The organism is Shewanella sedimentimangrovi (assembly GCF_017354965.1).
Taxonomy (GTDB): Bacteria; Pseudomonadota; Gammaproteobacteria; order Enterobacterales; family Shewanellaceae; genus Shewanella; species Shewanella cyperi.
Genome location: NZ_CP071502.1, coordinates 851,714 through 1,774,459, shown reverse-complemented (window position 1 = coordinate 1,774,459; position 922,746 = coordinate 851,714). Strand labels below are relative to the sequence as shown.

At 55.7% G+C, this 922,746-nt stretch carries 797 protein-coding genes, 9 tRNA genes, 2 other RNA genes, 8 pseudogenes, 1 riboswitch and 1 other annotated feature (2 of these 818 only partly in view); of the genes and pseudogenes, 358 read left to right on the top strand and 458 right to left on the bottom strand.

Annotation, left to right across the window (positions count from 1 at the left end; all coding sequences use genetic code 11):
• From ushA to JYB85_RS07555, 3 genes are all read right to left on the bottom strand, one after another.
• Nucleotides 1–266, bottom strand: the 5' end (the start) of a protein-coding gene (gene ushA / locus JYB85_RS07565) for a bifunctional UDP-sugar hydrolase/5'-nucleotidase UshA (RefSeq protein ID WP_207381699.1). 1,447 nt of this gene lie to the left of the window's left edge; only the first 266 of its 1,713 coding nucleotides appear in the window; it begins with the start codon at nucleotides 264–266; the stop codon falls past the left edge of the window.
• Between the two features lie 358 nt (nucleotides 267–624).
• Complete coding sequence (locus JYB85_RS07560) at nucleotides 625–1,317, bottom strand: alpha/beta hydrolase (protein ID WP_207381698.1); 693 nt, start codon at nucleotides 1,315–1,317, stop codon at nucleotides 625–627.
• A 178-nt stretch (nucleotides 1,318–1,495) separates the two neighbouring features.
• Nucleotides 1,496–1,723, bottom strand: coding sequence for a DUF3389 family protein (locus JYB85_RS07555; protein WP_207381697.1), 228 nt, complete (start codon nucleotides 1,721–1,723; stop codon nucleotides 1,496–1,498).
• Nucleotides 1,724–1,757: 34 nt separating this feature from the next.
• Here JYB85_RS07555 and JYB85_RS07550 point away from each other — a divergent pair, with 34 nt between their 5' ends.
• Together JYB85_RS07550 and JYB85_RS07545 are read left to right on the top strand one after the other, a co-directional pair.
• A complete protein-coding gene (locus JYB85_RS07550; protein ID WP_207381696.1) occupies nucleotides 1,758–2,714 on the top strand; it encodes a phosphotransferase family protein in 957 nt (318 codons plus the stop codon).
• Between the two features lie 172 nt (nucleotides 2,715–2,886).
• Nucleotides 2,887–4,803 carry a M1 family metallopeptidase gene (locus JYB85_RS07545; protein WP_207381695.1) on the top strand — a complete coding sequence of 639 codons (1,917 nt, stop codon included), beginning with the start codon at nucleotides 2,887–2,889 and terminating at the stop codon, nucleotides 4,801–4,803.
• A gap of 72 nt (nucleotides 4,804–4,875) precedes the next feature.
• Here the strand turns inward: JYB85_RS07545 and JYB85_RS07540 are convergent, their stop codons facing one another.
• From JYB85_RS07540 to JYB85_RS07530, 3 genes are all read right to left on the bottom strand, one after another.
• The gene (locus JYB85_RS07540; RefSeq protein ID WP_207319988.1) at nucleotides 4,876–5,358 is read right to left on the bottom strand and encodes an FKBP-type peptidyl-prolyl cis-trans isomerase; all 483 of its coding nucleotides are present in this window, start codon (nucleotides 5,356–5,358) and stop codon (nucleotides 4,876–4,878) included.
• A 75-nt stretch (nucleotides 5,359–5,433) separates the two neighbouring features.
• A complete protein-coding gene (locus tag JYB85_RS07535) occupies nucleotides 5,434–6,309 on the bottom strand; it encodes a helix-turn-helix transcriptional regulator (RefSeq protein WP_207381694.1) in 876 nt (291 codons plus the stop codon).
• A 166-nt stretch (nucleotides 6,310–6,475) separates the two neighbouring features.
• Nucleotides 6,476–7,642, bottom strand: coding sequence for a lytic murein transglycosylase (locus tag JYB85_RS07530; protein ID WP_407695888.1), 1,167 nt, complete (start codon nucleotides 7,640–7,642; stop codon nucleotides 6,476–6,478).
• Nucleotides 7,643–7,911: 269 nt separating this feature from the next.
• Between JYB85_RS07530 and JYB85_RS07525 the strand changes: the two genes are divergently transcribed.
• Together JYB85_RS07525 and JYB85_RS07520 are read left to right on the top strand one after the other, a co-directional pair.
• Nucleotides 7,912–8,271, top strand: a complete 360-nt coding sequence (locus JYB85_RS07525) for a DUF2750 domain-containing protein (RefSeq protein WP_207319990.1) — start codon at nucleotides 7,912–7,914, stop codon at nucleotides 8,269–8,271.
• 4 nt (nucleotides 8,272–8,275) lie between these two features.
• On the top strand, nucleotides 8,276–8,917 hold the full coding sequence (locus JYB85_RS07520) for a hypothetical protein (RefSeq protein ID WP_207381693.1): 642 nt from the start codon (nucleotides 8,276–8,278) through the stop codon (nucleotides 8,915–8,917).
• Nucleotides 8,918–8,944: 27 nt separating this feature from the next.
• Here the strand turns inward: JYB85_RS07520 and JYB85_RS07515 are convergent, their stop codons facing one another.
• The 3 genes from JYB85_RS07515 to JYB85_RS07505 all read right to left on the bottom strand — a co-directional run bounded on the left by JYB85_RS07515 (nucleotide 8,945) and on the right by JYB85_RS07505 (nucleotide 12,392).
• Nucleotides 8,945–9,886, bottom strand: coding sequence for a chemotaxis protein CheV (locus tag JYB85_RS07515; protein WP_207324058.1), 942 nt, complete (start codon nucleotides 9,884–9,886; stop codon nucleotides 8,945–8,947).
• A 200-nt stretch (nucleotides 9,887–10,086) separates the two neighbouring features.
• Nucleotides 10,087–10,701: a class I SAM-dependent methyltransferase gene (locus JYB85_RS07510; RefSeq protein ID WP_207381692.1), complete on the bottom strand. Its 615-nt coding sequence runs from the start codon at nucleotides 10,699–10,701 to the stop codon at nucleotides 10,087–10,089.
• Nucleotides 10,698–12,392, bottom strand: a complete 1,695-nt coding sequence (locus JYB85_RS07505; protein ID WP_228730227.1) for a mechanosensitive ion channel family protein — start codon at nucleotides 12,390–12,392, stop codon at nucleotides 10,698–10,700. The genes JYB85_RS07510 and JYB85_RS07505 overlap by 4 nt, the downstream gene beginning before the upstream one ends.
• 242 nt (nucleotides 12,393–12,634) lie before the next feature.
• Between JYB85_RS07505 and JYB85_RS07500 the strand changes: the two genes are divergently transcribed.
• The gene (locus tag JYB85_RS07500; protein WP_207319995.1) at nucleotides 12,635–12,808 is read left to right on the top strand and encodes a hypothetical protein; all 174 of its coding nucleotides are present in this window, start codon (nucleotides 12,635–12,637) and stop codon (nucleotides 12,806–12,808) included.
• A 12-nt stretch (nucleotides 12,809–12,820) separates the two neighbouring features.
• Here the strand turns inward: JYB85_RS07500 and JYB85_RS07495 are convergent, their stop codons facing one another.
• Entirely contained in the window at nucleotides 12,821–13,786 is a 966-nt protein-coding gene (locus JYB85_RS07495) for a 1-aminocyclopropane-1-carboxylate deaminase/D-cysteine desulfhydrase (RefSeq protein WP_228730226.1), read from the bottom strand.
• Nucleotides 13,787–14,013: 227 nt separating this feature from the next.
• Here JYB85_RS07495 and JYB85_RS07490 point away from each other — a divergent pair, with 227 nt between their 5' ends.
• Together JYB85_RS07490 and JYB85_RS07485 are read left to right on the top strand one after the other, a co-directional pair.
• On the top strand, nucleotides 14,014–14,424 hold the full coding sequence (locus JYB85_RS07490; protein WP_207381691.1) for a YccF domain-containing protein: 411 nt from the start codon (nucleotides 14,014–14,016) through the stop codon (nucleotides 14,422–14,424).
• Nucleotides 14,425–14,532: 108 nt separating this feature from the next.
• Nucleotides 14,533–15,303: a hypothetical protein gene (locus JYB85_RS07485; protein ID WP_207381690.1), complete on the top strand. Its 771-nt coding sequence runs from the start codon at nucleotides 14,533–14,535 to the stop codon at nucleotides 15,301–15,303.
• Here the strand turns inward: JYB85_RS07485 and JYB85_RS07480 are convergent, their stop codons facing one another.
• Nucleotides 15,304–16,065: an alpha/beta fold hydrolase gene (locus tag JYB85_RS07480; RefSeq protein ID WP_207381689.1), complete on the bottom strand. Its 762-nt coding sequence runs from the start codon at nucleotides 16,063–16,065 to the stop codon at nucleotides 15,304–15,306. It lies immediately after the preceding gene.
• Nucleotides 16,062–17,069, bottom strand: a complete 1,008-nt coding sequence (locus JYB85_RS07475) for a DUF2817 domain-containing protein (protein WP_207381688.1) — start codon at nucleotides 17,067–17,069, stop codon at nucleotides 16,062–16,064. The genes JYB85_RS07480 and JYB85_RS07475 overlap by 4 nt, the downstream gene beginning before the upstream one ends.
• A gap of 239 nt (nucleotides 17,070–17,308) precedes the next feature.
• On the opposite strand from JYB85_RS07475, the gene JYB85_RS07470 reads away from it, so the two are divergent.
• Nucleotides 17,309–17,551 (top strand): PGPGW domain-containing protein, encoded by a 243-nt coding sequence (locus tag JYB85_RS07470; RefSeq protein ID WP_228730225.1) that lies wholly within the window; start codon nucleotides 17,309–17,311, stop codon nucleotides 17,549–17,551.
• 35 nt (nucleotides 17,552–17,586) lie between these two features.
• Here JYB85_RS07470 and JYB85_RS07465 read toward each other — a convergent pair whose 3' ends face one another.
• Both JYB85_RS07465 and JYB85_RS07460 read right to left on the bottom strand, forming a co-directional pair.
• Nucleotides 17,587–19,299, bottom strand: coding sequence for an AMP-binding protein (locus JYB85_RS07465; RefSeq protein WP_207381687.1), 1,713 nt, complete (start codon nucleotides 19,297–19,299; stop codon nucleotides 17,587–17,589).
• Between the two features lie 153 nt (nucleotides 19,300–19,452).
• The gene (locus tag JYB85_RS07460; protein WP_207381686.1) at nucleotides 19,453–19,830 is read right to left on the bottom strand and encodes a DUF6508 domain-containing protein; all 378 of its coding nucleotides are present in this window, start codon (nucleotides 19,828–19,830) and stop codon (nucleotides 19,453–19,455) included.
• 229 nt (nucleotides 19,831–20,059) lie between these two features.
• Here JYB85_RS07460 and JYB85_RS07455 point away from each other — a divergent pair, with 229 nt between their 5' ends.
• Both JYB85_RS07455 and JYB85_RS07450 read left to right on the top strand, forming a co-directional pair.
• Nucleotides 20,060–20,530, top strand: coding sequence for an EVE domain-containing protein (locus JYB85_RS07455; protein WP_207381685.1), 471 nt, complete (start codon nucleotides 20,060–20,062; stop codon nucleotides 20,528–20,530).
• Nucleotides 20,527–20,958 (top strand): hypothetical protein, encoded by a 432-nt coding sequence (locus JYB85_RS07450; protein WP_207381684.1) that lies wholly within the window; start codon nucleotides 20,527–20,529, stop codon nucleotides 20,956–20,958. The genes JYB85_RS07455 and JYB85_RS07450 overlap by 4 nt, the downstream gene beginning before the upstream one ends.
• Before the next feature lie 60 nt (nucleotides 20,959–21,018).
• Here JYB85_RS07450 and JYB85_RS07445 read toward each other — a convergent pair whose 3' ends face one another.
• Both JYB85_RS07445 and JYB85_RS07440 read right to left on the bottom strand, forming a co-directional pair.
• Nucleotides 21,019–21,816, bottom strand: coding sequence for a TIGR00266 family protein (locus JYB85_RS07445; RefSeq protein ID WP_207320004.1), 798 nt, complete (start codon nucleotides 21,814–21,816; stop codon nucleotides 21,019–21,021).
• Nucleotides 21,817–21,966: 150 nt separating this feature from the next.
• Nucleotides 21,967–22,878 carry a LysR family transcriptional regulator gene (locus JYB85_RS07440; RefSeq protein WP_207381683.1) on the bottom strand — a complete coding sequence of 304 codons (912 nt, stop codon included), beginning with the start codon at nucleotides 22,876–22,878 and terminating at the stop codon, nucleotides 21,967–21,969.
• Nucleotides 22,879–23,059: 181 nt separating this feature from the next.
• On the opposite strand from JYB85_RS07440, the gene JYB85_RS07435 reads away from it, so the two are divergent.
• From JYB85_RS07435 to JYB85_RS07425, 3 genes are all read left to right on the top strand, one after another.
• The gene (locus tag JYB85_RS07435; RefSeq protein WP_207381682.1) at nucleotides 23,060–24,220 is read left to right on the top strand and encodes a homogentisate 1,2-dioxygenase; all 1,161 of its coding nucleotides are present in this window, start codon (nucleotides 23,060–23,062) and stop codon (nucleotides 24,218–24,220) included.
• Between the two features lie 46 nt (nucleotides 24,221–24,266).
• The gene (hppD, locus tag JYB85_RS07430) at nucleotides 24,267–25,304 is read left to right on the top strand and encodes a 4-hydroxyphenylpyruvate dioxygenase (protein WP_207381681.1); all 1,038 of its coding nucleotides are present in this window, start codon (nucleotides 24,267–24,269) and stop codon (nucleotides 25,302–25,304) included.
• A gap of 656 nt (nucleotides 25,305–25,960) precedes the next feature.
• The gene (locus JYB85_RS07425) at nucleotides 25,961–26,830 is read left to right on the top strand and encodes a DUF4010 domain-containing protein (RefSeq protein WP_207381680.1); all 870 of its coding nucleotides are present in this window, start codon (nucleotides 25,961–25,963) and stop codon (nucleotides 26,828–26,830) included.
• 173 nt (nucleotides 26,831–27,003) lie between these two features.
• Here JYB85_RS07425 and JYB85_RS07420 read toward each other — a convergent pair whose 3' ends face one another.
• Genes JYB85_RS07420 through JYB85_RS07410 form a run of 3 tightly spaced genes read right to left on the bottom strand, consistent with a single transcriptional unit; the run spans nucleotide 27,004 to nucleotide 29,317 of the window.
• A complete protein-coding gene (locus JYB85_RS07420; RefSeq protein WP_207381679.1) occupies nucleotides 27,004–27,492 on the bottom strand; it encodes a PKD domain-containing protein in 489 nt (162 codons plus the stop codon).
• 16 nt (nucleotides 27,493–27,508) lie between these two features.
• On the bottom strand, nucleotides 27,509–27,745 hold the full coding sequence (locus JYB85_RS07415; protein ID WP_207381678.1) for a hypothetical protein: 237 nt from the start codon (nucleotides 27,743–27,745) through the stop codon (nucleotides 27,509–27,511).
• A 12-nt stretch (nucleotides 27,746–27,757) separates the two neighbouring features.
• Nucleotides 27,758–29,317 carry a metallophosphoesterase gene (locus JYB85_RS07410; protein WP_207381677.1) on the bottom strand — a complete coding sequence of 520 codons (1,560 nt, stop codon included), beginning with the start codon at nucleotides 29,315–29,317 and terminating at the stop codon, nucleotides 27,758–27,760.
• Between the two features lie 416 nt (nucleotides 29,318–29,733).
• Between JYB85_RS07410 and JYB85_RS07405 the strand changes: the two genes are divergently transcribed.
• The 3 genes from JYB85_RS07405 to JYB85_RS07395 all read left to right on the top strand — a co-directional run bounded on the left by JYB85_RS07405 (nucleotide 29,734) and on the right by JYB85_RS07395 (nucleotide 32,542).
• Entirely contained in the window at nucleotides 29,734–31,200 is a 1,467-nt protein-coding gene (locus JYB85_RS07405; protein ID WP_207381676.1) for a multiheme c-type cytochrome, read from the top strand.
• Nucleotides 31,201–31,245: 45 nt separating this feature from the next.
• On the top strand, nucleotides 31,246–31,812 hold the full coding sequence (locus tag JYB85_RS07400) for a NapC/NirT family cytochrome c (protein WP_207381675.1): 567 nt from the start codon (nucleotides 31,246–31,248) through the stop codon (nucleotides 31,810–31,812).
• 112 nt (nucleotides 31,813–31,924) lie between these two features.
• Nucleotides 31,925–32,542: a LysE family translocator gene (locus JYB85_RS07395; protein WP_207381674.1), complete on the top strand. Its 618-nt coding sequence runs from the start codon at nucleotides 31,925–31,927 to the stop codon at nucleotides 32,540–32,542.
• A 39-nt stretch (nucleotides 32,543–32,581) separates the two neighbouring features.
• Here the strand turns inward: JYB85_RS07395 and JYB85_RS07390 are convergent, their stop codons facing one another.
• A complete protein-coding gene (locus JYB85_RS07390) occupies nucleotides 32,582–33,736 on the bottom strand; it encodes a GNAT family N-acetyltransferase (RefSeq protein ID WP_207381673.1) in 1,155 nt (384 codons plus the stop codon).
• A gap of 127 nt (nucleotides 33,737–33,863) precedes the next feature.
• On the opposite strand from JYB85_RS07390, the gene ggt reads away from it, so the two are divergent.
• The 4 genes from ggt (at nucleotide 33,864) to JYB85_RS07370 (ending at nucleotide 39,890) form a co-directional block, all read left to right on the top strand.
• Nucleotides 33,864–35,591, top strand: coding sequence for a gamma-glutamyltransferase (gene ggt / locus JYB85_RS07385; RefSeq protein WP_207381994.1), 1,728 nt, complete (start codon nucleotides 33,864–33,866; stop codon nucleotides 35,589–35,591).
• A gap of 1,389 nt (nucleotides 35,592–36,980) precedes the next feature.
• Nucleotides 36,981–37,499 carry a hypothetical protein gene (locus tag JYB85_RS07380; protein WP_207381672.1) on the top strand — a complete coding sequence of 173 codons (519 nt, stop codon included), beginning with the start codon at nucleotides 36,981–36,983 and terminating at the stop codon, nucleotides 37,497–37,499.
• Between the two features lie 140 nt (nucleotides 37,500–37,639).
• Nucleotides 37,640–39,400 carry an ATP-dependent nuclease gene (locus JYB85_RS07375; protein ID WP_207381671.1) on the top strand — a complete coding sequence of 587 codons (1,761 nt, stop codon included), beginning with the start codon at nucleotides 37,640–37,642 and terminating at the stop codon, nucleotides 39,398–39,400.
• An 85-nt stretch (nucleotides 39,401–39,485) separates the two neighbouring features.
• Complete coding sequence (locus JYB85_RS07370) at nucleotides 39,486–39,890, top strand: DUF4259 domain-containing protein (RefSeq protein ID WP_207381670.1); 405 nt, start codon at nucleotides 39,486–39,488, stop codon at nucleotides 39,888–39,890.
• 30 nt (nucleotides 39,891–39,920) lie between these two features.
• Here the strand turns inward: JYB85_RS07370 and JYB85_RS07365 are convergent, their stop codons facing one another.
• Complete coding sequence (locus JYB85_RS07365; RefSeq protein ID WP_207381669.1) at nucleotides 39,921–40,883, bottom strand: IS110 family RNA-guided transposase; 963 nt, start codon at nucleotides 40,881–40,883, stop codon at nucleotides 39,921–39,923.
• A gap of 276 nt (nucleotides 40,884–41,159) precedes the next feature.
• Between JYB85_RS07365 and JYB85_RS07360 the strand changes: the two genes are divergently transcribed.
• The 5 genes from JYB85_RS07360 to JYB85_RS07340 all read left to right on the top strand — a co-directional run bounded on the left by JYB85_RS07360 (nucleotide 41,160) and on the right by JYB85_RS07340 (nucleotide 43,535).
• Complete coding sequence (locus tag JYB85_RS07360; protein WP_207381668.1) at nucleotides 41,160–41,570, top strand: NUDIX domain-containing protein; 411 nt, start codon at nucleotides 41,160–41,162, stop codon at nucleotides 41,568–41,570.
• Between the two features lie 106 nt (nucleotides 41,571–41,676).
• Complete coding sequence (locus JYB85_RS07355; RefSeq protein ID WP_207381667.1) at nucleotides 41,677–42,018, top strand: antibiotic biosynthesis monooxygenase family protein; 342 nt, start codon at nucleotides 41,677–41,679, stop codon at nucleotides 42,016–42,018.
• 88 nt (nucleotides 42,019–42,106) lie between these two features.
• Nucleotides 42,107–42,490 carry a hypothetical protein gene (locus tag JYB85_RS07350; protein WP_207381666.1) on the top strand — a complete coding sequence of 128 codons (384 nt, stop codon included), beginning with the start codon at nucleotides 42,107–42,109 and terminating at the stop codon, nucleotides 42,488–42,490.
• A gap of 216 nt (nucleotides 42,491–42,706) precedes the next feature.
• Entirely contained in the window at nucleotides 42,707–43,057 is a 351-nt protein-coding gene (locus tag JYB85_RS07345; protein ID WP_207381665.1) for a hypothetical protein, read from the top strand.
• Between the two features lie 28 nt (nucleotides 43,058–43,085).
• The gene (locus JYB85_RS07340) at nucleotides 43,086–43,535 is read left to right on the top strand and encodes a DUF7832 domain-containing protein (RefSeq protein ID WP_207381664.1); all 450 of its coding nucleotides are present in this window, start codon (nucleotides 43,086–43,088) and stop codon (nucleotides 43,533–43,535) included.
• Nucleotides 43,536–44,087: 552 nt separating this feature from the next.
• Here JYB85_RS07340 and JYB85_RS07335 read toward each other — a convergent pair.
• Nucleotides 44,088–45,638 (bottom strand): dipeptidase, encoded by a 1,551-nt coding sequence (locus JYB85_RS07335; protein ID WP_207381663.1) that lies wholly within the window; start codon nucleotides 45,636–45,638, stop codon nucleotides 44,088–44,090.
• 197 nt (nucleotides 45,639–45,835) lie between these two features.
• Between JYB85_RS07335 and JYB85_RS07330 the strand changes: the two genes are divergently transcribed.
• Complete coding sequence (locus JYB85_RS07330) at nucleotides 45,836–48,001, top strand: M3 family metallopeptidase (RefSeq protein ID WP_207381662.1); 2,166 nt, start codon at nucleotides 45,836–45,838, stop codon at nucleotides 47,999–48,001.
• Between the two features lie 223 nt (nucleotides 48,002–48,224).
• Nucleotides 48,225–50,369, top strand: a complete 2,145-nt coding sequence (locus JYB85_RS07325; RefSeq protein WP_207381661.1) for a M3 family metallopeptidase — start codon at nucleotides 48,225–48,227, stop codon at nucleotides 50,367–50,369.
• A gap of 112 nt (nucleotides 50,370–50,481) precedes the next feature.
• Here JYB85_RS07325 and JYB85_RS07320 read toward each other — a convergent pair whose 3' ends face one another.
• Entirely contained in the window at nucleotides 50,482–51,405 is a 924-nt protein-coding gene (locus JYB85_RS07320) for a M23 family metallopeptidase (RefSeq protein WP_207381660.1), read from the bottom strand.
• Nucleotides 51,406–51,426: 21 nt separating this feature from the next.
• On the bottom strand, nucleotides 51,427–52,311 hold the full coding sequence (locus JYB85_RS07315) for a 6-carboxytetrahydropterin synthase (RefSeq protein WP_207381659.1): 885 nt from the start codon (nucleotides 52,309–52,311) through the stop codon (nucleotides 51,427–51,429).
• 339 nt (nucleotides 52,312–52,650) lie between these two features.
• Here JYB85_RS07315 and JYB85_RS07310 point away from each other — a divergent pair, with 339 nt between their 5' ends.
• Nucleotides 52,651–53,355 carry a DUF4336 domain-containing protein gene (locus tag JYB85_RS07310; RefSeq protein WP_207381658.1) on the top strand — a complete coding sequence of 235 codons (705 nt, stop codon included), beginning with the start codon at nucleotides 52,651–52,653 and terminating at the stop codon, nucleotides 53,353–53,355.
• Between the two features lie 65 nt (nucleotides 53,356–53,420).
• On the opposite strand, the gene yejK is transcribed toward JYB85_RS07310, so the two are convergent.
• The gene (gene yejK / locus JYB85_RS07305; RefSeq protein WP_207324088.1) at nucleotides 53,421–54,449 is read right to left on the bottom strand and encodes a nucleoid-associated protein YejK; all 1,029 of its coding nucleotides are present in this window, start codon (nucleotides 54,447–54,449) and stop codon (nucleotides 53,421–53,423) included.
• Nucleotides 54,450–54,526: 77 nt separating this feature from the next.
• On the opposite strand from yejK, the gene JYB85_RS07300 reads away from it, so the two are divergent.
• The 3 genes from JYB85_RS07300 to JYB85_RS07290 all read left to right on the top strand — a co-directional run bounded on the left by JYB85_RS07300 (nucleotide 54,527) and on the right by JYB85_RS07290 (nucleotide 56,854).
• The gene (locus JYB85_RS07300; RefSeq protein WP_207381657.1) at nucleotides 54,527–54,739 is read left to right on the top strand and encodes a YejL family protein; all 213 of its coding nucleotides are present in this window, start codon (nucleotides 54,527–54,529) and stop codon (nucleotides 54,737–54,739) included.
• Nucleotides 54,740–54,807: 68 nt separating this feature from the next.
• Nucleotides 54,808–56,592, top strand: a complete 1,785-nt coding sequence (locus JYB85_RS07295; protein WP_207381656.1) for a DUF3413 domain-containing protein — start codon at nucleotides 54,808–54,810, stop codon at nucleotides 56,590–56,592.
• A 185-nt stretch (nucleotides 56,593–56,777) separates the two neighbouring features.
• Nucleotides 56,778–56,854 (top strand) — tRNA-Pro (locus tag JYB85_RS07290).
• Nucleotides 56,855–56,948: 94 nt separating this feature from the next.
• Here the strand turns inward: JYB85_RS07290 and JYB85_RS07285 are convergent.
• On the bottom strand, nucleotides 56,949–57,518 hold the full coding sequence (locus JYB85_RS07285; protein WP_207381655.1) for a DUF7010 family protein: 570 nt from the start codon (nucleotides 57,516–57,518) through the stop codon (nucleotides 56,949–56,951).
• Nucleotides 57,519–57,844: 326 nt separating this feature from the next.
• On the opposite strand from JYB85_RS07285, the gene JYB85_RS07280 reads away from it, so the two are divergent.
• Complete coding sequence (locus JYB85_RS07280) at nucleotides 57,845–57,985, top strand: hypothetical protein (RefSeq protein WP_207381654.1); 141 nt, start codon at nucleotides 57,845–57,847, stop codon at nucleotides 57,983–57,985.
• A gap of 94 nt (nucleotides 57,986–58,079) precedes the next feature.
• Here JYB85_RS07280 and JYB85_RS07275 read toward each other — a convergent pair whose 3' ends face one another.
• Complete coding sequence (locus JYB85_RS07275) at nucleotides 58,080–58,496, bottom strand: DUF4124 domain-containing protein (protein ID WP_207381653.1); 417 nt, start codon at nucleotides 58,494–58,496, stop codon at nucleotides 58,080–58,082.
• 1,684 nt (nucleotides 58,497–60,180) lie between these two features.
• Between JYB85_RS07275 and JYB85_RS07270 the strand changes: the two genes are divergently transcribed.
• From JYB85_RS07270 to JYB85_RS07260, 3 genes are all read left to right on the top strand, one after another.
• The gene (locus tag JYB85_RS07270) at nucleotides 60,181–60,897 is read left to right on the top strand and encodes a polysaccharide deacetylase family protein (RefSeq protein ID WP_207381652.1); all 717 of its coding nucleotides are present in this window, start codon (nucleotides 60,181–60,183) and stop codon (nucleotides 60,895–60,897) included.
• A gap of 110 nt (nucleotides 60,898–61,007) precedes the next feature.
• Nucleotides 61,008–61,862 (top strand): DUF1444 family protein, encoded by an 855-nt coding sequence (locus JYB85_RS07265; RefSeq protein ID WP_207381651.1) that lies wholly within the window; start codon nucleotides 61,008–61,010, stop codon nucleotides 61,860–61,862.
• Between the two features lie 66 nt (nucleotides 61,863–61,928).
• Complete coding sequence (locus tag JYB85_RS07260; RefSeq protein ID WP_207381650.1) at nucleotides 61,929–62,396, top strand: OsmC family protein; 468 nt, start codon at nucleotides 61,929–61,931, stop codon at nucleotides 62,394–62,396.
• Nucleotides 62,397–62,566: 170 nt separating this feature from the next.
• On the opposite strand, the gene htpX is transcribed toward JYB85_RS07260, so the two are convergent.
• Entirely contained in the window at nucleotides 62,567–63,427 is an 861-nt protein-coding gene (htpX, locus tag JYB85_RS07255; protein ID WP_207381649.1) for a protease HtpX, read from the bottom strand.
• Nucleotides 63,428–63,731: 304 nt separating this feature from the next.
• Between htpX and pepE the strand changes: the two genes are divergently transcribed.
• Nucleotides 63,732–64,442, top strand: coding sequence for a dipeptidase PepE (gene pepE / locus JYB85_RS07250; protein WP_207381648.1), 711 nt, complete (start codon nucleotides 63,732–63,734; stop codon nucleotides 64,440–64,442).
• A 150-nt stretch (nucleotides 64,443–64,592) separates the two neighbouring features.
• Here pepE and bioD read toward each other — a convergent pair whose 3' ends face one another.
• The 4 genes from bioD to bioB are packed head-to-tail and all read right to left on the bottom strand — an operon-like array spanning nucleotide 64,593 to nucleotide 68,345.
• Nucleotides 64,593–65,285: a dethiobiotin synthase gene (gene bioD / locus JYB85_RS07245; protein ID WP_207381993.1), complete on the bottom strand. Its 693-nt coding sequence runs from the start codon at nucleotides 65,283–65,285 to the stop codon at nucleotides 64,593–64,595.
• Nucleotides 65,285–66,097, bottom strand: a complete 813-nt coding sequence (locus JYB85_RS07240) for a methyltransferase domain-containing protein (protein WP_228730224.1) — start codon at nucleotides 66,095–66,097, stop codon at nucleotides 65,285–65,287. Before JYB85_RS07240 ends, bioD begins: the two co-directional genes overlap by 1 nt.
• A complete protein-coding gene (locus tag JYB85_RS07235) occupies nucleotides 66,094–67,251 on the bottom strand; it encodes an aminotransferase class I/II-fold pyridoxal phosphate-dependent enzyme (RefSeq protein WP_207381647.1) in 1,158 nt (385 codons plus the stop codon). The genes JYB85_RS07240 and JYB85_RS07235 overlap by 4 nt, the downstream gene beginning before the upstream one ends.
• A gap of 26 nt (nucleotides 67,252–67,277) precedes the next feature.
• Entirely contained in the window at nucleotides 67,278–68,345 is a 1,068-nt protein-coding gene (gene bioB / locus JYB85_RS07230; protein ID WP_207381646.1) for a biotin synthase BioB, read from the bottom strand.
• Between the two features lie 99 nt (nucleotides 68,346–68,444).
• Between bioB and bioA the strand changes: the two genes are divergently transcribed.
• The gene (bioA, locus tag JYB85_RS07225) at nucleotides 68,445–69,755 is read left to right on the top strand and encodes an adenosylmethionine--8-amino-7-oxononanoate transaminase (protein WP_207381645.1); all 1,311 of its coding nucleotides are present in this window, start codon (nucleotides 68,445–68,447) and stop codon (nucleotides 69,753–69,755) included.
• A gap of 11 nt (nucleotides 69,756–69,766) precedes the next feature.
• Here the strand turns inward: bioA and JYB85_RS07220 are convergent, their stop codons facing one another.
• Nucleotides 69,767–70,222 carry an AAA family ATPase gene (locus JYB85_RS07220; RefSeq protein WP_207381644.1) on the bottom strand — a complete coding sequence of 152 codons (456 nt, stop codon included), beginning with the start codon at nucleotides 70,220–70,222 and terminating at the stop codon, nucleotides 69,767–69,769.
• A complete protein-coding gene (cobB, locus tag JYB85_RS07215; RefSeq protein ID WP_207381643.1) occupies nucleotides 70,222–70,968 on the bottom strand; it encodes a Sir2 family NAD+-dependent deacetylase in 747 nt (248 codons plus the stop codon). The genes JYB85_RS07220 and cobB overlap by 1 nt, the downstream gene beginning before the upstream one ends.
• 251 nt (nucleotides 70,969–71,219) lie before the next feature.
• On the opposite strand from cobB, the gene fur reads away from it, so the two are divergent.
• The gene (gene fur / locus JYB85_RS07210) at nucleotides 71,220–71,648 is read left to right on the top strand and encodes a ferric iron uptake transcriptional regulator (protein ID WP_207322693.1); all 429 of its coding nucleotides are present in this window, start codon (nucleotides 71,220–71,222) and stop codon (nucleotides 71,646–71,648) included.
• 79 nt (nucleotides 71,649–71,727) lie between these two features.
• Here the strand turns inward: fur and JYB85_RS07205 are convergent, their stop codons facing one another.
• From JYB85_RS07205 to sdhC, 10 genes are all read right to left on the bottom strand, one after another.
• Nucleotides 71,728–72,228 (bottom strand): GNAT family N-acetyltransferase, encoded by a 501-nt coding sequence (locus JYB85_RS07205; protein WP_207323130.1) that lies wholly within the window; start codon nucleotides 72,226–72,228, stop codon nucleotides 71,728–71,730.
• A 42-nt stretch (nucleotides 72,229–72,270) separates the two neighbouring features.
• Entirely contained in the window at nucleotides 72,271–73,182 is a 912-nt protein-coding gene (locus tag JYB85_RS07200; RefSeq protein WP_207381642.1) for an AEC family transporter, read from the bottom strand.
• Nucleotides 73,183–73,262: 80 nt separating this feature from the next.
• Nucleotides 73,263–74,135, bottom strand: coding sequence for a succinate--CoA ligase subunit alpha (sucD, locus tag JYB85_RS07195; RefSeq protein ID WP_207381641.1), 873 nt, complete (start codon nucleotides 74,133–74,135; stop codon nucleotides 73,263–73,265).
• Nucleotides 74,135–75,301 (bottom strand): ADP-forming succinate--CoA ligase subunit beta, encoded by a 1,167-nt coding sequence (sucC, locus tag JYB85_RS07190; RefSeq protein WP_207322690.1) that lies wholly within the window; start codon nucleotides 75,299–75,301, stop codon nucleotides 74,135–74,137. Before sucC ends, sucD begins: the two co-directional genes overlap by 1 nt.
• Nucleotides 75,302–75,378: 77 nt before the next feature.
• A complete protein-coding gene (gene odhB, locus JYB85_RS07185) occupies nucleotides 75,379–76,575 on the bottom strand; it encodes a 2-oxoglutarate dehydrogenase complex dihydrolipoyllysine-residue succinyltransferase (RefSeq protein WP_207381640.1) in 1,197 nt (398 codons plus the stop codon).
• Nucleotides 76,576–76,604: 29 nt separating this feature from the next.
• Nucleotides 76,605–79,427, bottom strand: a complete 2,823-nt coding sequence (gene sucA / locus JYB85_RS07180; protein ID WP_207381639.1) for a 2-oxoglutarate dehydrogenase E1 component — start codon at nucleotides 79,425–79,427, stop codon at nucleotides 76,605–76,607.
• 196 nt (nucleotides 79,428–79,623) lie between these two features.
• The gene (locus JYB85_RS07175) at nucleotides 79,624–80,331 is read right to left on the bottom strand and encodes a succinate dehydrogenase iron-sulfur subunit (protein ID WP_207325922.1); all 708 of its coding nucleotides are present in this window, start codon (nucleotides 80,329–80,331) and stop codon (nucleotides 79,624–79,626) included.
• 13 nt (nucleotides 80,332–80,344) lie between these two features.
• Complete coding sequence (gene sdhA / locus JYB85_RS07170) at nucleotides 80,345–82,111, bottom strand: succinate dehydrogenase flavoprotein subunit (protein ID WP_207322686.1); 1,767 nt, start codon at nucleotides 82,109–82,111, stop codon at nucleotides 80,345–80,347.
• Nucleotides 82,112–82,459: a succinate dehydrogenase, hydrophobic membrane anchor protein gene (gene sdhD, locus JYB85_RS07165; RefSeq protein WP_207381638.1), complete on the bottom strand. Its 348-nt coding sequence runs from the start codon at nucleotides 82,457–82,459 to the stop codon at nucleotides 82,112–82,114.
• Nucleotides 82,453–82,848 (bottom strand): succinate dehydrogenase cytochrome b556 subunit, encoded by a 396-nt coding sequence (gene sdhC / locus JYB85_RS07160; protein WP_207381637.1) that lies wholly within the window; start codon nucleotides 82,846–82,848, stop codon nucleotides 82,453–82,455. The genes sdhD and sdhC overlap by 7 nt, the downstream gene beginning before the upstream one ends.
• A 411-nt stretch (nucleotides 82,849–83,259) precedes the next feature.
• Between sdhC and JYB85_RS07155 the strand changes: the two genes are divergently transcribed.
• The 7 genes from JYB85_RS07155 (at nucleotide 83,260) to JYB85_RS07125 (ending at nucleotide 96,536) form a co-directional block, all read left to right on the top strand.
• Nucleotides 83,260–84,549, top strand: coding sequence for a citrate synthase (locus JYB85_RS07155; RefSeq protein WP_207381636.1), 1,290 nt, complete (start codon nucleotides 83,260–83,262; stop codon nucleotides 84,547–84,549).
• Between the two features lie 278 nt (nucleotides 84,550–84,827).
• A complete protein-coding gene (locus tag JYB85_RS07150) occupies nucleotides 84,828–85,892 on the top strand; it encodes an efflux RND transporter periplasmic adaptor subunit (protein ID WP_207381635.1) in 1,065 nt (354 codons plus the stop codon).
• Between the two features lie 12 nt (nucleotides 85,893–85,904).
• Nucleotides 85,905–89,141 carry an efflux RND transporter permease subunit gene (locus tag JYB85_RS07145; RefSeq protein WP_207381634.1) on the top strand — a complete coding sequence of 1,079 codons (3,237 nt, stop codon included), beginning with the start codon at nucleotides 85,905–85,907 and terminating at the stop codon, nucleotides 89,139–89,141.
• Nucleotides 89,138–92,185, top strand: a complete 3,048-nt coding sequence (locus JYB85_RS07140; RefSeq protein ID WP_207381633.1) for an efflux RND transporter permease subunit — start codon at nucleotides 89,138–89,140, stop codon at nucleotides 92,183–92,185. Before JYB85_RS07145 ends, JYB85_RS07140 begins: the two co-directional genes overlap by 4 nt.
• A gap of 96 nt (nucleotides 92,186–92,281) precedes the next feature.
• Entirely contained in the window at nucleotides 92,282–93,172 is an 891-nt protein-coding gene (locus JYB85_RS07135) for an MBL fold metallo-hydrolase (protein WP_207381632.1), read from the top strand.
• Between the two features lie 85 nt (nucleotides 93,173–93,257).
• Nucleotides 93,258–94,625: a sigma-54 interaction domain-containing protein gene (locus tag JYB85_RS07130; RefSeq protein WP_207381631.1), complete on the top strand. Its 1,368-nt coding sequence runs from the start codon at nucleotides 93,258–93,260 to the stop codon at nucleotides 94,623–94,625.
• Between the two features lie 195 nt (nucleotides 94,626–94,820).
• The gene (locus JYB85_RS07125) at nucleotides 94,821–96,536 is read left to right on the top strand and encodes a hypothetical protein (RefSeq protein WP_207381630.1); all 1,716 of its coding nucleotides are present in this window, start codon (nucleotides 94,821–94,823) and stop codon (nucleotides 96,534–96,536) included.
• Between the two features lie 63 nt (nucleotides 96,537–96,599).
• Here the strand turns inward: JYB85_RS07125 and JYB85_RS07120 are convergent, their stop codons facing one another.
• From JYB85_RS07120 to JYB85_RS07095, 6 genes are all read right to left on the bottom strand, one after another.
• Nucleotides 96,600–98,570, bottom strand: coding sequence for an Ig-like domain-containing protein (locus JYB85_RS07120; protein ID WP_207381629.1), 1,971 nt, complete (start codon nucleotides 98,568–98,570; stop codon nucleotides 96,600–96,602).
• Nucleotides 98,571–99,021: 451 nt separating this feature from the next.
• Entirely contained in the window at nucleotides 99,022–99,747 is a 726-nt protein-coding gene (locus JYB85_RS07115; protein ID WP_207381628.1) for a phosphotransferase, read from the bottom strand.
• Between the two features lie 227 nt (nucleotides 99,748–99,974).
• Complete coding sequence (locus JYB85_RS07110) at nucleotides 99,975–100,154, bottom strand: Trm112 family protein (RefSeq protein ID WP_207381627.1); 180 nt, start codon at nucleotides 100,152–100,154, stop codon at nucleotides 99,975–99,977.
• The gene (gene lpxK / locus JYB85_RS07105; RefSeq protein WP_207381626.1) at nucleotides 100,144–101,148 is read right to left on the bottom strand and encodes a tetraacyldisaccharide 4'-kinase; all 1,005 of its coding nucleotides are present in this window, start codon (nucleotides 101,146–101,148) and stop codon (nucleotides 100,144–100,146) included. Before lpxK ends, JYB85_RS07110 begins: the two co-directional genes overlap by 11 nt.
• 1 nt (nucleotide 101,149) lies before the next feature.
• Entirely contained in the window at nucleotides 101,150–102,952 is a 1,803-nt protein-coding gene (msbA, locus tag JYB85_RS07100; RefSeq protein ID WP_207381625.1) for a lipid A export permease/ATP-binding protein MsbA, read from the bottom strand.
• A gap of 33 nt (nucleotides 102,953–102,985) precedes the next feature.
• A complete protein-coding gene (locus JYB85_RS07095; protein WP_207381624.1) occupies nucleotides 102,986–105,271 on the bottom strand; it encodes a DNA internalization-related competence protein ComEC/Rec2 in 2,286 nt (761 codons plus the stop codon).
• Nucleotides 105,272–105,300: 29 nt separating this feature from the next.
• Between JYB85_RS07095 and JYB85_RS07090 the strand changes: the two genes are divergently transcribed.
• Nucleotides 105,301–105,807 carry a DUF2062 domain-containing protein gene (locus JYB85_RS07090; RefSeq protein ID WP_207381623.1) on the top strand — a complete coding sequence of 169 codons (507 nt, stop codon included), beginning with the start codon at nucleotides 105,301–105,303 and terminating at the stop codon, nucleotides 105,805–105,807.
• A 112-nt stretch (nucleotides 105,808–105,919) separates the two neighbouring features.
• Here the strand turns inward: JYB85_RS07090 and lolE are convergent, their stop codons facing one another.
• The 3 genes from lolE to JYB85_RS07075 form a co-directional block, all read right to left on the bottom strand.
• A complete protein-coding gene (gene lolE / locus JYB85_RS07085) occupies nucleotides 105,920–107,188 on the bottom strand; it encodes a lipoprotein-releasing ABC transporter permease subunit LolE (protein WP_407695879.1) in 1,269 nt (422 codons plus the stop codon).
• Nucleotides 107,185–107,874 (bottom strand): lipoprotein-releasing ABC transporter ATP-binding protein LolD, encoded by a 690-nt coding sequence (gene lolD / locus JYB85_RS07080; protein WP_207381622.1) that lies wholly within the window; start codon nucleotides 107,872–107,874, stop codon nucleotides 107,185–107,187. Before lolD ends, lolE begins: the two co-directional genes overlap by 4 nt.
• A gap of 138 nt (nucleotides 107,875–108,012) precedes the next feature.
• Nucleotides 108,013–109,245 (bottom strand): lipoprotein-releasing ABC transporter permease subunit, encoded by a 1,233-nt coding sequence (locus JYB85_RS07075; protein WP_207381621.1) that lies wholly within the window; start codon nucleotides 109,243–109,245, stop codon nucleotides 108,013–108,015.
• A 94-nt stretch (nucleotides 109,246–109,339) separates the two neighbouring features.
• On the opposite strand from JYB85_RS07075, the gene JYB85_RS07070 reads away from it, so the two are divergent.
• From JYB85_RS07070 to JYB85_RS07060, 3 genes are all read left to right on the top strand, one after another.
• Complete coding sequence (locus tag JYB85_RS07070) at nucleotides 109,340–109,906, top strand: hypothetical protein (protein ID WP_207381620.1); 567 nt, start codon at nucleotides 109,340–109,342, stop codon at nucleotides 109,904–109,906.
• 83 nt (nucleotides 109,907–109,989) lie between these two features.
• Nucleotides 109,990–113,457 (top strand): transcription-repair coupling factor, encoded by a 3,468-nt coding sequence (gene mfd, locus JYB85_RS07065; protein WP_207381619.1) that lies wholly within the window; start codon nucleotides 109,990–109,992, stop codon nucleotides 113,455–113,457.
• Entirely contained in the window at nucleotides 113,454–114,572 is a 1,119-nt protein-coding gene (locus JYB85_RS07060; protein WP_207381618.1) for a peptidoglycan binding protein CsiV, read from the top strand. Before mfd ends, JYB85_RS07060 begins: the two co-directional genes overlap by 4 nt.
• A gap of 52 nt (nucleotides 114,573–114,624) precedes the next feature.
• Here JYB85_RS07060 and JYB85_RS07055 read toward each other — a convergent pair whose 3' ends face one another.
• The 3 genes from JYB85_RS07055 to nagZ form a co-directional block, all read right to left on the bottom strand.
• Nucleotides 114,625–114,900, bottom strand: coding sequence for an acylphosphatase (locus JYB85_RS07055; protein ID WP_207381617.1), 276 nt, complete (start codon nucleotides 114,898–114,900; stop codon nucleotides 114,625–114,627).
• Nucleotides 114,901–115,344: 444 nt separating this feature from the next.
• Nucleotides 115,345–115,884 (bottom strand): alpha/beta hydrolase YcfP, encoded by a 540-nt coding sequence (gene ycfP / locus JYB85_RS07050; RefSeq protein WP_207381616.1) that lies wholly within the window; start codon nucleotides 115,882–115,884, stop codon nucleotides 115,345–115,347.
• Nucleotides 115,885–116,021: 137 nt separating this feature from the next.
• Entirely contained in the window at nucleotides 116,022–117,032 is a 1,011-nt protein-coding gene (gene nagZ / locus JYB85_RS07045; RefSeq protein WP_207381615.1) for a beta-N-acetylhexosaminidase, read from the bottom strand.
• 346 nt (nucleotides 117,033–117,378) lie between these two features.
• Here nagZ and JYB85_RS07040 point away from each other — a divergent pair, with 346 nt between their 5' ends.
• Nucleotides 117,379–118,755, top strand: a complete 1,377-nt coding sequence (locus JYB85_RS07040) for an L-serine ammonia-lyase (protein WP_207381614.1) — start codon at nucleotides 117,379–117,381, stop codon at nucleotides 118,753–118,755.
• Between the two features lie 75 nt (nucleotides 118,756–118,830).
• On the opposite strand, the gene cysB is transcribed toward JYB85_RS07040, so the two are convergent.
• Nucleotides 118,831–119,805 carry an HTH-type transcriptional regulator CysB gene (gene cysB, locus JYB85_RS07035; RefSeq protein WP_207322660.1) on the bottom strand — a complete coding sequence of 325 codons (975 nt, stop codon included), beginning with the start codon at nucleotides 119,803–119,805 and terminating at the stop codon, nucleotides 118,831–118,833.
• 218 nt (nucleotides 119,806–120,023) lie between these two features.
• Here cysB and JYB85_RS07030 point away from each other — a divergent pair, with 218 nt between their 5' ends.
• Nucleotides 120,024–120,800 (top strand): hypothetical protein, encoded by a 777-nt coding sequence (locus tag JYB85_RS07030; protein ID WP_207381613.1) that lies wholly within the window; start codon nucleotides 120,024–120,026, stop codon nucleotides 120,798–120,800.
• A 99-nt stretch (nucleotides 120,801–120,899) separates the two neighbouring features.
• On the opposite strand, the gene topA is transcribed toward JYB85_RS07030, so the two are convergent.
• Nucleotides 120,900–123,533 (bottom strand): type I DNA topoisomerase, encoded by a 2,634-nt coding sequence (gene topA, locus JYB85_RS07025; RefSeq protein ID WP_207381612.1) that lies wholly within the window; start codon nucleotides 123,531–123,533, stop codon nucleotides 120,900–120,902.
• Between the two features lie 338 nt (nucleotides 123,534–123,871).
• Here topA and astB point away from each other — a divergent pair, with 338 nt between their 5' ends.
• Nucleotides 123,872–125,206 carry an N-succinylarginine dihydrolase gene (gene astB, locus JYB85_RS07020; protein WP_207381611.1) on the top strand — a complete coding sequence of 445 codons (1,335 nt, stop codon included), beginning with the start codon at nucleotides 123,872–123,874 and terminating at the stop codon, nucleotides 125,204–125,206.
• 128 nt (nucleotides 125,207–125,334) lie between these two features.
• Here the strand turns inward: astB and JYB85_RS07015 are convergent, their stop codons facing one another.
• Nucleotides 125,335–127,788 carry an Ig-like domain-containing protein gene (locus JYB85_RS07015; RefSeq protein ID WP_207381610.1) on the bottom strand — a complete coding sequence of 818 codons (2,454 nt, stop codon included), beginning with the start codon at nucleotides 127,786–127,788 and terminating at the stop codon, nucleotides 125,335–125,337.
• Nucleotides 127,789–128,008: 220 nt separating this feature from the next.
• On the opposite strand from JYB85_RS07015, the gene JYB85_RS07010 reads away from it, so the two are divergent.
• A complete protein-coding gene (locus JYB85_RS07010; RefSeq protein WP_207381609.1) occupies nucleotides 128,009–129,322 on the top strand; it encodes a dicarboxylate/amino acid:cation symporter in 1,314 nt (437 codons plus the stop codon).
• 55 nt (nucleotides 129,323–129,377) lie between these two features.
• Here the strand turns inward: JYB85_RS07010 and JYB85_RS07005 are convergent, their stop codons facing one another.
• From JYB85_RS07005 to JYB85_RS06950, 12 genes are all read right to left on the bottom strand, one after another.
• Nucleotides 129,378–130,682: an inosine/guanosine kinase gene (locus JYB85_RS07005; protein ID WP_207381608.1), complete on the bottom strand. Its 1,305-nt coding sequence runs from the start codon at nucleotides 130,680–130,682 to the stop codon at nucleotides 129,378–129,380.
• A gap of 289 nt (nucleotides 130,683–130,971) precedes the next feature.
• Nucleotides 130,972–131,616, bottom strand: coding sequence for an adenylate kinase (gene adk, locus JYB85_RS07000; protein WP_207381607.1), 645 nt, complete (start codon nucleotides 131,614–131,616; stop codon nucleotides 130,972–130,974).
• A gap of 129 nt (nucleotides 131,617–131,745) precedes the next feature.
• Nucleotides 131,746–132,606: a tetratricopeptide repeat protein gene (locus tag JYB85_RS06995; RefSeq protein ID WP_207381606.1), complete on the bottom strand. Its 861-nt coding sequence runs from the start codon at nucleotides 132,604–132,606 to the stop codon at nucleotides 131,746–131,748.
• A 51-nt stretch (nucleotides 132,607–132,657) separates the two neighbouring features.
• A complete protein-coding gene (htpG, locus tag JYB85_RS06990; protein WP_207381605.1) occupies nucleotides 132,658–134,571 on the bottom strand; it encodes a molecular chaperone HtpG in 1,914 nt (637 codons plus the stop codon).
• Nucleotides 134,572–134,753: 182 nt separating this feature from the next.
• On the bottom strand, nucleotides 134,754–135,353 hold the full coding sequence (gene recR, locus JYB85_RS06985) for a recombination mediator RecR (protein WP_207322650.1): 600 nt from the start codon (nucleotides 135,351–135,353) through the stop codon (nucleotides 134,754–134,756).
• Between the two features lie 13 nt (nucleotides 135,354–135,366).
• Entirely contained in the window at nucleotides 135,367–135,696 is a 330-nt protein-coding gene (locus JYB85_RS06980) for a YbaB/EbfC family nucleoid-associated protein (RefSeq protein WP_207322649.1), read from the bottom strand.
• A 96-nt stretch (nucleotides 135,697–135,792) separates the two neighbouring features.
• Entirely contained in the window at nucleotides 135,793–138,363 is a 2,571-nt protein-coding gene (gene dnaX / locus JYB85_RS06975; protein ID WP_207381604.1) for a DNA polymerase III subunit gamma/tau, read from the bottom strand.
• 126 nt (nucleotides 138,364–138,489) lie between these two features.
• Nucleotides 138,490–139,035 carry an adenine phosphoribosyltransferase gene (gene apt / locus JYB85_RS06970; RefSeq protein WP_207322647.1) on the bottom strand — a complete coding sequence of 182 codons (546 nt, stop codon included), beginning with the start codon at nucleotides 139,033–139,035 and terminating at the stop codon, nucleotides 138,490–138,492.
• Nucleotides 139,036–139,212: 177 nt separating this feature from the next.
• Nucleotides 139,213–139,599, bottom strand: coding sequence for a YbaN family protein (locus tag JYB85_RS06965; protein ID WP_207381603.1), 387 nt, complete (start codon nucleotides 139,597–139,599; stop codon nucleotides 139,213–139,215).
• A 265-nt stretch (nucleotides 139,600–139,864) separates the two neighbouring features.
• Complete coding sequence (locus JYB85_RS06960; protein WP_207381602.1) at nucleotides 139,865–140,608, bottom strand: HvfC family RiPP maturation protein; 744 nt, start codon at nucleotides 140,606–140,608, stop codon at nucleotides 139,865–139,867.
• Nucleotides 140,605–141,438 carry an HvfB family MNIO-type RiPP peptide maturase gene (locus JYB85_RS06955; RefSeq protein ID WP_207381601.1) on the bottom strand — a complete coding sequence of 278 codons (834 nt, stop codon included), beginning with the start codon at nucleotides 141,436–141,438 and terminating at the stop codon, nucleotides 140,605–140,607. Before JYB85_RS06955 ends, JYB85_RS06960 begins: the two co-directional genes overlap by 4 nt.
• An 86-nt stretch (nucleotides 141,439–141,524) precedes the next feature.
• On the bottom strand, nucleotides 141,525–142,058 hold the full coding sequence (locus JYB85_RS06950; protein WP_207381600.1) for an HvfA family oxazolone/thioamide-modified RiPP metallophore: 534 nt from the start codon (nucleotides 142,056–142,058) through the stop codon (nucleotides 141,525–141,527).
• 276 nt (nucleotides 142,059–142,334) lie between these two features.
• Here JYB85_RS06950 and JYB85_RS06945 point away from each other — a divergent pair, with 276 nt between their 5' ends.
• On the top strand, nucleotides 142,335–143,288 hold the full coding sequence (locus JYB85_RS06945; protein ID WP_207381599.1) for a tRNA-dihydrouridine synthase: 954 nt from the start codon (nucleotides 142,335–142,337) through the stop codon (nucleotides 143,286–143,288).
• A 98-nt stretch (nucleotides 143,289–143,386) separates the two neighbouring features.
• A complete protein-coding gene (locus JYB85_RS06940; protein WP_207381598.1) occupies nucleotides 143,387–143,740 on the top strand; it encodes a TraR/DksA C4-type zinc finger protein in 354 nt (117 codons plus the stop codon).
• Between the two features lie 87 nt (nucleotides 143,741–143,827).
• Here the strand turns inward: JYB85_RS06940 and ndk are convergent, their stop codons facing one another.
• From ndk to trmJ, 12 genes are all read right to left on the bottom strand, one after another.
• A complete protein-coding gene (gene ndk, locus JYB85_RS06935) occupies nucleotides 143,828–144,259 on the bottom strand; it encodes a nucleoside-diphosphate kinase (RefSeq protein WP_207322640.1) in 432 nt (143 codons plus the stop codon).
• A gap of 128 nt (nucleotides 144,260–144,387) precedes the next feature.
• On the bottom strand, nucleotides 144,388–144,546 hold the full coding sequence (locus JYB85_RS06930) for a hypothetical protein (RefSeq protein ID WP_207322639.1): 159 nt from the start codon (nucleotides 144,544–144,546) through the stop codon (nucleotides 144,388–144,390).
• A gap of 108 nt (nucleotides 144,547–144,654) precedes the next feature.
• A complete protein-coding gene (rimK, locus tag JYB85_RS06925) occupies nucleotides 144,655–145,551 on the bottom strand; it encodes a 30S ribosomal protein S6--L-glutamate ligase (RefSeq protein WP_207381597.1) in 897 nt (298 codons plus the stop codon).
• A gap of 255 nt (nucleotides 145,552–145,806) precedes the next feature.
• Entirely contained in the window at nucleotides 145,807–146,142 is a 336-nt protein-coding gene (gene fdx / locus JYB85_RS06920) for an ISC system 2Fe-2S type ferredoxin (protein ID WP_207322637.1), read from the bottom strand.
• A 9-nt stretch (nucleotides 146,143–146,151) separates the two neighbouring features.
• Complete coding sequence (hscA, locus tag JYB85_RS06915; RefSeq protein WP_207381596.1) at nucleotides 146,152–148,011, bottom strand: Fe-S protein assembly chaperone HscA; 1,860 nt, start codon at nucleotides 148,009–148,011, stop codon at nucleotides 146,152–146,154.
• A gap of 39 nt (nucleotides 148,012–148,050) precedes the next feature.
• Nucleotides 148,051–148,575 (bottom strand): co-chaperone HscB, encoded by a 525-nt coding sequence (hscB, locus tag JYB85_RS06910; protein WP_207322635.1) that lies wholly within the window; start codon nucleotides 148,573–148,575, stop codon nucleotides 148,051–148,053.
• A 14-nt stretch (nucleotides 148,576–148,589) separates the two neighbouring features.
• The gene (iscA, locus tag JYB85_RS06905) at nucleotides 148,590–148,913 is read right to left on the bottom strand and encodes an iron-sulfur cluster assembly protein IscA (protein WP_207322634.1); all 324 of its coding nucleotides are present in this window, start codon (nucleotides 148,911–148,913) and stop codon (nucleotides 148,590–148,592) included.
• 12 nt (nucleotides 148,914–148,925) lie between these two features.
• Nucleotides 148,926–149,309, bottom strand: coding sequence for a Fe-S cluster assembly scaffold IscU (iscU, locus tag JYB85_RS06900; protein ID WP_207322633.1), 384 nt, complete (start codon nucleotides 149,307–149,309; stop codon nucleotides 148,926–148,928).
• A 33-nt stretch (nucleotides 149,310–149,342) separates the two neighbouring features.
• A complete protein-coding gene (locus tag JYB85_RS06895; RefSeq protein WP_207322632.1) occupies nucleotides 149,343–150,557 on the bottom strand; it encodes an IscS subfamily cysteine desulfurase in 1,215 nt (404 codons plus the stop codon).
• A gap of 84 nt (nucleotides 150,558–150,641) precedes the next feature.
• Nucleotides 150,642–151,103, bottom strand: coding sequence for a Fe-S cluster assembly transcriptional regulator IscR (gene iscR, locus JYB85_RS06890; protein ID WP_207322631.1), 462 nt, complete (start codon nucleotides 151,101–151,103; stop codon nucleotides 150,642–150,644).
• A 193-nt stretch (nucleotides 151,104–151,296) separates the two neighbouring features.
• Complete coding sequence (cysE, locus tag JYB85_RS06885; protein WP_207322630.1) at nucleotides 151,297–152,118, bottom strand: serine O-acetyltransferase; 822 nt, start codon at nucleotides 152,116–152,118, stop codon at nucleotides 151,297–151,299.
• A gap of 8 nt (nucleotides 152,119–152,126) precedes the next feature.
• Nucleotides 152,127–152,849, bottom strand: a complete 723-nt coding sequence (gene trmJ / locus JYB85_RS06880; protein WP_207322629.1) for a tRNA (cytosine(32)/uridine(32)-2'-O)-methyltransferase TrmJ — start codon at nucleotides 152,847–152,849, stop codon at nucleotides 152,127–152,129.
• A gap of 152 nt (nucleotides 152,850–153,001) precedes the next feature.
• Between trmJ and suhB the strand changes: the two genes are divergently transcribed.
• The 10 genes from suhB (at nucleotide 153,002) to JYB85_RS06830 (ending at nucleotide 161,870) form a co-directional block, all read left to right on the top strand.
• The gene (suhB, locus tag JYB85_RS06875) at nucleotides 153,002–153,805 is read left to right on the top strand and encodes an inositol-1-monophosphatase (protein WP_207322628.1); all 804 of its coding nucleotides are present in this window, start codon (nucleotides 153,002–153,004) and stop codon (nucleotides 153,803–153,805) included.
• A gap of 129 nt (nucleotides 153,806–153,934) precedes the next feature.
• Entirely contained in the window at nucleotides 153,935–155,107 is a 1,173-nt protein-coding gene (locus JYB85_RS06870; protein ID WP_207381595.1) for an NnrS family protein, read from the top strand.
• A gap of 203 nt (nucleotides 155,108–155,310) precedes the next feature.
• The gene (locus tag JYB85_RS06865; RefSeq protein ID WP_207381594.1) at nucleotides 155,311–155,613 is read left to right on the top strand and encodes a PilZ domain-containing protein; all 303 of its coding nucleotides are present in this window, start codon (nucleotides 155,311–155,313) and stop codon (nucleotides 155,611–155,613) included.
• A gap of 72 nt (nucleotides 155,614–155,685) precedes the next feature.
• Nucleotides 155,686–156,354, top strand: a complete 669-nt coding sequence (locus tag JYB85_RS06860) for an AAA family ATPase (RefSeq protein WP_207322625.1) — start codon at nucleotides 155,686–155,688, stop codon at nucleotides 156,352–156,354.
• Nucleotides 156,341–156,688 (top strand): ribbon-helix-helix domain-containing protein, encoded by a 348-nt coding sequence (locus JYB85_RS06855; RefSeq protein ID WP_207381593.1) that lies wholly within the window; start codon nucleotides 156,341–156,343, stop codon nucleotides 156,686–156,688. The genes JYB85_RS06860 and JYB85_RS06855 overlap by 14 nt, the downstream gene beginning before the upstream one ends.
• A gap of 298 nt (nucleotides 156,689–156,986) precedes the next feature.
• Nucleotides 156,987–158,663: a sensor histidine kinase gene (locus JYB85_RS06850; protein WP_207381592.1), complete on the top strand. Its 1,677-nt coding sequence runs from the start codon at nucleotides 156,987–156,989 to the stop codon at nucleotides 158,661–158,663.
• On the top strand, nucleotides 158,660–159,370 hold the full coding sequence (btsR, locus tag JYB85_RS06845) for a two-component system response regulator BtsR (RefSeq protein WP_207381591.1): 711 nt from the start codon (nucleotides 158,660–158,662) through the stop codon (nucleotides 159,368–159,370). The genes JYB85_RS06850 and btsR overlap by 4 nt, the downstream gene beginning before the upstream one ends.
• A 119-nt stretch (nucleotides 159,371–159,489) precedes the next feature.
• Nucleotides 159,490–160,923: a carbon starvation CstA family protein gene (locus tag JYB85_RS06840; RefSeq protein WP_207381590.1), complete on the top strand. Its 1,434-nt coding sequence runs from the start codon at nucleotides 159,490–159,492 to the stop codon at nucleotides 160,921–160,923.
• Nucleotides 160,924–161,027: 104 nt separating this feature from the next.
• A complete protein-coding gene (locus JYB85_RS06835; RefSeq protein WP_207381589.1) occupies nucleotides 161,028–161,438 on the top strand; it encodes a VF530 family protein in 411 nt (136 codons plus the stop codon).
• Nucleotides 161,439–161,495: 57 nt separating this feature from the next.
• Entirely contained in the window at nucleotides 161,496–161,870 is a 375-nt protein-coding gene (locus tag JYB85_RS06830) for a hypothetical protein (RefSeq protein ID WP_207381588.1), read from the top strand.
• A 69-nt stretch (nucleotides 161,871–161,939) separates the two neighbouring features.
• Here the strand turns inward: JYB85_RS06830 and ribA are convergent, their stop codons facing one another.
• The 5 genes from ribA to rssA form a co-directional block, all read right to left on the bottom strand.
• Nucleotides 161,940–162,557: a GTP cyclohydrolase II gene (gene ribA, locus JYB85_RS06825; protein WP_207325883.1), complete on the bottom strand. Its 618-nt coding sequence runs from the start codon at nucleotides 162,555–162,557 to the stop codon at nucleotides 161,940–161,942.
• 145 nt (nucleotides 162,558–162,702) lie between these two features.
• Nucleotides 162,703–163,059 (bottom strand): YibL family ribosome-associated protein, encoded by a 357-nt coding sequence (locus tag JYB85_RS06820; RefSeq protein ID WP_207381587.1) that lies wholly within the window; start codon nucleotides 163,057–163,059, stop codon nucleotides 162,703–162,705.
• Nucleotides 163,060–163,110: 51 nt separating this feature from the next.
• Nucleotides 163,111–163,611, bottom strand: coding sequence for an anaerobic ribonucleoside-triphosphate reductase-activating protein (gene nrdG, locus JYB85_RS06815; RefSeq protein ID WP_207381586.1), 501 nt, complete (start codon nucleotides 163,609–163,611; stop codon nucleotides 163,111–163,113).
• A 44-nt stretch (nucleotides 163,612–163,655) separates the two neighbouring features.
• Nucleotides 163,656–165,773 carry an anaerobic ribonucleoside-triphosphate reductase gene (nrdD, locus tag JYB85_RS06810; RefSeq protein ID WP_207381585.1) on the bottom strand — a complete coding sequence of 706 codons (2,118 nt, stop codon included), beginning with the start codon at nucleotides 165,771–165,773 and terminating at the stop codon, nucleotides 163,656–163,658.
• A gap of 274 nt (nucleotides 165,774–166,047) precedes the next feature.
• Nucleotides 166,048–167,031 carry a patatin-like phospholipase RssA gene (gene rssA, locus JYB85_RS06805; protein ID WP_207381584.1) on the bottom strand — a complete coding sequence of 328 codons (984 nt, stop codon included), beginning with the start codon at nucleotides 167,029–167,031 and terminating at the stop codon, nucleotides 166,048–166,050.
• Nucleotides 167,032–167,289: 258 nt separating this feature from the next.
• On the opposite strand from rssA, the gene JYB85_RS06800 reads away from it, so the two are divergent.
• The 4 genes from JYB85_RS06800 (at nucleotide 167,290) to JYB85_RS06785 (ending at nucleotide 170,077) form a co-directional block, all read left to right on the top strand.
• Nucleotides 167,290–168,612, top strand: a complete 1,323-nt coding sequence (locus tag JYB85_RS06800) for a DEAD/DEAH box helicase (protein WP_207322613.1) — start codon at nucleotides 167,290–167,292, stop codon at nucleotides 168,610–168,612.
• Between the two features lie 46 nt (nucleotides 168,613–168,658).
• Nucleotides 168,659–169,096 carry a DUF3010 family protein gene (locus JYB85_RS06795; protein ID WP_207381583.1) on the top strand — a complete coding sequence of 146 codons (438 nt, stop codon included), beginning with the start codon at nucleotides 168,659–168,661 and terminating at the stop codon, nucleotides 169,094–169,096.
• A 4-nt stretch (nucleotides 169,097–169,100) separates the two neighbouring features.
• Nucleotides 169,101–169,604: a M48 metallopeptidase family protein gene (locus tag JYB85_RS06790; RefSeq protein ID WP_207322611.1), complete on the top strand. Its 504-nt coding sequence runs from the start codon at nucleotides 169,101–169,103 to the stop codon at nucleotides 169,602–169,604.
• 95 nt (nucleotides 169,605–169,699) lie between these two features.
• The gene (locus JYB85_RS06785) at nucleotides 169,700–170,077 is read left to right on the top strand and encodes a hypothetical protein (RefSeq protein WP_207381582.1); all 378 of its coding nucleotides are present in this window, start codon (nucleotides 169,700–169,702) and stop codon (nucleotides 170,075–170,077) included.
• A gap of 70 nt (nucleotides 170,078–170,147) precedes the next feature.
• Here the strand turns inward: JYB85_RS06785 and JYB85_RS06780 are convergent, their stop codons facing one another.
• From JYB85_RS06780 to JYB85_RS06740, 9 genes are all read right to left on the bottom strand, one after another.
• Nucleotides 170,148–171,437 carry a peptidoglycan DD-metalloendopeptidase family protein gene (locus JYB85_RS06780; protein ID WP_407695878.1) on the bottom strand — a complete coding sequence of 430 codons (1,290 nt, stop codon included), beginning with the start codon at nucleotides 171,435–171,437 and terminating at the stop codon, nucleotides 170,148–170,150.
• Between the two features lie 130 nt (nucleotides 171,438–171,567).
• The gene (locus tag JYB85_RS06775) at nucleotides 171,568–174,633 is read right to left on the bottom strand and encodes an AAA family ATPase (protein ID WP_207381581.1); all 3,066 of its coding nucleotides are present in this window, start codon (nucleotides 174,631–174,633) and stop codon (nucleotides 171,568–171,570) included.
• On the bottom strand, nucleotides 174,630–175,772 hold the full coding sequence (locus JYB85_RS06770) for an exonuclease SbcCD subunit D (RefSeq protein ID WP_207381580.1): 1,143 nt from the start codon (nucleotides 175,770–175,772) through the stop codon (nucleotides 174,630–174,632). The genes JYB85_RS06775 and JYB85_RS06770 overlap by 4 nt, the downstream gene beginning before the upstream one ends.
• Before the next feature lie 68 nt (nucleotides 175,773–175,840).
• Nucleotides 175,841–176,614 carry a TSUP family transporter gene (locus tag JYB85_RS06765; RefSeq protein WP_207381579.1) on the bottom strand — a complete coding sequence of 258 codons (774 nt, stop codon included), beginning with the start codon at nucleotides 176,612–176,614 and terminating at the stop codon, nucleotides 175,841–175,843.
• Between the two features lie 131 nt (nucleotides 176,615–176,745).
• Nucleotides 176,746–177,141, bottom strand: coding sequence for a ribonuclease E inhibitor RraB (locus tag JYB85_RS06760; protein WP_207381578.1), 396 nt, complete (start codon nucleotides 177,139–177,141; stop codon nucleotides 176,746–176,748).
• A 13-nt stretch (nucleotides 177,142–177,154) separates the two neighbouring features.
• The gene (locus JYB85_RS06755; protein WP_228289709.1) at nucleotides 177,155–177,385 is read right to left on the bottom strand and encodes an RNA-binding S4 domain-containing protein; all 231 of its coding nucleotides are present in this window, start codon (nucleotides 177,383–177,385) and stop codon (nucleotides 177,155–177,157) included.
• A 73-nt stretch (nucleotides 177,386–177,458) separates the two neighbouring features.
• Nucleotides 177,459–177,995, bottom strand: a complete 537-nt coding sequence (locus JYB85_RS06750) for a GNAT family N-acetyltransferase (protein ID WP_207381577.1) — start codon at nucleotides 177,993–177,995, stop codon at nucleotides 177,459–177,461.
• Nucleotides 177,996–178,026: 31 nt separating this feature from the next.
• Nucleotides 178,027–178,305 (bottom strand): peptidylprolyl isomerase, encoded by a 279-nt coding sequence (locus tag JYB85_RS06745; RefSeq protein ID WP_207322603.1) that lies wholly within the window; start codon nucleotides 178,303–178,305, stop codon nucleotides 178,027–178,029.
• Between the two features lie 112 nt (nucleotides 178,306–178,417).
• A complete protein-coding gene (locus tag JYB85_RS06740) occupies nucleotides 178,418–180,232 on the bottom strand; it encodes a DUF885 domain-containing protein (protein ID WP_207381576.1) in 1,815 nt (604 codons plus the stop codon).
• A gap of 76 nt (nucleotides 180,233–180,308) precedes the next feature.
• Here JYB85_RS06740 and JYB85_RS06735 point away from each other — a divergent pair, with 76 nt between their 5' ends.
• The gene (locus JYB85_RS06735; RefSeq protein ID WP_207381575.1) at nucleotides 180,309–180,818 is read left to right on the top strand and encodes a diguanylate cyclase domain-containing protein; all 510 of its coding nucleotides are present in this window, start codon (nucleotides 180,309–180,311) and stop codon (nucleotides 180,816–180,818) included.
• A 54-nt stretch (nucleotides 180,819–180,872) separates the two neighbouring features.
• Here the strand turns inward: JYB85_RS06735 and JYB85_RS06730 are convergent, their stop codons facing one another.
• The 9 genes from JYB85_RS06730 to JYB85_RS06690 all read right to left on the bottom strand — a co-directional run bounded on the left by JYB85_RS06730 (nucleotide 180,873) and on the right by JYB85_RS06690 (nucleotide 193,834).
• On the bottom strand, nucleotides 180,873–182,123 hold the full coding sequence (locus tag JYB85_RS06730) for a tetratricopeptide repeat protein (protein WP_207381574.1): 1,251 nt from the start codon (nucleotides 182,121–182,123) through the stop codon (nucleotides 180,873–180,875).
• Nucleotides 182,123–182,743, bottom strand: a complete 621-nt coding sequence (locus JYB85_RS06725) for an energy transducer TonB (protein WP_207381573.1) — start codon at nucleotides 182,741–182,743, stop codon at nucleotides 182,123–182,125. The genes JYB85_RS06730 and JYB85_RS06725 overlap by 1 nt, the downstream gene beginning before the upstream one ends.
• 1 nt (nucleotide 182,744) lies before the next feature.
• Nucleotides 182,745–183,149 (bottom strand): ExbD/TolR family protein, encoded by a 405-nt coding sequence (locus JYB85_RS06720; protein WP_207381572.1) that lies wholly within the window; start codon nucleotides 183,147–183,149, stop codon nucleotides 182,745–182,747.
• A 13-nt stretch (nucleotides 183,150–183,162) separates the two neighbouring features.
• Nucleotides 183,163–183,690, bottom strand: a complete 528-nt coding sequence (locus JYB85_RS06715) for a MotA/TolQ/ExbB proton channel family protein (RefSeq protein WP_207381571.1) — start codon at nucleotides 183,688–183,690, stop codon at nucleotides 183,163–183,165.
• The gene (locus JYB85_RS06710; RefSeq protein ID WP_207381570.1) at nucleotides 183,690–185,045 is read right to left on the bottom strand and encodes a MotA/TolQ/ExbB proton channel family protein; all 1,356 of its coding nucleotides are present in this window, start codon (nucleotides 185,043–185,045) and stop codon (nucleotides 183,690–183,692) included. Before JYB85_RS06710 ends, JYB85_RS06715 begins: the two co-directional genes overlap by 1 nt.
• The gene (locus tag JYB85_RS06705; RefSeq protein WP_207381569.1) at nucleotides 185,045–185,827 is read right to left on the bottom strand and encodes a DUF3450 domain-containing protein; all 783 of its coding nucleotides are present in this window, start codon (nucleotides 185,825–185,827) and stop codon (nucleotides 185,045–185,047) included. The genes JYB85_RS06710 and JYB85_RS06705 overlap by 1 nt, the downstream gene beginning before the upstream one ends.
• 694 nt (nucleotides 185,828–186,521) lie before the next feature.
• Complete coding sequence (locus JYB85_RS06700; protein ID WP_207381568.1) at nucleotides 186,522–189,419, bottom strand: TonB-dependent receptor domain-containing protein; 2,898 nt, start codon at nucleotides 189,417–189,419, stop codon at nucleotides 186,522–186,524.
• Between the two features lie 609 nt (nucleotides 189,420–190,028).
• Nucleotides 190,029–191,234, bottom strand: a complete 1,206-nt coding sequence (locus JYB85_RS06695; RefSeq protein ID WP_207381567.1) for a porin — start codon at nucleotides 191,232–191,234, stop codon at nucleotides 190,029–190,031.
• A 209-nt stretch (nucleotides 191,235–191,443) separates the two neighbouring features.
• A complete protein-coding gene (locus tag JYB85_RS06690) occupies nucleotides 191,444–193,834 on the bottom strand; it encodes a DNA polymerase II (protein ID WP_207381566.1) in 2,391 nt (796 codons plus the stop codon).
• Between the two features lie 112 nt (nucleotides 193,835–193,946).
• On the opposite strand from JYB85_RS06690, the gene dinG reads away from it, so the two are divergent.
• From dinG to JYB85_RS06665, 5 genes are read left to right on the top strand one after another with little or no spacing between them, the layout of a single operon-like run.
• Complete coding sequence (gene dinG / locus JYB85_RS06685) at nucleotides 193,947–196,019, top strand: ATP-dependent DNA helicase DinG (RefSeq protein ID WP_207381565.1); 2,073 nt, start codon at nucleotides 193,947–193,949, stop codon at nucleotides 196,017–196,019.
• A 25-nt stretch (nucleotides 196,020–196,044) separates the two neighbouring features.
• The gene (locus tag JYB85_RS06680) at nucleotides 196,045–196,707 is read left to right on the top strand and encodes a primosomal replication protein (RefSeq protein ID WP_207381564.1); all 663 of its coding nucleotides are present in this window, start codon (nucleotides 196,045–196,047) and stop codon (nucleotides 196,705–196,707) included.
• A gap of 9 nt (nucleotides 196,708–196,716) precedes the next feature.
• Nucleotides 196,717–197,376, top strand: coding sequence for a DUF2057 domain-containing protein (locus tag JYB85_RS06675; RefSeq protein WP_207381563.1), 660 nt, complete (start codon nucleotides 196,717–196,719; stop codon nucleotides 197,374–197,376).
• Nucleotides 197,376–198,281, top strand: a complete 906-nt coding sequence (locus JYB85_RS06670) for a histone deacetylase family protein (RefSeq protein WP_207381562.1) — start codon at nucleotides 197,376–197,378, stop codon at nucleotides 198,279–198,281. The genes JYB85_RS06675 and JYB85_RS06670 overlap by 1 nt, the downstream gene beginning before the upstream one ends.
• 18 nt (nucleotides 198,282–198,299) lie before the next feature.
• Entirely contained in the window at nucleotides 198,300–198,584 is a 285-nt protein-coding gene (locus tag JYB85_RS06665) for a late competence development ComFB family protein (RefSeq protein ID WP_207322588.1), read from the top strand.
• A 12-nt stretch (nucleotides 198,585–198,596) separates the two neighbouring features.
• Here JYB85_RS06665 and ffs read toward each other — a convergent pair.
• The 8 genes from ffs to pspA form a co-directional block, all read right to left on the bottom strand.
• An RNA gene (ffs, locus tag JYB85_RS06660) (signal recognition particle sRNA small type) lies at nucleotides 198,597–198,693 on the bottom strand.
• Nucleotides 198,694–198,918: 225 nt separating this feature from the next.
• Nucleotides 198,919–199,230: a ComEA family DNA-binding protein gene (locus JYB85_RS18975; RefSeq protein ID WP_324032884.1), complete on the bottom strand. Its 312-nt coding sequence runs from the start codon at nucleotides 199,228–199,230 to the stop codon at nucleotides 198,919–198,921.
• Between the two features lie 105 nt (nucleotides 199,231–199,335).
• The gene (megL, locus tag JYB85_RS06650; RefSeq protein ID WP_207322586.1) at nucleotides 199,336–200,514 is read right to left on the bottom strand and encodes a methionine gamma-lyase; all 1,179 of its coding nucleotides are present in this window, start codon (nucleotides 200,512–200,514) and stop codon (nucleotides 199,336–199,338) included.
• A 108-nt stretch (nucleotides 200,515–200,622) separates the two neighbouring features.
• On the bottom strand, nucleotides 200,623–201,711 hold the full coding sequence (locus JYB85_RS06645) for a TIGR01620 family protein (protein ID WP_207381560.1): 1,089 nt from the start codon (nucleotides 201,709–201,711) through the stop codon (nucleotides 200,623–200,625).
• Nucleotides 201,712–201,727: 16 nt separating this feature from the next.
• A complete protein-coding gene (locus tag JYB85_RS06640) occupies nucleotides 201,728–203,122 on the bottom strand; it encodes a YcjX family GTP-binding protein (RefSeq protein WP_207381559.1) in 1,395 nt (464 codons plus the stop codon).
• 56 nt (nucleotides 203,123–203,178) lie between these two features.
• Entirely contained in the window at nucleotides 203,179–203,577 is a 399-nt protein-coding gene (pspC, locus tag JYB85_RS06635) for an envelope stress response membrane protein PspC (RefSeq protein ID WP_207322583.1), read from the bottom strand.
• Complete coding sequence (gene pspB, locus JYB85_RS06630; protein WP_207322582.1) at nucleotides 203,564–203,803, bottom strand: envelope stress response membrane protein PspB; 240 nt, start codon at nucleotides 203,801–203,803, stop codon at nucleotides 203,564–203,566. Before pspB ends, pspC begins: the two co-directional genes overlap by 14 nt.
• Before the next feature lie 23 nt (nucleotides 203,804–203,826).
• Nucleotides 203,827–204,507, bottom strand: coding sequence for a phage shock protein PspA (gene pspA / locus JYB85_RS06625; protein WP_207322581.1), 681 nt, complete (start codon nucleotides 204,505–204,507; stop codon nucleotides 203,827–203,829).
• 176 nt (nucleotides 204,508–204,683) lie between these two features.
• Between pspA and pspF the strand changes: the two genes are divergently transcribed.
• The 8 genes from pspF (at nucleotide 204,684) to ung (ending at nucleotide 213,233) form a co-directional block, all read left to right on the top strand.
• Nucleotides 204,684–205,769: a phage shock protein operon transcriptional activator gene (gene pspF / locus JYB85_RS06620; protein WP_207381558.1), complete on the top strand. Its 1,086-nt coding sequence runs from the start codon at nucleotides 204,684–204,686 to the stop codon at nucleotides 205,767–205,769.
• A 68-nt stretch (nucleotides 205,770–205,837) separates the two neighbouring features.
• The gene (locus JYB85_RS06615) at nucleotides 205,838–207,472 is read left to right on the top strand and encodes an ABC transporter substrate-binding protein (RefSeq protein ID WP_207381557.1); all 1,635 of its coding nucleotides are present in this window, start codon (nucleotides 205,838–205,840) and stop codon (nucleotides 207,470–207,472) included.
• Nucleotides 207,472–208,503 (top strand): ABC transporter permease subunit, encoded by a 1,032-nt coding sequence (locus tag JYB85_RS06610; RefSeq protein ID WP_207381556.1) that lies wholly within the window; start codon nucleotides 207,472–207,474, stop codon nucleotides 208,501–208,503. Before JYB85_RS06615 ends, JYB85_RS06610 begins: the two co-directional genes overlap by 1 nt.
• Nucleotides 208,490–209,380: an ABC transporter permease subunit gene (locus tag JYB85_RS06605; protein WP_207381555.1), complete on the top strand. Its 891-nt coding sequence runs from the start codon at nucleotides 208,490–208,492 to the stop codon at nucleotides 209,378–209,380. The genes JYB85_RS06610 and JYB85_RS06605 overlap by 14 nt, the downstream gene beginning before the upstream one ends.
• Nucleotides 209,381–209,384: 4 nt before the next feature.
• Nucleotides 209,385–210,392 (top strand): peptide ABC transporter ATP-binding protein, encoded by a 1,008-nt coding sequence (locus JYB85_RS06600; RefSeq protein ID WP_207381554.1) that lies wholly within the window; start codon nucleotides 209,385–209,387, stop codon nucleotides 210,390–210,392.
• A complete protein-coding gene (locus JYB85_RS06595; protein ID WP_207381553.1) occupies nucleotides 210,373–211,158 on the top strand; it encodes an ATP-binding cassette domain-containing protein in 786 nt (261 codons plus the stop codon). The genes JYB85_RS06600 and JYB85_RS06595 overlap by 20 nt, the downstream gene beginning before the upstream one ends.
• A gap of 105 nt (nucleotides 211,159–211,263) precedes the next feature.
• The gene (fabV, locus tag JYB85_RS06590; RefSeq protein WP_207381552.1) at nucleotides 211,264–212,466 is read left to right on the top strand and encodes an enoyl-ACP reductase FabV; all 1,203 of its coding nucleotides are present in this window, start codon (nucleotides 211,264–211,266) and stop codon (nucleotides 212,464–212,466) included.
• Between the two features lie 110 nt (nucleotides 212,467–212,576).
• The gene (gene ung / locus JYB85_RS06585; protein WP_207381551.1) at nucleotides 212,577–213,233 is read left to right on the top strand and encodes a uracil-DNA glycosylase; all 657 of its coding nucleotides are present in this window, start codon (nucleotides 212,577–212,579) and stop codon (nucleotides 213,231–213,233) included.
• Between the two features lie 94 nt (nucleotides 213,234–213,327).
• Here the strand turns inward: ung and JYB85_RS06580 are convergent.
• Nucleotides 213,328–213,534, bottom strand: a pseudogene (locus JYB85_RS06580) (transposase); the annotation flags it as partial.
• 67 nt (nucleotides 213,535–213,601) lie between these two features.
• Here JYB85_RS06580 and JYB85_RS06575 point away from each other — a divergent pair.
• Nucleotides 213,602–214,764 (top strand): IS3 family transposase gene (locus JYB85_RS06575; protein WP_207381550.1). Its coding sequence is split into 2 segments (ribosomal slippage): nucleotides 213,602–213,857 and nucleotides 213,857–214,764, totalling 1,164 coding nucleotides; the frame shifts between segments, so codons are not numbered across the junction.
• Between the two features lie 8 nt (nucleotides 214,765–214,772).
• Here JYB85_RS06575 and tnpA (JYB85_RS06570) read toward each other — a convergent pair.
• From tnpA (JYB85_RS06570) to JYB85_RS06525, 10 genes and pseudogenes are all read right to left on the bottom strand, one after another.
• Nucleotides 214,773–215,015: pseudogene (tnpA, locus tag JYB85_RS06570) on the bottom strand (IS200/IS605-like element ISSham1 family transposase); the annotation flags it as partial.
• Nucleotides 215,016–215,187: 172 nt separating this feature from the next.
• Nucleotides 215,188–217,035 (bottom strand): SurA N-terminal domain-containing protein, encoded by a 1,848-nt coding sequence (locus JYB85_RS06565; RefSeq protein WP_207381549.1) that lies wholly within the window; start codon nucleotides 217,033–217,035, stop codon nucleotides 215,188–215,190.
• 213 nt (nucleotides 217,036–217,248) lie between these two features.
• The gene (locus JYB85_RS06560; RefSeq protein WP_207322572.1) at nucleotides 217,249–217,521 is read right to left on the bottom strand and encodes an HU family DNA-binding protein; all 273 of its coding nucleotides are present in this window, start codon (nucleotides 217,519–217,521) and stop codon (nucleotides 217,249–217,251) included.
• A 256-nt stretch (nucleotides 217,522–217,777) separates the two neighbouring features.
• Nucleotides 217,778–220,135: an endopeptidase La gene (lon, locus tag JYB85_RS06555; protein ID WP_207381548.1), complete on the bottom strand. Its 2,358-nt coding sequence runs from the start codon at nucleotides 220,133–220,135 to the stop codon at nucleotides 217,778–217,780.
• 132 nt (nucleotides 220,136–220,267) lie between these two features.
• The gene (gene clpX, locus JYB85_RS06550) at nucleotides 220,268–221,545 is read right to left on the bottom strand and encodes an ATP-dependent protease ATP-binding subunit ClpX (protein WP_207381547.1); all 1,278 of its coding nucleotides are present in this window, start codon (nucleotides 221,543–221,545) and stop codon (nucleotides 220,268–220,270) included.
• An 84-nt stretch (nucleotides 221,546–221,629) separates the two neighbouring features.
• Nucleotides 221,630–222,238, bottom strand: coding sequence for an ATP-dependent Clp endopeptidase proteolytic subunit ClpP (gene clpP / locus JYB85_RS06545; protein ID WP_207322569.1), 609 nt, complete (start codon nucleotides 222,236–222,238; stop codon nucleotides 221,630–221,632).
• A gap of 89 nt (nucleotides 222,239–222,327) precedes the next feature.
• Nucleotides 222,328–223,632: a trigger factor gene (gene tig / locus JYB85_RS06540; RefSeq protein WP_207381546.1), complete on the bottom strand. Its 1,305-nt coding sequence runs from the start codon at nucleotides 223,630–223,632 to the stop codon at nucleotides 222,328–222,330.
• Nucleotides 223,633–223,885: 253 nt separating this feature from the next.
• Nucleotides 223,886–223,961, bottom strand: a tRNA-His gene (locus tag JYB85_RS06535).
• 11 nt (nucleotides 223,962–223,972) lie between these two features.
• Nucleotides 223,973–224,049 (bottom strand) — tRNA-Arg (locus JYB85_RS06530).
• Nucleotides 224,050–224,113: 64 nt separating this feature from the next.
• A tRNA-Pro gene (locus JYB85_RS06525) sits at nucleotides 224,114–224,190 on the bottom strand.
• Between the two features lie 300 nt (nucleotides 224,191–224,490).
• On the opposite strand from JYB85_RS06525, the gene folD reads away from it, so the two are divergent.
• Nucleotides 224,491–225,345: a bifunctional methylenetetrahydrofolate dehydrogenase/methenyltetrahydrofolate cyclohydrolase FolD gene (gene folD, locus JYB85_RS06520; RefSeq protein WP_207381545.1), complete on the top strand. Its 855-nt coding sequence runs from the start codon at nucleotides 224,491–224,493 to the stop codon at nucleotides 225,343–225,345.
• A gap of 94 nt (nucleotides 225,346–225,439) precedes the next feature.
• On the opposite strand, the gene cysS is transcribed toward folD, so the two are convergent.
• Nucleotides 225,440–226,819, bottom strand: a complete 1,380-nt coding sequence (cysS, locus tag JYB85_RS06515; protein ID WP_207322566.1) for a cysteine--tRNA ligase — start codon at nucleotides 226,817–226,819, stop codon at nucleotides 225,440–225,442.
• Nucleotides 226,820–226,960: 141 nt separating this feature from the next.
• On the opposite strand from cysS, the gene JYB85_RS06510 reads away from it, so the two are divergent.
• Complete coding sequence (locus JYB85_RS06510) at nucleotides 226,961–227,455, top strand: peptidylprolyl isomerase (protein ID WP_207381544.1); 495 nt, start codon at nucleotides 226,961–226,963, stop codon at nucleotides 227,453–227,455.
• Nucleotides 227,456–227,465: 10 nt separating this feature from the next.
• Nucleotides 227,466–228,176 carry a UDP-2,3-diacylglucosamine diphosphatase gene (locus JYB85_RS06505; protein WP_207381543.1) on the top strand — a complete coding sequence of 237 codons (711 nt, stop codon included), beginning with the start codon at nucleotides 227,466–227,468 and terminating at the stop codon, nucleotides 228,174–228,176.
• A gap of 75 nt (nucleotides 228,177–228,251) precedes the next feature.
• On the opposite strand, the gene miaE is transcribed toward JYB85_RS06505, so the two are convergent.
• On the bottom strand, nucleotides 228,252–229,037 hold the full coding sequence (gene miaE, locus JYB85_RS06500; RefSeq protein WP_207381542.1) for a tRNA isopentenyl-2-thiomethyl-A-37 hydroxylase MiaE: 786 nt from the start codon (nucleotides 229,035–229,037) through the stop codon (nucleotides 228,252–228,254).
• A 181-nt stretch (nucleotides 229,038–229,218) separates the two neighbouring features.
• On the opposite strand from miaE, the gene JYB85_RS06495 reads away from it, so the two are divergent.
• Nucleotides 229,219–229,815, top strand: a complete 597-nt coding sequence (locus tag JYB85_RS06495) for a Yip1 family protein (RefSeq protein ID WP_207381541.1) — start codon at nucleotides 229,219–229,221, stop codon at nucleotides 229,813–229,815.
• Nucleotides 229,816–229,962: 147 nt separating this feature from the next.
• Here JYB85_RS06495 and glnS read toward each other — a convergent pair whose 3' ends face one another.
• From glnS to JYB85_RS06480, 3 genes are all read right to left on the bottom strand, one after another.
• A complete protein-coding gene (glnS, locus tag JYB85_RS06490) occupies nucleotides 229,963–231,633 on the bottom strand; it encodes a glutamine--tRNA ligase (protein WP_207381540.1) in 1,671 nt (556 codons plus the stop codon).
• 167 nt (nucleotides 231,634–231,800) lie between these two features.
• Nucleotides 231,801–234,095, bottom strand: a complete 2,295-nt coding sequence (gene feoB / locus JYB85_RS06485; protein WP_207381539.1) for a Fe(2+) transporter permease subunit FeoB — start codon at nucleotides 234,093–234,095, stop codon at nucleotides 231,801–231,803.
• Nucleotides 234,088–234,342, bottom strand: a complete 255-nt coding sequence (locus JYB85_RS06480; RefSeq protein WP_207322559.1) for a FeoA family protein — start codon at nucleotides 234,340–234,342, stop codon at nucleotides 234,088–234,090. The genes feoB and JYB85_RS06480 overlap by 8 nt, the downstream gene beginning before the upstream one ends.
• Nucleotides 234,343–234,720: 378 nt before the next feature.
• Here JYB85_RS06480 and JYB85_RS06475 point away from each other — a divergent pair, with 378 nt between their 5' ends.
• The 7 genes from JYB85_RS06475 (at nucleotide 234,721) to JYB85_RS06445 (ending at nucleotide 245,241) form a co-directional block, all read left to right on the top strand.
• Entirely contained in the window at nucleotides 234,721–235,677 is a 957-nt protein-coding gene (locus JYB85_RS06475; protein ID WP_207381538.1) for a DmsE family decaheme c-type cytochrome, read from the top strand.
• Nucleotides 235,678–235,689: 12 nt separating this feature from the next.
• Nucleotides 235,690–237,765, top strand: a complete 2,076-nt coding sequence (locus tag JYB85_RS06470) for an MtrB/PioB family decaheme-associated outer membrane protein (RefSeq protein WP_207381537.1) — start codon at nucleotides 235,690–235,692, stop codon at nucleotides 237,763–237,765.
• A gap of 30 nt (nucleotides 237,766–237,795) precedes the next feature.
• Nucleotides 237,796–239,712, top strand: a complete 1,917-nt coding sequence (locus JYB85_RS06465) for an OmcA/MtrC family decaheme c-type cytochrome (protein WP_207381536.1) — start codon at nucleotides 237,796–237,798, stop codon at nucleotides 239,710–239,712.
• A gap of 61 nt (nucleotides 239,713–239,773) precedes the next feature.
• Nucleotides 239,774–241,936 (top strand): OmcA/MtrC family decaheme c-type cytochrome, encoded by a 2,163-nt coding sequence (locus tag JYB85_RS06460; protein ID WP_207381535.1) that lies wholly within the window; start codon nucleotides 239,774–239,776, stop codon nucleotides 241,934–241,936.
• Between the two features lie 381 nt (nucleotides 241,937–242,317).
• Nucleotides 242,318–243,403: a M35 family metallo-endopeptidase gene (locus JYB85_RS06455; RefSeq protein ID WP_207381534.1), complete on the top strand. Its 1,086-nt coding sequence runs from the start codon at nucleotides 242,318–242,320 to the stop codon at nucleotides 243,401–243,403.
• 205 nt (nucleotides 243,404–243,608) lie between these two features.
• Nucleotides 243,609–244,211 (top strand): uracil-DNA glycosylase family protein, encoded by a 603-nt coding sequence (locus JYB85_RS06450; RefSeq protein WP_207381533.1) that lies wholly within the window; start codon nucleotides 243,609–243,611, stop codon nucleotides 244,209–244,211.
• A 4-nt stretch (nucleotides 244,212–244,215) separates the two neighbouring features.
• Nucleotides 244,216–245,241, top strand: a complete 1,026-nt coding sequence (locus JYB85_RS06445; RefSeq protein ID WP_228730222.1) for a sensor domain-containing diguanylate cyclase — start codon at nucleotides 244,216–244,218, stop codon at nucleotides 245,239–245,241.
• 61 nt (nucleotides 245,242–245,302) lie between these two features.
• On the opposite strand, the gene tnpA (JYB85_RS06440) is transcribed toward JYB85_RS06445, so the two are convergent.
• The gene (gene tnpA, locus JYB85_RS06440) at nucleotides 245,303–245,749 is read right to left on the bottom strand and encodes an IS200/IS605 family transposase (RefSeq protein ID WP_207381940.1); all 447 of its coding nucleotides are present in this window, start codon (nucleotides 245,747–245,749) and stop codon (nucleotides 245,303–245,305) included.
• Nucleotides 245,750–245,915: 166 nt separating this feature from the next.
• Nucleotides 245,916–247,403 carry a M4 family metallopeptidase gene (locus tag JYB85_RS06435; protein ID WP_207381532.1) on the bottom strand — a complete coding sequence of 496 codons (1,488 nt, stop codon included), beginning with the start codon at nucleotides 247,401–247,403 and terminating at the stop codon, nucleotides 245,916–245,918.
• Nucleotides 247,404–247,710: 307 nt separating this feature from the next.
• Here JYB85_RS06435 and JYB85_RS06430 point away from each other — a divergent pair, with 307 nt between their 5' ends.
• The 4 genes from JYB85_RS06430 to JYB85_RS06415 all read left to right on the top strand — a co-directional run bounded on the left by JYB85_RS06430 (nucleotide 247,711) and on the right by JYB85_RS06415 (nucleotide 251,798).
• Nucleotides 247,711–248,850 carry a glycerate kinase gene (locus JYB85_RS06430; protein ID WP_207381531.1) on the top strand — a complete coding sequence of 380 codons (1,140 nt, stop codon included), beginning with the start codon at nucleotides 247,711–247,713 and terminating at the stop codon, nucleotides 248,848–248,850.
• A gap of 85 nt (nucleotides 248,851–248,935) precedes the next feature.
• The gene (gene panP, locus JYB85_RS06425; protein ID WP_207381530.1) at nucleotides 248,936–250,582 is read left to right on the top strand and encodes a pyridoxal-dependent aspartate 1-decarboxylase PanP; all 1,647 of its coding nucleotides are present in this window, start codon (nucleotides 248,936–248,938) and stop codon (nucleotides 250,580–250,582) included.
• A 167-nt stretch (nucleotides 250,583–250,749) separates the two neighbouring features.
• Entirely contained in the window at nucleotides 250,750–251,454 is a 705-nt protein-coding gene (locus JYB85_RS06420) for an AzlC family ABC transporter permease (protein ID WP_207381529.1), read from the top strand.
• A 41-nt stretch (nucleotides 251,455–251,495) separates the two neighbouring features.
• On the top strand, nucleotides 251,496–251,798 hold the full coding sequence (locus JYB85_RS06415) for an AzlD domain-containing protein (protein WP_207322547.1): 303 nt from the start codon (nucleotides 251,496–251,498) through the stop codon (nucleotides 251,796–251,798).
• 6 nt (nucleotides 251,799–251,804) lie between these two features.
• Here the strand turns inward: JYB85_RS06415 and JYB85_RS06410 are convergent, their stop codons facing one another.
• From JYB85_RS06410 to agaR, 7 genes are read right to left on the bottom strand one after another with little or no spacing between them, the layout of a single operon-like run.
• Nucleotides 251,805–253,172, bottom strand: a complete 1,368-nt coding sequence (locus tag JYB85_RS06410; protein ID WP_228730221.1) for an MFS transporter — start codon at nucleotides 253,170–253,172, stop codon at nucleotides 251,805–251,807.
• A 19-nt stretch (nucleotides 253,173–253,191) separates the two neighbouring features.
• Entirely contained in the window at nucleotides 253,192–254,409 is a 1,218-nt protein-coding gene (gene nagA, locus JYB85_RS06405) for an N-acetylglucosamine-6-phosphate deacetylase (protein ID WP_228730220.1), read from the bottom strand.
• The gene (locus JYB85_RS06400; RefSeq protein WP_207381527.1) at nucleotides 254,402–255,463 is read right to left on the bottom strand and encodes an ROK family protein; all 1,062 of its coding nucleotides are present in this window, start codon (nucleotides 255,461–255,463) and stop codon (nucleotides 254,402–254,404) included. Before JYB85_RS06400 ends, nagA (JYB85_RS06405) begins: the two co-directional genes overlap by 8 nt.
• A gap of 11 nt (nucleotides 255,464–255,474) precedes the next feature.
• A complete protein-coding gene (locus JYB85_RS06395) occupies nucleotides 255,475–256,659 on the bottom strand; it encodes an SIS domain-containing protein (protein WP_207381526.1) in 1,185 nt (394 codons plus the stop codon).
• Between the two features lie 5 nt (nucleotides 256,660–256,664).
• Nucleotides 256,665–257,933 carry a class II D-tagatose-bisphosphate aldolase, non-catalytic subunit gene (locus JYB85_RS06390; RefSeq protein ID WP_207381525.1) on the bottom strand — a complete coding sequence of 423 codons (1,269 nt, stop codon included), beginning with the start codon at nucleotides 257,931–257,933 and terminating at the stop codon, nucleotides 256,665–256,667.
• Nucleotides 257,934–257,938: 5 nt separating this feature from the next.
• Complete coding sequence (locus JYB85_RS06385) at nucleotides 257,939–259,315, bottom strand: Gfo/Idh/MocA family protein (RefSeq protein ID WP_207381524.1); 1,377 nt, start codon at nucleotides 259,313–259,315, stop codon at nucleotides 257,939–257,941.
• Nucleotides 259,316–259,333: 18 nt separating this feature from the next.
• Nucleotides 259,334–260,116, bottom strand: a complete 783-nt coding sequence (gene agaR, locus JYB85_RS06380; protein ID WP_207322540.1) for a transcriptional repressor AgaR — start codon at nucleotides 260,114–260,116, stop codon at nucleotides 259,334–259,336.
• A 336-nt stretch (nucleotides 260,117–260,452) separates the two neighbouring features.
• On the opposite strand from agaR, the gene JYB85_RS06375 reads away from it, so the two are divergent.
• Entirely contained in the window at nucleotides 260,453–263,317 is a 2,865-nt protein-coding gene (locus JYB85_RS06375) for a TonB-dependent receptor (RefSeq protein ID WP_207381523.1), read from the top strand.
• Nucleotides 263,318–263,427: 110 nt separating this feature from the next.
• On the opposite strand, the gene JYB85_RS06370 is transcribed toward JYB85_RS06375, so the two are convergent.
• From JYB85_RS06370 to JYB85_RS06360, 3 genes are all read right to left on the bottom strand, one after another.
• Nucleotides 263,428–264,120 (bottom strand): helix-turn-helix transcriptional regulator, encoded by a 693-nt coding sequence (locus JYB85_RS06370; protein ID WP_207381522.1) that lies wholly within the window; start codon nucleotides 264,118–264,120, stop codon nucleotides 263,428–263,430.
• Between the two features lie 98 nt (nucleotides 264,121–264,218).
• Nucleotides 264,219–264,602 carry a VOC family protein gene (locus JYB85_RS06365; RefSeq protein WP_207381521.1) on the bottom strand — a complete coding sequence of 128 codons (384 nt, stop codon included), beginning with the start codon at nucleotides 264,600–264,602 and terminating at the stop codon, nucleotides 264,219–264,221.
• A gap of 165 nt (nucleotides 264,603–264,767) precedes the next feature.
• A complete protein-coding gene (locus tag JYB85_RS06360; RefSeq protein ID WP_207381520.1) occupies nucleotides 264,768–266,507 on the bottom strand; it encodes a phospho-sugar mutase in 1,740 nt (579 codons plus the stop codon).
• A 216-nt stretch (nucleotides 266,508–266,723) separates the two neighbouring features.
• On the opposite strand from JYB85_RS06360, the gene JYB85_RS06355 reads away from it, so the two are divergent.
• On the top strand, nucleotides 266,724–267,881 hold the full coding sequence (locus JYB85_RS06355; RefSeq protein ID WP_207381519.1) for a transglycosylase SLT domain-containing protein: 1,158 nt from the start codon (nucleotides 266,724–266,726) through the stop codon (nucleotides 267,879–267,881).
• A gap of 263 nt (nucleotides 267,882–268,144) precedes the next feature.
• Here JYB85_RS06355 and JYB85_RS06350 read toward each other — a convergent pair whose 3' ends face one another.
• The 7 genes from JYB85_RS06350 to JYB85_RS06320 form a co-directional block, all read right to left on the bottom strand.
• On the bottom strand, nucleotides 268,145–271,705 hold the full coding sequence (locus JYB85_RS06350) for an ABC transporter permease/M1 family aminopeptidase (protein ID WP_207381518.1): 3,561 nt from the start codon (nucleotides 271,703–271,705) through the stop codon (nucleotides 268,145–268,147).
• Between the two features lie 12 nt (nucleotides 271,706–271,717).
• On the bottom strand, nucleotides 271,718–272,599 hold the full coding sequence (locus tag JYB85_RS06345) for an ABC transporter ATP-binding protein (protein WP_207381517.1): 882 nt from the start codon (nucleotides 272,597–272,599) through the stop codon (nucleotides 271,718–271,720).
• 358 nt (nucleotides 272,600–272,957) lie between these two features.
• Nucleotides 272,958–274,037 (bottom strand): NAD-dependent epimerase/dehydratase family protein, encoded by a 1,080-nt coding sequence (locus JYB85_RS06340; RefSeq protein ID WP_207381516.1) that lies wholly within the window; start codon nucleotides 274,035–274,037, stop codon nucleotides 272,958–272,960.
• A gap of 38 nt (nucleotides 274,038–274,075) precedes the next feature.
• On the bottom strand, nucleotides 274,076–275,749 hold the full coding sequence (gene oleC / locus JYB85_RS06335) for an olefin beta-lactone synthetase (RefSeq protein WP_207381515.1): 1,674 nt from the start codon (nucleotides 275,747–275,749) through the stop codon (nucleotides 274,076–274,078).
• On the bottom strand, nucleotides 275,746–276,750 hold the full coding sequence (locus JYB85_RS06330) for an alpha/beta fold hydrolase (protein WP_207381514.1): 1,005 nt from the start codon (nucleotides 276,748–276,750) through the stop codon (nucleotides 275,746–275,748). Before JYB85_RS06330 ends, oleC begins: the two co-directional genes overlap by 4 nt.
• 11 nt (nucleotides 276,751–276,761) lie before the next feature.
• Nucleotides 276,762–277,811 carry a 3-oxoacyl-ACP synthase III gene (locus JYB85_RS06325; protein ID WP_207381513.1) on the bottom strand — a complete coding sequence of 350 codons (1,050 nt, stop codon included), beginning with the start codon at nucleotides 277,809–277,811 and terminating at the stop codon, nucleotides 276,762–276,764.
• Nucleotides 277,812–277,957: 146 nt separating this feature from the next.
• Nucleotides 277,958–279,292, bottom strand: a complete 1,335-nt coding sequence (locus JYB85_RS06320) for a methyltransferase (RefSeq protein WP_207381512.1) — start codon at nucleotides 279,290–279,292, stop codon at nucleotides 277,958–277,960.
• A gap of 281 nt (nucleotides 279,293–279,573) precedes the next feature.
• Between JYB85_RS06320 and fos the strand changes: the two genes are divergently transcribed.
• Nucleotides 279,574–279,972, top strand: coding sequence for a fosfomycin resistance glutathione transferase (gene fos / locus JYB85_RS06315; protein WP_207381511.1), 399 nt, complete (start codon nucleotides 279,574–279,576; stop codon nucleotides 279,970–279,972).
• Between the two features lie 35 nt (nucleotides 279,973–280,007).
• Here the strand turns inward: fos and JYB85_RS06310 are convergent, their stop codons facing one another.
• A complete protein-coding gene (locus tag JYB85_RS06310) occupies nucleotides 280,008–280,430 on the bottom strand; it encodes a helix-turn-helix domain-containing protein (RefSeq protein ID WP_207381987.1) in 423 nt (140 codons plus the stop codon).
• 260 nt (nucleotides 280,431–280,690) lie between these two features.
• Here JYB85_RS06310 and JYB85_RS06305 point away from each other — a divergent pair, with 260 nt between their 5' ends.
• Nucleotides 280,691–281,494, top strand: a complete 804-nt coding sequence (locus JYB85_RS06305; protein ID WP_207381510.1) for a sulfite exporter TauE/SafE family protein — start codon at nucleotides 280,691–280,693, stop codon at nucleotides 281,492–281,494.
• A gap of 206 nt (nucleotides 281,495–281,700) precedes the next feature.
• Nucleotides 281,701–282,831 (top strand): acyltransferase family protein, encoded by a 1,131-nt coding sequence (locus tag JYB85_RS06300; RefSeq protein WP_207381509.1) that lies wholly within the window; start codon nucleotides 281,701–281,703, stop codon nucleotides 282,829–282,831.
• A 1,057-nt stretch (nucleotides 282,832–283,888) separates the two neighbouring features.
• Here JYB85_RS06300 and JYB85_RS06290 read toward each other — a convergent pair.
• Nucleotides 283,889–284,918 (bottom strand): annotated as a pseudogene (locus JYB85_RS06290) (integron integrase).
• A 280-nt stretch (nucleotides 284,919–285,198) separates the two neighbouring features.
• On the opposite strand from JYB85_RS06290, the gene JYB85_RS06285 reads away from it, so the two are divergent.
• The 16 genes from JYB85_RS06285 to JYB85_RS06210 all read left to right on the top strand — a co-directional run bounded on the left by JYB85_RS06285 (nucleotide 285,199) and on the right by JYB85_RS06210 (nucleotide 296,664).
• A complete protein-coding gene (locus JYB85_RS06285; protein ID WP_207381508.1) occupies nucleotides 285,199–285,531 on the top strand; it encodes a hypothetical protein in 333 nt (110 codons plus the stop codon).
• 92 nt (nucleotides 285,532–285,623) lie between these two features.
• Nucleotides 285,624–286,013 carry a DUF7674 family protein gene (locus JYB85_RS06280; RefSeq protein WP_207381507.1) on the top strand — a complete coding sequence of 130 codons (390 nt, stop codon included), beginning with the start codon at nucleotides 285,624–285,626 and terminating at the stop codon, nucleotides 286,011–286,013.
• Between the two features lie 97 nt (nucleotides 286,014–286,110).
• Nucleotides 286,111–286,401, top strand: a complete 291-nt coding sequence (locus JYB85_RS06275) for a hypothetical protein (protein ID WP_207381506.1) — start codon at nucleotides 286,111–286,113, stop codon at nucleotides 286,399–286,401.
• An 88-nt stretch (nucleotides 286,402–286,489) separates the two neighbouring features.
• The gene (locus JYB85_RS06270; protein WP_207381505.1) at nucleotides 286,490–287,263 is read left to right on the top strand and encodes an alpha/beta hydrolase; all 774 of its coding nucleotides are present in this window, start codon (nucleotides 286,490–286,492) and stop codon (nucleotides 287,261–287,263) included.
• A 97-nt stretch (nucleotides 287,264–287,360) separates the two neighbouring features.
• The gene (locus tag JYB85_RS06265; protein WP_207381504.1) at nucleotides 287,361–287,732 is read left to right on the top strand and encodes a hypothetical protein; all 372 of its coding nucleotides are present in this window, start codon (nucleotides 287,361–287,363) and stop codon (nucleotides 287,730–287,732) included.
• Between the two features lie 84 nt (nucleotides 287,733–287,816).
• The gene (locus JYB85_RS06260; RefSeq protein WP_207381503.1) at nucleotides 287,817–288,143 is read left to right on the top strand and encodes a low molecular weight protein tyrosine phosphatase family protein; all 327 of its coding nucleotides are present in this window, start codon (nucleotides 287,817–287,819) and stop codon (nucleotides 288,141–288,143) included.
• A gap of 114 nt (nucleotides 288,144–288,257) precedes the next feature.
• Nucleotides 288,258–288,707, top strand: a complete 450-nt coding sequence (locus tag JYB85_RS06255) for a hypothetical protein (RefSeq protein ID WP_207381502.1) — start codon at nucleotides 288,258–288,260, stop codon at nucleotides 288,705–288,707.
• Nucleotides 288,667–289,149 (top strand): hypothetical protein, encoded by a 483-nt coding sequence (locus JYB85_RS06250; protein WP_207381501.1) that lies wholly within the window; start codon nucleotides 288,667–288,669, stop codon nucleotides 289,147–289,149. The genes JYB85_RS06255 and JYB85_RS06250 overlap by 41 nt, the downstream gene beginning before the upstream one ends.
• 1,068 nt (nucleotides 289,150–290,217) lie before the next feature.
• Nucleotides 290,218–290,625, top strand: coding sequence for a GFA family protein (locus JYB85_RS06245; protein WP_207381500.1), 408 nt, complete (start codon nucleotides 290,218–290,220; stop codon nucleotides 290,623–290,625).
• A 138-nt stretch (nucleotides 290,626–290,763) separates the two neighbouring features.
• Nucleotides 290,764–291,219: a hypothetical protein gene (locus JYB85_RS06240; protein WP_207381499.1), complete on the top strand. Its 456-nt coding sequence runs from the start codon at nucleotides 290,764–290,766 to the stop codon at nucleotides 291,217–291,219.
• 249 nt (nucleotides 291,220–291,468) lie between these two features.
• Nucleotides 291,469–291,900: a GNAT family N-acetyltransferase gene (locus JYB85_RS06235; RefSeq protein ID WP_228730219.1), complete on the top strand. Its 432-nt coding sequence runs from the start codon at nucleotides 291,469–291,471 to the stop codon at nucleotides 291,898–291,900.
• A gap of 86 nt (nucleotides 291,901–291,986) precedes the next feature.
• Nucleotides 291,987–292,661: an alpha/beta hydrolase-fold protein gene (locus tag JYB85_RS06230; RefSeq protein ID WP_207381498.1), complete on the top strand. Its 675-nt coding sequence runs from the start codon at nucleotides 291,987–291,989 to the stop codon at nucleotides 292,659–292,661.
• The gene (locus JYB85_RS06225; RefSeq protein WP_207381497.1) at nucleotides 292,591–293,289 is read left to right on the top strand and encodes a tetratricopeptide repeat protein; all 699 of its coding nucleotides are present in this window, start codon (nucleotides 292,591–292,593) and stop codon (nucleotides 293,287–293,289) included. The genes JYB85_RS06230 and JYB85_RS06225 overlap by 71 nt, the downstream gene beginning before the upstream one ends.
• A gap of 92 nt (nucleotides 293,290–293,381) precedes the next feature.
• The gene (locus JYB85_RS06220; protein WP_207381496.1) at nucleotides 293,382–293,831 is read left to right on the top strand and encodes a nuclear transport factor 2 family protein; all 450 of its coding nucleotides are present in this window, start codon (nucleotides 293,382–293,384) and stop codon (nucleotides 293,829–293,831) included.
• Nucleotides 293,832–294,012: 181 nt separating this feature from the next.
• Nucleotides 294,013–294,786, top strand: coding sequence for a thiol:disulfide interchange protein DsbA/DsbL (locus JYB85_RS06215; protein ID WP_207381495.1), 774 nt, complete (start codon nucleotides 294,013–294,015; stop codon nucleotides 294,784–294,786).
• Between the two features lie 144 nt (nucleotides 294,787–294,930).
• A complete protein-coding gene (locus tag JYB85_RS06210) occupies nucleotides 294,931–296,664 on the top strand; it encodes a hypothetical protein (RefSeq protein ID WP_207325818.1) in 1,734 nt (577 codons plus the stop codon).
• A 77-nt stretch (nucleotides 296,665–296,741) separates the two neighbouring features.
• On the opposite strand, the gene JYB85_RS06205 is transcribed toward JYB85_RS06210, so the two are convergent.
• Nucleotides 296,742–297,806, bottom strand: a complete 1,065-nt coding sequence (locus JYB85_RS06205; RefSeq protein ID WP_207381494.1) for a glycosyltransferase family 2 protein — start codon at nucleotides 297,804–297,806, stop codon at nucleotides 296,742–296,744.
• A gap of 131 nt (nucleotides 297,807–297,937) precedes the next feature.
• Here JYB85_RS06205 and JYB85_RS06200 point away from each other — a divergent pair, with 131 nt between their 5' ends.
• From JYB85_RS06200 to JYB85_RS06145, 12 genes are all read left to right on the top strand, one after another.
• Nucleotides 297,938–298,678: a class I SAM-dependent methyltransferase gene (locus JYB85_RS06200; protein WP_207381493.1), complete on the top strand. Its 741-nt coding sequence runs from the start codon at nucleotides 297,938–297,940 to the stop codon at nucleotides 298,676–298,678.
• Entirely contained in the window at nucleotides 298,675–299,058 is a 384-nt protein-coding gene (locus JYB85_RS06195; protein ID WP_207381492.1) for a GtrA family protein, read from the top strand. The genes JYB85_RS06200 and JYB85_RS06195 overlap by 4 nt, the downstream gene beginning before the upstream one ends.
• A 239-nt stretch (nucleotides 299,059–299,297) precedes the next feature.
• Entirely contained in the window at nucleotides 299,298–299,933 is a 636-nt protein-coding gene (locus tag JYB85_RS06190; RefSeq protein ID WP_207381491.1) for a LysE family translocator, read from the top strand.
• Between the two features lie 51 nt (nucleotides 299,934–299,984).
• Nucleotides 299,985–300,185, top strand: coding sequence for a tautomerase family protein (locus JYB85_RS06185; protein WP_207322515.1), 201 nt, complete (start codon nucleotides 299,985–299,987; stop codon nucleotides 300,183–300,185).
• Nucleotides 300,186–300,229: 44 nt separating this feature from the next.
• The gene (locus JYB85_RS06180) at nucleotides 300,230–300,772 is read left to right on the top strand and encodes a hypothetical protein (protein ID WP_207381490.1); all 543 of its coding nucleotides are present in this window, start codon (nucleotides 300,230–300,232) and stop codon (nucleotides 300,770–300,772) included.
• Between the two features lie 140 nt (nucleotides 300,773–300,912).
• Complete coding sequence (locus JYB85_RS06175) at nucleotides 300,913–301,365, top strand: hypothetical protein (RefSeq protein WP_207381489.1); 453 nt, start codon at nucleotides 300,913–300,915, stop codon at nucleotides 301,363–301,365.
• 42 nt (nucleotides 301,366–301,407) lie between these two features.
• A complete protein-coding gene (locus JYB85_RS06170) occupies nucleotides 301,408–301,947 on the top strand; it encodes a GNAT family N-acetyltransferase (RefSeq protein WP_207381488.1) in 540 nt (179 codons plus the stop codon).
• A 154-nt stretch (nucleotides 301,948–302,101) separates the two neighbouring features.
• Complete coding sequence (locus JYB85_RS06165; RefSeq protein ID WP_207381487.1) at nucleotides 302,102–303,013, top strand: EamA family transporter; 912 nt, start codon at nucleotides 302,102–302,104, stop codon at nucleotides 303,011–303,013.
• 2 nt (nucleotides 303,014–303,015) lie between these two features.
• On the top strand, nucleotides 303,016–303,534 hold the full coding sequence (locus tag JYB85_RS06160; RefSeq protein WP_207381486.1) for a GFA family protein: 519 nt from the start codon (nucleotides 303,016–303,018) through the stop codon (nucleotides 303,532–303,534).
• Between the two features lie 8 nt (nucleotides 303,535–303,542).
• Complete coding sequence (locus JYB85_RS06155; protein ID WP_207381485.1) at nucleotides 303,543–304,049, top strand: GNAT family N-acetyltransferase; 507 nt, start codon at nucleotides 303,543–303,545, stop codon at nucleotides 304,047–304,049.
• A 193-nt stretch (nucleotides 304,050–304,242) separates the two neighbouring features.
• Nucleotides 304,243–304,449 (top strand): hypothetical protein, encoded by a 207-nt coding sequence (locus JYB85_RS06150; protein WP_207381484.1) that lies wholly within the window; start codon nucleotides 304,243–304,245, stop codon nucleotides 304,447–304,449.
• A gap of 60 nt (nucleotides 304,450–304,509) precedes the next feature.
• Nucleotides 304,510–304,725: a DUF7661 family protein gene (locus JYB85_RS06145; RefSeq protein ID WP_207381483.1), complete on the top strand. Its 216-nt coding sequence runs from the start codon at nucleotides 304,510–304,512 to the stop codon at nucleotides 304,723–304,725.
• Nucleotides 304,726–304,731: 6 nt separating this feature from the next.
• Here the strand turns inward: JYB85_RS06145 and JYB85_RS06140 are convergent, their stop codons facing one another.
• On the bottom strand, nucleotides 304,732–306,108 hold the full coding sequence (locus tag JYB85_RS06140; RefSeq protein ID WP_207381482.1) for a GGDEF domain-containing protein: 1,377 nt from the start codon (nucleotides 306,106–306,108) through the stop codon (nucleotides 304,732–304,734).
• Between the two features lie 440 nt (nucleotides 306,109–306,548).
• Between JYB85_RS06140 and JYB85_RS06135 the strand changes: the two genes are divergently transcribed.
• A complete protein-coding gene (locus JYB85_RS06135; protein ID WP_207381481.1) occupies nucleotides 306,549–308,453 on the top strand; it encodes an alpha-amylase in 1,905 nt (634 codons plus the stop codon).
• A 169-nt stretch (nucleotides 308,454–308,622) separates the two neighbouring features.
• On the top strand, nucleotides 308,623–308,847 hold the full coding sequence (locus JYB85_RS06130) for a DUF1289 domain-containing protein (protein WP_207381985.1): 225 nt from the start codon (nucleotides 308,623–308,625) through the stop codon (nucleotides 308,845–308,847).
• Nucleotides 308,848–308,936: 89 nt separating this feature from the next.
• Here the strand turns inward: JYB85_RS06130 and bla are convergent, their stop codons facing one another.
• The 9 genes from bla to JYB85_RS06085 form a co-directional block, all read right to left on the bottom strand.
• Nucleotides 308,937–309,716 carry a subclass B1 metallo-beta-lactamase gene (gene bla / locus JYB85_RS06125; RefSeq protein ID WP_207381480.1) on the bottom strand — a complete coding sequence of 260 codons (780 nt, stop codon included), beginning with the start codon at nucleotides 309,714–309,716 and terminating at the stop codon, nucleotides 308,937–308,939.
• Nucleotides 309,717–309,782: 66 nt separating this feature from the next.
• The gene (locus JYB85_RS06120) at nucleotides 309,783–311,315 is read right to left on the bottom strand and encodes a peptide MFS transporter (protein ID WP_207381479.1); all 1,533 of its coding nucleotides are present in this window, start codon (nucleotides 311,313–311,315) and stop codon (nucleotides 309,783–309,785) included.
• Between the two features lie 170 nt (nucleotides 311,316–311,485).
• Nucleotides 311,486–311,845 carry a YajD family HNH nuclease gene (locus JYB85_RS06115; RefSeq protein ID WP_228730216.1) on the bottom strand — a complete coding sequence of 120 codons (360 nt, stop codon included), beginning with the start codon at nucleotides 311,843–311,845 and terminating at the stop codon, nucleotides 311,486–311,488.
• 24 nt (nucleotides 311,846–311,869) lie between these two features.
• Nucleotides 311,870–313,852, bottom strand: coding sequence for a BCCT family transporter (locus JYB85_RS06110; RefSeq protein WP_207381983.1), 1,983 nt, complete (start codon nucleotides 313,850–313,852; stop codon nucleotides 311,870–311,872).
• Between the two features lie 338 nt (nucleotides 313,853–314,190).
• Nucleotides 314,191–314,763: a DUF502 domain-containing protein gene (locus JYB85_RS06105; RefSeq protein WP_207381478.1), complete on the bottom strand. Its 573-nt coding sequence runs from the start codon at nucleotides 314,761–314,763 to the stop codon at nucleotides 314,191–314,193.
• A 171-nt stretch (nucleotides 314,764–314,934) separates the two neighbouring features.
• On the bottom strand, nucleotides 314,935–315,645 hold the full coding sequence (phoU, locus tag JYB85_RS06100; RefSeq protein WP_207381477.1) for a phosphate signaling complex protein PhoU: 711 nt from the start codon (nucleotides 315,643–315,645) through the stop codon (nucleotides 314,935–314,937).
• 41 nt (nucleotides 315,646–315,686) lie between these two features.
• Nucleotides 315,687–316,505, bottom strand: coding sequence for a phosphate ABC transporter ATP-binding protein PstB (pstB, locus tag JYB85_RS06095; protein WP_207381476.1), 819 nt, complete (start codon nucleotides 316,503–316,505; stop codon nucleotides 315,687–315,689).
• 35 nt (nucleotides 316,506–316,540) lie between these two features.
• On the bottom strand, nucleotides 316,541–318,193 hold the full coding sequence (gene pstA, locus JYB85_RS06090; RefSeq protein WP_207381475.1) for a phosphate ABC transporter permease PstA: 1,653 nt from the start codon (nucleotides 318,191–318,193) through the stop codon (nucleotides 316,541–316,543).
• Nucleotides 318,194–318,244: 51 nt separating this feature from the next.
• Nucleotides 318,245–320,503: an ABC transporter permease subunit gene (locus tag JYB85_RS06085; RefSeq protein WP_207381474.1), complete on the bottom strand. Its 2,259-nt coding sequence runs from the start codon at nucleotides 320,501–320,503 to the stop codon at nucleotides 318,245–318,247.
• Between the two features lie 189 nt (nucleotides 320,504–320,692).
• Here JYB85_RS06085 and JYB85_RS06080 point away from each other — a divergent pair, with 189 nt between their 5' ends.
• Nucleotides 320,693–321,193 (top strand): glycine cleavage system protein R, encoded by a 501-nt coding sequence (locus tag JYB85_RS06080; protein ID WP_207322497.1) that lies wholly within the window; start codon nucleotides 320,693–320,695, stop codon nucleotides 321,191–321,193.
• A 43-nt stretch (nucleotides 321,194–321,236) separates the two neighbouring features.
• Here JYB85_RS06080 and JYB85_RS06075 read toward each other — a convergent pair whose 3' ends face one another.
• From JYB85_RS06075 to JYB85_RS06060, 4 genes are all read right to left on the bottom strand, one after another.
• Complete coding sequence (locus tag JYB85_RS06075) at nucleotides 321,237–322,112, bottom strand: DMT family transporter (protein ID WP_207381982.1); 876 nt, start codon at nucleotides 322,110–322,112, stop codon at nucleotides 321,237–321,239.
• Between the two features lie 259 nt (nucleotides 322,113–322,371).
• Complete coding sequence (gene mak, locus JYB85_RS06070) at nucleotides 322,372–323,304, bottom strand: fructokinase (protein ID WP_207381473.1); 933 nt, start codon at nucleotides 323,302–323,304, stop codon at nucleotides 322,372–322,374.
• A 39-nt stretch (nucleotides 323,305–323,343) separates the two neighbouring features.
• A complete protein-coding gene (locus tag JYB85_RS06065; RefSeq protein WP_207381472.1) occupies nucleotides 323,344–325,887 on the bottom strand; it encodes a glycoside hydrolase family 3 protein in 2,544 nt (847 codons plus the stop codon).
• The gene (locus tag JYB85_RS06060) at nucleotides 325,884–327,137 is read right to left on the bottom strand and encodes a sugar MFS transporter (RefSeq protein ID WP_207381471.1); all 1,254 of its coding nucleotides are present in this window, start codon (nucleotides 327,135–327,137) and stop codon (nucleotides 325,884–325,886) included. The genes JYB85_RS06065 and JYB85_RS06060 overlap by 4 nt, the downstream gene beginning before the upstream one ends.
• 196 nt (nucleotides 327,138–327,333) lie before the next feature.
• Between JYB85_RS06060 and JYB85_RS06055 the strand changes: the two genes are divergently transcribed.
• The 5 genes from JYB85_RS06055 (at nucleotide 327,334) to JYB85_RS06035 (ending at nucleotide 335,233) form a co-directional block, all read left to right on the top strand.
• Nucleotides 327,334–328,692: a GH1 family beta-glucosidase gene (locus JYB85_RS06055; protein ID WP_207381470.1), complete on the top strand. Its 1,359-nt coding sequence runs from the start codon at nucleotides 327,334–327,336 to the stop codon at nucleotides 328,690–328,692.
• 13 nt (nucleotides 328,693–328,705) lie between these two features.
• Nucleotides 328,706–330,037 carry a glycoside-pentoside-hexuronide (GPH):cation symporter gene (locus tag JYB85_RS06050; RefSeq protein WP_207381469.1) on the top strand — a complete coding sequence of 444 codons (1,332 nt, stop codon included), beginning with the start codon at nucleotides 328,706–328,708 and terminating at the stop codon, nucleotides 330,035–330,037.
• 22 nt (nucleotides 330,038–330,059) lie between these two features.
• The gene (locus JYB85_RS06045) at nucleotides 330,060–331,061 is read left to right on the top strand and encodes a LacI family DNA-binding transcriptional regulator (protein WP_207381468.1); all 1,002 of its coding nucleotides are present in this window, start codon (nucleotides 330,060–330,062) and stop codon (nucleotides 331,059–331,061) included.
• 281 nt (nucleotides 331,062–331,342) lie between these two features.
• Nucleotides 331,343–334,243: a TonB-dependent receptor gene (locus JYB85_RS06040; protein ID WP_207381467.1), complete on the top strand. Its 2,901-nt coding sequence runs from the start codon at nucleotides 331,343–331,345 to the stop codon at nucleotides 334,241–334,243.
• Between the two features lie 171 nt (nucleotides 334,244–334,414).
• Nucleotides 334,415–335,233, top strand: a complete 819-nt coding sequence (locus JYB85_RS06035) for a DUF2797 domain-containing protein (protein ID WP_207381466.1) — start codon at nucleotides 334,415–334,417, stop codon at nucleotides 335,231–335,233.
• 79 nt (nucleotides 335,234–335,312) lie between these two features.
• Here JYB85_RS06035 and JYB85_RS06030 read toward each other — a convergent pair whose 3' ends face one another.
• Nucleotides 335,313–338,342: a TonB-dependent receptor gene (locus JYB85_RS06030; protein WP_207381465.1), complete on the bottom strand. Its 3,030-nt coding sequence runs from the start codon at nucleotides 338,340–338,342 to the stop codon at nucleotides 335,313–335,315.
• 88 nt (nucleotides 338,343–338,430) lie between these two features.
• The gene (locus tag JYB85_RS06025; protein ID WP_207381464.1) at nucleotides 338,431–341,079 is read right to left on the bottom strand and encodes a glycoside hydrolase family 16 protein; all 2,649 of its coding nucleotides are present in this window, start codon (nucleotides 341,077–341,079) and stop codon (nucleotides 338,431–338,433) included.
• Between the two features lie 158 nt (nucleotides 341,080–341,237).
• Between JYB85_RS06025 and JYB85_RS06020 the strand changes: the two genes are divergently transcribed.
• A complete protein-coding gene (locus JYB85_RS06020) occupies nucleotides 341,238–341,417 on the top strand; it encodes a hypothetical protein (RefSeq protein WP_207381463.1) in 180 nt (59 codons plus the stop codon).
• 74 nt (nucleotides 341,418–341,491) lie between these two features.
• On the opposite strand, the gene JYB85_RS06015 is transcribed toward JYB85_RS06020, so the two are convergent.
• A complete protein-coding gene (locus JYB85_RS06015; protein ID WP_207381462.1) occupies nucleotides 341,492–342,700 on the bottom strand; it encodes a PepSY-associated TM helix domain-containing protein in 1,209 nt (402 codons plus the stop codon).
• Between the two features lie 87 nt (nucleotides 342,701–342,787).
• On the bottom strand, nucleotides 342,788–344,908 hold the full coding sequence (locus JYB85_RS06010) for a TonB-dependent receptor (RefSeq protein WP_407695877.1): 2,121 nt from the start codon (nucleotides 344,906–344,908) through the stop codon (nucleotides 342,788–342,790).
• Nucleotides 344,909–345,107: 199 nt separating this feature from the next.
• On the opposite strand from JYB85_RS06010, the gene JYB85_RS06005 reads away from it, so the two are divergent.
• The gene (locus tag JYB85_RS06005) at nucleotides 345,108–345,665 is read left to right on the top strand and encodes a DUF1415 domain-containing protein (RefSeq protein ID WP_207381461.1); all 558 of its coding nucleotides are present in this window, start codon (nucleotides 345,108–345,110) and stop codon (nucleotides 345,663–345,665) included.
• 33 nt (nucleotides 345,666–345,698) lie between these two features.
• On the opposite strand, the gene JYB85_RS06000 is transcribed toward JYB85_RS06005, so the two are convergent.
• The 18 genes from JYB85_RS06000 to JYB85_RS05915 form a co-directional block, all read right to left on the bottom strand.
• Nucleotides 345,699–346,079, bottom strand: a complete 381-nt coding sequence (locus JYB85_RS06000; RefSeq protein ID WP_207381460.1) for a VOC family protein — start codon at nucleotides 346,077–346,079, stop codon at nucleotides 345,699–345,701.
• Nucleotides 346,080–346,297: 218 nt separating this feature from the next.
• Nucleotides 346,298–347,890, bottom strand: coding sequence for an ABC-F family ATPase (locus JYB85_RS05995; RefSeq protein ID WP_207322481.1), 1,593 nt, complete (start codon nucleotides 347,888–347,890; stop codon nucleotides 346,298–346,300).
• Between the two features lie 197 nt (nucleotides 347,891–348,087).
• Complete coding sequence (locus JYB85_RS05990) at nucleotides 348,088–348,831, bottom strand: substrate-binding periplasmic protein (RefSeq protein WP_207381459.1); 744 nt, start codon at nucleotides 348,829–348,831, stop codon at nucleotides 348,088–348,090.
• 351 nt (nucleotides 348,832–349,182) lie between these two features.
• On the bottom strand, nucleotides 349,183–351,225 hold the full coding sequence (locus JYB85_RS05985; protein WP_207381458.1) for a S9 family peptidase: 2,043 nt from the start codon (nucleotides 351,223–351,225) through the stop codon (nucleotides 349,183–349,185).
• A 38-nt stretch (nucleotides 351,226–351,263) separates the two neighbouring features.
• Complete coding sequence (locus JYB85_RS05980) at nucleotides 351,264–351,488, bottom strand: hypothetical protein (RefSeq protein WP_207325788.1); 225 nt, start codon at nucleotides 351,486–351,488, stop codon at nucleotides 351,264–351,266.
• 172 nt (nucleotides 351,489–351,660) lie between these two features.
• Nucleotides 351,661–352,419 carry an SDR family oxidoreductase gene (locus JYB85_RS05975; RefSeq protein ID WP_207322478.1) on the bottom strand — a complete coding sequence of 253 codons (759 nt, stop codon included), beginning with the start codon at nucleotides 352,417–352,419 and terminating at the stop codon, nucleotides 351,661–351,663.
• Between the two features lie 3 nt (nucleotides 352,420–352,422).
• Nucleotides 352,423–353,334, bottom strand: a complete 912-nt coding sequence (mmsB, locus tag JYB85_RS05970) for a 3-hydroxyisobutyrate dehydrogenase (protein ID WP_207322477.1) — start codon at nucleotides 353,332–353,334, stop codon at nucleotides 352,423–352,425.
• Nucleotides 353,335–353,394: 60 nt separating this feature from the next.
• A complete protein-coding gene (locus JYB85_RS05965) occupies nucleotides 353,395–354,495 on the bottom strand; it encodes an enoyl-CoA hydratase/isomerase family protein (protein WP_207381457.1) in 1,101 nt (366 codons plus the stop codon).
• 9 nt (nucleotides 354,496–354,504) lie between these two features.
• Complete coding sequence (locus tag JYB85_RS05960) at nucleotides 354,505–355,278, bottom strand: enoyl-CoA hydratase (protein WP_207322475.1); 774 nt, start codon at nucleotides 355,276–355,278, stop codon at nucleotides 354,505–354,507.
• 54 nt (nucleotides 355,279–355,332) lie between these two features.
• Nucleotides 355,333–356,490, bottom strand: coding sequence for an acyl-CoA dehydrogenase family protein (locus JYB85_RS05955; RefSeq protein ID WP_207322474.1), 1,158 nt, complete (start codon nucleotides 356,488–356,490; stop codon nucleotides 355,333–355,335).
• Between the two features lie 83 nt (nucleotides 356,491–356,573).
• The gene (locus JYB85_RS05950) at nucleotides 356,574–358,067 is read right to left on the bottom strand and encodes a CoA-acylating methylmalonate-semialdehyde dehydrogenase (RefSeq protein WP_207381456.1); all 1,494 of its coding nucleotides are present in this window, start codon (nucleotides 358,065–358,067) and stop codon (nucleotides 356,574–356,576) included.
• A gap of 115 nt (nucleotides 358,068–358,182) precedes the next feature.
• Nucleotides 358,183–359,367, bottom strand: coding sequence for a thiolase family protein (locus JYB85_RS05945; RefSeq protein ID WP_207325785.1), 1,185 nt, complete (start codon nucleotides 359,365–359,367; stop codon nucleotides 358,183–358,185).
• A 260-nt stretch (nucleotides 359,368–359,627) separates the two neighbouring features.
• Nucleotides 359,628–360,572 (bottom strand): homoserine O-acetyltransferase MetA, encoded by a 945-nt coding sequence (gene metA, locus JYB85_RS05940; protein WP_207381455.1) that lies wholly within the window; start codon nucleotides 360,570–360,572, stop codon nucleotides 359,628–359,630.
• A 186-nt stretch (nucleotides 360,573–360,758) separates the two neighbouring features.
• Entirely contained in the window at nucleotides 360,759–361,397 is a 639-nt protein-coding gene (gene ompW, locus JYB85_RS05935) for an outer membrane protein OmpW (RefSeq protein WP_207322470.1), read from the bottom strand.
• 292 nt (nucleotides 361,398–361,689) lie between these two features.
• Nucleotides 361,690–362,262 (bottom strand): nucleotidyltransferase family protein, encoded by a 573-nt coding sequence (locus JYB85_RS05930; RefSeq protein WP_207381454.1) that lies wholly within the window; start codon nucleotides 362,260–362,262, stop codon nucleotides 361,690–361,692.
• A gap of 18 nt (nucleotides 362,263–362,280) precedes the next feature.
• Nucleotides 362,281–362,676 carry a YbaY family lipoprotein gene (locus JYB85_RS05925; protein ID WP_207325783.1) on the bottom strand — a complete coding sequence of 132 codons (396 nt, stop codon included), beginning with the start codon at nucleotides 362,674–362,676 and terminating at the stop codon, nucleotides 362,281–362,283.
• A complete protein-coding gene (gene tesB, locus JYB85_RS05920) occupies nucleotides 362,677–363,543 on the bottom strand; it encodes an acyl-CoA thioesterase II (protein WP_207325782.1) in 867 nt (288 codons plus the stop codon).
• An 89-nt stretch (nucleotides 363,544–363,632) separates the two neighbouring features.
• Nucleotides 363,633–364,523: an SDR family NAD(P)-dependent oxidoreductase gene (locus tag JYB85_RS05915; protein WP_207381453.1), complete on the bottom strand. Its 891-nt coding sequence runs from the start codon at nucleotides 364,521–364,523 to the stop codon at nucleotides 363,633–363,635.
• Nucleotides 364,524–364,710: 187 nt separating this feature from the next.
• Here JYB85_RS05915 and JYB85_RS05910 point away from each other — a divergent pair, with 187 nt between their 5' ends.
• Nucleotides 364,711–365,595, top strand: coding sequence for a 1,4-dihydroxy-2-naphthoate polyprenyltransferase (locus JYB85_RS05910; RefSeq protein ID WP_207381452.1), 885 nt, complete (start codon nucleotides 364,711–364,713; stop codon nucleotides 365,593–365,595).
• Nucleotides 365,596–365,662: 67 nt separating this feature from the next.
• On the opposite strand, the gene gndA is transcribed toward JYB85_RS05910, so the two are convergent.
• Complete coding sequence (gene gndA / locus JYB85_RS05905; protein ID WP_207381451.1) at nucleotides 365,663–367,183, bottom strand: NADP-dependent phosphogluconate dehydrogenase; 1,521 nt, start codon at nucleotides 367,181–367,183, stop codon at nucleotides 365,663–365,665.
• Nucleotides 367,184–367,499: 316 nt separating this feature from the next.
• Complete coding sequence (locus JYB85_RS05900) at nucleotides 367,500–369,395, bottom strand: propionyl-CoA synthetase (RefSeq protein WP_407695887.1); 1,896 nt, start codon at nucleotides 369,393–369,395, stop codon at nucleotides 367,500–367,502.
• A 365-nt stretch (nucleotides 369,396–369,760) separates the two neighbouring features.
• Here JYB85_RS05900 and JYB85_RS05895 point away from each other — a divergent pair, with 365 nt between their 5' ends.
• From JYB85_RS05895 to JYB85_RS05855, 9 genes are all read left to right on the top strand, one after another.
• On the top strand, nucleotides 369,761–370,168 hold the full coding sequence (locus JYB85_RS05895; RefSeq protein ID WP_207322462.1) for a MerR family transcriptional regulator: 408 nt from the start codon (nucleotides 369,761–369,763) through the stop codon (nucleotides 370,166–370,168).
• A 57-nt stretch (nucleotides 370,169–370,225) separates the two neighbouring features.
• Nucleotides 370,226–371,395 carry an isovaleryl-CoA dehydrogenase gene (locus JYB85_RS05890; protein ID WP_207322461.1) on the top strand — a complete coding sequence of 390 codons (1,170 nt, stop codon included), beginning with the start codon at nucleotides 370,226–370,228 and terminating at the stop codon, nucleotides 371,393–371,395.
• A gap of 146 nt (nucleotides 371,396–371,541) precedes the next feature.
• On the top strand, nucleotides 371,542–373,149 hold the full coding sequence (locus tag JYB85_RS05885) for a carboxyl transferase domain-containing protein (RefSeq protein ID WP_207325777.1): 1,608 nt from the start codon (nucleotides 371,542–371,544) through the stop codon (nucleotides 373,147–373,149).
• A gap of 10 nt (nucleotides 373,150–373,159) precedes the next feature.
• On the top strand, nucleotides 373,160–373,993 hold the full coding sequence (locus JYB85_RS05880) for an enoyl-CoA hydratase-related protein (protein ID WP_207381449.1): 834 nt from the start codon (nucleotides 373,160–373,162) through the stop codon (nucleotides 373,991–373,993).
• 23 nt (nucleotides 373,994–374,016) lie between these two features.
• Nucleotides 374,017–376,011, top strand: a complete 1,995-nt coding sequence (locus tag JYB85_RS05875; protein ID WP_207381448.1) for an acetyl/propionyl/methylcrotonyl-CoA carboxylase subunit alpha — start codon at nucleotides 374,017–374,019, stop codon at nucleotides 376,009–376,011.
• Between the two features lies 1 nt (nucleotide 376,012).
• Nucleotides 376,013–376,903, top strand: coding sequence for a hydroxymethylglutaryl-CoA lyase (locus JYB85_RS05870; RefSeq protein WP_207381447.1), 891 nt, complete (start codon nucleotides 376,013–376,015; stop codon nucleotides 376,901–376,903).
• A 93-nt stretch (nucleotides 376,904–376,996) separates the two neighbouring features.
• Nucleotides 376,997–377,698, top strand: coding sequence for a CoA transferase subunit A (locus JYB85_RS05865; protein ID WP_207322456.1), 702 nt, complete (start codon nucleotides 376,997–376,999; stop codon nucleotides 377,696–377,698).
• 11 nt (nucleotides 377,699–377,709) lie between these two features.
• Nucleotides 377,710–378,366: a CoA transferase subunit B gene (locus tag JYB85_RS05860; protein WP_207322455.1), complete on the top strand. Its 657-nt coding sequence runs from the start codon at nucleotides 377,710–377,712 to the stop codon at nucleotides 378,364–378,366.
• A 664-nt stretch (nucleotides 378,367–379,030) separates the two neighbouring features.
• Nucleotides 379,031–380,110, top strand: coding sequence for a DUF5694 domain-containing protein (locus JYB85_RS05855; protein ID WP_207381446.1), 1,080 nt, complete (start codon nucleotides 379,031–379,033; stop codon nucleotides 380,108–380,110).
• 76 nt (nucleotides 380,111–380,186) lie between these two features.
• On the opposite strand, the pseudogene JYB85_RS05850 reads toward JYB85_RS05855, so the two are convergent.
• Nucleotides 380,187–380,561, bottom strand: a pseudogene (locus JYB85_RS05850) (IS4 family transposase); the annotation flags it as partial.
• Nucleotides 380,562–380,665: 104 nt separating this feature from the next.
• Here JYB85_RS05850 and JYB85_RS05845 point away from each other — a divergent pair.
• The 5 genes from JYB85_RS05845 (at nucleotide 380,666) to JYB85_RS05825 (ending at nucleotide 384,761) form a co-directional block, all read left to right on the top strand.
• Nucleotides 380,666–381,892, top strand: a complete 1,227-nt coding sequence (locus JYB85_RS05845) for a serine hydrolase domain-containing protein (RefSeq protein ID WP_207381445.1) — start codon at nucleotides 380,666–380,668, stop codon at nucleotides 381,890–381,892.
• 95 nt (nucleotides 381,893–381,987) lie between these two features.
• Complete coding sequence (locus JYB85_RS05840) at nucleotides 381,988–382,596, top strand: hypothetical protein (RefSeq protein ID WP_207381444.1); 609 nt, start codon at nucleotides 381,988–381,990, stop codon at nucleotides 382,594–382,596.
• A gap of 286 nt (nucleotides 382,597–382,882) precedes the next feature.
• A complete protein-coding gene (locus tag JYB85_RS05835; protein ID WP_207381443.1) occupies nucleotides 382,883–383,374 on the top strand; it encodes a glutaredoxin family protein in 492 nt (163 codons plus the stop codon).
• A 286-nt stretch (nucleotides 383,375–383,660) separates the two neighbouring features.
• A complete protein-coding gene (locus JYB85_RS05830) occupies nucleotides 383,661–384,071 on the top strand; it encodes a GNAT family N-acetyltransferase (RefSeq protein ID WP_324032869.1) in 411 nt (136 codons plus the stop codon).
• A 51-nt stretch (nucleotides 384,072–384,122) separates the two neighbouring features.
• Complete coding sequence (locus JYB85_RS05825; RefSeq protein WP_207381442.1) at nucleotides 384,123–384,761, top strand: DUF6058 family natural product biosynthesis protein; 639 nt, start codon at nucleotides 384,123–384,125, stop codon at nucleotides 384,759–384,761.
• An 88-nt stretch (nucleotides 384,762–384,849) separates the two neighbouring features.
• Here JYB85_RS05825 and JYB85_RS05820 read toward each other — a convergent pair whose 3' ends face one another.
• Nucleotides 384,850–387,618 carry a M9 family metallopeptidase gene (locus JYB85_RS05820; RefSeq protein WP_207381441.1) on the bottom strand — a complete coding sequence of 923 codons (2,769 nt, stop codon included), beginning with the start codon at nucleotides 387,616–387,618 and terminating at the stop codon, nucleotides 384,850–384,852.
• A 393-nt stretch (nucleotides 387,619–388,011) separates the two neighbouring features.
• On the opposite strand from JYB85_RS05820, the gene nirK reads away from it, so the two are divergent.
• From nirK to JYB85_RS05795, 5 genes are all read left to right on the top strand, one after another.
• Entirely contained in the window at nucleotides 388,012–389,187 is a 1,176-nt protein-coding gene (nirK, locus tag JYB85_RS05815; protein WP_207322451.1) for a copper-containing nitrite reductase, read from the top strand.
• Nucleotides 389,188–389,233: 46 nt separating this feature from the next.
• Nucleotides 389,234–390,088: a hypothetical protein gene (locus JYB85_RS05810; RefSeq protein WP_207381440.1), complete on the top strand. Its 855-nt coding sequence runs from the start codon at nucleotides 389,234–389,236 to the stop codon at nucleotides 390,086–390,088.
• Between the two features lie 17 nt (nucleotides 390,089–390,105).
• Entirely contained in the window at nucleotides 390,106–390,765 is a 660-nt protein-coding gene (locus JYB85_RS05805) for an SCO family protein (RefSeq protein ID WP_207381439.1), read from the top strand.
• A 10-nt stretch (nucleotides 390,766–390,775) separates the two neighbouring features.
• A complete protein-coding gene (locus tag JYB85_RS05800; RefSeq protein WP_228730215.1) occupies nucleotides 390,776–391,267 on the top strand; it encodes a copper chaperone PCu(A)C in 492 nt (163 codons plus the stop codon).
• Between the two features lie 123 nt (nucleotides 391,268–391,390).
• Nucleotides 391,391–392,152: a Crp/Fnr family transcriptional regulator gene (locus JYB85_RS05795; protein WP_207381438.1), complete on the top strand. Its 762-nt coding sequence runs from the start codon at nucleotides 391,391–391,393 to the stop codon at nucleotides 392,150–392,152.
• A 54-nt stretch (nucleotides 392,153–392,206) separates the two neighbouring features.
• On the opposite strand, the gene JYB85_RS05790 is transcribed toward JYB85_RS05795, so the two are convergent.
• From JYB85_RS05790 to JYB85_RS05770, 5 genes are all read right to left on the bottom strand, one after another.
• Complete coding sequence (locus JYB85_RS05790) at nucleotides 392,207–392,632, bottom strand: GNAT family N-acetyltransferase (protein ID WP_207381437.1); 426 nt, start codon at nucleotides 392,630–392,632, stop codon at nucleotides 392,207–392,209.
• Entirely contained in the window at nucleotides 392,623–393,201 is a 579-nt protein-coding gene (locus JYB85_RS05785) for a thymidine kinase (RefSeq protein ID WP_207381436.1), read from the bottom strand. Before JYB85_RS05785 ends, JYB85_RS05790 begins: the two co-directional genes overlap by 10 nt.
• Nucleotides 393,202–393,306: 105 nt before the next feature.
• A complete protein-coding gene (locus JYB85_RS05780; protein WP_207381435.1) occupies nucleotides 393,307–394,872 on the bottom strand; it encodes a Na+/H+ antiporter NhaC family protein in 1,566 nt (521 codons plus the stop codon).
• Between the two features lie 81 nt (nucleotides 394,873–394,953).
• Nucleotides 394,954–395,157: riboswitch (Lysine riboswitch) on the bottom strand.
• Between the two features lie 124 nt (nucleotides 395,158–395,281).
• Nucleotides 395,282–396,205 carry an electron transfer flavoprotein subunit alpha/FixB family protein gene (locus JYB85_RS05775; protein WP_207322444.1) on the bottom strand — a complete coding sequence of 308 codons (924 nt, stop codon included), beginning with the start codon at nucleotides 396,203–396,205 and terminating at the stop codon, nucleotides 395,282–395,284.
• Complete coding sequence (locus tag JYB85_RS05770) at nucleotides 396,206–396,955, bottom strand: electron transfer flavoprotein subunit beta/FixA family protein (RefSeq protein WP_207322443.1); 750 nt, start codon at nucleotides 396,953–396,955, stop codon at nucleotides 396,206–396,208. It abuts the gene before it with no gap.
• A gap of 306 nt (nucleotides 396,956–397,261) precedes the next feature.
• Here JYB85_RS05770 and JYB85_RS05765 point away from each other — a divergent pair, with 306 nt between their 5' ends.
• The 9 genes from JYB85_RS05765 to JYB85_RS05725 all read left to right on the top strand — a co-directional run bounded on the left by JYB85_RS05765 (nucleotide 397,262) and on the right by JYB85_RS05725 (nucleotide 408,701).
• Nucleotides 397,262–397,657 carry an H-NS histone family protein gene (locus JYB85_RS05765; protein WP_207381434.1) on the top strand — a complete coding sequence of 132 codons (396 nt, stop codon included), beginning with the start codon at nucleotides 397,262–397,264 and terminating at the stop codon, nucleotides 397,655–397,657.
• Nucleotides 397,658–397,814: 157 nt separating this feature from the next.
• Nucleotides 397,815–400,922: an amidohydrolase family protein gene (locus JYB85_RS05760; RefSeq protein ID WP_207381433.1), complete on the top strand. Its 3,108-nt coding sequence runs from the start codon at nucleotides 397,815–397,817 to the stop codon at nucleotides 400,920–400,922.
• Nucleotides 400,922–402,190 (top strand): amidohydrolase family protein, encoded by a 1,269-nt coding sequence (locus JYB85_RS05755; RefSeq protein ID WP_207381432.1) that lies wholly within the window; start codon nucleotides 400,922–400,924, stop codon nucleotides 402,188–402,190. The genes JYB85_RS05760 and JYB85_RS05755 overlap by 1 nt, the downstream gene beginning before the upstream one ends.
• Before the next feature lie 61 nt (nucleotides 402,191–402,251).
• Nucleotides 402,252–402,626 carry an Rcs stress response system protein RcsF gene (gene rcsF / locus JYB85_RS05750; RefSeq protein ID WP_207381431.1) on the top strand — a complete coding sequence of 125 codons (375 nt, stop codon included), beginning with the start codon at nucleotides 402,252–402,254 and terminating at the stop codon, nucleotides 402,624–402,626.
• 9 nt (nucleotides 402,627–402,635) lie between these two features.
• The gene (tsaA, locus tag JYB85_RS05745; protein ID WP_207381430.1) at nucleotides 402,636–403,370 is read left to right on the top strand and encodes a tRNA (N6-threonylcarbamoyladenosine(37)-N6)-methyltransferase TrmO; all 735 of its coding nucleotides are present in this window, start codon (nucleotides 402,636–402,638) and stop codon (nucleotides 403,368–403,370) included.
• 41 nt (nucleotides 403,371–403,411) lie between these two features.
• Nucleotides 403,412–403,975, top strand: a complete 564-nt coding sequence (locus tag JYB85_RS05740; protein ID WP_207381979.1) for an acyltransferase — start codon at nucleotides 403,412–403,414, stop codon at nucleotides 403,973–403,975.
• A gap of 20 nt (nucleotides 403,976–403,995) precedes the next feature.
• Nucleotides 403,996–405,288, top strand: a complete 1,293-nt coding sequence (locus tag JYB85_RS05735) for a GGDEF domain-containing protein (RefSeq protein ID WP_207381429.1) — start codon at nucleotides 403,996–403,998, stop codon at nucleotides 405,286–405,288.
• A gap of 421 nt (nucleotides 405,289–405,709) precedes the next feature.
• On the top strand, nucleotides 405,710–407,425 hold the full coding sequence (locus JYB85_RS05730) for a proline--tRNA ligase (protein WP_207381428.1): 1,716 nt from the start codon (nucleotides 405,710–405,712) through the stop codon (nucleotides 407,423–407,425).
• 154 nt (nucleotides 407,426–407,579) lie between these two features.
• Nucleotides 407,580–408,701, top strand: a complete 1,122-nt coding sequence (locus JYB85_RS05725; protein WP_207381427.1) for a patatin-like phospholipase family protein — start codon at nucleotides 407,580–407,582, stop codon at nucleotides 408,699–408,701.
• 46 nt (nucleotides 408,702–408,747) lie between these two features.
• Here the strand turns inward: JYB85_RS05725 and JYB85_RS05720 are convergent, their stop codons facing one another.
• Complete coding sequence (locus JYB85_RS05720; RefSeq protein ID WP_207381426.1) at nucleotides 408,748–410,694, bottom strand: monovalent cation:proton antiporter-2 (CPA2) family protein; 1,947 nt, start codon at nucleotides 410,692–410,694, stop codon at nucleotides 408,748–408,750.
• Between the two features lie 174 nt (nucleotides 410,695–410,868).
• Between JYB85_RS05720 and JYB85_RS05715 the strand changes: the two genes are divergently transcribed.
• Complete coding sequence (locus tag JYB85_RS05715) at nucleotides 410,869–411,768, top strand: GGDEF domain-containing protein (protein ID WP_207381425.1); 900 nt, start codon at nucleotides 410,869–410,871, stop codon at nucleotides 411,766–411,768.
• A 22-nt stretch (nucleotides 411,769–411,790) separates the two neighbouring features.
• On the opposite strand, the gene JYB85_RS05710 is transcribed toward JYB85_RS05715, so the two are convergent.
• Complete coding sequence (locus JYB85_RS05710; protein WP_207381424.1) at nucleotides 411,791–413,242, bottom strand: RimK family protein; 1,452 nt, start codon at nucleotides 413,240–413,242, stop codon at nucleotides 411,791–411,793.
• A gap of 75 nt (nucleotides 413,243–413,317) precedes the next feature.
• Here JYB85_RS05710 and JYB85_RS05705 point away from each other — a divergent pair, with 75 nt between their 5' ends.
• A complete protein-coding gene (locus tag JYB85_RS05705) occupies nucleotides 413,318–414,415 on the top strand; it encodes a GNAT family N-acetyltransferase/peptidase C39 family protein (RefSeq protein WP_207381423.1) in 1,098 nt (365 codons plus the stop codon).
• 41 nt (nucleotides 414,416–414,456) lie between these two features.
• Here JYB85_RS05705 and tilS read toward each other — a convergent pair whose 3' ends face one another.
• The 21 genes from tilS to rpsB all read right to left on the bottom strand — a co-directional run bounded on the left by tilS (nucleotide 414,457) and on the right by rpsB (nucleotide 438,112).
• Nucleotides 414,457–415,947: a tRNA lysidine(34) synthetase TilS gene (tilS, locus tag JYB85_RS05700; protein ID WP_207381422.1), complete on the bottom strand. Its 1,491-nt coding sequence runs from the start codon at nucleotides 415,945–415,947 to the stop codon at nucleotides 414,457–414,459.
• Nucleotides 415,947–419,420, bottom strand: a complete 3,474-nt coding sequence (gene dnaE / locus JYB85_RS05695) for a DNA polymerase III subunit alpha (RefSeq protein WP_207381421.1) — start codon at nucleotides 419,418–419,420, stop codon at nucleotides 415,947–415,949. Before dnaE ends, tilS begins: the two co-directional genes overlap by 1 nt.
• Nucleotides 419,421–419,694: 274 nt before the next feature.
• Nucleotides 419,695–420,408 carry a hypothetical protein gene (locus JYB85_RS05690; RefSeq protein ID WP_207381420.1) on the bottom strand — a complete coding sequence of 238 codons (714 nt, stop codon included), beginning with the start codon at nucleotides 420,406–420,408 and terminating at the stop codon, nucleotides 419,695–419,697.
• A gap of 119 nt (nucleotides 420,409–420,527) precedes the next feature.
• Nucleotides 420,528–420,866 carry a DUF6547 family protein gene (locus tag JYB85_RS05685; protein ID WP_207381419.1) on the bottom strand — a complete coding sequence of 113 codons (339 nt, stop codon included), beginning with the start codon at nucleotides 420,864–420,866 and terminating at the stop codon, nucleotides 420,528–420,530.
• A gap of 601 nt (nucleotides 420,867–421,467) precedes the next feature.
• Nucleotides 421,468–421,764, bottom strand: coding sequence for a hypothetical protein (locus JYB85_RS05680; protein WP_207381418.1), 297 nt, complete (start codon nucleotides 421,762–421,764; stop codon nucleotides 421,468–421,470).
• A gap of 95 nt (nucleotides 421,765–421,859) precedes the next feature.
• Nucleotides 421,860–422,156, bottom strand: a complete 297-nt coding sequence (locus tag JYB85_RS05675) for a hypothetical protein (RefSeq protein WP_207381417.1) — start codon at nucleotides 422,154–422,156, stop codon at nucleotides 421,860–421,862.
• Nucleotides 422,157–423,472: 1,316 nt separating this feature from the next.
• Nucleotides 423,473–424,093, bottom strand: a complete 621-nt coding sequence (gene rnhB / locus JYB85_RS05670; protein WP_207381416.1) for a ribonuclease HII — start codon at nucleotides 424,091–424,093, stop codon at nucleotides 423,473–423,475.
• A complete protein-coding gene (gene lpxB / locus JYB85_RS05665) occupies nucleotides 424,093–425,250 on the bottom strand; it encodes a lipid-A-disaccharide synthase (protein ID WP_207381415.1) in 1,158 nt (385 codons plus the stop codon). The genes rnhB and lpxB overlap by 1 nt, the downstream gene beginning before the upstream one ends.
• 36 nt (nucleotides 425,251–425,286) lie before the next feature.
• A complete protein-coding gene (gene lpxA / locus JYB85_RS05660) occupies nucleotides 425,287–426,057 on the bottom strand; it encodes an acyl-ACP--UDP-N-acetylglucosamine O-acyltransferase (RefSeq protein ID WP_207381414.1) in 771 nt (256 codons plus the stop codon).
• Nucleotides 426,054–426,515 (bottom strand): 3-hydroxyacyl-ACP dehydratase FabZ, encoded by a 462-nt coding sequence (gene fabZ / locus JYB85_RS05655; RefSeq protein WP_207322418.1) that lies wholly within the window; start codon nucleotides 426,513–426,515, stop codon nucleotides 426,054–426,056. Before fabZ ends, lpxA begins: the two co-directional genes overlap by 4 nt.
• A 27-nt stretch (nucleotides 426,516–426,542) precedes the next feature.
• Nucleotides 426,543–427,568 carry a UDP-3-O-(3-hydroxymyristoyl)glucosamine N-acyltransferase gene (gene lpxD, locus JYB85_RS05650; protein ID WP_207381413.1) on the bottom strand — a complete coding sequence of 342 codons (1,026 nt, stop codon included), beginning with the start codon at nucleotides 427,566–427,568 and terminating at the stop codon, nucleotides 426,543–426,545.
• Between the two features lie 3 nt (nucleotides 427,569–427,571).
• Entirely contained in the window at nucleotides 427,572–428,069 is a 498-nt protein-coding gene (locus JYB85_RS05645; protein WP_207381978.1) for an OmpH family outer membrane protein, read from the bottom strand.
• 59 nt (nucleotides 428,070–428,128) lie between these two features.
• On the bottom strand, nucleotides 428,129–430,606 hold the full coding sequence (gene bamA, locus JYB85_RS05640; protein WP_207381412.1) for an outer membrane protein assembly factor BamA: 2,478 nt from the start codon (nucleotides 430,604–430,606) through the stop codon (nucleotides 428,129–428,131).
• Between the two features lie 32 nt (nucleotides 430,607–430,638).
• Nucleotides 430,639–432,009 (bottom strand): sigma E protease regulator RseP, encoded by a 1,371-nt coding sequence (gene rseP / locus JYB85_RS05635; RefSeq protein WP_207381411.1) that lies wholly within the window; start codon nucleotides 432,007–432,009, stop codon nucleotides 430,639–430,641.
• Nucleotides 432,010–432,029: 20 nt separating this feature from the next.
• Nucleotides 432,030–433,226 carry a 1-deoxy-D-xylulose-5-phosphate reductoisomerase gene (gene ispC, locus JYB85_RS05630; protein ID WP_207381410.1) on the bottom strand — a complete coding sequence of 399 codons (1,197 nt, stop codon included), beginning with the start codon at nucleotides 433,224–433,226 and terminating at the stop codon, nucleotides 432,030–432,032.
• A 4-nt stretch (nucleotides 433,227–433,230) separates the two neighbouring features.
• Nucleotides 433,231–434,088 carry a phosphatidate cytidylyltransferase gene (locus JYB85_RS05625; protein ID WP_207381409.1) on the bottom strand — a complete coding sequence of 286 codons (858 nt, stop codon included), beginning with the start codon at nucleotides 434,086–434,088 and terminating at the stop codon, nucleotides 433,231–433,233.
• Between the two features lie 25 nt (nucleotides 434,089–434,113).
• The gene (gene uppS, locus JYB85_RS05620; RefSeq protein WP_207381408.1) at nucleotides 434,114–434,923 is read right to left on the bottom strand and encodes a polyprenyl diphosphate synthase; all 810 of its coding nucleotides are present in this window, start codon (nucleotides 434,921–434,923) and stop codon (nucleotides 434,114–434,116) included.
• A gap of 82 nt (nucleotides 434,924–435,005) precedes the next feature.
• Nucleotides 435,006–435,563 (bottom strand): ribosome recycling factor, encoded by a 558-nt coding sequence (frr, locus tag JYB85_RS05615; protein WP_207322411.1) that lies wholly within the window; start codon nucleotides 435,561–435,563, stop codon nucleotides 435,006–435,008.
• A gap of 44 nt (nucleotides 435,564–435,607) precedes the next feature.
• Nucleotides 435,608–436,333, bottom strand: coding sequence for a UMP kinase (gene pyrH, locus JYB85_RS05610; RefSeq protein WP_207322410.1), 726 nt, complete (start codon nucleotides 436,331–436,333; stop codon nucleotides 435,608–435,610).
• Between the two features lie 69 nt (nucleotides 436,334–436,402).
• Nucleotides 436,403–437,254, bottom strand: coding sequence for a translation elongation factor Ts (gene tsf / locus JYB85_RS05605; RefSeq protein WP_207322409.1), 852 nt, complete (start codon nucleotides 437,252–437,254; stop codon nucleotides 436,403–436,405).
• 129 nt (nucleotides 437,255–437,383) lie between these two features.
• The gene (gene rpsB, locus JYB85_RS05600) at nucleotides 437,384–438,112 is read right to left on the bottom strand and encodes a 30S ribosomal protein S2 (RefSeq protein ID WP_207322408.1); all 729 of its coding nucleotides are present in this window, start codon (nucleotides 438,110–438,112) and stop codon (nucleotides 437,384–437,386) included.
• A gap of 310 nt (nucleotides 438,113–438,422) precedes the next feature.
• On the opposite strand from rpsB, the gene map reads away from it, so the two are divergent.
• The 3 genes from map to dapD are packed head-to-tail and all read left to right on the top strand — an operon-like array spanning nucleotide 438,423 to nucleotide 442,641.
• Entirely contained in the window at nucleotides 438,423–439,220 is a 798-nt protein-coding gene (gene map / locus JYB85_RS05595) for a type I methionyl aminopeptidase (RefSeq protein WP_207325741.1), read from the top strand.
• A 10-nt stretch (nucleotides 439,221–439,230) separates the two neighbouring features.
• Nucleotides 439,231–441,798 (top strand): bifunctional uridylyltransferase/uridylyl-removing protein GlnD, encoded by a 2,568-nt coding sequence (glnD, locus tag JYB85_RS05590; protein ID WP_207381407.1) that lies wholly within the window; start codon nucleotides 439,231–439,233, stop codon nucleotides 441,796–441,798.
• An 18-nt stretch (nucleotides 441,799–441,816) separates the two neighbouring features.
• Entirely contained in the window at nucleotides 441,817–442,641 is an 825-nt protein-coding gene (dapD, locus tag JYB85_RS05585) for a 2,3,4,5-tetrahydropyridine-2,6-dicarboxylate N-succinyltransferase (RefSeq protein WP_207381406.1), read from the top strand.
• 53 nt (nucleotides 442,642–442,694) lie between these two features.
• Here the strand turns inward: dapD and JYB85_RS05580 are convergent, their stop codons facing one another.
• Nucleotides 442,695–444,599: an HD domain-containing phosphohydrolase gene (locus JYB85_RS05580; RefSeq protein ID WP_207381405.1), complete on the bottom strand. Its 1,905-nt coding sequence runs from the start codon at nucleotides 444,597–444,599 to the stop codon at nucleotides 442,695–442,697.
• Between the two features lie 197 nt (nucleotides 444,600–444,796).
• Between JYB85_RS05580 and JYB85_RS05575 the strand changes: the two genes are divergently transcribed.
• Nucleotides 444,797–445,138 carry a DUF3718 domain-containing protein gene (locus JYB85_RS05575; RefSeq protein WP_207381404.1) on the top strand — a complete coding sequence of 114 codons (342 nt, stop codon included), beginning with the start codon at nucleotides 444,797–444,799 and terminating at the stop codon, nucleotides 445,136–445,138.
• 55 nt (nucleotides 445,139–445,193) lie between these two features.
• Here JYB85_RS05575 and purU read toward each other — a convergent pair whose 3' ends face one another.
• The 4 genes from purU to JYB85_RS05555 all read right to left on the bottom strand — a co-directional run bounded on the left by purU (nucleotide 445,194) and on the right by JYB85_RS05555 (nucleotide 448,219).
• On the bottom strand, nucleotides 445,194–446,042 hold the full coding sequence (gene purU, locus JYB85_RS05570) for a formyltetrahydrofolate deformylase (protein ID WP_228730211.1): 849 nt from the start codon (nucleotides 446,040–446,042) through the stop codon (nucleotides 445,194–445,196).
• A gap of 295 nt (nucleotides 446,043–446,337) precedes the next feature.
• Nucleotides 446,338–446,802: a flavodoxin gene (locus JYB85_RS05565; protein WP_207381402.1), complete on the bottom strand. Its 465-nt coding sequence runs from the start codon at nucleotides 446,800–446,802 to the stop codon at nucleotides 446,338–446,340.
• A gap of 335 nt (nucleotides 446,803–447,137) precedes the next feature.
• The gene (truC, locus tag JYB85_RS05560; RefSeq protein WP_228730209.1) at nucleotides 447,138–447,899 is read right to left on the bottom strand and encodes a tRNA pseudouridine(65) synthase TruC; all 762 of its coding nucleotides are present in this window, start codon (nucleotides 447,897–447,899) and stop codon (nucleotides 447,138–447,140) included.
• Nucleotides 447,899–448,219, bottom strand: a complete 321-nt coding sequence (locus tag JYB85_RS05555) for a YqcC family protein (RefSeq protein ID WP_228289700.1) — start codon at nucleotides 448,217–448,219, stop codon at nucleotides 447,899–447,901. The genes truC and JYB85_RS05555 overlap by 1 nt, the downstream gene beginning before the upstream one ends.
• A 96-nt stretch (nucleotides 448,220–448,315) precedes the next feature.
• On the opposite strand from JYB85_RS05555, the gene JYB85_RS05550 reads away from it, so the two are divergent.
• Both JYB85_RS05550 and JYB85_RS05545 read left to right on the top strand, forming a co-directional pair.
• Nucleotides 448,316–449,329, top strand: a complete 1,014-nt coding sequence (locus JYB85_RS05550; protein WP_207381400.1) for a DUF3549 family protein — start codon at nucleotides 448,316–448,318, stop codon at nucleotides 449,327–449,329.
• Complete coding sequence (locus JYB85_RS05545; protein ID WP_207322399.1) at nucleotides 449,326–449,709, top strand: DUF3301 domain-containing protein; 384 nt, start codon at nucleotides 449,326–449,328, stop codon at nucleotides 449,707–449,709. Before JYB85_RS05550 ends, JYB85_RS05545 begins: the two co-directional genes overlap by 4 nt.
• 2,020 nt (nucleotides 449,710–451,729) lie before the next feature.
• Here JYB85_RS05545 and JYB85_RS05540 read toward each other — a convergent pair.
• Together JYB85_RS05540 and JYB85_RS05535 are read right to left on the bottom strand one after the other, a co-directional pair.
• A complete protein-coding gene (locus JYB85_RS05540) occupies nucleotides 451,730–452,032 on the bottom strand; it encodes a DUF962 domain-containing protein (protein WP_207381399.1) in 303 nt (100 codons plus the stop codon).
• Complete coding sequence (locus JYB85_RS05535) at nucleotides 452,025–452,663, bottom strand: GNAT family N-acetyltransferase (RefSeq protein WP_207381398.1); 639 nt, start codon at nucleotides 452,661–452,663, stop codon at nucleotides 452,025–452,027. Before JYB85_RS05535 ends, JYB85_RS05540 begins: the two co-directional genes overlap by 8 nt.
• A gap of 142 nt (nucleotides 452,664–452,805) precedes the next feature.
• Between JYB85_RS05535 and JYB85_RS05530 the strand changes: the two genes are divergently transcribed.
• On the top strand, nucleotides 452,806–453,036 hold the full coding sequence (locus JYB85_RS05530; protein WP_207381397.1) for a DUF2789 domain-containing protein: 231 nt from the start codon (nucleotides 452,806–452,808) through the stop codon (nucleotides 453,034–453,036).
• Nucleotides 453,037–453,038: 2 nt separating this feature from the next.
• Here the strand turns inward: JYB85_RS05530 and JYB85_RS05525 are convergent, their stop codons facing one another.
• Complete coding sequence (locus JYB85_RS05525; RefSeq protein ID WP_207381396.1) at nucleotides 453,039–453,401, bottom strand: DUF3192 domain-containing protein; 363 nt, start codon at nucleotides 453,399–453,401, stop codon at nucleotides 453,039–453,041.
• A 155-nt stretch (nucleotides 453,402–453,556) separates the two neighbouring features.
• Between JYB85_RS05525 and JYB85_RS05520 the strand changes: the two genes are divergently transcribed.
• Together JYB85_RS05520 and JYB85_RS05515 are read left to right on the top strand one after the other, a co-directional pair.
• Complete coding sequence (locus JYB85_RS05520) at nucleotides 453,557–453,871, top strand: hypothetical protein (protein ID WP_207381395.1); 315 nt, start codon at nucleotides 453,557–453,559, stop codon at nucleotides 453,869–453,871.
• Entirely contained in the window at nucleotides 453,871–454,644 is a 774-nt protein-coding gene (locus JYB85_RS05515; RefSeq protein ID WP_207381394.1) for a Zn-ribbon-containing protein, read from the top strand. Before JYB85_RS05520 ends, JYB85_RS05515 begins: the two co-directional genes overlap by 1 nt.
• Before the next feature lie 33 nt (nucleotides 454,645–454,677).
• Here JYB85_RS05515 and syd read toward each other — a convergent pair whose 3' ends face one another.
• Complete coding sequence (syd, locus tag JYB85_RS05510; RefSeq protein ID WP_207381393.1) at nucleotides 454,678–455,319, bottom strand: SecY-interacting protein; 642 nt, start codon at nucleotides 455,317–455,319, stop codon at nucleotides 454,678–454,680.
• A gap of 59 nt (nucleotides 455,320–455,378) precedes the next feature.
• Between syd and queF the strand changes: the two genes are divergently transcribed.
• On the top strand, nucleotides 455,379–456,236 hold the full coding sequence (queF, locus tag JYB85_RS05505; protein ID WP_207381392.1) for an NADPH-dependent 7-cyano-7-deazaguanine reductase QueF: 858 nt from the start codon (nucleotides 455,379–455,381) through the stop codon (nucleotides 456,234–456,236).
• A gap of 57 nt (nucleotides 456,237–456,293) precedes the next feature.
• On the opposite strand, the gene JYB85_RS05500 is transcribed toward queF, so the two are convergent.
• Together JYB85_RS05500 and fusA are read right to left on the bottom strand one after the other, a co-directional pair.
• On the bottom strand, nucleotides 456,294–457,082 hold the full coding sequence (locus JYB85_RS05500) for a 4'-phosphopantetheinyl transferase family protein (protein ID WP_228730207.1): 789 nt from the start codon (nucleotides 457,080–457,082) through the stop codon (nucleotides 456,294–456,296).
• A gap of 74 nt (nucleotides 457,083–457,156) precedes the next feature.
• Entirely contained in the window at nucleotides 457,157–459,199 is a 2,043-nt protein-coding gene (gene fusA / locus JYB85_RS05495; protein WP_207381391.1) for an elongation factor G, read from the bottom strand.
• Between the two features lie 264 nt (nucleotides 459,200–459,463).
• On the opposite strand from fusA, the gene JYB85_RS05490 reads away from it, so the two are divergent.
• The 5 genes and pseudogenes from JYB85_RS05490 to JYB85_RS05470 form a co-directional block, all read left to right on the top strand.
• Nucleotides 459,464–460,288 carry a transcriptional regulator gene (locus JYB85_RS05490; RefSeq protein WP_207381390.1) on the top strand — a complete coding sequence of 275 codons (825 nt, stop codon included), beginning with the start codon at nucleotides 459,464–459,466 and terminating at the stop codon, nucleotides 460,286–460,288.
• The gene (locus tag JYB85_RS05485) at nucleotides 460,288–468,105 is read left to right on the top strand and encodes a type I polyketide synthase (protein ID WP_207381389.1); all 7,818 of its coding nucleotides are present in this window, start codon (nucleotides 460,288–460,290) and stop codon (nucleotides 468,103–468,105) included. Before JYB85_RS05490 ends, JYB85_RS05485 begins: the two co-directional genes overlap by 1 nt.
• Nucleotides 468,105–470,027 carry a PfaB family protein gene (locus JYB85_RS05480; RefSeq protein WP_207381388.1) on the top strand — a complete coding sequence of 641 codons (1,923 nt, stop codon included), beginning with the start codon at nucleotides 468,105–468,107 and terminating at the stop codon, nucleotides 470,025–470,027. The genes JYB85_RS05485 and JYB85_RS05480 overlap by 1 nt, the downstream gene beginning before the upstream one ends.
• Nucleotides 470,028–470,077: 50 nt before the next feature.
• Nucleotides 470,078–475,864, top strand: a complete 5,787-nt coding sequence (locus tag JYB85_RS05475; RefSeq protein ID WP_207381975.1) for a hotdog fold thioesterase — start codon at nucleotides 470,078–470,080, stop codon at nucleotides 475,862–475,864.
• Between the two features lie 171 nt (nucleotides 475,865–476,035).
• Nucleotides 476,036–477,526 (top strand): annotated as a pseudogene (locus tag JYB85_RS05470) (PfaD family polyunsaturated fatty acid/polyketide biosynthesis protein); the annotation flags it as partial.
• Nucleotides 477,527–478,213: 687 nt separating this feature from the next.
• Here the strand turns inward: JYB85_RS05470 and JYB85_RS05465 are convergent.
• From JYB85_RS05465 to JYB85_RS05445, 5 genes are all read right to left on the bottom strand, one after another.
• On the bottom strand, nucleotides 478,214–478,468 hold the full coding sequence (locus tag JYB85_RS05465; protein ID WP_207381386.1) for a hypothetical protein: 255 nt from the start codon (nucleotides 478,466–478,468) through the stop codon (nucleotides 478,214–478,216).
• A 549-nt stretch (nucleotides 478,469–479,017) separates the two neighbouring features.
• The gene (locus JYB85_RS05460; RefSeq protein WP_207381385.1) at nucleotides 479,018–479,800 is read right to left on the bottom strand and encodes a hypothetical protein; all 783 of its coding nucleotides are present in this window, start codon (nucleotides 479,798–479,800) and stop codon (nucleotides 479,018–479,020) included.
• A gap of 2 nt (nucleotides 479,801–479,802) precedes the next feature.
• On the bottom strand, nucleotides 479,803–480,369 hold the full coding sequence (locus tag JYB85_RS05455; RefSeq protein WP_207381384.1) for a hypothetical protein: 567 nt from the start codon (nucleotides 480,367–480,369) through the stop codon (nucleotides 479,803–479,805).
• 1,751 nt (nucleotides 480,370–482,120) lie between these two features.
• Nucleotides 482,121–482,432, bottom strand: a complete 312-nt coding sequence (locus JYB85_RS05450; RefSeq protein WP_207381383.1) for a thioredoxin family protein — start codon at nucleotides 482,430–482,432, stop codon at nucleotides 482,121–482,123.
• 339 nt (nucleotides 482,433–482,771) lie between these two features.
• On the bottom strand, nucleotides 482,772–482,984 hold the full coding sequence (locus tag JYB85_RS05445) for a hypothetical protein (RefSeq protein WP_207381382.1): 213 nt from the start codon (nucleotides 482,982–482,984) through the stop codon (nucleotides 482,772–482,774).
• A 267-nt stretch (nucleotides 482,985–483,251) separates the two neighbouring features.
• Here JYB85_RS05445 and JYB85_RS05440 point away from each other — a divergent pair, with 267 nt between their 5' ends.
• Both JYB85_RS05440 and JYB85_RS05435 read left to right on the top strand, forming a co-directional pair.
• On the top strand, nucleotides 483,252–484,637 hold the full coding sequence (locus tag JYB85_RS05440; RefSeq protein ID WP_207381381.1) for an FAD-binding oxidoreductase: 1,386 nt from the start codon (nucleotides 483,252–483,254) through the stop codon (nucleotides 484,635–484,637).
• A gap of 684 nt (nucleotides 484,638–485,321) precedes the next feature.
• A complete protein-coding gene (locus JYB85_RS05435; RefSeq protein ID WP_207381380.1) occupies nucleotides 485,322–487,379 on the top strand; it encodes a glycoside hydrolase family 97 protein in 2,058 nt (685 codons plus the stop codon).
• Between the two features lie 134 nt (nucleotides 487,380–487,513).
• Here the strand turns inward: JYB85_RS05435 and JYB85_RS05430 are convergent, their stop codons facing one another.
• From JYB85_RS05430 to JYB85_RS05420, 3 genes are all read right to left on the bottom strand, one after another.
• A complete protein-coding gene (locus JYB85_RS05430) occupies nucleotides 487,514–488,230 on the bottom strand; it encodes a LytR/AlgR family response regulator transcription factor (RefSeq protein ID WP_207381379.1) in 717 nt (238 codons plus the stop codon).
• A complete protein-coding gene (locus JYB85_RS05425; protein WP_207381378.1) occupies nucleotides 488,224–489,276 on the bottom strand; it encodes a sensor histidine kinase in 1,053 nt (350 codons plus the stop codon). The genes JYB85_RS05430 and JYB85_RS05425 overlap by 7 nt, the downstream gene beginning before the upstream one ends.
• A gap of 88 nt (nucleotides 489,277–489,364) precedes the next feature.
• Nucleotides 489,365–491,254, bottom strand: a complete 1,890-nt coding sequence (locus JYB85_RS05420) for a serine hydrolase (RefSeq protein WP_207381377.1) — start codon at nucleotides 491,252–491,254, stop codon at nucleotides 489,365–489,367.
• A 247-nt stretch (nucleotides 491,255–491,501) separates the two neighbouring features.
• On the opposite strand from JYB85_RS05420, the gene JYB85_RS05415 reads away from it, so the two are divergent.
• The 4 genes from JYB85_RS05415 (at nucleotide 491,502) to JYB85_RS05400 (ending at nucleotide 496,719) form a co-directional block, all read left to right on the top strand.
• Nucleotides 491,502–491,879, top strand: coding sequence for a VOC family protein (locus JYB85_RS05415; RefSeq protein WP_207381376.1), 378 nt, complete (start codon nucleotides 491,502–491,504; stop codon nucleotides 491,877–491,879).
• Between the two features lie 251 nt (nucleotides 491,880–492,130).
• Entirely contained in the window at nucleotides 492,131–494,653 is a 2,523-nt protein-coding gene (ygjK, locus tag JYB85_RS05410; RefSeq protein ID WP_324032859.1) for an alpha-glucosidase, read from the top strand.
• Nucleotides 494,654–495,095: 442 nt separating this feature from the next.
• Entirely contained in the window at nucleotides 495,096–495,875 is a 780-nt protein-coding gene (locus JYB85_RS05405; protein ID WP_207381374.1) for an endonuclease/exonuclease/phosphatase family protein, read from the top strand.
• A 304-nt stretch (nucleotides 495,876–496,179) separates the two neighbouring features.
• Complete coding sequence (locus JYB85_RS05400) at nucleotides 496,180–496,719, top strand: GNAT family N-acetyltransferase (protein WP_207381373.1); 540 nt, start codon at nucleotides 496,180–496,182, stop codon at nucleotides 496,717–496,719.
• Between the two features lie 123 nt (nucleotides 496,720–496,842).
• Here the strand turns inward: JYB85_RS05400 and JYB85_RS05395 are convergent, their stop codons facing one another.
• The 5 genes from JYB85_RS05395 to JYB85_RS05375 form a co-directional block, all read right to left on the bottom strand.
• Nucleotides 496,843–497,142, bottom strand: coding sequence for a hypothetical protein (locus JYB85_RS05395; RefSeq protein ID WP_207381372.1), 300 nt, complete (start codon nucleotides 497,140–497,142; stop codon nucleotides 496,843–496,845).
• Between the two features lie 197 nt (nucleotides 497,143–497,339).
• Nucleotides 497,340–497,972 (bottom strand): GNAT family N-acetyltransferase, encoded by a 633-nt coding sequence (locus JYB85_RS05390; RefSeq protein WP_207381371.1) that lies wholly within the window; start codon nucleotides 497,970–497,972, stop codon nucleotides 497,340–497,342.
• Between the two features lie 157 nt (nucleotides 497,973–498,129).
• Nucleotides 498,130–498,735, bottom strand: coding sequence for a class I SAM-dependent methyltransferase (locus JYB85_RS05385; RefSeq protein WP_207325705.1), 606 nt, complete (start codon nucleotides 498,733–498,735; stop codon nucleotides 498,130–498,132).
• Nucleotides 498,736–498,927: 192 nt separating this feature from the next.
• Entirely contained in the window at nucleotides 498,928–499,443 is a 516-nt protein-coding gene (locus JYB85_RS05380) for a cytochrome P460 family protein (RefSeq protein ID WP_207381370.1), read from the bottom strand.
• A gap of 352 nt (nucleotides 499,444–499,795) precedes the next feature.
• Complete coding sequence (locus tag JYB85_RS05375) at nucleotides 499,796–500,560, bottom strand: EAL domain-containing protein (protein WP_207381369.1); 765 nt, start codon at nucleotides 500,558–500,560, stop codon at nucleotides 499,796–499,798.
• A gap of 339 nt (nucleotides 500,561–500,899) precedes the next feature.
• Between JYB85_RS05375 and JYB85_RS05370 the strand changes: the two genes are divergently transcribed.
• The 5 genes from JYB85_RS05370 (at nucleotide 500,900) to JYB85_RS05350 (ending at nucleotide 515,010) form a co-directional block, all read left to right on the top strand.
• Nucleotides 500,900–503,563 (top strand): YHYH protein, encoded by a 2,664-nt coding sequence (locus tag JYB85_RS05370; RefSeq protein ID WP_207381368.1) that lies wholly within the window; start codon nucleotides 500,900–500,902, stop codon nucleotides 503,561–503,563.
• Between the two features lie 142 nt (nucleotides 503,564–503,705).
• Complete coding sequence (locus tag JYB85_RS05365; RefSeq protein ID WP_207381367.1) at nucleotides 503,706–504,311, top strand: hypothetical protein; 606 nt, start codon at nucleotides 503,706–503,708, stop codon at nucleotides 504,309–504,311.
• A 204-nt stretch (nucleotides 504,312–504,515) separates the two neighbouring features.
• The gene (locus JYB85_RS05360) at nucleotides 504,516–505,184 is read left to right on the top strand and encodes a response regulator (protein WP_207381366.1); all 669 of its coding nucleotides are present in this window, start codon (nucleotides 504,516–504,518) and stop codon (nucleotides 505,182–505,184) included.
• Nucleotides 505,185–505,375: 191 nt separating this feature from the next.
• Nucleotides 505,376–506,713 (top strand): sensor histidine kinase, encoded by a 1,338-nt coding sequence (locus JYB85_RS05355; protein ID WP_207381365.1) that lies wholly within the window; start codon nucleotides 505,376–505,378, stop codon nucleotides 506,711–506,713.
• A gap of 113 nt (nucleotides 506,714–506,826) precedes the next feature.
• A complete protein-coding gene (locus tag JYB85_RS05350) occupies nucleotides 506,827–515,010 on the top strand; it encodes an Ig-like domain-containing protein (RefSeq protein ID WP_207381364.1) in 8,184 nt (2,727 codons plus the stop codon).
• A 116-nt stretch (nucleotides 515,011–515,126) separates the two neighbouring features.
• Here JYB85_RS05350 and JYB85_RS05345 read toward each other — a convergent pair whose 3' ends face one another.
• Nucleotides 515,127–516,722, bottom strand: coding sequence for a M28 family metallopeptidase (locus JYB85_RS05345; RefSeq protein ID WP_207381363.1), 1,596 nt, complete (start codon nucleotides 516,720–516,722; stop codon nucleotides 515,127–515,129).
• Nucleotides 516,723–516,970: 248 nt separating this feature from the next.
• Between JYB85_RS05345 and JYB85_RS05340 the strand changes: the two genes are divergently transcribed.
• The gene (locus JYB85_RS05340) at nucleotides 516,971–517,183 is read left to right on the top strand and encodes a hypothetical protein (RefSeq protein WP_207381362.1); all 213 of its coding nucleotides are present in this window, start codon (nucleotides 516,971–516,973) and stop codon (nucleotides 517,181–517,183) included.
• 55 nt (nucleotides 517,184–517,238) lie between these two features.
• Here JYB85_RS05340 and JYB85_RS05335 read toward each other — a convergent pair whose 3' ends face one another.
• Together JYB85_RS05335 and JYB85_RS05330 are read right to left on the bottom strand one after the other, a co-directional pair.
• Nucleotides 517,239–518,819: a methyl-accepting chemotaxis protein gene (locus JYB85_RS05335; RefSeq protein ID WP_207381361.1), complete on the bottom strand. Its 1,581-nt coding sequence runs from the start codon at nucleotides 518,817–518,819 to the stop codon at nucleotides 517,239–517,241.
• Nucleotides 518,820–519,070: 251 nt separating this feature from the next.
• On the bottom strand, nucleotides 519,071–520,636 hold the full coding sequence (locus JYB85_RS05330) for a S8 family serine peptidase (protein ID WP_207381360.1): 1,566 nt from the start codon (nucleotides 520,634–520,636) through the stop codon (nucleotides 519,071–519,073).
• A 279-nt stretch (nucleotides 520,637–520,915) separates the two neighbouring features.
• Between JYB85_RS05330 and JYB85_RS05325 the strand changes: the two genes are divergently transcribed.
• Nucleotides 520,916–521,365 carry an OsmC family protein gene (locus tag JYB85_RS05325; RefSeq protein WP_207381359.1) on the top strand — a complete coding sequence of 150 codons (450 nt, stop codon included), beginning with the start codon at nucleotides 520,916–520,918 and terminating at the stop codon, nucleotides 521,363–521,365.
• 134 nt (nucleotides 521,366–521,499) lie between these two features.
• Here the strand turns inward: JYB85_RS05325 and JYB85_RS05320 are convergent, their stop codons facing one another.
• Together JYB85_RS05320 and JYB85_RS05315 are read right to left on the bottom strand one after the other, a co-directional pair.
• On the bottom strand, nucleotides 521,500–524,763 hold the full coding sequence (locus JYB85_RS05320) for a S41 family peptidase (protein WP_207381358.1): 3,264 nt from the start codon (nucleotides 524,761–524,763) through the stop codon (nucleotides 521,500–521,502).
• A 172-nt stretch (nucleotides 524,764–524,935) separates the two neighbouring features.
• Nucleotides 524,936–526,741, bottom strand: coding sequence for a M61 family metallopeptidase (locus JYB85_RS05315; RefSeq protein WP_207381357.1), 1,806 nt, complete (start codon nucleotides 526,739–526,741; stop codon nucleotides 524,936–524,938).
• A 392-nt stretch (nucleotides 526,742–527,133) separates the two neighbouring features.
• On the opposite strand from JYB85_RS05315, the gene JYB85_RS05310 reads away from it, so the two are divergent.
• The 5 genes from JYB85_RS05310 to JYB85_RS05290 all read left to right on the top strand — a co-directional run bounded on the left by JYB85_RS05310 (nucleotide 527,134) and on the right by JYB85_RS05290 (nucleotide 533,688).
• Complete coding sequence (locus tag JYB85_RS05310) at nucleotides 527,134–529,257, top strand: tetratricopeptide repeat protein (protein ID WP_207381356.1); 2,124 nt, start codon at nucleotides 527,134–527,136, stop codon at nucleotides 529,255–529,257.
• A gap of 159 nt (nucleotides 529,258–529,416) precedes the next feature.
• Nucleotides 529,417–530,973: a GGDEF domain-containing protein gene (locus JYB85_RS05305; protein ID WP_207381355.1), complete on the top strand. Its 1,557-nt coding sequence runs from the start codon at nucleotides 529,417–529,419 to the stop codon at nucleotides 530,971–530,973.
• Between the two features lie 56 nt (nucleotides 530,974–531,029).
• Nucleotides 531,030–532,385: a nucleotide 5'-monophosphate nucleosidase PpnN gene (ppnN, locus tag JYB85_RS05300; RefSeq protein WP_207381354.1), complete on the top strand. Its 1,356-nt coding sequence runs from the start codon at nucleotides 531,030–531,032 to the stop codon at nucleotides 532,383–532,385.
• A complete protein-coding gene (xni, locus tag JYB85_RS05295) occupies nucleotides 532,382–533,137 on the top strand; it encodes a flap endonuclease Xni (RefSeq protein ID WP_207381353.1) in 756 nt (251 codons plus the stop codon). The genes ppnN and xni overlap by 4 nt, the downstream gene beginning before the upstream one ends.
• A 158-nt stretch (nucleotides 533,138–533,295) precedes the next feature.
• Nucleotides 533,296–533,688: a DUF3192 domain-containing protein gene (locus tag JYB85_RS05290; protein WP_207381352.1), complete on the top strand. Its 393-nt coding sequence runs from the start codon at nucleotides 533,296–533,298 to the stop codon at nucleotides 533,686–533,688.
• 78 nt (nucleotides 533,689–533,766) lie between these two features.
• On the opposite strand, the gene JYB85_RS05285 is transcribed toward JYB85_RS05290, so the two are convergent.
• Nucleotides 533,767–536,622, bottom strand: a complete 2,856-nt coding sequence (locus JYB85_RS05285; RefSeq protein ID WP_407695876.1) for a S9 family peptidase — start codon at nucleotides 536,620–536,622, stop codon at nucleotides 533,767–533,769.
• Nucleotides 536,623–536,870: 248 nt separating this feature from the next.
• Between JYB85_RS05285 and JYB85_RS05280 the strand changes: the two genes are divergently transcribed.
• Nucleotides 536,871–537,878, top strand: coding sequence for an isocitrate dehydrogenase (locus JYB85_RS05280; RefSeq protein ID WP_207381350.1), 1,008 nt, complete (start codon nucleotides 536,871–536,873; stop codon nucleotides 537,876–537,878).
• Nucleotides 537,879–537,954: 76 nt separating this feature from the next.
• Here JYB85_RS05280 and JYB85_RS05275 read toward each other — a convergent pair whose 3' ends face one another.
• From JYB85_RS05275 to JYB85_RS05265, 3 genes are all read right to left on the bottom strand, one after another.
• Nucleotides 537,955–538,485 carry an acyloxyacyl hydrolase gene (locus tag JYB85_RS05275; RefSeq protein WP_207381349.1) on the bottom strand — a complete coding sequence of 177 codons (531 nt, stop codon included), beginning with the start codon at nucleotides 538,483–538,485 and terminating at the stop codon, nucleotides 537,955–537,957.
• 221 nt (nucleotides 538,486–538,706) lie between these two features.
• Complete coding sequence (locus JYB85_RS05270; protein WP_207381348.1) at nucleotides 538,707–541,868, bottom strand: efflux RND transporter permease subunit; 3,162 nt, start codon at nucleotides 541,866–541,868, stop codon at nucleotides 538,707–538,709.
• Between the two features lie 23 nt (nucleotides 541,869–541,891).
• Complete coding sequence (locus JYB85_RS05265; protein WP_207381347.1) at nucleotides 541,892–543,232, bottom strand: efflux RND transporter periplasmic adaptor subunit; 1,341 nt, start codon at nucleotides 543,230–543,232, stop codon at nucleotides 541,892–541,894.
• Between the two features lie 519 nt (nucleotides 543,233–543,751).
• Here JYB85_RS05265 and JYB85_RS05260 point away from each other — a divergent pair.
• The gene (locus JYB85_RS05260) at nucleotides 543,752–544,312 is read left to right on the top strand and encodes a TetR/AcrR family transcriptional regulator (RefSeq protein ID WP_228730255.1); all 561 of its coding nucleotides are present in this window, start codon (nucleotides 543,752–543,754) and stop codon (nucleotides 544,310–544,312) included.
• Nucleotides 544,313–544,537: 225 nt separating this feature from the next.
• A complete protein-coding gene (locus JYB85_RS05255) occupies nucleotides 544,538–545,149 on the top strand; it encodes a peptidylprolyl isomerase (RefSeq protein ID WP_207381345.1) in 612 nt (203 codons plus the stop codon).
• 355 nt (nucleotides 545,150–545,504) lie between these two features.
• Here JYB85_RS05255 and JYB85_RS05250 read toward each other — a convergent pair whose 3' ends face one another.
• Nucleotides 545,505–545,903, bottom strand: a complete 399-nt coding sequence (locus tag JYB85_RS05250) for a winged helix-turn-helix transcriptional regulator (protein WP_207381344.1) — start codon at nucleotides 545,901–545,903, stop codon at nucleotides 545,505–545,507.
• 136 nt (nucleotides 545,904–546,039) lie between these two features.
• Here JYB85_RS05250 and JYB85_RS05245 point away from each other — a divergent pair, with 136 nt between their 5' ends.
• The 5 genes from JYB85_RS05245 (at nucleotide 546,040) to JYB85_RS05225 (ending at nucleotide 550,764) form a co-directional block, all read left to right on the top strand.
• A complete protein-coding gene (locus tag JYB85_RS05245) occupies nucleotides 546,040–546,519 on the top strand; it encodes a nuclear transport factor 2 family protein (protein ID WP_207381343.1) in 480 nt (159 codons plus the stop codon).
• Between the two features lie 418 nt (nucleotides 546,520–546,937).
• Nucleotides 546,938–547,378 carry a hypothetical protein gene (locus JYB85_RS05240; RefSeq protein ID WP_207381342.1) on the top strand — a complete coding sequence of 147 codons (441 nt, stop codon included), beginning with the start codon at nucleotides 546,938–546,940 and terminating at the stop codon, nucleotides 547,376–547,378.
• A gap of 69 nt (nucleotides 547,379–547,447) precedes the next feature.
• Complete coding sequence (locus JYB85_RS05235) at nucleotides 547,448–548,041, top strand: glutathione S-transferase family protein (protein ID WP_207381341.1); 594 nt, start codon at nucleotides 547,448–547,450, stop codon at nucleotides 548,039–548,041.
• A 64-nt stretch (nucleotides 548,042–548,105) separates the two neighbouring features.
• Nucleotides 548,106–548,525, top strand: a complete 420-nt coding sequence (locus JYB85_RS05230) for a hypothetical protein (protein ID WP_207381340.1) — start codon at nucleotides 548,106–548,108, stop codon at nucleotides 548,523–548,525.
• 1,163 nt (nucleotides 548,526–549,688) lie between these two features.
• Nucleotides 549,689–550,764 (top strand): IS3 family transposase gene (locus JYB85_RS05225; RefSeq protein WP_207379321.1). Its coding sequence is split into 2 segments (ribosomal slippage): nucleotides 549,689–549,938 and nucleotides 549,938–550,764, totalling 1,077 coding nucleotides; the frame shifts between segments, so codons are not numbered across the junction.
• 116 nt (nucleotides 550,765–550,880) lie between these two features.
• On the opposite strand, the gene rlmM is transcribed toward JYB85_RS05225, so the two are convergent.
• From rlmM to JYB85_RS05205, 4 genes are all read right to left on the bottom strand, one after another.
• On the bottom strand, nucleotides 550,881–551,966 hold the full coding sequence (gene rlmM, locus JYB85_RS05220; RefSeq protein ID WP_207325686.1) for a 23S rRNA (cytidine(2498)-2'-O)-methyltransferase RlmM: 1,086 nt from the start codon (nucleotides 551,964–551,966) through the stop codon (nucleotides 550,881–550,883).
• 83 nt (nucleotides 551,967–552,049) lie between these two features.
• Nucleotides 552,050–552,430 carry a DUF423 domain-containing protein gene (locus tag JYB85_RS05215; RefSeq protein ID WP_207326230.1) on the bottom strand — a complete coding sequence of 127 codons (381 nt, stop codon included), beginning with the start codon at nucleotides 552,428–552,430 and terminating at the stop codon, nucleotides 552,050–552,052.
• 52 nt (nucleotides 552,431–552,482) lie between these two features.
• A complete protein-coding gene (locus tag JYB85_RS05210) occupies nucleotides 552,483–553,166 on the bottom strand; it encodes an alpha/beta fold hydrolase (protein WP_207381974.1) in 684 nt (227 codons plus the stop codon).
• Nucleotides 553,167–553,188: 22 nt separating this feature from the next.
• Nucleotides 553,189–554,100 carry a transcriptional regulator GcvA gene (locus JYB85_RS05205; protein ID WP_207325685.1) on the bottom strand — a complete coding sequence of 304 codons (912 nt, stop codon included), beginning with the start codon at nucleotides 554,098–554,100 and terminating at the stop codon, nucleotides 553,189–553,191.
• 176 nt (nucleotides 554,101–554,276) lie between these two features.
• Between JYB85_RS05205 and JYB85_RS05200 the strand changes: the two genes are divergently transcribed.
• Nucleotides 554,277–554,519, top strand: coding sequence for a hypothetical protein (locus JYB85_RS05200; protein ID WP_207381339.1), 243 nt, complete (start codon nucleotides 554,277–554,279; stop codon nucleotides 554,517–554,519).
• Nucleotides 554,520–554,623: 104 nt separating this feature from the next.
• On the opposite strand, the gene thiI is transcribed toward JYB85_RS05200, so the two are convergent.
• The 3 genes from thiI to pomA all read right to left on the bottom strand — a co-directional run bounded on the left by thiI (nucleotide 554,624) and on the right by pomA (nucleotide 557,944).
• The gene (gene thiI / locus JYB85_RS05195; RefSeq protein ID WP_207381338.1) at nucleotides 554,624–556,078 is read right to left on the bottom strand and encodes a tRNA uracil 4-sulfurtransferase ThiI; all 1,455 of its coding nucleotides are present in this window, start codon (nucleotides 556,076–556,078) and stop codon (nucleotides 554,624–554,626) included.
• Nucleotides 556,079–556,245: 167 nt separating this feature from the next.
• Entirely contained in the window at nucleotides 556,246–557,172 is a 927-nt protein-coding gene (locus JYB85_RS05190) for a flagellar motor protein MotB (RefSeq protein ID WP_207381337.1), read from the bottom strand.
• A 4-nt stretch (nucleotides 557,173–557,176) separates the two neighbouring features.
• Nucleotides 557,177–557,944, bottom strand: a complete 768-nt coding sequence (gene pomA, locus JYB85_RS05185; RefSeq protein WP_207381336.1) for a flagellar motor protein PomA — start codon at nucleotides 557,942–557,944, stop codon at nucleotides 557,177–557,179.
• A 269-nt stretch (nucleotides 557,945–558,213) separates the two neighbouring features.
• On the opposite strand from pomA, the gene xseB reads away from it, so the two are divergent.
• From xseB to dxs, 3 genes are read left to right on the top strand one after another with little or no spacing between them, the layout of a single operon-like run.
• Complete coding sequence (gene xseB / locus JYB85_RS05180; RefSeq protein ID WP_207381335.1) at nucleotides 558,214–558,453, top strand: exodeoxyribonuclease VII small subunit; 240 nt, start codon at nucleotides 558,214–558,216, stop codon at nucleotides 558,451–558,453.
• Nucleotides 558,454–559,335, top strand: a complete 882-nt coding sequence (gene ispA, locus JYB85_RS05175) for a (2E,6E)-farnesyl diphosphate synthase (protein ID WP_207381334.1) — start codon at nucleotides 558,454–558,456, stop codon at nucleotides 559,333–559,335. It abuts the gene before it with no gap.
• 23 nt (nucleotides 559,336–559,358) lie between these two features.
• Nucleotides 559,359–561,224, top strand: coding sequence for a 1-deoxy-D-xylulose-5-phosphate synthase (gene dxs / locus JYB85_RS05170; protein WP_207381333.1), 1,866 nt, complete (start codon nucleotides 559,359–559,361; stop codon nucleotides 561,222–561,224).
• Between the two features lie 111 nt (nucleotides 561,225–561,335).
• Here the strand turns inward: dxs and grpE are convergent, their stop codons facing one another.
• Complete coding sequence (gene grpE, locus JYB85_RS05165) at nucleotides 561,336–561,935, bottom strand: nucleotide exchange factor GrpE (protein ID WP_207381332.1); 600 nt, start codon at nucleotides 561,933–561,935, stop codon at nucleotides 561,336–561,338.
• Nucleotides 561,936–562,033: 98 nt separating this feature from the next.
• On the opposite strand from grpE, the gene nadK reads away from it, so the two are divergent.
• Nucleotides 562,034–562,912, top strand: coding sequence for an NAD(+) kinase (nadK, locus tag JYB85_RS05160; protein ID WP_207381331.1), 879 nt, complete (start codon nucleotides 562,034–562,036; stop codon nucleotides 562,910–562,912).
• A 25-nt stretch (nucleotides 562,913–562,937) separates the two neighbouring features.
• On the opposite strand, the gene JYB85_RS05155 is transcribed toward nadK, so the two are convergent.
• The 10 genes from JYB85_RS05155 to malQ all read right to left on the bottom strand — a co-directional run bounded on the left by JYB85_RS05155 (nucleotide 562,938) and on the right by malQ (nucleotide 582,505).
• Complete coding sequence (locus JYB85_RS05155) at nucleotides 562,938–564,275, bottom strand: MATE family efflux transporter (RefSeq protein WP_207381330.1); 1,338 nt, start codon at nucleotides 564,273–564,275, stop codon at nucleotides 562,938–562,940.
• Nucleotides 564,276–564,365: 90 nt separating this feature from the next.
• Nucleotides 564,366–565,388 carry a CobW family GTP-binding protein gene (locus tag JYB85_RS05150; RefSeq protein ID WP_207381329.1) on the bottom strand — a complete coding sequence of 341 codons (1,023 nt, stop codon included), beginning with the start codon at nucleotides 565,386–565,388 and terminating at the stop codon, nucleotides 564,366–564,368.
• Nucleotides 565,389–565,465: 77 nt separating this feature from the next.
• Nucleotides 565,466–566,896 carry a DEAD/DEAH box helicase gene (locus JYB85_RS05145; protein ID WP_207381328.1) on the bottom strand — a complete coding sequence of 477 codons (1,431 nt, stop codon included), beginning with the start codon at nucleotides 566,894–566,896 and terminating at the stop codon, nucleotides 565,466–565,468.
• Nucleotides 566,897–566,973: 77 nt separating this feature from the next.
• On the bottom strand, nucleotides 566,974–570,012 hold the full coding sequence (locus JYB85_RS05140) for an EAL domain-containing protein (protein WP_207381327.1): 3,039 nt from the start codon (nucleotides 570,010–570,012) through the stop codon (nucleotides 566,974–566,976).
• 83 nt (nucleotides 570,013–570,095) lie between these two features.
• The gene (locus tag JYB85_RS05135) at nucleotides 570,096–571,679 is read right to left on the bottom strand and encodes a glycogen synthase (RefSeq protein ID WP_228730205.1); all 1,584 of its coding nucleotides are present in this window, start codon (nucleotides 571,677–571,679) and stop codon (nucleotides 570,096–570,098) included.
• Nucleotides 571,680–571,724: 45 nt separating this feature from the next.
• Entirely contained in the window at nucleotides 571,725–572,993 is a 1,269-nt protein-coding gene (gene glgC, locus JYB85_RS05130; RefSeq protein ID WP_207381326.1) for a glucose-1-phosphate adenylyltransferase, read from the bottom strand.
• Between the two features lie 343 nt (nucleotides 572,994–573,336).
• On the bottom strand, nucleotides 573,337–575,841 hold the full coding sequence (locus tag JYB85_RS05125; protein WP_207381325.1) for a glycogen/starch/alpha-glucan phosphorylase: 2,505 nt from the start codon (nucleotides 575,839–575,841) through the stop codon (nucleotides 573,337–573,339).
• Nucleotides 575,842–575,854: 13 nt separating this feature from the next.
• The gene (gene glgX / locus JYB85_RS05120) at nucleotides 575,855–577,942 is read right to left on the bottom strand and encodes a glycogen debranching protein GlgX (protein ID WP_207381324.1); all 2,088 of its coding nucleotides are present in this window, start codon (nucleotides 577,940–577,942) and stop codon (nucleotides 575,855–575,857) included.
• Nucleotides 577,939–580,347 carry a 1,4-alpha-glucan branching protein GlgB gene (gene glgB / locus JYB85_RS05115; protein ID WP_407695886.1) on the bottom strand — a complete coding sequence of 803 codons (2,409 nt, stop codon included), beginning with the start codon at nucleotides 580,345–580,347 and terminating at the stop codon, nucleotides 577,939–577,941. Before glgB ends, glgX begins: the two co-directional genes overlap by 4 nt.
• A 25-nt stretch (nucleotides 580,348–580,372) precedes the next feature.
• Nucleotides 580,373–582,505, bottom strand: a complete 2,133-nt coding sequence (malQ, locus tag JYB85_RS05110; protein WP_207381322.1) for a 4-alpha-glucanotransferase — start codon at nucleotides 582,503–582,505, stop codon at nucleotides 580,373–580,375.
• Between the two features lie 440 nt (nucleotides 582,506–582,945).
• On the opposite strand from malQ, the gene yiaY reads away from it, so the two are divergent.
• The 3 genes from yiaY to nhaC all read left to right on the top strand — a co-directional run bounded on the left by yiaY (nucleotide 582,946) and on the right by nhaC (nucleotide 586,569).
• Nucleotides 582,946–584,094 carry an L-threonine dehydrogenase gene (yiaY, locus tag JYB85_RS05105; RefSeq protein WP_207381321.1) on the top strand — a complete coding sequence of 383 codons (1,149 nt, stop codon included), beginning with the start codon at nucleotides 582,946–582,948 and terminating at the stop codon, nucleotides 584,092–584,094.
• A gap of 240 nt (nucleotides 584,095–584,334) precedes the next feature.
• A complete protein-coding gene (locus JYB85_RS05100) occupies nucleotides 584,335–584,697 on the top strand; it encodes a cytoplasmic protein (protein ID WP_207325670.1) in 363 nt (120 codons plus the stop codon).
• Between the two features lie 408 nt (nucleotides 584,698–585,105).
• The gene (gene nhaC, locus JYB85_RS05095) at nucleotides 585,106–586,569 is read left to right on the top strand and encodes a Na+/H+ antiporter NhaC (protein WP_207322319.1); all 1,464 of its coding nucleotides are present in this window, start codon (nucleotides 585,106–585,108) and stop codon (nucleotides 586,567–586,569) included.
• A gap of 66 nt (nucleotides 586,570–586,635) precedes the next feature.
• Here nhaC and JYB85_RS05090 read toward each other — a convergent pair whose 3' ends face one another.
• Together JYB85_RS05090 and JYB85_RS05085 are read right to left on the bottom strand one after the other, a co-directional pair.
• On the bottom strand, nucleotides 586,636–587,985 hold the full coding sequence (locus JYB85_RS05090) for an NAD(P)/FAD-dependent oxidoreductase (RefSeq protein WP_207381320.1): 1,350 nt from the start codon (nucleotides 587,983–587,985) through the stop codon (nucleotides 586,636–586,638).
• A gap of 21 nt (nucleotides 587,986–588,006) precedes the next feature.
• Entirely contained in the window at nucleotides 588,007–588,555 is a 549-nt protein-coding gene (locus JYB85_RS05085) for a GNAT family N-acetyltransferase (protein ID WP_228730203.1), read from the bottom strand.
• 207 nt (nucleotides 588,556–588,762) lie between these two features.
• On the opposite strand from JYB85_RS05085, the gene JYB85_RS05080 reads away from it, so the two are divergent.
• Nucleotides 588,763–588,987 carry a hypothetical protein gene (locus JYB85_RS05080; protein WP_207381318.1) on the top strand — a complete coding sequence of 75 codons (225 nt, stop codon included), beginning with the start codon at nucleotides 588,763–588,765 and terminating at the stop codon, nucleotides 588,985–588,987.
• Nucleotides 588,988–589,029: 42 nt separating this feature from the next.
• Here JYB85_RS05080 and JYB85_RS05075 read toward each other — a convergent pair whose 3' ends face one another.
• From JYB85_RS05075 to JYB85_RS05015, 14 genes and pseudogenes are all read right to left on the bottom strand, one after another.
• Nucleotides 589,030–589,392, bottom strand: coding sequence for an acyl-CoA thioesterase (locus tag JYB85_RS05075; RefSeq protein WP_207381317.1), 363 nt, complete (start codon nucleotides 589,390–589,392; stop codon nucleotides 589,030–589,032).
• A gap of 185 nt (nucleotides 589,393–589,577) precedes the next feature.
• Nucleotides 589,578–590,585 carry a low-specificity L-threonine aldolase gene (ltaE, locus tag JYB85_RS05070; RefSeq protein ID WP_207381316.1) on the bottom strand — a complete coding sequence of 336 codons (1,008 nt, stop codon included), beginning with the start codon at nucleotides 590,583–590,585 and terminating at the stop codon, nucleotides 589,578–589,580.
• 164 nt (nucleotides 590,586–590,749) lie between these two features.
• On the bottom strand, nucleotides 590,750–591,343 hold the full coding sequence (gene tpx / locus JYB85_RS05065; RefSeq protein ID WP_207381315.1) for a thiol peroxidase: 594 nt from the start codon (nucleotides 591,341–591,343) through the stop codon (nucleotides 590,750–590,752).
• Nucleotides 591,344–591,449: 106 nt separating this feature from the next.
• Nucleotides 591,450–592,274: a mechanosensitive ion channel family protein gene (locus JYB85_RS05060; protein WP_207381314.1), complete on the bottom strand. Its 825-nt coding sequence runs from the start codon at nucleotides 592,272–592,274 to the stop codon at nucleotides 591,450–591,452.
• Between the two features lie 106 nt (nucleotides 592,275–592,380).
• Nucleotides 592,381–592,959 carry an OmpA family protein gene (locus JYB85_RS05055; RefSeq protein ID WP_207381313.1) on the bottom strand — a complete coding sequence of 193 codons (579 nt, stop codon included), beginning with the start codon at nucleotides 592,957–592,959 and terminating at the stop codon, nucleotides 592,381–592,383.
• A 187-nt stretch (nucleotides 592,960–593,146) separates the two neighbouring features.
• Nucleotides 593,147–593,557 (bottom strand): LIC_13387 family protein, encoded by a 411-nt coding sequence (locus JYB85_RS05050; protein WP_207322310.1) that lies wholly within the window; start codon nucleotides 593,555–593,557, stop codon nucleotides 593,147–593,149.
• 32 nt (nucleotides 593,558–593,589) lie between these two features.
• Nucleotides 593,590–594,408 (bottom strand): alpha/beta fold hydrolase, encoded by an 819-nt coding sequence (locus tag JYB85_RS05045; RefSeq protein ID WP_207381312.1) that lies wholly within the window; start codon nucleotides 594,406–594,408, stop codon nucleotides 593,590–593,592.
• 623 nt (nucleotides 594,409–595,031) lie between these two features.
• The gene (locus JYB85_RS05040) at nucleotides 595,032–595,355 is read right to left on the bottom strand and encodes a DMP19 family protein (protein ID WP_207381311.1); all 324 of its coding nucleotides are present in this window, start codon (nucleotides 595,353–595,355) and stop codon (nucleotides 595,032–595,034) included.
• Nucleotides 595,356–595,425: 70 nt separating this feature from the next.
• Nucleotides 595,426–595,686 carry a hypothetical protein gene (locus JYB85_RS05035; protein ID WP_207381310.1) on the bottom strand — a complete coding sequence of 87 codons (261 nt, stop codon included), beginning with the start codon at nucleotides 595,684–595,686 and terminating at the stop codon, nucleotides 595,426–595,428.
• A 42-nt stretch (nucleotides 595,687–595,728) separates the two neighbouring features.
• Nucleotides 595,729–595,946 (bottom strand): annotated as a pseudogene (locus tag JYB85_RS18970) (DUF6500 family protein).
• Between the two features lie 100 nt (nucleotides 595,947–596,046).
• Complete coding sequence (locus JYB85_RS05030) at nucleotides 596,047–596,421, bottom strand: hypothetical protein (protein WP_207381309.1); 375 nt, start codon at nucleotides 596,419–596,421, stop codon at nucleotides 596,047–596,049.
• A 179-nt stretch (nucleotides 596,422–596,600) separates the two neighbouring features.
• Nucleotides 596,601–597,047 (bottom strand): hypothetical protein, encoded by a 447-nt coding sequence (locus JYB85_RS05025; protein WP_207381308.1) that lies wholly within the window; start codon nucleotides 597,045–597,047, stop codon nucleotides 596,601–596,603.
• An 860-nt stretch (nucleotides 597,048–597,907) separates the two neighbouring features.
• Nucleotides 597,908–598,330, bottom strand: a complete 423-nt coding sequence (locus JYB85_RS05020; RefSeq protein WP_207381307.1) for an SRPBCC family protein — start codon at nucleotides 598,328–598,330, stop codon at nucleotides 597,908–597,910.
• A gap of 234 nt (nucleotides 598,331–598,564) precedes the next feature.
• Entirely contained in the window at nucleotides 598,565–599,122 is a 558-nt protein-coding gene (locus tag JYB85_RS05015; RefSeq protein ID WP_207323104.1) for a DUF4136 domain-containing protein, read from the bottom strand.
• A 218-nt stretch (nucleotides 599,123–599,340) separates the two neighbouring features.
• Here JYB85_RS05015 and JYB85_RS05010 point away from each other — a divergent pair, with 218 nt between their 5' ends.
• The 4 genes from JYB85_RS05010 (at nucleotide 599,341) to ruvX (ending at nucleotide 601,183) form a co-directional block, all read left to right on the top strand.
• Nucleotides 599,341–599,682, top strand: a complete 342-nt coding sequence (locus tag JYB85_RS05010) for a hypothetical protein (RefSeq protein ID WP_207381306.1) — start codon at nucleotides 599,341–599,343, stop codon at nucleotides 599,680–599,682.
• 161 nt (nucleotides 599,683–599,843) lie between these two features.
• A complete protein-coding gene (gene yciH, locus JYB85_RS05005; RefSeq protein WP_207322304.1) occupies nucleotides 599,844–600,173 on the top strand; it encodes a stress response translation initiation inhibitor YciH in 330 nt (109 codons plus the stop codon).
• Nucleotides 600,174–600,189: 16 nt separating this feature from the next.
• A complete protein-coding gene (locus tag JYB85_RS05000; protein ID WP_207325661.1) occupies nucleotides 600,190–600,753 on the top strand; it encodes a YqgE/AlgH family protein in 564 nt (187 codons plus the stop codon).
• A 7-nt stretch (nucleotides 600,754–600,760) separates the two neighbouring features.
• Nucleotides 600,761–601,183 carry a Holliday junction resolvase RuvX gene (ruvX, locus tag JYB85_RS04995; protein ID WP_207381305.1) on the top strand — a complete coding sequence of 141 codons (423 nt, stop codon included), beginning with the start codon at nucleotides 600,761–600,763 and terminating at the stop codon, nucleotides 601,181–601,183.
• A gap of 92 nt (nucleotides 601,184–601,275) precedes the next feature.
• On the opposite strand, the gene hemH is transcribed toward ruvX, so the two are convergent.
• The 4 genes from hemH to JYB85_RS04975 all read right to left on the bottom strand — a co-directional run bounded on the left by hemH (nucleotide 601,276) and on the right by JYB85_RS04975 (nucleotide 605,108).
• The gene (gene hemH / locus JYB85_RS04990) at nucleotides 601,276–602,280 is read right to left on the bottom strand and encodes a ferrochelatase (RefSeq protein WP_228289692.1); all 1,005 of its coding nucleotides are present in this window, start codon (nucleotides 602,278–602,280) and stop codon (nucleotides 601,276–601,278) included.
• A 5-nt stretch (nucleotides 602,281–602,285) separates the two neighbouring features.
• Nucleotides 602,286–602,855 (bottom strand): glutathione peroxidase, encoded by a 570-nt coding sequence (locus tag JYB85_RS04985; RefSeq protein ID WP_207381304.1) that lies wholly within the window; start codon nucleotides 602,853–602,855, stop codon nucleotides 602,286–602,288.
• Between the two features lie 80 nt (nucleotides 602,856–602,935).
• Nucleotides 602,936–604,048: a PilT/PilU family type 4a pilus ATPase gene (locus JYB85_RS04980; protein ID WP_207381303.1), complete on the bottom strand. Its 1,113-nt coding sequence runs from the start codon at nucleotides 604,046–604,048 to the stop codon at nucleotides 602,936–602,938.
• Between the two features lie 22 nt (nucleotides 604,049–604,070).
• The gene (locus tag JYB85_RS04975; protein WP_207322299.1) at nucleotides 604,071–605,108 is read right to left on the bottom strand and encodes a type IV pilus twitching motility protein PilT; all 1,038 of its coding nucleotides are present in this window, start codon (nucleotides 605,106–605,108) and stop codon (nucleotides 604,071–604,073) included.
• Nucleotides 605,109–605,143: 35 nt separating this feature from the next.
• On the opposite strand from JYB85_RS04975, the gene JYB85_RS04970 reads away from it, so the two are divergent.
• The 8 genes from JYB85_RS04970 to JYB85_RS04935 all read left to right on the top strand — a co-directional run bounded on the left by JYB85_RS04970 (nucleotide 605,144) and on the right by JYB85_RS04935 (nucleotide 612,028).
• Complete coding sequence (locus JYB85_RS04970; protein WP_207381302.1) at nucleotides 605,144–605,851, top strand: YggS family pyridoxal phosphate-dependent enzyme; 708 nt, start codon at nucleotides 605,144–605,146, stop codon at nucleotides 605,849–605,851.
• A 142-nt stretch (nucleotides 605,852–605,993) separates the two neighbouring features.
• The gene (proC, locus tag JYB85_RS04965; protein ID WP_207381301.1) at nucleotides 605,994–606,809 is read left to right on the top strand and encodes a pyrroline-5-carboxylate reductase; all 816 of its coding nucleotides are present in this window, start codon (nucleotides 605,994–605,996) and stop codon (nucleotides 606,807–606,809) included.
• A 40-nt stretch (nucleotides 606,810–606,849) separates the two neighbouring features.
• On the top strand, nucleotides 606,850–607,398 hold the full coding sequence (locus JYB85_RS04960; RefSeq protein WP_207381300.1) for a YggT family protein: 549 nt from the start codon (nucleotides 606,850–606,852) through the stop codon (nucleotides 607,396–607,398).
• On the top strand, nucleotides 607,398–607,685 hold the full coding sequence (gene yggU / locus JYB85_RS04955) for a DUF167 family protein YggU (RefSeq protein ID WP_207381299.1): 288 nt from the start codon (nucleotides 607,398–607,400) through the stop codon (nucleotides 607,683–607,685). Before JYB85_RS04960 ends, yggU begins: the two co-directional genes overlap by 1 nt.
• Before the next feature lie 77 nt (nucleotides 607,686–607,762).
• Nucleotides 607,763–608,197 (top strand): DUF4426 domain-containing protein, encoded by a 435-nt coding sequence (locus tag JYB85_RS04950; RefSeq protein WP_207381298.1) that lies wholly within the window; start codon nucleotides 607,763–607,765, stop codon nucleotides 608,195–608,197.
• Nucleotides 608,198–608,295: 98 nt separating this feature from the next.
• On the top strand, nucleotides 608,296–608,895 hold the full coding sequence (gene rdgB / locus JYB85_RS04945; protein ID WP_207381297.1) for an RdgB/HAM1 family non-canonical purine NTP pyrophosphatase: 600 nt from the start codon (nucleotides 608,296–608,298) through the stop codon (nucleotides 608,893–608,895).
• Between the two features lie 3 nt (nucleotides 608,896–608,898).
• Nucleotides 608,899–610,035, top strand: a complete 1,137-nt coding sequence (gene hemW, locus JYB85_RS04940) for a radical SAM family heme chaperone HemW (protein WP_207381296.1) — start codon at nucleotides 608,899–608,901, stop codon at nucleotides 610,033–610,035.
• Nucleotides 610,036–610,174: 139 nt separating this feature from the next.
• Entirely contained in the window at nucleotides 610,175–612,028 is a 1,854-nt protein-coding gene (locus JYB85_RS04935; RefSeq protein ID WP_207322291.1) for a DUF885 domain-containing protein, read from the top strand.
• 488 nt (nucleotides 612,029–612,516) lie between these two features.
• Here the strand turns inward: JYB85_RS04935 and JYB85_RS04930 are convergent, their stop codons facing one another.
• The 5 genes from JYB85_RS04930 to trmB all read right to left on the bottom strand — a co-directional run bounded on the left by JYB85_RS04930 (nucleotide 612,517) and on the right by trmB (nucleotide 616,903).
• Entirely contained in the window at nucleotides 612,517–613,458 is a 942-nt protein-coding gene (locus tag JYB85_RS04930; protein ID WP_207322290.1) for a LysR family transcriptional regulator, read from the bottom strand.
• A 421-nt stretch (nucleotides 613,459–613,879) separates the two neighbouring features.
• Entirely contained in the window at nucleotides 613,880–614,683 is an 804-nt protein-coding gene (locus JYB85_RS04925; RefSeq protein WP_207381295.1) for a YggN family protein, read from the bottom strand.
• 176 nt (nucleotides 614,684–614,859) lie between these two features.
• Entirely contained in the window at nucleotides 614,860–615,789 is a 930-nt protein-coding gene (gene glsB / locus JYB85_RS04920; protein WP_207381294.1) for a glutaminase B, read from the bottom strand.
• Nucleotides 615,790–615,792: 3 nt separating this feature from the next.
• Nucleotides 615,793–616,119: a 50S ribosome-binding protein YggL gene (locus JYB85_RS04915; protein ID WP_207381293.1), complete on the bottom strand. Its 327-nt coding sequence runs from the start codon at nucleotides 616,117–616,119 to the stop codon at nucleotides 615,793–615,795.
• A 67-nt stretch (nucleotides 616,120–616,186) separates the two neighbouring features.
• Nucleotides 616,187–616,903 carry a tRNA (guanosine(46)-N7)-methyltransferase TrmB gene (gene trmB / locus JYB85_RS04910; RefSeq protein ID WP_207381292.1) on the bottom strand — a complete coding sequence of 239 codons (717 nt, stop codon included), beginning with the start codon at nucleotides 616,901–616,903 and terminating at the stop codon, nucleotides 616,187–616,189.
• Nucleotides 616,904–617,099: 196 nt separating this feature from the next.
• On the opposite strand from trmB, the gene mutY reads away from it, so the two are divergent.
• From mutY to JYB85_RS04895, 3 genes are all read left to right on the top strand, one after another.
• Nucleotides 617,100–618,152 (top strand): A/G-specific adenine glycosylase, encoded by a 1,053-nt coding sequence (gene mutY, locus JYB85_RS04905; protein ID WP_207381291.1) that lies wholly within the window; start codon nucleotides 617,100–617,102, stop codon nucleotides 618,150–618,152.
• Nucleotides 618,153–618,266: 114 nt separating this feature from the next.
• Nucleotides 618,267–618,539, top strand: coding sequence for an oxidative damage protection protein (locus tag JYB85_RS04900; RefSeq protein ID WP_207322284.1), 273 nt, complete (start codon nucleotides 618,267–618,269; stop codon nucleotides 618,537–618,539).
• Between the two features lie 178 nt (nucleotides 618,540–618,717).
• Nucleotides 618,718–620,700, top strand: a complete 1,983-nt coding sequence (locus tag JYB85_RS04895) for a lipase maturation factor family protein (protein WP_207381290.1) — start codon at nucleotides 618,718–618,720, stop codon at nucleotides 620,698–620,700.
• 177 nt (nucleotides 620,701–620,877) lie between these two features.
• Here the strand turns inward: JYB85_RS04895 and JYB85_RS04890 are convergent, their stop codons facing one another.
• The 12 genes from JYB85_RS04890 to glyA all read right to left on the bottom strand — a co-directional run bounded on the left by JYB85_RS04890 (nucleotide 620,878) and on the right by glyA (nucleotide 631,145).
• A complete protein-coding gene (locus tag JYB85_RS04890; RefSeq protein ID WP_207381289.1) occupies nucleotides 620,878–621,285 on the bottom strand; it encodes a VOC family protein in 408 nt (135 codons plus the stop codon).
• A 71-nt stretch (nucleotides 621,286–621,356) separates the two neighbouring features.
• Nucleotides 621,357–622,139, bottom strand: coding sequence for a slipin family protein (locus tag JYB85_RS04885; protein ID WP_207381288.1), 783 nt, complete (start codon nucleotides 622,137–622,139; stop codon nucleotides 621,357–621,359).
• Nucleotides 622,132–623,559 (bottom strand): NfeD family protein, encoded by a 1,428-nt coding sequence (locus JYB85_RS04880; RefSeq protein ID WP_207381287.1) that lies wholly within the window; start codon nucleotides 623,557–623,559, stop codon nucleotides 622,132–622,134. Before JYB85_RS04880 ends, JYB85_RS04885 begins: the two co-directional genes overlap by 8 nt.
• Before the next feature lie 103 nt (nucleotides 623,560–623,662).
• Entirely contained in the window at nucleotides 623,663–624,157 is a 495-nt protein-coding gene (locus tag JYB85_RS04875) for a phosphatidylglycerophosphatase A family protein (RefSeq protein WP_207381286.1), read from the bottom strand.
• Complete coding sequence (gene thiL / locus JYB85_RS04870) at nucleotides 624,157–625,116, bottom strand: thiamine-phosphate kinase (protein ID WP_207381285.1); 960 nt, start codon at nucleotides 625,114–625,116, stop codon at nucleotides 624,157–624,159. Before thiL ends, JYB85_RS04875 begins: the two co-directional genes overlap by 1 nt.
• A 98-nt stretch (nucleotides 625,117–625,214) precedes the next feature.
• A complete protein-coding gene (gene nusB, locus JYB85_RS04865) occupies nucleotides 625,215–625,619 on the bottom strand; it encodes a transcription antitermination factor NusB (protein ID WP_207322276.1) in 405 nt (134 codons plus the stop codon).
• 15 nt (nucleotides 625,620–625,634) lie between these two features.
• Nucleotides 625,635–626,111 (bottom strand): 6,7-dimethyl-8-ribityllumazine synthase, encoded by a 477-nt coding sequence (gene ribH, locus JYB85_RS04860; protein WP_207322275.1) that lies wholly within the window; start codon nucleotides 626,109–626,111, stop codon nucleotides 625,635–625,637.
• 148 nt (nucleotides 626,112–626,259) lie between these two features.
• Complete coding sequence (gene ribBA / locus JYB85_RS04855; protein WP_207381284.1) at nucleotides 626,260–627,363, bottom strand: bifunctional 3,4-dihydroxy-2-butanone-4-phosphate synthase/GTP cyclohydrolase II; 1,104 nt, start codon at nucleotides 627,361–627,363, stop codon at nucleotides 626,260–626,262.
• 123 nt (nucleotides 627,364–627,486) lie between these two features.
• Entirely contained in the window at nucleotides 627,487–628,140 is a 654-nt protein-coding gene (locus tag JYB85_RS04850) for a riboflavin synthase (protein ID WP_207381283.1), read from the bottom strand.
• A gap of 36 nt (nucleotides 628,141–628,176) precedes the next feature.
• Nucleotides 628,177–629,304 carry a bifunctional diaminohydroxyphosphoribosylaminopyrimidine deaminase/5-amino-6-(5-phosphoribosylamino)uracil reductase RibD gene (gene ribD, locus JYB85_RS04845; RefSeq protein WP_207381282.1) on the bottom strand — a complete coding sequence of 376 codons (1,128 nt, stop codon included), beginning with the start codon at nucleotides 629,302–629,304 and terminating at the stop codon, nucleotides 628,177–628,179.
• A 31-nt stretch (nucleotides 629,305–629,335) separates the two neighbouring features.
• Entirely contained in the window at nucleotides 629,336–629,788 is a 453-nt protein-coding gene (nrdR, locus tag JYB85_RS04840) for a transcriptional regulator NrdR (protein ID WP_207322271.1), read from the bottom strand.
• A 103-nt stretch (nucleotides 629,789–629,891) separates the two neighbouring features.
• A complete protein-coding gene (gene glyA / locus JYB85_RS04835; RefSeq protein WP_207322270.1) occupies nucleotides 629,892–631,145 on the bottom strand; it encodes a serine hydroxymethyltransferase in 1,254 nt (417 codons plus the stop codon).
• A 224-nt stretch (nucleotides 631,146–631,369) separates the two neighbouring features.
• Between glyA and ettA the strand changes: the two genes are divergently transcribed.
• Nucleotides 631,370–633,037 (top strand): energy-dependent translational throttle protein EttA, encoded by a 1,668-nt coding sequence (ettA, locus tag JYB85_RS04830; protein WP_207381281.1) that lies wholly within the window; start codon nucleotides 631,370–631,372, stop codon nucleotides 633,035–633,037.
• Nucleotides 633,038–633,128: 91 nt separating this feature from the next.
• Here ettA and JYB85_RS04825 read toward each other — a convergent pair whose 3' ends face one another.
• Entirely contained in the window at nucleotides 633,129–634,394 is a 1,266-nt protein-coding gene (locus tag JYB85_RS04825; protein ID WP_207381280.1) for an HD-GYP domain-containing protein, read from the bottom strand.
• A 308-nt stretch (nucleotides 634,395–634,702) separates the two neighbouring features.
• Between JYB85_RS04825 and JYB85_RS04820 the strand changes: the two genes are divergently transcribed.
• Both JYB85_RS04820 and JYB85_RS04815 read left to right on the top strand, forming a co-directional pair.
• Complete coding sequence (locus JYB85_RS04820; RefSeq protein WP_228730200.1) at nucleotides 634,703–635,428, top strand: substrate-binding periplasmic protein; 726 nt, start codon at nucleotides 634,703–634,705, stop codon at nucleotides 635,426–635,428.
• 63 nt (nucleotides 635,429–635,491) lie between these two features.
• Entirely contained in the window at nucleotides 635,492–635,929 is a 438-nt protein-coding gene (locus JYB85_RS04815; protein WP_207322267.1) for a thioesterase family protein, read from the top strand.
• 16 nt (nucleotides 635,930–635,945) lie between these two features.
• Here JYB85_RS04815 and JYB85_RS04810 read toward each other — a convergent pair whose 3' ends face one another.
• Both JYB85_RS04810 and JYB85_RS04805 read right to left on the bottom strand, forming a co-directional pair.
• Nucleotides 635,946–637,430, bottom strand: a complete 1,485-nt coding sequence (locus JYB85_RS04810; protein ID WP_207381279.1) for a putative bifunctional diguanylate cyclase/phosphodiesterase — start codon at nucleotides 637,428–637,430, stop codon at nucleotides 635,946–635,948.
• Nucleotides 637,431–637,483: 53 nt separating this feature from the next.
• Nucleotides 637,484–638,326 (bottom strand): HDOD domain-containing protein, encoded by an 843-nt coding sequence (locus JYB85_RS04805; protein ID WP_207322265.1) that lies wholly within the window; start codon nucleotides 638,324–638,326, stop codon nucleotides 637,484–637,486.
• Nucleotides 638,327–638,603: 277 nt separating this feature from the next.
• Here JYB85_RS04805 and trhP point away from each other — a divergent pair, with 277 nt between their 5' ends.
• Nucleotides 638,604–639,995, top strand: a complete 1,392-nt coding sequence (gene trhP, locus JYB85_RS04800; protein WP_207381278.1) for a prephenate-dependent tRNA uridine(34) hydroxylase TrhP — start codon at nucleotides 638,604–638,606, stop codon at nucleotides 639,993–639,995.
• Between the two features lie 92 nt (nucleotides 639,996–640,087).
• Here trhP and tnpA (JYB85_RS04795) read toward each other — a convergent pair.
• Nucleotides 640,088–640,533, bottom strand: a pseudogene (gene tnpA / locus JYB85_RS04795) (IS200/IS605 family transposase).
• Nucleotides 640,534–641,030: 497 nt separating this feature from the next.
• Here tnpA (JYB85_RS04795) and JYB85_RS04790 point away from each other — a divergent pair.
• Nucleotides 641,031–641,282: a YfhL family 4Fe-4S dicluster ferredoxin gene (locus JYB85_RS04790; protein WP_207381277.1), complete on the top strand. Its 252-nt coding sequence runs from the start codon at nucleotides 641,031–641,033 to the stop codon at nucleotides 641,280–641,282.
• 57 nt (nucleotides 641,283–641,339) lie between these two features.
• On the opposite strand, the gene ubiT is transcribed toward JYB85_RS04790, so the two are convergent.
• The gene (gene ubiT, locus JYB85_RS04785) at nucleotides 641,340–641,852 is read right to left on the bottom strand and encodes a ubiquinone anaerobic biosynthesis accessory factor UbiT (RefSeq protein ID WP_207381276.1); all 513 of its coding nucleotides are present in this window, start codon (nucleotides 641,850–641,852) and stop codon (nucleotides 641,340–641,342) included.
• 158 nt (nucleotides 641,853–642,010) lie between these two features.
• Here ubiT and ubiU point away from each other — a divergent pair, with 158 nt between their 5' ends.
• The 16 genes and pseudogenes from ubiU (at nucleotide 642,011) to JYB85_RS04705 (ending at nucleotide 661,876) form a co-directional block, all read left to right on the top strand.
• Nucleotides 642,011–643,012 carry a ubiquinone anaerobic biosynthesis protein UbiU gene (ubiU, locus tag JYB85_RS04780; protein WP_207322261.1) on the top strand — a complete coding sequence of 334 codons (1,002 nt, stop codon included), beginning with the start codon at nucleotides 642,011–642,013 and terminating at the stop codon, nucleotides 643,010–643,012.
• 13 nt (nucleotides 643,013–643,025) lie between these two features.
• Nucleotides 643,026–643,859, top strand: a complete 834-nt coding sequence (locus tag JYB85_RS04775) for a U32 family peptidase (RefSeq protein WP_207381275.1) — start codon at nucleotides 643,026–643,028, stop codon at nucleotides 643,857–643,859.
• A gap of 452 nt (nucleotides 643,860–644,311) precedes the next feature.
• Entirely contained in the window at nucleotides 644,312–645,670 is a 1,359-nt protein-coding gene (locus tag JYB85_RS04770) for a YjiH family protein (RefSeq protein WP_207381274.1), read from the top strand.
• A gap of 169 nt (nucleotides 645,671–645,839) precedes the next feature.
• Nucleotides 645,840–649,574 carry a two-component regulator propeller domain-containing protein gene (locus JYB85_RS04765; protein WP_207381273.1) on the top strand — a complete coding sequence of 1,245 codons (3,735 nt, stop codon included), beginning with the start codon at nucleotides 645,840–645,842 and terminating at the stop codon, nucleotides 649,572–649,574.
• Between the two features lie 146 nt (nucleotides 649,575–649,720).
• Nucleotides 649,721–650,608 carry a UDP-2,3-diacylglucosamine diphosphatase gene (locus tag JYB85_RS04760; RefSeq protein WP_207381272.1) on the top strand — a complete coding sequence of 296 codons (888 nt, stop codon included), beginning with the start codon at nucleotides 649,721–649,723 and terminating at the stop codon, nucleotides 650,606–650,608.
• Nucleotides 650,602–652,365: pseudogene (locus JYB85_RS04755) on the top strand (GNAT family N-acyltransferase); the annotation flags it as partial. The gene JYB85_RS04760 and the pseudogene JYB85_RS04755, both read left to right, overlap by 7 nt.
• A gap of 143 nt (nucleotides 652,366–652,508) precedes the next feature.
• Entirely contained in the window at nucleotides 652,509–652,895 is a 387-nt protein-coding gene (locus JYB85_RS04750) for a CBS domain-containing protein (protein ID WP_207381971.1), read from the top strand.
• Between the two features lie 157 nt (nucleotides 652,896–653,052).
• A complete protein-coding gene (locus tag JYB85_RS04745) occupies nucleotides 653,053–653,553 on the top strand; it encodes a hypothetical protein (RefSeq protein ID WP_207381270.1) in 501 nt (166 codons plus the stop codon).
• A complete protein-coding gene (locus JYB85_RS04740; protein WP_207381269.1) occupies nucleotides 653,550–657,746 on the top strand; it encodes a tetratricopeptide repeat protein in 4,197 nt (1,398 codons plus the stop codon). Before JYB85_RS04745 ends, JYB85_RS04740 begins: the two co-directional genes overlap by 4 nt.
• Complete coding sequence (locus JYB85_RS04735) at nucleotides 657,730–658,293, top strand: tetratricopeptide repeat protein (protein ID WP_207381268.1); 564 nt, start codon at nucleotides 657,730–657,732, stop codon at nucleotides 658,291–658,293. The genes JYB85_RS04740 and JYB85_RS04735 overlap by 17 nt, the downstream gene beginning before the upstream one ends.
• Entirely contained in the window at nucleotides 658,286–658,582 is a 297-nt protein-coding gene (locus JYB85_RS04730) for a hypothetical protein (protein WP_207381267.1), read from the top strand. The genes JYB85_RS04735 and JYB85_RS04730 overlap by 8 nt, the downstream gene beginning before the upstream one ends.
• A 76-nt stretch (nucleotides 658,583–658,658) precedes the next feature.
• A complete protein-coding gene (locus JYB85_RS04725) occupies nucleotides 658,659–659,354 on the top strand; it encodes a MotA/TolQ/ExbB proton channel family protein (RefSeq protein ID WP_207381266.1) in 696 nt (231 codons plus the stop codon).
• Nucleotides 659,351–659,863 carry an ExbD/TolR family protein gene (locus tag JYB85_RS04720; RefSeq protein ID WP_207381265.1) on the top strand — a complete coding sequence of 171 codons (513 nt, stop codon included), beginning with the start codon at nucleotides 659,351–659,353 and terminating at the stop codon, nucleotides 659,861–659,863. Before JYB85_RS04725 ends, JYB85_RS04720 begins: the two co-directional genes overlap by 4 nt.
• Complete coding sequence (locus JYB85_RS04715) at nucleotides 659,860–660,351, top strand: ExbD/TolR family protein (protein ID WP_228730199.1); 492 nt, start codon at nucleotides 659,860–659,862, stop codon at nucleotides 660,349–660,351. Before JYB85_RS04720 ends, JYB85_RS04715 begins: the two co-directional genes overlap by 4 nt.
• On the top strand, nucleotides 660,348–661,325 hold the full coding sequence (locus JYB85_RS04710; protein ID WP_207381264.1) for an AgmX/PglI C-terminal domain-containing protein: 978 nt from the start codon (nucleotides 660,348–660,350) through the stop codon (nucleotides 661,323–661,325). Before JYB85_RS04715 ends, JYB85_RS04710 begins: the two co-directional genes overlap by 4 nt.
• Nucleotides 661,326–661,501: 176 nt before the next feature.
• Complete coding sequence (locus tag JYB85_RS04705; RefSeq protein WP_207381263.1) at nucleotides 661,502–661,876, top strand: PilZ domain-containing protein; 375 nt, start codon at nucleotides 661,502–661,504, stop codon at nucleotides 661,874–661,876.
• A gap of 8 nt (nucleotides 661,877–661,884) precedes the next feature.
• Here JYB85_RS04705 and radA read toward each other — a convergent pair whose 3' ends face one another.
• Nucleotides 661,885–663,249, bottom strand: a complete 1,365-nt coding sequence (gene radA, locus JYB85_RS04700; protein ID WP_207381262.1) for a DNA repair protein RadA — start codon at nucleotides 663,247–663,249, stop codon at nucleotides 661,885–661,887.
• A gap of 100 nt (nucleotides 663,250–663,349) precedes the next feature.
• Here radA and JYB85_RS04695 point away from each other — a divergent pair, with 100 nt between their 5' ends.
• Nucleotides 663,350–665,740 carry a PilZ domain-containing protein gene (locus tag JYB85_RS04695; RefSeq protein WP_207381261.1) on the top strand — a complete coding sequence of 797 codons (2,391 nt, stop codon included), beginning with the start codon at nucleotides 663,350–663,352 and terminating at the stop codon, nucleotides 665,738–665,740.
• A gap of 136 nt (nucleotides 665,741–665,876) precedes the next feature.
• Here the strand turns inward: JYB85_RS04695 and JYB85_RS04690 are convergent, their stop codons facing one another.
• Nucleotides 665,877–666,809 carry an alpha/beta fold hydrolase gene (locus JYB85_RS04690; RefSeq protein ID WP_207381260.1) on the bottom strand — a complete coding sequence of 311 codons (933 nt, stop codon included), beginning with the start codon at nucleotides 666,807–666,809 and terminating at the stop codon, nucleotides 665,877–665,879.
• 132 nt (nucleotides 666,810–666,941) lie between these two features.
• Nucleotides 666,942–667,895 (bottom strand): phosphoserine phosphatase SerB, encoded by a 954-nt coding sequence (serB, locus tag JYB85_RS04685; protein ID WP_207381259.1) that lies wholly within the window; start codon nucleotides 667,893–667,895, stop codon nucleotides 666,942–666,944.
• Between the two features lie 79 nt (nucleotides 667,896–667,974).
• Here serB and JYB85_RS04680 point away from each other — a divergent pair, with 79 nt between their 5' ends.
• Nucleotides 667,975–668,670 (top strand): AhpA/YtjB family protein, encoded by a 696-nt coding sequence (locus tag JYB85_RS04680; RefSeq protein ID WP_207381258.1) that lies wholly within the window; start codon nucleotides 667,975–667,977, stop codon nucleotides 668,668–668,670.
• A gap of 56 nt (nucleotides 668,671–668,726) precedes the next feature.
• Here JYB85_RS04680 and deoD read toward each other — a convergent pair whose 3' ends face one another.
• The 11 genes from deoD to pnp all read right to left on the bottom strand — a co-directional run bounded on the left by deoD (nucleotide 668,727) and on the right by pnp (nucleotide 682,333).
• Nucleotides 668,727–669,437 (bottom strand): purine-nucleoside phosphorylase, encoded by a 711-nt coding sequence (gene deoD, locus JYB85_RS04675; protein ID WP_207381257.1) that lies wholly within the window; start codon nucleotides 669,435–669,437, stop codon nucleotides 668,727–668,729.
• An 86-nt stretch (nucleotides 669,438–669,523) separates the two neighbouring features.
• The gene (locus tag JYB85_RS04670) at nucleotides 669,524–670,741 is read right to left on the bottom strand and encodes a phosphopentomutase (protein WP_207381256.1); all 1,218 of its coding nucleotides are present in this window, start codon (nucleotides 670,739–670,741) and stop codon (nucleotides 669,524–669,526) included.
• Nucleotides 670,742–670,752: 11 nt separating this feature from the next.
• Nucleotides 670,753–672,084, bottom strand: a complete 1,332-nt coding sequence (gene deoA / locus JYB85_RS04665) for a thymidine phosphorylase (protein ID WP_207381255.1) — start codon at nucleotides 672,082–672,084, stop codon at nucleotides 670,753–670,755.
• A gap of 142 nt (nucleotides 672,085–672,226) precedes the next feature.
• Nucleotides 672,227–673,000, bottom strand: coding sequence for a deoxyribose-phosphate aldolase (deoC, locus tag JYB85_RS04660; RefSeq protein WP_207381254.1), 774 nt, complete (start codon nucleotides 672,998–673,000; stop codon nucleotides 672,227–672,229).
• A 363-nt stretch (nucleotides 673,001–673,363) separates the two neighbouring features.
• Entirely contained in the window at nucleotides 673,364–674,197 is an 834-nt protein-coding gene (locus JYB85_RS04655; protein ID WP_207381253.1) for a nucleoside-specific channel-forming Tsx family protein, read from the bottom strand.
• 305 nt (nucleotides 674,198–674,502) lie between these two features.
• Nucleotides 674,503–675,762, bottom strand: coding sequence for a NupC/NupG family nucleoside CNT transporter (locus JYB85_RS04650; protein ID WP_207381252.1), 1,260 nt, complete (start codon nucleotides 675,760–675,762; stop codon nucleotides 674,503–674,505).
• 177 nt (nucleotides 675,763–675,939) lie between these two features.
• Nucleotides 675,940–676,704, bottom strand: a complete 765-nt coding sequence (locus tag JYB85_RS04645) for a TatD family hydrolase (RefSeq protein WP_207381969.1) — start codon at nucleotides 676,702–676,704, stop codon at nucleotides 675,940–675,942.
• A 169-nt stretch (nucleotides 676,705–676,873) separates the two neighbouring features.
• The gene (tnpA, locus tag JYB85_RS04640; protein ID WP_207381940.1) at nucleotides 676,874–677,320 is read right to left on the bottom strand and encodes an IS200/IS605 family transposase; all 447 of its coding nucleotides are present in this window, start codon (nucleotides 677,318–677,320) and stop codon (nucleotides 676,874–676,876) included.
• Between the two features lie 152 nt (nucleotides 677,321–677,472).
• Nucleotides 677,473–679,059 carry a peptide chain release factor 3 gene (prfC, locus tag JYB85_RS04635; RefSeq protein WP_207381251.1) on the bottom strand — a complete coding sequence of 529 codons (1,587 nt, stop codon included), beginning with the start codon at nucleotides 679,057–679,059 and terminating at the stop codon, nucleotides 677,473–677,475.
• Between the two features lie 121 nt (nucleotides 679,060–679,180).
• Nucleotides 679,181–680,065, bottom strand: a complete 885-nt coding sequence (nlpI, locus tag JYB85_RS04630; protein WP_207381250.1) for a lipoprotein NlpI — start codon at nucleotides 680,063–680,065, stop codon at nucleotides 679,181–679,183.
• A 165-nt stretch (nucleotides 680,066–680,230) separates the two neighbouring features.
• Nucleotides 680,231–682,333, bottom strand: coding sequence for a polyribonucleotide nucleotidyltransferase (pnp, locus tag JYB85_RS04625; RefSeq protein ID WP_207381249.1), 2,103 nt, complete (start codon nucleotides 682,331–682,333; stop codon nucleotides 680,231–680,233).
• 194 nt (nucleotides 682,334–682,527) lie between these two features.
• Here pnp and JYB85_RS04620 point away from each other — a divergent pair, with 194 nt between their 5' ends.
• Nucleotides 682,528–684,570 carry a putative bifunctional diguanylate cyclase/phosphodiesterase gene (locus JYB85_RS04620; RefSeq protein ID WP_207381248.1) on the top strand — a complete coding sequence of 681 codons (2,043 nt, stop codon included), beginning with the start codon at nucleotides 682,528–682,530 and terminating at the stop codon, nucleotides 684,568–684,570.
• Nucleotides 684,571–684,641: 71 nt separating this feature from the next.
• Here JYB85_RS04620 and rpsO read toward each other — a convergent pair whose 3' ends face one another.
• The 14 genes from rpsO to rlmE all read right to left on the bottom strand — a co-directional run bounded on the left by rpsO (nucleotide 684,642) and on the right by rlmE (nucleotide 697,706).
• Nucleotides 684,642–684,911 (bottom strand): 30S ribosomal protein S15, encoded by a 270-nt coding sequence (gene rpsO / locus JYB85_RS04615; protein WP_207381247.1) that lies wholly within the window; start codon nucleotides 684,909–684,911, stop codon nucleotides 684,642–684,644.
• Nucleotides 684,912–685,009: 98 nt separating this feature from the next.
• Nucleotides 685,010–685,957 (bottom strand): tRNA pseudouridine(55) synthase TruB, encoded by a 948-nt coding sequence (gene truB, locus JYB85_RS04610; protein WP_207381246.1) that lies wholly within the window; start codon nucleotides 685,955–685,957, stop codon nucleotides 685,010–685,012.
• On the bottom strand, nucleotides 685,957–686,373 hold the full coding sequence (gene rbfA / locus JYB85_RS04605; protein WP_207381245.1) for a 30S ribosome-binding factor RbfA: 417 nt from the start codon (nucleotides 686,371–686,373) through the stop codon (nucleotides 685,957–685,959). The genes truB and rbfA overlap by 1 nt, the downstream gene beginning before the upstream one ends.
• A gap of 52 nt (nucleotides 686,374–686,425) precedes the next feature.
• Nucleotides 686,426–689,062, bottom strand: coding sequence for a translation initiation factor IF-2 (infB, locus tag JYB85_RS04600; protein WP_207381244.1), 2,637 nt, complete (start codon nucleotides 689,060–689,062; stop codon nucleotides 686,426–686,428).
• A 25-nt stretch (nucleotides 689,063–689,087) separates the two neighbouring features.
• Nucleotides 689,088–690,587, bottom strand: coding sequence for a transcription termination factor NusA (nusA, locus tag JYB85_RS04595; RefSeq protein ID WP_207381243.1), 1,500 nt, complete (start codon nucleotides 690,585–690,587; stop codon nucleotides 689,088–689,090).
• Nucleotides 690,588–690,614: 27 nt separating this feature from the next.
• The gene (gene rimP / locus JYB85_RS04590; RefSeq protein ID WP_207323094.1) at nucleotides 690,615–691,070 is read right to left on the bottom strand and encodes a ribosome maturation factor RimP; all 456 of its coding nucleotides are present in this window, start codon (nucleotides 691,068–691,070) and stop codon (nucleotides 690,615–690,617) included.
• A gap of 179 nt (nucleotides 691,071–691,249) precedes the next feature.
• Nucleotides 691,250–691,326 (bottom strand) — tRNA-Met (locus tag JYB85_RS04585).
• 78 nt (nucleotides 691,327–691,404) lie between these two features.
• Nucleotides 691,405–691,491: transfer RNA gene (locus JYB85_RS04580), tRNA-Leu, on the bottom strand.
• 12 nt (nucleotides 691,492–691,503) lie between these two features.
• Nucleotides 691,504–691,836 (bottom strand): preprotein translocase subunit SecG, encoded by a 333-nt coding sequence (secG, locus tag JYB85_RS04575; protein WP_207381242.1) that lies wholly within the window; start codon nucleotides 691,834–691,836, stop codon nucleotides 691,504–691,506.
• Nucleotide 691,837: 1 nt separating this feature from the next.
• Nucleotides 691,838–692,620, bottom strand: coding sequence for a triose-phosphate isomerase (gene tpiA / locus JYB85_RS04570; protein ID WP_207381241.1), 783 nt, complete (start codon nucleotides 692,618–692,620; stop codon nucleotides 691,838–691,840).
• Between the two features lie 168 nt (nucleotides 692,621–692,788).
• Nucleotides 692,789–694,126, bottom strand: a complete 1,338-nt coding sequence (gene glmM / locus JYB85_RS04565; protein WP_207381240.1) for a phosphoglucosamine mutase — start codon at nucleotides 694,124–694,126, stop codon at nucleotides 692,789–692,791.
• A 67-nt stretch (nucleotides 694,127–694,193) separates the two neighbouring features.
• A complete protein-coding gene (folP, locus tag JYB85_RS04560) occupies nucleotides 694,194–695,033 on the bottom strand; it encodes a dihydropteroate synthase (RefSeq protein ID WP_207381239.1) in 840 nt (279 codons plus the stop codon).
• A 57-nt stretch (nucleotides 695,034–695,090) separates the two neighbouring features.
• A complete protein-coding gene (gene ftsH, locus JYB85_RS04555) occupies nucleotides 695,091–697,031 on the bottom strand; it encodes an ATP-dependent zinc metalloprotease FtsH (RefSeq protein ID WP_207381238.1) in 1,941 nt (646 codons plus the stop codon).
• A gap of 45 nt (nucleotides 697,032–697,076) precedes the next feature.
• Nucleotides 697,077–697,706 carry a 23S rRNA (uridine(2552)-2'-O)-methyltransferase RlmE gene (gene rlmE, locus JYB85_RS04550; protein ID WP_207322224.1) on the bottom strand — a complete coding sequence of 210 codons (630 nt, stop codon included), beginning with the start codon at nucleotides 697,704–697,706 and terminating at the stop codon, nucleotides 697,077–697,079.
• Between the two features lie 90 nt (nucleotides 697,707–697,796).
• Between rlmE and yhbY the strand changes: the two genes are divergently transcribed.
• A complete protein-coding gene (gene yhbY, locus JYB85_RS04545) occupies nucleotides 697,797–698,099 on the top strand; it encodes a ribosome assembly RNA-binding protein YhbY (protein WP_207322223.1) in 303 nt (100 codons plus the stop codon).
• 78 nt (nucleotides 698,100–698,177) lie between these two features.
• On the opposite strand, the gene greA is transcribed toward yhbY, so the two are convergent.
• The 3 genes from greA to JYB85_RS04530 form a co-directional block, all read right to left on the bottom strand.
• On the bottom strand, nucleotides 698,178–698,654 hold the full coding sequence (gene greA, locus JYB85_RS04540) for a transcription elongation factor GreA (RefSeq protein ID WP_207322222.1): 477 nt from the start codon (nucleotides 698,652–698,654) through the stop codon (nucleotides 698,178–698,180).
• 202 nt (nucleotides 698,655–698,856) lie between these two features.
• Complete coding sequence (locus JYB85_RS04535) at nucleotides 698,857–699,432, bottom strand: YceI family protein (protein WP_207381237.1); 576 nt, start codon at nucleotides 699,430–699,432, stop codon at nucleotides 698,857–698,859.
• On the bottom strand, nucleotides 699,429–699,989 hold the full coding sequence (locus JYB85_RS04530) for a cytochrome b (RefSeq protein WP_207381236.1): 561 nt from the start codon (nucleotides 699,987–699,989) through the stop codon (nucleotides 699,429–699,431). The genes JYB85_RS04535 and JYB85_RS04530 overlap by 4 nt, the downstream gene beginning before the upstream one ends.
• A gap of 321 nt (nucleotides 699,990–700,310) precedes the next feature.
• On the opposite strand from JYB85_RS04530, the gene JYB85_RS04525 reads away from it, so the two are divergent.
• Nucleotides 700,311–700,386: transfer RNA gene (locus tag JYB85_RS04525), tRNA-Phe, on the top strand.
• 6 nt (nucleotides 700,387–700,392) lie between these two features.
• Nucleotides 700,393–700,468: transfer RNA gene (locus JYB85_RS04520), tRNA-Thr, on the top strand.
• 153 nt (nucleotides 700,469–700,621) lie between these two features.
• Here the strand turns inward: JYB85_RS04520 and tnpA (JYB85_RS04515) are convergent.
• From tnpA (JYB85_RS04515) to JYB85_RS04485, 7 genes are all read right to left on the bottom strand, one after another.
• Complete coding sequence (tnpA, locus tag JYB85_RS04515) at nucleotides 700,622–701,068, bottom strand: IS200/IS605 family transposase (RefSeq protein ID WP_207381968.1); 447 nt, start codon at nucleotides 701,066–701,068, stop codon at nucleotides 700,622–700,624.
• Nucleotides 701,069–701,233: 165 nt separating this feature from the next.
• Entirely contained in the window at nucleotides 701,234–702,556 is a 1,323-nt protein-coding gene (locus tag JYB85_RS04510; RefSeq protein ID WP_407695875.1) for a sugar MFS transporter, read from the bottom strand.
• A 237-nt stretch (nucleotides 702,557–702,793) separates the two neighbouring features.
• Entirely contained in the window at nucleotides 702,794–703,930 is a 1,137-nt protein-coding gene (nagX, locus tag JYB85_RS04505) for a transmembrane glucosamine N-acetyltransferase NagX (protein ID WP_207381235.1), read from the bottom strand.
• A 114-nt stretch (nucleotides 703,931–704,044) separates the two neighbouring features.
• Entirely contained in the window at nucleotides 704,045–705,178 is a 1,134-nt protein-coding gene (gene nagA / locus JYB85_RS04500) for an N-acetylglucosamine-6-phosphate deacetylase (RefSeq protein ID WP_207381234.1), read from the bottom strand.
• A 59-nt stretch (nucleotides 705,179–705,237) separates the two neighbouring features.
• On the bottom strand, nucleotides 705,238–706,236 hold the full coding sequence (nagB-II, locus tag JYB85_RS04495) for a glucosamine-6-phosphate deaminase NagB-II (protein ID WP_207381233.1): 999 nt from the start codon (nucleotides 706,234–706,236) through the stop codon (nucleotides 705,238–705,240).
• Nucleotides 706,237–706,676: 440 nt separating this feature from the next.
• Entirely contained in the window at nucleotides 706,677–707,570 is an 894-nt protein-coding gene (nagK, locus tag JYB85_RS04490; protein ID WP_207381232.1) for an N-acetylglucosamine kinase, read from the bottom strand.
• 279 nt (nucleotides 707,571–707,849) lie between these two features.
• Nucleotides 707,850–710,507: a family 20 glycosylhydrolase gene (locus JYB85_RS04485; protein ID WP_228730196.1), complete on the bottom strand. Its 2,658-nt coding sequence runs from the start codon at nucleotides 710,505–710,507 to the stop codon at nucleotides 707,850–707,852.
• Nucleotides 710,508–711,065: 558 nt separating this feature from the next.
• Between JYB85_RS04485 and JYB85_RS04480 the strand changes: the two genes are divergently transcribed.
• A complete protein-coding gene (locus tag JYB85_RS04480) occupies nucleotides 711,066–711,758 on the top strand; it encodes a SapC family protein (RefSeq protein WP_207381231.1) in 693 nt (230 codons plus the stop codon).
• Between the two features lie 76 nt (nucleotides 711,759–711,834).
• Here JYB85_RS04480 and JYB85_RS04475 read toward each other — a convergent pair whose 3' ends face one another.
• On the bottom strand, nucleotides 711,835–713,358 hold the full coding sequence (locus JYB85_RS04475) for a tryptophan halogenase family protein (RefSeq protein ID WP_207381230.1): 1,524 nt from the start codon (nucleotides 713,356–713,358) through the stop codon (nucleotides 711,835–711,837).
• A 63-nt stretch (nucleotides 713,359–713,421) separates the two neighbouring features.
• Nucleotides 713,422–716,067, bottom strand: coding sequence for a TonB-dependent receptor (locus JYB85_RS04470; protein WP_207381229.1), 2,646 nt, complete (start codon nucleotides 716,065–716,067; stop codon nucleotides 713,422–713,424).
• A gap of 410 nt (nucleotides 716,068–716,477) precedes the next feature.
• Here JYB85_RS04470 and JYB85_RS04465 point away from each other — a divergent pair, with 410 nt between their 5' ends.
• Complete coding sequence (locus JYB85_RS04465) at nucleotides 716,478–717,491, top strand: LacI family DNA-binding transcriptional regulator (protein ID WP_207381965.1); 1,014 nt, start codon at nucleotides 716,478–716,480, stop codon at nucleotides 717,489–717,491.
• Nucleotides 717,492–717,499: 8 nt separating this feature from the next.
• Here the strand turns inward: JYB85_RS04465 and JYB85_RS04460 are convergent, their stop codons facing one another.
• Together JYB85_RS04460 and glnB are read right to left on the bottom strand one after the other, a co-directional pair.
• Entirely contained in the window at nucleotides 717,500–718,789 is a 1,290-nt protein-coding gene (locus tag JYB85_RS04460; protein ID WP_207381228.1) for an NAD(P)/FAD-dependent oxidoreductase, read from the bottom strand.
• 220 nt (nucleotides 718,790–719,009) lie between these two features.
• Nucleotides 719,010–719,348, bottom strand: a complete 339-nt coding sequence (gene glnB / locus JYB85_RS04455; protein WP_207322210.1) for a nitrogen regulatory protein P-II — start codon at nucleotides 719,346–719,348, stop codon at nucleotides 719,010–719,012.
• A 236-nt stretch (nucleotides 719,349–719,584) separates the two neighbouring features.
• On the opposite strand from glnB, the gene JYB85_RS04450 reads away from it, so the two are divergent.
• Together JYB85_RS04450 and JYB85_RS04445 are read left to right on the top strand one after the other, a co-directional pair.
• Nucleotides 719,585–720,094: a GspH/FimT family pseudopilin gene (locus tag JYB85_RS04450; RefSeq protein WP_207381227.1), complete on the top strand. Its 510-nt coding sequence runs from the start codon at nucleotides 719,585–719,587 to the stop codon at nucleotides 720,092–720,094.
• A 137-nt stretch (nucleotides 720,095–720,231) separates the two neighbouring features.
• On the top strand, nucleotides 720,232–720,717 hold the full coding sequence (locus tag JYB85_RS04445) for a GspH/FimT family pseudopilin (RefSeq protein WP_207381226.1): 486 nt from the start codon (nucleotides 720,232–720,234) through the stop codon (nucleotides 720,715–720,717).
• Nucleotides 720,718–720,719: 2 nt separating this feature from the next.
• Here JYB85_RS04445 and JYB85_RS04440 read toward each other — a convergent pair whose 3' ends face one another.
• From JYB85_RS04440 to murJ, 12 genes are all read right to left on the bottom strand, one after another.
• Nucleotides 720,720–721,025, bottom strand: a complete 306-nt coding sequence (locus tag JYB85_RS04440; RefSeq protein ID WP_207381225.1) for a TapY2 family type IVa secretion system protein — start codon at nucleotides 721,023–721,025, stop codon at nucleotides 720,720–720,722.
• Nucleotides 721,022–721,414 (bottom strand): type IV pilin protein, encoded by a 393-nt coding sequence (locus JYB85_RS04435; protein ID WP_207381224.1) that lies wholly within the window; start codon nucleotides 721,412–721,414, stop codon nucleotides 721,022–721,024. The genes JYB85_RS04440 and JYB85_RS04435 overlap by 4 nt, the downstream gene beginning before the upstream one ends.
• Before the next feature lie 6 nt (nucleotides 721,415–721,420).
• On the bottom strand, nucleotides 721,421–724,948 hold the full coding sequence (locus tag JYB85_RS04430; protein WP_207381223.1) for a pilus assembly protein: 3,528 nt from the start codon (nucleotides 724,946–724,948) through the stop codon (nucleotides 721,421–721,423).
• Between the two features lie 2 nt (nucleotides 724,949–724,950).
• Nucleotides 724,951–725,382, bottom strand: coding sequence for a pilus assembly PilX family protein (locus tag JYB85_RS04425; protein ID WP_207325598.1), 432 nt, complete (start codon nucleotides 725,380–725,382; stop codon nucleotides 724,951–724,953).
• Between the two features lie 10 nt (nucleotides 725,383–725,392).
• Nucleotides 725,393–726,370, bottom strand: a complete 978-nt coding sequence (locus JYB85_RS04420) for a PilW family protein (protein ID WP_407695874.1) — start codon at nucleotides 726,368–726,370, stop codon at nucleotides 725,393–725,395.
• A gap of 9 nt (nucleotides 726,371–726,379) precedes the next feature.
• Nucleotides 726,380–726,943 carry a type IV pilus modification protein PilV gene (gene pilV / locus JYB85_RS04415; RefSeq protein ID WP_207381222.1) on the bottom strand — a complete coding sequence of 188 codons (564 nt, stop codon included), beginning with the start codon at nucleotides 726,941–726,943 and terminating at the stop codon, nucleotides 726,380–726,382.
• Nucleotides 726,944–727,166: 223 nt separating this feature from the next.
• Complete coding sequence (gene ispH, locus JYB85_RS04410; protein ID WP_207381221.1) at nucleotides 727,167–728,096, bottom strand: 4-hydroxy-3-methylbut-2-enyl diphosphate reductase; 930 nt, start codon at nucleotides 728,094–728,096, stop codon at nucleotides 727,167–727,169.
• 18 nt (nucleotides 728,097–728,114) lie between these two features.
• Nucleotides 728,115–728,534: an FKBP-type peptidyl-prolyl cis-trans isomerase gene (gene fkpB, locus JYB85_RS04405; protein ID WP_207381220.1), complete on the bottom strand. Its 420-nt coding sequence runs from the start codon at nucleotides 728,532–728,534 to the stop codon at nucleotides 728,115–728,117.
• Between the two features lie 3 nt (nucleotides 728,535–728,537).
• On the bottom strand, nucleotides 728,538–729,053 hold the full coding sequence (lspA, locus tag JYB85_RS04400) for a signal peptidase II (protein ID WP_207381219.1): 516 nt from the start codon (nucleotides 729,051–729,053) through the stop codon (nucleotides 728,538–728,540).
• 9 nt (nucleotides 729,054–729,062) lie between these two features.
• Complete coding sequence (gene ileS / locus JYB85_RS04395; RefSeq protein WP_207381218.1) at nucleotides 729,063–731,885, bottom strand: isoleucine--tRNA ligase; 2,823 nt, start codon at nucleotides 731,883–731,885, stop codon at nucleotides 729,063–729,065.
• Nucleotides 731,886–731,914: 29 nt separating this feature from the next.
• Complete coding sequence (gene ribF, locus JYB85_RS04390) at nucleotides 731,915–732,850, bottom strand: bifunctional riboflavin kinase/FAD synthetase (protein WP_207381217.1); 936 nt, start codon at nucleotides 732,848–732,850, stop codon at nucleotides 731,915–731,917.
• Between the two features lie 57 nt (nucleotides 732,851–732,907).
• The gene (gene murJ, locus JYB85_RS04385) at nucleotides 732,908–734,473 is read right to left on the bottom strand and encodes a murein biosynthesis integral membrane protein MurJ (protein ID WP_207381216.1); all 1,566 of its coding nucleotides are present in this window, start codon (nucleotides 734,471–734,473) and stop codon (nucleotides 732,908–732,910) included.
• A 253-nt stretch (nucleotides 734,474–734,726) separates the two neighbouring features.
• On the opposite strand from murJ, the gene rpsT reads away from it, so the two are divergent.
• Nucleotides 734,727–734,993 (top strand): 30S ribosomal protein S20, encoded by a 267-nt coding sequence (gene rpsT / locus JYB85_RS04380; RefSeq protein WP_207381215.1) that lies wholly within the window; start codon nucleotides 734,727–734,729, stop codon nucleotides 734,991–734,993.
• Nucleotides 734,994–735,043: 50 nt separating this feature from the next.
• On the opposite strand, the gene JYB85_RS04375 is transcribed toward rpsT, so the two are convergent.
• A complete protein-coding gene (locus JYB85_RS04375; RefSeq protein ID WP_207322195.1) occupies nucleotides 735,044–735,340 on the bottom strand; it encodes an ArsR/SmtB family transcription factor in 297 nt (98 codons plus the stop codon).
• Nucleotides 735,341–735,474: 134 nt separating this feature from the next.
• Between JYB85_RS04375 and JYB85_RS04370 the strand changes: the two genes are divergently transcribed.
• On the top strand, nucleotides 735,475–736,896 hold the full coding sequence (locus tag JYB85_RS04370; RefSeq protein WP_207381214.1) for a M28 family metallopeptidase: 1,422 nt from the start codon (nucleotides 735,475–735,477) through the stop codon (nucleotides 736,894–736,896).
• Between the two features lie 66 nt (nucleotides 736,897–736,962).
• Here JYB85_RS04370 and yaaA read toward each other — a convergent pair whose 3' ends face one another.
• Nucleotides 736,963–737,736, bottom strand: coding sequence for a peroxide stress protein YaaA (gene yaaA / locus JYB85_RS04365; protein WP_207381213.1), 774 nt, complete (start codon nucleotides 737,734–737,736; stop codon nucleotides 736,963–736,965).
• Nucleotides 737,737–737,836: 100 nt separating this feature from the next.
• On the bottom strand, nucleotides 737,837–739,282 hold the full coding sequence (locus JYB85_RS04360; protein ID WP_207381212.1) for an alanine/glycine:cation symporter family protein: 1,446 nt from the start codon (nucleotides 739,280–739,282) through the stop codon (nucleotides 737,837–737,839).
• A 396-nt stretch (nucleotides 739,283–739,678) separates the two neighbouring features.
• Here JYB85_RS04360 and JYB85_RS04355 point away from each other — a divergent pair, with 396 nt between their 5' ends.
• The 5 genes from JYB85_RS04355 (at nucleotide 739,679) to JYB85_RS04335 (ending at nucleotide 746,552) form a co-directional block, all read left to right on the top strand.
• Nucleotides 739,679–742,045, top strand: a complete 2,367-nt coding sequence (locus tag JYB85_RS04355; RefSeq protein WP_207381211.1) for a phosphoketolase family protein — start codon at nucleotides 739,679–739,681, stop codon at nucleotides 742,043–742,045.
• Between the two features lie 218 nt (nucleotides 742,046–742,263).
• Complete coding sequence (locus JYB85_RS04350; protein ID WP_207381210.1) at nucleotides 742,264–743,385, top strand: OmpA family protein; 1,122 nt, start codon at nucleotides 742,264–742,266, stop codon at nucleotides 743,383–743,385.
• A 186-nt stretch (nucleotides 743,386–743,571) separates the two neighbouring features.
• A complete protein-coding gene (gene tal, locus JYB85_RS04345) occupies nucleotides 743,572–744,528 on the top strand; it encodes a transaldolase (RefSeq protein ID WP_207322189.1) in 957 nt (318 codons plus the stop codon).
• 17 nt (nucleotides 744,529–744,545) lie between these two features.
• Complete coding sequence (pgi, locus tag JYB85_RS04340) at nucleotides 744,546–746,183, top strand: glucose-6-phosphate isomerase (RefSeq protein WP_207381209.1); 1,638 nt, start codon at nucleotides 744,546–744,548, stop codon at nucleotides 746,181–746,183.
• Between the two features lie 183 nt (nucleotides 746,184–746,366).
• The gene (locus JYB85_RS04335; RefSeq protein WP_207381208.1) at nucleotides 746,367–746,552 is read left to right on the top strand and encodes a DUF3545 family protein; all 186 of its coding nucleotides are present in this window, start codon (nucleotides 746,367–746,369) and stop codon (nucleotides 746,550–746,552) included.
• Between the two features lie 50 nt (nucleotides 746,553–746,602).
• Here JYB85_RS04335 and JYB85_RS04330 read toward each other — a convergent pair whose 3' ends face one another.
• The 7 genes from JYB85_RS04330 to JYB85_RS04300 form a co-directional block, all read right to left on the bottom strand.
• Complete coding sequence (locus JYB85_RS04330) at nucleotides 746,603–747,142, bottom strand: hemerythrin domain-containing protein (RefSeq protein WP_207322186.1); 540 nt, start codon at nucleotides 747,140–747,142, stop codon at nucleotides 746,603–746,605.
• 124 nt (nucleotides 747,143–747,266) lie between these two features.
• A complete protein-coding gene (locus tag JYB85_RS04325; protein ID WP_207381207.1) occupies nucleotides 747,267–748,358 on the bottom strand; it encodes a response regulator transcription factor in 1,092 nt (363 codons plus the stop codon).
• A complete protein-coding gene (locus JYB85_RS04320; RefSeq protein WP_207381206.1) occupies nucleotides 748,346–750,391 on the bottom strand; it encodes a hybrid sensor histidine kinase/response regulator in 2,046 nt (681 codons plus the stop codon). Before JYB85_RS04320 ends, JYB85_RS04325 begins: the two co-directional genes overlap by 13 nt.
• Nucleotides 750,392–750,527: 136 nt before the next feature.
• Nucleotides 750,528–751,811, bottom strand: coding sequence for a threonine synthase (gene thrC, locus JYB85_RS04315; protein WP_207381205.1), 1,284 nt, complete (start codon nucleotides 751,809–751,811; stop codon nucleotides 750,528–750,530).
• Nucleotides 751,812–751,840: 29 nt separating this feature from the next.
• A complete protein-coding gene (gene thrB / locus JYB85_RS04310; RefSeq protein ID WP_207381204.1) occupies nucleotides 751,841–752,779 on the bottom strand; it encodes a homoserine kinase in 939 nt (312 codons plus the stop codon).
• Nucleotides 752,776–755,241 carry a bifunctional aspartate kinase/homoserine dehydrogenase I gene (thrA, locus tag JYB85_RS04305; protein ID WP_207381203.1) on the bottom strand — a complete coding sequence of 822 codons (2,466 nt, stop codon included), beginning with the start codon at nucleotides 755,239–755,241 and terminating at the stop codon, nucleotides 752,776–752,778. The genes thrB and thrA overlap by 4 nt, the downstream gene beginning before the upstream one ends.
• A gap of 89 nt (nucleotides 755,242–755,330) precedes the next feature.
• Nucleotides 755,331–755,669 (bottom strand): hypothetical protein, encoded by a 339-nt coding sequence (locus JYB85_RS04300; protein WP_207381202.1) that lies wholly within the window; start codon nucleotides 755,667–755,669, stop codon nucleotides 755,331–755,333.
• Between the two features lie 123 nt (nucleotides 755,670–755,792).
• On the opposite strand from JYB85_RS04300, the gene slyD reads away from it, so the two are divergent.
• Complete coding sequence (slyD, locus tag JYB85_RS04295; protein WP_207381201.1) at nucleotides 755,793–756,377, top strand: peptidylprolyl isomerase; 585 nt, start codon at nucleotides 755,793–755,795, stop codon at nucleotides 756,375–756,377.
• A gap of 142 nt (nucleotides 756,378–756,519) precedes the next feature.
• On the top strand, nucleotides 756,520–756,879 hold the full coding sequence (locus JYB85_RS04290; protein ID WP_207381200.1) for a hypothetical protein: 360 nt from the start codon (nucleotides 756,520–756,522) through the stop codon (nucleotides 756,877–756,879).
• 4 nt (nucleotides 756,880–756,883) lie between these two features.
• Here JYB85_RS04290 and JYB85_RS04285 read toward each other — a convergent pair whose 3' ends face one another.
• Nucleotides 756,884–757,180 carry a Trp family transcriptional regulator gene (locus JYB85_RS04285; RefSeq protein ID WP_207322178.1) on the bottom strand — a complete coding sequence of 99 codons (297 nt, stop codon included), beginning with the start codon at nucleotides 757,178–757,180 and terminating at the stop codon, nucleotides 756,884–756,886.
• A gap of 185 nt (nucleotides 757,181–757,365) precedes the next feature.
• On the opposite strand from JYB85_RS04285, the gene JYB85_RS04280 reads away from it, so the two are divergent.
• Nucleotides 757,366–757,815, top strand: a complete 450-nt coding sequence (locus JYB85_RS04280; RefSeq protein ID WP_207322177.1) for a c-type cytochrome — start codon at nucleotides 757,366–757,368, stop codon at nucleotides 757,813–757,815.
• Between the two features lie 43 nt (nucleotides 757,816–757,858).
• Here the strand turns inward: JYB85_RS04280 and JYB85_RS04275 are convergent, their stop codons facing one another.
• On the bottom strand, nucleotides 757,859–758,530 hold the full coding sequence (locus tag JYB85_RS04275; RefSeq protein ID WP_207381199.1) for a cytochrome b/b6 domain-containing protein: 672 nt from the start codon (nucleotides 758,528–758,530) through the stop codon (nucleotides 757,859–757,861).
• A 276-nt stretch (nucleotides 758,531–758,806) separates the two neighbouring features.
• Between JYB85_RS04275 and hpf the strand changes: the two genes are divergently transcribed.
• Nucleotides 758,807–759,148 carry a ribosome hibernation-promoting factor, HPF/YfiA family gene (hpf, locus tag JYB85_RS04270; RefSeq protein ID WP_207322175.1) on the top strand — a complete coding sequence of 114 codons (342 nt, stop codon included), beginning with the start codon at nucleotides 758,807–758,809 and terminating at the stop codon, nucleotides 759,146–759,148.
• A gap of 101 nt (nucleotides 759,149–759,249) precedes the next feature.
• Nucleotides 759,250–759,373: a sequence feature (Phe leader region), on the top strand.
• A gap of 39 nt (nucleotides 759,374–759,412) precedes the next feature.
• Nucleotides 759,413–761,365 carry a chorismate mutase gene (locus JYB85_RS04265; RefSeq protein ID WP_207381198.1) on the top strand — a complete coding sequence of 651 codons (1,953 nt, stop codon included), beginning with the start codon at nucleotides 759,413–759,415 and terminating at the stop codon, nucleotides 761,363–761,365.
• Between the two features lie 92 nt (nucleotides 761,366–761,457).
• Here JYB85_RS04265 and JYB85_RS04260 read toward each other — a convergent pair whose 3' ends face one another.
• From JYB85_RS04260 to ffh, 8 genes are all read right to left on the bottom strand, one after another.
• Nucleotides 761,458–761,790 carry a hypothetical protein gene (locus JYB85_RS04260; RefSeq protein ID WP_207325577.1) on the bottom strand — a complete coding sequence of 111 codons (333 nt, stop codon included), beginning with the start codon at nucleotides 761,788–761,790 and terminating at the stop codon, nucleotides 761,458–761,460.
• Between the two features lie 91 nt (nucleotides 761,791–761,881).
• Complete coding sequence (gene tyrA / locus JYB85_RS04255; RefSeq protein ID WP_207381964.1) at nucleotides 761,882–763,021, bottom strand: bifunctional chorismate mutase/prephenate dehydrogenase; 1,140 nt, start codon at nucleotides 763,019–763,021, stop codon at nucleotides 761,882–761,884.
• 13 nt (nucleotides 763,022–763,034) lie between these two features.
• The gene (locus tag JYB85_RS04250) at nucleotides 763,035–764,126 is read right to left on the bottom strand and encodes a 3-deoxy-7-phosphoheptulonate synthase (protein WP_207381197.1); all 1,092 of its coding nucleotides are present in this window, start codon (nucleotides 764,124–764,126) and stop codon (nucleotides 763,035–763,037) included.
• Between the two features lie 229 nt (nucleotides 764,127–764,355).
• The gene (gene rplS, locus JYB85_RS04245; protein ID WP_207381196.1) at nucleotides 764,356–764,709 is read right to left on the bottom strand and encodes a 50S ribosomal protein L19; all 354 of its coding nucleotides are present in this window, start codon (nucleotides 764,707–764,709) and stop codon (nucleotides 764,356–764,358) included.
• Between the two features lie 27 nt (nucleotides 764,710–764,736).
• Nucleotides 764,737–765,489, bottom strand: a complete 753-nt coding sequence (gene trmD, locus JYB85_RS04240; protein ID WP_207381195.1) for a tRNA (guanosine(37)-N1)-methyltransferase TrmD — start codon at nucleotides 765,487–765,489, stop codon at nucleotides 764,737–764,739.
• A gap of 15 nt (nucleotides 765,490–765,504) precedes the next feature.
• A complete protein-coding gene (rimM, locus tag JYB85_RS04235) occupies nucleotides 765,505–766,035 on the bottom strand; it encodes a ribosome maturation factor RimM (RefSeq protein ID WP_207322169.1) in 531 nt (176 codons plus the stop codon).
• Between the two features lie 20 nt (nucleotides 766,036–766,055).
• Nucleotides 766,056–766,307 (bottom strand): 30S ribosomal protein S16, encoded by a 252-nt coding sequence (gene rpsP / locus JYB85_RS04230; RefSeq protein ID WP_207322168.1) that lies wholly within the window; start codon nucleotides 766,305–766,307, stop codon nucleotides 766,056–766,058.
• Between the two features lie 165 nt (nucleotides 766,308–766,472).
• Nucleotides 766,473–767,846 carry a signal recognition particle protein gene (gene ffh / locus JYB85_RS04225; RefSeq protein ID WP_207322167.1) on the bottom strand — a complete coding sequence of 458 codons (1,374 nt, stop codon included), beginning with the start codon at nucleotides 767,844–767,846 and terminating at the stop codon, nucleotides 766,473–766,475.
• 253 nt (nucleotides 767,847–768,099) lie between these two features.
• Between ffh and JYB85_RS04220 the strand changes: the two genes are divergently transcribed.
• Together JYB85_RS04220 and JYB85_RS04215 are read left to right on the top strand one after the other, a co-directional pair.
• Nucleotides 768,100–768,888, top strand: a complete 789-nt coding sequence (locus JYB85_RS04220) for a cytochrome C assembly family protein (protein WP_207381194.1) — start codon at nucleotides 768,100–768,102, stop codon at nucleotides 768,886–768,888.
• Nucleotides 768,889–768,956: 68 nt separating this feature from the next.
• On the top strand, nucleotides 768,957–770,225 hold the full coding sequence (locus JYB85_RS04215) for an HlyC/CorC family transporter (protein ID WP_207381193.1): 1,269 nt from the start codon (nucleotides 768,957–768,959) through the stop codon (nucleotides 770,223–770,225).
• A 51-nt stretch (nucleotides 770,226–770,276) separates the two neighbouring features.
• Here the strand turns inward: JYB85_RS04215 and JYB85_RS04210 are convergent, their stop codons facing one another.
• From JYB85_RS04210 to rpoE, 13 genes are all read right to left on the bottom strand, one after another.
• Nucleotides 770,277–770,831 carry an Mpo1 family 2-hydroxy fatty acid dioxygenase gene (locus JYB85_RS04210; protein WP_207381192.1) on the bottom strand — a complete coding sequence of 185 codons (555 nt, stop codon included), beginning with the start codon at nucleotides 770,829–770,831 and terminating at the stop codon, nucleotides 770,277–770,279.
• A 146-nt stretch (nucleotides 770,832–770,977) separates the two neighbouring features.
• Nucleotides 770,978–771,424, bottom strand: coding sequence for an IS200/IS605 family transposase (gene tnpA / locus JYB85_RS04205; RefSeq protein ID WP_207381940.1), 447 nt, complete (start codon nucleotides 771,422–771,424; stop codon nucleotides 770,978–770,980).
• 165 nt (nucleotides 771,425–771,589) lie between these two features.
• Entirely contained in the window at nucleotides 771,590–771,973 is a 384-nt protein-coding gene (acpS, locus tag JYB85_RS04200) for a holo-ACP synthase (RefSeq protein WP_207322163.1), read from the bottom strand.
• Entirely contained in the window at nucleotides 771,973–772,710 is a 738-nt protein-coding gene (gene pdxJ, locus JYB85_RS04195; protein WP_207381191.1) for a pyridoxine 5'-phosphate synthase, read from the bottom strand. The genes acpS and pdxJ overlap by 1 nt, the downstream gene beginning before the upstream one ends.
• A 76-nt stretch (nucleotides 772,711–772,786) precedes the next feature.
• Nucleotides 772,787–773,470: a DNA repair protein RecO gene (gene recO / locus JYB85_RS04190; RefSeq protein ID WP_207381190.1), complete on the bottom strand. Its 684-nt coding sequence runs from the start codon at nucleotides 773,468–773,470 to the stop codon at nucleotides 772,787–772,789.
• Between the two features lie 6 nt (nucleotides 773,471–773,476).
• Complete coding sequence (era, locus tag JYB85_RS04185; RefSeq protein ID WP_207381189.1) at nucleotides 773,477–774,487, bottom strand: GTPase Era; 1,011 nt, start codon at nucleotides 774,485–774,487, stop codon at nucleotides 773,477–773,479.
• Nucleotides 774,484–775,164 (bottom strand): ribonuclease III, encoded by a 681-nt coding sequence (rnc, locus tag JYB85_RS04180; protein ID WP_207381188.1) that lies wholly within the window; start codon nucleotides 775,162–775,164, stop codon nucleotides 774,484–774,486. Before rnc ends, era begins: the two co-directional genes overlap by 4 nt.
• A 3-nt stretch (nucleotides 775,165–775,167) precedes the next feature.
• A complete protein-coding gene (lepB, locus tag JYB85_RS04175) occupies nucleotides 775,168–776,085 on the bottom strand; it encodes a signal peptidase I (RefSeq protein ID WP_207381187.1) in 918 nt (305 codons plus the stop codon).
• Nucleotides 776,086–776,246: 161 nt separating this feature from the next.
• Complete coding sequence (gene lepA / locus JYB85_RS04170; RefSeq protein WP_207381186.1) at nucleotides 776,247–778,037, bottom strand: translation elongation factor 4; 1,791 nt, start codon at nucleotides 778,035–778,037, stop codon at nucleotides 776,247–776,249.
• A 102-nt stretch (nucleotides 778,038–778,139) separates the two neighbouring features.
• Nucleotides 778,140–778,610 carry a SoxR reducing system RseC family protein gene (locus JYB85_RS04165; RefSeq protein ID WP_207381185.1) on the bottom strand — a complete coding sequence of 157 codons (471 nt, stop codon included), beginning with the start codon at nucleotides 778,608–778,610 and terminating at the stop codon, nucleotides 778,140–778,142.
• Nucleotides 778,607–779,545, bottom strand: coding sequence for a MucB/RseB C-terminal domain-containing protein (locus tag JYB85_RS04160; RefSeq protein ID WP_207381184.1), 939 nt, complete (start codon nucleotides 779,543–779,545; stop codon nucleotides 778,607–778,609). The genes JYB85_RS04165 and JYB85_RS04160 overlap by 4 nt, the downstream gene beginning before the upstream one ends.
• Before the next feature lie 10 nt (nucleotides 779,546–779,555).
• The gene (locus JYB85_RS04155) at nucleotides 779,556–780,128 is read right to left on the bottom strand and encodes a sigma-E factor negative regulatory protein (RefSeq protein ID WP_207381183.1); all 573 of its coding nucleotides are present in this window, start codon (nucleotides 780,126–780,128) and stop codon (nucleotides 779,556–779,558) included.
• 55 nt (nucleotides 780,129–780,183) lie between these two features.
• A complete protein-coding gene (gene rpoE, locus JYB85_RS04150; protein ID WP_207322153.1) occupies nucleotides 780,184–780,762 on the bottom strand; it encodes an RNA polymerase sigma factor RpoE in 579 nt (192 codons plus the stop codon).
• A 186-nt stretch (nucleotides 780,763–780,948) separates the two neighbouring features.
• Here rpoE and nadB point away from each other — a divergent pair, with 186 nt between their 5' ends.
• Nucleotides 780,949–782,550: an L-aspartate oxidase gene (gene nadB / locus JYB85_RS04145; RefSeq protein ID WP_207381182.1), complete on the top strand. Its 1,602-nt coding sequence runs from the start codon at nucleotides 780,949–780,951 to the stop codon at nucleotides 782,548–782,550.
• A 39-nt stretch (nucleotides 782,551–782,589) separates the two neighbouring features.
• Here the strand turns inward: nadB and JYB85_RS04140 are convergent, their stop codons facing one another.
• The 9 genes from JYB85_RS04140 to rppH form a co-directional block, all read right to left on the bottom strand.
• Nucleotides 782,590–783,042 (bottom strand): protein YgfX, encoded by a 453-nt coding sequence (locus tag JYB85_RS04140; RefSeq protein WP_207381181.1) that lies wholly within the window; start codon nucleotides 783,040–783,042, stop codon nucleotides 782,590–782,592.
• Complete coding sequence (locus JYB85_RS04135; RefSeq protein WP_207381963.1) at nucleotides 783,023–783,262, bottom strand: FAD assembly factor SdhE; 240 nt, start codon at nucleotides 783,260–783,262, stop codon at nucleotides 783,023–783,025. The genes JYB85_RS04140 and JYB85_RS04135 overlap by 20 nt, the downstream gene beginning before the upstream one ends.
• A gap of 84 nt (nucleotides 783,263–783,346) precedes the next feature.
• Complete coding sequence (nhaR, locus tag JYB85_RS04130; protein ID WP_207381180.1) at nucleotides 783,347–784,249, bottom strand: transcriptional activator NhaR; 903 nt, start codon at nucleotides 784,247–784,249, stop codon at nucleotides 783,347–783,349.
• A gap of 2 nt (nucleotides 784,250–784,251) precedes the next feature.
• Entirely contained in the window at nucleotides 784,252–785,427 is a 1,176-nt protein-coding gene (gene nhaA, locus JYB85_RS04125) for a Na+/H+ antiporter NhaA (RefSeq protein ID WP_207381179.1), read from the bottom strand.
• 108 nt (nucleotides 785,428–785,535) lie between these two features.
• Nucleotides 785,536–786,330, bottom strand: coding sequence for a thymidylate synthase (gene thyA, locus JYB85_RS04120; RefSeq protein ID WP_207381178.1), 795 nt, complete (start codon nucleotides 786,328–786,330; stop codon nucleotides 785,536–785,538).
• Nucleotides 786,327–787,136, bottom strand: a complete 810-nt coding sequence (gene lgt, locus JYB85_RS04115) for a prolipoprotein diacylglyceryl transferase (RefSeq protein ID WP_207381177.1) — start codon at nucleotides 787,134–787,136, stop codon at nucleotides 786,327–786,329. The genes thyA and lgt overlap by 4 nt, the downstream gene beginning before the upstream one ends.
• Before the next feature lie 26 nt (nucleotides 787,137–787,162).
• Nucleotides 787,163–787,963, bottom strand: a complete 801-nt coding sequence (locus JYB85_RS04110; protein WP_207381962.1) for a sulfite exporter TauE/SafE family protein — start codon at nucleotides 787,961–787,963, stop codon at nucleotides 787,163–787,165.
• Nucleotides 787,964–788,014: 51 nt separating this feature from the next.
• A complete protein-coding gene (gene ptsP, locus JYB85_RS04105) occupies nucleotides 788,015–790,249 on the bottom strand; it encodes a phosphoenolpyruvate--protein phosphotransferase (RefSeq protein ID WP_207381176.1) in 2,235 nt (744 codons plus the stop codon).
• Nucleotides 790,250–790,283: 34 nt separating this feature from the next.
• A complete protein-coding gene (gene rppH, locus JYB85_RS04100; RefSeq protein ID WP_207381175.1) occupies nucleotides 790,284–790,802 on the bottom strand; it encodes an RNA pyrophosphohydrolase in 519 nt (172 codons plus the stop codon).
• A gap of 693 nt (nucleotides 790,803–791,495) precedes the next feature.
• Between rppH and mutH the strand changes: the two genes are divergently transcribed.
• Nucleotides 791,496–792,170 (top strand): DNA mismatch repair endonuclease MutH, encoded by a 675-nt coding sequence (mutH, locus tag JYB85_RS04095; RefSeq protein WP_207381174.1) that lies wholly within the window; start codon nucleotides 791,496–791,498, stop codon nucleotides 792,168–792,170.
• A 110-nt stretch (nucleotides 792,171–792,280) separates the two neighbouring features.
• Nucleotides 792,281–793,363 carry an adenylate/guanylate cyclase domain-containing protein gene (locus JYB85_RS04090; protein ID WP_228289688.1) on the top strand — a complete coding sequence of 361 codons (1,083 nt, stop codon included), beginning with the start codon at nucleotides 792,281–792,283 and terminating at the stop codon, nucleotides 793,361–793,363.
• On the opposite strand, the gene oxyR is transcribed toward JYB85_RS04090, so the two are convergent.
• The 3 genes from oxyR to JYB85_RS04075 form a co-directional block, all read right to left on the bottom strand.
• Nucleotides 793,364–794,266, bottom strand: coding sequence for a hydrogen peroxide-inducible genes transcriptional activator OxyR (gene oxyR, locus JYB85_RS04085; protein ID WP_207325564.1), 903 nt, complete (start codon nucleotides 794,264–794,266; stop codon nucleotides 793,364–793,366).
• 182 nt (nucleotides 794,267–794,448) lie between these two features.
• Entirely contained in the window at nucleotides 794,449–794,814 is a 366-nt protein-coding gene (locus JYB85_RS04080) for an Hpt domain-containing protein (protein WP_207322141.1), read from the bottom strand.
• A 140-nt stretch (nucleotides 794,815–794,954) separates the two neighbouring features.
• Entirely contained in the window at nucleotides 794,955–795,899 is a 945-nt protein-coding gene (locus JYB85_RS04075; protein ID WP_207381961.1) for a TIGR01212 family radical SAM protein, read from the bottom strand.
• A 521-nt stretch (nucleotides 795,900–796,420) separates the two neighbouring features.
• Between JYB85_RS04075 and gltB the strand changes: the two genes are divergently transcribed.
• From gltB to JYB85_RS04040, 7 genes are all read left to right on the top strand, one after another.
• Entirely contained in the window at nucleotides 796,421–800,869 is a 4,449-nt protein-coding gene (gene gltB / locus JYB85_RS04070) for a glutamate synthase large subunit (RefSeq protein ID WP_207381173.1), read from the top strand.
• A 141-nt stretch (nucleotides 800,870–801,010) separates the two neighbouring features.
• Nucleotides 801,011–802,429, top strand: coding sequence for an FAD-dependent oxidoreductase (locus JYB85_RS04065; protein WP_207381172.1), 1,419 nt, complete (start codon nucleotides 801,011–801,013; stop codon nucleotides 802,427–802,429).
• Between the two features lie 161 nt (nucleotides 802,430–802,590).
• Entirely contained in the window at nucleotides 802,591–803,283 is a 693-nt protein-coding gene (locus JYB85_RS04060) for a 5'-methylthioadenosine/S-adenosylhomocysteine nucleosidase (protein ID WP_207381171.1), read from the top strand.
• 3 nt (nucleotides 803,284–803,286) lie between these two features.
• Nucleotides 803,287–804,276 (top strand): cobalamin biosynthesis protein CobD/CbiB, encoded by a 990-nt coding sequence (locus JYB85_RS04055; protein ID WP_207381170.1) that lies wholly within the window; start codon nucleotides 803,287–803,289, stop codon nucleotides 804,274–804,276.
• A gap of 132 nt (nucleotides 804,277–804,408) precedes the next feature.
• Nucleotides 804,409–804,786 carry a DUF2721 domain-containing protein gene (locus tag JYB85_RS04050; RefSeq protein ID WP_207323086.1) on the top strand — a complete coding sequence of 126 codons (378 nt, stop codon included), beginning with the start codon at nucleotides 804,409–804,411 and terminating at the stop codon, nucleotides 804,784–804,786.
• The gene (locus tag JYB85_RS04045; RefSeq protein WP_207381169.1) at nucleotides 804,783–805,406 is read left to right on the top strand and encodes a trimeric intracellular cation channel family protein; all 624 of its coding nucleotides are present in this window, start codon (nucleotides 804,783–804,785) and stop codon (nucleotides 805,404–805,406) included. Before JYB85_RS04050 ends, JYB85_RS04045 begins: the two co-directional genes overlap by 4 nt.
• Nucleotides 805,407–805,408: 2 nt before the next feature.
• Nucleotides 805,409–805,882 carry a nuclear transport factor 2 family protein gene (locus JYB85_RS04040; protein WP_407695873.1) on the top strand — a complete coding sequence of 158 codons (474 nt, stop codon included), beginning with the start codon at nucleotides 805,409–805,411 and terminating at the stop codon, nucleotides 805,880–805,882.
• Between the two features lie 95 nt (nucleotides 805,883–805,977).
• Here the strand turns inward: JYB85_RS04040 and tyrS are convergent, their stop codons facing one another.
• A complete protein-coding gene (gene tyrS, locus JYB85_RS04035) occupies nucleotides 805,978–807,177 on the bottom strand; it encodes a tyrosine--tRNA ligase (protein WP_207381168.1) in 1,200 nt (399 codons plus the stop codon).
• Nucleotides 807,178–807,301: 124 nt separating this feature from the next.
• Here tyrS and JYB85_RS04030 point away from each other — a divergent pair, with 124 nt between their 5' ends.
• The 4 genes from JYB85_RS04030 (at nucleotide 807,302) to JYB85_RS04015 (ending at nucleotide 810,746) form a co-directional block, all read left to right on the top strand.
• Nucleotides 807,302–808,705 carry a peptidoglycan DD-metalloendopeptidase family protein gene (locus JYB85_RS04030; protein WP_207381167.1) on the top strand — a complete coding sequence of 468 codons (1,404 nt, stop codon included), beginning with the start codon at nucleotides 807,302–807,304 and terminating at the stop codon, nucleotides 808,703–808,705.
• An 8-nt stretch (nucleotides 808,706–808,713) separates the two neighbouring features.
• Nucleotides 808,714–809,823 (top strand): anhydro-N-acetylmuramic acid kinase, encoded by a 1,110-nt coding sequence (locus JYB85_RS04025; RefSeq protein WP_207381166.1) that lies wholly within the window; start codon nucleotides 808,714–808,716, stop codon nucleotides 809,821–809,823.
• Nucleotides 809,824–809,942: 119 nt separating this feature from the next.
• The gene (locus JYB85_RS04020; RefSeq protein ID WP_207381165.1) at nucleotides 809,943–810,323 is read left to right on the top strand and encodes a DUF2750 domain-containing protein; all 381 of its coding nucleotides are present in this window, start codon (nucleotides 809,943–809,945) and stop codon (nucleotides 810,321–810,323) included.
• A gap of 9 nt (nucleotides 810,324–810,332) precedes the next feature.
• On the top strand, nucleotides 810,333–810,746 hold the full coding sequence (locus JYB85_RS04015; protein ID WP_207381164.1) for a hypothetical protein: 414 nt from the start codon (nucleotides 810,333–810,335) through the stop codon (nucleotides 810,744–810,746).
• Nucleotides 810,747–810,832: 86 nt separating this feature from the next.
• Here the strand turns inward: JYB85_RS04015 and erpA are convergent, their stop codons facing one another.
• Both erpA and JYB85_RS04005 read right to left on the bottom strand, forming a co-directional pair.
• Nucleotides 810,833–811,183, bottom strand: coding sequence for an iron-sulfur cluster insertion protein ErpA (gene erpA / locus JYB85_RS04010; RefSeq protein WP_207322130.1), 351 nt, complete (start codon nucleotides 811,181–811,183; stop codon nucleotides 810,833–810,835).
• Nucleotides 811,176–811,979, bottom strand: coding sequence for a DUF6776 family protein (locus tag JYB85_RS04005; RefSeq protein WP_207381163.1), 804 nt, complete (start codon nucleotides 811,977–811,979; stop codon nucleotides 811,176–811,178). The genes erpA and JYB85_RS04005 overlap by 8 nt, the downstream gene beginning before the upstream one ends.
• 127 nt (nucleotides 811,980–812,106) lie before the next feature.
• Here JYB85_RS04005 and JYB85_RS04000 point away from each other — a divergent pair, with 127 nt between their 5' ends.
• From JYB85_RS04000 to nhaD, 4 genes are all read left to right on the top strand, one after another.
• Nucleotides 812,107–813,822, top strand: coding sequence for a chloride channel protein (locus tag JYB85_RS04000; protein WP_207381162.1), 1,716 nt, complete (start codon nucleotides 812,107–812,109; stop codon nucleotides 813,820–813,822).
• Between the two features lie 139 nt (nucleotides 813,823–813,961).
• A complete protein-coding gene (locus JYB85_RS03995) occupies nucleotides 813,962–814,981 on the top strand; it encodes an aspartate carbamoyltransferase (protein ID WP_207381161.1) in 1,020 nt (339 codons plus the stop codon).
• A 29-nt stretch (nucleotides 814,982–815,010) separates the two neighbouring features.
• The gene (hemL, locus tag JYB85_RS03990; RefSeq protein ID WP_207381160.1) at nucleotides 815,011–816,294 is read left to right on the top strand and encodes a glutamate-1-semialdehyde 2,1-aminomutase; all 1,284 of its coding nucleotides are present in this window, start codon (nucleotides 815,011–815,013) and stop codon (nucleotides 816,292–816,294) included.
• A 480-nt stretch (nucleotides 816,295–816,774) separates the two neighbouring features.
• The gene (gene nhaD, locus JYB85_RS03985; protein WP_207381159.1) at nucleotides 816,775–818,022 is read left to right on the top strand and encodes a sodium:proton antiporter NhaD; all 1,248 of its coding nucleotides are present in this window, start codon (nucleotides 816,775–816,777) and stop codon (nucleotides 818,020–818,022) included.
• Between the two features lie 94 nt (nucleotides 818,023–818,116).
• Here nhaD and JYB85_RS03980 read toward each other — a convergent pair whose 3' ends face one another.
• Together JYB85_RS03980 and JYB85_RS03975 are read right to left on the bottom strand one after the other, a co-directional pair.
• Nucleotides 818,117–819,124 (bottom strand): general secretion pathway protein GspB, encoded by a 1,008-nt coding sequence (locus JYB85_RS03980; protein ID WP_207381158.1) that lies wholly within the window; start codon nucleotides 819,122–819,124, stop codon nucleotides 818,117–818,119.
• Complete coding sequence (locus JYB85_RS03975; protein ID WP_207381157.1) at nucleotides 819,124–820,812, bottom strand: ExeA family protein; 1,689 nt, start codon at nucleotides 820,810–820,812, stop codon at nucleotides 819,124–819,126. Before JYB85_RS03975 ends, JYB85_RS03980 begins: the two co-directional genes overlap by 1 nt.
• Nucleotides 820,813–820,976: 164 nt before the next feature.
• Here JYB85_RS03975 and JYB85_RS03970 point away from each other — a divergent pair, with 164 nt between their 5' ends.
• Nucleotides 820,977–822,236, top strand: coding sequence for a multifunctional CCA addition/repair protein (locus JYB85_RS03970; protein ID WP_207381156.1), 1,260 nt, complete (start codon nucleotides 820,977–820,979; stop codon nucleotides 822,234–822,236).
• 196 nt (nucleotides 822,237–822,432) lie between these two features.
• Nucleotides 822,433–822,696 (top strand): Lpp/OprI family alanine-zipper lipoprotein, encoded by a 264-nt coding sequence (locus tag JYB85_RS03965; RefSeq protein ID WP_207322121.1) that lies wholly within the window; start codon nucleotides 822,433–822,435, stop codon nucleotides 822,694–822,696.
• Between the two features lie 82 nt (nucleotides 822,697–822,778).
• On the opposite strand, the gene JYB85_RS03960 is transcribed toward JYB85_RS03965, so the two are convergent.
• From JYB85_RS03960 to folB, 4 genes are read right to left on the bottom strand one after another with little or no spacing between them, the layout of a single operon-like run.
• On the bottom strand, nucleotides 822,779–823,603 hold the full coding sequence (locus tag JYB85_RS03960; protein ID WP_207381155.1) for a putative RNA methyltransferase: 825 nt from the start codon (nucleotides 823,601–823,603) through the stop codon (nucleotides 822,779–822,781).
• A gap of 8 nt (nucleotides 823,604–823,611) precedes the next feature.
• Nucleotides 823,612–824,412 carry an undecaprenyl-diphosphate phosphatase gene (locus JYB85_RS03955; RefSeq protein WP_207381154.1) on the bottom strand — a complete coding sequence of 267 codons (801 nt, stop codon included), beginning with the start codon at nucleotides 824,410–824,412 and terminating at the stop codon, nucleotides 823,612–823,614.
• 15 nt (nucleotides 824,413–824,427) lie between these two features.
• Complete coding sequence (gene folK / locus JYB85_RS03950) at nucleotides 824,428–824,916, bottom strand: 2-amino-4-hydroxy-6-hydroxymethyldihydropteridine diphosphokinase (RefSeq protein ID WP_207381153.1); 489 nt, start codon at nucleotides 824,914–824,916, stop codon at nucleotides 824,428–824,430.
• 40 nt (nucleotides 824,917–824,956) lie between these two features.
• Complete coding sequence (gene folB, locus JYB85_RS03945) at nucleotides 824,957–825,310, bottom strand: dihydroneopterin aldolase (protein ID WP_207381152.1); 354 nt, start codon at nucleotides 825,308–825,310, stop codon at nucleotides 824,957–824,959.
• A gap of 301 nt (nucleotides 825,311–825,611) precedes the next feature.
• Here folB and plsY point away from each other — a divergent pair, with 301 nt between their 5' ends.
• The gene (plsY, locus tag JYB85_RS03940; RefSeq protein WP_207323084.1) at nucleotides 825,612–826,187 is read left to right on the top strand and encodes a glycerol-3-phosphate 1-O-acyltransferase PlsY; all 576 of its coding nucleotides are present in this window, start codon (nucleotides 825,612–825,614) and stop codon (nucleotides 826,185–826,187) included.
• 81 nt (nucleotides 826,188–826,268) lie between these two features.
• Here the strand turns inward: plsY and tsaD are convergent, their stop codons facing one another.
• Entirely contained in the window at nucleotides 826,269–827,282 is a 1,014-nt protein-coding gene (gene tsaD, locus JYB85_RS03935; protein ID WP_207322116.1) for a tRNA (adenosine(37)-N6)-threonylcarbamoyltransferase complex transferase subunit TsaD, read from the bottom strand.
• 211 nt (nucleotides 827,283–827,493) lie between these two features.
• Here tsaD and rpsU point away from each other — a divergent pair, with 211 nt between their 5' ends.
• The 7 genes from rpsU to JYB85_RS03900 all read left to right on the top strand — a co-directional run bounded on the left by rpsU (nucleotide 827,494) and on the right by JYB85_RS03900 (nucleotide 833,479).
• The gene (gene rpsU / locus JYB85_RS03930) at nucleotides 827,494–827,709 is read left to right on the top strand and encodes a 30S ribosomal protein S21 (RefSeq protein WP_006080725.1); all 216 of its coding nucleotides are present in this window, start codon (nucleotides 827,494–827,496) and stop codon (nucleotides 827,707–827,709) included.
• A 6-nt stretch (nucleotides 827,710–827,715) separates the two neighbouring features.
• Complete coding sequence (locus JYB85_RS03925) at nucleotides 827,716–828,159, top strand: GatB/YqeY domain-containing protein (RefSeq protein WP_207322115.1); 444 nt, start codon at nucleotides 827,716–827,718, stop codon at nucleotides 828,157–828,159.
• 81 nt (nucleotides 828,160–828,240) lie between these two features.
• The gene (dnaG, locus tag JYB85_RS03920; protein ID WP_207381151.1) at nucleotides 828,241–829,968 is read left to right on the top strand and encodes a DNA primase; all 1,728 of its coding nucleotides are present in this window, start codon (nucleotides 828,241–828,243) and stop codon (nucleotides 829,966–829,968) included.
• Nucleotides 829,969–830,092: 124 nt separating this feature from the next.
• A complete protein-coding gene (gene rpoD / locus JYB85_RS03915; RefSeq protein ID WP_207381150.1) occupies nucleotides 830,093–831,943 on the top strand; it encodes an RNA polymerase sigma factor RpoD in 1,851 nt (616 codons plus the stop codon).
• A 212-nt stretch (nucleotides 831,944–832,155) separates the two neighbouring features.
• Nucleotides 832,156–832,232, top strand: a tRNA-Ile gene (locus tag JYB85_RS03910).
• Nucleotides 832,233–832,432: 200 nt separating this feature from the next.
• Entirely contained in the window at nucleotides 832,433–832,804 is a 372-nt protein-coding gene (locus tag JYB85_RS03905) for a hypothetical protein (protein WP_207381149.1), read from the top strand.
• A gap of 12 nt (nucleotides 832,805–832,816) precedes the next feature.
• On the top strand, nucleotides 832,817–833,479 hold the full coding sequence (locus JYB85_RS03900; protein WP_207381148.1) for a hypothetical protein: 663 nt from the start codon (nucleotides 832,817–832,819) through the stop codon (nucleotides 833,477–833,479).
• A 70-nt stretch (nucleotides 833,480–833,549) separates the two neighbouring features.
• On the opposite strand, the gene JYB85_RS03895 is transcribed toward JYB85_RS03900, so the two are convergent.
• Nucleotides 833,550–834,923, bottom strand: a complete 1,374-nt coding sequence (locus tag JYB85_RS03895; protein ID WP_207381147.1) for a class II fumarate hydratase — start codon at nucleotides 834,921–834,923, stop codon at nucleotides 833,550–833,552.
• A gap of 202 nt (nucleotides 834,924–835,125) precedes the next feature.
• On the opposite strand from JYB85_RS03895, the gene JYB85_RS03890 reads away from it, so the two are divergent.
• Genes JYB85_RS03890 through JYB85_RS03875 form a run of 4 tightly spaced genes read left to right on the top strand, consistent with a single transcriptional unit; the run spans nucleotide 835,126 to nucleotide 837,954 of the window.
• Nucleotides 835,126–836,025: a DUF6662 family protein gene (locus JYB85_RS03890; RefSeq protein ID WP_207381146.1), complete on the top strand. Its 900-nt coding sequence runs from the start codon at nucleotides 835,126–835,128 to the stop codon at nucleotides 836,023–836,025.
• A 48-nt stretch (nucleotides 836,026–836,073) separates the two neighbouring features.
• On the top strand, nucleotides 836,074–836,625 hold the full coding sequence (locus tag JYB85_RS03885; protein ID WP_207381145.1) for an FMN-binding protein: 552 nt from the start codon (nucleotides 836,074–836,076) through the stop codon (nucleotides 836,623–836,625).
• The gene (locus tag JYB85_RS03880; RefSeq protein WP_228730192.1) at nucleotides 836,622–837,416 is read left to right on the top strand and encodes an FAD:protein FMN transferase; all 795 of its coding nucleotides are present in this window, start codon (nucleotides 836,622–836,624) and stop codon (nucleotides 837,414–837,416) included. Before JYB85_RS03885 ends, JYB85_RS03880 begins: the two co-directional genes overlap by 4 nt.
• Nucleotides 837,417–837,423: 7 nt before the next feature.
• A complete protein-coding gene (locus JYB85_RS03875; protein ID WP_228730191.1) occupies nucleotides 837,424–837,954 on the top strand; it encodes a hypothetical protein in 531 nt (176 codons plus the stop codon).
• Here JYB85_RS03875 and JYB85_RS03870 read toward each other — a convergent pair.
• A complete protein-coding gene (locus JYB85_RS03870) occupies nucleotides 837,896–838,462 on the bottom strand; it encodes a DUF6942 family protein (protein WP_207381144.1) in 567 nt (188 codons plus the stop codon). The two genes, JYB85_RS03875 and JYB85_RS03870, sit on opposite strands and share 59 nt — an antisense overlap.
• A 132-nt stretch (nucleotides 838,463–838,594) precedes the next feature.
• Between JYB85_RS03870 and zapE the strand changes: the two genes are divergently transcribed.
• Nucleotides 838,595–839,758 carry a cell division protein ZapE gene (zapE, locus tag JYB85_RS03865; protein WP_207381143.1) on the top strand — a complete coding sequence of 388 codons (1,164 nt, stop codon included), beginning with the start codon at nucleotides 838,595–838,597 and terminating at the stop codon, nucleotides 839,756–839,758.
• On the opposite strand, the gene JYB85_RS03860 is transcribed toward zapE, so the two are convergent.
• Nucleotides 839,755–841,143, bottom strand: coding sequence for an amidohydrolase family protein (locus JYB85_RS03860; RefSeq protein ID WP_207381142.1), 1,389 nt, complete (start codon nucleotides 841,141–841,143; stop codon nucleotides 839,755–839,757). The genes zapE and JYB85_RS03860 overlap by 4 nt on opposite strands.
• A gap of 213 nt (nucleotides 841,144–841,356) precedes the next feature.
• Between JYB85_RS03860 and JYB85_RS03855 the strand changes: the two genes are divergently transcribed.
• Nucleotides 841,357–842,238, top strand: a complete 882-nt coding sequence (locus tag JYB85_RS03855) for a LysR substrate-binding domain-containing protein (RefSeq protein WP_207381141.1) — start codon at nucleotides 841,357–841,359, stop codon at nucleotides 842,236–842,238.
• Here the strand turns inward: JYB85_RS03855 and glnE are convergent.
• The gene (gene glnE, locus JYB85_RS03850) at nucleotides 842,235–845,033 is read right to left on the bottom strand and encodes a bifunctional [glutamate--ammonia ligase]-adenylyl-L-tyrosine phosphorylase/[glutamate--ammonia-ligase] adenylyltransferase (RefSeq protein WP_228730254.1); all 2,799 of its coding nucleotides are present in this window, start codon (nucleotides 845,031–845,033) and stop codon (nucleotides 842,235–842,237) included. The genes JYB85_RS03855 and glnE overlap by 4 nt on opposite strands.
• A 262-nt stretch (nucleotides 845,034–845,295) precedes the next feature.
• Here glnE and JYB85_RS03845 point away from each other — a divergent pair, with 262 nt between their 5' ends.
• The 8 genes from JYB85_RS03845 (at nucleotide 845,296) to JYB85_RS03810 (ending at nucleotide 851,999) form a co-directional block, all read left to right on the top strand.
• The gene (locus tag JYB85_RS03845) at nucleotides 845,296–846,255 is read left to right on the top strand and encodes a hypothetical protein (protein ID WP_207381139.1); all 960 of its coding nucleotides are present in this window, start codon (nucleotides 845,296–845,298) and stop codon (nucleotides 846,253–846,255) included.
• A gap of 17 nt (nucleotides 846,256–846,272) precedes the next feature.
• Nucleotides 846,273–847,172: a DUF350 domain-containing protein gene (locus tag JYB85_RS03840; RefSeq protein WP_207381138.1), complete on the top strand. Its 900-nt coding sequence runs from the start codon at nucleotides 846,273–846,275 to the stop codon at nucleotides 847,170–847,172.
• An 11-nt stretch (nucleotides 847,173–847,183) separates the two neighbouring features.
• Nucleotides 847,184–848,908, top strand: coding sequence for a polyamine aminopropyltransferase (locus tag JYB85_RS03835; RefSeq protein WP_207381137.1), 1,725 nt, complete (start codon nucleotides 847,184–847,186; stop codon nucleotides 848,906–848,908).
• A 100-nt stretch (nucleotides 848,909–849,008) separates the two neighbouring features.
• A complete protein-coding gene (locus JYB85_RS03830; protein ID WP_207322102.1) occupies nucleotides 849,009–849,422 on the top strand; it encodes a YjfI family protein in 414 nt (137 codons plus the stop codon).
• A gap of 11 nt (nucleotides 849,423–849,433) precedes the next feature.
• On the top strand, nucleotides 849,434–850,123 hold the full coding sequence (locus tag JYB85_RS03825; RefSeq protein WP_207325537.1) for a PspA/IM30 family protein: 690 nt from the start codon (nucleotides 849,434–849,436) through the stop codon (nucleotides 850,121–850,123).
• 65 nt (nucleotides 850,124–850,188) lie between these two features.
• The gene (locus JYB85_RS03820; protein WP_207381136.1) at nucleotides 850,189–850,833 is read left to right on the top strand and encodes a hypothetical protein; all 645 of its coding nucleotides are present in this window, start codon (nucleotides 850,189–850,191) and stop codon (nucleotides 850,831–850,833) included.
• A 4-nt stretch (nucleotides 850,834–850,837) separates the two neighbouring features.
• Nucleotides 850,838–851,179 carry a hypothetical protein gene (locus JYB85_RS03815; protein ID WP_207381135.1) on the top strand — a complete coding sequence of 114 codons (342 nt, stop codon included), beginning with the start codon at nucleotides 850,838–850,840 and terminating at the stop codon, nucleotides 851,177–851,179.
• A gap of 13 nt (nucleotides 851,180–851,192) precedes the next feature.
• Complete coding sequence (locus JYB85_RS03810) at nucleotides 851,193–851,999, top strand: potassium channel family protein (RefSeq protein WP_207381134.1); 807 nt, start codon at nucleotides 851,193–851,195, stop codon at nucleotides 851,997–851,999.
• 46 nt (nucleotides 852,000–852,045) lie between these two features.
• Here JYB85_RS03810 and JYB85_RS03805 read toward each other — a convergent pair whose 3' ends face one another.
• Nucleotides 852,046–853,515: a CYTH domain-containing protein gene (locus tag JYB85_RS03805; RefSeq protein WP_207381133.1), complete on the bottom strand. Its 1,470-nt coding sequence runs from the start codon at nucleotides 853,513–853,515 to the stop codon at nucleotides 852,046–852,048.
• 234 nt (nucleotides 853,516–853,749) lie between these two features.
• Between JYB85_RS03805 and JYB85_RS03800 the strand changes: the two genes are divergently transcribed.
• The 8 genes from JYB85_RS03800 to JYB85_RS03765 all read left to right on the top strand — a co-directional run bounded on the left by JYB85_RS03800 (nucleotide 853,750) and on the right by JYB85_RS03765 (nucleotide 865,313).
• Nucleotides 853,750–854,430, top strand: coding sequence for a TIGR00153 family protein (locus JYB85_RS03800; protein ID WP_207381132.1), 681 nt, complete (start codon nucleotides 853,750–853,752; stop codon nucleotides 854,428–854,430).
• A gap of 26 nt (nucleotides 854,431–854,456) precedes the next feature.
• Nucleotides 854,457–855,725, top strand: a complete 1,269-nt coding sequence (locus tag JYB85_RS03795; protein WP_207381131.1) for an inorganic phosphate transporter — start codon at nucleotides 854,457–854,459, stop codon at nucleotides 855,723–855,725.
• Nucleotides 855,726–855,839: 114 nt separating this feature from the next.
• A complete protein-coding gene (locus JYB85_RS03790) occupies nucleotides 855,840–856,415 on the top strand; it encodes a TIGR04211 family SH3 domain-containing protein (RefSeq protein ID WP_207381130.1) in 576 nt (191 codons plus the stop codon).
• Between the two features lie 254 nt (nucleotides 856,416–856,669).
• Nucleotides 856,670–859,849, top strand: coding sequence for a bifunctional proline dehydrogenase/L-glutamate gamma-semialdehyde dehydrogenase PutA (putA, locus tag JYB85_RS03785; RefSeq protein WP_228730189.1), 3,180 nt, complete (start codon nucleotides 856,670–856,672; stop codon nucleotides 859,847–859,849).
• 1,870 nt (nucleotides 859,850–861,719) lie between these two features.
• A complete protein-coding gene (locus JYB85_RS03780) occupies nucleotides 861,720–862,601 on the top strand; it encodes a sulfurtransferase (protein WP_207381128.1) in 882 nt (293 codons plus the stop codon).
• 328 nt (nucleotides 862,602–862,929) lie between these two features.
• On the top strand, nucleotides 862,930–863,385 hold the full coding sequence (locus JYB85_RS03775) for an SRPBCC family protein (protein ID WP_207381127.1): 456 nt from the start codon (nucleotides 862,930–862,932) through the stop codon (nucleotides 863,383–863,385).
• A 739-nt stretch (nucleotides 863,386–864,124) separates the two neighbouring features.
• Entirely contained in the window at nucleotides 864,125–864,529 is a 405-nt protein-coding gene (locus tag JYB85_RS03770; protein WP_207381126.1) for a hypothetical protein, read from the top strand.
• A gap of 607 nt (nucleotides 864,530–865,136) precedes the next feature.
• Nucleotides 865,137–865,313 (top strand): helix-turn-helix domain-containing protein, encoded by a 177-nt coding sequence (locus JYB85_RS03765; RefSeq protein ID WP_207322089.1) that lies wholly within the window; start codon nucleotides 865,137–865,139, stop codon nucleotides 865,311–865,313.
• 137 nt (nucleotides 865,314–865,450) lie between these two features.
• On the opposite strand, the gene cydC is transcribed toward JYB85_RS03765, so the two are convergent.
• From cydC to JYB85_RS03750, 3 genes are all read right to left on the bottom strand, one after another.
• A complete protein-coding gene (gene cydC, locus JYB85_RS03760) occupies nucleotides 865,451–867,262 on the bottom strand; it encodes a heme ABC transporter ATP-binding protein/permease CydC (protein ID WP_207381959.1) in 1,812 nt (603 codons plus the stop codon).
• A gap of 20 nt (nucleotides 867,263–867,282) precedes the next feature.
• The gene (gene cydD, locus JYB85_RS03755; RefSeq protein ID WP_207381125.1) at nucleotides 867,283–869,037 is read right to left on the bottom strand and encodes a heme ABC transporter permease/ATP-binding protein CydD; all 1,755 of its coding nucleotides are present in this window, start codon (nucleotides 869,035–869,037) and stop codon (nucleotides 867,283–867,285) included.
• A 120-nt stretch (nucleotides 869,038–869,157) separates the two neighbouring features.
• Nucleotides 869,158–870,300, bottom strand: coding sequence for a DUF3626 domain-containing protein (locus tag JYB85_RS03750; RefSeq protein ID WP_207381124.1), 1,143 nt, complete (start codon nucleotides 870,298–870,300; stop codon nucleotides 869,158–869,160).
• A 367-nt stretch (nucleotides 870,301–870,667) separates the two neighbouring features.
• Between JYB85_RS03750 and JYB85_RS03745 the strand changes: the two genes are divergently transcribed.
• From JYB85_RS03745 to JYB85_RS03725, 5 genes are all read left to right on the top strand, one after another.
• Nucleotides 870,668–872,227, top strand: a complete 1,560-nt coding sequence (locus JYB85_RS03745; protein ID WP_207381123.1) for a DEAD/DEAH box helicase — start codon at nucleotides 870,668–870,670, stop codon at nucleotides 872,225–872,227.
• Between the two features lie 266 nt (nucleotides 872,228–872,493).
• Nucleotides 872,494–873,363: a universal stress protein gene (locus tag JYB85_RS03740; RefSeq protein ID WP_207381122.1), complete on the top strand. Its 870-nt coding sequence runs from the start codon at nucleotides 872,494–872,496 to the stop codon at nucleotides 873,361–873,363.
• A 331-nt stretch (nucleotides 873,364–873,694) separates the two neighbouring features.
• Nucleotides 873,695–874,183 carry a DUF3465 domain-containing protein gene (locus JYB85_RS03735; protein ID WP_324032837.1) on the top strand — a complete coding sequence of 163 codons (489 nt, stop codon included), beginning with the start codon at nucleotides 873,695–873,697 and terminating at the stop codon, nucleotides 874,181–874,183.
• 258 nt (nucleotides 874,184–874,441) lie between these two features.
• Nucleotides 874,442–876,985 carry a diguanylate cyclase domain-containing protein gene (locus tag JYB85_RS03730; protein ID WP_207381120.1) on the top strand — a complete coding sequence of 848 codons (2,544 nt, stop codon included), beginning with the start codon at nucleotides 874,442–874,444 and terminating at the stop codon, nucleotides 876,983–876,985.
• Nucleotides 876,975–877,124, top strand: coding sequence for a hypothetical protein (locus JYB85_RS03725; protein ID WP_207322082.1), 150 nt, complete (start codon nucleotides 876,975–876,977; stop codon nucleotides 877,122–877,124). Before JYB85_RS03730 ends, JYB85_RS03725 begins: the two co-directional genes overlap by 11 nt.
• Nucleotides 877,125–877,177: 53 nt before the next feature.
• On the opposite strand, the gene JYB85_RS03720 is transcribed toward JYB85_RS03725, so the two are convergent.
• From JYB85_RS03720 to JYB85_RS03710, 3 genes are all read right to left on the bottom strand, one after another.
• Complete coding sequence (locus JYB85_RS03720) at nucleotides 877,178–877,573, bottom strand: c-type cytochrome domain-containing protein (protein ID WP_207381119.1); 396 nt, start codon at nucleotides 877,571–877,573, stop codon at nucleotides 877,178–877,180.
• A 214-nt stretch (nucleotides 877,574–877,787) separates the two neighbouring features.
• Nucleotides 877,788–878,069 (bottom strand): hypothetical protein, encoded by a 282-nt coding sequence (locus tag JYB85_RS03715; RefSeq protein WP_207381118.1) that lies wholly within the window; start codon nucleotides 878,067–878,069, stop codon nucleotides 877,788–877,790.
• A gap of 97 nt (nucleotides 878,070–878,166) precedes the next feature.
• On the bottom strand, nucleotides 878,167–879,300 hold the full coding sequence (locus tag JYB85_RS03710; protein ID WP_207381117.1) for a hypothetical protein: 1,134 nt from the start codon (nucleotides 879,298–879,300) through the stop codon (nucleotides 878,167–878,169).
• A gap of 409 nt (nucleotides 879,301–879,709) precedes the next feature.
• Here JYB85_RS03710 and JYB85_RS03705 point away from each other — a divergent pair, with 409 nt between their 5' ends.
• Both JYB85_RS03705 and JYB85_RS03700 read left to right on the top strand, forming a co-directional pair.
• A complete protein-coding gene (locus JYB85_RS03705; protein ID WP_228730186.1) occupies nucleotides 879,710–880,612 on the top strand; it encodes a zinc metalloprotease in 903 nt (300 codons plus the stop codon).
• Between the two features lie 94 nt (nucleotides 880,613–880,706).
• A complete protein-coding gene (locus tag JYB85_RS03700; protein ID WP_207381116.1) occupies nucleotides 880,707–881,123 on the top strand; it encodes a hypothetical protein in 417 nt (138 codons plus the stop codon).
• A gap of 97 nt (nucleotides 881,124–881,220) precedes the next feature.
• Here JYB85_RS03700 and JYB85_RS03695 read toward each other — a convergent pair whose 3' ends face one another.
• Nucleotides 881,221–882,333, bottom strand: coding sequence for a redoxin domain-containing protein (locus tag JYB85_RS03695; RefSeq protein ID WP_228730184.1), 1,113 nt, complete (start codon nucleotides 882,331–882,333; stop codon nucleotides 881,221–881,223).
• Between the two features lie 228 nt (nucleotides 882,334–882,561).
• Here JYB85_RS03695 and JYB85_RS03690 point away from each other — a divergent pair, with 228 nt between their 5' ends.
• A complete protein-coding gene (locus JYB85_RS03690) occupies nucleotides 882,562–883,377 on the top strand; it encodes an AraC family transcriptional regulator (protein WP_207381114.1) in 816 nt (271 codons plus the stop codon).
• 1,299 nt (nucleotides 883,378–884,676) lie between these two features.
• On the top strand, nucleotides 884,677–885,762 hold the full coding sequence (locus tag JYB85_RS03685; protein ID WP_207381113.1) for a DUF3644 domain-containing protein: 1,086 nt from the start codon (nucleotides 884,677–884,679) through the stop codon (nucleotides 885,760–885,762).
• Nucleotides 885,763–885,939: 177 nt separating this feature from the next.
• Here JYB85_RS03685 and JYB85_RS03680 read toward each other — a convergent pair whose 3' ends face one another.
• From JYB85_RS03680 to JYB85_RS03650, 7 genes are all read right to left on the bottom strand, one after another.
• Entirely contained in the window at nucleotides 885,940–887,058 is a 1,119-nt protein-coding gene (locus JYB85_RS03680; protein ID WP_207381112.1) for a hypothetical protein, read from the bottom strand.
• Nucleotides 887,059–887,508: 450 nt separating this feature from the next.
• Nucleotides 887,509–890,397 carry an aminomethyl-transferring glycine dehydrogenase gene (gcvP, locus tag JYB85_RS03675; RefSeq protein ID WP_207381111.1) on the bottom strand — a complete coding sequence of 963 codons (2,889 nt, stop codon included), beginning with the start codon at nucleotides 890,395–890,397 and terminating at the stop codon, nucleotides 887,509–887,511.
• Between the two features lie 108 nt (nucleotides 890,398–890,505).
• Nucleotides 890,506–890,895, bottom strand: a complete 390-nt coding sequence (gcvH, locus tag JYB85_RS03670; protein ID WP_207381110.1) for a glycine cleavage system protein GcvH — start codon at nucleotides 890,893–890,895, stop codon at nucleotides 890,506–890,508.
• Nucleotides 890,896–890,921: 26 nt separating this feature from the next.
• Nucleotides 890,922–892,016, bottom strand: coding sequence for a glycine cleavage system aminomethyltransferase GcvT (gcvT, locus tag JYB85_RS03665; protein WP_207381109.1), 1,095 nt, complete (start codon nucleotides 892,014–892,016; stop codon nucleotides 890,922–890,924).
• A gap of 256 nt (nucleotides 892,017–892,272) precedes the next feature.
• The gene (locus tag JYB85_RS03660; RefSeq protein ID WP_207381108.1) at nucleotides 892,273–893,481 is read right to left on the bottom strand and encodes an FAD-dependent oxidoreductase; all 1,209 of its coding nucleotides are present in this window, start codon (nucleotides 893,479–893,481) and stop codon (nucleotides 892,273–892,275) included.
• On the bottom strand, nucleotides 893,481–894,731 hold the full coding sequence (gene ubiH / locus JYB85_RS03655) for a 2-octaprenyl-6-methoxyphenyl hydroxylase (protein ID WP_207381107.1): 1,251 nt from the start codon (nucleotides 894,729–894,731) through the stop codon (nucleotides 893,481–893,483). The genes JYB85_RS03660 and ubiH overlap by 1 nt, the downstream gene beginning before the upstream one ends.
• 103 nt (nucleotides 894,732–894,834) lie before the next feature.
• Nucleotides 894,835–895,410, bottom strand: a complete 576-nt coding sequence (locus JYB85_RS03650) for a UPF0149 family protein (RefSeq protein WP_207381106.1) — start codon at nucleotides 895,408–895,410, stop codon at nucleotides 894,835–894,837.
• A gap of 230 nt (nucleotides 895,411–895,640) precedes the next feature.
• On the opposite strand from JYB85_RS03650, the gene JYB85_RS03645 reads away from it, so the two are divergent.
• From JYB85_RS03645 to JYB85_RS03620, 6 genes are all read left to right on the top strand, one after another.
• Nucleotides 895,641–895,949 carry a cell division protein ZapA gene (locus JYB85_RS03645; RefSeq protein WP_207381105.1) on the top strand — a complete coding sequence of 103 codons (309 nt, stop codon included), beginning with the start codon at nucleotides 895,641–895,643 and terminating at the stop codon, nucleotides 895,947–895,949.
• Nucleotides 895,950–896,000: 51 nt separating this feature from the next.
• A non-coding RNA gene (ssrS, locus tag JYB85_RS03640) (6S RNA) lies at nucleotides 896,001–896,181 on the top strand.
• Between the two features lie 8 nt (nucleotides 896,182–896,189).
• Nucleotides 896,190–896,792: a 5-formyltetrahydrofolate cyclo-ligase gene (locus JYB85_RS03635; protein ID WP_207381104.1), complete on the top strand. Its 603-nt coding sequence runs from the start codon at nucleotides 896,190–896,192 to the stop codon at nucleotides 896,790–896,792.
• 70 nt (nucleotides 896,793–896,862) lie between these two features.
• Nucleotides 896,863–897,324 (top strand): hypothetical protein, encoded by a 462-nt coding sequence (locus JYB85_RS03630; RefSeq protein WP_207381103.1) that lies wholly within the window; start codon nucleotides 896,863–896,865, stop codon nucleotides 897,322–897,324.
• A 249-nt stretch (nucleotides 897,325–897,573) separates the two neighbouring features.
• Entirely contained in the window at nucleotides 897,574–897,783 is a 210-nt protein-coding gene (locus JYB85_RS03625; protein ID WP_207322063.1) for a hypothetical protein, read from the top strand.
• A gap of 298 nt (nucleotides 897,784–898,081) precedes the next feature.
• On the top strand, nucleotides 898,082–898,927 hold the full coding sequence (locus tag JYB85_RS03620) for an MBL fold metallo-hydrolase (protein ID WP_207381102.1): 846 nt from the start codon (nucleotides 898,082–898,084) through the stop codon (nucleotides 898,925–898,927).
• 76 nt (nucleotides 898,928–899,003) lie between these two features.
• Here the strand turns inward: JYB85_RS03620 and JYB85_RS03615 are convergent, their stop codons facing one another.
• Nucleotides 899,004–899,912 (bottom strand): DUF808 domain-containing protein, encoded by a 909-nt coding sequence (locus tag JYB85_RS03615; RefSeq protein ID WP_207381101.1) that lies wholly within the window; start codon nucleotides 899,910–899,912, stop codon nucleotides 899,004–899,006.
• Between the two features lie 182 nt (nucleotides 899,913–900,094).
• On the opposite strand from JYB85_RS03615, the gene rpiA reads away from it, so the two are divergent.
• Both rpiA and JYB85_RS03605 read left to right on the top strand, forming a co-directional pair.
• Nucleotides 900,095–900,751, top strand: coding sequence for a ribose-5-phosphate isomerase RpiA (gene rpiA / locus JYB85_RS03610; RefSeq protein WP_207322061.1), 657 nt, complete (start codon nucleotides 900,095–900,097; stop codon nucleotides 900,749–900,751).
• A 339-nt stretch (nucleotides 900,752–901,090) separates the two neighbouring features.
• Nucleotides 901,091–901,837 carry a DUF4097 family beta strand repeat-containing protein gene (locus tag JYB85_RS03605; RefSeq protein ID WP_207381100.1) on the top strand — a complete coding sequence of 249 codons (747 nt, stop codon included), beginning with the start codon at nucleotides 901,091–901,093 and terminating at the stop codon, nucleotides 901,835–901,837.
• Between the two features lie 167 nt (nucleotides 901,838–902,004).
• On the opposite strand, the gene gabT is transcribed toward JYB85_RS03605, so the two are convergent.
• From gabT to JYB85_RS03570, 7 genes are all read right to left on the bottom strand, one after another.
• Nucleotides 902,005–903,285 (bottom strand): 4-aminobutyrate--2-oxoglutarate transaminase, encoded by a 1,281-nt coding sequence (gene gabT, locus JYB85_RS03600; protein WP_207381099.1) that lies wholly within the window; start codon nucleotides 903,283–903,285, stop codon nucleotides 902,005–902,007.
• 19 nt (nucleotides 903,286–903,304) lie between these two features.
• Complete coding sequence (gabD, locus tag JYB85_RS03595; RefSeq protein WP_207381957.1) at nucleotides 903,305–904,747, bottom strand: NADP-dependent succinate-semialdehyde dehydrogenase; 1,443 nt, start codon at nucleotides 904,745–904,747, stop codon at nucleotides 903,305–903,307.
• A gap of 89 nt (nucleotides 904,748–904,836) precedes the next feature.
• Nucleotides 904,837–906,120: an NAD(P)/FAD-dependent oxidoreductase gene (locus JYB85_RS03590; protein WP_207381098.1), complete on the bottom strand. Its 1,284-nt coding sequence runs from the start codon at nucleotides 906,118–906,120 to the stop codon at nucleotides 904,837–904,839.
• 13 nt (nucleotides 906,121–906,133) lie between these two features.
• A complete protein-coding gene (locus JYB85_RS03585) occupies nucleotides 906,134–907,489 on the bottom strand; it encodes a glutamine synthetase family protein (RefSeq protein ID WP_207322057.1) in 1,356 nt (451 codons plus the stop codon).
• Nucleotides 907,490–907,510: 21 nt separating this feature from the next.
• The gene (locus JYB85_RS03580; protein WP_207381097.1) at nucleotides 907,511–908,281 is read right to left on the bottom strand and encodes a gamma-glutamyl-gamma-aminobutyrate hydrolase family protein; all 771 of its coding nucleotides are present in this window, start codon (nucleotides 908,279–908,281) and stop codon (nucleotides 907,511–907,513) included.
• 216 nt (nucleotides 908,282–908,497) lie between these two features.
• A complete protein-coding gene (locus JYB85_RS03575) occupies nucleotides 908,498–909,994 on the bottom strand; it encodes an aldehyde dehydrogenase (protein WP_207381096.1) in 1,497 nt (498 codons plus the stop codon).
• Nucleotides 909,995–910,139: 145 nt separating this feature from the next.
• Nucleotides 910,140–910,316, bottom strand: a complete 177-nt coding sequence (locus JYB85_RS03570) for a hypothetical protein (RefSeq protein WP_207322054.1) — start codon at nucleotides 910,314–910,316, stop codon at nucleotides 910,140–910,142.
• A 146-nt stretch (nucleotides 910,317–910,462) separates the two neighbouring features.
• Here JYB85_RS03570 and JYB85_RS03565 point away from each other — a divergent pair, with 146 nt between their 5' ends.
• Complete coding sequence (locus tag JYB85_RS03565) at nucleotides 910,463–910,810, top strand: DUF3634 family protein (RefSeq protein ID WP_207381095.1); 348 nt, start codon at nucleotides 910,463–910,465, stop codon at nucleotides 910,808–910,810.
• 17 nt (nucleotides 910,811–910,827) lie between these two features.
• On the opposite strand, the gene JYB85_RS03560 is transcribed toward JYB85_RS03565, so the two are convergent.
• From JYB85_RS03560 to JYB85_RS03550, 3 genes are read right to left on the bottom strand one after another with little or no spacing between them, the layout of a single operon-like run.
• A complete protein-coding gene (locus JYB85_RS03560; protein WP_207325502.1) occupies nucleotides 910,828–911,169 on the bottom strand; it encodes an FKBP-type peptidyl-prolyl cis-trans isomerase in 342 nt (113 codons plus the stop codon).
• A gap of 10 nt (nucleotides 911,170–911,179) precedes the next feature.
• Nucleotides 911,180–911,899: a pseudouridine synthase gene (locus tag JYB85_RS03555; RefSeq protein ID WP_207381094.1), complete on the bottom strand. Its 720-nt coding sequence runs from the start codon at nucleotides 911,897–911,899 to the stop codon at nucleotides 911,180–911,182.
• 1 nt (nucleotide 911,900) lies between these two features.
• A complete protein-coding gene (locus JYB85_RS03550; RefSeq protein ID WP_207381093.1) occupies nucleotides 911,901–912,518 on the bottom strand; it encodes a helix-turn-helix transcriptional regulator in 618 nt (205 codons plus the stop codon).
• Between the two features lie 139 nt (nucleotides 912,519–912,657).
• Here JYB85_RS03550 and JYB85_RS03545 point away from each other — a divergent pair, with 139 nt between their 5' ends.
• The 3 genes from JYB85_RS03545 to JYB85_RS03535 are packed head-to-tail and all read left to right on the top strand — an operon-like array spanning nucleotide 912,658 to nucleotide 914,124.
• Nucleotides 912,658–913,251: an NADPH-dependent FMN reductase gene (locus JYB85_RS03545; RefSeq protein ID WP_207381092.1), complete on the top strand. Its 594-nt coding sequence runs from the start codon at nucleotides 912,658–912,660 to the stop codon at nucleotides 913,249–913,251.
• 11 nt (nucleotides 913,252–913,262) lie between these two features.
• The gene (locus JYB85_RS03540; RefSeq protein ID WP_207381091.1) at nucleotides 913,263–913,661 is read left to right on the top strand and encodes a VOC family protein; all 399 of its coding nucleotides are present in this window, start codon (nucleotides 913,263–913,265) and stop codon (nucleotides 913,659–913,661) included.
• 43 nt (nucleotides 913,662–913,704) lie between these two features.
• On the top strand, nucleotides 913,705–914,124 hold the full coding sequence (locus JYB85_RS03535) for a VOC family protein (protein ID WP_207381090.1): 420 nt from the start codon (nucleotides 913,705–913,707) through the stop codon (nucleotides 914,122–914,124).
• Nucleotides 914,125–914,130: 6 nt separating this feature from the next.
• Here the strand turns inward: JYB85_RS03535 and JYB85_RS03530 are convergent, their stop codons facing one another.
• Nucleotides 914,131–914,475: a DUF1971 domain-containing protein gene (locus JYB85_RS03530; RefSeq protein WP_207322046.1), complete on the bottom strand. Its 345-nt coding sequence runs from the start codon at nucleotides 914,473–914,475 to the stop codon at nucleotides 914,131–914,133.
• A gap of 72 nt (nucleotides 914,476–914,547) precedes the next feature.
• Nucleotides 914,548–915,075, bottom strand: a complete 528-nt coding sequence (locus tag JYB85_RS03525) for a GNAT family N-acetyltransferase (RefSeq protein WP_207381089.1) — start codon at nucleotides 915,073–915,075, stop codon at nucleotides 914,548–914,550.
• A 222-nt stretch (nucleotides 915,076–915,297) separates the two neighbouring features.
• On the opposite strand from JYB85_RS03525, the gene JYB85_RS03520 reads away from it, so the two are divergent.
• Nucleotides 915,298–915,558: a hypothetical protein gene (locus JYB85_RS03520; RefSeq protein WP_228289680.1), complete on the top strand. Its 261-nt coding sequence runs from the start codon at nucleotides 915,298–915,300 to the stop codon at nucleotides 915,556–915,558.
• Between the two features lie 103 nt (nucleotides 915,559–915,661).
• On the opposite strand, the gene JYB85_RS03515 is transcribed toward JYB85_RS03520, so the two are convergent.
• The 3 genes from JYB85_RS03515 to JYB85_RS03505 all read right to left on the bottom strand — a co-directional run bounded on the left by JYB85_RS03515 (nucleotide 915,662) and on the right by JYB85_RS03505 (nucleotide 920,315).
• Nucleotides 915,662–916,729 (bottom strand): ACP S-malonyltransferase, encoded by a 1,068-nt coding sequence (locus JYB85_RS03515; protein WP_207381088.1) that lies wholly within the window; start codon nucleotides 916,727–916,729, stop codon nucleotides 915,662–915,664.
• A complete protein-coding gene (locus JYB85_RS03510; RefSeq protein WP_207381087.1) occupies nucleotides 916,726–918,984 on the bottom strand; it encodes a thiamine pyrophosphate-dependent enzyme in 2,259 nt (752 codons plus the stop codon). The genes JYB85_RS03515 and JYB85_RS03510 overlap by 4 nt, the downstream gene beginning before the upstream one ends.
• Before the next feature lie 155 nt (nucleotides 918,985–919,139).
• A complete protein-coding gene (locus tag JYB85_RS03505) occupies nucleotides 919,140–920,315 on the bottom strand; it encodes an acyl-CoA dehydrogenase (protein ID WP_207381086.1) in 1,176 nt (391 codons plus the stop codon).
• Between the two features lie 196 nt (nucleotides 920,316–920,511).
• On the opposite strand from JYB85_RS03505, the gene JYB85_RS03500 reads away from it, so the two are divergent.
• The 3 genes from JYB85_RS03500 to JYB85_RS03490 all read left to right on the top strand — a co-directional run.
• A complete protein-coding gene (locus JYB85_RS03500) occupies nucleotides 920,512–921,348 on the top strand; it encodes a LysR family transcriptional regulator (RefSeq protein ID WP_207322041.1) in 837 nt (278 codons plus the stop codon).
• A 145-nt stretch (nucleotides 921,349–921,493) separates the two neighbouring features.
• The gene (locus JYB85_RS03495) at nucleotides 921,494–922,363 is read left to right on the top strand and encodes a MipA/OmpV family protein (protein WP_207381085.1); all 870 of its coding nucleotides are present in this window, start codon (nucleotides 921,494–921,496) and stop codon (nucleotides 922,361–922,363) included.
• Nucleotides 922,363–922,746 carry the 5' portion of a DUF3019 domain-containing protein gene (locus tag JYB85_RS03490; protein ID WP_207381084.1) on the top strand. Its footprint extends 18 nt past the window's final position, so 384 of the gene's 402 nt are visible here — the first part of the coding sequence; it begins with the start codon at nucleotides 922,363–922,365; its stop codon lies off the right edge, out of view. The genes JYB85_RS03495 and JYB85_RS03490 overlap by 1 nt, the downstream gene beginning before the upstream one ends.

Sequence of the window (922,746 nt, the reverse complement as noted above, 5' to 3'; positions counted from 1 at the left end):
AGCAGTACTTCACCGCCATTGCTCTCTACTTCGGCACGAATAGCATCAACCAGAGCCTTGCGGGCCGCCATACCATATTCACCGTCTTTGTTTTCCCAGAAACGGCCATGGTTGTCGTTGGTGTGCAATACAGTGAATACCTTGCAGGCATCGCCGGCTTCGGCACAACTGGCAGGCACCTTAACCTCATTGTCACTGCCGTTACAACCGGCCAGGGCGGCCAATACGGCCGTGGCCAGCAGGCCTTTTACCAATTTCGCAGACATATAATCAACCCCTTGAATATTATGTTTTTACCATCATCTTATGTTTTGGCTGGAACATTATTCTTGTTCCGGGCGCAATAATAGCAACATTGACATGCGAATGTGGCAGAAATATGAACAAACGTGAGCTATGTGCATATTTTAAAAGCATTTAATTTCACGCTTTATGCATTTAAGAGAACAAGAGGCTGCGGGTAATGAGGTTAATATCATGTTGCAAGTTGGTTGTTTTCCGAGTCAGCAACAGAACACTCGGTAAAACCTGCATTTTTTAAAGGCATGCCGTTCTGGCGTATTGTTTCATAAAAAGAACGCACCCAGAGGGTGCGTTCTTTTTGATACCGTATTGAAGCCGGTTTTATTCGGCCTTGGCAAAGGTTTCCAGCAACCAGTTTGCTATATCTGTCAACTGGTTTGGCAGTACGCTGTGCGGCATGGGATAGGTCTGCCACTGCAGTGGATAACCGGCTTTTTTCAAGGCCGATGCCGCCATTTCACTGGCAAACAGTGGCACTACATCGTCCTCGGTACCATGTTGTTGCAATATCCTGGTGCCCGCATTGGCCGCACTCAATTGCTCCGGCAAAGCATCACCCTGAGGCAAATAGCAGGACAGCGCCATAATGCCCGCCAGACGCTCTGGAAAGCGCAATCCGGTAAACAGGCTCATGACCCCACCCTGGCTGAACCCCGCAAGAACAATGCGCCCGGCCGGAATGCCCTTGGCGATTTCGGCCTCAAGCAGCGCCTTTACCAGGGATTCGGAGGCCAACACCCCTTCCATGTCCGCCCTGTCGTGCAAATCCATGCTCTTGATGTCATACCAGGAGCGCATGACATAGCCACCGTTGATGGTGACCGGCTGCTCCGGCGCGTGGGGAAAGATGAAACGAATGGCATGATCTGCAGGTAACCCCAGTGCAGGAACCACGGGGGCAAAACCGGCACCTGAGTCGCCCAGGCCATGGAGCCAGATCACCGAGTAACGGGCTTCGACCTTGGGTTCGATAACGATGGCATTAATCAGCAGGGAATAGCTGTTGGCTGACATAGAAAACTTCCATTATTGAGATTCTGTGCGGCGGCCATGATAGCAGCCATGGTGACAAGTTGCAGGCCAATTCACCGAGCCGTTAACGGCCCTGCCCTTAAGCGACTGCCTCTAAGCGACAGCCCTCAGCGACAGCCCCTAAGCGACTGCCCTTTCAGGACGGCAAGGTGCCTGACGCTCATTCGGTCTCGGGCAAGCCGAGAAGTTCGCGGATCTCCTGAAGCTGCTCCGCACTCAACTTCAGTTGCCAGCGCACGGCGCCGGCGTCGGCGATGAGCAAACCGGCCTTGTGCAGCAAGCGCACATCTTCCACCAGGGCCGACAGGGCAACGGCACCCTCTGCCAGGCGGGCCTGCACTTCGTGGGGCGTTATGATTAGCTTTCCACCCGGGACTGGGATTACCATAGCTCACTACTTCACTCTAATTTCGAAAACGCTATTGTATCAGCTATCTGCAACGCTTGGCGCCTGGGTTGAAGCCCAAATCGGTGCCCCTATAACCGAAACCCATATCAATGACAGCGGTTGGAGCAATCTGGTCATCGAGATTAACCGCACCTGGGTGCTGCGCCTGCCCAAGGCCCTCTCGGACAGGCACTCGGAAACACCCCGGCTGGCGGATACCGCTCTTGAACTCGGAATACTCCAGATACTGGGACCAAGGTTGGCGGGTGTCGCGCTGCCACAGCCGCTGGCCAATTCTCTGACCATGCCCGTGGCCCCGGAAAAAGCATCTGCGCCGCCACCCCAGCCCGGACTCCTGTACCCGCGCCTGCCCGGCATGGGAATGAGCCCGGCTCGGCTGACCGATGACAACCTTGAGCTCGCCCGGGATCTGGGCCGGGTACTAGCCGCCATTCACGGCACCCGGCCCCAATTTCCGGGACTTGAGGCCTATCCCTACGGCGATGGGGATTTTTGGACCAGCCTCTGGCCCATGGCAATCCGGCAGCTGTCACAGGAGGCGCTCAAGCTTGCCGAGCACTATTTCCGCGATGCCCATGAGCGTGGGCTCGACGGCCGTCAGCTCAAGCCGGTGCTCTGTCATGGCGACTTCGGTCCGGCCAACTTGCTGCTGAAAGAGGCCTGTTCGCAAAGCCCCCCACGGCTTGGGGCTGTGCTGGATTTCAGTGATTGCTGTCTGCAGGATCCGGCGCTGGATTTTGCTCCCCTGCTGCGCCGCGCCGGCAAGGTCTTTGGTCAGCAGCTGCTGGCCAGTTACCGGCAACATCTCGGAGAGACAGCTTGGCAAGCTCTGGCGCCCGCCAGCCTGGCAGAGCGCTGCGAGTTCCAGGCACGGCGCAAGGCGCTGTTCGTGCTCTGGTATGGCGACAAATATGGCTTTCACAGTCAGGGGAGCCAGGACTTTCTCAGGAGCAGCTTTAGCAGTGGCTGAACAAAATTCAGCATCACCCTGTGCCTGAGTTCTGCCCCGCACCGGCCCCAGAGGGTATAATGCCGCGCCATAGACGATTGCAGGTTTGCCGCCCCGGGACCGCGTGCAAGCCGGGGCTAAGTTCAGCAAATAGCGTCCATTTAAAAAGTGATTTCACAACCAAAAGAATAATATGAATAATTTCAAAACCATCACCGGCTGCCTGGCAGCACTGCTGGCCCTGTCCCTGCCCTTATCGGTCAGTGCCACTCCCGCCCTGCCCTCGGCTACGCCGACAGCCTCTGAATCCCAGGCCTCAGCGCTTGCCTCAACCTCAATATCAGCCAATGACAGGCTCACCTTTGCCAACTACCGCGAGGTGAGTGTCAGCCATATAGCCATGGATCTCAGCCTCGATTTTGAACAGCAGCGCATCGAAGGCCAGGTGGAACTGAGCCTTGATTGGCACAGCGACAGTCGGCATCTGCTGCTCGACAGCCGTGGCCTAGACATCCACTCGGTGCAGGCACTGAACAGCGATGGCCAATGGCATCAGGCTCAATTCAGTCTCGGCGCCCACCATGGGGTCATGGGCGAGCCAGTGGAAATCCGGCTCAACGCCCGGGCGCCCAAGGTACGGATCAACTACCGCTCCGCGGAGGTGGCCTCGGGGCTGCAGTGGCTGAGCGCAGCCCAGACCCAGGGTAAACGCCAACCCTTTATGTTCAGCCAGAATCAGGCCATACATGCCCGTAGCTGGCTGCCACTGCAGGACACGCCGGCGGTGCGCAGCACCTTCAGCGCCCGCATTCATGCCCCCAAGAACATTACCGTGGTCATGGGCGCCGAGCGCACCGAGGCTGTGGATGGCGTGACTGTGTTTAATATGCCCCAGGCTATTCCCTCTTACCTTATTGCCCTGGCCGCCGGCGAGCTGAGCTTTGACGCCTTCGACGACCGCAGCGGTGTCTGGGCCGAGCCCGCCATGCTGGCCAAAGCCAAGGCGGAATTTGAGCAGACCCCGGAGATGATTGCTATCGCTTCCAAGCGCTATGGTGACTACCGCTGGGGTCGATACGACTTGTTAATCCTGCCCCCCAGCTTCCCCTTTGGCGGCATGGAAAACCCCAGGCTGTCTTTTATCACCCCGACGGTTATCGCCGGCGATAAAAGTCTGGTGAGCCTGATTGCCCATGAGCTGGCCCACTCCTGGTCCGGCAACCTGGTGACCAACGCCAGTTGGGATGACCTCTGGCTCAACGAGGGCTTCACCAGTTATGTGGAAAACCGCATCATGGAAGATCTCTACGGCAGGGAGCGGGCCCTGATGGAGCAAAGCATCGCCGTGGGTGAGTTGCGCGACGAGGTCAGCAGCCTCGATGGCGCCGATACCCGGCTGGAGGTGGATCTGGGGCAGCGGGATCCGGATGATGCCTTCAGCAGCGTGCCCTACACCAAGGGCCAACAGTTCCTGGTATTTCTGGAGCAGACCTTTGGCCGCGAGCCATTCGATACTTTTCTCAAGGGCTATTTCGAGCACCATGCCTTTACCAGCATCGACAGGCGGGAATTCCGTCGCTATCTGAACGCAGAGCTGTTGTCACGCTTTCCGGGCCGGGTAACAGAAACCGAAATCGAAACCTGGCTCCAGGGCGAAGGCCCGGGACCCGTCTTGCCCAACCCCGGCAGCCATGCCTTCGATAGGGTTGATAGGGATTCCAAGCTATGGCAAAACGGCAAGCTCAAGGCCAGTGACATAGATACCGCGGGCTGGACAGTGCACCACTGGCTGCACCTGCTGAACAACCTGCCGCGGGATCTCAGCCATCCGCAGTTGGCGGAGTTGGACACTCACTTCGGGCTCAGCCAACAGGGCAACAGTGAAATCGCCTTTTCCTGGTTCAAGCTGGCACTTGCCTGCGGCTATTATGAGGTCAAACCCGAGCTGGGCGCATATCTTGAGCACATAGGACGGCGCCGCCTGGTGGTGCCACTGTACGAAGCGCTGGCGGCGTCCAGCGAAAAGGCCTGGGCCCGGGACATCTTCGCCAAAGCCAAGCCAGGTTATCACCCGGTGACAGTGGCGAGCATAGAGAAGCTGCTACGTTAATCACAACAGCTCGAATACAAAACACAAAAAGCCCGGCAATGCCGGGCTTTTTTACAGAGATGACACCAGAGATCAGTGGTGATGACCACCCACGCCATGGGCGTGACCATGGGCGATTTCCTCGGCAGTGGCGTCGCGGGCATCGCTGATGTGCAGATCAAAGGTCAGCTCGCGACCGGCCAGAGGGTGGTTGATGTCCACTGTGGCCATGAACTTGCCGACCTTGAGCACTGTTACCTGACGCTGGCCCTGATCCGTGTGCACCACGGCGCGCATGCCCGGTTTCCAGTTGTTGGCACCCAGCAGGTGTTTCACGGAAACACGCTGCTCGGCGCCTTCAATGCGCTCACCGTAGGTTTCGCTGGCAGGCAGGGTCACGCTGAACTTGTCACCCACGGCCTTGCCTTCAATGGCCTTTTCCACGCCGGGCATCATGTTGTGATGGCCGTGCAGGTAAGCCACAGGCTCATGGCCCTCGTTGCTTTCCAGTACCTCACCTTTTTCGTCGCGCAGGGTATAGAAAAACTGCACTACCATATCGTCTTTAATGCTCATGGGATTCTTCCTGTTGGAGCCTGAAAGGGCGGCAGCTTAGCAAATCTGCGGCCGCGCCTCCAGCGCTATCGGGGCTCAGGCTTTTACCTGGGCGCCCGGTACTATGGTCAGATGTTCAATATCGGTCAGGACTTCCGGGTTGGCCAGCGCCAGTTGGCAGACACCGGAGCGGATCTGCTGTTTCGGACTGCAATCCACACTCCACTGGCGCAGCAAGTAACCCGCCAGAGCCGCCCGGCAGGGGATCTCAAGTTTGCCCTTCACCATGTTGAAATCCAGGGCTATGGCCTCCGGGTGTGCCAGCGATGGATGCGGCACCAGCACCAGGGTCACCAGTCGCTGCCAATAATCATCGGCCGCGGCGAGCTCATGCTGCTCGGGTTCCGGCCCCTGGCCGCTGATCCCCTTGATGCGGGTCACCACGAAATCACTGAACTTGCCACCCAAGCGGTCATAACCGCGCACATGCCAGCGCTGGCCATTGTTGACCAGGGCATGGGGCACGATTTCCCGCTGGCGCTCGCCGCACGAGGTGGACACGTAGTGGAGTTTCAGCGAAGCGCCCGCCTGGATGGCACGCATCAGGGCGGCAATAATTTCCGGTGAGGGATGAATAAGGGACACGGCATCAAGGCACACGGCGCTCGGACGCACAGGGTGTGACAAGCCGTCACCGAAGCCCCTTGCCAGGCCGTGCAGTATACTTTCGGGATCGTGTGGAAACAGGGCCTTGAAGCCGGGTAAACGATGGTAACTTTTGGTCTGGTGTACCAGCTGCATATTGGCCGGTGCCAGCTCGCGATAGCAGGCCAGATCCCGTGTGGCCGCCGCCAGGCCGGTGGCAAACTTGGCGATAAGATCCTGGCGACTTACTTCGCCGAAGTATTGCAAACTGAAATCGATAAAGGCCAGACGTTGTTTCTGGCCGTGATTGAGTTCATCCAGTGACATGGGGCACATCCGTTCACGCTTGGGTTAATAACGCATGGCCCGAAGTTACAAGCTCTTTTGGCATCAGGCAATCAATTTGAGTGCATCCGTTAAAAATCGAGCAAGTTACGGAAAAGCTTCACTATTCGGAAAGCACTTATTCGGTATGCACCTATTCTGTATGCACCTATTCTGTATGCAAAAGCCCCAAGGCTTCAAAGGTCGCGTCATCGGCAAAGCCGTCGGCGATAAGCCCCTTGCTTTGCTGAAAGGCACGGATCGCGGCCAAGGACTTGGCCCCCAAGACCCCGTCTGCCTTTCCGGCATCAAAACCCAGGGTATTGAGCTTATCCTGCAGGGCTTTGAGGCTGGCGCGGCTGCGTACCGGCTGCACCGGCGGTGCCACCGTCAGTGCCACTGCGCCATTGATCCTGTCGGCCAAATGCCCCACGGCAATGGCATAAAATTCTGAACGGTTCCAGCGCATGATCACATCAAAATTGCTGTAACCGATAAAGGCCGGCCCCTTGTGTCCTGCCGGTAGATACAACGCCGCCTTCATGTCCGCCACGGGTAATGGCTTACCCGAGGGCAGGGTCACCCCCTTGGCCGCCCAGTCGGCGAGAGGCAGTTTATGGTCCCGCCCCAGCTGGCTGAAATCGAAGTTTTTCGGCAGGGCCACTTCCCTGCCCCAGCGTTCGTTGCGCTGCCAACCCAGGTGCATCAGAAAGTTGGCAGCCGAGGTCAGGGCGTCGGGCACGCTGCCAATAAGATCGGCCCGGCCGTCACCGTCTCCGTCCTTGGCATACTTGCTGTAAGCCGAGGGCATAAACTGGGTGTGTCCCATGGCACCGGCCCAGGAGCCAATCAAGGCATCGGGTTGCAACTTGTTGCGCTCCGCCAGCGCCAGGGCCGTCAGCAATTCACCGGTAAAGTACTCACTGCGACGGGCATCACAGGCCAGGGTCGCCAGTGAATCCAGCACCGGCATCTTGCCCTTGTAGGCACCGAAGTTGGTTTCCAGGCCCCAGAACGCCAACAGATACTGGGGCGGAATGCCGTATTCCCGCTGCAATTTTTTCAGCAGCGGGCCCTGTTCCTTGAACATTTTACGGCCCTGTTGCACCCGCCAGTCGTTGATGCGCTTGCTGAAATAGCCTTCGAAGGTTTGGGTGAATTCCGGCTGGTTGCGGTCCAGCTCAATCACCCTGGGGACGTAGCTGAGTTTGTCGATGGCGGCCAGACTCTGGTCACCAAGTCCCTGCTGCTGCGCCTTGGTGTGCAAGGCCTGCAAACAGGCGGCAAAAGCCTGTGGATCATGGGGTGGGATATCACCGGCCTGGGTGTTGGCCAGTGTCTGGGCGCTCGTCGCCACTAAAAAGAGCGCGGAAAAAATACGGCTGAATTTCACTCGGGACTCCTTGCTTGCTCCTGCCAGGCTGCGAACGGGAAAATGAAGGTTCGCTACGCCAAAAGGCGGTGAGGCTTGTGTTTGAGCCCCATCCTGCAATAGCGGGGCAGCAAAGGCAATGCTTGGCAGGCAAATTAAGGCGGTAAAATTCCTTGGTGTTGCTTGTTTTTGCCGTATAATCAACAGCAATTTTCGGAATGAGAGAGTCCAAGATGAGCGAAATGAACACCGAGCTGGGCCAGTTTGTCAGCAATGTACAAGAAAGCCAGTTGCTTTGGGGACTGCAGGATGCGGGCGGTGAAGGCTGGGTTGTGTGTGATTCAAGCGAATACGAAGACACGGATGTAATGCCACTGTGGTCCAGCGAAGCGCTGGCCAAGAGCCACTGCACCGAGGAGTGGGCCAATTACCTGGTGGCCTCCATCAGCCTGGTAGAATTCCTCGAATACTGGGTGGAAGATCTGAACAATGACGGCGTGCTGATCGGTGTTGACTGGAAAGCCAACGAAGATTGTCTGGAGCTGGATCCGGTTGATGTCGCCAAGGCGCTGGCCGAGGTTGAAGCCGAATAAGCCCATGGCGAGTCCCGCGGTCGATATCCCTTTTGACAAGCGGTACAAGTGCTGGTTTTGTGAAGAGCCCTGCCGTGGGCTCTTCGACTATCCGGCCCCGCCCTTTTGCCCCCATCCCTCCCTTGCCGTGCCCGCCTGTGACGAGTGCCTGAAGTTGGCCCGTCAACAAGCTTTAACCTCGATTTACGAGTGCCGCCTGGCGGTCAAGGATGCACTGATGGCCCGCTATGCCAAGCATCTGGCCATCGGCAGCAACTGGACCAGGGAAGAGCTGGAGCAGTCGGAATTTGAGTGCAAGATCTTTGGCGGCTTTAAAAAAAGCGCCTGGTTCATGTTTGAGGTGGCCAGGGACAGGGTCAACGCCCGCGGATGGCCGCTGGCGCTCAATGGCATCCCCCTGGATGAGTCGGGATCCGATACCCGCTTCACTTTTGATGGGCTGGAATTTGCTTCGGTACTGGCAGCGGTACGCCATTACGTGGGGATTTGGAGCCTGGATAAGCAGTTACTGGAAACCTTGCTCGGCCTGGTGGGGCATGAACGCTTTGGCTATGCCCTGCGACTGTGCCGCTTGCATCTGGGGTCGACTCCCGCCATGAAGCAAATGCTTATCCGCGATGTGCGGGCCGAGTTGGGGCAGGCATAATTCCCACCCCATAAGCCCTGAGAGATCTCAGCCGAGTAAGTCCCGCAACCTGTCCTGCACCACTTCCACCAGCCTGTCGGGCTGGAACTTGGAAATAAACTTATCGCAGCCCACCTTTTCCACCATGGCATTGTTGAAGCTGCCACTGAGTGAGGTGTTAAGGGTAATGTAGAGATCGCGCATTCTGGGATCGCTGCGCACCTCGTGGGTCAATTTATAGCCGTCCATTTCCGGCATTTCGGCATCTGTGATCATCATCAGCAGCGCATCGGCCACATTGATGCCTTCATCACACCAGGATTGGAGCAACTGCAAGGCCTGCAAACCATCGTTGACTTCGATAATCTCCAACCCCAGTTGCGCCAGGGTATCACGCACCTGACGCCTGGCCGTGGCCGAATCGTCCACTATCAGCACCTGCCTGCCGGGCATGGCCTGCAGCAGGGATTGATCCAATACCCCGTCACTTATGCGCACGTTGTAATGAATGATCTCCGCCAGCACCTTCTCCACATCAATGATGGACACCAGCTGCGACATGCCCTGGTAATCAAGACGGGTAATGGCCGTCAGGTAGTTGTTGCGCCCCGCTGACTTGGGTGGCGGCAATATGTCACCCCAGGTCATGTTGACAATATGCTCCACCTTGCCCACCAGAAAGCCCTGCACGCTGCGGTTGTATTCGGTGATGATCAGGTTGGCATCGCCCCCTGCCGGTGCCGGGCTGAAACCTATGGCCCGCCGCAAATCGATGACAGGAATCGAGGTACCGCGAATATTGGCAACGCCTTTCACATGGGGGTGACTGCCGGGCATGGCGCTGAGCGCCGGCAGCTTGACCACTTCCTTGACCTTGAACACGTTGATGGCAAACAGTTGGGTACTGCTGAGCCGAAACAGCAGCAATTCAAGTCGGTTTTCACCTACCAGCTGAGTGCGTGAGTCCACTGAATCAAGAATTTTCGCCATAACCCTGTCTCTTTTCCCGGTACATAAGCCCGGGCTAAAAAATTGAACTGCAATGGATTATAGCGGCAAAGCCCGGGGCATAATATGGCCGTTACCCGGGTTTGGGCGCTGTCAGTGTGGTGCAGATCCCATTTTCAAATACTGTCTGCCACTGCCAGCGGCAAGCCTGGATATCCCCCATTCCAGCGCCTCGCTGGAGCTTATGGGCGAACCTGAGTCACAACCTTTTGCAGCAGCATTTGTCCCGCCAGGTTACAGAAATTATGCTGCCCCACCGGCGCAAAGCCACAGCGTCTGGCCTCGGCCAAAAATTGCTTGTGGTCGAAGCGGTTTTGCTGCGGATGGTCAAACAGCCGCCTGGCGATGGGATTGCAGATGGCACTGCGATAGAGATCCGTGAGCAGAAAATAGCCGCCGGGTGTCAGCACCCTATATACCTCGGCCACGGCCCCCTGCCAATTGGGAATGTGATGAAACACGGCAAAGTTGCATACCAGATCAAATGAGCCATCGGCAAAGGGCAAGGCCGTGGCATCTGCAGTCATGGCATTAAACCAGGGCTCATGGGCATACCGGTCGCTGGTGCTTTGCACCATGGTCGGGTCCAAATCCACCGCTGTGACCCGCTCGGCCCCGAGCCGGCGGCGGATAAAGTCGACCCCGTTGCCAAAACCGCAGCCTATTTCCAGCGCCGCGGCGCAGGGCCCCGGGCCCTTGTCATACAGTGACAACAACAAGGGGGCCTCGACCCTGTCCTGCAAAATACGCCTGGCGCGGGAACGCACCACGGAGCGTTCAAAGTCATTTAATTTCATTCCGCTTGTACCACCTTGGGATTGGGCCATTCACGACCGGAACCCTTTTCATCTGCACCCATCACCATGGCCGCCGGCACCAGGGAGGAGCCATGGTGCTCTATGATGGTCATGATGCCCAAATGCAGCTCGTGGGCCAGTTGATGATAGGTGGCAACACTGGTGGTGGCGAGATAAGCAAGCACCTTAAGCTCCAGACCAAATTGGCCAAAGCCTCCCAGGGTGACCTCAAGCGGTTGCTTTTCCACCATGGGGTGTCTCGCCAACAGGGCTTTGATGTCTGTGACTATGGCCTGGATCTGTTCACCGCCGGTGGCGTAATCGAGCCTGATGGCCGGATTGAAGCGGATCTTCTCCCGCTCCGACAGGTTTTCAATTTCCATTTCCGCCAGCTTGGCATTGGGTATATGCAGCACACTTCGGTCGAGGGTGCGAATACGGGTCAAACGCAGACCGATTTCCTCCACCCGCCCTTCCAACTCGCCCATTTTGCAGCGCTGCCCCACCTTGACCGGTGCCGAGGCATACAGGGTGACGGCACCAATGAAATTTTCGATGGACTGTTTGGAAGCCAGGGCCACCGCAATACCGCCAATACCCATACCGGCCAATATCGCTCCGGCATTGAAGCCCATGTGCTGCAACCACATCAGGGTCGCCAGGGCCAGCACAGTGGTACGGACAAGGTTACTCAGTGGCCGCAACAGGGCTGCAGCCTGTTTATTGCCGCGGGCCATCAAACGCTCGCGCCAGTGACTTTGAACCAGGCCGGTCAGGCTCCACAGCATCCACACCGAGGTCAGGGCGAGCAATAATCCGTTATCGGCAATGTCCCGGGTTGGCGCCGGCAAGGTGGTATTGCCAAGCGCCAGCTTGTACAGCAGCACAGCCAGCAAAAAACGCAGCGCACCACTGCTGAGACGGGCCAGCTCATAACGCAATGGCCAGCGGCTTCGCAGCAGCCATGCCCGCAGCAGCCAGGTCAGGGGAAGCACCACTATAAAAGCGCCGCCAAGCAGGCTGAGGATCAGCGCCCACTCCCACAGGTCGAGCATCAGCAGGCGCCCGGCGGGCACATGCCTGATATACCACTCCACCAGCGGACTGTAGCCCAGGGTGCGATACAGTTCGGGCAATTGGGCGACAGTGGCACTGGAAACCTTCCACACCCATGATGACTTACTGCCGGGCACACGTTGCAGCAGCAGCTCAACCTCCCGGCCTGCCACAGTCAGGGACGCAAAACTGTCACGTTCCGCCGTCTGACCATCATTGACCGCCCCTTCGGGACTGTCGCTGATCCGGGCCAGATCGACCCACAAATTCCTGTCGATAATCGCCAGCAGCATCATGGCGTATTCCGGCGCCTGCTGGATATTCATGCCGCGGGGCAGATAACGTAAGTCCAGGTATTTGGCCGCCAGGTTAAAATCCTCAGCGTCGGCCGCATGGAAAAAGCCCTGCAAGGCGCCCCTGGGTGTATCCCGATGCAAGGGATCGCGGTAATCGAAGTGGGCGTCAGCCCCCATGTCCCCGGCAATTTCCCGGTCGATTTGCTCTTCCTTTGCCACGGCCGTTATCAGGTCCGATTGGGCGGCATTGGCAGTGGCATTCGATGGCGATTCGGCCGTCGTTGCCATCCCCATGGCCAGCAGCCACAGCAGCATCACTGCCCCAAGCGACTTTTGCATCTTGTGTCCTTATGTGTTTGCGCTTTTGGCCCAGTCTAGCACCGAAATGGCACCAATACAGCCAACACTGGTCCGGCAACTGACTGGAAATTAAAGAGGAATCCCCTTTCATTAATCTGTCATCTGTCTGTGGGACTCTGGTGCACAACCCCGACAAGGATGCCGGGCCAATGGCCTGAGCCCTGCGGAAAAGTGCGATGCCAACCATCGCCAAGGCAACCCAATGTAAAAGGAGAGTGGCCATGTCATACAAGGCTGACGGTCATGATATTAAGGTGGCATTTCCGGTTGATGCGATTTCGGTAAACAAAAACTCCATCGCTTACACGGACGGCAAGGGCAAAAATCGTCAGACCTTTGCCCGGCGCAGCGAGGCGCAAAATTTTGTGAAGTGGCTGCTCAGCAGTAATCGTTGAATGGCCTGAGGCTTAGCGTTCAAGCGAAAGACCGGCGGCGTGCGCCAGTTCGGGGAATTTGCGCACATACCTGGGCAACATGGATTCGTTGCCAAGCAATCCCCCCTGATGCAGGTATAGCACCCGGGCATCGGGGTGGGCATCCATGTAATCAAGCAGCAGGAGCCAGGCCAGCGGGTCGTACAGCAGCTCAAACTGCGTGCCGGTCTTTTCCAGCGCCAACCAGATCTCAAAAAACTCCCGATAACATTTGCCGAAATGGTATTTGCGTCCGGGAGAGAGAATGGTCGGAAAGTGCCTTTCCTGGGCTCCGAGCCCGGCGAACTGGGCCTTTAGGTAGTTGTCATCCCCCACCAGGGCACAGGTCAGCACCTGGATATCCAGGCCCTGCTCCGCAAAATACTTGTTCAGGAACAGCGCCGTGGTGCCGGTCCCGGAAGGCAGCATCAATTTAAGTTCGGCAATTCCATTAGTCGCGGCATACTCGGCAATTTCCCGTGCCAGGGCGGCAACCCCATATTCTGCGTAGCCACAGCGCCCCCCCTCGGGGACAAACAAGCAGTCTTGCCCCAGGGTTGGGACCAGGTGCTGCTGCAAATAGCTCTCAAGATTCATCCCTTCCCTGCGGGCCTGAGCCCCCAATTCAATCAGTTCGGCGCCCAGTGCCAGGGCCGCCTTGAAGTTGCCGCAGGGATTGAGGCGCAAATGCTCGCTGATATGGTCAACATAAAACTGCAAGTGCCAGCCCTTGAGCCTGGCCAGTGCCGCCATTGAGTAAAGGGAGTTGGCCTGGGCCGAACCGTGGCCAATAAGCCGTTTGACCCCGGGAAAATCATGCTCCAGGAACCAGGCAAATTTGCGCGCCTTGTTGCCACTGAATTGTGGATGCAACAAGTCATCCCGTTTGACCAGCAGCCTGTGTCCGGCAAAGTTGAACTCCTCGACCGGTGACGGTGACAGTGGAAAAAGGCTCGACACATAGGGCTCCTGTACTTAATTGCCGGGCCATTGTACGTCAGTGGAGCCTTGGTGAAAATCACCGGCTTATGGTGAAACAGACCAACAGGCTTTCCCCCTTCGGCAGCAAAAGCACGGATAATACATTGTTATTAAATGATATTCATAATTTGGCACAGTATTGGCTAGGACATTGGCAAATCACGCGGGACAGAAGTCCCGCCGTCAGCGAAATCAAGGAGAGCTATATGCCACTGCTGCGACTGCTGTTTAACATTGCCTGGTTTGTGCTCGGGGGATTTGTCATGGGGCTGGCATGGTGGCTGGCAGGATTACTGTGTTTTATCAGCATCATAGGCATCCCCTTTGGCCGAGCCTGTTTTGTCATAGGCGAGCTGGCCTTTTGGCCCTTCGGCCAGGAACATGTCAACCGCCGGGTGCTCCACGGCCATGAAGATCTGGGCACAGGTCCACTGGGATTTGTCGGCAATCTGGTATGGTTCTTTCTGTTCGGGATCTGGCTCGCCATAGGCCATCTGGCCCATGCCCTGGGCTGCTTTATCACCATCATAGGTATCCCCTTCGGCATCCAGCACCTGAAGCTGGCACTGCTGAGTCTGACCCCCATAGGCCGTACCGTGGTGCCTGTGCGGGATTAACCACAGCACCAGAGCTAAGCGTCGGAGCCTAAGCGCCGGGAAGGCCGGCGCTTTAGCGGCTATGCTTAGCATGTTCCGGCCAACAGGCCGGCCATGCAGGAGTCCCCGATGATACGCTGGCTGATGGGCCTGTTGTGTTTACAGCCCTTCCTCTTCACTGCGGCCCAGGATGCCGCTACGCTGCGCATTGGCACCAATGAGGAGGTGATGTCCAAACTACCCGGGGTGCAACAAAAAGTGCTGGAGGCATACGCCAATCTGGGTCTGGCAACGCAATTGGTGGATATGCCCGCAGCCCGCCTGCCCCTGGTGCTGCAACAGGGTCACCTCGACGGCATCATGGTGATGGAGCCGGAAGTGGTTTCCCAATGGCAACATATGCATCTGGTCAAACCGGCCATATTCAAAACCGAGTTGCGGTTATACGGCCACCGTTCGCTCAAGGTGGACTCCTTTGAAGATCTGCAACCTCTGACGCTTATCAGCGTACACGCCATCCGGGTGCTCGAATATCAGGCCAAGGCCCTGAAAATCAGCAATATCACCTACGCCAAATCCCTTCCCGGTGCAGTCGACATGCTGCGCAAGGGCCGCGGCGATATCATGTTGATGCTGCCCTCAGTAGTGGAAGAATTCGCTCGTCAGCAGGGCGTTGATGGCAAGGCTGTGGATGACAAGGCTATGGATGACAAGGCTATGGATGACAAGGCTATGGATGACATAGTGCCGCTGCCGTTGCCGCCTCTGGTCAATTACTACTTTCATATGCTGGCTGACAGCCACACCGAACTGACTACTCAGCTGAGTCGGGAGCTTGAGCGTTTGAGGAGAGAATGCCCCGAGCCCAGTGACACTGTGGTGTGCCAAACCATACGTTAATTAGTCGGCTACCACGTCAGTCAGCAGCGCCAGCAACTGTGGCTGCACATCCAGGGCCAGATCATGGCCGCCATTGGGTAAGTAATGCACCGGTGCGCCGTAACGGCCCGCCAGCGACTCACTGCAACAGGGATGCACCAGGCGGTCGTTCTTGCCATGGATAAAGTAACTTGGGCAGTTTATCGGCGGCGCCTCAAAGCGCCAGGCTGCCCAAAGCTGGCGCAGCATATTGCCAAGGCTGGTGCAGGCCACTTGATGCAGGCGGCTCCAGCGGGCTATCAGTTCCCAATCCTCACCTCTTTGATGGCTGACAAGTTTCACGATCGCAGTTTCAACCAGGCCAATTTCCGGTCGTGGGTCAGGAAGCACCCGCTGCCTGAGCACGGATGCGGCGGCAGTAACACCCGCAAACACCACCGCCGGCAGCGAAAAGCGCCGGAACCAGGGCGAGTGCCGGTCGCTTGAGCCCAAAACCCACACGGCGCGCACCCGCTTGTCGCGGGCTGCCAGACTCAGCGCCACCATACCGCCAAAGGAGATCCCGAGCACAACACAGGCGCCAATACCGAGAGTGTCGAGTCTGTGACTCAGCTCGTCGGCGTATTCTTCCACCCGCAGGGGGCTTTTACGCTCCGCCAGGGTACCGTTACCGGGCAAGTCCAGGCACAGCACCTTAACGCCCTGTGCCCTCAGCTTATCGTCAAAGCCCTCCCAATGGCGCCTGTCGCGGCCAAGGCCCCGCAGCATGACCAGAGTTGTCATGGCAGCAGCTCCGGGTACCAGAGTTTGACACCCTGCTCCCTGAAGCCCGTCAACTGGGCCGGGGAGAGTTGCTCCAGCAGCCTGGAATGGGCCAGCTCCAGCATAAACTGCATCAAGATGGTATGGCGGCGCAAAATCCTGTGGTGCCTGTGCTGTTTTTGCGGGTTGAACAGGCCGGCAAAGTTGAACAGTTGGCGGGGATTTTTTCTGACCCAGGCCCAGGAGCCCATTTCCAGGGTAAAGGGCAACAGGGGCACCGGACTGTCATCCTGACTGAGCCAATCCCAGATATCCCCATGGGTGCGGTACACGGCGCTCTGGGGGCCGCAGTGGTAATGGCAATGATGGGAATAGCTGTCCTCAAACAGCTGCCAGAAGCGAAAGATGCGTGCTATCTCCCTGCCGGGTCGGTGATGGCAGGCATAGGGAAACCAGAGATGATCTTCAAGGCCAAAGCCGGAATGGGCATCGAGCACCAACAGCAAACTCGATTTATTTCGCAGCTCACGGCAATAGTCGGTCAGCGCGCGGGTCTCGGTTTCCAGCCCGCCATGGCCACGAAACCAGGGCAGTCTGGCAGACAGGCGCTGGCCACCCACCCAGGGCGTCACCCTGTCACCTTCCAGCGGCGCATTGCGCATCAGATCTACCCCGTTGGCATTGGCGCGCCGTCCCATGGCCATCCCCTGCGGATTGACCAGGGGCACGAAGGCCAGTCTGAGTCCGGATAGCATGGCCTGCAGGTGCGGATCCCAGCCAAGGCGCTGCATCAGGGAGCCCAAAAAGGTCAGTAATATCTGGGTGCCGATGCGCTCAAGGCCGTGCACCCCGCCGACAAACAGCACAGTGGGCAGGCCCGGTTTATCTGTGCCAAGCTCTATGGCGTGCAGCGGCAAAGGGCTTGCCGGGCCAGGCAACTGCACCAGGATCTGCGCGCGCAGGCGTTGGCCCTGGGTCTGGATTAAGCGCTCCAGCTGCGCCAATTCATAACCGGCAGCAAACACCTTTCCTCTCCCCAACACAACCGTCACCCATGACCCAACAAAATAGCGCCAAGATGCGACAGGCTCATGACAGCCAATTCTTCCCGGGTAACGATAAGGCTCAGTATAGCAAGGAGATTTGACGGTCCTGTTTAACCTGTCTTTTTGGCCTGCTTGACGTGTTTGGTTACAAAGGGACACACCTGTGTCACCCGGTCGGCACTAGACTGGGGACACAGCTTATTGGCGTGGAGAAACCGATGAACAAAGGCATGCACAAGCCGGTGCGCAAAACATTGCTGACCCTGATTGGCGGTCTGCTGACCCTGACGGGCCTTATCCTGCTGCTGATGCCGGGCCCGGCCTGGCTGTTACTGCCACTGGGACTGACGCTGTTGGCCATGGAGTATCCCTGGGCCAGGCCTTACCTGGCACGCAGCCAAAAGGCCATGAGCGCAGGCCTTAACTGGCTCGATAAACTCTGGCGCCGCATCAGTTTCTAATCCCGGCACTGGTTTTATCCGCCTAGACATTAGTTTTATGCGCCCACGGCATTGATGTCCCGCTGCAGCTCCTCATACATCAGCTCGCGCATGCGAAACTTCTGGATCTTGCCCGTGACAGTCATGGGATAGTGCTCAACAAACTTGATGTATCTGGGCACCTTGAAATAGGCCACCTTCTCGGTCAGAAAGTGCCGCACCTCATCCTCGGTCAGGCCGCTGCCGGGACGCACCTTGATCCAGGCGCAGACCTCCTCGCCGTACTTTTCGCTCTGCACCCCGAACACCGCCGCATCCTGAATTTCCGAGTGGGTATAGAGCTTCTCTTCTATCTCGCGGGGATAGATGTTCTCGCCGCCGCGGATGATCATGTCCTTGATCCGTCCCACTATCTGCACATAGCCGTCACTGTCCATCACCCCGAGATCGCCGGAATGCAGCCAGCCTTCGCTGTCTATGGTTGCCGCCGTTTTGGCCGGATCGTTCCAGTAACCCTGCATTACACAATAGCCGCGGCTGCACACCTCGCCCGGTTGACCTATGGCCTGTATTTCCCCGAATTCATTGATGATTTTCACTTCGGTGTGGGCCAGAGCCCGGCCAACCGTGGTGACCCGCTTTTCCAGGCTGGAGCCGATTTCCGTCATATTGTTGATGGGACTGCACTCTGTCTGGCCGTAGCCAATCAGCACCTCTTCCATGTGCATCAGCTGTTGTACCCGCTTCATCACAGGTTCGGGACAGGTGGCGCCGGCCATCACCCCGGTGCGCAGACTGGAGAGGTCATAGTCGGCAAAATTGGCCAGCTCCAGCTCGGCGATAAACATGGTCGGCACCCCGTGCAGTGCGGTGCAGCGCTCATCCTGCACCAGTTGCAACGTGGTGGCGGGATCGAAGGCATCCCCCGGAAACACCGCCGTGGCGCCCTTGGCCAAACACACCAGATTGCCGAGCACCATGCCAAAACAGTGATACAGGGGCACGGGGATGCACAGCTTATCCCTGTGACTGAAACCCATGGCCTCGGCCACCAGCAAGCCATTGTTGAGAATATTGTGGTGAGTCAGGGTCGCGCCCTTGGGTTGGCCCGTGGTGCCGGAAGTGAACTGGATATTGATGGGGTCGTGGCATGACAACCCGGTCCCGATTGTCTTGAGCTCGCGATAGTGTTCATCGGCGCCAAGCGCACACACCTCGGGGAAATTGAACATCCCGGGGGTGGTTGCCGTGCCGGTACGGATCACCCATCGCAGCGCCGGCAAACGCGCGGCCTTGAGTTGCCCCGGCGGGCAGTGCGCCAGTTCGGGAGCCAGTTCGGCGAGCATGTCCAGGTATTGACTGTGTTTAAAGCTGTCGGCCGTGATAAGGGCCTTACAGCCGACGTTATTGAGGGCGTATTCCAGCTCCTCGGGACGATAGGCCGGGTTGATGCACACCATGATGGCACCGATACGGGCGGTGGCAAACTGGGTCAGGCACCATTCGATGTTGTTGGGTGACCAGATCCCCACCCGGTCGCCGGGCCTGACACCCAGCGCCAGCAAACCTGTGGCCAAACGGTCAATTTCAGCAAGGTAGCGGCGATAGTCCCAGCGGATCTGCTGGTGATGCACGACCACCGCCGGATTGTCGCCAAAACGGTCACAGATATGCTCCAGGTATTGGCCTATGGTGAGTTCGGTGAGTTCAGTGTCGGTGCGGCCCTGATACAGGCTCTGGCTCAAGGGAAAATATTGAATGGCAGACATGGCGCCTCCTTGCGAAAAATGCGATGGGGAATTCACCTGGGGCGAAGTATGCAGGAAAATGTGGCAGCCCCGGGTGAGTCAGAACTCGACTCTAGCCAAAGCGGCATTGGGGCCACAAGGGCAAAATCGCAAATCTAGACTAAAGGCTAATGACTAGAGGCTGACGGGATCGGACACTTCCACCGCCAGCGCCAGCTGGGGCATGGCCTCCAGTTGCCACAGGCGTTCCAACAGCGCCAGCAGCACACCGCGGCGACGCATGTGCGCCAACACACCGTGACTGAAACGCTCCAGCCTTGCCAGGGCACTGAGCAACTGGCGGCACTGCTGGGCATTGGCATCGGCAATGCGCTCCGGGCAATCCAACAGGTGCTGGTTGCGATACCAATCCTGCCAATCAAACTCCTCAATCAAGATCCCGGTGTGCTCAAGGAGTTCAACGACTTGCCGCAACAAACCCGGTTCGCAGCCGTGCTCGCCTGCGGCCAGCGCGTCCCGAATATGATTCTGACAGGATACTGATGCTTGCATACATACCTCCCGGGTGGTCACAGACCGTCCCCTGATGCATAATCGCCGCCACAGACCGACAATCTATTGACCGGTGCGGGCGCCACAATCTCACGAGGCATTTTTTATGCCAGCGTCTGGCTTTATATCTGCGTCTGAAACAGAGTCTGACGCCCGCAGGATGAACACAGGCTTAACGCGTTTCCGATAATGAAAGCCGCGCGGCAATAGGTCCCTTAAGGAGAACCGGATGAATTATTGGCTGATGAAGTCTGAACCCGATGAGTTCAGCATCGACGATTTGGCGGCCAGACCCAACCAGACCGAGGGTTGGAACGGCATTCGCAATTACCAGGCCCGCAACTTCATGCGCGATGCCATGCAAATAGGTGATCGGGTGTTTTTTTATCACTCCAGCTGCAAGGTGCCCGCGGTGGTCGGGGTTGCCGAAGTGGTCAGTGGCACCTACCCCGACGACTGTGCCTGGGATCCTGAATCCCCCTATTTCGATCCCAAGTCGACACCCGAAGCACCACGCTGGCTCAAGCTGGACATTCATTTTCTGAAAAAGTTTGCCAGTGCCGTACCCCTTTGCGATATTAAGTCCCATCCCGGACTCGCTGACATGATGCTGGTGCAAAAAGGCTCGCGCCTGAGCATACAGCCGGTCACAGAAATCCAATGGCAACTGATCCATCAAATGGCGGGAGAAACCCCATGAAACACACAGGAATAATCCTTGTTCTCGGCGCTTGTCTGGCTCTGCCTGTCATGGCCAAACATGACAAGGACAACAAGGAACACCAGTCCCATAAGGCCAAGGCAGAGAAAAGCCACAGCGAAAAAGAACACAATGACAAGGCAGAGAAAAGCCACGGCGAAAAAGAACACCATGACAAGGCGCAGCCTGCGGTAGTCGATGGCGGTTTGCCACCCGGACTGCAGAAAAAAGTCGCCCGCGGCGAGCCCCTGCCTCCCGGCTGGCAAAAGAAATACCACAGGGGCGATATCCTGGAGCAGGAAATCTACCAGCGGGGTGAAGTGGTGGTGCCCATTGGCCGCGACGGTGAAGTCACCATACGCATCGACGACACCCTGTTCCGGGTCCACGAAAAAACCCGCAAAATTCTCGACATCCTGACCCATTGACTGTGGGTGCCGAATAAAAAAAGGAGCCATTGGGCTCCTTTTTCACATTTACGATCAGGCCTATCTGTCGCCGTCCAGCATACGGCCCAGACCACCGAGCACCGAGCCTTCGCCGCGATCGCTGCCACCGGCCGAGGGGGCGTGCGCCAGGATCCTGTCCGCCATCCGCGAAAACGGCAGGCTTTGCAGCCAAACGGTACCGTGACCGGACAGGGTCGCCAGGAACAGGCCTTCACCACCGAACACCATGGACTTGAGCGAACCGGCACGCTGAATGTCGTAATCAATACCCGAGGTAAAGCCCACCAGACAACCTGTGTCGACCCTCAGGGTCTCGCCGCGCAGTTCTTTCTTAATCAGGGTGCCGCCTGCGTGAATAAAGGCCATGCCATCACCCTTGAGGCATTGCAGGATAAAGCCTTCGCCGCCGAAAAAACCGGCGCCGAGACGACGGTTGAACTTCATGCTGACCTGGGTGCCGAGCGCCGCAGCGAGGAAACTGTCCTTTTGCAGGATAAGTTCGCCGCCCACCTCGTCCAAATCTATGGCCAGCAGGGTGCCGGGGTAAGGCGCCGAAAAGGCCACCCGGCGCTTGCCGTGGCCCTGGTTGCTGAAATGGGTCATAAACAGACTTTCACCGGTCAACATGCGCTTGCCGGCCCCCATCAGCTTGCCGAAAAAGCCCGACTCGGGTTCGGATCCATCCCCCATGCGGGCCTCAAAGCTGATGCCCTCTTCCATATAGGTCATGGCACCGGCCTCGGCGATGACGGTTTCGCCCGGATCCAGCTCCACCTCCACCAGCTGCATGCTGCTGCCTTTAATCTCGTAGTCCACCTCGTGGCAACGTCTGGTCATGGTCTCCCTCCGTTATCTGACCTTGAATTGAATCGCTTCTTGATACTGCGTGTAATGTTTGCGTAACAGCTGTGGCTCAGCTTATGACATAAAATGTCATTGCGTCATGAACCCAAATGTAACTGTTTGTGTTGGCACATGATACCTGTGTCAGCCCAAACCGCCGGTGACCCCTTCGTTTCTGGCAAATTCTTCCAGGATGAGTTCGGTAAACAGCCTGCCCGCCCTCCCCAGGGGGCGCTCCAGGGTCGACACCAGTTGCGGTGTAAAGGTATAGCGGCTGCCGCCGACAAAGTCGATTTCCTTGAGGCTGCCGTCGACGAGTTCCTGATGAATAAGGAAGTCCGGCATCCAGCCAAAACCCAGCCCCTTGAGCAGGGCGTTCTTCTTCATGATAAAGCCCGACAGGTAAAACACCTTGTCGCCGCCAAATTGCAATTCATCGCGGTAGGTTTTCACCGGGGATGAATCCTCAATGGTCAGCTCCACGTGCTGCTGCAGTTCGGTCAGGCTCAGTTTTTTGCCACTCGCCAGCGGATGATGGGCGGCGGTTACCAGCACGCTGGTGATGGCGGGCAGCGCCTGGGCCGAGTAATAGGGGCCGGTGCGGTAGTCCTTCACCAGCATCAGATCGGCATTGTCGCGCTCGAATCTGTGCTGCACCCCGCCAAGGAACTCCATATTGAGCTGGATTTTGGTGGGGATCTGGTGCTCGGCCATGCGTTTCAGCGCTGTCATGATGGGCTCCATCGGCAGGGCGCCGTCGATCACCAGCTCCAGCTTGGGCTCCCAGCCCTCACTGAAACGGCTGGCCAGATGTTCAATGTTGGCCAGGTGCGCCAGCAGTCGCTGGCCTTCGGCCAGGATCACCCGTCCCTCGGGGGTCAATTCGGCGCGGTATTGATCGCGGCTGAACAGGCTCACCCCCAGATGTTGCTCCAGTTTTTTGACCTGGTAGCTCACCGCCGACTGGGCCTTGTGCAGCCGCTCTGCCGCCTTGGCAAAGCTGCCCTCCTCCACCAACACCTGCAACACCTTGAAGGCATCCACATCGATGCGCATCGCGCCACTCCTGCCACCTTGGGCGGTCAATATTGTAAAGGGAAGATTACCATCTAATTTTTAGATGATGATGACGGATTTATTATTCTTTTTTTTGTTCATCCGCACAACTAAATTGATAGCCAGATCACATAGTTCACATACAGTTCACAGGCATTTAGCCCCGAGAGGATAGAAACCCATGCCCTTCTACGTGAAACAAGGCCAGGTACCCAACAAGCGCCATATCGCTTTTGCCAAGGAAAACGGCGAACTCTACCGTGAAGAGCTGTTCTCCACCCATGGCTTTTCCAACATTTATTCCAACAAGTACCATCACAATATGCCCACCAAGACCCTGGAAGTGTCGCCCATGACACTGAGCCACGGCGGCAACTGGGAAGATTCGCTGGTACAGAACTACAAGTTGGATACGCGCCTGGCGGACAACGAAGGCAACTTCTTCTCGGCCCGCAACAAAATGTTTTACAACAATGACCTGGCCCTGTACACCGCCAAGGTGACCCGTGACACCGACGAATTCTACCGCAACGCTTATGCCGACGAAGTGATCTTCGTACACGAAGGTGACGGCGTGTTGCTGTCCGAGTACGGCGAGCTTGAAGTGCGCAAGTGGGATTACCTGGTGATCCCCCGCGGCACCACCTACCAGCTCAAGTTCAACAGCTTTGACAACGTGCGCCTGTTCGTTATCGAATCCTTCTCCATGGTGGAAGTGCCCAAGCATTTCCGTAACGAATACGGCCAGTTGCTGGAATCCGCCCCTTATTGCGAACGCGATATCCGCGTGCCCGTGCTGAAAGACGCCGTGGTTGAGCGTGGTAACTTCGCCATGGTGACCAAGTTCGGTGACAAGTATCAGTTGAATCAGCTGGAATGGCACCCCTTCGACCTGGTGGGCTGGGACGGTTGCGTCTATCCCTGGGCCTTCAATATCACAGAATACGCGCCCAAGGTCGGCAAAATTCACCTGCCCCCCTCGGATCACCTGCTGTTTGTGGCCCACAACTTCGTGATCTGTAACTTCGTGCCGCGCCCCTACGATTTCCATCCGCAGGCAATCCCGGCGCCGTACTACCACAACAACATCGACAGCGACGAAGTGCTGTACTACGTCGATGGCGACTTTATGAGCCGCACCGGCATTGAAGCAGGTTACATCACACTGCACCAGAAAGGCGTGGCCCACGGCCCGCAACCCGGCCGCACCGAGGCCTCCATAGGCAAGAAAGACACCTATGAATATGCCGTGATGGTCGACACCTTTGCCCCGCTCAAGCTCACCGAACACGTGAAGCACTGCATGGCAGCCGATTACAACCGTTCCTGGCTGGAAGACTGACAACAATAAGCGCCAGACGGACAATACTTTGAAAGAGGAAACTACAATGGCAAGCGAAACCAATCCACTGGGCCTGCTCGGCATCGAATTCACCGAGTTTGCCACGCCCGACAATGACTTTATGCACCAGGTGTTCCTGGACTTCGGCTTCTCCATGCTGAAAAAGCACAAGGTCAAGGATATCTATTACTACAAGCAAAATGACATCAACTTCCTGATGAACCGCGAGCGCGCAGGCTTCAGTGCCGGCTTCGCCAAGTCACATGGCCCGGCCATCACCTCCATGGGCTGGCGCGTGGAAGATGCCGACTTTGCCTTCAAAACCGCCGTTGAGCGTGGTGCCAAGGCCGCTCCGGAAGAAGTGAAAGATCTGCCCTATCCCGCCATCTATGGCATTGGTGACAGCCTGATCTACTTCATCGACCGTTTCGGCGAAGACAATATCTACGCCAGCGATTTCGACGATCTGACCGAGCCCGTGCTGGTACAGGAAAAAGGCTTCATCGAAGTGGACCACCTGACCAACAACGTCTACAAGGGCACCATGGAGCAATGGTCCAACTTCTACAAGAACGTGTTCGGCTTCACCGAAGTGCGTTACTTCGATATCAAGGGCTCACAGACAGCGCTGATTTCCTACGCCCTGCGTTCACCCGATGGCAGCTTCTGCATCCCAATCAACGAAGGCAAAGGCGACGACAAGAACCAGATCGACGAATACCTGCGCGAATACAACGGCCCGGGTGTACAACACCTGGCGTTCCGCAGCCGTGACATAGTGGCGTCCCTGGATGCCATGGAAGGAACCTCCATCCAGACCCTGGACATCATCCCAGAGTACTATGACACCATCTTCGACAAGCTGCCCCAGGTCACCGAAGATCGCGAGCGCATCAAGCACCACCAAATCCTGGTGGACGGCGATGAGTCAGGATACCTGCTGCAGATCTTCACCAAGAACCTGTTCGGCCCCATTTTCATCGAAATCATCCAGCGCAAGAACAATCTGGGCTTCGGCGAAGGTAACTTCAAGGCCCTGTTCGAGTCCATCGAGCGCGATCAAATGCGCCGCGGCGTGCTGTAAGCCGTTTAATTGCGAATTTGATATAGGAAAAACGCCGCAGTAAGCGGCGTTTTTTTATGGTGTAATGGCACAGTAGTCATAGCATCTGGTGTTCCTCATACATTCGATAATATTTGACCGCTTCAGCAGGCGGAAGGATAAATGCGGCAGGCTTTAAAAATAGAAAACAATGAGTAACGTTATTAAGTTAAGCTATAACGCTAAAAGCAGATTTTTACTTGAGCGAACCTCTGGTACTGCATATGAACTTGCAGGTGCAATAATTGATGCATTTGAAAAGGATGATAATTGTGGACCCACGAAGTAAAACTAAAAATTTGTTAAAGGCTACGGTGATGTATTTTGTAAAAGTGCCGTGCACATTCGCATTATGGCATTTTTCATGGAAACTTATGCATCAATTGAGTGTGTATAAGGAGTATGGTGATGAGCTTGACACCTTACTTGGATTAGTTTTTATACCCATCTTGCTATATTTCTTTTATGGGCTGATACAGGAAATCTCAAAAAATTAGCCTCTAACAATCTCTCTGCCGTAATAGGAAAGCCAACCTATTGAGTTCATTCAGAACGGGTGATTCCGGTTACATTTCTACTCGAAATTTCAGACTATGATGTGAGAAACCCGGCTTTTCTCTTTGGGGATAGCAGCCAAGATGAGGCATACCACACCGCTTGCGACCCACTTCCGTGACAAGCATATCTGGCTGGATATGGGCTTGTTGGCGCTCTTGTGTGTGGTGGCAGCCTTCGTTCCCATTCTGAAAATAGTGCCCTTGGTGGCGGGGCTGGAGCTGTTCAGTTTCTTTTGTTTTCATCTGGCTCCGGAGCGCAGCCGCTTTCAGCTGCAGGGCTTTTTGGGGGGCTTTATTTCCAGCACGGCTGTGTATTTACAGGTGCTGAATGACAAGAAATTTGCTGCCAGCCGGGAGCGGGATTTACGCCTGACCCTGCTGTTTGCGCTCTGTGCCATGCTGCTTGAGTGCCTGATGATTGTCTGGTTTCTTTCGGGCTCATTGGCCTGGACCTACTACCTGCCTTTTCTGACTCAGCTGCTGCTGATTGTCTGCGTGATTGTTTTCCTCAATGCGCGGAAGGGGCACTATCCCGAGGCGCTGGAGCATGACAACGCCGGCATGGCGGAGATTGAACTGCTGAACGACCATCCGATACTGTGGAAAAACGTCATCAAGCTGTCGGCGCTGATCTTTATCCTGGTCTATGGCATGCATTTTATTGGCAGTGAGCTGGAGCTGTCCCGCAATATCAGCACCCTGTTGATTTCCCTGTTTGAGGCCCATGCCGTTCTGGCCTCGGTCATGACGGAGCAATCCTTGTATGCGCAGCCAAGCGGACTGCTGACACAGTTTTTTCTCATTCTCTGTGGCAATGCCCTGAGCAAATCCTTTTTGGTGTACAAGGGCAGCAACCTCAAGCAGAAAGCCTGGCTGATTGGCCTGTTGCTGAGCAGTTTCCTGCTGAGTCTTGGCGTCAGTGTCACTATCGACGCCGCCTTGGGCAACTGATAGCGCCCGCCCGATAACGCTACAGGCACAGGCGCTTCAATCCGACCGGATCCCGGCATAGGTATACAGATCTGTATACCTGACAGGCACGGGATAACAGGGCAAAAAAAAGAACCTTCCGAAGAAGGTTCTTTTGCCAACTATCTAGTGCTGCAGCAATTTATCCTGATGGATTATGCCACTTTACGGCGACGCAACCAGGCCAGAGGCGCAGTCAACAGGAGCAGCATGCCGGCGGCACCACCACTGCTGTCTTTTGCAGGTTCAACAGCTACCGGAGCAGCGCTGACCTTAACAGTCGTAGTCACTGAGTTGCTCATAGTGCCGTCGCTGACTGTCAGGGTAAATTGATGTTCACCCACAGCCAGACCCGAGACTGTTGCTACCGCGGCATTGGCGTTGCTGATGCTGCCGTCACTGCCTGACCAGCTATAGGTCATTGAATCGCCATCGGGATCCATAGAGGCAGAGCCATCCAGAGTCGCAGTTTGGCCTTCGGTGATGTCAACCATGTTGGCTGCCTTGGCAATAGGAGCATCGGCTACCGGTGTGACCGTCAGTTCGAAGCTGGTGCTGGCGGCATCACTTGGATTCTTACTGTCAGCAACAGTAATAGTCACAGTGGTTTTACCGGTGAAGTTAGCTTCAGGAACCACGGTCACGGTCGCGCCCGGCTCATTACCGCTGGCGAAACCAGTCACATGCACCCGACACACTGATGGTATTGGCAACAGTGTTGTCATCGGAGTAAGCCACCACAATACCTTCAAGCTTGGTATCTTCGGCGATTGTCTGGCTACCGATGGCACCGACCTTGATGTTGCTTGGTACGTTCAGGTAATGCGCCACCATTTCGGAAGGCAGACCACTGCGCTCAATGCTGAAAGGTACAGTTTGGCAGCCGCATATTGTCACTCAAGACAAGCGCTAAGGTTTGGCATCTGCCCCCCGGCACAATTCATTGCCATGGGCAGGGTTGCCTGAATCACATGCAAGATACGCCTCGCCCTGCTCGCTTATCATCTGCGCCGCCCAGGCGTCACCCTCCCCGGTTTGGATGACCAGGAAACCAAACTTGCCCTCGGCGTTGCCTCTGGCCTGCTGGCCATCCACCTTGGCACTGAAGTCCTGCAGCGTCGCCTTGTTGCTCAGGCTGACGCCGCTGTTGCCAATCACCAGCTGCGGTGGCCGGGTACTGCCGTCACCAAAGCTCAGGGACTGGTAACTGTGCATGTGGCCCGACAGCAGCAAGCTCACCGCAGGCGGCAGTTGACCGGCTGTGGTTTGCGCCAGCGCCGTCTGCATCATCTTATTGAGGGTCTGGGTCTGGGTCCCGCCGTCATCCAAGACACCCCACAGCGGTCTGTGGCCCAGCAGCCATATGGGCCTACTGTTGTCTATGTCGACGCTCTCAGTGCCGGCACTCTCTATCGAAGCAAGATGCTGCAATTGCTCAAACTGGGCCTGATATTGTGCCGTCAGGGCATTGGCGTCCCTGTCGTCACAGGCATTGGCCGAATCCATTACCCACAATCTCAGCCTGTGAAGATCCAACATATAGGGTGGCAGCAGCTTGATGTGAGCGCTGGCGGTGGCCGGCGGCGCATTGAAATCCCCCTGGGCCGGGCAGGACTCCTGGGCTATACCACCGGCAAGCCCGGAACCCGGGCCAAAGAAATAAAACCAACCAACACCGGCGCGGCTGCACAGCTCGTGGTTGCCGCGGGCAAACACCCAGGGGGCCGAAGACAAGAGTTCGCCCGCCGGCAGAAAGAAGTCCTCATACCAGGTTTGCCAATTATCGGGCTTGGGACTGTGCTCGGCATTCTGACTGTAATAGGTGTCCTCCAGGCCGCAGGAGGGACCGCCGTAGTCACCATCACCGGCATCATAGGCATAAATGCCCTTGGCCAGGCTGCCGCCGGTACCCCGGTAGTTGTAATCCCCCATGTGCAGAATTAACTGGCCTTTTTGGGTCAGCCCCTGACGAGCCAGGGTGGCAAAGGGCTCTGCCGCCGAGCCTGCCGCGCAATCCTGGGTCTTGCAGCCGGTATCGCCATAGACCAGCACAGTCTTGGGGTCTAGGGTAACGGGCGCCAGTTTCAGCTTGGTCATGGCCACCCTATACCCTGTGTCGGGGCGAATTTTGGCCTCACAGACGGTGACGGGAAAATTCGCCGCAGCCGGCGCCCTGTCGCGCACCCGGGTCAACACCAGGGCGCCATCATCGGCTTCCAGTACCGGGCATTGGCTCTGCTCCTGATGGGCGCCGGCCAGGATCACCCGCCCATACACCAGGGTACCGCCATCGGCCGCCGGAGCCAGCATGCTATAAGCGGCATAGACCTTGGGCTGCTGCGGTTGTTGTGATTGCTCTGATTGCTGTGATTGCTGTGGCTGTTGTGATTGCTGTGGCTGTTGCTGCACACAGGCCCCAAGAGACGCAAGCAGAGGTAAGGAACAAATGCCGGTTAGCAGAGGACGCATGGTGAATTCCTTTTCGATTGAACGCACGGAAGTGATGGCTAGTATTGCTGATAATATCATTATGCTCAAAAGGTTATTGTCTTAAGTCGCCAAAGTATCGCGGCATCAAATCCTGCACATCAATCAAAAGCGCTTTGGCGATATGTTCAAAAAACCAGCTGAAAATTCGGCATAACTGGTACCCATGACAAGGCTGAGCAATTTGACTTCGCACACCTTGAGTACAACTTTTGACCTATATCCTGATAAAAATTGTGTGATCTGACTCGACTCCGGTTCAGGTGCTGCTTGCCTTGTAACTTTAGGGGCCTATGCTGCCGATAACAGTGGCAACATTGTTGATACATTTTTTTAGCACCTTCTAATAAATAAATCGAAATCAGTGAGTTAACAGGAATGCAATTGAGGAACACACTATGGAATCATCCCGAACATTGCGGCGCTTTATGGCGCTGTTGCTACCGCTTGCCGCAGCACTGAGCCTGACTGTCGCAACTCCCAGCCAGGCCGAACCCAAAGCCCTGATGCTCAAGCCGTTCAAGAGCCTGAGCGAAGAAAGCGCCAAGTGCGCCGGCTGTCACAAGGACAAAAACCCCTCTCTCTATGCCCAGTGGGGCCGCTCCAAGCACTATGGCGCCAACGTCGGCTGCTACGAGTGCCACAAAGCCGAACCCGGCGATAAAGATGCCATCAAGCATGAAGGCGTCAGCATTTCTGTCATAGTCTCACCCAAAGATTGTGCCCAATGCCATAACCAGGAAGTGGAAGAATTCGGTAAGAGCCACCATGCCAATGCCGGCAAGATCCTGGGCTCACTGGATAACTTCCTCGCCGAAGTGGTGGAAGGTGCCGGGACCTTTAACGGCAAATCCCCAGCGGCCATCAACGGTTGCTGGCAGTGCCACGGTTCCGAGGTCAAGGTGCTGGAAAACGGCGACCTCGACCCTACCACCTGGCCCAATACCGGTATTGGTCGGATTAACCCCGATGGCTCCATCGGCGCCTGTACCGCCTGTCACCAACGCCATGAGTTTTCCATGGTTCAGGCCCGTCGCCCCGAAGCCTGTGGCAAGTGCCACTTAGGCCCCGACCATCCTCAGAAAGAGGTTTACGAGGAATCCAAGCACGGCATTAACTTCTATGCCAACGTCGACAGGATGAATCTGGACTCTGCCAAGTGGATTGTCGGCGAAGACTATGACGCGGCCCCCACCTGTGCCACCTGTCACATGTCCGCCACCCGCGAACAACCCGTCACCCACGATGTGGGCAGCCGCATCAGCTGGACCCTGCGCCCCGCCGTGTCCGAGAAGATAGATGCCGCTGCCAAGGCCCAGGGTAAAGTGGTCAAGTCATGGGAAGACAGGCGTAAAGACATGCAGGATGTGTGTCAGGCCTGCCACACCAAGTCCATGACCGACAGCTTCTATCAGCAGTTCGACTCCCTGGTGAACCTGTACAACGACAAGTTCGCCACTCCGGGCAAGACCTTGATGACCACCCTGAAGAAGGAAGGCATGCTGACCGACGTGGGCTTCGATGAGGAAATCGAGTGGACCTGGTTCTACCTCTGGCACCATGAAGGTCGCCGCGCCCGTCACGGTGCCGCCATGATGGCGCCGGATTACACCCAGTGGCACGGTATGTTCGAGGTTGCCGAGCGCTTCTACATGGAGATGGTGCCCCAGTATCTGGAAAAGGTAGACGAAGCCGATCACAAGGGTAACAAGGAAGGTGCCGACCGCGCCCGCAAGGTGCTGGACGGGATACTGGCCAAACCCGAGCACGCCTGGTTTACCGGCAATGAGCCAGAGGAAATCAAGAAAGCCCGACTCGAAGCCCAAAAGGCGTTCAAGGCCCGCTATCTCGGCGAAAGTCATTAACGCAGGATGCAGGCGGCTTGCCGCCTGCTTAGGGAGGACTTTCCAGTGAGTAACAGTGATAAACCCGGCCGCGGGCAGCGGTTGTGGCGCTGGCTCAAACGGCCCCTGGCACTGGGGATCCCCATAGGGGTCTTCGTGCTGGTGGCCATGGGGGCATCGTTTCAGGGGGTGATGGTGTTGTCAAACCAGAATGCCTTCTGCTTCAGTTGTCACCTGAGCATAGACACCATAGTCCAGGAGTATCAGGCGTCGTCCCACTACGGCGACGGTACCAAGATAGCGGCCACCTGTGCCGACTGTCATGTGCCGCACACCTTTGTGGACAAGATGAAGGTCAAGATCATAGCCACCAAGGACATCTACCATATGCTGGCCGGCACCATTACCAAGGAAAACTTTGAGGAGCACAGGCCCGCCATGGCCCAGAGCGTCTGGGATACCTTCAAGGCCAATGACTCCCAAAGTTGTCGCCACTGCCATCAGGGGGCCAACTTTGACTTGGCAGCCCAGCCCCAAAGGGCCAGGTTGAACCACGAGCGCATTGCCGAACGTGGCGAAACCTGTGTTGACTGCCATCAGGGCCTGACTCACAAGCGTATTGTGATCCAGTAACCCCTATTGGATAGCCTGCAAAGACCGCCGTAAGGCGGTCTTTTTTATCCCCTTTCCGCGCTCGCTGATTTTGGCTACACTGCCGTCTCCTTAATTCAGAACGCCATTCCCTATGCCAGATTTCGCCCTGCTTGCCGTGTTTATTCCGACCTTCTTTTTTGTCTCCATCACACCCGGCATGTGCATGACCCTGGCGATGACCTTGGGCATGAGTGTCGGGGTGCGCCGCACCCTGTGGATGATGTGGGGCGAAATGGCCGGGGTCGCCCTGGTGGCCGTTGCTGCCGTGGTTGGCGTGGCAGGCTTGATGCTCAACTACCCCACCCTGTTCAGCGGTTTGAAGTACCTGGGCGGCGCCTACCTGGCCTATCTTGGGATCAACATGTGGCGCGCCCGCGGTGCCATGGCTTTTGACCCTCTGGGTCAGGTCAAAAGTGAGCGTCTGCACCTTATCACCCAGGGCTTTGTCACCGCCATCGCCAACCCCAAGGGCTGGGCCTTTATGGTGTCGCTGCTGCCACCCTTTATCAATGTCGAGCGGCCGCTGACGCCCCAGCTTGCCACCCTGGTGGGCATCATAATGGTGAGTGAATTTTTGTCCATGTTGGCCTACGCCAGCGGCGGCAAGAGCCTGAGACTGTTTCTGAGCCGCGGCAACAATGTCCGCTGGCTCAACCGCATCGCCGGCAGTCTGATGCTGGCGGTGGGCCTGTGGCTGGCCCTGGACTGATCCCCCGATTGAAGGGGAATAAGTCCTGCCGACGAAAAGTTACCAGTCCCGGCGGCTGAAAGGCAGTTTTTCCTTAAGCTCCGCAAGCCAATCCTCAATAAAGGGCTTTTCCGCGGCGCAGGCCCGGGCTATGGCCACTTGAAAACCATCGTGGGCCAGACGGTGACAGGAGAAGGTCTGCACGGGTTCAAAGCCACGCGGCACCTTGTGCTCACCCTGGGCGCCGGCATGAAAACGTTTGAGTCCGTGGGTAATGGCATAGTCGATACCGCGGTAATAACAGACCTCGAAATGCAGCCCATCGATGGGCCGCAGGGCGCCCCAATAACGACCGTAAAGACTACTGCTGTCTTGCAGAAACAGCGCCGAAGCCACCAAGTTTCCCTCCTTGTCACGCACCCTGAGCAGCTGCACCGCATCCCCAAGAGCGTTGCCGAGCAAGACGAAAAACGCCTGGTTCAAATAGCCGCCATGGCCCGAGCGTTTGGCATAGGTGCGCCGATAACAGAGATAGAACTCGGTCCAATCCGCCTCTTGCAGGCCACTGCCCCCCTGCCAGTCAAACTCAAGCTCAGCGAACCGCGCCCGCTCCTTGCGGATACTCTTACGCTTTTGACTGCGCAATTGCGCGAGAAAATCCTCGAAACTGCCGTAATCGCGGTTGAACCAGTGAAACTGACCATCGACCCGGCCTATGGCACCGCGACTTTGCCAGGCCAAGGCGCTGCCCTGGTCGATAAACAGCCGGTGCCAGGAATGGAACAGACCCTGCTCCAGACAACTATCCAGAAAGGCCTGAATGGCCTCTTCCAGGCCGGTTTGTTGCTCGGTGGACAAACCCGGCGTAAATGCCAGCCGGGGGCCGGTAACAGGGGTGAAGGGAATGGCATTGATCCACTTGGGATAATAGTCGAGCCCCTGGCGCCCATAGGCTTCGGCCCAACGCCAGTCGAACACGTATTCACCGAAGGAATGCAGCTTGAGATAGCCCGGCATCAGTGCCAGCAATTGGCCCTGAGCCATGACCTTGAGGTGTAATGGCTGCCAGCCGCTGCCAGCGCCGACGGCACCACTGTCCTCCAACGCCGCCAGAAAGTCCCAGCCACTGAACGGATGATCGACACCGAATAATCCGTCCCAGTCAGCCTTGGCTATCTCTCTGACAGAACTGACAAATACAAACTCAAGTTCCACCGACGCTTCCCCTTTTGGGCCTTGCAATGGAGCTTAAATCGCGGCACATTGCAAGGCAATGCCAATTTATCTTCGGGAGTCACCTGTGCCTTTTTCCCCATCCCATACCCCGCTGCGCCGGGCCTTTATGCTGGCCCTTGGTCTGGCCATGGGCGCCGCCCTGCCCCTGTCACAGCTGTACAGTCCCGAGGTGCGCGCCGACGAGAGCTCCATTTTCAGCCAGATGGCCACGGCCCAACCCATCTACGCTACCAAGGGTATGGTGGCCAGCCAGGAATCCCTGGCAACCCGGGCCGGGGTGGAAATGCTCAAACAGGGCGGCAATGCGGTCGATGCGGCTGTGGCCGTGGGCTTTGCCCTGGCGGTGACCCTGCCCCGGGCAGGTAATCTCGGCGGTGGCGGCTTTATGCTGGTGCACCTGAACGAAGGCAAGCAGACCATAGCCATTGACTACCGCGAGACAGCGCCCGCCAAGGCCCATAAGGACATGTTCCTTGATGAACAGGGCAACGCAGTGGATAAACTCAGCCGCGAACACGGTCTGGCTGTGGGCGTTCCCGGCACAGTCATGGGGTTGGAACTGGCCCTTACCAAGTATGGCACCCTGCCGCTGGACAAGGTGATGGCCCCGGCCATCCGCCTGGCCGAAGAGGGGTTTGCAATCAGCGCCGACCTCTCCGGCTCCCTTGCAGGACTCAAGCAGCGTATTGCCCAGTGGCCCAGTTCCGCCGCGATTTTTTATCACCAGGACGGCAGCAACTTTCTGCCCGGGGAAATACTCAAGCAACCTGAGCTGGCCCACAGCCTGAAACTGATTGCCGCCAAGGGCAGCAAGGGCTTCTACGAAGGTGAAACGGCCGAGAAACTGGTGGCCGCCATCCGCGAGGCCGGTGGCGTGATGAGCCTTGACGATCTCAAGGGCTACAAGGTGGTGGAGCGGCAGCCGGTGCGCGGTCATTACCGCGGCTATGAGGTGATCTCCATGCCGCCACCAAGCTCAGGTGGGGTGCACATTATCGAAATGCTTAACGTGCTGGAGCGTTATCCCATAGCCAAGCTCGGTCATAACAGCGCCCAAACCCTGCACCTGATGACCGAAACCATGAAGCGCGCCTATGCCGATCGCAGCGAATACCTGGGGGATCCGGACTTCGTCAAGGTGCCGGTCAAGGCGTTGACCAGCAAGGCCTATGCCGACGAACTGGCCAAATCCATTGCCGCCAACAAGGCCACCCCCTCGGCCGAGATCAAACCCGGCAAGCTGGCGCCCTACGAGAGCGAGCAAACCACCCACTATTCCGTGGTCGACAAGTGGGGCAACGCCGTCTCCAACACCTATACCCTCAACTTCAGCTATGGCTCGGGTCTGGTGGCCGCCGGCACAGGTATTTTGCTCAACAATGAGATGGATGATTTCTCCGCCAAGCCCGGCAGCCCCAACGGCTATGGTCTGGTGGGCGGTGACGCCAACGCGGTTGAGGCCCACAAGCGGCCATTGAGCTCCATGAGCCCGACCCTGGTGATGAAGGACAACAAACCCTTCCTGGTCACCGGCAGCCCCGGCGGCTCACGGATCATCAACACCACGCTGCAGATCATCATGAACGTGATAGATCACGATCTGAACATTGCCGAGGCCAGCGCCGCGGCCCGTATCCATCACCAGTGGCAGCCGGACGTATTGCGGGTGGAGCGCAGCCTCAACATAGACACCCGCCAGCTGCTGGAAGCCATGGGCCATAAGGTCAGCGTCCAGAGTGCCATGGGCTCGACCCAGTCAATCATGATCACCGACGAAGGCATGTTCGGCGCCTCGGACCCCAGGCAGACGGGCTCAGAAACCCTGGGGTTCTGAGCTGGGGTTCAGCATAACTCCACCAGTAGTTCAGGTGGAGTTCCTAAAGTCCAGCGGTTCTCTTTCATATTCGAAGTAACTTCCAGCATCGGGTGCAATTAATCACTTGCAGTGGGCTTTCGCACTGTCACCCCAGTGACACGGCGTGCTCTTGATTTAAAAATCGGTCCCTATAGCCTCCCCTCGCCATCTGCTGACCATGGATGGTCGAATGTCACGATCACAGCGCCTGTTTTGCTCCCGACAAAATCAAGCATTTCCTCCGTCCATGGAAGCCAGATGTGATTGAGCGACCATGGCTCGGACGGTCACTGGTGCGGCAGTGCTAATAGAGGGTGTTCCACTCTGACTCTGGCATCGTCACTGAGCGTGTTTGGCAGCAAATCGGATGCCGGACTGTTGCACCCGAATGTTCCCCCTTCGGAGCCGCCGATGCCGATGAGCTTGGGCGCGTAGCCGAGATAGGGATATCGAGGCTGCTTCGGTCGAGCAGGACGCGAGTCCGAAGCTGTAGCATGACCAAGCTCAAGAGGCCGAGGGGCTTTCGGCTCCGCTCGGGGGCGGCAGGGTGATCCAAGAGGGGCTTGCTGATGAGCCCCTCTTGGCCGGGTGTGGGTTGGAGACCCACGACGTTGTGCCGCTGGTACAGCGGCTATCTTGTGCTTTGTCCTGACATCAAGCATCGGGTGCAATTAATCACTTGCAGTGGGCTTTTGCACTGCCACTCCCGTGACACGGCGTGAATATGTCCCTATAGCCTCCCCTCGCCATCCATGGCTCGGATGGTCACTGGTGCGGCAGTGCCAATCTATTGGTGTTCCCCTCTCGCAATCGAGTTGCCTTTAGCAAAAGGCTCAATGCACATCAAATTATCGCTTGCAGAACAACAGCACCCTCTGCCAAGATGCTGATTCAAGGAGATAAAGCAAGGTTCAGGGACGAAGCAAAGCACTTCAGCCCGTGCGGTAGCCATGCCGTTTCAAGGGACATAGCAGGACCTAGGGCCTGTAACTATGTCATGCAATAGAGAGTGCAACCGTCGGATTTTCCAAACTCTGAATGACTGAGTGTGTACAGTGCTTTTGTACAGTCGTATTTAATTTTTGGGAAAAAGGCACCGAAAAAGCGCATAAACCTTGCGCGTTAAATTTGAAACACTTCAGAAAAACCCATGCAAATTAATTACTTAATATTTCAGAGATAGAATTAGTAGGTTTAGAAACCGCGCATGCGCGTTTTGCTGCCAGGTATATTTGAACAAATTTCTATTTCAGTCTTTAATACAAGAACTTAGCGTTGCGCGTTTACACTCCTCCGAGGACTAAAACGCGCATGCGCACTATACAGCTGTCAGCAGTTTACTTTGAATTTTAGTATGGAGTTTAAAAAATGGCATTTAGTGACTTATTTAACTACTCATTTAATTATGGTGAAGCATCGGAGTATGTAACCCAATATTGGAATGAGCTAGAATCAGTTTATTGCTCTGAAGAAGCACCAAGTGGTACGAAAGGAAAAGTATGGAGGCAGTTTCATGGTAAGCCCCAAGATATAAGTCCATTAACAGTATATCTATCTCAAAAAGTTTTTGACCTAGAAGAAAGTTTATCTGTATCAACTAAAGAGTGTAAAAAATTTAATAAAGAAGCAAAGAAGTTAAAAAGCCGTGTCAATGACAATGAGTCTGAGCTAAATGTTGCTCAAGAAAAAAATAAAAAACTGGCTACCGAAAATCATAAGCTTAAAGCTCGCTTAGATGATGATACAGCTAAAGCTTTAATGGAAAGTATTATGTTTCTTTCGGAAAAATGTAAAAAGAGTAATTTGCATATAGATATTTTAGAGTTACCTCATAATACTAAGATATCAAAAGCTCAAATCAAATATTTAAAATCTTTGGTGGATTAAACTGCTAACAATTTGCTTAAACGGACAAAAAATAGTTGGCTCTTGCTCGTTCCTCGCTAAATTAAGCTGACAATTTTTTGCGCGCTTAGCAAGGCGTTAAATATCAAAGGATAATCAATCCGGCACATCAAGGAGGATTTATGACACATAAAATTTCAATCGTAGAAATAAAAAATTACAAATCTATAGCGAATGCAACACTAAAACTATCTAGTTTTACTCCCCTCGTTGGCTATAACAATGCTGGTAAATCTAATTGCTTGTCCGCTATTCAATGGCTATTAAAAAAATCTAGTTTGACTGATAAAGATTTCTTTGATTCTTCACAGCCAGTTGAAGTAATAGCCACAATAAATGGTGTTTCCCAAGCGCTTTTAGATTTAATGCCCGCTGGGCAAAAAAGATCCATCGAAAGATATGTTCAGAACGAAACGCTAAGAATTAGACGAGTTCAAGAAATCCCTAATGTAAAGGTTGCCGATATCAGAATTTCAGTTTGGGATGACTCTGCGAGTGACTGGGCTGTAAATCCAACAGGCCTTGATAATGCTTTAGGTGTATTACTTCCTGAACCTATAAGAATCGGTGCAATGGAAAATGCAGCTGAAGATGCATCCAAAGCAAAAACTTCTACAACAATTGGAAAATTACTCGGTGAGTTTTTAACTCCAGTCAAAGCAGCTCATGAAGCAGATCTAAACCAACACTTAAACGAAGTAGGTAGAAGAATATCATCCGATGGTGATATGAGATTTTCTGAGTTATCAATTATTGATCAAAACGTAAACTCAAAAGTTAATGATTTATTTCCTGGGATGAGTGTTAAGTTACACTTTGATACACCAACGATTGATGACTTGATTAAAGCTGGCACATTGAAAGTATTTGAAGGTGCTGGCAATGGCCGAGATTTTTCTTCATATGGTCATGGGGCGCAACGCTCAATCCAGATGGCTTTAGTTCAGTATCTTTCTGAAATAAAGAGAAGCAATAATAGTTCGGCTTCAACTACATTACTTCTTATTGACGAGCCTGAATTATACCTACACCCATTTGCTATCGAACAAGTTAGAGAGGCATTAATAGCTTTATCTTTAAATGGATATCAAGTTTTAATATCTACACACTCTGCTCAAATGATAACACCTGAGTTAGCTGAACATACTTTGCTAATAAGGAAAAGTGATGTGCTTGGTACGCATTCAAGGCTCAGGCTAGCTGATGCGATCCAATCTGTCGTGCCTAATTCTAACCATCAAATGGAACAATTGTTTAATCTAGCGCATTCAAGTCAGTTATTGTTTGCTGAAAATGTAGTTTTAACCGAAGGGAAAACGGAGTTACGTTTATTGCCCTTCATATTTAAATGCATAACAAATTTAACAATGGGACAAGAGAAGCATGCTCTCGTAGCCCAAAGCGGGGTCAATGATACTAAAAAATCGTTGGAAATCTTAACAGCGATGGATTTGCCATCAAAAGCAATTTGTGATTTAGATTATTGTTTTACTGGCGCAGTTAGAGACGGTTTTTTGTTGTCTACAGACCAAGATTTGTTGAGTTTAAAAGCACTACTTCCAAATTTAATTCAATCGCATGGAGTTACCCTTAATGGTAATGGTTTACCCAAAAGTAATAATACCATTACTGCTGCGCAAGCTTTTGAAGTCTTAGCTAATGACCAAGCCGCAATTCCATTGATTGAGTCTGTACATGAAAAAATGAAAGTTCAAAATATATGGGTATGGAAAAAAGGTGCGATTGAAGCTCATATCGGTACTCCGAATAAAACTGAAAGTGCGTGGGCACAATTTAAGAGCGATGTGATGACAAACGGTTTGTCTCAAACATGCAGTGACCATCAAAGCTTATTAGATCTTGTTGAATGGTTACGCAATTGACACTTAACAAGGCGAGGCAGTCGAATGCTGCGCACCGCTGCTCGCGGCGTTATGCGTCAACGTAAATCAAGGAAAGGAGTAAGTTATGGGAGCATGGGGATACGGTAATTTTGATAATGACACAGCTGCAGATTGGGCGTTTTCGTTAGAAGAAAGCACTGATTTATCATTAATTACGGAAGCTATAAATGCTGCATTAGAGGAAGATTATATTGATTCCGATATCGGATGCGAGGCGCTAGTAGCTATAGAGGCAGTTGCAAGGCTTAAAGGAAAATGGGGAGAAAAAAGTGCTTATAGTGAGCCCGTAGATAACTGGATCGAAAGGAATAATTTCGAACCGAGCAAGGACCTTATCGATTCTTCGAATAAAGCACTAAAGCTAATCGCCGGTCAAAACTCCGAGCTCTATGAACTTTGGGCTGAAACTGAAGATCTAACTAGCTGGTTAGAAGAAATAAAGAATCTTGAACAAAGAATAAACGCATAACAAGTGACTGTGGCATTCCGTCAATATTTATTACGCCAATTCAGGTGATTCTTCGCCCCACCGAGTCCCGTTTTTCATCATGGTGTTGAGAGTGACCAAGAACTTTCGCATGCAGGCTATCAATGCCACCTTGGGCAGTTTTCCCTGGGCCTTTAAATGTTCATAGTAGCGTTTGAAAACCGGATTGCACTGGATGGCTGACATCATGGCCATAAACATGACGGTTCGCACCCTGGCTCGACCTCCGCGAATACGGCGTTTACCTGTGTAACTGCCGCTCTCGCGGCTCATGGGGGCAACGCCTACCAGCGCGGCGATTTCTTTGCGATTGAGTTTGCCAAGCTCGGGTAAGTCGCTAAGTAAGGTGTATGCCAATACCTTGCCTACCCCGGGAACGCTGGTCAGTATGTCGGCTTTTTCACGCCAGCCTTTGAATTGCATGACCAGGGTATCCAACTGTTTGGTGAGTGTGTCTATCTGCTTTTCAAGGCTTTTAAGCATGGCTTTGATAGAAGCGTGTAGTGGCTTTGGCAGGATTTGCAGGCGATTTTTCTCCATGGTGGACATCTCCAGTAATTGGGTGCGCCTGACGAGTAAGTCTTTGACTAACCTGGATTGTTCATCTGGAATGGGCTTGATTTCTGGCTTGAGCGTGGCGCCAAACTGCGCAAGGACGCCGGCATCCAGTTTATCGGTTTTGGCCAGTACGCCTATCGCCTGAGCAAAGCGTCTGACCTGAATGGGATTGACCACCACGACCGGCAATCCGGCTTTATCACAGGCAAACACAAAGGCGTGTTCATAGCGGCCTGTGGCTTCAGTGACAATGCGACTGATGCGATGGGATTGCAGTAAGACAATCACCTTTTGGATTTCTGCTGCTTCATTGGCAACGGTGAAATACAGATTCAACGGGTAAAGCATGATGTCGAGTTTGGACTTGCTGACGTCTACTCCGACTGTGATTTCAGATTGGATTTCCGTGGTATTCATAATAAGCTGACTCTGCCTTGCTATACGGGCTCGAGGCCCCGATGACTGTTCGAGTTGTCGCTAAAGAGTCATGCAGCGCTGCACACTTGTTACCGGTCTCTCGCAAGAGGAGCCTGCGCTAAATCGAGCTGCTGCATGAAGGCCCTCAATGGCCGTTGAGGGTGGGCCTCAATTTACCCAAAAACACACGGAATGAACCATACAAGCGCAGGCAGGTGACGCTAAAAGCGCGCGCCTGCTACGGGCGTTAGCTGTACCTTGAATGGAGATAATCTGATGAGCGAGGATTTTACTGGGTGCAAACTTGCCTACATATTCGAAGGTCAGCTATTGGTTTATAAGCATGATAATTTTTCGAATATCCCTTTCCCTGGCTTGCTGGACTTCCCTGGTGGAGGGCGAGAAGGCTTGGAGTCACCCGAAGAGTGTGTGTTGAGGGAGCTACTGGAAGAATTCTCAATTAACCTCCCTATCTCAAGATTGATATATAAGAAAATGGTTCCCAGCCACAACAACGATGGAAATTCTTTCTTTTTTGTGACTAAAGGTAATCAGTCCGAAATAAATTCAATTTCGTTTGGTGATGAAGGTCAGTATTGGGAGCTAATGCCAATAGAGGTTTATTTGTCTCATCCGGAAGCAATACCTGATTTGATAAGTAGGCTTAAAGGTTATCTTAATCAGTGAAATCAGCTGGCAAGGCCAATCAGCATCGCTCACTTAGTGAACAGGAACTACGCTCTGCGAGACCCCGCCTGTGCTGTCGGCCTTATGCATTTGAGGGAATCAACGCATGAATAAAATCAGTGTAATAAATACTATTACTGTCCCAGCGGGCATGGAACGTGACGCGGAAGAAATTCGAGAAATATATGTTGAGTATTTCTCAAAACAAGAAGGCTTTGTCGAGTCTGTATTCTATAAGTCTATTGAAAGAGAAGATAACGGCAGCATTAAATACGTAAATATTGTTGTTTGGGAGTCCATTGAGGCATTTAATCGTGTAGTAAATGCTGGATTTTACAACGAAGATGGTCAAAATTCAGATGGATATAAAGTCCTCGGCAGCGGGTTTCCTGAACCAATTACAGTTTCACCCGGAAGATATGTAAGCATTAAGGAAAACCATGCATAACTAGCCACTGGTTAGGATCACCCAAGCTAAGGTCCTGGGACTGTTGTGTGGCGCCTCCTTTGCAATACGTTAAGTGACAAGGTAATTCATGGAAAATCTATTAATTATTGTTTTATTATTTTTCTCGCTTTCCGCTACGGCTTTGGACATTTCTTGCTCTAAAGATGAATTCGAATTATCAAAAAAAGATCACCAAATAATCGAGGTAAGGTTGAATGAGCATATTAAAGATCAAATAGGCTATAGCGTTACGTTTCCTAGAAAATTTAAAGATAAAGAGGTAAGCAGTGTTTTTCTATTGATAGGTGATACAAATGGCTATAAATTACTGGCACCGTTAGAGATTACATCTGATTTAGCAAATGATGAGAATGACTTTATATTCGTATCTACTTCTTCACTATTTAATGAACGCAAGTTTATACAAATAACATACGGTTCATGTTTGTCTCAAACAATTGAGCTAAAGTAACATGATTAAGCCAGCCTCGCTCCCGTTGGTCGCAGGACATTGATTCACTCGGCCGCTGCTGGCGGAGTTAATATTTACTCAAGGAGATAGCCTATCAAATACGCAGAAGAATATTCAAATCCTGAAAAAATCAGAGTAACGGCATTACTAGTTTTAACCAGCGCTTTGGTTGTGATTGTTGGCATCAAATGGCTTTTTCCATTTATAGAACGGTATGTGGACACAGTTCATTGTCACACTCCTTTTGGTTATTCTGGAATTTCCGTTCTGTGGTACTCGATGTTTGTAGGTATGCCTTTATTCGGTGCTGTTTTCATCGGCTTATTTACTTTACCAATAGGTATTAAAGGCCTTGTACATGGACAGTTCCCCCCCAGGGGAGTAAAAGTACTTCGTCCTACAAAGATCCTCACAGGATGGCGTGCCAATCTTAAGTCAGGCGCGTATGTATCGATTCCTATATTCTTGATATTATTTTCCATTTGGGGCTATTTCCAAGTAGATAAAATGCCTCAAGAAATAAAAAATCCCGATTATAGTGTATGCGAAAGCAAACAAGCCCATTAAAGGGACGTAATTTATCAATAGAGGGAACATGAAATTTGATGACGCAAGTTGGCATTATGGCGGTGATTACCCAGAGGGGCAGCCAGAAGAGCACGGGGGCACACATATAGCACTTTTTCTTAAGTGGTGCTTCATCAAAGGTTGGGCTGGCGAACTCCATATGCAAAAAGAGCCAGAGGCAGTACAAGCTGTAATTGATGGCACTATGTTAGCAACTGATTTTTTGTTTCAGTACTGCGATGGCAAACTCATAGATGAGATGTTGAGCGAAACAGGTAATGCATTCGCCAAGCTTTACTACGGTGACGACGGCCTATATTTAGCTGATTATGCAAATAACTTTGATGAATTCATGTACGTAAAGCCAGAGGAAACACATGACTTTGTGAAGTTCTCGGCCATTTTGGATGCCAGGCTGAAAAGTGGCGTTCTAACAAAGGAACAACTCAAGTCTAAGCCATGGTGGAAAGTCTGGTAATACCTAACACCGCGCTTAAGTTCGCTCCTTCCAGTCGCTGTAACGCACCTTCAGCGCCTTCTTTATTCGCTGCTCGCGGCATTATATTGGAATAAGAAATTGCTCTCTCGCATTAAGATAATCAGTTTCGGAACACAAGTAACAGCATTGCTCATTATGTTTGCATTGCTACTGATGGATGTTGAATTTTACGGACTTCTAAGCGTCTATGCATTCATAGTTTTGTGGAGCATAGACAAGGTATTTTTGTGGTACATTGGCGATGACTTTGGCATAGCAAATCAGGTCAGGATTAAGAAAGGCGCGCCAAAATCAATACGTTTGCTTGGGCTATTTTTTTGTTTGTTTTTCTTGTATGTCGGAGTTACAGGGCTTATCGAACATGTATCAACATAACAATTTGCTGTGGAAATTACCTGCCACGACGTCGGTTCCAAGCTGACAAAAAAACACCCCGCAATGCGGGGTGTTTTTTATTGAGCTGGATTTATTCTCAAAGCCGGGCCGCTACCTTACTGCTGGGCCGCACGCTTCTTGCCGCTGGGGCGCCAGTTACTTCTGACCGGCGCCTTTGATGGCCAGCTCCACCATGGCGGCTGTGTACATCTCCAGGTTCAGCTTAAGTTGGGCCTCTGTGATGAACTCATGCTCGCTGTGGCCCGTGTATTCCACGCCCGGCATAGCGGGGCCAAAACTCAGGGCATTGGGGAACAACTTGGCGTTGGTGGAGCCGCCTATGGCCACCGGCTTGGGATTGGTGATGCCGGTGAAGTGGCTGAACACCCCAAGCAAGGTCTCCAGGTGCGGCGCATCCTTGACCACATGGGGAGCGCCCCAATAGGTATCCAGCCCTTCCAGCTGCACCACGTGGCGTTCTGACCAGGCGGACAGCGCCTCCCGGGTTGCCTCTTCCATTTGCTCTGGCGTGCGCCCCTCTGGACGGCGCAGGTTGATGGTCACTTCCACCCCGTTTTCCGTTGGCTTTACCAGGGTCACGGCCAATGACATGGGCCCCATAAACGCATCGCTGTAAGCCAGCTTGCCAAATTTGTCACCATAGAGACCAAGGCCCACCATCTCGGCCACGAACTGCGCCGTCAGGGCGCCGTGGGTTTGCGGCCAATCCTCGGCCTTGAGCACTTCGGCCAGATGGGCCACGGCATTGACACCCGCCTCCGGGGTGGAGGAATGTGCCGCCCGCCCAAGGGCCCGGATGTCCAGGGTGCCCTGTTGCAGTTCAAACTGGTAACGCATGTTTTTTTGCGCTTCCGCCCGCGCCTTGAGCCGCTGCAGCAGGGCCTCATCGGCATTCTGTATGCTGGCGTGAGCCAGTTGCGGCACCTGGCTGGCAAAGGAGCCACCCTCAAACACCTTCAGTACCGGGGTATTGGGTCCCACCTTGGCCATGGCGCGGGGGATGGTGAACTGGATTTGACTCCAGCCCTTTTCGGCCGTCACCACAGGGTATTCCGCATCCAGGGTGATATTGATGTCCGCCGGGGTATAGGTTTTGAGAAACTCCCGCAGCGGATCCCAGTCCGATTCCTCGGCCAGATACACCAAGAGCTCGATGCGGCGCTCAAGGGGCAAGTTCAGATCCTTGATGCTCTTCATGGCATAGAGGGCCGTGACTATGGGGCCCTTGTCATCCTCGGTGCCGCGGCCTATCAGGTGCCCCGGCTCCGACTGAGAGTCCAGCTCCCAGGGACTTTTCAGCCACTGACTGGGATCGGCGGGCTGCACATCGCCGTGGGTGATTACCCCAAGCTTGGCGTCGGCCTCGCCCAGCCCCAGCAGCAACACATAGCCCCTGTCTTCGAAGCTCAGGCCCAACTCCGCGGCCAGGGCCTTCATCTCGGCCTTGAAGCCAATAAAGGCGGGATCGGTCAGGGGTGTTTGTCCCTCGCGGGCGCGGGTATCAAAGCGCACCAACTTGGCCAGGGTCGGCGCCATGGCCGCTTGGTAATGACTGACCGCATGGGCGGCCGCCTTTTCTGCCAGGGGGGACACAGGGATTGGCTCCTTTGCTGCCAGCGGCAGACAAATGGCGGAGGCAAGCAGGGCACTTACCCCCTGACGGAAGATATTCAGGTTATTTTTCATCTTGTTCCACAAGGATATCCGCAAAGCGCCAGTGTGCCACAGCCAGATGAAAAATACGCCGCCCCACAATAATTGTTACAAAGCAGCTGACAAAGCGGTGGCACACAGACCACGGCCATGATAAACAAGGGGTTTTGACTGCCGGAACCACCATTCGGGTCCGGTTTTCCCCCAAGCACATTAATCGGGAGCACATTATGAAGGGAATGACCCTCACCCCCCTGTTTGCCGCCATGGCACTGACTCTGGGCCTTGGCGCCTGCAGCGCACCGGATACCGCGCAATCCCAGGCTACCAGCCAGGTTCAGGTCACCAACGACGCCCTTGCGGGCAATCCCTTTATGGCTCCCTATAACACCTTTATGGAAATCCCGGCATTCGACCGTATCAAGGCCGAACATTTCCTGCCGGCCTTCAAGGAAGGCATAAAGCGCCAGAAGGCCGAAATACAGGCCATCATAGACAATCCACAAGCACCGTCCTTCGCCAACACCATCGAAGCCATGGAGTTTTCCGGCGATCTGCTGACCCGGGTGTCCAATGTGTTCTTTAACCTGACCGGTGCCGACACCACGCCCGAGCTGCAGGCCCTATCCAAGGAAGTGTCGCCGCTGCTGTCATCGGCATCCGATGACATCTTGCTGAACGACAAGCTGTTCCAGAAGGTCAAGGCCGTCTATGAACAAAAGGACAAGCTGGGGCTGAACCTGGCCCAGGCCAAGTTGCTGGAAGACACCTACAAGAGCTTCAGTCGTGGCGGCGCCAACCTGAGCGAAAACGACAAGGCCAAACTGCGGGAACTCAACGGTCAGATTGCCAAACTGGGACTGGAATTCGGTGATCATCTGCTGGCGGAAACCAACGCCTTTGAGCTGGTGGTAGATAATGAGGCGGATCTGAGCGGTTTGCCCAAGGATGTTATCGAGGGTGCCGCACAAACCGCCGCCAAACGCGGCCATCCCGGCAAATGGGTCTTTACCACCCAGCGTCCCTCCATCACCCCCTTCCTCACCTATGCCGACAATCGCGAGCTGAGGGAAAAGCTGTACAAGGGCTACATTGAGCGTGGCAACAATAACGATGCCAACGACAACAAACAGATCCTGGCCAAGATGGCCTCCCTGCGCGCCGAGCGCGCCCAACTGCTGGGCTACGCCAGCCATGCCCACTATGTGTTGGAAGAGCGCACCGCCAAGACCCCGGAAAACGTCTATGGTCTGCTGAACAAGGTGTGGCCCGCCGCCATCAAACAGGCCAAGGCCGAAGTGGCCGAGATGCAGCAGCTTATTGATGCCGAAGGCGGCAATTTCAAGCTGCAGGCCTGGGACTGGTGGTACTATGCCGACAAGATCCGTACCGCCAAGTACAGCTTTAACGAGCAGGACACCCGCCCCTATTTTTCGCTGGAAAGCACCCTCAAGGGCGTGTTCTACACCGCCAATCGTCTCTACGGCATCACGGTCAAGGAACGCACCGATCTGCCGAAGTATCATCCCGATGTACGCACCTTTGAGGTCTATGACAAAGATGGCCAGCTGATGGCTATCTTCATGGGCGATTACTGGGTACGCGACTCCAAGCGCGGCGGTGCCTGGATGAACTCCTACCGCAAGCAGTATCAGATGAATGGCGAAGACTCCAAGCCCATCATAGTCAACGTGCTCAACTACCCGCGCCCCACCGGCAACGAGCCAACCCTGCTGACCTTCGATGAAGCCGGTACCCTGTTCCACGAGTTTGGCCATGCCCTGCACGGCATGCTGTCCAAGGTGGAATACCGCTCTCAGGCAGGCACGGCGGTGCCCCGCGACTATGTGGAATTCCCTTCCCAGGTTAACGAGAACTGGATGACCCAACCCGAGGTTCTGGCGCAGTTTGCCCGTCACTACAAGACAGGTGAAGTGATCCCCCAGGCGCTGGTGGAAAAAATCCAGGCCGCCAGCAAGTTCAACCAGGGCTTTGCCACGGTGGAATACATGGCCGCCACCCTGCTGGATCTGGACTGGCACAGCCTGACCGACACCCAGGAGCGCGATGCCGCCAAGTTTGAAGCGGACTCGCTGGCACGTATGGGCCTTATTCCCGAGATAGCGCCCCGTTACCGCTCCACCTATTTCAGCCACATCTTCTCCGGTGGCTATTCTGCCGGCTACTACAGCTACATCTGGTCCGATATTCTCGGTGCCGATGCCTTCGAGGCCTTCCGCGAGAACGGCATTTTCGATCCCGCCACCGCCAAGGCATTCCGGGACAATGTGCTGTCCAAGGGTGGCAGTGACGATCCCATGAAGCTGTATCAGCAGTTCCGCGGTAAAGAGGCCGGCATTGAGCCCTTGCTGCGCAGCCGCGGTCTGATGGACTGACATCAGCGTTAAACGCCAAAAATGCCCCGGTTTACGGGGCATTTTTATTGAATGGCACCAATACAGTAAATTTTTACAATAAATTCCCCTCCCCGGCGGCATAAGCCTTGTTAGCCGGTGCCGCGCCTTGCTAAGGTAAGCGCCGGGAATCAACAGCGGCTGCCAACGTCCCTGTGGATGTAAACCTATAACTTTGACGGCAGCCGGGACAAATGGAGTCAAGATGCGTAAAACACTTTTAGCCACCGCCATTGGTGCTACCCTGGTTCTGGGTGCCTGCCAGAAACAAGAAAACCCAGCCCCTGCCACGCAGGAAGCCCCCCAAGCCGCGACCGTTGCCGAGCAAACCGCCGCCAACGTGCTGCTGAGCCCAAGCCCACTGGACTATCAAGCGCCCCAGTTCGACAAGATCAGCAACAAGGACTTCCTGCCCGCCTTCGAGGCCGGCCTTGAAGAGCACAAGCAGCAGATAGACAGCATCATCAACAATGCCGATGCCCCAAGCTTTGACAACACCATGGTGGCCATGGAAAAGACCGGTGCCACTCTGACCCGCTCCCTGAAGGCCTTCTTCAGCATGTCAGCCCTGATGTCCACCGATGAAATCCAGGACCTTGAAGGCAAGATTGTCCCCAAGCTGACCGAGCACACAGACAACATCTACCTCAATGACAAGCTGTTCGCCCGTGTTGCCGCCGTGCATGCGCAGAAAGAAGCCTTGAACGCCGAAGACGGGCGTCTGGTTGACTATTACTACAACCAATTTGTCCGCGCCGGTGCCAAGCTGAACGACACCGACAAGAACAAGATGCGTGAACTGAATGGCGAGCTGGCCAAACTGTCCACCGAATTCGGTCAGAACATACTCAAGTCCTTCAAGGATGACGTGCTGCTGGTGACCGACCGCGCCCAACTGGCGGGCCTGAGCGATGGCCAAATCGATGGTCTGGCCGCTGCCGCCAAGGCCGCCGGCAAGGAAGGCTATTTGATAAGCCTGGTGAACACCACCCGCCAGCCACTGCTGACCAGCCTGGAAAACCGCGAACTGCGCCAGAAGCTATGGGAAACCTCCGCCAACCGCGCCATGGACACCAATGGCCCCCTGGCAATCAAGCTGGCCAAGCTGCGGGCCGAAAAGGCCCAACTGCTGGGCTTTGCTACCTGGGCCGAGTACACCCTTGGCGATCAAATGGCTGCCAAGCCTGAAGCCGTGTATGGCATTCTCGACGATCTGGCACCCAAGGCCGTGGCCCGCGCCCGCGCCGAAGCCGCCGACATCCAGGCGCAAATCAAGGCCACAGGTGGCGACTTTGAGCTGCAACCCTGGGATTGGGCCTTCTATGCCGAGCAGGTGCGCAAGGCCAAGTACGATCTGGATGAAAGCGAGATCAAGCCTTACTTCGAATTCAATACAGTGCTGAAAGACGGCCTGTTCTTCGCGATGCAAAAGCTGTACGGCATCACCATGAAAGAGCGCAAGGATCTGCCGGTTTGGCATGAAGACGTGCTGGCGTTCGAAGTGTTCAACGAAGACGGCAGCCCGGTGGGCCTGTTCTATCTCGACCCCTATGCCCGCGTAGGCAAGAGCGGCGGCGCCTGGATGGATGAGCTGGTGACCCAGAGCTTCCTGGAAGGCAACAAGCCCGTGGTCTACAACGCGCTGAACATTCCCAAGCCTGCCGAAGGCCAACCTACCCTGATGACCTTCGATGAAGTGACCACCATGTTCCATGAGTTCGGTCATGGCATCCACGGTCTGTTCTCCCAGGTGAAATACCCAAGCCTCGCCGGTACTTCTACCGCACGTGACTTTGTGGAATTCCCGTCACAGGCCAACGAAGACTGGGCCACCCTGCCGGAAGTGCTGAGCCACTACGCCAAGCATTACCAGACAGGTGAAACCATCCCGGCCGAGCTGCTGGAGAAGATCCAGGCCGCCAGTACCTTCAACCAGGGCTATGACACCACAGAATACCTGGCCGCTGCCCTGCTGGACATGGAATGGCACTCACTGCCCGCCGATGCCAAGGTAGATGATGTCAAGGCCTTCGAGGCCCAGGTACGCGCCAAGCACGGTCTGGACTTCGCCCCTGTGCTGCCACGCTACCAGTCCACCTACTTCAGCCATGCCTTCGCCGGTGGCTACTCAGCAGGTTACTACGCCTACCTGTGGACCGAAGTCTTCGCCGCCGATGCCTTCGCCCACTCCATGGCTCAGGGTGGTCTGAAGCGTGAAAACGGTGACATCTACCGCAAGACGGTACTGTCCATGGGTAACAGCCAGGATCTGATGCAGGATTACATCAACTTCCGTGGCCAGAAGCCCACGGTCGATGCCCTGCTGAAACGCCGCGGTCTGGTGAACTAAGAGTTCATACCACACTGAAAAAAATAAAGGAGCCTCAGGGCTCCTTTATTTTTACCGCGCTTATTTGCAGAGTGTTTTTGCTGCGCTTTTTTACTCAGTTGAAAAGGCGGGATTATTTGCCCTGCTGCCTTGGCTGACCTTGAACCGCGGGCTTTTTCGGCGCATCCAGCACCTGCTCCATGGGCGGCACCAGGGAGGACGCATCGAGGCGCATCTGGTACCAGTTGAGGCGCCAGTCCAGGTGCGGGCCGGTGGCGCGGCCGGTGGCGCCGACTTCGGCCACCTTGTCACCCTGCTTGACCTTGTCTCCGGTCTTAACGTACAGCTTCGACAGGTGCAGGAAGCTGGAGCTGACCCCATAGCCGTGATCTATGATAAGGGTGCCGCCGGAATAGAACATGTCGGGCACCGACAGGCTTATCACGCCATCGGCCGGCGCCACCACCACAGTCCCCGTCTTGGCGGCCACATCTACACCGTAATGGGGATTGCCGGGCACGCCATTATAGACCCGCTGACTGCCGTAGACACCGGATATGCGCCCGGTGAGGGGCCAGATAAACTCACTGCCAAAGGCGGTCAGATTGGAATCGGTGCCGCGGGCGGCCTTGACCATGGCGGCGTCCTTGGCGGCGCGGGCACGGTCGGCTTCGCTGGGCTCCATGATTTTTTTGCTGATGCCGGTCACCTTTTGGATCTGGTAGTCACGCTTGGCGATTTTAAGCGGCTTAATCTCGGTCAGACCATCTGGGTACACCAGCTCCAGGCGCTGCTCAAGCTCGGCTTCCCGGTCCAGACCAAAGGCAAAACGCCCCTCGGGACTGACCCTGAGCGCCTTGCCATTGAGACTGACCTTGCTGCCGGCGGGCACAGTGCCGCGCACCAAAGCGCCCTGCTCCAGCTTGCCTTGCAACTGCAGGTCCGCAGCCGAAGCATTCGTCGGCGCAATGCTCAAAGCACCAAGGCACAGCAGTGCGCCCAGCACGGCCGTGTACAGGGAACGGGATGAGCTTGAGTGTGCAGCTGGGTATAGCATCTTGGATCCCTTATTCAGTCCTTATTCGTGGAGAGGACCGGCGGAGGCAATGGCGCCCTTGCCTATACCTTCATAGGCGATAACGCGAAAATGGCTGCCGGGCACCTTTTCCGCCAGGCTCTTGGCCATGAATTCCGCCAGCAGTTCTACCGTTGTGTCGTGGGGGATGATGTCGCAACTGCCCTTGGGCATGGCCAGTTGGAACTCGCCCTGGGGCGCCTGATAACAAAAACCCCAGTGACTCTCGTCATTGATGCGGGTCTGGGCCGACAAACTCAGGCTGGACACCGGCACCAGATCCTCCTCCGTGCCCAGATAAATATCGTGCCAACGGCGGGCCCAGTATTCGTCCCACTGTGGGGCGGCCATGCCGTTCTCGAATACCTGCACCGGACTGCGATGACCGTGGGCAATGCGCTGGCAGTTGCCGTCGTGCTTCTTCAGGCCATGGCTGTAGTGGTAGTAGGGAGTGTCGAGCTGCTCGTTGCGCAGCGTCAGTTGGATACCCTCAACGTTCTCCGGCAACGCCTCACGCAGGGCCTTTTGCAGGAAACGGGTCACGGCTTCAATGTCTATGACTTCGCTTGGCACCAGGGCAAAGGCCTGGCTGGGACAGGCCAGGTGCATGTCTCCCACCTGACTGTCGAAATCCATCCACACCCTGTCACCCTGCTGCTGCCAGCGGATCTGGTTACAGGCGGTGGGTACCAGCAAGCGGTGATCGGCCACCGCATCTATGGTCTGCTTGATGGTGCGTTTGACCTTGGCAAAGTCCAGCACCATGTTCTGCTCATCAAGGCCGCCGTCCAGCAGCACATCCACTATCCAGCTTTCCCCCACCATGCCGCGCTCGGGGCACAAATAGGAAAAATCCAGTACAGTCAAATCTTTAACAAAAAGTTGCATTCAAACTCCCGGGCAGATAAACAGTCTGCCTAAATCCCTGGCGACCCTGGGTCGCCACCTTTCACCCACCCGGCAATGGCCGGAGATGAAGCGCCGCGGCAAGGGGCCACGGCATTCCGGACAATTCTAATCAATTCACCGGCCGCGGGCGAGCAGAGATCCGGCCCAGGGCGCAATTAATGGCCCTTTGGCGAAATAACTTCCATCCAGAGCATAGCCAACGCGGTCCCAGAAGGTTAATAAAGCAGGCATTCAACACAAAAATCAATCAATTGATGGTTTAAATCTGCCGAAAAAACAGGCTAGGCTGGACCACCATTCTCTGGACAGGAGTCCTTGATGAAACCCTTCGGCGAAAATATCTGGCTGTTTGATGGCCCGAGCGTGCCCTTTTTTGGCCTACCCTACAGCACCCGCATGACTGTGGTCCGCCTCAATGATGACGAGCTGTGGGTCCACTCCCCCATAGCACTGACACCTGAGTTGCAACAGCAGGTGTCCGGGCTTGGCACTGTGACTTATCTCATCGCCCCCAATAAGCTGCACTATTTGTTCCTTGCCCAGTGGCAAGCGGCATTTCCCGAGTCACGGCTCTATGTGGCCCCCGGAGTGGAACACAAGCTGACCAGGCTGCAACCGCCGCCGGTGATATGCCAGCAGCTCGCCGAGATGGAAAGTGCCACCAGTCCCTGGACCGGCGACATTGAGCAGCTAATTTTCAGTGGCTCCTCCGTGATGCAGGAAGCGGTGTTTTTCCACCACCCTTCGAAGACGCTGATTTTGACCGACCTTATCGAAAACTTCCCGCCCGAGCATTTCAAGTCCTGGCAGAGACCGCTGGCAAGGATCACCGGCATTCTGGCCCCCAACGGCCGCACTCCGCTGGACTGGCGCCTGAGTTTCAGCACCCGCAAGGCCGAAGCCCGGGATTGCCTGGGGCAAATGCTCGCCTGGGCGCCTGAAAAAATCGTGCTGGCACACGGCCTGTGCATTGAGAAGGACGGCAGTCACTTTCTGCGCAGATCCTTCGACTGGCTGTTATAAAAAACCCATAAAAAAAGCGGCCCTGCCATGAAGCAAGGGGCCGCCTTATTAGTATGTTTCGGGATTTATTCGCCCTTGAGACGCCTGTCCAGCTGATCCTTGAGGTTCGCCGGCACGCCTTTGATCAGCAGGGTGTCGGAGATGGGATCGTAGATCACCCGCTCGCCCAAATGACCGCCATCGAAACTAACGGTGACGCCGCCACCTGTGCCGGAGAATTTCTTAAGCTGCCTCAAGGTCGACTTGTCCACCGGGAATTCTTCATCGAGGTCGTAGTCGCCGCCCTTGGCAAAGTCGTAGAAGGAGTCCATGCCGCTGTCGGCCAGCTCATCTGCCAGGTCCTTGATGTCAATGTCGCGGCCGGCGTCGAAGCGCTCGGTGCAGAACTCAAACACCTTGTCACGGCAGCTTTGGCGCTCGTCCTTGGTCAGCTCGGAACCGGCAACAAAGTCCTCCACCGCGTTCATCAGGCTCTTGTTCTGCGCCTTGGGGTTGACCCCTTCGACACAGCCCATAAAGTCGAGGAAGAAATCCGCCACCTTGCGCCCGGCGCGGCCACGGATAAAGGAAATGTACTTGCGGGAGTCCTTGTCGGCCTGCCACTCGGTCAAATCGATACGGGCCGCCAGCTGGATGTTGCCTAGATCCAAATGGTTGATCTGGGTCAGCTCCATGTCGTCCAGTACCGTCATGGAGGACTTGGCGCTCAGCAGGGCCACAAACAGATAGTCGCTGGCCATGTGGGTATAGCTGGCCATCAGCAAAAAGCCGCCCTGGCTGAAGTCGTATTTGCCCAGCTCGTCCTGCAGCAACTTGCTTGCCAGCGCCGAGAATTCCACAAAGCCGAGATTGCCGCTGCGGTATTCTTCCAGTGCGTTGGCAAAGGCGGGATTGGCCTCGCCGTCATCGCCATGGGTGCCAAAAAAGCCGAAGCCCTTGCCGGATTTGCTGGTGTAGGACTGGTGCAGCTCTTCCAGCATCAGGGACACGGCCTGACCATTGAGCAAGGGTTGCGGACGCAGGCGACAGCGCAGCTGGCCCTCGTTATCCTGGGCTATCTCGTGGATGATGGCCTGTTCGATGTTAATAGTCATATGCCCTGATAGTGATAGCGGTGGAAATCCGGTATTATATGCCGCTAATCCATTCCTTTGTGAACCAATTTTTACTTATGGCTATCCAATCCAAATACACCAATACCCAAGTTGAATCCCTGATCGCCGAACTGCTGGCTGTGCTGGACAAGCACAAGGCCCCGACAGATCTGAGCCTGATGGTACTGGGTAACTGCACCAGTCACCTGCTGAACACCCAGGTGGCGGCTTCCCGTGGCGCCGTGGCGGAACAATTTGCCAAGGCCCTGGCCCAATCGGTCAAGGCTTAATAAAGGCTGGCGGCGACTGGGGAAAAAAACTTAATATAGTTCAGTACTTGAGATAACAGCGGATCAATATGGCCGAACGCAAACAGCAATTGGTGCGTGACAAGGTATCGCGCCTGGTGAATTGGGGGCACTGGTTTGCCGCCTTCAACGGCCTGTTGGCCATCATAGTCGGCAGCCGCTACCTCGACACAGTGGGTTACCCGGAAACCCTTATCGGTTGGGGCTACCTGAGCCTGAGTTCCATCGGCCAATTCAGCTTCCTGGCCTTTATGGTCTACCTGCTGCTGCTGTTTCCAGTCACCCTGCTGCTGCCCTATTCCAAGATTTTGCGCGGCCTGGCGGCCACAGTCGCCACCCTGGCCCTGTGCCTGATGCTGTACGACACCATAGTCTACGACGACTATGGCATGCACCTTTCGCCCTTTGCCTTTGATCTGGCCTGGGCCGATCTCAATGCCCTGCTGCATGGCACCTCCTACATCATCACACCGCTGGCCATCATTGGTCTGGAGCTGACCGCCGCCAACTTCCTGTGGAAGCGCATCGACAAGCTGCAAAAGCGTAAAATAGGTCCCAAGGTGGCCGGCTTTATTGCCGTGTGCTTTATCAGCAGCCACCTTGTCCATATCTGGGCCGATGCCGCCGATGTGGAAGACATCACCCGCTTCGACGACGTGTATCCGCTGTTTTACCCGGCCACGGCCAAAAGCTTTATGGAAAACCACGGTCTGGACGCGCTGGCGGAAGATCTGCCCCATGAACAACAGCAGCAGCTGCAGTATCCGGTCAATCCGCTGCAATGCCAAAGAGAGCAAGGTGCCAAGGTACTGCTGCTCGCCATCGACAGCCTGCGGGCCGACATGGTGACAGAGGAAACCATGCCCTTCCTGAGCCGTTATGCTGAGGATAATCAACAATTCAGCCAGCATTACAGTGGCGGCAACCAGGCATACAGCGGCCTGTATTCCCTGCTCTACGGCCTGCAGGGCAGCTACCTTGGCAACAATGCCTTTGCCAACCAAAGCCCGCTGCTGACCCGTGAGCTGGCCCGCCAGGGTTACAGCTTGGCGCGCTTTATGGGCGAGACCAACGATCAGTTACCGCAAAAGCTCGGCATCTATGACGACTTCAGCGCCTATATCAGTGATGACAGTCGCTCCAGCGCCACCGCCGATCTGGCCAGCATCCAGTCATTTCGTACCTGGCAGGCCGATCAAACCGGTCCCTGGTTCGCGTTGCTGAACCTGTCGGCGCCGGAAAATTACGATACCCCGGTCGGTTTTGCCGGCACGGCCACCATCAGCGCCCCCGAGGAGCTGAAACCGGCCCAGCGGGTGCTGTTCAATCAGTACCGCCAATCCCTGAACTTTATCGACGCCAGCCTGCAGTCGCTGCTGTCGTCCCTGGACGATGACACTGTGGTGATCATCACAGGCCTGAACGGCAAGCTGTTCACCAGTAACCAGACCGAAGCCAGGCGCGATCTGTCGCCCCAGTCGGTGCGGGTGCCCCTGGTGATCCATTGGCCCGGCGAACCGGCCGTCAGGATAAGTCACAGAACCAGCCACCACGGCCTGGTGCCACTGCTGATGACCCGCCTGCTGGGGTGCAGCAATGCCATCACAGACTACAGTGCCGGTCGCCAACTGGAGACGCCGAGCGAACAGCAGTGGGTCTATGTGGGCGATAACCGCTATTTCGCCATCTACCAGAATGACGAAGTGACTGTCATTGACCGCCACGGCAAGTACCGCATCTACGATGCCGAATTCAATCAGCGCCTGAAGAAGAAAATGAGCGCCCCCGAGCTTATCCAGGTAATGCGCGAAGGTCGCCGGCTGTATAAACATTGATTGTATAAAACATTGATAAGCCGGAACCTGAATCTGGCTAAATTGATGGAAAATTCGCATCTTAGGCGAGAAACTAGGCAGTCAGGCAATTTTGCTTAAAGCAAGGCTTGCACTGCCCCGGCGCTCTTGGTAAAGTTCGCCTCGTTGAGACGGCACTGAGAACTGCGCAAGCCGCTCAAAACATTCGGTATGTAGCGCAGCCCGGTAGCGCACTGTCATGGGGTGTCAGGGGTCGGAGGTTCGAATCCTCTCATACCGACCACATTCAAACAAAAAGCCCAATCGAAAGATTGGGCTTTTTGTTTATCTGGATTTTGTCACTCCCGGCAGCGGCTTATGACAACTTGTGCTTTAAGCTATGCATCTGACGGCAACGCCGGACTGACCTCTATGGGAGGTTCCTTAGCGGTAATGAATGTCAGCAATATAGCGAAAGCCACCTCTATTGCCGCGCCGACAATCGCTCCCAGGGTAAAACCCGCAGCAAACTGGTACAGCGCATAGGCTGACAGCGCAAGCACACATCCGAGCAATCGGTACAGTTGTGAGCCATACATGGTGCCAAAGGTCATGTATCGACCACCAATCAACAACATCATGGCCGGAAAAAACCATTCAAGGTGTACCAAGGCCGCTGCATACACCAGTGGAAAACCAAAGATCAGCAAGGCCGTGTTCTCAAATGCCAATAGTCGCAAAGGATTATCGGCAGACACGCTTCCGCTACGTCCAATTAATTTTGTCAACAGCACGGCTACTGGATAAATAAACATACCCCCAACAAAGAAAACCAGTATCACCTGCATGGGGGGCAACCAAATTGAACATACCGCGGCCAGTCCCCATACCAGTGAGGAGACAAATACCCCGGGTGCCCCACCATAATAGGCATATCGCATGTCACTTTGAGCTTGCTTTAGCTGCATCCTTCTCTCCTTGTGTCGGTTATTCCTGGGATCTAAGATTGGCTGATTCCGTCCGATTTAGATTTAATTGAGTCCCGTAGCCGAGTTGGCATCTGTTCGCGCAATTGTTTTACATACTACAGTCGGCATTTTGCCAAGCGCAACTGCCATCTCGCGGTCAAATAACAGCCATCAACAAAACCTGAATCCATGGCTGTTATAACGGCTCCCAAGGTAATCTCAGGGCTCCCCCGTCGACCTTGGCCGCATACATCAGTCCCCCCAGGAGCAGATCAGCGGCCTGTGCATCAGTCGCCACATATCTGATCGCCACAAAGGCCCAACTCATGCTGATGCGCGACGACAACGTCCGCATCAGATTAATCAGCGGCCACCGCAGCGCCCTGCGCGAACTGGCCCAAAAGATAGCCGGCTTTATCGACAAACCCTATGTCGAAGACTCACAACCCAATTCGCTGTTTAAGTAAGACAACTCAAACAATGCCCTTAAAAATGGGCACTCAATCTAAGTGCCCATTAGGTGAACCCCGCAGCTGTCAGCGGATTGGAATGTAGTCGGGGTTAGTAGACCAGTTTCTGGGTTTCACTCAGGGCAGTGCCGCTATGGTTGACAAAGCAGATCTTCACATCGCTCCCAGCATAAGCGCCGTAACTGTTTTTAGCATTAATCCACATAGAAATGACACGACGAGGTCCGGACTTATCGGCCACCCAATCAAAACTGTATTTCTCCAAACGAATGGATTCAGGATCTTTGTAACTATAATGCGTCTTGATATATGCCAAACAGGCACCCAGCACGCCTTTCTGATCACCTCCGCCCGATCCTGGCGTTTGTTCCCTGACGGCGATGGGCTCTGCATCGTCGGCACAGGGTAGCTGACTGTATGTTTCAACTCCATCGATGGTGCATTTATAAATGGCCGCATGGGCCAAAGGTGCACTCAGCAGTGCGACTAGAATAATCCCTTTCTTCATAGCAAGTCCTTGATATTTTGGTGCTGTCTTTTTAAAGCGAAACAGGCATGTGTAAAGCAGCAAGATAAAAACAATAGTCACAACCTACTGACAACGAGCGTATTTCGCTGCCCTGCTTTGATATGGTTGGCTTGCTGCCAGGTCAGGCCGGACTAAAGGCAGGGGTATTCCAGTTGTTCCACTTAAATTGCCGAGAATGGCACAGCGGCTATCTTGTGCTGTATGCAATAGCATCAGCGATTTGATGCAATTAATCCCCGCGTGGCGGCCAGAGGCCTTCGGGGAACGCTTGCGAGATGAAACTGTTCATCTCGCAGTCTGACGACGCGCTTATCCCCCTGCGGTGGGTGCCGTGCATGGATGCACCAATGTCGCGGTCGCATGGCCTGTTTTGTTCCTGACAAAACAGGCATTTCCTCCATCCATGGAGGTCAGATGCGAAAGAGCGACCTTTCGCACTACCCCACCCGTGACACGGCGTACTCTTGGTTTAAAAATCAGTCCTTGTAGCCTCCCCTCACCATCCATGGCTCGGATGGTCACTGGTTCGGCAGTGCTAATAGAGGGCTTTCCACTCTGACTCTGGCAGCGTCACTGAGCATGTTTGGCAGCAACTCCGATGCTGGACTGTTGCACCCGAATGTTCCCCCTTCGGAGCCGCCGAGGACGATGAGCTTGGGCGCGTAGCCGAGATAAGGATATCGAGGCTGCTTCGGTCGAGCAGGGTGAGTGTCGCGTAGCGACGTGCCCACGAGCGCGAGGCAGGGAGCCAAGCTGAATTGGATTTACATGAATGTAAATCCTAAAGTCCGAAGCTGTAGCATGACCAAGCTCAAGAGGCTGAGGGGCTTTCGGCACCGGTCGGGGGCGGCACGGAGATCCAAGAGGGCGAAGGTCACGCAGTGACAAGCTCCTGAGCGCGAGCCAGGGATTGGCGAGCTGGCCGCTAAACAGGGATGTTGTTATTGCTGTTGAGCCCCTTTTGGCCGGGTGTGGGTTGGAGACCCACGACTTTCTGCTGCTTGAAAAGCAGCTATCTTTATCGCCATATGCAACTTCCAACATCAGTTGCAATAAATCACCTGCGGTGCGCTTTCGCACTGCCATCCCAGTAACACGGCGTGCTCTTGATTTAAAAATCGGTCCCTATAGCCTCCCCTCGCCATCTGCTGACCATGGATGGTCGAATGTCGCGATCACATGGCCTGTTTTGCTCCCGACAAATTCAGGCATTTCCTCCGTCCATGGAGGTCAGATGTGATTGAGCGACCATGGCTCGGACGGTCACTGGTGCGGCAGTGCTTGTTCAAAGGTGTTCCACTCCGGCAAATGTGTGACCTTTGGCTAAAGACAAAAACGATTCCACTTTTTGCTTGCCCAGTTGTAGCAACCTCTGCCAAGATGCTGATTCAAGGAGATAAAACAAGGTTTAGGGATGAAGCACACTACTTCAGCCCGTGCGGTAGCCATGTCCTTTGTTTGCTGATATATCGTTCAGCTTCCTGCAGTACAAAAGCTCAGCAACATTTGAAAATTCCATGGGAGCGGCAAATATGTCCGCTAAAGGTGTCGACAAGACACCGGTGAATTGTTCCATGCCCTTCGTTAAAGCCAAAAGGTCTCCGGCCTGCCAAGGAGAACTAAATGAGCATTCCCATAATTAAAATGATTTGCGAGATAAAGAATGATTAAAAAAGTATTACTTGGCGTTTTATTAGTCGTCGTTTCCGCTTTTTCTCTATACAAAATCAGTAAAAGCACTTCGTTTCAATTTACCGGCGATCTGGTTGATAGAGTTGATGCCAAGGAAAAGATAGTTGCACTTACATTTGACGACGGCCCGACTAAAGGTAAGACAGAGGAGATCATTCGGATTCTAAATGACCATAAGGTTAGTGGCACCTTTTATTTAGTTGGAGAGTCAATCGAGCAAAACATTGACTTGGCAGGCGTGCTGGTAAAAGCCGGCCATGAAGTTGGTAATCATTCATTTACTCACGGCAGATTGATTTTCAAATCATATGCCTCTATCGCAGATGAAATTGAGAAAACAAGTTCCCTTATTAGAAAATCTGGCTTTGAAGGTGATATCACTTTTAGACCGCCATACGGGAAAAAGCTGTTTGTACTGCCTTATTATTTGGCGCAGAGAGACATAACCAGCGTTACGTGGGATGTTGCACCTGACAGTGATTTACCGGTTAGCGCATCTTCCGATGAAATAGCAAACTATGCAGTGGAACATACGCGCCCAGGATCAATAATATTGCTTCATGTGATGTTTGAGTCACGGAAGAACTCCCTGGCGGCTGTTCCTAAAATTATTGAGAGGCTGAGAAAAGATGGATACAGGTTCGTAACTGTATCTGAACTAATACGCATCGAAAAAAAAGGCGCATAACTGTCGTCTGCATAATCTTACAAGACGTTTATTGAACTCAAATTCAGTTGTTCGCATTTCAAACAGGTGTCTAATAATTTTGGTTCAAAGAAATATATGGATATATCTAAATGAAAAAGATAGCAATGATTTCACTTTTTATTCTTGGCTGGATTTCACCAACATTTGCAGAGACATTTTTAGATAGAAAAGAATTCACAAACAGGTATGTAGCTGCAGTAGCAAAAATAGCTCCGAATGCAAAAATAGAGGTTGTTAAAGAGCTAGAAGTTAATATTACATTAGAAAATGATAACAAATTAAACGCTATTCTGGATAACGCTTACGCTGATTACAAAAGCAATCCTGGCAATATTGACAATTTATTAGCTACATACGCTGAATCAATTTTACATACAAAAGACCTTGTTAACGTAAGACATGGTAAAGAACAGATTTTTCCTGTTGTAAAAGACAAGCAATATATACAACAAGTCGATGAAATGTTAGAGAAATCAGGAAAAGGCGGCATTGTCTATGAAAAAATAAATGATGTACTATATGTTTTATACGCCTTTGATACACCAAAAGCATTACGTTTCATGACAGAATCTGACTTATCTGAAATTAATGTGAATAAAAATGAGTTGAGGGAGTTGTCAAAAACAAATCTAAAAAATTCCATACCCAATTTAAAACTTGAAGGAGATCCTTCGTCGTTGGCTATGTTGATTGCTGATGGAACATATGAAGCTTCCTTTATACTATTTGATGATATCTGGACAAAAGAGCAGTTCCCGGTAAAGGGCGATATTGTAGTATATATTCCGACGAGAGATCTTGTACTAATAACTGGCTCCGAGGATGAAGTAAGTTTGGCAAAGATTCATAACATAATATATGCCCAAGGAAACCAATGGTCTCACACGATTTCTGAAGTTGGGTTTGTAAGAGTCAATAATAGTTGGCATATATTTCAACCTTGACAAGTCAACGCCAATACATACCACGGTTTAGCTTAAGATTTAAGCATCATTTAAAAGAGGATTAAGATGTCTGAGTACTGTGCATCGGTAAAGTGGAATCGCGGTGAAGATGAAGCCTTTGTCGATAATAAATACAGCCGTGGTCATGTATGGGAATTTGATGGCGGTGTGCGCGTACCTGCCTCCTCGTCACCCCATGTGGTACCGCTTCCCTACTCCGTTGAGACTCACGTAGACCCTGAGGAGGCCTTTGTGGCTTCCTTATCCAGTTGTCACATGCTTTTCTTCCTTTCAATCGCAGCCAAAAAGAAATACGTAGTTGAAAGCTATGCAGACGATGCGCTGGGTATCATGGAAAAAGATGACTCGGGTAACATCGCCATGACCAAGGTGACGCTGCGTCCCAAAGTCGCGTTTTCGGGCGCTCAAATCCCTTCAAGGGATGAGCTCGAAAAAATGCATCACCAGGCACATGAACTCTGTTTTATAGCCAACTCAGTCAAAACAAAGGTCGTCACAGAGATCATCGATTGACGCGTTGTGACTCTGCAGCCGTTGTCTTGTCCGGAGCAAAAAAGCAAAGCATGAAAATCAATGCCATTGCTGCGCCATAAGAGATAGCCAATGTCGCTGAGTTCGATGCTGAAAATTAAAAAAGGAGGCCGCTGGCCTCCTTTTTATTTGACGTATTTTAACGTTAACTATCAGTGGCTTTTCAGTGCAGCAATGCGCTTTTCCAGCGGTGGATGGCTCATCATCAGCTCGGCCATGGAACGCTTGCCATTGATACCGAAGGCAGCCATTTGGGCAGGCATGGCACCTGTCTCTGGGCCGGTGCGCAGACGTTCCAACGCAGCCACCATCTTGTTGCGTCCCGCCAGCTTGGCACCGCCCTCATCGGCGCGGTATTCACGGATCCGGGAGAAGTAAGCCACCACCATGGAGGCCAGGATCCCGAACAGCATTTCCAGTACAAACACCACGGCGATATAGGCAAAGGTCCCCAGGCCCTCACCTTCTTCGTCGCCGGAGAGGAAGTTGTCGATAATACCGGCAACCACGCGGGCGGCGAAGATCACGAAGGTATTCACCACGCCCTGGATCAGGGTCAGGGTGACCATGTCACCGTTGGCGACGTGGCTGACCTCGTGTGCCAGTACGCCCTCTACTTCATCCTGGCTCATGCCATACAAAAGGCCGGTGCTCACGGCCACCAGCGAGTTGTTTTTGCTGGGACCTGTGGCAAAGGCGTTCATCTCCGGGGAATTGTAGATGGCCACTTCAGGCATCTTGATGCCTGCGTCCCGCGCCTGGTGGGCAACTGTGTCAAGCAACCACTGCTCGGTGCCATCGCGTGGACGGGTAATCACCTCACAGCCCATGGACTTTTTCGCCATCCACTTGGAGATGGCGAGGGAGAAAAAGGCACCACCGAATCCAAACAGGGCGGCAAAGACCAGCAAACCACTCATGGTGCGGGTATTCACACCCAGCAGGGACATCACGATCGACATTACCAAGAGTACAGCCAGGTTGGTAATGAGGAATAAAACTACGCGCTTCATTTCAGCTCCTTAGTGGGCAATCAACGCCACAATGCGTCTATGCAGACATAATATGTCCGAATAGTGCGAATTCAAGTGTCCGGTAAAAATATTCCTGCGTTTCCTGTCCGCAGGTGCCACTCAGGCCAGATCAGCCGGATCCCGGCCAGTCTATGCAGGCAGCATTAAGCGAAACTTAATCCCCCGCGCCCCCAAGCCTTTGGGAGGTATCTTTATTTCACTGTCTTTCCAGAGAAACTTTGTTAACATCGGCCATCTTAGTCGGCTGTCCCCGGACAGTGTACCCCGAACCAAGGATATTAAAATGACAATACAGGCCCTGCTGCTGAGCAGCTCACGGGAAGGCGACAGCCCCTATCTGCAACATACCCTGCCCTATATAGCGCCGCTGACGACCGGCCGCCGCAACTGGGTTTTTGTGCCCTATGCCGGCATCAGCCTGGGCTACGACAATTACCTGACCCGGGTCCGTGATGGGCTGGCGTCGCTCAATATCAACATCAGCGGCATTCATGAGCACAGCGATCCGCGCCAGGCCATCCGCGATGCCGATGGCGTTCTGGTGGGCGGCGGCAATACCTTCCATCTGCTGCACGAGCTGTACCGTTACGATCTGCTGCACCTTATCCGCGAAGAAGTGGCGGCTGGTAAACCCTACATAGGCTGGAGCGCCGGCTCCAATGTGGCTGGACTGAGCATTCGCACCACCAACGACATGCCCATCATAGAGCCGCCGTCCTTTACCGCCCTGGGACTGTTACCCTTCCAGCTCAACCCCCATTACACCGACTACCAGGCGCCGGGTCACAACGGGGAAACCCGCGCCCAGCGTTTGCTGGAATTCACCTGCGTCGATCCCCTGACCCCGGTTGTCGGCATACAGGAAGGCAGCGCCCTACTGCGCGAGGGCGACAGCCTGAAGCTGCTGGGTGACAAGGAAGGCTACCTGTTCAAGGGTGAGATCCAAAAGCAGGTCATTGCCGCCGGCAGTGATTTGTCGGCCATGCTGGCTTAAGCCACAAGCCGCCCAACGATTACCCAAACAAGAAAAGGCGGCCTGTGGCCGCCTTTTCTTTTACTGCGCATCTTTGGCACAGAAGCTTAATTCAAGGGCTTATTTCAAAGGATATTTCAAGGGCCTATTTCAAGGGGCTATTTCAAGGGGCTATTTCAAGGGCTGTTTCAAAAGAGACAGGTCCAGACAGGCGGCTGCGGCTTTTGGGTCGGCATCCGCCAGATGCGGGATCACCCCAAGGCATGGTGAGTCCATCACCTCGCGCAGGGTTTGCAGGTTTTCCTCGAAACAGGCCATATGGGCATCCACCCGGTTGGCCACCCAGCCGGCAATCCTCAGCCCATCGGCCTTGATGGCTTCCTGGGTCAGCATGGCATGGTTGAGGCAACCGAGCTTCATGCCCACCACCAGGATCACCGGCACTTCCAGGGCCTGCACCAGCTCGGGCATAAAACGGCCCTGTCCCAGGGGCAGGCGCCAACCGCCGGCGCCCTCCAGCAAACAAAAATCGGCAGCGTCCATGGCGTCCCTGTCAAGCAAGGCCAAAATGGTTTCGGGACTGATATCCACGCCGCTTCTTGCGGCGGCGATATGGGGCGCAATGGCAGGTTCAAAGGCCAGGGGGTTGACCCTGTGATACGGCAAGTCACTGCTGGCATGGGCCATCAGCAGTTCGGCATCGGGGTTTCTGAGCCCAGAATCTGTCGGGCGGCAGCCCGAAGCCACCGGCTTTATTCCGAGGGTTTTAGTGCAACCCGGCAGTTGCTCTGCAGCCGCTGTCAGGAGCGCCGCCGACACCAAAGTCTTGCCGCAATCCGTATCCGTGCCGGTGACAAAATAGATCATGCCTGCTCCTCGCGCCGCCGGGCGATGAGATAAAGAATTCGGTAACTCAGTGGCAGGCCCGCGTTGGTGCGCAGGGCCTCGGCCTCGGCTTGTTTGGCCTGCCAGTCGCCCCGGCCCCTGAGCCTGGCGCCACCATCGGCCCGATACTGGGCATTGGCGCCGACGCCCTTGATGGAATACAGCAAGGATTGCAGATTGGCAAAGTGCAGGCTGTGGGTCACGGCCTCGCAGTGCTGAATCTGCCATTGTGTGGGATCAAAGGCCGCGGCCATGGCTGAAGCCGTGGCGAAGTGGTTGACCGCAAAGCCCAGGCGCTCAAGTTGCGGCAGGCTGCCATCGCAAACCATGGCGAGCAGCGCATGGCCGCCGGGACGCAGCACCCTGGCCATCTCGCTCACCGCTTGCGGCAAGGGCTCACACCATTGCAGCGCCAGGTTGGAATAGAGGCTATCGATGCTGGCAGTTCTCAGCGGCAAGGCGCAGGCATCGGCGCACAGGGCGTGATAGTCGGGAAATTCCTGCTTGAGGCGGGCACACATGCCAAAGGCAATATCCAGGGTCAGCACCTCGGACACTGGGTCACTATTAAAGGCGGTGCCAGGCCCGGCACCCAGGTCCAGCAAGCGTCCGGCGGGTGCGACCTTAACCTCGGCGGCCCTTTGTATCAGCTCGGCCGCCGTGAGTCGCTGCAACACGTTGTGCTGCCGATAGTGGCTGGCGCGGGAAAAGTGCTCGGCCACCTGAGTCAATTCGCTCAAGGCTGTCAGCCCGTTCAAAGACGGATCGTTCAAAGACGCGGCTTTGCTCAAGGCTGCACCTCAGGACCGCCAGGTGTTGCCGCGGGCAGTTGCGCCAGAGCGGCCAGCAAGGCGTCGAGCTGGGCCCGGTTGTGGGCGGCGCTTAAGGTGATCCTGAGTCTGGGGCTCGGCACAGTGGGTGGGCGTATGGCGCCCACCAGCAACCCCTGCTGCCGCAACTGCTCTGCCGCCGCCATGCAGCTCGGAACATCGGCCATGGGCAGCAGCTGAATGGCCGAGGCAGAGTCCAGCAGCCCCAAACCCAGCGCTTGGGCGCCGCGGCGGAAATAATTGATATTGTCGAACAGCCGGGCACGGGCATCGCTTCCGGCGGCAAGACGTATGGCTTCGCTCACGCAAAAGGCCTGGGCCGGTGACAGGGCCGTGGAATAGATATAATGACGGGCACAGGCCACCAGGCTGTCGATAAGCGCCTTTGAGCCCAAAATGGCGGCGCCCTGGGCTCCCAGGGCCTTTCCGAAGGTGACCAGTTGAATATCTATACCAGGCTCGCCCCCAGAGCGAGTGAATTCCGGCAAACGGCTGGCGCCCATGCCCTCCTCGCCAATGACACCAAAACCGTGGGCATCATCGACGATAAGCAGACTGTTGTGCTCACGGCACAGCCTCGCCAGCTGCGCCAGCGGCGCCCCATCCCCATCCATGCTGAAGATGCTCTCGGTCCACAGCGCCGTGCCAGAGTATTTGCCGAGCAACCTTGCCGCGCCATCAAGATCATTGTGTGGGAAGCGCCGCAGCGCAGCGCCACTGGCCTGAACCCCGTCAATAACCGAGGCGTGAATGTATTTGTCGGCGATAAGGGTATCGCCCGCCTGCAGCAAGGTCGCGGCCAATGCCAGATTGGCGGCAAATCCCGAGCAGAACAGCAGCGCCGCTTCATGGTCCGTTACCCGGCACAGTTCCTGCTCCAGCGCCTCATGGGCCGGGCTGTAGCCACTGACCAGGGCGGAGGCGCGGCTGCCGACACCAAAGCGGTTGGCCCCTTCGGCAAGGGCCGCCGCCAGTTGCGGCTCCCGCGCAAGTCCCAGATAGTCATTGGCGGAGAAATCGATGAGCGCAGGTGCCCACAACCGGCGCCGGCGCCACAGGCCGGCCTCGGTCAACGCCTGGCGATTGGCCTGTAAGCGCGCAAGCAAGGGATTCATCTTGATGCTCAATCGGGACTGCGTCTTCAGCGGGTGGCGTCGTAAAACAGCGCTTGGCCGGTGTCTTTTTCCTGCTTGTCGGCGGCACCACGGCTGGCCTTGGCGAGCACGGCGGCATCCTCTTCCACCATGGCAGCCTTGCCCTGCTCGGGCTTAAGCCCCAAACGGCGGAACAGGCTCATGTCATCGCTTTCCTCGGGGTTGGCCGTGGTCAGCAACTTGCAGCCGTAGAAAATGGAGTTGGCACCGGCAAAGAAACACATGGCCTGCAGCTCGTCGCTCATCTTCTCGCGACCGGCGGACAGACGCACCCGGGATAGCGGCATCAGAATACGGGCCACGGCTATGGTGCGGATGAACTCCAACGGATCGAGGTCCTCCAGATTGTCCAGCGGCGTACCCGCCACTTTCACCAGCATGTTGATGGGCACAGAATCCGGGTGTTGTTCCAGATTGGCCAGTTGCTGCAGCAGACCGGCCCTGTCGGTGGCCTGTTCACCCATGCCGACGATACCGCCGGAGCACACCTTCATGCCCGCAGCGCGCACATTTGACAGGGTATCGAGCCGGTCCTGATAGGTACGGGTGGTGATGATATCGCCGTAATATTCCGGCGAGGTGTCCAGGTTGTGGTTGTAATAGTCGAGTCCGGCCTCGGCCAATTGGCTGGCCTGGTGCGCCGACAGCATGCCCAAAGTCATACAGGTTTCCAGCCCCAGGGCCTTCACTTCCTTGACCATGTCGGTGAGGTAAGGCATGTCACGCTCGTGGGGATTACGCCAGGCGGCGCCCATGCAAAAGCGGGTGGCACCGGCATCACGGGCGGCTTTGGCCTCGGTCAGCACCTTTTCGATCTCCAGCAGGCGCTCTTTTTCCAGTCCGGTATCGTAACGGGCGCTCTGGGGACAGTATTTGCAGTCCTCGGGGCAGGCGCCGGTTTTGATAGACAGCAAACGGCTGACCTGTACCTCGTTGGGATCGAATACCTCACGATGTATGCTGTGGGCACGGAACAGCAGGTCGTTCATCGGCAGCGCAAACAGGGCTTCGATTTCGCTGCGGCTCCAATCGTGACGGACGGTAAAAGATGACATGGGACTACCCTAAGTGTGGCTTTTAATCTTGGCTAGGATACCCTTGGCCGGTAAACTGTCAACGCCAACCAGTTTCCCAGGTTTACTAATGGTTATTTTATGAGCATTGATTTCGAGTTTGATCGCGAGCACCTGTGGCATCCCTATACCTCCATGCACTCTCCCCTGCCGGTTTATGGTGTCCGGGCCGCCGAAGGCTGCGAACTGGTCCTCGATGACGGCCGCCGCCTCATTGACGGCACCAGCTCCTGGTGGGCCTGCGTCCACGGTTACGGCCATCCGGCACTGCTGGAGGCCATCAGCAGGCAAAGCCAACAACTGAGCCACGTGATGTTCGGCGGCATTACCCACGAAAGCGCGGTGGAGCTGGCACGCACCCTGATAGCCATGACCTCGCCATCCCTGACCAAGGTGTTCCTGGCGGACTCGGGCTCCATTGCCGTGGAAGTCGCCATCAAGATGGCCATTCAGTACTGGCAGGGCCGCGGTCAACCGCAGAAACAAAAGATACTGACAGTGCTCGGTGGTTATCACGGCGATACCTTCGCCGCCATGAGCGTGTGCGATCCCGAGCAGGGCATGCACGGCATGTTTGGCGAGACAGTCACCAAGCAGTTTTTTGCCAGCGCGCCACCACCGGGCTTTGAGCGGCTACTGGCAGAGGACGATCTGCAGTCCCTGGAGCAGCAACTGCTTGATCACGGCGCGCACATTGCCGCTGTCATTATCGAACCCATAATGCAGGGTGCCGGCGGTATGCGATTTTACAGCCCGGCCTTCCTCAAGGGGCTCAGGGAGCTGTGTGACAGATACCGGGTGCTGTTAATTCTTGATGAAATCGCCACCGGTTTCGGTCGTACCGGCAAACTCTTTGCCTATGAACACGCGGGCATAGAGGCAGATCTCCTCTGCCTTGGAAAGGCACTCTCCGGCGGCTATATCAGTTTGGCGGCGACCCTGTGCAGCGATGAGGTGGCGTCCGGAATAAGTGACTCCCCCGCCGGGGTCTTTATGCACGGCCCCACCTTTATGGCCAATCCGCTGGCCTGCGCCGCTGCCCGCGCCAGCATGGCCCTCATCAACGAAAACCATTGGCCGCAGCAGGTGGCCGCCATCGAGGCGCAACTGAATCGCGAACTGGCGCCGGCGCGTGCTCTGCCACAAGTGGCGGATGTCAGGGTACTGGGGGCCGTGGGGGTCATTGAAATGAAGGGCGCCGTGGATGTGGCGTTGGCGCAACAGGCCTTTGTGGAACTGGGGGTATGGATAAGACCCTTTGGGCGTCTCTTGTACCTGATGCCGCCTTATGTGATAAGCACGGCGCAGCTAACGCGGCTGACCTCAGCCATGCTGGAGGTGGCCGCAATGGCGGGCATTTGCAGAGGGCAACACAGTCCCAGCCACGGCTAAGCATTTATTGGCTAATCGGCTTCAAATTGTGCCGCCATGCGCCGTATGGCCTCCAAGCTGACGCCATGGCGGTTGCGGGCGGCGCAGATTTGTTGGTGCTGGCTATTCCAGGGCTCGCCAATCAATTTGCGCTCTACCCTGTATCCCAGTGCCCTGGCGGCGGTTTCGTAACAGAGGAATTCCCAGCGGGCCATATTGGTGTTGTCACAAATCACCACAGGCGTGTGTGACGCCAGCGCCTCAATAAAGGCCGCCAGGTTGCGTTGATGGTATTCGCTGAGTCGGGCGGCATCGAAGCGATACTCCCCCTGCTCCATAAACAAATTGTCGGTGGAGCACACCACCACCTTTTCGGCATCCTCTGCCGCCAGAGCGACCAAAAGCTCGGTCACCCAATGGGACTTACCGCTGCCCGGCAGGCCCCGCAGTATAATGGCCAATGGGACTGCCGTTTCTTCGCTCACCATCAGCCCTCTAATGCCACATCAGCTGCCAATACACTGAGGCTGCGACCATCCAATATCGCATCCACCAAGCGGGGCACCAGCTCACCGGCCGCCCCCGTCAGGTGCAGCTGAAACTGGCTGTGCCGGTCCGGCGCCATCATGTTCACTTCCAGGGTTTGGGCGCCCATGTGGTTGGCGGCATCGACAAAACCTGCGGCGGGATAGACGGTTCCCGAGGTGCCGATGGCGATGAACAGATCGCAACTGTCCAATGCCTGGTGGATCCTGTCCATCCCCAAGGGCATTTCCCCGAACCAGACTATGTGGGGCCTGAGGCGCTGGGCCGGAATACAGCAGGTGCACAGGTTTTCCGGACCAAAGGGTTCAGTGAGCACAAAGGTCTGGCGCGAACGGGGACAACGGCCCTTGTTGAGCTCACCGTGCATGTGCAACAAACGCCGACTGCCTGCCCGCTCATGGAGGTCATCCACGTTCTGGGTGATAAGCAGAAATTCCCCCTTAAACTCCTGCTCCAACCGGGCCAACGCCAGGTGAGCCTGATTGGGGTGCACCGCATCCGAGTGCAGCTGCTGCCAGCGCAGATTATAAAAACGCTCCACCAACAGAGGGTCGCGTTCATAGCCTTCCGGCGTCGCCACATCCTCGATGGCATGATCTTCCCAGAGCCCATGTTGGTCCCTGAAGGTTCTGAGGCCAGACTCTGCCGAGGCTCCGGCGCCTGTGAGTACAACTATATGGCGATACATCTGCTGTCCTTGGTTCCGGTGATATTCATATCCTGCCCCCAGCCCTGAAGGCAGGCAATTGGGCCTTGGTATAACCATGACCCTTGTAAGGGTGTTACCAAAGTTAAACCCAATTGTCGCTCATTTTAAACAAATATTGGGCACCAGGGGATCGATTGCCGGATCAAAGGTTTCCGTTTTGGCATTTGCCACATATAATGGCCTGACTATTTACGGATGAACCTATTGGTTCTGCAATCAAGAGATTAGCCATGACAGATGGAAATCAGGCCCTTAAAAAAGCGGGATTGAAAGTCACCCTGCCACGAGTAAAAATCCTGGAACTGTTGCAAGAACCGGAAAATCAGCACATCAGTGCCGAAGATTTATACAAGAAATTATTGGATATTGGCGAAGAAATTGGCCTGGCCACCGTTTATCGGGTGCTGAACCAGTTTGATGATGCCGGCATAGTCACCCGCCATCACTTTGAGAGCGGCAAGGCCGTGTTTGAACTGGCGAGCCAACATCATCACGATCACCTGGTGTGCCTGAGCTGTGGCAAGGTGATTGAGTTTTCCGACGAGACCATTGAGCGTCGTCAGCATGAAATCGCCATGAAGCACAATATCAAGCTGACCAACCACAGCCTCTATCTCTACGGTGTCTGCACCAATGATGAGTGCGATCACGGCGAGTAAGCCCTGATTGGGAATAAACAGTATCACAATGAGAAAAGCCCTGGCATGTCAGGGCTTTTTTATTTAGCTCAAGTCGGCGTTAGAGCCAGCGGTGGAATACCGTCACCCCATGGCCCATGAATTCACTGCGACCATTGGGTTCCATGCCCACCTTACGGGCCACACCCATGGAACCCAGGTTGCCATCGAGGATCAGCGCTATGGCCTCGTCCACCTTACAAATGGATTTGAATTCGGCAATGGCAGCCTTGGCTGCTTCGGCACCTATGCCCTGGCCCCAGTATTCGGGGAAATAGCGGTAGCCCAGCTCCACCTTGTCGAACTCGGGAATATATTTGGGACCGCAAAAACCTATAACCTTGCCGCTTTCCCTGTGCTCCACCGCCCAGCGTCCGAATCCCCGGGAACTGTAGTCGGCATAGATCACCTCGTGAAGCAGCTTCTCGGCCTGGGCCCTGTCGGTAAAAGGCTCGGTGGGGATATAGGTCAATATTTCCGGGATACTGTTCATCTGGAACAGGGCCTCAATATCACCCTCGTTGAAATGCCTCAGCACCAGTCGGTCGGTTTCGGTAATGATCACGCCAGTCTCCTTGTTAAATCCCAACTCCAATATGGCGCATCACGTTAACACAGATAACCAAAACATCACAGTCACCACAGACAGCGCGCTGGAAATCACCACCGCCGAAGCTATCACATCCTCATCCTGCTTGAGTTGCAGCGCTATCAGATAGGCATTGACCCCAAGAGGTGATGCCGCCAATAACACAGCCACGGCTCTCTCCACGCCAGTAACGCCAAGCAGGCTCGCCAGCAGCCACACCAGAGTTGGCAACAGCAGCAATTTCAGCAGACTCAAGAGCAGCGCCTGACGCCAGCCCTCGCCTATGTGGTAATGGTTCAGATTCGCTCCCAGCACAAACAAGGCACAGGCAATGGCGGGCTTGGCCAGCATCTCCAGCGCCCCAGTCATTGGCGCCGGTAAACTGAGGCCACCGAGATTGCCAAGCAACCCCAGAGAAATACTCAGCACCACGGGATTGAGCAGCACGGTTTTCAACACACCCGCGCCGTTATTGCTGGCCTGGCCTTTACCGGCCACCAGAAAGGTCAGGCCAAAGAGCAAGGCACTGTGAAAGGGAATAAGCAGAAAGACGCTTTTCATCTGTGCCGGTCCAAAGGCGGCAATCACCACCGGCAGGCCCACCAACAGGGTGTTGGAATAGCTGCCGCCGAGCCCCATCAGCGCCAAGTCCGCCAATGGCTTGCGGCTCAATAATCGGAACAGCAGCAAGGACAGGCCAAAACAGAGCAGTACCGGGCCATAAAAGCTGACAAAGATGGCGGGATTGAGTGTCTCAGCCAGTGACACCTTGAGCATGGCGTTAAACAGCAGGGCCGGAATACTGACAAAGAAAGCAAATTGGCTGATGCCACTCACCTGCTCCCGGCTAAACCACTTGAAACGGCTGGCAAAAAATCCCAGGGAGGCGATAAACAGCAAAGGAAAAACAATGGCAAAAACGGACATGGCGATTTCCGCAATCAGAATTGTGTCGAAATTTGGCCTGTAAAAAAGGCGCCCTCAGGCGCCTTTTTCAATGGCAGGAATTACCAGCCAGTTTTTTCGCGCAGTGCCTTGCCGATATCGGCCAGGGAGCGAACGGTAGTTACACCGGCAGCTTCCAGGGCAGCGAATTTATCGTCGGCAGTACCTTTACCACCGGCGATGATGGCACCGGCGTGGCCCATGCGCTTACCAGCAGGTGCAGTCACACCGGCAATGTAAGATACCACAGGCTTGGTCACGTTGGCCTTGATGTAAGCAGCAGCTTCTTCCTCGGCGGTACCACCGATTTCACCGATCATCACGATGGCCTCGGTTTGAGGATCGTTCTGGAACATTTCCAGTACGTCGATGAAGTTGGTACCTGGGATTGGATCACCACCAATACCCACACAGGTAGACTGACCGAAGCCTTCGTCAGTGGTCTGCTTAACGGCTTCATAAGTCAGGGTGCCGGAACGGGAAACGATACCGACTTTACCTGGCTTGTGGATATGACCTGGCATGATGCCGATCTTGCACTCGCCTGGGGTGATAACACCTGGGCAGTTAGGACCGATCATACGAACGCCGGTTTGTTCCAGCTTCACTTTCACCTGCAGCATATCCAGAGTTGGGATACCTTCGGTGATACAAACGATCAGCTGGATACCACCGTCGATGGCTTCCAGGATGGCGTCTTTACAGAAAGGTGCTGGTACATAGATCACAGAGGCAGTGGCGCCGGTGGCAGCAACGGCATCTTTCACAGTGTTGAACACTGGCAGACCCAGATGAGTGGTGCCGCCCTTACCGGGAGATACACCACCAACCATTTGAGTACCGTAAGCAATGGCCTGTTCAGAGTGGAAAGTACCTTGACCGCCGGTGAAACCCTGGCAGATAACCTTGGTATCTTTGTTGATCAATACAGACATTATTTGCCCTCCGCAGCTTTAACTACTTGCTGGGCAGCGTCGGTCAGACTTTTCGCAGCAATGATATCCAGACCAGAATCAGCCAGCACTTTGGCACCCAGTTCGGCGTTGGTACCTTCCAAACGCACAACCACTGGCACCTTCACGCCCACTTCTTTAACGGCACCAATGATACCTTCGGCGATCATGTCGCAACGTACGATACCACCGAAGATGTTCACCAGCACGGCCTTCACATTGCTGTCAGACAGAATGATCTTGAAGGCTTCGGAAACGCGCTCTTTGGTCGCGCCGCCGCCCACGTCGAGGAAGTTGGCTGGCTTGCCGCCGTGCAGGTTAACTATGTCCATGGTACCCATGGCCAGACCGGCACCGTTCACCATACAACCAACGTTACCGTCCAGGGCTACGTAGTTCAGTTCGAACTTGGCAGCGTGGGCTTCACGTGGGTCATCCTGTGAAGGATCGTGCATGTCTTTGATCTTTGGCTGACGGAACAGCGCGTTGCCGTCTACACCAATCTTGCCGTCCAGACAGTGCAGGTTGCCTTCGGTGGTGATCACCAGAGGGTTGATTTCCAGCAGAGCGAAATCGTGGTCCAGGAACATCTGGGCCAGGCCCATGAAGATCTTGGTGAATTGCTTCATTTGAGTTGGGTTCAGACCCAGCTTGAAGCCCAGGTCGCGGGCCTGGAAAGGCTGAGGACCGGCGATAGGATCGATAATGGCTTTGTGGATCAGCTCAGGGGTCTCTTCGGCCACCTTTTCGATCTCAACACCACCTTCGGTAGAAGCCATGAACACCACGCGGCGGCTGCCACGGTCAACAACGGCACCCAGGTAGAGTTCGTTGGCGATGTCGGTGCAGCTCTCAACCAGGATCTTGGCAACAGGCTGGCCTTTTTCGTCAGTCTGATAAGTCACCAGGTTCTTGCCCAGCCAGTTCTCGGCAAAGGCGCGGATTTCTTCTTTATCGCCAGTGACTTTAACGCCACCTGCCTTACCACGGCCGCCGGCGTGCACCTGGCACTTGACAACCCACATGTTTCCGCCAATACGGCCGGCTGCTTCTACCGCTTCTTGAGGGGTATCGCAGGCATAGCCTTCTGACACTGGTAAACCATATTCGGCAAAGAGGGCTTTTGCCTGATACTCATGCAAATTCATGATGATCTATCCGTATACTACGATTCAAATCCAACTGGCCCCGAAGGGCCAGTCACGAGGTTTTTGTCTGACTGCGATTAGATATCCAGCAGCAGACGGGTTGGGTCTTCCAGGAATTCCTTGATGGTCACCAGGAAGCCAACAGACTCACGACCATCGATAATGCGGTGGTCATATGAGAGTGCCAGGTACATCATGGGCAGGATTTCAACCTGACCATTAACTGCCATAGGACGGTCCTTGATGGCATGCATGCCAAGGATAGCACTTTGTGGCAGGTTCAGAATTGGGGTAGACATCAGAGAACCGAATACACCACCGTTGGTCACGGTAAAGTTACCGCCGGTCATGTCTTCTACGGTCAGCTTGCCGTCACGGCCCTTGATAGCCAGATCGCGCACGGCCTTTTCGATATCGGCCAGGCTCATGTTGTCTGTGTCACGCAGTACCGGGGTAACCAGGCCACGTGGAGTAGACACAGCGATGCTGACGTCGAAATAGTTGTGGTAAACGATATCGTCGCCATCGATGGACGCGTTCACTTCAGGGAAACGCTTCAGGGCTTCGGTCACGGCCTTCACGTAGAAGGACATGAAGCCCAGGCGGATACCGTGCTTCTTCTCGAAGATATCCTGATATTGCTTGCGGATATCCATGATGGGCTTCATGTTGACCTCGTTGAAGGTGGTCAGCATGGCGGTGGAGTTCTTGGCTTCCAGCAGGCGGGTGGCAATGGTCTTGCGCAGACGGGTCATTGGTACACGCTTCTCGCTGCGATCGCCAGACAGGGCCACAGGCGCTGCGGCCACTGCGGCAGCGGGCTTGGCGGCAGGAGCAGACTTGATGAAGGCTTCCACATCTTCCTTGGTGATACGGCCACCCACACCTGTGCCCTTGATCTTGGCAGCGTCCAGGTTGTGCTCGGCGATCAGGCGGCGCACTGATGGGCTCAGGGCGTCATTGCTTTCGTCGCTTGCAGCGGCAGCTGGAGCCGCAGCTTCGGCTTCGGCCTTGGTCACTTCCTGACCGGCAACGGCACCGGCAACAAACTTGGCAATCACCTGCTCGGCCAGCACAGTGTCACCTTCGTTGAACAGGAACTCACTGATGTGACCATCTTCCGGTGCTACCACTTCCAGAACCACTTTGTCGGTCTCGATATCCACCAGGTTTTGGTCGCGGGATACCGCTTCACCGGGCTTAACGTGCCAGGTCGCGATGGTTGCATCGGCAACAGATTCTGGCAGTACGGGTACCTTAATTTCGATACTCATGAAAAGCTATCCTTTTTTATAAATGTCTATTACTTCAGATTTAAAGCGGCGTTTATCAGTGATTCCTGCTGGTGCGTGTGCAGCTCTGGATAACCACAGGCCGGTGCCGCAGAGGCTTCACGACCGGCATAGGTCAACATTGCACCCTTAGGAATAGCGGCCCAGAAGTGATGCTGGCTGCAATACCAGGCACCTTGGTTCTGAGGTTCTTCCTGACACCAAACAAAATCGGTCACGTGCTGATAGGCTTCGAGCACCTTGGCCATTTCCTCGGCGGGGAACGGATACAACTGCTCTACCCTGACAATGGCCACGTTGGTCAGATTTTCCTTGCGACGGCGTTCCAGCAGCTCGAAGTATACCTTACCTGAACAGAACACCACGCGCTCAACACCCTTGGGATCCAGGGCATCGATTTCACCAATCACGTTTTGGAAGCTGCCGTTAGCCAGTTCTTCCAGGGAAGAAACCGCCAGCGGATGACGCAGCAGCGACTTGGGTGACATCACCACCAGCGGACGACGCATTGGGCGTACGACCTGACGACGCAACATGTGGTAAACCTGGGCCGGAGTCGACGGCACACAGACCTGCATGTTGTGGTTGGCACACAGTTGCAGGAAGCGCTCCAGACGGGCTGAAGAGTGCTCTGGGCCCTGCCCTTCATAGCCATGTGGCAGCAGCATGGTCAGGCCACACAGACGGCCCCATTTTTGCTCACCGGATGACAGGAACTGGTCAATCACCACCTGGGCACAGTTGGCGAAGTCACCAAACTGAGCTTCCCAAATGGTCAGGCCGCCTGGCTCGGCAGTGGCATAACCGTATTCAAACGCCAGTACCGAGGCTTCGGACAGCACAGAGTCTGTGATGTCGATTGGGCCTTGCTCGGCCGCGAGGTTGCGCAGCGGCATATAGGTGGTGGCATCGTTCTGGTTGTGCAGCACGGCGTGGCGATGGAAGAAGGTACCACGGCCAGAGTCCTGACCTGTGATGCGCACGCGCTTGTTGTCTTCCAGTATGGTGGCGTAAGCCAGGGTCTCGGCAAAGCCCCAGTCAAGCAGCTTCTCGCCCTTGGCCATGGCATGACGGTCGCTGTAAATCTTGGCCACGCGGGACTGCAGCGGATGGGTTTCCGGTACGTAGGCAATCTTTTCGGCCAAGGCCTGCAGACGTTCAAACGACATGGAAGACTCGAACGCTTCATCCCATTCGCGATTGAGGAATGGTGTCCAGTCCACAGTGTGCAGTGTCATTGGGCGCCATTCTTTGACCACACAGTCACCGTGGTCGAGGGCATCACGGTAGCCGTTGACCATGGCGGTCACTTCCTCGGCACTGATGCTGTTCTCGGCAATCAGTTTGTCGGCGTAGATCTTACGCGGCGTCGGATGTTTCTTGATCTTGGCGTACATCAGCGGCTGAGTCGCACTTGGCTCATCGGCCTCGTTGTGACCATGGCGGCGGTAGCACACCAGGTCGATCACCACATCGCGCTTGAAGGTATTGCGATAATCCACGGCCAGCTGGGCCACAAAAGCCACGGCCTCAGGATCGTCTGAATTCACGTGTAAAATCGGCGCCTGCACCATCTTGGCGATATCGGTACAGTATTCGGTTGAACGCACGTCATGGTGATTTGAGGTGGTAAAGCCCACCTGGTTGTTCACCACGATGCGGATTGAACCGCCGACCTTGAAGCCACGGGTCTGAGACATGTTGAATGTCTCCTGGACTATGCCCTGACCGGCGATGGCCGAGTCACCATGGATGGTGATCGGCATAACCGACAGACCATCTTCACAACCACGACGATCCTGACGGGCACGGACAGAACCCATAACCACGGGGTTGACGATTTCCAGATGCGATGGGTTGAACGCCAGCGCCAGGTGCACATTGCCACCGGGCGTTTCGAAATCGGAAGAGAAGCCCTGGTGATACTTAACGTCACCCGAGCCTGAGCTTTCGCCGTGCTTGCCGGCAAACTCGTCAAACAGTTCCGCAGGACGTTTGCCGAGGATGTTAACCAGCACGTTCAGACGACCGCGGTGGGCCATACCCACAACGATTTCCTTGGTACCCGCCTCACCGGCGCGATAGATTATCTCGCGCATCATGGGCACCAGGGCATCCCCCCCTTCAAGGGAGAAACGCTTGGCACCGGGGAACTTGGCACCCAGGTATTTTTCCATGCCTTCGGCGGCGTTCAGACCTTCGAGGATACGGGTTTTAACACCCTTGTCATAGCTGGCGCGACCCAGGGTCGGCTCCAGGCGTTGCTGGATCCAGCGCTTTTCCTCGGTGTCGGTGATGTGCATGTATTCGGCACCAATGGCACCGCAATAGGTCGCCTTCAGGGCCTTGACCAGATCACCCAGCTTCATGGTGTCACCACCATGGGCAAAGGAACCGGTATTGAACTCACGCTGCAGATCTTCAGCCGTCAGGCCGTGGAATGCGGGATCCAGTTCGGCAACGGCGTCACGCTTCCACAGTTCCAGCGGATCCAGATTGGCATTCTGGTGGCCACGGAAACGGTAGGCGTTGATCAGTTGCAGCACCTTAACCTGCTTGGCATCCACTTCGGGATCGGTCATCCGTGCGGCGCCCTTACGGCGACCTTCCTGAGCGAGGGAGCGGAAGTAATCACGGATTTTGGAGTGAGCAGCTTCAGGTACATCGACAGAGGCACCGTTCACAGGAGGGAGATTATCAAACACCGCACGCCAGTCGTCGGAGACTGAGCTTGGGTCTTCTTGATAGGCTTCATACATCTCCTCGACATAGGTCGCGTTCGACCCATACAGATGAGAAGACTCTAGCCAGGCTTTCATAATGCCTTGGTGCATTTCTTATCCTTTCAAACTTTATACACGTGCTTAGCCATGGTTTTACATACCGAGCAGTATGTGGTCAGCCGCCCCGAAGGTTCCAGAATTTCGGCCTGATGTAGTTCCTTTACACACAAAAGAGCCACTCCCCACAACAGGAGAGTGACTCTCGATAGAGCTATATGATTATTCTAATTAGCTCATTGTCTTGCATTTACACAGCCCGCTTGAGCAGCATGGACTTGATGTGTCCAATGGCCTTGGTCGGGTTCAATCCTTTTGGACACACGTCAACGCAGTTCATGATGCCGTGGCAACGGAACACACTGTAGGCGTCATCCAGCTCTGACAGACGCTCTTCTGTGGCGGTGTCGCGGCTGTCGATCAGGAAGCGGTAGGCGTGCAGCAAACCACTTGGACCCACGAACTTGTCAGGGTTCCACCAGAACGACGGACAGGCAGTTGAGCAGCAGGCACACATGATACATTCGTACAGGCCGTCGAGATGGGCACGATCCTCGGGGCTCTGCAGATGTTCACGGGCAGGCGTCTTATCATCGTTGATCAGATAAGGCTTGATCTTCTCATACTGCTTGTAGAACTGGCTCAGGTCGACCACCAGGTCGCGTACCACGGGCATACCGGGCAACGGACGGATCTCAATCTTCTTACCCTTAAAGGTAGAGACCGGGGTGATACAGGCCAGGCCGTTCTTGCCGTTCATGTTCATACCGTCACTGCCACAAACACCTTCGCGGCAAGAGCGACGGAACGACAGGGTCGGATCCATTTCCTTCAGTTTCAGCAGCGCATCCAGCACCATCATGTCAGAACCGTCGGGCACTTCCAGACTGTAATCCTGCATGCGTGGCTTGGTATCTACGTCAGGATTGTAACGATAAACTGCAAACTCCAATTTCATCTTCAACAACTCCTTAGTAGGTACGCTTCTTCGGTGGGAAGGCTTCACGTGACTTGGGCGACATGTTCACTTCACGGGTGGACATGGTTTCGGTCACGGGATCGAACAGGCTGTGGCACAACCAGTTGTCATCGTCACGCTCAGGGAAGTCTTCACGGCTGTGAGCACCACGGCTCTCGGTACGGAAGTTCGCTGCATAAGCGGAGGCGATGGCGGTGGCCATCAGGTTGTCCAGTTCCAGACACTCGATGCGCTGGGTGTTGAACTCTTTGGAGTTATCGGACAGCTTGGCATTGGCCAAACGCTCACGGATTTGCTTCAGCTGTTCCAGGCCTTCGGCCATGGCGTCACCGCTGCGGAATACCGAGAAGTTCAGCTGCATACACATCTGCAGATCTTTACGGATTTGCGCTGGGTCTTCACCGTCTTTGTTGCTTTCCCAACGATTCAGACGCTCCAGAGACTTCTGGATGTCGGCGTTGGAAGCCGCCTTAGGATCGGCAGTCTCATCCAGGGCCTTGCCCAGATGTTGACCGGCCGCACGACCGAATACCACCAGGTCAAGCAACGAGTTACCGCCCAGACGGTTGGCACCGTGTACGGATACGCAGGCGATTTCGCCCACGGCAAACAGACCTACTACGTCCTGCTCGCTGCCGTCTTCATTCTTGCGGATAACCTGACCGGAAACCTTGGTCGGCAGACCACCCATCATATAGTGACAGGTTGGGATCACAGGGATTGGACCATCGGCCGGATCGATGTGAGCAAAGGTACGTGACAGTTCACACACGCCTGGCAGACGGGCTTCCAGGGTTTCTTTACCCAGGTGGTCCAGCTTCAGCTTGATGTGCGGACCCATTGGGCCGTCACAACCACGACCTTCACGGATTTCGGTCATCATGGAACGGGCAACCACGTCACGGGACGCCAGGTCTTTGGCGTTGGGCGCATAACGCTCCATGAAACGCTCGCCGTCCTTGTTCAGCAGGTATCCGCCCTCACCGCGGCAACCTTCGGTCACCAGTACGCCGGCACCGGCAATACCTGTGGGGTGGAACTGCCACATTTCCATGTCCTGCAGCTGTACGCCTGCACGGACTGCCATACCCACGCCGTCACCGGTGTTGATATGGGCGTTGGTGGTAGAGGCGAAGATACGACCGGCACCGCCGGTGGCGAGCACAGTGGCCTTGGCCTTGAAGTACACGATTTCACCGCTTTCGATGTCGATGGCGGTACAGCCTACGATGGCGCCGTCTTCGTTCTTCACCAGATCCAGGGCATACCACTCAGAGAACACCTGGGTCTTGTTCTTAACGTTTTGTTGGTACAGGCAGTGCAGCAGCGCGTGGCCGGTACGGTCGGCCGCGGCCGCAGTACGGGCGGCCTGTTCGCCACCAAAATCTCTTGATTGGCCACCGAATGGACGCTGGTAGATCTTGCCGTTCTCGAAGCGGGAGAAAGGCAGACCCATGTGTTCCAGCTCGATAATGGCTTCTGGACCGGTCTGACACATGTATTCGATGGCGTCCTGGTCACCGATGAAATCGGAACCCTTGACAGTGTCGTACATGTGAAATTCCCAGTTGTCCTCGTGGGCGTTGCCCAGGGCTACTGTGATACCGCCCTGGGCAGACACAGTGTGAGAACGGGTTGGGAATACTTTGGACAGGAGCGCACAGCTCTTGCCTTCTTTGGAAATCTGCAGCGCAGCGCGCATACCGGCACCACCGGCACCAATCACCACTGCGTCAAATTCGCGAACTGGAATACTCACTTAAACACCCCACACAATCACAGTGCCTGCGGCCAGGTAACTAAAGGCGGCAACCACAAAAGCAAATTGTAATACGCCACGCAGAGCCACGTTTTTCACGTAGTCGGTCAGCACTTGCCAAATACCGATCCAGGCATGGATCAGCACGGCAATCAGTGCCAGCAGCGTAAACACTTTCATCGGCAGAGCGCTGAACAGGCCGTGCCAGATGTCAAAAGTGAGAGGAGAACTCAGTGCGATGAAGCTCACCAAAAAGATGGTGTAGCAAGCCAGGATCACTGCACTGGCGCGTAGAAGAATAAAGTCATGGACACCGCTGCGTCCAAAACTTGCTGCATTGGTTACCATACCCAGATCCCCACGATGATTGAAAAGGCCACCGCCAGGACGAATACCGCCTTGGCCGATGCATTGCCTGAAGTCAATTCTTCCCAACGACCGGTATCCATTACCAGGTGGCGGATGCCGCCCAGCAAGTGGTAACCCAGCGCAGTCATAATGCCCCAAATGACAAACTTGACGATGAAGTTGTCAAACATCGCCTGTACGCCCTGGAAACTCTCGGCAGATGCCAGCGAGGCATTGAGCAGCCATATGAGAATTCCCACGGCAAACAGCATAATGACACCGGAAACACGGTGAAGAATTGACGCAATCGCTGTCGCAGGGAAGCGAATGGTCTGCAGATCTAAATGGACAGGTCTTTGCTTTTTCACGTTCTGCTCACTCAGCTCCATTGAGCATTTTTTTTATAATGTGAACCGCTTTTGCTCAAACAAAAGCCGTGACCCAGGTCACAGTTCAGGTCATCGCAAAAGAAAAGTGTAAACAAACAGTTAAAGCTTTTGGGGTCAGCCTTTTCAGCCTTTCAAAAAGACGCCTGAAACCGCGCTGTTTGCAGCCCTTTCGAGCCGCAGCAAGTATACTCGTCGCAAATGTCAAATACAAACATCACATTATGCAATTTCCCGAATTTTGGCTTTTTTGGCTGTTAAGTATTAGTCTTGTCAGGGAAATTGGTCTGACCTATACCTTGGTCTAACGAATTTAAACGCTTATTTAAATTGAAATGTGATCTGCATTGGCGGTAAAGTATGGGCCGTTTGACATGCCGCACTCACACAAGAATGAAGTAAGGAGAACGGGGTATGGCTGATTTAAAAGCCAAGTTGGAACTACCAGGGAACGAATCAATTGAATTGCCAGTAAAACAGGGAACTGCTGGCTTTGATGTTATCGACATCAGCAAGCTCGGCAGCAAGGGTTACTTTACATTTGATCCGGGATTTCTCGCCACTGCTTCCTGTGAATCAGCCATCACTTATATTGACGGCGACCAGGGCGTGCTGTTGCACCGCGGTTATCCAATAGAACAACTGGCGGTCGAGTCCAATTATCTGGAACTGTGTTATGCCTTGCTCTATGGTGAACTGCCCACCAAGGCACAATTCGAAGAATTCACCTACACAGTCAAAACGCACACTATGGTGCATGAGCAATTGGCATTCTTCTTCCGTGGCTTCCGCCGCGATGCACACCCCATGGCCATGCTGTGCGGTGTGACAGGAGCCTTGTCTTCCTTCTATCAGGATTCACTGGACGTCAATGACGCCCGTCACCGTGAAATTGCCGCTTACCGTCTGGTGTCCAAGATGCCAACCATAGCCGCCATGTGCTACAAGTACTCAGTGGGTCAGCCCTTCGAGTATCCGCGCAATGACCTGAGCTACGCCGGTAACTTCCTGTCGATGATGTTTGCCGTACCTTGCGAAGAGTACAAGGTAAACCCTATCGTTGAACGGGCCATGGACAGGATCTTCATCCTGCACGCCGATCACGAACAAAACGCCTCTACCTCTACCGTGCGTCTGGCCGGCTCTTCGGGTGCCAACCCATTTGCCTGTATCGCCGCCGGTATTGCCTCACTCTGGGGTCCTGCCCATGGTGGTGCCAACGAGGCTTGCCTGCACATGCTGGAAGAAATCGGTACTGTGGATCGCATCCCTGAGTTCATCGAGCGCGCCAAGGACAAGAACGATCCTTTCCGCCTGATGGGCTTTGGTCACAGGGTTTACAAGAACTTTGACCCTCGTGCCAAGGTAATGCGCGAAACCTGCCACGAAGTATTGGGTGAGCTCAAGGTGAAAGACCCGCTGCTGGATGTGGCCATGGAGCTGGAACGTATCGCCTTGAACGACGAGTACTTCATTTCCAAGAAGCTGTATCCAAACGTGGACTTCTACTCTGGCATCATCATGAAGGCCATAGGTATCCCAACGTCCATGTTCACTGTGATTTTCGCCCTGGCACGTACCGTGGGCTGGATTGCACACTGGAAGGAAATGCTGGACCAGCCTGGTCACAAGATCAGCCGTCCTCGCCAGCTTTACACCGGCGAAACCAGCCGCGATTTTGTTTCTCTCGACAAACGTGGTTAATTTCTCTGACTTTTGAAAAAAGCGCCCTCTTATGGGCGCTTTTTTTATCCCAGCCCCCGTCCGATCATCTTTTGTTGCAAAGCAATTCTTGCGAAACCGCGGTGAAAACCGTTTAGTTAAACTCACCAAAGATTAAACAAACTGGCTACAGTATTGGTATTTACCACTAACACCAATAGCAATTAAAAGCCTATGTAATTGTTTAAATGGACTTATTTTTTGTGGCACGCTTTATGCTTTATAGCTGCCATCTTGGTTAACTACACAGGTAATATCACATGGAAGCCCGCAACCCATTCAAACTCGCCCTGCCCGTTTTGCTTATTTCCGTACTCGCAGCCTGCGGAGGTGAAGAAAAAAAGCCTGAAGAAGAAAAGTATGCCGTGCCGGTTGAAGCTCAGCTGGTGATGCTGGGGAATGTATCTTCCTTCTACAGCACCACTGCTACCCTGGAAGCGCCTGCCGAAGCCCACGTGGTCACCCGCATCGCCGGCCTGATTGAAAGCATCAAGGTGGAAGAAGGTGAAAAGGTGCACAAGGGACAGGTGCTGGCCACTATCGATGCCAAACGGCAGCAATACGATCTGGAGCGCTCAGAGGCCGAGGTCAAGATCATTGAGCAAGAACTGAACCGCCTCAAAAAGATGAACAACAAGGAATTCGTCAGCGCCGATCAAATGGCCAAGCTGGAATTTAATCTGCAGGCTGCTGTTGCCCGTCGCGATTTGGCCGCGCTGCAGGTCAAGGAAAGCCACATTGTTTCACCTCTGGATGGCGTGGTAGCCAAACGTCATGTGAAAGCCGGCAATATGGCCCGTGAATTTGAAGAGCTGTTCTATGTGGTGAATCAGGACGAATTGCACGGCATTGTGTACCTGCCCGAGCGCCAACTGGCCCAACTGAAGCTTGGTCAAAGCGCCGATGTATTCACCAGCAACAATCAACTGCATGCCGTCAATGCCAAGGTACTGAGGATAAGTCCCGTGGTCGATGCCGCCTCCGGTACCTTCAAGGTGACCCTGGCAGTGCCTAACAACACAGGTGAACTCAAGGCCGGTATGTTTACCCGGGTTGAGCTCAAGTACGACACCCATGAAAATGTGATCACTGTGCCCTTCAACGCCATCATCAATCAGGATAACAAACAAACCCTGTACGTGATTACCGATAACCAGGCCCAGCGCCGCGAGGTAACCCTGGGTTACCGCGATGGTGACACTGTGGAAGTGGTGGCCGGATTGCAATCGGGCGAGCAAATAGTGGTGCGCGGTCAGCAAAACCTCAAGGATCAGTCACAGGTCGAAGTGATAGGCTCCCTCGACGTGGCCTCTGCCAAGCAATAAGGAGCGGCCACTATGTCTATTATCTCTACGTCCGTAAAACGGCCGGTTACCGTATGGATGTTTATGCTGGCAGTCATACTGTTCGGTATGGTGGGCTTCTCCCGTCTGGCGGTGAAGCTGCTGCCGGATCTCAGCTACCCAACGGTCACCATTCGTACCCTGTATGACGGCGCAGCACCGGTTGAAGTTGAGCAACTGGTGTCCAAGCCCATCGAAGAAGCGGTTGGTATAGTTAAAGGGCTGCGCAAAATAAGCTCTGTCTCCCGCTCCGGTCTGTCCGATGTGATCCTCGAATTCGAATGGGGCACAGAAATGGACATGGCCAGCCTGGAGGTGCGCGAGAAGCTGGATACCATCAATCTGCCTTTGGATATCCAAAAACCCTTGCTGCTGCGCTTTAACCCCAATCTCGACCCTATTATGCGCCTCGCCCTGTCGGTGCCCGATGCCGATGAGGCCAAACTGAAGCAATTGCGAACCTACGCCGATGAAGAACTCAAGCGCCAGCTTGAGGCCCTTTCCGGTGTGGCCGCCGTACGGCTGTCCGGTGGTCTTGAGCAGGAAGTGCAAATTCTGCTGAATCAGGAAAAGCTGACCCAGCTGAACCTCAACGCCTCTGATATTCGCGATCGCATCGCCGCCGAAAACCTTAACGTCTCCGCGGGGAAAGTGGTTCAGGGCGAGAAAGAGTACCTGGTACGTACCCTGAATCAATTCAACAATCTGGATGAGCTGGGTCAGGTTGTGGTGTACAAGGATGGCCAAAGGCTTATCCGCCTGTTTGAAGTGGCCGATATCCAGGATGCCCATAAGGAACGCTCCGATATCACCCGCATCGGCAATCAGGAATCCATTGAGCTGGCCGTTTACAAAGAAGGCGATGCCAACACGGTTGCCGTGGCCAAACGGTTGAAGCAGGAAATTGCTGCCATCAACAAGAACAGCCCGCTGGCCAATCTTGAGATTATCTACGATCAGTCCGAGTTTATTGAAAGCGCCGTCAGCGAGGTGACTTCATCGGCCCTTATCGGCTCTGTGCTGGCTATGCTGGTGATTTACCTGTTTCTCAAGGACATCATCCCAACGCTAATCATCTCCATCTCCATCCCCTTCTCGGTGATTGCCACCTTCAACATGATGTATTTTGCTGATATCAGCCTCAACATCATGTCCCTGGGCGGTATCGCGCTGGCGGTGGGCCTCTTGGTGGATAACGCCATAGTGGTGCTGGAAAACATTGACAGATATCGCAAACAGGGATTGGAGCGACTGGAAGCGGCGGTAAAGGGAACCCGCGAGGTGGCCGGCGCCATCTTTGCCTCTACCCTGACCACGCTTGCGGTATTCGTGCCACTGGTATTTGTTGATGGTATTGCCGGTGCCCTGTTCGCCGATCAGGCCTTGACCGTCACCTTTGCCTTGCTGGCATCCCTTCTGGTGGCCCTGACCTCGATCCCCATGCTGGCCTCAAGGGAAGGGTTCAAGGCGTTGCCACCACTGGTTGCCAAGGCTGACCGTGAAAAGCCCACCACTCGCATGGGAAAACTCAAGCACTACAGTGCCACAGTGTTCAGCTTCCCCTTTGTGCTGCTGTTCCGTCACCTGCCTGCGCTGCTGCTGACGCTGTCATTGACCCTGACCCGTTTGTTTGGATGGCTGCTGGGCCTGGTGATGCGTCCCCTGAGCCAATTGTTCAATCTGATTTACCATGGCATGGAGCGTTTATATCACCCCGTACTTAATGCCGCCCTCAAGGCCAGGGTCATGACCCTGGTGCTGGCTCTCGGTATCACAGCCTTTGCCGCCGGCTTGTTACCACGTTTGGGGATGGAACTCATCCCTCCCATGAACCAAGGGGAATTTTATGTCGAAATCCTGATGCCCCCAGGTACGGAAGTGTCTGAAACTGATAAGGTATTGCAATACCTGGCGCTGGCCATCAAAGATATGCCGGAAGTCAAACATGCCTACAGCCAGGCCGGCAGCGGCGGCCTGATGACCTCAGACACCGCCCGTGGCGGCGAAAACTGGGGCCGCCTGCAAGTGGTGCTGGCCGATCACGGGGCGTTTAATTTGGTGGCAGGCAAGCTGCGCGAACGGGCACGAAAATTGCCTGAGCTTGAAGCCAAAATCCAGTACCCCGAACTGTTCAGTTTCAAAACGCCGCTGGAAATAGAACTCAGCGGTTACGAATTGGGTCAACTGAAGCAAACCGCAGATACCCTGGTTAAAGCTTTGGGTGAATCCCAACGTTTTACCGACATCAACACCAGTTTGCGTGACGGCCAGCCGGAATTGTCCATCCGTTTCGACTCCGCCAGACTGGCAGCCCTGGGTATGGATGCCCCGACAGTGGCCAACCGCATCGCCCAGCGCGTGGGCGGTACCATAGCCAGTAAGTACACCCTGAGGGACCGCAAGATTGATATTTTGGTACGCAGTGCCCAGTCCGAACGTGATGAGGTACGCGACATTGCCAACATGGTCATCAACCCCAACGATGCCCAGCCATTGCCACTGAGCGCCGTGGCCGATGTCAGTCTGCAGCTGGGCCCCTCCGCCATCAACCGCATCAGTCAGCAGAGGGTAGCCCTGGTGTCAGCCAACCTGGCCTTTGGCGACCTGAGCGAAGCCGTGGCCGAAGCCAGAAGCGTGTTGCAGCGTCAGGCGATTCCGGCCTCGGTACAGGTCCGTTTCGGTGGTCAGAACGAAGAGATGGAGCATTCCTTCCAGTCGCTGAAAATTGCCCTGACCCTGGCGGTGTTCCTGGTCTACCTGGTGATGGCAAGTCAGTTCGAGTCCTTACTGCATCCCCTGCTGATCCTGTTTGCCGTGCCCATGGCCGTCGGCGGTGCCGTACTGGGGCTGTTTATGACAGGCACTCACCTGTCGGTGGTGGTCTTCATCGGCCTCATCATGCTGGCGGGTATAGTAGTGAACAACGCCATTGTGCTGGTTGACAGGATTAACCAGTTGCGGGCCGAGGGCATGGAGAAGCTGGCTGCAGTCAGCGAAGCCGCCAGTTCCCGTCTGCGCCCCATCATGATGACTACACTGACCACCACCCTGGGCCTGCTGCCCATGGCGCTGGGTCTGGGTGATGGTGCCGAGGTACGGGCCCCCATGGCCATTACCGTAATATTTGGCCTGAGTTTCTCCACCCTGCTGACTCTTGTGGTGATCCCCGTGCTCTATGCCCTGTTTGACCGCAAGCAATTTGCCGAGCCCGAGATGGAGGCCAACATATGAACATCACCCAATTGGCGATCCGTCGCCCGGTGACCACCTGTATGTTCTTCCTGTCGATAGTGCTGTTCGGCATGGTGTCCAGTCGCCTGCTGCCGCTGGAGCTTTTTCCCGGCATCGACATACCGCAGATCTTCATCAACGTGCCCTACAAGGGGTCCAGCCCGGCGGAAGTCGAGCGGGACATCACCCGGGTGCTGGAAGAATCGCTCGCCACCATGGGCGGTATCGAGGAGTTGAGATCCAATTCCAGCCAGGACGGCGCCGAAATCCAGGTCAACATGAAGTGGGGTGAGAACGTCGCCACCAAGAGCCTGGAAGCCAGGGAAAAAGTGGATGCCGTGCGTCACCTTTTGCCCAAGGACGTGGAGCGGGTCTATATCCAGCAGTTTTCCACCGCCGACATGCCCATGCTGACCATTCGCATTTCCAGTGAACGGGAACTGTCCGGAGCCTTCGATCTGCTCGATAAGCAGTTGCGGCAACCGCTGGAGCGTCTTGACGGTGTCTCCAGGGTTACCCTCTATGGGGTAGAGCAAAAGCAGATCAGCATTCGCATCGATGCCGATCGCCTTGCCGCCAGTGGCATCAGTGCCTCGGCGCTGACCGAGCGCCTGAGCCGGGAAAATTTTACCCTTTCTGCCGGCACTCTGAGGGCTAACAATGCCGTCTACCAGGTGTCTCCCAAGGGTGAATTCAAAAACCTGCAGGACATAGAACAGCTGGTTCTCGCCAGGGGCATACGCCTGGGCGATATAGCCACGGTCAACTTCCAGCTGCCGGAGCGGGTTGAAGGCCGTCACCTGGACAAACGTTATGCCGTGGGGTTGGATGTGTTCAAGGAGTCCGGCGCCAACCTGGTGGAAGTGTCCGAAAGGGTGCTGAAGGTGGTGGATGCGGTCAAGGCCGACAAACAGTTCAGCGGTATTCGCCTGTTCATTATGGAAGATCAGGCGTTTGGGGTGAAATCGTCACTCTGGGACCTGTTGACTGCGGGTTTGCTGGGCGCACTTCTGTCCTTCGCCATTTTGTACCTGTTCCTGCGCAATCTGGGCATGACACTTATCGTGGTCTCTTCGGTGCCGATTTCCATTTGCATGACGCTCGCCGGCATGTATTTTCTCGGCTACAGCCTGAACATACTGTCCATGATGGGCCTGCTGCTGGCTGTGGGTATGCTTATCGACAACGCGGTGGTGGTGACCGAAAGCGTTCTGCAGGAAAAGCAGCACGAACTCCATGAGAGCAAGGAAACCGCAATCTTAAGCGGCGTCAACAAGGTTGCCCTGGCGGTACTGGCGGGCACCCTGACCACGGCCATCGTTTTCTTGCCCAATATTTTTGGCGTCAAGGTACAGCTGACCATTTTCCTTGAACATGTGGCCATTGCTATCTGTATCTCACTGGCGGCCTCACTGTTGGTGGCCAAAACCCTGATCCCCCTGATGCTGACCCGGATCCATATCCACCACGAGGAAGTGGAGCACAAGAACAGGTTGCAACTGGGCTATGAGCGCAGTCTCAGTTGGATCCTGCATCATCCCAAAATAAGCACTGTTATCGCCATCGGCCTGCTGGCCTCCACAGCCCTGCCCCTGAGCTTGGTCAAGCAGGATCAGGAAGATGGTGCCAGCAAGGAAAGACTGTTTATCAATTACCAGATTGAAGGCCGCCACAGCCTGGCAGTTACCGAAGCTCTGGTCACCCAGATGGAAACTTACCTGTATGACAACAAGGAAGCCTTCCATATTGACTCGGTGTACAGCTATTTCAGCCCAGACCGCGCCAGCTCGGTGCTGCTGATGCAAAAGGATGTGGAGTTTGATCTTGATGAACTCAAGAAACAAATCCGCGAAGGCTTCCCCAAGTTTTCCATCGCCAAACCACAATTTGGTTGGGGCGATGACAAACAAGGGATCAGGGTAACGCTCACCGGCCGCTCAACCTCGGAACTGATCCGCCTGAGCGAGGAGGCAATTCCTTTGCTCAGCGCCATCAAGGGGATGGAAGACGTGCGCTCTGAAGTCAGCGGCGCCCAGCAGGAAGTATTGATCCACATTGACCCGCAAATGGCAGCCCGTCTGCAGACACCTTTGTCCGAGTTGGCCAAGGGCGTGTCCATGGCGCTGCGTGGGCAGATGCTGCGCAGTTTCCGCCATGACCCAAGCGGCGAGCTGCGTATCGAACTGGCCTATGACAAGAGCTGGCAGGCATCGCTGGATGCGCTCAATCAACTGCCTGTGCTGCGCCACGGCGACCGGGTCTATACCTTGAGCAGCCTTGCCAGTATTGAAATTGTGCCCAGGTTTGACACCATCCGGCATTACAACCGTCAAACCTCTCTGACCATAGGCGCCAACCTTGAGGATCTGACCACGGAAGAGGCGCAAAAGAAAATCAAGCAGGCGATGGATCACATGAGCTTCCCCTCGGGCTATGGCTATTCTCTGCGGGGTGGCTTCGAGCGCCAGGATGAGGATCAGTCCATCATGGCGATCAATATGCTGTTGGCCGTGGCCATGATTTACATAGTGATGGCGGCCCTGTTTGAGTCGCTGCTGCTGCCAAGCGCCATCATCACCAGCATACTCTTCTCCATCACAGGGGTGTTCTGGGCCCTGTGGCTCACAGGCACCCCCATGTCGGTGATGGCCATGATTGGCATACTTATCCTCATGGGGATAGTGGTCAACAACGGCATAGTACTGGTGGATCAGATAAATCAGATGACACCGGCGCTGGAGGACTTGTCGGCCACCATTCACTCCGTCTGCATCACCCGCCTGCGGCCGGTATTGATGACGGTTGGCACCACGGTTCTGGGTCTGGTTCCCCTGGCCATGGGGGATACCCAAATTGGTGGCGGCGGCCCACCCTATTCGCCCATGGCCATTGCCATTATCGGCGGACTGAGTTTCTCCACAGTAACCAGTCTGTATCTGGTGCCGCTGTGTTACCAAGCCCTGTATCGTCTGCGTCACAGAGCTGCCATGGGCCTGTGGCAAGCGGATAAGCGTGCCAATCGCTTCTTGCCCTGGATTTCCTGACCACGGTATAAAACCCAAGCGCAATTTGCCAATTTCCTTGTCTGTGAGTAACTTGTATTAGTTATTCCACAGACACTCACAGACAAGGAGTCTTCCATGACCCGCCTTTTCCCCCTGGCCGGGCTGCTTACCTCGGCCCTGCTGAGCACCTTCGCCTTTGCGGCAGACGATGATAAATTCGCCAATGTCACCATGAAAACCACGCCCCTCACCAGCAGCAGTTACCTGCTGGAAGGTGCCGGCGGCAATATAGGTGTGGTGGCCGGCAAGGATGGCCTGCTGATCATTGACGATCAGTTTGCCCCCCTGGCCGATAAAATAGTCGTCGCTCTCAAGGCCATAGGCTCCGCCGATACACTGGGCCAGCCCAGGTTTGTGATCAACACCCATTTCCACGGCGACCACACAGGTGGCAATGGTCATTTTGGCCGGCACGGCACCATAATGGCACACCACAATGTGCTCAAACGACTGGAGCAACAAGCCGATATAGCGCCCGCAGCCTTACCGGTACTGACCTACGACAATGGCCTGACGGTGCATTTCAATGGTGAACAGCTGCAGTTGCTTCATCTTGGCCCCGGGCACACGGATGGCGACACTGTAGTGCTGTGGCAGAACAAGTCTGTGGTGCACATGGGCGATCTGTTTTTCAAAGACCGCTTCCCCTTTATCGATCTTGAGGGCGGCGGTTCGGTTACCGGCTACAGGGATAACGTTGGCCGGATGCTCGAGATGATCAATGACGATACCAAGGTCATTCCGGGCCATGGTGGTTTGGCAACCAAGGCGGATCTGGTGCAATTCAAACAAATGCTGGACGACTGCATTACTTGGATGCAACAGGGATTGGCCAGCGGCAACAGTCTTGAACAGATGAAAGCCACTCCCTTACCCCAAAAATGGCAAGCCTGGGGCTGGCAGTTTATCCCGGCGGAACGCTGGGTGGACACCCTGTATCAAGGCTTGTCCGGCCACTCGGAATAAGCGGGGAAATCGCGGCATTCGGCTTGAGAGGTGGGCCCGGGACGACTAAACTCAAAGTCTAATGAGCCCACGGAGCTGAGCGCTGATGAACCTTAGTGTTCCGAGCGATTCAAAAGGAACCAGGGCCAACCAAAGGGAGCTGTTGGTACTGGATCCCAATAATGATTTGCCAGACATCAGCCAAGTATTGGCCGGTTATCACTGGCATTGTTTGAAAGTATCCAATGCCGCCGATGCCCTTAAACTGATAGACAGGCACGGGATTAAAATTGCCGTTGCCATGATCCATCAAAACGATACCGGCAGCCTCGCCAAAGATCTGGTCAACATCCAACAATACTTTCCGCAACTTCACTGGCTGGCCGTCAGCGATGAGGTGTTGGGCCAGAGTTGCAGCTGGTTGCTGACCGTCAACGTCATAGATTATTTTCACCTGCCGCTGGACTGGCAAAGATTCAACGATGCACTGGGCCACGGACTGGGAATGTCCGAACTGGCTTCAGCGAGCAACGCTAAAACCCGGGTTCCCCATGCTCTGCCCCCCATTCGCGGGGAACATCCACTGATTAAAAATCTGCGTCATGCATTGGAAAAACTGGGACCATCGGACGAAACCGTACTGCTCAGTGGTGAAACCGGTTCAGGCAAAGGCTTGTGCGCCAAGTGGCTGCACAGGTATTCCCTCAGGCAACACGGCCCTTTTGTGGTGGTCAATTGTGGCGCCCTTCCCGCCAGTCTTATTCAATCAACCCTGTTCGGTCACGAAAAAGGCGCCTTCACCGGTGCCGAACGCCGTTATATTGGCCATTTGGAGCAAGCCAATGGCGGCACCCTGTTTCTGGATGAAATTGCCGATCTGCCGTTGGATTTGCAGGTCAACCTGTTGCAATTCCTAGATGATAAACACATTTTCCGCGTCGGCGGTTGCAAGCCTGTGGAGCTGGATTGCCGACTGCTGTTTGCCTCACACCAGGATCTCGAAACCGCCGTCGATGAAGGTCGATTCAGGGAAGATTTATACCACAGGATCAATGTTCTCAGACTGCATGTGCCAAGCCTGAGAGAATATCTTGAAGACATCATGTTATTGGCCGAGCAATTCCTTGATGAATTCAATCATAGCAATGACCAGTTGGCCTTCAGTGACGATGCGGTGCAAGCCATCAGCCATTACAACTGGCCGGGCAATGTCCGTGAACTGCAAAATCGTATCCGCCGGGCCGCAGTAATGGTCGAAGGACCCTTGATTTGCGCCAGGGATCTGGGTTTGGAACCGGCCATGTTACACCGTTGGCAAAACGATCTTGCCAGTCAGAGGGAAGAGCTTGATACCGAGGTCATACTCAAAGCCATCAGCGATAACCGCCATAACATTTCCGCAGCTGCCCGGGCCCTCAACATCTCCCGCTCTACCCTTTATCGCTTGCTGAAAAAAAGTCATCTCAACAATTGATCCAGTGTGTCACCCTAAAAGACAACCTGCTTCAACATCGCAACACTTTTAGCTTAAAAATCAAAATATACCGTTATTTATCAATGTTATAAATCACGGCCTAAGTCTTGCTTCATTAACGCGTCGGTTTAGCCCGTTGCGCCTGTGTCCCATGCATTCTCAGACACACCGGGATTATCAACAAAGGAGCAAGATATGAAACTCAAAAGCTGGCTGAATGCAGCCATGTTGTGTGGTTGCACCCTCTGTAGTTACGGGGCTTTGGCATTCCCCCCCGATGCAGTAGAACTCGATGGTAATGCCATACAGAACACGGCACTGGATGACTGGCAAAACATCAATTTGAACGGCAGCAGTGCGAGTGTCACAACAGGTGTGAAGGACGATTTACCGCCTTTGACCATCTTCTGGAAAGGGGGCTCCAAGGATACCCTGGATGTTACCGAATGGTGGTACAGGGATGGTTCAGTGCCCGATAAAGACGATTTGCGTAACGGTTATGCCGCAGCCTACTTCCTCAATGACGGTGATCACGACGACTTAGTGATCTACTTCGGTGCCGAGCGTTATGCCAATAACGGGGATGCCATCATGGGCTTCTGGTTCTTCCAGGACCAGGTAGGCACAGGTGCCGGCAACAGGTTTACCGGCCAACACATGGAAAATGACGTGTTCATCATCATGGAGTATCCCCAGGGCTCCAACTCTGTACCCTTCGTACAGGTTATGCGTTGGGTAAACTCAGGTGGTGATATATCTGAAAATCTGGAGCTCTTGTATGCCTCCGGTGCCGCCGGAGCCAAGTGCGGTACAGCCGGTGACGAAGGGATAGCCTGTGCTATTACCAACGAACAGGATGAACTGGCGGGTGTTGCCAACGGTTTGTGGCCCTATGAAAACAAATCCGGAATAGCCGATACCTATCCAATCGAATCCTTGTTTGAAGGACGCTTCAACGTTACCGAGGCCTTTTTGGCCGCAGGTATTGACGAAGTTCCCTGCTTTACCAACTTCATGATAGAAACCCGTTCATCAAGGTCCGAAACAGCCCAGCTGAAAGACTTCCTCGGTGGCGAGTTCCCATTGTGCAGCATCTCAGCATCCAAAGTTTGCGGTGCAACTGAGTTGGTAGCGGGCAACATGTTCCGCATCGATTACACCATCACCCTGAAGAATACCGGTGTAGGTTCAATCGCAGCCGATGAAACAGTCAGTATTCATGACCAACCAAGCAATGGTTCAGCATTTGATGTCGACCAAGACGTCAGCCTGTTTGCCAATGGCGGCGACGGTTGGGGACCTGACGAAGAACTGACCTATTCTGGTTTCTACCTGTCGACAGTCAATGGTGGCACCAACACTGTTGATGCCAGTGTCAGCTTTGGCTCTACCAGCATCAGTGCGGACCAATATATTGCAGAGTGCGACTCTCTGGCATTGAGCCCAATGCTGAGCATAGTCAAGAACTGTGCCCTGTCACTGGAAGACCAAGGCAGTCTGATCGCGGTGCGTAAGGACTACGACATCACTGTTTGTAATACTGGTGACGCCCCATTGGATGTTAACCTGACCGACAGTGTCGACCTGGCACTGGATGAAGATTTCGCGCTCGATTTCGCGAAACAATGTCTGGTTGATACCGATTGTAGTGCGGGTTATACCTGTAACGGCGATCTGATGTGTGCCAACGGCGATGGCGACCTGGAAGGTAACTTCGGTGGTGACGTTTGTCATGTCACTACAGGTAATTACCTGCCAACTGCTATGCCATCCGGCACAGACGGTACCCTGAGCAATACCGCGACAGCCACAGCCACTTCCCCTGTAGTTGATACAGGGCCTCTGGCCACTGTGGGTGAATCCGACACCGCCATGTGCGATCTGTGTCCTCTGGTGGTACCCGAAGAGTAATCCTTAACGACTGATCTTAAATGCAAAAAGGGCCGGATTACCGGCCCTTTTCTTATTTCATTGTTACTTGTTGCGACCTTTGCCGCCTGTGGTACCACCGGTAGTGCCACCATCGGTAGTGCCACTGGTATCGGGTGACAGGGTTACTGTCGCTGTAGCAGTCAGTTCGCCATCTGTGATGGTATAGCTGAAGCTATCGCTGCCCTTGAAGCGCTTGCCAGGGGTATAGGTCAGGCTGTTGTCTGCATTAACCTTGACGCTGCCGTAACGACCTTGAGTAGTGCTGTAAACCTGCAGTGCATCACCTTCGGCATCACTGTCATTGGCAAGGACAACAATCTTGATGCTGGCGGTACCCGAGGTCCGGGCGGCGTCATCCAAGGCTACAGGTGCTGTGTTGCTGCTTTGGGCAATAACACTCAGGCTACCGGTTTTGCTCACAGCTGCAGACTCTTCGGCACGTTGTGCTGTCACTTTCCAGCTGTGGGTACCGCTTGCCTGGGCATCAGCAGTCAGGGTCAGCGCCAGGTTCACACTTTGACCAGCTTGTACTGTCACATAGCTTTGATTCAGGCTGGTGTACAGAACAGCATCCCCCAGAGAAGCCAGGTCATACACAGAGGATGGGCACAGGCTGTTGTCCTGGTTGGTCAGCTTCAGGGTAGCCTGGGCTTGATCACCGGCCAGCAGGCTGGAGACTGAGGTGACTGTGCTTATCAGGGTGCTGCCACGCTGACATTGGGCGGTATTGCCACCGAAGCTGATATCCAGTACCACAGAGTCGGCATTGGAGGAAACCACTTCCAAACGCACGCCTTGTTGCTCAAACACTTGTCCGGGTGCCAGGCTGATGTCGTCCCAATCGTAGCTGGTGCTGTTGGGGGTTGGGTCCAGCAGGTAGCCACTGGCAGGGTTGTTGTCGGCACCTTCACGCAACCTGACTCCGTTGAGGAAGCTGGAAGCTTCGGTAGCCAGTGAACTGTCAAAACCTACCGCCTGACGATATTCAACATAGTAGTAAAGTGGCTGACCGTTCTCGTCTGTGCCGTTAGCAATACGCAGGGCCTGAGGGAAGCTGCCGGCATCGGTTTCAACGGCAGACAGGGTAACACGGCTGTCACTGCTGACGGTCACCATACGACCCTGCATCCAACCCAGCAACTGCTTGTTGAAAGAGGTAAAGTGCTTGGGCGTATTGGTGCCACTCATGGCTGCCAGGTAATCACCATATTCATAGACAGTGCACTGTGAGCTGGGCTTGGTGGTCAAGTCGGCACAGTCTTTCTTATTGGCGTGATACAGACCCAGGTTGTGGCCCAGTTCATGGTTTATGGTCGACAGTTGGACACGCTTGATCCAGCTGCGCTTGCCATTGACGTTGGCCTTGCCGGACCAGGTGCATTTGGGGTGTGTAGGGATCAGGTACATCAGGTGGTCGAAACCATCGAGATTGTAACCACGGCGAGCCAGCTCGGCATCGGCAGCAGCTGCCAAGGTGTCGGTATTACATACGGAAAGATCTACATCCACGGTGACAGTGTCTGCCACTGAACCACCAAGTGACATGGCACCATAGGAGTTTTCGCTGAAGAAAGCCGAAGAATCCTGCATCACCATGGCATCGATGTCGGCCACTGTGAAACGTACTATGGGATTGACCGCGAAATTAACCTCGGCCACCAGCACGCTGTGGATGCCGCTGACGGCGGCAGTGCTCTGATTCAGACTGGTAGACTGGGTCTGAGTCTCGGTAGACTGCAGTAAGGAGATCCCCTCCTCTTCGACCTGGAATTGTTTGCCCTTGGCTTGGCCAAACACCCTTACCTTTTGACCGGGCTTGACCCAGTCAGGCTTTTGGCTGAATGCCAGTTGGTGTATTTCGCCATTGGCGCCTTTGAGCTTGTATTGCTGCACGGCGTGCTCATTGAAGTCTTCAAAATCCAGCAACAGCTGTCCTTCAAGTTTCAAAGGAGCAGCGTATGCAAACTGGCTCAGGGACAGGGTGGCAAGCAACATCAGGGCGGAATTTTTCATCTTACATCTCTTTTGGGCAAAACAAGTCCCTCGTGCTCAAACAGCAAGTGTTTGGGCTGTCTCGGATTTGTTTGTGATTACTACGGGAAGTCAGCTGCGCTTCTGGAAATCCTATCCGCCGATTGAAACGCTTTTCTTCACTTTACCCAAATCTCTGTGGATCTGTTCGGCAGGAACATTCTATAAAGAATCGATTTAATTTGTATATAGGGTCAAACCCAGTATTTTCGCGGGTTTCAGCCCTTTTCCTTGTAAAACAACCAATAAGAATGATTAAAAATTATACTGGTATGACCAGACGATTTTTTGACCATTTTCCGTTAGTTAGCAGCGTCAAAAAAAGGAAAAGTGCTTTTTTTTCGAGAAACAGGACTTTATTGCAGTGTGTCAATAAAAAGTCGCTTGACTGGAAATTGACACCCCATTTTCAGGGGTGTCAAAAGAAGTGTGCTCAGGCACAATCAGGCGTGTGCGTAAAGTGATCCAATACCCAAAAAACGGGACGCAGATCACGGCCACCGCGATGACGGAGTGGCTTGAGGAAAGGGCGCAACCATTGCCATTTTTTCAGCCGCTTTTGCGCCGCAAGCCAAACATGGTGGCAACCATTACGGCAGTACTGACCTATGGCTTCGATAATCATCTCGCGTCTGGGCCCCAGATAGCGATACAGACTGTGCACAAAGATCAGCAGATCCCGGGTTTGCTGCCTGAGTAAATCTTTACCCAGCTGACTGGCTTCGAAATCGATAAAGGTGACCTTCCCCTGTTGCCAGCCTATGTCCCGCAGTGCCGGCCGCCCATGGGCCAATTGCAGCTTATGCAATCCAGCCAACGCGCCGGCGGCATCATTCAAAATAGACTGTAGCGATGGCTGCTCTTCCACTGTCAGCCAACGGTTTAGCGTGATCCCTGCATCTTCCACCACCAGATAGTCATTGCCGGCATCAACCAAACGGGGCACCGGCGCCTGCTTATCCCCAAGTAACCTGAGGGCAGCGATTTCCCGCTGCAACGCCTGTTTGGGATCTGACTTCAGAATACGCATGGCTCCTTCAAGCTTTTCCGCCTGCTTAAGCCAATATTTTTTCCCGTGGTATTCAAATGGCGTGATGCGATTGCCACGATGATGTTGCAGTACATTGGATACGAGTTGAGAAAATTCTGCGTCTTCCACCTCTGGACTCCTTTCCCCAGCTGAAAGTGCAAATTATTGTGACGCTTGAGTGGAAACTCAATAAGAATTAAGTGTTATTCACTGACTTTTACCAAGATGACAATCTGTATTAACCACAAATTTACAGATATCCAGCTTTATTAAATCCTCCAGAAAGAATTTTAAAGACAACTGCCAACGGAAAAACAACAACGCCCTCAATGGAGGGCGTATGAAGGCGTTGAGCATCAGTTCTCTGGCTGCCAGGGGACAGCGCGATTTGCCAGCAGCACAGGGATCCCTTCCGTGATGGGATAGGCCAGACGATCGGCCTTGCAAATCAATTGCTGCGCCTGCTTATCATACTCCAGTTTGCCCTTGCACACGGGGCAGGCCACTATGTCCAACAGTTTTTTATCAAAAGCCATTTCTCTGTCCTTTCTTGTTGGCGGCGGCCTTGGCCACCGCAGCCACTAATTGCCTGTCGAATTCAATCGGGAAATTTGCCGTGACCGGCAAATACCACCAGTTGTCTTTGGCAAAGCCAAGGCACTTGATGGCATCTTTCTCCGTCATCAACAGCGGCAGCCCGTCACCGAATGCAACCAAATCTGCAATCGTCAGGGCCTGATGATCGTTAAAGGCCTGAGCCTTGTCCAAAATGAAGCCAAGGCCACCTAAAGTATCAAAAAATCGCTGTGGATTGCCTATGCCGGCAAAGGCATTGACCTGTTGCCCAGGTTCCGGGGCAGCTTGCCCGGCCGTCAGGCTTTGCAATGGTCCCGGCTCCAGGGTCATGGCCCACTCACCGGCCGAGGGTTTGCCGCCGTTATTGAGCACAAAGTCCACCTGTTTCAGACGCCACGGCAATTCTCTCAAGGGGCCTGCCGGCAGCAACCAGCCATTTCCCAGACGACGCTGACCATCAATGAGTGCCAGCTCTATATCCCGTCCAAGACGGTAGTGTTGCAAACCGTCATCACAAATGATGACATCCACACCACTGCCGTTAAGCAGGGCTTTGGCCGCAGCTACCCTGTCGCTGCCAACCACCATGGGCACACCGGTGCGCGCCGCTATCATGGCCGGCTCGTCGCCCACCTCGCTTGCCGACGCTCCCGACAGCACAGCACGAACACCCTTGATATCAGCGCCATAACCTCGGCTGATCACCCCGGGGGTAAAGCCCTCACGGCGCAACAACTCAATAAGATGGATAACCGTTGGGGTTTTGCCGCTGCCACCGGCGGTAATGTTGCCAACCACAATGACGGGCACAGGTAAGATGATGGTTTGTTTGACACCCAACCGGAACAGCAGGCGCCTAATGGCGCTCACCAGCCAAAACAACAGCGACAAGGGCGCCAGCAACCACTTACCGGGCTTGTTCTCATACCAGATAGCGTGGATCCACTGCTGCATATCAGCCACTGAACTGCATTTGGTACAACTTGGCGTACATGCCATCTTTGGCCAGCAGCTCGGCATGACTGCCGCGCTCGACCACCCTGCCCTGATCCACCACCAATATTTCATCGGCGCTTTCTATGGTCGACAGTCTGTGGGCTATTACCACCGAGGTGCGATTGTGGCGCAGGTTGTCCAGGCCCTGTTGAATGGCCTTCTCGGATTCGGTATCCAGCGCCGAGGTCGCCTCGTCGAGGATCAGCACCGGCGCGTTACGCAAAATGGCACGGGCAATGGCAATACGCTGACGTTGGCCACCGGAGAGCAGCACACCGTTTTCGCCCACCTGGGTATCCAGGCCTTCAGGCAAGTCTTTGATGAACTCCATGGCGTGCGCCAGGGTCGCCGCCTGCTCAATTTGCTCGCGGGTGACCTCACCCGGATAGGCATAGGCGATGTTATTGGCGATGCTGTCGTTGAACAGGGTCACCTGCTGGGATACCAAGGCCACCTGACTGCGCAGGTTCGCCAGTTGATAATCGTAGATACTGACATCATCAAGCAGGATATCGCCCTGTTCCAGGCCGGCATAAAAACGGCTCACCAGGCTGGCAATAGTCGACTTACCCGAGCCCGAGCGCCCCACCAGCGCCAGAGTTCGGCCGGGCTTCACTTCAAAGCTGATGTCGTCCAGCGCCAGGCGTTCCTGACCTTCATAACGGAATTTAACCTTGTCAAAGGTCAGCTTGCCGTTAACCCGCTCACAATGATAATGGCCCTTATCGCTTTCCGAAGGAGTGTCGAGCAGCTCGAAAACTGTGGTACAGGCGGCGATGCCGCGCTGGAATTCGGCATTGACCCGGGTCAGGTTTTTAATCGGTTGCAGCATGGCCATCATGGCAGCCAAAACTGTCGCGAAGGTACCGGCGGTCAACTCATGCTTGAGACTGTCAAGACTGGCGGCATAAATCACAAACGCCAGCGCAAAGGAGCCAATGATCATGATGACTGGTTGGCTGATGGCCTGGGCCACCGCCAGCTTCATGTTCTGATGGCGGTTCTGATCGTTAACCCTGGCAAACCTTTGTCGCTCGGTCTCCTGGCCACCAAAGGCGAGCACGTTTTTATGCCCCTTGACCATCTGCTCGGTCGTCGCCGTCACACCGCCCATGGCGGCCTGAATTTGTTTGGACACCTTGCGGAAACGGCGGCTGACGGTGGCAATCACCCAACCGATTAATGGCCCCACCACCAGGATACAAAGCGACAATTTCCAGGAGGAATAAAACATCAGTACCAGCATACCTATGACGGTAATGCTGTCGCGAACTATGGAGATCAGCGCACTGCCGGAGGCCCTGGCGATCTGCTCGGTATCAAAGGTGACCCGGGAAATCAGGTTGCCGGCATTTTCCTTGTCCATGTAGCTCACTGGCAGCGTCAGGTAGTGATTAAACACCTGCTGGCGCATGTCCATGATAAGACGGGCGCTCATATAGGAAATGCCATAGGTGGAGACAAAGTTGGCCAAGCCGCGCAGGGTAAACATACCCACCACCACGAATGGCGCCATCAACAGGACATCTGAGCCTGATCCGAAGCCTTTGTTGCCGTCCAATGCAAGCCCCTGCACCTGGGGCTTGGGAGCACTGAAACCATTATCGATAAAGGGTTGGATGAAGGCGATAAACAGGGCGTCCACTGCGCCGTAGGTAATGAGGCCAATCACCGACATCACAAAGATGGATTTCATCGGTTTGAGATAGCCCAGCAGGCGCCGGAAAACTACCCATACTTCATTCTTGGCAGATGTTGTCATTGAAAAGTCTGAAATAATAACAAAGGCTGCATTCTACTCCGGATTGGACGAGTCACCAACTCCAAAGCGGCGGTTATACCAAAATGGCGCCAGCTCAGTGCGATAGCTCCGCACCCGAACCTGTCTGCCATCAAACTCAAAGCTGAGTTGGCCACTGTCACCTGTGACATAAATGGCACTGCCAGCGGCCCGGTAACGCTCAACTATATCGGCTTTGGGAAAGCCATATCTGTTTCCCGCACCGGCAGCAAATACCGTCTGCTCGGGCTGCACCCGGGCAATAAACTCCTTTCCGGATGAAGTGCGGCTGCCATGGTGAGGTGCCACCAGCAAATTGACTGCAGGCAAATCAGCCGTCATGGCGAGTTCGGCTTCCCTTTCAATATCACCGGGTAACAACAGGCTCTGACCGCCCCCACCTATATGCAGCACACAGGAGCCGTTGTTTCCCACCCGCCCCGCTGGCTGCGAAGCGGGCCACAGAAATGACAACGACAGAGCATGCCATTTAAACGTCCCAGGCCTGCAAGGCTCGGCACCTTGCCAGGGGCCGTCGGAGATTAACCGGTCAACCGCCACATTGCGCTTAATCACCTCAAGCCCACCGGCATGGTCATTATCTTCATGACTGACAATCAGATAATCCAGTCTGGAGATGCCACGACTGTGCAGAAAGGGCACTATGACCCGTTCGGCATAGCTGAAGTCAGCACCAAAAGCTGCCCCAGTATCGTAAAGCAAAGCGCCATGCTGTTGTTCCACCACGACGGCGAGCCCCTGTCCCACATCCAGCACATGTGCGCGCCAGCTGTCACCGGACCTCGCAGCAACCAGGACCGCCAGCAACAAGGGCAACACAAAGACCCCGGCCAGCCACCGACTCCAGTGGCTATTCAGTCGCCACAGCGCCCAGGCCAGGGGCACAAACAGCAGCGCAGCCCCCTGCGCATCGGCCAGGGGCCACCAGGCCAGCGGCAATGTCTGGACTGTATCGAGCAACCAGACAAAGGGCCACAGCGCGGCATTGGCGGGCTGAAACAGCAGATCAATGGACAAATCCAGAGGCATCAGGATCAAGGCGCCCAACAGCCCCGCCATGGTCAGGGGGATCACCACCAGCGAGAACCAGGGCACCATCAACAGGTTCATCCACACGCCGTGAACGCCAAGCCCACCAAACAACAGGCCCTGCACCAGCGCCAGCCCCAGGGACAAGGCCAGCTGCAAACGTAAAAATTGCTTCAGCCGCATCCTTATGCCGCTATGCTCTGAGGCCACGGCATTCTCCACCGCCAACAAGATGATGGCGATGGCACCAAATGACAGCCAGAGCCCGGCCCCCAGAATGGCCAGCGGATCCCACAGCAGCACAAAGAACAGGGCCCACAACAGCCGCTCCCAAGGTGAGGCAAAACGTTTCATCAGGCTCAGCAGCATCAACAACAGCAACATTAACAGTGCCCGCTGTGTGGCCAGCCCCATGCCGGCAAGCCAGCCATAGCCAATGACAGCAAGGGCTGCAAAGACCATTGCCAGCAACAGATTCCGCCTTGTTGGCGTGGGGAAAAACCGCTGCAACATAAAAAATACCAAGCCATAAATCCAGGCTGCCACCACCGACAGGTGCAGGCCGGAAATGGTCACCAAATGGCCTGTGGCACTGGCCCGCAGCGCTTGCCACAGCTCCGGTGCAAACGCATTTCTGTCTCCGCTCAACAAGGCTTGCAGCAAATCCCTGTGACTGAGGGGCGCCAACCCTGTGTCGAGGCGGTTGACCAGGACCGTTCGAAATGCAGTGGATGGTGCCAGACGTTCGCCACTGAGCACTGTCGCCCGCGCCCCTATGTGTTTGGCAAGTAGCTGACGCTGGCCATTGAAGCCCCCCTGATTGAGCACGGAATCAATGGCTTTGAACCTGAGCAACAAGCGCCAACGCTCACCGGTTTGCACCAAAGGCGCTTCTTTCCAGGAAAGGCGCACCTTTTGGCTAACTCCCACTCCCGGAGGTAAAATTAATTGTGGTTTAACTATTCGAATATCTATATGCTGCCAGTCGCTCCTGCCACTGGCCGGTGATATGATTTCGGCCTCGACACTGACGGGCTCCTTGCCCCAATGATGATCCGGTTGGATAACGTATTGCACATAAAGACTTATCCAGGCTGCCCCGAGCAGGGCGCCGGCGAGAAGAGGTTTTTGTCTGAGCAGCCATGCCCCACCCAAAACTGTCACAGGGATGAGGTACCATGGCAATAACTGCGGCCACAGCAGCGCAGACAACACCAGGGCACAAAAGCCCAGCATAAATGGATTGGTCACAGAAGAAAGTTAAGACAGCATTTCAGCCTATGCCAAAAAAGTTTATTCAAAGGTTCATGCCCAAACCCGAGTCGCTGCGCGACCACAAGCATTTGCAGATTTTCGGCACCCTGCTGCACAAGCCCAATCTGTGGCATTTGAACCGTAAATCAGCACCCGGCGCCTTTGCCGTCGGCTTGCTTTGTGCCTGGGTCCCCATCCCATTTCAGATGGTACTGGCCGCGGCAATGGCCATCGTCTTCAACGTCAACCTGCCTGTGTCCGTGGCTCTGGTGTGGCTCACCAACCCGCTGACCATGCCGGTGATGTTCTACGGTGCTTACTTGCTGGGTGCCAAACTGCTTGGCCATACACCACAACAGTTTACCTTTGAGCTCAGCTGGCACTGGCTTGAATCATCGCTGGCCACCATAGGCCCGCCTTTCCTGCTCGGTTGTGCCGTGATTGGAATTATCAGCTCCCTGTTGGGTTATTTTGTGATCCACAACCTGTGGAAGTATTCGGTGCTGTTTAAATGGCGCAAACGCTATAAGTGACAGCCAATAAAAACGCGCCTTAAGGCGCGTTTTTATTGGCTGACAGTTGTCTCAGTCCAAGTCAATCCAGGTCGAGACCTGTATGGTTAAATCCTGCTTGGTCAATGCCGACTCAGCGACCCGCCAGGGCCGCTGCCGGTGCCGTTTTGCTGGCCTTGATGGCGGGATACAGGGTTGCCAACAGGCTCATAACCAGTGCCATCACACTGGCCCAGACCACATCCTGCCACATCAACTCCGATGGCAAAAAGTCGATGAAGTACACATCGGCAGACAGCAGTTTTACCCCAAACAGCGACTCAAGACCGGCGGCTAGCTGCGGCAGGTTCCAGGCAATGGTCGTCCCCAACACCACACCCAAAGCTGTGCCAAGCAAGCCACTGACGGCGCCGTGCACCATGAACAGCAACACTATGGCCTGACGGCGGATCCCCATGGTCATTAAAATGGCAATTTCGGAGGTCTTGTCACGCACCGCCATTACCAGGGTCGACACTATGTTGAAACAGGCCACGGCGATCACCAGCGCCAACACCAGATACATCAGGGTCCGCACCAATTGGATATCCTGATACAGGTGCCCCTGGGTGCGGGTCCAGTCACTCATGTAGACATATTGCTGCTGGCTGAAGCCCAGCTCGCGAATGAGCCTTGGGGCGGCAAATACATCATCGACGGCGATGCGCACCCCGCTGACACTGTCTCCGAATTCCAGCAGTTTGGCGAGATGGTCCATTGACACATAGGCATTACCCAGCTCTAGTTCACCGCCAAGCTTGAAGGTGCCGGCCAGTACAAACCTGTGACTGCGGGCGGCGCCCAGGCGTCCGGTTTTACCGGCTGCCAGATCCGGCACATACAGCATCAGGGCATCACCCGTTGCCAATCCCAATTTATCGGCCAGCGCCTTGCCCAGCACTATGCTGTCATCTTTATCACCAAGACGTTGCCAAACATCCGCCTCCATATAATTGGCAATGCCGGAGACCCTGGATTCAAACTCTGGACTGATACCAACCAGATTAAGACCCTGAAAGCCGCCCGGCCTTTGCACCAATCCCTGCAGGCGGATAAAGGGCGCCGCGCCGCGGATCCCGGTAATTTTCATGGCGTCGCTCGCCATGGCGTGCCAGTCCTGAATGGGTTCATTGACCCCGGTCAGCTCAGCATGGGGCACCACATCGAGAAAACGCCGCTCCAGCTCCCCCTCAAAACCGTTCATGGCCGACTGCACTATGATGAGCACGGCCACCCCGAGGGCAATACCTGCTGTGGAAGCAAAGGCGATAAAACTGATGAAACTGTTGGACTGGCGGGCACGGTAAAAGCGCCAACCGAGCCAGAAGGCCATGCTCAAGGGCATGTTATTGGTTTGGCTCATGCCGATACCGCCTGCCACAGACAACCGTCCTGCATCTTGAGCTGCCGGTCCATCCTGGCCGCCAGACCATTGTCATGGGTCACGACCACAAATGCCGTACCTAATTGAGCCGCCAACTCACGGATCAGGTGATAAACGGCGTCGCCGCTGTGAGCGTCCAGGTTGCCCGTTGGCTCATCGGCCAGCACCAGCTTGGGGTCATTGACCAGGGCGCGGGCGATGGCCACCCGTTGCCGCTCGCCGCCGGACAGCTCTGAAGGTGCGTGTTGCAGCCTGTGACCGAGCCCAACCCGCTCCAGCAAGGCCACGGCCTTGTGCTCCGCTTCCTGCTTGCCCTTGCCCGCTATCCGCGCCGGCATGGCCACGTTTTCGATGGCGCTGAATTCAGGCAGCAAATGATGGAATTGATAAATAAAGCCCAGATCCCGATTGCGGATCTGCGCCTGTCTCGCGGCACCAACGGCATAGATATCCTCGCCCCCTAGTAACACCTTGCCACTGCTGGGCGCATCCAGGGTGCCCATGATGTGCAGCAAGGTACTCTTGCCCGAGCCCGAACTGCCGACAATGGCCAGTTGCTCGCCGCGATAGACCTCAAGATCCACCTCACTGAGCACCCGGGTGTCTATGTTGCCTTCGCGGTAATGTTTGCTGACTTTATCGACCTTGAGCAATATGTCCTGCATCTGTCTCTCTCTTGCATGCCGACGCCCATGTCGGCAATTGGTGGGTGCCTCGGCACCCGATTAAATTCAATACGTTATTTATCGCGTGGCTTATTCGTAGCGCCCTTTATTCACAGCGCCCTTTACTCACAGCGCCTTTTATTCATAGCGCAGGGCTGTAGCAGGTTGCACCTTGGCGGCGCGCAGCGCCGGATACAGGGTAGCGCCGAGGCTCAAAAGCACTGTGCCCGCAACGATAAGCCACAGCTGCGACCATTGCAGCACCACCGGCAACGGCTGCCCGGGGCCCAATACGGAAATGCCCAGGGTGTCCAGAATGGGATTGATATTGAAGGTCATCACAGTGCCCACCACCAGGCCCAACAGCAAACCAAGCAAGGCGTTGAGTGAGCCCTGCACCATAAAAATGCCCATCACCGCCAAAGTGCCCAGTCCCTGGGTGCGCAGCACGGCCACATCCGTGGTCTTGTCCACCACCATCATCACCAGCGCCGACACTATGTTGAAAGCCGCCACCGCGACTATCAGGCTCAGCATCAGCGACATCATGTTCTTTTCCATCTTGACCGCGGAGAACAGGTGGCCGTAACTGTCACGCCAATCGCTGATGCTGACCTCCTGCCCCACGGAGTGTAATTTGTCCTGCAATTTTGGTGTCAACGCGGCCACGGCGAAGGGGTCGTCCAGATACAGACGCAGACTGTCTATCACCTGCGCCGGCCGGCGCATCAGGCGCCGGGCATCCGCCAAATGCACGAAGGCGCTGTTGGCATCCACGGGCGAGCCCATCTGGAACACCCCCGCCACCACAAATTTGCGCTGACTTGGCACAGGGCCCAAAGGCGAGTAAACCACACCATCGCCGCTCAGCACCCGCACAGTATCCCCCGGTGCTACATCCAGCTGATTGGCCAGCACAGAGCCGAGAATGATCTGGAACTCGCCAGGCTCCAGGGCATCGAAGGCATCCGCATAGCTGTGTGACATCACTGCCGACAACTGTCGCTCCGCGTCCGGCACTACGCCCTGCAGCTGCACCGCACTGATATTGCTCGGTGACTGCAACATGGCCTGGGTTGCGGCAAAAGGCACCACGCCACGCACCCCGGGAACTGCCAATATGGGTTCTCGCAGAGACTGCCAATCCTCGAATCCCTGCTCCTGCTGCAATATGAGTTGCGGTACGGCCCCCAGAATGCGCTGCTTGAGCTGATCCTCAAGGCCATTCATGACCGAGCTGACCAGGATAAGGGCGGTCACCCCGAGAAAAATGCCACTGACGGCAAACAGGGTAATAAAAGAGGCAAATGCATTGGCCTTGCGCGAACGCCAATAGCGGTAGCCGATAAACAGGGCTGGCGCTGGAGTCATGGGACCTTGGGGGCTTCCTGGGCAGTGATCTTGCTAAATCATTAAGATGGGCACGATAATAGGGACAATACTCCGATAAATAAAGAGGCAAGCCTTGCAAACCGATCCCGATGCCTTCTTCAGTGTGCCTCATACCTTCCGTATTTATGCCCGCCCCTGGACCGAGCCTGCGCTGCCGGACGATGCCGCCCTGGCGGAACTGAGATCCATGGGCATGCAATTGCTCAATGAGGCCAAGGCCCTGGAGGCCACCAGTCTGATGCAGTTACGGCAACTGGGATCCGATACCAAGGCCCTGGTGGACTACCTCAAGCTGCAGTCGCGCAAGGTGGATATGGTGCTGCATTATGTGCTGGCCAACGATCCCCACGAAGGTGAGCCCCTGGCCGGGCTGCGTTTCGGCGGCAGTGGTGTCACCCTGCGCTCACCCACTGCCATGGCAGATGGCAGCCTTCAGCTGCTGACCCTGTATATCCGCGAAGAACTGATTGCCCTGCTCTGTGTCGCCGAAGTGCGCCACTGCGTGCATGAGGATGATGGCTTCCGGGTGACCCTGGAATTTGTCGCCATCAGTGATGCCGATACCGAACAACTGGTGCGCGCCAGCCTCAGCGTGCAACAGAAACAGCTCAAGCTGCGCAAACAGCAGCAGGAAGGCTGATCCAGCACAGGTTTAACTGGCACAGCCGGGGGCAAGTCACTACAATGCCCCCAGGTTTTTGACAGAAACATGCTGCTTACTCAATGACTTCATTTCCGGTAAACCAGCCGCCCAAGGCCCCCGCCAACGGCAAGCTGCTTTCTCTGGCCGCGCCTGTGGGCGTTGGCCGCGCCCTGACACTGGCAAACCTCGCCAAGGCCCACACAGGCACCAGTTTGCTGGTCACCGCAGATACCCCTTCGGCCCTGGCGCTGGAAGCGGAACTCACCTACCTGCTGCGCCACGACGATCTGCAGGTGTGCCTGTTTCCGGACCGGGAAACCCTGCCCTACGACAGCTTTTCGCCGCACCAGGACTTGATCTCCCAGCGTCTGGAAACCCTGGCCAGCTTGACGACCGGTAAACGCCACCTGGTGATAGTGCCTGTAACCACCCTGATGGTGCGCCTGCCGCCGGTGTCATTCCTCGCCGGCAATGTGCTGATCCTCAAAAAAGGCGACAGATACAGTCTGCAGCAGATGCGCCAGCAACTGACCGACACTGGCTATCATCTGGTGGAGCAGGTCTATGAGCACGGCGAATTCGCCATCCGCGGCGCCATTTTGGATCTTTTCCCCAGCGGCGCCCGAGAGCCGCTGCGTATCGAGCTGTTCGATGACGAGGTGGAATCCATCCGTTATTTCGATCCCGAGACCCAGCGCTCAAGCACCGAGGTCGACAGCATCCGCATGTTGCCGGCGCGGGAATTCCCCACCGACAGCAGCGCAATTGAAGGCTTTCGCCAGCGCTACCGCCGCGCCTTTGAGTCCGTGGTCAATGCCCCCGAGTCCGTGTATCAGCTGGTGAGTCGCAACCTGATGCCGGCGGGTATCGAAAACTACCTGCCGCTGTTTTTCGACAGCTGCGCCACCTTGTTCGACTATCTGCCCAAGGACTGCCAGCTGCTGACCGTGGGCGAGCTGGAACAGGCCGCCAATCATCATCTGGATGAGGTGAAGAGTCGCTTTGAGGACAGACGGGTCGATCCGCTGCGGCCACTGCTGCCGCCCCAGGATTTGTACCTGCTCACCGAGCAACTGTTTTCCGCCTTCAAGGCCCTGCCCAGGATCCAGCTGACTGCTGATGCGCCGCACACCCTAGCAGCCGGTGCCTTACCGGATATCCGCGCCAATCACAAACTGCGTCAGCCGCTGGAGGCGCTGCAGTCCTTCGCCCAAACCGGTCCAAGGCTGCTATTTATCGCCGAATCCGAGGGCCGGCGCGAGGCCCTGACCGAGCTGCTGGCCAAGATAGAACTGAAGCCAAAACGTCTGAGTCACATAGATGAGTTCTGGGGTTCGGATCTCGACTGTGCCATAGCTGTAGCTCCACTGTCCCAGGGTTGCCTGTTGCAAGGGCATGAGTCAAAAGATCTCGCCATCATCTGTGAAACCGAGCTTTTTGGTGAACGGGTGTCGCAACAACGGCGCCGCGATAAGCAAAAGCAACTGAGCCAGGATCTGCTGATTAAAAACCTGGCCGAACTCAAGGTCGGTCAGCCTGTGGTGCACCTGGAACACGGGGTCGGTCTTTATCAGGGGCTGGAAACCCTCGACACTGGTGGTCTGGTGGCCGAATACCTGACCCTGGAATATTCCGGCGGTGACAAACTCTATGTGCCGGTCGCCTCCCTGCACCTTATAAGCCGTTATGCCGTGGGCGGAGAGCAGGAAGCCAGCCTCAACCGGCTCGGCAATGAAACCTGGGCCAAGGCCAAACGCAAGGCGATTGAAAAAATCCGCGACGTGGCCGCCGAGCTGCTGGATGTCTACGCCAGACGGGAAGCCCGTCCCGGCGAGCCCTGTAGTTTGGATGAAACCGAATACGCCCAGTTTGCCGACGGTTTTATGTTCGAAGAGACAGTGGATCAGGAAAGCGCCATCAAGGCGGTGCTCGATGATATGTGCCAGCCACGCGCCATGGACCGCCTGGTGTGCGGCGATGTGGGCTTTGGCAAGACCGAAGTGGCCATGCGTGCAGCCTTCCTCGCTGTCAGCAACAACAAACAGGTGGTGGTGCTGGTGCCCACCACCCTGCTGGCCCAGCAACATTATGAAAACTTCAAGGACAGGTTTGCCGACTGGCCTGTGACCATAGAGGTGATGTCACGTTTTCGCACCGCCAAGGAGCAAAATCAGGTGCTGGCATCCCTGGAAGCCGGCAAGGTGGACATAGTCATAGGCACCCATAAGCTGCTCAACAGCGAGGTGCGCTTCGACGCCCTGGGGCTGCTGATCATTGACGAGGAACACAGGTTCGGTGTGCGCCAGAAAGAAAAAATCAAGGCGCTGAGAGCCAACGTTGACATACTCACCCTGACCGCAACGCCCATTCCCCGCACCCTGAACATGGCCATGTCCGGCATGCGTGACCTGTCCATCATAGCCACGCCGCCGGCCAAACGTCTGGCGGTCAAAACCTTTGTCCGTGAATACGATAAGGCAACCGTGCGTGAGGCGATTCTCAGGGAAATTCTCCGCGGCGGCCAGGTCTATTACCTGCACAACAATGTGGAAACCATAGAGAAAACTGCCCAGGAGATCCGGGAGCTGTTGCCGGAAGCCCGGGTGGTCACGGCCCACGGCCAGATGCGCGAGCGGGATCTGGAACGGGTAATGTCGGACTTCTATCACCAGAGATTCAACGTGTTGGTGTGTACCACCATTATCGAAACCGGTATCGACGTGCCGAGCGCCAACACCATCATTATCGACCGGGCCGATCACTTCGGTCTGGCTCAGCTACATCAACTCAGGGGCCGGGTCGGCCGTTCCCATCACCAGGCCTATGCCTATCTGATGACGCCCCACCCCAAACTGATGACCCAGGATGCCCGCAAGCGTCTGGAGGCCATAGACGCGCTGGAGGATCTCGGTGCCGGCTTTATGCTGGCGACCCAGGATCTGGAGATCCGAGGTGCCGGTGAGCTGCTGGGTGATGAGCAAAGCGGCCATATTTCCAAGATTGGTTTCAGCCTGTACATGGAAATGCTCGAAGGTGCGGTCAAGGCACTCAAGCAAGGCAAGGAGCCGTCCCTGGCCCAGATGCTGGGGCAGCAATGTGAACTGGACTTGAGGATCCCGGCGCTGTTGCCGGAAGACTATGTGGGTGACGTCAATATGCGCCTGTCGCTGTACAAGCGCATCGCCGGTTGCGACAGCGAGCAGGCCCTGGATGAGATGAAGGTGGAACTGATTGACCGTTTTGGTCTGCTGCCCGATCCGGCCCGTAACCTGCTGGAGCAGACCCTGTACAAGCATCAGGCCTCGCGTCTTGGGGTGACCAAGCTGGAGATGCACAGCCGTGGCGGCAGTCTGGAATTTGGCGACCAGCACGACATAGATCCCGGCTTCATCATAGGTCTGCTGTCCGGTCAGCCACAAATCTATCGAATGGAAGGACCAAATAAGTTAAAGTTCAGCCTGCCGTCAGAGACCCCAAAGGAAAGGCTCGACCTGGCCAAATTGCTGCTGGAGCAGCTGTCTGCAAACCGTCTTGGAGATAAACAGTGATCCGTCACCTAGCGTTGTCCTCCGTCCTGGCCCTGGTGCCGGTGGCGCAATCCCATGCCGAAGCCTGGTTCGAGGTGGAGGTGCTGCTGTTTGAACGCAATCAGGCCAGCAGTGAGGTGTGGCCCGAGGAGGTAACACTGCCGTCGCTGACCAAGGCCAGGGATCTGATATCCCCCCTGGTGGTTCAGGAACAAGCTCACCTGGCAGAAGGCATGGAACCCTGCAGCGAGGCCGAGGCGGCCCTTGACCCACTGCTGTGTGAAGCCAGGTATACCCACAAGACCCTGCATTACCCTGCCCAGGCCCCGCTGAACATTGCCGCCGAGGCCGCCCCCGAAGTCAAGGACAGCGACGGCGCGGTATTGATGGATGCTGGCCACAGCCAGTTTGCCGAGGTGATGAAGACCCTCTCCCGTGAACCCGGACTGAAGCCGCTGCTGCACCTGACCTGGCAGCAATCCATGGGTTCCCGCTACCAGGCGCTGCCTGTGCGTCTCTATGGCGGTGAAAACTTCAGTGACAGGTATGCGCTTAATGGCCTGCCACTGAGCGCCATCGCTGAAGAACAAGCACCGCTGGAAAACCTATCCGGCACCACGATTGATAACACGGCTGCAGAAACCACAACCGACAACATGGTCGACAACTCTCTGGCGGCCCAATTGGGCGCAGTAACCGACATGACAGCTGACACCGAAGGCACCACAACCGAGCCGCAGTCACAGGCATTGGCCAAGTCGGATCCCGAGCCGGTATGGCAGCTCGATGGTACCCTGAACATTTATCTCAGCCACTATCTCTACATAGAGACAGATCTCAGGTTAAGAACGCCAGGCACCCGCCAAGTGCCGCAGCTCTCCATGACAGTGGATGATGTCCCTACAACAACAGACATGTCACCTCAGATGGAGCAGCAGGCCTTCCTGTATGCCATTTCCATGGTACAAAATCGCCGGGTACGCAGCGGTGAAATACACTATTTCGATCATCCCAAGCTAGGCATGGTGGTGCAGATCCGTAAGATGGCCCAGCCCGGCAGTCAGGAAGAAGTCAAAGAAGAGCTGGAAGAAAACGACGAAGAGAGCATCGTCGAAGAGGATTTACCTCAGCAATAGCAGAACACTCGGGGAGCCTGGCTCCCCTTTTTATTGGCTCGGTCGCAATGGTTCAGGACTGGGTAATGGAAAAATCCAGGTAAATCTCATTTTCCACGTCCTCCTCCACCAATACCTGACTGACACTGGCACCGGGAGAGCCAAGCCAACACCATTCGATTAACTGATCTACCGCAGGAAAACTGCCCTGGGCCAGGATTTCCACCGAACCGTCGTCCAGGTTGGTGACATACCCGGTTACCCCAAGCTCCCTCGCCTTTTCCAGCGCACAGCGCCGAAAGCACACGCCCTGAACCTTGCCCTTAACCCTGATTAACACCCGCTTCATCTGTTGCTCCCTTCTCGACCGGATGCATTGAGAATAAGCCAAAAAACAGACATATACCTAATTGAAGGCGGAAAGGAATATCGAGGGGTATTGAGTCACGGATGCCACCAAAAAAAACAGCTAACAAAACTGCTGTTAGCTGTATCGGGCGACATACGCAAAGGGTTGGTCCAGGGGGACCGAATTCGACGGCAGATTGCTACAAATTGTTACATTCTGCTTGGGAGGGCGCTAATGTACACGCTGATGAGGAATTTTCAATTGCGACTAAAGTCCTAATGATCACCCAGGGCCTTTGTGTGATCAAGATCACACTTTAACCCCGCTTTTGCCGCATGAGTCACTGTATAGAAAGCCACTAACTGGTACAAATGTACAAACTTGTACCAAAGCCATGGGCAGGGTTACGGGACGCCCGCGACTAATGCAGACAAGAAATCACATTCAGACCAGCTTGAAAGCCTGAATTGCGGCCAAATGCGGGCCCAGTTGGGGGAATTTATGGCTTTGGTGAGCATCCCAGATAATGGGGTAGAAGGCCGACAGAAGCCCGGCAGTGGCGTAACTGTCCAAAACCTCGTCATGCTCAGACAGTATGCAAAGGGATTTCTGCCGGTTTTTGCTGCGAAATTCACTTACGCATTTACTGGCAATGTCGGCATATTCCTCGGGCCTGTCTATCCGCCCCTGCATGTTGTTTTCGGGGTGCAGATTGGGATTTATCAATACCGATTTCAGGCCATGAAGAAACCCGATACGTTCGGCCCAATAGCCCCCCAGGCCAACACCGACCATCAGGGGGGCGGGATCATCACAATGCTTCAGCTCCCGTTCCACATCCTTAAGCAATTGCTGCATATCGTGACGGGGAAACTGGGTGGAATAGCTTAACAATCTGACATCGGGGTCAATGAACTGCAATTGACGCATTTTTTCATGATTGCCTGGACTGGTGGCATCATAGCCGTGCAGATAAAGGATCATGGCCGGCTCCATCGCCCGAATGAACACAGCTCTCACACTAGCATATCTGTGCCAACCCGGGTTGCGCGGGTTCACAAAGCAGTCATAAAGGGCATAAAAAATGGCGCACATGGCGCCATATTAATCAGTAGCAACAATCAGGGCTGGTAACCAATGCGCTCAGCCAACTCTCGCCCCTCTTCCCAGCGAGCCTGGTTTTCCAATGCGGCAGCCATCTTACGGCCATCGGGCCTGAGTGACAGCGCCCGGTTTTCCCATTGAGAATCTTGCATGTCGGCCAGGATATCCAGTGCCCCCTGGCGCTGGTTGCACACCAATATCATGTCACAGCCCGCCGCCAGGGCTGCCCGGGCACGGGCGGGATAGTCACCGGCAAAGGCTGCCCCTTCCATGCCGAGATCGTCCGAAAAAATCACCCCCTTGAAGCCCAACTCGGTGCGCAGCACCTGTTTGAGCCAATGGCTGGAGAAACCGGCCGGATTGGGGTCAATCTGGCTGTACACCACATGGGCCGGCATAATGCCATCCAGTTTCCCCTCTGTTATCAGGGACCTGAAGGGAGCCATATCCTGCTCCAGGATAAGCGCAGGCTCACGCTCATCCACCGGCATGGCCACATGGGAGTCGGCCTGCACACTGCCATGTCCGGGAAAATGTTTACCAACAGCCGCCATGCCGGCGCTGTGCATACCGTCGATAAAGGCGCCGGCCAACCCCGCAACCTGGGCTGGACTCGCTGAAAAGCTGCGTCTGCCTATGACCTCACTGATACCATTGAGATCCAGCACAGGGGCAAAGCTTAAATCAATATCACAGGACAGCAGCTCCACCGCCATCAGGAATCCCAGTTCGCTGGCCCAGCGCTTTGCAAGCGCCATGGCCTCGGCGGCGGCAGGAAGAATGTCGCCCATGGCTGGAATTTGGGTGAAGCCCTCACGAAAGCGCTGTACCCTACCCCCCTCATGGTCAACGGCAATTAGCAGTTCCGGGCGTATGGCTCGTACCGCTTGCACCAGCTCACAAAGCTGACTGCGCTCCCTGTAGTTGCGACTGAAGAGAATAAGTCCGCCAACCAAGGGATTGCGCAACATTTCACGCTCTTGCGATGTCAGCTCCAGCCCTTCCAGATCCACCATGAGCACGCCCATGCTTCCCCCTAAAAAATTAATTCATCAATAATGAAACCACCGCCCCCCAGCTTTAGGGGGCGAAATGGATTAAGCCCTTATTTTGCCGCAATAGCCCTGAAACCAAGCACTAAAGCCAGTTCAATTATGCTTTAGCTAGATTTATCCGAAATATCATGAATAAGAATATCTAATGAAGCCACAAGGCCAAACTATGGGATACTGTTCCTATGGTGATCAGCGGCCAGGTTGGCGCACGTCCATTTCCCGAATGCGCAGTCGCAGAGATTACCTCAGATTAGATTGATGGGCGAGCAAGCCCCATGACAAAGACTAAAATAACAACGAGACGACACAGGGCCAGATTATGATTAGCGTATTTGACATGTTCAAGATAGGCATAGGGCCATCGAGTTCCCATACAGTGGGCCCCATGAAGGCCGGCAAACTCTTTATTCAACTGCTGGAGGCCAAGGGGCTTCTGGCACAAACCGATGAGCTGCGGGCTGAACTGTTCGGCTCCCTGGGACAAACCGGCAAAGGTCACGGCACAGGCAAAGCCGTTATCCTGGGATTGATGGGTGAAGATCCTGAAACCGTCGATACCGATGCCATCGACGGAATCCTGGCAGACGTTGCTGCCAGTGAGCAGCTGCAACTGGCCAACGGCACCAAGGTAAAGTTCACCCGCGAGGATGGCATCCTTTATCATCGTCGCAAGACGCTGCCCGCCCATGCCAATGCCATGACCCTTTATGCCCTTACCAAGGGTGAGTTGCTGTTCCAACGCACCTACTATTCCGTGGGTGGCGGCTTTATCCTGGACGAGGATGAAATAGCCCAGCGTGACGCCTCACCGGCAACCCCCATTCAGTCTGCTCCCTATGACTTCAACAGTGCAGCCCATCTGCTGGAACTGTGTACTGACCACGGCCTGAGCATTTCCTCACTGATGTTGGCCAATGAGCTCAGCATAGCCTCCGAGGCCGACGTCAAGGCCCGCCTGTGGCAGATTTGGCAGACCATGAAAAACTGCGTTGAAAAGGGCTATCAGAAGGAAGGCATATTGCCTGGCGGCCTTAAACTCAGACGCCGGGCGCCGGCGCTGTACCGCCGTCTCAAGGCCGAAGGTCGCAACAACGTTGACCCGCTCAACGCCATGGATTGGGTAGATCTGTTTGCCCTGTCGGTCAATGAACAGAACGCCGCCGGCGACCGTGTTGTCACGGCCCCCACCAATGGGGCTGCCGGCATTATTCCAGCAGTACTTTGTTACTACGATACCTTCGTACAGGAAGTGGATGTGGATGTCTGCGCCCGCTACCTGCTGACCGCCGCCGCCATTGGCATTCTTTACAAGAAGAACGCCTCTATTTCCGGCGCCGAAGTGGGCTGCCAGGGTGAAGTGGGCGTTGCCTGCTCCATGGCAGCCGCAGCGCTGACCGAAATCATGGGCGGTACCGTGGAGCATGTAGAGAACGCTGCCGAAATCGGCATGGAACATAATCTGGGCCTGACCTGCGATCCCGTCGGTGGCCTTGTTCAGGTTCCCTGTATTGAGCGCAACGCCATGGGCGCGGTCAAGGCCATCAATGCTTCTCGCCTGGCGCTGCGCGGCGACGGCAACCACAAGGTGTCGCTGGATAAGGTCATCAAAACCATGATGGACACGGGCAAGGACATGCGCAGCAAATACAAGGAAACCGCCAAGGGCGGTCTTGCGGTCAACATTGTCGAGTGCTGACAGCCGCAATTAAAAAATCCCGCTTCGGCGGGATTTTTATTTGACTCTATATTTGGAAATCCGAGGCTATCCGGGCTAGCGCATCGGCAGCTCACGATCGGCAAACATTTCTTCAATCAATATAGGGTCACGCAGCGCCACCGCCTTTTCCACCACATCCCGGGTAAGATGCGGTGCGAACAATTCGATAAAGTCATACATGTAGCTTCGAAGGAAACTGCCCTTACGGAAGCCTATCTTGGTGGTGCTGTGGGCAAACAGGTGTCCGGCATCTATGGCCACCAGATCCTTGTCTATGTTGGGATCTATGGCCATGGAGGCAATCACCCCCACCCCCAATCCCAAACGGACATAGGTTTTCAGCACATCGGCACTGGTGGCAGAGAACACCACCCTGGGCTCCAACCCGGCACGGTTAAAGGCCCGCTCAATCTGGGATTCACGGTCGAAACCGAACACATAGGTCACCAGTGGGAAGCGTGCCAATTCTTCGATGCTCATATGGCTGCGACTGGCCAGCGGATGATCCCGGGTGACCACTATGGAGCGGTTCCAGTGGTAGCAAGGCAACATAATGAGATCCGAGTACAGGTGCATGGCCTCGGTCGCAATGGCAAAATCCGCATCTCCGCGGGCCGCCAGTTCACTTATCTGGGTCGGAGTCCCCTGGTGCATGTGCAGGTTAACCCTGGGATAACGTTTGATAAAACTGCGAATAATGCCGGGCAGAGCATAACGGGCCTGGGTGTCTGTGGTGGCTATGTTCAATTCACCCTGATCCGGCTTGGTGTATTCTTCGGCCACCTTTTTGATGCTTTCCACTTTACCCAGGATATCGCTGGCGATGTTGATCACTTGCTCACCGGCAGGGGTCACGTGGGTCAGGTGTTTGCCGCTGCGGCCAAAGATTTGGATCCCCAACTCATCTTCCAGCATTCGGACCTGCTTGCTGATCCCCGGCTGAGATGTATACAGGTTTTCCGCCGTCGCCGAGACATTGAGATTGTGGTTCAGCACTTCCACAATATACCTGAGTTGTTGCAGCTTCATGTTGCGTCCTACCAAAAGAACCGTTCCGAGCAATCGGCCGGTTGCGAGTCTTAACTATAATCTTGGGTTATAGTATATTGGTAAAATTAAATCAAACTGGAATAACGGTCCACCCCGCCAGCAATACGGGACAGACACGATAAGCTGGGCTAAGATAACTATGCTAGTTTGTTGATTTATTGTAGCATTGGTTGACTTGACTCAAGAATGGGACACCTATGATATTCACCCTGGTTCTGCTCTCCATTGGAGCATTGTTACTGCTGGTCATAGTGATCAATGTAATCCAACAACAAAAAGAAAAGGCCGAAGCAGAACGTCGCATGGAGTTGGCCAGACAGCGTGCCATTTTGGATGAAACCGAAGGCGTGCTTTCCAATACAGGCATGATGCCCTGCTCAAGCTACATAGTTATGATTTTGTACCGGCGCATCCAGGAAGCCTTGAGCAACGCGGTTAACCTGACCGTTCCACCACAAAAAAATGATTATCAGCGCCGCCTGTTGGATCTTCAGGCTCAGATTGAGGCCCTTCAGGGCACTTCCAATGTGCCACCAATAGAAAGCTTCCGTTTGCCTGACAACGACAAGCAAGTGCTTGTGGTTGTGCAAACCCTGAAGAAACTCAAGGCCATACTCAGGGCCGAACACAACAAGGGCAAGGTCGACCCCACGGTTTTTGCCGAAGAAGAAAACCGTATCGACAGTCTGCAATTGCGGATCAACGTGGACTCCATGATTTCCCGTGCCCGCGCCGCCTGCTTTATGAAACAGTATGGCTCTGCCAAGCAAATGGTCTCCAAGGCGCTGGCGACCTTGCACGCCATCAAGGCACAGACCCCCAATGACCCCTTTATTGGCCGCAAAGTTGATGAGGCCAAGCAACTGCTGGATGAAATCATGGGTGCCCAGAAGATGTCCGAGCCTGCGGGTCGTCAAAAGCGCAGCGAAGAAGACGATCTGGATATGCTGTTCCAGCCGAAGAAGAAATGGTAACCGCTGCCTGAAGCGGTATGGCTTCCAATCCCCCATAAAAAAACTCCCGCAGGGCAACCTCGGGAGTTTTTATTTGCTCACTGTTAGTTGAGCTGCATGTTACTTCTTGGTTTTCTTGGCTTCGCTGACCCAGCGCTTGCCATCATAGTGGGCTATCCAACCCGTGGCTTTGCCGTCCACCTCGGAAGCAACATATTGCTCCTTGGTTTTGCGGCTGAACTTGACCATGGTCTTGTTGCCTTCATCATCCTCGGTCGGAGCATCGGCCAGATATAGATATTTAGGCCACAGCAGCTCACGGTATTTGCGCAGTTCTTCCACCAACGGCGCCCGGGTTTCGCGGGATTTGGGGAAGGTGCTGGCGGCGAGGAAGATACCGGCGGCGCCATCACGCAACACAAAATAAGCATCCGACTTACTGCACTTGAGTTCGGGCAGATGAATAGGATCTTCCTTCGGTGGCGCTGCCTCACCGTTCTTCAGCAGTTTGCGAGTATTCTTACAGGCTTCATTGGTACAGCCGAAATACTTGCCGAAACGGCCGTTTTTAAGCTCCATATTGGCGCCACAACGGTCACATTCCAATAGCGGTCCTTCGTACCCCTTGAGTTTGAACTGGCCCGCTTCCACCTCATAGCCGTCACAGGTAGGGTTGTTGCCGCACACATGCAGTTTACGCTTTTCATCAAGCAGGTAACTGTCCATTGCGGTACCGCATTTGTTACAGCGATGCTTGGCCCTGAGCGCATTGGTTTCCGCGTTTTCATCACCTTCGCTTATAGCCTCTTCGCCCGGCGTCAGGTTCATTGTGGTCTTGCATCTTTCCTTCGGCGGCAACGCATAGCCTGAACAGCCGAGGAACACTCCGGTTGTTCCGGTGCGGATCCCCATTTGCCTGCCGCACGTGGGACAAGGAATCTCGGTAAGTACCATCTCATTGGGAAGCATACCACCGGCATCGGGCTCCTGCTCCGCCTTGTCGAGCTGGGCGGTAAAGTCTTTATAAAAACCATCCAGCACGTTTTTCCACTCACGCTCACCGCGGGCCACATCATCCAGTGTCTGTTCCATACCGGCGGTAAAGTCATAGCTCATCAGTTCACTGAAGCTGTGTACCAGACGGTCACTGACAATTTCACCCATTTTCTCGGCATAAAAACGACGGTTTTCCACTTTAACGTAACCGCGATCCTGAATGGTAGAGATAATGGTGGCATAGGTGGAAGGACGCCCTATACCGCGCTTTTCCAATTCTTTCACCAACGAGGCTTCACTGTAGCGGGCCGGTGGCTTGGTGAAGTTCTGTTTGGGATCCAACTTATCCAGCGTGAGTGATTCACCCACCTCGACTGCCGGCAGGGTGTTGTCTTCCTCGTTCTTTTTCTTCAGCGCCGGTTGCACTCGGGTCCAACCATCAAACCTCAGGGTGCGGCCATTGGCCTTGAGCTCATAATCACCGGCCTTAACCGTAAGCCTGGTGGCATCATACTGGGCAGGTGTCATCTGACAGGCCACAAATTGTCGCCAAATAAGCTCGTAGAGGCGCTGTGCATCGCGTTCCATATCACTCAGTTGCACCGCACTGACCTTGACATCAGAAGGCCGTATGGCTTCGTGAGCCTCCTGGGCGCCTTCCTTACTGCCATAACGTATGGGGGCATCGGGCAGGTATTTGGCACCGAACTCGTCACCAATGAGTGCACGGACGCTGTCCAGGGCTTCCTGGCTGAGGTTGGTAGAGTCGGTACGCATATAGGTGATATGACCGGCTTCGTACAAACGCTGGGCCAACATCATGGTCTTTTTCACCCCAAAGCCAAGTCGGGTACTCGCCGCTTGCTGCAGGGTTGAGGTAATAAAGGGCGCAGAAGGCTTGCTTTGGGTCGCCTTATCTTCCCGCTCCAAGACCTTGAAGCTGGCATGTTGCAGTTCGGCCACCGCAGCCATGGCCTCGGCCTGATTGCGTGGTTCAAAGGCTGCACCAAGATGGCGATGAACTTCCATCAGCAATGCCTGGCCTTTTGGCGTATTCAGGGCAGCGTGAATATCCCAAAACTCTTCCGGCACAAAGGCCTTGATTTCACTTTCACGCTCAACCACCAAACGCACTGCGACGGACTGCACCCGTCCGGCAGACAGGCCCCGGGCAACCTTCTTCCACAGCAAGGGAGACACCATAAAACCCACCACCCGGTCCAGGAAGCGACGGGCCTGTTGGGCATTGACCATATTGGTGTTCAGGCTGGCAGGATGGCTGAAGGCGTCCTGGATGGCACTTTTGGTGATCTCATTGAAAACTACCCTTTGATACCGTGAAGGATCGCCGCCTATGACTTCCTGCAAATGCCAGGCAATGGCCTCTCCCTCACGGTCCAAATCCGTTGCCAGAAAGATTTGATCGGCATCGTTGGCAAGGGTCTGTAATTCTTTTACCACCTTTTCTTTACCAGGCAATATCTGGTAGTTGGCACGCCAGCCCGCCTCGGGGTTCACCCCCATGCGGGCCACCAGGGCCTGTTGGTCCTTGTCCTTCTTGTAACGGGCCTTTTCATCGGCGGTCATTTTCTTGAGATCGGCACTGGATTTAGCACCCGTTTTGCCTTCCGAGGAGGAGGATGTAGGCAAATCACGTATGTGACCCACACTGGATTTAACAATGAAATCTTTGCCAAGGTATTTGTTTATTGTCTTGGCTTTGGCCGGCGATTCGACAATGACGAGCGATTTACCCATAGTTTTATTTGCGCCAAACAGTCTCGAGAAGGTGGAAATTGGCACCATATATAGAGGGTTGAACCTTGAGTTTCAAGCTAATCCCTCTTTTATGCATACCAGCGAGTCACTTTTTAAGCAAAGTTGGAATTTTTGTAAAAAATAATATTGCGTAATTAAAAACTAATATTTCATTATTCGCCAGCAAGCAAGCAATAGTTATGCAATTCCTGCATAAATGGGCCATTTGTCGCGATTTCGCCGGGTTGTTATGCGAGATTGCTCACGTATACTGAGCGAAACTCGAGACCAATTTCTGGTCATAATCACAAGACCTCAGCCCCGGTAAAGGACAATAAATGAAGCACTTCGAAGCTAACTTTGATGGCTTGGTTGGACCAACCCACAATTACGCAGGCCTCTCCTTTGGTAACGTGGCATCCCAGAGTAATGCCGCTCTGACATCCAATCCCAAAGATGCTGCCAAGCAAGGACTCAAGAAGGCCAAAGCACTGGCGGATATGGGCATGGTTCAAGGCATGCTGGCGCCCCAGGAGCGCCCGGATCTGCACACCCTGCGCCGTATTGGTTTCGGTGGTACAGATGCCGAAGTCTTGCAAAAGGCCGCACAACAGGCGCCGGCCCTACTGCAGGCCTGTTGCAGCGCCTCCAGCATGTGGACCGCCAATGCGGCAACGGTTTCACCCAGTGCCGACACCCGCGATGGCAAGCTGCATTTCACCCCAGCCAACCTGGTGGACAAGCTGCATCGCTCCATTGAGCCGAGCACCACGGGTAATATTCTGAAGGCCATCTTCGCAGACAGCCGCCATTTCCATCACCACGAGCACCTGCCCGAACATCCCAGCTTCGGTGATGAAGGTGCCGCCAACCATACCCGTTTGTGCAGTGATTATGGCCGCGCCGGCGTGGAAGTGTTTGTCTATGGCCGGGCCGTGACCCGCCCGGACATGCCGGCGCCAAAGAAGTACCCGGCCAGACAAACGCTGGAGGCCTCACAAGCCGTCGCCAGGTTACACCAGCTGGAAGACGACAATACCGTCTTTATGCAGCAAAACCCCGATGTCATTGACCAGGGCGTGTTTCACAATGACGTGATTGCCGTGGGCAACCAAAATGTGCTGTTTTACCATCAGCAAGCTTTCCTGCACACCCAGGAAAAACTGGCGGAAATTCAGCGCAAGATGGACACCGACATGCATTTTATCGAAGTCCCAACCGCCAAAGTCGGCGTGCAGGATGCGGTCAAGAGCTATCTGTTCAACACCCAGATCATCACATTGCCCAATGGTGAGATGGCCATCATAGCGCCAACCGATTGCGAGGAGAATGCGGCCGTTCATGCTTACCTCACTGAATTGGTCACATTCAATACGCCAATCAAAAAAGTACACTATTTTGATGTGAAGCAAAGCATGCAAAACGGCGGTGGCCCGGCTTGCCTGAGGCTCAGGGTCGCCATGAACGAAGCCGAACTGGCAGCGGTGAATCCCAACGTGATGATGAATGACGCACTGTTCAACCGCCTCAACCAATGGGTGGATAAGCACTACCGCGATCGCTTAACCATAGCCGACCTCGCCGACCCCCAACTCCTGGTTGAATCCCGCACCGCGCTGGATGAACTGACCCAAATCATGAAGCTCGGCAGCGCGTATAGGTTCCAACGTTAATTGTCTTACCAAGACAAACATAAAGAGCCACTCAATTGAGTGGCTTTTCTTTAGAGCTTGTTTAAGACTGAAAGCGCAGCACGTAAAAAAGGCCACTCATCTGAGTGGCCTTTTTAAAATCCAAGTTTTTAGTAGATATTAACAGGTATAGCCAAAACTTCCGTTACAACGCCACTTGGTGTAGTGACGACAACACTGAAAACACCGCTCTCGGGCTCATCGGCCCCCTTGACTGTTACAGCATATCTCGCAGCACTGTTTCGGTTAGTACTCGTCCAAGTATATGAAGGGGTACTGGCTATTGAACCGGCAGAAGTGGTAAAAGTCACGGTAGACCCAGCGGGCATTTGCTGGTTATGCAGATCAGATATAGAGAAAACAACCGAAGCAGCACTTTTACCAATTATATCTATGCTGCCACCCAAACTTGGGCCATCTTTATCTGAAATGAGCACATCATTTGCGTTTGTCGCATAAGCAGTGCTGCCGGACATCACCATCACCAGACTTTTTCTGACAAACAGCGACTGGGCATCTCCGGTTGCACAACCAGCGTGGGCAGGCTCCGAGCAAAGCACACCATTGTATTTGCCATCGGCAGCATCAAACTGACCATCGACATCGAAATCAATCAGCTCTTCATTGTCGCCGCCCGCTTGGCCACCGGACTGCTGGGGATTGAATATCCCATCTTCGTTATAATCGACGAAGGCATCGGTCAAATCATAGCCGTGACCACTGACATCCTTGCCGGTCAAAAACGCGGTCATTTCCTCGGCATCGAAACGGCCATTACCATTGGTATCGGGGAAGGACTCTTCTCCAACGGCGGTCGCGGTAATAGTGGCTCTGCCACCAAAATTCTGACCATAAAAACCGTAATAACGCCCACTATCTTCAACCAGATCATATACAGGGTTGCTAATTTGGTTACCGGCACCATCAATAATTTCTATGCCTTCGGGCCTGGCATTCTGACTGCGCCACACCACGGTACAAGCGCCGCCACTGGTCGTGCAGGAAGGGTCAATGGCGCCACCTTCGGTGGTGAAATACACCGCCGTGCCGTCGGGTACGGGGTTGTTGAAGGCATCGGCCAAACGCGCTGTCACCTTCACCTCGGTACCATCAAGATCCCAGCCTTCTGCGTTAAGCACTTCGGCAGACAAAGAGAAGCTGTCCTGGTCTGGTTTACCGGTAGAAATAACCAACACACTGGACTGACTGGAAATCAATGGATCTGTGCCATCAATGGATGCTGTCACCCGTACTGTCGTTGCCACAGTACCCGAAGTCACTACCGTCTGTGCTATACCCAAATTGTTGGTCGTGGCCGTGGCAGGACTGAGAGTTAAACCGCCCACAGAAGTATTCAGTGAAAAGCTTACCGCCTTATTGGCAACCGGGTTTCCATTGGTGTCCAGTACCTTAAACTTAACGGTGGAAGATTCATCACCACCGGTTCCCTTGATGCTGATATTTTCAGGAGTCGCGCTGACAAAAACGATACTGCCGGCATCGGCCGCCATGATGTTAATAGTACCGGTTGCGGAAAGGTTTTTACCGCCCACGTTAGCCGTTACGCTGATGGCATCATCGCCGACACAACCTTTGGCGAGGTAGGTGCTGGTTACAATGCCACCAACAGCTGTCACCGGGGTGCTTAACTCTGCTTCAGGAGTACTTTTACTGCTACAGGTAGAAGTGAAGTGCACATCAACCGGCTCAGTGTAGACGTTACCTTGATCATCCTGTAGTTTTACCGAAATCGACGCCGTACCGCCCGCTGAAAGGCTGGTCGCGCTGACGCTGGCCTTGCCCGACTCAAAGGTACCTTCTGCAGTCCCCATCAATACGTTGGTGGCACCTACCACAAACACTTTTTGCCCCAGCTCTCCTGTAGAGAGCGAAGCTGACGCCAATGCAGCACCTGGTTGACTGCCTGCATAAACATCCACAGTGGCACGACCATTGGCATCGGTAATGGCGGTCTTTATGGGTAAATCACCCAGAGTTGAATCAAAGGTCACAATCACGGTTTTAGACACGCCGGATACGGTCGCAACCAATTTACCTGGCTTGGTCGTGGAGATGGTATCTATGGCGTTACCGTTGACGTCTGTCAGAGTCAGACTCACTTGAGCACTGCTTCCGGTGGAACGACCACCGTCCCCCTTCATGTTGAAGCCAACTTTGCCACTTTCACCGGTGTCAACCGTAGCTGTGACAGTACCGGCCCCCTCTATGTCTGCGGTACTTAATGCAATGACAGCATTGCCATTGGCATCGGTCAATGCCGTGCCCGTGCCAGGAGTAAAAGTCCCCATACTGTCGTTATTCAGGCTGAAGGTAACCAACTTGCCTGCCTGCGCACCGGAAACCGAGCCGGTAACATTGGCGGTCACTGTGGCCGGAGTGGCAGCATCAATATCTGTATTGGAAATAGAAACCGATACTGTGATGGTATCCGTTGGCGTACCACCACCGCCATCTTCATCGGAAGAGAGACCGCCCCCCCCACCACAAGCTATCAGTAAAAAAGACAAAAAAGAGGCAAACCATAACTTATAAGCTGACTTCATTGTCAGACTCCCTGTTACTCTAATGATAATACGCAAGCTTTCCGCTTGTTACTTATAGGCTAACATTACACAATTTTCATGTAACTTTTCCATCGCTGATTTCTTTTATTTAGCGAAAATCCCGGAAAAGTTTCCTTAAGCAGCCATTTCATCGCACTCTGTTTCTTGTTAGGCTTTATTGCGCCAAAAATCAAAGCATAAAAATTACACAGGAAAGACGATGGCAGCCAATAAAACAAGCAAAATAGGCCTGACAGGCAAGATTTTAATCGGCATGGGTGCCGGTATTACACTGGGGCTGGTGCTGCGAATTCTGTTCCCGGATAGTACCTTTGTCAGTGACTATATCACCAATGGTTTTTTACATGTCATCGGCACCATATTTATTTCCAGCCTGAAAATGTTGGTTGTCCCGCTGGTATTTATTTCCCTGGTGTGTGGTACCTGCTCACTGAGTGAGCCATCCAAATTAGGTCGTCTCGGTGGCAAAACCCTCGCCTTCTATTTATTCACTACCGCAGTTGCTCTGACCCTGGCTATTTTAGCTGCGGTAATTGTGCACCCCGGCAGCGCCTCCATGGCCACAGAGAATATGGAGTACAGCGTCAAAGCCGCTCCGAGTCTGTCTGAGGTGTTAATCAGCATAGTGCCGACCAACCCCATGCAAGCCATGAGTGAAGGCAATATGCTGCAAATCATCATCTTTGCCGTGATTTTTGGTTTTGCCGTGTCCCATATAGGCGAACGGGGCAAACGGGTTGCCGCCCTGTTTGACGATCTCAATGAGGTCATAATGCGGGTCGTTACTCTGATCATGCAGCTCGCGCCATACGGCGTGTTTGCCTTGATGGGCAAACTGACCCTCACCCTGGGACTGGATACCCTTGGCAGTGTTATCAAGTACTTTGTACTGGTGTTGTCTGTGCTGCTTATCCATGCTTTCGTGGTCTACCCCACCATACTTAAAGCATTTTCCGGATTGAATCCTCTCATCTTTATCCGCAAGATGCGCGATGTGCAGTTATTCGCCTTCAGCACCGCCAGTTCCAATGCCACTCTACCCGTTACCATGGAAGCGGCTGAACACAGGCTGGGCGCTGACAATAAGGTTGCTTCTTTTACCCTGCCACTCGGCGCCACCATCAATATGGATGGCACCGCCATAATGCAGGGCGTAGCCACCGTATTTATCGCCCAGGTATTCGGTATTGAGCTGACTATCACCGACTACGCAGCTGTGGTGGTGACCGCCACGCTGGCATCCATAGGGACAGCAGGTGTGCCGGGTGTAGGACTGATTATGCTCGCCATGGTGCTGAATCAGGTGGGCTTGCCGGTTGAAGGTATTTCACTGATTATTGGTGTCGATCGTATGCTCGACATGGTACGCACTGCGGTGAATGTCACCGGCGACAGCGTCGCCACAGTCATTATTGCCAAATCCGAGGGCTCATTGAACGAGGCCGTGTACCTTGATCCCAAGGCCGGCAAGACCAGTGGCAGTTTTGATGCGGAAGTGCATCGCACGATTTGATTTTCACCCAAGCATAAAAAAGGCGTCCATCGGACGCCTTTTTATTATCAATATCTTACCTTTCCCAATACGACTCTTCGAGGCTGTCTTCCCGCTCAGGCAAACCACGGGACAAACGTGGGCTGTGCTGGGCCAATACTTCATAGGCGACCCGATTGGCATATTTGCAAATCTGTGAAAATGAAGAGTAGCAGAGCCCTTCATTCCTGTGCTTGCTGGAGCCCGGTACGTTGGCCTTGTGGAAACCGTTGGCTGCCAGGTCGTGCAGCAGTGCAGCCAAAGCCCCATCTCCGGCACCATTGGTATTGCGGATTTGCTCCGGTCCCCCCATGTATGGTGAGATATGGGCATAGACCTTAATCGCTTCCTGGCAGTCGCGCTTGCGCATCGGCCTGGAGAACTCATATCGATTGAATTCAGGTATCGCCCCAGGCAACAGGGTATGACTGGTTTCTCGCTTATCGCTCTCTTCGGTATAACCCGCCATGTACAGGCCTATGGGGCCCGCTGTGGTCAGTACCAGATCACACCATTCCAGTGCAGCTTCACTGGCAAGCAAGGGATCGGCATGTCCGGTCAGCGCTTCCCCTTCATCCTCGTTCATAGCAAGTATGGTGACATGCTCGCGGATAAAGTTTTGCCACCACAGGGGGTCTTCCTGGATAAGGAAACGGGTGCCCAGGGTCAGCACCACGGGCACATCGGCAGCCTTGGCGTAATTGATCGCCCGTATTGCCGCGTCGGTAATGCCATCGCCATCGCTGGCGCGCATCAGGTAGGCGGTCAATACCAGGGCTGCACTACCCTCCACCACCTCGCGGTTAATGTATTCCGGCGTCAACTTGTCCATGGCGCCCTTGCTGATGGCAAAAGTGCGCTCACCGCAGTCGGAGATCAGGGTAAAACAGCGGCCTATGGGGCCGTCGACGGGCTGCAGATAATTCAGGTCCACCTTGGATGAGGTATGGCACAGATAACGATAGGCATAGCTGCCCACCTCTATGTGCTTGCTCATGACCCCGAACAGCACTGAGCGGTCGTCGGCCAGAATCGAGTAGTTGTGCACCGTGTTGCCTATGGTGCCACCGGCAAACTCGTCGCTTATCAGGTTATTGCCCTTGAGTTCCTGATACAGGGCATGGGCTGCCACATCATCAATCAGGGTCGAATTTCCCTTGGGCAAACCATAGCGCGCAAGCAGTTCATCATGCACCTTGGCCTCAATGTCCACCAGGGTCTGATCTATGCCGCTGATATAGGTCACGCGCGGTTGCGTCTGCTGTGTCAGCTGCTCCAGCAGGGGATCACGGCTCTTGACGGGAAAGTAGTGTTTGGATTTACGCTGACCGGGAAACTTCATATTAGGCTCTCTTCGACGGACATCCCTGATCCTGCACAGGGCCAATTGGCCTGGCTCCGTAACGCTTGAGTGTAGGCCGGGGTGAGTCTGGCCGCCATTACAGCAGCAATCGCCACCTCACCGGCGATGCGGCGGCAGATTCTATCATAATTTTCCCGGCAGACCAGAGGCGGGTGTCAGGAGATCGAAAAGGAAGAGAAAGTGAAAGAAGTTGTGATGCCAAGGCTTGGTGATAGGCATAAAAAAAGCCTGTATTCACAGGCTTTCTTCAAAGATTGATCCAGCACTATTAGCTGAGAGCAGTAACGATCAGCTTGCTCACATCAGCCACACTCTGGGTGCCATCAAACTTGCTGTACTTGGTGTTGCCGGCGGCAGCCACCTTGCCGTAGTAATCCACCAGCGGCTTGGTTTGCTCATGATAAATGGCCAGACGCTTACGCACGGTTGACTCTTCATCATCGGGACGGATCACCAGCTCTTCGCCGGTCAAATCATCCTTGCCTTCCGCTTTGGGCGGATTGAATACCACATGATAGACACGACCTGAACCCGGATGTACACGACGGCCGCTCATGCGCTTGACGATTTCCTCATCGGGCACATCGATTTCAATCACATGATCTATGCTGATGCCATTGGCCGCCATTGCGTCGGCCTGGGGAATAGTGCGCGGAAAACCGTCCAGCAGGAAACCTTTGGCACAGTCATCCTGAGCGATACGCTCTTTTACCAGACCTATGATCAGTTCATCGGACACCAGTTGACCTGCATCCATCACTTTCTTGGCTTCCAGCCCCAGGGGAGTTCCAGCCTTCACAGCGGCACGCAGCATATCGCCGGTGGAGATCTGTGGAATGCCGTATTGCTCCATGATGAATTGAGCCTGGGTACCTTTACCGGCACCTGGGGCGCCCAATAGGATAATGCGCATTTCAAGAGTCCTCTTATTTCGCATTGACGTTCTTCTTAGGGCGGCGATCTTCGCACATCTGGCATCGCAATAGAAGGGTTTTGGCTACGACTTTAGCCACATAAAACGGTCGTGACCGCTGTGCATTTTTCAGTACAGTAAGCTATACAGCTTGCGACGGTATTGATTTGCAAGGCTATTCCCCTGCCCCATTGCTGTCAGCATGTCCATAAACACTTGTTTGATTTGTCCGCCGTGGGCACCAAGATCCTTGCCAAGCACCTCAAACAGCAACGCCAAACCTTCCTCCTCCCTGTGAGCGGCCACCAAGGCGCGAGCCAGTTCAATCCTGACGCCATAATCATCGCTGTTCTGCTCAAATGCCTGCTGCAACTGACGGATTTCCGGGGTATCGGCCGCTTCAAGCGCCAAAGTCAGCTTTGCCTTGAGACTCTGGAAATAACCGTCCTGATCGGCAAGGCCAATGGTATCCAGCAATTGCTGAGCAGTGGCTATATCCCCCAGCAGCAGGCAGGCATCGGCAAAGGGCAAGGCCACAGTGGCATCTTTGACTTCCTGATACACAGATTTCAGCAAATCATGGGCTTGCTGGGCTGCGTCACCTTTGGCCAACAAGGCCTTGGCCTCGGCCAGTTTCAATTGCCACAGGGGCGGCAAATGTTTCTCCAACATGGACTCTATGTCGGCATCGGCACGCTCACCGGCAAAACCGTCTATGGGTTGCCCCTGACTGAGCAGCAACACGGTCGGCAGCGCCTGAATACGGAAATAGGAGGCAATCTCCATCTCGGCCTCACAATCCACAGTGGCCAGCAAAAAGCGTCCCTGGGCACCCTTGGCCATATTGCCAAGGCGGCTGCACATTGCCTGACTTTCAGGCTGGCTGCGGGCGTGGAAGCACAGCACCACCAGTTGGTTGAGCGAGGTGTCCACCACTTGTTGGATATTGTCTCTGGTCAGGGCCAGCTCGATTACCTGTTGGGTATCCATATCATTCCTTTTCACGTAAACAGGGGGGCCAGAGCCCCCCTTGTGTGACTGTTACTTTTGGCTGTCCAGCAGCATCTTGTTCATCAGCTTGATAAAGGCCGATGGATCTGCAAGGCTGCCTTTCTCGGACAGGGTGGCCTGGCCCAGCAGCAGCTCGGCCCATTCACCAAAGACCTGCTCATCCTGCAACTCGCCCAATCGGGCCACCAGCGGATGCGACGGGTTCAGTTCGAAGGTGGGTTTAACTTCTGGCACAGGTTGACCCGCGGCCTGCATCAGCTTAATCATCTGGCTGGACATTTCACCTTCACCGGCAACCACACAGGCTGGGGTATCGGTCAGGCGACTGGTCACCTTGACGTCCTTGACCTTGTCCCCAAGGGCACTCTTGAAACGTTGCAGCAGGGATTCGGCTTCCTTGGCCGCCTGTTCATGCTCGGCCTTCTCGGCTTCATCTTCCAGGGCGCCCAGATCCAGATCGCCGCGGGTCACAGAGTGCAGTTGCTTTTCCTTGTACTCGTTTAAGTGGTTGATCAACCACTCATCGATACGCTCGGACAGCAGCAGCACCTCAATGCCTTTCTTGCGCAGCAGTTCCAGATGGGGGCTGTTGGCAGCCGCCTCGTAGCTGTCGGCCACGATATAGTAAATCCGCTCCTGACCTTCCTTCATGCGAGCAATGTAATCATCCAGGGACACGGTTGGCGCGGCATTGCCCGTATGGGTTGAGGCAAAGCGCAGCAGACCGGCAATACGTTCGCGGTTGGCGAAATCCTCTGCCGGACCTTCCTTGAGCACCTGACCGAACTCGGCCCAGAACTGCTGGTACTTGTCGGCATCATCCTTGGCCAGTTTTTCCAGCATGGACAATACGCGCTTGGTCAGGGCCTGACGCAGGGTACGGGTCACCTTGTTGTCCTGCAAAATCTCACGGGACACGTTCAGTGGCAGATCGTTGGAGTCGATAAGACCCTGCACAAAGCGCAAGTAGGACGGCATAAACTGCTCGGCGTCATCCATGATGAACACCCGCTGCACAAACAGCTTGAGGCCGTGTTTGCGATCCCTGTGCCACAAATCCCAGGGGGCCTTGGATGGAATGTAGAGCAGGCTGGTGTATTCCTGATTACCTTCCACCTTGTTGTGGCTCCAGTCCAGGGCGTCCGCAAAATCATGGGAAATGTGCTTGTAGAATTCCTGATACTCTTCGTCACTGATCTCGGACTTGGAGCGCATCCACAGGGCGGTGGCCTTGTTCATGGCCTTCCATTGCCCCTCGGTGGCAGGTACCGTTTCGCCGTCTTCGCCTTCGCGCTCCGGGCTGCCTTCCTGCCACATTTCCACCGGGATGGAAATATGATCCGAATACTTGGTGATGATGGAGCGCAGACGCCAATCATCGGCAAATTCTTTTTCTTCTTCACGCAGATGCAGCACTATCTTGGTGCCGCGATCGGCCTTGGTGATGGTTTCCACGGTAAAGCTGCCTTCACCCTCGGAGACCCACTTCACCCCTTCATCGGCGTCATGGCCGGCGGCGCGGGTAAAGACTTCCACCTTGCTGGCCACTATAAAGGCCGAGTAGAAACCGACGCCGAACTGACCTATGAGCTGCGAGTCACGGGCTGAATCACCGGACAGATTCTTGAAAAACTCGGCGGTGCCCGACTTGGCAATGGTGCCCAAATGCTCAATCACACCGTCGCGGGTCATACCGACGCCGTTATCTTCAATGGTGACTGTGCCCTTGTCCTTGTCGGCGCTGACGCGGACCCTGAGCTCGCCATCTCCCTCATAAAGAGCGTCATTGGTCAGTGCCAGATAGCGCAACTTGTCCGCAGCATCGGCGGCGTTGGAGACCAATTCACGCAAGAAGATTTCTTTGTTGGAGTACAAAGAATGGATCATCAACTGCAACAGCTGTTTGACTTCAGTTTGAAAACCATGGGTTTCTTGATGCGACATACTGGGTTCCCTTATCAATTCCTGATGTTACATAAAGTGTGTCGGCTCACGCCGTCGTTGGAATTAACATGGGGGCGCCCGGGGGCATTTCAAGGGTGAGTCGGGATTGAGCATGCAATCGGGCAAAAAACAAACAAAAAACCCTGCCATGATGCAGGGTTTCGAGTATTGGCGCGGAAATACTAGAGTGGCTGACGTCCGGTGAAGGACAAGGCCAAGGTGGTGCTGTCGACGTATTCCAGCTCCCCGCCCACCGGCACACCATGGGCGATACGGCTGACATTGACGCCATGACGTCTGGCGATGTCGGCAATATAGTGGGCCGTGGCATCGCCTTCCACAGTAGGGTTGGTGGCCAGGATCAGTTCGCTTATTTCATCTCTGCCCAGGTGTTGCTCCAACAAGGCCAGACCCAATTCTTCCGGTCCTATGCCATCGAGCGGTGACAGATGTCCCTGCAACACAAAATAACGGCCCTGGAAGTGGCCCCCGGCCTCAATGGCCAGCACGTCTGCTGGGGTTTCCACCACACAAATGGTATCGGCCTTGCCGCGCTTGGCACTGGCGCAGATGGGACACAGGGCTTCCTCGGTAAAGGTGCGGCACGACTGACAATGGCCCACATCGGCCATGGCCCGCGCCAGCGCGTCCGCCAGCTTGATCCCGGCCTTGCGATCACTCTCCAGCAGAGAAAACGCCATGCGCTGGGCCGACTTGGGCCCCACCCCGGGCAGGCAACGCAAATTCTGGATCAGTTCATCCACCAGCGGGCTGAAGCGCATTAACCAAAGCTCCTTAGAAAGGCATCTTCATGCCGGGAGGCAACTGCATACCACCGGTAACTTCTGCCATTTTAGCTTTCTGTGCTTCTTCGATACGGCGTGCCGCATCGTTACAGGCCGCAGCGATAAGATCTTCCAACATTTCCTTGTCGTCTTCCATCAGGCTGGGGTCGATTTCGACCTTGCGTACACTGTGACTGCCGGTCATGGTGACTTTGACCAGACCTGCACCTGATTCACCGGTTAGCTCCATGCGGGCAATTTCTTCCTGCATCTTGGCCATTCTGTCCTGCATCATCTGGGCCTGTTTCATCAGGTTGCCCATACCGCCTTTTCCAAACATATGCCTAATCTCTATCTGTTGATGTTCCGGCCAAGCCGGAGGAATGAAATTGGCTAATCTTACTGAAATAAATCAGATTAGCAATGCGAAAGCCGCTCAGGCCTCCTGTGGTTGTTGCAGCGGCGGCAAGGCAGGCAAAGCCCTGCCCCGGGCCCCCAGCAACTCACCGGGATAATTGAGACTGTCCGGTTGCAATTCTGCCCCGGCCCAAGTCATCAGCCAGTTGACGTTGGGATCGGCCAGCAAAGAAGCCTGTGCCTGTCCCAGCAATTCCTGGTGGAAACGCTGACGGATCTCCAGCGGCGTTTCCCGTCCCACTACCTGCCCCACGTCCACCTGCACCTCAGTGACATGCCCCAGCGCCCGTCCAAGGGATTCCACCAGCTGAGTGATGGCAATGGGCGCAGCCAGATGTTTCTGGTCCGGCTTCAGCACCAATTGCAGTGGTTCAGACCAGTCAAGGCACACAGAGTTAACGGCCAATTGCCGCACCCGGCCGCCGATATCCAGGGCCGACATCAGCTTGTACCAACGCAAGTCGTCCTGATGTCCGGTAATGTCCCCCAAGTCAGCGGGCACACTGAGGTTAACGGTGCCGCTGGCGGTTTCGGGATTCGCAGGAAGCCCAGCGCCATCCTGTGACTTTTCCGCAGTCTGTTTGGCCTCAGTCTGTTTGGCCTCAATCTGCTTGGTCTCAGCCTGCGTGGCCTCTGGCTGTTGCTCTGCTGGCAATGGCACTTCTGGCTGTGGCACTTCTGGCTGTGGCACTGGCAGGTGCGGCTCGATTGCGGCCCCGGCTTTCGCTTCAGCTCTAGCTTCGGCTGGCAATGAGGTCTCGGCAGCGGCGTCCACCACAGGCTTCGCAGCCTCTTCCCATGGAGGTCTGTCTTCATCTGCAGGGGCTGTTACTGCCGGTGTCGGTGCCGGTGCCGCAAGCTGCGGCTCATCTTGCGTAATAACAGACTCGGCGCTGTCACTCTTTGCCTCAACGACCTCGCGCTGACGGCTTAGTGGCTGCCAGGACTTTTTTGGGTCACCTTCCTCGGCAACATCGCTGCCCAACTGTGACAGCAGATCGTCTCTGGCCGCCAGTACCGCATCGAGAATGTCATCACCCAATGCCAGTGGCGCTGTCGCCTGAGGCGCGTCCAATTCAGGAACTTGCTGCTGGGCCTGAGTCACCTGCATCGGCAGCAGCTGTTCCTGAGGCGCTTCGTCAGGCACAAAACCAAACATGTCTTCACCGGCAAAGCCCTGACTTTCGGCCTGTGACAACAGCAGGTTTTGCTCCGCAACCAGCGCTGCATTCGCTTCATCCATGTCTTCCCATAGCCCTGAGTCAAGCTCAGGCATATCCGCCTGACTGGACTGCACGGGAGCATGGGCTGAATCATGGCTATCGGTAACATCGGCTTGGGACGCTGGTGTTATTGCACCTTGGTCCATTTGGGCCTCGACGCTTGCCGGCTTGGCAACCGGGGGAGTTGGGGCGTTGTCGGCCATAACCGGCGCTGCCGATACTGTCTTGGTAGCCGCCGGTATATCCAGCGCCACGCCTTCTCCCTTTTGCCAACGCTTGGCCGGCATCTGTGGGATAAAGGCGACGGCACGCAGCAAGGTCATTTCCAGTCCGGTTCTGGGATCCGGAGCGAAGGGCAGCTCTTTGCGCCCCTCAAGCAAAATCTGGTAATAGAGCTGCACCTGCTCGGGGGCCAGTGCCTTGGCAAAGGCCAGCACCTGTTCACTGTGTTCAGACAGTTCAGCGGCGGCCGGAGCAAACTGGCTCAGGCTTATCTGGTGCAGCAGCTCAAGCAAGGAACGCAGCAGTTCATCGGCATCGGCACCAAAGGCCAATGCCGACGACGCCGCCTGCATCAGAGGTGCTATCTCGGCCTGGGCCAATGCCTGCAGCAAATTGATGACCTGACCTGTATCTACACTGCCGAGCATGGTCTGCACCTGCTCGCGCAGCACCTGTCCTGCACCGAAGGCTATGGCCTGATCGGTCAGGCTAAGGGCATCACGCATGCTGCCCTGGGCCGCCTTGGCCAGCAGCTCCAGCGCGGGCGCCTCGAACGGCAGACCTTCGGCCTTGAGGATAAGCGCCAACTGCTGACTTATCTGCTCTTTGGACAAGCTCTTGAGATTGAATTGCAGGCAGCGGGACAACACTGTCACCGGCAACTTTTGCGGATCCGTGGTTGCCAGCAGGAACTTAACGTGTTCAGGGGGTTCTTCCAGGGTTTTGAGCAGGGCATTGAAACTGCTCTTGGACAGCATGTGCACTTCGTCTATCAAGTAGATCTTGAAACGGCCGCGGCTGGGCCGGTACTGGACGTTATCCAATATTTCCCGGGTGTCGTCCACCTTGGTGCGGGACGCCGCATCCACCTCAATCAGATCGACAAAACGACCCTGGGCAACCTCCACACAACTGGCACACACGCCACAAGGTGACGCAGTGATCCCTTGCTCGCAGTTCAATCCCTTGGCAAACAGGCGGGCGAGACTGGTCTTGCCGACACCGCGGGTGCCGGTAAACAGGTAAGCATGGTGCAAACGGTTTTGACCCAGGGCATTGGTCAAGGCATGCAGAACGTGGGACTGACCCACAACCTGCTCGAATTTGGCAGGGCGCCATTTTCTGGCTAACACCTGGTAAGACATGAAACTCCCCACAGATAAACGCGTTCGGGAGCAAGCTCCTCATCATGGGGCAAACATACCACGCCCTTGGCACACATGCCACACGGCCATGATGGGGAGCCTGATTTCAGCGACGGGAACGGGGAATTAATCGCCTTCAAATTCACACAGTTTGAAGATTTCCAGTCCCTGATTGGCGAGGCGTTGCTCTCCGCCCAGATCCGGCAGGGAAATCACAAAGGCGGCATGGGCCACTTCGCCGCCCAGACGACGGATCAACTTGACCGTGGCTTCGATGGTACCGCCGGTCGCCAGCAGATCGTCAATCACCAGCACCTTGTCACCGGGCTTGATGGCATCGACGTGCATTTCCAGGGTGTCATGACCATATTCCAGCTCATAGCTTTCGGCTATGGTTTCACGGGGCAGTTTGCCGGGCTTGCGCACAGGCACAAATCCCACACCCAGCTCCAGCGCCAGCGGCGCGCCAAACAGGAAGCCACGGGCCTCGGTACCAACAACCTTGGTAAAGCCCTGGTCACGATAACGCTCAAGGAAGAGTCCCATGGCCATTTTATAGGCCTGATGATCTTCGAGCAGACTGGTCACGTCACGGAACATGATCCCGGCCTTGGGGTAATCAGGAATGGTTTTAATGCTCTGCTTGATAAGCGCTAGGCTCTGTGTGTTCATAACGGGTTTCACATTTGATTTGCCAGCAAGCTGGCCTTAAACAACAAAAAAGTCCACGCACAGGTGGACCCAACAAAAATCCGGCTAAAGCTTAAGCCCCTTTGAAGCCGGATGCAACCGACGACGAAGGTGCCGGTATCTGACTCTGGGCTGCGGCTCACAGTTCCGGCTTTTTCTTCAATCGTGCCACTCTTTTCCCTCATCGTTCCACTCTGGGATCCGGTGCACGCACCAGAGCAACACCAACATGCCCACAAGAAGCACGGCCTTCACCCACAACAGTGGCACCAGATAAATGCTGAGGACAAAGCTGGCGGTCGATAGCCACATAATCCGCCGTTTGATAACCGGTCTCACTGCTCGACGCTCTTGCCAGTGGCGCAATGGCTCACCCAGATGGGGATGCTGTTGCAACCATAAATGCAGACGTGTGCTTGAGCGGGCAAAGCAAAAGGCCGCCAGCAACAGGAAAGGCACTGTCGGCAGCAGCGGCAGGAAGATCCCCAGGATCCCCAAAACCAGGCTGAGCAAACCGACAAACAACAGCAGACTACGGATCAACATAGGCAAACAAAACAGCCACTGAATTCAGTGGCTGTTTGCGGCTTAGATAAGGCCGGAGTGCTTGAGCCAGGACAGGCTGGCGGGCAGTGTAGGCAGCATCATGACCAGCAGGAAACCAAGGAAATACAGAACGTTAAATGGATCTTTAAATGGCTGGCTCATGACAGCTCCTCTTGTTTGAATGACGAGTGAGCGTGACAGGGCTCACAAAATGGCCGCCATTCTAGCGGTTGATCCCGAAAATAAAAACAGACTAAAAGTAGGGTTATTTCAATTTTTGTTGAATGATGCCCTTGTCAGCCAGCTGCTGCAGCAATTGCCACAAGCCTGCGGCCAGGGTTTCTTCATCCATGGTGGGATACAGCTCGGACAGCGCCTGGTTCAGAGCGCCCAAATCCAATCCGGGCCGCTCCGCCAACAGCGCCAACGTCTGTGCTGTCAGAGGGTTGAGGCGCAGGAAACAGACCCTGTCGTCGGCATCGCGATATACGCAAAAGAACAGGGGTTCTGCTGCGGGTGCCGCGGGACGAAAATCGGCTCTGATCCGCTGCACCTCATAGTGGTATTGTACCACTTTTGCATGACTTGCGAGCAATAAAGGGGCGCAGCCAATGTCCCCGACCAGCGGGCCCTCATGGTCCGGTGTTTGGGCTATGCTGACCACCAGCTCCAGCCATTCATAGTGGGCCAGCTCCAGCATAAAAGGCGGATCCAGCTCGGTCGGCTGATATTCCTGCTGCAGGAATGCCAAAAATTCGCCGGCGATGTCCACAAACAAAGGGGATTGGCAATCATGCTTACGGAAAAACAACCTCACCAGCTGCAGCCAATCGCCGGCAGTATACAAACTCTTGAGTACCGGGAAAGCACTGCTGACAAAACCCTCAACGTTGTTGAAGAACAGCTCCCGGTAGACCGCCATCCTGGCCTCAGGCACGTCAGCTGGTACGGCCATGTCCGGCGCTTTGATGGCCTCAATAAATTGCTGTTGTATTGATATGAAACTCATGACGCATCCTTAAGCTGCAAAGCTTTTCGCTGGGCGCTGTGGATCTGCTGCAACTCAGCCAGCAGCACTGAGGTGGCGGGAATATTGAAGTCTCGCTCCAGCAGGGTCGGATGCACCCCATGAATGCGATAGCAATCATCAAGGAGCTGCCAGACAGGGTCGACTATTGCAGCGCCATGGGTATCGACTATCAAATCCTCGGCCTCCACATGGTGGCCGGCTATGTGAAGATAACGAATACGATCGGTCGGCATCGCGGCCAGGAAAGCCCTTGGATCATAGCCATGGTTAACCGAGTTGACATATATGTTGTTTACATCCAGTAACAGGCCACAATCGGCCTCGTCCAATACCGATGTGACAAATTCCAGTTCACTCATTTCGGCGCCGGGAGCAGCATAGAAGGAAACGTTTTCCAGAATTAGTGGCCGCTCGAGTATGTCCTGTACCTGGCGCACCCGCTTGGCAACGTGCGTCACCGCATCTGAGGTGAAGGGAATGGGCATCAGATCATACATATGCCCCTTTCCGGAGCAGTAGCTCAGGTGCTCCGAGTAAATCTCGATACCGTGTAAATCCAGAAAGGATTTGACCCGTTTGACAAAATCTATATCCAGATCATTGGGGCCGCCAATGGAAAGCGATAAGCCATGGCAGAAGAAGCGGTGTTTTTCGGTCAGCTGACGAAACTGGCGCCCTAACTTGCCCCCCAATGGCATCCAGTTTTCCGGCGCCACTTCAAAAAAGTCTATCTCCTGCGGCACCGCAAGGCAGAATTCGTTAAGCATTTCCCGCCGCAGGCCCAGGCCCGCCAGGGCACGTTCGGACATTTGTTGCTCCTTTTTTACCGATAACAAGACGGCTAATAAAAAGGCCAGCCAGGCGGCTGGCCTCTGCCAAGCTTAACGTCCGGAGATCAGTGCTTGCCGCCGCAGTGACCTTCCTTGCTCTTGGCGCTGCCGCAATGACCTTCTTTGGCCTTGACTTTATTGGCTTCGGCACCGGCCTTACCTTCCATGCTGTGCTCCATGCCTTCGGCACTGCGTTTCATATCTTCACCGCATTTGCCTTCTTTGGCTTTCATGTCGCCGCCGCACTTGCCTTCTTTGGCTTTCATGTCATCGCCACACTTGCCTTCTTTGGCCTTCATGTCGCCACCGCACTTGCCTTCTTTGGCTTTCATGTCATCGCCGCACTTGCCTTCTTTGACCTTCTTGCCTTCGCCACACTTGCCTTCTTTGGCCTTCATGTCGCCGCCGCACTTGGCTTCACCGCACTTGCCTTCTTTGGCCTTACCTTCGCCACCCTTGCCTTCATCACCAACCAGTTGGTAACCCGCCTGCATTTCCTCAAAGCCAAAGGGATTGGCGTTGGCTTGGGCAGCAAATGCCGCACCCACAACGACGGTACCCAGGGCTACTGCTACGGCGGTTTTCTTTACTGAACTCATAATTGTCTTCCTTCTTTTGTACATGCTGTTATGGGTCACCAACAAAACGGCTACCTTGTTGGTCTGCAAACAAAGACCCCGGCAGCAATGATTTTATTGCGCAACTTGGGATAATAATCACACTTTTCCCAATCACCCTCTGTTAGGCAAGATCACCTTAGTTGGCAAGTGCAGATTAATCAAGAGCTTAATTCGAAGTAGAAATCGTGCTTCAGTGGTATGGAAACTCGCGGTAAAATGCCCGCCCTTTTAGCAGCGAGTTCCAAGGACACTGCAGTGCGAATAATTCTGGCCCCGATGGAAGGGGTGGTTGACCATCTGATGCGGGAAATACTGTCCGCCATCAATCCCTATGATTTGCTGGTGACCGAATTCGTGCGGGTGGTGGATCAATTACTGCCGGAGAAAGTCTATTACCGCCTTTGTCCCGAACTGCTGCAGGGCGGTACTACCCGGGCAGGAACGCCGGTCAGGGTGCAGATCCTGGGCCAGGAACCGGGTTGGATGGCTGAAAATGCTGCCCGGGCCGTGGCCTTGGGTTCCAAAGGGGTAGATGCCAACTTCGGCTGCCCCGCCAAAATGGTCAACCGCAGTAAGGGCGGTGCCGTATTGCTGCAATATCCGGAGCTTATTCACGACATAGTCAAGGCCATGCGCGATGCCGTACCCGACACGCAGCCGGTGACGGCCAAGATCCGCCTGGGCTATGAAGACAAATCGCTGTTTATGGAAAACGCCCTCGCCGTCTATGAGGCCGGCGCCACCGAGCTGGCGATCCACGCCCGCAGCAAGGTCGATGGTTATAAGCCACCGGCTTATTGGGAATACATCACCGAAGTGCGTGAACGCCTGCCGATCCCTGTCATAGCCAACGGAGAAATCTGGAGCCGCGAAGATGCCGAGCGCTGCATGCAGGTCACGGGCTGCGACAGCATCATGATTGGCCGGGGCGCAATATCCCTGCCCAACCTGGCAGCCACCATTAAGGACTGTGTTTCACCCTACAGTTGGGAGCAAACCCTGGGGCTGATGCTCGACTACACGGCCCAGGAACTCAGTGGTCACAAGAGCGACTATTATCCGGCCCGTATCAAACAGTGGTTCAGTTATCTCAACCGCCAATATCCCGAGGCCGATGCCCTGTTCCGCGAGCTGCGGATCCATAAAACCACCGATGCCATAGTGGCAGAGTTACAATCGGCACAGGCAAAACTGCATCAGGCCGGATAAAACCGTAAAATCACCTAGGTATTTGATCGGCATCATGGTCTGCCTGTGCAGCAAGACTAGACTGAAGATCCATCAATCAAGGTATAACAGGTGCCGCCGTGAGCATGCCAAACATCAGACACGCACTGTCACAGCTAGAAGCGTCACTCAGGGAAGAGCTTGGTAACCAGTCACTGCCGCAGGTGGCCGCCATAGCGACCACGGCTCCACTGAGCGATATCATCAACACCCTGACAGATCTCCATCTGAGCGAAACGCCATTGTTCGAGCGCCTGCTGCGCCTGGACGCCGCCTGGTGTCAGTTGGATCTGGGGCTCTATGGCCTGTGTGCCGACTGTGAAGAGCCCATAGAAGCGGATCTTTTACTGGCTGATCCTTCGGAGCAGCGCTGTGCAACCTGCGCCGAACACTTCCACATGGGTCACAGACACGAGCTCAGGCTCAATCACTGATCCGGGCACGCAAGGCAGGGTTCCAATCCCCCGCTACAAGCATAAAAAAAGGAGCCTTGAGGCTCCTTTTTCATTCGCAGACCCGAATTAGCGAGTGCGTGGGCACAGCTCGTCGGCAGCGAAGAAGTAAGCGATTTCGCGCTCGGCAGAAGCCAGAGCGTCAGAACCGTGTACTGCGTTCTCATCGATGCTGTCAGCGTAGTCAGCGCGCAGAGTACCGCGGGCAGCTTGAGCTGGGTTGGTGGCACCCATGATTTCACGGTTGGCCAGAACGGCGTTTTCACCTTCCAGAACCTGAACCATGATAGGACCGGAAGTCATGAAAGAAACCAGAGCACCGAAGAAAGGACGCTCGCTGTGCTCAGCGTAGAAACCTTCAGCCTGCTCTTTGGTCAGATGAACCATTTTGGCTGCAACGATCTTCAGACCGGCAGATTCAAAACGATTGTAGATTGCACCGATGTGGTTTTTGGCAACAGCATCAGGCTTGATGATAGAAAAAGTGCGTTCGATCGCCATAACTAGCTTCCTTTGTGAGCAAGTTGGAAAAATTCGCGCGGATTATACGAGATTTAAAAGGTAAAGCCTATCTTTTATGAGCACAAAGACAGCGAACTCCCCAAGAGTTCACTGTCCTGTCATAAAGCTCAGCGATCGCGGCGTTTCAGCCACCAAGCGGTCATCAGAGCCGGCAAAAGCACCACAGGCCAAAGTTCGAGCAGATGGTGAAACAGACCTACCCCACCGTGGCCTTCATGGGCCAGCGCCAGGGAAGGCAACAAGCAAAGTATCAAGAGGTATTTCATGGCAACATCCTTTTTGTTCGAAGCCGGGCTGCACGCCCAAGTGTGCAGTCTAAGCCTAGCCCCAATACCGACACTTTGATTTGACAGCGATCAAAGGACTGGTGATTGTCAGCCCTGAGCCGGCTTGCCTTTGCTGGCCTGCTTTTCAATAAAGGCGATAATGGCCCCGGCCACATCCTTACCTGTTGCACCTTCAATGCCTTCCAGGCCCGGTGACGAATTGACTTCCATCACCACAGGGCCATGATTGGAACGCAGCAAATCCACCCCGGCCACATTCAGCCCCATGGTCTTGGCGGCACGCACCGCAATGGAGCGTTCTTCCGGTGTCAGCTTTATCAGGCTGGCGGTGCCGCCGCGGTGCAGGTTGGAGCGAAATTCCCCCGGCGCCGCCTGGCGCTTCATGGCCGCCACCACCTTGTCACCCAGCACAAAGCAGCGGATATCGGCACCATTGGCTTCGCCAATGTACTCCTGCACCATGATGTTGGCTTTCAGACCCATAAAGGCCTCGATGACGCTTTCGGCCGCCTTGCGGGTTTCCGCCAGTACCACGCCTATGCCCTGGGTCCCCTCCAGCAGTTTGATAACCAAAGGCGCGCCCCCCACCATATCGATAAGATCGGGAATATCGCTGGGTTTGTTGGCAAAACCTGTGATCGGCAAGCCTATGCCGCGGCGGGACATCAGCTGCATGGAGCGCAGCTTGTCACGGGAGCGGGAAATGGCCACCGACTCGTTGACCGCATACACCCCCATCATTTCAAACTGGCGCAATACGGCGGAGCCATAGAAGGTAATGGCCGCACCGATACGCGGGATCACCGCATCAAACTGGGGTAATTCCTCACCGCCGATATGGATGCTGGACTGACGCATATTGATGTTCATATAACATTCGAGCGGGTTAATCACCCTGACCTCGTGGCCCCGCTGCTCTGCGGCTTCCACCAAACGGCGGGTGGAATACAGTGTGGGGCCCTGCGACAGAATCGCAATCTTCATTCAAAACTCCGGCAATCAGGAAAACGAGCGCATCATACGCCGCCTGAAGCCAAAAGCAATCATGCTCACTGGCCCCTGACGGCGAAATGCACACAAGAGAGATTTCTGTGTCTGCAATTATGGCGATTCCCCGAAGAAACCGCGGAATTTAACTTGAAGGAAATGGGCAGACGGGGGGCTGACTGCCGACGCCCTGGCAAATGGCTTGAGCAAAAAAAATCCCCGGCTAACCGGGGACTTTTTATCGCGACAGGCTTAGCCTTCGCTGACCATATTGATGGTGTATTTGGGAATGTCGACCACCAGGTCCGCATCTACCACCCTGGCCTGACAGGAAAGACGGCTCTCGGGCTCCAGGCCCCAGGCCTTGTCCAACATGTCATCTTCCAGCTCGTCGGAAGGTTCCAGCTCGTTAAAGCCTTCACGCACTATGACGTGACAGGTGGTACAGGCACAGGACTTTTCACAGGCGTGCTCAATCTGGATCCCGCTGCGCAGTGCCACGTCCAGAATGCTCTCACCCACTTCGGCCTGAACCACGGCGCCATCGGGGCACAGTTCTTCATGGGGCAGAAATACGATTTGCGGCATGATTGTTACCTATATAGTGTCGACCGACTGCCCCTTGAGGGCGGTGCGGATTGAGTTGTCCATACGCTTGGCGGCAAACTCCTGGGTTTGCTCGTCCACTTGGGCGATAGCGGCGCTGATGGCGTCGGCATCGTCCCCTTTTGCAGTTTCGGCAAGCACACCCATGGCAGTGAGGATGGCGTCCAATTCACTTTGTTCCAGCAGGTCTTTATCCTTGGCCAGCGCCGAGTTCAACGATTCCAGCACCCGCGCGGCTTCCACCTGCTGCTCCGCCAGCATACGGCGGCTGATATCGTCCTTGGCATGCTTCATTGAATCCTTGAGCATGGTGGCAATTTCGGTATCCGACAGACCAAATGACGGCTTCACCTGGATTGAGGCCTTCACGCCGGAAGACTTTTCCATGGCGGTAACACTGAGCAGGCCATCGGCATCCACCTGGAAGGTGACGCGGATGTGAGCCGCACCGGCCGCCAATGGCGGTATGCCCTTGAGAGTAAAGCGCGCCAGGGAGCGGCAATCGGCCACCAGCTCACGTTCGCCCTGCACCACGTGGAAGGCCATGGCGGTTTGACCATCCTTGAAGGTGGTAAATTCCTGGGCCCGTGCCACCGGGATGGTGGTATTGCGGGACACGATTTTCTCCACCAGGCCGCCCATGGTTTCGATCCCCAGAGACAGGGGGATCACATCCAGCAGCAACAGGTCGGTATCAGGCTTGTTACCCACCAGAATATCGGCCTGGATAGCGGCACCTATGGCCACCACCCGGTCGGGATCTATGCCGGTCAAAGGCGCTTGGCCAAAGAAGTGCTCCACCTCGGAGCGCACCAAAGGTACCCGGGTAGAACCACCCACCAGCACGGTTTGCAGCACGTCGGCGGCCTCGATACCGGCATCACGCAGGGTGCGGCGACAGGCCATGATGGTTTTTTTCACCAGTGCGCGGATAAGCTCGTTGAAGGTCTCTACCTGCACGGACGTGCTGTAGCTCAGGCCCTGGTGTTCAAGCTTGGCAACTACCTCTGAGTCTGTGGTCAGGGCCTCCTTGACACGGCGCGCCTCGATGAGCAGTTTACGGCCCAGTACGGCACCGTCATCCGTCAGCTGCCACTGGTTCGCCAGGTGGTCTGCCAGCAGATGATCGAAATCGTCACCGCCAAGGGCCGAATCGCCGCCGGTGGCGAGCACTTCAAACACCCCTTTATTCAGGCGCAATATGGAAATATCGAAGGTACCACCACCGAGATCGTATACGGCAATCACCCCTTCCTGACCCGAGTCCAGACCATAGGCGATGGCCGCAGCCGTGGGCTCATTGAGCAGGCGCAAAACCTTCATGCCCAACAACTGGGCGGCATCCTTGGTGCCCTGACGCTGGGCGTCATCAAAATAAGCGGGTACGGTAATGACCACGCCTTCCAGATTGCCACCCAGGGTCAGCTCGGCCCTTTGGATCAGCGGACGCAAAATCTCTGCCGACACCTGTACCGGGTTGACCGCGCCCTGGGGGGTATTGAACAGGGGCAATCCCTGTTCGCTGGTGCCGAAGTCATAGGGAAACTTATGCTCACCGGCCAGCACATCCTTGAGACTGCGCCCCATAAATCGCTTGACCGACACTATGGTATTGGCCGGATCCTGGGCCGAGGCGGCCTCGGCCTGGTAACCTACTTCAACGCCTTCGCCGGTGTAGCGCACTATGGAGGGCAATGAATGTCTGCCTTCGGCATCGGGCAGTGTTGCGGGCTCGCCACTGCGCACGGCGGCAACCAGGGAGTTGGTGGTACCCAGATCGATACCGACCGCGAGTCTGTGTTGATGTGGCGCGGCGCTTTGTCCGGGCTCAGCAATCTGCAAAAGGGCCATAGATTTCCAACTTGTTCTTGGACGTCAGGTTGAAGCGGGTCATTCGAACAGGGCGTCTTCGGCCCGTTCTAGCTCCGCTTGCAACTTGTTCATAAATTTGAGTTTACGCAGCTGATCCGCCGCCAGGTGCCAATCATCGGCCACACTGCTTGCCAGCAGGCGCTTGAGAGTCTCGGTCACCCCGGCCGAATAATCGCGGAAGGAGTCGCGCAGCGCATCTATCTCACGACCGGGATCGTCACTGTGGCTGATGTCTTCCAGCGCTTCGCGCCATTCCATCTGCTGCATCAAAAAGGCGGTATCCCGCACCGTTTGGATTTCATGACGAATGTCGACGCCCTTGAGCACCAGCAGGTGTTCTGCACGGCGCACCGGGTCTTTGAGGGTCTGGAAGGCATCGTTGATCATCGCGGTGCGACTGACGGCGAGCAGTTTTTCCTGCTCGCTGCCACCGGCAAACTTGTCCGGATGGACGGCGCTGGCCAGCTCACGATAACGGCCGGCCAAGGCCTGGGTATCCAGTTCAAAGGCAGCGGGAAAATTAAACAGCTCGAAATAATTCATACGCCTTCTTCGGATCAGACGGTAAAGCTTTCACCGCAGCCGCATTCCCCTTTCGCATTGGGGTTGTTGAACTTGAAGCCCTCGTTGAGGCCTTCCTTGACGAAGTCCAGCTCAATGCCCTGCAAATAGATGAAACTCTTCGCATCTATGATGATGTTAACGCCATCGATCTCGTACAGCTCATCGTCAGGGTTCAGATCATCAACAAATTCCAACACATAGGCCATGCCGGAACAACCAGAGGTCTTGAGACCGAGGCGCAGCCCCAGTCCCTTGCCCCTGTTGGCCAGAAAGGCTTTTACCCTTTCATTGGCGGCCGGCGTCATAGTAATCGCCATGGGGACTCCGGATTAATTGCCGTGTTTGGACTTGTAGTCTTCCAGTGCCGCCTTGATGGCGTCCTCTGCCAGGATAGAGCAGTGGATCTTCACCGGAGGCAGAGCCAACTCTTCGGCAATATCGGTATTCTTGATGGCCGCAGCCTCTTCTATGGTCTTGCCCTTGACCCACTCGGTCACCAGCGAACTGGAGGCAATGGCACTGCCACAGCCATAGGTCTTGAACTTGGCGTCTTCGATAATGCCGTTGGCATCAATCTTCAGCTGCAGCTTCATTACGTCGCCGCAGGCGGGCGCACCCACCATGCCGGTCACCACGTTCGGGTCGTTTTTGTCGAAAGAACCCACGTTACGGGGATTCTCATAATGATCTATTACTTTTTCACTGTAAGACATGATACTGCTCCAAATCTCTCTTGAACCACTTAATCAGTGGTGTGCCCATTGCACTTGACTGAGGTCGATACCGTCTTTGAACATTTCCCAAAGCGGTGACATTTCTCTCAGCTTACCGATAGAGTTGTGAATGATTTCAATTGCATAATCTATATCCTCCTCGGTGGTGAAGCGGCCGATAGAGAAACGGATCGAGCTGTGGGCCATCTCGTCATTCAGTCCCAGTGCGCGCAGCACATAGCTGGGTTCGAGACTGGCAGAGGTACAGGCGGAACCGGATGATACGGCCAGGTCTTTCAGGGCCATCATCAGGGATTCACCCTCAACAAAGTTGAAGCTGACGTTGAGGTTACCGCAGAAGCGCTGCTCCATATCACCGTTGATATAGGTCTCGTCTATGTCCTTGATGCCATTCCAGAGGCGATCGCGCAGACGGGCGATACGGGCATTTTCTTCAGCCATTTCGGCCTTGGCGATGGCCGCAGCCTCACCCAGACCAACGATTTGGTGGGTCGCCAGGGTACCGCTGCGCATACCGCGCTCATGACCGCCGCCGTGCATCTGGGATTCCAGACGGATACGTGGCTTACGGCGCACATACAGGGCACCAATACCCTTGGGGCCGTACATCTTGTGACCGGAAATGGACATTAGGTCCACCTTGGTCTTCTGCACATCGATTGGCAGTTTGCCGGCACTTTGGGCGGCATCCACGTGGAAAATGATGCCCTTGCTGCGGCACAGCTCGCCGATGGCATCAATATCATGGATCACGCCGATTTCGTTGTTGACGTGCATCAGCGACAGCAAAATGGTGTCGGGACGCATGGCTGCTTCCAGACGCTCCATGGGGATGATGCCGTTAGCGGCCGGCTCAAGGTAGGTCACCTCAAAGCCTTCACGCTCCAGCTGACGGCAGGTATCCAGTACCGCTTTGTGTTCCGTCTTGCTGGTGATGATGTGCTTGCCTTTCTTGTTGTAGAAATGCGCCACACCCTTGATGGCCAGGTTGTCTGACTCGGTGGCACCGGAGGTGAACACGATTTCGCGGTGATCGGCATTGATCAGTTCAGCCACCTGGGCACGGGCGATATCCACCGCCTCTTCGGCCTGCCAGCCATAGCGGTGTGAACGGGAGGCTGGGTTACCAAACACGCCGTCCATAGTCATAAACTGCATCATCTTTTCTGCGACCCGAGGATCAACAGGTGTTGTTGCGGCATAATCTAAATAGATAGGAAGCTTCATCACACACTCCGTACTTCGCAGTCTCAGCTGAGGCTACTTACAACGTACACGCTTTATTTTTAATACATTCAACACGGGTCAGGCTCAGGCCGATACCCTGTGCTCCATTTGGATCTTATCTTGTTTGACCGAAATAAACTGTACATCGCGCTTCTGCATCAATCCGGCCAGAGTGATGCCATTGAGGAATTCAGAAATCTGTTTGCTCAAATCATCCCACAGCGAATGGGTCAGGCAGCGACTGCCGCCCTGGCAGTTGCCCTTGCCATGGCAGCGAGTGGCATCAACCGACTCGTCAACCGCAGCGACCACCATGCCAACGGAAATTTCCCAGGCCTCCAGGCCCAAACGGTAACCACCACCCGGACCACGGACACTGGCCACCAATCCCTGCTTGCGCAGTTTGGCAAAAAGTTGTTCGAGATAAGAGAGCGAAATCCCCTGACGCTCGGAGATATCGGCCAAGGGAACAGGACCGGATGCGGAATGGATTGCCACATCCAGCATGGCTGTTACTGCATAGCGGCCTTTAGACGTAAGTTTCATAACTACCACAGCTCCCAATAAAATATGGGAGTATTGCAACATACCCGAGTAATTCAGTCAAGTAAAAATCCGACTAATTCAGTCAGGTATTAAGCGAACCCACATCGACAATACCCCTGCGCCGGGCTGGGGTATTTAACCTTTTTTCGGCACATTATTCAACGTTAATGGCCAAATTAATCCGCATGGCGCCTCAGATTATGGGATCGAATTCGTCGATGGCATGCTGACGCTTTTCTGCCGCAGCCATCTCGGCGTCACTGAACTCGCCCACATCCAGCTCAGGCAGCTTTTCGGTACAGACACTGCCTCCCAATGACTGCACGGCCTGACACAGCTCCTGAACCTTGGAATCCATCAGATGCATATGGTCCAGCATCTGGCCTATGGCATTGGCCACAGGATCCGGATTGTCCGGTGCCACGGCATAGGCATCAAAGCCATATTTCTTGGCCATGGCATTGCGCCTTTCGCTGGTTTCCTTTGACTGGGGACTGGGAGTGGTCACTATGCGCCCCGGGATCCCCACCACTGTGGTATCGGCAGGAACGTCTTTTACCACCACTGAATTGGAACCGACTCTGGCGCCCTGATGCATGGTAATGGGACCGAGGATCTTGGCGCCGGCCCCAACCACCACGTTATTTTCCAGGGTCGGATGGCGTTTGCCGGCATTCCAGCTGGTGCCACCGAGGGTCACACCGTGATACAAAGTGCAATCGTCGCCTATCTCGGCGGTCTCCCCTATCACTATGCCCATACCGTGATCGATAAAGAAGCGCCGCCCTATGGTGGCACCCGGATGGATCTCGACACCGGTTAGCCAGCGGGAAAAGGTCGACAGGGTGCGCGCCACGAAACGCCAATCCCGCTTCCACAGCTTATGGCTGATACGATGCAACCAAATGGCATGCATACCGGGATAGTTCACCAGGATCTCAAACGCATTACGCGCCGCGGGATCCCTGTGATAAATAGAGGCAATATCTTCTTTCAGTCTGGAAATGACGCCCATATACCTTCCTACTTTTTGGGTTCAACCCAACGATCAATCGAAGTCAGAATACCCCGGAGAATATTCATTTCCTGACTTTCTATCCGCGCCCGGCTGAACAGACGTCTGAGTTTAACCATGACCTGGCCGGGGTGATTCTTGATAATGAACCCGGTGGACAACAGGGTTTTTTCAAGGTGCTCAAAAAAGCGCTCCTGATCTTCCACCAGCGGATATTCCACTATCTCCTGCGGCTCGGCTTCCTGAGCCAAATGCGCCACCCGGGTTTCGTAACAGATAATCTGTACCGCTTGGGCCAGGTTAAGGGAGCTGTACTCGGGATTGGCGGGAATAAACACATGATAGTTGCACTGCTGCAGCTCTTCGTTGCTGAGGCCATGATTTTCACGGCCAAAGACTATGGCCACGGGCCCTGATTTCGCTTCGGCAACCAATTTTTCGCCGGCCTGGCGTGGATCGAGCATGGGCCAGTCCAGGGTGCGGCTGCGGGCGCTGGTGGCTATCACCAGGGAGCAATCCTTGATGGCTTCGGCCAGCGAGTCCACCTTGACCAGGTTCTTAAGTATGTCGCAGGCACCGGCAGCCAGCGCCACGGATTGACCATCAGGCTCCACCCTGGGCTCGGCCAGATACAGATTGCTCAGCCCCATGGTTTTCATGGCCCTGGCAGTGGAACCGATGTTGCCCGGATGGGAGGTGCCCACAAGAATGACGCGAATATTGCTCAGCATGAAACGACTTAATTTAATTCATAAAACACAGAGCGCGAGTTTAACATAGGGGGTGGCAAAACCTTATATGAAAATCTGTAATTGATATACCCCGTGGATCGGCTATAATACGCGCCGCTTATTTTTCGTTCTTTAACATCCAGGGGATTGCAATGCATCCGATGCTGACCATCGCCGTGCGCGCCGCTCGCGCCGCCGGCCAAACTATTATGCGTGCCTACACCGAACTCGACCGCGTTGAGGTGAGTGTAAAAGGGGTGAACGATTTCGTTACCAGTGTAGACAAGGAAGCAGAAGCAGCGATTATCTATCAGATCCGCAAATCTTACCCAGACCACACCATAGTTGGTGAGGAGAAAGGTGAAGACCGCGGTGAAAACAAAGACTATGTCTGGATTGTCGATCCTCTGGATGGCACCACCAACTTCGTGCGTGGTATCCCCCATTTCGCCGTCTCCATCGCTTTGCAGTACAAGGGTAAAACCGAAGTCGCCGTGGTTTATGATCCGGTTCGCGAAGAGCTGTTCAGCGCAGTCCGTGGCCGCGGTGCCAAGGTCAACGACTTCCGTATCCGCGTCGGCAATGGCAACGATCTGAACAATGCCATTATTGCCACCGGCTTCCCGTTCAAATCCCGTCAACACACTGAATCCTACATGGCCATACTGAACGAAGTATTCAGCCAGTGTGCCGATCTGCGCCGCGCAGGCTCTGCCGCCCTGGATCTGGCCTATGTGGCTGCCGGTCGTATGGATGGCTACTTTGAGCTGGGCCTCAAGCCCTGGGATATTGCTGCGGGCGATCTTATCTGCCGCGAGGCCGGTGGCACTGTCACCGACTTTACCGGTGGCCATAACTACCTGCTGTCAGGCAACATAGTGGCCGGCTCTCCCAAGGCCACCACCCAGTTGGTTAAGATCATGCGACCCCTGCTGAACGAAGCGCTGAAGCGCTGAAGCGCGAGCTGAGTCACAGAAACCGCCCACCAGGGCGGTTTTTTTTATCATTCGCCGCCACCACTGTTACATGCCATTTAAATACACCTTATAATGGCTGCCAACTCAGTTCCTCTTCCAAGGTGCGCCATGATCAATATTGATGAACCCGTCGCCAAGCAATTCAAACCGGCCCTGTTCCGCCTCGGCTTCAGACCCTTCTTTCTGTTCGGCAGCCTGTTCAGCATGCTGGCCCTGCTCTTGTGGTTGCTGCAATTCAGCGGTTGGATGACCCTGTCTCCCCACGGCAATCTGCTGTGGTGGCATGGCCACGAAATGTTGTTCGGTTTTGTCTGCGCCATCATAGTCGGTTTTCTGCTGACGGCGGTGCAAAACTGGACCGGGGTTCCCGGCCTCAAGGGATGGCCCCTTATCTCGCTGTTTGTCCTCTGGCTTGCCCCGAGATTGTTGCTGCTTGATGACAGTCTGCTACCGCCCCTTGCCGCCATGATACTGGACATGGGATTCCTGCTGACGGCCGCCGCCTTTATGGCAATGGCCGTGCTCAAGGTGAAACAGTGGCGCAATCTGGTATTTGTGCCCATATTGCTGCTGCTGACCTTCTTCAACGGCGTGAGTCACGTGGCCTTGATGGAGCAAGACCCGCAGCTCGCGCAATTGGCGCTCAAGGGAGCTGCCATGGTGGTGATTATGGTGGTGTCACTGCTGGGCGGACGGGTTATCCCCTTCTTTACCGAGCGGGCAACCCAATGGCAAAGAACCCAGGCGGTACCGGCATTGGATGTTGCTGCCGTGGTGCTGATGTTGACCCTCATTGTCAGCCTGTTTGTCGGAGTGACTTTGTTGACTCAGGTAGTCGCAGTCCTTGCCGGCCTGGTTTTGCTGGTACGTTGGTCCCGTTGGGGCTGGCGACACAGCTTCAGCGTGCCTCTGCTCTGGTCCCTGCACCTGAGTTTTGTTGCCATTCCACTGGGGTTGCTGCTGATGGCCGCCAAGCCTGAGGTGTCTGCCGGCTTGCATCTGGTCACAGTTGGCGGCATGGGCAGCATGATCCTGGCCATGATGGCAAGGGTGTCTCTGGGTCATACCGGCCGCACCCTGACGCCTCCGGTTCCCATGAGCGCCGCCTTTGGCTTTATGATCGCCGCCAGTGTGATCCGTCCTTTGGCCAATCTGATTCCGGAAGCCTACCTGCCGCTGTTATTCTTGTCTGGCATGTTGTGGCTGGTGGCCTTTGGCCTGTTTATCTTCTATTACGGCCCCATGTTGATGGCCCCCAGGGTTGATGGCCGTCCGGGCTGACATTTTTGTTTTTCTTAAAGGGGCTTAGGCCCCTTTTCTTTTATCCACCACAGAACCTATTCCCTTCTGCCATCAATTTGCCAACTCTGTCCCGTTTTACGGATGTTTTTCCGTATGCCACTCAATTGGTCATTGGTATTCTTAGCAAAAGCAATTATGCTAATTTTTAAGTGTTTTTTATCTAATCGCTGGAGACTTGTGCAATGGATGACAATCCAAAGGATTTCGAAGAACGTCGTGGCTCGCTCAGGGTAGACTTGGAAGCCGAACGCATTCTGCTGCGCTGGACCGACAGGACCGGGGTTGTGCACACAGACGATGGCATTTGTATTGATCTGGCCCGTCGTGGCGTGCTGTTTGAGTATCGCCGTCCTTTCGCCATGGGAGATCTGGTGGAAGTGGTCTTCAATCCTGGCAGCGACAAAGAAAACACAGTTCAGGGACAGGTATGTCGCTGCTCCGAGCGTAATTCGCAAAGTTTCCATGTTGCGCTGCAGCTAATCTGAGGGAACCCAGAGGGATTTTCCCAATATTGTTCTATACTTACACAAAAATGACAGGCATTTGGAGATCCAGAAATGATTCTGCTTGTGGGCGGTGAAAAAGGTGGCAGCGGCAAGAGCTGTCTGGCACAAAATATCGCAGTGCATATCACACAAAAATTCAATGCTAATGTGCTCATGGTCGATTGCGACCCCCAGCGCACGACTTCCGACTGGATCCAGGCCCGTAACAACGCTGCCGATTTGCCACAAATCAACTGTATTCAGCTGTATGGCAAAATCCGTAATGATTTGCTCAGTCTTAATGAGCGTTTCGATTATGTGATAGTCGACTGCGGTGGTCAGGACAACCTGGCCATGCGTGCCGCCATGTCGGTGGCCACCTATGTGGTGGTGCCATTGCGCCCCAAACGCCGGGATCTCAAGACCCTGCCCCACATGGAAGACATGCTGGCCACCTGTAAGATGGTCAACCCCAAGATGGTGGCAACCGTGGTTTTAACCCAGTGCCCAGCCCTGCCAACACAGGGAAAACGCATTCTGGAAGCCAAGGAAGTGGTACAGTCCTTCGGGCTGCGGGTACTGGACTCAGTCACCTTCAGCCGTAATATTTACGACGACAGCGAAGAGAGCGGCTCTTCCGTGCTCGAAATCGAACCCGATGGCAAGGCAGCGGAAGAAATTCGCGCCATCGCAGATGAACTGCTCGCCATACCACCAGAAAATCGCTATGAGCTTAACTGACCTTAAACGCAAGAAACCCAAAGTCGACCGCAGCAAGATTTCGGTGGAAGACTTTATCGCTGATGCCAACAATTATGCATCCGGCAAACCGACCCTGTTGGCGGGTCAAAAGTCCAAGCCGCCAAAGCGCGGCCTGGATAAGATGACGACCAAAACCTATCGTCATGCCACCTTTACCCTAACCGAAGCAAGCATCGCCCAGCTGGATGAGATAGCCAAGGAGTCGGGCATAGCCAAATCCAAATTGCTCAGGATCCTTATCAAAGAGTTTTACGACAAGAGTTCGGGCGAGCAAGGCCATATTTTGCAGCGCCGTAAAGACGATCATTTGTGATGGGCAAGACCAGGCTGTCTGCCGACAGCCTGCCTTTTCACCCGGTTCACAGCTGACACCCGCCAGTCTTTTAGCACGTTAAAGTGCATGAAACCGCGAAGGTAAGCCGCTTGAGCCTTGTCGGGGCCTGGGCTAACATCCTTGCCAACAGACACAGTTGGATTAACCCAAGGGGACGTTGCCGGCGAAGCCTGGCTGTTGCAGCCAGCGTCAGCAGCAATCATCCCGCCTCCAGCCTTAAGTCTGCGTCTTATCCCTGTGACGTCGCTTTGGGCCGGAGCTTTTGGAGAGCAGTTGCATGCCGCTTATCCTGCTTTTAACGCAGCAGATGTGCCTTTATCTGGTATTCGTCTATCTGGCCAGCAAGACCCCTTTGTTCAAGGTATTGACCGAAAGCTCCCCACGGCTCCCCCATAAGATCATCATCTATCTAATTTTTTCGACCTTCTGCATCATGGCCACCTATTTTGGCGAACAAACCCATGGGGCGATTGCCAACACCCGGGCCATGGGGGCAGTCCTTGGTGGCTTGCTCGGTGGTCCGGTGACCGGGCTGGCGGTGGGGCTTACCGGTGGTCTGCACCGCTACAGCATGGGTGGATTTACCGACGTGGCCTGTGCCCTGTCAACGACACTGGAGGGCCTTTCGGCGGGACTGCTGAGTCTCACCCTGAGGCGACTGGGTAAACCGGAACTCAGCTATCATCCTCTGGTGGCGGGCCTGGCAACTTTTTACGCTGAAATCATGCAAATGCTGATCATACTGATAGTGGCCAAGCCCTTTGAGGACGCCTGGGCACTGGTCCAGCAGATTGCACCGCCCATGTTGCTGGTCAACTCCATGGGGGCGGCCCTCTTTATGAGCATGCTCAAAGATCAGAAGGCCATGTTCGACAAACTGTCGTCGAGCTTTTCCACCAAGGCACTCAAAATTGCCGAGCGCAGTGTTGGATTGCTTTCACAGGGATTTAACGAGCGCACCAGCGCCGAGGTGGCGCAAATCGTCATTGAGGAAACCAATGTCGGCGCTGTGGCCATCACAGACAGGGAAAAACTGCTGGCTTTTATCGGCATTGGAGCCGATCACCATATTCCCGGGACGCCAATCGCCTCGAAAATCACCCTGGAGGCCATACAGGACAACAAGGTGATGTTCGCCGATGGCGTTGAATTGCCCTACGCCTGTTCCATCTCGCCCCAATGCCGTCTGGGGTCCAGCCTGGTGATCCCCTTGCGCAGTGATACCGAGGTTATAGGCACCATCAAGTTGTACGAACCTAAAAACAAACTGTTTCTCAACATCAACCGGACATTGGGTGAAGGGATAGCCAGGCTGCTGTCCAACCAGATACTTTATGGCCGGGTGGAACAGCAGAAAATCCTGCTGACCCAGACCGAACTCAAATTACTGCAAGCCCAGGTCAATCCGCATTTCCTGTTCAATGCACTCAATACCATAGGCGCCATCATTCGCCGCAATCCCGACAAGGCCAGAGGCCTGCTGCAGCAGTTATCGCAGTTTTTACGCATCAATCTCAAACGCAGCCCGGATCTGGTGTCGCTGGCCGATGAGCTTGAGCACATAGAAGCCTATCTGGGCATTGAAAGAGCGCGCTTTATCGACAAACTCAGTGTCGATATCCGCATCCCGGTGGAACTGATGCAGCAAAAATTGCCGGCTTTTACCCTGCAGCCCATCATAGAAAATGCGGTCAAACATGGCACCTCGCAGCTGCTGGAACAAGGCAGGATCCAGGTTACCGGTAAGGCTGAAGCAGGTATATTGGTGCTGGAAGTGACCGACAATGCCGGCCTCTATCAAGCCAAGGAAAGCAGCGAGGGTCTGGGTATGAACCTGGTGCACAAACGGATCCAGAATCAATTCGGTAACCAATATGGGGTAAAGGTAGACTGCCGGGCCGACGAATATACCCGGGTAACCATCACCCTGCCACTGACGGAGAAAGAGTCGTGATTTCCTGCATCCTGGTTGATGACGAACCCTACGCCCGGGAGGCACTGGCCGAACTGCTGGCCAAGTCGCCGGATATCCTTATTCTTGCTCAGGCGGGTAATGCCATTGAGGCCATGCAGGCCATCAACGAACTCAAACCGCAATTGGTGTTTCTGGATATCCAAATGCCAAGGATAAGTGGCATGGAACTGCTGGCAATGTTGGATAAAAGCACCATGCCAAGGATAGTGTTTGTCACCGCCTTTGATGAATTCGCCATCAAGGCCTTCGAATACCATGCCTTCGATTACCTGCTCAAACCCATAGATCCCGACAGACTGGAACAAACCCTGGCACGGCTAAGGCAGGACTTGGCCCCCAAAGATCTCGGGCCCGTTACCCCGGCCGAACTCACCCACCTGCCCTGCTTCAGTGGCAACCGCCTCAAGGTGGTGCCCATCTCTGATGTGGAATTTATTTTCAGCGACGTTGGCGGCGTTCACGTGGCGACGACCAATGGCCTGGTGCATACCCAGATGACCCTCAAACTGCTGGAGGAAAAAACCCGGCTCATCTTCTGTCATCGCCAGTATCTGGTGGCGCCTGCTGCCATCGCCGAGATAGAGTTGCAGGATGGCGGCGCCGAAGTCATTACCCGCAGCGGTGCCAGGGTGCCGGTATCCAGGCGCTATCTTAAAGAACTCAAGCAGTATTTCGGATTTCACTGAACCACTGACGCCGGCAGATAACCGCTCAACCTTTCCATTCGACCGCTCGGTCAAAATCACCACCAGGGTGGCTTTCCTTCCCATAAACTGCCAGTACTGAAAAAAGAAGGAGAGAAGCAATGACCTGGTTCCTACTCTGCGTTGGCCTGCTCATCGGCGGCTACGTGATTTACGGCACCTTCGTGGAGAAGGTGTTCGGGATCAATGCCAAACGGCAAACACCGGCCTTTACCCAAACCGACGGGGTTGATTACGTGCCCATGTCCAAGGGCAAGGTGTACCTTATTCAACTGCTTAACATTGCCGGCGTAGGTCCGATCTTTGGCCCTATCCTGGGTGCGCTCTATGGCCCTGCCGCCATGTTGTGGATAGTCATAGGCTGTATTTTTGCCGGTGCGGTGCACGATTATTTTTCCGGCATGCTGTCGGTACGCAATGGGGGCCAATCGGTACCCAATCTGGCGGGCAAATACCTGGGCAAGAAAGCCAAGCACTTCATGAATGTCTTTGCCACCATACTCTTACTGTTGGTGGGCGTAGTATTTATTTCTGCACCTGCGGGCCTGCTGTCCAAGTTGACCGGCGCCGATATCAGCATCTTCGTTGGTATAATTTTCGTTTACTACCTGGTAGCCACCATAGTCCCGGTGGACAAGATCATAGGTCGCCTCTATCCCTTCTTCGGCGCCCTGCTGCTGTTCATGTCCGTGGGACTGACCATAGCCCTGCTGGTCTCCACCGAACACAGTTTGCTGCCAGGTGTTCAGGCGTCTGACTTCCTGACCAACCTCAATCCCAAGGATATGCCACTGTGGCCGGCCCTCTTTATCACCATTGCCTGTGGCGCCATTTCCGGCTTCCATGCTACCCAATCGCCTTTGATGGCCCGCTGCATGGAAAATGAATCCAACGGCCGCTTCGTGTTCTTCGGTGCCATGATAGGTGAAGGCATAATCGCCCTGATCTGGTGTGCCATTGCCCTGTCATTCTTCGGCGGTGTTGAAGGCCTCGCCAGCGGCATGGCCGGCAATCCTGCCAACGTGGTCTATGAAGCGTCCACCGGTCTGCTGGGTACCATAGGTGGCTTTATGGCGGTACTGGGTGTGATAGTGCTGCCAATCACCTCGGGTGATACCGCATTCCGCTCAGCCCGTCTGATCCTGTCAGAGTTCTTCAACCTGCCACAAAATGAGATGGGTAAACGTCTGCTGCTGGCTATCCCACTGTTCGTGGTCGGAGCCATACTGACACAGGTGGACTTCGGGGTGATTTGGCGCTATTTCGGTGTGGCCAACCAAGCTACCGCCGTACTTATGCTCTGGACCGCTTCCGCTTACCTGATGCGTCATAATAAGCTGCACTGGATCTGTACTGTGCCTGCTACCTTTATGACCTCTGTGGTGGTGACCTTCCTGATCAACTCCGCCACCCTGGGTGCCGGTCTGCCCATGCCCCTCTCCACCGTGGCAGGCATCATTATCGCTGTTACTGTAGCGGGCGGTCTGTTATTGACCACCAAGGGTAAGGCGGTTGAAGTGGCCGAAAAAGCCTGAGGCTGGCAGCACGCACAAAGGTCGGCAATGCCGGCCTTTGTTTTTTGTTGCCCCGACGGGTTACAATCGGGTTTTGCCCACCGCGCCCGTCAAACAGAGCCCACATGTCCGAACAACCCAATAATCCACTTCACGGCCTGACACTCAAACACATTCTGGAGTATCTGGTAGCTGAGCTCGGTTGGCCTGCTTTGGCACAGCGCATTGCCATACGCTGCTTCAGCCAGGATCCCAGCATCAAATCCAGTCTGACTTTTTTACGTCGCACCCTCTGGGCCAGGGAAAAAGTCGAGCATTTGTACCTTGAGTGTCACGGCCTGCCGGTCCCCATGGCCAGGGTTGAAGCACACTCAGCGCAAACGAAACACCCAGCCCAAACGAAACACACTGCTCAAACAACACACACAGCCAAGGCAAAGCCTGCCGACAAAGAGGCGGCTGCCGGTAAAAGCACCACCAAGCCGGAGCATGGCAGCGGCGCTGTCAACGCCGACATCTGGGGCAAACGCAGCTAAAGCCAGGCACCCGATTGGCCGATAACCTGATATTGGAGTCCAAGAAAGGGTTGTGTCATGGCCATGTTGATTTCCCCTGCGTCCGCCCTGCCTGGAGTGGGACCAACAACCAGGCTCAATCAGGCAAGTGAGCCAAGCAAAGACCTGGTCCGGGCCCTGGATATTGCCGAAGCCTTTGGTGCCAGCCGTGAGGCCACCTCTGAACTAAACCGTCAACAGGAACACCAGGATCCCCTCGAGCAACAAATTGCCAAGCTCAGGGCTCGTCTGCAGGAATTAAACAAAGAATTACAGCAGCTCAGAGGCAACCACTCGGACAGTGCCGAACACAGACGCGAACAGCTTGGGCGTGAATTGACCGAGCTTAATGCCAGGCTGCTTGCACTGACGGGGGAGCAGCTGAAAGCGGCCCGACGGGCCAAGGGAGCCTAGCCCGAACCCTATAAAAAATCAGCGCCATAAGGCGCTGATTTTTATTCATATATGAGCACTGAAACACATTCAGTCCTGATGGTCATCGTTAAAATGGACCTCGGACATCATATGCCCCAGGGCATCGGACTTGGTCTTGAGATAGGCCTCGTTATAACGGTTCTTACCCACCTGCAACGGCACCCGCTCCACCACGTCCATGCCCACATCCTGCATAGCCTTGACCTTGCGCGGATTATTGGTCATCAAACGCACCTGGGTGACACCTATATGGGCCAGCATGGGGGCTATCATGTCATATTTCCGCATATCGGCCGCAAAGCCCAGACGCTCATTGGCTTCGACGGTATTGGCCCCCTGATCCTGCAACTCATAGGCGCGGATCTTGTTGAGCAAACCAATGCCACGCCCTTCCTGACGCAGATAAAGGATAAAACCGCTACCGGCTTCGGCAATGTTTTGCATGGCGGTCTGCAGTTGGAAACCACAGTCACAGCGCAGGCTGAACAGGGCATCCCCGGTAAGACATTCGGAGTGGATCCGCCCCAGCACCGGGGTCTTGGCATCCAGCTCACCGTAAGTCAGCGCCACATGTTCCTTGCCTGTCTCGGTATCTTCAAAACCGTGCATGGCAAAGATGCCCCAAGGGGTGGGCAATTTGGAAGTGGCGACGTATTTTATCGACATGTTTCAACCTTCACGACAGCTCTCATTCCATGAGACAGCTGAAATCCCTGACAAAACAGACGGCGCCGACAACTGCGGCGCCTCGGGAGCCCTATTCTAAGCACTTTTGGCTGGTACAGGAATACCCAAGTGATTAACTGGGATATCAGAAAGGTTTGGGCGCAAAACCCGTCACCTCGGTCAGGCCCATCTGCCTTCCCAGGGCCGTCATGGGATGAACCACCACCAGTCCCTTGACCGATTTTTTCAGCTTACCCATGTCGGCCTGTTCGGCCTTGGTGATGGCGCGCCTGAACGGTAAATCCTTGACTTCACCGGCCTGTTTGCCCAGTTCCCGGCTTTGTTGCTGTTTGACACTGGCGATACGTTTGGTTAGGGCCGCCATTTCCTGCTTGAACTGCGCTACCACATGCTGATCGCCCCGCTGCTCGGCAGCGGCGAGCTTGCGGCGGAATTTATCGAGCTTATCGTTAAGCTCATGCAGTTCTTGTTTCAAATTCATGCTGTTACCTATTCAATACCTTAATGCACCTGCGTGGTGCCAAGGGAGGCATTATAACAGCGAAGCGCCTGCCTGGCGTGAATTATTTGGCTTGAGGGTCAACACCCGCTGGTTGCTGCTGCCGCGCCAGGGCAATCCCGGTGACAGCAACTCCTGCACAAAGGGGCCATCCACCAGCACGTCCACCAGCTCGACCACAGCGCGCTGTGCGTCGCTCAGGTTTTCATGCACATAGCCGGTCCAGAGCCAGACATCCTTGCCCGGGCATTCCCGCCGCACCCGCTGCAACAAGGCGCCAACGGCGGCCAGATTCGCCGGATGCAGGGGATCGCCACCGGACAGGCTGAGGCCCCGGCGCGGGACTCGCGTGTCGTTGAGATCGTGGATCAGGGTATCGGCCATGGCCTTATCGAACACCTGCCCGCTGCGCAGATCCCAGGTGGACTGGTTATAGCAACCGCGGCACTGGTGTTCGCAGCCGGCCACAAACAGTGTCACCCGGGTACCCGGACCATTGACCACATCGAGCGGATAGTATTTGTGGAAGTTCATCTGTGCGCCCTCGGGGGCGCCAAAGCGCCCCTTGTGGTTCAGGATTAAAGGTGTTTGACCCGGCGTTTAACCTCTTCCTGCTTGCCATGGTTAAACGGCCTGGCGTCCGGGCTGCCAAGGTAACCGCAGACCCGACGGGTCACAGATACCCGGCTAGGTTCATGGTTGCCACAGGAGGGGCAGACGAAACCCTTGCTGGTACAGGAAAACTCGCCGGTAAAGCCGCAGTCGTAACATTCATCGATGGGCGTGTTGGTGCCATAGTAAGGTACCCGGCTATAGCTGTAGTCCCACACGTTCTCCAACGCTTCCAGGTTGTGCTGCATGTTGGGGTATTCGCCGTAACAAATGAAGCCACCGGTGGCCAGCAGCGGATATGGCGCCTCGAAATCAATCTTGTCGTAGGGCGTAACCTTCTTTTCCACATCGAGGTGGAAACTGTTGGTGTAATACCCCTTGTCGGTGACACCGGGGATCACCCCAAACTCACTGGCATCTATCTTGGCAAAACGGCTGCACAGACTCTCGCTGGGAGTGCTGTAGAGACTGAAGCCATAACCGGTTTCGGCCTTCCAGCGCTTGGTGGCCGCCTGCATATGGGCCACTATGTCGAGCGCCTTTTGCCGCAGCCGGGCCGAATCGTAAAGGTGCTCTTCGGTGCCGTAGAGGGCATTGACGGTTTCGTGCAAACCAATGTAACCAAGGGATATTGAGGCGCGGCCGTTTTTGAAAATGGGCGCGATATCATCATCGGCCTTGAGCCTGACACCACAGGCGCCTTCCATATAGAGGATCGGCGCAACCCTGGCCTTAACCCCCTGCAAACGCTCGATACGGGTGTCGAGTGCCGTCCTCGCCGTGGCCAGACGTTCATCCAGCAGGCGGAAAAACTCGCTCTCATCGCCCTTGGCCAGCAAGGCAATTCGGGGCAGATTGAGGCTGACTACCCCCAGGTTATTACGGCCTTCGTGTTTGAGCTCACCATTTTCCTCATAAACCCCGAGGAAACTGCGACAGCCCATGGGCGTTTTAAAGGAGCCGGTCACCTTCTCCACCTGCTCGTAATTGAGGATGTCGGGATACATGCGCTGGGATGCACACTTCAACGCCAGTTGCTTGATGTCATAGTTGCAATCGCCGGCCTTGTGGTTAATCCCATCGCGAATGGCAAATACCAGTTTGGGGAATACCGCCGTCTTGCGATTACGTCCCAGGCCTTCGAGCCGCACCTGCAGGATTGACTGTTGGATTAACCTCGATTCCCAGCGGGTTCCCAGGCCAAAGCCAAAGGTGACAAAAGGGGTTTGGCCATTGGCGGTGTGCAGGGTATTGACCTCGTACTCCAGAGACTGGAATGCGTCGTGGCACTCTTTCTCTGTCAGGGCGATGGCGTAATCCTTGGCATCCTTGACACCCCAGGTCAGCGCGGTTTGGTAATGCTTCTCGTAGCTCTTGGCCACAAAGGGCGCCAGCACTTCATCGATGCGGTTGATTGTGGTGCCACCATAAATATGGCTTGCCACCTGGGCTATGATTTGCGCCGTTACCGCCGTGGCGGTGGAAATGGATTTTGGAGTCTCAATCTCGGCATTGCCCATTTTGAAGCCCCGGGTCAGCATGCCTTCCAGATCGATAAGCATACAGTTGAACATGGGGAAAAATGGTGCGTAATCAAGATCATGATAATGAATATCACCGGCCTCGTGGGCGGCCACCACATCCTTGGGCAGAATATGGCGCTTGGCATAGTGCTTGGCTATGATGCCGGCCAGCAGGTCCCTTTGGGTAGGGATGACCTTGGAGTCCTTGTTGGCATTTTCATGCAACAGGGCGGCGTTGGTCTGCTCCACCAGTGAGCGGATCTCCTGATTGAGCCTGCTGCTGGCCTCGCGGCACACGTCCCTGTCGTGACGGTACTCAATATAATGGCGGGCGACCTCCTTATAGGGGCCTTCCATCAGACAGTTTTCCACCGCCAACTGCAGCTCGTGGATGTGCACCTGCTGCAGGTGACTGACACCGGCATGCACCACTGCCGCCACTGTGGCGGCGTAGTCCACGTCCTCAATTCCCTCATGGGCAGAGGCCGCGATCACGGCATCACGGATACGGGTTTCATCAAACGGGGCTTGGCAACCATCCCTCTTTATCACGACCGGCATCTTCATTCCCTCTTGGCTCTGTTGAAATAAGCACCACATCATCTAGTGCTTTATATAGGCACAAACACAATATGTTGCGTATTAAGCGGCAAAGTGAATGACAATACCTTGATCTGGATCATGTAAGAAAACGCCTGTTGCCACAGGCAAAAATAAGCGATATTTTCGCTTCCAAGCCCTTGACCGAGCCGAATCCCACGGGTAGGAAAGCCGCCCTTTCAGACTGCTTCCGACAGAGAAATCAGCCGCAAGCATTTGAATTTAAAATGCTTGTTTATCGTCCCAGGGCTGCTTCAATCAAATGTGCCGACGCCATTACCGCGGCCTCGCCGGCGGCAATGGCTTCCCGGGCTCGATGGAACTCCATAGTGCCGATATCATTGACCTTGGGCAGCAGGCAGACATCGGGCGGATCCCCCATCAAGCGGGCCCGCTTGTGTCTTTGTTCGAGGATTTCCATGGACTGCGACATCACCGCCCACATGCCGGGATCGGAGTTGTTTCCAAGGGCAAATTTGTCGCTGAGATTGGAGACGTATTCCTTGCCGCGGGCGAGCAAATCCATAAAGCCATTGCCCTGGGATTCCAGGGCCCGGGACTGCTCCAGCGCCGACGACGTCTCGCTGCGGATCTCAATCGGAAATTCCGCATTGCGTTGGCGCCTGTGACCACTGAGATCGACGGCGATAACCACATCCACATCCATGGCGCGGCACACAGACACGGGCACGGGATTGACTACGGCACCGTCCACCAGCCAACGCTCCCCCAGGCGCACCGGCGGCAAAATGCCGGGCATGGAGCAGGAAGCCCGCACCGCCTGGCGCAGATCGCCTTCACGGATCCAGATTTCCTGGCCGCTGTAGAGATCCGTGGCCACGGCCGCAAAAGGAATGGCAAGGGCCTCAATCTGCAAGTCGCCAATGTGTGATTGCAACACATCAAACACCCGCTCGCCGCCGATAATGCCACCGCGGCGCCAGCTTAAATCCATCAGCCCCAGTACATCCCAGCTGGAAAATCCACTGACCCAGTTATCCAATTCCTGCAAGCGACCATTGGCATAGGCCGCCCCCACCAGGGCACCGACCGAACAACCGGCCACCTTATCGGGTTTCACCCCCAGTGCCAGCAAGGCCTTCAGAACCCCAATGTGGGCCCAACCCTTGGCGGCACCGCTGCCCAATGCCAGCCCTATGGTGGGAGACTTGGAGCTTGTATGGTTGCTGGTGCTGTTGGGGGCTGGCTTTGGGGTCATATGCTACGTCCTTTTGTGATACCGCTCAGATGGCAACTCCGGCGCGAATTGCCTGAATGCCATCAAGGTTAACAGCTTGGCGGGCGCATGAAAACGGCCACGACAGCAAGCAATTAGCGCAGGCAAAGCCGGTGTTCGCCGGCAGACTTTTGTCCGCCGGGGCTCATAAAGTTCGTGGCCGGGGCGCCAACTTGAGGGTATAATGTCCGGCTGAAATTTTTACCCGTGCCAAAAGCGCACGCCAACGGAGCCCTTCCTTTGCAATTTAGTGATTTTTCCCTCGACAAGCGTCTGCTGCAGAGCCTGAAACACATGGGGATAGAAACCCCCACAGCCGTCCAGGCCGGGGCCTTGCCCATCGCCCTCGCCGGCAAAGACTTGATGGCCTCATCCAAGACGGGTTCGGGGAAAACCCTGGCATTTTTGCTGCCGGCGTTGCAAAGGGTGATAGCGACCCGGGCACTGAGCAAGAAAGATCCGCGGGTGTTGATCTTGCTGCCGACCCGGGAGCTGGCCAATCAGGTTTATGCCCAACTCAGGCTCTTGGTGGCCAATACCCAGTACCGGGCTGCCAGCATTCTGGGAGGGGAAAACTTCAACGATCAGGCCAAGGCACTGGCAAAGGAACCGCATTTTATAGTCGCCACCCCCGGACGCATTGCCGATCATCTGGCCCAGCGCCATCTGTTTCTCAATGGTCTGGAGCTGCTGATCCTGGACGAAGCCGACCGTATGCTGGATCTTGGCTTTGCGCCCCAGCTCAGGGCCATCCATGCCGCCGCTGACCACAGACGGCGTCAAACCCTGATGTTTTCCGCCACCCTGGATCACAACGAGATCCATGCGCTGGCGGCCGAATTGCTCAACAATCCCGAGCATCTGGCCATAGATGCGGTCCACAGCGGTCACAAGGATATCAGTGAGCAGATTTTCCTTGCCGATCACCTGGACCACAAGGAAGCCCTGCTGCTTAAGCTGCTCGAAAGCCATCCCCATAAGCAGGCCATCATCTTTACCGCCACCCGCAGTGATACCGAGCGTCTGTCACAGCTGCTGCAGTCCAAGGACATCAAGGCTGCGGCCCTGTCCGGTGAGTTGCGCCAAAACCAGCGCAACCAGATCATGGATCAGTTCAGCCGGGGTCAGCAGCAGGTGCTGGTGACCACAGATCTGGCTTCCCGCGGTCTGGATCTGCTCAATGTGTCCCTGGTGATTAACTTCGACATGCCCAAGTTTGCCGAAGAATATGTGCATCGCATCGGCCGCACCGGTCGTGCCGGTAACCAGGGCGATGCGATTTCCCTGGTGGGTCCCAAGGACTGGGACAATTTCCTGGCGGTACAAAAACTGCTGCGCCGTGAATTTGATTTCAGCACCCTTGAGGGACTGGAGCCCAAGTTCAAGGGATTGGCGCCGAAAAAGCCTTCCCGCAGCAAGCCGGCAGCAACGGCCAAACCCAAAAGCAAACGTCCGGCCAAGACCAACGCGCCAAAAACCGCGCCCAAGCGGGACAAACGCTTTATTTCCGGCGTGGATGTGGGTGATGCGCCCATGGTCAAACGCAAAACACCGGCAGCCTGATGCCAACAGAATTCCAGTTTAAAATCAATTTATTAATAGGTGTAACATGAAAGTATGTGGCGTTGAACTCAAGGGCAGCGAAGCCATTATCAGTCTGCTGAGTAATGAAGGTGATACCTTCAATGTACCGGAGTGCCGCAAACAGTCCTTCACTGTCTCGGCATCCGAAACCCAGGAGGCCATCAGTGAGTTCCATTTTGCCTTCAAAAAGCTGATGGAAGATTACAAGGTGGAACACCTGGTCATCATCAGTCGCGAGCAAAAAGGCAAGTTGGCAGGCAGTGCCACCAGCTTTAAGCTTGAGGCCGCCATTCAGCTGGCTGGATTACCCGTGACCCTGTTGTCACCCGTCAGCATCAAGGAACAACTCAAGCGCAACCCGCCCCAGGTGGATTACGATGCGCTGGAGCTGAAACGCTTCCAACTGCCGGCGTTCGAGGCCGCCTACGCCTACATTAACGGTCGCATCTACGGCAAGCTCTGAGCCGATGCAATCCCTGCCCTATCTGGCCCATTACAGCGACAGTATTCGCCGGCAAGTATCAGACTTGCTGGCGGATAATAAACTGGGTCAGGTATTGGGCCGTCGCTACAGTGCCGAACACGAGATCCGCAGCGATAAGGCACTGTACGATTACACCCAGGCGCTGAAAAGCCGCTTTATGAAAAAGTCACCCCCCATAGCCCGGATCTGCTTCGACGATAAGCTCACCCTCAAACATCAGGCCCTGGGCCTGCACAGTTTCGTGTCCCGGGTTCAAGGGCAAAAGCTCAAGGCCAAACATGAGATCCGTATTGCCGGGCGCCTCAAGCAGGCACCGGAGCCCTTGTTGCGTATGGTGGTGGTACACGAACTGGCGCACCTCAGGGAAAAGGAACACAATAAGGCCTTTTACCAGCTCTGCTGCCACATGGAGCCGGACTATCATCAATTGGAATTCGATCTCAGGCTGCTGCTGACCGCCATCGACGCCAACCAATCACCTTTTTAATCCTGTGACCAGTTCCGCGTATTCAGCAACAAAACTTGACTGATAATGGTTTTCATTTAGAATTCAACCCAATCCAAGCAGCCGGGTTGTTCTCCATGGCCAAACTCAGCAAAAGCATCAGAAAGCTTTGTAAAAAGCATGCCAGAAAGGCCGTGCGCAACAAGGCGACTACCCTGATTGGCAAAGCCCGCAAGCATAAGGTGAAGGAGCTGAAGCAGACCTGGATGGCAGAGCTGCTGACCCAGGGCTGCGACAGCAAAAAGGCCGCCCGCAAGTATCTGAAGCAAGCCAGTCGCATTTCAATTGCGGCCAATGATCCGGCGCCGACAATCCTGTGTCTTACCCCCGCAACCAGTGCCCGCAGCTTTGCCCTTAAGCCTTTCAAAGCCTCACCCTGCTCAGGCTGCGCGGCCCGCCGTGGAGGTCTGTGCCAGTGTGCTCTCAAGTACGCCAGGCGCAACAAGGCCAGCTGAACCCGGATCTTTGCATAAAAAAAGCAGCCAACAGGCTGCTTTTTTTATGGCGAAAAAATGGCCGAAACTCTTATCCCAAACGCATCAGGGCCTGCCGTTCCCGCACCAAAGAGCTGAACTGGGCCAACTCTTTGGCGCTCAGTTGGCTGGCCATGGGAATATTGGCTTTCATGGGGTCAACCGGTTTACCGTTGACGTGGAATTCATAATGCAGGTGTGGCCCGGTTGAACGACCGGTATTGCCGGACAGTGCTATTACCTGGCCGCGGCTGACGCGCTGCCCCTTGTGCACCAGCGCCTTTGACAGATGCAGGTAACGGGTGCGGTACTTGTTACCATGCTCTATGACTATGTATTTTCCGGCAAACTGGTGATCTGTCACCATCACGACCACACCATCACCCGGTGCCACCACCTTGGTGCCTATGGGCGTCGCAAAATCGGTACCGTTATGGGGTGACACATGCCCTGTGACCGGATGCTTGCGTCTTGGGTTATAACGCGAACTTAATTTGTACTGTTTCGCCAGCGGAATGCGCTGGAAGGCCCTGGCCAGGCTCTGGCCCTGCTGGTCGTAGAAGTTGCCATCGGAATGCTGGAAGGCTGTGATATGACTGCGACCGCTGTCGATGCTGATCCCCAGGATTTGGCTGTTACCTGTGGACTCGCCTTCCACAAACTGATCGCTGAGCAGCACAGAAAAGCTATCACCGGCACGCAGGTCCCGGGCAAAATTGAGCTTCTCCTTCAGCAGGGTTTCCACTTTCTGGATTTGCGCTGCATCCAGTCCCATACGCTGGGCCGATACATAAAAAGAGCCGTGGATTTCACCGCTGATAATGCGCTGTTGCCAGTCGCCTTCAATCTCTACTTCATCGACACTGAAGCTGCCGTCTTCGTAACGATTGAATACCACCTGACGGGCGGCGTTAAACCAGAGTTGCAGCTTTTGCAGTTTGCCCTGTTCGTCGGTCCAAAAACTGATGCGGTTGCCCGGCATCAGGGTATCGAGCGCCAGAATGTTAAGATCGGCCTCCAACACCTTGTACATGGTTTGCTGATCGATTCCAGCCTTGGAAAACAGACCGCTGAGGGTGTCACCCGAGACTATGGTACGGACAAAGGCCGGCGTGTGCTCCACGGTCTGGGCCGGCAGGGGCGCACTGGAGATGTCCGGAACCAGGGATTCTATATCCAAATGCACGGGAATACGGCCACTGACCTGGGTCGGGCCGACCGGGGACAGCATGGCGACGCCCATGACCAGGCCCAGAGCCAACATCAAACGCTTGTGCAGCGGCGGCAAGGCAACAAGACGTTCAAGCAGCAAATTGTTCTTTATAGCAAATTCTGTCTGCAACCCTGAATATCCCCGTTTGGTTCGGCTTGGCGGCGAATAAATTCCAGTGAATAAAGCTGCGCGTAGCACAGTTCCAAAAAACTGTTATACCAAATTTTTACAGCAACACAACTGTAATTTATAACCTGACCTAGGGCAGATGCAGGCGAATTTCACTGCCGGCGGCGGCCTTGAGCACATCAATACGGGTCTGCAACTGCTCCTTCATTTCCGAGACGTGGGAAATGACGCCAATCATGCGGCCGCTGGCCTGCAGATCCATCAGGGTCCGAATAGCCATCTCCAGCGACTCCTGATCCAGACTGCCGAAACCTTCGTCGATAAACAGGGTGTCGAGTTTTATCCCCCCGGCGTAGGCCTGGACCACATCGGACAAGCCCAGCGCCAGTGACAACGCCGCCATAAAACTTTCGCCGCCACTGAGGGTTGCCACAGCCCTCACCTTGCCGCTGTAGGCGTCTTCCACCTCCAGCTCCAGTCCCGACGCCTTGTTACCCTTGGCCCTATCTTCCTTGCGCAGCAAACGGTACCGGCCCTTACTCATCAGTTGCAGGCGCTGGCTGGCCTCTCGCAACACATCATCAAGCAGCACGCTCAGGACAAAGCGTTGCAGACTGAGTTTGCTCTGGCTGTTGCCGTTGGCCACATCGGCCAGAGTTCCCACCAGAGCATATTGCGCGTCCAGCGCCCTGGCGCTATCCGCTTCCTGCTGCAATTGTCTGGCGGCATTGCCGAGCTCCTGCATGCGCCCATTGAGCCGCATCCATTGCTCATCGGATTGCTGAAAGCGAGCGTCGGCAGCCGACTTTTGGGCCGTCAGGGCATCCAGTTCCGGTGCTTGCCGCTCCTGCAATTTACGTTGCTGGGCCGCCAACTGTTCCCTGAGACTGTGCCTTTGCCTGTGCCAGTCCTGAATTTCCTGCTCAAGAGACTGTTGCTGTGTCTCACTGCGCCATGCGTCCTCAAGGGCAGCTGTATCGGCAAAACCGGAGGATTGCAGCGCCCGGGAAAACTCAGCATCGGCCTCTGCCAGCCGGCTTGTGACACGTTGATATTGCTGAGCCGTATCCTGAACCGCACCTTTTGCCCGCGCCAATTCATTGGAAGCCTCTTGATGCGCCGATACCAAGCTTTCCTGTTCAGTGGCTATGGAGGTCAGCAAAGTATTGATTGCCTCCAACCGGGCACTGAGGGCTCGGGGATGCTCCAGTTCGGCAAGTGCCTTGGGCATGGCCGCCAGGGTTGCCTTCCTGTTTTCAGTAAGTTGGATGAGTCGCTGATTGGCCTCTTCCACCTGCCGGGCGAGCTGCTCGGTTGTCTGCCGCTGGGTATGCCAGGCTTGCTCGGCCTTTGCTATATCGCCCCTGAGTTTATGCAGTGATTCACTGGCTGAGCTGGCATCGGCAAGGGCTAGTCTGAGCGACTGCAAATGCTGTTCATGGGCAGCCGGGGCTTGGGTCGCGGCTTCCCCCAGCTGTTCACTCAACTGCCTGAATTGCTGTTCCAGCTCCTTTAAGCGGGACTTGGTGTGGCTATAGTTGCTGCGGGTTTCCTGGTACTGCTGCAGAGCCTGTTGCTCCAACAGCCTGGCCGACTCCAACTCTTGCTGCGATGGCAGTTGCACCTCGGTTTGCGCGGGGCTTGGGTGGCTACAGCTGCCACAAACCGGGCATGGACTGCCTTGCTTGAGTTCATTTGCCAACATGGCGGCCTGACCTGTATGCCAGGCAAGCTCAAGGGTTTTGCGCTGGTTTTCGGTCTGTTCTTTGGCGGCCTTGGCTTCCAAGCCCTGTTTTTCGAGATCACCGAGTTGCCGATGGAGCGTCTGTTGCTGGCCCGCCAGAGCGTCCAATTGCCGAACCCGCTCCAGTATCACTTCCTGGCGCGCCAACTGTTCGGTCAATTCCACCCGTAAACTCGCCTTGGCCTCCAATGGGCTCACGGACTCGAGCATGGCTTGTCGGGATGCTTCCAAGCGGGCCAGCTCTTGCAGCCCCTGTTGTTGCTGCCCGCGGGCCGACTCCAGTTGGCTACCGGCCTGCGCCAACTGCCCCTCTATATCCTCAAGGGCGGCCATTCTCGGCTGCCAATCCTGCAACTGCTGCTGTTCCGCCAGCAGTGTTTGTTTTTGTGCATCCAACTCGGGCATCCTGGAGGCCGCATCGTTCGCGCGCACCAGTGCTTGCTCGGCAAGCCCCCTTGCTTCAAGCGCACTTTGCTGTTGCTGCGCGGCTTCCTGATTTTCCTGCTGCCGCTGCAGCAACTGACGCTTGAGCGGCATCAATTTTTCGGCCTGGCGTGCCAGGGTCAGTTGCGTTTCTTTGGCCGTTAGCTGCTCGCGGCCAGCTTCTATGATGGTCAGTTGCTGCCCCAAAAGGCTAAGCTGGGCAAATTCCTGAGCCAAGGCCTGAGCCTGGTCGAATGACCTGGTCGCCTCGGCCATGGCCGCCGCCGTGTTGTCCCGCACCAGCTTTGCCTGTGCCAGCTCGGGCGTCAGGGCGGCAATGGCCGCATCCAGTTCGTTCTGACTTTCAAGGCCCACGGTTTGCAGTATGCCGGTGCGGCGCGAATCCAGATCCCGCTTTTGCCCCTTGATGTCCAACGCCTGCTGCTTCAGACGCTCTTCAATACGGCGATACACATGGGTCTGAAACAGTTGGCTGAAAATCTTTTCCCGCTCCTTGGAGTCGGCCAGCAACAACTCACGAAACTTACCCTGGGGCAAGACCATAACCTGGCGGAACTGGTCCACATCCAGCCCGGTCAGTTCCTCAATCAAACTGGTGGCATCGCTGACCTTGCTGGCCACCAGCACCTCTCGGCGTCCGTCAGTATGGATACGGCATAGTTCTGCCTCGGCCTTTTGCACCGTGCTGCCATCGCCGCGACTTTTAGCCCGCAACTGCTCCGGGATCCGGCGCACCAAATAACGTCTGTCGCCCAGTTCAAACTCAAAGCTGACCTCGGTCAGAAGACCATCATCGGCGGTATCGCAACGCATCTGGCTGGCTTCACGTTCGTTTCCCGTGGTCTTGCCGTAGAGTGCATAACAGATAGCATCCAGGATGCTGGTTTTCCCAGCCCCGGTGAGCCCGTTGATCAGAAACAGCGGGTTACTGCCGAGGACGCTGAAGTCGATGGTTTGCCGGTCAGCAAAGGGGCCAAAGGCGCACAGTTCCAGTGTCAGTGGTCTCATCGACTTTCCTCCCGGTGCAGCGCTTCAATAAGTTCGGTCATCAGCTGCCGCTGCGCATCACTCATGGGCTCGCCCTGGACCTGGCTGAAAAAGTCGCTGAACATGTCCAATTCGCCCTTTTGCACCCTATCCCGCTCCACGTCACCACTGGCCTGCCTGGCCATCAGTCCGGTGCGTTCAAGGTGCAGCACATTGGGATAATGGCTTCTGAGTTTGCCCATGGGATCAAGCAGCGCCTGGGTATCAAGCAGGCGCACCATGAGATAGTCTTCACGGCCGGGATCGGTTGGTGCCTGTTCCAGCAACTGTTGCAAATAACCTTCAATAATGCGCACATCGCGCCTGGGAGTCAGCGGCAGCAGCTCGATGACGGCAGGTTGCCCCGCTTGCAATTCCACCAGGGTTACAGACTTGTTCTGGTGCTGCTCGCTGAAGGAGTATTTGAGCGGTGAGCCCGAATAGCGCACATGGGGGGAGCCCTTAAATTGGGGCCCGTGCAAATGTCCCAGAGCGGCGTAATCAAAAGCACTGAACAGCATTGGGTCGATACGATCGGCACCGCCTATGCTGAGCGGTCGCTCTGAGTCTGAGCCGCTGCCGCCATCGAGAAAACAGTGTGCCACCACAACCTTGGGCAGTCCGTCGCCGTTTTGGCCCAGCACCTCATCGAGCAGCAGGGCCATGACGTCCTGATGGCTGCTGACCTCAACCTCAAACAACTGGCGCACCATGGCGGGTTCTGCATAAGGAATGGGATAAAACAGGGCGGCGCCGGAATCACTTTCTATTCTGACGGGCTTGATATGACGCTCCAGCGGTCCACAAATGTGCAGTCCGCTACCACTCATCTGCCTGGCGCCAAAGCCAAGACGCTCGTGGCTGTCATGGTTTCCGGCGATCATGATGACGGGGATCTTGAGCTCCAGCAGCAGGGTGTCGAGGAAGCGATTGAGCAGGGCCACGGCATTGGCAGGCGGAATAGCCCTGTCGTAGATGTCACCTGCCACCACCAGGGCATCCACCCCGTGCTCAGCGGCCAGTGAGGCAATCTGCTGCAGCATCAATGCTTGCTCATCAAGCAGCGATTCATTATGCAGTTGCCGGCCAATATGCCAATCTGAGGTATGGATAAATTTCATCTGGATGTCCCTATCGGGTGAAACTGCGGCTATCGATCTTAAGGGCAAAAAAAACAGGTTGCACCGGCTCAGAAACTCCACTGGTATTGGCTGGCCAACAACTTGATACTCATGGCAACGGACATACACACCACCAATGGCTTGATAATGAGGGTACCCTTGGTGACAACCAGTCGGGAACCCAGAGAGGCGCCCAGGGCCTGACCACCGAGCATCATCAATCCCAGCATCCACACCACCTTGCCGCCGAGAGCAAAGAACAACAGCGAGGCAATGTTGGTGGCAAAGTTGAGCACCTTGGCGTGAGCGGTGGCCTTGGCCAGGCCAAACCCCGCCAGGGACACAAATGCCAATGCAAAGAAGCTGCCGGTGCCGGGGCCAAAGAAGCCATCGTAGAACCCTACCCCAAGTGCCGCGGTCAAGGCAAACAGCCCCGGGGTCAGCAATTGATGGCGGTCCTCTTCTGAGATCTTTTTGGAAAACAGAAAGTAAGCACCTATGGCCAGCATAAGAAACGGCAACACCCGCGCCAGAATGCCGGCATCTATTAGTTGCACTGCTATGGTGCCACATGCAGAACCGACAAAGGCTGCCAAAATGGACATTTTAAGTGCAGCGAGATCCACCATACCCTTACGGACAAAATACAGACTGGCGAAAAAGCTGCCACCACAGGCCTGCAGTTTATTGGTCGCCAGCGCCGCTGTTGGCGGCAATCCGGCCCACATCAACGCCGGTATGGTCAGCAGACCGCCACCGCCGGCGATGGCATCGATAAAACCGGCCAGGGTTGCCGCCGCCACCAGTAAAGCGGCCATTTCCAGGGTCAGTTGAACATCCATGGGTACGTATCAAACTCCGGGGATGGTCGGCACACCGACCTGTAAGCCGATGATGCAGAAGTCAGTGGTCACTGTCACTGCTGTCATGGCAAGAAAAAGCCACCCCGAAAGGTGGCCAGGTTCAAGACAACTCAGTGATGGCAATGGTCGCCACATTCGTGGTCGTCATCCTCATCATCCATGAATTCGTCATCACCTTCCTGATGCTGCATCACACCCCAACCGTCGGTCATACCATCATATTCAGCGGCAAATGTGTTGAGTTCGGTTTCCTTGGCGACCAGGGCATCGTATTCAGGCACCATATTGATGGTGACTATCAGTTCCCACTTTTCCAGCTCATCGCTGAAATTCAGCTCCAGCTCACCCTGTGCCTCAGACTGGCTCAAATCTTCCAATGCCGATTCGGCATCACGCTGATCGTCAAATACCAGAAAAAAATCCACATCAAGGGGCTGGCTTAAATCTATGCCGGCCTCTTGCATGGCTGCCAACATTTGACCGTTATCATCATCCGGAAATTGCATTATGACTTTCCTCTTACGCTGCAACGATTTGCACTGTTTGTCCCTGGAAGCTGACCACATCACCGGGCAGCAGTTTTTTACGTTTGCGGGTTTCCACCTCACCATTGACGCTGACCAAGCCCTCGGCTATCACGTGCTTTGCCAGGCCACCATCACTGCACATACCCTGTGCTTTCAATACCTTATACAGTTCAATATAGTCATCCCCGGCATGCAGGGACAAGGTTTGGATTGATTCGCTCACGCGAGGACTCCATAGGTTGCAGAAATTGGGTGGCATTATACCAGCAGTTCATAACCGGCGGCAGGAATTAGTGTCAGGCCAACAGGCCGTAAATGCAGTCATCATGCCATTGACCACCGATAAGCGTATGTTGCTTCAGTAGCCCTTCCTGCTGAAAACCACACTTTTCCAACACTCTTCTGGAACCCAGGTTATCTGCAGCACACCAGGCGATAAATTTGTGTATCCCATACACATGGCGGCCCCAGTCAATCACGGCCTGGGTTGCCTCGGTGGCAAAACCCTGGCCCTGGGCTTCCGGCGCCAATAAATAGCCCACTTCGGCGCGCTTTGATACGCCGTCTTCGCAATGGAACCCCGTGTAACCGACAAACCGACCATCCAGGGTCTCTATCACCAAGGTCAGCCAAAGTCCCGACTCGTAATACCAGGGTAAGTGCCTTTGATTGAATTTTTCCTCAATCACGGCCAGGGGTTCGATGTCGCGCACCAAGCGGTTCACCGACTCATCGAGATGCAATCGGATAAAGTCGGGCTTATCTGTTTCCCTGAGATTACGCAACCTCAGCCTGTCGGTATAGAGTTCAACTTCCACTTTGTCTTCTCCCATGAAAAACGGCAGCTTAGCTGCCGTTTTCACTTTACCCTCTGCTGGTCACTTCCAGCAAGTGGTAACCAAATTGGGTTTTGACCGGCCCCTGAACCTGATTCAGTGGGGCACTGAACACCACTTCATCGAACTCACGCACCATCATGCCCGGTCCGAAGGAACCCAAATCGCCCCCTTGAGCCCCGGATGGACAGGAGGAATGGCGTTTGGCCAATTCGGCAAAATCAGCCCCCTCGAGGATTTGTTGTTTCAGTGCCTGGCACTGCTCCTCGGTATCGACCAACAAGTGTCTGGCAGTGGCTTGAACCATGGTAAAGCTCCTTAAAGTTACTAGATATCTGTGGGCGCCCAACGACTGTCCCTAAACTGCACCAAGCCAGTATAGGGACAGTGATGGCCCGTGAACAAGCTTTCAAGGACAATCAGCTCAGAGAAGCAATCCAACGTTCTATCTTTTGTTCCATGACCGCCATGGGCAAGGAACCTGAGGTCAGGATTTGATCGTGGAACGCCTTGAGGTCAAACTTCGCGCCCAATTCCTTTTCTGCATGGGCCCTGAGTTCCAATATCTTCAATTGCCCCACCTTGTAGGACAGTGCCTGGCCTGGAATGGCCATATAACGCTCCACTTCGGCCACAATATCAGACTCGGCCATAGGCGAATTATCCTTCATGTACTGGATGGCCTGTTCGCGGCTCCAGCCTTTGGCGTGCAAGCCGGTATCCACCACCAGGCGCATGGCCCTGAGCATTTCGTCTGACAGTTTGCCAAAGTACTGGTAAGGGTCGGTAAACAGCCCCATCTCAATCCCCAGATACTCGGCGTACAGGGCCCAGCCCTCTTCAAAGGCGGTATAACCACTGAAACGCTGGAACTCAGGCACTCCAGTCAGTTCCTGCTTGATGGCAATCTGGAAATGATGTCCGGGAGCGGCCTCATGCAACGACAGCGTGGTCAAGCCCCATTTGGGTTGAGCCTTGAGATTGAAGGTATTGATATAAAATACCCCGGGACGACTGCCATCGACGGCAGGAGCTTCATAGGATGCGCCCGCGGCTGATTGTTCACGGAAACTTTCCACCGGCTTGACGACGTAATCGGCCTTGGGTTTGACATTAAAGTAACTGGGCAACACAGCATTAATCTTGTCTTTGAGTTGCATATAGCCGTCGATAAGCCCCTGACGCTCTTCGAAAAAGTATTGAGGCTCAGAGGAAAGGCTGGCAAAGAAAGCCTTGAGGTCGCCCTCAAATCCGACTTGCTGGCGCACCTTGTCCATTTCCGACAAAATACGTGCAACTTCATTAAGACCGGTTTGATGTATTTCATCAACCGACTTGTCAGTCGTGGTATGCATATTGGCCAAATGTTGGTACCACTGCTTGCCATTTGGCAGCCCCCACCAACCATCTGTTGACCGGGCTGCCGGCAGGTAGCTCTGGCTGAGGAACAGCTCCATTTTCGCCAGCGCCGGCAGCAGCTTATCCTTAATCATGCTTTGATATTGTGCGGTCAGCTTCGCCTTATCCTCTTCACTGAAGTCTTCAGGAAGCTTAACTATGGGAGCGTAGAAGACACTGTCTTCGACCTTTTCAACCTGTTGCGCCTTGAATTGGGGGAGCATTCGCTCGACCAACACTCTTGGCAATACGACCTTGCTGGCCATGCCTTCCTGCATTCTCTGCTCGGCCAAAGCCAACCATTCGATAAAGCCATCAACCCTTGATCCCCAGTTGAGATAGTCCTGAACCGTGGCAAACGGCTGCGCGCTCTCACCGCTGCCCAATTGCACCATGGTGATCACTGTACTGTAGAACTGGTTCATGGGCAGGAAGCGGCTGGGGAAGGTTTCTGCTGTCAGCGCGGTGTTACGATCGTAGATAAAGAGATCGTAGCTAAGTTGCAGATCTGCAGGTAATTGGCTTCTGTCTATCTTCCTGGCCTGCTGCAAATAGCCGCTGTTAAAGTCGTGGCGGGCTTTCAAGTATTCTTCGGTCAGATTATTGCCAAAAACACTGTTGTAATCGTTAACCCCGATGAAAGTGGCATCCAGTGGCTCGAGTTTTAAATAGTCTTTAAAAAAACTGTCAACCAAAGCCTGATATTGGGAAGCCGCAGAGACCTCAACCTGCACCTGTGTCTGTGTGCTATCAGAGTTAGCCTTTGAGGTGACTGAATTATCACCACACCCTGTAAGTACGATGCCGATGCTGAAAGCCAGCAATGCCTTTTTCATATTATATGTCTCCGTTTATCTCTGCTGTCGCTGGAGTTTTCTATACTGGAATTAGATACGTTTTTGGAGTCGCACCATGATCTATTCATTTCGCAACTCCGGATTCAGGGATCCAGAAACCGGCGTCTATAACCAAACCTATTTCATGGAAGTCTTTCACAGGGAATGGCATAGACACTTAAGGGAAAACCAGAGTTTAGCCCTGCTCTATCTGTGCCCCAATATACATGAAACCAGCGACCAACCCCATCTGTTGGAACTCTTTACCAATGAAATTCAAAATACCCTGAAACGGGCAACAGATTTAATCGCCAGATTGGATAAGGAACACTTTGCCTTGGGGCTGTTCAATATAGATGCAGAGGGCACAGCCATAGTAGCTAAGCGCATTGAAGAGCAAATTACTGAGTTCAAGTCCAAATATGGCAAAGATAAAAGCCTGATGCACAACTACAAACTGATTGCTTGTATTTGCCACCCGAGTAAAGACAACAAAATTGAAACCTTATTCAACAGCACCGAGGCACTGTGTAAGAAAATCGAGTCTGATCCTCATCAACACATTGTATTGGAAAGGCTACAGTAAAAAAGAAGCCACCCTAGGGTGGCTTCTTTTTATAAGCTTCGCTTATCTGATGAATTACAACGTGATCTTGTGGATCCTTGCCTTTTCTTCAATATAAGCAATGTAGCTCTTGGCGCTGCGCTCGGTCTTCTTGTCATTGGCAGCCAACTTGGCTTCCTTGTAGGCTGACTTGTACTGTTTCAGACTCAGATGAGCCAGAGCCAGTTCAAAGTGCGCCTCACCGGGATTATCCAAACCGGCTTCGACAGACTTCTGCAGAACAGGAATAGCTTCGCTGTATTTCTGGTCCAGAGCCAACAAACGCCCCTGTTTCAGATAAAGCTTACCATCATTGTTTACAGCGGCGGCTTTACCATAGTACCCGGCAGCTTCCTTCAGTTCCTTGGCGTTATGGTAAAAACCCGCCAGAATACTCAAGTTTTTCTCGTTGGACTCAACGAGTCCTTCTTTGAGGTGCTTTTCAAACACCTTGGCTGCGCGATAGGGTGAGCCGTTTTGAGCCAACAACTGGGTATAGCGGGTTACGTTGCCTGCTGTTTCCAGGAAGCCATTGCGGTAAGACAAATCATAGGTCGCGAGCGACTTGGGATAGTCTTCGGTCAACAGATAAAACTGTGCCAATTGAACCCACAGCGTTTTGTCCTCCTGGAACAAAGGCACCATGATTTCCAATACCTTAACGGCATCCTTGTACTGCTTCTTGTTGAAGTAAGCAGTCAGCTTCATCTGATAAAGACCTTTATCAGGTGAAGTGGCATGGGCAAGACCTTGGTCAGCGACAGACAGAACCTTATCCCACTCTTTCAGTTCGGTATAAGCAACGCCAATACGACGGTACACTGTTGAGTCATCTTTCTTACAGGAGAAATCCATCCATTTGTAATAATAACCAATGGCTTCTTTGAATTTCTTTTCCTGCAACAGCAAGTCTGCGTAAAGCTTCATGGTGCCCGCATGGTCAGTACCACCAAGAATATCCGCATCAACGGCGCTCTTGAGGTATTTGATCGCGGTTCCCATCTGGCCTTTCTCGGCATAGAAGTTACCCAGCATGCGATCGACGTAAGCTTTGTCGAAATCATTCTTGGGGTTGGCTTCCAGCAAGATGGCTATCGCTTCATCCAACTTACCGTCGGTGTAGGACTGAAAGGACTTCTGTACTTTCTTGGCAGCGCTTTCGCCCACAGCTTTGGACTGGCGCAGTTCCATTGGACACTTGTCAGCTGCGTTGGCAACTGGCGAAAATGCCAAACCGGCTGAAAAGGACAGCAATAAAGCGCTGGCAAGCTTATTCACTTGACGCATTACTTACCTCCTTTATCCAGTTTAAAGTCCAACTGAACCGTCATACCGGGTTGCTTCATGGGCTTACCATCAACAATCTTCGGCTTGTATTTCCACTTTTTGAGGGCGCGAATAGCTTCTTTATCAAACAGACGCTTGGGTTCTGCCTGGATAACTTCCACATCATCTACGCCACCAAGTTCGTTGATCGTAAAGCGCAACTGCACCCAGCCTTCCTTACCGTCACGAGCCGCAGCAATAGGGTACTGAGGTTCGATACGCACGATAGGAGTCGCATCACCGTCACGGGTCATCATGTTACCCAGCTTAAATCCTGTGCTGGGACCACCTGCTGCAATGCCGCCCATATTGAAGGACATTGAGGTGTCTATGTTAGACGACGTGTCCGGCGGTGTTGTATCCGGCTTAGGTGGTTGCTCCGGTGGTGGCGGCGGCTTAGGTACTACCCTCGGCTTGTTCTGAGCTTTGGAGTCCTGACGGTCCATGGTGATTTCAATCACCGGTGACTCGGTTGAGGTGTCGGCGCGCTGTGCGCCGCCACCTACCAGGAATGCCATAAACCAAAATAAGCCGAAAGTTACAGTAGCACCAATAATGATAGATACTAGTGCTCTCAACATATCAGTCGTTCCCCGCAGATACAGCTATCTTATCGATACCAGCAGCTTTGACTTGATCCAGCACTTTGACAACCAGACCGTGTTGGGCCTCTTTGTCCGCCTGGATAAGCACTGATGCTTCTGGGGCTTCGGCCAACATACGCTCTACGTTTGCTGTCACGCGCTCAACGTCCACCTGACGGTTTTCCATCATGATGACGCCGGTCTTGCTGACGCCAATAAAGATGTTTGCCGAAGGCTTCTTGGTCGCTTGGGCCGCTGGTGGTTTGTTGTAATCCAGACCAGATGGCTTCACGAAGGATGTAGTTACGATGAAGAAGATCAGCATGATGAACACGATGTCCAGCATCGGGGTCATATCGATCTGTGCTTCCTCATCTACATTGGAATGCTTTTTACGAGCCATGTTCAATCTCTCTCTAGTGGTGCGGCATGCTGTCTTTTAGCTTTTCTAAACTGATTCTCATCTTGGCATCCAAGCGGGTACTGAAAAATACCCCTGAGAGTGCCGCAACCATACCAGCCATAGTTGGCATGGTTGCCATTGAGATACCAGCCGCCATCAAACGAGCATTACTCGTCCCCTGAACTGCCATCACATCGAACACTGAAATCATACCGGTCACTGTACCGAGCAGACCTATCATGGGGCATATAGCCACCAGAGTCTTGATGATCAGCATACGTGCATTCATATCTTGCTTCGCTTGGGATACCCAAGCTTCACGGATGCGGTGTGCATACCAGGAAGTGGTTTCCTCCCTGGCATCCCATGCGGCAATGATGTCCTGGTGCTGCTTAGGTGATATCCAATTCAGATACCAGTAGCGCTCCAACATCAGAACCCACATCAGGAAAAGTACACCCGCAACAAGCCAGAGTACATCGCCTCCGGTGGCCATGAAGCCCCTGACGGAATCCCATACGTCCATCAGGAATAGCATCATTAGTCAGCCCTCTTCTCAGCGTGTTCAGCAATGATACCGGCGCTTTGTTCTTCCAGAGTTTGTACGATTGACTTGCTACGAGCCACAACGATGGCGTGAACCAGCATCAGCGGCAGAGCGGCAACCAGACCTTGTACAGTCGTTACCAGAGCCATGGAAATACCACCGGCCATCAGTTTCGGATCACCGGTACCGAACAGCTGGATGCTTTGGAAGGTAGCAATCATACCGGTTACTGTACCGAGCAGACCCATCATAGGCGCAATAGCGGCCAGAACTTTAATGATGGAGATGCGGGTTTCCAGAGCTGGAGTTTCCTTCAGAATCGCTTCGTCCAGTTTGAGTTCCAGAGTTTCGACGTCAACGTCTTTGTTCTCTTGGTAAACCTTCAGGATGCGACCCAAAGCGTTATTACCTGGGTTGGCAATGTTCTTACGCTGTGCATTCACTTTAGAACCGATCAGAGTCAGAGTCAGCAGACGCTCAAGACCAATCAGAAGACCCAGACCCAGCAAAGCGATAATGATGTAACCAATCGGACCACCAGCTTCCAGACGGTCTTCAAAGCTTGCTTTCTGAGTGAAGATGTTCAGCAGAGTACCGCGAGCAGGGTCAATATAGACCTTCTCGGCACCACTGGAAGCAGCTTCCCAATTGGCAATAGGTGCAACCTGGTAACCTTCTGGCTGCTGTGACAACTCCTGGATCAGACCCAGTTCAGCGTTATACACAACATACTTGCCATCGGCAGTGAGGTTAAAGTTACCAATACGGTGAATGGTAGTGTTACGCACGTTACCGTCGATGTCGGTCACAGCGCCGTCGAACTTAACCACCTTACCGGACTCAACCATTTCAAACAGCTGCTCTTGCCAGAATTTTTCCAGCTCTTCAATTTTTGGCAACTGCTTGCGAGAGCCCAGATCTGCGATAAAGGCGTCACGCTTTGGATACTGAGCACTGATGTTTGAGCCAACCAGCTTACCAGCGAAATCACCGGCTTCACCTTTAACTACACCAAACATTTCACCCAGGTCACCCTGTGCGGTTTTCAGATCTTCTTCCAACTGAGCGATTTTACGCTCGTTGTCCAGGAATGCCTGGTTCAGATCCTTACCACGCTGCTTTTCGGCAGCCAGAGCATTTTTTTCACGTTGCAGCAGAGCCGCTTTATCGCCACGTTCGGCTTGGAATTCAGCCTCACGCTTGGAATTAACCTTACCTTCTGCGGCACGGTCAGTTTTGACCTGTTGCAGCAGCTGATCAATCGTTTTAGGCGCATCGGCCGCGTTCACCATACCGGCAGTCAGAGACAGGCTGGCTGCAACCACGGCAGTAGTAATTAACTTCTTCATTATTTTGCAGTCTCCGCAGCTGGAATTGGTAATGCAAAGAGGTCAAGAGCACCCTGCTTACGGGCGATACGAATACCTTTGGTCAGTTCACGCAGATGAGATTCATCCATGGTGTCCCAGCCTTTGGTTTCAGGGTTGTACATCCAGCCGGTCTTTTGATCCAAGCTTTGGGCATACAGGGCTACACGACCCAGGTTGAAGAAATCAACCAGTACTTCTTTACCGTTCAGATCCAACTTACCGGTATTCACAGCAACAAAGTTACCGTATTCACGCTCGATGCTGTAGGCATCCAGGATCAAACGGTATTTTTCTGCCAAGGTAACTTCAGCAGTGCTCAGCAGGTTTTTCAGGTTTTCAACGCGCTCTTTACGCACTTGAGTGTTGAATGGCAGATCCAGGGCAACAAATTGCTCCAGGGCTTCAACCATTTTAAACATCAAAGGCACTACGCCCTGACGCAGTTTATCAACACCATTGATGTCGTCCTGGATAGCCTTCATAGAGGCTTCCTGATCGGCAACCAGAGTTGCAACATAGTCGTTATAGGCTTTCAGCGACTCGCGCTCATCAGCCACAGTGCCATATTCAAACAGCATGTCCTGTGCCTGATCAAAAAACTTGTCGACTTTCTTCTGAGATGCAGCTGCATCAGCATGGATCTGACCGTCAGCCTTTTGCACGTCAGCAAGAGGATCTGCCGCCACCAAGTTGCTGCCGGCCAGAGCCAACACGCCAACCAGTGCAGCAGCGATTTTTGTTCTATTGCTTACCTTGGACATAGTTCCCAACCAATTTGAAGTGAATTAAAAAGGTTTAACTTATAAGCAACAGTTTCCGCAACAGATTGTGTTACCAATCGCAGCTTTGTTACCAATAAGCATTTCTTTCTCTTGTGATTGTTAGTTTTTTCTTCCCTTTCCTATGCCCCGCAGGGCATAGACCCGCTCGCATCATTTCACAAAATGTTGACCTGTGTCAACATTCCCCATACCCAAAAAAACGCATAAATAAGCAAGAAAGCCGGTAAGATTAAAGGAGCAGCCAAAGCGGATAAGCTATCCCACTCACAGTTGTTAAACATTTGTAAGTTAATAAAATTATTCCGATGAATGTTCTTCTTGTTCTAGTGGTAAAAAAACACTGATAGCACAGATGGATTTGGCATGGCCTTTTAAGAGAGCTTAAACACTGACCACAAATCCCGGACAGCTATATGCTGTCACTCTCCTTCCCCTGTCTTCTTTTCGAGTATCATACATCTCTTCTGATGTTCCTTTTTCTCTTATTAATTTTATTTGTCAGAAGCAGCTTTCCTGAATTTATACTGGATTTGATCGGAAGCAATGCTTATGAACCAGGACTGTAAATGGACAAGCCACAAAGTAACGGCACAGCCCCCGGAAGGGGCAATTTCATATGGCAAAAAAAAACCAGCACCCTAAGGTGCTGGTTTATTCGCTAAGTATTTACTGATTAGAACTTCTGGTTGACGTTCAAGAACCAGCTACGACCGAACAGACGGTAAGTACTTTCATCAGTGTTACCGTTGAAGGCTGTTTCGATGTAAGGAGGCTTCTCATCGAACAGGTTGGTCACACCAGCTGTAACAGTTGTGTTGGTTGGGAACACATAGCTGGCCGTCAGGTCATGGTACATTACACTTGGTACTTTGTAAGTTGGCAGGTAGCCGACTTCATCCAGAATGTCTGACTTGCCGAAGTAAGTCAGATCCTGGTAAGTCATACCGGAAATGTAGTTGGTACGATAGGTAACAGTCAGGTCGTCCATCTTATACACAGCAGTGAAGTTCCACTTGTCTTCAGCATAAGAAGTATCGTTCAGGAATGTACCTTCAACGTCACCAAACTCATAAGAGTATTCAACAGAACCATCTGGCATGTCAGTGGTTTCGAATGAGTTCTCGCCACGCTCCAGGAAGTGAGTCCATACGAAGTTGAAGTTGAAGTCACCAATACCAGTTTCTACAGCATAGGAAGCTTCAAAGTCCACACCCTTGGCAGTCATACGAGCCAGGTTGGTGTTACGGGCTTCGATGAAATCAATTACACCATCACCCTTACGATTCACATTAGCACACAGTTCGGTCAGGCCACCCACATAGCAAGCTTCCAGAGAATCGATTGGATCGATAGTGGTGATCACGTTATCGATATCCACAGCCCAGTAATCCAGAGTGATACCCAGGCCTTCGATAAAGTCTGGAGAATAAGCAATACCCACTGTCATGGTATCACCTTCTTCAGGTTGCAGATCAGGGTTACCACCGACCTTGGCAATCTGCTGCTGGTCATTGTTATTCAGACCACCGGCTGGCACACCGTCCGCCATACAGCGGGACTGTGCATCGGCTGACAAGTTAGCCCAGTTACCGATACGGCAAGGATCAGTACCTTGTGGGAACGAATCACCACCTGGTGAGTACAGGTTACCAATAGTAGGTGCACGGAACACAGTACCATAAGTACCACGAACCAACAGACCATCAAATACAGACCATTCCAAACCGGTTTGATAGGTTGTAGCACTACCAAAGGTGTTGAAGTTGTCGTAACGAATGCCCACTGGCATTTCCAAACGCTCTACGCCTGGCAGACCTTCCAGCAGAGGTATGCGGAATTCAGCAAACAGAGAGTTCACATAGAAGGAACCATTGGTACCCTTGGACTTGTTACCAGAAACCTGCTCCATGAACTTACCAGAGTCAACCTGAGACTCCAGTTTCTCAGCGCGGTATTCATAACCGAAACCACCGCTGACGGAACCTGCTGGCATTTCAAACAGCTCACCACCCAAGAAGGCTGTGAAAGTTTCAAGTTTGTAGTTGTAAGAATCAACCAGAGGAGCAGTGATATAATCCAGCATCTCCTGAGTGATAGTACCTGCACCACCGAACAGGTTCAGCGATACACAGTCTCCAATCGGGGACTCAGCAGTACCACACACTACATTGCCATTTTCATCCATGAAGGATGGACCAAGAGCCTTGGCCAGGTTTGGACCATACAGCTGACCAAAGTCAGTGCTCTGAGTCAGATCCACACCGTAGTTGTAGTCAAGATCCAGAGTCCAGGTATCGTTCAGCGCAATCTCAGCTGCAATTACTTGCTGTGCGCGCAGGATATCCTGTTCGAAAGAACGACCGCCTTCCAGCATACGGCGACGAGAACGCTTCACGTCTTCACCGAATGGGTTATAGAAGTTGTCCTTGGAGATACCCTGATATTCTCTACCGGATACAGGATCGTATACTGTGTAAGCTGGATCATACTGAGTGTCGTATGGCACAGCAGCCAGTTCCTGACGAGAGGTACGCTTATTGATGCGGGTCTCGGAAGAAATGGTCACAGAATCGTTCAGCTCAAAGCTGCCGTCTACGTAGAAGTTCAACTTCTCGTAAGGGGTCTGCAGGTAGTTTACAGGGTTGTAGTTGTAAGTATCAGTGGCGCCACTGAACTTTCTCATGTCGTCGAGAGTAGCCAGACCGCTACCTACATCGCCTGCGTCACGGCAAGAACCGTTGGTCCAAGAACCTGAAGTGCTGAACAGGTAGAAGTTACCACAAGGAATACTACCACTACCGGCTTCAAAAGAGTTTTCGCCTTCCATACCTGGAGGAATCAAACCATTTTGAGCGAAGCTTTCTGGATCGTATACGTTCCAAGGATACTGCAGGAAGTCAACGTCTTTTACGTCGCCTTGATAAGCTTCATCTTGCTTAACATAGTCAACGTTGACTACGAAGTGACCGTTATCAAACTTCTTACCAGCCAAAATGCTGAAGCTGGTTTGAGTACCGGCATCAACATCAAAGTTTTGCTTGGTTTGGGCGTTGAATTCAACACCGTCGTAATCACGCTTGGTGATGATGTTTACCACACCAGCAACTGCGTCAGCACCGTATGTTGCTGAAGCACCGTCTTTCAGAATTTCAACGCGCTCAATCATAGAGGCAGGAATACCCTGCATATCGCTTGATACTGGACGACGACCGTTAACCAGAACCAGAGTGCGAGAAGAACCCAGACCACGCAGCTCAACATATGCATCACCGTTACCGCCGTTGTTGGTGGTAGTGGCAATTGGTGAGCCAGACATTACAGAAGTGGACTGAAGAAACTCACCCATATCCTGCACACCCAGGCTGGCAATTTGCTCAGCACTAACAGTGGTGATTGGGGTCGCTGTTTCTAAATCGGTACGCTTAAGACGAGAACCAGTAACTTCAATACGCTCAACTTTATCTGCGCCTTCCTCAGCAGCAAATACCGCTGGGATGCTGAAAGCTGTTGCAGCCGTACCCGCAATCAGAGCTAAGCGCACAGACTTAGCCAGCAAGCTGTTGTTTTGCATTGCATTTCTCCCTTGAAATTCATTTTTTTTATTCGGGCGGTTCAATTTCAAAAAGAGTCCTATGGCCACAAATTGCTCACCATTCAACCACTTTTTGTTACAAGCAGAACACACCAACGCGAGTATGTAACCACATGTGAAACACTTAATCAACATTTTACACACCAATAAATCACGGCTACGGACAACTTGATACAAAAGGATGCAGTATAAACAACTGTGCTTTTTGTTAAGGCTAATATAAAAACAGTTTCTCTTATTTGAATGAATCTTTGGTTTAGCGAGGCGCGCATTTAGGACACTCGATGACATAAGCTATTCGCCGCAACTGCAAAGATAAAAGAAGCGTTATAAGTGTTTATTTTGTAAGAGCATGAAACCATGCAAGTGACTACTTATCAGTCTTTATGGCTATATTGAAGTAGCAGCAGTCAATGGCGGTATTCTACGACTGAATGGCCTTTCAAGGCCCATAATAGGAACCAATGAGCAATATTCTACTTAGCCCAGCTACAGGCGGTTGGGGATTGGCCTTCCAAAAAATTTTTAATAAAAATAGCCAGGCAAAACCTGGCTATTTAATGTCCTATGGGTTTGTGGGGATACGGCTCAAAGAGTATACCGAATGCCTATCGCAATACCGTCGTCTTCAGAAACGGACATTCTCGCTTCCTGAGCCGCATCGGCACTGCTGAAGTCGCTGAAATCCTTGCGCCCTTCTATATAAAGCACTGTGTCTTTATCCCAGATGTAATGCAGTCCCATTACAACAAATTGACGCTTGAATACATCCTGAGGGTCCGTGTTGTTTGGCTGAATGACGTAGTCATCGCCGGCATTCAACAGGTTATATGACAACAACACTCTGAAATCATTATCAAATCGATAAGACATGAGGGATTCAAGGCCATAGGCATCCCGGATAAGACGTCCTATATTGTCGGTGTCATGGTTTTCATTTTTGTTTGCGTTAACCGCCACATACAGCCCTTCGGCATCAAAGTTGCCATAGGTCAGGCCCACACCATAAATAAGGTCTACCGCGGTAATTTGCTCACCTGTGCCGTACAAGACGTCGAATTCCCCCCGATTGATACCGGCTGCCAACGTCAGCTGTTCAGCCAACTGGTAGGTAACAGAACCGCCATAGGTATAGTTAAAATCGACCTGCTGGGCATCGGCGGCACCGCCCTGCCAAAGCAACTCACAATCCTGCTGGCTGATATCCTCGGCATCACAGGTATAAAAGCTACTGTTCTTCAGCTGTACCTGCACGGCAAAACTGATATCGCCAAAGGCATTGCGATATTGTACAACTTTGTCACCACGACCTGTGCCGTTAATTGCGCCATCGTCTTTGTTAAAGGTGTAGACACCGGCCGCATTCCCGTCCCATACAAAACCCAGGTTGGTGCTGTAAACCACGTCATACCAGGCGCCCCATTGCTTACCTATGGTCAGCGAACCATATTGGTCGTGAGCAATACCTGCATATCCCAAACGGTTATAAAAAAACTCTTCCTGCACCGACTCGAACTTGTTGTTATAAACAATTTCCGAGCTGCCAAAGGGATTCACTCCCCATTCCAGCATGGCGAAAGCACGCCAGCCATCCTTGAGTTGCCGGTTGAAATCGAAATTGATCCGGGAAGCGCCATTGACCACTTCGGTTGTATCCTGGGTATGGATCACCCTGGCATCCACAAAACCACCTATAGCGACGGCGTTTTTGCTGTCCTTATACACTTCGATTGCGCTGGCTCCCGGTGCAATGGCGATTGCCGCTATGGCGGCTGCGATGAGAGTCTTTTTCATAATGCTTACCTTTGGAATGACTGAATCACTAATTCCGTAATTAAATTACAATCCGTTAAAGCTGAGATTAACAAAGTCGGTCAAGCTGCACAAAGGAAAAGCCGGTCCAAACAGCGGTTCGTTCACGATTTTTATTAATTGGAACTTAATTAGCCAGCCATTAAAACAGCCAGGTAACCACATTACACCTTAAATAACCAATTCATACATTAAATTAACAACAACTGTTTACCCAGCATTTCGCTGTAATTAATATCCAAAACAGAAAATACAGGATCGACAATCGGCCGGATCTGTTTCTCAAGATAATATTCATAATCTATTGGCTGCCGGCTAAGCTGCAGCGGCTCTGCCCCTTGAGTCGTCATCACGTACTCTATTCTGGCGCCTCTTTGGCCCCAAACCGGATCGCCGGTACTCTCGAGTAACGCTCTGGCCGCCTTCACATGGGGTGCCGAAGCACTGTAGTCAACAAGCTTTCGCCTCAGACGCTTGCGGAACACCAACTCATCATCCAGGTCACCTTTAAACAGGGCATCAATATTGTCCTTGATGTAAGCAACCATATCTTCACCGGCAAAGAGTCTGCGATAAAGCTCATGCTGTAATCGCTTAGCCAGTGGACTCCAGTCACTGCGAACCTGCTCCATTCCCTTGAACACTATGCGGGACTGACCATGATCGTCATATTCCCCCACATAGCGCTTTTTGCTGCCTTCGGCAGAGTGCCTCAAGGTCGGCATAAAAAAATGCCGGTAGTGACGCTCATATTCCAGTTCCAGAAAACTTTCCAACTGCCATTCCTGCCACAACCTGTCACGCCAAAGCCCATTGACCCGGTTCACAAGCATTTTCCCGGTAGCATCGGCATCTGCCGCCTCATCCCCAAGCCAGACAAAGGTAGAGTCCGTGTCACCGTAGATCACCTGGTAACCCAGTTCTTCAATCCAGGCGCGGGTCTGGCGCATGATTTCATGGCCCCGCAGGGTGATGGAACTGGCAAGTCTGGTGTCGTGGAATACACAACCGCTGGAGCCAAGCACCCCGTAGAGGGAATTCATGATGATCTTGATAGCCTGGGACAAGGGCGCGTTACCGTCCCGTTTGGCTTCTTCCCTGCGAGCGGCCAAAGTGGCGATAATGCCTGGCAAAATAGGTTGCTTGCGGCTGAACCTGGCGCCTCTGAAACCGGGAACCGAGTCTTGCTCGCTTTCCTGAAGTCCTTCTATCAAGCCCTTGGGATCGATTAAAAAACTGCGGATAATCGAGGGATACAAACTCTTGAAGTCCAGCACCAAAATATTGCGATACAGCCCTGGAAGCGAATCCATCACATATCCCCCGGGGCTGTCCTGCCCGGGAACGGCTCCCATGGCCGGTGCCACATAACCTTGCCGGTGTAGATGAGGCAGATAGAGGTGGGTAAATGCCGCCACCGATGCGCCGACCCGCCCCAGTTCAAGACCCGTCAATCTGGCCCGCTCCAGGGCAAACTCAAACAGGTGAGTGTGGGCAAAGATTTCCCACACCAGTTGGCAGTCCATCAGGTTGTAACGGGCCAGCGCCGGTTTGTCCTCCAGGAATAAGCGGGTGATTTCCTCCCCCCTGTCGTCCACCTTATCGATTGCCTTCCCCTTGCCCAGCAAGGCAGAAGCCACGGACTGCAGAGAAAAACTGTCGAACTGGAAGAAGGCGGCCTTGAGCCAATCAATGCCATCGAGCACCACCCGGCCCGGTAAATCCAGGGTTTCGGGTCTGTGCTTATCGGCGACTTTCCAGCCAAGCTCGCTGCCTCCCCGGCCAATGGTGAGTGAAAGGCCATGGTGTTGCGCGCGGCGGCTTAGCAGGGACAAATCAAACCCCACTATTGACCAACCTATGATGATGTCGGGATCGGCTGCTGCAAACCAAGCTATGATGGCTTCCAGCAGCGCTTTTTCATCGCTGGCCCATTGGATATCACAGTCGCTTGGCGCCGCCCTGGCCTCCCCCGCCTGCCCGACCATAATGACCAAGGGCGCAACATCGCCGAAGAAACCTATGGAATAGAGCTCGCCCTGCATGCTGCACTCGAGATCAACAGATACGGCCTTAAGGCTTACCCCCGGATCCTGCGAAGCGCACCTGACCCTTTGGGCCTCAAACCGGCGCACACCGGCAAGGCACTCCACTTCATAGCCAGAAAACTCGGCATCCAAGGCCACGAAACGCTCAATTAAAAATCGTTGCTCCGGCCTGATATCATCCTCAAACAGGCGAATACCCATATCGGTTGCCATCCGCCGCACTTGCCTGTGGGCCCGGGCTGAAGCTGAATAGAGCGCGCTGACCGCCTGCCCCTCGAAGCTTTTAAGGCTCAGCGGCTTAATCTGGCCACCAGCCTGTGCCACGGCTCGCTTTAATTGCAGCGCGTCCTGCTGATGGCAAAAGGCAAGCCAGGGCTGATCCCTGACAATCACCTGGACCGGGCCCTGCGCTGTGGCCACATAATATTCCAGCACAGACTGTCCCTGCTCAAGCCTGTTTGCCCGGGTCAGGATGCGCCCGCTAATCACCGAGGTGACTGGGCTGGATAAATGATGATTGCCGGGAACAGACATGGGCACGACCACAGATAAAGGCTTGCAAGTGACAGGCGTGACGAATTAATGGTTCTTAGCCTAAGCAATCACTGTTATTATGTACAGCATTATCGAGAGCACAGAGCCTGACATGCTGCCAGAAAAAGTGAAAACCCAAATTCGGGCCATCTATAAAGACATAGCCCAATCGCTGCCCCATTTCCGTTCCCGGCGCGAACAAAACTATATGGTGGCAGAGATCTCCAAGACCCTGGCAGGTGACTACGACAAACACAGGCGCATCATAGTGGTTGAGGCCGGCACGGGTATTGGTAAATCCCTGTCCTATATTCTCGGTACTATCCCGCTGGCGCTGGAAAGCAAAAAAAAGGTCTGCATTGCCACCGCCACCGTGGCTCTGCAGGAGCAATTGCTGAATAAAGATCTGCCCTTTTTTAAAGAACAGTCGGGACTCAACTTCCGTTTCGGTTTGGTCAAGGGGCGCCAGCGCTATGTTTGTCTGGCCAAGCTCGAAATGCTCATCGGCGACAACAATGGCACCCAGATGGCCATGTGGCAGACCAAACCCGACACAGCACAGGTGGAATTGCTGCAAAAATTGCATCAGGACTTCCATAAGGGCCGCTGGAATGGTGAGCTGGACACCCTTGAAGTGCCCCTGCCCGACCATTTATGGCAGCAAATCGCCTGCGACAAGCACAGCTGTCACAGACAGCAAGCCAGTCACAGGCAGTGTCCCTTCCACAAGGCCCGTGAAGATGTGGATACCTGGGATGTGCTGATCGCCAACCACAGCCTGCTGTTTGCCGATCTGGAATTGGGCGGAGGTGTGATACTGCCGGATCCGGAAGATGTCTTTTACGTCATAGACGAAGCCCATCATCTGCCCATAGTGGCGCGGGATTTTTCCAGCGCCCAGGCCACCTTGCGGGGTGCCTGTGACTGGCTGGAGAAAATTGGCAAAACCGCGGCCAAATTGCAGCACCAGATAAAGAGCAACAACATTATCGCCCCGGCCCAGGCAATGCAGGACCATGTGACGGATCTGTGCGCCCAGCTCAATCAGGTGGCCCATTTTTGCGACGGCCAATTGGCAAAGTTTGACAATCCGGAAAACCGCCTGCGCTTTACCAATGGTGAATTGCCCGAGGTACTCAAGTGCCATGCGGAAAACCTGGCCACGGCCTCTTCATCGGCACTGAAACAATTCAATAAAATGCAATTGCTGCTGGCCGAGGCCATCAAGGACGGCGACATTCCCAGACATCAGGCCGACAGCCTGCAAAGCGAAACCGGCTTTATGCTGCAGCGACTGGAGAACTTACATAAGCTGTGGAAGATGATGGCCAAAGAGGACAGCAAGAAAGGCGCCCCCACGGCACGCTGGATTGAGTTGATGCCGGGTAAGCAGCAGGACTTCCTTTTTTGCTCCTCCCCCATAGAGGTGGGTTTCATGCTGGAGTCCATGCTGTGGGAAAAAGCGGCCGGTGTGGTGCTCTGCAGCGCGACCCTGAGGGCGGTAAACCAATTCGACTATTTTGCCCATCAGGTGGGGTTGTCGCTTAACGATGGCAGCCGCTTCCTGGCATTGCAATCGCCCTTTGATTTTGAAAACAATGCCACCTTATTCCTGCCCAAAATGCGCACCGAGCCCACGGACGATGCCTACACGGCAGAATTGGCGGAATTGGTCCATCAGTACACAGCCGATGAGATGGCGAGCCTGGTGCTGTTTGCCTCCTACTGGCAAATGGAAAAAGTGGCTGAATTGATTGAAGGCAAGCTCAAGGTGCCCTTGCTGCTCCAGGGCAGCGCCCCCCGGCAGCAATTACTTGATACCCATAAAGAACGCTGCGATAAGGGCTTACCCAGTGTGCTGTTCGGTACCGGTAGTTTTTCCGAAGGTCTGGACCTGCCCGGTGACTACCTCACCAACCTTATCATCACCAAACTGCCCTTCGCCGTACCCACCTCACCGGTGGAGCAGGCCCATGCCGAGTACGTCAAGGCCAGGGGCGGCAATCCTTTTTTGCAACTGACCATACCCGATGCCTCCCGTAAACTGGTACAAAGTTGTGGCCGCCTGCTGCGTAAAGAGCAGGACTATGGCAGGATCACCATATTGGACAGGCGTCTGGTCAGTAAGCGCTATGGCAAGTCCTTGCTGGATGCCCTACCCCCCTACCGACGGGTAATCGAATAACGGCGTTGGCGAGGAGAGCCCGGTTTTGAACAGAGCGCAACTGATAGAAAAGCTCAAAGAGCAATTGGCGCAGCTGGAGCAGGAAGTGCTCAGGCACGATGCCGCACTGGCGCCGCAGCAACGCAAGCTGATTCAGGATGTGGAAAGGTTCAACGATGGTCTGTTCATCCAAAGTGGCGCTCAACTAGCGCCCTGTATTGGTCAGATAGCAAAAGATATCAAACAGTTGGAGCAGAGGCTGACCCTGGGCCTGTCAGCGGCAACCATTGTGGCCAGTTGCGAGCGGATCCAGGACAGATTCACCGCCGTCAAACGGGCCCTGACCACCACGGGCATCAATCTCAAGTCTGCCACCCAGGCACGTCAAAGCGCCCGCAACCGCAGTCATCAAAGACAAAAACAGGCCCACAACAGCAGCGGTTTTGACTGGATTGCCGCCGGCGTGATGCAAAACAGCCATCAATTGTATGAAGAGTTGAACAAACATTTGAACTGGGCACGAAAAATAGAGTCAAAAATCGCGCAACTGGAAACCGGGCTTGATAATTGTCACAGTGCTGACAAAATCAAGCTGCAAAATGAGATCCTTTTGATGCACCGTCGCTTAGGCAAATGCCGCCAGGCCATCAGCTATATCGAAGACAGGATCCAGGCATTCGAACGGCCGTATCAGAGTCAAAATCGTTAAGGAGCAACAATGAAATCCTTTGTGTCCATCGCCGCCCTCGTGGGTCTTGTTACCTCATCCTCTGTTTTCGCCGCCACACTGAAAATTCCCATGGCGTTCGAATATCTGGCCCTCAATGGCAAGGAAATTGCGACCAACAGCTTTAGCCATCAATCCGAACTGAACCTCACACCCGGCACCCATAAGGTGGCCATACGTTATCACGACATGGTTGAGGACGATTTCAGCGACAGCCAAAGCTTCGTCAAATCGGCCCCCTTCATCCTGACCCTGACGGTCAAAGGTGAGCAGCAATACCAATTGCGTCCCGCCGGCGGCAAAGCCATAGTCAAGCCCAAAGAGTATGCCAAGGCACCGAAAATTGAGGTCATCAGCAGCACAGACAAGTCGGTGGCATTCAGTCTGGAGCAAACGGACATAGAAGAGGAAAGTTTTGTATCCCGGCTGTTTACCGGCAACAGGGGAGTGGATGTCGAAGCCGCAGTGGCTGCCGCTACCGGGGGCGCCCAGGTCAAGCCGACAACAACGGCAGAGCCTCAGCCGGCACCGGCAGTCGCCCCCCAGGGGGACAGCCCTATCCATGCCCAACAGATGCTGCAATATTGGTGGCTTCAAGCCGATGATGCGACCCGCAAAGAATTCATGAGCTGGGCCATCAAGCAACTCTGATGATCCCGCTCGTCTATCACGCCAGCTATTCCAGGCTGGCGTTACCTCCCAAACACCGATTTCCCATCAGCAAGTATGCCCACCTGTACCACTATCTGTTGAATTCAGGATTGGCATCCGAGCAGCAATTTATCAGTCCTCAACCAACCCACGCTGCCGAACTGGAGCGGGTACATGATGCCGGCTATGTACAGGCATTTATTCAGGGAACCCTGGATGCCAAAGCCATACGCCGTTTGGGATTTCCCTGGAGCCAGCATCTGGTGACCCGCACCCTGCACTCGGTAGCCGGAACCGCCCTGTGTGCCCGCCGGGCACTGGATCAGGGTATTGCCCTGCATTTGGCCGGTGGTTACCACCATGCACATCACGATTTCGGCAGCGGTTACTGTGTATTCAACGATCTGGTGTTCGCCGCCAGGCAGCTGCTCGACAGCGGTGAGGTGGACAAGGTCATGATCATCGACTGCGATGTGCATCAGGGCGATGGTACCGCCACCCTGACCGCAGGCGATCGGGATATCGTCAGTTGCTCATTCCACTGCGATGCCAACTTCCCCGCCCGCAAACCCCAATCCGACTATGATATAGCCCTGGCGCCGGGGACCGGGGACAACGAATACCTGGACAGCGTGAATACCACGGTTAACTATCTGCTGGAACTGGAAAAACCGGACATCATTCTCTATGATGCGGGAGTGGATATCCATGCCGATGACGCGCTTGGGCTCTTGTCCGTGTCTCTGCAGGGGCTATATCTTCGTGATTTGAGCCTGTTAACCCAGGCCAAACAGAGGGGCATCCCATTGGCGGCCGTCATTGGCGGCGGCTATAGTCCGGATCCACTACAATTAACGCAAAGGCACAGCCAATTATTCCTTGCAGCCAATCACTTATGGCCATAAGAACTCCGGGAGTCACCTATGCAACTTGAGATCCGTAATTATTATGAAGTGCTGTTGATGGAGATCCTCTCCGATGAAGGCCTGATGGATGAATTACCTGAGGACTATCTGGCGGATTTAAGCTGCATCACCCTGAATCAACTGCCGGTCAGATACATACGCCATCTGGTGGACGCCTATTTCTTCGAGGATTACCACGAGCTGCAACAGATGAAGAATGAAATACAGGCGGCGCTGGAACGATCCCGGGCATTTTTGAAGAAACGGAATCAACAGAGATTGCGGGAAGCTCAGGAAGAGTAAGGTTTGGAGGTTCCCCCAGAGCCACACCCCGGCACACGAGTCGCCTGCTGCGGTTGCTTCCTTCCGGACCTGGCCGAGTTCACAGGTTATCATTGCGGGGGGACCCTGGGGTCACCATAGATTTCCAGAAAGGTTCTGGAACGGGACGGATTATCCCCAAGGCAAACTGATAAATCAAGTAAAACCCCGGCCGGGCCTCTCTCCGATGACCTGACTGAACATAAGTTAGGCGTTTACTGACGTTATTTGCTTCGGCGACCACGGACGCCAGCACATGGCAGCCAAAAAAAATCCGCATCACAAGGGACGCGGATTTTCTGCATTAGGGTATCAGCTACAGGCTGATAATATCGCGATTGCTTTCAACCAGTTTCAAGCCTATGCCGGAAACATTGGCCAAATCATCAACCGTGCTGAAGCGACCATATTGGTTGCGATATTCGATAATCGCCTTGGCCTTGGCCGGCCCAACACCCTTGAGCAACTGCAACTCGGCTTCAGTGGCGGTGTTGATATTGACCTTGCTGGTATTGACCTTGGCCATCACTGCGGCCTCTGGCACCTTATTGGTTTCGCCCTCGCCGGCAATGGCCATGGGGCCACCTAAGGTCAGAGCTAAGATTGAACAGAGTAACATTGGCTTCATTGGTTTCTCCTTGACGTTCCTGTTGATTACCCATGGCCTGGTATCCTTCTCCTTGGCCATGGATAAAATGTAGCCAGCAAACGTCAAACTGCCAAATTGCGCCTGTTACAACCTGTTCAGGGCCTCAGACAAATCGAAAATCAAGTCATCCACATCTTCCAGGCCAGCCGATATTCGAAGCAGATTGTCGCTGATCCCGGCTTCCGCGCGTGCCTCAGGCGTATAGGGTGAGTGGGTCATGGATGCAGGATGCTGAATAAGGGATTCGGCATCCCCGAGACTGACAGCTATGGTGAACAGTTGCAGACTGTCAACAAAGGCCATGGCCCCCTGGAAGTCGGTCTTGAGTTCGAATGCCAGCACACCACCGGCCCGTTTCATTTGCTTGCCAAGGAACCTGTGGCCCTGATGATGCTCAAGGCCTGGATAAAACACCCGCTCCACCGCCGGGTGGGCATCAAGGAAACGGGCCAGCTTTTCGGCGTTGTCACAATGGCGCTCCAGACGCACATCCAGGGTCTTCATACCACGCAGAATAAGCCAGGCATCATTGGGGGACATCACGGCCCCCACGTCCTTGATCAGCTCATATTTGACCTTGTTAATCTGCTCCGTGCTGCCACACACCATACCGGCAATCACGTCTCCATGACCATTGAGATACTTGGTGGCGCTGTGGATCACCATATCAATGCCGTGCTCAAGTGGCCGTTGCAGCAAGGGAGTCATAAAGGTGTTGTCCACTATGGTCATCACACCATGGCGCTTGCCTATGGCTGCGATGGCATCTATATCAAACACTTCCAGATGAGGATTGACCGGAGTTTCACAGAAAATCACCCGGGTGTTGGGACGGATTGCGGCTTCAATGGCCTCGGGCTTGGTAAAGTCCACCAAGGTGACTTCGATACCAAAGCGGCTCATCAGTTTGGTCATTAAAGAAAAAGTGCAACCATAGACGGCACGGGAGGCCACCAGATGCTCACCCTGGGATAAGTTGGCCAACAGGGCCGCTGACACCGCCGCCATCCCGGATGCACAGGCCGCAGCGGCTTCTGCGCCTTCAAGCACGGCCAGTTTGCGCTCCAGCTCGGCCGTGGTGGGATTGCCCAGGCGGGTATAGATATAGCCTTCTTCATCACCGGCAAACCGGGCACCGCCCTGGGCGGCATTGTCAAAGACAAAGGTGGCGCTTTGATAGAGGGGGCTTACCAGGGCTCCCTGCTGGTTGCGCTCATGGCCCGCGTGAATCACTTCGGTGGCCAGCTTTCTTTTCTCAAGCATCTTAAACTCCCCAAAAGCGCCATCTTAATAAGAATTCAGGTTGTGATGGCGTGGGGATTAACATAACGACTGGGCGGGCCCTGCCAAGGGTGGCAGGGCAAATAAATGTCACTGATTTGTAAAATCTTTGTTACGTTGCGGACGGCTATCCATCGAGCCATTCAGAGCGCCGGAGAACCGGGTCCTGAGATCAGCAAGCAATTGCTGGTGCAAACGTGACAGGCGGGGTTTATTGGTCTCATTGAAGCGCAGTGGCCGGCACAGGGCCATGGCCTGATAACCAAGCCGGGCGGTCAGCAAGCCGCCGCCAAGGCCCTGCCCCAGGCGTGCCGACAGCTTGCCCGTCATCTCCACGGACAAAAGCTGGGTCCCCAGATCGGTTACCAGTTCCGATGTGCCGGCATAAAAGATATTGAGCAGTATGCCGCGGATAAGGCGAATTCGGCTCCAGTACCCCAATTCCACCCCATAGCAAAGCGCCACCTCGCGGATCATTCTTTGATTGCGCCACAGCATGATCCCCATATCCAGCAACGCCAGTGGACTCGCCGCCAACAGGGCCGCAGCTTCCATGGCATAGCGGTTCACCAGTCGTCTGGCGCGCTCATCCTGGCGCGTGATGACGCAGGCCTCAAACAGTTTCAATTTCTCGGCGTCGTTGTGCTCATCACTGCACAGGCTGAGGTAATGGCGCCAGCCCTCGGGCTCATTTTCAATTCCAAGCTTGGCAATAAAGCCATCGGCCTCCCCCATCTGCATACTTGCGCTGAGTCTGTGGCCCTGCTCGCGCAAATCTTCGGCCCCCTTAAGGCGTTGCAGCAATCGATATTCACGCAGTGCCGCACTGCCTCCCCAGGCCAGCACCAGGGCGGTTACCAGGCTATAAAGCCCAAATAACCAGGGGCTTTGATGCCAGGCGTCCCACAAGCCAAGCCCGGTTTGTGTCAGCACCAGAGCCCCCAGTGACCACAGCATGGCGCGGGTAAGTGGGCGCCAACGACGCCCCTGAAGCAAGGGCAAGGACGGCAGGCTATCAACCGCCTGTTCCAGCTCGGTTTCACTCAGGGGCACATCGGCATCGAAATCCAGTTTTCCCTTGAGTTCGGCCTTGGATTCTCCCTCAGCCAGATTGCCCACCGGGCTGTCACTGAAATCCCGGCGCCGGGCCAGGGACGGCATATCAGGTTTGGACTGCATTAAATAACCTCTTGCTTCATTTCAGTTTATCCGCCAGCAGGTAATCCAGCAGATGATCCAGACGGATATGCTCAAAGCGTCCCTTGGGGCCCGTCAACGGCGGAGCAAACATGGCAAACTCAAAACCCTGTTGCTGCCAAAAATCTGCAGCCGGTAAGTGAGCAGGTACTTCGCCGGGGAACAGTGTTTGTGCTTTGCCGCTGTCCAGCGCCCGTCCCTGGACCACTTCCACTTCCCCTTCAGGGGTGTTGACCATGCCATGACGTGTCGCCTTGATGGCGCTGATGGCCATGGCTTCCACCTGGGAGCCTTCAAACCTGGCAAAATGTTCGCCGGAGGACAGTAACTCCCGCAGCAGGGACAACACATGGCCCTGCTGATCGCGACTGACGTGATCTATCTTACTGGCGGCAAACAATAACTTGTCGATTCGCGGTGCAAACAATCGCCTGAACCAACTGCTTTTACCGAACTGAAAACTCTCGAGAATGCCGTTCAAGGCCGCACTCATATCGTTGAATTGACTGTGGCCGCGGTTGAGGGCCGTAAAACAATCCACCAGCACCAACTGGCGGTCGAATCCGGCAAAGTGATTCTGGAAAAAGGGTTTAACCACCTTGCTGACATAGGATTGATAACGGCGGGTCAACACCTCACGGATACTGCCTGCCGCCATACCCGTCCCCGGGGGCAGCGGAAAAAATGCCAGCAAGGGGGTGCCTTCAAGCTCGCCGGGCAACAGCATACGACCGGGCTGAGCCAGATAATAACCTTGCTGATGCACAGCCGCCTGAAGATAGTTGCGATACAACACCGCAATGGCATCCAGCCTGGCTTCATCGGCCGGGTCTTCCGGATCCAGGGCGCCTACGGCCGCCAGAAAAGCTTCCAATTCCGTGCAGCTATTGCGACGTTTCAGTGCTTCAAATACCGAGGCGCTCCAGTGCTCAAAATCCTGGCGCAGCATGGGTAAATCTAGCAGCCATTCGCCGGGATAGTCCACTATGTCCAGATACAAGGTGGCAGATTCGCTGAATTTGGCCCTCAGGCCCTGACGTGGCTCAAAGCGGATGGCCAAGCGAATTTCTGACAGGTTGCGGGTCGACTCGGGCCATGTGGGCGTTTCCGCCAGCAGGCTGTCCATGGCTCCCTGATAGTCAAAACTGGCAATGTCCAAGTCCGGTTGCATGGCGCGCTGAACGCCACGCAAGCGCCCCTCCCGGCATACCTGCCAAAGGGGCAACGACTTGCCGGCCTCAGCACTGAGCAGTTGGTTAACCAACCCGGTGATAAAGGCGGTTTTTCCGGCGCCGGCCAAACCGGTCACCGCCAGTCGCAACTGCCTGTCGGCACTGCGGGCCAAAATGGACTGGGTCTTGCGGGAAAGGCTTTCCAATTTTTCTGACAGCATGGCGAAATTCTTGGGTGACGGAAAAAGACAAGGGGCGGATTAACCGCCCCGGTGACTCACAGGTTATTTATCTGCCGCTTCAGCTCGAAGTTGTCTGAAGTGACGTGGCGTTCCAGTTCCTGCAATCGCATTTCCAGGGATTGAAACTGGCGATTGACATCCATCAGTGCCTGCTTGGCGGGCTCTCCTGCCTGCCATACCTTTTTCTTGACCTCTATGTCTCGGTACTCATCCTTGGGTCTCTTCTGGCCACCGGGCTTGATATCCAGAATCATCCACAATGCGACGTAAATAACCAGGACAATGCCAGAGCCGCCGAGGAGGAAAATAGACACTGCGATTACGCGCACCAACCAGGTTTCAAAGTTGAAGTAGTCGGCTATCCCTGCACAGACCCCGGCGATCTTGCCTTCGGCGGGGATGCGATACAGGGTTCGGCCATTACCGTCTCTCATGTTTCGCCCTCCATTCGGGTGCTTCGCTGTCCAGTATCGATTCCAGGGTCTCGATACGTTGGTTCATCTTTTCCGCCTTGGCGATAAGCTCATTGAGCAGACTGAATTCCTCTTCAGTGAGTCCCTGGCTCACTTGTCGCTTGCTGCGATAATGCAGAACCAGCCAAATGGGTGCCACAATGACCATAAAGACAATGATAGGCGCCATCAGCAAATCCATATCCATAACTCACCTCTGAAATTCTAATGTTATTCTGCTTTGGCTTTGGTTTTGCCTTTTACTTTGGCCTTGAGGGCTTCCAGCTCGGCGGTCACCGAATCTTCGGCCTTGAGCGCGGCAAACTCGTCTTCCAGGCTGGACTTGCGCCCCAGATCATAGGACTCCACCTGTGCCTCCAGGCTTTCCACCCTGGCCTCGTACTGTTCAAACTTCATCATGGCGGTGTCAATCTTGCTGGAGTCCAGCTGCTTTTTCACTTCCAGGCGGCTGGAGGCCGTTTGCTTGCGCATGATGATGGTCTTCTGACGGGCCTTGGCATCGGCCAGTTTTTCCTGCAACTGGGCAATTTCTTCCTTCAGGCGCAGTATATGTTCTTCAACTACGGCCAGTTCCTGCTCCAATGTATCAGCCAGGTTGGCAGCCTTTTGTTTCTCAACCAGTGCCGCCTTGGCCAGGTCTTCCCTGTCTTTGGACAGTGCCAGTTCGGCCTTATCCTGCCAATCCTGCACCTGCTCCTGAACCCTGGCGATACGGCGCAGCAGTTCTTTCTTTTCCGCCAGTACTTTAGCAGAGGTTGAACGCACTTCAACCAGTGTGTCTTCCATTTCCTGGATAATCAGGCGCACCATTTTCTCCGGATCTTCCGCCTTGTCGAGCAGGGCACTGATGTTCGAGTTAATGATGTCTGCAAAACGAGAGAAAATACCCATAATTCTATCCTCACAAGATTGTTGGTTTCGCCATGATAAATACACTTTGCGTGCCAACTTTGATTTTTTCTTATTTTTCTTAAACTTAAACTAATTTTAAGATTTTCTTTATTTATTAGGATACTGGTCTTATTATGAATTTCACCAAATAATAGCGAATAATACCAACACCTACCGTGCCCAATACCTTTCAACAGGACAACCTTATAGGTCAGTCCAACGCCCTGCTTGAAGTGCTGGAGCATGTCTCCCGCATCGCCCCCCTGTCCAAACCTGTGCTTATCATTGGCGAACGCGGCACGGGTAAAGAGCTTATAGCGGAGCGACTGCATTATCTATCCCAACGTTGGGATCAGACCTTTATCAAGCTGAACTGTTCCTCACTGAGCGAAAATCTGCTTGAAAGTGAACTCTTTGGCCATGAGTCGGGTTCTTTTACCGGAGCCAAGGGCAAGCATGAGGGACGTTTTGAGAGGGCCAACGGTGGCACCCTGTTTTTGGATGAACTGGCCAACACCTCGGGGCTCATCCAGGAAAAACTGCTCAGGGTCATAGAGTACGGTGAATTTGAACGGGTTGGTGGCAGCAAAACCATACAGACGGATGTGCGCCTTATCTGTGCCGCCAACGAAGACTTGCCTTCCCTGGCGGAGGCCGGCGAATTTCGTGCCGATCTGCTCGATAGATTGGCATTTGATGTGATCACCCTGCCCCCCCTGCGCTGCCGCCCGGAAGACATAATGCCGCTGGCAGAATACTTTGCCGTCGGGATGGCACGACAGCTAAAACTGTCACTCTTCGCGGGTTTCAGCAACGAAGCAAAAGAGCAACTCATGGATTATGACTGGCCCGGCAATATCCGCGAGCTGAAAAACGTGGTGGAGCGCAGTGTCTACCGCAGCAGCGCCGAGGGCGAACCCATAGAAGACATCATCCTCGATCCCTTCGAGTCCCCCTACAGGCCCCAGGGACGGATCCGCACCGTGGAGCGACGCTCAGGCAATGGTAATGGCCACAGCCAGCCCATAAAAGTCACCGACACCGAGGTTTCAGCACCTGAGCCACAGCAGGTTTCCACGGCCAGCCGGGTCAATTTCCCCATAGATCTCAAGCAACATTGCGAAGATCTGGAGAAAGATATCATCCAGCAGGCGTTGGCAGCGGGTCAGTTCAACCAAAAGAAGACCGCGGATCTGCTGGGGTTGAGTTATCACCAATTGCGGGGCATTTTGAAGAAATACAATCTGCTGGAGAAGGCGTAAAGATTGCCCATCTCTTGCCGGCGCTGTTAAAATCAACCATTAACGCCATTATCGATAACCACTTATTAATGAATGCGCTGACAATCAGGCTCTGCAGAACCGCCGGAATCTTGCTGATGGGATGCTGGCTCTCTGCCTGTGGCCCGCAGCAACTGCCTCCCGGGTTGGTATATTGCTCGGAGGGCAACCCCGAGTCCTTCAACCCCCAGTTGGTGACTTCGGGTACCACCATAGATGCCACCTCACACCAGCTCTACAACCGCCTGGTGGATTACGACGATGACAGCGGTAAAATTGTTCCCGGTTTGGCCAAAGCCTGGCACGTCAGTGCTGATGGCCTGAACTACCGTTTTGAGTTGCGTAAAGGCGTCAGTTTTCACAGTTCAAAAATCTTCACCCCAAGCCGGACACTCAACGCCGACGACGTGCTGTTTTCCTTCCATCGTATTCTGGATGAAGATCACCCCTATCATTACGTGTCCCGCAGTGGCTATCCCTTCTTCCAGAGCATAGACTTTGCCGACCTGGTGACTTCGGTGACCAAGTTGGATGATTACCGCATTGAGTTTCACCTGTCGCGGCCCGATGCTTCCTTCCTGGCCAATCTTGCTACCGATTTTGCGGTAATTCTGTCCCAGGAATACGCGATGCAATTGCTGCGGGCCGGAACCCCGGAAAAACTCGATCAGTTGGCCATAGGCACAGGACCCTTCCGCCTGGTGGAATATGTCAAAAACGAGTACATCCGCTACCGCCGTCATGAAGGTTACTGGGGCAAAGTACCAGAGATAGAAATGCTGGTGTTTGATATCACCTCAAAGAGCACAGTGCGTTTATCGAAACTGATTACCGGGGATTGCAGCGTATCGGCCCTGCCCAAGGCTGGAGAACTGGCACGGGTAAGTGAACACCCCCAATTAGTGCTGGACGAGACCGCAGGATTAAACGTGGCCTTTTGGGCCTTCAATACCCAAAAGCCGCCGTTGAATGACGTGCGGGTGCGCCGGGCCCTGTCACATGCCGTGGACAAACAAAATATTTTGCGGGCCGTATACCAGAACAGCGCCATCGAGGCCAAGGGTATCTTGCCCCCCACTTCCTGGGCCTACAACAGCGACGCCGAGGCAGGTTTTGAGTTTTCTCAGGATAAAGCCCGGCAACTGCTGACCGAGGCTGGCATAGATAAACTGACCATTGATATCTGGGCCATGCCGGTGGCAAGGGCGTACAATCCCAACGCCCTGAAAACCGCCGAGCTTATCCAGGCGGATCTTGCCAAGATTGGGGTTAAGGTGAATATCATCAGTTACGACTGGAGTGTATTCACCCAAAAGCTGTCGCACAGCGACTACGACTCGGTTCTCATTGGCTGGAACGCAGACAACAGCGATCCGGACAATTTCTTCACCCCTTTGCTCAGTTGCGCCTCGGTGGAGTCCGGCAGCAACAGATCACGTTGGTGCAATACCGAGTTTGATGCCATGGTGCGCGCAGCCAAAGCCATCAACGACATTCGCGCCCGCACGGCCCTTTATCACGAGGCCGAGGCCATGCTGGCCGAGCAGGCTCCAATGATGAGCTTTGCCCACGCCAAACGCATGTTGTTAAAGAGAGAGCAAATTGCCGGTATGCACCTGAGTGCTTTCGGTGGCATTTCCTTTGGTAAGATCAGTATTGAGTCCGACAAGGAGCAAGCACACTGATGGCTATTTACTTGCTGCGACGCTTTAACTTGTTCTTGGCTACCTCGCTGCTGATGCTGCTGATCCTGTTTTATGTCACCGCCATGTTTCCGGTGGACCGGGCTTTTGCCCTGACGGGCATAGAGAATCCATCGGCGGCCGAGGCCATGCAAATCATTGCCGATTATCGACTGGATAAGTCGGAATTCAGTCAATTCCTGGCGTTTGTGGATCAACGGCTTTCCGGTAATTTGGGGATTTCGGTCACCTCCCAGCAGCCAGTGGCCCATGAGTTGGCCTCGGTCATGCCGGCGTCCTTTGAGTTGGCCGCCTTTGCCGCCATGCTGGCGCTGCTGCTGGGGGTTCCACTGGGCGTGCTGGCGTCGCTTAACCAGCACAAGCTGACCCAGCACGCCATCATGGCCATCACCCTGACCGGCTACTCCATTCCGGTATTCTGGCTCGGTTTGTCTCTGGCGCTGTGGTTCGGTGTCGAATTGGGCTGGTTGCCGATTTCAGGACAAATCAATCTGCTGTATGAGATAAAGCCGGTCACGGGCTTTATGCTCATAGACACCCTGCTGTCCGACTCCGAATACCGCATTCCCGCATTCAAGGATGCCCTGAGTCACATAGTGCTACCGGGGATCACCCTGGCTATCCTGCCCTTTACCGTGGTGGTGCGAATTACCCGCGCAGCCATGATGAATGTGATGAACCAGACCTTCATTCGCGCAGCTGAAGCTCGAGGTTTGGCCACGGCGACCATCATAGTGCGCCATGCTCTGCCCAATGCCCTGATCCCACTGCTCAAGCATCTGGGCCTGATGCTGGGCGCCTTTGCCAGCTACGCCATAGTGGTCGAAGTGATCTTCTCCTGGCCCGGTGTTGGCTCCTGGTTGGTGTCAGGGATTTATCAGCGTGATTACACGGTGATCCTCGGAGGCGTACTGGCCGTGTCGGTGTTAATCATCTTCCTCAGCATTCTTATCGAGGTACTGCACACGGCAGCCAACCCGCTCAGCAGGAAGGAACTCTATGCCTCGAATTAAGATTTATCAGGACGACGCCATTCCGTCCCCCATGCTGCGGCTGTGGCACAGCTTTGCGGCCAACCCCTTTGCCCTGGCCGGATTGTGGGTCATTGTCATTCTGCTATTGTTGACTCTGGTGGGGCCACTGCTGGCGCCTTATATGCCAGAGGTTCAAGATCCCAACGCCCTGCTGCTGCCCCCCTCCTGGGATCCCCAAGGCCATGTGGAACACTTCCTCGGGACAGATGATTTGGGCAGGGACATATTCAGTCGTCTGCTCCATGGTGTCCAACTGACCTTTGGTATGTCTTTGGCCGTGGTGGCGCTGGCCCTGATGGTGGGCTTTGTTATCGGCTCCCTGTCCGGCATGATGAAAGGGCTTAAATCCAGTATCCTCGGGCATCTGCTGGACGCCCTGCTGTCAATCCCATCTTTGTTGATGGCGATCCTGGTGGTCGCCGTGCTCGGTCCCGGCCTGGGTAATGTCTTTTGGGCCGTGGGCTTTGCGCTGACGCCCCAGTTTGTCCGCGCCATTCACCAGGCGGTGCATGAAGAGCTGCAAAAGGAATACGTGACCGCCGCCAAGCTTGATGGGGCCAACCCACTGCAGATTTTCTGGTTTGTGATTATGCCCAATGTCTGGGAAACTGTGATCATCCAGACCACACTGGCCATCTCGGCAGCAATTCTCGACATTGCCGCCCTGGGCTTTTTGAGTCTGGGTGCCCAGGCCCCAAGTCCCGAATGGGGTGCCATGGTGGCCCAAGGCTTGGATAACCTGCTGACGGCCCCCTGGACCATTACCATTCCCGGACTGGCCATTCTCTTTAGCGTGCTCGCCGTCAACCTGGTCGGTGATGGCCTGAGATCGGCATTGGCGCCGATTAAGAACTGAATCTATGCCTTTACTCGATATCCGCAACCTCACCATAGAGCTGGACACGCCCCACGGCCGGGTCAAGGCGCTTGAGCGGGTCAGTCTGACCCTGAGCGCAGGTGAAGTCCATGGTCTGGTGGGCGAATCCGGCTCGGGTCGCAGTCTGCTGGCCCGCGCCATTCTCGGGATCCCCGGCCCCAATTGGATTATTACCGCCGACCGTATGATGTGGGATGGCCGTAACCTGATGGAGATGTCGGAGTCGGAGCGCCGGGCCCTGATGGGTTCCGACATGGCGATGATTTTCCAGGATCCATCGGGCAGTATGGATCCGGTCCAGACCATTGGCAGTCAGCTGATTGAGGCCATGCCCAGAGAGCCACAGGTTCCCTTCTGGCGGCGCAAAAAAGAACGCACCCTGCTGGCCCAGCGCTGGTTGCACAAGGTCGGGATTAAGGATCCCAAGAGGGTAATGGCCAGCTATCCCTGGGAAACTTCCGAAGGAGAATGCCAAAAGGTGATGATTGCCATGGCCCTGGCCAATCAGCCCAGACTGCTTATCGCCGATGAACCCACCAACTCCATGGAGCCCAGCACCCAGGCACAGATCTTCCGCTTGCTGGCCCAGCTGAACCAGCTGCAGGGGGTCACCATTTTGCTGATCAGCCACGAGCTGGAGACCCTGGCCCATTGGTGTAACCAGCTGACCGTGCTGTATTCGGGTCAGGTGATGGAGTCAGGCCCGGCGGCGGAATTACTGCAGGAGCCCTATCATCCCTATACCAAGGCCTTGCTGCAGCATATGCCGGACTATGCCGGAACCCAGCCCCACAAGAGCTTGATGCCAACCTTGCCGGGCTCGGCGCCGGCGTTGCAACATCTGCCCATTGGTTGCCGTCTGGGGCCCCGTTGTCCCGAGGCCCAGCGTCAGTGCGTGCGTCAACCCATGCTGACCCACCAGAAAGACAGGTATTACGCTTGCCATTTCCCCTACAAAAATGAGACCGGTCATGACGACACCTCTGCTTAAGGTCAATGATCTCACCAAGCGCTATTTCAGCGGTTACCGCAGTTTTCAGCGTCAATACCATGAAGCACTGGCGCCCATATCCTTTGAACTTGGTCGGGGGGAAACCCTGGCAATAGTCGGAGAGGCCGGCTCGGGCAAGAGCACCCTGGCCCGTATCCTGGTGGGTGCAGAAGAGCGCAGCGGCGGGGAAATCTTCTTTGAGGGCACGGCGTTGGAGAGCCGCAACGTCAAGCAGCGCTGCAAGCTCATCCGCATGATCTTCCAAGACCCCAATACCTCGCTCAATCCCAGATTGAGCATCGGCGAGCTGCTGGAAGAACCCTTAAGATTCAATACCGAAATGAGCGCCCAGGAACGCCAGATACAGGTAGCCGAAACCTTGCGCAAGGTTGGCCTGCTGCCGGAGCATGCGGAGTTCTATCCTCACATGATTTCCGAGGGTCAAAAGCAAAGGGTAGCCGTGGCCCGGGCTTTAATGCTCAATCCCAAGATCATTATTGCCGACGAGGCCTTGACGGCACTTGACCTTTCGGTGCGGTCCCAAATCCTCAATCTGTTGCTGCAACTGCAAAAGGAGCTGGGACTGTCCTATATTTTCGTATCCCACAACCTCAATATCATCCGCCATGTCAGTGACAAGATAATGGTATTGCACAAGGGGAAATTGATAGAAAAAGGCCCGGTCGAACAAGTTTTTTGTGAGCCTAAACAAGAGTATACCCAGAGACTTATCGCAGAACAGAGCCTGTTCAGCCACAAACGCTGAACTGCTCCAACCACTCGTGAAAAGGCGGTAGATTGTTAAAAATGGCTGCCAATTCCACGACTAACTCATTATCCTAATGCCAGTGTTGACTGAAGAAGCTAAAACATGATTATCAAACCAAAAATCCGTGGTTTTATTTGCACCACTACTCATCCCCAGGGCTGTGAAGCCAACGTTCTGGAACAGATCAATATCACCAAGGCCCGTGGCCCAATAGCCAACGGCCCCAAGCGCGTACTGGTTGTCGGAGCTTCCAGTGGTTACGGTCTGTCTTCACGTATTGCCGCCGCCTTTGGTTGTGGCGCCGCCACCATAGGGGTCTTTTTTGAGAAGCCCGGCACCGAAAGCAAACCAGGCACCGCCGGCTGGTATAACTCTGCCGCCTTTGACAAATTCGCCAAGGCCGAAGGTCTGTATTCCAAGAGCCTGAACGGTGATGCCTTCAGCCATGAAGCCAAGCAAAAGGTGATTGACCTTATCAAGGCCGATCTCGGCCAGATTGATATGGTGGTTTATTCACTGGCTTCGCCGGTACGTAAATTGCCGGACAGTGGTGAACTGATCCGTTCATCTCTCAAGCCCATTGGCGAACCTTATACATCCACTGCCGTGGATACCAACAAGGACACCATTATTGAAGCCAGTGTGGAGCCGGCCACCGAGCAGGAAATCCAGGATACGGTAACTGTGATGGGCGGTCAGGATTGGGAACTGTGGATCGATGCCCTGAGCCAGGCCGGCGTACTGGCCGATGGCTGCAAGACTGTGGCCTACAGCTACATAGGCACCGAATTGACCTGGCCCATCTACTGGCACGGCGCCTTGGGCAAGGCCAAGATGGATCTCGACCGCGCCGCCCATGCCCTGAATGACAAACTGTCAGCCAAGGGTGGCAGCGCCAATGTGGCCGTGCTCAAGAGCGTGGTGACCCAGGCCTCTTCCGCCATCCCTGTGATGCCTCTGTATATCGCCATGGTGTTCAAAAAAATGCGCGAACAGGGACTGCATGAAGGTTGTATGGAGCAGATCCTGCGTATGTTCAGCGAGCGTCTCTACAAGGCCGATGGCTCAGCTGCTGAAACCGACAGTGAAAACCGTCTGCGCCTGGATGACTGGGAACTGCGCGATGAGATCCAGCAGCACTGCCGCGATCTCTGGCCACAAATCACCACAGAAAACCTGGCACAGCTGACCGACTACGTCGAATACAAGGCCGAGTTTATCAAGCTGTTCGGCTTTGGTATCGATGGCATTGATTACGATGCCGACGTCAATCCTGAAGTCAATTTCGACGTGGAAGATATCTAATCTTCCGGGATACTTGATACTCAAAAAACGCCGCAATCAGCGGCGTTTTTTATTTGCACTGACCAGGGTGATTTTCAATAATGATGCCGAAACTTGACCTGGAAAATGAAATGAACTGGACGCAGTTGCTTGCACAGGAAAAGCAGAAAACTTATTTTCGTGACACCCTGGCCTATGTGCAGCAGCGCCGCAACCAGGGCATTGAGGTCTATCCACCCAAGGAGCAGGTATTTGAAGCCTTTCGTTTAACGCCCCTTGACCAAATCAAGGTGGTGATACTGGGCCAGGATCCCTACCACGGTCCCAATCAGGCCCATGGTCTGTGCTTTTCGGTAAAATACCCTTGCCCACCGCCGCCTTCGCTGCTCAATATCTTTGCCGAGTTGCAGCAGACTATTCCCGGCTTCAGCATACCCGGCCACGGCGATCTCAGTAGCTGGGCACGCCAGGGGGTATTATTGCTCAACACGGTATTGACTGTGGAACGGGGCCAGGCTCATTCCCACGCCCATTTGGGGTGGGAACAGTTCACCGACAAGGTTATTCAAGGGATCAGCACATACAGGGAAAGAGTTATCTTTTTACTCTGGGGCAGTCATGCACGCAAAAAAGCGGCACTGATAGACGCTAAAAAACACACAGTATTACAGGCCCCTCATCCATCACCTTTGTCAGCCCACAGGGGCTTTCTCGGCTGTGGCCATTTTGCAACGACCAACGCACTGTTACAGCAACAGGGGCTAGCCCCCATTCACTGGCAGTTGTAACCCTCTGTAATGGTCAGTTAGCCACAAAATCCCGTAAAAATCCACCTGCATAGCAGGTGGCTTTGACACAGCCCCCTAAAAGGGGGCTTAAAAACTAACCTTCCAACCCTAACGCTATTTGCCGTTTCTCTTCTTCTTTGGCTGTCTTTTCCTGGTGCCGTACATATCTACGGATTATGTCTTCGTTTGCTCCTACTGAGTCCACAAAATAACCCCGTTGCCAGAAGTGATTCCCCCAGAGCTTGTGCTTTCTTAAATAAGGAAATTTGGCAAACATCCTGATCGCGGTTCTCCCTTTAACTGTAGTGCTCTAATAATTCCGGACACCCATTAAGGTGGTAAAATTGCCACACTAAAAGAGGTGTTCAATGACCAGAAATCGTCGTACTTATTCGCCAGAGTTCAAGCATGAGGCTGCTTGCCTGGTACTCGACCAGAATTATTCAGTTCCGGAAGCCTGCCGTGCAGTGGATGTGGGTGAAACCGCCATGCGCCGCTGGGTTGAGCAGTTGAGAGCGGAGCGTGGCGGGCTGACGCCAAGTTCCAAAGCGCTGACACCGGAGCAGCAGAAAATTCAGGAATTGGAGGCCCGGATTAACCGCCTTGAGCGAGAAAAGGCAATTTTAAAAAAGGCCACAGCTCTCTTAATGTCGGACGAACTCGAACGTACGCGCTGATAGACCAGTTGAGGGAGCATGGTGCAATCGAATTGGTCTGTTCAGTGTTCGATATCGCTCTATCCAGTTACTACGAATACAGGCAACGGCAACAAGGCCCTGACCCTGAGCGCATGGCGCTGCGCAGCGATATCAAGCGGCTGTTCCGGCTCAGCCGCGGTGCTGCCGGCAGCCGTACCCTGGTCCGGATGATGCGGAAGCTGGGGTATCGTATCGGTCGCTTCAAGATCAGAAGATTGATGCAGGAAGCCCAGTTGATAAGCAAGCAGCCCGGAGCTCACGCCTACAGACAGGCCACGGTTGAACGACTCGATATCCCAAATCGCCTGAGCCGTCAGTTCAAGGTGAGTGGCCCAAATCACGTCTGGTGTGGGGATATCACCTACATCTGGGCGGGCAGTTGCTGGTGCTATCTGGCGGTCGTGCTCGATCTGTACCGGCGTCGCGTGGTCGGCTGGGCGCTGTCGGATAAACCCGATGCGACATTGGCAACCAAAGCGCTGACCATGGCGTATGAACAACGGGGACGACCACAGGGTGTAATGTTCCACTCCGATCAGGGCAGCCAATACACCAGCCGCCAGTTTCGGCAACATCTGTGGCGTTATCGTATGACCCAAAGCATGAGTCGCCGCGGCAACTGCTGGGACAATGCACCGATGGAGCGCTTGTTCCGCAGTTTGAAAACCGAGTGGGTACCCGTGACCGGATATAGCTCCAGGGGAGAAGCAATGAAAGATATCAGTTTTTACCTGATGGACTACTACAACCGGCGACGGCCCCACAGCTACAACGCTTGGTTGCCCCCTGCGCGAGCAGAAAATCAACCTAACTTACAGTCCGGAAATTGTTGACCACTACAAACAAAACCCATTAAATCCGACACGCTTAGACTGGGTGGGGTTCTGACTACTAGATGGACATGATCTTCCTGAACATTTAGTTCCACGACTCTGCATTTCTTCATGTTGCAGTAAACATAGATACTTCGATAAAGCTCTCTGCCGAGATTACCTTTCAGGATTTTGTACCTGTACTTGGGTGTCCAAACGAGGTGATACTGACAACGATAGAATACGTGAGACGCGGATTCATATCTGCTCATGCTACTTACTCCTTGATTTGCTGGTAACAAACCGAGGGAGTATTTAGCATGGGCATTCTCCGGGCAAAGCCCCACCAGAACGATCACCACCTCCATAGGAGGTGGTTTTAGGGTGACAATAAAAAAGGCCGCTGCATAAATAAGCAGCGGCCTTTTCTGTTGTTATAACCTGTTACAGCGCGCTGTAGCTGATTTCGGCATTGGCCTTCAGGCTGTCTATCAAAGCACGATAAGCGGCCTCAGTGTTCTGGGAGGCCATGCGGCTGGCCAGGGCTTTTTGCGTAGCCTCATCCACGGAGCTTGCCTCGTTGATCTTGTCAAGCACCACCAGGGCATAGCCGGAAGCCAGACTGACGGTATCGGCAGCACCGACGGCCATCTGGAAAGCCTTATTGACTATAGAAGGGTCCAGTTCACGGCTATAGCGGGCGACAGCGGCCTTGGTCTCAAGCTCCAGTGCTTCACCGGCATTGAACTTGCTCAGCAATTCCTGGGCTTTGGCCATAGCGGCTTCGTTGGCTTTTTCCTGAGTCAGGCGGGCAATGATGTCGGCCTTGGCCTCATCAAATGGCTGGGTACCGGCGGCTTTGTGTTCCTTGACCCGAACCACCATCACAGAGTTTGGAGCCAGCTCAACCACTTCGCTGTTCATACCGCTGTGCAGCACAGCATCGGAGAACGCCGCTTTAAGCACTTCGGGATGATTGAGTTCGGCAGGAGCCATGTCACGGGCAAACAGCTCGGTACTCTTCACCTCGGCGCCAATGGCTTTGGCGGCCTCGGCCAGGGTATCCGGTACTTCGTAGCTGATGTCAGCGAGTTTCTGTTGCAGACCATAGTACTTGTCAACGGCCTGTTTTTCCTTCAACTGCGCGAGGATTTTGTCTTTTACCGATTCAAAGCTGGCCTGATCACCACCCTGGACGTCCAGCAACTTGACTATGTGGAAACCAAAGTCGGATTTCACCACCTCTGAATATTGGCCCTTTTCCAGCGCAAACAGTGCACCATCGAAGGCGGGATCCATTACACCCTGCTCAAACCAATCCAGTTGACCACCCTGAGCGCCGCTGAAGGTATCTTCGGATTCTTTCTTGGCCAATTCGGCAAAGTCGGTTCCAGAGACCAGCTGCTGATGCAGCGCTTCGGCTTTAGCCTTGGCAGCCGCTTCATCATCACCGAATCCCACCAGAATATGGGCGGCAAGACGCTTTTCGGCGGTGCGGTATTGACCTTGATGCTCGTCGTAATAGCCCTTGGCCTCATCATCGCTGACGCTGATATCGGCCGCAAAATCGGCCGCATTCAGAGCCACATACTCAAGGCTGACGAGCTCAGGAGTCATAAATTGATCCTGATTGGCATCGTAAAAACCTTTGGCATCCTCGTCACTGACACTGATCCCGGCAACGAAAGGCTCGGCATCAACCATTTGGAAACGCACGTCACGGGTTTGGGCCTGCAGCTTGGCAATTTCAGTCGATTCACCTGGCAGCACAAACTCGGAACCCACCAAACCGTTAATCAACTGGCGACGGGTCATATCAACACGCATCATGTCGCGGAAACTGTTGGTCTTGTAACCCATTTGGCTCAGGATGGCGAGGTAGCGATCATTGTCGAACTTGCCATCGGTCTGGAAAGCCGGCTCGTTCATGATGGCCTGTTTGATCTGCTCATCGGAGATCCTAAGCCCCATGCGCTTGGCAGTCTGGTCCATCAGCTTTTCAGCCACCAGGCGGTCGAGCACACCCTGCTTCAGCGAACGCAGGTAATTGTCATCGGCAGACAGTGCGGCAAACATCTCGCCCATCTGCTGCTCCATACGGGCTTTCTCATTCTGGAACGCTTGCTCCAGCTCGTTCTTGGAAATGTCTTCACCGTTAACGCTGGCCGCAGGCGCTTCCTGGGTCGAGCCCAGATAGCTGCTCACGCCGGCAAAGGCGAAGGATAGTATCACCAGCACGAGAATGCCCTTGGCAATCGCGCTCTGGGAACCGTCACGAATCTTCTCTAACATCGGATGTCCCGCTTGTGCATTATTATTAAAATAAAAAGGCGCATCTCTTTCTGGATGCGCCTTTATGAAACTGTTCAGGAGTAACCAGGGATAACCTGTTTCAAGTTGTCACTCCGGTTGTCTATCCGGGATAGACCAACCTTCATCTCGTAAAAAGCACTGCCTGGCAGTGCTTTTGTACAAACGCCTTATTCAGGCTGCGTCGTCAATGAATCAGTTGACAGCGTCTTTCAGCGCTTTACCAGCTTTGAAAGCTGGGATGTTGGCCGCAGCAATCTTGATCTCTTTACCCGTTTGTGGGTTGCGACCGGTACGCTCAGCGCGCTGACGTACTTCAAAAGTACCAAAACCAACAAGAGAAATTTTACCGCCATCTTTCAGACTTTCAGTCACAGCGTCGATGAAAGAATCCAGTGCACGGCCGGCAGCGGCCTTGGAAATGTCAGCACCAGAAGCGATTTTCTCGATTAGTTCAGATTTATTCATGTCATCCCCTTGAATGTTGTTTTTCGCGCCGCAACCAAATCCTTCTCCAGAGCGGTCTGCGGAGGCTTTTATAACAAGCTTGAAACCAAAGTTCAAGCCTCAATCGAAAACGAAAAATAAAATTGGATACAGCTCAAAGCCAGTCGCCCCAAGGGATTGGAGCGAATGGCTCTCCACGGACCTAGGCTACCACAGGTAAGGGTTTTGTTAAGCCCCTTTTTTCACTTTTTTTAGGGTGATAGCACAGATTTTTGCCTTATCCGGCGTTTTTTACGACCTCGAAACCTTCAACCGGTCTTTCCAACGCCAATTTCAGAACCTCATCGACCCATCTGACCGGGTGGATTTGCAGATCTGCTATTACATTGGCGGGAATTTCTTCCAGGTCGCGCTCGTTCTCTTTCGGAATAAGCACATGCTTGATACCACCTCGATGGGCCGCCAGCAGCTTTTCCTTCAGACCACCGATGGGCAATACTTCACCGCGCAGGGTAATTTCGCCCGTCATGGCTACGTCGGCACGAACCGGATTACCGGTCAAGCTAGACACCAGCGCAGTACACATGGCCGCACCGGCCGATGGACCGTCCTTGGGAGTTGCCCCCTCGGGTACATGCACATGGATATCACGCTTCTCGTAAAAGTCCGCATTGATCCCAAGCTGCTCGGCACGGGCACGCACCACTGTCAGAGCTGCCTGAATAGACTCCTGCATTACATCGCCAAGAGATCCTGTGTAGGTCAGCTTACCCTTGCCAGCAACTGAGGTCGCCTCAATGGTGAGCAGATCGCCACCCACCTGGGTCCAGGCCAGGCCAGTCACCTGCCCCACCTGATTCTTGGACTCTGCCTTGCCATAGTCGTGACGCTGCACCCCGAGGAAAGACTTGAGGTTATCCGCGGTCACCGCAACATGCTTAACATTCTTGTCGAGCAATATCTGCTTCACCACCTTGCGGCAGATCTTGGACAGTTCGCGCTCCAGCGCCCGCACGCCGGCTTCCCGGGTGTAGTAACGGATAATCCCGAGAATGGCACCGTCATCGACCGAGATTTCTTTTGGCTTGAGGCCATTGCGCTCAATCTGCTTGGGCATCAGATGCTGTTTGGCGATATTGAGCTTTTCATCTTCGGTATAACCGGACAGACGGATCACTTCCATACGGTCCAGCAAAGGACCCGGAATATCCATGGAGTTACTGGTGGCAACAAACATCACATCCGACAGGTCGTAATCCACTTCCAGGTAGTGATCGCTGAAAGTCGCATTCTGCTCAGGATCCAGCACCTCAAGCAGAGCCGAGGCCGGATCGCCGCGCATATCGGAACTCATCTTGTCGATTTCATCCAGCAGGAACAGCGGGTTCTTGACTCCCACCTTGGCCATTTTCTGAATGATCTTACCCGGCATAGAGCCGATGTAAGTACGCCTGTGACCGCGGATCTCGGCCTCATCACGGACACCGCCAAGGGCAACCCGCACGTACTTACGGCCGGTGGCCTTGGCAATGGATTGTCCCAGTGAGGTTTTACCCACACCCGGTGGTCCCACCAGACACAGTATCGGTCCCTTCAATTGCTTCACCCGGCTTTGTACCGCCAGGTATTCCAGGATCCGCTCTTTCACTTTCTCAAGACCATAGTGGTCCGTATCCAGCACCTCTTGAGCCTTACCCAGATCGCGCTTAATCTTGGAACGCTCAAACCAAGGCACGGATGTCATCCAGTCCACATAGCTGCGAACCACTGTGGCCTCGGCAGACATGGGGGACATCATTCTGAGCTTGTTGAGTTCGGCCAGCGCCTTCTCTTTGGCATCGGCGGGCATCTTGGCTTCTTCAATCTTACGATTCAGGCCCTCAAACTCATCGTGGCCCTCTTCAAGATCGCCAAGCTCTTTCTGAATGGCCTTCATCTGCTCATTGAGATAATACTCGCGCTGGCTCTTCTCCATCTGCTTTTTGACCCGCGAACGGATGCGCTTTTCAACCTGCAACAGGTCGACCTCGGCTTCCATCATGGCCATCAGATATTCGAGCCGCTCACCCACATTGATCATTTCAAGCACGGACTGTTTATCTTCCAGCTTGAGCGGCATGTGGGCCGCCATGGTGTCGGCCAGCCTGGCGGCTTCATCAATGCCGGACAGGGACGTCAGCACCTCGGGCGGGATCTTTTTGTTGAGCTTAATATAGCCCTCAAATTGACCCAGGGCACTGCGCACCAGAACTTCTTCTTCCTTTTCGTTCAAAGGCTCAGACTCAAGGTACTCAACCTTGCCGACAAAGAAAGGCTCTTCCTGGGTGTACTTGTTGATTCGGGCACGGCGACCGCCTTCAACAAGCACCTTGACCGTGCCATCGGGCAACTTCAACAGTTGCAATATGGAGGCCACGGTACCGATTTCAAAAATGTCATCCCGACTGGGTTCATCGAGATCCGCGTCCCGCTGAGCCACCAGCATGATCTGCTTGTCCTGGGCCATGGCCGTTTCCAGACAGCGGATAGACTTCTCACGGCCAACAAACAATGGAATGACCATATGGGGGTATACCACCACGTCTCGCAGTGGCAATACGGGCAGTTCGAAATGCGCTTCACGCTCTTGAGTCATAACTCGATTCCGTCCGGTAAATAGGTGGGTATTAACGAGTATATTGGGGCGGTTTTAATTGTTTCAATGTCAAAAATAAAAAAAGGAGCCCAGTTGGGCTCCTTCTCTACAGAGTGGCAATCGAGTGCCGAATTATTGCTCACCCGAGGCAGCCTGGGACTCGTTGTGCTGATAGATGAGGATTGGTGCGGATTCACCGTTCACCACAGATTCATCCACCACGGCCTTGGCCACACCCTCAACCGAAGGCAGGTCATACATGGTGTCGAGCAATATGCCTTCCACAATCGAGCGCAAACCACGGGCCCCCGTCTTGCGGGACATGGCTTTCCGGGCGATGGCCTTGAGCGCATCTTCGCGGAATTCCAGCTCCACACCTTCCATTTCAAACAGCGCGGCGTACTGCTTGGTCAAGGCATTCTTGGGCTCGGCCAGGATTTGTACCAGAGCGGCTTCATCCAACTCGGCCAGGGTAGCCACAACCGGCAGACGACCGATAAATTCGGGGATCAGACCGTATTTAACCAAATCTTCCGGCTCAACCTGAGACAGGATGTCGGAAATGCTGGCCTTGTCTTCCTTACCTTTCACCTGGGCCCCGAAGCCGATACCAGTGCCCGTGTGAGCGCGCTGCTCAATCACTTTTTCCAGACCGGCAAAGGCGCCGCCACAGATAAACAGGATGCGGGAGGTATCAACCTGCAGAAATTCCTGTTGTGGATGCTTGCGCCCACCTTGAGGAGGGACGGCCGCCACTGTACCTTCGATCAGTTTCAGCAGCGCCTGCTGTACACCTTCACCGGAGACGTCGCGGGTAATGGAAGGGTTGTCAGATTTACGGCTGATCTTGTCGATTTCATCGATATAGACAATACCCCGCTGGGCTTTTTCCACATCGTAATCGCACTTTTGCAGCAACTTCTGAATGATGTTTTCCACGTCCTCACCCACATAACCGGCTTCGGTCAGGGTGGTGGCGTCAGCCATGGTGAATGGCACATTGAGGAAGCGTGCCAGGGTTTCGGCCAGCAGGGTCTTACCGCTGCCTGTAGGACCAATCAGCAGTATGTTACTCTTACCGAGCTCAACCCCATCTTTAGGCACACCGTTACGCAACCGCTTGTAGTGGTTATAAACCGCAACCGACAGCACCTTCTTGGCCTTCTCCTGGCCAATTACGTAATCGTCCAGGTGCGCGCGCAATTCGTGCGGCGTCGGTAATTTTTCATGATCCCGCTTTGGCGAAATCTCTTTGATCTCTTCACGAATGATGTCGTTGCACAGTTCGACACACTCATCACATACATAAACGGATGGTCCTGCGATGAGCTTGCGGACTTCATGTTGACTCTTACCGCAAAAAGAGCAGTACAGCAGCTTGCCGCTGTCACCGTTTTTACTATCACCCATTACTTTACCCCGTTTGCAGCACTTCTGGCCGCCTGTCTCTTCTCAATCCCGTCAGTTTGAGCATAGCCCAGCAGACGGTAAAAATCAGCGCTTGGTCAGTACCGAATCGATGAGGCCATACTCCATTGCCTGGGTAGCGCTCATAAAATTATCCCGGTCGGTGTCACGCTCAATGACCTCCAAAGGCTGACCTGTGTGCTCTGAGAGGATTTGATTCAGTTTGTTCTTGATGCCCAATATTTCCTGGGCATGGATGGCGATGTCGGACGCCTGTCCCTGGAAACCACCCAGGGGTTGATGGATCATCACCCTGGCGTTTGGCAAACAGTGGCGCATTCCCTTGGCACCACCGGCCAGCAGGAAGGCCCCCATGCTGCAGGCCTGACCGATACAGACAGTGCTGACATTGGGCTTGATGAACTGCATGGTGTCATAAATAGCCATACCCGCAGTCACTGAACCGCCCGGTGAGTTGATATAGAGGTAGATCTCTTTATCCGGGTTTTCAGATTCCAAAAACAGCAGTTGCGCTACGATAAGATTGGCCATGTGCTCTTCGACCTGCCCCACCATAAAGATCACCCTTTCTTTGAGCAATCTGGAGTAGATATCGTAGGAACGCTCTCCCTTGGCAGTCTGTTCAACCACCATTGGGATCAGAGCATTGAGTACTGATTCTGGCGCTTTGTACATTATGAATTCCCTGAATAAAAAATGGCTCGCATGAGGAGCCTCATACGAGCCATTATAAAAGGCGTTTAGCCAAGCAAGTCAAGCTAAGCTTAAGCGCGGCCGGTAGCCTTGTTCATAAAATCTTCAAAGGCGACTTCTTTCTCGGTAACCTTGGCAGATTTCAACAGAGCTTCAACCGCTTGCTCTTCCAGAGCCACGTTGCGCATGTTTTGCATCAGCTCTTTGTTGCCATTGTAATAGGCAACCACTTCACTTGGATCTTCGTAGGCAGAAGCCATGGAAGCGATCAGGTTTTGAACGCGCTCTTCCTCGGCAGTCAGCTCGTTGCTCTTGATCACTTCGCCCAGCAGCAGACCCACTTTTACGCGGCGTACGGCTTGCTCGGTGAACAGCTCGGCTGGCAGTTCAGGCATGTTGGCGGCTTGACCACCAAAACGCTGCATGGCCTGACGACGCAGTACATTGATTTCGCCATCGATCAGCGCTTTTGGCAGCTCAACGTCGTTGGCAGCCAGCAGACCATTGATCACTTGCTCTTTCACATTGGCTTTCAGGGCCTGATCCAGCTCGCGGCTCATGTTCTTGCGGATTTCCTGTTTCAGGGCATCCAGACCACCTTCGCTGATACCGAACAGGGCAGCGAACTCATCGTTAACTTCCGGCAAATTGGCGGCCAGAACTTCGGTCAGGGTGATAGCGAACTTGGCCGCTTTACCCTTCAGGTTTTCAGCGTGGTATTCTTCTGGGAAAGTCACGTCGATATCGAAAGCTTCACCGGCCTTGTGACCCTTGATGCCTTCTTCGAAGCCAGGGATCATGCGACCGCTGCCCAATTGCAGTTCAAAGCCTTCAGCCTTGCCGCCTTCAAATTCTTCACCGTCAACACTGCCAACAAAGTTGATCTTAACCTTGTCGCCGTCTTCAGCGGCACGCTCAACAGCAGCAAAAGTAGCGTGCTGCTTGCGCAGGGTTTCGATCATGTTGTCAACGTCGGCATCGGTCACTTCAGCCTTTGGCTGTTCAACTTCGATGGCATCCAGGCCTTGCAGGCTCACTTCTGGATAAATTTCAAAGGTGGCCACGAATTCAAACTTTTCGCCTTCGGTCTTGCCAGGCATGAAAGTTGGGGCACCGGCAGGATTCAGCTTCTCGGCGATGATGGCTTCGATAAAGTTACGCTGCATCACTTCACCAGTGATGTCTTGACGGATGGCATCACCGTAACGCTTGTTGATTACGCTGACGGGTACTTTGCCAGGACGGAAACCAGGAATACGGGCACGCTTGGCTTCGCGTTGCAGACTGTCTTTTACCAATGTTTCGATTTGTTCGGCTGGTACAGAAATAGTCAGGCGACGCTCTAAGCCTTGAGTTGTTTCAACAGAAACTTGCATTGTTTTACCTCGAAATATGTCTAACGTCCTTTGTAATAGCCGAGTCATTCAACTATTCAGGTGTTCGTTTCTTGATCATTGAATATGACTAAAATGCCCGTCAGAACTGACTTTCGGCACTGGTCGCTCATGGTTGATAGATATCAAGACGCGACATTATAGCAACGTATTTTACAGAGTCGAGCCTCAATCGGCCCTTTGCGGACAGAAAAAAAGCGACCTGGGGTCGCTTTTTTCTACTTCAGAGAAGAAGTGGGGTGACTGATGGGGCTCGAACCCACGACAACCGGAATCACAATCCGGGGCTCTACCAACTGAGCTACAATCACCACTGATTTAGTGGCACGCCCGGCAGGATTCGAACCTGCGACCATCCGCTTAGAAGGCGGATGCTCTATCCAACTGAGCTACGGGCGCAAGGTTGCAGTAACACTGCATGCCTAACCGAACGAAACAACGCTTCATGCGCTGTTTTTAAAATTGGTCGGTGATAGAGGATTCGAACCTCTGACCCTCTGGTCCCAAACCAGATGCGCTACCGGACTGCGCTAATCACCGAAGTGCTTTTGTTTCAATGACTTTAGCCAAGGTAACAATTGCTTCTGTTCCTGCTTATACCGTCATCGACGTTTGCATGTCGGAGCCGTGCTTTGGAACGGAGCGCATCTTATCCCCTGCCCCGTTCACCGTCAACGATTTTTTTGTCCTCCAAGCGCGGCTGATGATTTTCCATCCGAATTGAGAATTCGCTTACAGAGTCGGGGACTCAGCCATGACACTCAGGGCAAGCGCTGTTAGAATATGCGCGCTAAAACATCCGGTTCCTCTCAGGTGCCATATAAAGGAAACCCTACACCCATGACAGCCCAAATTATCGATGGTAAAGCGATTGCCCAATCCATCCGCCGCACGCTGAGCGAAAAAGTCCAGGCCCGCAAAGAGGCCGGCCAGCGTGTTCCCGGGCTTGCGGTTATTCTGGTCGGCTCGGATCCTGCGTCCCAGGTCTATGTCGGCAGCAAACGCAAGGCCTGTGAAGAAGTGGGATTTATCTCCCGCTCCTACGATTTGCCCACCAGCACCACTGAAGTGGAGCTGCTGGCGCTGATCGACGAGTGCAACAATGACCCCAGCATAGATGGCATCCTGGTGCAGTTGCCCCTGCCGGCGCACATTGATGATTCCAAAGTGATTGAGCGCATCCGTCCCGACAAGGATGTAGATGGCTTCCATCCCTACAACGTGGGCCGACTGGCGCAGCGTATTCCCGTGCTGCGCTCCTGCACCCCCATGGGGATCATGACCCTTATCCGCTCCACCGGCGTCGATACTTATGGTCTGGACGCAGTGGTGGTTGGCGCATCGAATATTGTCGGCCGCCCCATGACGCTGGAGCTGCTGCTGGCCGGCTGTACCACCACCACCTGTCACCGCTTTACCAAGGATCTCGAGTCCAAGGTACGTCAGGCCGATCTGCTGGTGGTTGCAGTGGGCAAGGCCGAGTTTATCCCCGGTGACTGGATCAAACCCGGTGCCATAGTCATAGATGTGGGCATCAACCGCCTGGCCGATGGCCGTCTGGTGGGGGATGTGCAATATGATGTGGCCGCCGAACATGCTTCCTTTATTACCCCGGTTCCCGGTGGTGTGGGTCCCATGACCATCGCCAGCCTGCTGGAAAATACCCTGTACGCAGCGGAAAACTACCACGACTGATGGCTTCTACTGCCAATAAAAAACGCCGGCAATTGCCGGCGTTTTTTATTGGGTCACTCTATTGACTCCCCAGGGGATTGCTTCACCCCGGGGCTTATTTCTTGCGCCAGGTGGTGCCTTCAGGACCATCTTCCAGCACGACGCCAATTTCATTGAGGCGGTTACGGGCAACGTCTGCGGCGGCCCAATCCTTCTCGGCACGGGCACGGTTACGCTCAACGATCAGGGCCTCAATCTCGGCCACTTCATCATCACTGCCTTCACCCTGCAGGAAGGCTTCCGGGCTGGAGGACAAAATGCCCAACACAGATGCCAGCTGCTGCATGGCAACACCCAGGGCCGAGGCTGCGGCCAGGTCTGTTGCCTTGAGACGGTTGATTTCGCGCACCATATCAAACAGCACGGAATAAGCTTCGGGGGTGTTGAAGTCATCGTCCATGGCAGCGGTGAAGCGCTCGACAAACTCGCTGGCTTGTGCGGCTTCCACACTCAAATCCAACCCCTTGAGCGCAGTGTACATACGCTCCAACGAGGCTCTGGCCTGCTTGAGGTTGTCCTCACTGTAGTTCAGCTGGCTGCGATAGTGGCCGGACAGCAGGAAGTATCGCACCGTCTGGGCATCATAGTGCTCCAGTACATCACGAATGGTGAAAAAGTTACCCAGTGACTTGGACATCTTTTCCTTGTCGACCATCACCATGCCGGTGTGCATCCAGTAATTCACATAGGGCGTGTCATGGGCGCAGCAGGACTGGGCGATTTCGTTTTCATGGTGGGGGAACTGCAAATCGCTGCCACCGCCATGAATATCGAAATGCAGACCAAGGTGTTTGCTGTTCATGGCCGAACATTCAATGTGCCAGCCTGGACGACCCGGGCCCCAGGGCGAATCCCAGGTTGGCTCGCCGGGTTTGGACATCTTCCACAGCACAAAATCCATGGGGTTGCGCTTGTTGGGATCCACTTCCACCCGGGCACCGGCCTGCAATTGCTCCAGATCCTGACCGGACAAACGGCCATAGGCAGGATAAGAGGAAACATCGAACAGCACATCGCCATCGGCGGCCACATAGGCGTGGCCCCGCTCCAGCAACAGGGTCACCATCTCGATGATTTCGGCAATATGCAACGTCGCCCTGGGCTCAAAATCGGGGCGCGCCATATTCAGGGCGTCGAAATCCTTGTACATCTCACCGGTCAGGCGCTCGGTCAGGGCATCACAACTCTCGTTGTTTTCAGCAGCGCGCTTGATGATCTTGTCATCCACGTCGGTGATGTTGCGCTGATAATTCACTTCATAGCCGCGATACCTCAGGTATCGCACTATCATGTCGAAGGAAACAAAAGTACGGCCATGGCCGATATGACACAGATCGTAAATGGTCACACCACACACATACATGCCAACCTTACCTGGCTGTATGGGTTTAAATTCCTCTTTTTGGCGGCTGATACTGTTGTATATCTTCAACATCGATGTTCTCTTCTACTGAGCATTTGGGTGTAAAATCAAGCGCCTCAGTCTACCATGGTCGATGCCGCTTGAATACTGCACTTTCAGGCCGGTCGCGGATAAGTTAGAATCCGTCGACGTTTTTAATTGAGTAGCTAAAACATGATCACATTGCACACCAATTTCGGCGATATCCAACTCGAACTGAACCACGAGCAGGCCCCCCTGACTGCGGCCAATTTCGAGCGTTACGCCAGCGAAGGTTTCTACGATGGCACCATTTTCCACCGGGTTATCGATGGGTTCATGATCCAGGGTGGCGGCTTCACCGAAGACATGAATCAGAAGCGCACCAACGAGCCGGTGAAAAACGAGGCCAACAATGGCCTGTCGAACCTGAGCGGTACCATAGCCATGGCCCGCACCTCAGATCCACACTCAGCCACGGCGCAATTCTTCATCAACGTAAATGACAACACCTTCCTGGACTTCAAATCCGAGTCCATGCAGGGCTGGGGTTATTGCGTGTTCGGCAAGGTTGTTGGCGGTATGGACGTAGTGACCAAGATCAAATCCGTCAACACGGGCAACCGTGGTATGCATCAGGACGTGCCGCTGGACGCCGTGATCATCGAAAAAGTCAGCATCCAGGGTTAATCCGCACTCAATGCGCACCCTGTTTATCGGCGATCTGCACTTAAGTGCAGCTCGCCCCGATATCACCCGGGCTTTTCTCGGCTTCCTCGAGCAGGATTTCAGCGATGTTGAGGCCCTGTACATCTTGGGCGATCTGTTTGAGGTCTGGGTTGGAGACGATCTGGCCGAACCCTTCGCGCTGAACATCGCTGCCAGACTCAAACGTCTGAGCGACACTACCCCGCTTTATTTCATCCATGGCAATCGGGACTTTTTGCTCGGCAAGGCCTTTGCCAACGCGTCCGGCATGCAACTGCTTGATGAAGTCCATGTGACCGAGCTTTATGGCGTGAGAACCGTGCTGCTCCATGGTGACAGCCTCTGCACCCTGGACAAGGCCTATCAAAGATTCCGCCGTTTCCGCAACCTGAGCGTCGCCAAATGGCTCTACGGCCTGCTGCCCCAATCACGCCGACTTAAGATTGCCGCGGCCATTCGCGCCAAGAGCCAACGCAGCAACAGCGAGAAACAGGACTACATCATGGATGTGGAGCCTGGTGCTGTAGAGGTGCTATTGGATGCCACGGGTGCCAAACAAATGATCCACGGTCATACCCACAGACCCGCAATTCATGCACTCGGTGAGCGCAAGCGCATTGTGGTGGGCGACTGGTACAGCCAAAGCAGCGTACTGACCCTGACGGCAGAGAGTGCCAGCCTGAGCAGCCTACCGTTGGAATAACGCAGAATTTGGAATAACGCAGCATAAGCAATAAAAAGCCGGGCATAGCCCGGCTTTTTATTGCCACTGTTATTGCTAGTGACAACTGACGCCTGTCTCTGCCGGGCTGCCACTGTGGAATCTAAGCTCGGTATCCTCGGACAGGATCAGTTCGGCCTCAAGGGCGGCAAAAAACGCCACCCGCTCACTGATGTCTTCCCCCGCTATAGCTTCCGCCAGAGACAGGTAATCCTGATAATGGCGCGCTTCCGAGCGCAGCAAAGAGACGTAGAAGCGATTGAGCTCCTCATCCATGTAGGGCGCCAACTTGGCAAAGCGCTCGCAGGAGCGGGCTTCGATAAAGGCCCCCACAATCAGCTTATCAACCAGGGTCGCCGGCTCATGGGTGCGTACCTTGGCCATCAGTCCCCGGGCATAGCGACCGGCACTGAGATTTTGGTAATTGATGCCGCGGGCAGCCATGATTTCCAGCACCTGCTCAAAATGATGAAACTCTTCCTTGATTAAGCGCACCATCTTGGCAATGAGATCCTCGCCATGGGCAAATCCGGTTTTGGGTTTCAGTTCCGCGGCCAATTCATTCTTCTTGCCACCGCGGGCCAAAAAGGCCTGTAAATCCCTGTCCCTGTGATAAACAAACTCCTCATAGGGCTTGGCCCAGGCGAGCAGGGTTTCACCACTTGACTTGTCAACGGCATATTTGCGGATAAGGAACATGGCTGTCTGGGCAGCCTTGAGCTCGCAGTTGCAGTGATCCACCAACAGGGCAGACAAATTCGCCGGCTCGCTGGCAAGCGCTATCCAGGCATCGGGGGTCTCACAGCCAAGAAAGGATTTAATGGGGGCAAGTAGATTATCCATGCAATCACTCGGTAAAACAGACTGGCGTTATTCTAACGGCTAATTGACAAGCCCCATAGTCTTTCAGCCGTATCCTCTTGACGACTACCTATTTATGTTCAATAAATAAACACAGAGCTGTAAAAAGTTCGTCTGAAGTTTGGCGAGCATGGAAAATCACTGCTAAACAAGGATAATTATAATGATATTGAATCACTTAATGGGGCTTTACACTCATCCTAAACAAGAGTGGCACACTATAGAGAAAAACCATGAGGCACTGAAAAGCAGCATGAGCCATCTGCTGCTTATTGCGCTCATCCCTGCTGTTTGCAGTTATATCGCAACTGCGCATATTGGTTGGAACCCAGGCGCAGGAGAGCCGCTGTTTCTGACCAGCCAGAGTGCCTTGTACATGTCAGTGGGTATGTACTTTGGCCTGATTGCGGGCGTTTTTGGCCTCGCCTACCTGGCCTACTGGATGGGCAAAACCTTTGATGCCAAACCCGATTTTACCCAGGCACTTGAACTGGCGACTTATACCGCCACTCCCCTGTTTATGGTGGGCTTTGCCGCCCTCTATCCGGTACTCTGGTTTATCATGGTCGTGGGCCTTATCGGCCTGACTTACTCCGTGTACCTGCTCTATACCGGGGTTCCCATCATAATGAACATTCCGGAAGAAAAAGGCTTTATCTATGCCAGTTCAGTGGTAACCAGTGGCCTGGTACTTCTGGTGGCCCTGATGGCAAGCAGTGTCATCCTGTGGAGCATGGGTTTTGGCCCCATGCTGCAATAACCCCGGTTAAACTCAAGCAAAAAGCCATCCCTGCGGATGGCTTTTGTTTTTGTCAGAACGCTGAGTGGCTTCAATACCTGAAGCTGTACTTAATAAAAAAGGCGCCGCGGCGCCTTTTTTATCTTGAAGCACTGTTATTCGAAACTTTTATTCAAAAGAGTCGCGCAGTGCCACGGTCAGGTTGAACACCAGGTGACCGGGTGCCGAGTCCTTGCTATCGGCACAGAAGTAACCCTCACGCTCAAACTGATACGCCTGCTCGGCCGGGGCATTGGCCAGAGAGGCCTCTACCATGCCATGAGCCACAGTCAGAGACTCGGGATTCAGCACTTCATCAACTGTGTCAAATGCCGCGGGGTTGGCATCGGTGAACAAACGCTGATACAGACGGAATTCTGCGGGCAGAGCTGTGCTTGCCTCCACCCAATGGATCACGCCTTTCACCTTACGGCCATCGCTGGGGTTCTTGCCAAGGGTTTCTGGATCGTAGCTGCAATAAACGGTAGTGACATTGCCGTCAGCATCCTTGTCGCAACGTTCGGCCTTGATGACATAGGCATTACGCAGACGAACTTCCTTACCCATCACCAGACGCTTGTACTGCTTGTTGGCTTCTTCACGGAAATCCGCCGCGTCAATATACAGTTCGCGACCAAAAGCCAGCTCGCGGTTTCCCATATGCTCATGGTTTGGATGCACAGGTGCATTGAGCTGTTCCAGCTGACCCTCGGGATAGTTTTCAATGACCACCTTAATCGGGTGGATCACCGCCATGGCCCGAGGGGCATTTTCGTTCAGGTCCTCACGGATACAGGCTTCCAGCATGCCCACTTCCACCAGGTTATCCTGCTTGGTGACACCGATACGCTGACAGAATTCGCGGATCGAGGCCGGGGTATAACCACGACGACGCAGGCCGGCTATGGTTGGCATCCGAGGATCATCCCAGCCCTGCACTATGCCACGCACCACCAGGTCATTGAGCTTGCGCTTGGACATCAGGGTATATTCCAGATTCAGGCGCGAAAACTCATATTGACGGGTGCGGTTGGGGGCCTGGAAGTCATTCAGATTATCCAATACCCAGTCGTACAGACGACGGTTATCTTGGAACTCCAGGGTACACAGGGAATGGGTGATATTTTCGATGGCATCCGAGATACAGTGGGTAAAGTCATACATGGGATAGATGCACCACTTGTCACCGGTCTGGTGGTGGTGGGCAAATTTCACCCTGTAGATAACGGGATCGCGCATACACATAAAGGGCGACGCCATATCAATCTTGGCCCGCAATACGCACTCACCTTCCTTGAAACCACCGGTACGCATTTTCTCGAACAGCGCCAGGTTTTCCGCCACAGGGGTATCTCGGTACGGACTGTTGCGCCCCGGCTCTTTCAGCGTGCCACGGTACTCGCGGGTCTCTTCTGCGTTGAGGAAACACACATAGGCCAGGCCCTTGTTTATCAGCTCAACCGCATATTGGTGCAGCTTATCAAAGTAATCAGAGGAATAACGGACATTGCCATCCCACTTGAATCCGAGCCATTGCACGTCAGCCTGAATCGAGTTGACATAATCTATGTCTTCTTTCTCAGGGTTGGTATCGTCAAAACGTAAATTGCACTTGCCCTTGTAGTCCTGGGCTATACCGAAATTCAGGCAGATGGACTTGGCGTGGCCGATATGAAGATAGCCATTGGGCTCAGGCGGAAAACGGGTGTGCACTTCGGTGTGCTTACCGCTGGCCAGATCTTCATCAATGATATTACGTATGAAGTTACTTGGACGAACTTCGTTGTCCACATGACTCATGGATTTCCTCTTTGCGAACAATGGCAATTTTATCAAAACCCGCATGATCCTACAGTTTCAGGGCAGTTACAATGCCTGAAACCGAAAATCTGCGCCATGAAAGCCCCAGGCAAATAAAAAGCGGCCCCGAGGCCGCTCTACTCTTGTCTTGAGTAACTTGTTTTTGGTTACTCGGTGATAATTCTGATCCCCGGAATGATCTGCTGCGTCTTGCGGCCTTTTTGCTTCAGCCAGATAAAGAATCCCAGCAACGCACCGACTATCACAACCAGCCAGGCACCGGATTGCAGCGGATGAGCAGAAAAATTGCCCAGCTGATACACCAGGGTGGCACTGCCGTATGCCAGGGCAAAGGTCCAGGTTCCGGCAAATCCCGCCCAGCCCTTGCCGAACTCATTGACCAGCGCACCCATGGCTGCCACACAGGGGGTATAAAGCAGGATAAACACCAGGTAAGCAAAAGCCGCCAACTGACCGCTAAAACCCGATTGCAGCGCGGCAAAAGTAGAACGTTCAATCCCCTGCTCCTCTGCTGCCACGTTGATATCCGATACCTGCCCCACGGACATGGATAAAGGATCATCCGGTGCAATGCCAAACAAGTTCACCGGAATGGTGGCCAGCGCCTCGTCAAAGGACTCGGACAGAGGTTTCAAATCCGCACCTGAAGCGGCACCGTCACTGTACAGACTGTTGAGTGTTCCCACCACGGCTTCCTTGGCGAACAGCCCGGTAATGATCCCCACTGTCGCCGGCCAGTTATCCTGTTCTATGCCCATGGGAGTAAACAGCGGTGTGACTTTTTTGCTCGCCAGACTCAGCAATGACTGGTCGGTATTTTCATGACCAAAACTGCCATCGACACCTATGGCGTTAATAAAGTTAAGCAGGGTAACCACCATGACTATGGTCTTGCCGGCGCCCAAAATAAAGCTCTTGGTTCGTTTGGTGGTACGGGCCATAACCGCCTTGAACTTGGGCATTTCATAGCTCGGCAACTCCATCACCACGGCACTGCTGGTGCCGGGAAGCAAGGTACTGCGCAGTAATAAGCCGGTGCCTATGGCAGCCAGAATGCCGACCAAATACAACAGGAACACCAAGTCCTGACCGGTTTCCGGGAAAAAGGCCGCGGCAAACAGCGCATAAACCGGCAAGCGGGCGCCGCAGGACATAAAGGGAGCCATCATGCCGGTGACTATCCGTTCCCTTTCACTGCCCAGGGTACGGGTTGCCATAATGGCCGGCACCGAGCAGCCAAACCCCACTATCATGGGTACAAAGGCCTTGCCGGGCAGGCCAATACGACGCATCAGCCCATCGACCACAAAGGCGGCCCTGGCCATATAGCCCGAACCTTCAAGTACAGACAGGGCCAGGAACAGAGCACAAATCACGGGGATGAAAGTCGCCACCGTTTGGATACCCTGCCCCACACCACCGGCCAGCAGGGTAACCACCCAGGATGGGGCACCGATATTCGTCAGCCAGGCACCGAAGTGATCCACAAACAGGGCGCCGGCACTGATGTCAAAAAAGTCGATAAAGGCACTGCCGATGTTGATGGCAAACATGAACATCAAATACATCACCAGCAAAAACACCGGCACACCCGACCAGGGGTGCAATACCCAGTTATCAAGGCGATCGCTCAGGGTCGGCGCTTCGTCATTGGCGACGGCACTGCGATATACGCGCTCAACAAAGTTGAAGCGGGTGGTCGCCACCATGAGCTCAATGTCCATCCCCCGAGCATTCAGGGAATCGCTGCAACGACTGACTTCGGCCTCGAAGTGGCTGTTCTTGCATGCGCCACATCCCAAGCCATTACCCAGCATGGCCAGGGCTCGGCCACGGCTCAGAGCGGCATCTGAATGCAACAAATTGCCAACTGCGGTTTCGATGTCAGTGTCATAATCCAGCACCAGGGGAGCTTCGGACACCTTGCCTTCCAGCAAATCCACCACCTGGGCCTGCACCTTGGCTACATCCGCGGCTTCACGGGCACAGACGGACACCACAGGGCAACCCAGCTCTTTGGCCATTTGCGCCGTATCTATCCTGACACCCCGTTTGATAGCCACGTCAATTTTATTGACCACAACCACCATGGGAATGCCCAGTTCACGTAATTGCACCGTCAGGTACAAATGACGCTCAATATTGGTCGCATCGATGAGATTGATAATGCCATCCATGTGCTGCTCTGCCAGATACTGCTGGGCGATTTGCTCGTCCAGGGAGCAATCGCAGTTTTTGCCGGCAGGCAAGATATCGTAAATACCGGGGAGGTCGGTCAGGTACACATCGGCGCCGTGCAGGCTGAAATGGCCGGTCTTTTTCTCGACCGTGACACCGGCCCAGTTGCCCACCTGCTGATTGGCACCGGTCAATGCATTGAATAAAGTGGACTTACCGGCATTCGGATTGCCTACCGTGACACAATGAAACTGCTTAGTCATTGATATCTCCCGTCTCACAGCGATTAACTTCGATAATGTCTGCCAATTCCTTGCGCATACACAGCTTGCTGCCACGAATATCAAATTCGAGCCCGGACCCCATGGGTGCCCTGCGGATCAGTGTCAACCTGGTATCAGGAGTGATCCCCATGGACAATAATTTGCGTTTCACTGTCTGCGGCAAATCCAGATGACCCACCTGGGATATCACCGCCCGCTCACCTGGACTGAGCTCACTCAATTTCATCGATAATTTACTCTAGTTACAGCACCGACTCAGATTCCGGCATTTTACCCAAAATCCAGAGCAAGTAATCCAACCTGGATCAAATTTCCAACTGGTAACGATAATAGTTTTCACTAACGTTGCCTATTATGGGCCAAAACGGCAGCAGAATAAATGCCGCCAATGCAAGTTTCTCTCATTTGGCCATGGCTCCTGCCCGCCGTCCCTGTGATAGAGATCACAGCCTAAAGTAAATACCTAATTATCAGTAGTTTCGGTCTGGTTTTTAGTTCCCGATTAACAGAAAGTAATAATCATGTTCTACACTGATTTACTAGCCTCAGGCTAAAAACCAATTAAAAAACAAACTCAACCAGAACGCGCCCAGGAAGTATGAGAATGAACATGGAATCCTCTATGACCCGTTGGCTGATTGCCATCGGGCTACTGTTGTTGCCGAGCCTGCACCTGCAGGCTACGCCCTGGCAAGATGTCCCCGCCGCCGAAGTGGAAGCTCAACTCGACAAGAAATTTGCCGACGGAAAGTATTCCCCCAAAGGCGCGGATACTTGCCTGACCTGCCACCGCAAGAGTGCCACCGTGATGGCCATGTTTGATGGTGCCCACGGCAACCTCGACAATCCGAAAAGCCCCATGGCGGATCTCCAATGCGAAGCCTGTCACGGCCCCCTTGGGACCCATAACAAGAAGAACAGCAAGGATCCCATGATCACCTTCGGGCTGAACTCCCCTGTTCCGGCGGAAAAACAAAACAGCATCTGTTTAAGCTGCCATAACGATGAACAGCGCATGGCCTGGCAAGGCAATCACCACGACAATGCCGATGTCCCCTGCGCCAGCTGTCACCAGATCCACGTTGCCAACGATCCCATCCGGGATAAATCCCAGGAAGTGGCCATCTGTACCCAATGTCATACGGAACAAAGGGCGCAGCTGCACCAGCGCTCGGCCCATCCGTTGAAGAATAACCAGATGGTGTGCAGCGATTGCCACAATGCCCATGGCAGCCTGGCGGATTCCAGCCTGAAACAAATGAGCGTCAACGACAACTGTTACAGCTGTCACGCCGAGAAGCGCGGTCCCATGTTGTGGGAACACGCGCCGGTCACGGACAACTGCGTCAACTGCCACAATCCCCACGGCAGCGTTAACGAAGCCATGCTGACCATCAAGGCTCCGCAACTGTGTCAACAGTGCCACGCCTCGGTCGGACATACAGGTAATGCCTACTTCAACGGCCAGCCCAATGCCTTTACCGCAGGCCAAAGTTGCATGAACTGCCATGGACAGATCCATGGTTCCAACCACCCTTCCGGCAACCTGCTGCAGCGCTAAGGAGAGCAGACCATGAGAACAGTATCACTCCCCGTCCTCAGCCTGGTTGCCACCGCAGTTGCCTTCGCCTGCGGTACGGCCCAGGCCGAGGGTTATGGCCTGGCCAATGCCAACCGGGACAAAATCAACAAGAAAGCCTGGGAATGTAAACGTTGTCTTGTCAGTGAAGCCCCCAAGAGCAGCGTGACCCTGGGCGCCAGCTACCAACAGGACGAACCGCATCTGCTCAACAGCACGGGCAATGACGCCGATGGCGCAGCCGCCTATGTCAGCGCGAAAGTGGTCCACAAAACAGGTTCCGGCTATCGCCTGAGCGTCGACGCCGACAAGCTGGGCTACGATGCCGGTCGAGCCGAGATTAATGTCGGCAAACCCGGCAGCTATGGTGTGCGTCTCGCTTATCAGGGACTGGCAAGCTTTGATTCCACGGGAATGAGCCCGTTTGCCGTCCAGGGTGATGAACTGCTGTTGCCAAGCAATTGGCAAACCGGCGCCACCAGCGCCGACATGCCCGGCCTGGCCGATGCCAATGCTGTGTTGTTGGAAAAGAAACGTCAGCGCTTCAGCGTCAATGCCAACGTCGAAGGCGACAAACTCCAGGGCAAGCTCGACTATCGGCATGAGACCCGGGATGGCCATCAGCGTGGCAATGTTAACCTGCTGACCAACAGCGCCATGGTGGCCCGCCCAATCGACGACAGCACCGACAGTGTTGATGCCAGACTCTACATGCAGGGTGAAGGCTGGCTTGCGGGCATGAATGCGCAAATGAGCCAATACCGCAACGATCACACCCGCCTCTATTGGAATAACCCGTTCCAACCGACCTTTGGTGGCGCCATAGCCGGACAGAATGCTGTAGCTCCCGACAACAAGATGGTTCGACTGGCACTGGACTCCCAACTGCATGAAGCCGGACATCAGGTGCTGATGCACGCCGGTTACAGTCGTTTGACTCAGGACGAGGATTTGCTGCCCGCCACCATCAATGGCGCAAGTCCGGTTTTGCCGGTAGCCAGTGCCGATGCCAAGGTGAACATCACCGACATGTCGCTGCGCTATAACGGCCGTATCACCAATGAGTTATCGGTAAGGGCCCGTTACAGCTATCTGGACAGAGATAATCAGACCCAGATAGCGCAGTTCCCCATCATAGTCACCGACAGTCTCGACCGCGGTCTGGCCAATAATGTCGGCTACGACAGAACCCGCCAAAAACTGGATCTCGGCGCCAAGTACAGGTTCAACCGTGATTGGTCTTTGGATACCGGCTATCGCTACGATCACAACAATTACAGCGGACTGAGTCGCGACAGCCTGTTTGAATCCAGCCTCTATGCCACCCTGGCGGTGCGCATCAATGAGGACTGGAAACTCAGACTCAAGGGCGAAGCCGCCGATCGCAACGGCAGTGACTATAACAGCCAAGGCAACGCTTATTTACGTCAAAGCTATTTGGCAGACCGTGAACGCCAGAGAATATCGCTGGAAGCCGATCACCGCTTTGGCGCGCTCGGTGTGCAATTTGCGGTGCGCAGCGGCCGCGAAGACTATGACAACAGCCTGGTCGGTCTGACCGATGTGCACTACACGGGCCTGGCCTTGTCGGCCCAATATCCCCTGTCGGAAAACCTGTCCCTGCACGGTTTTGCCAATCAGGATTGGCGGGACAGCGACCAGGCTGGCAGCACCCTGGGAAGCACGCCCAACTGGAAAGCCGAAATACGGGATCGCAGCACGGCAGCGGGAATGGGGCTCGATTGGGCAGGCCTGATGGACAATCGCCTGGCCCTTGGCCTTGATTACCAATACGCCGACGGCCAAAGCGATACCAATATCGAAATGGGTCTGGAAAGTCCCTACGGCGATTACGACAGCGTGCGCCACACCCTGAAGGGCCATGCCGATTACAGCTTCAGTGAGCGCATGTCGCTGCGGCTGGATTGGCTGTTCGAGTCCTATGAAGACAGAGACTGGAGCAACGATGGCCTGAGCCCAAGCAGCATCCCCAATGTGATATTGCTCGGTGATCTGGGACAGGACTACAGCGCACATTACCTGGGCCTCAGCCTGAGTTATCGCTGGTAACGGCATTCAAAGGGATTAAAGGAACGCATTATGAGCTCTAATTCTTTCATTTCGCGCCACAGGGCAAGCTTACTGCCACTGTTGGCGCTGTGCCTGTCGGCCTGCGGCGGCAGCGACGGTAAAGACGGTGAACCGGGTGCCCCCGCGGGCGATCCGGCCATCAGCATCGACAGCCTGACCATTGACATTCACTCGGTGAAACTGACCGATGGCATTCCCGAGGTCAATTTTTCGGTACACAATCAGGATGATGAGGCCGTAATCGGCATCCCCTCAGCCCGATTTATTGCCGCGCAGCTCTTGCCCCAGGGCTATAGCAACGCCGGTGATGCCAGCCAGTGGCAACATTTTGGGGCCGAGACCTGCGATGCCAATTGCCCGGGCACTTTTACCGATTTCAAAAACGGCAGTTACAGCTATAAATTCAGCACTGTGCTCGACGGCATGAATGGCCAAAGTCTGGTTGCCGGTGCCACCGAGCGCATGATAGTCAAGGTCGGTGGCGACACCCTTGCCGACGGTACTGCTCTGCCGGTGACCAACCAGCATCTGGACTGGACTGTGGCCGGTAATGACCCAGCCTACGGCCGGGAAATTGTCAGTATCGAGGCCTGTAACGGCTGCCATACGGATCTGGCCTTCCACCGGGGCAATTACAACCAGACCCAGACCTGCGTCAGCTGCCATAACCTGACCCGGGTCAGCGAGCCTGCCAACGTATTTGCCCCCATGATCCACACCAAACACCTGGAAGGATTCCCCCGCAGCCTGTCCGACTGCCAGGTATGTCACAAAGACAACGACATGCTGACAGAGCGCGACAATTGGCACACAGTCCCCACCATGGAAGCCTGTGGCAGTTGTCACACGGACATTGACTTCGTAGCCGGTACAGGCCATCCGGCCCAGGCCAACAACAGTAATTGCGTCGCCTGCCACAATGCCGAATGGACGGCGGAAGTCCACAGTGACGCCGACCGGCAAATGGCATTGGCGCAGTTCCAGGCTGAAATCACCTCGGCCAGCATGGACGACAGCGGCACAGTAACAGTAGCGGTCAAGCTCAGCAATCCTCAGACGGGCGAAGTGTTTGGCGCGACCAATACCCTCTCCTTCGTCGGTGACTTGCGTATCTATGCCAACTGGGGCCTGAGTGTTGACTACACCAACCGCAGTGCCCGCAACATCCGTCTGCACGAGGTGGAGCCCATCTCCGGCAGTAATGGCAGTTTCACTTACCAGATAACCGGTCTCACCATACTGCCAGGCACCGAAGTGGATCTGGGTACCCTGGCCATTCAGGGGCGCATCTGTGCCGACGGCGCCTCACTTACCGCCTGCGGCGATAACGTGGATGCACTGCCAATCAAGGCCAGCCATGTGAGCTTCAGCAACACAGCACTGAGTGCCAAGGGACGCCGCACCATAGTCGCCAACGACAGCTGCGGCAATTGCCACGGCGATCAGCAATTGACCATTCACGGTGCCCGTAACGATCTGGAAGGCCAGTGCCAGTTGTGTCACAACCACAATCGCACCGCCGATGCCACTGCCGCCAACCCAAGCCATACCAGCGTGGATTTCAAGCAGCTTATCCATGCGCTGCACGGCGGCAAGTTTGAAGGCTTCGAAGAACTGCATTTCCCAAGTGAACTGGGCAATTGCGCCACCTGCCACGTCAATAACGACAGCGGCGTCCTGAGCATTGCACTGCCGCTGGCAAAAGAAGTGCAGCCACTGGCCCTGAGCGATGGCAGCTTTACCAGTGCCACTGCCGCAATTTGCAGTAATTGCCACGAGGATGAACAGACCCGTAACCACATGATCCAACAAGGCGCCGCCTTTGCCGCCAGCCTGGCTGATGCCACCGCCGGCACCGAAAGTTGCGCCACCTGCCATGGGCAGGGCGGACCGGTAGATGTACTCAAGGTACACCCGATCCGCTGACAGCGGGGCCCGCCTGGCGGGCCCTAAACCCCCGGCTCATGATATGGAATGGTAAACAGCTATGATAGAACTCAAATATAAAGCCCTCGTGCTTCCCCTGCTGACCTGCAGCCTGCTGTGGGGCTGCGGCAATGACGGCAAAGACGGAGAACCCGGAACCCCGGCTACGGTCGGCATGTCACTCAATCAGGCCAGCAGCATCAAGGCCAAGATCACCCAGGTCAGCATAGATGCCGGCACTGTGATGGTGGACTTCGACTTCACCAATGCCAATGGCGTTGCCATCACAGATCTCGACACTTACCCCGGTGTTGACACCTTGGGTATGGGCATAGCCAAACTGGTGCCCCAGGAAGGTGAAGGTTACAAGACGCCCCAATGGGTCAACTATATGAATAACCTGGTGGCCCCCAACAGTGCCGCCATTCCTTCCGGTTACGAAGACAAGGCCGGCCCCAAGGTCCAGCCGACAATCGAAACCAGCTGCCGCCAGGAATGCCTGACCCAACCCGAGCCCGGCCATTACCGTTACACCTTCCGCCAGAACCTGGCCAGTGTAACGGCCATTGAGGGACTGGATCTCAGCTATGCGCCAAGCCTGGTCCACAGGGTCAGCATGGAACTGCGACTCGACAGCGACCGTGCGCGGCTGATCAACACCCATTATGACTTCGTTCCAGCCACCGGACTTGAAGCCAGCGACGAGATGACCCGTATTGTCGAAAATACCCAGGACTCCTGTCTACGTTGTCACGGTGACAACTATTCCCTGACCGGTGCTCCCAGTCTGATCCTGCACGGTGGCCGGCGCATTGACACGGCCAATTGTCAAATGTGCCATACCAGCTACGCCGCCGATCCCGAAACCGGCGCGCCGCTGGATCTCGGATATATGGTGCACAAGATCCACAAGGCCGACTACCTGATGGTAGGTTACGGTGGCCGGCTCCATGACTTCAGCGAAGTCACCTTCCCCGCCGATCTCTATGACTGCCGCGTATGCCACCAGGAAGGCGAAGGCCGTCCGGTGGATGCCGCTAACTTCCGCCACCACAGAGCCCTGGCCTGCGGTTCCTGTCACTCGGATTCCACCGACCCTGTGACCATCAAGGAAGAAATGCATGCCAGCTATCAAGCCGAGCATGAATGCGTGGTCTGTCACTCGGAAAAAGACGATGAAGGTGCAGGACACCACGTTACCGATGCCATCGCCAAGGAAAATGTGCGCCTGGACTATCGTGCCGCTCTGGTGGCCAATTCAGCACGTCTCGAAGGCGGCAGGTTGAGCTTCAGTGTCAGCTTTATGGACAGTAAGGGCGTGGCCCAGCCCAGCCCCAACACCGATACCAGGTTGAAATACAGCACCTTGTACCTTGGTTTTGGCAATGATGTGGACTTTACCAAGGGCCGCGCCTCCATCAATTTGCTGACCCTGACACCGGTTGCAGGTGCCGATGGCGTCTACAGTTATGATGTCGCTTCCAGCCTTGACTCCACCAAGGTGACAGCCGCAAGCGCCAGCGCATTTATCACCACCCAGATGTGTGTCGACAGGGACACCCTCACCGGCGTTGCCTGTGGTACAGGGACCGATGAAGCGTTCAATCCATCGGTGATCCCCGGCAAAGCCGTGGTGTTCAACCTCAGTGGCGACACCGGCGTCAGCCCACGCCGATCTGTGGTCAGCAATGAAAGCTGTGCCCAGTGCCATGACAATCAGTATCTGGCCAAGTTTTCCAGCAAGATGCATCACAGCGGTCGTCGCAGCAACTTCGAAGGCGAATGCCAGACCTGTCATAACCCGGCCTGGGCCAGCAGTGCCAATGGCTTGATCCAGGACCATATCGACTTCAAGGTACTGATCCATGCCCGCCATGGGCAGACTGCGGTGGTAAGGGCTGAAGAAATCACCTTCCCCGAATACATAGGCAACTGTGGCAACTGCCACAAAGCGGGTCAGTTGACACTGGCGGGACTGGACAAGGTGCCGGCAACACCGGCCGTGGACGAACTGGATAACCCGGTTGAGTACTCACCCACAGCCGCGGCCTGCGTCAGTTGCCACGGTCCCAAGGAATCGTTGCTGTCACACATACGCACCAATGGCGGGGCAGCCAATGATCCTCGTGGTACCTACCAGGCTGGCGCCGAAACCTGCGCCGTCTGTCACGGCGAGGGCCAGGCGTTCGGTGTCGACAAGGTGCACCCGGTTCGATTTGACTGAAAACCAATACCCATCGATTTGCAGGCAGCCTTCGGGCTGCCTGTTTATTTTTACAGCCCCAAATTTAATATTCTGCCGGTAACAACCCCATTCGCCGACTACCCCCTGAAAACAGCAGTGCTCCCTGAGGTTACAAGCGTTTTTACCTTATATCGCTCCGTATATTTCCTGAAGCTTTTCCCAACTTAACCAACACTTTATGGTATGCATTCCGGTTTAATTAGGAATATCAGGTTTAATTGACTGCAAAACCGTTAAAAAACCCAAATTTATGTTGCCATCTATCGGAAATTCGTCTTACACTCCAAATCGCAACAAATGCAACATAAAAATAACATTCAGACAATAACAAACCTGAGAACACACAATAAGGACAAGCAAATGAAGCACAGCAAACTGTTTTCCGCCCTCGCCCTGGGTTCGGTGATTTTCAGCACCTCTGCTCTGGCAGACGGTATTCGTGCCAGCCTGGAGATGAGTCAACAGGACTTCAAGGCCAGCGAAGATGTCATGGTCAAGGTCACCCTGACCAACGATGAGAAAGTACCAGTCAAGATCCTCAAGTGGTACACAGCTGCCGAAGGTGTTGAAGAATCCCTGTTCAAGGTATCGGTCAACGGCAATGAAAAACACTATCTGGGCGCCCACTACAAGCGTCCGGCTCCTGGAAAACAAGACTACATCAAGCTCAAGTCCGGCGAGAGCGTGTCCTATGAAGTTGAGCTGTCTTCCCTGTATGACATGAGCGAATCTGGCACCTATGAAATCAGCTACGATGTCAGCTCAATGCAACTGTTTGCTCCCAATCCTGGCCAGGAAAAGAAACTGGCACGTCTGGGTATAGATGGCATTCATTCCGATTCCGTCAGCTTCTATGTTGAAGCCAAAGCCAACGGCAATACCGTCAAGCCAGGCACAGGCGGTGGCGACACAGGTGGTACTGTTGACGGCGTGACCTTCACCGGTCGTTGCAGCAACTCCCAGCAAAGCCAAATCCTCGAGGGTCTGAGCTCTGCCCGCGTCATGGCTGCCGATGCCAAGAACTACCTGCACACCAACAGCAGCCCCGCCAGCTCAGTGCGCTACAACACTTGGTTCGGCGCCTATAACAGCAGCCGTTGGAACACAGCCACCACGCACTTCGACAAGATTGACTCTGCACTGAACAACGAGCCGCTGACTTTCGATTGCAGCTGTAAGAAGAGCTACTACGCATACGTGTATCCAAGCCAGCCTTACAAGATTTACGTATGTAATGCCTTCTGGACTGCACCTGTATCAGGCACAGATTCCAAGGGTGGCACCATAGTTCACGAAACCAGCCACTTTGACATAGTCGCAGGTACCGATGATGTGGTTTACGGTCAAAGCGGTGCCAAGTCGCTGGCCATCAGCAACCCTGATCAGGCACTGAACAACGCCGACAGCCACGAATACTTTGCTGAAAACACCCCGTTCCAAAACTGATAGAAGCCTTCACGACTTCCTTTTCGGCCGACACCGGCCACACCTGACCTTGTGAATATTGGCGGAGCCTTGGCTCCGCCCTTTTTTTTACCTATTTCCCGCTCCCACCAGGAATTTGTTGCTGTTTTCCCAAGGCTCATCCCAAAGGCTTGTTTTTCCCCTTCTCCTGAGCCAAGGTAGTGCAAACCTCCATTAACCGCATCCCATGAGCAAACCTGCCATCCAAGCCTGCCAACTTGATAACCTGCTTGGCGAGATACGTCGCTGCACCCTCTGTGAGCCACATCTTCCCCTGGGGCCCAGGCCAATATTGCAGGCCGGGGAGAATGCCAGGATTTTGATTGCAGGACAGGCCCCCGGCCGCCTGACCCACGCCAAAGGGCGCCCATTTGATGACGCCAGTGGCGAGCGTTTAAGAAACTGGCTTGGGGTCGACAGGGATTGCTTTTACGATCCGGCCCGGTTTGCCATAGTGCCCATGGGGTTTTGCTTTCCGGGTACCCACGCCCATGGCCGCGGTGATCTGCCCCCCAGGCCCGAATGCGCCGCCACCTGGCATCAAAGGCTTCTGGGCCAGCTGCCCCATATCGAGCTCACCCTGCTCCTGGGCAAGTATGCCCTGGACTATCATCTGCCGGGACATCAGGGGCTGGCGGTAGAGGCTGGTCGCTGGCAGCAGCACTGGCCTTCACTGATGGTGCTGCCCCACCCCAGTCCCCGCAATAACCTTTGGCTTAAGCGTCACCCCTGGTTTGAAACCGAGTGCCTGCCCGCATTGCGCCAACGCATTGCCTCACTCATAGACTGACTTATTGACTACACTTAAATTCTGGTGTTTTGGCGCTTTTGGGGTACCTATGGGCGGCCACTCCCTTCCGGGCTATGGTTACACCTCCTTCAATGACATGCAGGTGGATGAGATAGATTGGGCCCGCTGGCAAAATCTGGTCGATACTGTGGCGGAAATGTTTGCCGCGCCTGCTGCCTATATCACCCAAGCCAACACCAAGGGCGTTGAAGTGCTTATCAGCTCGTTAAAGGGCGGCGATGCATTTGGCCCTGGCATCACATCTCCCCCAATGGAGCAGGGATTGAGTCAGCAGGTCATTGCCAAACAACAGCCGCTTTATGTTCGCAATGCCAAGGACGATCCCCGCTGGCAACAGACCCAGGAGTACACCACCTATAATTGGGTTTCTTACCTGGGGTTACCCATCAGTTGGCCCGACGGCCACAGCTTCGGCAGCCTGTGCGTGGTATCAACCAGCCCAACGGACTATCCCGAGGTTTATATGCGGGTGCTGGCCCTGATCCGCGATGTCATCAACAGCGATCTCGCCCACTTCTATCGCGAGGCCCAGCTGCTGACCCAAAGCTATACCGATCCCCTGACCCAGATTTACAACCGGCGTGGCTTCGAAGAACTGTTCGTGCAGAACCGTCAATTGGCCAGGCGTCTGGGGCGAAGAATGGCGTTGCTTAACTTTGATTTGGATGGATTCAAAAGCATCAATGACAACTTTGGCCACGCCATGGGTGATGAGGTTCTCTGCGCCTTCGCCCGCAATTTGAAACAGAGCTGCCGCAGCTGCGATCTGGTGGCCCGCTGGGGCGGGGATGAGTTCCTGGTGTTGGTACACTCGGAAACCGATGCCATGGAAAGCTCCATGTTGGCACGCCTTGATGAACGCCTGGCGGCCCTTGGCAATCTGCCGGCCATAGGCTATTCGGTCGGTATGCTGCGCATCGGATGTGATGACAGCAGGGAATTGGAGGAGCTGGTGATGATGGCCGACCTCAACCTGTACAGCCACAAACAACGCAAGAAAAAATCATAAGTAAAAATCCACCTGCATAGCAGGTGGCTTTGACACAGCCCCCTAAAAGGGGGCTTAAAAACTAACCTTCCAACCCTAACGCTATTTGCCGTTTCTCTTCTTCTTTGGCTGTCTTTTCCTGGTGCCGTACATATCTACGGATTATGTCTTCGTTTGCTCCTACTGAGTCCACAAAATAACCCCGTTGCCAGAAGTGATTCCCCCAGAGCTTGTGCTTTCTTAAATAAGGAAATTTGGCAAACATCCTGATCGCGGTTCTCCCTTTAACAAAACCCATTAAATCCGACACGCTTAGACTGGGTGGGGTTCTGACTACTAGATGGACATGATCTTCCTGAACATTTAGTTCCACGACTCTGCATTTCTTCATGTTGCAGTAAACATAGATACTTCGATAAAGCTCTCTGCCGAGATTACCTTTCAGGATTTTGTACCTGTACTTGGGTGTCCAAACGAGGTGATACTGACAACGATAGAATACGTGAGACGCGGATTCATATCTGCTCATGCTACTTACTCCTTGATTTGCTGGTAACAAACCGAGGGAGTATTTAGCATGGGCATTCTCCGGGCAAAGCCCCACCAGAACGATCACCACCTCCATAGGAGGTGGTTTTAGGGTGACAAAAAAAATGCCCGGTAACACCGGGCATTTTTATCGCAGTACGCTCAGCTTAGTTACAGCTTACGCCTACGCTTGAGAAGGCAGCAGTTACGTCAGCAACTGAGTAACCATAGTCAGCTGCAGCGTTTTGTACGCCACAGGCACCCTGGTTGTAGTTGGTGGTAGGAGCCCAGTAAACCTGGTTGGCGCGAACAAACACGTCAAAGGCTTTTTGAGTGTTCCAACCTGCTTTCTTGGCCAGCAGGTAGAAGGCTTTGTTGTACACGCCTGAAGAGTAGTGTACATCCATACCTGAGGTGTAGTTGGAAGCGTGATCGATAGACTTGCCATCTTTGGTTGGGGTGTCCATGTAACGCAGGGCACCGGCACCTTTGAAGATGTCATAACCAACCATCCAGTCGTTGCTGCCACGCATGTAGAACTCGGCAGCCTCACCGGCCATATCAGAGAAGGCTTCGTTCATACCGCCTGATTGAGCGCTGTATTCCAGACCGGCATTTTGCTCGGTGAAACCGTGGCTGACTTCGTGAGCTGATACGTCAAGGCTCACCAGTGGGTAGAAGTAGCTGGCGCCATCACCGAAAGACATGGCTTGGCCGTCCCAGAAGGCGTTTTCATAGCTGCGGCCGTAATGCACCTTCATCTTCAACTGGAAGCTCAAAGGAGCAGTGTTGTACCAGTCTTTGTACATGTTGAAGATCACACCACCGAAGTAGTGGGCATCGTTCAGCGGTGAGTAAGCACCGTTCACAGCCTTGTAGGTGTTCTCTGGGCAAGAGAAGGAGTACACAGAACCACCACGGGTACTGTTGGCCATATCGATGGTTTGCACGTTGGCGTTGTTCATGGTGCACACGCCGTTGGACTCTTGTACATCCAGGAAGCCGTAATCGGCACCATAGTAGTACTGACCGGTCTTGGCGTTACCACCTGGGCCAGTGGCCTGGAAAGCAGTACCAGTACCACCTGTGCCACCTGAACCTGGCTTGCCTTTACCGGCTTTACCAGTCATCAATTCGTCCCAATGACGGATCACTTCACCGCTGGTAGCGTCAACCAGACCGGCTGGACGGCTGATACCTTGTTTACCTTCGCTCAGGAAAGACACGCGGTAAGCCAGACGAGGAGCATCGCCTTCGTTCAGGATAACCAGTTCAACTTCTTTGCGACCAGAAGCATCTGCACCGGGGAAAGCCTTGTTCAGGGCGGCAATTGCCTGACCTTTGGTCAGAGCCGGAGTAACAGAAAAGTCTTCAGCGATATCGGCAGCTTCACCTGTGATGAATTGGTTTACGCCATCGGTAGCCACTACCAGATGATGACCGTATACCTTCACGCCGTTGAAGAACTGCTGTTGCTTGGCCTTTTGCAGACCTTTGGCAGTGGTGAAAGACTTGCCTGCGGCAAATGCATGACCTTTGCCCAGACCCATGGCGTGAGTCAGAGATTGATCAGCGGCTGCAGAGAATTCACCGGCATGCAGTGCACCTGCAACGCTCAACGCCAGAGTAGCTGGAATAAGGGTGTATGCTTTCATGTTCCGTTCCTTATTGTCGTTATTTGTAGTTATTTTGACTGAGGTAATGCTTTCAGTCGGGATAAACTGGCATAAAGTGATTCACATCACAAGGCGCCAGATTAAACTCAGGTTAAATTTCCGTAACAATATAATTACAAATTGATACAAATAGAAGATGTTTAAAGAAAAATCTTTATTTTCACTATTTTAGGTACAGCGTTCCGTAATAAATCAGCATACTATTCGGTATTCTGTTGGCGCAGCCGGTCTGTCTCCGGCCTTATAACACCAATATATTTAACATTTTCGCAACCCTGGAGTTGCCATGCGAATACTCATAGCACCCGACAGTTTCAAGCACAGCCTCGCTGCCGCAGACGTCGCTGCACTTATCAAACAAGGCTTCAATGACGGATGGCCCCAGGCCCAATGTGTGTGTCTGCCCCTGGCCGATGGTGGTGAGGGAACGGTCAGCGCAATAGTTCAGGCATGTCACGGCGAACTGTTTCAGCAGGATGTGCAGGATCCATTGGGCCGTCCCCATCGGGCGGTTTATGCCCGGCTGCCGGGTAAGGAGGTGGTGATAGAGCTGGCACAGGCGAGCGGCATCCAGTGGCTTCAGCCAGGCGAACTGAACCCGCTGTGTGCAAGCAGTTATGGTACAGGCCAGCTTATCAGCGCCGCATTGGCACACAAACCCAAACGCCTGATTTTGGCCCTGGGTGGCAGCGCCTGTAATGATGCCGGCGCGGGGATGCTGACGGCCCTCGGCGTACGCTTTCTGGATGCCGAGGGCCAAAGCCTGCCCCCGGGGGGCGCGGCCTTGGCCCGGCTGCACCGGATAGACAGCGCAGGCCTTGACCCTCGCATTGTGGACTGCGAACTGCTGTTGGCCTGCGATGTGGACAATCCCCTGCTGGGACCCCATGGCGCCAGTGCCGTGTACGGCCCCCAGAAAGGTGCCGATGCCGGCATGGTCGCCGAGCTCGACGCCGCCCTGACCCACTTTGCCGATGTGCTTGTGGCTCAGGGATACCGGGATATGCGCCAGGTTGCCGGCGCCGGAGCAGCAGGCGGCACCGCTTTTGGTGCCCTGAGTCTGCTTGGCGCCAAACTGGTGTCCGGTGCCGATTGGATGCTCACCCGGCTCAAGGTCGAGGAACAGCTCTGGAAGATGGACTTGCTTATCACGGGCGAAGGCAGCTTCGATGCCCAGACCCTGCACGGCAAGGCCCCCATGGCACTGCTTAGGCTGGCCCAGACGGCCGGGGTGCCCATCATAGGCATAAGCGGTTGTTTGGGATCCGGGCATCAGGCCCTGCTGGATGCCGGTTTCAGCGCCCTTTACGGCACTCAGAAAGCCGGATTGCCCCTGGCAGAAATCCAGGCCCACGCCGCTGAAGCCCTGTATTTGTGTGCCCTCAAGCTTGCGCGGGAACTGGCCGCCAAGGCCGCCACCTCTTGATTGACGAGCCCCTGTTGCAGTAAAGTTAGCTCCCTTTTGGTCTTTCCGGTTTCCCGGAAAACAGAGACACCGGATCCCAGTCGCTATGACCCAGCACCACTCCCGCAAGGCTACCGCTTCCGAAGCCACCCTGATGAGAATCTTTACCGTCCCCGAGGCGGCAGATTCGACCCTGGGGCGGATAGAGCAACAGCTGTCGCGGGATTTGGCAGGCTTTCTCAACAACAGCATAGCAGCGCTGGAAAAGCCCCTTTCGGATATAGAAGAACACTTCGCCAGCGTGCAAATACCCAAGGCACCGCGGTTCGTGTCCGACTATGTGGACGATATCATGACCCACCTGGTGGCCCAGTCGGTGCATACGGCCTCCCCCAGTTTTATCGGTCACATGACCTCGGCCCTGCCCTACTTCGTGTTGCCCCTGTCCAAGCTGATGGTGGGACTGAACCAGAACCTGGTCAAAATCGAAACCTCCAAGGCCTTCACCCCGCTGGAGCGCCAGGTTCTGGGCATGATCCATCACCTGATCTTCGGCCGTGAAGCCGACTTTTATGCGCAGTGGCTCCACAGCGCCAACCATTCCCTGGGGGCCTTCTGCTCCGGTGGCACAATCGCCAACATCACGGCCCTGTGGATTGCACGCAACAACCTGCTCAAGGCCGACGGCAACTTCCGTGGCGTCAGCCGCGAAGGTCTGCCGCGGGCGCTGAAACACTATGGCTGGCAGGACCTGGCCATTCTGGTGTCGGAGCGGGGCCATTACTCCCTAGGCAAGGCGGTGGATTTGTTGGGCCTGGGCCGCGACAACATCATCACCATAGCCACGGATGCCGACAACAAGGTGGATGTGGCCAGGATGCGCGCCGAGGCCGCCAGACTCAAGGCCGCAGGCATCCGGGTCATGGCCATAGTGGGCGTTGCCGGCACCACAGAAACAGGCAATGTGGATCCGCTGGAGCAACTGGCAGATCTGGCCCTCGAGCTTGACTGCCATTTCCATGTGGATGCGGCCTGGGGCGGCGCCACCTTGCTTTCTGCAAAATATCGCAGCCTGCTCAAGGGCATAGAGCGAGCCGACTCGGTCACCATAGATGCCCACAAGCAGATGTACGTGCCCATGGGCGCCGGCATGGTGCTGTTCCGCAATCCAGCCCTGGCCAGTGCCATTGAGCATCACGCCGAATACATTTTGCGTCGCGGCTCCAAGGATCTTGGCAGTCAGACCCTGGAAGGCTCCCGCCCCGGCATGGCCATGCTGGTGCACGCCTGCCTGCAGATCATCGGCCGCGAAGGCTATGAGATCCTGATAAACAACTCGCTGGAAAAGGCCCGCTATTTTGCCGGTCTCATTGAGGCACACCCGGAATTCGAGCTGGTGAGTGCACCCGAGCTGTGCCTGCTGACCTACCGCTACGTGCCATCCTTCGCCAAAGCCGCCCTGGACCAGGCCCTCGCAGAGGGTGACAGCGAACGGGTCAATGCCATCAACGACGGCCTCAATGCCCTCACCCGGGCGATTCAGAAAACCCAGCGTGAGCAAGGTAAATCCTTCGTCTCCCGTACCCGGATCCAGCCGGCCCGCTACCTGCGGGAAACAGTGACAGTATTCAGAGTAGTGTTGGCCAACCCCCTGACCACAGAGCAAATATTGCAGGACGTGCTGGCGGAGCAGTGTGAACTGGCTGCCGGGGAAATCAGCCTGCTCGCTGATCTGCGCGCCGCTTGTGAGTAAGGCCTGTGAGTAAAGTGAGCTTTTGAAAAAAGAGGGCTTGTGAGAAGCAGGCCTGTGCCTGAGCAGTTTGAGATAAACCACCAGTCCCACAAGCCTGAGTCTGAATAGCAGAAGTCCCAATAGCTTAAGTCCCAGTAGCTTAAGTCTCCAGAGCCCAGGGAGGAGCCATGACCGACAGCCCAAACGGCAGCGCCGCAGGTTCCTTTTGGCGCGGCACCCTGGCGGTGATGCCGCTGACCATAGCCGTTATCCCCTGGGGCATACTCGCCGGCTCCCTGGCGCTGGAAAGCGGTCTCAGTCCCATTCAAAGCCAGGCCATGTCGGCCATCATCTTTGCCGGTTCGGCGCAACTGGTTGCCCTGGGGATGCTAAAGGCCGCCAGCGGCCTGATGGCCATTCTGGTCACCACGGCCCTTATCACCTCCAGACACCTGCTATACGCCATGGCCATGCGCGAAGCCATCAGCCCCCTGCCGCTGCGCTGGCGCCTTATTCTGGGTTTTCTGCTTACCGATGAATTGTTTGCCATCGCCAACCAGGGCAAGTTGGCAAAATTTGATCCCTGGTATGCCCTGGGCGGTGGTTTGAGTTTCTACCTGGGCTGGAACCTGGCGACCCTTGCGGGGATCCTCGCCGGCAATGCGGTGGATAATCTGGGCTCATTGGGGCTGGATTTTGCCATCGCCGCCACCTTTATCGCCCTGGTGGTGCCAAGGGTCAAAGACGGCGCCAGCTTGCTGTGTGTGCTGACGGCCCTGTGCCTGTCTGTGCTCTGCGAAGCACTGGCGGTGCCCGGCGGCTTGCTGATAGCGTCACTCTCTGCCATGGCCGTGGGCTATGGCTACAGCCAATGGGGAGGACGCAAGTCATGAGCGATGGCGCGCTGCATCAAGGCTGGATAACAGATAACGCCATGATTTGGATAACCATACTGGCGATGGCGGCTCTGGTGTTCATCAGCCGCTATCTGCTGCTGGATCCCAAGTTGCCGATCCGCCTGGGGCGCCGCACCCAGGCATTCTTAAGCTTCTCGGCGCCGGCGGTGCTGACCGCCATCTTCGCCCCCATAGTGTTTCTGCGGGACGGCAGCCTTAACCTCAGTCCCTTCAATCCCTATCTCAGCTGCGCCCTGCTGGCGACCGTGCTGGTGCTGCTGACCCGCAACACCCTGGTGACCGTCATCATCAGCATGGCGGTGTTCTTCTTTATCCACTGACCCTGTTTATCCACTGACGCCTTCATCCGCCTGCAATTGCCGATGCGCAGTGCGGATATTGTGACCCTTGAGGGCATAAAACAGGATGACGGCATAGCAGGGCAGCAAAATGATGTAGCCCCCCTGATGACTCAGGCCCTGATGTACCAGGGCACCATAAAGCAGAGGCAAAATGGCGCCACCGGCAATGCCCATGATAAGCAAGGCCGAGGCGGTGGCGGTAAAACGTCCCAGCCCCTGCAATGCCAGTGGCCACACCGCCGGCCACACCAGGGCATTGGCCAGCCCAAGCAAGGCCAGACAGAGCACTGTGTCGGGCACGGGTGTTATCCCCAGTGGCTGCAGCAATATTTGCGCCAGGCCATAGCTTTGTTCATCGCCCCAGATAAGCCCGGCAGCAAACACCAATCCGGCCATGGCGGAAATCGCCAGCGCTGACCTTTGGCTCAGCCAACGGGGTATGGCCACAATTCCCAGCACATATCCCACGACCATAAAGCTCATGGTGTAAGAGGTCAGCACACCGAAATTGGCCAGTCCCAGATGTTGGCCATAAAGACCTATGCTGTCTCCGGCGATCACTTCGGCTCCCACGTAAAGGAACAGGGTCAGGGCCCCCAGCAACACCTGGGGATGTTGTCCCAGGGCCCGCCAGTCCCTGGCTGCTCCCGAGCCGCTGCCCTCCAGTTCAGGTTCGGGCAAGGGTGACAGACGCACGTAAAACAGCAGGGCCACCAGCACCAAGGCCATGGCAAGATAAGGTCCCACCAGGCGCGCCGACAGGCTCTGCAATGCCTCGGCCCTCGCCGTCACCTCCATGGCAGCCAGGGCGGTCTCGCTGTAGGCCTCCATACCGGTCAACACCCAGGCGCTGAATACCAGGGGTACCAGGATCCCGGCGCCCTTGTTTACCACCCCCATACAACTGATGCGCCTGGCGGCACTTTCCCTGGGACCAATCACCACTATGTAGGGATTGGCAGCGGTCTGCAGTAAGGTCAACCCGGTACCGAGCACAAATAACGCCAGCAGGAACAAGGCAAAACTGTGGCTGTAGGCGGCGGGAATAAAAAGCGCGGCCCCCATGGCCATGACTCCGAGCCCCAGCTGCAAGCCGGCCCGATAGCCGAAACGCGCCAACAGGGTCGACAGGGGCAAGGCCATCACAAAGTACGCTATGTAGAAGACAAAGGTCACAAGGTATGCCTGCAGCTCATTGAGTTCACAGGCAATTTTTAGAAAAGGGATCAAGGCGCCATTCAGCCAGGTCACAAATCCAAACACAAAAAACAAGATACCGATAAGGATCATCGGCAGCAGTGTGCCTGTGGTGGCCTTTGACGAACCTGAAGACAGGGATGAATTAGGGGTCATGAAAGCGTTCCTTTAATGGTTAAGTTCGGGATAGACCTGTGATCAGCGCCAGCGGCAGCGTGAGCCCGGCACCGGGCTCGGCGCCGGCCACCACCACGCCACTCTGCCAGCGGGCACATTGGAACAATTTGTCATCCAGCAGCAGCAAATCGGCTCTGGCGCCGGGCACCAGGGCCCCCCGGTCCTCAAAACCCATAAACTGCGCCGGCGTATGGGTTGCCATGGCAACGGCATCCGCCACCGCTATTCCCATGGTCTGGCAGGCATATCTGAGGGCCCCTGTCATGGTGAGCAGCGAACCGGCCAGGGAGCCGTTGCTGTCCCTGAGCGCATTGCCGCGCCGCACCACCTTGCCACCAAAGAAGGCAAACTCCGTGGTATCCGTGCCCACGGTTGACATGGCATCGGTCACCAACATCAAACCGCGACGGCCCTTGAGGCGCCAGGCCAACATGGCCGAGGCCGGATGCACATGCTCACCGTCGAGTATTATGCCGCTGCAGCTTTGGGCGCTGTAGAGTGCGGCCCCCAGCATGCCCGGCTCCCGGGAGGTCAGTCCCGACATGCCGTTAAACAGATGGGTGAAACCTCGGGCCCCAGCGTTAATGGCCTGCATGGCGGTGGCAAAATCGCAGTCCGAATGCCCGAGACTGACCTTAACCCCGAGCGCAACCAAGTCACGTATATCGGACGGCTCCACGCGCTCCGGCGCCAGGGTCACCAGGCAGGCGCCAAGTTCCCTAACCGCTCTGCCATAGAGGGCCAGCTCGGACTCCCCCAGGGGTCTGAGTTTGCCCACACTGTGGCAACCCCGTTTGGTCACTGACAAATGGGGGCCTTCAAAATGTATCCCGGCCACGCCATCAAATCCCAGTCGGCGTGCCTCAATGGCGGCATCCAGTGCCGCGCTCATCACGGCCACATCGTCACTGATGACCGTGGGCAACAAGGTAGCCGTGCCGTAGCGGCCATGGGCATCGAGCATGGTGCCCAGCGTCTCAGCCGTGGGGCTGTGATTGAACAGTATTCCACCGCCGCCGTTGACCTGGGTATCTATCAATGCCGGTACCAAAAGACCGTCACATTCAAAAACCGGCTCGGCGCTGTCAGGGGCCGAAGTGGCTATCTGGGTGATTTTGCCGTTTGCCAGGCGCAACCATGGCCTGGAAACCTCGTCCATGTTCTCACCCAGCAAGGCCCTGGCCGGGCAAAGCCAGTATGCTCCAGGCTTAACCATTGGCAATACTCCTTTTGCTTGGAGGATTGACGGCATCGCTTGCTTGGGAATTAGGGCCGGTTGATTTGGAGATGCGGCTTTCATTCAAGAGCAGGCTTTCATTCAAGAGCTGGTTTTTGCCAAGCAGCGCAGCGCCGCGAACACCGCTGGCGGCGCCGAATTCGGCCACCCGAAACTCCGGCAGGCTCACGCCGGCAAACAGGTGTTTTTGGGTCGCCACCGGCAAAGCTTCCATAATTTCAGGTACCTGGGACAAGCCGCCACCAAAGACAAAAATATCAGGATCCAGAGCCAGTATCTGCCCCGCCAGCACGCTGCCCAGGGCATCCATATAGGCATCAAAGGCACGCCTGGCCGATGCCTCCCCCTCACGGTAGGCCGCCAACCATTGATAGGTGTCGGCTTCACCGCCAAAATGCCGGTACAGGCGCCCAAGGCCGGTGCCGGACACATAGTTTTCGGCGCAGCCCCTGAGGCCACAGCCGCAGTCGTACAGTGGCAGTCCATGGTCCAGCAGCACCGAGGCTGCCAGGCCCTGGTGGCCAAATTCCCCCGCCAGGCAGTTGGCGCCATTGAACAGCCGCCCATCGATACACAGGCCGCCACCGAGCCCGGTGCCGAGGATCACCCCCACCACATGGCGCTTATCCCTTCCGGCCCCCAGCAGGGCTTCGGACAGGGTAAAACAGCGACAGTCGTTGCCCGTGGCGACCTTGCGTCCGAGCCTGGCACCGAGATCCTCGGCGACCCGGCGCCGGTTAAGACAGGGCACATTGCTCGACAGCACAGTGCCATCGGTCTGGATAACCCCAGGCAGGGCGATGCCGACCGAGGCCATGGCCTGTTGCTGTTCATGTTCTTCGGCCTGGGCTTGCTCTGATGCCAGGGCGCGGCAACGCTCGTCGGCCAAGGCTATCTGGCCACAGACGGTCGTCAGAAACGCCTCGTAATCATCCACCGGGGTGGCAAGCTGCCAGCGGTCCCGGCACTGAAGTTCATCATCAAATATGGCCAGGGCAATTTTGGTGCCGCCGATATCCAATCCGTAATGCATGCTCAATCACCTCAGAGCGGCGCGCGATACAAGTCCAGTGAGTGCACATTCACTCCCTGCACCACCCTGTTAACCTGGCCACCGGGACAGGGATTGTCCGGTGACACCGCCAGGTTCAACGCCGTGTAATAAGCCAAAAGTTGACAATACAGCACATAGGGTAATCCGAGCCAGACCTCATCCAGCAAACGCTGTCCGTCCGCCGCCAGGCTTTCTTCGCACAGCATGGTCACGCCGCGGGCCTGGTCATCCCCCTCAAGCTCCCGAACCATGTCCAGATCATAGGCCCTGGCATAGGGCTCAGAGGAGGCCAGCAGCACTATCCGGGTCTGGCCATCCACCAGGGATTTGGGACCATGACGGAAACCCAGCGGAGTCTCATAGAGGCCAATCACCCGCCCGGAGCTGAGTTCGAGCAATTTCAGCGCCGCTTCCCTGGCTACGCCCTTCAGGGCACCACCGCCCAAATACACCAGACGGGTGTTGTCTTCCAGCGCCTGGGCGGCAATTTCGGGCAGCCGCTCATCCAGCAGGGTGCTGGCCATGACGCTAACCCGCGCCAGGGCTTTATCGTCACGGCAAAACAGCAGCAGCACCGCCAGGTACATGCAGCTGAAGCTGCTGGTCATGGCAAAGCTGCGATCGTGACTGGCCTCCGGCATCAACCACAAACAGCATCTGGCCTGCTGCTGGCGGGCATAGGCCGCCATTTTGCCCTCCGGATTGCAGGTCACCAGCAGGTGATAGCACTCGGGCAGCAGGGCATCGCAAATGTCGATGGCGGCCATGGATTCTGGGCTGCTGCCCGAGCGGCCAAAGGACAACACCAGGGTCGGCCGCGCCGGGTCCAGATGTAAATGGGGATGGGACACCAGATCCGTGGTGGCAATGGCTTCGGCGCTCTGGCCTGCCAGCGGCAGTTGCTTCGCCACATGGGCCGCCAGGGCCTCGCCTATGTAGGCCGAGGTGCCGGCGCCGCACAATAAGACCCTCAGGTTTTCCCGTGCCAACAGCGGCGCCAGGAAGGCAGCAATAGTGGCGGACACCTGTTCATAGGCCGCCGCCAGCTCCCCCCACAAGGCGGGCTGCTGCAATATCTCTGCGGCGGTGAATTCGGCCCCCTCTCGGGGTGCATGCAACGCCTCACGGGCAAATTCAGGATAGACCTTGGTCTTTGATAACAAACTGACTTGCATGAAATTTATCCTTGTTTTGCGCTCAATTGGCAGGCACCGGCATAGCGACCGAGCACCAGGCTGATATGGTCGAGCACCAGCTCAAGTCCGGTGGCGGGCAGTAGTCCCCGCAGCACCCTGGGATACTGCAGTGGCAGATACTGACTGATAAGTGGCAAGGGAATGGGCTCTTTGAGGTTGGCCAGTAACTTGTCTATGGTCAGGGCCAGCTCGGGCCAGTAATAGCGGATACGGTCGCTGTAACTGAAGCCCAGTTGCCAATCCCGCAGTTGCGGATCGGTGTAAAAACTTTGCCAGTATTTGGGCTGGGCCAACATCTTGTCCATGCACATGGCCTTGAGACCGGCACGCTTGACCGCCGGGACCAGCAGTTCTTCGATATGATCCAAAGCAAACAGGGCTTCGCGCAGGGCAAAGGTCAGCTCGGGTCCCACCTTGAGGATGGCGAAATGATCCGCCACCAGCTCACCATAATGCTCCGGCAGCTGATAATCGGTGGAATGGGCCTCGAATACCAGGCCGCTTTGATGACGAATAAATCCCTGCTGCTCCCGGGTCAGCCGGGGTTGGTATTGGTGCACCTGACTGTGGCCAAACTCCACCCCGGGCTGAACCACCAGGGCAATGACCTTGTTCCACACTTCTTCAGCAAGACCTTCGGCCGCAAAGGCGCGTTTGTGGGCCGCCACTGTCTCTTCCATGGCCGGCACCGGCGTGACCTCCAGGGCGGCGAGGCTGGCCACGCCTCCGGGAGGCGGCACTTCGGTGCCAATCACATAGCAAAGCTCGCGACCATTGGCGGCTTCTTCGGCGGCGCGGCACAGCCGGGCGGCGCGCCCTGCTATCAGCGCATCCCCCAGGGGTTCCTGCTCGCCCTCACAGGCCATGCTGGCGTCCAGATGTATCTTATCGAACCCGGCCTGCACACAGGCCCTCACCAGGGCCTCGGCCTCGGCCATGGCGGCTTCCGGCCCCAGATGTTTCCAGGCCACCGGGCCCAGGTGATCGCCGCCGAAAATCAGCTGCGATGCCGGCAGCCCTTCGGCCTCGGCCAGTTCCCGCACAAAGACGATAAAGTCGGCCGGGGTCATGCCTGTGTAACCGCCGTGCTGATTGACCTGATTGGCCGTGGCCTCAATCAACAGCGGCGCCCGGTTGGCTGCCGCGTGGCGCAGGGCGGCACGCAGCACCAGGGGTTGGGCCGAGCAGACGGCGAAAATCCCCTTGCGTTCGCCACGCTTGTTGGCGGCCATAATGGCCTTGAGCAATGACATGGCCCTTACCCCACAATGCCAAGCGGCTTGGCACTTTGCCACAGACCACGGGTGAAATCGGGGAAGTCCTTTGAATTGCCGCGATCGGCAACCGACATGGCCGACAGGGGTTGCACCGCGGACCAGGCGGCACCGTCATACACATCCTGATCCAGTGGCTCGGCGTTGCGCAGGCAGTAGATCAGGCGCCAGCACATCAAAAAGTCCATGCCGCCGTGACCGCCGTTCTTTTCGGCTTCGGCGCCCATGCGCAGCCACAGGGGATGATCGTACTTGCCGTACCAATGCTCCATGTCCAGATCCCAGTCGTGGTAACTGCCGCGGCCGCCATTTTCCAGCGCAATGCGGTTGGGGAAACCGGCGAAGACCCCGTTGCTGCCCTGGATAAGATTGTGGCGGCTGTAGGGCCTTGGGGTGGTGGTATCGTGCTGCACCATTATGGTCCGGCCCCTGACAGTCTTAATAAGGCTGGTGTTCATGTCGCCGCAAATGTAGTTCATGGCATTGCGGGGGTGATCGGCGGCAAACTCACGCTTGGCATAGGCCGCGCGGCCCACGGCAGGAGAGCTCATGGAGCTCAGGTAATCAAAGCGGTCACCGCGGTTGATATTCATGTATTGGGATACGGGGCCCAGACCATGGGTCGGATACAGGTTGCCGTTGATCTGGCTGTGATACTTGGTCCGCCAGGAGCCGGTCTTGCGTTCCATCTCTTTCATCTGCCAGCGCAGTTCGTGGATGTAGGCAGCCTCGCCGTGCAGCAGCTCGCCAAATACGCCCTGGCGCACCATGTTGAGCACCATCAGCTCATCACGGCCATAGCAGACGTTCTCCAGCATCATACAGTTGCGCTGGGTGAGTTCCGCCGTGTCCACCAGATCCCAGAGTTCGGTCAGGCTGAGGCCCATGGGCACTTCCACACAGGCGTGCTTACCGGCAAGCATGGTGTCCTTGGCCATAGGGTGGTGCCATTCCCAGGGCGTGGATATAACCACTATGTCCACGTCTTCCCGCGCCAGCAGGTCGCGGTAAGCCAGCTCGCCCTGACCAAAATAGGCCACTTGGTTGTTGCCGTGTTCGGCCATGATCTTGCGGGCCCGGTCCAACACCTGGGAGTCGGTATCGCAGATGGCGGTAATGCGGGCGCCTTCGATGTTGTTAAAGTGATGGATGTAGCCCACGCCGCGCTCACCAACGCCGATAAGTCCGACCCGCACCTCGGCCATGGCCGGTACCACCAGTCCCATGACGGATTTTCCGACTGACTTTCGCGTCCCGGCGGATGGCGCTGTGGCGCCCCCCTGAGCACAGGCGGCCAATGCGGCCGACGCCACCGAGGCCATTGAGGCCTTCAAAAACCCACGACGATCCCAACCCGACATAAGCACTCCCCTATATAACTACTGACTTCGTTCAACAAGGTGCAACTGCACCCCCAGTTTTTCCAGGGCCTCCACGTAATGCGGCGGGATCCCGGTATCTGTCACCAGGCGGTGAATGTGGCGACAGCCACAAATCACATGAAAGGCCTGCTGATCAAATTTGGATGAATCGGTCACCACTATGACCTCGGTGGCCAGCTCCACCATCATGCGGTTCAAACTGGCTTCCTTTTCAAAATGGGTGGTCAGGCCGGCCTTGAGGTCGAAGCCATCCACCCCGAGGATCAACTTGTTGAAGTTGTAATCCCCCAAACTCTTCTCGGCGCTGCTGCCATAGAAGGACATGGACTTTTTCCGCAGCAGGCCGCCGGTCAACATCACTTCCACCGACTCGGACTTGGCCAGCACAGTGGCGATATTCAGCCCGTTGGTCATGACGATCAGATCCTCATGCTGCATCAGGTGATGGGCCACCTGCTCCGTGGTGGTCCCCGAATCGAGCAGCAGACGATCGCCGTTTTGCACCAGGGCTGCCGCCGCGGCCCCCAACTCACGCTTGAGCGCCGAGTAACAACTGCCCTTCTCCTTCAGCGACAACTCTCGGCTCAGCTCACTGTTGACCATGGCCCCGCCCCGCGAGCGCACCAACAACTGCTTCTGATCCAGGGTCGCCAAATCGCTGCGGATAGTGACTTCGGAAACCCCGAAGCGGCTCGCCAGCTCGGTCACCGAGACCTTGCCCTGCTGCTGGGTCAGGCGCACTATCTCCTGCTGCCTTTCAATGGTGTTGAGCATATTCATCGTCTTTACCTGTGTGGTTTCGAAAAGCTCACTCTACCATGGCCCCTTGGCTTTCAGTAGCTTTAGCTTTCATTTACTTTCGAACCACCACCCAAGTCATAATCTCGCAAATTAATTCTTTATTTTTATCAACTTAACAGAAAGCCAACACCCACCTTCCGCTTTTGCATGAAACTACTATGCCCAACTTCGAAAGAAAACAAAAGCATTTTTACATTTATTTGTTGATTTTTTCACGGCATTAACAGTATACGTAATATATCGAAAGCTCTGTGCGGTTTCTTTGACTTTCGTAAAACAACAACCACAGGAAACACCTTCACCGGAGGGGAGCAGATGACATTGTTACGTACCCAAGTGGCCAGCCTGGCGCTGGCAATCAGTACCGCCCTGTGGGCCCTGCCGTCCCAGGCAGCCGACGTCGGGTCGGCCACCAAGGACAAGAGCCAGGCCCAAACAAACCAAAAGCAACAAACAGAGGAAGCACAGAGCGAGGAGAACGGCGGCGAGATGGAGCGGATCCAGGTCTCAGGTATCCGCTCAAGTATTAAGGAATCCTTGTTTTTAAAACAAAATGCCACCAGCGTGGTGGATCTGGTGGTGGCCGATGATATAGGCAAGTTCCCCGACGAGAACCTGGCCGAAGCCCTGCAGCGGATCCCCGGGATCACCATCACCCGCAACGGCGGTGAAGGTCAGAATATCCTGGTGCGTGGTCTGGGGGACGGTTACAACATCACCACACTCAACGGCCGCAAACTGGCCTCTGAATTTGCCGGCCGCGATTTCAACTTCGACACCATAGCCTCGGAGCTGGTGAACGTGCTGGCGGTATACAAGTCACCCGAGGCGCGCCTCACCGAGGGTGGCATTGGCGCCATAGTGGATATCCAGACCCGTAAGCCTTTGGATATGAATGGCTTTACCCTGCAAGCTTCGGCCAAGGGTATACATGAATCCCGCACCGGTGATATCCACCCCCACGCGTCTTTCATCATTGGCGATCAGAATGACGAGGGTACCCTGGGAGCCCTGTTTTCGGCCGTGTATTCGAAAAAGACCCTGAGGGCCGACACCTATTCCGCCGACGGTTTCTTTGATGAAGACGAGGGCTGGGGTGTGGACAGCGCCGGGGTGCCGGTGGACACCAACAACAACGGTGCCATAGACGAAGGGGAAATTTACGCCTCCAAGATCCCCAGCTACATGTATTTTGCCAATGCCCAGGACGTGCGGGAGCGCATAGGCTCCACCCTGGCGCTGCAATGGCGTCCCAGTGATGACCTGTTGCTGAGTCTCGACGGTCTATACTCCCGTTACAATACCGATGGTCACAGGTACCAGATTGGCTTCGTCAACTACGACGAATCCTGGACCCCGGGCACACCGCTGTTTACCGACGCCAGCTTCGATGAACTCGGCCGGGTCGTGAAGATGAAGCAGACCGGTGACAATACCATGGTAGAACTGCTCAACATCTCCGAACCCCGCCAGACCGACACCTGGCAGCTGGGACTCAACGCCGCCTGGCAACCCACCGACAATTGGTCTGTGATGGCGGATCTGGCCTATTCCCAAGCCGACAACAAGAACAAGGGTGACAACCGTTTTATCGTGGCCCGGGGCTTTGTTGACAGCATAGGCATTGACTACAGCACCGGCAATACCCTGCCGGATGTCAGCATCAGCCCGGCGCTCACCGCCGACCAAACCTACGGCGCCCACTACAGCTACAACAGCGGCACCGGGGTGAAAGACAAGATCACCGATCTCAAACTCGAAGCCAGCTACGAGCCCGATGACGGCATCATCAGCAAGCTGCACTTTGGCCTCAACTATGTGAAGCAGAGCAAGGGCCAAGATGCCTTCAGATCGCGCAACCCCAGCCAGTTCAGCCGCGGCGGTTACTACCTGACCCGCGATGGCTATGACTTTGCCCCCGGCCAGGTCTTTACCCAGGGCGAATTCGAGCTGTTCCGCATTCCGGAAAACGTCTTTGTTCCCGCCAACTTCGACAACTTCCTCGAGGGCGAAAACAGTGTGTCGCCGGATCCCTGGCCAAGCTTTGACTATGATGCGCTGCTGGCATTCTACCGCTCCATCAACAGCGAAGCCGCCGATGCCAGCATAGTCGCCAGCCAGAGCAAGTCCGGCAGCTACGAGGTGTCCGAAGCCGTGACCTCGGCCTTCGTGCAACTGACAATGGAAGATGAGCTGTGGGAACTGCCCTACATGCTGAACCTGGGTCTGCGTGGCAGCCATACCCAGGTGGACTCCAGCGGCTTTGGTTACGATCTTGCCAAGGTGGTACTGGACGGCGAAGGTCAGCCCAGCAACAACGATTGGCGTCAAGTGGTGGCCACCGAATACGAAGGCAGCTACAACAGTCTGTTGCCGAGCATCAACCTGAGGGTAAACCTGCAGGATGACCTGCTGCTGCGTGTTTCCGCCGCCCAAACCCTGAGCCGTCCCTCCCTGTACGCCCTGCGCACCTGGGCCTCGCCCGATTTCACCAACCGCAAGGAAGGCCTGCCAACCCTGAGCCGCGGCAATCCCGGGGTGAAAGCCGAGGAAGCCTATCAGGGTGACGTCACCCTGGAATGGTACTACGGCGACAGCAGCTCCCTTGCCGCCGGTGTGTTCATCAAGGACATCAAGTCCTTTATCGAAAACGATGAAAACGCGATGGACGTGGATGGCAACCGCTATCTGGTCAGCCAACCCGAGTCGGGCCAATACGGCGCCAAGATCACCGGTTACGAGCTGGCCTGGCAGCAATCCTTCGAGGAATGGCTGCCCGAGCCCATGGATGGTTTCGGGATCCAGCTGAACTACACCTTTGTGGACAGCAAATATGATGATCCCGAGCGCTTGGATCTGCCCTTTGTGGGCATGTCGGAGAACTCCTACAACGCCGTACTCTACTACGAGAAATACGGCCTGCAGGGTCGTCTGGCCTACAACTGGCGCAGCAAGTTCCTGGTGGATCCCGAGGCCTGGGGCGGCCCGGCCTGGATTAATGCCTACGGCCAGCTGGATGCCAGCCTTAGCTATGAGCTGATGGAAAACCTGACCGTGTTTATGGAAGCCTCCAACCTGGATAACAACCGCTACTCGGGTTATATCAAACGCCCGGATCAGGTGAACTATCTGGAACGCTTCGGCACCCAGATAGCGCTGGGGATCCGCGGCAGCTTCTAAATCCCTATTTGGCGGCTGTTTTGGCCGCCATGTCTCCGAGCTCTCTAAGCTTGTGGTATAAGCATTGGGCGGCCATTTGGCCGCCCTTTTTTATGTCTGACAGTAGAGACTCATTCCGCCTGTTGCCCGCTCTGGGCACGCATGCGGGCGACAAAGTCTGCCAGCTCCTGCCCCGGCTTCACCGGAAAAGTATCCTCCAGGCTTTCCAGGGCCTGAATGCGATCGACCCGGAAGCTGCGGAAGTCATGTCGCAGTTCACACCAGGCCAGCAGGGTCCAGGTACCGCGCCAGAAATAAATCGCCAGCGGCCGCAGCCGCCGCTCGCTGACATCCTCCTTGGCATCCCGATAGTGAATATGGCAATAGCGTCTTGCCCTGGCGGCGATGCGCAGCGGGTCGAGAAACTGAAACTCGGCCTCGTCGAGATAAAAGTCCGGTGAAAACATCAAAGATTGCAGCGACTGCAAGCGGCTCGGCAACACGGCCTCCACCTTGATCAGCGCCTGGGCCGCCGCCTGCCCCAGGGCCTTGCCGCCCCAGGTCTGTACCATGCGAATGCCCACCTGCAGCGCCTCCAGCTCGGCCTCGTTGAACATCAGCGGCGGCACATTCACCTCCTGACGCAGCAAATAGCCGACACCGGCCTCCCCTTCTATGGGAATGCCGGACAGGCACAGGTCCTGGATATCGCGGTAAATGGTGCGCACCGACACCTCCAGCCGCTCGGCCAGCATGGCGGCCGTGGTCAGTCGGCGGTGACGCAATATCTGCACTATTTGAAACAGCCGGTCGGCGCGGCGCATAGGCTTTCCCTGAACTTAAATAATCCCCAAAACAAACAGGGCTCCCGACGCCCGGGCGCCGGAAGCCTTTCACTCACACATGAAGCAGGAACACGGGACTAGAGCGCCGGACACCATAGGCCAACACGGTTGCCCTCGCTGTCGGCAAACAGGGCGATATAGCCGCATTCACCTTCCTTGATCCCCATGGGCGGCATCAATATTTCCACTTTCGCCTGTTCCAGGCGCGCCACCAGGGGCCCCAGCTTATCGGCAAAGTGCAGATAAATCACCGAGCCGTCCATGGATGGCTTGGCCATGGGATGTTTTATCAGGCCGATGCTGGCGGCCTGCTTGTCCTCACACTCGAGCACGGCATACTGACATTCGGCGTTGTCTTCGCGGCGGAATTGGCAGCCGAAATGCTCGTTGTAAAAAGCCGTGGCCCTGTCCATGTCGGTGACGGCGAGTTCGCCCCACACCAGTGGTGCATTTTGCATCATAACCTTGATCTCCTTATGAATTAAACCTGGTTAATGTCCGACAGCTCCCCGCTGCCACTGTGGCTGCGAAGGAAAGCGAACTGAGGACAGCATAAGGGGCCCCTGCTGACAGCCTTGTGTCAGCAGGGTGCGTTGCGGGTTATAAATATTTTGGGTAAAGACCTGTCAGTGGGGCAAGGAGGCCTGGTGGGCTGTGACCAATTGATCCATGGTGGTTTCGGCCAGGCGCTGCACCTCGGCCAGGCTGGTACCCTCAGCCATGGGTAACACCAGCTCGTAGTAGCACTTGATCTTGGGCTCGGTGCCCGAAGGCCTGACTATCACCCTGGCACTGCTGTGTGGCAGCGCCTCGTCGCCATCGAGGTGATAAATCAGCACGTCGCTGGCGGGCAAGTGAATGGTTTCTTCGCGGCCATCGGCGTAGCGCTTGGTCAGCCATTTCAGATCCTCGCAGCAATTGACCTTGCGCCCGCCAATTTCGCCGGGGGGCGATGCCCGCAGCGCCTCACCTATATTGGGAGTATCGGCCCCCAGAGCAATGCTCACCTGGCAATTATGATGGAAACCGTGACGGCGATAAATTTGCTCCAGCCTGTCCCAAAGGGTCATGCCTGCGCTCGCCAGGGCCGCAGTGAGCTGGGCAAAGGCCAGCTGGGCCGACAGCCCGTCCTTGTCCCACACCAGGTGGCCGACCGTGTAGCCCAGGGCCTCTTCATAGGCAAACAGGAAGGGACAGCTCGGGGTTTGCAGCTTTTGGGCGGTATTCATCAGCCACTTGAAGCCGGTGAGCGTGGTGTAACAGCGGCCGTCGTAATGTCCGGCAATGGCCTCCAGCAGCCCCGAGGACACCAGGGTCTTGCCCACCAGTTGTGGCTTGGGGCTCAGGGACAAGAGGTAATCCCCCAGCAGGCAGCCCACCTGATCGCCGCTCAGCATGCGATAGCTGCCATCGTCGCGACGCACCGCCACTGCAAAGCGGTCGGCATCGGGATCGTTGGCACAGGCCAACATGGCCCCCCTGGCCGATGCCTCGGCTATCACCAGATCCATGGCGCCCGCTTCCTCGGGATTGGGGAACTTCACCGTTGGAAAGTCACCATCCGGCTGTTGCTGGGCCGCCACCGGATAGACGGCACTGAATCCGGCGTCCTTCAGCAGGGTCAAGGCCATCTCGGCCCCCACCCCATGCATGGCGCTGTAGGCCATGGCCACTGAATCGGGCCGGATGTGATGGCTGAGCAGCGCGCTGTGCTTGATGGCGCGGCGGTAACCCTCGAAAAAATCCTGCTGCAACCAGTCCAGCAGGCCGCGTTTGGTGGCCTCGCTCTGATCCATAAAGGGGATGGCTTCATTGGCGGCCCTGTCGATGCAGGCGGCAATACCGGCATCGTGGGGCGGGATGATCTGGGCACCGTTTTCCCAGTACACCTTGTAGCCATTGTACTGGGGCGGGTTGTGACTGGCGGTCACCACCACACCGGCGGCGGCGTGGAAATGACACACACCGTAGGCCACCAAAGGCGTGGGCGCCACTGTGGCGGTCAGATGAACCTTAAAGCCCATGGCGCAGAGCACGCTGGCGGCATCGTGGGCAAAGGTGCGCGAATCGTGACGGCCATCGAAACCTATGATCACCCCACGGCTATGGGCATCTTTAACATGGCTGGCAAGGTAGGCCCCGAGACCCGCGCTGGTCTCACGCACCACCAGGCGATTCATGGCCAGCGGTCCCGGGCCCACCACGCCGCGCAGCCCGGCGGTGCCAAACTCCAGCCGCCCCGCAAAGGCCGCGCCGAGGGCCGCCTCGTCTCCCGCCGCTACCATGGCCTCCAGCGCCGCCCGGGACGCGGGATCCGGATCCCGCCCCAGCCAATGATTGACCTGAAGTTGCAAATGGGTGTTCATACTGCCTCCTTGTTCGCACCGCCTGGGTGTGTGCCTGTCAGGACAGGGCTTTTCCCTAAGCTTAGGGGCTCCTTGCCCGGTCTGACGCCGAATTTTCCTTTTTTCATTCAGGCAACGAATTGCTGATGCCAAAGTCTGCCAAAGAGATTAGCATAGCGCGATCGTTCAAGGAGCCCCCAGATGTCAACGCCTGTATCAAAGAAAGCATCAAAGAAAGTGTCAGCTAAAGTGTTCACCCCAATATTCACCCAAGGCGCTTTGCGTTGCCTGCGCCCGCTGGCATGTTTCACTTTGCTGCTGTGGCTGGCGGCCTGTAGTCAAACCTCACCGGAGCAGATGCCCGAGCAGACCAATGCCGCGCCTACTGTGGCTGAGGTTGAACCGCCGCAGGTCACCACAAAAGCGCCGCAAACGCCGCAAGCTCCCCAGTATCAGGATCTGTGGCGCAAGATAGCGGCGTCCAACGCCATTAGCCTGCAAGCCACACCGCAGCTGCAAACCTGGATAGCGTTTTACCGTCAGCGGCCAAGCTTTGCCCGTCAGCTCAGCGACAATGCGGCCCCTTTTCTGTTCGAGATAGTGATTGCCCTGGAGCAAAAAGGCCTGCCGCTGGAACTGGCACTGCTGCCTGCGGTGGAAAGCGGCTTCAATGGCAATGCAAGTGCCGGTGCCAGCGCCGGTGCTCCGACTGGCCTATGGCAGATGATCCCCGCCACCGGCAGACGTTTTGGTTTGCGGGTCGGTACCGACTTTGATGGCCGCCGTGATGCCATGGCCTCAACAGAAGCTGTGCTCAACTATCTCGTCCATCTGCACGCTATGCTGGGGCAGGACTGGCTCAATGCGGTGGCCGGCTACAATGCCGGAGAACTCAGAATTCAGGCCGCCATCAAGGCCAACCAGGCCAAGGGCCTGGGCAGTGATTTCTGGTCTTTGAAACTCAGCGGCAAGCAGGCACCAACAGTGTACAAATGGCTGGCGCTGATAGCCCTGCTGCGGGAAGAGGCCCTGCCCCTGGCTCCCATAGCCAATGCCCCTGCCGTCAAGCGGGAGGCGGCGGTCAACGGCCAGCCCCTGGCTGTGCTGGCCAAGGGATATGGCCTGAGCCTCAAACAGCTCAAGGCCCTTAATCCTGGATTTCGAACTGCAACCGTACCCACATTGGGTCAATATTCCCTGCTGCTGCCCCTGGATGCCCAATGGCAGGGTGGACAACTGAGCGCCCTCAAGGCGCCAAGCTACCAGGTTAAATCCGGCGACACCCTGGGCGCCATAGCCAAGCGCCATGGGATCAGCCTCAAGACCCTGCTCGGCCTAAACGGCCTGACCGAAAAGAGCATTATCAAACCGGGCCAACTGCTGAGGTTGGAATAAGTGCTGAGGTTGGAATAAGTGCTGAAGTTGGAATAAGTGCTGAAGCTGTGGGCATCTTTAACGTGTGTGGTTAGCTCGGCTACCTGACCGGCGCGGCTGCCCTCATCCGGCTCCCGTTCCAGTCCTTGTTAAGCAAGTTGGGGATTATCTTCGTCATTCTCCACTGGCTTCACCTTGGGCGCAAAGTCACGGTGGCTAAAGTGATTTTGGTTTGCAACCGCCGCTGACCAATAAAAAACGCGGCCCGGGGGCCGCGTTTTGCATCAGAGTTTGTAGATGTTGTCCTTGCTGTCCCTGTCCACCAACTTGACGAAGGGGTCGACCCCAACGTAGGTGGGCGCCTTGTCCACCTCGAACGACAGCTGGTTTTCACCGCTCTTGAGCGGCAGCTTCTCAAGCAGCAGCACATCCTTCTCGTCGCTGAGGGTGTCGGGATCGGCACTGAACAGGCCTATGTCCACCCGCTCGGTGACAGCCACCTCGGTCTCTTTGCCATCCTCGCCAGCCTTCATGCGGGCGGCGTGGATCTTCAGTTCGACCCGGAACTTACCACTCTCAAGCGGTACCACCTCGGCCTTCTCCAGGCGCAGATCATAGAGGCTGATTTCCTTGAAGGAGGCATCAACAAAGGCCATCTGCTCCGGGCTGAGATCCCGCTCCAGATAGGCCACCAGATCCAGAGTGGTCGGGAAAGGATCGCCGCGGTAACGATAGCGCTCCAGGAAGTCATGCAGGTTGGCGTTGAGACGCTGCTCCCCGATGAGATCCTTGATGGCCATCATCACCACAGATCCCTTCTGGTAGTGGATGTATTGCTGGTTTTCACTGGTCAGCAATGGCATCTCCCCAATGCGCTCGGCGCTGCGGCCACGCAGGTAGCGGTCCAGCTCAAAGCCCAGGAAGCGGCGCAGCATGTGGGCGCCATACTTGCGCTCCATTACCATGAGCGCCGAATACTGCGACAGGCTCTCTGACAACACGGCACTGCCCTGCACATTGGCCGCCCCCAGCTGATGACCCCACCACTGGTGAGCCACCTCGTGGGCGGTGACATAGTACACAGGGTCTATCTTGTCCGGGTCGCGCAGGTCGGTGATAAAGCCGATGCGCTCCGAGTAAGGCACGGTATTGGCGAAGCTCTGAGCGAAGGTGCGGTAGCCCGGATACTCCATGATGCGCATTTGCCGGTGCTGGTAAGCACCAAAGGCCTCGGAGAAATAGTCGATTGAGTCGCGTACGGATTCCATCATACGGTCGATGTTCCAGGCATGATCCGGATGATAATAGACCTCGATGGCGATGCCCTTGTAGTCGGCCTGCTTCTTGGCAAAACGGCCGGACACTATGGAGTAGAAGTTCACCATAGGGCTGTCCATCTTGTAGTGGAAGAAGTTGCGGCCGTTCTCCTGCCATTGGCGCGTCAGGTAACCCGGTACTATCGCAGTCTGATCGCCACTGGTGGACACTGTGGCCTCAAAGTCGATAAAGGTGCCCTCTGGGCCGAAGAAGTTGGTGTTATAAAAACGCTTGTCCTCCAGCTTATGGGCCCTTTCCTTGGGGGCCAGACCACGCTTCTCCCGCTCGTGCCGGTCAAGCAGCTCAGCTTCACTCTGGTAGCCGAACATGGGCATCAGCGCGGTGTTGTCGATGAAGGTGCCGTTTTGCACCACCGCCAAATCGAAGTTGTTCTCGGCGATGCCCTGATTGGCACGTTCCAGACTGATGCTGCCGGCAAGCTCGGCGCCGGGGGCCAGCGGCTTATCGAACACCAGCCAGGCCACAGGCAGAACTGGGTCCTGCTCGGTCAGGGTGGCACCGGGAATATCGAAGTGGATGCTCTCGGGGCGGGTATGCTCGGGCAAGTTCACCAGCAGCCGCGCTATGGGCTTGTCGCTACGGTTTTGCCAGCGCATTTGCACCTTGGCGTCTATGCGGCGCTCCTCGGGAAAGAGTGCAAAGTCGCCATTGACCGACAACGGCGACAGCGCCGGCAAATCTTCATACTGCTTGTAGCGCTTCTCGTAGTCGGCGAGCATGTCCTGGCGCTGCTCCGGCGTCTGGTAGTGGTTGACCACCTTGGTCTGGTAGAACAGATAACCGCCCATGGCCACAAACAGCAGCAGCGAGGCCAAGGCCGTGCCCTTGCCGGCAACGCCAAGCTGATAGCCGAGCAGTCCCAGGCGCTGCTTCAGGCCCACCTCGGGCCCGCGGCGGTACAGACCATAGGCCAGCAGGAACAGCAGCAGGCTGAAGGCGCCCCAGTAGATCATGTAGGCGCTGTGGCTCACCAGCGACCAGCCGTAGCCATTCATGTCCGAGTAAGCCTGGGTGGGAGACTGGGCAAAGTTGTACAGGCTGTGGCCAAAGCCCCAGTTTGCCATCACCAGGGTCACCAGGTAATAACCGACATAGAGCCCCATACCGGCGTACTTGTTGGGCGCCAACACCTGGAAGAAAAATGCCAACACCCCGGACATCAGCAGCGGCAGCAGCAACATAAAGCCCAACCGCATCAGATACTGCGACAACTCCAGGTTCATCTGTCCCTTGAGCAACTGGAACACCAAGGTAGTGCCCATGGCAAAGGTGTACAGCAGCACCATCACCAGGGTCAGGGCCACCAGCTTGGAAGCCAGGAACACCAGATTGGACACCGGCAGGCTGTCAACTATGTCACCCATGCCGCTGTTGCGCTCACGCCAGACGATTTCACCACAGTAGTAAATAAGCACTATCACCATCAGCAGCCCGGTGGACTGCACTATCAGATCCACCATGTCCTGGGTCAGCGGCCAGTTACTGGTGCCGTACCACTTGAGGTCCCCCACTATCATGGGACCGAGCAGATTGATTATGCTGAGCACCCCGAGGATATAGAAGGGAGCGCTGAACAGTACCTGACGCACCTCAAAGCCGACCCGGCGCCAGAACTGGGCACTGCCGCTCACCCGGGACTGACGCACCAAGGTCGACAACTGCGGGATCACGGGTACCATGTGTGCCTTGCTGCGACGGGCTTCCTTGCGATGCGCCAGGGTTGGTTGGCGATGCATGCCACTGAGGGCCATCACCACACCGGCCAAAGCCAGCCACAGCAGGCGGTTTTGCAGCATCAGGCCCTCGAAACCCACCATAAGGCTGTTTTTCTCGGCGATGGTCCAGTAACGGGTGACCTGGCCGAAAGTACGCAAACCAAAAGGATCCAGCAGGGCGGCTATTTCCCGGTACTGGGGCTGGCTGGCCAGCTGACCGGCAAAACCGTAGAGGATAAACAGCCCCACCGCCGTGAGGTAAAGCGCCATCATGGAGCGAAACTTCTGCGCCATGGCGTAAAACAGCGCCGACAGAAACAGCAGGCTGGGCAGCACCAGCAGCACCAGTGGCTTGAGATAGGCCAGCAGCGAGATCTCACCAAAGCGGCTGGCATCCACCCAGGGCATCACAGAGCCCAGCAGGTGTCCCAGGGGCGCCAGGCAGAACAGGGTGACCACCACCAGGAAACTGCCGAGGAAACGCCCCAGCTGATAGCCCAGGGGATTGAGCGGCTTGGCGTACAACAGCTCTTCCATCTGGCACTGCTGGTTGCGCACCGCGGTGCTGCCGACAAAGTTCACCACCGCAAACATGGCTATGATACCGGTGATCAGCAGGGTCTGGGTAATGGCGTAGGGGCTGTTCTTCAGCACCTCTCCGCCGCTGCCTATCTGCACATTGTTGGAGGCTACCGAGAAGAAGCACACCATAAACAGCAGCAGGCCCACCACGTAAAACGAGGGTTGGCGCAGGTAATAGCGCCACTCAAATTTCAGCGTCGTAAACAACATCTGGAGGCCTCCTCAGGCTGCCTGAGCGGTGCGGTGGCTGTGCAGGGTGGAGAAGTAGAGGTCCTCAAGACCGGCCTTGGTCGGCGCAAAGCCTTCGGGGCAGGTATCCGACAACACGTTGAGCACTGTGCGCCCGGCCAGCAGCCGCTTGGAAATCACCGGCAGACGCGACTCCAGCTCGGCCGCCTCGGCCTGGCTCACGGTACGCTGCCAGATCCTATCGCCCAGGTCGTCCACCAGCGCCTGGGGGTTGCCCTCCAGCAGTATGCTGCCCGAGGCCAGCACCGCCATCTTGGGGCACAGCTCGGAAACGTCATCCACTATATGGGTCGAGAGGATCACCACCCGCTCTTCCCCCAGGCTCACCAGCAGGTTGTGGAAGCGGTTACGCTCCTCGGGGTCCAGGCCCGCGGTGGGCTCATCGACGATCAGCAGCTTGGGGTCCCCCAGCAGCGCCTGGGCGATACCGAAGCGCTGACGCATACCGCCTGAATAACCGCTGACGGCCTTGGTCCTGTGCTGATACAGGTTGGTGTGGGCCAGCAGGCCGTCGACTATCTCTTTGCGCTCCTTGGCGTTGTTGAGCCCCTTAAGCACCGCAAGGTGATCCAGCAGATCCACTGCGCTGACGCGGGGGTAAACATTGAAGTCCTGGGGCAGATAACCGAGCTGACGTCTGAGCGCCATGGGATCGGCCAGCACATCGATGCCGTCGAAATGAATGCTGCCGCTGTCGGCACTCTGCAGGGTGGCGATGGTGCGCATCAGGCTCGACTTGCCGGCGCCGTTGGGGCCGAGCAGGCCAAACATGCCCTTGGGAATGTCCAGGGTGACGCCGTTGAGTGCCTTGACGCCGTTATCGTAGGTTTTGGTGAGATTATTAATACTCAGCATGGGTCCTTTCCGCTTGGTAACTAAATGTCCGCCCCGAATCTACCACAGCGAAAATTTCACACACGTTAACAATTGTAACTGGAAATCAACAGATTACAGAATGCCATACCCATAATAATGTAACGCTCACGCCTTGAGCCGTTTCGCTACGCAAGTTCGATACGAAAGTGGTCGTGAGAGCAGGCTTGAAAGTTAGCCGTAAAAGTTAGCCGTAAAAGTTAGCCGCTTGAAGCCGGACTGGAAATGAATTCGAACAATGTGCCAGGGAGACAACTGCAACCATGGCGCGGCCCCCGCGGCGACTGGCCCAGGTTTGGTTTGACTTGGTTTAACTTTACTTGTTCCAGCTCAGCTTGGCTTAGCTTGGCCTGAGGCTCTCCGCCAGGCGCGTCATGCCCTCGTCGAGACTGATATGGGCCTCATAGCCCAGGTCACGGCGGGCGGCGGAGATATCGAAGTAGTGGCTGCAGGATAGTTGCTTGGCCACAAAGCGGGTCATCAGCGGCTCCTCGCGCTTGCCAAGCAGGCCATAGAGGCCTTCCAGCAGCGCACCGACGCCATAGGCCACAGCGGCCGGCACCCTTTTGCTGACCGGCGGCAGATTAGCGCAGGCCAGGATACGGTTGAGCATTTCCGCCATGGTCACGGGTTCATTGTTACTGAGGAAATAGGCCTTGCCGGCGCAGGGGCTGTTGTCTTTCAGCAACGCCTGTGCCGCCAGCACATGGCCATGGGCGGCGTTGTCCACATAGATGGTGTCCACCAGCTTATCTTCGGCCCCCACCAACTTGAGTTTACCGGTGCGGCCCCGCTCCAGCACTCTGGGCACCAGATGGGCGTCATCCGGGCCCCAGATAAGGTGCGGCCTTAATGCCGTCACCGGCAGCTCGGGTGAGCTGGCAGCCAACAACATGGCCTCGGCCTCGGCCTTGGTGGCGGCGTAATGGTTGAGAAAACGCCTGGCATAGGGTGCCGATTCGTCAATGCCGTCTTCATCCACGCCATCAAAGGTCACGCTGGGGGTGCTGGTGTAGACCAGTGCCCTGACGCCGTGACTTGCAGCGCAGGCCAGCACAGCGGCGACGCCGTCGACATTGGCACTGCGGTAACTGTCGAGACTTCCCCAAACTCCGGCCTTGGAGGCCACATGGAATACCAGCTCACAGCCGGCCATGGCCTTTGCGACAGCGGCGGGATCGGCGACATCACCCTTATGCATTTCCACGCCCATGGCGACAAGCTCTGGATAGTCTGAGCGGGCGAGCCCCACCACCTGAATACCGCCCTGCAGCAACTGGCGACAGAGGGCCTTACCGAGAAAGCCACCGGCGCCGGTCACCAGCACCCGCTTGACCTGATTGCCAAGCTCGGTGGCGGCTTGCAGATGCTTGGGATGGAGTGCAAACCGGCTTGCTGCGGCCACGGCTGTTGTCGTCATAAAGGGATCTCTGGCGTTATCAGGCTTTTGTTAGGGCTTCAAAGGTGCAATTGCTTTTCCGCCCACAGGGCCAGCTTTTCGCGGAAAATCTTGGCATTGTGGCGCACATCCATGGGGAAGCCCTCATGGATAAGGAAATAATCTATGCCGCGGGTCAGCTCGTGCTGCTCGGCCAGTTCCCTGAGCTCGCGGTACAGCTGCTTGGCATTGCCGCAGGCCTGGGACTTGTCGAGTTCGATACACACCAGCGGGATCTTGTCGCCGTGCCTGTGCACGCCCACCAGCGCCGAGCGTTTGACCTGGGGATGGGTATTGAAAATCCGCTCGCAGGGAATGGAGAAATAGCGCTTGGCAAAGGCGCCCTGGGCGGTGGCATCCACCCTGTGGGCGTTGCGGCCACACATCCACAGGCGGCCCTGATCGTCGAGATAACCGAGATCGCCCATCCGGTGCCACAGGCAGCCTATCTCATCGGCATCGGCCACCTTGGAAAGCATGTTGGCCTCGGCCCTCTGATAGTAAGCACGGCTGACCATGGGGCCCTTGACCACTATCTCGCCTATCTCCCAGGGTGCCAGGTTTGTCCAGTCATGGGAGCTGGCTATGACAGCTTCATCGATGGCTATGATGGCAAGCTGTACCCCGGCAATGGGCCTGCCCACCAAGATGCCACCGCCCTGCTCGGTACGCTCGGCACTTTCAAGCAACTGCTTGGTGTCACAGCGGGCGATGGGCAAGGCCTCGGTGGCACCGTAGGAATTGATGATGGGCGCATCTTCCGCCAGCATGGCGGCAAAGCGCGCTATGGCACCCAGGTTGGCCGGAGCACCGGCGGAAATCACCCGCCTGACGCTGGCAAGTTTAAGTCCGGCTGACTCCCCTGCCCGGCCGAGCTTGTCGAGCAACGCCGGGTTGAGAAACAGATTGCTGCAGCCATAGTCGCGGATCGCCGCGAACAAGAGTTCGGGCCTTGCCTTGATGGGGCGACTGGCATCCATGTGCGGCACTATGGACGCCATGCCCAGCGCCGGGCCAAACAGGGCAAACAGCGGAAAGGTGGACAGGTCGCGCTCACCGGCGCTGATGCCATAGTCCTGTCTGAGGGCGGAGATCTGCGCCTCAAACATGGCGTGGCTGTACTCCACGCCCTTGGGAATGCCGGTGCTGCCGCTGGTGAACAGTATGGCGCACAGGGCATCCTCATCCAGGGTCACCATGGGATAGGCCCCCATGGATGCGCCGCGGGCCTCTAAGGCCGCCAGCGACTCGCCCGCACCTGAGATTAAACGGCCGCCGCCAACGCGGATACACTGCTTTATGCTGTGCTTGCCCCAACCAAACAGACGCCGGGCCAGGTGGGCCTTGGGAATACCGATAAAGGCATCGGGGGCGGCTTCTTCAAAGCATTGGCTGAGATTGCGCACGCCCATGCCGGGATCCACCATCACAGGGATAATGCCGGCCTTGAACAGGGCAAAGGTCAGGGCAAAGAAGTCCAGCCCCGGGGTCACCATCAGCACAGCCTTCATGCCGGCCTTGAGCCCGATGGCATTGAGGCCGTGGGCTATGGCGTCACTGCGACGCTCAAGTTCGGCCTGGGTCAGTTCAAGGTAGGATACCTTGCCCAGGCGACACTGCTGCACCGCCACCGCCAGCTCATTGGGGCGCTGCTGGGCGGCCTCACGCAAATGGCGGCAGAGATTGGCCATCATTGGGCCCCGGCGCTGTGTGCACTGGCCTCGGCGTTCTTGGCGCTGTCGGCATCGGCTTTATCTGTATCCGCTTCAACAGCATCGGCGACACTGACGCCTGCACCTGTTACATCGAGGCCGAGGAAACGGCACACGGAAGCTATGACCTCGTCACTGGCATCTTCCAGTATATAGTGACCGCAGTCCTCGTAGGCATGCACTTCGGCCTGGGGCAGTTTCCGGCGCCACACTTCAAGGAAATGGCGGTCGAACACAAAATCCTTCAGGCCCCAGTGGATCAAAGTTGGGGTATCGGTAAATTGGCCCAGGCTCTGCTCTATGCTGCTCACCAGCTCAAAGGCCCTGTCCCTGGGGTACAGCGGAATATCCTGCACAAACCTTAAGGTAGAAATGCGGTTGGCCCAGCTGTTGAACGGCGCCACGTAGGCCCGGCGCAGCTCAGGGTCCATGGGCTTGCGCTTGACGCCCACATAGGAGGCAATACCGGCGAAGGCGTTGAAGCCACGCACCAGCACAGTGCCGAGCAAAGTATTGCGGCAGATCCACAGCGGCCAGGGGAAGGCCTTGGTCTCTGGTATGTGGAAAGCGGCGGTGTTGAGGATCACCAGGCGCTCGATGCGCTCCGGGTGTTTGGCGGCGTAGCCCATGCCTATCATGCCGCCCCAGTCGTGCACCACCAGGGTGACCTTACCATCGACACCCAGCTTATCCAGCAGGGCGTCGAGATCGTCGATGCGCCGTGCCAGGGTGTAGTCGTAGCCCTTGTCGCTGGGCTTGTCCGACAGGCCGCAGCCGACGTTGTCCATGGCGATGCAGCGGTAATCCTGTTTCAGGGCGCCAATCAGCTTGCGGTAGTACAGGCTCCAGCTGGGGTTGCCGTGCACCATGACCACAGTGCCCTTGGGCGTCGCCGGGCCCTCATCCACATAGTGAATGCGGTTACCCTTGTTGTGAAACCAGTTTCTGGCGAACGGCAGCAGGCGCTCGAGCGTGTGTTCCATCTTCATGTCCATTACCAGCGGATCCCCAGCATCATGCAGTTCAGTCCCGAGCCTATACCGAGGAAGCTCACCTGATCGCCCCGGCGCAGGAAACCCTGGTCATGGGCCATGGCCGCCGATACGGGCAAGGACACAGTGCCCATGTTGCCCAGCAGCTGGAAGGTGGGAAATTCTTTCTCTTCCGGAATGCACAGGGCGCTCAGCACCTGTTTACGGTTGGCGGCGCCTACCTGATGGCAGATGACCTTGTCCACCTGCTCCACCAGCCAGTCGCGCTGGGCGAGGAAATGTTGCCAGGTGTGCTTGGCCAGCTCCACCCCTTCCTTGAGCAGGGCCACGGCGTCGGTGCGCATAAATTCGCGGTACAGCTTATGTCCTGCTTCCTGCAGGCCCCATTGGCACAGCTGGTGATGTTCCGGGGCGCTCAAATGGCTGGCGCCGAGTAACTGATGGTTGCGGTCGGTGGCCAGTTCAAAGCTGCCGTCGGTAAGGATCACCGCCACGGCCCCTGAGCCACCCGTGAGGGTCGCCAGGGACTGGGCAAAATTCTGCATGGTGGGCTCGGCCAACATGCTGTCTATGGTCACGTCCACTATGTCGCGGGCCGATTCACAGGACACCACCATGCCGGCGCGAATTTGGCCCAGCTCGATGCGATTGGCAATGTCGAGAATGCCGGACAGCACCCCGAGGCAGGCGTTGCTGATGTCGTAAATGGCGGTCTCGCGGCCAACCCCAAGGGCGGCAGCAATGCGGCAGGCGGTGGCGGGTTCGTGCTGATCGCGGCACACCCCGGTATAGACCAAAGCCCCCAGGTTATCACCGCTCAGCCCGGTCTCGGCCAGGGCCTTGCGGGCGGCATCAATGGCACCGTCGGACAGCTTGTGTCCCTTGGGCCACCAGCGACGCTCGTTGATGCCGGTCAGGGCCGCCAATTGGCCCATGGGAATGCGAAACTTCTGGTACAGGGGTGCCAGGCGCTGCTCCAGCTCTGAGCTGGACACCACTTCCGGCGCCAGTTCATAGGCCAGGCTGTTGATAAACACGCGGGAATATTTCATTAAAAGCCAATCGCTCTCTCGGGCCTTGGTGGCCGTGTTTTTCTTATCTATAAGGTGGCGCGGCGCCACAAACTGGCGACATTTGACCAAGAATCGCCGGGGTATTCAATAAAAAATCGCACTTAACAGCACTGCGTCCGTGGCCATCAGCCGCGGCGCACCGCCTGAATGAGCGCATTCCGAGGGGTCACCTGCTGTTCGCAGAAGGCACCGAGGCGCACCCGGTAGTCGGATTCCAGCAAAAAGGCGACCCTGTCCAGCAGCAGAAAACGCTCTATCACGGGGCGAAACAGGTGGGCGGCGACATCGATGCGGGCGGTGAGGCGGCGGCGCTGCTGCCCTTCCAGGCGGAAGGGCTCCAGCGGCAGTTCGTCGGGCAACTCCAGGCCCTTCACCTCGGCGCCCCAGCGGCAAAACGCCTCGAAGCTGCCGGACAACTGGCTCTGGCGCACAGATGGCAGCGGCAGGTATTCATCTGTGCCGCGCAATTGGCGCTGCAGGCTGTCAAAGCCCAGGCGCCAGCTCACTTCCTGCATCCTGTCGGCCCGAGCCTTGGCATTGGCAATCACGCTGTGATTGAGCGGCAGTTGCAGGCCGTGGCGGTCGAGGCGGAAATTAAGCGCTTTGGCACTCTGGCTGATGGGCTCAAGATCGCCGGAAGGAATAAGATGATAGCAACAGGGCGAAATCGACAGCCTCTGGGTGCCTGCCCGCGCCGCCCGGCGCATCAGGTTCAGGTGCAACTCACCGCAGGCGTGCAGCGCCACCCCGTGCTGGTGTGACTGAAGCACATCTTCACTGGCGGCAAAGGCATCGGCGCAGACAAAGTGCTGCTTGAGACCGCGGCGTTTGGCCTCCTCTTCACCTGCAACGCAGAGTTGCGCCTGCCACTCCAGACTCAGCACCTCTCGGCCGGTAGCGGCTGTGAGCAGGCGCCCCAGATGGCCCTTGCCGGCACACCATTCCAGCAGCGGCAGCTCGCAGGGCTCCATCGCCACCAGAGAAGCAAAACGGCTTATTTGCTGCCACTTGCGGCCCTTTATTCCGGCGGCCAGGTGCACCTCCTGCTGCCTTGGCAACAGCTCGCCCTTCATTTCGGGATAGGGCGTCAGGCGCCAGTTGAACAGCGCCTTGTCCCACACAGGGATGTTCGATAAAAGCCTGCTCGCATCAGTGACCACAGGAATACCCTGTGACTCAAGTGCTTTGGTCTCAAGATCTTGCGCCAGGCTGGGCCACAGGCTTTCCAGCAATTGCTGCTGATCCGCATCCAGTGCTTCCAATTCTTCATCATCAAGCCGCCACAACATCTCTGCAAGGTGCGGGAACTGCGCCCGCCAGGGCAACTCGCGCCACTCGAAACTGCGCGGCGTCCAAAGGGGCGCCGCCTCGGTCAGCAATGCCGCCAGCCGCGAAAGGGTCCCACGTACCTCCACCAGCTCACATTCCAGATGCGAGCCTTCCTGGGGCTGGTAATTCATGGGCGCTCTTTTCAGGGACTCAGGGCTGGCGGTCGAAGATTCGGCTGGCAAGGAAAACGCTCTTGGGGACAGTGAAATCAGGCCGGTCAGTATAACATGGCACTTAGTGCCACTGTACTTTCTGTCAGTACCGTTGCAGTCAGTGCCGTTTCCGTCAATGCCGTTTCGGCCACTCATTGCCGAGTGCAGCATCTGTTACAGGTTTTCCCGGCCTGTTTGCTTATCTTGGATGAACTATGACAGCATATTGATCTGAAAATGGAATTCATTGGAGAACAAGCATGCTGACGGGCCTTAATCACCTTACCCTGGCGGTGACGGTTCTGGATACCTCGCTGGCCTTCTATGTGGATTTGCTTGGCATGCGGGCCCAGGTGCGCTGGGACAATGGCGCTTACCTGAGTCTGGGAGCACTGTGGCTGTGCCTTTCATGCGACGCCGCCCTGCCCGCCCGGGATTACAGCCATATTGCCTTTGACATAGCCGAAGCCGATTTCCCGGGTTTTGCCGCCAGACTGCGCAGTGCCGGGGTCAATGAATGGAAACACAATCGCAGCGAAGGCCAATCCCTGTATTTGCTGGATCCCGACGGCCACCAGCTGGAGATCCATGTGGGCAGCCTGCAATCCCGGCTGGCGGCCCTTAAAGCCCGCCCCAATCCCGGTTTGCAGTGGCTTTAATGCTTAAAACTTACTTATTACTTATCTACTTAACGTCAGGCTTTCCGGGCGGCCTTGAGTTTATTGGGTGACCTTGAACGGCCACGGCCAGCCACCTTCAGTATGCGCAAAAATTTGGGGCATTCGAAATGACTGGCGGCGCGGCACTCGGCCGCATGGCGCAGGCCGTCACGCATGGCCACCAGCTCGTTAATCCTGCGATCCAGTTCATCGGCCTTGGCCACCAGCAGGCCCCTGTCTATGCTGCCGGCATCCGTGCTGAACATGCGCACCATCTCATCCAGGCTGAAACCCACGGCGCCACCGAGGGAGATAAGCGCCAGGCGCTCCAATACTGAATCGCTGAATTGTCGCCGCAGACCACTGCGGCCACAGGCCTGGATCAGGCCCTTTTCCTCGTAATACCTCAGGGTCGATGCCGGCAGTCCGGAGGCCTTGGCCACCTCAGCTATATCCATCATGTCTTTGCTCCCGAAACTATCTTCACCCGGTGTTTCACACCATGCAGCTCAGAAATAGCCCTATAGCAAGCCATCTGCCACGCCGGTGAAAAACACCATTGACTTAAAGTCGACTTTAACTTGTAGGCTATGCCACAGAGGTCCCGAAGACAAGAGCCAAGTCCTGTCGGGGACCCGGAAATGAATAACCTGAACTATCCAAATTGACGGCCATGTTGAGCCGGGGCGTATTGCTCCGGGGCAAAGGTGAGGTGTGTATGTTAACTATCGAATTTATATTGCTGTACCTGGCCCTGGGCGGCTTTGTCGGCTTTATGGCAGGACTATTAGGTGTGGGAGGGGGAGGCATACTGGTGCCGCTGCTCGCCATGCTGTTCGGCTATCAGGGGATGGCAGAAAGCCAGGTTATCCACCTGGCCCTTGGCACGGCACTGACCTGCATGATAATTACCTCGGCCGCCAGCATTCGAGCCCACGCCGCCCGAGGCGCGGTGCAATGGCCCTTGGTCGGCTTTATGGCCGGCGGGATCCTGACCGGCGCCTTTTTGATGGCGCGCTGGTCATCGCAAATCAACCCGGCCTTTATCGCCCTGTTCTTCTCGCTCTTTATGGCCGTGATTGCACTGCAGATGTTTATGAACTGGCGCCCCAGGCCCAGCCAATCGCCCGCCAGCCCACCGGGGCTCTTGCTCGCCGGATTGACCATAGGCTCGGTATCGGCCCTGGCCGCCGTCGGCGGTGGCTTTCTCAGCCTGCTTTACCTGGGCCATAAAAACGTACCGCTGAAACAGGCCATAGGCACCTCTGCTGCCATAGGTTTTCCCATCGCCATCGCCGGCGCCCTGGGGTTCATGGTGAGTGGTTGGTCACATACCTCGGCCATCCCCTATACCCTGGGCTACGTCTATCTGCCGGCTTTCCTCATCATCACAGTGTCGAGCATAGCCGCAGCTCCCCTGGGGGCCCGCTGCGCCCACAATCTGCCCGATGTGCAATTGAAACGCATCTTCGGCCTGGTGTCCCTGGCCCTGAGCATCAAGATGCTGGCTACCGTGATTTAGCTAACGACATTGCCGCGCACCGGCCTTGAATCCGGCAGTGCCAAAGCGGCGGCAACAGAGGTCAAGACCTTAATGTCCGTGGTCTATTTCTGGATCCCATACTGAACGCTTGAGAAAGGCTGAAGAGCGCGGCATTATGGCCCGTCAAAAAAGCATGACCAATCCTCTACAGCGGGGTCGGCAGGGATAAATACACAGGGAATGAAATGACCAGGCTTCCAGGACTTGATTTATTACGGGCAATTGCCATTGTGTGGGTAGTGCTGTTTCATACGGCCGGTGCCGGACTCAGCATGCCCTTCAGAGACTTTTCCATTCTCGGCTGGATGGGGGTGGATCTCTTCTTCGTGCTCAGCGGCTTTTTAATTGGCGAGCAATTATTAAAGCCAATCGCACAACGGCGGGAATTAAACATAGGCAAGTTTTACATCAGCCGGGCCTTCAGGATCCTGCCGGCGTACGCCGTGGTCGTATTACTGTATTTTTTACTGCCCTTTACCCGGGAAGGACACGGATTACCGCCGCTGTGGCAATTTCTCAGCTTCTCCGTCAACCTGCAGGTGGACGTGGGCACCAACACCTTCTCCCATGTCTGGTCACTTTGTGTAGAAGAGCATTTCTACCTGTTTTTCCCGCTCATCGTATGGTTGCTGCTGAACAGAAGCAGTACCACCAAGGTGCTTGCACTTGCCATTGCCATTATCGGTTTGGGCATGGCACTTAGGGGTCACCTTTGGCTGACCAAGCTCGATACCTTTCCCGTCTATCGCTCTTACGTTGAGAACATCTATTACCCCACTTATAACCGACTCGATGGCCTCTTGGCCGGGGCATTGCTGGCCGGTCTCAAGGTGTTTAAACCCCATCATTGGCAGCTTGTCGTCAAGCATGGCAATAAGGTGCTGCTCGTGGGTCTGACCGGACTTGGTTTGACGATTTGGATTTTCAAGGAGCGCTTCGGCTTCACGGCAACTGTGATTGGCTTTCCCTTACTGTCATTCAGCCTGGCTTTCATAGTGGCAGCCGCATCCAGCACCAGCTCGCTCATAGGCAAATTCAAGGTGCCGGGCGCAGCCTTGCTGGCCACATTGGCCTACAGCATGTACCTGACCCATAAGTCGGTATTTCAGATGGTTAAAACCCTGATTGGCCCTCAGCTGGTTGACAACGACTATCTTGCTTTTGTCGTCTACGGCGGCGCAGTCCTGGCCGGCGCCGCAATCCTGTATCTCACTGTCGAGCGCCCCTTCCTCAAGCTGAGGAGCAAATACCTGGCGAGGAACCAAGATGAATCGCCACGTATTGACGGGGTTAACGCTCAGGTAGCCAATGGCTAGGCCAATGCCTCTGCAAATAGTCGCAGAAGCGGCAATGCCGCAATGTTGCATCCGAATCCCCCTTTGGAGCCGCCGACGACTGCATGGATGCAGGAGTTAGGACGAAGCAGGAGCCAGAGTCGAGGACGTTGCTGAAAATGGCGTGGCGAGGGCGAATGCTTGCCCACGGCAAGCGTGCTCATGAGCGCGAACCATGGATGGTGAACTGGCTTTTGTCCATGGAGGATTTGCCGAGGTAGCGACAGTCGAGCAGGGTGAGTGTCGCGCAGCGACAAGCTCACGAACGCGAGGCACGGAGGCCGAACTGGGGTGGATTTATATGGACGTAAATCCGAGAGTCTGTCGCGTTGACCCTTTCGCCCATAAACCCGAGGGGCCTTCGGCTCCGTTCGGGGGCATCCTTTGGGATGCAAGGGGCTTTGGATGAGCACAGCCCCTTGCCCGGAGGCAGGCTGGGAGGCCGCGACTTTCTGCCGCTGGCAAAGCGGCTATCTTTTGCTTTGTCCTGACATCCAGCATTGGATGCAACTCATCTCCGCGTGGCGGCCAGAGGCCTTCGGGGACCGCTAGCGAGATGAAACTGTTCATCTCGCTGTCTGTCGACACGCTTATCCCCCTGCCGTGGGTGCCGTGCATGGATGCACCAATGTCGCGATCGCATGGATGCGAACGAGCGACCTTTCGCACTTCCACCCCAGTGACACGCCGACTCTTGGTTTAAACATCAGCATCCCTGTAGGCTCAACGGCGACATCTGCTGACCATGGATGGTCGAATGTCGCGATCACATGGATGTGATTGAGCGACCATGTCGCCGATGGTCACTGGTGCGGCAGTGCTTGTTCAATGGCGTTCCGCTCCGGCCAATGTGCTACCTAAGACCAAAGACAAAGCTGTACATCAAATTTATAGCTTGCCGAACAGCCACCACCTCTGCCAAGATGCTGATTCAAGGAGATAAAACAAGGTTCAGGGATGAGGAAAACCACTTCAACCCGTGCGGTAGCCATGCCACTTGCCGGACGATTGCCGGACGATTGCCAGGACAACAACAGACTCAAGCCAAACGGTCCAACGGACTGACTGTTCCGGCATAGTGTTGCCCCAGCACGTGGGTGTATATTTGAGTTGTCTTGACGTCGTTGTGGCCAAGCAACTCCTGCACTGTTCGAATATCGTAACCAGCCTGCAAAAGATGAGTGGCACAAATTCAGCGGGACTGAATTTGAACAGCTCAGCTGGCCCGAAGGGGAAAATATAGGGAAGTATTTTATAAAACTGTGGCGAAAGGTGTGGCAGCTGATTTTTTTACAGAGTCCAATTTTTTGTCCAGCGATGCACAGCGCCTTTCGCACCAAGCTTTCATGTAAATGGTGACGACAAAGTTCACCGGTTACGGGATGTGCACATAGCGTCGTGCTCGGGAATATAAACATCCAAGCAGGGCTGCGAAAAGCGGAAGGATATTTGCGCCCAAGTGCATGGGGCAAAGAGGGACCTACCCCAAGCGCATTATCTTTTTGTTGAATGGCAATACTGTTGGATATCCGCCATTGCAGCCATGGAATACAGGATGCCGCGAGCAACGTTTGCCGATCTTTATTACCTTTACCATCGCGCACAGTGACACATAGTCTGTCTAGATCCACATCTTGGATCCGCAGACGCAGACACTCGGAAACGCGCAAACCGCTGCCGTAGAGCATTTGAACAATGTGAGATGCTGCCCCATCAAGTTCAGCAATAATTTGCGCGACTTGAACAACCGAGAGTACTACAGGCAAACGCCTTTGCTTGGTCGCCAGAGAAAAGCCAAGGTCACCCAGCTCGATACGCAAAAACTTTTGGTATAAGAACGCCAAAGCATTCAACGCAACTTTTTGCGTGTTAATTGCGACATGGCGTTCAACAGCAAGATAAGTTAAAAATGCGGCGATCTCTTCTGCGCCAGGGGTTTCTGGATGGCGCTTATGGTTAAAGAGAATATACCGCTTGATCCAATGCAGATAAGCATGTTCGGTGCGTATGCTATATCCGCGCAGACGCATATCATCTCTGACAGCGCGAAGAAAGGGACTCTGGCTCATGGTAATCTCCAATTGCTGTATATAAATACAGTATTATCGAGATTTTCGCGATTTCAAGTCAGAATTGACCCGATAAACCGTTCGGTTATCCAGTCAGTAAAAATATTATTATGTTTTAAATCAGTATGTTGATGAGTTGTTGTCGCGAGATAACGTGCAGCACATAGGGGAGATAACGAGAATGCTCAATTTCGTCGTAAATTTATATGGACAAAATAACGTAACGTAATAATTATTAAACTAATTCACATGCTCGCTTTACACTGGTCATAGGTGATAAATGAGCATTCTCATTATTAAAATGTTAGGTTGCAATATGATGAAAATAACTAAAAAGGTTGCGCTGTTTTATAGCGCTTGGTCTTTACTCTGGGTTCTGCTAGCGGCCTATGGAATGTTTTTAAGTAATAATGGGGAGTTAGGTATTAGTTCACATTTGTTGCTCATTATCACTGGTTTTCCACTTTCCTTGTTATCTATATTAATTATTCCAAATGGCACATTACTTGGTGCATTTTGCGCAGCAATTCTAGGTTTAGTGCAGTGGTGTACACTTGCAGAAGTTAATGATAGAAGAGCATTCTTTGGAAAACGTAAGAACAATGCAACCTAACAACCACATCAACTACACTCGCTACGCTCGTCGGATGCGCCAAACTGCGGCGCGCCGGTTATGTGGGCGTTATGTGAAATGAATTACGAAACATGATTAATATAGATGAATCATTAAAAATGCTATCCAAAACCTATCCTGGGTTTAGAGATGCGTTCGCTAAAAATGCCGAATCTTGGATAAGTAATGATGGTGAGTTTCTCTATTATATTTTGATGTCAGACCTGTCAAATTTACTTATTAAGAATATATCTGAAGGCAATTACGAAAATACTGAGGAGCTATTTCTTTTAGTGGAAACGCTCTTAAGTGAAGGGGATGAATACGTATCAAATCTTATTTCTGTAGGTTTTCTGGAATCATTACAGAATCAAACAACCGTGGAGCCAAAATATTGGGCGCCACTTATAGGTCGACAAGCTGTATCTTTTTGCAAAGCTCGTGATGAGTTCCAAGGCATCAAAATTGAGCACTATAGGTAAATCACATAACAAAGCCAGCCACAATCGCCAGCAAGCTGGCTGGACTCGTTTCACTCGCCTGTGCTGGCGGCGTTATATGCTCGTATGGGAGTAGATATTGAGCTCAAATTTCAACTACCGAATTGATGCTCCATTTAGCGAAAAGAAACGCTTTTTTAGGGTATGCGTTTATCTTGTCTTATTGCCATTGTTTACCGGATTAAGCACAGGAATGACCTATGTATTAGGTGACTTGATGAATTTTGATATCAATGAGCCTATTCGCAGCAGTGAGTTATCAGATATAGAAATAACACTGTTTTTTGGTAGTTTTGGCCTTGTCATGTTCGCGCTTTTTGGCTTGATGCTATTCATCGCCAAAAAAACGTTTCAAAGGTTCAAAATTTAATGCAATCGCATATAACAAGCAAAGGCAAAGCGACGCGTACCGCGCGCTTGCTTTGAGCGTTAGGCATTTAGGGAGTAGCCTGCGAGAGATGTATACAAACAAATTGGATAAGAAAACCTTTCGTAGTCGTATATACGAAGGAACAGTAAGAAACTATTGGGTTTACGTATCAGATCTGTACAGTACTGAAGTCCCAGCAAATTTGATGGTCTTTCAAGATGGTTATTATTACATTGACGAAGATAAGCCAATGCGTGTTCCTGACATTATTGACAGACTTGTGGCTTCAAAAATAATTCCACCTACAGTTTGTGTTTTTGTCGAACCAGGTTTCTTTGAATCGCCATCTAAGCCTGAACACCATCCAGATACGCAACGTAGTTTTGAATATGATACTGTTAGTGATCAATATACACGTTTTTTGGTTGATGAACTTTTACCTGAGGCATTAGCTGGCCTTAATATTTCTTCTAATCCAAATAAAAGAGCAACAGTTGGTTTCAGCTCTGGTGGTATCTGCGCATGGTCAATTGCTTGGTTTCGCTCTGATTTGTTTGGAAATGTTTTAAGTCACTGTGGCAGTTTTGTTGATATTAGAGGCGGTGGAAAATATCCATACCTGATTAGAAATGAATCACCCAAGCCAATAAGGATCTTTTTTCAAAGTGGTGAAAATGACTTGGATACACGTTATGGAAATTGGGCTTTGGGTAATAAGCAAATGGAATCAGCATTAAGGTTCAAGGGATATGACTATAAATTTGAGTTTGGTTCAGAAGGCCATAATCTAGTGCATGGTTCTGAACTGCTTGAAGAATCAATAATTTGGTTGTTCGGAGATAATGCCATACAAGGCGCTTAAAAATGGACGGACACGTAACACTTGGCTCGTGATCGTACCTCGCAGATTATAGCCAAGTGTTACTTGCCGCTTAGCGCGGCGTTAGGAGTATTGGGGCATGAAGCTTATTCCCAAATATCTAACTATACCGATAATTTTTGGTTTGTTAGTTGCTGGCTATGCCTTAATTACAGGCAATGAAAACCAAGCTAGTTTTATTGGATTGTTTATTTATGGTGTTCTTTTCTACGGTGCACCCTATTTTTTACATTCAATGTTCATGGTTTTGTTTAAAGCTTCTAATCAAGCAATACACGCTGGTTTTATTGGTATAACCTTGGCTCTGGTTTTGATTTCAAGCATGTGGCTCTTACCACAAGATCCATCTGGTCTGCCAATTCAATGGATGGGCTATTGGCCATTATCAGTAATTTTAGGTTTGGTTTTCATAGGTGGTTCGATTGCAGTTAGAAAGTACAAAAACTCCTAACAAGGCCCGCCAACACGCAGCCTTCGGCTGCAGGACTCGCTACGCTCGCCGCTGCGGGCAGCGTTATGTGTTAAAGAGAATCTGATGAACCTTCTGTTCGTATGTAGCGAAAATAGATTGAGAAGCCCAACGGGAGAGGAGGTTTTTTCCACCTACGAAGGGATTAATGCCATTGGGGCAGGAACTAATGCTGATGCAGAAACCCCTGTTAGTGGCGACCTAATTGAATGGGCAGATATTATTTTTGTAATGGAGAAAACTCACAAAAATAAGGTTTCAAAGAAATTTAAAGAGCTTCTAACTGGTAAAAAGCTTGTCTGCCTAGATATTCCTGATAATTACGACAGAATGGACCCCATATTGGTCCGTTTATTAGAGAGCAAGGTGGCCCGGCATGTTCGCCTCAGGTAAAACACATAACAAACCGGTCAAGTTCACTCCGGCCGCAAAAGACGCGGCCTGCGCGGGACAACCTACACTACGTTTCGGTTGCCCCTTACCGGGGCGTTAGGCATCACTAGTCATATGGATCGTAGATACGAAAAAAGAATTAATCGATATTGGGAAAAAATGGAAGCGAGATGTCGTGAAGCTTTCGATAGACTCGATACGAATGAGTGGTTTGATTTATGGCATACCCATCCAGATTGGGATGGAAAAGGTAATTCGAGGCCAGAAAACCGTCGACGCTGTGATGAATTAACCTATGAAATGCTGAAAGTAGCTGAGTCAATTACAGAGCACCGTGGCTGCGAAGTTCAATGTTTCGCCCTAGTAAAAGAAGATACGATGGATAGTTCAATCTATATTCACAGTGAAAACCCAAACGGTTCTGAGTTCCCATTTCAATATGAGGGAGTTGTGTGGGGGCATTCGGGTTCTCGGTTAGACCAAATTGTTGATTTAGCCGTCCACGAAATTGGCCTTTTCAAAAGTGAAAGCGAAAACACACTATTCATTAGAAAAAATGCCTAACAAACGCCTCAAACATCGCGCATTTCATGCGCTGGACTCGCAACAAGTTGCTCGCCGTTTAGGCGAGCGTTATGTTTCAGGGATAAAAATGAAGATTAGGTTCGTTTATTTAACATTTTTTCTTTTAATACTGTATTCCGTTTCTGCGTACTTTTTCCCAAATTACTTGTTACAAAACATATTTCTTACGGATAGGTCATTTGAAACCTCTCAAAAATTTGTATCTGTGTTATCGAACGCGATAGATGAATCGAAAGCCCCTTTATCAAAGGAAATGGCTCTTAGCTTGGTTTCAGAAATAAGCAAAAAAGAGTCACAAAAACACAGAGATTTGCAAAACTTCGCAGAGTTAGCGCAGTATCATTCAATAATTCTTATGGGGTTAATGCTTCTGCATTTAGGTGCACTGTTACGCTTTCTCCGAGCAAACAATGAAACATAACAAGTAACTGTGGCATTCCGTCAATCCCTATTCTGCCGATTCAGGTGTCCCCCCCTCACCGAGTACAGTTTTTCCTCGTTACTTTTCATGGCAAGTCTGTGGGCGACCAATGCTGCTTTTTAATTAATGATTAGCTTTCACAAGGTCTTACAAACGCTATTGGGGCTTTCAGTGGAGGTATCTGTCCTCGTGTCATTTTTCAAGAAGAAAAAATGAAAAAAATTTGGCTAAAACATAAAACTGATATCATAATCCTGCTAGTGCTTACAGTAGTTACTACAATTTGGCTATCGAATATCTGGTCCAATACAAATGTTGCCGAAGTAGACTTAAAACACAGTCAAATAACATGTACAAAAGACTTCATAACCAGGCCTCAATATACTGTTCATTTTTTGCTGATGGTGTTGGCTATCATATGACTAAAAATTACAACTTCTGTGAGTTGTATAAAGATGAAATCCAAGACGGTCCTATTATCGGGAAACATCTTAAAGATAACAATTTATTGATAGAACTAAAAGCTAATGGAAAGCAATATCACAAGGACACCCTATTCACTAAATGGTTTTCAGCACTGTTTTTTACATTGCTTATCTGGATATCTGTTCGCACCCCAATAAAATGGTTTGTCCTTCGGTTCCATACCAAACTGAAAAATTAAGTACAAACCAATACTACAATTCGCTTGTTTCAGCTATTTCAAGGATTGGGAAATATCTGTAAAAGATGCGCTACAAAATGATAGCTGCACTCGCGCTGGGCATGCCAATCGCTGTGCGTTTGCCGATGAGCTCCAAACATCGAACGTTGCCACACATCATTTCGGCCGGCTTTTTAGAAACCCAGGCCACGCCTGTGGTTGACCCGTGTACGTCCAATCAGATAGAAAGTGTGTTAGTTTGAGACTTGTCGGCCTCCTGTAATTGTTTGCCCGTCTTTACGGTGAAAGCTCAACAAACCTTGCGCCGCGGGTTTATAACTAACCCACGAGAAAACACGGGAGCCGACGAGCACACAGGGGAGCATTATGTCTGTGTTTGAATCACGAAAAAATGGAGGTTTGCGATGAATAAAGAAATTACTGGTGGTTGCTGCTGTGAAAGTGTTGCCTTTAAACTTAAAGATGACTTCGGAAAATTTTTTTTCTGTCACTGTGAACAATGTAGGAAATTGACAGGTTCGGCTCATGCATCGAATTTGTTTACCTCTCCGTCTAACATCGAGTGGACACAAGGTGAAGACAAAATAAAACGTTATGACCATCCTACACGTTCATTTTCTAAGGCTTTTTGTACGGAATGTGGTTCTGGATTGCCATTTCTGACTCAAAGTGGGAAATCCCTCATCGTACCAGCGGGATCTTTAAACGAAGAACCATCCAAAACACTTGATGCCCAAATATTCTGCGCAGAACAAACAGAGTGGCACAAGACAGGTTTGAAAGCTGTGAAAGTAGATGGTTTTCCTAAATAACCATACAAGGCGTATAAGAGGGACTCGTGCCGCATGACATATTGCTATGCAGTAATTTTTGTGGTGCATATCGTATGCGGCAAGTTGATTTAACCGACTCTTAGTCCCTAAACGCCGCGTTAACAAACAAGGATAGTTATGCGATTGATTTTAATACTGTTAGTTCTACTTCCATTTGATAGCCATAGCACTTCAAAAGAAGAGTTGGTAGTTGGAAACTGGAAATGTGATTCTTTTACTATTGGAGAAGAAGACGCTGACATATTTGATGTCACTCATACTGTTGAGTACAGGGCAGATGGAACTTCTACCGATATTCATCTATACAAATTACGCGGTATGGAAGCACAAGTATGGATCAAAGTTGCACACACTGGCCCCTGGAAAATTCAAGGGGATCTTTTAATTGAAAAAGCAGAGTTAACTGAAATACTGGATGCCGCCATTCCAGAGTTAACGAAGTCTGAAGAAATGCTTCAAGCGCTATCCTTTGAGGGAGAAACATTTATTTCAGACATAATTGAACTCACAAAATCTAAGTTCGTTACCAAAGATCATGAACTTGATGAACTCGGCACTTGTGTAAAGATATAACTGACAAGTAACTGTGGCTTCCACTCAGTACGTTCCCAACGCCATTATCCATACCCGCGATTCACCACCTATCCCTGCATCATTTGTTACATTGTTTCGCTGGTGATTTAATCACCAGTCAATATTATGACTTGCTAATTAAAGACCTTAATCAAACACATAGTTGGCCCCTCATTAAACGCAACGCAAAGATCGTTGCTTCTGAGCCGGCGGCATCAGGGATGACAAACACAAAAAAGGATTTAAAACGTGACCGCACACGCCATGGCTTACACCTCAGTTCACACTATTCCTTCGGTTGAGACCTACCGCCAGCTCCGCAGTACCGCTGGGCTCAGCCCCAAGACCATAGAGGCTGCCGAGCGCGGTCTGCCCAACAGTCTGTTTGCGGTGCAGATTTTTTGCGATGGCACCCCGGTCGGCATGGGCCGGGTTATCGGTGATGGCGGCGCCTTTTATCAGGTCGTGGATATTGCCGTGTTGCCGGAACATCAAGGGCGCGGCCTCGGTAAGATGATCATGGCCGAGATTGCAGACTATATAGAGCGCGAAGTCCCCGAGTCAGGCTATGTCAGCTTGCTGGCGGATGGTGAGGCTTACCGCCTCTACCAGCAATACGGTTTCGCGCTCACGGCGCCGGCAAGCGTGGGCATGGGACTGAAAAAGGCGCCCAAGAGCTAAGGCCATGTTCTGCCAAAGCAGCTAATAGAAGGCGGGATCTGTTCCGGCCAAATAACCCGGGAAAGCCATTCATCAAGGGAGGAGAAATGAGTTTAAAAAACAGACTGTTCAATATGCTATCCACGCTGGTGCCTGTCATGGTCATTGGCGTTGTCATCACAGGCACCAGTGCCATCGCCGCTGAGTCCCAAACAGCGGAAGTGACCTACCAGAGCGATATTCAGCATGTGACCCTGGATAAGCTGATTTCCCTCGACATTTACGCGCCAAAGACATCCGATACAGGCCGAACTTACCCCACCCTGTATGTGATGGATGGCCAGCACTATTTTTACAACGCTGTGGGCTTTCAAAAGTCCCTGACCCACGGGGTCAATGTCAGCCCCGACTATATAGTGGTGGGGATTAATACCGAAAAGTTGATTGAGGCAAAGCTACGGGACGATTGGCTGGAACAAACGCCGGAGAAGATGATCGAACTGTTGGAGCGGCAGGTGATCCCTTATGTGGATCAACACTTCCAAACCAATGACCGCAGGCTGTATTTCGGCTGGCAGTACGGCGCCATTTTCGGCCTCAAGCTGTTCAATGCCCGTCCCACGCTGATGCAAGGCTACCTGCTGGCCAGCGGTCAGCGATACAGCGATACAGCGATACAGCGACGCCACGCTGGCGCAAACCCAGAGCGTATTGGAACAGCATCCCGGCCTCGGCAGCTATTTTTACTTGAGCCTTGGCAGGACGGAGGAACATACCCTTGAAGACCACCAGAAGCTGACGGCCCTGTTTGAGCAGAATAAGGCAGCCGATATTCACTGGCATTACGCTTTGCTTGACCGCTTCGCCTCTCCTATCCAGCATCAAACCACGCCGCTGGAAAGCCTAACCGACGGCCTTGCCTGGCACTTTAACGATTACCCGGATCTGTCCTTCTATTCTGTGGCCGACATAAGCCATTTCGGCGGCATAGCTGCGGTGAAAAACTATTACCGGCAGCGTGGCCAGCGCTATCAAGTGAGTGAAGAGGTGGGTGAGCAGGCCAAATTCAGCATGTTCCGCTGGGCCGCCCAGGAAAATAACTGGGCATTTTTTCAAAAGCTTGAAAACGAACTTGGCACTTTCAAGGTCTATGCCTGGTACGGCTTGTTCGGCAGCTTTTTTGCCGAAAACAACCAGTTGGAGCGAGCGGAGCAGGTGTTCAAGCGAGCCCTGGACGCGGGATTGACCGACCATAGATATTGGGCCGGTTTGGCCGGAATTTACGGCAAACAGGGCAAGTACGCGGAGGCGGCCAGGCAGTATCAAAAGGCCATGGCACAACTGCAACCCGCCGAACCTGCCTACGCTCAATATCAAGCCGCTATTGAGCGGCTGCAGGCACTGAACTGAACCGGCTGCGTCACTCGGGCCGAGGCTGAGTCGAACCGGGAGCGGTATAAACCACTCCCATTTTTAAAAATTTGAATTGAAAAGGAATTTTCATGCTGCGTTATCTTTTTCTGCCGTTGCTCTTGTGTGCGTCGTTCCATAGTTTTGCCAACGACAACAAGCAAATTGAACGGGCGGTGCTGGATTACATAGAGTCACAGCACAAGGCCCAGCCTGAGCTGATGGCGCGGGGGCTGGATCCCAAGCTGGCGAAACGCACCTTCTGGAAAGCCAAAGACGGCAGCGAGTTTATTATGGAGACGGATCACGCCACCATGCTGAAGGTGGCCGAGAGCTATAACAAGGACGGCAACCGCTTCCCGGCCAAGCCCAGGGTCGAGATTGCCATTCTGGATGTCGATCAGCGCGTTGCCTCGGTCAAGCTGACGGTGGATGAGTGGATTGACTATATACACCTGTACAAGAATGACAAGGATGAATGGAAAATCCTCAACGTGCTGTGGCAATACCACGATGTCAGCCGCCAGGTCAGCAGCCAATAAGCCCCTCTCCGGCCCCCTGAGCCGGGATTAAATGCGGGAACCCGGGAGTGGATCACACTCCCGGACGTTTTTTCCGCCCGCCATTCAGAGATAATTAAGCCTTCTCTTTCACACTGTTTTCATTCTCGACTCAGTTTGAAACTCGCCTGACTTCGGAGCGACTATGCAAAAGCGCCTATCTATGCCAAAACACCTTACTTTGCAAAAACGTCTTACCCTGGCCGCGGCCCTCATTGCCCTGCCCTTTTTTGGTTTTGCCGGCGATTTTGTCGAAGGCAAACACTACATCCAAATCTCGGACCAGGCCCCCAGCAAGACGCCCAAGGTGACCGAGTTTTTCTCTTTCTTCTGCCACAACTGCTTCAATATGGAAGTGCAGTATCTGCCCGCCATCAAGGCCGGACTCAAGAGCGACATAAGCTTTGACACCAAGCATGTGGACTTTATGAACAGCGACATAGGCACAGAGGTGATGCGCGCCCTGGCTGTGATCCACGCCAGCGAGCGGCAAACCGAGATGGCCCGCGCCATGTTCAATGCCATTCAGGGTGCCGATGGCGCCCAGGGCCACCACGACCACAGTGCCGAGGGCCACAGTGCTAAAAGCCACGAACCCCAAATCCAGAGTCGTGACGACATCAAAGCGGTATTTGCCGGGTTTGGCATAGATGGCGCCCAATACGACAAGCTGGCCGACAGCAAGGAAGCCGATGCCAAACTGGCACTGTGGCGCCAACAGCAACAGGAATTTGCGGTGCAGTCGGTCCCGAGCTTTGTCGTTAACGACAAGTACATGGTCAATCTGCAGGAAATCCGTACCCTGGAAGAGTTGAGCGGTCTGATGAACTATCTCGCCACCGAGAAGGATAAGGTCGAAGAAAAAGGCGGCAGCCTGGGCTGGGCAGCCCTTGGGTTGCTGGCACTGGCGGCCATGGGTCGCAGACGCCTGGCCTGACACCGCCACAAGCCCCGCCTTTGACGGGGCTTTTTTTTAACAAGTGTCTTTGAGATCAACTCCTTTCCCCGGCCGCTTTGTTACACTGGCGTTTTTCAATGCCCGGCATTTGTCACCGGGGCAACAGCATAGGAAGCCATGCCTGTGATCACCAGTGAACAGGAGATAGCCAAAGACCACTTGCGACTGCCGCTCTGGCTGGTGGTCGCCGCAGTGTTTATCTCAGTGTTTGCGGTTTATTTTCCCGCCCTCGATGCCGGCTTGGTATTTGATGATCTTGCCATGATCCCCGGCAACGGCGACCACCTTGGCCACTGGTCAAAACTGCCGGATTTTTTTGTCACCGGCGTCTGGAATCACAGCAATATCGCCTATGCCGATGGCAGCCTGTATCGTCCCCTGTGGCTGGTATGGGAGCTGCTGATGTATCAGGTAGCCGGGGAAGCGCCCTTTGGCTGGCACCTGTCCAACCTCTTGCTTCATGGTCTCAACGGCTGCCTGCTGTACCTGCTGCTGGGACGCGTGGGGAACCACCATGATCTGTGGCGTCTGGGGCTGGTGCTGCTGTTCCTGCTGCATCCTGTCGCCAGTCAGAACGTGGCCTGGATTTCCGCCTCAACGGATCTGCTGCTGGTGCTCTGGCTGGCACTGGCGATGCTGAGCTACCATGACTTCTATCGCCACGGCAGCCTCCCCGGGCTGCTGCTGTCGCTGTTGTGCTATCTGCTGGCCATGTTCACCAAGGAAGCAGCCATCGCCTTTCCGGTGTTTTTACTTATGCTTGAGTGGCAAAGGCCCGTGCAGCGGCGCTTTCCCTGGGCGGCCGCAGGGGCTTTTGCCCTGCTGACGCTGGGCTATCTGCTGCTGCGGCAAATCATATTGCAGGGCATGCTGAGCGGCGGGCAAAGCCTGTGGCTTTGGCAATGGTCCAGCCTGTGGCGCATGCTGGATTATGCTGCCACCTATGCCAGGGTGCTGCTGTGGCCCTGGGATTTGCCCCTGACCCGCGACCATCCGCCCCAGGGTGTCGGCACAGCACTGGACTATGGGCTTGGACTGCTGCTGTGGCTGGCGGCGCTGCTGAGTCTGATCCGGGTACCCAGGACCCGGCCGTATCTGGCCTTAATCATAGCCGCCCTCGGCATTCCCCTGCTGCTGGCCTTCCACGGCAAGGGCGCCTTTGCGGTGCGCTATCTTTATCTGCCGCTGTTCGCCCTGTGCCTGCTGCTGGGGCAGCTGAGGCCCAAAACGCCCGGGGGCAAACCCGCTGCGCTGCTGTTTTCCAGCGTGCTGCTGTTACTGGCCTGCGTGACCCATTTTCGCGAGTTGCCGGGGTGGCGCACCCAGGCCGACTTTGCCCGGGTACTGCTCAAATACCATCCCTCCGCTGACAATTGGAATACCCTTGTCCAGGCGCGGATTGATGCCGGGGATATGGCCGGGGCCATCGAGGATTATGACAAGGCAAGGGATGCGGTACAGACAAGGTCACAGGAGCCGGCAGCCCTGGCCGGCAGCCTTGAGGCCATAGCTTTTGCCCTGGCCCAGCAACAGAACTATGGCCAAAGTCTGAAATATTACCGCGAGCTGGCCGGGCTACCGGGCTTCGCCTATCTGGGCTGGACAGGTGCCGCAAACTGCCTGTGGGCCCTGCAGCGCCTGCCGGAAGCGAGCGATGCCTATCTGAGCGCATTGCAGGACAAGCCCGAACACCTGGATGCCCTCTACAACCTGTTTATGCTCAGTCAAAGCCTGAACCGGCCGCAGCAAGCCCAATGGGCAGCACAAGCCATATTGCGCCAGAACCCGGCGCAGGTGCCGGAGGAAATTTCGGCCGCGGCACGGCGTTACCTGCAGCGGGCCAACGCCGGCCGCTAGGCACGTTACGATGGCGATGGCGATGGCGATGGCGATGGCCTTATTTTAAGAGCTGCGGTCGCCCGTCAACCCGGGCGTTACCTGTCGCTCTGGGATTCCAGCTTATCGCTTTGCTTTTGGACCTTGTCGCTCTGCTGTTCCAGCTTGTCGCTTCGCTCTTCGACTATGTAGATGGGCCTGTCCTGTACCTGGGTGTAGATTTTACCTATGTATTCACCCAGCACGCCGAGAAACAGCAGCTGGATCCCCCCCAGCAGAAACATCCCCGAGGTGGCAAAGGCGTAACCCGGCACATCCAGATTAAAGAAGAGTTTCTGGATGATAATGACAGCGGCGGCCAGAAAACTCAGGGCGGTGACAAGGGCGCCAAAGGCCATGCACAGCCGCAGCGGTGCCACGCTGAAGGACGTGAGCGCATCAAAGGCCAGCAACAACAGGCGGGTCCAGTTGTATTTGCTGTTGCCCGCTTGCCTGGGTTGGCGCTCAAACTCCAGCGCCGTCTGACGAAAACCTATCCAGGCGAACATGCCGCGCACGAAGCGGTTCTTTTCCGGCAGGGCATTGAAATGATCCATGGCGGTGCGGCTGACCAGACGGAAATCCCCCACGTCGGTGGGAATGGGAACATCGGAAAACAGGTTCAGCAGCCGGTAAAACAGGAAGGAAGAGACTTTTTTACGCCGCCCCTCACCGATGCGGGTTTTGCGTCTGCCATAGACCACATCAAAACCTTGCTGCCAAAGTGCGATCATCTCCAGAATAAGCTCCGGCGGGTCCTGCAGATCGGCATCCAAAATCACCCCGGCCTGCCCCAGGGCCAGGCGAAAACCGCAACTGCTGGCGGCCTCGTGACCGAAATTGCGACTGAAGCTGGCAAAGCGAACCCGTTCATCCTGCTGGCTCAGGCGACGGATCTGCGCCAGGGTGTCATCGCTGGAGCCGTCATTGATAAAAATCAGCTCAAAGCTAATACCGGCCTGCTCAAACATTCCGGCCACCCGCTGGTACAGGGGCTGAATATTTTGCTCTTCGTTAAAGCAGGGCACAATCACAGACAGCAGCGGCTCAGCTTGCGACTGGGAGAGCGGCGCTTCTGTGAGCGAGACGGCGGATTTGGGTGGCACTTGCTTTGATTCTGTCATGGCGCAACTTTATTGGTATATGCTGTGATTCAATCTGCCGGAAACGCACCCTGGCGCCTATGGCCCAGTGAAAGTTTGCCGGAGTTCAAGGATACTAGCACAGATACTAAGTCTATTTTTTACAAATAATTATGGATGCAGACGTATATTTGAGAATGGCCGCACAGGAAGAGCACCACTGGTGGTTTGTGGGGCGGCGGCAGATCATTGCCCAGCAGCTGCAACACCTGCAACTCGCCCCGGATGCAACTATTCTCGAGGTCGGAGCCGGCACAGGTGGTAATCTGGCGCTGCTGTCCCGCTTCGGCAAGGTGCAGGCCCTGGAACCGGACGCGGGCGCCAGGGAGCTGGTGGCGCGCAACCGGGGTGTGACACTCACCCCCGGCAGTCTGCCCCATGACGTGCCCTTTGCCGAAGGCAGCCAGGATCTGGTGGTCGCCCTGGATGTCCTTGAGCATATTCCGGACGATGACGAATCTCTGCGGCAACTGCATCGATTGCTGAGGCCCGGCGGTCAACTGCTGCTGACGGTTCCCGCCTGCACCCAACTGTGGAGCGAGCATGACGAACAGCACCATCACCAGCGCCGCTATAGCGCGGGGGAGTTAAAGCAACTGCTGCAGGCGACGGGCTTTGAGGTGACAAGATGCAGTCACTTCAATACCTTGCTCTTTCCACTGATTTTTTGCGTCAGAATGCTCAAACGCTTGCTTGGTAGCCGCGCCCCGGATGACCGCATGCCCGCCCCCTGGCTCAACCGCCTGCTGCTGGGGGTATTGCTGCTGGAAAAACGCCTGTTGGGACTGGGGCTCAATTTGCCTTTTGGGGTGTCCATACTGCTGGTGGCCCGAAAAAAGGCCAACGCCAAATGAGCCGGCCGCCGCTCCTGAAAAGCCTGGGACGCTTTGCCCTGGTGGGCAGCGGCGCCACCTTTATCCATCTACTGTGCGCCCTGCTCTTCAACGAAGTGCTGCTGCTTTCACCCTTTATTGCCAACCTGTTGGCCTTCTGCTGCGCCGTGCTGTTTTCCTACACGGGGCATTACCACTGGACCTTCCTGTCCAATGGTCGTCACGCCGTCCAGCTGCCCAAATTTTTACTGCTGGCAGTTATGGGGCTGCTACTGAACCAGCTGCTGGTATTTGGCCTGAACGGCTATCTGGGCTTGCCATATCGTCTGGTACTGCTGGTGATAGTGCTGGTGATGCCACTGCTGTCGTTTGTACTGTCGCGCCACCTGGTGTTTGTCTGATGTGCCTTTGACACCCGCAGCCAATGTCACCACACCATATGTCGATAAACTCAGTGATGAAATCAGCCGCCAGTGGGAACACACACTCCGCTTACAAATTTGGCATTGCGCCGGACCAAGCTTCTCTGCCAAGATGCTGATTCAGAATCCAAAATAGCCAGCCTGGAATGAAGCAAAACCTGCGGGAACCATGCTTTTCACCGGGATCTGCGCAGTCTTGAATCAGAGGAGTTGCTGCATTGTTTGGTACAGAAAATTTATGGCTGTTTGTCATATCGGGCATACTGCTCAATATCATACCCGGCCCCGACTCCCTGCTGATTGCCGGAAGGGCCGCAACTCAGGGTTTTAAAGCGGGATCGGCAGCAGCGCTGGGGATTGGCACTGGAACCTTAATCCACATAGTGGCAGCCGCATTTGGGCTGTCTGCGATTCTCGCCACCTCGGCCACCGCCTTTACCCTGGTGAAAATTCTCGGTGGCGCCTATTTGATTTACATGGCGATAAGCATGTTCAGAGGAAGTAAACAGACGATTGAACTTCAGGGGCCAAAAACCGAAAAGTCGTCACTGAAGAGCATCTATATTCAAGGGGTTGTGACCAACCTGTTCAATCCCAAGGTCGCGCTGTTCTTTCTGTCGTTTATGCCGCAATTTATCTCAGCATCCAGCGACAACAAACCACTGGCGTTTCTGTTCCTCGGCCTGGTGTTTAACTTCAATGGCATGCTTTGGTGTCACTTTATCGCCTGGGCCTCCAGCTCCATGAGCCGCAAAATTTCAGCCAATCAGGCGGTTAAAAAGTGGCTTACCCGACTCGCAGCAAGCTTGTTTGGCGTATTTGGAATTAAGCTGCTGACCTCAACCCAAAATTGAGCCGGCTCAGGCTGAAAACCAAGCGGACACAAACGAAACAAGGAGCAATGAATGCCCTACGTTAACGTACAAATCACCAAGGGCGCGACCCGGGAACAAAAGGCCGAATTGGTGAAAGATATCACAGAGTCCTTAACCCGGGTGCTGGGTAAAAAGCCTGAATACACCCATGTGGTCATCCAGGAAATCGCCGAAGAGGACTGGGGCTTTGCCGGCCAACTCACAGATGACTGGAAAAAGCAGCAGGCCTGAATGGACCAGCTGACAGCAGCTCGGCCAGATTCGGAATTAAGTCCATGAATGATTTGCCCGTTTATCACTTTAAGCGCTCCAGAAAACAACGAGCCAAGCTCTTCACCAGAATGGGGCTGTTTTGCTGGCTGTATATTCTGGGGCTGTTTGCCTATGAATCGCTCAGTGGGCAGAGGGTGCCGGAGGATATCAGGCTGCCCCTGCTGATAGCCTTGTCGCTTGCCAGTGTGTTGCTGTTTTTCATTGCCTGGTGGCACCTGCGTCATCCTGCGGAATATGAGGCCATTATCACCAGGGAAAGGTTCAGCGTCAGGTATCCGGACCACGCCCCCTGGTCCTTCGATGTGGCCGTTGCCGAGATTGCCGGATTTGAAAACCGCCAGGCGTCAAACCATGCGGGCAAGGGCATGATGCAACACGGGATCCTGATGCGGGATGGGCGCTTTTTCCATATTTCGATGAACTATGGCAATAGGATCAGCGACATGTACCAGGCCATTAAAACCATCAACCCCGAGGTGAGCTATCCCAAGACGGTGAATAAAAAGGCCAGCGGTCTCGGCATCCAGCGCGATTACAAAGACTGATGGCGAGCGGCTTTTAAATGATGCTGGTTAGCTGCCAATATTTTTAGACTCATCATCTGTGATGTTGAACATTCAGTTTATGTCTATCAACAAGTCATCATTGCATTAGTAATGGCTTATTAAATCTATCAAGGACGAATATGTATAAATTTATACTGCTATTACTGGTATTAAGCTTGGATGCCACTGCCTGTGGCGATAAAACCAAGGAGTTCCATCCTTTTGCCATCGAGGAGACATTCGACGAGGAAGTACAGGACAATTTGAAATCCTTTAGGATTTTGTCGCCCATACACAAGGGTGAGAGCTTCTTAAGCGGCATCATGGCAGAAGTGAGAAATGAGTTTTTAGTCTATTTGGATATACATGAGGACTATGAGTACGAGGGCGAATATTACTATTCCTATTTAACTGTCGCCGACAAGTATTTAAACAATGTAAGAATAACCTTGTACTATGATACAACCACCAAAGACAGGTCAGTCATGTCATTTTGTGGCAATTCTAAAATGTATATGCTCACTGAGCTGGCCGAGATTGCACCTGCCCCCCCAGCACCTCCTTCGGCACAGAGGAATTCACACCAAGAGTAATAATTGAATCACTCGCAAGAAATACAGGCTAAGAGATACCAGATGAAAATAATCGAAGCTGAACGAACCGACCTAAGCGCCTTCTTTACCTACCTTGAGCGCCAGTTGGCGGAAAACGGTGTTGGTGAAGGCCCACTGTTCCAGCCGCTCTCCAGGACCCAAAACACCGTCGGCGAGCAAACCCGAGACAAGTTCAGCAAGGGGTTTGACGCAGAACCCGGACAGCCAACCTGGCGCAAGCTGTGGTTGGTCATGGATGAACAGGGTCGGGTCAAAGGACACATAGATTTACGCCATCACGGCGGCGAGCATTCGTTTCACCGGGTACTGATGGGGATGGGGGTGGACAGCAGCTGTCGCAAACTGGGGCTGGGGCAAAGGTTGGTCAACACAGTGCTGGCCTATTGCCAGGCAAAACCCGGCATTGAGTGGCTGGATTTGAATGTGCTGGCCTCCAACTTGCCGGCCCAGAGTCTGTATCTGAAGTGCGGTTTCAACATCATAGGGCGCACGGAAGACTATTACCGCATAGATGGTGAATCCGTTGCCGAAATCAGCATGACCATCAGCACCGGATCATGACATAACACGATCGAAGCTACTTTATATTGGCTGTGATGCCGAGCCGAATAATTCAAGCACAATCGCCCATAGATAGTGATGAGCGTTAAGGCGCTGGAGCCGGCGCAGCTCTCGCGCAATACAAGGATTAAACCAACAAGGAAACTGACCTGATATGGATGTTAAAAGCCTGGGCTGTGCCCTTCTGGTGGTGTTTATCTGGGGGGTGAACTTCTCGGTCATTAAATTTGGCCTGGAAGAACTGCCGCCCATAATGTTCTCCGGACTGCGATTCCTGATAGTCGCCCTGCCGGCGGTGTTCTTTGTGCCCTTTCCCAAGACCTCGGCCTGGAATATTGTCGGTGTTGGACTCTTCCTTGGGGTGCTGAAATTCGGATTGTTGTTTGTGGCCATGAAGGCCGATGTGTCGGCGGGGATCGCTTCCTTGCTGTTGCAGGCCCAGGTCATTTTCACCATATTGCTCAGCGTCTTACTCTGGAAAGAGGCCATCAGCCGTTTTCAGGCCCTGGGTATGCTGCTGGCCGCGGCGGGATTTTGCCTGTTTTTCCTCAATAGCCAGGGCAACGCCACCATAGTAGGCGTATCGATGATACTCTGTGCCGCCTTGTTCTGGGCCGTATCCAATCTCATCATGAAGCGCATGGGCCAGGTTAACCTGCTGCATTTCATGGTTTGGGTCAGCCTGATCCCGCCCCTGCCCTTGTTTGTGCTGTCCTACCTGTTTGAAACCCAGCATCCCCTCACGCTGCTGGCGGCCACCACGGCAAAAACCTGGATATCTCTGGCCTATGTGGGCTATGTGTCGACGCTTATTGCCTTTGCCCTTTGGGGTTGGCTGCTGCGCAATCACTCCGCGGCAACTGTAACCCCCTTTGCACTGTTAATCCCGGTGGTCGGCATGCTGGGCTCAGGTCTGCTGCTGGATGAACGTTTGACCGGCTTGGAAATGACCGGCAGCAGCCTGATCCTTTTTGGGCTGAGCATCTCTATACTGGGTCAGCGTCTCTTTAATGGGATCAACCAGCGAAGGCAACACCTGAACAGGCTTGAACGGGAGGATTGTTAACCATGAATACATCAGCACATTTTCCGGCCGAGGGAGGCTGCGACTGCGGCCAGGTTCGCTATCGCCTTGAGACTCACCCCTTGTTTGTACACTGCTGCCATTGCCGCTGGTGTCAGCGGGAAACCGGCGCCTCTTTCGCCCTCAATGCCATGATAGAGGCCGACCGAGTAAGCCTGCTGTCCGGCGAAGCTGTCATCATCAATACCCCCTCTGCCAGCGGCAAGGGACAGCTGATCGCCCGCTGCCCCAAGTGCCTGGTGGCGCTGTGGAGCAGTTACGCCGGCTCGGGCCCCATTATGCGCTTTGTGCGGGTAGGCACTTTAGACAATCCGGATTTACTGCCACCGGACATACATATTTTCACCGCCTCCAAACAGCCCTGGCTGCAGCTTGCGGACGACGCGCCCACGGTCAGCGAATACTATGACCGCAAACAGTACTGGCCGCCCGAGAGCCAGGCGCGGTATCAGGCGATACTGCCAGATATCCGGGCCTATAAGGCAGGCCTGAAAGATCAATGAGCTCAGGCATGACCTTTGAATTGTTAAGCCCCAAACACGCCTGTGCCCTGCTGCGGTTCGAGCTGGAAAACCGCGATTATTTTGAAACCCTGATAGCCCCAAGGCCGGTGGGCTTTCTCAGTGAGCAGGGCATTGCCCGGCATATCGACGCGCAGTTATCGGCCCATGAACTCAAGCGCGCCCGTTCGCTGGTGTTGCTCGACGGGCAGTCCATTATCGCCCGCGCCAATCTCAAGGAGCTGGACGACAAGCGCCACAGCGGGGAACTGGGTTACCGGGTTGCGGCGGCCCACACAGGCAAGGGCGTGGCATCACTGTGCGTGGCAGAGTTGGCCAGGCTTGCGGCCGGTCCCCTGGGGCTCAAGCAACTGTACGCCTACGTGCTTGAAAATAATCCTGCTTCGTCACGGGTGCTGCTGAAAAACCACTTTACCCAAATTGAATTCATCCCCGACTTTACCTGGCACAGTGGCAGGCAGCTTGATTGTGTTAAATATGGGCTGAGATTGGCATAATGCGGATACAGAAAGGCAGCTGATATTGGCGGCGGTAATGTGCATAGATATGGTGAAATAGCCCTGCAATCCACCAAGCCAACGTGCCGGTCTTGGCTTAGCTGGGCTGGGCTGGGCTGGGCATCATTGCCCCATGTCCCTACTTGCATTTTTCCGGTATTCTGCTGAATTGGTTTACAATATGGAGTACATGATGGCGGCAAATACCATGGCCGATTTAATCCTTCACTTTATGGTGTTGTGCATTTCCGTAGGTTTCATTTTCCATGGCTATAGGCTAAGACAAGTGCGTGCCGTAACAGTGAACTTTGCCTCTCCTACTGTCTTTATCATTATCGGTATACTGCTCGCTATTAGCCAAATATTTGAACTTGCTGATATCTTCTATCCCAAAGCCTGAGGTTATCTTCAATGTTTTCTAGCCAGCATTAGAACAAGCTAACAACGCAGGGCCAGCACTATGAAATTTGACATCTTTGGCAAAAAAATCCTCGAAGTGACCCGAATCGGCGATGAGTGGCGGGCCTGCTACTGCGGCACGGGCGGTGTAAAGCGCAAGGCCGAGGATATCCGTATTCCCGCCGGCATCAATGAGGCCGAACTTGAGGACTACATAGCCGATATATTCCATGAATGGGCGACCCCGGGAAGGGATCGCATAGTTAAGCTTAGTTAAGCCTGGTTACAGCACAGTCACCCGGTTGCGACCGTCCTGTTTCGAGCGGTACAGGGCCTGGTCGGCACGCTTGATAAAGCTTTCCCTGTCGTCTTGCGGCAAGAATCTTGTCAGCCCCAGACTGGCGGTAAAGTAAGGTAACCCCGGCACCTTGTCCGTTTCGAACAGCAGGCGGATCTTCTCGGCTATGGCCAGGACGTCTTGGCTGTCGTGCTGACGGAATAACAGGGCAAACTCCTCACCTCCCAGACGGAACAGGCTGTCGCTCTGGCGGACGTGCTCCTTGAGCAATTTCACCGCCTGTTGCAATACCTGGTCGCCGACATCGTGACCATGGTTGTCATTGATGGCCTTGAAGTGGTCCAAATCCAGCATCAAGAGATGCACTGGCACGCCACGGCGACCGTATTCCAACTCCATGGCAAGACAATCCTCCCATTTATGCCGGTTAAAGGCGCCGGTCAGCTTGTCCGTGGTAGCCAATTGGATAAGCTGCTTTTCCATCTCATGCCGGTTCACCATCTCGCTGGAGAAGCGCTCCACCACCTGCTGCACGTCCCTGGCCAGCTCACTCAGTTCGTCCTGGCCGCGCTGCGGTTCATCCTCACCGGGCTCCTTGGGCGCGGGCGCCAGGCTTTGGTTCAGCCTGGCAATCTGGGTCTGGATATAGCCCAGGCGGCGCCGAAAACTGCGGATGATGTACCAGGTAACATAAATACCAATCAGGAAGGCGCTGACGCCGAGGGAGGTATTGACGATAAAAAACTCCTGCTCATGGCGCTCGGCGTTTTTGGCAATGTCTTCGGTCAGGGCTTCGATATCCAGCAATAAGCGCTCCGCCAGACTATCTAGCTGCTCGTCAAGAGTCTCTAACCTGAGCCAATTGGCCGCGGCAGTTTCCGCCTCGGGTTTATTGAAAAGTTCACCGGCCTTTTGCAGGTATTCCTGACGCAGGATCTGGAAATGTTCGATGGCACTCAGCACCCGCTTGTGCTCGGCCACCTCTTCGGCGATCTGGGCCGTGCTCAGGCCGCGATGGATAAGCTGCTCGGCCTTTTCCACCTGCCGGGACAACTGGACACCGTGATCCATAAAAGCCGCCAGTTGAGGTTTAATAACGGCCGCCGCCAACTGCGCGTCCCGTCCAAGACGTAATTTTTCAAACAGTATGTGCTTCTGTAGCTGCAGTACTTCAATCTCCGCAATCACTTCGGTAAGCGGAATGTCTATTTCGGCCACCTCACGCATTTCGGCACCAATCTGCGTCAGCTTGACTATGGAATAGACAATCACCACGAAAATAAAGCTGAGCAACAAGGTGGATAACCCGCCGATCTTGCGGGTAATGGATTCGCTTATCCAGTGAAGTATGGACTGGGTCATGACGGCTCTGCTGTGTTTGGCTTGGGTCAGATCCTAGAAAGTCGGGGCAAATTAGCAAGCCTTTTCAGGCCTTACCAGCATCTGACCAGGCATAGCACGGCCAATAACGCCAGCCCGCAGGTTCCCAATGACTTGACCAGTTTCCCGCCCCCAATTTCTGCCTTCCCGCCCGTAGCAGGCAAAAAGGCCGGTGCACCAGATCGTTTTTGGTCTTTTACCTTGCTTTTATTGCCTTTTTCAGCGTGAACCCACTGGTTACCGCACAAAACACCATTAACATGCATACGTATTCATAACAATTTGGCAACACAGTATGTGGCCCGTTGTTCAATAACCGGCCTATATTGAGACACCGGTTTTCGGGACGGGACCCGAGACGGAATGCGGTTAAAACAATAATAAAGACCAAGGGATGGGTCGCTCATTTATGGGGATTATCCATGAGTCACACAAGCACTAAACACCCGGCACAACAGCTCAAACACCCAGTATTTACACCTCAACCCCTTGCCAAAACCCGCTCATCCAGATTGGCAGGCTGCACCCTGGCAGGCCTGCTGACCCTGATGTCTTCGGCGGCACAGGCCGACAATGGCGTGATGATGCAGTATTTCCAGTGGTATACGCCAAATGACGGCAGCCTGTGGACCCAGGTGGCCCAGGAGGCGCCCAATCTCGCCGCAGCCGGCATTACCGCTCTGTGGTTGCCACCGGCCTACAAGGGCGCATCCGGGGCCGCCGATGTGGGTTACGGGGTCTATGACATGTATGACCTGGGTGAATTCAATCAGAAGGGCAGCATACGCACCAAATACGGCACCAAGGATGAATACCTGGCGGCCATCAACAGCGCCCATGCCAATGGCCTGCAGATCTACGGCGATGTGGTGTTCAACCACAGGGGCGGCGCCGATGCCACCGAGTCGGTGCAGGCGGTACGGGTCGACTGGAACGATCGCAATCGCGAATATGGCAGCGATGTGCAGATAGATGCCTGGACCGATTTTAACTTTGCCGGTCGCAACAACGCTTACTCCAGCTTCAAATGGCACTGGTATCACTTCGATGGCGTCGACTGGGCCCAGAACCTCAATGAAAGCGCCGTCTTCAAATTCCGCGGCATAGGTAAGGCCTGGGATTGGGAAGTGGACGGCAACAACGGCAACTATGACTACCTGATGTTTGCCGATCTCGACATGGATCACCCGGAAGTCGTGGATGAGCTTAAGCGCTGGGGCGATTGGTACGTGAATTTCACCGGTGTCGATGGCTTCCGCCTTGATGCGGTAAAACACATCAAATTCAGCTTCTTCAGCGAATGGCTCGACAGCGTTCGCAGCAGCACCGGCAAACCCTTGTTTACCGTGGGCGAGTATTGGAGTTACAACAAGGAAGAACTGCACAACTACATCAGCGCCACCGGTGGTCGCATGTCCTTGTTTGACGCGCCGCTGCACATGAATTTCCATCAGGCCTCCATCAGCGGTGGCAATTACAATATGGCGACCCTGATGGACAACACCCTGATGAAGGAGCAGCCAAGTCTGGCGGTCACCCTGGTGGAAAACCACGATACCCAGCCCTGTCAGGCGCTGGAATCCCGGGTGCAGGATTGGTTCAAACCCCTGGCCTATGCCTTTATCCTGCTGCGGGAGGAAGGTTACCCCAATATCTTTCACGCCGATTATTACGGTGCCAACTACACCAGCTCAGACAACAACTGCAATAACAGTAACATAGTGATCGCCTCCCAGAAGACCAAACTCGATGTGCTGTTGCAGGCTCGCCAAAAGTATGCCCATGGCCCACAGCTGAGTTATCTGGATCACCATGACATCATTGGCTGGACCCGTTTGGGTGACGCCAGTCATCCCCAGGCCATGGCGGTCATCATGAGTGATGGTCCAGGAGGCAGCAAATGGATGAATGTGAGTCGGGCAAACAAAAGCTTTATCGATATCAGCGGTAACCACGGCGCAACCGTGGTCAGCAACGGCGATGGTTGGGCGGAATTCCCGGTCAACGGCGGCTCCTACTCAGTCTGGGTCGAACAGCCCGCTGTACAGGTCAACTTCAGTTGCGGCAACGGCATCACCCAATGGGGCGAGAATGTCGCCGCCGTTGGCAATACCGATGTGCTGGGCAACTGGGATCCCGCCAAGGCAGTGGTGCTGTCGGCAACGGATTACCCCACCTGGAAAGGCAACATTGGCGTACCGGCCAATAGCCGGATTGAGTGGAAATGCATCAAGGTCAACAATGGCCAGGTGGTGTGGCAAAGCGGTGCCAACAACATCTTCACCTCTCCCGCCAGTGGCACAGGCAGCACCTCGGGGACATTCTGACCTGGACTCCCGTCAGCCGGGAATTGATGAGGCCTGGGGTGACGGAGCTTTATGCCCTTAGGCCCGCTTTAATCCCCTATCCAGCCCAGGCCCCAGCCCAATCGACTTTGGGATGGGGCCTCTTCATGCTAGACTCCCTCGCCTCAGAATCACCAAGAAAAGCATAATGATCCAATCCCCTTGCGTGGCCCGTTGCGGTCTGAACGATGATGATTACTGTATGGGCTGCATGCGCCACATAGACGAAATCGTCGCCTGGAGTCAGGCCAGCGATGAACAGAAACAGGCGATTATTGCTGCCCTGTCCGCCCGGCGCGAACACCTCAGCGGTGAAAACAGCCAGAGTCTGAGCCGGGCGAAATGGCTGGAAGCTGAGGCCAGGCTGGCCAAATAGGCCAACAGGCTAAAGTGGCAAGCCGGCCGCCATTCATACAAAGAAAAAGGCCGCTGAGACAGCGACCTTGATTCGATTCAGCCTCAATACTATTGCGACTTTTGTGCGGCGGCCCGGCTCAAGGCCAGGGTATGCCTGAGCAGCGCAATATCGCCGTTGTCACCGTGACCGGGCACCACCCTTGCAGCCCCGGGATAGCGGCTCAGCAGGGCTTCGATACTGTCCGGCCAGGCAGGGACATCACCATCAGCGGTATTGCCCATGGATTGGGTCTCCAGGCTGCGTACCAGGCAGCCACCGAACAGGGTTTTCTGCCCCGGCAGCCAGGCCACCAGGTTATCCAGACTGTGGCCGGCACCGGGAAAATAGGCCTCCACCCGGCCATGGAACAGCAACTGGGGGCCGGCTTCCAGACTGTGACTTGCCTGCACCTTGCCATTTTCGACCAGTAAACGATTGGTATCGGCCGATGCAAAGGTGGCCACACCGGCGGCATTGAGGGCCGCCAGGCCGCCGGCCCTGTCCTCGTGCCAGTGGGTCGACAGACTGCCTTCCAGGGTTAAATCGCGCGCTTTCAGCCAGGCCAGCAGCTGCTCCGTGTCTTCATTGCCCCAGGGGGTGTCAATCAGGAAGGCGTTTTTGCCCTCCACCAGCAAGAGCCCGTTGGCACTGACCCGGCCAAACCCTTTCACCGTCTGGAATGACTGGTGCTGGTACAGACCTGGCTCCAGTTCGGTCAGGGTCAGGTTTTCCGCCTGGGCATTGGCCGCGGGCAGGCACAGGGCCAACAGGGTCAAACCTAAGCGTTTGAAACCAGGATGTTTGAAACCTGGTTGTTTGAAACCTGGGCGGGATATCAGTGAACGCATGCAAACTCCTTTTCAGTGAAAAAAATGCCGACCTCTGGGATCGGCATCCTATCAGACCTCAGGGCCTCAGTTGGCTTCGGCCATCAGGCCGTTGCTGTCACCGTTATGGCTGTGGTGGGTGTCGGTCAGACGACGCATCAGCGGCAATACCGCCAACGCGATAAAGGTACAGACCAGGGCTGCCATGCCCAGCTTGTTGAACAAACTGGTGTAGATGGGCAGGGTTTGCAGCGGATCGGTCAGCCCCTGGGGCACGCTGGCATAGTTGGCCACCACACCACCCAGGTACTGGGAAATACCCGAGGCCACAAAGTAAGCGCCCATCATAAAGCCGCCCATACGTTCGGGCACGTAACGGGCGATCATTGCCAGACCCAGTCCGCTTACCAGCAGCTCGCCCAATGAATAGGCGCCATAACCCGCAATCATCACCCAGGATGAGGTCTTGCCGTTGACGGCAAACTCACCGGCGATACCGTAGATAAAGAAGCCGGCAGCGACCACGGCAAACCCCAGGGCGAACTTGGCGGCGATGGACAGGTCCTTGTTGTTGCGACCGGCGGTGGCATAGACCCAGGCCAGTACTGGGCTCAGCAGCATGATCCAGATGGGGTTCAACGCCTGGAACTGGGCCGGAGACCAGGTCCACAGGTGGGCACCGAACATCTGGAAATCCCAGTCAACGTTCCGCAGGGCAAACAGTGCCAGGGAGGTGGACATTTGCTGGTAGAAAATAAAGAAGAATACCGTCTGCACCGTCAGGACCAGGGCGGCGATAAGACCGGCGCGCTCACTGACTTCACTGGTGCGGATAAGGTGAGCAAAAATCGCCAATACGCAGACACCGGCACCGTAGACGAATACCCGTGCCACATCCTCGTATTCCAGGATAAAGGCCGAGGCCACCACCGACAGGGCCGCCAGACCCAGCACAGCCGCCAGTTTTTTCATTTTCACCGGACGGGAGTCGGGCTCCGAGCCGTAGGCATCCAGGGTGTGACGCATCACCATGTAGTTGGCCAGGCCCACCAGCAAGCCAACGCAGCACACGGCAAAGGCGGCATGCCAGCCGAACTCGTTGCCATAGGTGGCGTTGACATAGTCCTTGATCCAGGGCGTCAGCAGCATGGAGAAGGTGGAGCCCACGTTCACTGCCATGTAATAGATGGTGAAGGCTGAATCGATTTTGGAATCGTCGCCGTCGTAAATCTTGCGTACCAGGTTACCGGCATTGGGCTTGAACAGGCCGTTACCCACCACGATAACGCCGAGGGCGGAGAACAGGAACCAGGTGTTTTCGGTGGGCACAGTCATCAAGGCGTAGCCCAGTGACAGGATAGCGGCACCAATCAGCATGGTGCGTTTGGTGCCGAGGATCTTGTCACCGACCCAACCGCCGATGGCGGGTGACACATAAATCAAGGCCGCACAGGCGCTCCATACCAGATTGGCGCGGCTGTCTTCAAAGCCCAGACGCTGCACCATGAAGTACACGATAAGCGCCTGCATGCCGTAAAAGCCAAAACGTTCCCACAATTCGATGAGCGATACGGTCATAAATGACCGGGTCTGACTCACCTGAGGTTTCCCTAAAGTCATAAGCTTGCTTCCATCTTGATTAAAATTATTGTTCGCCGAGTATATGTGGGCGGCTTTGACAAACCAATCCCCCCACGCAAGGTTACAGATTTGGTTACAAATTCAGTGCAGTGGTTCCACAAGTGAGCACAAAAAAAGCGCCCAAGGGCGCTTTTTACAATAACCGGGCATCAGCCCTTTTTGGCCATCATGGCCTTGAGATCCGCAAAGGGATTGAAGGTGGCGGCCTCCTGTTTGGCCTCCTGGGTGCCACCGTAACGGATCAACTCTTCAAAACGGGAGTGCTCATTGTCGTGGCAATAGAGACACAGCAGTTCCCAGTTGGAGCCATCGGGCGGGTTGTTGTCGTGGTTGTGGTCCTTGTGATGCACCGTCAGCTCCGACAGGTTCTTGTGGGTAAACTCACGGGCACAGCGGCCGCAGATCCAGGGATACAGCTTTAGGGCCTTTTCACGATAGTCCCCCTCACGCTTTTCGCGGTACTCACGCTCGGCGGCCAGTACCTTGTCCAACTTGCTTTGTTCTGCCATGTTTCTTTTCCGGTATTCAGGGCCTCAGGGGCTCTCTACATATTCGGCACAGGAGAGGTGCAGATAGTGCAAATGCTTCTCGTATTGGGTCACTATGTCTGCCTGGATCTGCTCCTCTGTGTAACCCATAACATCATAATACTGACCGCCATGTTCGAGGAAGACCTCGACCCGGTAATAACTGTGTTGTGATGTGTCCTGGCCCTCAGTCTGCGGGGCACCCGGCAGAATAAACGCCCTGATACGAAGATCGTAGATAAAAGTCTGGCTGTCCTCACCACCTATCATCAGTCTTACCCTGTCTTCAATGTGCTGCATCTCGGCATGAAAGCCCCGGGAAAGGAATCCCTGGCATACCTTTGACAAAGCAGGTCTGGCGACTTCATCAACAAAATCCTGCGCCTGCTGATAACTGGGGTGAGACACCAGAACCTCAATCCTGTCCTCCCAGGACATATTGACACTGGCGTATTGCACACTGGTGGTGTGTAACTGCACGCTGCTCAGTTTAAGCCAGTCATCCTGCAATGCCTTGAAAAGACCAAAACAAATCAACAACATCACCAGCAGAAACGGCATGGCACTGGCGATAGCCGCGGTCTGCAACGCCTGCAGCCCCCCGGCCAATAACAGTACCGAGGCCACCAGTCCCTGCAGCAGCGCCCAGAATATCCGCTGCCACACAGGCGCATTCAAATCGCCGCCCGAGGTGAGATTATCTATCACCAGGGAGCCCGAATCCGATGAGGTCACGAAAAACGTCACCACCAGGCACACCGCAATAACGGACAACAGACTCGACAAAGGTAGATGTTCAAAGAAGATAAACAGGGCAACGGAAACATCGGTCGACACAGCTTCGGCCAGGTAATCTGCCCCCTGATGCATGATGGCATCAATGGCGGAATTACCGAATACCGTCATCCACAAAAAGGTGAATCCTGTGGGCACAAACAATACCCCTACCAGAAATTCGCGAATGGTACGGCCACGGGACACCCGCGCAATAAAAGTACCAACAAAGGGTGACCAGGAAATCCACCAGCCCCAATACAACAAGGTCCAGCCCCCCAGCCAATCATTCTTTTGCTCGTAGGCATACAGGTTGAAAGTTTTGCCCACCAACTCGCTCAAATAGCCCCCGGTGTTCTGCACAAAAGATTGCAGCAATGACACGGTCGGGCCGAACAGCAACACGATTAACAGCAGCAGTATCGCCAGCGCCAGATTCAATTCGCTCAGACGCTTGACCCCTTTGTCCAGTCCGGAAAATACCGAGCCGGTGGCGATCAGGGTAATGCCGGCAATCAAGGCCACCTGCATCCCGGATGAAATGGGAAACGAGTCCCCAAAAAGAAAGTTCAGTCCCGAATTCACCTGCAAGACTCCGAAACCGAGCGAAGTCGCCACCCCAAACATGGTGCCGAGGACGGCGAAGGTGTCGACGCAATGTCCCAATGGGCCATAGATGCGCTCCCCTATCAGAGGATAGAGCGCGCTGCGGGGTAAAAGCGGTAACTTATGACGGTAGCTGAAATAGGCCAGACTCAATGCCACCACGGCATAAATGGTCCATGCATGGATCCCCCAGTGAAAAAAGGTGATCTTCATGGCCTCCTTGGCGGCCTCAAGGCTGCGGGGATCGGCGTCCGGAGGGGCAAGATAGTGCATCACGGGTTCGCCAACGCCGAAAAACATCAGACCTATGCCCATGCCCGCGGAGAACAACATGGCAATCCAACTTTTGTAGTTGTAATCGGGTTCTGAGTGGTCGGGTCCCAGCTTGATATCCCCGAAACGGCTGACCATAACGAAGATGATAAAAATCAGAAAAATGGCTACGCCCAGAATGTATAGCCAGCCGGCCTTGAGCTCCAGCCAGGACTGTACCGATTTGAACAGCACCTGAGCCTCATTGGGCCAGAGTGCGCCCACCAATACCAAGGCAAAAATACACAGCACCGAGGAGAAAAACACCGGCGGGTTGATACTTGATTTGATCACTATTTGGTTCCCCTGTTACGAACCACATCCGCCGCAAGCCCACCAACGCTCAGGTACGGGAGCCTTGCCGGGACGGGTTCAAGACACACCAAAAGCTGATAGGGTGTTCATGCGCGGTTTGTGGTGTGCCTCCGCGGGCAGGCTGAGCCTGGAAAAATGGAGGCAGATCCGCTCACCGGCATCCAATTGGGGGGAGCGAAAACGGATAACCGGGGTATAAGGGGCAATCCACGGGGGTACAAACTACTACTTTTGGCAACAATCAGCGTAGATTATACATAAAAATGAACAAAAAGGGGAGCCAAGCCGGCCCCCTCGGCATTGTGGCCTTGCGATACTTGTCAGTGGGTGGAAATCCCGGCGGTAAGATTAAAGCGCATGGCCTCTTCAAAGCTCCAATTGACCGGCAACAGATCTTCGCGGCGCACCAGACTGGTGACCCCGGCCATCTGGTAGGACAGTTGGAACAGCACGGGCACCCAGTCCCCTTCCGGCAAGGCATCCAGCAGCGGTTTTGGCGGCGCATCGGTCATGATAAAGCCCACCACGTAGCCACCGTTGGCCTGTTTGACCAGCACCACCTGCTGGGACTTGGGCTTGCCGTCACGGTTCATCAGTGAGGCAATATCGCGGATGCTGCCATAGACGGACTTGAACAACGGGAAACGCATCAGAGCGCGTTCAATCTTGCCCCACAGCCAGGTGAAGGGGCTGACGGAAAACAGCAGTCCGGCGGCAAAAATCAGTGCCACCACCAGCAAAAATCCCTCGCCGATAAAGGCGATGCGGATCCCCACCAGCTCCAGCAGCACATTGCCCAGGCCATCGAGGGATTCAAACAGGGACCAGAACAGCCACAGGCTCAACGCCATGGGCAACAAATTCATCAAACCGCGGGTCAGGGTACGCTTCATGGAATGCTCTTGAGTAACAGTCTTGAGTAACAGTCTTGTATTTCGGACCGGGGGCACCGTCGGAAGCTCACCCTTACCGGGCTGCGATAATAGCATGAATGCCAGAAGGCCCATCCGGCAATTTGAAACAACAACGCCGGGCAAGCCCGGCGTTGTTTTGTGCTGCATCAATCAGAGGTGCAGATCCCGCTCCATGTCCTCGTAGGAGGTATGGCGCACGTCCTTGCCCTTCACGTAGTAGATGATGTATTCGCAGACGTTTTTACAGCGATCGCCGACCCGCTCCACCGCTCGGGCGGCCCAAAGCACGTCCAGCACACCGGGGATGGAACGGGGATCTTCCATCATATAGGTCATCAGCTGACGGATAATGCCCTCGTATTCCTTGTCCAGACGGGCATCTTCCTTGTGCAGTTCAAAGGCGGCATCGGCATCCATACGGGCCAGGGCGTCGAGGGTGGCATGCAGCATACGGGTGGCATGACGGCCCATGCTTTCGATGCTCACCAGCAAGGGTTGCTGGTTGTTGTTGCGCTTCTCCAGTGCGGCCTTGGCGATACGCACGCAGGCATCACCGATGCGCTCAAGATCGGCAATGGTCTTGGAAATGGCGATGATAAGACGCAGGTCACTGGCAGCCGGTTGGCGCTTGGCGATAATGCGGGTGCATTCCTCGTCGATGGACACTTCCATGCCGTTGACCTTGTGATCGCCATCGATCACCTTTTTCGCCAGCTCGGCATCCAGGCTGCCGAGGGCATCCAGCGCCTGCTCCAGCTGGCGCTCCACCAGCCCGCCCATGGCGAGTACCCGGTTGCGTATGTCCTCAAGCTCAGCGTTGAACTGACCGGAGATATGCTTGTTGGTGCTTAACTTGTCCATTGATATTCAAACCCTTGCTGATTCTCGGGTGACCGGCGGCATTAGCCGTAACGGCCGGTGATATAGTCTTCGGTCTTGCGCTTGGCCGGTGTGGTGAAGATGGTGTTGGTATCGGCATACTCCACCAGCTCGCCCATGTACATAAAAGCGGTCTGATCCGACACCCTGGCTGCCTGTTGCATGTTGTGGGTCACTATCACCACAGTGTACTGGGCCTTGAGTTCGGTGATCAGTTCCTCGATGGTCAGGGTCGAGATGGGGTCCAGTGCCGAGGTGGGTTCGTCGAGCAGCAAAACCTCAGGCTCGATGGCGATGGCACGGGCTATCACCAGACGCTGCTGCTGACCACCGGACAGGCCGAAGGCATTGTCATGCAGACGGTCTTTCACCTCGTCCCAAATGGCAGCGCCACGCAGTGAACGCTCACAGGCCTCGTCCAGTTCACGGCGGTTGTTGACGCCCTGAAGGCGCAGACCGTAGACCACGTTTTCATAGATGGACTTGGGGAACGGATTGGGGCGCTGGAACACCATGCCCACGTTGCGACGCAGGGCCGCCACATCTACCTTCTTGTCGTAAATGTTCTGGCCGTGCAGCAGGATCTCACCGCTGATGTTGCAGTTGTCCACCAGGTCGTTCATGCGGTTGATACAGCGCAACAGGGTGGATTTACCACAACCGCTGGGACCGATAAAGGCGGTGACCTTCTTCTTGGGGATCTTCATCGACACATCGAACAGCGCCTGCTTGTCGCCATAACGCAGATCCAGGTTGCGGATCTCCAGCGCGGTTTCAGCCTCGGGCAGGTTTACCAGATCCAGAGTGTCATTTTTCATAACTGAACTGTCTATCGAAATCATATTCTGTACCAATTGTCAGGATAAGCGCGGCAATCTTAATGCTCAAGGGAGCGATACTTTTCACGCAGGTGGTTGCGAACACTGATGGCGGTAAGGTTCAGCGCCACGATCACAGACACCAGCAGGAAGGAAGTGGCGTACACCAGGGGCCGCGCCGCCTCCACGTTGGGGCTTTGGAAGCCCACATCATAAATATGGAAACCCAGGTGCATGAACTTGCGTTCCAGATGCACAAAGGGGAAGTTCATGTCGATGGGCAGGGTTGGCGCCAGTTTCACCACACCCACCAGCATCAGCGGTGCCACCTCACCGGCGGCACGGGCCACCGCCAGGATAAGCCCCGTCATGATGGCCGGGCTCGCCATGGGGATCACGATGCGCCACAGGGTTTCGGCCTTGGTGGCCCCCAGGGCCAGACTGCCCTGGCGCACGGCGCTCGGAATACGGGACAGGCCTTCCTCGGTGGACACTATCACCACAGGCAGGGTCAAAATCGCCAGGGTCAGGGCCGACCAAATCACCCCGGGAGAACCAAAGGTGGGCGACGGCAGCGCCTCGGGGAAGAACAGCTGATCCAGTGAGCCCCCCAGCATGTAAACGAAGAAGCCCAGACCAAACACACCGTACACAATGGAAGGCACACCGGCCAGGTTGATCACTGCAATGCGGATCATCTTGGTGACGGGGCCCTTTTTGGCATATTCGTGCAGGTAAATGGCGGCCACCACACCAAAGGGGGTCACTATTACCGCCATCAGCAGCACCATGAACACTGTGCCGAAAATCGCCGGGAATACCCCCCCCTCGGTGTTGGCTTCACGGGGATCGTCGCTGACGAAATTACCCACGCCGGCGAACCAGGCCAGCAGACGGCCGCCAAGGCCCAGACGGTTGGCATAGGTCACGTGCAGCACTGTATCTAGCTTGAGGCTGACCTCTTCACCACGCATGTCGCGCACTATCACGGCATCACGACCGGCATCGTCACGCAGGGAGAAGAGTTCCTTTTCCAGCACCAGGTACTTGTCCTCCAGCGCTTTGCGCTCGGCGGCCAGTTCCAGCTTACGGCTGTCGGTCAACTCGTTATTGAGCTCAAAACCCCGCTCTTTCAGGCGCAGGCGCTCCAACTGATAGTTGATTGCCCCTATGTCTTTTTTCTGCAACTGCTCGGCACGTTTGGCCAGGGCCACGGCGCGGTCTATGTGCTGCTGCAGCGAAGCTTCCACATCGGTCAGTTCCAGGCGCTGGCCGTTTTCAATCACGGCCACAGGATAACCGTAGAAGTTGCCGTTTTTGGAGCGCTCCAATACCGCCACGTCCGCCGGCGTGCTGCGGCTGACAATGTCGGTTTCCAATATCCAGCGGAAATCCAGCCCCACGAATTCGCGGTTACCGGTCTTGACCAGATAGCGGGTCACGAATTCACCGGGCGGGGTGACAAACTCGGCCCCGGCGGCCAGCAGGCGCTCGGAAGGCACCACTTCGCTATCATAAATCTCACCTATGAGCACGGACTCGACGCCCTTGGCATCCCTGAGTTTCCACTCATAAATATCGGCCGGCCAGAAGTAGGACAGACCACGCCAGGCAATCAGCAGCAACAGGCCCAGCACGGCGATCAGGCTCAGGCTGACGGCACCACCCGTCATCCAGATCCAGGGCGAACCCGATTTGAACCACTTACCCATGACGGCCATCCCTCAATGCAGACAAAAATTCAAACATGTGCAATCCCCAGGTTACAGCGAGCTGTAACGTTCACGCAGCCGCTGCCTTACCACTTCGGCTACCGTGTTGAAAACAAAGGTAAAGATAAAGAGTACGAAGGCCGCCAGGAACAGCACCCGGTAGTGGGAGCTGCCGATGGCCGATTCGGGCATTTCCACCGCAATGTTGGCCGCCAGGGTACGCATACCCTCGAATACGCTCCACTCCATGATGGCGGTGTTACCCGTAGCCATCAGTACTATCATGGTCTCGCCCACCGCGCGGCCAAGGCCCATCATTACCGCCGAGAAAATCCCCGGACTGGCGGTCAGCAATACCACCCGGGTCAGGGTTTGCCAGGGGGTGGCCCCCAGAGCCAGACTGCCGTTTGACAGATGGCGCGGCACTGAGAAGATGGCATCTTCGGCGATGGAGAAAATGGTCGGGATCACCGCAAAGCCCATGGCAATACCCACCACCAAGGCGTTGCGCTGGTCGAAGGTAATACCCAGCTCATGGGTGATAAACAGTCGGGTGTCTCCACCGAACAGGGCCACTTCCAGCATGGGGCTGAATTCAAAGGCCAGCCAGCCCACCAGGATGATCACCGGCAGCAGCATCAACTCCTGATACACCTCGGGCAAACGTTGTTTCCAGCGGCCGGGCAACTTGCTCCAGCCAAAGGCGCTCAGCAAAATGCTCACAGGCAAGAGGATAAGCAGCAGCACTATACCCGGCAGATGGTCTTCCACCAGGGGGGCCAGCCACAGGCCGGCGAGGAAACCCAGGATCACGGTCGGCAGGGCTTCCATGATTTCAATGGTGGGTTTCACCAGAGCGCGCACCTTGGGCGACATGAAATAGGCGGTATAGATGGCACCGGCTATGGCCAAAGGTACGGCGAACAGCATGGCATACAGGGCCGCCTTGATGGTCCCGAACGCCAGCGGCATCAGGCTCAACTTGGCTTCAAAGTCATCGGAACCCGAAGTTGACTGCCACACATAGGCAGGTTCGGGATAGCCCTCGTACCACACCTTGGTCCACAGGGCACTCCAGGACACTTCCGGGTGGGCGTTGGATACGGCAAACAGGTGCAGCTTGTTGCCGGCGTCGACCACCAGTGCATTGGAACGGGGGCTGAAACCCATGGCCTTGGGCTGGGCGATATCAAAGGTTTCACTCAGCAGCTCACGCTCACTGGTGGTGTACAGCAGGGTCAGCTTGCCGCTGTCACTGACGGTGGCAAAGCTCTTGCGATAAAACTCACTGGCCAGGGTATCAACCTTGCCCAGGCCCTTGAATTCACGGATTTCACGGTACAGACGGCCCTTTTCGCCGTTGACCTGGAAATATTGCGCCACATCGCCATTGTCATAACCGAGCAATATGGAGCTGGCACCGGCCAACAGGCTCATGCGGGTCAGGGTCAGCTTGCTACGCTCTGCATTGATGACCTGCAGCAGGCTGGGGCTGTCGGCATCACGGGTATCGTAAACGTAGACCTTGGAGCCGGATTGCAACATCAACTGGCGTTGGTCCGGGGTCATCAGGGCGCTGTTGACCTTGGCCGGGGCATCGTCGAGCACCGCATTGCTGGCGCTCCACTCCACTTCCTCGGTCAGCAGGTTCTCTTCCCCTTCGAGGCGGGTCAGACGCCATTTGCCGGCGCCACTGCGATAGGCAAAGGTCATCTGGTTGTTGGTCAAACCAAAGGCCAGTTGATCGAGGCTGCCACCGGCTTCATCCACTTGAATGGCGCCATCGGCATTGAGGGCCCTGAGTTTGGGGGTGATGAGCCTTTTGCCCTCGGAGGGATAGGTCACACCAAACTCCACCCGGTACAGCAATACCTGACCGTTGGACAGACCCAGGGCAAACTTTTGCTCTGCGGCTGTGGCCACGGCACTGCTGACCACGGTCACACCTTCGGGCAATTGGGGAATGTGGGACTCAATCAGGCTGCCATCGGCCACGCGCAGGAAGTCCACTTCACCGGCGATGGACACCCGGTAGGCAATTTCATTCTGTTCGTCGCTGCCCACCATCAGGGCTGCGGCGCGATTGTCAGGGTAGCTCATGTTGGCTTTGGGGCTGACTTCGGCACCATCAAAGATGGGTTTCACCACATAAAGCAGGTAAAAGAAGATCAGCAGCAGGGCCACGAACACCATGATGCCGCCGATACTCACCCCTATCTGGGTCGCCTTGTCTTTGAAGGCCCGGCGGCTGTTACCCTTTGCCACCAGGAAATTGGCCATAGCCTTGGGCTCAGTGACCTGACTGTCCATTGATAACCTCTGTTGAAAAGCTTGCGCTTTTTTTCACTGTGATTGGCTACGATGCCGTGTTAACTATAAGCTTAAAGCAGCCATCCCATTGATGGATGCGCAGATTATATGACGCAAAAATGACAGTTGTGTTACATCCCCTGAATTTCCGGCAGCCGAGTTAACGCCCAAACCGAGGAGAATTTTGCCATGCTGCGATACCTGATCACCCTGCAGGCCCCCGACAGAACCGGCCTGGTGGAACAGATAGCCCACGCCGTCAGCCGCCACGGCGGTAATTGGCTGGATTCGGAGCTCAGGCACATTGACGGCATCTTTGCCGCCATACTCCTGCTGGAGCTGCCATCCCAGCAATGGGAGGAGCTGATTGAAAATCTCGAGTGCATAGACGGCCTCACCCTCACCTATGCCCGCACCTCTGTGGCCAAAAAGCCTGCCCTGAGGCGCAGTTACAGCCTGGTGGCCTACGACAGGCCCGGGTTGGTATTGGATATCTCCAACAAGATCACCGCCCTTGGGATCAATATTGAGCAGTTCTCCAGCCAGTATGAGAGCGCCAGTCACACCGGGGTTGCCCTGTTCCGCGCCACCTTCTCACTGGGGCTGGACAATCAGGATCAGGAAGCCCGGCTGACCGAATCCCTGTACCGTATCGGGGACGATGTAGTGCTCGACAAACTCGGCCGTTAATGACTCTTTCCGGCTTGGCTGCCGCTCTCAATCCGATAGCGGCTCAGTCCTGCAGCGGCTGCTGATGCCTGGATTTCACCAGGTAACGCAGCGGCACCTGGGACACCAGCATACCCAGCAGCATCAGGCCGCAGCCCACCAGGGCCCGGCCATCGAGCTGCTCATCCAACAGCCACACACCGCCTATGGCAGCGAACACGGTTTCCAGGCTGAGGATGATGGCCGCATGGGCCGGATGGGCATGCTTTTGCGCCAGCACCTGCAGGGTATAGGCCACCCCCACCGAAATCAGCCCCGAATAGGCCAGCGCCTGCCAGCCACCGATAACGCCACTCCAGCTGGTGGTTTCCAAGACCACAGACACCAGGGCGCTGAGCAGGGCACAGACGAAAAATTGCAGGCAGGCCAGCAGCACAGGCGCATGGCGGCGGGCAAAATGATCTATGGCCAGAATATGCACGGCCCAGAACAGGGCGCCGATCAGCTGCAATCCATCCCCCAGGCCAATGCTGAGGCCATCACGGATACTGAGCAGATACAGGCCCACCAAGGCCAGGACACAACCGGCCCAGGTGTTGCTGCCGGTCTTGTGTTTGAGCGCCAGGCCAAGCACGGGCACCAGCACTATATAGAGACCTGTGATAAAACCGGCGTTGGCGGCCGTGGTGTACAGCAGGCCCACCTGCTGCAGCGAAGCGCCGATAAACAGCAGACCACCGCAGAGCAGCGCCCCCCGCCACAGGCCGTCGGTGCTGAGGGTCAAACTGCCCCTTTGTTTCAGCCACCAAATCAGCGGCAACAGGCTCAGGGCGCCGATGAAAAACCTGATGCCATTAAAGGCAAAGGGTGCCATATGGTCCATCCCCAGCCGCTGGGCCACAAACCCCAGCCCCCAGATCACCGCCGCCACCAACAACATCAGATTTGCCACAGACTTCCCCTTGAAATTCAAAACCCTCACATTACCCCAAGGCTCACACCTCAGGCAATGGCTGCGCCAGAGCGCCAGGAGATTTCGCTGCGAAGACCTATGGGCTCAGGCTAAAAAAGCAGGATAAAAAAAGGGCGCCACAAGGGCGCCAAAAGCACATAACGACAGAAAGGAACTTTTACTATTGGGCCCCGGCTAACTGCCGGGCCCGGATATTTTTCGCGGCTCAGGGCTCAGGGCTCAGGGCTCAGGCACAGGCCTCGGGCGACATAGCAGCAAGCTCGCCGGGCGCCCACAACCAGGCGGCCCCCCGGACACCGGAGGAGGCACCGTGGTGGTTTTTCAATACCGGCGTGGCACACTCGCCCCCCAACACATACTTTGGCAACAGCGCCGGCAGCCGCTGGTAAATCAGGTCAATATTGGACACCCCACCGCCCAGCACTATGGCATCCGGGTCGAGGGTATTGATGACCTGGGCCAGGGCCCGGGCCAGACGGTCGATAAAGCGCTCAAATGCCGCCTCGGCCAGTGCATCGCCCTCGGCAATTCTGGCCACAATTTCGATACCGCTTGTCGCTTCGCCGCCATGGGCGCGGAAATCCCGCACAAAGCCGGTGCCCGAAACAAAGGTTTCTATGCAATCGGCATTGCCGCAGAAACAACGGGTGGAATTGAACTCCTCCGCCGTCATCCAGGGCAAGGGATTGTGTCCCCATTCACCACCAATGCCATTGCCACCGGCATGAACCTTGTGGGAAATGGCGATACCGCCGCCGCAGCCGGTGCCGAGGATAACGCCAAATACCAGCGCCTTGCCCGCACCTGCGCCATCCACGGCTTCCGACACGGCGAAACAATTGGCGTCGTTGGCAATGCGCACCTCGCGGCCCAGCATGGCACCGAGATCTTTGTCCATGGGCTGACCATTGATCCAGGTGGCGTTGCAGTTTTTCACCTTGCCGGACAGGGACGACACCACGCCCGGAATACCTATGCCAATGCTGGCGCGCTGCCCAGTCTCGGCTTCGGCTTCCTTAACCAGTTCAACCACTGCCGCCAGGGTCCCGGGGTAATCCCGGGGGGTGGGGCGACGTTTGCGGAATACCTCGACTCCGGCACCATCGAGCATCACAAGTTCAATCTTGGTGCCGCCCAAGTCAATTCCAATCCGGTACATAACACTCTCCAACTCAGTCTGTTATCGGGTAGCCGCAGGTCACTGGCCCTGGGCTGCAGCAATGGCATCGCAATCCAGGCGCACGGCCTCACTGTTACTGCCGGCTTCTATGGCGATCCTGGCCAGGGTCAAGGTGCCGCCCTGGCTCAGGGTCAGGGTCATGGGGCTCAGCACCTGAGCCAGTTCATTGGCGCCCAATGCCAGGCAACGAAGCGGCATTTCAAAGTGGCGCCACTGGCCATCGGCCCGGGTGTGTCCGGCAATATCAACCGCCCGGCCACAGCTCTTTTCGCAGGCCATCGACAGTGTCAGCGCTCCGCCCTCGGGCAGGGATTGCAGCGCCATGGAGAAGCTCAGCACTGCCGTTTGCGGATCAAAACGTCGCAGGTCCATGGGAAAATCGTCGCGGAAACTCAAGGTCGCCGGCGCACCGAAGCTGAAGCGCCGGGCATCTTCCTGTACCTGCCAGTTCACGCTGCGCACCGACAGAGCGTCCTGCTGCCAAATCCCGCCGCTTACGCTGTGCAGCTTTTGCCCGTCATTCACCGTCAGGCGCCAGGGAGCCTTGATGGCGAGGTCAAAAATCGGCAGTCTTGCCGGTGCGGCATTGAGCTTATTTTGCAGCTCATCAAGCTTGGCAAGCTGACGCGGGTTGGCGTATGCCAGTCCCTCTCCCTGTGCAAACAAGGGTTCGGAATCCCGCTTGGCGTAACCGTCATCAAAGGGGGTCGCCGGCCAGGGAAACGGCAAGCGGCCGCTGAAATCAAAGCCGGGCTTGCCATCGGGAGTGGCGAGCAAAACATCGGCCACCCCTGCCCCCTCGGTGCCCGGCAGCCAGGCAGCAACAAAAGCGTCGGAAAGGTTGATTTCCGGGTTCATCCACAATGGCCTGCCGGACAGGAACACGGACACCAGAGGCAGTCCTGTTCCCTTAGTGGTCTTGATGGCCCTGAGCATGGCGAGATCCCGCTTGTCGCCGCGCTGGTATTCGAGGTTGTCCCGATCGCCATTGCCCTCGGCATAGGGGTCTTCACCGTACACAGCCAAAACCAGATCCGGCTCAAAACCCTCGGGGATTGTGCCATCGACACTGAGTCTGGCCTCACCACCACCGACCTTGAGACCGGCCACCAAGCCCGCGAAGATGGAGGTCGCGCCGGGGAAATCCTGGTTCTGCACTTCGGTGCCCTGCCAGGTCATGCTCCAGCCGCCTGACTGTTTGGGGATATTGTCGGCCCCATCACCTATCACCAACACCTTGGCGTTGGCGGCTATCGGCAGCGTTTGGTCATTGTTCTTCAGCAATACCAGAGACTGGCGTACGGCTTGTCGGGCCAATGCTCTGTGGGCCTCACTGCCAATCTGCTGCTGTTCACCGGCCAACAAGCGCTTTGCCGGTGAAGGCGCATCAAACAAACCACCACGGATTTTCACCCTGAGAATGCGCCTTACCGCATCGTCGAGCCGCGCCATCGGAATGTCGCCCGACTGTGCCTGAGCCAAGGTATTGTCATACAGGGGTTTCCAGGCATCACCGGGGGCCATCAGTATGTCGACACCGGCATTGATGGCTGCCGGGCAGGATGTGCCATCACAGCCGGGTACAAAGGCGTGACCGAGCCAGTCCCCGACCACCAGGCCATCGAAGCCAAGACGGTTCTTCAGCACCTCGGTCAGCAGATAGCGGCTGCCGTGGAGTTTTTCGCCGTTCCAACTGTTGAACGAGGCCATGACAGTCTGCACCCCGGCCGCCACCGCGCCCACGTAGCCCTGGGCATGGCGCTCAATCAGGGTTTGCTCGTCGATGCGGGTATCGCCGCGGTCATTGCCATCCTGGGTGCCACCATCGCCGATGAAGTGTTTCACCGTGGCTATGGTGTGCTTTCCCTGCAACCAGGAGGAGTCACCCACCTTGCCCTGCATGCCTTCAACAAAGGCGTGGCCATAGTCGCGGATAAGCTGGGGATCCCTGGCATAGCCCTCATAGCTGCGACCCCAGCGCAGGTCCTCCACCATGGCGACCGTGGGCGCAAACACCCAATCTATGCCGGTGGCGCGTACCTCTTTGGCGGTTGCCCGGGCGATGTCGGCAATCAAGCCGGGATCCCGGGCGGCCCCCAAGCCAATATTGTGTGGAAACAGGGTGGCACCGAACACATTGCCATGGCCGTGAACCGCATCCGTGCCCCAGATAGGCGGAATGGCAATGCCATCCTCGCTGCTGTCCATGGCAGCCTGATGCAGCTTGTCAGCCAGCGCCACCCAATCGGCGGCCGTGGCCCTGGCATTGTTGCCGGGGAAAGCGCCACCACCGTTAAGATAAGAGCCGAAGCCATAGCGGCGCATGTCTTCCACGGTGAAATCGCGGATCTCGGGTTGGATCACCTGGGCCACTTTCTGCGCCACTGTCATGGTCGACAGCAAGGCATCAATGCGCGCTTCAAGGGCGGCATCGGGCTTAAATGGGGATACCTTGGCGGGCCAACGCTCCAGCTGCAACGAGTCTTGCATTGTGTCCGCCAACAGCGGTGCCGATGCCCCCAATGACAGGGCGAGCAACAGGGAAATTCGATTCAGTTTCATTTTGCAGCCTCTTCGCGGGGCACCGAGCCCTTGAGACCGTAAAAGACGATGTAGAGATAACATATGACCGGCAAAACATAGGACGCAGACAATCCCACGGCATCGGCCAACAGTCCCTGCATCAGCGGCACCACGGCACCGCCGACAATGGCAAGGCAAAGGATGCCGGAGCCCTGGGCCGTGGCACGTCCCAGGCCCTTAAGGGCTAGGCTGAAAATGGTGGGGAACATGATGGAGTTAAACAGCCCCACCGCCAGAATCGCCCACATGGCAATGGCGCCACTGCTGTTCATGGCAACCAGCACCAGCAGCGCGGCCATGGTTGCATTGAATCCCAGTACCTTGCCGGCATCCACTTTTTGCATCACGGCCGCACCGATAAAGCGCCCCACCATGGCGCCGCCCCAGTAAAAGGCAATGTAATGGGCCGCATCGGCCTCGGCCATGGCTGCCACATGGGATTCACCCAAAAAATTCACCAGAAAGCTGCCAATGGCGACTTCACCGCCCACGTAGACGAATATCCCCACCGCACCCAGCACCAGATGGCGATGGCTCAGGGCACTCTGTCCTGTCGCCGCGACCTCATCTTCCTGGTCATGGATGTGGGGTAATTTCAGCAAAGCAAACACCGCCGCCAGCACTATCAGCATGCCGCAAAGCAACAGATAGGGCAGTTTGACTGCATCGGCTTCCGCCTCGGCGGAGGCGCCGACGGCGACCGACAGGATCAGCACCGAGCCAAAGGCCGGCGCTATGGTGGTGCCAAGGGAGTTAAAGGCCTGGGTCAGCGTCAGACGGCTCGAAGCTGTGTCCACCGGCCCCAGCGCAGTAACATAGGGATTGGCCGCCACTTGCAGCACAGTAATGCCGCTGGCCAGCACAAACAGCGCTCCCAGAAACACGCTGTAAGTCGCCGACACCGCCGCAGGATAAAACAGGCCACAGCCCAGTGCCGCGGTTAACAGCCCCACCACTATGCCCTTCTGGTATCCCAGGCGTTTGACCAGAACCCCGGCCGGCACAGACACCAGAAAGTAGGCGCCGAAGAAGCAAAACTGGATCAGCATGGCCTGGGTGTAATTGAGCGAAAATACCGCCTTGAGGTGCGGGATCAGAATGTCGTTGAGACAAGTGATAAAACCCCACATAAAAAACAGTGTGGTCAGAGATCCGAGTGCAAAACGGAAGGTTTCTCCCGCTGCCGGGACGGCAACGCCGCCTGTGCTGGAAATGGGTGTCGCGGCCATCTTTTCTCCCCTTGAATGACACTGTGGCTTGTCGGTCCACCAGGTGGCTTGGGCACCTTGGCATTGACCTTTGTTTCATCTGCCACTAGATTAATGTAAGCGCTTTCATTTTTAACATCGGCTTTACTAATGTCAACAAATTTTACCCCCGGAAATGTGCCTCGATGCCGGGATTGACCACCAGGAAACAACAACCATGACACAGATCCCCCCTTTCAAACTGCCGGCTGACTCGCCCATGATGAGCGATAACTTCTTGTTTGGCGTGGCAACAGCGTCCTTCCAGATAGAAGGGGCGGCCGACAGTCGCCTGCCTTGTATCTGGGATACCTTTTGTGCCACTGCGGGCAAAATTGCCGATGGCTCAGATGGCAGCGTCGCCTGCGATCATGTGCGTCTGTGGCGTGATGATGTGGATCTGATTGATAACCTGGGTGTCGATGCCTACCGGCTGTCGGTGTCCTGGGGCCGGGTGATGCACGCCGATGGCAGCGTCAACCGGGACGGCATGTCCTTCTACATTGACCTGCTCGATGAACTTAACCACCGTGGCATCAAGCCCTTTGTGACCCTGTACCACTGGGATCTGCCCCAATACCTGGAAGACAAAGGCGGCTGGCTGAACCGGGATACGGCCCATGCCTTTGCCCATTACGTCCGGGCCGTGGCACAGGCCTTCGGTGACAGGGTTTATGCCTACTCGACCCTCAATGAACCCTTCTGCAGTGCGTTTCTCGGTTACGAAACCGGCATACATGCCCCCGGCCACCAAAGCCGGGCCATGGGACGCTCTGCCGCCCATCATTTATTGCTCGGTCATGGTTTGGCGATGGCTGAACTCAGGCAACTGGCCCCCAAGGCGCTGGCAGGCATAGTGCTGAACTTCGGCCCGGCCTATCCCCAAAGCGATTGCGAGGCCGATACCCGCGCCGCCCAACTGGCCCATGAGTATTTCAATCTCTGGTACCTGCAACCCTTGATGGAGGGACGTTACCCGGACATCATGGAGGCGTTGGCAAGCGATGAACGTCCGCCCATAGAGGACGGCGATATGGCTATCATCAGTGCTCCACTGGACTATCTGGGGATAAACTATTACACCCGTAATGTGTACCGTGCCGGTGGCGATCTGGGCTTTGAAGAGGTCCGCATTGAGGGGGTACCCCGCACCGCCATGGGCTGGGAAATAGTGCCGGCGGCACTGACCGACCTCTTGGTGTCACTCAATAGGGCCTTTACCCTGCCACCGATTTTCATCACGGAGAACGGTGCGGCCGAAGATGACAAGTTGGTGGACGGCGCAGTCCACGACCCCATGCGCCTGGAGTACCTGCAAACGCACCTGCTGGCGGTGGACACCGCCATCCGCGACGGAGTCGATATCCGCGGTTATTTTGCCTGGAGCTTGATGGACAATTTTGAATGGGCCGAGGGCTATAACAAACGCTTTGGGCTGGTGTATGTGGATTATCAGAGCCAGGCACGGGTGCTCAAATCCAGTGCCCAGGCATACCGTGGCCTGATGACACAAAAACGTGCATCATTAACCAAATAGCCCGGGAGGCAGCATGTTAAGCGTCAGAGAGAAAGTCGCCTACGGGCTCGGCGATACCGCCAGCAACATCATATTCCAGACGGTTATGCTGTTCCTGACATTTTTTTACACCGATATCTTTGGCATATCGGCGGCCTTTGTCGGCACCATGTTCCTGGCGGTGCGGGTGATGGATGCGGTCACCGATCCCCTGATGGGCTACCTGGCCGATCGCACCCAAAGCCGCTGGGGGCGTTACCGCCCCTACCTGCTGTGGTTCGCCTTCCCCTTTGGCGCCATCAGCGTGCTGGCTTTTACCACCCCGGACTTCAGTCAAAGCGGCAAGGAACTCTATGCCCTGCTGACCTACGCCCTGCTGATGCTGGCCTATACCGCCATTAATATTCCCTACTGTGCCCTGGGGGCCACCCTGACCACGGATCCGGCCGAGCGGGTATCGGTACAGACCTATCGCTTTGTGTTTGCCATGCTCGGCGGTTTGATGGTCAGCGCCCTTACCCTGCCCCTGGTGGACTGGTTTGGCAACGGTGATAAGGCCAAGGGCTACCAATTGACCATGCTCGCCATGAGCATAGTGGGCACCCTGATGTTTCTTGCCTGCTTTGCCGGTACCCGTGAGCGGGACCGAAAGGTGGAAGATTCAGGCAGCAATCTCAAGCTCGCCATGAAGGCCCTGTGGGCCAATGACCAATGGCGGGTATTGTCGGCGGCGGCCATCTTTTTACTGACCGGCATAGTGCTCAAAACCACCCTTGCCATCTACTACGTTAAATATTTCCTCAATCAGGGGGAGATGATCAGCATCTTCGTGACCACTGGGGTTATCGGCAATTTGTTTGGCATGGCACTGGCCAAGTGGTTGTCCGATCGCATGTGCAAGGTCAAGGCCTATATCCGCTTGCAGTTGGCGGCGGCAGTGCTGTGCGGCCTGGCCTGGTTCGTGCCTGCCGCGGATTATATTCCGGCATTGCTGCTGTACGGGGCCTGGAACTTCACCATCAACATGGGCACACCGCTGCTGTGGGCCAAAATGGCCGATACCGTGGACTATGGACAGTATAAAACGGGCATCAGAACCACGGGCCTGGTGTACTCTTCGGTGATTTTCTTCATCAAGATGGGCCTGGCCATTGGCGGAGCCCTGGCCGGTTGGCTGCTGGCGGCCTATGGCTACCAGGCCGATCAGGCCCAATCTGAGCAAACCTTGTCCGGGATCCTGCTCTGTTTCACCTTCTACCCGGCAATAGGCTCGGTGCTGGTTGCCTTTGTCATGAGACGATATACACTGAACGGCCAAAGGGTTGCTGAAATACACCAGGCTCTGGAGCAGCAATCAAGCGCATAAAGATCCAAGGAAAGTCAGCCTTATGGCCACAATTTACGACGTCTCCTTTCTGGCGGGGGTTTCTCTGGCCACAGTGTCCCGGGTGGTAAACAACACCGGCAAGGTCAGCGACAAGACCCGTCAAAAGGTCATGGATGCCATGGAGCAGCTGGACTACAGGCCCAATACCATAGCTCAGTCCCTGGCCTCCAACCGTTCCAACAGCGTGGGGGTGTTGGTATCGCAACTGGACGGTCCCTTTTACGGCCCCATGATGCGGGAAGTGGAGTCCGTGCTGCGGGCGGCAAACAAGCATGTGATCATCGCCGCTGGCCACAGCGATGAGGCCCAGGAAAAAGATGCCGTCGAGTTTCTGCTCTCAAGGGGATGTGACGCACTGATCGTGGATGCGGAAATCGTCAGCAATGACTATCTGGTGCAGCTGTGCCGGGGAAAGACCCCTGTGGTGCTGATCAATCGCATGGTGGATGGTATCGCCGAATACTGTGTCCATCTGGACAACCTCAAGGGTGGCTATCTGGCCAGTCGCTTTGTGTTGGATGCCGGGCACCGCCAGGTGGCTTACATTTCCGGCCCCCTGTTCAAACTCGATGCCCGTGAGCGTTTGCAGGGACACAAGCAGGCGCTGGCGGAAAAAGGCATTCCCTTCGATGAGGCCCTGTTCCATGAGGGCAACTTTATCGAGGAAGGCGGCTATGAAGGCATGGCCAAACTGTTGGACAGCGGCAAGTCGTTCACGGCCGTGGTCTGCGCCAACGATCAGATGGCCTCGGGTGCCATTGCCCTGTGCCTGGAGCGCGGCCTGCAGGTGCCTGAAGACATTTCCTTTGTGGGCTTCGACAACATCCCCTTCCCCCGTTATATCTCCCCCAAACTGACCACGGTTACCAACCCCATCCAGTCCATGGGTAAAATGGCCGCCAACTGGGTATTGCAGCAGGTGTACGATTGCCGCGATGCCGTGTTCAACCACAAATTTGAACCCGAACTTGTGGTGCGTGATTCGGTGGCCAAGCTGAGCTGAACGGCGTTGCAACTCATTAAAGCGAGGATTTTCTTCCTCGCTTTTTTTATTTTCATTTTCACATTAAATCAAAACATTAAGTCCGAATAAGCAAGGGCTAATGCAACATATATTAAACATTTACCAACAAGATGATTGACATCAAATTGACCTTACCCTACTTTATGTAAGCGCTTACATTTGTGCTGGCAGCGGTTGTGGTATGCCGGCGTAAAAGCAGGCTAATCATTAAAATTGGCCCAGACTGTGTACTGCGGCCAAGGTCTGAGGGAGAGGAACCGATGCGACATAAACAATTCAAAAAAACCAAGTTGGCCACCAGCCTGTCATTGGGACTGGGTCTGTTGACCGCTGTTCCCGTGTACGCGGCCGATGCACCAGAAGACAGCAACATCGAAGTTATCCAGGTAACCGGTATACGTGGTTCCCAGGCCAAATCCATGGAGCTCAAGCGCCAGTCTGCCGGTGTGGTTGATGCCATTTCGGCCGAAGACATAGGTAAGTTTCCGGATACCAACCTGGCAGAATCACTGCAACGTATCACCGGCGTGTCCATTGACCGGGTCAACGGCGAGGGCAGCAAGGTCACGGTACGTGGTTTCGGCCCCGACTTTAACCTGGTGCTGCTCAACAACCGCACCATGCCCACGGCCCAGGTGGCCGGTGAATCTACCCGCTCCTTTGAATTTGGCAACCTGGCATCCGATGCCGTCAGTGGTGTGGAAATTTACAAAACCGGTAAGGCCGATATCAGCTCTGGCGGCATAGGTTCAACCATCAATATCCGTACCGCCCGCCCCTTTGACACCCGTGATCTGGTGGCCACGGTAAGCGTGAAGGGACACCATGAAGTCGGCCTGGATGAAGGCAGCAAGATAACACCCGAAATATCCGGTATTTTAAGCAATACCTTTATGGATGACACCCTGGGCCTGGGTCTGACTGCGTCATACCAGAAGCGTGACAGCAACCTCAAGAAGGCAACCATAGATGGCTGGCGCCAGAACATCGACGGTGAACTGAACCCCAATGCCGTGGTGGTCAATGAAAGCAAAAACCCCTACGGCAACACCTTTTATGCCCGCAACATGGGTTTTGCCAGCCAGGCTACCGAACGTGACCGCAGCAACGCCCAGCTGGTATTCCAATATGCCCCATCCGACCGACTGGAGCTGACCGCTGATTACACTTACTCCAAACTGTCCGATGTCTCCAACACCGACACCTGGGGTCTGTGGTTCTCGGGCCCTGGCAACGCCACCTACGCCCATATCAATGAAAACGGCACCTTTGATTATGTGACCGAAGTGGGCGGTGACTATTCAGGCACCATGCAACAGAATGCCTCTGACAACATCAACAAGTCTTTGGGTCTGAACATCAAGTGGCAGGCCACAGATAACCTTGAGCTGGCATTCGATGCCCATGATTCCAAGGCCACCGCCGAAGGCACCCTGGGCAACAGCGCCGACAACGTGTTCTTCATCCTCGGCGCCCTGAACGTTGCAGACAAAACCTACGATGCCACCGGCACAGAGATCCCCTTGCTGGGAGCCAACTACGCCAGCCTCAATCCCGCCGGTGAACCCCACCTGTTGCCTGAACATTACGCGTCACTGTTTGCCGGTGTGCGTGCCGGTCGCAACGAGACAGATGTCAACCAGTACCAGTTCGACGGTCACTGGGTGAATGAGAAGAGCGACGCCCTGTCATCCATCGACTTTGGCCTGTCCTTCACCTCCATGGAAACCCGTGCCCAGGGTTCCTATACCGGTCCCATCAGCGCCGGTTGGTATGGCAATATGGGCCTGTGGAAGGATGACGTCAGCTACGTGGGTCTGGGTTCGGATTTCCTGTCTGACTTCTCAGGTGGTGGCAGCGACATGCTGATCCCCTACTACTACACCTACGATCAGCAGGCCGCCATGGACAAGGCCCAGGCCCTGTACGACGTGGAATATGTGGCAGCCCCCTGGCAGGACGATCACCTGATTAAGGAAGACACCACAGCGGCTTATATCCAGGCGAATATCGACAGCGACTTCAACGGCATGCCGCTGAACATTGTTGCAGGTCTGCGTTATGAGCAAACCGATGTGACCGCCAGCTCCATGCAGCAAGAAGCCCAGCAACTGGTGTGGCTCAACCCCACCGAGTGGCAGACCATCTATGCCGAAGATTTCTCCTTCAGCCATGAAAGCCATGACTACAAGGAATTCCTGCCCAATCTGGATATCAATCTGGAGCTGATGGAAGACGTTATTGCCCGATTCTCCTACAGCCGCACCATTACCCGTCCAACCCTGGGTTCAATGCGCGCCACCACATCGCTGACGCCCATCCCTAAGGTAGGCTCGCGCACCGGCTTCGCAGGTAACCCGGCCCTTAAGCCATTCAGCTCCAACAACATAGATCTGTCGCTGGAATACTACTATGACGACGCCAGTTACGTGTCGGTTGGTTACTTCAACAAGGAGGTGGAAAACTTCCTGGTGAACACCATTTCCAAGGTGGAATTCGATTGGTTGCGCGATCCTTACATAGGCGCTGCCGCCGAGCAGGCCCGTGCCGAGCTTATCGCCAACAACGAAACCCCCAGCGATGAAGCCGTGTTCCAATGGCTGATCGACAATGGTTATGGCAATGCCGAAGGCCGCGTGCCCCAGGCTGGTGGCGACCCGATCGCCAGCTGGGACATCAGCAAGCCAAACAACGTGGAAGATCTCAATATCCACGGCCTGGAACTGGCCTGGCAACACTGGCTCTGGGATACCGGCTTCGGTTTCGGCATCAACTATACCCTGGTCTCCGGTGACACCAAGTACGATGTGGAGCGCGTGGATGAGCAGTTTGCCCTGCCCGGCATGTCAGACTCCGCCAACTTCTCCGTGTTCTATGAGAAAGATGGTTTGCAGGCGCGTCTGGCCTACAACTGGCGCGATACCTTCCTCTCTGGCATGGGTCAGGCAGAAGCCGGTGGCCCCGCGCCACAGTTCACCGAAGCCTTTGGTCAGTTGGACCTCAGCGTGAGCTACCAGCTTACCGACAATCTGTCCATCTTCGCTGAAGGTATCAACATTCTGGAGCAGGAAAAGCGCGTTTACGGTCGCTACGAGGAGCAAATGCTGCTGGCTCAGCAAAACGCTGCCCGTTACGCCATAGGTGCTCGCTACAGCTTCTGATAGCGAGCTTGTAAAAGTGGGAAATCCCGGGGTTTCCATCCCCCGGGAGAGGTCTTTGCCGCGGCTGATGCCGCGGCTTTTTTTTATCTTGACCAAGGCTGCTGGTACACTGGGGTAATAATCACGGGGGAAAACCACTTTCCCATCACAGCAACAGCCGCAAGGACCCCCATGCAAGGCACATTGACAAAAATGCGTACCGGGCTAGACGCCCAGGGCATAGCCAACTACTTCCTGATGCTAGGTGACACAGAGGTTGCCCTCAATCCGCTGATAGGCAAGCCATTGCAGCTTATCTACTCAGGGAATATCTATTGCTGCAATTGCGGCCGTAAAACCAAGAAAAGCTACTCCGAAGGCCATTGTTTCGTCTGCATGCAAAAGCTCGCCAGCTGCGATATGTGCATACTCAAACCCGAAACCTGCCATTTTGATAAAGGCACCTGCCGTGAGCCCGAATGGGGACTGAGTCATTGTTTCGTGCCCCACTTCGTCTATCTGTCGAACACGTCCGGGCTCAAGGTCGGTATTACCCGTCACACCCAAATCCCCACCCGCTGGATAGATCAGGGCGCCACCCAGGGGCTGCCGGTCCTCAAGGTCGCTTCGCGCAAAATCTCCGGTCTGATTGAAGTGGAAATTGCCAAACACGTGGCCGACAAAACCCACTGGCAGGCCATGTTAAAGGGTAACAATGCCAATATGGATTTGGCCGCCGAAGCTGCGCGTTTACTCAGTGAAGTGGCGCCTGTGATTGCCAAAGTTCGCGCCGAGTTTGGCGAGGATGCGGTGCAAGAACTTGTCAGCCAACCCCAGCCCATCGATTTCCCGGTGACCAAGTTCCCGACCAAGGTGACCTCTTTCAATCTGGACAAGGCTCCCATCATTGAGGGCGTGCTGACCGGCATCAAGGGCCAATACCTGATTTTTGATACCGGGGTGATCAATATCCGCAAATACACGGGTTATGAAGTCAGTATCGAGTACTGAAAAAAGATAATCTGCCGCCAATAAAAACGCCGGGCATTGCCCGGCGTTTTTCGTTTATGCCTCTTTTAAAGGCAGCACCTTAGAAGCGCACTCTTGCACCCAGAGCGTAACGGCTGCCGTACTGGCGGGCAAACAGGAACTGCTCTTCGAAACGGCCATAGCCCTGTTCGGTTTCGTTATTGAGGTTGATACCTTCAAAGAACACCGTCAGATAGTCATTTACATCATAGTTAATGCTGGCGTCCAGCTGACCAAAGGCCTTGGCATACTGGGGCGGCGCATCGGCGGAGCCCTGAGACTGCCCCACACCAATCAGATAGCTGTCACGCCAGGCGTAAGTCAGTTTCACCGACAGACCGTCTTTCTCATAAAAGGCCTGGAAGTTGGCCGAGTCACCCAGACCTTCCAATGGCTGCTGCTGCGCCAGGCTGTAGGGGTCAAATTCAACGTCTCCCTCCACAAAAGTGCCGTTAATCCCGAAACCAAAGCCTGACTCGCCAAACACGTGCTGCAGCGCCAGCTCAATCCCCTGCACCGATTTGCTGTCGCTGTTGATGGGGCTGGTGATGTCCCACACAATCAGCGGATCGCTGGCGAGCGGCACTATCTGGCCGTCGGCATTGCCATGACCATTGGCAATCATCTGCTCAAAAATCGTGTTTTCACTTACCGGCGTGCCTGCAGCTTCCAACTGACTGATGGCTTCCCGGTATCTGGGGCTGTCGTAAACGTCGTGCAGTCCCTCAATGGTAAGCTGAGTGGTCGAGCGGGAGACAAAGTTATCCACGTCTTTATGGAATAACCCAATGGCCGCATAACTGGCATCACCGTAGTAATACTCCAGCGACAGGTCCAAATTCACCGACTCCAGCGGCAGCAGGCCCGGATTACCCAGACCACCGCGGCGGGCACCGATTTTCGGGCTGCCGCTCAGGCTTCGTCCTGCCACCATATCGCCAAGGAGCGGCCTGGCTATGGTTTTACCGGCCGAGAAGCGTACCACCACATCCTCCAGTGGCTCGGCGCTGATATCCAGCATAGGCAACCAGACATCGTAATCCCCCCCCTGGGTGAAGTAGTTGTCATCGCCACCGGGAGCATATTGCATGATCCACTCGGTGGGGCTGGCCCACACCACCTGACTCTCAACCCGTTGCTTGACCGTACTTGAAGCATCGGTTTGCTCGTATCTGAGGCCGAAATTCACATTCACCGGCACATCGCCAATATCAAAACCCCATTGGGTGGTGAGATAAAGCGCCAAAGTCTTTTCTTCCACCAGGCTGGCACTGTCAACGCCATCAAAGTAAGGATCGATGGAGTAATAGTTGTCACCCGCTATCTCGGGGGTGATAAAGGCCAGCTGACGGACCACGGCCTCATCAAAGCTGAAGGTGTAGTAGTAATCGGGCATCAGTTCACTGCCGCCACCGCCAAGGGCATCAAGCAAGCCAGAGGCATCCTGCAGCACAAACATGGCATCGGGGAAGATTTCCGCATAGGACGGATTAAAGCCCGGGCCACCACGCAGGCCGCTCCAGGCGGTGGTGCCGGACATGGTCTGCTTGGTGTAGGCGGCACCAAAGTCCACCTTCACCAGATGCTCACTGAACTCGGGGTACCAGTTGCTGTTGAATTGAACCTGCTCGATGTCACTCTCGCCCGGAGAGTGAATGAACTGGCTGAAGTTGGAGTCTATGTCACCGGCATCCAGAACATGGGTGCCGTTGTTCCAATTAATCAGGAAATGGGGCACCTCGCCTGTGCGGTAGTCATAGACCTTGGAAACCAGCTTATCAGAGCCCAGAATCACCTGGCCGGCACTGCCAAGGCCCTTATCAGCACCATTGTCGATTTCGTTGGAAGAGTTGTGATAGTCCAGGGTAAAGCGCCAGGCTTCGTTGGGGCTCCAATCGATGTTCAGGCCAACAGACTCGGCATTCACTTCTGTGGTGCTGCGATTGGCGGTAAAAGAGCCATCGCCACCGCGGATATCTGAGTAAAGCGCAGTGCCGTTGGCATCCAGCTCATAGCCAATCACAGGTGCACCATCGGTGGAGGAGTTCCAGATCCCCCAACCAAAGCCATCAGATGCGGTCAACGCCCGGGTTGCCACGTAGTCGGCGGTCAGTATCAAATTATCCGCCGCCACAAACTGCAGCGTCACCATGCCGTTGCTGCGTTCACGCTCTACATCATTGATGCTGAAGTTCATGTCCCGCGCGAAGAAAAAGGGCGCTACTGCGTTGCCTTCGGCATCACGGAAACGGGCGACAGGGTTGCCATCGGCATCGGTCTCACGCCCATCTATGCCTTTGTCACCCGCCAGTGTTGGCAAACGGCTATTGTCTGTCTGGGCAATCCAACCCTGGCTGTTGGCCGTTTGCTGGCGAAAATCCCGCTCCTGATGGGAAACCGATACCATGACCCCAAACCTATTATCAAACAGGGTATTGCTATAAATGGCCGCCAGCTCAGGCGTGACATCATCACCCAGCTCATTTGACTCATCATAAATACCTTTGCCTGAAAAACTGAAAGACTGCCCGGGATTATCCAGCGGCTTGTGGGTAATGATATTGACGGTGGCGCCAAGGCCGCCGGTTGGGGTATCGGCACGGGCAGTTTTCACCACTTCCAGGGTTTTCACCCCCTCTGATGACAGGTTCTCCAGATTGTAAGAGCGGGTATAGCCAGTACCCGGCATCTGGCGGCCATTAAGGGTAATGAGGTTGTATTCAGGCCCGAAGCCCCGAACCGTGATCTGGCTGCCTTCACCGTTGGCACGGCTGACCGTGACCCCGGTTATTCTTTGCAGTGATTCGGCCAGGTTGGTGTCGGGGAACTTACCGAGCTCCTCCGCCGAAATCGCATCGACCACGCCGTTGGCGCCACGCTTTAAGTCCATGGAGCGGTACAAACTGCCCCTAATCCCACGTACTTCAATGACTTCTATGGTCTCTTCGTCTGCGCCGTTCTGGGCCGCCACGACGCCATCGGCCGCGGTTGCCGCCTCGTCAGCCGCCAATGCCAGCGGGATGGCGCCAACGCCGAGGATGGCTGCCAGCGCGGCAGACAACCGGTTACGCTTAAATGCCTTATCTAACATAATTGCCTCTTATTCTTTCGCTGCGGCCACACCGGACAAATTCCAAGGTCCGGCGGGCCATTCCCATTCATGCCAAAGGTTAGGTGGTTCAGGGCGTGCCTATCAGTGCGTTATCGAGTCGGAACACCGCTCCCTCACCGGTACCCCACGCAGGGAACACCATCACCACATCGATGGCACTGGCATCGAGCCCCATATCTGCCAGGGTCTTGAGCGGGAAAGTGTAGGTCTGCCACTGACCTACAACAGGTGCGGCGCCTTCGGTACTGTCGGTCAGATTAAGCTCAACGGCGGTACTGGCATCACCGGATTCAATCTTGAATTTCCAGACCGAGCTTGAATCGTTTGGTGCAGAAACCAGCTTCATCTCAAAACGCACCACGCCGGTATCCACAGCAGCGGATGCATCGTGATAGACACCGTCCTCGGCGAAAAAGCCCACTACAGTTGGCTGGGCGCCAATCACGTACTCCGCCACGGCGCCATGGGCAGCATCATCGGCCTCAACCGTGGGGGTTGAACCGGCGCAGCAATCCCAAATTGACCAGGCATCTGCCACGGTATCAGCAAACAGACTGAAGGCGGATGGCGCGCCGCTGCCGGGCTGATAAATTTTAACATTATCAACTCGGTAAACCGCACCTTCACCCTGCCCCCAGGCTGGGAACATCATCAACACGTCGATGGCACTCAAGTCCAAACCACCATCGGCCAAATCTTTCAGACGGAAGCTGAAGGTTTGCCATTCAGAAGATGGCACCACGCCCTCAATGCTGCTGGTTAACGGCAGTTCCACGGCAGATGCCGCATTGTCAGACTCCACTTTAAAGAGCCAGGGCGCATCTGCGGTGGACGGCGCATTGACCACTTTCAAGTCAAATTGCACCACTCCGTTTTCGTACAGGGTTGAGGCATCAAAGGGATTACCACCACCACCGAGTGCAGTGCGGTTGATATAGCCCATCACAGTGGGGCTGGCACCAATGCTGAACTCAGACACTATGCCGTGCTCTGCATCATCAGAGACCACTTGCGGAGTCGAGCCACCGCAGCAGTCCCACATAGGCCAATCGGGGTTCTCGTTGTCGGTAAAGATGGTCAGTGACGGCAGGCTCGCATTGGGTCGGGCAATCTTCACTTCATCGAGCAGATACTCGGCGCCGCTGCCGGTGCCCCAGGCGGGGAACACCATCACCACATCGATAGCAGACAGATCCAGGCCTTTGGCCGCCAGCTCAGACAGCGGGAAGCTGAAGGTTTGCCACTGACCAACGGCAGGTGCCGCACCTTCACTGCTTGCTGTCAGCGGCAGTTCAACGGCAGTCGCGCCTTCGTTGCTCTCAACCTTCATCATCCAGGTTGAGCCGGGATTTGCCGGCGCACTCACCACTTTCATGGCAAAGCTCAATACGCCACTTGCCTCAATGGGCGCTGCATCAAAGGGACTGGGGACACCGGCAGGATCGGTGATAAAGGCTGCGCGGCTGATAAAGCCGTTGACTGTGGGGCTGTCGCCTACCACAAAGCGATACACAGCACCCTTGTCGGCGTCGTCCACCAGACCAGGGGTGGAACCACCGCAGCAATCCCAGGCAGCCCAGTTAGGGTTGGGGCTACTGTCGAAAATCAGCAGATCTTTTGGCGTGCCATCAGAAGGGGGGACAGGTACTGGCGCCTTACCTTCCACCAGCGCGTCCTCTGACTTGTCGTAGCCCGGACGTACCGTTTCACAACCCTTGCCCGTATCAGGGTTGGTTGCGCACTGATAGACCCTTACAAAATCAATTTGATACTTATTGGTTTCGTTAAAGGCTGTGTCGTCGATACCGGTTTCATTCACCGAGACAGGCCAGTAGCCACCCACGGCAAAGTTAACTATCAGATGGAATTTTTCATCAAATGGCGCATCACTCCAGCTGAGCTGCAAATCACCGCTGGACTGATCGTAGTATTCGGTAAACCAGCCTTTGTGGGCCAGGCCAACGGCCTCGCCCTTGGAGTTGTATCTCAGTTCAGAACGTCTCTGGGTGGCATAGAGGTAGTCGTCCACATACCAGCGGATTTCACCCTGCTGCCACTCAATGGCATAGGTGTGAAAATCATCGGCCGGATTGGCACCATTGGGTAGCAAATAGGCCTTGCCGGAATGCTCATTCTTGGGCCATTCACGGCCGTAGTGAAGAGTGCCGTGAACATAGGCTTCAGGATTGCCGTCAGTGGTAGCGGCTTTAAGATTCACCCCCTCGACAATATCGATTTCACCGCTTCTGGGCCAGATACCGTAAACATTGTCAGTGGGCAGCATCCAGAAGGCTGGCAAGCTGCCCTGTCCGGACGGTAATTTGGCGCGCATTTCAAAGCGGCCATAGGTAAAATCCGCTTTGCCTTTGGTTGTCAGTCTGGCCGACGTATAGGGCTTTTCAGCGCCCTCGGGCGCCTTCAATGCCACTATGTTCAGCATGCCATCGGCAACGAAGGAGTTTGCCGCATCCGCGGTATAGCACTGAGACTCCTGATTGCCGCCCCCGGCGCAATCCACCTCGTGTGCCCATTTGGCCGCATCTATGCTGCTGCCTTCAAACTCGTCACTCCAGACCAGCTGCCAACCTGCCGTTGGCCCATCAAGTTTGACTGAGCTCAAATCTGTGTTGGTATTGGTATCGCCCCCACATCCCTGCAACGCCGCCATCAGGAATCCAAGAGAAATACATTTGGTCGTTCCAGAATTCTTAATCATTTTTGGAGCCCAACCCATAGTGTTAATTGGAAGATATGCTGTGCAAACGCCTGTATCGCGGATATCTTGCCGCCTCAATGTAAGCGCTTACATTTGTATAAACTATGTGAATGGATTGTGAGTTTCAAGATCTTTTTTTAAGCAGTGCGGCGCAGATCATGAAAGCAGCACCGGATGTCTATGCCCCGGCCCTGCTTAATTCAAGACTTTTGATGGCGCGCTGTTTTGCCTGGCAGGAATGTTTTGGCCTGGCAGGAGTGCTGGAACGCAGTGATGAAAGTGATTGTCGCCCGAGTACTGATCTCGGGGAAGGCCAGGCATCAAGGGCCTATGCCTGATTTTTGATACCGGGGTGATCACTATCTGCAAATACACGGGTTATGAATTGAGCCTGATAATGCTCTGAGCCCCCTCAGGAGGTCGCTGTGTCATGCAGCCTCCCGCACCCAAGCCCTTGAGCCCGCCCCCTTGCCTGCCGCGGTCGCCAAGCAGGTTGCCGCCGCCAATAGAGGTACAGACCGCTGAGACAAAAGAACGCCGGCAACAGCGACAGCAGCAGCCACAGCCAGCGCAGTGACCCGTGCCAAAAATCCCCGGTGTGAAACTTGTATCTGAAATGCCAAATCCGGGTCGCCAAATTGGTCCGACTGGCATCATAGCTGCCAAGCACCTCGGCCGAATAAGGGTCCAGCCACACCCAGCTGTTGGCGTGTGTTTCGCCGGGCAGTTGCATCCTGAGCGCCACGGGCTTATCCGCCGTTGCCGGATAGATGCGGTACGGCTTGGCACCTGGCAGGGCAAGCTGCGCCCGGGTAAGCGCCAGCTCTAAACTTGTCATTGAAGCTGTCAATGAACCTGGCAAAGAGGCTGCCAAGGCACCTGTCCCCGGTATCTCACTCCTAACCTCAATTGCTTGAGCTTGAGGCCTTGCTACCGGTGCTTGTGGCAACTCAATGCTCTCCCCCGTCAGCGCCTCGACCACAAATTGGGTCGGTCCCTGCCAATGAAAAGCGATGCCAGTGAAGGCGATAAGCAGCAAGCAGATCCCTGTCAGGATCCCCAAAGTGCCGTGCAGCTGGCGCAGCACTATTCTGGGATTGGCGGAAAACTTCACCTTCAACCGTTTGAGGCGGGCCTTGGGTTTAAGCCATAGCGCCATGCCAAGCAGCAGGTTCAGCATCAGCAGCAACGAGACAAGGCTTACCAGATCCTGCAAGGGACGCTTGCCGTCGGCAGTGGTCCAGGCGAGCCAGCGATGCAGCTGCATCATAAAGCCATAGAAGCTGTCGCCGATTTTATAGTGTTTGAGCCAAGTTCCCGAATCCGGGTCGAGGTTGATATAGCGGCCATCGCTCATGCTGAGCAGCAAAGCCTCGTCCCCGTGCTCGGGCAGCTGGATGAAACGCACCGGGGTGTCGGTCTGCGCCGTCACAGTGGCCAGCAGCTCATCGAGATTGAAGTCGGCGCCGGGCGCCGAGCGGCTCCATTGCCCGGGGTTCAGACCGCGTTCAATGTCCGCGCCAAATACCAACAGGCTGCCGGTCAGCGACAGGATCAGCACAAACACAGCGCTGACCAAGGCCAGCCACAGATGCAGCTTGCGCAATACGTGGGTTATCACGAATTTTCCTCTTCAGCACAGAGTCAGCAATAAGGTGCAAAGAGAAAGGCGCACCGGAAGTGCGCTTTCCCCTTTTAAGACAGAGCGTTAAAACTGGTACTGCAGCCCAAGATTGAGACTGGTCCCCAGGGCCTTGGTGTTGTAGCTGCTGTAGGTGTAGACCTGCGAGCGCGCGCTGTAGTAGTCACGGTTAAGCAGGTTTTCGATACCGGCAAACAGCTTCAACTGTCCCAGACGATAGCTGGCGCTCAAATTCAACAGGTCATAACTGTGCACCGGCGCCTGGGCGCCGACCCATTTGCCATTGACCTTGTCAAAGCGGTCTCTGTCACCCACCAGCAGATAGGTCAGGTTTAAACTGGCATTGTCCAGGGGCTGCCAGTTGACCGCGGCGGTGAATTTGGGGGCACTGATCTGTTTGCCATCCAGATAGGTGTCGGTTTCTGTGTCCTTGCCCTCGACCCAGCTGTAGGCGGCCTTGAGGTTCAGGGTGTCGTTAACCTCATAATCGACGGTGGCCTCATAGCCCCAAATCTTCTGCGGAGCCCTGACCGGCATATAAACCCCGGTTTTCTCGTCGAACACATTGCTGGTGCCCAGCTCCGAAGTGCTTCTGAAGGCGGCAAAGGTGAAGAACAGCGCATCCAGCTTGCTGCTGAAGCCCACTTCATAGTTGTCTATGATGGAGGCCTCGGTACGGATGTCGTGAATATCCGCGACCGTTGCCGTTCGCAACAAGCGGCCAATGTCCGAGATGTCGGCACCCTGGGAGTAGTTGATAAAAGGCGAGAACAGGCTGTTGCCTGTGTAGCGCAATCCCAGGTTATAGGTGGTGGCGCTGAAGTCCAGGGTATCGCCCTTTACCGCCATGGGCACGGAGCACTGATCCGCCTTACGGCAGAGCTTGAGGGTGTGGTAGTCATCCACTTCCAGCGCTATCGACTCATCACGGATCCCGACCTTGATAACAAAGTCATCCTTGATCACCCACTTGGTCTGCAGGAAAAAGGCGCGGTTGCTCATGTCCATTTCCGGCACCCACATACGCCCGTCCAGCAGCGGCTGCGAGGTGATGTCATTGAGTATGTCGGTACCATAGATAAAGGTCGCTTCCACATCCTGCCACTGGTACTGGGTGTTGAGCAGACCCCGCAGGCCCAGCTTCTCCGACTTGATCATCGACTGGCCGCCGTCGTAACCCTCATCGGGATTCGCCAATACCGGGGAGAAAAAGAACACGTTTTCAATTCGTTGCCCATAGGCATCCAGGGTCAGCTGGGTGTTGCTGAAGATCTCCTCATCCGTGTACTTGAGCATCAGATTGTGATTGCCACGGGGCCCCTGGGGTTCGCCCTTCAGCGGGTTGTCGGCACTGCTTTTTACCGCATAGGTCTTGATGCCGGTATTCACATCCCCCACCACATCCACCAGATCGGAATCGGTTTGCGACTCGTAGTAGCTGTAACTGGCCTGCAATGACTTGTCGCCGTCGAACTGATAGGCCAGCTTGGTAAACAGGTTTTGCGCCTTGTTGTCGGACAGACCGTATTGCAGGCCAATGACGTCCCCCTCGGCATCGCGCTGCAGTCCGGTTTCTTCCCGGGCCAGGGTCACTACATAGCTGAATTTGCCCAGGCTGCCATCGGCCGCCGCCTCCAGACGGTGCCCCAGGGTGTCCTCGGCCTTGACCAGGCTCATGTTGGCCGATGCGCCCACCCGGGCCTGCAGTTCGCCCTTTCCGGGGCGCTTGGTGATGTAGTTGATGACCCCGCCCGCGGCGCCGTTGCCGTAAATGGAGGTCGCGCCCTTAATCACCTCGATGCGCTCGATGGCGGCGGGATCCAGGGTACGGCTTCCCAGGGCACCATCACGCAGCGGAGTCGACTGAGGTACGCCGTCAATCATGATCAGCGCCTGCCGGCCACGGAGCGTCTGCCCCGAATCACTGCTGGTGCCGGTCGCCGCCGACAGTCCCGGCACTGTGAGGCCGAGTATGCTCTGTAGCTGGGTATTGACCAGCATTTGCTCTTCAATGGTTTTCCGGTCGACAAGGGTTACAGATGCCGGGATTTCATCAATGCTTTCAATCACCCGACTGCCGGACACTATGATGCGTTCAATCTTGTCGTCAGCCGACATTTGTTGGGCCGCCAGCGGGAAGCTGGCCATTATGGCCAGGGTCAGTAAAGAATATTGGGATGGTTTCACTCGCAGGAGTCCTTTGGTTCTGATTAAAATCAGATGCGAATGATAATGATTTTTATTTAATGATCAAGTGAGAATTTGAGTGACAAGGGTTTTGACACACAAGACCGCGCTCCCAAGAGGCCACTTGCGGTTGCTCCACACTGTGACAAGACTTATGATGGCGCCCTTTTCTGCCGGGCAAAAATTTCAGGAGTCACTGATGGATGAGAATACCGCCCAGGTTGCCGCCCATACCGAGGCCTGGGTCAAGTCGGTCATCATGAAGTACAACATATGCCCCTTCGCCCGCCGCGAAGTGGAGCGAAAAAGTATTCGCTATCGGGTCTGCGAAGAGACCCGTATGGACTATGTGCTGCAGGCGTTGCTGGACGAGTGCAAGCTGCTGGATGAACAGCCCGGCATAGAAACCACCCTCTTCATCCTGCCACGGGGATTTGAAGGCTTTTACCTCTATCTGGATTTGCTCGGTATCGCCGAAGATTTGCTGGTGGAAGAAGGCTACGAGGGCACTTACCAATTGGCGAGCTTTCACCCGGATTACTGTTTCGACGGCGAGCCCCAGGATGACCCGGCCAACTACACCAATCGCGCGCCCTACCCCACGCTGCATATCATTCGCGAAGAAGGCATGGCGGCCGCACTGGCAAGCTACAACGAGCCCGAATCCATCCCGGAGCGCAACATCGCCTTTGCCCGGCGCAAGGGCAGTGCCTTCTTCGAGGCCCTGCTGGCCCAGTGCATCAAGACGCCCAAATAGGCTATCCAACCGGGCTCACCGATAATAGTGAAGTTAATTCATCGAGTGCAGCCCCAGCATATTGCCTTCGGTATCTATGGCCAGCGTGATAAAACCATATTGGCCGATGGACATCTTGGGACGCTGCACCTGGCCACCGGCCGCCACCACCCGGGATTCCTCCAGCGCGCAATCCTCACAGGCAAAATACACCAGGGTGCTGTTGTTTCCGGCATCGAAACCGGGCATACGCACCAGGGCGCCACTGGCACCATAGCTTTCCATATCGGCCGGGAATGACCACATCTGGAATCCCTGCTCGGCGGGCACGTCCAAGCGGTCCAGTTTTACATCCAGCACGGTTTCATAAAAGGCCCTGGCTCTGTCCATATCGTTGACATAGATTTCAAACCAGGAAATCGGATTCTTTGCCATTGTCTGTCTCCCTTGGCGGGCAGCAACCTTGCTGTCCGTTCCGTTGCGTTAATGAATTTATCAACAAGCTTGCATGGCAGCCCGGCGCTTGGGGGCCGACGTCAGCCCCCCAGTAAAGTGCATAGCCGTTGCAAAAACAAGTAATTGGCAAGGATTCCGCCGCGAGCGGGCACAAAAAAGCCAACCCTGGGGTTGGCTTTTCAGTCAGACAGGCAGGATTATTCTTCCACGCCCTTGCTGCGCAGGAACTCGTCGTAAGTCCCTTTGAAGTCGTTCACACCCTTGGAGGTGATCTCTATGATGCGGTTTGCCAGCGAGCTTACAAATGCACGGTCATGGGACACGAAGAACAGGGTGCCTTCGTAGCTTTCCAGAGCGTTGTTGAGGGACTCAATGGATTCCATATCCAGGTGGTTGGTGGGTTCGTCCATCACCAGGATGTTGGGCTTTTGCAGCATCAGCTTGCCAAACAACATGCGCCCCTGCTCACCACCGGACAACACCTTGACCGATTTCTTGATGTCATCGGCACCAAACAGCATGCGACCCAGTACGGCGCGGACCGCCTGATCGTCATCACCTTCGCGGCGCCATTGGCTCATCCAGTCGAACAGGTTCATATCGTTTTCAAAATCGCTGGCATGATCCTGGGCGTAGTAGCCAATGCTGGCGTTTTCGGACCAGTGAATGGTACCTGAATCCTGGGCCAGTTCATGGATAAGGGTACGCACCATGGTGGTTTTACCGGCACCGTTCTCACCCAGGATGGCGATGCGCTCGCCCACTTCGGCTATCAGGTTGAAGTTGCTGAACAGCGGCTTGTCGAAGCCCTTGCTCAGGGATTCCACGATCAAGGCATTACGGAACAGCTTCTTGTCCTGCTCGAAACGGATATAGGGGTTAACCCGGCTGGAGGCCTTAACCTCGTCCAGCTTGATCTTGTCAATCTGGCGCGCACGGGAAGTGGCCTGTTTGGCCTTGGAGGCGTTGGCAGAGAAGCGCGCCACGAAGGTTTGCAGCTCGGCAATCTGGGCCTTCTTCTTGGCATTGTCCGCCAACAGACGCTCACGAACCTGGCTCGCGGCGGTCATGTATTCGTCGTAGTTACCCGGGTAAACGCGCAGTTCACCGTAATCCAAATCCGCCATGTGGGTACAGACAGAGTTGAGGAAGTATCTGTCGTGGGAAATGATGATCATGGTGCTGTTGCGCTGGTTCAGCATGCCCTGCAACCAACGAATGGTGTCAATGTCGAGGTTGTTGGTGGGTTCGTCGAGCAGCAGCACGTCCGGATCGGAAAACAGCGCCTGGGCCAACAATACCCGGAGCTTCCAGCCGGGGGCCACTTCACTCATGGGGCCAAAATGCTGTTCAAGGGGAATACCCACACCCAGCAGCAGTTCACCGGCACGGCTCTCGGCGGTGTAACCGTCCATCTCGGCGAACTCCATCTCCAGCTCGGCCACCTTGATGCCGTCTTCCTCGCTCATTTCGGGCAGAGAGTATATGCGATCGCGCTCCTGCTTAACCTTCCACAGCTCTTTATGGCCCATGATCACTGTATCTACTACGCTGAACTCTTCGTAGGCGAACTGATCCTGGTTCAATTTACCCAAACGCTCGTTGGGATCCAGAGATACGTTGCCACTGGTAGGTTCCAGCTCACCGGAGAGGATCTTCATAAAGGTAGACTTACCGCAGCCGTTGGCGCCGATAAGGCCGTAACGGTTGCCGCCGCCAAACTTGACGGAGATGTTTTCAAACAGTGGCTTGGAGCCAAACTGCATGGTGATGTTAGCTGTAGTGATCAAGGGCGTTTTCCAATTTGAGTGAGCGGACAATAAACCCGCCTGAGTCAATGCCGGCCGGTCTTCGCTGCCCCTGGGGCAAACGTGCCGCAAAATACCAAGGGGCGCCAACAGGGAACGCCACCGGATAAAGCGCGGTACTATAACATCACAGGATGAATTATCAACCGTTCGGCGTGCCATACAGGGCACGAACAGGGCTAATTATACTCGGGCAACAACGTCAGGATCGCCTGATTCAGGCGCGATAAAGTCTCATCATCCACACTGGCTGAACACATAAGATAACGCTTCAATCCCCGGGGCATATCGGGGAATTCCACCGGTCGCATGCCCAGGGCCGAGAGTTCACCGTTTTGGTTGATATGGGCAAAGTCTTCCTGATCGATAAACATGTAGTCGGCGCCATGGTTAAGGGACACCATGCGTGCCAACTTATCCGGACTTGGGGCCGTCTGAATCGAGGCCTGAGACACACCGGCAATGGCCCTGTCCAGCTCGGCGCCATAGGACACATAGGCCACTATCCCCAGCTTAAGGGAATCGTCACTGAGCAGGGATGCCAGGGTCTTATGGCTTTTCACCGCCGCCAGCACCCGCTCCGGAGCCAGTATGATATGGGGCTTGTCCTGGTGTATCGGCAGTGAAAACTTAGCGAACAGCTCCCGCTCGGCCAACTTGTACCAGCTGGGGGAGCAAATGGGCTGCCGATTGCGGCGGATATCCGACAAAATGCGCCGAACCGGAATTTCCTGATAGTGCACAGATACCCGCGCCAGCTCAAAGATGGCCCGGGTTCTGTCCATCAAAAATCCCTTGGGGACGCCGGCCTCGGTATAGCTGTAAGGGGGTTTGTCGCGGTACTCCACCACAATGGACGCCGGACTCGCATCACAGCAGATGCAAGTCAGAAGCAGCAGCGCGGGCAACAGGCGTTTGGGCATTCATTCTCCGGCAATAGGGTCCATGGGTGCGGGTCAGCCGCTTGCAAATATACCGCTTGGTGCAACCCAGAGGCTTGGGTTGCGCCCGACCTGAGGTTAAGAGTAGATCAATTTAAACCTCGCGTATAATCAAAACATTAACCAAGTTAAGCGCGCTTGCTAATCGGTGACTGAGGGCTCAAGCTGGCGGCGAAAAAGCATCTGCTGGCACTGGCGCAAAAGATGGCCCGATTGGCGGAGCTGCACCTCCCCCAGGGAAACCTCATATACCAATGTCAGGGCGGCCAACCACCCCAACGATCCATACTGGAGGGCCTGGGCGCCCCAAAAAGGCCATGACAAAAGTTAAGGCTACTTGCTGGCGGCCAAGGTTGGGGTCAAAGGTGGTGCGGGCACGGGATCGGCTGGGGTGAAGCCAAATATCTCGCCATAAAAGCCGAGCTCATTTTCCAATACCCGGGTGAGGTTATCCGGTTTCCATTGGCCATGGGCTTCTTCGGGGAATTCCAGCAGGGCCACGGGGACGTGACGGGAGATGAGCGCATCACGGATTGCCCGGGCCTGGGTTGGTGGCACCACATTATCCCGCAGCCCCTGGGCAAGCAACAGCGGCTCGGCCAGCTTGTCCAGACGATTCAGGGGCGAGCGGTTGTGATATATCTCCCGCGCCTGGGGCCAGGGGCCAATTAACTTGTCCAGGTAATGACTCTCGAATTTGTGGGTCTCCTGGGCCAAAGATTCCAGATCGCTGATGGCGCCGCGGGCGGCACCGGCCTTGAAGGTATCGTCATAGGCCAGGGCGCCGAGCACAGTGGTGCCTCCGGCGCTGGCGCCGCTGATGGCCAAACGCCCGGCATCCACCCAGCCCTTGTCCACCAGGTGCTTGGCGGCATAAACGGCATCCTCCACATCCGCCTTGCCCCAATTGCCATACAGGCTTTGGCGATAGGCACGGCCAAACCCGCTGCTCCCACGATAGTTGAGGTCGAGCACGGCAAAGCCGCGACTGGTCCAGAACTGGACATCACTGCGAAATGCCAGACTGGCCTTGGCGGTGGGGCCACCGTGCAGGGTCACCAACAGCGGCGGTCGGCTATCCGGCAATCCCTGGAAATGGGGATTACGGGGCCAATAGAAGTAACCCCAGGCCCATTGATCGCCGGAGGTGCGGAAATTGATATTCTGTGCCCGTGACACATAACGGGGATCAAGGCTGGCCAGTTGTGGGGTATAGACCAGTTCCACGCCGCGGCCTGCCACCCTGTATATGCCCTTTTCCGGTGTTTCCTTGGCCCCGATAAAATAGACGCCATCATGGCCCTTCACCACCTGACTGATTTCACCGAAGTCCACCGCCAGCTTTTCCACCGAGCCACTGTCGAGGGTGATGCGCACCAGGGATGCCTCACCGTTGTGCAGGTAGGCCGCTATCAGTTGATTTTCCGATTCGAAGGCAAAATTGTGTGAACCCATACGCCAGGCCGGTACGGCAAAATCTGCCGGGCGGCGCAACACCTGCTGCACCTGACCATTGGGGTTAAGCCGGTACAGGTTCCACCAATTGTCGAAGTCGGCGATAAAGTACAAGGTGCCGGCCGGGGAAAAAAGTGGCTGGGTCACAGCCCCCTTGACCAGATTGCCGGCCACCACCCGGGCATTTTGCAATTGCCCTTTGCGGTCCAGATCGGCAAGCCAAAGTTGGGTGTTATCCCAGGGCATATTGGGATGCTCCCAGGTCAGCCAGGCCAGTTGGCTGTTGTCGCTATTGATGGTGGGCGAGCTGATAAAGTCATGACCATCCACCAGGGTGTCGCCTTCGCCGGGGAAATTGAGGTTAATGGTCACCAAACTCGCCCTGGCCTCTCCCTGCTGCCGATGATCTTCACGGACACAGATAATGCGCGATCCCTTGGGATAGGCAATGCAGTCACCATGGCGGGTACCGTTGGGGGTCAGTGCCAGGGGCGGCTGATTGGGCGCAAAGCGGTAAAACAGCTGATCGCTGCGGCGGGTAGCGAACAGGGTCTGGCCTATGGCAAGAAATGGTGCACCGCCGTATTCATGGATCCGGCTGACCGCATCAAAGCCAGCACCTACTACCTGTACTACGGCGCCATCGGGCTCCAGACGACCAACGCCCACGCCACCGCCCTGTTCACCATAGCTTTGGGAGAAATACAGCCGGTTGCCGACACTTTGCAGCGTCAGCAACTGATCGGTTTGACGATACACATCGGCCGCAGACAGGGGCGAGGCCCAACTGCCATAGGCAGCGGCCCTTACCGGCTCCTGTTCGCTGATAAGGCCCCTGGACGAACTGGGTTCACAGCCCCAAAGCCACAGCGACCAGGCCAACACTGCCAAAAGGCAAAGCAGGCCATTACGATATTTCATCATCTCCCCCAGGGAAATCGGCCGCCCGATTTCAGGGTTTAACGCCTGAAACGACTCAGCAACCAACGTATGGCCGAGCGCTGCTCTTGCTCGCTCAGGCCGAAATAAATACAAATCCAGGGTGACAGTAAAAAGAACCAGGGGATCCCTCTGGTGTCTCTGCCACTGAGCAGCAGAAACAGAAATCCGCCATAGATGATCACTACCCCCAGATAACCCACCCAGAGCATTATTTTTTTAATGGTGTTTTCGAGCCAGGACATAACTTACTCTGACTGCAGACTCCGCTTGGTGGCATCCGATGGAACACGGGCAAAACCCCGTGTTCCCCTTACCGGAATTGTTCAATTCCAGCAAAGATTTGTCAACGCTCGGCCCGCAATTGCCGGACAAACAAAAAGAGCCGGCGTTGCCGGCTCTCTAAAGAACTGAGACTTACAGGCGAATACCGCCATCCACCTCAAAGATACGACCGTTAACATAGTCGTTTTCAATGATGAAACGCACTGTGGAGGCTATCTCTTCGGCCTGACCCAGACGACCGACCGGCACCATCTTCTCCAGACGCTCCAGCGCCTCGGGCTTCATGGCCGCGGTCATTTCGGTGGCAATCACACCGGGCGCCACGGCGGCTGCGCGAATATTGTAGCGCGCCAGCTCCTTGGCCCAACCCACAGCCATGGCAGCCACACCGGCCTTGGAGGCGGAATAGTTGCTCTGGCCCATGTTGCCGCAACGGGCCAGGCTGGAGATGTTGATGATGACACCACTCTGATCCGAGGCAATCATGGCGGCGGCAGCTTCGCGGCCACAGAGGAAGGTGCCGGTCAGGTTAACGTTGATCACCGACTGGAACTGATCCAGTGACATTCTGTCTGTTACCTGGCCGTCTTTGGCCTTGATCAGCATGCCGTCGCGCAAAATACCGGCGTTGTTCACCAGCACGTTGACCGCGCCGAAGTCTTCGAGGATGTAGCGGAAACCGGCCACCACGTCTTCTTCGTCTGTGATGTCCAGGGCATAGCCCTGGACTTCGGTGGCGTCACCCAGCTCGGCACAGGCGCGCTCCAGCTTGTCCTGATCCACGTCGATCAGTGCCAGCTTGGCGCCGGCCTTGGCCAGGCTGTGTGCCATGGCCAGTCCCAGACCACCGGCACCACCGGTGATAACAACAACCTTACCCTGAATATCCATTGCTTATCCCTTTTTTTCTTCGCTTTTGGCAAATTGTTCAAAAATACTGGAGAAGTCACGCTTGCCATTGCCGGCTCTGGCATGGGACACGTACAGGCTGCGGGCCAAGGCGCCCATGGGGGTGCTCGATTGGCTCGCCAGCGCCGCTTCCTGGGACAGGCCAAGATCCTTGACCATCAAATCCACCATAAAGCCGCCCTGATAACCCTTGGATGAAGGCACATTCTCCATCACGCCCGGGCAGGGATTGTACTTCTCCAGGGTCCAGTTGCCACCACTGGACACCTTGATGATGTCCGACAGCACCTTGGGATCCAGACCATTGTCCATGCCCAGAGACAGGGCCTCACTGGTACCCACCATAAGTACGGACAACAGCATGTTGTTACAGATCTTGGCTACCTGACCGGCACCTGGACCACCGGCGTGGAATATGTTCACGCCCATGTTGGCCAGTACCAGTTTGGCACGCTCGAAGGCCGAATCCGTGCCACCACAGATAAAGGTCAGGGTGCCGGCCGCGGCACCTGCGGTGCCACCGGATACGGGGGCGTCGATAAATTCCAGGCCTTTTGCGGCGGCAGCTTCTGCCACTGTGCGGGCACTGCCGGCATCAATGGTGGAGCAGTCTATCAGCAAGGTGCCGGGATTCACCACCTCTATCAGGCCCTGGGTAGCGCCATTGCCCAAATACAGACCACGCACATGCTTGCCGGCCGGCAACATGGTGATCACCACATCGACACCGGTGGCGGCTTCGATGGCGCTGTCACAGGCCTTGGCACCGGCTTGTGCCAGGGTGGCCATGGCGCTTTGCATCAGATCGAACACCTGCAGGCTGTGGCCCGCCTTGATGAGATTGGCAGCCATAGGGCCGCCCATGTTTCCCAGACCAATAAACGCAATCTTTGTCATCACTGACTCCTTATAGGGATAACCACCGCTTTGGCGGTGGTTTCATCGTCGGGTTGGGCCTCAGAGATCGGCCAATGGGTGTGCCTCGGCTGACCAGGGCGCGGTCAGCAGTTTGGCGATGGCCTCGTCGCTGACTTCTGTGGCATGGGCAAACTGCCAGCTGGGGTTCCTGTCCTTGTCTATCAGCAGGGCGCGCACCCCCTCAACAAAGTCACCCAGGGCACAGCAATTAACGCTGACCCCCAGCTCCCAGCGGAAGCAGTCTTCCAGGCTCATGGCCTTGTCCAGCTGTGCCTGACGCCAGATGAGCTGCACACTGAGGGGACTGCCGGCCAGCAGCGCGCCGCGGGCACGGGCAAAGTCCGGGTTATCCAGGGCCTCAAAGCGCGCCATAATATCGGCCACGCTGCCCTCACACAGGGCGTTGATCTCGTCTTCGTATTTACGCAGCACGCTTGCCTGCTCAGGCTGTGGCCTGCTTTCCAGCACGGCGCTCAGCGCCGCACTGTTGGCCGCCTCATCGTCGCTCCAGGGCACTTCGGCCAGGGCGTCCATCAAGGGCTCCTTGTCGTTGCTGCCCAGGAAGAAATTGGCGGTGCCGACAAAGAAGGCATCGGCGCCGTTCATTTGCCAGGCGGTCAGACCCAGGAACATACCCAGTTTGCCGGGCATACGTGACAGAAAATAGCTGCCACCCACATCCGGATACAGGCCTATGGTGACCTCGGGCATGGCAATGCGCGAGCGCTCGGTGGCCACTCTATGACTGGCACCGGCCATCAGGCCCAGGCCGCCACCCATGACTATGCCATCGCCCCACACCAGGATAGGTTTGCCGAAATTGTGGATAAGGCAATCGAGGCGGTATTCCTCTTCGAAGAAGGTCTTGGCCAGGGTCTCTGTGCTGCCGGGGTTTTCCTTGCTGGCGTTATACAGGGCACGCACATCACCACCGGCACACAGGGCCTTGTCACCGGCACCGTCCAGCAACACCATGGCGATATTGCTGTCGTTATGCCAGGCCTGGAGCTGGCCCGTCAGGGCCCGCACCATATCCAGATCCAGGGCATTGAGGGCGGCTTCCACATTCAGGGTCGCCACCCCGATTAACTTGCCCGAGGCAGTGCCCAGGGTCTGGAAAATCACTTTCTGTTGTGACACGGCGCCTCCTTAGCAGTTTTTCCACGCCGGAGCGCGTTTGGCCAGGAAGGCGTTGACGCCCTCGGCCTGATCTTCGGTATCAAACAAACTGACGAACAGCTCGCGCTCCAGTGGCAATGCCTGGTTACGGGGCATGTTGCGGCCACTTTGGATCAGCTGCTTACACACCTTGACCGCAGAGGGGCTCTGCTTGGCGACCTTGGCAGCCAGGGCAATGGCGGCATTCAGGGATTCACCGGTCGGTACTACTTCTTCCACCAAACCCAGACTCAGGGCCTTGGCGGCGTCGAGGCGTTCACCGCAGAGGATCATGCGCTTGGCCCAGCCCTCGCCCACCAGGGCGGTCAGGTTCTGGGTGCCACCGGCGCAGGGCAAGAGTCCCACTGTGGCTTCGGGCAGTGCCATTACGGCCTGCTCTTCGGCAATGCGCAGATCGCAGGCCAGGGCCACTTCCAGGCCACCGCCCATGGCGTAGCCATTGATGGCAGCGATGGACACACCGCGGAAGCCGCTCAGGGTTTCAAAGGCCTGACCGAAGTGATCGGCCATGGCCTGGGCGTTGTCTTTGTCGCCGTCGGCAAACAGCTTGAGATCGGCACCGGCGGAGAAAAACTTCTCGCCTTCACCGGTCAGCACCAGAGCATAAATATCTTTGTTGTGGTTGAGCGCTATGACCTTGGTCTTGAGCTCACCCAGACTGTCCGCGGTCCAGGTATTGGCCGGCGGATTGCTGATGGTCCATATGGCGGTATGACCTTCAATGCGTTCCTTGATGTATGACATGTGCTTCTCCTTATCTCTTGGGGTGGACTGAAAAGTCCGTCAATTATGGCCTTCTTACAGTATAGAGCCGGCACTCTCGTCCAACAGGCGACGGGAGATGATCAGGCGCATAATTTCATTGGTGCCTTCAAGAATTTGGTGTACCCGCACATCGCGGAAATGACGCTCCAGTGGGTACTCACGGATGTAGCCGTAACCACCGTGAATTTGCAGCGCGGCGTCACAGACGGCGAAGCCCACATCGGTGGCAAAACGCTTGGCCATGGCGCAATAGGCCGTGGCTTCGGGATCTTTGTTGTCCAGCTTGAATGCGGCCAGGCGCACCATCTGGCGGGCAGCCACCAGCTCGGTGGCCATATCGGCCAGCTTGAACTGCAGCGCCTGGAAGGCGGCCAGCGGCTTGCCGAATTGCTTGCGCTCATTCATGTAAGCGATGGAGCGCTCCAGGGCCGCCTGGGCGGTACCCACAGAACAGGTGGCGATATTGATACGGCCGCCGTCCAATCCCTTCATGGCGAAGGTAAAGCCCTGGCCTTCTTCACCCAGCAGATTGGCCACCGGGACGCGCACGTTTTCAAAGGTGATAAGGCGGGTTGGCTGGGCATTCCAGCCCATCTTGTCCTCGGCCTTGCCGTAGATCACGCCTTCGGCATCGGCGGGAATGGCGATGGCGGAGATCCCCTTGGGACCGGCCTCACCGGTGCGGCACATCACCACCAAAAGTTCGGTGGCACCGGCGCCTGAGATAAACATCTTGCTGCCGTTGATCACATACTCGTCGCCCTCGCGCACGGCCTTGGTAGCCAGGGACGCAGCGTCACTGCCGGCACCGGGCTCGGTCAGGCAGTAGGAGGCCAGCTTCTGACCCGTGGTCAGGGCTTCGGACCACTCGGCCCGCAGGGACTCGCTACCCCAGGTGGTGACCATCCAGGTGGCCATGTTGTGTATGGTCAGCATGGCGGTGGTGGCGGTACAGCCCATGGCCAGCTCTTCGAAAATGATCGAGGCGTCGAGACGGGACAGGCCCATGCCGCCCTCTGACTCGGGGGAATAGAGCGAGCAGAAGCCCAGCTCACCGGCTTTTTGGATCACGTCTTTCGGAAAGTGGTGTTCTTCATCCCACTTGGCGGCAAAGGGGGCCAGCTCTTCGGCGGCAAACTGGCGGGCCAGATCGGCAAACTGGCGTTGGTCTTCGTTTAAATTGAAATCCATCTGGAACTCCCGTGACTCTGGGGTCACTTAATGTGTCAGGCCGGCAATGCTGCCGGCCTATGCTAGTGGATGAAAGTCCGCGATTAACGCAGGGTGATGGTCATGTTGGGTCCGCTTGGAATATCGGACTCAAACCAGCGGGCGGTGATGGTCTTGGTTTCGGTGTAGAAACGGACCGCCTGCTTGCCATAGGCGTGTTGATCGCCGTAGAAGCTGCCCTTCCAACCGGTGAAGGAGAAGAATGGCAGCGGCACAGGGATAGGCACGTTGATACCCACCTGACCCACTTCGATATTGTGTTGGTACTTGCGGGCCGCGGCGCCACAGGCGGTGAAGATGGAGGTGCCGTTGCCGTAGGGGCTGGCGTTCACCAACTCGATGGCGTCATCCAGGGACTCGGCTTCCATACAGCACAGCACGGGGCCAAAGATCTCTTCCTTGTAGATGCTCATGTCTGTGGTCACCTTGTCGAACATGGTGGGGCCAACCCAGTTGCCTGACTCGTAGCCGGGTACGGTAAAGTCGGAGCCATCCAGCAGACAGTCGGCGCCTTCGGCCTTGCCCTGCTCAATCAGCTTGAGCACGCGGGCCTTGGCGGCGGGGCTGATCAGCGGGCCGTAGCCGGCTTCCTTGTCATCCCACAGGCCGGGACGAACCTTGGCGATGGCATCACGCAGCTCGGGGATCCACTCTTTGGCTTCACCGACGAACACGGCAACCGACAGGGCCATACAGCGCTGACCGGCGGCGCCCACAGAGGCACCCACCAGGTTGTTGATCACTTGCTGCTTGTTGGCATCGGGCATGATCACGCAGTGGTTCTTGGCACCGGCAAAGGCCTGTACGCGCTTCAGGTGATCGGTACCTGTCTTGTAGATGTATTGACCCACGCCCACAGAGCCGACGAAGGAAATGGCCTTGATGTCTTCATGGCGCAGCAGTATATCCACGGCGCTCTTGTCGCCGTGTACCAGTTGCAGCACGCCTTTTGGCGCACCGGCCTGTTCAAACAGTTCCACCAGACGTTGTGGGGTCATGGGATCCTGCTCGGAAGGCTTGAGCACGAAGGTGTTACCGCAGGCAATGGCCAGGGGGAACATCCACAGAGGGATCATCGCCGGGAAGTTGAATGGCGTGATACCGGCGCACACACCCAGGGGCTGGATGTAGGAATAGGTGTCTATGGAGCGGGCCACGTTCTCAACGGTTTCGCCCATCAGCAGGGAAGCTATGTTACAGGCGTGCTCAACCACTTCGATACCGCGCCATACGTCGCCCTTGGCATCGTCGAAGGTCTTGCCGGTTTCCTTGGCCAGAATGGTGGCCAGCTCGTCGTGGTGCTCTTTCAGCAGGTGCTGGTAACGCAGCATTACCCGGGCGCGCTCGGATACCGGTACTTCTTTCCAGGTCTTGAAGGCTTCCTTGGCGCTGGCAATGGCACCGTGCACTTCGGCATCGGTGGCGCAGTTGATCTGGGCAATGGCCTCGTTGTTGGCCGGGTTGGTCACTGTGATAACGCGATCGCCGGTACCTGGAGTAAATTCGCCGCCGATGTAATGTTTAACTTGAGTGGTCATATCGCTTCCCTTTGAGAGTCGAGGTTAAGCTGATGGCCGCGGCTGAACCCTGGAATCATTATTGGTTCTCGCCGAGGCCGGTCTTGTTGAGTCTAGTCGCTGTCAGCGCCGGTTATCAGATCTCTATGGCCAGTGCGGTGGCTTCGCCGCCGCCAATGCACAGAGACGCCATACCGCGCTTGAGGCCACGGGCCTTGAGGGCGTGGATCAGGGTCACCAGCAGACGGGCACCGGAACAACCAATGGGGTGGCCCAGGGCACAGGCGCCGCCGTTGACGTTCACCTTGGCCGCATCCAGGCCCAGCTCGCTGATGGCCAGCATGGTCACCATGGCGAAGGCTTCGTTGATTTCATACAGATCCACTTCATCCTTGTTCCAGCCCAGCTTGGCCAGCAGGTTGGCCATGGCGCTGACGGGCGCAGTGGTGAACATGGATGGCTCCTGAGCGTGGGTGCTGTGACCCTTGATGGTGGCCATAACCTCCAGACCCAGTTCACTGGCCTTGGCACGGCTCATCAGCATCAGCGCCGCGGCGCCATCGGAGATGGAGGAAGAGTTGGCGGCTGTGATGGTGCCGTCTTTGGCGAAGGCAGGACGCAGGGCCGGGATCTTCTCCGGCTTGGCATTGCCTGGCTGCTCGTCGATTTTGACTTCAACGTCGCCACCGCGCCCGGATACGGTCACGGGCACGATTTCGGCTTCAAAGGCACCTGAACTGATGGCCGCATTGGCTTTTTCCAGCGAACTCAGGGCAAAGGCGTCCATGGCTTCACGGGTCAGGCCGAAATCATCGGCGGTCTTCTGGGCGAAGGTGCCCATGGCACCGCCTGTGTAGGCATCTTCCAGACCGTCGAGGAACATGTGATCCATCACCTTGCCATGGCCCATGCGCATACCGCCGCGGGCCTTGTCCAGCAGGTAAGGCGCCTGGCTCATGCTCTCCATACCACCGGCAATCACCACTTCGGCACTGCCGGCCTTGATGAGGTCATGGGCCAGCATCACGGTTTTCATGCCAGAGCCGCACACCTTGTTGACCGTGGTGGCACCTACTGACAGGGGCAGACCGGCACCCAGAGCGGCCTGACGGGCAGGCGCCTGACCAAGACCGGCCGGCAACACACAGCCCATCAGGAGTTCATCAACCTGCTCACCGGCAACGCCCGTGGCATCCAGCAGGCCCTTGACCGCAGTGGCTGCCAGTTTGGGCGATGGCACAGAGGCCAGACTGCCCTGAAAGCCACCCATGGCGGTACGTTTCGCCGCAACAATGACGATATCCTGATCAGTTACACTCATTTCACACTCCAGATTGACTAACCGGCGCCGGAGCTGGGTCCGGGCGTCGCAAACACACTGCCGCCAAGGGATGGCGGCCCAATATCTGCACTCTGACGTTTACGCGAACGTAAAGCAAGTAGTAATTGGTCTAATGAGCCGCATTTCTCAGGCTTATATTGTCACTCTGTATTTACAGTTTGCTTACAGCGAAGGCACCCCGGAGCGGGGCTTAAGGATGCGGGCGGCCCGGCAATCGGGCCGCCGCCGAAGGGGTAATATCAGACCTTGGATTCCCAGGGGGTCTTGGCACTCATATCGGACAAATCGTAGGGCGTTAGCTGATACACATAGTAATTGAGCCAGTTGCTCACCAGCAGGCTGCCATGGCTGTGCCAGCGGGCTACGGGCTCCTGCTCGGGATCGTCATTTCTGAAGTAATTCAGCGGCACGGACGGGTTGAGCCCAGCCAAAGTATCTCTTTGATATTCATCACCCAAAGTAGATTTTTGATATTCGGGATGACCAATCACGAACAGATTGCGATTGTCCTTGCTGAGCACCAGATAGGCCCCTGCCTCATCGGATTCGGCCAGCACGTTGAGCGCGGGATGGCGCTGCAGCTCGGCCAGGGGGATCTCGGCATAGCGGGAATGGGGTGCAAAGAACTCATCGTCAAAGCCCCGCAGCAGCGGAAAGTGTTGCAGGCTGCGACGATGGTTGAACACGCCGGAACGTTTGCTTGCCAATATCCGCCTTTCCACCCCGTAAAGGTGATACAGGCCGGCGTGGGCCGCCCAGCACAGGAACAGCACTGAGGTCACGTGTTGCTGGGACCAGTCGATGATTTCACGGATATGATCCCAATACTCCACCTCGGCAAAATCCAACTGCCCCAGGGGCGCCCCCGTGATGATAAGGCCATCGTAATTTTTGTGCCGCACCTGCTCGAAATCGCGGTAGAAGGTGTTCATATGATCCAGCGGCGTGTGCCTGGACTCGCGGTCGTGAATGCGCAGCAGCTCCACATCCACCTGCAGCGGCGTGTTGCCGAGCAGTCGCAGCAGCTGGGTCTCTGTCTCTATCTTGTTGGGCATCAGATTCAGGACCAAGACCTTCATCGGCCTGATGTCCTGGTGCGCCGCCCGGGTCTCGGACATGACGAAAATATTTTCCGACTCCAGTATCCCTGCCGCCGGCAGGTTATCGGGAATTTTTACCGGCATATTGCTGTGTGCCTCTTTCACCTAAAACCGGGGCCTTGGCCCCTCAATGCCACAATCATACACCAAGACATCTGGATGTCTATACCGCCAACCTGAATAGTATTCCGCTTTTTTGTCCCCAGTCGCCCTCCCGCCCCGGGCAATAAAAAAGGCGCCCGCAGGCGCCCTTTTCAGTCAGTGATTTGCTTAGAAGCTATAGCCAACGCTGACCATGTAGACCCAAGGATCGATGTCGGTGTTAACCTTGACCGCTTCACCGGCCAGCTTGAACTTCACGTCGGTATCAATCTTGGCGTACCACACGGAGGCGTTCAGCATCCACTTGTCGTTCAACTGGTAATCCAGACCGGCATGGGCGGCCCAGCCTAAAGAGGTGCTCAGGCTCAGATCTGTCAGGGCGCCATCCAGATCGTTGGTGAAATTGGTGTCATAGAAGTTGGTGTAGTTGATACCAAAACCCACGTAAGGACGGACATTGGACTTGGCGTTGCCAAAGTAGTACTGGGCCATCAGTGTGGGTGGCAGGTGTTTGGTTTCGGCTATCTTACCCAGGGCACCCAGGCTGACATCGTGGGAGAAAGGTGTGGCTGCCAGCAGCTCCACCGCCCAGTTGTCGGTCAGCATGTAACCAAAGTTCAAACCCAGCTGGGTGTTGTTGCTGACGCCAAATTCGGCCACACCGGCCACCACTGGGCTGGACTCATTGGGGGCCACGGTAGCAACACCGGCACGGACCAGGATATCTCCGGCCTGGTGGGCCATGGCAGGGGCAGCACTCAGCAGGGTGGCGGCGATAACAGCAGACAGGGTGCTCTTTTTCATCATCAATCTCCATTTGGCCACTTGGGCTTATTTATTGGGCGCCCGGGTTATTTTTGGGCTGATCCCGTTCGAATGACGGCTACCCTGCCAGACTGTTCGCATTTTTTTCTTGATCCAAATCAATTCAGGAACCGATACCCAGTTTGGGGTAATAAGCCCATGAATCAGATCACAAATTCAGCGGCTGAACTCGGCCGAAAACCGGCTGGCATACGGCATTTTCACGAAATCCTTGTCACAGTGAAAAGGCGTCCCTTGCCGCGGAACAATAGCCACAGAGGAATGTTGGAAGAACTTAATCAGCGGCCACAGAAAGGGCGCGCAGCAGGGGGTATTGCACAAGCCAGCGCTTGGCTTGCAGACGGGAGTGAAACAGCGCCAGGGGGCGCGCCGGATTGGGGCTGAGCCTGAGGTCAAACAGGGACTCAAGTCCAAAGGGAGCCGCCAGTTGCAGTCCTCCGGCCTCAAGCCGCACCCCTATGGCGGTTTCCTGCTCTGGCCAGCGGCCCATGGCCTCAAAAGTGGAGTGATAAGGCTCATCACCGCTTTTCAGGTGCATCCGGCCCTGATCTTTGACCGACCAGGGTAAGTCCGGCGAGAGTTGTAGGAGGCGTTGCTGCAATTGCAGCTCCAACTCAATGTCGCCGTCCGGGGTGTTGAAGTAGATAAGGTCAAGATCCGCCGGCACTGGGCTGACAAAACCGTGCAACTGGTCCCACACCAGATTGCGAATCGTGCCGGCCGCAAGATACCAGTCCCCGATGCCGGCATCAGCCATGACGGCCGCGGCATGCCTGAGGGCCCGCATCCGCAGCGGACAGTCGGCCACCAGGGTGAGCAGCCTTGCTTCAAGGCAAGTCGTGGACATGGAGACTAAAGCCCGGGTTCAGGGATTGGGCACGGCCCGCATGATGACTTCGGTGGTGTACTTGTCGTTGCTGATCACCGGGAAGCGATCATAGGTCTGGAACAGCACCCTGCCCTGATTTTTTATCATGGCCACCACGCCATAGTTGATGCTTTTATCGACGGTTTCCGCCGGCAATATGAATTTAAAGGGCACGGGCGCACGCACTATGTTGAAGCTCTTCTGGGCCACAATCACGCCGGGTGTGTCCAAATCTATGATGGCAATGGTGATATTGCTGTCCGGCGGCAACAACAGCTTCTCCAGATAGCCGGCGGCACCATTAACTATCACAGGCTTTGGCGGCTCAACGGTGACACAGCCCCCCAAGAACAACAATGCCAGGCCAAGCCACAGGGTTTGCAACAATTTCATTTACTTATCCTTTACCATTCGCATCAGTCCCTCCTGGGTTGCCGATGCCACCAATTCACCTTGGCGATTGAAAAAATGCCCTTTAACGAAGCCCCGGCCGCCGCTGGCATTGGGGCTGTCGATACTGTACAGCAACCACTGGCCAATATCGACCGGACGGTGGAACCACATGGCATGATCTATGGTGGCCATCCGCATCCCCGGGGTCAAAAAAGACACCCCGTGGGGTTGGGCGGCGGTCACCAGAAAATTGAAATCGGAGGCATAGGCCAGCAGGTAATCGTGCATGCAGCTGTCCTGGGGCAGGTCGCCGTTGGCCCTGAGCCACACGTAGCGGTTCGGTTCCCGTGATGCCGGTGCCACCGCGCTGTGGGGCGCCACCAGGCGCATCTCAATCGGTGCATCGGCCATGAATTTTTCCAGCATTTTGGCCGGCACCTTGTCCCTCAGGGTCATGGCCAGCTCCTGCTGATTCAGCAGCCCTTCGGGGCCGGGCACCTGGGGCATGGTCAGCTGGTGGGAAAACCCCTCTTCCGGGGTCTGGAACGAGCAGGTCATGTAGAAGATGGGCCTGCCCTTTTGCACCGCCTTGACCCGGCGGGCGCTGAAACTGCCGCCGTCGCGCATGATCTCCACGTCATAGACTATGGGCAGTTTCTCATCGCCGGCACGCAGGAAGTAGGAATGGAGCGAATGCACCTTGCGCTCGGGATCCACTGTCTGGCGGGCGGCGCTCAGGGCCTGGCCCATCACCTGACCGCCGAACACATGGCCAAAACCCAGATCCTGGCTCTGGCCCCGGTACAGGCCGATTTCCAGCTGTTCCAGGGACAACAAAGACACTAGGTCGTTCAATACCTGACTCATGGCAACTCACAGCTAAACCTTGGATTAACCAAGATTATCAGACATGAGCCCCCACTGACCAGAGGAGCGGAGCCGCGCTCCCACAGCCGTCAGTCAATGCTGACGCCCATTTCCCGGGCGGCACGGCGGGCCAGCGCCAGAGTCTGCTCCTCACCACTGCCGTGTTCCAGTACCGGATAGGCTCGGGTGATGTCGCCCCAACGTTGGGCGAGGATTTCCGGCGTGCGCTGCTCGGGCAGCAGATACAGATGGCGATATTCCGCCAGGCACAGTTCGCTGATACTGCCGCCTGCGGCCTGCAAGTGATGGCCGCTCGGCGCCTTGCAACCGAGCAGGAACAGCATGGCGGCGGTGCACAGCTCCTTGGGAAACAGCTCCTGCACCTGAGGCGCCAAATGACCGGCCGTCATTGAGGTAGCGGCGAGGGCGCAAAGGCTGTTGACATGGACATTGTGCTCGGCGCCCTCTTTGGCCAGACTGGCGGTCAGGCCCAGCAGCGCGGCCTTGGCGCTGCCATAGGCACACATATCGGGATCGCCGAAAAGCGCGGTGGCAGCGCTCATCATCAGTACCCGGCCATATTTGCGCGCCAACATGCCGGGCCAGAATGCCTGGGTCAGCAAAAAAGCGGCATCGAGATCCACCGCCATCTGAGCGCGCCAATCGGCCAGGGTCAGCTGACCAAAGGGTTTGGCAACACGAATGCCCGCGCTGTTGAGCAGGAGATCCACCGGGCCTTCTGCCAGCACCTCTTCGGCCATGGCAGCAACGGCCTGGCTGTCGGCCAGATCCAGGCTGATGCATCTGGGCTCACAGCCCAGGGTCGCCAATGACTGGCGCAAATAGGCCATGTTTTCGGCGGCGTCGGGTCTGTCAACCAACACCAGGGTCGCCCCCCGCTCCGCCAGCGCCAGCGTACAGGCCCGTCCCAGGTCACCCGCGGCACCGCTGATAAGTGCCCGCTGATTGTCAAAACGCATGAGTCTGCTCCTTCACTGGAATCCTCAAGCCAAATAAAGCACAGGCCCCCGGGTAAAACCTTGACACTGGTTACAAAATAACCATGAAGATACAGTGGCTTTATCAATAACAGATCCAGCTCACAAGGACGCCAAAACTTGTTATGCTAAGCGCCTTTAGCCATTAGATAAGGACATTCGCCCCGCGATGAATCCCTGGTTCCTGGCCATACGGCCCCGTACCCTGCCCGCCGCCATAGGTCCACTGTTGGTAGGCAACGCCCTGGCATTGGGGCTGGAGAGCTTTCATGTTGGCATAGCCATAGCGTCCCTTGTCTGCGCCCTGCTGCTGCAGGTGGCGGTGAATTTGGCCAACGATTATTTCGATTTCAAACACGGCATAGACACCGAAGACAGACTCGGACCGGTGCGGGTCAGCCAAAGTGGCCTGATAGCGCCCCACAAGGTGCGCCTGGCCATGATAGCCAGCCTGCTGGCTGCACTGGCGGTCGGCGGAATCCTGATTTGGCACGGTGGCCTGCCCATAGCCTTGCTGGCGGCGGCTTCCATACTGGCAGCCCTGGGCTACAGCGGCGGCCCCTACCCGTTGGCATCACACGGTCTGGGGGAAGTGGCAGCGCTGGTGTTTTTCGGATGGGTGGCCGTGGTGGGCAGTTATTTTCTGCAGGCCGGACACACCAGCCTGGATGCCTGGTTACTGGGCACTGCCATAGGGGCACTCAATGCCGCCATCATGCTGGTCAACAACACCCGTGACATGGTCACAGACGAGCGGGCCGGCAAGCGCACCCTGGCGGTGCGTCTGGGTGAGGCCCAGGCAAAAGTCCTGTATCAGGCCCTGCTGTACCTGCCCTTTGGCATCATAATCGGTGGTTTCCTGATGGGGCTGTTACCGGGCTGGCCGGTGTTTCTCGCCGGCTTGTCGCTCATCATAGCCCGCCGTCTGGCGCGGGAATTTGCCGAGCTGAGCGGCGCTGCCCTCAATCCGCTGCTGGGGCGCACCGCCCGCCTGACGCTGATTTTCAGTCTGCTGTTTTGCGCAGGTTTACTGATAGTGCTCGCCAAGGGCTGATTAAGCAGGGCAACACAAAAAAGGCTTCCCCGGGGGAAGCCTTTTTTCTTGTTCAACCTTTTTGCCGTCAGAGTTTTACCAACTCACGCTTGGGGCTGCTCCAGTTGAGGTGATATTTCTCCCCCGCCGGGGTATCGGTGCGCTCAAAGCTGTGGGCACCGAAGTAATCCCGCTGGCCCTGCAACAGGTTCGCCGGCAAGGTTTCACAGCGGTAGCCATCGTAATAGGCCAGTGCCGAGGTGATGCAGGGTGCCGGTACTCCGGCGAGCACGGCACCGGACACCAGGCGACGCCAGGCCTGTTGCGACTGGTTCAGTGCCGAGGCAAAACGCTCATCCAGCAGCAGATTGCTCAGCTGCGGCTCGGCCTCAAAGGCCGACATGATGGATTGCAGGAAGGTGGCGCGTATGATGCAGCCGGCGCGCCAGATGCTGGCGATGGCGCGGAAATCCAGGGTCCAGCCCTGCTCTTTGGCGTGCATGGCCATCAACTGGAAGCCCTGGGCGTAACAGCAAATCTTGGCGCAATACAGGGCCTGTTCCAGATCCGCGATAAAGGCTTCGGCCTCCACCTGTCCCATGGGCTCTGCTCCCTTGAGGCGGGTCGCCAGAGTCTGGCGCAGCGGCTTCTGGTTCGACAGGGCGCGGGCATAAACCGCCTCGGCTATGGTCGGCGCCGGGCATCCCACCTGCAAACTGGAAACAGCTGTCCACAGGCCAGTGCCCTTCTGACCCGCCTTGTCGAGGATCATTTCCACCAGGGGTTTGCCGCTCAGGGGATCCTGCTGGCGCAGCACTTCGGCGCTGATCTCCATCAGGTAACTGTTGAGCTTGCCCTGGTTCCAGCGCTGGAAGATATCGGCCACTTCGGTGGCACTGAGGCCCAGCACCTGGCTCAGCAACTGGTAGGCCTCGCAAATGAGCTGCATGTCGGCATACTCGATACCGTTATGCACCATCTTCACGTAGTGGCCGGCACCGGCGGGGCCAATGTAGGCGGCGCAGGGCTCACCTTCACGCACCGGGTTACCGGGCTCAAGGCGCACCAGGGGCAGACCGGTTTGCGGGTCCACCTTGGCGGCAATGGCGCGCCAGATGGGAGCCAGGCGTTGCCAGGCGGCCTCGCTGCCGCTCGGCATCAGGGAAGGACCGAAACGGGCGCCCACTTCACCGCCGGAGACCGCCGAGCTGAAAAATACCAGCTTGCCTTGATAATGGCGTTCACGGGCAACTGTATCTGTCCACAGGCTGTTGCCCGTGTCTATGACTATGTCATCGGCCTCTATGCCGGCCTGCAGCAGGGCGTCACAGACACCGTCCACCGGACTGCCGGCGGGCACCGACAAGAGCAGCAGCCTGGGCTTGCTGAGACTTGCCAACAATTCGGTAATATTATTACAACCAACAAGGACTTGGGCGCGACCCGGCACTTCGGTGGCGGCCTGGGAAACAGCGGCCTCAACCTTGGCCTGGTCCAGGTCAAAGGCGGCCACACGGTAACCATTGTCGACTATGTTGAGGGCAAGGTTCTTGCCCATGACACCGAGGCCGATAACCCCAATGTCTGCGAGAGCTGCGTGCTGTTGCATTGTTCTATTCCACGGGTCACAGAGACGGCGCCCGCTCAAACGGGCACCTTTATAGTTGGCGGCGATTATACGTGCCAATGTAAGTTAATTACCAGCAAACCGTTATCTTGCATACGTTTGAATTGGCTGCCATGCACACCGACATTTAAGCCTAAGCAGCGAAGCCGGATCTCACAACCCGGCAGAGACGTCGGCAAAACAGCTGTTGTTGGCGGCAAGTTTGCAGCCGCGCAGAGGATAAAAAAGTGCCGCCGACCCGGGACTGAATTCGGGCGGCGGCACCAGGAGGAAGGCTGAGAAAATCAGCTGTGCTCTTTTACCTGTGCTCTTTCACCTGGGAATCGGCATAGCCCAGTTTGCCGAGCACATGGCGTACCAGCTCCAGGGTGGCGGGATCTTCAATGGTGGCGGGTACCGTATAGGCCTGGTTGTCGGCAATCTTGCGCATGGTGGCGCGCAAAATCTTACCGGAGCGGGTCTTGGGCAGCTTGGGGATGGCGCTCACCAGCCGAAATGCCGCCACCGGGCCAATTTCACTGCGCACCAGGGCCACCAACTGTTGCCTGAGTTCATCATCGCCCAGGGTAACGCCATTTTTCAGCACCACCAGCCCCAGGGGCACCTGGCCCTTGAGTTTGTCCTCGACACCTATCACAGCGGCCTCGGCCACCGCCGGATGCTGGCACAACACCTCTTCGAAGCGACCGGTGGACAGCCTGTGGCCGGCGACATTAATCACATCGTCGATGCGGCTCATGATGTACAGATAACCGTCCTCATCCATGTAACCTGCGTCCCCGGTCAGGTAGTAGCCGGGATACATGGACAGGTAGCTGTCGATATAACGCTGGTCATTTTGCCACAGGGTCGGCAGGGCACCGGGCGGCAGCGGCAACTTGATCACCACATTGCCGTAATCACCGGCGGCCACCTGCTTGCCGGACTCGTCGAGCACCTGCACCTGATAGCCGGGCACGGGGCGTGCGGGGGAACCGGGCTTGATTGGCAACTGGGCCACCCCCATCAGGTTGCAGGCCACGGGCCAACCGGTTTCGGTCTGCCACCAGTGATCTATCACGGGTTTGCCAAGCTGCTGCTGGGCCCAGATCAGGGTGTCGGGATCGCAACGCTCACCGGCAAGAAACATTTGCTTGAGACAGCCCAAATCCACGCCACGCAGCAGCAGGCCATCGGGATCTTCGCGTTTGATGGCACGTATGGCCGTCGGCGCGGTGAAGAAGCTCTTCACCTTATATTTGGCAATGGTGCGCCAGAAAGCGGCGGCATCCGGGGTACCCACGGGCTTGCCCTCATACATCAGGGTGGTGGCACCCACCAGCAGCGGGCCATAGACAATATAGGAATGGCCCACCACCCAGCCCACGTCGGAGGCGGCCCAGAAGATGTCGCCGGCCTCGATGTCGTAAATGTGTTTCATCGACCAGGCGAGCGCCACCGCGTGGCCACCGTTGTCACGCACCACGCCCTTGGGCTGGCCCGTGGTCCCTGATGTGTAAAGAATGTAGAGCGGATCTGTGGCCTTGACGCTGACGCAATCCGCATCGGGCGCAGTTTGCATTGCCTGTTGCCAGTCGGCATCGCGGCCGGGCTGCAACTCGGCCTGATACTGGGGACGCTGCAGGATAAGGCACTTGGCCACCTTATGACTGGCCTGGGCCAAGGCCGAGTCCAGCAAGGGCTTATAGGCCACAACGCCGGAGGGCTCGATGCCGCAGGAGGCCGACAGCACCATAACGGGTTTAGCGTCATTGATGCGGCTGGCCAGCTCATTGGCGGCAAAACCACCGAACACCACTGAATGTATGGCGCCAATGCGGGCGCAGGCCAGCATGGCATAGGCAGTTTCCGGCACCATGGGCATGTAGATAACCACCCGGTCACCGCGCCGGACGCCCTGGCTGACCAGATAGCCCGCCAGGCGTTTTACCTGAGCGAGCAGCTCGTTGTAGCTGATGCTGTAGGCGGTCTCGGTGACCGGGCTGACGTAATGGATGGCGGTTTGCTCACCGCGTCCCGCCTCAACATGGCGATCGATGGCGTTATAACAGCTGTTCAAGGCGCCATCTGTGTACCAGGAATACAGCGGCGAGCGGCTGTCATCGAGGATCTGGGTTGGGAAGCTGTCCCAATGGAGCAATTCGGCGGCAGCGCGCCAATACGTCTGCGGCTGTTCGCTGGCCTCGGTCCGCATTGCCTCGGCCGGATCCAGGATTGGACTTGTTGTGTGTGCCTGTGCTTGTGTATCTGTCATTGTCTGAACTCCTGTAACGCGGTGCCTGAACCTGTAACGACAGCCAAACTGCCGCCGCGGGCCACTCATGCCGCTTTCTACCACTGTCAGTTTTTAAGCCATTATTGTCCCGGGATGCGAAAAACCCCATTAGACCAAAGCCTATTTTTCAGCCGTTTCAGAGATGAAATACCGAGGGCGCGCCGGTAAACAGACAATAACTGGCAAGCTCTATTGACAGCGTGCCATAGGGGATTTGACCACTTGCTTTACCTTTACGTAAACTTCATATATCTTGCAAGAAAACCAGAGAAACCGGTGTCCAGATGAGCGCAAACCAGAGTCAACAAACCAGTTATTCCATCAGTGATCTGTCAAAAGAGTTTGATATCACTACCCGCAGCATCCGCTTTTATGAGGATCAGGGTCTGCTGAAACCCAAACGTCGCGGCCAGACCCGCATTTACAGCCTGAAGGACAGGGTCAGACTCAAGCTTATTCTGCGCGGCAAGCGCCTGGGCTTCTCGCTGGCCGAGACCCGTCGCCTGTTTGAACTCTACGACGCCGACAAGAGCAGCACCTCTCAGTTGCACACCATGCTGGATCTCATCGATGAGAAAAAGGCCGCACTGCAACAGCAGATGGATGACATCAAGGTGGTGCTGATGGAATTGACCTCGGCCGAAACCCAATGCCGTGCCGCCCTGGAAGACGGTGGCAAGGCCAAGGCCTGAACCCATAAATACCAATAATAATCAGAATCAACCGACTACACAGACAGGACACAAGCCATGAGCCAACTGTACTCTAGCCTTAATTTTGGTCTCGGTGAAGACGTGGATATGCTGCGCGACGCAGTATACCAGTTCGCCCAAGCCGAAATTGCGCCCATTGCCGCCAAGGTAGACCACGACAACGCCTTCCCCAACGAGCTGTGGCCCGTACTGGGGGACATGGGCCTGCTGGGCATCACGGTCAGCGAAGAGTTCGGTGGCGTCAACATGGGCTACCTGGCCCACGTGGTGGCCATGGAAGAAATCTCCCGCGCCTCGGCCTCCATCGGCCTGTCCTACGGCGCGCACTCCAACCTGTGCGTCAACCAGATCAACCGCAACGGCAACGAGGCCCAGAAGGCCAAGTACCTGCCCAAGCTGATCAGCGGTGAGCACATTGGTGCCCTGGCCATGAGCGAGCCCAATGCCGGCTCCGACGTGGTCTCCATGAAGCTGCACGCCCGCAAGGAAGGCGACCGCTACATACTCAACGGAAACAAGATGTGGATCACCAACGGCCCAGATGCCCACACCTATGTGATCTACGCCAAGACCGAGCTGGACAAGGGTCCACACGGCATCACCGCCTTTATCGTTGAGCGCGGCTTCAAGGGTTTCTCCCAGGCCCAGAAGCTGGACAAGCTCGGCATGCGCGGCTCCAACACCTGTGAACTGGTGTTTGAAGACTGTGAAGTACCGGAAGAAAACATCCTCGGCGGCCTGAACCAGGGCGTCAAGGTGCTGATGAGCGGCCTGGACTATGAGCGCGTGGTGCTGTCCGGTGGCCCACTGGGCATTATGAACGCCTGTATGGACATAGTACTGCCCTACGTGCACGAGCGGGTGCAGTTCGGCAAGTCCATAGGTGAGTTCCAACTGATCCAGGGCAAGCTGGCCGACATGTACACAGGCATGAACGCTGCCAAGGCCTATGTCTACAACGTGGCCCGCGCCTGCGATCGCGGCGAAACCACCCGTAAAGACGCCGCCGGTGCCATACTCTACAGCGCCGAGCTGGCAACCAAGATGGCACTGGACGCCATCCAGCTGCTGGGCGGCAACGGTTATGTCAACGAATACGCCACCGGCCGCCTGCTGCGCGACGCCAAGCTATACGAAATTGGCGCCGGCACCTCGGAGATCCGCCGTATGCTGATCGGCCGCGAGCTGTTCAACGAGACCAAATAAGCGAGGGAACGGGCCCTGCGGGGCCCGATTGCTATGGCCCGCCGCCCGGCGGGCATAAGCGACCATGGCCTGCACACTCCGACAGCCGCTCTTTCAAAGAGAAGCGTCACAGGCCAACAGTCAGTTGCCAGAAAAGGATACCCACAGTGAGCCAACTCGGTACCCGCGTGAATCCACGCAGCGATGAATTCAAACTTAAACAACAGGCGATGGCCGATCTGGTAGCAGATCTGCAGCAAAAGCTGCACAAGATCGCCGAAGGCGGCGGTGCCGTCGCTATGGAACGTCACCTGTCCCGCGGCAAGCTGGCGCCCCGCGCCCGCGTCGACAAGCTGCTCGACCCGGGCTCGCCCTTCCTGGAGCTGAGCCAGTTCGCCGCCTTCGACGTTTATGACGAAGACGTGCCCGCCGCCGGTATCATTGCCGGCATTGGCCGGGTCAGCGGCGTCGAGTGCATGATCATCTGTAACGATGCCACGGTGAAAGGCGGTACCTACTACCCCATCACGGTCAAGAAACACCTGCGGGCCCAGGCCATTGCCGAGCGCTGTCACCTGCCCTGCATCTACCTGGTGGACTCGGGCGGTGCCAACCTACCACGTCAGGATGAAGTGTTTCCCGACCGTGACCATTTCGGCCGTATCTTCTTCAACCAGGCACGCATGTCGGCCAAGGGTATCCCCCAAATCGCCGTGGTGATGGGCCTGTGTACCGCGGGGGGCGCCTATGTGCCCGCCATGGCCGATGAGTCCATCATAGTGCGCGAACAGGGCACCATCTTCCTTGCCGGACCACCGCTGGTTAAAGCTGCCACGGGTGAAGAGGTCAGCGCCGAGGAGCTTGGCGGTGGTGATGTGCACACCAAGATAAGCGGTGTGGCCGATCACCTGGCCCAGAACGACGAGCACGCCCTGGAGCTGGCCCGCCGCGCCGTGGAGCGCCTCAATCACAAGAAGCAGATTGAGCTGATGCTATCGCCGGTCAAGCCACCCAAGTACGACATTAACGAGCTGTACGGCATAGTCGGCACGGATCTGAAAAAGCCCTTCGACGTCAAGGAAGTCATAGCCCGCATAGTGGACGACTCGGACTTCGACGAATTCAAGGCCAACTACGGTGCCACTTTGGTGTGCGGTTTTGCCCGCATCCACGGCTATCCGGTCGGCATTGTGGCCAACAACGGCATCCTGTTCTCCGAATCGGCCCAGAAAGGCGCCCACTTCATTGAACTGTGTTGCCAGCGCAAGATCCCGCTGCTGTTCCTGCAAAACATCACAGGCTTTATGGTGGGCAAGAAGTACGAGCATGAGGGCATAGCCAAGCACGGTGCCAAGATGGTGACCGCGGTGTCCTGTGCCACTGTGCCCAAGTTCACCGTCATCATCGGCGGCAGCTACGGTGCCGGTAACTACGGCATGTGCGGCCGCGCCTTTGACCCCACCATGATGTGGATGTGGCCCAATGCCCGCATTTCCGTGATGGGTGGTGAGCAGGCCGCCGGCGTGCTGGCAACAGTGCGCAAGGACGGTCTGGCCCGCAAGGGGGAAACCATGACCGCCGAGCAGGAAGCCGCCTTCAAGGCGCCTATCATTGCCCAGTACGACAAGGAAGGTCACCCCTACCATGCCAGCGCCCGTTTGTGGGACGACGGCATTATCGACCCGGCCCAGACCCGCGATGTGGTGGGCCTGGCCCTGTCGGCCGCCCTCAACGCCCCCATAGAGGACACACGCTTTGGCGTGTTCCGCATGTAAGGAGACGGCCATGACTGAACTGATTTCCATCGAGGCCCTGTCGGCCTCCTTCAGCACGGTACGCTGCGAACTCAAAGACGGCGTCGGCTACCTGATCCTCAATCGTCCCGAGGTGCACAACGCCTTCGACGAGCTGATGATCAGCGAGATGACCCAGGCCATCAACGCCTTCGCCCACGAGCGCGACTGCGCCCTGATGGTACTGAAAAGCGCCGGCAAGCACTTCTCCGCCGGTGCCGATCTCAACTGGATGCGCAAGCAGGCCGCCATGGACTTTGAGGACAACCTCAAGGATGCCCGCGAACTGGCGAACCTGATGGACACCCTCGACCGCTTCCCCAAGCCGTCCATCGCCCTGGTGGGCGGTGCCGCCTACGGTGGCGCCCTCGGCCTTATCTGCTGCTGCGATATCGCCCTCGCCACCCCGGCAGCCAGTTTCTGCCTGTCAGAGGTGAAGCTGGGTCTTATTCCCGCCGTCATCAGCCCCTATGTGGTGCGCGCCATGGGCAACCGTGCCAGCCGCCGCTACATGCTGACCGCAGAGCGTTTCGATGCCGTCAAGGCATTGGAGCTGCAGGTGGTGAGTGAACTGGCCGAGGATCTCGAGGCTGCCGCCGCGCCCATCATAGCGGCGCTCAAGGCCAACAGCCCCCAGGGTATGGCCTGGTGCAAGACCCTGTTGACCCGCCTGCAAAGCGGCGTTATCGACGAGCACACCCGCGACTACACCAGCGAGCGCATCGCCCGTATCCGGGTCAGTGACGAAGGCCAAGAAGGTCTGAACGCCTTCTTCGACAAGCGTGCCCCGGCGTGGGTGGCGGACAAAGACAAGACGCGCGGATAATCGCGGTGAATGGAGCCAACTGAATGTTTACCAAGCTGTTAATTGCCAACCGCGGTGAAATTGCCTGCCGGATCATCCGTACCGCCAGGGACATGGGCATCAAGACCGTGGCCGTTTATTCCGATGCCGACCGTGACGCCCGCCATGTGGCCATGGCCGACGAATCCTTCTACCTGGGCGAAAGCGCCCCGGCCCAGTCCTACCTGCGCGGCGAGCTGATAGTGGATATCGCCCTCAAGGCCGGTGCCCAAGCCATCCACCCCGGCTACGGCTTCCTGTCGGAAAACGCCGACTTTGCCCGCCTGTGTGAAGCCAAGGGCATTGCCTTTGTGGGCCCGGGCTCCGACGCCATCGACGCCATGGGCAGCAAGAGTGCCGCCAAGCTCATCATGGAAAAGGCCGGTGTGCCTTTGGTGCCCGGTTACCACGGTGACGATCAAAGCAATGCCACCCTGGTGGCCCAAGCCAAGGCCATAGGTTTTCCGCTGCTGATCAAGGCCGCCTACGGTGGCGGCGGTAAGGGCATGCGCATAGTCGAGTCCGAGGCCGAAATTCAGGCCAATATCGACTCGGCCCGCCGTGAGGCCGCCTCCAGCTTCGGCAACGACAAGCTGCTGATGGAGCGCTATCTGCGCCAGCCACGCCACGTGGAAGTGCAGGTGTTTGCCGATACTCAGGGCAATGCCATTTACCTGTCCGACCGTGACTGCTCCATTCAGCGCCGCCACCAGAAGGTGGTGGAGGAAGCCCCGGCCCCCGGCCTGTCGGATACCCTACGCAAGCAAATGGGTGAGGCCGCCGTGGCCGCAGCCAAGGCCATCGATTATGTCGGCGCCGGCACAGTTGAGTTCCTTTTGGATAAGGACGGCAGCTTCTACTTTATGGAGATGAACACCCGTCTGCAGGTGGAACACCCTGTGACCGAGATGGTGACCGGCCAGGACCTGGTTAAGTGGCAGCTTATCGTCGCCAGCGGCGGCGCCCTGCCCCTCCATCAATCCGAAGTGCAGATTGTCGGTCACTCCTTCGAGGTACGCATCTACGCCGAAGATCCCAACAACGAGTTCCTGCCCGCCAGCGGCAAGCTCACCTTCCTGCGCGAACCCGAGCATAGCCGCCATGTGCGCATCGACTCGGGCGTGCGCGAGAACGATGTGATCTCCAACTTTTATGATCCAATGATTGCCAAGCTTATCGTTTGGGATGAAAACCGCTCGCGGGCACTGTCACGCCTGCTGGGAGCGCTGGAGAGCTACCGCATCAGCGGCCTCAAGCACAACATCGAATTCCTGAGCAATATCGCCGAGCATCCGGCATTCGCTTCCGCCGACTTCAGCACCGACTTTATCGGCCGCTACGGTGAGGCGCTGATCGGCGGCAGCCGCGACGACAGCGACACCGCCTTCAGCCTGGCCGTGCTGCTGCAACTCTTGCTGCGCGCCAGCCGTCAGGTGGTGCAACAAGGCAATCAGGATCCCTACAGCCCCTGGGCCAGCCTCGGCGGTTTCCGCCTCAACAGCCTGCGCAGCCATTCTGTGAGCCTGATTGACGACGAGCATCAAACCCGCCACGCCCTGGTAACCCAGGACGGCGACAGCTTCCGCCTGCCTTTGGGTGAAAGCGAACTGGTGCTATCCGGCAGCCTCTCAGGCGATCAGCTGCTGGCCGAGGTCAACGGTCATCGCAGCAAGGTCGGCTTCAATGCCGACGCCGACGGCCTGACCCTGTTCCTGCCCAGCGGCAGCTACCACTTCCGCGAAGTGCAGGGCCAGGTGCTGGAAGAGTCCGCCAGTTCAGAGGACAAGCTCAAGGCGCCGATGAACGGCACAGTGGTGGCCCATCTGGTGGCCGTCGGTGACAAGGTCAGCGCCGGTCAGGGCCTGCTGGTGATGGAAGCCATGAAGATGGAATACACCATAGAAGCGCCCTTCGACGGTGTGGTAAGCGAGTTCTTCTTCGCCCCCGGCGAACTGGTGAGCGACGGCAGCCTACTGCTGTCACTCACCGAGGAGGCTTGATATGGCCCTGCCAAAGAGCGTCAGCCTGTTTGAAGTGGGCCCCCGCGACGGCCTGCAAAATGAAAAGAGCGTCAGCACCGAGGCCAAGATAGCCCTGGTGCAGGATCTCGCCCATGCCGGCATCAAGCGCATCGAGGCCGCCAGCTTCGTGTCCCCCAAGTGGGTGCCACAGATGGCGGATTCCGCCGAGGTACTGAAAGGCATTCAAAGGCTGGACGGGGTGCGCTACAGCGCCCTGACCCCCAATCTCAAGGGTCTGGAACTGGCCCTTGACGCCGGCGCCTCCGAAGTGGCTATTTTTGCTGCCGCCTCAGAGGGCTTCAGCCAGAAGAACATCAACTGCTCCATAGAGGAGTCCATCGAACGCTTTATCCCGCTGATGGAAAAGGCAAAAGCGCACAATCTGCCGGTGCGTGGCTACGTGTCCTGCGTGCTCGGTTGCCCCTATGATGGTGAGATTGCCGTAAGCGAAGTGGTGCGGGTGTCTGAAATTCTGTACAAACTGGGCTGTTACGAAATCTCCCTCGGTGACACCATAGGCGTTGGCACGCCGCTTAAGGCCCGTAAAATGGTCGAAGCCGTGGCCGCCAGGGTGCCGGAGGACAAGCTGGCGCTGCATTTCCACGACACCTATGGTCAGGCGCTGGCGAATATTCTCGCCTGCCTGGAAACCGGTATCAGCGTGATTGATACCTCGGTGGCCGGTCTCGGCGGCTGTCCCTATGCCAAGGGCGCCTCGGGTAATCTGGCCAGCGAAGATCTGGTCTACATGCTGCACGGCATGGGCATAGACACCGGCGTGGATCTCAAGCGTTTGGCGGCGGCCGGCAATGCCATCAGCCAGGCGCTGGGCCGGACCAGCGGCTCCAAGGTTGCCCGCGCCTTGGGCTAACCCGGCACTACCAGTTATTAGAAAAAAAAAATCAATAAGCGGCGGTGGTGGCACAGCGCCACCGCCAGATAAGCCAAACAGAAGGAAACAACAATGGCAGGACTCTACAAGGTCGTCGACAGCTACGACCAGGCCCTGGCGGGCCTCACAGATGACATGACCATCATGGTCGGTGGCTTTGGCCTCTGCGGCATTCCCGAGGGCCTGATCAACAAGATGGTGCAGATGGGCGTCAAGGGCCTGACCGCCATCTCCAACAACGCCGGTGTCGATGACTTCGGCCTGGGTCTGCTGCTGCAAAACAAGCAGATAAGCACAATGATCGCTTCCTACGTGGGTGAGAATGCCACCTTTGAAAAGCAGATGCTGAGCGGCGAACTGAACGTGATCCTGACCCCCCAGGGCACCCTGGCCGAGAAGATCCGTGCCGGCGGCGCCGGGATCCCCGCCTTTTTCACCGCTACCGGCTACGGTACCCCTGTGGCCGAAGGCAAGGAAACCCGCGAGATCAAGGGCCGTCACTATGTACTGGAAGAATCCCTGACCGCCGATTTTGCGCTGATCCGTGCCTGGAAGGCCGACACCATGGGCAACCTGGTGTTCCGCAAGACCGCCGCCAACTTCAACCCCATGATGGCCACCGCCGGTAAGATCACAGTGGTGGAAGTGGAAGAAATTGTGGAGCCCGGCGAGCTGGATCCCGACCACATCCACACCCCGGGCATTTATGTGCACCGCATCATCAAGGGTACCTTCGAGAAGCGCATCGAACAGCGCACAGTGAAGCAGGCATAAGGGAGAACGCCATGGCACTTTCAAGAGAACAACTGGCCCAGCGCGTCGCCAAAGAGCTTAAAGACGGCTATTACGTCAACCTCGGCATTGGTATCCCGACCCTGGTGGCCAACTATATTCCCGAGGGCATGCAGGTGATGCTGCAATCGGAAAACGGCCTGCTGGGCATGGGTGAATTCCCCACCGAGGCCACCATAGATCCGGACCTTATCAACGCCGGCAAACAAACCGTCACCGCCGTCAAGGGCGCGTCCTTCTTCTCCAGCGCCGAGAGCTTCGCCATGATCCGTGGCGGTCATGTGGATCTGACCGTGCTGGGCGCCTTCGAGGTGGACGTGGAAGGCTCCATCGCCTCCTGGATGATCCCCGGCAAGCTGGTCAAGGGTATGGGCGGCGCCATGGATCTGGTGGCCGGTGCCGACAACATTATTGTCACCATGATGCACGCCGATAAGTACGGCAACTCCAAGCTGCTGCCCAAATGCGAACTGCCGCTGACCGGCTTTGGCTGCATCAAGCGGGTACTGACCGACCTCGCCTTTATCGAAATCAAAGACGGCGCCTTCCACTTGCTGGAGCGCGCTCCCGGCGTCAGCGTTGAGGAAATCGTCGCCAAGACCGCCGGCAAGCTGATAGTGCCCGAGCACGTGCCAGAAATGACCTTCTAAGACGTGTTCACACAAGGCGCTTTCACATAAGGCGCTTGCAAGCACTTTGACAACACCCGCAATCGCGGGTGTTTTTTTATCCACTCAGGACCAGTTGTTTCAGCCAGTTAAAACTTGTTAAGCGACTGTTATTTAGGTAATCTTTCACACGTTGTTTCGGTTGTCATACTGACGGAAACGAAAAGGCCCAGGCCAAGGATAACAACTCAGGGAAGGCACTTTTTGCCCCGCTTTATCCACGCCACCTTAACGGTAATGAAATCCGCCAAAGAAAAGCCTTAACGAATTGTTTTAAATAGCTTAGATGCCATTTGCAACCAAAGGCGTCCTGCGGTAGCCGTGGCCTTTGTGCTATGACTGCGCCGGTTGGCGACACAATTGGCAGTGAGTAGATGAATTTGTGTCGGAGCAAATACTGCAACCTTAGGTAATGGGCGCTCTATTTTTTATCACTGGCTAATAAATCAAAGACAATTAAGACAGAGTTCAGCGCTTGCCGTTCTATTAAACCCTAGGGTTCAATGTTCCACTTTGGTTCCAATAAACAAGAAGCCTTTTGATGTCACTTGTTTATTGCGCTTAAAGCATCGCAATAAGACTCAAACAACACCAAGAGAAAAGACATATAACGCTGTGACGCATTATTTTTCAGGAGGAAATAACCATGCTTAAAACCTTAACCCTTAGTGCACTTGTTCTCATATCAGGCTCTGCATTTGCGACCGGCGAAATAGCCGGCTTGGATGCCAGAGTCAAAAATAAAACCGATGTCATGGTGTTTGGAACCGCACATCTTGCCGGCATTAAGGAAGATTTGAGTTCGGGGCCATTGGCACCTGTCTTACAACGGTTGGAGCAGTATCAACCGACCGCCATTGCGGTTGAGTCGTTAAGGCCGCAGGACATTGCCACCATGATAGCGGGGCAAGAGAACTACCAGGACGTTCTAAAGACCTTCGTTGGAGAAAAGCTCATCTCCCTGGCTCAAAAAGAGCAAGATAAGCTGAAGGTCACCACCACAGAGGCCATTGGCAAATTGAATAAGCTGCTGGCAGAACCCGAGCCGACAGATAGCCAAAGGGTAGATATCATCAGATTCGCCATTGCCGGATTTAGCAGAGATACTGCGGCTCTTCAATGGAAATACCTGGGTGAGAGCACAGCAACTGACGCAATAGATCCTGAGCTAAGGGACTACCTTAATAAAACAACCTCAAACAACAATGAAGTCAACGTGATTGCCAGCGCCTTGGCGTTGAAGCTTAAGCTAAACCGCCTTTATCCCATTGATGATCATCTGGACAAAGACATGTATCAGGGCGTCGTTGAAAAACTGATGCCGTCCTACGAAACATCCAAATACGCCGCCGAGCTGGGCAATAGCGACTACATTAAAAAACCCGAGACCTTGAAAAAGCAGGCATCACAGACAGGTGATTGGCTGCCGCTTTTTACCTGGTATAACAGTAATGCATATAAGGCCGAAGTCATTGACAAAGAATGGAGCCTGTTTGTTGACAAGGATCTGGATCCCGCCGCAGGAGCTGCCAGAATCGCTTTGTGGGAAGTCAGAAACCTGAATATGGCCTCAAATATCATGCGGGTAGTGGCAGATCACGTAGGGGAAAGAGTGGTTATCGTTGTTGGTTCAAATCATAAAGTATTTTTGGAGCAGTACTTATCCAACATGATAGGCGTTAACCTCGTTCAGTTTAACGATCTTGCCCTGGCAAAAGCGAAGTAATCAAGGCAGTTCTGGGAGTCACATGGCGATGACTTGCTCCAGCATTCGTGCACCGGCCGCATTGACGCGCTAAGGGCTCATACAAGGTCACGGCACGGCCCCGCACACTGACCGAGGCCCGCAGTGTCATCATCCTGAGTTGTTCACGGACATCAGACCAATCAACCAGAATGATGGGCATGGGATTGGCTGAACAAATCAACTTGGCATGCCATTGATAAATTGCGAATTTATCAATGGCAAGATGCGAATTGCCCAATAGCCTGTCTATCCGTTTGATGTTGTGTTTTGGCGCCACAGAACCTGACATATTGCGCCCCAGCTGAGTCAGTGACAATTGGTTGCCGTCAAGCAGCGCTTCTGTGGCAACCATCAGAGAATTAAGCCGTTTTTGATGAATTTGTGGGCATTGCTTTCTGAGTAAATCGTGTAAGATGTGGACATCACGCATGGTGTTGGATCTGGTAGGTTTTTGGCGAAATTGATTAGTTCAAACAGCACCATGCGTGTCTACCAAATTGAATATACAGGAAATTATCTGGGGATTCCCTAGATTTGGGCGTCACGGATCTTGCATTCGCAAGCTCCGCGCCACCCAAAACGCAGGTTAAAACAGCGTTAGGTGCTGTTGGCTTTACGCTGAAAGATTGCAATTTTTTTAGAAAAAAGGAAATGCACTTGAAAGTGAAGTTTAAAAATTATTTTCCGGCACTATGTGCTTTAGCGATTGTTTCAGCGTCAACGCAAGCCGATGAAACTGACGATATTGTTTATCGAATAATGTCTCAGAGAAACATTCCAGGGCTGCAACTCGTGGTAATTAAGGATAACTGTATCGTTAAGAGCGCTGAGTACGGACAGGCGGATGTTGAGGCGAATACCAAAGTTTCGAAAACAACGGCGTTTTCAATTTATTCCATGACGAAGGCATTTACAGGCGTGGCAATTATGCAATTAGTCGAACAAGGCAAATTGCAGCTGGATGATCAGCTAGGCATCCATTTCCCTGATCTTCCACAAGAATGGAAGCAGCTGACAGTTCAGCAAATTCTCAGTCACACATCTGGACTACCAGAGATAATAAAAGGTCCCCTCACTGAACTTGTGGGCGCAGGTGATGATGGTTCTGCATGGCAGACAGTTCAAACTCTCCCAATGCAGTCTGTGCCTAATGAGAGATTTCAATACAATCAAACTGGCTATGTGATACTTAAAAAATTAGTCGAGAAATACAATGGTGACTCGTTTGAAAAGTTTCTGGCGCAAGGTCTCACCTCGACAATGCCTATCACGAAAGCGAATAGCTTTACAGAATCTGGTAGCACTCCTACGGCAGTTGCCAAGCAATACATATCCAATGGTTCTGGATATCAGTCATTAGAGATAAATTATTCTCCATTGTTGTGGGCGGCTGCGGGAATGAAATCAACCGCCAACGAGCTGGCGCATTTTTTAATCGCGTTACAGTCAGGCCAAATTTTGACGCCATCAGCGAAGATGCAAATGTGGCAGCCTGCCGTACTAGCTAACGGCAAGACCGCCGGATTCAGTTCATTGGAAAATGGCTATGCTGCAGGATGGCAAGTTTTGGCACGCGAAAAAGACCCGGCAGTAAGTTCTAGCGGGGGGAATGCATCCACTATGGTCATTTATCCCGAAAAAAACGTTTCAATTATCGTACTGACCAATCTACTTGGATCGCAGCCGATTGAATTTACTGATGAAATCGCGAATCAATTCTTCGACACTAGAAAAACAACAAATGAATTAAGTTGCACCTAACAAGTTTAAGCATGCTCGCCTTTCAGGCTGGACCTCCGCTGCTTCGCAGCTTCGGTCCATACTAAAGGCGTTATATGCCTCATTCGGAAGATAATGTGAACGCGCATCAACTACAAAAACTGTTGGAGCAGGCACTGTCGTTTTCTATACATTGGAAACCAGAGGGCGGTGCAAGCAATGCACTCAGGTCGAGCCGCTTTTGTAGCGAGGTCGGCAAGCGGCTTCCAGCGCTTCTGCCGGCCGAGGCAAAGCTTTTTCATATCGGATTTCAAAATGAGTCCGTCCATCGCGTCCCCGGCGAATGGCTTCTTGATGCAGTGGTCGCTGATATAGACGACATTGGTTGTGTACGTCGAGTTCACATAGCAATGGAGTGCGAAAGCTCTACGGCAATGCAATCGTTTTCTTGGGACTTTGGAAAACTGCTACACGTAAAGGCTACGACGAAAATCTACTTGCAGGGGCTCAATCAAGCATTGGCGGCAGCGGCAGATGGTTTCGTCACAGAAAGGCTTGATCTAGCTGCGCGGCTCGTGCGTGAGGAGGATCCTGGTTCCGAATGGTTCTTTGGGTTCTGGCCGTCCCCTGAAAAGGTTCGCGGAGCTGAGAGTCTGTGGGATACGTTCAACTCCGGCCGCTACCTGCACTTAGGCAGCATTCGTCTTTTCCAGTTTGACGGAGCATCGTTTGTTCCAGCCACCTAACAATTCTGTCGAGAGTGACCGCCCACAAGCTGCGCTTGTGGGCGGTCACTCTCGACAAACGTTATGAGTCTTGTAAATACTAATAAGTACTGCAATTGCATGGAACCATATGTTTGCTACAAAATTAGGCAGCATATTCAATCAATAAAATTCTAGCAATAAGAATGCAACTGACTACATATATTAAAGCCAGCACTCACGTTTGAAAATATTGACACCCTCTTTTCATTTTTTGAATTGATTCATTCAAAGAGCATCACTTCATATTTAATAGGAAGAACAATAAATGAAGTTAGGAAGGTTAATCTACTCAGCTAAATTTTTGCTCTACGTGTTCACGGTCGTTTTGCTTTCCGCACCTTTGGTTTGTCTCAAGGCCGAGGTTTATAAATGGACTGATGATAAGGGTGTGGTGCACTATGGTGACCAACCGCCGAATGTAGAAGAGCCCAAGGTCGCTGACATTAATCAAAGCAGTGTTGTCACAGCCCAAAAGCCCGCTCAACGCCCTTCCCAAGCGAGCGAAGACGTCAAACCACCTGAAGTAAAGCGGGTTATTATGTATGCCACTTCCTGGTGTCCTTATTGTGAAAAGGCCAGAAAATATTTTGCTGCCAGTGGTATCAAATATACTGAATATGATGTAGAAGCGTCTCCTCGTAGAATGCGCGAATTCAAACAACTCGGCGGCGCCGGATACCCATTAATTCTCATCGGAGACAATGAGAAAATGCAGGGATTTAGCATTAAGGGATTTGAGCGACGCTATAACCGCTAACCAATCCAATATCTGGTTAAATTAATCAGCCTCATTTTCAGCACTGCAGGGCTACGACGTGATGTAATCTTATTCCCCAGATTTGGAAGAAGATGATCGATCATAGGTAGAAAATAAGGAAATATATGTGGATCACCAATGAAGCCCTTGAGGGGCAATATGTCACCCTCGAGCCCTTGCATCAGGGACATATTGAACCGCTGCAGCGGGCGGTGGCGAAGCCTGGAAGTTGTGGTTTGCCAACTTGCCAAAGCCTGAGCAAATGCCGGAGTACGTGAACCAGGCAATGAAAGACGCCGAGGCCGGCAATGTGGCCTACGCGGTCAGGGTAAAATCCACTGACACAATTGCGGGTACTACTCGCTATTACAATGTCGATGCTGCCAATCGCCGGGCCATGATTGGCTATACCTGGTATGCCGATGCAGCGAAGCGGACCCCGGTGAACACCGAATGTAAACTCTTGCTGCTCGGTAAGTTGTTTGAGCAGTCCAACGCCATTGCCGCCGAGTTCAGAACCCATTATTTCAATGGCGCGTCCCGGGCGGCCATTGAAATAATGGGTGCCAAACAGGACGGTATATTACGCAACCACACCATAATGCCGGACGGCTCCTTGCGTGATACCGTGGTCTATTCCATCACAGCTGGCGAATGGCCAGCTGTGAAAAACAATTTATTGAGTAAGTATCGCTGAGCCTATTGTCGCTCTGCCCCATGATTCACCAGCTCATTTACAGGAGTAAAAATGGAACTGCTCGATTATCTCAATAACCAGTTTCTGACCTTGCAGCAACTGCTGGAAACTACCCAGGTATCGGAAGCTGAGTTACGCCGGTTTCAGGACGGGCTCTTGATGCCCAAGGCATCATACCGCCTGGAACTGAACCTCAATTGCGACTCTTTTTTCGGCCAGCATCAGCAAAGTGAAAGCCTGGAATATTACGCCAAGGGATACGCCTCTTGGCTGGGCATGCTTAAGGCCAATGACGACAGCCCGGCCGTTTATCAGGCCTTCTCCAGCCGTTACACGGCCAAACTGGCGCAGTTAAAGACAGAGGGTTTTGCCAGTGACGATCCGCGAGTGAATGAAGAGCTTCCTGCCCACATAGACAAGGAATGGCAAAGCTTTCTTACCGGCACCTATGGATTATGCACCCGCTCGGGACTACCGGAAGATATCGCCACCAAGGAGTTGGCCGTTATCCGGATCAATGAGTTGTTTAGTCGAGACGCGCTTACAGATACCGAGCTGGCGCAATTGGCGCGGGCCGTGGATCTGCTGGACAGGGCAAGTTCAGCCTTTGCGCCCCATGAACGTCAGCGGAGTTCGCGTGAGCAACTGATCAACGAGGTCCGCCGCAAATACCAACTCAAGGCGGGTTAAAGACTCGTTACAAGCTGTTCAAGTCATAAAAAAGGCAGGCCATTGGCCTGCCTTTTTTATTGGCTTTTCAACGGGCTAACGAGCTGACTCAGTCATGGGTCGCCAGCAGGGTGACATCGCTGAAGGGCTGGAACGCCTTGAGCATGATGTAGTAGTAGCCGCCGGTTTGCGGTGCTGCCAGAGTGGCTGTCTCGTTATTACCGCCCACGTAGGGCCTGGCGTCCCAGACGGACTCCGTTGGCCAGTCACCAAAGCGCACGTACAGATCGGCATCCCCTGTACCGCCGGAGATGGCAATATTCAGGTTGGTTGCTCCCGAAGGCACCCAGATGGAGTAATAGCGGGCGCTGTCAGAAGCTATACCGGCCTTGGCGATGCCGTTGTACAGGGTCTGCTGGGCGGGATCGGCCGCATCAGCGGGTATGCTGCCGCCACTTTGGCTTACATCAAACTCTGCCAGCAGCGTCATGTCGGCAAAGCCGCTGTCGGTGAACAGGGACACATAATAGTAGCCACCTGTCGCAGGGGCGTTGATGAACACAATCTCGTTATTGCCACTTTGAGTTGAACGGGCATCAAAGTCGCTGCGGCTGGGGTAACGGCCGGCGGCAACATAAAGATCGGCATTGCCCGAGCCACCAGCGCCGGTGAAGCGCAGGGTACTGGTGCCGGCCGGAACCCAGATGGAGAAGTAGGCCGCGTAGGTCGAGGAGATGCCCTGCTTGGCTATGCCCGCGGTCATGGTCGCCACATTGGGGTCACAGGCGGCAGTGCTACAACTTCCGGCGCCACCGACATTGGGGTCCAGCGGGTCGAGATCGTCACTGTCAAGCACGCCATCGTTGTCATCGTCGGTGTCGGCATTGTTGCCTATGCCGTCATGGTCGCTATCCAGCCACTCGGTCGCGTCATCGGGGAAGGCATCGTCGCCGTCGGCTACACCGTCGCCGTCCCTGTCGCTGATGCTTGTGGTGACATCGGCCAGCCACTGGGCAAAGTCGGCGTCGTAGCTGCTGCCTATGGCTGTCATCAGGTTGGCATAGGCGTCATAGTTGCCGGCCCGGAAAAAGCCCAGCATGGCATCCACGTCGTTGCGATGGCGCTCGAACATGTAACGCACCGCAAGGTAGCCACCGCGGTAAACCCTGTCGGTACCACTGCTGTAGTTGTTGCCGAAGAGGGTGCTCAGGGCGTAGTTGTTGGCGCGGCCTATGTCTATGGCCTTCTGGTTGTCATCGCCCTGGGAGATATACTCGGCCAGACCTTCCACCCACCAGACGGTGCTTTCTTCGTGGGCCGAGCCGTACATCATGGTCTCGGAGAAGTCGCCGTGCATGTTGAAGCGGCCGTCGAGGTAGTGGACATACTCGTGGCGCAGGTTCCACACCTCAAATTCCGGTAGCCAGCTGGCCTCGTGGGCAATAAAACGCGCCTGATTATCGGGATCCGCCGGATTGCCTTCCAGATACATACCACCGTTGTTGGTGCCTATGCCAAAGAACACCCCGGCATACTTGCTGTAGTTGCTGTAATCATCAAACACCACCACTTCCAGATCCGTGTTGAGATCGTCCGCCACCGGCACGTCGGCGGTGGCCAGCTTCTGATGGAAGTCCGTTTCCTGGGCCGACAGCTGGCCACAGGAATCTGCCAGCTCAACCGTACTCATGGCCTGGGCACGGATCTTCAGGGTTGGAGAGCAGGTGTAGTGAATGCTGAGGATCTGGGCCTGCAGTTGATCCTGATAACCGCAGACACCATAGTCGGCGCAATTATCGTAGTAATCGGCCATTTCCGCGGCCGCAAGCCAGATACCACTGCCCTGCCCAGACATGCTGTAGCGCTGCAGAATCGACTGGACCATGGGTTTGGCCTTGTCCTTGATGGCGCCGGGATACATCAGCATACGCCCCAGCTCATAGGCGGCGTTGTTGATTAGGTAATCATTGCCGCTGTCGATAAGGAAGCCGTTGTCCTTGATGAAGTTATCCAGGGTATCGAGCAGCGACAGCCTGGCCTCCAGGGTGGTGACATAGTTGCTGTCCCACTGGCCCTTGTACAGCAGGCCATAGGCGGCGTTGGTGGCGCTGCGCATGGAGCCGTAGTTGAGGTAACTGCTGTCAAACTGTTGCAGCAAGCGCTCGGCCACATCGAGGAAGTGGGAAATTTGATGGGCGCTGTCTATCAAAATCACCGCCTCGGACAAGACATCGCCGTTGGCGGAGCTGATATCGAAGGCGTGGGGGTTAGCAAAAAACTGCTGCAAGGCCGCCAGGCTGGCGCTGTCGAGTGCCGCGCCATAGGCGCCCACCTCATCCACCAGCCCCCACTGCACAAAGTATCCCGCGCGCAGGTAGGTAATGAGATTCAGCAGGTGGCCATCATCGACACCGGTATAGGCAGGTGCCATCTGGGCCAGGCGGTTGCTGACGCTGACCATGTCCGCCTCGTTGAACAGCGCCTGGGCATAATCTGTGCCCGCGTTGAAAAAGGCGTTCACGCAGGACAAGTCCGCCGCCAACAGGGCGTCGGTCAGGGCCGTGCCCGTAAGCGGCGCTATCTCAGCAGCACTGCACGCGCCGGCGGCCGTGGTCAGTTGCTGCTGAGCAGGCTGCCTGGCCGCGCCGGAGTCGGGCTGCCTGTTTGCCAGCTTATCGGTCGGTTTGTGTGAATGGAGTTGTTGTTTCAGGGTAGTGGTTGTTGCGTTGGGTGCGGCCTCAACCGGCAGCACCTGTGCCTTGGACGCAAGCTGATCCCGGGTCGGATGACCGGGGTTCAGTCCGTCTGCCATGGCCATGCCAGGCAACAAGGTACAGAGCAGCGTCAGGGGCGCGCGTTTGGTTCGCAATCTGTTCATGGATCAGTCCTGTTTTAGGTTTGTTATTGAAGACTGGAGCGATACTGCGGCATCCGCTGGCGAAATTAGCATATTTTATACAATATAAAACACCCCTCTTTAGTGTACTTTTTCTACACCACTGTCACTTTGACCATGGAATTTTGTGGCCTGGATCCCATCGTCAGCGAGAGTAAAACCGGGATCACGGCCGACATCGATTTTCTGACTTAAAAGATGATCTCTCTCGCAATTTTCTTCTTTAAACACGCATTTCAAATGCAACTTGATTAATGTCAATTCCAACGCCGCCAAGGAGCATAGTCTTAAGCACAAGCAAGACATTCACCCTCAGCTCCTGGAGCGGCGAAACATCCCAATCCAGGAAGAAAAAGTAAAAATACGGAGCATTCAATGGATAAGCACAATCAACAATCCGGTGTTATCAACGAACAACGTCGTCAGTTTCTCGGTGGCTCAGTAGGTATTGGCCTGGTGGGTGCCGGTCTGGCAGCCGGTCTGATGTCAGCCCCTGCCGCTGCAACCGGTGCAGCCCGTAAAGATGACCGCATGGCCAACTACAGCGCTGATCAGCTGGAGCGTGTAAAACTGGATTTGGTGCCACCACCAATGGTGCCCAAGCACGACCAAATCGCCACGGGCAAGCCCAAGGTAGTGGAAGTGAAACTGGTGATCGAAGAGAAACAGGTCGAGCTGGAAAACGGCACCAAGGCCTGGGTTTGTGCCTTCAACGGCAGCGTGCCCGGTCCGCTGATTGTGTGTCACCAGCATGACTTTGTGGAGCTGACCCTGGTTAACCCTGCCAGCAACAATCTGGCCCACAACATCGACCTGCACTCAGCCACCGGCGCTCTGGGTGGCGGTGAGCTGACCCTGGTATCTCCAGGTCAGGAAGTCACCTTCCGCTTCAAGGCCACCAAGGCCGGTACCTTCGTGTACCACTGTGCCCCGGGTGGCGCCATGATCCCATGGCACGTGGCCATGGGTATGCATGGTGCCATCATGGTACTGCCACGGGATGGTCTGAAAGATGCCCAGGGCAACCCTCTGCACTACGACAAGGCCTACTATGTGGGTGAAGCCGACTTCTATATTCCCAAAGATGCCAACGGCAAATACAAGGAATTCAAGACAGTCATGGACAGCATGCAGGACGTCATGGACGTAATGAAAACCCTGACCCCATCCCATGTCGTGTTCAACGGTGCCGTGGGCGCTCTGACCGGCAAGAACGCCATGACCGCCAAGGTGGGTGAATCAGTACTCTTTGTACACTCCCAGGCCAACCGCGACACCCGTCCGCACATCATCGGTGGTCACGGTGACTATGTCTGGGCCGCCGGTTCCTTCACCGACGCACCACAGACCAACCTGGAAACCTGGATGGTCGCCGGTGGCAGCGCGGCAGCCGCACTGTACAACTTCCGTCAGCCAGGCCTCTATGCCTACGTTAACCACAACCTGATTGAAGCCATCATGAAAGGTGCCGCAGCCCACATCAAGGTGGAAGGCGAGTGGGACGACAACCTGATGGTACAGGTGAAAAAACCAGGCGCCATCACAGCCTGAGTCCGGATGCGGGGGTGACTTCACCCCCGCTTTTTTTGGAGGTCCCATGAAAGGTCCCTTTGCCACGCCTCTGTCAGCCCTAATCTCTGCCCTGCTGTTTGGTCCCCTGTTCATCCAACCTGCCCTGGCGGCCACGCCCTCGGATTATCTGATTCAAAGCGCTGTGTATCAGTGGTACGGCGAACTGGATCTGGGCATACAGCCCAAGGCGACTGTGAATACCGATCTGGCCGAATATCCCACTGGCAAGCCTGTTGCCGGGGCGCACCAGATACTGGCCATTGACCAAATCGCTGAAGAAAATGGTCGTCTGAGGTTGGAGGTAGAACTGGAATACCAGGCACGGGATGCCGGCCCCGGCGAAGGCCGCTACCTGATCCAAACCCTGACGCTGGAGAACAGTGATTCGGCACCCCGGGCCGGTCCGACCCTGATTGCCAGCGAAACCCAAGTGAATGAAATCGATGAACTCAGTGGCCAATTCCGTCCCGCCGCTGAGCAAAACCTGATCCGCGCCCTGCTGTTTCGCTGGACCCAGGCCCTGGACTATCCCGGCTCCCAAGCCTTGACCGCTATGCTGCTGCCAGATGCCGCCTTCACCAGCCCCGAACCCGGCCAGTTGAGCCCGGTCAGCTATCAAGGGGCGCTGCAGGCCCTGAACAACCAAAACAGCCGCCGGGCCATCAAAAACCTCAGCATAGGCACAGCCCTGGCCGATGGCAGCTATCCGGTAAGTTTGGAATACCAGTGGAGCGCCACCAATCAATGGGGCGAAACCGAACTGGCCCGCGTCGGCGTCAACATGACAGTGCTGGTGCGCGATGGCCGGGCCCTGATTGCAAATTACCAAAGCCAATATTTACCCCCGGTCACCGATCCCGGTGCCGAGATCCGTTGCTGAGCCTAAAGGAGAATCCCATGCTGTCACACCTGTCCTTTCGCCCACTGCGCGCCCACTTTCCCCGCCGTCTGTTGTCGGCCCTGTCCCTGTCGCTGGGACTGAGCCTGGCCCTGCCCGCCTTTGCCGATATGCCAATTCTCAAAGGCATAGGCGGCGATTTCAGCCTGCAGAGCAGCCGCGGCGGTGAGGTACGGCTGTCGGATTTCAAAGATAAGGTGGTGCTGATGTTTTTCGGCTACACCAATTGCGCCGACATTTGTCCCACCACCATGGCCCACATCAGCCAACTGATGAAACAGCTGGAACCCGGGCAGCGGGAGCGGGTGCAGGTGCTGTTTGTCAGCATCGACAGCGATTACGACACCCCCACCCACCTGAACAAGTACCTGAGCTATTTTGACCCCAGCTTTATCGGCCTGGTGGACAGCCGCGAAAAAATCGATGCGGTGGCCGGGCTGTACCATGCCGACTACATCAAGTTGGCCGATGAAAAGGTCACCACCGAATACAAAAAGCTCAGTCTGGAAGACAAGAGTCAGCCGGCCCAAAAGGGCTTCCTCTATTCCCACAGCGCCAAAATCTTTGTCATTGATGGCCGTGGCCGGGTACGGGGTTTCTTTTATACCGGCACAGCGCTCGATGAAATGCGCAGTCAAATTGCCAGCCTGCTGGGCTGAAGGAGAACTTATGCGACAGCTTAAATTGAAATCCACCTTGGCCACCCTGCTGCTGATGTCTTTTAGCAGCCTTGCCGGCGACCTGATGGTCCATGACGCCTGGATCCGCGCCATGCCGCCAACATCAAGGGTGGTTCCCCTGTACCTGACACTGCACAACGGCGGTGACAAGGAACTGGTTCTGAGCAGCATTGCCAGCCCCAGGGGGGAGATAGAGCTGCACCAAACGGTGCAGGAAGGCGAGATGATGAAGATGCTGCCGGTGGACAGCATACGCATACCGGCCCATGGCATGGTCAAGCTGGAACCCCAGGGACTGCACGCCATGATGTCTGACTTCAATGCCGGTGTGCCCGAGCAAGGTGAAGAGGTGTCTTTGGTGCTCACCCTGGCGGACGGTGAAACGCTTCAGGCCAAGGCCAGGGTCACCCAGTTCGGTGGCAAGGCTCAGGACAGCGCCAAAGCGGATCAGGGTATGCACGATCACAGCATGCATCACTGAGGATCCGATACAAGACAGGGAAAGCCGTTATCGGCGGTCATGGTCAGCTTCCTGCGCTGGATCACAAATTGTTAACCGAATTTGGGGTAATTTGTGCGCCACAGGAAGTTGCAAGGAATATGCATGATTACCGATTCCGCCATCAAAGCTGCTGTACACAGCCATCACCTGTTTGCCGCCCTGAGTCAGGGTGAGCTGGAGCAGTTGCTCGGCAGCGCTGCCCGCATTCAGCTTGCCCCGCAGGAAACCCTGTTTCGCCAGGGGGATGTTGCCAAGCGTTTTTATCTGGTGATCCAGGGACACCTGCAATTGTACCGCACCAGCTTGCAGGGCCAGGACAAGGTCATTGAAGTGGTCCGCGAGGGCCGCACCTTTGCCGAGGCTCTGATGTTTTCCCAGCAGGCCAGCTATCCCGTGTCGGCCCAGGCTGTGTCCGAATGTATTCTGGTCAGCTTTGACAGTGAAATCTATCTGGGGCTGCTCAAGCGCAACGCCGACGCCTGCATTGCCATCATGGCCGCCATGAGCGTCCGGCTGCGTAAAGATCTCAACGAAGTGGAACTCTTGTCGGTGCAAAACGCCCAGTCACGGCTGCTGCTGTTTCTGATGCGTAACCTGAAACGCACCGGCGATAACCAGGGCGTGGTGGAGCTGGATATTCCCAAGCGGGTGCTGGCGTCGAGGCTATCGATTCAGCCGGAAACCTTTTCCCGGTTAATGAAGAAAATGCTCACCGAGGGACTTATTCGCGAGTGCCGCGGTGCCATACATATCGATGACATAGGCCAGCTGTATGCCAGCGCCAATATCCCCTTGGAAGACGCGCAGCTGCAGGCCACAGCCATGCCCTGCGAACGGATAAATATCCTCACCCTCAGCAACTGAGGCCAGGATTGATGGCCGACGGTGCTCAGTCCAGCTTGATGAAATAACGCCAGGTTATAGCGAAATGCAGTAGCGATAAGAAGTGCGGCTCATACCCTGGGCCTCATACCAGGCCTGGGCCTGGGTGCGTGACAGCGAGGTGGTCAGTTCCAGCGCCTTACAGCCGCGGCCTTTGGCCAGTTCCTGCGCCTTTTGCAACAATGCCTTGCCAACACCCTGCCCGCGGCAATGCTCGTCGGTCACCAGGGCCGTTATCCTGCACTGCAGGGCTGCGGCCGGAAAATAAAAGAAAAACAGCAGGCTCATCAGCCCCACTGGCCTGTCGCCGTCAAAGGCCAGCAGGCACAGGCTGTTGTCATCCTTTTCGCTGCGTTTGAGCAGCTCAACCACTGCATCCAGCGGGTGTTGATAACCCAGCTGCGCCAGCAGCGCCTGTACCGCCGTGGCGTCTTGCTCCGTGGCAGTACGGATCAATCCCATACCAATTCCTGGAAGTGTTTACGGCACACGGACTCGTAGCTTTCATTGCCGCCAATGGCCACCTGAGCCCCTTCGCGCACCGGATTGCCCAGGCTATCGCGGCGCACCACCATATTGGCCTTGCGACCGCAGTAACAAATGGTCTTGAGTTCCACCAGCTTGTCGGCCCAGGCTAGCAGATACTGGCTGCCGCTGAACAGCTCGCCCTGGAAATCGGTACGCAGGCCATAACAGAGCACGGGAATATCCAGTTTATCCACCACGGCCGTCAACTGACGCACCTGATCCTTGGCGAGGAACTGGCTCTCATCGATAAGCACACAGTGCAACGGGGTCGCGGCGTGGGCCGTGGCTATCATGTCGAGCAGGTTGTCATTGGCACCAAATACCTGGGCGTCCGATTGGATACCGATACGGGAGGCCACCTTGCCCAGGCCGTACCTGTCGTCAATGGACGCGGTCATCACCAAGGTGTTCATCCCCCGCTCGCGGTAGTTGTAGGAAGATTGCAGCAAAGAGGTGGATTTACCGGCGTTCATGGCCGAGTAATAAAAATAGAGCTGTGCCAATGGGGGAGTTCCTGTCCTTATCTCAAACGGCGGCTATCTTAGCATCAAATTGCGCCGAAAGTCCCGCGGCGCCTCCCTGCGCCGCGGCCATGGACTGTCACTGCGTCAGTCGCGGGCGCCGGACTTGTGTTTCAGCCACAGCACCGCCACCACGAAGGTCAGGGAGGCCGCACCGAAACCGGCCCATACGGACTCTATCATACCCATCACCGTATAACCCACCAGGCTGATGATGGCGACAATCAGGGCATATGGCAGCTGGGTCAGCACATGGTCTATGTGATGGCAGCTGGCGCCGGTGGAGGACAAAATCGTGGTGTCGGAAATAGGTGAGCAGTGATCGCCAAACACGGCGCCGGCTAGCACAGATGCCAGCATGGGCAGCATCATGGCACTGTGACTGCCCATGGCCATATCGGCGGCTATGGGCAACATGATGCCAAAGGTGCCCCAGCTGGTGCCGGTGGCGAACGCCGTCAGGCCTGCCAGCACAAACATCAGCGCCGGCAGCAGGGCAAATGGCAGGTTGCCACCGGCCAGACTGGCCATGTATTTACCCGTGCCAAGTTCTCCTATGATGCCTGCTATGGTCCAGGCAAACAGCAAGATATACAGCGCCGGGACCATGGAACGGGCCCCTTGTACCGCGGCGTGTTTGACCAACCGAGGAGCCATGCCCTGCCACAGCACCAGTGCCAGGGTGGCACTGAGTCCCAACAGCGCACCAAAAAACAGCGATGCGCCCACATCCGTTTTCTCAAAGGCACCAATCAGTGAGAAAGGCAGGCCGGCATCGGCCAGTGCCATGGCGCCGCTGCCGATCATAAAGCTGACCGTCGCCAGCACCAGCACACCTATGGGCACAAACAAGCCGGCGACCTTACCGCTGCCCTCTTCGGGCAACTCGACATTGCTGCCCGGAGGCACGCCCTTGGTTTCATCATAAAGGTTGCCGCGCAGGGCATCTTGCTCATGCCGGCGCATGGCCCCCACATCCAGACCGAACAGCACCACGCACAGCAATAATGCCAGGGCAAAAATGGCATAGAAGTTCATCGGGATCAGTTGGATAAATACCGCCAGGTGGCCGGTGTCGCTGATGCCATGGGACGCGAGAATGCCACCTATCAGGGCGATGATATAAGCCCCCCAACTGGATACAGGGGAAATCACACACACGGGCGCGGCGGTGGAGTCCAGCAGATAAGCCAGCTTGGCCCGGGACACATAATACCTGTCGGTCAGGGGCCGGGCGATGGAGCCCACCACCAGGCTGTTGAAATAGTCGTCGATAAAGACCACACAGCCCAGAAACAGGGTCAGCAACTGGGCATCACGTTTAGTGCGGATCCGAACCCTGGCCCAGTCGGCAAAGGCCCGGGCCGCGCCACTGGCGCTGATAAGGGCGGTGATCATCCCAAGCAGCACCAGAAATCCCAGAATGTATAAATTCCAGCTGTTGGGGGCACCATCGCTCCACACCAGGGCGACAACCCGTTCACCCAGCAGCAGGCAGGCATCAAGGGGAGAAAAGTCGCTCAGCAGCAGGATCCCGGCCACAATGCCCAGCCCAAGGGACACCAGCACCCTGCGGGTCAAAATAGCCAGCACAATTGCCACCACGGGTGGCAGCAGAGACAGCGCCGATTCGGCGTAACTCATTACAGTCATTGAATTTAATCTTCGTTTGGTTAACGAATGGAGGGCAACTGAAGCGGTGTAAAAGCACAATGAATTGCAGCGGGCACCAGTCCTTTCAGTAGCGCTCCACAGTAAATACGACAGCCCGTCATCCCGACAGGCATTTACTATGGCAGTGCGGTTCCTTATCGGAAACAGCACCAGCAGGCGGGTGTGATTCCCCTATCCCACTTCGGCGTCATAGCCCTTTCACGGTCGATCACCGGCATCACCCTAGCGACCGTTACTTTTGCCTGACGCACCTCTACTTTTTATAGCTGAACTTTCTATAACCGACCTGTGCCAAAAATACGCGGTTAACTGAATTTAACGGGGCGTAAAAAACACAGGCGCCCCCGGGGGTATCCCCGGGGGCGCCTATCCTGACGCAGATTAAGGCTTAAAGCAACTCAATCAGCTTGGGGACTGCCTCGAACAGATCCGCCGCCAGACCATAGTCTGCCACCTGGAAGATGGGCGCTTCGGGATCTTTGTTAATGGCAACAATCACCTTGGAGTCTTTCATACCGGCCAGATGCTGGATGGCACCTGAGATACCGACAGCGATATACAATTGTGGCGCCACTATCTTACCGGTTTGACCCACCTGCAGATCGTTGGGCACGAAGCCTGCGTCCACTGCGGCGCGGGATGCGCCCACCGCAGCACCCAGTTTGTCGGCCAATTGCTCAAGCAGGGCGAAGTTTTCACCGCTGCCCATGCCACGGCCACCGGACACTATCACACCGGCGTTGCCAAGCTCGGGACGCTCGGATACAGACAGCTCTTGGGATACGAAGCTGGTCTTGGACTCAAATACCTGATCCAGCTTGGCGACCGGTGCCGGTGCGCCGCTGGCAGCCGCGTCAAAGGCACTGGCACGGACTGTCATGACTTTCTTGTCATCCAGACTGGTGACAGTGGCCATGGCGTTACCGGCATAGATGGGGCGCACGAAGGTGTTGGCGTCTTTGATTTGAACCACTTCGGACAATTGAGCCACATCCAGCAGTGCCGCGACCCGTGGCAACATGTCTTTGCCCATGCTGCTGGCAGGAGCAAGAATATGGCTGTAATCGCCGGCCAGCGACAACACCAGGGCCGCCATATTGTCGGCCAGATGGGCTGCATAAACGGCATTATCGGCCAGCAGGACCTTGGACACGCCGTCAATGGCGGCGGCAGCATCGGCGACGGCGGCGCAGTTGGCACCGGCCACCAGCAGGTGTACGTCTCCACCAATGGCCTTGGCCGCAGTCACTACCTTGGCGGTATCCAGTTTCAGACTGGCATTATCATGTTCTGCAACTACTAAAATGGCCATTTAGATCACCTTCGCTTCGTTTTTCAGTTTTTCCACCAGTTCCTCAACCGAGGCAACCATGATGCCGGCCTGACGGGCCGCAGGTGCATTGACGCTTACCAGATTCTGGTGTGACTTCAGAGTCACGCCCAAATCGGCCGCGGTCACAGTGTCCAGGGGCTTGCGCTTGGCCTTCATGATGTCGGGCAGCTTGGCATAACGGGGCTCGTTCAGACGCAAGTCTGTGGTAATTACAGCTGGCATCGGCAGCTTCAGGGTTTGCAAACCGCCGTCCACTTCACGGGTCACCAGCAGGGTATTGCCTTCCACCTGCAGCTTGGAAGCGAAGGTCGCCTGGGGAGCATCCATCAGCGCGGCCAGCATCTGACCGGTCTGGTTGTTGTCACCGTCGATGGACTGCTTGCCCATGAGGATCAATTGAGCCTGTTCCTTGTCCTGTACGGCCTTCAGCAACTTGGCAATGGAGATAGGTGCCAATTCATCTTCTGCTTCAACCTGAATGCCGCGATCGGCACCCAGTGCCATGGCGGTGCGCATCTGTTCCTGCACAGCCTTGCTGCCGACACTGACCACCACGATTTCACTGACCACACCGGCTTCTTTCAGGCGCACAGCCTCTTCAACGGCGATTTCACAAAAGGGGTTGATAGCCATCTTGAGGTTGGCCGTATCAACATTTGTGTTGTCGGCTTTGACCCTGACCTTGACATTGGCATCGACCACGCGCTTTACAGGCACCAATACTTTCATAGGGTTTCCTTCCTGCACCTTATCTTTCAGTGGAATGTGCCGGCGCAACCGGCACGGAATAGGCCAACTTTACGTCCTGTTAACGTAAACGTCAACCTGAGACAGCAGCGCTTAAGTATCTTTGCGACACCCATCACTGGCCAGATTTTTGAACACTTTAGACAGAAAATGGGCATTTTTGACTTATAAGCGTGCATTTTTTTAATTAAAGGGAATTTTAATTTGCCAGTTTAAATATTTATTTCTATTATTTCACTGTTATCCGTTAACCCGTCTTCGGACAATTTGAACTGGAAAAAAAATAGTATGAGCGAATTTCTGGAAATATTGACTCATGGTCGCCGTTTTAAAGCCGCTGTAAAAGATTTGTCAGTTGCCGATCTCCGTGATGTTGCAGCCAAGTTGGAAAAAGTGATTGCTGATCGCGAAGCCGAAGCCGAAGAAGAATTGAAGGCCAATGCCGAGCGCATCGCCAAGATTGAAGAAATTCGCAAGCAAATGGCTGAAATCGGTTTGTCTGTTGATGATCTGGGCGTAACCGGTGCAGCCAAGCCTGCCGGTAAAAAGCGTGCTCCACGTCCTGCCAAATACAAAATTGAGGTCAATGGCGAGACAGTGACCTGGACTGGTCAAGGCCGTATGCCAACCGTATTCAAGAATGAAATGGACAAGGGTCGTTCAATGGATGACTTCCTCATTTAATTGCCCCTGATACCATTAAAAAGCCCGGCCTTGCCGGGCTTTTTGTTTATGGCCGCCAAAACAGCAAAGTCATTTACAATTCCGTTTTTGCCAATGGGTATCCAATTCGGTTAACCTCGATTCACCTTTGTCCCGCAGACGCAACTGAACTAATAAAATGAACAAGTTGAATGCCAAAACCCTTTTGTGGCTGTTGCCGGCAGTGATCTCTCTGCCCTTATCGGCCAAGACCTTACTCCAGGCTCCCCTCACCCGCCTGACCGCCATCACCGGAGCCACACTGCATTTATCGGCCACCGAAACCCTGACCAATGCCACCCTGGTCATTGAAGGCAATCATATTAAAGAGATCATTAAAGACGGTCAGATACCGGAAAATGCCCTGGTGATAGACTTAAGTGGCTATGAGGTATATCCGGGCTTTATTGATCCCTTTGCCGAATATGGTATTGGCTACGAGTATCCCAAAGATGAGCGGGAAAGACCTGTCTATGAAATAAAACGCGTTGGTGGCAATGCTGACAACGGTGCTATTCATGCCCAGATGCAATGGGTGGATTATATCGAGCCCAATAAAGCTGCCGCGGAGAAATGGACCAATAACGGTTTTACCAGTGTGCAGACGGCAAAACTTGATGGCATTTTCCGTGGTCGCGCCGCCGTGGTATCCCTGGCCGATAAAAATCCTTCCGAGCTTATCTATCGCTCACAGGGACAGCAATTTATCGCCTTCGATAAAGGCAGCTCAAAACAGGATTATCCCCGTTCTTTAATGGGTGCCATGGCACTGATAAGACAAACCTTCAGCGATGTCCGTTGGTATCAGCAAAATAAATCCAAGTTGGCCGGGCAGGCGGTAATTTCCGGTTTGGAATTCAACAGTGCCCTGGATGCCCTGGGCAATCTGGAACAACAGGCATTTCTGTTTGATACCCGTGATTTGAACAGCCAATTGCGTGCGGCCCGACTCTTGTCTGAGCAGAAGCTCAAGGGCACCTTGCTGGGCAACGGTCGCGAGTACGCCAGATTGGATGAACTCAAGGCCCAGTCATTTGGGCTGATATTGCCACTCAACTTCCCCAAGGCTCCCGAGGTTGCCGATCCCCTGACCGAACGTGACGTGTCTCTTGCCGAACTGCGTCACTGGGAGCGGGCACCGGCCAACCCGGCACTGGTGGCCAACAGCAAATTACCCTTTGCCTTTACCCAATATGGCATCAGTAAAGCGGAAGATTTCTGGCCCAGATTGCGCCAGGCCATTGACCATGGCCTGAGCGAGGCCGACGCCCTGGCGGCCCTCACCAGCAGTGCCGCCGAATTGGCCGGCATTGACGACATTGCCGGTCGCCTGGCCCCCGGCTACATGGCCGACTTGGTGGTCAGCCGCGGCGATCTGTTCAAAGACGGTAAAATAGTGAGCGTTTGGCTGCAGGGCGATGAGCAGGAATTGAGCCCCAGGCACACACTGTCCGGCCAGTATCGACTGCAGCTGGGAGAACTGGAATTGGCTCTTGAGCTGGAGACCGAACCCAAGCTCAAGGGCAGTCTCAGCAGTGGCGAAGCCAGTATCGAACTGATGGAACCCAAGCTGGTCGATGGCCGCCTGATATTCAGCGCCGATCTCTCCGCCGCAGGAATCGCGGGCCTGAGTCGCTTCAGTCTGGTGTTCGACAAGGATGGTGTTTCGGGGCGGATGACAGATGCCAAAGGTCAGGTCAGTCCCCTGGCCGGTAATCTGGCTGACATTAGTACAGAGGCGGCCGCCGACAGTGCCCTTAACAAGGATGCAGACAGTGGCGTGAGCAAGAGTGCAGACAAGACCGACGCGCAGCAAGCCACAGTTCTGCTCGGCAAGCTGACCCAACCCAATGTTGCCTTTGGTCTGGAGCAACTGCCCAAGGTCGAACGACTGCATATCCGTCACGCCACCATCTGGACCTCGGAAGCCGATGGCATACTGGAGGACGCCGATCTGCTGCTGGCCGATGGCAAGATAGAGCGCATCGGCAAGCAACTGTCGACTCCCAGCGGTTATCGCGTGATAGATGCCAGTGGCAAACATCTCACCGCGGGTATAGTCGATGAGCACAGCCATATCGCCATCAACGGCGGCACCAACGAGGACTCGGAGGCCATCACGGCCGAAGTGCGCATTGGCGACATACTCAATCCGGATGAAATTGCCCTTTACCGCGGTCTGTCCGGCGGGGTGACCACGGCACAACTGCTGCACGGCAGCGCCAACCCCATAGGCGGTCAATCCCAGCTGATTAAACTCAGGTGGGGTGAAAATGCCGAAGCACTCAAATTCAAGGGCGCTCCCGCCAGCATCAAATTTGCCCTGGGTGAAAACGTCAAACAGAGCAACTGGGGCGACAAATTCACCAGCCGCTTTCCCCAGAGTCGCATGGGGGTGGAATCCGCCATAGCCGATGCCTTTGATGCCGCCAGACATTACGAGAGTGAATTGACCCAGTATGATAGGCTGCGCAGCGCCGACAAAAAACGTACCCTGAGCCCCCGTCCCAGCACCCGTCTGGACGCCGTGCTTGAGGTACTCAAGCAACAGCGGGATGTGCACATTCACTCCTATGTGCAATCTGAAATCCTGATGTTCCTGCGCCTGGCCGAAACCTACAAATTCAAGATCAAGGCCTTCACCCACGTGCTCGAAGGTTACAAACTGGCGGATGAACTGGCGGCCCACGGTGCCGGCGCCTCCACCTTCTCCGACTGGTGGGCCTATAAGTTTGAGGTCTATGACGCCATTCCCCAAAATGCCTGCCTGATGACGCAAAAGGGGGTAGTCACCAGCATCAACTCCGACAGCTTTGAAACCCAGCGCCGCCTGAATCAGGAGGCCGCCAAGTCCATGATGTATTGCGGCATGAGCGCCGAGGAAGCCTGGAAGATGGTTACCATCAACCCGGCGAAGCAACTGGGGGTTGAGGACAAGGTGGGCTCCATTAAGGTGGGTAAATCCGCGGATCTGGTGCTGTGGGACAATAACCCGCTGTCCGTCTATGCCCGCACCGAAGCCGTCTGGGTCGATGGCAAGCGCTACTTTGATCGCGAAACCGACGCCAAAATCGCCCGCGCCCAGGACCAAGAGCGCGCGGCCTTGGTGCAGAAAATTCTCAGTGCCGATGCCAAACGCACCACCGGTGAAACGCCCAAGGACAATAACGAGCCCCAGTGGCATTGTGATACCCATTACCAGGCCTTTGGCACCCATGCCGGCCAGACTTTCGAGGGAGCCCTGTAATGAGAACCCTGCTTTCCTGCCTTTTACTGCCCCTGCTGGCCCTGCCTGCCGTGGCACATGATCTTATCCCGGCCACGGCCCAGAGCCGCGACCTGCTGCTGCGCCACGCCACCCTCTACACCGTCAGTCAGGGGATCCTGGAAGATACCGATCTGCTGCTGCATGACGGACGCATTGCCGCCATAGGCAAACAACTTGCCGCCGAGGGCGCCGAGGAAATTGATGCCAGCGGCAAACGTATCTATCCGGGACTTATCGCCCTGGACTCCCACGCCGGCATGGTCGAAATCGAGATGGCCAGACCCACCCGCGACATCGCCGATGTGGGGTTGAACAATGCCGAACTCAGGGCCGCCAGCGCCTTCAATCCGGATTCGGAGATCATCCCCACCCTGCGCCGCAACGGTATCAGCCATGTGCAGCTGGTGCCCGAAGGCGAAGCCATGGCGGGTCAAAGCGCCCTGGTGGGACTGGACAGCTGGACTGTGGAACAGGCCCTGGTGCCAAGCCGCATGGGCCAGCACCTGTATTGGCCGGAACTCGGTCCCCTGGCCAGCGATGATGAAGAGCGCAGCAAGCAACTCAAGGAGCACGATGAGGCCACCAGACAAATCCGCACCCTGTTTGCCGACGCCAAGCGCTATGCCCTGGGCATCAAGGCCGGCGACAAGATAGCGCAGCAGCGCAACCTGGCCGCCATGGCGCCCCTGTTTGATGACGCCGCCACCCTGTTCATCCACGTGGACAGGGAACAACACATTGAGGAAGCCCTGAAACTGTGCCGTGAATACCAGCTCAAACCCGTAATCGTCGGTGGCTACGATGCCTGGCGCCAGGCCGCGTCGCTTAACGAGCTGGGAGCCAGGGTCATCTATGCCAGCGTCTTCAGCCTGCCCAAGCGCAGCGATGAGCCCGTTGACATGGCCTTCCGTATTCCTGCGCTGTTGAGCGATGCCGGTGTACCCTTCGCCATTGGCTACAGCGGTGATTGGGACAGCCGTAACCTGGCCTTTGCCGCCGGCTATGCCGCGGCCCACGGTTTGGGTCAGGACAAGGCACTGCGGGCCATCACCCTGGATGCGGCCCGCATGCTGGGGGTGGATGACATGGGGGCGCTCGAGGTGGGCTACCGCGGCAATATCATAGTGGCCGAGGGCGATATACTGGACCCCATGAGCGGTCGCATTGAGGCCCTGTTTATCGACGGCCGCCGGGTGGATTTGAATAATCGCCAGCAGCAGCTTTATCAAAAGTACTTGAAGAAGTAGAATTTCCTGACGCAGGCAAGGCGTTTACGCCTTGCCTTTAATTCAAGCTCAGGGGATGAACATGAAAGCAGCACTGCCCTTGTTGTTGGTGCCGGTACTCGGTGGTTGCGCCGGTTACCAGTTCAACAGCAATCTCGATGGCAAGGCCATCAAAGACTATTTCAAGGCCGGGGACGTGCAGCTGTTCGAAGGCGATGCCCGTCCAACGGTACGCTATGAGGTTATAGGCCTGGTCGAGGGTCATGCCTGCCAAGCCCAGCCACAGGATGTGCCAGTGACCCTCGCCGATGCCCGCACCCATGCCAGGCGCCAGGCTGCCGATCAGGGCGCCAATGGCCTCATCATACGTCAATGCACCCTGATCACCGAGCCCAGCCCCGGCTGCGTTACCAGCGCCATGTGTGTTGGTCAGGCCATTCGTCAACAGCAGGAATAAGCGGTTTTCATGTCAGCCAGTTTCAGTAACCAAATCACCGCCGTCGCCTATTGCCGCACGCCCTATAAACAGAAGTTCGGTATTCCGCGCCAACCTGGCCTGGTGGATGTTCACGGTTACGTGGAGCTCACCGGCCCCTTTAATGATCCCGATTCGGTACGCGGCCTGGAGCAATACTCCCACCTGTGGTTGCTGTTCTGCTTCCATGAAAATCTGGCCCAGGGCTGGAAAACCACGGTGCGGCCCCCGAGGCTCGGCGGTAATGAAAAGCTGGGGGTATTCGCCACCCGCTCCACCTTCAGGCCCAACGGCATAGGCCAGTCTGTGGTCAAGCTCCATGGCATAGTCCGCCGTGGCGGCAAAATTTGCCTTGAGATCAGCGGTATGGATCTGCTCGATGGCACCCCGATTATCGATATCAAACCCTATATTCCCTTTTCGGACGCCATCCCCGATGCCATCGGCGGCATGGCCCAGGAAGCGCCGGTTCAATACCCGGTGCACTTTTGCAGCGAAGCCGAGGCCCAGGTGGCCAGATACGGCGCCCGACCCCAAAGTCCCAATCTCAGGGCACTCATTGAAGGGGTGCTGGCCCAGGATCCCCGTCCCGCCTATAAAAAGGCCAAGGACGACGCCAAGTTATATCAGGTGGCCCTGTACGACCTCGATATCTTCTGGCAGATTGGTCCAAAGGGAATAGAAGTGCTCGAACTCAAGCCCGGCATGCTGGAGAGCGGCACTTGAGTCCGGATTACCAAGCCCAGCACAAAAAGCGCCTGTCGTGGATGCCCTGGCTTTATTATTCGCTCAAGGATAAGCATCTGGCCTGGGCCAGGCCCTGGCAGCACGCCGTGCAGGCAGAATTAACGGCGCTTGAAACCGTACACCTGGGCCAGGATTGTTTTATTGCCCCCGAAGCAAGGCTGTTTGCCGAACCGGGCCGGGACATCCGCATGGGCAATCGCTGCATGATAGCGGCAGAAAGCTTTATTCATGGTCCCCTCACCTTGGGTGACGAAGTGGCCATCAACCATGGTTGCTCCATCGACGGTGGCCGGGTGGGCATCAAGATAGGCAACAGAACCCGTATCGCCAATAATGTCACCCTCTATGCCTTTAACCATGGCATGGCCCTCGACCGGCCGCTGTATCAGCAAACCGTCAGTTCCCGGGGCATCACCATAGGGGAAGATGTGTGGATTGGTGCCCAGGCCGGGGTAGTGGACGGCGTCACCATAGGCAATCACGCAGTGGTGGGCATGGGCGCCATTGTGACCCGGAACGTGCCCGACTATGCCATAGTGGCAGGTAACCCGGCGCGGGTCATAGGCGACAGACGCGACAAATAAGCCAGACAAGGAAGCAACCCATGGCCAATGCGACTACCGAAACAGATGAGTCCCGCCTGCCTTCAATGAAACAGAGGCTCAGGCTCGGCTTTCTGTTGTTGTCGATACTGCCTCTTATCAGCTGCGTGATTGCCATGTTGACCATAGACAGGATGGCGGACTTCCAGGACAGTTGGATAGACAGCTATCGCATCCAGCAGCAAGCCCAGCAGCAAGCTCAGATGCAGCAATTGGGGATGGAAAAATTGGCCCGCCACTGGCCGAGTCTTTCGCCGCGGGAACGTCAGGTGTGGCTCACAGAGCTTGGCGAACGCCAACAACGTCTGACCGATAGCCTGGAGGATCCCAAGGCCAAAGGGCTGGCAGAGGAGTTGCTGCGAAGCTTGAAGTCTTTGGATCCACAGGCCACTGAGGCCTTTTCCTTACCGGGAATGGCTGAGTCCAGTCGCGATCTGGGAATGCGCATCAGCAAACTCAGCCAATCCCAACTGGACAAACAGCAACACGACGCGGCGCTGGATCGCTGGAAACTCAAGCTGATCCTGGCCGGTTTTACCCTGCTGCTGTTACTCATCAGCCAAACCCTGGCCTGGTTTATCCTCGGGCGCCACTTTGTCAGACCCCTACTGCAGCTCAGACGCAGGCTGAATCTTCTCAGCCAGCAAAGGCCTATACTTGCGGGACTCACGCCGGTCAATCGTGAAGTACAGCAAATGGACGAGCAACTCAGCCGCTTGCAGCAACGTCTGGGACAGGAAACCGGCCTGGCACAAAAAGACGCCATCACAGGTCTCCACAACCGCAGTGCCCTCAATCAACATTTGCAGCAGCAATGGCTCAGGGCCCTGCGCCACGGCGATAATCTGTCGCTGTTGTTGCTGAGTCCCGACAAACTGCAACAATATGACGGCACGCCTCTGGGCCCCCTGCCCCACCCAAGCTTTATCCGCGTGATCCAACTGCTGGAATTGCATTGCAACCGGGCCGATGATTTTCTCGCCCATGTGCGCGATGACACCCTGGCCCTGGTGCTGTCGGGAACCGATCTGGAGCAGGCCGTCAAACAGGCCCAGAAATTATGCCAGTTGACCTTGAGTGCCGATATCCCCGCACCACTTAAGGCCAGCAATCCCCGCATCACTCTGTCGGTGGGTATCGCCAGTCAGGTGCCACGCTCGGCCCACGCCTGGGACAGCCTGCTACAGGATGCCGAAGCGGCGTTATTGCAAGCTCGGGCCCAGGGGGGCAATCAGGCCCTGGTGGCTCCCTGTGCCCTGCCAGACAGGCAAGCTCCCATAGCCCAGGTCTGCTGAAGGCACTCCCGGCTAGCGAAATCTCCCGGCCCCAATACAGTGCCATCGGCTGATAAACAGCTGCCTCATCAGGCACAAATCGGGTGTTTTATCGATGGCTGCTCAAAAGACAGCTCCGCTTGAGATGCTAAGCAGCCTGAGGCCCATTCACAGGATTTCCGGACCGAGAGCTATTAGCTGAAAAATATTTGCCTCATCAGGCACAAATCGGGCCTTTTATCGACCAATCCAAGGTGACAGTAACGCTTGAGATGCTAAGCAGCCTGAGGCCCATTCACAGGATTTCCGGACCGAGAGCTATTAGCTGAAAAATATTTGCCTCATCAGGCATAAATCCTCCCATTTATCCTCGGTTCCAAGGTGACAGCTCCGCTTGAGATGCTAAAATGCTGCCCATTCAACTCAATAATGGACATCGGGAATGCGAGTCAGCAAATACCTGTTATCGACACAGAAAGAGACCCCTGCCAACGCAGAAGTCATCAGCCATCAACTTATGCTGCGTGCCGGCATGATCCGCCGCAACGCCTCCGGCCTGTACAGCTACCTGCCCACGGGCCTGCGTGTGCTGCGCAAGGTGGAAGCCATAGTGCGCGAAGAGATGAACAAGGCCGGTGCCATAGAGATACTGATGCCCATGGTACAACCCGGGGATCTGTGGGTCGAAACGGGTCGTTGGGACAAGTTCGGGCCCGAGCTGCTGCGCTTTACCGACCGTCACAACCGTGACTTCGTCCTGGGCCCAACCCACGAAGAAGTGATCACCGACCTCATCCGCAAGGAAGTCAGCTCCTACAAGCAGCTGCCGTTGAACCTGTATCAGATCCAGACCAAGTTCCGCGACGAGGTGCGTCCACGTTTCGGTGTCATGCGTTCCCGTGAGTTCCTGATGAAGGATGCCTATTCCTTCCATCTGGAGCAGGACACACTGAACGAGACCTATCAGGCCATGTACCAGGCCTACAGCAACATCATGAACCGCATGGGTCTGGCGTTCCGCCCCGTGCTGGCCGACACAGGCTCCATCGGTGGCAGCATGTCACACGAGTTCCACGTGCTGGCCAACAGCGGTGAAGACCTGATTGCCTACTCCACCGGCAGCGATTACGCCGCCAACATTGAGAAGGCCGAGGCACCGTTGCCAACCGAAAGCCGTGCCGCCGCTACCCAGGCCCTGACCCTGACCGATACTCCCAATGCCAAAACCATCCACGAATTGGTGGAACAGTTTGGTCTGGACATCACCAAGACGGTCAAGACCCTGATAGTCAAGGGTGCCACCGAAGAGGCGCCGCTGGTGGCCCTGCTGGTGCGTGGCGATCACGAACTGAACGAAATCAAGGCCGACAAGCTGGAACTGGTGGCCTCACCGCTGGAATTTGCCAGCGATGAAGATATTCGCAGCGCCATAGGTGCGGGCCCCGGCTCCATAGGCCCTGTGGGCCTGAAGCTGCCCGTGATTGCCGATCACAGCGTGCTGGTGATGAGCGATTTCGCCGCCGGTGCCAACATCGAAGGCAAACACTATTTCGGTATCAACTGGGAGCGGGATCTGCCGCTGGTTGCCGGTGCCGACATCCGCAACGTGGTGGAAGGCGAAGCCACCCCCGATGGCAAGGGCACCTATGCCTTCGCCCGCGGCATCGAAGTGGGTCACATCTTCCAGCTGGGTACCAACTACTCCAAGGCTATGAACGCCACTGTGCTGGATGAAAACGGCAAGTCCCAGGTGATGCTGATGGGTTGTTACGGTGTGGGCGTGAGCCGTATCGTGGCCGCCGCCATTGAGCAGAACCACGACGATCGCGGCATTATTTGGCCCCAGGCCATCGCCCCCTTCACAGTGGGTATTCTGCCGATGAACATGCACAAGTCACACCGCGTGACCGACATCGCCGAGCAGCTGTATAAAGATCTCAGCGCCGCCGGAATCGAAGTGCTGTTTGACGACCGTAAAGAGCGTCCCGGCGTGATGTTTGCCGATATGGAACTCATCGGCATCCCCCACACCATAGTGATTGGCGATCGCAATATCGACGCCGGCGTATTCGAGTACAAAAACCGCCGCACCGGTGAGAAGCAGGATATTCCTTTTGCCGAGATAGTGGACTTTATCAAGGGCCAAATGGGCGCTTGATGACTTAAACGTCACTCAGTCAGCTATTATCAGACACCCGGCCCCGCCGGGTGTTTTTTTATCCGCAACCAAGATTCAGCCTTGCTTTTAGGGCCCGACAACGGCTTTAATTGAAACATTATCAATTTAGCTTTCAATACATTGGAGTGAAGTCTTGCCAGCGTCCACAGCTTTGGTTCTCGGTGGTGGCGGTGCCCGTGCGGCCTACCAGGTCGGGGTGCTCAAGGCCATAGTCCAGTTCTATCCGCGCAACCATGGCATTCCCTTCAAGATTGTCTGTGGCACCTCGGCGGGGGCCATCAATGGCACCTCCATCGCCACCCATGCCTCCTGTTTTCATCTGGGGGTACGCAAATTGGAGTGGGTCTGGCGTCACTTTGAAACCAGCAAGGTGTATCGCTCTTCCATCCCCGGGGTGCTGGCCCATTTGGGCCGCATGGCATTGCGGGGCATGCAACACGACAATGTCAACAGTGATGCCGGCAGCCTGCTGGACAATGAACCGCTGCGCAAACTGCTGAACGAGCTTATCGACTTTGGCCGCATCGACCGCAATATCCGCAGCGGTGCCTTGACCGCCCTGTCGGTGGACACCTCCTGCTACAACAACTCCCGCTCTGTGACCTTTTTCCAGGCCAATCGCGAGCTGGATAACTGGTACCGGGCCAGGCGCAGCGGTGAGCGCAGCAGGCTCAATACCGAACACCTGCTGGCCAGCTCCGCCATTCCGCTGGTGTTCCCGTCCATCAAACTCAAGCAGCATTATTATGGCGATGGTTCTGTGCACCAGTTGGCACCGCTGGCAAGCCCCATACATCTGGGAGCCGAGCGGATCATGGTCATCAACCTCGACAGTCCCCACAAGCTGGAGACCCGGGAGCTGGAATACCATCCCAAGACGGCCACCATTGCCGGTCACCTGCTGGACACCATATTTTCCGATACCCTCAACAGCGATTTGGAACGACTGGAGCGGATTAACAACACACTGCAGCTTATCCCCCAGGAAAGTCGCGAGCGTCTGTCGCTGCGGCCCATCAATACCCTGGTGATCAAACCCAGCGAGGATCTGAGCCAGATGGCGGCCCGTTATTATCAGGACATGCCGTTTGCGATCCGCACCCTGCTGAGTTTTATCGGTATCGACAGGGAATCGGACTCAAGTATCGTGTCCTACCTCTTGTTCGAAAAGGCCTACACCAGCGCCCTGATTGAGCTTGGTTATCAGGATGCCATGTGCCAGATTGATGAAATCAAAGCCTTTTTCAGGCTTTGATTCAAAGATTGCCTGGTACGCTTGGGGCTGAAATCACGAAGTACACTCAGGAGCTGAGCAGATAGGCCTCGGCCTTTTCTATGCGTCTGGGCTTGCCGAGCAAAATAAGCACATCGCCCGCCCGCAGCTTCCAGCTGAGATCCGGATTATCGATTTCCTGACCGCCACGGCGTATGGCCCTGAGCTCCACCCTGAGTTTGTCCCAGGGAATATCCGCCAGGGTATAACCCACCATGGAGGCGCCTCTGGGCAGCGCCACCGCATGCAGCAGTTCGAGAGTAAAATCCGTCTCTGTGCCGGAGAAAAAGCCGTGCAGGTATTGATAGTGATTGCGCCGCTCCGATTCCAGGCGTTTGAGAATACGGGTCAGGGGCACGCCGCACTGGTACAACACCTGGCTGACCAGCATCAAACTGCCCTCAAGGGACTCGGGGATCACCTGACTGGCACCGGCCTTTTCCAGCATACGCAGGGAAGTATCATCCCGGGTGCGCACCAAAATCTTGGCCTCCGGCGCCAGCTCGCGGCACAGGTGCAATACCTCTTCCATTATCCTGTGCTCACAAAAGGTCACCACCACCATCTTGGCCTGGCGGATCCCCACCTGTTTAAGCAGGCTGCGTTTGCAGGCGTCACCGAAAAACACGGGTTCACCGCCGCGCCGGGCCTCGGAAACCCGGGTCGGGTCGAGATCCAGCCCCCGGTAGGGCACGCCTTCGGCCCTGAGAAACCTGGCTATGGTCTGCCCCACCCTGCCATAGCCTAAAATCAGTACCAGCTCGGGATGTTCATCGGTCAGCACAGGCAAAGCCTCCTTGCTGCCGCGACTGCGGATCCCCATCAATAACCTGGGGATCTCCTGGGCGTGGCGCACCAGGGCCGGCGCCAGACCCATGGACAACACCGCCACCATCACCAATATGGTGCTGGTGTCCCGGTCGAGCAGCTGATAATTCACCGCCAGCGCCAGCACCACAAAGCTGAATTCCCCCACCTGGGCCAGGGTCAGCGCCGCTGCCAGGGCGATTTTAAAGGGTTCCTTGATGAGCTTAAGCATGCCATAAACGATGAGCGCCTTGCCAAGCACCACGGCCAGCAACAACAGGATAATCTGCCACCAGTAGTTCAGCACCAGGGCAAAGTCGAGCAACATGCCGATTGAGATAAAGAACAAGCCCATCAGCAGATCGCGGAACGGCCGGATATCGGCCTCCAGCTGGCGCCGGTACTGGCTCTCCCCCAGCAGCATACCCGCCATAAAGGCGCCCAGGGCCATGGACAAGCCCAGCCACTGGGTAAAGGCGCCGGTAAGCAGGGCCACCACCAGGGTCGAGAGCACGAAGAGTTCGTTTGATCGGGAGCGGGCTACTTCATCAAAGGCCTTGGGCAGGGCCCATTTGCCGAAGGCCATCAGCGCCATAAAGGCCACCAGCCCCTTGCCGAGGGACCAGAATATACTTTGCAATGACAGAGGTTCGCTATTGCCATCGAGCAAGGGCAGCAGGATCAGCAGCGGCACCACGGCCAGATCCTGGAATAAGAGCACGCTCACCGACAACTCACCGTGGCGGCGCCTGAGCCAGCCCTGCTCGTTAAGCAACTTGAGCACTATGGCGGTGGACGACAGGGCAATGGCCGAACCAATCACCAGGGCCTGAACAACGCCCTGCCCCAAGGCCAGGGCCAGCACCATGGCCAAACCCGTGGTCACCAGCACCTGGGCACTGCCAAGGCCAAATACGGTGCGGCGCATGGCCCAGAGTTTGGGGACGGAAAACTCCAGCCCCAGGGTAAACATCAGCAGCACCACCCCAAGCTCGGCAACCGACTGCATCTGGTGCTGGCTGAACCAATTGAAGCCACCCGGACCACTGACCACCCCGGTCAGCAGATAGGCCAGAATCGCCGGCAATCCCAAACGCCTGAGCAAGGCAATGGCCGCAATGGCGATCACCAGCATAAACAGGACTTGCATCAGAGTGCCATTTTCCATCGGGCGTCCTTAGTCAATTTTCCGTCGCGGTCCGGTGGCCCCCACAATGGCTACCGAGCATAGATATCAGCTTAACTGAATGACAAATAAAGACAAATTAAAAAACTTCAAGATTGGGCATGGATATTGCTTGAATGTGACCATTACCGCTTCCTGTTCTGCTGGAGTATTAGTATGGACTTAGGTTTCGTTCAAGAATTGGGCCCCGAGAGCTTTGGCTTCAGCACAGATATGCTGACGCGGGACTCCTGCCCGACGCCGGATCTCAGCCAGCTGCTGCAAATCACCCGCCAGCTGCATTCAAGTTTAGATCCCCGGACAGTCTTTGCCTGCTACGGCAAAGTGCTGGGGCAATACTTGCCGCTGCTGGGGGTCCAGGGTCTGTTCCCGGAACTGCAGCTGAGCTGGGGCAAACGCCTGGGCACCGCCTTTGAACGTCACCTGGGTCTGGAAGACATGGAAGACGCCAGGTTGCAATACCACTGGCAAAGACCCCTGTCCCCCCGGGAACTGAGCCTGCTGATTGAACTGGAAGGCCTGCTGAGCCAGCCGCTTATCAACGCCATTCGCTATTTCAAAATGTCGGAACAGGCCATGTTTGACTCACTCACCGGCCTTGGTAACCGCCACTACTATGGCCAGTGCTTTAAACAGGCCCTGGCCCGCACCAGCCGTCACCATGACGATCTGAGCCTGGTGATCCTGGATCTGGACAACTTCAAACAGCTCAACGATGCCTATGGTCATCAGTTCGGTGATGCCGTGCTGCGCCAATTCGGCGCCATGCTCAAGCAGGCGATACGCAACACGGACCAGGCGTTCCGTATCGGCGGCGATGAATTCGTGCTGCTGGTGCGCGGTGACGTGGCCTCGGTAGCCATACTCTGCGAACGTATTCTCGACCGCATGACCTCGGAAGGCTTCTTTGCCCGCAACCAAATTCGCACCAGCATAGGCGCCGCGCAACTGCGCGCCGGTGAAAATCAGGATCAAGTGTACGAGCGTGCCGACAGAGCCCTGTATCAGGCCAAGGCCGCCGGTCGCAACTGCTACCGCCTGGAGCTGGCCGCCTGATCCGTTGATCCGGGCAGGGGCCTCACAGGCCCCTTAATTGTATCCTGCGCAAAAACTCGGTCATCACCCTGTCGTAAAGCAGATCGCCGAGAAACAAGTCCTCCACCCCATGATCCACACTGGGATTGTCGTTGACCTCAATCACGCAGGCGCGGCCATTCACCGCTTTGGCATCGACTCCGTAAAAACCGCTGCCTATCAGGTTGGCGGCCTTGAGTGCCACATCCAGCACCCCCGAGGGGACCTGTTTGAGATCCACTGCATCAAAACCACCGCTGGAAATCCTGCCGCTCTGATGATGCTGGTAAATCTGCCAATGGCCCCGACTCATGTAGTAACGACAGGCGTAGATGGGCTGGCGATTGAGTACCCCAATGCGCCAGTCAAACTCGGTGGGCAGGTATTCCTGGGCCAAAATCAGTGAGCTGTGTTCAAAGATGCGCTGGGCCTGAGTGCGCAGTTCCTCCACGGTTTTGACCTTGACCACCCCCAGGGAAAAAGCGCCATCGGGTACCTTGAGCACCGCCGGTAATCCAATTTCCGCAATCAGTTTTTGTTCCCAGTCCTGCATGCTTTCCATGATCACCAGGCTCTTGGGGGTCGACACCTTGTGATTGGCCAGCAGCTCGCTCAAAAATACCTTGTTGGTGCACTTCATGATGGACTCGGGATCGTCCATCACCACCAGTCCCAGCTGGGCTGCAGTCTTGGCAAAGCGATAGGTGAAGTTGGCGATATTGGTGGTGGCGCGGATAAACAGGCCGTCGTATTCCCCAAGACGCGACAGATCTTCCGGCCCTATGATGTTGAGATCCATGCCAATGCGATTGGCGGCCTTGATAAAGCGCTTCAAGGCGCCCTTGTCCGAGGGCGGCATCTTTTCCTGTTCATCCACCAACATGGCGATTTCGTAACGAAAGCGCCGCGACGGCTTGGGAGCCCGCCACACCTTGCGGGCAAAAATTTCCAGGTACTTGGCGAATTCATCCTGCTCGTTGTCGCTGAGTTCCTGAAACGGAAAAGGCGCAATCTTCAGCACCTGCCACTTGCCCGCCACCAGCGCCAGCTCCACCGCCAACACGGGCACGGTAAAGCGCTCGAAAATCTTGCGGCCGATGCGCTCCAGCCCAGGCTTGTCGCAGCGGCCAAAGTACAGTTTGAAACTCAGGACCTCGTCCTGGGGCGGCAGTTTGTCGAGCCCGGCCTGGGGCAGACTGAAGAAGCGGTCCTGACTGAGGTCGTTAATGGTCATCACGCTGGGGATCACCCTGTGACCACGGGCCTCGGCCAGCAGGGAGCAGTAATAACCACTGCTGAGATAATCGTAACTGCGGCACAGATTGAGTACCTGGGTAGCCCCCTGATTGGCATAGGCTCCGGCCTGCAGATAGTCATTGACCGGCACCATGGAATCACTCGGCAGGTAGGGGCGCCAGTCGCTCGCGTCATCCGTTACTATCAGAAATTGCGCCATAAATAGCCGTTGCCTCCTTTGCCTTTCCAAGAGTAGAGTGTGGTATCCCATGGCCAATTCGCCAAGAGGCCCGAGATGCAAATTCGCCAGGCCACCCTCAATGATGCCTCCGCCCTCAACCTGCTGGAATGGAACGTATTTCCCGGTGACAGGATAAGTCCCCGGCAGATGCGGCGTTTTATCCAGTCCAGCCATGCCTGCATGTTGGTCGCCGAGGAAGACGGCCAATTGGCTGGTTACAGCCTGGTGCTGTTCCATCGTGGCACCCACCTGGCACGGCTCTACTCCATTGCCACCTCCCAGGCGTTTCGCGGCAAAGCCGTGGGTTTGGCTTTGCTGCAGGCCAGCGAACGGGAAACCGTCGAGCGCGGCTATATCACCTTACGCCTGGAAGTGCGCAGTGACAATGAGGCCGCCATCAATCTGTATCAAAAAAATGGTTATAAGGTACTGAAAACCCTTATCCATTATTATGATGATCTGGCCGATGGCATCCGCATGTACAAGCGCCTGACGCCTCCCGGGCCGCAGATCATGCTCAACCTGCCCCTCTATGCCCAGACCACGGCTTTCAGCTGCGGTCCCTCTTGCCTGTTGATGAGTTTTGCCTGCCTGACACCTGAGTTTGTCCCCAGCCGCCAGATTGAACTGCAACTGTGGCGTGAGGCCACCACCATCTACATGACCAGCGGTCACGGAGGCTGCAGCGCCCACGGCCTGGCATTGGCGGCACTGAACCGAGGTTACGGGGTGGCCCTCTATTGCCAGTCGGACTCTGTGCCCTTTGTGGATTCGGTACGGGATGACAACAAGAAGGCGGTGATCCGCCTGGTGCATGAGGATTTTGTCGAGCAGCTCAAAGCACACGGGATTGAGAGTCAGGCTTGCGCCCCCGGCACAGATGAATTGAAGGCCTGGCTGGCCGAAGGTTGGTGCGTACTGATGTTGGTAAGCACTTACAGATTCAACGGCGAAAAAGGCCCCCACTGGATAGTGCTGAGCGGCTGCAACGAGCAGTATTTTTTCTTTCACGACCCCAATGTGGAGCAGCGGGCCGACGCCATTGCCGCGGCCCACGTGCCCATCAGCCAGAGTGAACTGGCGAGCCTGGTGCGCTACGGCCGTCAGCGGCAGGTATCTTATCTGGTGATTAAACCCAAGAACGGTGGTTGATTAAGCCCCAAAAAGCGGCGGCGGACTGGAGTGGCTATGGATCAGGCCAGGCACAGGCGCCAGGCGGTATCCCCTGGCTTGGCAAGGGCCGATTTCTCCAGCCACAGACCGGCGGCGGCCAGCAGTTGCCCGCTGGCAGATATGTCAGTGTTCACTGACTGGCCAAGTATCAGCATGGGCACTGTGGCCCGTTCCCAGGGCGGCACTCCCAGCTCCTGCCAGACTTTTTTAAGCTCCCGTCCCTTGTCCCTGTGATGGGGCCGGGTACGGGTGCTGCCGGGCAGACCAAAGACGATTTGCAGCTCAGTATCTCCGGCCATGTCACTTAGCCCGGGCTCACCGGGGGCGGCAGGCTCCAGCCACAGACGGCGGCCATCGGCAAGCGCTATGCCCTGCTTAAGGGCGGAAAAGGTCACGGACACTGGACTTGGGCATTTAACGGTCGCATCGGCAAGCACAGGAGGCAGAGCCGGGGCCAGTGCATAGGCGCAGCCCTGGAAACGGCGCAGCTCCAGCCCCTGAAACCTCAGGTGCACCGCCGCATCCTCCCGGGCGCCGAGCAATTGCTTGAGCGCATCCTGCAGCTGCAGTTGGGACGGCAGTGGCAAGCCCCTAAGCTCAATAAAGCCGCGCAGCAGTTGCTCCTGCCACAATGGCTCCTGCTCTGCCAGCGCCGTGAGGCAAAGACGTAAGCTTCCATCCCTTTGCAACATGGGTTCGAGGCGTTTACGCATTTCCGCATCCAACAACTGCTGCTGGGACGCGCACAGGGCGGCGCTGCGGGCGCTGGTCTGGGCAAAGGCCGGCCAACGTTGCTTCAGCAGCGGGATGATTTCATGGCGCAGGAAATTGCGGTCAAAGCGGGTGTCGCTGTTGCTCTCATCTTCGATATGCACCAGTCCCAGCGCCTCGACCGTCTGCTCCATATCACTGCGGGACAGCCCCAGGAAAGGCCGCAGCTGCCAGCGCTTGGCCGCATCCTCGCTGTTAGCAAGGGTAAGGGGTTGCACCAGTCCCATGGCCGCCAATCCCTTGGGGCCCTGACCGCGCTTGAGGGCCAGCAGCAGGGTTTCCAGCTGATCGTCCTCATGGTGGGCGGTCAGCAGCACATCGCCGGGGCCCAGCAGGGACAGCAGCGCCTGATAACGCTTGTCCCGCGCCTCGGCCTCCAGGCTCAATCCCTTGTCCCTGGCGAGAGTGACCCGCAATTCCTGAAACTGCAGGCCATAGTGCGCCGCGCGATTCTGGCAGTGGCAGGCCCAGGCATCGGCGTTGGGGCTCAGGCCATGGTGCACGTGGGCGGCGATACACTGGATAGCTGGGTGGCGTTTGGCAAATTCACCGAGGGCACAGGCCAGCAGTTCTGAGTCGAGACCGCCGCTGTAACCCAGCACTATCCGCACAGGCCGTTTGGATTGATTGGGCTGTTTGGGGCGGTGGGGCTCTCTTTCATCTCGCGGAATGGCGCCCAGGGCGCTGTCGATAAGAGCCGCAAGCGCGCTCAGTTCCAGGGCGGGCATCAGAGCGGGCATCAGAACAGTATCCTGACCTTGTCCGGCCCCAGCAGGGTTTGCAGCGCCAGCACCAGCTCGTCACTGGGGTTGACGCGCCAATCGTCACCGAGGCGGAACTGGCCCGAGGCCTGGGCCTGACGGTAATTGATCAGCATGGGCACGGCACCCTGACGCCAGGGCCTCACCAGCTCGGCGAACTTGTCCAGCTGCCCAGGGGCTATGGCCTCGGCATCAAGGTCCACTTCCAGCGCGGTGGCGAAATGGCTGCGGGCCTCACTGATGTCGATGATATTGCGTGCCGTCATGCGGTTGCCGCCGGAGAAGTCATCAAAGCTGACCTCGCCCTCACAGATAAGGATCCTGTCCTTCTCCAGCAGGTGATTAAACTTCTCGAACGCCTCGGTAAACAGCATCACCTCCAGGCGGGCGCTCTTGTCATCCAAAGTCACCAGCCCCATCTTGGAGCCGCGCTTGGTCAGCATCACCCTGGTGGCCACCACCAGGCCCGCAGCCTTGACAGTTTTGCCGCGCTCGGTGGGGTGTATGTCCTTGAGCCTGCCGGAGGTGTAATGCTTGAGTTCCTTGATGTACTGGTTGATGGGGTGGCCCGTGAGGTACAGGCCCAGGGTTTCCCGCTCCCCTTCGAGCCAGATCTTGTCCGGCCAGGGGGTACATTCAACAAATTGCTGCTTGCCATCCTGGGGCTCGCTGTTGAGCAGGCCGAACATGTCGTGCTGGCCTATGGCCTCGGCCTTGGCGTGCTGATCGGCGGCGCGGATGGCTTCGGGCAAGGTCGCCATCATGGCGGCGCGATGTGGCCCCAGGGCGTCGAGGGCGCCCGAGCTTATCAGTTTCTCTATCACCCGCTTGTTGAGTTTTTTCAGGTCCACCCGGGCGCAGAAGTCGAACAGGTCCTTGAAGGGACCGGCCTCGCGGGCCTCAAGAATGGCCTCCACCGGGCCTTCGCCCACGCCCTTGATGGCGCCGATGCCGTAGACGATATTGAGATCTTCATCCACGGTGAACTTGAACTGGCCCTTGTTAACGTCCGGCGGGATCAGCGGCAAGCCCATGCGCTCACACTCGTCCACCAGGGTCACTATCTTGTCGGTGTTGTCCATATCGGCGGACATTACCGCGGCCATAAATTCCGCCGGATAGTGGGTCTTAAGCCACAGGGTCTGGTAGGACACCAAAGCATAGGCGGCCGAGTGGGATTTGTTGAAGCCGTAACCGGCGAATTTCTCCACCAGGTCGAAGATCTTCATCGCCAGTTCGCCGTCGACGCCGTTGTTTTCGGCCCCGCTTTTGAACACGCTGCGCTGCTTGGCCATCTCCTCGGGCTTTTTCTTACCCATGGCGCGGCGCAGCATGTCGGCGCCGCCCAGGGTATAGCCGGACAGAGTCTGGGCAATCTGCATCACCTGTTCCTGATAGAGGATGATGCCGTAGGTGGGTTCGAGGATGGGCTTGAGGCACTCGTGCTGCCACTGGCTGTCCGGGTAGGAGATCTCCTCGCGGCCGTGCTTACGCTCGATAAAGTTATCCACCATGCCCGATTGCAGCGGCCCCGGACGGAACAGGGCCACCAGGGCGATCATATCTTCGAAGCAGTCCGGCTGCAGCCGTTTAATCAGATCCTTCATGCCGCGGGATTCCAGCTGGAACACCGCCGTGGTTTCGTAGCGCTGCAAGAGGGCGAAGGATTTTTTGTCATCGAGCGGAATGGCTTCAATCCGCACAGGATCCTTGCCCATGCGCTTGAGCCTGGGGTTAATCATCCCCAGGGCCCAATCGATAATGGTCAGGGTCCGCAGACCCAAAAAGTCGAACTTCACCAGCCCGGCGTATTCCACGTCGTTCTTGTCGAACTGGGTGACCGGGTTATTGCCCTCGGCGTCGCAGTACAGGGGCGAGAAGTCGGTGATCTTGGTGGGCGCAATCACCACGCCCCCGGCGTGCTTGCCGGCGTTACGGGTCACGCCCTCGAGCTTGCGGGCCATGTCGATAAGATCTTTCACTTCCTCATCGGCGTCATAGGCCTCCTGCAGCCCGGGCTCCACCTCGAATGCCTTGGCCAGGGTCATGCCGGGCTCCGGCGGGATCATCTTGGAGATCCGGTCCACAAAGCCGTAGGCGTGGCCTAGCACCCGGCCAACGTCGCGCACCACGGCCTTGGCGGCCATGGTACCGAAGGTGATGATCTGGGATACCGCCTCGCGGCCGTAGAGTTCGGCCACGTGGTCAATCACTTCGTCGCGCCTGTCCATGCAGAAGTCGACGTCGAAGTCGGGCATGGATACCCGCTCGGGGTTAAGGAAACGTTCGAACAGCAGGTCAAATTCCAGCGGGTCGAGGTCGGTAATTTTCAGGGCATAGGCCACCAGGGAACCTGCGCCCGAACCGCGCCCCGGCCCCACGGGAATGCCGTTGTCCTTACCCCACTGGATAAACTCCATCACGATAAGGAAGTAACCGGGGAAGCCCATCTGGTTGATAACCTTGAGCTCTATGTCCAGGCGCTCGTCGTACTCGCCGCGCCTCTCGGCCCTAACTTGCGGGTCCGGAAACAGGAATTCGAGCCGCTCTTCCAACCCCTGTTTGGAGCGGGCCACCAGAAAATCTTCGATGGACAGATCGCCGGTTGGGAAATTGGGCAGGAAGTATTCCCCCAGGCGCACAGTCACGTTACAGCGCTTGGCAATTTCCACTGTATTTTCGAGGGCTTCGGGGATATCGGCGAACAGCTCGCACATCTCGTCGATGGAGCGCAGGTATTGCTGATCGCTGTATTTCTTCGGCCGGCGGTTATCGGCCAGGGTGAAACCATCAGAAATGGCGACCCGAATTTCGTGGGCCTCGAAGTCGTCCGGGGTCAGGAACACCACCTGATTGGTGGCCACCACGGGCAGGCCCCACTCGGCGGCGTGGGCCACCGCCATGTGCAGGTAGCGCTCCTCATCGGCACGGCCGGTTCGGATAAGCTCGATAAAATAGCGATCCGGGAAATGGCGTTGGTAAAACTCACTCAAGGACGCCGCCTGGGAGGCGTTGCCCTTCAGCAGTGCCTTGCCCAGATCCCCTTCGCGGCCACCGGAGAGCAGCAAAATGCCCTCATTGAATTCCAGCAACCATTCCTGATCCAGCGCCACCCTACCCTGCACCTGGCCACGCAGGTAAGCCCGGCTGATCAGCTGGGTCAGGTTCTGGTAGCCCTGGTTATCCATGGCAATGACGGTCAGGGCGCAAAACTCGCCCTCAACCCCCGGCACCAGCACCCAAAAGTCGGCACCGATAATGGGCTTGATGCCCTTGTCATGGCAGGTACTGTAAAACTTCACCAAACCACAGAGGTTGTTCTGATCCGTCAGCGCAATCGCCGCCATGCCTTCGGCCTCGGCCTTGCCGAGTATGGGCTTGACCTTGGCCAGACCATCGGTCATGGAGAAGTCGGAGTGCACGCGCAGGTGGACGAACTTGGGCTGAGACATGGGCAATAAAGGCTTTTATGGCACGAAAAATCAAAGGAGAAAGATAACATGGCAGCCAAGGACAACAAAAGGCTTAACTGCCGCTTTGTCCACCAGTCCGGGGATTATGTTGGCGGAATCGCCAACGGGGTATAAATAAGGTCACTTGCCGAGGGCAAAGTGGCCTTGAGGGTGCCGGTCGAGTTTGAACCGTTTACCTGGCTGGTGCATATCACCAGCACCGGCGATATTGACGGAATGCCACAGTCACTTGTTAGGCTACCAGTTGGGAAAGTCACTTTTGTTCTGGTAATTGACCAATTCTATCTAAAAATTTGGCTAGTCCCGGCCATTCCACACTATTGATTCGGTTTTCTCTGTTCTTAAAGAATTCGTCAAAACTTTTTCGTTCTTTATTGGTCATTTCGGGAGTAAGTTCAGCTAATTTAGGTGGAAGTGAAAATCCACTTATATTCAATCCTTTCCCTCTGACAGCATCATTGAAATCCAAAAATAGTTCATACGTAACTTCTAACTTGCCTGGTAGCAAATCCCACTCAAGTACCTCAAAAGCAATCCCATTATCTGGAACAATTGATTTATGGTGCAATATACAATGCCTTATTTTTCTAAGGTCTCCCATTAATGGACATTCGATATACCTTGCTTCATACCCCGTAACTTTGGCTACACGGTGGCGATATACCTCGTCCCATAATGAATACATTGTGCATAACAATGACTTTCTAATTTCATTGGAAAAGTGGCTATTTTTCCCACTTTTCGTAATAAACTCTTTTGTGTTTACCCTAGCGTGCATCTTTGGATTATCTTCGCAATCAGAAGCAATCCAAGTTTGATGCCCTTCCGTGAGACTCTGCTTTGCTAGCTCTAAACCTGCCACCTCAATACCTTTGGTCGCAAAATGCATACAAGCAACAAATTCATCGAATGTATTTACGAACTCACTCATTACATTGTTAACGTCTTCGCTCTGTCGCTTTGTCACTAAAACTATCCTTATTTTGCTATAAACTTCACAAGTAGCCTAACGCCCAAAGCAGCGGACCAAAACCAGAGCGAAGCGGCGGTTTTGAGGTCCGCTGCCTTTGTTTGTTATGGCTTGATTCACTGCGGCCATTTATCACCCTCTGAACGGGCAACAAAATCGTAATTTAACTCAGTACCAAAGGGCTCGTATGGCAATTCCGTACCTTGATAGGTAACTGAACACTCTTGGTTTAAAAATGCCAAAAGGTCATGCATACCGGACTCTTTGGCTTCTTGTACTATTTTGGCAATCTCTTCTCGTTGAGCCGCAGACAAAGAAGACAAAACCTCATTCCGATACTCGTTTTCTTTAGTCTCTGGGTACAAACCTCGTGCTACCCATTTCGAAGTAGCTGCTCCTTTGAGAGATACCACTTCGTCAATGAATTCTTTGTATTTTTCTAATTTTTTATTCATGACTCATAGTGGCCATAACGCCCTTGTTAATGGGCAAAATTTAGTTGGCTATAATCTTGAGCGGAGCGAAATCAGCCAACTGAATTTTGTCCGCTTTAAACTGTTTGTTATAGCGCGATTAACGTATTACTTATCTCTAAATACACGGTAATAAGCCCCGTAGCACGGTATCCGTACGCTACAACGCTGTTGCTTACAATATCATCTTTCCGGTAGCAAAAATTGTAATTTACCAGGTTACTGTTTTTATTTGGTTGGCCTGCGAGTAATCCGGAAAAAGTTACCTGATGCTGCTTGTTTTTTATCTCTAGAAATAAGCCAATCTGCTTCGCTTGTTCGAAACTCTTATTTATTGTTAGCGTAGTGCATATCGTGGATGGATTTTTATGTTCATGTCTTACGGAAAGGCCAAACTTTTGGGCATTCCTATGGGTCAAAACCAACTGTTTGGCCTTAATACTGGTTGCTGATGAATCAAAACTTAGCAACATGAAAAATAACAAGACGATATGCATATACTTACTTGGCGCTATAACGCCGCAAGCAGCGGCCGAGTGAAACGAGGTCCAGCGACCGCAGGGAGCGGTGCTGGCTGGCTTGGTTATAGCTTGCCATTTATATTGCGAGCCTTTATTTCTTTAAGACAGGCTACGCACACAATTTTAGGTGCTGCGAAGGCCGCAGCGACTTCATTCCAGTCACCTTGACTCAAGAGCATATCATCACAGGATTTACACCAAACATTTCCAACTTCAGAACGACCAGGTTCATTCTCATCATCTGCATCAAAATACTCTATGGGATGATGGTCTGTAGATTGGTTCACGAGATGTTGGCATACAAGCGCATAATCCATCAATCCATGCTTACAACAGTCAACTTTTTCGGAGTTATCCATATACCCTCATGAGCTATAACGCCCGCATTTGGGGCCGTAGTGAAGCGCAGCGGAACGAAGGTCCCAGCCCCGCAGGGGCGAACAACATGCGCTTGTTAAATGTGGGACCATATAGCACCTATTACTAAAGCGATTATTATGGATACCTGAATCAGGTTTGCCTTACGCTGCTCCGCTTTTGCTTGCTTAGTGTCGGTAACCCCAGCCTCATAATCAAAACCATCCGGCTCTAAATCTTCGTTGAATATAACCAAGCCATTGATCAAGACGGCAATCATTGCGATAAGCATTGCAGTTAACCAATAAAACCCGGCGAAATAGTCTATAGCCACTCCGATCAGTGCGCATACCGATATCATTATTGCTGCGGGTTTTATATCTGCGATCTTCATGCCTGGGTACATTTAACATTTGTATAGTGTGCCGGCTCATTTACCACCTCAGACCAGTGAAAAACGTGCCGGAGAATTCATCGATTATTCCTCAGGTTAGCCGATTCTGTCCACATCAATTTACAAGCAAAGCGTGCTGGCACGCTTTGCACTTTTTAACCGCCTGTTATCTGAATTTGATGTTCATTGAAGACTTTGATTTCTTTCAATAATAGCCTGATTAACCCTATGAAACCGTGCCATGAAATGCAGAAAACCGTGCTTGCGCTATTACCATTGGCAATAATACTGTGAATCTTTCCTGAACAGTGGAAAACCGGTTGGCACTCAGACATCAAAGGAGTCGGAAAGCGGCATGGCTACCGCACGGGCTAAAGTGGTGTGCTGCATCCCTGAACATTGTTTTATCTCCTTGAATCAGAATCTTGGCAGAGGTCGTTGCCATTCGGCAAGCGAAAATTTGAAGTGCTTCCTGGTCTTTAGTCTGAGATAGCACCTTTGTTTGAGTGGAACACCTTTGAACAAGCACTGCCGCACCAGTGACCGTCCGAGCCATGGATGGCGAGGGGAGGCTATAGGGACATATTCACGCCGTGTCACGGGTGTGGCAGTGCGAAAGCGCACCGCAGGTGATTAAGCACATCCTATGCTGGAAGTTGTGCAAAAGTACAAGATAGCCGCTGTGCCAGCGGCACAAAGTCGTGGGTCTCCAACCCACACCCGGGCAAGGGGCTTTGCTCATCCAAAGCCCCTTGCAACCCAAAGGATGCCCCCGACCGGAGCCGACAGCCCCTCGGCCTTATGCTGAAAATTGGCTAACGCGTCAGACGCTCATCCATGATTCGACTGACGCTGCTTCGGTATCTGCCGGACAGGAGTCCCAATGCCGTGAAGGGCTGGACGTCCGTGAACGGCCATGCCTCGCCACGCCATTTTCAGCAACGTCCTCGGCGGCTCCGAAGGGGGAAACGGTGCAACAGTCACGCTTTGGCTTCTAATTCTGAACTTCAATACAAACACCAGATGCCGGAAAGGAACACCTTTGAACAAGCACTGCCGCACCATTGACCGTCCGAGCCATGGATGGCGAGGGGAGGCTATAGGGACATATTCACGCCGTGTCACGGGTGTGGCAGTGCGAAAGCGCACCGCAGGTGATTTAGTGCTCCCCAAGGTTGAAGCACCTGATTTCCTCAAAAGAAGCTGCTTTTCAAGTAGCACAACATTATGGGTGATCAAATGTAATTAGAGCGTGCTGCGGAGATAGAAACCCCAAGGGCAGCTCTATGCTGCCCTTGGGGTTTTGAAGCCAATGGTTAGCTGTTGGCTTCCAGCCACTCCCTAACGGGTCGAAAACTACGCCTGTGCTCTGGCAGCACGCCGTGGAGGTTAAGCGCCTCAAAGTGGGCAGCGGTGGGATAACCCTTGTGGGCGGCAAAGCCGTATTGGGGATGGCGAGCGTGAAGCTCGGCCATTTCGCGGTCGCGGGTGACCTTGGCGATCACCGATGCGGCGCTAATGGCGGCCACCAGGCCGTCGCCCTTAACCACGGCGTGTGCCGGCAGGCCAAAGTCCGGGGTGCGGTTGCCGTCCACCACCACCTGCTCAGGCGGAATGTGCAGGCCAGCGACCGCGCGCTGCATGGCAAGCATGGTGGCGTGCAGTATGTTGAGTTCATCGATTTCCGCCGGGCTGGCACGACCGACGGATACCGCCAGTGCCTTGTCGAGGATTTCCTGGTACAGGGCCTCGCGCTTTTTCTCGGACAGCTTTTTGGAATCATTGAGGCCGACTATGGGCCGGGCCGGGTCGAGAATAACCGCCGCCGTCACCACATCGCCCACAAGTGGGCCGCGGCCCACCTCGTCAACACCGGCGATGCGGCCCTGGAACAATTCTGCGGCCTGTTCTTTGGTCAACTGTTTATAGATGGCCATCAGTGCTTTGCTCCCATATCCAACAAGGCCACCACGGCATCGGCGGCGCGCTCGCTGGCGTTGCACTTAAGGTTTTCATGCATGGCGCTGAATCTGGCCAGCAAGGGCCTGTTATCACGCCCCAGCATGGCGAGCACTTCTGTCGCTATCTTGTCAGGGGTGCAATCGGCCTGGATAAGTTCCGGCACCAGATCCTCACCGGACAGCAGGTTCGGCAGTGAGTAGCGGGAAATCTGCATCATGCGGCGGGCTATGCTGTAGGTCAGCGAAGCCACTCTGTAAGCTACCACCATGGGCCGCTTGACCAACATGGCCTCCAGGGTGGCGGTGCCGGACGCCAGCAGTATGGCGTCACTGGCGGCCATCACCTCGCGGGAGTGACCATCCACCAGGGTGATTTCCAGATCCGGGGCATGTTGCTTGAGCGCCTCGATAAACTGCGCCTTGCGCTTGTCATTCACCAGAGGGGTGACAAAACGTATATCCGGCAGCGCCTGTTTGATTAACACGGCGGCCTTGATAAAGGGCTCCGACAGCATTTTCAGCTCGCCGCCACGGGATCCCGGCAAAATCGCCAGGTATTCGGCATCGGCATCCAATCCCAGGGTTTGTCGGGCCTCGGCCTTGTCCAGCACCATGGGGATCTCATCGGCCAGGGTGTGACCGACGAAGGTGCATGGCACCTGATGCTTATCGTAAAAGGCCTTTTCGAACGGCAGCAGCGACAACACCATGTTGGTCGCCCTGGCAATCTTGAAAATGCGTTTGGGGCGCCAGGCCCAGACCGACGGGCTGACGTAGTGCACGGTTTTTATCCCGCGGGCCTTGAGCTTAAGCTCAACGCCGATATTGAAATCCGGCGCGTCGATACCGATAAAGCAGTCCGGTTGGAGTTCAGTCAGTTGCTTGACCAGAGAGGAGCGTACCTGCAACAGCCTTGGCAGGCGCGACAGCACTTCCACCAGGCCCATAACGGCCAGCTCTTCCATGGCAAACAGGGATTGGAAGCCAAGAGCCTCCATGCGCGGACCACCGATACCGACAAAGCGGGCATCGGGATAGCGGGCCTTGAGGGCGCGCATCAGACCTGCACCTAAAATATCGCCGGAGATTTCTCCGGCGACCATGGCAAACACGAATGGCTTGGATTGACCCATGCGATTACAGCCCCATGCGATTATTGACCCATGCTGTTAGCGAATAATGCCCCTGGCGGAAGCGTTGACGAAGTCCATCAGCAGTTTGACCTCGGGTACGGTGGCAATCTCTTCGGCGAGGGCGGCGGTGGCCTCTTCTACCGTCAGGTTGCTGCGGTACAGGGTCTTGTAGGCACGGCGCACCGCCAGCTGGGCTTCCTTGGAGAAGCCACGACGTTTCATGCCTTCGCTGTTGAGGCCGCGGGGAATAGCGGGCTGACCGGACGCCATCACAAAGGGCGGCACATCCTGCAATATCAAAGACGCGCCGGCCGTGAAGGCATGGGCTCCGATATGCACAAACTGATGCACCCCAGTCATGCCACCCAGGATAACCCAGTCACCCACATGCACATGACCGGCGATGGAGGCGTTGTTGGCCATGATGACGTTATTGCCGACCACGCAGTCGTGGGCTATGTGGACATAGGCCATAAACAGGTTATTGGAGCCGATGCGGGTCTCACTGTTGTCCTGAATCGTGCCCCTGTGAATGGTGACGTTTTCACGGATAACGTTGTTGTCACCTATGATGAGGCGGGTCGGCTCACCGGCATACTTCTTGTCCTGACAATCTTCGCCCACGGACGCAAACTGGAATATGCGGTTGCCCTTACCTATGACTGTCGGTCCCTTGATCACCACGTGAGAGTGAATGATGCAGTCATCACCGATTTCGACCCCGGGGCCTATGTAGCTCCAGGGGCCAATGCTGACGTTATTCCCGATTTTGGCTTCGGGGTGAACAAAGGCTAAATTATCTATCACTTCTCAATCTCTCTGCGGGCACACATGATTTCTGCCGAACATACCAGCTCGCCGTCCACCTTGGCCTCACCGATGAAGACGCCTATTCCGCGGCGCTCCTTGATCATTTTCACTTCGAAGTGGATTTGATCGCCCGGCTCAACCACCCGCTTGAAGCGCGCGTTGTCTATGCCGGCAAAATAATACAGCACGTCCGGTGATGGCTCGCTGCTCATGGTTTTGAACGCCAGCAGACCCGTGGCCTGGGCCATGGCTTCCAGGATCAGCACGCCGGGCATCACAGGGGCGACCGGAAAGTGACCGACGAAGAAAGGCTCGTTAATGGTCACGTTCTTAATGGCATGCAGCGACTCACCTGGAGTGTAGTCCAGCACCCGGTCGATCAACAAAAATGGATATCTGTGGGGCAGATACTTGAGAATTTCCTTGATATCCATAGTGTTCATTTGATTAGACACGTAAAGCTTCCTCAGGGTTAAGCTAAATCAATCTTCTGTTTTCTTTGTACTTTCGAGGGCCTTCACCCTCTGGAACAACTCGTCCAGTTGCCTGAAGCGCACGGTATTGCGACGCCAGACCTTGTTTTCCATCGCCACTGTGGCCGAGGAGTAAACTCCGGGCTTGGTGATGGCGCTGGTGACATTGGTGCCACCGCTGATCATGGTGCCTTCGGCTATGGTCAGGTGGCCGGCGATGGCGCTGTTGCCACCGACGATACAATGCTTGCCCAGATTCACGCTGCCGGCGATGACGGTACAACCGGCGATGGCGGAATGGGCACCTATGATGTCGTTATGGGCAATCTGTACCTGGTTGTCCAGGATAACGCCATCGTGAATTTCTGTGTGTGCCAAAGCGCCTCTGTCAACCGTGGTGCCGGCACCGATTTCGACCTTGTTGCCGATGCGCACGCCGCCGGTCTGGGGGATCTTAACCCAGTGGCCGCGTTCATTGGCGTAGCCGAAGCCGTCGGAACCCAGTACTGCGCCCGAATGGATCAGGCAATCCGTGCCTAAATGCACGTCATGGTACAGGGTGACATTGGCCCACAGCTTGGTGCCACTGCCAAGGATACAATCCTGACCTATGACACAACCGGGTCCTATCTGCACCTTTTCCCCCAGAATAACCCTGGGACCAATCACCGCATTGGCACCGATAGCGACGCCTTCGCCCAGTATGGCTGAAGGGTCTATATGGGCTGAGGGATGTATCCCTTCTGCGGCCTTTGGGGTGGTATCCAGCAATTGGGCAACACGGGCAAAGCCCACGTAAGGGTCACGCAGCACCAGTGCCATACCTTGGTATTGCTCGGCATCGGCTGCGGTCAAAAGCACGGCGCTGGCGCGGGTGCTGTCCAATTGAGAGCGATATTTGCTGTTCGCCAAAAAGGAAATCTGCCCCGATTGGGCAGACTCCAGTGTGGCGACCGAGTTGATGGCGATGTCAGCATCGCCACGCAGCTCGGCATTGAGCAGGGTGGCTAGTTCACCCAGGGTCACACTCGCCATCGATTATTTGCCTTTGCTCAAGGCTTCAACCACTTTACCGCTGATATCGGCATCGGGCTTCACAAATACTACGGCGCCGCGCTGCAGTACCAGATCGTACTTTTCCGCTTCGGCTATGGTATTGATGGCCTTTTGTACCTTCACCAGCAGCTTGTTCTGTTCTTCGCCCTGGCGACGACGCAGATCTTCATCCAGCGCCTTACCCTTGAGTTGCAGATCGGCCTTCAGTGATTCCATCTTGCGAACCAGTTCGGTTTTCTGGGTATCGTTCATCAAGGCAGCATCACGTTGCTGTTTTTCCAGCAGACCACGCAGCTCGTCCTGCAGCTTTTGGGCTTCGGCCATACGATCGCCGAATTCGGTTTTCAAGCTTTGAGAGATCTGCTCACGCTGTGGCAGTTGCTCAAAAATAGAGCCCATGTCTACCACGGCAATCTTCTCTGCCTGAGCTGCCAGCGGCGCTCCCACCAACATCAGGGCCATCAGCGCACGATTAACCATCTTATTCAAAATGAACTCCTTATTATTGTCTCAAGCAAAGCTTGCCGAGTTTATGTGTTTTAGAATGTTTTGCCAATATTGAAGGAGAAGATCTCAGTCTCATCGTCTTCATATTCTTTGATTGGCCACGCCAGGCTGAACACCATGGGACCCATGGGTGAAAGCCATTGCACGCTCATACCCCAGGATGCGCGAATACGGCTTGGATCGCTGTAGTCCTGCAGCTTGGCAAATTCCTCTGCCGGCAAGGTGCTGTAGCTTTCCAGGTCAAACTCGGTATCCCAGACGTTACCAGCATCCACAAAGAAGCTGGTACGCAGCGAGTTTGTATAGGCTTCATCCAGGAATGGCGTCGGCACTATCAGCTCCATGCTGGCGGTCGCCGTGGCGTTACCACCGATGGAACGTCCCTTGTTGACCAAAATGGAATTGGGATCTCCAGGCAAGCTGCAGCCATCTCCGGAAGCATCCGGAGCGCAGGGCTCACTGCCCCGGAACAGGTAGAAAGACCTTGGTCCTACAGAGTTGGACTTAAAGCCCCTGAGCGAACTGGTGCCACCTGAGTAATAGTTTTCCCAGAAGGGCAGTATCTGGTCGTTGTCATTGTATTGACCATAACCATTGCCATAGCCCAGCTTGGCCCGAGTCAAAAGCACGAAGTTGTGACTGCGGGTCATAGGGAAATAGAAATTGGTTTCAAAGTCGGTCTTGAAATATTGAAGATCAGAACCCGGGGTAGTGATCTTGCCATTCAGACGCTGGGAAGAGCCATCCGTTGGGAAAGTACCACGGTTAAGTGTACTGCGATACCAGCCCAGACTGAGATCGAAGTTGTTAAAGCTTAACTCACTGTCTTCACCATCGCGGTAGATATTGTAAAAGCGCAGCGCCTGCTCGTAACCTGACACATCGGAAATGCTGTTGTGACGGAAGCCGACACCGCCATTTATACGGTTATACTCATTGATGGGGAAACCACTGCTGACTGCCACCCCATAGGAGTCGTTTTTATAACGCTCCAGGTTGGCCCTGTTGGCGTCAAATTCACTCCAATACACGCTGCCCCCCAGGCTAATCCCGTCCTTGGTGAAATAGGGATCGGTATAGGACAGATTCACGTTTTTGGAGTATTTGGTGGTATTGAGGTTAATACCCGCCTGATTACCGGTGCCGAGGAAGTTGCTCTGCTGCACGCCAAGCTGCAAACTGAGACCGGACTCGGTGCCATAACCCACACCGGCGTTGAATGAACCCGAGGGTTGTTCTTTCACCTTGAAGGCCACATCCACCAAATCGTCTGTGCCAGGAACCTGGATGGTCTCTGTATCCACGGTTTCGAAAAAGCCCAGACGGTTAAGGCGGGTTTTGGATTGCTCAACGTTGGCCGAATTGAGCCAGGCGCCTTCCATCTGGCGCAATTCCCGGCGCAGCACTTCATCCTTGGTCACTTCATTACCACTGAAGTTGATGGAACGGACATAAACCCGTTTGCCTGGCTTGATATTGACGTTAAGGGTCACTTCCTTGGTTTCATCGTCGATTTCCGGGAAGGTCTTAACCTCGGGATAGGCATAGCCAAAACGCCCCAGATACTTGCTGTACATCTCCTCGGCAAAGGTCACATCGGCGCCGTTGTACTGCTCGCCCGCCTTGATTGGCAGAATGGATCGCATTAACTCTTCACGGCCCATCAGGTCGCCGGTCAGATTCACTTCCTTAACCTTGTACTGTTCACCCTCATCAACGTTGATGGTGATATACAGGCCCTTGCGGTCTGGGGTCATGGCAACCTGGGTGGAGGTAACCTCGAAACGGATATAACCATTGTTGTGATAATGGGTCTTGATGGTTTCAAGATCGGCCTGCAGTTTCTGCTTCTGGTAACGGCGCTCACCAAAGAGATCCCACCAGGCAACGTAATCTTTAAGCTCCAGCATGCCTATCAAATCGGCATCGCTGTACTTCTCGTTACCCACTATGTTGATCTGACGAATTTCCGCCGCCAGACCTTCGGTGAACTTGAAATTCAATTCGACCCGGTTACGGGGCAAGTTGATTATCTCAGCTTCTACCTTGGCGCCATACTTACCAACGCCATAGTAAAAGTCCTGCAGACCTTTTTCGATACCGGACAGCATGGTGCGATCGAGGGCTTCGCCTTCCTTGACACCACTGCCATCCAGGCTTTCTTTAAGCTGTTCGTCCTTGATGTCCTTGTTGCCTTCAAAGCTGATGGCACTGATGGTGGGCCTTTCCTTGACCTTGACTATCAATATGCCGTCTTCGCGGCTGACGGACACCGACTCAAAGTTGGTAGAGGCATACAGGCTTTTAATCGCCTGCTGCAATTTCAATTGATCCACAGTGTCACCGACCTTGATCGGCAAACTCAGCAAGGCCGCACCCAGTGCTACACGCTGCAAACCTTCGACTTGAATGTCGGTCACTTCAAACGGCTGAAAGCTATCCGCCCAACTCGTCCCTGAAAACGACGCCCCAAGCATTAACATGGAGGCAAAAAGTTTATTCAATCTCATAGAGCACTTCTGATTATTTAGTATGTCCTTGCTCAGAGTCGGGCAAAATCATTGAAAAGGGCGATGCTCATCAACATTAGCAGCAACGCTGCCCCAAATCTGAATCCTATTTCCTGTACCCTTTCAGGTACGGGTTTTCTGGTGAACACTTCCACCAGAAAATACAGCAAATGTCCCCCGTCAAGCACCGGCAAAGGCAGCAAATTAATGATGCCCAGGTTGACGCTGATTAACGCGAGAAATCCCAAAAAATACACCAATCCATAGGTGGCACTGCTACCGGCTCCCTGCGCGATGGAGATGGGACCACTGAGGTTCTTAACCGACACATCGCCGGAAAATAACTTTCCCACCATCTTGAAGCTGACCACGATCAGCTGCCAGGTTTTATCCACCGCTGCGCCAAGGGCGTCCACTATGCCATATTCAAGCTGAATTCGCATCGTCTCTGGCCAAGGGGCACTTTCAGGGATTACCCCAATCAGGCCTATGGTTTTGCCGTCGGCATCTTTTTCAGCCCGGGGCGTCACCATGAGCCTTTTTTGCTCGCCCTGACGTTTTACTATCAGCTCGACCGTCTTTCCCGGTGATGATTGAACCTGCAGGACAAAATCCTGCCAGCTGGTGTAGCTCTCACCGTTAATGGCAATCAGCTCATCCCCTGCCCTTAAACCGGCGGCCTCGGCGGCACTGTCCTTGCCGACCTGGGCCACAATGGGCAGTATCCCGGGTCGCATCACCCCCAGTCCCAACGCCGTAACCGGTGACTCCTTATCGGGGTCAAACTTCCAGGTTCGGGTATCGAGATGGTAATCCCTGTGACCTGTCTCATCTCCCTCAAGCCGGGCCAGTGGAGCCAGGGTCAATTGCAAATTGTCATCACCTATATGGCTGACCAGGGCAAGATTAACCTCTTCCCAATTGCGCACCGTCTGACCTGAGACAGCGATTATTTCCATGGGTTCCCGTATCTTGATGCTTTCGGCTGCTTTTCCAGCAATGGTGCTGTCAATTACGGGGCGTACCGACGGTACACCGATAAGGAACATAAAATACAGCGCGACAATGGCAAACAGAAAATTGGCGACCGGGCCTGCGGCCACTATGGCAATACGCGCCCACACGCTTTTTTGATTGAATGCCAGATGACGCTGGGAAGCCGGCACCTCATCCACCCGCTCATCGAGCATCTTGACGTAACCGCCCAAAGGCACCGCAGCCAATACATACTCGGTACCGTCTTTCCCCATGCGCCGCCACATGGCAGGGCCAAAACCAATTGAAAAACGTTCTACTTTTACACCGCAGCGCCTGGCCACGTAGAAATGGCCATACTCATGGGCCGTTATCAGCACCCCAAGGGCCACCACGAAGGAGGCAAGATTCCATAAAAAATCGTACATGTCTGTCTCCTGTGCTGTGATCAGGCCTGCGCCTGGCGGTCAATCTCACTTTCGGCCATGCGGCGCGCACTCGCATCCAGCGCCAGAATCGCTTCCAAAGAGTCCTGGCGTTGTAACGACAATTGCCCCAGACAAGCTTCGTTAATTGCCGCGATGCGACTGAAACCAATTCTGCCCTGCAGAAAGGCCGCCACCGCGATCTCATTGGCGGCATTGAGCACGGTCGTGGCCTCTTGCCCCAAACGACAGGCCTCCATGGCCAGGGCCAGACAAGGAAAACGCCTGAAGTCCGGTTCAAAGAAACTCAATTGTCCGACCTTGAAAAAGTCCAGCGGTTCCACACCTGCGGCAATTCGCTCGGGATAAGCCATGCAATGGGCGATGGGCGTACGCATATCGGGGTTGCCCATCTGCGCCAGCACTGAGCCGTCCCGGTATTGCACCATGGAATGAATGACACTCTGGGGATGAATCACCACCTTGAGCTCATCCAGTCCGGTATTGAACAACCAGCGGGCTTCAATAAACTCCAGCCCCTTGTTCATCATGGTGGCAGAGTCTACCGAAATCTTTGGCCCCATTGACCAATTTGGATGCTTACAGGCCTGGGCTGGCGTCATGTGCTGCAGGCTCTCAAGGGGCGACGTCAGAAAGGGACCACCTGAGCCCGTCAGCAAAATATGGGAAATACCTGCAGCGTCCAGATCACAGCGACCAATGGACTGCTGCACGCTCAGCGGCAAACATTGAAATATGGCATTGTGCTCGCTGTCCACCGGCAACAAGGTGGCACCGCTTCGTTGCATTTCATTGATGAACAGCTCGCCCGACATCACCAGGGCTTCCTTGTTGGCGAGCAGCACGCGTTTACCGGCCTTGACGGCGGCCAGTGTCGGCACCAGACCTGCGGCGCCCACTATGGCAGCCATCACTGTATCCACTTCAGAGGCAGATACCAGTTCACACAGGGCTTGCTCCCCTGTGGTCACTTCCACTCCAAGCTCAGGGGATAACTTCTGCTGCAGTTCCATGGCGGCTACACTGTCGACCATGTGGGCAAATCTGGGTCTGAATTGCAGGCACAACTCCAGCATTTTATCCACGCTGGCATGGGCCACCAGGGCCCAGGCACGATAGGCATCAGGATTCTGGGCTATTACACTCAGGGTACTGCGGCCAATGGAACCTGTGGCACCGAGGATCACCATATTTTGCATTGGGTTACATCCAAAATGCTAAGTAGAGTAACAGGAAAACCGGCAGGGCTGCCGTGAGGCTGTCGATGCGATCCAGTACACCACCGTGCCCGGGCAACAGGGTGCCAGAATCCTTGATGTTGGCCGCCCGTTTAAACATGCTTTCAGACAGGTCGCCAAGGGCCGACGCCAGTGCGGTGATCAGCGCCACCGCCACCAGAAGACCAGGCTCCTGCTCGGGGGAGAGATACATGACGCCAGCCACCACCAGCATACTGGTCAGCAACCCACCCACCAATCCTTCCAGTGTCTTTGCCGGACTGACATTGGGCATCATCTTGATACGGCCAAAGGCTTTACCGGCAAAGTAGGCGCCGGAATCCGTGGCCCAGACCACCAACATGACCAGGAATACCAAGGTACCACCAAACAGAGGTTGATTGGGGGAGCTGAGCGCTTTCAGGGCCAGCAGCGCGGTAAAGCAAGGCACCAGGGTCAACTGGCCAAACATGGATTTCAGCATGGGGCTTTTGTGCCACAACTTTCCGCTTTTAGGGTAAGAAACCACCAACATCAGGGAAACTACCCACCACAGAATACCAATATAAGTGATGGCCAGGAACACGGGGTGCAAACGCGTCCCCATCCACACCGATTCTATGGGTACAAAGAGGTTCAGGGCCAACAGCAAAACGCCCATGGTGAGGGTAAAGCTCCATTGCGTCACCTGGCAACGGCTGTCGATAATTCCCCCCCACTCCTTGGCGGCAATTAAAAAGACCGCCAACAAGGCCCAGGAAAATACGTCAGACGGCACATAAAATATGCCACCGAGCACCAGGGGTATTAACCAAATTGCTGTTATTATTCGTTGTTTTAGCAAAAAAAATCCCTCGTCAAAAAGACTGTCAGGCACGCAAATCTTCGATTTGACTTCCGGTCAATCCGAAACGGCGCTGCCGGCCGGCAAAAATCGCGATGGCCTCATGGAATGCCTGTTCATCAAAATCAGGCCACAGGGTGTCAGTAAACACCAACTCTGCATAGGCGGCCTGCCAAAGCACAAAATTACTGATGCGGAAATCACCGCCAGTACGGATCATTAAATCAACTTCGCCTTGATTTTGCATGCACAAATGCTGACTTAGTGACTCTTCTGTTATCTGATTGCTGGTGATTTCACCAGTTTCAATCTTTTGTGCCAAGGTTTGCGCCGCCTGCACTATATCCCAGCGCCCGCCGTAATTGGCGGCCACATTGAGGATCAAGTCCTCATTTCCGGCCGTTCTGGCCTCGGCCTCGGCGATTTGCTTTTGTAATCTGGGCGAAAAACGGCTGATGTCGCCAATGATATTAAGCCTGACGCCATTTTGGTCGAGCAACTTAAGCTCGCGCTTAAGTACCGTCATAAAGAGTTCCATCAGCAAACTGACCTCTTTATCTGGCCTGCGCCAATTTTCACTGGAAAAAGCAAACAAGGTCAGCGACTTGATCCCAAGGGCCCGGGCGGTGCTGACTGCACGTCGCACGGCCTTAACGCCGGCCTTGTGCCCCATTACCCTGGGTTTTCCCTGTGCCTGCGCCCAACGACCGTTGCCATCCATAATGATGGCCACATGGCGCGGCAAGCTCTGGTTGACCAAGGACGCCAGCCCGGATGCGGATGCTGTGCCGTCCATCCCGGACTCTGGGGAAGTGAGGTTCCCGGTAGAAGACATTCAATACAGCCCTAATAAATAAACAAACGCCGTGTAGTATACCCCTACACGGCGTCGCAACTCTAGCTTGATGGGAAGTGGATTAAACTTCCATCAATTCAGCTTCTTTGGCGGTCAGCAGCTCATCGACTTTCTTCACATGGGCATCGGTGATTTTCTGCATCTCTTCTTCGGCGCGACGTACATCGTCCTCGGTACACTCTTTATCTTTTTCGAGGGCTTTGAAGCTGGAGTTGGCATCGCGGCGCACGTTACGGATGGCAACACGGCCCTGCTCGGCTTCCGCACGCACCACTTTCACCAGATCACGACGACGCTCTTCGGTCAGCGCTGGCAGCGGAATACGTATGGTAGCACCGGCTGACATGGGGTTCAGACCCAGGTCTGAACTCATGATAGCTTTCTCTACGGCCTGGATAGCGCTGCGGTCGAACACGCTTACCGCCAGGGTACGGGAATCTTCAACGGTCACGTTACCCACTTGCTTGAGTGGCGTCATGGTGCCGTAGTAATTCACCTGAATAGTGTCAAGCAGGCTTGGATGGGCACGACCGGTACGTACCTTGGCCATCTGTGCCTTGGTGGCATCTACACACTTGCCCATGCGCTCTTGAGCGTCTTTTTTGATATCTTCAATCACGTTAAATGTCCTTTTCGGTCATTAATAATCGATAAATTCGTGGCTTATTTTTTAATAAGCGTGCCTTCTTCTTCACCCATGATTACGCGGCGCAGTGCACCCGGCTTATTCATGTTGAAGACCAGGATTGGCATGTCATGATCCCGGGCCAGCGTAAATGCGGCCAGGTCCATCACCTTCAATTCTTTTTCCAATACTTCATTGTAGGTCAGCTCGTCATACTTGACGGCATCGGCGTTTTTCATTGGATCATCGGAATACACGCCGTCAACCTTGGTGCCTTTTAGCACGACTTCGGCTTCAATTTCAATGCCTCGCAGACAGGCAGCCGAGTCGGTGGTGCAGAAAGGATTACCGGTACCGGCAGCAAAAATCACCACCCGGCCGGATTTGAGCAAGCTGATAGCTTCGGCCCAGTTATAACGGTCACACACACCATTGAGCGGGATGGCCGACATCAGACGGGCATTCACATAGGCACGGTGCAAGGCATCGCGCATCGCCAGGCCGTTCATCACGGTCGCCAGCATACCCATGTGATCGCCCACCACGCGGTTCATGCCGGCCTTGGCCAGGCCTTCACCACGGAACAGGTTACCACCACCAATCACAACACCAACCTGGAGCCCCAATTCCACCAGTTCCTTGATTTCCTGGGCCATACGATCCAGCACGCTGGGGTCGATACCGAAGCCCTCATCACCCATCAGGGCCTCACCACTTAACTTGAGAAGAATGCGTCGAAATGCAGGTTTTGGATTGGTACTCATGATCTTTTTCCTGGTTATAACAAGACCGCAGCGGCTGCTGCGGTCTTGGGGTACTTTACCTAGTGGCGATTAAGCCTTTTGAGAAGCAGCGATTTGCTTGGCCACTTCAGCGGCGAAGTCTTCTTCTTTCTTCTCGATACCTTCACCCACTTCCAAACGGATGAAGTTGGCAACAGAAGCGCCTTTCTCTTTCAGGAATTCGCCAACAGTCTTCTTTGGCTCCATGATGTAAGGCTGACCGGTCAGAGATACTTCACCGGTGAACTTCTTCATACGGCCTTCAACCATCTTCTCGGCGATTTCTTTTGGCTTGCCTTCGTTCATGGCGATTTCCACCTGAACTTCACGCTCTTTGGCAACCACTTCGGCAGGAACGTCTGAAGGGTTTACGTACTCAGGCTTGGAAGCAGCAACGTGCATGGCCAGATGCTTCAGAGTCTCTTCATCAGCATCACCGGTTACCACAACACCGATACGGTCGCCGTGACGGTAAGAGGCCAGTTTGGCACCGTCGATGTACTCAACGCGACGAACGTTGATGTTTTCACCGATCTTGGCAACCAGAGCAACACGGGCCTCTTCGAACTGAGCTTTCAGATCGTCGATGGTCGTTTTGGCAGCGGCAGCAACATTCAGAACTTCGTTGGCGAAAGCCAGGAAGTTGGAATCTTTGGCCACGAAGTCGGTCTGGCAGTTAACTTCCAGCAGAGTTGCATAACCAGCGCCTTCCTTGATCAGGATGGTACCTTCAGCAGCAATGTTACCGGCTTTTTTGGCCGCTTTGGCAGCACCGGACTTACGCATGTTATCGATCGCCAGTTCGATATCACCGTTGGTCTCTTCCAGAGCCTTTTTACAATCCATCATGCCGGCGCCAGTGCGCTCACGCAGTTCTTTAACCAGGGCAGCAGAAATTGCCATTGTTAAATTCCTCTATAGATAGTCGGCAATCACTTGCCGAGTCAACAGGTATAAAACAGGGGCCCACGGGCCCCTGTTAACCAATCAGATATCTTGGTTAATAAGGGAGATGAAACTCATCACACCTTATTATTCGGCTTCAACGAAACCGTCTTGCTCAGCTTGTACAGCCAGATCTTGAGCGCGGCCAGACTTGGCAGCAGCAGCAACGGCTTCGGTGTACAGGCGGATAGCACGCATAGCGTCGTCGTTACCTGGCACGATGTAGTTCACACCGTCTGGAGCAGAGTTGGTATCAACAACGGCCACAACTGGGATACCCAGGTTGTTGGCTTCTTTGATAGCGATATGCTCGTGGTCAGCACCGATTACGAACAGAGCATCAGGCAGACCGCCCATGTTCTTGATACCGCCCAGAGACTTCTCGAGCTTTTCCAGCTCACGAGTACGCATCAGAGCTTCTTTCTTGGTCAGCTTGTCGAAAGTACCGTCAACAGACTGGGTTTCCAGCTCTTTCAGACGCTTGATAGACTGACGAACGGTTTTCCAGTTGGTCAGCATACCGCCGAGCCAGCGGTGATCAACATAGTACTGGTCGCAAGAGATAGCAGCTTCTTTGATAGCTTCGCTGGCAGCGCGCTTGGTACCTACGAACAGAACTTTACCTTTCTTGGAAGCAACGTTGCTGATGAACGCCAGTGCTTCGTTGAACATTGGCACTGTGTGTTCCAGGTTGATGATGTGTACACCGTTGCGGGCGCCGAAGATGAAAGGCTTCATCTTGGGGTTCCAGTAACGGGTTTGGTGACCGAAGTGTACACCGGCCTGGAGCATGTCGCGCATTGAAACTGTAGTCATTTCTTTTACCTTAAATAAAAAGGGGTTAGACCTCCACGCATCCCATGTCTTCGACCCCTGCACCTCAAACCCTGAAGCTTGTGGACAAAAGCACCCCGAAGAATGTGCCGATACGTGTGTGATTTAGTATTTGGATGATAGCCATGTATAATGGCCGCCATATTTCACTCGGACTCAATTCTTCCCGGGGAAAAATCAGGTTCAGAGTCAAACATAACGGCGCGCTTTATACCATAAAACCGGCCCAAGCACAAATTTTTGCGCCGCTTCGCGTGCCCGCCAACCCAATGACAGGTGAAGAGACAACTGCATGAGTATAGTCATCAAGACAGCTGCTGAAATCGAAAAAATGCGTGCCGCCGGCAAATTGGCCGCCGAGGTACTGGAAATGATTGCCCCCTTTGTCAAGGCCGGCGTCACCACCGAAGAATTGGACCGCATTTGTGCCGAGTACACCGCAAAGCAAGGCGCGATTTCCGCACCGCTCAATTACCACGGCTTTCCCAAATCCATCTGCACTTCGGTGAATGAGGTTATCTGCCACGGCATTCCTTCGGCCTATGTGCTTAAGGATGGCGATATCATCAATATAGACATCACAGTCATCAAAGACGGCTACCATGGCGATACCTCAAAGATGTTCCTCATTGGTGACGTCTCTCCCAAGGACAAACGTTTGTGCCGGGTAGCCCAGGACAGCCTGTACGCCGCCATCCGCAAGGTACGCCCGGGCTTAAAGCTCGGTGAAATCGGCACCACCATAGAAAAAGTCATCAAGGGCGCCAAAACCGGCCTTGAAAAGTACAGCATAGTGCAGGACTACTGTGGACATGGCATAGGCGCCACCTTCCATGAAGAACCCCAGGTGGTGCATTACAAGAACAATGACAATACCGTACTGCGCCCCGGCATGTGCTTCACCATAGAGCCGATGATCAATGCCGGTCGACACGGCACTGTGCTGGACCGCGAAGACAACTGGACCGTCACTACGGTCGATGGCAAAAACTCGGCCCAGTGGGAGCACACCCTGTTGGTGACAGAAAACGGGGTTGAAGTCCTGACCCTGCGCAGCGAAGAAGATTTCCCGCGTATCATCTCTCACTGATGGCAGGCCTATGACTCCAGCACAATCGGCCAAAGCGGCGCTGCTTGAACAAAACCTGCAACTGGCGGCGGCCTTTCACGACCGTTTGCCCATTGCCGAATTGGTGCAGCGGCGCTGCGATTTTGTCGATAACCTGCTACGCTCCGCTTGGCAGCAGCAGGGACTGGCGCAATTTGCCATATCTCTGGTGGCAGTTGGCGGTTACGGCCGAGGGGAGCTGCATCCCCACTCTGACGTCGACCTGCTGTTTTTGCTGGATGAAGGCCTGGGCTGCGAGGCCGAAAAAGCCTTAAGTGAATTTATTGCCTTCCTCTGGGATGCCGGATTGGAAGTGGGTCACAGCGTACGCACGGTTGCTGAAACCCTCAAGCAGGGCAAGGCCGACATCACCATAGCGACCAACCTGCTGGAAGCCCGGTTGCTGGCCGGCCCCGAATTGCTGTTTGATGAACTCTACGACGCCATTCGCAGCAATGAATTCTGGCCCTCAAGCGAATTTTTCCTCGCCAAACGCGACGAGCAACACAGCCGCCATGCCAAGGCCAGCGCCTTCGATCTTGAGCCCAATGTCAAAAGCTGCCCCGGCGGCTTGCGCGACATCCAGACCATAGCCTGGGTGGCGATACGCCATTTCAACGCCTCAAGGCTTGAGGAATTGGTGCAATATGACTTCCTCGAGCCCTACGAGCTCGAAGAATTGCTCGAATGTCAGCACTTCCTGTGGGAAATCCGCTTTGCCCTGCATATGGCCTCGGGCAGGGATGAAAATCGGCTGCTGTTTGATTTGCAGCGTCAGGTAGCCCAACTGATGGGCTATGAGGACGCGACCCAGTTGGCGGTAGAGCAACTGATGAAGCACTATTACCGCACCGTACGGCGGGTGATGGAGCTGAACGAGATGCTGTTGCAGTTGTTCAAACGTGCCACCCTGGGCCATGCCCTGGAAATTGTCCCCATCAACGAAGACTTCCAGCGCCGTTCAGCCTTTGTCGAAGCCTTGCGCCCCGAGCCCTTCGCCCGCCCCGATGATATTATGCGGTTGTTCTTACTGGTGGCGCGCAATTCCAACATCAAGGCCATTTACGCGCCCACCTTAAGATCCCTGCGCCAGGCCCGCCAACATTTGCAGGCGCCTCTGATGGACGTGCCCGAATGCCGCCAGGTGTTCATGGAAATTCTGCGCCATCCCCGTGGCATAGCCGCCCTTTCGCTGATGCATAAGCACAGCATACTGTCGGCATACTTGCCTGCCTGGAGCCTTATCGAAGGCCAGATGCAGTTTGATCTCTTCCATGCTTATACCGTGGATGAGCATACCCACAGACTGCTGCTCAATATCGAGCGCTTTTCCCAGCCGGAGCAGAAAGACGAGTTCCCCTTAGGCTCCATACTGATAAACCAATTACCCAAAAAAGGCCTGCTGGTACTGGCCGCGATATTCCACGATATAGGAAAGGGCCGCGGTGGCGATCACAGCAAGCTGGGAGCCGTCGATGCACTGGCCTTCTGTAAATTACACGGCCTCAATGATCATGACGGCCGCCTGGTCAGTTGGTTGGTGGAGAATCACCTGGTGATGTCGGTCACCGCCCAGCGAAGGGACATTTCCGATCCTGAGGTCGTGGCCGATTTCGCCTCCAAGGTGCGGGATGCCGTGCACCTGAGTTACCTCTATTGCCTGACGGTGGCGGACATCTGCGCCACCAATGAGAAGACCTGGAATAACTGGAAGGGATCGCTGCTCAGGGATCTGTATTTTTCCACCCAAAGGGTACTGGCCCGGGGTAAAGAAAAACCGGTGGATATTCGCGCCCGGGTGCGTGAACACCAGGCCAAGGCGAAAAAGGAGTTGCTGCGTCGGGGTATAAAGGAGAAAGAACTCGATACCCTGTGGACCCGCTTCAAGGCGGATTATTTCCTGCGCCATCAGCCCAATCAGATAGCCTGGCACGCCGAGGCGATACTCAAACACAGGCAGGACGAGCCGCTGGTGTTGATTTCCAAGCACACCACCCGGGGCGGCACCGAACTCTTTGTTTATTGTCAGGACAGACCCAAATTATTTGCCACCGTCATGGCGGTACTGGACAACAAGAACATCAACGTCCACGATGCCAATATCATGACCTCCAAGGACAACTATGCCCTTGACACCTTTGTCATCCTGGAGCAGGATGGCGAGCCGCTGACCCAGCTGTCGCGGATCCAGAGCATACGCAAAGGTCTGGAAAAGGCGCTGTCCAGCGACAACCCCAAGCCCCCCAGGTTCCGAAAACTGTCACGCAAGATGAAACCTTTTAATGTGCCGACACAGGTCAGTTTTCTGCCCAGCAGTCGTCATGGTACAAGTATGATGGAACTTATCGCGCTGGACATGCCGGGACTGCTGGCCAGGGTCGGTGATACTTTTCACCGCTGCAACACCACACTCTTGGGTGCCAAGATCACCACTATCGGTGAGCGAGCGGAAGACTTCTTTATACTGCAGACAGACGATGGTCTGGCGTTGAATGCAGAGCAACAACAAAGGTTGGCCGAAGCCCTGACTCAGGCGCTGTCGCAACCACCACTGAATTAACTTTTTCGGGAGACTCACATGGAGGCATTACGCCAACGAATCGAAGCGGCTTTTGAGGCACGCGCAAACATCACCCCCGCCAGCGTCGATCCTGCCATCCGCGCAGACGTGGAAACCGTCATCAATATGCTGGATCGTGGCGAAGCCCGGGTGGCCGAGAAAATTGATGGCCAGTGGCATGTGCACCAGTGGCTGAAAAAGGCCGTGTTGTTGTCGTTCCGGATCTTTGACAACGGCGTCATCGAGGGGGCCGAAACCCGCTATTTCGACAAGGTGCCAATGAAGTTTGCCGATTACGATGAGGCGAGATTCCGTGCCGAAGCCGTACGGGTTGTGCCGCCAGCAGCCGTGCGCAAGGGCTCTTTTATCGGCAAAAACACCGTGCTCATGCCCTCCTATGTCAACCTGGGTGCCTATGTTGATGAAGGTACCATGGTGGACACCTGGGCCACGGTTGGCTCCTGTGCCCAAATCGGCAAGAACGTACACCTGTCCGGCGGTGTGGGCATAGGTGGTGTGTTGGAGCCACTGCAAGCCGGTCCAACCATCATCGAAGACAACTGCTTTATCGGGGCCCGCTCTGAAATCGTTGAAGGCGTCGTGGTGGAAGAAGGCTCGGTAATTTCCATGGGCGTTTATATAGGCCAAAGTACCCGTATTTATGACCGCGAAACCGGTGAAATTCATTATGGCCGAGTACCAGCCGGCTCCGTGGTCGTGTCCGGCACCCTGCCCTCCGCCTGTGGCAAGTACAACCTGTACGCCGCCATCATAGTGAAAAAAGTTGATGAGAAGACCCGCGGCAAGGTGGGGATCAACGAACTGCTGCGTCTGGTTGATTAACCGACAAGTATTTGATATTAAAGGGGCCCTTGGGCCCCTTTGGTTTTAATGGACTACAGTTCCCTGGCAGCATCAAAGGCCTGAGCCAAAATTTTCCAGTTCAGTACCCCCAAGGGCAGACCATCTTCAGAGGTCACAATAAGATAATCCTCCTCGCAGGCCGCCAACAAATGTTTGGCATCTTCTATGGTGCTGGAGCGGGCAATGTGTGGAATTTTATGGCTCATCACCTGGTGCACCCTTTTATTGAGTATGTGCCTGTCGGCGCCGCGCTCTGCGGCGGTATTCAAAAAGGGACTGCGCCAATAGGTCAAGATGCTTTGATCAACCTTGCCCACCATGGCACAACGCTCATCATTGAGCACCACACCAACCGAGACCTTGTCTCGGCCAAACAGGTTAATGGCCTCCTCAAGACTTTGATCCTGACTTAAACACACCAAAGGTGCCAATGGCAGATTGCCCAGATAGTGGACGTTATTCAAAGGTTCGGTATCCAGAATCGCCAGGCAGGCATCCACCACCTCGGCAGCAAACAGGATACCGCGCCCCTCAAGCAGCACCTTTGACAGTTGTGCCATTCCCCTGGATGGCCGATAGGGTCTGTGGGACAGCATGGAGTCAGCGACATCCGCCACGGCAATGATCTGTGCCTCATAAATAATTTGCTCCCCCTTGAGGCCAAAGGGATAGCCACTGCCGTCGAGTCGTTCATGGTGCTGCAATATCATTTGTTTCAGCGGCCAGGGGAAATCGACATCTTCAATGATCTCAGCGCCTTGTGCCGGGTGCATTTTTACCAATGAATACTCTTCGTTGGACAGGCGTGAAGGTTTATTCAGGATCTGCGAAGGCACTGCCAACTTGCCTATATCGTGGATCATGGCCCCCAATCTCAACCCTTCCAGCCTATGGGTTGACAAACCGAGTCGCTCTCCTATGAGTGAGCACAGTTTGGCCACGGACTTCTGATGGCCTGCTGTATAGGCATCCTTGAGTTCCACGGCATCTGAGATAGCCCCAACCAATTGCACCAATGACTGATTCAACTGCAATTGTTGCTTTTTAATTATCTTCGACTGCTTGAACAGCGCCTTCATGGTTCTTGGCAATTCGATGGCGTGCCACAAAATAGTGGCAAATATCTGCAGGCTGCGAGCATCGTTGTCCGTATAAGCCTTTTGCCGGTTGCCAACACCGACCAATCCCACGGTCCGACCACGATAACGTATTGGCACACACATATGATTATTGAGCTGAGGCTCCCCTGGCAGTGGCAGTGCGGTATAACTCAAGGGGCCCAAATGGTTGTCTATGGCGACCTTGCCATGCTCGATGCAGTCCTGCCACAATTGGCTGACGGGTGCATTGCCTTGATAATGCACGCACTCCCCCCCCAGCCCCCGCGACCACTGACTTAACTGAAATTCATGCCGTCTGTCATCAACAAGGTGTAAATAGCCAAGCTGGCTTTCCGTCAGTTCCACCGCCTGCTCTATCGCGGTCCGCAGCACTATCTCGGGTGCAGAACTCATGACAGCTTCAATGTGATTGAGCCAATCATCACTTGCATAAAGTGCGCCTTGATAGTCGGGGTGCCAATGTTTCAGGTTATCCAACGAGGCCTGGATATCGGTTTGATACAAGGCCCAGTGTCCTAGATGCTCGGTCAAGGGATACAGATCAAACTGCCAGGGATGCCCGTTGGCATCAACGAACATAAAACGCACATGGGCGTCACAGGTTTCGAGATACTGACGAAGTTGTGCACTGAATCCTGGATAGACCAGTTCAATTGACTGTCTCAATAAGGCCGAAATAGGTTTTGCCGTCAGGCGATAGAACGCCTCGCTGATAGAGAGGATATTGAGGCTTTCATCGAGGATGGCCCACGCCAAGTCCATGGTTTTAGGCAATTCTGAAGGTTTAAGGAATTGCTGAAATCGTTCTCTTAACATAACAACACTCCCTGTCACCTTATTGTAGTTATAAGTATAGACCAAGTTATTACAACTAAAGAGTGCACCGCTTCCGTGCTTCAAAAGTTAAATAAGTGGATATTTATATCCTGATACAGAACGACATACTAATACTACAGATTTTTGGGGACCAAAGGTCTTTACTTTAAAGTGCCAAGTATGTCAGGAGAAACACAATGAAAGCATTAATTACAGCCACAGTGTTAGCCTTGTCCAGCATCAGCTTCGCCAGTCTGGCGGCAATGAGTCCTGAAATGGAAAATAAGCTTATTTCTGTTTGTAAAGCTGGGCTAAGTAACAGCCAAATTCAGTTTACTAATACTATGAGAGACAACCGGATCAATGAATATCGGATATTCCCAAGATTGGTTTGCAATGGCGAGTCCTTCCATCAATTCGCCATCAGCAATGGCGCAGATCGTACCGCCAACAGAATTGCCCGTTATCTGCCAGGGCAAGTCACCATCCATGATTTGACCATGATCCCCAAAGATGAACTTCTGTATGTGAACTTCTAGGGTAATAAATCAGCTATAAAAAAGGCGCCAACAGCGCCTTTTTTATATTGAAAGGTTAAAACACAATAGTCTTGTTCCCGTGTACCACCACCTGATCATTGATAACCAAGGCGAGAGCCCGGCTCAACACGGACTTCTCCACATCCCTTCCGGCCTTGGCCATTTCCAGTGCGCTATAGCTGTGATCCACATGGATCACGTCCTGCTTGATAATAGGTCCTTCATCCAGGCAATTATTCACAAAATGTGCTGTGGCACCGATGATCTTCACCCCCCGCTCCCATGCCTGACGATAGGGATTGGCCCCGATGAAAGCCGGTAAAAATGAATGGTGAATATTAATGATGCGATTGGGGTAGCGCTCAACGAACTCCGGCGTCAAAATCCGCATGAATTTTGCCAGCACCAGATAATCTGCCTGATAGCTGTCAATCACCTCAAGCAGGGCTTGTTCGTGTTGATGTCTGTCGAGTCCTTCATGACTGACATGATGGAACGGAATATCAAACTTCTCGGTCAATTCCTGTAAGTTGTCGTAGTTGCCTACCACAGCGGCAATATCGACGTTCAAGGCACCATAGAAGTTCTTCATCAACAGGTCACCCAAACAGTGTGCTTCTTTGGTCACCAAGATCACTATGCGCTTGCGCCTGGCGCTTATCAGGCTCATATGATTATTGACCGGTAAAACCTGTTGTAAGTCCTCCATGAGAATGTCGTCGTTGAATAGCCCTTCCAACTCGGTGCGCATAAAAAAGCGCCCCTGAAAATTATCAACAAATTCAGAGTTCTTAATGATATTTAGCTTATGCTTGAAGCAAACGCCCGTAATTCCGGCTATCAGTCCCTGCGCATCTGCACAATCAGTCAACAGGACTTTACGTTCCGTCAGCGCTTTTACCATACCCCACATCCCCACTATTTATTGATGAGAGGTGAGTTTGTCACAGATACAAGTATGGTGGCAGAGACTTCATTCAATAATATCGACACTTACAATAATTATCCGCAAGCGAATGAGAAACAAACAACAAAAACAGCAATTATTTAAACAAAAACCAAATCATACAGTCATTAACCTTGCAACCGGGGCCTTGTTTACGGTTTGAAAGCTTGTATGTTCAGTTTGACATACAAATAAACCTAAAACCGCCTGGCATGTGCTCACGGAGGTTTAATGGCATGACTGATTTTGACATTCAGTTGCCAGCGTCGGCAGAGGCTGCTTGGTGCCACTGCGTCAGCCAAGGCAGGACCTCAAGTTCCGGCTCCATGGTTTCCATGGCATCAATTTTCAGCAGGGGCAAAACTCTGATGGCACCCAGCTCCGCAAACAACTCATCCAATTGAATGCCGGCACCACAAAAATTGTCGTAACTGGAATCCCCGAGCCCTACCACAGCATATCTTAAGTGTGGAAGGTAAAGACCCGCTGCCTGCACTTTATAAAACCAGGGCAAAATATTCTCCGGCAAGTCACCCTGACCGGTGGTGGAACACACCAGCAGCAAATAGTCGTTATCTGTAGGTAAAAAACCATCCAGCTCTTCCGGTAGCCAAAGTCGCACCCCGTAGCCCAATCGGTTTAATTCGTTGCCCAGGGTTTCAGCCACGTATTGGGCACTACCGTAAACCGTACCGAACACCAGATTGACTCTTTTCATGTTATACTGCCTCCTGCTTCAGGGCTAAGGTAAGGCCCGGAACAATTGGAACCCAACATACTGTAATTACTGCCATTAAGACAAGCCAGTACTTGCGCAATCAGTTTAGTGCGGGATAACACTTAACCTGCCATAGCGAGACCAGGCTCTCAGGGAGCATAAAATGACCCCAAACTGTCGTAAGAAACAACACAAGGCCAGTCAACATCGCCGTAACCGCTTCTTCCAATGTCAACGCGGCCCGGATGTACTTCCAAGTTCAACGACAGGATTTGTCAGTCTTCGGGAATTGGCACAAAAGTCATCGAAACAATGAGCTGAATGCCAATTACCCGTTAGCTCTCAAAATATTCCCACCCCAAGCGCTCACCTAAAGTCTGCCATTCAGGCTCGGGAGCGGTTTCCAACGTTATGCGCTCCATGGTTACCGGATGGGTGAAAGCCAATTTGTGCGCCAACAGCCACAAACGGTTCACACCAAGGTACTCACGCATGAATTTATTTTGTTTACCATCACCGTGGGTTGTGTCCCCAACTATGGGATGCCGTAAATGTGCCATATGACGTCTTAATTGGTGCTTACGCCCTGTCTTGGGCTGAAGCGCCATCAAGGCAAAGCGACTTGTGGGGTAGCGCCCTGAACTGAATGGAATTTCAGTATTCAAAAGCGGCTGATAGCAAGTAATAGCCTGTTGCGCCTCTTTATCAGGATCGACATCCTTGTCGGCATATTCGTCAAGCTCTTCCTTCAGCGGGTAATCCAATGTGCCAGCTTCATGCATATTGCCGCGCACCAGCGCCAGATATTCTTTTTCCACTTCATGGGCAGCAAATTGACGACACAGCTCATTGGCAATTTGACTGCTTTTGGCGAACAGTAAGATGCCCGAAGTTGGCCTGTCCAAACGATGTACTGGAAACACATGGCATCCCACCAAGTCCCGAGTGAGCTGCATGGCAAACCATTTTTCATGGCGCGCCAGATAGGTTCGATGAACCAGCAGCCCTGCCGGTTTGTGTATGGCAACCAAATATTCATCCTGGTATAAGATATTGATTGTCGGGGCAAGATCATCCTGGCGCTGTGCAATAGTCATCATTGCTCCCTTCCACTGAGTTGCTTATCCAGCTGCCGCAGCAGTGACACCAAAGGGTTATATTGGTCCATTTCCTGCCAAACAAGCTCAGCCATTGGTGCAACGGCAGATGTTTCTGGCAATGCCAGCCCTTTATCCAGGAGATACTGCAAACGGGGCAACAATATAAACTGCAGCCACAACTCCAATGGCATGGTGTCGCAGGCAAAAGGAGCTGTACTGGACAGGGCCTCTTCACTTGGGGGCACGGGGCTCCACAGCTGCTGTTTTTTCATTTCCAGCTCGATGGCCACCAAGGTATCACTCAGCGCAAGGTGCAAATTTAACTCCAACAATTCAATCAAAGCGCCAAATCATACCATCGGCCGTCGCTTATCCCTATAATGGCGACATTTCTTATCTGATGTTGAGTAGTGATGGCGGAAATCAATACCTTAAGTCAGTTCCTGACTGCAGCTAAAACCAGTTATCAGGTTTACGATTTGGGACGTAGAGTTCAACACATTGATATGATTGCCTTTGAGCAGATAGAGGCACTCAAGAGTCCCTATCCCTATCCGGTGCAAGGTCATGCCCATATGGCCCTGGTATTCTGGGATGCGTCACAGCAGCACTTTGTCTGGTTCATAAAATTACCTCTGGATGAGCAGGGAATGCTGAGCCCGGCTCCCCGAAGCCAGTTTATTCAAATGATCATTGATGCCCTTGGTCGTGATCCCACCAAGCCCTTGACCGAGGAAGAGCAACAGACCCTGGCAAATCATCCGTTTAATTTCAAACCAAGCCAGGAAAAGCTCGCGCTGTTTAATGCGCTGGTCAGAAAACTGCTTGGGTTACGAGCCAGCGCTCAATATGAATTCGCAGCTCAGTATCTGGCAGGGGAGTGCCCACAAGCGCACTGGCAGCAATTGGGATTTCAGGGACTGGCAGATATTTGTGTCAGAGCCGCCGAGCTGGATCACAGCGACCGATTAGTACGCGCCTTAACTCAGGCTCCGCCGGAAGTTCAACGGGCTATTTGTCAGTGCCTGGAACATCTGACACCGCCCGAAGGGGTCTCCAAGGCTATATATGACAGGTTCACCGCCACTGAAGGCGATGAGCAACTCTATTTTCTCAGGGCGCTGGCAGGCAACACCCAGCTAGCCATTCAGGCAGTTAACTCTCTGATAGATAAAGCTCCATTGAATGCCGATACACTGGTGACAATCGCAGCCAGAGTTTGGCTAGTACTGAGGCAGGATGCCTTAAGGTTGGAATATCTGGAATCTTTGGCGCTCCAGCCGCAAACCTTTTTTAATCAGGTCTTTGCTGATATTGTTGCCATTCCTTCATTAAGAAGCCTGCTGTTGTCGGATCTCCGGCGACCTGAAAGAAGTCAAGCCTTAACCGAGGCGGTCGGTGGATTGTTCAGAGCAACCAGAAAATGATGACAGATCTCTTATTAATTCTCGGCTTACTTTTGCTAGCCGCATTTTTCTGGCAATTAAGACAAATGGCCGAAATCTCGCGCCTTTTTGCTGAAAAAGAATGCCGCCGTCAAAGAGTGCAACTGCTTGATATTGCGATGCTGAACGCCAGGCCTACCCTGGGAGGGGATACCGGGATCTGCTGGAAATCACGCTTCATATTTGATTTCAGCACCGATGGGCTGAATCAATTCCAAGGGCAGATTCACATGATTGGTAAACGCATAACCAAAATTGAATGGCCTATATTCCCGGAACCTGAATGGAGCGAGGCCCCCAATGCCACCGGCCGTTTTGGTGGCTGCGGCGGTCAATCCTGCCAGTCAGGAAAATGTAAGTAAGCAGCAACAAATAAAAAGAGAGGGGGCGATTATTGCTAAGCGCCCCCATCCGTTCCCAGTTAAGCCATCCAGCTATTGTTGTGCTCCCTGCACCATCCCTGCGTTCGATTGCTTCCTGCTGCGTCCCTGTCGTTCCCTGATTTTCCCTGTTCCCAATGGGAACCGTCCTTGCCTCCGGCATCCCTTGCCCGGGCTTGCTCATCCTGAGCGTGTCCTGCATCGTTCCTTGCGACATCCGTGACAAACCTTCCATGTTCGGTACCATCCCGGGCACCTCAGGCTGTCATCCCTGCGAATATGGGCGTTCCCTGCCGCCTTTACCTGTCTTCCTGACCGGCACCACCTCCTGTGTTTCAGCAATACGTCCTGTATCGCCTCGGTTCATCCTGAACCTGTTACTGTCGACCTTCCTGGTCCGGCATCCATTGCCGTTTTCATTCCCTCGACAATTTAATCTTAGGGATTTCGGCCGCAAAAATCCGCTGACAAAGCACCGTATAGCTGAGGGGAAAAATAGCCCATGGACACGAATTCAATCTATTACATTGTTTTTAAATGAATATAAATTGTGCTCATGATTTTACGGTATCGGCGACTGCGGCTTGTCTTACACATTTGTGAGACATATCTCACACTGGTTATGGGAATTCAGGATGCCCACGTTCCAAGCCTATTTTTACGCCGCATCTAGGGAACCCCTTTTCCATCAGCAACCAAAAGAATAGGGGCGCTTATTGCTAAGCGCCCCTATCTGTTCCCAGTTAAGCCATCCTGCTATTGTTGTGCTCCCTGCACCATCCCTGCGTTCGATTGCTTCCTGCTGCGTCCCTGTCGTTCCTTGATTTTCCCTGTTCCCAATGGGAACCGTCCTTGCCTCCGGCATCCCTTGCCCGGGCTTGCTCATCCTGAGCGTGTCCTGCATCGTCCCTGGTTACGTCCGTGACAAACCTTCCATGTTCGGCACCATCCCAGGTACCTCGGCTGTCATCCTTGCGAATATGGGCGTTCCCTGCCGCCTTTACCTGTCATCCTGACCGGCACCACTTCCTGTATTTCAGCAATACGTCCTGTATCACCTCGGTTCTTCCTGAACCATCTATTGTCGACCTTCCTGGTCCGGCATCCATTGCCGTTTTCATTCCCTCGACAATCTAATCTTAGGGATTTCGGCCGCAAAAATCCGCTGACAAAGCACGGGTTAGCAGGAGTAAAAAATCATCTCTGAACATAAATTAAATCTATTGTATTGTTTTTAAATGAATAAAAGTTACGCTTGTGATTTTACGGTATCAGTGACGGCGGCTTGTCTTACACATTTGTGAGACATATCTCACAATACCAATGGAAAGAATCATCGCTTGAGCGATCTGGTCTGAAAATTAAGATGGCTACACAAAGCCACACAAAAGGAACGGGCGTACCCTGATGGGTACGCCCGATTTTAATTTGCTAGCCTTCCAGCTAAGTTGTGCTCCCTGCACCATCCCTGCGTTCGCCGGCTTCCCGCCTTCATCCTTCCTGTTCCGTCAGGTCCCTGTACTTGCGTACCCAGTCCCTTGACTGACAACTTTCATGTTGCCAACCAGTTGCATCCATGAACTCGTCCATTTGGCATCCATTTCATGCCTGGCTGTCATCCCTGATGCCATTCTTCCTGAATGGCATGCATTCATCCTGAACGCCCTGCAACGGCTATCCTGCCGACACCTAAACCTTACCCTGGTTATATGGCAGTTTTCCCGCTGCCTTTCCTCAACAGTCCGTGTATTCCTTGTGGGTGTTTGTCTGTTCCCTGACTGCTATTGCAGTTTATCAAAGTGCAGCAGCCCTGCCTGACCTCCCGACCCACGAGAATTCTCCAGGTAAATAAATAGAAGCAGGGGTAAACAGGTTAACCTTATGTTCTAAAAGGAGAATACAAAAAATACTACTTTAGGGTTACTTTTGGATAACATTATTTCCTACAAGCTCTGTAAGATATGTCTCACAATTTGAATGGCAAAACATGAAGTATGGATATTCATTTGCCCTGCCGACGGAGAAAATCAAACAACATCACCCAGTCCGCCAGGAAGGAATACCAAGGGTAGTCGAAGGTGGCGGGTTTATTTTTCTCAAATATCGCGTGACCAACCCAGGCAAAGCCATACCCCACTATAGGAAGCGTCCACAGCAAGCGCCAATTTTGACTCACCAGACAATACACCAGGATCAAAATGACCAAACAGCTGCCGATATAATGTGCTGCGCGGCACCAGGGGTGGAGGTGTTGGGATAAATAGGAAGGATAAAATTCTGCAAATGAAGTGTACGATTTACTCATGCGGCTCCTTGCGATAGAACAATAATTCACCATCCACATTCCCTATCTGTAAGTGAGCAAGCGCTTCAAATCCTGCAGAAAAAAACAGATGTTGATGCATAGGCACACTCACAAAAACGGCCAGTCCCTCCAGGTCGGGCTGGTCATCGCACCAACCAAGTACGGCACGCAACAACTGACTGCCATTCCCCTTACCCTGCTCTGTTGGAGCCAAGGCAATAAATTGTAATATGCCGCAGCGGTTTCCGGGCAGATGCTCAACAATCGAGTTTTCTTTCTTCATCAACTTTTGTGTCGACTGCCAGCCGGTTCCCAACAGCATTTTCAGTCGCCAATGCCAATAACGCCCATCCCCCAGGGGAACCTGCTGGGTGATCACACAGGCAACGCCGATCAAACGCTCTTCCTCAAACCATCCTATCAAGACCTGTTCCTGCTGCCACAATTCGTGCAACTCTTCACGAATGGCGGCACGCAGCTTTTGCTCGTACAGAAATTTGTCACCCGTATAAAGGGCATCCTTGAAAAACGGATCATCGTGGTAGGCATTGAAAAGAATGGAGGCCGCAACTCTAAGATCTTCTGCGGTAAGATAAACTGCGCGAAAGTGCTCTAAGGTAGAGTGGTCCATTGTGTATATTTCCTTGATCCAGATCACACCTTGTTCACTCTATCAAGTCGGCATAAAAGTGCAAATTTTCATCACACATTGCCTTTTCCGGGCTTTGACACAATGCTTATAAATGACCATCCCCAAGCCAGGGTAACGCATCATGGATACCACACCTACAGACATGAGCCACCTGTTCGAACAGTTAGGATTGCCCCATCAAACAAGCGCCATCAACAACTTTATTGACAGCCATTCGGTTGATGACGGCGTAGCCATTTGGCAGGCAAAATTTTGGAGCCCGGCACAGGCCTCTTTCCTGCGCGAAGCCTTGGATGCGGATGCCCAGTGGTCTGAATTGATAGACCAACTGGACACCATGCTGAGAAAGTAAGATTAAATCAGGGCGTAAGCGGTCGAGCCCCAACCCACCAATTTGTTGTCGCTGATCACCACTGGGGTGCATTCATCCTTGGTGGTATTGCCATCCTTATCTGTGCGCTGGGTACGGTAAAAGAGTACCTGGATTTGTTTGCCTTCTTTGACATAGGCTTCATTGAAATCCGCTTTCCCCATTAAGGTCAGTACCTGATCCTTGGACATGCCCAGGTCCAAACGCGCCAGATTTTCACGGTTCTGTTGTTCTACCTTTTGCCAATGACTGCTTGACCAATCCCGGTCGCCATCGCTCAGATTCACCACACAACCGCTCAGTCCGATGGATGCAACCAGCAATACAGCGCAATATGCAGCTTTCATTTTTACTCCTTGTTATTACTAATGTGATAAAATTCACTTCAAAATCGAGCCCAAACACAGCAAGTTTCAGGCCAATTATTAACACCTTGTTTTGTAAGGATTTAAATCCAAACAAGATGCCAACTCCTCGCAAGAAATGAGAAATATCACTAACTATGAGTGCAAATGAACATATTCTGGTGATCGCCAGAACACTCGAACTGCAGGGGCAGGAACCCAGTGTTGCCCTTATCAAGGCGCGACTGAGCAAGCCCATGCCCTTGCCGGCGATTATCAAAGGGCTGCAGCAATATAAGGCCATGCCTGAAGATGCCAAGGCCAGAATATCTGTTACTGCGACTCAGGTTGTGGCACCTGTGCCGCAGGAAGCCGAAGACGAGCTGACGGTGTTGCGTCGTGAGCTTGCTGAACTCAGACTGCAAGTGCAGGAATTGCAGGCCAGGGTCACGGACTTGGAAGGGCAGGACTGATGTACGTCGCCGAGCTTCGTTTTGAATGTTTTGCCGACACCACCATCAACCGCGCCCAAACGGCCATCAATGGTTTTTTGGAGGCGCTAAGGGCCAACGGTCAAATACTGGGCCGGGAATTTGCCATTTCGTTTCATGATGCCGAATTCAGGGTCAGGTTAATGCTGCCGGAGCCCCAAAGCCTGGCACATCGCTATCACAGCCCCTGGGTCAAACAGGCATTACAGGCATTGACCGATGCCAAGTTGCTGGCACCAAGGGAAAAACTGCTGGGTCAGGACATCAATGCCAATGAAAGCTGTCTGGAAACACCCTCATGGCAATTGCTCTATACCAGCTATGTGCACATGTGCTCACCGCTGAGAAGTGGTGACAATCTGCTTCCCATTCCCCTGTATCATATCCCGGCCACCTTTAATGGTGATCATAAACAATTGATACGCTGGCAGACAGAATGGCAAGCATGTGATGAGCTGCAAATGGCATCTGCCACCAAGGCAGAATTTGCCGCACTCGAAGAGCTTGGCAGCTGCGACAGTGACTTATTTCGCCGGGGGTGGGATTTGCGGGGCCGCATCGAATACCTGACCAAGATCCCCACCTATTATTACCTCTACAGAGTGGGGGGCAACAGTCTCAAAGAGGAACTGCAACGACCTTGTCCCCGCTGCGGCAATAAGGAGTGGCGTCTATCTGAGCCCTTGCTGGACATGTTCCACTTCCGTTGCGATCACTGCCGTATTGTGTCCAATCTATCCTGGGACTATCAGTAGCTATAACTTTAGCCAAGACAGGCGCTTATCGAATTAGCGCCGCCCAGTCAGGTTATGCCACATGCGTTTAATGCTGGCAAAGATGCCCGGATGTTCCAAGCTGTCGTCCTGGTAATCATGGTGCTCTTGGGGCGGCGCAACCCTGGGTTTTATGACGCTGAGAAACTCGGAGAGACTCAAAGCCAATTGCTCGCAGGGTTCATTCCCCGGGATCTCGCGCCACACGCTGCCATCGTCATTGTTGACCGTCAGCATCGAGTCCCCTTCATCGAATACACCGATAAACCAGGTTGGCGCTTGCTTCAACTGCTTTTTCATCAGCAGATGGCCAATGAGATTTTGTTGAAGCAACTCAAGATCCTGCTGGTTCCAAACCTGCAACAACTCCCCCGAACCCCAGGGTGAATCAAACGTCAGCGCACCGGCAAAAAAATGGCCATAAAAAGCCGCGATATCCGGGTGTAAGTGCAACTCCAGCGCCGCCGCAATGTTATCGAAATGCATAGGCGGCTCACAGGCTACCGGTTGCCAATAAACCGGCTTATGGGAGACCTGTTCACCGACGATGCAAACAGAGTCGCCATTCGGAAAAGTCTGGGGCAAGGAATCCAGGCAATTGCTGAAGGCCTGCAGGTAGAGCTGATGAAATTTTATCAAAGCGGCCAGACAAGACACTTAAGCACCGTCCTTTTTCGGTTATAATGACTGCCTATTTTGACACGGAAATACGCTTGATGACACGAAATCACGATCCCTATAGCGATGCCGCCGAGCTGGCTGGCCTGACCCTGGGTCAAGCTACAGAATACCAGGCCGAGTATGCACCATCGCTGCTGCAAGGGGTTCCCCGCAAACTCAACCGCGATGCTATCCAGCTGACGGAGCCCCTGCCCTTTCACGGCGCCGACATCTGGACCGGTTATGAATTATCCTGGCTCAATGCCAAGGGCAAGCCCATGGTGGCCATTGCCGATTTTCAGCTGGACGCAACCAGTAGCCAGTTGATCGAGTCCAAGTCATTCAAGTTGTATCTCAACAGTTTTAACCAGACCCGGGTGGCCAGTGTTGATGCCCTCGGCAAAATGCTCGAGCAGGACCTGAGCCAGTGTGCCGGCGGCAAGGTCAAGGTGCGTATCATAGAGCCCAGGCATTTCGGCAGTCTGAGATTGGTGGAATTGCCGGGCACCTGCATCGACGATTTGGATATCGAGGTCAACGATTACCAGTTCAATCCGGATCACCTGCAAGGCAGCACGGACGACAAGCAAATAGTGGCCGAGACCCTGACCTCCAACCTGCTGAAGTCCAACTGTCTAATCACTTCGCAGCCGGATTGGGGCAGTGTGATGATCCGTTATCAGGGTCCCAAAATCGACAGGGAAAAGCTGCTCCGTTACCTGATATCCTTCCGCCAGCACAATGAATTCCATGAGCAATGTGTCGAGCGGATCTTTATGGACCTTAAGCGCTATTGCCATTGTGCCAAGTTGACCGTCTATGCCCGTTACACCCGCAGGGGTGGACTCGACATCAACCCCTTCCGCAGTGATTTCGAACATCTCCCGGAAAACAATCGCCTGGCACGGCAATAAGCCTGTAAGACAAAAAAGCAGTGCCAGGCACTGCTTTTTTCTTCAATCAATACGGCATCATCCGGGCAGCCAATCTGCCAGCTCGCTGAAGTGGCGTTGCCAGCAACATTCGCCTGCCCCTTCTTTATGCAGCGTCAGCGCGAAACGGTATTCATCGTCCAAACGTCCCAGCCATGACTGCCACTCAGTGCCGCCCAATTCACCATAGGGCGTCAAGCAACTTTCAAGTTCGGGAAAATCTGCCCTGGCCATGGGCGTGCGTTTGTCGAGCTCAAAACCGAAACTGCGCAGATCCTGGGCCAAACCCAAGCCCGTTGCCTTGATAAACGACTCCTTCAAGGCCCAGAGATCGAAAAACGCCTGTCGTCTGTCATCGCTTCCCAGAGCCTGCAATTGCGCCAGCTCGGCACCGGCAAAATAGTGGCGCATTATGCTGTCGATATCCGTTTTGGGCCTCAACCTTTCTATGTCGGTTCCCAGCTGCATATGGTCACTGTCGCAGCTTGCCAGCACTAACCAGTGACCGCTGTGGCTCAAATTGAATTGCAGACCGGGATGGTTCAACAATGCCGGCTTGCCCTTGTCACCGTAGGAAAACTGCAACGCCTGTGGGCTGAGGCCGGTCCGGCTCGCCAATATGGCCCGCAGCAGAACCCGGCTTGCCAATTGCTGCTGGGCCACCCAGGGCATGGGACCGGCTGACAAACGCTCCAGTTCGCTGACGCTCAGCCAGTGACGAGCCTGCTCCAGCCTTTGCAGCACAGCATCATGACCGCCCTGTCGCCATAGGGGAAGTCGGACAAAATCCAGTTGGATGAGAAGTGATTGGGGCTTGATGTTGTTCACCGGCAATCAATAAAAAAGACCGGCACAATTGTGCCAGTCTTTAACGGCTATGCCAAAAAATCACGGCTTAACTGTCAATCTTCCTTTATCTCCCGCAGCAACCCCTGTTGTACCGCCGGCGGCACCACCTCGTATCTGAGGAAACTCAAGGTAAACTGACCATCACCGGCGGTCATGGATTTGAGCCGGGTGGCATAGTCATCCACCGTGGCCAATGGAGCCTCGGCCCGCACCTGCACTTTTCCATCGCGCCGAGCCTCGGTGCCGCACACCATGGCCCTGCTGGAGCTGAGATCGCCAGTGATATCACCCACCCTGTCGGCAGCAACCATGATGTCCATGGCCACCATGGGTTCAAGCACCACAGGACCTGCCTCAGCCACAGCCTCGCGAAAGGCTTTTTTGCCGGCCATCACGAAGGCAATTTCCTTGGAATCCACGCTGTGATGTTTGCCATCAAGCACAGTGACCTTGAGATCCACCATGGGATAGCCCCCCAAAGTGCCCGCCTGCATGGCCTCCCGTACTCCCTTCTCCACCGCAGGTATGTATTGCCCGGGAATGGCGCCACCGACCACCTTGGACTCAAACTCGAAGCCACTGCCCCGGGGCAAAGGTTCCACCCTGAGTTCCACCTCACCGAACTGACCGGCACCGCCGGATTGCTTCTTGTGGCGGTAGCGGGCAACGGCGCTACGACCGACGGTTTCCCGGTAGGCCACCGCCGGCTTGCAGGTGTCCATATCGACCCTGAATACGCTCTGGGCCTTTTCCAGCGCAATCTGCAAATGCAAATCGCCCAGTCCCTGCAGCACAGTTTGACCTTCGGCGGCATTCTGGCTGACACACAAGCTGGGATCCTCGGCCACCAGCTTGGCCAGCACCTCGGCGATTTTCTGCTCGTCGCCGCGCCGTTTGGGCGATACCGCCAAACCGAAAATCGGTTGTGGCAGCTTGAGTTCTGGCAGGTGGAATTCATCCTCATCGTGGCTGTCGTGTAGCACAGAGCCGACGTCCAGCTCATCTATCTTGCACAGGGCACAGATGTCCCCAGGAATAGCCGAGGGGATTTCCACATGCTGATCGCCCTGGATCTTAAGCAGATGGGCCAGCTTCACCGGCTTGCGATCGGCACCAATAAACAGCTTCATACCGTTGCTGAGGGTTCCCTGATACAGCCTCAGCACAGCGACCCGACCAAAATAGGGATCGATACCGACCCGGAACACGTGGGCCAGCACATGATCGCTCGCACTCTGGGTGACATCCACGGGCAAGGCCTGGTTGCCAAATCCCTTGATGAACTGCGGCGGATTGGCTTCCAGGGGGTTTGGCAACAGCTGGGTGATAATCTCCAGCAAGGATGCAATGCCCACATCCTGCTCGGCACTGGTAAAGCACACGGGTACCAGATGGCCCATGCGCAGGGCGGTTTCCAGTGGCTCGTGCAGCTGCTCGGCGCTGAGCATTTCGCCCTGCTCCAAATACAGGGTCATCAGGTCTTCGTCTTCCTCAAGCACAGTGTCCACCAGTTGATCACGGGCGGCCTGGGAAGATGAAAACAAGGTGGCGACCTGCTCTTCACAGTGCAGATAACAATCAACCACGGCATCACCGGCCAGGGATGGCAGGTTAACCGGCAGACAACGGGGCCCAAAGGTTTGCTGTATGTCGGTCAGTAACTCTTCCAGTTTATCCAGGTTACCGTCGATGTGGTTGATACAGAGGCAAACCACCTTGCCCTGGGCTCTGGCGGCCTCGAAGGCCCGGGCCGTGACCGTTTCAATCCCTGTGGTGGCATTGATCACCAGCAGTACCGATTCCACCGCGGGCAGCGGCAACAGGGCGCGGCCAAAGAAATCGGGTAATCCGGGGGTGTCGATAAGATTGATATGGTGTTGATCGAGATCGAGATTGAGAAAGGATGGTTCTAGACTGTGTTGGTGGGCTTTTTCCTGGGCAGTGAAATCGGCATGATTTGTGCCCTTATCCACCCTGCCCCTTTGGGTAATCGCCCTTGCCTCGAACAAGAGCGCCTCTAGCAACGAGGACTTGCCCGCACCTGTATGCCCGAGCAGGGCAAGGTTGCGGATCCTCGCGGTCTGATACTCAGCCATAATGGCCTCCTTGTGTCATTTTTCAACCGGCTACCAGTTCAGTATAGTCCCCTCCAGATGGGTAAAATATGACCCGGCGCATGTTTTCCGGGGTCGTTGGTTGGGGGCCACAAGTTTCCTTCCAGTCTCAGGTGATTGTATCTCTGTCCCATGTCGGGTAATCTTGGCAGCCATTAAGCGAAATTCCTGTCAGACCGCGACCATAGCGCTAACTGGTCCCCCAAAAGTTCCGGCAGATTATAACGATAAACACAGGGAGCTAAGGTGAGGCCAAGTGACTCCTCTTCCGTGCTGAACGACCGTCCAGACAAAAAGATCGCCGGTGCCAGACACAGAAACGCCACCACCACGGTGGAGATGCGCCGCTTTATCCAGACCTCGAACCTAGGCGTGCAGGAGCTGGCCAAGCTGCTCAATATCACCCCGGCGACTGTGCGTAAGTGGAAGCAGCGGGATTCGGTCAGCGACAGTCCCAATACCCCGCACCACCTCAACACCACGCTGACGCAGGTGGAAGAATATGTGGTGGTGGGCCTGCGCTACCAGCTGAAGCTGACCCTGGACAAGCTGCTGGAAGTCACCCAGAGCTTTATCAATCCCCATGTGTCCCGCTCCGGCCTCGCCCGCTGTCTCAAGCGCCACGGGGTCTCGCGCCTCGGCGACATAGAACCCAATGGCGAGCTGCCGGATAAACACTTCAATAAACTGCCTGTGTATCGCGGCAGCAACACCGAAAGCTACACACTCAATACCCACACGCTCGCCCAAGCGCTGGCTTTGCCCAGCGAAGATGAGCAGACAGTGGTGCAGGTGGAAGCCATGCGCATCCCCGTGGCCGCCGAACAGCCCCACTCGGTGCTGATTGGCATGGACCCAAGCCACGACTGGGTTTACGTGGATATCTATACCGACACAGACACAGAGGCCGCCAATCGCTACATGGCCCATGTGCTCGCCAATGGCCCCTTTTCGCTTCGAAAAGTGCTGGCACGCAACTATCAAACCTTCCTTGAGCGCTTCCCCGATGCGGACGGCACCAAGGCCCATACCAAGACGCCGGCTCCGTCGGCGCCCAATGGAGAAGCTTAATGAGTCAGGCTGAACAGACGCAGGATCTGCGCCTCAACAAGCGCTTGAAAGACACCCCCATAGCCATAGTTGGCATGGCGAGCCTGTTTGCAAAGAGCCGTTACCTGAACCAGTTCTGGGATCTTATCTGCGACAAGATAGATGCCATCACCCAGGTGCCCGCCGACCGCTGGCGCGTGGAGGACTATTTCGATGCCAATCCCAAGGCGGCCGACAAGAGCTACTGCCAGCGGGGCGGCTTTATTCCCGAGCTGGACTTCAATCCCATGGAGTTCGGCCTGCCGCCCAACATACTGGAACTGACCGACAGCTCCCAGCTGTTGTCCCTGATAGTGGCCAAGGAAGTGCTGGAAGATGCCGGCATCAACGAAAATTCCGGCCATGACAGGGACCGCATCGGCATCACCTTAGGGATTGGCGGCGGCCAGAAGATCAGCCAGAGCCTCAACGCGCGCCTGCAATACCCAGTGCTGAAAAAGGTGTTCCGCGAAAGCGGCATCAGCGACGAAGACAGCGAGATGCTGATCGCCAAATTCCAGAGCCAGTACATACATTGGGAGGAGAACTCCTTCCCCGGCTCCCTGGGCAACGTCATTGCCGGGCGCATCGCCAACCGCTTCGACCTCGGCGGCATGAACTGCGTGGTGGACGCCGCCTGTGCCGGCTCCCTCGCCGCCATTCGCATGGCGCTGACCGAGCTGACCGAAGGCCGCAGCGACATGATGCTGACCGGTGGCGTCTGCACCGACAACTCCGCCTACATGTACATGAGCTTCTCCAAAACCCCGGCCTTTACCCCCGATGAGCAGATCAAGCCCTTCGATGCCGACTCCCGCGGCATGATGATAGGCGAAGGCATAGGCATGGTGGCCCTCAAGCGTTTGGAAGATGCCGAGCGCGATGGCGACAAGATTTACGCCGTCATCAAGGGCGTCGGCGCCTCCAGCGACGGCAAGTTCAAGAGTATCTACGCGCCCCGTCCCGAGGGCCAGGCCAAGGCCCTGAAACGCGCCTACGATGATGCCGGCTTCCCGCCACACACCCTGGGGCTGATGGAGGCCCACGGCACAGGCACCGCCGCCGGTGACGTGGCCGAATTTGCCGGTCTCAATAGCGTCATGTCCGAAAACAACGACGCCAAACAGCATATTGCTCTCGGTTCCATCAAGTCCCAGGTGGGCCACACCAAGTCCACCGCCGGCACCGCCGGTTTAATCAAGGCCGCGCTGGCGCTGCACCACAAGGTGCTGCCGCCCACCATCAATGTGCGCCGCCCCAACCCCAAGATGGACATAGAAAACTCGCCCTTCTACCTCAATACCGAGGCCAGGCCCTGGCTGCCAAGGCCCGACGGGGTAGAGCGCCGCGCCGCGGTCAGCTCCTTTGGCTTCGGCGGCACCAACTTCCATCTGGTGCTGGAAGAATATCGCCGCGATCACGACCGGACTCCGTACCGCCTGCGCCACACCAGCCAACCGCTGCTGATTTGTGCCGCCTCAGTAGCAGAGCTGCAAGCCGAACTCCAATCGCTGGTTTCAGTCCTGAAGGCCGACAAGCACGGGGGTCTGGATGCGCTTATCGCCCCTTATCTGCTCAGCGGCCGTGAGCTGGATCCCCAGTGGCCGCGCCTGGGCCTCTTGTGCCAGGACGAGACCGAGCTGCAAACCAATCTGGAGCAGGCCCTGGCGCTGCTGGGCAGCAACAGCGACGCCCCCTGGCAACAGGCCGGGTTAAGCTTCCGCCCCAGGGCGCTGCTTGACGACCAGGGCCGAAGCGTGGCCCTGTTTGCCGGTCAGGGCAGCCAGTACCTCAACATGGGACGGGAGCTTGCCATGCTCTATCCCGAGGTGCGGGCCGAATTTGCCGCTGCCGATGCGGCCTTCGCGGCTCAGGGAGAGCCGGCCGTCAATGGCATGGGCGCCCTCTCGGGCTGTGTCTTCCCAGCACCAAAATTTGAGGCCGAGGCCAAGGCCAGCGACGAGCAGCGCCTCACCAATACCCGCATCGCCCAGAGCGCAATCGGCGCCCTGGCCATGGGTCAGTTTGAATTGCTCAAGGCCGCCGGTTTCAAGCCCGACATGGTGGCAGGCCACAGCTTCGGTGAACTGGCAGCCCTGCATGCGGCAGGTGCCATCGACAAGGCTGGCTTCTACGCTCTGGCCTTTGCCCGCGGCGATGCCATGGCAAAGGTGCCCGAGGGCAAGGACCCCGGCGCCATGGCGGCGGTGATCCTGCCAAACGCCGAAACCATAGCAAAACTGGAGACACTGCTGGCCGGCGAGACCGAGGTCAGCATAGCCAACCACAACAGTCCCACCCAGCTGGTGATTGCCGGCGCCACTGAGGCCCTGAAGCGGGTCAGCGCAGCGCTGACCAGTGAGGGAATGCGGGTGATTGCCCTGCCGGTATCGGGCGCCTTCCATACGCCCTTGGTGGAGCACGCCAGGCAGCCCTTCGCTGCGGCCATAGACAAGCTGAGCTTCAGTGATGCCCATACGCCGCTCTATGCCAACGGCAGCGGTGACAAGGTTGACGGTAAGGGCAGCAAGCTGAAAGAGGGCCTCAAGCAACAGATGCTGCAGCAGGTGCAGTTTGTGTCCCAGATTGAAAGCCTCTATCGCGACGGCGCCCGGGTATTTGTCGAATTCGGCCCCAAGAACACACTGACACGCCTGACCGAAGCGACCCTGGGTGAACGGGCGGCCGGGTGTCTGATCCTCGCTGTCGACACTGGCGTTCCAGCCCTGAAGGCTAAAGATGGCGATCTGGCCTATAAACAGGCCGCACTGGCGCTGGCAATGGCGGGCCTGCCGCTTGGCAATCCCGACCCGTACCAGGCGCCACTCGCCAAGCCCAAACAAGCCCCTTCGCCAATGAATGTGCGCCTGGGCGCCAGTAACTACATCAGCCCGGCCACCCAGGCAAAAATGGCAGCAGCCCTGAGCCAGGGGCAAGTCAGCAAGCAGACAGAAATAGTTGAGAAAATCGTGGAAAAAACAGTGACAGTTCCAGCGACAGCGCCTGCAATGAAAGCCCAGGCGCAAACCGAGACTTCAGCCGGCCAAATCACCCAGGTGGCTGCCCAGAGCCCGAACCAGGACAGTCTGGGACAGTTCTTTGCCGCTCAGCAGCAACTGGCCGCATTGCATCAGCAGTTCCTCGCCATCCCCACCCAGTACGGCAACAGCATCCAGACCCTGCTGGCGCAGCAGCTGCGCTTGAGCGCGGAAGGCAAGGCCATTCCGGCAGGCATGGAGCAGGCCCTGGCCCAGTTCCACCAGCATCAGGCCGACACCCTGAAGATCCACGCCGACTTTATGCAGGCCCAGAGCCAAAGCGCCCTGCAACTGCTGGCGGGACTCAGCGGTCAGCCACTACCGGCCGCGGTTGTTCATGCAGCCCCAGCAGTGACTGCACCAGTTCAAACACTCCCAGCGGTTGTGGCTCCTACAACAATCGCTCCTGCGGTCGCCGCGACCAAGCCGCAAGCGGCACCCATGACACCAGCAGCCCAACCCATAATGGCTGCGTCCTTAACGGTTCAACCCCAGGCCAGCAGCGACAATGCTGCCGCTGGCGCTCATGATGTCAGCCAAATCATGCTGCAGGTGGTGGCCGACAAGACGGGTTACCCCACGGAAATGCTCGATTTGGCCATGGACATGGAAGCCGATCTCGGTATCGACTCCATCAAGCGGGTGGAAATCCTCGGCACTGTGCAGGATGCCCTGCCAGACCTGCCCGAGCTGAACCCGAGCGATCTCGCCGAATGCCGCACCCTGGCGGAAATTGTTGCCTACCTTGCAGCCAAGACGCCGACTCAGGCGTCCGCCAAGGCAGCAACTCAGGCAGTTGGTCAGCCTGTAGCCCAGGTGCAAACTCAAGCCCAGGCGCAAGTTCAAGCACAGACACAGGTACAGACGCAGGCACCAGCCATGCAAAGCAACATCAGTCTGGATCTGGTGAAAGACACCATGCTGGCCGTGGTCGCCGACAAGACAGGCTACCCGGCGGAAATGCTCGACCTTTCCATGGACATGGAGGCGGATCTCGGAATCGACTCCATCAAGCGGGTGGAAATCCTCGGCACTGTGCAGGACGCCCTGCCGGGCCTGCCCGAGCTGAATCCAAGCGATCTCGCCGAGTGCCGCACCCTGGCGGAAATCGTTGACTATATGGCGATCAAGGCCAGCGGTACCCTGTCGGTTGAGCCAGCAGCGGCTCAGCCTGTGGCAGTCCAAACCACTCAGGTAACACAGCAGGCCCAAACCGACATCAGCCTGGAGCGGGTTAAAGACACCATGCTGTCCGTGGTCGCCGACAAGACAGGCTACCCGGCGGACATGCTGGACCTGGCCATGGATATGGAGGCGGATCTGGGTATCGACTCCATCAAGCGGGTGGAAATCCTCGGCACTGTACAGGATGCTCTGCCGGGCCTGCCCGAGCTCAATCCAAGCGATCTCGCCGAATGCCGCACCCTGGCGGAAATCGTCGATCACATGGGCGCCAAGGCCAGCCTCTCAGCACAGCCAGCGGCGGTTCAACCATCAGCGGCCCCAATATCTCAAGCGACTCAGGCCGCCCACACCGGCATCAGCCTGGAGCTGGTTAAAACCACCATGCTGTCCGTGGTCGCCGACAAGACAGGCTACCCGGCGGAAATGCTGGATTTGGCCATGGACATGGAGGCGGATCTGGGTATCGACTCCATCAAGCGGGTGGAAATCTTAGGCACAGTGCAGGACGCTCTGCCGGAGATGGCCGAACTCAATCCGGCCGATCTGGCGGAATGCCGCACCCTGGCGGAAATTATCGACTGCATGGCGGCAGAAAAGGCCCCAATACAAGCCGAACCAGCTCCAATAGAAGCTGCTGCGACCCCGGCTGTCGCCACTGCTGCTGTTAACAGCGACGCTTTTGAGCTGGAGGCATTCGAACAGCTGAGCTCGGCACCGGCCATCAGCCAGGCCGACATCATGGAAGCTCTGGCCGCCACAAGCATGCCGGCTGCAGCGCAGGTCGCGGCCCCGGTGCAAGGAAAGAGTGCTGCCCAAGCAACACCAACTCAGGCCGACATATTGACCACACTGCTGACCGTGGTGGCCGACAAGACAGGCTATCCGGCGGATATGTTGGATTTGGCCATGGACATGGAGGCGGATCTCGGTATCGACTCCATCAAGCGGGTGGAGATCCTCGGCACTGTGCAGGATGCCCTGCCCGGATTGCCCGAAGTAAACCCGGCGGATCTGGCCGAGTGCCGCGCCCTGGGACAGATTGCCGACGTCTACGCCAAGCTGCTTCCAGCGGCCTCGCCAACAGCCACACCAGCCCAGGCCCAAGCTGAAACTGAAGCTGAAGCCAAGGGGCAAGATCAGGACGCGGAAGCACCAGCACTGCCACCACACGGGGGCGTTACCCTAAAAAAGCTGCCGGCGGCAGATAGACTGGAAGCCGAGGCGGCCTCCACTCTGTTTGCCGCCAATGCCCGGGTACTGATCCTCGACGACGGCCACAATGCCGGCGTGTTGGCGGGCAAGCTGGCCCGGCGTCAGTTGCAGGTCACCCTGGTGCGCCCGGCTGCGGCCACGGCCCAATCGGTACAGGACAGCGAAATCGCCGCGGTGCAACTTGCCAGCGACGATGATGCCGGAATAAAAACCCTGCTGACCGGACTGGACTCAGCCCCGGCTGTGTTCATTCATCTGCAACCTGTTGCTGAGCAGAAGACTGAAGGCCTGTGGCTCGACGAGTCGGCCCGCGCCCGGGTACAGCTGGCCTTCCTGTTTGCCAAGCACCTGAGCAAGCCATTGACCTCGGCCAATGACGGCCACAGACGCGCCTTTATCAGCGTCGCCCGCATGGATGGCAAACTGGGTACCGACTCTGGTGCCGAAACCACTGCCGAGCTGGAGCAGGCGGCCCTGTTTGGCCTGACCAAGACCCTGGCCCACGAGTGGCCGGGCGTCCATTGCCGGGCGCTGGATCTGCATCCGGCCCTGGATGCGGCGCATCTGGCCGATGCAGTGCTCGATGCCCTCTACGGCCTTGACGACGAGCCGCTGGAATGGGGCTTGTGCCAGGAGGGACGTTTTACCCTGCAAGAAGGTGAAACCATTCCCGCCAGTGCGCCAGAGATCATGTCCCTCGACGGTACAGATAAAATACTGGTGACCGGGGGTGCCAAAGGCGTGACCCTGGACTGCGCCCTGGCGCTCGCCAAAGACACGGGTGCCCATTTCATCCTCGCCGGTCGCAGCAAGGCCCTGGCCTTAAGCGAATTTCCGGCCTGGGCCAAAGGCCTCGCCGCCGACGAGCTTAAGGCCGCCGCCATCAAGGACATGCTGGCTGCGGGCAAGCGTGCCCTGCCGAAGGAAATCGATGCCCAAATCCAACCGCTCGCCAGCGCCCTGGAGATCCAGGCCGCATTGCAGGCCTTCGAGGCCGTCGGCGCCAGCGCCGAATACCTGAGCCTGGATGTCACCAGCGCCGCCGACATAGCCGCCAAGCTGGGGCCTATTCAGGCTCTCGCCCCCATCACGGGCCTGGTGCACGGTGCCGGCGTGCTGGCGGACAAGCTGATCGGCGACAAGACCCTGGATGAACTGAATCGGGTACAGGGCACCAAGGTGGATGGCCTCAAAGCCCTGCTGCAGGTGCTCAGTGCCGACAGCCTCAAGCTGGTGGCGCTGTTCTCCTCCGCCGCCGGTTTCTACGGCAACAGTGGCCAGAGCGACTACGCCATGGCCAACGAGATCCTCAACAAGGCCGCCTACAGCCTGGGCCGGCAACTTCCCAAAGCCCGGGTGGTCAGCTTTGACTGGGGTCCCTGGGACGGTGGCATGGTGACTGCCGCACTGAAGAAAATGTTTGTCGACCGCGGTGTGTACGTGATCCCGCGGCAGGCCGGCGCCGCCCTGTTTGCCAGGGCCATAGTGGCCGGCCAAAGCCCACAGCTGCTGATCGGTTCCAGCATGCAGGGCGCCGGCGGAGAGCAAGCGCTAAAAAAGCCTGAAGGGCCGGACTCAGCAATAACGCTGAATCGCAAGCTCAGCACCCAAAGCCTTGATCTGATTAACGATCATCGCATAGGTGGCAACTGCGTCTGGCCCACAGTCTGCGCCCTGGAATGGATTGCATCTGCCGCTGCCCGCATTTATGGCGGCCAATGGCAAATCACGGATTACAAGTTGCTCAAGGGACTGGTGTTCGACACGGATGAAAAACTGCTGCAATTGAGTCTGTCACCCGAGGGCGACACACTTAACGCCAGAATCGAAGCCGATGGCAAACCCCAGTACCGGGCGAACCTGCGCCCCGCCGGGGAAATGCATGCCCCGGTGCTCAACGCCGACCTGGCCAAAGCGGCCGCAGAGGCCAAGGTGTTGATGTCAGGTGAGCAGCTCTATGCCGACGGCAGCCTGTTCCACGGCCCGGCACTACAATTGATTGAGCAGGTGCTGAGCTTTGATGATGGATCCTTGCTGTGCCGCTATAAATTGCCTCAAGGGCAGGCCCCGAGCGCCCTGGCCCAGCAGGATGCGCTGCTGCAGGCCATGCTGGTGTGGGCCAGACTGAAATACGGCGCCGCCAGCCTGCCATCTGAGTTCAAGACCCTGTTCCAGGGTGACCTGACGACAGAGGGCCTTATCCGGCTCGAGGTGGTCAGCCACAGCAGTCGCCAGCTGTGCGCCAATATTGCCCTCTATGATGCCGATGGCTTGGCGGTCAGCGCCATGACCGAGGCCAGGGTCACCATCAGCAAGGGGTTGAACGCCGCCTTTGTGGCGGCGCAGCAGGGAGAACACCAGTGATGCAAGACACGCCCGCGCCACTTAGGCTGGCACTGTGTGCCATAGAACAGCTGCCGCCCCAGGCTATCCTGGTGCCCGACGCCAACGGGGACAAGGAAATCGATTGGCCGCAGCTGTGCCAAAGAGCCTTGGCCGGTGAATGGCTGGCCCTGGGTAAAAACCCTGAGCTGCTGCTGTTGCCAGCCCTTGCCGCCGCCCAGGCGAGGATGCGCCCGTTGGCCCTGCTGCAGGGGCTGGTGGATGGCGACAATGCCATTCACAGGGCCCTGGCCCAGGCCAAGCGCACCACGGCCGAGGCCGAAATCCTGTTCGAGCCGCTGACCCTGGCGGCGGTGCTGGAGCAGGCCCACAGCCTCAGCAGCCGCACCCATCCGGTTCACGGCGGTTTTTGGAGCATGCCACCACACCAGGCGCGGGTTCTGGTGCTGGTTCAGGGCCACAGGGCCCTGGTATTGACCCAGGGTACGGCCAGACCGGCAACGCCCCTGTGTGGCCGGAATAGTGGCATTAATAGCGGTAGCAATGGCGCCCAGCCCTATGTGCTGCCGGTGCCTTTGCCGGAACCCGACTGGCCCAGTATCCAGCGACGTTTGTCCGCCACCCAGCAGAAGCTCGCCGCCATCGACAGCACAGATGAGCTGCACGCTCTGATTAACCAGGCCCTCGATGCCCTGGCACAGGTGCCGGATCATCGCTGCCTGGTACTGATGGGCCAGGATAAGGCGGAGCTGATTGCCGAGGCCGATGCCCTGTCCTGGGGCATAGCCCAGAGTTTTCGTGACGACAAGGAGCTGACCAGCCCCTGCGGCAGCGCCTTCAGCCCCAGTCCCGTGGGTGACAAGGGACTGGCGCTGGTATTCCCCGGGGTCGGCACCGCCAGTCACGGCATGCTGGCCGGACTGCATCTGCCCTTTGGCGAGTTTTTCGAGCAGCTGGAACAGCAGCTCCATGGTCAGGGACTCAATGGCCTCGACGATATCTTGCGCCCCAGCGCCCTGTCTTACAGACCCAGCCTGGCGGAGCAGGCGGTGGCCGGCGTCGGCGCCAGCTATGTGTTGTACAAGTTATTGGAAAAACTTGGGATCCGCCCGGCCTTTGCCCTGGGTTACTCCATGGGCGAAGCCGCCATGGCCGCCGCCCTGGGACTGTGGCAAAACCCCTTTGCCCTGGTGAACGAGACGCTGCAAAGCTCGCTGTTTACCGAGGAAGTCTCCGGCTCACTGCGGGCGGTACGCCGCCTGTGGCGCGAGCAGGAAGAGGCGCAAAGCGATGATCTTGACGGCGAAATCCATTGGCAGAACCTGGTGGTGCGCCTGCCGGCGGCCGCCATACGTCCCCATTTAGCCGAGTTTCCCCGGGCCTATATCGCCATCGCCCAGGGCCCCAGCACAGTGCTGGCCGGCGACGAGGCCCAGTGCAAGGCCCTGGTCAAACGCCTGGGCAAACGCGCGCTTACCGGTGAACTGGTGACCGCCATGCACACCCCGGTAGCCCAGGCGCTGCACGACCATATCCGCGCCTTCTACACCAGACCCACCACAGAAATGGACAGCGCAGCCCTGCCGCAACTGCTGTGGGCCAATGCCGAGCCCCAGGGCAAGCTGGATGCCGAGGCCATTGGCGGCGCCATTGCCGCCTGTTTCAGCGAAGAGCTGGATTTCGGCGCCCTGGTGACCCGGGCCCGTAAGCAAGGGGCGCGGATTTTTGTGGAAGTCGGTGCCGGTCGCCAAACCTCGGGCCTGATTGAAGCCATAGGGGATGCCGAGAACAAGAACCTGCTGGCCCTGCCCACCGAGGGCCAGGGTGGCAAAACCCTGCTGAAAACCCTGGCGCGCCTGCTGGCCCACGGAGTCAGCATGGATTTAGATATTTTCCGGCCTGCGCCCCTTGCGCCTGAAGCCGAACAACAGATAAAAGCATAAGAGAACTGAACTTGAGCCGAACACCAGATCAGCCCATCGCCATCGTTGGCATGGCCGCCCGCTTTCCCGGCTGCAAAGATATAGACGCCTTCTGGCGCCTGATTGACCAGGGCAAAGGCGCCCACAGCCCCATAGACGCCGCCAAGTTCGGCGCCCCGGTGGCGGACTACCTTGGCCGCCAGGGCGAAGGCGACCGCTTCTACTGCCAGAGCGGCGGCTATATCCGCGACTTCAGCTTCGACCCCGAAGGCTATGTGCCGGGCAAAGAGGCCATGAGCAAACTGGCCAGCGAGGTGGATGAACATATCCTCTGGGCCCTGGACACCGCCAAGGCAGCCCTCCAAGATGCCGGCTTGAAAGTCGATGCCGCAGGCACGCTGGACCGCTGCGGTCTGGTGATGGGAACCCTGTCCTTCCCGAGCCAGCGCTCCAACCATGCCATGCTGCCCTTGTACCACAATGAGGTGCAACGGGCACTCACCGAGCGCTTGCCGGGCTTTCCCGCTCTGGCGGCCAGCGCGCCTCAGCGCGCAAATGATGCGGCCAGTGCGCCCCGGGAAGCAACTGATGCCAACGCCGCTGCCCTGCCCGATGCCTGGACCACGGACATAGCCGCCGAGGCCTCAAAGCTGCTGGCCCAATGCCTGGGGCTGGGCGCGGCCCACCTCAGTCTGGATGCGGCCTGCGCCAGCTCTGTCTATGCCCTCAAACTTGCCTGCGATTATCTGGCCACGGGCAAGGCGGATACCATGCTCGCCGCCGCCGTCAGCGGTGCCGATCCCTTCTTTATCAGCATGGGCTTTTCCATCTTCCACGCCTATCCAGAGCAGGGTTTCAGCGCCCCCTTGGACAAACAAAGTGGCGGCCTGTTTGCCGGTGAAGGCGCCGGCGTGCTGGTGCTCAAACGCCTCAGCGATGCCCTGCGCGATGGCGATAACATACACGGGGTTATCCACGGCGCCGGCCTGTCCAACGACGGTCGCGGCCAGTTTGTGCTGAGCCCCTCAAGTACCGGCCAGGTACGGGCCTTCGAGCGCGCCTATGACGCCGCCGGCAAGGATCCCGCCGCGGTAGAGGTCATCGAATGTCACGCCACCGGCACGCCGCTGGGTGACAAGGTGGAACTGAGCTCAATGGAGCAGTTCTTCGGCCCGCGCCTCAAGGGCAGCAAGCCGCCGCTGATAGGCTCGGTAAAATCCAACCTGACCCATTTGCTGACCGCCGCCGGTATGCCGGGGATCATCAAGCTGCTGCTGGCAATGAAGCAGCGCCGCCTGCCACCCTCGGTGCGCCTGTCCCAGCCCATAGCCTCGCCGGAAAACCTCTTCGGTGAACACAATATTGTGCGCCAGCCTTTGCCCTGGCCGAGCAAGGAAGGCAATACTGCGCCGCTCGCCGGGTTGTCGGTGTTTGGCTTCGGCGGCTGCAATGCCCATCTGGTGCTGGGGGCCTGGGATGAAGAGGTTGCCAGTGAAAAAAGCCAGGCCGCTCTTGCAAACAGCCAAACAGAAAAGCCCCTTAACCAATTCAAGGGTTTCCATATTCAGGGCGCCGCCATCCATGTGGGCAAGGTGGACTCGCTCGCGTCCCAATACCGGCTGCTGCAAACCGGCGCCACCGCCCTTTCGCCGCTGCCGGAACAGCGCTGGAAGGGGCTTGAGCACAACCGCGCCCTGCTTGAGCATTTCGGCCTGTCCGGGGCGCCCGAGGGCGGCTATATCGACAGCTTTGCGCTGGACTTCTTGCGTTTCCGCCTGCCGCCGCACCCCGGCGATCGCCTGGTGGCCCAGCAGCTGCTGCTGATGAAGGTGGCCGACGAGGCCATCCGCGACGCTGGACTCAAGCCCGGCGCCAGGGTGGCGGTATTGGTGGCCATGGAAACCGAACTGGAGCTGCATCAGTTCCGCGGCCGGGTGAACCTGCACAGCCAGGTCAAGGACAGCCTGCAGCGGGCCGGCATCAGCCTCAGCGCCGAGGAATACCAGGCCCTTGAGCGCCTGGCCATGGACAGCGTACTGCCCGCCGCCAGCCTGAACCAATACACCAGCTACATAGGCAATATCATGGCCTCCCGGGTCGCCTCCCTGTGGGACTTCAATGGCCCCGCCTTTACCATCTCCGCCGGTGAACTGAGCGTGGCAAGGGCCCTGGAAGTGGCGGAAAACCTCTGCGCCACCCAGGAACTGGATGCCGTGGTGCTGGCGGCGGTGGACTTGGCCGGCAGCGCCGAAAAGGTGCTGCACCATGCCGCATTGCTTGAACAAGCAAACCTCGCTCCCGCCGATGGCGCCGGTGCCCTGGTGCTGCTTCCTACCCCGACAAGCGCATCAGCGAAGGCCACGCAAGAAACCAAAGAACAGGGCCGCTATGGCGAGCTGCAGCCCATAGCTTTCGATAACGCGCCGGTCAATGGCAATGACGCACTGGCCGACAATGAGCTGGTGGAATTCAGTCCGCTGCTGAAAGCTGTTACAAAAGGCAAAGAAAGCGCAGACCACAGCCTGCAACAGGACAGCGCTTCGGCCCAGCTGGGTCACAGCTTTGTGGCCGCCGCCATGGCCAGCCTGACCCAGGCGCTGCTGCGGCTCACGGACTCGGAGCAGGATACTGCCAGGGTGCAATTTGGCGACAAGGCCTCGGTGTTACTGACCCAAACCCAGGCCCAGAAAGACTGCCTCAAGGCCGCACTGGTAAATGCAGACAAACAGCAGGTCACCGAAGGCAAGCAACTCATTCAGCAGATAACCCTTGGTGGCAAGGCCATTGCCGGGCACATACGTGGGGCCGAGCTCCCCTTCGAGGCTGAGATCAAGGCCAAGCTGCTGGCCGCCACCGCCTTTCAAAAAAACATGCAAACAGCCGTTCCGGACGCACAAATCACCCAGGCCAGCCATGCAGCTCATCAGAATACTGCTGCCAACCAACCTATGAACAGCGGAGTGCCCGCCAGCGTGAAGTACCAACCCCATTCTTTTGAAGCAAAGAGCATTCAAACTGCGGGCTTAGCCACGCCTGCCGTTATGCCTGTTCCCCTAACGCCGGGCTCACACGCCGAGGCGATTGCCGCCAATCAGGCACTGGCACTGCAGGCGCACCAGGCCTTCCTGCAAAGCCGTGAAGCCGGTCTTAAGCTCGCCGATGCCCTTATGCGTCAAGGCATAGGGCAAAAAGAAATCGGGCGTCAGGGCTTAATGGGCAATGCGCCGCTTGCTCCTGAGATAAAAGTGTCTGAGGTAAAAGAGCCTGGGCCAACACCAGCTGCGCCTGCTCCAACAACGCCGGCTGTGGTGCCACAAGCGGCAACCAAGCCCTGCATCTGGAACTACCAGGATTTGGTGCAATACGCCGAGGGCGACATAGCACCTGTGTTCGGCCCCGACTATGCCATCATAGACAGCTATCGCCGCCGGGTGCGGCTGCCGACCACGGACTATTTGCTGGTATCGCGGGTGACCAAGCTCAATGCCAAGCTGGGGGAATTCAAGCCCAGCACCATGACCACTGAATACGACATTCCGGTGGACGCGCCCTATCTGGTGGATGGTCAAATCCCCTGGGCGGTGGCGGTGGAGTCGGGCCAGTGCGATCTGATGCTTATCTCCTTCCTCGGCATAGATCTGGAGAACAAGGGCGAGCGGGTCTACCGCCTGCTGGACTGCACCCTGACCTTCTTGGGTGATCTGCCACGGGGCGGCGACACCCTGAGATACGATATCTCCATCAACCACTTCGCCCGCAACGGCGACACCCTGCTGTTCTTCTTCTCCTACGAGTGCTTCGTCGGCGACAGGCTGATCCTCAAGATGGACGGTGGCTGCGCCGGCTTCTTCACCGACGCCGAGCTGGCCGATGGCAAGGGGGTGATCCGCACCGAGGACGAACTCAAGGCCAGACGCTTCGCCGAGGCCAATAAGCGCAGCTTCGCACCACTGCTGCATTGTCCCGAGAGCCGCTTCGATTACCAGCGCCTGTCACACCTGCTCAGCGGCGATGTGGCCGCCTGTTTCGGCCCCAGCCACGATCTCGGCTACCAGCAGCCATCCCTGTGCTTTGCCTCGGAAAAGTTCCTGATGATCGAAGAGGTCAGCAAGGTCGACACCCGGGGCGGCGCCTGGGGGCTGGGCCTTATCGAGGGCCACAAACGCCTGGAACCGGACCACTGGTACTTCCCCTGCCACTTCAAGGACGACCCGGTAATGGCCGGCTCCCTGATGGCCGAGGGTTGCGGCCAGTTGCTGCAGTTTTACATGCTGTACCTGGGGCTGCACAAGCACACCCAAAACGGCCGCTTCCAGCCCCTGGCACAGGCGCCGCAAAAGGTGCGCTGCCGCGGTCAGGTGCTGCCCCAGTCGAACCGCCTCACTTACCGCATGGAAGTGACCGACATAGGCCTCACGCCCTCCCCCTGGGCCAAGGCCAATATCGAGATCATCCTCGACGGCAAGGTGGTGGTGGACTTTCAGAACCTAGGCGTAATGTTGAAGGAAAACGAGGATTGCACCCGCTATCTGAGCCAGGACGGCCATCAGACTCAGGCATCGTCTGACGCAAGCCCGGCCCTGCTGGAAGGTCGTCAGGCCTCGGTCAATGCGCCGCTGATGACCCATGAGGCGGATCTTAACGCCAGCCCCATCAAGGGCGTGGTGCCGGTGAAACATGTAGAAGCGTCGGTAACACAGGACTACCCGAATCAAACTCCTGATACCCTGCCCTTCACCCCTTGGCATATGTTCGAATTTGCCACCGGCAATATCGAAAATTGCTTCGGCCCCGAGTTTGCGGTTTACCGTGGTCTTATCCCGCCGCGCACCCCCTGCGGCGATCTGCAGCTCACCACCCGGGTAGTGGATGTCAAAGGCAAGCGCGGTGACTTCAAGGCCCCGGCCTCCTGTATCGGCGAATACGAAGTACCGCCAAGAGCCTGGTATTTCAGCGAAAACAGCCACCCGGCGCGCATGCCCTACTCGATACTGATGGAAATTGCCCTGCAGCCCAACGGCTTTATCTCGGGTTACATGGGCACTACCTTGGGCTTCCCGGGTCTGGAGCTGTTTTTCCGCAACCTCGACGGTGAAGGCAAGCTTATCAAGGATATAGACCTGCGCGGCAAGACCATCAGCAACGACTCCAGGTTGCTGAGCACCGTTATGTCCGGCACCAATATCATCCAGACCTTCAGCTTTGCCCTGGCGGCCGACGGCGAGCCCTTCTATGAGGGCAAGGCGGTATTCGGTTACTTCAAGGCCGAGGCCCTGACCCATCAGCTGGGGCTGGACAATGGCCGCACCACCACGCCCTGGTATCAGGCGGAAAATGTCGCCCCGGATGTCAGTTATGATCTCAGGGACACGGCCTGCGCCCTGTACCGGGCGGCCCCCGGCAAAGCACACCTGCGCCTGCCGGGCGGCAGGCTCAACTTTGTCGATACGGTCAAGCTGGTGCGCCGCGGCGGCAAGGCAGGCCTCGGCTACGCCTATGGCGAGCGTGCCATAGATCCCAGCGACTGGTTCTTCCGCTTCCACTTCCACCAGGATCCGGTAATGCCAGGCTCCCTCGGGGTGGAGGCCATAATCGAACTCTTGAGCAGCTTTGCACTGGATGCGGGCCTGAGTAAGGACTTTGCCAACCCCAGGTTCAATCACTGCCTGAGTACGGTGAAGTGGAAATACCGCGGCCAGATAAGCCCGCTCAACAAACAGATGTCGCTGGAGCTGCACGTCACCGCCATAGAACGCGAGCCCGGCCGGGTAACGCTCAAGGCCGACGCCTGGCTGGCCAAAGACGGCCTGCGAATTTACGAAATAACGGATCTGGCCCTGGCCATTGAAGAAGCCTGACAAACCCGGTTTTAAAATTGGAAAGAGAACAAGATGACACAATTCCACTGGCCCTGGGCCCTTAACCCCAACACAGGTCACACAGGTACGGACGCGGTGCGCACCGCCATGCGGGCCCTGGACAAGCCTTTGTATCTGGCTCAGCTGCCCGGCGGCGAGCTGAGCTTTGCTCATACAGCGCAAATAGCTCAAGAGGCTCAAGCCACGCCGGCGAGTGAGGCAACGAAAAGTGAGCTGCTGCCGGTCATTGCCATGGCGGCCCCCTACGGCGCCTCGCAGCTCGGCGACGCGGCCTTCCGCCGCTGCCACGGGGTCAAGTACGCCTACTATGCCGGCGCCATGGCCAACGGTATCGCCTCCGAGGAGCTGGTGATAGCCCTCGGCAAGGCCGGTATCCTCTGCTCCTTCGGCGCCGCCGGTCTGGTACCCACCCGGGTCGAGGCCGCCATCAAGCGCATTCAAGCGGCGCTGCCAACGGGTCCCTACGCCTTTAACCTCATTCACAGTCCCAGCGAACCTGCGCTGGAGCAAGGGGCGGTGGAGCTGTACCTCAAGCACGGGGTGCATACTGTGGAGGCTTCGGCCTTTTTGGCGCTCACGCCCCACATAGTGCGCTACCGCGCCGCGGGCCTCAGCCGTGGCGACAATGGTGAAATCATCATCAAAAACAAGGTGATCGCCAAAATCAGCCGCACCGAGGTGGCCGCCCACTTTATGCAGAGCGCACCGAAGAAGATGCTCGATGCCCTGGTCATGGATGGCCACATCAGCGCCGAGCAGGCAGAGCTGGCCCAACTGGTGCCCATGGCCGATGACATCACGGCCGAAGCCGACTCCGGCGGCCACACGGACAACCGCCCCCTGGTCACCCTGCTGCCCACCATATTGGCGCTGCGGGACGAGCTGCAGGCCAAACACAACTTTGCCGAGCCCATCCGCGTCGGCGCCGGCGGCGGCATAGGCACCCCGGATGCGGCCCTGGCAGCCTTTAACATGGGCGCCGCCTTTATCGTCACAGGCTCAATCAACCAGGCCTGTATCGAGGCCGGTGCCAGCGAGCACACCCGCAAACTGCTGGCCACCACGGAAATGGCCGATGTCACCATGGCCCCGGCGGCGGACATGTTCGAAATGGGCGTCAAGTTGCAGGTGGTCAAGCGCGGCACCCTGTTCCCGATGCGCGCCAACAAGCTGTACGAGATCTACAGCCGTTACGACAGCATTGAAGCCATTCCTTTGGATGAGCGCCAAAAGCTGGAAACCCAGGTGTTCCGCGCCAATCTCGATGAGATCTGGCAAGGCACTGTGGCCCACTTTATGGCCCGGGATCCGAGCCAGATCAGCCGCGCCGAGGGTAATCCCAAGCGCAAGATGGCGCTGATCTTCCGCTGGTATCTGGGGCTGTCGAGCCGCTGGTCCAACACGGGTGAAGTTGGCCGGGAAATGGATTACCAGATCTGGGCCGGCCCGGCACTGGGCGCCTTCAACGGCTGGAGTAAGGGGAGCTATCTGGATGATTACCGGCAGCGTCGCGCAGTGGATCTGGCGCTGCACTTGCTCAGCGGAGCGGCGTATTTGTATCGTGCCAACAATTTGTTGGCACAAGGGGTTAGTTTGCCCGCTGCTGTGGCAAGGTACAGACCTTTGAAGCCATTGGCCTAAGTGTATGAGGCACCTGTGAGGTGTCAGGTGCATCGGACACTTGAAAACGAAAACCAGCCGCAAGGCTGGTTTTTTGTTTCTCGCTCACGCGGAGAGAAAGCCTAAAACCCTGCGGGTTTTGTCGCTTTGCAAGCGACGAAAGTCGTGGGTCGCCGCCCCACACCCGGGGAAAGGGGGCAGTTTCGACTTGCCCCCTTATCCAATCCCCCAGCGACCCCAGACGAAGCCGAGCACTTTGGCCTTTTGGGCTGGAAACGGCCACCGAGACCGACTCGCTCCTGCTCGACGGTCTCTTCCTCGGCGTCCATGCCTCGGCTCACCCGTTTCTTTCAGCCCAACGACCAAAGCGGCTTCGATGGGGCTATAGGCGCGGTGCAATCTGCAAGTGAAGTGTTAGGCCTGCGCTATCTCTTTTATTCTTTGTTTTCGCGTTGGTGTAGGGCTTTTTCCAACTGTTCCACTCGCTTTCTGAGATGCTCTATCAGTGCCAGCAGAAATAAAACCATAGGGATGAACACACCAGCCACATGTATGTTCTCTGGGTGTAGGTCATAAATAATGAATCCGGACCAAATGAGGGCGATGATAAAAACCAAATAGATATGTAACGGATAACGCGGCACCTAATCACTCCTTGTAAAAAAGAAAACTGCCAACTCCCAGAGATGTGCTTTCAACCTGCGAGCCTTAATACCAACGCTTCAGCTCAAAAAATGCTTCCCATATTTTACCGAGCAAGTCGGGGAATGCTTTGGGGAAGAAGACTGACACGAACGCGAAACAACCGAGGATCAGCCAGAAGCCAACCCAGCCAACGGACTCGGCAACGAAAAACCACAGCAGCAGTGCCGTCGGCACCGCAAAAACGGCCGCGGCAAATTGCCCCAGGAGAAAGTCGACCCAAGAGCTCGGTTGTTTGGGTTTTCTTTGATCTCGCCGCATCTGTGTTTCACCTTTGTCTTGCCGTCCTTGCTATATCCGGGGAACTTAGCAGAGTTAGCCATTTTTTTAAAATGGTCTCGGTATTCTGACTTTACTGTTTGGGCTGCTTGGGAGATAGGCAGGCCACGCTGCGGGGTGATTTGTCATGATTGTCGCTTTTCAAGCGACTTGAAATCGAAGCCTTCCAGGCTTCACCCGGGCAGAAGGCTTTGCGCGCCCAAAGCCCTCTGCACTCCAAAGGGCGCCCGCAACGAAGCGGAAAGCCCCTTGGTCATTTGGCGTCCTTTTGCTAACGCGTCAGACGCTCATCCATGATTCGACTGACGCTGCCTCGGCATCTGCCGGACAGGAGTCCCAATGTCGTGGAGGGCCGGACGCCCGAGAACGGCCATGCCGAGGCCACGCAACGATCGCCAATGCCCTGCGGCCGCTTCAAGCGGGTTGAAAGCAGGTGCCATCAGCACGCTCAGTGTTATGCCTGTCCCTACATTATATAAATATACGCATAGTAAAGATGCTACGTGTAGCTAATCTCTCTTATTCAGCTTGTTATAATTTGGATTCAATAAGGAAACCGTCAACACCGTTCAACTCTTTCCTCTTGAATCTAAGTCCTCCTCCAGTAGACGAGGTTGGCCACATAGCTTCAAGCTTTGTATCTACGTAGATTACGTTGGTTCCACCAGAGAGCTTTGTAGCTCGAAATACACACTCTCCAAATGCTTTTGCCTGTTTAGCACCATCTAAACCAACTAAAGTAATTAACGCTTTACTACTTGCCAATCCAACACCAATATCTAGCTCTGGCAATTCGTACCTTTCATGCAGTATTTCGCTTACGATAAGACGACAGGTATTAATACAGTTCTTAGCAGCTCTATGAGCAGCGTAAATAGATTGTGAAGCATCAGTTTCATCAACCTTAAAAAATGCTAACACGCCGTCACCTAAATATTCAGTAACAGCGCCGCCTTCAAATGATATTGTTTTAGCTAAAGCAGGCAGTAGTGCTGATGTTTCATAATAGACTCTCTGTAACATGCTAACTTTTGCTTTTTTGGTACTTATATCACATAGCAAGTGCCGACTTGAATTCCGCATATCAGCAACCAACGCGATGAAAGAAGCAACCTCATTGGTATCTGTTCTTACGATTGGGTAACCGGGAATAAATGAAGTAACGCTTGCAGACTTTTGGATATCATACGATTCAGAACGAAAACTCTCATTTGCTACAACTAGTTTAGAACCTTCCTTTTCCCATATATTTTCAGCATCATCAAGACTATCGCAAATCAACTTGCGTAAAATAGATTTCTTTTCATTATTCATAACTATAACCAAACCTTAAAAACGGACAAACTCCAGATCAACGTACCTAGAGATATGAACAAGAAAGTGCAGCGCATACACCAAGTAGAGCGCTTTATTTTTAAATCTCTAATATAAGTTATTTTCATACTTTCTCTCACAAGACTAAAAATAATATCATCATAGCTACTAGGCAATAATAAACGCTTCTGCTCAATACTTTTGTTAGCAATAATGGGAAAATTCATAAACAAATCAATGATTGAGAATGAAAATAAATCGCCATTATAGAATGCACAATTATCACAACCACTAATATTTTCAATAATAGATGTGGGGTTTCTTATAGATACAAGTGCCTTATAAAGAAAAAACAAAGACAGTACCCAAACTATTAATAGTGCGTAAGACAATGCGCAGTAAATCCAAACAGTCTTTATCTGCTGGTAAACCTCATACACTTTTGGAATAGCAACAACAGGAAGAAATACTGCAATGAACAGAAAGCCTAACTTAACATCTATAGCTCTTATGGTATTCTGAGTGTCAGATATGGACTGGTACAAAAACTCAATTTTCTTATCGTTCATAAGTACGCTCCGAAATATAGTAATTTATTCTTACGGCCTTACAAGCTTTACCTTCCCTTTAAAGAAAGCCAAGCGCCTCGACAGTCTTAGCTCTTCGGCTGCTAGTTACACCAGTTCCTCCCCTTCTAAGCCGTTTTGAGGGTTAGGCTGAATAAAAAGTGTAAGCCGAGTAAAAGATCATCGAACAGGAGCATGTCGTCGAATTATGGGACAGCTGCGCAGCGGCTGTCCCGCAGAGTAACAAATCCACAGAGTGGACTTGTTCACCAATACTAGTCCTCAAACAGCTTAAACAGCCCGTATCCTACTGCTGCAATAGCCGCGACTGGGGCAGCAGCCGTAATTATCGCCCCTGCAGCCATACCACCACCAACTACAGAGCCAACGGCTGCCATCCCAGATGATATTGCTGCGCCACCAGCGAGACCTGAAGCACCTGCTGCTGAGGCTAAAGCTGCTCCTGTAGTGCCAGCGGTAGCTGACATGATGGTTGCAGCAGATCCACCGACTACAGCGGATGCCGTACTAGCAGCGGTCCCCGCGGTGGCCAAAGCTCCAGCCGCACCCACAACAGTAGATTTTTTTGTATTTTCAGACATCTTACTCTTCCTTTTGTATCAATGTTCAAAACGGTATTGCTGCTATAACGCCACACGCAGCGGCAGCTTTAGCTATCCGACTTATCTTGCTTATATAGAAATCCAAGAGTCGTGACAGTCATAACAGTTCTCTTGCAAAACGTTCTTATGGCCGCAAGTTGAAACCGGGTTTAGGGAGAGTTGTGGGGAGGGGAAAATAACCGCAATCCATCGCCATGCAGTGACTTGTTCGAAGCCGCTGCACTCATCCCTGATTAACACCTGTTTCGGAAGTGCGAACCAGATAAATCTTTTGCTACTTTTTTGACTGAGCGCAGTGGTTAAGGCTTGGATTAGCCATGCCTTAACCATTGTTTTCATTGCCAATAGCCAACTAAAAACCACGTTACCGCATGGAAAATTGATCGGCAACCAAAATTATGCGGCCAGTGTAAAAAATCTATATAGCTCCGGCATCGGAGCCCACTGTCAACTTATCTAACGTGACCATATAGAGGCCAGTCAGTACTCAGCGCCAGAAGAATGCACCAGTCCCGCTCGAAGCGGCCGAGGGTGTTGGTGAAAATGGCGTGGCGAGGCATGGCCGTTCTCGGGCGTCCGGCCCTCCACGGCATTGGGACTCCTGTCCGGCAGATGCCAATCCAGCGCCAGTTAATCAGGGGCGAGTGTCACGCAGTGATAAGTTCACGAGCGCGAGGCACTGACGCCGAGCCGGGATGGATTTACATGGATGTAAATCCGAGCGTCTGACGCGCTAGCCAATTTTCACCATAAGGCCGACGGGGCTTTCCGCTTCGTCGCGGGTCGATGGGGGGATTGGACAAGGGGGACGGTCGAAACGTCCCTCTTTCCCCGGGTGTGGGTTGGAAACCCACGACTTTCTGTTGTTTGAAAAACAACAAACCCGGAGGGTTTAGCCTCGCCAGCGGCTCACCGCAAGGATTGCACCAGTCCCAACGTGGCAGCCAGCATCACCCTAACAATGCAGTGTAGGGTTGATAGAAACGGGCCGAGTCATGGCCGCTCTCGGGCGTCCTGCCCTTCACGGCATTGGAACTCCTGTCCGACAGATGGCGAACTGGCCGTTGTGCAAGGATGCATTTGGCCACGACTTTCCGTTGTTTGAAAAACAACAACCCTTTTGGGGTTGGGTTAGACCAACACCATATCCAGCAGACTGTCTATTCGCTGGATACCATAGACAGGCTCAGAGGCCACGCCGTCATTGAAGGCCACATAGGCGGGCACAGAACGCACCTTCAAAGACGCGGCCAGCGCTTCACATACCTTGGGGTCCGCCTTGATCACCAGGGCTTTGTGTTCAAGCTCAAAGGCGGTATTGATTAAGGTCCCTTCCATGGCCCGGCAGGGAGGACACCAGTCGGCTGAAAAGCACAGCAAAATATGCCGGTGCTTCGACATCAGCCCGGCAAAGTCATCAGGACGCTCAAGATAATGAATCAAACTTGGAAACCTCACCCCTGCCCCCTGCAAACCAGCGCCGCCCTGAGTAACGCCATCATTTTCTAATAAAACTGGCAATGAAAACAGGCCATGAAGACTGTCGAGCCGGATGATTATCCCGAAACGGCAAACTTATCCGCACAAGCCATGACCGCTTGCGGGCACCCTGCTCGCCACGCCATAGGAACGCCAGTCCGGAGATGGCTAACTGGCCGTTGTGCAGAGATGCATGTGGTCACGACCTTCCATTGTTTGAAAAATAACAAACCAGCAGGGTTTAGTCGGGCCAGCGGCTCATGCAATGACTTGTTTGATAACGCTGCCTCAAGGTTTTGCTATTCAGGCCATCCGTCTCTGTTTCGCCTTTCTGGACCAATACCAGCAATAAATCCAACCGGCTGGTGGCAGTATAAAGTTGAGCAATAAAGCGTAAAAACCAACCAAGGGAAGATTTTCAGCCGCGCCTCTTTTTGCAAAACGCAGTGTGAAGTAGATAACAATGATGGCTAAGACAAAAGCAATCTGCCCTACGAGAGTGGCATTTAAATTCATGTATCGACATCCTTTTCAATATGTTGGAACCCAAACCAGTATCATACGCGAAACTGTCTGAGTGAACCATTCCCACTGCTACCGCTCGCTTTAGCACCATACCGCCCTCGACCTATACCGAACGGCCACCGGAATCCTGCTAAGGGTCTATGCTTTTATGACTGAGCTTTTAAGACTGAACATTTTGTCCAATTCGCCCATCGTACTGTGTTGGTTGGGCGCTTCACCTTACCCGCCGTTGCCGGGAGCACGGCTAAGGAACTACCCATGTCATCCCTCTCTTCCGAGACGTTAAATACACTGAAAAGCAAGCTAAAGGGCACAGTGGTGCTGCCGGGCGACGCCGATTACGATGCGGTGCGCGAGATCTGGAACGCCATGATAGACAGAAAACCGGCTGTGATTGTGCGCTGTCAAAACAGCCAGGATGCCAAAGAGGCCCTCGCCGTGGCCCGCGACCATAATATGCTGATCTCCATCCGCGGCGGTGGCCACAATATTGCCGGTAATGCGGTGTGCGATGGCGGCATGATGATTGACTTGTCGCAGATGAAGGACGTGGTGATAGACACCAACAGCAAAATCGCCCAGGTGGGCCCGGGTTGTACCCTGGGGGATTTTGATGCCGAGGCGCAAAAGCACGGTCTGGCCACCCCGCTTGGCATCAACTCCACCACAGGAGTGGCGGGCCTGACCCTCGGAGGCGGCTTTGGCTGGCTCAGTCGCAAATACGGCATGACGGTGGACAACCTGGTGGCGGCCGAGGTGCTGCTGGCGGACGGTCGTCTGGTCAGGGCCAGCGACAGCGAAAACGCGGACTTGTTTTGGGGCCTGCGTGGCGGTGGCGGCAACTTCGGTATAGTCACCCGCTTTGAATTCAAACTGTATCCCGTGGGCCCGGATGTGCTCAGCGGTTTGATGGTGTTCCCCTTCGAGCACGCCAAGACAGTGCTGACCCGTTTCGCCGCCTTTACCCAAACCATGCCCGATGAACTCAACGTCTGGATGGTGACCCGCAAGGCGCCGCCGCTGCCATTTTTGCCGGAAGAAGCCCACGGCAAAGAAATGGTGGCGCTGGCCATGTGCTACTGCGGCGATCCTGCCGAGGGTGAGCGCTTAATCGCGCCGCTGCGTGAGTTCGCCCCCATGATAGGCGAGCACATAGGTGTGCAGCCCTATCAGGCCTGGCAGCAGGCGTTCGACCCCTTGCTGACCCCGGGTGCCCGCAACTACTGGAAATCCCACAACTTTACTTCCCTGGCCGAGGGCGCCATCGACTGCATACTGCAATATGCCGCCAGCCTGCCCTCGCCCCAGTGCGAGATCTTCATCGGAGTCATAGGTGCTCAAACCGGTCGGGTGGCGGCCGATGCCATGGCCTATTCCTGCCGCGATGCCAACTATGTGATGAACGTCCATGCCCGCTGGGACAGCGCCGCAGAAGACCAGGCCTGCATCGGCTGGGCGCGGGAGTTCTTCGCCAAAGCCAAGCCCTTTGCCAGCGGCGGCGCCTATATCAACTTCCTCACCGAGGAAGAAGCGGGCCGGGTCGAATTCGCCTACGGCGAAACCTACCAGCGTCTCGCCAAGCTCAAGGGCAAATATGATCCCAACAACCTGTTCAGGATGAACCAGAACATCAAACCGGCTTGATTGGTACTAACGAGCAGTCATAAGTCTGGCGTAATACACAGCCCCCGCTCGAAGCGGCCGCGGGCGTTGGTGGAAATGGTGTGGCGAGGCAAGGCCGTTCTCGGGCGTCCTGCCCTCCACGGCATTGGGACTCCTGTCCGGCAGATGCCAATCTGCGTCAGTCGCATCAGGGGCGAGTGTCACACTGTGACAGCTCACGAGCGCGAGGCACTGACGCCGAGCCGGGATGGATTTACATGGATGTAAATCCGAGCGTCTGGCGCGTTAACCAATTTTCACCATAAGCCCGACGGGGCCTTCCGCTTCGTCGCGGGTCGATGGGGAATTGGACAAGGGCTCATGCTCGTCAGAGCGTCCATGAGCGCGAACCATGGATGGTGAGCTGGCTCTTTTGCATGGATGCAATTGACAGTCGAAACGTCCCCCTTTCCCCGGGTGTGGGTCGGAGACCCACGATTTTTCATTGTTTGAAAAACAACGAAATCCTCAAGCAACTCGAAAGCCCCCATGAAATACATTTTGCGGGATAAGTCCCCAAGCGAACCCCATGCCCCCATTTCCACAATGCCACCAAGCCATCCACAGGGGCTTGGTGTACTGAATACGTATGCAGCTTATGTCGTTGAGGCCAAAGCCTAAGTTAAGGTGGTGACAAACAACAAGACACCTTACAAGGAATGACAGATGCGCTGTTCACTGCTGCTGATGGCCCTCGGGGCCAGTTTGCCATTGCCGGCCAAAACCCTGAGCCTGCACTCCCCCAACGGCGAGATTGAGGTCAGGGTCAACGATGACCAGCAGCCCAATTATGCCGTGCTGTTCCACGGCAAGCCGGTGATTGCCGCCTCCAAACTGGGGTTCGACTTTGTCAAAGCCGCGTCTTTTCGCGACGGCTTTGAAATCAAGGACAGCCAGAGCGCCAAAGTGGATGACACCTGGGAGCAACCCTGGGGTGAGGCGCGGCTTATCCGCGACAGGCACAACGAACTGACGGTGAGTTTCGTCAATCCCGGCAGCAAGCAGGGCTACAAGGTGCGCTTTCGCGCCTTCGATGACGGCATAGGGTTCCGCTACGAGGTGGACAGCCAGACACCGCTGAATATCAGCCGCGAACTGACCGAGTTCGTGATCTCACAAGCAGATGAGGGTGCTCAAAGCGAAAAGGGCGAACAGGCCAGCGCCTGGTGGATCCCCGGCCGCGGCTGGAACCGCTACGAGTACATTTACCAGCACACCCCGCTTGCCGAAGTGAGTCAGGTGCAGACCCCCTTCACGCTGAAAACCGCCGATGGCGTACATCTGGCCATCCACGAGGCGGCCCTGGTGGACTATGCCGCCATGACGCTGAAGCAGCACCGTCCCGGCACCTTTGTGGCCGAGCTGACGCCTTGGTCCGACGGGGTGGCGATCAAAACCGACGGCAAGTTCAACACCCCCTGGCGCACCATCCAGGTAGCCGACAAGGCCACGGGTCTGATTAACTCGCACCTTATCCTCAACCTCAACGAGCCCAACCAGCTCGGCGATGTATCCTGGGTGCAGCCCGGCAAGTACGTGGGGATCTGGTGGGGTATGCACATCAACCAGAACACCTGGGGCAGCGGCAGCAAGCACGGCGCCACCACCAGCGAGACCAAGAAGTACCTGCGCTTTGCCGCCGACAACGGCTTCGACGGGGTCCTGGTGGAAGGCTGGAACCTGGGCTGGGACGGCGACTGGTTCCATAACGGCGATCTGTTCAGCTTCACTCAGCCCTTCCCGGACTTCGATATTAAGGCCATCACAGACTATGGCCGCGAGGTGGGCGCCAAGCTGATTGGCCACCACGAAACCTCCGGCAGCGTCAGCAACTACCGCAAGCAGTGGGAAGATGCCTTCAGCCTGTATGAAAAAATGGGCGTCAGTCAGGTGAAGACCGGCTACGTGGCCGATGGCGGCAATATCAAGCGCATCGACGAAAACGGCGTGGTGCGCCACGAGTGGCACGACGGCCAGTTTATGGTGGGCGAATACCTGGACAACGTGAAGGCCGCCGCCAAACACCGGATCAGCATCAACACCCACGAACCCATCAAGGACACTGGGCTGCGTCGTACCTTCCCAAACTGGATTGCCCGCGAGGGTGCCCGGGGCCAGGAATACAATGCCTGGGGCACGCCGCCGAATCCGGTTGAACATATCGCCATGTTGGCCTATACCCGCATGCTGGCCGGCCCCATGGACTTCACCCCCGGCATTTTCGACATGAGCTTCAATGGCCTGGGCGACAAGACCAACAGGCCCCAGAGCACACTGGCCAAGCAACTGGCGCTCTATGTGGTGCTCTACAGCCCCATTCAGATGGCGGCCGATCTGCCGGAAAACTACCTCAAGCGCCCCGACGCCTTCCAGTTTATCAAGGACGTGCCCACCGACTGGGAGCAGAGCATAGCGCTCGACGGTGAAGTGGGTGACTTTGTGGTCATGGCCCGCAAGGAGCGCAAGGCGCGCCAGTACAGCGGTAACGACTGGTATCTCGGCGCCGTGACCGACGACAACGCCCGCGATATCGAGCTGGCGCTGGACTTCCTCGAACCCGGCAAACAGTTCGAAGCGCAGATCTACCAGGACGGTAAAGACGCCGAGTGGAAATGGCACCCCTACGAGCTGGACACAGGCAAGCAAGTGGTACGCAAGGGCGACAAGCTCAAGCTACACCTGGCTGCCGGTGGCGGTGCGGCTGTTCGCTTTAAGGCGCTGTAGGTCGCCTTAAGGAGCATTAAGCCTCTTCAAAGAGCGCTCCAGTCGCACGGTTAACCGATACTAAAACACCCGCATTCGCGGGTGTTTTTTTGTGCACCAAGCCAGTCCCCCGAGCCCTTGGGGCCACCAGCAGATTACAGGCTCAGCACCTGTCTGAGCTTGCTGCTTTGGCGTTGGGACAGTTCTATCTCGGTGCCGCAACTCAGGGTCACCAGTAAGCGACCGTGAAAGGTCGGCGCTATATTGGCTATGGCGTTTAAGTTGATCAGCTGATGGCGGTTGGCGCGAAAGAAAAGTTCGGGATCCAGCGTCTCCTCCAACCGGTTCAGGGAGCTGAGCATCATGGGGTGTTTGCCGGCAAAATACACCTGGCAGTAATTGCCCACCGCCTGGAAGTAGCGCACCTGGTCGAGCTGCACCAGGTGGCACTGCTCACCGTCCTTGATAAAGAATCTCGCCTGCCCGCCCTTGGGCAACTGGGGACTGCTGCGCTGTGGTGCCAGTTGCTGACGGCATTTTTGCAACGCCGCCGCAAGACGTTGTGGCTCAATGGGCTTGAGCAGATAGTCGACGGCATTGACCTCGAAGGCCTTGAGGGCATGCTCGCTGTAAGCCGTGGTAAAGACCACCAGTGGCGGCTGCGGCAGAGATTCGAGAAAGGAGAACCCGTCGCCACCCGGCAGGTTGATGTCGAGAAACAACACATCAGGTCGACAGTTGACTATTTCCTGCTGGGCCTGGTTTACAGAGGCTGCCTGGGCCACCAGTTGCACATCGGAAAAGGCCTGCAATTGGGTACTGAGTTCCAGTCGGGCCAGACGCGAGTCTTCCACTATCATTACGCTTAACACTGAATCGCACCTCCTTCGATGGCGATTTGGGCCTTGACCATGCCCTCGGTGGCGCTCAGCGTCAGCCTGGCCCTGTTACCGTATTGCAGCGCCAGTCGCTGGCGCAGGTTTTCAAGTCCCAGGCCGCTGCACTCCGCCGGCTTGGGTGCCAGCTCGCCACTGTTACTGACTTCGATTAGCGCCCTGTCGCCCTCAACCCGGGCCAGCAGTTCGATGCGCCCTCCTTGTGGGTTTTGGCTAATGCCGTGCTTAACGGCATTTTCCAGCAGTAGTTGCAGTGCCATGCGCGGCAACTCCAGTTGCGACAGTGCCGGTTCCAAGGTCTTGGTCACTTCCAATCTGTCTTCAAACTGCAACGCCTGCAGAGCCAGGTATTTATCCGCCATGGCCAACTCGTCCGCCATGGGCACGGTATCGCGATGTTCGTGCATCACGTAGCGCAACAGGGCACTGAATTCGCCGAGCAAGGTGCGGGCCGTGGCAGGATCTTCAAGGATCAGGGCACGGATATTGTTGATGGCATTGAACAGAAAGTGGGGCTCAAGTTGGGCCAGCAAGGTATCCAGCCTTTGACGCTCCAATGCCAGCTGCATGGCTTGCTGACGGCGGCGGGACAGCTCGGCACCGACGACGAAATAGGCCAGCGACCACAACAAGGCCGCCACCAGCAACTGGCCATCGGGGCGCCAGACAACGGCCCAGGGCGTGAACGCCAGCAGCAGGTATTCCAGGCTGCCGGCCAGCAGCATCAAGGCCAGGCAACTGAGCAGCGCCACCCCGAGCAGCGCTATGGGGGGCCAGGTTTGGCGGGCGCAAGAGCGATACAGGAAACGCAGCAGCCAGGTCAGCAGCACACCACTGAACAGCTGAGCGGCAATATAAGCGACGTCGTCGGCCCCAAGGCCGCCGTTGAAACTGTGCAGCAGCCCCAGCAGCAGACCAAAGGCCCCCCAGCCCAAGAGCTGATAACGCCAGAAGAGATTGCCATCATTGCCCTCGACTTGCCTGTCCACCCTATATCCCTCAACTATGTCAAAGACTTGCATTGTGCCGTATCCCCAAGTGAATACCAAATTTGCTGAAACGGGGCCAAGGCCTCGCGTCATTTTCCATCCATAAAGGCCAATTTTGGCCTCATTCGCCCTTGCGTATGGCCTCTATGCTGCGGGGCCCCTGGAAAAACTTCATGGTGCCGACCTCGCCCTTGGCGTCAAACACAAATTGCACAGCTACCTGCTGCAAGCCCTTGAGACTGAATCTGTGGTTTTTATCCGCCTCCAGTTCGAAATGCTGACTGTCTGACAGGGACAGCACCAGCCCCTTGCCCTGACGACTGACCACAAACTCCCGCCCCTGGGCCTGGTAGCGCCCGCTGACCCTGGTGGCGTATTCATCCGACTCCATCTGCAGCTCATCCCGGCGCTGAAACAAAACGCGCTCGCCGCTGGCAGGTTCCAGATCCAGAGACAGGGCCGACACCCTGCCTTCGCTGTCGCCATGGAATTGCAATTTGACCTGGGCCAAATAGGGTTTGGCGGCCCCCGTCAAACCGGTGAACAGATCCACATTGCTGGGGGCAAACGCGGTATCCACCTCGTTAAGCCTGAGCTGCAACCGATCCTGCTGCACCGACACCTTAAGCTCACCGTAGCCGGGATGAAAATAGCGTCCGGCATACTCGCCAAGGGGCCTGACCGGATTGAAGTCGGGCAGCACCTGCGCGCTTACGCCCTGCAACGCAGCCTGACGGCGCTTATAACCGGCCGCCAGTCGGCTCAGGCGCTGATCCTTTTCGGCATCCTCGGCAAATAGCAGCTTGTCGGCTATGTGCTGGCTTATCTGCTCTGCCACGCTGGAACTCAGGTACTTGTTGATCATCACCACTATGCCTGTGTTGTCATAGGGATAGAGGCTGACATTGCTGGCGAAGCCTTCAATGCGCCCGCTGTGAAACAGCACCTGATGGCCCTTGTAGGCCTGGTGAAACCAACCCAGGGTATAGCTGGCGGTACCATAGTCGGCATCTATGGGCCATTGACTGATCAGCACCTGGGGCTTGTGCAATTCGCTGAGGGTGGTGGGGTTGATAATCTGTTTGCCGTCCAGCTTGCCACCACTGAGGTTGACTCTGAGCCAACGGGTCATATCCTCCACATTGGATACCAGTCCGCCGGCGGGCTGGCCCAGCTGCATGGGATAGTAATCAGTGGGGCTCAGCTTGCCATCCTGCTCGTCATAGGGCAGCGCCCGGTTGCTCTGCTGCTTCAGCTTGGGGATAGACATGTGACTCGCCTTCATCCCCAGGGGCTGCAATACCTGTTCTTTAACCAGGGCTTCGAAGCTGTTGCCGGACAGCTGTTCCAGCACATGACCGGCAACGGCGTACATCAGGTTTGAGTATTCCCAGCGCTCGCGCAGCGGGTGCGCCGGTTTAAGATAAGGCAGGCGACTCAGCAGCTCACTGCGGGTCATCTCCGGGTAATTGGCGTGCACCAGATCGTGACGGGGAATACCAGTGCGGTGGGACAAGATATCCCGCATGGTCACCCGGTTGGTCAGTTCTGGACTATAGAGGCGGAACTGGGGCAAGTAACCCTGTACAGGACCATCCCAGTCAAGTTTACCGACATCCACCAAAGTCCCTGCGGCAAAGGCGGTAAAAGGCTTGGTGCTCGACGCTATGGGATACAGGGTTTGACTGTCGGCCTTGAGCTGCTTGGCCGCATCGCGAAAGCCATAGCCCTGTGCCAGCACCACCTCATCATCCACCACCACACCTATGGCGATGCTGGGGATCTGCATTTCCTTAACCAGGGTCTCGATTTCCGGCCCCAGGTTGGCGAGGGCATTGCGAGCCTGTTCGGCCCTGACAGAGGAGGCAGCTTTAGTGGGCGCGATTTGACTTGATGCTGCTTGGGCCTGCGGCACCCAACCGCTGATTGCGCAAGCCAGCAACAGCGCCTGGGCCACAACTTGGGGATACAGGGTTGGCAGAAAGGCAGTTTTTCGTTTTTGGATGTTCATCTGGGGTCTCCGGTTTGAGTACAGGGCCAGTCTATGGCCCGGCATCCGGGGCGGCGCCGCTTTTGGGATGAACGAAGACAAGCCGTGATAAATGCCTGTAATGATGGATAAATGCCGCCATCCCCCCGCATCACTCGTCTCCGGAAAATAACCGGCTGGTCGGCCAGGCCTGACGCCTAACCGGAGCACCCTGCGATCCTGGACGGGCCTATACTTAAGATCCCTCCCCCAATCTGGAGTACAACAAATGAGCAGTGTTTCCCATGGGTTGAAGGCGGTAAAGGTTATCGCCCTGGCGGTTACGGACATGGCCCGGGCCCGGCATTTTTATGGCGAGGTGTTGGGGCTGGATACTGTGTCGGAGCACGGCGAGGTCAGGGGCTATGCCCTGGGGGATCTGATGCTGATGCTCAAGGATGACTGGTATGGCAAACCGACGGCCGAGCCCAATCCCAGGCTGACCATTTTGTGCGACTATGCCCCTGATACCGAGGCCTTCCTGCGGGAGCGCAATGTGACCATTGCCGACCCTGTGGTGCCGATGGAAGAGTATTACCTGCTCGGCAGCTTCCTCGACAGCGAGGGCAACAAGCTGTGGTTTTGCTCTGCCAATGAAAGGCCTTGATGATCCTCATGCCTGAATAAAAAGCCACCCAAGCGGCGCCTGCGGGCGCCGCGCCCCTTAGCGCCCCACTTTCTTTTCCAGTCCTGTTTAAGACTTCCTGTTTAAGACTTCCTGTTTAAGACTTCTTGTTTAAGACTTCTTGTTTAAGACTTCCGGTTTCTGACTTCCGGTTTTTTAAGCCTGGCTTAGCGAATACCCCCCGACTATTGACAAGCCCGTCCCAAGATTGCAGTTTGTATGCAATTTCAAAAATGAACGTATGCCCAATGCCAATCGCCAAGACACTCTTCCCTCGCCGTTACCCTATACCTACTCCGGGCCTATTTCGTCCGAAAAGTGCCGCCCTGCTGTGCGCGCTCGCAGTGCTGTCCACATTGGCAGGCACTGCGCAAGCTCATGCAAAAGCCCAGGCTCAAACCCAATCTCCAGTAAAAGCCCAGGCCCTGACTGCAACTAAGGCCCAAACCGGGGAATGCACGCCCAGCGTCCTCGACCGCAGTGGTGAGCCCAGTTTGATGCAGCAGTTTGACAGTTACGGCAACCAGGCCTTCAATCCCCTGGCCGATGCCGGCGCCTGGCACGGCTATCTGCTGCCGCAAAGCCCCAAGGCGGGATTCAGCGGCCCCCTGATAGTGGCCCAGGAATTCAGCCTCTATCTCGCCCCCATGCTGGAGCAACTGCACCCCAGTATTAATGGCCGCCCCCTGGACTTTGCCAGTGCCGACAGCCAGATGCAGGCTTGCGCCGGTGAGCTGCGCCAGCGTTTCAGCTGGCCGGAACTGACGCTCAAGCTGGCGCTGCGCTTCGTCGATGGCCGCAGCGCCCTTATCCGTACCGAGCTTATCAACACAGGCGATAAGCCCCTGCCGTTGACGCTGGAGTGGCGCGGCGAGCTATTGAATCGATTGAATCAGAACAAGGGACCTCTCTGGCCTGCCGACAAGGTCCCTTCATGGCAGCCCACACCCGGCGGGCTCAGGCTGAGCTTTCCCGAACTGCAACAGGGCTTTACCGGCTATTTCACTGCCGGTGCAGGGCTGGACATCAGTCGCAGTCTGGCCAGCAACAGCTCTGTGACCGAACTGGGCTATCTCAGTCGCAGTGAACTGACCTTAAACGCCGCTGAGTCACGGCTTATCTGGAGCCGCGAGCGCTATACCTTGAGCCCGGATGAGGCAGAGTCTTGGGATTTAGGGATGACAGAGGACAGGCTTGCGGCCCTGTGGCAGCAAAGCAGCGAGCGCTGGCGCGCTTACCTGAACCAGGGCATGCCCGAACTGAACAGCTACCTGCCGCAGTCACTGGCACAGAAAAGCCTGGAAACCCTGCTTGGCAACTGGCGCAGCCCCGCCGGAGCCCTGCTGCATGATGCCGTAACCCCTTCGCTTACCGCCCGCTCCTTCGACGGCGCCTGGGCCTGGGACAGCTGGAAACACGCCGCCGCCCTGAGTTATTTCGCCCCCGAGCTGGCGAAGAATCAGATCCGCGCCCTGTTTGATTACCAGATTCAGGCGGACGATACGCTGCGGCCCCAGGACGCGGGCATGATAATAGATACAGTATTCTATAACCGCGATCCGCTTAGGGGCGGCAGCGGCGAAAACTGGAACGAGCGCAACAGCAAGCCGCCGCTGGCGGCCTGGGCCGTGTGGTATCTGCGTGACGATCAGGCCTTTATCCGCGAGATGTACCCCAAACTGGTGGCCTACCACAATTGGTGGTATCGCAACCGGGATCACGACGGCAATGGCCTGGCGGAATACGGCGCCGCCCTGCACCTGGCCCATCAGGACAGCGAAGGCAGGATGCGCTTCTACCTCAAACCCAAGGGCACAGTGCCTGCGGGCTGCCAGCCATTAGAGGATGGCTGGCTTGAGTGTGCCGGGCTGGATGACTACCGCACACTGGCCCAAAGCCAGGACTATCAGGCCCTGGAAAGCCCGGCCCAACAGGCGGCGGGCTGGGAGTCCGGCATGGATAACGCCGCCCGTTTCGGCTTTATCGATGACAGCCAGCTGAGCGCCTATGCGGCCAAATATTATGGCGGCGATCTGACCCGGGCCCGCCGCGACTGGTTGCCGGGCTTTGTGGAAAACCGCCATGGCGGCAAGCTGGTGGGTTACTCCATAGATCAGGAATCGGTGGAGCTGAACGCCTATCTGGCCCAGGAGAAGGCGCTGCTGGGGCAAATGGCAGCGCTGCTCGGCGATAAGCAGGCCGCCGCCAACTGGCAAAGGGATGCCGAGGCGCTGGCGGCGCGGATAAACAGCGACTTTTTCGATTCCGAATCCGGCTTTTACTACGACCGGGAACTTGGCAGCGGCAAACTGCTGACCCGCCGCGGCATGGGCCCCGAGGGCTGGAGCCCACTGTGGACAGGGGTTGCCGGTCCATCTCAGGCACAGGCGGTGCGCAGCAGTATGCTGGATCCTAAAGCCTTCAACACCCCTGTGCCCCTGGGCACCGCTGCCCAATCGGCACCGGCCTTCGATCCCCACAGCTACTGGCGCGGCCGGGTGTGGCTGGATCAGTGGTATTTCGGTGTCTCGGGCCTGGCCCGCTACGGCTTTTTGGAGGATGCCAGGGCGCTCACCGCCAAGCTGCTCAGCAACGCCGAGGCGCTTAAGGGCTCTGCTCCCATCCGCGAGAACTACCATCCCCTGACCGGCGAGATGCAGGGGGCCACCAACTTCAGCTGGAGCGCCGCCCACCTGTATCTCTGGTACCGGGAATCGGCTGCGGCTGAGGCTCAGACGACCAATAAGATCCAGTAATAAAATCAATATCTATCTGTTTCAAACACGGCCTGCCAACAACATCCATTCGGATAGGGTTGCAGGCCGTGCACGCCCTTTATCCAAATTTCAACAGCGCAAATTCAGCCTCCCCCCAAACACACAGTGGGCTTGATGCTGATGTCAAAATCCATCCCGTGTCGGAAAAGCGGGTTTAACAGAGAGTTTTATAACGTCTCGCCGGCCCTTCAAGATGTTGATTTAAAGAGCAAGCGTTGTGCTGATGCCAACTTCAATTTAGGATGCCTGAGTACTTTTTCATCGCCTTTACCACGACATTAATGCATTCCGATGTCGTGCAGAGATTCGGGTCTCAAGCGGCGCAGGCCCAGCTAGATAGGCGAAAATATCAATCTCGAAGAAAAACAATCTCGAAGAAAAACAGTCACCGGGAAATCCAATCACAACTCAAGGAGGAAACATGCGCTTTTTAACAGCAATTGTGCTGCTGCCACTGACACAAAACAGCTTGGCGGCCGACACTCAAACCGGCGCTCACACAGAGCTGCGCCTGGTGTCCTACAACATCCGCCATGGTGTGGGCATGGACAATAAGCTGGATTTAAAGCGTATTGCCGAGGTCATAGCCCAAGCCAAACCGGATCTGGTGGCCTTACAGGAAGTCGATAAAGGGGTAGAACGCAGCAACAAGCTGGACATTGCCGCAGAGCTCGGCCGCTTACTGGGAATGGAGCACAGATTCGCCAGTTTTATGGACCTTCAGGGGGGCGAATACGGCATGGCGGTGTTGTCGCGCTTACCCATCCGTGACACTGAGACTCACCCGCTGCCGGAGGGTGCAGAGCCACGCAGCGCACTGGAAATCAAGGTCAGCGTCCCGGGGCTTGCCAAGCCCTTATCCTTTGTCGGAATACACAACGATTGGACCGATGAATCTATCCGCACTGAGCAGGTATCAGCCCTGCTCAAGGCTCTGGCACACAATGACAACCCTGTGATCCTGGCGGGGGATTTTAACGGCGAGCCCAGCGATGCCTCTTTGGAGCAACTGACCCGAGCTGGCTGGCACATCATGGACAAGCAGCAGCAAAAGACCTGGCCTTCGGATAAGCCTGAGCAAGAAATAGACTTTTTCCTCACCAGGGGAATGCAACTCTCCGAAATAAAGCACTCCGTTATCGACGAGCAAATGGCATCGGACCACAGGCCCATCTATGCCGAGTTCAAGATTGGTCAATAAACCGGGATAAGGCCTGCACAGGGCTAAGGCTGTGGCTGAGGACAAATCTGCCAAGAGTCACACAGATAAGCAGGCCAATTCCAAATCCTGACTGCTGTCGTTACTGGAGCCAGCACAGCTATATCATTTAAGTCGCCTGAACAGCTTGAACCATGAGCTGCACCACTAAGGTGCAGCGCCCTTCCCTTTGGCTGTGCATCCGGTTTAGGCAACGAAAGGAAATACCAATAAAATCAATCGCGAAATGAATGGCCCGGGGTTTGCTTTGACCTGCGGTCATAGGAAATTCAATACAGGAAAACCCATGGAAATTCGCCAGTTTGATTTCAGCGACAAGGACAACTTCAGCAATAAGAACAAACCGGCGCCCCTTGAGGCACTGACGGCGCTGCTGCAGGAACACCTTGCCGATATGCACGCCAACTCGCCACCGGGCAGCGTTCATGCCCTCAATCTTGAGCGCTTGCAGGGCCCGGATATCCGCCTCTTTGCCCTGTGGCTCAAGGGCGATGCTGTTTCAGGAAAAGATGCAGACGTAAGAAACATGGGGGAAGTACTCGCCGCCTGCGGCGCCATCAAGCAGCTCTCGGACACAGACGCAGAGCTGAAATCCATGCGCTGCGCCAACCAGTTCCGTGGCCGCGGTCTCGGCAAGGCCGTGCTGCGTCATTTGCTGGAGGATGCCCGCCGGCGCGGTATTCGCCGCCTGTACCTGGAAACGGGCTCGGTGGACTTCTTCCTGCCGGCACAGGGCCTGTATCTGGCCCACGGCTTCGAGTTTTGCGGCCCTTTCGGCGACTACAGTGATGACCCCTTCAGCCGTTTTATGACCAAAGCGATTTAAAAGAAAGATGCTTTAAACACAGGGTGATAAAAGAAAAAGGCGCTTTGACAGCGCCCTGGCTTCAGCCGCCCGGATAGCCAGGCTCTTTCGGTGAGGAACTGGCGCTTGGCACAAGCGTTCACTTCACGCTGATAACAGCGCCAGCCAGTCTTCGGGATTGGCGAGGATAAACTCAAACTGTTTGCCGCCGTCCAGGGTGATCCGCAGCGCATCCCGGGTCACGGGCATAATACCGCCACCCTTACCGAGGCACTTTTCCACCTTGGTTATCTCTCCACGGGGGATGCTGTAGGGCCCGAGGCCCAACTGGGTGTTGTAGGGCACGAAACTCAAATCCGATACGGTCAACGACAGCTTGCCATCTGCCCGCGCCACGCCATTTTGCACCGCAGCCACAGTGGATTTGATTGTTTGGCTTTCCATAATAAGGTTCCTTGATTCGCTCGGGTGAAATCACACCCTAACAAGCAAGGCCGAGCGCAACAAGCAATCTGTTGATTTTCAGACTTATGTTGTCCAATTTAAGATTCAGCAGTGCGCGCCGGAAACGTCAGCACTGTGGAAGCGACAGTTCAGGGGAGAGCCTCAGCTCAAGGAAAAGGTCAGCTCCGGACAGAGCCTCAGCTTAGTGAATAGTAGTAAAACAGCACCCCGGGCGCGGCTTCTGCATCTATGTCCGGACAAAGCCGGAAACCCGCTTTTTCCAGCACTCTGGATGACGCCGGGTTATCCATGCCCACACCGGCGACCAAGCGCTGCCAGCCCAGACTGTCTTTATTCTGATGGGCACAGGAGAGCAGCCCCGTCAGCAATTCACTGGCCAGGCCCTGGCCCCAATATTCTTCCCCCAACAGATAGCCCAAGTGGGCATCGTACCCCGGCGCTTGGGCTTCCTCCCTTGCTTGCTCATAGATAAACAGGAAGCCAATCAAGGGAGAGCTCTTCGTTTTTCCCAAGTCGTCAATAAGAGTCACGGTCAGTAAACGGCTTTCGACCAACATGCGCTCCAACCAGGCCTTAGCGCTGGCAAGGTCCTGCACCTTGGCGAAGTAAGGCGGCAAATGCACAATCACCGCCGGGGTAAAGAGTGCAAGAATGCGACTCAGCAACGCATCCGCCCCGACCTTAGCGGCGGATGCGGCAGTCAACCCAGCAACAGCAAGCCCATCTGCAGTCAACTCAGCCAACTGCAATCTTGGAGTGTGAAATACCAAAGGCTTTAATTCAGAATGCTGGTTTGCTTCGGCAGACATAAGACTGTATTCCTGTCGGGGTTGGCAACTGCTTCGCAGGTTACGCCTGGAGGGAAAGGAAGGCAAACGAGGGCTTGGAGTCGGATTTAGAGTTTTGGAATAACGCCCCGGTTCAGGGGCGACCCGCTGCAACCGGTTGTTAGACGGCGCATCAACCTCATGCGCGCTGCAGACGGTACCAGTGCTCATCCGGGCGCAGCACCCATTCCAATGGTGGTGGAAGTTTGAAGAAGGACGGCTCCACGTCAGTGATCCGCCAACCTGTAAAGGCAGCCTCGATTTCTTCGCGGCTTACCCCCCGGATCAAGGGGCGAATACGCCTCGGCCAGCACAGTAAAATAACTGTGGCATCCTTGGCGGCCAGCGCGTCAATGCTGCGGGCCATTCCTTTCTGCTGATCTGTGTCGAAGTCATGAAAGGTGCCGGTATCAAGGATAAGCCGGAACCCGGTACCTACTTCAGTTTCTGAAAGGCGGGTAACGTCCCCCTTCAACAGTTTCATTTCCACGCCAGCATTCTGAATCCGCTCACGCCCCCGTTCCAGGGCCTTGTCCACGAGTTCTACGCCAGTAACATCCCAGCCCCGTTTAGCCAGCTCGATACCCCAGATGGCACTCCCGGAGCCTACATCCAAGGCACGTCCGTAAGGAGGCGCACGCCCTTCCTCTTCGCGTTCGAGAAGCGATGCCAAAGACTGGGAAAATTCTTGGTCTGTATCCTCCCAAGGGTGAAAACCAATTGCATATGAAAATTTCCAGTTCATAGCTTTCTCCTTTGTCGTCTAACGCCGCCACGTGGGGATTAATAGCATCCGATGTCAGATATCAGATGTCAGATGTCAGATGTCAGATGTCAGGACAAAAATAAAAGACAACCGTGGTGCCAGAGGCAATATGCCGATGGGCTCCTCGGCCCAGGGACATACACTATGCCAAAACAACAAGTAGGTCCGGCGCTACTCAGAAGCCGGGACCATTGCCGGGAAAGCGGCGGGGTCGGTGAACACCCAATCCCTGTCCTTCACCGGAGTGTGGCATGCGATACATACCTGCGGCCCTTCGTTGAAGGCCTTTTGCTCCAGGCCCACCCAGCGGGCCCAGCCCCAGCCATAGGTGTCGGCATATTTTGCCGAGTCCCTGAACATAAACTCGGCATGGACAAAGGCCCCCGGGGCCGTGGCCGCTTTCCAGTTTGCCAGCTCAGTGTCCTTCCACACTACCTTGCCAAGGATGGCGCCATCAGGCCAGGGATTGATCTGGCCGGCGCGGGCGGCGGCGACCGCAATCTCGTTGCCGAGTATCACCCTCAGGGTATTGTTATCCGTTCTGTGTGATATCCCTATGGTTGACCAATTCTGCCAGCCTGTGGGATAGGCAATGGAATGGGAGGCCTCATGGGTGCTGTCGGCCGCACTCGCGGCGCCTGAGGCGGCCACAACCAGGACCGATACTATTGATTTACGAATATCCATGCTGATTTCTCCAGTTGATTCAATACGCTGACACTAGCCGTCCCGGTCAAATCATGCCAGCGTGACGGCGGCAGCGGTTTACTTTGGAATGGGTCATATTGGCCTGGTAATAGCTATCAGTATGGAAAAAATCGGCTGTGACGCCAGCATGCCGAAGGAAATACGCGGCTAGGGGACAAATAACCTGTTTGGAGCGAAATATTCCGTTTGGGGCGAAAGAGTAAGAATGGCTAAAAGGCTACTCGCTCAGGGCGAGTTGAAGGTGGGTCTTTAGGTCACTGCAACAGCATCTTGATTCTCTGAAAACAGTGTCGCATAAGCTCTGATTGGTGTAGCGCAGAGTAAAAGGCCATCAGGCTACAAAATTAATCTCGGGCAGAGATTCGAATCCCGGGGCGGCAAACAGGTATCCCTGCATCAACTCAACTCCGGCGTCCCGCAACCAGTGATATTCGGCCAGGGTTTCAATGCCTTCCGCCAGAGGGGTGATATTCAGGCTGCGAAATAACTGCAGGCAGTGGCTGACTATGGTCTGGCGCACCCTGTCACTGTCGATATGGCGGATAAGCCCCATGTCCAGCTTGATAATATCGGTCTGGAAATCCGCCAGCAGGTTCAGGCCCGAATAACCGGAGCCGAAATCATCCGTGGCGGTCTTAAATCCAAGCGACTGATAGTAGCTGACAATGTTCTTGATGTGGTCGCTGTCCTCAATCTTCTCCACCTCGGTGAACTCAAACATGATCCGTTCAAGTGGAAAGCCGTATTCTTTGGCCGATGCCAGGGTGGTACGAATGCAGCGCTCGGGCTTATAGATGGCATTTGGAAGAAAATTAATACTCAGCATGCAATCTATGCCGAGCTTTGACGCCAGGGCAATGGCCTTGACCCGACAGAGCTGATCAAACAAATAGCGGTTTTCATCCGTGACCCTGGATATCACCGAGAAGGCGGACTCATTGTTCAGGCCGCGAACCAGGGCTTCGTAACCAAACACCGTTTGAGTGGCCACATTGATGATGGGCTGAAATGCCATGGTGAAATCAAAACCCAGCTGCTCCCGGTTTACGCAGTTCCCGCAGGTCGACCACTCCTGGTTCATCTTGATCTCCTCCATCTTAAGTCTCCTGTGGGTCTGAACGCACTTTTCCAATAAACACAGCCGAATGAGATCCAGCTTAAAATCAATTACTTCCAATGCCAACAACTATTCATTATAGCCGTCAAACCCAGGTCGAGGGAGAGGCTGGCCAAGCGGGACCGCTATCCGACAGGCATAGGTCCACCGACTATGACTATCCCTGTTAAACAATAAACAGCCCGGCAGATAAATTGCGACAAACTGCGTCGCTGCATTTTTCCTGCATATTCCCGCCTTAGAGTGCACCTATGCGCAAGTGCAAACTTGCCGCCATTGAATAGCAACTGAATCTCAACAGCATAGTAGAGGTGGTCCATGTCCAGAAAATTACTCTTTCCCCTGGTGATGGCGGCGGTACTGACCGCCTGTGGCGGAGGCGATGGCAGCAGCCCGGCCCCCGATAACGGCAACACGGGTGGCACCGGCGGAACCGGCGGTACTGGTGGCACGGGCGGTACAGGTGGCACGGGCGGAACCGGTGGTACTGGTGGCAGCGGCAGCAGCGACAGCCCAACCCTGACCCAGGGGCTGGCCAGCGTGGAATTGGCCAACCTGTTCCCGGCAGGAAGCCGGGTGGCCGCGCTGGGGCGCAGCTTCGATGGCGATGGCGGCTCCTGGCTGGTACCGGCCGAGGTGCGTTATCAGGACAGCACTGTGCCCATGGCCAGCGATCTCTACAATGCTTATGTGTCGGGTCACAGCTATGCCAATTCGGCGGCCGCTATCGCAGCCCTGGACGGCAGTGACATAGTGGAGATTGACGCCGATGGTGAGGTGATAAGCGCCTTTATCTTCGCCGACAATTACTTCGAGCTCTATGTGAACGGCACCGCCATCGCCAAGGATCCCGTACCCTTCACCGAGTTCAACTCCAACATAGTGCGCTTTCGGGTCAAGCAGCCCTTTACCGTGGCCATGCATCTGGTGGATTGGGAAGAAAACCTGGGCACGGGCACCGAAAACAACCAGGGCAGCAGCTTCCATCCCGGCGATGGCGGCATGGTGGCCCTGTTCAAGGATGCCAGCGGCAACATCATAGGCAAGACCGACAGCAGCTGGAAGGCCCAAACCTTCTATACCGCCCCCATTACGGACACTAGCTGCCTAAGCCAGAGTGCCGGGCTGCGCGCCAGCAGCAGCTGTGCCACCACGGCCCCCTCGGACATAGCCTCGGTATACGCCGCCCACTGGGCGGTGCCGGAAAACTGGGCCGCCAGCGACTTTGACGATTCGCTCTGGCCAAACGCCTACAGCTACAGCAACACCACGGTTGGGGTCGACAATAAACCGGCCTACACCCAATTTACCGATCTGTTCGATAACAGTGCGAGCGACGCCCAGTTTATCTGGAGCAGCAACCTTATCCTGGATAACGAGGTGCTGGTGCGGGCCACCATAGGCAGCTCGGGCACAGGCGGCTCCTCTGGGGACTTTTTCCTGAGCAGTCCGGCGCTGAAATCCAAGCTGATATTGCCGCTCAGCGCCACCTGCGAGGGTGCCGGCAATGGCAAGATGTTGCCGCTGTCCTGGGAAAATGCCCCTGAGGGCACCCAGTCGTTTGCCCTGGCCTTGTACAGCTTCCCCAATCCGAGCGACACCGACTTTGCCGGCGCTCACTTTTATCAGATCCAGTACGACATTCCGGCCACCACCACGGCCTTGAGCGAGGGAGACCACAGCACCGGGATGTACGGCATCAACTCGGTGAACGGCCTGCAGCAGTATTCCGCGCCCTGCTCCGAGGGGGCGGATGAGCACACCTATATCCTCAGCCTCTATGCCCTGTCGGCCCCGGTGGGCAGCCTGGGCTTAACCGCCAGCACCACAGATCTGGTCGCCCTGGAAAACGCCATCGAGGGCAAGGTGCTGGACAGCAGCAGTCTGCATATGACCCGGGTGCGCTATAACCCCAACAACGACGCTCATGTACCTTCCAGCACCCCCAGTGACTGCGCCACCAAGTCGGCGGCCTTCGAGGATTATGCCGGTCTGGTGTCGGTCAGCTGTGACAGCAGCACCATGACGGTGAACACCCTGGTGGGCCTGCCTGATCGCTCGCAATTGGATGTCGACAAGGCCAACGTCGGCACCCAATCCTGGATAGGCCGGGTACCACTGCCGCAACAGCCCAGCTGGTCCGTGCCCCTGGTGCCCCAATACCTGGCAACCACTGCCAGCAACCTCAATATTCACCATCCCATAGGCATAGCGGTCGATGGCGTGCCGATATTGCACTACGCCAAGGAGAACGCCCCGGACGAAGTCGCGCAGCTGGGCCAGGACTACAGCAGCCGCGATACAGTGCTGCTGGGTGAGCTGGACCAATGCGGTGCCCACGCAGGTAACGGTGAGGACTACCACTACCATTATGCGCCCCTGTGTTTGATGGACACCCAGGATCCCTCCAAGCCGCTGGCCTACATGTTTGACGGCATTCCGCTGTACTTCGGTACCGGCGGCGGCCAGCTGACCAGCGGTGGGGTCAATTACGGCGGCGGTCGCTACACGTCACTGGATTACAGACCGCAAAAGGTGAAAACCGGTGAGCGGCCGCTGGATGAGTGCAACGGCTACGATCTACACGGCGACGGCAGCGAGTATGTGTATTACTCCTCAAAAACCGCGCCCTACACCATAGGCTGCTATCGCGCCGAGGCCAGCCAGGCCACGGCCATGCAAACGGTCGCGGCCCACTGGGAAAACGAGCGTCTGCAAGACTTCACCTTCGGCACCGAAGTGGAATTGACGGACTACGACACCCTCAGCCTGAATGGCGCCACCTGGACCTATATAGAGGTAACCCCGAGCGCGGACAATACCCATATTCCCGCCGGGAACGTCGCCATGATCCTCTACCGGCCTCTGGTCGCGGGCGAGTCGGGTTACCAGGCAGGCAAGGATTGCTACCGCTTCCGCTATCGGCTGGACAAGAACGACACCACGGGCAGCAATGACCTGGTGACAGCGCACTGCCGTTAATCGCACTGTCGTTAACAGCTCTGACGTTGACAGCGGTGCCGTTACCAGCGTCGCCGCTGACGAAAAGTTGCAGGCGGCACTAACGGGTGTCCTCAACAGGCGCCCGTCAGTCGCTGCCACTATGAGTTGGGAGAAAAAATGAATGAAGAAGACAACACTGCTGCTCATCCTCTGCTGTGGCCTGATCTCTATGACAGACGCCAGGGCCCATGGGCTCAACATGACCTCGGCCAACATTACCCTGAGGCAACACAACCACCTGTCGCTTACCCTGGCCACCTCACTGACGGAACTGTTTCACCAACTGGAGTGGCAGGGCAAGCCGCCATCAATCGCCCACCTGGTGGCCGATGAGGCCAAACTGGCAGAGTTTCACCGCCAGCTGGTGCAGGTCTTTGCCGAGCAGCTGACCATATCCATCGATGGTCAGTCCCTGGCCAGCCGCCAGACCCGGGCCCCCAGCCAGGCGCAGCTGAAACAGCGCCTGGAGGAGGAAATCGCCGAGGCCCTGTTGCCTCCGTCCCCTAAAACGCAAGAGCACACTCATGGACCAGCAGAGCACGAGGACTATCAGACTTTGGTGATTAGTATCGACGGCTTTATGCCGCGCGCCGCCAAGGCCGAAATGCTCGATGTGCACTTTCCACCAGCCCTTGGGCCTGTGCTGACCAACTACAGCGAGCCACGCAGCCAAACCCTGACCCCGGGGGCCGATGGCAGCAGTCTGCAGATAGGGCTCAAGCACTGATAGCAGCAGAGACAAGCAACCCCAAGGCGACGGGGCCGTCCGGCCAAAGGCGCAGTTAATCTCTGTGGCACCACAGAGGCTGCGCCTCGCCTTTGGGCGGATTATCCATTAGCATCCTGTTATTGCCCGCGGCGGCGCAAACACTTGACCACTTGGCTGAATGCCGAACCGGTCAAGACCAGCCTCACGAAATAAGATAAGCTTATGACACACAAGGTTTTTATCGTAGAAGATGAGAAAAACATCGCCGAGGTGATGCAGCTGTACCTGCAGGCCGAGGGATTGGAAACCCGGGTATTTAACGACGGCAATGCCGTGGTGGAGGCGGTGCGTAGCGACGCCCCCAGCCTGATGCTGCTGGACCTGATGCTGCCGGGCAAGGACGGGCTGAGCATCTGCCGCGAAGTGCGGGCCTTTTCCGAAGTGCACATCATAATGACCACGGCCAAGGTGGAGGAAGTGGACCGCTTGCTGGGGCTGGATACAGGTGCCGACGATTATGTCTGCAAACCCTACAGTGCCCGTGAACTGACCGCCAGGGTCCGGGCCGTACTGCGCCGACTCGACGGCCGCCTGACCTCGGCGGGCCCGCAGTTGGCTGTGGACGAGTCCAGCCTGACGCTCAGCTATGGCAATCACAAGGTGCTGCTGACGGCGCTGGAATTCAGGTTGTTCCATCTGCTCTACAGCCATCCCAACCGCATCTATTCCCGGGGGCAAATTCTCGACCTGCTCTACAGCGACTTCAGGGTGCTGTCGGAACGCACTGTGGACAGCCATATCCGCAACCTGCGCAAGAAGCTGGCGCAGCTGGAGTCACCGGATGAGATGATCCGCTCCATCTATGGTTTGGGCTACCGCTTCGAAACTTAGGTAAAAAAGTAAAAGGGTTAAAAAGTAAAAGGGTTAAAGGGTTAAAGGGTAAAAGGATTCGCGTGCCCGGGGCAGGATCTCGGTACTCTGCATATTCGCTGCACATTGCTGTGCTTTACTCATTAGCATCAACAGCTTTATTGCACTCTCAGTGGTGTTTTTGTATCGGCAAGCATCCTCAAGGTAAGGGAATGTTCGATTTTCTGCGTACCAGTCACATATTAGGCCACCCCCTTGTCGAGGACGATATTGACCTCAGACGCAAGCGGGTAGTGCTTCATGGCCTGCTGCTGGCCATTATCCTGTTGCTGCTGGTATTCAGCCTCTACAACCAGCTGCGGGGAATGTGGCCCATCGCCTTACTGGATGTGGTGGCGCTGCTGGCCTGCACCCTGGCCTATATTCGTCTGCGCCGCAGCCAGGGACAGACCGCGGAGCGGCAGGCAAGCGTGCTGCAATCGACGGCGCTGCAGATAAGTCTGATTTTGATAGTATTTCTTTGGGCCCTGGCCTGGCAGGGCCGGGCGGAAAACTTCATCCTGATCTGGACCTTCTTCCTGCCGGTGTTCGTGTTCATGCTCAATGGCCGGACCCTGGGCACTGCCTTGGTGGCCGTGTTTTATCTGGTGCTGTTTGCCATGGCCTATACCCATCTGGGGCTGTGGCAGGATGGCGCCTGGAATCATGTCAGCCTCATTCGTTTCGTACTGGCCTCCCTGGTCATGGTCTTTACCTGCTATTTCAGCGAGTTGACTCTCAACCGTGCCCATCAGGAGCTGCAACGCTCCCATGGTGAGTCCCAGCGGCTGATGATGGAGCGCAATGCCTTGATGCTCGACACTCTGGCCAAACAGGAAAAGCTGCTCACTGATGTGTCCCATGAACTGCGAACTCCGCTCAGTGTGCTGAGAATGAAGCTGGAGGCCATGCAGGATGGGGTCATGGCGCCCAGCAGCGCCAATATCGAGTGGCTGCTCAAGCACATGCAGCAACTGGATGCCTTCATCTCGGACCTGTCACGGGCCAGCAAGCTCGACCAGACCCGGCTCGACGGCAATGCGGTGCGGGTGGAATTGCATGATTTCCTGTCCCATTGGATAACCCGCTTTCAGGGCAGTGCCGCAGGCCAGGGCTTGCAACTCTCCCTCGACCTTGCCCGCAGCCATCCCCCCTGCCCCGCCCTCCTGGATGAAGCCAGTTTCGAACTGGCGCTCGGCAAGTTGATGGAAAACAGCCTGCGTTATACCCAAGCGCCGGGCAGCATCCGACTCAGCCTTGGTCGCCATGGTGAAACCATCATACTCACCCTGGAGGACAGTGCACCCGGCGTGGCGGCGGACCGGCTTGAGCGCCTGTTCGAGCCCCTGTACCGGCTTGAGGATTCCCGCAGCCGCGACACAGGTGGCGCGGGTCTGGGCTTATCCGTGGCCAAGTCCATCATCCTGGCGCACCAGGGTCAAATCCAGGCCTCCGAGTCGCCCCTTGGGGGGCTGCGCATGGTGATCACCCTGCCGGCATTGGCGGATTAAGCCTGTGACACTTTAGTACAACTTTTTCCTGACTCTCTCCCACCTTTTGCATTTTTCCTGCACATTTACCTGTTTTACTGCAGGGTAGAAAATTCTATGCGGGGAAATACAGCATGATGCGTTGGTTAATTTGGATTCTGTTGATCGGCTTGTGCCCGGCACAAAGCCTGTTTGCAGCCAGCCTGACGAAAAAAGTGACCATCGTCGATGACACTGCCAGCGACAAGGGTTTTGTGAATGATGCCGATAATCTGGTGTTTTTTCAGCCAGTACATCCGACCTTATCGGGCTTTGTTACACAAGCCAATGGCAAATGGGCTTTTACCACCAGTGATGGCGCGGGCTCCTCAACTGTAGACGCGGTTGGAGTACAGTTTAACGGTGCACCGGCGCTACTCGGTATTCCGGCCGAATCCGGCACTTTAACCATTGGTGCCAATAACCAGATTGCCGACCTGTGGACTAACCGTATTTTTTATCGTCCGGTAGTGTTTGTTAGCCTGGAAGATCCAAATCTGAATAACGGCGTCAGCATAGTACCGACGGCGCCGATTACGGCCGGTAATCAGTTTTTATTCGATGTGAATCAGGCGACTGGTTTTAACGCTGACTTAGCCGGTGCCAAGGTGCATTACCTGATTGCAGAAGAAGGCTGGCACCGCCTGGCCGATGGCCGCATGTTGCTGATCTCAAGTGCTGAAGTGAAGCACACCGGCTTCAGCGGTCAAACCATTGCCCTGGGCGCCAGCTTTGAAACTGCGGTAACAGTGGCGCAGTTACAGCGGCCGATGCTTTATAAAAGCAGTGGCTTTCGCCAGTTAAACGATATGGCGGTATATCAGGGCGCGACTGTGACAGAAGGCGTGGGCAATTTTGACAGCATCACCTTACGGCTGATGCAGGAGACTGCTGTAGAGCAGGCTAATAGTGATACGGTTTATGCCGGCCGTGTCGGTTTTATGGTGCTGGGTAATATCAGCAGTATTGCCAATACCTTTAAACTGGTTAAAGACACTAATACCAATATCCGAGGTGGCAGCTATCTAACTGTTCCACAATCAAATTTTCAGTTTTTCCCGCACAGTGCTGCCGCAACACCGTTATTAAACCGCGCTGCCTGCGCTGAAGATGACGATGTACAAAATTTTTGTGCGTATTTGTCGATGCCGGTGGATGCGATGAGCCGTGGTGTGTTTAACACGCCACGCTTGCCCTATATGGATTCCAATTTCGACCCGCTGCAAATGGAGCGCACCTTCTACTCAGAAAAGGAATGGGATTGGGAGCCGGTAATTGCGCAGGAAATGATGAATCCGGTCAGCGATGTTGATCAGCGCCCAATCGTCGGCACCTTGGCTAAGATGTTCCCCAATTTTGTCGCTGACCGCGGCTGGAATGATGTCATCATAGGTAGTGATGACCATTGGCACTGGTTCGCTACCTATCACTACAACACCTGTGTGTTCGACAGTATGAACACTGCCTGTGTCGATTACGCACCAGGCAATACCATTATTGAAGACAAACCAATCGAATGGACCGCCAGTATGAACTGGTTCGATCTCGAACCCGGCTCAAACTTTTCCGGCAACACCCATCCAAGTTCAAGCAATAGCCAGTTTTTACTGGCGGTACAAGACAACAATCGCAGAGATCACGTTGAATTTTATGAGCGGCTGACGCCTGAAGATTGGGCTGCCAAACAAACCCTGGATTATCTGAATCTGGGAGGTTCAACCATGCGGACGCCGCTGTCGCCAAAGTCTCCAAGTTACAACGAAACCAAAGGGCTGCTGGAAAGCTATGCCGAGACCTGGCAGTTTTTTGGCATTAATGTTGAAGCCAGTGCCAGTGAATTCTTTTGCGGCACCTGCGATGGGCCATTACCTGGGATAGATACGGGGGGTTACACTGACGTTTGGGGCCTTGATATTAAAGTTCCAACCCTGCTGGCTGACCGGATATTGAATAGCCCGCCCTGGTATAGCCCTCAGACGACCCACCCACATGTTGATAAAGTCGGCCAAAATATGCGCCCCGGCGACTATCTGTTTGCCAATATTCCGTACTCAATTGACGCCACAGATTTTGTCTGGCTGCGTTCGGCAACCGGGCAAGTCAGTGATGCTGTGGTGGTTGCGAGCAATCAATTTGGCTATCAGGCCACCGCCGATGATGCCAATACCTTTGTCACCATGTGCATGACATTCAGAAACAGCCAACGCTGCGGTAAATGGATTAAAGTTGGGCAAATACCGTTCGCAACCAATGTAAAAATTAAACCGCAGTACGCCGAGCCTATCGCCGGTTCCGGGTTAATTGGACAGTACACTTACGTTGCGCCGAATAGCAACATCTATGACGGTTTGGAATATCAAAGTCTGTACCAGTGGCAGTATGCACTGTCTGACACCTGGGTCGACTATGTCGGTGAGAATGACATAACCTTTCAGAAAAGTGTTGCTGCCGGTACTGTTATTCGTTTTTGCGTCACGCCACGTACCCACACACAGGCAGGCCCAACCGAGTGCTCTGTTGGCGTAAAAATGCAATTGGATACCGATAGCGACGGCATCGCAGATGATTGGGACACAGATGACGACAATGATGGCTATGCGGATTGGGAAGACAGGTTTCCCAAAGATGCCAGCGAATATCTGGATACCGACCATGATGGCATTGGCAACAATGCCGATCTCGACGATGACAATGACGGTTTAAGTGATGCCGATGAAATTGTTGCCGGTTCAGATGCATTAAACCCTGACAGTGACGGCGACGGCACCCTGGATGGCGTTGATCCGCATCCAACAGTGTACGGTGACCTGCCTGACTTCGATGGCGACGGTATTGCTGATATTTATGATGAAGACCGCGATAACGATGGCGTAGTCGACTTTTTCTACCAAATTGATGGTACAGATGCTCTACAAACCCTGGTCGATGAAAATGACGTGGTGCTCAATTGGGCGCGCATCGATGACAACCCTTATCAAGCTTGTACTGCAAGCCAAATCACTGTAACCAGCAATGCCGATAGTGGCCCGGGCACCTTACGCCAGGCATTAATCGATTTATGTGCCAGTGAGCCCGGAGCCGATCTGAATGTCATCAGCTTCAACGGCCCTATGACCATAATGCTTGAATCGCCGTTAGTGATTGGCAAAGGCATGAAGATAGATGGTAATAAAGCTGTTGTGCTGGACGGGCAAAATAAGACAGCTATTTTTGCGGTTGCCATAGCCGACAGGATGCTCAAAAGCCAATTCCCACATTTAGTCGGCTTAACCTTGCGTAACGGTTTTAGTCAGGGTGTTGATGCCGACGCTTATACAAACTTTGATGCTGAGCTTGGTACCTATAATAAGGCCAGCGCCGTGCATATGTATTCCAGTTCATTTCTGTTGTTGGAGCATGTGCTGATTGAAAATATGACAGCACCGGTTATTAGCGGCCGCAGTGTTGAGCTTTATCTAGAAAACAGTCTGGTGGCTAATGTTAGTGGCTCCGATCCGGCACTGATCACGGACGACGGCCAGATTTCGCTGTTCTCCAGCACCCTTTACAACAGTGAAAGCGGCGCTCTGTCTGTGGTTGGCACAGGTAAAGCCCAGTTGCGTAATAGCTTGTTGTTAAAAGGCGCTAATGGCTCAACCCTGTGTAATGTAGCAACCTGGGTGCAACAAACCGCCAGCTGGGTAGAAGATAGCGAGTGTGGCGTTACCTCTACTGGCTATGTTGAATTGGCCGATCCAGAGTATGGCGACTACAGACCTGTGCCGGGCAGCGCCAATATCGATGCCGGTGAGACAGGTGAACTTCCGGCAGGCGCAGTCGACTTGCTGGGTAATAACCGTGTAATGGGGGCATACAATCCTGATAACCCGGAAGAACTGGGCGGGCCACTCTATCCGAAGATGGATATAGGTGCCATCGAATATGTGTATGCTGGTGACTTTGACGGTGACGGTGTCGTCGACAGCTCTGATGCCTTCCCCAACGATGCAACGGAAACCACCGACAGCGACAGCGATGGTGTCGGTGATAACAGCGATGCTTTCCCCAATGATGCCAACGAGACCTTGGATACCGACTCAGATGGTATAGGTAATAACAGCGACAACGACGACGATAACGACGGCGTGTTGGACAGCGAAGATGCCTTCCCATTGGATGCTGCCGAGTGGCTGGATACCGATGCCGATGGCATTGGCAATAATGCCGATACGGATGATGACAACGACAATGTCCCGGACAGCGAAGACACTTTCCCGCTGGATGCCAGCGAATCTGTCGACACCGACAAGGACGGTATAGGCAACAATGCCGATAGCGACGATGACAACGATGGTGTGTTGGATGCCGCCGATGCCTTCCCGCTGGATGCCAGCGAGTGGCTGGATGCAGATCTCGACGGCATAGGTAACAACGCCGATCCGGACGACGACAACGACGGTGTTGCGGACGTGGCCGATGCCTTCCCCTTTAATGCCGCCGAATGGTTGGATACGGATCTCGATGGCATAGGCAACAATGCCGATTTGGATGATGACAACGATAATGTGCCGGACAGCGCCGATGCCTTCCCGCTGGATGCCGGCGAATCTGTTGACACAGATAGCGACGGCATAGGCAACAATGCCGACAGCGACGACGATGGAGATGGTGTTGCCGATAGCAGCGATATGTTCCCTCTGGATGCCAGCGAGTGGTTGGACTCGGATCTCGACGGCATAGGCAATAACTTGGATACCGACGATGATAACGACGGCGTGTTGGATATAGTCGATGCCTTCCCCTTTGACGCCAGCGAGTCTGTCGATACAGACTCCGATGGCATAGGTAACAATGCCGACAGCGATGATGACAACGACGGCGTAGTGGACACAGAGGATGCCTTCCCGCTGGATGCGGCAGAAAGTGTCGATACCGACCTCGACGGCATAGGCAACAATGCGGATTTGGATGACGACAACGACGGTGTGCTCGACAGCAACGATGCCTTCCCGCTGGATGCTGCTGAGTCTGTCGATACCGACGCCGACGGCATAGGCAACAATGTCGATTTGGATGACGACAACGACGGCGTGCTGGACGCAGAGGACGCCTTCCCGCTGGATGCGACCGAGTCTGTCGATACAGACTCCGACGGTATAGGCAACAATGCTGACAGCGACGACGATAACGACGGTGTGTTGGACACAGAAGATGCCTTCCCGCTCGATGCCAGCGAGTCTGTCGACACAGACTCCGATGGCATAGGCAACAATGCCGATTTGGATGACGACAACGACGGCGTAGCGGACAGCGAAGATGCCTTCCCACTGGATGCCACTGAGTCTGTCGATACAGACTCCGATGGCATAGGTAACAACGCCGATTTGGATGACGACAACGACGGTGTGTTGGACAGCGACGATGCCTTCCCGCTGGATGCGGCTGAGTCTGCCGATACCGACCTCGACGGCATTGGCAACAATGCCGATATCGACGATGACAACGACGGCGTAGTGGACAGCGACGATGCCTTCCCGCTGGATGCGACCGAATCTGTCGACACCGACCTCGATGGCACAGGCAACAATGCCGACAGCGACGATGACAACGACGGCATGCTGGACACAGAAGACGCCTTCCCGCTGGACGCGACTGAGTCTGTCGACACTGATGCCGACGGCATAGGCAACAATGCCGACACAGATGACGACAACGATGGCGTAGTCGACAGTGACGATGCCTTCCCGCTGGACGCTGCTGAGTCTGTCGACACAGACGGTGACGGTATAGGCAACAATGCCGATAGCGACGATGACAACGACGGCGTGCTCGACAGCGAGGATGCCTTCCCGCTCGATGCCAGCGAGTCTGTCGATACCGACGGTGACGGCATTGGTAACAATGCCGACAGCGACGATGACAATGACGGTGTGCTGGACACAGAAGACACCTTCCCGCTGGACGCTGCTGAGTCTGTCGACACCGACCTCGATGGCCTTGGCAACAATGCCGACAGCGATGACGACAACGACGGTGTAGTGGACAGCGACGACACCTTCCCGCTCGATGCCACCGAGTCTGTCGATACAGACGGTGACGGCATAGGCAACAATGCCGATCCGGACGATGACAACGACGGTATCAATGATGAAGATGACGCGGCGCCGCTGGACCCCAGCATTGGCGATACCCAAAAGCCGGTGTTTGCCGAGCTGGCGCCACTGACCTTTGAAGCCACGGGGCCTATGACAGCAGTAACCCTGCCAGAGCCACAGGTGACCGATAACATCAGCACAGTGCTGACCATTAGCTCGGATCTGGCTGCAGAGCTGGAGCGGGGCGAGCACCTGATTACCTGGACCGCAACCGACGGGGCCGGTAATCAGGCCACTGCCGAGCAGTTGGTAACCATAGTCGATACCACTGCACCTGTGTTTGATATGCTGGACACCTTGGTGGTTAACGCTACAGGCCGCCTGACCGATATCAGCACGCTGCTGGATATCAGCGCCAGCGATCTGGTGGACGGTGATATCACCGCAGCACTTAATGGCAGCAGTGAGCTGGCAAGCGGCGCCCATGAGCTTGAGCTTGGTGCGACCGACAGCTCAGGCAATACCGCCACCACGACACTGAGCGTGCATATTCTGCCGCAGCTTAAGCTGGCCCGGAGCATGACGGTTGAAGCCGGTGGCGAGTATCTGCTGCCACTGCAATTAACCGGCGAAGCCCCCGTGTATCCGGTAGAACTGAACTACTCACTGCTGGTCGATGGCCAGGAAGTGAACAGCGCCACAGCGACCATAGACCAGGGGACACAGGGTGAATTGCCGGTGTCTGTCCCAACCGGGCTGACCTTGGGTCGCGAGCTGACACTCAAGATAGACAGCGTGAGCCATGCCTTTGTTGGCGAGGACGGTCAGGCACAATTGCAGTTAACCGAGCAAAATCAGGCCCCCACCTTCAGCGCCAAGGTGTTGCAGCAGGGCGTTGCCACACGCTTACTGGATCCGCTTTCCGGTCAGGTAGAAATACGGCTGCAGGTAAGCGATGTTAACGTCAATGACAGCCATAGCGTCAGCTGGCAGGTGGTGGAGCAAGCGTTTGGTGGCAGCATTGCCGAAGATGGCCTGAGCATGACCTTTGATCCCAGCGAGTTGAGCAGTGGCCGCTACGCCGTGGACGTCACAGTGACGGAAACCAATACCCCTGCGCCGCTCAGTAGCAGCCGCCGCATTCGCTTCACCGTCGAGTCGCTGCCGCAGCTGAGCAGCGAGGCAGACACAGACGGCGACGGCATTGTCGACAGCCAGGAAGGTTACGGCGACAGTGATGGTGACGGTATCGCCGATTATCTGGATAACGATGTGGATGGCAGCCGTTTGCCGGTAAATAGTAGCACAGAGCCAATGCAAACCACGGCCGGCGTGCAGTTGGCGCTTGGCAACATCACCAGCGCCATCATCACCGGCAGCGGCGCCGGCATGACCATGGACGACCTGGCAGAGGCTGTGGCGAATGACAGCGGCGCCGCTGACAGCAACGACAGCCACTTTAGCCAGATGGCGGCCGTGCTCGACTTCACCCTGAGCGGCACCTTCCAGGCGGGGCAATCGGTTGCCGTGGTATTCCCCATGCCACGGGGCACTGCGCTGCCCGAGGATGCTGTGTATCGTAAGTACACACCGCAACAAGGCTGGTATGACTTTGTTGAAGACGCCAACAACAGCATCAGCTCGGCACCGCTTGCTGACGGCGAGTGCCCGCAAGTCGGTGCCGACAGTTTTGAGCCCGGCCTGGTGGCAGGCTATCAATGCGTGCAACTGCTGCTGCAGGACGGCGGCCCCAACGATGCAGATGGCACTGCCAACGGCGTGATTGAAGATCCGGGCGTCATCAGTGTGCTGAGTCAGAACCAACTGCCGGTGGCACAAGCGGATAGCGCAGCCATTCTGGATAGCCAGGTGCTGGTGATTGACGTGCTGGCCAACGACACAGACCCAGATGGTGACAGCTTAAGCGTCATCGGCGCCAGCGTTGATAATGGCACTGTAGAGCTGCTCGCCGATAATACCCTGCGCTACACCCCAAGCAGCGGCTTCAGCGGTGAGGCGATGATCAGCTATCAGGTCAGCGATGGTTTTGGTGGCAGCGCACAGGGTCAGGTAATTGTGACCGTCAACCTGACGCCGGTCACTGAGCCCGATACCCCGGCGCCGAAAAGCCACGGTGGTTCAGTGCCGCCTTGGTCGCTGTTGCTGCTGGGTATGGCACTGTGCACACGTCGCCGGGCAGCCTAAACCATGTTTTGACAACGTAAACCGCGCTGGGCAACACAGCGCCAAAAATAAAAAGAGCGGCCAAGCCGCTCTTTTTATTTGCCTTATTCAAGAAGCCTGGTGGCTCAAGCTTAGGGTCAGCGACCGTCTTGAGCCCGGCGTTTCTTGAAGTCCGACGCTTCCAGCCACTTGGGCCAGTCGTTGTTATTGGCAAGACGGTTCAAAATGCTGCTGATAAGGCTCAGGTCCTGGGACACGCCCTCCAGTGACCAGGCTGGATCGTAATCATCCGCCCCCTTGTGATACTTGTGGGCTATGTAATCGGGATCCGTGTCCCCCAGGCTCATAAACAGCAAACCGGGCACGCCCTGCTGGGCCAGGGCAAAGTGATCCGAACGGAACATCAGGCCGTTTTGGGCCCGGGGATCGGGTTTGACCCAGCGGCCCTGGGCCTTGGCGGCATCACTGAGGTAAGACTCCAGCTCGGACACCCCGTCACCGTAGCGCAGTATGTAGTCCACGCCCTTGTCCATGTTCATGCCATCGATATTGAGGAAGGACACCAGCTGCGCCGTCGGCACCGGTGGGTGCTCGGCAAAATACTGGGCACCGATGAGGCCGGTTTCCTCGGCGGTAAAGGCGCTGAAGATGATGCTGCGCTTGGGCCTGTCGGCGCCTTCAAGCTCCTTGAAATAACGGGCCAGCTCCAGCACCCCGGCGACGCCACTGGCGTTGTCGACCGCGCCGTTGAGTATCTCTTTTTTACCCGCTTCTTCGGCAACGCCAAGATGATCCCAATGGCCGTGCATCACCAAAGCCTCATCGGGGCGCTCGCTGCCCTTGAGTATGGCGGCTACGTTGTGGGATTCGGCCCGCTCTATCTGGTTATTCAGCACCAGATTGGCCTTGAGACCAAGGTTGCGGGCCTTGAATCCGGGTTTGAGAGCCTCTTTTTTTAGCGCCTCCAGGTCCAGCCCTGCCCCGGCCAGAATTTGCCTGGCGGCAGCATACTGCAACCAGCCCATCACCCCTATCTGGCTTTGGTTGTTGTCCTGGTCTACCAGGGTGAACTTGGTATTGGTGTTGGAGTTTTTCACCACTCCCCAGCCATAGGCGGCCGGTGCATCCTCATGGACAATAAACACCGCCTTGGCTCCCTGGCGGGCCCCCTCTTCGTACTTGTAGGTCCAGCGGCCATAGTAGGTCATGGCATTGCCCTTGAACACCTTGGGATCCTGGGTGGCAAATCCGGGGTCGTTTACCAGCACTATCACGGTCTTACCTTTGACATCCAGACCGGCATAGTCATCCCAGCCATATTCCGGTGCCTTGATGCCGTAACCGGCAAACACCAGTTCGCTGTCCTTGAGCTCCACCCTCGGCACCACTTGCTGGGTCCGGGCGGTAAAGTCGGTGCCATTGGCAAAGTTCAGTTCGCCCACCTTAAGACCCATGGACTGATCGGCAGTGATCTTGGCCATTGGCACGCTTTGCAGAAAACTGTCGCCAAAGGCCGGCGCCAGTCCAAGACGTTTGAATTCCTGCTGCAGGTAATCCAGGGTCAGCTGCTCACCGTGAGACAGGGGCGCCCTGCCCTCAAATTCATCACTGGCCAGGGCTTGCACATGGCGACGGTAGGCGTCATTGTCGAGTGTAAAGGGTTCGGCAGCCAAGGCCGGGCCGGACAGGGCGACCAAGCCGGTCAATAAAGAGGCATGAATCAGGAATTTCAATTATCAATATCCTTGTGGTATAGCAGCAAGTATAAATCCGATGATACTAAGACATAGTTTATGCAATTGATATAAAAGAATAAAAACACAAAAGAACCAGCATCTATCAAGCTAAAATTTATACAACACATATATCAAAATAATACTTAACTACTATTTGAATCATACATTCTTCCAACCATAAACCTATTGTTGATTACTACCACACCAGATAGCTTGAACGCTTTAACGTAAAGGAAGACATAAGAATGAAACATAAGCGGCAAACAGCTCTCGCTGCCTTGGGTTTGGCAATAATGTTAGGCATGCTTACCGGTTGCAGCACAATGGAAACCGCACAATTAGATGAGGAAAAAGTTGAAGCGGCATCCACTGAAAACACACCAAGTAAGCCAAGAAACAATCTCTGTAAGGGTGCCTATAAAACAGGTTCGAACTTGAAAACGAAGAAATGTTCCTGATATAAATTTTGCAAAAGCGCCAACTATGTTGGCGCTTTTGTTATCTCTTTTATAATCAGGTGCTTTGCTGATTCCGCTGCATGCATTGCTGCCAAAACTGCTGTGACAGGTGTCGGCTTTCACGGGCGAGGGAATACATGCTTTCACCCCGCGCTTCATCAACCTGGGATTGACCATAGCCCTCTGCCGCCAGTTCGCTGATGGCCTGTAAGGCGTTGCTTATCTCTGTCGCCGCCAGACTCTGCTCCCCCATGGCAATCGCACTTTGCTCTGTCATGGCGTTGATTTGCCCCATGGTATGCACAAAACCGCCGAACACCGCCTCAACCCCTTGCACCTGGGATACGGCCTCATTGGCCTTGGCCTGGCCGGCCCTCAGGGTCTGGGCTGCCCTGGCGGTACTGTGCTGGAACTTGCGCACTATGGTTTCTATCTGGCCGGTGGACTCCCCGGTGCGACCGGACAGATTACGCACCTCATCGGCCACCACGGCAAAGCCGCGACCCGATTCACCGGCCCGGGCGGCTTCTATGGCGGCATTGAGCGCCAGCAAATTGGTTTGCTCGGCAATGCCGCTTATAACCTCCAGCACCTCGTTGATGGCAATGCTGTCCTGTTCGATTTCGGCAACCACAGAAGCAAAATTGCCCACCTCAAGGTTCAGCCCCTCAATGGATTGGATCACAGTCTCAAGCTGGGTATGGCCCTGTTGCACCGCCTGCTTGCTGCTGTCCACATCCCTGGCCACTCGCTGTATCTGCTGACTGACCTCGGTGAAGCTGGCGGTCAATTCCTCTACCGCCGCGGCGGCTTGGGTGGTTTCCTGGCTCTGGCCATTGGCGCGGGACGAGGCCTGCTGAATAGAGTGGAGCAACACATCACTGTCATTGGCCAGGGAGCTTGCCGCATCGGCCATACGGCCGGCAACACTGGTGGTTTCGGCTGTAATGAACTCCATCGCCAGGCGGATATTGCCTATCTCGTCCCGCTTCTGGGTGTAGATATGGCGGGCAACAGGATCATGGATGATGGCTTTGGCACTTTGGTTCAGTTGGGCAAAGGGCGCCAACAACAGCTTAAGCCCACCCCAGCCCAACAGGGCACACAGGGGCAACAGATAGGGAGACAGCCAGAATGCCCCCGCCGTCAGGCAAAGCATCAACAACATAAACCACTGCAATCTGGCCATGAATCCGGGGCGTTGATCGCGTATCGCCTTGGGTTGGGCACCGGTCCTGAGCTGAGCATAGAGCTCTGTGGCCCGACGCTGTTGCTCGTCATCCGCCCGGCGCCGCACCGACTGCAACTCAACCACCCGGCCATCCTTGAATACCGGAGAAACATAGGCATTGACCCAGTAGAAGCCGCCATTCTTGCAGCGGTTTTTGACTATGCCCATCCAGGGTCGCCCCTGTTTCAACCTGTCCCACAGCATGGCAAAGGCCGCCTCCGGCATATCCGGATGACGGATAATATTGTGTGGCTGTCCAAGCAGTTCCTCAGAGTTGAAGCCGCAGATACGATTGAAATCCGGGTTGGCATAGCGGATCCGTCCCTTGAGATCCGTTATGGATAATAGAATATCCTCATCCGTGAGTTTGACTTCCTGCTGATTGACCGGTTGGTTATTTCGCATTTCACTATCAAGGGGTTGCGGAATGAATGCCAAAATATTGACAGACGTCAGAAATGCTTTTTTTGATTTGGCGCAATAATAGCCATACTGAATGCAGCTTTAAACAGGGTTCTTGACCAAGATCCCACTCTCAAACAGCGGATAGATGGTAGGAAAGGCGCACAGCCAGAGATATTCGCTTTTTGGAAGCAAAAAAAACGCCGCTGACGCGGCGTTTTGGTTTCTCCAATCACAGAGATTCACGGGTTGGGTTACTGCGCCTTGCAGTTCTTGCCTTTACAGCCACCGGTACCGCCTCCAGAGCCGCCGGAAGCACCATCACAGCCATTGGCGGTGATATAGTCCACAGCGTCTTTGGCCTGCACCAGGCCGTAACCGTAAGAGTCATCACGGCCGGCTACGCCCAGATCTTCGGCGGTGGCACGCAACACGTTACGGATTTGAACGTTGCTACATTGTGGGTGATGGCTCCACACCAGGGCCGCGACACCGGCCACGTGTGGTGTCGCCATTGAGGTACCATCGAAGTAGGCATAGTTGCCAGCCCCAATGGCCACACTGGCGTTGCTGCCAACGGCGGCCAACATGGCAGCACCGTCGACATCGCTCACACCCACCGAGGGGATACCGGTCGCAACGCCACCCAGAGTACCGTTAAGGGCACCGGCGACGTTGTTATAAATGATGGCAGCCACACCGCCACCGGCCTCACAGGCCTGGACCTTCTCGGCAAAGGAAATCACCCCACGCTGAATGAGACACACCTGGCCATTGGCGTTACAGGTGCTTTCACCTGTGCCGCAATCGGCCAACATGCCACTGGCGCTGCCGGTGGGCGAGCCTTCCATGCCGATGGACTCATAGGCGCTGCCGGCAACCTGGGTGCTGGCCACCAGGGCGGTACCTGTAGGTACAGAGGACAGAACCCCTACACCTGGACCCGACAGTTCCACCTGGCTGGTTTTCTGGGAGAAGTCGGCCACGACCTTGTTGCTGTCGATGGCTGCCACAGACACCACTGAGTTATATGACGCTGGGTAAGAGTGACGGGTATTGCCGTCGTTACCGGCGGCGGCAATGCTCAGCACGCCGCGGCTTTCGGCGGCAGCAAATGCGCTGTCTTCGGTGCGGCTCTTGAGTGAGCCACCCAAACTCATGTTCACCACCTTGGCACCGGCGTCTTCACAGCGGTCCATGGCGGACACCAGGGATGAGGAATAACCCCAACCGTCGGCATTAAATACCTTGATGATATGCAGGTTCAGCTGACCATTGGGGTTAACCCCTACCACGCCCACATTGTTGTTCATGGCGGCTATGGTGCCGGCCACGTGGGTACCGTGATGGTTTTCATCGGTGAACCAGTTGCCGGTGCCGGCATCATTGGTGCCTGTCACCTGATTGCCGGACAGGTCTTCGTGTGCCAGCTCGTAACCCGAGTCTATGATACAAACCGTCATATTGGACGCGGCGCTGTCGCTCAGCTGATCGGCCTGCACCATGGGAATACCGTAAGGCACAACCTGAGCCATGGGGAAACGTTTCACGTCGGCTTCAACATATTCCACGTTGGGATTGTTGGCCAAACCTTTGATTGCCTGGGCCGGCAGAGTAAAGGCAGCGGCACCATGACGACTTAAGTCCAGTTCCATCTTGCCGCCTTGGGCGTGCAGTTGGGCCATAACACTGGGGCCTTTGCCTTCCTTGAACTTGACGATAACCCGCTCTTGCTCGGTGGCGTTGGCGTGCATTCCCAGGGTCAGGCTACTCAGGGCGAGAGTGACTGCGGCAGCCGAGGGCTTCAATAATGCGTGCATTGATTTCTCCTTCGTTGTCATTCTGTGCGTCTTCTGCGGCATTGTGCTTGCCATCCCAGACGTATTCTTATTTATTTTTTGTTTACATTTGTAACAATTAAGTTACAAACAGCATTCTTTATACTCATGTCGACCCGGGAAGACAAGTGTTTACCGCCAAACCGACGGAAAAAAATTCATCTGAAAGTCGTAAATCCCGGATTATTCTCTGTTTGTAATCCATGCTGCGCGGTAAGCTGCGGAGTTAGCCAATAAGCAATATAACAAGGAGAGATGTTTGTGAGTTTTCATATCAAGGTGCAATGGCAAGCCGCTGCTGATCTGGCTGAAGGAGACTTCAGTCGCGATCATCAAATTCAGTTTGGCACGGGTCAGCAGTTGGCGGCCTCCTCGGCCCCGGAATACAAGGGCAGCGCCGACAAGGTCAACCCGGAGGAAAGCCTGCTGGCTGCGCTGTCGTCCTGTCACATGCTGACATTCCTGGCCATAGCGCATCTCAAACGCCTGCCCGTGGCAAGTTACGAGGATGAGGCCAGTGCCGAATTGGGTAAAAGGGCTGACGGCAAACAAGCCATCACCCATATGCAGCTGCGGCCCAAGGTGAGTTTTAAACCCGGAGTGGAGGTCAGCGAGGAAGTATTGGCCAAGATGCACGAGAAGGCCCATGCAAACTGTTTCATTGCCAACACTTTGGCTTGCGAAGTGGAAATCCTGCCTCAAGTGACTTGACGGTATGGGAACCGGTTTTTCGCCAACAGATTGCTGGCCTGCGGAGTGAAAATACTGCCTTCCCCCCCCCCTTAGGTGGCTGCAGAAAATGGGCGCTACCGGCTTGGGAACCACTGCCGGTAACGCCCTAAACCTCATTTCACGTCTTGGGCTTCCCCCTGGGATGCCATGGGAGCAGCCTTAAGCTCTGATACCGGGGCTTGCGCCTGACGTTGTTTCAGATAATCGATGGCCCGTTCCAACTGGGCATCTTTCCCCATAAAGGTAGTCAGCGGCAGGTTGTCCACCTCAATGTCCGGGCTCACACCGCGGCCTTCCAATATCCAGCGACCATCGATGGCATATTGGGGGTACTCGGCGACCCGCGCCATCCCCTGATCAGCCAGAGAGTTGCGGCCCGAGAGCCAAACACCGGCACCGGCGGTCTGCTTACCGATCAGTGGCGCCAAGCCCAGGGCCTTGATACCGGCGGAGAAGGTTTCACCATCCGAATAGGTCAGCTGATCCGTCAGCACCACCAGGTGGCCGCGGAAGGTTTGCTGCATATTGGCATTGGCTGTGCCGTGGGTCGGCTGCCAGAATGCCCAGGCCTTGCGCAGCAGCTTCTCGATGATCCAGCTGTCGATATTGCCACCGCGGTTACGGCGCACATCGATGATCAAACCCTGTTTGTCGTAATTGGCATAGAACTCGCGGGCAAAACTGGCAATGTCCTTATCGCCCATGGCGTACAGGTGCAGGTAGCCAAAATCACCCTTGCCGGCCTCCTTGACCCGCTCGGCATTGTGCCCCACCCAGTCCTGATATCTCAGTCCGGCTTCCTGATTTATGGCCACGGGTTGTACCACGGTTTTATGGCTGGACTTGCCCCGGCCCAGCTCCAGCAGTACCTGGCGGTCGGCCTGATTGCGCAGCATGGCGGTGACGTCGGCCAAATTGGACACCCTGCGACCATTGACCGCCAGGAGCAGATCCCCTTCCCTGGCATCGACACCGGGACGGGCCAGGGGTGCGGCCGCCGATGGCAGCTCGGGATCGGTGCGGAAGATACGTTCTATCTTCACCCCTTTATCGGTTTGCACCAGACGGGCACCGAGGCCGGCAGCCTTGGGCGCATGCTCATCCTTGGGCAAATCGCCGCCACGGACCTGGGAGTGCAGTGCATTCAACTCACCCATCATTTGACTGAAGATATCGTTGAGTTCATTTCTGTCGGTTACCCGGCTGACTAAGGGCTGGTACTTGGCCTTGATGGCGTTCCAGTCAAGACCACGCATCTTTTTGTCAAAAAAAGAATCCCTGTGCATCAACCAGGCATCTTCAAACATTTGTTGCCATTCGGCCGCCGGATCTATGGCCAGTTGCCACTGCCCCAGCTGCACCTGGCTGTTGGCCAGATCCCCCGGCAATTTATCGCCGGCATCCACTATCAGCAGCTCCTTACCACCCTGCTTGCCCAGCAACAGCTTCTTGCCGTCCTGTGACAGGCTGTAGCTGTCGATACCTTCGGCAAAGCTGTCGAGCTTGGGAGAGAGCGCATCAAACTTGATGAGTTTCAGCGCGGTATTTTGGCCTTCCATGTCACCATCGAGCAGATACAAACGGTCGGCAGCGACATTGAGGGAGCCGTAATTACCGCTGGCAACCGGCACCTGCCACAAACGCTGTGCCAAGCCGTCCCATTCTGGCTTGAGCCTGACTTCCTTGTCTTCCTTATCTTGCTTGGGCTCTGTGGCCACCGAGTTCAATTCGTCCGGACGCTGGAACGGGAAACGGGCCTGTTTATCCAGGGCCAGGGCATAAATGCCGCTGCGACGGTCAAATACCGGTCCCATGTTGCGATCGCCCCAGGGCGAAGTCGGGGTGGCATTGAACTCGCGGTTGGAGAGGAAATACAGCCAGTGACCGTCGGGGCTGAAGGCCGGTGACCAGGACTCGTACTTGTCGCTGGTGACAAAGGCACTGTGGCCATCCTCCAGGCTGTAGAGCTGGATTTGGGGTCGGGGTTTGCCCATTTCGGCCTTGGTCACGGCAATAAAGCGGCTGTCCGGTGACCAGACAATATCCGCATAGGGGCCCAGGCCCTCGCCATTGGTGATGATTTTGCTGTTGCTGCCCTTTTTGCTGTCATAGAGCCAGAGGTTGCCGTCATAGTCGTCGTGGGCCAGGTAACGGCCATCGGGGGACTGGACCAGGCTCATGCGCATGGCCTTGGCGTCTTTGGTCAACTGCTCTGCGCCGGCGCTGCCATCGGCCGGGAAGCGCCACAGTTCCTGCTCGCCGGAGGCATCACTGATACCATACACCCACTTGCCATCCAGGCTGAGCAAGGCATTGCGGATCCGGCTGTCGCCGGGGAGGTTGACCTGCACCAGGCGCGAGCCATCGGTAGCGGCAATGGCCACCTGACTGCGGGCGGTGATCACCGCCCTGTTGCCCTGGGGCGCCAGACTGATGTCGGTGGCATAGTCCATGGGGTTGCTGACCCAATGTTCACGGCGCTGGCCAAAGTCCGACAACAGTGACGGGGTCAGTAGTTTTTCCTCGCCACTGGCCAGATTGAGGGTGCGGATATCGGCGCCCATCTGGAACACCACAGTGCCCTTGTCCATGCGGGCAGCACGGATCTGCCAGTCGCTGTAATGACTGTGCTGGCGCAAATCGCTGCCATCGGTTTTGACCGACCAGAGATTGTCATTGCCGTCGCTGTCGCTGATGAAATAGAGTCTGTCCTGCCACACCATGGGTTGACGCACCGAGCCCTGATGGCCATTGAGCAGTTTTACCGCCTCCTGCTTACTGCCCACTTGATAGCGCCACAGCTCGCCGCGGGCACCGCCGCGGTACACCTTGGCATTGTCACCCGTGGCTTGCAGACCAAAGCGCACGAAGTACAGGTACTCACCCTTGGCATCCATGGCGCCTTCAATGGCGTCGGCCAAAGGCAAATCAGTGGTTTGCAGGCTTTGGGGATCGACGCTACGCAGCATCCAGTAGTTGGCGGGACCGAAACCGGCATCGGTGGAATAGAGCACCTTGCCATCCGGCGTCCACCCCTGCAGCCGTACCCGGCTGTTCTCGAAGCTGACCCGTTTGGCCAAGCCACCGGCAAGGGGCATCACATAGACCTCGCTGGCCCCCTCGTAATTGGCCACAAACGCCAGCTGCTTGCCATCGGGCGAAATCCTTGGCGAGGACTCCTCGGCTTCCTGGCTGGTCAAGCGTGCTGCGGTCGCCTCACCCAAAGTGGTGCGCCAGATATCGCCTTCGGCGGTAAACACCAGTGTGTCGCCGGCAAGATCGGGATAGCGGTAATAGCCAAGGGACTCCGTGGCCGGCGCAGACAGGGAATAGCCCAGTGCCAAAAGGCAGCTGGCGACCGAGAGACGCAGTTTCATGGGGGGCTCAACCTCATTGTTGTTCTTTTGTGAATTCCGGACGTTACCAAAGGCCGGCGTCGGCGTCAGCTTCCCGAGGAAAAAAGTGACAAAAGAAGTTTTAGCAAATGTGTCGTCGGCACAAACACACAAAAAAGCCCGGTACAAACCGGGCTTTTCAAGCGGTGAAAGGCTAAGGCTTGGCAGGCAAATCGCCATTGGCATCAAAGGACCAATCGATACCGGCCCAGGCCTTGAAGAAGGCCTTTTGCTCCTTACTGGGCTTGTCCACGGCCACCACTTCGGCCTTGCCGTCGGGCATTTGCTCCAGTGTCAGGGTCCGCTGTTGCAGTGCGTCGGCATGGAAGAAGCTGACCTTGATACTGTCACCGGGCTTGAAGTCCCCAAGGCGTTTGTCCAGGGTCCCGGGCACCAGCTTGAGATCATTGATGGCCAGCAGTTCATCACCGGCAACCAGCCCCGCCTGCCAGGCTGCGGAGCCGCGCTGCACGCTTTCCAGCACCAGGCTGTTGCCGCTTACCGTCATCCCCGCCTTGGGCTTGAACTTGGACTCCTTACCATAGGACAGCCTGAGGCCCGCTCTTGCGAGCAGCTCATCAAAATTAAGCGCCAGGGGTGACTGAATGTGCTGCTGCCACCAGGGGCCGTAATCTTTTCCGGAAAGCGCACCAAGTATGGCCTGAACATCCTCGCTGCCATAGGATTTGGGCAGGGCGAAATCCCGGTACAGGCGGCGGTGCACATCGCGGTAGGAGTGCTTGAGTTTGCTGTCCTGCAGCAGGCTGAAGTCCAGCGCCAGGGAGGCCAAAAAGCCTTCGGAGTAGATGTTGACGCTGTGATTGATGGCATAGTCGCCGCCCTGGGCCACCCACTCGTTCAGGCTGGCCTCCGCCACCGACTGCTGCTGCCGTCCCGGCGTATTGAGATGGGTATCTATCCGTTTTGCCAGATCCTCAAGGAACTCCTTTGGCGTCATCACCTTGGCACGCAGCAATAACTGGGCCTGGAAATAACTGGTGGAACCTTCGGCCATCCACAGCAGATCTGACATATTCTCCCGCTGATAATCATAGGGCACCAGGCCGCTGGGTCTGTATGCCTTGACGTTCCAGGTGTGAATGAATTCGTGGGAGGCTGTGGTGATGAACTTCAGGTAATCGGCCCGCTCGCGGAACATGAACCTCGGCAGCTGGATAATGGTGGAATTAATGTGCTCGGTGGCACCACCCGCCCCCGAGGTGGCATGCACCATATAAACGTAACGCTTGAAGGGTACCTCGTCCCAGATCACCTTGGCCTGGGTGGCCAGCGCCTCAAGATCCGCAACCATGGTATCCAGTGAATAGTTGCCCTCACCCCAGACTACCAACTCATAGTCGCGGCCATCGACGCTGAAGCTGCGTTGCTGACTTAACCCCGTCTCTATGGGCGAGTCCACCAGCACATCGTAATTGGCGGCGGCAAAACTGTGGGCAGCGCCACCGCCGGCCATACCCGAATAACTTTGCCACCCCTGTGGCACCTGGAGGTTTACCGTCAGCGGTTCATCCCGGCGCTCTGGGTTATAGACAAACACCCCACTGGCATCGAGGAAGGCATGGCTGGCATCTATGTGACGCACCCGCAGCTCCAGTTCATTGGCATAAAGCTGATAGCTGACGGTGACATCCGTTGGCGAAGCAACACTGATTTGCCACTCGCCGCTGGCTGTGCGTTGCCAGGGCAATAGCTTGCCGTCGCTGTCCCTGGCCTTGAACAGGCGCACCCCGTCCGCCAGCGGCAGTTGTTGGTATCTGCCAGTGCGCCATACGGGCAGGTTCACTTTGAAGTCCTTGTCATCCACCGCAGGAAAGTGGGCCTCAACCCTGGCCAAATGGTGCTCGGGGGCACTGAGGTCAATGCTGTAGCTGATCACGGCATGGGCCTGCCCGGCCAGCAGCAACCCAAGGGGTAAAAATGACAGTAACTTAGCTTTCACTCTAATGTCCTTCTGGTTATGATTATTTTTATAGGGCTTGTTGACGTTTCGAGATTAAATTTTGTTCGCTCTGGCGGCGTACTGAACGCGAAACGAGGAGCGAAGTTTAGTTATTCTAAATAAGCGATGAGTGACAAAGTGCAGGTCGCCGCCAGACGAACCCGAAGGGCAGCGCCTGGCCGGTCTTTTTGCTGCGTTAGTGCTCGTTTATGTAGAATAGCTACACTGCACTTCGCACCGCCTTGCATAAAAACCGGCCGGGCTGCTGCAAAAATAACCCTGAAACTTCAACAAGCCCTTAAAGGGGATCGAGTATAACAAGTGCCCAAGCTTGACTCACCCCGACTTACAAAAGCTAACAAAATAGATAAATAGCCCAAAATGGGATCCCTATGCGCTTGTTTTTTAAATTTGTAATTGGGCTGTTGATGCTGGCCCCCCTGGGGTTGCCGGCCCAGGATTTAATCCTTGAAGAAGTGGACCTGAGGAATGACCCCAAGGTCCTGTTTAACAAGCTATCCACCACAGTGCCGCTGCCGGAAGTCGTGGGCTCCCGGGATGAATACGAGGCCAATGCCCGTCAACAGGGATATACCCCTGAACAATACACCCATCTGTTGCAGCGCCTGACCCGGGTTAACCTCGAACCCAACATGGGCAATGCCAACAACAAGGCGGATGCCAATCGACTGCTCAAGGTTCTGGATATTGGCGCATTCACCCCCTACGACAAGGCCATGTTGCTGATGCTCAAGGGACGGGAGCTGGGGCGCCATCAGCACAAGTATCAGGACGCCATACTCCAGTTGGAACTGGCACTCAACGCCACCCAGGATATGGACGATTTACCCGGCATACTGCTTAAATTCACTATTCATGAACAGCTGGGCAGCCTGCACCTGATGCTGCACCAGGATGTACCGGCACTGGTCAGCTTGCAGCGATTGCGGGAGCTGGCCTATCAGCTGCGCAATAACTTCCTGATTGCCCTCGCCGAGTCTGAGATGGGCAAATATTACGTTTCCAAACAACAGCTGACCAAGGCGTTGCAGCATTACAACGAGGCCTATCGACTCAGCAATCGTGACGACTATCCATTGCAAAGAGCCAGTCTGCAGTTGCAATTGGCCCGTGTGTACCGGGACCTGGATCAGACCACTGAAGCATTGCAATATGCCCACGACGCGGTCGAAGGCTTTACCGCCCTGGGTTTCGATGCCCAACTGTCCATCAGCTTTACCGTGATAGCCATGATCCATGCCAATGCCAAGGAGTGGAACAAGGCCATAGACTATTACCTCAACGCCCAGCAGGTGGATATCCGTGCCGGCAATAACATTGCCCTGGCGCGCAACTTCCACAATCTCGGCGAGGCCTATATCAATCTGAATCAGTTTGCCCAGGCCCTGGAGTATTTGGGCAAGGCCAACACTATGCTGGCCGAGCGCAAGCTCAATCATTACCTGGTCTACAACGAACAACTGCTGGCCCAGGCCAACTGTGGGCAAACCTTATGGCAGGAGTGTGTGGCCCATGCCGACAAAGCCATCGCCCTGGCCGTGGAACAAAGCTTGCCCGAGGTGCAAATCGAAGCGCTGGAACAAAAAGTCCGTGCCGAGCAGGCCATGAATGATGCCACTGCTGCCATGGCAGATCAGGCGCGGATTATCAGCCTGCTCAAGCAAAATCCAGCCGGGCCTGAGGAGACAGAACAGTCCGGTTCGGTATTGACCGAGCAGAAGCTCAAGCTGGATTTGGCGCTGCAACAGGGGCAGATGCAGGATATGACCAAGGCGCTGGAGAACCGTACCAGTCAGGTGTTCGCGTTCATCGCCCTGAGTCTGGTATCCCTCATAGCCCTGTATTTCCTCGCCCGCAGCCGTCGTCTGGATAAGCGCCGTCTCAAGCGCCTGCAGCAGCAAATGCCCCAGGACGCCCTGACCGAACTGCCTGGGTATCGCGGCTTTATCGACTATCTGTCACAGCCTGCCTCAAACGTGCAGTCCTTGGTTTTGCTGTCCCTGTGGGGCAAGCGACAACCGGATCTGGAATTGGGTCTGCACAGGTATATCCAGCTAAGCCAGCAGCAACAGCAAAGCCTGGAGCAAGCCTTGGATTGCCGTGTGTTTCTGGTGCGCCCGGGCACCTTCCTGCTGTGTTGTCATCAGGATGTGGAACAACCTCAGCAGCTGATCGATAGCCTGGAAAGCCAACTCGGCCTCAAGGAACTGCGACTGGGACTGATAAGATTGCCCTTGATGGCCAACAAGGAAATCCGCCTTACGCCCCAGGTGCTGTTCGAAACCCTGCAGATGGCCCTCGCCGGCAGTCTCAGTCTCGACAGCAAGCAGAGCATTTTCGTCAGCCTGCGGGCATTGGACTTCGCCCCGGCCGCGATTTTCTCCGCCCCCCTGTATTTGCATGTGGAAAAAGCCCTCAGCCGCGGACTGGTGAGAGTTGAAACCAACGGCGACCGGGAGGCGATTTGCTGGCCCGGTGCCGCGGCCACGGAATAAAGCAACAAATTGTGAGCGGTCAATCAGTTCTGCATCCGGGGGAGCCGTAAGCCAGTTGCACTCTCCTTGGATTGCTATACCATTAACGGGCAAGATTGCAGCAATGTCGTACGGTAAAACCACCCATTTCATGGGCTTTGTGGCAGGAATCACCTCCGGATGAAGGACTCAAATACAACGATTTCCCAGATCACCTTGCTGAAGCAAAAGCTTCACTCGGCCAAGGTGTCTCTGGATGAACTCAATGAAGACAGAAATGCGAAACTGCAGACCCTGTTGCAATTCATCGGGAATTTGAGTCTGGCCTGTAAGGGCCAAAACCTGGAGCTGGATAATAAACTCGCCAAACTGCGCCATAACCTCAGCACCTTCGAGCGCCTGGATGATGCCCTGCCGGAATTGGTGGAGGTTGAGCGCCTGCTCAAGGGCCAATACCACCATGTGATGGGCAAACTGGAAGAAAGCCGCGCCGGTCTCAGCCGCGTCATTCGGCAAATCCAGCGCGTAGATTCAGCCCCCGACAAGCTCAAGCGTGAAGTCAAATACTTCAAACAGGAACTGGCCAAACCCTTCCACACAGTCTGGGACTACATTCCCAAGGTGGAGCAGTTGGTCAGCTTCTATGAGGACATATTGGCGCAGCAATTCGAGACCGGCGAGAAGCTGAGCGTGCTGCCCAAACACAGGCAGCTGGGCCAGGAGCTGGCGCAGATGATTGCCGAGTTGGATTTCCGCAAGGATCAGCGCGATCAGGTGCTGGTGATCAAGGAAATGCTGGCGGCAGAAATTGAAGTTGAAAATCTGCTCGATGCCTACCAGACCATATTGTCACTGCTGATGGACAATATCGCCCGGGAAAAGAGTGCCTCCCAGGAATTCCTCTATGCCCTTAACGATGCCCTGTCGGCGGTGCGCGAGGTGGTCAGCGACTCCTATAACCATGCCCAGCGCAGCCACCAGCTGAGACACCAGCTGAATCGGGAAATCGACAATCGGGTCGACTGCGTCGGTGATGCGGTATTGGATACCGACGATATAGGTCAGCTCAAGGCCCAGATCACCGAGCACCTGGCCAGCTTGCGTGCGGTACTCGCCCGAAAAGAGGCCCTCGAACAAAGGGAACAGGCACTGCTGCGCAAGTCCATGGAAACCATGCGCAAGGAGCTGAACGATCTCAGCGAAGAAGCCTGCAACTATAAGGAGCGTCTGTTCGAGCAACAGAAACTCAACCTGCTCGATCCCCTCACCCAGCTCCCCAACCGCACCGCCTTGGAAGAAAGGATGGAGCTGGAATTCCGCAACTTCCAGCGCAATAAACACCCGGTTTGGGTGGCGGTGGCCGACATAGATCATTTCAAGTCCATCAACGATAACTTTGGCCACAGCACCGGTGACAAAACACTGCAGGTCATCGCCATGGCGCTGAAAAACTCGCTGCGGGACACTGAGTTTGTTGCCCGTTACGGCGGAGAAGAATTTGTCATGCTGATCCCTGACGTGTCCGCCAACGACATTGAGCAACTTTTGAACAGGGTGCGTGAAAAAGTAAAAAATATTCCATTTAAATTTAAAAATCAGCGCATTACAGTTACAGTATCTATAGGCGCTGCGCAAATTATGGAAAACGAGCTCATTAACGAGACTTTCGAGCGTGCCGACGCAGCCCTCTACAAAGCCAAGCATCAGAGCAGAGACAGAGTCATTATCGACATCTGAGCCTCCCGGTGGGCCCCAGGCCCACCATGCGACTCCTGTCCTGCCAAGGAGTTGTCATGATTGTAAAAGTAAGCCCAAGGGGCAGCATGGATCAGCTTTCACAACTGGAAGTGGATCGTCTCAAACAAAGTGCTAAAAGCGAACTCTACCAACTCTACCGCAATTGTTCCCTGGCCGTGCTGGCCTCAGGTTTGGAGAGCGACAGCTCGGCTGAGCTGTTTGACCAATACAAAGACTTTGAAATCAATATCCTGCAGCGCGAACGCGGCATCAAGCTCGAACTGATTAATCCTCCGGAGCAGGCTTTCGTCGACGGCCAGATCATCGCCGGTATTCAGGAGCACCTGTTTGCCGTGCTGCGGGACATTCTCTATATCAGCGACAAGTACGACAATCTCAAGCATATCAACCTGACCAACGCCAGCCACATCACCAACGTGGTGTTTGACATACTGCGCAACGCCAGGGCCCTGCCCACCAAGAACGATCCCAATGTGGTGGTCTGCTGGGGCGGTCACAGCATCAATCCCATTGAGTATCAGTACACCCGCGAGGTGGGTTATCAGCTGGGGCTCAGGGGCTTGGATATCTGTACCGGCTGTGGCCCAGGTGCCATGGAGGGCCCCATGAAGGGCGCCGCCATCGGCCACGCCAAACAGCGGGTCAGCAGTGCCCGCTACATAGGCCTGACCGAACCCAGCATCATAGCCGCAGAGCCACCGAACCAGATAGTCAACGAGCTGGTGATACTGCCCGACATAGAAAAGCGTCTCGAAGCCTTCGTGCGCCTGGGCCATGGCATAGTGATCTTCCCCGGTGGCGCCGGCACCGCCGAAGAACTGCTGTACCTGCTTGGCATTCTGCTCAATAGGGCCAACGAGCAGATCCCCTTCCCCCTGGTGCTGACAGGCCCCAAGGAAAGTGCCGAGTACTTCACCAAGATTGACGAATTTATCGGCGCTACCCTGGGCGATGAGGCCCAGAGCAAGTATCGCATAGTGGTAGACGACCCGGTTCAGGTGGCGAGGATAATGAAACAGGGCATGGAAGAGGTTAAAGCCTTCCGCAAGGCCAATGGCGATGCCTACCCCTACCAATGGTCACTGAAAATTGAACCCGAATTCCAGCTGCCCTTCTATCCGGATCACGACGCCATGGCCAATCTGCACCTGTTCTTCCAGAGCAACAAGGCGGATCTGGCGGCTCAGCTGCGGCGCGCGTTTTCCGGTATAGTGGCCGGCAACGTCAAGGGTGAAACCATGAAACTCATCAAACGCCATGGCCCCTTTGAGCTTAAGGGCGACCGCAAGCTGATGGACCTGATGGATCAACTGCTGGCGGCCTTTATCAAACAGCAGCGCATGAAGCTGCCTGGCACAGAATATCACCCCTGCTACCGCATTATTAAATGAACAAACTGCTGATAATCGATGGCCTCAATCTCACCCGCCGCATTCACGCGGCGCAACCGGATGAGGCCGATATGGCAGCCCTGGAGAATCGACTGCTCGGGGCCTGTCGCAAATTGATTGCCTTTCACGCACCAAGTCACTGCGCCCTGGTCTGGGACGGCGATCAGGAGTCCTGGCGCAAACGCCTGTATCCCGACTATAAAAAGGGTCGCAAACCCATGCCGGAGGCCCTGGCGAAGGGCTTACCGGCCATCAAGCAAGCGCTGCTGGCCCAGGGCCTGGTGTCGGTCAATGCCGACAGTGAAGCCGATGATGTGATTGCCACCCTGGCTACCAAACTGGTCGGTCGCGGCGGCGAGGCCATCATAGTGTCCACCGACAAGGGATTGGCACAACTGACCCATGCCAACATCCGCCAGTGGGATCACTTTGCCCAGCAATTTCTCGACATGGCCGCCCTGGAGCAGAAGCTGGGGGTACAGCGCAGTCAATTGCTTGATTTTATCGCCCTGGCCGGTGACAGCGGCAATAAGATCCCCGGGATCAGCGGCATAGGCCCCAAGTCAGCGGCAGAATTACTCAAAACCTACCGCAGTCTGGCCAACCTGTATCAATCGCTCAATACCCTGGGTGCCAAGCAAGCCAAAAAGCTTGAGGAAGGTCGGGACATGGCCCGCCTCAGTTACAAGCTGGCCAAACTGCAGACGGATATGCCGCTCAACCTGTCGCTGGCGCAGTTGCGTCTTGGATAATGAACAGCAGAAAATCAGTCAAAATTGTTAACAAATGCGACATTGTATTTACCATTATCCCCTGCTCGGTTATCTTTAGCGCCAACATTGGAGCGCGGCGAAGGATCCACTGGCTGCGCTTCCACGGATCCTGTTAAGTCACAAGGAATGCACCACAGATGAAACCCTCTGCCCCCGTTGTCATAGGCGGCGTTTTCGCGGCCTACCTGGTCTTTGTCGGCGTGGCCGCCCTGGGCTACAAGCCCACCCCCGATGAAATGGATTGGGAAGACAGACAGGCCTATAACCAGCGGCAGTTGACCGAGCTGAATCTGGGCCTGAACATAGACGAAGTGCGTCAGATCATGGGCAAGGCCAACTTTTCCGAAGCCAAGAATGCCGAAGGCGCCCAGCTGCAGGTGCTTTTTTACCGCACCCACCATGCCAAATCCGACGGCGAGACCACCAAGGATGAGTGCACCCCGCTGCTGTTCAAGGACAATAAGCTGATCGCCTGGGGTGATGACAGCTACCAGCTGTTCCAGGCTGCCCCCATTGCCAAGGTGTTGTGATAAGAGTCCAGTGTTCAGGGCAATGTAAAACCGCCAAATGCAAGCCACAAAAAAGCCACCCTGAGGTGGCTTTTTGCATTATTCGGCGTCCTTGTACTCCCGGTAGGGCTCCCCTTTCTCCAGCCACTCGGGGGCGGGTGCCCCTTTGAGGAAGTGATCGAAGAAAGCCATCATTTTCAGGCTGTAATCGAGCTTGTTGGGGTACTTTTTCAGATGGTGTGGTTCATCCTCATATTGCAAAAACACCACCTCTTTGCCCGCCCGGCGCATGGCCAGGTACAGCTCAACACCCTGGTCCCAGGGCACGGCATCATCCCTGTCACCGAACATGATCATCAGCGGCGTTTTAATACGATCCACATAGAATACCGGTGAGTTTTCAATGTATTTCTGCGGCGCACTCATCAGGCTCTCGCCTATGCGGCTCTGACCGGTTTCATACTGGAACTGGCGCGCCAAACCTGTGCCGAGGCGGATACCGCTGTAGGCACTGGTCATGTTGGACACAGGGGCGCCGGTGACGGCGGCAGCAAACAAATGGGTCTGGGTCACGGCAAAGGCCGTTTGATAGCCGCCCCAAGAGTGTCCCTGCAGGCCCACGGCCTTGGGATCGGCAATGCCCATTTCAATCAGCTTTTGCACCCCGGAGGTCAGGGCCTGCACCGAACTGTTGCCCGGGTAACCTATCTCAAAGCGGATATCCGGCAGGAAGATGGCGTAGCCGTTGGCGGCGTACCAGGCGAAGTTGGGCCTGTGATTCACCTTCATTTGCGGGAAGGCATGCAGGCGATCGCTCATAAAGCGGTAGAAATACACCAGCACGGGATAGCGCTTGCCCTCCTGATAACCCACAGGCTTGATGAGTACACCATCCAGAGGCTTGCCATCGGTATTGGTCCAATGCACCAGTTCGGATTGGCCCCAACCAAATTGACGCCGCTGGGCATCGAGATCCGTTTGCTGCACCGCTTGAGCCACTTGCGTCAGCTTGGCGCTATGGATATCCGGATAGCGATCGTAGCGCTCCTTGCTGAACAGGATCTGTTCACTGTGCTTGGCACGGGCCAGCACAGTCAGTTTCTGCTCTTCTTGCAACAGCGGCTTGATACCGGCGCTGCCGACACTGGCCTGCCAGAAGCTGTCTGCCTTGGAGGCCCAGCTGTAACCGTGTAGCAACAGGGTCTCTCCCGGCTTAATGGTCGAAGGTTGCAGAGCATCTTCCACCAAGCCCGCCACCCGCAGTTGCAGCTGCTGCCTGCGACCTTCGCCGGCGGTCAGCATAAAGCCCTCGTGGCTGCGGCTGTCGAACTGCCAGATATCGTACTTGTCATACACCAGGATCCCGGCACTGTCCTCCAACCAGGGGCCAAAACCATAACCGGGGGCACTGGAGGGATAGTCGTGATCTTCATCGGCGAAGCTGACCTTGAGCTTGCCGCTTAAATTGAAGCGACGCCCGGCAGCAATATCATAGAGGTATACCTGGCCCTGCTGGAAATAGGCCAGGAAGCGGCCATCGCCGGACAGGGTGGGCTCGCTGTCGCTGTCCAGTTGCGCCACCAGCAGCTGCTTGCGCCCTGTGTTGACGTCCACCAGATAATAGTCACGAAAGGCCCCGGCCCAGGTACTCATCAGCTGATAGGGTTTGTTGCTTGAACCCAGCAGGAAACGGCGCTGCTCGGTCACTGTCACATCCGGCACCTGGCTGTCGGCCAGCTGCACCAGTTTATTGCCGGCGTCATTGCCCAGATGCCACACCGCCAGATAGGTGCGCTCAATTTCCTTACTGTACTCCTTGATTTCGTTTGGCTTTATCAAGGGATCTCTGCCGTGCCACACCTTGAGGCCACGATTGTCCACCAAAATGGCCTCGTCGCGCAGATCTGCCTCTGTCTTGAATTGTTTGCGACTGATGGGCTTGCTGACTTGCGGCACCCGGCCGACAAAAAGGCGTTTGCCATCCCGTGAAAATTGCACCGAGCCGTAGCGGTTCAGGGTCCAGTCTTTGGCCTTGGCGGCCTGCTTGCGTTTGCCGCTGTCATCGATAAGCAGCAACTGGTACTCCCGCTCGTCGGTATCGACGGCGGCATCCCCCATGGTCAGGGCAACTGCCTTGCCGTCGGGACTCAGGGCCAGCGCCCCCAGATGCTGATCCTTTGAGTCCAGCAGGGTGCTGGACGAAAGCGTGTCGCCGCTCAGCAATAACAGCTGGTGCAGCGGCGTATCGCCACTCTGGTTACGGACCAGGGCCACCGCCATTGTCTCCCGGGCAAAGCTGTAACCCGTGACATCAGAGAAACTGAGTTGCTTACCACTGCCGAGCGCTATCAGGGTCAGGTTGGAGCCGGCATCGGCCTTATTGGGCTTTGATGCCTTGTTGGAATTGGCTGCCTTGCTCTTTTCCGGCTCGGCCGGGGATTGCGGCTCCTGTTTGGGCTCCTCAACCTTTTTATCCTCAACCTTTTTCTCTTCCGCGGCCTCAAACCAGATGGCCAGCAGATCGCCCTGCTCGGAGAAGGCAAAACTCTTTACCCGTTCAAAACGCTGCTCGGCCCCCGTGGTCAGGTCCAATAACACCATACCGGCCTTGAGGGCTTTTTTGGCCTTGGCGTCACTGCTTTCCATGGCCAGCAGCGACGGCGCCAGCTTCATGGCGGCAAAGCGACCATCGGCACTGAGGATGGGGGCCGAGGCACCTGCTATGCTGTAACTGGCGTTTTTATCCAGAGTTTGCACCAGGGTACGGCTGTCACCGCGATCCGGCTCCAGCTCTACCGCAAAACTGTGGCCATTGTCGGCCAGCACGGGTGTTTTGGCGGTTTCAAAGGCCATAATGTCCTGCAGGGACAGTGTCTGGGGCGTCGCCAGCGACTGGCCCCAAAAACCTGTACCCAAACACAGGGCCAGGGCCCGAACTAGGGGAAGTGTCTTCAAAATCATCCTCTTTTTCGTTGTTATTAGACTAAAGTCGACTTTTTAAGCCTTTGGCCTTAAATCAAGCTCTTAGCCTGATTTTACGCATTTTAGCCAAGATAAAAAACCGAGTGTTTGCTCACCTTTCCCTGTAAAAAGTGATTTAAAGTGGTTAAAATACTACAGATAAATTTCGCGAAATATCCTGTCCTACCTTGGTTTCCAAGGCAGGTCAATAGCAGTAACCACCAACCGTGGAAGGATTCTCCATGTCAAAAAGAACGATTACCGTGATCCCTGGCGATGGGATCGGTCCCAGCATCATAGATTCTGCCCTCAAGATCCTCGACAAGGCAGGCTGCGATTTCGAATACGAATTTGCCGATGCGGGCCTGACGGCACTGGAAAAGCACGGTGAACTGCTGCCACAGCGTACTTTGGATCTTATTGAAAAGAACCGTATCACACTTAAAGGACCCCTGACCACGCCGGTGGGTGAAGGTTTTACCTCCATCAACGTGACGCTGCGCAAGAAGTTTGGCCTCTACGCCAACGTGCGCCCTGTACTGTCTTTTAAAGGCACCCAGGCAAGATACGACAATATCGACATCATCACAGTGCGTGAGAACACTGAGGGCATGTACTCTGGTTACGGCCAGAAGGTGTCCGAGGATGGCAGCACAGCCGAAGCCACCAGCGTCATCACCCGTCAGGGCGCCGAGCAGATCACCACTTTCGCCTACGAGCTGGCCCGTAAAGAAGGCCGCAAGAAGGTGACCATAGTACACAAGGCCAACATCATGAAATCCACTTCAGGCCTGTTCCTGAAGGTGGCCCGTGAAGTGAGCCAGCGTTATCCCGACATCATCACCGAAGAAATGATCGTGGATGCCACCTGTATGAAGCTGGTGATGAATCCGGAAAACTTCGACGTGATGGTCACCACCAACCTGTTCGGTGACATACTGTCGGATCTGTGTGCCGGTCTGGTGGGTGGTCTGGGTATGGCACCCGGTGCCAACATCGGCCGCGATGCCGCAATTTTCGAAGCGGTACACGGCAGCGCCCCGGACATCGCCGGTAAAAACCTGGCCAACCCCACCTCTGTGATCCTGGCCTCCATCCAGATGCTGGAATACCTGGGCATGGCTGACAAGGCCGCCGCCATCCGCAACGCGGTTTCTGCCGTAATTGCCGAAGGTGACCGCACCACCCGCGATCTCGGTGGCACCCATGGCACCACCGACTTCACCCAGGCGGTGCTGGACAGACTCTGATCTGTGCACTTTGGGAACACAAAAGGGATGAGCCAGGCTCATCCCTTTTTTATTGGCACTGTTCCCGGAAACCGCCTTACATGGGCATACTCAAAGACAGGAGCACGGATTCGGTACCGGGATTTTTGTCGCTGATCCCGCCGTTGGAGGTGTGGAATACCCCCAGCCCCAGACGGTAGTGGTTGTCGAAGCGATAGCCCAGTTCCAGGCCCGAGCGAAATTCCAGCTCATTGCCCAGCTGTATCTCCTCACTCTCTTCGAAAGCGCCAGCGGCAAAGCTCGGGGTCAGCACCCAACCGTTATCAAACAGGAAGTCACGTTTAAGCTCGACATAAACATAATGGGCTCCACCGTTGATCCACAACACCCCAATCGACGGCACCAGCTCCCAGCTGCCCATGGGCTGCCAGCGATAATCCAGGCCTATGTGCCAGGGCTCCCTACCCTCGGCGGTGTCCATTCCCGTCTGGCCCACACTCAGGCGCAACATGGCGGGAGTGTCCTGGCGGGCCTCGGCCAGGGCAGCCATGGAACCCAGCGTCAGGGCAAGGCCAAGCCAGAACTGAACCGCAAAAAAGGAAGGAGAATGACAGCTTCCGTAGTGCATACACACCTCCACAACCATTAACCGGTCCTGCTGTCTCCCGACAATCCAGACCCGTCCAACTAACTATAGCTTGCCCCTTGGGCTTGTGAAAAAGTCCCTCGCCCGCTTCAGGCTGCTAAATAAAAAAGGCAGTGAAGGCCAGGCCAAACACTGCCAGTGGGTTGCATCGGGAAAGGGTTCGGGGCCGCCGCCAACGGCATTAATGGCGGCCCCGCAATGGGTTACGCGGCCTCGGCCTCCACCGCGGCCAGGGCGGCCTGTTTCGCCTTGCGGCGATTAAGGCCATAGTAGAACAGTGGCGTCAGCAGCAGACCAAACAGGGTCACACCTATCATGCCGGCGAACACAGCCACGCCCATGGCCTTGCGCATCTCGGCGCCGGCACCGCTGGAGTACACCATGGGCACCACCCCCATGATGAAGGCAATGGAGGTCATCAGTATCGGTCTGAGTCGCAGCCGCGCCGCCTCAAGAATGGCCTCCATGGGCGCCATGCCGTGATCCTGTTTCTCCTTGGCGAACTCCACTATCAGGATGGCATTCTTGGTTGCCAGCCCCACCAGCACTATCAGGCCTATCTGGGTGAAAATGTTGTTGTCACTGCCCCACAACAGCACCCCACTCAGCGCCGACAGCAAGGTCATAGGTATGATGAGTATGATTGCCAGCGGCAGACTCAGGCTTTCGTACTGGGCCGCGAGCACCATGAACACCAGCAGGATCACCAGGGGGTAGATCAGCAGGCCCGCGTTACCGGCCAGGATCTGCTGGTAGGTCAGCTCGGTCCACTCATAGGTCATGCCGGGTGGCAGAGTCTCGGCCAGGATCTTCTCAATGGCGGCCTGGGCCTCACCTGAGCTGTATCCCGGCGCCGGACCACCGTTGATCTCGGCGGTGACAAAGCCGTTGTAGTGCATCACCCGGTCCGGCCCCGCACTCTGGCTCACCTTGATAAAGGAGCCGAGCGGTACCATGTCGCCATGGGCATTGGGCAACTTCAGCTGGCGGATTTGCTCAGGACTCTGGCGGAAGGCCTCATCGGCCTGCATGTTCACCTGATAGGTACGACCAAAGCGGTTGAAGTCATTCACATAGGTCGAGCCCATATAGGTCTGCAGCGTCTGGAATACCTGATCCAGCGATACGGCCTGTTGTTTGGCCTTGGTCCTGTCCACTTCCAGCTCCAACTGCGGCACGTTCACCTGATAACTGGAGAATACTCCGGCCAGCTCTGGGGTAGACCAGGCCTTGTACATCACCTGCATAGCCACCTGATACAGGGCCTCATAGCCCAGGTTGGCCCTGTCCTGAATTTGCAGCCTGAAACCGCCTATGGTGCCGAGTCCCTGCACGGGTGGGGGCGGGAAGATGGCGATATAGGCATCCTGAATGGCGGCGAACTGCTGGTTCAGCGCCATGGCGATAGCACCGGCCGATTGCTCCGGTCCCTGGCGCTTGTCGAAATCATCCAGGGCCACAAACACCACACCGGCGTTGGTGCTGTTGGTGAAGCCGTTGATGGACAGACCGGGGAAGGCTACAGAATGGGCCACACCGGGATAGTCCAAGGCTATGGCCGACATGCGTTTGATCACCTCATCGGTGCGGGCCAGCGAGGCCGCATCCGGCAACTGGGCAAAGGCCACCAGATATTGCTTGTCCTGCCCCGGCACATAGCCGGTTGGGGTTTTGACAAACAGCACCCCGGTGGCGGCCACCAAAGCCAGATACAGCAGGCCCACTATGGCGCCGAAACGAATCACCTTGCGCACCACAAAACCGTAGCCGGCGGAGGCCCTGTTGAACAGGCGATTGAAGGGGGCAAACAGCCAGGTACCGAACAGCCTGTCCATCAAGCGGGTCAGGGCATCCTTGGGCGCATCATGGCCCTTGAGCAGCAGCGCCGACAGCGCCGGACTCAGGGTCAGAGAGTTGATGGCCGAGATAAAGGTGGAGATGGTGATGGTCAGGGCAAACTGCTTGTAGAACTGCCCCGTCAGGCCACTCATAAAGGCGGTGGGAATAAACACCGCAGCCAACACCAGGGTGGTGGCCACAATGGGCCCCGTCACTTCACGCATGGCACGCTCGGTGGCGGCCATGGGCGAGAGGCCGTTGGCTATGTTGCGCTCGACGTTTTCCACCACCACAATGGCGTCGTCCACCACAATGCCTATGGCCAGCACCAGGCCAAACAGCGACAGGGCATTGAGTGAAAAGCCCATCAGATGCATCACCGCAAAGGTACCCACCAGGGATACGGGCACGGCCACCAGGGGAATGATGGACGCGCGCCAGGTCTGCAGGAACAGCACTACCACCAGCACCACCAGCAAGATGGCTTCCAGCAGGGTTTTGACCACGGCCTTGATGGAATCACGCACAAACACGGTCGGATCGTAGACGATTTCATAATTCAGTCCCTCGGGAAAACCCAGGGACAGTTCGGCCATACGGGCGCGGACATCGTCAGAGATCTGAATGGCATTGGAGCCGGATGCCTGGAAAATCGGAATCGCCACGGCGTCCTGATTGTCCAGCAGTGAACGCAGGGCGTAGCTGGACGCCCCCAGCTCTACCCGGGCCACGTCTTTGAGACGCACTATCTCACCATCCTGACCGACGCGGATAATGATGTCTTCAAATTCGCTCAGCTCGCTGAGACGGCCCTTGACGTTGATCAGCAACTGGAAGTCGGCGCTGCCGCTGGGCTGAGCCCCCAGGCTGCCGGCGGCGGCCTGCTGGTTTTGCTCCCGCACCGCGGCCACCACATCACCGGCCGACAGGCCCAGGGCCTGGACCTTGTTGGGATCGAGCCAAATACGCAGGCTGTATTCACCGGCACCGAACAATTGCACCGACCCTACGCCCTTGATCCTCGCCAGCTCGTCCTTGACGTTGAGCGCGGCGTAGTTGGACAGGTACAGCATGTCATAGCGCTTGTCCGGTGAGGTCAGGTGCACCACCATGGTCAGATCCGGTGACGATTTCTCGGTCACCACCCCCAGGCGTTGCACTTCCTGGGGCAAACGGGGCTTGGCCCGGTCGACCCGACTCTGCACCTGGGCCTGGGCCCGGTCCACATCCGTGCCAATGGCGAAGGTGATGGTCAGGGTCATACGGCCATCGGCGGTGGCCTGGGAGGACATATACAGCATGTTCTCCACCCCGTTGACTTCCTGCTCCAGTGGCGAGGCCACGGTTTCGGCGATCACCTTGGGATTGGCACCGGGGTAGCTGGCGGTGACCACCACGGTCGGCGGCACCACCTCGGGATATTCGGTGATGGGCAGTTGCCAGACGGCAATGGCCCCGGTGATGAAAAACAGCAGCGACAGCACTGCGGCGAATATGGGTCGCCTGATAAAAAACTGTGACAACATAACTTCTTTCCTCAGCGACCGGTTTACTTGTTCAAGGCTGTTGGGCTCAGGGCTGTTTTGCGATTAACCGCTGGCTCAAGGCTGCCGGCCAGCTCAGGGCTGTTTACATGCTCAAGGCTTTTCGCCAGCTCAGGGCTGTTAGCCAGCTCAGAACTTTTCGCGAGCTCAGGGCTGTCGGCAAACAGCCCCGCCTGTTGGCGGCGCAGGTTTTCAATAATCTCTTCGGCGGCCATCTCAACCATGTTTGGCTGTACCTGCATGGTCGGTCTGACCCGTTGCAGGCCGTTGACCACTATGCGATCGCCGGCAGTCAGGCCACTGCGGATAATGCGCAGCCCGGCCACCTTCTCACCCAGCTGCACCTGGCGGTAAACCAGACTGTTGTTCTCATCCAGCAGCAGTACATACTTGCTGCCCAAGTCAGTGCCAATGGCCTTGTCGTCCACCAAAATGCCCTGGTAGCGCTTGCTGCCCGCCAGGCGCACCTTGGCAAACAGGCCCGGCAGCAAAGCACCGTCACTGTTGTCGAAACTGGCGCGGACACGAATGGTGCCGGTCTGGGCATTGAGGCTGTTGTCGACAAAATCAATCTGGCCCTGGTGGCCAAAGCTGCTCTCGTTCACCAACGACATGAATACCGGGTTGCCACCGGCGCGGGGATCCTGCAGCTGACGGGCACGGGACAGGGCGGCGTACTTGAGGTAGGTCTGTTCATCCACGTCGAAGTAGGCATACATGTTGTCGGTGGACACCAGGCGGGTCAGCTCGGTTTGACCGGCGGAGACATAGTTGCCTGCGGTCACGTTGGCGATGGACACCCGACCGCTGATGGGCGCTTTCACCTGGGTGTAGGACAAGTCCAACTCGGCCCTCACCAACGCCGCTTTTACCGAGGCCACATTGGCTGCCGCCTGACGTTTCTGGGCCAGACGCCCATCCAGCAATTCGGCTGACACCGCCTTGCTGGCAAACAGTTGCTCGGCGCGGGCATAGTCATTGCGGGCCAGCACCTCGGCACTTTCGGCACTGGCCAGTTCGGCCTTGAGCCTGGCAACTTCGGCCTCAAAGGGCGCTGACTCTATCTGGAACAGCACCTCCCCCTGCTTGACCAGGGCACCTTCACGGAAACGCACTCCCTGCAGATAACCCGACACCCTGGGGATCAGCAGCACCTGCTCAGGCGCCTGCAAACGTCCGGTAAATTCGTCCCATTCTGTGATGCTCTCTTCCAGCACCTGGGCCACATCCACAGAGGGCGCAGCAGGTGCCTGAGCACCCTCGGCCTGGGACTGGCCGCATCCCGCGAGCAGCCACAGGGCAGCCAGCGCCACCCCGGCAAAACGAAGTTGAAGTTTATGGCTCATAGCATGCCCCTCTCTGCATGTGCACCGGTTCCAAACCGGTGAAGAAAAAATTTGCTACCAAATGGTACAAATTATTTGTACCGATCGGTAATATATAGATCCGGGCACAGGAGTCAAAGCATTTTTTACCAATCGGTATATTATTATTTCAACCCCTGTGTCAGACTGACACTGAGTCACTGTAAGGTGAGACAGCAGCAACTGGCGCCGGGGCTCTGAGATGCACAGGAGCAAGGAGTCGCTCAGGGGCAAGGAGTGGAGCCCGCACAGGTATTGATTGCGGCGGCAGGGGACCCACAGGCTGGACAGGGTCCCCGTCGGGCCTTATCCTAGGCGCCCTGCTATCCGCAACAGCCAAAAGTAGTAGCAAGCCACCATTTGAGGAGAACGCCCATGTCTGTCGATGCCCAAACACTTGATGCCAAGGCAAGCGATGCTGAGGCGAACGAAGCTCAGGTAGCAGATAGCAAAGCCACTAGCAGGCCCGGCCCCTGTGTGGGACGACCCCGAGCCTTCGATATGGAACAGGCCCTCGCCAAGGCGCTGGAACTCTTCTGGCGTAAGGGCTACGAAGGCACCTCGCTGACGGATTTGACCCAAGCCATGGGGATCAGCAAACCCAGTCTCTATTGCGCCTTTGGCAACAAGGAACAGCTGTTTCTCAAGGCCACTGAGCTGTATGAAAACCGCCCCGACGCCTGTTTCTACCCTGCCCTGGCGCAGCCAACGGCCTATGAGGTGGTGCGCCACATGTTGATGGGGTCGGCCACCAGTCTGGCGGATAAAAATCATCCCAATGGCTGCCTTATGGTCCAGGGCGCCCTGGCCTGCAGCGAGTCGGGCCAATCGGTCAAGGAAGCCTTGATGGGCCGCCGCCGCAAAGGCGAAGAGGCACTGCATCAGCGTTTGTTGCAGGCCCAGCAGGATGGCGATCTGCCAAAAGGCACTGATGCCGGTGTGCTGGCCCGCTACATAGGCACGGTACTGCAGGGCATGGCCATCCAGGCCACCAACGGCGCCACCGCCGAAGAGCTGATGCAGGTGGCCGAACTGACCCTGAGTCATTTCCCCAGAAACTGAACCTCTCCAAGGCGCCAATGGCGCCTTGGTTTTTAGCCCACAGCCGCTGCCAGTCCCCGCTGGCATTGCGCCATTATCAAGCCTTTGTATCCCTTTGTATCACTTCGTTATCTGAACACAGGACACACTTGCTCCAATCGAGCTTTGTGGTCACAATGCCCTGCCTGCCCGTGCCCGGCAGGCCCTGAAAAGCAGTCGCACCCAAGGTGCAGCAAAGGATATAAAATGAAAAGAATCATAGGATTAGCACTTTCAGTTAATTTGGTTGCCTGCGGTGGCGGCAGTGACAGCCCAGCACCTGAGGTTCCCGAAACCCCGGCAGTCTTCAAGGCCGATGCCTGTTACCTGATGAGCACCAACATGGGTGACATAGAGCTGGCCATCGACATGACCAATACCCCGCTCAGCGGCAAAAACTTCAAACAGTATGTGGACAAGGGCTTCTACAATGGCACCCTGTTTCACCGCGCAGTGAACAACTTCGTGATCCAGGGCGGCGGCTTCACCACCGGCCTGCAAGCCAAAGCCACAGACTCTCCTATCAAGAACGAAGCCCGCGTCGGCTTCAGCAACGATCGCGGTACCCTGGCCATGGCCCGCACCTCGGCACCGGATTCTGCCACCTCGCAGTTTTTTATCAACGTGCTGGATAACCCCCAGCTGGATTACTCCGCCAGCAACTACGGCTATGCGGTATTTGGCAAGGTGATTTCCGGTATGGAAGTGGTCGATCAGATCAGCATTACGCCGGTGCACAGCGTCAACGGATTCAGCAATGTGCCTGTCGATGATGTCCTTATCGAGTCGGTCACCGAGATGAATTGCCCGGCACTCTAAGCCAGGACGTGAGAGGTAAAAAGCCACCCTTTTATGCGGTGGCTTTTTTGTTGTTTCCCAGAGGAGCCCACAAGACTTGCTGACTTGTTCGGAGGCCATCTCTTACGCTGGATCAACGAAGTTGTTGGACTGCATGTAATAAGCCCGATGCAGCCCCCCTTATTTTCCCGCGTATCGGCCAGAGACAATATCCCTGCTAAAAGCCTGTTCGGCATCCTTGTCTCTCGCGCATGGGCACATTGTTATCAACAAGGGTTCTCCCTCAGTGAGACGCTACAAGATGACACTACACAGCGCGACAACTAAAACAGTAAAAACATGTAAATTCAATAAAATGGAAGGCGATTCATGATAATTAATCTGCCATTTTTTCCATCAGCTCACTTATCACCTTTTCACGATCATTCTTGAGCCTGTTCAGCAATTGTTTAGGCAGATTGGTATCGGGGGCGTATTTGCTACTCCAAACGATCATTTCCAGCAATAGGGGGAGCATGTCTTTACCTGCCTGAGTCAGTGCATAGACTTTTCTCCGTTTGTCATTGGCATCGGCTCGTTTGCTAATGAGTCCGTCCCGCTCCAGCTGCTCCAACCGACTGGAAAGTATATTGGTTGCCATTCGCTCATCAGATGTCTGCAACTCGGAATAGGTAGATTTTCCAAAGAAAATTAGATCTCTAAGTACCAGCAAGCTCCATTTGTCACCGACTAAATCCAGCACATTTGAGATTGGGCAGCTTGAACGTTGGGGCATCTTGTCATCTCTCGCTTCAGTTTAGATTTCATTCTATTTAACTTGCATATTGCAAGCAAATAAATTAACTTTCAAAATGCAAGTCACACTAATCATTCAAACGCCCAAGCAGGTCTAGGTCATGAGGAACGAAAAGATGTCATTCCCAAAAATCAATTTGAAAGTTCTGGAAAAATCTCACTGGAACAGCATCGATAGGAAGAATGCTGAGCAAGTCATTGAATTTGTTCAGTTGCTCATGAATGAACATAACTTCGACGAAATTAGCCGCCAATATGCAGGTCGGCCATACAAACAGCACAACCGGAATATTGCCGATGGTATCGAAGGTGTAGTGAAGGCCGTGGGTGATTTGGTTGAAAACGCTCCCGAATTCAGCTATGACGTCAAGCAGATCTATGTGGACGGTGAACACGTGATTTTGCATTCCCACGCCACCCTGAAAGCCAAACATAGAGGTGATGACTCTCAAGGTTTTAATATTATCGACACCTGGAAAATCGTTGACGGCCAATTGGTTGAACACTGGGATGCAGTTCAAGGCATCAGCTTTTCCATGAGGCTATATGCGCTGCTCTCGGGTGGGAAGGTTCGCAACCCAAATGGTGTGTTTTAATCACATCGGTCACACTAAAACGAGACAATACACTGTCATTGCCCGGCAACAGGCTTAAAATTCCCCTCTCAGGCCAGTGCTTCCCCCTGTCGCCGATGGTCACTGACGCGGCAGTGCCTGATGATAGCCTGATGATAGCCTGATGATAGCCTGATGATAGTTGTACTGCTGACACAACAGTGCCGCCCAAGGCGAAAGCTTTGACACGCATCATTTTCTACTTGCCGTGTCATAGCTCGGTCTGACAAGATACTGAATCAAATAGATAAAACTAAGTTCAGGGGCTAGGTGATTTGCTTCAGCCCCTGCGGTAGCTGTGCCCTTGTCTGCAAAACAGACGGTAAAACAGACGGCCCATGACAGGGAAACAGGTTTTAAAACTTGAGTAATCCCAATAAGGGCGATTAACGGAAAATCCATGAAAAATTATATCTTCGGTTGTGTTGTGTTCGCCTCTTCCTTCTTTGCTCAGGCAGGAGACGCGGAATCTTTTATAGGCGATTACCTTTCGGACTTTGCCAAAGGCAGTGACCTATCGGGCTATTTCGTAGAAAAACCCCAGTTTATCTTTGGCCCTCACACCCATGTACCTGAGTCAGCTGCCGACGCTGCCGTCTTCATAAAAGAAATTCGCACCAAGCTGGCGGAATCTCACTACGGCAAATCCAATATAGATAAAACCAAGGTGCTCGCCAGCATAGATAACTACAACCTGATAACCTTCAGCCTGACCAGGCTAAAAATCGACGGCAGCGAACTCGACAAGGTTTGCAGCACCTATGGGGTACTGCAAACGGAAGCCGGCTACAGGATCCTCAGCTGGCAACCCTCAAAAACCGACACAAATGGCGGCTGCTAACCGTACAAGACATGCATTTGGTCGCGGAACCTCGTTTCCTGGAGCACTGCTGACAACATTAAGGATGATATGAAACTGTTCTCAACCCACAACTCCCCTTTTTCCAGGGTGGCCAGAATTGCCATACAGGAACTGGGCCTTTCTGAAGAGGTAAAAATCGAGTATGTCACGGTAAGAGACCCAAACAGCGAACTGCTGAAATATGGGCCGCTAGGAAAAGTCCCGGCATTGCAGATGAATGGCGAATTATTTTCAGACACACGCATTGTAGTAGCCATGTTGGAGTCGGTTTCTACCAATAACAGGCTAACAGCCAGTACCGACAATCCGCCATCGCTGGCGTTCGAAGGCTTTTGTATTGGCTTTCTTGAAAGTATTGCCGTTTGGATTCGGGAGGCACGGCGCGAGCCTGAACTCATCTCAGAACACTTGTTGGCAGTAGAAAAGCAACGCGCTATCAGGTGTGTCGAATATCTCAGTGATCATTCAAACAAGCTGAGCCGCGAATTGTCTTTGGCCAGCATAGCCGTTGCCTGTGGCCTTGATTTAGCCAAAAGAAGGCTGGGTTTCATTGAGTTCGAGAAATACAGCGACCTAAACGACTGGTTCCAATTGATCACGCAAAGAGCGTCTTTTCAAAGCACAGAACCACACCCCATTTAACAAGCGTAACCTTGCGACTTATCCCTCATCTCGAGCACAAACATAAAATTTACAAGGAGTTTCCATGAATACCAGAATTTATATTTTATTTTCAATGATATTTTTTGCAGGATGTTCCTCTACACCGAGCTCTGACTCGGTTATTGCTTCAAAGTTAGCAGGTACCTGGGACGAGACTCCTACAAGCAATTGTGGTGTTAATTACCACACAATTTCGTTTAAAGACTCAATGCTTGAGCTGAAGTACGTCGAAAAAGGCTATATTTCACAAGATGATGCCAGGCAGGTTCTTAGATATAACATATTGAGCACCGAAGATGAGTTTCTCAGAGTGCAATTGGTAGGTGAAACCCGGCTCGACAATGAAGGACATCCGGTAGTTTGGCATATTAAGCCGCGGGGTAATGATCAGTATTGCTGGGGCAGAGATGACTGGCCAAAGGATGGTTGCACACCACCAAGGTACAAATGTAATTCTAACTAACCACTTTGTATTGTCATCATTAAGCCAATGGTTACAAAGGAAATTTGTAAGAAATCCCTGATGTACTGTGATCTGAAGATGGTCACTGGTGCGGCAATGCCTAATCAAGGCGTTATTCTCTGGCTTCATCAAAATCTTTGATGTTGTCGGGCTGCACATCAAAAGCCGAACCATTGCACCTGTAATATCCCCCTTCGGAGCCGCCGAGGACGATGAGCTTGGGCGCGTAGCCGAGGTAGGGATACCGAGGCTACTTCGGTCGAGCAGGGTGAGTGTCGCGCAGCGACAAGCTCACGAACGCGAGGCATGGAGCCGAGCTGGGGTGGATTTACATGGACGTAAATCCGAGAGTCTGTCGCGTTGGCCGTTTCGCCCATAAACCCGCGGAATTTTCGGCTCCGACTGGGGGCGGCAGGGTGATCCAAGAGGGCGAAGGTCACGCAGTAACATGCTCCTGAGCGCGAGCTAGGGATTGGCGAGCTGGCTGTTAAACAGGGACGTTGTTATTGCTGTTGAGCCCCTTTTGGCCGGGTGTGGGCTGGAGGCCCACGACGTTGCGCTGCTTGCAAAGCAGCAATGGTTTGCTCTTGTAGTCACTTCCGGCATGGGAAGTACTACATCACCTGCGGTGCGCTTTCGCACTGCCGCACCCGTGACACGCTGTGAACCCTTCCCTGGGCGCTCACCGGCGACGTCCATGTCGCCGATGGTCACTGGTGCGGCAATGCCAATTCAGGGCATTCCCCTCTAGCTATTGGAGTGTTCTGCGTATTCCGGAATGGAAAAGCAAAAGTCGAACTGTTGCACCGCCAATTCCCCCCCTTCGGAGCCGCCGAGGACGATGAGCTTGGGCGCGTAGCCGAGGTAGGGACACCGAGGCTGCTTCGGTCGAGCAGGACGCGAGTCCGAAGTAGTAGCATGACCAAGCTCAAGAGGCCGAGGGGTTGTCGGCTCCGACTGGGGCATCCTTTGGGATGCAAGGGGCTTTGGATGAGCAAAGCCCCTTGCCCGGGTGTGGGTTGGAGGCCCACGACGTTGCGCTGCTTGCAAAGCAGCAATGGTTTGCTCTTGTAGTCCACTTCCGGCATGTGACCTCTCCCCCAACTTTAAGACCATGACATTGATGAGATTTCCAATACACTGGAGCCAATGGAGATCTCAACATGAAGAAACGCTACACCGAAGAACAAATCATTAAGGCCATCAAACAGCATGAGGCAGGGGCAAAGGTCGATGACATTTGCCGTGAAATGGGCATTTCTACGGGCACTTTCTATAACTGGCGCAGCAAGTATGCCGGGCTCGAAGTGAATGAAGCGAAGCGGCTGAGGGAGTTGGAGGCCGAGAACAACAAGCTCAAAAAGATGCTGGCCGACAAGATGCTGGAAGTCGAAGCCATGAAGGATGTGCTGTCAAAAAAGTGGTAACGCCAGCGGCAAAAAAGCCTGTTGCCCAGCACTTGATTGAAGGTTTCAGTCTCAGTGAGCGTGTGGCCTGCAAGCTGGCTGGGTTGAGCCGGACCGCGTTTCGCTATCAGCCCAGGACAAAGGCTGACAATGGGCTCAGACAGCGGCTGAAGGCGCTGGCGACGCAATATCCTCGCTATGGGTATTTAATGCTGCATGGTTTGCTCAGAGGCGAAGGCTGGGTCAAAAACCGCAAACGAACCTATCGGCTCTACACGGAGGAAGGCTTGCAGGTCAGAACGAAGAAGCGCAAGAAGCTAACCCGGCCAAGGCAGCCGATGGAGGTGCCGACAGCACCGAATCAACGTTGGTCTATGGACTTTGTGTCAGACCAACTCAGCAATGGTCGGCGCTTTCGGGTACTGAATGTCATGGATGATTATTCGCGGGAAATGGTCGGTCAATTAGTCTCTGTAGCCATCAGTGGCAGGCAGGTCGCCAGATTCTTGGACCAGTTGATGGAAGAGCGAGGCAAGCCAAACAAGGTTACTTGCGACAATGGGACAGAATTTACCAGCAAGGCAATGTTCTTCTGGAGTAAGGAAACGGGCGTCACACTGGCCTTTATCCAGCCAGGAAAGCCGACGCAAAATGCCTTTGTGGAAAGCCTGAATGGCAAATTCCGGAACGAATGTCTGAACCAGCACTGGTTCAGAACCTTAGACGAAGCCAGATACGAAATCGAACTATGGCGTGAACACTACAACCATGTTCGCCCACATAGTTCATTGAACTACACGCCGCCTGTTGAGTATGCCAAGCAGGCAGCATAAGCTGGAAAATCTCATCAAGGGATTGGTACTAATCTCGGGGAAAGGTCAGCATCAATAGTATCCTGCTTGAAGCCACAGTTTAAACACAAAAAAGGCGCCTCAGGGCGCCTTTTGCATTAGTTCCAGGGTGAATTCGGTCGCAGCCACAGGTGGACCGTCACTTCATCCCTGTCGTGGTACAGGTGTTTGCAGCGCATCTGGAAATCGGCGACGCCGTTTTCCTTCAGGATAACCGCCATGTTTTCCAAAATGGTGGCCACTTCCTTGTAACGGCTCTTCATCGGCAGCTTGAGGTTGAAGATGGCTTCCTTGAACCAGCCATTGATGGCCCAGGCCTCCATCAGCTCGGCGACACGGGCGGGTTTTTCCACCATGTCGCATACCAGCCAGTAGACGTTCTTGCGCGCGGGTTCGAAGCGGAAGCCGTCGGCCATATGGTGGGTTACCTGGCCCGTTTCCATCAGTTTGTCGTTCATGGGGCCGTTATCCACGGCGGCAACAAACATGCCGCGGCGCACCAGTTGATAGGTCCAGCCACCGGGGCAGGCACCGAGATCGACGGCATTCATGCCGCTGCGCAGCCGGGTTTCCTGCTCTTCCTTGGGAATGAAGTGGATAAAGGCTTCATCCAGCTTCAGGGTTGAGCGGCTTGGGGCATCGGCGGGGAACTTGAGCCTGGGGATGCCGCCGAAATGGGGTGAACTGTTGTTCGACAACGAGTAACCGGCATAGGCCTGACCCGGGGCCACGAAACACACATGCACTATGGGGCGGCGGGCATTTTCCTTGTCCAGCAGGGTGCCGGACTTTTTCAGGGCCTGGCGCAGGGGCACGGTGAACTTGCGGCAGAAGGCCGACAGTTCCTTGGCCTCGTTGGTATCCGGGGTTTCGACCCTGAGCTCGCCGCCGCGGCTGACGCCTTCCAGCGCCGCCACCAAGGGGCTGACCCTGTCATCGCTCGGCAGATCACGGATAAGGTCGCCACAGACAAACATCTGCCGGGCAAAGATCAGGGTGTCCAGCAGCAGTTCCCGCGCCAGCAGTTCGGCGCCCTCGGCATCGAAACACTGGTAGACCACAAAGGCATCGTTGTTGTTGGCCTTGACGAAGCCGCCGACATTGAGCATTCCGGCCCGCTGCTGGATCTCGGCCGCGCAGTCTTTTTCATAACCGGCGCGGCAGAATAAAAACAGGTTTTTCATTGAATATCAGACCTATAAAAGGCAGTGTGGCAAGGACTCTTGCCGACAAACAGAAATTGGCGCCGAGTATACCACAGGGCGTGCTATTGTGCGCCGCGGCTGCGCCACACACCTGCCGCCAGCAACAACCAACCGGCCAGCAGGCACATGCCCCCCAGCGGAGTGATGGGCCCGAGCCATTTGTGGCCCGTGAGCACCAAGGCATACAGGGAGCCACAGAACAGCAGCATGCCGGCGATAAACAGCCGCGCCGCCCAGTTGAGCAGGGGCGAATCCACCCAGGGTTTGGCCAGCGCCACCGCCATCAGGGCGAAGGTGTGATAGAACTGATACTCCACCGCCAGGCGAAATACCCCGAGCATCTCGGCCGAGACCAACTGTTTGAGGCCATGGGCCCCGAAGGCGCCAAAGGCCACGGCGAGAAAGCCACTGACACAAGCCAACAAAAACAAACCTCTGTTCATCCCGCTGTTAAGCTCTTTATTCGGCTCTTTATTCATTTCTTTATTCAGCTCTTTATTCATGGGCAGGTCCAATAAAGGCCATGCAGGCATCCACGGCCAGGGCCAGGTTGCCTTCGAGGCTGTGGCCCGAGGCCTTGCGCGGCTTAAGGCTGTGATCGCCATCAGGGATCCAGCACAGGCCCACCTTTTCAGGCAGCTGCCACGCCAACACCTGCTCCCGGTTGCCAAAGCTGTCGCGCTCCCCCTGCACTATCAGCAGCGGCACAGGACAGTCGGTCACGGGGGCGAGGCGCACCTCCTTGCCCTTGGGCGGTAAAAAGGGATATCCAAGACAGATAACGCCGGCAATCGGCGCCTGTGTATAGCTGGCTTCAGGACTGGCTTCACAGCTGGCAGCAACAGGTCTGGCGGCAAAGAGCGTTGCCATCCGGCCGCCCATGGACTTGCCAAGCAGAAACACCCGCTTGGGCTTGAAACGCGCCCTGGCTTGCTCCAGCACCTCCGCAAAGCACTCCATCAGCGCAGGAGCCCTATCCGGTGGCCTGCGCTTGCCATCCTCACGGCATTTTTGCATATAGGGGAAATTAAACCTCAGCACGGGCACACCGCGATAAGCCAGGCCCCTGGCCATATCCGCCATAAAGTCCGAGTCCATGTCGGCGCCGGCACCGTGGGCGAAAATCACTAGCGTATCGGTTGCGCCGCCCTTACGCTCATCCGGCATGTTGAGCCGCATCCAGTCCGGCAGGTCGGAACTATTATCCTGGCAAGAGTTCACTGCGCGACTCCTCGGCAAACATGTCCAACATCCATTCGCGGAAGGCGACTATCTTGCCGAGCTCGGCGTGATTCTGGTGGCACACCAGGTAATAGGCATCCTTACTCACCAGCACTTCCTGGAAGGGCACCACCAAACGGCCAGCCTTGATGTCGGGCCTTGCCAGTACGCTGTAGCCCAAGGCCACGCCCTGACCGTGGGCCGCGGCCTGCAGCACCAGGGAGGAGTGGCTGAAGATGGGCCCCTGGTTGACGTTGACATCGGTCACGCCACACTGGCGGAACCAGGCCTGCCAGTCGTGGCGGCTCATGTCGTGCAGCAGGGTGTGATGCTTAAGATCGGCGGGCTTTTCCAGCGGCTTGGGGCCATTGAGCAGCAGGGGTGAACACACGGGGATCAGCACCTCGTTGCGCAGTTTGTCGGCCCTGAGCCCAGGCCAGTTGCCCTGACCATAGTAGATGGCCACGTCCACATCGTCGGTGAGCGAGCTGACCTCGCTGTCCACCGCCTTGATACGTACGTCGATTTCGGGATTCTTTTCGCTGAACTTGGCCAGGCGCGGCACCAACCACTGGATGGCGAAGCTGGGCGACATGCTGACCGTCAGCGAACCTATGGCACTGCGGGCCAGCAGGCGGTCGGTGGCATCGGCCAGATCGGTGAAGATGTCCTTGATGTCGAGAAAGTAGCTCTGGCCCTCTTCGGTGAGCAGCAAAGAGCGGTTCTTGCGGCGAAATAATTTTAATCCCAAAAAGTCTTCCAGTGCCTTGATCTGGTGGCTGACCGCGGCCTGGGTCACAAACAGTTCTTCCGCCGCACGGGTAAAGCTCAGGTGGCGCGCGGCGGCCTCGAATGCCTTGACGGCGTTGAGGGGGGGAAGCCTTCTCGACATGGTGATATAGCTCTCGTTTTTTGATTAGTTTTTCTAATCCTGATTGTTACATTTTATCGTTTGTTAATGGAAGCCCTTTTGGATAAATTTTGCATCAAGAAAACATGAGGTTGGGCAATCTCAAATGACGTGAAGGGACTGCCTGACAAAGCGAAAAATTCGCCCGGAGGCGTCCCATGAAATACTTCAAATCCATCCTTGCCCTTGGTCTTGCCGCCAGTCTCAGTCATATGGCCTTTGCCGCCGATGAACAACCAGTAGCAACCTTTGATACCGCAGAATTGCATGCCAGCATCAGCGCCGATCTGGAGCGCTCCTTCGATGAACTGCAGCTGCAACTGCAGCAGGACATGGGTGCCATGCTGATTGCCGGTGAAGCCGACAGCGAAGAAGCCCCGCAACTGGCCAAGGCCGAATAAGGTTCGGGTCCCAGGCAGTAAGCACAAGCAATAATCCCAAGCCAATAAAAAAGCCGCTGTGAGCGGCTTTTTTATTGGCTTTTTTGCTAAAGCGCTGGCCAACCTCAGGGACGGTAAACCTTGATATTGGTAAAGCCCTGCTCCTGCAGATAGAGGGCCTGCAGCTTGCTCATCACCCCGCGCTCGCAGTACAGCAGGTAGGTTTTGCTGCGATCGAGATCGGCAAAGGCGGTGGCCAGCTTGAAGAAGGGAATATGCTTCACTTCCACGCCGTCGAGCTCCAAAGGTTTGTTTTCCTCTTCCTCGGGGGCGCGGATATCCACCACTATCTCGTTGCCACTGACGGCTTGCACCGTCTCGGTTTCGGCTACCTGGGCATCCATGGTGGCAGCAATTTCACGTATGTCGATGGCCTTGGCATCGGCGATTACCCTGTCCAGCAAATCGGCGGAGAACTTCAGCTCTTCCTCTTCCACCTTGGACAGCACGGCCTTGACCGTGGGACGCTGGGAGATCACGCCGCAATACTCGGGCATGGAGGCGGCAAAGTCCTCGGTGCCGATACGGCGGGCTTCGTTGATAATGTCCTGCTTGTCCATGGTGATAAGCGGTCTGAGGATCAACAAGTCGGTGCAGCGGTCAATCACGTTCAAATTGGTCAGGGTCTGGCTCGATACCTGGCCCAGGCTCTCACCTGTTACCAGTGCCTGCACGCCCATGCGGTCGGCCACCCGGGTGGCGGCACGCATCATCATACGCTTGAGGATCACCCCCATCAGGCCCTTGTCGATCCGCTCCAGGATCTCGGTCACCACGGGATCAAAGGGCACACTGATAAATTTAACCTTGTGTGATTCGCCGTAGGTCTTCCACAGGTGGTAGGCCACCTGCTTGACGCCAATCTCGTGCTGGGCGCCGCCCAAGTTAAAGAAACAGTAATGGGTACGGGCGCCCTTTTTTATGAACTGGAAGCTGGCCACACCCGAGTCGAAACCGCCGGAGATCAGCGACATCACGTCTTCCTGGGTCGCCATGGGGAAGCCACCCAAACCTTCGATACGGCGGTTTACCATGTACAGCTTGTCGCGATCGATTTCCAGGTTCACAGTAATATCAGGGTCTTTGAGCTTGACGCCCTTGGCCTCGGTGAATTGGTTCAGGCCGCCGCCCACGTAGCGCTCCACCTCGATGGAGTTGAAGTCATGCTGCCCGGAACGCTTGACCCGGACGCAGAAGGTCTTGTCTTTGAGCACATCGCGGTACACCTTGAGCGCGTGCTGATAGATGTCATCCATGGTGGTGAAGCTGTACTCGGCCACCTGCACCACGTTGGCGATGCCGGGAATGCAGGCCAGGCGCTCGGCAAACACCGACTCCAGCTCCGGCTTGTCCTTGGGCACCATCACCATGATCCTATCCCACTGGCGCTGCACCTTGGCATCTTCATCGATTTTTTTCAGCACATTGCGTATGTTGGACTCGAGCATTTTGGTAAAGCGCATTCTTACCGGTTTGCTCTTCATCATGATTTCGGGGTACAGCTTGACGATAAACTTCATTGGATTTCCGCAGGACAATTTAAAAACAGCAATTTGCCGATTATAACAAAGCACGGGGATGAGAGCAGAGCTTTTATTGCAGTATGACGGGCTGGGCCGGCGGGTAAAAACAGAGGCCCTGAATTATCAGGGCCCCATCTTCTATTGTCGGAAATGACTCAAGGAAGTTAATTGCCGACCTGGATCTCGTCGGATTCCTTGGCCTTGCCCTGCTCTATGGCGATTTCCACCCGGCGGTTACGGGCGCGGTTACCGGCCGAATCGTTGGGCACCAGGGGCGCGGTGGAGGCCATGCCCACCACCTTCATCCTGGAACTGTCGAAGCCTTTCACCTTGACCAGCTCATGGGCCACGGCCACGGCGCGCTTGGAGGACAGGTCCCAGTTGGAGCTGTAGAGCTCGTTGCTTATCTGCATATCGTCGGTGTGACCCGAGACCGTGATAATGCCTGGAACATCCTTGAGCAGGTTGCCCACGGCGCGGATCACCGGCTTGAACCTGGGTTGCAAAAAGCCCGAGCCGGAGCCGAAGGCGCCCTTCTCGCGAATACGGATAATGATCTGTTGCCCCAGGGATTCGATTTCAATGGCGCCGTCCACTATCTGCTCATTGAGCTCCTGGGCCATTTTCTTCACTTCCTGGTTAATCTTGTCCTGGGCCGAAGCGGCCTCGGATTTCTTGGCCTCGGCTGTTTCCTGTGCCGTGGCCGAGGCTTCGCCGCCCCGCTGCTCACCCTGTTGCTGCTGCACGCCACCGGCGCGATCCGAATCCCCTTCCTGGAAATCGAGGATCGGCTCGGTCATCTCGTTGGTCTGCTGGTTGATGATTTCAATGGGCGTGGGCTCAGGCTTGCCGGGACGGAATTCCAGGGCAATGACCGACGTCCCCTTGGGAATGTCCTTCACTTCCACCTTGTTCTGCACCCCGAAGGCGTACTTCATGGAGCCCGCAATCTGCTTGAACTTCATCACGTCCATTTCGGAGAAGGCCAGCAGCAGCACGAAGAAGCACATCAGCAGCGACATCAGATCGGCAAAGGTCGCCAGCCAGGCCGGCGCCCCCGGCGGCGGACAGTGACACTTGTCCTTGGCCATGGGATTACTCCCCGTCCGTGGTGTCTATCTTCCGCTGCTTTTCGGACAGATAGTTCTTGAGGAAACCTTCGATCACCCTGGGGTTCTGGCCATCCTGAATCGCCAGCACGGCGTCCATGATCAGGCTGCGGTTGAGCATTTCCTCACCCATGCGCAGCGCCAGCTTGTCGGCAATGGGAATGGCCACCATGTTGGCTATGATGGCGCCGTAAAGTGTGGTCAACAGTGCCACGGCCATTGCGGGACCGATGGACTTGGGGTCATCCATGTTGGACAACATGGCCACCAGCCCCACCAGGGTACCTATCATACCCATGGCCGGAGCCACATCACCGAAGGCCTTGAAAATACTGATACCGGTACGATGACGCTCCTCGGTCAGGGCAATATCCTTTTCCAGGGCTTCACGTACCACGTCACCGTCGTGACCATCCACCAGCATGTCGACGGCTTTTTGCATAAAACTGTTGGAGATTTGCGCCTCTTCCAGGGCCAGGAAGCCCCCCTTACGGGCCGCATCGGCCATGGAGACGGACTGCTCAATCAGCTCTTCGGGTTTTTCCAGCTTGAACATGAAAGCCTTGGCCGCAATCTTCACCGCACCGAGGAATTGCTTGAGGTTGAACTTCATCATTACCACAAACAGTGAGCCACCGAGCACGATAAGCACAGAAGGCACATCGACGAAAATCGCCAGGCCGCCGCTGCTGACCATGGCCATGATGATAAATGCAAAGGCGCCCAACAAGCCTATCAGGGTTGCTAAATCCACTATTGCTCCTCAATGGTGTCGCAAAAGGCGACAGAGATACCCAATTCAAATGCCGATCCCCTATCCCATAATGTCTGGATAAAGAGTACGTCGGTCATTCGCTATTCTCAGTTATCGGACCTAACTTGGGCAAGTTTAGTGTCATTTTATTTTTTTCAACAAAAATTCAGCAACAAAGCGTGCAGCGAGGCAAATTTTGCCCGCCTGAATTTGACCCTGGTGGGCTCCTGAGATACCTTGTGTCGGCTAAATTTTCAGGAAGTGTGACAGTGGCCAAAAAACCCGACAGCTTAACCTTTGAAGAGTCCCTGCTTGAGCTCGAACGTATAGTCGGCGAGTTGGAGCAGGGGGATGTGTCCCTCGATGATGCCCTCAAGCAATTCGAGCGCGGCATAGGACTGGTGCGCGCCAGCCAGGCCAAGCTGGAACAGGCGGAGCAAAAGGTCGCCATACTGCTCAAGCAGGAGCCGGATGCGCCCCTGGCAGACTTCCTGCCCGAGGGTGATTAAGTGCTCAAACACAGCCTGGCACAATGCCAAGCCCGGGTTGATGCCATTCTCGCCCGGGAAATCGATCAACTGGACGACGGTGCACCGCGGCTGAAGCAGGCCATGCGCCACGGCGCTCTCCTCGGCGGCAAACGTATCCGCCCCTTCCTGGTGTATGCCGTGGGTGAACTGCTGGGAGTCGACAAACAACAACTCGACCCCTGCGCCGCCGCCATCGAATGTATCCACGCTTATTCGCTGATCCATGACGACTTGCCCGCCATGGACAACGATTGCCTGCGCCGCGGTCAGCCAACGGTACATGTCGCCTTCGATGAGGCCACCGCTATTCTTGCCGGTGATGCGCTGCAGACCCTTGCCTTCGACATTATCAGCACCGCAGACGCAGAGCTGGACGCCCAGCAAAGGCTGCAGATGGTCAAGGCACTGGCCCAAGCCTCCGGCTACGCCGGCATGTGCGGCGGCCAGGCTATCGACCTTGCCGCCACTGGCCAAAGCATAGATTTGGCCCAGCTGACCCGCTTGCATAATCTCAAAACCGGTGCCCTTATCCGCTGCGCCGCCGAGCTGGCATTAATTGCCGCCAAGGCGCCGGAGTCGGAAAAAGCCGCCCTGCGCACCTATGCTGATGCCATAGGGCTGGCCTTCCAGGTGCAGGACGATATTCTCGACATTACTGCCACCACGGAAGAGCTGGGCAAGCCCCAGGGTTCGGATCTGAACGCCAACAAGAGCACCTTTCCCAAACTGCTGGGATTGGCAGGCGCACAGCAAACGGCCGATAACCTGGTGGCCGATGCACTATCGGCGCTGGCAAAATTGCCATACAATAGCCAGTTACTTGCAGAATTCGCCCGCTTCATCATAGAGCGCCGGGTATAAAAAGAGAGTCATTGAACCTCGCTATGAGTTTGGACATTTCCCAATTTCCGGTACTGGCCAAGGCCAACACCCCAGAAGAACTCAGGCAATTGCCTCAGTCACAGCTGCCGCAACTGGCCAATGAATTACGCCAGTTCCTGCTTAAATCCGTTGGCATGTCCAGTGGCCACTTCGCCTCGGGCCTGGGTACGGTCGAGCTGACCGTGGCCCTGCATTATGTGTACAACACCCCCTTCGACCGCCTGATCTGGGACGTGGGCCACCAGGCCTATCCCCATAAGATCCTCACCGGTCGCCGCGAGCGGATGCACACCATCAGACAAAAGAATGGCCTGCACCCCTTCCCCTGGCGGGAAGAGAGTGAATACGACACCTTCAGCGTCGGTCACTCGGGCACTTCGGTCTCGGCCGCGCTCGCCATGGCGGTCGCCGCCGACAAGGAACAGGCGGGGCGCAAAGTGGTGGCCGTCATAGGTGACGGCGCCATGACAGGTGGCATGGTGTTCGAGGCCATGAACCATGCCGGCGATCTGCACAAAGACATGCTGGTGGTGCTGAACGACAACGAAATGTCCATTTCGGAAAACGTCGGCGCCCTCAACAACCATCTGGCCCAACTGATGTCCGGCCGCCTGTACACCACCATCCGTGAAAGCGGCAAAAAGGTGCTTAAGGGCATGCCGGTGATCAAGGAAATGGCCAGACGCACCGAAGAACACCTCAAGGGCATGGTCGTCCCCGGCACCCTGTTCGAGGAGCTGGGCTTCAACTACATAGGCCCCATCGACGGTCACGATGTGGATGCCATGGTCGAGACCCTGCGCAATATGCGCGGCCTCAAGGGCCCGCAAATCCTGCACATCATGACCAAGAAGGGCCGCGGCTACGAGCCGGCGGAGAAAGATCCCATTGGCTGGCACGCAGTGCCCAAGTTCGACCCCAGCCAGTTCCGCAAACCGGCCACCAAGCCGGGACTGCCCACCTTCAGTCAGGTCTTTGGCAAATGGCTGTGCGACATGGCCGAAAAAGACAGCAAGCTGCTCGGTATCACCCCGGCCATGCGTGAAGGTTCGGGCATGGTGGAATTTTCCCAGCGCTTCCCCGAGCAGTATTTCGATGCCGCCATCGCCGAACAGCATGCCGTGACCCTGGGGGCCGGTTTTGCCTGCGAAGGCTATAAGCCCGTGGTCGCCATCTACTCCACCTTTTTGCAGCGCGGTTACGATCAGCTGATCCACGATGTGGCGCTGCAACGTCTGCCCCTTCTGTTTGCCGTCGATCGCGGCGGCATAGTGGGTGCCGATGGTCCGACTCACCAGGGGGCCTTTGATCTCAGCTTCCTGCGCTGTGTGCCCAACATGTTGATCATGGCTCCAAGCGATGAAAACGAGTGCCGGCAGATGCTGTACACAGGCTATTGCCACAACGAAGGGCCAAGCGCGGTGCGCTATCCCCGAGGCAGTGCCACAGGTGCCGAGCAGGTGGAACAAATGACTGCCCTGCCCATAGGCAAGGGGTTGGTGAAACGCCATGGTAAGGCCATAGCCGTGCTCAACTTCGGCACCACGTTGGCCGCGGCGCTGACCGCGGCCGAGGCACTGGATGCCACAGTGGCCGACATGCGTTTCGTTAAGCCTCTGGATGAAGCCCTGGTGCTGGAACTGGCTGCCAACCATGAGGTGCTGGTGACTGTGGAAGAGAACGCCATCATGGGCGGCGCCGGCAGCGGCGTGCTGGAACTGTTGGCCAAACACCGCATCTGCAAGCCTGTGCTGCAAATCGGCCTGCCCGATGAATTCATCAAGCACGGATCGCCGGAGGAAATCCTCGCCGAGCTGGGCCTCGATGCCGCCGGTATCGAGCGTCAGATCCGCGCCTATATCGACTGAGTTGCAGCTCGATAAGACAAAAAAAGGACTGCCTTGGCAGTCCTTTTTTATTATTGGGTCGGCAAGGGCTGATTAAACCCCGAACTTAAGCCTCGAACTTAAGCCCCGAACTTAAGCCTCGGTATCGACACCGCCGCCTTGGGAGATCATCACCATGGCGGGACGCAGCAGGCGACCATTGAGTTCATAACCCTTTTGCATCACCAACATCACGGTATTGGCGGGGAAATCATTGCTCGGCTGCATGCCGATGGCCTGGTGTTGATCGGGATTGAAGGCCTGACCCATGGGGTCAACCGCCTTAACACCGAATTTCTCCACCGCGGTCAGCAGGCTCTTGAAGGTCAGTTCCACCCCTTCCATCATGGCTTTGCTGGCGTCATCGCTGCTGCCACCGGCAAGGGCGCGCTCCATATTGTCGAGAACGGGCAGCAATTCGTTGGCAAATTTTTCCAGGGCGAATTTGTTGGCTTTTTCCACGTCCATGGCGGCGCGGCGGCGGATGTTGTCCACTTCGGCGGCGGCACGGATCACTGAATCTTTCTGCTCCTCGACCTTGGCTTCGGCGGCGGCCAGGGCCTGTTCCAACTCCTCAACCCTGAAATTGGCCTGGGTCAGCTCGTCAACCAGAGTCGCTTCTTCGGTGACAACTTCGCTGTCCTGAACCGTATCCTGAGGTACTTCTTGAGGTTTGGTCGAATTCTTGCTCATCTTAACTCCGGCTAAAAATGCTTTGTTTCTGCATAGGCTAGGCATATTATGGGGATCAATTCCGCCGTTTCAAGGCCTAAGGCACGCACTTTCCCCATATGACTTCCCCGTTTCATACCATAGGCCTGATTGGCAAACCCCATCACAGTGGCACCAACCTGACGCTCAAGCGGCTGCACCACTGGCTTTCGACCCAGGGATTTGAGGTTCTGGTGGAAGAGCGAGTAGCCGGCGAGCTGGGTAATCAGGTGACCGCCGTGGATTTGCTGGAAATCGGCAGCCGCTGCGATCTGGCCATAGTGGTGGGTGGTGACGGCAACATGCTGGGGGCCGCACGGGTGCTGGCAAGATTCGATCTCGGCGTTATCGGGGTTAACCGCGGCAATCTGGGATTCCTCACCGATCTGCCCCCCGATGGTTTTGAAGACATGCTGGCGGATGTGCTGGACGGCGAGTTTGTCACCGAACACAGGTTCCTGCTGGAGGCCGAGGTGCACAGGCACGGCGCCATCAAGGCCAGCAATACAGCGGTCAACGAAGCTGTATTGCACCCGGGCAAGATTGCCCACATGATTGAATTTGAGGTCTACATAGACGATCAGTTTATGTACAGCCAGCGCGCCGACGGCATGATAGTCTCGACCCCAACCGGGTCCACCGCCTATTCACTGTCGGCCGGGGGCGCCATACTCACCCCCAACCTGCAGGCGCTGATCCTGGTGCCCATGTTCCCCCACACCCTGTCCTGTCGCCCCATAGTGGTGGACGCCCACTCCACCATCAAGCTGGTGGTGTCACCGGACAATGACGAGAATCTGGAAGTCAGCTGTGACGGCCATGTGACCCTGGCGGTACTGCCCGGTGACGAGATCATTATCCGTCAGAGCGCCGAGCGCCTGCGGTTAATCCACCCCAAGGGCCACAATTATTTCCACGTGCTCAGAAACAAGCTCGGCTGGGGCAGCAAGCTCTTTTGAGCAAGCGATTCTGAATAAACTGTGATTAGCCCAGAGCCCGGTCAACGATCCTGAAGCGGTGCCACATCCACAGGCAAAGGGCGCTGCTGACACAGGCCAGCGACACCCAGACCCCCTTAATTCCGAACAGCCAGGCAAAGCTGTAGATCACCAGGGCTATCAGCAATAGCTTGCTGCCGGTCAGTATCGAGGCTTCCCTGGGTCTGTTGATGGCCTGGAAGAAGCTGGCCCCCACCAGGATCATGCCCTCAAAGGGCAAGCCCCAGAAATACAACCCCATGGCCTCTGTGGCCACCGGCGCCAATACCGCGTTATCCCCGGCAAACACGTACACCATCCACTCGGGTCTGCTGTATAGCAATATCAGCCCGAGGCCTGCCACCAGCAAGGTGGCCGACATGGCCAGCCGTCTGGCCTCCCGTACCCTGTCATGGCGCCCGGCCCCGGCATTGAAACTGAGGATCGGCTGGGTACCCAGGGCTATACCTTCGAAGATCAGATAAAAGAAGGCTTCGGTATAACTGACCACCCCATAGGCGGCCACGTGCAGCGGCGTTCCCACCCACAGCAGCGCCGTGTTGTGCAGCGTCAGCACTATCGACAGGTACAGGTTCATCAGCAAGCTGGGCACCCCAACCCGGGCGATATTGAGACAGTTGTCCAGGGTTAGCGCCATCTGGGCCAGATTAATCCTGAGTTTGGTGCGGGGGCCGAAGAAATGTGCCAGACACAGGCCGCCGGTCACCGCCTGGGACAACATGGTGGCAATGGCGGCACCGGCCAGTCCCAGGGGAAACACCATCATCAGCAGGTAATCGAGCAAGGTGTTGAGCAGACCGCCGCCAATCAGCACCCAGGTCACGAAGCCCGGGCGACCGTCGTTGCGCAGCAAGGTGGTAAAGCTCATGGAGATAATGGGGAAAATACACAGGGCGTAATACCAAAACAGATACTGATTGGCGCTGTCCAGCACCTTCCCCTCGGCCCCGAGCCAGCGCAAGATATCATGGGAAAACACACTGCCGAGGGTGCCCAGCACCAGGGCACTGAGCAGGCACAGGCTGAAGGCATTGCCGAGCAGGCGTCTGGCCCTGGCCTCATTGCCCTGCCCCAGATTGATGGACACCAGTGCCGCCGCCCCCATACCAATCAAGGCCCCCACGGCATACACCAGGGCACCGACCGGATAGGCCAGCATCATACCCGCCAGCCCCTGAGCCCCCAGCAGATGGCCGACAAACATGCCGTCTATGGTGACATAGATGCCGGTGACCAGCATGGAGGCCACGGTCGGCAGGGTATAGCGCCAGAACAGCCTGGGCAGTGGCAAGCGGATCAGCGGGTTATCCTGGGGCTCGGACATTCACTTGGCTCTTTGTTTTTATGGGCATGCAGCCTGGAAAATGCTGCCGATTCTACCGCAAACGGCCCGGCGCCGCAGCCCCGACCGCCATCATGATGCACTGAAACAGGCCTTTAACCCCTGCTCCAGCTGCGCCCAATCGAGCGGCTGCTCGGAGATAATCTCCAGACGGGAGTCGAGGGCATCGTCAAGCTCCGCCAGCTTAAGCTCATCCCCCAGGCGATTGATGGCCAAAATGCCATCGGCAGTGATCATCACAGCCTTGAGCCGCAAAGAAGGCACGGAATTCACCCAATTGAGCAAGGCATCGAAATCAAATTGCCACCCGGCGCCGAAGATCCAGCCACAGCTGTACATGGGGCCTTCGCTGTGCTCGCGCCTGAGTATGGCGTCCTGAGCAGGTTGCGGATCTGGCTCAGCTTCCCGGCTGTCGAACACTGAGCCCGGCGCCAGAGGCGTAGGCGGTTGCCGCAACAAGCTGTCATTTGGCGTCTTAGTTCTGGGTTCGAGTCTGGACCGGGTCAGCCAGGGGGCATGGGTTAAGGGTTTATCCCCTATGCTGAGGATTTCCTGCTGCAAGCCCCGCTCCGTAAGATAATGCTGCAACGCCGCCAAGGCATCCGGCCCCCAGGCATCGGCCTTGCTGGCGAGGATAAGATCCGCCACTGCCAGCTGATCGTTGAACAGGGGATTGCCCGTGTAGCGCGGGTCATTCAGTACCCTGGGGTCCACCAGGCACACTGTGGTCTGTATGCTGAGCACGGGTGCCAGATAGGGATTTTGCAGCAGTTTCAGGATTTGCGCCGGGTGCCCAAGCCCAGTGGGTTCTATCAGCAGGCGATCGGGCCTGGCCCTGGCCAGCAATTGGTTAACCGCCACCTGGGTTGGTACCCCGGCGGCGCAGCACAGGCAGCCCCCCGGCACTTCGCGAATAACCACTTCGGCGTGTTTGCCCAGCAGCGCCGCGTCCAGGCCCACCTCGCCGAACTCATTGAGCAGCACGGCCCAGGTTTCGCCTTCGGGTTTGTGGGCCAGCAAGCGACCAATAAGGGTGGTTTTGCCACTGCCGAGAAAGCCGGTGATAAGGTTCACCGGAACCGGATTGCGGATCATGGAATTCCTGGAGTATCAGCGTTTGGCGCCCAGCATAACACCCTCAAAGGGGCCCAGCCACACAGGGCCAGGCGGGCTCAGCGCCCCACTTTACCAGTGAGGAATTTTTTCCCACTGGCCTTGGCAGTGGCGCCTGTGGTTTTAGGTTTGCCGTTGGCGCCCCTGCTATTGGGGCTTCTGCTATCTGAGCCTCTGTTACCTGAGCCCCTGTTTCCTTGGCTACTGCTACCTGAGCCCCTGTTTCCTTGGCTACTGTTACCTGGGCCCCGGGCATCCGAGCGCCGCCGCGGTTTGTCTTCCCGGTAGCCACCGGCGACAGCGCCGCCCTCTGGTGGCAATTCCCGGTAACGGGCCGGTAACGGCGCCCCCGGCTCATAACCGGCGGGAAATGCCGCGTCGGGCAGCGCAATGCCGGCCTTGGCCGCAATCTGCTTCAGCCGCGGCAACTCCTTGGCAGTGACCAAAGTCAGCGCCAGGCCATCCTGACCGGCGCGGGCGCTGCGGCCTATCCTGTGGGTGAAGTCTTCGTCGGCCTCCGGCAGGCCAAAGTTGACCACCACGGGCAAGGCCTCGATATGCAGTCCCCGGGCCGCCACATCGGTTGCCACCAACACCCTGAGCTTGCCCTCTTTGAAGGCGTCAAGGGCCCTGTTGCGAGCCCCCTGGGTGCGCTCACCGTGGAACTCTTCGGCCTTGAGACCATCGAGTTTCAACTCCTGGCACAGTTGCCCCGCCTGCTGCCGGGAGGCGACAAACACCAGCACCTGCTGCCAGTTGTTGCGGCCGATGAGCTCGGCCAGAAACTCGCTGCGCCGCCGGCTGTCCAGCTGCCACACCTGCTGACTGAGTTTGCCCTCGGCCTCAGTGGCCGTCGCCTGGATCCACAGGGGATCCCGCAGCAGCTCCCGTCCCAATGCCTGCACCCTGGCGTCGAAGGTGGCAGAAAAGCACAGGGTCTGGTGCTCGGCGGCAATCAGGGCCCGGCATTTGTGAATATCACGCACAAAGCCCAGATCCAGCATGCGGTCGGCCTCATCGACCACCAGAACCGAAACCGCATCCAGGCGCAGTTCGAAGTGATTGACCAGATCGAACAGCCGTCCCGGGGTTGCCACCAGGAGGTCAATTCCGCTCGCCAGCGCCCTGGCCTGGGGACGAATATTGGCACCGCCGTAGACCGCCAGGGTCCGCAGCGCAGTGGCCTGGCTGTAGCGCTCGGCGGCCAGAGCCACCTGCTGGGCCAACTCCCGGGTCGGCACCAGCACCAGGGCTCTTGGCCCAGTGCTGGCCTGTGCCTGTTCCTGTGCCGATGAGGCATTGAGCCTTTGCAGCAGCGGCAACAAAAAGGCCGCCGTTTTGCCCGTGCCTGTGCGGGCGCAGGCCAGCATGTCCCGCCCCTTGAGCGCCTCAGGGATCACCTGTTGCTGTATCGGAGTCGGCTGCCGATAACCCACATCGGCAACGGCATGCAGCAAGGGCTGGTCAAGGCCGAGTTGTTCAAAGCTCATGGAGGGGTGTCCTAATTTCGGTGACAGGGGTAAAAACAAAGGCGGCGAGTATACGCCCGATGGGGCAAGCTTGAAAGTCAGGCATTGGCCTTGTCATCCAGCAGGAACTCTTGCTCGAACTCGGCGGCGCTCATGGGACGGGAGAACAGGTAGCCCTGGGCATAGTCGCAGCCCATGGTGCGCAGCAGTTCACGCTGGTCCTCGCTCTCGACCCCTTCGGCTATCACCTTCATCCCGAGTTTATGGGCCATGACGATAATGGCCTCGCACAGGGAATGATCGCTGGAATCATCCACCAGATTGCGGATAAAGGACTGATCGATTTTCAAATAATCTATATCGAACTTTTTCAGGTAGGCCAAAGAGGAATAGCCGGTGCCAAAGTCATCCAGGGCCACCTGAATGCCGGCATCGCGGTAAGCCAGCAGCTTATCCGATACCCCGGTGGCGGCGTCGAGCAGCAGACCCTCGGTGATCTCAACACATATGCCGCCGGGCCCCAATTGCAGCTCCTTAAGCAGTGACATCCAGCGGCTGAAATATTCCCCCTCATCACGGAACTGGATTGGTGACTTGTTGATACTGAGCTGCACTATACGTTCATGTTTTTGTTGCCATTCCTTACTCTGTCTTGCCGCCTGTTCCAGCACCCAGGCACCTATCTCCAGAATAAGGCCTGTCTCCTCGGCCACGGGAATAAAGTCCGCCGGCGAGACATAGCCGCGGGTCTCATGCTGCCAGCGCAGCAGCACCTCGGCCTTGTGAATGTCGCCGCTTTTCAGCTCCACTATCGGCTGGAAAAACAGGCTGAACTCCTGCCGCTCCACAGCCAAACGCAGGTCCTGAATAAGGTGCATGCGGAAGTGGGCATATTCCTGCATTGAGGGGGTGAAGAAGTTGAAGCGGTTGCGGCCCTGGGCCTTGGCGGCATACATGGCCTGGTCGGCGTGTTTCAGCAGCGCCTCGCGGCTGTCGGCATCTTCCGGATACAGGGTAATGCCGATACTGGCGCTGATGTAACTGGTGTGCTCCCCCAGTTGGTAGGGTTCGGCCAGGGCCTTGAGGATCTGCTCAGCCACCCGCTCGACCCCGGATTGCTCTGCTATGTCCCGCAGGATCACGGTAAACTCATCGCCCCCCAGTCGCGCCACCACGTCCGAATCGCGCACGCACAGTTGCAGGCGGCGACTGCACTCAACCAGCAGCTGATCACCCATGTCATGGCCAAGGGTGTCATTGATTTCTTTGAAGAAATCCAAATCAAGGAACAAAAGGGCAAAGTGACGTTTGCGCCGTTCGCAGGCAACGATTTCCCGCCCCAGATAATCGAGCAACATGCGCCGGTTCGGCAAGCCCGTCAGCGGATCGTAGTTGGCCTGCTGCCAGATCAGCTGCTCCTGCTGCTTCATTTCAGTGATATCCGAGAACAGCGCCACCCGCCGGTGTGGCCTGTGCTGGCGATCATAGATGGTATTGACTGTCAGCCAGATCAGATACTCGTCGCCGTTTTTGCGCTTTTGCCACATTTCTCCCTGCCAGTGGCCCTTTTCACGCAGCTGTTGGTTCATCTCGCGATAGAAATTTTCGCCGTTGGTATCGCAGTAGAACAGGGACACATGTTGCCCCTGGACCTCGCTTTCGTTGTAGCCAGTAATGCGGGAAAAGGCGGCATTGATGGTGATAATATGGCCCTTGGCGTCGAGCACACTCATGGCCTCGCTGGAACTGTTGTAAACAGAGGCCGCCAGCTCCAGGGATTCCTGTTGTTTGCGGCTCTGGCTGATGTCCACATGGATGCCGCAGACCCGCAGTGGTTTGCCCTGCTCATCCCTGGCCACCACCCGACCCCGGTCGCGGATCCAGCGCTCGGTGCCATCGGCGGTTTTCAACCGGTAGTCCATACTGAAGTTGGCGGTACGGCCCTGCAGATGCAGCTCCATGGCCCTTAGCATTTCCACCCTGTCGTCGGGATGGATGGCGTTGATCCAGATCCTGTGATTGTCCATCAACTCATTGTGGCTCACCCCCAACATCTGGGCGCAGCGCTCGTTGCGAATAACTTCATCCCTGGGGATATCCCAGTCCCAAAACCCCAGCTCGCCGCTGTCGAGTACCAGCTGCAGCTGCTCGCGACTGGCGCTGACCGACTGCTCCGCCAGGGTCTGCTCAGTGATATCCAGAAAACCGGCGATCACCAGCTGCACCCGCCCATTACTGCGTTTGCAGGAAACGCTCATCAGGGTGTAGACCAGGGTGCCGTCTTTGGCAAAAAAGCGTTTCTTGAGCTCGTATTGGTCAATATCCCCCAGCAGCAGGCGTTCGAACTGCTGGGTGTCGGTATAGAGATCGTCCGGGTGTGACAGCTGATCCCAGCCCAGGCGCAACAGCTCCTTTTCGCTGTATTTGAACATCTGACACAGGCGGGAGTTGACCTTGATCCAGCACTTGTCGACCGTGCCTATGGCTATGCCTATGTTGCCGGCATCGAACTGGGAGCGGAACAGGAAGTCATCCTGCAGGCGCATCTTGTCGTCCCGCTCTATCTCTATGCGCCGCGACAGCAAGCGTCCCACCATCATGGTTGCCAGCGGGTATATGGTCAGCACCGGCAGGGTGATCTGCGACAGCACTCTCCAGGCCGTGTCCCAGGGCAAAATCAACATCCAGGACAGCATAATCAGGTGTACCAGGAAACCTATGCCATAGAGCTCGCCCCAGCCCATGGATGCCAGCATGGATTTACGGCGCAGCCGCCACAGGGCCCCTACGGCGCCACTGGAGATGATGACCGCAATGCCTATCCACATGGCAGGGCCACCGATGGCGTAGCGATAGGCAGCCGTCATGATCACGGCAACCATGGTGGGCAGGCCACCGAAAAACAGTCCGGAGACGGCCAAGAGCACCGAGCGGGTATCGAAGATGATGCCGGGGGCAAAAACCCAGGGTGTCGACATGATTGTCATGCCGATGGCGCCGACGATAACCCCTATGCCAATGCGCCAGAGCAGGAAGTACTTGCGTTTGTGACGGCGGGGAATGGCGTCATAGACGAACACCAACGCCAGCAGCAGGGCCGCGTTCTGGATCAACGGAAAAAAGATGCCCTGCTCCATGAAGCGCCCTATCCCCTTAGCCGTGTGTTTACCTCTTTTTTATCAATTGAGTGTAGCAGATATCCACAGCGACTCAGGGGACATCAGGCATACAGCATATCGGCATATTGCCGGGCTTGGGCGGGCCAGTCGAAACGGCTGGCGGCGGCGTTGGTGGCCACCCGGCGCCAGGTATCCGAGCCCACCAGGGGCAGCAGCTCCGCCAGGCGTGCCAGCAGCGATTCCCCCTGGGCCAGAGGGGTCTCGCCCTGAAACGACCAGCCGTTGTGGCCATGGCTAACCGTGTCCACCAGACCGCCGACGCCATGCACCAGACAGGGCTGGCCGGCACGCATGGCCAGCATCTGGCTGATGCCGCAGGGCTCGAAGGAGCTTGGCATCAGGAACAGATCGCCCCGCAGATACAAAGCCTCGGACAGGGCTTCATCATAGTGGTTGATAAACAGGAAGTTATCCTGCTGCGCCGCTATTGCCTGAAACTCCCGACCTATGTCCTCATCGCCGCTGCCGAGCATGATGAGCCGGGCGTCCGGGCGCCAGGCCCGCAGCTGCGTCAGCAGAGCCTCCAGCACAGTCTCGCCGCTGGCGCGCCTCTGCCTCAATATCTGCACCTTCTGGGCGGTGAGCCGGCCCACTGAACTGATAACAAAGGCCTGCTCATTGTCGAACAGTTCAGGCAGGCAGGCAGCAGCGATAAAGTCCACCGCGGCTACGTCCCGTCTGTGGGCCTGTGCCCGGATCAGGGTCCGCTGAATGGTGCGCACCAGCGCCAGGGCCGTTGGCCGGCCCCTTTCGCCCTCGGCACCATCGTTGTCATAGTTGCAGCCATTGAGTATCCCCACCAAAGTGCCCCTGTCCCTGTGGCGCGCCAGATCCAGTTCCAGCGACTCGCCGCCGATAAAGCCCGCCTCGGGCCTTGAGGGCAGCAGCACTTCCTCGCAGTAGTGGGGCGACACCAGATGCACCCTGTCCACCAGGTTGATGGCACTGCGCAGCGGATTGATGCAACCGCCATAGCGCCGGTCTGCCAGCTGGGCCAGCTGGGCACCACCGAGGGAGGCAAACAGGGCCGGGAACCAGGCCGCCAGGGAGGAGGACTCCTGGGCCAGGGGCCGGGTGCCCTGCAGCGCCAGGTTGTGGACCGTCAGCACAGCCGGTATGTCCCTGAGGGCGAGATACCTTGGGTCGAAGGCCCGCAGCAGCGCAAAGGCCCCCATATGCCAGTCATGCAGATGCAGCACATCGTGCATGGGCACCAGGCCATTGCACAGGGCGGTGGCCGCCGCGGCGCCGAACAGGGCGAAACGGTCGGCATCATCGGCGAAGGGCCGCTGGGGACTGCTCTGGTGGTAGAGCGCGGACGGCGCCGCATCCAGGCTGGGACCGTCGATAAGGTAAATCCGTGCCGATTGCGCCCTGGGGTGCGGCAAGATGGACAGACGCATGGACCAATGACCATCCCGGAACGGCACAGTAAACTCGGCCACCAGGGCGGCGCCGTGTCGGCTTGCCAGAAAACCGTAGCCCGGCATCAACACAGAGGCGGCAATGTCTACCTGCTCCAGCGCGGCGGGCAAGTCGCCAATCACATCGGCCATGCCGCCCACCTTGGCCCCTTTCAATACGGCGTTTTCAGCCGCCAACAACAACACTGACTTCAATCCCATTCCCCTTCAATTTATTACGCGCCGGCTCACATATCGAAAGCGGCCTTATTCGTAGCCCACCGGCAGGCCCAGCATGTCGCGGGTCACCAGCACCACCCCCTTCTCGGACACCCGGAAGCCCTTGGCCCTGTCCTGGTCGTGGTTGTAGCCGATGACCATGCCTTCGGGGATAATGCAGCCGCGATCGATAATGGCGTTCTTGATTTTGCAGTGGCGCAGCACCACCACATCAGGCAACACCACAGAGTTTTCCACAGTCGAGAAGGAGCAGACCCGCACCTCGTTGAACAGCACGCTGTGGCGCACAGTGGCGCCGGAGATGATGCAGCCGCCGGATACCACTGAGTCCACCGCCATGCCGCGGCGCTCATCGTCATCAAAGACAAACTTGGCCGGAGGCAGCTGCTCCTGATAGGTCCAGATGGGCCACTTGGCGTCGTACAGGTTCAGTGCCGGGGTCGGTGACAGCAGCTCCATGTTCGCCTGCCAGAAGGAGTCCAGGGTGCCCACATCGCGCCAGTAGGCCTGCTCGTTGGGGAAGGCGCTCTTGAAGGGATAGGCGTACACCTTGTGCTGCTCTATGATGGCCGGGATGATGTCCTTGCCGAAATCCCGGTCCGAGTCGGCGTTCTGGGCATCTTTTTTCAGCTGCTCAAACAGAAATTCTGTGTTGAACACATAGTTACCCATGGAGGCCAGACACAGCTCGGGATTGCCCGGAAGGCTGCGCGGCAGCGCCGGTTTTTCTTCGAACCCCAGAATGCGATTGCTCTCGTCCACCTCCATCACCCCGAAGGCATTGGCGGCCTCGGCCACAGGCACCTCCAGGCAGGAAACAGTCATGTCGGCACCGGACTCGGCATGGGCCGCCAGCAGGCCGGCATAGTCCATGCGATAGACGTGATCCCCGGAGAGGATCATCACGTACTTGGGCAGCTCGTGGCGGATAATGTCTATGTTCTGGAACACGGCATCGGCCGTGCCCTGATACCAGTTTTCCGAGTAGCGCTGGGAAGCGGGCAGGATTTCCACCGACTCCCCCAGCTCCTTCTTGAAATGGCCCCAGCCACGCATCACGTGGCGGATAAGGGAGTGGGACTTGTACTGGGTCACCACCCCCACCCGGCGAATGCCCGAGTTGATACAGTTGGACAGGGGAAAGTCGATGATCCTGAACTTGCCACCGAAGTACAGCGCCGGCTTGGCGCGCCAATCGGTGAGTTCGTGCAGGCGCGAACCCCGGCCACCGGCGAGGATCAGCGCATAGGTTTCCCGGGTCAGGTTACTGATGTAGCGGGGGCTGGAATTAGGCATAGACATGTACTCCTTGGGTCAGACAACTCATCTTCGGGCTCCTTTTCAAAACCAGACGTTTTCGCATCAGGCTCCCTTCCATATTTCATCGCGCTAAGTGGCAATAGTTGGCTATGGTGACATCACTGGAAAAACGGCCAGCTAACAAACATTTCATCTCAGGCTCCCTTCCATATTTCATCGCGCTAAATGGCAATAGTTCGCTATGGTGACATCGCTGGAAAAACGGCTGGGCAATAACTCCAACATCTCGGGCTCCCTTCCATATTTCTTCGCGCTAAGTGGCAATAGTTCGCTATGGTGACATCGCTGGCGCAAAGGCCAGGTAACAGACAAGTCATCATTAGGCTCCCTTCCATATTTCATCGCGGTAATTCGCAATGGTGAAATCGCTTGAAAAACGGCCGCTGGCGGCGGTATTGCGTATGCTGCAGGCGGCCCAGCGCTCCGGATTGCGGTAGAGTTCGTTGGCCCTGTGCTGGGCCTGGCAATAGGCATCGAAGTCGGCGGCCAACATCCACTGATCCCAGGGGCTCTCTATGGCCTGCAGCAGGGGCTCGAAGATCCCAGGTTCCAGCAGGCTGAAATGACCGCTCTTGATCAGCTCCAGCACGGCCTTGAGCGCCGGTGATCGCTGGATAAACTCCTGGGGCCGGTAGTCCCGCTTCATGGCCGCCACCTCGTCGGCACTGAGGCCGAAGAGGAAAAAGTTGTCCTCGCCCACCTCTTCCATCATCTCTATGTTGGCGCCATCCAGGGTGCCTATGGTGAGGGCACCGTTCATCATGAACTTCATATTGCCCGTGCCCGAGGCCTCCTTGCCGGCGGTGGAGATCTGCTCCGACAGATCCGTGCCGGGGCAGATGCGCTCCATGGCACTGACGTTGTAATTGGGCAGGAAGGCAAAGCGCAGCCAGGGGGTGACCAGGGGATCTGAGTTGACCATGTGGGCCACGTTGCCCGCCAGCTTGATGATCAGCTTGGCCATGGCGTAGCCCGGGGCCGCCTTGCCGCCGATCAGCACGCAGCGCGGCACCATGTGCTCGGTGTCACCGGCAAGGATCTTCTGATACAGGTGGATCACATGCAGTATGTTGAGCAGCTGGCGCTTGTACTCGTGTATACGTTTGACCTGCACATCGAACAGCATGGCAGTGTCAAACTGCACCTGGCACTCCCGCGACACCAGCTCAGCCAGGGCCTGCTTGTTGGCCTGCTTGACCTCGCGCCAGGCGTGGATAAAGTCCCGGTCGCCGCAGAAGGCATTGAGGCCCGACAGCAGGCTCAGATCCGACTTCCAGCCGCTGCCTAAGCGTGAGTCCAGCAGCGCCGCCAACCGCGGATTGCAGTGTGCCAGCCAGCGCCTGGGGGTGACGCCATTGGTCTTGTTGTTAAAGCGTTCGGGCCAAAGGGCATAAAAATCGCGGAACAACCCATCTTTCAGCAAGCGGGTGTGCAGCGCCGCCACCCCGTTGACCGAGAAGCTGGCCACTATGGCGAGATAAGCCATCCTCACCTGGGGTTCCGGCCCCTCCTCTATGATGGACATGGCCGCCAGCTTGTGGCCGTCCCCCGGCCAATGGTGTGCCACCGAGTCCAGATAGCGGGCGTTGATCTCGAAGATAATCTCCATAATCCGCGGCAAAATGTGCCCCAGGGTGCGCACGCTCCAACGCTCCAGCGCCTCCGGCAGCAGGGTGTGATTGGTGTAGGCCATGGTGTGGCAGGTGATTTCCCAGGCCTGATCCCACTCCAGGCAATAGACATCCATCAGCAGCCGCATCAGTTCGGGCACAGCGATGGCCGGATGGGTATCGTTGAGCTGCACCACGTTGTGGCGGGCAAAGTGGGAAAAGTCCTCGCCGAAGCAGCGCACATAGCGGCGCAGCAGATCCTGCAAACTGGCGGAGGACAAAAAGTACTGTTGCCTGAGCCTCAGCTCCTTGCCGTTCTCGCTGGCGTCGTTGGGATAGAGCACCATGGTGATCTGCTCCGCCAGGTTCTTGCGCGCCACCGCCTCGGCATAATCGCCCTGATTGAATTCCTCCAGATCGAAATCATCTGTGGCCTCGGCCTTCCACAGCCTCAGGGTATTGATGCGACCATTGCGATAGCCGGGCACCGGCATATCGTGGGGCACGGCCAGCACGTCCTGGGTGCCGACCCACTGCATATGGCGCCGGCCGTTGCGGTCCACATAGGATTCGGTGTGGCCGAAGAAGGGCACGGTCAGAGCCCGCTGGGCCTGGCGCACCTCCCAGGGATTGCCGTCCCTGAGCCAGCGATCCGGCCGCTCAATCTGGAAGCCGTCGACTATCTTCTGGGCGAACATGCCGTATTCGTAGCGAATACCGTAGCCTGTGACCGCCAGGTCCATGCTGGCGCAGCTGTCGAGAAAGCAGGCCGCCAGCCGTCCCAGGCCGCCGTTGCCAAGGCCCGCGTCGTGTTCGGCCTCCTCCACTGTCTCCAACGCCACCGCATGTTCGGTCAGGCAGCGGCGGGCCTCGTCCGTGAGGTCGAGGTTCAGCAGTGCATTGCCCAAAGTGCGGCCCATCAGAAATTCCAGCGACAGGTAGGCCACCTGGCGCCGACCATAATCGTTGTCGGCATTGCGGGTGGCGCGCCAGTCATCCAGCAGCTGCTCCTTTACCGACAGCGCCAGGGCCTGGAACAGATCCTCCACCCGGCGCTCATCGCGGCACAGGCCCGCCCGCAGGTGGCGATTGAGGGTGGCCGCCAGCGCCTCACAGGGCTCGCAGGGCGGCAGGCGTTCACCTGTGTGCCCCGCGTCCCTGTCCGCATCCGTCGCTGCATACTTGTCTGCTTGAGCATCTGCTTGTTTCGCCATAGGAACTCCAGATTTAACAATCGCTTGCAATATGAATAAGGGCAGGCAGAGTGCCGTGGAACAACAGCACCCCCATGGCCGGAACCCAGATGTCCCCCCCCGGGGCCAAGCGGGTGCCCACCAGATCGCTGTCGGCGCTCGACAGCAGGCAGTGGAATTCACCCTCTATGGGCACGGCGGGAGCCAGGAAGCGCAGCGGCTCGCTGCCGGTATTGAGCATCACCAGCAGGGCATCGCTATAGGGGGCTTCGCGGCAGGACAACAGCAGGCTCAGGCAGGTGCAGTGGGCATCGCTCCACTGGCTGCGGCTCATGGGCTCGCCATGTTGACTGAACCAGGCCAGGGCCGCCGGCGCCGCCGGGTTATCGCAGTGGATATAACGCTCGCGGCACAAAAAGCCGAAGCGGCGGCGGATGGCGATAAGATCCGCGGTAAAGCGCTGCATGGCGGGATCGGCCCCCTGCCAGTCAATCCAGCCGATGGCATTGTCCTGGCAATAGGCATTGTTGTTGCCGCGCTGGCTGTGCCACAGCTCGTCGCCCGCCAGCAACATGGGCACCCCCTGGGACAACAACAGGCAGGCCAGCAGGCTGCGGGCCTTGCGTTGGCGCAGCGCCTCCAGGCCGGCACCGCCCCCGCCTTCGAGACCATGGTTGCTGCTGAAGTTTTCATTGTGGCCGTCGCGGTTGTCCTCACCGTTGGCCTCGTTGTGGCGGCGGGTGAAACTGAGCAGATCCCTCAGGGTGAAACCGTCGTGGCTGCAGATGAAGTTGATGCTGGCGGCGGGCCCCCGGCCCGTGTGTTCGAACAGATCGCTGGAGCCATGGAAGCGGCGGGCAAACTCAGGCAGCATGCCGGGATCGCCGCGCCACAGGCGCCTCAGGGTATCCCGGTACCTGTCATTCCACTCGGAGAAAGACACAGGAAAGTGTCCCAGCTGGTAGCCGCCCGGGCCCACGTCCCAAGGCTCGGCAATCAGCTTCACCTGTCGCAGCACGGGATCCTGGGCCAGGGCATCGAAGAAGCCGGCGCCCGGATCGAAGCCATAGGACTCGCGCCCGAGACAAGCGGCGAGATCGAAGCGGAAGCCGTCGACGCCGCCGACCTCGACCCAGTAGCGCAGCGAGTCCATCACCAGGGTCAGCACCTGGGGCTGGCACAGGTCAAGGGTATTGCCGCAGCCGCTGTCGTTGATATAGAAACGGCCATCGCCACCGCTGAGGCGGTAGTAACAGGCGTTGTCGAGGCCGCGGAAGCTGTAAATCGGCCCCAAACGGTTACCCTCGGCGCTGTGGTTGTAGACCACGTCCAGGATCACTTCGACGCCAATGCCGTGGAGCGCATCCACCATGGCGCGGAACTGGGCTATATCGCCGTAGGGGCTGTGGGGCGCCATAAAGCCAATGCTGTTGTAGCCCCAGTAATTGACCAGGCCCTTGTCGAGCAAAAAGGGCTCGCTGAAAAAGGCCTGCACAGGTAATAGTTCGATGGCGCTGATCCTAAGACTTTGGAAATAGGCCAGCACAGCAGGTTCGGCGAGGGCGGCAAAGGTGCCCCGCTTGGACTCTTCTATGCCGGGAAAGCCCATGGAAAAGCCCTTGAGGTGCAGCTCGTACAGCACACTTGCCGCCATGGCATGGCCGGGTTTGGCATGCTCAAATGGTGGCAAGGCGCCTACGTCCAGCACCAGACACTTGGGCATCAGCCCGGCGTTGTCTGTCTCATCCAGCAGCGCGTCTTCCAGGGCCTGGCCCGGCACATGGGCGTAGCTGGCCCCGGAAATCCGCGGCACACCGGTCAGCGCCCTGGCATAGGGGTCCAGCAGCAGCTTGTGGCGGTTAAACCTGTGGCCCAGGGTCGGTTCCCAGGGGCCATGGGCCCGAAAACCGTAGGCCTGACCGGCGCCAAGGCCATCGACCCACAGGCACCACCAAAAGCCCTGCTGCACCATGGGCAGGCGAGCGGTTTCCAATCCTTCGCCGTCGAACAGGCATAGCTCCAGCGCCGCGGCGTGGCGGCTGAATACGGAGAAATTGACACCGCCCTCCCCCAGGCTGGCGCCCGGGGGATAGACCTTGCCGACGCGGCAGCGGCCTGTCATGCGCCCGTTCCCTTGGTGGTTTTGGGCTTGGCCGCGGCCTTGGGTTTAACAGCGGCCTTGGGTTTAGCTGCGGCCTTGGGGGTCTCGGCCTTGGACTTGCTCGCAGTCTTGGGTTTGGTGACTGCCTTGGGCTTGGCCGAAGTCTGAGCTCTAGTCTCGGGCATGGCTTCGGAAACGGTTTCGGGAGTGGCTTTACTGACTGCAATAGCGGCTTCCGGTGCCAAGACCACACAGGCCAGCGGCGGCACAGTCACCAGGGCGCTGTACTCCATGTCCTGCCAGGGGGTTTCTTCGGCCTGGATCCCGCTGCCGTTGCCCACATTGCTGCCGCCATACACCTCGCTGTCGCTGTTGAGCAGCTCCTGCCACAGCCCCGCCCTGGGCAGGCCCACCCTAAAGCCCTGGTACACGTTCGGGCTCATGTTGATGATAAACAGCAGCTCCTCATCGCCGTGGCGACGGAGAAACAGCAACACGGACGCCTCGGCATTGTCGCAATCGAGCCAGCGGAAACCGTCGGGGGAGCTGTCGGTCAGCGCCAGGCAGGGCCGCTCGCGGTAAAGGCGGTTGAGATCCTTAAGCCAGAGTCCCAATTGCTGATGGGGCGCGTATTGCAGCAGGTGCCAGTCGAGGCTGCGGTCATGGTTCCATTCGTCACGCTGGCCGAACTCGGCGCCCATAAACAGCAACTTCTTGCCGGGATGACCCCACATAAAGCCGTAGAAGGCCCTCAGGGTGGCGAACTTCTGCCAGTCGTCGCCGGGGATTTTTTCCAGCAGGGCGCGCTTGCCGTGCACCACCTCGTCGTGGCTGATGGACAGGATAAATTGCTCGCTGAAGGCGTACATCAGGCCGAAGGTCAGCTGGTTGTGGTGATGGCGGCGGAAGATGGGGTCCCGGCCCAGATAGTCCAGGGTGTCGTTCATCCAGCCCATGTTCCACTTGAAGCCAAAGCCGAGGCCGCCGCTGTCGATGGGACGGCTGACGGCGGGCCAGGCGGTGGACTCCTCTGCTATCACCATCACCCCGGGACACTCGCGGTACAGGGTCTGGTTCAGCAGCTTGAGGAAGTCTATGGCCTCCAGATTTTCGCGGCCGCCGTGACGGTTGGGCAGCCATTGGCCCTCTTCGCGGCTGTAGTCCAGGTACAACATGGAGGAGACGGCGTCGAGGCGCAGGCCGTCGAGGTGGAATTCCTTCAGCCACCAGGCGGCGTTGGAGATGAGGAAGCTCACCACCTCGCCGCGACCGTAGTTGAAGATGGCCGTATCCCAGTCGGGATGGCTGCCCTGGCGGGGATCTTCGTGCTCATACAGGCAGGTGCCGTCGAAGCGCGCCAGGCCGTGGTGATCCTTGGGAAAGTGGGCCACCACCCAGTCCAGCAACACGCCTATGCCGGCCCTGTGGCAGGCGTCCACCAAATATCTGAGGCCATCGGCGTCGCCGAACCTCTGGGTCGGGGCATAGAGGCCCACGGGCTGGTAGCCCCAGGAGCCGTCGAAGGGAAATTCACTGAGCGGCATCAGCTCTATGTGGGTAAAGCCCAGCTGCTGCACATGGGGCACCAGCTGATCCGCCAGCTCGCGGTAACTGAGGAAATGCTCGCCATTGTCCCCCTTGCGGCGCCAGGAACCCAGATGCACCTCGTAGATGGACAGGGGCTTGAGGTGCTGATCGCCAAGGCGAGCCTGCATCCAGGCCTCATCCTGCCACTGGAAACGGCTCTTGGGCGCCACCAGCGAGGCATTGTTGGGGGCCCCTTCCATGGCATGGGCGTAGGGATCGGCCTTGACCAGGCACTCGCCCTGCTCTGTCATGATTTCGAACTTGTAGTGATCGCCGGCCCTGGCCGCCGGGATAAACAGCTCCCAGACGCCGTTGGCGGGATGGCGGCGCATCACATGCACCCGGCCATCCCAGTGGTTGAAGTCGCCAACCACGGACACCCGCCGGGCGTTGGGGGCCCAGACGCAAAACAGGATCCCCTCAACCCCATCGACGCTGCTGTGGGTGGCGCCCATAAAACCCTGGGCATTGAACTGGCGCCCTTCGCTGAACAGGTACAGATCGTCCTCCCGCAGCAGGCTGGTAAACTGGTAGGGATCGCAGATGTCCAGCGTCGCCAGGGGATAGCGTACCCGCAGCAGATAGGGAAAGGCCTGCTTGCGACGGCCGGCGAGGCCGGCAAACAGCCCCTCGCTACCGCAGGGCTCCAGACTGGCGATCTTCTTGCCGTCCTTGCGGCCGATAAGCTCCACCGCTTCGGCCCCCGGCAGAAAACAGCGCACCATGAGGCCATCGGTCACGGGGTGCATGCCGAGCAAAGAGAAGACATCGATAAACTCGCCACGGGCCAAGGCATGGGCGGCACTGGGTTCAAAGGCTGGTGCTTGTTGGGTCATGATCGGTCCCTCTCAATTTGATAATTCTTTAATCTGAGCAGTCCTGGGCCGCCTGCAGCCTACCCTGACGGATAAGGTGCAGGCACTGCAGCAGCAGTGGGTCGGCAAACAGGGTGGTCAGGCTGGCGGGCAGGCGCCGCTGCCAGTTGGCGTATTGGTGACTGGTGCCGGGAATGTTGACCGGGTGGCGGTCGCGGGCGAGATCGGCCAGCTGGACGCTGACCAGGAGCGACCGGCCCTTGGCCACCAGGGCCATGGTGCGCGGCAACAGGCTGTCGAAGGCCAACGGCCGCTCGGCGCCGGCTTCCAGCAGCCCCTCCTGCTCAAGGCGCCTGAGCAGCGCCTCCTTGTCCTGTTCGCGCGCGGCGAGCGCAGCGCCCAACTCCTCGTCGCTGCCAATCAGCTCCAGCTGGCGCCTCAGGTGCAGATCGCTGCCACTCCACCAGGCCGACAGCGGCGCCACGTCGTGATTGGCCTGCATCATCAGGCTCTGATGGCGATAGTGTGCCGGGGCGCAGAAGTCCTCGCCCTCGCGACAGAAATAAAACAGGTCGTTGCCGGGAATGGCGCTCTCCCACAGGCGATGGCGCAGATCCGGCGCCACAGTGCCGAGATCTTCCCCCAGCACCAGGCAGCAATTGCGCTGACTCTCAAGGCACAAGATTGCCAGCAAGGTATCGCTGGGGTAGTAGACGTAGCCGCCGTCCCTGCCAACCCACCACCAGAGGCGTTGCAGCCCCATGATGTGATCGATGCGCAGGGCGCCGCAGCCGCTCATGTTGGCCCGCAGCAGTGCGATGAAATGGCTGAAATCCTGCTTGGCCATGGCAATGGGATCCGGCGGCGGCAGGCCCCAGTCCTGGCCCGTGGCCGAGAAGGGATCCGGCGGTGCCCCTATGCTGGCCTGTTGGCAAAAGAGGCCATTGGCAGAGGTCAGTTCACTGCCCCCGGCGCGGGCGCCGACCGCAAGATCCCGCACCAGGCCTATGCTCATGCCGCCCTGACGGGCCCTGAGCTGGCACAACTGCAGCTGATCGGCGGCGATAAATTGCAGGTATTGATGAAAATCCTCCCGCGCCAGGCTATCCCTGAGCCAGGGCGCATCGGCGGCGCCCTCCCACAGGGGCGATACCCTGGCGCGGCTGACCTCGGCGCGGGCAAAGTCCGCCAGGGCCTGGCCCTGGGCAGCCACAAAATCCGCCAGGCGGCTGCGGCGCAGGTTGTCCTGGCGTAGGCTGCAAAACTGCTGGAACAACAGGGCAAAGGCACGATACTTAAGGCCCTGCACCCTGGGGTAGTCGAGCCAGGCATCCTGGTTCAGCAGCTTGCGCTGGATTTGCCAGTCGTTACCGGCAAACTCCTGCGACAGCGCCGGGTATTCGGCGCAGTCTTCAATCTGGATATACAGGGGATTGAGCCAACGCCTGTCCCAGGGGCTGTAGGGGCTGGGATCCTCCGGGCTGGCAATATCGGGGGCGTGCAGGGGATTGAGCAGCACAAAGTCGGCGCCCTCGCGGCACAAAAAATCCAGCAGCTGGCCGAGGTCGCCAAAGTCCCCTATGCCCCACTGATTGGCGCTTCTCAGAGCCCAGAGACCAACGCTGACCCCAAAGGGCAACCGCTGCTGATTGCGCCGTCCCGGCTCAAGGCGGCCAAGAAAGGCCTGCCGCGGCGCCAGCATGAGTATGCCCTCCGCCTCCCCAAGCAAGGGATGGCACAGCCTGAGCCTGTGATAGCCCAGACCCGGCCCCGGATTGAGCACGGCGTTAAACCTCAGGTACTGAATATCATCGATGCGGTATTCACCCGTGACCCTCATGGCCTTGGGTGACAGTTCCAGGCTCAGCCACTCCTGCTGACCTTCGGCCTGTATGTGGCACTCGAAGGTCTGGTCCATGCCGGCGGGCAGGAAGCATTCGATGGCGGCGGCATCCACGTGCTGCCATTGGAAGCGCGGCAGCAGGCCACGCCAGGGGGCGGCGTCCAGCTCAAAGATGCGCTCATTGATCAGCTCATCGGCAAGCACTTCCCCCACGGGCAAGCCCAGCATGGTATTGAGCAGTGCCCGGCGGCTGCCCGGGTCTATGGGCAAGTCCCGGCCCAGGCAATCGATAAAACGATCCCCAACGCCCTGCAGGTAAAGCAATTTATCCAATGCCATACTGCCTTCCTCCCCAGCCCTATCCCTAAGGCGCCCAATCCCGTTATTGGATGAGCAGCAAGCATGCCAAAGTCAGATAACAGCAATGCGACAGAAAGGTGTCAGCCAGGTGACGGATTTTTTCCAATATTTTTCAGGTAATTGAAGAGCAGTCATCCGGAAGGTTAACACCTTAAGCCGCCAGCATTTTTTCCGTTAACCAGCCTTGGCCTGCACAAATATTGTGCAGCGCGCCCCAGAAGCAGGCAGAACAGGGGGCGATAAAAGGCCGACCTGACCGACTAAAAAGCTCAATAACGTTATTCAGTTTCAAGTTTTGCGGATAAGTCGGCAGCGGGGGGCCAGGATTGGCGCCGGATCACAGAGCTGCGCGGCGCAAATTGCTACCTTGCCGGTCAGAAAATTTCCTCAATATTTCTTTTATATTTCAAGGTGGATTTATGGCTGCAAAATTTTTTATTCCCGCTGTTAACGTACTGGGTCAGGGTGCCCTGGAAACCGCGGTCACAGATATTCAGTCTCTGGGTTTCAAGCGGGCCCTGATAGTGACCGACAAGCCCCTGTGCCAGTTGGGTATGGTGGCTCAGCTGCAGGACAAACTGGCCACGGCGGCCATTGAATCTGTGGTGTTTGACGGCGTCCAGCCCAACCCGACCACGGCCAACGTGGAGGCCGGGCTGGCACTGCTGCAAGAAAACGAATGTGACTTTGTGATTTCCCTTGGGGGCGGCTCGCCTCACGATTGCGCCAAGGGCATAGCTCTGGTGGCCAGCAACGGCGGCAGCATCCGTGACTATGAGGGGGTCGACAAATCTGCCAAACCCCAACTGCCCCTGGTGGCCATCAACACCACGGCCGGCACCGCCAGCGAGATGACCCGTTTCTGCATCATTACCGACGAGGCGCGCCACATTAAGATGGCCATTGTCGACAAGCACACCACGCCGCTGCTGTCGGTCAACGATCCGCACCTGATGCTGGCCAAACCCGCCGGGCTTACCGCCGCCACAGGTATGGATGCCCTGACCCATGCCATTGAGGCCTATGTATCCATCGCCGCCAATCCCATCACCGATGCCTGCGCGCTGAAAGCGGTGGAACTTATCAGTGCCTTCCTGCCAAGGGCCGTGGCCGAGGGCCAGGACATGGAGGCCCGTGAGCAGATGGCCTATGCCCAGTTCCTCGCCGGTATGGCGTTCAACAATGCCAGCCTGGGTTATGTGCATGCGATGGCCCACCAGCTGGGCGGCTTCTACGACTTGCCACACGGAGTTTGCAACGCCGTGCTCTTGCCACACGTGCAGCGTTATAACGCCCAGGTGGCGGCAACCAGGCTGGCGGACGTGGCCAGGGCCATGGGGGTCAATACCGATGGGATGACCGCGGCAGAGGGTGCCGAGGCCGCCATCACCGCCATCGAGGCCCTGGCGACAGCGGTGAATATTCCCGCCAACCTCAGCGTCCTGGGGGTCAAGGCCGAGGATATTCCCATCCTGGCGAGCAATGCGCTCAAGGATGCCTGCGGCCTGACCAACCCCAAGCAGGCCAGCCATGAAGAAATCTGTGGCATATTCGCCGCCGCTCTGTAACAAGCTCTGAAGCTTAAGCCCGGCCAAGTGCCGGGCTTGTTATATCCGCGGCCCCGACTCTGCATCAGCAATTGCTTAAAAAGACATCAGTCAGATACGGTTGACAGCTAAATGGGATCGGGCGCACCTTTTGGATCAGGCTTTTGCTGATACAAAGAACCCACAAGGGATGAAATTCCCCTTTTCTACGGCTAAGGTAAAACCTAAGCGTGCGCATTTATGACTCAAGGCAGGTATTGAATGACAGCGATTACCCATGTTTACAACTACACAGTCCGCATTCCCCATTACAAGGATCCCCAACACGACGTCAGTTGGCGCAATCATGTAGAAATCAACCATTCCAGCGAAATCGCCCTCGCCCGTATTACCAAGTGGCACAGGGACTCGGGCCAACCGGCCTTCGAAACCCAGGGCTTTATGGTGCGCAAGGCCGAGAATGAGGACGCCTATTTTGCGGTCCAAAGCGACAGGCTGAAATCCGATGGCCATGCCCTGGTGACCTTCAAGGTATTTACCGATGAGACCGTTCCCGAGGTCAATCCCAAAGAAATTATCGAACACCTGATTGAAGATTACCGCGGCCGCCTCGATCGCGGTTAATTGAGTCCCAGCAGGCCGGCCGGATCCCACCGGCCGCCGCCCTTTTATTGCCAGCGTTCCCATTCAGCTTCCTTTCCTATTGCTTGCTTCACCTTAATGCCTGTCGCTGACGCGGCCGGTCTGTCTGCTTACCCATCAAAAGTTTCTGCTTGGTCATCAAAGGGTTCTGCTTGGCCAGCAAAAGTTTGCCTTTGCCGCTTTCCCATATAAGTCATCAATGGGTCAAATTGGTAACACCCGAGTTAAACCAAGGTGAAATAAGTGTTGTCGACTTTTACCCTGAATCTGTGTCAGGATGAGCCGGTTGCCCAGAGGGATCCTGGTCACAAAAATCAGGTATTGGGGCCTTCTCCGGTACACCTGCAAGGACACGCAGGATAAAAATTATTATAAAAAAGGAAGCAGTAGATGACACAACACAAGCAAGCCACCTTGGTCGATGCACTCATTCCCGTGGTAGCCCTGGTCAGCATGTTGGCCACAGCGGTTTACCTTTTCTCCTCCGACAGCTCTGCCGGCGCCAACCAGATAGCCCTTATTCTCGCCGCCTGTATCGCCATGGTGATCGGCATCAAGAACGGCTACCGTTGGGAACAGATAGAACAGGGCATAGTTCGCAGCATCGGCGTGGCCACCCCGGCCCTGCTTATTCTCTTCAGTGTTGGCTCCCTTATCGGTACCTGGATCCTCGCAGGTACCGTACCGGCTATGATCTACTACGGCATGCAACTGCTGAGTCCCGACTATTTTTATGCCGCCAGCTGCCTGCTGTGCGCCGTGGTGGCCCTGAGTATCGGCAGCTCCTGGACGGTGGCCGGCACCCTGGGTATCGCCCTTATCGGCATAGCCCAAACCATGGGTCTGAGCATGGAAATCACCGCCGGCGCCATAGTCAGTGGTGCCTATTTCGGTGACAAGATGTCACCCATGTCTGACACCACCAACCTGGCGCCTGCCGTGGCCGGTACCGACATTTTCAGCCATATCCGCCACATGACCTGGACCACAATGCCGAGCATATTGATTGCCCTGGTGCTGTTCCTGTTCCTGGGCCTGTCGGCGGACACCAGTAATGTCGAAACCAACCTCGACGCCACACTGGAGCTGCTGTCGACACAGTTTCACATAGGTCCACACCTGCTGCTGCCGCTGCTGGTGGTACTGTTTCTGGCCTATCGCAAGATGCCGGCCTTCCCGACCGTGATCCTCGGCACCATAGCCGGCGCCTCCTGTGCCGCCCTGTTCCAATTTGACGGTGTAGTAGCCCTGGCAGGTGATGCCAGCCTGATGCCACTGCTGGCCATGGTCAAGGGCATTTGGATTGCCATGTTCAATGGCTACACGGCCAACACAGGCGATGCCATTCTCGATAGTCTGCTGAGCCGCGGCGGCATGAGCGCCATGGTGACCACAGTGTGGCTTATCCTCTCCGCCATGGCCTTCGGTGGCGTAATGGAAGCCACCGGTCTGATGGAGCGCATACTGCAAAGCCTGCTGCGCCTGGTCACCAGCACCAGCAGCTTGATCCTGACCACCCTGGGCTGCGCCATCGGCGCCAACATCATCACCGCGGATCAGTTTATCGCCATCATACTGCCCGGTCGCATGCTCAAGCTGGAATACACCCGTCGCGGCCTGGCACCGGTGAACCTGTCACGGGCCCTGGAAGACTCGGCCACTGTCACCAGCCCCCTGGTGCCCTGGAACACCTGCGGTGCCTTTATGGCCAGCACCCTCGGGGTTGCCACCATAGCCTACCTGCCGTTCGCTTTTTTCAACCTGATCTGCCCCGTGGTCAGCGCCAGCTATGCCTGGTTCCAGATTAAGATTTTGCCCCTGGAAGAGCCGGAAGCCGAACTGGCAGAAGCCTGATTCAACAGCATCCAATAAAAAAGCCGCCCCGGGGCGGCTTTTTTATTGGTGTTTTTATAGCATTACTCAGCCAATGGCGTCGCGCAAACGGCCGTAGTGATAGTAGCCCCACTGTCCCAGGCGGCGGGCGGCGGCAAAGGGAAAGGTCGGCAGCGGGCTCTGATACAAAGGCAAGGCCGGCGCCGCAACGCCGCTCAGCATTCCCGCCAAACGCCAGGCGGCCTGGGCACTGAAGGACACCCCGGCACCGCAATAGCCCATGGTGTAGCCACAGCCATCCTGACTGTAGACATGGGGCATATCATCCATGGAGGCCGCAATCCAGCCGCTCCAGCGATAATCCACCTGCTTGGAAGACAGGGCCGGGAAGGCGCTGTTAAGGGCCTGCTTGAGCCTGGCCGGGTATTCCGGCCTGTGCTCATCCTTGCCCCAAACGGCGCCGCGGCCGCCGAACAGCAAGCGGTTGTCCGGCAGCAGGCGGTAATAATACTTGAGGATCCGGGTATCCATGGTCACCTGCCGGCTGTGCATGCCGGCGGCAAGACGCTCGTCCTCGGTGAGTGGCTCGGTCACTATCACGTTCGACAGTATCGGCAGGAAACGCTGGTCCAGCAGCGGCGAAAATTGCTTGGGAGTATAAGCATTGCCACTCATCACCAACTGGGAAGCGCTGAGTTCGCCCCCATCTGTGGTGAGCAGATAACGGCCCTGCTCCCGGCGCTGGGAAATCACACAGCTGTTTTCATAAATACGCACCCCGGCATCGAGGGCCAGTTTACGATAACCCAGCAACAGCTTGAGCGGATTAAGACCAAAACCGTCCGGCAGGCGCAACGCGCCAAAGGCCTGGTGGTGGTCGAGCAACTGACTGCGCAGCTCGGCGGCGCTGAGGAATTCGGCATCGCCGCCAAAGTGCTTGCGGATAAACTCGGCCCCGGCCTTGAGCGTCTCCATGGCGGCCGGATTATGGGCGACCTTGATATAGCCCTTTTCCTGGGGCTCACAGTCTATATTGCCGCTGCTAATCAGCTCCTCAACCCGGCTGACGGCCTCGGAGAACTCCCGGTAGATGCCATGGGCGGTGTCGAGATCCCAGCGCTTGGCCATCTGGGCGTAACTGAGCCGGCCCGAACCCTTGAGCACGAAACCACCATTGCGGGCGCTGGCACCAAAGCCAATGCGATTGGCCTCCAGCAGCACCACCTCGCGGCCATAGTGACTAGCCAGGTAATAGGCGGTCAGCAGGCCACTGAAGCCCCCGCCCACCACGGCTATCTCGGCCCTGTGACTGCCCAGGAGTGGCGGCTGCGGCTGCGGCAGGGCCAGGGTCGAGGCCCAGTAACTGTCCGGTAAGGCCAGGTTGTGTGGCAGCGGATTGACCAGGGGATCGTAAACGTTGACTGAAGAAGCGGACATGGGTCACCTAAAGCGGAAGGTTCAGAGTTTGTCGAAGCTGAGCAGCATTTCACAGGCGGTGCAGTGGCAATCTGTGCCGCAGCGCACACACACATAATCGGGATTGTCGTGGGACTGATTCCAGCGATCCGGGTGGGCCTTAATCAGCCTGCCACCGGCCTTGGCAAAGTAGCGCACCGCGGCATTATGGGGGCTTTCCTGCCACAGGTGGGCTATGCCCCCCTGAGCTCCCTGGCGGGCACAGGCCCTGGCCGAAGCCAGCAACAGGCGCCCGCCCAGGCCATGACCGCGGGCAGCCTCGGCCAGGGTATTGGATTTGAAATAACACACCTTGTCCTTGGGCAGCTGCCACAGCTCGGGACTGCACCAGCGGTCGGGCTGCCACTGCCCCGCTGCCAGGGTCAGGCGAAATCCCAGCAGTTCATCACCACGGACAGCCACATAGCTGGGATTGATGCCATCCTTGATGCCCGAGTGCCAGAGCGCCTGCAGATGCGGTATATCCAGATAACCGCCACCATGAACCTTGAGGCCGAGGGCAATGACGCTGTCGAAATCGTCCTCTGTCATGGGACGCACTGTTATGGAAGCAAGATGAGAGGATTCGGATGTCATGGACCGTCTGCTTGTTATCATTTTTATGACAACACATTAACACAAGCGGGCGCCGCTGAAAGCCCCAGGACGATGACAAAATACCGGGCCGGCTGCTATAGTGCGGCGTGAATCACCAAGTGCCGTATCCAAGCCCGGCTTGCGAATTTAGAGAGGATGTCAATGCGATATATAACGCTGTTTTTTGTGATCCTGTTGAGCGCCGGCTGCGCCGAGCTCAAGGATGCCGGTCAGGCCATAGGCGAAGCAGGTCAGGCCGTGGGTGAGGCTGGCAAGCGGGTTGGCCGCGACATAGGCCACGCCACCCGGGATACCACCAAGGCCGTGGGCCATGCCTCCCGGGACGCGGTCAAGTCGGTCAAGGAAGATCTGAGCGAGAAGAATTGAGCTAGAAGAACTGGGCGAGAAAAACCAGCGGCTTATCTGCCCCTAGGCTGCCCTGGCCCTGTGTGGCGTCGGCAGCCCCTTGGCATCCACATGGACAAACACCATCTTTGCTATGGTGGCCACGGGCAGACGAGAGACCAGATTGCGCACCAGAGCCTGCACTGTAATCGAGCTGTAACCCATGTGCACCAGCTCGAAACCGAATTTCAGCACATCGCCCTGATGGGCCGGGGTCATAAAGTTAATCTCTGAGATCAGCTTGGTGACGTGGCTGACGCTCTTCATCTGACAGGCAGCAAAGATAGCCACCTCTTCGTCTATCCAACTCAGCAATTGACCACCGAACAGACGATTGGCGGGATTGAGGTGTTCGGGTTTGACCAGGCGGCGACTGTAGAACTCCATGTTTACTCTCCTGCTGAGTGGGCCATCTCAATGAACCGGAAATAACAGCAAGAACAACGCCAGCTTTACATTCCCTTTAATATCATCGCTTTAAATAAAGGCTCTGGCCTGGTGCACGCCCGGTTTGCACCAGGGCGAGGCAAGCTGCACCGGCGCTGGCCATTCGCAGGCCCCTGGAGCAAAGGTTAAACGGACGCCTTGAGGGCGGCCGCAAAGCGGCGGATACCGTCACTGCTGATGTCCTTGTGGGTCACAAAGCGCAGCTGCTTGCCTGGGCTGATAATAAAACCCTGCTCTCTCAGGCTGCGGGCCTTGGCCTGAATATCGATACCCTCATTGACCGAGGCAAACACCATATTGGTCTGCACCTGGTTGATGTCGAGGCTCAGCCAATCCACATCGCCGAGCAGCTCCGCCAACAAGCGGGCATTGGCGTGATCCTCTTCCAGACGCTCCACCTGTTCGGTAAGGGCCAAAATCCCCGCCGCCGCCAACACGCCCGCCTGACGCATACCGCCGCCGAGCATCTTGCGCCAACGTTTGGCCTTGTTGATCAACCGCTCATCACCCAGCAGCAATGAACCCACGGGGGCGGCCAGGCCCTTTGACAGGCACAGGGACACTGAGTCGAAATGCCCGGCAATACGGGCCATGTCAACGCCGCAGGCCACGGCGGCATTGGCCAGGCGAGCGCCGTCGAGGTGAATTTTGAGCCCCTTATCAAAGGCCAGCGTCTGGGCCCTGGCCAGGTAGTCCAAGGGCAGCACCTTGCCGCCTATGGTGTTTTCCAGGCTCAGCAAGCGGGTGCGGGCAAAGTGGATATCGTCCGGTTTAATGGCGGCGCTGATGGCCTCCAGGGCTATGGTACCGTCGGCCTGATTGGCTATGGGTTGGGGTTGAATGCTGCCGAGCACGGCGGCCCCACCGCCCTCGAAGCGGTAGTTGTGGGCATCCTGGCCACAGATATATTCATCGCCGCGCTCACAATGGCTCATGAGTGCCAGCAGGTTGGCCTGGGTGCCCGAAGCGGTAAAGAGCGCGGCATCAAAGCCCAGCATCTCGGCGGCCATGTCCTGCAGGCGGTTGACGGTAGGATCGTCACCGTAAACATCATCACCGACCTCGGCCCTGGACATGGCCAGGCGCATGGCCTCAGTGGGTTGAGTGACTGTATCGCTTCTGAAATCCAGCATGATCTACTCCGTTTTTCGAGTACTTTTTAAATCCAGCCGTGGGGGCTTTTTAAAGAGAGACCACTCTAGCCGCAGTCATCCGACTACCGCAAGGCTTATCCCAGGGCTTTGCTTAAACAAAAGGCAGACTCTGGGTCTGCCTTTGGAAATAACCTGTATCGCGATCAGTTGCTGCTGATTTGCCGCAGTGCCTTAAGCGCCGCCTCATAATCGGGATGATGGCTGACATCGCTCACCAGCTCACGGTACCTGAGCACACCCTCGGCATCCACTATCAGAATGCTGCGTGCCAGCAGGCCGCGGTTCTCAATAAGCAGGCCATACTCTTCTGCAAAGTTGCGCCACACAGAGTCGGACAACACCTTGATCTTGTCGACATTTTCCACCTTGCAGAATCGCTTCTGGGCAAAGGGCAGATCTTCACTTATGGTCAGCATCACCACCTTGTCATCGAAGCCGGACACTTCCTTGTTGAAGCGCTTGGTCTGCAGGGCACAGACACCCGTGTCCAGGCTGGGCACGGCGCTGATAAGCACTGTCTTGCCCTTGAAGTCGCTCAAGCTGACGGGGGCGAACTTCTCATCCACCACCTTGAAGTCCGGGGCCTTGTTATCAAGCTCGGGTTGCACCCCAACGAGTTTGGTGGCCGAGCCCCCCAAGAGTACGCTGCCTTGCTCGGGCGCGGCCTGGGCCTGGATCAGAGTCTGGGTCAGGAAAGTGCCCAGCAGCAGCGCCGTCGTTAAAATTGCCTTGTTCATCGTGTCTCCATAACGGTTTAGCCAACGCCTGGCGCATGGCAAACGGTAAATTGTCTGTGTTATTAAAAAGCCGGTACTAGACCGGCTCTTGTGATTGCTGACTGGATTATTGTGATGGCATGGCCTTCACATGAATATCCATTTGCGGGTAAGGGATGCCAATACCGGCGTCATCCAGGGCAATCTTGATCTGCTCCAGCAGTTCAAAACGGGCCGGCCAGTAGTCGCTGCCCTTGACCCAGGGACGAACCACGAAATCCACGGAGGAATTGCCCAACTCACTGACAGCAACCGTATAGGCAGGATCTTTAAGCACAAAGGCATTGTTGTCCAAGACCTTGGTCAGCACTTCCTTGGTGGCGCGGATATCGGCGTCGTAGGACACGCCTATCACCAGATCTATACGGCGCTTGTCCATGGTGGAGTAGTTGGTGATGGTGCCGTTCATGATGGCCGAGTTCGGCGCCACTATCACCTTGTTGTCACCGGTGCGCAGCTTGGTGGAGAAAATGGTGATCTCATCCACCACACCGACAATACCGGCGGCTTCGATAAAGTCACCCACGCGGCAGGGACGGAACAGCACCATCAGCACGCCGGAAGCAAAGTTGGACAGGGAGCCCTGCAAGGCCAGGCCCACGGCCAGGCCGGCGGCACCGATAACCGCCACCAAAGACGCTGTCTGTACCCCGATTTGCCCCAAGGTAGCAATCACGGTGAACACGAACACCAGGGCCCAGGCCAGGTTGGCCACGAAAGACACCACAGTCTGATCCACCTTGCGGCTGCCCAGAATCTTGGCGGTCAGACGTTTGGCGACGTTTGACAGGTATTTACCGATAAAAAAGATGACGATGGCGAACAAAATGTTCAGGCCATAACCCATGACCAGCTCGGGTAATTGTTTAAGCAAACCTTCTAGGTTTTCCATTGCGTGACTCCCAGTTTTCCAGTTGTAATATTAAGTAGATCGCTAAGTGACTAGTTAAGAAAATCGCTAAATAAATAGTTAAGTAAGTCGTTAAGTAATGAGTAAGTTATTCGGCATCAACCAAAAACTCAACCCGGCGGTTAAGCTTTCGTGCCAGGGGACTGTCCCCCGCTTCCACCGGCTCGTTGCTGCCGCGGCCTTCGATAAACAAGAGTGCCGGGTCCACAGCAAAATCCGCTTCCAGTAATAGTCTGACATGATCGGCTCGCGCCAACGACAGTGCCTGATTGGCCTCGTGAGAACCTATATTGTCCGTGTGCCCCACCAGATACACCGCCTTGCCATGACGCTTGATAAAGTCCGCCACCTTGACCAGGGGCCAGGCCTGATCATAGCCGAGCTTGGCAACCGCAAAATCGAAATACACAGTCACGGCCGAGGTATGCTCACATTGGGGTGGAAAGAGTGAATCCCGGGTGGTCATCAAACAAAGATCCGGGACCTCGGCCACGGGCGCAACGACGCAGCCGTTGGCGCTAACCTTGGCCTTCAATTCGGTAGCGGGACAGGCATCCTTGAGATCCGGCACCCCATCGCCATCCTCATCGTTCCAGCCCCAGGCGGGCTGCATATGGAAAACCAGCAGCAAAACCACCAACAACACAGCTATCGAAGATTCACGCAAGCAGGCGCTCCTTCCGCCATGGGCGGTGGTCCGGTTGGGCCATTTCTGAAATGTCGCATTCAAGAACTTTCAACAGTTTATAGCCACTATTACCAGACCGCCAGCGGACCGGGAGCAAGTGCGCACTAAGGCAGCAGGCTTTGGGGTAAGCAGCAGGAGCGGACGGGCTTCCCCTTCGTTGACTTGTCTAAGTATTCAGCAGCCAGGCCGCACCCAGAAAGCAAATCAAGGCTATCGAGATGCCGATAAAGGGAATTTTGAACCAATATTTTTTAGCCAGCACCAGGTAGCAGGCCGCAACCAGCACCGGCAACCAAGAGAACCACAGCGAGTCTTGCAGCAACTCATGATGATTGATGGCCAGGGGCAAGTACACGGCGGCCAGCAGCATGGCCCCCAGGCTATGGCTGGCGTTGAAACCAATCCAGGCCTTCCAGACCGTGGTTTCCCGGGTAAGCCGGGGCGAGGTGGATTTCATGGCCTCGGCCACGGCACCGTCATAGGGACTGAACTTGGTGGTGAACAGGGTGTAGATCAGATGGATTGTGCCCAGAATGCCAAATATGGCCGCACCTGTGATCAGCAGTAACTTATCCATGTCGCCTCGCTTGCTATCGGTCGTGGATTAAATCAGTCGTGAATTAAGAACATTAGGTTATCTATAGCGCGCAATAGCAGCGGACAGTTGTCCAGCGGGACATTGTGGTCGGTACTGTTCGTCACCAAATGCAGGGCATTGGGATTATGGGCTATCAGGCTTTGATGCAGCTCGCGCCAAAGTTTTTTCCCTCCAGCGCTGTGCCCTATCCACCAGTCGCTTTCGTTTAACTTTGAGGAGGTGGCCACAACAGTGGGAAGCTTCTGGGTGATACCTTCATCGGCTATGGCGTTTTGCCTGTATATCTGCTGCAGATTGCGCCATTCAGCCTGGTCATTGAGCATGGCATCCAGCCGGGCGGCGTCGCGCTCGGCCCACGCCTTATCCAGTTTTGCCAGTCCCTTGCCAAAGCCCTCATGGCTGGGTTCAAGCAACAGCAGCCCCTTCACTGAATCCCCATGGGCCGCGGCGAAGGTTCGCACCTGCAGGCCACCATAGGAATGGCCCAACAACAAAAGCTTATTCCCCGCCTTGATCCCGGTCAGCAGTTGTTGCAGCCGCTCATTTGAAGCCGCCAAAGAGACATCATCTGCTGCCTGCGACTTGCCGTTACCGGCGCGGGAATAGATAACGGTTCTGAGCTGCAGTTTTTCAAGCTCCGGCAGCAAGGGCTGCCAATAATCGACGCCCATACCCACACCGGACTCAATAACCAAAGTGTATTCCCCTGCCCCCAAATCCAGGTACTCCAGCTTCGTACCACCGGCATCAAAGAACTTGGTTTCCATGGGAGTGGCCATGGCCAGTTGGGTGATGAAACAGCAAAGACCAAGAATAAATCTGAATTTCAAAATGTGCTCCAATTTTGAGAAATTTAACGCATTAACTATCTGTGCCGCCATTCATCAGAATATTTTTTTAGGCAGCCCATTCAAACAACATCTATTCAGGAGCATTTTACTTTTGACATCCACAATATATAAATAGATGTTTTTAGTGTTTAAAAACGCTATTGGAGAACCACCAATAACAACTGTGTAAAACATCCGATCAACTGGATCGTATTTAATTTGCTCTATAATGAAGTAGCCGACGTAATCATATACCTTAAACTCTTCACCAGTAGAATTATATTTAATCTTTAGATCACTTGGGGTGATGGTATTTTCTCTATTACTCACAGTCCTTCTTAAATTGAATTCAATTTATTGAACTCTAACAATGCCTGAAACCTACTTACTTCTTTTTCCTTTTAGATTTCTTAGGCAAACAACAACTCTAACTGGTTGTACTTTTGCATTGTCTTTTAACTAGCTTCAAATATAAATCTACTAATTTTAAAAAATGTAAATATAGTTAAAATGAGAGAAATTATAAATAGCGCGCAATATTTAAGCATAGTTGCCTAAGAACTCAGCACAGGCGAAACGGCAGCTGCATCCAGCAAGCTTTTTGGCAATTGTGCCTGGCCTTATTAACCTTCATAGCCTGATACTAAAGATGCTAAATTATCTTTATATGCCAAAAACTCTTCATCTAGATCTTCAAAGGCATCTGAGTCAGGTGAAACATCCTCCAATAGCTCCTGCCGAATATTCCGATCTTTTGGAGGCATGCCGCCAGGAAATTTACACGCGGCCTTTTTTAGAATATTTGCAGTATGATTTGCTCCTATTGTTAGCAAAGCCTGTATTGTTTCCTCGGTATGATCCCCTGCGGAGTTAAAGAAGAATTGATCAAACCCACCATTATTTATTTCAGCCTCAAGCTCATCTATAAGCTCTTGAATCGTTGGCATACTATCTCTCCTTGAAGATTAACGCCAAGCTAAGTGGCGTTTGAATCACGTCCAAAGCTTGGCTGCCGTGTTATGTGTTTGGGCTATCAATAAGTTTATAGCCTTCAGCTTCATACTCGTTTATACAAGTTTGAAATTTATTCTCTATTTTAATTTCATCGAACCAACCAAGGGCATAAGAATGACATTTTACTTTCATTTTTTCATCATTAATTAAAACAGCTTCTTTTTTTAACTCGGCAAAGCCTAATGAGTATGCCATTTCAACAAACCTTGCATTTATATAATAACCGATGACAAATGCAACCAAGACTAACATTACTTTCTTCAAAACGACTCCAAAATTTGATGGTATAAATTATCACATAAGCCGTTAATCACCAGCTTGAATCATATTTTTAATTTTACAAGCTTTTTCAAAGTGGTCTAGTTTATGTGTTTCAATCCACCACCGAGCGACCTCCATTAAAATCTCAGGTTCATCATTCTTGTTTTTAAAAACGCATAAAAGGAAAGTCCTACATCCGAGCCTTTTTTCTCGTTTTTTTGATCACAAACTTCAATGATCTTCTCCCTAAGTTCTTTTCGCAAGGTCAGTATTCCTTAGTGATATTGAGCAAATAACGCTTTGAACAGCTGAAAACGCGAGCGCAGCGAGTGGTTTTCAGCTAATTTAACTTGTCAGGAATTTTTACCGGCCTATTTTTGCAAAGTTGCATTGTATTGCCGACAAGCATTCTGTAGCCCATTTTCTTGTAGTTGAGTTCGTAGCATTAATTGAAATGTAAGCGATGCCTGCCACCGCGGTTTCGTTTAGTTGCTCTACCGGCAAATTATGGCATTGTTCTGGAAGCTGCTTAGCAACAGCATCTGGATAGGCGTGCGTAACAATATCCGCGTATTTTTGTAATTCTGTAGCTGACAAGATGGACAGCTTAAGAGAGGCAACCTCTTCAGATGAGTACACTAGACCAAACTGATTAAACGGTTTGCCTTCTGAATTGTTTGGGCTTATTTTTCTTGCATGCTCAATCACATCAGGAAAAGCCCAAGATTCTGGTTCCATAATCAACTCCTCGGCGAATGCAAATGTTGCAATTGAGACCAACAAAGAAAAGTAATTGTGTTCCTTAGGTTGTTAATCTCTCGGATTTCCTTACTGATGCCTAACGCAAAGCACACGGGCGACAAGCCGCGCAGCGGGTTGGCGTCCCAGCGACCAACGGGAGCGAGTGATGCGTATTGTTAGGCATTTTTTACACCTAAAACTGACCACTGCTGCCAAGAACCTAGAGCAAACAGGCCGCCAATAAACAAACATATACCAGAACTAATTAACCAGAACGTCAGACTGTTTTCTGGGAACATTGGCATTAACCCGACGAAGGAAACGCCACGAATTAAAAATATACTGGCAATGAGGATTAGCGCCAATTTTGTCAAAGGTAAACGTTTAATTTCGCCCGCGCCCGACAGGCCATAAAGCGCCCAAACCCAAAGCATCATGACAATAACAGAGGTTACAATTGTCGGATACCAAAGCCCTTGCTCTGCCATCCGAGCCATCTGTTCGCCTGCACCAAAGAAACGATACCAATCGCCTCCGAATACAATACAACCCAGATGAGCAAGTGCAGCAGCGAAACAACATATCGCCGCTGCCAGAAGATACTTATTACTAGCAGAATGCATCTTTCCTCCGTGAATGCTTAACAGCTGCATAGTGCGCATGCGCGTTTTAGTCCTCGGAGGAGTAAAACGAGCATTGCTAATTTATTGTATTATCTACTGAATACGACAACTGGCCCAAATATCCTCGGCAGCAAAACGCGCATGCGCGGTTTCCAAACCTATTATCTACATCGCAGAATTTTCAACTTACTAATTTATCGTTTATTTTTTGAAATGTTACGGAAATAGTGCGCAAGATTTTCATCCGTTTATTGAGTCTTTTCCCTAAAACCCAGATACGGCTGTATAAAAGTATTGTTAAGCCAAGCGGCCCAAGGTTTAAGTAACTCAAGCTAAGTGGCGTCGCCTTACGTTGACGCCGGCACACATCCCATCTTAGTTGTCATCAGGAGTGTTATTCAAAAGCTCTTAAGCAAGCATGGCTACCGCACGGGCTGAAGTGTTCTGCTTCGTCCCTTAGCACCAACTTATCCTTAACGAATCAGTATCTTGGCAGAGAACGATGCGCTTAAGCAAGCGGTAAAATAATATGTATCAAGCTTTTAAGGCTAAGGTCGCACGATTGCCCGAGCGGTACACCTTTAATCAAGCACTGCCGCACCAGTGACCATCGGCGACATGGTCGCTCAATCACATCTGACCTCCATGGACGGAGGAAATGCCAGTTTTGTTGGGAACAAAACTGGCCGTGTGATCGCGACATTGGCGCATCCCTGCACAGAACCCACTACAGGAGATATGCGGTTCGCCAGATATTAAGGTGAGCAATTTCATCTCAGTGGCATTTCCAAAAGACAGCTATGGCCAAACCAATTGCACCGCACAAACATCATAGGAGGCTGCGGTAAGAGACAGCCACTTTAGCTCAGTGTGTTTTTCAACGCGTCCAGCAGTGCCCGGTAGATGGGATTACAAAAATCCGATACCTGTTCCTCGTTGGCTGATTCAAAGCTTGAGCTCCACTCAACCACACAAGTATTCTGCTTTTCGCTCAACTTAACCACGCCTATGTAATGACTGACGGCTTCACGGGCCACAGGTCCGGGGCCATCGTCAATGCTGTAGGAAAAGCTGTATTTATCGGGATGGAACTGGGTCAGGGTTTCCTTGAACACATTATTGAGTACCCTCTTGGCACCCACTTCATTGCCACCTTTATCACCCACTTTTTCCAGTGAAGTAATGACACCTTTAGCCCAGGACATGTCATGAAAGTTGCTGACCGTTTTCCACACCTTGTCTATAGGCGCAGCTATTTCAACCGTGTTGTAACATTTTCCCATAACCTCCCCCCATTGGATTTTCTGGTTAGCAGTGACACCTGGGGCAAACCATCTCAGTTGAGAAATGCATGCAGCCCTTGCGTTACAGCAAGTATAGCCAAATACAGGGGTTACTTTGTGCGACGGTGAAAGGCTTGCAGGCTTTGATAGTCTGCGGAAACCTGTGTGTCCAGACGAGTTCCCGGTCAAAACAAAAACGGCCCCAATGGGCCGTTTTTGTTTTAGAGCGTGAGCTTATTGGGCACGATTCGGTGGGTAGTTGGCCATGATCTTGGCCACCGCCTGACGGATCAAGGCCTCGCGTTCCTGGGGAGTATTCTTGTCCTTGATGGTGTCGGCCAGGGAGCCACGCCACACCAAGCGGTCGCTCTTGTGGTCCACCAGATCCACAATCAGGGTACCCACCTCGTATTCGCGTACCACGGTTTGGGTCTGGACGCTGTTGCCAAAGCCCCAGGATGGGCCCCAATAGGGGTTGTAACCAAAGCTGGTGTTAAAGGTATCGACATTGATTTTTTTGTCGACCTTGGTGAGGTAATTCACCAGCAGATCCGCCTGCTCGGTGGCCACCAGGCTGAAGCCCTTGGCCTTGAGTTCGGCATCAACAGCATCGCGCACCCTTTGGTCCATCAGACCATCAAGATGGTAGCCGGCCCCCTCCTCCTGCTTGGCCACCCAGGCATAGGTTTTGTACTGGGTGAAATTGACCGCAGGGTCGAAATCCCAACTGGTCTTGATACTGCTACAGGCCCCCAGCGCCAGTGCTGCCAGGGCGATAAGATACTTCTTCATCATGTTTCCTTTGCTGTGTAATCCAAGCCATTCAAGGTGGACTTTCCTGTGGTTCTTGATTTCAGCTTAGCCGAACTGAAGCGGCATTCACAATAGCCATCAAGGACTTCTGCCTGGCCATTTGCATTCTCTTTGCTGTTTCTTTACGTCGGATGGCTTGACTCCAAACAAAACTCAATTGATAATCATTATCATCTAAACCCCAATGGAGTCACCCCATGTATTGGTTTCTGAGTGCCTTCGCTCTGGCCGCCGCCATCTTGCTGTTTGCGCCCCGCTCCGCCTCCGTCAGCCCTGAACATGGCCGCTTGTTGCGGCAAACCGCAGTCGCCGACAGCAAGGCCACCCCAATGCTGTTGCTTATCACCCTCGGCATCAGTCTGTGGTTGTTGTTGCTGGTTAAATCTCAGGGGGGGAACAGCTTCGTCTGGGCGGCGCCCGGGTTCGTGTTGACCGCGGCCATAGTGGCCATCCCTACACTCAGGCGCTTTCTGCTGCCGGTGGCCCTGGGTACGGGATTACTGCTGGCCCTTATCTGCTTTCTGCAGCTGCTGCCCTGATAACGCAGACATGAGATTATCCAAGGGGATTAGCGGCTTAACTACTGGTTCCCGCTGGATTCTGCTTTATAATGCCTTGCCCCCGGCGAGGCTGAAATAGCCCACCTGTCCGGGGTAATAGTCTGGTAAACTGAAAATAGAAACCCCATCCAGAGCGACAGATGAGAATCGATCCAAACGTATTGCTGGTGTACAGCACAGACAAGGGCCGTATCGATGCCCCCCGGGAAGAAGCCGAAGTCCCCAAGGGGGATGGCATAGTGCGGATCCACAAGGACAGCAAGGGCCGCAAGGGCAAGGGTGTGAGCGTCATCAAGGGACTGGGACTGGACGAAGCGGCACTCAAGGAATTGGCCCAAAAACTCAAGAAACAGTGCGGCTGCGGCGGCACAGTCAAAGACTTCTGCATCGAAATTCAGACGGACAACCGCGAACAGCTCAAGGGACTGCTGGAAAAGCTGGGCTATCAGGTGAAGTTGGCCGGCGGTTGACCTGTAGGAGGATAAAATGGACAGTCTGCAAAACCATTTCCTTATCGCCATGCCGGCCCTGGCCGATGGTTTTTTCGATCGCGCCGTCATTTATATCTGCGAACATGACGCCCGCGGCGCCATGGGGCTGATGATCAACAAACCCATAGGACTGGATGTCAACGAATTGCTGGAGCAGATGGGCCTGGAGGGCGATGAACTGCGCCGTATCCCCGCCCTGGATGCCAAAGTAGTGGTGGGCGGTCCGGTCAATCCCGAACGCGGTTTTGTGCTGCACAGTCCCCAGCCCGGCTGGGCCGGCAGCACCCAGCTGTCGGATGACATCATGCTGACCACTTCCCGCGATGTGCTGACCAAGGTGGGCACAAACGAAGGTCCTGAGCACTTTATCGTGGCCCTGGGCTATTCAGGCTGGAGTGCCGGGCAGCTGGAGCAGGAGTTGGCGGATAACAGCTGGCTCACCATTCCAGCCAACAGCGCCCTGCTGTTCGGTGCTCCCCACGAGGACAGGTGGCAACAGGCCAGCCGCGCCCTGGGATTCGAGCCCTGGCAGATCTCCAACCAGACTGGCCACGCCTGAGGATTTTATGCAAGCCAAGACAGTCATGGGCTTTGATTTCGGCACCAAGAGCATAGGCATTGCCGTGGGCCAGAGCATCACCGGCAGCGCCAATCCGCTGCTGTCCATCAAGGCCACCGACGGGATCCCCAACTGGGATCAAATCGCCACCATCATCAAGGAATGGCAGCCGGATCTGCTGGTGGTGGGCCTGCCGCTGAACATGGACGGCACAGAGCAGGAGATGACCCTGAGAGCGCGCAAATTTGCCAACCGGCTCCAGGGCCGCTTCGGCCTCAAGGTGGCGACCCAGGACGAGCGCCTGACCACCGCCGATGCCAAGGCCAGGCTGTTTGAGCTGGGCGGCTTCAAGGCGCTGACCAAGGGTCAGGTGGATGCTGTGTCGGCTGTGCTGATAGTGGAGAGTTTTTTCGAGGCACAACTGGCCTGACGTCCGACCCTTCCCACCCAAATAGCCCCATAAAAAACGCCGCTGACTGCGGCGTTTTTCATTTCCGGCAAACCCGGTTACAGCAAGCTTGGTTACAGATAGGGCGCCACCAGCTTGGCCATCATATCTATGTGGGCCGGATCATCATTGAGCGCCGGAATATAGCGGAAGCGCTCACCACCGGCATGCTCGAAGATTTCCCGGTTTTGTCCGGCGATCTCTTCCAGGGTCTCCAGGCAGTCGGCGCTGAAGGCCGGACAAACCACGGCCACATCCTTTACCCCCTCAGTCGGCAGCTGGGCCATGGTGGCATCCGTGTAGGGTCCGAGCCACTTGGCCTTGCCAAAGCGCGACTGGAAGGTGTTCATGTACTCACCTTCCTGCAAACCCAGCTCCTCGGCCACCAGACGACTGGTCTTGAGACACAGGCAATAGTAAGGATCGCCAAGGTGCAGGTTGCGCTCCGGCATACCATGGTAGGACAGCACCAACTTTTGCGGCTTGCCGTTGACTTCAAAATCGCGACGTATGCTGGCTGCCAGGGCCGAGATAAATTCGGGCCTGTCATGGTAGCTATTGATAAAGTTGAGCGACGGCAGATAGCGCCAGCCCATCAGTTCTTTGGCCACCGCATCAAAGGCGGAACCCGTGGTCGGAGCCGAATACTGGGGATAGAGGGGCAGCACTGTGATGGCATCGACGCCATCGCTGTGCAGCTGCTGCAGCACTGAACTCACCGACGGCTGGCCATAACGCATCGCCAGCTCCACCCGCACTTCGCTGCCCTGCTCTGCCAGCAAGGCACGCAAGGCGTCACGCTGACGCAGGCTGATGTCCATCAGCGGCGAACCCTGCTCGGTCCAGATCTGTTGGTACAGGGCGGCGGATTTGGCGGGCCTGACCCGCAACACTATGCCGTGCAGTATCAGTTGCCACAGCAATTTGGGGATTTCCACCACCCTGGGGTCCGATAAAAACTCCGCCAGGTAGCGGCGTACGGCCTTGGGCGTCGGCGCATCCGGGGTCCCGAGGTTCAGCAGCAATACCGCTTTCTTGCCCCTTGGGCCATGGCCCTGTTGTTTGGAAAGTCCTTTCAAAGCAATTAACTCTTGTTATGTTTAACCAATGCCGCTTCTATGGCGGACACGAGTGCCGGATCTTCCGGCGTGACACGGGAGTTAAAGCGGGTAACCACGCTGCCATCCCCACTCACCAGGTACTTGAAGAAGTTCCACTTGGGGGAACCGGCCTTCTCGCCCAGATACTTGAACACGGGATTGACGTCGCTGCCCCACACCGCCGAGGTGGCAAACATGTTAAAGGTCACACCGTAATTGATGAAGCAAATTTTGGCAGTATCTTGCTCTCGATCTTCTTCCTGAAAAAAATCATCGGATGGAAAGCCGAGGACCACCAGGCCCTGGTCTTTGTACTTTTGATGCAGCGCTTCCAGGCCCTTGAACTGAGGCGTAAAGCCACAGTGACTGGCGGTATTGACGATAAGCACGGGTTTGCCGGCCGTGAGTTGACACAGATCCACTGTCTGCTCGGAGTGCAATTTGCGCAGCTCCTGATTGAGAAAATCCGGGCAGTCGGCCAAGGCTTGCTCGGCAACAGCGAGTTGCCCCAGGGACAACAAGGCCAACGCAGGCAAAAAGCAGGATGTTTTCATAGCGTGCCTCCTCTTGTTTACTTCAGGCCAGACAGGAAAACGCCAGACCCGGGGTCTGGCGCTGTCCTTGCGGCCTGGGGTTAATCCATATCCAGGGTCACACCTTCCAAAAAGCCTGAACCGCCGGAGTCCTTGCTGGCGAGCTTGATCATCAGACGCAGATCGTTGGGCGAGTCTGCATGGTGCAGCGCATCGGCGTAACTGATTTCACCTTCCTGATACAGGTTGAACAGCGCCTGGTCGAAGGTCTGCATGCCCTGTTCGTTGGACTTGGACATGGTGTCTTTCAGCAGATGCAACTCGTTCTTCTGGATAATGCTCGACACCCTGGGGGTATTGATCAGAATTTCGATGGCTGCCCGGCGGCCGGTGCCGTCGGCCTTGGGTACCAGCTGCTGAGCCACAATGCCGCGCAGGTTCAGCGACAGATCGAACAGCAATTGATGATGTTTGCTTTCAGGCACCAGGTGCATGATGCGGTCCAACGCCTGGTTGGCGTTATTGGCGTGCAGGGTCGCCATACACAGGTGACCGGTTTCGGCGAACGACAGGGCGAACTCCATGGTTTCCTGGCTGCGGATCTCACCGATGAGGATCACATCCGGCGCCTGGCGCAGGGAGCTTTTCAGCGCCGCGTCGAAGGAGTCGGTATCTATGCCCACCTCACGCTGGGTAATGATGCTTTGCCTGTGGTCGTGAACAAATTCCACCGGATCTTCGATGGTGAGAATATGACCGCGGGCGTGACCGTTGCGATAGCCCACCATGGCGGCCAGCGATGTGGACTTACCAGTACCGGTACCACCGACCATGATAATAAGACCGCGCTTGCTCATCACCAGATCCTTGAGGATGGCCGGCAACTTGAGATCGTCCATCTCGGGGATCTTGGTTTCGATGCGGCGCATCACGCAACCTGGAGATTCCCGCTGCCAGAAGGCGCTGACACGGAAACGTCCCAGCTCCTTGGCCGCAAAGGCGAAGTTACATTCACGGGTTTCGTGGAATTCTTTTTTCTGGGCGTCGCTCATCAGCGACTCGACAAAGTCCAGCGCCTGGGCCGGGTTGAAGGCATTTTCCGCCAGCGGCCGCAGCTCACCGTCTATCTTGGCGCTGGGCGGGAAACCTGCGGTGATGAACAGATCCGAGGCCTTGCGCTCGACCATCACCTTCAGAAACGGACGTACATCCATCATAGTTCCTTAAAAGTGTTACTTAAAAGTTAGCCTGTTTGTTGGAGCTCTTGGCCATGGCGTCTTCACGGGTGATAAGGCCACGGTTTACCAGATTCTGCAGACATTGCTCCAGGGTTTGCATACCGTGGGCCATACCCGTTTGAATGGCAGAATACATCTGCGCCACCTTGTCTTCCCGGATAAGGTTACGAATGGCCGGTGTTCCCATCATGATCTCATGGGCCGCCACCCGACCGCCACCGATTTTCTTAATCAGGGTCTGGGAAATAACCGCCTGCAGGGATTCGGACAACATGGTACGCACCATGTCTTTTTCGCCGGCGGGGAACACGTCCACCACACGGTCAATGGTCTTCGCCGCCGAGGTGGTGTGCAGGGTACCGAACACCAGGTGACCGGTTTCCGCCGCCGTCATCGCCAGACGTATGGTTTCAAGGTCACGCATCTCACCCACCAGGATCACGTCCGGGTCTTCACGCAGTGCGCTGCGCAGCGCCGCGTTGAAGCTGTGGGTGTGCCTGTGCACTTCCCGCTGGTTGATAAGGCACTGCTTGTTCTGGTGCACGAATTCGATGGGGTCTTCGATGGTGAGAATGTGATCGTGCCGGTTCTCGTTCACATAATCTATCATGCCCGCCAGGGTGGTACTTTTACCTGAACCCGTGGGGCCGGTTACCAGCACCAGACCGCGGGGGAAACTGGCAATTTTCTTGAAAATTTCCGGCGCGCCCAGGGTTTCCAGTGACAGGATTTCGCTGGGAATGGTACGGAACACGGCGGCGGCACCGCGGGATTGGTTGAAGGCGTTAACACGGAAGCGTGCCAGATTGGGCACCTCGAAGGAAAAGTCGATTTCCAGGTGCTCTTCATAGTCTTTGCGCTGCTTGTCATTCATAATGTCGTACACAAGATTGTGTACGCCTTGGTGATCCAGCGCCGGCAGGTTGATTTTTCGAACTTCGCCATCGACACGGATCATGGGAGGCACACCGGCTGAGAGGTGCAGATCCGAGGCCTTGTGTTTTACACTAAAGGCAAGTAACTCAGTGATTTCCATAGTGTGGGATATCCCTTAGACCGATTGATTAAAACATGACAACAATAGCAGACAGACTTTCAATCGCCCAGCACAGGATTGCGCAAGCGGCGCAAAATGCTGCAAGAAACCCTTCTGAAATCAAATTGCTGGCCGTCAGCAAAACCAAACCCGCTGCGGACGTGGTCACGGCCTACCTGGCGGGGCAGCGCTGCTTCGGCGAAAACTACGTCCAGGAAGGCGAAGCCAAGGTCGATGAACTGGCACCAGCGTTCCCAGACATAGAATGGCATTTCATCGGCCCGCTGCAAAGCAACAAGAGCCGCATTGTGGCCCAGAAGTTCGCCTGGCTGCACACCCTCGACAGGGCCAAACTCGCCAAGCGCCTCAGCGAGCAAAGACCTGTGGCCATGGCGCCGCTGAACGTACTTATCCAGGTCAACATCAGCCAGGAAGACAGCAAGTCGGGAGTCAAACCGGAAGACGTGGCAACCCTTGCCGCCGAAGTTTCCGCCCTGCCCGGTCTGTGTCTGCGAGGCCTGATGGCGATCCCAAGCCCGATTTCTGAAACCCATGGCAGTGACCGTTTGGAGCAGGAGCTGGCGACCATGAAGATGCTGTTCGATGCCCTGAGGGAAACTTATGCCTCGGTGGATACCCTGTCCATGGGCATGAGCGACGATCTGGAACTGGCCATAGCCCACGGCTCCACCCTGGTACGTATAGGTACGGCCATCTTCGGCGCACGCAGTTATACCCCTTAAGCAGCTATACCCCTTGGTAAGCGCCGGAAACCGCCATGTCGGCAACAGCTTGACACTATTTTATCCGGCGGCCCGGATTGTAAAAGTTGGCGCCAGTCCCCATATTGCAGACTAAAGACGCAGGAAAAAGATTGAGGATCCAATGACAAAAGCGAAAATCTGTTTCATCGGTGCCGGCAATATGCCCCGCGCCATCATAGGTGGCCTGGTGGCCAGCGGTTATGATCCCCAGCTTATTCATGCCACCAATCCCAGCGCGCCCAAGCTCGACGCCATGCGCGCCGATTTCGGTATCCACACCTCCCATGACAATCTGGCGGCCGCCCGCGATGCCGATGTGGTGGTGCTGAGTGTCAAGCCGCAACTGATGGAAGCCGTGTGCCGCGAACTGAGTCCGGCCATAGACAAGCAATTGCTGATCACCATAGCCGCCGGTATTCCCGAGCGCCGTTACCATGATTATTTCGGCAAGCAGGTCAAACTTATCCGCACCATGCCCAACACCCCCATGTTGCTGGGCCTGGGCATGACGGGCCTGTACGCCCCCGCCAAAATAGGCGAGGCAGACCGCGCCCTGGCCGGTATGCTGATGCAAAGCTGCGGTGATATTCTTTGGGTCGAGAAGGAAGAAGATATCAATAAGGTCATAGCCCTCGCCGGCAGTTCCCCGGCCTATTTCTTCCTGTTTGTGGAGGCCATGGTCGAGGCCGGTATGGCGCTCAATATGACCGAAGAGGCCGCCCGCCATCTGGCGCAGCAGGCGGCGGTGGGCGCCGCGGCCATGATGAAGGCTAATCCAGAGCAATCACTGGCCCAGCTGCGGGAAGCCGTTACCTCCAAGGGCGGTACCACGGCCCAGGCCATAGCCACCTTCGAACAGGGCGGCCTGAGGCCTCTGGTCAAACAGGCCATGGGCAATTGTATCAAGCGCGCCGAAGAGATGGCCAACACCTTCTGAGCCGGGTTCGGATCCGGTTTAACCTTTAAGGGAGCTTTGCATGAACGCAATGATGTTTTTAATCAACACCCTGTTCGATCTCTACCTCATGGTTGTGATTTTGCGGATTTGGCTGCAACTGGTACAGGCCGATTTCTACAACCCCTTCAGCCAGTTCGTGGTCAAGGCCACCCATCCCATTGTGGGCCCACTGCGCCGGGTACTGCCATCCATTGGCAAACTCGACAGCGCGTCAGTGGTGTTGGCACTGGCCCTGGTGGCCATCAAGGTGGTGCTGCTGAGTCTGATTGCCGGTGCGCCCATCAATCCACTGGCCATAGCCCTGTTTGCCCTGGTGAGTGTTATCAAGCAGGCCGGGGTGTTGTTCTTCTGGATGCTGCTTATCCGCGCCATTCTTAGCTGGTTCAACCAGGGTTATAACCCCTTTATCATGGTCATAGCCCAGCTGACCGAGCCTGTGTTGGCGCCGGTCAGACGCATCATTCCGCCCATCGGCGGCCTGGACTTCTCCGTGCTGGTGGTATTTATCGGCCTTAACTTCATCAATATGTTGCTGGCCCAATACATACCTTACTGGGCCAATGCCTGATGGCGGCAGTAGAGATGCAGGGCGATGCGCTGTTGCTGAATCTTTACATTCAGCCCAAGGCCAGTCGCGATCAGATAGTGGGGCTCCATGGTGATGAGCTCAAGGTGGCCATCACGGCGCCGCCGGTGGACGGCAAAGCCAATGCCCACCTGGGGCGCTGGCTGGCCAAGCTGTTCAAGGTGCCGAAGACCAATGTGCAGATAGTCAAGGGTGAGCTTGGGCGCCACAAGCAGGTACGGATCCTGGCACCGCAGTTGCTGCCCGAACAGGTTTCGGCTCTGCTATAACTAAATAAATCGGGATCATGGAGCCTTTGACATCATGGTCTTATACTCAAGTGAGAATCCAGCAAGAGGTTTTTACCATGTTACGTCAGCTACTCGCCGTACTCGCCCTGACCGCCAGTCTCTGTGGTGTTGCCAGTGCCGAACAAAAGGAACAGGTCGGCCAATATGATATTCATTATATGGCTTTGGGAAGCACCTTCCTCACCCCCTCTATCGCCAAGAGCTACGGCATAGAGCGCAGCAGTTACACCGGCATTATCAATATTGCGGTGCTCGACACTTCGGTCGCCGGTAACCCTGCGGTGGAAGTAGAGATAAGCGGCGTGGCCAATAACCTGCTCGATGCCCGTGTCGACCTTAAATTCAAGGAAATACGCGAAGGCGATGCCATCTACTATATAGCCGAGGTGCCCTACCGCGATGATGAGGAAATCAATTTCCAAATCGCCATCAAGCATGGCAACCAGCTCAACACCACGCTCAAGTTCAAGCAAAAATTCTACGTTGAATGATACCGGGGCCCGCAGCATGCGGGCCCTGTGTTATCTGGAGCCCCGTGCTTGCTTGGGGTATGATTGTGTCCAATTTCGATCCACAGACAGAGTAACAGATGAAACAGATAGTGCTTGCCAGCGGCAATAAAGGAAAACTCAGGGAGTTCAACGAGATGCTCGCGGACTTCCAGATTTCTGTGTTAGCCCAGAGCGAATTTGACGTCCCGGAAGTCGCCGAGACAGGCACCACCTTCGTCGAAAATGCCATCATCAAGGCCCGTCACGCTGCAGCCATCACGGGCCTTGCCGCCATCGCCGATGATTCGGGACTGGAAGTGGACTGCCTCGACGGTGCCCCCGGCATTTATTCCGCCCGCTACGCCGGTGCAAATGCCAGTGATACAGATAACTGGCAAAAACTTCTGACAGCAATGGATGGCAAAGCGCAGCGCAGCGCCCGCTTCCAGTGCGTGCTGGTATATATGCGCCACGCCAAGGATCCGACCCCCATCATCTGCCAGGCATCCTGGGAAGGCCGAATTGCCGAGGCCGCCACGGGTACCCAGGGCCATGGCTACGATCCGATCTTCATCCCGGAAGGCCTGCAACAAAGTGCAGCCGAGCTGTCCGGCGAGCAAAAAAATGCCCTCAGCCATCGCGGCAAAGCCATGGTATTGCTGCTCGATGCCCTCAGGGCCAAAGGGGTCATAGCCTAAACCATGCTGTCACTGCCTCCCCTGAGCCTGTACATACATATTCCCTGGTGTGTGCAGAAATGCCCCTATTGCGACTTCAACTCCCACGGCCAGCAGGGCGAACTGCCCCAGCAGGCTTATGTGGATGCCCTGCTGAAGGATCTGGATGCCGATCTTGGCTTTGTGCAGCACAGGCCACTTTGCAGCATATTTATCGGCGGCGGCACCCCGTCGCTGTTTGATGCCGCCAATATTGGCCGTCTGCTGCAGGGCGTCCGCGAACGGATCCCCTTTAGCGACGACATAGAGATCACCATGGAGGCCAACCCGGGCACCCTGGAGCATGATGACTTCAAGGCCTATCGGGCCGCCGGTGTGACCCGGCTGTCGGTTGGGGTACAGAGTTTCTCCAGGGACAAGCTCAACCTGCTGGGGCGGATCCACGGCAAGGACGAGGCAGTGCGCGCCGCGGAGCTGGCCCAGGACGCCGGCTATCAGAGCTTTAACCTTGATCTGATGCACGGCCTGCCCAACCAGTCCTTTGACGAAGCCATGGCCGATATCGAAACCGCCGCCGGTCTCAATCCACCACACCTGTCCTGGTACCAGCTGACGATTGAGCCCAATACCCTGTTTCACTCCAGACCGCCACAATTACCGGATGATGAGTCGCTGTGGCGCATCTATGAGGCGGGGCAGCAGCGTCTGGCGCAGCTCGGCTATGAGCAATATGAAATTTCGGCCTACGCCAAACCCGGCTTCCAGTGCCGCCACAACCTTAACTACTGGCAGTTCGGTGATTATATCGGCATAGGTTGCGGCGCCCATGGCAAGCTGACCTTGCCGGAGGAAAACCGCATAGTACGCACGGTCAAAATTAAGCACCCCAAGGGCTATCTGGCCGCCGACGACTATCTGTTTGAACTCACAGAGGTTGCAGAGGAAGACAGGCCCCTGGAATACCTGATGAACCGGTTGCGACTGATGGCCCCCATGGCCAAGGAAGAATTCGAGCAGCGCACCGGCCTGTCACGGCGGGTGCTGACCGAAGGCATGATCAAGGCCGCCGAGCGGGGACTCATCACAGAAAGTGACAGCCACTGGACTCTCACCAGCAAGGGGCAGATGTTCGTCAACGACCTGCTGTCTCAATTTGTTTGAGGCAACAACTGCTTGACACCGGCGAGATCGCCGCCGGTGTGGCCCCCCAAACATTAGCGAAACATTTACTAACATTTCACGCTGGAATTTAGCCATGGCTGCTTTAGGATGACGGCACGAATCTGCAGGAGTCATAATAATGTCCAATAAATTCCCCAAGACCCTGGTTGCCCTCGGCCTGTGCGCCGCCCTGGGAAGCATCACAATAGCAGAGGCCAGGCCTCTGCTGTCCGCCAATGAAAGCATTGCCTCTGAAACCCGGGTACTGACAGAGTCGGCCAAGGCCAATGAGCTGTTTGAAACCCTGTTTATGGAAGATGTGATGGCCAGTCCCCTGGCTCAAACCGAGCTTGGGATCAAGACCGCAGACTATGGCAAGTGGGACGAGATAAGTGAAGCGGCCGATGCCAGGGATCTGGCCCGGGCCAAAAAGCAACTTCAACAACTCAAGCAAGTCAACGAAGCTTATCTGGATGCCCAGACAGCCCTGAGTCTGTCACTGTACAAGCAGCAGTTGGAAGACAACATAGCTGACTACAAGTGGCATCTGTACAACTATCCCGTCAACCAGATGTACGGCGTGCACTCCACGACACCCTCTACCCTGATAAACCAACATCAGATAGGGGATGAGTCCGATGCCCGCGCCTATATCAGCCGTCTCAAGGGAATTTATCCGCGTTTTGAACAGGTTCAGGCCGCGCTTGAGCTGCGGGCGGAGAAAGGCATAATTGCCCCCAAATTCGTGTTCAATTACGTGATATCTGACAGCCGCAACATCATCACAGGCGCCCCCTTCACCGAGGGTGAAGACAGTGCCCTGTGGGCCGACTTCAAACGTAAGATTGAAGCACTGCAACTGGATGAAAAGCTCAAGTCCGAGTTACTGGCCGAGGCCAGAACGGCCCTGCTGGAGCAAGTTAAGCCGGCCTACGAACAGCTGATTGATTATGTGGCCAAACTGCAACAGCGCGCCGATGACAGGGACGGTGTATGGAAATTCCCTCAAGGGGATGCTTTCTACAGGGATGCCCTCAAACGCACCACCACCACAGACATGAGTGCGGATGAGATCCACCGACTGGGTCTGGCCGAAGTGGAGCGGATTCACGGTGAAATGCGCGCCATCATGACCAAGGTCGGCTTCAAGGGCAGCCTGAAGGACTTCTTCATCTTTATGCGCAACGATGAGCAGTTCTACTACCCGGACAATGCCGAAGGCAAGGCGGCCTATCTGAGCGAAGCCAAGTCCCTTATCGACACCATGCGTTCCCGCCTGGATGAGGTATTCAGCATCAAGCCCAAGGCCGGCATTACCGTAAAGGCGGTGGAGGCCTTCAGGGAAAAATCCGCCGGCAAGGCTTTCTATAACCAACCCTCAGCCGATGGCAGTCGCCCCGGGATCTTCTACGCCAACCTGTACAGCATGAAGGCCATGCCCAAGTACCAGATGGAGGCCCTGGCCTACCACGAAGGCATTCCCGGCCACCATATGCAGATTGCCATAGCCCAGGAACTGGAGAATGTGCCCAAGTTCCGCCGTTTTGGTCGTTACACCGCCTATGTGGAGGGCTGGGGTCTGTATACCGAATACTTCCCCAAGGAAATGGGACTGTACAAGGATCCCTACTCCGACTTCGGGCGCCTGGCCATGGAACTGTGGCGCGCCTGCCGTCTGGTAGTTGACACAGGCATACACGCTAAGCAATGGACCCGGGAACAGGGTATTGCCTACTACACGGAAAATACGCCCAACGCCGAGTCTGATGCGGTCAAAATGGTGGAGCGCCACATAGTCATGCCGTCCCAGGCCACGGCCTACAAGGTGGGGATGAACAAGATCCTCGCCCTGCGCGCCAAGGCCCAAAAGGCCATGGGTGATAAGTTTAATATCCGCGAATTCCACACCCTGCTGCTGAAGAATGGCCCCTTGCCACTGGATGTGCTGGAAAGTCAGATAGACGATTGGATTAAGTCGGTCAGCATCAGCTGATGCCCTTATCGAGCAAATAAACCAAAGCCAGGTCCCCGGACCTGGCTTTTTTATTGCGACCTGCTGAACTGATGGCGCTTGAGCTTTCAAACCCCGAAAAAAAATCACCCCAGCGGTGAGGCCGGGGTAAACCAAAAACTAGGATGATGGTTTCAAGGCCAGTGGAGCCATGGTTAATGAAATTAGTTCATCAGCTCTCACCGGCATTGACTCAGGACTGCTATCAGCGGATCTGCGCATCCAACATGGAAGGGGTCATTCCCAGGCCGGCTACGGACTCAGATCATCCCGAATCAACTGACGCCCATTGTATTAATTTAAGAACAAGGTGCAACTCCGACCTGAGCAACACGATTAGAAACGCCTTAATTAGCCTTGTTTATTTAATCACCGACAAACCATTAAACAACTGATTTATAAATACTTAAGCAAAACAGACAAACCTAACTCAAAGCATAGTTCTTAAATCAGAACAAAGTTTCCAGCTTTCAACGTCGCTCGGCATAAAGCTCAGCGTAGGGCTTGTCCCAATAGGGTGGCGTACCTATATGATTCTTAATGAAATCAATAAAGGCACTGACCTTGGGGGCCAGGTGCTTGCGCCTTGGGTATACGGCCTGCAGCGGCAGGTGATGGGTCAATTGCCAATCCCGCAGCAAAGGTACCAGGGTGCCCTTTTCTATTTCGCCTTCCACCAGATAGCTGGCCAGATAGACCACGCCCAGGCCGCTGACGGCCGCCGACTTGAGCGCCGGCGCATTGTCGACCCGGAAGTTACCGGAAACCCCTATCTCGCAATAATCATCGCCACGCTTGAACTGCCAAACGCTGTGCTCATGCCACTCACCGTGGTACACCAGGCAGTTGTGATCCACCAGCTGCTCCGGCTTGGACGGCTCGCCGTGACGGGCAATATAGTCGGGTGATGCCAGCAACATGAACTGGCACTTCATCAAGGGGCGGGCCACCATGCCCAGGGGCAATTGCTCGGACATGGTGAGCAACAAATCCAGGCCTTCGCTGACCACGTCAACCTTATGATCGAGCAGGCTCACCTGCAGTTCAAGCTCGGGATGACGGGCCATAAACTCAGGTAAGGCGGGGATGATGTGCATGGTGCCGAAGGATTGGGAAATCCCCACCTTGAGCACGCCGCGGGTGGCATCATTGAGGTTATGGACACTGGCCACGGCCTGATCGGCGTCGCGCAGCAGTTCCTCCCCCTGCACGTACAGCAAATGACCTGCTTCCGTGAGACTGAGACTGCGGGTGGTGCGCTGAATAAGCTGCACTCCGAGTTTATGCTCCAGATCCGCTACCTGGGTACTGACCTTGGACTTGGAAATCCCCAAACGCCGGGCAGCAGCACTGAAGCTACCGGCACGGGCTACGTGGGTAAAAATGGCGATAGGTTCTAACAGTTCTAACATTAAGCTGGCCTTAAACTGTTTTCGACTGGCTATTGGCCGTTAATCGCCTGGACGCTGCCGCAGCAAAAAAACGGATACCATATCGATGATATTCAAGAAGATATACCAAAAACACACACTGAGGTAGAGTCCGGAGCACCGGTATTTTTACCGGATTTTTTGTTATTTTTTAGAAGTATAACAAATTATCTGACCGCGACTCCAGCGAGCCGCCATCTTACTGTCATAACTGCCTGGGTAGCCGGGGCAAATCCGACCTATAAAAGCCACGAAATGGGCTTAACCCGCCCCGGCGCAACCGGCTAAAAAACGAATAAAAAAAGCCCCGGAGGGGATCCGGGGCAAAAGACTTTTCAGCCTAAGTTCAAAGGAAACACTTCATTGGCTTTAGCGGGTACGGGGACCTTCAATCACTCCCGGTTTATTCACGCAACTCGACTTGCTCACGCTGTGCCAGGGGGTAATCCCTGAGTTCAGGAATTTCTTCCCGGACGCGGTTTTCCAACACCAGCAACTCTTCAAAGTTTTCACACATCTTGTCGGCGCGGGCCTCAATCACCTCGGCCTGGGCTTCCATTTGCTTTTCAATATCGTCGCCAATGGATTCCATCTTCTTACCGAAATTCTCCATCTTCTCTTCGAAGCTGCCGCCTTCGGCAGAGAGTATCTGGCTACCCAGGTTGATCATCAGGGTACCCACAGAGTTCTGTACCATCTGCTCGATTTCCTGCTCAAACTCTTCGTTGAATACTTCATCCATTGAGTCTTCGGTGGCGCCCACATAGTAGCTGTCGCCGTTACGGTACATGACCTTGTCCATACGCTTTTGCAGATTGGCCACCAGCTCGTCCACCTTGGCACCTGTGTCATCACCCAGCAGCGGGGTCAGGGCCATGCTCACCGCCTGACTGGCCAAAGACACGGCCTCGGTCACCAAAGTTACAAACTCGGGAACTTGCTTGGCCAAACCATCGGAATACTGTTCCAGCAGCGCTTTTTGCTTGCTGTTGAGGCTGACTTCTTCGCCATCGACAAACAGCCTGCCCGGCTCGATGCGGTACTGTTCCTTACCCTTGCTGCTGAACACCATCTTTTTCGGTTCCATGGTCAGATCGTAATTCAGGCTGACATTGCATTCCTGGTGATCTTCATGGGCCATAACAGGTGCAGTGCTACAGATCATGGTGGCGAGGGCTATCCCTGTGAGCATTGAAGGTAATTTCATTTGCGTTCCATCCTGTGATTGTCGATTTCGATGGTTTGGATAAAGCACGGAGCGTGCCAAAATTGTATCTATCTGATTTTATTGAATTATGATGAACTTTACTGATAACAAAAAGCAGCCTTGGTGAGTCTGACCACCACTAAGTGGTGATTTTCACCAAGGTGTTGGCAGCAGGATCAGAAGATGGAGCGCCCCAGTGCCTGACACAGGCGTTCGAGCAGGGCAGTACCGGCCAGGGAATTGCCATGGCCATCCAGCTCAGGGGACCAGACACAGACGGACAGGAGACCGGGGATCACGGCGATAATGCCGCCACCGACGCCACTCTTACCGGGCATGCCAACCCGGTAGGCAAATTCGCCGGCGCCATCGTAAAGCCCCGAGGTGGCCAGCAGGGCGTTGAGCTGACGGGTTTGGGTGGCGCTGACCAGTTGCTGACCGCTGAGGGTTTGGCCCCTGTTGGCCAGGTACAGCATGGCCCGGGACAAGTCGGCACAGCTCATTTTAAGGGCGCAGTAATGGAAATAATTGCGCAGCACTGCATCCACATCATTGTGGAAATTGCCGAAGGATTTCATCAGATAGGCGATGGCGGCGTTGCGGGCACTGTGCTGGTATTCGGAATCGGCAACCTGCTTGTCATAGCAGATGCCGTTGTTGCCACTCATCATGCGCACCACTTCCAACATCCGCTGCTTGGGCGCCCCCAGGCGGCTTTGCAGCAAATCGGCTATCACCAGGGCGCCGGCATTGATAAAGGGGTTGCGGGGAATACCGCGCTCCAGTTCCACCTGCACCAGGGAATTGAAGGAATGGCCCGAGGGCTCTTTGCCCACCCTGCCCCAGATTTCCTGCTCTTCATAGAGCATCAGAGCATTGGTGAGACTGAATACTTTGGAAATACTCTGGACCGAGAAGGGCTCCAGGTAATCTCCGGCACCGACTGTGGTGCCGTCGATGGAGGTGACGGCGATCCCAAGCTTGTTGGGATCGACGTCGGCAAGGGCCGGAATATAATCCGCCACCTTGCCCTTGCCGAGCAGCGGCCGGGTTTGTTGGACTATCTCGTCGAGCAAGCCTGGTTCAAGCGACAACTGCTCGGTCACGATTTAGCCCCACCAAATGTCGTACAGTTCGCTTACTTCGACATTGGCAACGCTCTGGTTTGCCCAGAACGCCTTGACCGCGGCTCTGTCTTCCTCGGTGCACTTACCCAGGGTTTGAGTGGCAATAATGCCTTCCCACTCGCGGTGACCACCACCGTGGAAGCCCAGCTTACGCGCCTCGATAACATCGTCGATGAACTTATCCACTATGGTGTCGATATCGGCTTCGGCGACCTTGGCATCAAACTCCCAGCTGATGTCAAAGCCCAGTTCTTGGAACTCATCCACACGCAGTTTCTTGCGCAAGCGGCGGCTGCGATTCTTGGCCATTGTGATTTCCTCTTCTTGGTTATGGTGCCGCGGCGCGGCGGTTTTTGCCCGGTTGCCCGGACGGAATTCAATCCTGCTTTTCGAACATCAGATCCCAGACGCCGTGACCCAGGCGATGACCGCGGGCCTCAAACTTGGTCAGGGGACGATAATCGGGGCGCGGTACGTAGTTGCCTTCGGCCGACTTATTGCGATAACCGGGGGCGGCGCTCATGACTTCCAGCATGTGCTCGGCATAGTTTTCCCAGTCGGTGGCCATATGGAATACACCGCCCACCTTGAGCTTACGGCGAATAAGGTCGACAAATTCAGGTTGCACTATGCGGCGCTTATGATGGCGCTTCTTGTGCCATGGGTCGGGGAAGAACAACTGCACCCGGGCCAGGCTGCCATCGGCAATGGCGTGCTCCAGCACTTCCACCGCATCGTGGTGATACACCCGCAGGTTGGTCACAGCGGCGGCACCGGCATCGCCCAGACAGGCGCCAATACCTGGCTTGTGCACTTCCACACCGATAAAGTTGAGTTCGGGGGCGGCGGCGGCCATCTGCACCAGGGAGGCACCCATACCGAAGCCGATTTCCAGCACTGTATTTGCCTCACGGCCAAATACCTGTGTCAAGTCCAGGGCCACAGGGCTGTAATCCAGGCCCATGGCCGGCCAATGGCTTTCTATCGCCTGGGCCTGGCCCTTGGTCAAACGCCCTTCACGCAGCACGAAACTGCGGATCTTGCGCAGATACTTGCCTTCTTCATTAAACTCGGCAGTGGTCACTTCACTCATGTCGGCCTAGCCCCAATAGCACACAATAAAAAGAAGGGGCATTATCCAAAGTTACGCCCACCGCGCAAGCCCTTGCGCCGAAAAAGTATACCAAGATCTGCGCCAAGTGCGAGGTTGACTTCCCTTTGGCCTTGTCGCTCCGGTTTCCAGTCGCTACACTGCCCGCCCAGCCCAAGCTTTTCCTTATATAAAATCCATGAGCACCAAAAGCTTCGCCGACCGCATCATAGCCTGGTACGACAGCCACGGCCGCAAGACCCTGCCCTGGCAGCAAAACAAGACCCCTTACCGGGTTTGGGTCTCGGAGATCATGCTGCAGCAAACCCAGGTAGCCACCGTCATCCCCTACTATGAGCGCTTTATGGCCCGCTTTCCGACGGTCACGGATCTGGCCGAGGCCCCTGAGGATGAGGTGCTGCACCTGTGGACCGGCCTTGGCTACTATGCCCGCGCCCGCAACCTGCACAAGGCCGCCAAGGAAATAAGGGATAAACACCAGGGCGAATTTCCGCAGAATTTCGATACTGTGCTGGCGCTGCCCGGCATAGGCCGCTCCACCGCAGGCGCTATACTGTCGCTGTCATTGGGACAACATCACCCCATACTGGATGGCAATGTTAAACGGGTGCTGGCCCGCCACGGCGCCATTGCCGGCTGGCCCGGGCAAAAGAGTGTTGAAGAGCAGCTCTGGCAACTGACCTCGACCCTGACGCCCAAACAGCAGATAGCCAAATATAACCAGGCCATGATGGACATAGGTGCCGGTATCTGCAGCCGCAGTCGCCCCGAATGCGGCGCCTGCCCCGTGGCCGTGGATTGCCGCGCCCAGCTCAGTGGCCGCCAAAGCGAGTTCCCGGGTAAAAAGCCGAAAAAGACCATACCCGCCAAGGCGGGCTGGATGCTTATCCAAATGCAGGGGCCCGAGGTGCAGCTTATCAAGCGCCCCCCGAGCGGGATCTGGGGCGGCCTCTGGTGCTTCCCCCAATTCGTCAGCGAACAGGAGCTGCGGGCCCATATTGAGGCAGAGCAACTGCAAGGCGAAGCGGAACTGCTGGATGGTTTTCGCCACACCTTCAGTCACTTCCACCTGGATATCCAGCCGGTATTGCTGAGCTGCAAGCCAGGTTCAGCCCATCAAGTCATGGAAGATGGGGGCGCTCTCTGGTATAACGTCAGGCAACCACAAAAGCTGGGGCTGGCCGCCGCCACCGAGCGGATTTTGGAAACCCTGGCACAGCGTTTGAAATAGCGCCTGAAATAGCGTTTGAAATCGCGCCTGAAAAAGCGGCGTTAAGAAAGTATCAAAAGACATCAGCATAAATGCATAAGCCCGGCCCGTAACGGCGGCAATCAAGGAGTACTTATGGCCCGTACAGTCAACTGCGTTTACCTCAACAAAGAAGCCGAAGGCCTGGATTTCCAGCTCTACCCGGGCGAACTCGGCAAGCGCATCTTCGACTCCATCAGCAAGGAGGCCTGGGGCCTGTGGCAAAAAAAGCAGACCATGCTGATCAACGAGAAAAAGCTCAACATGATGAATCTTGAGCATCGCAAACTGCTGGAAGAGCAAATGGTTAATTTCCTGTTTGAAGGCAAGGAAGTGGAAATCGAAGGCTATGTGCCCCCAAGCGAATAAGTTGTAGCTGTGTAGCGCACCGACCAAAGTGAGAAATGGTGACGCCTAAATGAGAAAACTTAAAGGCCCTTAACGGGCCTTTTTTGTTGCCTTGAAATCGCTGTTATTCCGCCATCACCAAATGGGGAAAATCCGCCGCACGCCCGCCATCCCGGGAATACTGAACTATATTAGCGCTATGAACGCCCTGCCCCTGCCCCTGCTCATCTACGACGGCGACTGCCGCTTCTGTCAACGCTGGGTAGACTATTGGTCTCGCCAGACGGCTGCGCGCGTGCGCTATCTTCCGTTCCAGGAACTGGCCTGCCAAGAACCTGTCCAGGCTCCCGGGAGCGCACCATACCGCCAATTGGACCAGGCAGCCTTTGCAAGACACATCTATTTCTTTGATGAGGACGGGCGGCAATATCGAGGTGCCGCGGCCGCCTGCCAGGTACTCAAACGCATTCCGGGCAAGGGCTTCTATGCCTGGGCCTATATGCATCTTCCCGGAATGGGGCGCGTTAGCGAAGGGGTTTACGACTGGGTGGCAAACCACAGGGGCTTGTGTTTTTCGCTGCAGAAACTGCTGCTGGGCGAACACTTGCATCCGGTCGAATATCACCTGACAAGCTGGCTGTTTCTCCGCCTGCTGGCGTTGATTTACCTGTGCGCCTTCGCTTCCTTTCACTGGCAGGCGCCGGGCCTTATCGGCCATAACGGCCTCCTACCCCTGGCGGATTTCATCCAGGCCAGCCACGAATATCTCGGCCCACAAGGCTATTGGCGCATGCCAACCCTCTTCTGGTGGGCAGATTCGGATGACGCCATCCGGACCGTAACCCTATCAGGCATCGCCCTGAGCCTGCTGCTGCTCTTTAATATACTGCCCAGAGCATGCCTCATATTGCTGTATCTCTTGTACCTGTCACTGCTGTATGGCGGCCAGGTGTTCATGTCTTTCCAATGGGATCTCCTGTTGCTGGAAACCGGGGTGTTGGCGCTGTTTCTCGAACCGTTTTACAAACCACAAGCGCCAATAGTCAATCGCAGCAGCCTGGGGATCTGGCTGCTGCGATTGCTGCTGTTTCGCTTCATCCTGATGTCGGGGGCGGTCAAACTGTTTAGCGGGGATCCCAGCTGGCGCGATCTCACGGCGCTGCAATATCATCTGCACACCCAACCACTGCCCACCCCGCTTGCCTGGTATGTCGAGCAACTGCCTGCCTTATGCCTGCAGGCTTGCACTGCGCTGGTATTGGTCATAGAACTGCTGTTGCCCTGGTTCATTTTCCTCGGCAGGCGTCCAAGGCACCTCGCCGCCTGGGGCATTATCCTGCTGCAACTCGGTATACTGCTGACGGGCAACTACAACTTCTTTAATCTGCTGACCCTGGTGCTGTGTCTGTCCCTGTTCGACGACAGGGCGTTGAAAAATCTGCTCCCATTCCGATGGACAAGGTCGGGTCTTACCAATGAAAGTCGCGCCACAGAAAGCAATGAGCCAAAAAGCCATGCCCCGCCAAGTGAAACACTGTTATTCAAAACGTCAACCTGGCTCCAGGGCGGCCGCTACCTGGCGGGATTCTCCCTGGGAGCATTGGGGCTGATGCAAATAGCCCAGGGTCTTGGCCAGCCCCTGCCGGGCATGGCAGCGTTGCAAAGCCTGCTCAGGCCCTGGCAGCTTGCCAGTCCCTACGGCGTCTTTGCCGTGATGACCACCACCCGCCCCGAGATCCTTATCGAGGGCTCAGAGGATGGAATTCACTGGCAAGCCTATGACCTGCCCTATAAGCCCGGGGACAAGGCGCGGCCGCCGCTATGGAACATCCCCCACCAGCCCAGGCTCGACTGGCAGCTGTGGTTTGCTGCACTGGACAGCGACTATCCGCCGCCCTGGTTTCGGATGCTGATTCTGAGACTCCTGTTCAACAGCCCCGAGGTGCTGGCGCTGCTGCAACACAATCCTTTCGAGGGTAAAACGCCAAAAATGGTGCGCGCCCGGCTGTTCGAATATAGATTCACCACCAGGCAAGAACATGCCCAGAGCGGCGACTGGTGGCACGCCAGAGAAATTGGCACCTACTTCCCGGCAGTGCAATACAGGATCAAAATTACCCCGCTGAATGGAGATACGCCCCTGCCTGAGAGCAAGGGGGATAGCTGCAATCCAGAGTGTTGACTGACCAGGCCGGTGTAATCGGGAAATATCTTTGACTGAGCAAAGTGGCCTGCTTCCTGCCACAGACGCAGCCACAAACGAAGAAAACCTGGCTCAAACGACAGCCCTAGCCCCAGCCATAGATAATAGCGTAGCTGATAACAGGGCCCCCAAGGGCAAGGACGACCAGACAGCCTTTCATTGCTTCGGATGGGCGCAGCTGTCCATCCAAAACACTTCCCAGATATGGCCATCGGGATCCTCAAAGGCGCGACTGTACATAAAGCCGTGATCCTCTGCCGGACGCTGCTCCATGCCACCGGCATCTATGGCCCGGTGAAACATGTTGTCCACCGCGGCTCTGTGTTCCTGCTGCAGCGCCAGCATCACCTCCAGACTGCGGCCGGGATCGGCCAGGCTCTTGGCGGTGAAGCGGCGCATACTGTCGGGGGTGTGCAACATGGCATAGATGCCGTCGCCAATTACCAGCGCCGCCGCCTGCTCATTGCTGAATGCCGGGTTAAAATGCATTCCCAGCGCCTTGAAAAATGCCCGTGAACGGGACAAATCCTGCACTACCAGGTTGACGTATATGGCCTTGGTCACAGCCGCCTCCTTAACTTCAATTCTTGCCTGGGACGCTTAGCGCGCCCTTCCCCGGAATTTGTTCCGGCGCACTACTCCTTGGGTGCCTTATTCAGCGAATTGCCGAGCTTACTCAGCAGTTCAAGGGGAAGCGGGAACACTATGGTGGAATTATTCTCACCCGCCACTTCCGTCAGGGTTTGCAGATACCTGAGTAAAATGGCATTGGGTTCTTCCGCCAGGGTTTTGGCCGCCTCCACCAATTTTTCCGATGCTTCCATTTCCCCGAGGGCGTGGATCACCTTGGCACGCCGCTCCCGCTCTGCCTCGGCCTGGCGGGCAATGGCGCGGATCATGGTTTCGTTGAGATCCACGTGTTTGATCTCCACATTGGCCACCTTGATCCCCCAGATGTCGGTGTGGGAATCGAGAATACGGCGGATATCGGCATTGAGCATATCGCGGTTGGCCAGCATCTCATCCAACTCATGTTGACCGAGTACAGATCTCAGGGTGGTCTGAGCCAACTGGCTGGTGGCGTTGAGGAAATTCTCTACGTTGATGATGGCCTTTTGCGGGTCCACCACCCGGAAATAGATCACCGCATTGACGCGCACCGACACGTTATCGCGGCTGATCACGTCCTGTGATGGCACATCCATCACCACGGTACGCAGATCCACCCGCACCATTTGCTGAATGACGGGGATGATGATGATAAGCCCCGGCCCCTTGACCCGGTAAAATCGTCCCAACATAAAGACCACGGCCCGCTCGTATTCACGCATGATGCGAAACATCGACAACAGCAGTGCCAACACCAGCACCATAAGTGCCCCGAAGGAAATGTTCAAACTCGAGATTATCTCATTCATTTTGCTCTCCCTTTGGCTTATTCATTGGGCTGAGCTCCAACACCAGCCCCTCGATTCCATCCACCCGCACCAGGTCACCCGGTGCCAAAGGCACTGAGCTGTGGCCGTTCCAACGCTCACCCATAAACATCACTTCCCCCTCACCGGGGAAACCTCCAAGCACCAGAGCCTGCTGGCCCACCATGGCTTCGAGGCCCGTGACCGCTGCCCTGCGGCGGTTTTTCAGCACAAAGGTCAGCACTACAAGGAAAAAGACAAAGCTGGCCAGGGTGAAGGTGAGGATCACCGGCCAGGCGATACGGAAGGCATCAATTTCACTGTCGATAAGAAAGATGGAGCCGAGCACAAAGGCCACTATGCCGCCAAAGCCGAGGATACCGAAGCTCGGCACCAGGGATTCGGCCACCAACAAGCCTATGCCCAGCAACAGCAGGGCACCGCCGGCATAACTCACCGGCAGCATTTGCAGGGCAAACATGGCCAGCAGCAAACAGATAGCACCCACCACCCCGGAGACGCCTATTCCCGGACTGTAAAACTCCAGCAGCAAGCCATAGACCCCAAGCAGCATCAGCACGTAGGCCACGTTGGGATTGGTGATGGTATTGATGAACTTGGCACGCCAGTCCGGCGAGGCATCCAGTATCTCCGCGCCGCGGGTATTGAGGGTATGTACCTCGGCCCCCAGGGTGAACTTGCGACCGTCGAGGGCATCGAGCAATGCCCTGGGGTTTGCGGCAACCAGATCGATTACCCCCAGCTCCAGCGCCTCCGAGGCCGTGGCGGTGGCAGCTTCCCGCACCGCCTTTTCGCCCCAGTCTGCATTGCGACCACGCAGCTGCGCCAGGGTGCGGATATAGGCAATGGCATCATTAAGAATTTTGCGTTCCATATCAGAGGGCTCACTGCTTTCCTTCTGATCCTGACCGCCGGGTGGTCCCAATTGCACAGGGGTGGCGGCACCCAGGCTGGTGGCCGGGGCCATGGCGGCCACATGACAGGCATAGAGCATATAGGTGCCGGCACTGGCGGCACGGGCCCCTTCTGGATAGACAAAACAGGCAACGGGTATGGGGGATGCCAGTATGGCCTGATTGATATCCCTCAGGCTGGATACCAGGCCACCGGGGGTATCCAGGGTAATAAGCAACAGCTGCGGCCGCTCGGTCTGCTCAGCCGCACGCGCCATGGTGCGGGTCAAATAATCCGATACACCGGGACCTATGGCACCACTAACCTCAAGGCGCAGTACGGGGGCCGGAGACTGAGATTGAGATTGAGACTGAGATTGTGGTTGCGGCTCGGAGTAAGACGGGCCCGGCAATAACAGCAATACGGCCAGCAGCAGGCCGAGCAACCTGGCCAGATAGCAATTCAACCCCTGGTGCGATGCCGATGGGTGTTGCAGCCGCCTGAACATAAAACCGCTCCCGCAATTACAGAGACTTAAAGACTGAGCTGGGCATCGAACCCGGCTCTTTAAGCATAGTCTCAAACGGGAATATTAGGGGGAAGAGTCGGACTCAGCCAAACCAGAAGACCAGGCCCTGCAGACAGGCCCAGGCAAAAATGCCGGCCAGCACATCGTCGGCCATGATACCGAGGCCACCGTGGACCTTGGCATCCAGCACCCGGATGGGCCAGGGCTTGAGGATATCGAACAGACGGAACAGCACAAAACCCGCCAGCAGCCAGTGCCAACCGGCGGGGGCGGCGATGAGGGTGATAAGCAAACCTGCCACTTCGTCCCAGACTATGGCGCCATGATCGTGCACCCCCATGTCGCGGGAGGCCCGATCGCAGATATAAATACCCAGCACCACGGCAACGGCTGTCGCTACCAGGTAGGCCGCCAGCGGCAACTGAGCCAGCAACAGGTACAAAGGAACGGCGGCCAGGGTGCCAAAGGTGCCCGGCGCCTTGCGGGCCAGGCCTGAGCCAAAGCCCAGGGCGAGGAAATGCCAGGGGTTTTTAAGTGACAGGCGTTTGAGCGCCTCATCTTGTGATAAAAAACGCATCAGAAATGTTCAAACCCTTTGAATTCAGGGGTAAAAGGCTCACCGTTGAGCTGCAACTTGAGGCGATTGCCGGCGTTGATCTGGCCGATGCGGACAAACTTGACCCCGGCATGGCTGAGGGCAATTTCCAGGGCGCCGCGTTGGGCTTCTGGCACGGTAAACAGCAACTCGTAATCCTCGCCGCCAGTCAGGGCATAGGCCAGGGCCCGGTCGAGGCTGACCGAGTCCTTGAGCGCCTGGGACAGGGGCAGGTTTTCCACCTCTATATTGGCACCGACGCCGGAGGCCTTGAGTATATGCCCCAGATCCGACACCAGACCATCGGACAGGTCTATGGCGCTGGAGGCCAGGCCACGCAGGGACTGGCCCGCGAGGACTCTGGGCACCGGACGGTAATGGCGCTCGATAAGGTATTCCCTGTGTTCGGGTCGGGTCTGTTCAACGCCGCGCAGCAGATCCAGTCCCAGGGCAGAGTCTCCCAGGGTACCGGTCACATAGACCCAATCGCCCACGTGGGCACCATAGCGGGTCAGCGCCTTGCCGGCCGGAACCTGGCCATGGACTGTGATGCTGAACATTTTCACCGGGCTGGCGGTGGTATCACCACCGATAAGGGCTATGCCGTAGTAGTCGGCGGCCTCGAACAGGCCTGTGCTGAATTCGCTCAGCCAGGCTTCCTCGGCTTGGGGCAGGCTCAGAGCCAGGGTCATCCAGGCGGGTTCGGCACCCATGGCCGCCAGATCCGACAGATTGACCGCCAAGGCCTTGTAACCCAGGGCACGTGCCGGCATATCGGCAAAGAAGTGTACCCCTTCCACCAGGGTATCGCAGGAGATGGCCAGTTGCTTGCCTTCGGCGGGCTGCACCAGGGCGCAGTCATCACCTATGCCATGCACCACATCGCGGCGCAAAGGGCCGCGGCCATTGAAGAATTGATCTATGAGTTGGAATTCTTTCACTGTATTCCCGCTGCCTCGGCCAGGCAGCGCCTCGGAAATCACCAGAATGGACACCCGCCGTAAATGAAAAACGGTACCCTCAGGATACCGTTTTCAGTTTACTTGCGCGCAACCAGCTTATCCAGGATGCCGTTGACGAACTTGTGACCGTCTTCGGCACCGAAGGCCTTGGCCAGCTCGATGGCTTCGTTAATCACTACCTTGTAAGGCACATCCTTGCGGAAGGTCAGCTCATAGGCCGCCAGACGCAGGATGGCTTTTTCTACCGGAGAGACATCATCGAAGTCCCTGTCCAGTTGTGGCAGTAACATTTCATCGAGTTGGGCTTTCTTGGTTGCCGTACCAGCAAACAATTCACGGAAATAAGCGATGTCGACACCGTCGATGTTTTGCTCGGTGAGGAACTCGTGTTCCACGTCCGCGACGTTGTTACCGCTCAGTTGCCATGAATAGATGGCTTGGACCGCCAGACGACGGGCCTTACGGCGCTCAGAAGGCTTCATTATTTTTCCTACTTGTTACAGCTGTGAATCGATTGCTTGCAGCACATTGACCATTTCCAGCAGACCCAGAGCAGCTTCACCGCCCTTGTTGCCTGCCTTGGTACCTGAGCGCTCAATGGCCTGCTCTATGGTATCTGTGGTCAACACACCGAAAGAAACCGGGGTATTGAATTCCAGGGAAACCTGGGCCAGACCCTTGTTGCACTCACCGGCGACGAAATCGAAGTGGGGAGTGCCGCCACGGATCACAGCACCCAGGGCTATGATGCCGTCGAACTTGCCGGAGGCGGCCACTTTCTTGGCGGCCAGCGGCAGTTCAAAGGCGCCGGGTACGCGCACAACAGTGATGTTGTCATCGCTCACCTGACCGAAACGTTTCAGGGTATCAATGGCGCCCTCAAGCAGGCTCTCAACCAGAAAACTGTTGAAACGCGATACCACGATCGCCACTTTGGCAGTTTTCGCTTCGATATTACCTTGTACTATGTGCATTATCTTACCTAGTTCAGCTAAAGCACCCGGCTCGGGGCAACCAGCCTGGGCACCTTACGGCACCCGGGCAAAAAAGTGGCGCTATCATACCACAGGCTTTTGCCCCGTTCCCTATGCAATTTGTTCGAAAACGGGATTTTTGTGTGCCTTACTCGGCCACGTACTCTGTCACTTCCAGACCGAAGCCCGACAGCGAATGATACTTCTTCGGTGAGCTCAGCAGGCGCATCTTACTGACACCCAGGTTCGCCAGAATTTGTGAGCCGACACCCACACGGCGCGAGGTACCTGCCCACTTGGCGGACGCAGGCGCCTGGCCCTTGTCCTCGGCCTCGAAGGCCTTGACCTTGGCCAGGATATCGCTGCTGTGTTCACGGTTACCCAGCAGCACCAGCACCCCACCCTCTTTGGCGATGCGCTCCATGGCCACTTCCAGCGGCCAGCTGCGCTGCTGATCACGCTCGGAGTGCAGCAGGTCGTTGAAGGTATTGGTCAGGTGCACCCGCACCAGTATATCTTCCTTGACCTCGCCTTTAACCAGGGCAAAGTGCAGCTGGTTGTCTATGGTGTCGCGGAAGGTGTGCATTTCAAACTCACCGAAACGGGTCGGCAGGCGGCACTGGGCCTCGCGCACCACTGTGGTTTCTGTGTTGTTGCGGTATTCAATCAGATCGGCAATGGTGCCTATCTTGATGCCGTGCTTTTCGGAGAAGATTTCCAGATCCGGACGACGGGCCATGGTGCCGTCTTCGTTGAGGATTTCCACTATCACCCCGGAAGGCTCAAGGCCTGCCAGGCGGGCCAGATCGCAACCGGCTTCGGTGTGACCGGCGCGGGTCAGCACGCCTCCGTCCTGGGCCATCAGCGGGAAGATATGACCGGGCTGCACCAGATCGGCGGCCTTGGCATCCTTGGCCACGGCGGCTTTGACTGTGACGGCGCGGTCATGGGCGCTGATCCCCGTGGTCACACCTTCGGCGGCCTCGATGGACACTGTAAAGTTGGTGGAGAACTGGGCATTGTTGTTGCTTACCATCAGCGGCAGGTTCAGCTGCTGGCAACGGGCCTTGGTCATGGTCTGACAGATGAGGCCACGGCCATAGGTGGCCATGAAGTTGATGGCCTCGGGGGTCACCAGCTCAGCCGCCATAATCAGGTCGCCCTCGTTTTCCCTGTCCTCATCGTCCATCAGGATAACCATTTTGCCCTGACGTATGTCCTCGATGATCTCTTCGATACTGTGTAGCGCCATTGTAAGACCTTTATTCTGTGCTAATGAATCTGTGCTGTTGAATGGGGTGAATTCTAACCGGCCCCGGGCTAAATACCAGTCCGGTGACCAAAAACCATGACGGGCGCCCACAGCGCCCGTGCCTTATCCGAGAAATCCCGAGCGCGCCAGCAGCTCCATGGTAACGCCGCCGCTGCCCTGCTCTTTGCCTGATTGCATCAGCCGCTCCAGATAGCGGGCAATCTGGTCCACTTCCAGGTTGACCCTGTCGCCGACACTCAGCTCAAGCAGGGTGGTTTCGCTGGCGGTGTGCGGCACTATGGTAAGGCGGAAGCGATTGCCGTCCACTTCGTTGACCGTCAGACTGACGCCATCGATAGTGATTGAGCCCTTGTGGGCTATATAACGCGCCAGCTCAGCCGGGGCTTCAAGCCAAAATTCGATGGCCTTGCCAAGGTTGCTGCGGGATACCACTGTGGCACGGCCATCCACGTGGCCACTGACCAGATGACCGCCGAGGCGGGTAGTTGGGGTCACGGCCTTTTCCAGGTTGACCCGGGCGCCGGGGCGATAGTCACCAAAACCGGTCAGCTTGACCGTTTCGGCAGAGACATCTGCCACATAGCCATCCTTCAGGCACTGCACCACGGTCAGGCACACGCCGTTGGTGGCTATGCTGTCGCCAAGGCGCACGTCACTGAGATCCAGCTTGCCGCTGTTGACCGTGAGGCGAATGTCATCGCCCATACGCTCCAGCCTGCTCAAGGTACCGACGGCTTCGATAATTCCGGTAAACATATACTCTGTCCTAGCTAGTGCTCTGTCCCGGGGCCTTCAGGCCGCAGCGAGTCTGAAAACAAATCGTCTGTCCTGGCCCAGGCGGCGCTCGTCCACCAAAGTCAGGGAAGGTATGGCATCCATGGTCTGAAAGTCCGGCAATTGCAGCAGATCTCGACCATGGCTGCCGAGGATCTTGGGCGCCTGATACAACACCAGCTCATCGCACAAACCCAGCTCAACAAAACTGCCGGCCAGCTTGGCACCGGCTTCCACCAGCACCAGGTTGCAGCTCTGGCCCAAATGGTTGAGCAGCGCGGCAAGATCAATGCGGCCATCGCCCGCGGGCAGCACCAGGGTGCTGACAAAATGGGGCAAGGCCTTGAGCAGCTCAGGCTCATAGGGCGTGGCAGACACCAGGATAATGGGGCTTTCGATACCAAAGAGTTTGGCCTTGGGCGAGATGCGGCAGTTGCTGTCCAGCACCACCCGCACCGGCTGAATAAGCTCGGCCTCGGCAAGACTATTACCCAAACCGCCGAGCTCAGCATGGCGAACATTAAGCGACGGGTCGTCTGCCAGCACTGTGCCTATGCCCGTGATAAGGGCGCAACTTTGGGCCCTGAGCCGCTGCACGTCGCGGCGCGCCTCCGGGCCGGTAATCCATTTGGACTCGCCGTTGGCCAGGGCCGTCTTGCCATCGAGGCTTGCGGCCAGCTTGACCCGCACATAGGGGCGTTTGCGCTCCATACGCGATAAAAATCCCGGGTTAAGGCTACGGGCATCGCCTTCCAGCAGGCCGGACTGCACCTCGATACCGGCATCCTGCAATAATTTAATGCCGCGACCGGCCACCTCGGGATTGGGATCTGTCATGGCCACCACCACCCGCTTGAGGCCGTGCTCAATCAGCGCCTTGGCGCAGGGGGGCGTGCGGCCGTAATGGCTGCATGGTTCCAGGGTGACGTAAGCGGTGGCGCCGCGGGCCTTGTCTCCCGCCTGACGCAGGGCATGGACCTCGGCGTGAGGGCCGCCGGCACGTATATGCCAGCCCTCGCCCACTATGGCGCCATCGCTATCCACTATGACGCAACCCACATTGGGGTTGGGGCGGGTGGTGTAACTGCCGCGCCGCGCCAGCATGATGGCGCGGCTCATCATTTGGGTATCGGTTGCAGACCACATAAAGCTATGCCTGTTATCTGATTTGATGAGATTAGTTCTTTTGCAGCCTGGCGATGGCCTCGCCGAACTCGGACACGTCTTCGAAGGCGCGATACACAGAAGCAAAGCGGATATAGGCCACTTTGTCGAGTTCAATCAGGCTGTCCATCATCAGGTTGCCGATCATTTCCGATGGCACTTCCCGCTCGCCGGTGGCGCGCAGGGTGGATTTAATCTTGGTCAGGGCTTCTTCTATCTGATCCATGGACACGGGGCGTTTTTCCACCGCCCGCAGCATGCCGCCGCGCAGCTTCTCTTCATCGAAGGGCTGACGACTGCCGTCACGCTTGATGACCCTTGGCATCACCAGTTCGGCACCTTCAAAGGTGGTGAAGCGCTCGTGGCACTCGGTGCACTCCCGCCGCCGCCGTACCTGATGCCCTTCCCCCACCAGCCGGGAGTCTATGACCTTGGTATCGGTTGCGTTGCAAAATGGGCAGTGCATGGGGCCTCCTGGTGCGGAAACTGGGCTAATTGGAGCATAAACGCAGCAAATAAAATGGCCGCTTGAGCAGCGGCCATGAGTGTATCCTATTCAGGTTAAAAGGTTAACCGTAAACAGGGAAACGGGCGCACAGTTCCAGCACCTGGCCTTTCACGCGCTCGATAACTGCGTCGTCTTTGGCATTGTCCAGCACGTCACAGATCCAGCCGGTCAGTTCACGGGCTTCGGCTTCCTTGAAACCACGGCGGGTGATGGCCGGAGTACCGATACGGATACCCGAGGTCACGAAAGGTGAACGTGGGTCGTTTGGCACTGAGTTCTTGTTAACTGTGATGTTGGCGCGGCCCAGGGCTGCGTCGGCTTCTTTACCGGTCAGATCGCGACCGATGAGGTCCAGCAGCATCAGGTGGTTGTCGGTACCGCCGGACACTATCTTGTAGCCGCGGGATTTGAACACTTCCACCATGGCCTTGGCGTTGGCCACAACCTGCTGTTGGTATACCTTGAATTCTGGCTCCAGGGCTTCCTTGAAGGCCACGGCTTTACCGGCGATCACGTGCATCAGAGGACCACCCTGACCACCAGGGAATACCGCAGAGTTCAGCTTCTTGTACAGCTCTTCATCGTCCGCGGCAGAGATGATCAAACCACCACGGGGACCGGCCAGGGTCTTGTGGGTAGTAGAAGTCACCACGTGGGCGTGTGGCACGGGGTTGGGGTACACACCGGCGGCAATCAGACCGGCCACGTGGGCCATGTCAACAAACAGGTAGGCGCCAATCTTGTCGGCGATTTCACGCAGCTTGGCCCAGTCAACTATGCCCGAGTAAGCGGAGAAGCCACCGATGATCATCTTGGGCTTGTGCTCCAGCGCCAGGCGCTCCAGCTCAACGTAGTCAATCTTGCCGGCTTCATCGATACCGTAAGGAATGATGTTGTACAGCTTGCCGGAGAAGTTCACCGGTGAACCGTGGGTCAGGTGGCCACCGTGGGCCAGGTTCATACCCAGTACAGTGTCACCGGGTTGCAGCAGAGTCATGTACACGGCCATGTTGGCCTGGGAGCCGGAGTGAGGCTGCACGTTGGCGAAAGTGGCACCGAACAGTTCCTTGGCACGCTCAATGGCCAGGGTTTCCACTACGTCGACATACTCACATCCACCGTAGTAACGCTTGCCGGGATAACCTTCGGCGTACTTGTTGGTCAGCTGTGAACCCTGAGCCTGCATCACGCGGGGAGAGGTGTAGTTCTCGGAGGCGATGAGTTCAATGTGCTCTTCCTGACGCAGGGTTTCATCCTGGATCGCCTGGAACAGCTCGGGATCATAGTCGGCAATATTCATGGTTTTGTTCAGCATTGGTCACTCCAGCTGGCAAATCTTATAGGTAGGGTTGCGCGGTATTCTACTCTGCAAACGGCTTCAAGCCCAGTCGGATGATGATGAAAATCCGTCTCACAGCCAATGACTGTGTTTCATGATGAAAACAGTTTCGCCGTGAAGCGATTCCCCGGCAGCCATCTGGCAGTAACAGAGGCAAATTGGTAAACTGCCGACAATTTTTTTGGATCAGAGAATCTTTCATGGCTCAGTTCGTTTACAGCATGCTCAGGGTCGGCAAGATAGTGCCGCCCAAGAAGCAAATTCTTAAAGACATTTCATTGAGTTTCTTCCCCGGCGCCAAGATTGGTGTTTTGGGTCTGAACGGCTCGGGTAAGTCCACCTTGCTGCGCATCATGGCCGGCCTGGACACGGAAATCGAGGGTGAAGCCCGCCCCATGCCGGGTCTGAAAATTGGTTACCTGCCTCAGGAGCCAAAACTGAACCCGAACCAGACGGTGCGTGAAGCCATAGAAGAAGCGGTACACGAGGCCAAGAACGCCCTCAAGCGTCTGGACGAAGTGTACGCCGCCTACGCCGATCCCGATGCCGACTTCGATGCCCTGGCACGGGAGCAAGGGGAGCTGGAAGCCATCATCCAGTCCCAGGATGCCCACAACCTGGACCATATCCTCGAGCGCGCCGCCGACGCCCTGCGTCTGCCGGATTGGGACGAGAAAATCGAGGTGCTGTCAGGTGGTGAACGCCGCCGCGTGGCCCTGTGCCGCCTGCTGCTGGAAAAGCCGGAGATGCTGCTGCTCGACGAACCCACCAACCACCTGGATGCCGAATCCGTGGCCTGGCTGGAGCACTTCCTGCAGGAATACGCCGGTACTGTGGTAGCCATTACCCACGACCGTTACTTCCTCGACAATGCCGCCGGCTGGATCCTGGAACTGGACCGCGGCGAGGGTATCCCCTGGCAGGGTAACTACTCCAGCTGGCTGGAGCAGAAAGATGCCCGTCTGAAGCAGGAGGCCGCCACCGAAAGCGCCCGTCAAAAGACCATTGCCAAGGAATTGGAGTGGGTGCGTCAGGGTGCCAAGGGCCGTCAGTCAAAGGGCAAGGCCCGTATGAACCGCTTCGAAGAGCTGAACAGCTCCGATTACCAACGCCGCAACGAGACCAACGAGCTGTTTATTCCGCCCGGGCCTCGTTTGGGTGACAAGGTGATCGAAGTTAACAACCTGACCAAGAGCTATGGCGACCGGGTACTTATCGACAACCTGTCCTTCTCTGTACCCAAGGGCGCCATAGTCGGCATTATCGGTGCCAACGGTGCCGGTAAGTCGACCCTGTTCCGCATGCTGACCGGAACAGAACAGCCCGACAGCGGCACTATAGATCTGGGTGAAACGGTACAGCTGGCGTCGGTTGAGCAGTTCCGCGACTCAATGAACGACAAGAATACCGTGTGGCAGGAAATCTCCGGCGGCCAGGACATCATGCGTATCAATAACCTGGAGATCCCGAGCCGTGCCTACGTGGGCCGCTTCAACTTCCGCGGCGCCGATCAGCAAAAGATCATCGGCACCCTGTCCGGTGGTGAGCGCAACCGTGTGCATCTGGCCAAGCTGCTGCAAGCCGGCGGCAACGTGCTGCTGCTCGACGAACCCACCAACGATCTGGACGTGGAAACCCTGCGCGCCCTGGAAGAGGCCCTGCTGGAATTCCCCGGCTGCGCCATGGTTATTTCGCACGACCGTTGGTTCCTCGACCGTATCTGTACCCATATCCTAGACTACCGCGACGAGGGTCAGGTGAACTTCTACGAAGGCAACTACACAGAGTACTCAGCCTGGCTGAAGAACACCTATGGCGCCGACGTAGTTGAACCGCACAGGCTCAAGTACAAGCGCATGACCAAGTAAGCGCTTGCTTCAAGCATAAAAAAGGAGACCCTCGGGTCTCCTTTTTTATGCCGCGTTTCGACTCAGTCAGTGGCACTGAATAGCAAGGGGTTTAACCTTCGTGTGCCAGCAGGTCGAGGATTTCCTGCATATCCAGGTTGAAGTCATCGGCACGGACACATTTGACTATCAGGTCATCGGTCACGGTCGCCAAATCTATGTCCTCTCCCACCTCGAAGCGCTTGGGGCTTATGTGATAGAAGGGTCTGACCCTGGGACGGATAGGGTCATGCGCATTGCGGCTTTCCACTATCGCCAGACGATTGGACTCCAGCTGCACCACAGCGCCCACGGGATAGACCCCCATGCACCTGATGAATTGATCCACCAACTCGGCATCCAGCTCATTATTGGCCGCCAGCGCCCGCAGTATGTTGAAGGCCTTCACCTGGGAATAGCCGTCCTTATAGCAGCGGTTGGCGGTCAGGGCGTCGAAGATGTCGCAGATGCTGATCATGCGGCCGTAGCGGCTGATTTGTTCGCTGCTGACGCCCATGGGATACCCCTTGCCATTGAGTTTCTCGTGGTGCAGGGCCGCCACCTCCAGGCTCAAGGGGCTCAGGCCCGGGGTTTTGCGCATGATGGCGATGGAGTGACTGGCGTGTGACTTCATCACCTCAAACTCCATATCGCTTAGTTTTCCGGGTTTGTTGAGTATGGCGTCGGGCACCATTATCTTGCCCACATCGTGCAGATAGGCGCCTATGGCCAGTTGCTGAATGATGTCCTTGTCCAGCTTCAGATACACGGCAAACATGGTCATCAGCACAGACACGGCCACCGAATGCTCCAGCAAATATTCGTCTTTTTTGCGGATATTAATTACGCAGGCCAGGGCATCGGGGTTGTTGAAGATCACTTCGGTGGATTCAGAGGTGATCTTGTTTACCGAGGGCATGTCCAGCGGCAAGCCGTGCTGGGCGTTATGAAACAGCCCCTTTTGGATGGCCTTGGACTCATCGAAAACCTGCTTGGCCTTGATAATTTCTTCCTTGGCCAGCCCGCGAGATCCACTCTTTCCGGCGCCCGGCACCGCTGCCGGTGCAGGCTTGGGCATCCCGACTTCCCGGGGAGCGAGCGGCTTTTTCAGCGGCGCCGCCTGGGTCTCAGTGGACGCCTGAGCGACAAGGGGCTCTGTGTCGCGGGTTTTGCTGCCATCGATTAACAGCCGCTCCACCCCCTTGCGTCTGAGGGCCTCAATAACACGTTCGCTCTCCAGCCACCCCTGGCTGCGGAGACGAAACTTGTCTTTTGGCGCGGTGATTTCAACGACGTACATGCCGACGCTGACTTCTGCAATGTTATGTTCTTTAAGCATAAATCCACATCCAATGTCACTGTTTCAGCTGGCCGTTCCTTGCCGGGCCGACAACAATCCCGAGGTTGATTGGTGCAGTATGACCTAACTGGATACGCGACTCAAACAGCCTGTGCAGCCCAACCCCACTAAACCAATATGATTTTGAGATGTCTCGTTTAAAGCAGCCATTTTTCTAACCAAAGACGGCTTAATCACTTTCACTCAATTTGCGATATGCTGCATTCAATATGCGCAATTTGTTGCTGTTGTTCCTTCTGGATGCGGGTTATTATTCGCAGCAAATGGACAGGACTACAGGGACAGTCATGCGCATCATTTTTCTCCTTCTTTTCGCTCTGCTGACCCAGGCTGTCAGCGCCAATCAAACCTCATTGCAATTGGCGGCGGAAGACAGTTGGCCTCCCTTCGCCGATGATACCGGTCGCGGCTTGTCCCATGAACTTATCAAACGTGCCTTTGCCAAAAGCGGCGTTAAGGTCGACTCCCTGGTAGTGCCCTATTCCCGAGCCCTGATGATGGCCGAAAAAGGCCAGGTGGATGGGGTGTTCAATGTGGCCCGTCAGCAAAGCACGGAAGACAGGTTTGTGTTCGGCGCAACACCCTTGTTTGTGGCCAAGGCATCCTTCTATGAATACCGCCAGCGTCCTCTGCCCGCCCGTGATAAACACTTGCTACCTGAGGGCACCATTATTGGCGTGATGGAAGGCTATGAATACGGCGACGAGTTTGCCTCCCTGAAAAACCTGCGGTTGCTGGAGGTGAGCAGTCAGCAACAGCTGATTAACCTGTTATTGTGCGGCCGCATTCAGGGGGCTGTGATGTACGATCTGGTGGCCAGCCAATACTTGAAACGCATGGGGGTGGAGGACGAGATAGTGCCGGCCTTCGCCAATCATGAGAGCAATATTTATCTGGCTTTCTCCCGCAGTTTACCCGCTGCTGCAGAGTTGGCCGCCAGTCTGGATGCGGGTTTGGCCGAGTTGATGCGCGACGGCGAATACCAGCAGTTGCTCACCGAATTGGCGCAGTAAGCAAGGCTTGGACTCTGTGGTACACTGGGCACCGATTTTATCTCCCAGCCTAGAAGCCAAGCCTTGAGTCAGAAAGCCGATTTCAGTCAGTGCCGCAGTTTCAGTTTCCCGGTACAGATCTACTATGAAGACACGGATTTTTCCGGTGTCGTCTACCATGCCAATTTTATCAAATACTTCGAACGCGCCCGCGAACAGGTGATTGGTGCAGATACCTTAAAGCAGTTATGGCACCAACAGGGGCTGGGCTTTGCGGTATACCGCTGTGACATGCTGTGCCACGATGGGGTCGAATTTGCCGAGGTTGTCGAGGTCCGTACCCGCTTTATTATCGAGAGCAAGTACCGCACCCTGTGGCAGCAGGAGATTTGGCGCCCGGGAGGCCAGAAAGCGGCAGTCAGCGCCTATATAGAAATGGTATGCATGAATCAGAACCGGCAGCTGTCCCCCATGACACCCCGGATGCTGGCAAGCCTGGAGGCGCTGCAGCTGTCTGTCTGAGCAAATCTCTGAGCCTTCAAGCCTCAGCTTGCCTTGGTAACTGCAGCCGCTCGCGGGCACTTTCCAGCTCGGCGGCCTGCATGGGGGATGCGATAAGCAGGCCCTGAATTCTGTCGGCGCCCATGGCCTTGAGGGTGCGCAGCTGGTTTTGGGTCTCCACCCCTTCCACTGTTACCTCAAACCCCAGTTGTCCCGCCAACTTGATGCTGGTGTTCAGGATCTGCCTGGCGCTTTCATCGTTTTCCATGCCCTGCAAAAAGGAGCGGTCTATTTTGACCTCATCCACCGGCAGGTGTTTGAGGTAAGCCAGCGACGAGTGGCCGGTACCAAAATCATCTATGGCCACCTTGATCCCCAAGGCGCGCAGCCGCATGAGCATGGCACCGGCCTGGTGCAGATTGTTCATCAGGCTGCCCTCGGTAATTTCCAGTGCCAGCGCCTCCCCCGGCAAATCATAGTGCGCCAGACGGTCCTGTACTTCCTCCACCAGGGCAAGGTTCTCCAAATCACCGGCGGACAGATTGACCGCCACCCGAACCCTTAAGCCTTCGACATACCAACGCTGTTGCTGTGCCAAAGCCTGCTCCAAGGCCCAATGGCTGACCAGGCCTATGGCACCGGCATATTCGGCCAAAGGAATAAACTCTGCCGGTGACAGCCTCCCCAACTCGGGATGATCCCAACGAATAAGCGCCTCCAACTGATCGCACCCCTGGGCCTTGATGGAAAACTTGGGCTGATACACCAGATACAGTTGGCCACTTTTGAGCGCCTTGGGCAGGCTGTTGATTATCTTGAGTTCCCTGAGCTGGGCCACATCATCGCCTTCGGCGTAGCAAGCCAGGCCATCCTGAGCCCTTCTGGCCTTCTTCAGCGCCAAATCCAGGCGTCTGAGCATCTGGCTGATATCGGTGTGGAAGCGCTCGAGATCCAAAGCCCCCAAATGCAGTTTTAGGCTGACCAGGGTGTCCTGGATTTTAAAAGGTACCTGCAACCGCCCTTTGAGTCCATTGAGAGCGGACTCATCCATGGGCTCATCAAACAGCAGCAAAAACTCGTCGCCATCGAGACGGGCGATAAACCTGGGGCTGTGATGCAACTGTTTCAAACGCTCGGCAAAGGCCACCAACAACTGATCGCCAAAGGCGAAACCAAACAAGTCGTTGATAAAGCGGAATCTGTGCACATCCAGCAGCACAAATGCCCCGGCAGTCAGTGGCATCAGCGGCACCATGGCCCGCTTGAATCCCACCCGATTGGGCAGTCCGGTCAAGCGGTCACGGCCATTGTTGGCCGGCAACTGCTCCAACAGTTCCTGCAGGGCACGACTCAAAGGTTCAAACACGGGGGGAATGTTATTTAAGATCAGCGGTGTGCGCTGTTGGCTCTGTTGCAAAAGGGCCTGGGTAAGCTGCTGTAAAAATTGCGTTTGGTTACGGGCGCTGCGCCACCACAGGCCACAGACCAGAAACAAGACCAACAGGAGCAACAGGTACAACATAGGCCCCTCCGGGAACGCAACCCCGGTGCACGGCACCGGGTAGTCAGTGTGTATTACTCGTAACTGGCCTTGATGGAGTGGAAACTGTCGAGGAAGGCTTCACCGGCGAGATCGTCCGGCGTCACCGGCAGGCCCCGCTGGGCAAACACATCCAGGCGCTCCTCCAGCTCATGGCCGGCCCTGAGCTCGCCCACATAGAAGGCCGCAGCACGAATAAAGTCGAGATAGGTGACGTGCTCGGGCAGATAGTGCAGATCCGCCCAGCGCTCCACCACTTCCGTCACTTCCGGGGCAAAGTCCCAGCTCTTGAGTACGGCCCGGCCCAGAGGCCCCTGCATCTTGCGCACCAGCGCCCGCAGTTGCTCTATGCTGTTGAACAGGTGTGGATGGGCCTCGGCCTCGGTCAACACCGGCAGGGCACCGATATTGTGCACCAAACCCGCCAGGGTCAGAGTGTCGTAGTTCAAACCACTGCCGGGGTGCTTTTTATTGTAAATCAGCAGCATGGCACAGGCGGCAGCGGTCACGTCAATAGAGGTGCGCCACACTTCGTCCATCACTTCCCACACCATTTCGTTGGTGGAAATAAACAGCTGCTCCATGGCCACTGAGGTGGCGATGGACTTAATCTGGGTCAAACCGATACGGGTCACGGCGTTGTTGATGTTTTCCGCCTTGACGCCACGACTGTAGAGGGCGCTGTTGGCCACCTTGATGATACGGGCCGACATGGCCGCATCCTGACCTATGATTTCGGCCACCTGTTTCAGGCTGGAATCGGCTCTGCCGACCACCTCTTGCACCCGCATGGCGACCTCGGGCAAGGTGGGCAGTACCAGGGCGTCGTCCTTGAGCTTTTTCAAAAGACTGACCAAAAGCAGATGTTCGCTTGACATCTTTACTCCCAAATCTGTTCCGTGAATATTGTTATATAGCGATGAGTATATCAGCCCCCACTGACAGAGACGGTTTAAAAATCCACCGACCGGGGGCGTTGCTCAAGATATCCGACCATCATAGAGCAAAGACCATGAGTTCACAGAGATTTTAATCAAATCGACCGATATTCTCCAGCCCGGCCGGCGCCGGCTTATTTGCATAACCCCAGTTTCCTTGGGTAAAATACCGCCCCCGCGCACCGCGTCCACCCTTAAAGCCTTATCGGGAATCTTTATGTTTAAACCTGAGCTCTTGTCCCCCGCCGGAACCCTGAAGAACATGCGTTACGCCTTTGCCTATGGCGCCGATGCCGTGTATGCGGGTCAGCCCAGATACAGCCTGAGGGTGCGCAATAACGATTTCAAACTGGAAAACCTCAAAACCGGTATCGAAGAGGCCCATGCACTTGGCAAGAAACTCTATGTGGTCAGCAACATAGCACCGCACAACGCCAAGCTGAAGACCTATATCGACGACATGGCGCCCGTGGTGGCCATGCAGCCTGACGCCCTTATCATGTCCGATCCCGGCCTTATCATGATGGTGCGCGAAGCCTTCCCCGAGCAGGTGGTGCACTTGTCGGTGCAGGCCAACGCCATCAACTGGGCCTCGGTCAAGTTCTGGCAGACCCAGGGGATCAAGCGGGTGATCCTGTCCCGGGAACTGTCGCTGGATGAAATCGAAGAGATCCGTCAGCGCTGCCCCGACATAGAGCTGGAAGTGTTTGTCCACGGTGCCCTGTGCATGGCCTACTCCGGCCGCTGCCTGCTGTCCGGTTACATCAACAAGCGTGATCCCAACCAGGGCACCTGTACCAACGCCTGCCGCTGGAAATACGATGCCCACGAGGCCACGGAAAACGACGCCGGTGACGTGGTAGCCATTCACACCCCGGAAAGCGCCGTGCAGCTTGAAACCCCAACCCTGGGTCAGGGCCCGGCCACAGACAAAATTTTCCTGCTGCAGGAAGGTAACCGCCCCGGCGAATACATGCCCGCCTTCGAGGACGAGCATGGCACCTACATAATGAACTCCAAGGATCTGCGTGCCATCCAGCACGTGGAACGTCTGGCGCGCATCGGGGTGGACTCGCTCAAGATTGAAGGTCGCACCAAGTCTTTCTACTACGTGGCCCGCACCGCCCAACTGTATCGTCAGGCCATAGACGATGCCGCCTCAGGTCGCGGCTTCGATCGCAGCCTGATGACCCGCCTAGAAGGCCTGGCACACCGCGGCTATACCGAAGGCTTCCTGCGTCGCCACGTGCACGATGAATACCAGAACTACGACTATGGCTACTCGGTCAGCGACAGCCAGCAGTTTGTCGGCGAATTCACCGGTAAGCGCAATGGCGAAGGCATGGCGGAAATCGAGGTGAAGAACAAATTCAGCGTCGGTGACAGCGTAGAGCTGATGACACCCCAGGGCAACATCAGCCTCACCATAGACACACTGCAAAACCGCAAGGGTGAAGCCGTCGAAGCTGGCCTCGGCTCGGGTCATACAGTGTATCTGCCGGTGCCTGCAGAAGTGGAGATCGAAAAAGCGATACTGCTGCGCAATCTGGAGCTGGGTCAGGATACCCGCAATCCACACGATGCCCAGACCGTATCCCAAGCCGATTAAGGCGTAATGCACTGAATAACATAAGCCCTGAGTAAAAATCCACCTGCATAGCAGGTGGCTTTGACACAGCCCCCTAAAAGGGGGCTTAAAAACTAACCTTCCAACCCTAACGCTATTTGCCGTTTCTCTTCTTCTTTGGCTGTCTTTTCCTGGTGCCGTACATATCTACGGATTATGTCTTCGTTTGCTCCTACTGAGTCCACAAAATAACCCCGTTGCCAGAAGTGATTCCCCCAGAGCTTGTGCTTTCTTAAATAAGGAAATTTGGCAAACATCCTGATCGCGGTTCTCCCTTTAACAAAACCCATTAAATCCGACACGCTTAGACTGGGTGGGGTTCTGACTACTAGATGGACATGATCTTCCTGAACATTTAGTTCCACGACTCTGCATTTCTCATGTTGCAGTAAACATAGATACTTCGATAAAGCTCTCTGCCGAGATTACCTTTCAGGATTTTGTACCTGTACTTGGGTGTCCAAACGAGGTGATACTGACAACGATAGAATACGTGAGACGCGGATTCATATCTGCTCATGCTACTTACTCCTTGATTTGCTGGTAACAAACCGAGGGAGTATTTAGCATGGGCATTCTCCGGGCAAAGCCCCACCAGAACGATCACCACCTCCATAGGAGGTGGTTTTAGGGTGACAATAAAAAAGGCCCTGCAATGCAGGGCCTTTGTATTTGGACTGAGTAACAGATTCTGGCGTTTTGAATGTTCATCGTTTCTTCACGGGCCTGAGTGCCTGGCCAGAGAAGGTGCAACGCACCGTCGAAGACTATTTTTAAGAAGGCTATAAAGAGCTCTTTCGAAGTGAGCCTCTATCGGGTCGCACCATTACAAACAGAGGAACTTAAAGCCGTTCCAGGCTCTCTCTGCCGGGTTTTAACGGCCCGAAACTGGCCATAGCGTCAGCACCGATACAGACTAGGGATTAGTGCTTTGGCCGTGGTACAATCCGCGGGTTTTAGTGACCCCCGTATGCCTTGAATGCCAATGGCCGGGAAAAGTAGTATCCGAGGAAGTGAATGGCCCTGATTATCGACGACAGCTGTATCAACTGCGATATGTGCGAACCCGAGTGTCCCAACCAGGCCATCAGCATGGGAAGCGAAATCTATGAAATCGATCCCGAACGCTGCACCGAGTGCGTCGGCCATTATGACAAACCCACCTGTGTCTCGGTCTGCCCCATCAACTGCATAGACCCGGATCCGGCCCATCCCGAGGGCCAGGATGAGCTGCTGGTCAAATATGCCCGCCTGACGGGCAAGCTGTAAGGCTCAAGCCAGACAGCTCAGTCTTTGCCCCAGAGGGCCAATCCAAGCGGAATTGCCTTAATGCTGGCCGGCCAGCTCGGGCTCGCGGCTGTGCATGACCAGGGTCGCCAGCTTATCCAGCGCCAGACGCACCGGTCCGGGTAAGGAATCAAACTCGACCCCGAGCAACAGGTTTTTCACTTCCAGTCCCAGCTCGGTATCCCCTTCAATGGCCAATTTACGCTGGAAAAACAGGGTATCGGGATCTTCCTTGGCGGCAGCAATCAGCAGCAGCTCTGGGGAGGCGGCGCTGAAGCGTACCGAGGTTTCGCCGCGGGGACGCACCCGCCACTGGCCCTGAAAGCTGACATCGAATTCCAGTCCCAGGTCGAGGACGCTGATCCCAACCCAATGATCCTGCAAAAAATCTAGCTCGCCGCCGCGGGCATAGTCGCGGAACAAGTATTCCAGCACCGGCCGGATCAGGTTGGCCTTGAGCACAAAGGGCACATGGCCCAGGGGACGCTTGAGGATACCCGGCGCCCGGTTAACCAGGGTAGCAGGTAACTGGCTGGTCCATTTCAACGACATAAACTCCTCACTCGCAACAGGGGTAATGAAATGGCTCACAGTGTAGCGGCATTTTTTGATCCCAAACCTGTTTTATATCAATTCCGGCGCATTCAATTCCCGCTACACTCGCCGCAGTTTTTCGCCACAGTCTTTTCCTACAACAAGAGAATCACGCCATGGAATTGTTATGTCCGGCAGGGAATCTGGCAGCCCTGAAGACCGCCATCAAGGCCGGTGCCGACGCTATCTACCTGGGCCTGAAGGACGACACCAATGCCCGTTCCTTTGCCGGCCTCAACTTCACCCCGGAAAAGCTTGAGGAAGCGGCGCGCTTTACCCACGGAGCCGGCAAGAAGCTGTATATGACGCTCAACACCTTCCCCAAGCCCGGAGAGGAGCAGCGCTGGTACCATGCGGTGGACCTGGCCGCCAAAGTCAATGCCGACGCGCTGATCGTCGCCGACTTATCGTTGCTTGATTACGCCTCCAGCCGCTATCCCCACATTCCCCTGCATTTAAGTGTCCAGGCCAGCGCCACCAACCACGGCGCCCTGTCGCTGTACAAACAAGCCTTCAATATCGAGCGCGCCGTGTTGCCCCGGGTACTGTCGATGAAGCAGGTGCGGGATCTGGCCAAGGACAGTCCGGTGGACCTGGAAGTTTTTGCCTTCGGCAGCCTGTGCATCATGGCCGAAGGCCGCTGCCACCTGTCGTCCTATGTGACCGGCCAGTCTCCCAACACCGGCGGTTCCTGCTCTCCGGCCAACGCGGTGCGCTGGCAGGAAGAAGACGGCAATCGCATGACGCGTCTTAACGATGTGTTGATAGACAAGGCCAAGGTCAACGAGCAGATAGGCTATCCCGTGGTGTGCAAGGGCCGCTTTACCGCCGAGGACAGCGATTCTCCCAGCTACCTGCTGGAATCCCCCACCAGCCTCAACACCCTGAGTCTGCTGCCCGAACTGGCCCGCGCCGGCGTGGTATCCCTCAAAATTGAGGGACGTCAACGCAGCCCCGCCTACGTGGAACAGGTCACCCGGGTGTGGCGTGCCGCCATTGATACCTTTATGGCCGCCCCCGAGCGCTATCAGGTCCAGACCCAGTGGGATCAAGCCCTGGCCAAGGTGTCAGAAGGTCAGGTAACAACCCTGGGTGCCTACGAGCGCCAATGGCAATAGCAGGAGAAAACACATGAAACTGAGTTTGGGTCCCCTGCTCTATTGCTGGGAAAAAAATCGGGTAGAAGATTTCTACACCCAGGTGGCGGTCACGGATATTCCGCTGGTTTATCTGGGAGAGGCGGTGTGCAGTCGCCGCCGTGAACTGACCACGGGTGACTACCTGCAGTTGGCACGCATGCTGCGCGACGCCGGCAAGAATGTGGTGCTGTCGACCCTGGCGCTGATCGAGGCCGGTGGCGAGCTGACCGAGCTGAAGCGCCAGGTGGACAATGGCGAATTTATCATTGAAGCCAACGACATGGCCGGGGTGTTCCACGCCCGCGATGCCGGATTGCCCTTCGTCTGCGGCCCCCACATCAATTTGTATAACGCCGCGGCCGTCCGCCGTTTGCACGACTGGGGGATGCAGCGCTTTGTGATGCCGGTGGAACTGTCACGGAACTGGCTGGCCAAGGTACTGGACGATTTGGGCGATATTCGCCCGGAAGTGGAGGTGCTGGGTCACGGCCATATTCCCCTGGCACATTCGGCCCGCTGTTTTACCGCCCGCCATCGCAAGCTGGCCAAAGACGGCTGCAAGACCATCTGCCGCAAGTACAGCAGCGGCTTGTTGGTGCAAACCCAGGAAAACCAGCCATTGCTGCGCCTTAATGGCATCCAGACCCAATCGGCGGCCTGTGTCGATCTGCGCGGTGAATGGGATGCCATGGCAGCCATGGGGGTGGATTACTTCCGCATTTCGCCCACCGATGAGAAACTGCCACACATGCAGCAAAAGCCCATATTGAATCCCATGAGCTGCAACGGCTATTGGTTTGGTGAGGCCGGCATCCGGCAATTGTGACAATCCGGTGTAATCACACAAAAGGGGCCAATGGCCCCTTTTTGCTGAACGTCACAGCTAAAAGCCTTCATCATCAATGCCATCGGCAAACCGAATCCCTTGCGAATTGAGCACTGAGGCAAAAACAAAGCAGACACAAAACAACAACACTTTTTTAATCAATTAATTAGGCCGTGAGTTTCGCTTCATCCACGGGTAGAATATTTCCAGTCGTTGCGACTCAATAATTATGCTGTTTAACTATGCGACTTGCTTGGTGCTGCTTGCTCGGCGCTGTTTGCATGCCCCGGGCGGGCTTAAGTTTTACAGCGGGACGCAAAAGAGAGTACTCTTTGCCGGCGCCTGGCCCACAGTATGACGATCGTGCATCTTCATGCGCTGCCGTAACCGCGCAGTTGAACCGGGAAGCAAGAACCGGTGCTCAATGAATAAATTTATAGGTAACCCCTCAAGTGGCAAGCGAAAAACAAAACCATAACATCAGGACCATACTCACCTTTTTGGTGCCGTCCCTGATTGGCCTGTTCCTGTTCATGACTCCCATCAGCTATCAGGACGCCATTACCATCCCCATCGCCATCATTTCCAAGGCGCTGCAGGCGGCACTGGGTGACACTGCTACCATGGTAGTGACCGGCATAGTGGTATTCAGCACCCTAGTGTCGATTCTGGCGTCGACGCTCAAGCCTAAGTGGTTACTCAGGCACAAGTTTTTGGATGGTCTGTTTGATGTCAGCCCTATGTGGCTGGTGATCCGCATCCTGGGCGCTATCTTCACCGTCATGACCTTCAGCGGCATGGGCCCCGAGGCCATCACCTCGGGCAACACAGGTGGCCTGGTGCTGAACGATCTGCTGCCCGTGCTCTTGTCTGTGTTCATCTTTGCCGGCCTGTTGCTGCCGCTGCTGCTGAACTTTGGTCTGCTGGAGCTGTTCGGCACCCTGCTGACCAAGATAATGCGCCCGGTATTCAATCTGCCCGGTCGCAGCGCCATCGACTGTATGGCCTCCTGGCTCGGTGACGGCAGCGTCGGCATATTGCTGACCAGCAAGCAGTATGAAGCCCGCTTTTACACCCAGAGGGAGGCCGCCATCATAGGCACCACCTTCTCGGCTGTGTCCATTACCTTCAGCCTGGTGGTGATCTCCCAGGTGAAACTGGAAGCCCTGTTTGTACCCTTCTATCTGACCGTCTGTCTGGCAGGCTTGGCAGCGGCCATCATAGTGCCCAAACTGCCACCGCTGAGCTGGAAAAAAGATGACTATATCGACGGTACCCCACGTCATCCGGACGATGAAGCCGTACCAAAGGGGCACCACGTGCTGTCCTGGGGTTTTGATCGGGCGCTGAACAAGGCTGCCAACACTGGGGGCCTGAAAGAGCTGGTCGATGAAGGCATAACCAACGTGGTCGATATGGTGTTCGGCGTCATCCCCGTGGTCATGGCCATAGGCACCACGGCGCTGATGATTGCCGAATACACTCCGGTGTTCAATTATCTGGGTCTGCCCTTTATTCCGTTGCTGGAACTGCTGGGTATTCCCGAAGCCACCGAGGCCTCCAAAACCATAGTGGTGGGCTTTGCCGATATGTTTATCCCTTCCATCCTGGCCAGCGGCATAGCGTCGGACATGACCCGTTTTGTGATTGCGGCACTGTCGGTCACCCAGCTCATCTATATGAGTGAAGTGGGTGCCCTGCTGATAGGTTCCAAGATCCCGGTTAACGCTTGGGAACTGTTCGTGATCTTCATTTTGCGGACCCTGGTGACCCTGCCCGTGATTGCCGGCATGGCACACCTGATTTTCTAACGATTATCAGCCTGATGGGGCCGTCATAGACGGCCCTTTTTTATACCGCAACAATTATTCCGAACACCGTTCCAGTGCTTGAAAAATCTCGCTTTTTGTCCAGTACAGCTCTGGCACAATCACAATTTGCTTCTACACTTTAAACTACTCGCATCAAGGATTTCTGTCCGTGATTCAACGCTTGGGTTCTGTCTTCTTGGGTCTCTTGTTAATCTGTGGCAGCCTGCTGTGTCAGGCGGCCACGATACGTTTTGAGACCCTGGAAGCCGAGCACGGCCTGTCGATGAACACGGTCAATGATCTGCTGACCGATGAACGGGGTTATCTTTGGGTCGCCACCCAGGCGGGCCTTAACCGCTTCGACGGCAATCATTTCCGGGTTTACAGCCAGAGCGACGCCCCCTATGGCCCCTCGGCCAACAACATCAGCCAGCTCTACCTCAGTCACAGGGGCCAACTGTGGCTGGTGACAGTAAACAATGACATCAACCTGTACCATCCACTAACCGACACCTTTGAGGTGTTTGGCAAGGCACAGGGGCTGCCGGGCATACGCATCACGGCCATCAATGAAGACGCCTCGGGCATGTTGTGGCTTGCCACCGCCGGTGACGGTATCTATGTATTCTCCCCCGAAAGTGGCAAGGTGGTGCGACAAGTGCGTCAGGAGGATGGCAACGGTCTGGCAAGCAATCACATACACCTGTTATTCAGCGACAAATACCAGAGACTATGGCTGGTGGCAGAAAGCGGTCTGCAGCTATACCAGAGTGAGCAGCAAAAATTCCTCAGTTTTGACGAACTCAAGTACCACAAGATCAGTGCCATCGAGGATGGCGACAACAATGACCTTTGGCTAGGTACCCAGGAAATGGGATTGTGGCATTTCGACATAGACACCCATGTCGTGGCCTCCTTCCACCAACACTTCCCCAAACAGAATGAAAACGTGCCCATCAGCAGCATCAAACGTGACCGCCAGGATAATCTCTGGGTGGCCCTTCAGGGTGCAGGTCTGCTGCAGCTTGATGCAAAACGCCAGCTCTCAGGTTGGTACAGGCACTCACCCAGCCAATATGAGAGTTTGGTAAGTGAAAGCCTGACCAAGCTGTGGCTGGATGATGAAAATCAACTGTGGATAGGCACCCGTCACTCTGGCCTGAGCAAAACCTATTTGGGGGCAGTCGCCCTGAATCGGGTCGATCCCCAGAGCTTCGCCGACAACAACCTGCCCAATGCCGACGTACGCAGTATATTCCGCGATCATCTTGGCCAATTGTGGATTGGCACCACGGCCGGGTTGTATCGAGCCATGGAATCCAGACCCGGTGTCATTACCGGCTTCAGAGAGCATGGCCTGGCGGACAGCACCCTCAACCATGCCTTCATCGGCTTTATGCGAGAAGACTCAGAGGGGCAATTATGGATAGGCACCCGGGGGCAAGGCTTGTTTATCCTAAATGCCGATCGCAACCAGATAAAGCGCTACCGGCATAGTGCAGCGGACCCCGGCAGTGTGCCCAGTGACAGCCTGTACAGCTATTTTGTTGACCGCCAGGAACAGCTATGGCTCACCACCTTGGATGGTGGTATAGGCCGCTACCTGCCTGAGTCGGACAGCTTTGAAACCATAAGCGGCGCCAGGCTACCGGATGATCAGGTACTGGGAATGGTCCAGGACAGTCAGGGACGCTACTGGCTCACTACCTACGGGGGCGGTTTGGCCATGTTGGCCGAAGACGGCACCACAGCCCATTACAATACGACCAGCATCCCGGCATTGCCTTCCAACTATCTGTTTTCCATTTTTATCACAGCTGATGATTTGCTGTGGGTCGCCTCCGACAGCGGCGTGTTTTCCCTCGACAGCCGCACCCTGTATTTACAGCATTACAACCAGGCCTCAGGCCTCGCCGGTGATATCGCCTATTTGTTACAGCTGGATCCGCAGCAAAAGTTGTGGATAGGCACGGGTACCGGCCTGAGTGTCATGGATCTCAACGATGGCAGTATCCACAGCTTTGGCGAAGAAGATGGCTTGCAGGACAATGAATTTAATTTCGGTGCCAGCTTTATCGATACCGACGGCAGCATTTATTTGGGGGGGATCAATGGTTTTAACCGGATGAACTTCTCCAGCCTGCCGAAACTTGGCTCCCCCAGAGCCCCCATCATTGACCAACTGGAGTTGATGAATCGGCCACTGCGTCTCAGCCAGCACCCCAGGTATCCTCAAAATACAGATATCAGTGCCACCAAAGGCATCAGCCTGAGCTACGAAGACACCCAGTTTGCGCTGCATTTCCACAGTCCATCGTTGCACAGGGCAAAACAACTGAAATACGAGTACCGCATGCTGGGCCTCAACGACACCTGGATTGTCGATAGCAGCGATCAAAAAGCGGTATTTACCGGCCTCGCCCCGGGAAAATATCGCTTTGAAGTCAGGGCCAGGGATCTCAATGGCCATCTCAGTCCCACCACTACCCTGGACCTGGCCGTAATCCCCCCTCCCTGGCAAACCTGGTGGGCCTACAGCTTCTACCTGCTGGCATTCCTGAGTTTGCTGGCTCTGGTAAGCCTTATCCGAATCCGCAAGTACCAGCAAAAGATGCAGATGCTGGAACAGATAGCCACCAGCGAACAGAGGCTCAAGCAGGCCCTGTGGAGCAGCGGCGATGAGTTCTGGGACTGGGAAATTGCCCAAAAACGCCTGACCCGGTCCAATACCTTCCTCGGGTACCCGGAAAAAGAGGTTAACCTGCAGCAAACCCTGGAGGCGGTGATCCACCCAGACAACATTGAGGCCGCCAAGGAAGCCATGTCCGCCTGCCTGTACCAGGGCAAGGATGAGTTTGAGGTCAGTTACCAGGGAAAGACCCCTGACGGCGGCTGGCAGTGGGTAATGAACCATGGCAAGGTCATTTCCCGCGATGAGCAGGGCCGTCCCAATCGCATTATGGGCACCATCAAGAACATCCAGCCCCTGAAGGAAACCGAGGCCGCCCTGCGGCAATTGAATCTGGAACTGGAAGACAGGGTGCGGCAACGCACCCGGGCGCTGCAACAGAGCAATGACGAGCTGAATGCCACACTGGAAGAGCTGCGCCTGACCCGGGACGAACTATTGGACAAGGAAAAGATGGCCACCCTCGGCGGCCTGGTCGCCAGTATTACCCATGAGGTCAACACCCCAATAGGCATCAGTGTGACCGCCGCTTCCCACCTGCAGGACAGGGTGAGGGAATTCAACCGCGCCTATGATGCGGGCGAAGTGGCACACGAGGACTTCCAGCAATACCAGGGAGAGGTCGCCGAATGCTGCCGGCTGATGCTGACCAACCTGGAGCGGGCCGCCAAGCTGATCCACAGCTTTAAACAAGTATCTGTGGATCAGTCCCATGAGGAACTGCGGGACTTTGACTTGGCCCTGTACCTGGATGAAATCTTCCTGTCACTCAATCCCATGCTGTCACGCACGCCCCACGAGTACACTTACTCTTGCCCGCAAAAGCTGATTATCAACAGCAATCCGGGCATTTTTTACCAGATCATTTCCAACCTGTTCAATAACTCGATCATTCATGCCTACCCGGATAAACGTCACGGTAAATTGGCACTCAGGATCAGTGTCGACGAACAGGGACTGCACCTGAATTACTGCGACGATGGCTGTGGCATGGAGCCCGAGATTGCCGAGCAAATCTTCAATCCGTTTTTTACCACCAAACGGGGCCGCGGCGGCAGTGGCCTGGGGATGAATATCGTCTATAACCTGGTCAATCAGGTGTTGGGGGGCACTATTCGCATTGAGACGGCCCCCGGTAAAGGTGCCTGTTTCACAATAGATCTCCCTGCCAGCATCATCAAATCAGCAACTGCCCAGCCAACTCCAGCTAGCTGAGGCACTAGCTAAAGCCATAAGGCCAACCCCTACTGCGATTGCGCATCATCCAAGTCACTGTCACACAGCTGTCACGGCCAATTCATCATTCGGTCAAGCTTGCCCCTTAATCTGGCGCCAATATCCGCTGCAGGAGACAGTGGCCCATGCCAGATGCCAAGACAGGCCCCTTGAAAAGTATCAGCCAGGGTAAAGATTCAGCTGACAAAGCCCGGTTTCACGCCCTGTGGCTGTCGGATATTCACCTGGGCTGCAAGGACTGCAAAGCGGACTTTCTGCAGGCACTGTTGGATAAAGTCCACTGTGACAAGCTGTATCTGGTGGGGGACATCATAGACTTCTGGGCCCTGAAACAGCGTATCTTCTGGCCCGAAAATCACAACCTGCTGCTCAGGCGTCTGATAGCCCTGGCCGGCGCAGGCACAGAGGTGATTTACATCCCGGGCAATCACGATGAGTTGCTTAAACCCTACACGGGCCTGACCGTCTGGCAGGTGGCACTGCAGGGGCACTATGTGCATCAAAGTCCCACTGGAAAACGCCTGCTGTTGGTTCATGGGGATCAATTTGATGCCGAGGTCTGCATAGGCCGCTTCTATGCCCGTCTGGGTGATCATCTCTACGACCTGCTGCTGTTCCTCAATCGGCAACTGCACCACTGGCGCGCCCGCCTCGGTTACCCCTATTGGTCCCTGGCAGGTTACCTCAAGCGCCGGGTAGGCAAGGCGCAACAGGCCATCAGTCGCTACCGCGACGCCGCAGTGCGCCACGGACGGACCCAGGCCATGGACGGGGTGATCTGCGGCCACATACATCAACCCTCACTGTCCAGCCACGGCGGTTTTATCTATGCCAATGACGGCGACTGGATTGAAAACTGCACCCTGGTTGCCGAAACCCACCAAGGCACCTTGCAATTGCTGCGCTGGGATGAAGGCCTGCAGGGTCCCAGGGTTGAACAGGAAATCTGTCTGCACACGGCTGAACTGCTCGGTGCAAACAGCCACCAAACCGGATTGTTTAAAACAAGGTGAATCCCATGATTTTTACCGTCGATAATGTCGTCGCCGAAAACCTCCCCAAGCTGAACCAAAACCCCTGGTTGGCCCGGCCCACCAAGGCCATGTTGCGCTACCTGCTGAACGAGAAGGAATGCAACGACATCGCCAATAGGTTCGCCTTCCTGCAAGGGGTGGACTTTGTCGAGCAGGTGCTGGCCAGCTTTGACTTCAGCTTCAGCGTGCCGGATAAGGACATTGAAAATATTCCCAGCGAAGGCCGGGTGGTGATCTTTGCCAACCATCCCATAGGCTCCCTCGACGCCCTGGCAATGATCAAGCTCATCAGCGAAGTGCGTCCGGACATCAAGGTGGTGGCCAACGAACTGCTGATGGCACTGAAACCGCTGCACTCCATATTGCTGCCGGTACGCAACATGGGCGGCGGCACCCCAAGGCAACACCTGCAGAAAATCCATGAGCACCTGCAAAACGAAGGCGCAGTGCTGATCTTCCCCTCAGGCGAAGTCTCACGCTTAAGGCCCAACGGCGTGCGTGACACCCACTGGCACTCGGGCTTCCTGCGCATGGCCCTGTCCTGCGGCGCCCCGCTGCTGCCCATGTATGCCGATGCCAAAAACTCCGCCGCCTTCTACGGCGCTTCGATGATTTACAAGCCCCTGGCCAGTTTGCTGCTGGTAAAAGAAATGTTCCGCCAGAGCAAACGCAATATGCCGATTCGTATCGGTGAGCTTATTCCCTTCGATGCCTTCAACACCCATGACTTTGACATCAAGACCAAGGTTGGGCTGCTGAAAAACCACCTGTATCGCATAGGCAAAAACCGCCCTGCACTGTTCCGTACCCAGAGCGCCATTGCCCATCCCGAGTCCCGCGCCGAGTTGCAATCCGCGCTGAATCAGTGCCAATTGCTGGGGCAAACCCAGGACAACAAGCAGATTTATCTCTACGAACACAACGGCGCCAGCCCCATAATGCGAGAGATTGGTCGGCTCAGGGAAGTGGCCTTCCGAGCCGTGGGCGAGGGCTCCGGCAAGCGCCGCGACACCGACAAGTACGATCCCTATTACCAACACCTGGTACTGTGGGACAGAGAGGCGCTGGAAATCGTCGGCGCCTACCGTTTCGCCAGCGCCAGCAGGGTTCATGAGTTGCAAGGGCCGGAGTCACTCTACAGCCAATCCCTGTTCGGTTTCGGCGAGGCCTTCGCCCCCTATTTCGCCCAGGGGCTGGAGCTTGGCCGCAGCTTCGTCCAGCCCAAATACTGGGGCAAACGCAGCCTGGATTACCTCTGGTACGGCATAGGCGCATTCCTGGCCAGGCATCCCCAGTATCGCTATCTCTTTGGCCCTGTATCCATCAGCAATCAGTTGCCCGCCGGCGCCAAGGAAATGCTGATGCACTTTTATCTGCGTCAGTTTCCGGCAAGGGTGGATCTGGCCCAATCCTTTACCCCCATGCAATTGAGTCCGGAGCGCAATCAGGAGCTTGATGCCCTGTACCCGGGCCTCGATTACCAGGAAAACTTTCGCATCCTCAAACAAACCCTGGCCAGCATGGGCGCCGCCATTCCGACCCTGTACAAGCAATACGGCGAACTGTGCAAAGAAGGCGGGGTCCAGTTTGCCGCCTTCGGCATAGACGCGGATTTCGGCGACTGTATCGATGGTTTGGTATTGGTCGATACCCACAGCCTTAAGTTTAAAAAACGCAGCCGCTACATCGACAGCCATTTGGGTGAGTTCAGCCCGGAAACCGACCCGGACTGCTGACCGCAGGCCTCCCTCCCTGCCAATCCCCCCATGAGCATCTTACCGCTTCGGGTGGATTAGCAAAAAAGCCAGTCTTCTGATATAGATAGCTTACTAGGGAAGATTGCCGGGGGACGCCTGTGACACACACTATAGGTCAACTGATGAGCACCAGGGTGGTAACGGTGGAAATGGACGATCGCCTGATGGTGGCCAAGGATATCTTCGAACAAGCCCCCTTTCACCACCTGCCGGTACTGGATGAACACGGTCACCTTGCCGGCATGCTGTCGGAGCGGGATCTGCTGCGGGCCATCAGCCCCCACATTGGCGCCGTAGGCGAAACCAACCGCGACCTCGATACCCTGCTCAAACGGATCCATCAGGTTATGCGCCGCAATCCGGTGACCGCTCCCCCTTCCCTGTCGGTGGATTCGGCCGCCAAATTGCTGCTGCAGCACAATATCGGCAGCCTGGTGGTACTCGATGGCGACAGCCTGGTCGGTATAGTCACCTGGAAAGACCTGCTCAGACACTACATTAATCCCTGAGAGCCCCGGCCCCGTGCCGGCCGGGAAAAATGCCAAGCGCTTCACAATACCCATGTTTTCGGTAATGTTTTCAGCGTGATTCTTGGCATGACCCCCTGTGAGATCAAAAATTCTGCCGTGCCTCGGTGATAGATTTAGCCCCCATTGTGCATCTGATATGGCACTTGCCCGGCTGAATACAGGTATGTTCAAGGCTCAATATGCTCTTCGCTCTCTTCTGCTGCTCTGGGCACTGACCCAGAACGCCGGCGCTGCTGACACGCAAGTACAACAGCAAGCACTGGCGCTGTTGCAACAGGTCTACGACCTGGAAGAATCGATCCTCATTCCGGATAAAGATCAGCTCTTTGTGATGTTCGACAAGGAAATGGGCGCCGCTATTTTGGTGGAACGCATTGAGGTTTTCCTCGATGAGCAATTGGTGACCAACAGGGTGTTCAGCACAGCAGATCTGCTCAAGTTCATGGACAGGGGCATAGCCCCAATTTCGGCCCGCCTGGTGCCTCCGGGAGAGCACAGGCTGAAGATTCTGTTGCACAGCATGAACCAACCCGTGATCAGCAGTGAACTGCAATTCCATAAGGGCTCCTCCCCCCAGTTTATCCGTCTCAACCTGTTGAATAACAAGGTAGAGCTGCTTAACTGGAGCGGACGGTGAAACGGCGTCCCAAATACCTGTGGCTGCTGACACTGCTGCTTGGCGGTGCGGCCCAGGTGCGCGCCAACGATGAGTCACTGGATCTGCAATGGCAGTGGCTCTCCCCGCTGTTTGAGCAATGGCAGCAGGCCTCAGCCTCGGTAACCGACCAGGGGTTTGGCACCTTACTCGACGCCCACAGCGGCAAAACCGGTCTGCTGTCCTTACCCTCAGAAAGTGAACGCGCCAAAGGCGATCCCATCCAACGCCTGGTATTGGCCAGTGATTGGTTTAACCAGGGACAATACGCCCAGGCCCTGGCGGTACTGGACAGCACGGCCACAGACAGTCCGGCAGCCAGGCGCCTTGGTGCCTTGCTGGCGGCACATCAGCAGCAGTGGCAAAAGGTGTTGGACTGGCTCCCTCAAGACGGCACAGACACGCTCGGCAGCTACCTGAGGGCGATGGCGCTATTACAGCTGGGACAGCCGCAGAGGGCCCAGACCGAACTGGCGAGCGAAATTAGCCCGGTAAACGGCCCACTCGCTGTCGCTCAGCGCTTGTTGCAAGCCAGAATAGCTGCGGCCCTGGGACAGGAAGAGCGGGCACTGTCGCTGCTGCGCACCCTGCCCCCCGATGCAGAAGCACAAGCCCTGGCGCTGTGGACCGAAGCGCAAATATTATTGCAAAGCGACAGCCCCGAACGGGCCAGGCCCGCGCTGTTGCGGCTCAGTCGCCGCGAAAGCCCACTGCAAATTGAGGCCTCCGCTGAACTGTTGAACCTGCTTGGCCAGGACCAACATCTGGCACTGGCCAATGAGCTGCGCCAATCCCTGCTGCAACTGCTGGCGCGCCAGTGGCAGGCGCAGCCACTTGGCAAGAATCCCAAGTCCTTCAACCTGGTGCGACTGGAGTTGCTTAAGCGCCGAACGGAACAACTCAAAGACTGGCTGGCCACCGCTGCCACCAGCTCCCGGGCCTATGCCGGGCTGCTGGATAAGGAGCCCGACGCACTCAATGCCGCGGTGAATGACCTCAGGGACAAGATGGCAGCCAAGGCACAACAAACCTGGTTGACCCTCGACAGGGCCGGCAAGCAATTGCAATTGGAGCAGCTGCTGACCGAGTTGCTCGGTCAACCGGCAGAGCAACAGGTGCGCTACCGGCTCCTGGTCGCCCTGTCGACCTGGGAGCAGGGGCAAGCCTTCGGACACAGGTGGTGGCAAGAGGATGCCCCATCGGATGCGGTCCTTGATGGCGCCAAACAGGAACTGGAATCCCTGCTGCAAATGCCAAGGATTTACCGCCAGGCCATGGTGGCCACCCACCTGCAACAGATCAAACTGAAGCTGCTCGCCAGTGCCCAACAGGCGGAACAGCTTGAGCAACAATTGACCCAAAGGACAGCATTGCTTGCCGATGAACTGACCCGGGCCCATCAACAGGACGAGCAACAGCGTCTGGCACAACTTGAGCCGCAATTGCTGCGCCTGACCCAGGAATTGCTTGCCGCATCTCCTCTTTATGGTGCGGCCAAGAGCAGCAGCACCCTGAAGCTGGAAGCCGATCCGGCCGCTCCCGGCCCCAGTGCCGGCCGAGTCGGTGAACAGATACTGGCCTTGGCGGATCCCGACTATTCGCAACTGCAGGCCCTGCTTGGCCAGCTGGGCAGCCAGGCCCAGGCCCCCGGGCTCAGGCGCCAGGCCATGTATCAGGAAGCCGACCTGCGTCTGCGCCTGGCGGAGCAAACCACTGAGCTTGCGCCCCAAACCGAATTGTTGACCGGCGCCGGGCAACTGCTGGAGCAGCTGCTGCAACAGCAGCAAGATGCCAATCTGCTGTATCAATTGGCCCGGGTTAAAGACATGTTGGGGGACACTGAAGCGTCCCTTTCGCTGCTGGGCCGTTTCGGCAGCGCCTTCCCGGCCCATCCACTGTGGCGCGAGGTGATGTTCCGCAAGGGCGAAGCCGAATTTTCCCTCGGAGACTATGCCGCGGCCAGCGCCAGCTATGCCGCCCTGGAGTCAACCGGGCAGGATGAATTCAGTGACAAGGCCAGTTACAAACTGGGGTGGTCCAGGTTCAAAAACGGCGATTACCCCATGGCCGCCGCCAGCTTTGTGGAATTACTGAGCCTTCATTGGTCCTCCCGGGAACAACAGGCCCAGGCCTTGTGGCTGGAGGAAATACTCAGGATCAGCGCCATCACCTTCTCTTACCTGGATGGCGTCGATGGCCTGCAGATCCTGCGACGCCCCGATGGTAGCCTGCCGCCCTTCTTTGAGCCCCTGTCACTGAAGCTGGCAAACTATTTCCTGAACAAGTCACGCTTTCAGGATGCCGCCGCCGTTTACCAGAGCCTGCTGGACAATTATCCGGACTCTCCGCGCGCCTTTGAATTCCAGCAGGCCAAGATCCAAGCCTACAGTGATGGCAAATTCCCCTCCCTGGTGTGGCCGGAAAAGGCCGCCGCCTGCAAACGATTTGGTCAGGACTCCACCTTCCGCCAACAGGCTCAGACCGAATTGCGCCAGACGATGGACAAGGTGCTGACAACCTATAGGGGCGAACTGGCCCGCTATCACCACGCCAGGGCGCAGAAACACAACCGGCCAGAGGACTGGCAGGCCGCCATCGACTGGTACCAAAACCTGCTGAGCCACAGTGGCCAGCCGGATGCCGGGATTGAATACCTGCTGGCCGAGGCTCTCCATGACAGCGGCGCCGCCGCCGAGGCCATAGACTATTTCGTCAAGGCCTCCTATGGCGCGCCCCCCTTCGATAAGGCCGACATTGCCAGCTACAGGGCTCTGCAAGGGCTGCAAACGCTACTCAAGCAAGCGCAAGTCAAACAAGGGCTACTCAAACAAGGGGCCGAACCCGAGCTGCGCCAGCGTCTGCAGCCCCTGGCCGAAAGGCATCTGACACAATTCCCGCACAGTGACTCGGCCGGCACCATAGGACTGACCCTTGCCGAAGAATACTTCGCCGCCGCAGATCACCCCAAAGTACTGGCCACTGTGGCGCGGCTTGCTGACCTGAGCCTGAGCGCCGGACAACAAGGCTCTGCCCTTACCCTCAAGGCCCACAGCCAATTTGCCCTGCAACAATACGCCGAGGCGGAACAAAGCTATGAAGGCCTGCTGGCCAAAGGCGCCGCTACAGAGCAAGTCGCCATGCTCGAGGCCCGCCTGGCGGAAAGCATTTTCCGCCAGGCCGAAACAGCCCGAGAGCGCGGAGAAGTGCAAAACGCCCTGACCCTGTTCCGGCGCCTGGCCAAACGTCTGCCCCATGTGGACGCCACCGTCAACGCCCTGTTTGACGCCGCCACTTTGGAGTTGAATCAGGGCCTCTGGCCAGACGCGCTGAGGGCCTTTGAAGATTTTGCCAGCCGCTTCCCCAATCATGCCCTCAGCGCAACTGTGCCGGAAAAGTTGGTGTTCCTGTATGAAAAAACCGCCGCCTGGAACAAGGCCGCGGCGGTGCTGGCCGGGATGGCTGCCAAGCAAGATGACAAGGCGCTCAGCGCCGCCGCCCACTGGCAAGCCGCCGAAGACTACGACAAGGCCAATAACCCCAAGGCTGCGGCTGAGCAGTACCAGGCCTTTATCGCCAGCGGCGCCGGCAGCAAACCGGACATGGCTGAAGCCTGGATGCGCCTGGCGAACATGACCGACAACGAAGCGGAAAAGCGCCAAAGGTTGCAGCAGTTGTTGGCCATGGGCCAGCCCCGAGAACTGACGGCAGAGTTTGCCAAAGCGCACCTGCTGCTGGGCCACAGTTTCAAGCAGGAAGCCCAGGCCCAGTTACTGAACGGCGATCTGCAGCGGGCCATCAAGCGGCGCCAGAAGTGGATGACCAAGGCGGTTGACCACTACAGCCAGGTCGTATCTCTGGGGCTGGCAGAGCCGGCCTGCGAAGCCACATTACACATGGGCCTGCTGTATGGCGATCTGGCCAAAGCCCTGCTCAGCGCCCCCAAACCCAAAGGGCTGAATGAATTGGAGCTGGAGCAATACGAGATTTTGCTGGAAGAGCAGGTTTTCCCCTTGGAAGACAAGGCTATAGCCCTACACCAGCTGAATCTGGCCCGTATTGCCGAGGGTCTTTACAACCCCTGGATTGCCCAGAGCATGGCGCAGCTCAAACGCCTGCTGCCGGCCCGCTACGCCAGAACCGAATTGACGGAGGACTATGTTGAAAAACTTTATTAGGCCAATGTTGTTGATGCTCACAGTATTGCTGTGGGGCTGCCAGAGTACTGCGCCGGCACCTAAGCCCCGGCCACAACTGAACCCTGCCGTGACGCAACTGTTCAACCAGGCCATGGGGCAACTCAAACAGGGAGAACTGGACGGAGCCGAGGCCTTGCTTGAGCAGGTGCTCAGGTTGGACGACAAGCTCCCCGGCGCCAGGTTAAACCTGGCCATCATCAGTCACAAACGGGGCGATAGCGCCAGGGCCAAAGCCCTTATCGACAGCGCCCTGGCCTTGGCTCCCATGCCGGAAGCCCTCAATCTTCGCGGCGTGCTGGCCCGCCAGGAAGGGGATTTTCGCGCCGCCGAGGCCGACTTTAGCCAGGCCCTGACCCAGGCCCCCGGGTACGCTGCCGCCCATTACAATCTGGCCCTGCTGTACGACCTTTACCTGCAGCAGCCGGAAAAGGCCGCCTTTCACTGCCGCCAGTATCTGGCCCAGAGCGGTGATACCGAGGCCACTCCCTGGCTGGAAGAATTATCCAGGAGGGTCGCAAATGAGTAAGCCCCGGCTGTGGCTGTCACTGATTTTGCCCCTGTGCTGTCCGCTTTCCGCCGAGGCAACAACCGATGCGCCAAAGCCGGTTGCCCAGGGCAACAGCAGCGGCTTTGTTATCACAGGCGATCAGGAGTTACCGGCGGTGATCTACCTCATTCCCTGGAAAGCGGCCGACAGTCCTTTTCCGGGAATACAGCCCCCCCTGGATGTTCGGCAGCCCGCCCAACTGCCCTGTCGCTTCGATGTGATCACAGCGACAGCCGACTGGGGCTGTCCAAACAGGGACTCCCCTTGATCTCGGACATGGTTTATTCCTTCGCCCGGACGGTATAATCCGCCCGCAAATCATCAGGTAAGTATCTGGAAATAATATGGAATACTTCTACAGCATAGTTCGCTTCATCCAGAACGGCGGGATCTTTATGTACCCGATAATGATCACCCTCGCCATCGGCCTGGCCATAGCGCTGGAGCGTTATCTCTATCTGGGGGTGATTAAGCGCCGCAACAAGGTCGCCTGGGAGCACATACATCCCTTGATGTTGCAGGGCAAGGTCAAGAGCACACTGGAATATGTCCGCGGATCCGATGCCCACATATCCAAGGTGCTGTTTTATACCCTGACCCATTTGGTATCGGGGCGTAAGGTCGACGAAGTGGAAAAGATGCTTGAGGAAGGCCTGGTGGAAATCATCCCCCAGCTGGAAAAGCGTACCCACTTCCTGGGCACCTTTGCCAATATCGCCACCCTGCTGGGACTGCTCGGTACCATCTTGGGCCTGATCGCCGCTTTCTCGGCCGTGGCCAATGCCGATCCGGCCGAAAAGGCCAACCTACTTTCCAGCAGTATCTCGGTCGCCATGAATACCACGGCCTTTGGCCTTATCACCGCCATTCCGCTGTTGCTGCTGCACTCCTTTATTTCCACCAAGACCAATGAAATTGTCGACAGCATGGACATAGTGACGGTCAAGCTGAACAACCTTATCAATATCAACAAAAACGCCAACAATGGTCTGACGGAAATCGATGAAGTGACCAAACAGCAGGTGACATTGCAACCATGACGGTCAGGCGCAAATGGCGCCAAAGGGCGGCGCCGGAGTTGGACATTACCGCTTTTCTCAACCTGATGGTGGTGCTGATCCCCTTCCTGCTGTTGTCGGCGGCCTTTAACCAGCTGTCCATTCTGGAGCTGAGCCTGCCCAAAACGGCCACCGAAGCCGCTCCGCCGGCCCCCAAGGACAAGCCGGAGCTTGAGCTTATTCTGGCCGTCGATGGACTGGTGCTGAACGATCGTCTCAGGGGGCCACTGCAGCGATTTCCCAATCTGGAAAATGGCGGGCGGGATTTTCGCGCCATGCAACTGGCCCTGGCGAACATCAAACTCAGCTTCCCGGATATGCTGCAACTGACTGTGCTGGCACAGCCGGACACCCCCTATGAAGCCATCATTCAGGCCATGGACTACAGCCGCAGTATCTGGGTTGATGGACAGGGCCGCCGCACGCTCAAGGAACTCTTTCCCCAGGTAAGCCTGGGCGATGCGCCGCAAACCATGGGGGCAAGCCAATGAGCAAGACCATGTCGGCCAAGGAAAGGCGTCTGCTGCGGGCCCGAAAAAGAGCGGTTCCCGGACTCAACCTGGTGTCACTGATGGACATATTCACCATATTGGTGTTTTTCCTGCTGGTGAACTCTTCGGATATTCAGCAGCCCCCCAGTCAGTTACTGACCCTGCCGGAGGCCCATGTGGACACCCCGGTCAGCAACAGCCTGATCCTGCATATCAACAGTCAGGGGATCAGTATCCAGGGACGCAAGATTGCCCAGGCCGCAGATCTGGAGAATGATGCCCAGGCTATGATCCAGCCCTTGTTCGATGAGCTCACCTATCAGCAGCAGCGGCATCCACTGGTTGAGGGAGAGCGCACCCTCACCATAATGGGCGACAAGGCCATACCCTATAAGCTATTGAAAAAAATCATGTCCACCGCCACAGAAGCCGGGTATGAAGCCATCTCAATGGTGGTGATCAGCCAAGCGGTCAAGGATGGCCAATGAGCGCTCAATTGCTGTACCCAAGCGATCTGCAGGTACTGCCCTGGGCAGAGGAGCCCGGCAGCGCCGAACGTCTGCTGCGACTGCTGCTTGCGGTGGTTGGTATTGTCCTGCTGGTGTTTGTTTTTCTGGATCAGGGGGTGACCGCCCCCCCACTGACCCGGGACAAGTTGGAGGAAGTGCCACAGCAACTGGCCAAGGTGTTAATGCTGGAAAAGCAGACCGAGCCCGCCAAACCCGTGGAACCCGAGCCCCTGCCTGAACCCCTGCCTGAACCCCAGCCTGAGCCAGAGCTGGTCGAGCAAAAAGCGCCTGAACCCGAGCCCCGGGCCGAACGCGAAAAGCCCAAGCTCTCCTCCGAGGCCAGCGAACAACAGGTGCGTAAGGCCAGGGAGAAGGCGGCCCGCAGCGGTGTCATGGCAGCAGCCGACTCGCTAAAAACCCTGCGCCAGGCGCTGGATCTCTCCGCCCTGGCCGCAACGCCACTGAAAAATGGCGACAGTGGCGATGCCAAGGCCACCCGGCGCGATCTCATTACCGCCAAGGCCAAGGCCGACAGCGGCGGCATAGCGGTGACGGAAGTGGCCAGCGTCAGTACTCAGTTGGCCGGTGTTGCCAGCAGCCAAATAACCCAGGATGGGGCCGCCGCCGATGACAGCAGCGGTGACGTGGGAAGCAGTTTGTCGGTGCGCACCCAGGAAGAAATCGCCCTGGTATTTGATCGCAACAAAACCGCATTTTACAGCCTTTACCTGCGGGCATTGCGCAGTCAGATGGGCCTCAGGGGCAGGTTCGTATTTGAATTGGAAATCCAGCCCGACGGCAGCGTGTCCCGCTGCGAGCTGGTGTCCAGCGAGCTGGGACAGCCGGAGTTGGAACGCAAACTGCTGGCCAGGATCCGCTTGCTGAACTTTGGCCCCAAGGCCGCCGAGATATGGCACGGCAAATATCACATAGATTTTGCCCCTTCGGTTTAAGGCTTATGGACGTTTCAGGGTTATTTTTGCAGTAGCCAGAGCGAACAAAATTCAATCTCGAAACGTCAACCAGCCCTAGCCAATACACTGAAATTCAAGGCAGGAATTTTTACAGAAACCGTATGTTGGCGTATGCTTAACGGCAAAGTCGGCAGCCCAGCACAAGGACAGCGAATATGAATGAAAGGCGCAAGTTTTCCCGGATCCTGTTTGACACCCGGGCCAACCTGGATCAGCCACCGCAAAGCTGGGTCACCCGCATTCTGGATCTCAGTCTCAACGGTGCCCTGGTGGAAGAACCCAGGAATTTTGCGCCTTTGGGTGACAGGCTGACCCTGTCCTTCACCCTGCCGGAATCCGATATTGAGCTGCAGATGGAAGCCGAAATCATCCACCGCAAGCTGGGCCTGCTCGGCCTCAAGTGCCTGCACATAGACGTGGAAAGCATCAGCCACCTAAGACGTATGCTGGAGCTTAATCTGGGTGATGCCAATCTCCTGTACCGTGAACTGGAACGCTTTATCGAAGAGCACGAGCAGGCCAATAGCTGACCCCTGACTCACAGCGCCGCCAGTGCCTCCGACAGCTTGCTGACACCTATAATTTCCATACCCTCGGGCGGCCGCTTGGGCACATTGGCCCTCGGCACTATGGCGCGGCGAAAACCGTGTTTGGCCGCTTCCACCAGCCGCTCCTGACCATTGGGCACGGGGCGGATTTCACCGGACAAGCCCACCTCACCAAAAGCCACCAGATCCCGCGCCAGAATATCACCGCGGAAACTCGATACCATGGCCAGCAGCAGGGTCAAATCGGCACTGGTTTCGCTGACCTTGACCCCACCGACCACGTTGACAAACACGTCCTGATCCGCCATTTGCAGACCGCCATGGCGATGCATCACCGCCAGCAACATGGCCAGACGGTTGGCGTCCATACCCACGGCCACCCTTCTTGGGTTTGACAGGGCCGAGTTGTCCACCAGCACTTGCAGCTCCACCAGCAGCGGCCTTGTACCTTCCCATACGACCATTACCAGGGAGCCGGAGGACGCTTCATCGCCCCGAGAGAGGAAGATGGCCGAGGGATTGGCCACTTCCTTGAGGCCCCGCTCGGTCATGGCGAACACCCCCAGCTCGTTGATGGCGCCGAATCGGTTCTTGTGGGATCTCAGGGTGCGGTAGCGGCTGTCGCTGTCGCCTTCGAACATCACAGAGCAATCGATACAGTGTTCCAGCACCTTGGGACCGGCCAGGCTGCCATCCTTGGTCACATGGCCCACCATGATGACGGCTATACCGTGCTGCTTGGCAAAGCGGGTCAGGAAGGAGGCGGACTCGCGCACCTGAGCGACGCTGCCGGGGGAGGACTGCACATCGCTGATATGCATCACCTGAATGGAGTCCACCACCACAAGCTTGGGCTGTTCCCTGAGGGCAATTTCGCAAATGGTTTCAACGCTGGTTTCAGACAGCATCTTGAGTTTAGCGGTCGGCAAGCCCAGGCGATGGGCCCGCATGGCCACCTGCTGCAGCGACTCTTCACCTGTGACATAAAGTGCCGGCATGGTTTCGGCCAACTGACACAGGGTTTGCAGCAACAGGGTACTCTTGCCGGCGCCGGGATGACCGCCGATGAGGATGGCGCTGCCGGGCACTATGCCGCCGCCGAGCACCCGGTCGAACTCGGTGAAACTGCTGCCGATACGGGGCAACTCATTGAGATCGATTTGATCCAACGTCTTGATTTCACTGGCTGCAGCACCAGCATAGCCACTGAACCTGTCGCTGCGGCCCGTCGTGGCCGCCCCCAGGCGCACCTCTGTGATACTGTTCCATTCATGACAGGCGCTGCATTGGCCCTGCCAGCGGGGAAAGTCCTGGCCACACTCATTGCAGACGTAAGCGGTTTTATTCTTTGCCATAACTCACTAAAATTTGTATAAAAAAGTAAAGCCCGCCCTACAGCGGCCGACATAAGACTAACAGCAGCGCCTTGCGTCCGCACTATAAAAGAATCCACCCATGAGCCTAGAGAGTCATTCAGCCCTGATCGAACAGCTAAAACCTTTGATGATGGAACCCAATTTCCCTCAGGTTTTCGAGCAGTTGACAGCCGATGAATCCAATTCCACCCGTTTTCTGCTGAAAATGGAGCTGACCCGTCTGGGCAATGACTGCAGCCGGCTCATCGATTTGCGTGACAAGAGTGAGCTTCCCTGCGAGGAAGTGCATCTTGGCCGCCAGGTCCACTTTCTCGACGCCCCCGCCAGGCAGGTACTTGAACGGGCCCTGCACCTATACCGGGGCCGCTATACCCTGGGTGTTTATGAAGAGGTGATGCAGGCCCACAAGCAGCGACGGCTGCAACAGCGCCAATCACCGGCGGATCTCCAGTCCCCCGGCAGCCTCCCCTTCCTGTTGCCGGCCGTGGTCATGGGCAGCTATTTCAACCGCACCGAAGAGCGGATGAACTACAGTATCCGCATTCAGGCGTCCCAGGTCGGTCGTGAAACCCAAAGCGGGATCACTGTGGATCTCTCCGTTGGCGGCGCCCGCATTCGCCTGCCAATGAGGCACGGCTTCAATCCCGATAAACCACTGCGGGTTAAATTGGTCGATCTGAGCCAGGAATACTATTACGAGGATCTGCAACAGGGGGTGGACTACCAGATAGTCGACACCGACAGCAACAATGAATATTGCTGGATGCGCCTTAAACGCATCGGCGGCACTGAAGCCCTGGCGAAAATGCTGGGCAACCTGATCAATGGCTACAAGTACCGTTACAAGGTGGATATCAACGATGTGCTGGTCACGGCCACCGGCCTGGCATTCGAGCGTCAGTACCTGGCACACCTGCCCCACCTGCCGCTGTTCATGCCCAAGGGCGATGTACCTTCCATCAGCCATCTGCTGCTGAGCCATGACAATCAGGGCATAGTGCACTTTTTTCAGGATGAGGAAGATATCAGCCAACTGCCCGCCATGCTGACCGCCGGCAGGCTCAATTACCTGCTCAACCAAGCGGACAACCCCGACCACAGCCTGTTTTTCTGCTTCACCCACAACGCCAACGGCCGGCTGTTCTTCTACTCGGCAACCCTGGCCGAGCTCAAACACAGGGGTGAAATGCCACTGTTTCTCGGCTTTGGTGCCAGCAAACCCAGCTGGCGGGTGTTCCGCCTGAGCGCGGACATCATAGATCACGACAAGCAATACAAAAGCGCCATGATACCGGGGGACAGCGGCAGCTACTCGGCCCTGACCGAGCAGCAATTGGCGGGGTTCAGCCATGTGTTGCAGCTGATGGACGTCACCTGCGAGGCCGCCCGCAGCCAATACCGGCAGTGGTTTGACAACAGCAACGTCAATGCCCTCAAGGTGTATGGCCAGAAAAAGCTCAACAGCCAGACCATACGCCAGGTGGCACTGGAGTTCAGTGAACGTCGCCGGGAAGCCCGCTTCGCCTTCAAGACCCTGGTGGAGATCCGCCAGGGTAAACTCAGAGCCCAGGGGATCAGCTGCGATATCTCCACCCGCGGTATGCAGTTGAACCTCGACGAATGCCTGCCGTTCGAATTGAATAAGCCCGTCACCCTGAGCCTGCCGAAGTTGCAGGCCCTCGCCGGTAAAACCCGGCTTGAGGAACTGCCCTATCAACTGGTGCGCAGCCGTCGCGACGGCTGCACCCTGCACCTGGCTGCGATTGTGGGCCATACCCCCCATGCGGGAGTGGAATTTCTCAACAAGCTGATTGAACACAACAGGGAAAAGCTGGAACAGCTGACGGAAAACAATGCCGAAGTGAAAGAACTGTCCGATGGCATGAAGAATCTGCTGATGCGACGCCTGCAAGGTATTCCGCTGTTTATCGAGAAAACCAGCAAGGCCACGGTGGTCAGCCATATAGGCGTCGGGGTAGAGCCCCATCCGATAGCCGATCTGTTTGCCGCCCTGAGTACCGAGAAACTCAGGTACGATCTGACGCCGCTGCTGGGCAATGGCGCCGCCAAGCGTGACATAATAGATCCCATCCGCGAGATGCGGCCGCTGCAGGATGTCGACAGCATTGAAATCTTTATCCAGGTCGCCCACCAATCCCGGGGCAAGGTACAACTCAAGTGTGTACGCCGTGACAGCCTGAGCGAGGAAGCGCAACTGGCCTTTATCCGCCAGAGTCAGATACTGGGGCGATTTGTGGCGCTGAAATTGTACCGGGCCGCCACAGGCAAACCCGATATGGCCTACATTCGCCGGGAACTGGAATACATACATATCCATGCCCAGCACAAGGCCAAACAGTTGGAAGAGCAGATGTGGCGGATAGTGGGCGTGGCCGAACTCTTGGATATCAGCCACGAGGTATTGCAGCGTTATCCGGCATTGTATAGGGACTCATCTGCGCAGTCATAGAAAAGTCCGATGCGACAGATGTTGCCAGATCGGAAGGTGTGGCCGAACTCTTGGATATCAGCCATTAAGTAGTGCAGCGTTATCCGGCACTTTATCGGGAATAGCGACAAGCGCTGCGGCAAGATTTGGCAGGAAATTAATTAACGTCTGCCAGTACCGCAAGATCAAAGCCCAAATACCAGTCCAGCACCGCCGGAAAATGATCCACCGGGGCATCCATATGGGTCAGCATATCCGCATGGCCATAATCGTGCAGGTTGCCGTTGGCCCGTGACAGCAAGGTAAAGCGGCTATCGGCGGCGTGACACTCAAGCATCATGTCACGCACATCAGCGGGGTTACCGAGCACAGTGTCTCGCTCGGCGGCGATAAACCAGCATGGTGGCAGGCCCCTCGCGGCAGCACCATAGTCAAAGCCATCGTCGTGATCGACCCAGTCTCCCCGAACCCAATCTATGCTCTCATTGAGTGAGGACAGGCTTTCGTTATCCATGCCCATTTTCAGTTTATCAGCGGCAAGATAGCCGCGGCGTTTGGCCAGTGCCGGTGCAATGCGGTTCCAGACCATATCCACCATCCACCACTTCTTCAGTGACTGCACCCTGATGGTACGCTTGCTGCCAAAGGTCAGCAAAGAACGGACCGACGCGGCAATCTCCGGATAGCGCACCAGGCAACTGGCCATCAAGACCCCGCCCCAGGAATGGGCGCACCAATGCACGCCGCTGGCCTTGGGATGCCATTGCAGCAATTGCTGCTGTACCAAGGGCAGCTGTTCACGGATCACCTTGCCCTGGCCGGGGTCCACACCGGGTCTCAGCCTGGGCTCGCTCAGGCCCCGACCGGCGCTGTCGAGTACGTAGACACAAAAACCTGCCCGGGCGAGAAAACAGGCCAGGCCACGGCCGGAATTGCTGTAGAACACCCGCCCATTGGACATGGCACCGTGCAGCATAAGGATTGGGCTGCCATGGCTGGCCCCCGCACTGGGCTGGATGCGCCTCAGGTGCAGGCGACCTTCACCATAGTGCAGAAACAAGGATTCTTGGGTAAGCGGAATATCGGACATAGCTTTGGTTTACCGCCTGTGGTTTACCGGCTGTGGTTGACCGGCCTTGGTTGGCCCCGTCTGTGACGTATTCAGGCTAAGCTAGCGCCTGGGGCCGGCAAACACAAGAGCATTTACTCAAATGCGCTTAGCTCAAGCCCGCAGCAAAAATGGCAGCACCCGCAGGTCCAGGCTGCGAATCGCGGCATCGGCGGCGGCCGCCAGCTTGGGTTTGGCGTGAAAAGCGATGCCGAGATCCGCAGCGTTGACCATGGGAATGTCATTGGCGCCATCGCCTATGGCCACTCTCTGGCCCGCTGGAATTTGCCACTCCTCGCCCATGCGCCCGACCACATCGGCCTTGAACTGGGCATCGACCACCTTGCCTGTCACCTCACCTGCGAGTTTGCCATCTTCGATAACCAGCTCATTGGCAAAGGCCGCATCCAGCCCCAGCAGGGTTTTAAGATGGCCAACAAAGGGGGTAAAGCCACCGGACGCCAACACCAGTTTCCAATTGTGGGACTTGAGCTCGGCCACCATGGCCTCAAGCCCTTCCATCAGGGGCAAGTTGTCACACAGGCGGGTGATGATATCCGCGTCAGCCCCCTTGAGTTTCCCGACCCGGGCCCGCAGGCTTTGCTCAAAATCCAGTTCCCCCTGCATGGCGCGCTCGGTCACCTCGGCCACCTCGGCCCCCACCCCGGCCATGGCCGCCAACTCATCAATGCATTCAATCTTGATGGCGGTGGAGTCCATATCCATCACCAGCAGGCCGGGCTCACCAAGACGCGGCAATTTGCTCGAAAGCAAAAAGCACTCAAGGCTATCCAATGCCGCCAGATGGCCAGGCAAATCGCCTGCGTCCTTAAGCACCAACTCCAGTCCCAGCAATCCGGACTGACGCTCAAGCAGCGCCACCGAGACTATTTGCCCGGCGCTGGCCGCCAAGCGCGCCATGATCTCCGTTGTCAGCCCCTCACGCTGCCACACCAGACGCAGTACCTGCCCATCGGGGGCGTCGGCTTCAGCATGCTGCTGCAGTGAAGACGCGCCAATCAAGGCCTGGAGCTGCTCTGAAACAAGGGACTGGGCATTCGGGGTCATGGGCTAAGGCTCTCCGGCTATCGGCCTTGCACACAATCCATTATGATTGGAACAAGGCTCATCAAATCTAAGGGTTAGGGTGTTCCATTTAAAAGGGCTCAAAATAAGCCATAAAATCAGCCGGCTGCTGCAGATTGGCATAGCGCTGGCCCTGATCTCGGGCCTGGTCCAGCTGTGGCAGTCAAGCCTACTACAAGGCCAACTGCTTCTGAAGTCCCAAACGGAAAAGATGGCGAGATTATTGGTGCAGCAGACCGCCTATGGCGCGGCACCTGCGCTGCAATTGCAAAACGATGAGCAATTGCAGTGGCTCGCCAGCGCCCTGGTGGCGGATCCCAAGGTCATGGCCGCAGCCATCTACGGCGAACAGGGTACCCGCTTGTCCTTTGCCCAGAGTGTCAGTGAGCAGCTATTGGAGCCGGATTCGGAAGAGCTTAAACAGGCGCTGGCGCCCTATTCCCCCTATGTGGAGGCCGTGCTGCAGGACGGCCGCAATCTGGGCTATGTGGAGGTCTATCTGGATCCCAAGCTGTTTTTTGAAGAGATCCGCGAAGCGCATCAGCTCAATATGGATCAGCAGCAACTGATGTTATTGGTGGCAGGCCTTATCGGCATGCTGTTAAACCGGGCAATGAGTTTCAAGCGGGCCCATTTTGACCGCCGCAAGGCCCGTATCAACCGTATCAGAAAAACAGCCAACAGAGACGCCGCAGCGCAAAGCCAGAGCTTATCGGGCAGCCCGAACGGGCAAGGAAAAGCAAACGATCCGACCTGAGTCCGGCAACAAAAAGGGCGCCAATGGCGCCCTTAGTTTATCAACTTAACAAGCTATCAGAGCTGAATGGCCGCATCCAGGGTCATGATGATCATATCGTTGAAGGTGGTCTGACGCTCTTCGGAGCTGGTCTTCTCGCCGGTACGGATATGGTCGGACACAGTCACCACACACAGGGCACGGGCACCGAATTCGTGGGCCACACCGTACAGACCGGCGGCTTCCATCTCAACACCGAGCACGCCCATCTTCTCCATCACGTCAAACATCTGTGGGTCGGGAGTGTAGAACAGATCGGCGGAGAAGACGTTACCCACGCGGGCCTGGATGCCATGGGACTTGGCAGACTCCACCACGGCACTCAGCAGGCTGTAATCGGCGATGGCGGCAAAGTCCTGGCCCTTGAAGCGCAGACGGTTTACCTGGGAATCGGTACAGGCACCCATGCCGATGATCACGTCACGGACTTTCACGTCTGTGCTGATGGCACCACAGGTACCAACACGGATCAGGTTCTTGACACCGTAGTCCTTGATAAGCTCGGTAGCGTAAATGGAGCAGGATGGGATACCCATGCCTGAGCCCATGACGGAAATGCGTTTACCCTTGTAGGTACCGGTGAAGCCCAGCATGTTGCGCACGTCGGTCACCTGCTCAACATTTTCCAGGAAGGTTTCGGCAATGTACTTGGCACGCAGCGGATCGCCCGGGAAGAGCACTGTCTCTGCAAATGCACCGTCAACAGCATTAATGTGTGGTGTAGCCATCAGAATAACCCCTGTATTTTTGTTTAAGACTTAAGTCTTTGATAATAGGCGGTTCAAAGGAAACCGCCAAAATGAAACTTCTTCAATCAGCCGACGAACGACTCGCCGTACTCCATTGGACTGAGGCCAAAGTAGCTGGCAATGGACTGACCTATGTCGGCAAAGCTGCCGCGCTTGCCAAGGGAACCGGCCTTCAGACCGGCACCATAGGCCAGCACAGGAACGAATTCACGGGTGTGATCCGTGCCCTGCCAGGTGGGATCGCAGCCGTGATCGGCGGTCAGCAGCAGTAAATCGCCTTCCTGCAACAGCGCCATCAGCTCGGGCAGGCGGGCATCGAAATATTCCAGCGCCTTGGCATAGCCCGACACGTCGCGGCGGTGACCATAGTGGGAATCAAAATCCACGAAGTTGGTGAACACTATGCTGTTGTCACCGGCGGTCTTGATTTCCGCCAGGGTGGCGTCGAACAAGTCTTCCAGACCTGAGGCCTTGACCTTCTTGGTAATGCCGCAATGGGCGTAGATATCGGAAATCTTGCCGACACTGACCACTTCACCACCGGCGGCCTGGAGCTTGTCCAGCACCGTCTTGGATGGCGGCTCGACCGCATAGTCGCGGCGGTTGCCGGTACGGGCGAAATCGCTTGGACCTGTGCCGACAAAAGGACGGGCAATGACCCGGCCGATATTGTAGGGCTCCAACTCCTCGCGGGCGATTTCACACAGGCGATAGAGGTTTTCCAGGCCGAAGGTCTCTTCATGACAGGCAATCTGGAATACCGAGTCGGCGGAGGTGTAGAAAATCGGCTTGCCGCTCTTCATGTGCTCTTCGCCCAGATCTTCGAGGATCTGAGTGCCGGAGGCATGGCAGTTACCGAGAAAATCCTCCAGCCCGGCGCGGGCGAGGATCTTGTCGGTCAGTTCCTTGGGGAAGGAATTGCTGTGATCGCTGAAGTAACCCCAGTCAAACAGCACAGGCACACCGGCCATTTCCCAGTGACCACTGGGGGTATCCTTGCCGGAGCTCAGCTCCTGGGCATGGCCGTAGGCGCCTATCAGCTCCACATTGTCACCGAAGCCGGCGGCAAAGCTTCCTGTGGCTTCCATGGCGGCGTGTGCCAGCCCCAGACGGCTCAGGTTAGGCAGTTTCAGGGTGCCCTCACGGCCATTGTTAGCCTTGCCCTCGGCACACATCTTGGCGATATGACCAAAGGTGTTGGAGCCCACATCACCGAACTTGTCCGCATCATCGGCGGCGCCAATGCCGAACGAATCCAACATCAGAATAATGGTACGTTTCATCATAGTTTCCCTCACAGATCCGCCGCACGTACGTACTGGTAGATCTCAGGTGTTTTCTCGGGTTGGCTGTCGGCGACCTTGATGGCGCCCCTGACGGCCTTGGCCGCTTCTTCGAATGCAGCCTCGGACTGGGCATGAATCATGGCCAGCGGAGTGTCCTTGTTGATTGTCTGTCCCAGGGCACAGACATTGGACAGACCGACACTGTAATCCAGGGCATCACCGGGTTTACGGCGACCGCCACCGAGTGTGACCACGGCCAGCCCCAGTTCACGGGTCACCATACTATAGGCATAACCCTCGCGGTCTGCATAAACCGGGCGGATAATCTGCGCCTTCGGCAGGTACTTATCGTAGGCCTCAACAAAGTCCACCGGACCGCCAAGACCGGCCACCATCTTGCCGAAGATCTCGGCCGCACGACCATTATCAAGCACCCCATTGAGCTTGGCTCTGGCTTCGGATTCAGTTGCCGCCAGGCCACCCAGTTGCAGCATTTCGGCACACAGGCCCATGGTCACTTCGTAGAGGCGGGGATTGCGGTATTTACCGGTCAGGAAATCCACCGCTTCTTTCACCTCCAGGGCATTACCGGCGCAGGATGCCAGCACTTGGTTCATGTCGGTGAGCAGTGCCGTGGTCTTGGTGCCGGCACCATTGGCTACCGCGGTAATGGAGCGGGCCAGTTCCAGCGAGGCCTCGTAGGTGGGCATAAAGGCGCCGCTGCCCACTTTTACATCCATGGCCAGGGCATCGAGGCCCGCGGCCAGCTTCTTCGACAGAATGGATGCGGTGATAAGGGATATGGATTCCACGGTCGCGGTGTTGTCGCGGATGGAATAGAAGCGCTTGTCGGCGGGCACCAGATCGCCGGTCTGACCGATAATGGCCACGCCCGCTTCCTTGACTACCTTGCGGAACAGTTCGCTTGAGGGCTCGGTCTGATAGCCGGGAATGGCATCAAACTTGTCCAGGGTGCCACCGGTGTGGCCCAAGCCGCGGCCGGAAATCATGGGAACATAACCGCCACAGGCGGCCGCCATGGGGCCGAGCATCAGGGAAATCACATCACCGACTCCGCCGGTACTGTGCTTGTCGATAACTGGGCCATCAAGTTGCAAACTGTCCCAGTTAAGGACAGTGCCTGAATCGCGCATGGCCGTGGTCAGGGCGATACGCTCATCCATGGTCATGTCATTGAAGTACACCGCCATACCCAGGGCCGCAATCTGCCCTTCTGAGACGCTGTTATCTGTGATCCCTTTGACGAAGAATTGGATTTCTTCCTTGCTCAGGGCCTCACCGTTGCGTTTTTTGCGGATAATCTCTTGTGCCAAAAACATACTTTGCCTCCCGATATGTCGCTGAGTTTCATTTCCCAGCGACAATCTCAGCTCTCGAACTAAAATTCTGTAATTAACTTACAAGAATACTACTCAATTCCTGAGTAACAGGACTCGATACCGATCACAAATTGGACCGGGATCAGTAGCCCTGGGCACCTTTGGGTGCATCGGCCAGTTCAAGAGTATGCAACAGGCTGTTCAATAAACTGGAAGCGCCGAAACGGAAGGTGCGCGGGGTCACCCAATCTGCGCCCAGAATGCGCTCGGCGGTACCGAGAAACTCGGCTGCGGCAGCAGCATCACGCACACCACCTGCGGGCTTGAAGCCCACCGCGCGATTCTTTTCAGCAATCACGGTCAGCATGATCTCGGCGGCTTCGAGAGTGGCGTTAACGGGCACCTTACCGGTAGAGGTCTTGATAAAGTCGGCACCGGCATCGATGGACAACTCGGACGCCTTGCGGATAAGAGCCGGATCTTTCAGCTCACCGGATTCGATGATGACTTTCAACAGCACGTCTTCGCCACAGGCTTCTTTACAGGCCTTCACCAGCTCAAAGCCCACGGTCTCGTTACCTTCCATCAGGGCACGATAGGGAAAGACCACGTCCACTTCGTCGGCGCCATAGGCTACCGCGGCACGGGTTTCCAATACGGCAATGGCGATATCATCGTTACCGTGGGGGAAGTTGGTGACAGTGGCAATGCGGATATCCTCAGCGCCCAGGTCGATCAGGGTCTTACGGGCGATGGGGATGAAACGGGGATAAATGCAAATGGCAGCGGTATTGCCGGCTGGCGTCATGGCCTTATGGCACAGCTCGATCACCTTCTGATCTGTGTCATCGTCATTCAGCGTAGTCAAATCCATCAGTTCAATGGCACGCTGTGCCGCTTTTTTTAAATCGCTCATAGTAGCTCTCCGAGACGTAAATCAATGAATTGGAATCAGTCCAAAAGGGCTTCGCCGGGAGGTGGCTGGGTACATTTATCTTATAGTTATGGCCGGGCCTTCAGGCAATGCCGGATGCCATATTGGCATCAAGTCAGGTATTCAATGTTGATAACAACTAGCCGGGGCTAGGGGTCACGACTTGAATCCTTGAAGACCGGAAAGGGGGGAACAATACTGCTGCTCCTGCCTTCCGCGAAAAATCCTTTTTAACGCGAGAAATCACAAACCTTTAATTAAGCAAGCTTAGTCAAATTTGCTTAACTAAGGACTTGGAAAGTGGAGCCATACTTGCGTATGGCTCCCGCCTTGCATCAAGCTCTATTAGAACTTGTAAGTGGCTGTGAAGTAGTGAGACCAGCCAGTGGTTTCCAGACCAACGATACCGCCCTTGTCTTCCAGCAGGTATACGTCTTTGAAGCCTTTCAGGCCATAGCCCAGAGCGTACTTGTCAGAGTGCCAGTACAGGCCGAAGAAGATGTCACCGCCGCTGCTGGTGGTAGGAACAAATTCGTTGTGGTTCTCGTCAGCACCGAACTGCCAGTCCAGGTAACCTTGGAAAGACAGGAAGCTCTTGTTTTCGAAGAAGTAGAAAGGCTTGAACCAGTTGGCAGAGAACTGATAACCGTTCCACTCTTTGTTGTTCAGGTCATAGTAGGCATACAGGTTCATACCGGTTTTGCCCAGCCATGGCACGTTCACATCGGCACCCACACCCCAGAAAGTGGAGTTAACACCGTCGCCTACGCTACCGTTCCAGTTGAACAGAGTAGAGAAGTACACTTCCTGGATAGGACCAACAGACAGGTCTTTACCGAATACGGCGTCCAGAGAGATACGTGGAGCAAACTTCATGAACAGCTTGCTGGCGCCAGAACCTGGGTTCTTGTCACCGTTTTTGCTGGATTCGTTAGCCAGGTTGAACACATCAACATAGCCATACAGATCAACGATACCCTTACGGCCGCCAAACTCCATTTCCATGTAGTTGTGCTCGTCACCATTCAGCTCAGGCTTTTCGCCGATTGAGTACATGGCATTGAACTGCATCCAGTTGTAATCGCTGGCATAGATGTCGCTGCGATCGGCTGCGAAAGCGTTACCGGAGATTGCTGCAACCGCGGTAGCGGCCAGTGCAAAAGATTTTACGTTTTTCATCATCAACCCCATTTATCTTTGGTTTTGTTGCTGCCTTCTAGGACAGCGTTTTTTAGACCCGTGCATTGTAGCGCGACTTTGTTAAGTTACAAGAATCTGCACTCAAAACACGAACACAAAATTTTGTTTTGTGAACAAAGTCCGGAAACGACCCCAACCGTAATTAACATTGTTAACGTTTTACAAACATCAACCACGGCCCGTCCTCAGACGAATACTGCTTCAGACTTTGCTCTTGGAAACTGGTTGTATTAACTGGGCCCCACCCTGGTGGCAGGGCCCGATACACATCTGTTTGCCGGCGATTAGAGCGCCAGGAACAGACCTGCGATTGTGGCGCTCATCAGGTTGGACAGGGAACCGGCGATAACGGCGCGGATACCCAGTTTGGCCAGATCATGACGACGGTTAGGGGCCATGGCACCCAGACCACCGAGCAGAATCGCGATAGAAGACAGGTTAGCGAAACCACACAGAGCGAAAGAGATAATCGCTTTGGTACGGTCGCTCATGGCAGCACCGGTTTCAGCAACCAGCATACCGCCATCGGCTACGTCTTTCAGGTAAGGAGCGAAGTTCAGGTAAGCCACGAACTCGTTCACTACGATTTTTTGACCGATGAAAGAACCGGCAACCAGGGCTTCATTCCATGGCACACCGATCAGGAACGCCAGTGGCATGAACACATAACCCAGGATCAGTTCCAGAGTCAGGCCTTCATAACCGAACATGCCACCCACGCCACCTATGATGCCGTTGATCATGGCGATCAGGCCCACGAAGGCAATCAGCATGGCACCTACGTTCAGAGCCAGTTGCATACCGGAAGAAGCACCGGCGGCAGCAGCGTCAAGCACGTTGGCTGGCTTATCAGGATCGGCTGGCAGCTCGTCCATTTCGTTCTTGGTAGATTCGGTTTCTGGGTGCATCAGTTTGGCCATCAACAGACCACCAGGAGCAGCCATGAAGGATGCGGCAACCAGGTATTCGATAGGCACACCCATAGAGGCATAACCGGCCAGTACGGAACCGGCAATAGAAGCCAGACCGCCCACCATGATGGCAAACAGTTCAGACTGAGTCATGGTTGGAACGAATGGACGTACCACCAGAGGCGCTTCAGTTTGACCAACGAAGATGTTGGCTGTGGCTGACATAGACTCGGTACGGCTGGTACCCAGAGCCTTCTGCAGGCCGCCGCCTATGATGCGGATGATCCACTGCATGATGCCCAGGTAGTAGAGCACGGCAATCAGTGAAGAGAAGAAGATAATGACCGGCAGTACGTTGATGGCGAAAATAAAGCCAACCTTGAACTGGGCCAGATCGCCGAACAGGAAGTTGATACCGTTTTGACCGTAGCCGATAACGCTGGACACGCCATCGGAAACTGCCTTCAGGATATCCTTGCCGACAGGAACATACAGAACGAAACCACCGAAGGCAGCTTGAATGGCAAGAGCGCCACCCACTGCACGAACGCTGATCGCTTTTTTGTTATTGGAAAGGAGGAAACCTATTCCAAGCAGGACAATTACGCCCACCAAGCTCATTAATATACTCATTAACCATCACCCTATTTGTTAACACTTTTTAATTATGTTGTTAACCAACCTATTTCCGAGCAAGATTATACCCGAGCCTTTACGGAAAATCGTCGATTTGATCATGTTTTTGAAGTTAAATTTCAAACGCTTACCTGAAGCTGTCATTGCGACAAACACCTGTTCAAATAAAACCAACTACAGCTCAAACAGTTGCGCCGCATTCTCAGACAGACGTTCTGATATTAGAACACTGGATTTTTTTTGCAAATTGGCCATTTTGGCGACTATTTGGGCGATCAACAGCGGGGTATTGCGCCTGTCGATGGCCGATTTAGGGGCCATGGCAGGCGAATCCGTCTCCAAAATAAAGGCATCCAGGGGCAAATGTTGCACAGTTAAATGCAGCTTCTTTGCATCCTCATTCAACAACAATCCACCAATGCCCAAGCGATAACCCAGACGAAAATAGCGCGCCGCCAACTCAGGGGCACCGTAAAATCCGTGGATAACGCCACGACGGGAGGGAGAATGGCGGCTCAAGAGGGCAAGCAGTTCTTCATGGGCACGCACACAGTGCAGAATAACCGGCAGCCCGAGCTCGTCAGCCAATTGCAGTTGCGCTTCCAGCCAGGCCTGCTGGAAGGGCCAGGTGTCCTGACGCAACTTATCCAGCCCACACTCACCAATTGCAACCAAAGCATGATCTTGGCGCCTGGAATTGATCAGGAGTTTCAGTTCTGAAATATCCACATCGTTTTTGAGCGGACAATACCAAGGGTGGATCCCCAGGGCATAATAGAAGCCATATTGGCGCGCAATGGCCAATTGCCTTTGCCACAGGGCAGGTGCTACCCCGGGAATAATGGCGTTGGATATCCCCTGCTCAAGCATCTGCTGCACCAGGGTATCCCTATCAGGGTCAAATTCAGCAAAGTCCAGATGGGCATGGGTATCTATCAGCTGAGTCATGGCGGCCTGTTCCTTAAAAAACGCTGTTGCTGAAACTTGTGGTCAGCATAGCACTCTCTTTGCGAACAGGCTTTGCCGAACGTCCACTTGCTTCAGGCAGTAAAAATCCACCTGCATAGCAGGTGGCTTTGACACAGCCCCCTAAAAGGGGGCTTAAAAACTAACCTTCCAACCCTAACGCTATTTGCCGTTTCTCTTCTTCTTTGGCTGTCTTTTCCTGGTGCCGTACATATCTACGGATTATGTCTTCGTTTGCTCCTACTGAGTCCACAAAATAACCCCGTTGCCAGAAGTGATTCCCCCAGAGCTTGTGCTTTCTTAAATAAGGAAATTTGGCAAACATCCTGATCGCGGTTCTCCCTTTAACAAAACCCATTAAATCCGACACGCTTAGACTGGGTGGGGTTCTGACTACTAGATGGACATGATCTTCCTGAACATTTAGTTCCACGACTCTGCATTTCTTCATGTTGCAGTAAACATAGATACTTCGATAAAGCTCTCTGCCGAGATTACCTTTCAGGATTTTGTACCTGTACTTGGGTGTCCAAACGAGGTGATACTGACAACGATAGAATACGTGAGACGCGGATTCATATCTGCTCATGCTACTTACTCCTTGATTTGCTGGTAACAAACCGAGGGAGTATTTAGCATGGGCATTCTCCGGGCAAAGCCCCACCAGAACGATCACCACCTCCATAGGAGGTGGTTTTAGGGTGACAATAAAAAAGCGGGCCTCAGCCCGCTTTTACCCGATTAATGTTCCCGGGTCTTGGCAAACTGAATGTCGGGATAACGCTCCATCGACAGGTTCAGGTTTACCATGGTGGGAGCTATGTAAGTCAGGTTATCGCCACCATCGAGGGCCAGGTTGACCGAGCACTTACGCTTGAATTCTTCCAGTTTGCGGGCATCACTGCAGTAAACCCAACGGGCGGTGGCAACGTTGATGGCTTCATATATAGCTTCAACGTTGTACTCGGACTTGAGGCGGGCCACAACCACTTCAAACTGCAGCACACCAACCGCACCCACAATAAGATCGTTGGTATCCAGAGGACGGAATACCTGCACGGCGCCTTCCTCGGACAGCTGTACCAGGCCCTTGAGCAATTGCTTTTGCTTCAGCGGATCTTTCAGGCGAATACGGCGGAACATTTCGGGCGCAAAGTTGGGGATCCCGGTGAACTTGAGATCCTCACCCTGGGTGAAGGTGTCACCTATCTGTATGGTGCCGTGGTTGTGCAGACCTATGATGTCACCGGCGAAGGCCTCTTCGGCACGCTCACGGTCCCCTGCCATAAAGGTCACGGCATCAGAGATGTTCACGGTTTTGCCAATGCGCACGTGCTTCATCTTCATGCCCTGGGTGTACTTGCCTGAAACAATGCGCATAAAGGCGATACGGTCCCTGTGTTTGGGATCCATGTTTGCCTGAATTTTAAACACGAAACCGGCAAATTTCTCTTCCGTCGCAGCCACTGTCCGTTCGGCAGTTTCACGGGCCATAGGGGCAGGCGCCCATTCGGTGAGACCGTCAAGCATGTGGTCAACACCAAAGTTACCCAAAGCGGTACCGAAGTACACCGGGGTCAGTTCACCCTGCAAAAACAGCTCAAGATCGAACTCGTTGGATGCACCGCGCACCAGTTCAAGCTCTTCGCGCAACTGCTCGGCAAAGTCGCTGCCCACAGCGGTATCCAGCTCAGGATTATCCAATCCCTTGATAATACGGACTTCCTGAATAGTGTGACCATGGCCGGTTTGGTACAAAATGGTCTCGTCACGGTGCAGGTGATAGACGCCTTTGAACAGCTTGCCACAGCCTATGGGCCAGGTAATAGGGGCGCAGAGAATTTTCAGCTCGGTTTCCACCTCATCGAGCAGCTCCATGGGATCGCGGATATCGCGGTCGAGCTTGTTCATAAAGGTGACAATGGGCGTGTCGCGCAAACGGGTCACTTCCATCAGCTTGCGGGTACGGTCTTCCACACCCTTGGCGGCATCGATCACCATCAAGCAGGAATCCACCGCCGTCAGGGTACGATAGGTATCTTCGGAGAAGTCTTCGTGACCCGGGGTGTCGAGCAGGTTTACCAGACAGTCATTGTAAGGAAACTGCATCACAGAGGTGGTTACCGAAATACCACGTTCCTTTTCCATCTCCATCCAGTCCGATTTGGCATGTTGGGATGAACCACGGCCCTTTACCGTCCCAGCGGTCTGAATGGCGCGTCCGTGGAGCAATACCTTTTCGGTAATGGTGGTCTTACCCGCGTCGGGGTGCGAGATAATGGCGAAGGTGCGGCGGGAAGCCACTTCCTGAAGCAGTGTATTTGACATGAATAACTATCTTTTAAAGTGAAGGGGAGCAAAGCATGCTCCCCTGGATGGATCAGAATTGGGCGCTATTTTCGCCTATATTGGCACCGAGCACAATCACAGCGCTGCCTGTGGGTCGGCTTTATTCCTGCCCGGCCAGACGAGCCAGCTCAACTCTGGCATATCTGTGCTCGACAAAATCATAGACATTGGTGGCCAGCGCCAGACGCAGGTAATTGGCAGCCAGTTCCTTGTTACCCTGTTCGGCTTCCGTCTTGGCCAGATAGAAATAGGCCTCGCACAGGCGCTCGGTATATTCCCTTGGCTGACTCAGGCCCTGTTTGGCCTTGGCAAAGACTTCTGACTTGTTCACTTTACCCAGGTAAAAATCCACCAGAACCGTGGCCCAGGCGTCACCGCTCAGCTGTTGCCTGTGTTGTTTAAGATGTGCCAAGGCCTGTGGCTTGTCCTTGGCAGATTCCACCAGATACAACCACAGCGAGCGGTAGCCATCGCTGGGGTCAAGGGAGAAGAACCGGTTCATATCGGCAATGGCCAGATCGGCCCGCTCACCGTAGTACAGGGCTATGCCACGATTAAGGTAGGCATAGTCATAGTCGGGTTGCAGCTCCAGCACGCCATCGAAAGCCTCGTAGGCGCTGTCGAACTCACCTTCCTGGGTATAGTAGATGCCGAGGAAGTTGTAGGCATCGGCGATATCGGGACGAATACGCAGCGCCTGGGAAAAGTCCAGCCGGCCCAACAACCTCAGGCCCAGACTATCGTAAAGTACGCCACGCTCGTAATGGAATCTGGCCCTTTGCTCTTCGGTCAGCTCCATGGTGGACAGCACTTCATTGAGCTTGGCGAGGGTGACTTCCTGCTTATAGTCCGGCAGCAAAGGCGCCACCATCAGTTTACCGGAAATCTCATCGGCGCCGGCTCTTGTCGTGGCAGAGCAACCACTCATCATCAGGCTTGCTCCCAGCAGGCTAACTACTGCCAATGCCTTGAATTTACTTACCATCAGAACCTACCTTGATTCGCCTGTTAACGGGGAGCGGCCATAATAGCAATCCGCTATCTTTGCCGCCATCCACTATTGATATTAATTGGCTTTTTCAAATGACGGCATAAAAAAAGGAGACCTCAAGGTCTCCTTTTTTTATCTAGTGCCGAACTGTTGCCGGAATTACTCAGCGGCTGGCGCTGCTTTTTCCTTGGCTTCCTTGATGGACAGACGTACACGACCTTGGCGATCCACTTCCATAACCTTCACGGTCACTTCCTGGTTCAGTTCCAGATGGTCTGACACGTTGGCTACACGCTCATCACTGATTTGTGAGATGTGTACCAGGCCGTCTTTGCCGGGCAGAATGTTCACGAAGGCACCGAAGTCAACGATGCGGATAACCTTACCTGTGTACATGCGACCCACTTCCACTTCGGAGGTGATCTCTTCGATGCGGCGGATAGCTTCACGGGTTGCGTCGGCATTGTTGGAGGCAATCTTCACTGTACCGTCGTCTTCCAGCTCAATGGTAGTGCCGGTTTCTTCGGTCAGGGCACGGATAACCGCACCGCCCTTACCAATCACTTCACGGATCTTCTCTGGGTTGATCTTGATGGTGGTGATACGTGGCGCGTGGTCAGAGATATCCGGACGGGCGCTGCCGATGGCCTGGTCCATCACGTTCAGGATGTGAACACGAGCGCCGTAGGCCTGCTGCAGAGCGATTTCCATGATTTCTTTGGTGATACCTTCGATCTTGATGTCCATCTGCAGTGCAGTCACACCATCACGGGTACCGGCTACTTTGAAGTCCATGTCGCCCAGGTGGTCTTCGTCACCCAGGATGTCTGACAGAACCACGAAGTTATCGCCTTCCTTCACCAGCCCCATGGCGATACCGGCCACAGAGGTCTTGATAGGTACACCGGCATCCATCAGGGCCAGAGAGGTACCACACACAGAGGCCATGGAAGAAGAACCGTTGGACTCGGTGATTTCAGATACCACACGTACAGAGTATGGGAACTCTTCAGCAGAAGGCATTACCGCGTTGATACCGCGCCATGCCAGCTTGCCGTGACCGATTTCGCGGCGCTTTGGCGAGCCAACCATACCGGTTTCACCCACAGAGTAAGGAGGGAAGTTGTAGTGCAGCATGAAGCGGTTGGTGCGCTCGCCCATGATGGAGTCGATCTTCTGCGCATCACGCTCGGTACCCAGGGTACAGGTCACCAGCGCCTGAGTTTCACCGCGGGTGAACAGTGCAGAGCCGTGGGTACGTGGCAGAACGCCGGCCATCACAGACAGGGCACGGATCATGTCTGGCTCACGGCCATCGATACGTGGCATGCCAGCGATAATGCGGCTGCGAACCACGTTCTTCTCGAGGCTACCCAGCAGATCGGCGGCTTCACGTACGTTTACGTCAGGATTGACTTCCTGCAGCTTGGCGATGGTGGCTTTCTTCACTTCACCAACGGCTTCGTAACGCTCTTGCTTGGCCATGATCTGGTAAGCAGCGGTCAGACCTTCTTCGGCCAGCTCTTTGATTTGGGCAACCAGAGTTTCGTTTTTAACAGGGGCAGTCCAATCCCAACGTGGCTTACCGGCTTCAGCGGCAAACTCTTTAATGGCATTGATAACAACCTGCTGCTGGTCGTGACCGTAAACCACGGCGCCCAGCATTACTTCTTCAGGCAGTGATTTGGCTTCGGATTCCACCATCAGTACGGCACCCTGGGTACCGGCAACCACCAGATCCAGCTCACTGCCTGCCAGTTCAGCGGCACCTGGGTTCAGCACGTATTCGCCATTCACATAACCCACACGGGCAGCGCCCAGAGGACCGTTGAATGGAATACCAGAGATAGCCAGTGCAGCAGAGGTACCGATCATGGATACGATGTCCGGCTCAATCTGAGGATCTACCGATACCACTGTGATAATGACCTGTACTTCGTTGGTAAAGTCATCAGGGAACAGAGGACGGATAGGACGGTCGATAAGACGGGCAATCAGAGTTTCGTCTTCAGAAGGACGACCTTCACGCTTGAAGAATCCACCGGGGATTTTACCGGCTGCGTAGGTCTTTTCCTGATAGTTTACGGTCAGAGGAAAGAAGTCACGGCCTGGATCGGCTTCCTTTTTGCCCACAACAGTCACCAGAACTGTAGTGTCGCCCATGCTGGCCATAACGGCACCATCGGCTTGACGAGCGATTACACCTGTTTCCAGAGTGACTGTGTGCTGACCATACTCAAAACTTTTTACGATAGGATTCACGTGACCCATTCCTTAATTAATGACCTTGAATTACGCGCGTAAGTATACTGCAACTGCAATCAATAGATAAAGAGCAGATCATGATGACAAATCAGCTTCTTTTCACTAGAGTGGGACAAAGATGTCGATTTTAAGGACTTGGAAATAGGGATGTGCCGCCTATGGTTAAAACGCATTGGCAAGGATACTAATAAATGACGACCCGGTTTAAATCGCTGACCTGGAAACAAACCAACCTTGTTGTATTTACCGCGCTGTTTTTTGCCGTAGCTGTTTTTCTGGTAGAAATTGCACTCGTAGGGTTAAGCACCCGCCAATCGCTCATCACTACCCAACACGAACTGCTGGACTCGGTTGAACAACCCTCCACCAACGCCGTCTGGGCCCTGGACGATAACCTGGCTCGCCAAACCCTTGAAGGGGTGCTCAAGGTTGAGCACGTAGGCTCAGCCGTCATCGAACTCGACGATGGCTCGCTGTTTGTTTCGGTCAGCAACGACAAGAGCGTAGGCAAAGGCGCCTTTATTGATCTGGGTAATCGTCTGTTTGGCGACTTGCGGGAAATTTCCCGCCCCCTGTACCGCCCCTTTTATTTCGAAGGCACCCGTCAGCAACAGCTGATCGGCACCCTGACCATTTTTTACGACACCCAAGAACTGACCAACAGCCTGTTCTCACAGCTGAAATTAGGCTTTGTTGCCACCCTGGCCCGGGCCCTGCTGCTGACTTTGGCCCTGTCGGTGGTGTTTCACCGTTTCCTGACCCAACCCATAGCCCGCATTGCCGAGGCCATTGACAAGATTGAACCTGAATCACCGGACGAGAACCTGCTGCCACTGACTGAATCCCACAAGGATGATGAGCTGGGTCTGGTGGCCTCCAAATTCAACCAAATTCTGATCCAATTCGGCCAAACCCAAAGCAAACTGCGCAAGATGGCCACCCGGGATCCGCTCACCGGCCTGCCGAATCGCACCCTGCTGTTGGAAACCATTGCCGTAACCATACAAAGGGCCAGGGTCCACAAGCGCCACTTTGCCCTGCTGTTCATCGATTTGGACAGGTTTAAAAACGTCAACGATTCTCTCGGTCATGCCCTGGGGGATCAGTTCCTGGCCCGTATCGCCCGCCTGCTGGAACGGGTGGTCGGCGACAAGGGGACAGTTGCGCGTTTAGGGGGCGATGAGTTCGTGATCCTGGCAGACGAAATTCAGACCGCAGATCAGGCCGCCGATTTCGTTGACAAGTTGCTGGTGCAGCTCAATAACCCCATACAGTTGAACGAACATGCAATACACCCGGCGGCCTCAGTGGGTATATCCCTGTATCCGGAAGATGGCCACAGTGCCGAGGATCTTATCCGCCACGCCGATATCGCCATGTACAGCGCCAAGGCCTCGGGTTCCAACCAGTGGGCCTTCTTCAAGCAACAGATGACCGAGCGCGCCGCAGTGAGGCTGCGCACCGAGGCATCTCTACACGATGCGTTGAAAAATGATGAATTCCTGCTGCACTTCCAGCCCAAGCTGGATTTGGCCACCGGCGCCCTGGTGGGCTGCGAGGCCCTGATCCGCTGGCAAAAGGATGGTCGCCTTATCAGCCCCATGTCCTTTATTCCGGTGGCGGAAGAGACCGGCATCATAGTCCCTATTGGACGCTGGGTGATAGAGCAAAGCTGCAAGGTGCTGAAGCACTGGCAGAAACAATACAACTTTGCCGTGCCCATTGCGGTGAACGTGGCCTCACAGCAGTTCAGCGATGCCAGCCTGGTGCCCGACATCAAGCAATTGGCTCTGCGGCATCAGATCTCGCCGGAATTGCTGGAAATTGAAATCACCGAAACCTCGCTGATGAACGATATCGAATTGGCTATTATGAAGCTGGATCAGCTCAAGAGTGCCGGTTTCGGGATTGCTGTGGATGATTTCGGCACCGGCTATTCATCCCTGTCCTACCTGCGGCACCTGCCCATCACCACCATGAAGATTGACCGTTGCTTTGTGTCGGATTTGCCGGAGGACAGTGCCATAGCATCAACCATCCTGATGCTGGGCAAACAGTTGGATCTCAAGATAGTCGCCGAAGGTATTGAGAACGAGCAGCAACTGGAGTGGCTCAGGAACCACCAATGCGGTATTGGTCAGGGCTTTTATTTCAGCCAGCCCTTGCCGTTGGAAGAGTTTGAGCAAAAGTACATTGCCAGTAACAATGCCAGCATTTGTGAAATAGGCGGATAACCAATTAAATCCCGGCAATCGGGTAATAAAAAAGGAGGCCAAGGCCTCCTTTTTTATTTATCCGCTCGGGATTAGCGACGCAGACCCAGCTTCTGGATCAGCGCAACGTAACGGGCGTTTTCAGTACGTTGCAGGTAGGCCAGCAGCTTACGACGAGAGCTAACCATACGCAGCAGACCACGACGTGAGTGGTGATCGTGAACGTGCTGTTTGAAGTGATCTTGCAGGTGGTTGATCTGAGCAGTCAGCAGAGCTACCTGAACTTCAGTTGAACCAGTGTCGTTTTCACCACGGCCAAACTCAGCCAGGATTTTTGCTTTTGCTTCAGTACTTAGTGACATGAATATCTCCAAAATTTCTATGAATGTCTTCAGCCGATCACTAACTCAGCCAAAGTGGAGCGGTATTTTAGCCCTAATTACAGGCCATAGCAACCGCTTTAATCCCCATCCTTGCTGAATACCACCAGGCGTTTGGGTGCCAGCAAGCCCTTGTTGTCCATCGTGCCGATGCCAACAAATCGCTGCTCTTCACCCAGGCTGATGCGTACCAACTGGTCGGGCTTAAGTCCCGGCGCTTGCACCGGATTACCATTGAGCAGATAGACACCGACGCTTTCCGGTAAATTAATCAGCGGTAAATCCGCCACCGCAGTATCCATGGGCAGCAGCAGCGGGTCGAGCACGGATTCTGGCGTATCACCTCGCTCGTTCGCCCCTGCAACCAGGGCTTCCAGCTGTTCCAGGGTAACCATCCTGTCGTAGGGATATTTGGCCACCTGGGTTCGGCGCAACATGATCACATGGGCACCACAGCCGAGCTTCTCACCCAGATCATCGACTATGGTTCGGATATAAGTGCCCTTGGAGCAGTGAATGTCCAACGTCAGCTCATCACCTTCCCAACTGATGAAATTGAGTTCAAATACCGTGATGGGCCGGGCCTCTCGGGGCACTTCCTTGCCTTCGCGTGCGTACTTGTACAGTGGCTGCCCCTGGTATTTCAGGGCCGAGAACATCGACGGCACCTGCATGCTGTCACCGCGGAAGGTGTCCAGGGCCGCATCCAGTTGCTCGCGGGTGACATTCACAGCTCGGGTACTGACCACTTCACCATCCGAGTCGCTGGTATCGGTGCGCTCGCCGAGCTTGGCGGTCACCAGATAACGCTTGTCGGCATCAAGCAGATGTGAAGAAAACTTGGTGGCTTCGCCCAAACACACAGGCAGCATGCCGGTTGCCAGCGGGTCCAGAGCCCCCGTATGGCCCGCTTTGGACGCGTTGTACAGGCGCTTGACCCTTTGCAGGGCAAAGTTGGAACTCATGCCCGTGGGCTTATCCAGCAGCACTATGCCGTCAATCGCCCGGCCCTTGGAACGACGGGCCATCAGTTATCTTCTTCCTGCTCTGGGGTTTCATCGCTGCGACCGGCCTGGGTTTTCTTGGCCTCATCATCGCGGATCACCTTGCTGACCAGATTGGACATGCGCATGCCCTCAATCAGCGAGCTGTCGTACACGAACCTCAGTTCGGGCATGACCCGGAGCTTCATCCGGCCGGCCACCAGGGTGCGGATGTAGGGCGCGGCTGCCACCAGGGCCGCCAGCTTTTGCTCGATAAGCTTGGGATCTTCTTCGAAAAAGGTAACAAACACCTTGGCGAAGCTCAGATCCCGGGACACGTCGACGTCATTGACAGTCACCATGCCGATGCGGGGATCTTTCATTTCCCGCTGCAATACGGCCGCCAGCTCCTGCTGCAACTGCTGGCCTATGCGGCGGGTACGACTAAATTCTTTTGCCATAATTTAATGCCATAAAATCAACAAGGGCGGCCAAAGCCGCCCTTTATGGTTGTTACAGTGTCCGTGCGACTTCGATGGTTTCGAACACTTCGATCTGGTCGCCTACGCGAACATCGTTGTAGTTCTTCACCCCGATACCACACTCCATGCCATTGCGGACTTCGTTGACGTCATCCTTGAAGCGGCGCAGGGATTCCAGCTCACCTTCATAGATAACCACGTTTTCACGCAATACACGGATTGGCGCGCTGCGCTTCACTATGCCTTCGATAACCATACAGCCGGCGATAGCACCCAGTTTAGGCGACTTGAACACATCGCGCACTTCGGCCAGACCAATGATCTGCTGCTTGAACTCGGGCGACAGCATACCGCTCATGGCGGCCTTGACCTCGTCGATCAGATCGTAGATCACGCTGTAGTAGCGCAGATCCACACTCTCGTTCTCGATGGTCTTGCGGGCCTGGGCATCGGCACGAACGTTGAAGCCCACCATAATGGCGTTGGAGGCCGCAGCCAGGGTCGCATCGGTCTCGGTCAAAGCACCCACGCCGGACGCTATGATGTTCACCTTCACTTCGTCGGTGGACAGCTTGCGCAGCGAGTCGGAGATGGCTTCCAGAGAACCCTGTACGTCGGCCTTGAGTACTACGTTCAGTTCTTTCACTTCGCCTTCGGTCATGTTGGCAAACATGTTTTCCAGCTTGGACTTCTGCTGACGCGCCAGCTTGACGTCGCGGAACTTGCCTTGACGGTAAAGTGCCACTTCGCGGGCCTTACGCTCATCACGTACCACTGTTGCTTCATCACCGGCGGCAGGCACGCCTGACAGACCGAGGATTTCAACCGGAATGGATGGACCGGCTTCGGTAATGTTCTTGCCGTTCTCGTCCTTCATGGCGCGGATCTTGCCGTATTCCAGACCACAGAGCACTATGTCACCGGTACGCAGAGTACCTTCCTGAACCAGTACTGTAGCCACAGGACCACGGCCCTTGTCCAGTTTGGATTCAATCACCACACCGGCGGCCATACCGTCGCGAACAGCTTTGAGTTCCAGAACTTCGGCCTGCAGCAGAATGGCTTCCAGCAGTTCATCGACGCCGGTACCCGCCTTGGCAGACACATAGGCGAACATGTTCTCTCCGCCCCAGTCCTCAGACATCACGCCGTGCTGCGACAGCTCGCTCTTGACGCGATCTATATCCGCCTCGGGCTTATCCATCTTGTTCACGGCCACAATAAGTGGCACGTTACCGGCCTTGGCGTGCTGGATAGCTTCCACCGTCTGTGGCATTACGCCGTCGTCGGCTGCCACTACCAGGACCACAATGTCAGTTGCCTTGGCACCACGGGCACGCATGGCGGTAAAGGCCGCGTGACCTGGAGTATCCAGGAAGGTGATCATGCCATTGTCGGTTTCCACATGGTAAGCACCGATGTGCTGGGTAATACCACCGGCTTCACCGGCTGCTACCTTGGCGCGACGGATGTAATCGAGCAGCGAGGTCTTACCGTGGTCAACGTGACCCATGATGGTCACAACCGGCGCACGGGATTCTTTCTTCTCGTCTTCGTCACGATCGGCCAGAACCTGATGCTCCAGCTCGTTTTCGCGCAGCAGCACTACCTTGTGACCCATTTCCTCGGCAACCAGCTGGGCAGTTTCCTGATCCAGTACCTGGTTGATGGTAACCATGGAGCCCATCTTCATCATTTGCTTGATGATTTCGGTAGCCTTGACCGCCATCTTCTGGGCCAGTTCGGCCACGGTCACGGTTTCACCGATGCGCACGTCACGGTTCACGGCGGCAACCGGCTTGTTAAAGCCGTGGGCCATGGACTCGGGCGCAGTGCTGCGGTACTTGATGTGCTTCTCACGGCCTTCGCGGGCATCTTTGCCGCCACGCTTGGACTTGGTCGCAGTCTTGTTACGGTTACGACGGCCACGCTTCTCTTCGTCCAGATCCGAGCTGTCTTCGGCAGCACGGGCCACTTGGGACGTGGTCAGGTGGTGATCGCTGATACGTTCGGCTTCGGCGCGACGACGCTCTTCCTCGGCCCAACGCTTTTCATTTTCTTCCGCCAGCTTACGGGCCTTCTCGGTCGCCTTGGCTTCCTCTTCGGCGGCCTTGCGCTTGGCAGTTTCTTCCTGCTGGGCCTTCAGGCGCTCGGCCTCGGCACGGGCAGCTTCTGACTCAGGCGTCTTGGGCACAGCGGCAGCCTTGGCCTTGGCTTCAGCTTCGGCTTTGGCCTTGGCTTTTGCCTTGGCTTCGGCTTCCGCCTTGGCTTTGGCTTCAGCCTCGGCTTTGGCCTTGGCTTCGGCAGCTGCCTTGGCTTCGGCCTCGGCGGCAGCTTTGGCTTCTTCCTCGGCCTTAAGCGTGGCTTCACTCACATCGCGCTTGACGAAGGTGCGTTTCTTGCGCACTTCCACCTTGATGTCCTTGGACTGGCCGCCGCTACCGGCAACGCTCAGGGTAGACACTGTCTTGCGCTGCAGCGTCATCTTGGTTGGCATGGCATCGCCACCATGCTGCTTTTTCAGGAAATCCAGCAACTGCTGTTTTTCGGCTTCGGTGACGCTGTCGCTCTTGCCTTTCTTAATTCCTGCCTGAGAGAACTGTTCGATAAGTCTTTCAACCGTCTTGCCCACTTCCGTGGCCAGTTTCTCTACTGTTGTTTCTGTCATAGGTTACCTCCCCCTGTTGATCGACTTATGCATCTTCGCCAAACCAACAGATGTTGCGGGCAGCCATGATCAGCGCACCAGCTTTCTCTTCTGTCAATTCTTCTATTTCGATCAAATCATCAATGCCTTGTTCGGCCAAATCTTCCAGTGTTACCACGCCCTTGCTGGCAAGTACGAATGCCAGATGGCGCTCCATACCTTCCAGGGCCAGCAATTCTTCACTGGGCTCTGCACCGTCGAGCGCTTCTTCCGATGCCAGGGCACGGGTAGAAATGGCGGCTTTGGCGCGCTCACGCAGTGCTTCTACTATGTCTTCATCGAAGCCATCGATGGACAACAGCTCAGATACAGGCACATAGGCAATTTCCTCAAGCGAGGTAAAGCCTTCATCCGCCAGCACCTGGGCAAATTCTTCATCCACATCCAGGGCACCCATGAACAGACTGACCACCTTGGCGCTCTCGGCCTGGTGCTTCTTGTTCATGTCTTCCACTGTCATCACGTTCAGCACCCAACCGGTCAACTGGGTGGCCAGACGCACGTTTTGACCGTTACGGCCAATGGCCTGGGCCAAGGAGTCGGCCTCAACGGCGATATCCATGGAGTGGTTGTCTTCGTCCACGATAATGGACGCCACATCGGCTGGCGCCATGGCGTTAATCACGAACTGGGCCGGATTGTCGTCCCACAGTACTATGTCAACACGCTCGCCACCGAGTTCGTTGGACACGGCCTGAACGCGTGCACCACGCATACCAACACAGGCGCCGATAGGATCGATGCGACGGTCATTGGACTTCACGGCAATCTTGGCACGGCTGCCAGGATCGCGGGCAGCACCCATTACCTGGATCATTTCGTCAGCAATCTCAGGTACTTCAACGCGGAACAGTTCGATCAGCATCTCAGGCTTGGTGCGGGTCAGGAACAGCTGGGCACCGCGGGCCTCGGGACGCACGGCATACAGCAGTGAACGCACGCGATCCCCTGGACGGAAAGATTCACGGCTGATCAGATCTTCCTTGAACAGCACGCCATCGGCGTTGTTGCCAAGGTCAACCACGACGCTGTCACGGGTAGTCTTTTTCACCACACCGGTAATCAGCTCGCCTTCTTTATCGAAGAACTGTTCAACAACCTGAGCGCGCTCGGCTTCACGTACCTTTTGCACTATCACTTGCTTGGCTGTTTGAGTGGTGATGCGGTCGAATACGACCGATTCAATTTCATCTTCGATGAAATCACCCACCTGGATCTCAGGATTTTCGTAGCGTGCGGCTTCCAGGGTAATTTCGCGGAACGGGTTTTCCAGCGCCTGGCCCTGGTCGTCTACCACCAACCAGCGACGGAAGGTCTCGTACTCACCGGTCTTACGGTCAATGGCAACGCGAACGTCGATATCACCTTCGTATTTTTTCTTGGTTGCTGTGGCCAAGGCGATTTCCAGCGCCTCAAAAATCTTTTCACGCGGAACGGCCTTTTCGTTTGAAACCGCCTCAGCGACCAGCAGAATCTCTTTATTCATCGTCTTGCCTCGTTCACCTTGAAACCATCAAAACTTAGCTATCACATTGCCCTTGCGGATATTGTCCAGGGCAACAACCAATTCTTTGCCATCCACAGTCAAGCTCAGCATCTGCCCTTCGACCTTGGTGATGACACCTTTCAAATTACGACTACCCGCCACCGGCATAGTCAGTTGAACCTTGACCTCTTCCCCAACGTAGGCGCCATACTGGGCTGCGTTGAACAGGGGACGGTCTACCCCGGGAGAAGAGACTTCCAGGGTGTATTCGTGGGAAATGGGGTCCTCAACGTCGAGCACTGCGCTGATCTGACGGCTGGCGTTGGCACAATCTTCGATGTTGACGCCGTTTTCGCTGTCGATATAGACCCTGAGCGTGGAATGTTTACCCGCCTGGATGTACTCAATACCCCACAGCTGGTAACCAAGCGCCTCCACGGGCGCTGTCAGCATCTCTGCCAGTTTGGATTCCAACGTTGCCAATTTGACCCCCAAAAAAACAAAAAAGGGCATAAAGCCCCAGTACAGTGTCACAAACCCCGTGACGAATTCAGAAGTTCATATAACAAAAAACCCCGTATTCACGAGGTATTCATCATAAAAACCTGTAAACAGTATGGAAATTTGTTGCCAATTTGCAAGTCAAACTTCCAACTGGGAGCTGGTTGCGGGGGCCGGATTTGAACCGACGACCTTCGGGTTATGAGCCCGACGAGCTACCATGCTGCTCCACCCCGCGTCAACTGCTGCAAGTATATTTACTCTCGTCGTTACTTGCAATGACTAGGCTGAGCTGACTCTTACCTAATCACATAATTGGTGCCGAGAGCGGGACTTGAACCCGCACGTCCGTTAGGACACAGCCACCTCAAGGCTGCGCGTCTACCAATTTCACCACCTCGGCTAATCTTGCTTATTAATCAGGAACCTTGTTCTCTGATTTTTCGGTTTGCTGTGGCGCCTCTTCGACGACCTGCTCAGCAGCACCTATATCTTTCCATTGATCATCCTGCTTGGCATGGTTTGCACTCAGGTTGCCGATAATCAGGCTCAGAGTGAAAAACGCAATTGCCAGGATGGCTGTGGAACGGGTTAAGAAATTACCTGAACCACGGGATCCGAACAGTGTGCCTGACGCACCGGCGCCGAAAGAGGCACCCATGTCAGCTCCCTTACCTTGCTGTATCAGTACCAGGCCAATCAGACCCAGAGCTACCAGCAAGTAAATTACAATCAATACTTCGTACATATTATGCGCTCATTGCTATGGAACACAGACTCAAAAACTCACTGGAGTTTAAGCTGGCTCCGCCAATCAGTCCACCATCAACATCCGGCTGGGCAAACAGATCTGCCGCATTGCTCGGTGTCACACTGCCACCGTAGAGGATCCTGATGTTCTCACCGATAAAGGGAGATACCTCAGAGAGCCGCTTGCGTATAAACGCATGTACTTCTTGGGCCTGCTCTGGTGTAGCGCTTTTACCTGTCCCCACAGCCCAAAGCGGCTCGTAGGCGATAATGGCATTATCAAAAGCCATGGTGCCGTTTTTCTCGATCACCACATCCAGCTCTTCTGCTATCACCTCGAAGGTGCGTCGCGCTTGCCTGGCTGGACCGGATTCACCCACACAAAGTATCGGGGTCAAACCGTGCTTCTGAGCGGCGGCGAATTTCTCAGCGACTATATCACTGGTTTCACCATACATTCTGCGCCGCTCTGAATGTCCGATAATCACATATCGGCATCCGGAATCTTTCAGCATCTGCCCGGATATTTCACCGGTATAAGCCCCAAAGTCATGTTGACTCAGATTTTGGGCTCCCATCCTCACAAGACTGCCACTCAGGGCTTCCTTGTTGGCTTCAAGCAGTTGCCTGACGCTTTCCAGGTAAATCGTAGGTGGACACAGGACCACTTCCGCAGAATCATTTTGGAGCTTTACGGCGAACTTTTTGAACAACTCTTGTGCTAACTGCGCACTGCCGTTCATTTTCCAGTTGCCAGCTACCATTGGACGTCTGAGTGCCATCACCATCTCCTCTGAAAGCGGCGTGAATAATAGCGAACCACTTATTAAGTTACAAGACCCAAATCCGGAAAATTTACGAAAACAGGTTGGAGTGCTGCTTTTTTACGCTCACCAACCTGAATTCGCATATTTAACAGCCTAAGCTGCTAAATATTAAGCGTAAAGCTGCTAAACGGCAGCCTTTACCGCATCGGCAATCCGGTGTGCCAAGCTGCTCACCTGGGCGTCATCCTCGCCTTCCACCATGACCCTGATAAGGGGCTCTGTACCGGACTTGCGCAGCAATACCCGACCACGTTCGCCCAGCTCGGCTTCCACCGCACTTACCGCCTCTTTCACCAGACTTGATTCCAACGGATTGCTTTGCCCTTCGAAACGCACATTCACCAGGATTTGCGGAAACATCTTCATGCCGGCAGTCAATTGCTCGAGGCTGAGTTGATGACGACGCATGGCAGCCAGCACCAGGATACCGGCCACTATGCCATCACCCGTGGTACCGTGATCCAGGTTGAGAATATGGCCGGAGTTTTCGCCACCAATACGCCAGTTAAGCTCTTTGAGCATTTCCATTACATAACGGTCGCCCACTTTGGAGCGGGCAAAGGGAATACCTTCCGCCTTGAGTGCGAGTTCCAACCCCAGATTGGCCATCTGGGTACCAACAACGCCGCCCTTGAGCACACCGCGCATTTTGGCATCGCGGGCAAGGATATAAAGGATCTGGTCGCCGTCAATCACCTCTCCGTGGCGGTTAACCATCATGATGCGGTCACCATCACCGTCCAGGGCAATACCGAGATCCGCCTGTTCGCGCACAACAGTCTCGCAGATCTGCCCCATGGAAGTGGCGCCACACTTGTCGTTGATATTGGTACCATTTGGCTTGTCGCCTATGGCAATAACCTCGGCGCCCAGCTCGCGGAATACCGCGGGTGCAATGTGGTAGGTGGCACCGTGGGCGCAATCAACCACGATTTTCAGCCCCGCCAGGGTCTGATCCGCCGGAAAGTTCCCCTTGCAATATTCAATGTAACGACCCCTGGCATCTTCGATGCGCGACACTTTGCCCAAATGTTGAGACTCGACACATTCCAGCGGTTTGTCCAACTCGGCCTCAATTTCCAGTTCAATGGCATCGTCCAGCTTGCTGCCATCGGTGGAGAAGAACTTGATGCCGTTGTCGTAATAGGGGTTATGGGAGGCACTGATAACAATACCGGCCTCGGCCCTGAAGGTGCGGGTAAGATAAGCCACCGCAGGGGTTGGCATTGGCCCCATCAGCATCACATTAAGTCCGGCGGCCGACAGGCCCGCTTCCAGTGCTGATTCGAACATGTAGCCGGAAATCCGGGTGTCCTTGCCGATAATCACCTTCTTGGTACCGGTTCTTGCCAGCACCCGGCCGGCGGCCCAGCCTAACTTCAGGGCCAACTCGGGGGTCATTTGCCCCGTCCCCACCTTGCCACGAATACCATCGGTTCCGAAAAATTTACGTTCTGTCACTCTTTAACCCCATCAATCTTACGGCCAGAGGGCCCAATAGGTTATTCGCCATGCAGTTGCAAACAGCTCACAGCGATTGGAAATTTTCACACGCACCCAATACCTTGAGTACATCGACAGTCTCGGCCACATCGTGGACCCGGATAATGTGCGCCCCTCTTTGAGCCGCTATCATAGCCCCTGCCAAACTGCCGGCAAGCCTTTCTTTGGGCTCCCGCCCCAGCAGGTTGCCCAACATGCTCTTGCGCGACAAGCCGGCCAGCAGCGGCAATCCCAGCGAGCTGAAAGCATCGAATCTGGCCAGCAGCTCATAGTTGTGGGCGAGGGTTTTGCCAAAACCGAAGCCGGGATCGAGAACGATATTCTCTCTGGAAATACCAGCCTGCACACAGGCCTCAACCCTCCCCTGCAGGTAGGAATAGACCTCATCCAGCAGCGACTGGTAGTGGGGGCTGTCCTGCATTGTCTTGGGGCTGCCCTGCATGTGCATCAGACATACAGGCAAACCCAACTCGGCGGCGGCCTCCAGGGCGCCGGGCTCGGTCAGGGCACGCACATCGTTGAGCAAATGGGCACCGGCCTTGGCCGCTGCACGCATTACCTCGGGCTTACTGGTATCCACAGAGATCCACAACCCGGGATAACGGGCAGCATATTCCACCAGGGGAATTACCCGGCGAAGCTCTTCTGCCACCGAAACCTCGGCGGCACCGGGACGGGTGGATTCGCCACCTATATCGATAATGTCGGCCTCCTGAGCCACCAACAGATCCACATGGCGACAGGCGGCATCAAAGGCGGCAAATTCTCCACCGTCGGAGAAAGAGTCCGGGGTGACATTGACTATGCCCATGACCCTTGGCCGGTCGAGGGTTAAGGTCAGACCGGCCGCACGCAACTGATACATTAGAACTCCTGCAAACAAGAAAACCCCGCTAACGGGGTTTTCTTTTATTTCCAGCGATTATTTAACGCTGGACTCATTGGGCTCGGACAAGTCGCCGGCCTCTGGCTCTGGCTTGGCCTCGGCCTTGGACTGCTGTCCCTTGTCGCCATTGCCGTTGTGATCATCCTTCTGCCAATCTGCCGGCATACGGACTTCGCGGCGTTCCATCAAATCTTCAATTTGCAGCGAATCAATGGTTTCGTACTTCATCAGCGCATCTTTCATGGCGTGAAGTATGTCCATATTGTCGGTCAACAACTGACGGGCACGATCGTAGTTACGGTCGATGATGACCTTAACCTCGGTATCTATGATGGTCGCGGTTTCATCGGACATATGCTTGGCCTTGGCCATGGAGCGACCGAGGAACACCTCGCCCTCTTCATCGGCATACAGCAGCGGGCCAAGCTTTTCGGAGAAGCCCCACTGGGTCACCATGTTGCGGGCGATGGAGGTGGCATACTTGATATCCTGGGACGCACCGGTAGACACCCGCTCGCTGCCGTAGATCAGTTCCTCGGCCAAACGACCACCGTAGGCCACGGAAATCTGGCTCTCCAACTTGCGACGGCTCTGGCTGATGGCATCGGCTTCCGGCAGAAAGAAGGTCACACCCAGGGCGCGGCCACGGGGAATGATGGTGACCTTGTGCACTGGGTCGTGCTCAGGGACCAGATAACCCACAATGGCGTGACCGGCCTCGTGATAGGCGGTCATTTCTTTCTCGGCTTCGGACATCACCATGGAGCGGCGCTCGGCGCCCATCATGATCTTGTCCTTGGCGCGTTCGAACTCTTCCATGGTGACCACACGGCGGTTGCCGCGGGCAGCAAACAGGGCTGCCTCGTTCACCAGGTTGGCCAGATCGGCACCGGAGAACCCCGGGGTACCACGGGCAATCACGCTGGCCTTGACGTCTTCGGCCAGGGGTACCTTGCGCATATGTACCTTGAGGATCTGCTCACGGCCACGGACATCGGGCAAGCCGACGACTACCTGACGGTCGAAACGACCGGGACGCAGCAGGGCCGCATCGAGAACATCGGGTCTGTTGGTAGCCGCAATAACTATGATGCCCTCGTTGCCTTCGAAGCCGTCCATTTCCACCAGCATCTGGTTCAGGGTCTGCTCACGCTCATCATGACCACCACCGAGACCGGCGCCACGCTGACGGCCCACGGCATCGATTTCATCGATGAAGATAATGCAGGGGGCAGACTTCTTGGCCTGCTCGAACATGTCACGTACCCGGGAGGCACCGACACCGACAAACATTTCCACGAAATCGGAACCGGAAATGGTAAAGAACGGCACCTTGGCCTCACCGGCAATGGCCTTGGCCAGCAGGGTTTTACCTGTACCCGGAGGACCGACCATAAGTACACCTGTGGGGATACGTCCGCCCAGCTTCTGGAACTTGCTGGGATCTTTCAGATAATCCACCATTTCCTTCACTTCTTCCTTGGCCTCGTCACAGCCGGCCACATCGGCGAAGGTGGTCTTTATCTGATCTTCGCTCATCAGCTTGGCCTTGCTCTTGCCAAAGGACATGGCGCCCTTGCCGCCACCGCCCTGCATCTGGCGCATGAAGAAGATCCACACCCCGATAAGCAACAGCATGGGGAACCAGGAGATAAAGATCTGGGTCAGGAAACCTGACTCTTCCGCTTCCTGACCGGAGAAAGTGATGCCGCGGCGATCCAGGTCATTAATCAGGTCCTGATCGTAGATGGGCATAATGGTGGTGAACTTTTCACCTGTGCGCTTGGTACCATTAATGGTGCGCATGTCGCTCTTGATCTCCACCTGGGCCACCTGGCCGCCACGGACATCATCGAGGAAAGTTGAATAATCCATCTTCAGCGACGACGAAGAAGAGGGGGAATAACCCTGAAACACGGACATCAGCACCACGGCGATGACCACCCAGAGTATTAAATTTTTTGCCATATCACTCAATGTACTAGACCTCTTTACAGTCTTGCGATGTTATGCGCAAGGGTACTATAACTTATACCCTGTCGCTACCAGATAGACTTCCCGGGAACGGGCCCTGGATGAGTCTGGTTTGCGGGTCTTGACGACCCTGAACGCCTCTTTAACCGCCTTCATATACTCGTCAAAGCCCTCCCCCTGAAAAACTTTGACGGCAAAGCTGCCGTTGGGCGCCAACACTTGATGACACATATCCAGCGCCAATTCCACCAGATACATGGCTCGCGGTTGATCTACACCGTCCGAGCCGCTCATATTGGGCGCCATATCGGACAGCACTATATCCACTTTATCCTCGCCAACCCGCTCAAGCAACGCGTTTAGCACCTTCTCTTCCCGAAAGTCCCCCTGCAGGAAGTCTACGCCGACTATGGGATCCATGGGCAGAATATCACAGGCAACGACCTTGCCCTTATCCCCCACCAGTTTCACGGCCACCTGGGACCAGCCACCGGGGGCAGCCCCCAGGTCGACCACCGTCATACCCGGTTTAATCAATTGATCCTTTTGCTGCAGCTCTTCGAGCTTGAAGGCTGCACGCGAGCGTAAGCCGCGTTTTTGTGCCAGTTTGACATAGTGATCATCAAAGTGTTCCTGCATCCACCGGGTGGAGCTGGCGGTTCGTTTCTTTCCTGACATGCAAAATCCGCGACAAATGAGAGTTACACAAGGGCTATATGAGGGTAGAATAGCGACTTTTCAACAGTAACTCAGCAAAAGTTGGTAGAAATGAACTTAACAACCAAACAGAAACAGTATTTAAAGGGCTTGGCGCACAGCCTTAAGCCTGTCGTGCTGCTTGGTGCCAATGGCCTGACTGAAGGGGTACTGGCTGAAATTGATAATGCACTCGCTCATCATGAATTGATCAAAGTGAAAGTCGCCTCTGAAGACAGAGAGCTGAAAGCAGCTATCGTTGACGCCATCGTCCGTGAAACCCAGGCGACCAAAGTCCAGCTTATAGGTCACGTGCTGGTGCTTTTCCGCCAGTCAGAAGACATGAAGATTGCCCTGCCAAAGGCGAAGAAATAAGCCGGCAGTCCAATAGTCAGTCAACAAAAAGGCCACCTCAGGGTGGCCTTTTTGTTGACTGCGTTGTCAGGAGCCCTGTTACAGGTATTCCACCGCCACCAGCTCGTAATCGGTCACGCCGGCCGGGGTGGTAATGGCTACCTCGTCACCCAATTGCTTGCCAATCAGACCACGGGCGATGGGTGAGTTAACCGAAATCAGGTTTTCTTTGATGTTGGCCTCATCATCACCCACTATGCGGTAGGTGACTTCCAGATCTGTATCCAGATTGAGAATGGTCACAGTAGCACCAAAGATCACCCGACCTGTGTTGGTCATCTTGGTCACATCAATGATCTGGGCATTGGACAGTTTGCCTTCGATATCACGGATGCGGGCCTCGCAAATGCCCTGCTCTTCACGGGCGGCATGATATTCAGCGTTTTCTTTCAGATCGCCCAGCTCCCGTGCCGCGGCAATGGCTTCGGTGATCTTGGGACGGCGATCAAACTTCAATATATCCAGCTCTTTGCGCAGTTGCTCTGCGCCTATCACTGTCATCGGCACCTTATTCATAGGGTCTGTGGTCTCCTGTCAAACAAAAGCACGCCTGTGCCGGCTCAAGGCCGTCACTGGCGTGACTTATCTGGAAATGGTCGCCCCGTTCCCCGTTTTAACCCTTGTCGGGAGGGGCCGGCTTCAGCCGGGGGCAACCATGGAATGAATGGCGACAGCTTAACCAAGACCAAGGGCTTTTGCCAGCTTTATCGGCCCCTTGCTACTGCTTGCGTACCCCTTCGACCACCAGCTCCAACTGGACTTTGGAAGAGGCCGGGCCCAGATCATAGCTGATACCGTAATCCTTGAGAGCAAACTCGGTATGGCCAACAAAACCGGCACGATAGCCACCCCAGGGATCCTGACCTTCACCCACCACGTTGGCGGCGATCATCAAGGGCTTGGTCACACCATTGAGGGTGAATTGTCCCGTGATAGCGAGAGTGCCATCGGCCCGGGATTCAACACCGGTGGAAACAAAACTCGCCTCGGGGAACTTGCCGGTATTGAGGAAATCACTGCTGCGCAGGTGCTTGTCACGTTCAGCATGGTTGGAGTCCAGGCTGTTGGTGTCTATCTTTACCGCTACCTTGGAGGCCTGCGGCGCAGACGCATCATAGCTGAAGTCACCGCTGAAGCTGTTAAAACGCCCCACCACAAAACTGTAGCCTAGATGGCTGACCTTGAATTGAATCGAAGCATGGGCGCCGTGGGTATCTATGCTGTAATCGGCGGCCTGGGCGGCCGTCATCACCATGCTTGAAGCCAGCAATGCGCCGAAAAGGGACTTGTTCATCTGTAATTCTCCTTGATGGGGGTCAATATGCGTTTAAGGGTTAAATCCCGGTCAATAAATTGGTGTTTGAGGGCACCGAGCAGGTGCAAACCCACCATGGCCATCAGACTCCAGGCCGCCAGCGCGTGCAGCTCACCGGCCCTGTCCTCCTGGTTCGGTATTTGCCACGGCAAGGCCGGCAGTTCAAACAGGTTAAAAACAGCAATACCGCGGCCATCGGCGGTGGAAATAAGGTAACCGGAGCACATAATCAGCAGCATCAGCAAGTAAATGACACCGTGAACCAGTCGTCCGATACGCGCCTCCAGCGCGGAGTGAGCAGCAAGCGGTGCCGGCTTGGTTTGCAGCCAACGCCATAACAAGCGCAGCAAGGTCAGCAGCAACAATGCCAACCCCAGACTCTTGTGCCAATGGGGCGCGGTTTTGTACCAGTTGCTGTAATAGTTGAGATCCACCATCCACAGTCCCAGGGCAAACAGCCCCAGAACCAGACCCGCCGACAGCCAGTGCAGGCCTATGGCAATCCAGCCATAACTTTGGTCATTGTTATGCCACATACATATCCTTCGATTTGTCTTCTGCCTTCGATTTGTCTTCTGATCGGATAATAAAGGAATCAATGAAAACTAAAATCGCTAAATTTGGCTGAAAACGTTCGATTTTTATGAAAGGTCCAGCCTTGATTGCGGATTGGGAAAGTTGGCTTTTTGGGTGGAAATACAGCAACAAACACCGGTCTGAGCAAGAACTGAGCATCCGAACCTCAATTCCGAAAAATGGCTTGCAGGATAAAAATGGCCACTATATTATACGCGCACTCCAGACGAGACGGGGTCAATAACCCGGTCTGGCGTAGATGACTAACGCTCAGTTTAGTTGCCCGAATAGCTCAGTTGGTAGAGCAGCGGATTGAAAATCCGCGTGTCCCTGGTTCGATTCCGGGTTCGGGCACCACTATTCGCCGGCATAGCTCAGTTGGTAGAGCAACTGACTTGTAATCAGTAGGTCCCGAGTTCGACTCTTGGTGCCGGCACCATAAACAGCAAAGCCACTCAATGAGTGGCTTTTTTGTTTTCTGCCTTTTCCCCACAAAACTGCCCCACGAATTGGGTTCACAACATTGCCTCCGTAAAAATCCACCTGCATAGCAGGTGGCTTTGACACAGCCCCTTAAAAGGGGGCTTAAAAACTAACCTTCCAACCCTAACGCTATTTGCCGTTTCTCTTCTTCTTTGGCTGTCTTTTCCTGGTGCCGTACATATCTACGGATTATGTCTTCGTTTGCTCCTACTGAGTCCACAAAATAACCCCGTTGCCAGAAGTGATTCCCCCAGAGCTTGTGCTTTCTTAAATAAGGAAATTTGGCAAACATCCTGATCGCGGTTCTCCCTTTAACAAAACCCATTAAATCCGACACGCTTAGACTGGGTGGGGTTCTGACTACTAGATGGACATGATCTTCCTGAACATTTAGTTCCACGAATCTGCATTTCTTCATGTTGCAGTAAACATAGATACTTCGATAAAGCTCTCTGCCGAGATTACCTTTCAGGATTTTGTACCTGTACTTGGGTGTCCAAACGAGGTGATACTGACAACGATAGAATACGTGAGACGCGGATTCATATCTACTCATGCTACTTACTCCTTGATTTGCTGGTAACAAACCGAGGGAGTATTTAGCATGGGCATTCTCCGGGCAAAGCCCCACCAGAACGATCACCACCTCCATAGGAGGTGGTTTTAGGGTGACAATAAAAAAGGGAAGCCGAGGCTTCCCTGATCTTTTATGCAGCTTTGGCTACCAATGGCGCATCTTGTGCCCCTTGAGGGCATAAAACAGTATGAACAGATAGCAGGGTAAACCTATCCAATAGCCGAATTGGGTGGCGCCGGCCAGATGGCCCAGTTTACCAAACAGCAAGGGCAGAATGGCGCCACCCGAAATCCCCATGATAAGCAGAGCCGAGCCCTGGGCGGTAAATTTGCCCAGACCACTCAGGGCCAAAGGCCAGATAGAAGGCCACACCAAAGCGTGGGCCAAGCCCATCATGGCGACAAACACCACAGAGTTGGGGATCAAGGGGATCCCCGCCCAGCCCCACAGCAAGGCCGCAACACTGGTATCATCTGTGGAGGCAAACACGGCGCCGAGCACACACAGGCTGCCGGCAATGGCCGACAGGGTCAGGGCTTTTTCCTGACTGATAAAACGGGGAATACAGATCACCCCCAAACTGTAGCCAAGCACCATAAACACCATGGTATAGGAGGTCAGAGAGGCAAAGTTGCTGACCCCAATGGACTGACCATAGAGACCAATGGTGTCTCCGGCAATCACCTCGATACCCACATAGGCAAACAGCGCGAGCGCCCCCAGTATCACCTGCGGAAACTGCATGATGCTGCCCTTCTCGCCATCGGCAGATGCACTCTCTTCAAATTTGATTTCCGGCAGACCGGAGAACTTCACCAAACCGATCAGGATAACCAGAGCTATGGCCATATAAACATAGGGCATCACCAAACGAGCGGACAGTTCGCTGATTTGCGCCGCACGCTCAACCTCATTTAAAGCAGCAAGATGGGCGGCATCAAAGTTTTCCAGTCCCGACAACACCAGCGCGGTAAACATGATGGGCACTATAACCCCCGCCCCCTTGTTGATGATCCCCATGATGGAAATCCGCATGGCGGCACTCTCTTTGGGACCAATATGGACCACGTAGGGATTGGACGCGGTTTGCAGTATGGTCAGGCCCGTGCCCAGGATAAACAGCGCCCCCAAAAACAACAGGAAATTGGCACTGTAAGCGGCGGGAATAAAGCTCAGGCTGCCAACCACCATGATCCCCAGCCCCACCGCCATACCGTTCCGGTAGCCGGTGCGACGCAATATCGAAGACATGGGCAGAGCCATCACCGTATAGGCGATATAGAAGGCAAAGGTGACAAACAGCGCCTGAAACTCGTTGAGTTCACAAATCACCTTCAAAAAGGGGATCAGTGAACCGTTCAGCCAGGTTACAAACCCGAAGATAAAAAAGAGTACCCCGATGATGGTCATCGGCAATAGGCTGCTCTTTCGCGCAACCTGAGCCTCGCTCGCAATTGTCATGTTCATATGCCTGCTTCTTATGTGTTGTTTATTATTGAGCTCAGCGAAAAGCCGAACCATCCATCAAGGGTACCACCCACTCCTGCCAATCCCGGGTCATGCCAACCCGTGGTGGCTTTGGGGCCAATTTCCAACGGGCGCTGACGCCATGTTTCACTGATGTTAAAGCACGCGCACCAAAAAGACAACGCTGTCATTTCATTTGTGCAACCATGCTGAACGCGCCAGCTTAATTCCCGGCGCTTAAATACGGATGAAAATGCCCTTGCGATACATCCACAGCAGCAACACCCATTGCACAGTAAGAAAGCCCATGGCAGCACCCAGCAACCGGGCAGGTTCAGGTAACGCATTGATCATGCCACCAAAAAGGCTCTGACTGAGGTAGTCCCAATTCATCAGGCTTGATGCCAGGTAAATGATGATGGAATTGGCACCTATCACCACAAAGGGAAATGCCAGCCGTCTGGCACCCAGTACATCCACCAGCCCATAGAATATGGCCAGCAATAATAAACTCCAGCCCGTGGTGACCAGCACGAAGGACGATGTCCAAAGATCCTTGTTTACCGGTAACAGGGGATCCAGAGCCCAGCCCAACGCCAGCATAAGTCCGCCCGCACCGGCCAGCGTTGCCAGCTTGCCCCAGGCGCCCAGGGAACCGTTGCTGACGATAAAGCGGCCCGTCATGACACCGGCCAAGGCATTGACTATGGCAGGTATGGTCGAGAGTATGCCTTCGGGATCGTAGGCTTTGTGCTGATAAGTAATACCGGGCAGGAACTGACCGTCTATCCAGGCATTGATGCTGTGCTCCGGTGTCAACTGCCCTGCTGCGTCACCGGCAAAGGGCAGCCAGAGATGCATGGCACCATAGCCCCCTAGAAGCGCAATGGCCACCAGCACCTGGGTTTTCAGACCCGTGTGCCATACCAGCATGGCCGCAAAAAACCAGGCTAAGGCGATACGCCCCAGCACACTGGCATAACGCACCTCATCGGAATGCGCCGGTATGCCACTGCCCCAACCATGGTTATAAAGCACGCCCAGGACCAGCAATAACAGTAAACGTTTAAACGCATGGCGATAGACAGGGTTGCGCTCGGCTGCGGCCATGGTGTCGAGCCGCTTGGGCGACAGCCCCAGCGCTACCCCGGAGAGGAAAATAAACAGCGGGAAAATCAAATCATAAAAGGTAAAGCCGTGCCATTGGCTGTGGTGCATCTGGGTATCGGCCATTTGCCAGAATGACCAACCGGTCAGGGCAAACAGCGCCATGAAGAGCTTCTCACCGCCGAGGATCCAAAACATGTCAAAGCCCCTCAGGGCATCGAGGGACATCAACCGCGGCCTTTTCACCTGTGGTTCTGTTGCCTGCATCTGCTTATCCTTTTCATTATTATGAGCATCGATTGTGAGTCACTGGCGTATCCAATAAAAACAGGCCCCGAAGGAGCGTGCTCCACCAGGGCCTAAGCGCATAAGGTCATCCGTTCACAGGCCAAAAACCTGCACCCCGGCCATCCAGGTACCGAGGCACTTGCCGGCATCATCGAGCAGCACCATGTCGGCACGCATCCCCGGCTTGAGAGTGCCTATGCTGTCAGCCAGTCCGAGGAATTCCGCTGGATAGAGTGTCGCCATCCTGATGGCCTCGGCCTGTGCCACCCCCAGCATGGCAACCGTATTTTGCACCGCCCCGGCCATATCCAACACACAACCGGCCAATTCGCCCGTCATGGCATTGAGCCTGTCGCCCTGACGCAGCACACGGGAGCCGAAAAGTTCAAAGCTTGACGCTTGCTCCTGGCCCACCGGCGGCATCGCATCGGTCACCAGCATAATTTTTCCCTTCGGCTTGGCGGCAATGGCTATGCGGGCCGCCGCGGGATGCACATGGTGGCCATCGACAATCATTCCGCACCAGGTCTCGCGGCTTTCCAGAGCCGCCCCCACCATGCCGGGTTCACGGGAAGTCAGTGGCGACATGGCGTTGAATAAATGGGTGAAGCCGCTGGCGCCTGCCGCCAATGCCGCCTGCACCGTGTCATAGTCGGCGTTGGAATGCCCCAGACACACCCGCGCCCCCGAATCCACCAGCGCCCGGATAACTTCAGGCGCCACGTTTTCCGGTGCCAGGGTAACCACCCTTTGTCCCAGTTCCTCACGGCACAGCAACGCCAACTCCCGCTCGCCGATGCGGCGGATATGCTGCTGCGGATGCACGCCTTTTTTCGGTACCGACAAATGCGGGCCCTCAAAATGTATCCCCAACACACCGGGCATCCCTTTGACCAGGGCCTCGGCCACGGCATCGGCGGCCCGTTCCATCACTTCCAGCCGGTCTGTGATAAGGGTCGGCAGCATAGCTGTGGTGCCAAAGCGGGCGTGGGCCGTCACTATGGCTGCAATGCCTGCCAGGGTCGGCGAGTCGTTGAACAGTACACCGCCGCCGCCATTGACCTGCACATCGATAAACCCGGGCACCAGTGTTCCGTTGAGACGTACTTCCCTGCCGCCGGCAAGGGTATTCCAAGCCACTATGTGACCATCGACCACCGACAGCGGCACATTGTGATGAAACTGCTCGCCGTCAAACAGACGCTCGGCGATATAGGTGGTTTTCATGCTCACTCCCGTGGCTGAGTCAAAGTGTCTGGATCAAAGTGTTTGGAACAGTGTCTGGCTCAGAGTGTCTGGGTAACCTTTTTCAAACCGGCAGGGGCATCCGGATCTATCCCACGGGCCAATGCCACCGAAGCCACATCTATATAGAAACGTTGCAACAAGGCCAAGGGCGCCACCCTGGGGGGTATGCCGATATCGGTTTGGTTCAGGTGTAGCAATCTTGCCCCGCGCTGACCGACGTTTTCAATCTGCTCCAGATGGCTGGCGTGGGATTCATCGGCCACACACACATCGACGATATTGAGCTTTTTCTCCACCAGGGTCACCGGACCGTGCAGGAACTCGGCACTGGAAAAAGCCTCCGCATGTATGGAACAGACTTCTTTGAGTTTAAGGGCAATTTCCCGGGATACGGCGTAACCCAGTCCCCGGCCCAGTACCACCAGATTATTGACCCCGGCCAATCCCTCCGGGGTTAATTGCGGCGCCGCAGCCACCGCCGTCTCCAGTGCCTGGGGCAAGCTTGCCACCGCCTGCTGCAACGATGGACTTTGGGTCCATGCCGCCACCAGTTGGATCAGGGCCGACAGGGTACAGAGGTAACTCTTGGTGGCTGCCACCGCCTTTTCCTCACCGGCGCGCAGCGGCAACAGCACATCGACGACATCCTTGATGGGCGCAGTTTCGTCATTGACCAGGGCAACACAGAAAGCACCGGCATTTTTCGCCATCCGCGCCTGCGCCAGAATATCGGGACTGCGGCCAGATTGGGAGATCACTATCACCAAAGCCCCTTCCAGCTGCAAGCTCTTGCCATAGACACTGGCCACCGAGGGAGCCGCGGCAAAGGTTGGGATGCCGGCTTCAATTTCAATCAGGTACTTGGCAAATACCCCGGCGTGATCGGACGAACCCCGGCCGACAATCATCACAAAGCGTGGCTTGAACTCACGCAGCTTTTGCCCCAGGTCGTCGGCCAATTGGGCATTGGCAGCAAGCTGGGCGGAGATTTTCGCGGGAGCCTGACGGGCTTCCTGTTCCATTAGGGTATTGGTCATCTGGGTTACCTTAAGCCTTGAAAAATTCATATTCATCAGTCGTTACCGGCGCCGGGGCCGACTATCATGACAACCGGTTCCATAAGGGTATTGGTCATCTGAGTTACCTTAAGCCTTGAAAAATTCATCTTCATCAGTCGTTACCGGCGCAGGGGCCGACTATCATGACAACCGGTTCCATTAGGGTATTGGTCATCTGGGTTACCTTAAGCCTTGAAAAATTCATCTTCATCAGTCGTTACCGGCGCCGGGGCCGATTATCATGACAACCGGTTCCATAAGGGTATTGGTCATCTGGGTTACCTTAAGCCTTGAAAAATTCATCTTCATCAGTCGTTACCGGCGCCGGGGCCGATTATCATGACAACCGATTCCATAAGGGTATTGGTCATCTGGGTTTACCTTAATTATGAAGCTTTAAGTCTTTGTTAAGCATAGAGTCATTGAGTTAGCTGCTGCCTGGCGTACAGCACAGCGCCATATTCCGGCGGTGCCAGTGTCGGTGACAGCCGGGCCACCACGTCGCCATCGAGCCAGGGGCGCAGCGGTTCGGCCAGACCACCTATCATGGAAAATCGCGGTGGTTGCAGCTCGAACAGGCGTTTGGCCATGGCGCTGATATAGGCGCCCCCTTCGGTGACTATGGCATTGGCAACCGCATCACCGGCCGCGGCGGTCTCCAGCACATCCCGGGCAAAAGCGGCAAAGGTCGCCGACGACTGCCCCGCGAGTCGGGACACTATGCCCAACGCATCTTCAGCGCCAAGGTGCGCCAACAGCCTGGCTTCAAGGGCCGTGGCCGGGCCAAATCCATCCAGGGTCAACAACACCTGCTCGGCGGCCTTCAGTCCCAGCCAGGCACCACTGCCCTTGTCGCCCAAGGCAAAACCATGGCCACCAAGAGACAAGCGGGCAGCTCCCACCTGGGCAAAGCCACAGGAACCGGTGCCGGTAATAATCACAGCGCCCTCGCCCCCCCCATGGGCCCCCAGACAGGCGGTATGTAAATCGGAGGTGATAAAGAGGTGGGCAAACGGATGTTGCCACTGACGCATCTGCGCCATCAAACCCGGTACGTTGACTCCGGCGAGCCCCATGCCGGCGTTGATGTCACCGCTGGCAGCCATGGACAAGCCGGCTTCGGTGAGTGCCCCCTCTGTGGCAGCCAGAATCGATGCCAGGGTCGCCTCCACTCCGAACAAGGGATTTGCCCGTCCGGCCACCGCTGTGCCCAGCACCCTGTCACCAGAGTCATACAAGGTTGCCCGGCACTTACTGCCGCCACCATCGATGCCAAGATACAGCTGCCCTTTTTTATTTTGGTGCAGACCCATGAAAACCCTCATCGCAAAAATTCATCCGGCGCTTGCCGCATCAGGGGAACGCCACATTGAGCGGATGTTGTTGAGTTCATACTACAGTACAAATGACAGCGCTGTCATTAACTTTTGAACAAATAGCTGAAAGACAACTTTTCTCTTAATGGTCGCCAGTTAGCCAATCTGGAATCGACAGTCATGCCAGAGCAGAACAGCTGTTGGCCACCATTGATGCGGCCATAATTCTGAAAGTGCTGGAAGTTGTGCCTGCGCTTCCAAACCTAATCAGCCCTGTTATTGCACTTGCAGGCTGCGACCACGGCGCTTGCCGTCGGCCCCCACGGCGCGTACCTGTACGGGCCCGGCACCGACTTCAATGCTGCCTTGGTAAGTTTGCCAGGCGCACTCTCCCAGGCGGTACTCTATCCCCAGCCCGGGAAATATCAGGTTGGTATACAGACGTCCCTCGGATATGCGCGCGCCCACCGTCGGGATCCGGTAGCCAATGCCGGCCAAATCCAGTTTTTTGAGTTCCTTATGCCCCAACAGGTTTGCAATCCGGTACCAATCCTGTGCCTGGGCCAATTTGAGTTCAGCACTGAAGAATCCGCTGTCGGCGTTATAGATGGCGCCCTGGTACTGGTAAGGCACTTGCCAATCCGGCTTATGCCAGGCGCGCTCGGCCAGCATCAACAGACGCGGAAAGGCCATGTATTCCACCAGCTCGTCAGATCTCAGGGTTTCGCTCCATATTTGTCCCTGGATCCCTGCCATACGGTTTTCCGGCCGTAAGGGCTCACTCACTTGCTCGCCCGCAGTGGAGCGGTCATCGGCGCTATAGGGGCGATTCTCAATGTCGGTCCATTGCTCGGCATTGGCCGGCAGGTTGTCCGTCATAAAGTTGAACAGGTGGCGACTGTTGTTCTGCCTTGCTCCCCAGTAATAGCCATGTTCCTTGGGATCGGCCTCATAGGGAAAATCAAAATACAGGACCTCGGGTGTGGACAGTACCAGTTGCCAGCCAAGATTGGCCTGCCTGTGCGCCACCCTGTGCCCCTGATGGCTCAACAGATCCCAGCTGTTACTTTGCACCTTGGCCGGCATGCGATCCGCACGGACATGCCCCAAGCCATCGCTCCAGCCCGCAGGCGTTATGCCCTTGGAGGCCAGCATGGTGCTGACCCGCTCAATAAAGTAAGCCCCCAGATGCTGTTTATCACCAATGCTGCTGTCGGCAGCAAGCAATGCCTCACAGGCCGGAGATTCCAGCCAGGCACCGGCGGTCTCATCGGCGCCGATGTGATACAGCTGCAAGGGCACACCGGCGCTCTGGTGCAGCTTGGTAACTTCATCTATGACCTTGTCAACAAAGTGAAAAGTGGATTCGAGACAGACATTGAGCGTGTTGTCATTGTAATACTGGACCGAGCTGTATTGGGTCTTATCCTCGGGATCCAGCAGGCGATATTCGGTTGCCCCTTTGCTGTCGCCCTTGGCCAGCAAACGGCGGTATCGAGCCTCCATGGCCTTGATGGCGGCCCGGCTGTGCCCCGGCATATCCATGGAGGGAATCACCTGAATTTGCCTGACGGCCGCGAATTGCAGCAGTTCCACATAGTCGGCCATGCTGAGGAAACCGTTGACCGCCGAGTCGGGATCCGGGCCACTGCCCAGCTGTGGCAAAAGGCAGCTGTCTTCAGCCAGATCGTGGCAACGTTTGCTGCCGATATCGGTCAACTCGGGCAAGCCATCTATCTCCAGGCGCCAGCCTTCATCATCGGCAAGATGCAGGTGCAGACGATTGAGTTTGTAGGCCGCCATGGCATCGATAAGTTTCAGCAGCAGCTGTTTGGAGTGAAAATTGCGCGCCAGGTCCAGATGCAACCCACGGAAACCATAGTGGGGCTCGTCCCGGATACGCATGGCGCTGACTTGGAGGGAATCGGGATCCAACAAGGAAGCCAGCGACGACAGGCCGTAGGAAAAACCGGCGGCTCCGGCAGCACTGATCTTGATGGCCCCTGCGGCGATATCGAGTCGGTAGCCCTCGCTGGCTAGTGAGGGGTCACTGACCAGCTCCAAAGCGACACCGGCGGCATCTTCTCTCACACCCAGTCTTGCCAACCTTGCCAGGGCGGCCGCCACGGGAGCTCTTTGCGTGCCGATGAATACCGGGGAAATCCCCTTCTTCAGATCAACCGGCGCTTGCTCTGGCAGCAATTCCTGGTGCAACGGTGTCGGCAACAGGCTGTCAGCGGCGAGCTCGGCGTTATCCGGGGTATCCTGATTGCGTTCATAAATGACATTGGCCTTGGCCCAGGGCAAGTTATCCTCGGGGCTGCGCTTGAACTGGCGCTCCTCATCGGTGAACGCCACCATGTAGGGACGCACTTCCAGGCCGGTTTCGGGGTCCTGCTGCAATTGGGTGCTAGCGATTACCACAGGCTGGAGATTGGGCGCCACCAGATAATAGTTGGGCATGGCATCGACTTCGGAAAGTTGCCAAAAGTCGGCGCGGATTAGCAGAACCTTGGTCTCGCCGGCCTTGAAACCGCTGAAGCCGGCCGAAGGGCTGATACTGTGCAGATCGCCCTGGATATGGCTAATGATAAACTCGGAGGAATTCAGGGATTGTACCGGCCGCATCTGACTGAAATAGATTCGCCAGTCAGCGGCACTGAATTCAAAAGAAGAGGTCAGGCTGATTTCCGCCTGAAAACAACGCCCTCCGGCCCTGTCACGGGCACATTGGTCATCGGAGACATTGGTCAGCACCCGGTAGCTAATCTTGAGATTGTCGGCAAAACGCTGCAGCTCAGATTGGGTTAACGCTGCCGGCGACGCCTGCGGGGCGGGTAACTCAGGCAGGGAAACCTGCTGTGGCTCTTGGGGTGAGCAAGCACTCACGCCAATCATGCTCAGCAACAGCAGAATTGCAGCAGAAGTCTTCATTATTATCCCCTTTTATCCATTACACCGGCATTCATCGCGCAAGCATTCACCAGATCCCAACCTCTCCACCACCTTCTTAATCACTTTCTGCAATTAAAAAAGGGCCGGGTACTGCCAGAGCACCCAGCCAACCATAGTTTCTGGGGAGAGACTATTGCACAAAAGACAAATGCCATGTCGCCCGACCTGGCGTTTGCAATGCATGAAGAGGAGACCTCATCCTGTTCATGCTGACCTTACAACAGCGGAACACAAGCAAATGACAACGCTGTCATGCACAACCATACACAAAGCAACCACTGATTGCTACAATTTTTTCACATGCAGTCGGGCCTTCAAAGTTGTACCAAGGATGATACAAAATGACCTTTAACTTTCTGGTGACAAGCTCCACCAGCATTGCTAACATCCGGCAAGCCCTGGACGTGCGGGCACAGGCTGCAGGCGATGCATAGCAGCCTTTTCCTACCCGCCTTTGACTCCGGGAAGATGTAATCACCCATGGTGCCGGATACATGAATTCAACCCGTTGCCGGCCCACAGATAAGGATAACAACAATGACTGCGCAGTACGTTCCTCTGAACAACGGTGTTCACAAAAATCTCAAGGTCAAAGCCGGTATCGATTTCAGCGATTATGAGAAGATGCATATGCTGCCTCTGGTAGTGCAGGAATTTATGCCTGCCGCCACCAGCTTCCCGATCATTTTCGCCAAGAATGCCCAAAGCGGTGAGTTCCTGCCCGTGGCCATCTCATCTCTCAAGCCCGAAACCAACCGTTTCATCAAAGATGGCAAATGGACCCGCCGCTACCTGCCAATGCAAATGCGCGTCGCGCCATTCACTGCCGGTCCGGACGAGCAGAAGCAAAACGTGATGATTGGTATTGACGTCAACAGTCAATTCGTCAATGAAGCCGAAGGCGAAGCCCTGTTCAGCGAAGATGGTGAACAAACCGAATTCCTGAAGAGCCGCGTGCAGTTCATCGGTCAACTGATTGAATTCCGCGAGTCCACCAAGCAGTTCATCAAGAACCTGACCGACCACGATCTGCTGCAGCCCAAGACCCTGACAGTGACCGACAAGGAAGGCAAGAAGAATAACTTTGACGGCATCTATGTGGTTGACGAGCAGAAGCTGGCCGATCTCAGCGATGAGGTGAAGCTGGATTTCGTCAAGAAAGGCGTGTTTGCCGCTGTTTATGCTCACCTGTGCTCACTGAACCAGATTGACCTGGTCATGGGCGAGTAAGTTTGAAAGCGTAAAAGAGCCGGGTTATCCCGGCTTTTTTATTTGTGCCCTCTACCTACAGTAGACTTGGCCGCAGTCAAGATGCCCGTGCCATGGCCGCTTTCAGCCCAGCGAGCCATTTGCCGTGATCCAACAAAAACTCCTCTGCCTTTGCAGCCAGGGCGTCGTTGCTCTCCAACAGCTGCCTGCTTTGCTCTATCTCCCGCGGGTCAAGCGCCTTGATACGGCTTGAAAAGCCCATGCCATAGAGCACATAGAGGAAGTTTTTATCATCAAATAAATCAAAGCGGGTGAAAAAGTCCGATTGCAGGGGTGGTCTCAGGGCAAATTTCGCCAATCGTGATTTGAGGGTTTCAGACCAGGTGGCCGGATCGCGGTTGGCAGCCCAAAAGCCGGTATCGTTCCTGTCTGACAGACAGTAATGCAGCTTGATAAAATCGATGACCCTTTCCCATACGTAGGTAATCACGTCATTGTAGTAAGGGCTAAGCGCTTCTATATCCAAGACCTCTCTGGGAAAGTTTTTCGCCAGCAGCTCGGCGGAGAAGTCTGTCACCAGTATTGAGGTGGCCTCCAGTGGTTCCACAAACCCCTGTGCAAGCCCAAGGGTGGCGCAATTTTTGGCCCAAAACTTTTCCCGATAGCCAATTTTCATCGGGATCTTTCTTGGCGAGATCTCACTCTCGTCCATTCCAAGATATTGGGCAAAGGTAGCAATGGCCTCTTCATCGCTCATGTACTGACTGCAATACACAAAGCCGGTACCCCGTCGGGTGGTAAGGGGAATGTCCCAAATCCAGCCCGCCCTGTGCGCAGTCGCCTTGGTGTAAGGTGACAGCGGCTCGCCCGGCCTCAGCGGCACCTGCTGTACTATCACTGAGTCAGTCAGTAGCTCTTTGCCTTTATCGACAAAGGGTATCTTTAATACTTTGTCCAGCAGTACCGAATGGAAGCCACTGCAATCGACATAAAAATCGAACGCCAGATTGCCAGCCTCTTTGGTGGTGAGACTGGCAATGGCGCCCTCGTCATCCAGCGTCGCCCCTGTCACTGTGGCACTCAGATACTTAACACCAAAGCGGCCCTTGGCATTATTTGCCATTAGCGAGGCAAACTTCTGGGCATTGAAATGATAGGCGTAAGACAGCTCACCATGATACTCAGAAGCACTGATGCGCTTGGGGGCCAGATGTTTTTCACAAATCCGGGCCTGTATGCCCACATCATCAAAGGGACGCTTATGTTTCTGGGTCAGCCAGTAATTGCTGATGTCCATGCCACCAGGATAAGGAGAATCGAAAGGATGGTAATAGTGGTTATCGCCGTGACGCTCAGGGTCGAGCCAATTGACGAACTTAATGCCCTGTTTGAAGGTGGTATCACAGTTTGCCAGCAACTCGGCCTCTGATATGCCAAAGCGTTTGAGCCCTTTCATGATGTAGGGCACAGTGCCCTCCCCCACACCAATGGTTGGGATCTCCGGCGATTCAATAAGGGTGATCTCAACCTCCTTATCGGCGCACAGCTCAGCCCCCAAATGATTGGCGGCCAACCAGCCGGCAGTACCGCCACCCAGGATAGCAATTTTGGTTATTTTCATTTACAGACCTGTCCTTCAATAAAAAAACCCAGTCGAGACTGGGTTTTTTATTACACATTTATCTTAGAAGTTGAAGCTTGCGCCCAGCTTATAAGTGGTTTCGCCTTTGAACGACCAGGTTGGGTAGCCATCCTGCAGTGCAGGCTTAACGGCGGTACCCACACCGGCAGCACCGTACTGTACGTCATCTTCTGCAGTCAGGTTGATGAGCTCGAGACGCAGTGCGATGTTCTCGGTCACATTCCAACCCAGAGTCACGTCCAGAGTACCGAAGTCATCGTGCATGCGGTTACCGTAGTATTTACCGTATTCACGCACCATGTACTCACTGCGCCAGTTGTAGGCTGCACGGGCTGAGAAGGTATCATTTTCCCAGTAACCAATGAGGTTGGTGGTGTGCTTGGACGCTTCGGTGAATACGCCGATGTTATCGGTGTACACTTCTGCAGGGGCAGTACCATCGGTGAAGGTGTAGTTGGCATTGATACCAAAGCCGTTATCCCAGGCGTGGTTCAACTGCAGTTCGATACCATCAATGGAGCCACCACCAGCGTTCATGTAGCTGTCTACAATCCAGCTGTCCGCAGGCACTTCCAGGTCATTGTTGATTACGCCAATAGCCTTGATATCCGGGGCAGTTGCCACGATAAAGTTGCTGATATCCTTGATGAAGTAGGTAGCAGCAAACAGGTTGCCATCGCCATAGTAGTACTCGATGCTGACATCAGCCTGAGACGACTTCATTGGCTCCAGACCTGGGTTACCGTAGGTGATCTGCTCGTTGCCACGACGGTCATCCGGATAGCCAGAGGAAGTCGACAGGAACAGGTTGTCGTAGTTGGGACGGGTGATGGCCTGACCAGCAGCCAAACGCAGGATAAGGTCATCAGCCAGATCGAACGCCACGTTTATGCTTGGCAGTACATCGTGATAGCTGTCACTTACGCTTTGAACTTCTTCGCTCCAACCGGCGTTGATGCCCAGGTTGTCTGCCGGAGAGTTATCGATGACGTGGCCGCTTGAAGTCACGTCGGTTTGGATATAACGCAGACCGAAGTTACCACGGAAACCTTCACCCTCGAAGGAGAACATACCGTACAGAGACAGGTTTTCTTCATCGATTTTGCCGTAGGCAGGACGGCTGTAGACAAACTCATCAACTAGAGAAACGGTTGCGTCGATCATGGCATCCAGATTGGCCTTTGGAATGGTCCATTCGTCATAGCCCAGCTTCATGGTGCCGCTGTACAGATCGGTGCTGTTGAATACGTTTGGCAAGCTGCCATACACAGCACGGTACTCTTTCTTCTCGAAGGTGTGCTCGGTATAGCGAATACCGGTTTCAAACTTGTTGATAGCACCCAGATCCAGGTCAAAGTCCAGATCTACCTGTACGTAAGACTCTTCATCTGTGTTGGGGCCCTGTATACCGGTCCACTGGGAAGTGCCCACTGTGGTGTCCAGATTGTCGATACCAAAGCTCATGTCGCGGCCATTGATATCAATTTGCTTACCGGTGGCATCAACCACACCTGCCCACTTGATATCTTTGAATTTGTCGCCCCACCAGCCATAACCGAAGTTTGCACTCATCTGAGTACCACCTTCGGCCTTGGTCTTACCGGCTACAGCAGCGATAGCATAACCGTCACCATCGTACTCCATGTTCAGTTCGAAGGTGTCAGAAGTCATCTCACCCTTGCGCGCCCAGTTCTGGAAGAACACATCTGATGGGTCGCTCTCTGGCGTATCGCTGTATGTACACACGCCGGCATCGTTGAACTGCTGGCAGTGTGATTCACCTGCGCCCCAGTTGGTATCAGTGTTGATGTACATGTTGGCGCCGATGCTGTCTGCACCCAGTTTCAGCGACAGGATGTGAGCACCGAATTCCAGGTTATCGGTAGGACGATATTGCAAAGTGGCATCCAGCGCGGTGCGCTCCTGGCTTTGCAGGAAGCTTGATGGCTGAATTGACGAACGACCACCCCAGTCAAGGTCAGCCTCGGTACCAACACGCAGATATTCACGGTCTACGTATGCACCGGAAACCAGAATACCGAAGGTTTCAGCTTCGTTCTTCCAGCTGTAGAGGCCTGAAACTTCAGGGGCCCACTCTTCATTGATTGAACCGTATTCACCTTTTACAGAGCCAAAAATGGAGTTGGCGTCCATATCCAGTGGCTTGCGGGTTTTAACGATTACAGTACCACCGATACCACCTTCAACGAGGTTGGCCTGGGTGGTCTTGTACACTTCCATACCACCAATCAGTTCAGCGGGCAGCATAGAGTAGTTGAATGAACGGTCGATGTTCATCTGATCGTACCAACCGGTCGAGGCCACGTTTTGACCATTAAGGGTGGTAAGCGTCATCAGAGGATCTGTACCGCGGATAGATACTGAGCTGCCCTGACCAAAAGTACGACCTACGGTCACACCGGGTACACGGCCAAGTGCTTGACCTACATCGGAATCAGGAAGTTTACCAATGTCTTCAGCAGTCACAGCATCAACGACGGCGTTGGAAAAACGCTTTTCGTTGATGTTAGCTTTGTTGGACGCGCGGATACCGCGCACTTCAATCTTTTCAATATTTGCGGTATCAACCGCCGCTTCGGCAGCAACTGCGCCAACAGATACCGCGCCGCTGAGCAGGATCGCAATATTGGTGGCTAGGGTACTCTTCTTAAAGCTAGATGGTCGCATCTCGTTTCCCTTCCATACTTGTTATCGTTTTTGGTATCCACAACCATTCCCATAGGAATGACAACGCTGTCATGTCTAGTGCAAACATTACACAATAATTAACAGTCTTGCCACAACAAAATGACCTGTTTCTGCAAAATGTCAGCATCGGGAACAAAAAACCAGATATAGATGACGGTGATTATCCTTACTTAACAGCAAGTTAAAATAGGAAGTTATTGCTTGAACAAATTTCAACCTCTCCCTACCCAGCAGTTCATGGAAGGCGGCTGCAATTCAGCATTGCCAATCCCCTGAAAAGCCCGCACTATTAGCTGAATTTATTTCAATACCTCAGAATCGCAGCAACCATGCTGAAAAGCCCCCATTGGGGCGGTAATTTGGCAGCGATACTCAAGAGTTCGGATCCCATGAAAGTCACTATCAATGATGTAGCCAAGTATGCGGGTGTCTCTATCAAGACAGTTTCCCGGGTGACCAACAATGAGCCATCGGTAAAGCAAGAAACCATAGACAAGGTTAATGAGGCTATTAAGGCATTGAATTATCAGCCTAACCTTGCGGCCAGAAACCTTGCGGGCACCAAGTCATACGTCATAGGTTTTATCTATGATAATCCCAATGCTTACTACATTATCGACATGCAAAACGGGATATTGTCAGCCTGTCGGGATCGCGGTTATGAACTGCTTATCCATCCCTGCAACGCCAAATCAGAATCGATTTGTGAAGAACTGACAGCGCTGGTCAAGCATAGCCGCCTGGCGGGACTCGTACTCACGCCGCCGCTGTCAGAGGATCCCAGGTTGTTGCAGGCACTGGATGATATGGATGCCAACTATGTACGCATCATAGCGGGTTCGGGGGCTGAGGGTGCCAGGGGATTAACCGTACTGGTTGATGACCGCCACGGTGCAGTGGAAATTACCGAACATCTGATCAAACTCGGCCATAAGAAAATCGCCTTTATCAGTGGTGATCAACACCACGAATCCACCAAGGAACGCTTTACCGGATTCGAACAGGCCATGAAACGGGCCAAACTCAGACTGGAAAACGATTACATCATTGAAGGCAACTATTCCTTCGAATCCGGGGTTGCAGGTGCCAAACAACTACTGGCAATGGAGAACAGGCCGACGGCCATAGTGGCTTGTAACGATGAGATAGCCGCTGGAGCACTGTTTGCGGCCAGATTGGCAGGCGTGGACATTCCGGCGGAACTGTCCATTGTCGGCTTTGAGGACAGCCCCTTCTCCAGGCAAACCTGGCCCAAGCTAACCACAGTCCATCAACCCAATCAACGCATAGCCCAGATGGCCACTGAGCTACTTATCGACAACAGACGCGAGCAACAACAGCTGGCTCCGCGGGTGTTTACCCCGGAACCCGTTGTGCGAGACTCCTCCGCCAAGCCGGCATGACGCCCACCTCAGTGGAGTTTGAGTTTGGGCCTTTGCCAGCGAAGCAGCTTTTGCGCCAAACGGTACACCAGGGCAGAAAACCAGCCAAACAGGCTGGCCAGATGCCTCTGATACAGAGAGTTATACATAAATCGGGCAATGTGACCCTCGATAAAAAAGTCGCCTGAACGTAAATTTCCCATCAGGTTACCCACGGCGGAAAAACGACTCAGAGACACCAGGGAGCCGTAATCCCGATAGTGGAACGGCTTTTCGGCGCCATCCTTTAGTCTGGTCAGGATGTTCTGGTACAGGGTCGCAGCCATTTGTGACGCCGCCTGGGCCCGGGGCGGAACCGGTTGGCCATTGTCCATAATGAGGGACGCGCAATCACCTATGGCATAGATGTCGTTGTGGCCCTTTACCCGCATGCAGGCATCCACCTCAACCTGATTTCTGCCATTGATTGGCAATTTGGTCAGATCTGCAAATACCTTCGGCCCCTTTATCCCAGCCGCCCAAACCTTCAGGTCGGCCTTTATCAGGGTGCCATCCTGGGTAACGAAGCCGCTATGGGTCACTTCCTTCACCTGCACCCCCAGGTGCAATCTGACACCGATACGATCCAATACCGCCTGGGCTCGACCGCTGACCTTATCGGGCAATTGGGGCAAAATTTTGGGCGCAGCTTCTATTAAATGAATATCAAGATGGTGCTTGGATATATTCTGATAACCGTATTCCCGCACAGACTCAATGACATGATGTAACTCCGCGGATAATTCAACCCCTGTGGCGCCGGCACCGACAATGCCTATGCTGAGACGTTGGTGCGAATCATTCAACAGCATCAGGCCATCAAGCAGGCGACGATGGAACAGCTCGGCACTGTTGAGGCTATCAAGAAAGATGCAATGTTTTTCGGCGCCCGGGGTATTAAAGCTGTTGGAAATCCCGCCAACAGCGAGCACCAGAAGGTCATATTGCAAGGTGCGGGGAGGTAACAGCAATTCATTTTGCTCGTTGTACATGGCTGCCAATTGGATGGTCTTGGCATCGGGATCGCATTGCTCCAGCTCACCCCTTTGGTATCGGTAACCATTCTTCAGACCGTGATCTCGATAGAACACCCCTTCTACCGACTGATCGATAACACCAACCGCCAACTCATGCAGCTTGGGTTTCCAAATGTGGATTGGATTGCGGTCAATCAGGCAAATATCGGCTTCGCCTTTCAACCCCAAACTTCTTCCCAACTTCGCCGCCAGTGCCAAACCACCCGCACCGCCTCCGACAATGACAATCCGTTTGCTTGTCATTCTAATCCACCTGTTACAACGGCTGAAAGATGTCCCTCTTTATACCACGACTTGCTTATAAAACAACTGCTTCTACAAGCCCAAAACAGGGAGCACCACCACAGATGGCAGTTAGGGCAACATAAAACACCAAAGCATATCAACCTGACAAAACAAACCCCCAAAGCAATTGAGTTTTGCCTTGGGGTTAAAGCATAAAACGTCGAATTAAAAAACCTAGCTACACGGCTTCTTCGTTTTCTTCACCGGTGCGGATACGTATCACCCTTTCAATATCGGTCACGAATATCTTTCCGTCACCAATCTTACCTGTGCGGGCCGTTTCAACAATCACGTCAATGGCCTGGTCGAGCAACTCGTCTTGTATGACCAACTCAATCTTCACCTTTGGCAAAAAGTCGACCATGTACTCTGCACCACGGTACAACTCAGTGTGTCCTTTCTGACGGCCAAAACCTTTTACTTCGGAAACCGTCATACCGGTAATGCCAATTTCCGCCAAAGACTCCCTGACATCGTCCAATTTGAAGGGCTTGATAATGGCTTCGACCTTTTTCATTAATTTGCTCCTGAGACTCACACTGGATTGCGCTGATAACGCTAGCTTAACATGCCAGCCGTCACCGGCAGAAGTCCAAAGCCAAGCTATTCGTCCTTTAACTCAAACACTCTGTTATTGGTAAAGTCTTTCTTAGCCGGAAAATCTCTAAAAACCCCAAAGCAAACTGCTTGGCGAACGCTACAATTAAAACTCAAATTGGCTGCACCGCAGCGACTTTTTCAAGGATGAAGAAGATGAACACACGTCAAGGATTCACCTTGGTGGAACTGATGGTCACCCTGGCCATTCTGGTCATACTGCTGGCCACCACAGCCCCAAGTCTTACAGAGCTTTACCAGGCATACCGTGCAAACGCCGCGATAAGCAAGTTGCAACAGGGATTAAAGCTCGCCAGAAATCAGGCTATCAGTTATGGCGCCAGGGTCACCTTATGCCCGCTGGAAAACAATGTCTGTGGCAATGATTGGAACAAGAATCTGACCATATTCACCGATGGCGGCAACCTTAACGAACTGGACGGCAATGACAAAATACTGATGCGTTTGGATGACGCCGACAAAAATGACATCATAGAGTTTAACCGCCCTTCGGTGCGCTACCTTCCCGATGGTTTGGCATCGGCAAGCAATGGTACCCTGAAATACTGCCCTGACTATGCCACCAGTCCGTATTCCAAAGCCTTGGTCATCAACAATGCCGGCAAAGTCAGATTAAGCAAAACGACGGTAAGTTGCAGCCATTAAGGGGGCGAGACTGGTTAACTATTGCGCCAAAATATCCTTCTCTGACAATTAATTGGCACACCCTTAGCTTAAATTTGATGCTGAATTATTGCCAAGCCTGACTTATACTGATGGGGTTACTTTTCAGGGGATAGGTCATGCAAAAATATACATCGGGGTTAACGCTTATCGAACTGATGGTGACTTTGGTTGTAGCGATCACATTAGTGGTAGTAGGTGTGCCGTCTATGATGGATATGTATCAAGCCTACAGAGCCCAAAGTGAAATTTCACGAATTCAGGATACTCTCAGATTCGCCCGAAATCAGGCTGTAAGCTATGGCACAAATGTCACAGTATGCCCATATAAGGCAGGTGGATGCGGGGCCAGTTGGTCAGATGGACTAAGAGTTTATCTGGTTGATGCAGGGGGGAATCAACAAGAGCTCAGAGTTGTTGAAGGTATAAATAGCGACGATACGATAAAGGCGACAGGAAATGTCACCTTTACTGCTGACGGATTAGCTTCATCTGCCTCAACATTTGTCTACTGTCCTGCTGGTGAGGTAGATTACTCCAGAAGCACCACAGTTTCGGTTACGGGCATTATCAAATCAGGAGCTGATGGCCTGAGTTGCCAGTAACATTAACGAAGTGTTTTACTGTCAAGCTCCTGCGCCTTTGCGCTGGTAAACTTTTCTGACAGCAAAACACACTCAACCATATCTTTTATATAGAACTTCTTCCCTTTTTTGTCCGTCAGTTGGCTTCCTGATAAGGCTTTCATTTTGACCTCAACCTTGCTGGATTGCCAACTATAGAACACGACCCTGTCCTGACCGGATGTTTTTACGTAGCATTTGTAATCCTGATAAGCTTCTCCATCAGCAAAGGCTACCGGCGATAAAATCAACGATGTACCCACTATCATTCTCAGGCTGAAGTTATTCATTTCCAACATGCCTCCTTGGGCCCCTTAACACCTGTATCTGTAATGGTAATTGTTGTACATTCAGCATCCCTGCTTGCCTGGATGCCTTTTGGCGTTGCAGTTAAGGTAAAACTGCCTGTGCCAACAGAATCAATACTGTAATAACCATGCTGGGTAATAAATGGATCGGCATTCAATCCCAGCTTTGTCATATCCTCTGCGTACTCGCGATTATCCAAATAATATTGTTCCTGCAAATTGGCTATACGCATCAAGGCTTCCTGTCCTTCAGAACGCCCCCCCCGTGTTAAAAAATCTTTATAAGACGGATAGGCAAAAGCAGCAATGATGCCGATGATCACGATAGTGATCATCAGTTCTATCAGGGTAAATCCGCGCAACTCTCTCATGGTTTATCACTCGTCCACATGGTAGTAAATTTTATTGGCTCCCAGGCCTTCACCCACTTTTTCCAGATCCGATTGTTCCGAAGGAGGCTCGGTTGGAGGCATAGTCGTCTGATCACAATCAGCCCCAGTACAAACAATAATATACACACCATCCTCAGTGGCTATAGGCTGAGGAGAGTCAGGTAATCTCTCACCTATCTCAATATACGCTTGAGTTCTCGTTGCCTTATGTAAGTCAAAAACATACAGGCGACCACTTCCCGATGAACTACAAACCGTATCCGAAACAGCAATACTTGGCGGCACATAAGTAGTGAAATATACCTTGCCGTTGAATATCAGAGCTGCTGAGAGCGACTTTTCGCCAACGGCTGTAAAATCATAGTACCAGCCCAGCTTATTACTGAATGCCAATTCCTCAGCTTCGGTATCTATGCCGCTGGAAGTGACATCGTACAAAGCGTCTAATGTAATCGCCTGCGGTATTGGATTCGTTGTGCCATCAAATGACCTGGTGACTACATTCCTATCCTGAAGGGTGAAAAACATATCGTTGGTTGTTGTATCCGAGGCAGGTCTTGTTCTGTCTCCGGAACCAACGACAACCGCATCATAAGGAATATTCTGATAACTTTGTGTCGTGGTGGTAGTCCCGCCTTCTGTAGTGGTAGTCACTGACAGGTTCGTGAATACCGTTTGAGCTATGGCGGCTTCAGCAAAAAAGTTTCTATTGGTGGAATCAGTGCTCCCCCCCAAATCTGCAAATTTGAATGCAGTCCAAGTACTTTTATCAGCACCAGGCATATCTATGCGCCATACATTGGCACCAAGATCGGTTGCATAAATGCGATCCGATACGCCATCGTTGTTGCTGTCCAAAACAGCCACAGCATTGGGAATGCTATCAGCCAATCCTGAAATCACTGTGTCACCAGTCGCTCCGAAGGTGTGGAGTAATGCTCCGGTTTCAGCATCGACTACATATATTGATCGACCAAGTGGATCCGTTGAGGGGCTTGAGTCATAACTAATGTCATAACCACCACCTATGATGAGCACTGGCTTGGAATATCCAGGGATCGTTGTCACAACCGGCTCGGACCAAGTCTGCCCTAAATCACTAAATCCACTGGTTTGATTTGAAATCCTCCACATAAACTTAGGATCATCCGGATTCGTGATATCCAGTGCATAATAGGAATATCCACCACGACGCATTCCCAGGAATACCCAAGCTTTCTCCAAACCATTACTTCCGGTTTTAGTATAGGAAACCGGCGACAAATCCATGCCATAAATGATATGGCCACCGGTTTCGTCATTTTTTCTCAGCCTGGGGACATTTGGCAAAAGCTCGTAAGGCATAAAGGCCCAGCTCTCTTCTACCGAGGTATCCATATCCTTGAACATATGGACCAAACCTTGGTTGGTACCCAAGATAATCCTGATATCGGGATTCCCTTCAGAACCAAAGTTAATGGCCAGCGGCTTTGAATGCAGTGGGTCCCCCATCACATCAGACCTTATTTCCGTCAGATTGCCGTTGTGGTTATCGTCATCCACATCCTTTCCGCTTAACCATTCTATTGTGCTGGCTAAGGAAATCTCATCCTGTTTCATGTAGGTTGCCAAGGCCGTCAAGTCACCAGCGGCCAACGACAGCGACGCCAAAGACATGGGAGTGATACCGCTTGGGCCATTGAAAAGCAGCTTTCTACTCGCGCCAGCTCTGAGCACTTCCGCAACACCACCTTCCTGCACTTTGTTGGCATCTTTTGAATACAGACACTTAGACCAATAGGTACATGCCAATTCGGAGATATTATTGTCGGCATTAAGTCCTGTAGTACCAAATTTATCTAGAATATCTCCACCATCGGTAACCTTGAGCTTTTTGAGATTACCACTCCAACGAGGCCCTTTACCGGGTAAAAACATGGCGAAGTATGCGGCATTGAAGGATTGAGTCCGGTCGAAGTTATTACTCGCAATACTTGGAGACGTGAAACTGGAGTCAATAGCGAGAATAGAAGTAAGGGCCTGATCCAACGCATTCTGGAGATCGATACCACTGGTCGCAGAAATATAATTACCACCACCTCTTTTAGCTGTCTCTTTCAGAAGCGGGGCGGCATCCTCAGCGCCCTTACTAAAACCGATGGTAAAAGTAACAACATTTTGCTTTTGATCGACACCATCAGCATCTAATTTATGCACTATATCATTCTGATACATGTAGCTTGCCAAAGCAGGCAGATAACTTTCAGTGGCTAAGCCTTCGCTGAAAGGGGAATAATCGCCATCACTGCTTCCGGTCGCGGTTAACGTTTTTACATTGCTATCAGCAAAGCTATCTACCGTTGGTACCCCATCTGTTATATAAATAACATAAGCAATATCGGGGCAAACCTTAAAAGGCGAGATATAGTAACCATCTTTTTCTATGCTGGTATCATAACTGGGATTATTGCCAACATATTTGTCTCCTCTAGTAAAATTGTAATCACTGTCTTTGTGACCAAAGGTTACGGCACCACCGGAGAAGTACTTATAAGCCTCAAACAATGTTTCACATAAAGGTGTATTGGTTTCAGCAGGTAGTTGGTCAATCGTAGATAACAAATTGGACTTATTACTACTCGCCATCTGCCTGATACCAGAAACTATTCGGCCTCCATCACGTTCACCTTCTTTTTCATAATTCATGTTAAATACAGCTAAACCAAAGTCCACCGAGGTATTGGTATTGATAAAACTGGTAATGGAGTCTTTTGCTATATCAAGTCTGGTCTTCGGAACTACCGGCAATTCTCCCCTTTGAACCAAGGTGTACCAACGTAAATAATTGTCCGTAAAAAGAGTTACTGCCTTACCTGTGCCAAAATAGGTATTTTTTGCCGCAGCAATTGCATCGCTCCATGCCGTGCTCGAAGGATCCAAAACATAATTATACGCTACGGCATTATTCGATACTTTCTTGCCATCAACAGGAAAACCGTCATTTACACCTGGGGCATTTTTACTGTCTTCAGCCTCGATATCTTCCCAACAGTCCAGTATTTCAATGTTTGCGCCATTATTATCGGGAATTTCTTCCCAGGTACCGGTTTTCCCTTTTGTAACATATTCACGCAGGTAACCGGTAAAACGCCCATACTTTGCCAACGCTTCCCAGCTTACGTGGCAACCATTGGTTGCCATTAAAAAACGACGTGCTTCGGAGGGACTGTCCGGCGTGGGCAATGCTGTGTTATCCAAACCGCCCTTGGTGTAGTAAACCATGCGCTCCTGGAACGAATTGGCGCCTCCGACCGCTTCGTATGGAGGATCCCTATCGGGATCATAAGCACTGGCATTATCCTCTTCCAAGGTCGCCATGCTTCCAGAGTTATCAAATATGATTAGAACCTTAGGTCTGGCTCCTGTACGACTTGATGACTCAAATACGTATAGCTCTGTATCATCAGCAAAAGTGCCACTGGATATACCAACCATGGTGAATAAGGCAAAACATGCCAAACGTTTGATAATCATGATTAACTCCCAGTCAACACTTCTTGTTCAATACCAGCAACAACCGTCAGTTGCCCAAGGTTATTACGTCCATACTGTATCGTGCTTGAGACTTCGGCACGTCGACAACTTATCAGGTTAGCAGAGTTCGCCTTGGTGCTTCTTTGGCAACTGACATCCCCCAAAGGTACGGGAACGATAGTTGAACTCACATTCAACGTGCCATCTGCCACAGTCACAGCAGCATTAAGATTTGCCAGGACAGCCCCTTGCTGTGTGTTAATCGAGCGGTCCTGAGCTCCTTGAGCCGCCACCAGCGCCTCGACCCTTTCAGCACCTGCGCCGGACATTCTAAGCGATTGTCCGGAATTAACCGCCAGAGCCACACCAATAACGGTCATAATAATCAGCACTATCAAGGAGAAGAACAATACAATACCTTTCTGCTTTCTCATCTGAGTGTCCCTAATTTCTTATCAACACAGGATTTTCCAGCACAATAGTGGTGGATACGACTTTACGTCTGAAATGATCGTTAGTCGCGGCTATTGTCTTATCACCCAAGGTATAAGTCACATCATTGGTATAGCTGTCATCTTCTTCGGTCGACCTCACCAATAAAAATATCCGCAGTGAAACCAAACGCTGGAACAATGCATTATCCCACATCAATGTAGTGACATTCTGCACAGGCATATAACTGTCAGCGGCATCATCTCCATCATTATCAAAACCGTACATAATGCGCATGTTTTCAATGCCTTCCACCAACTGTTCATCATTGCCAAGTCCAGTTGCAGATAGCGTTTTTCGCCGTAGCTCAGGTATGCCCTCAGCATTGTCGGCGATAAAATAAATATGATGCTGATACTCCCAGTAACGGCCGCTGGCCAACACTGGCGGCGCCCCAGTCCCTTGAAAGATAATTGCCTCATTTGATGTGGTCGCCATGTAAAAGCGCCCTGCATCCGAAGGATTCACTACGCTGGGGCCAATCAAACGCTTAATCTGAATGACATCTGTCCTCGCCTTAACACCATTCAGGCAGGCCAACGAATTGGCACTGACTCCATTTTCATAGCCCCATAACTTACGGAAATGAGCGGATATATTCCCGGGAAATGTAGCGTTATTAGCACCGGCACCAACACAATCATTAAAAACAGCGGGAGGAACCCCCACCAGGGTGGTATTACTGCCAACAATTAAATCAGTCCCTGTTATATCCCCCATAAATCCCAACTGGCTGATATCTCTTTCCATTAACGCAAGTGCAATGCGGCCATTCTCCTGCAATTGCCCGAGTTGACTGGTAGTGGTGACATTTGTCTGAGACATGGAAAACATAGTGAACAATCCCAGCGCCAAAAAAAGGCTTATCACCGATGCCACCATCAGTTCAACCAAGGAAAAGCCTCTATGGGTATCCATCATCAAATTCATCGTGTAAACCTAAATAATTGCAGTGCTAAGAACGAAAATCCGGCGCCTGGCGTCACCCTTTTTACCACAGTCCTTCACAAAACTGTCTGCAGCATTTGCCCCCCCATCACTTGCTTTTCGTATCCCTCGCCATGTCATAACGACGGTGACATCACCGGTTGCATTATTGACATTGATGCAAGCTATAGGACTATCCAAACCACCAACAAAATTGCCGGCTGCCGTTTCTTCTGCTGAACCAATGAACAACTGCCCCCATTGATACAGATCCCAAGCCCGGGTTTGCGCGTTGGTACAAATAACATTGGCCCCTACGGCGACATCACATGATATCCCCGGATCTGCCATAGTGCCGTCATAGGTACCGGCATAATTGGCCAATTCAGTGCGATTCAGTTTCATTCTGCTGACAATATCAGAAGCATAGTAAGAGGCTTGAGTTTGTTGAAAAGACTCGAAATTGCTTTGTTTTGCCACTGTATGCAGATTGAATATGCCAATAAGGCCTATCACCAGAATGACCAGTGAGACCAAAACTTCGATCAGTGAAAAACCATTCCTGCTGTATTTCATCGGCGTCAAAACTCCGAAAAATGCCATTTTATTGACAAAAAATCTGGCAATTTATCCTTGCAAATCCGAATCTTAGATAGAGAACATCATACTACCCGTTAATCATAGATGAGTCGAATGTTAGCTGCCAGTAACAATAGCATCTAAAAGATTGATTCATTATATTCGGCTGCGTTTTTATACAAAAAAAGAGGCAAGCGCCTCTTTTTATTAGTTTTGCATCTTATCTGAGCTCGACGGGAACGGCGAAGACGGTATCTTCCTTGCGTCCTTCCACTTCAACCACAGTGCTTGGCGCAATCAGGGTAATAGCGTTAACCACCTGCTGAACCAGTATCTCGGGAGCTGACGCGCCCGCTGTCACCGCGACCTTATTCACCCCGCTAAACCAATCAGGATCCACATCTTCGGCTGTATCCACCAAATGCGCTGCTGTGCCCGCCTTTTTAGCCAGTTCCTTGAGGCGGTTTGAGTTGGAACTGTTCTTTGAGCCAACGACTATCAGCAAGTCAACCTCTGAAGACAAAGACCGCACCGCATCCTGACGGTTTTGGGTTGCATAACAGATATCGTCCTTGCGAGGACCTTCAATGGATGGGAAGCGTTTTTGCAATGCGGCAATGATATCGAGCGTATCGTCAACCGACAGTGTGGTCTGGGTAACAAAACACAGGTTGTCCGGATCTTTAACCTGCAATTTACCCACGTCCTCTGTGGATTCTATGAGGTAGACACCGCCCTCAGAATTATCGTATTGCCCCATGGTGCCTTCCACCTCAGGGTGTCCGGCATGACCTATAAGGATGCACTCAATACCTTTACGGCTGGCACGGGTCACCTGCAGATGCACCTTGGTGACCAGGGGACATGTGGCATCAAACACCTTCAAGCCGCGGCGCTTGGCCTCGGCTCTCACAGCCTGGGACACACCATGTGCAGAGAAGATCACTATGCTGTTGTCAGGCACTTGATCCAGCTCTTCAACGAAGATGGCGCCCCTGTCCTTCAAGTTCTGTACCACGTATCTGTTGTGTACCACTTCATGGCGCACATATATAGGTGGCGAAAACAGCTCCAGGGCCCGCTCAACTATGCTGATGGCCCGGTCGACCCCGGCACAGAAACCTCGGGGGTTGGCCAGAAGGATATTCATCTGTGGCGCCTGACTCATTTACAGTTCCTCAACCACTTCCAACTCAAAGGTCACGGTGTGGCCCGCAAGGGGATGGTTAAGATCCACAGTGACAGAATCGCCGGCAACCTCGCGGACTATACCCGGGATTTCACTGCCACCAGGGCCGGCGAAACTCAGGATAACCCCTTGCTCCAGTACCATGTCTGCCGGAAAACGGCTTCGATCCATATGGTGAATGGCATCCGGATTTACGGCGCCAAAGGCATCTTCCGGTGCCAGGGTAAACTTATGGCTGTCGCCTTGCTTCAAGCCAACCAACTGCTCCTCAAACGCTGGACTCAGGCTGCCATCCCCTAAATTGAGACGGGCGGGTTTACCCGAGGCTTTGGTGCTGTCAGCGGTAGAGCCGTCCGCCAGCACTATGTTCATGTGACACACTAAGGAACGCACCGACATCTATTACTCCTTGGCGGCCTTGTTGCCATTACCGGCAGACTTTGACTCGCGAAAACTGTCTATGATGATAAGGCCTGCACCGATGAAAATGGCCGAATCGGCAATGTTAAACGCCGGGTAATGGCTGGTTCCCCAGAAAAAATCCAGGAAATCCACCACAAAACCGTGCTGCAAACGATCGATCAAATTGCCAATGGCGCCACCAATGACCAAGGTGTAGGCCAGATTTGAGCGCCACATGGTGGCGGGTTGCCGCCTGAGCCACAGGGTCAGCAACAGGCTGAACCCCACGGCGACAGCGGTAAACAGCCAGCGTTGCCAGCCGCCGGCTTCTGCCAGAAAACTGAAGGCCGCACCTGTGTTGCGGGCATAGGTCAGATTGAAAAAGGGCAACAGGTTAAGCGTTTCCCTATATTCAAAATTGGCTATGACCCAGAGTTTGGATGCCTGGTCCAACAGCAGGACCAAGGCCACAACCCAATACCAGCGCAGCCCGCTGTCTCTCCACTTCAGTGACATAGTCATCCCTTAGGCGAACTGACGCTGTTCACCCTCTCCCTCGATGTTGGTCACGCAGCGTTGACACAGACTTTCATGGGAAGCGATGCTGCCAACCTCTTCACGATGATGCCAGCAACGTTCACACTTGGCAGCTTCCGTTTTGGCCACCAGCAATTTCAAACCGGCAACGTCTGTAGTCACTGCCGCTTCTGGTGCAGCGGTTATGGCTTCAACCTTGGCATTGGAGGTCAGGAGCACAAAACGCAGTTCGTCACCCAGGTGAGTCAGTTTCTGCGCCAGCTCCGTATCGGCAAACAGGGTGATTTCGGCTTCCAATGAGCCCCCCAGACGCTTGTCGCGACGGGCCTGTTCGATTTCCTTGTTGACTTCGTCACGCACGGCAATCAATTGCTGCCAATAGTCATCGCTGAGATCGCCTTCGACAGTCACAGACGCCAGGCCTTGGTACCACTCTTCGGTGAACACATAGGCCCCGCGCTCGCCCGGCAAGAGTTGCCAGATTTCATCAGCGGTGAAGCTCAGAATTGGCGCAATCCAGCGCACCATGGCTTCGGCAATATGGAACAGAGCCGACTGACAGCTACGACGGGCATGGCTCTCGCGCTTGGCCGTGTATTGGCGATCCTTGATGATATCCAGGTAGAAACTGCCGAGTTCCACGGAGCAGAACTGCATCAGTTTCTGGGTCACCAGGTGGAAGTTGTACTGCTCGTATGCCTCGATGATTTCCTGTTGCAGCTTGTCGGCACGGCGCACCATCCAGCGATCCAGTGCCACCATATCTTCCAGGGCAATCATGTCACTGGCAGGCTCGAAACCGTTGAGGTTGGCCAGCAGGAAACGACCTGTGTTACGGATACGGCGGTAGGCGTCGGCGCTGCGATTGAGGATCTCATCGGATACCGTCATCTCACCGCTGTAATCCGTGGCCGCTACCCACAGACGCAGGATGTCCGCGCCCAGCTTATTGGTCACTTCCTGGGGCGCAATCACGTTACCAATAGACTTGGACATCTTGCGGCCCTTGCCGTCCACGGTAAAGCCGTGGGTCAACACCTGCTTATAGGGTGCCTTGCCATTCATGGCGGTGGAGATCATCAAGGACGACATAAACCAGCCGCGGTGCTGATCTGAACCTTCCAGGTACAAGTCCACCGGCTGACCATGAAACTCGGGGCGGGCTGCCACGACGGATGCAAAGGTGGAGCCTGAGTCGTACCACACGTCCAGGGTATCGGTGACTTTGCGGTACTGCGCCGCTTCGTCGCCCAGGATTTCGCTTTCTTCCAGATCCCACCAGGCCTGTATGCCCTGCTGTTCGATTCTGTGTGCCACGCGCTCCATCAGCGATACGCTGTCCGGATGTAGCTCATCGGTGTCCTTGTTCACAAACAAGGTGATGGGCACGCCCCAGGTACGCTGACGCGAGATACACCAGTCAGGGCGATTAGCCACCATGGCCTCGATGCGGCTCTGGCCCCAATCCGGGATCCACTGGGTCTTTTCTATCTCGGACAAAGCCGTGCTGCGCAGTCCCTGGTTATCCATGGAGATAAACCATTGGGGCGTGGCGCGGAAAATGATTGGGGTCTTGTGACGCCAGCAGTGGGGATAGCTGTGGCGATAGCCCACATGGTTCAGCAGTGCGCCCTTCTCTTTCAGCAGCGCCACCACATTATCATTGGCCTTGAACACGTGCTGGCCGGCAAAGAAAGGGGTATCGGCCTTGTACACACCGTTGTCACCAACGGGGTTGGCCACTTCCAGGCCGTACTTCTGACCAATGACAAAGTCGTCCTGACCGTGGCCGGGGGCGGTGTGCACCACACCTGTACCCGCATCTGTGGTCACATGATCGCCCAGGATCACAGGTACATCAAAGTCCAGGAAAGGATGGTTGAAGCGCATCAGCTCCAGCTCAGCGCCTTTGATACTACCCAGCACGTCAAATGACTCGGCGCCATAGCGCTTCACGCAATCTTCATGAAGCACATCGGCAACTATCACGGCGCGGGTATGCTCTTCCTTGGTGAAAGACACCAGCACATAATCCAGGTCGGCGCTGATGGCCAGACCGCGGTTGGCGGGCAGGGTCCAGGGGGTCGTGGTCCAGATCACCATGGAAATATCAGCGTCATAGTGAGACACGCCAAACTTGGCCAGCAGAGCGGCCTTGTCGGCAACGCTGAAGCCCACATCGATGGCGGGAGAGGTTTTGTCCTCGTACTCCACTTCGGCCTCGGCCAGTGCCGAGCCGCAATCGGTACACCAATGCACCGGCTTAACGCCCTTGTGCAGGTGGCCGTTTGAAATAACCTTGGCCAGAGAACGGACTATGTTAGCCTCGGTGGCAAAGTCCATGGTCAGATAAGGCTTGTCCCAATCGCCGAGCACGCCCAGGCGCTTGAAGTCTTCACGCTGGCCGTCAACCTGGGCGGCAGCATACTTGCGGCATTCCTCACGGAACTCGGCGGCAGAGATTTTTTGTCCTGGCTTACCGACCTTCTGTTCAACTTTCAGTTCGATAGGCAGACCATGGCAGTCCCAACCCGGCACATAGGGGGCATCAAAGCCGGCCATGGTTTTGGACTTGATGATGATGTCCTTGAGGATCTTGTTCACCGAGTGACCAATATGAATGCTGCCGTTCGCGTACGGTGGGCCATCGTGCAAAATGAATGGCTTGCGACCGATGCGGCTGTCACGGATCTGTTGGTACAGATTGTCCTGGGTCCAACGGGCCAGCATTTCGGGCTCGCGATTGGCCAGATTTCCACGCATCGGAAACTCGGTTTCCGGCAAATTCAAAGTATTTTTATAGTCGCTCATCGATCCTATACCGTTAATAAAGCTATCAATTAGCCTGCATCATCGCCAAGCAGCGCCATGGCCCTGTCAGCATCATTCGTAATCTGTTTCTTCAGCGCATCCAAAGACTCAAATGGCTGTTCATCGCGTATTTTGGCGACCAGTTCCACTTCAACTCTGCGTCCGTAAAGGTCACCGTCAAAGTCGAACAAGTGCACTTCGAGCTGGCACATCTGCCCCTTGACCGTAGGTCTGAAACCTATGTTGGCCACCCCATCATAAATGTCACTGCCGTCCCACCACAAGCGCACCGCAAACACGCCCCGCACCGGCACTACCTTGCGCTTCATGGCGATATTGGCGGTGGGAAATCCCAGGGTGCGACCGAGCTTCTGCCCGTGGGCCACCCGGCCGCACAGGGTAAAAGGATGGCCAAGCAGACGCCGTGCCTGCTCCAGGTTCCCCTTGGCCAGCTGCTCACGCACAGCGGTGGAACTGACTCTTTGATCGCCGAGGGTAAAACTGTGGGTGTTTACGACCGCAAAGCCGAACTTTTCACCGGCACGCCTCAGCATGTCAAAGTTGCCCAGTCGACCTTTGCCAAAACAAAAATCATCGCCAACCACCAGGTAGCGCACACCAAGGCGTTTCACCAACAGATCTTCAATAAAAGATTCGGCCGGCCAATCAGCAAACTTGCGGTTGAAGTTAACACACAGCAGCCTGTCGATACCCAACTCATCAAGCAAGGCTATCTTATCGCGCAGGAGACTCAGGCGCGCCGGCGCATCCTCGCCACGGAATAATTCCTGGGGCTGGGGTTCAAAGGTCATCAGGGTGGCGGGCAGCCCAAAGTGTTCGGCCTTTTCCACCAAACTGGCAATAACCTGCGCATGGCCGCGATGTACACCATCAAAATTGCCAATGGTCAGCACACAGCCCCTGTGGGCCGGCAATATGTTGTGGATCCCGCGGATCAATTCCATCGTATTAGACAACTGCCAACGTAAATTGGCGGATTATATAACAGCCGCCACAGAGAATCAGCCCTTAACGGCCGCTTTCATCCGCCAGGGACGGATACCGGTCGCCAAAAGCACAATAGCATAACACAGGGCTCCTGCCCCTATGAGCCCCAGCAAAACTCCGGCCCTGTGGCTGAAAGACCATTCCAGCCACACTGTCTGCTGTGGCAGCAAGTACCATAACAGCGCCGCCATGAGCAGACAGGCCAGGACCACCTTGGCCAAGAATATCAGGGTCGCCGCACCGGCACTGTATACCCTGGCCTTATGTAAGCCGCGATATAACAGACCGGCATTGAGCGCGGCCGACATGGAAGTGGCGATTGCCAGCCCCACGTAACCAAAGGGAATGGCCAACAAGATGTTGAATACCATGTTGCTCACCATGGCAACTATGCCATAACGCACCGGGGTGCGGGTATCCTGACGGGAATAGTACCCCGGAGCCAGCACCTTGACCAACATGAAGCTGAGCAAGCCGGAACCGTACGCCATCAGACTGTAGGACGCCATGGTTACATCGGAAATATCGAAGGCACCGCGCATAAACAACACCATCAACATGGGCTTGGCCAGAACTATAAGGCCGGTCATGGCCGGCATACCCAGCAGGATCACCGCCCTGATCCCCCAATCGAGGGTTCGACTGAACTCGTGGCCCTCATCGTTAACATGTTTGCGGGACAAGGCCGGCAGGATGACGGTGGCGATGGCAATGCCAAACAAACCCAAAGGGAATTCCAATAACCGGTCTGAGTAATAAAGCCAGCTGATGGAGCCTGTAACGAGGAAAGAGGCAATAAAGGTGTCAAACAGCAGGTTTATCTGCGACACAGACACACCAAATAAAGCCGGCAGCATCAGGGTGCGGATTTTTACCACTCCGGGATGGTGCCAGCCCCAGGAGGGTTTCACCAGAGCGCCGGCCCGGAGCAGAAACGGGATCTGAAACAGGAACTGGATTAAACCACCAAAAAATACGCCCCATGCAAGCCCCAGCTCAGGCCGCTGCAGCTGTGGCGACAGCCACAGAGCTGCAGCGATAATGGCAATATTGAGAAAGACCGGCGTAAAAGCGGAGACAGCAAAACGTCCGCGGGTATTGAGAATCGATCCCGCCAACGCGGTAAAGGTGATAAACCATAAATAAGGAAAGGTGATCTTCAGCATCAGCGATGCCAGTTCGAACTTTTCACCGTTGGGCTCATCATTAAGCCAGGCCACAAACCAGCCGCCACCAAAAAGCGCCGCCAGCACCGGCGAAGCCACAACGCCAAACAGGGTCACCAGGGTGACCAGTCCCCCCAGAGTGCCGGCAACCTTGGACAGCAGTTCCCGGGTTTCCTCACTGGAGTGTTTTTCCTGATATTCGGTCAGAACCGGTACGAACGCCTGGGCAAAAGCCCCTTCGGCAAACAGGCGCCGCAAAAAATTGGGGATCTTGTTGGCGAAGAAAAACACGTCAGCACTGGCACCCGCCCCCATTAAATTGGCGACCACCACGTCCCGCACCAAACCCAACACACGCGAAATCAAAGTCATGGCACTGACTATCAGGCCAGACCTGACCAATTTTCTGCTCAAATGGAGCCCCCTGGAAAGTGCTGAAAAATGCCAGCGAAATCGCGGAAAAACGCATCCGGCTCTGTCACCCAGCCCGAAATGCTGGTAGAATTGCGCGACATTTTACACGAGTTGGGTTGAAGATAGCCAAGTCGGGTTGGATTAATTTGTCTTTATGATGGATATTCAATCATTGTCATTGACAAAATGGCAGAATGCAGGCATATTCCTCGGCCTTTAAAAGTTATAAACCCAAGTTTTTAGGAGTTGCACCTTGGCTAATAGCAAGTCTGCAAAGAAGCGCGCGCTTCAATCTGAAAAGCGTCGTCAGCACAACGCCAGCCGTCGCTCAATGTTGCGTACCTATGTAAAGAAAGTTATCGCTGCTATCAAGAGCGGTGACCACAAAGCTGCTACCGAAGCGTTCGCTGTAGCTCAGCCTATCGTTGACCGTATGGCAACCAAAGGTCTGATCCACAAGAACAAGGCTGCCCGTCATAAGGCTCGCCTGAACGCCAAGATCAAAGCACTGGCTGCTTAATCTGACGTCATTATAAAAAAACCGGCTAACGCCGGTTTTTTTGTTTCTGCTTAATGACAGTAAATATTATTCAGCAAGTGGATGATTTCTTTAACCTCATCACTCTTGAGTGAATAGAATACCGTCTGCGCCTCTTTGCGGGTCGTCACCAAATTGTCTTTTCTCAGCCAAGCCAGATGCTGGGAAAGCGCCGATTGACTCAATCCGAGTTTCTTGTTCATTTCCCCGACGCACATCTCACCCTCATTGAGCAGATGGCAAAGAATAAACAACCGTCTTTCATTGGCGAGTGCTTTTAGCAGCACAACCGCGTTATCAGCTCGCTGCTGCATCAATTCTATGTTCATTACCAGCAGGTTCTCCTAATACTAACCCCTGCCTAATATAGCGTTGCCTTACAGATAGAGTCGGGACATAAAGCACACTTTTTGCTAGATTGTTCTCCAAAATGCGACCTAGCTTATAAAAACAGAGGAAACCCATGAAATCCCTATCCCGTCACTTGCTTGCCAGTGCCATTGTCACCGCCCTCTCTTTCAGCCATTTGGTGCAAGCAGAAGACTCGATTCAACAACTTGCCAGTCAATTGGCCGAGCAGGCCCAGGCATCTTCCTTAGGCTATGAAATAGTCGAGTCACTGACGGTGGAGGTAGGCCCCAGGCTCCCGGGCTCGGAAGCCGATACCCGTGCCGTGGCCTGGGCCGAGGCAAAACTCAAGCAGCTGGGGTTTGACCGGGTCTACAAGGAACCCGTAACTGTGCCCGTGTGGCTACGTGGTGATGCCCAGGCAAATATTACCTCCCCTTTCCCTCAAAAAATGGTGATCACTGCGCTGGGTGGCAGCGTGGCAACCCCGGAACAAGGCATCCAAGCCGAGATCATTCGCTTTGCCAGCCTGGATGAGCTTAAAGCGGCAGACATGGCACAGGTCCAAGGCAAGATAGTCCTTATTGACCATAAAACCGAAAGAGCCAAGACAGGCGCCGGCTATGGTAAATCTGTCCCCGGCCGCTCCAAGGGTGCAATCGTCGCAGCAGAGAAAGGCGCCTTGGCGGTGATTATCCGTTCCATTGGCACGGATTCGGATCGCATGGCCCATACAGGCATGATGCGTTATCAGGACGGGGTCAACAAAATTCCTGCCGCGGCCATATCAAATCCGGATGCGGATTTGATTGAGGCCATGCTGAAGCGCGACCCCAAGGTGGTGCTGTCGCTTAAATTGTCCCCGCAATCCCAAGGGGAAGCCACATCCTACAATGTCATTGCCGAGGTAACCGGCAGCAGCAAGGCCGATGAAATCGTACTGATTGGCGCCCATTTGGATTCCTGGGATGAAGGAACCGGTGCAATTGACGATGGTGCAGGCGTCGCCATTGTGACCGCTGCCGGCAAACTTATTCAGGATCTGCCACGGAAACCGGCCCGAACCGTACGGGTGGTACTTTACGCCGCAGAAGAGTTGGGATTGATCGGTGGGAAAGCCTATGCAAAGGCCCATGCCGCTGAAATGGACAAACACTATATTGCCGCAGAATCAGACTTTGGCGCCGGCAGGATTTACCAGTTGGACTGGAAAGTTAATGACAAGGCGTTGCCACAGGTGCTTGAGCTCAGTGCCGAGATGGCCAAGATTGGCGTGGCCGCCGGTAATAATCAGGCCTCTGGAGGGCCTGACGTGTCAATGCTGCCGGAGCTGGGTGTGCCGGTAGCGTCTCTACGGCAAGATGGCAGCGATTATTTCGATTTCCACCACACGCCAAACGATACCCTGGACAAAATAGATCCCAAGGCCCTGGCCCAGAATGTGGCGGCATACGCTCAATTTGCCTATCTGATGGCCAATTCAGACATTGAATTGCGGCCAATTCCGGCAGCAAAAAATAAAGTGGTACAGAAATAAGTCAGGCCTAAGCTGCCACAAAAAAAGCGCTGCCAATGCAGCGCTTTTTTATCCGGGCCAGGAAGCTTATTGTTCTTCCCGCAGGAATACGGGCTCAAACTCGCTGGACTGGGCTTCGCAGTAATAATAACCACCGCTGTTGAAACAGCGCAGATCGGCTATCTGTTGCGGTCTTTGTTGCAGAATAAAACGTGTCATCATGCCGCGGGCCCGCTTGGCGAAAAAGCTGATGACCTTGTATTGACCGTTTTTGCCATCCTTGAACACGGGTGTCACCAAGGTGCCGTTCAGCCGCTTGGGCTTAACCGACTTAAAGTATTCATTTGATGCCAGGTTAATCACAATATCATCCCCCTGAGCGGCAAGCTGTTCATTGATCTTATCCGTGATGATATCGCCCCAGAACTCATAGAGATTTTTCCCACGTCCATTGGCCAGTGGCTTGCCCATTTCCAGACGATAGGCCTGCATCAGATCCAAGGGTTTGAGTAGACCATAGAGCCCCGAAAGGATACGCAGATGCTGCTGGGCGTAGTCCAATTCGGTATCGGTCAGTGTGTCGGCATCCAGGCCCGTATAAACATCCCCACGAAAGGCGAACAGCGCCTGCTTGGCATTCTCCGGCGTAAAGTCCCGACTCCAACTGGCAAATCGGGCCGCATTCAATCCGGCAATCTTGTCGCTGACCTTCATCAAACTGGCAATATCGGCGGGTGTCAGGGTACGACAGACCTCAATCAGTTCCTGACTGTGATCCAGCAAGTCGGGCAAACTGTACCTGGATGTAGTGGCCGGATTGTCGTAATCCAGGGTTTTGGCTGGAGATACAAGGACAAGCATGGTTTTCTCTCTTATTGACTGCGTAACCATTATGATACTGACGCGAGATGAAAAAACCACGCCCGAAAGCGTGGTTGATTCGATTGGCGCAATCGCCTAATCAGGCAGGATCGGCAACTGAACTCTTAGGTTCATCGTTCCAGACCCCCTCTCCCAGCTGTCCTTCCAGCTCGGGGAACTTACGGCGATCGAATACCGGCATCTCGCCATTGGCCAGTTGCTGGCGATAATCGTTAATCACCCGGATAGCCAGTCCCGACAACATCACCAGGGCGACAATATTGACTATTGCCATCAGGCCCATGGACACATCGGCCAGATCCCACACCAGAGAAATCTTCGCCAGGGAACCGAACATCACCATACCCAACACCAGCACACGAAAAGACATCAGGCCCTTTTTGCTGTTGCCGTTAAGGAACATCACGTTGGTTTCGGCGTAGGAGTAGTTGGCAATAATGGAGGTGAAGCAAAACAGCAGTATGGCACCGGCAATAAAGGTGGCACCCCAGTCGCCCACATGACTGGTGAGTGCCTCAATTGTCAGCCTGATGCCGTCACCTTCAGCCCCGGTATCCCCGGCAAGCAAGATAATTGCCGCGGTGGCCGTACAGATAACAATAGTGTCGAAAAAGACGCCCATCATCTGAACAAAGCCCTGGGATGCGGGATGGTTGGGATTTGGCGTGGCACTGGCGGCCACGTTGGCGGCGCTGCCCATACCGGCCTCGTTGGAAAACAGCCCCCGGGCGATCCCGGCCTGCATGGCCTGAGCCACACTGTAGGCCACACCACCGGCGACAGCCTCCTGCCAGCCGAAGGCGCTCTTGATAACCAGCTCAAAGACTTCCGGCAGCTTCTCCAGATTGGAGAAGACCACAAACAGTGCAATGGCTATGTATGCCAAGGCCATAAAAGGCACAATGATCTCAGACACTCTGGCAACCTTGCGCAGCCCGCCCATGATAACAAAGGCGCTGGCCAGCACTGTCAGGCTGCCAACATAAAGGGGATCAACACCAAACACCTGCTCCATGGCACCGCTGATGGTATTGGCCTGTACCGCATTGAAGACCAGGCCAAAGGCCAGGATCAGAAACAAGGAAAACAGCACGCCCATCCAACGCTGTCCAAGTCCCTTTTCCATATAATAGGAAGGGCCACCGCGGAACTGTCCATCCTCGTCCCGTATCTTATATACCTGCGCCAGGGTGGACTCTATCATCGCCGTTGCCATACCCAGAACGGCAATGGCCCACATCCAAAACACGGCACCAGGACCCGCAGTCCCAATGGCAACGGCAACACCGGCCATATTACCGGCCCCAACCCTTGCAGCCATGCTGGTACAAAACACCTGAAATGATGACAAGCCGCTGTTACCGCCCTGGCGGCTGATGGTCAATACCTTGATCCCATGACGAAAATGGGTGAGCTGAATAAAAGCCAGCCTGACCGTGAAATACAAACCTGCACCAACCAGGCCGTACACCAACAATTTGCCCCACAACAGAGCGTTCAAAAAATTCACTATGGTTTCTAACATGGGATTCTGCTTCTTTCCAATGAAAACACCGGTCTCCAGGGGCCGATGTATGACAGGCTGAACAGCTTATCTATTGTTGTACAGGACTGATAAAGACCTGGCGTTCAACCATGGGCGCGCCGGGCGCTGCAAAGTAGCACAGTATTGGAAAATCACCTTGTGATCAAGCTCACAGTTAAATGCCACAGCATCGACTAACGCAGGCAAAAATCCACCAAATAACTACTGTTAAATACTGCAAAACACAACCATTACAACCGCGCAACCAGGCATTAGCAGACAATTATTCTGAGCAAAATTGGAGGTAGGACACGTTTTTGTAATTTAATTACAACTATAGTTACCGCCAAGCAATCCAGTTCACTTTAATCATCTTTGTGCAGTAAGAGGCTTACCATGACACAGCAGCATGAGATTACCGCCCTGAAAAAATATGTGCGTGCCACCAACTTCCTGGCCACGTCACAGATTTATCTTAAACAAAACGTTTTGCATAAACGTCCATTGGCCCACAGTGACATCAAGCCCAGACTGCTTGGGCACTGGGGTACCTGTCCCGGGATTAACTTTGTGTACGCCAACGTTAACCGCCTTATTGTCAAACACAAGCGTCCGTTCCTTTATCTCGTCGGCCCAGGCCACGGGTTCCCCGCGGTTCAGGCCAACCTGTTCATTGAAGGTTCATTGAGCCACTTCTATCCGGAAACCATTCCTTATAATGAAACCGGCATCGAAGACATTTGTAAGAAATTTTCAGCAGCCTATGGTTATCCATCCCATGCCAACCCGGAAGCTCCCGGACAAATCCTTGAAGGCGGCGAGCTGGGGTATTCCCTGTCAGTGGGTTGGGGCGCTGTGCTTGATAATCCGGATTTGATTGCCACTGTACTGGTCGGCGACGGTGAATCGGAAACCGGCCCCCTGGCGGCATCCTGGTACGCCAACCGCCTGGTGAATCCGGCCACCAACGGTGCGGTACTGCCAATTGTACATATCAACGGCTACAAGATCTCAGGTCCAACCCGCATGGGTCGTATGAGTCACGAAGAACTGGATCTGGAATTCCGTGGTCTGGGCTATTTCCCCATCATAGTGGACGACCAGGGCGAAGAAGACGTCTATGTGCAAATGGCCAACGCCATGGATCAGTCCTATGCCATGATCAATGACATTCAGACCCGCGCCCGCAATGGTGAAGACGTGTGCAAACCCCGCTGGCCGGTGATCCTGATGCGTACCGCCAAGGGCTGGACCGGCGTTGCCGAAGACAAGGGCAAAAAGCTGGAAGGCAACTGCGAATCGCACCAGGTCATTGTCAATAAATGCGCCACCGACAAGGGGCATCTGGAAGCCTTGGACAAGTGGCTGGCAAGTTACGGTTTCAGCGACCTGTACCATATGAATGAACAGGGTGAACTGATCTTCGACAAGGACATTCAGTCGCTGATCCCGCCCAAGGAATTGAGCTGCGGTCGCCAGAAACTGTCCTACGGTGGCGAAATGGTGCGCGCCCTGTCCACACCGGATCTGACCAAACTGGCCTACGGTCCTGAAGTACCAAGAGGACATCGCGGTTTCTCCATGAACAAGATGGGCGAGTGGATGCGCGATGCCTTCAAACTGAACCGCGATCAACGCAACCTGAGGATATTCAGCCCCGACGAAACCTACTCCAACCAGTTGCAGGCGGTATTCGAAGAGACAGATCGTGCCTGGCAATGGCCCATCGAGAGCTGGGACGTTGATATGACCCGTGATGGCCGGGTGATGGAACTGCTGTCGGAGAACCTGCTGTTCGGTATGATGCACGGCTACACAGTCACAGGTCGTCACGGCATGTTCCCAACCTATGAGGCCTTCTCTCAGGTGGTGTCTTCCATGGCCGACCAATACTGTAAGTATGTCTATGCCAGTCAGGGAGTACATTTCCGCAAGCCGCTGCCATCGTGCAACGTGGTGCTGTCATCACTGCTGGAGCGTCAGGATCACAACGGTTACTCGCATCAGAATCCGTCCTTCCTGGGCGCCATGCTGGAGAAACACCCTGAGATTATCTCGGCCTATCTGCCGGCCGACGCCAACAGCACCCTGGTTTACACCGAGCGTGCCTTTGGTGACCGTGACAAGCTCAACATTCTGGTAGCGGGCAAGAAAGACCTGCCGCAATGGCTGACCCTGGATGAAGCCCGCAAGCAGGCAAAAGACGGCATCATGGTGTGGGACTTCGCCTCCGATGATAATCCGGACGTGGTGCTGGCCGGCTGTGGTGACTATGTTACTCAGGAATGTATGGCCTCGCTGGTGTTGATCCGCGAGCTGCTGCCAAGGGTCAGGATCCGCTTTGTCAGCGTGTCGGAACTCAACTCCAATGGTCTTGGCAGCCGTAAGTTCCAGGAAAAGCCCTGGATGATGGATGAGATCTTCACCAAAGATAAAGGTGTGGTGTTCAACTACCATGGCTATCCCAACACTATCAAGAAACTGATCTTTGATTACAAGGGCAGCCGTCGATTCCGCATCAAAGGCTACGAAGAGGAAGGTTCTACCACCACGCCATTCGACATGGGCGTGCGTAACGGTACCTCCCGTTATCACCTGGTGATAGATATGGCCTACAAACTGTTCCAGCAAGGTGTGATTGATGAAACCCAACACGTGGCCATCACCACAGATATGTTGCAGCGCTTGGTAGACCATAAGAACTACATCAAGGCCAATGGTGTCGACCCCAGCTACATCGAAAACTGGGTCTGGACCCGCTGAGTTGTTAACATCTGGTAAAACAGGTTAGTATAAAAGCACCCAAATGGGTGCTTTTTTTATGATTATCATCAATTTGCCCCTCTCTATATGGCGCAAAGCCCGCCTGGGAACGATAATAATCAGGGTCCGCTAAATATATCAGGAAAGCGCCAGCACAAGTGCGGACCGTGCTCACCGAGCATACTGGCACAGCCACATAACAATGGATTTGGAGATTAATGATGAACAACGCATTGAAAGTATTACTGCTTGTATCGGCACTGCCCCTCGGAGCCAGTGCTTCAGACGGCCTCAGCCCCTGGTATGCGGGTGCAGGTTTAGGTATCAATAACTACGAACCCAATTGCGATCAGAAAACCATGTTGACCTGTGGTGAAGATGATCCCTATGCCTGGGATGTGTTTGGTGGTTTCCTGTTTAATGAACATTTCGGTGTTGAACTGGGCTATCGCGATCTGGGCCGCGCCGAATGGATCGATTACAGCAACGTGCTCAACGATGTCGGCGCCCGTGGCCTGAGCCTGGGCCTGGTGGCCTTTTTCCCCATCGCCGAAAAGTGGAGTCTGTCAGCCGAAGCCGGTGCCATGGATTACCTGCTGTATAACAACAAGCAATGGGGCAGCCAATATTACAGTGACAGCGGCATAGCCCCCTTTGTTGGCGCAGGTGTCGGTTATCAAATGACCGAGAATCTGAAGCTGCAAGCCAAATACCGCCGCTATGAAAATCTGGATGACGACGCCTTCAACACCCTGGAAATGGAAAGCAATTACTGGGGTCTGGAACTGAGCTACCGTTTCGGCGAGTCCAAGAAGGCAGCACCAGCGCCGACACCGGCTCCAGTACCCATGGTGAAGGAAGAGCCCAAAGACAGTGATATGGACGGCGTATTCGATGAGCAGGACCAATGTCCCGCAACCCCATCCAATCACAAGGTCGACAGCAAAGGCTGCACCATCTACAAGAATGATGTCAGCACCTATACCTTGGGTTCACTGCGTTTTGCCAACAATTCTTCGGTCATCAACCCCAACTCTTATGCTGATATCGAAAAATTGGCCAACTATATGAACCAACATCCAGGTTCTACCGTTGAGATTGGTGGTCATGCCTCCAACGTGGGCAATCCCGACTACAACCTGAAGCTGTCTGACAAGCGCGCCCAGGCTACTGCCAAGGTGCTGATTGAAAAGTATGGTATCGCAGCCTCAAGAGTGTCCGCCAAAGGTTATGGTATTACCATGCCGGTAATGGACGGCAACAGTGCCGAGGCCCATGCCGCCAACCGTCGGGTTGAAGCCGTGGTGACAGGTTCTGAAAAAGTTGCAGTACTGAAGTAACAAAGATCGTCTAGATTAAAAGCCACTGCCAGCAGTGGCTTTTTCATCACTGGGACGGGGCTGCTGAAACACTCAGTTCAATTTGGTAATTTTTTTTCATCAACGGTTGGAAATCGAACTCAAATGGCTTCTAATATCAGGAGCGAAGTTCTGTGCCCAACGGGCCCATTGAGAAGGATAAGATCCATGGCGAATACCTTAGCGCAATTGAAGTCACTGACTACCATAGTGGCGGACACAGGTGATATTGAGGCGATAAAACGTTATCAACCCGAAGATGCCACTACCAACCCATCGCTTATCCTCAAGGCAGCCCAGATCCCTGAATATGCTCCCCTGATTGATGATGCCGTGGCCTGGGCGCAGGCACAAAGCGATGATTTGGAACAACAAATTGAAGATGCCGGTGACAAATTGGCGGTCAATATCGGTCTGGAAATCCTGAAACTGGTTCCGGGCCGTATCTCCACCGAAGTGGATGCCAGATTATCCTTTGACAAACAAGGCTCTATCGCCAAGGCCCATAAGCTGATTAAGCTTTATCAGGATGCCGGCATAGACAAGTCACGGATCCTGATCAAGCTGGCCTCCACCTGGGAAGGTATCTGTGCCGCCAAGGAATTGGAGCAGGAAGGCATCAACTGCAACCTGACTCTGTTGTTCAGCTTCGCCCAGGCCCGCGCCTGTGCCGAGGCAGGGGTATTTTTAATCTCTCCCTTCGTCGGTCGCATCCTTGACTGGTACAAAAAGAGCACAGGTAAGGACTACAGCGCGGCCGAAGACCCGGGCGTGGTCTCGGTGACCGAGATCTACAACTATTACAAGCGCCATGGTTACGACACCGTGGTGATGGGCGCCAGCTTCCGCAATACCGGCGAAATCATCGAATTGGCGGGCTGCGATCGCCTGACCATTGGCCCCTCATTGCTGGAAGAACTGGCCAACAGCAACACCCCAGTGGTGCGCAAACTGTCCGCCGCCACCAGCATTGAACAACCAGCAGATCCCCTGACCGAAGCCCAGTTCCGCTGGGAATTCAACCAGGATGCCATGGCCGTCGACAAACTGGCCGAAGGGATCCGTAACTTCGCCATAGATCAGGGCAAGCTCGAAGACATGCTCAAGGCCAAGTTGGCCGACTGATTTCAGGGAGTGAATCAATGACAGTGATGAATAGCTATCCCCAGTGGCAAACATTGCAACGCCTCAGCCAACAGCTGCCACATATGCGTAGCCTGTTCGCCGAGGACCCCAAGCGTGCCGAAGCCATGTCGGTATCGGCAGCAGGCCTGATGCTGGATTACTCAAAAAACCGGGTCACCACAGAGGTGATGCAGTCTTTGCTGGCCATGGCCCAAAGCGCCGGTCTCAAGGACAAGATAGGCGCCATGTTTGCCGGTGAACGCATCAACACCACTGAACAGCGGGCCGTCCTGCATACCGCGCTGCGAGCCAGCGCCGACAGTGAAATTGATGTCGACGGCCAAAATATTGTGCCCGAAGTACAACAGACACTGGCCAAGATGGAGGCCTTTGTTGAAGCCATCACCTCGGGTGAGTGGCGCGGTTATACCGGCAAGGCCATTACCGACATTGTCAGCATTGGTATTGGCGGCTCTTTTCTTGGTCCCAAGATAGCCACCCAGGCGCTGCGTCCCTACTGGAGCGGTAAACTCCGGTGTCACTTTGTGGCCAACGTCGACGCCACCTCCCTGGTGGAAAAGCTCAAATTGGTGGATCCGGAAACCACCCTATTCCTGATGTCGTCCAAGTCATTCGGCACCCAGGAAACCCTGACCAACACCCTCAGCGCCCGCGACTGGTTCCTGAGTCAGGGTGGCAGTCAGCAGGATATCGCCAAGCATTTTGCCGCCATCACCTCCAATGTCGCCAAGGCCACCGCCTTTGGCATGGATGAGGCCAATATATTTCCCATGTGGGATTGGGTCGGCGGCCGTTATTCGCTTTGGTCGGCCATTGGTCTGCCCATAGCGCTGATGGTGGGGATGGACAACTTCCGTGCCCTGCTGCAGGGCGCCAGAGACATGGACAGGCATTTTGTCGAAGCGCCACTGGCACAGAACATGCCGGTGATTATGGGCATGCTGTCGGTCTGGTACAGCAACTTTTTCAATGCCCAATCCCATGTGGTGTTGACCTATGATCATTACCTGCGCGGTTTGCCGGCCTACTTCCAACAGTTGGATATGGAAAGTAACGGCAAATCTGTCACCCTCGATGGTGAGCGGGTAGATTTCAATACCGGCCCGGTGATCTGGGGTGGTGAAGGTACCAATGGCCAACACGCTTATCACCAGCTGTTGCATCAAGGTACAGCCCTTATTCCGGCAGACTTCATCATGCCACTGCAAAGCCACAATCCCCTGGGTGAACACCATGCACAGTTGGCCTCCAACTGTTTTGGTCAGACCCAGGCGCTGATGCAGGGACGTACCTTTGAAGAGGCTCTGGCAGAACTTGCCGGCAGCAAGCTCAGTGACCAGGACAAGGCCATAATAGCCCGTCATAAAGTGATGGATGGCAACAAGCCCAGCAATACCCTGTTAATGGATAAGTTGACTCCCCAGACTCTGGGCGCTCTTATCGCCCTGTACGAACACCGTACCTTTGTGCAAGGGGTTATCTGGCAAATCAACTCCTTCGATCAGTGGGGAGTCGAGCTCGGCAAAACCCTGGGTAATGATGTGCTGGCACGGCTTGGTGCGGCAGAAGAAAGTACCGATCTTGATGGTTCCAGCAATAGATTGATCCGACTTTTCCGCCAGGGACACCTGTAACATCAAATAAGGCCAGCACATGCTGGCCTTATTTTTCAATGCGTTACACTAACCACCTAACAAACAACAAGATTTCATCCAGACGTCACCTGCAGTTAACATAATTGAAACACAAATCTTGCACCCTATTCCTCTATTGTGGTATTTAGTTGCTGACAAAACACACAACAACAGGAGGTTGCCATGGATCGTTTAGACTATGGTAGTGCGCTAGATGAAGTCGTTGAAAGACCAAATCGCTCCAAGGGCTGTACCAAAAAGCGTAAGTGGAGAGAGATAGAGGCGCTGAAGGACAAGCACCGTCTGCTCAAAGAGCTGCAGGATATAGACAGTAATTTCGATTACGATATCGACAGTTTGATGGTCTGATGTATCCTGAAAAAAAAAAGAGCGCCAACCGGCGCTCTTTTTAATGGCTGCTATTCAGCAACTGCCAAATAATTTCTCAGTTCATCAAATAGTTGATTGTCGTTATCACTGAATAACGGGTCATCTATCAGTTTCTGCAGACACAGTTCATTGATAGTAGCCCAGTCCTTGTCACTCAAGGCAAAAGTAAGCTGCGGAAAAATCTCCCGTTCTTCGAACAACATGTGATGTTCCTGCATCTGAACGTAGTTTTTCAGCTCGGAAATCAGCTTATCCTTGGCAACTACCACATCATTGAGAATTAAATTCAGTGTCGCCATCAGGGTGCCAGAGGCTTCCACCAGACGGGCATGCTCCTCACTCAAGCGGTTGATGCGCTTTTGCTCCGGATTGGCCTTGAGATAATAGTCATAAATAATCTCTTCCAGAGGATGATGACTGTGCTCGGCGTAACCCTGCATGTACTCAATAACGTCACGTACCAGATTAAAGTTGACGTATTCCCCCTCTTCCAGTTTGAGTACCTTGCTCTTCAATATCTTCAGAAGTATGGCAATGTGTTTATGGTCCCGCATCAATCGGTTAAGCATAGGCATCTCCTGCGCCGGCATAAGCTTATAAACTAAATACTAGTCAATAGTGGTCACTTTACCCACTATAGCCAAGCTTGATCCGGAGAGGGCGTGACCGGGATCAAGCTTTGTTTTTAAAATGTTACGAACTCGATTTCAGCATATCCAAAATAGATGACAATGAATCTTTCACGGCAATGAATGCCTGGGATGCTGTTTTAGCCTGTTGCAGGTTACGCTCAACCAAGGCAGCAAAAAATCGTTCCTGATCCTCGGTCATATCGAGTACATGAAAGCTGGCCCGAATGTCATTGGTGATATTGACCATGGCCCGGCCAAAAGCCTCATCGCTCTGGCGGATGGAATCACCAAGACCCTCCAGCAGCGCGCCGATATCGGCTACTAGGCTTGCCAGGGCATTCTGGCGTTGTATATCCAGCACCCTGGCCTCCAGGCCCTCGACGACGACTGCTATGATGTCCCGCACACGCCCATACAAGACTTCATCCTGTAGTGGCATGTTTTTGATAAGAAAAGACACATGCCTGTCGTTACACACAGTCCTGGCGCCAAAGTCATAGAGCCTGCCCTGCCTGTCGAGCAACTCAAAGATGTTGGCTTCTATGGGGCTGATGGGCGTATGCTCAGGCACAAAATAATGGGTATCCCTGACCCGGATCTCCAGGCAGGTATTCAGATTGAGTTGCTCCATCAGCTCAAAAAAGGCATCGGCCAGGGTTTGAAAATCCCGGCACAGAAAGCATTGGCGGAAAAATTGCAGCACGGCGCCATATTGGGCCGACTCGCCCATGGACTGAAAGGCCATATTGCGCGACATGGACTCGGCCTGCTCCAGAGAGCGCTTTTTCGCCTGATAGTGACCAACCGCGTGGGTCTTTGCCAAAAGCTCCTTGAGCTCAAATGGTTTGGCAATAAAGTCTACGGCACCGGCCTCATAGGCCTTAAGCCGCTCTTCCAGGGTATTCATGCCCGACACAAAGATGACCGCCGTATCCAGCTCCGATTCCTGCAATTCCCTGCACAGGGAAATGCCACTGGAATCCGGCAGATTGATATCCATCAGCACTATATCCGGCCGTTCCCGGGTAATAAGATCCCGGTAACTCCTGGCGTCGACAAAGGCCCTGACATCGAAGCCATCCTCAAGTACTTCTTGCATCAGATGGCAGTAGTCCTCGTCATCATCCACTATCCACACCTTTAACTGTTCCATGCCTGCCTCGCTTCCTTGTTGACTAACGCTATACCCACTTCCGCCAGTGCCCGGGCAAAACCATTGAGTTCAAAGGGTTTATGCAACACCTTGTAGGGCATTTCCTCATGGTGATTCACCCCTATGTCACCGATAAATCCGGAGATCAGCAACACGCTCAGGGGCTTTTTCGCATCCAGTTCACTGGCCAGCTCATAACCGTTGATGCCCCCCGGCATCAACACGTCGGTGATCAATAGATCCGCATCGATATCACCCTGACGGGATAACGCCAGCACCTCATGGGGATCGCTGTATGCCGCCACCTCGATCCCCAGAAGTTCACAGTAGTCCGTCAGAACCCGAAGCAACTCGACCTCGTCATCCACCAGCAGCGCCCTGACCTTGCCCTTCACCTGGCACAGGTCGGCCTCCGCCATCACATCTGTCTGTGGTTGCGTTTTGGCGCTGACGGCAGGAAACCACAGCCTGAATTCCGTGCCTTCGGAGCCGGTGTGCAACACATTCAGATAACCATGGGAGCGCTTGGCAAAACCATAGGTCATGGCCAAACCCAGACCTGTCCCCTTACTTTTGTCCTTGGTGGTGAAAAAGGGATCGAAAATTTTGTCGAGCAGTCGCAAAGGAATGCCGCAACCTGAATCCAGCACAGAGATCCATACATAACGGCCCGACTCGACCGGCACTTTCGAGCCTAGCCCGGGTAAAAAACCACAGAGTTCAGACTCCCCGGTGCCTATGGTCAATACCCCGTTATCATTCATGGCATCCTTGGCATTGAGCACCAGATTGAGCAGCGCATCCTCAAGATCCCCCGTATCGACCCGGATATCGGGCAAATTTGGTGTCAACTTGACCTGCAGTCGGATCTTGGCCGTAAGCGACTTGGCAAACAGCTCCTGCAGATCCGATATCACCTGGTTGACCTGACAATTGCAGGCATTGAACTGCTCCTCACGGGAAAACTGCAGCAGCCTGCGGGTCAGCTCGGTGCCGCGCTGGCAGGCCTTCAGTGCGGTATTCAGATAATTGTCCAACTTGGGCTCAGCATTTTTTAACTGGACCAGCTCCAGATTGCCCTTGAGCACTCCGAGAATGTTGTTGAAGTCATGGGCTATGCCCCCCACCAGTTGGCCAATGGCCTGCATTTTCTGGGTTCGGGCCATGGTCTGCTCCAACTGACGCTGTTCGGTACGATCGCGCCCAAGCAAGGCAAACAAGCTGGCATCACTGCTTTGCTCCAGCGCGACCAGATGCAGCTGCACCAAAGCGCGTTCGCCATCGGCACGGTAGCAGTAGAGTTCGAAATCCAAATCCCGCTGCAGTTCCAGGGCTTGCTGTAGATCTTCGGCCTCGGGGTTATCCGGCCCGGGTGGGAACAGCAGACTGACCGGCTGGCCAATCAACTGACTACGGGGGAACAGGGAAACACAGGTTGCCGCGGCATTGGCATAGATAATTTCGCTGCTGCCTTTGGCAGTTCGGCTCACCACCAGGATCAGATCGTCGCTGTTGCTGACGATGGAGCGGAATAATTCTTTGTCAAAGGCACTGGGGATCTGCTGGCCAATTTTCTCCCGCCAGTCGGCCGCTTGCAGGGTGAACACCCCCATGAGTATTTCCGCAATCAAATCGCCAAAGCCGAGCAGGAATGAAAACCACTCCTCGCTGGGGGTGTGAAAGAACACCAGGGTGTTGCTTTGTTTGACCGGCCATACTACAAACTTGTGCCAACAATGCACCAGTTGTTCCTGACCTGCAAAGGGCCAATTGCGGACATCCTTCCAGAGCGTCAGATAACGCACGGGATCCCGGCACCAGCAGGACGCGGCAGCAGGCATATCTTCGCTGAACATGGCATCGGCATTGATCATCAGCACAGCTTCGGCTTCGCTTTGCTCCGCCAACAAGCGGCACAGGGGCAGGAGTACGTCTTCCCCACGGATAAATTTGGCCTGCAGCTTGCCCAGTTCGGCAAGCAATTGAGGGGGGAAATCCAAACTGAGATTCACGGCGGCGGTGCCAGAGTCCATTCCAATTATCCATGGCAGATTCCATGGCTAAAGCTTAGTCAAGCTTGCCGGCTTTGCTAAAGGACTTACGAATCAAATGCCAATTTTTCATGGCGTTGGACAGGCCGACCGGAATGGCCGGCCTGTTGCGGGGCGCTTACATCAACCGTTCAAGCAGGTGGGCTTTAAGCAGTGCAAAGTCGGCGGGCAGTTCCGCTGACAATACAGGTTTGGCCGCGACCGCCGCCAGGGCTTCGGGCAACGGCAGGTTCAATCCCAATTCCCGGTCAACCACATCCTTGAACTTGGCAGGATGCGCCGTGGCCAGGAAGATCCCCCGTTCATCGTCCGCCAAGGTTTGGGACAAAGCCGCCGCCGCAATAGCCGCATGGGGCTCGGATACATAACCGTCCCGCTCCAGAGCTTTGAGCGAGGCGCGGGTGGCGTCCTCATCCAGGGCCAGGCCGGTCAACTCATTCAAATCCCAGCCCTGATGGGCAAAGATGGCTTCAACCCTGGGCCAGTTGCTGGGCTCGGACACATCCATGGCATTGGACATGGTGGCGACCGTGTTGTTGGGAGCCCATTGCCGCCCTTCAAGGTAGCGCGGCACTGTGTCATTACTGTTGGTGGCCGCCACAAACCGCTTCACCGGCAGCCCCATGGCCTTGGCAAACAGCCCGGCCGTGAGATTACCGAAGTTGCCGCTGGGAACCGCAATTACGGGCGAGTCCTGATGCTGCTTGCGATATTGGGCCACCGCTTCGAAGTAGTAGCATATCTGTGCCAGCAAGCGGCTGATATTGATGGAGTTGGCCGAATTGAGGTGCAGACCGTCACGCACTTGCGGGTCATCAAAGGCTTGCTTTACCAACGCCTGACAGGCATCAAAATCCGAGTTGATGGCCAGGGTATGAATATTGTGCCCCAGGGTAGTAAACATCTTTTCCTGCAGCAGACTGATCTTGCCCTTGGGATAGAGCACCACCACCTGCACACCATCAAGCCCATAAAAGGCGTCGGCGACGGCCGCACCTGTATCCCCCGAGGTTGCTGTCAGAATAGTCAGCTTTGCCTTTCCCGACAGTCGGCTCAGGCACTGGGCCATAAAGCGGGCACCAAAATCCTTAAACGCCAGGGTCGGACCGTGGAACAACTCCAGACTGTATCTCTGGTCATCGACCCTGTGCAGCGGCAATGGAAAGTCAAAGGCCGCTTCCACCAGCTCATTTACCAGCGCTTGTCCCAGCTCGGGTGCCAGCCAGGCCCCCAACACCTTTTGACTGCGCTCAACAAAAGGCAAGGCCAGCAAAGCTTCCACGTCCTCCAGCACGGGGATCTTACTTGGGAAAAACAGCCCCCGGTCACGCCCCAGTCCCAGGCTCAGGGCCTGGGTAAAGCTCACCCGCTCGGATGGGTGCTTTAAATTGAATAATTCCATGAAGTTACCTTTTTAAAATACCAATACTTTTATTCAACGACCCGAGTGCCCAGGCTATCCAGACGGCACACATGCACAAATCCGCCGGGCTCCAGCAAATAGTGTTGCTCCAACCAGGTTTTGGCCCGCTCTGCGGTCTCAAGGTCAGCGGCCACGGAAAAGAGGGTGGGACCGCTGCCGGAGATGCCGGTGGTCAACATGCCAAGGGTCGCCAAGCCGTCACGGGCCTTGAGGTAACCCGGAATGGCCGAGGCACGGTAAGGTTCTGCCAACACATCCTTTAGCACCGCAAGTGCCAAGGTCTCATCCTGGCGGTAACAGGCATGGACGAAAGCGCTCAGATGACGACCAAAATCAATGCAAACCTTGCGGTCGTATACATCCGGCATCAGGGCCCGCATGCGGGCAGTGGACAGGGATATCCCTGGATAGGCCACCACCCAGTACCAATTATCAAAGCATGGAATGGTTTCACAGATCCGCCCGGGCAGATCCAGCATCAGCTGCATTCCCCCAAGAAAACAGGGAGCCACATTGTCATAGTGCACGGCACCGCTGATCCTGCCCTCAAATTCCCCCATCAATGCCAACAGGCCCTGGGGATCGTATGGTCTGCCGAAGTACTCATTGAGGGCATAGAGGGCCGCAACCACTGAGCTGGCACTGGAACCCAGACCGCTGCCCACCGGCAGGTTTTTCTCCAGCACCAGGCTCAAACCTGAATCCGGCTGGCCCTGGGCCTCAAGGAAGAACTGTGCACACTGGTACACTATGTTGTCCGCTTGCGCCTCCGGCAGACGATTGGCCCAGGGGCCCGCCAATGTCAGGGACAGGCCGGACGGCGCTGCGGCAACCGTCACCCTGTCACCCAGAAGACTGCCATCCACTGGAGCCAGAGCCGCCCCCAGCAAGTCGAACCCCACCCCCACATTCCCCATGGATGCCGGGGCATATACTGTCACACTCATAGGCTCACCTCACGGGTCCAGTTAAGGGTGCGCAGCAGATCGGCGAACACCCCGGCAGCGGTCACTTCAGTACCCGCACCATAACCCCTTAACACGAAGGGGATGGGTTGATAGTAGCGGCTGTAGAAGGCCAGCGCATTCTCACCGCCCTTAACGCTGTACAGAGGGTCATCAGCCGCCACGGCCTTGATGGCGACACGGCAACCCTGCTCATCAATTTCACCCACATAACGCAGCACCTTGCCTTCGGCCTTGGCCGCACTCACCATGGCGGCAATATCCTGGTCGGCCTTGGGCAGATTCGCCATAAACTCGGCCACATCGCCGCCGGCATCAAATCCCTCCGGCAGCACGGATTCCACCCTGATATCGTCCAGCTCCAGCGTCAATCCCACCTCGCGGGCCAGGATCAACACCTTGCGGGCGACATCCATGCCGCTGAGATCGTCCCTGGGATCGGGTTCGGTGAAACACTTCTCTCTGGCGATGGCCGTGGCCGCCGACAGGCTCATGCCCTCGTCCAGCTTGCCGAAGATAAACGACAGGGAACCAGAAAGAATCCCGCTGAATTTGTGTAACTTATCACCGGCACACAGCAACTTTTTCAGGTTGTCTATCACGGGTAACCCGGCGCCCACATTGGTCTCGTACAGGAACTGGCGTCGCTGCTTCAGGGCTGTGCTACGCAGGTTGCGGTAAAAATCCTGCTCGCGGGTATTGGCTTTCTTGTTGGGCGTCACCACGTGCAGCCCAGCTTCCATCACCGCCGGATATTGCCCGGCCACGTCACTACTGGAGGTGCAGTCCACCAGCACGGGATTGAGCAACTGCTGCTCATTGGCCCAGCGCACCAGGGCCGGCAAATCGCTGTCGAGCTCACTGGCCTCAAGCTTTGCCTGCCAGTTTTCAAGATCAATTCCCCTGGCATCCAGCAGCATCTTTCGTGAGTTGGCTATGCCGCAAACCCGGATACTGATGTGTTGCTCCCTGAGCACCTGCCCCTGGGCGCGGATCTGGGCCAGCAAGCCGGCGCCCACATTGCCACAGCCCACCAAAAATACGTCCAGATACTGCTGCACATCAAAGAAGCTCTGGTGACAGGCACCGATGGCGTGTCGGGTGCGGGATTCTTCCACCACGGCGGAAATCGACCTTTCCGAGGATCCCTGGGCTATGGCCACTATGTTGACCCCGGCCTGGGCCAGGGCCACAAAGAACTTGGCGGCAACCCCTTTGTGGGTGCGCATGCCATCACCAATCAATGACACTATGGCAAGGCCATGACGCTGCTCAAGGGGCTCCAATAATTCGCTTTTAAGTTCAAGCTCAAACTCCTGCTTCAGAGCGCCTTCAACCTTTGCCGCATCGGCGGTGGCAACACAGAAACTGATGGAGTACTCACATGAACTCTGGGTGATAAGCGACACAGACACACCGGCGCGGGCGATGGCACCCAGGGTGCGGCTGGCCATGCCCACCATTCCCTTCATTCCCGGTCCAGACACATCAAACATGGTCTGCCTATCCAGGTTGGAAATGGCCTTGACCTGCAAGCCGGTTTCATCGGGTTGGCTTGATACCAGGGTGCCGGGCGCGGCCGGATTAAAGCTGTTTTTGATGTAACAGGGAATATGGAACTGGGCTATGGGCGCTATGGTCTTGGGATGCAACACCTTGGCACCGAAATAGGACAACTCCATCGCTTCCTGGTAGCTGAGTTGAGTCAGGAGCTTGGCGTCGGCCACCACACGGGGATCGGTATTGTAGACACCATCGACATCGGTCCAGATCTCACAACTGCTGGCATCAAGGCAAGCCGCGAGCACAGCAGCCGAGTAATCTGAACCATTGCGCCCCAGGGTCACGGTGCGCCCCTCGCTGTTGGCCGCGGTAAAACCGGGCATGACCCAAACCCGCTTGGAAGAGAGCGGCAATCTTTGGCAGCGCTGCTTGCTCTCCGCGATGTCCACCACAGACTCGAGCGCACCGCCATGGGCCAGGAACAATTGTCGCGGATCCAACTCACCGCTCGGCAATCCCTTGGCCGCCATCACGTCCAACATCAGCAGTGCCGACAGACGCTCACCGGCAACCACAACCTCGGCCCTTACTGTGTCCGGGCACTCTCCCAGCAGTGAGGCGCCATGCAACCTGGCCTCCCACGCCTTAACCTGATCGGCCAGGGTCAGCAGCAGAGCCTGCTGGCTCTCGTGTGGCAAAAGTGCTCCGGCTTCGGTAAACAGGCTGACAAAGCAACCCCGCACGCGCTCCAGTACGCTGGCGTAATCCTGTCTGGCCACAGCCACATCGACCATCTCCAGCAGGCCATTGGTCACAGTGGCCGGAGCCGACAACACGGCCGCCACGGGACCATCCTTGGCGGCCGCTGCAATAATATCGGCCGCCATGGAAAAACGTGGCCAATTGGCCAGTGAGGTTCCGCCAAATTTCATGACTTTCATTACATTCTCCCAATCGCCGCGCCCAAGAAACAAAAAGCCCGCTTCTTTGGGGAAGCGGGCTTGTTGATTTCAAATTTGTTCAGGGTGTATCAGCCCGCCCCCATGGTGGTAATGGTGGTGGTAATAATGGTGGTGAGCACAAAAACATGCCTTGCCATTGCTGATGACTCCTTGAGTGAACTGGACACAGAATTGCTTGTTTTGCGCTCGCTTGTCAAGCCGCGTTTAAACAAATAATTCACAAAGTGGCAGCAAAAACGAGGAATCATCAATAAAACTGGGATAAAAATGAATTTCCACAGGCAGTTTTGGGTAAAAAGAAACAAAATCTCAGTTGACGTAAACGTAAGAAAAAGCACCAAAGACACGCAAGCAATTGATTTTACTGAATCGATTCGATTTCGACGCAGTTGAATAAATTTCAGCATGCCGCGCCGCATTATATGCAGCCATGGGCAAAGCCTGCGTTAGTTAACAAAGCCTGATGTAAATCATCGCCACTGGGGTAAAACTTGAGTATCATTTGCGCCACTTTGAGATGCGGAGGCGTTATGAAGATCACCCAACACACAGCGGTTACCATCCACTACCGCTTGAATGACCAGCAAGGACAATTGCTGGAAAGCTCCTTTGAAGGCGAACCCATGGTATATCTCCACGGCGCCGAAAACCTGATCCCCGGTTTGGAAGCCGCTTTGGAAGGCAAGCAAGCCGGTGACAATCTGGATGTGACCATTGAGTGTGAGCAAGCCTACGGTCCTTACCATGAGAGCCTGCGCCAGGAAGTGCCATTGGCCGCCTTCGGTGACATTGAAGACATAGTGCCCGGTATGCGCTTTATCGCCGAAACCGAAATGGGCCAGCGCCCGGTACAGGTTACAGAAGTACTGGACAACAGTGTCATAGTTGACGGCAACCATCCTTTAGCAGGCCAGTCACTGAACTTTAGTGTACAGGTGGTCGAAGTGCGTGCTGCCACAGAAGAAGAAGTGGCCCATGGTCATATCCATGCCCACGGTGGCTGCGGTGGACACCACCACCATGATCACAGCGAAGAAGGTTGCTGTGGTGGTCATGAGCACAAGGAAGAAAGCAAGCCTGGTTGTGACGGCAACGGCGGTTGCGGCTGCCGCTGATAAAGACCGGCTGGATCACAAAAGGCTGAACAGATTTTGTTCGGCCTTTTGTTTATCTGTTACTCTTTGATGAGAAAACCCATCGAAAAAGGGGAACAGCTACAGTGACAATCAGGTTTCCCCACGGCAAAGGACTGCTTGAATGAATCGTTTTCTCTACGAATTACTGCCCTATCTCTATATGAGCCTTGGCGCCATTGTGATGCTGACCTTCCCAGCATTAATGGCACAACTGGCCGCCGGACTGCTGTTTCTCGCCGGCGCCCTGGTGTACGCCTTACGCTCAGACCACAGGCGTACCGATCCAGAGCGGCGGCGTAAACCGGGATTTTGGCCCTTTTGGGTGTATGAATTGCTGCCTTTTATCTGGCTGGCGGCGGCCATACTGCTGTTTCGCGACGGGACCAACAAAACTCAAATGCTACTGGCGGTGGTGTTAATGACCTGGAGTATTTATCTGCTGGGACGGCGCACTTTGCATCGGCATCACAAACGCGCCTGAGCATTCAGCGTATATCTCCGGGGTCTGAAACGATAAGACTCGCGATTCTGCTGCGCTCGGCATCGCTCATGTGTTTGAGATAATTGGAACAACGGGTGATGGTGGCGATACTTATCTGGTACTCAGCGGCGATTTGACGCTGGCTCAGCCCACCTCCCAACAACAGCTGAAATACCTTTAATCTGCCGGCGATAGCGCTGCGCTCCTCTTCGGTCAACAGCAACTGGAACAAATCCAACAGTTGTTGTTTGTCCGGGTGCGCCAGGATCTTTTCCAAAACCAGTTCCCAAGAAGCCCGCATGGCAACCCCATTCCTTAAGTGCAATCAATATCGGGCAGTGTAGCAAGGCCTCATGGGACTGACAATCGGCGTCATCCGCGTTCGTTTATACATAAACGCTTGCAAATTAAGCGGTTCCGATTGTCATGGGAGTATGCCAGAATACCCCCGCATTGCTGCAACCACAGGAAACGTGAGATATAACAATGAAGAAAATCATAATGACACTGGCCGGCGCCAGCCTGCTCAGCGGCATGGCGATGGCACACAACTTTGACGACGAAAAGGAAGCCATCGGATACCGCCAGTCAGCTTTTTCCCTGATCGCCTATAACTTCGGTGACATGGGCGCCATGCTCAAAGGCAAAAAGCCCTTTGACGCAGAGGTATTCGCCATGCGCGCCGAGCACGTCGCCGCCCTGTCCAAGTTACCGATAGAGGGTTTCATTCCCGGCTCGGACAAAGGCCACACAGACGCCCTGGCCAAAATCTGGCAGGATAAGGCCGACTTTGATGCCAAGATGACCCAGTTCCAGGAAAATGCAGCCGCCCTCGCCAATGTGGCCAAGGCCGATAACCAGGACGACATCAAGCAGGCTTTCATGAAAACCGGCAAGAGCTGTAAAGGCTGCCACGACGCCTACAAGAAAGACTGATTGTGATATCAAAAAAACAAAGCCCGCAATGCGGGCTTTTTTATTACATGCTCTGCAACACCGGCCAGATAAGGAAATTGCCAATCAAATAGCCCAACACAGTCAGGATTAACAGCGCACGTCTCAGCGGTGCAAAGCGTACAGCGACGTTCTCACCAATATGGGGCTTTTTACCGGTGAACATGGCTCCCAGCAATCGGTCACCGTTGAGCAAGTGCCAGATCACAGCCAACACGTGCACAGTCGCCAACAGCAACAGCAGGTTAAAGTTGAATTTATGCAACCAGGTCAGCGCCGATGCCACGTCCTCACTGACATAGGACACCAGCGGTCCCTCGGTAAAAATTTCATCGGTGGCAAACTGCCCGGTTCCCAGTTGCAACAACAGTAGACACAGCAGTGTTACCACCATATACGCGCCCAGGGGATTATGACCGACATGGGCCTTAACGCCCTCACGGCGCACACTGCGGGCATAGGCCAACACCTTGAGCGGATGATGCACAAATCGCGCAAATCTGGCCGTATCGCTGCCCACCAGTCCCCAAAGGATCCGAAACAGCAGCAGTACCATCAGGGTAAATCCAAACACCTGGTGCCAGGCCATCTCGCCGGCCTCGGCACTCCACCAAAGCAGGCCAAGCAGAATCACCATGGACCAATGAAACAGCCGAACCGGCAGATCCCAAACCTTGATGTGTGATTGAGTGTGCATTAGGACATCCAGACAAAATACCAAGCCCGGATTTTAATCAACTGAGGAGGCAATGAGAAGGTAAAATCGCGATAACCTGCCGAAGTTATCTATTCAAATATGAACCTCAACCGGGACCATGACAAGCCTTTTCAGGCCGTTTTTCGCGTTTCGGATTCAAGCGTTCAAATATACAGCGAACGATTATGTGACTGCCGTGAAACGTGATTTTACTCACGACTTTCCTCACTGTGCTTGGTAGTCTGAAGTCACGGAAGCAAAAGAAGGTGAGACAATATGATTAAGATCACAAGCAAACAACTGGAAGTCACTGCTCCTATCCTTGCACGTATTGAAAGCCGTTTTGAAAAGCTCACAAGGCACGATGTATCCCTGATCAATCCCCATGTCATCATCAGTCAGGAAAAGACCTTTTTCAAAATAGAAGCCTCGGTCGGTATCCCCAGCGGTGAATTGTTCGCCCAGGCCAAACACGAAAACCTCTACGCCGCCATTACCGCCATGGGTCAAAAGCTGGAGAAACAGCTCAATCGCCTCACCCATAAAGCCGAAGGTCAACGCTTTGAAGGCGTGGAAGAAGCCGAGGAAGAGTTCGAATACGAACTGAACGTGGCATAAGCCCCAACAGCACATAGCGCACCCCAGGGTGCGCTTTTGTTTAGCGCAAGTTGCAAAAGATTTGATTGACACTGCCGCGCCCTGAACTTAGTTTTAGAGACCATGAACAGACTATTCGCCGTTTTTACTTTCTTTTTTATTCACTTCCCCTCTGGAGGCGGTATTTCTGTGTAAAAAAGAAAGTGAAAATACCAAAGCCTCCACCACCCGGGAGGCTTTTTTGTTTATAACACAGGTGAAATTGCAGTACAGATAGAGGTCAGCATGGATAAACCCCAACCCCTGAGTCAAACCCGGGAACAGATCACTACCATAGACAATGACATACTGTCGCTGCTCGCCAAGCGTCGGGATCTCAGCCTGGAAGTCGCCCGCAGCAAGGAAGTCGACGTCAGGCCGGTGCGCGATACCCAAAGGGAAAAAGAACTGTTGGCCCGCCTGGTACAAAAGGGCCGGGAACAGGGGCTCGACCCCCACTTCGTGGTGCAACTTTATCAAAGCATTATCGAGGATTCGGTTCTCAACCAGCAGGCCTACCTCCATGGCCGTGCCAATCCCGAAACCCAGAAGCAGCAATACTGCGTCGCGTATCTGGGAGCCCGAGGATCCTATTCGTTCCTGGCCGCAAATCGCTATTGCCAGCGCCGCCAGGTGGAAATGATTGACCTGGGTTGCCAGAACTTTGATGAAATAGTCCAAGCCGTGGAATCGGGCCATGCCGATTATGGTTTTCTGCCCATTGAAAACACCTCCTCCGGCTCAATCAACGAAGTCTATGACGTACTGCAACACACCAGCCTGGCAATTGTGGGGGAAACCACCATAGAGGTCGGTCATTGCCTGCTGGGCAAAGCTGAGGCTCAAAGCGGCAAAATCCATACTATCTATGCCCACCCACAGCCCATCAGCCAATGCAGTCGCTATTTGGCGAGGCATCCGGGTATTCGCCTGGAATACTGTGCCTCCAGCGCCGAGGCCATGGAGAAGGTGCAGTTGAGTGATGACCCAGGTGTTGCCGCCATCGGCAGCGCTGAGGGTGGCGCCCTGTATCAACTGGAAGCCCTGGAACAGGGACTGGCCAACCAGAAGGTGAACCAAAGCCGCTTTATCGTGGTCTCCCGCAAGGCGGTGGACGTGCCCGAACAATTACCGGCCAAATGTACCCTGATCATGGCCACGGGCCAGAAGCCAGGTGCCCTGGTGGAGGCTTTGTTGGTACTCAAGGCCAACAACCTCAATATGAGTAAACTGGAATCCCGGCCCATTCCGGGCACGCCCTGGGAAGAGATGTTCTACCTTGATATAGATGCCAACCTTAACAGCACACCGATGCAAACCGCGTTGAAGGAATTGGAACGGATCACCCGCTTTGTCAAAGTACTTGGCTGTTATCCCAGCGAATCCGTCAAGCCGACCCAGCTGAGCAATCATCAGCTGCTGATCGAGCCCGATACCCTCAAGCATCAACAGCAGCATGCCGAAGGAACCACAGAGCCCAAGCGCCACAGCCGTGCATTCAAGCAACTGGCCAGCCCGCTGCAGGTTAAACACCTGTGCCTCGATGGCAGCCAAAGAGCCGCACTGGTGCAGTTTGCCCTGCCCCAGACCACCACGGGGTTGGATAATCTGGCCAAGGAACTCAAATCCTCGGGTGTTCAAGGGATCATTTTTGATGGCGCCGGGCGTCACACAGACACAGCGACCCGCCTGGCAGCGGCCGCAAGGGTACTGGACCAGTTTCAACTTGTTACCATAGTCGCCATAGAGCAGGAGGCGCAATTGAGCCAGTTGGCTCCCTTTGCCGACATTCTGCTGCTGCGCGGCAATCAGATGTTCAATCAGGACTTGCTGGAACAGGCCGGCAGACTCAATACCCCGCTGATATTGGAACGCAACTCCATGGCCAGCCTGGAGGAATGGCTTGCCAGTGCCGATGTGATCCTCGGTGCAGGCAACCAGCAATTGTTGCTGTGTGATGCCGGTGTCAGCGCCTTCCATCATCAGGCGGGCGGTACACTCGATTTGGCGTCCCTGGTGGAACTCAAGGAAGTCAGTCACCTGCCTGTGCTTGTCAATCCCAGCTACGCAGTGGCACCCGAGGCGCTAAGCCGTCAGGTCCACGCCATAGTCAAGCTCGGAGCCGATGGCCTGGTGCTGGATTTGGACACCCTGCCACAGGCGCTGGTGCGCCAGGTGGCGGCCCAGATACACAATTGATGCTGAAAAGTCTCAGATACACAAAGGGGCCTGCGGGCCCCTTTGCATTGTTCAATTACATCATAGCGCTATGCCATCATGGTGCTATGCCATCATGGTGCTATGCCATCGATAAGGCTGACCCAGCCCTTGACGATGCGCATCACAAACCACATCAGGGTTAAGGACATCAGTGCCAGGGCGCTGGCGTCATGGGGCAGGTTGTAGCTCAGTGGCAACAACAGCGCCAATCCCAGCATGGAATGACGCTGCCAACGCAAATGGCTGCGCCCCAATGGACCGCTGCTGCCCTTGGTCAGGGACAGGTTCAATACCAGGCCCAATAACAGCGGCAACAACAGGGGAAATGCACTCATCAGCCCATAGTTTAGGTGCAACAGGCTGCGATCTTCGGCACTTGTCTGCATCAGACTCAGTTGGGTCATGTTCATCTCCCGTGATATAGCGGACTCGAAGGCCCTTAATTTAACCTTACTGAGGAGTCGACAAATTCGCAACCGACCGCAGTAAATTCTCTCAGCCCGTCTTCATGTCATTGACCGACTGCAACATGGCGCGGCTTTCACGCTGGAACTGGGCCGCATAGTCGCCAAACCAGCTGGCTACTTCATTGAATCTGCTGATAAAGCCCTGTCTATCTCCCGCTTGCAGCAATGCCAGGGCCTCGCGGTAATTGTCGAGATAGTCGGCAATGACCTCCAGGCTGCCTTGCTGGGCGAAAATAATGTCCGCATACAACTGTGGATCCTGGGCAAACAAGCGCCCAACCATGGCCAGCTCCAGCCGGTAAATGGGCGAGCTGAACTCCAGCAGGCTATCTATGTCGGCTTGCTCCCGGCACAAATTCAGGCCGTAAACAAAGGACGAGAAGTGACGCATGGCCTGCACCAGTTGCATCGCCTTGTCGTGGCGGACCGCTTCGGCTTCAACCAAACGAGCCCCCCAGATCCCAATTTGTTCCAGCAACCACTGGTATTGGGTTTGACCGCGACCATGGCACACCACCACCACCTGCTTGGCGAGACTGCCTACATCCGGGCCAAACATGGGGTGCAGCCCCACCACGGGCCCGGAGTGAGTATCGAGCATGGCGTTGAGTGGTGCCTCCTTGATGGAGGTAAGATCCGCCAGCACGCAGTCTTTTGGCAAACTGCCAAGCCGGCTGCGGATAAGCTCACAGGTGCTACCTATGGGCACAGTCACCAGCACCAGACCGGCGCCGGCAAACAGGCTGTCTGCCACCTGCCAGTCATCCTTGTCGAGGATTTGCACCCGATAACCGGAAAGGCTGAACATCTGGGCAAACAGACGACCCAATTGCCCCTTGCCGCCTATGATGACTATCTGGCCCAAATCCGGTTTTATCTGCTTGAAACCCACATCCTTTTCACTCAGATAGGACTCACGCATCAAGCGCCTGAGCACATCTTCAATCAGCTGTGGATTGACGCCCATGGCCTGGGCTTCTTCACGGCGTTTGCCAAGCATGGCCGCCTCTCTGGCCGGGGCATAGATGGGCAATCCCGCGGCGTGCTTCACCGCACCCACCTGGGCCACCAAATCCAGGCGCTTGCGCAGCAAATGCAGCAACTGGTTATCAACGCCATCAATCAGGCCGCGCAGCTTTTCCAGCTCGGCTGTGGTCTTTTCCGTCATATCAAATATCCTGTCAGCCATTGGCGGCCTTCAGCATAACAGAACGGCTTTGACGCGCCGAGGCCAGTTGGGCCGCTCCTTCACGCAGCAATACCTCGGTGCTGGACCAATCGATACAGGCATCGGTCACAGATACCCCGTATTGCAGTTGTGCCAGTGGTTTATCGCTGGCCTGGTTGCCGGCATTGAGATGACTCTCCAGCATCACGCCTATGATGGACTCACTGCCTGCAGCTATCTGGCCAAAAACATCCCGGCATACCGGCAGCTGCCGCTCATGGTTCTTCGACGAGTTGCCGTGGCTGCAGTCTATCACCAGTCTGGGCGTCAGCCCCGCCCGGCGGATTTGCTGTTCACAGTCGGCAACGCTGACCGCATCGTAGTTGGGCGCGCTGCCACCACGCAGGATCACATGCCCATCGGGATTACCGTTGGTCTGCAGCAGCGACACCTGCCCCTCCTGATTGATGCCCATAAAACGGTGGCCGCTGGCGGCGGATTTCATCGCATTGATGGCCACGTCGAGCTTGCCGTCGGTGCCATTCTTGAACCCCACAGGCATGGACAAACCCGAGGCCATTTCTCTGTGGGTCTGGGATTCCGTGGTGCGGGCCCCTATGGCCGACCAGGTGACCAGCTCGGAAATGTACTGGGGACTGATGGGGTCGAGCGCTTCGGTGGCCACAGGCAACTCCAACTCGGCAAGGAAAATCATCAGCTCACGGGCCAGTCTCAGTCCCTTCTCCACATCAAAGGAGCCGTCCATGTCGGGATCGTTGATCATCCCCTTCCAGCCGATCGTGGTGCGTGGCTTTTCGAAGTAGACCCGCATCAGAATAAAGAATTCGTCTTTGAGTTCATCATGCAGCCGCTTGAGTTTCAGCGCGTATTCCTTGGCGGCGGCCATATCATGGATAGAGCAGGGGCCGGTTACCACCAGGGTTCGCTGGTCACGGCGGTGCACTATGTCGGCCACCGTGCGCCGGGCCCTGAGTATATATTGCTGGGCATGGGCAGACAGGGGCAGCTCGGCCTTGAGTTCCTTGGGTGTCAGCAGCACCTTTTCGGCGCTGATGTGCACATTGTTAATCGTATCCTGCTGCATGGCCTTTCCCCTTGAATACTGAATCTGATATCTCATATTGGACGACACGCTTGCAATGTCGTAATGCTACACCATTACATCGAGTGCACAGTGTGCCCTGCGGCATCGCCGGAAGCAAGGCTTAAAGCTGAAATTTTCTCAGTTTGAACAAAATGACCAAAAACAAAAACCCGCCTCGGGAGGCGGGTTAATGTGCGAACACTTGCGTCTTTGTCTAACCGGTACCGAATTACTTGGTAGCCAGTTTCTCACGGATACGTGCAGACTTACCTGAACGCTCACGCAGATAGTACAGTTTGGCGCGACGAACGCGACCACGACGCTTAACTTCGATGCTGGCAATCAGAGGGCTGTGAGTTTGGAACGCACGCTCAACGCCTTCGCCATTAGAGATTTTACGTACGGTGAAGGCAGAGTGCAGACCGCGGTTACGCTTGGCAATAACCACACCTTCGAACGCCTGCAGACGCTCTTTGTCACCTTCTTTAACGCGTACCTGAACGACTACGGTATCACCGGCACCGAACTCAGGAACGTCTTTTTTCATTTGCTCATCGTTGAGCATCTTGATGATGTTGTTCATATAAACTCCATACTAGTATTAACTGAGCTACGACTTCTGTGGATGTTCCATCTCGTCAACAAACTGCGCCAGGAGGCGGGTTTGCTCGTCAGTCAGAGCTAGATTTTCAAATAATTCCGGTCGTCTTAACAAAGTTCTTCCGAGACTTTGTTTCAGACGCCAGCGTCTAATTTCTTCGTGATTGCCGCTCAGCAGCACTGCCGGTACATCCAGACCATCCAACTGTTCGGGCCGGGTGTAATGGGGACAATCGAGCAGACCATCGGAGAAGGAATCCTGCTCCGCCGAGGCTTGTTTACCCAGCACGCCGGGCACCAGTCTCGAGACTGCGTCGATAAGGGTCATCGCCGGCAATTCACCGCCCGAAAGCACGTAATCGCCCACCGACCATTCCTCATCCACTTCCGTCTGTATGATGCGTTCATCGATACCTTCGTAACGACCACACACCAATATCAGCTTCCGCGATTCTGCCAGCTCAGCCGCACCTTGCTGTGTCAGCTTGCGCCCCTGAGGCGACAGATATATCACTTTAGCGCCCTCGCCGGCCGCCGTTTTGGCTGCCTGGATAGCGTCTTTCAGTGGTTGCACCATCATCAACATTCCCGGGCCACCGCCGTAAGGTCGGTCATCCACGGTATTGTGTCTGTCATGGGTGAAATCACGGGGATTCCACGTTTGCAACTCCAGCAGGCCGTTCTTCACGGCCCGACCCGTTACTCCAAAGTCACTGACGGCACGGAACATCTCGGGAAACAGGGTGATTACCCCTAACCACATGTGTTGTACCTCGACTTAAAAGTCCGGATCCCAATCCACTACTATCTGTTTTTCCGGCACATTCACCTCGAGGATGAATTGGCCGGGGACAAAGGGGATCATACGTTCCACTTTGCCGAAGCTATCTTTGGCGTTGGCTTTCACCAGCAGTACGTCGTTGGATCCTGTTTCCACGATCTGTTCGACCTTGCCCATGTGATAACCCTTGGTGTTAATCACCTCGCAGTCCATGAGATCGCGCCAATAGAACTCGTCTTCGGGCAACTCAGGCATCTGCTCAGGCAGGATGGCAATCTCACAGTTAGTGAGCATTTGCGCCTGCTCCCGTGTCTCAACCCCTTCCAGGGCGGCAATCACCGCCTGGCCGTGGAAGCGCCACTGGCTGACCTTCACTTCACGCCACTTTCCCTGTTCTTGGATAAGCCAGGGCGAGTAGTCAAAAATATCTTCAACAGAATTGGTATAGGAGGTGATCTTCATCCAACCTTTGATGCCGTAGGTAGAGCCAATTTTGCCCACCACTATCGGCTGTTGGTTACTGCTCATCAATCTATACCTTTACGCCATTAAGCAGCAGCTTTACGGGCGTCTTTGATCAGCTTAGCAACACGCTCAGTGGTCGCTGCACCGTTGGCCACCCAGTGGTCAACACGGTCCAGGTCCAGACGCAGAGTTTCTTCCTGACCTTTGGCCAGTGGGTTGAAGAAACCAACGCGCTCGATGAAACGACCGTCGCGGGCGTTGCGGCTGTCAGCAACAACGATGTTGTAGAATGGACGCTTTTTCGCGCCACCACGAGCTAAACGAATGGTAACCATGCGTTTTTTATCCTCTAATGATTTGCCAGAAGCAAAAATAAAAACTGGAACCCCGTGTTCGCAAGAGAGTCCCAGAAAGAAAGCCGGACGATTTTACCTGACTTTCGGGCGAATGCAACCGCTACTGGCGATTTTTACGGCGGCATTCGCGCTGTATTTTGGGGCTTAACGCCCCGGGAATTTCATGCCTCCCGGCATCATGCCGCCCATGGCGCGCATCATCTTTTGCATACCGCCCTTGGCCGACATTTTCTTCATCATTTTCTGCATCTGGGTGAACTGCTTCAGCAGGCGGTTCACATCCTGAATTTGGGTGCCTGAACCGGCGGCAATACGACGCTTGCGCGAACCCTTGATGATGTCTGGGTTCTTGCGTTCACCGGGGGTCATGGAGTTTATGATAGCCTCCATTTGGCGAGTCATCTTGCCATCCTGCACCTGGGCCAGGGCCTCGGGTGGCAACTGGCCGACACCGGGCAATTTTTCAAGCATGCCCATCATGCCGCCCATGTTCTTCATCTGCTGCAACTGCTCGCGGAAATCTTCCAGGTCGAAATTGCCGCCGGACTTCACCTTGGAGGCCAGCTTCATGGCCTTTTCTTTATCGACGCCGCGCTCAACCTGTTCAATCAGCGACAGCACGTCGCCCATGCCGAGGATGCGTGATGCCACCCGGTCCGGATGGAAAGGCTCAAGGGCATCGGTTTTCTCACCGACACCGAGGAACTTGATGGGCTTGCCTGTGATATGACGAATAGACAGGGCCGCACCACCACGGGCGTCACCGTCGACCTTGGTCAGTACCACACCGGTCAGCGGCAGGGCCTCGTTGAAGGCCTTGGCGGTATTGGCGGCGTCCTGACCCGTCATGGCATCAACCACGAACAGGGTTTCTATGGGCTTGACCGCGGCGTGCAGGGCCTTGATCTCGTCCATCATGGCATCATCGACGTGCAGGCGGCCTGCGGTATCGAGGATCACCACATCGATAAACTTGAGCTTGGCATGGGCTATGGCCGCGCTGGCAATGTCTATGGGCTTTTGGCTCACATCGGAGGGGAAGAATTCCACTTCCACTTCCTTGGCCAGGGTCTCCAGCTGCTTGATCGCCGCCGGACGGTAAACGTCGGCGCTGACCACCAGCACGGATTTCTTCTGCCGGGTGCGCAGGAATTTGGCCAACTTGGCAACGCTGGTGGTTTTACCCGCGCCCTGCAAACCGGCCATCATCAGCACCGCCGGCGGCTGGGCAGCCAGGTTCAGGGCCTCGTTGGCCTCGCCCATGGCTTTTTCCAGCTCGCTTTGGACTATCTTGACGAACACCTGGCCCGGCGTCAGGCTCTTGGTCACCTCCTGACCTACGGCGCGTTCCTTGACCGCATTGACGAATTCACGCACCACGGGCAAGGCAACATCCGCCTCCAGCAGTGCCATGCGCACTTCCCGCAGGGTGTCTTTAATGTTGTCTTCCGTTAAGCGACCACGGCCACTGATATTTTTCAGCGTGCGTGACAATCTGTCGGTGAGGTTCTCAAACATCGTCCTGTGCTAACCCTATAGAATTGACCAATGTGGGCTGTATTATAACGATGCGCTCAGTTTATGCTACTGCAACGCCGGCCAGCGCCTTGGCGGCCTTGAATGCAATTTCTGCGACTAACGACAGGATTTGACTGAAATTTGCAACTTACATCACTGCCCAATCGCGGCAAGCTCGTGTTATTCTAGCGACAATTTATTCGGACACCCGCCAGCAGCGGGCCCAACACTCCTTTGATTAGGGTACGGATCCATGGTTCTTTTTTCCGCTTCTGCCATGTTCTTCTACAGCATTGCGCTGGTGCTGGTTACCAGCAGACTGTTCCATGCCGATGGCCCCAACCGCCGTGCCGTGGCCGCCGTGGCCGCCATTGCCGTGGTGTTGCATGCAGCCGCCCTGTCCCAGGCCATGTTTACCGGTGATGGTCAAAACTTCAGCCTGACCAACGTGATATCCCTGGTTAACTGGATCATTGCCTTCAGCTTTACCCTGCTGATCTTCAGGCTCAAGGTCATAGTGGTGGTGCCGGTGATCTACGCCTGCTCCGTGCTCAGTGTGGCCCTGTTATGGTTGGTACCACCGCAATACATCACCCATTTTGAGTTACACCCCGAGGTGTTGGCCCACGTGGTGCTGTCGCTGATGGCCTACAGTGCGCTGATGATTGCCGCTCTCTATGCTATTCAGCTGCAGATGATCCAAAACAAGCTGAAAAAGAAGCAGTTGCTGCTCAGCCCTGCCATGCCGCCGCTGATGACGGTGGAGAAGCAGCTGTATCACCTGATCATCATAGGGGTGATACTGCTCAGTCTGTCCCTGGCCACAGGCTTTGTGTTCCTTGACGACATGTTTGCCGATGGCAAGGGCCATAAAGCCATACTGTCTATCCTCGCCTGGTGTGTTTATATCGCCATGTTGTGGCAGCAATACAGCGTTGGCTGTAAGATACGCACAGCGGTGATATATAGCCTGACCGGTGCAGGCCTGTTATCCCTGGCCTATTTTGGTGCCCGCATCGTCAAGGAACTGATCCTTAACTAACGTTGACTTGACACCCCTGTAAAATGCCAGTATTTACTTACTTCTCCCGGCCATAACGGAGCCCTTGCTTGGAATCTATATCGACCGGCAGCCTGTTGCTGTTCCTGTTTGTCCTTATTCTCATATCCGCTTATTTTTCCGGTTCGGAAACGGCGATGATGACCCTGAACCGCTACCGCCTGCGCCATCTGGCCAACAGTGGCCACAAGGGAGCGGAAAGGGCATTGAAACTGTTGGAACGACCAGATCGCCTGATTGGCCTTATTCTCATCGGCAATAACCTGGTCAATATTCTGGCCTCGGCCATTGCGACCATCATAGGCTTGCGCCTTTGGGGCGATCTCGGGGTTGCCATTGCCACGGGGATCCTGACCCTGCTGGTGTTGATTTTCGCCGAAGTGACACCAAAGACCCTGGCAGCACTGCATCCGGAGCGTATCGCCTACCCTTCCAGCATGATACTGCGCTGGTTGTTGGTATTCCTCTGGCCCTTGGTCAAGCTGATGAACCTCATCACCTCTGGCATGCTGCGACTGATGGGCATACATTCGGTGGCCACCAATGATGCCCTCAGCCAGGAAGAGCTGCGCACCGTGGTACACGAGGCCGGCGCCCTGATCCCTCAACGTCACCAGGACATGCTGCTGTCTATCCTCGATCTGGAAAAGGTCACTGTGGAAGACATCATGGTGCCGCGCTCGGATATCTACGCCATTAACGTCAACGACGATTTCAAGGTGATCAATCGCCAGGTGGTCACCAGTCCCCATACCCGGGTGTTGGTTTACCGCGACAATATCGATGATGCGGTCGGCTTTATCCACCTGCGTGATGCCCTGAGACTGCAGTCCAAGGAGCAGTTCAGCAAATCTTCACTGCTGCGGGCGGTAAAGGAGTTGTATTTTGTGCCTGAAGGTACGCCGCTGAACGTCCAGCTGGCTAATTTCCAGCACAACAAAGAGCGTATCGGCCTGGTGGTGGATGAATACGGCGATATTCAGGGTCTGGTGACCCTGGAAGATATTCTCGAAGAGATAGTTGGTGACTTTACCACCTCCATGATCCCGACACCGAGTGAAGATATCAGCGCCCAGCAGGACGGCAGTTATCTGATTGATGCCAGCATCAACATTCGCGATCTCAACAAGGAAATGAAGTGGGATTTCCCCACCGACGGTCCCAAGACGCTTAACGGCCTGATCCTGGAATACCTGGAAGAAATTCCCGCCGCCAATACCAGTCTGCGACTGGCGGGCTATCCGATAGAAATAGTGGAAGTGGCGGACAACATGATCAAGAGCGTCAGGGTCATTCCGGGGCATTACCGCGCCCCCTGATAAAGTGTTCCCAGATAAAGTAATAAGGCGCCCCAGGGCGCCTTTCTCATATCAAGGCTTGTTTGCCTGCTGCTTGTTCTTCTGCTGCTTGTCCTTCTGCTGTAAGGCCCTGCGCCTGGCCACCGCCAATGGTGTAATATCCTGGTTCAGCCGCGCCTCCAGCCCCAAAGCAAAATACAGCTCTGCCATCAGAAATAGCGGTCCTATTAATAACTGATTGAGATCCTCAAGAAAGGCCGGCTTGGCCTTCTCAAACCTGTGCCCTATCAATTGAAACACCCAGCCAATGCCAAATGCCGCCGCAGCTATCCAGGCCCCATTGGGCAGCGCCGCCATCCATTGGGCACTGAGCACCAAGGGCGTGCCCAAAAGCACCATGCCCAATGCCAGGCGCCAATGGAGCAGCAGGTAATAGCCGAGTATCAACAGCGCGGCCAGGGTGGACAGGGGTGCTTCCCCCGCAAACGGCAGGGGCAGCCGGGGCAAACTCATCCAGACAGCGGCGGCCCAGATAATGAGGGGAATGCCCACACAATGGGTTTTGAGGTTGGTGGGATTCAGGTGCACGCTTTTATAGCTGGCGAGCTGTTCAACGGCGGATTTCATCCTTATCTCCAAGGTCGAAGTTCACGGCCGTTACCGCGGGCCAGGTTTTTCCAGTAAACCAGAGCCGCGTGGGCAACTCAAGCCAGTAAAAATCCACCTGCATAGCAGGTGGCTTTGACACAGCCCCCTAAAAGGGGGCTTAAAAACTAACCTTCCAACCCTAACGCTATTTGCCGTTTCTCTTCTTCTTTGGCTGTCTTTTCCTGGTGCCGTACATATCTACGGATTATGTCTTCGTTTGCTCCTACTGAGTCCACAAAATAACCCCGTTGCCAGAAGTGATTCCCCCAGAGCTTGTGCTTTCTTAAATAAGGAAATTTGGCAAACATCCTGATCGCGGTTCTCCCTTTAACAAAACCCATTAAATCCGACACGCTTAGACTGGGTGGGGTTCTGACTACTAGATGGACATGATCTTCCTGAACATTTAGTTCCACGACTCTGCATTTCTTCATGTTGCAGTAAACATAGATACTTCGATAAAGCTCTCTGCCGAGATTACCTTTCAGGATTTTGTACCTGTACTTGGGTGTCCAAACGAGGTGATACTGACAACGATAGAATACGTGAGACGCGGATTCATATCTGCTCATGCTACTTACTCCTTGATTTGCTGGTAACAAACCGAGGGAGTATTTAGCATGGGCATTCTCCGGGCAAAGCCCCACCAGAACGATCACCACCTCCATAGGAGGTGGTTTTAGGGTGACAATAAAAAAGACGCCACCGGGGCGTCTCTTCAAAGTCGGGCAGATCTGTCAGTCACGCGAGAGTATCACGGTTGCCACCGCATAATGGCGTTCGTCGGCGATGGAGAGGTGTATTCGGTTGCCCCCCATGGCTGCCAAGCGTTCGGCGGCACCGCCACTGAAACTCAGCACCGGCGCCCCATCGGCATTGTTGTCCGTCTCAATGTGCTGGAACGACACGCCCCGACCTATGCCGGTGCCAAGCGCCTTGGCAGCAGCTTCCTTGGCGGCAAAGCGTTTGGCCAGATAGCGCTCGGGTTGGGCACTGGCGGCAAAACGGGCCAGCTCGGCCTCGGTCAATACCCGCCGGGCCAGGCGCTCCCCCCCCCGCTCCAGCTGGGCGCGGATCCGTTCAATTTCAACTATGTCAGTGCCCAGCCCCAGGATTGCCATTACTCGCCCCGACGACCTTCCAGCATCAGCTGCTTCATGTCGCGCACCGCCTTGTCCAGACCATCAATGGCTGCGCGGGCAACAATCGCATGGCCTATGTTGAGTTCATACAGTTCCGGAATGGCGGCAATGGGTTTAACGTTGTGGTAGTGCAAACCGTGACCGGCATTGACCGTCAGCCCCTGCTCATGGGCATACTTGGCCATGCGGGTGATCCTGTCGAGCTCGGCGGCCTCTTCGGCTTCGGTTTCGGCATCGGCATAGCAGCCGGTGTGGATCTCGATATACGGAGCCCCCACGGCAACGGCGGCGTCAATCTGGGTCTTATCGGCATCGATAAACAGGGATACCTTGATGCCTGCAGCAGCAAGACGGGTTACCGCAGCGCGGATCTTGTCCATTTGCCCGGCCACATCCAGGCCCCCCTCTGTGGTCAGCTCTTCACGCTTCTCCGGCACCAGGCACACATAGGTGGGCTTGATGTCACAGGCGATATTCAGCATTTCCTCGGTGACGGCACACTCGAAGTTCATCCGGGTCTTGAGGGTCTTGGCCAACAGATACACGTCGCGATCAATGATGTGGCGCCTGTCTTCCCGCAGGTGAATAGTGATGCCATCGGCACCCGCGTGCTCGGCCACGGCGGCGGCATGGACAGGATCGGGGTAATGGGTGCCACGGACCTGACGCAGGGTGGCAATATGATCTATGTTCACGCCCAGTAAAATGCGGCTCATCGACAACTCCTTGGCTTTTTGGTGAGGCGCCATTGTACTTGAGCCGCGCCACAAAGTGCAGTCCTATCGTCGCGACTCAGGCTGGTTGATTGCCACCCTGACGGCGACGAAATAATTCACGGCTGGCCAGGGGCTTATCACCGACAAAGGGGGCCAGTAATTGGCGCAGCAAGAGTTTGGCCTGACGCAGCTGCTCAGATTGCAGCTCCCTGTTACTGAGGGCTAACAGGGTATGACCGGCTATATCGCCGCGGCTGTCGGGGGCAAGGCCGAGCTGAGGTCGCCAGCTGTAGTGGCTGTCGGCCTGTACCACATTCCCCAGGGCATCTTCCTCCAGTGAAGGACAGGTGCCAAGTTCTGAGAGCAGCGCCAGCTCAAAATAACGCAGACAGGCCTGATCCATGCCGAGAGCCAGCCGCATCAGGGTTTGGTGATAGGCCAGAAACAGACCTTCTCCCGCGTGGCCGTGCGACAGGCAGCGGATAAGTAATTCATTGAGATACATGCCGGCATAGAGGGCATCGCCGCCAAGGGGCACCGCTGGAGCGTAAGCTTCCGGTTGTTGCAGGTTTTTAAGTTCACCGCGACCGGCGAGGGAAAACAGCAGGGGTTGGAAAGGTTGCAGCAAGGCCTTGACCGTGCGCTTGCCGCTGCCGAGGCGGGCCACCGCGTCCACCCGCCCCTGCCCGTCCACCAGCAATTGCACTATAGCGCTGGATTCCCGGTAGGGACGCAGGTGCAGCAGGTAGCCCCTTTCCATGGCAACTCAGTCTTCGCCGTAGCCCAGACTGCGCAGAGCCCGTTCGTCATCGGCCCAACCGGACTTGACCTTGACCCACACTTCGAGGAATACCTTGTTGTCGAACAGGCGCTCCATGTCCATCCGCGCTTCGGAGGCTATAGTGCGGATACGCTCGCCTTTTTTACCTATGACCATGCGCTTCTGGCCATCGCGCTCCACCAGGATCAGGGCGTTAATCTGATACACGCCGTTTTCCATCATTTTAAACTGCTCGATTTCCACCGTGGCATCGTAGGGCAGCTCGTCCCCCAAAAAGCGCATCAGCTTCTCACGGACGATTTCCGAGGCCATAAAGCGCTGGGATCTGTCGGTCACGTAATCTTCGGGGAAGAAGAACACGGATTCGGGCAGTGACTCCCGCGCCAACTCAAGGATGCGGGCAACGTTGGTGCCGGTCTTGGCAGAAATCGGCAATATTTCATCGAAGTCATACTTGGTCGCCAGCTCTTCGAGGTGGGGGAACAACTGTTCCTTGTCCTTGATGCCGTCGACCTTGTTTATGGCAAGCACTGTCTTGCGCTCTTCGCCACCGCGGCGCAGTTTAGTAAGCACCATTTCATCGTCGGCGGTCCAGGCAAGGCCATCGACCACGAAGATCACCATGGACACATCGGCCAGTGAACTGGCGGCCGCCCGGTTCATCAGGCGGTTGATGGCCCGCTTTTCTTCAATATGCAGACCGGGGGTGTCGATAAAAACGATTTGGTGCGGTCCCTCGGTGTGGATCCCCATGATCCTGTGACGGGTGGTCTGGGGCTTGCGCGAGGTAATGCTGATCTTTTGCCCCAGCAGACGGTTGAGCAAGGTTGACTTGCCCACGTTGGGACGGCCGACAATGGCCACCATGCCGCAGTAGGTCACATCATAGTGCTGCGCGGGGGCATTTTGGGCGTTCATGCGGGCCAGCAATTCGTCCAGGCTTGGCTCGGACTGGGGCGCATCTTGAGGACGAATGTCCTCGGGCTTTTTACTCATTTCTTCAATAATTCCAATACTTGCGTAGCAGCGACCTGTTCGGCCTTGCGGCGTGAACTGCCAACACCGATCACGCTCTGGGGCAGATCGGCAATGCGGCATTCCACGGTAAATGTCTGGTCGTGGGCCTCACCCTCGACCGCGACCACATGGTACTCGGGCAGCGGTTTTTTCATGCCCTGCAGATACTCCTGCAACGTGGTCTTGGCGTCCTTCTGACTCACACCCGGCTGTATGCCCGCCAGGCGATCCTTGTACCAGCTGAGCAACAGGCCACGGCAGGTGTCGAGATCGGCATCCAGATAGATGGCCCCTATGATGGCTTCCACCGCATCGGCAAGGATAGACTCACGGCGGAAACCGCCACTCTTGAGTTCTCCCGGCCCCAGGGTCAGGTAGTCACCCAGTTTAAATTCCTTGGCTATCACGGCCAGGGTATCACCGCGCACCAAAGTGGCGCGCATCCGGCTCAAATCACCTTCGGTGGCCTTGGGAAACTGATGATACAGGGCATCAGAGATGACTATCGACAAAATGGAGTCACCGAGAAACTCCAACCTTTCGTTATGCAGATTGGAGGCGCTGCGGTGGGTCAGGGCCTGATTCAACAGACCTATATCACTGAAGCTGTAGCCCAGGGTACGGCACAGCCTGGGCAGGTTCTTGATAGGTTCCATGACTTAGTTTACACCACCAACCCGGTTGAAACGCACCCCTGTTGGGATCCAGGAGGGCAGCACATCGCCGGGGCCACGTTCGAATTCAAAACTGATCCAAATCGCCACCGCCTTGCCCACCAGGTTTTCCTCGGGTACAAAGCCCCAGAAGCGACTGTCGGTACTGTTGTCACGGTTGTCTCCCATCATAAAATAATGGCCTTCTGGCACCAGGAACTCACCGGTTGGCAGACCGCCCTTATGGAAGAACATGCCGCGCATATCGGGGCGACGTGGGTTGATCAAAATATCGTGGGCCACATCGCCCAGTTGCTCGCGGAATTTCAGCAGCGGCACACCATCATGTGAAAACTCACCCGAATTCACCGACACCCGTTCCACCTTTTGTGGCACGCTGCCACAGGCTTCGCCTTCCTGGCAGGCGCGCTGAATATACAGCTGCTTATCCTGATAGAAGATACGATCACCCGGCAGGCCCACTACCCGTTTAATATAGTCAATGGCCGGGTTCTCAGGGTACTTGAATACCACTATGTCACCACGCTTGGGCTCACCGGTATCGACCAACTGCTTGCGCCACACCGGGTCCTTGATGCCATAGCTGAACTTCTCCACCAGGATGAAATCGCCCACCAACAGGGTTGGCATCATGGAGCCCGACGGGATCTGGAATGGTTCATACAGAAAAGAGCGCAACACCAATACAAAGGCGATAACGGGGAAAATGGAATGGGCGGTTTCGACCATATAGGGCTCGCGCACCAGGGCCTCGGCTGCCTCATCGCTGAGATTGGCATTGCTGGCCTTGGCCAACGCCAGCGCTTCGCGGCGCTTGGGCGCCTGAAACCTGGCATCGAAAAACCATATCAGTCCCGAAACCAGGGTCACCAGAACCAGAATCTGTGAAAAGTAAGCGGCCATGAACTCTCCTTGCCGGTTGATTACGTCTTGTTAGTCACTTTTATACCAAGGATGTTCCTGAATGCATTGCGCTTTGGTGAATTTACCCGCCGCTGGCGGATAAACTAACTAAAGCGCCGCAAACTGCGGCGCTCAGGTCTTGGTCAGTACAGGCTCAACTGTTACTCGTTGAGCTTGAGCACGGCGAGGAAGGCTTCCTGCGGTACTTCCACGTTCCCCAACTGCTTCATCCGCTTCTTACCTTCTTTTTGCTTCTGCAGCAGCTTCTTCTTACGGGATACGTCACCACCGTAACACTTGGCGGTTACGTCTTTACGCAGCGCCTTCACGGTAGAACGGGCCACAACCTGGTTACCCACGGCCGCCTGAATGGCGATATCGAACATCTGCCTTGGGATCAGCTCTTTCATCTTCTCCACCAGGGCAATACCCTTGTGGCGGATGTTGGAGCGGTGGATGATCATCGCCAGCGCGTCTACGCGATCGCCGTTGATCAGCACGTCCAGACGCACCATGTCGGCGGGCTCGAAGCGGATAAAGTTATATTCCAGCGAGGCATAACCACGACTGGTAGACTTGAGGCGGTCGAAGAAGTCCATTACCACTTCGGCAGCCGGAATATCATAGGTCAGCGCCACCTGATTGCCGTGGTAAACCATGTTCTTCTGCACACCGCGTTTCTCGATACACAGAGTAATAACGTTACCCAGATACTCTTTCGGCACCAGAATGTTGGCCTGCACTATAGGCTCACGCATCTCTTCGATGTGGTTGATGGCCGGCAGATCGGACGGGTTATCAACGTAAACGGTTTCGCCGTTGGTCAGCAGCACTTCGTATTCCACGGTTGGCGCCGTGGTGATGAGGTCCAGATCGTATTCACGCTCCAGACGCTCCTGGATGATTTCCATGTGCAGCAGGCCCAGGTAGCCGATACGGAAACCAAAGCCCAGCGCAGAAGAGGTTTCGGGCTCAAACTGCAAGGACGCATCGTTTAGGCTGAGTTTGTTCAGCGCATCACGGAAGCTTTCATAGTCGTCGGTGGATATGGTAAACACACCGGCGTATACCTGAGGCTTAGCCTTCTTAAAGCCCGGCAGTGGTTTCTCGGCACCGTGCTTGGCCAGGGTCAGGGTATCACCCACAGGGGCGCCGTGAATTTCCTTGATGCCGGCGATAACATAGCCTACCTGACCGGTTTTCAGCTCAGCTTGGTCTTTCATCTTCGGAGTGAAGATACCGACGCGATCCGCGTTGTACGCCTGGCCTGTGCTCATCACCTTGAACTTGTCGCCCTTCTTGAGCACACCGTTCTTGATACGCACCAATGACACAACCCCAAGGTAGCTGTCGAACCAGGAGTCGATGATAAGCGCCTGCAGTGGCGCTTCCGGGTCGCCTTCTGGGGAAGGGATCTGCGCCACTATGGTCTCGAGCACTTCGTCTATGCCGACACCTGTCTTGGCAGAGCAGCGCACCGCATCTGTGGCTTCGATGCCGACTATGTCTTCAATCTCGGCGGCCACACGCTCAGGCTCGGCCTGGGGCAGGTCGATTTTGTTCAGTACCGGCACCACTTCCAGATCCATTTCCAGCGCGGTGTAACAGTTTGCCAGTGTCTGGGCTTCTACGCCCTGACCGGCATCCACCACCAGCAACGCACCTTCACAGGCGGCCAGGGAGCGGGAAACTTCATAGGAGAAGTCCACGTGGCCCGGGGTATCAATAAAGTTAAGCTGATAGGTCTCGCCGTCTTTTGCCTTGTAGTCCAGGGTCACGCTCTGGGCCTTGATGGTGATGCCGCGCTCACGCTCAAGATCCATGGAATCGAGTACCTGTTCAGCCATTTCACGGTCGGTCAGACCGCCACACACCTGGATAAGCCGATCGGACAGAGTGGATTTGCCATGGTCAATGTGGGCAATGATGGAAAAGTTTCTAATGTGTTTCATTATGCTGTAATGACTAAAGTGAACGACGAAATCAAAGGTGCGAAATTGTACCCGATTGCTATCTCAATACCAATCAGATTCATGCTATTTCGCCCCTGGCGCTCAGGAGTGGGGATCAGGGGATAAGCATGGACCGAGCCTGGCCAGAATGACAGGCTGACTGCCCGCCTCCAGCTTTTTAGCCAGACTTTTGCCCAGTCGCCAGCTGCCCACACCCGCCAGCAACCCCAGGGCTATGGCGGCGCCATCGCTGCCAAGGCTGGTCAACTCGCCCAGGCCATTGCCAACAAACGCCCCGGTCAACAGTCCGGCGAGCGGCAGCAGGTACACCAGGGCCGCGGCTTTCAACAGTACACTTTCTGGCAGTCCCAGGCGCACCATATCGCCCGCCTGGCAAGTGACATCGGTATGAATGGAAAATCTTTGGTGTTTGGGAGCAAAGGCTTTGGCCACTGCGGAGGTGCCACAATTGTCGCTGGCACTGCAGTGGCCACAGGCGCTTTTGAGTTCCACCTCAAGCTGGACCCAGCCCTGGGGTTCAATGGCCACTACCCGGGCCAGCTCCTCCATCATGGCGCAGATTCCAGGGTCAGGCTGCGGATGATACGACTCAGGGTCGCGGCAGGTACCTTACCCACGGCCACCACTTCGGCATTGCCCACCTTTTCGGTCACCAGGGCCAGGCCATTGCGGGTCACCAGCTCATCGGGCAAGGGCGTACTGCCGGCGCGGGCCACATACACTGAAATTTTGGCTATGCCGTCGGTCAGGGCCACGAACTCCACCGCTTCCTGGCTGCCCATCAGGCGATGATGGTCCCGGGCCACAATTCTAAACCCCTCGGGTAACCAGGAAAACTGCCAATTCTGGCCATCCTGGCGCGCCAGCTGGTTTAGCACGGGAGGCCACTCCTGACGGGCGGCTTCCACCAGCAGCGCCGGAGGGCTATCCAGCACCAACAGCTCAATGACCATCACCTGCTCCAGCAGTTCCTTGTTGGCGGTCAGCATGTCGTAGCGCAGCGGCAAAAAGGTATCCATGTCCAACCAAACCTGCAGTGCAAATCGATGTTCATCGCTCGGGATCAAGCGCACCTGTTGCCCGGGGCGACCGGCAATACGGCTGCGGCCACCGAGGACAAACTGGTAGCCGGGCTCCAGTTCATTGATGTTCCCGGCAAATATTGCCGGCCACAGCCCTTCGATACTGGTCGCATTGACGCTGTAGGCCGGTTGATCATGCTCGATAAAGGTGACAGTATTGTCGATACGCACCGCATTTTTCACCGGGCCATTGAGATGCTCAAGAAACGCCACTTCCCTGCCTTCAACCTTGCCATGCAGATACACCAGGGGACGGATATGGTCGGCCTGCATGTGCATGACCGACATTTTGTACTGTTGTTGTTTGAGGGCCTGGCTCATCTGCTCGAGCCAGGCTTTGGCGGACATCTCATCCGCAAAGGCGGGAAAAATCAGGCCACATAGGACCAATAACAAGAAACGCAAGCTAACTCCTTCAGCGATTGACCGGGGTTTCCTCGCTATTCTCGTCTACAACCACACCGGTGTTCAATCTTTGTTGCAGCATATGGTCCTGCAAATACGCATTGATACGGCGACGCTGTTCCAACAACTGCTCATTGATCATGCCCTGATTCTGTTGTGCGGCACCAGTTTGCAGGCTCACCGGTGATGCAGAACCGACCAAAGGACGGGTATTGAGCACGGGCAAAGGGGCGTTTTCGGTATCAACGGCCTGGTAGTTTTGTACCCCCACCACGGCCACCAGGGCCACGGCGGCGGCAATGCCATACTGGCCAAAGTGACGCAGCATGCCACCCAGTTTGTCCTGCGCGGAGGAACGGCGCGGGGCCAAAACTGTTGGTTCCTGCTCAATGGCGGCCGCAATGCCGGCACTCAGATCCAGATGGATCGTCTCAGGCAACTCGCCGCGCATCGCATCCCCAATCAGGTGATAACGTGCCCATTGCTGCTGTGAATCTGTATCTGCTGCCAACTGCGCCAGCGACTCCTTGTCGATCTGGCCGTCCACTGCGGCTGATACCCATTCCTGACCTGTTTTTTCCATTACGCACCTGTCTCTGTAAAGGCTGTTAAAATCAAGACTGCTTGAATGTTCAGTTTCAGTTCTCCAATAACGGCTGGAGCTTTTTGTCTATCGCTTCCCGGGCGCGGAAAATCCGCGACCTGACAGTTCCAACCGGGCAATCCATGATGTTGGCTATATCTTCATAGCTCATGCCATCGAGTTCCCGCAAAGAAATAGCCATTCTCAGCTCTTCGGGTAAGGACTCCAGGGTCTCAAACACCACCCGCTTAATCTCATCGGAGAGCATCAGCCGTTCCGGTGAAGCAAATTCTTTGAGCGCATCACTGCCGTCGTAATACTCTGCCTCATCGGCATCCACATCGTTGGCCGGCGCCCTGCGTCCCTGGGATACCAGATAATTCTTGGCGGTATTAACCGCAATGCGGTAGAGCCAGGTATAAAAAGCACTCTCACCACGGAAATTGGGCAATGCGCGATACGCCTTGATAAAGGCTTCCTGAGCCACATCGGCCACGTCAGCCTGATTCCGTACATACCTGGAAATCAGATTGATGACCTTTCCCTGATATTTTTGCACCAGCAGGTTAAAGGCATTTTTATTGCCCTGCTGCACCAGCTCTACCAGCTGTTGATCGCTTTGTTGTCCACTCATCCGAGCCGACTTCTCCCAAATCTATATTGCTGATTTCTCAGTCGCTCGAATCATATTCAGTTATTGAGACTCGCGTCTGTATAAAAAGTTCTGCGCAATTATAAAAAAACCGCGACGGCGGCAAGTACCTTAAAAGTGCGACTTGGTTTACCATAGCGGAACTTATTTGACCTGACATGATACCCGATGAAACAAGCAGTTGAACACCAATCAGACATACTGGTGATAGGCAGTGGTGCGGCCGGCCTGACTTTGGCGCTGCATCTGGCTGAAAAAACGAAGGTTATTCTGATTTCCAAGGGCCCATTAAGCGAAGGCTCCACCTATTACGCCCAGGGCGGCATCGCCTCTGTCTTTGACGAAGGCGATACGGTCGAGTCCCATGTGGCCGATACCCTGGTGGCCGGCGCCGGTATTTGCGATGAGGCCGTGGTCACCTACACAGCCGCCAATGCCAAATCAGCCATGCAATGGTTAATAGAATGCGGGGTCGATTTTGACAAGGACGAGGAAGGCGACGGCAGTCAGCCCTATCACCTCACCCGTGAAGGCGGCCACAGCCACAGGCGCATATTGCATGCCGCCGATGCCACCGGCAAGGCGGTACAAACCACACTGCAGGACAGGGCCCGCAATCACCCCAATATCCAGGTGCTGGAGCGGTACAACGCCATCGACCTTATCACCAGCCGCAAACTGGGTCGCCCAGGCAACCGGGTGCTGGGTGCCTATGTCTGGAACCGGGAGCAGGAGCAGGTGGAAACCGTCAGGGCCAAATTCGTCGCCCTCGCCACGGGGGGCTGCTCCAAGGTTTATCAATACACCTCCAACCCGGATGTGGCCAGTGGCGATGGTATCGCCATGGCCTGGCGGGCCGGTTGCCGGGTCGCCAACATGGAATTCAATCAATTCCACCCCACCTGCCTCTACCACGCGGACGCCCGTAACTTCCTGCTGACCGAGGCCCTGCGCGGTGAAGGTGCCTTCCTGCGCCGCCCCGATGGCAGCCGCTTTATGCCGGAATTCGATGAGCGGGCCGAGCTGGCACCAAGGGACATAGTGGCCCGGGCCATCGATTTTGAAATGAAGCGTCTGGGGGTCGACTGTGTTTATCTGGACATCAGCCATAAACCGGCCGAATTTGTTATCAAACACTTCCCAACCATTCATAGCCGTTGCCTGGAGCTGGGCATAGACATCACCAAGGATCCCATCCCCGTGGTGCCTGCTGCTCACTATACCTGTGGCGGTGTGATGACGGATCTTCATGGCCAGACCGACCTCAACGGTCTGTACGCCATAGGTGAAGTGGCCTATACCGGCCTGCACGGCGCCAACCGCCTGGCCAGTAATTCGCTATTGGAATGTCTGGTGTTTGCCCGCGCCGCCTCCCAGGATATAGAGAGCCAGCTGGGCAAGATCCCCATGCCAGGTGAGCTGCCTGCCTGGGACGAAAGCAAGGTGTCCGACTCGGATGAGGAAGTGGTTATCGCCCACAACTGGCACGAGCTGCGCCTGTTTATGTGGGACTATGTGGGCATAGTGCGTACCGACAAACGCCTGGAGCGGGCCCTGCGCCGCTGCGCCATGTTGCAGCAGGAAATCGAGGAGTATTACTCCAACTTCCGGGTCAGCAATAACCTGCTGGAGCTGCGTAATCTGGTGCAGGTTGCAGAGCTTATTATCCGCTGCGCCATGGCCCGTAAAGAAAGCCGCGGCCTGCACTGCAACATAGATCATCCGGCCAAGCTGGAACACTCGGGCCCCACCATATTGCAGCCCGATTAACCCGAAAATAAAAAAAGCGCCTTGCAAGGCGCTTTTTTTTTATTGCGTCACCGCCTGCGACTTCTTGTCCCTTATTTGCAGCAGCAAGCGACACAGATGGCGGTACTGGTTATCGGGCAACATATCGGCGCAGATGAGCACACAGCGACTCCGACGCTCCATCAGGCCCTCTTGTCCCTGGTTGCGGAAACAGATCAGACAGGCAAAGGGAGACACCCACAGGGGCAGAAACAGCGAGAACTGACGCCCATCGGAATGCAGTCCCCGCCCTTCAACATCCAGGCTGAATTGCCAGCGCCACAACCACAAACGCCTGGCGGCAGCAATAAAAGACAGGCATAACAGGAAGATAAGCAGGATTTTCAGCCCAGCCAGCGACGTGTGTCGCGGCCAAGCCAGAAAACTACTGAGGCTCAGGGCCCACAACAGCGCAAAACAAAGCCAACTGTCGCGGGATGGCCCCAGGAAAAAATTATGGCGCCTCGCGTCCACGAACAGTGATCACCATGGCGGCCAGTTCGGGATCCGGGCACTGCTCGTGTCCCATGAACCAGGCAAACAACTCAGGATCTTCGCAGGCCAGCAAACGCACAAACACCGCCTTATCGGTATCGCTCATGGCCTCATAATGCTTTTCAACAAAGGGTTGAAACAACACGTCCAATTCCAGCATACCGCGACGGCAGGCCCATCTGACCCGGGCTATGTTCATCAATTCCGACACCTTTTTCCCCTTACTCATACTGCGGTCAAGTGGGCGCTAGTCTAGCAGTTTTACCACCGCAAGCGAATCCCATCATTCGACCATGGGAGAAAGCTCTTCGCCGGCAAACAAAGACCCAAAGTCCGATGCCAGCAGGCGTTTTACCGCCGGGTGCTGGATCATCCGCTCGGCAAACATCACATGGTACTCCTCACGCACGTCGAGGGTTTCCCCCAGCAACTGCATCCCTTGCTGCAACAGATCCTGACGGTATATGGACGGGGCAACGAAAATGCCCCGACCGAACAGACCAAAGGCCTTCATCATGGCGGCATCATCGAACTCACCACCTATATTGACCTCAAGGTTTTGCTCATGGAACCACCGACATAATTGCTGACCAAGGCTGGTGCGCTTGCCCGGGATCAGCAGTGCATCCTGCTCCAGGCAAGCCGGGAAGGGTCTGTCATAGCTACGGACGGAAAAAAAGCTGACACCGCACTCCCCCAGTTTTTTGGAGAGGATCTCCGGGTATTTGAGTGATTCACCGGCACAGTCGGACAATATGATGTCAAGCTTATGCTCCCGCAGCCGCGCCATCAGGCTCTCATGGGTGGCCTCATAGCAATTGAGGCGCATCTTGTCATCCATGGCGGTGAGCAAGATGCGACCGGCCAGCGCCTTTGACAGGGCATCGGCTATGCCCACCTCGAACAGCAGTGAGGCATCCTTCTGATAATTGAGCAAGTCCAGCAATTCGTAACTCAAGTTGAACATACGATCGGCATAACGGAATACCAGTTCACCCAGTTCGCTGGGCTCAAGGCTGCGGCCGGCACGGCGAAACAGCGGTCCTCCGAGGCGTTCTTCCAGGGCGCGGACCTGACCTGTCACTGTCTGTGGCGTCAGGCACAGGGCCTCGGCGGCCTTTGCCACCGAGCCCTTGCGTTGCACCATCCAGAAATAATACAGATGGTTGTAATTCAGATGCTGCATCGTCAATCCCTGCTGACAGTCTTGGGCAGCAGGCGGTCAAGCCAAAGGTAACCTATCACCGCCGCCAGCATGGATCCCAGCAGTATCCCCAAGCGAGCCAGGTCGCCAAACTCAACGCCGCCATGCTCGAATGCCAACGAGGCGATAAACATAGACATGGTAAAGCCGATACCACACATGACGGCCACCGGCGTCAGTGACTGCCAAGTAACGTCTTCGGGCAACTCAGCCAACTTGAACTTTACCGCCAGATAGCTGAACAACATCACCCCCAAAGGCTTTCCGATAAGCAGCCCCAGGGCTATCCCGAGCGGGACCGGTGAAAGCAGATCGCCCATGGACATATTGCCCAGTGGCACCCCCGCATTGGCAAAGGCAAAGAGTGGCAGGATCAGCCAGTTGCTCCAGGGATGCAGCTTGTGCTCCAGATGCCTGGCGGGCGAATTGCCGCGCTTGCCGGCAAGCGGAATACAGAAAGCTATCACTACGCCGGCCAGGGTGGCATGGACGCCGGACTTCAGTACCGCTGTCCACAGCAGCAAACCGAGCACGCCATAGGGCAAGAGGCGGTTAACGCCACGGACATTGAGGGTCACCAGACCGGCAACCGCCACCGCGGCCACCAACAGGCTGGCCATGGACAGATCATTGCTGTAGAACAGGGCAATGATGACTATCACACCCAGGTCATCAATGATGGCCAGCGCCAACAAAAACACCTTGAGTGCCGCCGGCACCCGGTTACCGAGCAGCGCCAGGATCCCCAAGGCAAAGGCAATGTCGGTGGCAGCGGGAATGGCCCAGCCGTTTTGGGTCAGGGGGTCGTCGCCGTTAAAGGCCAGGTAAATCAGCGCCGGCGCCAGCATGCCACCTATGGCCGCGAAGGTCGGTAACGACGCCTTGGACAGGCTGGACAGTGAGCCTTCCAGCAGTTCCCGCTTCACCTCAAGACCAATCAGCAGAAAGAACAAGGCCATCAGGCCATCGTTAATCCACAGCAGCAAGGGTTTGTCTATGTCCAGGGCGCCGATGCGCAGTTGCACCGGGGTGGCGATAAAACTCTGATAAAGCCCATGGAGTGGGGAATTGGCCAACAACATGGCCAACGCCACGGCCAACAGCAGCAAGATACCGCCGCTCGACTCCTGGCTAAAAAAATTACGCAAAGCTCGTTTCATGTCACCCTCCGAATGAATATGGAGCGAGTGTACCTAAACAAGACTAGCAAATATAATCGTAAGTTTCTGCCTGATACCTCGAAAATTCCGAGGTATCAGACTTAAGCATCAAATGGCAACCGGCGCCTTGATGTGGGGATGGGGATCGTAACCGGATAACTCAAAGTCCTCGAAGCGGTAATCGAAGATGGATTCGGGCTTGCGCGCTATGGTCAGAGTCGGCAAGGGTCTGGGTTCACGGCCGAGCTGCAACGCCGTCTGTTCCATATGGTTGCTGTACAGATGGGTATCGCCCCCGGTCCAGACAAAGTCACCCAATTCCAGATCGCACTGCTGGGCCACCATCATGGTCAACAGGGCATAACTGGCGATATTGAATGGCAGTCCCAGGAAGACGTCGCAACTGCGCTGATACAGCTGGCAAGACAACTTGCCATCGGCAACGTAAAACTGGAAAAACGCATGACAGGGAGCCAACGCCATCTTGTCCAGCTCGCCGACGTTCCAGGCCGACACAATCAAACGACGGGAGTCAGGGTTTGACTTAATTTGTTCAATGACCTGGCTAATCTGATCTATATGACGACCATCCGGTGTCGGCCAACTGCGCCACTGGGCACCATAAACCGGTCCCAGATTGCCATGCTCATCAGCCCATTCATCCCAAATGCTGACCTTGTGTTCATGCAAATAGGCCACGTTGGTGTCGCCCTTGAGGAACCACAGCAGCTCATGAATGATGGAGCGCAGGTGACACTTCTTGGTGGTCACCAGGGGGAATCCCCTGCTCAAGTCGAAACGCATCTGGTAGCCAAAAACGGAGCGGGTGCCGGTACCTGTGCGGTCGCTCTTGTCGGTGCCATTGTCGAGAATATGCTGCATTAATTCCAAATACTGTTTCATGCACGTGGTTCCTGTTTACGCAAAATCAAATACAAACCCAATGCCAACATGGGCACGGACAAGATCTGGCCCATGGTGATAATGCCCAGATAATAACCAAGGTGGGCATCGGGTTGACGCACAGTTTCCACCAAAATGCGGAAACTGCCGTAGCCGAGCAAAAACATGCCGGAAATTGCTCCCTGTTGTCTTGGCTTGCGACTGAACCAGAACAGCAGCAGATACAGGGCCACACCTTCCAGGGCAAATTGGTATAACTGAGATGGATGGCGGGGATCGGGCCCGCCGGTCGGGAACACCATGGCCCAAGGCACATCCGATACCCGGCCCCAGAGTTCACCATTAATGAAATTGCCTATGCGACCGGCGCCCAGGCCTATCGGCACCACAGGGGCCACCATATCCGCCACCGCGAAGAAATGCCGCTTCTGCTTCCAGGCTATGTAGGCCATGGCGGAAATCACCCCGATAAGACCGCCGTGGAAAGACATGCCGCCCTCGGTGATCTTGAACAGGTACATGGGATTGGCCAGGAAAAGATCCAAATGATAGAAGAGCACGTAACCAACGCGTCCCCCAAGCACAACCCCGAGAAAGCCATAAAACAGCAGATCCGACACCTGCTCCCGGCTCCACAGGCCATTGGAGCGGTCGGCCTGACGGTTGAGCAGCCACAGGGCCGCCACAAAGCCCACCAGATACATAAAACCATACCAGCGCAGTGCCGGCTCAAGGCTGGTGCCGAAGATCTCAAAAGGACCAAAGGACACTATGATTGGGTCTATTTGCGGAAAATTCAGTGCCATTGCAATTCCATGTTAACAGGCATTTATCAGGCCAAAACCAAGCGCAAACCAATAATGGCCAGCAGCAAGGCAAAGATTTTTTTAAGCAGGGGCGTAGGCCAGCTACAGGCGGCACGAACACCCAGAGGTGCCACCAGGGTTGAGGTCATCACAACTCCCAGCAACGCCGGCACAAAGACATAACCCAGGGTCCACTGGGGCAGGCCTTCTACCCGCCAGCCGGCGAGTATATACCCCAGGCTACCGGACAGGGCGATACACAGGCCCGTCACCGAAGATACCCCCACAGCCTGGCGTAACTGCAACCCGAAAAAGCTCAACAGCGGCACCAGCAGCACGCCACCACCAATCCCCATCAGTGCCGCCAGCAGAGCAATGACCAGGGTAATGGCAAACAGCAGCCCGTTGGCCGGCATTGATCGTTGCGACTCCGCCTTTAGCGGATAGGCCATTTGCACCGCCATCAGGATCACAAACAGGGCAAAGCCCCGCCGCAAATCATCGGCAGGCACCATCTGAGCCACAAAGCCCGAGGCCAGTGCACCGAGCAGTACCGCCGGCAGCAGGGGTTTAAGCAGAGAGAACGGGATATTGCCGCGGCTGTAATGGGCCCGGGCGGAAGATAAGGATGTCAGTATGATGGCCGCCAATGAGGTGGCAATGGCCACGTGGGGCAAATGGGCCTCATCCACGCCAACGGAGGGCAGCAGATAAAGCAAAGCCGGCACTATCAGCAAACCACCGCCGATCCCGAGCAAACCGGCCATAAAACCAACCAGGGCGCCGAGCATGATACAAAGGGTGAACACCCACAGCACACTTTCCACTGTCATCCCTTTTATTCTTGTTATCGACGGGGCCGATAGCTTAAATCATTCTCAGTCCAGGATCGAGGAAAGTTCCCGGCTGCTGAGATACTCACGCACCAGTTCCCGCACCTCGTAGCCACTGGACATCTGCAGCACCAACTCCAACAGTTGTTCCAGCTCGTGGCACTCCACCCGTCGCAGCAGATAATTGACCTTGGCCAGGCTGCCCTGGCTCATACTGAGTTCCCTGTAACCCATGGCAACCAGCAATAACGCCCCCATGGGCTCACCGGCCAGCTCACCACAGACACTGACGGCCAATCCATTGGACTGGCAATCGCGAGCCGCAGCATGGAGGGCCCGCAAAACGCCGGGATGATAGCTGTCAAACAGGCTGCTGACCCTGGGATTGTTGCGGTCCACCGCCAATAAATACTGGGTCAAATCGTTGCTGCCGACGGAGACAAAGTCGACCCTGGCGGCCACTTCCTGAAGCTGGTACAGCAGTGCCGGCACCTCCAGCATCACCCCTATGGGCGGCCGCTTCAACTGTGCATTAAAGTCGGTGCGCAACTCGTTGAAGGCCTGTTCCAAATAGGTCAGTGCCTGGTCTATCTCATCGAGGTGACTGACCATGGGCAAGAGGATTTTGAGCTGCTCACCGTCGGCAGCAGCCTGCAACATGGCCCGCAACTGCACCAGAAAGAGTTCCGGATGATCCAGTGACAAGCGCACGCCCCGCCAACCCAAGAAGGGATTTTCTTCCTTGATGGGGAAATAAGGCAAAGGTTTGTCGCCGCCCACGTCCAGGGTACGCATAACCACCGGCTTGTTGGCGGCGGCCTGCAGCACCTGGCGGTATACCTTTATCTGCTCGGATTCGCTGGGAAAGCGCTGCTGCAGCATAAAGGGGATCTCGGTACGGTACAGGCCTATACCATCGGCACCATCGGCAATTTCCGAGGCCACGCCACTGAGCAGCCCTGCATTGAGAAACAAGTGCACCCTATGGCCATCGAGGGTCAGCGCCGGCTCATTCAATTCGCTGGCGTATCGACGCTGTAAGGCACGCTGGGCAGAAATCAGGTTGCGGTACTCATTCACCACAGAGGGGGTCGGCGAGACGAGCAATTGCCCACGGCTGGCGTTAAGCACCACCAGCTTCTGATCCAGTCCCGCCTGGGTAACCTGGTCCACCCCTATCATGGCCGGCACATCGAGTGCCCGGGCCAGTATGGCCGCATGACTGTTGACACCACCGAGTTCGGTAACCAGGCCCGCGAGCTTCTGGCGCGGAAACTCAGCCAGCAGCCCGGTATCGGCTTCACGCACCACCAGGATCACCGGCTTATCCGGCTCCAGGGTCACCCGACCCGGTTCAATCAGCTGCCTGAGTACCCGCTGCCCCAGCTCACGGATATCACTGGCCCTTTCCTTGAGGTAGGCATCTTCCATGGCGCTGAACTGGGCAATGCAGCGCAGCGACACCCGGCTGACCGCCGACTCCGCCCGCCATCCCAGGCTCACTTCGCGGGCATACTCGCCCCCGAGGCTGGCTTCATCGAGCAGGGACAGGAGCGCCGAGAAAATACTCGACAGCTCTTCATCCTGCTCACCGTCAAACTTCTGCGCCAGGGCGCTCAGGGCATCACGGCTGCGGCCGATGGCGGTGCGCAGTCGCAGCAATTCCGCCACTGTATCTGCAGCCATGAGCTCAGGTTGCTCCAGGGGGATCTCGCCCCCCAATACCAGCGCATGGGCTATCGCAATGCCGGTGGAGGCACAGGTGCCGTTGAACAGTATCTGTTGCTCCAGCCCCTGCACATCGGCGCGACGCTTGAGGCCACTGATGGCCATGGCCAGCTGGGCCGCCAAGGTCATCAAAAAGGCTTCTTCGCCCTCATTAAATTGGCGGGCGCTGGCCTGTTGCACCACTATCACACCAAGGACTTGTTTCTGATAAATGATGGGGGCGGCAAGGAAGGCGCGGTATTCTTCTTCCGCGACCTCGGGGAAGAGTTTGAATCTGGGGTGTTGCCTGGCATCGGCAAGATTGATGGCTTCTTCACGCTCGGCCACCAAGCCCACCAAACCTTCGGAAAGCGGCATCTTGACCCGTCCGACCGCACTTTTCTCAAGACCGTCGGTGGCGGAAAGGATCAGCTCTTGTTGCTCAAGGATATAAATGGAACAGCACTGGGTATCCATGGCGGCCTTGGTTTGAGCCACCAGCAATTCCAGCGCCAGTTCCAGAGTGTGAGCCGCAGCAACGGCCTGAGTAATGTCCCTGAGCGTATTAAGCACTGCCTCCCTCCTCTTAATAAAATGCCAGCCTGGCTCAGCGTTGGCGGCTGCGCTTGCGCGGCGGCGGCTCCTTGTTCTGGAATGCCAGAGCCGTGGCCGCGAACTCCTTCATTACCTTGCGGTATACGTCCCGCTTGAAGGAGACCACCTGCCGCACCGGATACCAATAGCTGACCCAGCGCCAATCATCAAACTCCGGGTGACCGGAAGAATTGAGGTTGATGGCACTTTCCTGGCTCTTCAGCTGTAACAAAAACCACTTTTGCTTTTGGCCGATACATACGGGCTTACTGTCCTGGCGCACCAGGCGCTTGGGTAAACGATACCTGAGCCAGGAACGGGTTGAGGTGAGGATCTGTACGTGTTCAGGTCTCAGCCCTACTTCTTCATACAGCTCGCGGTACATGGCATCTTCTGCCGTTTCACCCTCATCCAGCCCACCCTGGGGGAATTGCCACGAATGTTGTCCAAATCGCCTGGCCCACATGACCTGGCCGAATCTGTTACAGATTATGATGCCCACATTTGCGCGAAAGCCGTCGCTATCAATCACATGGACTCCGAATACACAAATTGTTATAGCGCGATTGTTTCATAAAGCCCGGCCGGCGGCAAACCCCTATTTATCCCGCCGCGTTGGATAAAATCCATCCAAAATCGAGATTATCAACAGCGATTCGGTTCCAATCGCCAGTCTATCCACAATTTCTGTGGATATCTCTGTTTGAAACTGACCTAAAACCATGAGATCGATTAAAAAGCGACAAATCCCCCTGCTCGAGCCGCTTTAACTAATCACGCATAACAACTTGTTTTAGATTTAATTTTAAAAATAAAACTCATTTCAGGATGCCGAGAACAACCAAGCTGATGCATTTTTAAGCAGTGCTTTTTGGCTATCATTTTTCGCCGCCAAACCGGTACATTTATTCACAGCCCCGGTTGGGATCTCACTAAAAATCTGCAAAATGAGTGCTTATTTCGGGTTGACTTGGGCATTTCGATCGGTTAAAAGCGCTGCCGACACCAAGTTATCCCGTAATTCTGTGGATAAAATTGTTGGCAACAGTGGGGAAATACACGAGTAACTTTTTCCCTGGTAAGCCCCGTGATAATCGAAATATTTTTTAACCTTTATATTCAATAAGTTAATCTTGCAAATTGGTTTTTGCGGCCATCCACAGTCACTTTTGCTCAAAAATCAGCCAGGATTGATTCTATCCCCAAAGGGGGTAGAATCGCGCCGATGAATATTCATAACAGCCCCACATCTATAGAAGAACTCATGGACAGGGCCGTCGGTATGGCGGGTCTGAGCCTGGCACAACTGGCTGCCGAGCACAGCCTGAGTGTCCCAAAAGATCTGCGCCGGGATAAGGGCTGGATTGGCCAACTGATGGAGCTGGAACTCGGGGCCAGCGCCGGCTCCAAACCCCAGCAGGATTTTCTGCACCTGGGGGTGGAGCTCAAAACCATACCTGTGGATGACACGGGTAAACCGCTGGAAACCACCTATGTCTGTGTGGCACCGCTGCTCGATACCACTGGGCTGCGCTGGCACGATAGCCTGGTACGCCATAAATTGCAGCGGGTACTGTGGATCCCGGTGCAGGGAAGTCGAGACATTCCCCTTGGTGAGCGCCGTATCGGCATGCCGGTACTGTGGCAACCCACGCCGGCAGAAGAACAAAGCCTGAGGCAGGACTGGGAAGAGATTATCGAGCTTATCGCCCTGGGCAAGGTGGCATCCATTAGCGCCAGACACGGTGAGGTATTGCAGCTCAGACCCAAGGCCGCCAACAGCCGGGCCAAGACCGAGTGCATACGGGAAGACGGCACCATAGGCCTCACCAATCCGCGGGGGTTTTACCTGAAAACCGCTTTTACCCAGCAAATTCTGCGCGCCGCCTTTGCCGACTGAGCCAATATCTGCATTCGCCTTGATACAGATCACAATTAAGGCTGGCAATGCCTTTGCGGGTTTCTGTACACTAGCCCACTCTTTGAACCCTAAGTGGATTAGAAATCCCAGTGAGAGCAAGTCGTCAGGCAAAGAAGCTATTGTTTGCCATATTGGCCTGGGCCATTGCCATGGCAGCCTTTGTATTCTTCCGCTATGCGCAATCCCCGGAATTGCCCAAATGGGCGGTCAGCTCTGCGGATCTGGCAACCTTGGCCATCTATATGGGGATAGTGTTCGGCAGCCTGCACTGGATGTCGAATCTGGTCACTGACTTCAGCGCCATTCACCGCCTGCCTTATTTTTTCTCGGTGTTGTTCAAGGGACTGTTTTTGCTACTTGGGGCCACAACCCTTGCTTATATCACCCAATATCTGAACCTCTGGGCCATAGAGAATCACATGGCCACCCTGAGGCAGATGCTGACCGTGCATATTCTTTACAGTCCCTCATTTCAGGCATTGATAGTCTATCTGGTGGTCGTCCGGCTGGGATTGGCCTTTATCGAGCAAATGGGCTTGTTGGTTGGCCCCAGGGTGCTGCTCAATATCGGCCTGGGCAAATATCATAAGCCCAGGTATGAACAACGACTCTTCCTCTATCTGGACATGGTGGCCAGCACCACCCACGCCGAATCCTTGGGTGACTACAGATTCAGCCGCCTGATCCAGGACAGCTTCAGTCTGTTGTCGGATACAGTGGCCAACAATGAAGCCGAAATTTACCGTTACATGGGTGATGCCGTGCTGATCCACTGGCCCATGGAGCAGGGCATCAAGAAAGATCGCTGTTTGAATATCTACTTTGAATTCAGTCAGGAGCTGGCCTGGCAAAGGCAGTTCTTTGAAGAGCGCTACGGATTTGTGCCCAAATTCAAGGCCGCGGCACACTGCGGCCAGGTGGTGGCCGCTGTGGTCGGGGTGCAAAAGCAGGAGATCAGTTTCTTCAGCGATGTGATTAACACCCTGGCCCGCTTGCAGGATCAGTGCAATCCCCTGGGACAGCGGATGCTGATTTCCGGCGCGCTGGCCTCAAGGCTCGACCGCAGCGACAGCGATTATGAGCTGACCGATCTGGGACCGGTGAAGCTTAAGGGTAAACAACACTCTATCGAGGTTTTCGGCGTCAGCCAGAAGAAACCCCAGCAGGACTGATCAAGGCTGCAGCAATTGCTGAATGGCCAACCCAAGGGTTCTGAAGGTCATCAGCCGGCTACTGGTCTGGCGCCACACCAGGCCTATGTCGCGGTAGGGCGCTTCCCCCGGCGGATCCATCACAGTCAATTCAGTGTCCTTGAGGATCCCGGCATCTATTGCCATCTGCGGTAAAAAGGTGGTGCCCAGCTTACTGTCGACCATCTGCACCAGGGTGTGCAAACTGGTGGCGGCAAAGGGATTGATCTTGGTGCTGTCCTTTAACTGGCAGGCACTTATCGCATGGCCGGTAATGCAATGCTCATTTTGCAGCAGGAAAATGCTTTCATCGGGCAACGCCTGGTAATCCACAGGTTCATGAATGCCACCGGCAAGATCCCGGTGCACAACCAGTTTGAAGGGATCGATCCCCACCTTCATGCTGTGAAAACCGCTGGTATCCACAGGCAAAGCCAACAGCAGCAGATCCAGCTCGCCCTTGCCCAGAGCCTCCAGCAGTTTTTCCGTGGTGTCTTCCTTGAGCAGCAGGCTTAAGCCGGGGTAATGCTGCTGGCAGTGGCGCACCACCCGGCTGAGCAGGAAAGGCGCTATGGTGGGAATACAGCCAAGGCGGATCTCCCCTGTCATGGGTTCGCCCTGATTCTTCACCAGCTCCACCAGATCATCTACATCGGTCAGGATCTTACGGCAGCGCCCCACCACTTCTTCACCCACGGCGGTAAACATAAAGGACTTGTGATCCCGCTCTATCAGCTGGTGTCCGAGCTGCTCTTCCAGATTCTGAATTCCGCTCGACAAGGTTGACTGACTCACATGGCACACCTTGGCGGCGCGGTTGAAGTTTTGCTCCTGATGCAGATTCACCAGGTAATAGAAGTTTTTCAGGCTGGGGAGATGTTTCATTTTTCCGATTGCCATCCATTCAATGAATAGATAAAACCTAACACATCAAGGGTGAATACGCCATCGGGATTGGAGCGAGGATTGGAGCAAGGATAGAGAAGCCGGCAAGGATGGGTACAGGGGTAAGCCGGAAAATAAAAACGGCGCAGTCCAGTGACTGCGCCGTTTAGTGAAATCAGAAATCAGGCCTTGGCTTCAAGGAAAGACTTGAGTCTTTGCAGATCGGCAAAAGCATGCTCGGCAATCATACCGAGCCAAAGTTCATGGCCCGCATCCCAACCGGCCTCTTCACCATGCTGCAACAGCTGGGCATATTGCTGAATGCGCTTGAGACCAACACTGCCGGCAGCGCCCTTGAACTTGTGGGCCTCGGCACAGAGGGTTTCCTTGTCTCCGGCTTCCTTGGCCTTGACCAGATTGGCCACATATTCCGGCATCAACTGCTCAAACAGCACCACACTCTTGAGCAGGGTACCGGCACCTATTGCACTGCAATATTGTTCCAGGGTGTTGAGATCCAAAATTGTGTCCAGTTCAGCCGTCGTCATGTAGCTCCCCTTTAAGTGAGAATTCTGTCTGAGACAGGGATGCAGCACCCCCGATGAATTACCCCATCATACCCACTCACACCGGCCTTGCAACCGCGGCAGCAGTGGATTGAGTAAAAGAACTCAGATTTAACAAATGATTAACCAGGACCACAGCTATCCGAAACCGCCCGGTAAGGGGTGTCGGTATAGTGCCCCTGGCCACCCAAAGCCTGCAGCGAATCAAGAATGGCCATCTGCCCTTTCCAGCGATAGCTGCACCAGTCCGGCGCCAGCAACATGGGCCGTTTGGCATAGGCGGTCACCCGGTGAAACAGCACCTGGGCCGGAGTATGGCGAATGAGTTCGGCAGCGCTGAAGGCATAGTCTTCCAGGGTGACAGGTTCAAGTCGCCCGGCCTGCCATTGCCTGGCCATGGTACTGCCGCTCACTATATGCAGGGGATGCAGCTTGAGACCATCAACCCCGAGGCCCAGCACCTTTTTATGGGTATCAATAAAATCCCCGTGGTTTTCCCCCGGCAAACCCAAAATCAGATGGGTGCACACCTTGAGCCCGTGACGCCTTGCCCGCCGCACCGCATCGGCATAAGCATCAAAGCCATGGCCACGATTGATGCGCCTTAGGGTGTCATCATTGGCCGACTGCAACCCCAGCTCAAGCCAGACCTCCAGTCCCTGTTGCTGATACGACGCCAGCAGCGCCAACACCGAATCGGGAACACAGTCAGGCCGGGTCCCCACAAACAGCCCCACTATGTCGCGCTCGGCCACGGCTTCACGGTACTGCCGCTGCAGCACCTCGTAATCACCATAGGTACTGGTGTAAGCCTGGAAATAGGCCAGGTAAGGCGTACCCGGCTCCGCCGCCGGCAATTTTTGGCTCGCCAACTGGGCGGCAATTCCCAGGTTCGCATCGCTTTGATTGAAGGATTGTACGTTGCAAAAGGTGCAGCCCCCCCGTCCCAGGGTGCCATCCCTGTTGGGGCAGCTGAAGCCCGCATCCAGAGTCAATTTCTTCAACCGCCGGCCAAAACGGCGCTTGCACTCATTGCCATAGGTATTCACGTAAGTGTCGAGTCCCAGACTGGCCTCAGACATGGACTGCTCCTGCTCTGATGTGACAAAAGCCGCCAGTCTAGCGGCTGTCACGGCGCCAATCCCTGTGCTGGGTCAAGGCAAGTCGCGGTTGGCCATCAGTAATAGGAATGGCCACAAAAAGCAAAACACATAGATAATCACAAATTTCGAATAGTTAATCACAGACAATTTCTGACACCGCCAAACACTGTGTATGCAAAAAAAATCACTATTTTTAAATCGAAAACAATGGGGGCGCCATGTTACACCCAGGTAAACAAAATTGGACGGTAAATTTAAAATTGCATTTATTCATAATGTTATACGTCAACTTTCTCAGTTGACGTCAACGTAAGCCTTTTCGAAAATCTGTATTAAACGTGATTTTTTACCCATGTTTTATGCAATTTTTGGGTTTGACCTTTAGAGTTTCTCACGATAATTTGGGAAGTTCGGGTGCATATCTATAGCAGTCACTGCTTTCCCCGAGTCGTAGAGGAAGAGGTTTTTCAGGTGGGGAACGTGTTATGAGCTTGTATCATCCCAGTTTTGAGCGGGACAATTGCGGATTTGGTCTGATAGCCCAGATGGATGGCGAGGCCAGCCATAGGATAGTGCGTACCGCGATTCATGGCCTGGATCGGATGAAACACCGTGGTGGTATTGCCGCCGATGGTCGCACCGGCGATGGCTGCGGCCTGTTGATGCAGCTGCCGGTCAAATTCTTTGAGGCCATTGCAGCCGAGAATGACTGGCACCTGTCACGCAAGTTTGCCGTAGGCATGTTTTTCCTCAGCCAGGATCAGGACCGGGTTGCCGCCGCGCGTTTTCTGCTGGAACGTGAGCTGGAAAAGGAAACCCTGAGTATCGCCGGCTGGCGTGAAGTGCCGGTCAATCCCGATGTGCTGGGGGAAATAGGCAAGGCCAGCCTGCCGCGCATAGTGCAGGTGCTGATCAACGCGCCCATTGGTTGGCGCGAGAAGGATCTTGAACGTCGCCTGTACATGGCCCGCCGCCGTCTGGAACAACAGTTGACAGACGATCCCGATTTTTATGTCGCCAGCCTCTCGGGCCAGGTCATAGTTTATAAGGGCCTGATGATGCCCGCCGATCTGCCCGCCTTCTATCCGGACCTGGCCGACATCCGCTTGCAAAGCGCCATCTGTCTGTTCCACCAGCGCTTTTCAACCAACACGTCACCCAAGTGGCCCCTGGCACAGCCCTTCCGCTACCTGGCCCACAACGGTGAGATCAACACTATTACCGGCAACCGCCAATGGGCCCGCGCCCGTGCCTACAAGTTCAACTCGCCACTGCTGCCGGATTTGCAACAGGCCGCGCCCTTCGTCAATGAAACCGGCTCTGACTCGTCCTCTCTGGACAACATGTTGGAAATGCTGCTCTCCGGCGGCATGGATCTGTACCGCGCCATGCGCCTGCTGATCCCGCCTGCGTGGCAGAGCAACCCCGAGATGGACGATGAGCTCAAGGCCTTCTATGACTTCAACTCCATGCACATGGAGCCCTGGGACGGCCCGGCGGGCATAGTCATGACCAACGGCCGCCACGCCGCCTGTGCGGTTGACCGCAACGGTCTGCGTCCATCCCGTTATGTGATCACCAAGGACCGCATCCTGACCCTGGCCTCCGAGGTCGGCATCTGGGACTACGCCGCCGACGAAGTGGTGGAAAAGGGCCGGGTTGGTCCCGGTGAACTGCTGGTGCTCGACACCCTCAGCGGTCGTTTGTACCAATCCTTTGAAATCGATAACGATCTCAAGCGCCGTCATCCCTACAAGGAATGGATGGCCAAGAACAGCCGTACCCTCAAGAGCGCCGAGCAAATGAGCGCCGAGCAACAGGGTGCCGCTGAATTCACCCCCGAAAACCTGTTGTGTTACCAAAAGCTGTTCGGCTACAGCCGTGAAGAGCTGGAGCAGGTGATCTGGGTATTGGCGTCCCAGGGCGAAGAAGCCGTGGGCTCCATGGGAGACGATACTCCGATGGCAGTACTGTCAAGCCAGCAGCGTTCCCTGTACGACTACTTCAGGCAGAAGTTTGCCCAGGTCACCAACCCGCCGATAGATCCGCTCAGGGAAAAACACGTGATGTCCCTGGCCACCTGTGTCGGCCGCGAGCAGAACCTGTTCAACGAAACCACGGGCCATGCCTACCGGGTGATGTTCAACTCCCCTATCCTGCTGTTCAGCGACTTTAACCAGTTGATGTCGCTGGATAAGGCCTACTATCGCGCCAACACGGTCGACCTTAACTACGACCCGGCCGAAGGGCTTGAAAAAGCCATAGTGAGGATCACCGAAGATGCCGAGCGGCTCGCCCGCACCGGCACCACACTGCTGGTGCTGTCGGACCGGGCCGTGGCCAAGAACCGCCAAATTATTCCCGCTGCCATGGCCGTGGGCGCCGTACAGCAGATGCTGGTATCCAAGAGCCTGCGCTGCGACACCAACATCATAGTGGAGACGGCATCCGCCCGGGATCCGCACCACTTTGCGGTGCTGCTGGGCTTTGGTGCCACCGCCATCTACCCTTACCTGGCCTATGAATCCATTGCCGATCTCGCCCGCCGTAACGGTCAGGACGATTTCGCCGCCCTGATGCTCAACTTCCGCTATGGCATTGAGAAAGGCCTGCGCAAAATAATGTCCAAGATGGGCATCAGCACAGTCGGCTCCTACCGCTGCAGCCAGCAGTTCGAAGCCATAGGTCTGGCAAGCGAAGTGATAGAACTCTGCTTCAAGGGCGTGGTCAGCCGCATTGAGGGTGTGGGTTTCGAAGCCATCGCCAGCGATCAGGCCAAGCTGCACCTGGCCGGTTTCCGTCCCCATCAGGGCCTGACCCAAGGCGGCTTGCTGAAGTATGTGGCTGGGGGCGAGTACCATGCCTTTAACCCGGATGTGGTCAACACCCTGCAGGCCTCATTGCGGGAGCGCGACTATGGCAAATACAAGCAATTCGCCCGCCTGGTGGATGACCGTCCCGTGGCCATGCTGCGGGATCTTATCCATATCAAGGCCGGCCAGGCTGCCATAGCGCTGGACCAGGTGGAGCAGGCCAAGTCTCTGTATCCGCGTTTTGACAGTGCCGCCATGAGCATCGGCGCCCTGAGCCCCGAGGCCCACGAGGCCCTGGCCATAGCCATGAACCGCCTGGGTGGCCGCTCCAACTCAGGGGAAGGTGGTGAGGACGCCGGTCGCTTCAACAGCGAGCGCAACTCGGCTATCAAGCAGATTGCCTCGGGCCGCTTTGGGGTGACCGCACACTATCTGGTGAACGCCGAGGTGCTGCAGATCAAGATTGCCCAGGGGGCCAAGCCCGGTGAGGGTGGACAGCTGCCGGGGCACAAGGTCAGTGTTGAAATCGCCGGCCTGCGCCATGCGCGTCCGGGTGTCACCCTGATCTCACCGCCGCCGCATCACGATATCTATTCCATTGAGGATCTGGCGCAGCTGATCTTCGATCTCAAGCAGATCAACCCCAAGGCTTTGGTGTCGGTCAAGCTGGTATCTGAACCCGGTGTTGGCACCATAGCCACCGGCGTGGCCAAGGCCTATGCGGATATGATCACCATCTCCGGCTATGACGGCGGCACCGGTGCCAGCCCGCTGACCTCGGTCAAATATGCCGGCTCACCCTGGGAGCTGGGCCTGGCCGAAGTGCACCAGTCCCTGGTGGACAATGGTCTGAGACACAAGATCCGCCTGCAGGTGGACGGTGGCCTCAAGACCGGCACCGACGTAATCAAGGCCGCGCTGCTGGGAGCAGAAAGCTTCGGCTTTGGCACCGTGCCCATGATAGCCCTGGGCTGTAAGTACCTGCGTATCTGTCACCTGAACAACTGCGCCACCGGCGTCGCCACCCAGGATCAGAAACTGCGCCAGCAACATTTCCACGGCCTGCCGGAGCGGGTGATGACCTACTTCGAATTCGTGGCCGAGGAAGTGCGCGAATGGATGGCCAAACTCGGTGTCAGCCAATTTGAAGAATTGGTGGGCCGCAGCGATTGGCTGCAGGCCGTCGAAGGCAGCACAGACAAGCAGCGTGGCCTGGATCTCAGTCCCATACTGTACCGCCCAACGGTACGTCCCGGCAGTGCCGCCAGCTGGCGCGAGACCAATCCACCATCGGATCCCGGCCTGCTGAACCAACACCTGTTGGAAGAGTGTCGTCAGGCAATCGACGAAGACGAAGGCTTTGTCGGCAGCTTCAGCATCAGCAACACCGACCGCTCAGTGGGGGCATCCCTGTCCGGCTACATAGCCAGTCGCCATGGGGTCAAGGGTTGTCAAAAAGCACTCAAACTCAGCTTTAACGGCAGCGCCGGTCAGAGCTTCGGCGTCTGGAACGCCCCCGGGGTGGAGTTGTCCCTGTGCGGTGATGCCAACGACTATGTGGGTAAAGGCATGTCCGGAGGCAAGATTGCCCTGTATCCGCCCGTCGGCAGTCCGTTCCAGAGTGAACGCAGCGCCATCATAGGCAACACCTGCCTGTACGGCGCCACCGGCGGCAAGCTGTTCGCAGCCGGTCAGGCCGGGGAACGCTTCGCGGTGCGCAACTCGGGCGCCATTGCTGTGGTGGAAGGCGTGGGCGACAACGGCTGCGAATACATGACCGGCGGCATAGTGCTGGTGCTCGGCAAGACCGGGGTGAACTTCGGTGCCGGCATGACGGGTGGCTTCGCCTATGTGTTCGATCAGTTCAATCGCTTCAGTCGCAGGGTCAACACCGAGTTGGTCGACACCCACAAGCTGACCTCGGTAATCCATCAGCAGCACCTCAAGGGCCTGATAGAACAGCATGTGGCCGAGACCGGCAGCGAGCATGCCAGGATGATCCTGAGCGATTTTGAAAACTGGCTCGACTGCTTCGTGCTGGTCAAACCCAAGAATGTGGAAATGGCCGATCTGCTGCGTTTGGAGCAGTCCGAGGCCAAGCTGGCGGTCAAGGCGGGGTAATAGACAATGAGTAACGATTTCCAATTTATTGCCGTGGATCGCAACGCTCCAGCGAAGCCACGACCTGTGCTGTGCACGGATGATGTTATCGCATTCCACCAGCGCGCTTTACCGGGTCAGTTTAAGGCGGGGTAACAAAGTATGAGCAACGATTTTCAGTTTATTGAAGTAGGCCGCATCGACCCTTCAAAGCAGCCGCTGAAACTGCGTACCAGTCAGTTTATCGAGATCTATCAGCCCTTTAACCAGGGCGAAGTGAAGGCCCAGGCAGACCGCTGCCTGGACTGCGGTAACCCCTATTGCGAGTGGAAGTGCCCACTGCACAATTACATTCCCAACTGGCTGAAGCTGGCCCAGCAGGGACGCATTATGGAAGCGGCGGATCTGGTGCACGAGACCAACACCCTGCCGGAGATCTGCGGTAGGGTCTGTCCCCAGGACAGGCTCTGCGAGGGCGCCTGCACCCTCAATGACGAGTTTGGCGCCGTCACCATAGGTAACGTGGAGAAATACATCACAGATACGGCGTTGGCCCAGGGCTGGCGCCCGGATCTGAGCAAGGTGACCCCACGCAGCGAGCGGGTTGCCATAGTGGGCGCGGGCCCTGCCGGGCTCGGCTGCGCCGATATCCTGGCCCGCAACGGCATCAAGGCCGTGGTGTACGACAAGTATCCCCAGATAGGCGGCCTGCTGACCTATGGCATTCCGGCCTTCAAGCTCGACAAGTCGGTCATGCAGACCCGTCGCACTGTGCTCGAAGGCATGGGCATAGAATTCCGTCTGGGCGTCACCGTCGGCAAGGATATTGCCTTTGATACCCTGCTCAATGAATTTGACGCCGTGTTCCTCGGCATGGGCACCTACAAGGCCATGGCTGCCGGGCTTCCCGGTGAGGATGCCGATGGCGTGTTGCAGGCCCTGCCCTTCCTGATTGGCAATACCCATAAGCTGATGGGCAGCGCCAGTGCCGAGCATCCCTATATCGATCTCGCCGGCAAGAAGGTCGTGGTGCTCGGTGGCGGTGACACAGCCATGGACTGCGTCCGCACTGCTGTGCGTCAGGGAGCCGCCGAGGTGACCTGCGCCTACCGCCGCGACGAGGCCAACATGCCCGGCTCCCGCCGTGAGGTACAAAATGCCCGCGAGGAAGGGGTCAAGTTCCTGTTCAACCGCCAACCCACGGCCATCAAGACCGAGGGCGGCAAGGTAGTGGGCATTGAATGCGTCGAGACCCGCATGGGTGAGGCCGATGCCAGCGGTCGCCAAAGCGCCGAGGTCATTCCCGGCAGTGAACAATTGCTTGAGGCCGATGCCATCATCATCGCCTTTGGTTTCCAGCCAAGCCCCGCGCCCTGGTTTGCGGATTTCGGCATAGCCCTCGACGACAGGGGCCGGGTCAAGGCCGCCAAAGAGGCCAACAACCCGTTCCAGACCAGTAACCCCAAGGTATTCGCCGGTGGCGATATGGTGCGGGGCTCGGATCTGGTGGTCACCGCCATTGCCGAGGGACGCGATGCGGCCCTGGGTATCCTCAACTTCCTGGAGACGGCCAAGGCCTGATCCCGGCACAGCTTGCTTGTGTCTTGCGCATCCAAGGGGGGGACCCGCGGATGCGCCTTTTTATTTGACCTGACTGTTTGTCTTCCCCATCCGCTCCCTGTGACCCGGCCGCGCCATATGGTATATTGCGGCGATATTTTCCCATTCCCTAAGGTCACCCCATGAAAATCGGAATCATAGGCGCCATGGAGCCCGAAGTGGCTCACCTGCTCGCCGCCCTGGAAAACAGTGAAAGCCGCACCATTGCCGGCATCGAATTTACCCAAGGCCTGCTCGGCGGCCGTGAGGTGATAGTGATCCGCAGTGGCATAGGCAAGGTGGCGGCCGCCATCGCAACCACCCTGCTTATCCAGGAATACCAACCCGATGCGGTGATCAACACGGGCTCCGCCGGCGGCTTTGTCGACAGCCTGACCATAGGTGACATAGTGATAGCCAACGAAGTGCGCTACCACGATGTGGACGTCACCGCTTTTGGCTACGAGATTGGCCAGATGGCCCAGCAACCGGCCGCCTTTGTGGCCGACTCTCGCCTCACTGCCGCCGCCAAGCAAGCTGTGGCCGCCCTGGGTGAAGTGAAAACCCTGGAAGGCCTGGTCTGCACCGGCGACAGCTTTATCTGCGATCCTGCCCGTACCGCCAAGATGCGCGCCGATTTCCCCACCATGGCCGCCTGTGAAATGGAAGGCGCCGCCATCGCCCAGGTTTGCCACCAGTTCAAGGTGCCCTTTGCGGTGATCCGCTCCCTGTCGGACAATGCCAACAACGACAGCCCGGTGGATTTCGAGTCCTACCTGATCAAGGCCGGACACCACTCGGCCCTGATGGTGATGGAACTGCTAAAGCACCTGTAAGCCATGACCGCCTCCTTCTTTGACCGCTTGCTGCAACTCGATGGCGCCATGTTCGAGGGTTTCCTCGTGCTGCTGTGCGCCCTGCCCCTGGCACGGCTGGCGCCGCTGCCAAGGGAGATGCAGCCCCTGGTCTGGTTTGGAGTGCTGGCCAAACGCCTGGCCGCCAAGGTGAATCACAACCACAGGCATCCCAGTCAACAGTTGACCGCCGGATTGCTCTCGGCACTCTTGCTGATCCTGCCCTTCTGGGCCATCGTCAGCTTCCTGCTGCAACTGGCGGCCTTTCCCTGGTTCTTTGAGTTCCTGGTGCTCTACCTGTGTTTGAGCGATGCCAGTTTTGCCCAGGTGGCCGAAGACATAGACAAGGCGCTGCAACGTAACGACAAGGAACACGCCAGGGTTCAGCTCGGCCAATGGCTGGCGCGGGATACCGGCGAGCTGTCTGAGGTCGGCATAGTCAAGGCCACCATAGAAAAGCTGGTGACCTCCCCCGTGTACGGCACCGCCGCCGTGGTGTTCTTCTTTGCCATCGCCGGCGCCCCTGCGGTGCTGGCGGTACGCATGGTCAAGCAACTGGAGCTGGTGTGGCCGCCGGTATCGCCGAAATACCGCTACTTCAGCCGCCCGGTGCAGCTGCTCAGCCATGTGCTGCTGTTGCTGCCCTCCTGGCTCTGGAGCCTGACCCTGGCCATACTCGGCGGTCCCAAGGGCTATGCCGCCCTGCTGCGCCCCTTGCCGGGTAAGCAGCCCCACGCCAATGCCCTGCGACCGGCCACAGTGGCCGCCAACATTCTGGGCGTGGAACTTTGCGGTCCGCAGCGCCACAATGGTGAGCGCGTCGCCATAGCCCCCATCAAGGGCGGTCCCAAGCCGGACCGCAGCGCCATAGCGCCGGCGGTGCGATTGTCAAACCGCGCCTGCCTGCTGTGGTTCCTGTTTCTGCTGCAACTGCCCCTGACCTGGACAGTGCTGCGACTGCTGCAAGCCCAGTAACACCAAACTGCAGCGCAGCCCCTGTCATTCGGGGCGTCAGGCAGTATAATGTAGGGCTGCCGGTCACTGGCCGCCGGCACACAGTTCCCCCGGGCCAGAATCCTTTTTCGGAGCCTCATCTTGCTAGAAAACATGCAAATTTCCCTGACCACACCGGCCCTGTTATTTCCGGCGATCTCCCTGTTGCTGCTCGCCTACACCAACCGCTTCTTCGCCCTGGCAGCCCTTATCCGCAGCCTCTCCAGCGGCGAGCAGCCGGTACATCAGGATCAGATTAAAAATTTGCGGCAGCGCATCGTCATTATCCGTCGCATGCAGGAAGCCGGGGTGCTGAGTTTCGCCCTGTGCGTACTGTGCATGATCTTTATTTACCTTGGCTTTTTGCACACTGGCTCGCTGATCTTCGGTGCCAGCCTGCTGCTGTTGCTGTATTCGCTGATCCTGTCGGTAATTGAAATCCGCATTTCGGTCGATGCCCTCAATATCCACCTCAAAGAGATGAGCAAATGAGCTGGATTTATTTCTTTGACCTCTGTGGTACCTCGGTATTTGCCCTTACCGGCGCCCTGGCAGCTGGCCGGCATCGCATGGATCCCTTCGGCGTGACAGTACTGGCTGCGGTGACGGCCGTCGGCGGCGGCACCATACGGGACAGCATCATAGGTGCCACCCCTGTGTTCTGGCTCAGGGATCCCAACTACATCATAGTGATACTGGCGACCGTATTGGCCACACTGCTGCTGGTACGCAGACCGCGCAAGGTGCCCCAATACACCTTGCCCCTAGCCGATGCCCTGGGGCTGGCGCTCTTTACCGTCATAGGTGCCCAGAAGGCCCTGAGCCTTGGCCTCAACGGCATGTCCGCCGTGGTCATGGGCTTGATTACCGGCGTGGGAGGAGGCATTATCCGGGATCTGCTTTGCAGGCAAATCCCCATGGTGCTGCGGACCGAAATTTACGCCACCGCTTCCATTATTGGCGGCATAGGTTACACCGTCAGCCTGCAGCTGGGCATGGGTCCCAAGGTTGCCCTGTGGCTGGCCATGCTCAGCACCCTGGCCATACGTCTGGCCGCGATCCGCTGGCACCTGTCGCTGCCGGCCTTTGATTTGAAAACCAAGAGAGAGTGACATTGCGATTTTTAGGTTTCTTGCTTTGGTGTATTGCAGCGCCGCTGTTGGCCGATACGGGCGAAATGCCCAGGGAGCAGCAGATGGCGGTGAACTATATCAAGGCACTGACCGATCATGACTATGCCACCCTGGCCACCTTCTACAACCGGGACAGCGTATTCCAGGACCGCACCGCCGGCCGCAAATACAAGGGCGGTCGCTTTATCATAGGTTTCTTCCAACGGGCCCATGCCGGGGTGCTGGAATACAATTTCAACATAGAGCACATGTACAACACGGGCTCACTGGTGGTGATGATAGGCAACTATCACTTCAAGGGGCCGGGTGAGCAGTTCGGCAAGCCGGGCAAGATCATAGATGTGGCCGTGCCTGCGGTGACCACTCTGGCGCTGGATCTCAATAACCACAGGGTGCAGGAGCACCTGGATCTTATCGACTACCAAACCATGGCTGACCAGTTGTCGATGCAGTAGCAGTTATTGAACCAGCTGTGAATAAAGAATGGCTGCAAATAAAAAGGGCGCCCGATGGCGCCCTTTTTATTGATATGTATGATTGAACAGATTTATCAGTCCAGAGTCACCCGGGCAAACTTGCGCTTGCCGACCTGGAATACCGCCTGGGTACCGGCTTGCAGCACCAGCTTGGTGTCTTCCACCTTGTCGCCATCCATCTTCACCGCGCCCTGCTTGATCATCCGCATGGCATCCGAGGTGGAGCCCACCAGATCCGCGTCCTTGAGCAGATTGGCTATGGCCAGACCTTCGGCACCGGCGCTCAGGGTCAGTTCCGGCATCTCATCGGGCATGGCGCCCTTCTGGAAGCGGTCGATGAAGTTCTGGTGTGCCTTGTCGGCGGCTTCCTGGTTGTGGAAGCGGGCGATGATTTCCTTGGCCAGGGCTATCTTGATGTCGCGGGGGTTGGCACCCTCAGCCACATCGGCACGGAACTGCTCAATTTCCGCCAAAGGACGGAAAGACAGCAGCTCGAAGTAACGCCACATCAGCTCATCGGAGATGGACATGATCTTGCCGAACATTTCGTCCGGTGCTTCGCTGACGCCTATGTAGTTGGCAGCGGACTTGGACATCTTCTTGACCCCGTCCAGACCTTCCAGCAGTGGCATCATGATCACCGTCTGGGGCTTTTGGCCTTCCGCCTTTTGCAGCTCGCGGCCCATCAACAGGTTGAACTTCTGATCTGTCCCGCCCAGCTCCACGTCGGCCTTGAGCGCCACAGAGTCATAGCCCTGCAGCAAGGGGTACATGAATTCATGGATGGCGATGGACTGGCCGCTGTTATAGCGCTTCTTGAAGTCGTCGCGCTCCATCATGCGGGCCACTGTCTGCTGGGAGGCCAGGCGGATCATACCGGCGGCACCCAATGGCTCGAGCCAGCTGGAGTTGAATTCGATACGGGTCTTGGCCGGATCGAGGATTTTGTACACCTGCTCCTTGTAGGTCTCGGCATTGGCCAATACCTGCTCACGGGTCAGGGGCGGACGGGTGCTGTTCTTGCCGCTCGGATCGCCCACCATGCCGGTGAAGTCACCGATGAGGAAGATCACCTCGTGTCCCAGTTCCTGGAACAGACGCAATTTGTTGAGGATAACGGTATGACCCAGGTGAATGTCGGGGGCGGTCGGATCCGCGCCGAGCTTGATCCTCAAGGGGCGACCTTCCTTGAGTTTTCCCAGCAGATCGGACTCCAGCAATATCTCGTCCGTACCACGTTTAATTTCTGCTAATACCTGGTCTAAATCAGCCATTTTGGCAGCTACCCCTGAGATTCAAATGCAATCAAAGAGACTTATGTTACTTGTTAGCCAGAGCAAATGAAAGTGTGTACACTAGGCCCAGGCAAACTGAGACAGGTAAACGGTAAAGGGCTCAATGGGAAAGGTCATTACACTCTTCAAATTACTCCCGAAAAAGCACCAGATCATAGTGAGTATTTTGTTGCTTTTTGTCACTGCCAGCCTGTTTTTCCCCTCTGAGCCCGCCCAGGCATCAAAAAATGCCGACGAGCCCAGTACCCATGCGGAAACCGGGGAACGCTATCAGCTGCCTTTGGCCTTTCGTACCCCCACAGCCCCCAGCAACGACTCAGGTAATCCCGATACCGAGCTTGGCACCCGTGTGCCCGGCGCCATAGTGGAGCCCAAAATAGAAGAACCGCTGGCGCCACAGGCCAAGGACAGCGACAAACTGCACCAAACCGTGGAGCACTTTGAAGTGGAAAAGGGCGACACCCTCGCCGCCCTGTTCCAGCGCGCCAATCTGTCGAGCCGCGATGTCTATGAAATAACCCAGCTGCCGCTGGCGAAAAAGAATCTGCTGAAGATCATGCCCGGTGAAGAACTGGTGATAGCAAAGGATGCCGAGGGACAGCTGACCGAACTCAGCTACCGCATAGACGCGGTCTCCACCCTGTTTATCCGCCGCGATGGTGAAGGTTACCGTGAAGATGTGCAGGTCAAGGAAGTGGAGCTGCGTACCCAATTTGCCCAGGCCAGCATCAAGAGCAACTTCTGGAATGCGGCAGTTGATGCCGGTTTAACCGCTTCGCAAATCATGGAGCTGGCGACGCTTTTTGGCTGGGACATAGACTTTGCTTTGGATCTGCGTGAGGGCGATACCTTTGCCCTTATCTATGAGCAGCAATTTGCCGACGGTGAATTTCTCAAGAACGGCGCCATTCTGGCTGCCGAATTCATCAATCAGGGCGACCGTTATACTGCGGTACGCTTCAGCGATGGCAACTACTATTCCGAGTCCGGCCAGAGCATGCGCAAGGCCTTCCTGCGCTCACCGGTGGACTTCAAGTACGTCAGCTCCAACTTCAACCCCAAGCGCCTGCATCCGGTCACGGGCCAGGTCAAGGCCCACAGGGGTGTGGACTATGTGGCGGCCATAGGCACCCCCATCAAGGCTGCCGGTCGGGGGCGGGTGATAGAGGCGGGCTACAACCAGTTCAACGGCAACTATGTGTTTATCAAGCACAATGAAACCTATACCACCAAGTACCTGCATCTGAACAAACGCAAGGTGAAAAAGGGCGACACGGTCAAGCAGGGGCAGGTCGTGGGCACCCTGGGTAAAACAGGACGGGTCACCGGCGCCCATCTGCACTACGAATTTATCGTCAACGGCGTACACCGCAACCCCCGTACAGTGGATTTGCCCAAGGCCGAATCCATTGCCGCCGCCGACAAGGCCAAATTTACCCTTATCAGCCAGGATTTGATGGCTAAACTTCAACATAACAAGCAACTGCAAGTGGCGATGACGCCCTGAGTATCCCGATGAAAAGTGCCTATTACGTGGGGCTGATGTCCGGCACCAGCATGGACGGTGTCGATGCCGTACTGGTGGACTTTGCCGGTGACGCCCCGGCCCTGGTGGCCAGCCATACCGAAGCCTTTCCCGAGCACCTGTTCAAGGGGTTGCAGCGCCTGTGCCAGCCGGGCCAGGATGAAATCAACCGCCTGGGGCGGCTCGATCGCAGCGTTGGCCTGCTGTTTGCCAAGGCGGTCAACGAGTTACTGAACGTTGCCGGGGTAGACAAATCCCAGGTGCGCGCCATCGGCAGTCACGGCCAGACGGTGCGCCACATGCCGAATCTGGAAGTGGGCTTTACCCTGCAAATTGGCGATCCCAACACCATAGCGGCCATGACGGGCATAGACGTGATTGCCGACTTTCGCCGCAAGGACATAGCCCTTGGTGGCCAGGGCGCGCCCCTGGTACCGGCCTTCCACCAGCAACTGTTTGCCCGCGAAGGCCAGCAGCGGATCATCCTCAACATAGGTGGCATAGCCAACCTCACCTATCTGCCCGGTAACGCCGACAAGGTGCTGGGCTTTGATACCGGCCCGGGCAACACCCTGATAGATGCCTGGATCCGCGAAGTGCGCCAGGAAAGTTTCGACCGCGACGGTGCCTTTGCCGAAGAGGGCACGACCCACCCGGCACTGCTGGCCCAGTTGCTGTCACACCCCTACTTTTCACTCGATTACCCCAAGAGCACAGGGCGGGAACTGTTCAACCATGCCTGGCTGGAGCAGCAACTGGCGCCCTATGGCAATCTGGCGGAGGAAGATGTGCAGTCGACCCTGCTGGATCTCACCTGTCACAGCATTGCCCAGGACATCAACAAACTGTCGGCCAAGGGTGAGCTCTATGTCTGTGGCGGTGGCGCCCTTAACGGCGCCCTGATGCGACGCTTGGCTGCCCTACTGCCGGGCTACAGTGTGGCCACAACCTCGGCACTGGGAGTTGATCCCAAGTGGGTTGAGGGTATCGCCTTTGCCTGGCTGGCACTGAGGCACGATTTGGGTCTGCCGGCCAACCTGCCGGCGGTCACGGGAGCCAGCCGCGAAGCGGTGCTGGGTGCCCGTTTCCCCGCAGCCTGAAGCAGCTCTTGCCGGGGCCAGCAGCGCCCCGGCCCCGACTTTTACACACACTGAACTTTTTCTCACCAACGGCAGATGTTAACATCGCGCCCATTAAGCCCCTTATTGAGCACATAACCATGAGCAATCAGCGCAAATCCCTGGCCCAAATTACCGCCCTCACCCCGGAAGGCCGCTACGACTACCTGGTGGAACAGGTCAAGGAACACAAGGAAATCTGGACCCTGCAGGACAATGACGGCTGCGTCATGCTGACCACCGAAGATGAAGACTGCATCCCCATGTGGCCATCGGAAGAAGCCGCTGCCCAGTGGGCCGTGGACGATTGGCAGGACTGCCAGCCCCTGTCCATTCCGCTGAATGAATGGGAAGAACGCTGGGTGTCCGGCATGGAAGACGACGAACTGATGGTGGCCGTATTCCCGGTGCAGGACGATCTGGGTGTGGTGGTACAGCCCTGGGAACTGCAACAACGCCTGCAGCCCAAGACCAAGCACTAGGAGTCTGTGATGGCCGAGTTACCCTTGAAGCAGATGCCCAAACGCCTGCTGGCCCTGATCCTGCTGTACGCGGCTGCCGCCGTCAGCGGTCTTTGGGTTCAACAGGGAGTGAGCTTCTGCATCCTGACCCTGCTGATGGTGCTGGCCGTGCTGGCACGCCAGCGCGCCGGCCTGTGGTTCCTGCGCGGCTATACTCTGGTGCAGCTGGCGCTGGTGAGCCTGATGCCCTTTATCCTGGATCAGGGCAGCAACGTCAGCACAGGGCCCAACAGCCTCAATGTTGGCGGAATGGAGCTTAAGCTGTCCGATTATGCCATCTTTGCCATTCTCATCGCCCTGAGCATGGTGCAGGTGTGGCTGGCCTTCACCCCCAAGGTGGCCCAATGGTTCAAGCGCAGCCAGAGCTTCAATTTAATGCAATAAATCGGCGAACAAGCCGACCGTAAGGCACAAAAAAGCCGTCCCTTGGGACGGCTTTTTGATTGCGATTCAGAGACCCGGGCGCGGCATCAAACGGAGAAGCTGGCACCGCAACCACAGGTGGTGGTGGCATTGGGGTTCTTCACGAAGAAACGTGAACCCTCCAGGCCAGAGGTGTAATCCACTTCGCCACCGACCAGGTACTGCAGACTCATGGGGTCCACCACCAGCTGTACGCCCTGCTTCTCGACGGTGAAGTCACCCTCATTGACCTTCTCATCAAAGGTGAATCCGTACTGGAAACCGGAACAACCGCCACCGGTCACATATACCCGCAGCTTGAGGGCCTCGTTTTGCTCCTCTTCCAGCAGGCTCTTCACCTTGGCAGCTGCCGCGTCGGTAAACTTAATGGGCATTGCTGCGTCAGCTTGATCAGTCATTACTACCTCGTACTTCAGTATTCTGTGCCGAATTATCCGTTACCTGACTATTTTGTTCAAGTATTATACCGGCTTCTTTTTGGCCCTCCAGCAGCTCCGGCAGGCTGAATTCCTGCTCGGTCTGGGCGCCTTTGCTCCAACGGCTGGCCGGCACTATCACCTTGACCCGCACCCGCTTGAGTTCGAAATCCGCCGGAACCAGCAACTCGGATTCCAGTACCTGAAAATAACGGAATTCGAAACCGCTGAACTTGCCGCCGGCCTTGCTGATATCCAACTCGGTTGGCTTATTGTCACGCAGGCCTATCAAGGTGGCCTCAACCCGCCCCTTGAGCGCCTGTTTACGCTTTTGCAGCTGGGTCAATACCAGCTTGAGCTTTTGACTCCCGGGTTGCAAGCCGGGCAGCAATTCCAGACCGTGGATCGACACACCATCGGCATTTTCCCCCGGCGCCATAATGGCCCGGTAAAAGGCCAGCTCCCGCTCCAGCGCCTTTTGCTGTTGATGCTGCTCGGCGAACATCTGCTTCAGCCTGTCATTGGCATCCCGCTCCAGCGCCAGCTCCAGGTTGCGGCTGGCCAGTTGTTGGGCCTGCTCGGTCAACTGCGCCGCCAACTGCTTGCTCTTACCGCCCCCCAGGCTGATGGGGGTATTATCCAGCGCCAACCAGGAATGGTAGCTCAGGGCTCCCAGCACAAAGGCCACCAGCATCAGGGCACTGAGGTACCAGCTTGATGGCCTGAATTTGCGCTCCATCACTTGCAGCCGATCCAGCCAGCGGTGATAATTCCCCATTGGATAACAACCTCTTATAATAAACATTTTGCCGGAGTCGCGGCTCCGGCAGCGCAGAATAACAGCAAGCACCCCGCCAAGGCCAGTCGAACCTGTGGGGGCTTGTGCTACTCCAGCAGGCGGTTCCGTGACAGTGCGAGCAAAGCTTATCAAACTCAGGCAAGGGATCCACAGCTACCTGCGCGGTGAGCTGAGGGACAAGTTGTCCGAAGCCCGAACCAGCCTGCAGTTGTGCGCCCTGGCGCTGTTGTTCGCCATCCTGGCGTCTCTGGTGATCCTGCTGTTCCGCCTGTTGCTGCAATGGGCCGATAGTTACACCCATATTCAGGAAATGGACTTCAGTGACATGTTGCACAACTGGCGGGCGCTGCTGCCGTTGATTGGCGCCCTGTTGATCTGGATGGTGGCGGCCCTGGGTTCCCGCCGCTACCGCCGCATGGGCATAGCCTATGTGCTGCACCGCTATAAATTGCACTATGGCAAGATCCCGCTGCAGTCGGCACCGGGACAGTTTTTCCAGGCCCTGTTTGCCTTGGGTACCAACTTTTCCGTGGGCCGCGAAGGCCCGGCCATTCATCTGGGCGCCGTCAGCGCCAGCGTGCTGGCGGAAAAGTTCCGCTTGCCGGACAACAGTGTACGCATCATGTGCGCCAGCGGCATAGCGGCGGGGATTGCCGCCACCTTTAATGCCCCGCTGGCGGCGGTGATCTTCGTATTCGAGGTAATAGTGCGCGAGTACAAGATCCATTACTTCTTTCCCATCATTATTTCCGCCCTGTGCGGCGCTGTTTCCAGCCAGCTGGTGTTCGGCAACGTGCACGAATACGACAGCATTGAAGTGATCCGCATTCCGTTGGATCACTATCCAGTGCTGGCCCTGGGCGGCATAGTGCTGGGGGTGGCTTCCGCCGGCTTCAACTCAGCGCTGCTCCGGGTTACCCAACTTGGAAAGCATTGGCCACTGGTAGTCCGACTGTTGCTGGCCGGTACCATCACCACGGCAGTGGGCATAGCCTTACCCCAGGCCCTGGGTTCCGGGGACTTTGCCATCGATGTTGCCATCTCGGACAATCCGGCACTCTGGTTTCTGCTGGCACTGCTGGCCGGTAAGGTGATAGCCACCATAGCCGCCATTGGCCTTGGGATCCCCGGCGGCCTGATAGGTCCCCTTTACGGCATAGGTGCGCTGCTGGGGGCGATACTGGCCTTGGTAACCAGCCTGATGTTCCCGTCCATTGCCGCTTACGTCGGCCTCTACACAGTGATCGGCATGACGGTCATGATGGGGGTCTGCCTCAGCGCCCCCCTGGCCGCCCTGGTGGCCCTGCTGGAGCTGACCAATGATGCCGCCATCATAATGCCGGCCATGTTCGTGATGGTGCCGGCGTTTTTGACCGCCCATCAATGGTTCCGTACCGAGTCGGTATTCTTCCGCCAGCTTGACCTGATGGGCCTGGGCTACAAGGTGCCCCCGGTCAATCAGGGACTGCAAAAGGTCGGGGTACGGGCGCTCATGGACAGGCGCTTTGTGATAGTGAACAACAATGATGAACTGTTGCTGGAAGTCTTGAAGCGGGCCGAAGGCCGACCCGTGATGGTACGCAATGCCGAAGGGCAAATAGAGATGCTGCGCCTGGAAATGCATTCCTTCGAAGATGAGACAACCCTGTCACGCCAACCCATGGAAGGCGTACCTGACAATGCCAGCCTCGACCAGGTGTATGAGTTACTGCTGCCCAAACGCAGCGGCGAGGTCTACATCTATCAGGACACGCCGGAGCAGGTGGTGGGCGTGATTAGCTGGGGCAATCTGCAACAACAAATCCGTGCCGGCGAAGTCTGATCCGCCAGCGCTGGATTTTGGCCGGCGCCATTTCAAAGCCCCCGCCCATCTGCTATAGTTGCGCCTCAGCCAAACCCTACAAATAATCAGGGCCGCAACCCAGGGTTGCCACGCCCCCTAGCTATTGGAAAACAGGCTGATGACTCAGTTTCAGGGATCTCACATCCTCTCCGTAAACCAGTTGGATCTGGACTCAATCCACACCATTTTCAGTGTCGCCGAACGTATGGCTCCCTATGCCCTGCGGGAAAAGCGTACCCGGGTACTCGACGGTGCGATTCTGGGCAACCTGTTTTTCGAACCCAGCACCCGCACCCGCGTCAGCTTTGGCTGCGCCTTCAACCTCCTGGGTGGTCGGGTGGCCGAAACCGTAGGTATGGCCTCATCCTCCCTGTCCAAGGGTGAATCCCTGTACGACACGGCCAGGGTGCTGTCGACCTATTCGGACGTCATCGCCATGCGCCACCCCGATGCCTATTCGGTGCGTGAGTTTGCTGAGGGCAGCCGGGTGCCGGTGATCAACGGCGGCGACGGCCCCAATGAACACCCGACTCAGGCGCTGCTGGATCTGTTCACCATCCAAAAAGAACTGAATCAGGGCGGTCGCGGCATCGACGGCATGCATATTGCCATGGTGGGCGATCTGAAATTTGGCCGCACGGTGCACTCGCTGTCGCGTTTGCTGTGTATGTACAAGAACATCAATTTCACCCTGATTTCGCCAACCGAGCTGGCCATGCCCGATTATGTGATCGCCGACATTGAAAATGCCGGCCACAAGGTCACAATTACCGATCAGCTGGAAGGACACCTGGACAAGGCGGATATTCTGTACCTGACCCGTATCCAGGAAGAGCGCTTCCCATCACAGGAAGAGGCCAACAAGTACCGCGGCAAGTTCAGGCTCAACCGCAGCATCTATACCCAGCACTGCAAGTCCAACACAGTCATCATGCATCCACTGCCACGGGACTCCCGCGCCCAGGCCAACGAGCTGGACAATGATCTGAACAGCCATCCGAACCTGGCCATCTTCCGCCAGGCGGACAATGGCTTGCTGATCCGCATGGCGCTGTTTGCCCTGACACTGGGGGTCGACAGCCAGCTGGAAAAATATGAGTGTGCGGTTAACTGGTATTCACGCAAAGCCGATTTCTGATATCGGCCAAAGACATAAAGGATCTATACATGACCCGTTCCGAAACCTTGTTTGAACAGGCAAAAAAATCCATTCCCGGCGGTGTAAACTCGCCGGTGCGCGCCTTCAACGGTGTTGGCGGCACCCCACGCTTTATTGAGAAGGCCGATGGCGCCTACATTTATGATGCCGACGGCAAGGCCTATGTTGATTACGTGGGTTCCTGGGGCCCGATGATCCTCGGCCACAACCACCCTGCCATTCGTGAAGCCGTACTCAAGGCGGTGCACAACGGCCTGTCCTTCGGCGCGCCCACCGAACTGGAAGTGACCATGGCCGAAAAGGTCATTGAGATGGTGCCTTCCATGGATCAGGTGCGCATGGTCAGCTCAGGCACCGAAGCCACCATGAGCGCCATCCGTTTGGCCCGCGGTTTCACCAAGCGCGACAAGATTTTGAAATTTGAGGGTTGCTATCACGGCCACGCCGACTGTCTGCTGGTTAAGGCCGGCTCAGGCGCCCTGACCCTGGGCCAACCCAGCTCTCCCGGCATCCCGGAAGATTTCGCCAAGCACACCCTGACCGCCGTCTATAACGACCTGGACTCGGTGAAGACCTTCTTCGAGCAATATCCGGAAGAAATCGCCTGTATCATTATCGAGCCCGTGGCCGGTAACATGAACTGTATTCCCCCGGTCCCCGGTTTCCTGCAAGGTCTGCGCGCCCTGTGTGATCAATATGGTGCCCTGCTGATCATCGACGAAGTGATGACCGGCTTTCGCGTCTCCAAGAGCGGCGCCCAGGGGCATTACGGCGTGACGCCGGATCTCACCACTCTGGGTAAGGTTATCGGCGGCGGTATGCCGGTCGGCGCCTTTGGTGGCAAGAAAGAAGTGATGCAGTATCTGGCCCCCGCCGGTCCTGTGTACCAGGCAGGAACCCTGTCCGGAAACCCCATAGCCATGTCCGCCGGTTTGGCTCAGCTCGATGCCCTGTGCGCCGAAGGCCTCTATGAGGAACTCGCCGCCAAGACCAAGCGCATCGCCGAAGGCTTCAAGGCCGCCGCAGACAAGCACGGCATCCCAATGGCCATCAACTATGTGGGTGGCATGTTCGGCTTCTTCTTCACCGACGAGCCGGAAATTACCCGTTTTGAGCAGGTGACCCGCTGCAACATGGAACAATTCCGCGCCTTCTACCACGGCATGCTCGACGAAGGTGTCTATTTGGCACCGAGCGCCTATGAAGCAGGTTTCCTGTCCATGGCCCACGGTGATGCGGAAATTGAGGCCACCCTGGCCGCAGCCGACCGTGTACTGGCCCGCATGAAGTAAGCCTCACTTTTTCGATTAAAGGACGCTGCGGCGTCCTTTATTTTTGCTGTTCAAGTCAGGAATAGCGCCCGTATTGCTGCATATTGGATGCGGTATAAAACGCCATGGGGTTAAGCGACAAACCGGTCAGGATCCGGTAATTGATTTGGCACTGAATATTATCTGCTGGCGATACCAACAAGTGTCAGTTAAAGCTGCCAGCAAACCAATCAGCCCACTTGATAATTCAGCATTTATCTCTGTATCACAATAAATGTTCCAGATTTATCTCTGCAAAATGAAATGTTTCACCTGATCCAGCTCACAAAAATTAGACGAATTGTTATACCGCTAACAGTTGCGTTCTGCCCCTGGTTATGGTCTGATCCGCACGCCTTCCACAGGCACCAATGCAAACGGCTTTTCTTATCTGAAACAGCCCGCGCATTTCTCGGCCCCAACGGGCCTGAATAAATACAATCAGCAGTTGGAAATGCATTTATGCTCTACACCTTTCTGATCATTTTGGCAGTGCTGGCACTGCTGAGCATCATCTTTGAAGAGGTTACTCACCTTAACAAAGCCAAAACCACCCTGTTTTTCGGTTGTGTCTCCTGGATTGCCCTGTTTATGCATGCCGGCAATGGCGAACATACCAAGCTGGTGGCCGAGTCTCTGAACGAAAACCTGTTGGAAATCGCAACGCTCTGGCTGTTTCTGATGTCAACCATGACCTTTGTGGCCTATCTGAACGCCAAGGGCATGATCCAGATAATGGTGCAGAAGATTTTCCCGCAGAAAGTCACCGTCCGCATGCTGATGATCCAGGTGGCGCTGTTCTCACTCTTGCTGTCGGCCTTCTGTGACAACGTCACCGCCACTCTGGTGTCCCTGGGTCTGTTGACCACCTTTAAACTCGACAAGCAGATGCGCCGCCGTATGGCCGTGCTGATCATCTTCGCGGTGAATTCAGGTGGTGTGGCACTGATCACAGGCGACGTAACCACGCTGATGATCTTTTTGAGCGGCCACGTGCATATCTCTGAACTGCTGATCCTGTTCATTCCCGCGGCCGCCAGTGTGCTGCTGCTGGCGGTACTCTTCTCCATGAACGCCAGCGGCGAAGTCAGTACCACCCCCATCAAGCGCAGCTATCAGAAGGTGGATGTGGCCATTGCCGTCATCTTCTTCTGCACCATTATCATGACCATGGTGCTGAACGTGCTGTTCGGCATACCGCCGGTACTGACCTTCCTCAGCGGTCTGTCCATCATGTTCCTGGTGGGCCACACCGCCCGCAGCGACAAGGAAGAAATCAAGATCCTTGAGTACATACGTCAGGTGGAATACGACACCCTGCTGTTCTTCCTCGGCATCCTGCTGCTGGTGGGCATGCTTAAGGAAATCGGTACCCTGAACATGCTGACCGAGGTCTACGCCATGTTCGACCCCAATATTTCCAACTTCGTCACGGGTATGGGTTCGGCACTGATTGACAACGTGCCCCTGACCGCAGCCCTGCTGAAGGCACAACCGGTACTCACTACCCCCGAGTGGCTGGGCCTGACCTATGCCGTGGGTGTGGGTGGTTCACTGCTGGTGATTGGCTCGGCGGCCGGTATTGTGGCCATGAGCAAGGTGAAGGAACTGACCTTCGTCAGCTATCTCAAGTACGTGCCATCCCTGCTGCTGTCCTACAGCGCAGGCTATGCCCTGACCCTGCTGATGGCATACAAATTCTTCGCCTGAGCTTAGGTCTTAAGCATAGATTTGAAGCTGATTCTGAGAAAACAAAAAGGCGCCCCCGGGCGCCTTTTTGCTTTCATAGCCTTGCCCTAATTGGCTAGATAGCCGGTACCTTGAACTCGGTGCCCTCTATGGACAGCACCACGTCCCGGGGCCGGATCTCCACTATGGTTAACAGCCCCTTGATCTTGTCCCCTTGCTGCAGTTCAGCCCCGTCGACATTGAGCCAACGGTTGTTGGGGGCTGTGGCATACACATGGGCGTTGATATTGAACTCGGGCACCCTGAGTTGCAGGGCCGCCGGTAACTCACCGTATTTGGGATAATCCTTTTTGGGCGCTGGTATGGGATCAAGCTTGGGCTCGGTCACCGAGGTGTTGGCGGATTTGTCGAACTCCACTTCCTTGAGCGCGGCCTGGAAGGCGCTGACCAGCTCGGCATCAGCGACGCGGGGCCTTGCTTTCTCTTGCACCTGACTCAGCCCTACCTCGGCGGCGGCCGAAGCCACTTCCTGTTTCAGGGCAGCAAGTGCTTCCAAGCCACGCTGATTGGCCCCGGCGCCGAGGATAATTGGCTCTTCATCTGTTACCGACGGCTCTTCTGCCAACTTCAGCCCATCTGCTGTTGCTGTCTGTTCCGGCGCCGCCAGCGACTCAAGCTCCTGAGAAGAAGCTTCGACCGCCACCAGCGCATTGGGGGATTGCCAGTTGCGGGACAAAGGCAAGGCCACCTTACCTGCCAGACGCACACCGGTATCTGCCTCTGCCGTGTGTGGCATCAACTTGGCGGGTTGCTGGGTAACTTCGCCCACCAGCCCAACCTGGGCAGACTCAGCTGCCGGTAGCCGGCTTTCAACCTGAGCTACACCGGGATAGGCGCCTTCGGCGGTAACATTGGCATTAACATCCGCAGTGGCATCCACAGTGCCATTGAGAAAATGATTCACTCCCCAGGCCGAGGCAATCGCCAGGACCAGGGCCGCCGGTAACCACAAATTGGCCAAGGGCAAACCGCTCTTGGGCTCCTCATACAAGGGTCTTGGACTGCTGAGCAAATCCCCCTGCTGCTGTTGGCTGCGACTGACCGCATCAAGCAGAATCGACATCAGCTCAGCCCCCCATTACTCACCAGACGCGGCCCCTGACGACTCAGATACAGATTAAGCTGCACCTGGGTCTGACTGCCGGCAATGCCATCGGCCTTAAGGCCATGTTGACGCTGGAACTGTTTGAGGCGCATTTCCAACTGGCTGTCGAAACTCTGCATTTGTCTTGGGGGACGCCCATCGAGCAGGGCCAAACCGTTTTCCAGCCACTGGATCTGGCTCAGCGCCGATCCCCGCCCTATGTCGCTGGCAGCCTGGGCCGGCGCCTGCCAAAACAGCTCGAATGTCCCGGTAAAGTGACGGTTAAACCAGTCCCGCTCCACCCACAGTTGCTGCTCGGCAAGTTGCAGCAACAGCGAATCACCGTCGCGCGCCAGTACAGTGCCATAAAAATCCTGGCCCTCATCGTCCATCAGGTACACCACAGCCGGATAATTGAGCCGGGTGAGGCTGAACCAATTGCCCTGCTGCTGATGGCAGGCGAGTCCCTGGGCCTGTGCTCCCTGGCAGGGACTCAAGTCTCGGTAAGGAGCGGCGCCCCAGGCACCGAACAGGGCCGCAAAGGCGGTATCAATTTCGCGACTGGCGGCGATGGCAATATTCAGCACCCGCGCCTGGGCCTGGATCTGAGCCTGACGCTCGGCCTGGGCCTCATCCATGCTGCTTGTCGGCTGGAGTTGAGACGTAACCACTTCGGCAGCGGGAGTTGCCGCGGGCGTTTCAGATACTACTACCTGAGGCGTGACAGGAGGCTGTTGCCCGGCTTCGGCACCCGGCAGCAAACCACTTTGTTGATTCAACCACAGCAGGGCGCCGCCGAAGGTCAGGGCGGCGGCTATCGCAATCGGTAATGGCCGCTGCCACAGCCCGGGTTTGGGTGGTTCCAGACCTAGCACCTCGGCCGCGGCCTGGCTCACCATGCGGGCATCAATGGGCACCCTGGAGCGGGCATAACCCGCCATCAGTGCCCGTTCGCACATCAGGTTAATCAGCCTGGGAATACCGCCGCTGAATTTGTGCAGCACCTTGATGGCACTGCGGTTGAACAGGGGCTCGAAGCGCCCCGCCACCTGCAGCCTGTGCTGCACATACATACCCACTTCTTCCAGCGTCAGGGGCAACAGGTGGTAACGGGCAGTGATCCTCTGGGCCAGTTGCCGCAGCTCCTGGCGCTTGAGCAGTTGTTGCAGCTCCGGCTGGCCTATCAATATGACCTGCAGCAATTTCTTGGTGTCGGTTTCCAGGTTGGTCAGCAAGCGCAATTGCTCCAACACCTCCGGTCTCAGGTGCTGGGCCTCATCGATGATCATCACGGTATTGCGGCCCGCCTGATGATTCTGCAACAGGAAGCGGCTGATAAGATCGGTCAACTGCTTAAGGCTGGGGGCTTCGCCATAGGGGATTTTCAGCTCGTCACACAGGGTGGCCAGCAGCTCCTGCTCAGTCAGCGAGGGATTGAGAATAAAGGCGGTGTCCGTATTGTCCGGCAGTTGCCGCAACAGGCAGCGGGACACTGTGGTTTTGCCTGTGCCCACTTCACCCGTCAGCAGCACGAAGCCGCCGGTCTCCCCCAGGCCATAGGTCAGGTGGGCCAAGGCCTCCCTGTGCCTGTCGCTGAGAAACAGGAAGTCGGGGTTGGGGGCGATGGAAAACGGACTCTCTTTCAGTCCATAGAACGCCTTATACATGGATATTCCCTTAAAACTTGAGGCCCACAGGCCAAGATTGTAGCCCAAATTACTGGCAGCGACCGTCAAAGTCAAAGCCTGCGGCGGCCTCTCGGGCCGGTGGCAAGCTGAATTGGCACCGGGACCATGCTAAGCTCTGGCCATACAAAGAAGAGGATTTGATTGTGAAACGATTTTTGGTCGGTGGCGCCGTCCGCGATGCCCTGCTGGGTCTGCCGGTGAAAGACAGGGATTACATGGTGGTGGGTGCTACCGTGGAGGAGATGTTGTCCCAGGGCTTTCGCCAGGTGGGCAAGGACTTTCCCGTGTTTCTGCATCCCGATACCCAGGAGGAATATGCCCTTGCCCGCACCGAGCGCAAAACCGGCAGCGGCTACAGCGGCTTTAGCTGCCATGCCAGTCCCGAGGTGACACTGGAGGAAGATCTGCAACGACGGGATCTGACCATCAACGCCATAGCCCAGGATGAACAAGGAGCGCTGTACGATCCCTGGGGTGGACTCAAGGACATAGAAGCCAGATTGCTGCGGCACGTGTCGGCGGCCTTTGTCGAAGATCCGCTGCGGGTGCTGCGGGTCGCCCGCTTCGCCGCCCGTTTCGCTCCCCAGGGGTTTAAGGTCGCCCCCGAGACCATGGCATTGATGACCTCCATCGCCGCCAGCGGCGAGTTGGAAGCTTTGACCGCCGAACGGGTGTGGCAGGAACTGGAGCGGGCCCTGGCCACCGAGGCGCCCCAGGTATTTTTCGAGGTACTGAAGGACTGTGGTGCCCTTGAGGTTCTGTTTCCGGAAATCCATGCCCTCTTTGGCGTCCCTCAGCCCGAGCGCTGGCACCCGGAGATAGACACGGGTGTTCACACCCTGATGGTGCTGGCCCAGGCGGCCAGGCTCAGTGAAGACAAAACGGTGCGTTTTGCCGCCCTGGTGCACGATTTGGGTAAGGGTGTTACCCCCAGTGAACTCTGGCCCAAGCACCATGGCCACGGTCAAAAGGGACTGCCTTTGATAAAAAGGATGTGCGAGCGCCTGCGGATCCCCAATGAATACCGGGATCTGGCCCTGCTGGTCAGCGACCAACATCAAAATCTGCATCAGGCCTTCGAACTGAGGGCCGAGACCCTGGTTAAGATTTTCGACAAGGCCGATCTGTGGCGAAAACCGGAGCGGCTGGAGCAACTCTTGCTTTCCTGTGAGGCCGATATGCGTGGCCGAACCGGCTTCGAAGAAGCCCCCTATCCACAGGGCGAATATGTGCGCGAATGTTTTACGCTCGCCCTTCAGGTTGAGGTAAAAAATATCATTTCAGCGGGATTTAAAGGGGCGGAAATTAAGGCCGAAATACAGCGCCAAAGAGTGAGACAAATATCACAGTTCAAGACGGTGAAAAATATTGCGCCAAGTACCGGTCAAACGCCCATAAATTGACAATAAGCTGTTAAAAAATGGTGACAAAATTCACTGATTCGGCTTCAGACTTGCAATTGACTGAGGATTAGTTAAGGTAAACAGGCTAATTGATGAATATTCGTAGCAAAAAAAATTGGCTGTGACATAATTAGCGCGCTTCAGTTGCCCCGCAACTGATAACTTAAAATCCAACCTATTTCGAAGGGATTTATTCATGAAAAAAGTACTGCTGATTGCTGGTGTTGCTATGACTGCTCTGCTGGGTGGCTGTGCCAACACTACCGCTCTGGAAGAAAGCGTTGCTAACCTGGGCAACAAAGTTGACCAACTGTCAGCTGAAGTTAGCTCTCTGAAAGCTTCTCAAGGTGAAATCGCTGCCGATGCAAAAGCTGCCAAAGCTGCTGCTATGGACGCTCAAGCCGAAGCCAAGCGCGCCAACGACCGTCTTGACAACGTTGCTTCTCGCTACAAGAAGTAATGTGGGTGCCGGTAGCCTCCAACGGGGCTACCGGTATTTTTTTGCCTGAAATTTGCCAAAGTCAGGCTTTTTGTTGCCAGAGTCAGGCTTTTTGTGCCACCACTATCCGGTAATCCAGTTCCAAAGCCGAAAAATCTCCCCGTAATATTTGATGACGCATGGCATCCTTGAGGCGCCAGGCATAGGGCGTCATTTCCAGCAATACCAAAGCCGCCTCGGGCTTGAGAGCCAGATTGAAGCTGACGGCTCGCTCGCTCACCAGCGTCATCCCGGCGGGCACATTGGTCACGAAGGGCTTTTCACTCAGATCACCATAAATGTATTGCCTCAGTTGCCACAGGTGCCTTGGCCCCTGGGCCAGATTCACCAGCAAACCGCCCTGCTTCAATACCCTTAAGCCATCCTTGCCTTTGAGGGCCTTGTCCATCAGCCACAACATATCGAAGGCACCATCGGCATAGGGTAAGGACTTGAGGGAGGCATAGCTTATCCCGGCCGGCCCCTTGGCCTTGGCGGCGGCAAAGGCCGCATTTTCAGCCTCGGTCACCGCCTGCAGGTCCAGCGTCAGGGTCTCGGGCAAAGCAGCGGCCAGGGCTCGGCTGAAATAGCCGTCACCACAATCGAAATCCAATGCCCTGAGGGTGCCATCGGCTCCCGCCAACCCGGTAACCGTCTCGGCCAATGCCTTGATGGCGGGCATTAAAATGCCTGACTCCAACAGGAAGTGCTTTGCCCTCAGCTCGGCGCGGCTGTCGCCCTGGACCTTGCCCTTGGCGGGCTTGGCAAAACCCCAGAAGCCCGGCTCACGCTTGTCGAAATGGTGTTTGCCATCGCAATACCAGCCGCCCGATGCCTGATGGGCATGCAATGGCTGAGCGCAGAGGGGGCATCGGAACAGACTGGTCATGGATTCACTCACAGGAAAATAAAGCCACACAACACGGCGCCCAGCGCCAGGCGATAGATCACAAAGGGGGTCATCCCCATGCGGCTGATGATTTTCAGAAAATAGTGGATACAGGCATAGGCCGATACAAAGGAGATGGCCGTGCCCAGCACCAGGGCCTGCATGTCTATGGCGTCAGGACTCCTGACCAAATCCCTGGTGACCAGTACGGCGGCACCAAGACTGACGGGCACCGACATCAGGAAAGAGAAACGCGCCGCCGCTTCACGGGTCAGTCCCATCATCAAGCCGGCGGTCATGGTAATACCGGAGCGCGAAGTCCCCGGGATCAGGGCCAGTGCCTGGGCAAAACCGATAAACAGGGCCTTGCGCCAACCGGATTGGTACTCGTTCAACTGCCTGGGTCCCATTTTATCGGCCCACCAGAGCAGCAGGCCAAAGACCACGGTCGTCACGGCAATAACACCAACGCTGCGCAAATGGGTGGCGACAAAGTCCTTGAAAGCGAAACCGAAAAAAATCGCCGGCAGGGTGGCGAGAATAATCCACCATGCGAGCTTGCTTTCGGCACACAGTTCACGCTTGAAGATGCTCTGGGTCCAGGCCTTGGCCATGGCCAGCAGCTCGTGACGGAAATAGATCACCACGGCCAGCAAGGAGCCGGTGTTGACCGCCACATCATAAGACAGGCCCTGATCCTCCCAGCCCAGGAGCTGCGCCGGCAGTATCAGGTGGGCTGAGCTGGAAATCGGCAAAAACTCGGTCAGGCCCTGGATAAGGGCAAGAATAATAACCTGTAGGGTATCCATGAAATTCCTTGGGGATCAGTTCCAGTTAAAGTCTATCGGCCACAATTTTTGGCTTTGTTTATCAAATGCCTGCCACATGGTAGCAAAACTCAGTCCGGTGAGGGGATGCAGGGTTTCGGGGGCCAGGTCCGCCAACGGCCAAAGCACGAATGCGTTTTTGACTATCTCGGCCCGTGGCAGTTCCACCGGTTGCAGACAGATTTGGCTGTCATAGAGCAAGAGGTCCAGATCCAGGGTGCGGGAGCTGAATTTGCGCGCCTGCGGATCCCGGCCCTGCTCCAGCTCAATGCGTTTGCATTGGGCCACCACCTGGGCGACATCAAGCTCTGTGTCAGCCCCTATCACCAGATTAAGGAAGTGGCCGCCGTCAAAGCCAACCGCTTCACTTTCATATACGGGCGACAGGCTAAGCTCGCCGAAAACCTCGGCCAGCAGGCGCCGTGCCTCACGCACATAGTGCTGTGGATTGATGTTGCTGCCGACGCTGATATAAATCCTTGCCATCAGTATTTCTGTCCCCTGTTGCAGCCAAAACGCCGCGGCATCAGCAATGGCCGCGTTCGATTTCAACCCCAACGGCGCTGGCCGAGGGCACGGCGCCGGGTTTCATCACCCGCACCTTGACCCACAGCACCCCAAACTCTGTCATCAGACAATTGGCCGTCATCTCGGCCACCGTCTCGATAAGTTCGATGGGCTGGGCCGTCACCAGCTCGACGATGCGCTTGGAGACTGTTTCGTAGCATAGGGCATGGCGGTAATCATCTGTGCTGCCGGGTAAACGGTTATCCCAGGCCATATCCAAATCCAACAACAGACTCTGGTGGATCTGCTTTTCCCAGTCGTAGATGCCTATGACTGTGTCTATTCGCAACTCGCGGATCAGCACTTTATCCATCTGTGTCTCCTGAGGTCAGATAAGCTGTGGCACACAAAGCCGGTATAATCGGCGGCGCATGGGCTCACAATCGATTAATTGAGCTTTCGATCAGGGCCCAAGCCAGTTAGGATAAGGCCTTGAAGGATAAGATTTACCGCCCGGCACTCCGTTAAGGCGTCGCCGGCGATTTGCGAAGCGGTTCAAGGTCTCAGTTCCAGGCCGAACCCGGGAATGCAGCCCCCGCTCCAACAGGCCGCGATAATACCCCAAGACGTGTAAGGAAACCAATTTGACCAGCGAAATTGCACTGATTGCTCTGATGATAGTCACGGCCTACCTGGCAGGCTCAGTGTCCAGTGCTATCTTGGTCTGTCGCCTGCGGGGATTGCCGGATCCGCGCAGCCAGGGCTCAGGGAATCCCGGCGCCACCAACGTGTTGCGTATCGGCGGCGCCAGCTCCGCTGCCATGGTACTGTTATTCGATATGCTCAAGGGCGCCATTCCCAGCTGGGTGGCCTATAAGCTCGGCATAGAATCCGTTTGGCTGGGGGTGATCGCCATCGCCGCGTGCCTGGGACATATTTTCCCCATATTCTTTGGTTTCAAGGGCGGCAAGGGCGTAGCCACCGCCTTCGGTGCCATAGCCCCAATTGGTGGCACCCTGGCAATCTTGCTGGTGATCACCTGGCTGGTGCTGGTATTTATCAGCCGTTATTCCTCGCTGGCGGCGCTGCTGACGGCATTTCTGGCTCCCATCTATACCTGGTGGCTGGACGACAGGTTTACTCTGCCGGTTGCCATGCTGTCGACCCTGATTGTCATCCGCCACAAGGACAACATTCAGCGGCTGCTGCGGGGTGAAGAAAGCAAGGTGTCCCGTAAACGCCGCAGCTGATTGCTTTCAAGCAATTGATTGCAAGCAATAAAAATTCCAATAAAAAACGGCGCCAAGGCGCCGTTTTTTATTTCAAGCCAATCAGACCGCAGGCAGGCTGTCCAGGGGCCAGCGGGGTTGGCCCTTGACCGCGAGATCTTCCACCTGACCGGCCTTGAGTCGCTGCAGACCCGCATAGGCAATCATGGCACCGTTATCGGTGCAGAATTCACCCCTGGGGTAGTACACCTTGCCACCGAGTTTTTGCATCAGCTCGGCCAGCCCGGCCCTCAGTCTCAGGTTGGCGCTCACACCACCGGCAATCACCAGACGCTTGTACCCCGTCTGCTCCAGGGCGCGGCGACACTTGATGGCCAGGGTATCCACCACGGCTTCTTCAAAGGCGCGGGCGATATTGGCGCGGGTCTGCGGATCATCGGGCTCGGCGGCTATGGTGTTGGCCACAAAGGTCTTGAGGCCTGAAAAGCTGAAATCCAGTCCCGGCCTGTCGGTCATGGGACGGGGAAATTTATAGTGAGACGGCAGTCCAGAGGCGGCCAGCTTGGCCAGTCTTGGGCCACCGGGATAATCCAGGCCCATCAGCTTGGCGGTTTTATCGAAGGCTTCACCGGCGGCATCATCAATGGACTCGCCCAGCACTTCATACTGGCCAATGCCATCCACCTTCACCAACATGGAGTGACCGCCGGACACCAGCAGTGCCACAAAGGGAAACTCAGGCGCCTCGTCTTCCAACATGGGCGCGAGCAAATGGCCTTCCATGTGGTGCACGCCCACCGCCGGCAGGTTCCAGGCATAGGCCAGGGCACGGCCAACACAGGCACCCACCAACAGGGCACCGATAAGACCCGGCCCCTTGGTAAAGCAGATGCCATCGAGATCTTCGATACGGGTGTCGGCGTTTTTCAGCGCCTCACGGATAAGCGGCACAATTTTGCGCACATGATCCCTGGAGGCCAGCTCCGGCACCACACCGCCGTAATCGGCGTGCAGTTTCACCTGGCTGTACAAGGTGTGCGACAGCAATCCCAGTTGATCGTCATATATGGCTATTCCCGTTTCGTCACAGGAAGTCTCAATACCCAGAACCCGCATCGTTTCTCTTTATCTCCTCTGGCAAGGCGGCCAATTCTACCCGTCACCGCCGCGCTTGACCAGCCAAAGTGAGGCATGAATCTCGTTTTGGGGTTTACAATGTCTAAGCGGTCAGTGTAAAATTCCGCACCATTTTAAATCCTCTTGGCGAGGATGGGTCGACCAACCTTATCCGAGTCAATACAAATCTACACCTAAGGGGTGATGGCGTATGCCAATTATTAAAGTACGTGAAAACGAACCATTCGACGTAGCTCTGCGTCGTTTCAAGCGCTCTTGTGAAAAAGCAGGTATCCTGGCTGACGTGCGTGCTCGTGAATTCTACGAGAAGCCAACTACTGCCCGTAAGCGCGCCAAGGCCGCTGCAGTTAAGCGTCTGGCCAAGAAGCTTTCTCGCGAAAACGCACGTCGCGTACGTTTATACTAATCCCGTATGAGCCTGACAGAACAGCTTAAAGACGAAATGAAACAGGCACTTGTCGCTAAAGACAAGGCTCGCCTGGGCACTATTCGTCTGGCCCTTGCCGCCATCAAGCAGATTGAAGTGGATACCCGCGAAACTCTGACCGATGAGCAAGTACTGGCTGTACTGACCAAGATGGTCAAGCAGCGCCGCGACTCCATAGCCCAATATGAGGCAGCGGGTCGCAGCGATTTGGCTGAGGTGGAAGCAGCGGAAATCAAGGTCATTGAAGCTTTCCTGCCAACACCGCTCACCGAGGAAGAAATTGCCTCGCTGATCGACGCCACTATCGCTGAAGTCGGTGCCGCCTCTATCGCGGACATGGGCAAAGTAATGGGAGCACTGAAGCCGAAGGTGCAAGGACGCGCAGATTTGGGAGCCATAGGCCCCCGAATTCGTGCCAAACTGCAGTAATAGGTTCACAGTGTATGAACAAGCCGTGCATCTGCGCGGCTTGTTTGTTTTATTGATCGACCGGCGTAATTTGGCAACCTGATGGCAATACCCCGTGATTTCATCAATGATCTGATAGCCCGCACCGACATAGTCGAGTTAATCGACCGCAAGGTGCCCTTGAAAAAGGCGGGTAAAAATTACTCGGCCTGTTGTCCTTTTCATAGCGAAAAATCACCCTCCTTTACCGTCAGTCGCGACAAGCAGTTCTACCATTGCTTCGGCTGTGGCGCCCATGGCAATGCCATCGACTTTGTCATGGAATACGAACGGCTTGAATTTGTTGATGCCATAGAAGAACTGGCCGGCCAGCTGGGCCTGGATGTGCCCCGCGAGCAGGGTAAGGGACCACGACGGGACGAAGGTTTGAGCCGGGATCTCTACCAATTGATGGAAGAGGCCGCCAGGCATTACCAAACACAGCTTCGTCAACACGCCGACAGGCAAAAAGTGGAAGACTATCTGGCGTTTCGCGGTCTATCCAAAGAGGTGATAGACAACTTCGGTATCGGCTTTGCCCCCGAAGGCTGGGACGGTCTGCTTGGTCGCTATCGCCAGAACCAGGACGCCCTGGACAAGTTGCTCACTGCCGGCATGCTGATTGAGAATGACGGCGGCAAACGCTACGACCGCTTCCGCGATCGGCTGATGTTTCCCATCCGCGATCGCCGCGGTCGGGTCATAGGTTTTGGTGGTCGGGTATTGGGGGATGGCACACCCAAGTACCTCAATTCGCCGGAAACCCCGATTTTCCATAAGGGCAATGAGCTTTACGGCCTTTATGAATTGAAACAAAAACACCGGGACCCTCAGCGGGTTTTGATAGTCGAAGGTTATATGGACGTGGTGGCTCTGGCCCAGTTCGGACTCGACTATGCGGTGGCGTCACTGGGCACCTCCACCACGGCGGAGCAGTTTCAGTTGTTACTGCGCAGCGCCAAGGAAGTGGTTTGTTGCTACGACGGTGACAAGGCCGGTTTCGAGGCCGCCTGGCGGGCATTGGATACCGCCCTGCCGCTGCTCAAACCCGGCGACAGCGTCAAGTTTATGTTTTTGGATCAGGGAGAAGATCCCGATTCACTGGTACGCAAGATAGGAAAAGACGCCTTTGAGGAACAGATAGCCCAGGCACAATCGCTGCAGGATTATCTGTTTGCCACCCTCACGGAAAAATACGGCGCCGACAAGGGTAACCTGGCCAAACAGGCCATGGCCCTGATTGAAAAGATTAAAGACACAGTGCTTGCCAATCTGCTGCTGGAAGATCTGGCCCACAAACTGGGCATGAACAGCAGTGAGGATCTGAAGAAAAAGCTTGGTTTGCAAACCAAGCCGGCTTCGCAGGCACTGGGTCAAAAGGGCCTCAAGGGCCGTGGTACACCGCTTAGGTTGGCCATTGCCCTCTTGGTCCAGCATCCGGCGTTGGGACAGGGTTTACCCAAGCAACCGGCGTTGGAGCACCTTAAGATGGCAGGTATAGAATTACTTAACCTGCTGTTGGAATTGACCCGGCCGCAAGCCATTAACAGCGCACAGCTGCTTGAGCAGTTCAGGGAGAGCGAACACTGGAATCCCCTGAAAAAACTGGCCCAGTGGGAACATCAGGTAGCAGACGAGAACTTGCAGCAGGAATTCCGAAAAGCGCTGATTTGGTTGAACAACCAATATATAGAACAGCGCTACCAGGAGTTGAGCATGAAACCCGACCTGACCAGGGAAGAAAAGCTGCAACTCCAAAAGCTTATCACTGTGATGAAGGGCTTGAAGTGAAACAAAAAACCAGCTTCAAACTCTGGCACAGCCTTAGGCAGATGGCTATAATTGACGATTTGCGCGACGTCGCCCGTGGGGCGCCGTCCGTCGTTGTAACAGTTACCCAACTTGGATGATATCTATGGATCATACTCCGCAGTCGCAACTCAAATTGTTGCTCGCCAAAGGTAAAGAGCAAGGTTACTTAACCTATGCAGAAGTGAATGACCACTTGCCTGCAGATATGGTCGATTCCGACCAGATCGAAGATATTATCCAGATGATCAATGACATGGGTATCCGCGTATACGAAGAAGCGCCGGATGCCGATGAAATGATGATGTCGGAAGACAACACCGACGAAGATGCGGCCGAAGAAGCAGCGGCTGCCCTGGCGACGGTGGAGAGCGAGCTTGGTCGCACCACGGATCCCGTGCGCATGTACATGCGTGAAATGGGCACAGTGGAACTGCTGACCCGCGAAGGCGAAATCGTGATCGCCAAGCGCATCGAGGAAGGTATCAACACGGTACAAAGCTCGGTGGCCGAATATCCCCAGGCCATCGCCATGATCCTGGAACAATTCGACCAGTACGAGGCCGATGGCCTGCGTCTGTCAGATATCATCTCCGGCTTTGTGAATCCGGATGAAGACGATGTTGCCCCCACCGCGACCCACATAGGTTCAGATCTGTCCGAAGATGAGCTGGAAGATGAAGACGATGTGGATGATGAGGACGAGGACGAAGAAGGTGGCGACAGCGACGATGATGGCGCCAAGGGACCGGATCCCGAGGAAGCCCGCGAGCGTTTCAGCGCCCTGCGTAACGCCTACGAAACCGCCCTCAAGGTCATAGACATCAAGGGTCGCGAACACCCTGAAGCCACCAAGGCGCTGTTTGAGCTGGGTGAAATCTTCAAGGAATTCCGCCTGGTACCCAAGCAGTTCGACCGTCTGGTCAAGAGCATGCGCGAAATGATGGACCGCGTCCGCGTTCAGGAACGTCTGATCATGAAGCTGTGTGTCGAACAGGCCAAGATGCCGAAGAAGAACTTCGTCAAGCTGTTCACCGGCAATGAAACCGATCTGACCTGGTTCAACAAAGAAATCGACGCCGGTCGCGCTTACTCGGGCGATCTGAAAATGGTGGAAGATGACGTACTGCGCTGCCGCAGCAAGCTGGAGTCCATTGAGGGCGAAACCGGCCTGTCCATTGCCGCCATCAAGGACATCAACCGTCGCATGAGCATTGGTGAGGCCAAGGCCCGCCGTGCCAAGAAGGAAATGGTGGAAGCCAACCTGCGTCTGGTGATCTCCATCGCCAAGAAGTACACCAACCGCGGCTTGCAATTCCTTGACCTGATCCAGGAAGGCAACATAGGCCTGATGAAGGCCGTGGATAAGTTCGAATACCGTCGTGGTTACAAGTTCTCCACCTATGCGACCTGGTGGATCCGTCAGGCCATCACCCGCTCCATAGCGGATCAGGCCCGCACCATTCGTATTCCGGTGCACATGATTGAGACCATCAACAAGCTCAATCGCATCAGCCGCCAAATGCTGCAGGAAATGGGCCGAGAGCCGTCTCCGGAAGAACTGGCCGAGCGCATGATGATGCCGGAAGACAAGATCCGCAAGGTGCTGAAGATAGCCAAAGAGCCTATCTCCATGGAAACCCCAATCGGTGACGATGAAGATTCGCATCTGGGTGACTTTATCGAGGACACCACCCTCGAACTGCCACTGGACAGCGCCACCAGCGAAAGCCTGAAGCAGGCCACCCACGAAGTGCTCGCCGGCCTGACCGCCCGTGAAGCCAAGGTGCTGCGTATGCGTTTCGGTATCGACATGAACACAGACCACACCCTTGAGGAAGTGGGCAAGCAGTTCGATGTGACCCGTGAGCGTATTCGTCAGATTGAAGCCAAGGCCCTGCGCAAGCTGCGCCACCCAAGCCGCTCGGAAATACTCAAGTCCTTCCTGGACGAGTAATTCCAGCCAAAGAAAAAGCCGCCCAAGGGCGGCTTTTTCTTTGGCCTCGTTGCCACTGCCCTTTCCCTCCAGCTGACTGTGTAAATCCAGTTGATTAACAGATAACCACTTGAACATTCAGAGTGAAATTTTGCCGATATTCACGGGTGACAAGCGCTGACAAACTTCGTATACTGCAACCCGCTTGAGTGGAGTCACATCCAAAAAGCACCGGCCCCTTAGCTCAGTTGGTTAGAGCACACGACTCATAATCGTTAGGTCCACGGTTCAAGTCCGTGAGGGGCCACCATATTCTTCAAAGGCTTAGTTAACTACGTTGACTAAGCCTTTGTCCTTTCTGGGATACTGGGTGCTGTAGTGTTCAAACTCGCATTAGAAAAGATCTTGTTGCCTTCCCCAAACCTCCTCAATAAAGTATCGGTCAAAGAGTATGCATTTAACCGCTTGTGAAGTGGTGGCGATTCCTAAACTGAACATCTAAGGACTAACATGAAAATTATAGGGATATTTGCAGCGCTAATAACGCTATCGGCTTGCACCTACACATCTAACATGAACGTAGGAACCAATTTCAGTTCGGAGCAGGTGGCAAAGATAGCAAAGGGCAAAACAGCAGAGGCAGATTTAGTTAACCTCTTTGGTCAGCCACAAGTAAAAACTGTCATCAACGAAACAGACGTAAAGTGGATTTACAGTTACACAGAGGGCATCGCATCTGCCCAAGCCTTTACGATGAAAACCACATCCGACTTCACGACTCATACACTGGATATTTTGCTTAGAAATGGTGTTGTGGTGAACTTTGCAGAAACCCACGCGCCAACGAATATGACTATCAACACTCAAAGCTCAATAAAGTAATCGAGTGACTGTATGGACATATTGGAATATTACGACCTAAAGGAATGGTGGAACACGGCACTAACGCCAGCTCAACGTGAGCAAATATCACGTGACTATCAGCCAATGGGTTATCCGTCTGAAGAGCGTTATCTCTATGCAAAGCTGGTAGGAAAATCGTATGGTGACACCGATAAATGCTGTTTACTTAACGTCTTAGCGTGTGTGGCAAAAGATGATGCTAAAGGCATCATTAGGGACAAAACCGAGCAAGCGGTAAAAGAGGCTCTTAGCCAGCCTAGGCGAAATTACATAGATATTCACTTAGCCCTAGATGGTTTAATTAAATATCATTACCCCTTGCGGAATGACCAAGCTCATTATGAAAAGGCCAAAGAGCTTTGCTTATTGCAGATATCTATTTCTAGTAAATTAGTCAAAAAATTTCGTTATCCCGAAAAACCGAAAGAATTAAAACGGCTTCATAAATTAACGGGTATGACACATCCCTATTATGATGAACCTCAAATTCTGCCTTCACATACAGGTTACAAACAACTTGCTATCATCCTTGAAAAAGAAGGTGATCTTGAGGGGGCACTGGAACTTTCGCAGAAAGCTCTAGAACAAGGATGGTCTGACGACTACGAAAAACGCATCACCAAGCTAACAGCTAAGCTCGCCAAACGACAATAGTCCGTGAGGGACGAACAATATTATTCCAGCCAAAAACGCCTGCTTCTGCAGGCGTTTTTGCTTTCTGTATTTACTCCTGTCCCGTGAGGCGGGCGGGATCCAGCAATCGCACCAGCTCTTCCTTCTCCATGTCGGTCATTTCCGCTGCCACTTCCAGTATCGGTCTGCCCTCGGCATAGGCCCGTTTGGCAATCTCCGCCGACTTGGCGTAACCGATGACGGGATTGAGTGCCGTCACCAAAATCGGATTACGGGCCAGATCCCGCGCCAATCTGTCATCACAGACCTCGAAACCGGCAATGGCCTTGTCGGCCAGCGTCACCATGGCCTTGCTCAAGAGTTGCAGACTGGACAGCAGGTTATGGGCTATAACGGGCAGCATTACATTGAGCTCGAAGTTGCCGGACTGACCGGCAACCGTGATGCAGGCATCATTGCCTATCACCTGGGCCCCGACCATGGCCACCGCCTCGGGGATCACAGGATTCACCTTGCCCGGCATGATGGAAGAGCCGGGTTGCAGCGCCGGCAAGCGTATTTCCCCAAGACCGGACAGGGGGCCGGAGTTCATCCAGCGCAGGTCATTGGCAATTTTCATCAGGGTCACCGCCAGGGACTTGAGCTGACCCGACAAGGCCACAGCCGCGTCCTGACTGGCGATATAGGTAAACAGATTGGCGGCCGGTTGAAAGCCCAGGCCTGTGATAAGGTTCAGCTCATCGCAAAAGGTCCGGGAAAAGCCTGGGGGCGCATTAACCCCGGTACCCACGGCCGTGCCACCCTGGGGCAAATGTTGCACCGCCTGCAAATGGGATTGGAGTTGCATCGCCTGGGCATCCAACTGACTGGCCCAGGTCTCCAGGCTCTGGCTCAGGCGCACCGGCATGGCATCCATCAAATGGGTGCGGCCGGTTTTGATTGAACCGGACAGACCGGCGGCCTTGGTCCGAATGCTGGATTTAAGCTGCCCCAGCGCCGGCAACAGCTCGATTGCCAAAGCCTTGGCGGCTGACACATGAATGCAGCTTGGGATCACATCATTGCTGCTCTGGCTTTGGTTGACCTCATCGTTGGCGCTGACGGGGCGCCCCAGACCTATGGCCGCCAAACTGGCCAGTACCTCGTTGGCGTTCATATTACTGCTGGTGCCCGAACCCGTCTGGAATACGTCCACCGGGAAGTGCTGCATCAGCCTGTCATTGCGGGTCAGGGACAGGGCGGCTTCGGCAATGGCATGGGCGCAATCCGGGGCCATTACGCCCAGGTGGGCATTGGCCCTCGCCGCAGCGGCCTTTATCTGCAACAGCGACTGAATAAAAGCCTTTGGCATGGGCGTGCCGCTGATGGGAAAGTTATCCACCGCCCTCTGGGTCTGGGCACCATAAAGTGCCTCTTTCGGCACGGCGACCTGACCCATGCTGTCGCGTTCAATTCGGGTTTCCATCACACAGATTCCTGATGCCTGAGCCCGGCCAACCCAGGCTTCTTCTACCCATGTTAGTTCAGGCTCGGGGCTCCCGCCCCCTTCCCTGCCACAGCCTTATGAGATATTCAATGATCTTAATGATAGTGATTTGCATTTAGATTTAGTTATCTATACAATTCGCGCCATCAAACTGATATTCCAAGATGGGGAAAAGGAAATAATGAAAACAACTTCGTTAAAACTCAGTGCGTTGGCAATGCTGGCAGCAGGCTCCCTGGTGCAAAATGCCCAAGCCGGTGAAGACCTGTTCGGTTATGTAAAAGGGGCTGAGTCCCTGCCCAAGGATGCGGTAGAGCTGTACCAAAAGGTCACGGTACGCGATGGCAAGAGCGTCGGCAGCTATCAGGGCATTGATTACGAAACCGAGCTGGAATACGGCTACAGCGACAAGTTCTCCGTGTCCGCCTCAGCCAAATTCATGTCCCTGGATGCCAAGGGGTTGAGCGTTGACGGTTACCTGCCCGGCGACAAGGATGTAGGTTTCAAGACCTCGGGTGCAGAGCTCGGCATGGCCTACATGTTCCTCAGCCCCGCCAAGGATGATCTGGGCCTGCAGGCCACCCTGTCGCTGGACTATGACTGGGTCGACAAGCACTCGGGCTACGACAAGGACACACTGTCACTGGAAATGGGACTGCAAACCCAGAAGTACATGCTCGAAGGTGAGCTGGTTTGGGTTGGCAACATGGCTGTTGAAGCCACCTATGCCGATCGCGCCGCCATCAATAACCTGCCGGAAGACTTTGATTGGCCAACGGATCCTGAAATGGAAATCGAACTCAAGTTCGGTACCGGCCTGAGCTACCGTTTCGCCCCCAACTGGTTTGTCAGCGCCGAAGTGCTGTACGAAACCGAATTTGAAACCGAAGTGGGCCAGGAGCGCTGGTCCTGGTTTGCAGGTCCTTCCCTGCACTACGGCAGCGCCAACTGGTGGGCAACCCTGACCTGGTTGCCACAGCTGGCCGGTGGCGGCGAGCAGTTCGATGGTCAGGATACGGATCTGCACCTGATCGAGAAAACCGAGCAGGAAATCCGCCTGAAAGTGGCCTTCAACTTCTGATGCCGCGGCGGGCATGGCCCCATGCCCGCCATTTTTGAGGAGCTCTCCATGTCAGACAATCTGTTCAACAACAGCCTGTGGTTCGTCCCCATGGCTCTGGTGGCCGCCCCCGCGGTTGCTGCCGATTACCTGAGTATTCCCCAGGCCCAGCAGCTGCTGTTCTCACCCCAGGCGCAATTTATCGAGCGCCCCACCCTGTTTAACGGTGATGCCAAGGACGAGATCAAGCACAAGGCCGGCACCCGCCAGCGTCAGGATCAACAACCCATTTGGCGGGTGGAGGAAAACGGCGAATTCCGTGGCTGGTTTATCGTCGATGACGTCATAGGCAAGCACGAATACATCACCTATGCGGTCGGCATCAGCCCCGGGGGAGAGGTGCTGGGAATGGAAGTGCTCAGCTATCGTGAGACCCACGGTGGTCAGGTGCGGGAACAGGCCTGGCGCGATCAGTTCAAGGGCAAGCACCTGGGGCAACCCTTCAAGCTCGATGAAGACGTCAGCAACATCAGCGGTGCCACCCTGAGCTGTCGTAACCTGCTCGATGGGGTCAAACGCCTGCTGACCATACAACAGCTTTACCTTGCCAAAGACGCATGACACTGCAACGCCGCGCCCGGCCCTTGCTGGGCACCCTGGTGGAAATCAGCATCAGGTGCGATGACGGTACCAAGGCACAGGCCGCCTTCGGGGCGGCTTTTGCGGTGATGGCGCAGATAGACGGTAGCCTCAGCTTCCATCGCCCGGACAGCGAGCTTTCCAGGCTCAACGCCCATCCCGGGCAATGGCAGCCCATGGGGCGCCACGGCCTGCGTATTCTGCGCCTGGCCAGAGCCCTGGGGCAGCGGACAGAGGATAAATTCAACGTCACGGTCGGTGGGTCTTTGGTGGAGTGTGGCGCCCTGCCAAGGCACAAGGCCCGGGATTTTTTGACCCTCGGCAGTTGGCGGGATATTGAACTTGGCCCCCAAGGCGCCAGGCTGGCCCGCCCCGTGCTCTTGACCCTGGATGGCATAGCCAAGGGCTACGCGGTGGATCTGGCGGTCAAGGCACTCAAGGCGCAAGGCGTTCGAAGCGGCAGCGTCAATGCCGGCGGTGATATCCGGGTCTTCGGTGATATGCGCCTGGCACTACGGCAAAGGCGCTGCGATGGCTTGAGTGCCCCCATGGCATTGGAAAACATGGCCATCGCCAGTTCACGCCTCGGCGGCGCTGCCGATCCCAGCTTTCCATCACTGCTGCTGAGCGATGTGACCACCAATGGCGAGCGCATGCTGAGTGTCGCCGCCCGCTTTGCCTGGCGTGCCGATGCCCTGACCAAGGTTGCAGCCTGGCACAGAGGCCCGGAACTGCTGGCGGAGCTTGGTGGCACCCTGGTCGATTTTGATTGAGGACAGAATGAAAAGGCTCAATGGTTATCCCAACGGATTTTTCTATTTACTGATTGGCGCCATGGCGTTGGTGGGCTTGTCGGGCCTGGCCATGCTGCCCTGGGTTGCGGAATTCAAACTGGAGCTGGATGTGGGTATCCAGCTCGGTCATGGCTGGCGCCAACCCATAGTGGTGAGCCATATGCTGGCGGCCTACGGCCTGCTGCTGCTGCTCGGCGCCCTGTGGCAGGTGCATATCCGCGCCGGTTGGCGTCGGCGCGAGAACCACCGCAGCGGACTGACCCTGGCGTTGTCACTGCTGTTGCTGGCGCTGACGGGGCTTGGACTCTATTACCTTGGCGACGAAGATTGGCAACTTTACGCCAGCCTGCTGCACTCAGGCCTGGGGAACGTGCTGCTGCTGCTGTTCCTCTGGCACTGGCACCATGGCATCAGGGTCAGGCGGGCAACCATAGAAGCGGCCAAACACAGGCAGTCTGTCAGGCACCGGACCAATCGAATCCCTCGGCCAGCAGAGACACCAGAAATTCTATCTTGATATTCGACAGCTGGCGGTAATCGAAGTAGGGGCAGACAATCAGGCGTTGGTGGCGGTCGATGGCAAACTCAGGATTAAGCCAGTCCAGCTCGGCCAGCAGCCGTCCCACGTCCAGTAACTGCTTGGCCCAGGTGCGGCCCATGATGAGGTGTACTCGCCCGTCATCAAGGGTTGCGGGGGGCTCAAACAGCAGCGCCGTCCCCGAGCCCGGTTGCAGCAACAGAGCATCCCGGTACTGCTGCCATTCCGAAAATTCCTCTAGCCGGGCCAGCGGCGGCTCTTGCGCCAATCCCGCTTGCTTCATGGCCCACAGCAGTTTGGCGTAGACATTGAACACCTTGCGCCAGCCATTGCCACAGGCATCCCCTATGGCCTTGATTTCACCCGCCACCAGGGGACGGCAACTATCCAGCTGCTGCAAGCCCATAAAGGGCGGCCTGTTGCCTATGCAGACGCCAAATTGATAATTGCCATCGCCCAGGCCCACGGGCGTGTTTTCCCCACTCATGCCTTCTACCTCGCCAAACATCCCGGTATGCGGGACTGAAATGGCCACCAGCATAGGAGATCCGCGGCAAGACTCCAAGGACTGCAGCCGGGCTGGTATACTGACGGCCTTGTTTACCTTATTGCCAAGCAGATGCCGGACAGCAGCCACGCCTTTGATGCCAACTCTCCCTTAGATGCCAACTCGCCCTACGGGCGCTATCACCAGTTGTGCCAACAGCTGGCGCTGGATTTTGATCCCGCCCAGCAGGCGGCGCTGGCGGCACTGCAGCAGCGCTTTGATGGGCTCAATGCGGGCGAGTGCGGCTGCGGTCTCTATCTCTGGGGCGATGTGGGCCGCGGCAAGACCTTGCTGATGGACCTGTTTCACGCCTCCCTAGGTACCGTCCCCAGCCTCAGACTGCACTTTCACCGTTTTATGGCCCGCATCCACAGGGAACTGAACCTGCTCAGCGGCGTCAGGGATCCCCTTAAGCACCTGGCGCGGGAGCTGGCCAAAGACTGTAAGGTGCTCTGCTTCGATGAGTTTTTTGTCTCGGACATAGGGGATGCCATCATACTCGGGCGCCTGTGCGAGGCCCTGTTCGAGCAGGGTGTGCTGCTGGTGGCGACCTCCAATACCCCCATCCCCAGGCTGTATGAGAACGGGCTGCAGCGGGAGCGCTTCCTGCCCGCCATTGCCCTGCTGGAACAGCAACTGGAGTCGATTCATCTCGATGGCGGGCGGGATCACAGGCTAAGGGTGATGGCAGCGGATACTCCCCACGGCCCGCTGCCGCGCTGGCAACAGGGGGGGGAGCCCGCTTTCGAGGCCTTGTTCAGTGATACCTTGCTCAGTGAAAAGAGGGAGAAAACACTTGAGGTGCAGGTGTTGGGACGGCCCATAGCCGCGGTCCGCGCCGGGGCCGGACGGGCCTGGTTCAGCTTTAACGCCCTGTGTGAAGGGCCCAGATCCCAGCTCGATTACATGGCGCTGGCAGAGCAGTTTGACTTGCTGGTGCTCAGCGATGTGCCGCGCCTTGGCGGCGAGCCCAGGGGCTGGATCCGCGCCCGCGGCACCGAGGATGGGGTCGAGGCCACGGCCACAGGCGAGCGCATTCTCAGCTATGCGCCGGAAGACGATGCCGCCCGGCGCTTTATCGCCCTGGTGGACGAATTTTATGACCAGGGTAAACAACTGTATCTGCACACCCGGGTGCCATTGACCGAGTTGTATTGCCAGGGCGCCCTGAGTTTCGAATTTCGCCGCACCCACAGCCGGCTGCAGCAGATGCTGCGCGCCGACTGGCCGGGTTAAATCCCCCGGCGGCCGGTATTGAGGATCTGCACCGCAGCGGCTGCATTGCCCAGCCAGGTGTCCAGCTGCGCCCTGTCATGGTATTCGCCCCCCTGGATTAACGCCTCTATCTGCATGGTGGCGCTGATGTCCGCCAAGGGGTTGGCACGCAGCAGCAAGAGATCCGCCCGCTTGCCCTCGGCTATGCTGCCATAATCCTTTTCCAGTCCCATAAATCTGGCGCCGTCGAGGGTGGCGGCGCGCAAAATTCTCGCCGGACTCAATCCCGCCTGCTGCCACAGTTGCAGCTCGCTGTGCAGCCCCTCAGCCGGGTACACATAGGTATTGAGCGCCGCCGAATCACTGCCCGCCAGCAACATCACCCCGGCCGCGTCCAACCTGGGTAACTGGGCGGCTTCATCCTGATACTTCTGTTTTCGGGCCTGCCATTGGGCCGGCGTTTGCTCGCCCATGCGCTCAATGCGCCAACTGTATTTGTCGGTGAAGGCCGAGGTCAGATAACGCAAAAAGCCGTCGGTACTGTGGTCGGTAGCGTCGAGGTTGGCCAGCTGATAGCCGCCTATCAGGGTTGGGGTCACGGCCACGCCTTGGGCGGCGAGCATGCGGTAGCCCTTGTCGGCCAGCGGTTGCTGAAAACCATCACGGTAACGGGCCGCAGCCTCCTTGGCTTCCAGGGGGCCGGAGCGCACCGATGCCGCTATCTCCGGCTCATCCTGATGCCCAAGGCGCAGCACATAGGACAGATGCTCTATGCTCGACAGCCCGGCATTCGCGGCCTCGGCCACAGAGACGCCATAGGGAATGTGGCTCGATACCCGGTAGCCACGGCGACGCGCCTCGGCCACGGTTTTCAGATAGAGTTCCGGTTGTAATGTGTTTTCGGTGATCTTGATAAAATCCACCCCCATGGCAGTGAGCTTGTCCATACCGCGCGCCATGGCCGCATCATCGCCTACTTCCAGATCGCCATTCCAAAGGGAGTCTATGCCCTCAAATTTTTGCCCGGCGGAGAAAATGCGTGGCCCCACACGCTCACCATCGGCGATTTGCTTGCGCCACACCATGACCTCGGGAGCGAGATCGCTGGCTGCTTCCCGCACCGCCGTGATGCCGTAGGCAAGGTACAGGGGCAGCAACAGTGCATTGTCCTCCACCAGCTCCCGGCCCTCGAAGTGCACATGCATATCCCACAGCGACGGCATCAGGTACCGGCCCCCCAGATCCCGACTGCTGTCCGCCACCAGCACCTCGGTTGCCGGGGCGATACGCACTATGCGGCCATCTTCAATCAGCATTTGCCTGCCCTGCAGCACCCGTCCCTGCTCCACGTCCACCAGCTGGAAATGGGTCAGTTTCAGGGTCTCGGCCTGAAGTGGTGCAGCCAAGCACAAGGCCAGGCAGAGTGCGGAAACAAGGCTTGGGTGCGATCCGGGATGAGGAGAAGCGAGCTTGAGCAGGGGCATGGGCTTGGGTCCTTTTGGGAATATTGTTGTAATCAACCCAGTCTAGGGGCGGACAAATTGATTTAGAAATTAAATAAAGAAATAATCATCAGTGGATTTTCCACTACGACTTAAACCGAAAACAGACTCAACTCTATGACAGACCCGGCCTCTCCCGCGAACCAGGGACTTTTGGATCCCGTATTGCTGCGCGCCTTTGTGGCCGTGGCCGACAGCGGCAGTTTCACCCGCGCTGCGGCGGCCACCCACCTGACCCAGTCCACCGTCAGTCAGCAGCTTAAACGGCTTGAGCAGCAGATGGGCTATGAGCTGCTCAACCGCAAGGGCCGCTATGCAGTGCCAACACCGGAGGGCGAGCGTCTTCTGAGTTATGCCAGAAACATCCTGGCGCTGATGTTGGAGGCCGGCAGCACTATGCAGCGTCAACGCCTGCTGCGGCTCGGGGTTGCCGAAGACTTTGCCGGTGATACCCTGATGCCGGTTCTGCTGGCTTTGCGAGCACAGTATCCGGATCTGCGACTGGAGCTCAGCTCAGGGCTCAGTAAGCCCCTGTACCAGGGATTCAGGGAAGGAGAATTGGATCTGGTGTTGATAAAGCAGCGCCAGGCTGAGCACAGCGCCCGGGCCAGCTGGCCCGAACCCCTGTGCTGGATGGCGGCCAAGGGCTGGCAGTTTGACAGTGGGCAGCCCTTGCCCCTGGTGTCTTTTCCACCGGGGGGGCTGTATCGCAATGAAATGGGCCAGCTGTTGGATGAGGCCGGCATCCCCTGGCAACTGACCTACAGCAGCAACTCCCTCGAAGGGGTGCTGTGTGCCGTGGCGGCCGGCCTGGGTGTCAGCCTGCTGCCGGCCCGCCTGCTCAGACCCGGGCTACATCACGAGGTGCAAGCCCTACCCCCGGCCTTGCCCATGGAGCTGGCCTTGCATCTGGCCCCCGTCGCCGGGCCCGAATTGCAGTTCCTGGTCCGGGAAATCCAGCACCATTGTGACCTGCTGATGGCAGAAAGCGCCGCTTAGATCGCCCCTGCGCCGAGCACGGCCTCGTAAATGGCGCAGACCCGCTCCACATGGTCTTCCACCTGATCCAGCGGCAGTTGCCCGGCCTGACCGGCCAGGGTCAACCTGTGGTTTTCATCCCTTAAGGTGCAATAGGCCTGGGTCAGGTGCTGGGCCACCGGCAGCTCCAGCAGCTCCAGTTCGGCGGCGGTCTGGAAGATGCGTACATTGTCGCTCCACACCGCCATTTCCGGCCAGTTGTGACTGTTGGCCAGCACCAGGTACTGGGCGATAAATTCTATGTCGGCAATGCCGCCGGCGCTCTGCTTGAGGTCAAACATGCCGCTGTCCACCTTCAGCAGGTGATCACGCATCTTGGTGCGCATATCGCGCACCTCGGCCTTGAGCTTGTCGGCGTCACGCACCTTGGCCAGCACCTCGGCGCGGATGGCGCTGAAGCGCACCGCCAGCGGGTTGTCGCCGAACACAAAGCGTGAACGCACCAGGGCCTGATGCTCCCAGGTCCAGGCCTCATCGCGCTGGTATTCGCCGAAGCGTTCAATCTCGCTCACCAGCAGGCCGGAGGCGCCGGAGGGGCGCAGGCGCATGTCCACCTCGTACAGCTCGCCTGAGGTGGTGCGGGTGGAGAACAGGTGCAGAATGCGCTGGGCCAGTTTCAAATAGAAGTGGCTGATCTCAATCGGTTTATCGCCATTGGTCATGCCGCTGCCCTGGTAGTTGTGCAGGAACACCAGGTCGAGATCCGAACCATAACCCAGCTCAATACCGCCAAGCTTGCCGTAACCCACCACGGCAAAGCCCATCTGCCCCGGTGTCAGGTGTTCCGGGATCCCATGGCGGGCCGACACCTGTTGCCAGGCCTGGTGTACCACCTGCTCGATTATGGCCTCGGCCAAAAAGGTCAGGTGATCGCTGACCTGCATGATAGGCAACACACCTGTGACATCGGCGCTGGCGATTTTCAGCTGCTGCGACAACTTAAATTGCCGAAGTGCCTCCATCTGCTGTTCCATGTCCTCTTCGGGTACCCGCAGCAGGTACTGGCGCAACTCGCTGCCATAGTCATCCAGGGAGGTGGTGTCGTACAGCTGGGCCGGATCGATAAGTTCATCCAGCAGCATGGGGAAACGTGCCAGCTGGGTGGCAATCCAGGGACTGGCGCAGCACAGGCTCACCAGCTGGGCCCGGGCGCCGGGATTTTCGCACAGCAGCTCCAGGTAGGTGGTGCGGGTCAGCACCTGCTCCACCACCCCGAACACCGGCTTGAACGCCTTGGAGGGCTGGGGCATGGCCACCAGCTCCGCCAGCAGCCGCGGCATCAACTTGTCGAGGGTCTCGCGGCCGCGGGGACCGATGGAGCGGCGACTCACTGTGTCGCGCCAGGCGCTGAGCAGGGGCCAGAAGTCCGGGTCATCGATTTGCTGATCCCTGAGCAGGGCCTCGGCGTGATCGTCCTGTTGCACATTCCAGAATTGGTGGGTCCAGTGCTCCTGATTATCGTCCCCTTCTTCGCCGCCGACTGTGGCGCGGAAATGGCGATGGATCTTGCCCATGGCCGCTTCCAGATGGGTACGCAGATCGATTTCGTTGGCCAGCTCCATGGCATAGCACAGTCGCTGCCAGTCCAGCGGGTTGTCCGGCAGGGTTTGGGTTTGCTTGTCATCTATGGCCTGCAGCAGGTTTTCCACCCGCCGCAGCAGCAGATAGCTGTGCTTGAGCTCATCCACCGCCAGGTATTCCAACTGGCCCAGGCTGTAGAGGGTGTCTATGGCACCAAACAAGCTCTGAGTGCGCAGCGCCGGCTCCCGGCCGCCGCGAATAAGCTGGAAGGATTGCACCACGAACTCCACCTCACGGATGCCGCCGGCGCCGAGCTTGATATTGTCCTTGAGCTGACGGCGGCGAACCTCCTGGGCGATAAGCTGTTTCATGCGCCGCAGGGATTCAATGGCGGAAAAGTCGATATAACGGCGGTACACAAAGGGCCGCAGCAGGCTGTGCAGCTCGTCGCTGTCGCTGCTCCAGGGGCCGAGGGCACGGGCCTTGACCATGGCATAACGTTCCCAGTCCCGGCCCTGCTCCTGGTAGTAATCTTCCAGGGCGCTGAAGCTGACCACCAGGGGACCGCTTTCGCCGTAGGGGCGCAGGCGCATATCGACCCGGAACACGAAGCCATCCACTGTCACCTGGTTTAGCAGGTTCACCAAGCGCTGGCCCATGCGGATAAAAAACTGTTGGTTGTCGAGGCTGCGACGGCCTCCCTGGGTTTCGCCGTGTTCGGGGAAGGTGAAGATAAGGTCGATGTCGGAGGAGAAATTCAGCTCCCGGCCACCGAGCTTGCCCATACCGAGGATCATCAGCGTCTGGGGCCGGCCATTGCCGTCCACCGGAGTGCCCAGGCTCTGACACATGTCCTGGTACAGCCAATCACGGGCGGCGACGATCAGCGCCTCCGCCAGGGCCGAAATGTCCAGCAAGGATTCTTCCAGTTCGCTGTAACCGAGAAAATCACGCCAGGCCAGGCGCACCATGTGCCGATTGCGGAATTGGCGCAGCACAGCCTTGGCTTCGTCTTCACTGCGGACATTGGTCAAATCCTGGTGCAGTTGCTTGTCGAACTCACTGCGTTCTACTTTTTCCAGCTGACCGGCAAAGTAGTCGGGGATCCACTCGGGATGGCGGCACAGTTCCCGGGCAATAAAATCGCTGAGCCCGAGCACGGTTTCCAGCTCCAGCCGCTGCTCGGCAGTCAAGGCTGCCAAGCCTTCGCCCCAGATCTCCTGCAGACGCTCCATGGGTATTACGGCGGCATCCCTGATGGCGGTTGGCGGGGGCGATAAAGGCTTAAGCATACATATTCCCTGGCAAAGTTGACTGTCGACATATTATGTCATTAGTGCTATAGATAGGGCTGCGCCCTTCCGGGTGCACCATCCCCGGCTACCGTCCCCTGGATTGGAACGACTGGGAATAAGGTTACTATAAACATCCGCTTGCGGCATATCGGCAAAGAAGATAATTCGTGATCCCGGCCGCAGCGGTGCATTGGGAGAGAAAATGGCAGGTATGCTTACCCGAGCCCTGGTGGCCGCGTTACTGCTTTTACTGGCCGGTTGTGGTGACAACCGCCAGGAGCAGGTGGCGGCGCAAATCAACAAGTACAGCCAGCTCAGCGAGTCGAGAATCGCCAGTCTCGGCGAGCAGCTTCAGCAAGGCAGCATACGCAACGCCATGCTGCTGGAGCACTATGCCGGCTTGTTGGAGTCACAAAAGCCCGCGCTGGCGCCCCTGGTCAAGCAGCTGGCGCTGGATGCAGGTACCGACGGTGCCCTTTATGGCAGCCTCAAGCGTCGTCTGGAGGAAGCCAAAAATCCGGCCAACTTCATTGATGAGGAAACCCGGCTGCAGGAGCTGGAAAACCTGTATCAGGCCGCCGATCCTGCCCTGTATAACGATCTGCTGTCGGATCCGGTCAATGTGCTGGCGGACATGTCCGACGGCCAACTGGCCAGGGTCAACGCCATCAGCCGCGAGTCGGAATCTCTCGCCAACGGCGCTGACGATCTGGGCCCCGGCAGCCAGCTGGTGGGCAATCCCGCCTATGGTCAATGGCAAACCAACAGCAATGGTACCTCCTTCTGGGCCTGGTACGGCATGTACTCCATGTTCTCCAACCTGTTCAACCGTCCCGTTTATTACGACAACTGGTCCCGTGGTCGCAACTACAGCTATTACCACGATGTGGGCCGCTACCGTTACAGCTCGCCACGGGACGTGTTGCAGCAGGACAGGGTATTCCAGCAGGAAAAGAAACGCTTTGATTCCCAGGGCAAGCGTTTTGACAGCCCCTATGCCAAGACCCGCAGCGGCGCCAGCGGCCTGTCGCGCCAAAGCAGCCAGGCGCCCAGCAGCCGCCCCAGTGCCGAAAAACCCAAGTTCCGTTCCAACTATGGCAAGGACAGCAGTTTTCGCGATTCGCGCTCCCGTACCACCCGCAGCGTGCGCCGCGGCAAATAACAGCAAAAGGATCCAACATGACACTCTTTACTGATTACGGCATCACCCAGGAACTGGCGATCATTCTGCTTATCGATCTGTCCATTGCCGTGGCACTGCTGACCGCCATGCGTTATTTGCAGGGCTGGAGCATCAAGGTCAACAGCAGCGACGAGCTGGCTGTCAGGGATAATGTCGCCTTCGGGATCAGCACGGCCGGTGCCGTATTGGCCCTGGGTATAGTGCTCACCGGCGCCATCACGGGCGCTGCCGCCCACGATTACCTGACCGAGGCCATCGGCATGGTCTCCTATGGCCTGTTTGGCCTGGTGCTTATCAAGTGTGGTCGCTGGCTGCACGACAAGATTGCCCTCAACGAACTGAACAAGAACGAGCATGTACTCAAGGGCAACGTGTCCGTGGCCCTGGTGGATGCCAGCGCCGCCCTGGCAACGGCCATCATCATCCGCGCCGTGCTGCTGTGGGCCGAGGATCTGACCCTCAACACCTTTATTGCCATCGCTTCGGCCTTCGCCGTATCCCAGCTGATGCTGGTGTTGCTGACCCGCCTGCTGGAACGCGGCTATGCCGGCCGCAATCAGGGCGCCTCCATGCAGCAGGCCCTGTGCAGCGGCCACACTGCGCTGGCCATACGCCACAGCGGCCACATGCTGGCGCTGGCACTGACCTTCAATGCCGCCAGTCACTTCATTGTGTTCGAACCTACGGCTTATCTGGGTAACCTGCTGGGCTGGTTGCTGTTTTCCGTCATCATGCTGCTGGCACTGACCCTGTTGCTGTGGCTGGTGAAGAGGCTGGTATTGGCGCGGATTAATCTCGCCGATGAGGTGGAGCGGCAACACAACACAGGCATAGCCGCCGTGGAGCTGGCCATCAGTATCGCAGTGGCGCTGATCCTTACCGGGCTTATGGCGTGATAGAACAGGGCGTGAACGAACAGGGCCTGAAGGAACAGGTTCAGCCAAAAAGCCGCCTGGGCAGGCTGGATGACGGCCTGCTGCTGGGCATAATGGCGGTACTGGCGGGCTGCGGACTTATCTACGAGTACCTGTTGTCCCACTATGCCGGGCGCATTCTCGGAGCCCTGGAAGCCGCGGTCTACACCATGATAGGCCTGATGATAGTTTCCATGGGCCTGGGTGCCTTTGCCGCCCGCAAGATCCGCTGCGCCTTCACCGGCTTCGCCATACTGGAACTCTTGGTGGCCCTTGCCGGTGCCGGCGCAATAATCTTTACCGCCGCTGCCATCGGCATGAGCCAGCAACTGCCCATGCTGCTGGCGGAAACCCTGGAATTGCCGCCCGACAGGCTGCCCGCCGGTGGCATGTTCGGCCAGCTGCAACAACTGACCCAATACCTGCCCTATGGGTTCGGGGTACTCCTGGGGCTGATGGTGGGCATGGAAATCCCACTGATAGCCCGGGTGCGCCAGTCCCTGTCCGAGGCCCACCTAATCCATAACGCCGGTACTATTTACGGGGCCGACTACATAGGCGCAGGTGTCGGCGCCGCCCTCTGGGTCGGCTGTATGCTGACCCTGGATGTGCAACTGTCGGCAAGCCTGACCGCCGCCTTTAACCTGTTGGCGGGCCTGATGTTTATCACCCGCTTCCACGGCAAGATCCGCGGCGCCAATTATCTGCTGCTGGCCCACCTGCTGGCATCCTTGTTGCTGGGACTGCTGGCCATCAAGGGGCCGGATTGGGAGCAGGACTTCAATAATCTGCTTTACAAGGACAAGGTCATCTACAGCCAGGCTACCCGCTTTCAGCAGCTGACCTTCACCGAACGTCTGCGCGGCAAGGGACTGGCCCCCGTGTACTCCCTGTACATCAACGGGCGGCTGCAATTCTCCTCCGCCGATGAGAAGATTTACCACAGCTTCCTGACCCAGCCGCCACTGCTGGCCAGCGCCCGCCACGACAGGATATTGATAGTCGGCGGTGGCGATGGCCTGGCGGCCCGGGATGTATTGCGCTGGCAACCCCAGTCCGTGACCCTGCTGGATTTGGATGAACAGTTGGTGCAGCTGTTTCGCGATCCGCCCGAGGACATGCCGCCAAGGCTTGCCAAGGCGCTGTTGGCGCTCAATCAGGACGCACTCAGGGATCCGCGCCTGAACCTGATATTCAACGATGCCTTCAACGGTGTCGATGAGCTGATAGCCAAGGGTGCCAGTTTCGATGCCATCATAGTGGACCTGCCGGACCCCAGCCATCCGGATCTGAACAAGCTGTATTCGGATCTGTTTTACCGCAAGCTTGCTGAATTGCTGAGCCGGGATGGCGCCATCAGCATCCAGTCCACCTCACCCTATCACGCCAGGGCGGCCTTCATCAGCATAGGCAAGACCCTGGCCGAGGCCGGGTTCCAGGTGAACCAATATCATCACAATGTGCCGAGTTTCGGCGAATGGGGTTGGACCCTGGGTACCCTGGGCGGCGCAGATGGCAAGCATAGAATTGACGGGCTATCCAGCCTGCCTGTGGCGGACGGCTGGATGACACAGGAACTGCTGCGGGGCGCCTTCGCCTTTCCGGCGGATTTCTATCGCGACAGTGACGCAATTAAGGCCAACAGCATAGGCTCCTTTACCCTGTATCAGTACCACCTCCAGGCCTGGGCCGAGAGCGAAGGGGAAGCACTTTATTAAGCTTTATTAATCAGCAGTAAAAACCGTCGGGATAGTGCTTGACATATTATGTCTCAATGCTATCTTGGAACACAGACATAATATGTCAGAGAGGACAAATATGAATATCCACGCGATTGCCAATCACCTCAATGGACTGGGAGATAACAGCCAGACGGGTTTCCAATTTGATTGTTATCCCATCGATGGAGATGTGGAAGTACTGCAGGTCAACGTTGTTGGCCGTGAAGAAATACCTGTGTTTGTGTCGGTGACTGACAACCAAATCCTCTGCATCAGCTACCTCTGGGGCGAAGATGAAGTCAGGCAGGAACGCCGCGCCGAAATGTTTGAAACCATGTTGGAGTTGAACATCCCCATGCCACTGTCGGCCTTCGCCAAGATTGACGACAAGTATGTGGCCTACGGGGCACTGTCACTCAAGTCCAGCATGGAAGAGATTGAGCAGGAACTGGCAGTCCTGTCCGATAACTGCCTCGAAATCATTGATGAAATGGTCGATTACCTGAAATAAGGAGCCAGATTATGGGCATACTGAACAAAATCCTCACCGCCTTCCGTGGCGGCGCTACCGAAATTGGCCAAAGCATTGTCGATGCCAATTCCACCCGTATCTTCGAACAGGAAATCCGTGATGCCGAGCGTCACCTGACCAAGGCCAAGCGCGATCTGACCGACGTAATGGCCAAGGAAATGCAGGCCAGCCGTGAAATCGACCGCCTGAAGCGCGCCGTTGCCGAACACGAAGGCTATGCCGCCCAGGCCCTGGACAAGGGTAACGAAACCCTGGCCCTGGAAGTGGCCGAGAAGATTGCCCAGCTGGAGCAAGAACTGGCCGATCAACAAAGTGCCAACGAGAGCTACAGCGCCCACGCGGTTAAGCTCAAGGATCTGGTGAAGAAGACCGAACGCCAACTGGCGGACTATCAGCGTCAGCTGTCCATGGTCAAGACCACGGAAAGCGTGCAGAAGGCCACGGCTTCCATCACTGACTCCTTCGCCTCCAGCAACTCCAAGCTGCTCAATGCCAAGGATTCACTGGAGCGGATCAAGGCCCGCCAGCAGCAATTCGACGACCGCCTGAAGGCCGCCGAGACCCTGGAAGCAGAAAACAGTGACAAGTCACTGGCTGCCAAACTGGCCGAAGCCGGTATTGGCGAGTCCAAGAACGACGCCAACTCTGTCCTTGAGCGCATCAAGGCCCGCAAGGGTTAAGCCCCCTTGCAATGGACACCCGGCCCTGGCCGGGTGTCTTTGTTGACCCAGCATCAGGAGTAACCATGGGATTCCTCAAAGGCCTGTTCGGCACCAAAGCCGAGCCACCAAAACGCCAACTCAACCACCCGCGCCAATTGCAGGTGGGCGACATGATCACTCTGGACACCGACTTCGGCCTGCCGGCCCAGCTCAGGGGCCAGCAGTTCAGGGTAGAAGCGGTCAACACCTACGAATACAGCCGCAGCCAGCATCCCGAGTGGGTACTCAAGGGCTACAGCGGTGATACCGTATTCCTTGGACTGGACGAAGACGATGAATGCTCATTGGTGTTTTCCATCACCATCACCCGCCCCGAGGTCGACAGCCTGTTTGGCCTGGATGCCTTCGGTGAGATTTTCGAGGAAGAGCAAAAGGCCGAGTTGCAGACCCTCGCCGTCCCCGAGCGTCTTGAGCAATGGGTTGGAAAACAATACCATGAAGTCAGTTTCGCCGAGTTTGGCTACTTCCATCGTCAGGACTATCGCGGCCTGAAACCGCCCCAGGATGCCAATGGTGCCTGTGGTGACGCCTTCGAAGCTTACGGGCTTGAGGATGACAGCGGTGAGCGGGCTCTGGAAGTGGAAGTTTATGAAGGCGGTGATACCGAGGTTTGTGTCAGCCTGTACCGTCCACTGAGCGACATACGAGAATACTGGCCAGGAAGTTAACGCCATGAGCAAAACCAAACACCCTTTGCCGGATACCTGGCTGCAGAACCAAAAAGCCGCCAAAGCCACCCAGGTGGCCTTTGATTTGGATGAAAAGTTCCAGTATTCCATTCGCAAAGCGGCTTTGGATGCCGGGGTGAGCCCATCGGATCAAATTCGCACCATACTGGGCTTGTCTGTGGCCAAGCGCCCCAAACGCCCCAGGCTCACAGTCTCCCTGAGCGAAGAGGATTATGTCCAGCTGGCGGAGCGCTATGGCCTGGCCAGCGATGCCCAACTGGAAATCAAACGGCGGGTGCTGGATGACCTGGTTAACTTCGTCGACCAGGAAGAGGCCAAGGACTGACGATGGCACACAAATGACGGCACAGACAAAACAGCACAGCAATCTGAAACGCCTGGCGCCCAGCCCCATAGAGCTGGCGATGATGCTGTTATCCTTGCTGTCGGTGGTGGTGGTGTTGACCCTGACCTTTGTCAAACTCGACGACGAAACCGAGCGGCTGCTGTTCTACATAGACACCAGCATCTGCGTGATTTTTCTCAGCCACTTCGCCGTCCAGCTGGTACGCGCCCGCGATAAAGTCTTTTTTCTGCGCCACCACTGGATAGATCTGGTGGCCAGTATCCCCGCCATTGAAACCCTGAGATTTGCCAGGCTGTTCCAGATCCTGCGGGTGATCCGCCTGCTGCGCATGAGCCGCTCTCTGTTCAAACAACTGGTGCGCCAGCGCCGCCAGGCCACAGTAGCCAGCCTGTTGGTTGCCATGGTGACCATACTGACCTTGTCTTCGGTAGCGATTCTGCTGGTGGAAGCCGGTGCCGAAGGGGCCAATATCCATACCGCCGAGCAGGCCATCTGGTGGGCCATGGTAACCATATCCACAGTGGGCTACGGCGATCACTATCCGGTCACCAGTGCCGGCCATTTCGTGGGCGCTTTGGTGATCATCTGCGGCGTGAGTTTCTTCGGGGTGATTTCAGGCTACATGGCATCCCTGTTTGTGATGCCCGATGAAGAGGAGATGCTGGAAAGCCAAAGTGAAAGCCTACGCCAGGATCTCGATGCCGTGTTGACGCGGATGGAAGCCAATCAGGCCGCCTTGATCAAGGAGGTCGCCGAACTGAAACAGGCGCTCTCAGAGCGCAGCGATCAACAAAAGTAGCGCAGCGATCCGCACCAATAGCGCGGACGCTGCATTCGGCCCAGTCTCAGCGCCAATAGGGTAGTTGTTTCAGCGCCACCTGGCGTGACTGTTCCATGGCAAAGGCCAAGCTCTGGGTCTTGTCGGCAAGCCATTGCTGCAACTCGCCATTGTCTCCGCACATCTGCCCCATCAAGCCATAGGCCAGCAACACCAGGATCCCCTGGCGCAGATCTTCCCACGGCGCCCTGAACACACGCCGACTGTCCATGGGAAACAGATTGCCATAGGCCAGCCCCACAAGAAGCGCCGCGTCCAGGGCCCGGCCCGCCTGACGATATTCATCCAGACTCAAGGGCTTACCCAGCGGCATAGCCTGGTGAATCTTTTCCCACGCCGCCTCCAGCTGCCCGCTGGCAAAGTCCGCCAGGGTGCCGTTTCCGCCCTTGAAACCTTCCAGCATCATGGACACCAGCTGCAACTGCAGTTGACCATAGGCCGGAAGTTGCCACAAATTTTGCAGCCTGTTGGCAAAGTTAAGCCCAACCAATGCCTGCAACGCCCGCAGGGACAGCTCGGTTGCATCGCTGCGACGACCGAAGATCTGCTGCTGATTACCGGCCAATTGCGCCAGTGCCTGGGCATCGTCGACAAAATCCAGTTGTGCCCTCACCTCGGCAAAACCCTCTGCCATAACGGGTTCCAGCATGCCGAATTGGCTCAAAGTGGATTCAAGCAAGTTGATACAGGCCAGCAAACGCTGCCAAAGATCGGCGCAATTCTGGGGCTGGTCCACAGAGGCGGCTATCATGGCCTCCAGCAATTGCCAGCGCTCCAGTGCGGTTTCCAGCAGCAACGCAAAGCATTGGCCTAGCTCCAAATCCCGCGCCAGCGGCATCACCGCCAGGGCATCCAGTGTCTGCGCCTTGCCTTTGCCAGCGAGCTGGTAGCCGCGCTGGGCCTTGCTGGCCTTGCCCAGACGCAGCGGCACCTTGTTCGCCAATTGCTGTGCCAGGGTCAGCAGCACCCCGGGATGTCCCTCCAGCAGCTCAAATTCGAGCTCGCACAGGGGTTCTTCACGTCCACCGGCGCGAATAACCCCCTGATCCAGAGCGATTTCCACCAGGCTGCCACCCAGGCGCACGTGCCAACTGTGGCGGCTGAAATCGGTATTGAACACACAGCCGAGCTGGGCCTGCACCGCAATCAGATCCGCACCTTCAGGCCAAATCTCGGCGGGAAACAGCCCAAGGTCCGGCACATCACCCGTGATGGTGACATTGTATTCCGGGCGCGAGTGAATGCCGCCGGCAACCTTGCCCGCGGTTTTGATGGTCTGTTCCCGGTGATCATCTATGCCGCGGACTCGCAGGCCCATGTCCCAACGCCGCAGTTGCAGATCCGGGGTATCAAAATAGCCGTTGAATAACTGCTTTACGCCCTTGCTTTGGGCGCCATTGAGATCATTAATTAGGGAGGTGAGTGCGGATTTATGTTCCGGTGGAAAAAACAGCTTAAGTTCTATCTCGGCATCCATGGGGAAGAAATGCTCACTTTGTCATCAATAATTCATGTATATGTCACTATAAATTCATAATGTCATATTGCTGTCACAAAACTCATCTAGAATTTGGGACTCGGGTTGGGTTATAACCCGAATGTATAAGAACTGTCTTCAAATATGTGAAAACACAGTTTCAATACGCGGACGCTTGAGTTACCATGCGCCCGCATTTTCCAACAGTGGAATAACCTAAATAGGTAAACGGCTATGCCAGTAAACTCTATTTTGGGCGTGTTTGCAAAATCGCCAATCAAGCCTCTGCAAGACCATATCGACAAAGTGAATGAGTGTGCGTCCATACTTGTTCCCTTCTTCAATGCGACTGTCTCCGGTGACTGGGATGCCGCAACCGAGCTTCGCAAGCAGATCAGCAAAACCGAAAAAGAAGCGGATGCCCTCAAGCGTGAAATCCGTCTGACCCTGCCCGGTGGCCTGTTCATGCCGGTCGAACGTACCGACCTGCTGGAACTGCTGACTCAGCAAGATAAGATTGCCAATAAAGCCAAGGATATTTCAGGCCGTGTTATCGGTCGTCAACTGGTAATCCCTGCCGCCATTCAGGCGCCCTTCTCTGCCTACCTGCAGCGCTGTCTTGATGCTGTAAGCCTGGCAAAAGAAGCCATCAACGAACTCGACGAACTGCTGGAAACGGGTTTCCGTGGTCGCGAAGTGGATTTGGTGGCCAAAATGATCAGTGAACTCGATGTGCTCGAAGAAGACACTGATGATCTGCAGATCCAGGTCCGTCGCGGCTTGTACGCCGTGGAATCGGAACTGAATCCCGTCGACGTGATGTTCCTCTACAAGATAATAGAGTGGGTTGGAGACCTGGCAGATCTTGCCGAGCGTGTAGGTTCCCGCCTTGAGCTGATGCTGGCTCGCGTCTAACTGTCTAAGGTTATCAAGGTAATAACATGGTTGATGTATTTGTCACCTATGGCCCGTGGCTGATCGCCATCGCGGCCGCATTTGGTTTCTTAATGGCATGGGGTATCGGCGCCAACGACGTGGCGAACGCCATGGGGACTTCCGTTGGTTCCAACGCCATTACCATTAAACAAGCCATCATCATTGCGATGATATTTGAATTTGCCGGCGCCTATCTGGCCGGTGGGGAAGTGACCAGCACTATCCGTAACGGCATCATTGATGCCAGCTATTTTACCGATACACCTGAACTGCTGGTGTACGGCATGATAGCTTCGCTGCTGGCCGCAGGTATCTGGTTGGTGGTGGCTTCAGCCCTGGGCTGGCCCGTGTCCACCACTCACTCCATCGTCGGTGCCATCATTGGTTTTGCCGCCGTGGGTGTCAGCGCCGACTCGGTTGAATGGGGTAAGGTTACCGGTATCGTGGGTTCCTGGATTGTGACCCCTGCCATCTCTGGTTTCATCGCCTTCCTGATCTTCCAAAGCGCCCAGAAGCTGATCTTCAACACAGATAATCCGCTGAACAACGCCAAGCGTTACGTGCCTTTTTACATGATGCTCGCCGGTTTCGTACTGTCACTGGTGACCATCAAGAAAGGCCTCAAGCACGTGGGTCTGCACTTCAGCGACGTTGAAGCTTACGGTCTGGCCCTGGCCGTTGGTATCCTGGTTGCCCTGGTTGGTAAGGTGTTCATCGGTCGTCTGAAGATGTCTGAAAAAACCGATCGCCACACCCAGTTTGCCAACGTGGAAAAAGTGTTTGCCGTGCTGATGGTGGTTTCCGCCTGTTGTATGGCCTTCGCCCACGGCTCCAACGACGTGGCTAACGCCATTGGCCCCCTTGCTGCAGTGGTATCTGTGGTGAACAGCGGTGGTGAAATTGCCGCCAAGTCACCTCTGGTTTGGTGGATCCTGCCCCTGGGTGCTTTCGGTATTGTGTTTGGTCTGGCCATCTTCGGCAGCCGCGTAATGCAAACCATAGGTAAGAACATCACTCACCTGACCCCAAGCCGTGGTTTCGCCGCCGAACTGGCTGCGGCCTCTACCGTGGTGATTGCCTCCGGTACCGGTCTGCCAATCTCCACCACCCAAACCCTGGTGGGTGCGGTTCTCGGTGTGGGTATGGCCCGTGGTATCGCCGCCATCAACATCGGCGTGGTACGCAACATTGTGGTGTCCTGGGTAGTGACCCTGCCTGCCGGTGCTGGCCTGTCGATCATCTTCTTCTACATGATCAAGGGCACATTCGGCTGATTTACAGCGCCAATAGGCTGATTACAGAGGGAAGTCCACGGACTTCCCTCTTGCATTGACGGCCATGAATCCCTAGCATGTGGGCTATCTTTTGCCTTAGAGAATTCAGCAGTGATGAGATTCCTTCTCCTGGCCGGAGCCCTGCTCCTGTCCCCCGCCCTGCTCGCCGCAGGACAACAGCGTTACATCTCAGACAACGTCTTCATCTATATTCACAATGGTCCGGGCACCCAGTACCGCATTCTGGGTTCCATCGAAGCCGGCCAACCGGTGGAATTTCTGGGTGAAACCCAGGATGACTACAGCAAGGTCATCGACCATAAAGGCCGTGAAGGCTGGGTTGCCAATGACATGCTCAGCAACCAGCCCAGCCTGCGGGAACGTATGCCGCAACTGGAAACCGAACTTGCCAGCGTGAAAGAACAACTCGCCAATCTGGAAGCGAATCAGAGCGATGCCGGCAGTCGCATTGAAAATCTGCAGACCCAGTTAAAGCAGGCTGAGGATGCCCTGGCCAAGGCCAATCTGGAGCGTGACAGCGCCATGGCCAAGGTCAATGATATTCAGGACAACGCCCGCTACCGCATGTGGCAGGAAGGTGGCCTGATCGCCGCCATCGGCGCCCTGATAGGCATTATTTTGGTGTACCTGCCCCGCCCACAGCGCCGTAAAAAGAACCGCTGGATGTAACCCCGCTTTATCCCGGGTTCCCTTGCAATCAAACAAGGGAACCCTGTCAATCCAGCGTTACGCGCGCTGAAATTAATCCAAATCAAACAAAATTCACTATCCTTGGTGCCGGAGTGTCGTACTTGCATTTTTGCAGGTATAATCTGCGCGCCCGACGCGCGAAATTGTATACAAAATTAAAAGCGGGTGGGCCAGGGTCAGAAAAAGACCCGTTTCAAACTGCCCTATTATCGGCCTAGATGGAAACGACTACTATGTTCAAAGCGAGTGAAGTACTGGCGGGTCGCTACGACAACGCCACTCTCGACGAATTGTTCAGTGCGATCACCCACAACTATATTGTTGATGAAGAACAATATCTTAAGGAGCTGATCCAGCTGGTGCCGTCGAGCGATGATGACATCGAACGCGTAACCCGCCGTGCCCACGACCTGGTGGCCAAGGTGCGCCAGTATGAAAAGAAAGGCCTAATGGTCGGCATTGACGCCTTTTTGCAGCAGTACAGCCTGGAAACCCAGGAAGGCATCATCCTTATGTGCCTGGCCGAAGCCCTGCTGCGCATTCCCGATGCCGAAACCGCCGATGCCCTGATCGCCGACAAACTGTCCGGTGCCAAATGGGATGAGCACATGTCCAAGAGTGACTCCGTGCTGGTAAACGCCTCCACCTGGGGCCTGATGCTGACCGGCAAGATCATCAAACTGGACAAGAACCTCGACGGCACCCCAAGCAATCTGCTGAACCGTCTGGTTAACCGTCTGGGCGAACCCGTTATCCGTCAGGCCATGCTGGCTGCCATGAAGATCATGGGCAAGCAATTCGTGCTTGGCCGCACCATTGAAGAAGGCCTGAAAAACGCCGCCGACAAGCGCAAACTGGGTTACACCCACTCCTACGATATGCTGGGTGAAGCCGCGCTGACCACCAAGGATGCGGTCAAATATTACAAGGACTACTCCAACGCCATCGCTGCCCTCGGCGCCGGCAATTTCGATGAGTCCGAAGCTCCGCGCCCCACCATTTCCATCAAGCTGTCGGCCCTGCATCCCCGTTATGAAGTGGCCAACGAAGACCGGGTGATGACCGAACTCTACGGCACCCTGATCAAGCTGATTGAACAGGCCCGCAGCGTTAACGTGGGTATCCAGATCGATGCCGAGGAAATGGATCGTCTGGAGCTGTCCCTCAAGCTGTTCCAACGTCTGTATAACTCCGATGCCGCCAAGGGCTGGGGGCTGCTGGGCATAGTGGTCCAGGCCTACTCCAAGCGCGCCCTGCCGGTGCTGCTGTGGCTGACCCGTTTGGCCAAGGAACAGGGTGATGAAATTCCTTTGCGTTTGGTAAAAGGCGCATACTGGGACAGCGAACTCAAGTGGGCCCAGCAGGCCGGTGAAGCCGGTTATCCGCTGTTTACCCGCAAGGCTGCCACCGACGTGTCTTACCTGGCCTGTGCCCGTTACCTGCTGTCAGACGCCACCCGCGGTGTCATCTATCCGCAGTTTGCCAGCCACAACGCCCAAACCGTGGCCGCCATCAGCGCCATGGCAGGCGATCGCAAATATGAATTCCAGCGCCTGCACGGCATGGGTCAGGAACTGTATGACACAGTGCTGGCCGAGGCCGCGGTACCCACGGTGCGTATTTATGCCCCTATAGGTGCCCACAAAGACCTGCTGCCCTATCTGGTACGTCGCCTGCTGGAAAACGGCGCCAACACCTCGTTCGTACACAAGCTGGTGGATCCCAAGACCCCCATCGAGTCGCTGGTGACCCACCCACTCAAGACCCTGCAAGGTTACAAAACCTTGGCAAACAACAAGATAGTTAAGCCAGCCGATATCTTCGGCCCCGAGCGCAAAAACTCCAAGGGACTCAATATGAACATCATCTCCGAAGCCGAGCCATTCTTCGCCGCGTTGGAAAAATTCAAGGACACCCAGTGGACCGCAGGCCCCCTGGTCAAGGGTGAAACCCTGGCCGGTGAAGTCCGTGACGTGGTCAGCCCCTACGACACCACCCAGAAAGTGGGTCAGGTCGCTTTCGCCAACGACGCCGCCATCGAGCAGGCGCTGGCCGCTGCCGACAACGCCTTCGCCTCCTGGTGCCGCACCCCGGTTGAGACCCGCGCCAATGCCCTGCAAAAGCTGGCGGATCTGCTGGAAGAAAACCGCGAAGAACTGATTGCTCTGTGTACCCGCGAAGCCGGTAAGAGCATCCAGGACGGTATCGACGAAGTGCGCGAAGCCGTGGACTTCTGCCGTTACTACGCGGTGCAGGCCAAGAAGATGATGACCAAGCCCGAGCTGCTGCCCGGCCCCACAGGTGAACTGAACGAACTCTTCCTTCAGGGCCGTGGCGTGTTCGTCTGTATCAGCCCCTGGAACTTCCCGCTGGCCATCTTCCTCGGTCAGGTAGCGGCCGCCCTGGCAACGGGTAACACAGTTATCGCCAAGCCTGCCGAGCAGACCTGTATTATCGGTTACCGCGCGGTGCAACTGGCTCACCAGGCCGGCATTCCCAAGGACGTGCTGCAATACCTGCCAGGCACAGGTGCCACCGTGGGTGCAGCCCTGACCGCCGATGAGCGCATTGGCGGTGTGTGCTTCACAGGTTCTACCGTGACCGCCAAGGTCATCAACCGCACCCTGGCCGGTCGCGACGGCGCCATCATTCCACTGATCGCCGAAACCGGTGGCCAGAACGCCATGGTGGTGGACTCCACCAGCCAGCCTGAGCAAGTGGTGAACGACGTGGTTTCTTCCGCCTTCACCAGCGCCGGTCAACGTTGCTCCGCCCTGCGGGTACTGTACCTGCAGGAAGACATTGCCGATCGCGTTATCGACGTGCTCAAGGGCGCCATGGACGAACTGAGCCTGGGCAACCCCGGCTCGGTGAAGACCGACGTGGGCCCTGTTATCGACGCCACCGCCAAGGCCAACCTGAACGCCCACATTGACCACATCAAGCAAGTGGGTCGTCCAATTCACCAGCTGCGCCTGCCGGAAGGCACTGAGAACGGTCACTTCGTGGCGCCAACCGCGGTGGAAATCGACTCCATCAAGGTGCTGGAGAAGGAACACTTCGGTCCTATCCTGCACGTGATCCGCTACAAGGCCTCCGACTTGCAGAAGGTCATCGACGACATCAACAGCACGGGCTTCGGTCTGACCCTGGGTATCCACAGCCGCAACGAGGGCCATGCCCTGGAAGTAGCCGACAAGGTCAACGTGGGTAACGTCTACATCAACCGCAACCAGATCGGTGCCGTGGTTGGCGTGCAACCCTTCGGTGGCCAGGGCCTGTCAGGCACAGGTCCCAAGGCCGGTGGTCCACACTACCTGACCCGTTTTGTGACCGAGAAGACCCGCACCAATAACATTACCGCTATCGGCGGTAACGCGACTCTGCTGTCTCTGGGCGACTCAGACGAGTAACAGCTGTCGCTGTTAACCCTAAAAAGCCAGGCTAAATGCCTGGCTTTTTTATGCCCCCTTGTGGCGGCAAGGCACATGATTGAGTTTGCTCGGTAACCCCCCATAGTTGCATGATAATGATGCCACCTTTGTGAGCAGACACTTGTGCGGCAGTGCTGGCTATTGGTGTGCCACGCCGGTCATGGCGGAATCGGCAAGGAAACTCAAAGAGATATTGCGAAGTCTGACTGTTGCACCGATCCCCCTTTCGGAGCCGCAGACGACTGCATGGATGCAGGAGTTAGGACGAAGCAGGAGCCAGAGTCGAGGGTGTTGGGCAAGAAACGGCAACAACCGAGGCCGGACGCCGAGGTAGCGACAGTCGAGCAGGACGCGAGTCTGTCGCGTTGGCCGTTTCGCCCATAAACCCGAGGGGTTTTCGGCTCCGGCTGGGGGCATCCTTTGGGATGCAAGGGGCTTTGGATGAGCAAAGCCCCTTGCCCGGGTGTGGGTTGGAAGCCCACGACGTTGTGCCGCTGGCACAGCGGCTATCTCTTGCTTCAACTGCAACTTCCGGCATCGGATGCCATAAATCACCTGCGGTGGGCTTTCGCACTGCCACTCCAGTGACACGGCGACTCTTGGTTTAAACATCAGCATCCCTGGAGGCTCACCGGCGACGTCCTGTCGCCAATGGTCACTGGTGCGGCAGTGCTGGCTATTGGTGTTCCACGCCGGTCATGGCGGAATCGGCAAGGAAACTCAAAGAGATATTGCGAAGTCTGACTGTTGCACCGATCCCCCCTTCGGAGCCGCCGAGGGTGTTGGGCAAGAAACGGCAACAACCGAGGCCGGACGCCGAGGTAGCGACAGTCGAGCAGGACGCGAGTCTGTCGCGTTGGCCGTTTCGCCCATAAACCCGAGGGGTTTTCGGCTCCGGCTGGGGGCATCCTTTGGGATGCAAGGGGCTTTGGATGAGCAAAGCCCCTTGCCCGGGTGTGGGTTGGAAGCCCACGACGTTGTGCCGCTGGCACAGCGGCTATCTCTTGCTTCAACTGCAACTTCCGGCATCGGATGCCATAAATCACCTGCGGTGGGCTTTCGCACTGCCACTCCAGTGACACGGCGATTCTTGGTTTAAACATCAGCATCCCTGGAGGCTCACCGGCGACGTCCTGTCGCCAATGGTCACTGGTGCGGCAGTGCTGGCTATTGGTGTTCCACGCCGGTCATGGCGGAATCGGCAAGGAAACTCAAAGAGATATTGCGAAGTCTGACTGTTGCACCGATCCCCCCTTCGGAGCCGCCGAGGGTGTTGGGCAAGAAACGGCAACAACCGAGGCAGGACGCCGAGGTAGCGACAGTCGAGCAGGACGCGAGTCTGTCGCGTTGGCCGTTTCGCCCATAAACCCGAGGGGTTTTCGGCTCCGGCTGGGGGCATCCTTTGGGATGCAAGGGGCTTTGGATGAGCAAAGCCCCTTGCCCGGGTGTGGGTTGGAAGCCCACGACGTTGTGCCGCTGGCACAGCGGCTATCTTGTGCTTTCGTGCAACTTCCGGCATCGGATGCCATAAATCACCTGCGGTGGGCCTTCGCACTGCCACTCCAGTAACACGGCGACTCTTGGTTTAAACATCAGCATCCCTGGGGGCTCAGCGGCGACATCCCTGTCGCCAATGGTCACTGGTGCGGCAGTGCTAGTCTATTGATGTTCCCCTCCAGCGATCGCCAAATTGTTCGAAATTTCAAAGAGGTAGCGCTATGCCGAACTGTTGCACTGCCCCCCTTCGAAGCCGCCAACGACTGCATGGTAGGGGTAATGAACAGGCATTATCCTTATTAAGGTGTTAGGCTGTACTAAGGCACCGGCACGGAACCTCCGGGAGGTCGCCATGAGTGAGTCCCATACCCCTATCCCCGAAACAGGCACACAGCATCCGCTCGTTGAACCTGAGTGGCTGGAGCAACATCTGAACGATCCCGACCTGCGCGTGGTGGATGCAACTGTGCAGGTTAAGCTGTGGCCGTTCCCGCGGGTTAAGAGTGGTAGACGTGAGTTTCAGCGCTCTCACATTCCTGGTGCTGCCTTTGCCGATCTCCTGGAGATATCGGATCCCCAACGGCCTTCCTACACCTTCACCATGCCAACCGCTGACTGGTTCGCCGACCAGATGGGCCGGCTTGGTATCGGAGACGGCACCCGTGTCGTGCTTTATGATGGGCGGGAAAACATGTGGGCCGCGCGCTTGTGGTGGATGCTTCGCACCTTTGGATTCGACAACGCGTCGGTACTTAACGGCGGCTGGACTGCCTGGCGGCTTGAAGACAGACCTGTCTCCTCGACACCATGTGCTTACCCGGCGGCGACCTTTACCCCGCACCTCAGACCGGAACTCATCGCCGACAAAGAGCAGGTGCTGGCCGCCATTAAAGACTCTACAACCTGCATAGTGAACGCTCTCGGTCGGCGCCAGCACCGTGGTGAGCGGAAGGAATACGGTGCACGAGGCCATATCCCAGGTGCAAAAAATGTAACCGCGTGGGAAATCCTCGACCGGGAGACCATGCGCTATCGCCCGACCGAAGAGCTGAGAAAACTGTTTCGTCCGATACTGGACGCCGAGCGCGTTATTACCTACTGCGGCGGCGGTATTGCCTCTTCGAGTGATGCCTTTATTCTCCATTTGCTGGGACATCAAAACGTGGCCGTTTACGACGGCGGGCTTATCGAGTGGTCAGCAGATCGCACCTTGCCCCTTGAGCTCGGAGAATGAGGCTCACAGGTGTATCACTTAACTACATTAATCAGGCTCTCGCTGCTCAGCCTGCCAATTGCATCAGTACCAACTTCTAATCCCCGCGCGGCGGCCAAAGGCCTTCGGAGAACGCTCGCGAGTTGAAACTGTTCATCCCGCTGTCTGATGACATGCGTTTCCCTGCGGCGGGCGCCTTGCATGGATGCACCAATGCCGCGCTCCCATGGCCTGTTTTGTTCCACACGCAAAATGCGCTTCCTCCGCGGGACCAACTACACTAAGTTTCGGTTTCACATAAGCAATGGTGTTAGGCCATTTCCACCAGCATCTGACATGGAGACATGCTATGGACAGCTACAAAAACAACCTGCTCATTTCTGCACCTGCCGCAAAAGTTTACCAAGCATTGACCACGCAACGCGGTATTTCCGATTGGTGGACGACTTCCTGCGAGGTCGGTACAGGCATTGGCGATTTAATAACCATAAGATTTGGAGAAACTTTCAAAGTGATGCGCATTGAATCCCTGCGGCCACAATCTGAGGTTCGTTGGAATGTCATCGACGCCCAACTAGTTGTTCCAGGTTTGACACGTACGAAGGAATGGATTGGCACCACAATCGTATTCCAACTTGCAAGCCCATCCGAATCCACCACGCGCCTCGCTCTGGAACATCAAGGTCTGACGCAGCAAATTGAATGCTTCGACATTTGCAGTCAGGGCTGGGGTCATTTTCTGGCAAGTCTTAAAAGCTACATAGAGACAGGTAAAGGGATGCCTTATGCCGAGCCCGCGGCCTGACAGGTCACTCAAGCACGCAATCTTGGCGTACTTAAATAAAAGGGCTGATACGAAAGTAATCAGAGCCATTTATGTCATGCTCGCCCCCGGCGCCCCATGACTTTCTGCCGCTGGCACAGCGGTAATCTTTTGCTTTTCTGCAACTTACGGCATGGGAAGTTATCAATCACCTGCGGTGGGCCTTCGCACTGCCACTCCAGTGGCTCGCCGTAAACCCTTCCCTGGGGGCTCAGCGGCGACATCCCTGTCGCCAATGGTCACTGGTGCGGCAGTGCTAGTCTATTGGTGTACCACTCCAGCCATGATGGAACAGTCTAGGAAACTCGAAGAGACATTATGACGTTTGACTGTTGCACCGCTTCCCCCTTCGGAGCCGCCGAGGGTGTTGGGCAAGAAACGGCAACAACCGAGGCAGGACGCCGAGGTAGCGACAGTCGAGCATGGAGGCGAGTCTGTCGCGTTGGCCGTTTCGCCCATAAACCCGAGAGGTTTTCGGCTCCGGCTGGGGGCATCCTTTGGGTTGCAAGGGGCTTTGGATGAGCAAAGCCCCTTGCCCGGGTGTGGGTTGGAGACCCACGACTTTCTACCGCTGGCACAGCGGCTATTCATTACCATTAACGCATATTATTCAACCGGTTGAAATCTACTGCTCGAGCTATACAAAACCTTTAGGGTCAGATAGCTTGTAAGGTAACTGACCTCACAAGCTCGCAATAATAAAATGTTATGGCTAACACGTATGAACCTTCTTACTTTGATTTTAAGCTTTTTAGTTTCTAGCGCCGCTTATGCCGGAGACGATTCTGATTGGCTTAAGGCAAATAATCTGAATGGCTACTTCCCGCAAGAGGCGAAATATGTGAACTTCCCAAACTTGTGTAACGAAAACACATGTTTCAATTTAGTTGCCGTCTCATATGTGACCGAAACTAATAAAGGCATGCGGAGATTGGCTGTTTTTTCGGGTTCTGGGGATTATCTTGGTGTTTATTCAGGCTTTCAAGAAATGCCGGTAAAAGTAGTCGGCACATCTCTGGTGTTCCCTGTGTCTGAATATGGTTACTTTATTAACTTTAGTGGTAGTCAGCCGCCAGCTACGGCTTATATCGACGGTGAAAACTTTGAGTTTGAGTCAAAGCCATAACAAGGTGGTGTTGTCGCCTGCGGCTGGGACCTCCGTTCCGCTGGCGCTCCACTCCGGCCCCAAACCACGGCGTTGATATGATTCCCTCTAAGTATTTAAGGAAGAACTGTGCTCGATCTAATTGAATTTATTGGTGAGGTTGGCAGTTCTTTCCCGTATCTATATCGGGTATGGGGTTTTATTCTGTTTCCTTCATACCGAAGGCGGGTGCTAAATGAGTACAAGGCTAAATCAACACTCTGGATTACTTTTGATTTATTGATGAGTCTTCTGTTTTTTGCAATGGAGTTATGGGTGACGATTTATATGGTGGACTTTGTTTTCTAGCTCGCAACAGCACACATTAATCGGTTGTTGGCGTCCCTTTGGTGATGGGAAGGATATTTCCTGTTTCGCAGCCATAAGTCAGTCTCAAAGTCGGGCGTTAACCTCTTGGCACATAGCACCCCAATAAGTCGCCACCGAATGACTGGCACTCAAACCGGACATGCCCTCCCTAAAGCTGCACACCGGCAGCCTATGCCGGAATCCCAGTTCCGGCGCCGTTTTGGGCGCTGGAAAACCACAAGCTATACTTGAGGCTGTCACTCAATCGCAGGAGAACCCCATGGCTTCCAAGTTGCTGACCCTGGACGAGGTCTGTCAGTTGCTCGACAAGACCCCCACCACTATCAAACGTTATGCCAGGGAAAATCTGTTATCCAGCATCAGGGACGGCGACAATTTGTTATTCCATGAGGAAGAAGTACTGAGGTTTCTGGAGTTTTCCAAACGGCTCGGCTAAGGCTTTTAGCTGGAACCTTAGGTTAAAGGGCCAGGCCAGCGGTGCCGGTTGCGAAAAGCAGCTCACCGCTCGTAGCAACTATCACCGGATGCAGCTATCACCAAAGTCCAGCAGTCACTGGATACAGCTAATAGCTGCTAGCGCCGGTATTGACGGGCATAGGGGGCAAAGTCGGCCAGCAATTGCGCGTGATCGCCCCTGGCCACTATCTGGCCCTGCTCCAGCACACAGATCTGATCCATCTGCGCCATGGCGGTCAGTCTGTGGCTTATCATCAACAGAGTCCTGCCTTGCTTGCGTTCGCCCTTGGCCAACGCCTTGGTTTCGCCTACGGCCGCCCCCTCAGCCCCAGCAGATTCTCCGGCCTCACCCCGACAGTGGGCCAGCAGGAGCCTGAGCATCTGCGCCTCGGTGTGCCTGTCGAGTCCTTCCGTTGGTTCATCCAGCAGCAGTATCGGACTGTCACGCAGCAGCGCCCGGGCTATGCCAAGGCGACGGGTTTCACCGCCGGACAGGGGCCGACCGCCGTCGCCAAGCCAGCAATCCAGCGCCAAATGGCCAAGGCCCACCTTGGCCAGCACGGCGGTGAGTTCGGCATCCGTGGCTGCCTCATTGGCCAGCAACAGGTTATCCCTTAGGCTTGCGCTGAACACATGCACCCTTTGGCTCACGACCGTAATGGCGCGGCGCAGTTCGGCCTCGCTGTAGGCCGTCAGTGGCCGCCCGTCCAGCAGTATCTCGCCGCGCACCGGCTCCCAACAGCGGGTCAGCAGCGACAGCAGGGTCGACTTGCCGCAGCCGGTTTTACCGATAAGGGCGGTGCTGCTGCCGGGAGCGAGTTCCAGCGCGACGCCCTTGAGCACAGGGGCGCCGCCGGGATAGGCGAAATCGATCCCCTTAAGCTCAATCCGGCCCTCGGTGACGGTCGGCCCCTGGCTCACAAACTGCACGCCGGGCGGGGCGGTAAGCAAATCATCGACCCGGTTTGCCGCCTCCAGGGTGCCGGCCAATTGGGCGAAGGCGGTGCTCAGGGGCGACAGCAGTTCCATGGTCGACAGGGCGGCAAACAGCAGCAAGGCAGCCAGGGCGCCCGGCGGTTGATTGCTGCCAACGCCGCCGGACACCAACAGCAAGATAAGCAGCACCAGGGTGCCATGGATGAAAATGGTTAACCCAAGGCCAATCCCATTAAGTGATGCGAGCCACGCCTGGGTGCGCTGCCAGGTGCGCTCCCGCTCATCCAGCGCCGCCCGATAGCCTTCTCTGGCGCCAAAGAGGGTCAACTCCCCCTGGGCCGAGAGATATTCCAGCAGTGCGATTCGGTAATCCCTTTTGCCCTGAACCTGTCCCCTCGACGCCCGCCGACCGAGAACATAGAAGAGCGCCGGCAGACACAAAGCACTGAGCAGCAGGCCGCCGCCGAGCAGCAAGGCCTTGGCCGGGTCGAACCAGGCCACAAATCCCACCAGCAGCAGGCTTCCCAGGACAAAACTGCAAAGCGGCACCGCCAGGCGCAAATACAAGTGATCCAGGGTATCTATGTCGGCCACCAGGCGGTTGAGCAGTTCGCCGCGGCGCTCGCCCCCAAGACGCTGCTCGCCGAGGGGCAACAGTGCCCGCCAGGCCAGGGAGCGCAGGGTGGTCAGGGCCCTGAAGGTGGCCTCGTGGGTCACCAGCCGCTCGCCATAGCGACTGGCGGTGCGGGCGATGGACAGGCCCCGCACCCCACCCGCCGGGGTAAAATAATTGAAGGCCTGGGCTGTGGTGACGGTCAGCCCCGCCAGCGCCGTGGCCGACAAAAACCAGCCCGACAGCGACAACAGCCCCATGCCGCTCAAAAGCGCGATGAGTGACAACAGCAGCCCCAACAGCATCATCAGGCTGTGGTGTTTCAACAGCGGCCACAGCCAGTCACAGGACCTTGTATTGGAGGTGATGCCGGTGTTCATCCCGGATTTCATCCCGGTCTTCATAAAGCGTCCTCCTGCGCCAGCAACCGCGCCACCGGGCCATCTGCCAGGGCGAGTTCCCTGAGTTTGCCCTGCTGTTGCAGTTGTCCCTGTGCCAGATAGAGCACAGTATCCTCAGCATTCAATTCATCGAGCCTGTGACTTATCAGCAACCGGGTACGACCAAGGGCGGCCTGTTTAAGGGAATCCATCACCAGGCGCTCACTGTCCACATCCAGACTGGCACCCGGTTCATCGAGCAGCAATAACCGTCCCTTGCCCGCCAAGGCCCTCGCCAACGCAAGCCGCTGAGCCTGACCCACGGAAACGCTACTCCCCTGCTCCGCCAGTATCTGCTCCAGCCCCTGGGGCAGGCCGCGGACAAGCTCGGCTATATGTGCCTGTTCCAGCAGGGCCCAGATCTCGGCGTCACTCAGAGGCCTGCCCATGGCGACATTGTCCCTCACCGAGCAGTGCAACAGTTGCGGCTCCTGGGACAGCCACAGCAATTGCGCCCGCCAGGCGGCCATATCCAGGTCGCGGAGTTCGACGCCGCCGACGGTGAGGCTGCCCTCATAGGGTAAAAAGCCCAGCAGCGCATTGAGCAGACTGCTCTTACCGGCGCCGCTGGGCCCGAGAATGACCACCTGCTCGCCGTCGGCGATGGCAAAACTCACCGGCCCCAGCAGGCACTGGCCGTCGTGGCTCATGACCCTGAGATCTTTGGCGCAAATGGCAAGGGAGTCAGGCAGCGGCTGCTCGCCCGGCGCTGGTGTGTGCAACTCGCCTTCCAACAGGCTATGGAGGGCCTCGGCCGCCGCCACCGCCTGAGCCTTGGCATGATAGTGGGTGCCCAGCTCCCGCAGCGGCTGATAAAACTCGGGCGCCAGCAAGAGCACAAACAGGGCGCTGCCCAGCTGCACTCCGGCGCCGTAGTGACCGAAGTCCAAATGCCCCAGCAAGCTGAAACCAAAATACACCGCCAGCAGGGCTATGCTGACGGCGGCAAAAAACTCCAGTACCGCTGAGCTTAAAAAGGCCAGCCGCAATACCGCCATGGTGCGGTGGCGGAACTCTTCGGAGGCATTTTCGATGGCCTGCTGCTCGGCGGCAGCGCGGTCAAACAGCCTCAAAGTAGAAAGCCCCCTGAGCCTGTCCATAAAGTGGCCCGCCAAGCGTGACAGGGCCTGAAAGTGCTGTTTATTGGCATCGCTGGCGCCCATGCCCACCAGCACCATAAACAGCGGGATCAGCGGTGCCGTGCCAAGCAATATCAGCCCGGCGGCCCAGTTCAGCGGCCAGACACTGACAAGGATTAACAGCGGCACCAGGGCCACAAGTGTCATTTGCGGCAGATAACGGCCGTAAAAATCCTGCAACTGCTCCACCTGCTCCAGCAACTTGCTGGCCCAACTGCCGACCGCCTGACTGCGGATATATGCCGGCCCCAGGGCGCTTAACCTGTCCAGCACCCGTCCCCGCAGGGCGCGCCTCAGCCTGAGCCCTGCCTCGAAGCCGGCCCGCTCCCTCCCCCAAGCCAGCAGGGCCCGCAGCGGCAACAGCGCCAGCAGCACCAGGAGTTCCGGCATATGCCGGCTGACCGGCACGCCATTGAGCACCAGATCGCTGAGCACCGAAGCCAGCAACCAGCTTTGGGCCACCAGGGCCACGGCATTGATACAGGCCAAGGCCACGCTGAGCCGCAGCATGGGACCACAAATGGATTTTTGTTGCCTGAGCCAGAGAATAAGCTGCTTTTCGAGGGATTTATCCATTAACAAACCGAGATCTGAGGATGGCGATGGTGGCCAAAATGATGGGGCGCAGTATCTCAGCCCGGCCACAGTGAATAAAGGGTAAATTAAAGCGATGGGGGCTGTGCCAGCGGGAGCGGTTCATGTTGGAGCTGTTGTTTGAACCGGGGTTGAGGGAGGGGTGCCAAAGCGCACCAGTACATGCCAGAGCCACTTGAGTTCTTCGAGACGCTTGCGGCCGTCGCTTGCCCGTGCGGCCCTGGCGGCCTTGCCTATGGCATAGGCGCTGACCCGGCCATCAATGGCGACCTGCCTGGCCAGCTCCGGCATGGTAGCGCCGCGAAAATCCCGCGGCACCCGGTCCGTCAGGAGTTCCCGTCCCCGGTGCCACAGCAATTGCACCCCGTAACGCCCGCACAGGGCGGCTAACAGCTGCCCCACTTCGGTGCCGTTAAAGCTGGGATCGGCCACCAGGCAGTCCACATCCGTTGCCAGCGACAGCGGGCCATGAACCTGAGCCTCGATGTAATGATCAAGATTGCCACCCAGTGGCAGCTCAAGTCTGTGGTTCATGCTCCCGGGCAGGCTGTCCAGCAGGTGCGCTATCAATTGGGTCGGCGGCAAGCCGCTCTGGCCCAGGGCATAGCCCCGTTCAAAGCTTTCACTCAACAGCGCCGCCAGCAGCATATCAAAGCAATCCCGGGTGCCCTTCTCCCTTGGGGTGCGGTAGGAGTCCAGGTAACAAAAGCTGCTGCGTTGCAGCACCGCCTCGGAGCATAAAAAATAGCAGCTGCCGAAACGGGGTGAGGGGCCATCGACAAACAATCCCAGATCCAGGGCACCGTACTTGGGACGGGCCGCCTTGTCGTTGCAAAGGCTGCCGAAAAATGCCCGCTCCCAATGATCCCGGGGGCCGCCAATCTCGGGTGACAGCAGGCCATTGGACACATGGGTCTCGAACTGATTGCGATACAGACCGTCATTGAACAGGCCCTCGGCCACCATCAGGCCACGGCAATCGAGGCGATCGGGATGAAAATGCAGCGCTATACGGCCATGGCTCTGAAGGGCATCCATGGCGGCATTGAATCTTTGGGGGGAGATATCAGACATCTGCAGCACGTTGCGGATCAGCGCCTGGGCGCTCTCCCGCTGCTCAAGGGCATAGCGCCTGATGCTGTCTATGGCGGGATAAGTGGCCGTGGTGTTGAGTGGGCTGGATTTTTGATTAGCCGTGACCGAAGGTTTGAGATTAGCGGTGACCGAAGGTTTCACATTAGCCATAGTTTCGCACGCTCATTGTCGGGCACTGGAACACGGCAGGCATCAGCTATCCCCTTTTGAGCTATGCCCTTGTGAGCTATGCCCATCCCTGCGCCTGGAACTGGGGCTCAAGATAGCAGAGCACTCCAGGCGACTCCATGTTTATTAACCCTTTTTAATGCACAGCGATCCGGTGGCAAAGCTGCAACAGGCCCGGCAGGGCAGCGGCAACTGCAGGTTTCGGACAACAAACAGTACAATTCGGCCGGGGCTTATCTGTGGCTTAAAATGAGGTATCGATGGCGGCCAGGGCCCGCATAGGTTAAGCTTGCGTCCCCCTGTACCGGCCCGACCGGCACATCCCGTTTTTCCAGCAAGAGAGATCTGCATGAGTTTTGCCTCCCTGGGGTTGTCCGCCCCCATTCTCAAGGCCCTGAGCCAGAAAGGTTATCAGACCCCGTCCCCCATCCAGGCCCAGGCAATTCCTGTGGTGCTCAAGGGCGGTGACCTGTTGGCCGCGGCCCAGACAGGCACGGGCAAGACCGCAGGTTTCACCCTGCCGTTGCTGGAAAATCTGAGCAAGGGCCAAAAGGCCGGCCCCAAGCAGGTGCGCGCCCTGGTATTGACTCCGACCCGTGAGCTGGCGGCGCAAATAGCCGACAATGTCACGGCCTACAGCAAGTACCTGCCGCTCAAGAGCACAGTTGTGTTCGGCGGCGTGTCCATCAATCCGCAGATCAGTGCCCTGGCCCGCGGTGTCGATATCCTGGTGGCCACCCCTGGACGCCTGCTGGATCTGTATCAGCAACATGCCCTGAGTTTCCACGGTCTGGAAGTGCTGGTACTGGACGAGGCCGACCGTATGCTGGACATGGGCTTTATCCATGACATCAAACGCATTCTCAAACTGCTGCCACCCAAGCGCCAGAATCTGCTGTTCTCGGCCACCTTCTCGGAAGAGATCCGCACCCTGGCCCACGGCCTGTTGCACAACGCCGCCGAAGTTTCGGTCACGCCGCGCAACTCCACCGCCGAGCGGGTGCGCCAGTGGATCTGTCCGGTGGACAAGAACCAGAAACCGGCCCTGCTGGCCGAGCTGACCCGCTTCTATCGCTGGGAGCAGGTGCTGGTCTTCTGCCGTACCAAGCATGGTGCCAACCGTCTGGCAAAACAGATGGAGGCCGAAGGCATCAAGGCCGCCGCCATCCATGGCAACAAGAGCCAGAGTGCCCGTACCAAGGCGCTGGCGGATTTCAAATCCGGTGCCATCCGCATGCTGGTGGCGACAGACATCGCCGCCCGCGGCATCGACATTGCCGAGCTGCCCCAGGTGGTCAACTTTGAACTGCCACACGTGCCCGAAGACTATGTACACCGTATCGGCCGCACCGGACGTGCCGGCAGCGACGGCGAGGCCGTGTCCCTGGTGACCCATGAAGAGGTCAAACAGCTGCGCGATATTGAGCGCCTGATCAAGCAATCGCTGACCCGCAAGGAATTCGACGGTTTTATCCCCACCCATCCGCTGCCAACCAGCCAGCAAGCCGGGGGCGGCAGCCGCTCCCAGGCCAAGTCGGGCCAAGGCGCCAAACAGGGCCAGGGCGCCAAGCGTCCACATAGCAAGGGTCGCACCGGCCAGCCACAGGGCGAGCAACAACGCCCCGAGCGCAGGACCGATGGCCGCAAGGGCGGCGAGCAAAGGCCCGCCGATAGTCGTGGCAATGCGGAAAAACGCGACAGCGGTGACAGACGTCAACAGCCCGAGGGCCGCAAGCCCCAACAAAGCAAGCCCCAGGGCAGTAAGCCACAGGGCAGTAAACCACAGGGCAACAGACCTGAGGGCAACAGATCTCAGGCCAACAAACCTCAAGGCAGTTCAGCAGAAGGCAAGCCTCAGGTACGCCGTCGTCGTCCCAAACCGCAGGGCGCCCCAAAACCGGCGGCTTGATTGCACGCGTGAATTCAGACTTGATTAGAACATGCCCGGGCCCAGTGCCCGGGTATTTTTTCCCCTGCACCACAGCACCACAGCGCTAATGCCAACGGCAGCGAGAGTGAATCTCACTTTGATTCAGGCAAAAAGCACGCCATGTCCCCTAGCGCATTAAAGATGGATTGTCACTATCACAGCCCTCTGACAGAGCAAAAGAATCTGACCGCCAAGCCGCATTAGGCGTAAAATTAATGCTCCGGTATACCATTGGAGTCATCGCCATGAGCAGATTTCAAAATCTGTTGGCCGTCACAGATGAAAGTACCCATTCCCGCGCCGCCCTGCAAAAAGCCATTCAGCTGGCCAATCTCTGCCACGGAAATCTGACCCTGTTACGGGTACAACTGCCTGAATATCAGGGGGTGGTTCACTGGCTGGATCAACACCTGTCCCATCACGATGAAGTGAAAAGCGAGTCCCCCCACCATGACAGCTATCCGAATCAGGATATCAAGGTACGGGTGAAGCATTGCCGGGCTGCCTCCCTGGCTGCCGCCATTGTCAACGAAGTCAGGCAAGAAGATTACGATCTGCTGCTGGTGGAACATCACCACTACGCGCCCTGGCTATGTGAATTTGCCAGCACCGACGACTGGCAACTGCTGAAAGACGTGGCCCTGCCGGTGCTGTTTGCCGGTGAGCAGCCCTGGAGTACGGACGGCCGTATCCTCACCGCCCTCGACATTGACGACGATCAGGAAACGCCAACCTTCAATCGTGCCCTGCTGCACTTTGCCGGGGATCTGGCGGAGTTGCTGCATCAACAACTGCATCTGCTCAATTGTTATCAGGACAATGAACTGGGCATGTCCTTCAGCGCCAGTCAGGCGCCGGACGAGGCCAGCCATCACTGGCAAAGACTCAGACAACTGGCAGAGGAACTGGCACTGACCGACGACAGGCTGCACCTGGGCAACGGCCTGCCGGACTTTGTGATTGCCGATACCGCCCGGGCCTGCAACAGCGACATAGTAGTGCTGGGCGCCAATGCCCATGAAGACTGGCTCAGCGAAATCAAGGGCCATACCTCCCAGGCACTGCTGAACCAGCTGCAGTGCGACATTCTGGCCCTGAGAACCAACCTGCATTGACGCCAAATCATACCGGGTAAAAACACATCCTCTGCGATTCTTACTAAGCATCAGATGCAAAACCGGACAATGAGGTAAATGGTCGCAAAATAGTCGACTGGCACGGCGGCGAGCTCAGCGCCGCTGCCAGCGCCGACCTGGGGGGGGCCTGTTTCCGACTGACGCTGCCATTGGAGAATGGCGGTAACAATGCATAACGGTACTGAGCTTACAGTCCGCTCACCTGGCAGTACCCGCAATAGAGCCTTGAGCCCGGTTTGACAGGGTTAAGTGACGGTCGCTCGCTCAAGGGGCTATACTCGCTCCAGTTATGACTCCACGGACAGACTCCTTGAACCGCATTCTGATCCTTTGTATCGCCCTGTTTGCTGTAGTCTGGACCTGGCACAGGTATCCGTCACAGGAACAGACGGCGCCACCCGCTCACACCAGCCAGGCCGAAATTGGCCAAACCGAGACAGACCTCACCGAGATTGCCCCAACCCAAATTTCCAGTAGCGATGCCCAACTCGCCAGAGCCTTTGCCAATCGGCAAAGTCAATTGCAGGTGCAGGGCGAGGGGGAAGTGATTAAGTTATTGGCCGATGATAACGAGGGCAGTCGCCATCAGAGGTTTATTATCCGCCTGGCGTCGGGGCAAACCCTGCTGATTGCCCATAACATAGACCTGGCACCGCGGCTGGCCCCCCTCAAAATCGGCGATTGGGTCAGTTTTTATGGCCAGTATGAGTGGAATCCCAAGGGGGGAGTCATACACTGGACCCACGCCGACCCCAAGGGACATCATTCCGAAGGCTGGTTGAAATATAAAGAGCGCTGAGGCGGTCTCTTGCCCTTACCCATCAGAAAAAGGTTCTTATCCGTCAGAAAACGGCAAGGGTTCAGCTTGGCAGAACCCCGGCTGAATATGTGATAGATGGCCCTAATTTAGCAGGCAAAAATTGACCTGTGACTCCTGCGTCATCCACAATAAAAACTGACTGCGCGCAAACTCTGAGTCTGGGGTTTGACCTGTGAAAAACACTCATGGATGAGTGTTTCCGCTGCCAGAAATAAACATCCAGAGGAAAGCGCTACTTTGCCTATATCCCGCACCAAACACGATAACTTGCTCTCTCTGTTTGAATTGGGGTTATTGCCCTTATTTTTGCTGAGCCTGGTCTACATACTGAGCGGCAAACTGGGCTTGATGCTGGCCCTGCCACCGGGATATGCCAGCCCGATTTTTCCACCTGCGGGTATAGCACTGGCGGCAGCCTTTCTGGCAGGCAAGCGCACCTGGCCGTTCATTTTTGTTGGCTCCTTGCTGCTGAATCTGTGGATTGGCTATCAGGATCAGGGCAACATTGGCACCACAGGCACGCTGGTGGCCACTGTCATTGCCCTGGCCTCTTTGCTGCAAGCCATTCTCGGCAGCGCCATGCTGCGCAAAATCATTTCCCTGCCCACGTCCCTGGACAACAGCCGTGAGGTCGCCGGCTTTTTACTGCTGGCGCCGGTGTTCTGTCTGACCAGCGCCAGCTTGTCGGTGGGCGGATTGTTCCTGCTCGGCTTGGTTGACGCCAGGGACGTGATCAGTAACTGGGTAGCCTGGTGGATTGGCGATACCCTGGGGGCCGTGGTGTTGTTCCCCCTGACCATGATATTCACCGCCGCGCCCTTTACTCTTTGGCGCAGCCGCATCAAAACAGTGGCCCTGCCCATCAGCGCGGTGTTTGTGTTTTTCGTGGCCATCTTCATCAAAACCAGCCAATGGGAATACGGTGATTCCCTGTCCGAATTCAAGCAGTATTCTCAGCAGAGCCTGATGCAGTTTCAATCCAAACTGGAAACCCAGGAAGCCCTGCTGGCCCAGACCGCGGCCCTGTTTGCCCGCGACGGCGATGATGCGGTGAGCCGCAATGAATTTGCCCGCTTTGCCGATCGCTCCCTCAGTCGCTATCCCATGATCCAGGCCCTGAGCTATGCGCCGAGGATCACCGGCGAGCGGCGTCAGGCATTTATCACCAAGCAACAGTTTGAGCTGGCCCAATTTACCATCACGGAGCGCAACGACCAGGGTAAGCTGCAGGCTGCCGGCTTCAGGGACTTCTATTATCCCGTGACCTTTATTGAACCGCTGAGCGGCAATCAGGAGGCCCTGGGCTTTGATCTTGCCTCCAATCCGTTGCGACTGACCGCCATAGTCTCCGCCAAGCAGACCGGCGCCCTGGTGGCATCGGCACCGCTGCAACTGGTACAGGAAAAGCAGGGCCAAAAGGGGGTGCTGCTGTTTATGGCGATTAACCCCCAGGATCCCTATTCCGGCGTGGTGACCTCGGTGTTGCGGATGGGGGAATTCATGACCCAGCTGCTGCCGGAAGTCAGCCCCCATCTCTACATGCGCCTGACCGATGCCGAAGATCAAAGCACGCTGTACGACAATTTTGGCCCGGAGCAACCAAGGCCACTGTTTTCCCGCACCCTGGATTTCGGCGGTCGCAGCTACCGCCTGGAAACGGCCCCCACCCCGCTTTACAACCAGATGCACCGCAGCTGGCAGAGTTGGGGCGTGCTGGCCATCAGTGTTCTCAGTACCGGACTGCTGAGCGCCCTGCTGCTGCTCAGCACGGGCTACACGGCCCGCATTGAGGCCCAGGTCGCAGACCGAACCCGCAAGCTCAGGGACAGCGAGTTCCGCTGGAAGTTTGCCCTTGAAGGAGCCGGCGACGGCGTGTGGGACTGGGATGTCTCCAACGGCAAGGTGTTCTTTTCCAGGCGCTGGAAAGAGATGCTTGGCTATGACAAGGAAGAGATCAGCGACAGCGTGGACGAGTGGAAAAACCGCCTGCATCCTGACGACAAGTCGGCCACCCTGGCGGCGCTGCAGGCCAACCTCGACGGTAAAACCCCGATTTATACGATAGAACACAGGCTCAGGTGCCGCGACGGCAGCTGGAAGTGGATCCTTGACCGCGGCATGGTGGTCAGCCGTGACCACAATGGTCGGCCCTTACGAGTAATTGGCACCCAGACTGACATCACAGAGCGCAAACTGCACGAACAACTGGTGCAGCGTCTGGCCCATTACGATGCCCTCACCGGCTTGCCCAACCGCAGCCTGTTCGACGATCGCTTTCGGCAGCATCTGACCTCAGCCAAGCGGGATAAGCAGATGCTGGCGCTGATGTTTATCGATTTGGACAGGTTCAAGCCCGTCAATGACGATCTTGGTCATCATTGGGGCGATGAACTGCTCAAGCAGGCCGCCACCCGAATGCAGGCCTGTGTCCGTGAGGCCGATACAGTGTCGCGCATCGGCGGTGATGAATTCATAGTGCTGCTGCCATCGATTAAGACCCTCGACGATGCCTTCAGGGTTGCCGAGAAAATCCGTCTCGCCCTGAGCGAGCCCTTTATGCTCGACAACCACAGGATCTGCATCTCCTCCAGCATAGGCCTGGCCCTGTATCCGGACGATGGCCTGGACGAACTGCAGCTGTTGAAAAATGCCGACACCGCCATGTATGCCGCCAAAGCGGCCGGGCGCGACACAATACAGCACTATCGAAATGACATGCAGCTTATGGGGTTGAAACAAGCGTTGGAGCCGGGAGGCAAGGCGGATAAACATGAGTTGTAAACAAAAGGCGGCTGCGCTGGAAAACCGGCTGGCGCAACAACAGCAAAGCAGCCCGCAGAACCGTATCTCCTGGCCCCTGAAGCTGGCTTGCCTGACCCTGGCACTGGCTGCTGTGGTACTGCTCTGTTACCTCGACTGAGCAAGGCAAAGCGCCCCGCCGCCGGGCGGAGCGCGTGACGCTATCACTGCAGCTCAGTTATTCTTGGCGCCTTGATCTATCCACAGCTTGATGGTGTCAATCTGCTCCATGCTCAAGGGCTCGCCCTGGCCCTGGGCCATTTTGTCGTCATGGTGCGGTGGCATCTGGATTTTGGGATCCACATTGTGCGAGATCACCAGATACAGGGTGCTTGACGCCGCGCTGCCGGGGACAACCACAGGCCCCATCTTGGTACCGGCCATCATGCTGCTGTAGCTGTTGAGTATTAATCCCGCATTCTGCGCGCCTTCACCCGCCACATGGCAACTGAAACATGAGGTCCGCAAAATAGGCAGCACCTCTTCCTGATAACTGACCTGACGACTGCACCCACTCAGTACCACTCCGGCACCCAGCAGCAGCATCAGGGAAACTTTATTCGATAACATAATTCCCCCTTAGCCTTAGACTCCAGTGGCAGGCCTGATCCCGGCTCGGTCGGGGCAAATCGCCCCAATCGGATTGAAGCCTCTCAAAATCAACACCCTGCCATAGGGTTAAGTGTAGTTGCTGCCACCCTTTCACCACATATTTTTCATGGTTAATTCAGCAGCAGCGGACTGGCATCAAGGCTTGACGGGCAAAAAGGAAAGGGGCTAAGGCTCAGGAATCGATACGTTGATTGCGCACCAGGGCGCGGCGGACATTACGGCACAGCTTACCGAACTGGTTGAGATCGTCGAATCCCGGGGCTATCCCCTGATTGATCCTGTACTGCCAATATTGCAGCTCACCATCCACCAGCTCCATCAGCTTCTTGGGGCACCCCTGACAAGTGTTATCCGGACCACACTTGAAGGTGTCCTCAAGATACAGTGGGAACTCGGCCTTGACCGCATCTATGATCTGCTGCATGGCGGTGATCCTGTCGGGCTTTCGGGTCACTTTGCTCCCCCGGGGCTACTTTTTAATAATGTTAAACCACCAACTATAGTAAGCAATTAACACCGCCAATGAATGCCTCCATCATCACGCTTTAGTGTTAACGGTTGTCCGTGGTTCTCCCAGTCCGTTTGCCAAAGGCGGCCGAGATACAGCTTCTGACCTGATAGCTGTAACCCTGGGGCTGGCTCTGGTCCGGCAGAATCTCCAGGATCTCGTAATCGTTCAGCTCCACCACCCTGCTGCCCTCAAGATGCTCACAGCGGGAGCGGCCGTCGGCCTCAAATTCGAAAATAAACAGCGCCAATGCCGATTGCTGCAGCGAATGATAGCGATCGGCCCGGTTTTGCATGTCCTTCACCGGCATCGACACCACAGAGGTGGTCTTTTCACCGCTGGTGATATGGATACCAAAATTCCCCTGGGTATCCTGCATCAGTTCTGCCGTGGCCTCTGCGTCACCGGGAGCTGAGTCAGCCTGTTTCAGCTTGTCCTTGTTACCGCTCTCTTCCTCCAGCTCCGCCAGGATTTCATCATAAACCCCGCGACCAAAGGCGCCGGCATCGGCGGCAATCCCGGTGGCAGCCCCCAGCATTAACAACTGGATCAGCAAGGCAAAGCTCCAGACATAACGCACCAGGGCCGTAGTAAACACAAAGCGATAGTGGGGCGGGTGCCACAGGCCGTGCAGACCGAAGGGCTTGAGCAACAACAGCAGCAGCAGATAAAAGGGCATGGCCACCTGGATAAGCAACAGCACCAGCAGCGAGGTCATAAAAAACCAGCCGGGAAGACTGAGCAGAATGGCAAAGTTATGGCTGTATGGCAGGCTGGCGGCCGACACACCGGTGATATCGTTCACCATACCCGCGGCATTGCCCAGGGCAAAGTTGGCCACCACGGCATAGAACAGCAGGATCAACGCCTTACCCGGCAGGCTGTGCCACACATGCAAAAACCGCGGCCAGAACTCACTGGCCAGCCCCCCCAGCACCAGCAGCGTCAGGGCGCCGGTGAACCAATTGACCCTGTCTGTCACCATCGCAGCCTCGAGCAGGAACAGCAAGGTCGCCAGCAGGTAGCAGCGCTGGGCGAAGTTCAGACTGTGCCAAAAGCCCTTGCACCGCATCAGGGTTGTGGTCAGGGACCTGGTGACGGGACTGTCAAAAAGTTCGCTGAACTTCATGCGACTGAATTTCATGCGAATGGAGGAGGTAAGCGCAGGTAATAGCATGATTTTATTCGAGCCAATCCATTGTTTCAGATAAGCCACCCAAGATACTGGAAAGGGAAATGTTACACCAGAGTAAAAAACAATTGCCATGGCAGAGAAAACAGGGCAATTCACTGCACTTTGGCGCAATGGCGACGCAGTTATCCGGTGAACGGAACGCTATCCGGATAAAATAATGTTACAAAAATGTTGAATAAGTTTGTTTTGGCCATTATTTTATGTCGTCTCACCGTGGCAAGCTGCCACGTGGTCGGTGGGTATGGGCAGACCATGTCTCACAATTGGAACAGTTAAAAAGGATGATGTTTTCCCTAAGGGACTATGTACGACAAGACGTTCAACATGTCGGGGGACCGGTTCTGCTTAATCAGTGACATAGAAATCCAATAAAATAAATAAGGAAAAAACTGTGAAAATAACTCTAAAAAATTCTACCCTGATGCTGGCCCTGGGCCTGACAGCCGTCCCCCTGAGCGGCCTGGCCAATAACGGAGCGGCTTTCGATCATGCCAACTCCAATGCTTCCTTCCTGCGCTGTGGCACCAAGCACCCCAGCGCCGAAGAGTCTGCACTGAAAGAAAAACACTTCCAAACTCTGCGCGCCAGAAGTGGTGACACAGGTATGCAACAAAGAGCCAACGGCTCAGTGACTATTGATGTGTACCTGCACGTGATCACCGACAGCCAGAACAACGGCAACCTGTCGACCGCTGACATCAATGCCCAGATGAGCGTGCTCAACAATGCTTACAGCAATACCCCCTTCAGATTCAATCTGGTGTCTACCGATGTGACCGCCAACAACACCTGGTACACCGCCGGCCACGGCTCCACTGCCGAGACCGCCATGAAGACAGCTCTGCGCCAGGGTGATGCGGCAGATCTCAACATCTACACCAACAACATGGGTGGCGGCCTGCTCGGTTGGGCAACCTTCCCAAGTGACTATGCATCAGCCCCTATCAAAGACGGCGTAGTGCTGCTGTACAGCACACTGCCAGGTGGTTCAGCTGCCCCCTATAATGAAGGTGACACCGCCACCCATGAAGTAGGCCACTGGCTCGGCCTGTACCACACCTTCCAGGGTGGTTGCAGCGGCGGCGGTGACTATGTGTCCGACACGCCTGCTGAAAAGAGCCCAGCCTATGGTTGCCCGGTCAATCGCGATTCTTGCACCAAAGGCAAGAGCGCAGCCGGTGTAGATCCTATCTTCAACTTCATGGATTACACCGACGACAGCTGTATGTTTGAGTTCACCAATGGTCAGGCCATCCGTGCCGATGAGCAGAGCCAGACCTACAGAAATCTCTGATGCTTAACGCGCTTCAGAAATGACTGTGAAGAAAGAGGCACCCAGGTGCCTCTTTTATTTTTTAACGTCCGAGGCATTCAAATGAGGTATTCAAATGATAAGAGCCATACTGCTGACTATCGCGCTGCTTGGCAGCTCACAACAGGCCATGGCAGAGCCCTTGGCACAGCAAGGCCGCCTGCGGGTGCCTGAGTTTGTCCCTTGCGATCCCAACCTGCTGACCTCCTGGACCGGCACAGTGACCCGCTATCAACACCAGGGACAATCCCTCAGCCTCACCCTGGCAACGGATGCCGAGACCACGGAATCCGTCAATCTGCAGGGGGACGCCCACCATGATCTGCTGGCGCAACTCTTCCTTGAAGGCAGACCCTTTAGCACGGATGACTGGCCAAAAATCGAATCCGCCCCCGGGGCGCTGCGCGAAGGCATGCGCCTGACCGCCTGGGTTTGCGCAGATGCCCCCACATTGCTGGACTGGCAAAACGGGCCCGGGACCCAAAGCGAATAACGGGACTCTAAATGACCGGCCTCAAGCCCTGCCCTGTACATATCTCAACAAGGGGGCACATCTATCGCCATCCGGCTGCTTTGCTTCATGGCTGTCTTTATTGCTTGGAGAACAGCGCCGTGACCTTTTCCTTAAAGTCGGGCTGTCTGAAATCCACCTTGTCGGTCACCCTGCCCGCTTGATCCACAGTGATAACGGTCGGCACCTGGGTGACACCGAACCTGGCAAACAGCTCGCCATCGGCATCAAATATGATCGGCCCCACCGCCCCATGGCCGGCTTGATATTCGGTTAAGTCCTCTTTGGAGGTCCACAGATTGGTAGAGACGGATAACCACTGGGTGCTGCTGCCTGTGCTGTGGCTGTCTGTGCCATGGCTGTCAGTGCCATGACTTTCCAGCATCTGCCGCACCAGGGTGCAGGACTTTGAAGTTAGCGGCTCGGTTTGCTCCAGATACCATTCACACCAGGGGGCAAAAAACACCAGCACGGTTTCCTTGGCGGCGCTGCTGGTCGAAGGCAGGCTGGCGCTATTAGTCGCCGGTGCGCCGACACTGTTTCCAGCCGGTACGCTAAAGCCTTGGTTGGCAATTGACTTCAGGCTGATGGGAGCCAGCTTATCGCCTATGTCATAGCCTTTGATTTGGGTGGCGATAACCGAGGGGGTCGGGGCCACCTCGGGCGCTTCCTCAGCAATCACCTGCTCCAATGCCCGATAGAAATTGCCATCGTCCTCATGACCCACATAGGCAAACTCACCGCGTTTATTGATCAGCAGATGCTGCGGCGTTACCCGGAAATTCAGCGCCCGCGCAAGGGTGCCATCATCAATGGCTATCGGCATGGAGAGCCCCGCCTTGTCCTTAAAGGCACTGACGGATTTGAGATCGTCGCTGAGCCCGGTGTTAACGGCAATCACCTGAATTTGCTCACCGTACTTTTGATAAAGCGCTTCGAAGCCGGGCATTTGTTTGCGGCAGGGGGCACACCAGGTCGCCCAATATTTGATGTAGACCGGCTTGTGACCATAAAGCTGGCTTAAATCTATGGTCTTGCCATCAAGGGTCTTGATCAGCAGCTGTGGGGCTGTTGTTCCAAGCAGCCCCTTGCCTGCCAGCTTGGCCCTTCGCTCCCCTTCGGCGCTGTAGTCTTCTTCTGCCAGCGCCTGGCCCAGGCTCAGAGCGGCAAGGCTGGCGACGAGCAATTTCATTAGTTGGCTTTTACGCTTTAACATCCGGGATCCCCATTGTCAGAAATAATTCGGGTTGGCGCGCCAGGCTAAGAATTCAAAGGCACCGGCGCTGCGACTGAGGCAGCATAGCCAAGGAGTGGCGGTGGGAATTGTACTTTTCCGACATCCAGCGCCACAGCCAGGGACCTCTGTGCACAGCGCATGGCTTTGATATACTGCGACTACCGATTCAAGGAAGGCGTCTTTATGCCGACACTGCCTCATCTTGGTTTTCAGCGTTTCCAACCCTGCCCCCGGTTGCGGCCCTTTATCAGCTGCTACTGGAGCATCTTTAAGCCAGCGGGCCCGGCGCCGCAGGTCACCGAGTTTATGCACCCGGAAGGCGGCAGCGGCGTATTCTTCAATTTTGCTGATCCGCTCACCTTCGATGGCGGTCAATACCTGTCCCATTGCCTGGTCAATGGTCCCACCAAGCACAGCACCAAGCTTGAACTCTCCGGTCGGGTCGATGCCTTGGGCATCCGCTTTTGGCCCGGTGCCGGGCGCGCCTTTTTCCGCTGCCCGCTGTCGGACATGCTGGGCCAGTTGCTGACGCCCCGGGATCTGTCGCTGGCAATCCTGGGTGATGATCTGGTCGAGCGGATGGCGGCCCTGCCAACCACGGCCGAGCGCATCGCCCTGTTGGAAGCCTCCCTGCTGCAATACCTGGCCGCCAGCGGTCTGGGGGAAAGCACAGAGCCGAGAATTCAGCATGCGGTCAATTGGATAGATAAGCACAGGGGCCAGGCAGACATCCACAGCCTGATGGCGGAGCTGGATGTCAGTCAGCGCCAGCTCGAGCGCCTGTTCCAGCAAAACCTGGGCCTGTCGCCCAAGTACTACAGCATATTGCAGCGCACCTCATTCGCCAGGGATCTGCTCAGGCAAGACAGCGACCAGTCCCTCACCGACATAGGCTACCACGCCGGTTTCTACGACCAGGCCCACTTCATCCGCGAATTTAAGCAGGTGATTGGCATCACCCCAGGGCAATATAGAAGCAAGGCGTTGCTTAGGCGCTGAGGTTAAATTCAACCTCGCCATCTGTGCACTCGGAAGTTGGCCTGTGCCCAAGCCGGAATGCCACCCCAACTTTGGTTGGATTTTGATGCAAGGGCGTTATCGTCCACCACTTGATGCCATTAATCACCTGCGGTGCGCTTTCGCACTGCCACACCCATGACACGCCGTGAATCCGTCCCTGGAGGCTCAGCGGCGACGTCCTGTCGCCGATGGTCACTGGTGCGGCAGTGCTGGCTAATAGGAGTTCCACTCCAGCCATGGTGGAACCGACGAAGAAACTCAAAGAGATATTGCGAAGTCCGACTGTTGCACCGTTCTCCCCCTTCGGAGCCGCTGAGGACGTTGCTTAAAATGGCGTGGCGAGGCATGGATGCCGAAGCAGCGCCAGTCGAATCAGGGATGAGCGTCTGGCGCGTTAGCCAATTTTCAGCATAAGGCCGAGGGGCCTTCGGCTCCGGCTGGGGGTCGCTGGGGGATTGGATAAGGGGGCAAGTCGACACTGCCCCCTTTCCCCGGGTGTGGGTTGGAGACCCACGACTTTCTGCCGCTGGCACAGCGGCTATCTCTTGCTTTGTCTTAACTTCCGGCATCGGATGCCATAAATCACCTGCGGTGGGCTTTCGCACTGCCCCCCCAGAGACACGCCGTGAATCCCTCCCTGGAGGCTCAGCGGCGACGTTCTGTCGCCGATGGTCACTGGTGCGGCAGTGCTGGCTAATAGGAATTCCACTCCAGCCATGGCGTAACCGCAAAGAAACACAAAGAAATATTACGAAGTCTGACTGTTTCACCGTTTCCCCGCCGAAGACGTTGCGGTAAATGGTGTTGCAAGGGCGAATGCTTGCCTGCACCAAGCGTGCTCATGAGCGCGAGGCATGAATGCCGAACTGGCAGTAGTCCATGAATGGATTTGGATGTCGAAGCAGCACCAGTCGTATCAGGGATGAGCGTCTGGCGCGTTAGACAATTTTCAGCATAAGGCCGAGGAGCTGTCAGCGTCAGTGGGGTGTCCTTGAGGTTGCGAGGGGTATTGGATAAGTGTATAGACCGGAGGCGAGCTGGAAGGCCGCGACTTTCTGCAGCTGGCACAACGACTCTCTATTACAGTTGGAGCACATCATGCGGCAGGCTGAGTCAACAATAGCAAATGAAAAATCTAGCTCCAGGCCCCGTTCAGCCTTTAATTAGTAAACCATCTACCTCAACGCCACTGTACAAAATTTACTAGGTCAGATAGTTTGTTACGTAACGGACCAGCTAAGTTGCAGTTGTAAATTGTTACAGCGACAAGGAGTAAAATTGACACTACGGAAGGGAAAAACCAAATCAATTCTTGATGCGTCTATTGATTCGGCACTTTTAGCTGTTGAAATATACAATAAACCAAGAACGACTTTTCGAAGTGAAGGGTTCATTACCATGATGATTATGGCATGGACTCGGCTGTTTCATGCGCATTTCAATAATACTATTGGTGATAAATACTACTATAAGAAAAGAAACAATCGCTATGATAAAATTGACGGTGAGAGAAAAGCTTGGGAGCTATCAACATGTATCAATAAGTATGGACTTCTTTCAACTGGTGTTGAGTCAAATCTTAATTTCTTTATTAAACTAAGGAACAAAATAGAGCACAGGCATATTGAGAAGAGAGAGGTAGATACTCTTATATTTGGTGAGTGTCAGTCTTTGCTTTTTAACTATGAGAGTGCATTAATTAGTTTTTTTGGTGATTCATATTCAATAAATGAAGCATTAGTATACAGTTTGCAGTTTTCTCAAATTCGCACACAGAATCAGGAACGAGCAAATAGATCTGCACTATCAAAGGATTTATCTGAAATTGTCTCATTTATAATTAATTATCGAAATACACTCGATGATGACACATATAATTCTCAGGAATACAGCATTAAACTCATACAGATTCCCAAAATATCAAATACGAACAGGGCTGATGTGGCAGTTGAATTTGTACGGTGGGATGCACTAAATGACGAAGATAAGGCCGCATATGATCAACTTAATGTCATCATTAAAGACAAAACAGTTAAAATTGAAGCTGCCAATGTAGGCAAGCTGAAACCTTCTGAGGTCATAAAAAAAGTAAACATCGCATTGCAAGGAAAGTTTATAACTCTGAGTCTACATGCAACTTTATATAAGCTATTCAATATCCGTCCCGCGAATGGCGCAGAAGATCCATTTGAAACCTACGCGGAGTTTTGCCTCTATGATGAGGTGCATAACGATTATGTCTATCAAGAAGCTTGGGTCTTGTTTCTAGTTCATTTTTTGCAGACGAGTGGGTTTGAGGCAAAAGATCTAAGAGACAAAGAGCGCGCTGGCGATAAGTTGAATATTGTTGATTTTCGCATGTGAAATTAAAAATAAAGGAGGAATATCAGTTTTATTTAATGTTCAACCTCTGAAAGAGCAGCACTTTTGCAAGTACAGATTTAAACTAGCCTACAGTCAGGAAGTTGCCCAGCACTACAGATTAGCCTTGCGCGCTCGCTAACAACTCCCCTTTTTAATATCTACGTAGTAATCGGAAATTTACTTAGTGCGGATATTGTAGGACTTTTTCTCTGCAAAAATCCCACCCACAACTGTTGGCTCAATGTAGATGACTTTCCGCTTTGAAGAGCCTAAACCGTACGGTTGCATCCTAAAATGCCCCTTTCGCCAATGGGCCTTTTTAGGGCGTAGGCCAGAGCTATGTTCATGATTTTTAGTATGCACATAAACAACATTATCTTCTGGCTTAATAATTAAACGATCGTATGTTTTTCTTAATTTGTTATTATATTTTTTTATTTTCGCTGGACTTTTCAAAGAACTTATCTTCTTAAGAATCTCTTTCCTTTCATTAAATGCGGTATCCCTATATTGTTTGCAATTAACAAAAAGTAAAACCTTAGCCATATGAGAAAGCGCTAATTCCAAATAATTAATATCATTTGCAAAGTCATCATCATTCCCATATTCAGCCACAATAAGTTTTAGTTCATCATTTACTGTTTTATCATCATCCTGAACATAGAAACCTTGAATTCTCAACGCATCATCAAGGACATGACTCTTACCCAAAGGGGAACCTGTAAACATCATGTCGACTACTCTAAAAGGCTTTTCAAAGTCTATAATTTGCGACAAACTACTATTTTTCTGATATTGGTTCATTTGAGGTGTATTGGGTAATATTTCAACCTCAGATATATAAACACCTTCCAGAATATGTTCACCAGAGTCACTATTATAAATCATAAGTGATGAACTTCTATTCTCAGTAAACTCAATATAACAATTTTTGAATGGAGGACGTAAATACGCAATAGGGATATCATCTCCAATATCAGTCTGTTCAAGCAAACCATCAACGTCATTAGAAGTCGTAAGAATATTACCTTCTAGTTTACGAAATTTATATGGAAACAACATAGAGGCAGCTGCAATACCAATATTATGATCAGTCATCCCTTGTGCTTTATGATAAGCCACAAATTTCGGCGCCTTTTCAAGGACAAGAGATACGAGGTAATCAATACTACAATGTTCTAATTCGATATCTCCGAGTGCTTCATAAATGAAACTATCTCTCTGCGTTATTTCACTCTCTAATTTTTCACTAGAAAGAACCCTCACTGGATGAGGAAGCTTATATGTTATGTCCAATTTTCCATCCTTGTAATTAATACCTACTATACATAGTTGTTGGTATACAATATCAACAACTTAGTTTCTGCATTCATGCCATATTGGATTTCTATAATGCTACGAGATACTCCTAAATGCGATTAACATTTCGCCAATCCACATTGTTAAAGCTCATTTTCAGCCCCCCCGCAGATAGGCTTCAACGCTATATCAATAGCAGCCAATTACAATCTCTACCATCCTAGAAAGCAATATAGCTCTTTCCTTTCCATAAAAAAACGAACCTTCAGGTTCGTTTTTTTATTTTTGGGCTAAACCAACGTTCAACCGGGCCGTAATTGCGTTGCTGACGACACTAATGCAAGGCAAATCGATGGTTCCAGCGCGCAGTTGACTCTTCGCGATGAGCTTAGGTCAATGAGCACTGGAACCGAGATTTAACGCCGCAGTAGCGAGTCCAAGCAGCAATTACTCGTAGTCACTCATTGGCACACAGGCACAGAACAAGTTCCGGTCGCCGTACACGTCATCGATACGGTTCACGGTTGGCCAGAACTTGTTGGCCTTCACCGCAGCGGTGGGGAACACCGCCAGTTCACGACTGTATGGACGGGTATCAAATGCCGGGTCCATGATGTCTTCCAGGGTGTGCGGCGCGTTGTGCAGCGGGTTGTTGTCCGCTGGCCACTCACCGGCTTCCACCTTGGCAATTTCGCCGCGGATGGCAACCATGGCCTCGATGAAGCGGTCCAGTTCTACCTTGGACTCGGACTCTGTGGGTTCAATCATCAGGGTACCGGCCACGGGGAAGCTCATGGTTGGCGCGTGGAAACCATAGTCGTTCAGACGCTTGGCCACATCCATCTCGGTCACGCCGGAGGCTTCTTTCAGCGGACGCAGGTCGATGATGCACTCGTGGGCAATACGATCGTTACGGCCGCGGAACAGCACTGGGTAGTGCTCGGACAGCTTCTTGGTCAGGTAGTTGGCGTTCAGCATGGCGGTCTGGGTAGAACGGGTCAGGCCCTTGGTACCCAGCAGCTTGATGTACATCCAGCTGATTGGCAGGATACCGGCGCTGCCGAACGGGGCGGCAGATACGGCGCCGTTGTTGTCGCTTTCAATGCCTTGCTTGACCACGGCGTGACCGGCCACAAAGGGTGCCAGATGTTTCTTCACGCCGATGGGGCCCATGCCTGGACCACCGCCGCCGTGTGGGATGGCGAAGGTCTTGTGCAGGTTCAGGTGCGATACGTCGGCACCGATGAAGCCGGGAGCGGTCAGACCCACCTGGGCGTTCATGTTGGCGCCGTCCAGGTACACCTGGCCACCGTGCTGGTGAATGATGTCGCAGATGTCACGCACTGTCTCTTCGTACACACCGTGGGTGGACGGATAGGTGATCATGATACAGGACAGGCTGTCGGCCACTTCGGCGGCCTTGGCGCGCAGGTCGTCGAGATCCACGTTGCCCTGCTTGTCACAGGCGGTCACAACTACCTTCATGCCGGCCAGTTGGGCCGAGGCTGGGTTGGTACCGTGGGCGGACTGAGGGATCAGACACACGTTACGGTGACCTTCGCCACGGGACTCGTGGTATTTCTTGATGGCCAGCAGACCGGCGTATTCGCCCTGGGCACCTGAGTTGGGCTGCATGCACACGGCGTCGTAGCCTGTGATGTCCACCAGCCAATCGGACAGTTCCTTGATCAGCTGGGCATAACCCTGGGCCTGCTCGGATGGGCAGAAGGGGTGCATGTTGGCAAACTCGGGCCAGCTGACGGGGATCATTTCCACCGCGGCGTTCAGCTTCATGGTGCAGGAACCGAGGGAGATCATGGAGTGGTTCAGGGCCAGATCCTTGTTCTCCAGACGCTTGATATAGCGCATCATTTCGGTTTCGCTGTGGTAGCGGTTGAAGGTCGGGTGAGTCAGGAAGGCTTCCTGACGCACCAGGGCGGCAGGGATAGAGCTTGAACCCTTGGCGACAATCTCGGCATCCAGGGCAGCGCAATCCAGACCGTGACCGGCACCGAGGATGATGTCGAACAGTTCAGCCACATCGGCACGGGTAGTGGTTTCGGCCAGGGCAACGCCCATGACGCCGTCGGCGTCAAAGCGCAGGTTCACACCGGCGGCCAGGGCACGGGCGCGGATGGCGGCCACATCACCCTTGAAGCTGATGGTATCGAACCACTGGTTGTTCACCAGAGCCACGCCCTTGGCTGCCAGACCGGCGGCCAGGATGTCGGCCAGACGGTGAATGCGCTCGGCGATCACTTTCAGGCCCTGTGGACCATGGTACACAGCGTAGAAAGACGCCATGTTGGCCAGCAGCACCTGGGCAGTACAGATGTTGGAGTTGGCCTTTTCGCGGCGGATATGCTGTTCACGGGTTTGCATCGCCATACGCAGGGCGGTATTGCCACGGCTGTCCTTGGACACACCGATAATACGGCCGGGCATGGAGCGCTTGTGCTCGTCCTTGGAGACGAAGAAGGCGGCGTGTGGACCACCAAAGCCCATGGGCACACCGAAGCGCTGGGCTGAGCCGAATACCACGTCGGCACCCATGGCGCCTGGGCTCTTGAGCAGAATGAGCGACATGATGTCGGCACCGACTGTGACAATCACGTTCTTCTCGGCCAGCTTGGCAAACAGCTCGGTGAAGTCGGTCAGCTGACCCTGGCTGTTGGTGTACTGGAACATGGCACCGAACAGGTTGTCATGGTTCAGGGCATCGCTTGCAGGACCGGTCACAATGTCAAAACCGAAACACTCGGCACGGGTTTTCACCACGTCCAGGGTTTGCGGGAACACGTCGTCGGCAACGAAGAAGGCATTGGCCTTCTTGGCCTTGGATACGCGCTTGGCCAGGGCCATGGCCTCGGCAGCGGCGGTGGCTTCGTCCAGCAGAGAAGCAGATGCCAGATCCAGACCTGTCAGGTCGATGGCCAGCTGTTGGAAGTTCAATATGGCTTCCAGACGGCCCTGGGCAATCTCGGGCTGGTATGGGGTATAGGCAGTGTACCAGCCTGGGTTTTCCAGCACGTTGCGCAGGATAACGTTTGGCACTTCGGTACCGTAGTAACCCAGACCTATGTAGCTCTTGAATACCTGGTTTTTATCGGCCAGGGCGCGAATATAGGACAGACCTTCGGCCTCGGAACAAGACGGGCCTACGGCCAGCTCACGGTCAAGGCGAATGGCCTCGGGCACGATTTGCTTGGTCAGATCATCCAGGGATTCGGCACCAACAAAGTTGAGCATCTCCTGCTGCTGAACACTGTCCGGTCCAATGTGGCGGGAAAGAAACAGCTCGTGCTGTTCCAGTTGGGTGAGGGTTTGCTTGGTCATGATAAACCTTATCTATTTGCGCCGGTATGGCCGTAGGGGAGCCACCGGTCTCATCTTGGTTACAGATAAAACAAACGAAGCCCCGGGGGGCTTCGTTTTATGCGACGATTATTCTTCGTCGATAACGGCTTGATAGCCTTCTGCATCCAGCAGGCTGTCCACTTCGGACTCGTCTGAAGGCATGATGCGGAAGAACCAGCCATCACCGTAGGCATCGCTGTTCACCAGCTCTGGAGAATCTTCCAGGGCTTCGTTCACGGCAACCACTTCGCCGGAGATAGGAGCATAAATGTCAGAGGCGGCTTTTACAGACTCGGCCACGGCGCAGTCTTCACCGGCAGACACGGTATCGCCCACTTCAGGCAGTTCAACGAACACCATGTCGCCCAGCAGTTCCTGAGCGTGCTCAGTGATACCTACTGTGTAGCTGCCGTCTTCTTCCTTGCGGATCCACTCGTGGGAAGAAGCATATTTCAGTTCTGACGGGATATTGCTCATTGTTCTTGTTCCTTTATCGGGTATTTTTAAAATGCTTGTTTTCCGTTACGCACAAAGCTGGGGGCAACCACACGCACCGCCACACGCTTCTTGCGCATTTCCACTTCAGCCGTGTCGCCGATGGAGCCGGGTACGCGCGCCATCGCAATAGAATAGCCCAAAGTGGGTGAGAAAGTACCACTGGTGATCACGCCTTCTTGCTCGACACCGGCGGCGTCGGTGAAGAACACCGGCATACCGTGGCGCAGCACGCCCTTCTCTTCCATCACCAGACCCACCAGCTTGTCGCTGCCCTTGGCCTTGATGGCTTCCAGGGCGCTGCGGCCGATGAAGTCACGATCGCTAGGTTCCCAGGCAATGGTCCAGCCCATGTTGGCGGCCAGTGGGTTAACGGTTTCGTCCATGTCCTGGCCGTACAGGTTCATACCGGCTTCCAGACGCAGGGTGTCACGGGCGCCCAGACCACAGGGCTGCACACCGGCATCCAGCAGGGCTTGCCACAGGGCCTCGGCTTCCGCCTCGGGCACTATGATTTCATAACCGGCTTCACCTGTGTAGCCAGTGGTGGCTATAAACAGGCTACCGGCCTGCTTGCCAAAGAAGGGCTTCATGCCTTCCACCGCGGCGTTTTGCTCGGCGGTGAACACTGTGGCGGCCTTGGCCTTGGCGTTGGGGCCCTGAACGGCGATCATCGCCAGCTCGGGACGCTCGGTGACGGTCACGTCAAAGGCCTTGGCTTGCGCGCCTATCCAAGCCAGATCTTTTTCGCGGGTGGCGGAGTTCACCACCACACGGTAGTGGGTATCGCTCAGGAAATAGGTGATCAGATCGTCAATCACCCCGGCGTTTTCGTCCAGCATGCCGCCGTAAAGGGCCTTGCCGGGAACGGTCAGCTTGGCCACATCGTTGGCCAGCAATTTGCGCAGGAAAGGACGGGCGTCGTTGCCTTCCACATCCACCACAGTCATGTGGGAAACGTCGAACATACCGGCATCGCGGCGAACGGCGTGGTGTTCCTCAATCTGGGAGCCGTAGTTCAGCGGCATATCCCAACCGTGGAAATCCACCATCTTGGCATTGGATTCCAGGTGCTTGTTAAAGAGTACAGTTTTATTAGCCATTATTATCCCTTCTGTCCGGGGCTTACTGTGCCGAAGCAGTGCGCGGCACAGGGTTAAAATGCGGCGAAATTATACCTTGTGACACAAATTTGTATACAAGAGAATTTTCTAATCCGAACAGTTAAAGGATTAGTTTTTCTCATGATTCACATGTAATTTTTTTACATTTTCAACCCTGCAAAGGACAAAAAGACGACAAGAGTCTGATTCCTGCCGTCTTTTTACTCACAATTCTGTCACTTTTGTCGAGGTGCCGTCAGCGACACAATTCGGGTAAGTTTTGCTTATTGCCCATGGCCTGTTTGATGAACACAGTTTTCAGCGGTGACAACTGATCCACCAGGTTGAGCCCCAGATCGCGGAAGGCCTGTTTGACGGGATTGCTGCCGGCAAACAGGCGCTTGAATCCTTCCATGGCGGCAATCATCTCCAGGGCATCGGCCTTGCGGGCCCGCTCCAGTGGACGCAGTAAGCGATAATCACCCAGATCACGGCCGGCCCGGTGCAGCTCGCTGACCTGCTGCACTATGGCGGCGGCATCGAGGAACCCCAGGTTCACCCCTTGCCCCGCCAGCGGGTGTATGGTGTGGGCGGCATCGCCGGCCAGCAGCAGGCGGTGGCGGGCGAAATGGCGCGCATAGCGCATCCTGAGCGGGAAGCTCTGGCGAACTCCGACCACCTTGCACAGTCCGAGGCGGCCATCGAAGGCGGCGGTCAGGCTGCGTGAAAATTCTTCATCATCCATGGCCAGCAATTCAGCGGCCCTGGGTTCTGGCACCGACCAGACGATGGAACACAGATTGGTCTGATACAGCGGCAGGAAGGCCAGCGGGCCTTCCGGCAGGAACACCTGGCGGGCGCAATCGTCATGGGGCACCTCTGTGGCTATGTTGGCCACTATGGCGCTGTGGCCATAATCCCAGAAGGTCAGCGGGATCTGGCACTGGCTGCGCACCCAGGAGTTGGCGCCGTCGGCGGCCACCACCAGGGCGGCGCTGAGATTGTCGCCGCTTTCCAGGGTCAACCAGGCCTCACGCTCACCGAAGGCGATACGTGCCAGGCGTTGCTGCTCGCGGTAATCCAGATTGGAAAAATCCGCGGCACGGCGGGCCAGGGCAAAAGCAATGGCGTCGTTTTCCACTATGGTGCCCAGGGTCTGTTCCCCAAGCTCGGCGGCATCAAAGCCGATGCGGCCCATGCCGTCCTTGTCCCAGACCTGCATCCGGCCATAGGGGGCCAGGCGCTGCTCGTCCAACAGGCTCCAGGCGCCGAGGCGGGTGAGCAAACGCTCACTGGCCTTGTTGATGGCGCTGACCCTGAGCCTGGGTTCACCGGACACGGGTGCCTGGCCGCCGGCATCCAGCACCACCACCTGCAACCCGGCTTCCGCCAGGCCTATGGCCGTGGCCAGGCCCACCATACCGCCGCCAACGACGGCCACATCATAGGTTTGGGTTGTTAACATCAGCAGTTCTCACTCAGGCGCTTGCCTCTGCGCCAGCCCATGGCGCGGCTGGCCACGGGCGCCTTGAGCGGCGGACACCATGACAACAACCTCAGCCCCAGGCTGCGTCCGGCCACCAGGGGCCAGTATTGATTGGAAAATCCCCGTACCAGCGCTTCGATATGGCACAGGGTCTGATTGCGGTCATCGGTCCGCAGCTCAAGATAGTGGTGCAGCAGTGAATGCTCACCCACATCGGTACCGGCCACCAGGGCACTGTCCAGCACCTGCAGCAGATCCACCACGTCCCGCAGCCCCAGGTTAAAACCCTGCCCGGCGATGGGATGCAGGGTCTGCGCGGCATTACCGATAAAGACGCACCTGTGGTGTATGGGTCTTGGCATAAAGCTCAATTTGAGCGGATACACATGGCGTTTGCCGACGCTGATAAACTTGCCGGCACGGCTGCCGAAGGCCCGCTGCAGTTGGGAGAGAAACCCGGCCTCATCTGCACTTGCCAAGCGCTCCGCCTCTTCCGGCGGTAGGGCCCACACCAGAGATAACCTGTGCTGACCCGCGCTGTCCTGCATCGGCAGCAGCGCCAGCGGGCCTGTGTCGGTAAAACGTTCCCAGGCCCAATGATTATGGGGTCGGTCGCAGCCGATATTGGCCACCAGGCCGCACTGGGCAAAATCCCGGCTCTCCAGCGGCAATTTGAAGCAGTCCCGCACCCGGGAGTGCAGGCCGTCGGCGGCCACCAGCAGTTTGGTGCGCAGCCGCACGCCGCTTTCCAGGGTCAGGGTGTGGCCGTCGCTGTCGCTGGCAAGCTCACTTAAGCCGTCGGGGCAATAAAGGCTGATACCCGCATCCTTGACCGCGGCCAGCAGCGTTTGGCCCACGGCCTCCAGCTCCACCACCTGACCCAGGAAGGGCAAATCAAAGCCCTCACGGTTCAGCTCTGTCATGCCAAAATGACCGCGATCGGAAATATGTATGTCGTTGATGGCGCAGCCCAAGGGCGCCAACAGGGACCAGAGGCCGAGACGCTTGAGTTCGGTGATTGAGCCATGGGCAATGGCAATGGAGCGGGCGTCAAAGCCGGGATGGCCCGAACCCTGTTCATGGGCCTCGATGAGGGCAATGCGCAGCGGCCGCCCCAGTGCTTTGGCCCGTTTGGCCAGGGCCAGCGCCAGGGTGGCGCCTGCCATGGCGGCACCTATGATGGCGATATCCAGCGTTTGTGGCGCAGACTCCGGGGATGTTGGATTCATGGCTGTTCAGCTCCCATCCCGGCCGGTTCCTCCGGTCGGGGCAAGGTCAAATCAATGCGTCAAATCAATGCTTCAAATCAATGCTTCAAATCAATGCTTCAAATCAATGCAAAATGGCGCCGTTGTCCTCGGTCCCGTGGGGCAATTCCGGACCAAACTCCTGGTAACAGAGGATGGCGGCGACACGGACAAACTCCAGCAGCTCGTTGAAGGCGTTTTCGGATTCTTCATCCTCGCCGACATCAAATTCCACCTGGGCTATCTCGGCGAGATCTCGGATCACTTCGCGCACATCGTCGGAAGCCTGCCCCAGTTTGGGCTGGATTATGGCAATGCCGGTGAGGAAGCTTTGCACCCACAGAGAGAGGGCCTCGACCCGGTCACACAGGGGTTCTTCTTCTTCCGGCAGCAGCGGCATAAAGCCAAACTCCACATCCGTCAGCCGGGTAACGGTATCCTGGAACAGCTCATCCACCAGCTGCAACAGTTCGGGAGGCAGCGGCTGGCCGTCGTTCATCAGCTCCAGCAAGGGCTTGATCCAGGCGCCCCGCCCCTGCTCCACGCCGCCACACAAGAGGCCCACCAGGGCACCGTGAACTTCCACCGGATGCTGGCCGATTTCGGCCTGTTCCAGGGCTTGCAACAGCTTGTCTATTTTCAGGGATGGAGGAGTGGCCATGGTCTCGGGCTCATGCAGTCAAAAATTCGCATTCATGCTATCAGACAGGAGCGGATGTCACCAAGCAGCGCCCGGATAAATATGGCAATTTAGCTGTACAGCGCACGAAATGCTCATACAAGCAGCGATCGGAACAATGGCCCTCAAGAGGCGGGCGCTGCATCCTTGCACTTTTGGCGGGGGACTTATATAGTCCGCCTCAGTAAAGCCCTGAAAGGATGCCGCCCGACATGAGTAGCAGTGCCATTGAAATCACCCTATTGGGTCGCACTTACTCTATTGCCTGCCCAACAGGCCAGGAGCAGGCCCTGAGAGCCGTGGCCAACAAGGTGGAGCAACAGCTTTCCAGCCTCAAGGCCAAGACCAACAGCCTGAGCCGGGAAGAACTGGCCATCATGGCTGCCCTGAATATTGGCCACGAGCTGTATCAGGAACAAAAGAAAAACCAGGATTACATGCAGCAGATGGATGAACGCATCCGCCTGCTACAATCGACCCTTGAGCATGCGCTGGTTGAGCGCAGCCGCAAGGAAGATTAAACTGTTAGTGAGCCCGGTACCGCCACTACTGGCGCGTATCGCTCAAAAATTTGCTCCCTGGGGTGTGCGCCAGCTGGTAATGTCCCTGTGCCGATATTTTTGACCTCAGGGTGAATGTTTTGCCGACATTGAGCAGGCTCGGCCAGTACCGAGAAGCCTTAGGAAGTAATCATTTACCCGCCTTGAACCTACGGTTCAAGGGCTACACCGGCAGCGGCATTCTGGGGAGCATCTCAATTCATGACAATGTCAGTCATCGCCAGGGCGCGCAGCGCCATCCGTAAAGACATACGTTCCCACAGAAAAGCATTGACCCCGGATGAGCAGCACACTGCCAGCCGGGCAGCCGCATCCCATGTGCTCGATTGCCTGCCCCATGCCCAAAGAGTCGCCCTCTACCTTGAAAATGATGGTGAACTGGGAACCCGCCCGCTGATAGAAGCCCTGTGGGCCAAGGGCTGTGAGACTTACCTGCCTGTGCTGCATCCCTTCGCCGAGGGCCATCTGCTGTTTATCCACTACGAAGCGGATACGCAGATGACGGCCAATGTCTACGGCATTCCCGAACCCAAACTATCGGTCCAGCGCCTGTGTCCGGCAAACCAACTGGATGCCATCATTACCCCTCTGGTGGCCTTTGACAGCACAGGTAACCGCCTCGGTATGGGCGGCGGTTTTTATGATCGCACCCTGGCGAACCTGCCGGACAGGGTCAAGGTCATAGGCCTGGCACACGATTGCCAGCGTCTGCCGGCCCTGCCGGTGGAAGCCTGGGATGTGCCCTTGCCCATGATAGTGACCCCGTCCAAAGTCTATCGCTTTGGTTCTGAGCCGGCTCAATAGCCGACCCTTGCCAGCACCGGCACAGGTTAGGGTAAAGTAAACAAAGCTCTTCTTTGTGTAGGAAACAGGAATGCGCCCAAGACGCAGTCACGCAGGAAAAATCGACAGTGCCAACGCCGCCAAGGCCAAGCTGGACATACTGCAAAACGCCTATGACGGCTTGCGCCAAAAGCAATCCGCCTACCGCACCTTGCTGGGGTCACTGCTTGGCACCGTGCCCGCCCTGGCCTTGCTTGCTTACCTGAACAGCGCACTGCCCGGCGTGCTGGTGCTGTATCTGGTGCCGCCCCTCATTATCGGCCTCAGTGCCCGGGCCCTGGGACATTGCTATCAGTGGCCGCTACTGTTAATCCCGGGAGCCGTGGCGCTGCTGAGCCTCCTGGTGGCGCTGCTCTCCATGCCCAGGTTCAACTTCCTGGATTTCATCATAGTGCCCGCAGGCGTTGGACTTGCCATGTTTGTCGCCCGCAAACGCCTTACAGTCACAGAGCAAAAAGCCCTGTGGCAGGCCAAGCTCGGCAAATTGAAGTAATCACCCCCGCCGCCGGGCGCCCCTTGAATACAACTTCCCTTTCATCCAACCAGCGTCAGGCATAAGTCGGGCCACAAGCTTTTGCACTTTCCAAGAGACATAGAAAAATTTGCGCTGGCTCAAGCTTTTGGCTGCCTATCAGACTCAAGCCAATACAAAATTGACCCAGGTCAATATTCAATCACATCAAGTCGCCATACTCAGGCCATCACGTTTTTCTCTCAGGTCTTCTGGAAAAGGAATTGGATTATGAACACTGGCAAAAAAACCGAAATTATCGTGCTGCTGATAGCCACCCTGGCGCTGGTGGTGGCCCTGGTTGGACACATAGCTATGGCCTTTATGGGTAACTTCAGTGCCCTTGGCATGCTGGCCGCCCCAGTACCCTTCGTGCTGATGGCCGTAGGTGTGGTGGCCTTTAAATATGCCGCCGCCAATGACCAACCCAGCCATCACTGAGGTTGATGACAAGGCAGTACTGACTGCCGCCATTAAACAAAAAAGCAGTGCCAAGGCACTGCTTTTTTGTTCCCGCAATTTTCCAGCCAATGCCGCTTTGCCCCTGGCTTTGAATCCAGACTTTACACCCTCGCTTTACAGTCTCCTCTTTCACTTGGTGCATGGGACACTCAGACACAAACTGAATAACTTTTATCCTTGTTCCGGCAAAACATCCCAAGCAAGATACTGATAAAAATAACAATCATGTATTTTTACTGAGAACCGTCGCAGCCAAAACAACCAAGGGAGTTGGAATATGAAAGGAATGCATTGCGTCCTGTCACTGATGCTGATCGGCACGGCCCATGCCGGGGTGTTGGAGATTGATGATGCCCAGTTCGAGGTCAATCGCTTGAGCGACAACCTTTATGTGGTTGGCCAGGATTACGGCAGCAGCAAGATCAACTTCGGCGTGCTGGTCGATGACAAGGGGGTCATACTGATCAGCTCAATGATGGCAAACTATGCACCCACCATAGAAAAAGTGGTGCACAACCTCAGCGACAAACCCATTAAATATGTGCTCAATCCGGATTCAGACCCCTTTCACCACGATGCCAATGGTTATTTCGCCGAGCGGGGTGCGACCATTATAGCCCAGGAGAATATGGGTGCCGCAGGCGCTTTTACCCAGGTGACCTTCGATCATGGCCTGACCCTGAATCTGGGTGATGAGATCATTAGTCTGGTCCATACGCCGGCACATACCCGGGCCAGCAGCCTTATCAAGTTGCACAAAAATAATGTGATTTTTACCGGCGATGCCTTCAGAAATGACTGGCTTATGTACTCGGGACCCAATGGTCCCAAGGCAGAAATCCAGGGGCTGGATCAGGCCATAGCCCTGGCCGATAAGGACACCCGCTTTATCCCCGGCAACAGATCAGCCAGGGCGTTCAGCACGCTGGAAGAGTTGAAAAAATCCCGGGATACCTATCAGCAGTTTGCAGCGTTTGTCCTGGGCATGCGTGACCGGGGCGTGGCGGTGGAAGACATCATTGCCAGTGCAGAGCTAAAGCAGCTTGTTTCGGGCCTGGAGCGATTTGACGATTGGCAGGACAATATTCAGTACCATGTTAAAGACGTACTGGCTCTCAACTAGCTTTGCAACAGCTTCTTGGTGACAGCTTGTCAAATGCCGTGCCCGGGCAGGCACGGCTAGCTTGGCCAAAGCGCTATTAAGCAACCTTGGGTTTTAACCTTGCCACCAGCCCCAACAGGATGACGGCAACGGCGCCGGCAATCACGCCGAAGACGAGGTTCAACAGGCTTGGGGTCAGGGCCGCCAGCAGCGGACCTGCCACGGCAACAGTGGCAACCAGCCCGGCCGCATGCTCTATGCCATGGTGCAGGTAATCCACCCCGTGGGTGAGTATGCCGCCACCTACCATAAACATGGCGGCTGTGCCCACTATGGTCAGCAGCTTCATTAACCTTGGAGCTGCGGCCAGCAGCAGGCCACCGACCCACTGGGCCACTGCCGTGCTCTTTTTCGACAGCCACAGGCCGAGGTCATCGAGTTTAACTATCCCGGCCACCAAACCATATACGCCGACCGTCATGACAACGGCGATAATGCACAGAGTCGCCACCTGGGTCATAAAGGCCTCTTCGGCCACTATGCCAAGGGTGATGGCGATGATCTCCGCCGACAACACGAAGTCGGTACGTATGGCACCCTTCACCTTGTCCTTCTCATAGGCGTGGGCATCTGTGATGGTCTCTACCGGTTGAGCCGCCTTATGTTCGGCCTCCTCATGGCAGTGCCAGATTTTTTCAAAGCCTTCGAAGCAGAGGAACAGCCCCCCCAGCATCAGCAGTGGGGTCACGGCCCAGGGGATAAAGGCGCTTATCAGCAGCGCCGCCGGCACCAATATCGCCTTGTTGAGCATGGACCCCTTGGCCACGGCCCAGACCACCGGCAGCTCGCGGTCGGCATTGACCCCGGTCACCTGCTGGGCGTTGAGGGCCAGATCGTCCCCCAGCACCCCGGCGGTTTTCTTGGCTGCCACCTTACTCATCACAGACACGTCGTCGAGAATAGTGGCTATATCATCCAACAAGGTCAGCAGACTGGCTCCCGCCATAATGACTCCTTTAATTTTCATCCTGTTGCTGTTTGCGGCTATCCTACCCAAGCCGTCACCAAAACGCAGCCCCGAAGCGAATCACAAAAGCGGAATTTTGTCGGTCGCCGACCACCTTTCTGCGCCTTTGCTTGTATAATGTGGGCAACTTTTCGCTTTATCCGCATTAACAGGAAGTCATCATGACCCAAGACGAAATGAAAAAGGCCGCCGGTTGGGCCGCACTGCAATATGTTGAAAGAGATAGTATTGTCGGTGTTGGCACTGGTTCTACCGTCAACCACTTCATCGATGCCCTGGCCACCATCAAGGCCGATATCGAAGGTGCAGTGTCCTCCTCCGAAGCTTCCACCGCCAAACTCAAGGCTCTGGGCATTCCGGTTTACGATCTGAACTCGGTGGACAAGCTGTCCGTGTATGTGGACGGTGCCGATGAAATCAACCCGCACATGGACATGATCAAGGGCGGCGGCGCTGCCCTGACCCGGGAAAAAATTGTCGCCGCCGTGGCCGACAAGTTTATCTGCATAGTGGACAACACCAAGCAGGTGGACATTCTGGGCAACTTCCCGCTGCCGGTAGAAGTGATCCCCATGGCCCGTTCCTACGTGGCCCGCGAGCTGGTGAAGCTGGGTGGCGATCCCGTCTACCGTGAGGGCGTGGTGACAGATAACGGCAACGTGATCCTCGACGTCTACAACCTGAAGATCATGGAGCCCAAGGTATTGGAAGACAAGATCAACGCCATTGTCGGCGTGGTCACCAACGGCCTGTTTGCCAAGCGCGGCGCCGATGTGCTGCTGGTCGGCACACCGGACGGCGTCAAGACCTTCAAATAAGGGTCAGCAGTGTCTTAAAAGGAGCCAAAGGGCTCCTTTTTTGTTGCCACTCTCTTAGCCACTGGCTGCCAAGCCCTCATCCGCAGCCTGCCCCGCCGGCTCCCGAATTCCGCATCTCGCCTCTAGCCCCACACCAGCACCTTGCCCCTTGGCCATTCTCGCCAACAGGTGGTGAAAAACCGCGGACATTGGTGTCCGCGGACAGTGTCCACTGTGGCAACGGACAACACCCAAACCATAACATATTGATTTAATTGCTTTAAAATGTTGGCATCCTAATTGCTATTCTAAGTGCCGATAAGGAACTCAACCTTTAGTCCGCATTCAGGAGCTCAGATCATGTCCAATAAGTCCGTAATATCCGTTATCACCGCCGCCCTGGTTCTGGCTGGCTGCGTATTCCAGGTCAACAGCGCCCCCTTGGAGCACAGCCGCCAGCAACTGAACCTGGACAGTGCCAGTCTCAACGCCCTCAAGGCCAACACAGGGGCCGGTGAGCTGGTGATCATGGGCGTCCCAGGACTGGATCGGATCGAGGTCGAGGCCGACATTTACACCCGTACCGATATTCCGGCCATTCTCACCCTGGAGCGCGATGGCAAACATGCCAAGCTGGAGGCTCGCTTCGAGGAGCATGCCTATAAGGGCAACTCCCCCTATATAGATCTCTTGGTCAAGGTGCCTGCGGAACTGGCCCTGGATATTAACGATGGCTCGGGCGCAATCCGCATCGGCAGCGTGGATGCCGATATCAGTGTTAACGACGGCTCAGGCGAGCTGGAGATCCGCGGTGGTCGCAATATTGATATCAGCGACGGCTCCGGCGATCTGCTGGTGGAAGGCAGCAAGGGCAAGATCAATATCACCGACGGCTCTGGGGATATTAAGGTGCACAAGACAGGCGCCGATGTCACAGTTACCGACGGTTCCGGCTCCATGGTGCTGACGGACATAGGCGGCCTGGTGACCTTGTCCGATGGCTCGGGCAATATCGAAGTGCACAACACCCAGGGCCTGACGGTACTGAGTGCCGGCTCAGGCGGCATCAAATACGACAGCATCAATGGTCCGGTGAACCTGCGCTAACCAACTTCCCGGCGCCGGGCGGGTTGGCCATTTGGGGCCGGCCCGTCTTGCCCACCCTTTCCACTGCTTCGCCACCGAAGCAGAAAAAAACGGGGCCGCAATTTTGCGGCCCCGATTAATTATCTCTTCCCTTTTTATCCACCAGCTTCCAGTCAACTATCAGCTATTTAGCCGCCGCCAAGCACGGCCTTGAGCGACTCACCCAGGATGGCCATCCCCTCGGAGATGTCCTCATCGGAGGCGGTCAGGGGCACCAGAATACGCAGCACATTGCCAAAGGTGCCGCAGGACAGCAGGATCAGTCCCCGCTCCCGCGCCGCCGCCAATATGGGCGCGCAGTGCTGGGGCGCCGGGGCACCATCTTCCATCAGCTCCATGGCCACCATGGCCCCGAGACCGCGCACCTCGGCGATTTGCGCGTATTGGTGTTGTAACTGCCGCAGCCCGCGGGTCAGCTGCTGGCCTATGGCCTGGGAGCGGGCCAGCAGTTTTTCCTGCTCAAACACCTCGATCACCGCCAGGGCCGCAGCGCAAGCCAGCGGATTACCGCCGTAGGTGCCACCCAGTCCTCCCGGGCCTATGGCGTCCATGATCTCCGCCTTGCCGGTGATCCCCGACAGTGGGAAGCCACCGGCGATGGACTTGGCAAAACAGGTGATGTCGGCGGCCACGCCCATTTGCTCCATGGCGAAAAAGGTGCCGGTACGACCGGCGCCGGTCTGCACCTCATCGGCTATCAGCATTATGCCTTCGCGATCGCACAGCTGCCGCAGGCGCTGCATAAAGCCGGGGCTGGCGACATAGAAACCGCCCTCCCCCTGCACCGGCTCAAGTATGATGGCGGCGATATCGGCGGGCTCGGCATCGTTACGGAAGATCTGCGCTATGGAGTCCATGGCGTCATCCTCGCTGATCCCGTGCAGGGCGCTGGGAAAACGTGCCCGGAATACATTGGCCTGCATCAGCCCCATGCCCTTGCTGTAGGGCGCCACCTTGCCGGTCAGGGCAAGTGCCGCCATGGTGCGGCCATGGTACCCCGAGGTAAAGGCGATGACCCCGGCCCGGCCCGTGGCGGCGCGGGCCACCTTGATGGCGTTCTCAACCGCCTCGGAACCGCTGTTGAACAGGGCCGTCTTCTTGGCAAAGTTCCCCGGCACCAGGTTGTTGAGCTTTTCACACAGGGCCACATAACTCTCGTATCCCAGCACCATAAAACAGGTGTGGGAGAAATCCTCCAGCTGGGCCGCCACCGCGGCCTTGACCTTGGGATGCAGATGCCCGGTGTTGAGCACGGCAATGCCGCCGGCAAAATCCAGATACTCCTTGCCTTCCACATCCCACACCCGGGCATTTTCGGCCCGCTCGGCAAACACGGGGTGAATTTGGCCAACACCGGCGGCCACGGCCGCCTGGCGTCTTGCCATCAGGGAAGCATTGTTCTTGGTCATGGGCCGCTCCTTGCGCCTGCTACACCGACAGGCAGATGTATTTGAGTTCCAGGTATTCCTCTATGCCGTGCCTTGAGCCCTCACGGCCCAGACCCGAAGACTTGATGCCGCCAAAGGGCGCCACCTCTGTACTGATAAGGCCGGTATTGACGCCCACCATGCCGTACTCCAGCGCCTCGGCCACATGCCACACCAGCGACAGATCCCGGCCGTAGAAGTAGGCCGCCAGACCAAACTCGGTGTCGTTGGCCATGGCGATCACTTCGTCCACCTCTTTAAAGCGGAACAGGGGCGCCAGCGGGCCGAAGGTTTCCTCCCGGGCGAGCTTCATGCTGCTGTTGGCCTCGGTGATGATGGCGGGCTCCATAAAGTTGCCGCCGAGGGACTTGCCACCCAGCAACAGCTTGGCCCCCTTGGACAGCGCGTCCTGCAGGTGATCCTGCACCTTGGTAAGCGCCGCGGCATTGATCAGTGGCCCAGTGGTGACTCCGGGCTCTGTGCCCTTGCCCACCCTGAGCTCGGCCACGGCCTTGGCCAGCTTGGCGGCAAAGGCGTCGTAGACCTCATCCTGCACATAGATGCGGTTGGCGCAGACACAGGTCTGGCCGGCGTTGCGGTACTTGGAGATCATGGCACCGGCGACTGCTGCGTCGAGATCCGCATCCCTGAACACGATAAAGGGCGCGTTGCCGCCCAGCTCCAACGACAGCTTCTTGATATTGGGCGCGCACTGGGCCATCAGCTTGCTGCCCACGGCGGTTGAGCCGGTGAAGGACAACTTGCGCACAGTGGGGTTGGCGCACAGCTCGTTGCCTATGGCCACGGCATCACCGCAGACAATGTTCAGCACCCCTGGTGGGATCCCGGCCCTGTCAGCCAATTCGGCCAATGCCAGGGCGGTAAAGGGGGTCTGGGGCGCGGGCTTGACCACCATGGTGCAACCGGCTGCCAGCGCCGGGCCCACCTTGCGGGTGATCATGGCGGCGGGGAAGTTCCAGGGGGTGATGGCGGCGCAGACGCCCACCGGCTGCTTGATCACCATGATGCGCTTGTCGCCCTGGTGACCGGGAATGGTCTCGCCGTAGACCCGCTTGGCTTCCTCGGCAAACCATTCGATAAAAGAGGCCGCGTAGCCCACCTCGCCCTTGGCTTCGGCGAGCGGTTTGCCCTGCTCGCGGGTCATCAGCAGCGCCAGATCGTCACTGTGCTGGTTGATGAGCTCAAACCAGCGCCTGAGCATCACGGCGCGCTCCTTGGCGGTCAGTGCGCGCCAGGGGCCCAGCGCCTTCCGGGCGGCCTCGGTGGCATTCCTGGTTTCGGATTGCCCCATCACAGGCACAGGCCCCAGCACTTCACCGCTGGCGGGATCGGCAATGGCCACTGTCTGGCCCGATGCGGCATCGCACCACTGACCGTCGATATAACACTGCTGCTTAAACAGGCTTGGATCCTTTAATTGCACCTTAATACTCCAATTCATGCATGCCGCCTGGCCGCTTGGTTAAATACCTAATTAAATGCCTAAATTCCCAATACCCAATGCCTGAATCTCTATATGCCAAGGGCGTCCCGCAGTGAATAATACCAGGCACCCAAGGCACTGAAGGGTACCCGCAGCGCGTGGCCACCGGGGAAGGGATAATGGGGCAGCGAGGCGAACAGGTCAAAACGGCTCGCCTGGCCATTGATCACCTCGGCCAGCAAGCGCCCGGCGAGGTGGGTATAGGTCACCCCATGGCCGCTGCAGCCCTGGGAGTAATAAATATTGCCGCCGATGCGGCCCACCTGGGGCAGACGCGACAGGGTCAGCAGGAAGTTGCCGGTCCAGGCATAGTCGACCCGCACGCCTTCCAGCTGGGGAAAGGTTTTGAGCAGCTTGGGCAAAATGATGGCCTCGATGTCGGCCGGATCCCGGGCGCCGTAGACCACGCCGCCACCGTACAGCAAGCGCTTGTCGGCGGACAGACGGAAGTAATCCAGCAGGTAATTGCAGTCCTCGACGCAGTGATCGCCGGGCAGCAAATGTTTGGCCTGGAACTCGTCCAGGGGCTCTGTGGCTATCATCTGGGTGCCGCAGGGCATGGATTTGGCCGCAAGCTCGGGCACCAGATGCCCCAGATAGGCATTGCCGGCCACCACCAGGAAGCGGGCACTGACCTCGCCCCCGGCGGTGCGCACCCGCACAGGTTCCCCCTCCTGAATATCGATGGCGGCCGAATCCTCGAATATCAAGCCTCCCAGGCGCTCCACCGCCGCCGCTTCGCCGAGCGCCAGATTCAGCGGATGCAGATGGCCGCCGCTGCCATCGAACATGCCACCCACATAGCGGCTGCTGCCGACATAGTTGCGGATGCCACTCTGGTCCAACAGCTCCAACTCGCCCTGGTGGCCGTGTTTTTGCCACAGGGCCTTTTGGGCCGCCAGATGTTTAAGCTGCCGCCGGTTGAGGGCAGCAAAGACGGCGCCGTCCTTAAGATCGCAATCGATTTGGTATCGATCCACATACTCGCGGATAATGCGCGCGCCCTCGAACGCCATGGCGCCGAACTGCCTGGCCTTCTCGGCGCCTACACTGCGCTCGATAACGTCTATGTCGCGGCTGTAGCTGTTAACTATCTGACCACCGTTGCGGCCCGAGGCGCCCCAGCCGATGCGGGCTGCCTCCAGCACCACCACCCTGAAACCTCTCTCCAGCAGTTGCAGCGCCGTCGACAGCCCGGTGTAACCGGCGCCTATGATACAGACATCGGTCTCAATGGCGTCTCTGAGGCGCGGCCGCTCGCGCTTGTCGTTGGCACTGGCGGCGTAATAGGAATCGGCATGGGCTGTGGTCATGGCGGCATCCTTTCTAGACTGTCAGCAACAAAAACTCCCGCTCCCAGGCGCTGACCACCCGGCGGAAGTTTTCCAGTTCGGCTTGTTTCACCGCCACATAGCCTGTGGTGAAGGCATCCCCCAGATACTTGCGGCAAGCCTCGCTCTCTTCCATGGCCACCAGCGCCTCGTCGAGGGTCAGGGGCAGGCAGTTGACGTTGGCGGTGCGGCTCTCGTTGGCCTTGCCATGGACGGGATTGCTGGGCTTGAGCCCTTCCACCATGCCTATGTAGCCGGCGAGCAGACTGGCAGCCACCGCCAGATAGCAATTGGCATCGGCACCGGCGAGGCGGTTTTCGATGCGGCGGGTGTGCGGCGGCGACTCGGGAATACGCAGGCCGCAGGTGCGGTTTTCCTCGCCCCACTCCAGGTTCACCGGCGCCGAGGTACCGGGCAAAAATCGCCGGAAAGAATTGACGCTGGGGGCCACCAGCGGCAGGAATTCCGGCAGGTAGCGTTGCAGTCCGGCAATATGGCTTAAAAACAAGGGGCTCTTGGTGCCGTCATCCAAAGTGAAGATATTCTTGCCGCTGGTCTTGTCGAGCACGTTCTGGTGAATATGCATGGCGCTGCCGGGCTCGTTGGTGACCGGCTTGGCCATAAAGGTCGCGCAGACATTGTGCTTGAGCGCCGCTTCGCGCAGGGTGCGTTTAAACACAAACACCTGATCCGCCAGGGATAGCGCATCGCCGTGGCTGAAGTTGATCTCCATCTGCGCCGTGCCTTCCTCATGGATCAGGGTGTCTATGTCCAGCCCCTGGGCCTCGCACCACTCGTACATGTCCTCGAACAGGGGATCGTATTCGTTGGCGGCATCGATGGAGAATGACTGGCGGCCGGACTCGGCGCGGCCTGAGCGGCCCATGGGCGGCTTCAGTGGCAGGTCAGGATCTTCATTGCGCGCCACCAGGTAGAACTCCATCTCGGGAGCGATTACCGGTTGCCAGCCGTGATCGTCATAAAGTTTAATCACTTTTTTCAGCACGTTGCGCGGTGACAGCTCTATGGGGTTGCCCATCCTGTCGAAGGTGTCGTGGATCACCTGGGCCGTGGCTTCCAGGGTCCAGGGCAGCAGGAATACGGCGTTTTCATCGGGAACACAGATGAAGTCGATTTCGGCGCTGTCCAGCAGCTCGAAATACACCTCCTGACCTATGTTGTCGCCGGTGACAGTTTGCAGCAGCACACTTTCCGGCAGGCGCATGCCCTTCTCGTTAACAAACTTGTCCACCGGCGAGATCTTGCCCCGGGCTATGCCCGTCATATCGCTGATGACGCACTCCACCTCGGTGATTTTCTTGTCTTTCAAAAATGCGATGAGCTTTTCCATTATGTCCACCCTGCGTGGTCTTTAGCCTGCGCCCAATACCGCCCTGGCCCGGCACGCGGCGCCGAAGGCCTGGAATATGGCCAGATAAAAGGGGTTGTCGGCCACCTGCCACTCGGGGTGGAACTGCACTCCGAGGGCGAAACTGTCGCCGGCCACAGAAAAGGCCTCCAGCAGCCCATCCTCGGCATAGGCCTCTGCTCTGAGCCCCGGGGCCAGGCGCGCTATCCCCTGGCCATGGAGGGAATTGACCCTGACCCTGGGCTCGGGCCAAAGCCCGGCCAGCAGACCGCCAGGCACCAGATTGATGTCATGGGCCGGACCGTACTGCTCACTCAAAGGTGCGGTTTTATCCTCGCGGTGATCATCGAATAACCCGGTGTCAGCCACAGCCTGATGCAGGCTGCCCCCCAGGGCCACATTCATTTCCTGAAAGCCGCGACAAATGCCCAGCAGTGGCACACCTGCGGCAATGGCGGCGCGGATCAGCGGCAGACTGGTGGCATCGCGGGGATGATCTTCATGGGACTCGGCCTGAGTCTGGGCGCCCTGGTAATGCACCGGGGCCACATTGGAGGGCGAGCCGGTGAACAACAGGCCGTCGAGGCGCTCGAGCAGTGCCGTTGGCGGCCAGGGATCATCAGGGAGGATCAGCGAAGGAATGATCAGCGGCCAGGCCCCGGCGCCATTGATAACGGCGCGCAGGTACTTCTCACCGGCAATATTGAACGGGTGCAAGCCAAGTTGGGTTGTACAGGCAATCACGCCGACCAGCGGCGGGCGGGGTTCACTCATGGGTCACCTTCTTGTGGCGGCGAAGTCCATCCATTTCGGGTCACGTCTTCGACGTTACACCCTTCGCCGGATGCTGACAACCGCACCACGGACTGATATTGCCGGGAGCTGCCAAGTTTTAAGCTTTGAAATACAGCACCTTGCAAATACCAATATTAGCAGGCTTTAGCGTCGTCTGCCTGAAGCCCCAGCCCTCGGCGGCAAGGGCGAACGAGGCTAGATGGCTATCCAGGTGGCCTTGATTTCGGTGTACTTGTCAAAGGCATGCAGGGATTTATCCCGGCCGTTGCCCGACTGTTTGAAGCCGCCGAAGGGGGCCGTCATATCACCGCCATCATATTGATTAACCCAGACAGAGCCGCAACGCAGCGCCTTGGCCATTCGGTGGGCCTTGGATAAGTCCGCCGTCCAGACCCCGGCCGCCAGACCGTAAATACTATCGTTGGCTATGTCTATGGCCTGCTCCATGCCGTCAAATTCAATCACAGACAGTACTGGGCCGAAGATCTCTTCCCGGGCGATTTTCATCTGATTGTGTACCCCGTCAAACAGGGTCGGCTCCACGTAAACACCGCCCGTGCTCTGCAGCACCTGATTGCCGCCCTGCACCAGGGTCGCGCCTTCCTCCCTGCCTGCGGCTATGTAGCCCAGCACTGTCTGCAACTGTTGCTGATCCACCAGGGCGCCACAGCGGGTTTCGGGTTCCAGCGGATGGCCCGCCTGCCACTTGGCCAGCTCGGCCCGCACCAGGGCGATGAATTGATCGCGGATGGGCGACTCCACCAGGAGCCGTGAGCCCGCGGTGCACACCTCGCCCTGATTGAAGGCGATGGCCTCGGCCGCCGCCCTGGCGGCCAGTCCCAGATCCGGGGCATCGGCAAAGACTATGTTGGGACTCTTGCCACCGGCCTCCAGCCAGACCCGTTTCATGTTGGAGCGGCCGGCATAGATCATCAGCTGCCGTGCCACCCGGGTCGAGCCGGTGAACACCAGGGTGTCCACATCCATGTGCAACGCCAGTGCCTCGCCCACCAGGTGGCCAAAACCGGGCAGCACGTTGAGCACGCCGTCGGGGATCCCGGCCTCTTTGGCGAGGGCCGCCATGCGGATGGCGGTCAGCGGTGATTTTTCCGAGGGTTTGAGTACCACGCTGTTGCCGGCGGCCAGCGCCGGCCCCAGCTTCCAGCAGGCCATCAACAGGGGAAAGTTCCAGGGCACTATGGCGGCCACAACACCTATGGGCTCGCGGGTGATCATGCCTATTTCGTTGTGTGCCGTGGGCGCCAGCTCGCCATAGAGCTTGTCTATGGCCTCGCCGGACCAGCGAATGGCGCGGGCGGCCGCCGGCAGATCGACGCTGCGGGCATGGGACACGGGCTTGCCCATGTCGAGGGTTTCCAGCAGCGCCAGCTCATCGGCATGGGTCTCAAGCAGCTCGGCAAAGCGCAGCATCACCTGTTTGCGTTTGACCGGCGCCAGGCGCGACCAGCTGCCGGACTCGAAACTTTCACGGGCAGCGGCCACGGCTCTGTCGGCATCCTCGGGGCCACAGCTGACCACCTTGGCCAGCACCCTGCCATCGATGGGACTGATACAGTCGAAACTGTCGCCGCCCGCGGCCTCCACATAGCTGCCATTGATAAAGGCCCGGCCATTAATGGTCAGGCTGGCGGCCAGATGTTCCCAGTCACTGCGCTTTTTGGCTATCCCCATACATCCTCCCTGTACCTGAGTGCGCGGCCGGCAGTTACCCGCCGCTTAAGCAACTACACCCAGACTAGGCCTATTGGGGCGGCTTTTACAAGTATCTCCCGGCCATAAAAAAACCGCCCTTGGGCGGTTTCTGTTGTTGAATCGGCTACTGAGCCAGGCGCGGCACCTTGCCGTCATTGAGCTGCTGCTTCAATTCGCTCCACTGCTGACTCAGCCGAGTCAGTGCGCTCTGGCGCTGCGGGAATGTGGACTGCAAATTCTGCAGTATTTGGATCTGCTTATCGCAGACCTGAGCCCATCCTCGGGCATTGGCAAGTGACATGATTCCTTCCTCTATCCGGCCGCATTATTGCTGTATCAGGGTAGAGCTTCCACCCGCCGCGGACAAGAGCGATTTTTGCGATCCCGGACTCTTTTCCGGATAAAAGTTAGGGCGTATCTTTAACAAAAACACCACAAGGAAATGCCATGGTAGCCACAGTGCTGAAAATCGTCTTTGTCCTCATAGGTCTCGCCTTGCTGTACCGGCTGTTTTTTGCCGGAAGTCGCAAGGGATTAACCCTGTTCGAAATGCATTTCAAACAAGGCCGTCTGGTGAGTCACAAGGGCAAGATCCCGGAAAAATTCGAGCGTGAGTGCCGGGCCATTGCCAAGGCGGAGAAACTGACCTGCACTGTGCGGGCCGAACGCTTGGGGGATGTGCGGCTGCACGTATCAGCCAATGTGGGAGAAGCCATTATCCAGAGGCTGCGCAACCTGTTTCCGTTCGAGTATTACGACAAGAAAACCCTGGACAACAGCAAGCAGACCGGCTGAAGGGCAAAGCGCCCGGCTCAGTCGTCCCGGGTCAGCACTTCCAGCAGCTCTATCTCGAAGGTCAGATCGGAATTGGGCGGTATCTTATCGCCCATCTGCCGCTCACCATAGGCCAAATGGGCCGGCACTTTTAATCTGCGCACCCCGCCCACCTGCATGCCCATCAGGCCCTGATCCCAGCCCTTGATCACCCGACCTGTGCCTATTACACACTGGAAGGGACGGCCCTTGTCGCGGGAGGAATCGAACTTGCTGCCATCGGCGAGAAAGCCCTCGTAATGGGTGGTAATGAGTGCTCCCTTGACCGCGGTCTTGCCGTCGCCAAGCTTGATATCCTCGATTTGCAATTCAGCTGACATCTTATTGTCCTTATTCAACTATTTTTCTGGCATCGGCCACTTCTTCGGCGCTTAGATGGCGCCACTGCCCCGGAGCCAAATCGGCATCCAAGCTGATATTGCCCACCTTGAGGCGGTGCAGTGTCACAACAGGGTTGCGAAAGCGGCCAAACATGCGCTTGATTTGATGGTAACGGCCCTCGGTCAGCTCCACCAGTGCCACCCGGGGAGCTTCTATGACCAGGCGGGCCGGGCGGGTGGTGATGTCCTCAAAACCGAAATACATGCCCTCGGCAAAGGCCTGCACCGCCTCCGGCGCTACGGGATTGGCCAGGGTCACCCGGTAAAGCTTGGGCACATGGGCATCGGGCTGCATCAGGCTCTCGGACCAACGGCTGTCGTTGGTCAGCAGCACCAGACCCGAGCTGTGTTTGTCGAGCCGTCCCACTATATGCAGCCCGGGATGCAGCGCCTCGGGCAACAGCTGCATCAGGGTCGCCTGCTCGGCGTCACTGGTGGCGCTAATGATCCCGGCGGGCTTGTGCAACATCAGATAGACGGGATCCCAGCCCAGCAATAATTCGCCATCCAGCGCCAACTTGCAGAACTCATCCACCTGGAGATCCGGCGCGCTGACAGTATCACCGTTAAGGCTGATGCGCCCCTCGGCCAACAGGGCCCGCACTCTTTTGCGGGGGATCTGCAGATGCACCGCCAGCAGCCGGTCGAGTCGCCCTCGCTTGCCGCGCATCTCAGTCGGCCTTGATCAGATAGGCACAGCGACGGGCGCCACCGAGGATATGCTCCTCGCGGCTGACGCTGACCCCGGGACCCAAGAGCTCGCTGAACAGCTTAAGCTCGGAGCGGCAAAAATTCTGGCACTCACGGGCGGCGGCACAGATGGGACAGTGGTTTTCCAGCAGCCACAGACCACGCTCATCCTCTTGCACCTCGGCCATATAGCCCTCACGACTGCGCTCCGTCGCCAGGGCTTCCAATCTGGCGCGCAAATTATCACAGCCGGCCATGGCCGCAGCATATTGAGCCGCGCTGGCCTGCTCCCTGTGACCTATAAGCTTGTCCAGCCCCTCATCGCCGAAGATGACCTTGACCGACTCTATCAGTCTCAGGGTGAGATCCTCGTGGCGATCGCCAAAATGGTTCTGGCTGGCCTCGGTCAGGCACCAATACCGCGCCGGACGACCACGCCCCTCACTCCTGTCCTCAAAACCCAGCAGGCCCTGGGCCTCCAAAGACAGCAGATGCTGGCGCACCCCCATGGAGGTCAATCCCAGCTCGGCCGCCAGCTCGTTGGCGGTCTGGGGGCCGTGCAATTTCAGGCGCTCAAGGATCTTGTCTGTGGTCTTCATCTGTATCCGGTACTTACTGTGCTTGTCAGCATTATTGCTGATCTTCAGATTAAGTAAACCTTTTTATTTATTTTATCTTTACAGGATTAAGTAAACCAATTAGTTTATAAATTAATTTGCAAACCAAAGGATTTACAAAATGCGACTCACCATAATCAATGGCAGCCAACGTCACCCCTCCCAAAGCGGCCGGGTCGCGCGCTTTCTGGCACAGGAAGCGGAACGCCAGGGACACTTTGCACAACTGGAAGTGGTGGATCTGGCCGAGCTGTCATTGCCCTTTTGGGATGGCGACAGCCAGGAAAGCAAGGGCACCGATTGGCAGGTGCTGGAGCCGAAACTGGCCGCATCGGACGCCTACATACTGATCACCCCCGAGTGGAGCGGCATGGCAACACCACTGTTAAAGCAATTGCTGATGAACGCCAGCGTGCCGGTCACCGGCCACAAACCGGCGCTGTTGGTGTCGGTCAGCGCCGGCATCAACGGCGTGTTCCCCCTGGGGGAACTGATGCAAAGCGGCAATAAAAACAACAAATTGGTATTTATCCCCGCCAACATCATAGTCCGGGACGTGGATGAAATGCTCCATCCCCAGCCCAGGGAAGCGCAACTGCCACACGATATCGCCATCCGTGAGCGCATAGATGCCAGCCTGGAGTTGCTTGGGCATTACGCAAAGGCACTGCAACCACTCAAAGAATACCGGGATCCTTTCCGTTACGGCATGTAAGGAGATAACTGATGAGAATGAACCAAATAACCCTGCCGGCGACAGATCTCGCCGCCGCAGTCGACTTCTACCTGACCCTGGGTGCCGTCCAGATAGTGGACACACCCCACTATGCCCGCTTCGTCTGCCCCGAGGGTGACAGCAGCTTTTCCCTGCACCTGGTGGATGCGCAGATGCTGCAAGAGAGCGGCTGGCGCATTTACTTTGAATCGGACCGGCTCGATGCCTGGGTGGAAGAATTGCAGCAGGCGGGCCTGGCTTTTGAATCCCTGCCCAGGGACGAGCGCTGGCTGTGGCGCGAGGCCAGACTCAGGGATCCCGCCGGCAACCAGGTGGTGTTGTTCCATGGTGGCGACAACCGCCTGAGCCCACCCTGGCGGGTGGATATCCGCAAGAATGCAACGGCATGACACCAGGGTCTCTGGTGCCGAATAGCCTTACAAGGAGTCAATCATGATCAGACTGGAACACATCAACCTGGTGGTAAAAGACCTTGAACGCAGCCTGAGTTTTTACCGGGCCGCCTTTCCCCATTGGCAAGTGCGCGGCGGCGGTGATGGCAGTTGGTACGGCAAGCCGCGTCAATGGCTGCACTTTGGCGATGACTATCAATACCTGGCGCTCAATAACGATGCCGAGGGGGATAACCGGGATCTGACGGGTCACCAGACCGGCCTGGCTCACTTTGCCTTTGTGGTGGATAACTTAGATGCCCTGGTGGGAAGACTGGCGCAGGCCGGGTTTCCTGTGGCCAAGGACGGGGCACCGGACAGCGGCCGCCGCAATCTCTATTTCCTCGACCCCGATGGTTTCGAGGTGGAGTTTGTCGAGTACTTAAGTGACTTGCCGGCAGTCAGGAACCAGTATTCCTGAGCGGCCTCAGCTATCGCTGCCGGGGGCAAGAAACTGGCTCAGGCTCTGCTCTCCCGGGCTCCCCTGACCCGGTGTGGCGAACACACTGAAGCGGAATTGTGCGGTTTCCGCCAGGGGCTTGAGGCAATAGCTGTGACCCGAGTGCAACAGCACCCGTTCATTGGCCTTGAGCCTGAGCTGCAATGGCTGACCATCGGCGCGCAGGCTCAGGTAGTCCAGCTCACCACTGAGCAACTCCAGCCGGCAATGGAATCCGGCTTTGGGGATATGGGGCTGCAGCAGCTGCTGCGGCGCTTTGCGACTGTCAAAGGTCGTGGTAGTACCAAGCTTGATACAAGCTTTGGGGATCATGGCGACAGCTCCTTCGGAATATTACCCGGATAAAGTGTAATCCAAGCCGTGGCATCTGCCCCGGCAAATGATTCAACTGAATTCCCTCAGGCTGGCCATCAGGAAGGCATCCACGTATTCACCGTTGCGAAAACCATAGCCTATGGCCTCGCCTTCGATAACAAAGCCGTGGCGTTTATACAGGCGAATGGCCGCATGATTGTCCGTGTACACCTCAAGCTCGATGCGGCGCACCGCCAGCCAGTTATGGGCCAAGTCCATCATGGCCGCCAACAGGGCCGAGCCCACGCCTATGCCCTGAAAATCCTCACTGACCGCCATCCCCATGTTTGCCACGTGCTTGCGTCTGGGGGCGGTGCAGACTTCCATGCCAATCTGGCCCACCACTTCACCATCGATTTCGGCCACCAGGCTGTAGCAATTGTCCGGCAGACTGCCGAGCCTTTGCTGCCAGCGCGCCAGGGATGGAAAGGGCGCCTGCAGGGTGGAGGCGAAACAACTGGGCTGGGCATAGATGGCACGCACGGCGGCGGCATCTGAGTCCTCGCTGTGACGCAGCTTGATGCGCCCCTTCTGATCTTGCAGCGGTTCGGGATACATGATGAATATTCCTTGAAAAATAACTACTTGAATATGCCAGCTTAAAAGGCCAACAGGCAAGGGTTGCCGAAAAGACATCAAGGAAAAATTTGCTCACCGACAATGGGAAAATATATCAATATGCAACTATTGACTCAGCTGTCAGAATGGCGCCGTCACCGGCATTGGAATGGTGCCAAGCGTCACCATTGGCCGGTAACCTATTAAGTTAAAGGAAAAAAAATGCGTAACCTCCCCGCCCTCTCCTCCCTGTCTGTCCTGTTGCTGGCCCTGCTGTCACAGCCGCTCAGCGCCACCGAGGATGAGCCGGTCACGGATTTACCCCCCGCCCCCACGGAAGATGTAGTGCAGATCAAGGCCGTGTGTCAGCAAATTGCCCTGGAAGATCAGGTGGAAGCCGCCGACATGCAAAAATTCTTGCTGGGCTGCCTCAACGAGCAGTTGAACGAGATGGGCTACCAGCCACTGACGTCCCTGGATTAACCCGGGATACTGGCTAAAGCCAAATAGAGGCCTGCCCCCGCGCCGCTTGCCAAGCTGCGGGGACGGTGAAAAATCAAGGCCCCGCTGAGGGGGCCTTGGAAGGTTATTTTTGTTTCAGTGCCGCTGAGCGCTGGCTTTCCATTCCCAGTGCCAGCATCCGCGGGTCCTCGGCCTGGCCAGCGCTGAAGCCGGCCTTGTCGGCCCAGCCAAACCAGTTGATGTCGATAAGGCTCTGGGCCACAGGGCCACCCAAGGTATTGCCCGGCCCCAGCACCAACACCCGGTCCGGCGCGAACTCTTTGACCGCCACCGCCACCGCCTTGCTGAAGTCATAGGGCTCAAGCACCTGATGCCCCAGGGTGTAATCCCACAGTTTGTGGGTGTCTGTGCTGTATTGGGTCCAGATCTGCCCGCGTCCGTCCACCATGGGGATGGTGGGCTTGCGGAACAGGCTTTCGGGCAGCTCGCGCTTGCCGCGCTCGGAAATGGCCCCCAGCAGCGGCGAGTGGAAGGCGCCGTGGTTATAAAGGCGCATGGGGTAACGGTCTTCCAGTGACGGCAGCAGGCTTTCGGCCAGCTTGAGGCCGGCCTCGTTGCCCGCCAGCACCCGGTAGCCACCGAGGAAGATGGACGTGAACAGGGCGCAGCCCTCGGTCTGGTTCACCTGGGCTATGACATTGTCGATAAGCGCGCTTTTAGCCCCATCTTTGTGCCACTTTTCATCCATTTCGGGATAAATCAACTGACCGCCGATAAGGCCATCGGCCATCATGGAGCCCATGGTATTGATCACCCCTATGGCGCCTTCGGCATCCAGGGCGCCGGCCAGCGCCAGGGCTATGTACCAGCCCATGGAGTTGCCCGTGACCGCCACTATCTCAAAGCGCTCCCTGTCTATGTCCATAAAATCGGCCATGGCACAGGCGTAGATCAGTGCCGAGGCATTTTCGCCCGGGGTGTGCAGCTTGAAGGAATACTTGGATTCACCGTCCAGTGCGGCAATGGAACTCTGGCCACAGGCCCGGCGGTAACTGTCGATATCGGCAATAAAGTCCTGCTTGTCGGGGTGCAGCCGCGCCAGGTAGCCCAGCTCTTCCTTGTTGTAGCAGCCACGGCCCGGGGCTATGACCACCACCCGCTCTTTGACGCGGTTTTCTGTTGTCTGGCTCATGCGCGGGCCTCCATGTTGATTATGTCTGCCGTGCCCTTTTGCACCAGGGCAAGGGCTGCGGCCACTATACTGTCGCGGCTCGGCAGCGGCAGGGTGGCGGCATCGGCCAGCGGAATAAAGCAGTCCTCGGCGTTAAGGCGTGCCAGCGGCGGACAGGCTGCCCCCAGACGTTCATGCAGCGCCGTGACTATGGCCTCAGACACCGAGCCGCTGCGGCGACATTCGTCGACAATCAGCACGTGGCGGCATTGGCTTGCCTGCTCGGCTATGGCCTGCTCGTTCAGGGGCACCAGGAAGCGCAAGTCCATTATGGTGCAGTCTATGCCCTGCTCCCTGAGCTGCTTCTCGGCCTGGCGGCTGAGGAAATAGCCGTTGCCGTAGGTGATGATGCACAGGTCTTTGCCCTTGCCATGGATGCCGGGTTCGCCGAGCGCTATGGGGGTCGCCTCGCGTTCGGGCACATAATCTGCGGCCCACAGGCTGTCGCCTGCTTCATGCAGATCCCGGGTCATGTACAGGGCAATGGGTTCGAGGAACACCACCACCCGCTGCTCTTCCCGCGCCAGACGCACGCATTCACGCAGCATCTCCACCGCATCCTTGCCGTTGGATGGACAGGCGAGGATCAGCCCGGGAATATCCCGGAACAGGGTGAAGGAGTTGTCATTGTGGAAATGACCGCCAAAGCCCTTCTGGTAGGCCAGACCGGCGATGCGGATCACCATGGGGTTGGTGAACTGACCGTTGGAGAAGAAGGACAGGGTCGCGGCCTCACCGCGGATCTGATCTTCGGCATTGTGCACATAGGCCAGGAACTGGATCTCCGGGATTGGCAGCAGGCCGTTATGGGCCATACCCGTGGCCATACCCAGAATGGAGGTTTCATCCAACAGGGTGTTGATCACCCGGTTGGGACCAAAGCGGTCCACCAGGCGCGAAGTGACGCCGTAGACCCCGCCTTTCTTGCCCACGTCTTCACCGCAAATCACTATGTTGTCGCGGCTGGCCATCAGTTCGGTCAGGGCCAGGTTAATCAGCTTGCCCATGTGCACCGGTTTGCCGATGGACTGGCGGTCTGCCTTGAACAGCTCGCCGAGCTGGGCATCGTCCAGCGGAGTGATGGGGGCAACATCGGCCTTGGGGGGCACTATACTGGCCATGGCATCTTTGGCCGTGGTGAGCTTGGGCCTGCCGGCGGCCACCAGGGCGATGGCACCGATTCGGGCCTTGAGTTCCTGGTACAAGTCGACAATGGCAGCTGGCGTCATCAGACCGGCATCGATCAGCTGGGCGGCACTCACCAGCAGGGGATCCTGGGCCTCGGTGGCAAAAATACGCTCCTTCGGCAGGTAGGCAATTTCGGCATCGCTGCCGGCATGGCCCATCAGGCGCACGGTGCGCACATGCAGGAACACGGGTTTGCGATGACGACGGCACCAGTCGGCGGCTTCGCGGGTCACCTTGAAAGTGTCGAGCAGATCGCGGCCGTCACAGTAAAAATACTGGATCCCGGGTCTGTGCTCAAAGTTGGCGCGGATCCACCCTTTGGGGGTGGCGGTGGAAATGCCTATGCCGTTGTCTTCACAGACAAACATCAGCGGCAACGGTACGCCCTGATAGGCGGCCCAACCGGCGGCATTGATGGCGGTCTGGGCGCTGGCGTGGTTGGCAGAGGCATCACCGAAGTTACACATCACCAGGGCATCATGGGGCATCACGGCCTCAACCCCGAGCCGACTGGTCAGCGGAATACTGAGGGCGGCACCCACGGCCTTGGGCAAGTGGGAGGCAATGGTGGAGGTCTGGGGCGGGATCAGCAGGGTCTTGCTGCCCAGCACCTTGTGGCGACCGCCGGAAATCGGATCTTCACTGGAGGCGGCAAAGGACAGCAGCATATCCCACAGCTGGGTTTCCCCCGGCACCTGGCGACCGCGCTCCACCATAAAGGCGCCGCTGCGGTAGTGCAAAAATGCCATGTCCGTCGGCCGCAGCGCTGCGGCCACGGCGGCGTTGCCCTCGTGCCCCGAAGAACCAATGGTATAAAAACCCTGATTGCGGGCCCGCATGCGCCGCGATTCCAAATCCAGCAAACGGCTCTTGAGCTGGGATTCGAAAATACCAACAAAGTCGGCGTCGCTCAGCCCCAGGCTGCGGTGATCCCAGCCCTCGCTGATGTCATTGAGTATGTTCAGGACCGAGCCGTCGCCGACCCGCTCCAGAAATTGTTTGTCTATGGCTATCGCTCTGTCTTCCATTGCCCATCCTGCCTTGCAAGGCCACCTTTAGTTTGTGGCGTTCAGTGGCGTCATCCGCGGCCGCAACCGGCCACGGCAAAATGCCGGGGGCCAGACTGCAAGCCCCCGGGTTCGACAAAAAAGCAGGGGGCCGTCGGCCCCCTGGAATAATGCAATCAGCCGAAGGCCTGGATGCCGGTTTGGGCACGACCCAGGATCAACGCGTGGATGTCGTGGGTGCCTTCGTAGGTGTTGACGGCTTCCAGGTTCATCACATGGCGGATAACGTGGAATTCGTCGCTGATGCCATTGCCGCCGTGCATGTCACGGGCGACGCGGGCGATATCCAGCGCCTTGCCGCAGGAGTTACGCTTGATAAGGGAAATGGCTTCCACCGGCAGTGCATCCTGATCCATCAGGCGACCGGCCTGCAGACAGGCAAACAGACCCGTGGTGATTTCGGTTTGCATGTCGGCCAACTTCTTCTGAATGAGCTGGGTGGCCGCCAGGGGACGGTTGAACTGGATCCGGTCGAGGCTGTACTGACGGGCTGCGTGCCAGCAGAATTCGGCGGCGCCCAATGCGCCCCAGGCAATACCGTAACGGGCCTTGTTGAGGCAACCAAAGGGACCTTTCAAACCTTCAACGTTTGGCAGCAGTGCATCTTCGCCCACTTCCACGTTGTCCATGACGATTTCACCTGTGATGGAGGCACGCAGGGAGAACTTGCCCTCAATCTTGGGTGCAGACAGACCCTTCATACCCTTCTCCAGCACGAAGCCGCGGATCACGCCGTCGAGCTTGGCCCAAACCACGAACACATCGGCTATGGGGCTGTTGGTGATCCACATCTTGGCACCGTTGATGCGATAGCCGCCATCGATGCGCTCGGCGCGGGTTTTCATACCGGCAGGATCCGAGCCCACATCGGGTTCGGTCAGGCCGAAACAGCCGACCCACTCACCGGTGGCGAGCTTGGGCAGGTACTTCATGCGCTGGGCCTCGGAGCCATAGGCGTAGATAGGGTGCATCACCAGCGAGGACTGCACGCTCATGGCGCTGCGATAACCGCTGTCGACCCGCTCCACTTCCCGGGCCACCAGACCATAGCTGACATAGTTGGCGTTGGCGCAGCCGTACTGCTCCGGCAGGGTGAGCCCCAACAGGCCCAGTTCACCCAGCTCGTTCATGATTTCGCGATCGAAGTGCTCTTCGCGGTTGGCCATCAGCACCCGGCTCATCAGCTTGTCCTGGGCATAGCCATGGACCATGTCGCGGATCATCCGCTCTTCTTCGGTCAGCAGGGAATTGAATTGCAACGGGTCTTGCCAGTCAAAATGAACGCGGGTCATAGGGTTGTCCTTATTTTTGGCGCTTAAGTTCCGAACTTGGTCGGCAGAGCTTAGGGCTGCGGTTATGTGAACTCCCGGGCAAAAGTGTCCGGGGAATTTGCGAATGGCATTAGCATAGGCATAATGCTGAATTAGGAAAAATATTCTTTTTCTTTAACATCCATAGCTTTTCCCTATATCTGACGCTGAGGTAAAGATGAATCTCAAGAGCTTGAATTACTTCGTAGTTGTGCTGGAGAAGGGCAGCATCAGTGCCGCCGCCAAGCACTGCTACATTGCCCAGCCGTCGATTTCTGCCGCCATCTCACAACTGGAATCCGAGCTCAATACCCAGCTGTTTCATCGCCACGGCAAGGGCATTACCCCCACGGATGCCGGCATGCGGCTTTATCCTTTGGCGCGGCGACTGCTGAACGAATCCCGCGCCATCCAGTCGCTGTTTGCCAAACAGGAAATCCAGGTGCCCTTCCGCCTTGGGCTTATCCGCTCCCTCGGGGTGCAGCGCATGAGTATGCTGCTCAAGGAGTTCACCGCTGCCTGTCCGGATATGGATCTCACCCTGGTGGAACCTACAGAGGACAGCGATGCCCGCATCATTACCACCAGCGATCTGGGGATCAACGAGAGTTTTCTGCCCATGTGGCACGACACCTATGTGCTGGCCATCCCCCCGTCCATGAGTCTGGGGCTGAAAAGTGCGGTCAGGCTGGAGGATTTGCATCAGCAGCCCTTTATTCACAGGGCTCCCTGTGAGGCGCTGACCAGCCTGCAGCAGCTGCTGGATATGGAGGGTATCAAGCTGCAGGTCAGGGCCAGGATCCAGACGGTGGAATACGCCGTAGGCTTGGTGGCGGCGGGGCTGGGAATAGCCCTGGTGCCGGCCATTCCGGCGCTGCTGGAGCAGCAGGATATAGTGTTCCGCCCGCTGGCGGACATTGAACTAAAACGCACCGTCGGCCTGGCCATGCCCCTGGGACAGGCCCAAACCCCACAGCAAAAGCAACTCTCTGCCCTGTGCAATCTGTTCCGCTAACGGCGCCACGCCGGGCGATAAGGGGCCTGCTGCTTTTTTGTAACCAAAGTATCAATTTGCAACAGCCGGGAATTTGCCGCTGCTGATATTTGCGATTAATGTTACTTTTGTGCCCCTCAACAGATTCAGTAACGTCAAATCAACAATGATTAAACTTCTCAGTTTTTGCACTGCGCTATTGCTGTTGCCTGCGGCCTGGGCTGCCCCGGGTTGCGATGCACAGCATGGGTGTATTGAGAGTAATAGTTGGGAATTGGGGCTGGCCCTGGGTTATGGCGAGCGCAGCAATCCGCTGCGTGAACATAATGACATCCCCCTTTACCTGGTACCCGAGATAGCCTACTACGGTGATGACTGGTATTTCGATAACGGCAGCCTGGGCTACATACTGTGGGAAGACAGTCACTTCAGCCTTAACCTCGCCGGCAACTTCGCCAGCGACAGGGCCTATTTCGATCGCTGGGATCCGGCCAACCTGTTTATTACCGGCAATCTGAGCAACAGGGATGTGCCGATAGATCAGGGCCCGGTAATAGACCCCAGTGGCGAAGATGAACTGACCAGCTTTGATGAACTGGAGACCCGGAATTTCACCTATTTGGGGGGATTGGAAGCTTATTACTTCAGTGAGCTTGGGATATTCAAGCTGGCCTGGATGCACGACCTGTTTGGGGTCCACCAGGGCAGTGAAGTCCAGTTCAAATGGGAGTACGGGATCAATTTTGGCGACCTGACCACCACAGCCTCGGTGTTTGCTGACTGGAAGAGCAAGGACCTGGTGGCTTACTACTACGGCGTGAGGCCCACGGAAAATCTTTACTGGAGTCAAACCTATCAGGCCACCGCGGGCTGGAACCGGGGTCTTGAACTCAACCTCAGCTACCCGCTGGCAAAACACTGGGAGCTGCTGGGCATGGTGCGCTACACCCGCCTGGCTGAAAGTATCAGCGCCAGCCCTCTGGTGGTGGAAGATGACAGCCTGGCTTACTTTCTCGGCATAGGGTACAGCTTCTGATGAATGTGACCATGGCATCAAGATTCTACATCCTATTGATCTTATTGCTTCTGCTGCAGGACGAGGCCCGGGGGGATATAGCACCCGAGCCTTCACTGAGCCTCAGGCCCAGCCTGTGCCTGACAGAGAAGGATGCCAACGACTGTGACATTCGCCTGGAGCTGCAATGGACGGCACCGGGTCCCATCTGCATAGAGGCCAAACTTGAGACCCCGGCACTCTGGTGCCCCGAAGAAGGACTCACCGAGCTCACCATTAATATCAGCGCCGACAGGGACGTAGAATTTGTCTTGCTGGACAAGTCTGACAGTCAACCTCTGGCCGAGGCAAGGTTGCAGGTTAAACCTGTGACCGAGTCCAGTTTCAGAAGACGTTTCCGTAAT

Excerpts from the sequence above, each read along its gene's own strand:
- JYB85_RS05340 (WP_207381362.1), top strand. The coding sequence starts at position 516,971 with ATGAAACATAAGCGGCAAACAGCTCTCGCTGCCTTGGGTTTGGCAATA.
- JYB85_RS04335 (WP_207381208.1), top strand. The coding sequence starts at position 746,367 with ATGGATCGTTTAGACTATGGTAGTGCGCTAGATGAAGTCGTTGAAAGA.
- rcsF (WP_207381431.1), top strand. The coding sequence starts at position 402,252 with ATGAAAGCAGCACTGCCCTTGTTGTTGGTGCCGGTACTCGGTGGTTGC.
- JYB85_RS03745 (WP_207381123.1), top strand. The coding sequence starts at position 870,668 with ATGAGTTTTGCCTCCCTGGGGTTGTCCGCCCCCATTCTCAAGGCCCTG.
- ubiU (WP_207322261.1), top strand. The coding sequence starts at position 642,011 with ATGGAATTGTTATGTCCGGCAGGGAATCTGGCAGCCCTGAAGACCGCC.
- rpiA (WP_207322061.1), top strand. The coding sequence starts at position 900,095 with ATGACCCAAGACGAAATGAAAAAGGCCGCCGGTTGGGCCGCACTGCAA.
- JYB85_RS05205 (WP_207325685.1), bottom strand. The coding sequence starts at position 554,100 with ATGTCGAGAAGGCTTCCCCCCCTCAACGCCGTCAAGGCATTCGAGGCC.
- JYB85_RS06365 (WP_207381521.1), bottom strand. The coding sequence starts at position 264,602 with ATGATGCAAAATGCACCACTGGTGTGGGGCGAACTCGCCGTCACCGAC.
- JYB85_RS05240 (WP_207381342.1), top strand. The coding sequence starts at position 546,938 with ATGAAAAATTATATCTTCGGTTGTGTTGTGTTCGCCTCTTCCTTCTTT.
- JYB85_RS04285 (WP_207322178.1), bottom strand. The coding sequence starts at position 757,180 with ATGCGGGCTTCTTGGGAACTGGTTTTGGAAAAGATCCTGGCGCACCCG.
- pilV (WP_207381222.1), bottom strand. The coding sequence starts at position 726,943 with ATGAAATACAGCAGGAATGGTTTTTCACTGATCGAAGTTTTGGTCTCA.
- JYB85_RS06045 (WP_207381468.1), top strand. The coding sequence starts at position 330,060 with ATGGCCACAATTTACGACGTCTCCTTTCTGGCGGGGGTTTCTCTGGCC.
- JYB85_RS04900 (WP_207322284.1), top strand. The coding sequence starts at position 618,267 with ATGGCCCGTACAGTCAACTGCGTTTACCTCAACAAAGAAGCCGAAGGC.
- rplS (WP_207381196.1), bottom strand. The coding sequence starts at position 764,709 with ATGAACAACATCATCAAGATGCTCAACGATGAGCAAATGAAAAAAGAC.
- JYB85_RS04425 (WP_207325598.1), bottom strand. The coding sequence starts at position 725,382 with ATGAGAAAGCAGAAAGGTATTGTATTGTTCTTCTCCTTGATAGTGCTG.
- JYB85_RS03750 (WP_207381124.1), bottom strand. The coding sequence starts at position 870,300 with ATGGCTAATGTGAAACCTTCGGTCACCGCTAATCTCAAACCTTCGGTC.
- JYB85_RS03645 (WP_207381105.1), top strand. The coding sequence starts at position 895,641 with ATGAGTAGCAGTGCCATTGAAATCACCCTATTGGGTCGCACTTACTCT.
- JYB85_RS07235 (WP_207381647.1), bottom strand. The coding sequence starts at position 67,251 with ATGAATCCCTTGCTTGCGCGCTTACAGGCCAATCGCCAGGCGTTGACC.
- JYB85_RS03855 (WP_207381141.1), top strand. The coding sequence starts at position 841,357 with ATGACAGACCCGGCCTCTCCCGCGAACCAGGGACTTTTGGATCCCGTA.
- JYB85_RS07450 (WP_207381684.1), top strand. The coding sequence starts at position 20,527 with ATGAAACACACAGGAATAATCCTTGTTCTCGGCGCTTGTCTGGCTCTG.
- JYB85_RS04825 (WP_207381280.1), bottom strand. The coding sequence starts at position 634,394 with ATGCTTAAAGAACATAACATTGCAGAAGTCAGCGTCGGCATGTACGTC.
- tsaD (WP_207322116.1), bottom strand. The coding sequence starts at position 827,282 with ATGCGGGTTCTGGGTATTGAGACTTCCTGTGACGAAACGGGAATAGCC.
- JYB85_RS06000 (WP_207381460.1), bottom strand. The coding sequence starts at position 346,079 with ATGGCAAAGAATCCGATTTCCTGGTTTGAAATCTATGTCAACGATATG.
- rpsP (WP_207322168.1), bottom strand. The coding sequence starts at position 766,307 with ATGGTTACCATTCGTTTAGCTCGTGGTGGCGCGAAAAAGCGTCCATTC.
- JYB85_RS04730 (WP_207381267.1), top strand. The coding sequence starts at position 658,286 with ATGAGTAAGCCCCGGCTGTGGCTGTCACTGATTTTGCCCCTGTGCTGT.
- JYB85_RS06995 (WP_207381606.1), bottom strand. The coding sequence starts at position 132,606 with ATGGATACCCAACAGGTAATCGAGCTGGCCCTGACCAGAGACAATATC.
- astB (WP_207381611.1), top strand. The coding sequence starts at position 123,872 with ATGAAGCACTTCGAAGCTAACTTTGATGGCTTGGTTGGACCAACCCAC.
- JYB85_RS04970 (WP_207381302.1), top strand. The coding sequence starts at position 605,144 with ATGACAACAATAGCAGACAGACTTTCAATCGCCCAGCACAGGATTGCG.
- JYB85_RS07135 (WP_207381632.1), top strand. The coding sequence starts at position 92,282 with ATGACCCGCCTTTTCCCCCTGGCCGGGCTGCTTACCTCGGCCCTGCTG.
- yaaA (WP_207381213.1), bottom strand. The coding sequence starts at position 737,736 with ATGCTTGTCCTTGTATCTCCAGCCAAAACCCTGGATTACGACAATCCG.
- bioB (WP_207381646.1), bottom strand. The coding sequence starts at position 68,345 with ATGTCATCTTTTACCGTCCGTCACGATTGGAGCCGCAGCGAAATCGAA.
- JYB85_RS07435 (WP_207381682.1), top strand. The coding sequence starts at position 23,060 with ATGCCCTTCTACGTGAAACAAGGCCAGGTACCCAACAAGCGCCATATC.
- JYB85_RS04480 (WP_207381231.1), top strand. The coding sequence starts at position 711,066 with ATGACTGCGCAGTACGTTCCTCTGAACAACGGTGTTCACAAAAATCTC.
- JYB85_RS06050 (WP_207381469.1), top strand. The coding sequence starts at position 328,706 with ATGTTAAGCGTCAGAGAGAAAGTCGCCTACGGGCTCGGCGATACCGCC.
- JYB85_RS05150 (WP_207381329.1), bottom strand. The coding sequence starts at position 565,388 with ATGATCCGCAATCCGGTTCCGGTGAACCTTATCACCGGCTTTCTCGGC.
- ispH (WP_207381221.1), bottom strand. The coding sequence starts at position 728,096 with ATGAATATCCTTCTGGCCAACCCCCGAGGTTTCTGTGCCGGGGTCGAC.
- JYB85_RS05685 (WP_207381419.1), bottom strand. The coding sequence starts at position 420,866 with ATGAATAAAAAATTAGAAAAATACAAAGAATTCATTGACGAAGTGGTA.
- acpS (WP_207322163.1), bottom strand. The coding sequence starts at position 771,973 with ATGGCAATCCTGGGGCTGGGCACTGACATAGTTGAAATTGAACGGATC.
- JYB85_RS05275 (WP_207381349.1), bottom strand. The coding sequence starts at position 538,485 with ATGCACTACGGAAGCTGTCATTCTCCTTCCTTTTTTGCGGTTCAGTTC.
- JYB85_RS03870 (WP_207381144.1), bottom strand. The coding sequence starts at position 838,462 with ATGAGTGGGGAAAACACGCCCGTGGGCCTGGGCGATGGCAATTATCAA.
- dapD (WP_207381406.1), top strand. The coding sequence starts at position 441,817 with ATGGAGGCATTACGCCAACGAATCGAAGCGGCTTTTGAGGCACGCGCA.
- JYB85_RS04655 (WP_207381253.1), bottom strand. The coding sequence starts at position 674,197 with ATGAAAAACGTAAAATCTTTTGCACTGGCCGCTACCGCGGTTGCAGCA.
- JYB85_RS06395 (WP_207381526.1), bottom strand. The coding sequence starts at position 256,659 with ATGCAAGTCAGTTTGTTATCAAAGACCAAGGTCTATCCTGAATTTGCC.
- JYB85_RS05255 (WP_207381345.1), top strand. The coding sequence starts at position 544,538 with ATGAAAAGAATCATAGGATTAGCACTTTCAGTTAATTTGGTTGCCTGC.
- cydD (WP_207381125.1), bottom strand. The coding sequence starts at position 869,037 with ATGGATAAATCCCTCGAAAAGCAGCTTATTCTCTGGCTCAGGCAACAA.
- ribBA (WP_207381284.1), bottom strand. The coding sequence starts at position 627,363 with ATGGCGCTACACAGTATCGAAGAGATCATCGAGGACATACGTCAGGGC.
- JYB85_RS04530 (WP_207381236.1), bottom strand. The coding sequence starts at position 699,989 with ATGTGGCATAACAATGACCAAAGTTATGGCTGGATTGCCATAGGCCTG.
- glgC (WP_207381326.1), bottom strand. The coding sequence starts at position 572,993 with ATGCCTAATTCCAGCCCCCGCTACATCAGTAACCTGACCCGGGAAACC.
- nadK (WP_207381331.1), top strand. The coding sequence starts at position 562,034 with ATGACTTCCCCGTTTCATACCATAGGCCTGATTGGCAAACCCCATCAC.
- JYB85_RS06415 (WP_207322547.1), top strand. The coding sequence starts at position 251,496 with ATGATTTGGATAACCATACTGGCGATGGCGGCTCTGGTGTTCATCAGC.
- JYB85_RS05865 (WP_207322456.1), top strand. The coding sequence starts at position 376,997 with ATGGCAGGACTCTACAAGGTCGTCGACAGCTACGACCAGGCCCTGGCG.
- JYB85_RS04710 (WP_207381264.1), top strand. The coding sequence starts at position 660,348 with ATGAGCGCTCAATTGCTGTACCCAAGCGATCTGCAGGTACTGCCCTGG.
- feoB (WP_207381539.1), bottom strand. The coding sequence starts at position 234,095 with ATGACTAAGCAGTTTCATTGTGTCACGGTAGGCAATCCGAATGCCGGT.
- JYB85_RS07425 (WP_207381680.1), top strand. The coding sequence starts at position 25,961 with ATGAGGCATACCACACCGCTTGCGACCCACTTCCGTGACAAGCATATC.
- nagX (WP_207381235.1), bottom strand. The coding sequence starts at position 703,930 with ATGCAGGCAACAGAACCACAGGTGAAAAGGCCGCGGTTGATGTCCCTC.
- yejK (WP_207324088.1), bottom strand. The coding sequence starts at position 54,449 with ATGACTATTAACATCGAACAGGCCATCATCCACGAGATAGCCCAGGAT.
- JYB85_RS05245 (WP_207381343.1), top strand. The coding sequence starts at position 546,040 with ATGTCATTCCCAAAAATCAATTTGAAAGTTCTGGAAAAATCTCACTGG.
- JYB85_RS04975 (WP_207322299.1), bottom strand. The coding sequence starts at position 605,108 with ATGGAAATCACTGAGTTACTTGCCTTTAGTGTAAAACACAAGGCCTCG.
- pgi (WP_207381209.1), top strand. The coding sequence starts at position 744,546 with ATGACAGTGATGAATAGCTATCCCCAGTGGCAAACATTGCAACGCCTC.
- JYB85_RS06270 (WP_207381505.1), top strand. The coding sequence starts at position 286,490 with ATGTATACAAACAAATTGGATAAGAAAACCTTTCGTAGTCGTATATAC.
- JYB85_RS05645 (WP_207381978.1), bottom strand. The coding sequence starts at position 428,069 with ATGGTTAATCGTGCGCTGATGGCCCTGATGTTGGTGGGAGCGCCGCTG.
- cysS (WP_207322566.1), bottom strand. The coding sequence starts at position 226,819 with ATGTTGAAGATATACAACAGTATCAGCCGCCAAAAAGAGGAATTTAAA.
- JYB85_RS05820 (WP_207381441.1), bottom strand. The coding sequence starts at position 387,618 with ATGAACAGATTGCGAACCAAACGCGCGCCCCTGACGCTGCTCTGTACC.
- JYB85_RS05945 (WP_207325785.1), bottom strand. The coding sequence starts at position 359,367 with ATGAGTGTAACTGATCAGGATATCGTCATTGTTGCGGCGAAACGTACC.
- suhB (WP_207322628.1), top strand. The coding sequence starts at position 153,002 with ATGCATCCGATGCTGACCATCGCCGTGCGCGCCGCTCGCGCCGCCGGC.
- JYB85_RS06220 (WP_207381496.1), top strand. The coding sequence starts at position 293,382 with ATGCTGCGTTATCTTTTTCTGCCGTTGCTCTTGTGTGCGTCGTTCCAT.
- JYB85_RS04935 (WP_207322291.1), top strand. The coding sequence starts at position 610,175 with ATGTCCAATAAATTCCCCAAGACCCTGGTTGCCCTCGGCCTGTGCGCC.
- JYB85_RS07155 (WP_207381636.1), top strand. The coding sequence starts at position 83,260 with ATGGCTGATTTAAAAGCCAAGTTGGAACTACCAGGGAACGAATCAATT.
- JYB85_RS06185 (WP_207322515.1), top strand. The coding sequence starts at position 299,985 with ATGCCCTACGTTAACGTACAAATCACCAAGGGCGCGACCCGGGAACAA.
- JYB85_RS07335 (WP_207381663.1), bottom strand. The coding sequence starts at position 45,638 with ATGAAAAATAACCTGAATATCTTCCGTCAGGGGGTAAGTGCCCTGCTT.
- JYB85_RS07275 (WP_207381653.1), bottom strand. The coding sequence starts at position 58,496 with ATGAAGAAAGGGATTATTCTAGTCGCACTGCTGAGTGCACCTTTGGCC.
- JYB85_RS06745 (WP_207322603.1), bottom strand. The coding sequence starts at position 178,305 with ATGGTTCAAGCCACTGCCAGACACTTGTTGGTCGATACCGAGGAGCAG.
- nhaR (WP_207381180.1), bottom strand. The coding sequence starts at position 784,249 with ATGCAGCATCTGAATTACAACCATCTGTATTATTTCTGGATGGTGCAA.
- JYB85_RS05800 (WP_228730215.1), top strand. The coding sequence starts at position 390,776 with ATGCGACAGCTTAAATTGAAATCCACCTTGGCCACCCTGCTGCTGATG.
- JYB85_RS06115 (WP_228730216.1), bottom strand. The coding sequence starts at position 311,845 with ATGGCAGAACAAAGCAAGTTGGACAAGGTACTGGCCGCCGAGCGTGAG.
- JYB85_RS07295 (WP_207381656.1), top strand. The coding sequence starts at position 54,808 with ATGGCCGAACGCAAACAGCAATTGGTGCGTGACAAGGTATCGCGCCTG.
- thrB (WP_207381204.1), bottom strand. The coding sequence starts at position 752,779 with ATGAGTGTGACAGTATATGCCCCGGCATCCATGGGGAATGTGGGGGTG.
- JYB85_RS06145 (WP_207381483.1), top strand. The coding sequence starts at position 304,510 with ATGAAATTTGACATCTTTGGCAAAAAAATCCTCGAAGTGACCCGAATC.
- JYB85_RS06955 (WP_207381601.1), bottom strand. The coding sequence starts at position 141,438 with ATGTCCGAACGTGCCCTGGCGGGCCTGGGCCTGCGGCGGGAAATGCTT.
- JYB85_RS04275 (WP_207381199.1), bottom strand. The coding sequence starts at position 758,530 with ATGCACACTCAATCACACATCAAGGTTTGGGATCTGCCGGTTCGGCTG.
- JYB85_RS07265 (WP_207381651.1), top strand. The coding sequence starts at position 61,008 with ATGAAAAAGATAGCAATGATTTCACTTTTTATTCTTGGCTGGATTTCA.
- JYB85_RS03805 (WP_207381133.1), bottom strand. The coding sequence starts at position 853,515 with ATGGATGCCGAGATAGAACTTAAGCTGTTTTTTCCACCGGAACATAAA.
- JYB85_RS06005 (WP_207381461.1), top strand. The coding sequence starts at position 345,108 with ATGGATGAGAATACCGCCCAGGTTGCCGCCCATACCGAGGCCTGGGTC.
- tilS (WP_207381422.1), bottom strand. The coding sequence starts at position 415,947 with ATGCCCGCTCTGATGCCCGCCCTGGAACTGAGCGCGCTTGCGGCTCTT.
- JYB85_RS07515 (WP_207324058.1), bottom strand. The coding sequence starts at position 9,886 with ATGGCGAAAATTCTTGATTCAGTGGACTCACGCACTCAGCTGGTAGGT.
- JYB85_RS06600 (WP_207381554.1), top strand. The coding sequence starts at position 209,385 with ATGCCTTTACTCGATATCCGCAACCTCACCATAGAGCTGGACACGCCC.
- pstB (WP_207381476.1), bottom strand. The coding sequence starts at position 316,505 with ATGATTTCGATAGACAGTTCAGTTATGAAAAATGACACTCTGGATCTG.
- tsf (WP_207322409.1), bottom strand. The coding sequence starts at position 437,254 with ATGGCAATTTCTGCTGCCCTGGTTAAAGAACTGCGTGAGCGCACTGGC.
- JYB85_RS05330 (WP_207381360.1), bottom strand. The coding sequence starts at position 520,636 with ATGCACGCATTATTGAAGCCCTCGGCTGCCGCAGTCACTCTCGCCCTG.
- JYB85_RS07005 (WP_207381608.1), bottom strand. The coding sequence starts at position 130,682 with ATGAAGTTTCCCGGTCAGCGTAAATCCAAACACTACTTTCCCGTCAAG.
- JYB85_RS05990 (WP_207381459.1), bottom strand. The coding sequence starts at position 348,831 with ATGCCCAAACGCCTGTTGCCCGCGCTGCTGCTTCTGACTTGCATCTGC.
- JYB85_RS05305 (WP_207381355.1), top strand. The coding sequence starts at position 529,417 with ATGAAGGACTCAAATACAACGATTTCCCAGATCACCTTGCTGAAGCAA.
- JYB85_RS06155 (WP_207381485.1), top strand. The coding sequence starts at position 303,543 with ATGACCTTTGAATTGTTAAGCCCCAAACACGCCTGTGCCCTGCTGCGG.
- JYB85_RS04165 (WP_207381185.1), bottom strand. The coding sequence starts at position 778,610 with ATGATGGAGGAGCTGGCCCGGGTAGTGGCCATTGAACCCCAGGGCTGG.
- JYB85_RS04015 (WP_207381164.1), top strand. The coding sequence starts at position 810,333 with ATGGCCGAGTTACCCTTGAAGCAGATGCCCAAACGCCTGCTGGCCCTG.
- JYB85_RS07150 (WP_207381635.1), top strand. The coding sequence starts at position 84,828 with ATGGAAGCCCGCAACCCATTCAAACTCGCCCTGCCCGTTTTGCTTATT.
- JYB85_RS05515 (WP_207381394.1), top strand. The coding sequence starts at position 453,871 with ATGTACGTCGCCGAGCTTCGTTTTGAATGTTTTGCCGACACCACCATC.
- JYB85_RS06215 (WP_207381495.1), top strand. The coding sequence starts at position 294,013 with ATGCCAAAACACCTTACTTTGCAAAAACGTCTTACCCTGGCCGCGGCC.
- lpxK (WP_207381626.1), bottom strand. The coding sequence starts at position 101,148 with ATGCAGCAGTGGATCCACGCTATCTGGTATGAGAACAAGCCCGGTAAG.
- JYB85_RS06675 (WP_207381563.1), top strand. The coding sequence starts at position 196,717 with ATGAAATCCTTTGTGTCCATCGCCGCCCTCGTGGGTCTTGTTACCTCA.
- JYB85_RS05860 (WP_207322455.1), top strand. The coding sequence starts at position 377,710 with ATGGCACTTTCAAGAGAACAACTGGCCCAGCGCGTCGCCAAAGAGCTT.
- nagZ (WP_207381615.1), bottom strand. The coding sequence starts at position 117,032 with ATGGGCGTGCTCATGGTGGATCTGGAAGGGCTGGAGCTGACATCGCAA.
- dnaX (WP_207381604.1), bottom strand. The coding sequence starts at position 138,363 with ATGTCTTACCAGGTGTTAGCCAGAAAATGGCGCCCTGCCAAATTCGAG.
- rnc (WP_207381188.1), bottom strand. The coding sequence starts at position 775,164 with ATGGAACCTATCAAGAACCTGCCCAGGCTGTGCCGTACCCTGGGCTAC.
- JYB85_RS04460 (WP_207381228.1), bottom strand. The coding sequence starts at position 718,789 with ATGACAAGCAAACGGATTGTCATTGTCGGAGGCGGTGCGGGTGGTTTG.
- cysB (WP_207322660.1), bottom strand. The coding sequence starts at position 119,805 with ATGAAGCTGCAACAACTCAGGTATATTGTGGAAGTGCTGAACCACAAT.
- clpX (WP_207381547.1), bottom strand. The coding sequence starts at position 221,545 with ATGGGTGATAGTAAAAACGGTGACAGCGGCAAGCTGCTGTACTGCTCT.
- JYB85_RS04055 (WP_207381170.1), top strand. The coding sequence starts at position 803,287 with ATGACCGCCTCCTTCTTTGACCGCTTGCTGCAACTCGATGGCGCCATG.
- msbA (WP_207381625.1), bottom strand. The coding sequence starts at position 102,952 with ATGACAACATCTGCCAAGAATGAAGTATGGGTAGTTTTCCGGCGCCTG.
- gcvT (WP_207381109.1), bottom strand. The coding sequence starts at position 892,016 with ATGGCTAATAAAACTGTACTCTTTAACAAGCACCTGGAATCCAATGCC.
- yciH (WP_207322304.1), top strand. The coding sequence starts at position 599,844 with ATGAGAATCGATCCAAACGTATTGCTGGTGTACAGCACAGACAAGGGC.
- JYB85_RS04030 (WP_207381167.1), top strand. The coding sequence starts at position 807,302 with ATGGGAAAGGTCATTACACTCTTCAAATTACTCCCGAAAAAGCACCAG.
- fabV (WP_207381552.1), top strand. The coding sequence starts at position 211,264 with ATGATTATCAAACCAAAAATCCGTGGTTTTATTTGCACCACTACTCAT.
- truB (WP_207381246.1), bottom strand. The coding sequence starts at position 685,957 with ATGGCCCGTCGTTCCAAGGGCCGGGCGATTGACGGCATAGTGCTGCTG.
- JYB85_RS04535 (WP_207381237.1), bottom strand. The coding sequence starts at position 699,432 with ATGAACAAGTCCCTTTTCGGCGCATTGCTGGCTTCAAGCATGGTGATG.
- JYB85_RS04265 (WP_207381198.1), top strand. The coding sequence starts at position 759,413 with ATGGATAAACCCCAACCCCTGAGTCAAACCCGGGAACAGATCACTACC.
- JYB85_RS06860 (WP_207322625.1), top strand. The coding sequence starts at position 155,686 with ATGATTCTGCTTGTGGGCGGTGAAAAAGGTGGCAGCGGCAAGAGCTGT.
- JYB85_RS04715 (WP_228730199.1), top strand. The coding sequence starts at position 659,860 with ATGAGCAAGACCATGTCGGCCAAGGAAAGGCGTCTGCTGCGGGCCCGA.
- pdxJ (WP_207381191.1), bottom strand. The coding sequence starts at position 772,710 with ATGAGCCGCATTTTACTGGGCGTGAACATAGATCATATTGCCACCCTG.
- lgt (WP_207381177.1), bottom strand. The coding sequence starts at position 787,136 with ATGGCACTGAATTTTCCGCAAATAGACCCAATCATAGTGTCCTTTGGT.
- JYB85_RS03660 (WP_207381108.1), bottom strand. The coding sequence starts at position 893,481 with ATGTTAACAACCCAAACCTATGATGTGGCCGTCGTTGGCGGCGGTATG.
- JYB85_RS05210 (WP_207381974.1), bottom strand. The coding sequence starts at position 553,166 with ATGCGGCTCAACATGCCGGATGAGCGTAAGGGCGGCGCAACCGATACG.
- JYB85_RS05485 (WP_207381389.1), top strand. The coding sequence starts at position 460,288 with ATGAGTCAGGCTGAACAGACGCAGGATCTGCGCCTCAACAAGCGCTTG.
- JYB85_RS04435 (WP_207381224.1), bottom strand. The coding sequence starts at position 721,414 with ATGAGAGAGTTGCGCGGATTTACCCTGATAGAACTGATGATCACTATC.
- rlmE (WP_207322224.1), bottom strand. The coding sequence starts at position 697,706 with ATGTCAGGAAAGAAACGAACCGCCAGCTCCACCCGGTGGATGCAGGAA.
- JYB85_RS06740 (WP_207381576.1), bottom strand. The coding sequence starts at position 180,232 with ATGAAAAAGGCATTGCTGGCTTTCAGCATCGGCATCGTACTTACAGGG.
- JYB85_RS06020 (WP_207381463.1), top strand. The coding sequence starts at position 341,238 with ATGAAAGCAGCACCGGATGTCTATGCCCCGGCCCTGCTTAATTCAAGA.
- JYB85_RS07220 (WP_207381644.1), bottom strand. The coding sequence starts at position 70,222 with ATGGTGAGCGAAGAAACGGCAGTCCCATTGGCCATTATACTGCGGGGC.
- JYB85_RS06075 (WP_207381982.1), bottom strand. The coding sequence starts at position 322,112 with ATGTTGTTGGTGGCGGCGGTGATCTGGGGGCTGGGGTTTGTGGCCCAG.
- JYB85_RS05760 (WP_207381433.1), top strand. The coding sequence starts at position 397,815 with ATGAACAAGTTGAATGCCAAAACCCTTTTGTGGCTGTTGCCGGCAGTG.
- JYB85_RS05530 (WP_207381397.1), top strand. The coding sequence starts at position 452,806 with ATGGATACCACACCTACAGACATGAGCCACCTGTTCGAACAGTTAGGA.
- nhaD (WP_207381159.1), top strand. The coding sequence starts at position 816,775 with ATGCTCTACACCTTTCTGATCATTTTGGCAGTGCTGGCACTGCTGAGC.
- JYB85_RS03505 (WP_207381086.1), bottom strand. The coding sequence starts at position 920,315 with ATGACCCGCGTTCATTTTGACTGGCAAGACCCGTTGCAATTCAATTCC.
- JYB85_RS05675 (WP_207381417.1), bottom strand. The coding sequence starts at position 422,156 with ATGAAGATCGCAGATATAAAACCCGCAGCAATAATGATATCGGTATGC.
- JYB85_RS07490 (WP_207381691.1), top strand. The coding sequence starts at position 14,014 with ATGCCACTGCTGCGACTGCTGTTTAACATTGCCTGGTTTGTGCTCGGG.
- JYB85_RS05020 (WP_207381307.1), bottom strand. The coding sequence starts at position 598,330 with ATGGGAAAATGTTACAACACGGTTGAAATAGCTGCGCCTATAGACAAG.
- JYB85_RS06750 (WP_207381577.1), bottom strand. The coding sequence starts at position 177,995 with ATGGGAGAAGACAAAGTGGAAGTTGAACTCTATACCGACAGGCTGAGG.
- JYB85_RS06705 (WP_207381569.1), bottom strand. The coding sequence starts at position 185,827 with ATGTCCAAGGTAAGCAATAGAACAAAAATCGCTGCTGCACTGGTTGGC.
- ubiT (WP_207381276.1), bottom strand. The coding sequence starts at position 641,852 with ATGTCGTTGAAATGGACCAGCCAGTTACCTGCTACCCTGGTTAACCGG.
- JYB85_RS03765 (WP_207322089.1), top strand. The coding sequence starts at position 865,137 with ATGGCTTCCAAGTTGCTGACCCTGGACGAGGTCTGTCAGTTGCTCGAC.
- JYB85_RS06085 (WP_207381474.1), bottom strand. The coding sequence starts at position 320,503 with ATGGACAGTCAGGTCACTGAGCCCAAGGCTATGGCCAATTTCCTGGTG.
- JYB85_RS07480 (WP_207381689.1), bottom strand. The coding sequence starts at position 16,065 with ATGACAACTCTGGTCATGCTGCGGGGCCTTGGCCGCGACAGGCGCCAT.
- glnS (WP_207381540.1), bottom strand. The coding sequence starts at position 231,633 with ATGAGTCATGTGGACAACGAAGTTCGTCCAAGTAACTTCATACGTAAT.
- iscR (WP_207322631.1), bottom strand. The coding sequence starts at position 151,103 with ATGAAACTTACGTCTAAAGGCCGCTATGCAGTAACAGCCATGCTGGAT.
- JYB85_RS05540 (WP_207381399.1), bottom strand. The coding sequence starts at position 452,032 with ATGAGTAAATCGTACACTTCATTTGCAGAATTTTATCCTTCCTATTTA.
- JYB85_RS07405 (WP_207381676.1), top strand. The coding sequence starts at position 29,734 with ATGGAATCATCCCGAACATTGCGGCGCTTTATGGCGCTGTTGCTACCG.
- rpsO (WP_207381247.1), bottom strand. The coding sequence starts at position 684,911 with ATGTCACTAAGTACTGAAGCAAAAGCAAAAATCCTGGCTGAGTTTGGC.
- JYB85_RS05955 (WP_207322474.1), bottom strand. The coding sequence starts at position 356,490 with ATGGATTTCAATTTAAACGAAGACCAACGCCAGTTTGCCGATCTGGCC.
- JYB85_RS06670 (WP_207381562.1), top strand. The coding sequence starts at position 197,376 with ATGATCCCGCTCGTCTATCACGCCAGCTATTCCAGGCTGGCGTTACCT.
- JYB85_RS04720 (WP_207381265.1), top strand. The coding sequence starts at position 659,351 with ATGACGGTCAGGCGCAAATGGCGCCAAAGGGCGGCGCCGGAGTTGGAC.
- JYB85_RS04985 (WP_207381304.1), bottom strand. The coding sequence starts at position 602,855 with ATGAAAACATCCTGCTTTTTGCCTGCGTTGGCCTTGTTGTCCCTGGGG.
- JYB85_RS07110 (WP_207381627.1), bottom strand. The coding sequence starts at position 100,154 with ATGGCTTTTGATAAAAAACTGTTGGACATAGTGGCCTGCCCCGTGTGC.
- JYB85_RS06700 (WP_207381568.1), bottom strand. The coding sequence starts at position 189,419 with ATGCAAAACAACAGCTTGCTGGCTAAGTCTGTGCGCTTAGCTCTGATT.
- JYB85_RS05445 (WP_207381382.1), bottom strand. The coding sequence starts at position 482,984 with ATGAATTTAAATGCCACTCTCGTAGGGCAGATTGCTTTTGTCTTAGCC.
- rpsB (WP_207322408.1), bottom strand. The coding sequence starts at position 438,112 with ATGACTACAGTTTCAATGCGCGACATGCTCCAGGCCGGTGTACACTTC.
- JYB85_RS06330 (WP_207381514.1), bottom strand. The coding sequence starts at position 276,750 with ATGGAACACACGCTCGAGCGCCTGCTGCCGTTCGCCAGAAACTGGTTT.
- pstA (WP_207381475.1), bottom strand. The coding sequence starts at position 318,193 with ATGGGTAAGTGGTTCAAATCGGGTTCGCCCTGGATCTGGATGACGGGT.
- JYB85_RS06120 (WP_207381479.1), bottom strand. The coding sequence starts at position 311,315 with ATGACTTTAGGGAAACCTCAGGTGAGTCAGACCCGGTCATTTATGACC.
- JYB85_RS05875 (WP_207381448.1), top strand. The coding sequence starts at position 374,017 with ATGTTTACCAAGCTGTTAATTGCCAACCGCGGTGAAATTGCCTGCCGG.
- JYB85_RS07130 (WP_207381631.1), top strand. The coding sequence starts at position 93,258 with ATGAACCTTAGTGTTCCGAGCGATTCAAAAGGAACCAGGGCCAACCAA.
- JYB85_RS06560 (WP_207322572.1), bottom strand. The coding sequence starts at position 217,521 with ATGAATAAATCTGAACTAATCGAGAAAATCGCTTCTGGTGCTGACATT.
- JYB85_RS06855 (WP_207381593.1), top strand. The coding sequence starts at position 156,341 with ATGAGCTTAACTGACCTTAAACGCAAGAAACCCAAAGTCGACCGCAGC.
- putA (WP_228730189.1), top strand. The coding sequence starts at position 856,670 with ATGTTCAAAGCGAGTGAAGTACTGGCGGGTCGCTACGACAACGCCACT.
- JYB85_RS07540 (WP_207319988.1), bottom strand. The coding sequence starts at position 5,358 with ATGAGCATTAAAGACGATATGGTAGTGCAGTTTTTCTATACCCTGCGC.
- odhB (WP_207381640.1), bottom strand. The coding sequence starts at position 76,575 with ATGAGTATCGAAATTAAGGTACCCGTACTGCCAGAATCTGTTGCCGAT.
- JYB85_RS06690 (WP_207381566.1), bottom strand. The coding sequence starts at position 193,834 with ATGTCTGTTCCCGGCAATCATCATTTATCCAGCCCAGTCACCTCGGTG.
- JYB85_RS07090 (WP_207381623.1), top strand. The coding sequence starts at position 105,301 with ATGCCAAAAAAGTTTATTCAAAGGTTCATGCCCAAACCCGAGTCGCTG.
- JYB85_RS03710 (WP_207381117.1), bottom strand. The coding sequence starts at position 879,300 with ATGCTATTACCTGCGCTTACCTCCTCCATTCGCATGAAATTCAGTCGC.
- JYB85_RS05980 (WP_207325788.1), bottom strand. The coding sequence starts at position 351,488 with ATGTCCTGGCTCGAAAACACCATTAAAAAAATAATGCTCTGGGTGGGT.
- bioA (WP_207381645.1), top strand. The coding sequence starts at position 68,445 with ATGAGCATTGATTTCGAGTTTGATCGCGAGCACCTGTGGCATCCCTAT.
- JYB85_RS04375 (WP_207322195.1), bottom strand. The coding sequence starts at position 735,340 with ATGAACATAGAATTGATGCAGCAGCGAGCTGATAACGCGGTTGTGCTG.
- JYB85_RS04915 (WP_207381293.1), bottom strand. The coding sequence starts at position 616,119 with ATGGCCAAGAATCGCAGCCGCCGCTTGCGCAAGAAACTGCGTGTGGAT.
- JYB85_RS04790 (WP_207381277.1), top strand. The coding sequence starts at position 641,031 with ATGGCCCTGATTATCGACGACAGCTGTATCAACTGCGATATGTGCGAA.
- folD (WP_207381545.1), top strand. The coding sequence starts at position 224,491 with ATGACAGCCCAAATTATCGATGGTAAAGCGATTGCCCAATCCATCCGC.
- JYB85_RS04750 (WP_207381971.1), top strand. The coding sequence starts at position 652,509 with ATGAGCACCAGGGTGGTAACGGTGGAAATGGACGATCGCCTGATGGTG.
- JYB85_RS06170 (WP_207381488.1), top strand. The coding sequence starts at position 301,408 with ATGAAAATAATCGAAGCTGAACGAACCGACCTAAGCGCCTTCTTTACC.
- JYB85_RS05825 (WP_207381442.1), top strand. The coding sequence starts at position 384,123 with ATGGAACTGCTCGATTATCTCAATAACCAGTTTCTGACCTTGCAGCAA.
- JYB85_RS07300 (WP_207381657.1), top strand. The coding sequence starts at position 54,527 with ATGGCTATCCAATCCAAATACACCAATACCCAAGTTGAATCCCTGATC.
- nagA (WP_207381234.1), bottom strand. The coding sequence starts at position 705,178 with ATGAAAACCACCTATATCGCCGAGCGTCTGTTTGACGGCGAGCAGTTT.
- JYB85_RS03960 (WP_207381155.1), bottom strand. The coding sequence starts at position 823,603 with ATGACCAGTCTGTTCCGATGCCCCCTCTGCGCTCAGCCATTGCATGCC.
- pspB (WP_207322582.1), bottom strand. The coding sequence starts at position 203,803 with ATGGATATGGATTTGCTGATGGCGCCTATCATTGTCTTTATGGTCATT.
- JYB85_RS05805 (WP_207381439.1), top strand. The coding sequence starts at position 390,106 with ATGCTGTCACACCTGTCCTTTCGCCCACTGCGCGCCCACTTTCCCCGC.
- JYB85_RS07460 (WP_207381686.1), bottom strand. The coding sequence starts at position 19,830 with ATGCAAGCATCAGTATCCTGTCAGAATCATATTCGGGACGCGCTGGCC.
- JYB85_RS07355 (WP_207381667.1), top strand. The coding sequence starts at position 41,677 with ATGAATAAAATCAGTGTAATAAATACTATTACTGTCCCAGCGGGCATG.
- tyrA (WP_207381964.1), bottom strand. The coding sequence starts at position 763,021 with ATGACGGAAAAGACCACAGCCGAGCTGGAAAAGCTGCGCGGCCTGATT.
- JYB85_RS06410 (WP_228730221.1), bottom strand. The coding sequence starts at position 253,172 with ATGACCCCTAATTCATCCCTGTCTTCAGGTTCGTCAAAGGCCACCACA.
- topA (WP_207381612.1), bottom strand. The coding sequence starts at position 123,533 with ATGGGTAAATCGCTCGTCATTGTCGAATCGCCGGCCAAAGCCAAGACA.
- JYB85_RS06695 (WP_207381567.1), bottom strand. The coding sequence starts at position 191,234 with ATGAAAAAGACTCTCATCGCAGCCGCCATAGCGGCAATCGCCATTGCA.
- JYB85_RS06340 (WP_207381516.1), bottom strand. The coding sequence starts at position 274,037 with ATGACGACAACAGCCGTGGCCGCAGCAAGCCGGTTTGCACTCCATCCC.
- JYB85_RS05380 (WP_207381370.1), bottom strand. The coding sequence starts at position 499,443 with ATGGATATTCGTAAATCAATAGTATCGGTCCTGGTTGTGGCCGCCTCA.
- JYB85_RS06715 (WP_207381571.1), bottom strand. The coding sequence starts at position 183,690 with ATGATGCTATTCCTGATGGACGTATGGGATTCCGTCAGGGGCTTCATG.
- JYB85_RS04470 (WP_207381229.1), bottom strand. The coding sequence starts at position 716,067 with ATGCGACCATCTAGCTTTAAGAAGAGTACCCTAGCCACCAATATTGCG.
- adk (WP_207381607.1), bottom strand. The coding sequence starts at position 131,616 with ATGCGCATTATCCTATTGGGCGCCCCAGGTGCCGGTAAAGGTACCCAG.
- rbfA (WP_207381245.1), bottom strand. The coding sequence starts at position 686,373 with ATGGCAAAAGAATTTAGTCGTACCCGCCGCATAGGCCAGCAGTTGCAG.
- JYB85_RS05015 (WP_207323104.1), bottom strand. The coding sequence starts at position 599,122 with ATGAAGAAGTATCTTATCGCCCTGGCAGCACTGGCGCTGGGGGCCTGT.
- JYB85_RS05360 (WP_207381366.1), top strand. The coding sequence starts at position 504,516 with ATGACACACAAGGTTTTTATCGTAGAAGATGAGAAAAACATCGCCGAG.
- thrC (WP_207381205.1), bottom strand. The coding sequence starts at position 751,811 with ATGGAATTATTCAATTTAAAGCACCCATCCGAGCGGGTGAGCTTTACC.
- JYB85_RS07375 (WP_207381671.1), top strand. The coding sequence starts at position 37,640 with ATGACACATAAAATTTCAATCGTAGAAATAAAAAATTACAAATCTATA.
- ileS (WP_207381218.1), bottom strand. The coding sequence starts at position 731,885 with ATGAGCGACTATAAAAATACTTTGAATTTGCCGGAAACCGAGTTTCCG.
- JYB85_RS05235 (WP_207381341.1), top strand. The coding sequence starts at position 547,448 with ATGAAACTGTTCTCAACCCACAACTCCCCTTTTTCCAGGGTGGCCAGA.
- JYB85_RS07285 (WP_207381655.1), bottom strand. The coding sequence starts at position 57,518 with ATGCAGCTAAAGCAAGCTCAAAGTGACATGCGATATGCCTATTATGGT.
- JYB85_RS05080 (WP_207381318.1), top strand. The coding sequence starts at position 588,763 with ATGCGATATATAACGCTGTTTTTTGTGATCCTGTTGAGCGCCGGCTGC.
- JYB85_RS03895 (WP_207381147.1), bottom strand. The coding sequence starts at position 834,923 with ATGGAAACCCGAATTGAACGCGACAGCATGGGTCAGGTCGCCGTGCCG.
- tnpA (WP_207381968.1), bottom strand. The coding sequence starts at position 701,068 with ATGAGTAGATATGAATCCGCGTCTCACGTATTCTATCGTTGTCAGTAT.
- rnhB (WP_207381416.1), bottom strand. The coding sequence starts at position 424,093 with ATGGCCATCTATAAACAGTTGACCAAAGAACAGGCCGCAGAATTGTTC.
- JYB85_RS03885 (WP_207381145.1), top strand. The coding sequence starts at position 836,074 with ATGTCAGACAATCTGTTCAACAACAGCCTGTGGTTCGTCCCCATGGCT.
- JYB85_RS05790 (WP_207381437.1), bottom strand. The coding sequence starts at position 392,632 with ATGGGATTGATCCGTACTGCCACGGAGCAAGACGCCACGGCGGTACAG.
- JYB85_RS05975 (WP_207322478.1), bottom strand. The coding sequence starts at position 352,419 with ATGGATATTCAGGGTAAGGTTGTTGTTATCACCGGTGGTGCCGGTGGT.
- JYB85_RS05050 (WP_207322310.1), bottom strand. The coding sequence starts at position 593,557 with ATGGATAAGTTACTGCTGATCACAGGTGCGGCCATATTTGGCATTCTG.
- JYB85_RS04350 (WP_207381210.1), top strand. The coding sequence starts at position 742,264 with ATGATGAACAACGCATTGAAAGTATTACTGCTTGTATCGGCACTGCCC.
- JYB85_RS05550 (WP_207381400.1), top strand. The coding sequence starts at position 448,316 with ATGGCGGAAATCAATACCTTAAGTCAGTTCCTGACTGCAGCTAAAACC.
- nusB (WP_207322276.1), bottom strand. The coding sequence starts at position 625,619 with ATGAAGCCTTCTGAGCGCCGTAAGGCCCGTCGTCTGGCGGTCCAAGCC.
- htpG (WP_207381605.1), bottom strand. The coding sequence starts at position 134,571 with ATGTCGCATCAAGAAACCCATGGTTTTCAAACTGAAGTCAAACAGCTG.
- JYB85_RS07370 (WP_207381670.1), top strand. The coding sequence starts at position 39,486 with ATGGGAGCATGGGGATACGGTAATTTTGATAATGACACAGCTGCAGAT.
- deoC (WP_207381254.1), bottom strand. The coding sequence starts at position 673,000 with ATGAGCGATTTAAAAAAAGCGGCACAGCGTGCCATTGAACTGATGGAT.
- JYB85_RS07270 (WP_207381652.1), top strand. The coding sequence starts at position 60,181 with ATGATTAAAAAAGTATTACTTGGCGTTTTATTAGTCGTCGTTTCCGCT.
- JYB85_RS06710 (WP_207381570.1), bottom strand. The coding sequence starts at position 185,045 with ATGAAGAAGTTAATTACTACTGCCGTGGTTGCAGCCAGCCTGTCTCTG.
- cysE (WP_207322630.1), bottom strand. The coding sequence starts at position 152,118 with ATGGGCGTCATTTCCAGACTGAAAGAAGATATTGCCTCTATTTATCAC.
- JYB85_RS04210 (WP_207381192.1), bottom strand. The coding sequence starts at position 770,831 with ATGAAATCCGCCGTTGAACAGCTCGCCAGCTATAAAAGCGTGCACCTG.
- JYB85_RS05775 (WP_207322444.1), bottom strand. The coding sequence starts at position 396,205 with ATGGCCATTTTAGTAGTTGCAGAACATGATAATGCCAGTCTGAAACTG.
- JYB85_RS03890 (WP_207381146.1), top strand. The coding sequence starts at position 835,126 with ATGAAAACAACTTCGTTAAAACTCAGTGCGTTGGCAATGCTGGCAGCA.
- rseP (WP_207381411.1), bottom strand. The coding sequence starts at position 432,009 with ATGTACGATTTTTTATGGAATCTTGCCTCCTTCGTGGTGGCCCTTGGG.
- JYB85_RS03880 (WP_228730192.1), top strand. The coding sequence starts at position 836,622 with ATGACACTGCAACGCCGCGCCCGGCCCTTGCTGGGCACCCTGGTGGAA.
- JYB85_RS05545 (WP_207322399.1), top strand. The coding sequence starts at position 449,326 with ATGATGACAGATCTCTTATTAATTCTCGGCTTACTTTTGCTAGCCGCA.
- JYB85_RS06375 (WP_207381523.1), top strand. The coding sequence starts at position 260,453 with ATGACATTGTTACGTACCCAAGTGGCCAGCCTGGCGCTGGCAATCAGT.
- JYB85_RS05435 (WP_207381380.1), top strand. The coding sequence starts at position 485,322 with ATGCGCTGTTCACTGCTGCTGATGGCCCTCGGGGCCAGTTTGCCATTG.
- JYB85_RS06475 (WP_207381538.1), top strand. The coding sequence starts at position 234,721 with ATGAACATGGAATCCTCTATGACCCGTTGGCTGATTGCCATCGGGCTA.
- mutH (WP_207381174.1), top strand. The coding sequence starts at position 791,496 with ATGAATATTCATAACAGCCCCACATCTATAGAAGAACTCATGGACAGG.
- lepB (WP_207381187.1), bottom strand. The coding sequence starts at position 776,085 with ATGGCCGCTTACTTTTCACAGATTCTGGTTCTGGTGACCCTGGTTTCG.
- miaE (WP_207381542.1), bottom strand. The coding sequence starts at position 229,037 with ATGGATAATCTACTTGCCCCCATTAAATCCTTTCTTGGCTGTGAGACC.
- JYB85_RS03585 (WP_207322057.1), bottom strand. The coding sequence starts at position 907,489 with ATGGAAAAGCTCATCGCATTTTTGAAAGACAAGAAAATCACCGAGGTG.
- JYB85_RS04465 (WP_207381965.1), top strand. The coding sequence starts at position 716,478 with ATGAAAGTCACTATCAATGATGTAGCCAAGTATGCGGGTGTCTCTATC.
- JYB85_RS05835 (WP_207381443.1), top strand. The coding sequence starts at position 382,883 with ATGAAGTTAGGAAGGTTAATCTACTCAGCTAAATTTTTGCTCTACGTG.
- rpoE (WP_207322153.1), bottom strand. The coding sequence starts at position 780,762 with ATGAGTGGACAACAAAGCGATCAACAGCTGGTAGAGCTGGTGCAGCAG.
- JYB85_RS04260 (WP_207325577.1), bottom strand. The coding sequence starts at position 761,790 with ATGACCCAACTGAGTCTGATGCAGACAAGTGCCGAAGATCGCAGCCTG.
- JYB85_RS06735 (WP_207381575.1), top strand. The coding sequence starts at position 180,309 with ATGATCTATTCATTTCGCAACTCCGGATTCAGGGATCCAGAAACCGGC.
- JYB85_RS06645 (WP_207381560.1), bottom strand. The coding sequence starts at position 201,711 with ATGCAGTCCAAACCTGATATGCCGTCCCTGGCCCGGCGCCGGGATTTC.
- JYB85_RS06320 (WP_207381512.1), bottom strand. The coding sequence starts at position 279,292 with ATGAATTACCAGCCCCAGGAAGGCTCGCATCTGGAATGTGAGCTGGTG.
- JYB85_RS03905 (WP_207381149.1), top strand. The coding sequence starts at position 832,433 with ATGAAAATTATAGGGATATTTGCAGCGCTAATAACGCTATCGGCTTGC.
- JYB85_RS06470 (WP_207381537.1), top strand. The coding sequence starts at position 235,690 with ATGAGAACAGTATCACTCCCCGTCCTCAGCCTGGTTGCCACCGCAGTT.
- JYB85_RS06765 (WP_207381579.1), bottom strand. The coding sequence starts at position 176,614 with ATGGATGTTCAACTGACCCTGGAAATGGCCGCTTTACTGGTGGCGGCG.
- dnaE (WP_207381421.1), bottom strand. The coding sequence starts at position 419,420 with ATGTCTCAGCCCAAGTTCGTCCACCTGCGCGTGCACTCCGACTTCTCC.
- ettA (WP_207381281.1), top strand. The coding sequence starts at position 631,370 with ATGGCTCAGTTCGTTTACAGCATGCTCAGGGTCGGCAAGATAGTGCCG.
- JYB85_RS18975 (WP_324032884.1), bottom strand. The coding sequence starts at position 199,230 with ATGAAGCCAATGTTACTCTGTTCAATCTTAGCTCTGACCTTAGGTGGC.
- thrA (WP_207381203.1), bottom strand. The coding sequence starts at position 755,241 with ATGAAAGTCATGAAATTTGGCGGAACCTCACTGGCCAATTGGCCACGT.
- JYB85_RS05460 (WP_207381385.1), bottom strand. The coding sequence starts at position 479,800 with ATGAATAATGAAAAGAAATCTATTTTACGCAAGTTGATTTGCGATAGT.
- truC (WP_228730209.1), bottom strand. The coding sequence starts at position 447,899 with ATGACTATTGCACAGCGCCAGGATGATCTTGCCCCGACAATCAATATC.
- ribA (WP_207325883.1), bottom strand. The coding sequence starts at position 162,557 with ATGTCGATAAAATACGTCGCCACTTCCAAATTGCCCACCCCTTGGGGC.
- JYB85_RS06285 (WP_207381508.1), top strand. The coding sequence starts at position 285,199 with ATGAGCATTCTCATTATTAAAATGTTAGGTTGCAATATGATGAAAATA.
- rimK (WP_207381597.1), bottom strand. The coding sequence starts at position 145,551 with ATGAAGATTGCGATTCTGTCGCAGGGCCCCACACTGTATTCCACCCGC.
- folK (WP_207381153.1), bottom strand. The coding sequence starts at position 824,916 with ATGGCAAGGATTTATATCAGCGTCGGCAGCAACATCAATCCACAGCAC.
- tpx (WP_207381315.1), bottom strand. The coding sequence starts at position 591,343 with ATGAACAAGGCAATTTTAACGACGGCGCTGCTGCTGGGCACTTTCCTG.
- JYB85_RS07350 (WP_207381666.1), top strand. The coding sequence starts at position 42,107 with ATGGAAAATCTATTAATTATTGTTTTATTATTTTTCTCGCTTTCCGCT.
- JYB85_RS06230 (WP_207381498.1), top strand. The coding sequence starts at position 291,987 with ATGAGTTTAAAAAACAGACTGTTCAATATGCTATCCACGCTGGTGCCT.
- JYB85_RS04875 (WP_207381286.1), bottom strand. The coding sequence starts at position 624,157 with ATGCGTTTTTTATCACAAGATGAGGCGCTCAAACGCCTGTCACTTAAA.
- JYB85_RS05265 (WP_207381347.1), bottom strand. The coding sequence starts at position 543,232 with ATGAGCCATAAACTTCAACTTCGTTTTGCCGGGGTGGCGCTGGCTGCC.
- panP (WP_207381530.1), top strand. The coding sequence starts at position 248,936 with ATGACCCAGCACCACTCCCGCAAGGCTACCGCTTCCGAAGCCACCCTG.
- JYB85_RS06205 (WP_207381494.1), bottom strand. The coding sequence starts at position 297,806 with ATGACAGAATCAAAGCAAGTGCCACCCAAATCCGCCGTCTCGCTCACA.
- nagB-II (WP_207381233.1), bottom strand. The coding sequence starts at position 706,236 with ATGACCAATACCCTAATGGAACAGGAAGCCCGTCAGGCTCCCGCGAAA.
- JYB85_RS03500 (WP_207322041.1), top strand. The coding sequence starts at position 920,512 with ATGAATCTCAAGAGCTTGAATTACTTCGTAGTTGTGCTGGAGAAGGGC.
- JYB85_RS05010 (WP_207381306.1), top strand. The coding sequence starts at position 599,341 with ATGTATTGGTTTCTGAGTGCCTTCGCTCTGGCCGCCGCCATCTTGCTG.
- nirK (WP_207322451.1), top strand. The coding sequence starts at position 388,012 with ATGGATAAGCACAATCAACAATCCGGTGTTATCAACGAACAACGTCGT.
- erpA (WP_207322130.1), bottom strand. The coding sequence starts at position 811,183 with ATGACTGATCAAGCTGACGCAGCAATGCCCATTAAGTTTACCGACGCG.
- JYB85_RS06200 (WP_207381493.1), top strand. The coding sequence starts at position 297,938 with ATGGATGCAGACGTATATTTGAGAATGGCCGCACAGGAAGAGCACCAC.
- ggt (WP_207381994.1), top strand. The coding sequence starts at position 33,864 with ATGCTGGCCCTTGGTCTGGCCATGGGCGCCGCCCTGCCCCTGTCACAG.
- JYB85_RS04925 (WP_207381295.1), bottom strand. The coding sequence starts at position 614,683 with ATGAAATTACCTTCAATGCTCACAGGGATAGCCCTCGCCACCATGATC.
- pyrH (WP_207322410.1), bottom strand. The coding sequence starts at position 436,333 with ATGAGTACCAATCCAAAACCTGCATTTCGACGCATTCTTCTCAAGTTA.
- JYB85_RS03770 (WP_207381126.1), top strand. The coding sequence starts at position 864,125 with ATGAACCTTCTTACTTTGATTTTAAGCTTTTTAGTTTCTAGCGCCGCT.
- JYB85_RS05415 (WP_207381376.1), top strand. The coding sequence starts at position 491,502 with ATGAGCAGTGTTTCCCATGGGTTGAAGGCGGTAAAGGTTATCGCCCTG.
- ruvX (WP_207381305.1), top strand. The coding sequence starts at position 600,761 with ATGCAAGCCAAGACAGTCATGGGCTTTGATTTCGGCACCAAGAGCATA.
- lpxD (WP_207381413.1), bottom strand. The coding sequence starts at position 427,568 with ATGGCGAGTGTGACCCTGGGTGAACTAGCCACCCTGCTCAATGCCGAG.
- JYB85_RS03980 (WP_207381158.1), bottom strand. The coding sequence starts at position 819,124 with ATGTCGATTCTGCTTGATGCGGTCAGTCGCAGCCAACAGCAGCAGGGG.
- grpE (WP_207381332.1), bottom strand. The coding sequence starts at position 561,935 with ATGAGCAAGAATTCGACCAAACCTCAAGAAGTACCTCAGGATACGGTT.
- hppD (WP_207381681.1), top strand. The coding sequence starts at position 24,267 with ATGGCAAGCGAAACCAATCCACTGGGCCTGCTCGGCATCGAATTCACC.
- JYB85_RS05780 (WP_207381435.1), bottom strand. The coding sequence starts at position 394,872 with ATGACTGTAATGAGTTACGCCGAATCGGCGCTGTCTCTGCTGCCACCC.
- JYB85_RS05520 (WP_207381395.1), top strand. The coding sequence starts at position 453,557 with ATGAGTGCAAATGAACATATTCTGGTGATCGCCAGAACACTCGAACTG.
- JYB85_RS06430 (WP_207381531.1), top strand. The coding sequence starts at position 247,711 with ATGCGAATACTCATAGCACCCGACAGTTTCAAGCACAGCCTCGCTGCC.
- thiI (WP_207381338.1), bottom strand. The coding sequence starts at position 556,078 with ATGAAGTTTATCGTCAAGCTGTACCCCGAAATCATGATGAAGAGCAAA.
- fusA (WP_207381391.1), bottom strand. The coding sequence starts at position 459,199 with ATGGCTGAGTATCAGACCGCGAGGATCCGCAACCTTGCCCTGCTCGGG.
- JYB85_RS06770 (WP_207381580.1), bottom strand. The coding sequence starts at position 175,772 with ATGAAATTTATCCATACCTCAGATTGGCATATTGGCCGGCAACTGCAT.
- ltaE (WP_207381316.1), bottom strand. The coding sequence starts at position 590,585 with ATGCTGGATTTCAGAAGCGATACAGTCACTCAACCCACTGAGGCCATG.
- JYB85_RS03565 (WP_207381095.1), top strand. The coding sequence starts at position 910,463 with ATGGTAGCCACAGTGCTGAAAATCGTCTTTGTCCTCATAGGTCTCGCC.
- JYB85_RS03620 (WP_207381102.1), top strand. The coding sequence starts at position 898,082 with ATGAAAGGAATGCATTGCGTCCTGTCACTGATGCTGATCGGCACGGCC.
- JYB85_RS03555 (WP_207381094.1), bottom strand. The coding sequence starts at position 911,899 with ATGCGCGGCAAGCGAGGGCGACTCGACCGGCTGCTGGCGGTGCATCTG.
- JYB85_RS05735 (WP_207381429.1), top strand. The coding sequence starts at position 403,996 with ATGGCCAATGCGACTACCGAAACAGATGAGTCCCGCCTGCCTTCAATG.
- hscB (WP_207322635.1), bottom strand. The coding sequence starts at position 148,575 with ATGAATTATTTCGAGCTGTTTAATTTTCCCGCTGCCTTTGAACTGGAT.
- JYB85_RS03520 (WP_228289680.1), top strand. The coding sequence starts at position 915,298 with ATGCGTAACCTCCCCGCCCTCTCCTCCCTGTCTGTCCTGTTGCTGGCC.
- JYB85_RS05190 (WP_207381337.1), bottom strand. The coding sequence starts at position 557,172 with ATGGCCAAGGACAAGTGTCACTGTCCGCCGCCGGGGGCGCCGGCCTGG.
- JYB85_RS07395 (WP_207381674.1), top strand. The coding sequence starts at position 31,925 with ATGCCAGATTTCGCCCTGCTTGCCGTGTTTATTCCGACCTTCTTTTTT.
- JYB85_RS04620 (WP_207381248.1), top strand. The coding sequence starts at position 682,528 with ATGACGACCCGGTTTAAATCGCTGACCTGGAAACAAACCAACCTTGTT.
- glgX (WP_207381324.1), bottom strand. The coding sequence starts at position 577,942 with ATGACAGGCCGCTGCCGCGTCGGCAAGGTCTATCCCCCGGGCGCCAGC.
- lon (WP_207381548.1), bottom strand. The coding sequence starts at position 220,135 with ATGACTCAAGAGCGTGAAGCGCATTTCGAACTGCCCGTATTGCCACTG.
- gltB (WP_207381173.1), top strand. The coding sequence starts at position 796,421 with ATGAGCTTGTATCATCCCAGTTTTGAGCGGGACAATTGCGGATTTGGT.
- JYB85_RS04745 (WP_207381270.1), top strand. The coding sequence starts at position 653,053 with ATGGCACTTGCCCGGCTGAATACAGGTATGTTCAAGGCTCAATATGCT.
- JYB85_RS03780 (WP_207381128.1), top strand. The coding sequence starts at position 861,720 with ATGAGTGAGTCCCATACCCCTATCCCCGAAACAGGCACACAGCATCCG.
- JYB85_RS06035 (WP_207381466.1), top strand. The coding sequence starts at position 334,415 with ATGCAAGGCACATTGACAAAAATGCGTACCGGGCTAGACGCCCAGGGC.
- JYB85_RS05480 (WP_207381388.1), top strand. The coding sequence starts at position 468,105 with ATGCAAGACACGCCCGCGCCACTTAGGCTGGCACTGTGTGCCATAGAA.
- nagK (WP_207381232.1), bottom strand. The coding sequence starts at position 707,570 with ATGGGTCTGCACCAAAATAAAAAAGGGCAGCTGTATCTTGGCATCGAT.
- JYB85_RS03695 (WP_228730184.1), bottom strand. The coding sequence starts at position 882,333 with ATGAAATTGCTCGTCGCCAGCCTTGCCGCTCTGAGCCTGGGCCAGGCG.
- JYB85_RS04280 (WP_207322177.1), top strand. The coding sequence starts at position 757,366 with ATGAAGAAAATCATAATGACACTGGCCGGCGCCAGCCTGCTCAGCGGC.
- JYB85_RS03605 (WP_207381100.1), top strand. The coding sequence starts at position 901,091 with ATGTCCAATAAGTCCGTAATATCCGTTATCACCGCCGCCCTGGTTCTG.
- JYB85_RS03740 (WP_207381122.1), top strand. The coding sequence starts at position 872,494 with ATGAGCAGATTTCAAAATCTGTTGGCCGTCACAGATGAAAGTACCCAT.
- JYB85_RS06835 (WP_207381589.1), top strand. The coding sequence starts at position 161,028 with ATGTCCGAACAACCCAATAATCCACTTCACGGCCTGACACTCAAACAC.
- JYB85_RS03575 (WP_207381096.1), bottom strand. The coding sequence starts at position 909,994 with ATGGGGATAGCCAAAAAGCGCAGTGACTGGGAACATCTGGCCGCCAGC.
- tesB (WP_207325782.1), bottom strand. The coding sequence starts at position 363,543 with ATGAGTCAGGTATTGAACGACCTAGTGTCTTTGTTGTCCCTGGAACAG.
- JYB85_RS07455 (WP_207381685.1), top strand. The coding sequence starts at position 20,060 with ATGAATTATTGGCTGATGAAGTCTGAACCCGATGAGTTCAGCATCGAC.
- JYB85_RS04650 (WP_207381252.1), bottom strand. The coding sequence starts at position 675,762 with ATGAGTATATTAATGAGCTTGGTGGGCGTAATTGTCCTGCTTGGAATA.
- JYB85_RS04805 (WP_207322265.1), bottom strand. The coding sequence starts at position 638,326 with ATGTCAAGCGAACATCTGCTTTTGGTCAGTCTTTTGAAAAAGCTCAAG.
- JYB85_RS03900 (WP_207381148.1), top strand. The coding sequence starts at position 832,817 with ATGGACATATTGGAATATTACGACCTAAAGGAATGGTGGAACACGGCA.
- JYB85_RS04060 (WP_207381171.1), top strand. The coding sequence starts at position 802,591 with ATGAAAATCGGAATCATAGGCGCCATGGAGCCCGAAGTGGCTCACCTG.
- iscU (WP_207322633.1), bottom strand. The coding sequence starts at position 149,309 with ATGTCTTACAGTGAAAAAGTAATAGATCATTATGAGAATCCCCGTAAC.
- gabT (WP_207381099.1), bottom strand. The coding sequence starts at position 903,285 with ATGACCAAGAACAATGCTTCCCTGATGGCAAGACGCCAGGCGGCCGTG.
- JYB85_RS04760 (WP_207381272.1), top strand. The coding sequence starts at position 649,721 with ATGCCAGATGCCAAGACAGGCCCCTTGAAAAGTATCAGCCAGGGTAAA.
- trmJ (WP_207322629.1), bottom strand. The coding sequence starts at position 152,849 with ATGCTGAGCAATATTCGCGTCATTCTTGTGGGCACCTCCCATCCGGGC.
- JYB85_RS07280 (WP_207381654.1), top strand. The coding sequence starts at position 57,845 with ATGCTGATGCGCGACGACAACGTCCGCATCAGATTAATCAGCGGCCAC.
- JYB85_RS06265 (WP_207381504.1), top strand. The coding sequence starts at position 287,361 with ATGAAGCTTATTCCCAAATATCTAACTATACCGATAATTTTTGGTTTG.
- pspA (WP_207322581.1), bottom strand. The coding sequence starts at position 204,507 with ATGGGTATTTTCTCTCGTTTTGCAGACATCATTAACTCGAACATCAGT.
- JYB85_RS05575 (WP_207381404.1), top strand. The coding sequence starts at position 444,797 with ATGAAAGCATTAATTACAGCCACAGTGTTAGCCTTGTCCAGCATCAGC.
- folB (WP_207381152.1), bottom strand. The coding sequence starts at position 825,310 with ATGGATAAAGTGCTGATCCGCGAGTTGCGAATAGACACAGTCATAGGC.
- slyD (WP_207381201.1), top strand. The coding sequence starts at position 755,793 with ATGAAGATCACCCAACACACAGCGGTTACCATCCACTACCGCTTGAAT.
- JYB85_RS05930 (WP_207381454.1), bottom strand. The coding sequence starts at position 362,262 with ATGTCCACGACTTGCCTTGAAGCAAGGCTGCTCACCCTGGTGGCCGAC.
- JYB85_RS04810 (WP_207381279.1), bottom strand. The coding sequence starts at position 637,430 with ATGTTGTACCTGTTGCTCCTGTTGGTCTTGTTTCTGGTCTGTGGCCTG.
- JYB85_RS04725 (WP_207381266.1), top strand. The coding sequence starts at position 658,659 with ATGGAATACTTCTACAGCATAGTTCGCTTCATCCAGAACGGCGGGATC.
- JYB85_RS03700 (WP_207381116.1), top strand. The coding sequence starts at position 880,707 with ATGATAAGAGCCATACTGCTGACTATCGCGCTGCTTGGCAGCTCACAA.
- JYB85_RS06160 (WP_207381486.1), top strand. The coding sequence starts at position 303,016 with ATGAATACATCAGCACATTTTCCGGCCGAGGGAGGCTGCGACTGCGGC.
- JYB85_RS06435 (WP_207381532.1), bottom strand. The coding sequence starts at position 247,403 with ATGAAAGCATACACCCTTATTCCAGCTACTCTGGCGTTGAGCGTTGCA.
- JYB85_RS03795 (WP_207381131.1), top strand. The coding sequence starts at position 854,457 with ATGGTTGATGTATTTGTCACCTATGGCCCGTGGCTGATCGCCATCGCG.
- JYB85_RS03800 (WP_207381132.1), top strand. The coding sequence starts at position 853,750 with ATGCCAGTAAACTCTATTTTGGGCGTGTTTGCAAAATCGCCAATCAAG.
- mutY (WP_207381291.1), top strand. The coding sequence starts at position 617,100 with ATGAGCACCAAAAGCTTCGCCGACCGCATCATAGCCTGGTACGACAGC.
- gcvH (WP_207381110.1), bottom strand. The coding sequence starts at position 890,895 with ATGAGCAATATCCCGTCAGAACTGAAATATGCTTCTTCCCACGAGTGG.
- ung (WP_207381551.1), top strand. The coding sequence starts at position 212,577 with ATGAACTGGACGCAGTTGCTTGCACAGGAAAAGCAGAAAACTTATTTT.
- JYB85_RS06260 (WP_207381503.1), top strand. The coding sequence starts at position 287,817 with ATGAACCTTCTGTTCGTATGTAGCGAAAATAGATTGAGAAGCCCAACG.
- JYB85_RS04300 (WP_207381202.1), bottom strand. The coding sequence starts at position 755,669 with ATGCTGAAATTTATTCAACTGCGTCGAAATCGAATCGATTCAGTAAAA.
- queF (WP_207381392.1), top strand. The coding sequence starts at position 455,379 with ATGACACGAAATCACGATCCCTATAGCGATGCCGCCGAGCTGGCTGGC.
- rpsU (WP_006080725.1), top strand. The coding sequence starts at position 827,494 with ATGCCAATTATTAAAGTACGTGAAAACGAACCATTCGACGTAGCTCTG.
- JYB85_RS04880 (WP_207381287.1), bottom strand. The coding sequence starts at position 623,559 with ATGTTCAGGCGGCTGCAACACCCATCGGCATCGCACCAGGGGTTGAAT.
- JYB85_RS06150 (WP_207381484.1), top strand. The coding sequence starts at position 304,243 with ATGGCGGCAAATACCATGGCCGATTTAATCCTTCACTTTATGGTGTTG.
- JYB85_RS04690 (WP_207381260.1), bottom strand. The coding sequence starts at position 666,809 with ATGTCCGATATTCCGCTTACCCAAGAATCCTTGTTTCTGCACTATGGT.
- mfd (WP_207381619.1), top strand. The coding sequence starts at position 109,990 with ATGACTTCATTTCCGGTAAACCAGCCGCCCAAGGCCCCCGCCAACGGC.
- JYB85_RS07555 (WP_207381697.1), bottom strand. The coding sequence starts at position 1,723 with ATGGTAATCCCAGTCCCGGGTGGAAAGCTAATCATAACGCCCCACGAA.
- JYB85_RS05890 (WP_207322461.1), top strand. The coding sequence starts at position 370,226 with ATGAGCCAACTGTACTCTAGCCTTAATTTTGGTCTCGGTGAAGACGTG.
- JYB85_RS06040 (WP_207381467.1), top strand. The coding sequence starts at position 331,343 with ATGCGACATAAACAATTCAAAAAAACCAAGTTGGCCACCAGCCTGTCA.
- JYB85_RS06760 (WP_207381578.1), bottom strand. The coding sequence starts at position 177,141 with ATGCAATTTCCGGATGATGATAACGGTCAAATGTTGGCAGCCATGCAA.
- JYB85_RS03525 (WP_207381089.1), bottom strand. The coding sequence starts at position 915,075 with ATGTATCCCGAACCGCTGCAAGATCAGAAGGGGCGCATCAAGCTGCGT.
- hemL (WP_207381160.1), top strand. The coding sequence starts at position 815,011 with ATGACCCGTTCCGAAACCTTGTTTGAACAGGCAAAAAAATCCATTCCC.
- recO (WP_207381190.1), bottom strand. The coding sequence starts at position 773,470 with ATGGAAAGGGGCTACCTGCTGCACCTGCGTCCCTACCGGGAATCCAGC.
- JYB85_RS06350 (WP_207381518.1), bottom strand. The coding sequence starts at position 271,705 with ATGTTGTTTACGACGCTGAAATTTGAGTGGCGCTATTACCTGCGCCAA.
- JYB85_RS05475 (WP_207381975.1), top strand. The coding sequence starts at position 470,078 with ATGGCCGCCCGCTTTCCCGGCTGCAAAGATATAGACGCCTTCTGGCGC.
- JYB85_RS06840 (WP_207381590.1), top strand. The coding sequence starts at position 159,490 with ATGACCTGGTTCCTACTCTGCGTTGGCCTGCTCATCGGCGGCTACGTG.
- JYB85_RS06460 (WP_207381535.1), top strand. The coding sequence starts at position 239,774 with ATGATAGAACTCAAATATAAAGCCCTCGTGCTTCCCCTGCTGACCTGC.
- JYB85_RS03815 (WP_207381135.1), top strand. The coding sequence starts at position 850,838 with ATGAGCAAAACCAAACACCCTTTGCCGGATACCTGGCTGCAGAACCAA.
- JYB85_RS05365 (WP_207381367.1), top strand. The coding sequence starts at position 503,706 with ATGAAGAAGACAACACTGCTGCTCATCCTCTGCTGTGGCCTGATCTCT.
- JYB85_RS05280 (WP_207381350.1), top strand. The coding sequence starts at position 536,871 with ATGTCAAAAAGAACGATTACCGTGATCCCTGGCGATGGGATCGGTCCC.
- JYB85_RS04430 (WP_207381223.1), bottom strand. The coding sequence starts at position 724,948 with ATGATTATCAAACGTTTGGCATGTTTTGCCTTATTCACCATGGTTGGT.
- JYB85_RS03790 (WP_207381130.1), top strand. The coding sequence starts at position 855,840 with ATGAGATTCCTTCTCCTGGCCGGAGCCCTGCTCCTGTCCCCCGCCCTG.
- JYB85_RS06135 (WP_207381481.1), top strand. The coding sequence starts at position 306,549 with ATGAGTCACACAAGCACTAAACACCCGGCACAACAGCTCAAACACCCA.
- purU (WP_228730211.1), bottom strand. The coding sequence starts at position 446,042 with ATGGTAAAAGCGCTGACGGAACGTAAAGTCCTGTTGACTGATTGTGCA.
- JYB85_RS05400 (WP_207381373.1), top strand. The coding sequence starts at position 496,180 with ATGGAAATTCGCCAGTTTGATTTCAGCGACAAGGACAACTTCAGCAAT.
- JYB85_RS03955 (WP_207381154.1), bottom strand. The coding sequence starts at position 824,412 with ATGGATACCCTACAGGTTATTATTCTTGCCCTTATCCAGGGCCTGACC.
- JYB85_RS05680 (WP_207381418.1), bottom strand. The coding sequence starts at position 421,764 with ATGGATAACTCCGAAAAAGTTGACTGTTGTAAGCATGGATTGATGGAT.
- JYB85_RS05025 (WP_207381308.1), bottom strand. The coding sequence starts at position 597,047 with ATGCATTCTGCTAGTAATAAGTATCTTCTGGCAGCGGCGATATGTTGT.
- JYB85_RS06870 (WP_207381595.1), top strand. The coding sequence starts at position 153,935 with ATGATCAATATTGATGAACCCGTCGCCAAGCAATTCAAACCGGCCCTG.
- JYB85_RS05895 (WP_207322462.1), top strand. The coding sequence starts at position 369,761 with ATGAGCGCAAACCAGAGTCAACAAACCAGTTATTCCATCAGTGATCTG.
- JYB85_RS06720 (WP_207381572.1), bottom strand. The coding sequence starts at position 183,149 with ATGGCTCGTAAAAAGCATTCCAATGTAGATGAGGAAGCACAGATCGAT.
- JYB85_RS06930 (WP_207322639.1), bottom strand. The coding sequence starts at position 144,546 with ATGAAATACCTCTTGATACTTTGCTTGTTGCCTTCCCTGGCGCTGGCC.
- JYB85_RS05075 (WP_207381317.1), bottom strand. The coding sequence starts at position 589,392 with ATGGAGTTCTACAGTCGCCGCCTGGTCAAACCCGAACACCTCAATCCC.
- recR (WP_207322650.1), bottom strand. The coding sequence starts at position 135,353 with ATGCGCTTCAGCCCGCTGGTGGATGAACTGATCCAGAATTTGCGTTGC.
- JYB85_RS06345 (WP_207381517.1), bottom strand. The coding sequence starts at position 272,599 with ATGCTGAGTATTAATAATCTCACCAAAACCTACGATAACGGCGTCAAG.
- JYB85_RS03810 (WP_207381134.1), top strand. The coding sequence starts at position 851,193 with ATGACGGCACAGACAAAACAGCACAGCAATCTGAAACGCCTGGCGCCC.
- JYB85_RS06790 (WP_207322611.1), top strand. The coding sequence starts at position 169,101 with ATGCAATCCCTGCCCTATCTGGCCCATTACAGCGACAGTATTCGCCGG.
- trmB (WP_207381292.1), bottom strand. The coding sequence starts at position 616,903 with ATGAGTGAAGTGACCACTGCCGAGTTTAATGAAGAAGGCAAGTATCTG.
- JYB85_RS05960 (WP_207322475.1), bottom strand. The coding sequence starts at position 355,278 with ATGTCATACATCAAGGAACGCATTGAAGGTCATACCGCCATATGGACC.
- greA (WP_207322222.1), bottom strand. The coding sequence starts at position 698,654 with ATGAATAAGGTGCCGATGACAGTGATAGGCGCAGAGCAACTGCGCAAA.
- JYB85_RS07545 (WP_207381695.1), top strand. The coding sequence starts at position 2,887 with ATGAATAATTTCAAAACCATCACCGGCTGCCTGGCAGCACTGCTGGCC.
- JYB85_RS06610 (WP_207381556.1), top strand. The coding sequence starts at position 207,472 with ATGGCTATTTACTTGCTGCGACGCTTTAACTTGTTCTTGGCTACCTCG.
- JYB85_RS04420 (WP_407695874.1), bottom strand. The coding sequence starts at position 726,370 with ATGAATTTGATGATGGATACCCATAGAGGCTTTTCCTTGGTTGAACTG.
- JYB85_RS04330 (WP_207322186.1), bottom strand. The coding sequence starts at position 747,142 with ATGCTTAACCGATTGATGCGGGACCATAAACACATTGCCATACTTCTG.
- JYB85_RS05720 (WP_207381426.1), bottom strand. The coding sequence starts at position 410,694 with ATGGAAAATGGCACTCTGATGCAAGTCCTGTTTATGCTGGTGATCGCC.
- JYB85_RS04450 (WP_207381227.1), top strand. The coding sequence starts at position 719,585 with ATGAACACACGTCAAGGATTCACCTTGGTGGAACTGATGGTCACCCTG.
- JYB85_RS05040 (WP_207381311.1), bottom strand. The coding sequence starts at position 595,355 with ATGCCAACGATTCAAGAGCTTATAGATGAGCTTGAGGCTGAAATAAAT.
- deoA (WP_207381255.1), bottom strand. The coding sequence starts at position 672,084 with ATGTTTTTGGCACAAGAGATTATCCGCAAAAAACGCAACGGTGAGGCC.
- JYB85_RS05440 (WP_207381381.1), top strand. The coding sequence starts at position 483,252 with ATGTCATCCCTCTCTTCCGAGACGTTAAATACACTGAAAAGCAAGCTA.
- tpiA (WP_207381241.1), bottom strand. The coding sequence starts at position 692,620 with ATGGCACTCAGACGTCCAATGGTAGCTGGCAACTGGAAAATGAACGGC.
- JYB85_RS07055 (WP_207381617.1), bottom strand. The coding sequence starts at position 114,900 with ATGAAGCGGGTGTTAATCAGGGTTAAGGGCAAGGTTCAGGGCGTGTGC.
- rpoD (WP_207381150.1), top strand. The coding sequence starts at position 830,093 with ATGGATCATACTCCGCAGTCGCAACTCAAATTGTTGCTCGCCAAAGGT.
- JYB85_RS07010 (WP_207381609.1), top strand. The coding sequence starts at position 128,009 with ATGGCAGCCAATAAAACAAGCAAAATAGGCCTGACAGGCAAGATTTTA.
- JYB85_RS03560 (WP_207325502.1), bottom strand. The coding sequence starts at position 911,169 with ATGTCAGCTGAATTGCAAATCGAGGATATCAAGCTTGGCGACGGCAAG.
- JYB85_RS05355 (WP_207381365.1), top strand. The coding sequence starts at position 505,376 with ATGTTCGATTTTCTGCGTACCAGTCACATATTAGGCCACCCCCTTGTC.
- JYB85_RS06325 (WP_207381513.1), bottom strand. The coding sequence starts at position 277,811 with ATGAAATATTCCCGCGTGTTTATCAACAGCCTGGCCTATGAACTGGCG.
- JYB85_RS05090 (WP_207381320.1), bottom strand. The coding sequence starts at position 587,985 with ATGTCCGCTTCTTCAGTCAACGTTTACGATCCCCTGGTCAATCCGCTG.
- JYB85_RS05310 (WP_207381356.1), top strand. The coding sequence starts at position 527,134 with ATGCGCTTGTTTTTTAAATTTGTAATTGGGCTGTTGATGCTGGCCCCC.
- JYB85_RS03635 (WP_207381104.1), top strand. The coding sequence starts at position 896,190 with ATGACAATGTCAGTCATCGCCAGGGCGCGCAGCGCCATCCGTAAAGAC.
- JYB85_RS07260 (WP_207381650.1), top strand. The coding sequence starts at position 61,929 with ATGTCTGAGTACTGTGCATCGGTAAAGTGGAATCGCGGTGAAGATGAA.
- JYB85_RS07340 (WP_207381664.1), top strand. The coding sequence starts at position 43,086 with ATGAAATTTGATGACGCAAGTTGGCATTATGGCGGTGATTACCCAGAG.
- JYB85_RS03845 (WP_207381139.1), top strand. The coding sequence starts at position 845,296 with ATGGCAGGTATGCTTACCCGAGCCCTGGTGGCCGCGTTACTGCTTTTA.
- JYB85_RS06175 (WP_207381489.1), top strand. The coding sequence starts at position 300,913 with ATGTATAAATTTATACTGCTATTACTGGTATTAAGCTTGGATGCCACT.
- rdgB (WP_207381297.1), top strand. The coding sequence starts at position 608,296 with ATGAAACAGATAGTGCTTGCCAGCGGCAATAAAGGAAAACTCAGGGAG.
- JYB85_RS04930 (WP_207322290.1), bottom strand. The coding sequence starts at position 613,458 with ATGTTAGAACTGTTAGAACCTATCGCCATTTTTACCCACGTAGCCCGT.
- rimM (WP_207322169.1), bottom strand. The coding sequence starts at position 766,035 with ATGAGCAGTAACCAACAGCCGATAGTGGTGGGCAAAATTGGCTCTACC.
- JYB85_RS03690 (WP_207381114.1), top strand. The coding sequence starts at position 882,562 with ATGCCGACACTGCCTCATCTTGGTTTTCAGCGTTTCCAACCCTGCCCC.
- JYB85_RS06245 (WP_207381500.1), top strand. The coding sequence starts at position 290,218 with ATGAATAAAGAAATTACTGGTGGTTGCTGCTGTGAAAGTGTTGCCTTT.
- JYB85_RS05870 (WP_207381447.1), top strand. The coding sequence starts at position 376,013 with ATGGCCCTGCCAAAGAGCGTCAGCCTGTTTGAAGTGGGCCCCCGCGAC.
- JYB85_RS06725 (WP_207381573.1), bottom strand. The coding sequence starts at position 182,743 with ATGTTGAGAGCACTAGTATCTATCATTATTGGTGCTACTGTAACTTTC.
- yiaY (WP_207381321.1), top strand. The coding sequence starts at position 582,946 with ATGGCTGCAAAATTTTTTATTCCCGCTGTTAACGTACTGGGTCAGGGT.
- JYB85_RS06195 (WP_207381492.1), top strand. The coding sequence starts at position 298,675 with ATGAGCCGGCCGCCGCTCCTGAAAAGCCTGGGACGCTTTGCCCTGGTG.
- JYB85_RS06820 (WP_207381587.1), bottom strand. The coding sequence starts at position 163,059 with ATGAATTTGAAACAAGAACTGCATGAGCTTAACGATAAGCTCGATAAA.
- sdhC (WP_207381637.1), bottom strand. The coding sequence starts at position 82,848 with ATGGAGCTGAGTGAGCAGAACGTGAAAAAGCAAAGACCTGTCCATTTA.
- JYB85_RS07365 (WP_207381669.1), bottom strand. The coding sequence starts at position 40,883 with ATGAATACCACGGAAATCCAATCTGAAATCACAGTCGGAGTAGACGTC.
- ubiH (WP_207381107.1), bottom strand. The coding sequence starts at position 894,731 with ATGAATCCAACATCCCCGGAGTCTGCGCCACAAACGCTGGATATCGCC.
- JYB85_RS06795 (WP_207381583.1), top strand. The coding sequence starts at position 168,659 with ATGAAAGTATGTGGCGTTGAACTCAAGGGCAGCGAAGCCATTATCAGT.
- phoU (WP_207381477.1), bottom strand. The coding sequence starts at position 315,645 with ATGGACAAGTTAAGCACCAACAAGCATATCTCCGGTCAGTTCAACGCT.
- JYB85_RS07310 (WP_207381658.1), top strand. The coding sequence starts at position 52,651 with ATGAAACCCTTCGGCGAAAATATCTGGCTGTTTGATGGCCCGAGCGTG.
- folP (WP_207381239.1), bottom strand. The coding sequence starts at position 695,033 with ATGTATCAGTTGCGTGCGGCCGGTCTGACCTTAACCCTCGACCGGCCA.
- sdhD (WP_207381638.1), bottom strand. The coding sequence starts at position 82,459 with ATGGTAACCAATGCAGCAAGTTTTGGACGCAGCGGTGTCCATGACTTT.
- gcvP (WP_207381111.1), bottom strand. The coding sequence starts at position 890,397 with ATGACCAAGCAAACCCTCACCCAACTGGAACAGCACGAGCTGTTTCTT.
- JYB85_RS05765 (WP_207381434.1), top strand. The coding sequence starts at position 397,262 with ATGAGCGAATTTCTGGAAATATTGACTCATGGTCGCCGTTTTAAAGCC.
- tsaA (WP_207381430.1), top strand. The coding sequence starts at position 402,636 with ATGTCAGCCAGTTTCAGTAACCAAATCACCGCCGTCGCCTATTGCCGC.
- JYB85_RS07325 (WP_207381661.1), top strand. The coding sequence starts at position 48,225 with ATGCGTAAAACACTTTTAGCCACCGCCATTGGTGCTACCCTGGTTCTG.
- JYB85_RS03820 (WP_207381136.1), top strand. The coding sequence starts at position 850,189 with ATGGGATTCCTCAAAGGCCTGTTCGGCACCAAAGCCGAGCCACCAAAA.
- JYB85_RS05880 (WP_207381449.1), top strand. The coding sequence starts at position 373,160 with ATGACTGAACTGATTTCCATCGAGGCCCTGTCGGCCTCCTTCAGCACG.
- JYB85_RS04355 (WP_207381211.1), top strand. The coding sequence starts at position 739,679 with ATGACACAGCAGCATGAGATTACCGCCCTGAAAAAATATGTGCGTGCC.
- JYB85_RS05455 (WP_207381384.1), bottom strand. The coding sequence starts at position 480,369 with ATGAACGATAAGAAAATTGAGTTTTTGTACCAGTCCATATCTGACACT.
- JYB85_RS05030 (WP_207381309.1), bottom strand. The coding sequence starts at position 596,421 with ATGGAACCAGAATCTTGGGCTTTTCCTGATGTGATTGAGCATGCAAGA.
- JYB85_RS06385 (WP_207381524.1), bottom strand. The coding sequence starts at position 259,315 with ATGTCGGGTTGGGATCGTCGTGGGTTTTTGAAGGCCTCAATGGCCTCG.
- nrdD (WP_207381585.1), bottom strand. The coding sequence starts at position 165,773 with ATGCCGGTCGTGATAAAGAGGGATGGTTGCCAAGCCCCGTTTGATGAA.
- tig (WP_207381546.1), bottom strand. The coding sequence starts at position 223,632 with ATGCAAGTTTCTGTTGAAACAACTCAAGGCTTAGAGCGTCGCCTGACT.
- JYB85_RS04485 (WP_228730196.1), bottom strand. The coding sequence starts at position 710,507 with ATGAAGACTTCTGCTGCAATTCTGCTGTTGCTGAGCATGATTGGCGTG.
- sucD (WP_207381641.1), bottom strand. The coding sequence starts at position 74,135 with ATGTCTGTATTGATCAACAAAGATACCAAGGTTATCTGCCAGGGTTTC.
- JYB85_RS06390 (WP_207381525.1), bottom strand. The coding sequence starts at position 257,933 with ATGTCATTGCTCAAGGCCATTATGGCCGCCAACAAGCGTGGCGAACGC.
- rlmM (WP_207325686.1), bottom strand. The coding sequence starts at position 551,966 with ATGAAAAACCTGTTTTTATTCTGCCGCGCCGGTTATGAAAAAGACTGC.
- JYB85_RS07500 (WP_207319995.1), top strand. The coding sequence starts at position 12,635 with ATGTCATACAAGGCTGACGGTCATGATATTAAGGTGGCATTTCCGGTT.
- JYB85_RS06140 (WP_207381482.1), bottom strand. The coding sequence starts at position 306,108 with ATGACCCAGTCCATACTTCACTGGATAAGCGAATCCATTACCCGCAAG.
- dinG (WP_207381565.1), top strand. The coding sequence starts at position 193,947 with ATGCTGCCAGAAAAAGTGAAAACCCAAATTCGGGCCATCTATAAAGAC.
- JYB85_RS06595 (WP_207381553.1), top strand. The coding sequence starts at position 210,373 with ATGACGACACCTCTGCTTAAGGTCAATGATCTCACCAAGCGCTATTTC.
- JYB85_RS04135 (WP_207381963.1), bottom strand. The coding sequence starts at position 783,262 with ATGAACATAGCCCGGGTCAGATGGGCCTGCCGTCGCGGTATGCTGGAA.
- proC (WP_207381301.1), top strand. The coding sequence starts at position 605,994 with ATGACAAAAGCGAAAATCTGTTTCATCGGTGCCGGCAATATGCCCCGC.
- JYB85_RS05770 (WP_207322443.1), bottom strand. The coding sequence starts at position 396,955 with ATGAAAGTATTGGTGCCTGTAAAGCGCGTGGTCGATGCCAATGTCAAG.
- JYB85_RS05085 (WP_228730203.1), bottom strand. The coding sequence starts at position 588,555 with ATGACAGAGGACGATTTCGACAGCGTCATTGCCCTCGGCCTCAAGGTT.
- trmD (WP_207381195.1), bottom strand. The coding sequence starts at position 765,489 with ATGTGGTTAGGGGTAATCACCCTGTTTCCCGAGATGTTCCGTGCCGTC.
- bla (WP_207381480.1), bottom strand. The coding sequence starts at position 309,716 with ATGCGTTCACTGATATCCCGCCCAGGTTTCAAACAACCAGGTTTCAAA.
- JYB85_RS06105 (WP_207381478.1), bottom strand. The coding sequence starts at position 314,763 with ATGAAGCGTACCCTGACCCGCGGTTTGATGAATTTGTTGCCCATGGCG.
- JYB85_RS06830 (WP_207381588.1), top strand. The coding sequence starts at position 161,496 with ATGGCCATGTTGATTTCCCCTGCGTCCGCCCTGCCTGGAGTGGGACCA.
- JYB85_RS04670 (WP_207381256.1), bottom strand. The coding sequence starts at position 670,741 with ATGAAACGTACCATTATTCTGATGTTGGATTCGTTCGGCATTGGCGCC.
- zapE (WP_207381143.1), top strand. The coding sequence starts at position 838,595 with ATGCCGGACAGCAGCCACGCCTTTGATGCCAACTCTCCCTTAGATGCC.
- JYB85_RS05405 (WP_207381374.1), top strand. The coding sequence starts at position 495,096 with ATGCGCTTTTTAACAGCAATTGTGCTGCTGCCACTGACACAAAACAGC.
- oleC (WP_207381515.1), bottom strand. The coding sequence starts at position 275,749 with ATGATGGCCAATCTCTGCCGCCATTTGCGTGAGGCCGCCCAGCAGCGC.
- JYB85_RS07510 (WP_207381692.1), bottom strand. The coding sequence starts at position 10,701 with ATGAAATTAAATGACTTTGAACGCTCCGTGGTGCGTTCCCGCGCCAGG.
- JYB85_RS05755 (WP_207381432.1), top strand. The coding sequence starts at position 400,922 with ATGAGAACCCTGCTTTCCTGCCTTTTACTGCCCCTGCTGGCCCTGCCT.
- JYB85_RS07465 (WP_207381687.1), bottom strand. The coding sequence starts at position 19,299 with ATGTCTGCCATTCAATATTTTCCCTTGAGCCAGAGCCTGTATCAGGGC.
- JYB85_RS04045 (WP_207381169.1), top strand. The coding sequence starts at position 804,783 with ATGAGCTGGATTTATTTCTTTGACCTCTGTGGTACCTCGGTATTTGCC.
- trhP (WP_207381278.1), top strand. The coding sequence starts at position 638,604 with ATGTTTAAACCTGAGCTCTTGTCCCCCGCCGGAACCCTGAAGAACATG.
- ribH (WP_207322275.1), bottom strand. The coding sequence starts at position 626,111 with ATGCACATAGTACAAGGTAATATCGAAGCGAAAACTGCCAAAGTGGCG.
- nadB (WP_207381182.1), top strand. The coding sequence starts at position 780,949 with ATGAAACAAGCAGTTGAACACCAATCAGACATACTGGTGATAGGCAGT.
- sucA (WP_207381639.1), bottom strand. The coding sequence starts at position 79,427 with ATGCACCAAGGCATTATGAAAGCCTGGCTAGAGTCTTCTCATCTGTAT.
- JYB85_RS05985 (WP_207381458.1), bottom strand. The coding sequence starts at position 351,225 with ATGAAATATCGTAATGGCCTGCTTTGCCTTTTGGCAGTGTTGGCCTGG.
- JYB85_RS06310 (WP_207381987.1), bottom strand. The coding sequence starts at position 280,430 with ATGGATATAGCTGAGGTGGCCAAGGCCTCCGGACTGCCGGCATCGACC.
- JYB85_RS06370 (WP_207381522.1), bottom strand. The coding sequence starts at position 264,120 with ATGCGCCGCGCCGACCGGCTGTTTCAAATAGTGCAGATATTGCGTCAC.
- JYB85_RS03630 (WP_207381103.1), top strand. The coding sequence starts at position 896,863 with ATGCGCCCAAGACGCAGTCACGCAGGAAAAATCGACAGTGCCAACGCC.
- ndk (WP_207322640.1), bottom strand. The coding sequence starts at position 144,259 with ATGGCGATCGAACGCACTTTTTCTATCATCAAGCCTGATGCTGTTGCC.
- oxyR (WP_207325564.1), bottom strand. The coding sequence starts at position 794,266 with ATGAAACATCTCCCCAGCCTGAAAAACTTCTATTACCTGGTGAATCTG.
- cobB (WP_207381643.1), bottom strand. The coding sequence starts at position 70,968 with ATGTATCGCCATATAGTTGTACTCACAGGCGCCGGAGCCTCGGCAGAG.
- agaR (WP_207322540.1), bottom strand. The coding sequence starts at position 260,116 with ATGAATATGCTCAACACCATTGAAAGGCAGCAGGAGATAGTGCGCCTG.
- gndA (WP_207381451.1), bottom strand. The coding sequence starts at position 367,183 with ATGCAACAGCACGCAGCTCTCGCAGACATTGGGGTTATCGGCCTCGGT.
- JYB85_RS04705 (WP_207381263.1), top strand. The coding sequence starts at position 661,502 with ATGAATGAAAGGCGCAAGTTTTCCCGGATCCTGTTTGACACCCGGGCC.
- JYB85_RS06960 (WP_207381602.1), bottom strand. The coding sequence starts at position 140,608 with ATGAGTTTCATATCAATACAACAGCAATTTATTGAGGCCATCAAAGCG.
- uppS (WP_207381408.1), bottom strand. The coding sequence starts at position 434,923 with ATGTCTTCTACCGGGAACCTCACTTCCCCAGAGTCCGGGATGGACGGC.
- JYB85_RS04005 (WP_207381163.1), bottom strand. The coding sequence starts at position 811,979 with ATGGGGAATTATCACCGCTGGCTGGATCGGCTGCAAGTGATGGAGCGC.
- JYB85_RS04325 (WP_207381207.1), bottom strand. The coding sequence starts at position 748,358 with ATGGAACAGTTAAAGGTGTGGATAGTGGATGATGACGAGGACTACTGC.
- JYB85_RS05270 (WP_207381348.1), bottom strand. The coding sequence starts at position 541,868 with ATGTTGTCACAGTTTTTTATCAGGCGACCCATATTCGCCGCAGTGCTG.
- JYB85_RS05140 (WP_207381327.1), bottom strand. The coding sequence starts at position 570,012 with ATGGAGCAGGGCATCTTTTTTCCGTTGATCCAGAACGCGGCCCTGCTG.
- fos (WP_207381511.1), top strand. The coding sequence starts at position 279,574 with ATGCTGACGGGCCTTAATCACCTTACCCTGGCGGTGACGGTTCTGGAT.
- JYB85_RS05155 (WP_207381330.1), bottom strand. The coding sequence starts at position 564,275 with ATGTCCGAGCCCCAGGATAACCCGCTGATCCGCTTGCCACTGCCCAGG.
- JYB85_RS05910 (WP_207381452.1), top strand. The coding sequence starts at position 364,711 with ATGAATCCCTGGTTCCTGGCCATACGGCCCCGTACCCTGCCCGCCGCC.
- JYB85_RS03495 (WP_207381085.1), top strand. The coding sequence starts at position 921,494 with ATGATTAAACTTCTCAGTTTTTGCACTGCGCTATTGCTGTTGCCTGCG.
- hemW (WP_207381296.1), top strand. The coding sequence starts at position 608,899 with ATGCTGTCACTGCCTCCCCTGAGCCTGTACATACATATTCCCTGGTGT.
- JYB85_RS05060 (WP_207381314.1), bottom strand. The coding sequence starts at position 592,274 with ATGGAAAACCTAGAAGGTTTGCTTAAACAATTACCCGAGCTGGTCATG.
- lspA (WP_207381219.1), bottom strand. The coding sequence starts at position 729,053 with ATGTCACTGAAGTGGAGAGACAGCGGGCTGCGCTGGTATTGGGTTGTG.
- JYB85_RS06950 (WP_207381600.1), bottom strand. The coding sequence starts at position 142,058 with ATGAGTTCAGTAAAGAAAACCGCCGTAGCAGTAGCCCTGGGTACCGTC.
- JYB85_RS03725 (WP_207322082.1), top strand. The coding sequence starts at position 876,975 with ATGAGTTGTAAACAAAAGGCGGCTGCGCTGGAAAACCGGCTGGCGCAA.
- tal (WP_207322189.1), top strand. The coding sequence starts at position 743,572 with ATGGCGAATACCTTAGCGCAATTGAAGTCACTGACTACCATAGTGGCG.
- JYB85_RS04775 (WP_207381275.1), top strand. The coding sequence starts at position 643,026 with ATGAAACTGAGTTTGGGTCCCCTGCTCTATTGCTGGGAAAAAAATCGG.
- JYB85_RS03995 (WP_207381161.1), top strand. The coding sequence starts at position 813,962 with ATGACTCAGTTTCAGGGATCTCACATCCTCTCCGTAAACCAGTTGGAT.
- JYB85_RS05100 (WP_207325670.1), top strand. The coding sequence starts at position 584,335 with ATGACAGCGATTACCCATGTTTACAACTACACAGTCCGCATTCCCCAT.
- JYB85_RS07040 (WP_207381614.1), top strand. The coding sequence starts at position 117,379 with ATGATTAGCGTATTTGACATGTTCAAGATAGGCATAGGGCCATCGAGT.
- JYB85_RS03515 (WP_207381088.1), bottom strand. The coding sequence starts at position 916,729 with ATGAGCCAGACAACAGAAAACCGCGTCAAAGAGCGGGTGGTGGTCATA.
- JYB85_RS03975 (WP_207381157.1), bottom strand. The coding sequence starts at position 820,812 with ATGTATAAGGCGTTCTATGGACTGAAAGAGAGTCCGTTTTCCATCGCC.
- JYB85_RS07535 (WP_207381694.1), bottom strand. The coding sequence starts at position 6,309 with ATGTCACTGGATGAACTCAATCACGGCCAGAAACAACGTCTGGCCTTT.
- JYB85_RS05385 (WP_207325705.1), bottom strand. The coding sequence starts at position 498,735 with ATGAACTGGAAATTTTCATATGCAATTGGTTTTCACCCTTGGGAGGAT.
- JYB85_RS06850 (WP_207381592.1), top strand. The coding sequence starts at position 156,987 with ATGCCGCTTATCCTGCTTTTAACGCAGCAGATGTGCCTTTATCTGGTA.
- JYB85_RS04475 (WP_207381230.1), bottom strand. The coding sequence starts at position 713,358 with ATGAAAATAACCAAAATTGCTATCCTGGGTGGCGGTACTGCCGGCTGG.
- JYB85_RS04960 (WP_207381300.1), top strand. The coding sequence starts at position 606,850 with ATGAACGCAATGATGTTTTTAATCAACACCCTGTTCGATCTCTACCTC.
- sucC (WP_207322690.1), bottom strand. The coding sequence starts at position 75,301 with ATGAATTTGCATGAGTATCAGGCAAAAGCCCTCTTTGCCGAATATGGT.
- JYB85_RS05390 (WP_207381371.1), bottom strand. The coding sequence starts at position 497,972 with ATGTCTGCCGAAGCAAACCAGCATTCTGAATTAAAGCCTTTGGTATTT.
- metA (WP_207381455.1), bottom strand. The coding sequence starts at position 360,572 with ATGCCGGTAAAAATTCCCGATAACCTGCCGGCGGCAGGGATACTGGAG.
- JYB85_RS07200 (WP_207381642.1), bottom strand. The coding sequence starts at position 73,182 with ATGTCCGTTTTTGCCATTGTTTTTCCTTTGCTGTTTATCGCCTCCCTG.
- JYB85_RS04025 (WP_207381166.1), top strand. The coding sequence starts at position 808,714 with ATGAAAAGTGCCTATTACGTGGGGCTGATGTCCGGCACCAGCATGGAC.
- ycfP (WP_207381616.1), bottom strand. The coding sequence starts at position 115,884 with ATGATCCTTTATCTGCACGGCTATGATGCCACCAGTCCAGGCAATCAT.
- nlpI (WP_207381250.1), bottom strand. The coding sequence starts at position 680,065 with ATGGTAAGTAAATTCAAGGCATTGGCAGTAGTTAGCCTGCTGGGAGCA.
- JYB85_RS04950 (WP_207381298.1), top strand. The coding sequence starts at position 607,763 with ATGTTACGTCAGCTACTCGCCGTACTCGCCCTGACCGCCAGTCTCTGT.
- JYB85_RS05335 (WP_207381361.1), bottom strand. The coding sequence starts at position 518,819 with ATGCGAAATAACCAACCGGTCAATCAGCAGGAAGTCAAACTCACGGAT.
- JYB85_RS05290 (WP_207381352.1), top strand. The coding sequence starts at position 533,296 with ATGAAACCCTCTGCCCCCGTTGTCATAGGCGGCGTTTTCGCGGCCTAC.
- bamA (WP_207381412.1), bottom strand. The coding sequence starts at position 430,606 with ATGAGATTGAATAAACTTTTTGCCTCCATGTTAATGCTTGGGGCGTCG.
- iscA (WP_207322634.1), bottom strand. The coding sequence starts at position 148,913 with ATGGCGATTACTATGACGCCGGCCGCCAATGAAAGGGTAAAAGCCTTT.
- JYB85_RS07440 (WP_207381683.1), bottom strand. The coding sequence starts at position 22,878 with ATGCGCATCGATGTGGATGCCTTCAAGGTGTTGCAGGTGTTGGTGGAG.
- JYB85_RS06510 (WP_207381544.1), top strand. The coding sequence starts at position 226,961 with ATGATCACATTGCACACCAATTTCGGCGATATCCAACTCGAACTGAAC.
- JYB85_RS07505 (WP_228730227.1), bottom strand. The coding sequence starts at position 12,392 with ATGCAAAAGTCGCTTGGGGCAGTGATGCTGCTGTGGCTGCTGGCCATG.
- JYB85_RS07445 (WP_207320004.1), bottom strand. The coding sequence starts at position 21,816 with ATGACCAGACGTTGCCACGAGGTGGACTACGAGATTAAAGGCAGCAGC.
- JYB85_RS05260 (WP_228730255.1), top strand. The coding sequence starts at position 543,752 with ATGGAACAGGCCCTCGCCAAGGCGCTGGAACTCTTCTGGCGTAAGGGC.
- JYB85_RS06240 (WP_207381499.1), top strand. The coding sequence starts at position 290,764 with ATGCGATTGATTTTAATACTGTTAGTTCTACTTCCATTTGATAGCCAT.
- mmsB (WP_207322477.1), bottom strand. The coding sequence starts at position 353,334 with ATGACAAAGATTGCGTTTATTGGTCTGGGAAACATGGGCGGCCCTATG.
- JYB85_RS04510 (WP_407695875.1), bottom strand. The coding sequence starts at position 702,556 with ATGAACATGACAATTGCGAGCGAGGCTCAGGTTGCGCGAAAGAGCAGC.
- fur (WP_207322693.1), top strand. The coding sequence starts at position 71,220 with ATGACAGATGGAAATCAGGCCCTTAAAAAAGCGGGATTGAAAGTCACC.
- JYB85_RS06080 (WP_207322497.1), top strand. The coding sequence starts at position 320,693 with ATGCTGCGATACCTGATCACCCTGCAGGCCCCCGACAGAACCGGCCTG.
- JYB85_RS03840 (WP_207381138.1), top strand. The coding sequence starts at position 846,273 with ATGACACTCTTTACTGATTACGGCATCACCCAGGAACTGGCGATCATT.
- JYB85_RS04980 (WP_207381303.1), bottom strand. The coding sequence starts at position 604,048 with ATGGATGTACGTCCGTTTCTGAAGGTGATGGTCGAGCGCAAGGCCTCG.
- JYB85_RS07315 (WP_207381659.1), bottom strand. The coding sequence starts at position 52,311 with ATGCAACTTTTTGTTAAAGATTTGACTGTACTGGATTTTTCCTATTTG.
- JYB85_RS06400 (WP_207381527.1), bottom strand. The coding sequence starts at position 255,463 with ATGCATTACGGATTGGATATCGGCGGCACCAAAATTGCCCTGGCCATA.
- serB (WP_207381259.1), bottom strand. The coding sequence starts at position 667,895 with ATGACCCCGAATGCCCAGTCCCTTGTTTCAGAGCAGCTCCAGGCCTTG.
- nhaA (WP_207381179.1), bottom strand. The coding sequence starts at position 785,427 with ATGAAACGAGCTTTGCGTAATTTTTTTAGCCAGGAGTCGAGCGGCGGT.
- ppnN (WP_207381354.1), top strand. The coding sequence starts at position 531,030 with ATGATTGTAAAAGTAAGCCCAAGGGGCAGCATGGATCAGCTTTCACAA.
- JYB85_RS07560 (WP_207381698.1), bottom strand. The coding sequence starts at position 1,317 with ATGTCAGCCAACAGCTATTCCCTGCTGATTAATGCCATCGTTATCGAA.
- JYB85_RS03825 (WP_207325537.1), top strand. The coding sequence starts at position 849,434 with ATGGGCATACTGAACAAAATCCTCACCGCCTTCCGTGGCGGCGCTACC.
- JYB85_RS07380 (WP_207381672.1), top strand. The coding sequence starts at position 36,981 with ATGGCATTTAGTGACTTATTTAACTACTCATTTAATTATGGTGAAGCA.
- lepA (WP_207381186.1), bottom strand. The coding sequence starts at position 778,037 with ATGAAACACATTAGAAACTTTTCCATCATTGCCCACATTGACCATGGC.
- JYB85_RS03510 (WP_207381087.1), bottom strand. The coding sequence starts at position 918,984 with ATGGAAGACAGAGCGATAGCCATAGACAAACAATTTCTGGAGCGGGTC.
- JYB85_RS06495 (WP_207381541.1), top strand. The coding sequence starts at position 229,219 with ATGATATTGAATCACTTAATGGGGCTTTACACTCATCCTAAACAAGAG.
- JYB85_RS07320 (WP_207381660.1), bottom strand. The coding sequence starts at position 51,405 with ATGCTATACCCAGCTGCACACTCAAGCTCATCCCGTTCCCTGTACACG.
- JYB85_RS05715 (WP_207381425.1), top strand. The coding sequence starts at position 410,869 with ATGGACTTAGGTTTCGTTCAAGAATTGGGCCCCGAGAGCTTTGGCTTC.
- clpP (WP_207322569.1), bottom strand. The coding sequence starts at position 222,238 with ATGTACAAAGCGCCAGAATCAGTACTCAATGCTCTGATCCCAATGGTG.
- JYB85_RS04360 (WP_207381212.1), bottom strand. The coding sequence starts at position 739,282 with ATGTTAGAAACCATAGTGAATTTTTTGAACGCTCTGTTGTGGGGCAAA.
- JYB85_RS04850 (WP_207381283.1), bottom strand. The coding sequence starts at position 628,140 with ATGTTTACCGGAATTATCGAAGCCGTCGGTACCTTGAGCAGGCTGGAG.
- JYB85_RS04050 (WP_207323086.1), top strand. The coding sequence starts at position 804,409 with ATGCAAATTTCCCTGACCACACCGGCCCTGTTATTTCCGGCGATCTCC.
- JYB85_RS04895 (WP_207381290.1), top strand. The coding sequence starts at position 618,718 with ATGAACGCCCTGCCCCTGCCCCTGCTCATCTACGACGGCGACTGCCGC.
- JYB85_RS06180 (WP_207381490.1), top strand. The coding sequence starts at position 300,230 with ATGAATGATTTGCCCGTTTATCACTTTAAGCGCTCCAGAAAACAACGA.
- JYB85_RS06360 (WP_207381520.1), bottom strand. The coding sequence starts at position 266,507 with ATGAACACCCATTTGCAACTTCAGGTCAATCATTGGCTGGGGCGGGAT.
- deoD (WP_207381257.1), bottom strand. The coding sequence starts at position 669,437 with ATGGCTACACCACACATTAATGCTGTTGACGGTGCATTTGCAGAGACA.
- ribD (WP_207381282.1), bottom strand. The coding sequence starts at position 629,304 with ATGTGGTCTGCAACCGATACCCAAATGATGAGCCGCGCCATCATGCTG.
- glnD (WP_207381407.1), top strand. The coding sequence starts at position 439,231 with ATGACTCCAGCACAATCGGCCAAAGCGGCGCTGCTTGAACAAAACCTG.
- JYB85_RS06420 (WP_207381529.1), top strand. The coding sequence starts at position 250,750 with ATGACCGACAGCCCAAACGGCAGCGCCGCAGGTTCCTTTTGGCGCGGC.
- JYB85_RS05525 (WP_207381396.1), bottom strand. The coding sequence starts at position 453,401 with ATGAAAGCTGCATATTGCGCTGTATTGCTGGTTGCATCCATCGGACTG.
- JYB85_RS05320 (WP_207381358.1), bottom strand. The coding sequence starts at position 524,763 with ATGAAACTGCGTCTCTCGGTCGCCAGCTGCCTTTTGGCACTGGGCTAT.
- JYB85_RS06565 (WP_207381549.1), bottom strand. The coding sequence starts at position 217,035 with ATGTTAGAGAAGATTCGTGACGGTTCCCAGAGCGCGATTGCCAAGGGC.
- JYB85_RS06785 (WP_207381582.1), top strand. The coding sequence starts at position 169,700 with ATGGCCAAACTCAGCAAAAGCATCAGAAAGCTTTGTAAAAAGCATGCC.
- JYB85_RS05795 (WP_207381438.1), top strand. The coding sequence starts at position 391,391 with ATGATTACCGATTCCGCCATCAAAGCTGCTGTACACAGCCATCACCTG.
- rssA (WP_207381584.1), bottom strand. The coding sequence starts at position 167,031 with ATGACCCCAAAGCCAGCCCCCAACAGCACCAGCAACCATACAAGCTCC.
- tnpA (WP_207381940.1), bottom strand. The coding sequence starts at position 245,749 with ATGAGCAGATATGAATCCGCGTCTCACGTATTCTATCGTTGTCAGTAT.
- JYB85_RS03580 (WP_207381097.1), bottom strand. The coding sequence starts at position 908,281 with ATGAGTGAACCCCGCCCGCCGCTGGTCGGCGTGATTGCCTGTACAACC.
- megL (WP_207322586.1), bottom strand. The coding sequence starts at position 200,514 with ATGCTTGAGAAAAGAAAGCTGGCCACCGAAGTGATTCACGCGGGCCAT.
- JYB85_RS04370 (WP_207381214.1), top strand. The coding sequence starts at position 735,475 with ATGAAATCCCTATCCCGTCACTTGCTTGCCAGTGCCATTGTCACCGCC.
- JYB85_RS03545 (WP_207381092.1), top strand. The coding sequence starts at position 912,658 with ATGCGACTCACCATAATCAATGGCAGCCAACGTCACCCCTCCCAAAGC.
- ygjK (WP_324032859.1), top strand. The coding sequence starts at position 492,131 with ATGAACGTATGCCCAATGCCAATCGCCAAGACACTCTTCCCTCGCCGT.
- JYB85_RS05000 (WP_207325661.1), top strand. The coding sequence starts at position 600,190 with ATGGACAGTCTGCAAAACCATTTCCTTATCGCCATGCCGGCCCTGGCC.
- JYB85_RS06280 (WP_207381507.1), top strand. The coding sequence starts at position 285,624 with ATGATTAATATAGATGAATCATTAAAAATGCTATCCAAAACCTATCCT.
- JYB85_RS03570 (WP_207322054.1), bottom strand. The coding sequence starts at position 910,316 with ATGTCACTTGCCAATGCCCGAGGATGGGCTCAGGTCTGCGATAAGCAG.
- JYB85_RS03535 (WP_207381090.1), top strand. The coding sequence starts at position 913,705 with ATGATCAGACTGGAACACATCAACCTGGTGGTAAAAGACCTTGAACGC.
- JYB85_RS07125 (WP_207381630.1), top strand. The coding sequence starts at position 94,821 with ATGAAACTCAAAAGCTGGCTGAATGCAGCCATGTTGTGTGGTTGCACC.
- JYB85_RS06895 (WP_207322632.1), bottom strand. The coding sequence starts at position 150,557 with ATGAAGCTTCCTATCTATTTAGATTATGCCGCAACAACACCTGTTGAT.
- JYB85_RS05200 (WP_207381339.1), top strand. The coding sequence starts at position 554,277 with ATGAAATACTTCAAATCCATCCTTGCCCTTGGTCTTGCCGCCAGTCTC.
- hscA (WP_207381596.1), bottom strand. The coding sequence starts at position 148,011 with ATGGCCCTTTTGCAGATTGCTGAGCCCGGACAAAGCGCCGCGCCACAT.
- JYB85_RS03925 (WP_207322115.1), top strand. The coding sequence starts at position 827,716 with ATGAGCCTGACAGAACAGCTTAAAGACGAAATGAAACAGGCACTTGTC.
- JYB85_RS04020 (WP_207381165.1), top strand. The coding sequence starts at position 809,943 with ATGAGCAATCAGCGCAAATCCCTGGCCCAAATTACCGCCCTCACCCCG.
- hpf (WP_207322175.1), top strand. The coding sequence starts at position 758,807 with ATGATTAAGATCACAAGCAAACAACTGGAAGTCACTGCTCCTATCCTT.
- JYB85_RS03615 (WP_207381101.1), bottom strand. The coding sequence starts at position 899,912 with ATGGCGGGAGCCAGTCTGCTGACCTTGTTGGATGATATAGCCACTATT.
- glnB (WP_207322210.1), bottom strand. The coding sequence starts at position 719,348 with ATGAAAAAGGTCGAAGCCATTATCAAGCCCTTCAAATTGGACGATGTC.
- JYB85_RS05215 (WP_207326230.1), bottom strand. The coding sequence starts at position 552,430 with ATGAACAGAGGTTTGTTTTTGTTGGCTTGTGTCAGTGGCTTTCTCGCC.
- JYB85_RS03625 (WP_207322063.1), top strand. The coding sequence starts at position 897,574 with ATGAACACTGGCAAAAAAACCGAAATTATCGTGCTGCTGATAGCCACC.
- JYB85_RS06615 (WP_207381557.1), top strand. The coding sequence starts at position 205,838 with ATGAATGCGCTGACAATCAGGCTCTGCAGAACCGCCGGAATCTTGCTG.
- JYB85_RS07075 (WP_207381621.1), bottom strand. The coding sequence starts at position 109,245 with ATGACTCCAGCGCCAGCCCTGTTTATCGGCTACCGCTATTGGCGTTCG.
- dxs (WP_207381333.1), top strand. The coding sequence starts at position 559,359 with ATGAGTTTGGACATTTCCCAATTTCCGGTACTGGCCAAGGCCAACACC.
- ispC (WP_207381410.1), bottom strand. The coding sequence starts at position 433,226 with ATGCAAAATATGGTGATCCTCGGTGCCACAGGTTCCATTGGCCGCAGT.
- JYB85_RS05580 (WP_207381405.1), bottom strand. The coding sequence starts at position 444,599 with ATGTTAAGAGAACGATTTCAGCAATTCCTTAAACCTTCAGAATTGCCT.
- JYB85_RS07470 (WP_228730225.1), top strand. The coding sequence starts at position 17,309 with ATGAACAAAGGCATGCACAAGCCGGTGCGCAAAACATTGCTGACCCTG.
- JYB85_RS03875 (WP_228730191.1), top strand. The coding sequence starts at position 837,424 with ATGAAAAGGCTCAATGGTTATCCCAACGGATTTTTCTATTTACTGATT.
- mak (WP_207381473.1), bottom strand. The coding sequence starts at position 323,304 with ATGTACCGGATTGGAATTGACTTGGGCGGCACCAAGATTGAACTTGTG.
- JYB85_RS06505 (WP_207381543.1), top strand. The coding sequence starts at position 227,466 with ATGCGCACCCTGTTTATCGGCGATCTGCACTTAAGTGCAGCTCGCCCC.
- JYB85_RS04065 (WP_207381172.1), top strand. The coding sequence starts at position 801,011 with ATGAGCAACGATTTTCAGTTTATTGAAGTAGGCCGCATCGACCCTTCA.
- JYB85_RS06305 (WP_207381510.1), top strand. The coding sequence starts at position 280,691 with ATGTTAACTATCGAATTTATATTGCTGTACCTGGCCCTGGGCGGCTTT.
- JYB85_RS05915 (WP_207381453.1), bottom strand. The coding sequence starts at position 364,523 with ATGCGTTTTGACAATCAGCGGGCACTTATCAGCGGTGCCGCGGGTGAC.
- JYB85_RS06165 (WP_207381487.1), top strand. The coding sequence starts at position 302,102 with ATGGATGTTAAAAGCCTGGGCTGTGCCCTTCTGGTGGTGTTTATCTGG.
- JYB85_RS05925 (WP_207325783.1), bottom strand. The coding sequence starts at position 362,676 with ATGAAATTGTTGCAAACCCTGTGGCTTGGCCTGGCATTGTTGTTCTTG.
- JYB85_RS06865 (WP_207381594.1), top strand. The coding sequence starts at position 155,311 with ATGGATGACAATCCAAAGGATTTCGAAGAACGTCGTGGCTCGCTCAGG.
- htpX (WP_207381649.1), bottom strand. The coding sequence starts at position 63,427 with ATGAAGCGCGTAGTTTTATTCCTCATTACCAACCTGGCTGTACTCTTG.
- JYB85_RS05425 (WP_207381378.1), bottom strand. The coding sequence starts at position 489,276 with ATGCAAGTCTTTGACATAGTTGAGGGATATAGGGTGGACAGGCAAGTC.
- JYB85_RS04445 (WP_207381226.1), top strand. The coding sequence starts at position 720,232 with ATGCAAAAATATACATCGGGGTTAACGCTTATCGAACTGATGGTGACT.
- JYB85_RS06480 (WP_207322559.1), bottom strand. The coding sequence starts at position 234,342 with ATGAAATTGAGTGAGCTCAGTCCAGGTGAGCGGGCGGTGATATCCCAG.
- JYB85_RS07360 (WP_207381668.1), top strand. The coding sequence starts at position 41,160 with ATGAGCGAGGATTTTACTGGGTGCAAACTTGCCTACATATTCGAAGGT.
- xni (WP_207381353.1), top strand. The coding sequence starts at position 532,382 with ATGAACAAACTGCTGATAATCGATGGCCTCAATCTCACCCGCCGCATT.
- JYB85_RS04155 (WP_207381183.1), bottom strand. The coding sequence starts at position 780,128 with ATGGAAAAAACAGGTCAGGAATGGGTATCAGCCGCAGTGGACGGCCAG.
- JYB85_RS06455 (WP_207381534.1), top strand. The coding sequence starts at position 242,318 with ATGAAGCACAGCAAACTGTTTTCCGCCCTCGCCCTGGGTTCGGTGATT.
- JYB85_RS06055 (WP_207381470.1), top strand. The coding sequence starts at position 327,334 with ATGACACAGATCCCCCCTTTCAAACTGCCGGCTGACTCGCCCATGATG.
- JYB85_RS06030 (WP_207381465.1), bottom strand. The coding sequence starts at position 338,342 with ATGTTAGATAAGGCATTTAAGCGTAACCGGTTGTCTGCCGCGCTGGCA.
- JYB85_RS03775 (WP_207381127.1), top strand. The coding sequence starts at position 862,930 with ATGGACAGCTACAAAAACAACCTGCTCATTTCTGCACCTGCCGCAAAA.
- JYB85_RS07120 (WP_207381629.1), bottom strand. The coding sequence starts at position 98,570 with ATGAAAAATTCCGCCCTGATGTTGCTTGCCACCCTGTCCCTGAGCCAG.
- JYB85_RS07520 (WP_207381693.1), top strand. The coding sequence starts at position 8,276 with ATGGCGAGTCCCGCGGTCGATATCCCTTTTGACAAGCGGTACAAGTGC.
- JYB85_RS05535 (WP_207381398.1), bottom strand. The coding sequence starts at position 452,663 with ATGGACCACTCTACCTTAGAGCACTTTCGCGCAGTTTATCTTACCGCA.
- JYB85_RS05730 (WP_207381428.1), top strand. The coding sequence starts at position 405,710 with ATGCGAGTCAGCAAATACCTGTTATCGACACAGAAAGAGACCCCTGCC.
- plsY (WP_207323084.1), top strand. The coding sequence starts at position 825,612 with ATGATAGTCACGGCCTACCTGGCAGGCTCAGTGTCCAGTGCTATCTTG.
- JYB85_RS05950 (WP_207381456.1), bottom strand. The coding sequence starts at position 358,067 with ATGACCACTCAAGTTAAACATTACATCGGCGGCGAATTTACTCCAGGT.
- prfC (WP_207381251.1), bottom strand. The coding sequence starts at position 679,059 with ATGTCAAATACACTGCTTCAGGAAGTGGCTTCCCGCCGCACCTTCGCC.
- JYB85_RS05350 (WP_207381364.1), top strand. The coding sequence starts at position 506,827 with ATGATGCGTTGGTTAATTTGGATTCTGTTGATCGGCTTGTGCCCGGCA.
- JYB85_RS05810 (WP_207381440.1), top strand. The coding sequence starts at position 389,234 with ATGAAAGGTCCCTTTGCCACGCCTCTGTCAGCCCTAATCTCTGCCCTG.
- fkpB (WP_207381220.1), bottom strand. The coding sequence starts at position 728,534 with ATGTCGGTGCGTTCCTTAGTGTGTCACATGAACATAGTGCTGGCGGAC.
- JYB85_RS06605 (WP_207381555.1), top strand. The coding sequence starts at position 208,490 with ATGCCTCGAATTAAGATTTATCAGGACGACGCCATTCCGTCCCCCATG.
- JYB85_RS06665 (WP_207322588.1), top strand. The coding sequence starts at position 198,300 with ATGCAACTTGAGATCCGTAATTATTATGAAGTGCTGTTGATGGAGATC.
- ribF (WP_207381217.1), bottom strand. The coding sequence starts at position 732,850 with ATGGAATTGATCCGCGGGATCCACAACATATTGCCGGCCCACAGGGGC.
- JYB85_RS06300 (WP_207381509.1), top strand. The coding sequence starts at position 281,701 with ATGACCAGGCTTCCAGGACTTGATTTATTACGGGCAATTGCCATTGTG.
- JYB85_RS05125 (WP_207381325.1), bottom strand. The coding sequence starts at position 575,841 with ATGGCGAAACAAGCAGATGCTCAAGCAGACAAGTATGCAGCGACGGAT.
- JYB85_RS05565 (WP_207381402.1), bottom strand. The coding sequence starts at position 446,802 with ATGAAAAGAGTCAATCTGGTGTTCGGTACGGTTTACGGTAGTGCCCAA.
- JYB85_RS05135 (WP_228730205.1), bottom strand. The coding sequence starts at position 571,679 with ATGGGATTGAAGTCAGTGTTGTTGTTGGCGGCTGAAAACGCCGTATTG.
- JYB85_RS07145 (WP_207381634.1), top strand. The coding sequence starts at position 85,905 with ATGTCTATTATCTCTACGTCCGTAAAACGGCCGGTTACCGTATGGATG.
- JYB85_RS04695 (WP_207381261.1), top strand. The coding sequence starts at position 663,350 with ATGAGCCTAGAGAGTCATTCAGCCCTGATCGAACAGCTAAAACCTTTG.
- pepE (WP_207381648.1), top strand. The coding sequence starts at position 63,732 with ATGACAATACAGGCCCTGCTGCTGAGCAGCTCACGGGAAGGCGACAGC.
- fdx (WP_207322637.1), bottom strand. The coding sequence starts at position 146,142 with ATGCCGCAAATCGTATTTCTGCCCCATGAAGAACTGTGCCCCGATGGC.
- nhaC (WP_207322319.1), top strand. The coding sequence starts at position 585,106 with ATGACACAACACAAGCAAGCCACCTTGGTCGATGCACTCATTCCCGTG.
- cydC (WP_207381959.1), bottom strand. The coding sequence starts at position 867,262 with ATGAACACCGGCATCACCTCCAATACAAGGTCCTGTGACTGGCTGTGG.
- tnpA (WP_207381940.1), bottom strand. The coding sequence starts at position 677,320 with ATGAGCAGATATGAATCCGCGTCTCACGTATTCTATCGTTGTCAGTAT.
- JYB85_RS06060 (WP_207381471.1), bottom strand. The coding sequence starts at position 327,137 with ATGGCCGCGACACCCATTTCCAGCACAGGCGGCGTTGCCGTCCCGGCA.
- lpxB (WP_207381415.1), bottom strand. The coding sequence starts at position 425,250 with ATGGGTCAATCCAAGCCATTCGTGTTTGCCATGGTCGCCGGAGAAATC.
- JYB85_RS07030 (WP_207381613.1), top strand. The coding sequence starts at position 120,024 with ATGATATTCACCCTGGTTCTGCTCTCCATTGGAGCATTGTTACTGCTG.
- JYB85_RS03830 (WP_207322102.1), top strand. The coding sequence starts at position 849,009 with ATGAATATCCACGCGATTGCCAATCACCTCAATGGACTGGGAGATAAC.
- JYB85_RS05145 (WP_207381328.1), bottom strand. The coding sequence starts at position 566,896 with ATGAGCTTTGAACAACTCGGCCTTGACCAGCCCTTGCTGCATGCCGTT.
- JYB85_RS05740 (WP_207381979.1), top strand. The coding sequence starts at position 403,412 with ATGCCCTGGCTTTATTATTCGCTCAAGGATAAGCATCTGGCCTGGGCC.
- ffh (WP_207322167.1), bottom strand. The coding sequence starts at position 767,846 with ATGTTTGAGAACCTCACCGACAGATTGTCACGCACGCTGAAAAATATC.
- JYB85_RS04250 (WP_207381197.1), bottom strand. The coding sequence starts at position 764,126 with ATGCAGCAGGATACGATTAACAATGTGCACATCAGCGCCGAAAAGGTG.
- infB (WP_207381244.1), bottom strand. The coding sequence starts at position 689,062 with ATGACAGAAACAACAGTAGAGAAACTGGCCACGGAAGTGGGCAAGACG.
- JYB85_RS06025 (WP_207381464.1), bottom strand. The coding sequence starts at position 341,079 with ATGATTAAGAATTCTGGAACGACCAAATGTATTTCTCTTGGATTCCTG.
- JYB85_RS05855 (WP_207381446.1), top strand. The coding sequence starts at position 379,031 with ATGCTTAAAACCTTAACCCTTAGTGCACTTGTTCTCATATCAGGCTCT.
- JYB85_RS03530 (WP_207322046.1), bottom strand. The coding sequence starts at position 914,475 with ATGATCCCCAAAGCTTGTATCAAGCTTGGTACTACCACGACCTTTGAC.
- JYB85_RS03550 (WP_207381093.1), bottom strand. The coding sequence starts at position 912,518 with ATGAAGACCACAGACAAGATCCTTGAGCGCCTGAAATTGCACGGCCCC.
- JYB85_RS05370 (WP_207381368.1), top strand. The coding sequence starts at position 500,900 with ATGTCCAGAAAATTACTCTTTCCCCTGGTGATGGCGGCGGTACTGACC.
- apt (WP_207322647.1), bottom strand. The coding sequence starts at position 139,035 with ATGAACACACAGAGCCTAGCGCTTATCAAGCAGAGCATTAAAACCATT.
- JYB85_RS06775 (WP_207381581.1), bottom strand. The coding sequence starts at position 174,633 with ATGAGACCACTGACACTGGAACTGTGCGCCTTTGGCCCCTTTGCTGAC.
- tyrS (WP_207381168.1), bottom strand. The coding sequence starts at position 807,177 with ATGGCTGATTTAGACCAGGTATTAGCAGAAATTAAACGTGGTACGGAC.
- glyA (WP_207322270.1), bottom strand. The coding sequence starts at position 631,145 with ATGCTGAACAAAACCATGAATATTGCCGACTATGATCCCGAGCTGTTC.
- JYB85_RS03965 (WP_207322121.1), top strand. The coding sequence starts at position 822,433 with ATGAAAAAAGTACTGCTGATTGCTGGTGTTGCTATGACTGCTCTGCTG.
- JYB85_RS04080 (WP_207322141.1), bottom strand. The coding sequence starts at position 794,814 with ATGACGACGGCTGAACTGGACACAATTTTGGATCTCAACACCCTGGAA.
- JYB85_RS06450 (WP_207381533.1), top strand. The coding sequence starts at position 243,609 with ATGAGCAAACCTGCCATCCAAGCCTGCCAACTTGATAACCTGCTTGGC.
- era (WP_207381189.1), bottom strand. The coding sequence starts at position 774,487 with ATGAGTAAAAAGCCCGAGGACATTCGTCCTCAAGATGCGCCCCAGTCC.
- JYB85_RS05250 (WP_207381344.1), bottom strand. The coding sequence starts at position 545,903 with ATGCCCCAACGTTCAAGCTGCCCAATCTCAAATGTGCTGGATTTAGTC.
- JYB85_RS07015 (WP_207381610.1), bottom strand. The coding sequence starts at position 127,788 with ATGAAGTCAGCTTATAAGTTATGGTTTGCCTCTTTTTTGTCTTTTTTA.
- JYB85_RS07175 (WP_207325922.1), bottom strand. The coding sequence starts at position 80,331 with ATGAAATTGGAGTTTGCAGTTTATCGTTACAATCCTGACGTAGATACC.
- JYB85_RS04320 (WP_207381206.1), bottom strand. The coding sequence starts at position 750,391 with ATGGACTCTGGCACCGCCGCCGTGAATCTCAGTTTGGATTTCCCCCCT.
- tnpA (WP_207381940.1), bottom strand. The coding sequence starts at position 771,424 with ATGAGCAGATATGAATCCGCGTCTCACGTATTCTATCGTTGTCAGTAT.
- lolE (WP_407695879.1), bottom strand. The coding sequence starts at position 107,188 with ATGAGCCAAACCAATAACATGCCCTTGAGCATGGCCTTCTGGCTCGGT.
- pspC (WP_207322583.1), bottom strand. The coding sequence starts at position 203,577 with ATGAGAGACGGTAATGGCCGAACCCTGTATCGCATCCCCGCCGAAGGC.
- JYB85_RS06980 (WP_207322649.1), bottom strand. The coding sequence starts at position 135,696 with ATGTTTGGAAAAGGCGGTATGGGCAACCTGATGAAACAGGCCCAGATG.
- JYB85_RS04820 (WP_228730200.1), top strand. The coding sequence starts at position 634,703 with ATGCGCATCATTTTTCTCCTTCTTTTCGCTCTGCTGACCCAGGCTGTC.
- JYB85_RS07330 (WP_207381662.1), top strand. The coding sequence starts at position 45,836 with ATGAAGGGAATGACCCTCACCCCCCTGTTTGCCGCCATGGCACTGACT.
- dnaG (WP_207381151.1), top strand. The coding sequence starts at position 828,241 with ATGGCAATACCCCGTGATTTCATCAATGATCTGATAGCCCGCACCGAC.
- JYB85_RS03590 (WP_207381098.1), bottom strand. The coding sequence starts at position 906,120 with ATGACCACAGCCCATGCCGATTCCTATTACGCCGCCAGTGCCAACGAC.
- JYB85_RS05830 (WP_324032869.1), top strand. The coding sequence starts at position 383,661 with ATGAAAGACGCCGAGGCCGGCAATGTGGCCTACGCGGTCAGGGTAAAA.
- nrdR (WP_207322271.1), bottom strand. The coding sequence starts at position 629,788 with ATGCACTGCCCATTTTGCAACGCAACCGATACCAAGGTCATAGACTCC.
- yggU (WP_207381299.1), top strand. The coding sequence starts at position 607,398 with ATGGCGGCAGTAGAGATGCAGGGCGATGCGCTGTTGCTGAATCTTTAC.
- JYB85_RS06465 (WP_207381536.1), top strand. The coding sequence starts at position 237,796 with ATGAGCTCTAATTCTTTCATTTCGCGCCACAGGGCAAGCTTACTGCCA.
- JYB85_RS03650 (WP_207381106.1), bottom strand. The coding sequence starts at position 895,410 with ATGGCCACTCCTCCATCCCTGAAAATAGACAAGCTGTTGCAAGCCCTG.
- thyA (WP_207381178.1), bottom strand. The coding sequence starts at position 786,330 with ATGAAACAGTATTTGGAATTAATGCAGCATATTCTCGACAATGGCACC.
- nusA (WP_207381243.1), bottom strand. The coding sequence starts at position 690,587 with ATGAATAAAGAGATTCTGCTGGTCGCTGAGGCGGTTTCAAACGAAAAG.
- lolD (WP_207381622.1), bottom strand. The coding sequence starts at position 107,874 with ATGCAGGACATATTGCTCAAGGTCGATAAAGTCAGCAAACATTACCGC.
- nrdG (WP_207381586.1), bottom strand. The coding sequence starts at position 163,611 with ATGAACTTCCACAAATACTATCCGCTCGATGTGGTCAATGGTCCGGGT.
- JYB85_RS04290 (WP_207381200.1), top strand. The coding sequence starts at position 756,520 with ATGAATCGTTTTCTCTACGAATTACTGCCCTATCTCTATATGAGCCTT.
- JYB85_RS05375 (WP_207381369.1), bottom strand. The coding sequence starts at position 500,560 with ATGGAGGAGATCAAGATGAACCAGGAGTGGTCGACCTGCGGGAACTGC.
- JYB85_RS07525 (WP_207319990.1), top strand. The coding sequence starts at position 7,912 with ATGAGCGAAATGAACACCGAGCTGGGCCAGTTTGTCAGCAATGTACAA.
- JYB85_RS06730 (WP_207381574.1), bottom strand. The coding sequence starts at position 182,123 with ATGCGTCAAGTGAATAAGCTTGCCAGCGCTTTATTGCTGTCCTTTTCA.
- map (WP_207325741.1), top strand. The coding sequence starts at position 438,423 with ATGAGTATAGTCATCAAGACAGCTGCTGAAATCGAAAAAATGCGTGCC.
- JYB85_RS07410 (WP_207381677.1), bottom strand. The coding sequence starts at position 29,317 with ATGCGTCCTCTGCTAACCGGCATTTGTTCCTTACCTCTGCTTGCGTCT.
- JYB85_RS07485 (WP_207381690.1), top strand. The coding sequence starts at position 14,533 with ATGATACGCTGGCTGATGGGCCTGTTGTGTTTACAGCCCTTCCTCTTC.
- JYB85_RS03540 (WP_207381091.1), top strand. The coding sequence starts at position 913,263 with ATGAGAATGAACCAAATAACCCTGCCGGCGACAGATCTCGCCGCCGCA.
- JYB85_RS05900 (WP_407695887.1), bottom strand. The coding sequence starts at position 369,395 with ATGCGGACCGAGGCCAGCGAACAGCCGCAGACGTATTGGCGCGCTGCC.
- secG (WP_207381242.1), bottom strand. The coding sequence starts at position 691,836 with ATGTACGAAGTATTGATTGTAATTTACTTGCTGGTAGCTCTGGGTCTG.
- JYB85_RS06255 (WP_207381502.1), top strand. The coding sequence starts at position 288,258 with ATGGATCGTAGATACGAAAAAAGAATTAATCGATATTGGGAAAAAATG.
- JYB85_RS05395 (WP_207381372.1), bottom strand. The coding sequence starts at position 497,142 with ATGGAAAGCCAAACAATCAAATCCACTGTGGCTGCGGTGCAAAATGGC.
- yhbY (WP_207322223.1), top strand. The coding sequence starts at position 697,797 with ATGAACTTAACAACCAAACAGAAACAGTATTTAAAGGGCTTGGCGCAC.
- malQ (WP_207381322.1), bottom strand. The coding sequence starts at position 582,505 with ATGGCATTGGATAAATTGCTTTACCTGCAGGGCGTTGGGGATCGTTTT.
- JYB85_RS03720 (WP_207381119.1), bottom strand. The coding sequence starts at position 877,573 with ATGTTATCGAATAAAGTTTCCCTGATGCTGCTGCTGGGTGCCGGAGTG.
- JYB85_RS06640 (WP_207381559.1), bottom strand. The coding sequence starts at position 203,122 with ATGCTGTCAGAAAAATTGGAAAGCCTTTCCCGCAAGACCCAGTCCATT.
- JYB85_RS04440 (WP_207381225.1), bottom strand. The coding sequence starts at position 721,025 with ATGAATAACTTCAGCCTGAGAATGATAGTGGGTACATCGTTGATTTTA.
- JYB85_RS05710 (WP_207381424.1), bottom strand. The coding sequence starts at position 413,242 with ATGGCGCAATTTCTGATAGTAACGGATGACGCGAGCGACTGGCGCCCC.
- JYB85_RS07140 (WP_207381633.1), top strand. The coding sequence starts at position 89,138 with ATGAACATCACCCAATTGGCGATCCGTCGCCCGGTGACCACCTGTATG.
- JYB85_RS04220 (WP_207381194.1), top strand. The coding sequence starts at position 768,100 with ATGGTTCTTTTTTCCGCTTCTGCCATGTTCTTCTACAGCATTGCGCTG.
- JYB85_RS05230 (WP_207381340.1), top strand. The coding sequence starts at position 548,106 with ATGAATACCAGAATTTATATTTTATTTTCAATGATATTTTTTGCAGGA.
- nagA (WP_228730220.1), bottom strand. The coding sequence starts at position 254,409 with ATGGTTAAGCCTGGAGCATACTGGCTTTGCCCGGCCAGGGCCTTGCTG.
- glnE (WP_228730254.1), bottom strand. The coding sequence starts at position 845,033 with ATGGAGCGTCTGCAGGAGATCTGGGGCGAAGGCTTGGCAGCCTTGACT.
- JYB85_RS06965 (WP_207381603.1), bottom strand. The coding sequence starts at position 139,599 with ATGTTGATCCGTAGTCTGCTGTTGTTTGTCGGTTTGCTCAGCCTGGTT.
- JYB85_RS05705 (WP_207381423.1), top strand. The coding sequence starts at position 413,318 with ATGCAAATTCGCCAGGCCACCCTCAATGATGCCTCCGCCCTCAACCTG.
- JYB85_RS05465 (WP_207381386.1), bottom strand. The coding sequence starts at position 478,468 with ATGCGGCGAGATCAAAGAAAACCCAAACAACCGAGCTCTTGGGTCGAC.
- JYB85_RS05420 (WP_207381377.1), bottom strand. The coding sequence starts at position 491,254 with ATGAACATCCAAAAACGAAAAACTGCCTTTCTGCCAACCCTGTATCCC.
- JYB85_RS04885 (WP_207381288.1), bottom strand. The coding sequence starts at position 622,139 with ATGAATGAGATAATCTCGAGTTTGAACATTTCCTTCGGGGCACTTATG.
- JYB85_RS06065 (WP_207381472.1), bottom strand. The coding sequence starts at position 325,887 with ATGAAACTGAATCGAATTTCCCTGTTGCTCGCCCTGTCATTGGGGGCA.
- ompW (WP_207322470.1), bottom strand. The coding sequence starts at position 361,397 with ATGATGAAAAAGAGCACCCTGTCTGCTGTTATCGCCGCCACCCTGCTG.
- radA (WP_207381262.1), bottom strand. The coding sequence starts at position 663,249 with ATGGCAAAGAATAAAACCGCTTACGTCTGCAATGAGTGTGGCCAGGAC.